Here is a 914439-nt window from a genome sequence, read left to right as displayed (position 1 = left end):
GCATAGCGGAGCGCCGGATCGTCGCAGGGTTCGCCAAGCGCATCGTGCGGGAAATACAGCGCGACGGGCATCCCGTCCTCGAGCGCGACGAGCGTGCGCTCGGGCGCCATGTCGAGCGGCCGGCCGAGCGTCAGCGCGGCGACGACGCCGGCCGGCGCCGCGCGGCCGAAATAGTATTTGCTCCATTGCGACATCAGCGCGCGCGCATGCTGCGCCGGATCGCCGCCGTAATGGCCGACCATCGCGTCGAGCACGCTGTCGCGGTGCGCGGGCAACGCGCTGACGGGCACGACGATGCGGCCCGGCGCAGGTGCGTCGTCGGGCATGCCGAGCCAGACGACATCGAGGTGTTCGGCGAACGGTTCGGGCGCGAACGCCGAGAAGCGCGTGGCGCGTGCGCCGTCGAGCGCGGGCGTCATCGCCCCGCGCGCCGGGCGCGGCGCCCCTCTAGGATCAGCAGCCCGAGCAGGTACGGCGCGCCGATCAGCGCGGTCAGCACGCCGGCCGGCACTTCGCGCGGCGCGACGACCGTGCGTGCGGCGAGATCCGCGCAACCGAGGATCAGCGCGCCGCATGCGGCCGCGAGCCACAGCCGCGTACGGTGCCGGCGCGCGCCGAGCATCGTCGCGACGTGCGGCGCCATCAATCCGATGAAGCCGACCGGCCCGACCGCCGCGACGGCCGCGCACGCGGCGAGCGTCGCGATCGTCAGCGCGAGCGGCCGCAGCGCGGCCACCGGCAGGCCGAGCGCGGCCGCCTGGTCGTCGCCGAGCGCGAGCATGTCGAGCGGCTTCGCGAGCCACGCGAACACGGGCACGGCGAGCACGCACCACGGCAGCAGCATCGCCACCTCGCCCCAGCTGCGGCCGTAGGTCCCGCCGACGAGCCACACGACGAAGCGCGCGGGCTGCACGCTTTCCTGCGTGATCAGCCATTGCGCGAGCGTGGTCCACAGCGCGCCGATCACGATGCCGGTGAGCGCGACCGCGAGCGGCGCATAGCGATGCCGGTGATTCAGGGCGAGCGTGATCGCGAGCGACAGCGCGCCGCCCGTCAGCGCGGAGGCCGCGAGCGTCACGTGGCCCATCAGCGGCCACGTCGACAGCGCGAACAGCGTGACGAGCCCCGCGCCCTGCGTGACGCCGAGCACCTCGGGGCCCGCGAGCGGATTGCGCACGACGCTCTGCATCGCGACGCCGCTGACCGCCAGCAGCGCGCCCGCGAGCAGCGCGCACAGCAGGCGCGGCATGCGCAGGTCGATCAGCATCCGTGCGAGCGCATCGTGGCCCGACAGCGCATCGGTCCAGCGCGCGATCGACAGCCATTCGGGGCCGGCCGACACGCCGACGAATACCACCAGCACGCCCGCCACGACGAACAGCGCGGTTCGCAGCGGCCAGCCGAGCCGTTCGAGCCAGCCGACGAGCCGCGTCGGGCCGCCGCCCGCCGCGCGTTCGGCATTCGCGTGCAGCACGCCCGACCACGCGGCGCCGCGCCGGATCATCGCGAGCATCAGCGGCGTGCCGACCAGCGCGATCGCCACGCCGGTGGACAGGGTCGCGTCGAGCCCGGACGCGAGCACCGCGCTGTCGGTCACGAGCACGAGCGCGCCGCCGGCGAGCGCCGACAGCGGCACCAGCACGCCGAGCCGCGCCGCGCGCGCACCGCGCACCTGGCGCAGCAGGTTCGGCGCGACGAGGCCGACGTACGACAGCGGGCCCGCGATACTGACGGCCACGCTCGTGAACGCGACCGCGACGATCGTCGCGGCGAGCCGCGTCGCATCGACGCGCACGCCGGCCGCGGCCGCCGCATCGTCGCCGAGCGTGAGCGGATTCAGCGGCCGGATCACGAACGGCAACGCGACGAGCGGCACGACGAGCCAGCGCGCGGCGAGCGCGAGGCCCGTCGCGCCCGGCTGGTAGAGGCTGCCGTTGGTCCACAGCGCGGCGCCCGCGATGTTCTGCTCGAAGAAGGCGAGCACGAGCGTCGACAGCGCGGAGAACAGCAGCATGCACACGCTGCCCGCGAGCACGAGCCGCAGCGGCGTCGCGCGCCAGCCGCCGGCCGCGACGATCGCGCAGGCGGCGGCAGCGAGCCCGCAGACGAACAGCAGCGGCACCGACGCGACGCCGGCGAGCGCCGGCACGAGCATCGCCGCGAGCAGCCCGAGCTGCGCCCCGCCCGTCACGCCGAGCAGGTCGGGCGACGCGAGCGGATTGCGCGTGAGCGACTGGAACAACGCGCCCGCGATGCCGAGGCAGCCGCCCGCGACGAGCGCGGCCGCGACGCGCGGCAGGTTGAGGTCGAACAGGAATACGTGCGCGAGCGCCGCGGCATCGCTGCCGGGCGCCGCGTCCCACCACACGCGCAGATCGGGGGCGACGCGCAGCACCGCGATCAGCGCGATCAGCACGACGAGGCCGCACGCGATCGCGCCGGCGCGCCCCGTGGCCGCGCCGTTGCCCGCCGCCGCGAGGCGCTTGCGCATCGCGAACGTGGTCATACGGCGAGATCCCGGTCGAACACGCCGGCCGCGTGCGGCACGCCGTCGGTCGACGGCCCGTAGGCCGGCACGCACATCGGCGCGCCCGTCTGCGGATGCGCGAGCTTCAGCATCTCGACGCCGAACGCCGCACGCAGCCGCGCCGGATCGAGCATCGCGTCGGGCGAGCCCTGCGCGACGAGGCGGCCCGCGCGCATCAGCACGATCTCGTCGCTGTACGCGGCTGCCTGGTTCAGATCGTGCAGCACCCACACGATCGTCAACCCGCGCGTGCGGTTCAGCGTGCGCAGCGCATCGAGGATGTCGAGCTGGTGATGGATGTCGAGATAGGTCGTCGGTTCGTCGAGCAGCACGATCGGCGCCTGCTGCGCGAGCGCCATCGCGATCCACGCGCGTTGCCGCTCGCCGCCCGACAGTGCACCGACGTCGCGCTGCGCATCGTCGGCGAGGCCGCCGGTTTCGAGCGCCTCGTCGATCGCCGCATGGTCGGCCCGCGACAAGCCGCGCAGGAACCCGCCGTACGCGTAGCGCCCGTAGGCGACGAGCTCGCGCACCGTGAGGCCCGACGGAATCTGGTTGAACTGCGCGAGCATCGTCAGCTCGCGCGCGAGCGCGCGACGGCGAAACGACGCGAGCGGCTTGCCGTTGACTTCGACATGGCCGGCACGCGCGGGCTGCAGGCCCGCGAGCGTGCGCAGCAGCGTGCTCTTGCCGCAGCCGTTCGGTCCGCACAGCGCAGTTACGCGGCCGGCCGCGATCGACAGGTCCAGCCCGTCGATCACGACATGGTCGCGATATCCCACCGACAGCCCGCGCGCGGCAAGCGCGGCGGTACGACGCGTCATCAATCCTCCGTTCGGTCGCGCGGGACCGTGTAACTCTGCGCCATCGCGACGACGACCTTGCGCGGCCCCTCGAACGGATCGCGCGCATGCGCGGTCAGCATGTTGTCGAGCATCAGCACGTCGCCGGTGCGCCACGGGAACACGATGCGCTGCTGGTCGAGCACGCCGCGGATCTGCGCGAGCGCGTCGGCTTCGAGCGGCTCGCCGTCGCCGTAGTACACGTTGCGCGGTACGTTCTCGAGTCCGACCGCGTCGACCAGTGCTTCCTGCATGTCGTCGTCGAGCGCCGACAGGTGAAACAGGTTCGCCTGGTTGAACCATACGCGATCGCCGGTGCGCGGATGGCGCGCCACGGCCTGGCAGCGTTCGCGGGTGCGCAGCAGCAGTTCGCCGTCGTCGCCGGTGCGCCACGCGCATTCGATGCCGCGCGCCGCGCACATCCGTTCGACCTCGGCCGGCTCGTCGGTGCCGAACGACTGCTGCCACGGCAGGTCGAGCCCTTGCCCGAAATTGCGCACGTACAGCAGCTCGCGCTTCTCGAAGCGCGCGACCAGCGCCGGATCGAGCGCGCGATACACCGCGCGGCTGTCCGCGATCGGCGTCGCCCCGCCCTTCGGCGCCGCGAGCGCGCAGTGGAACCAGATCCGCAGCGGCCATTCGCGCGTGTACGACTGCTCGTTGTGCAGCGGAATCGCGCGGTGCGGCGGGTATTCGGTCGACGTGTAGACGGCGCCTTCGACCTGACTGCGCGGCGTCGACGCGTATTCATAGCCGATCAGCGGATCGCCGAACGACGCCGCGAACTGCTGGAACGCGTCGATCGACGGCACGTGAAAGCCCGTGAACAGCACGCCGCCCGCCCGTTCGAGCGTGTCGGCCGCGATCTCGCGCGCGAGCGGCGCGACGTCGTCGATCGACATCCCGTCGCTGCCGCGCGGCGACACGACGGTGGGCAGCCCAGGCTCGATACGCAGGTCGTCGAGCGTCGGCAACGAAAGCAGGGGCATGCAACGTCCTCTTCAGGTGGCGCGCCGCTCGCGCGGCGCAGCGGGTCACGATGCGCGGGTCGCGCGCTCGCCGTCCATCGCGCGGCGCAGGCTCGCGGGGCGCATGTCGGTCCAGACGGTCTCGATATGAGCGAGGCAGTCGGCTTTCGGGCCGCTCACGCCCACTTCGCGCCAGCCGGCCGGCACGGGCCGGAACGTCGGCCAGATCGAATACTGTTCTTCGTCGTTGATGACGACCGTATAGACGAGATCGTCGGTGTCGGCGGAAGGCGTCGTGGCTTGCGTCATGATCGGAAATCGCTGAGGCGGTTGAAGGTGGCGAAGCGGCGGTTTCGGCCGCTCCTGTCTGATAGACGTTTGGCCGGCGCGGTTTTTTACCGGCGCCGTGCGCGGCCGCCCAGGAACACCGGGCACGCGTCGCCGCGATGGCACGCGTCGAGGCATTCGGCGCAGTGGCGCTCCGCGTCGCGCACCATGAAATGCACGAGCGTCTGCGACACGTTCAGCGCGCGCGCCGCGGTCTGCAGCGTCTCCTCGCGCAGCCGCACCATCTCGAACGCCGCGCGGCTGCGCGCCGGCAGGTCGTCGAGGGCCGCCCACACGCGTCGCAGCGTGTCGCGCGTCAGCAGCGCGGCTTCCGGCGTCGGCTCGGGCGACGGCACGTCGAAGCCGTCGTCCTCTTCCGTGTGATAGACGTTCTCGAGGCTTTGCCGGCGGCACGCGTCGATCGACGCGTTGCGCACCATCCGCGTCACGTACGCGACCGGCTGGCGCACCGCGTCCTGGTTCGGGAATTCGACGAGCTTCACGAACACATCGTGCACGACGTCCTCGGCACGGCTCGCGCAGCCGACGAAGCCGCGCGCGACGTTGACGAGCATCGCGCGATGCGAAATCAGCACGTCGAGCAATGCGCCTTGCGCACGAGGCTCCGCGGGACGGCGCGCCCGCGGCGGCCGGTCCGGATAACTGCCGAGGAACGGGTTGGCCGCTGCCGCCGCCGGTCGGTCGAGCACTTCCGCCATCGCCATCGATCTGCTCCGTCAAATTTCGAGATAGCGCAATTTAACGTAAACGCAAATCATTCTCAATCTGATTAACTGATACCCCTTTCAGTCGTCCGGATTTGTCTGAACAATCGACGGAACCGTCGTTCGAACGGATCGGACGCAGGCTGCAAGGTCCCCGCACGCCAATAGCGACCCGTCAGATCGGCGCGCAAGGCACGCGCAGGGCCGCCGCGACCTTTCACGTTTCTTGCGGAACGCCTGCACCTGTCATCGGCGGTAGCAACTTATTACCACGTGAAATTTTGAGGGCTCGTACGATCGACTTGCCGTTTCCAAGGGAGAACAACATGAAATCCATCGTCTTATCCGCTGTCATGGTGGGTGCGCTGTCGAGCGTCATGCTCACCGGTTGCGTCGCCTATCCGGCACCGGCTGAAGTCACGATCGGCTGGCATGGCGACCGTTACTGGGACGGACATCGCTACTGGGAACGCCGCGACTGGGAGGCACAGCATCCCGTCTGGCGCGACGATCGCCGGGACGACCGCAGGGACGACCGTCGCGACGATCAGCGGCCGCAGTGGTAACGCGCGGCCGCCCCCGTGACCCACACTTCAACGACAGGACCTCAACATGAAAACGCTACTGAAAACCCTGACCGTCGCGGCGCTCGCCGCCGCCGTGCTCGTGCCGGCCATCGCCGAAGCGCATCCGCACCGCGTGTGCCACTTCGAGCATCACCATCACAAGGTTTGCCGCTGGGTGCGCTGAGCATCGCGCAGCAGAGGTGAAGAACGCCGGCTCGCCGGCGTTTTTTTTGATCGACGCGGCGGTGGCGACCGCGTCGCAGGGGCCACGATCGCGCGACAGACGTCCGGTGTACGACGACACGTGCCGGGCTGACTGGCCGCGCAACGCACGTCAATAGATGAACAACCGGATCGTCGCCGTCCCGTTGAACGGGCCGATCTTCGGCGGCCCGAACGCCTTCAGCACGGCATCGAGCGTCACGCTCTCGTAATTCACGCTGCCCGGCATCTGGGCGAGCACGAACTGTTCGTTGAACGCGATCGCCTTGCCGTTGCGGTCCTCGATGCCGATGCCGAAATTGCTCTTGGGATCCGGCACGAGCAGCCCGTTGCGCACGGTCTGCGACGTCTCGAAGTAACCGTCCACGCGCACCGCCACGTTGCATTGCTTGGTCAGCGCCAGGCTGAACGACCGGCGCGGCACCGCGGGCGAGAAGCCGTTGCCCGTCGCCTGCACCTGGCCGAACTTCACGACACCCGGCTCGGGCGTCACCTTCACGTCGACCATGCACGGCGTCGGCTTGAGATTCTGCAGGCCGCTCAACTTGTAGCGGAAGCTTCCCTTGCTGTTCAACCCGCGTTCGCCGTCGAACTGGAACACCGCGTAGATATCCGACGGTGGCCGCGTCCACGCCCCCCGCTTGCGAATGACCACCTGGTACGTGATGCTGATCGGCCATTTCGGACACAGCCCGGCGTCGACCTGCCGGTCGTTCAGCTTGCAGATTGCCACCGAAAGGTGCGTGTCGATGCCGTTGCCCGGCTGGCTGCTGCGGCCGTAGTAGTCGGTACCCTCGAAACGAATGCCGACTTCGAGCCCCCATGCGGCCGGGTTCTGTTTCTCCGGGTTCGCATAGAAGTAGATCTGCTCGGGGAAATTCTGCAGCCCGCCGATATCCTTGTAGCAATAGCCCGTCGTCGTGCGCGGCGGCGACACCCAGATCACGTAACCGTCCGGCGCGTCGGTCGGATACGACGCGACGTTGCCGATCGTCTCGGTGAGCGACAGGCCGCCGCTGTCCGCGATACATTTCAGCGCCCACGCCGGCTGCGCGAACACGACGAACAACGCGAGCACGCTCCACCGGAGCCAGATCGGCACATGCGAAACCATGCCGTTTCGTCGCACGCCGCTCATCGCTTCACGCTCTTGCACGCACCGGCCTCACACGCATACTCCACCGCCACCTGGCCGCCGTAGTCGTCCACGTGCGTGACGAACAGCGTCGACGGCGTCGCGGCCTTGAACGGCACGTCGGTCGTGCTCATCGGGCTCACCATCAGCGGGTCCAGCGGCACCGGCGTCTTCTGCGCGCCCGACGCCACCTCGACGATCGTGATGTGATACGGCGTCGGATTGTCGAACACGAGCCGGTGCGCGGCCGCATCGACACGCAACGTCATCGGCAGCGTCCAGTCCTCGTCGCGCGCGGGCTGCACGGCCTTCGGCCGGTAGAACAGCTTCATCTGCGTGTGCAGCGCGATCTGCAGCGTGTTCGGCGTATCGGTCTTCGGCGGCACTTCGCGGATGTTCAGATAGAACACCGATTCGCGATCGGCCGGCAGCGCGGTGCCCGGCAGCTTCGCGATCCGCAGCACGTTGCGCTCGTTCGCCTCGATGCGCTGCAGCGGCGGGACGACCATCAGCGGCGACGTGATCTTGTTGCCCTGCGCGTCCTCGAGCCACGATTGCACGAGATACGGGAAGGTCGTGCTCTTGTTCGAGATCGTGACGATCGCGGCCTGTTCGCCTTCGTTGAAAATCACGCGCGTGCGGTCGGGCACGATCGCCGCGTGCGCGGCACCCGCGAGCAGCGCGCCGGCGGTCATGAGCGCGCACGCTGCGTGCCGCGAAAAGGAAAAGGAGAAGGATTTTTTCATCGCTGGATCCTTGAATTCATCGTTCGACCCGTGCGGCCGCTGCATGCGACTCGCCGGGCGCGTGGCACGTCACCGGGATCGGCGTGCCTTCGAGCTGGAGCTGGTTCGGCAGCGTGTCGACCGTGCAGAGCGTGCGTTCGCCCGCGCGCACCGCCAGCATCGATTTCGGCTGCACCTGCGTCAGGAACGTCGCACCGCCCTCGCCGACGATGCCGAGTTCCTTGCCGTTCGCCGCGTCCTGCACCGATGCGCCGAACGGCAGCGGCTTGCCGGTCGCGTCGGTCATCGTCAGGTACAGGTTGCTGCCGCGTGCGGCGGAAAACTTCACGAAGCCGATCGCGCCGTCGGTCAGCACCATGCGCTGGATCGGGTTCGACACCTGCACTTCGAGCGGCAGCTTCTCGACGTTGACGGTCGCGTCGTACACGTTGTACGGCGAGATGCCGTCGAGCACCGCATAGCCGCGCGAATCGGTATGCGACAGCGTGCCGGACAGCGGCACGTTGGGCACGCCGTCGGTTGACACCAGCAGGCGCGTGTCGCCCGCATTGCCGTTCGCGTGCGCCGACACGCCGTATTGCGTCGCGACGAACGAGCCGTCGACTTCGAGCGACGCGGCCGCGTACGCGTTGGCGAGCGTCGACGCCTGCGCGGTCAGCTGATACGCGGACGAACGCTGGCGATAGCTCGCGTTCGCCGCCGCGCGTCCGTCGGTCGCGCCCGCGGTGATCTGGTAGGTGCGGCCATCCGGATCGTCGTAGATGTAGCCCGCGTTCACGCTCGTGCTGCCGCTGCCCGTCGTCAGGTTCGACGTGACCGTGTGGCGGCCGCCGATCGGCAACGTCGCGGTGACCGAAACCTGATTGCCGCTCGCCCCTGCGCTCTGGGTCCGGAACGCCGACACGCTCACGTTCAGGTTGCGCAGCGCGCCGATCGAGAACGCGCGCGTGAGCGTGAGGCCGACGCGCTGCTCGTTCGCCCGTTCCCAATAGGTCGTCTGGTCGTACGAGAAATACGTCGACGTATCGCCGAAACGCTTCGACAACGTCGCCGAATAGCGCTGCTTGCTGTTGGCGAGCCCGTACGCGGTCGGGTCGCCGGTGAACTGCGCGAAGTTCGTGTATTCGCGCTCCGAGAAGCGATAGCCGAAGAAACGCACGTCGGCATCGAGCCCGTCGAAGTGCTTCGAATAGTTGATGCGGTACGAGTTGCCGTTGCGCGTCGCGCCGTTCCACCACAGGCGCGCCCGCGCATGCGTGACGTCGGCCGACACCGCGCCGAACGCGCCGAAATCGCGACCCACGCCGAGTGCGATCGACGTGTAGCCGGACGCGGCGATGAACCCGCCATACGCGGTGACGTCGAACGGCAGGCCGTAGGCGATTTCGCCGAAGCCGAAGAACGGCGTGATGCCGGCGCCGCCGAACCGGCGCGGCTTGCCGACGGCGGCCTTGTAGCGCAATTGCCCGGTGCGCGCGAGAAACGGCACGGCAGCCGTCGTCACCTGGAAGCGCTGTACGCTGCCGTCTTCTTCCTCGACCGCGACGTCGAGCGTGCCCTGCACGCTCGTGTTGATGTTCTGCAGCGCGAAGGCGCCCGGCGACACGCGCGTCACGTACAGCACGCGGCCCGCCTGCGACACCGTCACCGTCGCGTTGGTGCGCGCGACGCCCGAGATCAGCGGCGCATAGCCGCGCAGCGAAGGCGGCAGCATGCGGTCGTCGCTGCGGATCGTCGCGCCCGTCAGCGCGAACGTGTCGAAAATGTCCGAGCTCAGGTAGTCCTCGCCGAACGTCGCCGTCGACTGGATCGACGGCAGCGCACGAAATGCGTACAGCCGGCTGAAGCGGAACGAGCGGTCCGCGTACACCTGGCTGCCCACGTTCGATTGCGCCTGGTAGTCGCCGCGCAGGCGCCACGCACCCCAGTTCGCGCCAACCGTCCCGTAGGCCTGGATCGCATTCGTCTGGCTGCCGCCCGTGCCGAAATTGCGGTTCGTGTTCGCGATCACGCGATAGTCGAGCATCGCGCCCGGAATCCCTTCGGACCAGCGCGCCGGCGGCAGGTAGTTCGAGTCGCTGAATTCGAGCGCGGCCTGCGGAATGGTGATCTTGACCCGCCCGTCGCTTTTCAGGTAACGCACGGTCGCCCCCTCGATCGCGTCGAGGCTCACGCAACGCCCGCCCTGCCAGCGCGGCAGGTCCTTCACGAGCGACGGCTTCAACCCGAACTGCGCGACGAGTTCCGGCCGCAGGCACGGCTTGCCCGCGCCCGACGCATCGACGGCGATGAATTCGATGGCCTGCAGCCCGTAGAACAGGTCGTTGACCTGAACGTCGAGCATGTACTCGCCCGGCAGCGTGAAGTCGGGCTGCGAGAACTGCGACAGGTCGACGTTGTTCGAGCCGTCGATATTCAGGAACGACGAATTGAATTCCGTCGCATGGCTCTGGCTGCCGACAACCAGCACGGAGACGCAAAGGAAGGAATGTCTGATTCGCACGCGGCGCTACCGAAAGTCCGGGGAGAAGAGAACGAGGGAGAGAAAAGAAGGAGGAAGGGATGTCCACCCCTCCTCCGATACCGACGCTTACAGGTAGCGAACCGTGAAGTTCGCAACGGCATCGGCGGTACCCGGCGTCACGCCGGCAGCCGTTGCTTCGTAGCGCGCGCCGAACTTCACGACGTTGTCGCCGTTCGACAGCACCGTCGGCGCAGCTTGCTCGACGCCGTTGTCGAGGTCTTCACCCGACGAGCTCTGCAGGCGGATGCCGACGTTGGTCGCGGAGCCGATCGTCGCGATCAGCTTCGGCTGCGTTGCGTTCGACGTGCCCGTGAACGTGAACTTCGCCTGCTTCGAAACGCTGGTGTCGCAATCCGTCAGCTTGATCTCGAAGGGGACCAGGCCGGACTTGTCGCCGGCCTGCTTGAACACGTTGGTCGGCACCTTGCCGAGTTGCACGGTCTGGTTGACCGAACCCGCATCGATGCCGCATGCGCCCGCGACGATCTCGCCCGTGAAGTTGATCGTGCCGGTACCCGCTGCGAAGGCCGAGCTCGACAGGGCCGCGAGTGCGACAGCGGTCAGGAGAGATTTTTTCATGACGTTTCCCGTAAGGAGTGCAAATGGAATAGATGACGTGGCGGACACAAACGGCAGCGCATGGTGGGCTCCCGTCCGTCACGAGGCCGCATTATCGAGATAATCGTGAAAGTTTTTTGTAAATCATTGTCAAATGCTTCTGACAATGTCCGATTCCTCTCTCTAACTCGGCACCATTTCCTGCCGATTCTCAATCGCTTCGTTTTTATCAGCAGTCCTTTTCCATTTTCCGGAAGCAATTGAAGATTAAAGAGATTTCCAGAAACGAACCGCCACTGCCCGGCTCGCCCTTGCCAGTATTGGCTTTCGCGAGACCCACCCGGAAAATGACAAAACCCTGTCCAACGCCGCCACCGTTGCATGACGACAACACCAATATCAAATCATTTTCAACAAACAGGAAATTAAAACGGCAATTCAATCGCCCCATCTATTTTGCGCAAACGATTGCGCAATATGTACAAACGTTTTGCTGCGACACTTTGCCGCCGCCATTATTTCCAATACATTGATTAATCCGATCGTCAATTGCGAATCGGAAATCACGTGCATACGCGGCCGCCGGAATCCGATATTCGGCAGCATCTCGAGCGGGAAAAAGGAGAAACGGAGAAACGGCCCGCACACGTTCGCACGCAATGGCGACACGCGTGCTCGCCGCACACGCGCCGTGGCGAGCCGTGTCCGTGCGTGCTGCTGCAGGGTGAAAGACGTCCGGGCCGGACTGTCGCGGGAGAGAGAGGATGGCGCGAAAACCGCGCCCTCCTCCGAAGAAGAAACGGCGGCGGCACGTCGCAACGTACCGCCGCCGTCGTGCCGCCCGATGCGTTCTCGCATCGGGCGACGGGTATTACGCGGAGGCCGCGGCCTCCGCCGACGCCGGCGACCAGCCGCCGCCGAGCGCGCGGTACAGCGCGATCGCATTCGCGAGCCTGAGCTGCTTGAGCCGGATCAGCTCCTGCCCCGACTCGTACGTGCTGCGCTGCGCGTCGAGCAGTTCGAGATACGTCGCGACACCGCCCGCGTAGCGACGCTCCGCGAGCTTCAGCCGCGCGCCGTCGGCCGCATACACGTCCTGCTGCGCGGCGAGCTGCCGATCGATCCAGTCGCGTGCGGCGAACGCGTCGGCCACTTCGCGGAACGCGGTCTGCACCGTCTTCTCGTAATCGGCCACCGCGATGTGCTTGCGTGCGTTCGCGACGTCGAGGTTCGCGCGATTGCGCCCGCCCGCGAAGATCGGCAGCGTGATGCGCGGCGCGAACGTCCACACGCTCGTGCCGCCCGCAAACAGGCTCGAAAACGCGTCGCTGACCGAGCCGTAGTCGCTCGTCAGCGCGATGCGCGGAAAGAACGCCGCACGCGCCGCGCCGATCTGCGCATTGGCCGCCTTGAGCCTCGCTTCCGCCTGCCGGATGTCCGGCCGCCGTTCGAGCAGCGCACTCGGTGCGCCGGGCGCCACGGGCGCGATCGACAACGTGTCGAGCGCGGTGGCGTCGCCGGGCACGTTGCGTGCGAAGTCGCCCGCGAGCAGCTGCAGCGCCCGCACGGACTGCCCGTGCTCGCGCTGCAGCGCGGCCTGCGACGCGCGCGCGGAGGCCACCAGCATCTCGGCCGAGCGCAGCTCGATCGCGTCGCTCGTGCCGGCCGCGTAGCGGCGCTGCGTGAGCGCGGCCATGCGCTCGCGCGCGTCGAGCGTGCGCTGCGCCAGCGCGAGCTGCTCGTGCAGCGCGCGCTCCGACACATACGCGCCCGCCACGTCGGCGATCACGCCGATGCGCACCGTGCGTTGCGCGTCCGCCGTCGCGAAATATTCGGCGAGCGCCGCATCGGACAGGCTGCGGACGCGGCCGAACAGGTCGAGCTCGTACGCACTGACGCCGACGCCCGCGCGATACAGCCCGCTGATCGCGCTCTGGCGCACGACCGGGTCGTACTGGCGCGCACGTTCGTAGCCGACATTTGCGTCGACCGACGGCATCAGGTCCGCGCGCTGCACGCCGTACAGCGCACGCGCTTCCTCGAGCCGGCCGGCCGCGATCCGCATGTCGCGGTTGTTCGCGAGCGCCGCGTCGATCCACGCCCGCAGAGACGCATCGGTAAAGTACGTGCGCCAGTCGTCGAGCAGCGCGGCGTCGGCGGGCGACGCCGCCGCGGGCGCGGCGCCGCCGTCGAGCGGCGCGTAAGTCGCCGGCACCGGCGCCGCCGGCCGCTCGTAACGCGGCGCGAGCGTGCAGCCGGCCAGCGCGAGCGCGGCGGCCAGCCCGATCCGGGCCCGCAGCGCGGCGCGTGCATTCAGCGCAAACATCATGGTTGCGAACCCTCCATCTTCGCCGGCTGCGCACCGCCGCGCCGGCGCGGGCCGACGTCGAACAGGCGGCCGACGATCACGAAAAACAGCGGCACGAGGAACACCGCGAACACGGTCGCGGTGATCACGCCGCCGAGCACGCCGGTGCCGATCGCCATCTGCGCGCCGGATGCGGCACCCGACGCGAACGCGAGCGGCAGCACGCCGACACCGAACGCGAGCGACGTCATCACGATCGGGCGCAGCCGCAGGCGCGCGGCTTCGAGCGCCGCATCGACGAGCGACATGCGCTGCGCGACGAGATCCTTCGCGACTTCAACGATCAGGATCGCGTTCTTCGCGGACAGCCCGATCGTCGCGATCAGCCCCACCTTGAAATAGATGTCGTTCGGCATCGCCCGCAGCGTGACGCCGAGCACCGCGCCGATCACGCCGAGCGGCACGACCAGCATCACCGCGAACGGAATCGACCAGCTCTCGTAGAGCGCCGCGAGCGCGAGGAACACGACGAGCACCGACAGCGCGAACAGCATCGGCGCCTGCGCGCCCGACAGCCGCTCCTCGAACGACTGCCCCGACCACGCGTAGCCGACGCCGGCCGGCAGCTTCGCGGCGAGCTGCTCGATCGCGGCCATCGCTTCGCCGCTGCTGTGGCCTGCCGCGGCCGCCCCGTTGATCGTGAACGACGGATAGCCGTTGTAGCGCGTGAGCTGCGGCGGCCCGAGCGTCCAGTGCAGCGTGGTGAACGCCGCGAGCGGCACCATCTCGCCGTGCGTGTTGCGCACGCGCAGCTTCTTCACGTCGTCCGGATCGAGCCGGTGCAGCCCGTCGGCCTGCACCATCACGCGCCGCACCTGCGTGCCGTGCATGAAGTCGCCGATATAGTCGGAGCCGAACATCACCGCGAGCGTCGTGTTGATCTCGTCCATCGACACGCCGAGCGCGGACGCCTTCGCGCGATCGATGTCGAGCTTCAGTTGCGGCGCGTCCTGCGTGCCGGCGAACATCAGGTCGGTGAGCGCCGGATGCTGGTGCCCCGCCGCGAGCAGTTGCTCGCGCGCGGCGCTGAACGTCGCATAGTCGAGCCCGCCGCGGTTCTGCAGCCGGAAGTCGAAGCCGCTCGTCGAGCCGAGATCGGGCAGCGCGGGCGAGTTCATCGCGAACACCGTCGTGTTCGGCGTGCCCGCGAAGCGCTCGTTGACACGCGCGACGATCGCCTGCACGTGATCGTGCGCGGCCTTGCGATCCTTCCAGTTCTTCAGCGTGACGAAGATCATCCCGCCGTTCGGCCCTTCGCCGTACAGGTTGAAGCCGCCGAGCGCATACGTGAACGCGGTCGGCTCGTCGCGGCGCAGGGTCGCTTCGACTTCCCGCACGCTCTGCATCGTTTCCGCGAGCGGCGTGCCTTGCGGGCGGATCACCATCACCATGAAGTTGCCCTGGTCCTCGTCCGGCAGGAACGCGGTCGGCAGCTGCGTGAGCATCAGCGCCGCGACGCCGGCAAGCGCGCCGTACACGACGAGCCAGCGCACCGGCTTCTTCAGCATCGTGCCGACGCGCGTCGCGTAGCGCTGCGTCGCGCGCGCGACGAAGCGGTTGAACCAGCCGAAGAAGCCGCGCTTCTCGTGATGGTCGCCCGACACCGGCTTGAGCAGCGTCGCGCACAGCGCGGGCGTCAGCGACAGCGCGAGGAAGGCCGAGAAGCCGATCGACACCGCGAGCGACAGCGCGAACTGCCGGTAGATGTTGCCCACCGCGCCGCCGAAGAACGCCATCGGCACGAACACCGACGTCAGCACCACGGTGATCCCGACGATCGCGCCGCTGATCTGCGTCATCGCCTTGACGGTCGCGTCGTACGGCCCGAGCCCTTCCTCGACCATCAGCCGCTCGACGTTCTCGACCACGACGATCGCATCGTCGACGAGAATGCCGATCGCGAGCACCATCCCGAACATCGTCAGCACGTTGATCGAGAAGCCGGCCGCATACATCACGCCGAACGTGCCCGCGAGCGCGACCGGCACGACGAGCGTCGGGATCAGCGTCGCACGCAGGTTCTGCATGAACAGGAACATCACGAGGAACACCAGCACGCCGGCCTCGATCAGCGTCGTGACGACCTTGTTCATCGACACGCGCACGAACGACGACGTCTCGTACGGGATCTGGTATTTCACGCCCGGCGGGAAGTACGCGGACAGCTCGTCCATCGTCGCGCGCACGCGCTTCTCGGTGGAGACCGCGTTCGAGCCCGGCGCGAGCTTGATGCCCATTCCGGTCGCGACCTTGCCGTTCACGTACGACGGGTAGTTGTAGTCGTTGCCGCCGAACTCCACGCGGGCGACGTCGCGCAGATACAGCGCGGAGCCGTCGGCCTGCGTACGCAGCGCGATCGCGCCGAAATCGGCCGGCGTCTTCAGCGGCGCATCGGCGAACACGGTCGCCGCGATCGGCGCGCTGGCCGGCACCGCGCTGCGGCCGATGTCGCCGATCGTCACGCGCGCGTTGTGCGCACGCACCGCCGATGCGATATCCGACGCGGTAAGACCGTGCCCGGCCATCTTCACCGGGTCGGGCCAGATCCGCATCGCATACTCGGCGCCCCAGAACTGCACCTTGCCGACGCCGTCGACGCGACGCAGCGCCTGCACGACGTTCGCCGACGCGTATTCGCCGAGCTGCACGGCGCTCATCCGGCCGTCGTCGGACGTCAGCGACACCACGAACTGGATGTTGTCGGCGGCCTTCTCGACCTGGATGCCGTCGCGCCGCACCGGTTCGGGCAGCCGCGCCTCGACCGTCTTCAGCCGGTTCTGCACTTCGACGGCCGCGAGATCGGCGTTCACGCCCTGCTTGAACGTCAGGTACAGCGACGCCGCCCCGGCGCTGCTCGTCGCCGACGTATACATCAGCCCCGGCGCGCCGTTCATTTCGCGCTCGATCAGCGCGGTCACCGATTCCTCGACGACCTGCGCGGATGCGCCCGGGTACGTCGCATAGATGCTGACGACGGGCGGCGCGATGTCCGGGTACTGCGCCACGGGCAGCGCGCGGATCGCGAACAGGCCGCCCAGCATGATGAAGATTGCGATCACCCACGCGAAGACGGGGCGATCGATGAAGAAACGTGCCATGGTGGTGTGGTGTTAACCAGTCAGGTTTGACGGGCAGCCGCCTGCGAAGCGGCCGCTGCCGGCGCCGCGTTCGACGGCGGCGCCTTCTCGACGGCCTTGACGGTCGTATCGGGCGCGAATTGCGCGGCGTCATCGACGATCACGCGCTCGCCGCCCGCGAGACCGCGCGTGATGCGCCAGTCGCGGCCGCTCATCTGGTCGGCGGCGACCTCGACGTCCTTGACCTTGCCGTTCGTGCCGACGACCCGCACCGACGTGCGGTCGGCCGTGCGCAGCAGCGCATCGCGCGGCACGAGGATCGCCCGCTGGTCCACCGCCGTATCGAGCGCGATCCGCACGTACGCGCCCGGCAGCAGCTCGCGCTCCGGATTCGGGAACAGCGCGCGCATCGCGACGGTGTCGGTGGTCGGATCGACCGCCAGATCGCTGAACAGCAGCTTGCCCTTCAGCGGATACGCGGTGCCGTCGGCGCGCAGCAGCGTCACCGCGATGTCGTGCTGCGCGATACCCGTCGCCCGCCCGCTCTTCACCGCGCGGCGCAGCGCGTCGACATCCGCCGCCGGCTGCGAGAAGTTCACGTAGATCGGATCGAGCTGCTCGACGGTCGTGAGCGGCGTTGCCTGGTCCTGGCCAACGAGCGCGCCTTCGGTGACGAGCGCGCGCCGCGCGCGGCCCGCGATCGGCGCGGTGACGGTCGCATAGTCGAGCTGCAGTTGCGCGCGGGCGAGCTCGGCCCGCGCGGACGCGACGTCGGCCTTCGCCTGCGTGTCGGCCGCGACGGCCTCGGTGTGGTCGCGCTCGCTCACCGCGCGATCGCGCACGAGATCGTCGTAACGGCGGCGCTTGTCGCTCGCCGCGAGCGCGGCGGCCTGCGCCTTCGCGAGCGCGCCCTGCGCGGCGTCGCGCGCGGCCTTCAGCGGCGCGGGATCGATGCGGAACAGCACCGCGCCCTGCTTCACTTCCTGGCCTTCCTCGTACGTGCGCGCGGTGACGATGCCCGCGACCCGCGCGCGCACTTGCGCCTGCCGGTACGCGTCGAGCCGGCCCGGCAATTCGACGGTCATCGGCACGGCCGTCGGCCGCACCGTCACGACCGTCGCCTGTTTCGCGGCCTCCGGCGCGGCATCCTTGTCGCCCTTTCCACATCCGGCCAGGGCCAGCACGGCCGCCAGCGCGAACGGCGCCAGCCGGTGGCGCAACACGGAGCGATTGTTATTCATGTGTGACCTCGGATCGTTCGCCACCGATACAATGCGGCGGCTCAGGGTGGCCGATTATAATCAGTCACGACTGATTAAATACACGCTGTTTCAATCCGACCGCCACACTGTCTCAATAAAACGACAGCGAACTGTAAGGAATTTCCCCACATGGCCCGCAAGACCCGCGAAGAATCGCTCGCCATCAAGCACCGGATCCTCGACGCCGCCGAGCTGGTGCTGCTCGACAAGGGTGTCGCGCAAACCGCGATGGCGGATCTCGCCGAAGCCGCCGGGATGTCGCGCGGCGCCGTCTACGGCCACTACCGCAACAAGATGGAAGTGTGTCTCGCGATGTGCGACCGCGCGTTCGCCCGCACGTCGGAAGGCTTCGACGCCGGCGACGGACTGCCGCCGCTCGCCACGCTGCGGCGCGCCGCATCGCACTATCTGCAGGAATGCGGGGAGCCGGGGCCGATGCAGCGCGTGCTCGTGATCCTCTATACGAAGTGCGAGCAGAGCGAGGAAAACGGCGCACTGCAGCGCCGCCGCATGCTGCTCGAGCTGCAGATGCTGCGGATCACGAAGGCGCTGCTGCGCCGCGCGATCGCGGCCGGCGAAATCGCCGCCGATCTCGACGTGCATCTGGCCGCCGTCTATCTCGTGTCGCTGCTCGAAGGCGTGTTCGCGTCGATGATCTGGACCAACCGGCTGCGCGGCAACCTGTGGAACGACGCCGAGGCGATGCTCGACGCCGGTTTCGACACCGTGCGGACGTCCGCCGCATTACGCTGCCGATGATGCAGCCGACGACGCAGCCGCGCGCACAAATTGCCGAACTGATGTAAATCGTCGTAATAAATGCTGATTTAGCCCGACTTACCGCACTGCGAAACGAATGAGCTGACCCTCTTTAAAATTTTTAACGTTTCGCGGAACATCGGTAGACTGACGCTGTCATCTTTCTTTAGCGTCTTCGTGATAACCGGGTTCGACCCGATATGCACGCCGCCGTTCGAAGCGGGCCCGCCCCGCGCGTTGGGTCGAACGGAAACGACACAGGCCCCTGGCGGGGCCTGTTTTGTTGCACGCCCGCCGCCCGCCCCGTCGTCGCCCGACGGATGTGCCGCCGGCGGCCCCTGCCCACACCCCTTTGAACCGCTTTCCTGGATGTGGACATCTTGGTCAAGTCTGTCGCTACACCTGATGCTTTCGCGCCCGGCCGCGCGCAGCGTATTGTGCGCGCGCTCGTGCCGGCCGCCGTGCTCGGCGCCCTCGCCGCACTCGGCCTCGCTGCGCTGCCGGCCGTGTCGCAGTTGCCGGGCGCCGTCGAGTCGGGCACGGCCGCGCTGCCGCAGCGCGTGCTGTCCGATACCCCGTTTCCCACCGCGCAGCATTTCGTGACGAGCGAACTCGCCCGCACGATCGGCGAGCCCAACGATGCCGGCGAACGTATCGACCGCAGCCAGCAGCCGGGCCTGTTCGCGCCGCTCAGCGCGCACCGCAACGACATGCTCGGCTATGCGAACCTGTTCCAGTTCGCCGCCCCTGAAAAACAGCACGGGATGCGCGCGGGCGACATCGAGCTCACGCTGTCCGATACGCTGAACCGTCTCGACGTGCCGCCCGAGGTGCGCATCCAGCTCGGCGATCTCGTCAGCGGCAAGGTCGCGATGCGGGCGAGCGCGCAGCGCGGCGACTACTACCGCGTCGCGTTCGATACGAATGACGGCACGCCGCGTCTCACCGCGTTCGAACTGCGTGTGGCCGGCCGCACGTTTGGCGCGATCTGGTTCCGCGCGCCGGGCGCCGAGCACGGCGCGTACTACACGCTCGACGGCGCGCCGCTCGAAGCCGCCGCCTTCACGATGCCGGTCAAGTGGACGCGCATCAGCTCGTTCTTCGGCGAGCGCATCCATCCGCTGTCGCAGGCGATGGCGTTCCACACGGGCGTCGATCTCGCCGCGCCGAGCGGCACGCCCGTCGATGCGGCAGCCGACGGCGTCGTGTCGTTCGTCGGCACAGATCCGGGCGGTTACGGCCGCTATGTGATCGTGGATCACGCCGATGGTTACTCGACCTACTACGCGCACCTGTCCGCGTTCGCGCGCGGCCTGAAGACGGGCGAAACCGTGAAGCAGGGCCAGCGCATTGGCTCGGTCGGGATGACTGGCGCCGCCACGGGCCCGCACCTGCACTTCGAGGTGCGCGTCGCGAACGATCCGGTCGACCCGCTCGTCACGCTCGCGAGCGCGCAGACGGCGCTGTCCGACATGCAGCTCACCGCGTTCCGCCAGGAAGCGGCGCAATGGCGCTTCCGCCTCGCATCGGTCAATACGGCACCGTTCGCGTTCGCGCAGAACGACGGGCCGCTGTGGGGCGATTTCGCGATCGACACGTCGACGCTGCGCGCGGTGTTCAATACGCACTACAGCGCGTCCTGACGCTGACGGGTCGACGCGCCCGGGCAGCGGCGCTACGGCCCGCTGCGGGTCACCCCGCGCCGTCGATCTGCATTGCATGCAACGCGCAGCACGCGTCGCCTGCGCGCGCCCTCACCGCGCCGGCTCGGTCCGTTCGGCCGCTGCCTGCTCGACGCGCTCCGCCCTCGGCCGCCGCGACAGCAACCAGCGCGCGGCACCGTCAAGCGACGTGCACAGCACCAGATAGATCAGCGCGACGAACAGGAAGATCGGCGCCGGATACACCATCAGCCGGTTGTTCACCTGGGTCGCGACGAACGACAGTTCCGGCACGCCGACGATATACGCGAGCGACGTATCCTTCACGAGCGCGACCCACTGGTTGACGAACGACGGCGTCATGATCCGAATCGCCTGCGGCAGCAGCACGTAGCGCACCGTCTGCCAGCGCGTGAGCCCGAGCGACAGCCCCGCCTGCCGTTGCCCGTCGCCGGCCGCGACGATGCCCGCATGCACCGCGTGCGCGAGATACGCGCCGCCGATCAGCGCGAGCGCGCACACGACCGTCGCGAGCCCCGGCACGTCCATGTGCAGCAGCACGGGCATCAGGAAATACGTCCAGAAGATCAGCATCAGCACCGGAATCGCGCGGAAGAAGCCGATGAACGCGAGCAGCAGCACGCGTGCGGGACCGCGTGCGAGCGCCATGGCAACGCCAAGCGCCACGCCGAGCACGGCCGATGCGGCCGCCGATGCGATCGCCAACACCAGCGACAGCGCGGCGCCGCCTAGCGGGCCGTCCGGAAATGCGCCGACGAGCAGGTACGGCAGATTGGAGAGAAGCAGCGAAAGATCCATCGTCAACGCCCCGCTCCGAGCCGGTCGCGCCATTGCGTGGCCGCATACGCACCGGCCTCGATCGCGGCCACCGCCGCGACGTACAGCACGGTCGCCACGCCGAACGCGGCGAACGTCTTGAACGTCTCCGTCTCGACCTGTCGCGATGCATACGACAGCTCGGCCACGCCGATCGCCATCGCGAGCGACGAGTTCTTTACGAGATTCATGTATTGGCCGAACAGCGGCGGCAATGCGATTCGCACGGCCTGCGGCAGCACGACGTAGCGCAACGACTGCATCGGCGTAAGGCCGAGCGCGGCCGCCGCGTCGTGTTGCGCGCGCCGCACGCCGCGCAGGCCCGCTTCGCATTCCTCAGCGACGAACGCGGCCGTATACGCGCTCAACCCGACCCAGCCCGCGACGAATTCGAACGACGGCCACGCAAGCGCGAACGGGCCCACGCTCACCGCATGGCGCGCGTTCAGCCATGCGATCCACGTATCGGGCAGCAACGACGCGACGCCGAAATACCAGAACAACAACTGCACCAGCAGCGGCGTATTGCGAAACGCGACGACGTACGCGGCCGCCACCGCACGCGGCGCGGCGCCGCGCGCATGCCGCATGACCGCGAGCAGCAGCCCGCCCGCGGTCGCGGCGACGGCCGACGCAGCCGCGAGGCCGAGCGTCAGCAGGAAGCCCTGCCAGAGCCAGGACAGATATTTGGGAGCCAGCCCGAGCATGTCGTGTTGCGGGCGCGAAGCGCGCGATCGGAGAAATACGAATCGCGCCGCGCGGCCGGGGGGCCGGCCGAGCGCGGCGCGCGTGTGATGGGAATCAGGTCTTGTCGCCGATCCGGAAGATGCGCGTGAGCGGCGTCTTCGTCGTCGGGCCGAACCATGCGTCGTAGATCTGCACGGCGCGGCCGTTCGCCTCGAGCCCCTTCAGCGTGTCGTTGACGAAACCGAGCAGGCGCGTCTCGCCCTTCGGCACGCCTACACCCATGTAGTCGTTCGAGATCGTGAACGGCGGGATCTCGTAGTTCTGCTTGTCGGGCACGTTCGCGAGCAGCCCGATCAGCTTCGGGCCGTCCTGCGTGATCGCCTGCACGTTGCCTGCGCGCAGTGCGGCGAACGCGAACGGCGTGTCGTCGTACGCGACGATCGTCGCCTTCGGGAATTTCTCGCGCAGCGTGATTTCGTTGGTCGTGCCCTTGTCGGCGCCGACACGCAGCCCGTTCAGTTGCTCGGCCGATTTCAGCACGCCCTTCTTCGCGAGAAACTGCTGGCCCGACGAGAAGTACGGAATGCTGAAGTCGACCTGCTTCGCGCGCTCGTCGGTGATCGTGAAGTTCGCGAGCACGAGGTCGACCTTGCCGGACGTCAGGAACGGAATGCGGTTCGCCGGATTGGTCGGCTGCAGTTGCAGCTTCACGCCGAGCTTGTCGGCAAGCGCCTTCGCATAGTCGACGTCGAGACCGACGATGTGATTGCTTTTGCCGTCGACATAGCCGAACGGCGGATTGCTGTCGAACGTCGCAACGCGCAGCACGCCGGCCTTCTTGATGTCGTCGAGACGGTCCGCGTGCGCGACGGTGCCGGCGGTGATGAGTGCAGCCCCGACGAGCCACGTAGCGAGAGTGTGGATTTTCATGAGCACGACCTGATTTGTTATGAAGGCCGCCGCGGATCGCGCGGCGGCCCGGTTCGAAGAACATCGCGACGGAGTGTGTCGTCGCGAAGCCGCTAACGTATCAGCGCGTGCGGCGAATCCGAACCAACAAATGGTGCTTTGCTCAGCGGGTTTCGTGATGAAGCGGGGCCGGCCCGATCGCAAAGCCGCCCGTCGCGTTCACGGAAAAGTAAACGAGAATTCCGCGCCGCCGCCGGCATAGCCGGGCTGCAGCTCGGCGTCCGCACCGGTACGAATGTACTGCGCGCGCAACGGCATCACGGCCATGTCGCCGGTGCGACGCATCGGATACTGGGTGGCCGTACCCGGCTCGCCGTACGCAATCCGCTCGCCGGTCAGCGCATTCGTCATCACGATGTTGAACCCGCGCGCGACCGTCTGCCCGGCAGGCGCGCTCAATTGCAGCAGCGTCTTGTCCGGATTCGGCTGTGCGGCCTTGTCGCGGAAACTGATCGACGGCTTTGCCGCTGCCGCGCACTGGCTGAGCGCGATATCGAAACTGACCGGCTTCGACATCGCATTCACGCTGGGAAAATTGCTGATCGCGAAATTGCCGAGCGTCACCGGCACGATCATGTTCGACTGGATCTCGCAGCGGTTCGGCACATGGATCTCGCATTCGCTGCCGATGCAGACGTTGCCGACGCCGACAAAGGTCTTCACCTGCTTGCACAGGTTGGGCGGCGTTGTCTGTCCCGGCACCGTCACCGTGCTGCCTATCGATGCGGCGCCTTTCGGAAAGTCGATCGCATAAATCGCGACGGTCGGATTGCCAGGCAGGTTCTTGATGATCAGCTTGCCCTGCGGCAGTTGCGAGACAGGCTTGTCGAGCACCAGAAACTGCCGGAAGCGCATCATCCGTATATCGTTGCCGGCTTCTCCCGATCGAATGAGTTCGGTCTTTGCGGTTACCATCGGCAGTGCATCTTGCCGCAGCGTGCGTTCCCCGCCGTCGTCGGACACGCCGGCCCATTTGAAGCCGATTCCGCTCACATTCGTCTGCGCCACACCGTCTGCGATAACGCTGCCCGGCATCCAGTGTGCGGCACTCGTCAGTTCGCGCGCGGCCGGTGCGGGGCCGTACTTGAACGAGACCATCAGAGAAACCGTGCGTTGATACAGGATCGCGCCGACCGGCGTCGTACTCGTCAACGGCGTGATCATGCGCCAGGATGACGCGTCGGGATTGCTGAACGCGCAATCCAGCGCCATCGCGCCACTACCGCCTTGCGCCATTGCGTGCGTGGCGAATGCAAGACCCATATACCCCGCCGTCGCCAGGCGACGCATCGCCCGGCCGGCTCGCGCGAGCCGGCGCCATCGAATCGTCTTCATGCTGCCCTCCCGTTGAACCGGCGGCGGGCGCCGGTCATGCTCGCCCGCCGCCTGCTGCATTACTCGATCAAACCGAGATTGAGGCCCGCAATCTTCTGCAGCGCAGCCTCGCCGGACGCGATGCTGTTGCGGAAGATGCCGCGGTTGATGCCGACGAGGCCGCCGAAAGTCTGGCTCGACGACCCGTTGACCCGCCCGCTTGCGGCAGCGCGCTCGACGAGCCCCGCATTCAGGCCGACCAGGCCGCCGAGCGTCGCGCAGTAACCGGCGCTGACCGTCCCCGACGCCGACGCGTCGCGCACCGTGCCGAGGTTTTCGCCTGCGAACCCGCCCACCGTGCTCGACGAGCCGCCCGTCACGTTACCGGTGGCCGATGCGGCCTCGATCGTGCCGAACCGCGTGTTGGCACCGGCGAACCCGCCCACCGACGCACTGGTGCCGGCCGACACGTCGCCGCTCGCATCGACGTCGGCCAATTCGGCCTCGTTGCTGCCGACGAAGCCGCCCGTCTTGCTGTAGCTACCGCCCGTCGTCTTGCCGCGTGCGACCGCGTGAGCAATCCGGCCGCCGAGATGACTGCCGACGAACCCGCCATTGGCACCCTGGCCGCCCGTTACCGCGCCATGCGCTTCCGCCATGTCGATGAACGCGTTGTCGCCGAGGTTGATGCCGACGAAACCGCCCGTCGAACCCGCCGATGCGCTCGAGACGGCGCCCAGCGCCCGGCTGTCGGCCACCTTGCCCTGGTTCAGCCCGACGAAGCCGCCGACTGCCTGCGCGTATCGGCCGTCCACTACACCGCTCGCGCTCGAACCGGTGATCGCGCCGGTATTGTTGCCGACGAATCCGCCTGCCGTGCCGCTCGAGCCGCCCGTCACGCGCCCCAGCGCCGATCCGTCGACGATCGTGCCGAGCAGGTTCGAACCCACGAGTCCGCCGACATTCACGTCGGCGAGATACGCGCCGGATGTGGTGCCGCGACTCGTCGAGCGCAGGATTTCACCTCCCCGGTTCACGCCGACGAGACCGCCGATCGACGCGCGGTTCGAGGAACCACCGGAAACGGTCGCGTTGGACTCGCTGTCGGACACGATGCCGGCAGACCGATCCAGTTGGTTCTCACCGACCAGCCCGCCGACGGCATTCGACATGCCGTTGCCCGTTACCGATCCCGAAAACGATGCCCGGGAAAGCTCGCCGCTATTGATGCCGACCAGACCACCCAGCGCATTGCTGCGGCTGGCGCCGGCACTCACCTGCATGTCCGTCGCGGTCACGTTCGAGATCGTGCCGGCGTTTTCGCCCACCAGCCCGCCGATGGCCACCGGACCGACGCCCGACGCAGCGCTGACACGCAACGACTTCAGGTTGAGGTTGGCCAGCGTGCCGATGTTGCGGCCGAACAGCCCGGCATACGCATCGCTGCTCGCGATGGAGAGATTGCTGATCGTGTTGCCGAGGCCGTCGAACACGCCGGCGAACGGCGTGACCGAACCGATGGTCTTGAACGCGGTACCGTAATAGGAACCGGCGATGGTGTTGCCGAGCACGTACAGCCCGTTGAGATTCGCATTGATAGCCTGCAGTTGCTGCAGATTCTGGATCACGGTATAGCGATAGCCGTTCGACTCGAAACCGGCGCCGGCCCCCGACAACGTCACGGCCGCACCGCCCGCGAGCGAGTGCGCGACACCGTAGTCGAGCGTCAGCAGCGCGTTCGCGCCGGTCAACGCAATCGGGGCCGCGATCCGCACGTTCTGCTTCGCGTCGATGGCCACACGCGCATTCGCGCCCGTCGCGCGCAGCGCGCCGTTGACCGACACGTCGCCCTGCCGGCTGGCCAGCGTCAACCGGTTGCCGCTGGCCCACGTCACCGGCCCGTCGACCGACAGTTGTCCGCGTCCGGCGACCAGTTCGACATCGGTGGTCGCGAGATTGCGCGACAGCGTATCGGCCACGATCGTACCCGGCTGGTTGGCACCCGCCTTGACCGACACATCGGACGACGCGATGCGCCAGGTGCCGACGCGCCCGTTGGTCGCGCGCGTGTCGACCATCGCGCCGAGCGCCACCTTCACGTCGGCGCCGCGGGTTTCGACCGTGCCGCCGTTGCCCGGCGCCGTTGCGCTCGCGTTCAGCACGCCCGCGACGTTAACGGTGCCGGCGTCGTGACCGTCCAGCGAAATTCGGCCCGCGGCATTCCTGAGCGTGCGCGCCTCGATGACGCCCTGGTTGTTGACCACCGTGCGCAGCAGCGTATCGGCGGTCTTCGCGCTCATCAGCACCTGCCCGCCGTCGGCCCTCAGCAACTGCTCGTTGCTGACCAGCGCGTTGACGATCCCCTGGTCGATCTGCACGCTGAGCAGCTTGCTGCCGTCGAAGTTCAGCGTGGCGTCGCTGCCCGCACCCAGCGCGACGGTGCCCATCTGCGCCTGGACGATCCCCTTGTTGACGACTTTCGCGCCAAGCAGCGCGATCCCGCCGCCGTCGGCCGCCACGAGATTGCCAAAGTTCTGGACTTCGCTCGGAGACTGGCCGGAAAACCGGTAGCGGCCCGCGTCGAAGTCTTCGTTCCTGATATCCAGCGTCGTCGCCACCAGGCCGCCGACATTGACCTGCGCGTTCTTGCCGAACAGGATGCCGTTCGGGTTGACGAGGAACACGCGGCCGTTCGCGTCGAGACTGCCGTGGATTGCGCTGCCGTCCTGGCCGACGACCCGGTTCAGTGCGATCGATGCCGCGGACGGCTGGTTGAACGTGACGCGCTGCCCTTTGTCGATGTTGAACGTTTGCCAGTCCGTCACCAGCTTGTCGCTATGCTGGTTGACCGACATCTGCTGCCCGTTGTCGTAACGGTGAATATCGCCCTTCCCCGAGATGATCTTCTCGCCTGTCGGCAGCGCATGCACGGACGTCGTCGCGCCGCCGGCGAGCAGCGCCAGCACCGCGACGACACGTGCGCGCGTCGCGGACTTGCCATGCCGGCGCACCCGTTCGCCAGCGACCTGCCACTCGCCCTGCGCGTCGTTCCAGATCAAAGAATAGGTCTTGTTCACTTTCGTTTTTCCTTGTTGTGGTTGAATCCCTGCCGATGCCCGCGGCAGGACGGGTACTACAAGCCTTCACGCGTCATCGGTCACGGCGGCGCGAGCCGCGCCCGGTATTCGTGCGTCGCGCCGCCGTCGTCGACGGCATCGAACACGATCTCGCCCGGCCCCGCGCCGGCCTGCATGCCGATCGGAATCTCTGCCCGGCCGAATGGCGCGACATCCACCGCCGTGTTCGCCGGCACCGCACGCTCGCCGTTGAGCAAGATGCGCGTCAGCGTCACGTAGTACGGCGTAGGATTGAGCGCGACAATCGACGCCGCGCCGGTGCCGGCATGTGTCCATGCGAGCCGGTTCGGCGCGTCGTCCGAATCGCCGTCGAGACCGGGCGGTCGAACCAGCAGCTTCATCCTGAGCCGGTATGCGATGCGCAGCGCGTGATCGCCCGCCGGCGCGGCCGGCGGTACTTCGAGCAGGTTGATCCAGTAACAGGACTCATGGTCGGCGGCGAAACCGCCGCCGACCGACTGCACACGGATCGACAGCGGTTGCCCCGGATCGAGCCGAGCAAGCGGCGGCACGACGACGAACGGCACGCGCAAGCGGCTCGGGTCGGCGTTCGCATCGCCATCGTCGAGCCAGGCCTGGACGAGAATGGGTGCGTCCCCGCCGTTGCGCGCGAAGATCGTCAGTGCGCGCGCATCGCCCGGATAAACGAAGCGGGTACCGGTCACGGACAACGCCGCGTCGCACCGGACCGTTCCGAAGCTCGCGACGCAGGCCAGCGCCGCCGCGCGCGCGATGCGGCCGGCACCGGGACATCCACGCAAACGGCGCGGCAACGTGTAAACGACGGAAGCGAAGCGAGACGCCAATCGATGCATCGGGCTAGCGCTCCGCGATACGGCCGGCCGACGCTCCAGCCGCCGCCGGCACCACCGTCGCCGCGCGGCAAACGCCGGACAGCGTCACATAGCCGCTTCCCGAACGCTGCGCAGCCGGCACCGCGTAATCGATCACGCACTGCTGATCCGTGCGCGTACCCCATTCGACGCGAATCCGGCCGTCGTCCGCGGCACTGCGCACGAACAGGCGGCTGCCCTGCCCGACCACGCCGAGCGCCTCACCGGTACCCGCGTCGAGCGCGCGCGCGGCGAACGGCAGCGGCCGACCGTCGTCGGTCTGCGCGTCGATCAGCAGCGCGCGCGCCTTCAGCGTGTCGTAAGACAGCATCACGATCGAACCCGAGCGCGGCGCCACGCTGTGCGACACGGTTTTCAGTTCGACATCCTCGGGCACATCCTTCGGATCGATGTCGATCTTGTTGAGCTGATACGGAATGAGGCTCGGCACGATCGCGTAACCGAAGCGGTCGACGCGTGCGCTCGTGTTCGCAACCAGTGCGCCGCGTGCGTTCGGCGCGTGCACGATACCGATGGTCTCGCTCAGGGCGGGTGCCGGTGTCAGGCCGCCGGGGTGCAGCACCAGGCCGCCCGTTGCGCTCACCGACGCCTGCTGGTAGTCGCGCCCGATGCCGAGACTCGCCGACAGGGACACGGCCGGCCTCTGATAGCCGACGCCGAAACTGCCCGACGACGCCCGGTTGTTGCCGTCGTAGCTCGACGACAACGAATACGATCCGTCGTTGCGCTCGCCGAAACGGCCCGCGAGGCTCGCCGTCGCGCTGATGCCGTAACTGCTGTCGTGCGTCATGAGCGTACTGAAGATCGGGGCGCGCCGTATGTTGCGCCCCAGCGGAACCGATACGTTCAGGCTCACGAGCGTGCTGCCCGCATCGCCGCCTGACGACGGTACCCGTGCGGACAGGTTGCGCACGCGCTGCACCGATGCAGTCAACGTGGCGTCGCGCCATTGCGTGCTGTATCCGAGCGTGAAGCTGAGCGACTGTCCGCCTCCCGCCCAGTAGCTGAGCGCCGATCCGTTCGCATAGAGGTTGCCAGTCCGACCGATTTGCTGACTCACGTTGAGATCGACCCGATTGCGCAGCCGCGAAAACGACGCGGCGCCCTGCTCGCCGCGGCCGTTCAGCAACAACGCGTCGCGCAGACCGAGATAGCCTTTCGTCGAATAGCGATACGCAAGCAGCGAAAAGTTCGTGCCGCTGTTCGGCAGGTTCTTGCTGTACGACACACGGATACTCGAGCCGGTCAGGCGCTCGCTGCCTGGCGGCTGGGTCCGTGCGATCGTGACGTCCGCCGCGAAGCCGCCGACCGACGTATTGAGCGCGACGCCCATCAGCACCGACTGGTAGCGGTTCGCGAACGCGGCGCCGCCATAGGCCGTCACTGCGTTGCTGAGCCCGCGCTGCAAGGTGAACTGGCCGACGTACTGCGTGCCGATGTCGCCGCCGAGTTCGATCGCCTGCCCCGCCATCGCGCTGAACCGCGTGCTGCCGGGACGCAGCAGCTGGACCGTCGTCGCGAACGGAACCACGAAGCTGCGCGTTTCGCCGTTGGCCTCGGTCACCGTCACGTTCAGATCACCGCCGTAGCTCATCGCCTGCAGGTTGTCGATCGCGAACGGCCCGGGCGCGACGGTCGTCTCGTGAACGAGATAGCCGCGCTGGTAGATCGATACCTTGGCATTCGACTGCGCGACGCCGCGCACGACCGGCGCGTAGTAGCGCTGCTCGTCGGGCAGCATCCGGTCGTCGCTCGCGAGCTGTACGCCGCGAAACGACACGGCGTCGAACAGCGCGCCGCTCGTCGAGCTTTCGCCGGCCAGCAGTTGCGCGTGCCAGTCGGGCAGATCGGTTTGCGCGTAGACGTAGCCACGCTGATAGTGGGCGCCGCCGCGCTGCGACCAGGTGAGGTTGCCGTTGTGGCGAATCCGGAACCGCCCGGCGCTCGCGGCCATCGAGAGGCCGGTGTAGAGCTGCGAGAATTCGTAACCGCTGGAACGCGTCGTGAACACGCTGGCGTTGTAGTTCAGCCACGCGGCCGGCACGCCGTTCGTCCAGTTCGCCGGATCGACGTAGGTACTCTGGCTGGCGAGCCGCATGTAGAACTGCGGCACCGTCAGATACAGCTTCTGCTCGGCCGCATCGAACGACAGCGCGGCGCCGGGCACGTACCGGGACGGCGCATCGCAGATCGGCCCGTCGGGCATCGGATTCGGCGGCTGGCTGGCGTCCTGGCCCCGCGCGCTTCGGTCGAGGTCGACGCCGGCCCGCTGCAGCAGCGTCCGGTCGTAGCAAGGCAGCACGTCGCCACGCACGTCGTGACGGAACGTGATGTCTTCCACGCCGCGCCACTGTCCGTTGACGATCAGATCCGCACGATGCACGCCTGGCGCGACGGCATTCGGACGCCCGAACGGCGTCGTATCGATCGGTTCGCTGTCCGGGCCATGCATCAGCATCGAATCGTCGAAGTGCATCTCGCCGGCCGCCGGCGCAACCGGCGACGCGCTTGCGGCCGCGCGGCGCGCATCTTCCCGCGCGACCGGATCGATCGTATCCGCAACGGCGTTGGTGCCCGACGTTATCGCGACTGACGCGAACACGGAAGCGACCGCCAGCAGACAAGGCCGCTGCGGAAACCGCGGGGCGAGCCCCGACGCGCATGAAGATTGGAAACCTGCTGAACTACGCATGAGGATTCAGTTAATTCGCATGCCGAATCGATTATCCGAGCCGGTGTGCTGGATCGTGCCTTTTGGATGCGTTGCGTGGACAGACTGCTCAGTCGGTCAATTTTCTTGTTATCGTGCTTTGCCCGCCGTAGTCGTCGATGGTCACGAAGCGCACGGCCGTCGGGCGATGCGACTGCGCGGCGGCGCCCTGCAACGGGAAGCGCTGAGAGCCGAACGGTGCGACCATCCCGCCACCGGCCGGGATGAACGTGCCGCCTACGTCACCTTCGACCATCCCGAACGACACGTAATACGGCGTCGGATTGGAAACCTCGAGCGATATCTGCTGTCCGCCCGCGTGCGACGCGTCGGCGAAAACCTTCCAGACCAGTTTGTCCTGAGCCGTTTCGACGTCGTTCGCGAGCGACGAGGGCCGGTAAAACATCTTGATGCGGGTTCGGAAGGCGAAGCGCAGCCGGTTGTCCGCGTCCGGTTGTACCGTCGGCACTTCGAGCACGTTCAGCCAGAACACCGACTCACGGTCGACAGGCAACTGCGCCTGCATGTTCGTAATGCGCAACACGGCGCCCCTCCCCGCCTCGACGCGCACCAGTGCCGGCGCAACCACGAATGGCGTGCGCATCTGTTCGGGCGGAACGTCGGCGCGACCGTCGTCGATCCAGCTCTGCGCGAGAACGGGTTCGGAACCGGAGTTTTCCATCCGAACCGTCACGTCCCGAGCGCGCTCGGGAAATATCACCCGGGTGCCGTCCAGCAAAAGCGCCGCCTGCGCCAGCGTGACACAGGTGGCCCACGCCATGACACCGGCCACGACTTGTAAATAAGGATAACGAATTGACAAGGTCATGACGTGGAACGGAAAATGTACCGATCAGTGGTAAGCGAGCATATAGCGAATGAACGAGTTGCCCGAACCGGTCTTGATTGCATCCGGCGCGGCCGTCGACACGTACGACGCCGCATAGGTCAGGGTCGCGGTGTTGTTCGCGATGGTCGCGACCTGGGCATCCGCGATGTTCTGCGGCTTGCCGAGCGTGATCTTGCCGTTCTTTCCGTTACCCGCGTCGCTGATCTGAATCTCGACGCCTTCCGCCGGCTTGGTGCCGATGAGCTTCAGGTTGCCGGTCGCCGGATTGATGTTGACCGACACCGGGTCGAAATCGATCACGACCTTCGTGCCGTTGGTACAGCCCGTATTGCCGCCGATAGCGAGTTTGAACGTGACGGGCGCCGACGTCGCCCCGATGTTGTTGAAGGTGCTCGGGCTGATGCGATCGCCGAGTTGCACTTCTGTCCGGTTGCCGGACCCGGGCGCTTCGCCATTGATGTTGCAGGTGACGTCGGAGATGCTGCCGTAGAAATCGAGCTGGCCGTCGAATGCGTGGGAAACCGACGGCACCAGTGCGACGCTCGCGATACCCGCTGCAACGCAACCCCGAAGCAGATTCATTTTCATCGTTGAATTCCTCTAAAAATGGACGATTTTTCTCGGAAAAAACCGATCGATACGCGGGCCGACTGCCCGCGACACGGATCGGATCGCCTTATTCCGGAATACCGGATGATTCCATCCGAAAAAATGACGACCGAGCCATTTTATTTACCCAAACGATTTCCCGATATCGTACGAGTAAGAAATATCGGAACCATTTGTTCATTCGGAAGAAATTAGAATGACTGCGCCGAGTCGATAGCCGCGCGCGCGGGCGAGGTCACGACTCTCTGCGCGTGGCGGCCGGATCACGCGCACGGTGCTCGAGGCGGCTTCCAGTCGCGGCCGGACAGGCAGTCCTGTCGGCACTTTCATCGCGGAACGCGCAAAGCTATCAAAAAAATCATCACATTCATCAATAAAGACAACAATTGATTATCTTGAAATTCGATTAATCAAGGATGTCCTATTGATGAAGATGGAAAATTTGACAAATCGTATAACCGAGCGCACCTCCTCTCGGTCATTCGACCCATGAGTTAGCTGTGCATATGGCATATTGACAATCTGAATTCGCGTTTCGTACCAGGGCATCATTACGAGCCCCATTTCTTCGCGCGACCGCATCGACACAGATATCGTTACGAACTTGTCCCAAACGCATCGTTCCGGGCCGACATCCACCGTTTCTCGCCCGGCACCGGACGCTGCACGCAAAAAAACGCCCGCTGCAAGCAGCGGGCGCGAATCCCAGTCAAGGAGGTGTCACACGAACTACAGGTTCAGGATAAAAGGATCGCCGGCCGGCGACAACGAACGGATCGCCATATCGATATCGCGCGCGCGGCGATACGCTTGCACGGGTTTGCACGAACGTGGCCGGTCCGCAACCGCAAAAAAAACGGCGCCCCGCCGCAATGGCGGGACGCCGCTGGTGGCGCGCCGGGCTGCGCCGGCCGAATGGTCGGGCAGCGCCGCCCGCGATCACGGCTCGTGACGCAGATACCCTTCCTTGCTCGGATCGCGCATCCGCCACGACACGATCAGCGAGATCGCGCACAGCACGGTCACGTACCAGTAGAAGGTTTCCTCGCTGCCGATCGACTTGAACCACAGCGCGACGTACTCGGCCGAGCCGCCGAAGATCGCGTTCGCGACCGCGTACGACAAACCGACGCCCATCGCGCGCACTTCCGGCGGAAACATCTCGGCCTTGATCAGCCCGCTGATCGACGTGTAGAAGCTGACGATCGCAAGCGCGACCGTGATCAGCACGAACGCGGCCACCGGGCTCGTCACGTCCTTCAGCGCATGCATCAGCGGCACCGTGCCGATCACCGCGAACGAGCCGAACAGGATCATCGACGTGCGGCGGCCGATCCGGTCGGACAGCGCACCGAACACCGGCTGCATCAGCATGTAGACGAGCAGCGCGACGGTCATCACGTTGCTGGCCGTCTTCGCATGCATGCCGGCCGTGTTCACCAGGTACTTCTGCATGTACGTCGTGAACGTGTAGAAGATCAGCGAGCCGCCGGCCGTGAAGCCGACCACCGTGAAGAACGCGCCCTTGTGCTGCCACACGCCGCGGATCGTGCCCGCGTCTTTCTTGTCGCGCGACGCGGTCGTCGACGTCTCGTCGAGCGACTTGCGCAGGTACAGCGAGATCAGCGCGGCCGCCGCGCCGACCACGAACGGAATGCGCCAGCCCCACGCCTTCAGGTCGTCGGCCGACAGCGTCTGCTGCAGGATCACGAGCACGAGCAGCGCGCACAGCTGGCCGCCGATCAGCGTCACGTACTGGAACGACGCGAAGAAGCCGCGGCGGCCCTTCAGCGCCACCTCGCTCATGTAGGTCGCGCTGGTGCCGTACTCGCCGCCCACCGACAGCCCCTGGAACAGCCGCGCGACCAGCAGCAGCGCCGGTGCGAGCGCGCCGATCTGCGCATAGGTCGGCAGCACCGCGATCACGAGCGAGCCGCCGCACATCATCAGCACCGAGATCATCATCGCGTTGCGGCGGCCGTGGCGGTCGGCGATGCGGCCGAACAGCCAGCCGCCGATCGGACGCATCAGGAAGCCGGCCGCGAACACGCCCGCCGTGTTCAGCAGTTGGGTCGTCGTGTTGCCGCTCGGGAAAAACGCCGGCGCGAAGTACAGCGCGCAGAACGAGTAGATGTAGAAGTCGAACCACTCGACGAGGTTGCCCGACGAGGCGCCGACGATGGCGAACACGCGCCGCCGGGTGTCGTGCGCGGACAGCGCAGCTTGGTCGGTCTGGACGTCCATGGATTGGTCAGTTCCTTTTAGTGCTTTCTGGGCGAGACGGCCGGGGCCGCCGCGTGCGGTCGCACGTGGCACCGGTTCCGGTGCACGGCGCTACGGGATTTTAGCGAAATGTAAAGTAACGGGCTCTCCGGGTTCGTCCTGATGTAGAAAATTTTTCTCCTATCACGCGTTCGTCATATGAAAACGCCAGCCCGAGGCTGGCGTCCGATGCAAACTTTGCGCGGTCGACGTTCAGATTCGTACCTCCGGCGGCACGTAGCGGCACTCGTAGCGCTTGCGCACGGTGCCGGCCTCGTCGACGCTTTCCAGGAACACGTCGAACTGCCAGAGCCGCGCCATGTGCTTGAGCACCTCGTCGCTGTCGTTCGACAGGTGACGGTTGTCGGTCATGAAGTGGCGCAGCGTGAGGCTGCGGTCGCCGCGCGTGTTCACCGCCCACACCTGGATGTTCGGCTCGCGGTGATGGATGTCGTACTGCCGCGACAGCGCCTGCCGCACGTACTGGTAGCCTGAATCGTCGTGGATCGCCGACACCTCGAGCGAATCGCGCATGTCGTCGTCGAGCACCGAGAAGAGCCGCATGTCGCGGATCAGGCTCGGCGACAGGTACTGCGCGATGAAGCTTTCGTCCTTGAAGTTGCGCATCGCGTAGTGCATCGCCGGCAGCCACGGCGTGCCCGCGATCTCCGGAAACCACTTGTAGTCCTCTTCCGTCGGCGCTTCGCAGATCCGCCGGATGTCGCTCATCATCGAGAAGCCGAGCGCATACGGGTTGATGCCGCTGTAGTACGGCTTCGTGACGGGCGGCTGATAGACCACGTTGCTGTGCGAATGCAGGAATTCCATCATGAAGCCGTCTTCCAGCTTCCCCTGGTTGTACAGCGTGTTCAGCAGCGTGTAGTGCCAGAAGGTCGCCCAGCCTTCGTTCATTACCTGCGTCTGCCGCTGCGGGTAGAAATACTGGCCGATCTTGCGCACGATGCGGATCACTTCCCGCTCCCACGGTTCGAGCAGCGGCGCATTCTTCTCCGCGAAATACAGCAGGTTCTCCTGCGGCTCGGGCGGATAGCGGTCGTCCAGCTCTTCCGTCAGTTCAGGCTTCTTGCCCGGCAGCGTGCGCCACAGTTCGTTCACCTGCGACTGCAGGTATGCCTCGCGCTCGCGCCGCAGTGCCGCTTCCTTCGACAGCGACGGCTTCTGCGGCCGCTTGTAGCGGTCGACGCCGTAGTTCATCAGCGCATGGCACGAATCGAGCAGTTCCTCGACCCGATCGAGGCCGTAGCGCTCCTCGCATTCCGCGACGTAGTTCTTCGCGTACACGAGGTAGTCGATGATCGCGTGCGCGTCGGTCCACAACCGGAACAGGTAGTTGCCCTTGAAGAACGAGTTGTGTCCGTACGCCGCGTGCGCGATGACGAGCGCCTGCATCGTCATCGTGTTCTCTTCCATCAGGTACGCGATGCACGGGTTCGAGTTGATGACGATTTCGTAGGCGAGCCCCATCTGGCCGCGACGGTAGCTCTTCTCGGTCGACAGGAAGTGCTTGCCGAACGACCAGTGACGGTAGTTGACGGGCATCCCGACCGACGCGTACGCGTCCATCATCTGCTCGGCGCTGATCAGTTCGAGCTGGATCGGGTAGATGTCGAGCTCGTATTGTTCGGCGACCTGCGAGATGTGCGTGTCGTATTCCTCGAGCAGTTCGAACGTCCAGTCGGACGGGCACGGCAGCGGCTTGCGTTCGGCAACGTTCATACGCGCTTCCTTTTGCCCGGCAGCGGGCAAGTCGGCGGCCGGCGGCGGCTCGGCCTGCCCGCGTTGCTGCGATGCGGCAGGACCGGCCTTGTCGTCGCCGGAAGGGCGCGGCGCATAGCCGCGCGACTCGTTGTGCAGATGGCGGGTCGTCATGACATTTCCACCTGCTTTTCGAACAATTCGCGAAACACCGGGTAGATGTCGGCAGCCGATTCCACTTTTTTCATCGCGAGATGCGGCTGCGACAACGCCAGTTGCGCGTATTCCAGCCACAGATTCTGCTCTTCCGGCGCGACCTGGATATACGCGAAGTAACGCGTCTTCGTGAGGATATCCTCTTCCAGGATTTTGCGACACTTGGGCGAATCGTCAGTCCAGTTGTCGCCGTCGGACGCCTGCGCGCCGTAGATGTTCCACTCGGTCGGCGAGTAGCGCTCGTTCATCACCTTGCGCATCAGTTCGAGCGCACTCGACACCACCGTGCCGCCGCTTTCGGTCGAATGGAAGAAGGTGTCTTCGTCCACTTCCTCGGCGCGCGTGTGGTGACGGATGAACACGACCTCGATGCGCTCGTAGTTGCGCTTGAGGAACAGGTACAGCAGGATGAAGAAGCGCTTCGACAGATCCTTGCGCTGCTCGTCCATCGAGCCCGACACGTCCATCAGGCAGAACATCACGGCCTGGCTCGACGGTTGCGGCTGCTTCACGCGGTTGATGTAGCGCAGGTCGAACGGATCGATGAACGGAATCCGCCAGATGCGCCCCTTCAGGTGGTGAATTTCGGCCTCGAGCACCGCGATTTCCGCGCGCCGGTCTTCCGGATCGCCCTTCATCGCCTCGAGCTGCGCTTCGAGCTCGCGCAGCTCGTTGACGAGCGGCGAACCGAGCGCGATGCGTCGCCCGAGCGCGCTGCGCAGCGAACGCACGACGTCGATGTTGTTCGGCGTGCCCTCCGCCGACCAGCCCGCGCGCACGTTCTTCCAGCTCGGCACCGTCAGCAGGTGCGTCTTCACGAGGCGCGGCAGTTCGAGATCGTCGAAGAAGTACTGCATGAACTCGTCGCGCGACAGCTCGAACACGAAGTCGTCCTGCCCTTCGCCCTCGTTGCTCGCCTGACTGCCTCCGCCGCCCGAGCCGCCCTGCGGACGCGGAATCTTGTCGCCGCGCACGTAGTCCTCGTTGCCGGGGTGCACGTATTCACGACGTCCGCCCGGCCCGTGCCGGAAGTTCGGCTCCGCGATGTCCTTGCGCGGAATCGTGATGCTTTGCGTGCTCTGGATATCCTTGATGCTACGGTCGCGCACCGCGTCCGACACGGCACGACGAATGTAGTTCTTGACGCGACGCAGAAAGCGTTCGCGGTTGGCGATGCTCTTGTTCTTGCCGGCCAGCCTGCGGTCGATGATTTGATGAAGCACTCCCGGTCTCCCGCTCGAAAGTCGATATGCCGGGACGCTCGCCGCACATGCCGTCTGCCGTCATGCGGGCGGCGTCTCTGAAAGCGCCCGCACGGCGAGGCCGTACGGGCGCGGTACCGCGCGCGTCATGACGACTTGCGCACGCGCAGGTACCAGTCGCAAAGCAGCCTCACCTGCTTCGGCGTATAGCCCTTCGCGACCATCCGGTTCACAAAGTCCTCATGCTTGCGCTGCTCCTCCGCCGAACCCTTGGCGTTGAATGAAATCACCGGCAACAGTTCCTCGGTGTTCGAGAACATCTTCTTCTCGATCACGACGCGCAACTTCTCGTAGCTCGTCCACACGGGGTTCTTGCCGGCATTCGCCGCCCGCGCACGCAACACGAAGTTCACGATCTCGTTGCGGTAATCCTTCGGATTACTGATGCCGGCCGGCTTCTCGATCTTCTCCAGCTCCGCGTTCAGCGCGGCGCGGTCGAAGCTCTCGCCCGTGTCGTGATCGCGAAATTCCTGGTCCTGGATCCAGAAGTCCGCATACGTGACGTAGCGGTCGAAGATGTTCTGCCCGTACTCCGAATACGATTCGAGGTAGGCCGTCTGGATCTCCTTGCCGATGAATTCCGCGTAGCGCGACGCGAGCACGTCCTTCACGAACGACAGGTACTTCTGCTCGGTTTCCGGCGGGAACTGCTCGCGTTCGATCTGCTGTTCGAGCACGTACATCAGGTGCACGGGGTTGGCCGCGACCTCGCTCGAATCGAAGTTGAACACGCGCGACAGGATCTTGAACGCGAAGCGTGTCGACACGCCCGTCATCCCTTCGTCCACGCCCGCGTAGTCGCGGTATTCCTGGTACGACTTCGCCTTCGGATCGGTGTCCTTGAGATTCTCGCCGTCGTACACCTGCATCTTCGAGAACAGGCTCGAATTCTCCGGCTCGTGCAGGCGCGACAGCACCGAGAACTGCGACATCATCTTCAGCGTGCCCGGCGCGCAGACGGCTTCGGCCAGCGACGAGTTGCGGATCAGCTTCTCGTAGATCTTGGTCTCTTCCGATACGCGCAGGCAGTACGGCACCTTCACGACGAAGATCCGGTCGAGCAGTGCCTCGTTGTTGCGGTTGTTGCGGAACGCCTTCCACTCCGACTCGTTCGAGTGCGCGAGGATGATCCCGTCGAACGGAATCGCGCCGAAGCCCTCGGTGCCCTTGAAGTTGCCTTCCTGCGTCGCGGTGAGCAGCGGATGCAGCACCTTGATCGGCGCCTTGAACATTTCGACGAATTCGAGCAGGCCCTGGTTCGCGAGGCACAGGCCGCCCGAGTAGCTGTACGCGTCGGCGTCGTCCTGCGCATACTGTTCGAGCTTGCGGATATCGACCTTGCCGACCAGCGACGAGATGTCCTGGTTGTTCTCGTCGCCCGGCTCCGTCTTCGCGATGCCGACCTGCCGCAGAATCGACGGATAACGACGCACCACGCGGAACTGGCGGATGTCGCCGTTGTATTCGTGCAGGCGCTTGACGGCCCACGGACTCAGGATGTTCTTCAGGTAGCGGCGCGGAATGCCGTACTGTTCCTCGAGGATCGGGCCGTCCTCGTCGTAGTCGAACAGCCCGAGCGGCGATTCGTTGACGGGCGAGCCCTTCAGCGAATAGAACGGCACGCGCTCCATCAGCTGCTTCAGACGCTCGGCGATCGACGACTTGCCGCCGCCCACCGGGCCGAGCAGATAGAGGATCTGCTTCTTCTCTTCGAGCCCTTGCGCAGCGTGGCGGAAATACGCGACCACCTGCTCGATCACTTCCTCCATTCCGTAGAACTCCCGGAAGGCGGGATAGACCTTGATGACCTTGTTCGCAAAGATCCGCGACAGGCGCGGATCGTTACGGGTGTCGATGTGTTCAGGTTCCCCGATTGCTTCCAGCATGCGTTCACCCGCGGTCGCATACGCGGATGGATCGTTCTTGCAGAGCGCGAGATACTCCTCCAGCGAGAGCTCTTCCTCTCGGGTTTTTTCGAAGCGGTTCGCGAAGCTGCTGTAAATATCCATGCTACCTCCCTCGCCTGAGTCTGAAGACGTGCCTGCCTTCGTACGACTGCGCAGAAGCAAGCGCGTTCGAATTCATCCTAAACCCTTTCTTATTTTTTTTCACGAACTCTTCGTATGAAGTTCGTCATTCTCGACAACACCGCTTGGACAACGCATTTCGTCGTTTTACAATCATTGCCCCGAGCCGCAGAAACTGCATCCGCCGCGTCTCGTCGAACAACGGAACGTCTTGTGCGTTGGACACATTCGACGTCGTCACTTCCCCCCTCATCCCTATACGTTCGAGCGGTCGAATGCGACGACACGTTGCGCGCACCGTTACAAATTTTTTTCGCAGCGCCCTTACGGAGATACCCGTACCACGAATGCGGGAAATTCACGCGCCGCCGTGCGCGCCGTCCGCGAATGCCGGGCACGCGATGCACGCGACGTTTCACGCAGCACCATTCATGCGCATCGCCTGTCACATTTCCCCGCCGCCCAAACGACGACGCCCGCATGTCGCGGGCGTCGTTCGTCACCAAATGGGGATAGATGCGCGGCACGCGCGACTTAGAACGTCTCCCAGTCGTCCGCGCCGGCGGTAGCGGCGGCCTGCGCAGGCGCGGCGACGGGCTTGCGCACCGGCGCCGCCGCGACCGCGCGTTTCGGCGGGGCATCGCGCTCGTCGCGCGCGACGGGCTGCGCAGGCACGGCAACCGCCGCGGACGGAGCACGCGGCGCGTGACGCGCCGCAACCTGCGCGGCGCCGCCCGGGCGCGACGTGTCGTCGTCGAGCTGGAACACCGCTGCCGTTTCACGCAGGCGCCCGGCCTGCTCGTCGAGCGACTGCGCGGCCGCCGCGGCTTCCTCGACGAGCGCCGCGTTCTGCTGCGTGACCTCGTCCATCTGCGCGACCGCGCGCGCCACCTGGTCGATCCCGCCGCTCTGCTCCTCGGACGCCGCCGCGATCTCGCCCATGATGTCCGTCACGCGCTGCACCGCACCGATCACGTCGCTCATCGTGCGGCCTGCTTCGTCGACCAGCGTGGAACCCGACCGGATGCGCGCCACCGACGCGTCGATCAGCACCTTGATCTCCTTGGCCGCGGCCGACGACCGCTGGGCCAGGCTGCGCACCTCGCCCGCGACGACCGCGAAACCGCGGCCTTCCTCGCCGGCCCGCGCGGCTTCGACCGCCGCATTCAGCGCAAGAATGTTGGTCTGGAACGCGATTCCCTCGATGATCGCGATGATGTCCGCGATCTTCGCCGAACTGTCGTTGATCTCGCCCATCGTGCCGACCACCTGGCCGACCACCGTATTGCCCTTGTTTGCAATCTCCGACGCATTCGCGGCCAGCGCACTCGCCTGGCGTGCATTGTCCGCGTTCTGTTTCACGGTGCCCGTCAGCTGTTCCATGCTCGACGCGGTTTCCTGCAGCGCCGCGGCCTGCTCCTCGGTGCGCGACGACAGGTCGATGTTGCCGGCCGCGATCTGGCGCGCGGCCGTCGCGATCGACTCGCTGCCGCCGCGCACGGTGCGCACCGTGTCGACGAGCCCGCGCTGCATCTTGCCGAGGCCCGCGAGAAGCCGGCCCATCTCGTCGTGCCGGTCCACGACGATCGGCCGGCGCAGGTCTCCGGCGGCAATCGCGTCGAAATGCGCGAGCGCGTCGGCAATCGGGCGGCCGATCGCACGGCTCAGCGTCAGCCACGACGCTACCGCCGCGCCGAAGCCGGCCAGCAGCGCGACGATCGCCAGCACGCGCAGCGTCTCGTACACCGATTCCGCGTGATCGAAGCTCGTTTGCGCATCGCTGAACTGGAAGTTGCGCAGCGCCTCGCTCGCCGTCGCGAGGTCGTTGTAGCGCACCTGGAGCTGCTTCGCGCCGTCGCCGATCCGGTCGGCCTGATTCGTCCCGATCACGTTGCCGAACGCGTCGCACTGGGCCTGCAACGCCTGCCGCTTCGCGGCGACGTCCTGGGCGATCCGGTCTTCCTCCGCGCCGCGCGGCAGCGCGAGGTATTTCTGCCACCACGCGTCGGACTGCGCGCGCATCATGCGGCTTCGCTCGACGGCGGCAGCCGCATCGGGCGTGCCGGCCAGCAGCGCCGCACGGTCGAGCGCGAGGCGCTCGCGTGCGGCGTAGATCTCGGCCACCGACACGTCGACCGCGCTCGGCATCTGGTTCGTGAAAAGTTCGCGCGTCGTCTCGTTCGCACGCGTCATGCCGTACACGCCGAGCCCGCCGATCACCGCCAGGAGCACCGCCAGAAACGCCATCGTGAAACCGATGCGCGCACGAATCGTCAGGTTCTTGAACACCATCATCCTTCCTGTGTTGCGTCGTGATGGACGGGACCGGCCCGCCGCTTAGAAGCATGGCTGCTTCCGATGCATTTACGACCATGCCCCGCACAACTTGATGGTGTTTCCGCTATTTTTTCGAATTATTCGTCTGTTTATTACAAATAGCTGAACGAAAATGCACACTTCGGCGCGCGCCCGCAGCGGCGTGACGGAAGGTTCGCCGCGACGGCGGACGCCGCGCAGACACGGCCGGCCGTCGCGTGCGACGGTCGGCCACGACGCTTGAAAGGGATCTATTCGGCTTATTCCGACTCTTCGGCCAGTTCGGCGAGCGTCGGAATCGAAGGCTGCGCGCCTGCCCGCGTGACCGACAGCGCCGCCGCGCGTTGCGCGAAGCGGATCGCTGCGTCGACGTCCGCGCCGGCCGCGAGCCGCGCGGAAAAACCGCCGATGAAGGTATCGCCGGCCGCCGTCGTGTCGACGGCCTGCACGGCCGGCGCCGGATAATGCCGCGCCGCACCATCGGCCGTCAGCGCGAGCACGCCGCGCGCGCCCAGCGTGATCAGCACGTTGCGCGCGCCGCCCGCCTGCAGCACGCGCGCGGCGGCCTCCGCTTCCGCCGGGTCGCGCACGGGCAGCGCGGTCAGCGCAGCCGCCTCGACCTCGTTCGGGATCAGGTAATCGACGAGCGGCAGCCAGCCGTCCGGCAGCGGTGCGACGGCCGGGGCCGGATTGAGCACCACCGTGCGGCCGAGCCGATGCCCGGCCGACAGCGCCGCGAACACCGCGTCCGGCGGCGTCTCGAGCTGGCAGATCAGCACGTCGGCCGACGCGAGCGCGGCCTCGTGCCGGGCGACCGTCCCGGTCGTGACCTCGCCGTTGCCGCCCGCGACGATCACGATCGCGTTCTGGCTCGCGTCGTCGACGACGATCAGCGCGACGCCGGTCGACACCTGCGCGCTCGTCGCGAGCCCGCCGCAGTCGATCCCCTCGGCTTCGAGGCCCGCGCGCAGCGCAGCGCCGTGCGCATCGGCGCCGACGCAGCCGATCATCGCGACCTGCGCGCCGAGCCGCGCGGCGGCCACGGCCTGGTTGCCGCCCTTGCCGCCCGCCGCCTGCGCGAACGCGTGACCGGCGAGCGTTTCGCCCGGCAGCGGCAGACGCGGCGCGCGCACGACGAGATCCATGTTGAGGCTGCCGACCACCGTCACCCGGCCGGCGCCCCGCGTGCGCGCCGTCATGCGCGACCGCCGGAGGCCGGCGGCTCGCGGTAGACCGCCGTCGATTCGCGCAGCACGAGGCGCGGCGACACGACGCGGCGGCGGCTCGGCACGGCCGTCGAGCCGCCCCCGATCCGCTCGATCAGCGTCTGCGCGGCCATTTCGCCGAGCGCACGCACCGACTGGCCGACCGTCGACAGGGCCGGATACGTGTAGCGGGAAAATTCGATGTCGTCGAAACCGATGATCGAACAGTCGTCGGGCACGCGCATGCCGCGCTCGGCCGCCGCGCGCAGCGCGCCGACGCCCATCAGGTCGTTGCCCGCGAAGATCGCGCTCGGCCGCACCGATTCGAACAGCCGCGACGCCGCGTGATAACCGCCGAGGCACGAGAAATCGCTTTCCGCGATCGCGCCCGGCACGATGTCGACCCCACGCTCGGCCATCGCGCGGATGAAGCCGTGCACGCGCATCGCGCTGACCGCCGTGTCGGTCGGCCCAGTGATGCAGCCGATCTTCGCGTGCCCGAGCTCGAGCAGGTGGCGCGTCGCCAGGTACGCGCCGCGCTCGTGGTCGATCTGCACGAGATCGGCCGCGAGCCCCTCGATGTTGCGATCGACGACGACGAGCGGCGCGTGCGTATCCGCGAGCGTCTGCGCGAGCACCGCGTCCTCGCCGGCCGATGCGACGATCAGCCCGTCGATGCGCTTTTCCTGCAGCACGCGCAGGTAGTTGCGCTGCTTGACCGGATCGTCGTCCGAATTGCAGAAGAACACGCAATAGCCGTTGGCCGCGCACTGATCCTCGATGCCGCGCGCAAGCTCCGCGAAATACGGGTTCGTGCTGTTCGGCACGACGAGCCCGATGGTCGCCGTCGCGCGTGCCTTCAGCGAGCGCGCCACGGCCGACGGCACGTAATTCAGCTCGCGGATTGCGCCCTCGACCTTCGCACGCACATCCGCGGACACCGGCCGCGAATTGTTCACCACGTGCGAGACGGTCGTAAACGACACGCCCGCCATGGCCGCCACATCCTTGATCGTCGCCATTTCCCGTTTCTCTCTGGTCTGTTCTGTCTGTCTTTCTACCGCACGCGCGTGCGCCGGCTGCGATACGTATCGAGCACGACCGCCACCACGATCACCGCGCCGGTGATGATTCGTTTGGTCGGCTCGTTCGCGCCGATCTGCGCGAGCCCCGCAGCCAGCACGGAGATGATCAACACGCCGAAGAACGTGCTGATCACCGAGCCGCGCCCGCCCATCAGGCTCGTGCCGCCGATCACGACCGCGGCGATCACCTGCAGTTCGAGGCCGACGCCCGCGTTCGGATCGGCCGCCTCGAGCCGCGAAATCTGGAACAGCGACGCGAGCCCCGCGAGCGCGCCCATCAATGCGAATACGAGAATTTTATACGGCCGCGGGTTAACCCCCGCAAGTCGCACCGCTTCTTCGTTCGTGCCGATCCCGACGAGATAGCGTCCGAACACGGTGCGCGTCAGCACGAACTGGGCCGCGATCATCACCGCGACCGCGATCAGGAACGCCGGCGAGATGCCGAGCGCGATCGGGTTCGACAGGAAATCGAACGCGTCGCCGATGTAGGCCGTGCGCGAATTCGTCAGCTGGTACGCGAGGCCGCGCGCGGCCTCCAGCACGCCGAGCGACACGATGAACGACGGAATCCGCCAGCCGACCGTGACCGCGCCCGTCAGCGCGCCCGTGATCATCGCGACCGCGATGCCGATCAGCGCGGCCGGCAGCGGCCCCCACTGCCATTTCAGCGCGGCGACGCTGACCATCGACGCGGCCAGCGCGAGGACCGAGCCGACCGACAGGTCGATCCCGGCGATGATCAGCACGAAGGTCATCCCGACCGACATCACGACGAGATCGGGAATCTGGTTCGCGATCGTGCTGAACGTATCGTAGGTCAGGAAATGCGAGCTCAGCGTCGAAAACAGCACGATCATCGCGGCGAGCGCGCCGGCGAGCCCGAGGTAGTTCGACAGGCCGAGCCGCGTGCCGGAAAGCGTGCGCGCGCGGCGCCCCGTCACGTCCTGCTGCGCGCCTGCATCGGTCGGGGTTACGGGAGGCTGGGTCATGGCTGTGGTCCTGTCGTCGAATTGCCCGGAGCGGCGCCCGGCGCCTGCCCCGCGTCCGGATGCTGCGCGCCGGCCGCCGGCGTTTCGCGGCCGAAGCCGGCGAACGCGGCGGCCAGCAGCGCATCCTGGGTCCAGTTGCCGCGCTCGAACACCGCGGTCATGCGGCCGGCCGACATCACGCCGATCCGGTCGCAGATCAGCATCAGCTCGCGCAGGTCGCTCGATACGACGACGAGCGCGCGGCCTTCGCGGGCGAGCGCGCCCATCAAAGTGTAGATCTCGAACTTCGCGCCGACGTCGATCCCGCGGGTCGGCTCGTCGAACAGCAGCACGCCCATGTCGCGCGCGAGCCAGCGGCCGATCACGACCTTCTGCTGGTTGCCGCCCGACAGCTCGCCGACCGCCTGCGCCGCGCCGTGCGTGCGGATGCGCAGCGCGTCGATCTGCTGCTCGGCGAGCGCCGTTTCGCGCGCCCGGTCGACGATCCCGCCGCGCGCGAGCCGGTCGAGCTGGCCAAGCGATACGTTCGCGGTGATCGACTGTGTCAGCAGCAGCCCTTCGCCCTTGCGATCCTCGGTGATCAGCGCGATACCCTGCTTCACCGCCTCGACGGGCGAACCGATCCGCACCGGCTTCGGCGGCTGGCCGATCGCGATCGTCCCCGCATCCGGCGCATCCGCGCCGTAGATCAGCCGCAGCAGCTCGGTACGTCCCGCGCCGATCAGCCCCGAGATGCCGAAGATCTCGCCTGCGCGCACTTCGAGCGACACGTCGCGCACGGCCGTGCCGCGAGTCAGGCCCGACACGACGAGCCGCGGCGCGCCGATATTGCGCTCGCCGAGATCGATGTGCTCGCCGATCTCGCGCCCGACCATCAGCGTGACGAGCCCGTCGGACGTCGTCGCCGCCATGTCGCCCGCGTGCACGAGCCGGCCGTCGCGCAGCACCGCGACACGCTCGGCGACCCGCGCGAGTTCCTCGAGCCGGTGCGAGATGTAGACGATCGCGACCCCGCGCGCCTTCAGCCGGTCGATCTGCTCGAACAGCAGCTCGACTTCGCGCGCGGTCAGCATCGCGGTCGGTTCGTCGAGAATCAGCACGCGGCAGTCGCCGATCAGGTTGCGCGCGATCTCGACCATCTGCTGATGGCCGATGCCGAGCGCGCCCACCGGCGTATCGGGATCGACCGTGTCGAGCCCGACCTGCGCCATCGCGGCCCGCGCATCGTCGCGCAGCCGCGCGCGATCGATGACTCCGAAGCGCCGCGGCAGGCGGTTCAGGAACAGGTTTTCGGCGACCGTCAGGGTCGGCAGCAGGTTCAGCTCCTGCATCACCATGCGCACGCCGAGCGCCTCGGCCTGCGTGCGGCTCGCCGGTGCATACGGCTCGCCGCCGAGCAGCATCGTGCCGGCGGTCGGCTCGACGAGCCCGCCGATGATCTTCGACAGCGTGCTCTTGCCGGCGCCGTTCTCGCCCGTCAACGCAAGCGCGTGGCCCGGCTCGAGCGTCAGCGTGACGTCGGCGAGCACGGGTTCGGCATAGGTCTTGCCGATGCCGGATACGGACAGCACGGGAGCGGCTGCGCGTGAGGGTTGGAAAGTCGGGTCCATCGCGATCCTGGTTGCGGCCGCGCGCACGCGGCGCGCGGGTGTGACGCTCACAAGTGCATGTGCATGCAGTGGCCGTGATCGCGCTCACTCCGGATAACGGCCGCCGCGCCCGATTCTTGAGGGCGGCGGCCGCATCGGGGCTGCGTCACTTCGTGACGAGATCGACCGGCGTCTCGACCACGCCCGACATGTCGGCCTGCTTGCGATGCTCGGCGATCGCCTTGAGCGCCGTGTCGATGCCGAACACGGCCTGCTTCGCCGCGTACTGATCGGCGGTCGCGAGCACGCGGCCGTCCTTCAGCATCGGCTTGATCGCGTTGATGTTGTCGTAGCCGACCACGAGCACCTTGCCCTGCTTGCCGGCCGCGCGCACGGCCGACACCGCGCCGATCGCCATGTTGTCGTTGCCGCACAGCAGCGCCTTCAGGTTCGGGTATTCGTTGAGCATCGCGGCGGCGACCGCATTGCCCTTGTCGATCTCCCATTCGCCGGACTGCACCGACACGACCTTCATCCCGCCCGCCTTCATCGCGTCCTGGAAGCCGGCCGTGCGCTGCTGCGCGTTCGTCGTCGTCGACACGCCTTCGAGGATGCCGACCTGGTCGCCCGCCTTCAGCTTCTTCGCGAGGTAATCGCCGATCTTGCGCGCGCCCTTGCGGTTGTCCGGGCCGACGAACGGCACGTTCAGGTTCTTCGACTTCAGTACGTCGGGATCGAGCCGGTTGTCGATGTTCACGACGATGATGCCCGCGTCGACGGCCTTCTTCACGACCGGCACGAGCGCCTTCGAATCGGCCGGCGCGAGCACGATCGCGTCGACCTTCGACACGATCATCTGCTCGACGATGCGGATCTGGTTCGCGGTATCGGTCTCGTCCTTGATGCCGTTGGTGATCAGGTCGAACTGGTTCGCGTTGTGCTTCTGGTAATCCTTCGCGCCCGTTTCCATCGTCAGGAAGAACTCGTTGGCGAGCGACTTCATCACGAGCGCGACCTTCGGCTTGGCCGTGGCTTGCGCATGGGCGACCGGTGCGGCGGCGACCGCGACGGCGGCGAGCGCGGCGGTCAGGAAGCGACGGCGAAAGAGGACATTCATACACATCTCCTGGCGACTGGCCCAACGGGCCGGACTATTGTTCGACTGTTGTTTTAATGTGAGCAAACGTTTGCGCCACACTACCCGGGCAATGGCCATCGATGCTGCTGTCGGTACCACGGAATGGAAGCGAGGCAGACGGCCGACTGCCTGACGCGCGCTGTCGTTGACGCGCCACCGCCGGCGGGAAGCCGGCGGAGTGAAGGTATGCTGTACCGATTCGCTTCGACGCGCAACCTGTCTGATCAATATTTAAGGGTTTATTCGGAGCGCGACATCACGCCGGGTCCCGCGGCGCGGGCTCGTCTTCATCGGCCGAAGGCGGTTCCCCGAACCGGTTCGCATGCGGCGTGCCGGCGATGAAGCCGTTCATCACGAACAACGCGAGCGCGCCGACGATCGGGACGAACATCAACAGCATCCACCATCCCGACTTGTCGATGTCGTGCAGCCGCTTCACGCCGACCGCGATCGACGACCACGCGGCCACGACCGCGACGACGATCAGCGCCAGCATCGCCGGCAGCGACGGATCGTCCTGCGTCGAGCCGCGCGAACCCGCATCGATCACCGCGCTGAGCACCGTGGAAACCAGCACGTAGATCCACCACGGCAGACGCCCGATCCGGCCTTCGAACGAAAAGAGCAACCATTTCAGATCCATTGTTTACCTCTTCGTCACGCGTGTTGCGTGCTGCACGATAGGTTGCCGAATGTGCCGGAACGGATAAGCCGTGTGCATTGTTTTTGCGAATGCGCACGGCTTGCGGGCTTCGCGTTGCGCACCGCGGCCCGGCGTGGCGGATTGCGCCGCAGTTGCGAACCGGCCAGTAAGCAGGATGGCCGACGCGCGGCGCGAACGCGCGTCACTCGGCATTCACGCGCATTGAATCACATTTGTCGGGCTACGTATCGTCCGGCATGCCGGCCGAATGGCTGAACCCGACGCGACGCGTTCGGGCATGCCGGCGTGTTCTTGTCGTTGTCCGGGCAATCGAACCATGTCGTTCGCCGCGGATGGCGAAGCAGCGGATCGGGAAAACGCGATTGCGATCGATGTTTCGATCAGCCGGATGACCATGACGGCAGCAGATCGGCCGCCGCCTCGCGATGCAGGGCATCCGGTGAAACGTGCGTCGGGCCATCCGCGACGATCGCGCGGATGGCGCACGACGCGCGGTCGTCAGACGGTTTCGCGCAACAGCCCTGCGATTTCCGCTTCGTTCAGATGCGGCGCGAACATCTCGATCAGCCGGTACGCATACGCGCGCAGGAACGCCCCCTTGCGCAGCCCGACGCGCGTCGTGCTCGCTTCGAACAGATGCTGCGTATCGAGCGCGACAAGCCCCGTGTCGCGCTGCGGATCGTAGGCCATCGCCGCGACGACGCCGATCCCCATCCCGAGTTCGACGTAGGTCTTGATCACGTCCGCATCGATCGCGGTCAGCACGACGTCGGGCACCGCGCCTGCCTGCGTGAACGCCTGGTCGATGTGCGAGCGGCCCGTGAAGTCCTGGTCGTACGTGATGATCGGGTATTCGGCGATTTCGTCGAGCGTCAGGTTCTCGCGGCCGACGAGCGGGTGGCCCTTCGGCACGACGACCGTGTGATGCCACGAATAGCACGGGAACGTGACGATGTCCGGATAGCGGTCGAGCGCCTCGGTCGAGATGCCGAGATCGGCCTCGCCGTTCAGGATCATCTGCGCGATCTGCTGCGGGCTGCCCTGGCGCAGCGCCAGATGCACCTTCGGGAACACGTCGGTGAACTGCCGGATCACCTTCGGCAGCGCGTAGCGCGCCTGCGTGTGCGTCGTCGCGACGACGAGGTGGCCGCTGTCCTGGTCGGCGAACTGGCGCGCGACGCGGCGCAGGTTCTCCGCGTCGAGCAGCATCCGCTCGATCAGCTGGTGCACGGCCTTGCCGGGTTCCGTGAGCCCCGTCAGCCGCTTGCCGCGCCGGATGAAGATGTCGACCCCCAGTTCGTCCTCGAGATCCTTGATCTGCTTCGACACGCCCGACTGCGACGTGTACAGCACGTTCGCGACTTCCGTCAGGTTCATGTTCTGGCGCACCGCTTCGCGCACGAACCGCAATTGCTGAAAATTCATGGGTATGCCTCTTAGGCTGTCGTTGTTTGATTGTCGAATCGGAGCATTTTGCGCCCCCTGCCCTGTCTGCCTGCGTCAACTCGCGGGAAACACCCGCACGGCCCGCGGCACGGCCGTCGCGCCGTCGCCGACCTGCAGCGACAACGCGCGCCACGCATCGCGGTCGAGTTCCGCCTCCAGCGCGCCGCCGGTGCGCGCCTCGAGCTCCACGCGCACCGAGCCGCCGAGCGGAATCACGCGGCGCACGTCCACCGCGATGCCGTCGCGGTGCCCTTCGGCGGTCGGCCACAACTGCAGGTCGTGCGGCCGCACGTACGCGTTCGCCGGGCCCGCGAAATCGGCGTCGACCTCGATCGGCGCGGCCGCGCCCTCGGCCACGAAGCCGCGCCCGGCAACCGTGCCCGGCAGCCGGTTGGCCGCGCCGAGGAACTCGTACACGAAGGCGCTCTGCGGATGATCGTAGACGTCCTGCGGGCTGCCGACCTGCTCCACGTGCCCGCGGTTCAGCACGACGATGCGGTCCGCGACTTCCAGCGCCTCCTCCTGGTCGTGCGTGACGAAGATCGTCGAGATGTGCAGATCGTCGTGCAGGCGGCGCAGCCAGCCGCGCAGCTCCTTGCGGACCTTCGCGTCGAGCGCGCCGAACGGTTCGTCGAGCAGCAGCACTTTCGGCTCGACCGCGAGCGCGCGGGCGAGCGCGATGCGCTGACGCTGGCCGCCCGACAGCTCGGACGGATAGCGCTGCGCGAGCCAGTCGAGTTGCACGAGCTTCAGCAGTTCGTGCACCTTGTCGCGGATCGCGCTTTCCGACGGCCGCTCGCGGCGCGGCTTCACGCGCAACCCGAACGCGACGTTCTCGAACACCGTCATGTGGCGAAACAGTGCGTAGTGCTGGAACACGAAGCCGACCTGGCGATCGCGCGCGCCGACCGACGCGACGTCGAGCCCCTGCAGCACGACCTGGCCGGCATCCGCGTGCTCGAGGCCCGCGATCACGCGCAGCAGCGTGGTCTTGCCGCAGCCGGACGGCCCGAGCAGCGCGACCAGCTCGCCGGGCGGGAAGTCGAGCGAGACGTTGTCGAGCGCCGTGAAATCGCCGAAGCGCTTCTGAAGGTTACGGACGGTGATACCCATTCTGGTTGCCTCTTTACGATTTCGACGAAACGGCGGCGACGGGGCCGGCATGTGCGGGAACGGCGTCGCGCGCACCGGCCAGTTCGGCGGCGAGGTGGCGCTCGGCGAGCAGCTTCAGCGCGAGCGTGACGAGCGCGAGCAGCGCCAGCACCGACGCCACCGCGAACGCCGCCGCGAAGTTGTATTCGTTGTACAGGATCTCGACGTGCAGCGGCATCGTGTCGGTCACGCCGCGGATGTGGCCGGACACGACCGACACCGCGCCGAATTCGCCCATCGCGCGCGCATTGCACAGGATCACGCCGTACAGCAGGCCCCACTTCACGTTCGGCAGCGTCACGCGACGGAAGATCTGCCAGCCCGACGCGCCGAGCACGCGCGCGGCTTCCTCCTCGTCGGTACCTTGCGCCTGCATCAGCGGAATCAGCTCGCGCGCGACGAACGGGAACGTGACGAAGATCGTCGCGAGCACGATGCCCGGCACCGCGAAGATGATCTGCACGTCGTGCGCCTGCAGCCACGGCCCGAGCCAGCCCTGCGCGCCGAACAGCAGCACGTACACGAGGCCGGAGATCACCGGCGACACCGAGAACGGCAAATCGATCAGCGTCGTCAGCAGCGCCTTGCCGCGAAATTCGAATTTCGCGATCGCCCACGACGCGCACACGCCGAACACGAGGTTCAGCGGCACGGCGATCGCGGCGACGGTCAGCGTCAGCTTGATCGCCGACCACGCGTCGGGATCGGCGAGCGATTCGAGATAGAAGCCGACGCCCTTTCTCAGCGCCTCGACGAACACCGCGGCAAGCGGCACGACGAGGAAGAACGCGAGAAACGCGAGCGCAATGCCCGTGAGCAGCCAGCGCACGACGCGCGACTCGCTGACGGGGTCGAGCCGCTTCGCGGCGCGCGCGGCCGGCGACGGGGTTTTCAGCACGACGGTGGCCTCCTGGCTCATTGCTGGCCTCCTGCCGCGACGGCGTTGACGGTGACGGGCGCGGGGCCGCTCGCGCCCTTGCTCGTCCTGCGCTGCAGATACCACTGCAGCGTGTTGATCAGCAGCAGCATCAGGAACGACACCACGAGCATCACGACCGCGAGCGCGGTTGCGCCCGCGTAGTCGTACTGTTCGAGCTTCGTGATGATCAGCAGCGACGTGATCTCGGACTTCATCGGCACGTTGCCGGCGATGAAGATCACCGACCCGTATTCACCGAGCGCGCGCGCGAACGCCAGCGCGAACCCGGTGAGGAGCGCCGGCAGCACGGCCGGCAGCACGACGCGGCGAAACGTCAGCCAGCGCGATGCGCCGAGGCACGCGGCGGCCTCTTCCTGCTCGCGCTCGAAATCCTCGAGCACCGGCTGCACGGTGCGCACGACGAACGGCAGCCCGATGAAGGTCAGCGCGACCAGCACGCCGGCCGGCGTGAACGCGATCTTGATGCCGAGCGGCGCGAGATACTGGCCGACCCAGCCGTTGGTCGCATAGACGGCCGCGAGCGAGATGCCGGCGACCGACGTCGGCAGCGCGAACGGCAGGTCGACGATCGCGTCGACGAGGCGCTTGAACGGGAACGTGTAGCGCACGAGCACCCACGCGACGAGAAAGCCGAACACGGCGTTGATCAGCGCGCCGCCGAGCGCGGACGCGAACGTCAGCCGGTACGACGCGAGCACGCGCGGCGACGTGACGGCGGTGACGAACTGGTCCCACGACAGCGTCGCGGTCTTCAGGAACGTGGCGGCGAGCGGGATCAGCACCACGAGGCTTAAATAGGCCACCGTGATGCCGAGCGTCACGCCGAAACCGGGCAGCGCGCTCGGCTTGCGAAAGGTGTACGTCGTCATCGGATGCTCTTGCTGGGTCGATGCTGCTCATGGGTCCGACGCAAACGCCGGCGCAGTGAATCGCGCCGGCGGCCCGTCGGGGATGCGGCGCGCTGTCGTGGCGCGCCGCTGTCGTTATGGCGTTACTGCGGCTTGTAGATCGAATCGAACACGCCGCCGTCCGCGAAATGCGTCTTCTGCGCATTCGTCCAGCCGCCGAACGTATCGTCGACCGTGTACAGCTTCAGCTTCGGGAACTGCTTCGTGAGCTCCGCCGGCACGTTCTTCGAGCGCGGCCGGTAGTAGTTGCGCGCGGCGATCTCCTGGCCCTGCGGGCTGTACAGGAAGTTCAGGTACGCGTCGGCCAGCTTGCGCGTGCCCTTCTTGTCGACCACCTTGTCGACCACCGCGACCGGCGGCTCGGCCAGGATGCTCACCGACGGCACGACGATCTCGAACTTGTCGGTGCCGAATTCCTTCACCGACAGGAACGCCTCGTTTTCCCACGCGATCAGCACGTCGCCGATCCCGCGCTGCACGAAGCTCGTGGTCGCGCCGCGCGCGCCCGAATCGAGCACGCCTGCGTTCTTGTAGAGCTTCGTGACGAATTCCTTCGCCGTCTGCTCGTTGCCGCCCGGCTTGTGCACCGCGTACGCCCATGCGGCCAGGTAGTTCCAGCGCGCGCCGCCCGACGTCTTCGGGTTCGGCGTGACGATCGAGATGCCCGGCTTGGTCAGGTCGTCCCAGTCCTTGATCCCCTTCGGGTTGCCCTTGCGCACCAGGAACACGATCGTCGACGTGTACGGCGATGCGTTGTCGGGCAGGCGCTTCTGCCAGTCCTTGCTGACGAGCCCCTTGTTCGCGAGCGCGTCGATGTCGTACGCAAGCGCCAGCGTGACGACGTCGGCCTGCAGGCCGTCGAGCACCGAGCGCGCCTGCGCGCCCGAGCCGCCGTGCGACTGCTTGAAGTTGACGGTCTCGCCCGTCTTCGCCTTCCACTCCTTGCCGAACGCCTGGTTGAAGTCCTGATACAGCTCGCGCGTCGGGTCGTACGACACGTTCAGGAAAGTCGTATCGGCCTGCGCGTGCGTCGCGACGCCCAGCGCCGCCGCCGCGCCCAGCGCGAGTGTTGCGATCAGGCGGCCCACTCCGCCCACCAGCCCCGTATTGCGCTTGCCCATCCTTGGTTCTCCAGTGTTGTCGGTATTGCGATGTCGGGCCAGTCTAGCGAACGGGTTACATGATTAAAAATAATCGTTCCTCATTTTTTAATACTCAAAAGTGCTAACGCAGACGGGATGGACGGTTGCGGCAGATGAACCGGCGTCCGGGCGTCGCGAAATCGCGTCGGAACCGGCGCGATCGCGTCGAACCTCAAGTAACACTTGAAATTCCCGAACTACTGTATAAAAATACAGCTCACTGTCTATCCATACAGTTGAGCCATGACCAAACTCACCGCCCGTCAGCAGCAAGTGTTCGACTTGATCCGTCGCGCGATCGAGCGCTCCGGATTCCCGCCCACCCGCGCCGAGATCGCGGCCGAACTGGGCTTCAGCTCGCCGAATGCGGCCGAGGAGCACCTGCGCGCGCTGGCGCGCAAAGGCGTGATCGAGCTGGCAGCCGGCGCGTCGCGCGGCATCCGCCTGCTCGGCATCGACGATGCCCCGCACCAGTTCACGCTGCCGCATGCCGGCCTGATGCAGCTGTCGCTGCCGCTCGTCGGCCGCGTGGCAGCCGGTAGCCCGATCCTCGCGCAGGAGCACATCTCGCAGCATTACGCGTGCGATCCCGCGCTGTTCTCCAGCAAGCCCGACTACCTGCTGAAAGTGCGCGGCCTGTCGATGCGCGACGCCGGCATCCTCGACGGCGACCTCCTCGCGGTGCAGAAGCGCACCGAAGCGAAGGACGGCCAGATCATCGTCGCGCGTCTCGGCGACGACGTCACCGTCAAGCGCCTGATGCGCCGGCCCGGCGGCCTCGAGCTGATCGCGGAGAACCCTGATTACGAAAACATCTTCGTCAAGGCCGGCAGCGCGGAATTCGCGCTGGAAGGCATCGCCGTCGGACTGATCCGATCAGGCGAACTCTGACATTCCGTCTCGCTGAGGAGAACATCATGGAACGCCTTTCCCGTCTGCTGCCTTTCCGTCAATTCGGCCGCCTCCGTCACTTGCGCGGCCGGACGCCCTGCGCACCGCTGTCCGCGGCGGCGCCCGTGCAAGAAGAAGTCGCAGTCGAACGGCAGGCGTCCCTGCTGCCGTCGGCGCTGCCCGCTTTCGCGCGGGTCTCGCTGAACGCCGGCCTGAATCACGCGGAACCCGCGCGCCGTGCGCCGGTGCGTGTGTATCACGGCCGTTCGCGCCTGATCATGGTCGGCACGATCGATGCCGTGTGCCGGATGATCGATCGCTGCATCGCCGAGGAACGATCGGCTACGCCGGGCGGTCTCTGATTGCGGAACCTGTCCGCACCGGAGGCAACGTGACCGGATCGCCGCGCCGCGCATGGCGGCTCAAGCCCCTGTTGATCGTCGTGCTGGCCGTCGCCATCGTCGCGGCGATCGGCTATGCGTACGCGTCGCCGTACATCGCGATCGGTCGCCTGAAATCGGCGATCGATGCGCGCGATGCGCAGGCCATCAGCGAATATGTCGATTTTCCGTCGCTGCGCATCAGCCTGAAGCAGCAAGTCACGGAAGAGTTGATGCGCCGGATCGACGCAGTGAAGAAGGACAATCCGTTCGCGGTGATCGGTGCGCTGATCGGGGCCGCGCTGATCGGCCCGCTCGTCGATGCCTACGCGACGCCGGAAGGCGTGGCCGCGTTGATGAGCGGATTGCCGCCGCGCGGCAATCCGGGTGAGCGCCCACCTGAATGGTCGAATCCGCCGCCGAGCAGCCCGCCGGCCGCGCCATCCGCCAATCCGGCTCCGGCGAGCACGGTCACGCCGGGCAGCAACGCGGCTGCTACCGCCGCATCATCGCCGCCTGCGCCCGCCGCCGTACCGGCCAGCGCGGTCGATGCCGCACCATCACCGCATCCGCAGCAAACCAGCGCCGGCTACCGGAATATCGACGAATTTGTCGTGACCTATCAGCGCAGTGCCGACGGCACACGCTATGCGGCGATCTTTCACCGCTTCGGGCTGTTTTCGTGGAAGTTGTCTTCGATCGACCTGCACGCCTAGCAGGCCGCGCTCGACGCTCGCGCCGCCGAAGCGGTGCGGCACCTAGCCGGCACGCATCACCGGCCAGATAGCCATCGAGTCTTCAGATCATTTGCCGTTCGCCGTCGCGGCTTCACGCTCGCGCGCGATTTCGGCCTTCTGCTCTTCCGCCGACGAACACGCAACCAGGATGCTGCAGTTCACGCGATCGAGCAGTTGCGTGTTGCCCGAGCCCATCCACCATCTCGATAGCCCGCTGCGGCATCGATGGCCGACCACGACGAGGTCGACCTTCAGCTCCGTCGCGAGATTCGCGATTTCGTCGATCGGATAGCCGAACGCGAAATGGCCTTCGGCCTGCACGCCGCGTTCGCGCAGCCAGTTCACCCCTTCCTGCAGGATTTCACGCGCGGTTTCCTCGAACCGGCCGCACGCGACGTCGGTCAGCAAACCGGCGCTCTGCGCGATGCTCGAGCGCATGTCGACGACCGACAGCAAATGCGTCTCGGCCTTCAGGTCCATCGCGAGATTGGCGCCGCAACGCAGGGCCTTGCGCCCTTCGAGCGTGCCGTCGTAACACAGCAGAATCTTGTTGTAGCTAGCCATGAAACCTCCCTGTCGCCAACGAGCCTACGTATTCATCATGGTGCGCCGCAATTCAGGACGCAAGGGATGGAAAACGCTGATTCGCCCCGCTCGGCGCGTGCGCAATGATGCGGTGCACGATCGGTGCGCGCATGCATCGCACCGTGCAGGGATGCGCTGAAGAGACGCAGCCGATGCACTAGAATGGCCCGTTCGTACTCCAGCGGGCCATCGGGCGCCGGCGTCGTGCGCTTCGGTCATGCCCATGTGACTCGCAATCGTCCGATCGGTTCGCACGCCGGCCACGCATCCGGCAGCGGAATGCGTCCGCGCCCGCTTACAACGACGACCTGCCCATGTCCGTTGCACCGATCGATTTCCGGAACGTCGAAAAGCACTATGGCGACAAGCTCGTCGTCAACGATCTGTCGTTCACCGTCCAAGCCGGCGAATGCTACGGCCTGCTCGGGCCGAACGGCGCCGGCAAGACCACCACGCTGAAAATGCTGCTCGGCCTCGCGCATCCCGATGCCGGCACCATTTCGCTCTGCGGCGAACCGGTTCCAGCGCGTGCGCGGTTTGCGCGCCGGCGCGTCGGCGTCGTCCCGCAGTTCGACAATCTCGACCCCGACTTCACCGTGCGCGAGAACCTGGTCGTCTTCAGCCGCTATTTCGGGATGTCGGCGCAGGCTGCGCGCGCGCTCGTGAAGCCGCTGCTCGAATTCGCGAAGCTCGAGAACAAGGCCGATGCGAAGGTCGGCGAGTTGTCGGGCGGCATGAAGCGCCGCCTGACGCTGGCCCGCGCGCTCGTCAACGATCCCGACGTGCTGGTGCTCGACGAGCCGACGACGGGCCTCGACCCGCAGGCGCGTCACCTGATGTGGGAACGGCTGCGCTCGCTGCTCGCGCGCGGCAAGACGATCCTGATCACCACGCACTTCATGGAAGAAGCCGAACGCCTGTGCGATCGCCTGTGCGTGATCGAGGAAGGCCGCAAGATCGCCGAAGGCGCGCCGCACGCGCTGATCGAATCGGAGATCGGCTGCGACGTGATCGAGATCTACGGGCCCGATCCGGCCACGCTGCGCGACGAGCTGTCGGCGTTCGCGAAGCGCACCGAGATCAGCGGCGAGACACTGTTCTGCTACGTGAGCGATCCGGAACCGCTCAGCGCGCGGCTCAAGGGTCGTACGGGGTTGCGCTATCTGCATCGCCCGGCCAATCTGGAAGATGTGTTCCTGCGGCTCACGGGTCGCGACATGCAGGACTGATCGATCATGGACGTGCGCAATTATTCCGCCGCCGCACCGTCGGCACCGCCGCGCGTGTCGCGCTTCGCGATCGCGATGCCCGCGAACGCGACCAACTGGATCGCCGTCTGGCGGCGCAACTATCTCGTCTGGCGCAAGCTCGCGCTCGCATCGATGTTCGGCAATCTTGCCGATCCGATGATCTATCTGTTCGGGTTGGGCTTCGGGCTCGGGCTGATGCTCGGCCATGTCGACGGCGTGTCGTATATCGCGTTCCTCGCGGCCGGCACGGTGGGGTCGAGCGTGATGATGTCCGCGAGCTTCGAGTCGATGTATTCCGGTTTCTCGCGGATGCACGTGCAGCGCACGTGGGAAGCGATCATGCATACGCCGCTCGCGCTCGGCGACATCGTGCTCGGGGAGATCGTCTGGGGGGCCAGCAAGGCAATGCTGTCGGGGGCCGCGATCATGCTCGTCGCGGGCGCGCTGGGTTACGCGCAGTTTCCGTCGATGCTCGCGGCGCTGCCCGTGATCGCGCTCGCGGGCCTCGCATTCGCAAGCCTCGCGATGATCGTCACGGCGCTCGCGCCGTCCTACGACTTCTTCATGTTCTACCAGACGCTCGTGCTGACGCCGATGCTGCTGCTGTCGGGTGTATTCTTCCCGACCGCGCAGTTGCCGCCGCTCGCGCAGCACGCGGCGCAGGCGCTGCCGCTCGCGAACGCGGTCGAGCTGATCCGGCCCGCGATGCTCGGCCGGCCGGCGGCCGACGTCGCGTTGCACGTCGCGGTGCTCGCCGGCTACGCGGTGGGCGGCTTCCTGCTGTCCGCGTGGCTGTTCCGGCGGCGGATGATGCGCTGACGGCCGGCGCACCGGGCGCCGGCTTCATGCCTTCACGCGACGACGTTATTCGTCGTCGTCGCTCCACGGGATCTCGACGTCGGTCAGGAACGCGACGGTCGCAAGCGGCCCCCCTTCCTGGCGGCCGAGCTTGCCGTCCGCGCGATGCCATTCGACACGGAACTGCGTACCCGGATCGTCGGCAATCAGATAGACCGTGCGCAGCTCTTCCTTGTCGGCTTCGTCCACCGGGCCGTCGAACGACACCAGCATCTTCTGCGGCCACAGGCCGTTGACCGGATCGTAAATGCGGTCGCCCTGCGGAATGTCGATGCTGGCCTCGACGCCGATGGTTGCGGAAGCCTCGATGATCATCGTGCCGAGTGCGTTCAGCACGGCCGTCGCCCGCGCGGAATTGGCCTGGCGGATCGCGAGATCGCCGCGCGTCAGCGCCTTTTCGAGTCGAGGATGAATCTTCGGTTGGGTCATGCGTTTTCCTGTTTGCTTCTTGTAAATGGCGCCGCATACGTGAAACAGCAGCGCCGGGTGAATACGACGATTACGACGATTGCGCCCGACTGGCGCGCCGCCTGCGCGTGTCAGAACCCGAGCGCGACCGCGAGCAGGCCGCTCGCGATCCCGAACACGACGACGAGGATCGCGACGATGGCCAGCATGTAAGGCTTGAACGAACGCGCGAGCATCGCGAGCGACGGCACGCTGATCGGCGGCAGCGTCATCAGCAGCGCGGCGGCCGGGCCGACGCCCATGCCGAGCGACAGCATCGCCTGGATGATCGGCACCTCGCCGGCCGTCGGGATCACGAACAGCATGCCGGCCACCGCGAATGCGACGATCCAGCCGAGATGATTGCCGATGTCCGGACCGATATGCGGGAACAGCCACGCGCGCGCGGCGCCGAGCAGCAGCACGAGCACGATGTATTCGGGCACGAGCCGCACGGCCATGCGCGCGAGCAGCTTCATCCAGCGGACGAACGGATTGCCGGCCGCGGCCTGCTCGGCCGCCAGCGCGGCGAGCTGCGCGTCGTCGATGCTGCGGTCTTCAGGGCGTGCGATACGGTTCAGCAAATAGCCGATCCCGAACACCATCGCGATGCCGAGCACGAGGCGCAGCGCGCTCCAGTGCCAGCCGAGCACGAAGCCCATGAAGACCAGCGCCGCCGGGTTCAACACCGTATTGCCGAGCCAGAACGCGACCGCGCCGCCCGGCGACGCGTGGCGCGCACGCAGCCCCGCGACGACCGGCGCCGCGCAGCACGTGCACATCATGCCGGGCAGTGACAGCAGACCGCCGGCGGCGACGCTGCCGAAGCCGGTGCGGCCGAGCACGCGCGCGACCCAGTGCGCGGGCAGCAGCGCCTGCACGGCCGAGCCGAGCAGCAGGCCCAGCACCATCGCCTGCCAGATCGCCTTGCCGTACGCCCACGCGTAGTCGAGCGCGGCCTTCAGCGACGGCTCGGGTGCAGCCGCCGACGTGCCCATCAGGATCGACTGTCCGATCGAATGATGTTCGGCCGCAACGAACGCCTTGTTGTAGTACGGGAACCATTTCACATAGAACAGGCCCGCGACTGCGATCAGCAGGAAGGTCATCCAGCCGAGGGCCGGACTGGGTTGGGTGCGTGTAGTCGTCATCGTGTGGTCGTCGATTGGTCTTGGTCGGTTGCGGATGTCGCGCCCGCGGCCAGCGCGGCCGATGCGGGCAACCCGGCTCGCGCGAGTTCGGCCAGCAGCGCATGCGCCTGATCGCGCACGTCGGCCGCGTTGGGCCGGAACGTGAACGTCAGTGCCCGGTTAGGCTTGTCGTACGTCGCGCGGTAGGTGCGCGCATAGGCGGGATCGTAATGCCGGTCGATCAGCTCGGTGAACAGTTCGGCCCGCGCGTTCGCATCGATCAACGCCTTCCAGTGCGTCACCTGTTCGCGGCTGTGCAGGCCGATCAGCCGATGGAGCTGCGCCTTGAAGGCGTCCGGTTGGTCGAACAGGTGCGCGTAATCGTCGAGGAGGAATGCGATGCGCTCGTCGTGCGCCGCGTCGACATGCACCCACGGCCCCGCGTGAAACGCTTCGATCAACGCGATCGGCAACTGCACGAGCCCGATCCGACGGCTTTCCGACTCGACGAACACCGGCCATTCGGGGTCGAAACGACCCAGCGTCTCGACGAGCCCCGAATCGAACCCCTTCTGCGACGGCTGCGGCTTGCCCGGCAGCGCGCCGAGCAGCGAACCGCGATGGCACGCGAGCGCCTCGAGATCGAGCGTTTGCGCACCCGCATCGCGCAGCGCGTTCAGCAGGCGCGTCTTGCCGCAGCCCGTATGGCCGACGAGCGCGATGTAGCGAAAGCGCGTCGGCAGCGAGTCGAGCGTCGCGCACACCGACTGGCGGTACGACTTGTAGCCGCCATCGAGCTGGCGCGCCTTCCAGCCGATCAGGTTGAACCAGGTCGTCATCGAGCCCGAGCGCTTGCCGCCGCGCCAGCAGTAGATCAGCGGCCGCCAGTTGCGCGGACGATCGGCGAACGTCGTGTCGAGATGGCGCGCGATGTTGCGCGCGACCATCGCCGCGCCGACCCGCGTCGCCTCGTACGGCGACACCTGGCGATACATCGTCCCGACGAGCACGCGCTCCTCGTTGCTGAGCACGGGCGCGTTCAGTGCGCCGGGGATATGGTCCTCGGCGAACTCGAGCGGCGTGCGCACGTCGATGATCTCGTCGAACTCGCCGGCGCGATCGAGGGTGACAATCAGGTTCTTCAATTTGGCGTCGAACAGGGGCGATGCGACTCGATGAGCCGCATGGGCGCGGAAGGCGGATTGACGATTATCTCACGGCCGGCGTCTCGGGCCGCGCGCGGCGGCCGGCGGCCGCGATGCGGCCTGCATCGTGTCGATCAGATGGTCGCGGAACGCGCGAACCGACGCGGGCAGATCGCGCCCCGCCATCGTCTGCACCTGGATGCTGCGCTCGCGCAATTGCGGGTTCGTCAGGGGCACGACGACGAAGCCGTCCGCGGCGCAGCGGTCGCGCACCGACAACAACCCCGTGAACATCACCGCGCCCGTGCGCCGCGCGTAGCCGTACATCGCCGCCGTGTTGTTGCTCGTCAGCTCGGGCTCGAGCAGCAGCCCGTCGAGCGCGCACGCGATGTCGATCAACTGGCGCACCGTCGTGCCGGCCTCGGGCAGCACGTGCGGGTGGCGGGCCACATCGGCGAGCGACACCGCATCGCGCGTCGCGAGCGGATGGTCGTGCCGCACCAGCGCGAAGATCGGCGCGCGCCCCGTATGCTCGACGCGCACGCCTTTCTCCGGCGCGAGACTGAAGCTCAACGCGACATCCACGTCGCCGTCGCGCACGCGCCGCGTCGCATCCGCCGGCGACACGACCCACACGGAGAAATCGACGCCCGGATGGCGCGCCTTGAAGCTGGCCAGCGTACCGGGCAGGAAATCGATCGCGAACCCTTCCGAGCACGCGATCTTCAACAGACTCCCGTGCAGCGCGTCGAGCCCGCCGATGTCCTTCATCACGTGCTCGGCTTCCAGCAGGCTGCGCTGCGCGAACGCCAGCAGCCGCTCGCCGGCCTCCGACAGCGCCATCCCGCGCGGCCGGCGCTCGAACAGCGGTGCGCCCAGCTCGCTTTCCAGCTTCGCGATCTGGCGGCTGATCGCCGATACCGCCACGTGCAGCCGCGCTGATGCATCGCTGATCGAGCCGGTGCGCGCCACTTCGACGAAATAGCGCAACGCCAGGCCATGCAGGAAAGCCGCCATCGTTCTGTCTCCGGGCCGCGACCGGCCGCGCTGCTTTGCCTTTTCGGCAAAGAAAGGTTCGAAATTCGATCATTGTGACAAAAAAAACGGCTTTCTAGAATCGATCGCACTTCAAGCCGCACGCCCGCTCCGGCGCATGCAGCGAACCCGACGAAGGAGACACGACTTGAGCCGTACCGCCGCCATCCAGCACGCGCTGAACCAGTTCGAATCCGGTGCGTTCTTCACGACCCTGAGCCGCCGCGTCGGGCTGCGCACCGAGAGCCAGGACAGCGGCAACGATGCCGCGCTGCGCGCCTACCTGACCGACGAGATCGCGCCCGAGGCCGCCCGCCTCGGTTTCACGTCGCGGATCGTCGACAATCCCGTCGACGGCGGCGGCCCGTTCCTGCTCGCGTCGCGACACGAAGACGACGCGCTGCCGACCGTGCTGATCTACGGCCACGGCGACGTCGTGCGCGGCTACGACGCGCAGTGGCGCGCGCCGCTGTCGCCGTGGACGCTGACGGCCGACGGCGACCGCTGGTACGGCCGCGGCAGCGCCGACAACAAGGGCCAGCACACGATCAACCTGGCCGCGCTGGCCAGCGTGCTCGCCGCGCGCGGCGGCCGTCTCGGTTTCAACGCGAAGCTGCTGATCGAGATGGGCGAGGAAACGGGCTCGCCGGGCCTCGACGCCCTGTGCCGCCAGGCGCGCGACGCGCTCGCGGCCGACGTGCTGATCGCGTCCGACGGCCCGCGCATCTCCGCCGCGCGCCCGACCGTGTTCCTCGGCTCGCGCGGCGCGGTCAACTTCAAGCTGAGCCTGCGCGCCCGCGACGGCGCGCATCACTCCGGCAACTGGGGCGGGCTGCTGCGCAATCCGGCGATCGTGCTCGCGCATGCGCTCGCGAGCCTCGTCGACGCGCGCGGCGCGATTCGCGTCGCGGGGCTGCGCCCGCCGCCGATCCCGGCCGCCGTGCGCGACGCACTCGCCGATCTCAGTGTGGGCGGCGGCGCCGGCGACCCGGCGCTCGACGCCGACTGGGGCGAGCCCGGCCTGACCGCGCCCGAGCGCGTGTTCGGCTGGAACACGCTCGAGATCCTCGCGTTCAAGGCTGGCAATCCCGAGCATCCCGTCAACGCGATTCCGCCCGTCGCGTATGCGCACTGCCAGCTGCGCTTCGTCGTCGGCACCGACTGGGAAGCGTTGCACGCGCACCTGCGCACGCACCTCGATGCGCACGGCTTCGCCGACATCGAGATCGACGTCGAGCGCGGCGCGCCGGCCACGCGTGTGCCGCCGGACGATCCGTGGGTGCGCTGGGCCGTCGCGTCGCTCGCGCGAACCACCGGCAAGAAGCCGGCAATCCTGCCGAATCTCGGCGGCACGCTGCCGAACGAAGTGTTCGCCGACACGCTCGGGCTGCCGACGCTGTGGGTGCCGCACTCGTACCCCGCGTGCTCGCAGCATGCGCCGGACGAGCATCTGCTCGCGAGCGTCGTCAGCGAGGGGCTGCAGATGATGGCCGGCCTCTTCTGGGATCTCGGCGACGACGCGCCGACCGTTCGCCGCGCGACTCACGCCGCGGCCAGCGCCCTGTAACGCGCTTCGCCCTCTCACGGGACCTGCATACACGATGAATACGACCACCCTGACCTCGCAGGACGCCACGCGCCCCAGCGCCGCGAAAATCCGGCGCATCATCTTCGCGGCGTCGATCGGCAACGCGCTCGAATGGTTCGACCTGATCGTCTACGGCTTCTTCGCGGTGACGATCGCCAAGCTGTTCTTTCCCGCGACGAGCGAAGCGACGTCGCTGATGCTCACGCTCGGCACGTTCGGGCTGTCGTACCTGATCCGGCCGATCGGCGGCTTCGTGCTCGGCGCCTACGCGGACCGCGCGGGCCGCAAGGCGTCGCTGCTGCTGTCGATCGCGATGATGATGGTCGGCACGCTGCTGATCGCGCTGATGCCGACCTACGCATCGATCGGCCTACTCGCGCCGCTCGGGATCATGCTGTCGCGGCTGATGCAGGGCTTTTCCGCGGGCGGCGAATTCGCGAGCTCCACCGCGTTCCTCGTCGAGCACGCGCCGCAGCGGCGCGGTTTCATGTCGAGCTGGCAGTTCGCGAGCCAGGGCCTGGCGACGCTGCTCGCATCGGGCTTCGGCGCGCTGCTTACCGCCACGCTGACGACCGCGCAACTCGAAAGCTGGGGCTGGCGCGTACCGTTCCTGTTCGGGCTCGCGATCGGCCCGATCGGGCTGTACATCCGCCGCTACGTCGACGAAGGCGTCGAATTCAAGACGCAGGCGCGCTCGGAAGCCCCCGTGCGCGAACTGTTCGCCGATCAGAAGCTGCGGCTGCTGCTGTCGATCGGCGCGCTCGTGATTTCGACCGCGATCAACTACATGGTGCTGTACATGCCGACCTATGCGATCAAGCAGCTCGGGCTGCCCGCGTCGACGGGCTTCGCGGCGACGCTCGCGACCGGTTTCGTGCTCACCCTCGTCACGCCGGTCGTCGGCCACCTGTCCGATCGCACCGGGCGGATTCGCATGATGGCGGTCGCGGCGGTCCTGATGCTCGTCACCGTGTACCCGACGTTCGCGTGGCTCACGCGCCATGCGTCGTTCGCCACGATGATGGCCGCCCTGGTCTGGATCGGTGCGCTGAAGGCGATGTACTGCGGCGCGCTGCCGGCGCTGATGGCCGAGCTGTTCCCGTCGCAGACGCGCGCGACGGGCCTCGCGGTCAGCTACAACACGGGGGTCACGCTGTTCGGCGGCTTCGCGCCGTTCGTCATCACCTGGCTGATCAGCGCGACCGGCAACCGGCTGTCGCCGGCGCTCTACCTGATGGGCTGCGCGCTGCTGAGTCTCGCCGCGCTGTTCGTCGCGCGCACCCGGCTCAAGATGCGATAACGGAAGAAACGACGGCGCAGCGATGCGCCGCCGGTGCGGTCCGGCGCGGCATCGCGGCCGCGCCGGACCGGGTCCTGCCCGGTTCCGGTCAGGGCGCCGGGTTCGGCTGCAGTTCGTGCAGCGCGTCGATCTCGGCGAGGATCTCGTCGGACAGCTTCACGTCGACGCTGCCGATGTTCTCCTTCAACTGCTCGAGCGACGTCGCGCCGACCAGGTTGCTGCGCGTGAAGGGCCGGCTGTTGACGAACGCCAGCGCAAGCTGCGCGGGCGACATCCCGTGACGCCGCGCGAGCGCCACGTAGCGCGACGTCGCCTCGACCGCCTGCGGCTTGCTGTAACGCTGGAAGCGCTCGAACAGCGTGATGCGAGCGCCGGCCGGACGCGCGCCGTTCTCGTACTTGCCGGACAGCCAGCCGAACGCGAGCGGCGAATAGGCGAGCAGGCCGACGCCGTCGCGATGCGTGAATTCCGACAGGCCGTTTTCGAACGTGCGGTTCAGCAGGCTGTACGGGTTCTGGATGCTCGCGATGCGCGGCAGCCCGAGCGTCTCGGCCGCGCGCAGGAACTGCGCGACGCCCCACGGCGTTTCGTTCGACACGCCGATCGCGCGCACCTTGCCGGCCTTCACGAATTCCGCGAGCACGCCGAGGGTTTCCTCGATCGGCACCGTATAGGCGTCGTCGACCCACGGATACGCAGGACGGCCGAACGTCGTCGTACTGCGGTCGGGCCAGTGCAGCTGGTAGAGATCGACGTAGTCGGTCTGCAGGCGCTTGAGGCTGCCGTCGAGCGCTTCGGTCAGGTTCTTGCGGTCGAACTGGTTGCCTTCGCCGCGAATGTGACGCGGATTGTGCGGCTGCCGCGCCGGCCCCGCGATTTTCGTCGCGAGCACGATGCGCTCGCGCTGCGCGCGATGCTGCGCGAGCCACGTGCCGATGTACTGCTCGGTGCGGCCCTGCGTGTCGGGCTTCGGCGGCACCGGATACATCTCCGCGGCGTCGATCAGCGTCACGCCCTGCGCGATCGCGTAGTCGATCTGCTCGTGCGCGTCGCGCTCCGAATTCTGCTCGCCCCACGTCATCGTGCCGAGGCCGATCAGGCTGACCTCGATGCCCGAATCGCCGAGTGTGCGGTATTCCATGCTGTTCCTGTCGCGTCGGTGGAAAGCAGGAACGCTATCACATTGAAGCGACTGCTTCAGACGGGCGCCGCGTACGCTTACAGGCGGCCTTCGGCGCCGGGAACGCGGCGCACGGGCGTGCCCGGACGATCGCGTCGCCGCCCGCCGTTACTGCGGCCGCTGGATGAAACAGGTTGCCGACGCATGCGCGACGATCTTGTCGTCCGGCGTCTTCAGCGTGCCCTCGGCCACGCCCAGCGAACGCGACAGATGAATCACACGCCCTTCCGCCACCAGGTCGACGTCACGCGGTACGGGCCGCAGCATCTTCACATGCAGGTCGACCGTGCCGTAGCCGACGCCCGCGTCGAGCATCGAATGCACCGCGCACCCGGTGACCGAATCGAGCACCGTCGCGGCGAATCCGCCGTGTACGCCGCCGAGCGGATTCAGGTGCCGGCCGTCCGCCCGCGCCGAAAACTTCACGTAACCGAGCTCGACGTCGAGCGGACGCATCGGAATCGTCTCGGAAATCGACGCGAGCGGTGCATCGCCCGATACCGCTGCGCGCAGTAGATCGAGACCAGACAGGGAAAGCGGGTTCATCGGGTTGTCTCCGGGGTGAAAGCGCGTCCGTGCGCTTGTAAGTTCCAAATTGGAACTGATTATTGACAACGAGGACGGCCGTTGTCAATGCAGCAGGCGCCATTGCAACCGAAGGCGGGTTCTATAATCGAACCCACTACTCTGCCGAACCACTGCGAGAGACTCGACGATGAAATGGGATGACATCGGCACGCTGAACTGTTCGATCGCGCGCACGCTTGCCGTGCTCGGCGACCGCTGGACCATGTTGATCCTCCGCAATGCATTCCTCGGCTGCCGCCGCTTCGACGCGTTCCAGACCCAGCTCGGCCTGACGCGCCATGTGCTGGCCGAACGGCTCGCGCGGCTCGTCGATGAAGGCGTGCTGGCCAAGCACGCGTACCAGGAACGTCCGCCGCGTTTCGAATACCGGCTGACGGACAAGGGCCTCGACCTCTATCCGACCCTGCTTGCGCTGACGGCGTGGGGCGACCGCTGGAAAGATGACGGCCAGGGGCCACCGGTGCAGTTGCGCCACCGTACCTGCGGCCATCTGATGCATGCGGTCACCGTGTGCTCGGCATGCGGCGAACCGCTCGACGCACGCGACGTGCTGCCGGAGCGTGGCCCGGGATGGATCGCGGCGGACGCGGCAAGAACGCCTGCGAACGAGGATTGACGCAGCGTCGTGCCTCCATGAATGAGCGCTTGACGCACACGGATCGTCAGTCGCGCTCGCGCTGCCGTCGCGGGCCGCATCGAGTCCGTCCGGCTGAACTCGCGCATCGCTTGCGCGCTGCTATTGCACCCCCACCACACGCACGATCGTGCGCTGCCATCGCCTCCACCTGCTGACGAAGCCGATCGCGTACGCCGACCTCGCGCAACGCAACTTTGCGTCACCGCTCCCGCCTTCGCCGGTCATCGCGATGCGTCTCCCGTCTCATCCGCACGTGACCGCACCGCAGCGTGTGCGTTACACTCACGGCCCGCTGTCTCGAAATTGTTCGCTGTCCAAGATGTTGTCGCGCAATCGCCTCGCCGCTGCCTGTCTCGCCGCTTCCCTGCTCGCCACACCGTTCGCCGCCTTCGGCAAGACGCAAAGCGAATCGCTGCTCCAGCAGGCGATCGACTTCGTCGCGCAATGGCTGCCGGCCCCCACTCACGAAGCCCCCGCGACACAGGTCGTGGAATCGGCGTTTTCGCCGGACGGCGGCGCCGAAGCGCTCGTGCTCAAAGCGATCGGCACCGCACGCAGCTCGATCCGTGTCGCCGCCTATTCGTTCACGTCGCCGCCCGTCACGCGCGCACTGCTCGCCGCCAAGCGGCGCGGCGTGAATGTCGCGGTGGTCGTCGACGACAAGGGCAACCGCGCGAAGAGCAGCAAGCAGGCGCTGAACCTGCTCGTCAATGCCGGGATCCCCACGCGCACCATCGACACCTATGCGATCCATCACGACAAGTACCTCGTGATCGACGCCGAACACGTCGAAACGGGTTCGTTCAACTACAGTGCGTCGGCGGCCAGCCGCAACTCCGAGAACGTCGTCGTGGTGTGGAACAACCCGCAACTCGCGTCGCGCTACCTCACGCACTGGCAAAGCCGCTTCGACCAGGGCGCGCCGTACCGCTCCAGCTACTGACGTACGCCGCGCGGCACCCGCGCCCGGGTTCGATCCGCCGTGATACGGATGATCGGCGAGCGCGGCGCGACGTTCAATTCGGCCGAATGGCCAGTGCGGCGCGCTCCTGCGCTCAACGGATTTCGGGCGCCCGTCCGGTCGCGACACCGGCCTGCGTCGTCGGCGCGCATCGATTCGCATGGCCGTCCACGCCGCTCGCCGAAGCGGTCGACAAGTCGCGGGCGCCGCCCGGCAGCACGTTGCCCACACACACGACGCCGAATGCCAGCGTGGTCTGAACCATCGGATAAAGGAGATACAGCGCAAACGCGAGGTAGCCCGCGTACAGGATTCGAACCATGGTGTGATGAAGGACGATGAACGATTGGACTCGTCCTGTTTACGGCATTGCGCCGGGGCAGCTTGAGGCATCGCGCATCCGATTGCGCATCGCGACGAAACGCGCGCCCATGGCACCCGCTTCTCACCGCTTCTGCATCGATCCACGTCGCGCCGAAACGGCACGTGCCCGGATTCGCGACGTAGCGATCCGCCGGACAATGCGCGATACTGTCCGGCATCCGATCCCATGACCGGCTTCGCAGCCGGGACAACGACAAGGCCCATGCAAATCGCACCGAAACCGGCCAACGAGGCGGCCCGGCTCGATACGCTTCATTCGCTCTCGATCCTCGACACGCCGCCCGAGGAGCGCTTCGACCGCCTGACGCGTCTTGCACGCAGGCTGTTCGACGTACCGATCGCACTCGTCAGTCTCGTCGACGACGATCGACAGTGGTTCAAGAGCCATGCGGGGCTCGACGTCGCGCAAACGTCGCGCGACGTATCGTTTTGCGCGCATGCATTGCTCGCGGGCAATACGATGGTGATCCAGGATGCGCTGAACGACAACCGCTTCCACGACAACCCGCTCGTCACCGGCGCGCCCGGCATCCGGTTCTACGCGGGCCGGCCGATCACGGCACCGAACGGCGCGCCCATCGGCACGCTGTGCCTGATCGACACGCGGCCGCGCTCGCTCGAACCCGACGAACTCGCGCTGCTCGGCGATCTCGCCCACATGACCGAGCGCGAGATCGCCGCCCTGCATTTCGCGACCACCGACGAACTCACCCAGCTGACGAACCGGCGCGGCTTCGAAATTCTCGCCCGCCACGTGCTGAGCCTGTGCGATCGCGTCGACCGTCACGCGGTACTGCTGTTCTTCGACCTGAACGAATTCAAGTCGATCAACGACCGCTTCGGCCATGCCGAAGGCGACCACGCGCTCAAGGCATTCGCCGAAACGCTGACGGGCGCGCTGCGCGATAGCGACGTGATCGCCCGGCTGGGCGGCGACGAGTTCGTCGTGCTGCTGAGCAACACCGATCCGACCAGCGTCGCCGAGCCGGTCGAGCGCGTGACGCAGGCGCTCGCGCGGCGCAATGCGGCCGACGCACGCGGCTACGACATCCGGTTCAGCGTCGGGTACGTCGACTACGATCCCGCGCACCCTCGCGACGTGACCGACCTGCTCGCAACGGCCGATCAGCGGATGTACGAGCACAAGCAGCGCGGCAAGGCGGCCGGCGCGTAAGCACTGGCCACGCGCGCGCCTGCAGCCGCCCTGCCGGTACAGCCACGGTTGCGCGGCTGCGTCAGCTTCCGCACGGTGGCGCGCTGGCCATCGCCTCGGCAATCTGCTCGGGCGTCAGGTCGCGCTGATGCGTCGCGAGCGACCAGCGATGGCCGAACGGATCCTCGACCTGCCCGTAGCGATCGCCCCAGAACATGTCGGCGGCCGGCATCGTGACCGTCGCGCCGGCCGCGACCGCTTTCGCGATCGCCGCGTCGGTATCCGGCACGTACAGGTGCAGGCAGACCGGCGTGCCTTTCAGTGCCTTCGGCCCGAGCGCGCCGTGCTCGGGCATTTCATCCACCAGCATCAGTGTCGAATCGCCAATCACGAGGCATGCGTGCGCGAGCCGGCCGTCGGGCATCGCCAGGCGAAACTGTTCGCTTGCATTGAACGCACGCTTGTAGAAATCGATGGCTGCCGTTGCGTCGGCGCAGATCAGGTGCGGCGTCAGCGTGCGCATCCCTTCCGGGATCGGTTTGACGGATGTGGACATGGGTGTCGCTCCTTCGGTCGGTGGTCGTATCGGAATCGGGACGGACGCGCGATGCGCACGCCTCCGATGCTACGACGGACGACCCCGGCCGAAATCGACACGACGCCCGACATTTGTTTGTTTCTCGTGTATCGGGGGCGCGGCTCCCGCCTCGCGCGTCATCGGCCCGTTCGGTCGACTTCGCTGTCCGGCGTGCCGAATTGCCGCCGGCATGCCTCCAGCAAGCCGGCCACCGCGTCGAGCGGCAGCCCCTCGAACCGGGCGATCGGCAGCATCACGCCGCCCGGCACGCGGGTGCGCGATGAATGCATCGAGAACTGGTAGCCGATGTAACGATTTCCGGCCACGCTGACGATCCGGAATTCGGTGACGTCGCGCCATCGCGTGACGGGTTGTTCGCGTACGGCCCCGGTCAGCTTGAAGCCCGTCTCGTCGACGTGCAGCGCCATCCTGCGCCGCGACGACACGAAGAAGGCCACCCCCGCCAGCGCCAGCAACGCCGCGAGTGCCGCCACCGGCCATAGCGCCGGAGCAGCGGCGTAAATGCACAGCATCGCCGCAGCCAGCACCGCGCACGCGATCGCCCTGCGTTTCAGGCTCCGGCTGTCGACCGCCAGCGTCACCGGCAACCGGCCGGCGACCGTCCCCGCGACGGGATCGATGTGCCAGCCGGATTCGGTGGTTTCGCGTTCGTCGTCCATCGTCCGATCGTTCATTGCGACGGCGGCCGGGCCGTCGAAGCCGGACACCCTATGTGCGCGCCGGGACGGAACGCTTGCCGACGGGGATCGGGCACGATCGACGAAGGTACGCATCGCCGCACGGCAACGGCGATACGCGTGCGCCATCGCGTAACGCGCAGCGTGCGATCGACATCGGCATCGATCATTTCAGTTGCACACCTTGACGGTGCCGTTGGTCGTGCATTGACCGATGGTCCAGTGGCTCTGCCCGGCCAGATGCGGCGCCAGGCCGACGCCGCGGATCGGCGCGGCCGGCGACGATGCCGGCACGGCCGCGGCTGTGGACGCGGTGTCGGGCGACGGCAACGAAGGGGGCCCGGACGCGGTCTGGCACGCCGACAGTGCCAGACAAAGAACGGATGCCAACGGGGCGATGAGCGGTCTGGACATGATCTCGTACGCGTTTGCGATATTCGCTTCCGGTAACGGTTCGCCGAAACCGCGTGACCCGTCGGACCGTTCGAGGCAACCGGCAATGCAGCAGGATGATCGCCCCATACTACTCCTCGCGATCGACGTCGTGCGATCGGCCATTCGGCCGGATGCCGCCATCCCTGCGGCGGCCGCTCGCGCTCGCCCTCGCATGCCGCACCGGTCAGATTTGCGGCAGGTCGCGCAGCGTGCGCGACTCGTTCGTTGCATCGATGTCGAGTTCGATGCCTTCCGACGCATCGCGATACAGCACGCGCTTCAACTTGGGCCCGATCGCGGTGGTCTCCGATGCCGAGAAGACCGCGCGGACATCGCTGCCGGACGCGAGCGCGCGCGCCACGTCCGCCACCGGCGCCTCGCTCGGCGTCGCCGCCCACGACCGGTCGGCCGGATTCACGGCCGCCCACCGCACGTGCGTCACGCGCGCGCTGAGCAGATCGATTCGTACGCCATTCACCGCAAACATCGACATCGGCATCTCCTTGGAATGATTTTGCGGCCGGCCGCACCGATGCACGGTCACGGGCGGCCCCAGATCTCGCAGACGTTTCCCGCCGGGTCCGCCACGGAAATCGCGACCGTGCCGTCGCCGTAGTCCCACTCGTTCAGGACGGCGACGCGGCACGATTCGAGCCGCGCGACGGCTTCCGACACATGCGCCACTTCGATCGCCAGCGCGATACCGTGGCCGGTCGGACGAAACTCCGGGTACGGAAACGCGCCGCCGCTGCCCGTGTGAACGGTCAGCGTCACGCCGCTCACGACAAAGCGATGCCACGGATTTCCCGCCGCCGACACGCCTTCGGCATGCACCGGCAGCGCAAGCGCCGAACGGTAGAAATCCACCACGGCCCGAAAGCGATCGGCCTCGACCGGCACCAGGATGCCCAGGCTCGCGATCATGTGCGCTTCTCCGGTCAACGCGATTTTCGATGATACATTGGGACGCTTTACAACCGTCAACAGACAATCGTGAACGGGAGAAACACATGACCGACGCCTGGGGAACCTTCCCTGCCAGAATGGGCGACCATCAGGCTTTCATCAGCTTCAATCACGCCTTTGCGGACATCGCGGAAGGCGATCCGCGCACGTCGCTGCTCAGCGTGCGCGTCCCCTTCGCGCATCCGACGGCGGAAGGCCTGCCGACCGGCGACGAATTCACCGACCTCGCGACGATCGAGGATCTGCTCGACGCCACGATCGCCGCGAAAGGAGGTGTGCAGGTTGGCCGCATCACCGTCGACGGCCATCGGGACTTTCTTTTTTACGTGCCGTTCGACGAAGAAGCGGCGGCGGAGATCGTCGACGCACTGGCCGATCAGACGACCTACGCATTGCAGTACGCGCATCAGGACGATCGGGACAAGGAAGCGTACTGGCAAACGCTCTACCCGACCGACGACGACTGGCAGATCATGCGCGACATGCGCGTACTCGATGAATTGCGAAAGAAAGGCGACGCCGGCGACGTCAGCCGGCGCGTGATGCATTGGGCGTACTTCCCCGATCCGAGCGACGCGCATCAGTTCGCGGACTGGGCCGAAGCGAAAGGCTATCCGGTCGAATCGGTTGCACCGACCGAGGACGGCAAGTCGGCCGTACGGTTTTCGCACGAAGGCACCATGGCGCTGGCCGACATCACGCGCCATACGGTCGCGATCAATCGCGAGGCACGTTCGTTCGGAGGGACCTACGACGGATGGGAAACCAGCGTCGAACAGGCGCGCTGAACGGGTCGACGTGCCCGTCGGGTACGACGTGAAGCAATGCATTCCGCGCAAAAAATATCCCGGCGGCATTGCGGCGCGCCGCCGGGAACAAGGCATCGCCGGCCGAAGCCGGCGATGGGCCTGAGGGTTCGCTCAGGCACGAGGAAAGCGATCGGCGATTCGTGCGGATCAGGCGAGCGCATGCCGGGGCGCGCAACCGGTGCGATTGCGCTGCCCGCCGAACGCCTGTCCGGTTCCGTCGACGCAGCCTTCCCGCGTCGATCGGGCAAAAAGCCCCGCTCCTGCGCGAGCGAGCGGGGAAACGGTTGACCGGGCCGGGGAAGAACGGTCAACCGGTCAAATTGTGAGCGTGCGCCGCGCATCGGTCTGTGCGGCAACTCACCCTTTGGTGACAATACCGAGGCAACCAGCCTGCCCGCATGCCGCGCGGATCACGGCGCGGCCGAGCGAGAAATCCGCGGCCTGTGAGCTTCATCACGAAGACAAGCGACCAGCATCGCCCCGATCGACATCCCATCGTCGGCAGCCAAACGTAACGAGCATCGCGAACACGCGCACGGCCTTTCCCGAGATCTTCGTGTTTTGCGCGATGAACCCGTCAGCCAACGTGTTGATCGAATTGCGGTACGGCAATGCCAGCACAGCGCCGAGATGTCCGGCGCATATCGACGATGTCGTGATATGTCTCGCTATCCTTGTTAGCGAAAAATCGATCGAGTATTTGTTCGTACAGCACTGCACTATGACGTGTCAGCTCGTGAGCGACACTTTTTCATGTCCGGAATTTGATTTTGTTTTGATTCAAGTAAATATTTTCAGGCCCGGGCCGAGTTTCCGGTAAGTCGAGACGGATGTCAAAGCAGGATCATTCTATTTTTCCGGGCGGCACACTTCTCGATTCACTTTTCTGCGTCTATTTTTTCGAAACCGCGTTTCGCAGACACAAGAACTGGCGTCATGGCAACCGGGTTTCGTCATCGTGACGTTTAGTTGAAAAACCACTCCGCAATCATGTCGATCCAGTCGAGATCGTCGGCGATGTCCATGATGGTTTCGCCGACGATTTCGGTGGCCGATGAGGTCGACCCTGTCGACTCGGCTGACGCGGCCGATGCGCCTGCCGCCACCGCGCCGGCAGCGACCCCCTTCGCGTTCGCCATTTCGACGGAAGCACCCGATCTCGGATCGGCCAGCCGCTCGAGCCAGTCGACGATATGGGCACGTGCATCTTCTTCGTCGACGAAATCGTGCCGCTCGAGAAAGCGGTCGAATACGACCCATGCAGGCGTTTTGCTTCGCGAAGCGGATTCGAGATGCCAATCGACAACGGCTGTCCGACCGGATTCCCGGATTTCGAGCGTCGCGGTGAAACAGTAATCGCCGTACTCGATCTCAAGTTTTGACGACATGGTTTGCTCCGGTCAACCTGCCCTCTCTTTTTATGACGATCCGCGCGTGCCGGATGTCGCGACACAGTGTGAATCTTCGATGAAACGCGCGTGGCGCTTCCTTGCCGCGGGTAGTATCTCGATATTCTCGTCACCTGTCGATATCGATCACCGACACATGGCCGCATTCGATTTACCCCCCGTTCTCCCTGCGCTTTCGGTCGCGGTTCAGGTTCCGCTGCGAGTCGCTCGGGTTTGTTATTCCACGTATTGCTCCGCTTCGCCGCCGCAAACGCACTGCTAAACTCCGGCCAGGACGACCGCACGCAACACCAGAGGAAACAATGGCACTCGCCCGCGCACGACAAAATGGTGTAGAAGTCTGGATCGTCCAGCTTCCCGGGCACACCCCCTATGCCTATACGCACCTCAAGCGGGTATTCTCCGTCGACGATACTCGGCACCGCGTCGTGACGATCGATCTGAAAAAGCTGCTGGCATGTGCCGACCGCGACACGACGGACTACGTGCTGCCGTCCGTTCCGTACTGGGCACCCGGAAAAGCCGCGGGTATTCGCGAATTCCTCGATCCTGAACAGGGCAGGATTCCGGACATGCCGTACATCACGTTTCGCGAGACGAGAACGCGAACGCTGCTCGGCATCCCCGGCCTGTCGAAAGTCGGTGTCGCGTCGTTCCGCAACGGCCAGCACCGCGCGCGCTACCTTGCCCATGCAGGCGCCACGACGCTGCCCGTCGAGGTGCACGAGACGGAAGCAGATCTGCTCGTGCGGTACTGCGGCGCGTAACGCGGGTATACGTGCGGCGTTCGCCCGGCGATGGCCGCACCTGATGCGGCCGTTCGCGCGAAGGCCGCGTGGCCGCTATGCGTGGATCGTATAGATCCGGTCGGTGACCTCCGTCCGGCCAATGCGGCTCGTCTCGATATGCGCCAGTTGCCAGCCGTTGTGCTCATAGAAGCCGATCGCGCGCGCATTGTCCTCCAGCACCTTCAGATGGACCGTGTCCACGCCGAGCGTTCGCGCCCACGCGCGGACGGCTTCGATCATGCGCTTGCCCGTGCCGCTGCCGTGATGCGACGGATCGACGTGCAGGCAGTCGAGCAGCACGCCGAGCGCCGGATCGACGGGGCGCTCGGCACTGACGAAGCCCACGGGCTCACCGTTCAACTCGGCGATCAGCACGAGGCCCCACTCCTTTTCATTGCGATCGAGATATTGCCGCCATCGGGTCGCGTGTTCCGTCGGCACCTCGTCGGACAGGTAGGCCGCCGGCAGGATGTGGCTGTATGCTGTTTGCCAGCTCAGCGTGTGCAGGCGCGCGATATGGTGTGCATCGTGCGCTGTCGCGGCACGCAGCGTGGCTCGTGTTTCCGGCATCGGTGGTCATTCCTTGCGCTGGTCGCTTGATCGGGGACGTCTCGACGCAAACTATACCGCCGCGTTGCGGCATGCATCGCGCAACGCCGTCACACTCGAACGAGACGCTGCCGGCCCGCCCGGGAGCGATGAGAAACGGACCTGGGGAAATCAAACGATGCGACGTCTTTCAGGAACGATCGGCCTGCGCAACTCGTTGCCAGTGCAACGGGATACAGGCAAAAAAAAATCCCGACACCGTCATCGGTCGTCGGGATCGAACGGCCCTGCAAAGCATAAGGGCACGAGGAAGTGCATACCTTACGTCAATGAAAGACTGTGAAAGACCGTGACGCACTGTCGGTTCGCGCCAAGTCCCTGTTCCATTCCGCCATTCAGCCGATAAACGGCGGCCGCAAACGAAAAAAGCCTGCTCGCGCGGAACGCGAGCAGGCAAGAACACGGATCAGCATTCGAGGCACGAGGGCTGTCCATGAAAGATAACGGCACGGGGAACCCGAACCTTAGCCGGGAAAGGAAACTTCGCCACGTCACGTCGACCGGATGCGGCCATACCCTGTCGCGTCGCACATGCTTCGACTGAAACCGGCTGCACGGTGACGATCTCTCGTCGCGACCGACCCTGGTCTTCAGTCAATCGTTCCGGATTTATTCCGGCCGGCGAGTAATGGCTTACCAGGCCGTCCGATCGGACATGTATGGCAAACTTCGGCTCCGAATCGACGCAGTGCGCACTTTCTATTGCAGGGGAATCATGTACGTCTTGATCTACATCGCAGCGGTCGCCGTCGCGAACCTGATGGTTGCTCATTTTGGCCCGGCTGCTACACCGATCATCGCGTTCCTGCTGATCGGACTCGATCTCGCGATTCGCGACCGGCTCCATCTCGACTGGCGCGGACGCGCGCTCTGGTCGCGGATGTTTGCATTGATCGCGGCCGCCGGCGTCGTCAGTTACGCGCTCAATCCCGCCGCGAAGGAAATCGCCGTCGCATCTCTGGTGGCGTTCGGTTCGGCAGCAATGGCGAGTGCAGTCGTATTTCAACTCGCACGTCGCTTTCCGATACTGGCGCGCGCAAACGGTGCGAACGTCGCGGGTGCGGCTGTCGACTCCGTCATCTTTCCGCTCATTGCGTTCGGCACTGTGTTTCCGACGATCGCCGCATTGCAATTCGTCGCCAAAGTGGCGGGCGGCGCTTTGTGGTCGTGGGTGGTTTTTAGAAATGCGCGAACGACTCAAGCGACGATGGCGAGCAACGCGGTCGATCAGTGAGGATGGGTTGAGCGTTTGGGGGCGTTATTCGTTGCCGGGAAATCGGCGTTTCGTTTTAGTACGCTCGGGATATTCTCGATTCGCCCTGCTCCTTCTTCATGGAACAGAAACTGGAGCGTCGTGGCGTTGACCGGCTGAGTGGAAAGCACAAGGATCGGGTAGCGCTCGTCATGTGAAGAGGCGTGGCATTCCCGATTTGGGAATGCCAAAACAAAAACGGCACTGCCTTTTGGGACAGTGCCGTTTTCAACGACTTGATACTGCTCAGAATTCTTTGGGGTGGCTGATGGGACTCGAACCCACGACGACAGGAATCACAATCTTAGTGGTCAATCCTTGCTGGATAAGGGTTCGAGCCGATCGTGTGGAATTCATGCGCCGAATCGGCCATTGATTACCCGGCGTTTTTCAGACCTCGTTCCACAAAATTTCCGGTCCCAGCCCCTCTCGAACTGCCGCGCCATTCGCGCCCGTCCGGACGATCATAGCGCACCGCGGACGATTGAGCTATCGACCGCGAGACATGCACTCAGGTCATGGATCATCCGTCCGAACCTGAAGGTCGATTAGGGCGTCTTCGGCGGTGCCGCTTCGGCCACCATCTCGTCGGCCGGATAGAGCTGGAGCATCGCGCGCGCCGCCTCGACGCTCGACGAGTGCAGCCACTCGTCGTAGTCGGCCGCCCGCAGGATCACGACGGATCGCTTCTCGTCGCCGAGCCGGTGCATGTGCTTCATCACGGGGTGCTCGTCGGCGTTCACCGTTAGCATCGCCATCGCGAGCGTTTCTACGCCGTCCGCCCCACGCCACGCGCGCCAGACTCCCGCAACGCAATACGGTTGCCAGTCGCCGACTCCGATCCGGTAGCGCACGTGCTTGCCTGTCTCCCAGTTCGGCTCATAGACCCATTTCACCGGGATCAGACAGCGCTGGCCGGCGCGCCAAGCTGTTCGATACGCGGGCTTCTCACCCACTGTCTCCGACCGCGCGTTGACGGTCATGAACTTCTTCCCCGCTGGCTGGAATGCCTTCGGCATCATCCCGAAGTTGGCGACGACGGACTCCGCGCCGTCTCCGGCCGCACGCACGATCGGCGCGAGATAGTCTGGCCAGATCTCGTCCTTCCACGGCGCGCGTCGGTACAGGTCGCTGAAATTGTCGATCTTCAACTCGCTCAGGCCCGATTCCTCACCAGGCGCGCGGTAATTGGTACACATAGACCGTCCCCTATTTTCGTTCTTGACGGGACCATCTTACCCCGCGATACACTGTATATCCATACAGCATTTTTCACCTACCAATGCTTCGCCAGCCCCTCCCGCCCTTCCAGTCGCCGACCAATTGCGAGCTGCGCGAGATGTGGCGTCGTTACCCGGACGGCCATGAGGTGCGGCGCCTGATCCTCGAAATCGCCCGATGCCGCTACCAGTTCCGAGATGCGGAGGACCTGCGCCAAACGGTTCAGAAAGTCTGGTCGGAAGACGTCGGCGGCCACCTCGTGGCGCTCCACAAGTTACGACTGATTCTGCAGGACGAAGCCAGGCACGCCGAGGACTGAGTATGCGCCGACGGAAGCGGGCAATCAGGTCAGCGTACGGATACCGTCAGCGCGTCGTAGTCGCGCTCGCACTGCTGGCCGGCGATGCGGGCGCGGTCAGCATACTCTGCCACTTCGCCCGCGCGCTCGTCAGCGCGGCCGAGCACGTCGGCAAGCAGATCGAGGGCGTCGCTGGTTGCCGGGCTTCCGGCGGAAGCGGCGGGATGGCGGGCGGCTGCAACGAGCTGGTCGACGCGCTGCTGCAGGCTGCCAGCGGCAGCACGAGCAGCAAAAGCATCTGCGAGCGCGGCCGTGCGTTGTTTGTTCGCATCTTTTGCGATCTCCGATTGGGCCGCGGTGCGGCGTTGTTCTTCGGCACGGGCCGCATCCACCGCGGCGAGCTGCGCTTTCTGCGCAGCGACGGTCACCGTACGCACGCCGTCGGCGTGCCCCTTGAAGTAGCAGGCGCCGGCGGTGATAGCGAGCGCGGCAATGAAGGCCAGCCAGAGGCGTGGGTCGAGGATCGTCATGCCCCGCTCCGCATCATGGCCGCGAGCCGAGTCGCTCGAGCGCCGACCTGCCCGGCCCACTTCGACGCGATCATGCCGTCAGCCGCCGCCTCATAGTCGCCGCGCTTCATCGCCGCGAGCGTGTTCGTGAACGTCAGCAAGCCGCCCTGCATGTTGAACGCCATGTTGATGACGACGCGCTGGCGCACCGGGTCGAGCTGCCGCCACCACGGCAGGTTGCGATCGAGCCATGAGACCGTTCGGTCGATGTCGTTAGATAGCATCGCGTCGCACTCGGCGTCACTGATACCAACGTCCGTCAGATTGCGGCCGACGCCGATAGTCGTCTTACCGACCGTGTCGACGTACGGTTTCAGGCGTCGCCCTTCGTCGCGCGTGAGCTCGGCCATCAGAACCGAGCGATCGAAATCACCCATGCTTGTGCTCCTTCTTCCACCAGTAAGCCCGGCGCCCCATGACCCATAGGCAGACGATGGCGACGCCGACCATCATCACGGTTTCCGGCATATCGATCGCGGTGACCATACGCACCGACTTTAGGACGTTCCCCATTGCGGCCACACCGATGACCGAGAAGCCGAGCGTGCCCCACCAGCCGGTGGAAATTCCGTCGGTGACGGTGATCCAGATGCAGAACAGAAGCACGATGAGGTTTGCCAATACGAAGATCGAGACCATGTCATTGCCCCCCGAGGAAGCGACGTTTAAGGGCCCCGATGAAGTCCGCATTGTTGATTTCTTTGAACAGTTCTTTCGTGATCGCCAGACCGAAAAGGCCGATCAGGAAGCCGACAGCCTGCTGTGCGCCGCCGTCACTTATGCCGAACCACGTGACGATCAGTGGACCGATGAAGTACGACACGGCTGCGCCTGAGACGAACGAGACGGCTTTCTGGCGGCCGCTCAGTCCATCACCGATGAAGCGCAGCGCGATCAGCGAGCCGACAGCGCCCGGAATGACTTTCGCCAGTAGCGCACCAGCCGCTGCGAGGACGCTGGTTGTGGGTTCAGCCATTCTTTTCTCCAGCCGGCGCTGCATCGGTAACGCGCTCCGCATCGTCATGCCGCTTGTCGAATTGCGCCTGGATCTGCGCATTGATATCGCTCACTACCGGAGCCGCCTCGCCGTACGGGGCGAGCATCAGAGCCTTATTGATGACGTTCAGTTGAGCCGGTGTGAATGTAAGGGTGACGTTTTGCATGTTATGCCCCGATGAGTCCATGAAGGAAAAGGTCGTTGATGAGCTGTGCGACGGCTGCCGCAGTTTGAGCTGGCGATGCAGTTGCGGCGTTGAACGCCGCTTTGCTGCCGCCCGAAGACGTACCCCATCCGCCTTGGCGAGCCGCAACCACCTGAGTGCCGCCGAAGTAATAGCCTCCGCCCGGGATCGCGATATTGAGGACACCGTTCGTTCCGATGGTGAACACGTTCGCACCTGCCATTGTCTGCAGGTTGAGCGTGCTGTTCGAAAAGACGATTCCGAAAGAGGCCGCCGTCGCATCGTTACGAATCCGAGCGACCTTGTTGGTACTGCCGTCGTACCAGACGATGCCGTTCTGGAAACCGAGCGCAACCGCCACTGCCTCGCCAGAATTGACCTGGACAGCCCCGGTCTGGATGACGATGCCCTTGTCGAAGTTGTTCCCGTTGGCGATGATCCCGATGGCCAGCGATGCACCCTGTGCGCCGACTACTTCGCCACCGCTCGCGAGCCAAAGGGCGCTCGTCATGTTGTTTCCCGGATAGACATTCCCCGGGTAGACGATGCCCGTATCGCCCATATTGACGATATCAATCTCGAGACCTTGCGTGATGCCTGCACCGATCTGCCGACGTGCCTCGATATATCCGCCGTATCCCGTCTGAATTGCGGTCGTATTGTTGTTGTTCGCGTAACCGCTGATGCCGATACAGCCTTGCGAACCCGCCACCCCGAAGTCGGAAGTGCGGGAAGCGCCGACGATGCCGATCTGGCCAATAGTCGACAGCACCGCAATCTCGGCGATCGACTCCGTGAAGGGTCGAAGCTGTTCCAGCCACGTTGCCACTGCGCCAATCTTCGTGCCTTTCGAAGAGGCGCCACCGTTGCCGAACTTCATGATGCGGCCCGACAAGGTGGCAGCGCCGGTCAGAGTCGCTTGTGCATCGATCAGCCACGTGACAGCGGTGGTCGGCGCCGTTTGCAACTTCCAAGTGCCTTCGGGCACGACGACTTGACCGTTCACGCCAACTGCCGAAGCAGCGAGATTGAACGCCGCAGATTCATCTGCAAGGCCATCCCCGATTCCCCCGAAATCCTTCACGCTGACCGGCTCGCGCATCTTGTCCTGCGCAGTACGTTGCACGGCGCCAGATCCAATCTGGATGAATCCAACTGAACTGGAGCCATTCGGCCCACCGAGAACGCCAGTGATCTCGGAGACGACTTGATCCCAGATGACGGCCCCGAATTGATCGGTGACAACCTGGCGATAGGAGCCCGTTCCCCAGATGGTCGCCTGGCCGCGCGAATCCAGAGAAACCGGATTCGTGTTCGGCTGTGTCATGGCCTGGTCTTGCCACGTGTCCTTCTTCGTCGTGGTGCCTGGTGCATAGAACGTGACCGTCCCATAGGCCAGCGGCTTCCCGTTCTGATCAATGAATTGTGTTTTCCCGTTCGGAAGGATGGAGGCCATTGCTACCTCAAAGCAAAAAGGCCACCACAGCGGGTAGCCTATAATTGAAAAACCCCGCACTGGGCGGGGTTCGGGGAATCAAGTGGACGACCAAACTGTTCGAGCTATCGTCGTTGCTGCATCATATGGCGTGATTGGGGCAATCTTCCCGGTCATCAAAAAACATCTATTTGCTTGGTGCGATCGCATTGATGAGCGCATTGCCCGTCGGCGCGGCGAGTGGAGCGACGAACTGGGAAAGCCCATTCCGTACTGGGACCGCGAACCCGGGGCGAGCCGTCAAGAGAGCCTGCGCAAGGCGCTGCCCAGTTCCCGTATAGGGAAGCGCCCCGAGGCCGATGCCGCCGAGCGTCCCAAGGGTCGATAGCGGCGCCGTAGCTAGTCCTGCGCCGATCGACCCGGGCGCGAGCAGCGCCATCAAGCCGCGACCGGCAGTTCCTGAATCCGGATATTTCGACCCAAGCACGGACTGAGCCGCGGTCGAAAAGTCCTGCATCAGCGCATTCCCAGTCGCAGTTGCGCCCTTTCCGGCCGATCTATCACCGGCTTTGACTGCGTTCTGCAGTTGGGCGGCCGTGAAAATGCCTTCATTGTTCATGGCACCTTGAGATGCCGCAGCGGCACGCATACGCGCAAATCGCGCATATGCGGCGTTCGCATTCGCGAGCCCCTCTACCGCATCCGCGGGATTTGTCCGGGCGAGCGAATTCTCGACGGCCGATCGAATTTCTCCGATAGCGGCCCCCAATTGGCGATTGTCGAAAGACGGATCTCCCGAATAGCCTCGCGCGAGATCGCCGAGCTCTTCCTGCACTCCTTTCAGGGTTTGGCCGTCCATGTTTCCTTGAGGACCGACCTTCCCGAATATCTGAGTGCGCAGCGTATTCATGAACGTCTGTCGTTGCGCAGCGGGAAGTTGCTGAGCCATATCGGTCAGACGAAGAATGTCCGCCTGGAAGCCGGGATCGGCAGCCTGAAACGACATGCGCCCGAGCGAATCATCGTAGGCGTCGCGAATCGCATTGCGAACCGCCCCGATCGCCTCTTGACCTGCGGGGCCTTCGTAAGTGGCGCCAATCGGCGCGAGCACCTCGTTATAGGTTGCCCGATTGAAATCCTGAAGCGTGCGTTGCTGAGCGTTCTTGATCATGTCCCCAAGAAACGGGACGCTTGAAAGCTTCGCTTCCGTTCGCGCAAAACCGCCCCCGAGAATTTGACCGGGCGTCATCGTCACGCCCGAATCAAGCATCCGCTGCTGGGCTGCACCGACAGTTGGCGAAACGGCCGCACCTACCGCCCTCACCAAAGGATTCGCGACGCCGCCAACGGCCGCGCCGGCAGCTGCCTGCCCAAGCTTCTGCTGCAGGAAATTACCGGGCGTCGTGACGGGCTCAAGCAGACTGTTTGCGGCGCCCGACAGCATTCCGGCTCCGATGGTGCCGAGGACGCCCGAACCGGTAGGTAACGTCGCTGCTAGAGGAGCGGCTCCAATCACGTTTCCAGCCATTCGCCCCCAGTCGACGCCGGGCGCTTGGCGCTGCCCCGTCACAATCCCCTTAAGCGTCTGAGGCTGCTGCGCCGCGCGATCGGTGACGTACTGCGCGTTCTGAGCCTGAATGGTCTGGTCGATCTGCGGTACCGCAGCATTGATATCCTTCGCGAACTGCGAATCGGGGGCAACCTTGTTCGCAAGCCATGCGCCACCATGCACGAGCGATTGAACACCGCCTTTGATAGCATCGCCGATCCCCATCGTAACCGACCCCGGCGTTTGCCAAGGCTGACCAGTAATGGTGGCCTGAAGCGCGGTCTGCGGCGAGCCATTCGTCGCTAACGATTTTTTGGGGGCATTCGCAGCGCCGCCCTTTTCGGCCATCACGCCGGCGGCCATCGCCATCAACGGGTCGTCGGATTGCTGCCCAGACTGTTGCGCGGGCTGGCTGGTCGGCACATCATCCGCGGCCGAAGCTTGGATCGCGGGCTTCGGCGTGCCACCCATGATGCCGTGGGCCATGTCGAGCAGCGGGTCGCCAGTCGATGCCGTTGGCGCCGCGGCTGCCGGTGCCGGAGCGCCCGTCATCTGCGGCCCATTCAGGCGCTGCCCCGTCGCCGAGATCACCGGCGCACCGCCCATCTGCGCCGGCGTCAACTCGCTCGCATTGGCCGTGCCAGACAGCGCCGAGGCAATCGTGTCGCCGAACTTGCGCACCATGTCCACCGCGCTCGAGAGCTTGCCGACATACTTCGGGTCTTCGGCATAGCCGCCAGCCTTCAGCGCGCCAGCGTAGGCCGTCGCATCCGCACCCTTCCCGACCGCATTCTGATACCGATTCGCGATCAGGTTGACGAAGTCGTTGCCAAAGTCGAGCGGCGAAGGATACGCGCGGTACTGGTCTACGGCCCCCGTCTGATTGTCCTTTGCGGCGACGCCCGGGCCCTTGATGTTGCCAAGGTTGTTCGTGCCAGGAATGATCGACTTCCCCCACCCCGTCTCAAGTCCCCATTGTCCGAGCAGCACGTCAGGCGCGACGCCGATGCGCGGGCTGACGGCCGCGGCCACCGGCCCGAATTGCTGGATGAACCCCTGAACGTCTGCCATCAGAATGCCCCGAGCGCCTTCATGGCCTGATAGTCCTTCATCCACGACTGCAACTTGCCATCCGCCTTCAGCTTCTGCATGGCCGCCTGTTGAGCAGCCGGATCACCGAGCGAGCGGATGTAGGAAACGTCCGGATTGAAGGACTGGTTCCACTTCGCCTCGAACTGCGGCAGCTGGCTTGTGTTGTTGCCGTTCTGCGCGAGGAAGTTCGTCGTCGCCTGCTGGCGATCGAGCAGCGCTTGTTGCAGACCTTTTACGTGCTGAATAGATTCAAGGAGTGCCGGGGCATTCATGTTATTCGGGTCAGGCTGACCAGCTTTCGCCGCAGCGAGTCGCGCATCACTGCCGGAAAGCCCAAGCGACGATGCAGCCTGATCTGCTGCGCTGTTCAGATAATTCACGAGCAGTTGATTGTTTTTGACCTTGTCTGCCCCGGCTTGAATGCCGAATGTGTTCAGAAGTGCCGGTACATTCAAGGCGGCACTTGCCCCCCTCCCTGCAATCGTCTGCCTCAAATTGTCAGCTGCGAGATCGTACGTTTGCATCATGGGTTTTGCCTGACTTGCCGCTTGTTGGAGCGCTCCATATCGTTTCGCAGCGTCATCTGCGATTCCTTGCGCACCCATCGGCGCACCTGTCGCATAGCCGCCGCCCGGCTGCTGTGGAACCTGTCCGCCAGCCATTTGGCCTTTCGTGTACGTCGTCGGTTGACCGTTCTGATTGAGCGTGAGTCCAGGCGCGAGCGCCTCGCTGGGCGAGAGGCCGTTTTGCACCGTATAGCCGACCGTGCCGACGCCGCCGCCTGCCGCGAGTGGGTTCTGGTTCACCGCGACAGTCGCCGGACCCGTGTTGACCTGAGCGTACTTCGGCATCATCGCGTTCAGTTGAGTCTCGCCACTCAAAGCCGACATGTAGTGCTGCTGCAGCCAGCCGCGCAAAGCCTGCGGGTCCGATGGCATCGACTGCATTTCGGCTTGGAATACCTGGGGCGTAATCGATCCAGCTTGCAATTGCGTCGTCGCGAATTGCATGACGTCCTGCGGTGACAGATCCGGCTTAGTCAGCAGACTGCCGAGTCCTTGTCGTAGCCCGGATTGCGCCTTGATGGCCTGATCCAGCTTCGATGTATCGATATCGATTTGCTGCTTTTGCTGCGTATTGATGCCCTGCGCGATCTGACTCATGTTGTAGGCTGCGCGTGGGTCTTGGCTGATGATCCCCATCAGTTTGTTGTTGTCGACCTTTCCCGTGTTTGGATCAGTGGCTTGCTGATATGCAGCGGACACGGCCCGGTTCGCATCAAGTTGCTGCTGCAGAGCTTGGCCATTCGCGTTCATATACCGGAATTGCGCGACCTGCAACGCCTGCTGAAGAGGGTTGAACTCGGGCGTCTTGACTTGGAGCGGGATCGAGGTATCGAGCGGCATCGTCACACCTGAAAGTAGATGGGGTTGCCGGAAGCGCTCGTGCCATACGTCGGATTCGCTGCGGCTGAGTTTGCGGTCGCGTTGTTATTCAGCAAGCCATACGTCATCGCGGAGTTACCAATTCCATTCAATGCGTTCGTGAGCGCATTTGCGCCTCCGACGATTCCCGACGCTTGCGCGTTCGCGCCGCTCATCAAGGTATTTCCGATATTGCCAACCGCAGCTGCGCCCAGCGACCCATTTGTGCCAGCGGCGTTTTGCCCGCTTCCAACGAGTCCACTCAACCGGTTCACGTTGTTCGCGACTGAACTGTAGTTCGTCTGGAATGTGTTGAGCGCGCGATTGAAGACGTCGTTGTATGTCGAGTTCGCAAGTCCAGTCGCATACGTCGATGCTCCTTTCAGCGCTGCGCCCGACGTTCCGAGACCGCGCGCGGCCGCGCTGTTCTGCACCGACTTGAGCCCCTGATCAAGCGTGAACTGATAGCCTGGCGTGGCGGCCGCTTCATCGGCCGTAGGAGCCGAAAATCGCTGCTGGAGAATGTTGCTCGGATCGATTCCGTTGAACGTGTATGTCCCGTCACTGTTCTTCGAAAAGTTGTATCCCATCGCCTGCAGCAGCGGATTGATCGCAGACGTTCCCAAATCCATGAAAGGCTTGAGATTTTTCTGCGTCTGCTCCCATTGCTTTTCCTGCAGATCCGCCGCATACCGGGCTGAGTCGGCCTGAGTATTCGCGGCACTCCTGCTGGCATCCGCTCCAACAAGGCCGCCAACAAGCGATCCAACACCACTCACCAGACTACCGATGACGCTCATTATGCGCCCCCATACTTAAATTTCTGGCACCGAAGCCGAGTTGCGCGGCCGCATGTGCCGATCGGATAAAACCCGAGCCGAATGCAGAATCTCATGCTCTTCTGGTTTCCGTGCTCGACATAGGTTTCAGCAGCCCCAAACTCAGAAATCACGCGCCCAAGATGAGCACGCAAATGGCGTCGAATACTAGCAACGCGGGGCGCGAAGAACGCTATATGCACTTCGGCTCCCTTTTGCATCACGACGCCCACGACGCTTCCACCCTCAACTAGCCTATGCAACTCCCAATCCACCAGATATTGGCGGAACTCTTCCAGTGAGATCCCATATTTCCCGGCGCGCACAGAATTGAACGTGCGCCCAATTAATTCAGAATCGGTCATTGCTGCACGTTCTCCGCGCCGGATACGGTCAGCGTCACGCCGTTGCCGCTCGCAAAGATCTGCTGGCCGGCCTGAAGCTTGTGGCCGATGATCTGCGGGATCTGGACGGGTGACCCAGCCGGAACATTCGTCGACCACACGGTCGTCGCGTCGGCCGCCGAGCCTGCCGCGGGAGCGATGTAAATCTTCAGCGCGACGACGGCACCGGTCGGATTCCACGCCGTCGCCTGATGAATGGCGGTCGTCGTGCCCGCGGGCGCCGTGTATTCAGAAACGGGAGAGCCCGTCAGCACGGCTTGGAAAAGCTGTTTCCACGTGATCATGGATGCCTCTTGTCTATCAGGAGAATTCCCACACTTCGCACCAGCCGTTGCCACCCGAAGCACCCGTTTGCGCCGCCTGGCTGGCTTGTGCGTTTGCGCCGCCACCGCCGAAGCCGAAGCCGGCACCGACGTTCGCGCCGGTTCCAAGCCGCGGCTGACCGCCGGCACCGATAGGCGAATTGCCCCCCGGGCCGCTTTCCGAGAGCGAACCAGCCGCGAATACGAGGCCCGCGTTGCCCCCGATGCCGGGGATCGACAGGAGCGTTGTGCCGCCAGTTACGGTTGCCGCTGCAGTCGTGCCGCTACCGGCCGTGAAGCCGGGTGCGCTCAGTGCAGATCCGGCGTTGCCACCGGTTCCGCCTGGCGCGCTGATCGCGCTGCCGAACGTTGCTGCTGTACCGGCGCCACCTGCGGCGGCACTCACGCCCGCGCCCGCTGTTCCGAGGCTGACAGTCAAGCCGTTCAGGGCAGAAGCTGCGAAGAGCGCTTCGACATACGCGCCTGCACCGCCGCCGCCAGCTGCAGCCGACTGTCCCGCTCCGGTCGCAGCCGTACCGCCGCCAGCGCCGCCGGGACCCTGCATTCGCACGAGCACCGTGTTTGCGCCCGCAGTCGGGGTATATGTGCCGTTCGAAAGCGAACGAATTGCCAGAAGGCGACCCGCTTCCGTCGTCACGAAACCTGCGCCGTTTGTCAGGTGCGCTGTGTCGGTTGGAATTGACACGCCTGCGCCAAGCTGCGCATCGAAATCCTGCGTCGCGAATGCCGATGCGCTAGACGCACCGTCAATGCGCTGCTCAAGTTCTCGGATACGGTTGAGCAGATCGCCGGCCGCCGACGCATCGCCGCTTTCGCCGCGCTCGTCAGGCGCGCGCACCGCAGCAGCCATTGCCTGCGCAGCTGCTGCCTCCGCTGCATCGATCAGTGCGTAAATCTTCGAAAGGTCAGGCGACGGCTCGCCGGCCGACGTTTCCGTTTGCAGGTCTGCGATGGCCTTTTGCATCGCAGACGTATCGTTTCCCGATTCCGATCCTGTCCGACTGAACAGCGCCATGAAGAACAGGCGCCAATGTGGAGTCAGATTTCCGGATGCATCGAGCGGATTCCCGGAGGGGAAATTTGCCTGCGTGTTCACGTGCGTGCCCTCGACACGTCGACCCAGGCACCGTTCAGCGCGGTTTTGATCGGCTCGGACCATGACAACTCGAACACGCGGTCACGTGCGTAGCCGAGACGCTGAAACTGGATTGATGTGCGGAATTCGCCGCGGCGCCCCATCGTGGCCGTCACCGGATTCCCCCACGTTGCGCCGCGGTCATCGCTCCAGCGCAGACTCACGAGCGGATCTGTGGCATCGTCCGGCATCCCTGCGCCCACTTCCATATCTGCAATGAACTGGCGGAACATCACGCGGTTTCCGTCGGCTCCCAGAATGTGCGGGAAGGATCGGATGCGCTGGATCAGCGCCCCGTTGTCGGTGTAGATGTTCGGGTCGAGGGCATAGACTGCGCCCGTCTGCCAATCGCCGACGAGATTGCGGCCGGCGTTGAACGAATGGCAGTTCATGCGATGCCGGCTGAGCGAGCCGTCGGCCTCGAGATACGCGCGCTGGTGCCACTGCCCGGTCGCCGTATCGAAGCACCACGTCGCATTCGCGCTCGGGAATGTCAGAACATAGAAGGCATGGCCGCCTTGCATGTACGAAAAGCCGATCGCGTCGTTAATGCGGGAATACGCACTGATAGCTTGCTCAAGAGCGTGCGTCGAGATACGTTCGGCCTGGTAATTGCGCCCCGCGAAAACGACGCCCTGCCCCTGGAGATCATGCCCGAGCCAAAACAGCGCAAGATCGATCTTTGCGACCGAATGCTTCGCAGCGCAGCCGTGCTCGATGAAGACGCCCGGCATCCGGCCAAACGTGAAATCAGACGAGCCCGTGTTGAACCAAACCTCCGTTGTCAATTCGCCGAACAGCCAGATCTCGCGATGCATCACTGCCAGCGTGACAAGGTCGTCCGAATAGGTCGATTTCGAGGCGATATCCAGCGGATCGAATGTGACGTCGTTGTACTTCGAGATATAAAACTGCGTGCTGTTCGGCTTGTTGAACACGAAATAGCCGTCGACGAAATCGACCTTGTCGGCACCGTAGAACGCCGGATCAGTACAGCGTGTCATGGTGCGGTTCGCGAGATCCACGATGAATCCAGCCGTACTGCCATCGACAATGAAAATAGACGTCCCGTTGTCGACCATCGAAACAGGGCCACTCTCTGTCGTAACCGATCCCAACGAACTGTAATTGTTGAGCGTATCGACCGAATAGACGATGTCGTGAACCACCTCGTAGCGCGCGCCGTTCGATGCGGTGTAGATACATCGCGATTCTCCGGCGAGCGGAGGATTCGAAACAAGCGTCAAGCCCGGCGTCGGGTAGTACGTGAACGGCACCGGTGCGTCCTGCGGGTTCTGCTCGCCGTACAGGTTTACGCAGCGCTGCGCCTCCGCGATCAGGCTTTTCGCGGCGTATGCGCCGACAGTCAGAGGGACGCGCATCAGTAAGGCCGATCCGAATAGATGTTGTAGCGCTGCTTCGTCGCCAGCCCGCGCGGCATGCTCATTGCCTTGATCTGCACGTTCATGCGCTTGACGACGCGCTTCGCGTTCATCGCGAGGCGCACCAGCGCCGCCTGGGGGTCCAACTGATATGACGGCGCCAGATAGCACGCGAGGTTGTAGCGGATCGCGGCCATATACTGCGGCGGCAGGTTGATCACGTCGGCCGGCGTCACGAACTGCGGAAGTTCCTCGAGCGTCACGATGTGCAACTCAAAACTCGCGTTCGGTACCGGATACATGAACAGCGTGCCGAGCGGCCACGCCGAGTCGTAGAACGCATAGTTCGGGAACGACTGCAGCGCCTTGAGCGCGATACGCGCGTAATCCTCGCGCGCCGGGATGATCGTCACTGGGTAATCGATCGGCGTCGCGGTGCCAGGGTTCAGGCGTGCATATGCCGCGTTGATCTGGTACGGCCACGACGGCGTGTTGAAGTTGCCGCCGGGTCCGACCGTGTACGACTGCGCGCCGGTCGATTGCAGCGCCGTGTCGACGAGGTGATAGACGCTCAGGCGCTCGCCCTGCCACTGGCCGAGCATCATGTTCAGCGTGTTCAGCGCGTCCTCGGTATCGTCGGGCGCGATCGACTGCCCGATACCCAGCGCGCCGATGTCCTTTAGCGCGAGGGTGATCAGGTCGACGGCGGTTGTCACGCTGCCTCCAGCGCCGCGCGGATCTTGTCGCTCGACCAGCGCCTGTCGATCCGCACGGCCTTCTCTTTGGCGATCTGGATCAGCGCTGCGCGCTCGTCGTCGGCCGCAACATCGGCGTTGCTTCCCGCGGTCGTCGGGAGCGCGGCCTCTTCCTCGGCGCTGTGCACGAGAACGTCGCCCACCCACTTCGGATACTCGACGAAATCCGGCGCTTGCTCGCGCGGCACGAGCTCGACGCGCGCGGGCTTCTTCCAGCCATCGCCGAGCGACTCGAATGCAGCTTGCGACTCGACGATCTGCTGCGCGCCATTCGGGCCAGTTACCCACATCGGGAATTCTTGGAACACGTCGCCTCCGGAAACAAAAACCCCCGCCGAAGCGGGGGTCGATTGCTGAAGCAGGACGCCCATCAGCGGACGATCCGGCAGGCCAGCTCGTTGTACACCGGCGCCCAGCCGTACAGCACGTCGATCCGGCACGGGACGGTATCGGTGCCGATCGCGTACTGACGAGCGATCCGCATCGAGATGCCCTTGTGCACGCGGCGCGCGCCCCAAGCACCGTACTTGCTGACGTCTTCCAGGTCGGCGGTTGCCAGCGTGAACGCGTCGCGGTGATATGCGAGGCTCGCCGTGTACTGCGTCGACGCCGCGATGTCCCACGTGACTGCAGCAGCGTTCGCCGGGCCGGCGGTGACCGTCTGGTATTGCTGGTTCGACGCGGCCGTATTGATGGCCGGGAAGATCGACAGCGTCGCATTGCCGGAGCCGTCGGCCGTGGCATCGGCCAGCACGGTGAACTGACGCAGCACGCCGGTGGACTGGCGGTTCTGCGGGTTCACGCCGAACACGCCCGCGATCGTGAACGTGTCGCCCTTCTTGACCGTCGCTGCGGCACCGAGACCCGTGACGAGCAGCGTCGAGCCGGTTTGGCCCGCGCCCGAGACGGTGCCGTTCGTGCGCGTGCCGGTCGTGAACGTGTTCACGTTCTGGTCCATGCCGATGTCGAAGCCCAGACCCGACGGCGAGAAGATGCCGCTGTCGTATTGCTCGCCGATCTTGTTCGACGGATTGAACAGGCCGGCGGCCGACTTCACCATCGACCCGTTCGTGGCCGGGTCCCACACGACCGTACGGCGCCCGTCGCGCGGCGCGGCCTCGTTGTCGAGCTTCACGCCGGCATCGAGCAGCACCTTGATGTCATTCGGCGTGGTGCCGACCGTTCCGACGTTGTTCGCAACCGTCGTCGCGAGGCCGAGGCCGTCGAAATCGATCTTGTTGGCGATCGTCGCCATGGCCGGCTTGATGTAGCGGTCTGCGAACTCGTCGACGATGAGGGTCAGTTCTTGCGAGCTGAACGTGAAGTCGACGTGGAACTGCGTCGTCAGCGTGATCGGCACCGACGTTTCGTTCACGTTCTCGATGTTCAACGCCGGGCCGGTCGTACCGACGAAGCGGTTCGGCTTGCGAGCGTTGACGGTCGCGCCGATCTTCGCGCCGCTGACTGCGAACTCGTCCGAGTAGTCGCGGTTCGAGCGGGCCGTGAAGGTCAGCATGTTCTCGAGAATCATCAGCGATTCGTCGAGGATCTTGACGGGAGTGAGAAGAGTGTTTGCCATTTATCGCCTCATGAGCGGTTACGTTTGCGCCATGCGACGTAATCCGCCGTCGTGGCAAATTCCTCCGGTTCAACCGGAGCGGATTTGCCGCCAACAGGCGAGATCGGCGCGGGCGCCTTCGATACGGGAGCGGGTTTCGCCTGACCGACCGTCGTTTCGAGACGGGCCAGTTCAAGCGCCATACGGAGCGGAGGAAGGGATAGCAGGCGCTCGGCTTCTTCGGGGTGCTGGCCGAGGTGATGAAGAACCTTGTGGCCGGCATCCATCGCCGTGACGGCCTCCAGGAACTCCGGCGATGCACCGCCGAGCATCTGGAAGGTGCGCAGCGATGCGTCCCAGTCCGGAAACTCGGTCTTGCCGGCGTCGAACACCTTGTTGCAGGCCGCATCGAACTTTTCCTGCTCGATGAGACGCTTCGCCTCTGCGCGGATCTGGTCCGCGGTCATCGGCTGCGCGTTGGGTGTCGCGGTATCCGGCTGGAGTTCACGCAGGCGCGCCTCGAGGGCTTCGCGCTGCCGCTTTTCCTCGTGCTTCTCCCGCGTGAGCTGATCGATGCGCCGTTGCACCCAATCGCTCTTGGGCTTTTCCTGCGGCTGCGGCTCGACTGCTGCTGCGGGTTGCTCGGTGCCCGATTCCGTGCTCGTTTCAGCGGGCTCGTGCGCCGGTTCCGGGGTTTCCGTCGTCGGCGGTACGGTGATTTCCGTCGGTACTGCGTTGTCTTCGGTTTGCATGGACGTATCCAAGGATTTGAGCCCGGTGATGCCGCGCCGGTACGGAAAGCAAAAAGGCCCGCTCCTTTCGGATGCGGGCCTTCGGGGAAACTGGAGGGGTCAGGCGTTAGCGCTGGCCGCCGATGATGTATTGCTCGGCCGTCGGCGTGATCGGGCTGGCGGTCGTGTTCACGTACTGGATCGCAAGCGTGTTCGCCGCGGAAACGCGCACGTTGCCGATCGACAAACCGACCTGATGCGACGGCTTGTTGACGTCAATCGAGTCGCCGACTTGCAAGCCCGGTACCGTGAACGTCTGTTCGGCGCTGGTGTTCGCGGCGACCTGCGCCGGCGTGAGCGTCTGCGTGATGCGATAGATGCCTTGGATCGGGGTCGTGGACCCGAGGTCCTGGAGGATGCCGGGATAGCTCATGTCACTGTCCTTGAGGTGCGGGCAAAGAAAAACCCGCACTTGGCGGGTTCTGGGGTGGCTGTTGCATCGGGTCGGGCGTCGGAGGTGGTGCGCCTTCCGGCGCGCCGGTTCCCATCATCTGCATCACGACCTGGGTCGCGACGTGCGCAACGATCTGCGGGTCGAGCGGTTGACCCAAGGCTGCGAGGCGCTTCGTTTCCGCGTCGTATGCCTTGATGTTCGTTTCCTGCGCATCCTTCCCCTGCCGCGCGTTTTGAAGTTCGGCGGTCAGGTGCTCGATCATCTGGCCCATCTGCGTCATCTTCTGCTGCATGTCCTGCTCTTGCGGACTCGGGCCTTCGCCGAGGATCTGCGGCGGAATCGTGCGGTGCAGGCGTTCCGCGACCTCATCGGCCATCGGGAAGTCGGCCGCCTTGAACAGCAGGTCGCCCGCCACCTTCATCAGTTCCTGATCCTGCCCCATGATCTGCGTGAGCGCATTGAACGCTTCCTGCCGGCGCGTCTCGTAATTCGGACCGACCTCAACCGTGACGTCGTAGCGCCCGATGCCCGGATTGAAGATCATCTGCACTTCGTCGGCGATCGTCGGATGCGGAGCCTGTTGCAGTGGCTGTTGCTGATCCGGATCGACCTGCGCGAATGTCTCGGTGCCATCTTCGCCGACGATACGCACCACGCGTTTCGTGTCGTAGATCTTCGGAATCAGGTCGATCAGCACACGGCCCGTATAGCGAATCGCGCGCGCCACGTTGTCGATGAAGTGGTACGTCGCGCGATCGCCCTGCCGCTGCCGCGCCTGGATTGCTACACCGGCCTGCGCGTTCGACGGCTGCCCGAACTGCTCCTGATACTGGCCCGATGCCATCATCAGTTCCTGCTGCGCGTTCTGCATGCCGGTCAGATACGCATTCGCGCCGACGGGCGGCTGTTCGCGCTGCGGGCGGTCGATCTTATTTCCAGCTTCGTCGAACGAGTTGTACGGCAGGTACGGCAGATTGTCCTTGTTCGCGTTCGCCCATTCGGATTCATAGCCCTCGAATGCTTCGGCCGGCCCGACGAACGGCGTCTTCGTCTGCAGCGCGATGTACTCGACGTTCGCCGACGACATGTAGTTGTACATGCGCTGCGCGTCTTTCAGGTTCCGCGTATGGCCCTTGCGCTCGACCTTTCCGTTGATGACGATTTCCTCGCCCACCACGCGCACGATCGGAATGTAGCGCCCCGCCCACGGCTTCTCATCGATGATCTTGTCGCCCGCGATCAGATACCACGTGATCTGCGGTTCGGTGATCTCGCGCTTCTGGATCGACGCATCCTTCTCGATCGCCGCGCGCTCATCGGCGTCCTCGATCTCCGACAGGCGCATCGGGCCATTGACCGGGTGATTCACAAGCTTGTCGACCTTCGCCGTCTTGCGGAAGTACTCGCACACGCGGATCTTGTTCTTGCTGATCCAGCCGTCGCTCTGCGTGTCGTCGCCGAACACGACACTCTGCGCCTCCTCGCCCGGATAGCGCGCCTCGTACTCGGCCTTCGTCATCTCCTCGAACACGAAGGCAAACTTCGCGTCCGAGCCGTCCGCCGACTCGATGTCCGGGTCGAGGAAGATCGTGAGCGGGTCTTTCACGCGCCGCAGGAAGATTTCCTGATCGAACGAGCCGTCGTGCGCGTACTCGCAGACGACTCGCCAATAGCCGAGGCCACCTTGTACCGCGAACTCGGTCGCGGTGTCGTACACGATCTCGGCGTGCGAGTTGTATTCGATGTGCCGCACGATGCCGTCTAGGATCTTCGCGATCTCGATGTCGGCGTCGCCGTCGACTGGCAGCGTCTTGACGCTCGGCTTGTTCTGCTTCGCGTCGTTGATGATTTGCAGGTTGTGCTGGCGGACCTTGTTGATCGTCAGGCACGGGCGTGCATCGCCTTCCCGCGTGGTGCGGATCTGATCCGGCCATTGCCATCCGTTGTCCGCGTCACCGTTCGAGAAACGCAGATCCTCGACAAAGCGCTGGCGAAACTCGGACTCGAACTCCTGGCACCGCTCGAAGCGCTCCTTCGCCTCGGCGACGATCTTCGCGCTCGGATCTTCTTTCGGTTTGCGGGCCATCAGCTCATCCAAGCGCCACCGCCCATCACGGAGCGGCGCACGACGGGTTGTTTCGACTTCACGGGCTTCGCTGCTCGGCGCGCACCTTCGCAGGCATAGCGCAGCGCGTCGATCACGTGGTTGTCCTTGTCCTCAAGGATCGGCAGCACGGCACCGGTCAGCTTGTCTTCCTTGTACTTGTAGAGCGTCAGCTCATCGATCAGGTGCTTGCAGCGCGGGTGAACGACGATGTCGAACGAGTTCAGGAACTCGACGCCTTCCTCGAGCGATTTCGCGCCCTTGATCGCGGCGCGGATCTTCGGGAAGCCGTGCTTCTGCATGTGGCTGATCGTCTCTGGACGTGCCGAATCGGCCGTAATCGGCCACTTCTCGGCCTCCGGGACGGCCATGAACAGCTCGGGCAGGTTCACGATCTCGCAGCCGACCTGATACGCCTCGTAGTCGACGTACAGACGGTTCCCGTCGATGTCGCAGCGGATCAGCACCGAGGGATCGCTCGCGAATCCCCAGTCGGCGCCCAGGCGGAAGATCGTTCCCTCGGGCCGCTCGAATTCCTCGACGCGCCAGTTCTTGAACACGCGCGCCTCGCTGCGCTGCTGATAGCCACCCAGCCATACGTGCGCGTATTTGTCCGGGTCGCGGCGCTTGTCGTACTCCATTTCCTCGTGGAGTTCGCGCGGTAGCCAGGGGTTGTCCATGAAGTTCGCCTCGACGACGATCGAATCCGGGGGCGGCTCGGCGCCGCGCAGCAGAACGTCGATCGGATCGGTCGGCTTGCTCGGGTTCCACCCGAACCAGAGTTGAGAACCGGGCTTGCGGATCGTCGGGCGCAGCAGCGTGAGACTTTTCTCGGACGCGTTCTGCGCTTCCTCGAACCACGCGCGGTCGAATCCCTCCAGCGACTTGATGGAGTCGGCCGTGTGGTTCTGCATACCCTCGAAAATCGTGACGCCACCGTTGCGCGACATGATGCGTCGATCCTGCACCTCGAAATAGTCGCCCGCGTTGAACGCAGCGATCTTCGCTTCGAGCAGCTTCTTCACCGAGAACTCGAGCGACTTCAGCGTCTCGCGCAGGCAGACGAAGTCGTACTTTTCCGAGACGTTTTCTTCCAGCCACAGCTCACCGAAGAAGTGCGATTTGCCCGATCCACGACCGCCGTGCGCGCCTTTGTAACGCGCAGGAGCGAGCAGCGGAGCAAATACCCGCGGCGTCTGGATTTCGAGGATGGTCATTTCGATTTCGGATCGATGATGCGGCGCTCGACGCGCTGGAACTGGATGGCACCCCCGTCCTTGCCGGCGTGCTCGTGGTCAACCTTGTCGCGCCACTTGGCCGGCTGCCGGTTCTTCAGCCAGAAAATCTGAGCCGTCACGTTGCCGGCGAGCGCGTTCCGGTAAAGCGCGCCGACGACGTTTGCGTCTGGCACTTCCTTCGCTTGGTCAAGCACTTCCCCAAACTCAGGATGCTGCTGCTTCCACGTGCGGATCGTGCGATCGGTCGTGCCGAAGAAGCGCGCGAGCTCGACATCGGTCGCGCCGAGCAGGCAGTAGTTCCGCGCGAGCTCGACGAACTCGGGCTTGAACTTGGTCGGATTGGCCATCACGCAATCTCCGCCACGAACCTGCGTTCGATCGAGCCGTGAACGCCGGTGTCGACCATTTCGACCGAAAGCCAATCCGGATCATCCGTGCGATCGGCCAGCACGTTGTAGCCGGGGTCGGCCACGACGCGCACGCGCTTGCCGTCGTTCGGGCTCGCCGGGCAGCAAATCACGTGCGTGGCTTCAGTGCGCATGGCGTTACAGCAGCTTCGCCAAGTGATCGCGCGCGACCGTGACCTCATGCGCGAACAGGTGGATGCCGGCCGCGATCTTGCGCTCGATCTCGGCGAGCATGGCGTCGAGCATCAGGAGGTGCGACGGGGCGTCAACACCGCCGCCGACTGCGGGCGCGTCAGCAGGGTTGAGGGAGTTCGCCGCTTGCGACCCGCTCGCGAGCATCGCAGTCGAGGCAGAGGAAGGAGAAACGTCCGTCGACGTGCCAGTAGCCGGTGCCTGAGCACCGGCGGCAAGCTCCCCCGCCGTGGCCGTGCCAGCCTCCGCGATCTGATTGATCTGCATAGGTACGACGTTGCGAGCCTGAATCTCGGCCAACTGCTCCGGCGTCCAGTTCGGGGCGTCGGCCGGCTCGGTGCTGCTCGGTGCTGCGTTGATATCGCTCATGTCATGCTCCGTTCGTTGATAGGATTGCTGCCGCCCGTCGCCAGCACGAGTTCCGGAATCCGGCGGAGACCACTGGCTTCCAATACGTCGACAGCTGCCGCGGTTCGCGCACTCACGGCTTGCGGAAGAATCACTTCTTGGCCTTGTGCTTCGCGGTGCGTTCACCGCGCTTCGGGGACTCGCCGAGCACCTTGTCGGCCTTGGCGTCGATCTTCGACTTCTCGCTCGGGGACATGCGGCCGGCGTTGACGGCCTGCGATGCGCGCGCCTTGGCGTTCGCCGCGTGAGCGCGATCGTTGACCGGATACGACCGATCCGGGCCCGCAAACGCCTTCGCAGGCAGCTTGTCGCGCTTCTTCGTGCTCATCGTCGCCATGGCATGCTCCAAAGCAAAAAGCCCGCTGGCGGATGCCAAGCGGGCTTTCGGGTGCTGAATTCGGTTTTCTGAGGGCGAACGACTCCCCCACGGCGCGGATTATAGGCTGCTGCTATCGGGTTTACAAGTGGGATTCATTGCGCCGTCTCGACCAGATCACGCGCCTCGAACATCGGACGCAGCAGATCCTTCGCCTGCGCATACTCGTCCGGCAGCGGAGATTGCAGCCGAATCGACGACCAGGAACGCGCTCCGCTGAACCGGTTGCGCATTTCCGTCTGAATCGCCACGCGGCCACGCAGATCTAGGCGCGACACGCATGCATCAACGGCCTCGCAGACCGCCTTGCGCGCCCGCATGTCAGCCGCATCAGCCAGATCTGAGGACTCGCGCCAACCGGCCCGGTATTCGCGGCACGCAGGATCGGCGCCCCCGTAGCCAAGCTTCGGGCGATACGAATCCTGCCAGTCATACCAGTCTTCGAGCAGGTCGTCGATTTCGTCGTTGCGATTCATGCAGACTCCGATTACGAAACGAGGAATGCGAATGCGGCGAAAAGCAAAACGCCACCTAACCATGCGCAACCAGCCAGACATCCTCCGAAGAACGCCCCTATCCATGGTCCCGTGCAGTAATCCTGACGTCCTTTGTGAGCCCCGATTGCGATTCCGACCACCAGCACAACGAGCAACGTGAGAATCCCGATCTTCATCGCAAGAACTTCGCTTGGCGTCACGTTCGGATGCAGGTATAGCACGCATTCGGCATATGACTGTGAACGCGCCACATCTGCCGTCGTCTGGTTGTACGAGGTGATGTCGGCGATACAGCGCGCGGTATGCGCCTCCGCTTCTGCGCGAGCTGCGTTGGCTGCAGCAATGCTTGATTGCGTCGATGCCATGAGGGCGATGCTGACAGCTGGCATGAATGGCTCCGGATCATGTGGGGAATCGCCCGTCTCGCACGAGCCAGCGGCCGAGTGCGCATCGGCGTAGCGTGGTGCTCAGAATGCCGATCGCTGCGCGTCGAATTTGGCGCTGCGCACGGCGATTACGAAGATGTGCCCGATAACCATCATGGCGGGCAGCCAGACGCGGTCGAAGTACACCGCGAGCACGAAAGCGATCGCGCACGTCATCAGCATCGAAGTCACGCTACGAAGCCGGATCGGATTCTTCTCGATCGGCTTCTTGTCGAGCAGCGAGCCGAGCAAAACGAACCAGGTCAGCGCGGTCACGAACCAGAGATAGCCGACGGCTACACTCAGTGAGGCATCCGACTGGAAGGTGGCCGCAGCCCACAGCAGGGCCGCGATGAAGGCATTGATGACGAAATTCATGCTGCTCTCCGGTTGTGCTGCTGGTTGTCGCGCCAGTCGATGAACGGCCGGCGCAGGAACTGGTGGAAGCGTTGCTGCGCCTGAGCGTCGGTCGCGAGCTCGCGGCGGCTGTCGATCTCGCATATCGTGCGGATGAAATCGGCCGCCGTGTCGACGTCGACTTCGCGCGGCGGTACCATCCATTGCGCGACCCAGGCGCGGAACTGCGGATCGCGCGGGAGCATGCCGGCGAGTTGGACGAGGTTCATCGATCGCCCCACTCTTTGAGCTTCAGCACACGCCGCTCCCACGCTTCGAACGCGAGCACTGCGGTTTGCCCTCTGCAGGCCGCGCCTCGACCTACGCAGCGATAGAGCCCACGATGACGATCGATATGCGGAATGTCAGCGGCCATCTTTCGCTGATACCGATCCTCCGCGATTCGAAGTGGCATCAGCAGCGCATCGACCCTCGCGAGAGTCGGGGCCACGCGCTCGGCATAGCTCGGGGAGGCCGGAGCGCAGAAACCTTTGATGATTCGAACGACGCTCATGTCAGATGCCTTTGCGCCCATCGCGCGATCAGGATCGCGTCGGCGCGGCCGTCGTGTTTAGCCAGAGGGCAGAACGCCTGTCCGTACAGCTCGCGCGCGATGCGCAAGCTTTGGCGCTTCGTGTCCTCGGTCTCGGTGCGCTTGATGCCGTAGAAGCCCTGCCACGTGCGCGGCGCGACGACCTCGACCGCGTAGCCCGTCAGCTCGCACACGGTCATGATCACTGCCTTTGTCGCTTCGAGGGATGCCATGGTCTGCACGGATCCGCCCGCGAAGGTGTTCAGCGCTTCCATGACGACGATCACGCTGTCGCTCGCGGGGATCAGGTCGCGCAACGTGCGCTGCAGCACATGCGGGTCAACCTCGTTGCGCACCTTGCCCGTGCCCTGCTTCTTGCGCGTCGGCATGTCCGCGATGCGCAGTGCGCCGTTGTGGTCGAGCGCGGCGAGCGCGCCGGAAATGCCCGGGTCGATTCCGAGGATCAGCATGCGCCCTCCTGCTTTTGGGGCGGAAGGATGGCTCCGCAATCGCACGGGCCGTTCGGATATGCAGGCTCGTTGTGGACTGCGCAATCGCTGGCGTGAATCGGCGCGCGGAGGTTCCAGGCTTCGATTGCTTCGGTGCCCGTGCGCCGCATCGGCCCTTCGGCCTCGCAATGGAGGCATGCGACCGCAAAGCCGTCTGTCCACATCGGGAACAAGCGCGCCTTCAACCCGCAGAACGGGCACGGCAGCAGTTCGCGCGCGGGCGTAGTGGATGCGTTCATGCTCGCGCTCCCTCGTATTCGGCAACGCGCCGAGCAGAAGCACGCTTCGCCGTTTCAAGGTTTTCGCGGAGCACCTTTGCGTTCTCGGCCATCTTCTGCGCGAGCCTTTCGCGAGCACTCGGGATTCCGCCGACCATTGCGCGCAAGCGCGCGAGATTGCTTTCGGCCACTGCGGCATCGAACGGCTCGTCTGGAGCCGCCAGCGCCGGAACAATCGCCTGAGCATGCGTCAGCGTCAGCCGCCCGGCACGGACCGCATCCGCGACAGCTCTTTCGCGAAGCTCAGGGTCATAACCGAGCGACGTCAGCCATTGCGCCGGCGCGCTATTGGCGCGGTTCCGTTCGACGATCCGCTCGTAGGCAGCCTTGAACGCCATGCGCGCGCCCACCTCGTCGCCCCCGTCGAGCACCGAGGTAGCGACCGAAAATGCCTCGGCGCACTCCTGCGTCCAGACGACCGTATCTCGCTCGTCGCGGCTGCGCAGCGCGATAGCCCATGCTTCGTTGGCATCGGGGCGGCCGTCGGACTCGCGCGGCAGGCGCAACACCACGTCGGCAGGCATCGGCGGGAACTTGCTCTCGCGCATATGCGCCGACAGCGCTCCGCGCACCTGCTCGATCGAGTACGGCTCGAGCACCGTGAGCCAGAGGTCGATCGATTCGAACGGCGGCAGCGGCTTGAGCAGCGTCGAGTAGCAGAGGTTCAGCAGCTTCACGAACTCGGGCTTGTCGGTGGGTCGCATGTCAGCGCTCCATGTCAAAGGTCATCGGGTCGGCGGGGGCGCCAGCATCACGCGCGAGATACGCGGCGACGAGCGCGTCGTTTTGGGCGGCCACGCCGTTCGCGGGGCCGACCTGCGGGCGCGGCGGCGTCACGTCGTTGGCGATGAATCGGTCGATCTGATCGGCGCTACGCAGGATCAGCGCCAAGCCGTTGTACTTCTGGCTCCGGTCGTTCTGGCCCATGTTGTGCGGCGTGAGGCTGCATCCGCGGATTGCACGGCAGAGGTCGCGTGGCGAATAGCCCATGCCAAGCGCGTCCCTGATCGCCTTGCGACGCTTGTCGTCGAGTTGCGATCGAGGCGAATCCATGACGCGTTGCCAGTAGCCAAAAATCTCGGCGACCTCGTCGATTTCTTCGGCGTCAGCTTCGCCGCCTTCAAGCGAGAGCGACAGTGTTGTTGGCTCACTCTCTGGCTCTGGCTCTGGCTGTGGTTCTGGTTCAGGCTCTGGTTTTCGATAGGCTTTGCGACTGGTATCGAAAGGGTTTGCAAAGGGTTTGAATTTGGCCAGTTTTTCGGCGCTGAACCTGGGCTCAAATTCGGCGATAGCCCAAGCCAGTAAAGGCTTTGCGCCGCAATCGTTCGGGATCTGATCGAACAGCTTCTCGGCTGCTTTGACGACGTTCGGGTTTTCGGGCTGATTCCACTTCAAAAACTTGTGGATAACTAGCCAATTTGACCCTTCGGAAAGGGTCGCCCAACCCTTTCGATACAGTTCGGCAAACCCTTCCATAACCCTTTGCAAAGGCCATTTGAGGTCATCAGAAACGTATGCGGGAGGAATGCGAAAGCACCCCAGCATGTTCGAATGTGGGCTTGTCAGAAGGTAGGCCGCGAGCGTACGGCCGTCTTCTGTCATCGACCGAATATCCTGGCTCGTCCAGAACGACGAGTGGATCTTTCCGTATTCACGCACGGAGGTCCTCCAGCTTGATGCAAGTGCCGTCGAGTTGACGCAGCACCACGGTTTCTTCGAAGCAGTCACGGCCCGGGATGCGGTACGTCTTCCATCCCATGTCAGCGAGGATCGCGTCGCGCCGAGCGTCTTTCGCGCGATCATGAAATGCCGCGCCGTCGCACTCGAGCGCGATCTTTCGAACTGGATCGGCGAAGTCGACAACGAAACGGCCAACGGGAAACTGCGGCCAAAACGGCAGCCCGTAACATCGGATGTCGCTCCAGATGGCGGCTTCGATGGGGGTAAAGAGAGCGGCCCAATCGGCAATGACGTATGGATCGCACGGGGGCGCCCACGATTCCTCCCCGCGCTCTACTGCAGCGGCATAAAGCCGATAGTTGTGGCGGAGTGCCGAGAACCAGTCAGTCCAGTTGCCGCGCACAGGACGCATTTGCGCCTGCAATTCGAGGGAGCGAAGCATGTCGCCCAAGAACTGGTCGGCGAAGCGAAATCCTTCCGGCTTACCGGTGAGGTTATTCGGGAGGTCCATCAGCACCACCTCCACGCACCACCAAACGCGAACCAGATGACGGACGCCATCCAGGCGTCGATCCAGAGATCAATCACGGGCGTTCTCCTTGCGCACTGGGGCCGCTTCGGGCTGTTGCCGCTCGATCATCCAGAGGTCGTCCGCGCGGTACGCGAGTCGATCGCGCGGTGGGTCGCGGAACACGAACAGGAACCGGCCATCGTCTTCGCCGAGGTACTCCATCGGTCGGCCGAGCTTCCGGATGAACAATTTGCCGACATCGCGGGGTGTGAGCTTCATGCAGCACCCCGCTGCGCGAATGCTTGCTGGACGAACTCGCCGATCGCCTGCTGACTGAGCCGGCGATATTCCTCGACGGCACGCCGCTCCTGCACCGCGAGCCACTGTCGCGGGTAGTCGCAGCCCGTGAACATACAAAAGCGATCAAGCTTCGTCGCAGGGAACGGGCGGCGACCGGCGATCAGATCAGCGAAATGCGGATAGTGGATGTCGCAGTTGCGCGCGAGCGTCTTGCGGTCGAACCGGCGCAGGCCGAGCTCAAGCGCACGCTCGAGGCACGCCTCAAACGTCATCGACTCGATCTCCTGATCCGGCAGCGTCGCGGCCTGTACCCACGGCGCAAACATCCTGAATTCGGTCTGGTTCATACGAAAAATCAATCGTTACCCAGTTGATTACCCACTTGCTTACCCAGTTGGCCCGGGCTCGAAATAAAAGCCGGGTATCGCCCGGCTAGCGTTGTTAGGCGCGGAGTTTCATGCGGGCACCTCGCTTGAGCGTTCCGCAGATTTCGCACTGAAGTGCTGCGCATGGAACGCCGCAATACGGTTCCAGTAGGAGGCCTTGGTATCGGCGATCTGGCCGGACTGGATGCGGCTGATTGTGGCTTGGGGGATGCTGGTCGCCGCACCGATCTTGCTCTGGCTTACGCCATCTGCCGTCAGCTCGTCGACCAGTTGCTTGGCGGGCTTCATAGGACGCTCCGTGGTCTGTTGGAGCGTATTTTATACGTTTTCGTATTGAAGTAAATCTATTTCGTATAGAGGCTTGTGGGAATCTATGCAAATACGTATTTTTCCGGGCATGACCGCTGACCCCACCTTGCTCGCCTCAAATTTGCAGTGGCTGATGGACCGCCGCGGCCTCAACGGGAATTCGCTCGCTGAGGCGCTTAACAACCGGCCTCCACAGCCTACGATTCATCGCATCTTGATCGGCGAGAGCCAGACCCCCAGGGACCCGACGCTGCGGCCTATAGCCGATTATTTCGGCGTATCAATCAATGATCTTCGGTATATCGATCTGAGAAAGATTCAGTCAGAATCCAACATTCGTCCCGCGGCGATCGGGACGAGGCGCATCCCCCTACTGAATAGCCGGGAGGCGGTAAAAATGACTGAAGCTGTTGGCTCATCTTCGAGGCACGGGGCATCCGATTTCCTGTTGACAGATCTCGATCTTTCCGAAGGCGCCTTTGCGATCGAGGTCGAAGACGACTCGATGACTCCCGAATTTAGTCCGGGCGATCGAGTAATTGTCGACCCGAACTTGCATCCGCGACCAGGCGACTATGTCGTAGCTGCTACTGGAGAGGAAATTGCGACATTTAAACGTTACCGAGCGCGAGGCAGAAACGATGCCGGCGAAGAAGTCTTCGAACTGGTTCCCATGAACCCGGATTACCCCACTATCAGTAGTGAGCAGCGCCGAGTGAATATCATTGGCGTGATGGTCGAGCACAGGCGCTATAGAAAACGGTGATCGCGCATCTCTATGCTTGCGGGATCCACAACAAAAAAGGGGAATAATGCAATGAGGCGCCTGCTTGTTGCGGCGATGATGGCGACTGCATGTGCGCAAGCCGTCGCAGCTGATGGAAACGAACTTTACGGGTGGCTAACTTCACCGGATCCTATGATTCAAATGAGGGCGCTGGGATATGTCCAAGGGGTCCTCGATCAGGATCATTTCTCAGGGGAGGCAGAGAAATTCCTTGTTGCGAAAGGAGCTCCCGCAAGCCCAATGAAACACGCCTGTCGCCCGAATGGGCAGACGGGGCAACAGATCGTTGACATCGTGCGTCGAGAACTTGAGAAGCACCCTGAAGACAGAACTGAGCCAGGCGCACAAATCGTCTGGGGAGTCTTTGTCACCGCCTTTCCCTGTCGCTCCTGACGCACACATCATTCGACTCAGATTCAACAGTCCCGCGGCGAGCGGGATTTTTTTTGCCAAAATTTATACGCTTTCGTATTGACTATCCAATACGCTTTCGTATAATTGCCTCAACGTCACCTCCGACACCGAGGCCACCATGCTCCACCACCACCCGATCACCCCGCGCGCGCTGCCGTCGGCTGCTGACGTCTTCGCGTTCGAGCTGAAGCAGCGAATCTTGGCGAACGGCGCACGTCTGGCCGTCGCGTTCGACGACAGCGGCGCGCGCATGCAGAACGCGATGTGCCGCGCGCTGTTCGACGCGACCGGCGAGGCGTTCGTCGCTGGCTCGTTTGTGCACGTGGGGGTCTGAGATGTTGCGGCCCACCACCACCGAACGCGCGGCCGACTTCTGGTCGGATCGGCAGCTGCAGCAGGCGGACGATGCGGCGCTCGCCGAGTACGACCTCGGCAGCAAAGCCGATGACGCGGTGATCGACCAGTTCGACAAGCTGCCGATCGACTGCGCTCAGGGTCGGGCAATCATGCTGGCCCTTGATCGTGGCGACTACTACTCAGCGTGCGAGATCTTGCTCGACGCTCGCAAGGTATTGCGAGACGAAATTCTCGCGAAGCTTCGCAAGCCGAGCGCCCCGAAGTTCAAGAACGTCAGCTGCTCGCAATGCGGCCAGACGTTCGGCTCGGGGAATGAGGGCTTCAGCCTCTGCCGCGACCACATCGGGCGCCGCGCTGTTCGCCTCTGGGACGAGGCCTGACATGCAGCTCTTCATCAAAACCGTCCTGATCGGCCTCGGCCTGTTCTTCGCGTTCGGCATCGGCTACGAGGTAGTCGATCGCATCCGCACCGCGATGAAGGACATCGAGAACGACGACCACCACCGCGGCTGAGCCGCGCACTGACCAACGCAACACGAAGGGAAACGACGACATGAACGTCATCACCGAAACGCTTGAGCAAGACGGCAGCCAATGGGCCGCAGTTGTTGAAGTTCAAGGCGTCGTGTACCGAGCCAGCTACGTGAACAACAAGCTGAGCTGCGGTCTTGGCCCGTACAAGCACAACCCGCGCCGTCCTCGCTGGGCCGAAAAATCGGTTCGCGAGTGGGCTGAGAAGCAGGTCGCCAAGCTTTCTCCGGAATGGATGCAACTTCACCGCGAGTTGTACGCATGAAGGTGATCGCCATGAAGGCCGCTCGCAAGGCGGCCGAGCAGCGCAAGCACCGTGACACGGTACTCGATGCGTTCGACCGACTTGAACACGCCGACAAGCGCACGAAGCGCGAGCAGGCCGCCGATGTTCGGCGCAAGGCGCGCAACCAGTTCTAACAACCGTTCCCGCTACAGGAGAAAGACCGTGCAAAACGAACAACTAGTGAAGCAAGCCCGCGAACTGGCTGATCGATTCGACTCCATGTCGGACACCTATGCAGCATCGGACGACCGATTCGACGCGATGAAGCTCCTTCGCGCACTTGCCGAGATCGTCGAAAAGGCAGTCTGACCAACCGCGCCCGCTACGGCTGCCAATCACACCACACCGAGGGACCACATGGAAAAGATCAACGACGGCGGCCCGGCGTTTCCGGGCCCGGATCAGGCCGAGCAGTCGGCCGACATTCACGAAGGCATGACGCTCCGCGACTACTTCGCGATCCGGGCTCCGGAACCGACCAAGGAGCGTATGGACTGCGAACGTCGATATGACCAGAACCGGAATCCGTACAACGACGCCCACAAGCCAAAGCTTCGTTCCGACGTCGAGATTCGCTGCGATCTCGCATACGAGTACGCCGATGCCATGCTCCGCGCCCGAGGTGCGGCATGAACGAGATCAAGCACACGCCGGGGCCGTGGGAAATCGACACGATCGACAACTGCGGGGAATACGGTGACGGCGGTCCGGACACGTCGACGGGCTTCAAGTCGTATGCCGTCTATGACGCGAAGGGGCGCGTTCTATTCGACACGCTCAATTCGGATGCAGCGGAAATCCACGAGCAGGGGTACGACCTTGATCACTACGCATGGGATGAGGTCGGAAAGCAAAACCTGACGCTCGCGCAGGCATCGCCCGACATGGCCGAGATCCTCGAAATCATCGCGGCCGACGCTGACGCGGGAACGATCCTGCTGACCTCCGGCGTACGACTCGCCATCGACGCAGCGCTGATCAAGGCCGGCCGCAAGGCTGCGCCGGAGCCGGTGCGGCACGTGACGATTGCGGGAGGTGCGCGATGAGCACCAATGAGAACGGCGACGACCTGCTCGACATGGAGTTCATCAACAGTCTGCCGCAGCCGTTGCTCGCTCGGCAGTACGGCAGCGGTGACAGGTGGTGGTGGCCTGTGAATGACATCGACGTGCAGACCGGGCTTCTTCGCATCGATGTCTGCGGGAAACTCGATGTCCTGCACATCAGCGACGTCTATTTCTTTCGCGACGCGAACGGCAACGAGTACCACTCGGACGACTTCTACAGCGACTCCGATCGCGCCGAACTGGCGAAGAAGGCATGATGCGCGCCCCTCTCACCCGCCTCCCCGACTGGTTCCCGCTCGCGGTGCTCGGCGCGCTGTGGCTTATCGCGTCGGGCGTTGCGCCGGCTTATGAACTTCTTTCAGGACTCGCAAAATGACCAACGCGCAGCACACTCCCGGCCAATGGAAGTTTTCGCGGTGGGACGAATTCGGCGACACACGATTCTATGTTTCGCAACAGGACGGTGCGCCGTACACGCCGAACTATTCCGACGTCGCGACGGTGATCGCTGAGACGTGCTCTGGTGAACGTGTGCGCATTCAAGAAGCCAATGCACGCCTCATCGCTGCCGCGCCGGAATTGCTCGCTACGGCGCAGAAGCTGGTCGATATGTACGACGCACATTTTCGTCTGAACGATTACAGCGCGCTCGAAGTCTCGAAGCATCACGTCGACGAACTGGCCAATGCGTTCGAGGCTGCGCGTGCCGCTCTTGCCAAATCCCAAGGCGAAGCATGAACCCGATCACCTACCTCTGCGACGCCCTCGACCGTCTGTTCGAACGCAGCCCGGTCGCGGGAATCATCGTCGCGATCGTGATCGCAGCGGCATGCATGGTCACGATCGCTTTCCTCAACCAGGACGGAACGTCCATCACCACGATCAATGCGAGGTTCGCATGAGCAATGCCCTCATCGCCGTCACCAATGAAATTTACGGCGTCCGTGAAAACTTCGAACGCGTTACGGTCGATCGCTCGATTAACTTCGATCGCGAAGCCGGCTTCGCTGTGCAGATCTTGCAAGGCAATTCGTACTTGCTCAGTGTTGCCGAGAAAGATCGCGCCTCGATGGTTGCAGCGGTGACGAACGTTTCAGCGATCGGCATCAGCCTCAACCCTGCTAAGAAACAGGCATACCTTGTGCCGCGTGGCGGGAAAGTGTGCCTCGACATCAGCTACATGGGTCTGTTGGATCTGGCAATTGCATCAGGATCTATCCAGTGGGGGCAGGCCGAGGTGGTGTGCGAGGAGGACAACTTCACTCTGCGCGGATTCGACCAAGCGCCACTGCACGACTTCGCACCGTTCAGCAAGACGCGCGGCGCAGTCGTTGGCGTCTATGTCGTCGTGAAGACTGCATCCGGCGACTACCTGACCGACACGATGACGATCGCTGAGGTTCTGGCGATCAAGGCGAGATCGGAGACCGGCAAGAAAGATACCGGTCCGTGGAAGACGGACTTCAACGAAATGGCGAAGAAGACCGTCATCAAACGAGCCTACAAGACATGGCCGAAGACGGATCGACTCGATGCTGCGGTCCATCACCTGAATACCGATGCTGGCGAAGGCATCAACTTCGCCAACGAACGTCCGAACTATTGCGATCCCGACGTGCTGAAGGCATGGGTCGACAAGGCCAAGGCTGCTCGAACAGCTGAATCTCTCGCGAAGATTTGGCAGGACGGCTTGGCCGTCATCCGGCCGACGAAGGATATGCAGGCTTACGAAGTATTCAAGCAGACCGTCGCCGTTCGTGGCGAAGAAATTAAGCGCCGCGCCGAGCAGCGGAACAACGCTCAGGATGTAACTCCCACCGAACCGGCACAGCGAGAGCCCGGCGCCGATGACGAGCTCGAAGAGGATTTCCGGCGTCAGATGGCGGCTGAACAAGGGGGCAATGATGCAAGTCATTGAATGCGCCCAAGGCAGCGACGAGTGGCATCGAGCTCGCGCCGGTGTCATCACAGCCAGCATGTTCGGTGCTGCGAGAAAACGTCTCAAGGTTGGCCCGAACAAGGGTGATTACTCGTCTGAGGCGAAGGACTATGCATTCCGTCTGGCAGTCGAACGTATCAGCGGTCAGCCGCTCGACGAAGGTTTTGAGACGTGGCAGATGAAGCGCGGCCATGAGCTTGAGCCTGAAGCGCGCATGGAGCACGAAGCTCTCACGGGACTGTTCGTGAAGCGCGCCGGATTCGTCGTGACTGACGACGGGCTGTTCGGTGCGAGTGCTGATGGCCTGATCGATCCCGACGGCGGCAGCGAATATAAGTGCTTCATCGCTCCCGACAAGCTGCGCCCGATGTTGCTCGATAACGATGCGAGCGATGTGATGGAACAGGCGCAGGGCTGCATGTGGCTTTGCGGTGCGAAGTGGTGGCACGTCGGGCTGTACTGCCCTGCTCTTGCCCTTGTGGGCCGTCAGTTCACGTTGATCGAGGTTCGACGTGACGACGCTTTCATCGAGCGATTGGAGGCCGATCTAGTCGAGTTCTCCAGGCTTGTCGCCGCATACGAAACCCGGCTCCGCCTGCGCGCCGCGTAACCCGACATTGATGCTGTTCTACTGATTGAGGATGACGTGCCTGCGTACTACAACGAGCACGACCCATACGCCGCGCAGTGGATGCGCAACCTGATCGCCGCCGGACATATCGCACCCGGAGACGTCGACGAACGGAGCATTGAGGATGTCCGACCTGATGACCTGCGAGCCTACGATCAGTGCCATTTCTTCGCCGGAATCGGAGTCTGGTCGCACGCTCTTCGACGAGCCGGCTGGCCCGACGATCGACCTGTTTGGACCGGTTCCTGTCCGTGCCAACCTTTCTCCGCGGCAGGCAAAGGAGCTGGGTTTGATGACGAGCGGCACCTGTGGCCTGCATGGTACTGGCTCATCAGCGAGTGCCGCCCTCCAGTTATCTTTGGAGAGCAGGTTGCGAGCTCGGCTGTCGAGCCTTGGATCGACCTTGTACACGCTGACATGGAAGCGCTGGACTACCCCTTCGGGTGTGTCCCGTTTCCGTCTGCGAGCGTCGGCTCCCCGCATATCCGGGACCGGGCGTACTGGATGGCCTACGCCGCTCGCGAGCGACGCGCGCGGATCGGCCGGCGTCGGCAAGACCGAACTGCCGAACATGGTGAAGCTGGCCGGTTGGCCCACGCCGACCGCAGCGCTCGCGGACAAGGGCGTGCGATCGACGGAGGGCGGCATTCGCGAAGCGATGCGATCGCATGGGCCAGATCTGGCGGCGATGGCTTGCCTGACGGCTTCGAGCGAATCGAGCCAGCCGGCCCGACTAACGGCTTCTGGCGCGATGCTGACTGGCTCCTCTGCCGGGATGGAAAGTGGCGGCCAGTTGAACCCGGCACATTCCCGCTGGTTGATGGGTCTGCCGGCGGCGTGGGACGAGTGCGCGCCGATCAAGAACGCCTCGCCGCGCTTCTCCCGCGCAAAGACCGGGGCAGCCGTACAGGACGACTCCGAGGATATGGCAACGCGATCAACGCCGAAGCGGCCACGCAATTCATCCTCGCCGCGCAAGACATCCTGACTATCTGAGGACCACCATGACCACCACCGACAATAGCCGCGCTGATGCGCTTCCTGCTGCGCCCGTGTGCCCTGAATACGACGCCGCCGCCGTGCGGTTCGGAGAATGTGACCACTGCAACAAGCGCAGCCATATTCGACCGCACGACGGCGCGATGATTTGTGGCTCGTGCGCCGATGCAGATTACCTCGCCGCATGGATCGACCATGCCGAACAACTCCGCGCCATCCTTACCGCATCCCCTCTCGAGCAGCACGAAGCAGCGCCGGCCGAGCGGTCACTCGACTACTCCGAAGGTTACGACGACGGGCTCAACGCGGGGCGAGAGCTTCTCGAAGATATGCGCGCGAAGGTAGAACGGCTGGAAGCATCGGTGCAGCGTTACCGCAACATGGTTGACGAATTGAAGCAGCGGCTGCACGACGTGACGGACCCCGCCCCGCTCGAAGGTACGGGCAATGGGGCGGAGGTGGAAGTAAAGCGCCATGTGAACGACGACACGCCGCGAGATGCTGATTGCGAGGCCGCGCTCCGCAAGCTCGATGCCGAAGTAGGCCAAGGCGTTGACGAATATTGGGCTTGGGGATTCCGCGAGGGTTGGAAAGAAGCACGCATTGCACTGTCCCGCGCCCCTCGCACTGAAGTGGCGGGAGCGGCCGAGAAGATCGCCGCCTTGATTCAGCCGAATCCGCCGGGCGAACTCGGGCCGATCGACGAACCGGAATCGCAGTACCGCTTCGGCTACAACACCGCGATCGAGGATGCGCTGATCATCCTCGACGGCGAGCCTCGCTCCGCTCCCTCCGCAGAGGCAGCGGCAGCGCCGGCAGACGAGCGCGGTCCATGCATTTGTCAGGAAGATCTTGGGAATCCCGACGGAACTTGCGGATACGTCAATGGCGTGAAGCCGTGTCTTGTACATGCCCCAGATACGGGCGCGGCAGCATCGCAGCCCGCAGCGGAGCCCACGATTCCGGCCGAACTGCATCACGACACCGCAAAGCTTGTGCGCCGATTCGCCCATGCGCTCGGCAACAAGTTGCTGTCCGCGCAGCGGAAGTACGGCTACTCGGACAACTGGATGCGCGACGACTGGGCGGACGAGTGCCGCGCCGAGTTGATGCGCCATATCCAGAAGGGTGATCCGCGCGACGTTGCTGCGTACTGCGCATTCCTGTGGCACCACAACGAATCGACCGCAGCGGCAGCGGGGCAAGAGGCGGTGGCGTGGCAAGTGCGGCGCACGGAGATCAGCCCTACGGGCGCTCCGATCCAACGGGAGAACTGCACGAAGGAGTTGCACGACGCGACGCTCGCGACCGGGCGCTATGCGGGTTACGACAATGGCCCGCGTTGCGAAGTGCGCGCGCTATACACCGCCCCGCCCGCGCAGGTCGCCACTCGGCAGGAGATGACGGACGAGCAGTGGTACGACCTTGCGTCGCGGCACGCCAATGCCGAATGGAACAGCGACGGTTATCTGGCTTCGGTCAAATCGCTCTGCGACGACTACCGCGCCCTTCTCGATGGAGACAAGCAATGAGCCATCCGGAATACATCGTGATCCGCGTCAAGCGGCCCGAAGATTACGACGATGTGTGCGCTGAACTGGTCGCCGAGGACTTTCTCGCGACGCATGACAACGGGCATTGGGAATATGAAGTCACGGACGACGAGGCCAAGCATGAATAAGACGCTGACGGTCGAAAAAATCGACGCGCTGAAGCAAGCCGCGCTTGCGGCAACACCGCAGGACATCGACAGTGCTCAGTCCATCGACCACTACAACGACGGACGGTATATCGAATGTCCATGCTGCAGCGGCGAAGGAAGCGTCGAGCTAGAAGCCGATTTCCTAAACTATGACGGCGAACCGCTCGGCGTGCAGTTTTACGGAATCGGAAACGCGCCTGGTGCGGCCGAGGCATATTTTCGGGCCGCGAACCCGGCGACCATTCTCGCGTTGCTGGAGCGCCTCGAACACGCCGAAGCTGCCCTCCTCGCCGCTCAGCAGCCGGAGCCGCGTGCCGAGGTGACGGAGGCGATGGTCGATGCTGCCATCGAAGCGCTTGGCCCGTGCGTTGGGTCGTGCGGCGAAGCATCGCCGCCGCAACGTTGTGACATCCGCGACGCTATCGAAGCAGCCCTGAACGTTCGCGCAGGAGAAGGCCAATGACCAGCCGCCGCATCAACAGCGCTGTCGTGATCGGCGTCCTCGCGAATGGCACGCACACCGCGCGGCAGATAGCGACTGAACTCCAGACGTCGACGGCCTTCGTGCAGTGCTTCCTCGACACGCTGTTCTACGCCGGCCGCATCCGGATCGATCGGCGCGTCACGACGGACACGGCGTACGAGCTGACGCCTGTCGCCGCACCGCGCGCGCCGCTCGACACGCCGTCCGCCGGGCCGCGTCTCGCACCCAACCTGCAATCCACGCTCGCTGGATACGATCGCGAGATCAACCGCCGTGTCGAGCTTGCTATGGCTACGAGGGGAAAATGAGCATCGTGACGAACGACGAGCTCGTCGAGCTGACGGGCGGCCTCAAGCAAGGGGCAGCGCAGGCGCGCTGGATCAAGAAGGCGCTCGGCATTGATGCGCCGCGGAAGGCAGACGGCCATCCCCTTTTGACATGGGAACAAGTGAACCGCCGCGATGAAGCGCCGCAGCGCAAATCGACTATCAACTGGCAAACCGCAGCATGAAACGGAAGAAGAACATCCTGCGCGACGGACTGCTGCCGCGCATGGAGGCGATCCCCCGGAAGAAGGGGATCAGCTACCGCTACCACCCCGTCGGTGCCAAGCCGATCAGCCTCGGCATGGACAAGGTCGCGGCCGTGCGCAAGGTGCTCGACATCATCGGCACGGCCGGCGACACCGGGACGATCGGAAAGCTCTGGGAGGAGTTCCAGGAGACTGAGCGCTGGAAACGCTACTCGCCTGACACGCGAAAGGACTACACGCAGTGCTCGGGCCCGCTGCTGCTCCGGTTCAAGGATGCGCGCGCATCCGATATCGAAGCCCCGGATGTCGCACGCTATCTCCGCAAGGAACGAAAGGACGCGCCGGTGCGAGCGAACCGCGAGATCGCCCTGCTCTCGAATCTGATCGGCCTCGCGATCGAGTTCGGACAGGCAAAGACGAACCCTTGCCGAGAGGTTCGGCGCAACGAGGAGCAACCTCGCACGGAAACCGCTGATCCGGACGATCTGCGGGCGTTCACTGGATGGCTCGCGGCCCAAGGCGGCCAGCGCGCGATGATGGGGATGGCCGCGGAGTATGCCGCGCTCGCAGGTAATCGGAAGGTCGAATTCCTCGACCTGTCGTGGCCGCAGGTCGACCGCGCGGCCGGCCACATTCGGATCAAACGCGCGAAGCAGCGCGGCAAGAAGCGCGGCGAAGTCATCGAGCAGATCGAAATCACGCCGCCGCTTGCCGAACTGCTCGATCGACTGGAGGCCGTGCGCGGCGATAAGGAGTGCCTCTACGTCTTCACGACGAAGTTCGGCACGCACTACACGCGCGACGGCTTCAAAGGGTTCTGGGGGAAGTTGATGAACGAGGCGATCGAGGCGAAGGTCATTGCCAGCCGATTCACCTTCCATGACCTGCGCGCATACTACGCGACGCAATTCAAGCGCGAGAGCGGCGCATTGCCGGATCTTCACGCGAATCCTGCGACTACCGCGCGAGTCTACGATCGAAACAAAATCGTGAAGCGGAAGGCGCTTTAAATTCCATTTTGTGGAATTCCAAAACAAAAACAGCACTGGATAAAATCTCAGTGCCGTTTCTAACTGCTTGATACTGCTCAGAATTCTTTGGGGTGGCTGATGGGACTCGAACCCACGACGACAGGAATCACAATCCTGGACTCTACCAACTGAGCTACAGCCACCACTGTTACTGCTTTTTGTTCTTCGCTGCTTTTGCGTCTCAGCAGCGAAGAACAAGATTATACGAACACTTTTGAATCTTGCAAAGCTTTTTTTTCAAAAACTTCTTCTGCCTCGTTCAGATGCGCGCGTGCCTCGTCGAACACGGCCAGATCGCCGCGCGCAAGCTTCTTGTTGTCGGACAGCACACGACGCCAGCCGCGAGCGCCGGGCATGCCGCGATACAGTCCGAGCGCGTGCCGCACGATCGCGCCGAGGTAGGTTCCGCGCTTCAGTTCGGCCGCACAATATTCGATCAGCTTCGCCTCCGCCTCTTCACGCGTCGGCACCACTGCGGTCGATCCGTAGAAGCGCGCATCGACTTCCGCCAGCACGTACGGGTTGTGATACGCCTCGCGGCCGAGCATCACGCCGTCGACATGTTCGAGATGCTGCGCAACCTCGTCGAGCGTCGTGATGCCGCCGTTGATGACGATCTCGAGTGACGGGAAATCGCGCTTCAACTGGTACGCATAGTCGTACTTGAGCGGCGGAATCTCGCGATTCTCCTTCGGCGACAGCCCCTTCAGGATCGCATTGCGCGCGTGGACGACGAACGTTTCGCAGCCCGCGTCGGCCACCGTGCCGACGAAGTCGCGTACGAACGCGTAGTCCTCGACCGCGTCGACACCGATTCGATGCTTGACCGTGACCGGCACCGACACCGCATCGCGCATCGCCTTCACGCAGTCGGCGACGAGCTGCGGCTCGTTCATCAGGCACGCGCCGAACGCGCCGCGCTGCACGCGCTCGGACGGGCATCCGCAATTCAGGTTGATTTCGTCGTAGCCCCACTGCTCGCCGAGCTTCGCGGCGCGGGCGAGATCGTCGCGCTCGCTACCGCCCAGTTGCAGTGCGACCGGCGACTCGTTCGGCGTGAACGCGAGATGTCGCTGGGCATCGCCGAACAGCAGCGCGCCCGTCGTGATCATCTCCGTATACAGCCAGGTGTCGCGCGTCAGCGTCCGGTGGAACGACCGGCAATGGCGATCGGTCCAGTCGAGCATGGGCGCGACGGAGACGCGGCGAGGAGGAAGCGAGGACGGTACGGACATGGATTTCGGGCAACAAGCCAGACGGCGCGGAAACAACCCGGTATTTTAACGCATCATCGGGCATGCCTGCCCCGCACGCAGGCTACCCGTCGCCCAGCTCCGCATCGACCGCCTGCCGTGCCGCATCGAGCACGCGCTCGATCACGCGCCGTTCGGTCAGCAGTAGCCCGTCGACCTTGACGAGCCGCCAGTCGATCCGCACGGCATCGCCCTGCAGCACACGGTAGTGCGCATGCTCGCCGTCCCAGACCTGCTCGGTCTTCACCTCGATCTCGAAGCCGCGGTACGGCTCGCTGAAATCGCCGAGGTCGCTGCCTCTCGGTTCCATCGCACGCTCCGTGGCGACGCAGCGCCAGGCCGCCCGCGCGGCCGGCGCCGCGCGCTCAATCGTATTCGTCGGACAAAAAGGATTTGCCATCGGCCGTCAGGTCGACCCGGCCGGCCGCCGCCTGATAGATCAGCCCCTCGTTCAGCAACGCGTAGACGACATCGTCGAACGCGGCGGGAACCGGCCGGCTTTCACCGAACTGGTCGATCCACTTCAGCGCCTCGATGGCTTCGGGGGAAAGGATGGGGGTCATGCGTTGGCCTCCGGCGTCGGTGTCGCTCCATCCTAGCACTTCGTCCGGACGTCGAATACCGAGGCAAACGCGCTGCGCCCGTGCCGGGCTGCACCAGCGGGCAGATCGCCCGCGGCGCCGCACCGGCGCGGCCACGCGGGCTCAGAGGCGCGCGATCGATACTTCGGTCGATTTCACGAGCGCGACGACTTCCGCGCCCACCTTCAGTTCGAGCTCGTCGACCGAACGGGTCGTGATCACCGACGTGACGATGCCGAACGGCGTCTCGACGTCGACCTCGGAGACCACGGAGCCGCGAATGATCTCCTTCACCTTGCCCTTGAACTGGTTACGTACGTTGATTGCAGTGATGCTCATCAGGTTGATCGCTCCGAAGAAAAAGATCTCAGAACGGGCGGCCGCTGCCGCCCGGATTTAAACGGCCCAGCGAATCTGCCCGACCGGTCGAACGTCGTCTGCCGCGTGCACCGCGCGCGGATCGGCCGCGCCGGGGCCGCCGGCGAGCACGCGTTGCAGCACGCGATCCTCCAGCGCCGCGAACGCGGCCGATGCGCGCGCGCGCGGCCGCTCGAGCGGCACCGGCTGATCCAGCGCCACACGCCCCTGCTCGATGAGCAGGATGCGGTCGCCGAGCGCCACGGCTTCCTGTACGTCGTGGGTGACGAGCAGCGCGGTGAACCGATGTTCGCGCCACAGCCGCTCGATCAGCGCATGCATCTCGATGCGGGTCAGCGCGTCGAGCGCGCCGAGCGGCTCGTCGAGCAACAGCAGTTGCGGCCGGTGCACGAGCGCACGCGCCAGCGCGACACGCTGCCGCTGGCCGCCCGACAGCTGCGCGGGCCAGTCGTTCGCGCGTTCCAGCAGGCCGACTTCATCGAGCACCGCGCGCGCCTGGTCGCGCGCGCCGCGCCCGAGGCCCAGCATCACGTTCTGCAGCACCGTCTTCCACGGCAGCAGGCGCGCATCCTGGTACATGATCCGCGTATCGAGTACGCCGCCGCCGTCGCCGTGCGTCTGAAGCACGCCGCTGCTCGGTTGCTCGAGCCCGGCGACGAGACGCAGCAGCGTCGATTTCCCGCAGCCGCTGCGGCCGACGATCGCGACGAAGCTGCCGCGCGCGATGCCGAGTTCGACGTTGTCGAGCACCGTGCGCGCGCCGAAGCGCTTGCTGACGCCCGACAGCGTCACCGCGTCGTCGGCTGCCGGGTTTCCCGCGCGCCGCCGCGCGAGCGGCACGACCGATGCGCCGCCGTCACGTTCGAGGATCGCCGCGTCCCGCGCATCGCCGTCCGCGACGCGCGCCTGCGCCAGTTCGGCCTCGAGGTCTGCGCCGGCGAGCGTGCCGTAGGCGGCCGCCGAAGTCGTCGCATTCATGCCTTTGCTCCTGATTGGTAAGCGGGGTGCCAGCGCAGCGTCACGCGCTCGATCCATTTCGCCAGCACGTCGGCCAGCTTGCCGAGCACTGCGTACAGCAGGATCCCGACCACCACCACGTCGGTTTGCAGGAATTCACGCGCGTTCATCGTCATGTAGCCGATGCCCGACTGCGCGGAGATCGTTTCCGCGACGATCAGCATCACCCACATCAGCCCGAGCGCGAAACGCACGCCGACGAGAATCGACGGCAACGCCCCGGGCAGGATCACGTCGCGGTACAGCGCAAAACCGCGCACGCCGTAGCTCTTCGCCATCTCGATCAGGTTCGCGTCGACCGAGCGGATCCCGTGGTACGTGTTGATGTAGACCGGAAAGAACACCCCGAGCGCAACGAGGAACAGCTTCGCCTTCTCGTCGATGCCGAACCACAGGATCACGAGCGGAATCATCGCGAGCGCCGGGATGTTGCGGATCATCTGGATCGTCGAATCGAGCGCGACCTCGGCCGCCTTCGACAAGCCGGTGGCGAGCCCGAGCGCGAGACCCACGCCGCCGCCGATCGTGAAACCGAACAGCGCGCGCCAGGTACTGACTTTCACGTTCGCCCACATCTCGCCCGAGGTCACGAGCGACCAGGCCGCCCGCACGACCGCAACGGGTTCGGGCAGCACGCGTGTCGACAGCCAGCCGACACGCGCGCCGACTTCCCATGCCGCCAGCAGCGCGAGCGGCACGAGCCACGGCGCGACACCGCGCCATGCGCGGGCGGCCACGGCCGCGCCCGTCGTCGACGTTTTCGTTGTCATCGCAAGCCTCCCGTCGCTCAGCTCTGGGCCGCTTTCGGCAGATAGCTGTTGCCGACGATCTCGCCGAACGGGCCCGACAGCGGGCCGGTCGCCTTCGCCGCACCGTCGCCCTTGATCAGCGGGAACACGAGCTCCGCGAAACGGTACGACTCTTCCAGATGCGGATAGCCGGACAGGATGAAGGTCTCGATACCGAGATCCGCGTATTCGCGCATGCGTGCCGCGACCTGCTCCGGATTGCCGACGAGCGCGGTGCCTGCGCCGCCGCGCACGAGGCCGACGCCGGCCCACAGGTTCGGATACACCTCGAGCGCCTCGCGGCCGCCGCGCTTGCCGCCGTGCAGCGCAGCCATGCGGCGCTGGCCTTCCGAATCCATGTTCGCGAACGCCTGCTGCGCGCGCGCGATGGTTTCGTCGTCGAGGCGGCTGATCAGGCGCTCGGCGTCGCTCCAGGCTTCGTCCTCGGTCTCGCGCACGATCACGTGCAGACGAATGCCGAACTTGATCTTGCGGCCGCGCGCCTCCGCACGGGCGCGAATATCGGCGATCTTCTTCGCGACGGCTTCGGGCGGCTCGCCCCAGGTCAGGTAGGTGTCGATGTGATCGGCCGCGATCGCATGCGCGGCCGGCGACGAACCGCCGAACCACAGCGGCGGGTGCGGACGCTGCACGGGCGGATACAGCGTCTTGCCGCCCTTCGATTGCAGATGCTTGCCGATGTAGTCGAAACCGCCGTTGTCGTGCGATGCGGACAGCAGCCCGCGCCAGATGTTCAGAAAGTCGTCGGTGATTTCGTAGCGCGTATCGTGATCCGCGAACAGGCCGTCGCCTTCGAGTTCGGCGGAATCGCCGCCCGTCACGACGTTGATCAGCAGGCGGCCGCCCGACAGGCGGTCGAACGTCGCGGCCATCCGCGCCGACAGCCCCGGCGACGCGATGCCAGGACGGATCGCGACCAGGAACTTCAGGCGCTGCGTCGCCGGGATGAGGCTCGACGCAACGACCCACGCGTCCTCGCACGAACGGCCGGTAGGCAGCAGCACGCCCTCGTAGCCGAGCGTATCGGCCGCCACCGCGATCTGCTTGAAGTAATCGTAAGTCGCGGCGCGCGCGCCTTCCGCTGTTCCGAGATAGCGGCTGTCGCCGTGCGTGGGGATAAACCAGAACACATTCATCTGCTGCTCCTGCTTGACTGTTCGTGCCGGAATTTGAAAAAACATCGCCCTGCTCGCGTCGCGGATGCGCGGCGCATGCATGCTGTGCGTTCGAATCGGGATGGCTCGCCGGTCAGGCCGTGCCGCGGGCGAGGACGCGATGGCACGGCTGTTTCTGGGAAATCAGTCTAGGGATCGGCGCAGGGCTTTGGAACGATTTTTTTGAGCTTAGGTTTTCCGCTTTCGTGATTAGCACGACGCTGGAGCGAATATCGAGACGGGCGGGGCCCTATAATGACGATCCTATCCGAATAACTCCGCGCGGACGGCCCCGGCCGTGCGCGCCTGCGGTGCACTCATCGATGCAGAAAGTCATCCTGCCATTCCTGTCCGGCTTCCTGGCCGCCCTGTTCTTCCGCGAAGCCACACTCGCACTCCTTCATACCGCCGACCTGATCGCAGCCACCGGCTTCTCCACGCAACCGTTCGCGCCGCTCGGCATTCCTGAATTTGTCGCGAATGCGCTGATCAGTGCATGCTGTGCGATCCCGATGGCGTGGCTGCTGCGCGTGTCGCCGGAACGCGAGGCGTCGTGGATCGGCGCGCTGGTGTTCGGCGGCATCGTGCTCACGGCCGCCCGCGTGTTCGCGATCGATCCGCTGCGCGGCATCTGGCCGTCGGGCAACATGATGCCGGTGCTCGCCGCCGGCTTCGCGGCGAACGCGGTATGGGGCTTCGGCGCACTCGTGTTCATGCGTGCGTTCATGTCGGACGACACAGGCGACGCGTAACACGGGCGCACGCGCTCGGCGCCCGTCGATCACGGTCCGGTCGACATCACGAAAAAAGGCCGCCTGCATGTCCTATGCAGGCGGCCTTTTCATGTCCGGCTCGGGGTTCAGTTCACCCGCTCGACGTCAGTCCTTCAGATTCCGCAGCGGATGCGTGTCGGGCGTCCACGGACGGTCGAACATCGCGAGCACGTCTGCGCGATCGAGGTCGGCGACCGACCTGAAACGCCAGACCGGTTGATGATCCTTGTCGACGATCAGCGCGCGCACACCTTCGATCACGTCGCCGCGCGCGAACGTCGAACGCGTGAGATCGAGATCGCGCCGCAGGCAATCGGCCATCGTCGCGCCGCGCGCACGCTCGACCACTTCCAGCGATACGGCCATCGACAGCGGCGACAACTGTTCGCGCATCGCATGGGTCGCCTTCTCGACCCATCCGTCGACGGCCGCGCAATCCTGCTCGGCGTCGAGCGACGCGAGGATCGCGCGGATGTCCGGCCGCGCGAAATGCCGGTCGATCCCGGCGCGCGCGTCGGCCAGTGCCGACGTGTCGGGTGTCGGCACGACCTTGTGCGCAGCGCACGCATCGGCCACGCACGCGACGGCCTGCTCGCCGCTGTCGAGGCGCGCGCCGCGAAGCGTATCGAGCAGCGCCGGCAGCGCGGCATCGGGTAGATAGGCGTCGGCGAGCTGCGCGTATAGCGCGCCGGCCGCATCGAGCGTCGCGCCGGTCACGGCGAGGTAGCGGCCGATCGCGCCGGGCGTGCGCGCGAGGAACCAGCTCATCCCGACGTCCGGGAACAGGCCGATACGCGTTTCCGGCATCGCCATCTTCGTCGAGTCGGTCACGACGCGCAGGCCGCCCGTGTGCCGCGCCGCCTGCGAAATCCCCATGCCGCCGCCCATCACGACGCCGTGCATCAGCGCGATGTAAGGCTTCGGATAGGTGAAGATCGCGTGGTTCAGCGTGTATTCCTCGATGAAGAACGTGTCGACCGCATCGCGGTCGCCCCGTTGCCACGCATCGTGGAAGAAGCGCACGTCGCCGCCCGCGCAGAACGCGCGCGGATGCGGGCTGTGCACGACGACCGCGACGACCTCCGGATCGTCGCGCCATGCGTCGAGCGCCTGCTGCATCAGCCGGATCATGCCGACCGACAGCGCGTTCAGCGCCTTCGGCCGGTTCAGTTCGAGAAAGCCGATGCGGTTCGCGACAGACGCGCGTACGTCGGGCTGCGTGGATTCGGCGGATACGGCGGCGGAAGTGGAATCGGTCATGTAGGTTGTCCGGCAAATGGCGGTCGCACGCTCAGTGCGCCTGCATCTTGGAAAACAGGTTCAACACCACGACGCCGGCGATGATCAGGCCGAGGCCGATCACGGCCGGCAGGTCCGGCACCTGGCGATAGAGCAGCATCGCGACGAGCGTGATCAGCACGATGCCGGCGCCCGACCAGACTGCATAGATGATGCCGACGGGCATCGTGCGCAACGTGATCGACAGGCAGTAGAACGCGATGCCGTAACCGGCGACGACGAGCGCCGACGGCCAGAAGCGCGTGAAGCCGTCCGCCGCGCGCAGCGCGGACGTGCCGATCACTTCCGCGACGATCGCGATCGCGAGCCATGCGTAACCGGGAATCTGCATCGCTCAGGTCCTTGCGAGGGCCAGCACGGCGTAGTCGTGACCCAGCTCCGCACACAGCGCCTCGACGACGAATTCGTGGTCCGCGCGCTGCGGCAGCCCCGATGCGGTGATCGAACCGATCACGCCGGCGCCGGCGACGGTCAGCGGAAACGCGCCGCCGTGCGGCGCATATTCGGCGATCGGCAATCCGTGCTTGTCGGCGAGCGTCGCGCCGGCCTGCTGCATGCGCAGGCCGATCGCATACGAACTGCGGCGGAAATGCGCGACGACGTTGCGCTTGCGGCGCACCCAGTCGGCGTTGTCGGGCGTGGCGCCGGCGAGCGCCGCATAGAACAGCGGCTGGCCGAACGTGACGATGTCGATCGCGACCGCATGGCCGCGCGACGTGGCCATTGCATGCATTCGGCTACCGAGCGCCCATGCGCGGGCCGCGTCGAAATGGGGAAACACGAGCGCCTGTTCCTGCGCGCCGATCGATTGCAGATCGTGAGCGATGTCCATGAATCCGTCGATACAGAAATGAGAGTCGCAACGGCGCCGACGCGATCGCGCACGGCCCCGCCGCCGAAGAAACGAAACAAACCGTTCGATTCTAGCGCACGCACCCGCGGTACCGGCCCCACAAGCAGCGACAAGAAATTGTCAGAAAGCGCTTGCACGCGTACGGGATAACCCATATAATTCATTTCTTCGACGGACGCGGGGTGGAGCAGTCTGGCAGCTCGTCGGGCTCATAACCCGAAGGTCGTAGGTTCAAATCCTACCCCCGCAACCAATCGCCCAGATTCATGCAAAAAGCCCGGCCCAGTGCCGGGCTTTTTGTTTTTCCGCCGCGCTCCCCGCTTCTCTTCGCGCACCCGCGCTGCGCCTCGGGCGGCACTCGACCTGCACGCGCAGGCGTTCAAGAATGCCGCGCCCCGGTGATACACTCGCATCACCTCGTCCCTTCCACTCGACATGAAATTCTGCTCCGTCTGCGGTCACGAAGTCATCGCGCGCATTCCTCCGGGCGACAACCGCGAGCGCTTCGTCTGCGATCACTGCGGCACGATCCACTACCAGAATCCGCGCAACGTCGTCGGCACGGTCCCGCTCTGGGGCGATCAGATCCTGCTGTGCCGCCGCGCGATCGAACCGCGCTACGGGTTCTGGACGCTCCCCGCGGGCTTCATGGAAATGGGCGAGACGACGGCCGAAGCCGCCGCGCGTGAAACGCTCGAGGAAGCCGGCGCACGCGTCGAGGTGCAGAACCTGTTCACGCTGCTCAACGTGCCGCACGTGCACCAGGTCCACCTGTTCTACCTCGCGCGACTCACCGATCCGGCGTTCGAGGCCGGCGAGGAAAGCCTCGAAGTGAAACTGTTCGACGAAGCCGACATCCCGTGGGACGAGATCGCGTTCCCGACCGTCAGCCAGACCCTGCGATTCTTCTTCGCCGATCGCGCCGCGGGCGACTACGGCGTGCACACCGGCGATATCTTCCGCTCGCTGCGCAACGGCTGAGCCCCCGCCCCATGGTCCCCTGGCTCGGCCCGGACGATCCGTTTCCGCCCATCGAACGCGCGCTCGGCCCGGCGACCGGCGCGCCCGGGCTGCTCGCCGCGAGCGCCGACCTGCTGCCGTCGCGCCTCATCGACGCGTACCTGCGCGGTATCTTCCCGTGGTATTCGGACGGCCAGCCCGTCCTGTGGTGGAGCCCCGACCCGCGCATGGTCCTCGTGCCGGCCGAATTCAAGGTGTCGCCGTCGCTGCGCAAGACGCTCAAGCGCGTGCTGCGCGACCCCGCGTGGGAAGTGCGCATCGATCACGACTTCGCCGGCGTGATGCGCGCGTGCGCGCAGGCGCCGCGCCGCGGTCAGCGCGGTACGTGGATCACGGCTGAGATCATCGACGCGTACACGTCGCTCTACCGCTCCGGCAACGCGCACAGCATCGAGACGTGGCACGACGGGCGGCGCGTGGGCGGCCTGTACGGCGTGTCGTTCGGGCGGATGTTCTTCGGCGAATCGATGTATGCGGACGCGACCGACGCGTCGAAAATCGCGCTGGCCACGCTCGTCGCGCACCTTCGCGAGCAGGGGCTGGAGATGATAGACTGCCAGCAGAATACGTCGCATCTAGCGTCGCTCGGCGGCCGCGAGATCGCACGCAAGGCCTTTGTCGCTCACGTGCGCCGCGCGGTAGCCGAACCGCCGATTCCGTGGGAATTCGACAAGCGCGTGCTCGCCGCGCTGACGGCCCGCACCGAACCGGCGGCCCCCTCCGGCATCGAGCGCTAGCGCGGCACTCCTTCCCTGCATCGAGAGCTGCCCATGACTCACCCGACTGAGCTGCCGCTTTCACCGCTTTCGGCGTTGCAATTCTATGCAACGGCGCCTTATCCGTGCAGCTATCTGGACGGCCGCGTCGCGCGCTCGCAAGTCGCGACGCCGAGCCACCTGATCAATTCCGACATCTACACCGAACTCGTCAAGGCCGGCTTCCGACGCTCGGGCGTGTTCACGTATCGTCCGTACTGCGACGGCTGCCGGGCCTGCGTGCCGGTGCGCGTGCCCGTCGACGCGTTCGCGCCGTCGCGCACGCAGCGCCGGATGTGGAAGCGGCACCGCACGCTCGTCGCGACGGTTTCGCCGCTGCACTACGACGAAGAGCACTACGCGCTCTACATGCGCTACCAGTCCGCGCGCCACGCGGGCGGCGGCATGGATCGCGACAGCCGCGACCAGTACGAGCAATTCCTGCTGCAGAGCCGGATCAACTCGCGCCTCGTCGAATTCCGCGACCTCGACGCGCCGGGCGGCGAGCCCGGCAAGCTGCGCATGGTCAGCATGATCGACATCCTCGGCGACGGGCTGTCGTCGGTCTACACGTTCTTCGAGCCCGACGACCAGCACACGAGCTACGGCACCTACAACATCCTGTGGCAGATCGAGCAGGCGAAGAGCCTCGGCCTGCCCTACGTGTACCTCGGCTACTGGATCCGCGAGAGCCCGAAGATGGCCTACAAGGCGAACTTCCACCCGCTGGAAGGGCTGATCGACGGCCGCTGGAAGATCCTCGATCCGGAACGGATCGACGTGCCGCCCGTCGATGCGGCGCTGGCGCGCGCACCGCTGCCGGGCGGGCATTCCGGGTCCGGTTGACGAGCCGCGCGCCGTCGCGGCCACGCTCCGGCAACGGGTGTCGTAACGGGTGTCGTTTCAGCTCCATGCCGACGCCACCGCCGCGCACGAACCGCGCGCCACCGGCACCGACGAACCGAACCCCGCCCTTGGCGCGCAACTCCCGGTAAAATAGCGGGTTGTCATTCATTCCGGCTGTCCGCCCTATTCCCGTGTTCAGTTCCCTTTATCCGCTGGCCCGCGCATCCCTGTTCAAGATGGATGCGGAAGACGCTCACCACCTCACGCTGCGCGCGCTCGGCGCGGCCGGCCGCACCGGCCTCGCCTGCGCGCTGTCCGCCCGCGTGCCCGACGCGCCGCGCACCGTGATGGGGCTCACGTTCCGCAATCCGGTCGGCCTCGCGGCCGGTCTCGACAAGGACGGCGCGGCCATCGACGGCCTCGCGGCGCTCGGTTTCGGCTTCATCGAAGTCGGCACGGTCACGCCGCGCCCGCAGCCCGGCAACCCGCGTCCGCGGATGTTCCGGCTGCCGCAGGCCGAAGCGCTGATCAACCGGATGGGCTTCAACAACCACGGCGTCGACCAGTTCGTGAAGAACGTCCAGGCCGCCCGCTACCGCGGCATCCTCGGCCTGAACATCGGCAAGAACGCCGATACGCCGATCGAGCGCGCCGCCGAGGATTACCTGTACTGCCTCGAGCGCGTGTACCCGTTCGCGAGCTACGTGACGATCAACATCTCGTCGCCGAACACGAAGAACCTGCGCCAGTTGCAGGGCGCGGGCGAGCTCGACGCGCTGCTCGCGGCGCTGAAGGACAAGCAGCAGCGCCTCGCCGACCTGCACGGCAAGCTCGTGCCGCTCGCACTGAAGATCGCCCCCGATCTCGACGACGAACAGGTCAAGGAAATCGGCGACACGCTGCTGCGCCACAAGATCGAGGCGGTCATCGCCACCAACACGACGTTGTCGCGCGCGGCCGTCCAGGGCCTGCCGCATGCGGACGAAGCCGGCGGCCTGTCGGGCCGCCCGGTGTTCGACGCATCGAACGAAGTGATCCGCAAGCTGCACGCCGAAGTCGGCAGCGACGTGCCGATCATCGGCGTCGGCGGCATTTTCTCGGGCGAGGACGCCCGCGCGAAGCTCGCGGCCGGTGCGGCGCTGGTGCAGCTCTATACGGGCTTCATCTACCGCGGCCCGGCGCTCGTCGCGGAATGCGTGAAAGCCATCGGCCGCGACCGCGCCGCGTAATATAGACATAAACAAACGATATTTAAACTTCGATTGCGTTTTTGCTATCGTCGACCTCGTTACACGAATGAATTCAACGACCCGGACAGGGCAAGGAAACACACGATGAAGATTGCGCTGCTGAAGAAGCTGCTGGTTGCCGGCCTGATCGGCACCACGTTTGCCGCCGCCACCGCGCACGCGGCCGACCTCCTCGACCAGGTGAAACAACGCGGCACGCTGCGGGTCGGCCTCGAAGGCACGTTCCCGCCGTTCAACTCGAAGAACCCGCAAGGCGAGCTGGTCGGCTTCGACGTCGACATCGCGAAAGCCGTGGCCGCGAAGCTCGGCGTGAAGGCGGAATTCGTGACGACCGAATGGAGCGGCATCATCGCGGGCCTGCAGGCCGGCAAGTTCGACGTGATCGCCAACCAGGTCGGCATCACCGACAAGCGCAAGGAAACGCTCGACTTCTCGCCGGCGTACACGTACTCGTCCGCGCAACTGATCCAGCGCAAGGACGACACCCGTGAATTCAAGTCGCTCGAAGACCTGAAGGGCAAGAAGCTCGGTGTCGCGCTCGGCACGAATTACATGGACATGGCGAAGTCGGTGCCCGGCATCGACGTGAAGACGTATCCGGGCGCGCCCGAGTACCTGCGCGACCTCGCCGCCGGCCGTCTCGACGCGGCGCTCAACGACCGCCTGATGCTCGCGTACCTGACGAAGAATTCGCAACTGCCGCTGCGCCCGGGCGCGAACGTCGGCTCCGCGAACCCGTCGGGCATCCCGTTCAAGAAGGGCAACCCGAAGTTCCAGAAGGCGATCGACGACGCGATGACGCAACTCGAAGCCGACGGCACGTTCACGAAGATCTCGGACAAGTGGTTCGGCATCGACGTGACGAAACCGATCAAGTAAGCACGCCTCTGTTTCCCGCCTGACGGCGGGCCGGAAAGGGCGGCATCCGCAACGATGCCGCCCTTTGTTTTACTGGTCCGGTTTATGATTGCGCTTTCGCGCACGCATTCGATTCGCATTCCATGTCGACAACGTCCCTGCTCGTCCAATCGCTGCCGGTGCTCGCCCAGGGCGCCGTCCTGACCGTCAAGTTCGCCGTGCTGTCGATGGTGTTCGGGCTGCTTGGCGCCGTCGTGCTCGCGATGATGGGCATCCGGCAAAGCGAAGCGCTCGACGGCTTCGAACGTATCTGGGTCAATGCGCTCGCATGGCTCGCGCGCGCGTACGTGAGCCTGATGCGCGGCACGCCGCTGCTCGTGCAGATCTTCGTCATCTATTACGGGCTGCCGAGCCTCGGCATCTCGCTCGACCCGACGCCCGCCGGCGTCATCGCGCTGTCCGCGAACGTCGCCGCTTATATGTCGGAAAGCATGCGCGGCGCGATCAACGGGATCGCGCGCGGCCAATGGCTCGCCGCGTACAGCCTCGGGCTGTCGTGGGGGCAGACGTTGCGCTACGTGATCGGTCCGCAGGCGCTGCGCATCGCGGTGCCGAGCCTGTCGAACAGCCTGATCAGCCTGATCAAGGACACGTCGCTCGTCTCCGTGATCACCGTGACCGAACTGCTGCGCAGCGCGCAGGAAGTGATCGCGGCAACCTACCAGCCGCTGCCGCTCTATCTCGCCGCCGCGGCCGTGTACTGGATCCTGTGCCAGATCCTCGAATGGGTGCAGCGCTGGTACGAGAAACGCCTGTCGCTGCCGTCGCGGCACTGAGCGTACGCGACGACGCCGGGCCGCATGCGCGCGCCCGGCACCTGCTTCCCTCTTATTCCCCCTCATTCGCCCGAATAGCGCACGCCGAGCGCCGCTCGCGCGGCATCCGTCATCGCGATCATCTGCCGCGAATGGTCGTGCGTGATGATCGGGCTTTCGGTCTTGCCCGCGCGCAGCAGGTCGCAGAAATGCGCGGTCTCGTAGTTCAGCCCGCCGCCGTCGGCCGGCGCATCGAGTTCGACGGTGCGCCCGTCCGCGTAGCGGATCGTCGCACGCACGGGGTTCCACCACTTCTCGTGAATCGTCACGTGGCCGCCGGCCGCGGCGATCAGCGCGTCGCCGGGCCCCATCACGTCGAGCCCGCAAAAGAGCTGTGCGATTCCGCCGTTCGCGTGCACGCTGTTCAGGCTCGCGAACAGGTCGACACCCGTCGCGCCGACGCGGCCGAGCGTCTGCACGTCGCGCGCCGCGCCGAGCCAGTCGACAGCAAGGAATGCTTCGTAGATGCCGATGTCGAGCAGCGCGCCGCCCGCGCGATCGAGACGATAGACGGAATGGTCATCCGGTACCGTCGACGAGGCACACCCGGCCCGCACGAGCCGGATCTCGCCAATCGGATCGTCGAGCAGATGCGCGCGCAACCGACGGTACAGCGGAAAGAACGGCGGCTTCATCGCCTCCATGAAAAGCCGCCCGGTGTCGCGGGCCGCCCGCAGCACGGTGTCGAGCTGCGCCGCGTTCAGCGTGGCGGGCTTTTCGCACAGCACAGCCTTGCCGGCGGCCAGCGCGGCCAGCGTGTACTGCGCGTGACTGTCGTGAAGCGTCGCGATGTAGACCGCGTCGATGTCGCTCGCGAGGAGCGCGTCGAGACTCGCGGCAGGCGTGCCGCCGCATGTTTCGCAAAAGGCTGCCGCGGCGTCCGCGCGGCGCGCCCAGGCACCTGCGAGCGTGGCGCCCGGCACATGGGCGAGGCTTTGCGCGAAGCGGCGCGCAATGCTGCCGGCGCCGACGATGCCGAAGCGCACCGGGCGAGGGTCGTTGTCGTTCATCCTGATCTTCCGTGTCGGTCGTATGACGGTGGCCGGCACGCTGCCGGCCGGTCGTCATGATAAACGGCCCGGCGTCACACGGATGAGCGATGCGTGCCGCGTCAGGCGCGCATGGGCACGTCGACGGAGAAATCGCGCGAGATTTCGTCGGCACTGAAATCGATCAGCGCGAGCGAAGCGGCTTCGGCCTCGCGCGGGTCGCGCCGCTCGATCGCGTCGACCACCCGCGCATGCGCCTTCACCACGACGTCGTGCGCCCCTTCCTTCTGCACGACACGCGGATTCACGAGGCGCACCGCACCGCGCACGATCGCCGCCATCTGCTGGAAGAACTGGTTGCCGCTCGCCTGCACGATCCGCGTGTGCAGCAGCTCGTCCGCCGTGTCGTAGCCGGTGTCGCCCGGCTGCAGCACCTTGAACGCATCGAACGCTTCGCGGATGCCCGCGATGTCGGCGGCCGTCGCTCGCACGGCCGCCTGCGCGGTCGCACGCGGTTCGATCAGCATCCGGAATTCGATGACGTCGCGCATGAACTGCGGATCGGGTTTCGCCCGGAATCGCCAGCTCACCACGTCTTCGTCGATCATGCGCCAGTCACGCATGGGCCGCACACGCGTACCGACTTTCGGACGCACGTCGAGCATGTCGCGCGCAAGCAACATCGACAACGCTTCGCGCATCACGGTGCGACTCACATCGAACTCTTTCGACAGCACGTCCTGTGGCGGCAAGATGCCGCCGTACTTGTCCTCGACGATACCCGAGACAAGCCCATCCATCACTTTGGCGACCAATGACCGGTCTTTGCCCTGCTCCATGACACCTCCCCGTGCGTCGATTTGCGAACACCTGCTCCGCAGTTCCGCCGGCCCTGGTTACGACTGTTCTTATGATCTATAAGTTGATGAGTTCGAGGACATTTCGCTATCTGGTAAACACCTGACAGGGTTATCCCTCTTTTGGACGGGGTGATTTATACGGCTAAAAATAAGGCCCGGGAAGCGCATTGCGCCTGCCGGGCCCCGATTTCCACAAGATTTAAACATTTAGTCCATTACGACATCCGACATGCCATTACGGACTGCTTGTCATGTCTTTCAATTAGCCGAATAAGCGATCGTTTCCACGCCGCTTTCCGTGCCGAGCAGGCACAGATTCGCGCCGCGTTGCGCGAACAGGCCGACCGTCACGACGCCCGGCCATGCGTTCACCTGCGCTTCGAAACCGCGCGGATCGGCGATCTGCAGCCCCTTCACGTCGATGATCTCGTTGCCGTTGTCGGTGATGTAAGGCGCCCCGTCCTTCGTCACGCGCAGCACGGGCACGCCGCCGAGCGCGGTCACGCGCCGGCCGATCGCCGTGCGCGCCATCGGCACGACTTCGATCGGCAGCGGGAACGCGCCGAGCACCGGCACGCGCTTGCTGGCGTCCGCGATGCAGACGAACGTGTCGGCCACCGAAGCGACGATCTTCTCGCGCGTGAGCGCACCGCCGCCGCCCTTGATCATCGCGCCGCTCGCGTCGATCTCGTCGGCGCCGTCGACGTACACCTGCAGCGCGTCGATCTCGTTCAGGTCGAACACCTTGATGCCGTGCGACTTCAGGCGTTCGGTCGTGGCTACCGAGCTCGACACGGCGCCGCGATAGCGCGCCTTGACGACGGCGAGCGCGTCGATGAAGCAGTTGGCGGTCGAGCCGGTGCCGACGCCGATCACCGCGCCTTCCGGCACGTTCTGGATCACGTAGTCGGCGGCGGCCTGGCCGACGAGGCGTTTGAGTTCGTCTTGAGTCATGGAGTGGTCGTGCTGCGGGATTGCGAAAAACCGCCAGTTTACCGGACTCGGATGACGGCCCGGGTTTTTCGGCGTGCGACGCGACGCGGGTTCAGGGCGCGGCCGTCGCGGACGCGTCGTCCGCCGGTTGCGCGCCGGGGAAGTATTTGTCGAGCAACGCCTGCGCGATCGCCTCTGTTTCGGCGTCCGGATTACCTGCGTAGTCGGTCGGCCTGAAATGCATCTGGAACGCCGCGAACACACGTCGCGTGCGTGCGTCGAGCACGCCGTCGGTCGCGACGTCGTAACCGTAGCGCGCAAGCCTGAGCTGCAGTTCGCGCACGTCGACCGGTGCATGGGGATCCCGGCCGCCGAGCCGCGCGGCCACGGTCGCGTCGTCCGGCCACGCGCCGACGCCGGCCCTGGCCAGCGCATGCCACGGAAACAGCGGCCCCGGATCGATCTTGCGTTGCGGCGCGATGTCGCTGTGTCCGACCACGCGCGTCGGCGGAATGCCGTAGCGCGCGACGATGTCCTTCGACAGCCGGATGAGTGCCGCGACCTGTTCGGGCGGATATGGCTGCCAGGTGCGGTTCTGCGGATCGAGCGGGCCGCGGTTCACGTTCTCGATGCCGATCGACACCGCGTTCAGCTCGGTCGTGCCCTGCCACTCGCTGACGCCCGCGTGCCACGCGCGCTCGGATTCCGGAACGAGCTGATAGACGACGGGCATTCCGTGCTCGACGCGCGGCTGCGGGGGAATGACGTAATGCACGCTGACCGACGCGCCCGTCAGCGTGCGCAGCGATTTCTGCTCGTCGCTTTCGGTGTAATGCATCACGAGAAAGCGGATGCGCGCATCGGCGCCGCGCGCGTGCAGGCTCGTATCGGCGTAGTAGGTACCGCGTTCGACGAGCGACGACGACGTGCAGGCAGCGAGCACGCAAAGCACGGCGCAGCACGCGCCAACGCGAAACAGGGTCATCGGTCGCGAACTCCGCAGAGCGGCGTGCCGCATCGGGTCGCGGCACGCGTCGTTCGGATCATGCGAGGCCCGCGCAGGCCGCGCGGACCACGCAGCGTCAGCCCTTCACGCGCCGCTGGCGCACGGCTTCGTACAGGCACACACCGCTTGCGACCGACACGTTCAGGCTTTCCACGCTGCCGGCCATCGGGATGCTCATCACTTCGTCGCAGGTGTCGCGCGTGAGCCGGCGCATGCCTTCCCCTTCCGCACCCATCACGAGCGCGACGGGGCCGTCGAGCTTCGTTTCGTAGAGCGTGGCCGACGCCTCGTCCGACGTGCCGATGATCCACACGCCGGCGTCCTTCAGCTCGCGCAGCGCGCGGGCGAGGTTCGTCACCGTGATGTACGGCACCGTATCGGCCGCGCCGCTCGCCACCTTGGCCGCGGTCGCGTTCAGGCCGACCGCGCGGTCGCGCGGCGCGATCACCGCATGCGCGCCGGCCGAATCGGCGACACGCAGGCAAGCGCCGAGGTTGTGCGGATCGGTGACGCCGTCGAGCACCAGCAGCAGCGCGGGCCCCTGGATGCCGTCGAGCAGCTCGGACAGGTTCTGCGCGAGCGGGACGTCCTCGACACGCGCGACGACGCCCTGGTGACGCTCGGTATGGGCGAGGCCCCACAGGCGCGTTTCGTCGGCCGCGATCAGCCGCACGCCCGCTTCCTTCGCGGTGTGCAGGAAGTCCTGCATGCGGCGGTCGCGGCGCGTCTGGTCGTACAGCACCTCCGCAACCGTCGATGCATCGTGCCGCAAACGTGCGGTCACCGCATGAAAACCGTAAAGAACCTTCAGACGTGACATGACTGGAACAACCTTCGATCAAACGTGCGGTCGCGCGATACGCGCAGCCGCGATCCATGGAAAAGGAAAGCGCCGCGTAGCCGGCCGATGGCCGGTGACGCGGCGTCTCTCGATACTGCAGGGCAGGCGCGCGGCGCCCGCCCCGAACGCTCAATACTTCTTGCGAACGTGTGTCTTCTTCGCGGTCGGCTTGGCCGCCGCACCGCCGCCACTGCCGCCCTTCTTCTTCGCGGCGGCACGCGCGGCGCGCGCTTCCTTCACCGCGACGCTCGGCGCGCTCGCAGCCTTCTTGCGACGCGGCGCCGGTTCCTCCGCCTGCGGCAGCGCACGCACGCGCGGGCCGTTGCGGTCGATACCGCCGCCGGCGGAAGCCGGTGCGGGCGACGGACGCGGCGCCTTCACCGGCGTATCGCGCACGAGGCGGAAGTCGATCTTGCGTGCGTCGAGATCGACGCGGCTCACCTGCACGCGCACGCGATCCGACAGGCGATAGCGGATGCCCGTGCGCTCGCCGCGCAGCTCGTTCTTGATCTCGTCGTACTGGAAGTAGTCCGAGCCAAGTTCCGTGACGTGCACGAGCCCTTCGATGAAGAGCGTGTCGAGCTGCACGAAGATGCCGAACGACGTGACGCCGTTCACCATCCCGCCGTACTCCTCGCCGAGCTTGTCGCGCATGAAGTAGCACTTGAGCCAGGCTTCGACGTCGCGCGACGCTTCGTCCGCGCGGCGCTCGTTCGCCGAGCAGTGCAGGCCGAGTTCTTCCCAGATCGCCGTGTTCGAGCGCGAACGGCCGCGCGATTCGTCGTCGGCCTGCTGCATCGCACGGGCGCGCGGCGACAGCGCGGTGTTCAGCTCGAAGCCTTCCGGCGCCTTCGGCGTGTACTTCTTGCCCGACAGGATCGCGTAGATCGCGCGGTGCGTGAGCAGGTCAGGATAGCGGCGGATCGGGCTCGTGAAGTGCGCGTACGCCTCGTAGGCGAGACCGAAGTGACCGATGTTGTCCGGGCTGTAGACGGCCTGCTGCATCGAGCGCAGCAGCATCGGCTGCAGCATCTGCGCATCGGGCCGGTCGCGGATCTGCGCCATCAGCGCCGCATAGTCGCTCGCGTGCGGCTTGTCGCCGCCGCCGAGCGACAGGCCCATGCCGCGCAGGAACGCGCGCAGGTTCTCGAGCTTCTCCGGCGTCGGCCCCGCGTGCACGCGGTACAGGCCCGGATGCTTGTTGCGCTTCAGGAAGTCGGCCGCGCAGACGTTCGCGGCCAGCATGCATTCCTCGATCAGCTTGTGCGCATCGTTGCGCTGGCGCGGGACGATCTGTTCGATCTTGCCCTGCGAATTGCAGACGATGTAGGTCTCGGTCGTGTCGAAGTCGATCGCGCCGCGCTTCTGGCGGGCGGTGAACAGCGACTTGTAGACGCCGTACAGATCCTGCAGGTGCGGCAGCAGATCGGCACGACGCGCGGCCTCCGGCCCCTTCGTGTTCGACAGCACGGCCGCGACTTCGGTGTACGTCAGGCGTGCGGCCGAATGGATGACGGCCGGATAGAACTGGTACGCCTTGATCTCTCCGCGCGCGGTGATCACCATGTCGCACGCGAGCACGCAGCGGTCAACGTGCGGATTCAGCGAGCACAGGCCGTTCGACAGCTTCTCCGGCAGCATCGGAATCACGCGCCGCGGGAAGTAGACCGACGTGCTGCGTTCGAGCGCGTCGGCATCGAGCCCGCTGCCCGGCTGTACGTAGTGCGATACATCGGCGATCGCGACGATCAGCCGGTAGCCGTCGCCGCGGCCGACCTTGACCGGCTCGCAGTAGACGGCGTCGTCGAAGTCGCGGGCGTCCTCGCCGTCGATCGTCACGAGCGGCACGTCGCGCAGGTCGACGCGGAAACGCAGGTCGCCCGGCCGCACCTTGTCGGGCAGCGCGGCGGCTTCGTCGAGGGCCGGCTGGCTGAATTCGTGCGGCACGCCGTACTTGCGCACCGCGATCTCGATTTCCATGCCCGGGTCGTCGATGTCGCCGAGCACCTCGACGACACGGCCGAGCGGCTGCGAATGACGGCTGGGGAAATCGGTCAGTTCGACGACGACGACCTGACCGACCTTCGCCTTCTTCACGTTCTGCGTGATCAGGATGTCGTGGCCGATGCGCTTGTCTTCCGGTGCGACGATCAGCGCGCCGTTCTCGTTGAGCAGGCGGCCGATCACGCGCTTGTTCGCGCGCTCGGTGACTTCGACGACGTGCCCTTCCGGACGGCCGCGGCGATCGTAGCCGACGATCCGCGCGAGCACGCGGTCGTTGTGCATCACCTTCTGCATTTCGCCGTTCGGCAGGAACAGGTCGTCCTGGCCGTCGTCGCGGATCACGAACCCGTAGCCGTCGCGATGCCCTTGCACGCGCCCGGCGACGAAGTTCGACGGATGGGTCAACTGGTAATGGCCGCGCTTGTCGAGGCGGATCTGGCCGTCGCGTTCCATCGCGGCGACACGCCGGAAGAACCCCTCGCGCTCTTGGCGCTTGATCGACAGTGCTTCGGCGATGTCGTTGGCGGCCAGCGGCGCGTCGCTCGTACGCAGCACGCCGAGAATTTCTTCACGGCTCGGAATGGGGTACGGATATTTGCTCAAGGGTTTGTCGATGATTGTTCTCGTTGCGTTGACTGATGGTGCACGGCATCAACATAGAGGTGTCCTTCAGACAGTTCTATATTGACGGCGGCGGGTCATTCTATCACCCGCGTGTGTCGCCAAATAACGTGAATGGCCCCGGCAGGGGCGGCGGAGCCCGGTTTGAGGTGCATCGCAAAAAAGTGTTGACACGAATAATTGGGGCGCTATAATTTCGCTTCTTTGCAGCAGGCAGCTACTGCAAAACGTGCCCAGGTGGCGGAATTGGTAGACGCACTAGGTTCAGGTCCTAGCGGTGGCAACATCGTGGAGGTTCGAGTCCTCTCCTGGGCACCACTTGATTTATAAAAAGGTCGGCTTCTAGCCGGTCTTTTTTCATTTCCGGCGCACGCATCGTGCGTGCGCGATCGGCCTTTATGTCGGCCACTCCGATCGATAGCAGAATTTATCGGTTATCAATCGCCCTCCCCATTGTTACGTTAGCCGCCTTGTTTTCAACGCATCCAACGAGGAGCACGATCCATGACGTCGATGAACCGCCGCGCGTTCGCGCGCGCGATGCTGGCCACGGGCCTCGCTGCCGCCGGCATCCGGACACACGCCGAAAACGCGCCGGCCGCGCTGCGCATCGGTTACCAGAAGTCGTCGACGCTCATCACGCTGCTGAAGACGCGCGGCACGCTCGAACAGGCGCTGACGCCGCTCGGCCTGCGTGTGTCGTGGCATGAATTCGCGAGCGGATTGCCGCTGACCGAAGCACTCAACGTCGGCGCCGTCGACTTCAGCGCCGATGTGGCCGATACCGTTCCGGTCTTCGCACAAGCCGCGCATGCGCGCTTCGTGTATGTCGCGCAGGAAGCGCCTTCGCCGAAGGCACAGGCGATCGTCGTCAAGCAGGCCAGCGCACTGCGTACGCTGGCCGACCTCAAGGGCACGCGCATCGCGGTCACGAAGGCGGCGGGCAGCCATTACCTTCTGCTTGCCGCACTCGCTCGCGCGAAGCTCACACCCGCCGACGCGACGATCCACTACCTGACGCCGGCCGACGGCCGTGCGGCGTTCGAGCGCGGCAGCGTGGATGCATGGATCACGTGGGATCCCTATGTCGCTTCGGTCGACCGGAATCCCGACGTACGAATCCTGGCCGACGGCGACGGACTCGCGTCGTACCAGCGCTACTACCTCGCATCGAGCAGTTTCGCTGCCGCGCGGCCCGACGTCGTCCAGATCCTGTTCGACCAGTTGTCGCAGGCCGGCGCATGGCTGCGCGACCACCCGCAGGAAGCCGCGAACACGCTCGCGCCGATCTGGGGACTCGACGCTGCGACGATCGCGCGCGCAAATTCGCGGCGCAGCTATCTCGTCCGCGCAGTGGTCGCGCAAAACTTCGGCGAACAACAGAAGATCGCCGACACCTTTCTCGCGGCGGGACTGCTGCCCACTCGCGTCGATACCGGGCAGTCTCAGCGCTGGAATTTCGCGGCAAAGCGTGCGGAGTCGGTCAGCGCGTGAGGACGTGTCGCACAAGCGCGCCAATATTTTTACCGTTTCGAATGAAATTGTGTTGACAGGCGCCGCCGACACGCTAGAATAGCGGTCTTCGCACTGCAGCAAGCGAAACGTGCCCAGGTGGCGGAATTGGTAGACGCACTAGGTTCAGGTCCTAGCGGTGGCAACATCGTGGAGGTTCGAGTCCTCTCCTGGGCACCACTTGATTTATAAAAAAGGTCGGCTTTTAGCCGGCCTTTTTTCATTTCCGGCCCAGCAAGCAAAGCGCCTTCAAGCTCAGCCCGGATCGCGCATACGTGGCCGAGCCCTCTCCTGAGCACCATCTGTATGCAAAAGGTCGGCTTCTGATCGGCCCCTCTCATTTCCGGCTCCGGAATTGACATGTTCGCGCGCTTATCCCGGATCACCAGCTTGACGACGTTCGTCGGTCGGAGCGATGTGACGATGTCGGCCACCCCTCCCCTGCACGCTGCCCCGAGCGAGCCCGCAGAATTATTTTCGTTCGCGACCTCAAATACTGTTGACAGTCGCTCAATACGCGCTATAATTTCGCTTCTTTGCAGCAAGCAGCTACTGCAAAACGTGCCCAGGTGGCGGAATTGGTAGACGCACTAGGTTCAGGTCCTAGCGGTGGCAACATCGTGGAGGTTCGAGTCCTCTCCTGGGCACCATCTGTTTTTAAAAAGGTCGGCTTCTAGCCGGCCTTTTTCATTTCCGACTCCGGAAATATTCCTCTTCGCAAGCAAATCAATCACCTCGGCGCAAGCCGGCACAGCATGCCCCGAATCCTGCGACGCTCCATTACCGCAGGTTCGCACCACACTTGCATAACCTCGCCCTGACGCTCCGTTCCGGTCTCCGCGATCCATCCCCGATTCACCATCCCCGCACTCCCATCGCCTCCAAAACCGGGATTTCCCTAGGCTGACATATCCGCGCTCACGCGGTTAAATAAATCAACGTGATTTATTTAATGCGTCGCCCAGCGATGCGACATGGAAGGAGACGCCATGAGAAGCCCGCACTTCGGCCAGGGCAGCAATTCGGCCAACGTGCGCCGTTACAACGAGCGCCTGCTGCTGAAGACGCTGCGCCGTGCAGGCAGCGCGTCGAAGGCCGACCTCGCCCGCCTCGCGAACATGACGGGCACGGCGGTCGGCAGCATCATCGCGTCGCTCGCCGACGCGAAGCTGATCGAATTCGCGGGCCGCACCGAAGGCCAGCGCGGCCAGCCGGCTTCGTTGATTCGCCTCGACCCGCGCGGCGCGTTCGGCATCGGCGTCCATCTCGACCGGATGCGCATCGAGACGGCGCTCGTCAATTTCGCGGGCGACGTGCTCGGCCGTCGCTCGCACGACACGTTGCTGCCTGCGCCTGCCGACGTGCTCGAGATCGTCCGTCGCGACATCGACGCGATGCAGGCACTCCTCCCCGACCACGACCGCGCCCGCCTGACCGGCATCGGCGTCGCGCAGCCGTACAACCTCGGCGCGTGGATGCGCGAACTCGGCCTTGCCCCCGACACGTTCCGCGCGTGGGAAGACGTCGACTTCGCGAGCGACCTCGGTCGCACGCTGTCGCTGCCCGTCTTCGGCGAAAACGACGGCAACGCGGCCGCGATCGCCGAACTGTTCTACGGGTACGGCCGGCAGTGCGACGACTTCGTCTACCTGTTCATCGGCCCGGCGATCGGCGGCGGCATCGCGATCGACGGCGACTGCCTGCGCGGCGTGACCGGCAATGCCGGCGACATCGCGGTGATTCCGGTGCCGCCGAGCCGGCTGGCGTCCGCGCCGCCACCGCGCGGCCCGTGGGACATCCTGCTCGCACGCGCCTCGCTGCATGCGCTCGTGCGCCACCTGCGCCATCACGGCGAGACGGTCGAGAACCGTGCCGATCTCGAAGCCTGCATCGCGCGCGGCCTGCCGGCCGTCGACGAATGGATCGACGATTGCGTCGACGCGCTGGCGCCGGCATTGCGTGCGGTGCTGTGCGTGGTCGATACGCCGGTAGTCGTGCTCGACGCCGACACCGACGCGGGCCTGCTCGACGCGGTCACGACCCGCCTGCGCGCGGCGCTCGCAGCCACCGCGCCCGAGGCGCGCGGCACGCCGGTGCTCGTGCGCGGCACGTTCGGCGCCGACGCCGGCGCGATCGGCGCCGCCACGCTGCCGATGTATTTCAACTTCTCCCCGCGGGCCGGCATCCTCAAAGGCGCCCGCACCGATTTGCAGGAGGTCCACCATGTCGCGTTCTGAGTCGCCCCGCCCGCTGCTCGAGATGCGCGGGATCAGCAAGACGTTCCCGGCCGTGCGCGCGCTCGACAACGTCAGCCTGACCGTTTATCCGGGCGAGATCCACTCCCTGATGGGCGAGAACGGCGCGGGCAAGTCGACGCTGATGAAGATCCTGTCGGGCGCATACCGCGCCGACGCCGGCGGCGAGATCCTGATCGACGGCCAGCGCATCGACGTCGACGGCCCGCTCGCCGCGCGCGATGCTGGCGTCGCGGTGATCTACCAGGAGCTGTGCCTGTCGCCGAACCTGAGCGTCGCGGAAAACATCTACATCGGCCGCGAACTGCGGCGCGGCAACCGGCGCTGGGGCACGATCGACCGCGCGGCGATGGCGCGCGGCTGCGAGGACGTGCTCGCGCGGTTGGGCGCGTCGTTCGGGCCCGACACGCTCGTCGGCACGCTGTCGATCGCGGAACAACAGCTCGTCGAGATCGCGCGCGCCGTGCATACCCGCGCACGCATCCTCGTGATGGACGAGCCGACCACGCCGCTGTCGTCGCGCGAGACCGAGCACCTGTTCCGCCTGATCCGCCAGTTGCGCGAGGAAGGTCTCGCGATCATCTACATCAGCCACCGGATGGCGGAGATCTACGAACTGTCCGATCGCGTGTCGGTGCTGCGCGATGGCGCGTACGTCGGCACGCTCGAACGCGCATCGCTGTCGGCCGAGCGGCTCGTCGCGATGATGGTCGGCCGCGACATCTCCGGCTTCTACAAGAAGGAACACGCACCGTACGATCCCGGCCACCTGCTGCTGTCGGTGCGTGACGTCGCCGACGGCGCGCGCGTGCGCGGCTGCAGCCTCGACCTGCACGCGGGCGAAGTGCTCGGCATCGCGGGGCTCGTCGGCGCAGGCCGCACCGAACTCGCACGGCTGATCTTCGGCGCGGAGCCGCGCGTGCGCGGCGACGTGAAGGTGGGCGACCGCACGTTCGGCGCGCACTCGCCTCGAGACGCGATCGACGCCGGCCTCGTCTACCTGACCGAAGACCGCAAGCGCCAAGGCCTGTTCCTCGACATGAGCGTGCGCGACAACATCAACATCTCGGTCTGCAGCCGCGATGCACGGCTCGGCGCGCTCGACCTCGCGCGCGGCGCCGAACGCGCGCGCGACGCGATCACGTCGCTGTCGATCCGCGTTCCGCACGCGAACGTCAACGTCGGCGCGCTGTCCGGCGGCAACCAGCAGAAAGTGCTGCTGTCACGGCTGCTCGAGACGAAACCGCGCGTGCTGATCCTCGACGAGCCGACGCGCGGCGTCGACATCGGCGCGAAATCCGAGATCTACCGGATCATCAACGAACTGGCCCGTGCCGGCGTGGGGGTGATCGTGATCTCGAGCGAACTGCCGGAGATCATCGGCGTGGCCGATCGCGTGCTCGTGATGCGCGAAGGCGAAATCGCCGGAGAACTCGGCGGCTACACGCAGACGCCCATCACGCAGGAAGCCATCATTGCGCTCGCGACCGGCTCGCAGGCCGAACTCGCCGACGCGCACTGAGCCCTTTTCATTTCTTTCTTACTTTCAGGTTACCGAAATGATCAACCCGACCAAGCAGCGGAACCTCGCTTCCGCGACGGCCCATCCGGTCGCCAACCGTACGCCCCTGATGCGCGGCGCCGATCATCGCGCCCGCATGCAGTCGCTGATCCGCACCGCCGGCATGCTGCCGGTGCTGCTGGTGCTGTGCATCGGCTTCGGCTTCCTGACCGACGGCTTCTTCACGCTGCAGAACCTGTCGATCGTCACGCAGCAGGCGTCGATCAACATCGTGCTCGCCGCCGGCATGACCTTCGTGATCCTGACGGGCGGCATCGACCTGTCGGTCGGCTCAGTGCTCGCCGCCGCGGCCGTCGCGGCGCTGCTCGCGTCGACGATCCCCGGCTGGGGCTGGCTCGGCGTGCCGTTCGCGCTCGCCGTCGGCCTCGTGTTCGGCGCGATCAACGGCGGCCTGATCTCGTTCCTGCGCCTGCCGCCGTTCATCGTTACGCTCGGCGCGATGACGGCCGTGCGCGGCGTCGCCCGCCTGATCGGCAACGACACGACCGTGTTCAACCCGCAGCTGCCGTTCGCGTTCATCGGCAACGGCTCGATCCTCGGCGTGCCATGGCTCGTCGTGATCGCATGTGCGGTGATCGCGATCTCGTGGTTCATCCTGCGCCGCACGGTGCTCGGGATGCGTATCTATTCGGTCGGCGGCAATCCGGAAGCCGCGCGCCTGTCGGGCATCAACGTGCGGGCGATCCAGATGTTCGTGTATGCGGCGTCGGGCCTGCTCGCGGGCCTCGGCGCGGTGATGTCGGCCGCGCGGCTCTATGCGGCCAACGGCCTGCAGCTCGGCCAGTCGTACGAGCTCGACGCGATCGCCGCGGTGATCCTCGGCGGCACGAGCTTCGTCGGCGGCGTCGGTTCGATCGTCGGCACGCTGATCGGCGCGCTGATCATCGCGGTGCTGACCAACGGCCTCGTGCTGCTCGGCGTGTCCGACATCTGGCAGTACATCATCAAGGGGCTCGTGATCATCGGCGCGGTCGCGCTCGACCGCTATCGCCAGCGCGACTCGGCCCGTACCTGATACCCGTCCCTCACCGTTCAACCATCGGGGCGCAGGCAGGTCCTCCTGCGCCCGTTCGCCAACAGACCTCACGGAGACACAACGACATGTTCAAGCACACCGCCGCCCTGACCGCCGTCGCCTGCGCACTCGCCTTCGGCGCAGCCGCCGCCCACGCAGCCGACAAGCCGCTGAAATCGATCGGCGTCACGGTCGGGTCGCTCGGCAATCCGTATTTCGTCACGATCGTGAAAGGTGCCGAAGCGCGCGCGAAACAGCTCAACCCGAACGCGAAGGTCACGGCCGTATCGGCCGACTACGACCTGAACAAGCAGTTCACGCAGATCGACAACTTCATCTCCGCGCGCGTCGACATGATCCTGCTCAACGCCACCGACCCGAAGGCGATCGAGCCGGCGGTGAAGAAGGCGCAGGCGGCCGGCATCACGGTCGTCGCGGTCGACGTCGCGGCGGCCGGTGCGAACGCGACCGTGCAGACCAACAACGTGAAGGCCGGCGAACTCGCATGCGACTACATCGTGAAGAAACTCAACGGCAAGGGTAACGTGATCATCGAGAACGGCCCGCAGGTGTCGGCCGTGATCGATCGCGTCAACGGCTGCAAGTCCGTGCTCGCGAAGAACACGGGCATCAAGCTGCTGTCGAGCGACCAGGACGGCAAAGGCTCGCGCGAAGGCGGGATGAATGCGATGCAGGGCTACCTGACGCGCTTTCCGAAGCTCGATGCGGTGTTCACGATCAACGACCCGCAGGCGATCGGCAGCGATCTCGCCGCGAAACAGCTGAACCGTCCGGGCATCGTGATCACGTCGGTCGACGGTGCGCCCGACATCGAGGTCGCGCTCAAGTCCAACACGCTCGTGCAGGCGTCATCGAGCCAGGACCCGTGGGCGATGGCGCAGCAGGCTGTCAACGTCGGCTACGGGATCATGAACGGCCAGAAGCCGGCCAACCCGATGATCCTGATCGAACCGGCACTCATCACGCGTGACAACGTGAAGACCTACAAGGGCTGGAGCACGCCGCGCTGAGCGCGCCGCCCGTCCCGGCGCACACCGGGCAGTGCCGGGCCGCGTCGCCGCATGCGACGGCCCGCGCCGCCCGACTTTTCCGGATCAACCGCAGCAAGGCCGCGCACAACCCCGCGGCACAGGGTTCAGACATGACGACGACGTTCCCCCGCCTGATCGTATTCGGCGAAGCACTGACCGATTTCATCCGCGACGACGCGCATCACTGGCACAGCGTCGCCGGCGGCTCATGCTGGAACGTTGCGCGCGTCGGTGCGCGACTCGGCGTGCCGACGGCCTTCGCCGGCACGGTCAGCCGCGACACCTTCGGCGACGAGCTGATGCGCAAGAGCGCCGACGCGGGGCTCGACCTGCGCTTCATCCGGCAGGTCGATCGCGCGCCGCTGCTCGCGATGGTCGTGTCGAAGCAGCCGCCGCACTATTTCTTCATCGGCGAAAACAGCGCCGATCTCGCGTTCGATCCGGCGGACCTGCCCGACGGCGCGCTCGACGCGGCCGAGATCGTGCACGTCGGCTCGCTCGGCGTCGTGCGCGAGCCGCTCGCGGGCCGCCTGATCGAAGTGGCGCAAGCCGCGCGGGCATCCGGCAAGCGGATCTCGTTCGACCCGAACTTCCGCGCGCCGATGGCCGCGCCGTCGTATCGCGACACGCTGCGCCGGCTGGCCGGGCTCGCCGACTGGATCAAGGTATCCGACGAAGATCTGCGCGGGCTGTTTCCCGAACTCGACGAAGCCGCCGCGCTCGCGCAACTGCGCACGTGGGCGCCCGACGCGACGATGCTCGTCACGCGCGGCGCAGCCGGCATGCAGCTCCTGCACCGCGACACCGTGCTATTCCAGCCCGCGTTCCCGACTGACGTGGCCGACACCGTCGGCTGCGGCGATGCGAGCATCGGCGGCTGGCTCGCGAGCCAGCTTGCGCGTCCCGGCGCGTCGGCCGACGAACATCTGCGCTACGCAGCCGCGTGCGCGGCGGTCGCCTGCGCGCATGCGGGCGCGTATGCGCCGACGGCGGCCGAAGTGGCCGGCATGATCGCGCGCTCGACCGACACCGCGGTCGCGCAGTAGCGCGCGCCGGCGCGCCGCCGCGTCATGCGGCGGTCGCGGCGGCGCTGCCGTCCGGCGGCATCCCGGCCTGCAGCAGTTGCAGGCTCTCGTCGACGCTCAGTTCGGACATCGCATCGTCGGGCAGCGTATCGTCCGCCGCGCGACGCAACGCATGCAGCGCGTGCACCTTGAGCCGCACGATCGCGAGCCGCAACCCGCGCGCCGTGCATTCGGCCGCGAACGTGCGCAACGATTCGATCGTCGTGCTGTCGACGTCCGGCGTTTCCTCGAGGCTCAGCATCACGGTATGCGTGCCCGGCGCGGCCTTCATCAGCGCCCGCACGCGGTTCAGCATCCGGTCGGCATTCGCGAAGAACAGCTGCGCCTCCGGCCGCACGATCAGCACGCCCGGCACTGGCTTCGCATCGGCGTGGCTCGCCACGTCGACGAAGTCGTGACTGTCGCGCAGCCGGCCGAGCACGCTGACGTTCGGCTCGGACAGCTTGCGCAGCGTCAGCAGCAGGCTCACGCCGATCGCCGCGAGCAATCCGTGCAGCACGCCGAGCACGAGCACCGCGAGCAGCGCGGCGATCACGACGAGCCGGTCGCGACGCCAGGCCCAGTACGGCCGGAATACCGACGGATGCAGCGAATGACTGACCGCGAAGATCACGATCGCCGCGAGCACCGGCTCCGGTATGCGCGCAAGCTGCGGCAGCAGCAGCCAGACGATCAGCGCGACCACGCCCGCCGCCCACAGGCCGGCAAAGCGCGACTGCGCACCGGCCGCTTCGTTCGCCGAGGTCGCCGAGTAGCCGGCGCCGACCGGCATCCCGTGCAGCAGGCCCGATACGAGGTTCGCGCAGCCGAGCGCGACGAGGTCGCGGTTCGGCGACACGCTGTCGCCATGCTTGAGCGCGAAGTTGCGGATCGATCCGTACGACTCCGCGTACAGGATCAGCATCAGCGCGAACGCCAGTTCGACGGTCTGCATCCACGCGTTGCGATCGAGGCTCGGCAGCCCGAACGCGATATGCGAGAAATCGATATGGCCGACGATCGCGATCCCGTATCGCTGCCAGTCGATCGCATAGCCGGCCGCGATCGACAGCACGATCACGACGAGCGTCGCGGGCACGCGCGCGCTTCGCCCGAACGCGAACAGCAGCGCCAGTGCGATCGCACCGAGCACGACGCTCACGAGATCCGCATGCGGCGCGCCGGCGATCAGGTCGAGCGCGACGTGCGGCGCATCGCTGTGATGCACGGAAATCGCGAGAATCTTCGGCAACTGCTTGATGACGATCGTCAGTGCGAGGCCGAACGTGAAGCCGCGCAGCACCGGCCGCGCGACGAAATCCGACATGCCGCCGAGCCGCGCGGCGCCCGCCAGGATGAACAGCACGCCCGTCATCGCGACGAGCGCCGCCGCAAGCGCGAGTTGCGCGGCGAGCGCCATCCCCGACTCCGCGAGCACGGTCGCCGCGAGCACGGCAGCCGACGACGACGTCGACGACACGATCGCGAAACGGCTGCTGCCGGTGAGCGCATAGACGACGAGCCCCGACAGCAACGCGATGAGACCGGCCTGCGGCGGCAAGTTGGCCAGCCCCGCATAGGCGACCGCCTCGGGGATCAGCAGGCCCGCGATCGACAGGCCGGCCAGCGCATCGAGACCGATGCGCCGCGTGGGCGGCGGCGGGGCCGCGTCGTGCACGGCGAAATGGTCGGCATGCTGCGGGCCGGCATCGGGGCGGACCGGGGCGGTCGTCATGCGGAATCAGGGCTTGGCGGCGATGACGCCCGACCAGCCGGGCAGATAGCGTGCATCCTGGTCGTGCGCGCGATGCAGCGCGATATCGAGCGCCTTCGAGAAGTTCTTGCGGATCTGGTCCAGCGACACGTGCTGGCGCAGGTAGTCGGCCCACAGGAATTCGCTGAACGGCGTCGCGTCCTTCGCATAGCCGCCCGCCGTGCGCAGCTCGCCGGCGAGGCTGCGGTACGGATCGTCGACGAGGCCTGTGAGCGCCTTCGGCAGATTCGCGTAGTCGCGGCGCGTGCCGTCCGCGCCGAACGGATGCACCCACTGGTTGTGTTCCATCATCCGCCAGAAGATCGTGTCGTCGAGCCACGACAGGTCCTTCAGCAGCATCGCGTTCACGCGCAACTCGCCTTCCTCGATCAGCGCGAGGCCGAGATGGTGGTGATCGGTGATGTAGTGCAGCCCGTCCGGGCCGAGTACCGCCGGGAACCAGTGCGATTCGATCGCGGCCTTGCGCGCGCGCTTGCCGAGCGTTTTCCAGTGCTTGCGCTTCGCCTTGACTTCGCGATAGCCGACCGTCATCTGCGTGGGACGCAGTTCTTCGAGCTTGACGGGAATCAGGTGAACATCGTTGCCCAGTGCCATGGTGGTATCCCATGTTGCGAAATTCCGGCAACGATACTCCTGATCGCAGGAGACGTTAATACGTCATGACCTCGATACGCGGCCGCTTGACGATCTCTGACAACCGCCCGACTGCTCCCGCACGAACGACGCCGCGCTACGCACGCAGATCGTTGCGTTCGAGACGATGGCGAATGTAAGGAATGCCGTCGTGCACGACGCTCACGCGCCGCATCCCGAGCTTGCGCGCGACATTCAGAGAGCCGCTGTTGGCCTCCGCGATATCGGCGATCACGCGCGGCAGGCGCACGGTGTCGAGCGCATGCCGCACGACCGCTTGCGCGGCTTCGCTCGCGATGCCGCGCCCCCAGGTCTCGCGCACCAGCCGCCAGCCGATCTCGACGTCGCGCGCGCCGTCCGCGTAGTCGGGAATCAGCAGGATCCAGCCGACGAACGCATCGGGTGCGGTCTTCTCGAAGATCGACCAGTAACCGAGACCCGGCGGATAGTCGCGCGTGATCCGGTGCGCGACGAAGCGCCGATGCTCGACGGGATCGTGCCACGGGCCCGCGATGTGCCGCGTGACCTCGGGATCGCGATCCATCGCGATACACGCATCGAGATCGGCCAGCACGCGCGGACGCAGCCACAGCCGCGCGGTTTCGAGCACGGGCAGCGTAGCGGCGGAACGTTCGTTCATCGGGACTCCTGATTCGGTGGCAATGCGCATCGGGCGTATTACAAAACAGATACAAACGGCCTTCCGGAATGATACAGATGGCTGTCGCCGGTTTCATGCGGCGCCGTTGCCGTTTTCGAAACAGTTCATTTCGTAGGGATTATTCCCGATTCGGCGTTATCGCGCCCCACATCGCGCGGCGCCGCAGCCTACACTCGATCCATGCCCCCGCACCGCGCGCAGGCCGGGCCGGCATCCGCATGCACATCGTGAGCGCGCAAGCCAACGAGGAGACCTCGGACATGAGCTGGACCCGCGAACAACGCAACGTCACGATCGCCGCCTACCTGGGCTGGACGCTCGACGCGTTCGATTTTTTCCTGATGGTTTTCGTGCTGAAGGACATCGCCGCCGAATTCGGGTCGACGATTCCCACCGTCGCGTTCGCGCTCACGCTGACGCTCGCGATGCGCCCGCTCGGCGCACTGATCTTCGGCCGGCTCGCCGATCGCTTCGGTCGCCGCCCGACATTGATGGTCAACATCGCGTGCTACTCGCTGCTCGAGCTCGCATCGGGTTTCGCGCCGAGCCTGACCGCGCTGCTCGTCTTGCGCGCGCTGTTCGGCGTCGCGATGGGCGGCGAATGGGGTGTCGGCTCCGCGCTGACGATGGAAACCGTGCCCACCCATGCGCGCGGCTTCGTGTCGGGGCTGCTGCAGGCCGGCTACCCGAGCGGCTACCTGCTCGCGTCCGTCGTGTTCGGCCTGTTCTACCAGTACATCGGCTGGCGCGGGATGTTCATGGTCGGCGTGCTGCCCGCGCTGCTCGTGCTGTACGTGCGCGCGCACGTGCCCGAATCGCCAGCGTGGAAGCAGATGGAGAAGCGCCCGCGCCCGAGCCTCGGCGCCACGCTGAAGCAGAACTGGAAGCTCACGATCTACGCGATCGTGCTGATGACCGCGTTCAACTTCTTCTCGCACGGTACGCAGGATCTCTATCCGACCTTCCTGCGCGAACAGCATCACTTCGATCCGCATACCGTGTCGTGGATCACGATCGTGCTGAACATCGGCGCGATCGTCGGCGGCCTGTCGTTCGGCTCGATCTCGGAGCGGATCGGCCGGCGCCGGGCCATCTTCATCGCCGCGTTGATCGCGCTGCCCGTGTTGCCGCTGTGGGCATTCTCGAGCGGCCCGGTCGCGCTCGCCGCGGGGGCGTTCCTGATGCAGATCTCGGTGCAGGGCGCGTGGGGCGTGATCCCGGTTCACCTGAACGAGATCTCGCCGGACGAGATCCGCGCGACCTTCCCCGGCGTCGTCTACCAGCTCGGCAACCTGCTCGCGTCTGGCAATGCGACGATGCAGGCGTCGCTCGCCGTTTCGAACGGCAACGATTACAGCTTCGCGCTCGCACTCGTGGCCGGCATCGTCGCCGTCGCGATCGCCGTGCTGATCCTGTTCAGCCGCGAGCGGCGCGGCATCGACATGACGCAATCGGTCAATACGCGTAGCACGGTCGGCTGAACGCGCGCATTGCCGCATTGCATCATCGCGCGTGCCCCGCCCTGCCGAGGGCGCGCGCGATCCATTCCGCATTCGCACATCGAACTAGAGGAATTTGTCCAGATTCCCCGCTTGCCCGCTCCGTCCGCGATTTTTTATCTTAATAAAAACGGCTGTTTGAATCAGACAAACAAATCACCAGTTCGCGGCCGGGGGACCGGCATGGGAGGCGGGACATGGCAGTAAGTCAGGAGGGGCGGCCAGCCGCGGGACGGCCGTCCGGGGCACGGTCATCCGGCACGCGGCAGACCGGCGGAACGAAGGCGCGCATCCTCGATGCGGCCGAGGATCTGTTCATCGAGCATGGCTTCGAGGCGATGTCGATGCGCCAGATCACCTCGCGCGCGGCGGTCAACCTCGCCGCGGTCAACTACCACTTCGGCAGCAAGGAAGCGCTGATCCACGCGATGCTGTCGCGCCGGCTCGACCAGCTCAACCAGGAACGCCTCGGCATCCTCGACCGCTTCGATGCGCAACTCGGCACGCACATCACCTGCGAGCACGTGCTCGGCGCGATGTTCATTCCCGCGCTGAAGGCATCGCGCGATCCCGGACGCGGCGGGCCCGGGTTCCTGCGGCTGATCGGCCGTGCGTACACCGATCCGTCGCCGTTCGTGCGCAACTTCCTGACCGCGCACTATGCCAGCGTCGCGGGCCGCTTCTTCGATGCATTCCAGCGCGCGTTGCCGCATCTGCCGCGCACCGAGCTCGGCTGGCGCCTGCACTTCGCGATCGGCGCGCTGTCCGGCGCGCTCGCGGGCGCCGAAACGGAAAGCCTGATCGACGAGTTCTCGCAAGGCCGCACGATGAACGACGTGCAGATGATCGCGCGGCTGTCGTCGCTGATCGTCGCCGCGCTGAAAGCGCCGATGCCCGACAGCGCGCAACTGTCGATCTTCGCAGCCGTGCTCGACGACGCAGGCGCCAGCGAAGCATTCGGGCTGCCGCAGTCGGGCCCGGCCACTGCCGATACGGCGACGCTGCATTCCACGAACTGAGCGCGCGAGGCCACGCGCGGCTTCCTGTTCACGATTTGATCGATACGCGCGGTCGTGCAGGGCGTCGAGGCGCCCCGTCGATCGACCATGCGGCACGAGGCACGGGCCGGCGCAGAAGCGCCCGCCCTCGCCAAAAGCAAACACCGGAGACTCGTCATGTCATCTTCCGCAGCAAGCACCGCGGCGCAGGTTCCGCCGAACACCGACGGCATCTGGTACGCGTCATACCCGCCCGGTGTTCCGCACGAGATCGACGTCGCGCAATATGCGTCGCTCGTGCAGTTCTTCGACGAATGCACGACCCGCTTCGCCGACCGCGTCGCCTACGTGAGCGCCGGTGCGTCGATGACCTACCGCGCGCTCGCGCAGAAAGTCGACGCGTTCGCGTCGTATCTGCAAAGCGTCGGCGTGAAGCCCGGCGACCGCGTCGCGATCATGCTGCCGAACACGTTCCAGTATCCGGTCGCGCTGTTCGGCTCGCTGAAGGCCGGCGCGATCGTCGTCAACGTGAACCCGCTCTACACCGTGCGCGAACTCGCGCACCAGTTGAAGGACAGCGGCGCGCAGACGATCGTCGTGTTCGAGAATTTCGCACGCACGCTGCAGGACGCGCTTCCGGAAACGCAGGTGAAGAACATCGTCGTCACCGCGCTCGGCGACCTGCTCGCCGACGGCTTCAACGCGAAAGGACGCCTGATCAATTTCGTGCTCAAGCACGTGAAGAAGCTCGTGCCGGCCTACCATCTGCCGCAGGCCGTCCGGCTGCGCTCCGCGCTCGCGCTCGGCGCGCGCTTCAAGCCGCAGCCCGTGCAGACGACGCGCGACGACCTCGCGTTCCTGCAGTACACGGGCGGCACGACCGGCGTCGCGAAAGGCGCGATGCTCACGCACGGCAACCTGATCGCGAACCTGCTGCAAGCGAAGGCGTGGATCGCCGACCAGGTATCCGGCGACGTCGAGACCGTGCTCACGCCGCTGCCGCTGTACCACATCTATTCGCTGACGGTGAATGCATTCATCTTCATGGGGCTCGGCGGGCGCAACATCCTGATCGCGAACCCGCGCGACATGAAGATGGTGATGAAGATCATCCGCAACGAGACGTTCACGGGGATCACCGGCATCAACACGCTGTACAACGCGTTCCTCGACAACGAGGAATTCCGCAAGCGCGATTTCTCGAAGCTGAAGCTCGCGATGGCGGGCGGGATGGCGATGCAGCGCGCGGTCGCGGAACGCTTCCAGCAGGTGACGGGGCGGCCGGTCGTCGAAGGCTACGGCCTGACCGAATGCTCGCCGATCGTCACGATGAACCCTGTGGACCTGAACGACATGGCCGCGTTCAGCGGGTCGATCGGCCTGCCCGCGCCGTCCACCGTCGTACGCTTTCGCCGCGAGGACGGCACCTGGGCGCCGGTCGGCGAACCGGGCGAGCTGTGCGTGCACGGTCCGCAGGTGATGCGCGGCTACTGGCAGCGCCCCGACGAGACGGCGAAGGTGATCGACGCCGACGGCTGGCTCGCCACCGGCGACATCGGCGTGATGGACGAACACGGCTTCATCCGGCTGATCGACCGCAAGAAGGACATGATCCTCGTGTCGGGCTTCAACGTGTATCCGAACGAGATCGAGGAAGTGCTGGTGATGCATCCGGGCATCAGCGAAGCCGCGGCGATCGGCATTCCCGACGACGTGCAGGGCGAGCGGATCAAGGTGTTCGTCGTGCGCCGCGATCCATCGCTGACGGTCGACGACGTGCTCGCGCACTGCCGCAAGAACCTGACCGGCTACAAGATGCCGAAATTCGTCGAGTTCCGCGACGCACTGCCGCAGACGAACGTCGGCAAGATCCTGCGCCGCGCACTGCGCGACGAGGAACTCGCCAAACTCAAGGCCGCGAAGCAAGGCTGAACGATCCATCGCCCCCGGAGACGCCGTCGATGAACGAAGGAAAGAAACGCCACGCGCAGCATGCCGCCGCCGTGGCAGTCGCATGCCTGTTGTCGCTCGCGCAGGCGAGCCTGCATGCCCAGGAAACGACCGACGCCGCGAGCGCGGCAGCAGCCGTCACGCTGCCGGCGGACCTCGCGAAAGTCACGCGCGAGCCGGTCGCGCAGCAGGCGCGCTGGCTGCGCACGGCCGCACAGCGCGGCACGCTCGCGCAACTCGACGACGCGACGCTCACCGCGCTCTTCAAGGCGCTCGATCCGCTCGCCGTGCCGCTCTATATCCGCAACGGTCCCAACGGCTATCCGGCATACCAGTTCACGATGGTGCGCCAGGAGCGCATCAGCGGAAAATGGTCCGACACGCCCGACCGCATGCTCGTGAAGACCACCCGCGAGCCGCTGCGCGTCTACGCGAAATGGCTGCCGGGCGGCGCGCATGCGGGGCAAGAAACGATCTACGACACGACGCAGCGCAAGGACGAGATGTACGGCCACCTCGGCGGCCTGCTCGGCAAGATTCCGCTGTGGACGGCACTCGACGGCGCACTCGCGCGCGCCCAGTCGAATCATCAGGTGAAGGATCTCGGCACCGAGTTCATCACGAACCTGTACCTGACCGAAGGGAAGAAGTATCTGGAAGCCGGCGTGCAGCGGCCCACCGACGTGGAGGCCAAAACGATCGGCGGCGTGCGCGTCGTCGCGCTCACCTACGAAACCCCGACCGGCCGGCCGCAGTTCTATGCGAAGAAGGAAATCCTCGGGCTCGACCTGCACGCGCCCTATTTCCGGACCGTCGAGTCCTATGACAACGACGGCAAGATCTTCGAGCGGATCGTCATCGAGAAAATCGCGCCGGCGACGTTCGACGACACCGCATTCGACCCGAAAAACCCCGACTACGCGTTCTGATGCGCGTCGACATGCCCCGTTCAATCGTCATCGCCGTGCTAGCCGTCTCGTTAGCCCGGACAGGCGACCACGGCCGGCCACGGCGCCATACGGACTGGCGCCGGCGCGACCGGTTACGCCAATGTCGGCCGATAAGGTCGACATGCCCCGGCATCGCGTGGTCGGACGCAAGCAACGCCGCGCCGCTTTACCCAACGCCCCTTGCTCATGTTCCGAATCCCTGATATGGCGAGCCGAGCGGTATGCGCAGCCCATGTAAGAAACACGCGCGAACCCAGGCGGTACGTCGTTGCGAGCGCCGTAACGCGACGTAACGAAACGGTTCTAGCCGTTCGGCCGAATCGCGAAAATGGCCCGGACCGTCTATAGTGGGTTACGGTTCGACACAATCACGACTGCGCGCTTCCCTATTGAACAAGGTAGAATTCCGCCAAACGTCTTGTGGACGAACTCGCCACACACACGCACAACATATTCTCTGACGCAGGCTCCTGCCGCACCTCAATGGCCAATCCCGCAGAATCCCATCCGCAAAACGACTTCATCAATTCGGCGCGCAAGGAACGTAAGCGCGTTGAAATCTATCTCGTCAACGGCATTCGTCTGACGGGGTGTATCGAGTCGTTCGACCAGTACCTGGTGATGCTGCGCACCCCCGTGGGTCTGCAAGGCATCTACAAGCGCGCGATTTCCACGATCCAGCTCGACACGGGCGGCTCGCGCCCGGGCGGCGGCGGCCCCCGCGGGCCCCGCACCGGCGGGCGCCCCGGCGGCCGTGAAGGCGGCGGTCACAGCCCGTATGGCTCGCACGGCGGCTATGGCTCGCGCGAACCGCGCGAACCGCGGGAGGGTTACGGCTCGCGTGAGCCGCGCGAAGGCTACGGTGCCCCGCGCGAACCCCGTGAGCCGCGCGAAAGCTACGGCGCCCCGCGCGAACCCCGTGAACCGCGCGAAAGCTACGGCGCCCCGCGCGACACCGGCGATGCATCCGGCAACGGCAACGCTTCGTCGTCGGATTCCCGCGGCGGCAACGGGCCGGTGATCGTGACCCGGCGCCGGCGAATCGTTCCGGACGGCCAGTAAAACAAAAGGGCAAGCCAACCGGCTTGCCCTTTTTACTGGTGCGGTCGGCGCGGCATGTCGCCGCACCGTCGCCAGGTTCAGCGCGCCGTCGTCGGCAGGCCCGCGTCGGCCTCGCGCTGCAACGAACGCACCTGCTGCTGCAACGCCCGCAGTTGCGCCTGAAGCTGAGCCTGCTGCGCCTGCAAGGCGGCCGTCTCGCTGCGGACGCTCTTCTGGCGATCCGCGACTGCCGCCTGCTGCTGGCGGGCGATCGAGATATCAGCCTGCAGACGTCGCGCACGATCCTGCGTGACTTCGATCTGCTTGTCCATCTGCGCCTTCTGCGACTCCAGCTTCGCCGCCCTCAGTTCGTTCACGGCCAGCCGTTCCGCCTGGTGCGAGAAATCGCGGTAGATCGCTTCCGCACGCGTTTCGTCGTAAGTCTTGATCACGCGCCAGAACGCCTTCTGCTGAAACAGCGCGACGAAGTACGCTCCGTCCTTTACGTTGAACAGCAGGCTCGCGCCGTAGCTGCCGTTGTAGCTCGTGCGCATTTCCGTCAGCGTGTGCGCCTGGATCTGGCGCTGCAGGTCGTCGACCGTGCTCGGCCCCGTCGTTTCGCCCGCCTGCGGCTGCAGCGACGTCTGTGCCTGCGAATCGATCACCGGAATCGCGGCCACCGGCGCCGACGCTTGCTGTACGGCAGGCGAACCGCTGTCCGCCAGACTTTGCGCGTATGCGCCCTGCATGCCTCCCACCATGGCGAGCAACACGCACGCCCTTCCCAACCCCGTCATATGGCTCATGAAGTTCTATTCCCGCCCGAGTCGTTGTAATTCAGCGCGATTTTATCTCATTAATTACTCACTTTCGCGGGTCTCGGGCTCCTCGTCGAAGATCTGATATTTGCGCATTTTTTCCCACAATACCTTGCGGCTGATGCCGAGCTGCTGCGCCGTATCCTGACGCCGCCAGCCGTTGGCGTCGAGCGCCGCAATCACGCGGTTGCGCTCGTTCATGTCCCACTTGCTGCGATCGACGAACACCTCGGCCGCGCTCTCCGCCGGCACCGGCTGCGCCGAACTGCGCGCATGCGCGATCAGCCGCTGCAACCGTGCGGCATCCCAGCCGCCCGTCTGCCGCACCGTCACGCCGACACGCTCGGCCAGGTTGCGCAGTTCGCGCACGTTGCCGGGAAAATAGCTGTCCGCGACCGAATCCGTCAGCCAGTACGGCAGGTCGGACAATTCGGCGAGCCGCTCCTCGCCGACCACTTCGGCGACGAACGACTTGAACAGCGCGATCTTGTCCACCGCGCCACGTTCTTCCAGCGACGGAATGTTCAGCTCGATCACCGCGAGCCGGTAGTAGAGATCGGCGCGGAACAGCCCATCCTTCACGAGTTGCGGCAGCTTCTTGTTGCTCGCCGCGACCAGACGGAAATCGACCTTGATCGGCGCCGTCGCGCCGACCCGCAGCACCGCGCCGTCCTCGAGCACGCGCAGCAGCTTGACCTGCTGATACAGCGGCAGATCGCCGACTTCGTCGAGGAACAGCGTGCCGCCTGCCGCCTGCTCGAAATAGCCTTTATGCGCAACAACCGCACCCGTGAACGATCCCTTCGCATGGCCGAAGAACAACGATTCGAACAGGCCGTCCGGAATCGCGCCGCAGTTCACCGGCACAAATTCGCCGTGCCGGTAGCGCGAATGCTTTTCGTGCAGCAGTTGCGCGATGCGCTCCTTGCCGACGCCGGTTTCGCCGTGCAGCAGCACGTTGGTGTCGCAGTCGGCGAACGTATCGACTTCGTGCAGCAGCGCCTGCATCGATTCGGAGTGCGCGACGAGTTCCGACGGTTGCAACGTTTCGGCTGCGTGCGCACGCAGTTGCGTGACGAGCTTGCCGATCATGCCGCGCAGTTCGGCGCACGTGAAGTCGAGCGGCAGGATGTGCGAATACTCGGGCGGATACTGCGACGCGTCGTGGTCGCGCGCCGCGCCGACCCAGACGACCGGCATGCCGATGTTGGCTTGCCAGTCGCGCAGGAAGGCCGCGCCGCCTTCGATCATCGTCACGCTGATGATCGCCAGCGACCGCCGCAGCGCGGCGCGTTCGGGCGAGATCGCCGCGTTGTCGGCGCGGATCACTTCGACGTCGAAGCTCGCCATGCACCGGGCGACGCGGTCGACGATGTCCGCCTTGCCTTCCCAGACGTACAGGTCGAGCTCTTCGATTGCGGGCGTATTTCTCATCTGATCTGCTTCTTCAGTAAACCGTTTGGGCGACCCCGCAATTGAGCGAGATCTGATGGACCGTCGCCGCGCCGACCTGGACGCCGAGGAGATTCAGCAGCGGAACGAGGACTGCGTCGAGGCTCGACAGGAGCGGGCTGAGCAGACTGGTCAGAAAGCCAAGCAATGTTGACACGAAGGTCGACGGAATCGACAGTAGATCGGCGCCGAGCAAACTGAGGGTGGCGGTAATCTGCGCGGCCGCGAGCTGGGTGAGCGCTGAACTGAGCGCTGAGCCGAGCGCATTCGAATTGACCGTCCAGTAGTCGGCATCGATCCCCGGCACGCCATTGAATGTGTGCTGTTGCGCAGCGCCCTGCACCTGGACCGATACGTTGGACATCGAAACTTTCAAGGTGGCAAGGCCGAGGACAGGCGCATTGATCACCTGCGCAGGCGATGTGCAGCTGTATGCCGCCGACAGACTGATCTTGCCCGACGAATCAAGCGGCGGCTGGCCGATGCACAGATTCGCAACCCCCGGCTGTGCGGTAATCACGGCCGTGCTCGCTGCCTGTGTGGCAGCGCACTGCGTCGAGTTCAGCCACGCGGTTCCGGTGCCGACTTGCAGATAAATCGGCAGATTGACGTCGACGCCCACGTTCAGCGCGCCCAGCAACGGCCCCACCAACGGCAACTGCGACGTACCAAGATAGACTTTAAGATACACCCCCACCGCAGCCGTCGACGCCTTCGTGCGCCACGTTCCCGTCGCCGGATCGATCCCGCCCTCGCCGATGCCGATCGACGGCGGGCTGATGATCTGCACCTGCAACTGCGTCCCCGTCAGCCCGCCAAGATTCAGGGACGGCACGTTGACCACGACCGCCGGCTTGCCCGTTGCCGCGATCTCCGCGCCAACCATCAGCAAGTCGAGGAGATCCACCTGCGCGTTGAGCGCCGCCTGCGTATCCGCGAGCGCGACGTTCAGCAAGCCGCCGGCGCCGCCGAGACCGATCGACGTGCCCGGAACGTTGGCGTTCAGGATCGCCTGCAGTGTGGCGAGGCTCGCCTGCAGGCTTGCGTTGGCGACGGACGTCTGCGTAGCCGCCTTCACCATCAACTGGAGCAGTTGCGGCAACGTGAGCTTCAGCGCGAGCAGTTGATCGACCGTGCCGACGCCCGCCGCCACGACAAGGTCACCGACCGTCACGTTCGTGCAGGCAAGTGCTTGATACGACCCGATGTTCAGGTTCAGGTTGGCGCCGAGCAGCGCGCCGATCAGCCCGTTGACGAGCCCCGAATTGCCGGACGTCGGCGCTGATCCGCCCGCGCAACCAACTCCGCCGAGCGCGGCCAGGGTTGCGCCCACCGAGAACGTATCGATGTTCGTCGACCGCGCGGTCGATACCGCGGACACCGTCTGCGGCGGTCCGACGAAGAAGAACGGCACCTGCCGCTTGACGACCACCTTGGCCGCGTTCAACTGCGTGGTCCCGGATGTCGCGGCGGCGTAGTAGCTGGGTGCCGGATTGGCAGACGTATCCCAGCGGCCACATTCGATATTGATCGTGTCGCCGTTCGACGCGTCGAGCCCGTTCGACTGCGCATTGCTGGTCGCGGTGGCAGTCGGCTGCGAACAGGCGTCGTCCATCCGCTGCACGGCCGCGAGCGCGGCCATGTCGGCGATCCGCTGCACGTCCCGACGCTGGTAAAAGAGGTTACCGACGCCAATGGCGCCAAGCGTCGTGATGGCGATCAGCGTCGCGATGATCGCCATCACCGAGAACGCGCCGCGCTGTCGTGACGCGCGGCCGATCGTGCCGCCACTGTGCCGGGTAGTCACCGTTTGCTCCGTCAGCGTGCGAGATCGCCACCGGACAGTCCGCCGCCGCTACCGCCGCTGCTGCCGCCGCCCGACGCCGACATCGTGCCGAACCACTGCGGAATCGGCGTCTTGAACGAGTCGATATAGCGCTGATAGGCATACGTGCCAGCCGCGCCGTCGATTGGTTGCGGCGTCGCGGCCGCGCGATTCGAACGCTGCAGATCGAGCAGCGAGCGGGTCGCATGACCGATTTCGGACGCCGGCGTGTCGCCTTGCGCATGCGCGACGCCCGCACTCAGCGAGCAGGCGAACGCGATGCCCACGGCCCGCACGCGAATTGAGGAAAGGTGAAACATGATGGACTCCTTGAATATCGTCGTCATCGCGCGAAACGCTGCAGCAGCGGCACCGCAAGATCGAAATTATCGCTGCTCGCCACTGACGGCACGGACGCATTGACCGGCGCATAGGCGATCGCGCGTTGCTTCGCGCGCATCGCGGCTGCGACCTTCGTCTCGTCGTCGCGAATCTGGCTGCGCACCGCAGGCGACAGCTTCTGCTGATCCATCAGCCGCCGCGCGTCCTTCGCATGACCGGTCGCGAGCAGGTAAAGCACGAAGTTGCTGAGGATCTTCGGGTTCTTCTGCTCGAGTTCGGCCGCCTTCAGCAACGGCACGCGCGCGCCTGCCAAATCGCCTTCGCGCATCTTCGAATACGCGAGGTCGGACAACGTCGCCGCGTCGGTCGGTGCAAGCGCCGTCGCCTGTTCGAGCTGCTGCGCGGCTAGCGCAAAATCGCCGCGGGCGCCGGCGGTCAGGCCCAGCCCGCGATAGCCGCGCGCGGCGAGCGGCGTCGTCAGCAGCTTGGTATAGGCGGCCACGCCGGCGTCATACTGCCCGGTCGCCCGCAACGCATCGGCGCGCAGCAGAATCGTGTCCGGCGATGCGCCATATTGCTTCTCGTACTGATCGATGTGCGCGAGCGATGCAAAATACAGCCCCTGTCCCTGCATCCGCTCGATCAGGCCCAGATACATGCCCGGCGTATCGGGCGGCGCATTCTTGTCGGCGGCGGCCTGCATCAGCGCACCGCGTTCAGCCTGCGCACCGACGCCGTATCCGGACTCCTTGAACACCCCGCACCCGCTGGCAAGCAACGCGCACGCCGTCGCGCCTGCGATCGTGCGAACCCAATCCAATCGATTCATCTAGTGTCGCTCCTTCCCCTCATGCCGCATCAGTGCTGAATCGCAGCGAGCGCGGACAGCACGGTCATGATCCCCGGCCCCGCGGTCACGATCAACAGTGCCGGCAACAGCGTGACGATCATCACGCCGGTCATCTTCACCGTCAGGCGGCCGATCTGCTCGCGCAGCGTCGCGCGACGCCCTTCGCGCAGACGGTCGCCGAATTGTTTCAGCGGCTCCTGCACCGCGCCGCCATGCTTGTCGACCTGAATCAGCAAGCGCACGATCGCGCGCAGATCCTCGTTGTCGAAACTGTTCGTGAGGCGGTGCAGCGATTGCTCGCGCGTACGGCCGGCCGCGAACTGCCGCTGCGCGACGCCGAGTTCCCATGACAGCACCGGCAACATCGTCTGGAAATCGTGCGTGACGACCTGGATGCTCTGGTCGAGCGACAGGCCGACACCCTGTAGCAGCCGCAACATGTCGACGAGGAGCGGCAATTCGGCCGTAATGCTCTGCCGGCGCGCGGTCGCGCGCCGCCGCACGTAGATTTTCGGCAGCATGTAGCCGGTCGCGAGCGCGACGGAGATCCACAGCGGCCAGCGCGCCTGCTGTCCGCGGCCGATCAGTACCAGCGCGGCAAGCGCCGGCAGCAGGATCGCGCAGACGATGCGCGCGCCGACGAACAGCGCTCTGGCGCGCACGTCGACGAAACCGCATTGCTCGAGCAACTGGCGATCTTCGTCGGCGATCAGATACCGGCTGAAGCCGGTCTCGAGCCACCGCATCCCAACGTCTTCGAAGCGTTCGCGCAGCCCCGCGAAACGGACACGCGGCGCGGCAGGTGCCGCTGCCTCGCGTGCTGGTTCGGCGGAGCCGGCACGCGCGGCGGCCGCTTCGACTGCGGCGGCCCTGCGGTCGAGCGCATGCATCAACGCACGCTCGGCACGCTGCACAAGCACGATGCGAACGATCGCGAGCGCGGCAAGCAGCAGCACGCCGGCCGATCCGAGCACCAGCGCAAGCGCGCCTAAACGGTTTGCATCCATCGATTCACCTCAGCCGCGCGAGCCGGAACAGCCAGAAACCGCCGATCGCCTGCAGCGCGAACGCCAGATAAATCAGCTGACGACCGGCATCGTCGTTCCACATCGCCGTGAAGTAGCGCGGGCTTGTAGCGATGACGAAGCTGCCGACCGCGATCGGCAACAGCGCCAGCACCCATGCAGACAGCCGGGTCTCGGCCGACATCGCGGACAGTTCGCGTTCCGCCTGCTCGAGATCGCGCATGAAGGTCGACATCCGGTCGAGCATCACGTCCGCCCGGCCGCCGTAGCGGACCGACAGACGCAGCACTGCGCCGACCAGTTCGAATTCGCGGATACGGTATGTGTGCGCGATATGCAGCATCGCGCGATCGATCTCGACGCCGGAGCGCAGCATCCGCGACACGTCGTCGAGGCAGCGGCGCAGCGGCATCTCCGCCGTCTGAAGCGCCGACTGGAACGCTGCCGGCACACTATTCCCGAGCGTCACGAGGCGCACGATTCCGTCGAGAAACGACGGCAACTGACGGACGATCTTCAGGCGGCGCCGGCTGATGCGCGACGTGATCCACAGCACGACGAGCGCACCGCCCGCCACGACCGCGGCCGCCGCGGCGAGCATGCCGCCGGCCATGCCGGCCCACAACGCGAACAGCACGACGACCGCAAGCGCCAGCACGAGGCCGGGCCGCGCTTCATCGAGGCCCGCACGGTCGGACAGTACCGCCCATGCGTCGAACGCCGACGCGCGCCAGCGCGCGAACCCTTGTTCGGGCTCCTGGGCATTCGCCGTACTGGTTGCCGCGGCGCGCGCGGGGCGCGTGTCGGCAACCGGGGCAGCGGCACGTGCGCCCTGTCCCACCCGGCTGTCGAAGAACCGCTGCGCATGCGCACGCCCTTCCCGCACCTGGCTGCCGCGCCACAGCAGCAGCCCGGCCGCCGCGCAGATCAGTGCGAACATCAGCGCGAGCAAGGTGGCGCTAGACATTGAAGCCCCCGCCTCGCCCGAAATTGCCGCCGAATCCGCCACCGCCCGACGACACCAGCGCGCTGCGGAAACGTGCCAGCTTCGGCGAATGCGGATGAATGCCGAGCGACTCCCAATGATCGATCTCTTCGCCCTCCGGCGTGACGCGCGCCTCGTAGCGATACAGCTCCTGCGTCGATACGATGTTGTCCGACATGCCGGTGACTTCGGTGATCGACAGGATACGGCGGCGACCGTTGGACAGCCGCCCGATCTGCACGATGAAGTCGATCGCGTTGGCGATCTGCCGCCGCAGGCTTGCTTCGGTACCCTGAAAACCGGCGAAACCGGCCAGCATCTCGAGCCGGTACAAACATTCGCGCGGCGAGCTGGCGTGCACGGTGCCCATCGATCCGTCGTGGCCGGTATTCATCGCCTGCAGCATTTCGAGCACTTCGCCGCCGCGCACTTCGCCGACGATGATCCGGTCCGGTCGCATCCGCAGCGTGTTTCGCAGCAGGTCGCGAATCGTCACGACGCCGCTGCCGTCGAACCCGCCCGGGCGGCTTTCGAGCCGCACGACGTGCGGGTGATTCAGCGACAGCTCGGCTGTATCCTCGATCGTCACGACGCGCTCCGCCGTCGGGATGTGGAACGCCAGCGCGTTCAGCAGCGACGTCTTGCCCGAACTGGTGCCGCCCGACACGAGGACGTTGCAGCGCGCATCCACCGCGGCCTCGAGCAGCCGCCCGATTTCCTCGTTGTAGGTGCCGTTGCCCAGCAGGTCCTCGGGCTTCAGCGGATCCTTGCGGAACTTCCGGATCGACACGACCGGGCCGTCGATCGACAACGGCTCGATCACGACGTTGACCCGCCCGCCGTCGGGCAGTCGCGCGTCGACCATCGGGTTCGATTCGTCGAGCCGCCGGCCGACCGGCGCGAGAATCCGCCGCACGATCCGCAGCAGATGCGCATTGTCGGTGAAGCGGATCGGCAACCTCGACAGGATCCCGTGGCGCGAAACGTAGATGTCGTTGTAGCCGTTGATCAGGATGTCCTCGACGTGCGGGTCCGCCAACAGGTCTTCGATCGGTCCGAAGCCGGCGAGCTCCTTCGTCAGCGCCTCGGCCACCGCACGCACCTCACTTTCGTTGAGCGGGATGCGCCGCAGCCGCACGAAGCTGTCGATTTCGAGATCGACGAACTGGTTGATCGCCTGTCGCGACCAACGGCCGAATTCGGCACCCAGCTCCTCGATTCGCGTGAGCAAATGCTCGTGCGCGGCATTCTTGATGTCGTGGAACTGTTGCGTTTGCGAGAACGGCGCTGCGCCGTCGGCAAATTGAATGTCGTGTGCCATCGCTTACGACCGCTTCGTTGAGGATTGAATGATTCGCCTGAGCGCCGAGAGGCCGCTGGCCGCACGCTGTGCAGCTCCAGGCGTCGGCGCACCCGCGAGGCGCTCGACCAGCGGCCCGAGCGCACGGACGTACGGATCGCGTTCCGAGACCTCGGCGATCAGCTTGCCCTGATTCGCCGCATGCCCGATCGACACCCGGCGCGACGGCAGCGTCGCGACCAGTGGCAGTTCGAGCCGTTCGGCGATCTGCGCGGGCATCAGCCCGAGCTCGGCGTCGAACTGGTTGACGACGAGCCGGATCCGGTCGGTCGCGGCGCCTGCTTCGCGCAACCCGTCCAGCATCTCGACAGCCGACACGACCGACGCCACGCCCTGATCGCAAACCAGCCATGCTTCATCCGCCAGATTCACGACCTGTGCGATGAATTCACGATTCGGGAAGCCGCCAAGATCGACGATCTGATGATCGAAGAACGCCCGCAGCCGGTTCAGCAATGCCGCACACGACGCCGTCGCCACATCGCGCAGCTCCGCGAGGTTCGGCGGCAGCGTCGTCAGCGCGACGCCGCTCGAATGGCGCGCGAGCGCGGTCGTCACGAACGTGCGGTCGATCCGGCGCAGGTTGCGCACGGCCTCGACGAAATGGAATTCGCAGCGGGTGTTCAGGAACAACGCGCCGTCGCCGGCCGGCAGCCCGAGATCGAGCAGCGCCGCCGTGCGTGCGGGGTCGGCCGGCCGCCGCTGCATCAGCACCGACAGGTTCGCGGCCAGCGTGCTCACGCCCATCCCGGCGCGCGCGCCAAGCAACGCGGTGACTTTCCCGTGACGGTTGGCCGGCTCGCCGACGTTGTCGAGCAACACGCGCGTGATCCGCAGCGCCTCGTCGGCCGGAGCGGAAAAATCGACGAAATCGCGTACGCCCGCACGCAGCGCGGCGAGTGCGCCCTCCGGTTGCGCGAGCGAGCCCAGTGCGACGACCGGCACGCCCGGATGTGCAACGCGTACTGCGGCGACCACCGTACTCGCCGCCGCGCAATCACCGGAAAAATCGATGAATACCAGTGCCGGATTCAACACCCCGATCCGCTGCGACAGCGCGGCGCCGTCAAGCGGCACGCCTTCGACCGCACCGGCGGACAGCAGCGACTGCGACAGCCAGTGCACATGCTCCGCGAGCGAGGACGCGCAGACGAAGTGGTCGGTGACGGCGGGCTCAGCCAAAGAATAGGTTCTCGCATTCATCTTGGATACTCCCAATGAAGCAAGGCATCGCGGCGTGCGCGACAGCCTGCGCGGCGGTCCGGTAACGATTCGGCGCGCTCATTTCGAGAACCCCGGCCCCGCGTCCGGCGATGCCACGCCGCCCAGGTACGAACGCCACACCGGACCATCGCGCTGCTCGGACAGCTCGCCCGGCGTCGCCGGCAGCGGTGCACCCTGCGCGATCGGTGCAACGAGATGCGGTGTCACGATGATCACGAGTTCCTTGTCGCTCTGCTGGTAGCTCAGATTCTTGAAAAACGCGCCGATGATGGGCAGATCACCCAGGAACGGCACCTTGTTGACGTTGGACGTGGTCTCGCGGTCGATCAGGCCGCCGATCACGAAGCTTTCGCCGTCGCCGAGCTCGACCGTTGTATCCGCGCGTCGCGTCGTCAGCGCGGGCACCTGCACGCCGTTGATCGTGATCGAATGGACGAAGTCGAGCTGGCTCGACTCGGGCGCGACCTTCAGCGCGATCCGCCGCGGGTTCAGCACCGTCGGCGTGACCGTCAGCCCGACGCCATAGGGTTTCCATTCGATCGAGATCGTGCCGAGCGATTGCGGCACCGGCACCGGAATCTCCCCACCCGCGAGGAAGTTCGCGCTCTGACCTGACAACGCGACCAGCGTCGGCTGCGCGAGTACGCGGGCCAGGTTGTTCGCCTCGAGAATCGACAGGTCGGCGAACAATCCGCGCGACACCGAATTGACGACGAGGTTGAACGCCGACGAAATCGGCACGTTCGTGTTGTAGGTAAGCGAGCCGCCCGGCGTACCGGTAATCGATGTCAGCCCCGTCGGCGCAAAGGCACCGAACGAAAAACCATTGCTCTGCTTGAAAAAGTTGAGCCCCGCCTGCTTCAGCACCGAACGGCTGAACTCGACGACGCGCACGTCGACCTGCACGACGTTCTTGCCGGAGATCGTCGACGCATCGAGCGTGGTCCCGTCCTTGCCGCCGACCGTCTTCGCCGCATGAACCGCTCGCTGATGCCCGTCGAGCGTCCCCGCCGTACCACCGATCACCGTCGTGCCACTGTACGTGTTCACGCTCGGCGACGCGCCGTCCAGGAGTGCCCGAGCCGCGCCACTCGTGACGCTAACGTTATAGACGGTCGGCTCGTCGCGGCCGCGCTCCCAGACCATCACGTTCGTCGCGCCCGCATTCTTCGCCACCAGCAGCACTCCCCCGCGCCCGCCCTTCACGACGAGCACGTCGACCACCGACGGATCGCCGACCGCGACCCGCTGCAGCGCACGCCCCGTCGCGAGCTGCCGCTGCGCGCCGACCGAAAGGCTGATCGTGCCGCTCGTGTCTGCCGCGTCCGACAGCGGCGGCATCGCCAGCGCGCTCACTGCTATAGCCAAACCAATCAGTTTCTTTTTCATTGTTTTGCCGTCTTCGTCCCGCTCAATAAGCGACCGTTTCGGTCCGCCCACCCCGAATCACTTCGATGCTGCCGCCACTCGGATGCCGCGCGACCACCCGCGGCGCCGCACGCGGGGCCGGCGCCGGCGCCGTCGCGCTCTTCGACAACTCGCCCAGCACCATGCCGGCCGCGGCAAGCGCCGACGGGCTCTTGTCGTTGCCAACACGAACCGCGACGGTTTGCGTCGCGACATCGTCGTCGCGCGGGTTACGCAACGCGAGCACGAGCCGGCCGCTCTGCTCGGCGAGCGTCAGCGCGTCCACCTGTGCAGTGGGCACGGCCAGCACCGCGGTCCGCGTCCCGACCACCGAGCCGTTCGAGCTGTCTCGCTCAGTCGTTGCATCGCCGAACGACAGCACGCGGACCTTCGACATCAGTAGCCGCGCCTGGGTATTCACGATTTCAGCCGTCGACGTCCCGCCGATCGCCACGCCGGTCCCATCGCGCTTCAGATTCAGGAACACGTCAACATAGTTGCCGGGCCGCACACGGTTGCCGACCGCGTTGGTCTCGTCGATCTTGATCGCGACGGCGCGCTCTCCCGGTGCGATCTGCTCGGCGAGGCCAGACGACAATGCACTCGCGACGACGGCCGCCTGCGCGGGAATGTCGGCTGCCGGGATGCGGCCGACCAGTTGCAGCGGATCGGCAAACGCCCCTTGCGGCGCGGCGGTCGACTGCTGGACCTTCAGCGCATCGACCGGAATCGGCTGGCCGGCTTGTAACGGCCGCGTCGTCACGACGACCGGCACGCTCTGCGTCGCGACCGTCGACGCAACCGGCGCGACGTCAACTGGCTTGCGACCGAGCATCCACGCATAGACGCCGAGCAGGATCGCGATCGCGATCAGCAAGCCCGCAATGATCTTCGTCAGGTTGTTGGCCATGGTGTTGTTATGTTTCCCCGCTACTCACGATTGAATTCTCCGCGCAACGTTGCCAGCCAGGCGCCCTCGCCCCGGCACGACGCCGTTGCTGCCGTCTATATGATGTTGACCGGGCTGATCTGCACCATCGCGGTTCCGGTGAGTGTCGAAGGCACCGGCAACAGCGAACCGAGCAGCGGGAACGACGGGATCAGCGGGCTCTGCGCATATGGATAGGTCAGCGTGATCTGCACGCACAGCATCGTCGGGTCGTACGAGCAGTTGCCTTGCTGCGTGGACGAGCATGTCGACCCTTTCAGCCAGGTAGTCAGGTTGGTCGCGGCCGTGCACGCGGCCTGGGCCCGCGCCGCCAGCGCGGCTTGCTGCACTGCCTGCACCGACCCGGCCGCGCCGACCTGCTGATAGTTCAGCGCGGCGCGCGCGCCTTCCGTTGCCGCAAGCGTGAGGTTCTGCTGGGCCGCGAAGATCATCCCGTACGTGATGATTGCGTAAAGGATCAGGAAGAACACCGGCAGCATCAGCGCAAATTCGATCGCCGTCGCGCCGCGTTCGCGACACCGCATGCCGGATCCCGGACGAACGACCGTCATTGCATTCCCCCGGTCGCGATCCGGTACAGACACCACAGCGCCGCGGGAATTACGAGAAACGCGGCATAGGGCGACGCCCTGAAACCGGCGATTTCCATCGTCGGGGAACGCCGGTGCCACAACGCCGACACCGGCGTACGGGTGGTGAAGACGAGCGTACCGACATGCGCGAATGCAAGCAGGCTCGCAACGATCCAGAGCCACAGCAGCGCATACGGACCGCACCACGCGCCCAGCACCGCGAATACCTTGACATCCGCAGCACCCATTACGCGCAGCACAAAAAACGGGAAAAGACTGAGAAAGCCGACCAGTACTCCAATGAGCGCCTGGTTCACGGATATGCCGAATGGATTATGCCCGGCGAGCACAAATGCAGATACGAACCCACCGATTACCAGTGAATTGGGTATACGCCTATGACGGATATCCTCGAGCGCGACGAGCACCGCCCACGCGAGGAAAACCCCGACGCCAGTTAGCAGGATCATTTACGCCCCGAGCGGCAAAACTTACCGCGCGGATTGCCGAAGCAATCCGCGCCCCTAACACAGGGAAAAGAGCCGAAGCTCGTTCGTTATGCCGCCGGCAGCTTGCTCGCGATGTAGGTGAACGCCCCCGAGATGCCGGTCGTCAACGTGCTCATGGCAGTGACGAGAGCGACTGCGATAAGTCCGGCGATGAGTCCGTACTCGACTGCGGTAACCCCGTCTTCTTCCTTAAGGAAACGCTTGATGATTGCTTTCATTTTATTCCTCGTGCCTGTATTTACGTTTTCTGGCCTTTTATACGTATACGTCCCCGCATATCTGGCCGTTTTGCCCCAACCGTTCGCCACATCTGCCGTAGCGTCAGCCGGGTGCGCTTTCTTTATAGGTCGCCCCGAAGGGCATTGCTCACGATCTGATGCAAGTTAACATTCGCGATAGTGACCCTCCTCGAACGTAGTGTACCGAACCGTACATTTCCTTACATCTGTTCCGGATTCTATATCCGATCCAATTTAACTTCCAACCTCTTTTAACGGCCCGGATCGAAAAAAATGACCTGGGCACATTGCATTTGTACGGCGTTTCGGTACGACTTACACATAGGATTTACGATAGGTTAGATGTGCACACCTAATCCACCAGTAAAACAATTGCCTCGTCCACTAGGCCTGTGGGTCCCACGTTACGCCGCACGCGTAACGCCAATGTTGTGACGTTACGTTACGAAACGCGCGAAACCGTTCTCATTCGTCTGCAGTTAAACAGATTCAACAATCTTTCAATCAGCCTAAATTCCTTTTCCGACAAGGAATTGCCTCGTTTAAAACCTGCCGTCGAACCGTCCGGCATCGAAATGGCACGACAGTTGCAGAGTAGTCCTCGCACCACTCAACACAACGCAGTTCACAACACATTCTTAACGCGAGGACAAAATGGACATCAAGGTTATCCCTCATGGCGTGTTCCGGACGACTCTGATCGCGGCCACCGTTGCAGCCATGCTTTCCCTCTCCGCGTGCGGCGGTTCCGGTTCCATCAGCCAAGGGCTCGGCGGCGGCTCGAGCTCGGGTGGCGGCGATTCGATCTCCACGTCGGGCGGTGGCACGTCGGGCTCGAGTGGTACGTCGGGGACGAGCGGCACCTCGGGCACCAGCGGAAGCTCCGGCACGAGCGGTACGTCCGGCACCAGCGGCACTTCGGGTACGAGCGGCACCAGCGGTACGTCGGGAACGAGCGGTACGTCCGGCACCTCGGGTGTGTCGGCAAATCCAGTGGGAAATGTCCTCGCAGGCACCGGCAATATCATCACGAATACCGGGGGCACCGTCTCCGGCCTCGGCTCCGTCATCGGCAGCCAGACGCTGCCGGGCGTCAATCCGGCCACGACGCAAGCCGCGGGCGGCATCGTGCAAAGCGTCGGCGGCGCAGTCACCGCACTGGGCAACGGCCTCGGCAACGGTCTCGGCCAGCTCGGCGCAACGAAAGATCCAGTCGGCATCACGGTCGCCAGCACCGGCGGCGTGGTCAATCAGCTCGGCGGCGCAGTCACGCAAACGGGCAACCTGGTCACGAGCCTCGGCAGCGGTCCGCTGTCGCCGCTCGCGCCGGTCACGGGCGCCGTCGGCGGCCTCGTGTCGACGCTCGGCGGCGCCGTATCGAACGGGGGCACCACGCTCACCAACGCGCTGTCGACGGGCCCGATCCAGCAGGTCACGCAAACGGTCAGCTCGGCCATCACGCCGATCACGACGATGGTCGGCCAGACGACCCAGACGATCGGTACGGCAACCGGCCTCGGCGCACCGGTCAACACGCTGCTCGGCACGGTCGGCAACGGGCTGAACCAGGCCGGCGCGCTCCTCGCATCGACAGGCGGCAACCCGGTCACCACGGGTCTCGGCAACACCGTCTCGTCGACGGGCAACACCGTGAAGGCCGTCGGCGGCCTGCTCACGGGCGGCACCGGCGGCGTGACCAACCCGCTCGCACCGCTCACGGGCCTCGTCTCGACGGTTACCGGCGCACTCGGCGGCGCAGCAGGCGGCGGCAGCGGCCCGCTCGCACCGGTCACCGGCCTCGTCTCCACGGTCACCGGCGCACTCGGCGGCGCAGCAGGCGGCGGCAGCGGCCCGCTCGCACCGGTCACCGGCCTCGTCTCCACGGTCACCGGCGCACTCGGCGGCGCAGCAGGCGGCAGCGGCGGCCCGCTCGCACCGGTCACCGGCCTCGTCTCCACGGTCACCGGCGCACTCGGCGGCGCAGCAGGCGGCAGCGGCGGCCCGCTCGCACCGGTCACCGGCCTCGTCTCCACGGTCACCGGCGCGCTCGGCGGCGCAGCAGGCGGCAGCGGCGGCCCGCTCGCACCGGTCACCGGTCTCCTCGGTGCGGTAACGGGCGCACTCGGCGGCGTGGCGGGTGGCGCAGGCGGCGGCAGCAGCCCGCTCGCCCCGGTGACGAACGTCGTGTCCACGGTAACGAGCACGGTCGGCGTACCGGCACTGAGCGGCGGCACGGGTGCCGTCACGAACTCGGGCTCGTCGTCGAATCCGCTCGCCCCCGTCACGTCGCTGATCGGCGGCCTGCTCGGCGGCACGCACGGCAAGTAAACCAACATCCATCAATCGACAAGACAGCGAGGAGTCCATCATGTCGCAGCAACGTTCCCTCACGACGGCCGCCGTGCGCCAGTGGCGCGTGCCCCTCACCGCTTTCGCCGCGGCCTGCCTGCTGGCCGCCTGCGGCGGCGGCGGCGTCAGCTCGCCGCCGACCAGCAGCAACAACAACCCGAGCAGCACGAGCGGTACGCCGAGCACGAGCGGCACCAGCGGCACGTCCACCGGCACCAAGGGTGTCGTCAGCACGGTTGGCCAGACGGCGACCGACCTCGGCAGCACGGTCGGCAACATCAGCTTGCCGGGCCTCGGCGACGGCGTGACGAAGGGCGTCGGCAGCACGCTCTCCAGCACCGGCACGATCGTCGGCGCAGCCGCGGATGCCGTGAGCAACGGGCTCGGTCAGATCGGCACGGCCAAGGATCCGGTCGGTACAACCGTCGCCGGCCTCGGCAACGTGGTCGGCGCGACGAGCAACACCGTGTCCGGCCTGAGCTCGACGGTCAAGGCGCTCGGCACGGGCCCGCTCGCACCGCTCGCGCCCGTCACGACCCCGGTCGGCACCGTGCTCGACACGGTGGCCAACGGCTTGACGGCCGCAGGCACGACGATCGGTTCGACGCTGTCGTCGGGTGCCGTGCAGCAGGTGACGCAGCCGCTCAGTTCGGCGATCACGCCGCTCGTGATCACCGCCGGCCAGGTCACGCAACAAGTCGGCACGACGACCGGCCTCGGCCAACCCGTCTCGGGCCTGCTCGGCCAGATCGGCGGCGCGATCAGCTCGGCTGGCAAGCAGGTCGGCGGCACGTCGAGCCAGCCGCTCGTCGGCGACGTCGGCCAGCTCGTGACCGCGGTCGGCAACACCGTGACCAACGCGGGGGGCCTCGTCAACCCGAACGGCCCGAACGGCGCGGCACCGATCCCCGGCCTGATCACGAGCCTCGTCGGCGGCTCGACGGCGACCGTACAGAACGGCACGTCGTCGGGCTCGGGCTCGACGAACCCGCTCGGTGGCCTGCTGTCGGGTCTCGGCTCGACGCCGCTCGGCTCGCTCACGGGCGCACTCGGCGGCGCGACCGGCGGGTCGGGCAGCAGCCCGCTCGCGCCCGTCACGGGCCTCGTCTCCACCGTCACCGGCACGCTGAGCGGCGCGGCTGGCGGCAGCGGCGGCCCGCTCGCCCCCGTCACGAATCTCGTGTCGACGGTGACGGGCACGCTCGGCGGTGCTGCAGGTGGCGCCGGCAGTGCAAACCCTCTCGCGCCGGTCACCGGTTTGCTGAATACTGTCACCGGAGCGGTCGGCGGCGCAGCAGGATCCGGGGGAGCGAGCCCGCTCGCGCCGGTCACGTCGCTGGTCGGCAGCGTCACGGGGACGGCCGCATCGGGCGGCGGCTCGACGGGCCTGCTGGCACCGGTCACGGGGCTGCTGGGTACGCTGGGCAGCGTTGGCAAGTAAGGAGGACGGTCGCATCTTCGCAGCCGGAGCGAATGGCGCGACCGTACATACACAACCGGCATTGCGGCACGCGGCGCGCGGCACCCTGGTGTCGCGCGCCGGCATTACAAAGAAGACGAAAAGCAAGGCCTACGAGGAAGAACAATGAAATCCAGACTCGACAGATGGATGATGCTGCTCGCCATCGCGGCGGCAGGCACGGCACAGGCACAAACGCGCGTCGGGGGTAACCCGCTCGACTCCCTGCCGCAGATTAACGCGCCGAAGACCGGCCCGAGCGTGACCGTCCAGGTCGCCCCGCAAGCGCCGCAATTGCAGGAGTTGCTGTCGCGCCACCTGACACCGACGACGTTCCAGGTCGAAGGCGTGAAGTCGGTGCCGTTCGAAGAGATCTCGCGTCGCTTCACGCCCCTCGTCGGCAAGGACATCACGATCGGCGACCTGATCGAAACCGCCAACGGCGTGACGAAGCTGTACCAGGATCGCGGCTACGCGCTGTCGTTCGCGTTCGTTCCCGCGCAGACGTTCGAGAACGGCGTCGTGCGCATCACGGTCGTCGAAGGCTACGTGTCGGACGTCAAGGTCACCGGCAAGCCCGGTGCGATGGAACCGAAGATTCGTGCGATCGCCGCGCATATCACCGCCGATCGGCCGCTGCGCCGCGCGACGTTCGAGCGTTACGTGAACACGTTCGGCCTGTTGCCCGGCCTCACGGTAAAGGCGAACGTACCGCCGCCGCAAACCACCGACGGCGCCACGACGCTCGAACTCGCGGTCGACCGCAAGCCGTTCAACGTCAGCACCGGCATCGACTTCAACCACCCGGGCGTCCAGGGCCTCATCACCGCGACCGAAAACGGCCTCACGTCGTTCGGCGAGCAACTGAGCATTTCCGCGCTGGCGCCGCCGGGGCGCGACAAGCAGACCTATTTCGCCTTCAGCGGCGCGGTACCGGTGGGCAGCAGCGGCCTGATCACGCGCCTCGATGCAAGCACCTATCGCGGCAAGCCGACCGACAATCCGGGGCTGCCGTCGTCCGTCGAGCGTACCGTCAAGAACGAGAAGCTCGGTCTTTCGGCATCCTATCCGTTGCTGCTGAACAACCAGCGCAGTCTGCTCGGCACCGTGTCCGGTTATGCGTCGCACAATGAAGACCGCTACCAGAGCAAGATCAACGGCAACAGCGTCGATATCCGCTCGCAGGTGCGCGTGCTGCAAATGCAGCTCGACTACACGGGCGTTTCGGCAAAGCAGGTGCAAAAGCTGAGTGTCAACGTCGCGAAAGGCTTCAACATTCTCGGCGCGTCGAAATCGCAGGACACCACGGTCAGTGGAAACACGACGTCGGCAGACAGCCCGATTTCGCTGACCTTCGTCCGCACCGGCGCGACTTTCACGCAAACCAACGAATGGCCGTTCCGGATCGGCACGTCGGTCTCGCTGACCGGGCAATACAGCCCCGATTCGCTGCCGACGTCCGAGCAGATCTCGTTCGGCTCGACCCGCTACGCGCTCGGCTACCAGCCCGGCGAAACGTCGGGCGACTCGGGATGGGGAATGTCGCTGGAGGTCAACCGCGGCTTCACTCCGGGCTGGACGTATCTGAAATCCGTCACACCGTACCTCGCATACGACATGGCGCGCGTGTACCTGCACGCGGGCACGCCGTCGCCGAGCCGCCTGTCGTCGGTCGGCATCGGCGTGCGGTTCACGGACAGCCGCTACTACAGTCTCGACCTGAACGTTGCGAAACCAGTTGGCGACGCACCCGTCGAAAGCGCGTCGCGCAGCCCGCGCATCAACGCCGCATTCTCATATCAGCTCAACTGATCGGTCGGCAAACAGCCCGCGCTACGCGGGCTGTTTCGATTAGAGTCCCCTCTATCAAACTTGGCGCACGGTTTCACGTATTCTGACGAAGCTCGCAACATGGCCGCCCCATGCAGGCGGTCGTGCGGGTGAATCGAACACGACATGCAAAACAAGGAGGATGACAATGATTCAACTGACCCGCCCGTTGCGTGCAATGGCCATCGCCGGCGCACTGCTCGCCTGCGCAGCACCCACGTTCGCACAAGCCGACAGCCCGATCGGCATGTGGCAGACGATCGACGACAACACGCATCAGCCGAAGGCGCTCGTGCAGATCGCCGAGGACGGTGACGGTTCGCTGACGGGCAAGGTCGTCAAGGGTCTCGGCGCGAACGATACGCCCGATCGCCGCTGCACCGCCTGCACCGACGAGCGCAAGGATCAGCTCATCAAGGGCATGACGATCATCAAGGCAATGAAGAAGGACGGCGACCACTGGGACGGCGGCAACATTCTCGACCCGGAGAACGGCAAGGTCTACAAGTGCAAGATGACGCTTGAAGACGGCGGCCAGAAACTCGTGGTGCGCGGTTACATCGGCGTGTCGCTGCTCGGTCGTTCGCAGACCTGGGTTCGCCAGCAATAATGCTGCGCGCGCTCGAACGCGCGGCTCAATGAAAAAATCGGCCTGCGACGAAAGTCGTCAGGCCGATTTTGTTTGGGTGCGTGCGCAGTTGAAACCGGCGGACGTCACGCTGCGTGCTTCAGCGAGTCCGACGTATAGCCATCCGGCGCGCGATACGCGGGCGCCGCATTGCTGCGCGCTTCGGCTGCCTTCGATTGCGTGTGCTTGCGCATCCGCACGGACAATCCGTTGCACAAGTTCACGCCTGCGTCGCCATAGAGTTCACGCATGACGCTCAGCAACGTGCCGGTTTCGTGCCAGACCTTGAAGCGCCGGTGGCAGGTTTGGTACGAAGGGTAACGGCGCGGCATGGCCGACCACGTTGCGCCACTGTAGATCACCCAAAGCACGCCGTTCAGGACGGCACGCGTATTGGCCAACGGCCGGCCGCGCAACTCGGTGCGCGGCTGCATTTCGGGCAGCAGCGGCGCGACGCAGTGCCATTCGTGGTCAGTCAGATCGCGATACGGTGTCATGGACATCTCCAGCCTTAGTAACCATGACACAACGATATCGGCTCACCTCCATGGTGAATATAAGACAAATCCGAAATTACCCCGAGATCAACCCGATTTAACCGGAATTGACGTTTGATCCCCGTCAATTGCCGGCAGTCGGACTCAGGTCAGCGACGTATCGACGATGCGGCGCGGCGTTTCGATATATTCCTTCGACTGCATCTCGACGATTCGCGAGACCGTCCGCGCAAACTCGTTGGCCATCGGGCCTTCGACGTACAACTGTTCCGCCGGCACCGCCGCGGACATCAGCAGCTTGACCTTGTGGTCGTACAGCACGTCGATGAGCCACGTGAAGCGGCGCGCTTCGGACGCCATCCGCGGAGACATCTGTGGCACCTCGGACAGCACGATCGCATGGAAGCGGCTCGCCAGTTCGAGATAGTCGTTCTGCGAGCGCGGGCCGCCGCACAGCGTCGCGAAGTCGAACCAGACGACGCCGTCCGCCTTGCGCAGCGCCTTCAGCTCGCGCTTCTCGATGTGCAGGAGCGGGCTCTCGTCGGGCACCGCCGCGAGCTTGCCGAAAGCATGGCGCAATTCGCGATCGGCATCCGCGCCGAGCGGCGTGTGATACATCTTCACCTGCGCAAGCGTGCGCTGCCGATAGTCGACGCCCGCGTCGACGTTCAGCACGTCGAGCTTCTCCTTGATCAGCGCGATCGCCGGCAGCATGCGGTCGCGATGCAGGCCGTCCGGATACAGGTCGTCGGGATCGTAGTTGGACGTCATCACGAACTGCACGCCGTTGTTGAACAGGCGGTCGAGCAGACGATACAGGATCATCGCATCGGCAATGTCCGACACGTGAAACTCGTCGAAGCAGATCAGCCGGTAGCGCTTCGCGATGCGCCGGGCGAGTTCGTCGAGCGGATCGGCCTGCCCTTTCAGTTCCTCGAGTTCGCGATGCACTTCGCGCATGAACTCGTGGAAATGCAGGCGTGTCTTGCGCTGCACGGGCACGACCGCGTAGAAGCTGTCCATCAGGAAGCTCTTGCCGCGACCGACGCCGCCCCACATGTACACGCCGCGCGGGAGGTCGGGATGATTGATGAGCTTCTTGAATGCGTTCGAGCGGCGCGCCTTGTACTCGACCCACTCGTCGAAACATTGCTGCAGACGGTCGACGGCCGCGCGCTGCGCCGGATCGGACTGATAGCCGCGCGTGGTCAGTTCGCGCGTGTAGTATTCGGTGACGTTCATCGGGCAAACCGGAAAAAACGAAGGCGGACGGGAAACCCCGCCCGCCTTCGTCATGAGACGGCTGCGCCGGCCGAGAGCAGGCCGGCGCTATGTCGCGCTCAGCTGTTCAGCGAGCGCTTGTCGACGGCGAGCGCCGCTTCGCGCATCACTTCCGACATCGACGGGTGCGGATGGCAGATACGGGCGATGTCTTCCGACGCCGCCTTGAATTCCATCGCCACCACGGCTTCCGCAATCAGGTCCGACGCGTTCGCCGCGATCACGTGCACGCCGAGCAGTTCGTCGGTCTTCGCATCCGCGATCATCTTCACGAAGCCGTCCGGCGCGTTCATGCCGAGCGCACGGCCGTTGATCGAGAACGGGAACTTGCCCGACTTGATCTCGCGGCCTTCCGCCTTCAGCTGCTGCTCCGTCTTGCCGACCCATGCAATTTCCGGGTACGTGTAGATCACCCACGGAATGCAGTTGTAGTCGATGTGCGGCTTCTGGCCGTCGATCACTTCCGCGACCAGCACGCCTTCATCTTCCGCCTTGTGCGCGAGCATCGGGCCGCGCACCACGTCGCCGATCGCGTACACGTTCGGCACGGCAGTGCGGCAGTGGTCGTCCACGTCGATGAAGCCGCGCTCGTTCGCCTTCAGGCCGATCGCCTCGAGGCCGAGGTTGTCGGTGTTCGGCACGCGGCCGACCGACACGATCAGGCGGTCGGCGTCGAGCGTCTGCGCGTTGCCGTCCTTGTCCGTGTAGGCGATCGACACGCCGTTCGCGGTCGTCTTCACGTCGCCGATCTTCACGCCGAGATGGATGTCGAGGCCCTGCTTCTTGAACAGCTTGGCCGCTTCCTTCGCAAGCGCTTCGTCGGCCGCGCCGAGGAACGCCGGCAGCGCTTCGAGCACCGTCACTTCGGCACCCAGGCGGCGCCACACCGAGCCGAGCTCGAGGCCAATCACGCCTGCGCCGATCACGGCGAGCTTCTTCGGCACTGCGTCAAACGTCAGCGCACCTTCGTTGTCCGACACGATCTTGTTGTCGACCGGAATGCCCGGCAGGTGACGCGCCTTCGAACCCGTCGCGATGATCACGTTCTTCGCGGTGACGACTTCGGTTTCGCCTTCGCCGCTCACTTCAATCTGCACGCCGGCGTCGGTCTTGCCGGTGAACTTGCCGTGGCCCTTCAGCCAGGTGATCTTGTTCTTCTTGAACAGGAACTCGATCCCGCTCGTCATCTTCTCGACGATCGCGTCCTTGCGGCCGAGCATCTTCGCGACGTCGATCTTCACGCCGTCGACCGTGATGCCGTGGTCGGCCAGGTGATGCGACGTGTTCTCGAACTCTTCCGACGACGCGAGCAGCGCCTTCGACGGGATGCAGCCGACGTTCAGGCAGGTACCGCCGAGCTTCAGCGCGCCGGCCGGGTTCTTCCACTTCTCGATACAGGCAACGGTCTTGCCCAGCTGCGCGGCGCGAATCGCGGCGATGTAGCCGCCGGGGCCGGCGCCGATCACGACGACGTCAAATTCCTTGGACATGGCAATCCTTTCTACTTGTGCGCCCGCACGTCCGCGCGCGAGCGCGAACGTGCGGAGCGGGTCAATGCGGTGAGACTCGGCTTACAGGTCGAGCAGCAGGCGTGCCGGATCTTCCAGCGCATCCTTCATCGCGACGAGCGACAGCACGGCTTCGCGACCGTCGATGATCCGGTGGTCGTACGACAGCGCGAGGTAGTTGATCGGACGGATCACGATCTGGCCGTTTTCGACGACCGGACGCTCCTTCGTCGCGTGCACGCCGAGGATGGCCGACTGCGGCGGGTTGATGATCGGGGTCGACAGCATCGAGCCGAACACGCCGCCGTTCGAGATCGAGAACGTACCGCCCGTCATTTCCTCGATCGACAGCTTGCCGTCCTTCGCCTTCTGGCCGAACTCGGCGATCTTCTTTTCGATCTCCGCGAGGCTCAGTTGATCCGCGTTGCGCAGGATCGGCACGACGAGGCCGCGCGGCGAGCCGACGGCGATACCGATGTCGAAGTAACCGTGGTAGACGATGTCGTTACCGTCGATCGACGCGTTCACGAGCGGGAACTTCTTCAGCGCGTGCACGGCCGCCTTCACGAAGAACGACATGAAGCCGAGCTTCACGCCGTGTTCCTTCTCGAACTTGTCCTTGTACTTGTTACGCAGCTCCATGACCGGGGCCATGTTCACTTCGTTGAACGTGGTCAGGATCGCGTTGGTCTGCTGCGACTCGAGCAGACGCTCGGCAATACGCGCACGCAGGCGCGACATCGGCACGCGTTGTTCCGGACGGTCGTTCAGCCAGGTCGCAGCCGATGCCGGCACCTTCACTTCCGGCAGCGACGGCTTCGCAGCGGCCGCCTTGGCCGGTGCGGCAGCCGGAGCGGCCTTCGGTGCGCTGCCTGCTGCCAGCGCGTCGCCCTTCGTGACGCGGCCGTCGCGGCCCGAACCTGCGACGTCGCCTGCCGACAGGCCCTTCTCGGCGAGCAGCTTCGATGCTGCCGGCGATGCGGCGGCCGAGCTCGATGCGGTTGCGGCGGCCGGCTGTGCTGCCGGTGCGGCTGCAGCAGGTGCTGCCGCCGGCTTCACTTCGGCGGCGCCTGCCGCTGCTTCGGCGGCCCCTGCCTTCGCTTCGGTGTCGATCGTCGCGATGATCTGGTCGGCGACCACGGTGTCACCGTCGTTCTGCAGCACTTGCGCGAGCACGCCCGCGGCGGGTGCCGGCACTTCGAGCACGACCTTGTCGGTCTCGAGTTCGATCAGGATTTCGTCTTGAGCAACTGCTTCGCCCGGCTTCTTCTTCCACTGCAGCATGGTCGCTTCCGAAACCGACTCCGAAAGCTGGGGGACTTTGACTTCTACGATAGCCATGTGATTTTCCTGGATGCTTAATCTGGGTAATGACGAGGTTCGTGCGATTCCTTCAGCCGGTACGGCGCGCGACGCGCCCGGCGGGCCAAAAGAGACGGGAAAGCGCATCGCGCCTTCCCGTTTCGCTTCCGTCGGTTATTTCGCGATCGATGCGCTCTTCAGGCGGCCGAATGCACCTTCGATGAGGGCCTTCTGCTGCTCGTAGTGCTTCGCGTAGTAGCCAACCGCCGGCGAGGCCGAAGCCGGACGGCCGCTGTATGCCAGCTTCTGCCCTTCCTTCATGCCTTCCTTCAGATGGTGCTCGACGTAGAACCAGGGGCCCTGGTTCTGCGGCTCGTCCTGCACCCAGACCACTTCCGTCGCGTTCTCGTACTTCTTCATTTCGGCTTCGAACTGCTTGTGCGCGAACGGGTACAGCTGCTCGATACGGATGATCGCGACATCGTTCGCCTTCGCTTCGCGGCGATGCGCGACGAGGTCGTAATACACACGGCCCGAGCAAACCAGCACGCGCTTGACCTTCTTCGCGTCGATGCCGCCGTCGGTTTCGCCCAGCACCGGCTGGAACGAACCCTTCGCGAGTTCCGACAGGTCCGACACCGCTTCCTTGTGACGCAGCAGCGACTTCGGCGTCGCGACGATCAGCGGCTTGCGGAACAGGCGGATCATCTGGCGACGCAGCAGGTGGAAGATCTGCGCCGGCGTCGTCGGCTGGACGACCTGCATGTTGTGATCCGCGCACAGCTGCAGGAAACGCTCGATACGCGTGGACGAGTGTTCCGGACCCTGGCCTTCGTAGCCGTGAGGCAGCAGCATCGTGAGACCCGATACGCGGCCCCACTTCACTTCGCCCGACGAGATGAACTGGTCGATCACGACCTGCGCACCGTTGACGAAGTCGCCGAACTGGGCTTCCCACAGCACGAGCGTATTCGGCTCGGCGGTCGAGTAGCCGTATTCGAAGCCCAGCACTGCCTCTTCCGACAGCACCGAGTCGATCACCGTGAACTTCGCCTGACCGTCGGCGATGTTCTGCAGCGGCACGTACGTGCCGTCGTTCCAGCGCTCGCGATTCTGGTCGTGCAGCACCGCGTGACGGTGCGTGAACGTGCCGCGGCCCGAGTCCTGGCCCGTCAGGCGCACCGAGTAGCCCGATGCGACGAGCGACGCGAACGCGAGGTGCTCGCCCATGCCCCAGTCGAGCGGCTGGTCGCCGCGCGCCATGTTGCGGCGGTCGTTGATCACGCGCTCGACGAGCGGGTGGACCTTGAAGTTTTCCGGCACCGTCGTGATGCGTTCGCCGAGGCGCTTCAGTTCGGCGAGCGGCACGGCGGTATCGGCGGCGTCCGTCCACTTGCGGTTCAGGAACGGAACCCAGTCGACCGCGTACTTGCTCTTGTAGTTCGACAGGACCGGGTCGACCGTGTGGTGACCGTCGTCCATCGCCTTGCGGTACGCCTTCACGTAGTTGTCGGCGTCTTCCGCGGTGATCACGCCCTGCTGCACGAGCTTCTCGGCGTACAGCGCACGGGTGCCCGGATGCTGCGCGATCTTCTTGTACATCAGCGGCTGCGTGACCGCCGGCGTGTCCTGCTCGTTGTGACCCAGCTTGCGGAAGCAGACGATGTCGATCACGACATCCTTGTGGAACTGCATCCGGTAGTCGATCGCGATCTGGGTCGCGAGCACGACGGCTTCCGGATCGTCGCCGTTCACGTGCAGCACCGGCGCTTCGATCATCTTGACGACGTCGGTACAGTACAGCGTCGAGCGCGCATCGCGCGGGTCGGACGTCGTGAAGCCGATCTGGTTGTTGATGACGATGTGCAGCGTGCCGTGCGTGCCGTAACCGCGCGTCTGCGCGAGGTTCAGCGTTTCCATCACGACGCCCTGGCCCGCGAAGGCCGCGTCGCCGTGGATCTGCACCGGCAGCACCTGCAGGCCGTCTTCGTCGCCGCGACGGTCCATCCGCGCCTTCGCCGAACCTTCGACCACCGGGTTCACGATTTCGAGGTGCGACGGGTTGAACGCGAGCGACAGGTGGACCGGGCCGCCTTCCGTCGACACGTCCGACGAGAAGCCCTTGTGGTACTTCACGTCGCCGGCCGGCAGGTCGTCGACGTGCTTGCCTTCGAATTCGGCGAACAGGTCGGCCGGCATCTTGCCCAGCGTATTGACCAGCACGTTCAGACGGCCGCGGTGGGCCATGCCGATGATGATTTCCTGCACGCCGCGCTTGCCCGCGTGCTGGACGACTTCGTCCATCGCCGCGATGAAGCTTTCGCCGCCTTCGAGCGAGAAGCGCTTCTGGCCGACGTACTTGGTATGCAGGTAGCGCTCGAGGCCTTCGGCGGCCGTCAGGCGATTGAGGATGTGCTTCTTCTCGTCCGCCGAGAAGTTCGGCGTCGCGCGGATCGACTCCAGGCGCTCCTGCCACCAGCGCTTCTGCTCCGGATCGCTGATGTACATGTATTCGGCGCCGATCGTGCCGCAGTACGTGTCGCGCAGGCCCTTGACGATGTCACGCAGCGAAGCCTGGTCGAAACCGAAGTACAGGTTGCTTGCGCTGTACGTCTGGTCGAGGTCGCCTTCGGAGAAATCGTAGAACGCGGGTTCGAGCTCGGGAATGGCGGGGCGTTCGCGACGCTTCAGGGGATCCAGGTTGGCCCATTGCGAGCCGAGGAAGCGATACGCGCTGATGAGGGACTGCACGTGCACTTGCTTGCGCGCCGCAGCCAGATTGGTGGTGCTTTCGCGCGGGATGAAGGCATTGGCCTTCGCGCGCTCGGCGAACGATTCGACGATCGGGAAGTGAGCGACGTCATTGGCGTTCGAACCGTCGGTTGCAGGAACGTTCTGCAGCGCGTCGAAATACTCTCGCCAGTTCTCCGGCACCGATGCCGGATTGTTGAGGTATGCATCGTACAGTTCTTCAACGTACGAAGCATTGCCGCCGAACAGATAGGAGTTCAGCTGAAACTGCTTCATTACATCTGACATTTTACGCTCACCTTTCTTCGAGCTTCTCGAGAAATAGCGGGTTACTCAACCTTCCGCGACACGGCCTGACCGTTTAGCGGATTGCGAATCAAGTCTTGCTTGGAAGGACCTAAAACTTGCGTGCGCGCAGCATATCACAGAACCGATACCGGAGTTCACGGCGAGATGTGCCCGAAAGCGCCGCGCAGCGGGGTTTCGCCGGATTGCCACGACCCGCGGGAACAGTGTCTTGCAGATAACCCGATTGCCCGTCGCACGGATGCAAAAAAGGCTGCCCGGGGGCAGCCTTTTTCGTCATGCGCGGAAACAGCCGAACTTAGTCGACCGCGCCTTCGCGGCTCGCGCGGCGACGCTCGTGCTCCTTCAGGAAGCGCTTGCGCAGGCGGATCGACTGCGGCGTCACTTCGACGAGCTCGTCGTCGTCGATGAATTCGACCGCGTATTCGAGCGACATCTGGACCGGCGGCACGAGGCGCACGGCTTCGTCGGTACCCGACGCACGCACGTTGGTCAGCTGCTTGCCCTTGATCGGGTTCACGACGAGGTCATTGTCACGGCTGTGGATGCCGATGATCATGCCCTCATAGAGCGCGTCGCCCGGCTTCACGAACATGCGGCCGCGATCCTGCAGCTTCCACAGTGCGTAGGCCACGGCAGCGCCGTCGTCCTGCGAGATCAGCACGCCGTTACGGCGCTCGAAGACCGAGCCGTCCTTGACCGGTGCGTACGAGTCGAAGATGTGGCTCATCAGGCCCGTGCCGCGCGTGAGCGTCAGGAATTCGCTCTGGAAGCCGATCAGGCCGCGGGCCGAGATCCGGTATTCCAGACGCGTGCGGCCGCGGCCGTCCGACGCCATGTCGAGCATCTCGCCCTTGCGGCGACCGAGCTCTTCCATCACGCCGCCCTGGTGCTCGTCTTCGACGTCGACCGTCAGCAGCTCGTACGGCTCGTGGCGCACGCCGTCGATTTCCTGCATCACGACGCGCGGACGCGACACGGCCAGCTCATAGCCTTCACGACGCATGTTCTCGACGAGAATCGTCAGGTGCAGTTCGCCGCGGCCCGACACTTCGAACACCGTTTCGTCGCCGGTGTCCTTCACGCGCAGCGCGACGTTGTGGTTCAGTTCCTTCATCAGACGGTCGCGGATCTGGCGGCTCGTGACGAACTTGCCTTCACGGCCGGCGAGCGGCGACGAGTTGACGAGGAAGTTCATCGTCAGCGTCGGCTCGTCGACGGTGATCATCGGCAGCGCTTCCGGCGTGTCCACCGCGCAGATCGTCGCGCCGATGCCGACGTCTTCGATACCGTTGATCAGCACGATGTCGCCCGCTTCGGCCGATTCGACCTGCACGCGCTCGAGGCCCGTGAACGACAGCACCTGGTTGATCTTGCGGTTCAGCACCTCGCCTTCCGGCCCGAAGCGCATCGCGACCGGCTGGCCCGGCTTGATGCGGCCGCGCGTGATGCGGCCGACGCCGATCCGGCCGACGTACGTCGAATAGTCGAGCGACGTGATCTGGAGCTGCAGCGGCGCGTCCGGATCCGCCGGACGGACCGGCACGTGCTCGAGGATCGCCTCGAACAGCGGGCGCATGTCGCCTTCGCGCGCGGCCGGGTCGAGCGACGCATAGCCGTTCAGGCCCGATGCGTAGACGATCGGGAAGTCGAGCTGCTCTTCGGTTGCGCCGAGCTTGTCGAACAGGTCGAAGGTCTGGTTGATCACCCAGTCGATCCGCGCGCCCGGGCGGTCGATCTTGTTGATGATGACGATCGGCTTCAGGCCGAGCGCGAGCGCCTTCTTCGTGACGAAGCGCGTCTGCGGCATCGGGCCCTCGACCGCGTCGACGAGCAGCAGCACCGAGTCGACCATCGACAGCACGCGCTCCACCTCGCCGCCGAAGTCCGCGTGCCCCGGCGTGTCGACGATGTTGATGTGCGTGCCTTCGTACTCGACCGCGCAGTTCTTCGCGAGAATCGTGATCCCGCGCTCTTTTTCGATGTCGTTCGAGTCCATTACCCGCTCCGCAATCTGCTGGTTCTCGCGGAAGGTGCCGGACTGGCGAAGCAGTTGGTCGACGAGCGTAGTCTTGCCGTGGTCGACGTGGGCGATGATGGCGATATTGCGAAGGGCGCGGGTCATAGAAACCTGGAAATCGTTTGAACGCGCAAAAGCGCCCGCTCGTTTTTCACGGGCGCGCGCATTGCAGCTTGGAAAGCCATAAATTATAGCACGTCAGAATGTCGGCAGCCGGCGAATACGCTGCAACGCAACAAGCCGGCCGGCTCGCCCTCCTCCTCAAACGCGCCGATCGGTCGTGGCCCGCGCGGCCGGCCCGCGCCAAAACCTTATTGGGATAAGGGATTTTCGGCGCACGAAGCGCGCCCTTTGCCGTTCGATTAACATTTGCCGCGGCAAGCAACTGTGCCTATACTGCTGCCTAGTCAACTATTGCAGCTTCAGCGTTTTATGTCGGATTCTTCTACCCAACCGCCCGTTTCGCCGCTGTCCTCGTATCAGATGAACGACAGCGTCGGTTATCTGATGTCGCGCGTGAAGTCGGTGATGACCAACCTGGTCACGCAACGCACGCAGGAAGAGCTCGGCATCACGGGCACGCAGGCGAGCATGCTGTTCATGATCGCGGTCGGCAAGTGCTCGACGGCCGCCGAGCTCGCCCGCGAATACGGGATCGATGCAAGTGCGGTCACGCGCCTGCTCGACCGGGTCGAGAAACGCGGCCTGCTGTCCCGCGTGCGCAGCGTCGAGGACCGGCGCGTCGTCCGCCTCGAGCTGACCGACGAAGGCCGTGCGCTCGCCGAACGCCTGCCGCCGATTTTCCGCAGCGTGCTCGACCAGGTGCTGGACGGGTTTACGCCGGAGGAAGTCGGGTTCCTGAAGAGCATGTTGCGCCGCATTCTCAGCAATTACTGCGAAACCGCTGGCGCCAGCATCACGTAATAGTTGCCATAACAATTACTTTTGACAGATTAATGTAAGGAAATCCTTGCAGTGTCCATCATTCATTCCGAGTCAGGGATCAGCGCGATGAAATCCTCCCCGTTGTCCGTGCGCGCCGGGTCGTGCCGCGCCGTCGTCGCCGCTGCGGTCGCCGCACTGGCGCTGGCGGGCTGCGCGAACTACATCGGCATCAAGAGCGACAAGCAGATCGCCCCCGCGTCGCAATTCGAATCCGCGCAGAGCCTGCCGGCCCAGGGCGGCCAGTGGCCGGCGCTCGACTGGGCCGGCCAGTTCGGCGATCCGCAGCTGCCGAAGCTGATCGACGAAGCCCTGCAGGGCAATCCGTCGATCGCGCAGGCGCAGGCACGCATCGCCAAGGCGTCGTCGTACATCGAATCGTCGCGCTCGAACCTGATGCCGAAGGCGGAAGCCAGCTATTCGTGGACGCGTGAACTGTATTCGTCGAACGCACTGTTCCCGCCCCCGTACGGCGGCCAGTGGTACAGCGAAAACAACGCGCTCGCGAGCGCGTCGTGGGAACTCGACCTGTGGGGCAAGAACCGCGAACGCCTGCACACCGCCGTATCGCAGGAAAAGGCGGCCGAAGCCGACATGCAGCAGGCGCGCATCACGCTCGCGTCATCGGTCGCGCGCACCTACAACTCGCTCGCGCAGCTCTATGCGCTGCGCGATATCGCCCAGCGCGAGATCACCAATCGCGAGACGGTCGGCAAGATTACCGACGGCCGCGTGTCGGCCGGCCTCGACACCAACGTCGAACGCCAGACGGCTCGCGGCAACATCGCGACGACCCAGGCTTCGCTGTCGGACCTCGACGGCCAGATCACGTCGGTGCGCTACCAGCTCGCCGCGCTGCTCGGCAAGGGTCCGGATCGCGGGCTGCAGATCGCCGTACCCGTGATGAACCCGACCGGCGAAGTCGCGCTGCCCGGCAACCTGCCGGCCGATCTCGTGTCGCGCCGCCCCGACATCGTCGCCGCGCGCTGGCAGGTCGAAGCCGCGATGCACGACGTGAAGGAAGCGAAGGCCGAGTTCTATCCGGACGTGAACCTTGCGGCCGGCTTCGGCTTCGATGCGTTCGGCTGGGGCAAATTCCTGAACTTCGCGAGCCGTCAGGCACAGTTCGGCCCGGCGATCCATCTGCCGATTTTCGACGCCGGCGCGCTGCGCGCGCAGCTCAAGGGCCGCTACGCGGACTTCGACCTGTCGGTCGCGAACTACAACCAGACGCTGATCAGCGCGCTGAACGACGTCGCGACGCAGGTCGCGTCGATCCGCGCGATCGATCGCCAGATGGGCGATGCGCAACGCGCGCTCGACGCCTCGACGCGCGCGTACGACCTCGCGGTCATCCGCTACAAGGCGGGCCTGTCGCCGCAACTGCAGGTGCTGACCGCGGACAGTAACCGCCTCGCGTCGGAGCAGACGGTGACCAACCTGAAGATGCGCCGACGCGACATGCAGCTCGCGCTGATCAAGGCGCTCGGCGGCGGATTCGATGCGACCGGCACGCCGCTCGCCGCGCCCGATACCGGCAAGCCGACAAAACAGGCCGCCAACTGATCCGGCGCCACCACTACGCAGACACTCGAAATAACGGACGGAGAAAATCGCCATGAGCGACCAACAAAACGCCGCCAGCGCGCAGCCGCAGAACAACGGCAAGCGCAAACGAATGATGACGCTGCTCGTCGCGGTCATCGTGATCGCGGCCATCGCATACGGCCTGTACTACTTCCTCGTCGCCCGCTTCCATGAAGACACCGACGACGCCTACGTGAACGGCAACGTCGTGCAGATCACGCCGCAGGTGACGGGCACCGTGATCGCGGTGAAGGCGGACGATACGCAGACGGTCAAGGCAGGCGATCCGCTCGTCGTGCTCGACCCGGCCGACTCGCAGGTCGCGCTGCAGCAGGCGGAAGCCAACCTGGCGCAGACGGTGCGCCAGGTGCGCGGCCTGTTCGTCAACGACGACCAGTACCGCGCGCAAGTCGCGCTGCGCCAGTCCGATCTGTCGAAGGCCCAGGACGACCTCCGCCGCCGCATGGCCGTCGCGCAGACGGGCGCCGTGTCGCAGGAAGAAATCTCACACGCACGCGACGCGGTGAAGGCCGCGCAGGCGTCGGTCGACGCCGCGCAGCAGCAGCTCGCATCGAACCGCGCGCTGACCGCGAACACGACGATCGCATCGCACCCCAACGTATTGGCCGCGGCCGCGAAGGTTCGCGACGCCTACCTCGCGAACGCGCGTAACGTGCTGCCGGCGCCGGTCACCGGCTACGTTGCGAAGCGCTCGGTGCAGGTCGGCCAGCGCGTGTCGCCGGGCAACCCGCTGATGTCCGTGGTGCCGCTGAATGCCGTCTGGGTCGACGCGAACTTCAAGGAAGTCCAGCTGAAGCACATGCGCATCGGCCAGCCGGTCGAAATGACGGCCGACATCTACGGCTCGTCGGTCACGTATCACGGGAAGGTCGTCGGTTTCTCGGCGGGCACGGGCTCGGCATTCTCGCTGCTGCCGGCACAGAACGCGACCGGCAACTGGATCAAGGTCGTGCAGCGCCTGCCGGTGCGGATCGAACTCGACCCGAAGGATCTCGACAAGCATCCGCTGCGCATCGGCCTGTCGATGCAGGTCGACGTGGACATCAAGGACGAACGCGGCGACCAGCTCGTCAACGCGCCGAACACCGTCTATGAGACCAACGTGTTCGCGAAGTACGGTGACGAAGCCGACGCCGAAATCGCGCGCATCATCGCCGAGAACGCCGGCGGCAACGCGACGGCACCGGTCGCGGCGAAGCAGAGCAGCGCCGCGAAAATGATGTAACCGTTCCGACTCCGGAAAGACAACCGACATGGCACAGGCTCCCGTCTCCTACCCGCCCTTGCAGGGCGGGCAACTCGTACTCGGGACGATCGCGGTATCGCTCGCGGTGTTCATGAACGTGCTCGACACGTCCATCGCGAACGTCGCGATCCCGACCATCTCGGGCGACCTCGGCGTGTCGTCCGACCAGGGCACATGGGTCATCACGTCGTTCGCGGTCGCGAACGCGATCTCGGTGCCGCTGACGGGCTGGCTGACCGACCGCTTCGGACAGGTCCGCCTGTTCCTCGCGTCGATCATCCTGTTCGTCATCTCGTCGTGGATGTGCGGGCTGTCGCCGAACCTGCCGTTCCTGCTCGGGTCGCGCGTGCTCCAGGGCGCGGTCGCCGGCCCGATGATTCCGCTGTCGCAATCGCTGCTGCTGTCGAGTTATCCGCGCGCGAAGGCGCCGATGGCGCTCGCGCTATGGTCGATGACGACGCTGATCGCACCCGTCGCGGGCCCGATCCTCGGCGGCTGGATCTCGGACAACTATTCGTGGCCGTGGATCTTCTACGTGAACATTCCGGTCGGCATTGCCGCCGCGCTCGCCACGTGGTCGATCTACCGCACCCGCGAATCGACGGTGCGCCGCGCGCCGATCGACGGCGTGGGGCTGGCGCTGCTCGTGCTGTGGGTCGGCTCGCTGCAGATCATGCTCGACAAGGGCAAGGATCTCGACTGGTTCGCATCGACGACGATCGTCGCACTGGCGCTGATCGCGGTCATCGCGTTCGCGTTCTTCGTGATCTGGGAACTGACCGCCGAACACCCCGTCGTCGACCTGTCGCTGTTCCGCATGCGGAATTTTACGGGCGGCACGATCGCGCTGGCCGTCGGCTATGGACTCTACTTCGGCAACCTCGTGCTGCTGCCGCTGTGGCTGCAGACCCAGATCGGCTACACGGCAACCGACGCCGGTCTCGTGATGGCGCCGGTCGGGCTGTTCGCGATCCTGCTGTCGCCGCTGACCGGCAAGTTCCTGCCGCGCACCGATCCGCGCTACATCGCGACCGCCGCGTTCCTGATCTTCGCACTGTGTTTCTGGATGCGTTCGCAGTACACGACGGGCGTCGACGAATGGTCGCTGACGTTGCCGACACTCGTGCAGGGTATCGCGATGGCGGGCTTCTTCATTCCGCTCGTGTCGATCACGTTGTCCGGCCTGCCCGGCCACCGCATTCCCGCGGCATCGGGCCTGTCGAACTTCGTGCGGATCATGTGCGGCGGCATCGGCACGTCGATCTTCCAGACCGCGTGGGATCACCGCAACAATTTCCATCATGCGCAGCTGGTCGAGCAGGCGAACGTGTACAACCCGACGTTCAACCAGGCCGTCACGCAGATGGGCAACCTCGGGCTGACACAGAACCAGGCGCACGGGCTGATCAACAATCTGGCCACGCAACAGGCCGCGCAGCTCGGCGTGAACGACCTGTTCTACATCTCCGCGGTGATCTTCGTGCTGCTGATCGGACTGATCTGGATCACCAAGCCCGAACGCGCGGGCGGCGGCGACGCCGGTGCGGCCGCATCGGCCGCGCACTGAGCAAGACCCGCCAGCGCATCAAACAAAAAGCCCGGTCGTTCGACCGGGCTTTTTCCATTCGGACACCGCGCACGCGCGTGCGCCATTGCGTCACGCTGCCGTCACGACGAGCCGTTCCGGCGCGAGCACGCCATTCGCCTTGCGTGCGACGCCGAGCAACCGCGTTGCGTCGTACACGCGCACGCGCTCGCCATCGGCCGCCGCGACTGGTGCGAGTTCCGACAGCGGCAGACGCTGGCCGTGCAGAAACCGCTTCGCGGACGCTTCATCGAGACGAACGGCCGGAAACGTCGACAGCAATGCATCGACCGGTTGAAGCCATGCATCGCGAGCCGACTCGGCCGCATCCGACAGCGCATCGAGCGTCACCGCATGCTCGAGCGTCAGCGCGCCGACACCCGTGCGACGCAGCATCGTCAGATGCGCGCCGCAACCGAGTGCCTCGCCGATATCCTCCGCCAGCGTGCGAACGTAAGTGCCTTTACTGCAGGTCACGCGGAACGTCACGTCAGGCAGGTCGCACGCGAGCAGGTCGAGTGCGAGGATGGTCACGTTGCGCCCCTCGCGCTCGACGGTTTGCCCGGCGCGCGCATATTCGTACAGTGGCTTGCCGTCGCGCTTGAGCGCCGAATACATCGGCGGCACCTGCACGATCTCGCCGGTGAAGCGCGCAAGCGCGGCTTCCACCGCCGTGCGATCGCATTCGACGGGCCGCGTGTCGATCACGTCGCCTTCCGCGTCGCCGGTGGCCGTGCGTTGGCCGAGACGCATCGTCGCCTCGTAGGTCTTGTCCGCGTCGAGCAGATCCTGCGAGAACTTCGTCGCCTCGCCGAAGCACAGCGGCAGCAGGCCGGAAGCCAGCGGATCGAGCGTGCCGGTGTGGCCGGCTTTCTTCGCGAGCAGCAGGCGCTTGGCGCGAATCAGCGCATCGTTGCTCGACAGGCCGACCGGCTTGTCGAGCAGGAGGACACCGTCCAGCACGCGCCGGGGCACGCGCGGACGTTGGGGTGCTGCATTCGTCATAGGCCGGTCGAGCTCAGTCGTCCTTGGCGGCCGCGTCGGCCTCGTCGTCCTTCGCGCGTGTCGAGTTCGCTTCCTTGATCAGACGCGACATCTCCACGGCCTTCTCGATCGTCTGGTCGTAGTGGAAATGCAGCGTCGGCACCGTATGGATGTGCAGACGCTTGAACAACAGGTTGTGCAAGTGACCCGACGCGTGGTTCAGCGCTTCCTGCGTCTTGGCCGGATCGCCGGTCAACGCGGTGAAGTAGACCTTCGCGTGTGCGTAATCCGGCGTGAGTTCCACGCTCTGGATGGTCACGATGCCGATGCGCGGATCCTTGACCTCGCGCATGATGAGCTCCGACAGATCGCGCTGAATCTGGTCAGCGATCTGCACGTTGCGATTGGGGGAAGTGCGTTTCCTGGACATGATCGATCCGTGATCCGTTTATCAGGATGAAGCGGCGGCCAATGTAGGCACGCCACCATGAAAATGGGCGGGACAGGCCCAAGCCTGCCCCGCCCATGAGCCGATGCGCGAGGGTTACAGCGTACGCGCGACTTCGGTCACTTCGAAGACTTCGAACTGGTCGCCTTCGATGACGTCGTTGAAGTTCTTCACCGACATACCGCACTCGAAGCCTTGCTTCACTTCCTTCACGTCGTCCTTGAAGCGCTTCAGCGATTCGAGTTCGCCCGTGAAGATCACGACGTTGTTGCGCAGCACGCGTACCGACGACGAGCGCTTGACGATGCCGTCCGTGACCATACAGCCTGCGACCGTGCCGACCTTCGGTACCTTGAAGACCTGGCGCACTTCGACCATGCCGGTGATGACTTCGCGCTTCTCCGGCGCCAGCATGCCCGACATCGCCGCCTTCACCTCATCCACTGCGTCGTAGATGATGTTGTAGTAGCGGATATCGATGCCGTTCGCTTCGGCCAGCTTGCGTGCCTGTGCATCCGCACGCGTGTTGAAGCCGATGATGACGGCCTTCGATGCCGTTGCGAGGTTGACGTCGTTTTCGCTGATGCCGCCCACCGCGCTGTGCACGATCTGCACGCGCACTTCGTCGGTCGACAGCTTGAGCAGCGACTGCACGAGTGCTTCCTGCGAACCCTGCACGTCCGCCTTGATGATGAGCGGCAGGTTCTGCACTTCGCCTTCGCCCATCTGCTCGAGCATGCTTTCCAGCTTCGCGGCCTGCTGCTTCGCAAGCTTGACGTCGCGGAACTTGCCCTGGCGGAACAACGCGATTTCACGCGCCTTGCGCTCGTCCGGCAGCACGATCACTTCCTCGCCCGCGCCCGGCACTTCCGACAGACCCTGGATTTCGACCGGGATCGACGGGCCGGCTTCCTTCGTCGGCTTGCCGTTTTCGTCGAGCATCGCACGTACGCGGCCGTAGGCCGTACCCGCCAGCACGATGTCGCCGCGGTTCAGCGTACCGGACTGCACGAGGATCGTCGCGACCGGGCCCTTGCCCTTGTCGAGCTTCGCTTCGATCACGATGCCCTTGGCCGGCGCTTCGATCGGTGCCTTCAGTTCCAGCACTTCGGCTTGCAGCAGCACGTTCTCGAGCAGATCGTCGATGCCTGCGCCCGTCTTTGCCGAAACCGGCACGAACGGCGAATCGCCACCGTATTCTTCCGGCACGACGCCTTCCGCGACCAGCTCCTGCTTGACGCGATCGGGGTTCGCTTCCGGCTTGTCGATCTTGTTGATCGCGACGACGATCGGCACGCCACCCGCCTTCGCGTGGGCGATGGCTTCCTTCGTCTGCGGCATCACGCCGTCGTCGGCTGCCACCACCAGCACCACGATGTCGGTCGCCTTCGCACCGCGTGCACGCATTGCCGTGAACGCTTCGTGACCCGGCGTATCGAGGAACGTGATGACGCCACGCGGCGTGTCGACGTGATAAGCGCCGATATGCTGCGTAATGCCGCCCGCTTCGCCCGCGGCAACCTTCGCGCGGCGGATGTGGTCGAGCAGCGAGGTCTTGCCGTGGTCGACGTGACCCATCACCGTGACGACCGGCGGACGCGGCAGTTGCTCCGCATCGGTGCTGGTTTCGCCTTCGACGAGCAGCGCTTCCGGATCGTCCAGCTTCGCGGCAACCGCGCGGTGACCCAGTTCCTCGACGACGATCATCGCCGTTTCCTGGTCCAGCACCTGGTTGATCGTGACCATCTGGCCCATCTTCATCATCACCTTGATGACTTCGGAGGCCTTGATCGACATCTTGTGTGCGAGATCGGCAACCGACACGGTTTCCGGCACGTGCACTTCACGGACGATCGGCTCGGTCGGCGCCTGGAACGACGATGCGCTGTCCTGATGACGGCCGCGACCCTTCGGGCCGCCGCGCCAGCCGCGGTCGACGCCGCCGCTCGAATCGCCGCGCGTCTTGATGCCGCGACGCTTCGACGCGTCGTCCTGCCAGCCGCCCTTGCCTGCGCCCGGCTTCTTGTTGCGATCGCCCGCACCGGCCGGCGCCTGCGTCGTGGCCGGTGCCGCACCGGCCGGCTTCTTCACAGCCGGACGCGCCTGCGCACCTTCCGGCTTGGCCGGCTTGTGCAGCGTGCCCTTCGCTTCGGCCGGCTTCGGCGGCTCGACCGGCTTCGGCGGCTCGACTGCCTTGACCACGGCCTTGCGCGGCGTGTTCATCATTTCGCGAATCGCACGCGCCTCGGCTTCTGCCGCCGCACGACGCTTGCTGATCTCTTCCTGCTCGGCGCGCGCCTTGTCCGCCGCCTCGCGGGCAGCGTCTTCGGCCTTCTTCGCCGCTTCGCGCTGTGCCGCACGTTCGGCAGCTGCGCGTGCTTCGTCCTGCGCGGACTGCGTAGGCGCCGCTTCCTGCTCGGCTGCAGCCGCCTGCTGCGCGACCGCCTGCTGCTGTGCCGCTGCAGCTTCGGCCGCGGCACGCTTCGCCGCCGCCTCTTGCTCGGCGCGACGGCGCTCGGCTTCAGCTGCTTCCTCGCGGGCACGGCGTTCCGCTTCCTCGCGCTCGAGGCGTTCCTGACGCTCGCGAAGTTCCTGCGCCTGCTTCTCGAGCAGCTCGGCCTCGCGGCGCGCCTCTTCCTCGCGACGCTTCAGTTCTGCATCGTCGTCCGCTTCGGCGACCTGCGCCTGACCCTGTTCCGCACCCTCGCTCACGTCGTCGCGCTTGACGAACGTACGCTTCTTGCGGACCTCGACCTGAATGGTGCGAGCCTTGCCCGTCGCGTCAGATTGCTTGATCTCCGACGTATGCTTGCGGGTCAGCGTGATCTTGCGCTTGTCGCCGTCGGTTGCGCCATGCGACTTGCGCAAATGATCGAGCAGACGCGCCTTGTCCGTTTCGGACAGCGCATCGTCTTCACTCGCTTTCTGGACGCCCGCTGCCTGCAGCTGTTCGAGCAGCACACCAGCAGGCATTTTCAGTTCCGCGGCAAATTGGGCTACGTTGTTACTCGCCATTCATTCCTCTTAGTGCAAGGACCGATTCCTTGCGGTTAGCATCGGGTCAGGCCATACGGCCGCCATCAAATCAGTGCGCCATGGTCATTTCTCACTGGAACCAATGTTCACGTGCTTTCATGATCAACGCCTTAGCGGCATCCTCTTCCATTCCGGTCATGTCGACCAGTTCATCTACAGCCAGTTCGGCGAGATCGTCGCGCGTCTGCACGCCGTGTTCGGCCAGCTTCGCGAGCAGCTCCGGCGTAATGCCGTCGAGGCTCTTGAGATCCAGCGCTGCGTTCTCGACCTTTTCTTCGTTCGCGATGGCCATCGTCAACAGCGCGTCGCGTGCGCGGTTGCGCAGTTCGTGCACGGTGTCCTCGTCGAACGCTTCGATTTCGAGCATTTCGTTGAGCGGCACGTACGCGATCTCTTCCAGGCTCGTGAAGCCTTCGTCGATCAGGATGTCGGCAACTTCTTCGTCGACGTCGAGACGCGCCATGAACAGCGCACGCAGCCGGTCGCGCTCTTCACCCTGCTTCAGGGCGGATTCGTCCGGCGTCATGATGTTGATCTGCCAGCCGGTCAGTTCGCCTGCGAGGCGAACGTTCTGACCACTGCGGCCGATCGCGACAGCCAGCTCGTTCTCGTCGACGACGACGTCCATCGAGTGCTTTTCTTCATCGACGACAATCGACTGGACAGCTGCCGGCGCGAGCGCGCCGATCACGAACTGGGCGGGATCCTCCGACCATAGCACGATGTCGATGTTTTCGCCACCGAGCTCGTTGCGAACGGCCTGCACGCGGGAACCGCGGATGCCGACGCAGGTGCCGATCGGATCGATCCGCTTGTCGTATGCGATGACGCCGATCTTCGCGCGCACGCCCGGGTCACGGGCAGCCGCCTTGATCTCGAGCAGACCCTGCTCGATTTCCGGCACTTCCATCTCGAACAGCTTCATCAGGAACTCGGGCGCGGTACGCGACAGCTCGATCTGCGGGCCGCGCGCGGTGCGGTCGACCTTCGCGATGTAAGCACGCACGCGGTCGCCCACGCGCAGGTTTTCCTTCGGGATCAGCTGATCGCGGCGCAGCAGCGCCTCGACACGGCCCGATTCGACGATGAAGTTGCCTTTGTCCAGGCGCTTCACCGTACCCGTCATGATCTTTTCGCCGCGCTCGAGGTAATCGTTCAGGATCTGCTCGCGTTCGGCGTCGCGCACCTTCTGCAGAATCACCTGCTTGGCGGCCTGCGCACCGATGCGGCCGAACTCGATCGACGGAACCGGCTCCTCGACATACTCGCCGACTTCGACGTCGGGCTTCTGCTCACGTGCTTCGAACAGCAGGATCTCGCGATCCGGCTCCTGCAAGCCTGCCTCGTCGGGTACGACGAGCCAGCGACGGAAGGTTTCGTGCTCGCCGCTTTCGCGATCGATATGGACGCGGATTTCGGCGCCTTCGTCGAACAGCTTCTTGGAAGCGGACGCGAGCGCAGCCTCGAGGGCGCCCAGCACCACATCCTTGTCGACGTTTTTCTCGCGCGCCAGCGCATCCACCAGCATCAACACTTCGCGACTCATTATTTGCGGCTCCTAAAGTCAACTTGCGGAATCAGGCGGGCTTTGTCGATATCGGCCAGCGTGAAATCCAGCATGGCTGCCTCGCCCTTCTTCCTCTCAAATTCCAAACCGATCGTTTCGCCATTCGGCGCGTGCAGAATGCCCCGGTACGTCTTGCGCCCGTCCAGCGGCTTTTTCAAGGTCACGGAGACTTCACTGCCGGCGAAGCGCTCGAAGTCGGCCAGCTTCTTCAACGGGCGGTCGAGCCCCGGAGACGAGACTTCGAGCCGTTCGTAATCGATGTTTTCGACCGTCAAGACGTGCTGGAGCTGACGCGTGACCTTTTCGCAATCTTCGAGCGAGATGCCGGCAGGCTGATCGATATAGATGCAAAGCATGCCGCGCCCGGTGCGCTCGAGATCCACCAGCTCGTAGCCGAGCCCGGTGACCGTGGTTTCTATCAGTTCCGTCAGTTGCACTGTGTCCTCTCAGGTGTTCGCGCCCGCCGCTCGCGATTCACCCGCGGGCGCGCGCCTTAGCCGGCGCAGGAAGCGCTACCCGAGATGCCTAACCGTTTCAGCAAAAAAAAATGGGCGGAACGCCCATCTTCTATTACTGGTGGTCGCACCTGAGCCGCACATTGAATCCGTACGCCCAGCGACTCCGCGATTATAGCGATTTTTGGCGCAAACGCCAAGCCAGACGGTAAAAGCAGCGTGTTGTCCGCCTTTACGAACCCGAAAATGCGAAATCGGGCTGCGCCGGATCGACCGGCGCCGTCATGGCGCGCCGGCTGCGATGCAGCCGCGCGACATATGGACAGTCGAAATCGACGAACGCAAGGCGTTACGCCGACGAGGCCGGCCGGGTGCCGATTCCATCGGCATGCAGGCGAAGACATCGCGCCGCCGCATGCCCGGCGCTCAGCGGCTACGCGTGCGGCTGCGCTGCGGACGCTGGCCGCCGCGCGGACCGCCGCCGCTCCCGGCGCCGTCTACACGATTGCCGTTCGGGTTGCGATTGCCGCCCTTGCCGCCGCCGCGCTTGGGGCCTGCGCTGTCGCGCTTGGGACCGGCTCCGTACGACGCGCGATTGCCATCGACGTCGCCGCGGCCACCCCCCACGCGATTGCCGTCGCGACCACCACCCATACGGTTGCCGTCACGGCCGCCGCCGGCACGATTGCCGTAGCCCGACGGCGCAACCGGCAGGCTGCCGTAGCCGCTCAGACCCGGCAGGCCCGGGCCGCCGCGCCGACCGCCGCCACGACGCGGCTGATCCAGCTGCCCGTGCGTCGTCAGCACCGGCTCACGGCTGATGAAGCCCATCGACGTCTGCATCGGATCGGGCTGGCGACGCTCGGCCTGGCCGGCACCGCCGCGCTTACCCTTTTCCTCGGACGGCGCCTTCAGGCCGACGGTCGCCATCAGCTTGCGCACCTGTGCGTCGTCGAGCTCCTCCCAGCGGCCGCGCTTCAAGCCGCGCGGCAGCGGAATCGGGCCGTGACGCGTACGAATCAGCCGGCTCACCATCAGGCCGACCGCCTCGAACATCCGGCGCACTTCGCGGTTGCGGCCTTCGGCCAGCGCGACGTGATACCAGTGGTTCGTGCCCTCGCCGCCGCCGTCGCGGATGCGCAGGAAGTTCGCCGGGCCGTCGTCGAGCTCGACGCCGTGCAGCAGCTTCTGCCGCATGCCTTCGGCCAGTTCGCCGACGACGCGCACCGCGTACTCGCGCTCGACGCTGTAGCGCGGATGCATGAAGCGGTTCGCGAGGTCGCCCGACGTCGTCAGCATCAGCAGACCTTCGGTATTGAAGTCGAGGCGGCCCACCGCAAGCCATTTCGCCGTCTTCATCGGCGGCAGGCGGTCGAACACCGACGGACGGCCTTCCGGATCCGCGTGGCTGACGATCTCGCCCGTCGGCTTGTGATACAGCAGCACGCGCGGCGGCTTGTTCGGCAGCTTGCGCTTGACCGGCTTGCCGTTGATCCGCACCTGGTCGGTCGGCATGATGCGCTGGCCGATATGGGCGGGCTCTCCGTTCACCGACACGCGGCCGGCGACGATCAGCTCTTCCATTTCGCGGCGCGAGCCCATGCCCGCTTCCGCCAGCACCTTGTGGAGCTTCGGCGCATCGTCGTCCGGCGATAGCACGCGCTTGTTCGCCGGCTGGTTGCGGCCGCGACGCAGCATCGGCGCACGCACGCCGCTGCCGCCCGCGGAATTGTCCGCGTCGAATGCCGGCGACGTCACGTAGGCGAACAATTCGTCCTGGGACGCATCGCCTTCCGGCTTCGCCGCACCGCCTTCAGCCTTCGACGCGCCGCCGCGACGACCCTGGCCGCCCGAGGCGCCCTGGGCTTTTGCCGCGCCTTCACGCTTGCCGGCCGGCTTGCGACCGCCCTTGGCCGCACCTTCCTTGCGCGGCGCACGCGCCGGTTGCTGTGCGTCAGCGGATTCGGCCGGCTGCACGTCGGCACCTTCGCCGCCTTGCGGCTCGCCTTCGGCGCCCTTCGATTTGGCCGCCGCGCGCCGCCGCGCGATCAGGCTGCGCGGGCCTCGCCGCAGACCGCGGCGGGGACGCTCGTCGCCACCCTCGGCCGAAGCGCCCTGCTCCGGTGTCTCGTCGGCACGCGCTGCCTGCACGGCAGGCGCGGACGATTCAATATCGTGGATATCTGTCAAAACAACCTCAAAATGTCAGGTCTCGCGCCCGGCGCGGGCGCGGCAAGAAGTTGGCCGCGATCAGGCGCGACGCTGTTCGGGTTCTGCTTCGTCGTCCGGCAGCGCGTCGGCACCGATGGGTGCACTGGCGCTTCGTACGGCATCGGCAAGACTGTCGGACGTGTCGTCCAGCATCTCGCCGTCCGCGGGACGGGAACGGGAGGCGTCGGCCTGGCTAGCCTCGCCGGGCATGTCGCCGGCCGCTTCCGCTCCGTCTCCGGCAACCGCTTCGGCAGCCGGCTTGCGATCTTCCTCGCTCCAATCCGCGCGCAGCGACTCGGGCTGCACGCCTGCCGGCACTACTTCGGCGCCAGCCTGTTCCAATGGTTCCGTTTGCCCGCGATCAGCCTCGAGCGTATCGCGACTCGCGATTTCCTGCGTCGACGCGACGTCCGCCGCGGGATCATCCGGCCATTCCGCCGATTGACCGGCGGCCGCCTCATCCGCTTGCGGCGTATCGCCCGCTGCGTCGCCGGCAACCGGCACGCCCTCGTCGAAATCCATCGCCTGCTGCGCCAGCAGCGCCGCCTCGATGTTCGCCGCCGGCTCTTCGAGCGCCGGCAGGTCGTCGAGGGCCTTCAGGCCGAGGTCGTCGAGGAACTGCTTGGTCGTCGCATACAGCGCCGGGCGCCCCGGCACGTCGCGATGACCGATCACCTCGATCCAGCCGCGATCCTCGAGTTGCTTGACCACCTGCGTATTGACCGTGACACCGCGAATCTCTTCGATATCGCCGCGCGTGACGGGTTGCCGGTACGCGATGATCGCGAGCGTTTCGAGCACCGCACGCGAATATTTCGGCGGCTTCTCGGGATGCAGGCGATCCAGATAGTGACGCATCGCCGGCTTGCTCTGGAAGCGCCATCCGGTCGCCAGCGCCACCAGTTCGACGCCGCGGCCGGACCAATCCTGTTTCAGATCTTCGAGCAACGTGCGGACCGTGTCAGCCGACACGCCGTCGGCAAAGAGCTTGCGCAAATCGCCGAGTTTCAGCGGTTCCTGCGCGCAGATCAAAGCAGTCTCGAGGACGATCTTCGCCTCTTGGGTATTCATGCAGCTAGGCCAGACCCTGTGGTCAAACGAACCGGATCAACAAACAGACGAAAGGAACGGAAGACGCGCTCGCCCGATTCTGATCGGTCATATTGATGGGAGCACGAACCGGGGGCGGCGAACCAACTTCAGGCCAGGCCCAAACCGGACGGAACAGCGCGGCTCAACGACGGAACCGCGTGACTGAGCGCCATATTACGCAAAATTGCCCGGTGCGTAAAGATGAGCGGAGCGCGCCGCCACCGGGCCGCCGACTCCGCTCCGGCCCCGCTTCAGCGGGGGGTCGCACCGCGCGCGAGGAAGCGGCGCAGCCGCTCGACGCCCGCATCGAGCCGCGCCGGATCGCAGGCATAGCTCCAGCGCACGAACCCTTCCCCCTCCGGGCCGAAAGCGCGCCCGGGCGCAAGACCGAGCCCCGCGTCGCGCACCAATGTCTTGCAGAACGCCAGGCTGTCGGCCGCGCCCGGCAGACGCAGGAACAGGTACATCGCGCCCGGCGGAGGCGGCACCTCGACGCCCGGCAGCGTGCGCAGCGCGGCCACCAGGTGATCGCGCGCATCGCGCAGCGCCGCGGCGAACGACTGGACGAACGGTTCGCCGTCGCGCAACGCGACTTCACCCGCGGCCTGCACGAAGCCCGGCGCGCACGACGTGTTGTATTCGACGAGTTTCGAAAGATCGTCCATCACCGCTGCCGGCGCAACGAGCCACCCCAGGCGCCAGCCCGTCATCGCCCATGCTTTCGAGAACGAATTCACGACCACGACGCGCTCGTCGCGCGACGCGATATCGAGGAACGACGGCGCGCCGCCCGCGCCGAACGCGAGCCGCTCGTACACTTCGTCGGCAACCAGCCAGATGCCGTGGCGGCGGCAATGGGCAAGCACGGCTTGCTGGTCGTCGCGCGACATCGTCCAACCGGTCGGATTGTTCGGGGAGTTGATCAGCAGCATCCGCGTATCGGGCGTCAGCGCCGCGAGCAGGCGCCCGACATCGAGCTGCCAGCCCGCATCGCCATAGCCGAGCGGCACGCATTCGACCTGCGCGCCGAGGATCTTCGGAATTTCGACGAGATTCGGCCACAGCGGCGTGACCGCGACGACGCGCTCGCCCGGACCGACCAGCATTTGCGCGGCCAGCATCAGTGCGCTCACGCCCGAACTCGTCACGGCCACGGCATCGGCCGCCGTTGTACCATGACGCGCGCTGACGTAAGTCGCGATCGCGTCGCGCAGCGGTGCGGTCCCGAGGTTGTGCGTATAGAAGGTCGCGCCATCGCGCAGCGCGGCGGCCGCCGCGTCGCGGATGAAATCCGGCGTCACGCGATCGGATTCGCCGAACCAGAACGGCAGCATGTCGGGTACGCCGAAGCCGGCGTTGGCCACTTCCCGGATCAGCGACGGACGCAACGCGTGCACCGCGTCGCGCGCTGCCGGCGCACCGGCTACCGGATGAGAATCTGCGGAATGCACCATCGAGTACCGCCATCGAGGAACACGATCCGCGTAGTGTACCGGCCCGCGAGCCGCACCGGCACGCGTCGATGCGCGCTGGCGCGCGTCAGTCGAGATCCTCCGCCCTCGCCGGCATCTGCCGCACGAGCTCCCAGATCGCCTGCGCCGCGGGGGACAGCGACCGGTCGCGGCGGCGCACCAGCTCGACCGTACGCTCGGTGCGCGGCGTGAGCGGCCGCGCGACGAGCGTCGAACCGGCAGGCAGCGGCAGCGACAGCCACGGCTGCACGCTTACGCCGACACCGGCCTCGACGAGTCCGAATACGGTCGCAGAATGCCCGAGCTCCTGCATGACCGTCGCATTGACGTGATGGGCGGCCAGCGCGGCATCGATCAGCGGCCGGCTTCCCGACGCGTGATCGAGGAGGACGAGACGCTCGCCGTCCAGTGCCGTCCAGGGCACCTCGGCACGCGCCGCGAGCGGATGGTCGGCGCGCGCGACCAGGCAGAACGAATCGGTCATCAGCGATTCGCAGACGAGATCGGCAACCGCGAGCGGCCCGATCACGACGCCGAAATCGACCTCGCTCGATTTCACCTTGCGCAGCACGTCGCTCTGCACGTCGTCGCGCAGGCCCAGCGTCACGAACGGAAACTGGCGCTCGCACGACGCCACCACGCGCGGCATCAGCCGGCATGCGATCGTCGGGCTGGCCGCGACGATCACGCGCCCGCGGCGCTGCTCGCCAATCTCGCGAATCTCGCGCAACGTGTCGTCGAGATCGTCGAGCAGGCGCGACACGCTCGCGATCAGGTTCGCGCCGACGTCGGTCAGTTGCACGTCGCGCGTCGTGCGGTCGATCAGCTTCAACCCGAGCTCGGCCTCGAGCTCGCGCACGCAGCGGCTGACTGCGGACTGCGTGAGCCCGATCTCGTCGCCCGCGCGACTGAAGCTCTTGAGCCGCGCGACCTCGATGAACACGCGAAGCTGGCGCAGCGTGACGTTCATTTCCCGACCTCATCAATCGTCGATATCGATGCGCGATTCTAATGCGTGAATCCGGCCTCGATGTGCGAATCAGGCACCGGTTCCACATGTTTCGCTGCGGTGCAATACGTGCGCAAACGCACGTAGCGCGGGCGAATTGCACAAGATTGGTGATTGTCCCGATTTGCTGGCGGGTTATTTTGGCGTCTTATACGCCCCTAGCTGACTTAGCCGTTAGCTCGCTGCCAAGCGGCTCTCGAGGGAATGACCTCTGACATGGCACGCTTCGTGCATTACCTTGCGCACAGGGCGCAGGTTTCGTCGGACGGAAGAGCAGAAACGCCGCTGCCGGCCAACCGGACGCCCCCACCCGGCACTCGACGATCGAGTGCTTGAAGAGTGCGCGGCGCAGGGCAGCGCACCGGAGTTAGCTTCGCTGAGGTGAGGACATGATGCTGTTCGACGATTTGAGAGATAACGAGTGGGCGCTGGTCGAAGGTCTGTTTTGCTCGGAACCCGCACGGAGTGAGCGGCGCGGCCGCCCCCGCGTGGAAGCCCGCTCGGTGGTGAATGCCGTGCTGTGGGTGCTGTCGACAGGTGAAGGCTGGTCGAAGCTGCCGGGCCGCTATCCGTCGCCGCCGACTTGCCGCCGTCGCTTCGACGAATGGCAGGCCGACGGCACGCTCGCCGAAATCGTGAAGCGACTCGGCACGAGCGGCCGGCAGATCTCCCTGCGCGGACGCATCGGCGCAAGCGCGGCGAAGCCGCCTGCCCCGCCGAGCCGCGACCGGCTGCGCGGCGCCTTCTGGACCAATCCGGAATCCTGGCGCGCGCCCGTCAAGATGGCGTAACGAATGCTCGATCGGGCGGCTTCGGCCGCCCGGTTTCTTTTCGCGACGCGGTTTGTTCGCGGTGCCTGCGTTGCCGACGATTACCGTTGTCGTGCCGCGATACATCTATTTACTAATATTTACAGCAAGCCTGCACTCCCGCGCTTACCTTAGCGACATATCAACAGGCCGCAGCGACGGCTTGAAGGGAGCCCCCGCCATGAAACCAATGTCACTGCTCGTCGCATGCGGCATTGTCATTTCCGTGGCGTTGTCCGCTCCCGCCCATGCCGACGATCGCGCGAAGCCGCCCCATCGTCAGCAGGATCACCGGAACACGCTCCGCCAGCCACCGCCCGCCAATTCGTCCAGCCAGCAGACCGTGCCGCGCGGCGACCTGCGCGGCGACATCGCCAGCAACGCGCGAGCGCGCATCGGCTCGCAGCCGTCGGACGGACCGCGCCATCCGTAGTCGTGCCGGTTTCAGGATTCGCCAAAGAAAATGCCGGCGACAGGGAACTGCGCCGGATGTGACGAGTCACAACGTTGCCATGAGCACAGCGTGGCAACAGCATAAGTATCCGGTACGCCCGTATCTTCGCGATACGGGCTTTTTTTTGAACGTCGCCGCCCGCATGCGTACCATGCGGGCGGCGGGATGACCGGCTGCTACAGGCGGCTTTCGAGAATCGCCACGGCACTCGCTTCGCTCAATGCGTAGTCGGCCATGCGGCGATCAGTCCAGGAAAGTAATTTCTCGTCGCGCTCGAGGCGCGAGAATTCGGCTCGACCGGTTTCGGTCAGCACGGCAATGTCGACCGGTGCATGAAAACCGGGCGCGGGGGCGACGGTTTTCTGCCTGACCGTGTCCATCAGCCCGAGCGAACGGAGATACTCGAACACACCCGGGCGGCGTGCCCACGGTACCTGGCGGTACTGCACTCGTCTCAATGCGTCGAGCACCGCTTCGTTGGAATACGTGGCCATCTCGATTCTTTCTTAAAGTGCAGCGACAATGCGAAGCGGTGTGCCGGGCGGGGTCTCCGCCCGCCGCTACCGCCACCGATTCTGGAGGCCGACGTTCGGCATCGCGTCAGGGCCGGATCGTCAGCCGTCCATAAAAAGACACCATACCCCAATCAAATTGATTCTGTTCGATTCATTTGTACTTCTCTTCATCTGTTTCATGCTCTGTCGCAAGCTGCGGCGAATCATCCTGATCGCCGCCGTTGCGCTGTTCTGGCTGCTCGCGACAGGCTGGCTCGCCGCGCCGCTGATCGCCTGGACCGAGGCCGGCGTCATACCCGTCGAACACCCGGACATGCACGGGCGCACCACGCTGATTCTCATCGGCGCCGGAACGCGACGCACCGACACCGGGCTGCGGCCACCACCCGACGGCGCCGCCCGCATCCACAAGGTCGCGGCGCTCTACCGCGTCTGCCGCCAGCAGGCCGAGCGGTGCACCGTGGTGATGTCGGGCGGCGACCCGCAGCATCACGGCGACACCGAGGCGGCTGTCTACGGGCGCCAACTCGTCGCCGAAGGTGTCGCTCCCGCCGACCTCGTGCTGGAACCGGCCAGCCGCACAACCTACGAAAATGCGAAATTCACTGCGTCTATACTACGCTCACAGTATGACGACGCGCGCATTCTCGTTACTTCGTCGTATCAGATGCGTCGCGCGCTGCTCGATTTCCGCCGTTTCGGGATCGACCCGCAGCCCGTTTATGCGAATCGCCGTCGCGCGCAGACGGGCTGGTTGCCGCGCTGGCGCAATCTGGCCGACGCCGAGCAGGCGCTGCACGAACTGGTCGGCATCGCGCAGTTTCATGTCTATCGACGGCTCGGGTGGTTTTGATGGCCGCGTAAAACCGGGGTGGAAATGACGGCGGCGACGACGATGGCACGCGCGTGACGCAGTATGCGAAGTGTTGCGCGACTTCAACGGGGCCTTGCGTCGCGCCACGATCCGATGCACATTGATCCGTCACTTTTGTTACACTCGACACGCACTCGATTTCAGTCGCCAGACAAAACGGCAACACTCGGGTTCATCACCACTTAGCGGAGGTAAAGCAATGAAGAAGACGTCCCTGGCTATCCTGGTAGCGATGTCGGCGCTGACTGGCGCAGCGTATGCGCAAGAGAGCACGGAAATCAAGACGATTACCGATCCGGCGAAGATCTCCGAGATCGAGCAACGCGCACAGGCGCTGCAGCAGCAGCAAGCGGCCGAAGCCGCCCAGCCGGCGATGCAGGAAGAGCATCACCACGGCAAGAAGGCTGCTCACCACAAGGCTGCCGCGAAGAAGGCCGGCAAGAAGGCTGCCAAGGCCGCAGACGCCGCCAGCCAGTAAGTTCGGCTGCACCGCACAAGCGAAGAGCCGAATCCGGGCAACCGGGTTCGGCTTTTTTGGTTGCGGCGCCCGCGCGCTGTGCTAAAGTCGCGCACCGAAATTTTCCACCCGTGCGCACCCCGGTGCGGAGGACAGCATGAGCAACATTCAACTCGACATCGAGTGGACCGAAGCCGCCACTCGCCAGATCAAGCAACTGATGCCCCGCGGCTCGGCCGACGCGTTCCTCGCGCTGCCGCCGATCGAGTGCCTGCCGATGGAGGGCGACGTGCTGTTCCTCGGCCCGCAGGGCAAGCAGCAACCGTTCATCGTCGCCGAGCGCCAGTACCATCACGACGGCGACGCCGACTGGACGATCATCCTGATACTCGACGTCCCCAACACGTCGCACTGACGCACCCCGCGACCGGCACGTCCGGTCGCCTCGCCCCGCTCAGACGAGCTTCGACAGCACGCGGATTTCGGAGCGCTCGATCCAGTCCGCGGCCGCTTCGCGATAAGCGAGAATATGCGCGGAACGCGCATGCGCAGCCAGCGCTTCCTCGCTCTCCCACCGCTCGACGAATACGAACCGCGCAGGCTCCTTCAAGTCCCGATGCAGGTCGTACTGCAATGCCCCTGCCTCGTTGCGGGTCGGCTCGACGATTCCTTCGAGCTGGGCACGCAACTGCTCCTCCGCGCCCGGCTTCGCCACGATCAGCGCCACGACTGCGATTTCCGCCATTCCCGCCCCCTCATCTCGAAAAGTACGAGAATACGCGCATCACGCATCGGCTGCGTCGGCGCGGCACCGCCGGAGGCCCCAAAAAAATAGCCCGCGCTTCAGAGAAGCGCGGGCGAAACCGTCGCCCTACGAGGATAGGCGACGGGGCCATCGGGATCCGCACGCCGGCGCGCGGATCATCATCAGTTGCGCCGACGCTTGTCGCGTCGGCATTCGAATACGTCGATACCGTTGATCGAGCGCTTGCGGCGCTCCCCCGGTATCTGACGCCATCCTCCCTGCATCAACCATTCCAACATATAAAGCAGGTTGCGTGCCAGCCATGGATATCCAGACACCCCTTTGATTTATAACGACAATTTTTTGATCATCGACAATGTGACACGTGATCTGCCGCCGTAACGCGCGGATGTTACGTAACGTCACGAGGAGGGACGAATCGCCGACCCACACACGCGGGACGGCGAGCGACCAAGAAAAAGCCCGCCATGTGGCGGGCTTTTTCTTGGTGCGGAGAACCGGCGAAAATCAGCGGAGCTGATTCACGAGCAGCCCCATGATCTGGCGAGCGGGCGACGACGTGTCGATCGCACCCGCATCGTCGACGACCGCGACACGCGTCTGGTCTGCGGTAAGCGCCTTCACGTTGACACGGTACTGCTTCGCCTGCTTTTCCTTCTTGCCGTGGAACAGTTGGCTCCAGAAGCCCTGCTCGGCTGAACTCAGATCCTTCGGATCGACATAGCGCACGAAATACAGGCCCTTCGAGCGATCGCGATCGTCGACCGTGAAGTTCGCGCGATCGAGCGCGAGACCGACATGTAGCCAGGACCGGTCGTACGGCTCGCCAAGCGTGACTTCCGACGGCACGGCGGCGTCGGCCATATCGTTGCCTTGCGCCGACGTGCGGCTGACGTTCTGCGCGGCAATCGCAGCCGCTGCCTTCGACGATGCGTCGGTGTCGGCCTTCTTGTCCTTCGGTACCGTGTTGTCCTTGATGTTCGCGATCGGCGGCTCGCCGTTCTTCGCGCGCTGCTCGTTCTGGGCGAGGACGGCCATCAACCGCTTCAGGTATTCGGTCTCGAGCGCCGGATCGTTCGGCTTCGGTTCCCACTTGCTCGAATCGTTGTTCGCGCCCGTGATCGCCTCGCGCATGCCCTTCTGGCTGATGAACACATAGGTGCCGCCGTTCGGCGCCGAATCGAGGCGCGTACGGTACTTGTTACGCTCGGCCGTCACGTACGAGTTGCCCATCGCCTTCGAGATCACGCTGCGGATCAGGCCATCGTTGATCTGCGGATGGGTTTCGTTCCAGTCGGTTTCCATCACGCCCTTGTCGCGCTGGTCGACGACGAGCAGGAAGCCCTGCTCCTGCCAGAAACGCCGAACCTGCGGCCAGACGTCGGCCGGTTGCTTGCCGTCGATCACGAGCCAGCTCTCGGTACCGTCGCGCTGGATATGCATGCCGGCCACGGCCGGAGCGACCGTGTCCAGCGCGGGCGCCGCCTGCTGGACCTGCTGAAGCGCGGACAGGGATGTCGCGCCGCCCTGGGGCGGCAGCGAACGCTGATCGGCCGTCTCGTCCAGCATGTTGGGCGGCACTGCGAGCGACGCTTCCTTCGATTTCGAATCGCTCTTGTAGTCCACTTTCGTGGGCGACGACGTACCGCAACCGGCAACGAGCGCGCCGGTGGCGAGCACTGCAGCGAACCGCATGGTAAGACGAAGATCAGTCATGTTCGGGGAATCCTCTTCCGCTAAATCACGGCGCTTTCCGTGGATCAACCTTGCATTTTACCGGGGCCGCGCCGCGATGTGCAAAAAAGCGACGGGCAAGAAAAAACCCGCGTCAGCCTGATGCTGACGCGGGTTCTTGTCTGGTCGGGGCGAGAGGATTTGAACCTCCGACCACCTGCACCCCATGCAGGTACGCTACCAGGCTGCGCTACGCCCCGAAAGAAAAAAATTATAACAGACAGTTTTCCGATTTAGAACGGGTCGCATGCATTTTGTGACTATTCTTGTGAAGTTTTTTAGCGTGACGGGTGATCGCCGCCCACGCTCGCACCCAGTACGTCGACTTCCCTTGAGAGCCACGACGCTTCCCCGTGATGGCGACTGTGCTTTAGGTCGATACAGCCGTTGCCGCCGATCTTGCCTCGCCGCTGCCGCCCCTCCTACACCGGCCACCCGCATTCCCCCCTAGTCGAAAAGGACGATGGCCGCTGCGCCGCGAATCGCTACCGTGCGGTTACCCCGCGCGAAATCGATGCGCGCGGGCGAACCGTCCGACTGCATGCCGATCGATCCGGCCCGCCCGGCTTTGCCGCGTCGCGCGTGATACGGCGGGCGGCCCGGTCACCGCCGCGGTCGCGACGTCTCGTAACCGTCTCCGTCTAAGGGCATTGAATGCATCAGAAAAACGAAATTTCCCGTCGACATTTTCTCCGGCTGGGCGCCGGCACGATAGGCGTGGCGCTGGGAAGCGCGTCGCTGCTGTCGGCATGCGGAGGCGACTCGATGTCGGTCGCACCGGTCACGACGCCGCGGCTGAGTTCCGCATCGAATTTTCGCGACACGGCCGGTCCGGACGGAACCGGCTACGTGACGACGAGCGGCGCGAAGATGAAGAAAGGCGTGATCTATCGCTCATCGGCGCTCGCGTTGTCCTCCGCAGACGTCGCCACCGTCGACACACTCGGCATCAGGCAGGTCTGCGACCTGCGCACGCCCGCCGAGATCAAGACGCAACCGGATGTGCCGCTGACCGGCGCCACCTGGCAAAACCTCAACGTGCTCGGAGCCGCCAGCATCGATCCGATCCCGACCACCGGCGCAACCGCGACGGCATTCATGTCGAGCATGTATCGCGCGTTCGTCACGTCGGACACCGCGCATGCCAGCTATCACGCACTCTTCACCGGCTTCGCCGCCTCCGGCGACAACCTGGTTTTCCACTGCACGGCCGGCAAGGACCGTACCGGCTGGGCGACAGTCGTTCTGCACACGATCCTAGGTGTTTCCGAACAGACGATACTCGCCGACTACCTGCTGACCAACGTCTACAGCGCATCGGAAATCGCCGCCTCGGTCGCGCAAGCGCAAAAAGCCGGCGGGCAAAATGCGGCAGCCATGATGACCGCGCTGCAAGGTGCGCACGCCGACTATCTGCTGGCGGCATTCGATCAGGTCACCGCGTCGTACGGCTCGATGACGTCGTATATCGCGAACGGCCTGCAACTCGACCACGCGGCGCTCGACGCAATCCGGCAGCACATGCTGGTGTGACGAGCCCTGAGCCGCCGCGGCGGGGCCGGATCGCATCCGCACTTCGATCGCGGCGGCCGCCGCCCCTCTCATCCGGCGAAACCCTTGCCGGCCAAGGCGCGCGCGGATTTCCCCTGCGTCGACGGAAGCCGCCAACGACCGCCCGCGCAAACCAAACGACCGTTTGATCCGGCCGCCCGACCACCCCGAATCCATTGTCCCGCAGCACGTCGGGCCGCCCCGCCCGGGCGCCCGTTGTTTGGTAACGCCGCTCTAGCGCGCTATGCCACACTGCACGGCATCGACGCTCGCGCCGTGCAGTGGCGCGCGCCGCCGTCGATCACGACAAGACATGGAGACAGACGATGCGGAATGCGGTCCGGCGCGGCCATCGCTCGCCTTTGGCAATTTTCTACTGGATTTTCGGCCTGCCACGCGCGGGCCGCCCCCTCTCGCGCCGGACATCCCGCGTGTTCGGCTGCAGCGCGCTGGCGCTCGCGCTGCTGTGTGCCGGTTGCGCGGAATCGTCCGCGCAGCGCGACGGCAACACGTCGATCGCGTCGACGAAGATCGAACGCACCAAGGCCGAACGCCTCGCCCGCGAGCAGCAGTTCGCCCGCACCGTGCCGTCGCTCGCATCGATCAGCCTCACGCAACCGCGCCCGTTCACGCTGCGCGACTCCGGCCAGAACGGCGCGATGACGTTCCTGCGCGACGTCGATTTCCGCATCGTCAACAACCTCGGCTTCTTCATCCATCAGCTGTCGGCCACGCTCGTGCCGACGCAGGCCGGCGCGCCGATCGTGTTCGACGACCCGACGAGTTTCGAGATCGACGTGCACGAAGGCACGGTCACGCTCGACAATGCGAAGCTGACCGCCCTCTTCGATACCTACATCTTCGGCTACCGCAACGCGCCGCTGCGCAAGCTCGCCGTGTCGGCCGGCGACGGCGTGATTCACCTGCAAGGCGAGATGCAGCGCGACGGCTGGGTGCCGTTCTCGCTGACCGGCACGCTCACGATCCGCGACGGCAGCCAACTGGTATTCCATCCGACCGGCGTGCGCGTATCGGGCATCAACGCGCAGCCGGTGATGCGCGCGGCCAACGTGAAAATGGCCGACCTGCTGAAAGTCCAGACGCCGATCGCGCAACTCGTCGGCGACGATCTCGTGATGTCGGTCGACAAGCTGATGCCGCCGCCGCGCCTGAAACTCACGATCACCGCGCTGCACGTGAGCCCGGGCGGCCTCGACCTGACGCTCGACGACGGTACGCATGCCGGCTTCGCGATGCCCGCGAATGCGCCGCAGCAGGCCATGTACATTCGCGGCGGCGACGTGAAGTTCATGCGCTCGATGCCGATGAACGCGGACATCCTGATCGGCCCGGTCGATCCCGCGAAGCGCGACCAGACTTTCGTGTTCGACCTGTATCACTATCGCGACCAGGTATCGGCCGGCTACTTCAATTTCGACGAAAGCGGCGCGATGGCGATCCGGATGCCTTCGTACGCGGGCCCCGCCGGCGGCACGCCGCTCGGCAACGCAACCGCGCGCCTGAACGACAGCTTCCTTGCCGCGCAGCAGAACGCGCTGCACGACATGCGCCAGCACTGGGAAGCCGCCGCGCTCGCGGCGAATGCCGCTCACCCCGGCATGCAGAAGGTCGCGATCCGGCGCACGTCGGCTACACCGTTCAACGAACGGCATGTGTCGAACCGGAACCCGACGATCCATCTGCGCAACGTCGACTTCAACCTGTCCGGGGATATCGGCTTTCACGTCGAGGATCTCGACGTGGAGCTCGTATCGAAGCGGCCCGGCGAACCCGTCGACCTCGACGACCCGAACCAGTACGACATCCGCATACTCGGCGGCACGGTCGTCGAGTCGTGGAAAGCGATGTCCGCGCTCTTCAACAACTATCTGCTCGATTACTCGCCGCGTTCGCTCAACGACTTGCAACTGAGCGCGGACGGCACGAACCTGCGCGTCCAGGGCGGCATCAAGCTGTGGAACCACGTGCCGCCGGGCGTCTGGCTGCCGACCGACATGAAGGGCACGCTGTCGGTGCTCGACGACCGCCACCTCGCGTTCAAACCGTCCCAGGTGTCGGTGCTCGGGATTCCGCAGGCGAAGCTGCTGCGTTCGCTCGGCATCGAACTCGCGTCGCTGACGCCGTTGCAGCGTCGCGGCGCGGAATTGCGCGGCGATACGCTCGTGCTCGACCAGTACACGGTGTTCCCGCCGCCCGTGCTGAACGGCAAGCTCGGGCAGGCAACGGTCGAACGCGACGGGCTGCGTCTCACGTTCAGGCGTCAGGCCGGTACGCCCGCGCCGCAACGGCCGCAGATCAATGCGCCGAGCTACATGTGGATGGAAGGCGGCGACATGAAGATGTTCAACGTACTCGAACTGAACGTGCGTGCGTTGATCCAGAATTCGGCCGAGGCCGGCCCGATGCGTTTCGACCTGTACGGCTACCGCAGCCAGGTCGCGCAAGGTTCGGTGCGGATGCTGCCGGACGGCACGCTGGTCGTCGACATGGGGCAAAAGAATCCGCTCGCGTCGCGTTGACGCGCATGCGTGACAGGCATGAAAAAAGCCCGGTGGCGGATCGCCAACCGGGCTTTCATTTCATCCTTCGCGCGTCGCGCTCAGTCGCGCTTCAGTCCGTCGATCACGTCGAGCAGCGCCTGCCGCAACGCCGTGACGTCGACGGCAGCGCCCGACTTGCCCGGCGCGCGTGCATCGGCGGCCTGCGCCTCATGCTCGACGAGTGCGTGCGCCGCCGCACCGCGCTCGCCACCCGGTGAATCCAGCCGGTTGCGCGCGCCGTTGATCGTGAACCCCTGCTCGTACAACAACTCGCGAATCCGCCGGATCAGCAGCACTTCGTGGTGCTGGTAGTACCGACGATTGCCGCGCCGCTTCACCGGCCGCAGTTGAGTAAATTCCTGTTCCCAATAACGCAGCACATGCGGCTTGACCCCGCACAGCTCGCTGACTTCACCGATCGTGAAGTAGCGCTTCGCGGGAATCGGAGGCAAAACGACTTTCTCAACCGTGGTGGTCATCGTCGGTTAACCGTCGGTAAAGGGTGCGCGGCGGCCGCGCGGGGGCGTCAGCGCGCGGGGCTTACTCCGCGCCGTTTTCGACCAGCGCCTTCAGCTTCTGGCTCGCGTGGAAGGTTACCACCCGGCGGGCCGCGATCGGAATCGCCTCGCCCGTCTTCGGATTGCGGCCCGGACGCTGCGGCTTGTCGCGCAACTGGAAATTGCCGAACCCCGACAGCTTGACGCTTTCGCCGTTTTCGAGCGCGTCGCGGATCACTTCGAAAAACGCCTCGACCATGTCCTTCGCTTCACGCTTGTTCAGCCCGACGCTGTCGAACAGCAGCTCCGCCAGTTCCGCCTTCGTCAGCGTGGGCGCCTCGGTGGACGCCGGCGCCGAAGCGTCGCGGTTCATGGCGCTGCGTTGCGCCGTCAGGAGGGCTTCGAATTCACTCGAGGTCATGTCGTTCATATCTGCCATACAGCGCGTTGAATCAAAACTTTCGATGGGAAAAAGCCGCCCGCGAACGGGCGGACCCTCTCCTTAGCCGCGCAGACGCGCACCGGCACGAGCCATCCGTCCGACCAGCGTCTGGATCGCCTGATCGACGACCTCGTCCTGCAGCGTGCCAGCCGCGTCCTGCAGCGTCACGCGGAAGGCAAGGCTCTTCTCGTGCGCGGCAAGACCACCGGAAGTATTTGATTTTGCACGAAATTCATCGAAGAGTACAACCTTCTGAACGAATCGGCAGGCCTCTTCGGCAAGCGCCTTCTTCATTTCGTCGAAAAGTGCCTGAACCTCGACCGCCTGATCGACGACAACGGCGATATCGCGACGGACCGGCGGGAATTTCGACACGTCGGTCGGCGCCGGCAGCGCACGCGCGATCAGCGCGTCCGCGTCGACTTCGAACATCACCGGCGCCTGCGGCAGCTCGTACTTCTGCATCAGGCGCGGGTGCAGCTCGCCGATCCAGCCGACCGTACGGCCATCGACTTCGATGCGTGCGCTGCGGCCCGGATGAAGGGCCGGATGCTCCGCCTTCACGAAGCGTGCGGCGGCAGGCGCGAGCAGCGCTTCGAGATCGCCCTTCACGTCGAAGAAATCGACCGCACGGGTCGCCACACCCCACTGCTCGTCGAGCGCCGGACCATAGGCGAGCGCACCGACACGCTTCGGCTGCACGTAGCCTTCGACCGTCAGCTCGCCGGCCTTCGCCGATGCATCGGCGAGGAACACACGACCGGCCTCGAACACGCGCACGCGATCGGCGCGACGGTTCAGGTTGTGGCGCAGCACCGAAATCAGGCTGCCGAACAGCGTCGTGCGCATCACCGACAGCTGGCTCGCGATCGGATTCAGCAGGCGGATCGGCTGGTCGTTGCCCGCGAAATCCTGTTCCCACTCCGCATCGACGAAGCTGAAGTTGACGGTTTCCGCATAGTCGCGCGCGGCGAGCGCGTGACGGATGTCGTGGATCGAGCGCCGCGTCTCGTGGGTCGCGCGCATTTCGCTCGTCGCGACCGGCGGACGCGCCGGGATCTTCTCGAACCCGTAGATGCGCGCCACTTCCTCGATCAGATCTTCCTCGATCTCGATGTCGAAGCGATGCGACGGCGGCGTGACGAGGAATGCGTCGTCTTCACGCTCGAACGGCAGGCCGAGGCGCGTGAAGATGCTGGCGATCTCGTCGGCGCCGATCTGCACGCCGATGATGCGGTTCGCGCGCGACACACGCATCTTCACCGGCGCGCGCCGCGGCAGGTTCACGGCCTGATCGTCGACCGGGCCGGCCTTGCCGCCGCAGATCTCGAGAATCAGTTGCGTGATGCGCTCGACGTGCTCGACGGTCGTCGCGTAGTCGACGCCGCGCTCGAAGCGATGGGCCGCGTCGGTCGAGAAGTTGTACTTGCGCGCGCGGCCGCGGATGCTGTCCGGCCACCAGAACGCGGCTTCCAGGTAGATGTTGGTCGTATCGAGCGTGACGGCCGTGCTGTCGCCGCCCATGATGCCGGCCAGGCTTTCCACCTGACGATCGTCCGCAATCACGCCGACCGTTTCGTCGAGTTCGACCGTGTTGCCGTTGAGCAGCTTCAGCGTTTCGCCGCGCTTGCCCCAGCGCACCTCGATGCCGCCGTGGATCTTGTCCAGATCGAACACGTGCGACGGGCGGCCGAGCTCGAACATCACGTAGTTCGAGATGTCGACGAGCGCCGACACGCTGCGCTGGCCCGAACGCTCGAGGCGCTCGACCATCCACTGCGGCGTCTTTGCATGCGCGTTCACGCCGCGGATCACGCGACCCGAGAAGCGGCCGCACAGATCGGGCGCGGCGATGCGCACCGGCAGCGTTTCGTCGAGTTCGACGCGCACCGGCCGGATGTCGACCGGCGTCAACGACGCACCGGTGATCGCGGCCGTCTCGCGTGCGATGCCGAACACGGACAGGCAGTCGGCCTTGTTCGGCGTCAGCTTGATTTCGAAGATCGTGTCGTCGAGATTGAGCGTGTCGCGGATGTCCTGGCCGATCGGCGTGTCTTCCGGCAGGATCAGCAGGCCGCTGTGATCGTCCGACAGCTTCAGCTCGCGCGCCGAGCACAGCATCCCCTGGCTCTCCACGCCGCGCAGCTTCGACAGCTTGATCGCGAACGGCTTGCCGCCCTCTTCCGCCGGCGGGAGTTCCGCGCCGACCAGCGCGACCGGCACCTTGATGCCGGGCGCCACGTTCGGCGCGCCGCAGACGATGTTCAGCGTCGTGCCGGTGCCGGCGTCGACCTGACAGACATTGAGCTTGTCCGCATCCGGATGCTTGACGACTTCGAGCACGCGGCCGACGACGATCTTCGACGTCGGCGGCGCAGCCTTGCTCAGCGATTCGACTTCGAGCCCCGCCATCGTCAGCGCGTGCGACAGTTCGTCCGTCGTCAGCTGCGGGTCGACAAAGGTTCTCAACCAGGATTCAGGGAATTGCATGGATGTCTACGTTCGAAACAGGTTAGATCGACGCCCGGGCCCCGTCGGATCGTTCGTCGGGGCATGCGCGGGCACAGGTCGGCGCGCGGCGTTACGCGAACTGGCGCAGGAAACGCAGGTCGTTCTCGAAGAACAGCCGGAGATCCTGGACGCCGTAGCGCAGCATCGTCAGGCGCTCGAGGCCGCTGCCGAACGCGAAGCCGATGTAGCGCTCGGGATCGAGGCCCATGTTGCGAATCACGGTCGGATGCACCTGCCCCGAGCCGGAGATCTCGAGCCACTTGCCGGCGTTCTTGCCTTGCTCGAACATCATGTCGATCTCGGCCGACGGTTCCGTGAACGGGAAGTACGACGGACGGAAGCGCACGAGGATGTCGTCGCGCTCGAAGAATTTTTTCAGGAAGTCGGTATAGACGCCCTTGAGATCGGCGAAGCTGATGTTTTCGTCGATCCACAGCCCCTCGACCTGATTGAACATCGGCGAGTGGGTCGCATCGCTGTCGACGCGATACGTGCGGCCCGGCGCGATCACCTTGATCGGCGGACGGTTCATGCGCGCGTAACGCACCTGCATCGGGCTCGTGTGCGTGCGCAGCAGCAGCTGGCGGCCGTCGGCATCCTTGCCTTCCACGTAGAAGGTGTCCTGCATCGAACGCGCCGGATGGTTCTCCGGGCTGTTCAGCGACGTGAAGTTGTACCAGTCGGTCTCGATTTCGGGGCCGTCGGCCACATCGAAACCGATCGAGCCGAAAATCTGTTCGACACGCTCCCACGTGCGCATCACGGGGTGCAGGCTGCCTGCACCGGCGCCGCGGCCCGGCAACGTCACGTCGATCGATTCTGCGGCGAGGCGCTGGTTCAGCAGCGCGTCGGCCAGTGCCTGACGGCGTGCGGTCAGCGCGGCTTCAACCTGCTGTTTCGCGACGTTGATGCGTGCACCTTCGGTCTTGCGTGCTTCGGGATCGAGCTTGCCGAGGCCCTTCAGCAACTCGGTCAGCGCACCCGACTTGCCGAGAAATCGTGCTTTCTCGTTTTCGAGCGTGGTGATGTCGGCAGCCTGTTCGAAGGACTGCTGCGCGTCGGCGACAATCTGGTCCAGATCCATAGATCCCATCATTTCCAACGTCATTCGGTCTTGGCGAGCGAAATCGCACACCAAACAAAAAAGGGGCTCGGAAGAGCCCCGTTTTCGCTGCAGCGGCCGAGATTACCGGAACATCGCTGCAACTAACCACGCAGTGCTAATTTCGCAATTAGGCTGCAACGGCGGCTTTCACCTGCTTGACGATCGCAGCAAAAGCAGCCTTGTCGAACACCGCCATGTCGGCCAGCACCTTACGGTCGAGTTCGATCGACGCCTTCTTCAGGCCGTTGATGAACACGCTGTAGGTCATGTCGTGCTGGCGAACTGCCGCGTTGATACGCGTGATCCACAGTGCGCGGAACACACGCTTCTTGTTGCGGCGATCGCGGTACGCGTACTGACCAGCGCGCATCACCGCCTGCTTGGCGATGCGGTAGACGTTATTGCGGCGGCCGCGATAACCCTTGGCCAGGTTGATGATCTTCTTGTGGCGGGCCCGTGCGGTTACCCCACGTTTGACTCGAGGCATGTTTCTCTCCTTGGAGTATCAGTTGAGGGGTTACGCGAACGGGAGCATCGCGCGGACGGAGTTCAGATCGGAATCATGAACTGCCGTGGCGCCGCGCAGATGGCGCTTGTTCTTCGTGGTTTTCTTGGTCAGGATGTGGCGCTTGAAGGCTTGACCGCGCTTGACGGTACCGCCCGGACGCACCACGAAGCGCTTTGCAGCGCTCTTCTTGGTCTTCATCTTAGGCATGACGAACAACTCCAGTTTATTAGATGGCGATGGGTGTGCGGTTGGCTTGCGCCCTTGACCCGCCCTTCGAAACCCAGTCCACTTGTGTACGGCGGGCCGCTTGCGCAGCCGCCGTCATTGTTGGCGCGCCGCCCTGACCGGGCAACGCGCCGAACCACTGCGAACCTGCGCGCCAAGCGCGCGGGCCCGTTACTTCTTTTTCTTCGGCGAGAGCACCATGATCATCTGGCGCCCTTCCATCTTCGGCATCTGCTCGACCTGGCCGACTTCCTCGAGATCCGTGCGCAGACGCTCGAGCATCCGCATACCGATTTCCTGGTGAGCCATTTCGCGGCCACGGAAACGCAACGTGATCTTCGTCTTGTCGCCTTCTTCGAGGAAGCGGACGAGGTTGCGCAGCTTGACGTTGTAATCACCGTCATCGGTACCCGGGCGGAACTTGACTTCCTTGACCTGGATGACCTTCTGCTTCAGCTTCGCTTCGTGCTGCTTCTTCGATTCCTGGTACTTGAACTTGCCGTAATCCATCAGACGGCAAACCGGCGGCACCGCTTGCGGCGCGATTTCCACCAGGTCAACATCCAGTTCTTCCGATTTACGGAAAGCATCAGCGAGTTTTACGATACCGAGCGGTTCGTTCTCGATCCCGACCAGGCGCACTTCCGGCGCAGTGATTTCACCGTTGATGCGGTGCGACGACTTATCAGTAGCGATGTTACGTTTCCTCTAAAAATTAAAAAAACGAGCCGCGCTGCCAGGGCGGTTACTTGAACGAGCGCAGGTCTTCCTGCAGACGCTCAACGAAGGCTTCGACCGGCATCACGCCAAGATCGACGCCGCCACGGGCACGCACGGCTACCGTTTGCGCATCACGCTCCTTATCGCCCACGACGAGGAGATAAGGCACCTTTTCCAGCGTGTGCTCGCGTATTTTATAGCTAATCTTCTCGTTGCGCAAATCGGCCGTCACTCTAACCCCTTGTTTTTGCAACGTTTGGGCCAGAGATTGCGCATATTCGGCCTGACTTTCGGCGATATTGAGCACAACTGCCTGGAACGGCGCGAGCCAGGCCGGCATCGCACCGGCGTGGTGCTCGATCAAAATGCCGAGGAAACGCTCCATCGAACCGACGATTGCACGGTGCAGCATCACCGGCCGGCGGCGGCTGTTGTCCTCCGCCACGTACTCGGCGCCGAGGCGCTCCGGCAGCACCATGTCGAGCTGCAGCGTGCCGCACTGCCACGAGCGGCCGAGTGCGTCCTTGATGTGGTACTCGATCTTCGGGCCGTAGAACGCGCCCTCACCCGGCAATTCCTCCCAGGTGAGGCCGCAGGCCGTCAACGCGTCGCGCAGGCCCTGCTCGGCACGATCCCACGTCTCGTCCGTACCCGCGCGCTGATCCGGGCGCAGCGACAGCTTGATGTCGATGTGCTCGAAGCCGAAGTCCTTGTACACGCTCATGGCCAGCGTGTTGAACGCGATCGATTCCGAGATGAACTGCTCTTCCGTACAGAAGATGTGCGCATCGTCCTGCACGAAGCCGCGCACGCGCATCAGGCCGTGCAGCGCGCCCGACGCCTCGTTGCGGTGGCACGAGCCGAATTCCGCGTAACGCAGCGGCAGATCGCGGTACGAACGCAGCCCGTGCTTGAACACCTGGACGTGGCCCGGGCAGTTCATCGGCTTGATCGCGTAGTCGCGCTTCTCCGACTCCGTCGTGAACATGTTCTCGCGGTAGTTCTGCCAGTGGCCCGACGCTTCCCACAGCGAGCGGTCCATGATCATCGGCGTCTTGATCTCGAGGTAGCCGGCTTCGTTCACGCGGCGGCGCATGTACTGCTCGACCTGCTGCCACAGCGCCCAGCCCTTCGGATGCCAGAACACCATGCCCGGCGACTCTTCCTGCATGTGGAACAGGTCGAGCTGCTTGCCGAGCTTGCGGTGATCGCGCTTTTCCGCTTCCTCGAGCATGTGCAGGTACTGGTCCTGGTCTTCCTTCCTGGTCCAGGCCGTGCCGTAGATGCGCTGCAGCTGCTCGTTCTTCGAATCGCCGCGCCAGTACGCGCCCGCGACCTTCATCAGCTTGAAGACCTTCAGCTTGCCGGTGGACGGCACGTGCGGGCCGCGGCACAGATCGGTGAAGCCGCCGTGCGAATACAGCTTGATTTCGTCGCTTTGCGGAATCGATTCGATGATCTCGGCCTTGTACTTCTCGCCGATGCTGCGGAAGTAGCCCGCCGCTTCGTCGCGCGACACGACACGACGCGTCACCGGCTCGTCCTTCTTCACGAGCTCCTGCATGCGCTTTTCGATCTTCTCCAGATCTTCGGGCGTGAACGGCCGGTTATACGAGAAGTCGTAATAGAAGCCGTTGTCGATCACCGGGCCGATCGTCACCTGCGCGTCCGGATACAGCTCCTTCACCGCGTACGCAAGCAAGTGCGCGGTCGAGTGACGGATGATGTCGAGGCCGTCGGTGTCCTTGTCGGTCACGATCGCAAGCGACGCGTCGCGGTCGATCACAGTCGACGTATCGACGAGCTCGCCGTCGAGCTTGCCGCCAAGCGCAGCTTTCGCAAGACCGGGACCGATCGAGGCTGCAACCTCGGCAACTGTCACCGGATGCTCGTATTGTCGAACTGAGCCGTCAGGCAAGCGTATCGAAACCATAGCAATCTCCGTGATGCCGACAGTGGGCGGCAGACCAGGTACGCGATCAAAAAATCACGCGGGAAAATTTCGCGACAAAAAAAATGCGGCCCCGCTTTCGAGGGGCCGCATTCGATACTTCACTCAAACTGAAAGGGCGAAAGGGTTCCTCGACTAGCGTCGCTCCGAAAAGGTTTCGGTCAACGTTCGCGGTGTCATAACCGTATTCGCCTTGTTCGCGTTGAATTATTTACTGCATCGAACGCCCGGAGACCGGACATTCTCAATTCGTTGGTAGGCTCGATTGGACTCGAACCAACGACCCCCACCATGTCAAGGTGGTGCTCTAACCAGCTGAGCTACGAGCCTAGTGAAGCTAAGATTATATGGAGCCGCTACCCGTTTGGCAAGAGTTTTATGCAGTTGCAGCAAAATAACGGTGTTCCAACCCCACATCAGGCCTTCCGCCCCGCCCGCACGACGCCCTGCACCTCGCCGAGCAGCGTGCATGCGCGCTGCACCTGCGCCGAGTTCGACACCTCGACCGTGAACTGCATGAATGCCGCGTTGCGGCGGCTCTGCGTCTTCACGCCCACCACGTTCATCTTCTCGCGCGCGAACACTTCGGAGATGTCGCGCAGCAACCCTTGCCGGTCGCTCGCCTCGATCATCAGGTCGACCGGATAGACGGACGCCCCGCGGCCGCCGAGCACGTCGGCCGACCAGGTCGTCTGGAGCACGCGCTCCGGCGCGCGCTCGACCATCCGGCGAAACGTCGGGCAATCGGTGCGGTGGATCGACATCCCCTTGCCGCGCGTGACGAAGCCGCTGATCGGGTCGGGCGGCGCCGGACGGCAGCAGCGCGCGAGCTGGGTCAGCAGCGCGTCGACGCCCACGACCAGCACACCGGTCGACGCGCCGTGCGCGACGCTTGCGCCGCTGCCGCGCTTCTCGAAATCGGCAGGCGCTTCGGGCGCCGGTTCGGGCGGCGGCGCATCGGACAGCGCGTGCTCGACGTTGCGCAGGCTGAACTCTTCCTTGCCGACGACCGAGAACAGCTCCTCGGGCGACTTGAAGCCGAGCTTCGCGGCGAGGTTGTCGAGGTTGACCGACGTCTTGCCCTCGCGTTGCAGCGTCTTTTCGACGAGTGCGCGGCCATGCGCGACATTTTCTTCCTGCTCGATCGAGTTGAACCACGCACGCACCTTCTGACGCGCGCGCGGGCTCTTCATGTAGCCCAACTGCAGGTTCAGCCAGTCGCGCGACGGCCCGCCCTCCTTCACCGCGATGATCTCGACCGTCTGGCCATTCGAAAGCGGTGTGTTGAGCGGCACCATCGCGCCGTCGACGCGTGCGCCCCGGCAGCGATGGCCGAGTTCGCTGTGCAGGTGGTACGCGAAATCGACCGGCGTCGCGCCCTGCGGCAGCGCGATCACGCGCGCCTGCGGCGTCAGCACGTAGATGTGGTCGTCGTCGAGCGACGTTTCGCGCAGTTGTGCCCACGCCTTGTCGCCCGACTTTTCCGCGCCGTCCTCGACGTCGTCCTTCCACGCGAGCAGCTGGCGCAGCCACGCGATCTTCTCGTCGTACTTGTCGCTCGCCGAAAACTGGCCGCCGTAGCCGCGCGCACCGGCCTCCTTGTAGCGCCAGTGCGCGGCGACGCCGTACTCGGCGAAACGGTGCATCTCCTGCGTGCGGATCTGCACTTCGAACGCGCGGCCGTCGTCGCCGATCACGACCGTGTGCAGCGACTTGTAGCCGTTCGGCTTCGGCCGCGAGATGTAGTCGTCGAATTCCTTCGGCACCGGCTGCCACAGGTGATGCACGATACCGAGCACCGTGTAGCAATCCTTGATGTCCGGCACGATCACGCGAAACGCGCGCACGTCGTACAGCTCGGAGAAGTCGAGCTCCTTGCCGCGCATCTTGCGCCAGATGCTGTAGATGTGCTTCGGCCGGCCGCTCACGTCAGCCTGGATGTGCGCGTCCGCCAGCTCCTGCTGCAACCGGTCGATCGCCTGCTTGACGTACGCTTCGCGCTCGATGCGTTTCTCGTCGAGCAGCTTCGCGATCCGTTTGTAGGTGACGGGATCCTCGAAGCGGAACGCGAGATCCTCGAGCTCCCACTTCAGTTGCCAGATGCCGAGACGGTTCGCGAGCGGCGCGTAGATCTCGAGCGTCTCGCGCGCGACGTCGGGCGGCGGGTCGATCTTCGCGGCCGCATAGTAGCGCAGCGACTGCAGGCGCGACGCGAGCCGGATCAGCACCACGCGGATGTCCTGCGCGAACGCAAGCAGCATCTTGCGCAGCGCCTCGATCTGCGTACGCCGCTCTTCGGCCGCGTCGCGCCCGACGTCGGGCACCGCGTTGTGCGCCGCGCGCAGGCTGACGGTGCCGAGCCGCAACAGCTTGCGCACGTCGGCCACGAGACGCGCCACCTCTTCGCCGAAGCGTTCGGCGAGTTCGCGCTCGGGGTCGTTCAGGTGCGGCGTCAGCACGAACAGCGCGGCCGCCTGCATCGCGGGCGGATCGACGTTCAGCGTGCGCATGATCGACGCCGTGCCCGCCGAGTGATCGGCCAGCAGTTCGCCCGACGACAGGCGCACGTCGCCGGCCCGCTCGCGCACGAACGCGAGCACGTCGTCGAACGATGGCGCCGCGACGGAGGAAGCGGAAACGGACTCGGTCATCGCACGGTCTGGCGTAATGCGGTCATCGTGACGCTTCGCTCAGCTCCGTTGCGCGGCGACGACGACGATCTCGACGAGCAGCGCCGGATCCGCGAGCTTCGCCTCGACGGTTGCGCGCGGCGGCGTGTTGCCCTGCGCGACCCATGCGTCCCACTCCGCGTTCATGCCTTCGAAGTTCGCGAGATCGGAAATGTAGATCTGCACCGACAGCAGATGCGCCTTGTCGCTGTTCGCTTCGGCGAGCAGGCGGTCGATGTGGCCGAGCACTTCGCGCGTCTGGCCCCTGATGTCCTGGGTGGTGTCTTCGGCGATCTGGCCGGCCAGATACACGGTACCGTTGTGGATCGCGGTTTCGGAGAGACGGGCTCCGACGTGGTGACGAATGACTGCCATGGATGGTTCCGGTCGGTTGAATGGGTGAAGAATCGGCGACACGCGACCCGCATGCCGCCGAACCGCATATTATGACGCGTTTATGCGCCGCCTTCGATGAAATACCGGCGCGCAAGCGCAATCTGGTCGGCGGCGATGAACGCCGGCGCGTGGCCCGTGCCGGGGATCTCGGCCTGCGACACGTGCCGGCCGCGGCGCACCATCTCGGCCGCCGTATCTCGCGACAGCAGGTCGGAATGCTCGCCGCGCACGACGAGCAGCGACGCATCCGTCGCCTCGAACGCGCGCCACAGCGCAGCCTCGCCGAGTGCGGCCAGTTCGGGCGTCGTCGCCTTGAACGGTTCGGCGATGCGCGGATCGTAGCGCATCGTCCAGCCGCCTTCGGGCAGTTCGCGCAGCAGCGGCCCGTTGATCTCGCGCCATTCGTCGCCGCTCAGCGCGCCGAACGGCAGCGACAGCGACGTCAGATAGTCGACGCCTTCCTGCTCGGTCGCAAAGCGCGGCTGCACGCCGAGGTATTCGCCGATGCGCGTGAGCGAATCGGGTTCGATGCGCGGGCCGACGTCGTTGACGATCATCCGGCGCAGCGGCGAACCGGGCAGCCCGGCGAGTGCCATGCCGATGAGGCCGCCCATCGACGTGCCGAACCAGTCGACCGATTCGACGTCGAGCCGCGCGATCAGCGTCACCATGTCGGCCACATATTGCGGAATCCCGTAAAGCCGCGGATCGGCGAGCCAGTCGGACCGGCCGCGCCCGACGACGTCGGGGCAGACGACGCGATATGTATCGGACAGCGCGGAGGCGAGCCTGTCGAAATCGCGCCCGGAGCGGGTCAGGCCGTGCACGCAGACAAGCACGCGCGGATTCGCGGGATCGCCCCATTCGGTATAGGCGACGTGGTGCAGGCCGGCCGCGCTCGCACACTGCACGCGCCGCTGGCGGGGAACCGGGGGATTCACTGGAGTCGTTGGCATCGTTGGCATCCTGTCGAACGGGGGGCGGACGCGCGGGACAATGCCTGCGGCGCCTGATGCAAACGATTGTAAACCGCTTCGGAACGACGAGGCGCCACCCGCCCGGCCCATCGCCCGGGACGGGTTCAATCGTCGCGGCGCCACGCGTCCCGCAACTGCTCGCGCAGGAAATCGACGAATGTCCGCACCCGCAACGGCACGTGACGGCCGCCGGGATAAACGGCATGCAGCGGTGCTGCGCACGCCTCGAAAGCCGGCAGCACGCGCACGAGCCGACCGGCGTCGAGATCCGCGCCAACATCCCAGATCGACTTCAATGCAATGCCCGCCCCCTCGAGCGCCAGCGTCCGCGCCGCGCCGCCGTCATTCGTCAGCAGCGCGGCCGTCACCTCGACCGCCACGCCGCCCTGAGCGCCGTCGAACCGCCATTCGGCACGCGGCTGGTCACCCATCACGATGCATCGATGCGCGCGGAGCTCCGCCGGATGGGCAGGCAACCCGTGCGCGGCCACATAGCCCGGCGACGCACACAGCACGCGATGATTCGGCGCCAGTTCGCGCGCGATCATCGTCGAATCGGCCAGATTGCCGATCCGCACGGCGACGTCGATGTCCGATGCGAGCAGATCGACAACCGTATCGGTCAGCATCAACTGCACGGTCAATTGCGGATGGCGTTGCTGAAATGCCGCCACGAGCGGCGCGATCCGCAGGCGGCCGAGCTCGCCGGGCGCCGTCACGCGCAGTACGCCGCTGACCGTGCCGCGGCGATCGCGCATCAGCGTTTCGGCACGATCGACCTCGGCCAGGATGCGCAGCACCTGTGCGTGAAACTGGGCACCGTCGTCGGTGAGCGTTTGCTGCCGCGTCGTCCGGTGCAGCAGTCGCACGCCGAGCCGCGACTCGAGATGCGCGAGGCGCTTGCTGACGACCGACAACGACAGGTCGAGCTCGCGCGCCGCCGCCGACAGACTGCCGGTCGACACGATCCTCGCGAAGGTATCGAGCGCCGGGAAATCGTCGATCAGCATCATGGAGCGCGCCTCATTCCAACCTTTCTTTTTTTCGAATAATCCATTCGCCGTTTGCCCGTATTTGCATGCGAAATGGAAACCTACCATACCTGTTCCGCGTCGTCGCATGACGCGCTTCACAGGACCTCCGAAACCATGTCGATCTGCCTTCGTTCAGCCACCCGCTCCCTCGCGCGCGCATGCGCGGCGGCCGCTTGTGTCGTTGCGCTATGGCCCGCCGCCGCCCGCGCAGCCGATCTCGTCGCGCCGCACAGCCTGACCGTCGCGACGGATTTGCCGGCGGCGCAGGCCCGGGCGCAAATTCTGGCCGCACGCCGCTACGGCACCTTCTGGAATACCGGCGACCCCGCCCTCGCCCGCGCGGCGCTCGCCGCCGGCTTCATCGACCGAACACTGCCGCCCGGCCGCGAACAAGGGGTACCTGGGCCGCTCGCGGCCTCCGGCACGATGCGCGGCGCGATCCCGGACCTGCGCTGCGAGATCGAACAGATGATCGTCGCGGGCGATCGTGTCGTCGTGCACCTGCATTTTCGCGGGCATTTCACCGGCGCTTTCAACGGAACGGCCGGGCGCGGACAGGCAATCGACTTCATCGCGACCGACATCTACCGGATCGACCACGGCCGGATCGCGGAAAACTGGCACATCGAGGACAACCTGACGCTGATGCGCCAGCTTGGGCTCGTCGGCTGACGGAGGAGACGATGACTCAAGGTCACGACTATCCCGCGACGCCGCTGCCGCGCCGCACGTTCCTGGCCCAGGCCGGCGCCGGACTCGCGGCTGGCGTCGCGGCGGCCGCAGGCGCCTCCCTGCCGGCAACCGCCGCATCGATGCCGACACCCGCGGCACCGGGCGCCACGCCGTTCTGGCCGGACGGCGCACGCATCGTGATCTCGATTTCGATGCAGTTCGAGGCGGGCGGACAACCGCCAACCGGCGCGGACAGCCCGTTTCCGGCCGTCGCGTTCCCGCCGTCGGTGCCGGTCGATCTCGCGTCGGCCACCTGGTTCGCGTATGGCTACCGGGAAGGGATTCCCCGCCTTCTCGATCTCTGGGACCGACACGGCGTGAAGGTCACGTCGCACATGATCGGGGAAGCCGCACGCCGCCACCCCGAACTGGCGCGCGAAATCGTGTCGCGCGGCCATGAAGCCGCCGCGCACGGCCCGACGTGGCGCGCGCAATTCGCGATGAGCCGCGACGACGAGCGCCGCTTCCTGGCCGAAGCACGCGACATGGTCGAAGCGGCGACCGGCCAGCGGCCGACCGGATACAACTGCAACTGGCTGCGGCGCGGACCGCATACGCTGTCGCTGCTGCAGGAACTCGGCTACGCGTATCACATCGACGACGTCAGTCGCGATGAACCGTTCATCGAGACCGTCGGCGGTCGCGATTTCGTGGTGGTCCCGTACACGCTGCGCAACAACGACATCCTGCTGATCGAAGGTCGCAACTACTCACCGACGATGTTCCTCGAGCAGATCAAGCTCGACTTCGACCAGTTGTACGCGGAAGCCGGGCAGCGGCGCAGACTGATGTCGATCAGCGCGCACGACCGGATCAGCGGCACCCCGCAGATGGTCCGCGCGTGGGACGCCTTCCTGCGCTACGCCCGATCACACCCGGGTGTCGCTTTCATGCGCAAGGACGACATTGCGCGCTTCGTGCTGCAGAGTCCGTCGACGCTGCGCGAGACCGAAACGATCTAACGGACTCCGTTCAACGTGTCACCCAGGAAAAACCTTCATGAATGAGCTGCTCCACGGGAAAAAAGTACTCGTCGTCGGCGGAAGCTCCGGCATCGGCGCCGCCGCCGCGACAGCCTTCGCGCGACGCGGCGCGCGCCTGACAATCGCTTCGCGCCATCCACGCAGGTTCGACAGCGACACCATGCCAGGCGCGCACGTGCGGACCGAAACGCTCGACATCACGGATACGGCGGATGTCGATGAATTCTGCGCGCGCGCCGGCCAGTTCGACCACGTCGTGATTTCGGCCGCCAATACAGCCACGGGCCCCGTCCGTGCATTGCCGCTTGCCGACGCGCAAGCGGCAATGGACAGCAAGTTCTGGGGCGCATACCGCATCGCCCGCGCAATCGATATCGCGCCCGGCGGTTCGCTGACGTTCGTGTCGGGTTACCTCAGTGTGCGGCCGAACGCGTCGTCGGTCCTGCAAGGCGCGATCAATGCGGCGCTCGAGGCGCTCGCTCGCGGCCTGGCACTCGAGCTGGCGCCGGTTCGCGTGAATACCGTGTCGCCGGGGCTGATCGCGACGCCGCTGTGGGACAAGCTCGCTCCCGACGCACGCGACGCGATGTACGCCGGCGCCGCACAGCGGCTTCCGGCACGCAGAGTCGGCCAGCCGGAGGATGTCGCGAATGCGATCCTGTATCTCGCGGCGACGCCTTATGCCACCGGCTCGACGGTACTGATCGACGGCGGCGGCGCGATCGCGTGACGCATGCATTCACGACAAAACGCCCCGCACTCCGTCAGGAGCGCGGGGCGTCGAGAATGACGCAACAAGGTGACGCTCAGGCCACCGCGCTGACGTCGAGCGGTGCGCCCGTCTTTGCCTGGATCTCGTCGGCGCTCACGCCGTCGGCGAGTTCGAGGACCTTCAGCCCGTTCGGCGTCACTTCGATCACGCCCAGATCGGTGATGATCAGGTCGACCACGCCGACACCCGTCAACGGCAGGTTGCATTCCTCGAGGATCTTGTGCTGGTCGCCCTTCGCGACGTGCTCCATCAGCACGACGACGCGCTTCACGCCGGCGACGAGGTCCATCGCGCCGCCCATCCCCTTGATCATCTTGCCCGGGATCATCCAGTTCGCGAGGTCGCCCTGCTTGCTGACCTGCATCGCGCCGAGGATCGCGAGGTTGATGTGGCCGCCGCGAATCATCGCGAACGAATCGGCCGACGAGAAGATCGACGAACCCGGCAGCGTCGTGACGGTCTGCTTGCCGGCGTTGATGAGATCGGCGTCGACTTCGTCTTCGGTCGGCGACGGGCCGATGCCGAGCAGGCCGTTCTCCGACTGCAGCCACACCTCGACGCCTTCCGGCACGTGGTTGGCGACGAGCGTCGGCAGGCCGATGCCGAGGTTCACGTAGAAGCCGTCCTGCAGTTCCTTCGCCGCGCGCGCGGCCATCTGGTCACGATTCCAGGCCATGTCAGTCTCCTTTCGCGCGTACGACGCGTTGTTCGATGCGTTTTTCGGGCGTCGCGTTCAGCACGATGCGCTGCACGAAAATCCCCGGCGTGTGGACGTGATCCGGATCGAGCTCGCCGTTCTCGACGATTTCTTCGACTTCCGCGACGGTGATCTTGCCGGCCATCGCGCACATCGGGTTGAAATTGCGCGCGGTGCGGCGATAGATCAGGTTGCCGGACTTGTCGGCCTTCCACGCCTTCACGAGCGCGACGTCGGCCGTCAGCGACGGCTCGAGCACGTAGTGGCGATCGCCGAACTGGCGCGTTTCCTTGCCTTCCGCGATCACGGTGCCGTAGCCCGTATTCGTGAAGAACGCCGGGATGCCCGCGCCGCCCGCGCGCAGTTTTTCGGCGAGCGTGCCTTGCGGCGTGAATTCGAGCTCGAGTTCGCCGGCCAGATATTGGCGCTCGAACTCCTTGTTCTCGCCGACGTACGACGAGATCATCTTCTTGATCTGGCGCGTTTCGAGCAACAGGCCGAGACCGAAGCCGTCGACGCCCGCGTTGTTGCTGATGCAGGTGATGCCCTTGACGGCCGAATCGCGCAATGCGGCGATCAGCGCCTCGGGAATCCCGCACAGGCCGAAGCCGCCCACCGCGAAGGTCTGTCCGTCGCGGACGATCCCTTCCAGCGCGGCAGCCGCGCTTGGATAGACTTTGTTCATCTGTTGTCCCTTCCTCTATGGAAACCAGCAAAACCGGTTCACGCGCCCACCTGGCCCGCAAGCCCGCCGCATCATTCTATGCATGCACGGCGATACCTGCGTCGAGGCGCGCTGTTTTTATGCCGCGGCAAACGCCACGAGATGCCTGAAAGGGTACGATGCGGCGCGGATGCGGCACAATACGCAAAAATACATAAGCGTTTGCCTCCGCTTGCCCGCGCCATGCCCGCTCTCGATTACCAGACCGCCTTCCACCTCGCGCCGCTCGGCCTCGTGCTGTCGCGCGACCGCGTGATCGAGGACTGCAACGACGCGCTCGCGTCGATCTTCCGCTGCGCGCGGGCCGACCTGACCGGAAAATCGTACGAGGTGCTCTACCCGTCGACGGACGAGTTCCAGCGCATCGGCGAACGTATCTCACGCACGATGGCCGCCAATGGCATCTATTCGGATGACAGAATCATGAAACGGGCGGACGGCGAGCTATTCTGGTGCCACGTGACGGGCCGCGCGCTCGACCGCACCGCGCCGCTCGCGGCCGGCGTGTGGACCTTCGAAGATCTGAGCGCGACGCGCCGGGTCGCCGTCGAACTGACCCCGCGCGAGCGCGAGATCGCGGCGCAACTCGCGACCGGCAAGACCAGCAAGCAGATCGGGCGCGTGCTCGACATCAGCTCCCGCACCGTCGACATCTACCGTGCACGGTTGATGCGCAAGTACGGCACAAGCAATACGCCGGAGTTGCTCCAGCGCCTGCTCGGGCAGTGAATGGCGGCGCCCCGATGACAATCGGCCGCGCGTGGCGGCCGATTCGGGAAACAACGGGCAACGCGTGCCGCCGGCGACCTGGCGCCGGCCGCCGCATCGACGCTCAGCCGACCTTCGCCGCGAGCGCGCGCTCGATCGTGTCGCGCAGCAACTGCGGCAGCGGCACCGACTTGCCGAGCGCGTAGTCGACCCACACGCAACGCGCGTTGCCGCGCGCATAGACGTGCAGCGGATCGTCGGCGCGCGTCAGCTCGAAACCCGTGTCGAAGCTGCTACGGCCGGGCTTCGCAGCCGACATCTTCGCGATCACGTCGCCCGGGTAGTGCAACTGCTTGAGAAACTCCATCGACGCCGTGACGATGACGGGCCCCTGCCCCTCGCCGTTGCCGCCGGCGATGCCGAGTTCCTCGAACCACGAGATCCGCGCCTGCTCCATGTAGCGGAAATAGACCGTGTTGTTCACATGGCCGAACGCGTCCATGTCGCCCCAGCGGATCGGCATCGACATCTCAAAAACGGGGCAGTAATCGCTTGTTGCACTCATTGCAGTCTTCTTTGTTGCGGAATGTCATCCGCTCAGGCGAGGCCGAAGCCGTCGTCGGCGGAGATAATCGAGCCATTGATGAACTGCGACTCGTCGGCCGCGAGCAGCAACAACAGCCCGTCGAGATCCTGCGGCTTGCCGACGCGCCGGCGCGGCAGCATCGACTGCAGCTTCTGGCCCTGCTCGGTTTCCCACAGGTAATGATTGATTTCGGTATCGATATAGCCCGGACAGATCGCGTTGACGTTGATCCCGTGGCGGCCCCACTCCAGCGCCATCGCACGCGTCATCTGCACGACCGCGGCCTTGCTCATCGCGTACAGCCCGATCTGCGGGAACACGCGCAGCCCGGCCACCGACGCGATGTTGATGATCCGGCACGGCGGCTTGCCGTTGCCGCCACCGTTCGCGCGCATGATCATCCGCTTCGCGACTTCCTGCGCGACGAAAAACGCGCCGCGCGTGTTGGTGTCGAACACGAACTCGAAATCGGCCGGTGTCACGTCGACGAGCTTCTGCATCGTCGACACGCCCGAATTGTTCACGAGGATGTCGATCGTACCGGCTTCCGTCTCCGCGTGCGCGACCGCTGCCTTGATGCTCTGGACGTCGGTGACGTCGAGCGACACGACGTGCGCGGCGCCGCCCGCGGCTTCGATCTCGGCACGCAGCTCCTTCAGGCGCTCGACGCGACGGCTCGCGAGCACGACCTTCGCACCGGCCTGCGACAGTACCTGCGCAAAGCGTTGCCCGAGGCCGCTCGACGCCCCCGTGACCAGCGCAACCTTGCCTTCCAGATTGATCGACCGACCCATTTGCACATCCCCTTTCGATGTCGTTTCGCCGCCACGGGCAACACGGCCCGAGCGACATTACCCTAGCACGAAAATAGAACGATCGTGCTAATCTAGACGCATGCTGTTGCGGCAAGCGTTTCGTTTCGCAGACAATACGCTCCCGAATAAAAGCATTCTAACGGTTAGAGGAACGCCAATGACCCCCGCAAGCCTCATCGAGCAATACGGCCCGCGCGAATCGATGGAATACGACGTCGTGATCGTCGGCGGCGGCCCCGCCGGGCTGTCGGCGGCGATCCGGCTCAAGCAGCTGGCCGCCGAGAAAGGCACCGAAATCGGCGTGTGCGTGCTCGAGAAGGGTTCCGAGATCGGCGCGCACATCCTGTCGGGCGCGGTGATGGACCCGCGCGCGATCACCGAACTGTTCCCCGACTGGAAGGAACGCGGCGCACCGCTCGACGTCGAGGTGACGGAAGACCGCTTCCTGTTCCTGTCCGAGAAGGGTGCGGTCACCACGCCGAACTGGGCGCTGCCCGCGAACTTCCAGAACCACGGCAACTACGTGATTTCGCTGGGCAACGTCACGCGCTGGCTCGGGGCGCAGGCCGAAGCGCTGGGCGTCGAGATCTTCCCCGGCTTCCCCGCGGCCGAGATCCTGTACAACGACGACGGCTCGGTCAAAGGCGTCGCGACCGGCAACATGGGCGTGGGCAAGGACGGCGAGCCGACCGAGAACTTCCAGCTCGGCATGGAGCTGCATGCGAAGTACACGCTGTTCGCCGAAGGCTGCCGCGGCCACCTCGGCCGTCAGCTGATCTCGAAGTTCAAGCTCGATGCGAACGCCGATCCGCAGGCGTACGGGATCGGCATCAAGGAACTGTGGGAAATCGATCCGGCCAAGCACAAGCCGGGCCTCGTGATCCACACGGCCGGCTGGCCGCTGAAATCCGATACGTACGGCGGCTCGTTCCTGTATCACATGGACAACAACCAGGTCGTGGTCGGCTTCGTGGTGGGCCTCGGCTACACGAACCCGTACCTGTCGCCGTTCGAGGAATTCCAGCGCTACAAGACGCATCCGTCGATCCGCGCGTTCCTGGAAGGCGGCAAGCGCGTGTCGTACGGCGCGCGCGCGATCACCGCGGGCGGGCTGCTGTCGCTGCCGAAGACGGTGTTCCCGGGCGGCGCGCTGATCGGCGACGACGCGGGCTTCCTGAACGCGTCGCGGATCAAGGGCAGCCACGCGGCGATCAAGACCGGCATGCTGGCGGCCGACGCCGCGTTCGACGCGGTGCATGCCGGCCGCCAGTCGGACGAACTCAACGCGTACCCGGACGCCTTCAAGCAATCGTGGCTGTACACGGAGCTGTACCGCGCGCGCAACTTCAAGCAGTGGATGGCCAAGGGGCTGTACCTGGGCACGCTGATGGTCGGGCTCGAGCAGAAGGTGATGGGCGGCAACGTGCCGTGGACGCTGCACCACAAGCACGCGGACCACGAGATGCTGAAACCGGCGTCGCAATGCCAGCCGATCGAGTACCCGAAGCCGGACGGCAAGCTGACGTTTGACCGGCTGTCGTCGGTGTTCATCTCGAACACGAACCACGAGGAGAACCAGCCGGCGCACCTGACGCTGAAGGATGCGAACGTGCCGGTGAACGTGAACCTGCGCACGTACGCGGGGCCGGAGGGGCGTTTCTGCCCGGCGGCCGTGTACGAGTTCGTGAAGAACGACGACGGCAGCGACCGGCTGGTGATCAACGCGCAGAACTGCGTGCACTGCAAGACCTGCGACATCAAGGACCCGACGCAGAACATCGTGTGGGTCACGCCGGAAGGCGGCGGCGGGCCGAATTACCCGAACATGTAATGACCTAAACGCGCCGTCGCGAACGGCGCGTTTTTGTCACCGCGAACCGCCGCAAACGAAAACGGGGCGCTGCCTGAAGCAGCGCCCCGTTTTGCATTCTTCGCGCCGGGCGTGACGCGCTGCGCCCCGCCCGCTTGCGTCAGGTTGCGCTGCCCGCGATCTTCGGCGTCGGCGTCTCGACGTCGCCGCACTGCGCGCGATGGCGCAGCGCATGGTCGATCAGCACCAGCGCGAGCATCGACTCGGCGATCGGCGTCGCCCGAATGCCGACGCACGGATCGTGGCGGCCGAAGGTTTCCACCGTCGCTTCGTCACCGGCCTTCGTGATCGAGCGGCGCGGCGTGCGGATGCTCGACGTCGGCTTGATCGCGATCGACACGGTGATGTCCTGCCCGGTCGAAATTCCGCCGAGCACGCCGCCCGCATGGTTGCCGACGAAACCGCCCGGCGTCAGTTCGTCGCCATGCACCGAGCCGCGCTGCGCGACGCTGTCGAAGCCCGCGCCGATCTCGACACCCTTCACCGCGTTGATGCTCATCATCGCCTTGGCGATATCCGCATCGAGACGGTCGAACACCGGCTCGCCCCAGCCGACCGGCACGCCCGACGCGACGATGTCGATGCGCGCGCCGATCGAGTCGCCGTCCTTGCGCAGCGCATCCATGTACGCCTCGAGTTCCGGCACGACCGCCGCGTTCGGAGAGAAGAACGGATTTTCGTGCACGTGCGACCAGTCGACGAACGGCACGTCGATTTCGCCCAAGCCGCTCATGTAGCCGCGCACCTCGACGCCGAAGCGCTCGCGCAGCCACTTCTTCGCGACCGCACCCGCGCCGACGATCGGCGCGGTCAGGCGCGCGGACGAGCGGCCGCCGCCGCGGTAGTCGCGGATGCCGTATTTCTGCCAGTAGGTGTAGTCGGCGTGACCGGGACGGAACGTCTCGACGATGTTGCCGTAATCCTTGCTGCGCTGGTCGGTGTTGCGGATCAGCAGCGCGATCGGCGTGCCGGTCGTCACGCCTTCGAACACGCCCGACAGGATCTCGACCTCGTCGGCCTCCTGCCGCTGCGTCACGTGACGCGACGTGCCGGGCTTGCGGCGATCGAGCTCGACCTGGATGTCGGCTTCGGTCAGCCCCATTCCCGGCGGGCAGCCGTCGATCACGCAGCCGATCGCGGGACCGTGCGATTCGCCGAAGGTCGTGACAGTGAAAAGCGTGCCGAGGGTATTGCCGGACATGATGGAACCGCCCAAAGAGAAATAGGCAAACCGATGCGCTGCCGAGGCCGCGGGCAGGTCGATCGTTTGCCGGTCGAGAAAAGAGGTAAGCCGCTATTATGCCAGCCGTCCCGGGCCCGCGGGCCGCATGCAACGCGGCCCAGGCGCCCCCAACTCGCGTAAGCGGCCCGGCCGGTGCGGCAGGAAGCCCGTTCCGGCCCGATTGCAGCCGAATGCCGGCCGCCGGGCGCCCGCCTACTTCCGCGCGCCGCGCAACTCGGTGACCGCAGCCTGCAGCGCGTCGGGCGTCGCGACCGACGCCGGGATCGGCTCGCCGACGGCAAGCGTCAGCCGGCTCATCGCGCCGCGCTTGATGGGGCGCGGCATCCGCGCATCGGAATGCCGCGAAAAATAGCTGCCCCACAGGCCGCGCAGCGCCATCGGGATCACCGGCGCCGGCGTGCGGGTCAGGATCTCCGTGATGCCGTGGTGGAACGTGTTGATGTCGCCGGTTTTCGTCAGCTTCCCTTCGGGGAAGATGCACACGAGTTCGCCGTCCTTCAGCGCCGCCTCGCAGGCGTCGTACGCCCGCGCGAGCATCGCGGGATCCTCGTGACGCGGCGCGATCGGGATGGCCTTCGCATGCCGGAACACCCAGCTCGCGAAGCGTGTCTTGAAAATCCGATGATCCATCACGAAGCGGATCGGCCGCGGACTCGCGGCGGCCAGCACGAGCGCATCGACGTAGCTGACGTGGTTGCACACGAGCACGGCCGCCCCTTGCGCCGGAATCCGCTCCGCGTGCACGAGGCGAATCCGGTAGAAGGTGTGTACGAGCACCCAAGCGACGAAGCGCAGCAGGAACTCGGGCACGAGCAGATAGATATACGCGGCGACGATCACGTTCAGCAGCGCCGTGACGAGGAACAGGCCCGGAATATCGACGCCGGCCTTCGTCAGCCCCATCGCCATCACGGCCGACAGGATCATGAACAGCGCGTTCAGGATGTTGTTCGCGGCGATGATCCGCGCGCGGTGCGTCGGCGCGCTGCGGCTCTGGATCAGCGCGTACAGCGGCACGCTGTAGAAGCCGCCGAACATCGCGAGCAGGAACAGGTCCGCGAGGATGCGCCAGTGGCGCGCGCCGGCCAGGAATTCGCCGACCGACAGCAGATGGCCGGGCGACGGCAGCGCGTGGCTCGCGAAGTACAGCTCGATCGCGAACACGCTGATGCCGATCGAGCCGAGCGGCACGAGGCCGATCTCGACGCGCCGCTGCGACAACCGTTCGCACAGCAAAGAACCGAGGCCGATGCCGACTGAGAACGTCGCGAGCAGGATCGTGACGACGTCGGGGCTCGCGGACAGCACGTCCTTCGCGAAATTGAAGAACGACGTGAGGAACGTCGCACCGACGAACCACAGCCACGAGATGCCGAGCAGACTCAGGAACACGGTGCGGTTCTGGCGCGCGAGCCCGAGGTTGCGCCATGTTTCGCTGACCGGATTCCAGTTGATCACGAGGTCGGGCTGCGGCGCCGGCGTCGACGGCACGCGCTGCGCGACCAGGCGCCCCGCGAGCGCGATGACGACGACGCTCACCGCGAGCACGCGCTCGCCATTGCCCTCGATCCCCGCGGCCGCGCCGCCGATGATCGTGCCGATCAGGATCGCGATGAACGTGCCCATCTCGACGAGGCCGTTGCCGCCGACCAGCTCGTGCTCGCCGAGATGCTGCGGCAGGTACGAATACTTGACGGGCCCGAACAGCGTCGAGTGCATCCCCATCATGAACGTGCACAGATACAGCAGCGCGGCGCTGTGCGTGACGAAGCCGGCGGCGCCGACCAGCATCAACACGATTTCGAAGGTCTTCACGAAGCGCGTGAGGGTCGCCTTGTCGTACTTGTCGGCGATCTGGCCGGAGGTGGCCGAGAACAGCACGAACGGCAAAATGAAGATCGCGGAAATCAGGAAAGCCGCCGTCTTCGCATCGACCCCGGCGAACCGCGCGGTGTGATAGGTGACGAGCGACGTGAAGCCGATCTTGAAGACGTTGTCGTTCAGCGCGCCGAGGAACTGGGTCGTGAAGAACGGTGCGAAACGACGCTCGCGCAGCAGGTCGAACTGCGACGCGTGGGCGCGCCGTTCGTCGCGCTGCCCGGATGTGGCTTGCGTTTGATCGCTCATGCGGAATACGCGCGCGTCGTCTTGGCGAAGCTGCGCGGGCCTTGTTGTGTTGTCGTTGAAAAAACGGCGGCGCAGGACCAACCTGCGCCGCCGCGTGCCGGATGGCGACGCCCGCGCGTCAGGGCGCAGGGCGCGGCGTGGTTCACGGCTTGTGCGCTTCGGCTTCCGATTCCGGCCAGTCGCGGATGTACGCCTTCAGCATCCGGTTCTCGAAGCTCTGCGCCTCGACGACCGTCTTCGCGACGTCGTAGAACGAAATGACGCCCATCAGCACCTTCTTGTCGAGCACCGGCATGTAGCGCGCATGGCGCTCGAGCATCATCCGGCGCACTTCGTTGACGTCCGTTTCCGGCGTGCACGTGAGCGGCTCGTCCATCACCTTGCGCACCTGCACGTCGCCGATCGCACCGCCATTTTCGCGCAGGCGCAGGATGATCTCGCGGAACGTGAGCATCCCGACGAGATCGCCGTACTCCATCACGACGAGCGAACCGATGTCGTGCTCGGCCATCGTATCGACCGCTTCGCGCAGCGGCTTATCGGGCGTCACCGTAAACAGCGTGTTGCCCTTCACTTTCAGAATATCGCTGACGCGCATCGTAGTCCCCTCATGCTTGAATGCAAAACCTCTTTCGATCCTATCGGAAAGCCTGTCAAAAGGAAAGCGCGGGCCCGCGCGGCGGGCCGCGCCCCGCTTGCGGAAGCGGTCTGCCGGCCGCACAATGGCCCCGTGAACCGCGGCCGGAGGAGACGTCCATGGCGCATACGCATTCGGAGCAATTCGCCAGCTTCGCCGATTTCTACCCGTATTACCTGAACGAACACCAGAACCTGACGTCGCGACGGTTGCACTTCATCGGCTCGCTCGGCGTGATCGGCTGCGTCGCGATGGCGATCGCGACCGGCCACTGGCTGTGGCTGCCGGCGGCGATCGTCTGCGGCTATGGGTTCGCATGGGTCGGACACTTCTTCTTCGAGAAGAACCGCCCGGCCACGTTCCGGCACCCGATCTACAGCCTGATGGGCGACTGGGTGATGTTCAAGGACATTTGCACGGGAAAAATCCCGCTGTAACGGCCGGCCGCCCCGCTCACGCGGGCCGCGGCGGCCGCGCCTGCGGGTCGGACACGCCGCCCGGCGCCTGCCCCGGGGCACCCGCCGGCTGCGCGCCGGCCACGCGGTGCGCGGCGATCAGCGTCGCGAGCGACACGTCGAAGCGCTCGCTCGACAGCACCGCGAGCAGCGCGCCGCCGTCGACGTGGCTGCGGCGGCGCTGCAACTGGTAGGTGAGCTCGGTGCGGTCGATCACCAGCACGTCGAACAGTTGCGCAAGCGTCAACTGCTCCGGATTCGCGAGCAGGATGTAGCGCGGCGTGGTCTCGCCGCCGCCGTCGAGCCGCGCAATCCACTCCCGCTCCTCCATCGTCGTCAGCAGGCGCTGCGCGGTTTCCATGTCGCAGCGCAACATGGTCGCGAGCCGCATCGCCGTGTAGCCGCGCTTGCCGGCCGTGCGCGCGTCGGTGAGCCGCGCGAGCATTTCCAGCGCGTCGAGCAGGTCGCTGCCCGGATAGTGGATGCGGTGGAACTGGCCGACGCGGATCGCCGGCAGCGCGGAGGCCACCATCGCACCGAGCAGCGCGATGAACCAGCTCAGATACACCCAGAGCAGGAACACCGGGAGCGCCGCGAACGCGCCGTAGACGGCCGTATAGGTCGGAATGCGACGCACGTAGTAGCCGAAGCCGCGCTTCGCGAGTTCGAACGCGACGGCCGCGAACAGCCCGCCGATCACGGCGTCGCGCCATGCGACCGTGCAGTTCGGCAGGTACACGTACAGCAGCGTGAACGCGAGCACCGTCAGCGGCAGCGACGCGAGCGCGAGCAGCCACTCGACGATCGACGTCGACGGTGCGGCGCCGGTAAACGCCAGCGACTGCGTAAACAGGTACGACGAGATCGACAGGCTCACGCCGAACAGCAGCGGGCCGAGCGTGATCAGCGCCCAGTACGCGAGCACGCGCTGTGCGAACGGCCGCGGCTTGCGCACGCGCCAGATCAGGTTGAATGCCGACTCGATCGTCATCATCGTCATCACGGACGTGACGACGAGCACGATCAGGCCGGCCGTCGTCAGCCCCTTCGCCTTCGACGCGAACTGGTTCAGGTACTTGAAGATCTGGATGTTGAACTGCGCGGGCATCAGGTGATCGGCCAGGAACCCCTGCAGCGAGATCTGGAACGACGCGAACATCGGGAACGCGGTGAACAGCGCGAACGCGACCGTCACGAGCGGCACGAGCGCCAGCATCGTCGTAAACGTCAGGCTGCCCGCCACTTGCGGAATGCGATCCTCGGCGCTGCGCCGGGCCGCGAACTGCGCGAGGCGCTTGATGGTGTCGAGATCCACGCTCAACTTCGGCAAACGACTTCTCCTTCGTGATACCGCGCGCCTGGCGGCGCGCCGCCGTCGCGCTGCGCGACGGCTTCAGCCCCTATAATAGCCGCTCGATTCCAGCAGGGGCCGACTGCACCGGGCACGCGCGCGGACGCACGCGGCTCCGTCGCCCATGAAAGACATCCTCGTCCTCTATTACAGCCGTCACGGCGCCACGCGCGATCTCGCGCTCGCGATCGCGAACGGCATCGACAGCGTGCCGGGCATGCAGGCCCGCATCCGCACGGTGCCGCCCGTGTCGGCCGTCTGCGAAGCCACCGCCCCCGACATCCCCGCCGACGGCCCGCCGTACGCGGAATTGCGCGATCTCGAGGAATGCGCGGGCCTCGCGCTCGGCTCGCCGACCCGCTTCGGCAACATGGCCGCCTCGCTCAAGTATTTCCTCGACGGCACCACGCCGCAATGGCTGTCCGGCGCGCTGACCGGCAAGCCGGCGAGCGTGTTCACGTCGACCGGCAGCCTGCACGGCGGCCAGGAATCGACGCTGCTGTCGATGATGCTGCCGCTGCTCCATCACGGCATGATGATCGTCGGCATCCCGTACACGGAATCCGCACTCAGCACGACGCGCACCGGCGGCACGCCGTACGGCGCATCGCACGTCGCACAGCACGACCGCTCGGCAGCCGCCGGGCTGTCGGCGGACGAAAAGGCGCTCGCGGCCGCGCTCGGCGTGCGGCTCGCACGCGCGGCGGCCGCCCTCGCCAATGCCCAGGCCGCCGACGCCGCATGAACGCGCCCGCCCGCCCCGCCGCCGCGGCCCGTCCGCGCTACGCACTGATCGCCGCCGCGTGCCTCGTCGCGCTGATCGCGCTGTCGCTCGCGTGGGAGCTGCGGCTCGCGCCGCTGCGGCCGGGCGGCTCCGCGCTGATGCTCAAGGCGATCCCGCTCGCGCTCGCGCTGCCCGGCGTCTGGCGGCGTAACATCTATACGATGCAGTGGGCGAGCATGCTGATCCTCGTCTATTTCGCCGAAGGCGTCGTGCGCGGCATGTCCGATCGCGGGCTGTCCGCGACGCTCGGCTGGTGCGAGACCGCGCTTGCCGTCGGCTTCTTCGTGGCGGCGCTGGCGTACGTCGCGCCGTTCAAGCGCGCGGCGAAAAAATCGCGCGCCGCGTCCTGACCCTTACGCGACAAGGTGATGATGTCTTCCGAAGCTTTCGTTTCCGCGTGCCGCGACGCGATCGGCGCCGACTATGTGCTGACCGATCCGCACGATACCGAACCGTTCCTGACCGACTGGCGCCGCCGCTACAAGGGCGCGGCGTGCGCGGTGCTGAAGCCGGCGAACACGGCCGAAGTCGCCGCGCTCGTCAGGCTGGCCAATGCACACGGCATCGCGCTCGTGCCGCAAGGCGGCAACACGGGCCTAGCCGGCGGCGCCACACCCGACGCGAGCGGCAGCCAGGCCGTGCTGAGCGCCGCGCGGCTGAACCGCGTGCGTGCACTCGATCCGCACAACAACACGATCACCGTCGAAGCCGGCGTGATCCTCGCCGACGTGCAGGCACGCGCCCGCGAAGGCGGCCGGCTGTTCGCGCTGAGCCTCGCGGCGGAAGGCAGCTGCACGATCGGCGGCAACCTGTCGACCAATGCAGGCGGGACCGCGGTGCTGCGCTACGGCAATGCGCGCGAGCTGTGCCTCGGGCTCGAGGTGGTGACGCCGCAGGGAGAGATTTGGGACGGACTGCGCGGACTGCGCAAGGACAACACCGGCTACGATCTGCGCGACCTGTTCATCGGCGCGGAAGGCACGCTCGGGATCATCACGGCGGCCGTGATGAAGCTGCACCCGCTGCCGGCCGCGCAGGTCACCGCCCTCGCCGCGCTCGAATCGCCGCACGCGGCGCTCGATTTCCTCGCCCTCGCGCAGCGCGCGGCCGGGCCGCTGCTGACCGGCTTCGAGCTGATGTCGGACTTCTGCATGCAGCTGGTCGGCAAGCATTACCCGCAACTGCGCTACCCGTTCGCGCAAGCGCATGCGCAGACGGTGCTGCTCGAACTGTCCGACAACGAAAGCGAAGCGCATGCGCGCGCGCTGTTCGAGAAACTGATGGAAGAAGCGTTCGAGGCCGGGCTCGTGGTCGACGCGGTGGTCGCGGAGAACCTCGCGCAGTCGCGCGCGTTCTGGGACCTGCGCGAGCACATCCCGCTCGCGCAGGCCGACGAGGGGCTGAACATCAAGCACGACATCGCGGTGCCGATTTCGTCGATCGCGCGCTTCATCGACGAGACCGACGCGGCGATCCAGCAGGCCGCGCCGGGCGCGCGAATGGTGACGTTCGGCCACCTCGGCGACGGCAATCTCCACTACAACGTGCAGATGCCCGAAGGCGGCGACCCGAAGGCGTTCCTGGCCGCGTTCCAGGCGCCGATCAACCGGATCGTCTACGACAACGTGCATCGCCATCACGGCACGATCAGCGCGGAGCACGGGATCGGGCAGCTGAAGATCGACGACGCGCAGCGTTACAAGTCGCCGGTGGAAACGACGCTGATGCGCACGCTGAAGACCGCACTCGACCCGCGCGGCCTGATGAATCCCGGCAAGGTCCTGCGCTGAAGCCGCCCACTCCGGAGCCAAGCCCGTGAAAGTTCGCGTCCTGTCCGACCTGCATCTCGAAAGCAACCTGCCCGACGCGATCCCGCATGCCGACGCGGATCTCGTCGTGCTGGCCGGCGACATCCACAATCACGCGGAAGGCCTGCGCTGGGCCGCCGAAACGTTCGATCCGGCGGTGCCGGTGATCTACGTGCCGGGCAACCACGAGTATTACGACGGGGAATTCGGCGCGCTGGAGACGGCGATGCGCGACGCGGCGCAGGCGCTCGACAACCTGCATTACCTGAACAACGACGTCTACGTCGATCCCGGCCAACGTTTCCGCGTGCTCGGCACGACGCTCTGGGCCGATTTTTCGCTGTTCGGCGCCGACGAAGCCAGCGTGGCAAACGCGATCGACGCCGGGCTGCGCGTGATGCTCGATTTCAAGGGTTTGATCCAGGTGACCTGGCCGCACGACGCGGCGCTGCATGCGGCGCAGGGCGCGCCGGAACGGGATTTCTCGCCGGCCGACGCGATCGCGCTGCATCGACGCAGCCGCACGTGGCTGGAAACGCAGCTCGCGGCGCCGTTCGCGGGCCGCACGATCGTCGTCACCCACCATGCGCCGCACCGGCGCTCGCTGGCGCAGCGCTATGCGCAGGATCTGGCGTCGGCGGGATTCGTCACGGACATGGCGGAACTGGTGCGGCCGCCGGCGGATCTGTGGCTCCACGGCCACACGCATACGTCATTCGATTATGTGGCGGACGGCGGCACGCGCGTGGTGTGCAACCCGCGCGGCTATATCCACCGACGCACCGGCGAACGGGAAAATACCGCGTTCGCATGGGACAAGGTCGTCGAGCTCGGCTGAACACCGAGCGTGCCGGCCGCGTTGCGCGGCCTGTTGCGTGGTTGCGACCCGGGGCGTGACCGCGGGATCAGCGGCCCGGGCGACGGAGCTCGCGCACCCGCACCGGCACCGGCTTCATCCGCGCCTTCGCCTTCATCGCGCGCAGCAGGTCGCGGGTCGCCGCGGCGGCTGCGGCCGCGCCCAGCAGGACTCCAAGGCCGATCATCAGGTGCGTGTCCATCGCTACTCCGGGGTTCCGTATCTCGTTAGTTTCCACAATAACAAACTGTCTGACACGCGTTCGTAAAAAAATGTTGCGTGAAGGACAAATCTCGTCAGATTGCGGCCAACCGCGCGGTCATGTCGCACGCGTGTACTGCTCGAGCGCGGCTTCGTCGGCCGCGAGCGTGGCCGGGAGTTCGTCGCGCAGGAAATCGACCCAGGTGCGAATTTTCGCGTCGAGGTACTGGCGCGACGGATACAGCGCGTAGATGTTCATCACGTGCGACCGGTATTCGGGCATCACGCGCACGATGTGCCCGCTGCGCAGCCAGCCGATCGCCGAATAGAGCGGCAACCCGCCGATCCCCATCCCTTCCCGTACGGCCACCGCGAGCGCCTCGGCGACGTTCACGCGAAACGGCGGCGCCGTGATCGGGACGACCTCGTCGCCGTTCGGCCCCGCCAGCGCCCATTCGTCGAACTGGAACCCCGGCGCGACCATCCCGAGGCAGACGTGCTGCGCGAGATCTGCCGGCCGCTGCGGCACGCCGTGCGCCTCGACGTAATTGCGTGACGCGCACACCACGCTGTAGCTCTCGCCGAGCCGCTGCGACACGAGCCCCGAATCGGGCAGGTCGCGGCCGACGACGATCGCGACGTCGTACCCCTCGTCGAGCAGGTCGGGCATCCGCTGCGCGAGCGTCAGCTCGACGTGCACGTCCGGATAGCGCTCGCGATAGCGCGCGATGGCCGGCACCAGATAGTGCTGGCCGAGACTCGTGAAGCAATGCACCTTCAGCTTGCCCGACGGGCGCGCGTGCGCATCGCCCGCCTCGGCTTCGGCCTGGTCGACGTACGCGAGGATCTGCTCGCAGCGCTGCAGATAGCGCTCGCCGGCTTCGGTCAGCGCGATCCGGCGCGTCGTGCGGTTCAGCAGGCGCGTGCGCAGGTGGGCCTCGAGGTCCGAGACCGCGCGCGACGCGTAGGCGGTGGTCGAATTCATCTGCTGGGCGGCCGCGGTAAAGCTTCCCGCGTCGACCACGCGGACGAACACCCGCATGTTTTGTAGCGTATCCATCCCATTACCCGTTTGAATCCGGACGGATTGTTGCACAGAGGCGAACAAGTATTGTCTCAGGATTCGTAAAAATGACTTGCACCCTTGTCCATTTATTCAGGAATCACTGAAAAATATAATCGCATCCGACTCATCTATATCCGAAAGGGAGAAAATCGTGCAGTCTCCGGCGACAAAAGGGACGCTCGCACTGGCGGTTCTTGCAGTCTCATTAATAATGGCCGGGTGTGCGAGCATGGGCGACAACAAGCCGCAGTCGGCCCGCATCGACGCGAACGCGCTCGATGCCGGCGCCGCGATCCGTGCGGCGGACCGTGACGCGGGCTGGCCCGCGGCCGACTGGTGGCGCGCCTACCGCGATCCGCAACTCGACGCGTGGATCGCCAGCGCCCAGGCCGGCAATCCGACCCTCGCGGCCGCCGAGGCACGCGTGCGCGAAGCGCAGGCGATGGCGCGCGTGGCGCGTTCGGCCGAGCTGCCGCAGATCAACGGCAACCTGTCGCTGATGCGCGAGCACTGGCCGGACAACGTGTACTACGGGCCGGGTCCGCTCGCGAACGCCGACACCTGGAACAACACCGGCACGCTCGGCCTGTCGTACCACCTCGACCTGTGGGGCAAGGACAAGAACGCGACCGAGCGCGCACTCGACACCGCGCATGCCACCGCCGCCGACGCGCGTGCGGCGAAGCTCGAACTCGAAGTCAACGTCGTGCGCGCGTACGTCGGCATGTCGATGAACTACGCGCTGCTCGACCTCGCGCATCAGACGTTCGAACGCCAGCATGCGCTCGCCGATCTCGCGCGCAAGCGGCTGCAGGCCGGCCTCGGCACGCAGCTCGAAGTGAGCCAGGCGGAATCGACGCTGCCCGACTATGAGCGCCAGATCGACAGCTACGAGGAAGCGATCCAGCTCGCGCGGCACCAGCTCGCCGCGCTGGCCGGCAAGGGCCCGGGCGCCGGCGACGCGATCAAGCGGCCGCAACTGTCGCTCGACGCGCCGGCCGGCCTGCCGTCGGCGATGCCGGCCGACCTGCTCGGCCGCCGCCCCGACGTCGTCGCGGCGCGCTGGACGGTCGACGCGCAGGCGCGCGGCATCGATGTGGCAAAGGCGTCGTTCTACCCGAACATCGATCTGCTCGCGACGGTCGGCGGCTTCGGCGTGACCGCACCGTTCACCGACTTCCTGCGCGCGATGAACGGCGGCTGGACGGCCGGCCCCGCGCTGTCGCTGCCGATCTTCGAAGGCGGCCGGCTGCGCGCGCAACTCGGCGCGGCGAATGCCGGCTACGACCAGGCGGTCGAGCGCTACAACCAGACGATCGTCGGCGCGCTCAAGGACATCGCCGACCAGGTCGTGCGGATCCGTTCGCTCGATACGCAGAAGAAGGACGCCGCACGCTCGGTGGCCGCCAACGACCGCAGCTACCAGTTGTCGCGCGAAGGTTTCCGCCGCGGGCTGACCGATTACGTGAACGTGCTGGTCGCCCAGCAGCAGTTGCTGCGCGCGCAGGAAACGGCCGCCCGGATCGACGCGGAGCGCCTCGCCGCGCACGCGCAGCTGATGGCCGCGCTCGGCGGCGGCGTCGAAACCGGCACCGACGTGCCGGGCGGCCATCCGTCGCATGACGAATCCGCCGCGGGCACCAGCGCGAGCGCTGCCGCATCGGCTGCGAAGCCCGCGGCGGCAGTCGCGCGGCCCGCCCGGGTGGCGGCCGCCGGTGCGTCCGGCGTGCCGGCCGCACGGTAACGAGGAGCGACACCATGTCAGCCTCCTCCCCCGCCTCCACGCCTGCCGGCGGCCCGTTCGCGACCTGGAGCACCGCGTTCGGCGACTGGGCCCGCACCGACGGCGCCGCGTGGCTTTATCTGTTCAAGGCGCTGCTCGCGACCTTCATCGCGCTCGGCGTGTCGATGCGGCTCGACCTGCCTGCACCGAAAACGGCGATGACCACGGTGTTCATCGTGATGCAGCCGCAAAGCGGCGCGGTGCTCGCGAAGAGCTTCTACCGGGTCGCCGGCACGATCTTCGGGCTCATCGCGACGCTCACGTTCGTCGGGCTGTTCCCGCAGCAGCCGCAGCTGTTCCTGCTGGCGGTCGCGGTGTGGATCGCGCTGTGCACCGCGGGTGCCGCGCGCAACCGCAACTTCCGCAGCTACGGCTTCCTGCTCGCCGGCTATACGACCGCGCTGATCGGCCTGCCCGCGTCGCAGCACCCGGACGGTGCGTTCATGAGCGCGATGACGCGCGTGTCCGAAGTCATCATCGGGATCGTGTCGGCCGGCGTGGTCAGCGCACTCGTGTTTCCGCAATACACGGGCGAGCAGATGCGCACGACGGTGCGCAAGCGCTTCGGCAGCTTCGTCGACTACGTCGCGTCGGCGCTGTCGGGCCAGCTCGACCGCGCGCACATCGAGACCATCCACACGCGCTTCGTCGCCGACGTGGTCGGCTTCGAAGCCGCGCGCAGCATGGCCGTGTTCGAGAATCCGGACACGCGCATGCGCAGCGGCCGCCTCGCCCGGCTGAACAGCGAGTTCATGAGCGCGTCGAGCCGCTTTCACGCGCTGCACCAGCTGATGAACCGGCTGCACGCGGCCGGCGCGCAGGCGGCGATCGATGCGATCGAACCGTATTTCCGCGAAATCGCGCCGCTGCTCACGCGCCACGGCGAACCCGTGCGCACGTCGATCGACGCCGCGCACTCGGCCGAGCAACTGCTCGCGTGGCGCGACGCGCTGCCGCGCCGCATCCGGGCGACGCGCGCCGCACTCGAAACGCAGCCCGGCTTCCCGCTGCTCGACTTCGACACGGCCGCCGAGCTGCTGTACCGCTTCATCACCGACCTGCAGGAATACGCGGCGACCTACGCGTCGCTCGCGACCGCGACCCACGAGCGCGAACGCTGGATCGAACGCTACGAGCCGCGCACCAACCGGACGGCCGCCACGATCGCCGGCATCCGCACCGCGACGGTCATTCTCGCGCTGGGCTGGTTCTGGATCGAGACCGCCTGGCCGAGCGGCGTGATGCTGGTGCTGAACGCGGCGGCGACCTGCGCGCTCGCATCGTCGGCGCCCCGCCCGACCGCGATGGCCGCGCAGATGGGAATGGGCACCGCGCTGGCCGTCTGCACCGGCTTCCTGCTGATGTTCGGCATCTACCCGCGGATCGACGGCTTCTGGCTGCTGTGCGCGGCGCTCGCGCCGTTGCTGGCGATCGGCATCTACATGACGCTGAAGCCGAAGCTCGCGGGCTACGGGATGGGCTACCTGATCTTCTTCTGCTTCCTCGCCGGCCCCGACAGCATCACGCACTACGATCCCACCAGCTTCATGAACGACGCACTCGCCCTGCTGCTGTCGATGCTGGTCTCGGCGATCGCATTCGCGGTGATGTTCCCGCCGACCGCGCCGTGGCTCAAGAAGCGGCTGCTCGCCGACCTGCGCCACCAGGCCGTCGCGGCGTGCCACGCGCGGCTCGCCGGATTGCGCACGCGTTTCGAGAGCGGCGCGCGCGACCTGATGTACCAGGCGCACTCGCTGTCGGCCGACCAGCCCGACGTGCAGCGCGACGCGCTGCGCTGGATGTTCGCGGTGCTCGAAACCGGCAACGCAGCCATCGACCTGCGCCACGAGCTGGCCACGCTGCCGCCGGACCCGCGCTATGCGCCGACGATGCCGTGGCGACGCGCGATCGAGACGATGCGCGCCGCGCTGTCGTCGCTGTTCACGCGGCCCGACGCCGAACGCTTCGATGCGACGCTCGCCGCGGTCAACGACGCGATCGACGCGACCCGGCAGACGCTCGACGCGTTCACGCCGTCGCGCGACGAACGCCACCGGCTGCAGCGCATCCTGAGCCATCTGCATTTCGTGCGCACGGCGCTGCTCGATCCCGAATCGCCGCTCGCCGCGCTCGACCGCAACCGCCCCGTGCGTCCCCAACCAGGAGCCTCGTCATGATGCCGCGTGAAATCGCCATTCTCGATGCCTACATGCCCACGGTGGTGCTGATGTTCGTCCTCGGCGCGCTCGCGACCTGGGCCGTCGACCGCCTGCTCGCCTATACGGGCCTCTACCGTCTCGTCTGGCACCCGTCGCTGTTCCGGGCCTGCCTTCTCGTCTGCATTTGCGGCGGACTGAGTCTTGCCGTTTACCGTTGATTCCGAACCATCATGATTCTCAGAAAACTCTTCGGCTTCGTCGCGACCGCCGTCATTCTTCTCGTCGCGATCCTGATCGGGCGCTCGCTGTGGGTGCACTACATGGACGATCCGTGGACGCGCGACGGGCGCGTGCGCGCCGAGATCGTCAACGTCGCGCCGGACGTGTCGGGCGCGATCGTCGAGCTGCCCGTGCATGACAACCAGCTCGTGAAAAAGGGCGACCTGATCATGCAGATCGATCCGTCGCATTACCAGATCGCGGTCGAGCAGGCGCAGGCGGCCGTCGCCGCCCGCCGCGCGGAACTGCAGATGCGCCGCGACGACGCGGCACGCCGCGCGGATCTCGATGCGCTCGTCGTGTCGAAGGAAAACCGCGAGAACGCGGCGCACAGCGCGTCGAGCGCCGATGCGCAGTATCAGCAGGCGATCGCCGCGCTCGACGCCGCGAAGCTCAACCTCGAACGCACACGCGTGGTCGCGCCGGTCGACGGCTACGTCACGAACCTGCAGACGTTCAAGGGCAACTACGCGGTGGCCGGGCAGGCGAAGCTCGCGATCGTCGACAGCCATTCGTTCTGGGTCTACGGCTACTTCGAGGAAACCAAGCTGCCGCGCGTGAAGATCGGCGCGCCGGCCGAGATGCGGCTGATGAGCGGCGGGGTGATGAAGGGCCACGTCGAGAGCATCTCGCGCGGCATCTACGATCGCGACAACCCGCAAAGCCGCGACCTCGTCGCGGACGTGAACCCGACGTTCAACTGGGTGCGCCTCGCGCAGCGCGTGCCGGTGCGCATCCGGATCGACGAGGTGCCGGCCGACGTGGTGCTGTCGGCGGGCACGACCTGCACGGTCATCATCGATCCGGACGCGAAGAAGAAGTCGTAAGCGCGTCGCCCCGCGTCGCGGCGCTTACGCGGCGAGGCGAAAGCGCCCGACCAGCGACTTCAGCGCCTGCGCCTGCTCGTCGAGCGCATTCGCCGCGGCGGCCGCCTGTTCGACGAGCGCCGCGTTCTGCTGCGTGCCGGCATCCATCTGCGTGACCGCGCGGCCGATTTCGTCGATGCCGGCGCTCTGCTCGTCCGATGCGGCGGAGATTTCGCCGATGATGTCGGTCACGCGCTTGACCGCGCGTACGACGTCGTCCATCGTGCGGCCCGCATCGTGCGCAAGTGCGGCGCCGTTCGCGACGCGCTCGACCGACGCGCCGATCAGCGCGCGGATCTCCTTCGCCGCGGTCGCCGAGCGCTGCGCGAGCAGGCGGACCTCGCCTGCGACCACCGAGAAGCCGCGCCCCTGTTCGCCGGCGCGCGCGGCCTCGACCGCCGCATTCAACGCGAGTATGTTCGTCTGGAACGCGATCCCCTCGATCGTGCCGATGATGTCGCGGATGTTCTTCGCGCTGTCGTCGATCTCGCTCATCGTCGCCACCACGCGGCCGACCACTTCCCCGCCCGTTTCCGCGACGGCCGACGCATTGGCCGCGAGCGCGCTCGCCTGCCGAGCGTTCTCGGCATTCTGCCGGACGGTCGACGTGAGCTGCTCCATGCTGGCCGCGGTGCGCTCGAGCGCGACGGCCTGCTGCTCGGTGCGCTTCGACAGATCGAGGTTGCCGGTGGAAATCTCGCCCGACGCGGCGGCGATCGCCTCGGCGCTGACGGCGATCTCGCCGACGGTCGCCGCGAGCCCCGTCTGCATCTCGGCCAGCGCACGCACGATGCTGTCGCGGTCGTGCCGGCCCAGCTCGATCGGTCGTGTCAGGTCGCCGCGCGCGATGTCCGCGGCGATCGCCTTCGCATGCGCGGGCTCGCCGCCGAGCTGCGACACGAGGCGGCGCACGACACGCTCGGCGATCACGATCGCGAGCACGATCAGCGCGCCCGTCATCGCCGCGATCATCGCGAACGACGACGAGAAAATGGTCGCGGACGCATCGAGCGTCGCCTTCGATTTCGCGCCGCGCGTCTTCACCAGTTCGGCGACGAGTTTCTCGAGCTTGCCGGTTTCGACCAGCAGCGACACGTCCTGCGTGCCGACCTGCCAGTTCATCTGCGACAGGTCGAGCGGCTGCGCGCGCACGAGCGTGACGAAATCGCGCAGATGCGCGCTCCACGCGCCGACCGCCGTCGAGAATGCCCGCAGGCGCGCCGAATCGTCGGCATCGGCCGGATCCGCGTAGCGCTGCAGCGTGCCGAGTGCCTGGCCGATCGACGCGAGCCCCGCGCCGACGTCGGCGCCCAGGTCGTCGCGCTCCTTCGCGGTGGTCGCGGTCAGCAGCATCTTCTGCGCGCGGCTCGCGCGCAGCACTTCGGCGCGGACCTCCTCGGCCGCGCGGCTCGCGACGTGGCCCTGTTCGTAGACCGACGCGATCGACGCATTCAGCCGGCTGATCTGCCACAGCGAAAACACGCCGATCGCGAGCGTCCCGGCGAGCAGGATCGCGAATGCGGCGCGCAACGTCGCCTTGACGGTCCACGGCCGGCGCGCGCGACGCGCCGCGCGCACGCGCCGTGCGGCGCGGCCGGCGGCAACGTCGTGTGCGGCGGCCGCCGCACCGGGCTGTGGAGGCAAAGATGCTGCTTTCATCGAACTATCCCCGTATTGATCACGCGGCCGGAAAGGTCGGTCCCGGCGTTCCCGCGATGGCTGGCCATGCCGCGCGTCCTGCGCCCGCACGGCGGATAGCCGGTGCCGGGCGCGGCGCGCCTGTTGTCATTGGGTCGTACTACGGCCGCCATCGCCGCTTCTTGAGTCCGGGAAACCACGTACCGGCCCCGGCGCCGCCCCTCCGCTTGCGGGCGGGCGCGCCGCCAGCGTTATACCCGGCCAAAAAAACCGGTACCGGCCGATCCGTCCGAGGAATGTCCGATTCACGATAAAACTTGTCCTGACATTCTCGATACGCCACATTACACTTCTTTGACGCAGCAACGATTCAAGACGCGCCGCCCCCGACAGAGCGCGCCCGCCACCTCAACTCGTTCAGCTCTCACATGGAAACCAGCCTCGACTCCGGCGCCGCCGCCGCTACCGCTTCCCAGCCTTCCGCCCCTCCCGTCGCCCGCACCGTGTACCCGGTGCTCGGCGCGATCAGCTTCTCGCACATGCTCAACGACATGATCCAGTCGTTGATCCTCGCGATCTATCCGATGCTCAAGAGCCAGTTCGCGCTGTCGTTCGCGCAGATCGGCCTGATCACGCTCACCTACCAGATCACCGCGTCGCTGCTGCAGCCGCTCGTCGGCCTCTATACCGACAAGCGTCCGAAGCCCTATTCGCTGCCGGTCGGCATGGGCTTCACGCTCGCGGGGCTGCTGCTGATGTCGGTCGCGCCGAATTTCCCGATGCTGCTGGTGGCCGCGGCGCTCGTCGGCTGCGGGTCGTCGGTGTTCCACCCCGAATCGTCGCGGGTCGCGCGCATGGCGTCGGGCGGCCAGCACGGGCTCGCGCAGTCGGTGTTCCAGGTCGGCGGCAATGCGGGTTCCGCGCTCGGGCCGCTGCTCGCCGCGCTCGTGATCATTCCGCACGGCCAGCACAGCATCGCGTGGTTCTCGGCAGCCGCGCTCGTCGCGATGATCGTGCTCACGCAGATCGGCCACTGGTACAAGAAGCATCCGTCGATGAAGAAGAAGGCCGCGGCGGCCGGCCACCCGACCCTGTCGCGCGGCCGCGTGATGGGCGCGATCGGCGTGCTGGTGCTGCTCGTGTTCTCGAAGTATTTCTACCTCGCGAGCATCAACAGCTATTTCACGTTCTATCTGATCGACAAGTTCCACCTGTCGGTGCAGGCCGCGCAGATCCACCTGTTCGTGTTCCTCGCGGCCGTGGCGGCGGGCACGCTGATCGGCGGCCCGGTGGGCGACCGGATCGGCCGCAAGTACGTGATCTGGGTGTCGATCCTCGGCGTCGCGCCGTTCACGCTGCTGCTGCCGTACGCGAACCTGTTCTGGACCAGCGTGCTGACCGTGATCATCGGCATCGTGCTGGCATCGGCGTTCGCCGCGATCCTCGTCTACGCGACCGAACTGATGCCCGGCAAGGTCGGGATGGTCGCGGGGCTGTTCTTCGGCTTCGCGTTCGGCCTCGGCGGCGTCGGTGCGGCCGTGCTCGGCCAGCTCGCCGACGCGACGAGCATCACGTTCGTCTACAAGGTGTGCTCGTTCCTGCCGCTGATCGGCGTGCTGACGGTGTTCCTGCCGAACCTCGAAAGCAGCCGGCGCAAGAACGCGTGACGAACCGGCCGCGGCGGGGTTGCCGCGGCCGTTCGATCGATCCGGAGGAGAAATACGACGGCGGCTTCAGGCCGCCGTCGTCGCATGCAGCGTCAGGAAACGCTTGAGGATGCCGGACGAATAGCTGCTCGCGATCGCCGACAGGAAATGCGAGAACGACTGCGTCGCGTGATCGTCGGCCGTATCGGAAATCGTGCGCACGAGCGCGAACGGCACGTCGTGTTCCGCGCACACCTGCGCGATCGCCGCGCCTTCCATCTCGACCGCGAGCGCGTCCGGCAGCGCGTCGCGCAACGCGACGACCTCGTGCTCGCTCGACACGAAGCGGTCGCCGCTGATGATGAGCCCGCCGTGCAGCGTCGCGCCGGCCAGCCCGAAGCGCTCGGCGAACTGCGCGCCCTCTTCCGCGACGAACAGCGTGCAGGCGGCCTTCAGGCGCGCGGTGAGCGCCGCGTCGGTCGCGAAACGCGTGATGCCGAGCAGCGGCACCTCGTAGCGCGGAAACAGCGGCGACGCATCGAGGTCGTGCTGCAGCAGCGTATCGGCCACGACGACGTCGCCGACCCGCACCGTGCGCGACACGCCGCCCGCGACGCCGGTGAACACGACGCCCGCGACGCCGAACACGTGGATCAGCGCGCTGACCGTGGCCGCGGCCGCGACCTTGCCGACCCGCGCGAGCGTCACGACGCAGGCCGCGCCGTGCACGGTGCCGACGTGATAGTCGCGGCGGCCGAGCGTGACCGTCTTCATCGCGCCGTCGGCGCGCATCGCGGCGATCAGGTCGCCGAGTTCCTCGGGCAGCGCGGCCAGGATGCCGAGCGGACGGGCCGAATCCGCACCCGCGATGTCGATGTCCATCATTCCACCGCCTGCAGCTTCGCGACCGCGAGCGCGAGCCACTTCTCGCCGTGCCGCTTGAATTTCACCTGCGCCTTCGCGTCGGTGCCGTTGCCTTCGAGCGCGGTGACCGTGCCTTCGCCGAACTTGGTATGGAACACCTGCTGGCCGACCCGGAAGCCGGCATCGGCCGCCCGCTGCTTGTCCGCGAACGCGGGCAGCGGCGCAGACACGGCCGGATCGACGATCTGCTCGCGGCTGCCGCCGCCGGGCCGCGCGAACCAGTCGCGCCCGTAGCCGGCGTTGTCCGAACGGCCGCCCCAGCGCGAACCGGCCTCGACCTTCGGCGTCAGCCACTTGAGCACGTGCTCCGGCAGTTCGTCGAAGAAGCGCGAGCGCACGTTGTAGCGCGTCTGGCCGTGCAGCATCCGGCTTTGCGCGAACGACAGGTAGAGCCGCTCCTTCGCACGCGTGATCGCGACGTACATCAGCCGGCGCTCTTCCTCGAGGCCGTCGGATTCGAGCACGCTGTTCTCGTGCGGGAACAGCCCTTCCTCGAGGCCCGTGATGAACACGGCCGAGAATTCGAGCCCCTTCGCCGCGTGCACGGTCATCAGTTGCACGGCGTCCTGCCCGGCCTGCGCCTGGTTGTCGCCGGCCTCCAGCGACGCATGCGACAGGAAGCCCGCGAGCGGCGTCATCGTGTCGGGGTTCTGCGCCGGGTCGGCGGGCGACACCGGATCGAGCACGTCGAGCGCCGGATCGTCGGTGGCCGTGCCGAGCTCGGGCGCCGCGATCGCGCCCGCGCGCAGCGGGATCGACCGGGCGGGCGTGTCGAGCCCGTAGCCTTCCTCGGCGATGAACGCGGTGGCCGCGTTCACGAGTTCCTGCAGGTTTTCGAGGCGATCCTGGCCTTCGCGCTCGCCCTGGTAGAAATCGGCGAGACCGCTGGCGCGCACGATGTGCTCGACGGTGTCGGGCAGGTTCATGTGCTGCGTGTCGGCGCGCATCTTCGCGACCAGGTTCGCGAACCCGCCGAGGCTCGTGCCGGCCTTGCCGGTCACGTACGGAATCGCGGCGGCCATCGAGCAGCCGTACAGGCGCGCGGCGTCGGCGAGCTGCTCGATCGAGCGCGCGCCGATCCCGCGGGTCGGGAAGTTCACGACGCGCGCGAACGCGGTGTCGTCGTTCGGGTTGTCGATCAGGCGCAGGTACGCGAGCGCATGCTTGACTTCCTGACGCTCGAAGAAGCGCAGGCCGCCGTACACGCGGTACGGAATGCCCGACGACATCAGCGTGTGCTCGATCGACCGCGACTGCGCGTTGCTGCGGTACAGGACGGCCACTTCGCTGCGCGCCATCCCGGTGTTGATCAGCGAACGGATCTCCTCGACGATCCAGCCCGCTTCCTGCGAATCGGTGCTCGCCTCGTACACGCGCACGGGCTCGCCGTGGCCCGCATCGGTGCGCAGGTTCTTGCCGAGACGGTGCGCGTTGTTCGAGATCAACTGGTTCGCCGCATCGAGGATGTTGCCGTGCGACCGGTAGTTCTGCTCGAGCTTGATCAGGTTGCGCACGCGGAATTCGTCTTCGAAGTCGCGCATGTTGCCGACGTTCGCGCCGCGGAACGCGTAGATCGACTGGTCGTCGTCGCCGACCGCGAAGATCGCGTTCTCGCCGCCCGCGAGCATCTTGAGCCACGCGTACTGCAGCTTGTTGGTGTCCTGGAACTCGTCGACGAGGATGTGCCGGAAGCGCGCCTGGTAGTGCGCGCGCAGCGGCGCGTTGTACGCGAGCAGTTCGTAGCAGCGCAGCAGCAGCTCGGGGAAATCGACGACGCCCTCGCGCTGGCACTGCTGGTCGTACGCCTGGTACAGCTCGACGAACTTGCGGTTGAAGTTGTCGCTCGCGTCGACCTTGTCCGGGCGCAGCCCCTGCTCCTTCGCGTTGTTGATGAAGTACTGGACGTTCTTCGGCGGGTACTTTTCGTCGTCGACGTTCGCGGCCTTCATCAGCCGCTTGATCGCGGACAGCTGGTCGGCCGTGTCGAGGATCTGGAAGGTCTGCGGCAGGCCGGCATCGCGCCAGTGCGTGCGCAGCATCCGGTTGCACAGGCCGTGGAACGTGCCGATCCACATCCCGCGCGTGTCGATCGGCATCATCGCCGACAGGCGCGCCATCATCTCGCGCGCGGCCTTGTTCGTGAAGGTGACGGCCAGCACGGTGGGCGGCGATGCGTAGCCCTGCTGGATCAGCCACGCGATGCGTGTGATCAGCACGCGGGTCTTGCCGCTGCCCGCCCCCGCGAGGATCAGCGCCGGTTCGTTCGGCAACGTGACGGCGGCGAGTTGTTCGGGGTTCAGATTGGCGAGCAGGTCGGGCATGGAGCGGCAGCGAACGGGCGAGGAAAATGCGGACCCGACATTATAAGTCGGCCGCGCGATGCTGTTCCCGATCCGTTCGACAGCAAGTTGCAAGCGGGTCGCGGGCACGCTGCGGCCGCGTCGCGACGGGCCCGCGCCGGCAAGGCGATGGCTGGTGGATGTGCATCCATTTATAATCGTCGGATTCGGCATCCAATTCACGCATTTTTCGGCAGATTTCCAACATGAGCGACAACACGCTTGCGAAGAGTTTCGAGCCCCACACCATCGAGTCCCAATGGGGGCCGGAGTGGGAAAAGCGCGGTTACGCGGCCCCGGCATTCGACCCGGCCCGCCCCGATTTCGCGATCCAGTTGCCGCCGCCGAACGTCACGGGCACGTTGCACATGGGCCACGCGTTCAACCAGACGATCATGGACGGCCTCGCCCGCTATCACCGGATGCTCGGCGAGAACACGCTGTGGGTGCCCGGTACCGACCACGCGGGGATCGCGACCCAGATCGTCGTCGAGCGCCAGCTCGATGCGCAGGGCGTGTCGCGCCACGACCTCGGCCGCGAGAAGTTCGTCGAGCGCGTATGGGAATGGAAGGAAAAATCCGGTTCGACGATCACCGGCCAGGTGCGCCGCCTCGGCGCGTCGACCGACTGGTCGCGTGAATACTTCACGATGGACGACAAGATGTCGGCCGCCGTGCGCGACGTGTTCGTCACGCTTTACGAACAGGGCCTGATCTATCGCGGCAAGCGCCTCGTCAACTGGGATCCGGTGCTGCTGACCGCCGTGTCGGACCTCGAAGTCGTAAGCGAAGAGGAAAACGGCCACCTGTGGCACATCCGCTACCCGCTCGTCGACGGCTCGGGCTCGCTCACCGTTGCCACGACGCGTCCGGAAACGATGCTCGGCGACGTCGCATTGATGGTCCACCCGGAAGACGAACGTTACGCGCACCTGATCGGCAAGCTCGTCACGCTGCCGCTGACGGGCCGCGAGATTCCGGTGATCGCCGACGACTACGTCGACCGCGAGTTCGGCACGGGCGTCGTGAAGGTCACGCCCGCGCACGACTTCAACGACTACCAGGTCGGCCAGCGCCACAAGCTCGCGCCGATCGAGATCCTGACGCTCGACGCGAAGATCAACGACAACGGCCCCGAGCAGTATCGCGGCCTCGACCGCTTCGACGCGCGCAAGGCGATCGTCGCCGACCTCGACGCGCAAGGCTTCCTCGATTCCGTGAAGCCGCACAAGCTGATGGTGCCGCGTGGCGACCGCACGGGCGTCGTGATCGAGCCGATGCTGACCGACCAGTGGTTCGTCGCGATGACGAAGCCGGCGCCGGAAGGCACGTTCAATCCGGGCAAGTCGATCACCGAAACGTCGCTCGACGTCGTGCGCAGCGGCCAGATCAAGTTCGTCCCGGAAAACTGGACGACCACCTATTACCAGTGGCTCGAGAACATCCAGGACTGGTGCATCTCGCGCCAGCTGTGGTGGGGCCACCAGATTCCCGCGTGGTACGGCGAGAACGGCGAGGTGTTCGTCGCGCGCAACGAGGAAGAAGCGCGCGCGCAGGCCGCCGCGAAGGGTTACGCGGGCGCGCTCAAGCGCGACGAGGACGTGCTCGACACGTGGTTCTCGTCGGCGCTCGTGCCGTTCTCGTCGCTCGGCTGGCCGAACGAAACGCCTGAACTGAAGCACTTCCTGCCGTCGTCCGTGCTCGTCACGGGCTTCGACATCATCTTCTTCTGGGTCGCCCGGATGGTGATGATGACCACGCACTTCACGGGCCAGGTGCCGTTCCACACCGTGTACGTGCACGGCCTCGTGCGCGACGCGGAAGGCCAGAAGATGTCGAAGAGCAAGGGCAACACGCTCGACCCGATCGACATCGTCGACGGCATCGACCTCGACACGCTGGTCGCGAAACGCACGACGGGCCTGATGAACCCGAAGCAGGCCGCGACGATCGAGAAGAAGACGCGCAAGGAATTCCCGGACGGCATCGCCGCGTTCGGCACCGACGCGCTGCGCTTCACGATGGCGTCGATGGCCACGCTCGGCCGCAACGTGAACTTCGACCTCGCGCGCTGCGAAGGCTATCGCAACTTCTGCAACAAGCTGTGGAATGCCACGCGCTTCGTGCTGATGAACTGCGAAGGCCACGACTGCGGCACCGACAAGCCGGAAGTCTGCGGCGCGGGCGATTGCGGCCCGGGCGGCTACCTCGACTTCTCGGCGGCCGACCGCTGGATCGTGTCGTTGCTGCAGCGCACCGAAGCCGACATCGCGAAGGGCTTCGCCGATTACCGCTTCGACAACATCGCGAGCAGCATCTACAAGTTCGTGTGGGACGAGTACTGCGACTGGTATCTCGAACTCGCGAAGGTGCAGATCCAGAACGGCACGCCGGAACAGCAGCGCGCGACGCGCCGCACGCTGCTGCGCGTGCTCGAAACGGTGCTGCGCCTCGCGCACCCGGTCATCCCGTTCATCACCGAAGCGCTCTGGCAGAAGGTCGCGCCGCTCGCGGGCCGCTATCCGCAAGGCAAGGCGGAGGGCGAAGCGTCGCTGATGACGCAGGCGTATCCGGTCGCGAACCCGCAGAAGATCGACGAGGCGTCCGAACAGTGGGCGGCCGACCTGAAGGCGATCGTCGACGCGTGCCGCAACCTGCGCGGCGAGATGAACCTGTCGCCGGCGACCAAGGTACCGCTGCTCGCCGCGGGCGACGCCGAGCGCCTGCGCGCGTTCGCGCCGTACGTCCAGGCCCTCGCGCGCCTGTCGGAAGTGCAGATCCTCGCGGACGAAGCGGCGCTGGACAAGGAAGCGCACGGTGCGCCGATCGCGATCGTCGGGCCGAACAAGCTGGTGCTGAAGGTCGAGATCGACGTCGCGGCCGAACGCGAACGTCTGTCGAAGGAAATCGCGCGCCTGACGGGCGAGATCGCGAAGTGCAATGCCAAGCTCGGCAACGAGGCATTCGTCGCGAAAGCGCCGCCGGCCGTGGTCGAGCAGGAACAGAAGCGCGTCGCGGAATTCCAGAGCACACTCGAGAAACTGCGCGCGCAGCTCGATCGGTTGCCTGCGTAACAAACCGTAAGGTCGATTGCGTTCACTATAATGCGGACGTGAACATAGACCGTCTGACAAGTCGATTACAGAAATAAAGGTTCGATCATGTTGAAAGTTACGAAGGCGGTGTTCCCCGTCGCCGGTCTCGGCACGCGGTTCCTCCCGGCAACGAAGGCGAGCCCGAAGGAAATGCTGCCGGTCGTCGACAAGCCGCTGATCCAGTACGCGGTCGAGGAAGCGATCGCCGCCGGCATTACCGAGATGATCTTCGTCACCGGGCGCAGCAAGCGCGCGATCGAGGATCACTTCGACAAGTCGTACGAGATCGAGGCCGAGCTCGAGGCGCGCGGCAAGGAGAAGCTGCTCGAACTCGTTCGCAGCATCAAGCCGAGCCACGTCGACTGCTTCTACGTGCGCCAGCCGGAAGCGCTCGGCCTCGGCCATGCGGTGCTGTGCGCGGAAAAGCTCGTGGCCGACAATCCGTTCGCGGTGATCCTCGCCGACGACCTGCTCGACGGCAACCCGCCCGTGATGAAGCAGATGGTTGACGTGTTCGACCACTATCACAGCTCGGTGATCGGCGTCGAAGAGATCCCGCCGTCGGAGACGAAGTCGTACGGCATCGTCGACGGCAAGGAGTGGGAAGAGTCGATCGTCAAGATGTCGGCGATCGTCGAGAAGCCGGCGCCGGAAGTCGCGCCGTCGAACCTCGGCGTGGTCGGCCGCTACATCCTGAAGCCGCGGATCTTCGAGCACCTGCGCGCGCTGAAGCCCGGCGCGGGCGGCGAGCTGCAGCTCACCGACGCGATCCAGGCGCTGCTCGCCGACGAGCAGGTGCTGGCCTACAAGTATCAGGGCACGCGCTACGACTGCGGCAGCAAGCTCGGCTACCTGAAGGCGACGGTCGAATTCGCGCTGCGCCATGCGGAAGTCGGCACGGATTTCGACGCATACCTGCGCTCGCGCAACGGCGCCCACCCGGCCGACTGAACGCGGCAAGGGCGCGACGGCTCGCTGCGGCGAGCCCGCCCTCACCTCACCGGCCGCACCGCGCTCAGCGCGCGTCGGCCGGCTTCACCAAGACGACGCCCGGCATTGCGCCCGCGTCGTCTTTTTTCGTCTTGACGAGCCAGCCGCCGCCTTCGCCGAACGGCACCTTCGCGAGCGCGCTCTTCACGAGCGCCGGCGCAGCCTGTTGCGTGCCGGGATCGCGATCTCGCAGCGCAGCCGACACGCGGTAGACGTCGGCGCCCGATTTCGCGTCGACGAAGCGCAGCGTCAGCACATGGCGGTACACGCGCCCCATGAACGGCAGGGGGAGCGGCGCCGGACCGTCAACCGTCACGCACGCGCTGCTCGCGGCGCCGCACCCGGCGGCGCTTGCCGCGACCGACGCCGGCTGCGTCGCATACGCGATCGACAGCCGGTAGCGCGCGGCCGGGAGCGGTTTCACATCGAAGCCGCGGTGCGCGAGTTCGTCGCGCACGAGCGCCTCGATCTGCCGGTATTCGGCGTCGCCCGCCTGCGCGGCCGTGCGCACGATGTCGTAGCCGTGCGCGTCGGACGCGAACGCGTTCGGCTGCCCGATCGCGCTCACGCCGCTCGTCACGCCGCCGGCGCAACCCGTCAACAGCGACACCGCCAGCGCGGCCGCTGCCCATTCCTTTCTCATGGCTTTCCCCAAATGCCTGCCGTCGCGCCCGGCCCTGTCAGGCGGACGGCTCGTCCATCGCGGGCAGCGACACCGTCACCGCGGTGCCGACACCCACCTCGCTGTCGACCGACACGCTGCCCCCATGGCGCGTGACGACCGTCTTCACGAATGCCATGCCGAGCCCGGAACCCGAGATTTCGGGCCGCTCGCCGGCATGGAACCGCTTGAAGCGCTCGAACAGATGCCGCTGATCTTCCGGCGCAATGCCGTATCCCTGATCGCGAATCGTACAGAACATCCGTTTCGATGCGTGCTCGACCGCCAGCGTACACGTGATCACGGTATCGGATGGACTGTATTTGACCGCGTTGTTCAACAGGTTCACGAACGCGCGCGTGAGCAGCGAGCGGTCCGCGCGTACCCAGCACATCCCGGTGCCGACGTCGGTGTCGATGCGGATGTGCTTCGCCTGCGCCTGCGGCCATACCTCGTCGCTCGCATCGATCAGCACGTCGACGAAGCTCGTCGTCTCGAGCTGGTATGCCTGCGACTCGGCGCGCGCCAGCTGCACGAACTCGTCGGCCAGCGACAGCGCACGGTGCGCATAGCGCTCGATCCGCGCGAGCAGCCCGCGCATCGCGTCGGTCTCGACGCGGTCGCGCTCGATCTCGACGAGCGCGAGAATCGACGACTGCGGCGAGCGCATGTCGTGCGACAGCAGGTGCAGCGCTTCCTCGCGCTGCCGCTCCGCCGCGTGCAGTTCGGTCACGTCGACGAGGCCGGCGATCCAGCCCGTCACGCGGCCCTGCGCGTTCGTGCAAGCCGCGTAGCGTAACAGATGGTCGAGCCCGTCGCGATCGCGCACCTCGATGCCGCGCGCCATCGCGTCGTGTTCGGCCTCGAGCGTCGGGTCGAGCGCGGCCGGCCAGTGTTCGCGGATCGCCGCATCGTGGTCGGCGTTGCCGTCGACGGTCTTCATGAACGTCAGCTCGCCGAGCGCGGTGCGCAGCGGCCGCCCTTCCGGCAGCGGCAGCGCGAGACGCGACCCGTAGCGCTTGGCCGCATGGTTCGCGATCAGCACGGTGCCGGCCAGGTCGGTCACGAAGATCGGCTCCGGCATGCTGTCGAGGCTGTCCCACACGAAGCGCTTCATGTCCTGCACGCGCTGCGCGGCTTGCGCCATCAGCGCCATCTGCCGCTCGAGCACGTCGCCGCCGACGTTGCGCGTGCGCGGCGCCTCCGGCAGCAGGTGCGGCTCGTCGGCGAGCCGCTGCAGCTCGCGGCGCAGGTACGACATCGTCATTTCCAGGCGCCGCCAGTTCCAGATCGGGTAGACGGCGATCAGCCCGAAGATCGCGGGCGCCGGCGACAGCCAGATGCGCGCCTCGACCAGCAGCGCGAGGCTCGCGACGACGGCGAGCGCGGCGAGGCTCAGCGTCAGCAGCAGCGCGCGCCACGGCGACAGCATCAGGAAGCCGCCCAGCAGCACGGCGAGCGGCAGCAGCGACGCGGCGAACAGGCCGGCGCCCGACGCAGGCGAGATCGCGCTGCCGGTGGCCAGCATGTCGAGCACGTTCGCATGGATATAGACGCCGGCGAGCGGCCCGAACTCGCCGGACACGGGCGTCGCGAAGCGGTCGTACAGCCCCGACGCGGTCACGCCGACGACGACGATCTTGCCGCGCAGCGCATCGGGCTTCACGCGCCCTTCGAGCACGTCGTCGAACGACAGCGTCGGATAGGCGGGCGTGTTGCGGCTGAACGGGATCAGGTAGCGGCCCTCGCCGTTCGCGTCGCGCGACAGGTCGTGCGCGTGGGCGCCGGGCACGCCGCCGACCGGATGCAGCCGGCCGGCCTGGATCGCGCGGTACACGGGCACCATCAGTTGCGGCCAGCGCACGCGGCCGTCGCTTTCGAACAGCGCAACGCTGCGAACGATGCCGTCGGGGTCGACTTCGAGGTTGATGTGACCGAGCCCGACCGCGCGCGCCGCGAGCGCGGCCACCGGCGGATCGACCACGCGCGAGCCGTCCGCCTGTTCGGGGCTCAGCAGCACGGGCAGGAAGGTCGGCACGCGGCTCATCGCGTCCGCGAACGCGCGATCCTCCGGCGACGGTTCTGTAAACAGTACGTCGTAGACGACGGCGGCCGGCTGCGCGCGCGCCAGCGTGTCGAGCAGCCGCGCATGCACGTCGCGCGACCACGGCCAGCGGCCGAGCGCGGACACGCTCTGGTTGTCGATGTCGACGACGACCACGTCGGGCGACAGCGGCAGGCTGCGCAGCATCAGCAGCCGGTCGTAGATCAGGCCGTCGACGCTCGCCGACAGGCGGCCGAGCGCGCACGCGAGAATCACCGCGATCCCGAGGCAGCCGATCGCGATCCATTCGATCAGGAAGCGGCGGCCGAGATGCCGCCGCGGGGATACGGAGTCGGGTTTCATGCGCCGCGGATCAGCGCGACAGCGTGAACGCGCCGACCGGACTGGTCTTCTCGTAGAACTTGCCGCCTTCGAACTCCTCGACGGTCACGGCCCAGAAATAGTCGCCCGGCGGCAGGTGCGCGACGGTGATCTGACGCGCATGCAGGCCGACCTGGTCGACGACAGGCGCGCTCAGGTCCTTCGAGCGCGACAGCACGAACCGGTAGCGCGCGCCCTTGCCCGCGCCGTTCGGCGACCAGCGGAACTCGTAGCCGCTCGCGCCGGGCGACGCGCTCGCGTCGAGCCCCATCGCGCGGCGTTCGAACGCGTACGTGCGCGGCTGGCCCTCGAGGCCGTTCGCGTCGATCGCGGCGACCCGAACGAAGTAGTTTCCGTTCGGCACGTTGCGGAACACCGCGCGCGGCGAATCGGTACGCGTTTCGCGGAACAGGTCGAGCAGCCCCGCGTCGTGCGCGAGCTGCACGCGGTACGCATGCGCCTGTTCAAGCGGCGCGACGTCGAACGTGACGTCGGGCTCGTCCTGCACCTTGTCGGGATGCGCAAGCGCCGGTGCGGGCAGCAGCTCGACGGGCGCGCCGACCGCGCCGGACGCCGTCGCGACGCTGCCGAAATTCGCATGCACGAGCGTCGGGGTGGCCGACTGGCGGCCGCCCGCGACGCCGACGGTGCCGTCGAGCACTTCGACGCGCGTCGACGCCGTGCCGGCCGCGTCGTAGTTCACGCGAAAGCGCGTGCCGCGCACGCCGGCCACGACCGACGGCGAACGGATCTGGAAGCGGTCGTCGCGCTTCTTCAGGTGGGTGACCTCGCTTTCGACCGAGCCGCGCGTGAGTTCGAACTCCCGATCGAGCGTGCCGGTCAGCACCGTGCGGCGCAGCGACTTCAGGTCGAGCTGGCTGTCCGGCGGCAGGCTCATGTGCGTGCCGTCGGACAGTTCGAGCGTCACAAAGCCGTTCGGGCCCGTGCGTACGCGATCGCCCTCGGCGAGCGTCGCATCGCTCGCGAGCGGCGAGAAGACATTGCCGGCGACATTATTGCCGGACGCGCGTTCCGCCGCGCCCTGCACCGCGACGACGCGCGCGGTCAGCTTTTCCTTGCGCAGCCGCGCCACCGGCAGCTTCAGCGCGATGCCGGGCTGCAGGCGCTTCGGCGCAGGCACGCCGTTGATCTGCTGAAGCAGTTGCCAGTCGTCCGTGCCTTGCAGGTAGCGTGCGGCGATGTCGTACAGCGTGTCGCCCGCGTGCGTGCGATACACGACCATCTTGCCTGCTGCCGCGGCCGCCGGCTGCGCGGCCGCATGCTGCGCGGCGAACGCAAACGCGGCCACGCAGACGGCGCGCAGCGCGGCCGTGCGCAGGTTCGCCGCGCGCTGCATGATGTGTCGGGTCACTCCGGTTCTCCCTGGCCGACCCGTTCGAGCCGGTAGCCGTAGCCGTAGATCGGCGCGAGGCGATAGCCGTTTTCGGGCCGCAGGCCGAGCTTGGTGCGCAGCATCGAGATATGCGTATCCATCGTGCGCGACGGGATGTCGGTCGCCTGCTTCCACACGAGATCGAGAATATGGGCGCGCGACAGCGGCCGGTCGAGGTGCTGGAACAGCAGCAGCGCGAGCTCGAATTCCTTCTGCGTGAGGCTCACGGCCTTGTCGCCGACGTAGGCCTGCTTCAGGTTCACGTCGAAACGGAACTGATCGAATTCGCGAACGGTGGCCTCGGCGTTGACCGGATACGCGCGGCGCAGCAGCGAGCCGATGCGCGCGCGCAGGATCGGGCCCGACACGGGCTTGACCACGTAATCGTCGGCGCCGGCGTTGAGGATCTGCGTGATCCCCGCCTCGTCGTCGCGGCTCGTCATGAAGATGATCGGCAGGCTGTGCTCGGTCTGATTGGCACGCACCCACTTCAGCACTTCCTCGCCGGACATGTCGGGCACGTTCCAGTCGAGGACCAGCAGATCGAACGTCTCGCGCTGCAGACGCTTCTTCAGGGCCTTGCCTTCCTTGAACGCATAGCACGTATGGCCAACGGCCGTCAGCGTTTGACTGACGAAATCCGTCTGGGCCGGATCGTCATCCAGTACAGCAATTCTCATAGCACCCCGCAAATCGAAATCGATTCGTCCAGTTCAGCTCTCCGCCTTCATCCAGCCGCGCGACACGTGTGCGGCGGCGTCCGGATATCGGCCGTCGAGCCGTCGTTCGCCGCTCGCGCCACCTGCGCAAACCAGCGACCCCGGCCAAGCATCTCAAAAACGGGGCACGGACGAACCGGCGATTTCATCATAGTAGTATGAAATTCGCCAACAAATTGCGCGGACTACCGTCTTTTCTTCGAATAATCCTTCCTGCCGTGCAATCTGGCGCCTAGTCGACGCGCGCCACGCCCGTCGCCGGCTCGGCGACATCGTCGGCCGGCACATGCGGTGACAGCCGCTCCGGACGCGCCGGTTGTGCCAGCATCCGCTGCAACTGCCCGCGCACACGCTCCCATGCGGTGGCCGCGTAGTCCGGCTGGCTCGCCGCCCACGCGTGCGCCAGATCGAACACGCGCTCGATCGTCGCACCGCAGTAAGTCGGGCCCGAGCCCTCGCGCTGCGCGGCATCGCGCAGCCGTTCGTCGAGCCACTCGGCCAGCCACGGCATCTCGGCCGCGGCGGAATCCGCGTACGCCTCCAGCGCGGCACGCGCGTGGCGATCCTGTTGCGGGTCGAGCTCGATACGGCTCAGCCCCGATACGCTGCGTTCCGCTTCGGACGGACTTCGAATGGTCCCTGGTCTGAAGGACATGTCCTCTCCCCGTTGTACGACGGTAGCGCCAGGCATGGCCCCCGTGCCCGCCGTACGACGTACCGTGGCCGGCGCATCCGCTGGGAGCGGACGACCGGCCGGGTCAGTATACGCAGGCGGTCGCGAAGCGAGGTTTAAGAATTGTCAGAGAAGCGTGGCCGGCGCGGCGCGGCCGTACGGCGCCCGGGCGGCCGGCACCGCGAGGCGCGCCGTCAGCGGCGGCGCATCAGGAACACGAAGGTCTTGTCCTGCGTCGTCGATTCGACGATCTCGTTGCCCGTCTGCTTCGCGAACGCGGCGAAGTCGCGCTGCGAACCCGGATCGGTCGCGAGCACCTTGAGGATCTGCCCGCTTTCCATATCGGCGAGCGCTTTCTTGGCACGCAGGATCGGCAACGGGCAATTGAGCCCGCGCGCGTCCACTTCCTTGTGAATCTGCATCGGCTGTCGACCTTCGAATGACGCGCCACACGCGGCGCGGGAGGAAGCGGCGATTTTACCGCAGCGCCGCCCCGGCTGCCCGGACGGCCCCCGGCCGGCGCCCGCGGGCGCGAGGCTCATGCGCCGGAGAAGCCGCCCGCGAGCCGTTCGCGCAGGTGCCGCACGAGCGCGCGCACCGCGCTCGGCACGACCGGGCTGTACGGCCGGATCGCGAAGATGTGGTCGCCGAACGCGCCGGACGGCCGCCAGCCGTCGAGCAGCGTGACCAGGCGGCCCGCGTCGAGGTCGCGCTGCGCGCTGAAATCCGGCAGCAGCGCGATACCGAGCCCGCCGAGCGCGGCCTCGCGCATCGCCTCGCTGTTGTTCGCGGCGAAGCTGCCGCGCACCGGCACGCTCACGCGCTGACGCCGCCGGCCGTCCGGCTCGAAACTCCAGGCGGCCGGTTCGTTGTCGCGCAGATAGCACAGGCAGCTGTGCTCGACCAGTTCGCTCGGGTGCCGCGGCGCGCCGCGCGCGTCGAGATAGTCGCGGCTCGCGACGAGCAGCGAGCGCGTGTCGCACAGCTTCCACGCGACGTGGGTCTGCGGTGCGGTGGTCGTATGGCGGATCGCGAGGTCGAAGCCTTCCTGCGTCAGCGAATGCAGCCGGTCCGACAGGTCGAGCTCGATCTGCACGCCTGGATGCAGCCGCAGGAAATCGGGCAGGTGCGGCACGACCTGCTGGCGCCCGAGCGCGACCGGCACCGTCACGCGCAGCAGCCCGCGCGGCTCGCCGGCCAGATCCTTCACGCGCGCGAAGTGCTGTCCGATCGACTCGAACGCGTCGCGCGTGCTGTCGACGAGCGTCTGGCCCGCATCGGTGAGCCGCACGCTGCGCGTCGTGCGCCGCACGAGCGGCACGCCGGCCGCCTTTTCGAGATCGGCGATGCGCTGGCTCATCGCGGCCTTGCTGATGCCGAGCCGCTGCGCGGCAGCCGTGAAACTGCCGGCCGCGGCCAGCACCGTCAGCGAATGGATATGCGGCCAGAGCGCCTGGACATTTTGCTGATTCATCCACCGATTATTCAGAATTCTGAACAGTGAATCAAGTTTCGCGGCCTTCTCCCGCCCTGCGCGTTTGCCTAGACTGGGTGCTGTCCATCCCACCCGATTCCCCAGGAGACACGATGAATCCGGTTCCCGCTTACACCTCCGACGCCGACGTCGGCCACTATGTCGACGGCGCGCCCGTCGCCGGCCGCAGCGGCCGCTTCCAGGACGTCCTCAACCCGGCGCTCGGCCGCGCGGTGCGCCGCGTGGCGCTCGCCGACGACAGCGAAGTGCAGCAGGCCGTCGCGTCGGCCCATGCCGCGTTCCCGGCCTGGGCCGAGACGCCGCCGATCCGCCGCGCGCGCGTGCTGCACCGCTTCCTGCAACTGATGAACGAGCATCGCGACGCCCTCGCGGCGATCATCACGGCCGAGCACGGCAAGGTGTTCTCCGACGCGCAGGGCGAAGTCGCACGCGGCATCGACATCATCGAATTCGCATGCGGCGTGCCGCAACTGCTGAAGGGCGACTTCACCGACCAGGTCAGCACCGGCATCGACAACTGGACGATGCGCCAGCCGCTCGGCGTCGTCGCGGGCATCACGCCGTTCAACTTCCCGTGCATGGTGCCGTGCTGGATGTTCCCGGTCGCGCTCGCGACGGGCAACACGTTCGTGCTGAAGCCGAGCGAGCGCGACCCGTCGGCCGCGCTGTTCATCGCCGACCTGCTCACGCAGGCCGGGCTGCCGCCCGGCGTGTTCAACGTCGTGCAGGGCGACAAGGGCGCGGTCGACGCGCTGCTCGACCACCCCGATGTACAAGCGGTCAGCTTCGTCGGCTCGACGCCGATCGCGGCCTACGTGCAGCAACGCGCGGTGCAGTCGGGCAAGCGCGTGCAGGCGCTCGGCGGGGCGAAGAACCACCTCGTCGTGATGCCCGACGCGAACCTCGAGCAAGCGGTCGACGCGCTGATCGGCGCCGCGTACGGGTCGGCCGGCGAACGCTGCATGGCGATCAGCGTCGCGGTGCTGGTCGGCGACGTCGCGGACAAGATCGTGCCGCTGGTGGCCGAGCGCGCACGCAAGCTGGTGATCGGCGACGGCATGCAACCGGAAGTCGAGATGGGCCCGATCGTCACCGGCGACGCGCTCAAGCGCATCGAAGGCTACATCGAGCAAGGCGTGAACGAAGGCGCGCAACTGGTGGTCGACGGCCGCGGGCTGCGTGTGGCCGGCCGCGAGGCGGGCTTCTTCACCGGCGGCACGCTGTTCGACCACGTGACGCCCGAGATGCGCATCTACAAGGAGGAAATCTTCGGGCCGGTGCTCGGCTGCGTGCGCGTGAAAGATTTCGGCGAAGCGGTCGACCTGATCAACGCGCATGAATTCGGCAACGGCGTGTCGTGCTTCACGAGCGACGGCGGCATCGCGCGCGAATTCGCGCGGCGCATCCAGGTCGGCATGGTCGGCATCAACGTGCCGATTCCGGTGCCGATGGCGTGGCACGGCTTCGGCGGCTGGAAGAAGAGCCTGTTCGGCGACATGCATGCGTACGGCGAGGAAGGCGTGCGCTTCTACACGCGCCAGAAGTCGGTGATGCAGCGCTGGTCGTCGAGCATCGGCAAGGGCGCCGAATTCGCGATGCCGACCGCGAAGTAAGTCCGCCGCTGTGCCGCCCGCGCGATCGATCGGCGGGCGGCGCATCGGCCATCGCGTTCAGCCGGCCTGCGTGCCGTGCGCGCCGTCGGCGGTCGGCAGATACGACAGTTCGAGCCGGTACGCGAGCGCGACGAACAGGCTCTGCGCAAGGCCCATCGTGGCCGTCAGCGCGCGGAAACCGAACGTCGCGCTGTCCTGCACCATCAGCGTCACCTCGGCTTCCCGCGCGAGCGGGCTCATCCGGCTGTCGGTGATCGCGATCAGCCGCGCGCCGCGCTGCACGGCCTGCTGCGCGACCTGCACGGTTTCCTCCGCATACGGCATGAACGAGATCACGATCATCACGTCGCCCGCGCGCACCGAGCGGATCTGCCCGAGATGCATGCTGCCGAGCGCGCTGAACAGCCCGATGCGCTTGTCGGTGTGCTGCAGCGCATAGTCGAGGTACACGGCGATCGGAAACGCACGGCGCGAGCCCGCGATCCAGATCGCCTGCGTGTCGGCGAGCAGGTCGACGGCCTGCGCGAGCGCCTGCGAATCGAGCGTCTGCCGCAGTTGCTGCATCCCGGCGATGCTGCCCTTGATGAACTCGTCGGCGATCTGTTCGGGCTGCAGGCTCGACGAGCCCGATTCGATCACGTCGCGCAACCGCAGGTTGTACGCGCGCCCCGGCGCGATCTGCTGCGCGAGCCCCTCGCGGAACAGCCGCTGCATCTCGGAAAAGCCGGAGAAGCCGAAATGCTTCGCGAAGCGCACGACGGCCGACGGCTGGACGCCGCACGCCTCCGCGAGCGACTGGATGCCTTCCAGGCCAAGCTGGTCCCGATGCGTTTCCACGTGGCGCGCGATCACCTTCAGGCGATTGCTGAGGCCGTCGTATTCCTGCGTCAGATGCTGCAGGAACTGCTCGACGGTGGCGGGAGGTTTCTCGGATGAACTCATCGGATAGCGCGAAGTTGACGGCCCCGATGCGCGCGCGATGCGGGCGGGCGCGGCCCGGGGCTCACCTGGATACATGCATGAAGGGCGAATTTAATCACGTTTGCGGCACGGCCCGCGCCGCACGCTCGCTCCCACGCGCTCGATCATCACTTGCCTACGCTCCACGGCGGTACTGGAAGCGATTGTCCGACGCTCTCGCGGCGCCGTAAAGATCAGGGTGTCTACCAAGGCCGGCCGCCACGGCAGCGCGCGGCGCAACCGGCCTGCCCTGCTCAGCGATAGTCGACCCACACGCCGCCCGCATCGGCGGAACGCACGCAGTTCTCGACCCAGCGCACGCCTTCCACGCCCGCATGGACGTCCGGATAGCGGATGTGCTTCAACGCGGCGGCGTCGCCGCGATCGGCCGCATCCATCGCCAGCGCGAAGCGCGCGTAGAGATTCGACCACGCTTCGAACAGCCCTTCCGGATGCCCGGCGCCGATCCGATCCTCGCGCAACGCGTGCGGATGCAGATAGCCCATTCCGCGATCGAGCACCTGCGCGGGTTGGCCCTGCACTTCGTAGCGCAACTGGTTCGGATGCTCGTCCCACCATTCGACGCTCGCCTTCGAGCCGATCACGCGCACCTTCTGGCTGTGCATCGAACCCGCGTTCACCGCGCTCGACCATACGTAGCCGACCGCGCCGGTGTCGTATTCCATGATCGTGAACGCGTTGTCTTCCAGCGGCGCGCGGCTCTTCACGAAGCTCTGCCGCGAACACATCAGCCGCCGTATCTTCAGCTCGGGCGCCATCACCTCGGAGATGTACAGCGGATGCGTGCCGATGTCGCCGAGCACGTAGCTCGGGCCCGCGAACTTCGGGTCGACGCGCCAGCGCGCGGACGCGCTCGCGGCCTCGACGCCTTCGCTGTGGAAGCCGTGCGCGAACTGCATCTGCACGATGCGGATTTCGCCGAGATCGCCGCGCGCGATCATCTCGCGCGCCTGCTCGATCATCTGGTGTCCGGAATAGCCGTACGCGACGCCGACGATCCGGTTCTTCTCGACCGACAGCCGCTGCAGCGTCTCGGCCTCGTCGGTCGTGAAGCACAGCGGCTTCTCGCAGACCACGTGCAGCCCCGCGTTCAGCGCCGCGCGGCAGATTTCGAAGTGCGTGTTGTTCGGCGTTGCGATCGATACCGCGCGGATGCCGTCCGGGCGCCGCGCCTCGGCGTCGAACATCGTCGCGTAGTCGGGATAGCAGCGTTCGGCCGCGACGCCGAGCTTCACGCCGAACTGGCGGCCGCGTTCGGGGTCGAGGTCGAACGCGCCCGCGAGCAACTGGAAGCTGCCGTCGCGCAACGCGGCCGACCGGTGGCTGTAGCCGATCTGGCTGCCGAGCCCGCCGCCGACCATGCCCCAGCGAATCGAATGTCCAAGCAGAATCTGTCCGTCAATCATGATGGTGGTGTTCCTGGTGCGTGTTCAGTGGGTCATGCAAAACCGGCCGACGCGAGAAACGCGCGGCTCGCGGCGACGTCGCGCAGGCTCGTGCCGGCGTTGCGCGGGTCGCGCTCCTGCTCGATCGTGATGTAACCCGCGTAGCCGATCTCGTCGAGCGCCTCGCGGATCGCGCGGTAGTCGAGCACGCCGGTGCCGATCGGGCACATCACGCCGCGCGCGCACGCGGCGAAGAACGCGATGTGCTCGCCCATCACCGCGTCGTACACGGCCGCGTCGATGTCCTTGAAATGCACGTAGTCGACGCGCGACGCGTGACGGCGCAGCCACGTTTCCGGGTCCATGCCCGAGTAATGCAGGTGGCCGGTGTCGAGACACAGGCCGGCCGTGTCGGCGGGAATATCGGCGACGATCCGGTCGATCTCGTCCGCGAACTCGATATAGCCGCCCGCGTGCGGATGAATCACCGCGCGCACGCCGAATTCGTCGCGTGCGATCGTCGCGATCTGCCGGATATGGTCGACCATCCGCGCCCAGCGCTCGTCCGACAGCCAGCCGCGGCGCACGATCGCCGTGCCCGGCCGCGTAGTCGCGCTCGTCGTGGCCCCAGTCCATCACGACCAGGTACGGCGCCGCATGGCGCTGGCCGTCCTGCGTCGGCAGCCTGGGCAGCCGCGTGATCAGCGCGCAGATGTCGCGGGTCTGGCGCAGCAGGTTCGGCAGGTTCTCCGGCGACACGAGATCGTCGAAGATCGTGCCCGCGGTGATGCTCAGGCGTTGCCGCTCGAGCTCGGCGCTCACCACGTCCAGTTCGAGCGGGATGTAGCCATACGGCCCCAGCTCGATGCCCGAGTAACCGGCCTGCGCGGCCTCGGCGAGCACCTGCCGCCACGGCGGCAGGTGCGGGTTCTTCACGTCGTCGACGCCCCAGCAGCACGGGGCGCAGCCAATCTTCATCGTCATGTCGGTCGGTCCGTCAGACAAGCGGCGGGTGGCCGCGGATCAGCCACGATAGAACGCGGGACGCTCGGCCATCGCGATCGGTTCGACCGCGCCGCTCTTCTGCGCGCGCACGCACGCGTCGGCCGCGACCGCCGCCGCGTAGCCGTCCCAGGCCGACGGCCCGGTGAGCGCATGCGCGCGCACGCCGTCGATGAATGCCTGCAGCTCGACGTCGTACGACGCGATGAAGCGCTCCTTCCAGTCGGTCATGATCTCGACCGACTGCCGCGCCGCATGCTTGAGCCCGACGGCCGGCGGATCGGGCAGCTTCGCGATGCCCTGCTCGCCGACCACCTCGCACTGGATGTCGTAGCCGTACTGGCAGTTCACGAAGATCTCGACGTCGATGCGCACGCCGCTCGCGGTTTCGAGCAGCACGATCTGCGGATCGGCGAGATGGGCGGACGCATGGCGCGTCTTCTTCGGATAGACGACCTGCGCGCTCGTGTAATCCTCGCCGAGCAGCCAGCGCAGCACGTCGAGTTCGTGGATCAGCGTGTCGGTGATCGCCATGTCGGTCGTGTAGCGCTCGCCGACCGACTGGTTGCGGTGCGCGCAATGCAGCATCAGCGGCGCGCCGATTGCGCCGCTGTCGATCACGCGTTTCAGCGCGCGGTAGCCTTCGTCGTACGGCCGCATGAAGCCGACCTGCACGAGCCGCTTGCCGTGCGCGACTTCGGCTTCGACGATCCGCATGCAGCCGTCGGCGGTGACGGCCAGCGGCTTCTCGCAGAACACCGGCTTGCCGTGCGCGATCGCGTCGAGCACGAACGCTTCGTGCGTCGGCCCCCACGACGTGACGAGCACGGCCTGCACGTCGGCGGCCGCGACGACCTCGTGGCCGTCGCCGTAGATCTCCGCTTCGAGCCCGTACTTCGTCACCGCATCGCGCGCCTGCTGCGGATCGATGTCGTTGACGGCCACGACGCGCGCGCCGGACAGCGTGCGGGTCAGTCTGCGGATATGGTCCTGGCCGATCGCGCCGCAGCCGATCACGCCGATTTGCAAGGTCATCTAACAGTCTCCAGTCGTTCATTGGCGGTGCGGCACGCGCCGCACCGGTCAGTCATTCTTCACCGCGCGGTGCGATCGAAATGACGATCGACGTAGCGCTGGATCGTGTCGCGCATGTAGCGCGACGACGCTTCCGCGCGGTCCTCCCACGCGAACACGCACGACGACATCACGCCGTCGAAGCCTGCCGCGCCGAGCGCGCGAAAGAACACGTCCCAGTCGATCTCGCCCTGCCCGATGTCGAGATGCTGGTGCACGCGGATCTGGTTCGAACCCGGCGGGTTCACGATGTAGCGCAGCTGGCTGCTCTTGCGGTGGTCGAACGTATCGGCCACGCGCACGTGCGCGAGGATCGGCGCGGCCTGCGCGATCATCGCGGCCATGTCGTCGCCGTAGTAGAACGTGTGCGGCGCGATGTACGACAGCTTCAGCGACGGCGAGCCGATGTTCGTGACGATGTCGATCGCCGGCTGCAGCTGCTCGATCCAGTCCTCCGGATGCGGCTCGACCGACAGCACGATGCGTTCGCGCTCGAGGATCGGCAGCAATTCGTCCATCGACCGGAACCACGCGGCTTCGCACAGTTCCTTCGGGTTCGCCCCCGGCCGTTCGCCGACCGAGCGCTCGGGCGACGCGCCGCGCCCGAACTCCGACACCATCAGCGCGCACTCCATCTCGACCGCCACCTCGATCGCCTTCTTCCAGCAGCGCACCGCCCATTGCCGCTCGTCGTCGAACGGGCTCGCCCAGCGGTACATCGGCTGCAGCGACGCGAGGCCGACGCCGCTTGCGCGCAGCGCGTGGCGGAACGCGGCCATGCGCTCGCGGGTCGCGCGCGGCATCACCCACCAGTCGAGAAAGTCGCTGCGCGGCGACAGCTCGATCTGGTCGTAGCCGAGCTCGGCCACCGCGTGCGGCAGCCGGTCGAGCGGCAGGTGGCGAATCATGTACGGGTCCAGCGCGATCTTCATCGGGTTTCCTTCGCGAATGGGGGAGCGGGCTCGCGCGCATACGTGTGCTCAGCGGCGCTTCTTCTTGTTGCGGTACTGGTCGGCGATCACGGCCGCGACGATGATCGCGCCCTTGACCATCTCCTGGTAATACGCGTCGATGCGGATGAAGGTGAAGCCCGACGTCATCACACCGAGGATCAGCACGCCGATCACGGTGCCCGTCACGCGGCCGAGGCCGCCCGACAGCGACGTACCGCCGATCACGACCGCCGCGATCGCGTCGAGCTCGTACATCACGCCCATGCCCGACTGGCCGGAGATCGCGCGCGCGGCCGTCACGGTGCCGGCGATCCCGCTCAGGAGGCCCGCGATCGCATAGACGAAGATCAGGTGGCGGGTGACGTTGATGCCCGACACGACGGCCGCATGACGGTTCGCGCCGATCGCGTAGGTGTACTTGCCGAAGCGCGTGTAGCGCAGCACGACGTGGAAGATCGCGGCGATCACGAGGAAGATGATCACCGGATTGGCGCCCGCGCCGATCGCGGCGAACTGGTCGGTCAGCATCGACACCGGCATCCCGTTGGTGAACCACTTCGCGAAGCCGCGCGCGGCGACCATCGTGCCGAGCGTCGCGATGAACGGCGGGATGCCCGTCATCGCGATCAGCGAGCCGTTCAGCAGGCCGACCAGCAGCCCGACGCACACGCCGGCCAGCACGGGCCAGATGATCGGCAGGTCGGTGAGGTGCGGAAACACCGCGCGAGGGAAGTCGGACACCTGCGCGAGACTCGCGGACACGACCGCCGCGGCGGCCACGACCGAGCCCGACGACAGGTCGATCCCGCTGGTGATGATCACGAGGTTCACACCCACCGCGATGATGCCGATCACGGCCATCTGCAGCACGATGATCTCGAGCCGCTCGGCGTTGAACAGGAAGCTCTGGCCGACGACGATCCAGCCGACGATCTCGAAGAACAGGCTGATGCCGACGAGCACGAGGAAGATGCTCAGCTCGGGCGGCCACTTCGTGTGCCGCGACTTGAGGGTCATGGTCTGCGCGTCCGCGACCGGATTCAGGTTGCCCATTTCGTTGTCTCCACTCTTGTTTCGGCTCAGCGCGACGCGAGGTCCATGATGCGGACCTGGTCGGCGTCCTTGCGATCGACGATGCCGGTCATGCGCCCTTCGTGCATCACCATCACGCGATCGCTCATTCCCAGCACTTCCGGCATTTCCGACGAGATCATCAGCACCGCGACGCCCTTGCCGGCGAGCGCGCTGACGAGCCGGTGAATCTCGGCCTTCGCGCCGACGTCGATGCCGCGCGTCGGTTCGTCGAGGATCAGGATGCGCGGCTGCGTGAGCAGCCACCGGCCGATCAGCACCTTCTGCTGGTTGCCGCCCGACAGGTTCTGGATCTCCTCGTGCAGCCCGGGCGACTTCACGCGCAGCATCCGGCTCATTTCCTCGCAGTCGCGCTTCAGTTGCGCGTGCCGCACGAAATTGAACTTCACGTAGCGGTTGCTGAGCACCGCGGCCTCCATGTTCGCGAGGAGGTCGAGGTTCAGGAAACAGCCGGTGTCCTTGCGGTCTTCGGTGAGGAAGGCCATCCCGTGCTTCATCGCCTGCGCGGGCGTCGCGATGCGCACCGGCTTGCCGTCGATGCGGATCTCGCCCGACGTGGCCGGCACGACGCCGAACAGCGCCTCGGCGACGTTCGAGCGCCCCGACCCGACGAGGCCGGCCACGCCGAGGATCTCGCCCGCGCGCAGCTCGAAGCTCACGTCGCGGAACACGCCGTCGACGCCGAGATCCTTCACCGACAGCACGACGTCGCCGATCGGCACCTCCTCCTTCGGGAACATCTGCGTGATCTCGCGCCCGACCATCATCCGGATGATGTCGTCGCGCGTGACGTCGCTCGATGCGTGCGTGCCGATGTACTTGCCGTCGCGGAACACCGAGAATTCGTCGGCGATCTCGAACAGCTCGTTCATCTTGTGCGTGATGTAGACGATGCCCTTGCCCTGCTCGCGCAGCTGCCGAATGATCCGGAACAGGTGCGTGACTTCCTTGTCGGTCAGCGCGGAGGTCGGCTCGTCCATGATCAGCACGTCGGAGTCGAACGACACGGCCTTCGCGATCTCGACCATCTGGCGGCTCGCGACCGTCAGCGTGCGCACGTCGGTTTCCGGATCGATGTCGATCGACAGCCGTTCGAACAGCTCGGCCGTGCGGCGGCGCAGCGCCGCGTGATCGATCAGGCCGAAGCGGTTCTTCGGTTCGCGGCGGATCCAGATGTTCTCCGCGACCGTCATGTACGGCATCAGGTTGAGTTCCTGGTGGATCATCGCGATGCCGCGATCGAGCGCATCCAGCGGGCCGTTCAGCACGACCGGCTCGCCGTTGATCAGGATTTCGCCCTGGTCGGGCGTGTAGACGCCCGCGATGATCTTCATCAGCGTCGACTTGCCCGCGCCGTTCTCGCCCATCAGCGCATGAACGGTGCCGCGGCGCACGCGGAACTGCACGCCGTCGAGCGCGACGACGCCCGGAAAGGACTTGCCGACGCCGCGCACCTCGAGCACGCAGTCGGCCGCGGAAGAAGCCGGCGGCGCCGACGCGCCGGACGAAGCGGCCGACGCATCGGCGCCGGCCATCGGGCGCGCGATCCTGGCTGTAAACATGGACGTTCCTCGACGAGTCGCGCGCGAACCCGGCCGTGCCGGGCCCGCGCAGTTCAACGGATCACCGGTCAATGCTTCGCGTACTGGCTCATGTTCTCGGGCGTGACCAGCTCGAACGGCACGTTCACGTAGCGGTCGACGGGCTGTTTCTTCGCGAGCTTGAGCGCGGCCGCGACGGCCTGCTGCCCCTGCCCGGCCGCGTTCTGATACACCGACACCTTCAGCTCGCCGCTCTTCATCGACGCGAGGCCGTCCGGCGTCGCGTCGATGCCCGCGACGATCGTCTTCGGCGTCCACTTGCGCGCGGCCTTCAGCGCGTTGATCGCGCCGATCGCCATCTCGTCGTTGTTGGAGATGATCGCGTCGTACTTCGTGCCGGAACTCAGCCAGTTCATCGTGATGTCCTGGCCCTGCGTGCGGCTCCACTTGCCTTCGCGCTTGTCGACGATCTTCATGCCCGAGCAGTCCTTCGTCGCGATCACGTCCTCGATGTCCTTGGTGCGGGCGCGCGCCGATTCGTTGGACAGCTCGCCCATCAGCACGAGCACGTCGCCCTTGCCGCCGAGCAGCTTGCACACCTGGCGCGCCTGCAGCGTGCCCGACTGCTTCTCGTCGGACGCGACGACCGCGACGCCGGCCGGCAGCTTGTCGAAATCCACCGGCTTGCGGTTCACGTAGACGAGCGGGATCTTCGCGGCCGTCACCATCTTCGTGATCTTCGGCGTCGCGTCGGTATCGACCGCGTTCACGATGATCGCGTCGACCTTCTGCGCGATCATGTTCTGGACCTGGCTCAACTGCTTGCCGACGTCGTTGCCGCCGTCCTCGATCTGCACCGTCGCGCCGTCCTTCTTCGCTGCGTCGGAAATGCTGTTGCGCAGGATGGTCAGGAACGTGTCGTCGAACGACGCCATCGTCACGCCGATCTTCTCGGCATGCGCGAGCGGCGCAGCCAGGATCGCGGCGGCCGCGACGGCCATCAGCTTGGTCTTCATGATCAATCTGTCTCCTCATCTCCGGGGGCGGAAGACGGCGCGTTGCGCGCCGCCGGGCCCAGTCCGATCGAAGCCGATGCGGACTGATGCATCCGGATGAAACTGTAGATCACTTCCTCGAAAATTTGGAAATTTATTTCTACGTGATTTCACCTAGGGAACTGGATTTCCAAAAAGTCTAGACTGCGTCCGTAGCCCGATTCCTTGCGGCAGGCAGTCCCGCGTCGTGCAGTACACGATGCGGACGGTCGCGACCGGATCGGCCCCCTAATTCGCCGGCATCGCCGAACGCCGGCCGCGAGCGTGACACGTGATATGAGCCTGCTGAACTTTCCGAGTGACCGCCCCATCGATCTCGCCTGCCTCGGCCGCGTGGCCGTGGATCTCTATGCGCAGCAGTACGGCAGCCGCCTGGAAGACGCGCGCAGCTTCCAGATGTATCTCGGCGGCTCGTCGGGCAACGTCGCGTTCGGCGTCGCGCGGCTCGGGCTGAAGACCGCGATGATTTCGCGCGTCGGCGACGAGCAGATGGGCCGCTTCCTGCGCGAGACGCTCGAGCGCGAAGGCTGCGACACGAGCCAGTTGCAGACCGACCGCGAACGCCTCACCGCGCTGGTGCTGCTCGGGCTGAAGGATCGCGACACGTTTCCGCTGCTGTTCGTGCGCGAGAACTGCGCGGACATGGCCGTGCGCGCCGACGAGATCCGCGAGGACTTCATCGCCGGCTGCCGCGCGCTCGCGATCACCGGCACGCACCTGTCGACGCCGGGCACGCGCGAGGCGTCGCTGACCGCGCTCGGCTATGCGCGCCGCCACGGCGTCGTGCGGATTCTCGACATCGACTACCGGCCCGTGCTGTGGGGGCTGACCGCGCGCGGCGCGGGCGAGAACCGCTACGTGCCGGACGCGCAGGTGACGCGGCAGCTGCAGCAGGTGCTCGGTGAATTCGACCTGCTGGTCGGCACCGAGGAGGAGTTCCTGATCGCCGGCGGCGTGCCGCACGACCTGATCGGGTCGCTCCAGGCGGTGCGCGCCATCACGAACGCGACGCTGGTCGTCAAGCGCGGCGCGCTCGGCTGCTGCGTGATCGAGGGCGACATTCCCGCCCGCATCGACGACGCGCCGACCTTTCTCGGCGAACGCGTCGAGGTGCTCAACGTGCTCGGCGCGGGCGACGCGTTCCTGTCGGGCCTGCTGTCGGGGCTGCTGCGCGGGCGCGACTGGGCCGAGTCGACGCGCATCGCGAACGCGTGCGGCGCGATCGTCGTGTCGCGCCATGCGTGCTCCGCGGCGATGCCGACGCCGGCCGAACTCGCGCACTGGTTCGACGGCAGCCGCAACCCGGTGGTCGACGCGGACCACACGCTCGCGCACCTGCATCGCGTGACGGTGCCGCGCCGCGAATGGGACGACCTGTGCGTGATGGCGTTCGACCATCGCAGCCAGTTCTACGAGCTCGCGGTGCAGTCCGGCGCGGACGAAGCGCGGATCAAGACGCTGAAGCAGCTGCTCGTGCGCGCGGTGGAGAAGGTCGAGCGCGATCGCCATATCGAAGGCCACGTCGGCGTGCTGATCGACGGCGGCGGCTACGGCAGCGACGCGCTGGCCTCGGCCACCGGGCGCGGCTGGTGGGTCGGCCGCCCGGTCGAGCTGCCGGGCTCGCGGCCGCTGCGTTTCGACGAAACGCGCTCGGTCGGCTCGTCGCTCACGCACTGGCCGACCGAACAGGTCGTGAAGTGCCTCGTTCACTATCACCCCGACGACGCCGTCGACCTGCGCGTCGAACAGGAGCAGCGCGTGCTGGAACTGTGGGAAGCCACGCGCGCCAGCGGCAACGAGCTGCTGCTGGAAATGATTCCGCCGCGTGCGGTCACGCCGGCCGGCACCGAGGACGACGCGGTGCTGCGCACGATCGCGCGCTTCTACAACCTCGGCGTGAAGCCCGAATGGTGGAAGCTCACGCCGCTGAGCGCCGACGGCTGGACGCGGCTCGCCGCGCTGATCGCGGAGCGCGACCCGTACTGTCGCGGCGCCGTGATCCTCGGGCTGAACCAGCCTCTGCAATATCTCGTCGACAGCTTCCGCTCGGCGACCAACCCGATCGTCAAGGGCTTCATGGTCGGGCGCACGCTGTGGGCCGACGCGTCGCTGAACTGGTTCGCCGGCCGGATCGACGACCAGGCGCTGATCGACGAAGTCGCCGGCAACTTCGCGCAGCTGGTCGACGCATGGCTCGGCCGCCGCGCGGCGGCCGCCCGCGCCGCCGCGGCCTGACGCGACGCCCCACCCGATTCCTCTTCACCGACCGACATGACCTCTACCGTAAGACTGACCGTCAGCCAGGCGCTCGTGCGCTACCTGGCCGCCCTGCGCGCCGAAGTCGTCCAGCCCGACGGCCGCACCGAGATCCTGCCGTACTGCGGCGGCGTGTTCGCGATCTTCGGCCACGGCAACGTGGCCGGGCTCGGCGAGGCGCTGCATGCGGAAAAAGACCGCTTGCCGACCTTGCGCGCGCACAACGAGCAAGGGATGGCCAACGCGGCCGTCGCGTTCGCGAAAGCGAATTTCCGTCAGCGGATGATGGCCGCGACGTCGAGCATCGGCCCCGGTGCGACCAACATGCTGACGTCGGCCGCGCTCGCGCACGTCGGCCGGCTGCCGCTGCTGCTGCTGCCCGGCGACGTGTTCGTGTCGCGGCTGCCCGACCCCGTGCTGCAGCAGGTCGAGGATTTCGAACAGGGCGACGTCAGCGCGAACGACTGCTTCCGGCCGGCGACGCGCTATTTCGACCGGATCACGTCGCCCGAGCAGCTGCTCGTCGCGCTGCCGCGCGCGATCCAGGTGATGACCGACCCCGCGCAATGCGGCCCGGTGTGCCTCGCGCTGCCGCAGGACGTGCAGACCTTCGCGTACGACTGGCCCGAGGATTTCTTCGCGCCGCCGGTGATCCGGATGCGCCGGCCGCCGGCCGACGCGCTCGAACTCGCCGACGCGCTTGACGTGCTGAAGGCCGCGAAGAAGCCGCTGATCGTCGCCGGCGGCGGCGTGCTGTACAGCCAGGCATGGGACGCGCTGCGCGCGTTCGCCGACACGCACGGCGTGCCGGTCGCCGAATCGCAGGCCGGCAAGGGCAGCCTCGCGTGGGACCATCCGCTCAATCTCGGGTCGATCGGCGTGACGGGCTCGCCTGCCGCGAACCGCGCGGCCGCGCAGGCCGACGTGATATTCGCGGTCGGCACGCGGCTGCAGGATTTCACGACCGGCTCGCATGCGCTCTATGGCGACGCGACGCTGTTGAGCCTGAACGTGCAGCCGTTCGACGCGGGCAAGAAACGCGGCCATCAACTGGTGGCCGACGCGCGCACGGGCCTCGGCCAGTTGTCGGCGGCGCTGGCCGGCTGGCGCGCCGATCCGGCCTGGACCGCCGGCAACCGCGACCAGGCCGCCGCATGGAACGCGCGCGTGACCGAACTCACCACGCACGTGCCGATGGACACGCTCCCGTACGACGCGGAAGTGATCGGCGCGGTGCGCGACTCCGCGGCCGATGCGGGGCGCGACAGCGCGCGCGACGATCTCGTCGTGTGCGCGGCCGGCACGCTGCCGGCCGAGCTGCACAAACTGTGGCGCAGCGGCGTGCCGGGCAACTACCACATGGACTACGCGTACTCGTGCATGGGCTACGAGATCGCGGGCGGCCTCGGTGCGAAGCTCGCGCGGCCGGCGCGCGAAGTGATCGTGATCGTCGGCGACGGCTCGTACATGATGCTCAACGCGGAACTCGCGACGTCCGTGATGCTCGGCCGCAAGCTGATCGTCGTGATCCTCGACAACCGCGGCTACGGCTGCATCGAGCGGCTGCAGCTGAATTGCGGCGGCGCGAGCTTCAACAACATGCTCGACGACTGCGTGCCGGAAGGCGGCGAGCGCTCGACGATCGATTTCGCGATGCATGCGCGCGCGATGGGCGCCGACGCCGTGCACGTGCGCGACATCGGCGAACTGCGGCGCGAAATGAAGCGCGCCCGCGCGGCGACGAAGAGCCAGGTGCTCGTGATCGACACCACGCACCGGCGCACGACCGACGACGGCGGCGCGTGGTGGGAAGTCGCGGTGCCGCAGGTGTCGGCGCGCGCCGGCGTCGACGCGGCGCACCGCGCGTATCTCGATGCGAAGACCCGGCAGCGGCGCTGATCGCGCGCACTGCCCACGAACCCTCCCTGCGAAAAACACATTCGAATCAAGGAAGCACGTCATGAGCTGGAACGTCCGCATCGGTATCAATCCCCTGTCGTGGATGAACGACGACCTGCCGTCGCTCGGCGGCGAGACGCCGCTCGAAACGGCGCTGAAGGAAGGCGCCGAAATCGGCTACGCAGGCTTCGAGCTCGGCAACAAGTTTCCGAAGACGGGCCCCGAGCTGAAGGCGAAACTCGCCGAGTTCGGGCTCGTATGCGTGTCGGGCTGGTATTCGGGCTTTCTCGCCGAAGTCGCGCCGGGCCTGAGCGACGCCGATGCGCTCGCCGCGGAGATCGAGCGCTGCCGCGCGCACATGACGAAGCTGCAGTACAACGACGTGAAGGTGGTCGTGTACGGCGAATGCGCGGGCACGATCCAGGGCAACATCGACACGCCGGTCGCGAAGCGGCCGCGCTTCGTCGACGACGACGCGTGGCGGCGCTATGCGGCGCGCCTCGACGCGTTCGGCGCGCACCTGCTCGACACGTACGGGATCAAGCTCGCCTACCATCACCACATGGGCGCGTACGTCGAGTCGCCCGCCGACGTCGACCGGCTGATGGCGCTGACCGACCCGGCGAAGGTCTTCCTGCTGTTCGACACCGGCCACGCGTATTTCGGCGGCGCGGCCGACCCGGTGGCGCTGCTGAAGAAGCACGTCTCGCGCGTGGTCCACGTGCATTGCAAGGACGTGCGGCCGCAGGTCGTCACGCAGGCGCGCAACGACGGCTGGAGCTTCCTGAACGGCGTGATCAACGGCACCTTCACGGTGCCCGGCGACGGCGCGCTCGACTACGAGGCAATACTGCGTACGCTGAAAGATGCCGGCTATGAAGGCTGGCTCGTCGTCGAGGCCGAGCAGGACCCGGCCGTCGCGCCGAGCTATGCGTATGCGAAGAAGGGCTACGAATCGCTGCGCGCGATCGTCGACCGGCTGAGCCCTACCCCACGGAGCCCGAACCCATGACGATTTCTCCCCTGCTGGTCAAGGCCTCGGCCGACCGCGAAATCTGCAACGTCACGCCCGAATCGGCCGGCTGGAAGCACGTCGGCTTCCGCGCGCTGCGCCTGAAGGCCGGCGACACCGAAACGCTCGACACCGGCGCGCGCGAGCTGTGCGTGGTCGTGCTCACCGGCACGGTGCGCGCGGACGTCGACGGCGCCACCTACGACGCGCTCGGCACGCGCGACAGCGTCTTCGACGCCGTGTCGCCGGACGCGCTGTACGTGCCGGGCGGCAAGACGGTCACGCTGGTCGCGACGCGCGACGCGGAAATCGCGCTGTGCACCGCGCCGTACACGAGCGGCGACAAGCCCGTGCAACGCCTGGACGGCGAGCGGATGCGCCGCTCGGTACGCGGGCAAGGCACCAATACGCGCTACGTGTGCGACATCCTGATGGGCGACAACCCGGCGGCCGACCGGCTGCTCGTGGTCGAGGTCGTCACGCCGGCCAGCCATTCGAGCAGCTATCCGCCGCACAAGCACGACCGCGACGCGGCGCCCGAGGAAACGTCGCTCGAGGAAACCTACTACCACCGGATCGATCCGCCGCAGGGCTTCGCGTTCCAGCGCGTGTACACGGACGACCGCAGCCTCGACGAAGCCTGCGCGGTCGAAAACCACGACGTCGTGATGGTGCCGCGCGGCTATCACCCGGTGGTCGCGCCGCACGGCTACAACCTGTACTACCTGAACGTGATGGCCGGGCCGAGCCGTGCGTGGGCGTTCAAGAACGATCCCGCGCACGAATGGATGCTCGACGCGGCGCCGCCGCGCTGACGCATTGAAGCAGTGAACGGAACACGGGCCCGCGCGCGGCCCGTGACGACGCGACGCCCGGCACGCGCACGCTGAGCCGGCGACGCCACGGAGCCGCCATGGTGACGACCCTCTTTCGCCTCGAACCCCCTCCCTTCGACGACGACGCGTCGAACCCGGCGCTGCCGCGCTTCGACGCGGCGATCGCCCGCCGGATCGGCGAGATCGCGGTCAACCTCGCGTCGCGCCGCGGGCTGCCGATCGCGGTCGGCATCGTCGGCGAGCGCGCGCCGCTGTTCTACTGCGCGCTCGACGGCAGCCGCGCCGGCGACAGCGACGCGATCCGCCGCCGGCAGAACACGGTGCTGCGCTTCGGCGTCAGTTCGCTCGCGGTCGGCGAACGCTTTCGCCGCGCCGGCTGGTCGCTGCAGTCGCAGGGGCTGTCGGACGACGACTATGCGCTCGACGGCGGCGGCGTGCCGCTACGGATCGCCGGTGCGGGCGTCGTCGGCGCGATGACGATCGCGGGGCTCGACGACGCGCGCGATCATGCGCTCGTCGTCGAGTGTTTGCGCTGGCACGTCGGCGCGAATGCGCTCGCGATGAGCACGTAGCCGCCGCGCGACGATGAAGCGGCTGGCGGCGCCGGTCAGGCGGCCGCTTGCGCGCCCCCTGCTACCCGCGCGGCTCGATCCGCTCAGTTCAGCCCGCCGCTCACGACGAGGTGCTCGCCGGTCATCCAGCGTGCATCGTCCGACGCGAGGAATACGGCCACCGACGCGATATCGTCCGGCTCGCCGAGACGGCCGAGCGGCGTTTCGGCGCGCACCTGTTTGTCGAGATCCGAACCGATGATGCCCGCGCTGTGCGTGCCCTCGGTCACGATCATCCCCGGGTTGATCGCGTTCACGCGAATCTTGCGCGGGCCGAGTTCGAGTGCGAGCACGCCGGTGATCGCGTCGACCGCGCCTTTGGTGCCGCTGTATACCGCGCTCGCGGGCGGCGTGATGCTGGTCACCACCGAGCTGATGTTGATGATGCTCGCGCCTTCGCCGAGATGCTTGACGGCGGCCTGCGTGGTCAGCAGCACGCCGAACACGTTCGTGTCGAACTGCCGCCGGTAGTGTTCTTCGGTGATCGCTTCGATCGGCGCGAATTCGTACACGCCGGAATTGTTGACGAGCACGTCGAGGCGGCCGTACGTGTCGATCGCCGTGTCGACGATGCGCTGCGCGTCGGCGGCCTTCGACACGTCGCCGCCGACGGCGACCGCGCGGCCGCCGGCCTCGACGATCGCGCCGACGACCGCGTCGGCACCCGCCTTGCTGCTCGCATAGTTGACGACGACCGATGCGCCCTCGGCGGCCAGTGCCTTCGCGATCGCGGCGCCGATGCCTTTCGACCCGCCCGTGACGATCGCAACCTTGTTTGCCAGCTTGCTCATGATTACATTCCTCAGTCAGAAGACCTTCGATGGATGGCGCCGGTTGCCGCGCAGTGCGTCGATGCGGCGACCGGCATGACTGGCAATTTACGGCGCGGTGCGGCAGCGATAAAGCGGCTCGACGCGAATTGACCGGTGGGGTTTTCCGAACAATCGGGCGCGCGCCGTCAGCCGGCGCTCAGCCATGCGTTCGCGACCTCGCCGCCCAGGCCGTCGAGCGCGCCGTCGTAGACGATCCGCCCGCGCCCCATCACCGCGACGCGACGCGCGAGCCGCGGCGCGAACTGCAGCCGCTGCTCGATCAGCACGATCGCGACGCCGTCGGCCTGTAGCGCGGCGAGGCAAGCGCCGACTTCGTCGACCGCGAGCGGCGCGAGCCCTTCGGCCGGTTCGTCGACGATCAGCACGCGCGGGCGGGCAGCCAGCGCCCGCACCAGCGCGAGCACCTGCTGTTCGCCGCCCGACAGCCGCGCCGCCTTCACGTCCGCGCGCGCGGCCAGCAGCGGAAAGCGGTCGAACAGCCGTTCGAGCGCCGCGCGTTCGGCGCTGCCACGGAGGCCGCGCAGCCCGAGCCGCAGGTTCTCGCGGACCGTCAGCAGCGGGAACACGTCGCGGCTTTCCGCGACGTACGCGACGCCGCGCCGCGCGATCTCGAACGTGCGCGCGCCCGCGCATTCGGCGCCGCCGATGCGCACCGAGCCCACCGTGCGCACGAGCCCCATCACGGCCTTCGCGAGCGTCGAGCGCCCCGAGCCGTTGCGGCCGAGCAGCGCGAGCGTCTCGCCCGGCGCCAGCGCGAGATCGACGCCGTCGAGCACCGGTTGCAGCCCGTACCAGGCGCGCAGGCCGCGAATGTCGAGCAACGCGCTCATCGGCCGCCCTCGCCCAGATAGGCGGCACGCACGGCCGGATCGGCGCGGATCGCATCGGGCGCGCCGGTCGCGACCACCGTGCCGCGCACGAGCACCGTGATGCGTTCGGCGAAGCCGAACACCGCATCCATGTCGTGTTCGATCAGCAGGACCGTACGACCCTGCGTCGTCGCCCGGATCAGCGCGATCATCCGCGCCGCCTGCGCGCGGCTCATGCCGGCGGTCGGCTCGTCGAGCAGCAGCGTGCGGGCGCCGCTCGCGAGCGCGATCCCGAGATCGAGCGCGCGCTGTTCCGCATAGCTCAGCGCGTCGGCCGGCGTGTCGCGGTGCGCATCGAGGCCGATGTCGTGCAGCACGCGTTCGGCCGCGCGATCGACCGACGCCGATTCGCGCAGCCGGTTCCACCAGCGCCGGCGTTCGACCGGCGCATGCAGCGCCGCGCAGCGCAGGTTGTCGAACACGGTCAGCCGCGCGAACGCGCTCGTCTGCTGGAAACTGCGGCCGATGCCGAGCCGGCTCGCAACGACCGGCCCACGCCCGCGCAGCTCGACGCCGTGCAGCACGACGCGCCCGCGCGTGGGCCGCGTCGCGCCGGCGATCACGCCGAACAGCGTCGACTTGCCCGCGCCGTTCGGCCCGATCAGCGCATGGCGCTCGCCGGCCGCGATGCTCAGCTCGACGCCGTCGAGCACCGTCTGCGCGCCGAAGCGCTGCACGACGCCGTGCAGCGCGATCGCGTTGCCGTTCATCGCCCGTCCTCCCGCTTGGCGGTCTGTGCGCTCCGTCGGCTCTGCCCACTTTGCTCGCCCGATACGAGCCGCGCGCGCCAACCCCACAGCAGCGTGCCGATGCCCGCCGCCGAACACGCGACGGCCCAGCCGGCCGGCGTATCGGCATCGACGCTCCACGCGCCGAACGCGAAGCCCGCGCCGTCGTCCTCCCCGAAGCGCCACGCATAGCCGAGCTCGGCCGCGCAGACGATCGCGACGCCCCAGAACACGCACGCGCCGACCGCGCACAGCATGCGCCACCGCTCGGCCGCCGGCGCGCCGCGCCGCAACGCATGCGCGAGCGTCTGCACGATGCCGGCGATCCCGCGCGGCGCGGCCACGACGATCGCGACGAACAGCACGCCGAGATACAGCGCCCACGCGCGCGACACGCCCGCGACGCCGATGCTGAGCGCGGTCAGCACGGCCGCGCCGGCCGCCGGCCCGAAGAACGTGCCCGTCCCGCCGATCACCGCGGCGATCAGCACGGTCGCCGAACGCGCCATCGATACGCTGTCGGGCGTCGCGAGTTCGACGTCGATCAGCGTCAGCGTGCCCGCGACGCCCGCGAAGAACGATGCGCAGGTGACCATCGCGAGCCGGATGCGGCGCGGATCGGTGCCGAGCGCGGCGACGCGCGCCGGGTTGTCGCGCACCGCGTTCGCGAGCCGCGCGAGCGGCGTGCGCGTCAGCGCGTGCATGGCCCACGCCGACGCGACGCACCACGCGGCAATCACCGCATACGCGTGCGCCGGCGCACCGAAATGCCAGCCGCCCCACGGCGTGCCGCTCGCGCGGTCGATCGGCACGCCGCCGATTCCGCCGAACCAGGCCGGCACGCTCCACGCAGCGGCCGCGACGCATTCGCCGAGCCCGAGCGTGATCATCGCGAACGCGGTGCCGGCGCGACGCGTCGCGAGCAGCCCGGCAGCCAAGCCGAAACCGGCGCCGGCCACGCCGCCGACGAGCGGCAACAGCGGCAGCGGGCCGCCAATGTGGTTGAACCAGTGCGCGGCCGCGAACGCGCCGAGGCCCGCGAACGCCGCGTGCCCGAACGACAGCAGCCCGGTCGTGCCGAGCTGCAGGTTGTACGACAGCGCGAGCACGACGAGTGCGGCCGTCTGCGCGAGATAGCCGAGCACGGCGCCGTGCGGCCACAGCCACGCGGGCAGCGCGACGCAGGCGGCGAACAGGGTCCAGCGCACGACGCCGGCGAATGGACGGTTACGCATCGGCGCGCTCGCCGAACAGCCCGCGCGGCCGGGCAACCAGCACCGCGACGAGCAGCAGGTACGGCACCAGCGGCGCCAGTTGCGCGACCGACACCGCGGCCACGCTGTCGGGCAGCGCGATGCCGGCCCATTCCGTCAGATCGCGCAGCGACGTGTCGCTCGCGGCCGCGAAGGTCTGCGCGAAGCCGACCGCGAGCGACGCCGCGAACGCGCCGCCGAGCGAGCCGAGCCCGCCGATCACGACGACCGCGAACACGACCGACCCGACGGTTTCGGCAAGCGCGGGCTCGATCACCGCGAGCGGCGCGCCGATCACGCCGGCGAGCGCCGCGAGCGCGGTGCCCGCGCCAAACAGCGCGGTCATCACGCGCGGCACGTCGTAGCCGAGCGCCTCGACGGCCGCACGATGCGTGAGCGCCGCGCGCACCACGAGCCCGAGGCGCGACGCGCGCAGCAGCGCGCCGAGCGCGACCAGCATCGCGGCGGACATCCCCATCATGAACAGCCGGTAGCGCGGCAGCGCGAGGCCGAAGACGGTCACGGGCGCGCCGTCGAACAGCGCCGGCACGGGCGCCGGCAGCGGCGCGAGGCCCCACGCGAGCTTCGCGCCCTCGCCGATCAGGTACGCGAGGCCGAAGGTCAGCAAGAGCTCGCTCGTGTGGCCGCGCGCCTGCACGCGGCGCAGCAGCGCGCGTTCGCAGCCGGCGCCAAGGAGCCCGACCGCGAGCGGCGCGAGCGCGAGCGCCAGCCAGAAGCCTGCACTGGCCGCGATGCTGTAGCCGACGTACGCACCGAGCATGTAGAAGCTCGCATGCGCGAAGTTGAGCACGCCCTGCACGCTGAAGATCAGCGTGAGGCCGGCCGACAGCATGAACAGCAGCAAGCCGTAGCTGAGGCCGTTGAAGGCCTGGAGCGCGAACGCGTGCACCGCGACGTCAGGCCGCGAGCGGCTCGAGTGCGGCGCGCAGCGCGTCGGGCAGCGGCACCGGCCGGCGCGTGCCGCGATCGACATACACGTGCACGAAATGCCCCTGCGCGGCGGGCGACGGGTCGCCCTGCGCGAACAGCCCGACCTCGTAGCGCACGCTCGACGTGCCGAGCTTCACGACCCGCAGCCCGGCGTCGACCGCCTGCGGAAACACGAGCGGCGCGAAGTAGTTGCACTGCGTCTCGACCACGAGGCCGATCGTCTGCCCGTGTTCGACGTCGAGCACGCCGGCGCGGATCAGGTATTCGTTCACGACCGTGTCGAAGTAGCTGTAGTAGACGACGTTGTTCACGTGCCCGTAGACGTCGTTGTCCATCCAGCGGGTCGTGATCGGCAGGAAATGGCGATAGGCGTCGCGCGGACGCGATTCGGGTTTGGCGGCGGACATGAATCGGAGGCTCGGTTACGGGGCGCGGCAACGGCCGCCACGCGGTGCCGCACAGAAAAGCACATCTCGCGCGAAATGCCAAGCGGCAGGCAAATCCGGCCCGTCGTCGCAGACTTTAGTTCTCGTCACACCATAACTATCGATGAATTAGGGCATATCCCATCTTTTGCGGCGGTTGAGATCCGTAAAATTACAAATCGCCCACAAACGCGCCACGCTACGCGCGCCGTCGCCCCAACCTCACGGAATCTTCTTATCCTGACGTTCGAGCACGCCCCTTCGCCAACCCGGTCGATTACCGCTCCCTGCGGGCACGCGGTCACCCCGGCGGGCGCCGCACTCGCGTGCCCGCTCGCTGCTGCCGGCGTTCGTGTTCGCCGGGGAATCGCTGTACGCGTTCGGCAGCGGCCGGATCGCGATTCCGTCGAACACGGCGGTCGGCACCGTCGTCGCGCGCGACTACTTCACGCCGACACAACTCTGCGGCAAGAAACGTCGAAGTGCAGTTGCTCCGCGATGCCCGCACCCCGTATAACGGCACGTTGAAGCCGTCCCTCTTCAACATGTACTTCACCATCCGCTACAAGTCCGGCCTGTTCGGCGACTCGAGCTCGATCTATCTGGCCACCGACGCCGAGTACATCGCGGGCACCTGTTCGGTTCAATCGAAAACGGTTCAACTGCCGGGCGCGAAAACGACCGAACTCAGCGGCGTCGGCAGCACCGCGCACCCCACTCCGTTTAGGCTCAACCTCAGCAACTGCCCGGCCCGCTTCAACAAGATCGGCTATCAGCTCAATCCGCTGAACGGCGAGGTCGCCGGCATGCCCGGCGTGCTTGCGCCCCGCTCCGATTCGACGGCGAAAGGCATCGCGATCGGATTGATCGACCCGGCGACAAATCAGCCGCTGACATTCAACGTGTCCCGGCCGACACCCTACAACGGTATCGCGGGGTCCTATTCGGTCCCGCTGATCGCCGCCTATCGGCAGACCGACGCGAAGATCGGCGGCGGCTCGGTCAACGCCGCGGTCACCGTGCTGCTCGACTATCAATAGTCATCGTGCCCGGCCCGCGTCGCCGCGGTCGCGCGTCACTGCCCCGGCCGGTCGACGAATTCGAAATCGAGGCCGCGCGCACGCATCCAGTCGGCGAGCGCGACGCCCGTGCCGGCGCGCCACGGGCGCAGCAGCGGCGGATCGACGAGCCTGTATTCGAGCAGTTCCGGCGACAGCGCGACCGTACCCGACGCGCGCACGTGATACGCGATGATCAGCTCGTTCTTGCGGATGAATTCGTACACGCCGACGAGCGACACGTGCTCGGCCTTCAGCCCTGTTTCCTCGAACACCTCGCGCGCGATGCCGTCCTCGGGCGTCTCGCCGTTCTCGAGGAAGCCGGTGATCAGCGCGAACATCCCTTCGGGCCACGCCGCGTTGCGCGCGAGCAGGATCTTGCCGTCGAGCTCGACGATCGCGGCGACCACCGGCAACGGGTTGTTCCAGTGCACATAGCCGCAGGTGTCGTCGGGGCACGCCTGGCGAATGCGGCCGCCTTCATGGTCGGGATCGGCGCGCTCGGTGAGCGGGCGCGCGCAGCGCGGGCAAAAGCGGTAGTCGGCGGTGGTCATCGATGGGGATCTGGCGGGCGCCGGACGGCCGCCAGCCGGCTGCCCGCGCACCCGCTCGGCGCGGGAAAGGCTTCATTCTAGCGAGTTTGCCCGCCCCGCAGACGATCCGGCCCCATCGCGATCAGCACGGCAGGCGCCGGCGCGTGGCGCTCGCCGCGAAGCCGGCGGCACCGAGCAGCAGCGCGGCCACCGCGACCCACAGCGCGGGGGAAAACGATCCGAAGCGCGCGGCCAGCGGTGCCGCGACGAGCGGGCCGAGAATCTGCCCGACCCCGTACGACGCGGTTGCATAGCCCATCAGCCCGGCCGCGCGCTCGCCGTGCAGGCGCCGCGCCTCGCGCATCGCGAACAGCGTGATCGCGGTGAACGGCAGGCCGAGCAGCGCGCTGCCGACCGAGAAGCCGGCCGCGGTCGGCCACACGATCCCGGCGGCGATGCCGAGCGCCTGCGTCGCGCAACCGGCCGCCAGCAGCAGCCGGTTGTCCCAGTGCGCGGGCAGCCGCGCGGCGGCGATCGCGCCGACGATCAGCGCCGCACCGAACATCGGCCAGAACAGGTCGGGCCACGGTGAACCGGCCGGCAGCACGGCGCGCGCGATAACGGGCAGGAACGTCGCGGTGATGATGTAGCCGAAGCCCGGCAGGCCGTACAGCACGACGAGCCACGCGGCGTCGGTGCGATGGCCGCGCGCACGGGCCGGCGTGTCCACGGCTGCGGCAGCAGCCGGCGCATGCGGCGCGGCGCCGCCCGGCGGCACGACTTGCGCCGGGGCGGCTGTGAACGTACGCCAGATCGAGACCGACAGCACGGCCGACAGTGCCGCGAAACCGAGCCAGCCCGACGCCGCGCGCTGGCCGGCCAGCGCGCTGCCAAGCAGCCCCGTCACGACGATGCCGACGCCCGGCCCCGCGTAGATCACGCCGCTCCACTCGGGCGCGTGCAGTTCGGTCAACCGCCGCAGTCCCCATTGCGACACGAACACGAACGTCCATGCGCTGACGACACCTGCGACGAAGCGCACCGCGAGCCACACGGGCAGCAGATGGCCCACGCCCATCGCGGCGGTAAGCACCACGGTGGCCGCGAGCCCGACGCGCACCATTCGCGCGGGCGCAACGTGCAGCGCCGCGCAACTGACCGCGCCCACGAAGTAGCCCGCATAGTTCGCCGATGCGAGCCAGCCGCCGGCCTTCAGGCCGATCGAGCCGTCCGCGAGCATCAGCGGCAACAGCGGCGTGAACGCGAAGCGGCCGACGCCGAGCACGACCGCGAGGCCGATCATGCAGGCCAGCGCGGCCGTGCGGGCGCGGCGGTCGACATCGTCGGCATCGCCGGCGGAAGGCGCGCCGGCGGCGGCAGTCGGGGCATCGGAGCGTGACATGGCGGCATGGGCCGGCGTTCAACGCGCCGGCCGGATCGGGAATCGGAATGGCTCCATCGTAGCTTGACCAAACGTTCTCGAAAAATGAATAATCAAGAATACAATCATCGCCTGGAGAGAATCATGGATCTGTCGGCGCTGGCGATTTTCCGGGCCGTGGTGCGCGAGAACGGCGTGACGCGCGCGGCGGCCAAGCTCAATCGCGTGCAGTCGAACGTCACGACGCGCATCAAGCAGCTGGAAGAGGAACTCGGCGCCGCGCTGTTCGTGCGCGACGGCCGCCGGCTCGTGCTGACCCCGGCCGGGCACACGCTGCTGCCGTACGCGGAACGTCTGCTCGCGCTCGCCGACGAGGCGCGCGACGCGGTGCGCGAGGACACGCCGCGCGGGCGGCTGCGGCTCGGCACGATGGAAAGCACGGCCGCGAGCCGCCTGCCGACCGTGCTCGCCCGCTATCACCACGCGTGGCCCGACGTGTCGCTCGAACTGTCGACGGGCACGACGGGCTGCCTGATCGACCGCGTGCGCGATTTCGAGATCGACGCCGCGCTGTTCGCGCGGCCGCCCGCGCCGGACACGCTGCCCGACACGTTCGAGACGGTGCCGATCTTCCGCGAGGATCTGGTGCTGCTCACCCCCCGCGGCCATCCGCCGGTGCGCACGCCGCGCGACGTGATCGTGCCGACGCTGATCGCGTTCGAGCGCGGCTGCGCGTATCGCAAGTACGTCGAACAGTGGTACGCGGCGCACGGCGTCAAGCCGGCGCGCGTGCTCGAACTCGCGTCGTATCACGCGATCGTCGCGTGCGTCGCGGCAGGGGCCGGCATCGCGGTCGCGCCGCGTTCGGTGCTCGATCTGCAGTCCGAAACCGGCAACATCGCCGCGCACACGATTCCCGAACTGGAAGGCATCGACACGCTGCTCGCGTGGCGACGCGGTTATGCGTCGGCGGCGCTGGCCGCGTTGCGCGATGCGCTCACCGAAGCCGCGCGGCAACCGGACGGTGCTTTGGAGTCGCCCGTCACCGCGCCGGTCTGACGCTTCCTTCGGGCGGCCGGCGCACGCACGGCACCGGCCTGCCAACGAAAAGACCCGACCGGCCGGATGCCGATCGGGTCTTTTTCACTCCACGCGATGCCGCAACGACACGGCATCGCATCGATCGCGACGATCAGAGCCGCGCTTCGACCCAGCCCTTCACGCCCGCGAGCGCGGCCGGCAGGTTCGCCGGCTCGGTGCCGCCTGCCTGCGCCATGTCCGGACGGCCGCCGCCCTTGCCGCCGACCTGCTGCGCGACGAAGTTCACGAGCTCGCCGGCCTTGACCTTCTTGCTCGCGTCGGGCGTGACGCCCGCGATCAGGCTGACCTTGCCGGCTTCGACGGCCGCCAGCACGATCGCCGCGTTCTTCAGCTTGTCCTTCAGCTTGTCGACCGTTTCGCGCAGCGTCTTCGCGTCGGCGCCGTCGAGCGTCGCGGCCAGCACGAACACGCCGCCGATTTCGATCGCCTGCTGCGCGAGCTCGTCGCCCTGACTCGATGCGAGCTTCGACTTCAGCGCGCTCAGTTCCTTCTCGAGCGACTTCACCTGGTCCTGCACCTGCGCGATCCGCTGCGTGAGCTCCGACGGCTGCGCCTTCAGCGCGGCCGCGGCTTCGTTCACGCGGGCGTCGAGTTCCTGCACGTAGCGCACCGCGTTGTCGCCGGTGATCGCCTCGACACGGCGGATGCCGGCCGCGACGCCGCCTTCGACGACGATCTTGAAGAAGCCGATGTCGCCGGTGCGATGCACGTGCGTGCCGCCGCACAGTTCGCGCGAGAAGCCGAGGTCGAGCACGCGCACTTCGTCGCCGTACTTCTCGCCGAACAGCGCCATCGCGCCGCCCTTCACCGCTTCGTCGTACGGCATCACGCGCACGATGCCCGGCGCGTTCGCGAGGATTTCGTTGTTGACGATCTGCTCGACGCGACGGATCTCATCGTCGGTCATCGGCGCGTTGTGCGCGAAGTCGAAGCGGGTCTTTTCCGCGTCGACCAGCGACCCCTTCTGCTGCACGTGCGCGCCGAGCACTTCGCGCAGCGCCTTGTGCATCAGGTGGGTGGCCGAGTGGTTGCGCTGCGTGCGGGCACGGCGATGCGCGTCGATTTCCGCGCGCAGCACGTCGCCGACCTTCAGCGTGCCCTGCTCCAGCGTGCCGTGGTGGCCGATCACGTCGGCCTGCACCTTCAGCGTGTCGGCCACCGCGAAGCGCGTCGCCGCGTTCGCGAGCACGCCCTGGTCGCCCACCTGGCCGCCCGATTCCGCGTAGAACGGCGTGTGGTCGAGCACGACGACCGCATCCTGGCCGGTCTTCACTTCGTTGACCGACGAACCGTCGACGTACAGCGCGACGACCTTCGCGTCGTCGAACGCGATTTCTTCATAGCCGTGGAACGTGGTCTTCGCGCCCGTGTATTCGAGGCCCTGTGCGGCCTTGAACTTGCCGGCCGCGCGCGCCTGTTCGCGCTGGCGCGCCATCGCGTCGTCGAATGCCGGCTCGTCGACCGTCATCCCGCGCTCGCGGCACACGTCGGCCGTCAGGTCCAGCGGGAAGCCGTACGTGTCGTGCAGCTTGAACGCGAGTTCACCGTCGAGCACCTTGCCGCCCTTCGCTTCGACGTCGGCCAGCGCCGCTTCGAGGATCGACATGCCGTGCTCGATCGTCTCGAAGAAGCGCTCTTCTTCCTGGCGCAGCACGTCGGTCACGCGCTGCTCGGCTTCCTTCAGCTCCGGATACGCGACGCCCATCTCGGCGACGAGGTCGGCCACCAGCTTGTGGAAGAACGAGCCCTTGCGGCCGAGCTTGTAGCCGTGGCGGATCGCGCGCCGCACGATCCGGCGCAGCACGTAGCCGCGGCCTTCGTTGCCGGGAATCACGCCGTCGACGATCAGGAACGAGCACGCGCGGATGTGATCGGCGATCACCTTCAGCGAGTTGTTCGTGAGGTCGGTGATTTCGGTCACGCGCGCGGCGGCCTTGATCAGATTCTGGAACAGGTCGATCTCGTAGTTGCTGTGCACGTGCTGCAGCACTGCGGCCAGACGCTCGAGGCCCATGCCGGTGTCGACCGACTGCTTCGGCAGGCGCGTCATGTTGCCCTGCGCGTCGCGGTTGAACTGCATGAACACGAGGTTCCAGATCTCGATGTAGCGGTCGCCGTCTTCCTCAGGCGACCCCGGCGGGCCGCCCCACACGTCCGGGCCGTGGTCGTAGAAGATTTCGGTACACGGGCCGCACGGGCCGGTGTCGCCCATCGTCCAGAAGTTGTCGGACGCGTAGCGCGCGCCCTTGTTGTCGCCGATGCGGATGATCCGCTCGGTCGGCACGCCGACCTCCTTCGCCCAGATGTCGTACGCCTCGTCGTCTTCCTGGTAGACCGTGACCCACAGCTTTTCCTTCGGCAACTGGTAGACCGTGGTCAGCAGCTCCCACGCGAACTTGATCGCGTCGTGCTTGAAGTAGTCGCCGAACGAGAAGTTGCCGAGCATCTCGAAAAACGTGTGGTGGCGCGCCGTGTAGCCGACGTTCTCGAGGTCGTTGTGCTTGCCGCCCGCGCGCACGCTGCGCTGCGCCGTGGTGGCGCGCGAGTACGGACGCGGGTCCGTGCCGAGGAACACGTCCTTGAACTGGACCATGCCCGAGTTCGTGAACATCAGCGTGGGGTCGTTACCGGGCACGAGGCTCGACGAGCGGACGATCGTGTGGCCCTTCGATTCGAAGAATTTGAGGAATTTCTCGCGGATTTCGGCAGCTTTCATGGCGTGCGGGGACAGTCTGGCAAAGACGGCTTCAAACGCCGGCGCCCCAGGCAGGGCGCGCGACGGCAGGTTTCTTAAACGATCGATTATACGGGATAGATCCGGATGCGCGGCCGGCGGGGCCGGCCGGCGCCGGGTCGGTCGGGTTCCGACCGGCGTTGGGGGCGTATTTGGCTCGGATCTGGCTCGTCTCTGGCCCAGGTCCGGGCCATCGTGCCCGCCCGGCTACGCCACCGCCGCGACCGATTCGCCTTAAGATACGCGGCATGCCGCGCGGCTTCGCCGGGCGACGCCAAGCCATGAAAGGAGACGATTCGACGATGGGTGCCCTGAGCCATATCCGCGTGCTGGACCTGACCCGCGTGCTCGCGGGCCCGTGGTGCGCGCAGACCCTTGCCGATTTCGGCGCGGACGTGATCAAGGTCGAGCGCCCCGGCGCCGGCGACGACACGCGCCACTGGGGGCCGCCGTACCTGAAGGACGCGGACGGCGCGGATACCGCCGAGGCCGCATACTACCTCGCGGCGAACCGCAACAAGCGCTCGGTAACGATCGACCTCGCGACGCCCGAGGGGCAGCAGATCGTGCGCGAACTCGCCGCGCAAAGCGACGTCGTGCTCGAGAACTACAAGGTCGGCCAGTTGAAGAAGTACGGGCTCGACTACGACTCGCTGCGCGCGGTGAAGCCCGACCTCGTCTACTGCTCGGTCACCGGCTTCGGCCAGACCGGCCCGTACGCGCACCGCGCGGGCTACGACTTCATCATCCAGGGGATCGGCGGCTTCATGAGCATCACCGGCGAGCGCGACGGCGAGCCGGGCGGCGGCCCGCAGAAGGCCGGCGTCGCGATCGCCGACCTCGCGACCGGCCTCTATTCGACGATCGCCGTGCTCGCCGCGCTCGCGCACCGCGACCGGACGGGCGAAGGCCAGTACATCGACATGGCGCTGCTCGACGTGCAGGTCGCGCTGCTCGCGAACATGAACACCAACTTCCTCGCGAGCGGCAAGCCGCCGGTGCGCTGGGGCAACGCGCATCCGAACATCGTGCCGTACCAGACGTTTCAGACGCGCGACGGGTGGATCATCGTCGCGGTCGGCAACGACGGGCAGTTTCGCAAGTTCGTCGAGGCGGGCGGCCGGCCCGCGCTGGCCGACGACGAGCGTTTCGCGACGAATCCGGCGCGCGTGCGCCACCGCGACACGCTGGTGCCGATCCTCGCGGAGATGGTGAAGACGCGCGACAAGGCCGACTGGATCGCCGCGCTCGAAGCGGCCGGCGTGCCGTGCGGGCCGATCAACGATCTCGACGAGGTGTTCGACAACGAGCAGGTCGTCGCGCGCGGAATGCAGGTGTCGCTGCCGCACCCGTGCGGCGCCGATGCGAAACTCGTGCGCAACCCGATCCGGATGAGCGCGACGCCGCCCGACGCGCGCACGGCCCCGCCGCTGCTCGGCGCGCAGACCGACAACGTGCTGCGCGACATGCTCGGCTACGACGACGCGAAGATCGCCATGCTGCGGGCGAAACAGGCCATCTGAGCCGGGCGGCGGCGGGCCGGAGTGCAGCGCCCGCCGTTCGGTCAGCGCCGGGCCAGCGTATCGCAGCCTCCGGCCAGCGTCGCAAGCGCCGCGCGCGATGGCGAACGCACGAGTGCCGCGTAACCACCGTGCCCGGCCGACAGACTGTCGACGGTAACGGCGACCGCGTCCGAATCCGCCGCGGCCAGGAAGACGAGCGACAACGGCATCGGCCCGTGGTACGGGTGAAACGCTTTGCCGTCTCCTGTGAAGAACATCGCGCAATCCATTTGCACGTTACAGGCACGACTGCGATAGGACGGATATTTCCGCATGATGCGGAAGGCACCACGATCGGTCGGATGCTCGCTGTCTCCGGTCACGCAATCGAAGCGGAACACCGTCTCCGCCCCGTCAAACGCCTGCACGCTTTGACCCGAAAGGTCGACGACGATGCTTTTCGCCGCCGACGATTTTTTCCCGCCGACCTGCTGATTCCGCGTTGAGCCGCTCGACATGGCTCCCTCCTTCCGATCGAATTGAATAGACCGTCACCTTATCGGCCCGGTCGATCGGAAAGTCATGGGGTTCGTCACAAAACGCAGTCGGTTGCGCGTCGCGTCCAAGCCAATCGTACGGGCAGCAACGCGCACGTCGGGCCGCGAGACATCGCATGAAATTCGCACATGGTTACAAAAGGTGTCCGATTCGATGAACCACGACCGGCAGTCAGTCCGCCGTCCCCATCGCATCGAGCCAGCCGCGCGCATCGGGCCAGTCGCCGAGCCCGCTGTCCGCGTTGAGGTGCCCGCGCGGGCCGATATCGTGGAATGCGCTGCCCCATGCGTTCGCGCAGCCGCGCGCGAACGCGAGCGAGCCGTACGGATCATCGCTGCTGGCGACGACGCAGGTCGGAAACGGAAGCCGTTCGAGCGGCACGGGGCCGAAGCCGTGCGCATCGGCCGGAAAGGCGGGGCCTTGCGGATCGGGCAGCGCGACGAGCAGCGCGCCGCGCACTTTCGCGAGCGCGGCCGGCCGCGCATAGCGCGTCGCCCACCACGCGGTGGTCAGCGTACCGAGGCTGTGGCCGGCGATCAGCACCGGCCCGCGCGCGGCTTCGACCGCGCGATCCAGCGCGAGACACCAGCCGTTGCGGAACGCGCGGTCCCAGTCGGGCATCGCGATGCGCGAGAAGCGTGCATCGGCACGCTCCCAGCGGCTCTGCCAGTGAAGCGGGCCCGAATTGGCGTAGCCCGGCAGGACGAAAACGGGAAATCGGCTCATGGCGTGTGCGTCGACGAGTGGAATCGTTATGGAGCGTCGACGCAGTGTCGCACACCCGTTCCTCCCTGATGGTGCCTGTCTGAAACCGGAAGGATGTGCGTGGGGCCGGGCGCGAAAGAGGCCGCGCCGCGACCGGACGACGAGCCGCCTGGCCGGCGGCTCGCGTCATCGGGCGGTCAGCGCACGTTCGCGCCGACGATGCCGCCTGCCGCGGCGCCCGCGACCGTGCCGAGCGGGCCGCCCGTCACCAGATAGCCGAGCGCGCCGCCCGCGGCCGCGCCGATGCCGGCATTGCGCTGCGTATGCGTCATCGCGCATGCGCCGAGTTGCGACAGGGCCGCCACGATCACGGCGGTACGAACGATAAACGTGGTCTTCTTCATCATGATTTTTGGTTTCCTCCCGCCACGCGGCAAGCCGGGCGGCGGCATTGAATCGGTGACGCAATCATAGGCAACGCCAAACGGCCCGGGCAATCCGATTTACGTCGTGTTACAGCCGACACAATATCGAGATAATCCGCCCGAACCCGCCGGAACCCGCCCCTGCCGTACCGCAAGCCGCGCGGGACGGACCCCGGTCAGGTAGAATCACGGGATTAAACCGGCGCGACGCGCCGACACAACCTGACGCCATCCGCATGAGCACCGAACGTAACGACGCCCCCGCGGCTTCCAATTTCATCCGCAACATCATCGACGAAGACAACCGCTCCGGCAAATGGGGCGGCCGCGTCGAGACGCGCTTTCCGCCCGAGCCGAACGGCTATCTGCACATCGGCCATGCGAAGAGCATCTGCCTGAACTTCAGCGTCGCGCGCGACTACGGCGGCGTGTGCCACCTGCGCTTCGACGACACGAACCCGGAAAAGGAAAGCGTCGAGTACGTCGACTCGATCGTCGACGCGGTGCGCTGGCTCGGCTTCGACTGGCGCAAGGATGCGGTCGATCACCAATACTTCGCGAGCGACTACTACGACAAGCTGTACGAGTTCGCCGAGCTGCTGATCAAGCGCGGCAAGGCGTACGTCGACAGCCAGAGCGCCGAAGAAATGCGCGCGAACCGCGGCTCGCTGACCGAAGGCGGCAAGCCGTCGCCGTTCCGCGAGCGCACGCCCGAAGAGAACCTCGACCTGTTCCGCCGCATGAAGGCCGGCGAGTTCAAGGAAGGCGAGCACGTGCTGCGCGCGAAGATCGACATGGCTTCGCCGAACATGAACATGCGCGACCCGGTGATCTACCGGATTCGCTACGCCCATCACTACCGCACCGGCGACGCGTGGTGCGTGTACCCGATGTACGACTACACGCACTGCATCTCGGATGCGCTCGAAGGCATCACGCATTCGCTGTGCACGCTCGAATTCGAGGATCACCGCCCGCTGTACGACTGGGTGCTGAACGAACTCGCGGAAGCCGGCATGTTCACGCGCCCGCTGCCGCAACAGATCGAATTCTCGCGGCTGAACCTCACGTACGCGATCACCAGCAAGCGCAAGCTGCTGCAGCTCGTCACCGAAGGCCACGTCGACGGCTGGGACGACCCGCGGATGCCGACGATCGTCGGCGTGCGCCGCCGCGGCTTCACGCCGGAGAGCATCCACCTGTTCTGCGAACGGATCGGCGTGACGAAGATCGATTCGTGGATCGACATGAGCATCTTCGAAGGCGCGCTGCGCGACGATCTCGACGACAAGGCCGCGCGCACGGTCGCCGTGCTCGATCCGCTGAAGCTCGTGATCGACAACTATCCGGAAGACCTCGAGGAAGCCTGCACGGCGCCCGTGCATCCGCACCACCCGGATCGCGGCGTGCGCACGTTCCCGATCTCGCGCGAGCTGTGGATCGAGCGCGACGATTTCGTCGAGAACCCGCCGAAGGGCTATTTCCGCCTGTTCCCGGGCAACAAGGTGCGCCTGCGCTACGGCTACGTGATCGAATGCACGGGCTTCGACAAGGACGCCGACGGCAACGTGACGGCCGTGCACTGCAACTACTTCCCGGATAGCAAGTCGGGCACCGAAGGCGCGAACAACTACAAGGTCAAGGGCAACATCCACTGGGTCAGCGCGAAGCATGCGCTGCCGGCCGAAGTGCGGATCTACGACCGTCTGTTCAAGGAGCCGCATCCGGACGCGGGCGGCGCGAACTTCCTCGAGGCGCTGAATCCCGATTCGAAGAAGGTCGTGCAGGCCTACCTCGAGCCGGGCAACGACGACATCGCACCGGAAACGCGCGTGCAGTTCGAGCGCCACGGCTATTTCGTGGCCGACCGGGTCGATTCGAAGCCGGGCCAGCCCGTGTTCAACCGGATCGTCGGGCTGCGCGACAGCTGGGGCAAACCTGCCTGACGGCATGCTTCGCGCGCGGTGTGCGGCGTCAACAGCCGCCATCGCGCGACCATGAAAAAACCGGCCTGCGGCCGGTTTTTTATTGCGCGCTTCGACGCGACAGCCGCCGCGCTCGCTCACTCGCCCGTTACTCGCCCATCAAGCGCCGATGCAGATCCGCCAGCGACAGCTTCGTGCGAAACAGCCGCGCGAGGCTGCGGCTCGCATAGGTGTCGACGTCGCTTGGCGCGGTCCAGCGATACGCATCCATCTCGGGAATCATCGAGCCGTCGCGACGGCTCGGAAACAGCGACGTGCACGTGCACTGCGCGGGATCGATCTCGCCTTCGGCCACCCGCACCGCGAACAGGTGCAGGTCCTTGTCGTGCCGGTACGCGAAGCGGCCGAGATCGAGCAGCCGGGCCGGCGCGAGTGCGATGCCGGTTTCCTCGAGCAGCTCGCGCAGCGCCGCATCCGACGGCGATTCGCCCGGCTCGCCCTGCCCTTTCGGGATATCCCAGTGCGTGGTGTCCGTCGCGTGCGCGAGGAACACGCGGCCGGCCGCATCGAGGATCACGACGCCGCACGACACCGTGCGCCGCGTGCCGTCGCGCTTCATCGCGCGCGTGCTCAGCGCTTCTGCAATTGCCACTTGCCCGCGCCGGTCTTGCAATAGACGGGCTTGAGCGTCATCGTCTGGCCCTTCGCGGTGATGTCGGTCGCGACTTCACGGCAGGTCTTGCCGTCGGTCTCGGTCGTGGTCGGCGTGAGCTTCGCATCGATCTGCGTGCCGCGGCCGCTGCTCTGCCACGTCGTGGTCTCGCCGTCCTTGCCTTCGTCGCGCACCTGCGCCACGGCCTTCGACAGCGACGCGCGGTCGGTCTTGGTGAAATAGCTGATCGGCGTGTCGTTCAGGAAGTTCAGGTTGTTTTGCGCATGGGCGGGCAGCATCGCGGCTGCACACGCGGCGCCGGCCAGCACACGCGTGACGACGGAAAGGGATGCGCGCATCGACATGTTTTTCTCCTTGGATGTTCGATCGAACGGCGCGGTGCAGGCCGGCGAACCGGCCCGCACCGCGCCCGTCAGCGAGCGAGCATAGCATGCGTGCCGCGTTGAACGCCTGCTAGTGCCCCGCCGGCGCGGCCGTTTGCTGATATCCGTCAGTCAGCGTGCCGAGGAACGCGATCACGTCCTTGATCTCGGCCTCGTTCAGCGCGGGCTGCTCACCGCGCTTGCGGTCGAACGGCGCCTCGCGGTTGATGTTCGGCCAGTAGCGCCGGGGCAGATCGTCGTAGATCTGCACCTTGCCGTGCACGACCGGATAGAACTTCTCCGGATGGATGTCGCGCTCGACGTAGAAGCGCATCACGTCTTCCAGCGTGTGATACACGCCGTTGTGGAAGAACGTCTTGCGCAGCGCGACGTTGCGCAGCGACGGCGTGCGGAACAGACCGCAGAATTCGTCGCGGCCCTTCAGGTCGGTACGCTCGGGGCCGCATGCGCCGAGATCGTAAAAGCGCGGGTCGCGATTGACGGGCAGCGCGCGGTTGCGCGGCACCGCGATCGCGATCAGCCCGAAATCGCTGAACTGCGGCGGCGTGCCGTCGAGCGCGCGCTGGCTGATGTGGCAGCTCGCGCAATTGCCCTTCTTCTCGTCGTTGAACAACTGCAGACCGCGCTGTTCGGCCGGCGTGAGCTGCGCATGGCCCGCGAGGTACGCGTCGTACTTGCTCGTGTACGGCGAGAACAGCTCGGGCGTCTGCTCGAACGTTTCGAGCGCGCGCAGCACGGCCTTGAACGCCGCCGCGTCGTCGTCGAGCACCTTCGCGCCGAACACCGCGCGGAACTCGTCCGCGTACGGCGCCGCCTTCACGGCCTGCACGACCTTCGCCGGCGTGCTGTTCATCTCGAACGGCGACGTAAGCGGAATGCGCGCCTGCTCGGCGCCCGTGTCGACCCGGCCGTCCCACGTGAGGCCGCCCGTCGGGCCCGCATCGACGCTCTCGTCGCCTTCGTCGTCGGAATCGTGGAAGTGCTCGGTGAACTGCGGCACGCCCTGCAAATACTTCAGCGACGGCACCGCACGAAAGCCCGGACGCTTCATGTCGTCGCCGCCGAACTGCACGGCCAGCGCGTTGGGCGGGCCGAACGCGTGATCGGGGCTGTGGCACGACGCGCATGCGAGCTTGCCGGAACCTGACAGCGTAGGGTCGAAGAAAAGTTGCTTGCCGAGCGCCGTCATCCGGCGCACGCCTTCGTAAACTTGTGCCCGCGTCTGCGGCCGGTTCGTCTCGACCACCGCGCCGCTGGCGGCAACCGTTGCGGACGCAACCACGTTCGCGGCGCCCGGCGCGCTCGCCGCGCTCGCGGCCTGCACGGACGGCGTACCCGCGCCCGGCTGGCCGTCACAGCCGGCAACGGTTGCAAGCGAGGTGGCCAGCGCGAGCGCGCCGGTCAGGTGCAGCCACGCACGCGCGAACGCGCCGGCTGTCGGTTGGCGAGGCTTCATCGATTCGTCGGAAAGTGGGTTCATGAGCGGCCGGAGTTTATGTCAGCCGCATGACCGTTACATGACGCGTCGCCGACAGCCAATCGAAAGGACGCCTACACCCGGCTGTCAAATCGCCCCCTCAAAATGCGTGCAGCCGGACATGCCACGGTCACCTCGCGAACCGGTCGTACACGCATGCGCCGGTTCCCCACGCGACAAGAGAGATAGAGAGTACAACGGATGAAAAACCACGCCTGGATTCGCTTTACACCGATCGCCGTTGCGGCGGCGGCCGCCCTCACCGCCTGCGGCGGCGACGACGTGCAGCAGCAGGGCCTGTCGACGGTGAAGAACGTCGTCGTGATCTACGCGGAAAACCGCAGCTTCGACAACCTGTACGGCAACTTCCCGGGCGCGAACGGCCTGCAGAACGTGACCGCGGCCAGCGCGCAGCAGAAGGACCGCAACGGCCAGCCGCTCGCGACGCTGCCGAAGGCCTGGGGCGGCCTGACCGCGAAGGGCGTGACGCCGGCCGTGACCGAAGCGATGACGGCGAACCTGCCGAACGCACCGTTCGCGATCGACGACCCGAACGGGTTCAACACGCCGATGAGCGTGACGACGCGCGACCTGTATCACCGCTTCTACGAGAACCAGATGCAGATCAACGGCGGCAAGAACGACATGTTCGCCGCATGGGCCGACTCGGGCGGCCTCGTGATGGGCCACTACACGCCGGACGCGACGAAGCTGCCGCTGTGGAAGATCGCGCAGCAGTTCACGCTGGCCGACAACTTCTTCATGGGCGCGTTCGGCGGTTCGTTCCTGAACCACCAGTACCTGATCTGCGCGTGCGCGCCGTTCTACGCGAACGCGGACAAGAGCCCGGCCGCCGGCTCGATCTCGGCCGTCGCGGCCGACGGCAAGTCGCTGCAGCTCGCGAGCAACTCGCCGGCTTCCGCGCTCGACGGCATTCCGAAGTTCGTGAACTCGGGCAACCTGACGCCGGACTTCTACGCGATCAACACGATGCAGCCGCCATACCAGCCGAGCGGCAACAAGGCCGCAGCGGGCGGCGACCCGAACCTCGCCGATCCGTCGGCCGCGACGACGCTGCCGCCGCAGTCGCAACAGAACATCGGCGACCTGCTGAGCAACGCGGGCGTGTCGTGGGCATGGTACGGCGGCGCGTGGAGCCAGGCGCTGCAAGCGGCGCAGAGCGGCACGGCGAACGTGATCTACGGCCCGAACATGACGGCGCCGAACTTCCAGCCGCACCACCAACCGTTCAACTACTACGCGAACCAGGCGCCGGGCAGCGCGAACCGTGCGCAGCACCTGCTCGACGGCGGCACCGACGGCAGCGAGTTCATCAAGGCGATCGACGCGGGCACGCTGCCGCAGGTCGCGTTCTACAAGCCGCAGGGCAACCTGAACGAGCACCCGGGCTACACGGACGTCGCAAGCGGCGACCAGCACATCGCGAACGTGCTCGCCCATCTGCAGGCGAGCCCGCAGTGGAAGAACATGGTCGTGGTCGTCACCTACGACGAAAACGGCGGCTTCTGGGATCACGTGTCGCCGCCGAAGGGCGATCGCTGGGGCCCGGGCACGCGGATTCCGGCGCTCATCGTGTCGCCGTTCGCGAAGAAGGGTTTCGTCGATCACACGCAGTACGACACCGCGTCGATCCTGCGCTTCATCACGCGCCGCTTCTCGCTGCCGCGCCTCGCGGGCCTGCAGCAGCGCGACGACGCGCTGAAGGCCAACGGCGGCCAGCCGATGGGCGACCTGACGAACGCGCTGCAACTGTCGCCGAACCTGTAACGGCGCAGCGGCACCGCGATGCAGCGGCCGGCGCGATGCCGGCCGCAACGCGACGAAGGGCGGCTCCGGCCGCCCTTCGTCATTGTCATCGCGTGAATGCAAACGCCGGTCGAAGCGCTGCGTGTCACCCGCCGTGATTCGGCTCCGCGCCATCCAGCGCGACGGCCAGAATCATCGCGCGCGCATTCGGCGGCGTCGGCCGCCCGCTCGGACGGAACACGTCGTCGCCGCACGCGATCCGCGCGCCCGACAGCACGCAGACGCCGGCCTGCCGCGCGCGCCCCGGTTTCCAGTACTGCTCGCCGAAGTGCGCACGGCCCGGCTCGACCCAGCGCACGATCAGCAGCTGCGCCGAGCGCTCGAGCACCTGGACGTGCGGGCGCACCGGCGACGCGCGCGGACGGCCGAGCGCCGCGACGAGGATCATCGCATCCGGTTCGAACGGCGGCCGCCCGCGCGGACTGAAGACGGCGTCGCCGCACACGATCTTCTCGCCGGACAACGCGCAGCGGCCCGAGCGAAGCGCGCGCCCGGGCGTCCAGCGCTGTTCCGCGCCGCCAGCCCCAAGCCGGCGCACGACCAGCATCGCGTCCGAATAGGCAAGCACCTGCACACGCGCATTCATTCAACGCCCCGCAGCGTGCCGCCAGCCGCCAGCAAGCAACGGCTACCACCCATACTTCAGCTCGACCCCGACATAGTCGGCGTTGTGTCCGCCCGCCTGCCGGATCGCGTCGCCGACCTGGAAATGCACGGCTTCGATCGCGCCGATCAGGTTCGCGGCGATCGTCCAGTCCGCCCGCAACTGTACGTACATCCCCGTCCACGAGCCGCCCTTGCCAGCGGTGCCCGGTACCACCGCGTTGCCCTGCTGGTAGACCGCGTCGCCGGTCGTCTCGCGCCACTGGAAGCCGAGCGCGCCGAGCAGCGACAGGGTTGGCGACGGCTTCAGCGTCACCGACGGCTTCACGTGGATCAGGTTCGAATAGCCGGTGAAGCCGGCCAGCGTGAAGTAATAGCCGTTCGGAAACAGCGGGTTGAAGGTGCCGATGCGGCCGTCGTGCGGATGCCGGTCGCCCGACGCCGCGTCGACCTGCAGCGCGATGCGCGGCGACCACGGTGCGTCGGGCCGGTAGCCGGCGATCGTGCCGACCGCCCATGCGCGGATCGTGCTGCTGCCGACGGTTCCCGTCTGCAGCATCGTTTCGAGATCCCAGTCGAAGCGGCCTTGCGTGCCGCTGTAGCGCAGGTCCCACACGTCGCGGCGCTCCGCGCCGCCCGCATCGAGAAAACGCGCGTTGCTGCGGTTGTAGCGCGACCAGTAGCCCGACAGGTCGCCGGGCCCCGCCGACTGCCGCTCGAAGCGTACGCCGCTGAACGTGAGGTCGCGGTTCGACACGTCGTCGAACGTGGACACGCTGCGGTTCTGCACCGGCTGCGTCGCATACGCGATGAAACGCCACTTGCGGTATTCGTAGTCGGCCCATACCGCATCGAACGCCTGCCGCACGTTCGGGCCGTCGCGCGCGGCGATGAAGCGCTGCAGGTCGAACGCCATCTCCTGCCGGCCGACGCGGAACTTGAACGTGCCGCCGCCGAGCGCGCCCGTGTAGGTCGCGAACGCCTGCTCGAGATCGAGCGGGTTCCTGTCCACCGGCGAGATCGTGTTCTTGCCGAACGCGCGATCGTCCTGCAACTGCACGAAGAACTGCCAGTGCGGGCCGAGATGCGCATCGGCATGCACTTCGACGCGCTGGATCAGGTACGTGTCCGATTGCGCGGAGCCGATGCCGAACAGCGGCGCGTCGTTGGTCTCGAGACGCTCGCGCAGGTTCACGCCGAGCGACAGATAGGTCGCCGGATCGTTGCCGAGCGGCATGTATTTCAGGCCGTCGAGCGGTGCGCGCGGCACGCACGGATTCGCGAGCACGGACCAGTCTTCCTGCCAGCGGTTGAACAACACGGTCGGCCGTTTGGCCGTACACGTCGACGCGGCGCCGCCCGGCGCCGATGCCGGCGCCTGTGCCGTTTCCGCGAACGCCTCGCCGCGCGCGGCGAGCAACAGCCCCGCGACGACGGACACGCGCGCGGCACGGCGCGCCGCACGATCGAAGCGGCGGCGATGTATTCGTTCCCGCTGCCGGCTCATGCACGCTCCTGCTTCACCGCATCCACGGATTGCGCCGCGCCCAGCGCGAGCACCGCAAGCGCGCCGACGGGTGCGAGCAACGCGAGGAAGCCGACGTAGCGGAACCCGAGCGCGCCGCACGCGGCGCCGAGCGCGAACGCGACGATCGCCGGCAGCATCTTCGCGAAACGCGCGCGTGCCGCCGCGCGCACGCTGTCGGCCGTGCCGGCGGACAGCATGTCGACGACGTCGAGGATCGCCTGTGTGACGTTGCCGGTCATCACCGTGTTCGGCACGCCGGCGCGCGGGATCACGCGCGGATGCGCGTTCTGCACGCCCATCGCGAACGTGCCGACGATGCCGGCGACCAGCGCCGGCAGGCTGTCGGGCTGCGTGACGGGCGTCGCCCACAGGCCGGCCGCGCAGAAGCCGAGCAACAGCACGCCCTGCACCGTGTGCAGCACGCGCGTCCCCTGCCACGCGGGCCGTGCCGACATCGACCGCGCGATCAGGCTGCTCGCGATCACGCCGCACACGAATGCCGGAAACACGCTGAGCTTCAGCACGACACCCTGGCCGAAGCCCGCGATGCCCGCGCCGATCAGCACGAAGTTGCCCGTCACGTGCGCGGTGAACAGCCCGAACAGCGCGACGAAGCTCAGCGTATCGACGAAGCCGGCCACCGCGGCAAGAATCGTATCCTCGTGCCTCATCGCGCCGCGCCCGCGTGGATCTCGGCGACGTAGCCGCCCGGGAACTGCACGAGCGCCGCGTCGCGGCCGTCCGACGCGAACGCCGGCACGAGCACGGTCACCCCGGCGGCCTGCGCCTTCTTCAGCGTCGCGGCGAGATCCGGCACCTCGTAGCCGGTCATCTCGCGGCCGAACGGGTAAGGCAGGTGGCCGTCGGTGGCGAGCACGGTCATCTTGCCGAAGCCCGATTCGATGCGGATGCGGCGATACGTATCGTTCGGCCGGCCGATCTCGACGCCCGGCGCGCGGCGCACGTCGGACACGACCTTGCCGTGCGAGAACGCGACGAAGTCGCGCACGAGCGTGTCGGCGCTTTCCGGCGACACGTACACGCGGTTCTCGGGCACCGTTTCCAGCGCATCGTAGTGCGGCGCCTCGGTGTGCCAGTACAGCTGCATGTTCACGCCGCCCGGCCAGCGGATGATCGCGTCGCGGCCGATCGGATCGGGAAACGTGTCGACGACCACGTCCGCGCCGTGCGCGCGCGCCGACTTCATCGCGACGTCGAGATCGGTGACGAGATAGCCGGTACGCTCCGCGCAGAACGGATACGGAATCGGGGTCTTGAAGCCGAATACCGACACCGTGCCGACCGGCGTGAGCACGAGCTGCGACATCGTCTGGCTCGGCGTGGGCGTGACCTGGAACACGCCCTGCTTCGACTTCTTGCCGCCGAACGTCGCGACGAAGCTGTCGGTGAAGCGGTCGAAATCGTCGGGCGATACGCAGACGTGCGTCGTGTCGTACTGCGGGCCGACCGCGACGGCCGGCGTCGCGACGGCCTTCGTGGCCGTCGTCTTCGCGAACGCGGCCGGTGCGACGGCGAGACCGCCCGCGATCATCGCGGCGAGCAGCACGGAACGAATGGTTTTCATGACAGGGTTTCCTGGTTGTTTCATCGTCATCGAACGGTGCGGCCGTCGCCGGCCGGGTGCTTCGCATCGGCGAGCAGCGTCGCGAGCACGAGTGCGGCGATCAGCCCGAGATGCTCGAAAAAGCTGTTGAGCGCCATGAAACGCGCGGCGCCCGTGTGGTTCCAGAAATCGTTGGCCACCACCATCGCGACCAGCGTCAGCATGCCGAGGCTGCCGGCGCCGAGCCACGTGAAGCGGTTGAACACCACGCACAGCGAGCCGGCGAGCTCGACCGCGATCGCCAGCGCCGCCCACAGCGCGGCCGGCTGCAGCCCGAAATGCGCCTGCTCGGCGACCGCGCCGGCGAAATCCAGCGCCTTCGCGACGCCGCCGATCAGGTACGCGGACACCAGCGCCATACGCACGAGCGGCAGCACCCAGGGCCGCGCCAGCAGCGCGCGCACCCATGCGGGATTGCCGATGCCGCCGAAGTGGGTCGGTGTCGCCATGTCAGACCGCCCAGCACGAACAGCCGAACGCGCCCCAGAAGCCCTTCGCATCCGACGTCGGCAACGCGCGGCCCCACGCACTCGCATGCGCATGGCCGTGTACGTTGCACGCGCTCGAACAGCCGCACGCGGCGGCGGCCGCCGCCCGCTGCAACGGTGCGCCCTCGCGCTGCGTCGCGCCCCAGCCGCCGTAGCCGCCGTACTCGCGCACGGGCGACCAGTCGGGCATCGCGGGCGGAATCGGCGCATCGTGCGACGCGAACGGCCCCGCGCCCCACACGATCTTGCCGCCGACCACCGTCAGCAATGCGGACGTGTCGACGATATCGTCCTCCGCGCACGTGAAGAAATCGCGATCCGGGACCATCAGGTCGGCAAGCTGGCCGACCGCGATGCGCCCTTTCTTGCCCACCTCGTTCGAGAACCACGTCACGTACTCGGTCCACATGCGCAGCGCGGTTTCGCGATCGAGCAGATTGCGCTGCGGATACATCCGCAGGCCGCCGACCGTCTTGCCCGTCACGAGCCACGCGAGCGACACCCACGGGTTGTACGACGCCACGCGCGTCGCGTCGGTGCCGGCCGACACCTTGATCCCCTTGTCGAGCATCTTCGCGACGGGCGGCGTGGCCTCGGCCGCCTGCGCGCCGTAGCGCTCGACGAAGTATTCGCCCTGGTACGCCATCCGGTGCTGCACCGCGATGCCGCCGCCGAGCGCGGCGATCCGGTCCATCGATCGTTCCGACACCGTCTCCGCATGATCGAAGAACCAGTTCAGCCCGTCCAGCGGAATGTCGCGGTTCACCTTCTCGAACACGTCGAGCGCGCGGCTGATCGTCTCGTCGTAGGTCGCATGCATGCGCCACGGCCAGCGGTTCTGCGCGAGCACGCGCACGACGCCTTCGAGGTCGTCCTCCATCTGCGCGGGAAGATCCGGGCGCGCGACGCGGAAATCCTCGAAGTCGGCCGCCGAAAACACCAGCATCTCGCCCGCGCCGTTGTGGCGGAAATAGTCGGTGCCGTCGTGATACCGGACGCTCTTCGTCCAGTTCACGAAGTCTTCCTTCTCCGCATTCGGCTTCTGCGTAAACAGGTTGTACGCGATCCGCACCGTCATCTCGCCCGCGTCGTGCAGCTTGCGGATCACCTCGTAATCGTCGGGATAGTTCTGCGAACCGCCGCCCGCATCGATCACGCCCGTCACGCCGAGCCGGTTGAGTTCGCGCATGAAGTGGCGCGTCGAGTTGTACTGGTAGTCGAACGGCAGCTTCGGGCCTTTCGCGAGCGTCGCGTAGAGGATCGTCGCGTTCGGGTTCGCGAGCAGCAGGCCGGTCGGGTTGCCTGCGGCATCGCGCAGGATCGTGCCGCCCGGCGGCTCGGGCGTGTCCTTCGTGTAGCCGACCACCCGCAGCGCGGCCGCGTTCAGCAGCGCGCGGTCGTACAGGTGCAGGATGAACACCGGCGTATCGGGCGCGGCCGCATTGAGTTCGTCGATCGTCGGCAGGCGCTTCTCGGCGAACTGGTGCTCGGTGAAGCCGCCGACCACGCGCACCCATTGCGGCGCGGGCGTGATCGCGACCTGGCGCCTCAGCATCTCCATCGCGACCGCGAGCGAACGCACGCCGTCCCAGCGCAGCTCCAGGTTGTAGTTCAGGCCGCCGCGAATCACGTGCGTGTGGTTGTCGATCAGGCCCGGCAGCACGGGGCGCCCGGCGAGATCGACGACCTTCGTCGCGCGGCCCGCGAGCGGCACGACGTCCGCGTCGGCGCCGACCGCGACGAAGCGGCCGTCCTTGATCGCCACCGCGGTGGCGACGGGGTTCGCACGATCGAGCGTCGTGATGCGCCCGTTGTGCAGGATGAGATCGGGTTGAGTAGCGGTTGCGCTCATGAAGTGTCCTCGATGCGGTCAGAAGCCGAGCCAGTGACGGACCGGCGCGATGGCCTGGGCGCCGACCAGCATGCCGGCCAGACCCACAAGAGCAATCAGCGGCGGTGCGGGTGAACGCACCTTGATCACGCTGTACACGATGCCGATCAGCACGCCGGCACCCAACGAAAGTAGATAAGATTCCATAACGATTTTTCTCCCGGCCGGATTAGAATCACCTGCATCGCACGCCCGCGCCTCGCGGTGCGCCGCATCCGTTCCCCGCTTCCCTGCCATCCGCCCCGACCATGCAACACCTTCCTGATCTCGAAGCCTGGGCCATCTTTGCGCGCGTCGCGGAGACGGGCTCGTTCGCGAAAGCCGCCGATCTGCTCGGCATCTCGCAGCCGACCGTGTCGAAGGCCATCGCGCGACTCGAAAAGCGCCTCGGCGCGATGCTGCTGTACCGCACGTCGCGCAAGCTGTCGCTCACGCCGACCGGCGAACTGCTGCGCGACCGCGCGATGCGCCTGCTCGCCGACGCGGAGCTGATCGAGAGCGAAGCGTCCGCGCAGGCGCTCGAACCGCACGGCCTCGTGCGCGTGAATGCGCCGATGTCGTTCGGGCTGCGCCATCTGGCGCCGGTGCTGCCCACGTTTCTCGAACGCTATCCGCGCGTCGACATCGACCTCGTGCTCACCGATCACATCGTCGACATCGTGTCCGGCGGCTTCGACGTCGCGATCCGCATCGCCGAGCTGAGCGATTCGTCGCTGCGCTCGCGCCGGCTCTGCGCGGTGCGCCGGCCGCTCGTCGCGTCGCCGGCCTACCTCGACCGGCGCGGCCGCCCCACGCATCCGCGCGACATCGAACAGCACGTGTGCCTCACCTACACGAACCTGCCGACGCCCGAATACTGGCGCTTCCGCCACCCGGCATCGGGCGACGAGGCCGGCGTGTCCGTGCAGGGCCGCATCCGTACCAACAACGCGGACGTGATCCTCCCCGCGCTTGTCTGCGGTCACGGCCTCGCGCTGCAGCCCGAGTTCCTGGTGTGGGACGCGATGCAGCGCGGCGAGCTCGAGGAAGTGATGTCCGACTGGAAGATCGCCGACGTCAACGTGAACCTCGTCACGCCGCCCGGCATGCTGCGCGCCGCGCGCGTGACGGTGCTGCTCGACTTCCTCGTGGAACATTTCTCGCACGCGCCGTGGGCGCTGCCCGGCGCCTGAACGCACGACGGGCCCTGGCAGGCGATCGTCGCGTCCGTCGCGACGATCGCGGCCGGCGGCCCGTTACTTCGCCGGGACGGCCGCGAGCGACGCGTGCGGCGTCGCGGTGCGCGGCGCCGCCTTGTGGACCATCGTGTACGCGTAGTCGACCCCCATCCCGTAGGCGCCCGAGTGCTCCTTCGCGATCGCCATCACCGCGTCGTAGCTGTCGCGGCGCGCCCAGTCGCGCTGCCATTCGAGCAGAACCTGCTGCCACGTGACGGGCACGACACCGGCCTGCACCATCCGCTGCATCGCGAAGTCGTGCGCGGCCTGCGACGTGCCGCCCGATGCGTCGGCCACCATGTAGATCTCGTAGCCGCCTTCGAGCATCGCGCACAGTGCGAACGTGGTATTGCAGACTTCGGTCCAGAGACCCGACACGACCACCTTCTTGCGGCCGTTCGCGGCGAGCGCGTCGCGCACCTTCTGGTCGTCCCACGAATTCATCGACGTGCGTTCGAGCGTCTGCTGGTTCGGGAACACGTCGAGCAGCTCGGGGAAGGTATGGCCGGAGAACGCCTCGGTCTCGACCGTCGTGATCGTGGTCGGGATGTTGAACGCCTTCGCGGCCTTCGCGAGCCCCACGACGTTGTTCTTGAGCGTCTGGCGATCGATCGACTGCACGCCGAACGCCATCTGCGGCTGCTGGTCGATGAAGATCAGCTGGCTGTTCTGCGGCGTCAGTACTTCAAGTTTCGGATTGCTCATGGCGCAAGGTGTCCTGTGAACGGAAAAAGGGGGGCCTGCCTCGACCGTGAAAACGGGAGGAGCCTGGGGAGGTCGGCGCCGGATCGTCATCCGGCTCGAAATATTTAATCCGCAAACACGCGGCGCGAACACCCAAGAAATGGAATCGATCCGATTCGTGCATCGATGCCCGTTCGGAGCGATTCGTGCTTTTTTTCTTCACGCAAACCCGATACGCTTTCGCAATCCTGACGGCGCGCCCCGCGCCGCTCGTCTGCCCTCACCGGACGCCCGCCATGAAACCGTATCTCCTGTCGTTGTTCGCCGGCATCCTCGCCGGCGTGATTTACGGCGCGCTCGGCGTGAATTCGCCGGCCCCGCCGATCATCGCGCTCACCGGCCTGCTCGGCATGCTGGCCGGCGAACAGATCCTGCCCGTCGCACGCCGGATGCTCGCCGGTCATCGCCTGAACACCGCGTGGCGCGACGCGCAATGCAGCCAGCACATGTTCGGCGCGCTGCCGGGCGGCGGCGCGAACGACCGCAAGCCGTCGTGATGCAACCGTTCGCCGCCGGCCGCGCATGACCAACGTCGAGCTGTTTCATTACCTCCTGCTGTTGATCTGCGGCGCGGGCGCGCTCACGTGGCTCGCCGAACGCCTGTCGATTCCGCCGGCCGTCGTGCTGCTGCTCGGCGGCTGCGTGGTCGCGGTCGCCGGCAGGCGCGTGCCCGACATGGACCCGGCGCTGCTGCTCGCGGCCGTGCTGCCGCCGCTGCTGATGTCGAGCGGGTTCTACACCGCCTGGAAGGAATTCCGGCAGGCGCTGGCGTCGATCGCGTCGCTCGCGCTCGGCGCGGTGGTATTTACGACCGTCGCGGTCGCGCTCGCCGTGCATGCGGTGAACCCGGCGCTGCCCTGGGCTGCCTGCTTCACGCTCGGCGCGATCGTGTCGCCGCCCGACGCCGTCGCCGCGAAGGCGATCCTGCAGCGCCACCCGCTGCCCGCGCGGCTCGTCGCGGTGCTCGAAGGCGAAAGCCTCGTCAACGATGCGTCGGGCCTGCTGCTGTACCAGATGGCCGTATCGGCCGCGCTCGCCGTGTCGATCACGCCCGCGAGCGCCACCGGCCTGTTCTTCTCGCTCACGCTGATCGGCATCGCGGTCGGCCTCGCGTGCGGCCATGCGATGAGCTGGGTGCTGCCGCGCCTGCGCGACCCGATGCTCGGCATCGTCGTGACGTTCGCGATGGCATGGGGCAGCTACGGGATCGCGGAAGCGGTCGACGGCTCGGGCGTGCTGTCGGTCGTCACCTGCGGGCTCGTGCTCGGCGTGCGCCAGCATCGCGTGTTCGATGCCGACATGCGGATCAAGGCGAAGGCGACGTGGGAAGCGATCGTGTTCGTGCTCGACGCGCTCGTGTTCATCCTGATCGGGCTCGCGCTGCACGCGATCCTCGCGCGCGTGAACCACGAGGGCGCGGTGCTGCTGGCCGGGCTGCGCGTCGCGCTGCCCGCCACCGCGGCCGCGATCGTCGCGCGCATCGTGTGGGTGTTCGCCGCGATGTGGCTGCCGGGCCGCCTGCGCGCGCCGCGCGCGGGCCACGCGCCGTGGTCGTGGCGCGAGGCCGTCGTGCTCGGCTGGTCGGGCATGCGCGGCGTCGTGAGCCTCGCGGCCGCGATCGCGCTGCCGGCCAACTTCCCCGGCCGCGACCTGATCCTGTTCAGCACGTTCCTGCTGATCATCGCGACGCTCGTCGTGCAGGGCGGCACGCTCGCGCCGCTGATCCGCGTGCTGAAGCTGCACCCGGCCACGCGCCACACGATGTCCGAGCACGCGGTGCGCGCGCATGCGTTCGGCGCGGCGCTCGCCGAACTCGCTGCGCTCGAACAGCGCGGCTCGACGCTCGAGCGGCCGTCGCTCGACCGGCTGCTCGCCGAATACCGGAACCGCGTCAGCTTCAACGAGCGCGCGCATCGCCACGGCGCCGAGCCGGCCAACGTGCGCGCGCGCATGCTGCGCGTCGAACTCGAGCTCGTCGGCGTGTCGCGCCGCGCGCTGCTCGACCTGCATCGCGACGGCAAGGTCGACGATGCCGTGCTGCACCGGATCGAGTCCGAACTCGATTTCGAGGAACTGCGGCTGCAGCGGCTGCTCGAACCGTAACGCGCAGCCCGGCCGCCGGCCCCCCCCTCTTCTCTCCATGGAACTGCAATGAGCGAACTGTCCGTCGAAGCGAGCATCGGCTCCGTCGATTACCTTGTCCACTTCAGCGACGGCGTCCACCAGTGGCGCGCCGACGAACCGGCGTCGCTCGGCGGCGGCGATGCGGCGCCCACCCCGGTCGCGCTGCTGCTGTCGAGCCTCGGCGCGTGCACCGCGATCACGCTGAAAATGTACGCGCAACGCAAGGGCTGGCCGCTCGCCGAAGTGCACGTGAAGCTCGCGCACGAGCCGGGCACCGAGGGCAGCACGATCGTGCGGCGCATCACGCTCGAAGGCGACCTGTCCGGCGAACAGCGCGAGCGCCTGCTGCAGATCGCGAACGCGTGCCCCGTGCACAAGATCCTCACGCATCCGATCGCCATCGACACCGCGATCGCCTGACGCGCTCCGCATCGACCACGGGAATCCCGCCATGTCCGACTCGATCAAGACCCTGCTCACGCCGCGCGAAAGCGACATCGGCAACCTCGTCGTGCGCCGCGTGCTGCCCGCGCGCGCCGCGCGCCTCGTCGGCCCGTTCATCTTCTTCGACGAGATGGGGCCGGCCGTGCTGCCGGCCGGCAGCGGCATCGACGTGCTGCCGCATCCGCACATCGGCCTCGCGACCGTGACCTACCTGTTCGACGGCTCGCTGATGCATCACGACAGCCTCGGCTTCCGGCAGAAGGTCGTGCCGGGCGACGTGAACTGGATGACGGCCGGCCGCGGCATCGTGCATTCGGAGCGCTCGCCCGACGAGGATCGGCCGCGCGAGCAGCCGGTGCATGGCATCCAGACCTGGGTCGCGCTGCCGGTCGAGCACGAGGACACCGCGCCCGCGTTCGTCCACCATGCGGCCGACACGCTGCCGTCGTTCACGCGCGACGGCGTGAACGTGCGTGTGATCGCGGGCACCGCGTTCGGGCTCGCGTCGCCGGTCGCGGTGTTCTCGCCGACGCTCTATGCGTATGCGGCGTTCGCCGAAGGCGGCACGCTCGCGCTCGATGCGGAGCACGACGAACGCGGCGTGTACCTCGTCGACGGCGATCTCGCGATCGACGGCACGCCGCTCGCCCCCGCGACGATGGCCGTGCTCGAACCGGGCGCGACCGTCGCGCTCGCGAGCGCGAACGGCGCGCGCGTGATGCTGCTCGGCGGCGCACACCTGCCGGGCGAGCGGTTCATCGAATGGAATTTCGTGTCGAGCGCGCGCGAGAAGATCGATGCGGCACGCGCGGCGTGGGCCGACCAGACCTTCGGCAAGGTGCCCGGCGAAGAAAACGAATGGACGCGCCAGCCGGCGCGCCACGCGCAGTAGCGCGAAGGAAGGGGCCGGCCGTGCTCGCGTGCGCTGCCGGCAGTCGCATCGGCCGATCGGCGGCGCGGCCTCGGCACGGCACCCGGCCGCCGACGACGCCCGACTGTGTGCACCACCGCTGCGCGCCTTGTTGTCGCTGCTGCTGCGACGACGTCGCGCCCGGCCCCGTTTCAGCCCTTCAGCCCCATCAGCTTCGCGAGCGTCGGCCAGCGCTCGAGCGATTCGATGAACGCGCGGCGCGCCTGCTCGTCGACGTAGCGCTCGGGATCGAGCGCGGGCAGGTGCCGCGCGAGACCGAGCACGTCGTTCGGTTGCGACAGCCGATCGTCGTCGGCGTCACCGGGAAGTGTCACTGTTCGTCGATCCATACGCCATCCGGAGTCTTGACCGCGTAGCCCGTGCCCGTCTGCATCGTCACGGTGCCTTCGTTTTCGCCGACCATCCGCGTGCGCGGCAGGTCGGCCGCGTATTGCGCGAGCGTCGCGCCCGGCTTGAACGGGCTGTTCGACACGAGGTTCGACAGCAGTTGCGCGAGCGCGAGGAAGCTGGTCGGCTGATCGATCACGGTGGTCGCGCCGTGGTTGCCGGCAAAGCCGACGAGCCGCACGCCCACCGGCCCGTGCACGATGCGCGGCGTCGGGATCTCGCGCAGGCCCGCGACCTGGTACTTGTCGCCGCGCAGCGCGGCGCCGTGCTCGGGCACGAACACGATCACCGCGCGGCGGCCCGACTGGGCGATCAGGTCGGCCAGGCGATCGAAATCGTCCATCAGCCTGGTCGCGCGCTGCGGATACGAGTCGATGCTCGTCAGCGTGCTGCCGACGACGCGATTGCCGTCGTGCAGGCTGATCGTGTTGTAGTACAGCGCGACCGGCCCGGGCACCGACGCGCGCTGCGCATACCAGTTCGCGAGCGTCGCGTAGTCGCTCTTGATCTCGGAGCCGTCGAACGCATGCATCGCGACGGGCGCGGCCGCGTTCGACACCGGCGGCGCGTCGGGCACCCCGATGTTGTCGTGGACCACCTGCAGGAAGTTGTCGAAATGGCCGTCGTGGTTCAGCAGCGACTGCACCTTGTAGCCCGCGCTCGCCAGTTGCGAGAACAGGTAGCACTGCTGCGGCGCCGGCTTGTACAGGTCGGCGTGCGCTTCCTGCCCGCAGCTCGCGCGCAGCACGCGGATCGCCGCCGGGCCGCTGTAGCTCGCGGCCGTGCTGAAGTTGGTGAACAGGTAGTCGAAGTGGCTCAGCATCGGATGGTTGCGCACCTTCGCGGCATCGAGGTCGTCCCACGACAGCGAGCAGATGTGCAGCACGATCACGTCGAACTGCGTGGCCGGATCGTTGCCGAGATGGCCGAACGCGACCTGCCGCTGCGATTCCTGCGTGCGGAACGTCGCGAGCGCGGCGTTGTGGTCCTCGGGCTGGCCGGCGAGCGTCGTGCCCGCCACGTTCGCCTGCTGCGGCAGCGGTGCGACGACGCGCGCCATCAGTCCGCTGCCGGCCTGCCACAGCGGCATCACGACCAGCGCGACCAGCACGAACGTCGCGACGCGCAGCCAGCGGTTGACGATGAAGTAGACGATCAGCGCACCGGCCACCGTCAGCAGCAGCACCGGCGGCAACAGGCGCGGCAGCAGCTCCATCCAGTAATCGAAGCGGAACGTGCTCACCTCGTGCGCGGCCTCGGCGAGCCGCGCGAGCGGCGGCGCATGCAGTTCGCGGGCGAGCAGCGGCACCGCGATCGCGATCGCGACCAGTTGCCGGACGATGCGCCACGCGCGCCGGCGGATCGGTGCGCTCGCCGCGAGCGCCACCGCGAACGCGAGGTTCGCGAGCCAGAACGGCTGCAGGTGCCCGGTCGCGAACAGCGCGAACTTCAGGATGAAATACAGATTCCAGAACGTCATCTAACCACTCCGTGATGAGCGCCGCGTCAGTCGCGCGCCCGATCGAGTTTCGGCGCCAGCATGGCCTGCAGGCCGCGCGCCGCACCCTTCCACATCCGTACGTACCCGTCCAGGCCGATACGCAACACTTCCTTCAGCCCGCGCAGCGGCGTGTCGGGACGCTCGCCTTCGTGCCAGTCGAGCCACGCATCCGCGCGGCCGAACGTGCATTGCACGAGCTGGCGCTCCTGTTCGAGCGTCAGTGCGTCGAAGCTCACGCCGACGTGGGTCGGCGTCACGCGGCTCACGCGCACCGGAAACGGGAACGGCCGGTCGCCGCGCGTCACGCAGACGGTGAGCGTGTCGCCGACGGCGACCGGCAGCCCCGGCACCGCTTCGAGGCCGAGGCCGCCGGTCGAGTAGTCGCTCGTGAAGCAGGCGGCGGTCGTTCCGTCGGCGAGCAGCAGCGTGGCCGGCACGCGCATCGCGATCCGGTGCGTAACACGCACCTGCTTGGTCTCGCGCGCCACCGCCAACGCCGCGCCGAGCATCGCGAGGTTGTACACGGTCCAGCCGAGCGTGATCAGGATCGTCGACGCCTCGTCGCCCTGGTCGGCCACGAGCCGCCAGACGCCGGCGACGATCGCGAGCACGTTCAGCCCGAACAGCACGAGATACGGCTTCGACGTCGACCAGTCGACGTAGCCTTCGTCGATCTTGCCGCCCTTGTCCGTCACGTTGAACTTGCCGTGCTTCGGGCTGAAGAACGCGACGGTGGTCGGCAGCGCGATGTACCACGCGAGCACCGATTCGTAGACCTCGGCCCAGAACGAATGGCGGTAGCGCCCCTGCATCCGCGAGTTCGCGACGTTGGCGAGCACCAGATACGGGATCACGTAGCTCGCGAGCGCCATCGCGGACGCGCTGATGAAATACAGGTGGAAGAACAGGTACGCGAGCGGGATCGTCAGGAACACGAGCCGCGGAATCCCGTAGAAGAAGTGCAGCATCGCGTTGCCGTAGCAGATCCGCTGGATCAGGCCGAGCCCGCGCCCGAGGAACGGGTTGTCGATGCGGAAGATCTGCGCCATCCCGCGCGCCCAGCGCGTGCGCTGCTTCACGTGGCCGGCGAGGCTTTCGGTCGCGAGGCCGGCGGCCTGCACGGTCGGCAGGTAGGCCGACGTATAGCCGCGCCGGTGCAGCTTCAGCGCGGTGTGCGCATCCTCGGTCACGGTCTCGACCGCGACGCCGCCCACCTCTTCCAGCGCACTGCGCTTGAGCACCGCGCACGAGCCGCAGAAGAACGTCGCGTTCCACAGGTCGTTGCCCGACTGCACGAGCCCGTAGAACAGGTTGCCCTCGTTCGGAATCTCGCGGAACGTGCCGAGGTTGCGCTCGAACGGATCGGGCGAGAAGAAATGGTGCGGCGTCTGCACCAGCGCGCACTTCGGATCGCGCAGGAACACGCCCATCGTCGTCTGCAGGAACGAGCGCGTCGGCACGTGATCGCAGTCGAAGATCGCGATGTACTCGCCGTGCGTCTTCGGCAGCGCGCGGTTGATGTTGCCGGCCTTCGCATGGCGGTTGTCGTCGCGCGTCACGTAGTCGATGCCGGCCTCGCGCGCGAACGCCTCGAATTCGGGCCGCTTGCCGTCGTCGAGCAGGTACACGCGCAGCTTCGCGCTCGGCCAGTCGATGCTCTGCGCGGCGAACACCGTCGGCTTCACGACCGACAGCGGCTCGTTGTAGGTCGGGATGTACACGTCGACGGTCGGCCACGTGTCGGGATCGTCGGGCAGCGGCACGATCGGCCGGTCGAGCGGCCACGCGGTCTGCACGAAGCCGAGCAGCAGGATCATCCACGTATAGGCTTCCGCGCCGTACAGCAGGTAGCCGGCGACGGCCTCGACCGGGCCGCGGAAATCGAGCGTCTGCGTGGTGCGCCACCACACGTAGCGCACCGTCGCGAGCAGCGCGAGCGAGGCGAGCGCGAGCGTCGGCAGATGGCCCGGCAGGCGGCGCAGCGCGAGCGCCAGCACCGCGACGATCGCGAAGAACGCGAACTGCGCGCCGGGCATCAGCGGCGACATCCCGGCCGCGGCCCACAGCAGCGCGCCGGCCACGAGCAGCAGCGGCGCGAGCCAGCGGCGCCGGCCGATGCCGTTCGCGCGCGCATCGAGCCAGCCGCCCCAGCGCACCCACGGCAGGCGCTCGAGCAGTGCGCCGATGCGCCGGCCGACCGCGCGCCCGGCCACGTAGACGGGCACGACGTACCGGTCGAACCACGCGAGCGGATCGCGCGCGGGCCGGCCGTCGGCCGCGCGCGGCGCCCGCACGATCGTCCGCCACAGCCATTCGCGCGCGCTGAGCGGCTGCAGCACGCCCCACTCGTGCGCCAGCCGCAGGAACGCGACGCGCACCCAGCGGCGCACGTAGTCGGGCCGGCCCGGCGGCGGTGCGTGGAAGAACAGCCGCACGAGCCAGTCGACGCGCGAGCGTTGCGCCGGCAAACCCATGCCGCGTGCGAACCAGTCGGCCGCGCGGCGGCCGGCTGCACGCAGGCGCGGCGCGAAGCCCGCGCTCATCGCGCCGCTCCGCGCCGGCCGGCGGCACCCGCCGCCAGCCATGCATCGACCCAGTTCGCGACGCCGTTCAGGTCGTGCGACGCCTGCGAATACGGCGCATCGTCGAAGATCCAGCTGCCGCGCGCGAGCGCTTCGGGCACGGCCGCATCGACGTGGATGCGTTGTTCGAGCATCGACGCGGGCCCCGCGACCGCGCGCAGCATGCCGAGCGCGTCGCGCTGCATGTCGCGCGCCGGATTCATCCGGTTCACGACGATCTGCAGTTCGCCGCCGCCGCTGCGCAGCGCTCCGAGCCGCGCGGCCGTCGTCGCGCACGCGGCGGGCTCCGGCGGCACGACGACGAGCGTCAGGTCCGCGCGGCGAACCGCCTGCTCGGCCTGCGTCGACGGATAGCGGGCGGTGTCGATCAGCACGACGCCGTCGGCCGGCAGCGCAATCTCGTCGAGCGCGCGAGAGAGCCACGCGGGATCGGCCGCGAGCCGCGCATCGCATGCGGCCGCGCCCGTCGCGTCGACCTGCCCGTACGGCACGAACAGCACGCCGTCGGCATTGCGCCACGTATGCGCATGCCACGGCTCGGCGCCGCCGAGCACGCTCTGCGCGAGGCCGTGCTCGGCGAGCGTGTCGAGGCCGAGCGTCGCGCCCATCAGGTTCTGCGCATCGAATTCGACGGCGACGACCGGCCGGCCGCGGCGCGCGAGCAGCACCGCGAGCGCGGCCGTGAGCGTCGTGCGGCCCGCGCCGCCCGTCGTCGACGTAATGGCGATCGTCTTCATCGGGGCGCTCCGTCACGCGGCTCGCCGCGCCCTGCATCGGGCAGCAGCCGCCCGCGCAGCGCGACCGGCACGAGTTCGCACGGCACCGCATCGCGCCGGTCGATCCCACGCGGCGCCTGAAAGCCGCGGCCGATGCCGAGGTGCTGCGCGACGATCCACACCGGCACCGCGATCACGATGCCGACGATGAAGCCGATGACGATTGCGGCAATCATGCGACCCCCTGCTTGCGCAGCGGCATCGCGCTGCGGATGGCGCCGCGCTTGTGTGCGGCGGGAACGACGGATTCCGGCGACGATGCGTCGCCGGCCGCGGCCGGCGGCGTCGCGCCGGGCGCCTTCATCGCCTCGAGCGCGACGACCGTATCGATCGCGTCGATCGCATCGCTCACTTCGCCCGCTTCAGGCAACGCGTCGCCGGGACCGGCGCGCGCCGGCGACGCGCGCGTCGCGCCCGCCGGCTGCGTGGCCGCGAACAGATCGCTGTAGTCGGCGATCGGCGCGCGCCGGTTCTCGGCCTTCAGCGCATCGAGCTCGGTGTCGATGCTGCCGCGCCCGAGGCACACGACACGATCGGACAGCGTATCGACCGGCACGTCGAAGATGCGTGCGAGCGCGTCCTCGGCATCCGCCGGCTCGCACGCGAACAGGAACACGTACAGGTGCGCGGCGTCGGCCGTCACGATGTCGCCCGCGCGGCGCGGCCGGCAATGCCGCAGCGCGTCGACGTGCGCGACGCCCGGCAGCAGCGCGATCTTCGCGAGCGTATGCGGCAACGCGAGCACGGCGCCGCGATCGAGCACCGCGCGAATGCGCAGGCAAAACGCGCCGACCGGCAGGTAGCCGAGCACCGAATCGCCGAGCGCGGCCGCGAGCGCCGCGCGATAGTCGGCCGCGACGGGCCGCGCATAGAGCTGGCCGCGCAGCGCGTGCACGGCGGCCTGCATCCGCGACACCGGCAGGTCGCGTGCGACGACGCGGCTCGCGCCGACGCTCAGCACGAGCATCTCGAACTGCTGGCGCAGCACTTCGCCGCGCTCGACGACCGCGATCTTCAGCGCGCCGCCGCACCGCCGCCGCAGCGCGTGCACGTCCGCGCACAACGCTTCGAGCTGCGCATGCGAGCGGAACACGAGCACCGCGGTCGCGGCCTGCGCATGCGCGCACGCGGCGACCACGGCCGCGTTGTCGTCGACGATTTCCCAGCCGTCCGGCACGCGGTTCGCGCCGTCGAGCACCGCGCGGCTGACGACCACGCGATCCTCGTCGCTCGCGAGTTTCGTCCGGCGCGCGGGCCCGGCCGCGCCGCCGTCGACGCTCGCCGTCAGCCGGCCGCCCGGCGCGAAGCGCAGCGGCCGTACTTCGCCGGCCGCGAGCGTGTCGCCGGCGCGCCAGAAATCGACGACCCACAGCAGTTCGCCGTGCGTGCGCTGCAACTGCGCGACACCCGAGCAGATACCGTGGAAACCGCTGCGCGGCGTGCGATTCGCGTCGCGCACGAATGGCGCATCGTCGGTGCGCGCTGCGTCGCCCGCCCGGGCCGCTTCGGGATCGAGCAGCAGCACGAGCGCGATCCGGTGCGTGCGGCACCAGTCGGCGAGTGCGAGCGCCTCGTCGGCGAGCGCAATCGGGTCGTCCCAGCTGAACCAGCGCTGCGCGCCTTCGACGAAATACAGCGCGCGCGCGCGAAAACCGTAGCGCTTCATCGCGCGCAGGCCGCCGGTCAGCCGTGCGAACGGGCCCGGCGCCGCGCGGCGCGGTGCGTCGGCGGGCAAGCCGGCGGCGGCGTTGTCGTCGTCGGCCGGTTCGGCCGCGGGCGGCATCGCGAGCACGTTCAGGTTGCGCGGCCAGCCGGCCGGCTGCGCGCCGCCCGCGAAGCCGAGCGCCTCCATCTGTTCGGCGACGTGCGCCGCGTCGCGTGCGAGCACGACCGTCACGTCGCGCGTGCGCGCCTGTCGCGCGCTCTCCCACACGAGCGCATCGCAGGCCGGCGTGCCGCCGGCCGCGTAGATCGCATACAGGCCGCCGGCTTCCAGCTGCGTCCACGCATCGGGCAAGCCGTCGATCGCGAGCCGGCTCACCGTGCCGACGCGGCCGCCGGCCGGCCCCACGCCGAGCAGCGCCCGTAGGCGGCCTCGCACGCCGGTGGCGGCGAGCGCGGGGCGGGCGGCATCGATTTCCGTATTCACGACGTTCCCCCAGTCACCTAGTAATCCGAATAAAGCCGTACCGGCGTCGGCGTGACGAGCCAGCTGCGCTGCGCGCGCGCGTCGAACGCGTAGCGCAGATACACGAGCGCCGAACTCGGCGCGTAGTCGTGCGATCGGTCGACGTGCAGTTGCGCGCCGACGCTCAGGTGCGGGTTCACGCGGTATTCGACGATCCCGTTGACGCCGTACGAGAACGACACGCCGCGCGTCGAACTGCCCGCGTACACGAACCCGGCCGCCACCTGCGCGGCCCGCTGGTCGGCGGACATCGGGTAATACAGCGAATCCTTTTCATAGCTGTTCGAGATCCCGCCCGTGACGGTCAGGTCCCACGACAGCGCATCGTGCCGCCCCGCCCATTCGATCGGCACGCCGAGCGACAGGTAGCGCTGCGGGCTGTAGTAGCCGCCCTGCCCGTACGTGTAGTAGCGCAGGTTCTGCGCGTAATGCCACGCATTGCCGACGAGCCCGGTGCTGACCTTCATCGCCGCGCGCTCGTACACCGGCACCGTGAAGCCCGTGCGCAGCGTGACTTCCGCGTTGCGCTCGACGTTGCGCCCGGACAGCACGCCCGCGCCGAGTTCCGCGAACAGGTTCGTGCGGCCGACGTCGACCGATGCGCGCAGGTTCACGCCGTCGCGGCGCACGCCGCCCCAGACCTCGCCCGTCCACGGGTCGCGCATCCCCGCGTACGACAGCACGCTGCTCGTTTCCGGCCGCCGCGACACGTTCACCGAGAACCCGGCCGGGCCCGCGTCGAAGCGATAGCGCACGCCGCCGACGAGGTAGTGCACGGGAAAACCGAGCGGCGACGTGCCGAGATCGACGCGCCAGGCGTCCGACAGATAGCCGGCGCCGAGCGCGACGCCCGTCGCCGACTGGTGCAGCGAGCCCGGCGGGTTCGCGATCGACGCGGGCGTCAGCGCGTTCTGCGCGTTCAGCGCCGCGTAGCGGCCAAACGTATTGAGCGCATACGCGTTCGGATTGCTCGTATCGAGCGTGCCCGGGTCGAGATGCACGGTGTCGATCTGCGCGAACACGTGCCCGTCGTAGCGCACGGGCATCTGCACGTAGATCGGCACCTGCTGCGCGCGATACGACGAGACGCCTTCGTCGCCCGACTTGTACGCGGGCGTCCAGCCGGTCTCGATCTCGGGATTGCGCCGCTGCGCGAGATCCGCGAACGCGGCCTGCGCGGGTGTCAGGCCGTCGCGGCCGGGGCTCACGCCGCTCGCGCGTTCCTGCGACAGCGACAGCCGGTACAGCGACGCCGCGTCGTCGTAGCGGCCCTGGGTCTCGGCCACGCGCCCGGCGGCCACCGTCACGTCGGCGCGCGCCGGATACGCGGCCTGCAGCCGGTCGGTCACCTGCGCGGCGGCGTCCGGGCGGCGCAGCGCGTTCAGGCGGCGCACGGCCGACAGTTGCGTGTCGACGTCGTCGTCGGGCGTGCGGGCGAGCACCGCCTGCACGCGCGCGAGCGCGGCCGCACGGTTGCCGCTGTCTTCGTCGATGCGGGCGAGCGCGAGCTGCGTATCGGCGTCTTCCGGCATGCGCGCGACGACCGGCGCGAGGGCATCGCGCGCGGCGTCGTAACGGCCCTGCGCGCGTTCGAGATCGGCCAGCTCGAGCGCATAGCGCTTGTCCGCGCGGCCGGCCGGGCTCGCGCCAGCAAGCAGCGTGCGTGCCCGCGCGTAGTCGCGCTGCGCGATCGCGTCGTCCGTCTGCCGCAGCACGAGCCGCAGCGACTGGTCCTCGATCCTCGCCGTCTGCGCAGGAGTCAGCGACGGTTCGCGGCGCAGCGTGTCGAGCCATGCGACGAGTGCGTCGTCTCGCCCCGCGCTGCCGAGCAGGTCGCCGTAGCGCAGCCGCACATCGGTATCGGCTTCGCGCGGATGCGCGGCGATCCAGTCGCGCAACGGCGCGAGGCCGCGGTCCGGTTCGCCCGCGTCGATCCACTGCGCGCCGATCGCGGCGAGCATGTCGGGATCGTCCGGCGCACTCGCCTGCGCGTGCGCGAGCGACGCGGCAAAGGCCGCGCGATCGCCGCGCGCGAGCGTGCCGCGTGCATCGGCCAGCGCGTGTTCGGCATCGAGCTTGCGCGCGAGCGCGCGCATCCCGTCCGAGCGGTGCGCGTCGTCGACGGGCGCGAGCGCGGCCTGCGCGCCCGCGACGTCGTCGATCGAATTGCGGTACAACGCGGTCGCGTAGCGCATTTCGGGCGTATCGCCTTGCGCAAGCCCGTCGTCCATCACCGTGCGGCCGAGTTGGCGCAGCCCCATGTCGCGATAGAGGCGCGCGAGCGCGAAGCGCGTCCACGGTGCGTCGGGCGCCGCCCGCACGGCGGCTTCGTAGCGCTGCGCGGCCGCGCCACGGGCGCCCTGGTCCGCAAGCGCACGCGCCTGGTCCGCGAGCACGCCGGCGCGCAGGCCGTCGAGCGCGCGCCGATCGTCGCGACCCGTCACGCGGCCTTGCAGCGCGTCGAGCAGCGGGCCGATCTTGTCCGCGCGGCCGGTGCGCTCATACAGGGTGGCCGTGTCGCGCACGGCCGCGAGGTCCGGCGAACGCCGGGCCAGCAGTTCGCGCAGCAACGGCTCCGCGCGCGCCCAGTCGCGCTGCGCGAGCAACGCATCGGCCAGCTGAAGTTTCGCGTCCGGGCTGTCCGGCTGCAGCGCGAGCGCCGCGCGGGCCGCGCGTTCCTCGTCCTGCGGACGGCCCGCCGCGGCGGCCGCGCGGCCTTGCGCGAGCAGCCCCCAGAACTGCGCGGTGCGCGCGAGGCCCTGCCATTTGCCGCGCTGGTCGGCCGACAGCGTCGCGGCGCGCGCGAACAGCGCGCGCGCCTCGTCGTGCCGGCCTTCGCGCAGCCGCAGCAGGCCGAGCCCGCCGACCGCGTCGGCGTCGTCCGCCCGCGCCCGAGCGGCGCGCGCGAGCAGCGGATCGGCGCCGGCCAGGTCGCCGCGCGCAAGCGCCTGCAGGCCGCGCTGCTGCGCGATGTAGTCGGGATTGCGTTCGAGCTGGCGCTGTGCGTCGCGCTGGCGATCCAGTGCCGCGGCGCGGTCGACGAATTCGGTATCGTCCGGTACGAGCGCGAGATACGCATGCAGCGCATCGAGATACGCGGGATCGCTGCCGGCCGACTGCAGCACGCGCCGCCACAACGCCATCGCGTCCGTATGGTCGGCGTCGGTGCGCTTCGCGAGCGCCCACGCGATCCGGTTCGCCTCCGGCCGCGTGTCGGCGCGCTGGTTCAGCAGCCGCGCGAGCGCCATTGCCGCACTCGTGTCGCGCGGATCGGCCGCGACCGCGCGGCGCAGCGCGGCGACCGCCGGCTCACGGCCGCCCGGCGCATTCGACACGATCTGGTAATACTCGGCGCCGAGCGCGCCCGACGGCGCGCCGTTCGGAAACAGCGCGACGATCCGCCGGGCCGCCTCGTCTGCGCGGCCGCTGCGCGCGAGCAGGCGGATCTGCGCCATCTCGCCGCGCCCGCTCGTCGCGACGCGGTATTCGTCCGCCACCCGGCGCGTGGCGGGTGCCGTGGGCGACTGCGCCTGCAGGCGCGCGAGCGACGCCTGCGCGCCTTGTGCGTCGCCGAGCCGCAACAGCACACGCACCTGCTCGGCCAGCAGCCCGGGGTCTCCCGGCGCGATCAGCAGCCCCTTGCGCAGCGCATCGCGCGCGAGGTCGTCGCGATGCTTGACGCCCCACATCCGCGCGGTGTCGAGCAGGCGCTGCGCGTCGGCGGACGCGGCGGTCGCGGGCGTCGCCGACGTCGCGGGGTTCGCCTTCGCCGCCTCCGGCACGGTGCCCGGCGCCGCCGCGCACACCGACGACGCGAGCCACGCGAATCCCGCGACGTGCGGCGCGGCGCGCTTCAGCGGGCGGCGCATGCACGGCCTCCCCAGCGGGGGTCGAGCGTGCCGTCCGCGCCGAACCGGTAGCGGCCGTCGCGCCAGCCGAGCCCGAACAGCGTCAGCACGCTCGTGTAGTAACCGGGCGCCGACTGGCGCGCGAGCGTATCGACGCGCGCCGCCTGCGCGTCCGCGAGCGCGCGCTGCCCGCGTGCGTCGAGGAACGGCACGGCCGCCGCCGAGAACCCGCCGTTGCCGTCGTTCGGCCCGGCGACGCCCGTCGTCGTATCGACCTTTTCCGGCGGCGCGCCATGCTCGGCGATGTAATCGGCGAACGGCGCAAAACGGGCGAGCAGCGGCGCGGCGAGCGGATCGGCGCGATCGAGCATGCCGGCCCACAGATACACGCGGATCGCGTTGTACGCGCTCTCCGCACGGGTGTCGCGATCGGGACCGAAACCCGTGCCCGCGCGATACAGCGCCCAGTCGGGCGAAAAGCCTTTCGGCGCGGTGTCGAGCAGCACGCGCCCGGTACTGGCGGCGAGCGCGGCCCAGCGCCGGTCGTCGGGCAGCCGCGCGCCGAGCGCGCGGATCACCTGCGGCGGCGAATAGCTCGGATTCACGCGCCACTGCCCGTCGGCGAGCTTGAAGCCCGTCGGCCCGGGCAGCAGCGTGAGGCCGAGGCCCGGCACGCTCGCCGTCTCGTCGTCGAGCACGCGCTTCGCGAGCAGCGCGCCGCGCGCCGTGTAGCTGCGCTCGTGCCACAGCCGCCCGGCCTCGACGAGCGCATAGGCGATCCACAGGTCGGCATCCGACGCCGCGTTCGCATCGAGCACGCGCCACGCGCCGTCGGGCGCGCGGCCCCACAGCCACGCCGGCAGATGCGCGCTCAGGTCGCCCTGTGCGAGATTGTTCTCGGTCCATGCGAGGATCGTGTCGAACGTGCGCCGGTCGTTCGCGACCAGCGCGAAGAAAAGTCCATACGCCTGCCCCTCCGAGACCGTGCGCGAATCGGCCGAGCCGACGTCGATCACGCGGCCGTCGGCCGAGATGAAATCGCGCTTGAACGCGTCCCAGCGCGGCCATGCCGCGCCGCATCCCGCGTCGGCCGCCCCGGTCGCACCCGCTCCTGCAGCCTGCGCGCGCGCGGCCATGCCGGCCGCCGCGCACGTGAACGCCGCCGCCATCGCGAGTACCGCGCCGACGCGCCGCGCCGGCCGCATTGCCCGTCGCTTCGCCATTGCCCGCGCCATCCGTTACATCCCCCGTCGGCGCGCGGCGATGCGCTGCAGCACGCTGAACACGCCGAGCGCGAGCAGCAGCCCCGCGACGACGCCGACCGCGCCGAGCACGACCGGATGCCGCGCCGCGTGCGTCCAGACGCGCGCATACCACGGCACGAAGCCGACCACGTAAGGCTCGCCGACGCGCAGGCTGTCGACCTGCCCCGGCCGCACCAGCGCGAGGTCGCCCTGCAGTTGCGACACGAGCCCCGCGTTCTCGAACACGTCGAGCAGATCGCCGAGGCGCGGCGGGTCGGTCGCCGTCAGCGCGACGACACTGCGCCCGTGGCTGCCCGGCAGCTCGAACCCGGCGAGCGCCGCGAGCGGGCCCGTCTGCTCGATGTGCGCGCCGCCGTCGGCCAGCCCGACGCCGTTGCGCCAGCGCTCCTTCACCGAGAACGCGACGCGCGCGGCGCCGGCACCGCCCGCGCTGCCCTGTTCGCCGATCACGAGCGGCAGCGCCGCGCGCCAGTGCGCGAGCAGCGGCGACGCGGGCGAGCCGTCGATCACGAGCAGATCCTTGCTGCCCGACAGCGCGGCGACGTCGCCGGGCCGCGCGACCTGCACACGCAGCGCCGGGAAGCCGGTCCATTCGCCCATGTGACCGAGCATCGTCAGATAGGCCTCGAGCTCCTGCCGCGACGGCCGCTCGGGCATCACGACGGCCGTCTGCGACAGGTCGGCGAAGCGCGTGAACGGGAAGCCGCTGTTCGCGAAGAACGCGAGGTTCGGCAGTTGGGCGTAATGGACGAAGTGCGAGAAGTCGATCGTCGAATCGGGATCGATCGCCGCGCGCTGCGGCTCGGTCGCGGTGCTCGAACAGAGGCCCGTCTTCTGCGAGTCGAGCGTGAAGCGGAACTGCAGCTGGTTGCCGCTGCCGACCCGGAACGCCGGGATGTCGACGTCGCTCGTCACGCGCCCTTCGGGCACCGACAGCAGCGGCAGCTGCATGCGGCCTCGCGCGTCCTCGGCATGGGCCGGCCCGAGCCGGTACGACTTCACGAGCTGGTCGTTGATCTCGACGGCGAGCGTCGAGTTGTCCTGCACCGTCGGCGCCGTGTAGCGGTAGCGCAGCGTGATCGGCACGCCCGCGCCGTTCCACGAATGCAGATCGGACGGGACGCGCAGGTTCAGGCGGATCGCGTCGGGCGACGTGCCGCGCACTTCCAGCTCGCGCGTATCGGACACGAGCTCGCGGAACGCGATCGGCCGGTTCACCGGCAGCCAGCGCGGCGCGTCGTACGGCTTGCGCGGCGCGCCGAGATCGACGTGCGCGACCGTCGCCGCCGGCCCCGACAGCGCCACGCGGCCCAGCACGAGCGTCGCGACCGCGTCGTCGACCTCGGCCGCCGTGCGGCCCGTGACGACGAGCAGCTTGCGCCCCGGTGCCGCGGGGTTGTCGGTCATCGCGAGCAGCGGGCCGTTGATCGACGGCAGCGCGAGGCCGGCCGGCAGGGTCGCCACCGTGCCGATCACCACCGCCTGGTCGTCGGCCGGCAGCCCGGACGACACCGGGAAGCGCGCGTGCCGGTAGTCGGCCAGCGCGCCGAACCACGACGCGAGCACGCCCGCACTGCGCAGCGTCGCCGAATCGGGCGACGCCGGCAGCACGAACGGCAGCCGCACGCGGCCGTTGTCGCGCCGGTCGAAGAACGGCGCGGGCAACAGCGCAAGATCGTTCGGCAGGCGCACCGGCGATTCGTCGAGGATCAGCTCGCTCTTCGGGCTCACGTCGGCCCACAGCGCGGAATTCGCCGGGTCCTCGCAATGGTCGAGCGTGTAGTGCGCGATCAGCCGCAGCCCGATCTGGTTGAAATCCGAGAAGTAGCGCGGATCGATCGGGATCTCCTGCGTGACCGTGCGGCCCGCCTGCGCGGCGTCGAACGGAACGGTCGCGATGACCTCCCCGTTCACCGACACCTTCAGGTGCGACATCGGGAACACCAGCGACGGCGAATACGCGTAGGTCAGGCGCAGCCGCGCGCCGGTGACCACCCGGTCGAGCCGCACGCCCGCGTTGATCGTGCGCGCGTCGTCGGCGCCGCGCAGGCGCAGCGGATCGAACGCGCCGAGCGACGCAAACGGCACGCGCACCGTCGTCGACGGCAGGCCTGCCGCGGCCGCGCTGGCCGCGGCAGGCGTGGCCGTGAGCACCGACGCCGAAGCCGATGCCGGCGCAGCGCCGGACGCGGCAGCAGCCGCACCGGTAGCCGGCACGGCCGGGATCGGCGCGGCCGACAGCGCGGCCGCGTGAAACGCGCCGACCAGCGCGCCCGACAGGACGAGCAGCGAGACGGCCGGCTTCATGCGCCGCTCCGTTTCGTCAGGATCGCCCCGTCATCCGTCGCATCGCAACCGATGCGCGCAAAGCAGCCATGCTCGTGAGTGAACATCCCCACTGCTTCCCCTCATATCTAACTGGCCTGTTCGTTTATCGAAACGATGCGGCGAATTCTTTAATCGACCGTCTTCGCGTTGCGCGCGCCTGGCACCGGCGCTCGCCTATTCGTCACACTATCTCAAAAATAGGACAAAACTTACCCCGATTCGCAACGGTGAGGCGAAAAAGCCTCGTTTCGGCACGAACTGCTGCATGAACGGGACGAATGGTAAGAATTGCGCCGTTGTCGGCGGACAGGCCGAACGGCATGCCGCCGGCGCGGTGCGGCCGGCCGGAGGTCCGTTGCAGACCGCCCGGGAACGCGCTGCCGCGAGGCGGCGCGTATGCTACCGCAATCCCGCGCCGCCGGATCGGCTTTCTTTCACCGAAAACTGACCTGTATCAAATCGTCGACATCGCCACCCCGCTACCGACACGCGGGCGCTCGTCAATCGCCCGGTGTCGCCTGCCGCCGCGCACGTACGGCGCGCAAGCACGGCTAGCCGACCTGCGGCACGGCGATCGCGATCCCGACGACCAGCCACTGCACGATCGCAACGAGCACCCCGGCGCGGCACAGCCCGACCGCCCCGCGCACGCGCGCGTCGAGCGCGCGTCCGGCCTTCGATGCGTCGATCCAGCCGAGATCGGCGAGCGCGCGGTCGAGCGCCGCGAGCCCGTCGTCGACCGATGCGCCGCCTGCCGCCGTGCGCGCAAGCGCGGCGAACAGCCGGCGGTCGATCTCGATCCGCACCGCGTACCACAGCGCCGCGATCCCCGACCCGGTGCTGACGACGGCCAGCAGCACGCGCGCGATCGTCGGCGCCCAGCCCGACGCGATCCACCAGCCGGCACCGGCCGCCGCCAGCGCGGCCGCGATCGCCCATGCGCCCACATCGAGCGCGCCGCGCGCGGCGGCAATCCGGAACGGCGCGGACGGATCGCGCATCACACGCGTCCCACGCCGCCGCGGCGATCGATCCATTGCTGCAGCACGGCCACGCCGTCGTCCGACCACACCGCATGCGGCCGTACCGCGCGCACCGCGGCCAGCGCGTCGCGCGCATCGCCGAGCCCGCGCCGCATCGCCAGCCACGCGGCCGCGCACAGCACGCTGCGCCCGTAACCGAGTGCGCAGCAGACCAGCACGTCGCGCCCTTCTCCGTGCAGGCGTTCGAGCGCCGCGACGGCCTGCGCGAGCTGGGCGGCCGTCGGCGCGACGAGGTCGAGCTGCGGCACGCCCGCATACGCGAGCGACGCCTCGGCCGCGGCCCAGCGAGGCATCTCGGCGGTCAGGTCGACCAGCGCGGTGAAGCCGTGGCGCCGGATCTCGCGCGTCGTCGGCGTACGGCCGATCGACACGCGCTCGTCGATCCTTACGGGCGCCGGCTGCCGGAACGTCCACAGTCGCGAATTGACGAACGCGCCGGCGATCGTCGGCGCGAGCAGCCAGCGGATGAACACCGGAAACCGGCCCTGCGCATCCTTCTGGAACGCGCCGGGACTGCCACGCCGGTAGGCCCATGCGACGCACGCGAGCGCCAGCGCGATCCAGCCTGCCGCCAGCGCCCAGCCCGGCGCGCGCGGCGCGCTCCACACGGCCGCCCACGCCACCAGCGCGGCGCCGAGCGCATAGCGGCGCGCGAGCGCGCGGCCGGCGGCGCCCGGCGACGCGTCGGCGCCCGGCAGCCGGCCCGCGGCGTCGCGCAGCGGAAACAGGAACAGCGCGAGACAGCCGACGGCCGCCCCGGTCGGCACGTCGATCGCGTGATGCTGATAGGTGGTCAGCACCGACACGCCGATGGCCGCGAACCACAGGTGCAGCACGACGCGCGCGAGCGTGCCGCGCACGTGCTTCGCATAGACGGCCCACAGCACGACCAGCAACCCGATGTGCAGCGACGGCGCCTGGTTGAACGGCTTGTCGAAGCCCATCAGCAGCGTGAACAGCGCACCGGCCGCGCCGCCCGCGTCGGGCCGCTCGAACCCGAAGCGCAGCGGCCACGCGATGAAGCACGCCACCGATATCAGCTGCACGGTCAACAGCCGCTTCACGTGATCGAACAGGTCGGCGCGGCGAGTCCAGAAGAAGAACGACAGCGCATACAGCAGGTCGATCGACCAGTACGGCACGATCGTCCACGGGACGAACGGAATCGCGTGCTCCCAGCCGAACGCGAAGGTCGGCACCGCCGCGCGGCGTGCCGCGAGCCAGTTCGCGAAGCCGTAGGTCGAGAAGAACACGGCGCCCATCACGGCGAGCCAGCCGACGCGCAGCGCGAACGACGCGTGGCGCGCGCCGGCGCCGGCCGCCGGGGCCGATTCGGCGAGGTCGCGCGCGCCGCCGCCGAGCGCGCTCATGACGCGTCGACCCGCTGCGCGAGGCTGACCGTGAAGATGCCCATGTCGTCGATCCGCTGGTCGAGCTTGCGAAAGCCCGCGCGCGCGACGAGCTCGTCCATCTCGGCCTGCGAGCGGCGGCGCATCACCCAGGTCGCCTCGCCGCGGTGGTTGTTCAGCGCACGCGCGATGAATTCGAGCTGCGGATGCCACGGCTGCCCCGTATAGACCAGATAGCCGCCCGGCGGCACCGCCTGCGCGAGCCCGCGCAGCGAGCGCTCGATCAGCGCGTTCTCGCCGAACAGTTCGTAGAGGCCCGACACGATCGCGAGCGTCGGGCGCGGCTCGAGCGCCGCGAGCGACGCGTCGTCGAACGCGTCGCCGCGCTCGAAGCGCGCGATCGGTTCGAGCCCGCGCTGCGCGATCAGCACGCGCCCGGCCTCGACGTTCGGCGGGCTGTAGTCGCGCAGCACGATGTCGTCGGGCGCCGCGCCGTCGCGCTCGGCGGCCGATGCGATCGCGTCGAGCACGTAGCGCCCGTGGCCGGCCGCGATGTCGACGATCCGCACCGGCGCGCCGCTGCCGCGCAGGCGGCCGATCGCCGCGCCGATCAGTTCCTGCAGATGCACCTTGCGCTGGCGGATGCCGACCCAGCCCGGCGAATCGAGATAGGTGCGGTCGATCAGCGCGCCGATACCGAGCCGCCCCTGCGCGCGGTTGCGGTACACGTAGTCGAGCGTCGAGCCCGAATCGAAGCCGAGCCGCAGCCCGAGCGCGATGCCGTCCGACAGCGCGCCGCCCGCCTTCAGGCCGGCTCGCGTGAGCGCCCAGTACGCACGCGCGAACACGTTCGACGGCGGCCGGCCGAGCGCCGCGTACTCGTCGTGGAACGCGCCGCGCCGGTCGGCGTCGGCAAGCGACACGCGCGGGCCAGGCGCATCGAATTCGCGCAGCACGAACGCACGCAGCGGCGCGAGCGCCTGTGCGCGATCGCGTTCGCCGAGCGTGTCGTGATAGAAGCCCGGCAGCACGATGCGCTCCTTGCGCGCCGCGCCGAGCCGTTCGAAGAAGCGGTCCTGCGGGCCGCGATGCACGACCCAGTCGGCACCCGAGATCAGCAGTTGCGTCGGCACTGTGATCGCGGCCGCATCGGCGACGATCCGCCGCGCGGTGTCGTGCAGGTCGAGCAGCATGTTGACCGCGATCGGCCGCGTGATCAGCGGATCGGACGCGTAGCTCGCGATCCGCTCGGGATCGTGCGTGAGGAATTTCGGCTTCACGTAGCTGTTCACGTAGAACAGCCCGCGCAGCTTGTGCATCAGCCGCAGGCCCGGCCGCGCGAACGGCACGTAGAGCTTGATGTGGAACGCGGGCGACGCGACGACGAGCGCGCGGATCGGCGGCGCATAGTCGTGCGCCCAGGTGGCCGCGAGCACCGCGCCGACGCTCTGGCCGACCACGGCGATGTCCTCGATCGCGATGCCGTGCGTGTCGCGGATATGCTCGACGAAGGTCTGCAGGTCGCGCACCGAAGCGGCCGCGCTCGGGCTGTAGCCGCGCGCGCCCGGCGAGCGGCCGTGACCGCGCGCGTCCCATGCGAAGAATGCGAAATCGGGCAGGTCGAGCTCGTCGACGAGATGCGCGACGCGCGCCGAATGTTCGTGGCCGCGATGCAGCAGCACGATGGCGCCGCGGCAGTGCGCGCCCGTTGCGGGCCAGTGGCGATAGAACAGCGTTTCGCCGTCGTGCGTGATGAAGTCGGCCTCGCGTGCCGTGCGTGCGCTCATGCGATCTCTCTCGTTTCGTTATTCGAATCCCGGTGCGCCGCCCTCCGGCGCCCGCTACGCCACCGCGCCGAACGGCGTGTTCAACCGCCCTTTTCCGCGATGCCGGCCTGTACGCGCCGCACCACCGTCACGATCGACAGCACGATCAGCAGGCGCCACAGCCACGCGGCCACGTCGCCGACCGGCAACCCGAGCCCGATCCACAGCGCGAACGCGCCGAGGGCGAGCGCGCGATCGCTCTTGCCGAACGGGCCGTCGTAGCGGCGGCTCACGCCGACCAGCGGGCCGATCAGCCCCGCGCATTCGACGATCACCGCCGTCAGCGCGAACAGCCAGACGTCCGCCGGCGCGAACGCCGGGACCGCGAGAAACGGCAGCACGAGCGCGATGTCGGACACGACGTCGCCGAGTTCGTTCAGGTAAGCGCCGAGCGTGCTCTTCTGGTCGTGCTCGCGCGCGAGCATCCCGTCGATCGCGTTGAGCGCCATCCGCGCGAACAGCCACAGCGGGATCAGCAGGAACAGCGCGCGGGCAAATACGCCGAGGCCGGCGAGCGCGCCGACGACGATCGAGCCGCCGGCCGCGAACAGCGTGACCTGGTTGGCCGTGACGCCGCGCTCGGCAAGCGCGTTCGCGAACGGGCGCAGACGGTTCTGGAATTTCGGTTTGAGTGCGTAGAGGCTCATCGTTCTATTTGTACGGCACGGTCGGATACGTTTGCCGCCGCCATGCCCCGGGCGGCGAAACGGCCCTGGACGGCCTTCCAGGGACGGCCCTCATCGTCGCCGAGCGGCCCCGATGCGTCAAGCACGCGCGCGGGCCGCCCGCGCGGCGCCAATCTGGCGTTTTTGACGGAAACTCGCGATAATCCGCTGGCCCGATCGCAGCGAGATCCATTCGAACTGCAAACGGGCACTCGTGCAACAGCCGAATATCACGCCGCCGTCCGGCTCATTCGCCGCGACGCATCAGCGTGAGACGGCGAATCGTCCGATTATCGCGGACCTGCGACAGGCAGCCACGAATTTGAAAAAATTTAAACAAGGGCCGTCCGGCGCGCATCCTGCCGCGCCGGCATTCCGGGGCTCCACCCGCCGCTCACGCGCAGCGGGCCATGCAGGCAGGCAGGAGGCGCAGCGCCGATGAACATCCTCAACATCTGGCAGCGCGATTTCCTGCTGTCCATCGTGCGGCTCGTCGCCGGCGCGTATCCGGTCTGGCATCAGGCGCCGCCATCGCCGACGCAGAAGATCTACTTCTCGAACCATACGAGCCACATCGACACGCTCGCGATCCTCGCCGCGCTGCCGCGCAACGTGCGCGCGGTCGTGCGGCCGGTCGCCGCGCGCGACTACTGGGACAGCAGCGACATGAAGCGCCACATCGCGCAAAAGCTGCTAAACGTCGTGCTGATCGACCGTCACCGTGAATCGGGCGGCGATCCGCTCGACCCGGTGCGCGACGCGCTCAAGCAGGGCCATTCGATCATCATCTTCCCGGAAGGCACGCGCGGCGCGGAGATCCTGCCGCAGCCGTTCAAGAGCGGGCTGTTCCACCTCGCGACCGAGTTTCCGGACGTCGCACTCGCGCCCGTCTATCTCGAGAACCTGCAACGGATCATGCCGAAGGGCGCGATCTGGCCGGTGCCGCTGATCTGCAAGGTGCACTTCGGCGCGAACGAAGCGCTCGGCGCCCAGGAAGACAAGCCGACCTTCCTCGCCCGCATGCGCGACGCAGTCGTCGCGCTCGCGCCGCCGCAGCGGCCGGCCGGCTGAACGCGGCGCCCTCTTCTCCCTTTCCGGATATCAAGAAATGCGAACAATTTTCTGGGAACTGGTCGCGGGCGTCACGGGCGTGCTCGTCGTCGCGACCGTGATCGGCGCGATCCTCGGCGCGCGCAGCGGCGGCACGAGCGCGACCATCGTCAACCTGAACCAGCGCATCCGCGCATGGTGGGCGATGATCGCCATCATGGCCGTCGCGATCGGGCTCGGCAACAACGTCACGTATCTGGTGTTCGCGCTGCTGTCGTACCTGACGCTGCGCGAATTCATCACGCTGACGCCCACCACCGCGAGCGACCATACGACGCTCTTCATCGCGTTCTTCATCGCGATCCCCGTGCAGTACCTGCTGCTCGGGATCAACTGGTACGGGATGTATTCGATCTTCGTGCCCGTGCACCTGTTCTTCGCGATGTCGCTCGTGTCGGCGCTCACGCAGGACACGCGCGACTTCCTGAGCCGCAACGCGAAGATCAACTGGGCGTTGATGGTGTGCGTGTACGGGCTGAGCCATGCGCCGGCCGTGCTGATCCTCGACATTCCGCACTACACCGGGCAGAACGCGCTGCTGCTGTTCTTCTTCCTGGTCGTCGTGCAGATCAGCGACGTGCTGCAGTACGTGGTCGGCAAGCTGTTCGGCAAGCGCAAGATCGCGCCGCAGCTATCGCCGTCGAAGACGATCGAGGGCTTCATCGGCGGCGGCCTGCTCGCCACGCTGTGCGGCGCATCGCTTTATCGCGTGACGCCGTTCTCGTTCGGCGCCGCGTTCGGGATCTCGCTCGCGATCGTGATCGCGGGCTTCGTCGGCGGGCTCGTACTGTCGGCCGTCAAGCGTTCGCTCGGCACGAAGGACTGGGGCTCGATGATCGCGGGCCACGGCGGGATGCTCGATCGCGTCGACTCGATCTGCTTCGCCGCGCCGGTGTTCTTCCACCTCGTGCGGTATCTGTACGTGTAACGCGCGACGTCGCGCGACGGCCGCACGCGGCATCGCGCGTTCGCTGCTGACAAACGAAAGCCCCGCACGCTCGCGCGTGCGGGGCCGGCCGATGTTCAGCAGCGCGTCGCGCCCGTGTGGACGCACGCCCGCGGTCGTACCGATGCCGCCCGGTTCGTCGTCGATCGCGCGTTGCCGGCAACCGGCACGGCGGCGCCTGCGGCCCGCCACGCACGACGGCGCGCATGCACGCCGTCTCGTGAAGGGTCGGAGATTACTCGGTCGGGTCCGAAAAGACTGTCAGGTGAATGTGAAAGTCGCGCCTTCACGACACTTTCGCGTGAATCTAACTTGTCCTATTGCGTGTCGGACAAGTCGCATTCACACGGGCGCCGGACGCGCGCATCAGTACCCGGCGCGCAATGCCTTCGGCACGTCGTAGCGGCCGCGCGCCGCATCGAATTTCACCGTGTAGCGCGCGTGGACGGGCTTGTCGCCGCGCGTGCCCGTTTCCGTGACCGTCAGCGGATAGAGGTCGCCGGCGCCGGTCGTGTCGGGCGCGATCTCGAAGCGGCGTGCTTCGCAGCGCGCGTGCGCATTCGCGCATTCGGTCGATTCGGCATTGTCGAGCGCCTCGTCGATGCGCGCGGCCGCCTGCACCAGCGCATTGCCGTACGGCAGCCAGATCGCGCGAAAGCGCTGCGTATAGCCCTGCCGCATGTCGCTTTCGCCGATCACGAACCCGAACCGGTGCGGCCCGAGCCGCTCGATGCGCACCCTGCCCGGCTCGCCGCGCGTGCCCGACGCGATCTCCGTTTTCTGCACGACCGGCTCGAGCGTCCTGCCGTCGGCCGTCGGTTTCAGCACATACAGGTCGATCGTGCCCGGCGTCGCGTCCGAATCCATGCCGGGCATCCCGTTCTGCACCGCGGCCTCGGTCTCGCCGCACATCGCGAGCAGCGTGCGCGGGCCGTCCGCGGTCGCGACGCGCAGTGAGCCGCACGGCGCATGGATGACGTCGTCCCCGTCCGCCTGCCAGCCCTTGCGGTCCGCGCGCCACTTGCCGTAGGTGTCCTCGATGAACGTGCGCAGTTGACGGTCGGGAGAAGGCTCGGCGGCCTGGACGGGCGAGATCGCGGCACGCGCCGCGAGCGCCGCAAGTATCGCGATCGCCGCGGCGCGCGGCTTGCTACGGGGGTTCCGGGTCGAAGAGGAAGTCATGACGTGGGTTCGTTTGGATCGGTTCGGGAATGCGTGTCGACGGCGGATGCGCGCGCTCAGGGTTGCCGCGGTGCGATGCCGGTGCCATCCGGCTTCAGCCGCGCGGTCGCCACCCACCCTTCGGCCGTGGCCCGCGTACGCGGGTTCAGATAGATGACCGACGTGTAACGGCCGTACTCGGCATACGCGTCGACATGGTCGTGCTCGACGACGAACAGCCCGCGGATCGGGCACGCGGCGTCCGGCGCGGAATGCAACGGCAGCCGGCCGCGGCCGACGACGACGCGGCCGGCGTCGCTCCCTGTTACGAACACGCGCTGCTGTTGCGCGCGGCGGTTCAGCGCGTCGCAATCGATGGCTGCCGGCGCGGCGGACGCGAAACACGTGGAGACGACGCGCGACATCGCGTGCCGGTCGACCGTCAGCACGTCGGGCCGATCGGCATCGCGCGTGATGTCGAGCACGCGCATCGAACGCGTGTCGAGCGTCACCCAGCCGATGGTCGCGTCGCGATTCGGCGTGCCCGGATGATCCGGAACGACGAACAGGCGCACGCCGTGCATGCCGTCGGGCTGCCCGGTCAGTTCGGCCGGCTCGGCGCGGATCGTGCGCCGGTCGAACGCCGTTTGCCGCAGCGCCGGGACGATCAGCCGCGTGAGCTGTGCATCGCAGGCAGCCGGCTGCGCGGCGGTTGCCGCCTGCACCGCCGCTGCACCGAGGCCCGCCAATGCGCCTGCGACTGCGATGCGCGCAGCGAACCCCGAAAACCGCCGCCGCCGCGCGGCCCCGCCCTCGCCATCCGCGCCGGCCGGCGTTACGATCTCGTTCTTCATTCCTGGTTCCGGTCGATGCGCGCGGCCCCTGCCGCACGCGCGGGCCGACGCCCGCGCCCCGTAGCGTACACGCACGGCGCGGCATCGCAAGCGCGCATCGGCCGGCCCGACATGGAAACACGGATACACGCATGAACCTGACCTTGCAGGACATCGCCTGGCATCGTTCGGTCGGGCGGCTCATCGAGTCGCTCGATCAGCCGGGCTTCTGGCTGGCACTGATCCGGCTGATTGAGGAATACGTCGCGGTGGACAGTTGGGTCGCGCTGATCTTCGGCGACGGCCGCCCGCAGGTGCTCGCCGAATGCCCATACGAAGGCGGCGGCCCCGACCCGCTGTTCCGCGACTACGTGCAGGGGCTGTACCTGCTCGATCCGTTCTACATCGCGAACCGCGATGCGCCGGCGAGCGGCCTGTTCCGGCTGTCCGACGTCGCGCCCGAGTGCTTTCGCGACACCGAGTACTACACGCGCTATTTCACGCACAACGTCGTCGAGGACGAGGTGCAGTTCAACGTCGTGCTCGACGATGGGCGCACGCTGTGCCTGTCGCTCGGCAGCAAGCGGCGCTTCGGCCCCGAGCAGGTGGCGCTGCTCGACCTGATCCGGCCGTGGGTAGCCGGGCTGATGCGGCAGCGGCTCGCGTTCGAGCCGGCCGCCGCCGAAGCCGCGGTGCCGCCGCGGGCCGGCGCCCGTGCGCAGGACCGCTTCGAGCACGCGATGGCGCGGCTCGGCACGCCGCTCACCGCACGCGAGCTCGACGTGATCCGGCTGATCCTCAGCGGCCGCTCGAACAAGGAAGTCGCGAACAAGCTGTCGATTTCCGCCGAGACGGTCAAGGTGCATCGCCGCAACATCTACGGGAAGCTCGCGATCAACTCGCAATCGGAGCTGTTCTCGCTGTTCCTGAACGCGCAGACCGGCGCCTGACACGCGTCGCGAATCACGCGGGCCGGCGCACGCCGCCACCGGTAGCGTCACAGATCAATACCCCCGAAGGGTTAACGCGCCGGCGGGATGGGAAATCCGCCGCTTCGGCGCATACTGGGGCCTCTTACCGACCCTTCCGGCGCCATCGGCGACGGGCCTCTGCCACCGACATCGCCATGAAACTCAAGCTCGACATCGTTCAGCTCGCCGGCCGCGACGGCGACACGCACTACAACCTGCAGCGCACGCTCGAAGCGATCGCCTCCTGCGCGCCCGGCACCGACATCGTGATGTTTCCGGAAGCGCAGCTCACCGGCTTCCTCGATCCGTCGAATCTCGCCGAATGCGCGGAGCCGCTCGACGGCCCGAGCGTCAGCGCGGTCATCGCGGCCGCGCGGGCGCGTGACGTGGCCGTCGTGGTCGGGCTGATCGAGAACGACGGCGGCCGCTTTTACAACACCACCGTGTTCGTCACGCCGGACGGCATCGCGCTGCGCTATCGCAAGACGCATCTGTGGGTGAGCGAGCGCGGCGTCGTGCTGCCCGGCGACCGTTATGCGACGATCGAATGGCGCGGCGTGCGGATCGGCCTGCTGATCTGCTACGACAACGAATTCCCCGAAACCGGCCGCGCGCTCGCCGCGCTCGGCGCCGAGCTGATCCTGATCACCGACGGCAACATGGAGCCGTACCGCGCCGTCCACCGCACATCGGCCACCACGCGGGCGATGGAGAACCAGGTGTTCGCGGTGGTCGCCAACCGCGTCGGCGACAGCGCGCACGACGTCGTGTTCGCAGGCGGCAGCCTCGCCGCCGATCCGTTCGGCAACCTGATCTTCGAGGCCGGCAATACCGAATCGCGCCACGCGGTCGAACTCGACTTCGACCAGCTCGCCGCGTCGCGCGCGGTCTACGACTATCGTCGCGATCAGCGGCTGCACGTTGCCGGCGAGCGCATCGAGCACGCCAGCGGCCTTCGCGAGCTGCTGATTCCGTAAGCGCGCCCCGCTCCGGCGGCGACCTCCGTCACGCCGGGGCCGGCACCTCGATCGCCAGCAGCGCGGAACTGACCGACTTGCCGTGCGCATCGAGCGCGAGCGAGCGCGTGACGCCGCCGCCGAGCGCATCGCGCAGCACGAAGTTGAATGCGCCGAGCGCGGGCAGCTCGTAACGCACGACGTCTCCATGCACGATGCCCGCGAGCCACGCCTTCACGGTGTCGGCGTCCAGATGCGTGCGCAGATGATCGTAATGACGCGGGTCGCGGCAGATGACCGACACGTTCAGCGTGTTGCCCTTGTCGCCGGTGCGCGCATGCGCGAGTTCACGCAGTTGCATCATGCCTCCACGAATGAAAACGACGGCGTCACGGCCGCGCGCGGCAGCAGCACCGACTGCACGGCGATCACCTCGCGCGTCGACTTGAACGCGCCGCCGCCGCCGGCCGGCCCGTTCGTATAGAGCGTCTCGACTTCGTTGCCGATGCGCGCCGCTTCGGCGGCGCTCGCCGCGCGGCCGGCCACCCGCACGCGCACCTCGGCCGGCTCGCCGCGGCGGTCGGGCGTCGCGTCGCCGTACAGCGCATCGACGCCGATCAGGTCGAAGCGCAACTCGGTCGCGGCGACACCGGTCAATGCCAGCCGCTCGCGGACGATGTCGAGCGCGAGCCGCGCGCGTTCGAGCGCGCCCGGGCCGCCGTACGAAATCTGCCCTTCGCCGATCCAGCCGTCGACGTAGGCGACCGACACCTTCAGCGTGTCGGGCCGCGCGGTGCCGCGCCCGCCCGTCACGCGCACGCGGTCGTGCGCCTCCTCGACGACGGCCACCTGCGTGAAATCCGCGACGACGTCGGGCTGCAGATAGCGTGCCGGATCGTGAATCTCGTAGAGCAGCTGTTCCTTGCAGGTCGCCGCGCTCACGCGGCCGCCCGCGTGCGGCACCTTCGTGATCACGACCGTGCCGTCGGCCGCGACTTCGCCGATCGGGAACCCGAGCCGCGCGAGGTTCGGCACGTCCTTGTAGCCGGGGTCGGCGAAATAGCCGCCCGTCACCTGCCCCGCGCATTCGAGCAGATGGCCGACGACGGTCGCCGCGCCAAGCGTGTCCCAGTCGTCCATCCGCCAGCCGAACGCGTGTAGCAGCGGCGCGGCGAACAGCGACGGATCGGCGACGCGCCCGGTCAGCACGACGTTCGCGCCGGCCGCGAGCGCGTCGACGATCGGCGCGGCGCCGAGGTACGCGTTCGCGGACACGATGCGGTCGCGATACGCGGCGACGTCGTCGCCCGATTCCTCGAAGCGGAACGTGCCCCGCAGCACGACGTCGAGCACGTCGTCGCCTTCGACCGCCGCGACCTTCAGGTGCGCAAAGCCGAGCGATCGCGCGATCTGCGAGGTGCGCCGCGCGGCCGCGCGCGGGTTCGCCGCGCCCATGTTCGACACGATGCGCACGCCCTTCGGCGCGGCGACCGGCAGCACCGCGCGCATCCGCGCATCGAGCAGCGGGTCGTAGCCGAGTGCCGGGTCCGCGCGGCGCGCCTGCTGCGCGATCGCGATCGTGCGCTCGGCCAGGCATTCGAAGACGAGATAGTCGAGCTGCCCGTGTTCGGCCAGCTCGACCGCGGGCTCGATCCGGTCGCCCGAGTAGCCGGCGCCCGCGCCGATGCGCACGCGCCGTTCAGGTTGCTTTGCTGTCATGTCGGTACCGTCGTGCGGCGGATCGCCTCGCCGCGAATGATCAAAAGATGCCCAGCACGACGCATGCGATCGTCATCACGATCGACGCGCCGAACAGCAGCGGAAACGTGAATTTCTGGTGCTCGGCCAGTTCGATCCCGCACAGGCCGACGACGAGAAACGTCGCGGGCGTCAGCGGGCTGACCGGGAACCCGGTCGTCATCTGGCCGAGCAACGCGGCCTGCCCGACCTGCACGGCCGGCACGCCGAGCTGGCCGGCCACCTCCGCGATCACGGGCAGCACGCCGAAGTAGAACGAATCGGGATCGAACAGCATGCTGAGCGGCATCGACGCGAGGCCGAGCGCCACCGGGATGTGGCCGGCCATCGACGGCGGCACGAAGCCGACCGCCGCCTGCGCCATCGCCTTCAGCATCCCGCTGCCCTGCATGATCCCCGTGAACACGCCGGCCGCGAGCAGGATGCCGGCCATCATCAGCGCGGCACGCGCATGCGCGTCGATGCGCTTTCGCTGCATGTCGACGTTCGGGTAGTTCACCATCAGCGCGATGCACAGCCCAACCATGAACATGATCGCGGGTGGAATCTTCTCGCCCATCACGACCATCGTGCCGAGCACGACGAGCGTCAGCACGAGGTTGAACCAGAACAGGTGCGGCCGGCGCAGCGCCTGCTCGTCGGGCGTCAGTTCGCGCTTGGGCAGCGGGATCGACGCATCGTCGCGCGACAGACCGAGCCGCTTCTCCTCGCGCCGCCCGAGCCAGTACGCGACACCGAACACGAACACGAGGCCGATCGCCTGCACCGGGATCAGCGGATTGAACAGCGCCGACACCGGCAGGTGCAGCGACGCGGACGCGCGGATCATCGGCCCCGTCCACGGCAGGAAGTTGATGCCCGCGGCCATCGACACGGCGGCGGCCAGTACGCGCCGGTCCATGTTCAGCCGGTCGTACAGCGGCAGCACGGCCGGAATCGTCACGAGAAAGCAGACGGCGCCCGAGCCGTCGAGGTGAATCAGCAGCGCGAGCAGCGTCGTGCCCATCACGATGCGCGTCGGCCGCGTGCCGACCGCGCGCAGGATGCGGTCGATGATCGGGTCGAGCGTGCCGGCGTCGGTGATCGTCCCGAAATACAGGATCGCGAACACGAACATCCCGACCACGGGCGCGAGCCCCTTCAGCCCGTCGATGACGAACTTGCTGGTGTGCAGCCCGAAGCCGCCGATCAGCGACGCGGCGATCGGCACGAGGATCAGCGCGACGAGCGGCGACATCCGCTTCGACAGAATCGCGGCCAGCAGCACGACGATCGTGCCAAGCCCGAGTAACGGCAGCATCCGTGTCTCCTACCTTGTCTTTTATTGGAGACGAGCGTAAGGTCGGCGCAGCGATAGCACAATTGAAATGATTTGATCGCAGTAATCACGAACCGTTATGGATCTGAATCTTCGCGACATTCGCGCGTTCGTCACCGTCGCGCAGGCCGGCAACTTCACGCGCGCGGCCGCGCGGCTGCACCTGTCGCAGCCGGCGCTGACCGTGCAGATCCGCCGGCTCGAAGAAATCGTCGGCGCGCGCCTGTTCGACCGCAACAGCCGCAGCGTCGCGCTCACGCAGACCGGGCGCGAGCTGCTGCCGCTGTTGCAGCGCTCGCTCGACGACATGGAGCGCGTGCTGCGCGATGCGCGCGCGCTCGGTGAAGGCACGAGCGGCACGGTGCGGTTCGCGTGCCTGCCGACCTTCGCGTCGAGCCTGCTGCCCGAGCTGATCCAGTCGTTCCGGCGCGACGTGCCGCGCGCGGGCTTCGAGATCCGCGACGGCGTCGCGAGCCTCGTCACCGCGCTCGTGCGTAACGAGGAAGCCGATCTCGGGCTGACCGGCGGCGACACGTTCGATGCGTCGCTGGAGGTGCTGTACGCGGGCGCCGACCGGCTCGTCGCCGTATGCCCGAAGGATCATCCGCTCGCGCGCAAGCGCCGCGTGAGCACCGCCGACGTCGCAGCCGTGCCGCTCGTGCTCACCGCGCAGGGCACGAGCGTGCGCAGCGTCGTCGATGCCGCGCTGGGCGCGGCGGGCTGCACGCCCGACATCGCGTGCGAACCGACCTACATGATGACGGCCGTCGCGATGGTGCGCGGCGGCCTCGGCGTGACGATCCTGCCGGCGACCGCGCGCGAGGTGCGTGCCGAGCCCGAGCTGGTCATGAAGCCGATCGACGACCCCGCGTTCGTGCGGCCGATCGCGCTCGTCGCGAAGCGCGGGCGCACGCTGCCGCGCGTCGCGCAGGCGTTCGCCGAAACGATGCTGACGGAATTGAAAAAGCGCGCGTGACCCGCGCGCCCGGATCGGCGGGACCGGTCGCCCGCCCGGCGCTTACTGTGCGTCCGGGTCGACGTGCAGCGATTCGCCGATCGCATAGAAATTGCCGCCCGCGATGTAGTGCAGGCTGCGCAGCGCCGGATCGGCCGATTCGAAATACCAGTGGCCGTCGCGGAACACGCGCGTGTCGGACCACGCGGCGACCACCTCGCCGATGAACAGGTCGTACGCCTGCTGGTTGTGCGGCTCCGGAATCAGCTTGCACGCGAGCCAGCCCGAGCAGCCGGCGACGAACGGCAGGTCGTGCCCTGCGACGTCGAACAGCGTGACGCCCGCTTCGCGCAGCTTGTCGGGCCGCTCCGTGAGACTGTGGCTGCCGACCGCGTGCGTGAGCTGCAATTGCGCGGCCGTCGGCACCTGGATCACGAACGTGCCGCTGCGCTCGACGAGCTCGCGCGTCTTCGCGGATTTGTCGAGCACGACCGTCAGTTTCGGCGGCAGGAAGTCCAGCGCGCACGCCCACGCGGCGGCCATCACGTTGTCGACGCCGTCATGGCGGGCCGACACGAGCACGGTCGGGCCGTGATTGAGGAGACGGTAGGCTTTCTTCAGCTCGACCGGAGCGATGTGACTGTCCATACGGGTTCCTTGGAGAACGGCACGCACGAACGGATGCCGTGCGGCGCGGCGCGGCGCCGGACGGCGCACCTGCGCGCAACCGGGCCGCAGCCCGCATTCTCGCACCCAATTTCAATCGGCGCCGACCGCGCCGCCGGTCACTTCGCGAACAACTGGCCGATGTCGCGGAACGCCTTGAATTCGAGCGCATTGCCGCACGGATCGAACAGGAACATCGTCGCCTGTTCGCCCACCTGCCCCTGGAACCGCACGTACGGCTCGATCACGAACGTCACGCCGAACGAACGCAGCCGCTCGGCCAGCGCTTCCCAGCTCGGCCAGTCGAGCACGATCCCGAAATGCGGCACCGGCACGTCGTGACCGTCCACCGCATTCGTATGCGCGGCTTCCTGCGATGCGGTTTTCGGATGTTCGTGGATCACGAGCTGATGCCCGTAAAAGTTGAAATCGACCCACTGCGCACTCGAGCGCCCTTCTTCGAGCCCGAACACGCGGCCGTAGAAATCGCGCGCGGCCGGCAGGTCGTGGACCGGAATCGCCAGGTGAAACGGGGAAAGACTCATGATTGCCTCGGATGGGAACGCTCGCGTGGCGCGAGGACCGCACCATGGTAGTCAAGGTCGAGCCAAAATTAAATCAATATATAGTTGCGTCATTCACAAACGGAAATGATGAATGATCCGCGAACTGAAAACCCTCGTCGCCGTCGCCCGGGAAGGCACCTTCGCCGCCGCGGGCAATCGCATCGGGCTCACGCAGGCGGCAGTGAGCGCGCAGATGCAGCGCCTCGAAGCCGAGCTCGGCTTCGCGCTGTTCGACCGGCAGGGCCGATCGGCGCGGCTCAACGAAAGGGGTCATCACGTGCTCGATCAGGCGCAGGCGCTGATCGGCCTGTACGAGAACCTGAGTTCGACCGCGCCGGGCTCGCCGGCCGCCGTGCGCGTGACGATCGGCGCGATCGCGTCGGTGCAGAGCGCGCTGCTGCCGGCCGCGCTCGCCGATTTCCATCGCGTGCATCCCGCATGCCGCACGCGCGTGATTCCGGGGCTGTCGATCGAGCTGGTGAACCGGGTCGACGCGGGCGAGATCGACATGGCCGCGATCATCCGGCCGCCGTTTGCATTGCAGAGCGACCTGCACTGGACGACGCTCGCACAGGAGCCGTTCCGGCTGATCGTGCCGCGCGGCGTGAAGGGCAAGGACTGGGCCGCCCTGCTCGCGAGCGAGCCGTTCGTGCGCTACGACCGCGCGTCGTTCGGCGGACGCCAGGTCGACCGCTTCCTGCGCAAGATGCACATCGCGGTGCGCGACACCTGCGAACTCGACGAGCTCGATGCGATCGTCAAGCTGGTCGAGAACGGCGTCGGCGTCGCGATCGTCCCGCAGACCGCCGTGTATCGCCGCTGGCCGGCCGGCGTGCGCGCGATCGATCTCGGGCATCACACGTTCCACCGCGACATCGGGCTCGTGCATCGCGCGCGGCGCACGATGTCGGAGCCCGCGCAAACGCTGGCGCAGCTGATCGAGGCAGCATCGCGGCGGCGTTCGCCGTCGCCGGCCGCGTAATCGCCGCGTGGCAGCTCAGCGCCGCCCGGCCGCCCAGTCCACCGCCGCATCGAACAGCGCGACGCCGGCCGGCGACAGGTTCGTGAACGTGTCGTTGTCGAGGAAGAACATCACGCGGCGCGCGGGCGCGAGCGTTTCGTAGTCCATCGTCGCGCCCTTCTCGTACGCAAAGATCGCGGCCTTGTCGGGTTGCCCGTACACGGTCGCGATCGTGATCGCGCCGAGCCCCGGCTTGCCCCAGCTCATCGGCGCCTGCTTGCCGTACGCGTTCGTCACGCCGGCCGGCAGGCCGGCCGCGATCGGATGCGGCGCATTGACGAGCCACAGGTAGCGCTCCTTGCCCGTCTCGCCGAAGTCGACGTCGTGCCGCTTGCCCGTCATCGCGAGATCGTCGAGCAGGTCGTTTTCCCATGTGACGAGCGGCTTGTCGAGCGTGCGCCAGCCGGGCCGCACGTTCTTCGACGACACCGTCGACGAGATCACGACCAGGTCGGCGTCGCGCGCCGCATCGGGCGTGGCCGACTCGTCGATCAGGCGCACCGCGTAGCCGCGTTCGCCGAGATGCCGGCCGATGCGTTCGTCGACTTCCAGGTTCGGGCCGCGCAGCTGCACGAGCATCGCGACGCGCGTGACGGCCGGCGGCGCATCGGCCGCCACTGCGGGCGCGGCGACCCCTGCGCCGAGGCCCGCGCCGATCGCGAACACCGCGCCTGCGATCGTGCGCAGCGCGCGACGTCGTGCATCGGCGGCAACGGCGCGCACGGCGCCGGTCTTCATGTTCCGGTTCATCTGAATCGTCTCCGAAGCCGCGCGCCGCCGTGACGGCCGCGCGGCGATTGCGTGGTCAGAACTGCAGCGTGGTGAGCAGCGACACCTGGCGCGCGTCGCCGATCGCGACGAAGTAGCGGTTCGCACTCGACGGGTAGTAGGTGCGGTTGAACAGGTTCTTCACGTTGAGCTGGAACGACAGCTTCTGCTTGCCGATCCGCGTGTCGTACGTCGCGAACGCGTCGGCGAGCACGTACGACGGCAGCGTGAAGCTGTTCGCCGAATCGCCGGGCCGCGCGCCGACGTAGCGCGCCGCCGCGCCGATGCGCAGGTCGTCGCCGCCCGCCACCGTGCCGAAGTCGTAGACGGCCGCGAGCGACGCGGTGTGACGCGCGACGTTCCACAGCCGGTTGCCCGCGTACAGCGGATCCTCGGTGGTCTTCGCGTCGATGTACGCGTAGCTCGCGATCACGTTCACGCGCTCGCCGAGCTTGCCCGATACGTCGAGTTCGACGCCGCGCGAGCGCGCCTTGCCCGACGTGCGCCAGTCGGTCAGCTTGGTCGCGTCGTTGTACTGCGACACGAGCACGTTCTTCTTGTCGATGTTGAAGAGCGCAAGCGTGCCCGTCATCCCGCCCGGCAGGTCGAGCTTGCCGCCCACCTCCCATGCGGTCGCTTCCTCGGGCGGCGTCGCGCCGTCGATGATGTAGCCCGTCATCGGCGCGATCGACGACGACGGCTTCAGCGACTGCGAATAGCTGCCGTACAGCGAGAACGTGTCGGTCCACTTGTACACGACGCCCGCGCGCGGCAGCCACTTCGAGCCGCTGAGGTCGGTGTTCGCGACGAACGGCCGGCCGCGCCCCGCGACCTGGTTGTACGTGATGTAGCGCAGCCCGCCCGACACGATCCACTTGTCGGTCAGGTGGATCGTGTCCTGCACGAACGCCGACGCGTCGTGCAGCGTGTCGGTCTGGTCGCTGTCGCTCGCGGACACCGTGCTCGACGGCGGCAGCAGGCCGTATACCGGATCGACATAGCTGAACGGCGTCTTCACCGCCTGACGCAGCATGTCCTTGCGGTAGATGCGGCGGTATTCGGTGTCGAAGCCGACCTGCACGTCGTGCCGCATCCCGGCGAGCGTCACCTTGCCGTTCACGTAGCCGATCCCGTAGCTGTCGGTGCTGAGCGACCCGTGCGTCGCATCGTTGCTGCGCGTCATCGTGCCCTTCACCGGATCGACGCCCGTCGTGCGCAACTGGTTCGCGTCGTAGGTCTCGCGGTTGTAGCTGTAGCCGAAATGCGCGCTCCAGTCCGCGTTGAACTGGTGATCGACGCTCAGTTGCGCGAGGTGCGATTCGCCGTCCATGTTGTTGAACGGCTCGTCGATGCGCCGCCGCGCGGGAATGTCGAGCGGCGCGTTGGTGCGCGGGTCGAGCGCGGTGCCGCGATCGAACGGCGTATGGAATTTCCGGTACTGGTAGGACGCGACGACCTGCGTATCGCGGCCGTACCACGCGAGCGACGGCGCGACGAAGGTCTGCCGGTATTCGCCGAAGTTGCGCCAGTACTGCTCGTTCGACTGGTCGACGATCAGCCGGTACGCGAGCCGCGAATCGCCGATCGGCCCCGTCGAATCGAAGGTCGCGCTGCCGCCGTTCTTGCCGTGCCCGAACGTCGACGCGCCGAGCGAGATCGCGTTGTAGCGCGCGAGCTGCGGCTGCTTGCTGACGACGTTGACGACGCCGCCCGGGTCCATCAACCCGTACAGCAGCGACGTCGGCCCCTTCAGCACCTCGACGCTGTCGGTCGCCGCGTTGAACGCGCGGCCCTGCACGAGCGGCATCCCGTTCTGCATGATCGAGCCGTCGCGGTTGCCGCCGAAGCCGCGTTTCATGATCGTGTCCTGCGTGCCCGCGAGCGTGTTGCCCTGCGTGATGCCGCTCACGTTGCCGAGCGCGTCGTCGAGATTGCGCGGACGCTGGTCGCGCAGCACCTGCGCGGGCACGATGTTGACGGCCTGCGCGGTGTCGAGCAGCGGGATGTCGGAACGCAGCACGCCCGCGTCCTTCGGCGCGCGATAGCTTTCGGCCCGCAATGCGCGGGTGCGCACATCGATCGCGGGCAACTCGGCGCCCGTCGCTATGCCGGCCGCCACGGGCGGCGCAACCGGACCGCTTGCGCGCTTGAGCGTGTAACCGCCGCCCGCCTGGCGCAACGCGACGAGCCCCGTGCCTGCCAGCAAGCGCTCGAGTGCGCCATCGACATCGAAGCGGCCCTGCACGCCGCCGCTCGTCAGGCCGGCCGTCAGCTCGGCCGGAAACGCGAGCAGGATTCCCGCGTCGCGGCCGAACCGGTTCAGCGCCGCTTCGAGCGGCCCGGCCGGAATGTCGAACGCGCGGCGCGACGCGCGCTGCGCGGACGGTGCGGCATCGGCGTCGGTGTCGGCCAACGCGGGCAGCGGCAGCAGCGCCGACACCAGGACGGCGCCGGCCAGCCGGCGCGCGAGGCGGCCCGGCGCGGCGGGTGCGGCCGGGCGCGATGCGCGCGGCACATGTCGGGCAGGCGCCGGACGGCGCCGATACGTGAGACGGATGGAAACCATGATCGGGATGTCGGTGGACGATGGGCCGGAGCTGCTTTCACTACCCATGTCACGCGAACATCGGAAAACAGCTCAGGTCGGCGGAAATATTTTTCGGCGCGCTCATGGCCGTGCCGGCACGACCGTCGCCCAGTAACGCGTCAGGTAACGAACGTCGATCGGCAACGTCGCCTTCAGCGTGTCGAGCACGCGCTGCGGATCGTCGAGCGGATAGGTGCCGGACACGCGCAGGTCGGCCACGGCGGGATCGCAGCGCAGGCTGCCGCGGCGATAGCGGTCGAGTTCGGCGACGAGATCGGCCAGCCGCATGCGCGACGCGACGAGCATGCCGCCCGTCCACGCGGACGCATACGCGTCGAGCGCGGCCGGCGCGCCGATCGCGTCGCGCGTGAAATCCGCGCCCGCTCCGGCTGCAATCACGCGCGCGTCGGCCGCCGCCGCGGCGCCGGGCTGCACGCGCACGGCGCCTTCGAACACCTCGACACGCGTGTCGCCGTCGCGCTGCCGCACCGCGAAGCGCGTGCCGAGCGGCCGCAGTTCTCCCTGTGCGGTCGTGATGACGAGCGCTCGCGCGGGCACGCGATCGTCGTGGCCGCTGGTGACCATGATCGTGCCGCGCAGCAGGTGCAGGTGGCGCGCCGCGTCGTTAAAGCGCACGTCGAGCGCCGTGTCGGTATCGAGGACGACGACCGTGCGATCCGCAAGTGTCACCGTGCGCCGCTCGCCGACCGCCGTGCGCAGGTCGGCCGGCCAGATCGCCGCGCGCCGCGCGGGCTCGGCCATCCACGCGACGCCGCCCGCGAACAGCAGCACGGCCAGCGCCTTCACGGCCGCGCGGCGGCGGCCCGCACGCGGCGGCAGCAGCGCCGCCTGCGCGGCCTGCGGATCGAGCCCGGCCGCGAGCGCGCCGAACCGGTGCTGCATCGTTTCGATATGGCGCCACGCCGCGTCGTGCGCCGGATCCTCCGCGCGCCAGCGCGCGAGCGCGGCGTCGAACGCTGCGCCGGTTCGGCCGGCCTGCCGCTCGACCCACCATTCGACCGCGCGACGCGCAACCTGCGGTGGCACCGCCGGTGTTCCCGGGGCGGCCATCGGTCAGGCCGCCGTCCCGAAGAAGCACTGCGTGCCGGCCTTCACGAGATAGCGCTTCACCGTCGCGAGCGACACGCCGAGTTCGCGCGCGATCTCGGCCTGCGTGAGCCCGTCGAGCTGCGCGAGCAGGAACGCGCGCTTCGCCGCAGGCGGCAGCCCGTCGAGCAGCCGGTCGATCTCGAGCAGCGTCTCGATCACGACGGCCCGCTCCTCCGGCGACGGCGCAAGCGCTTCGGGGCGCAGCGCGAGCGCATCGAGATACGCGCGCTCGATCTGCTCGCGCCGCCAGTGATTGCTCAGCACGCGCTGCGCGACCGTCGTCAGGAATGCGCGCGGCTCGTCGGCGCCGATGGGCTCGTCGCGCGCCAGCAGGCGCATGAACGTGTCGTGCGCGAGATCGGCCGCGCGATGCGCGCAACCGAGCTTCCGGCTCAGCCAGCCGCGCAGCCACGCGTGGTGGCCGGTGTAGAGGACGTCGATTTCTCGATGGAGAGACAGCTTGTCAGCAGACATGGCCGGGTTCCGGAGTGCGCAGGCGTCAACGATTTTGTAAATGAGAATGATTATTATATACAAAAGTAAGGTGGCGGCTGCTGTCTTGGTGGGCGGGCGACATCGCTGCGGCGGCGGAGGGTCAAGCCGCGTCCCGTCCGCCGAATGCGCGCCGCACGCGAATATCACATCCACTCCGGGCCGGCCAATTCGATTCGTTAAATAATGATTTGACGGATCGATAACAATATCGAGATTACGGCCATTCGCCCGAAAATCGCGCCGAATTATCACATCCCATGCAAAACGCGATGAAAAATCGCGAAAATGGCAACCCATTGATACGCATCGTTCAATAATTCAAATCCCTCAAAAATGAATTTCCCGGAACACGCCTGTCGGGATCAGGCCACAACGGAGAATTTCATTTTTGCCGTTTTATAGCGACTCGGTAGTCTCCTGCCATTCCGGATCACGAACACACGAATGCGCAAGGAGATGACATGAAACGCACGACCCTCTCGCTGATTTCGCTCGCGTCGTTCGCGGCGATACCCGTCGCGCATGCGCAGTCCAGCGTCACGCTGTACGGCGTGATCGACACGTCGATCACCTACGTGAACCACGCGCAGGGCAAGGACAACGCATGGATGCTCGGCAACAGCAGCGCGGGCAACCTCGCCGGCAGCCGCTGGGGCGTGAAAGGCACCGAGGATCTCGGCGGCGGGCTGAAGGCGCTGTTCCAGCTGGAGAACGGCTTCGACCCGAGCAACGGCCGGCTCGGCCAGGGCAACCGCATGTTCGGCCGGCAGGCATTCGTCGGCCTGACGAGCGACCGCTACGGCACGCTCACGTTCGGCCGCCAGTACGACCCGCTCGTCGATCTCGTGCAGGGCATCACCGCCGACAACTATCTGGGCAGCGCGTTCGCGACGCCAGGCGACGTCGACAACTACGACAACAGCTTTCGCGTCGACAACGCGGTGAAGTACACGTCGGCCGTCTATGCGGGACTGCAGTTCTCCGCGATGTATTCGTTCGGCGGCATCGCCGGCAGCACCGGCGCCGCGAATTCGTATTCGGCCGCCGTGTCGTACAACCGCGGGCCGTTCAGCGTCGCGGGCGGCTACTTCCACACGACCAACGGCCCCGCGTCGAACACGCTGCGCAGCGGCTGGACGAGTTCGTCGGACGGCACGTTCGACGGCCCGATCAACAACGGCTATGCAAGCGCGCACTCGATCGGCATCGCGCGCATCGCGGGCCAGTACGTCGCCGGCCCGTTCACGTTCGGCGTCGGCTACAGCAACGCGCAGTACCGCCGCGATGGAAGCTCGGTGTTCGGCTCGAACGAGCACTACAACACGGGCCAAGGCTTCGTGAACTACCAGGCGACGAACGCGCTGCTCGTCGGCGTCGGCTACAGCTACACGCGCTCGGGCGGCGACACGTCGGCGACCTATCACCAGGTCTCGGCCGGCGCGGACTACACCCTGTCGAAGCGCACCGACGTCTATCTGACCGCCGCGTACCAGCACGCGAGCGGCCAGACCGGCGACGGCAACGGCGGCTCGATGGCCGCGCAGGCATCGATCGGGTCGTACGGTTATGCGGGCACGAGCTCGCAGACGATGGTCAACCTCGGCCTGCGTCACCGCTTCTGATGCAGGGTGGCCGGCTGCGCACCGCGCGGCTGGTCAACTCGGCATTGCGTATGCGGCGGCTTCGGCCGCCGATTTTTTTGTTGCCTTCTTTCGCCCCGCCCTCGGCCGCCGGCCGATTTTCCCTTTCGCCCGGTTCTCCGCCGGTTTCAACGCGCAACTGACGTAATACGTCAGCTTGCGATCGCCGCCATTGCATTGGAATTCGCCACAATGCCGGCCATTCTTACCGATCCCGCATCGCCTCGGGCGGCGATCCGGCACGACAGGAATGCCGGCGCACGCACGGGCAAATGCAAAGGAAAGTTTGACGCGAGCCATTTGACGGTTCGCTATGGCACACTTCGCGTCTGCGTAATTTCCTTGCACCGGGCGCCCGGATTCCGCCCCATCCTGCCATGCCGCGTCAGACAACCCGTTCGATCCACCGAGCCACGCTGAAAATCGCGTCGGCGATTGCGCTGTCGTGCACGCTCGCGGGCGTCGCGCGGGCCGATTGCCTGGACGACGCGGCCGCGTTCCAGCACGTGAGCGTCAGCCTGATGCGCGGCATCGCGCAGGTCGAGTCGGGGATGAATCCGAACGCGATCAACACGAATACCAACGGCACGGTCGACATCGGGCTGATGCAGATCAACAGCACGTGGCTGCCGACGCTCGCGCGCGAAGGCATCACGCGGGAGAGCCTGTTCGACGCGTGCACGAACGCATACGTCGGCGCGTGGATCCTGTCGCAGAACATCCGCCAGCTCGGCCCCAACTGGAACGCGATCGGCGCGTACAACTCCGCGTCGCCCGACAAGCGCCTCGCGTATGCGCGCAAGGTCTATGATGCAATCCGGACCATGCCGGATTCGCCGGATACTCCCATGCCCATCCTTCCACCGTCCTTCACGCCGCCGCAACAGGCGCAGACGTACAACCCGTTCGCGAGCCTGAGCGTGTCGGCGCCGCCCGTCACGCGCGCACGCACGATCTCGCCGGCGTCCCCGCCTCCGCCGCCGCAGGGCGGCCCCGCCGGCCCGGCCGGCTCGTACAACTTCGGATGGACGGTCACGGGTGCCGACCAGGCGAAGCCGACCCAGGTCTTCGACGACGGCGCGCGGGTGTACGTACAGTTCAGCGACATGAAGCACGTGCCTGCGATCTTCACCGAGACGTCGTCCGGCCGCGTGCTGATGTCGTGGGAGCTGCAGTTTCCGTATGCCGTCCTGACGCGTCCCGCGCAAACGTTGATCTTCCAGCTCGGGCCGTTCGAGGCGCGCGCGCAGCGGGGGACGGCGGGGATGACCGCTCAGGGCGGGGCTGGAACGGGAACGCAGCGTGCGGGTGCGCCCGCGCCGACGGCTGCCACGGCGGCCGCCGCGAAACAACCGGCCGCGAATGCACCGGCCAAGCGCACGGCGTCGGCCGACGCACTCTGGTATCTGAACACGCCGTCGACGTCTGGATCGGCATCGACCGCGAGCACGGCGACTCCCCCGCCCGTGTCGAGTCCGTCGAACCAGCCGGCTACGTGGCCCACCGCGGTCACGTCGAACACGCCGCCGCCCGCGACGCCCCAGGCGCCGGCCGCGGCCACGCCGGCTACGCGCGTCAGCACCGACGCGCTCTGGTATATCTCGAAGTAGCGCACGGGCCGGCCTTCTCGCGGAAGCCGAAGCCGTCGAAATGGAAGCTGACCCACAGCGTGGGTTCGCGTGCGGGACACATCTGTTCAACCTGCGCGTTGACGCGGTCCGTCTCCACCGAGACGGCGTCCTTTTTCAGATCGATTTCGGCCATCGCGCTTACTTCTCCTGCGTCGGCTCGAGTTCGGGCGCGTTCATGTCGTCGACCCACTGCAGCTCGGCGGTGCCGTTCTTGCATGGAACGTCGTGCTGCGCCCGCGCCGCGCTCACGAACACACGGGCTTGCGACGGCGTGGCCCACGCCGCGCACGTCCCCATTTTCCCGCCTGCACGAACGCCATTGCCCCCGACCGATCGTCGCCGGCGGCCGAATCCGTTACCCGCGCCGCACCCAGATCACCTTGCCGTCGCGAATGCCGAGATTGCGACGTTCCTCCCGGTAATCCATCGTGCCCGGCAACGATTTGCCGTCGCGCTCGAGCACGCGCCACAGGCAACCGTCGAGCAGCGCGGCCGCGTCGGCCTCGGTCTTGCCGACCAGCGCGTCGTCCGGCGCGGCGTCCGCCTTGCACGCCTGCGCGGCGCCCGGCTGCGCGGGAATCGTCGCAGCTCCACCCGCGGTGGCATTGGGGTGCTTCGTATCCATGTCGGCACATCCTGCAAAGGTTGCGCTCGCAACGACTGCAACGAGCATCGCGATCGTGTTCTTCATCGGTTTCTCCCTGTCGCGACCCGGCGGTGCATGTGCGGCATTCGTGCACGACCGGGCATCGCATGCATGATCGGTTCCGCATGCTGTCGACCGCTTCCTGACAAAGCCGGCCAGCGCATGGCGGTCTTTCGCGACCCGGCCGACCCGCGTCCGCGCACCGGCATCGCAGGGCCGGCCTGACGCCGAACCCGAGCGCATGTTACCGCACCGATTCGCGTCGACGGCGCGACGCCGCCGCCGCGCGTGCGCCCTGCACGCGCCGGCGATCCATTCAGAACTTGTACGTCACGCCCGCGATGCCGTAGTAGTTGCTGCGTGTCTGGACGATCGGGCTGTCACCATAGCGCCCCAGCAGCCGCGTCATGCCGCCGGTCGCGTGCGCCGACCAGTGCTGCGACAGATCCCAGTTCCATGCGAGCGACAGCGTCGCGCTGTCGACTCCGCCGCTCGTCGAATACGGCCGGAACCCGCTCGTCGCCGACTGCGCATCGGTCACGCCGTAGAACGTCTGCATGTAGCGGCCCGTGCCGGCGTGCACGCTGCCCGTCACGACGATCGTGTGCCGCGCGGCCTTGAATATCGGCACCGCGAGGTCGACATGCCCGGACAGGCCGCGCGACGTATGCGTGACCGGCGTGTCGACCGTGACGGTCAGTTCGCCGCCGTCCAGCAACGCCACGCCCGCACGCAAGCCGACGAGCACCGAGCCTGGAATCCGGCCCATCCCCTTCAGGTGGTCGGAGCCCGGCAGGTCGAAGCGGTTCTCGTCCGCGCGGCCCGCGTCGTAGCTCACCGCCGCCGACACGAACGCACCGTGCGGCAGGTCCAACCGGTAGCCGGCGCCCTGCGTGCCGTCAATGAAGAAGCCATTGCCGAACGTGGCGGAAAACGACGGCGCAACGACGCCGCGATACTGGTTGCTGCCCTGGTAGCGCGGGGCGAACCCGCCGCCGAGCGACAGCGAATACTGGTTTTCCGCATGGGCGGCGGCGGCGAGGGTCAGGCCGGCGAGCGGCATGCAATAGCGGTAGCGGCGGAGTATCGGGCGCACAATATTGAGATAAGAGTGACGGAGCCCGCAGTCTAGGTGCCGCTCTCCGCGGAGACTGTCCTGAATCTACGGAGAATCTGTGCGCAATTGTGTTCGATTGTTCGAGATTGTCGTACCGCGCCCCCGGCCCACGGTGCGCCGGATAGAATTCGCGTGCCGCGCCGCACACCGGCTCGCCCGGGCGCGAGATGGCGCGTGCATCCTGAGGAGACCATGAACGAAGATCCGCTCAAATACCGCGTCCTGCTGATCGAGGACGACGACCGCCTGGCGCAGCTCGTCCGCGAATACCTCGACGGCTATGAATTCGCGGTGACGGTCGTGCGGCGTGGCGACCTCGCCGTCGCGGCGGTGCGCGAGCACCAGCCGGCCCTCGTGATACTCGACCTGATGCTGCCGAATCTCGACGGAATGGAAGTCTGCCGGCGCATCCGCGCGTTCACGAACGTCCCGGTGCTGATCCTGACCGCGCGCGCGGACGTGTACGACCAGGTCGCGGGCCTCGAGACGGGCGCCGACGACTACGTGACGAAGCCGATCGAGCCGCGCGTGCTGGTCGCCCGCGCCCGCGCGCTGCTGCGCCGTGCGCAGCCGGCCGCCGCGGAAGCGCGCGCAGCCGCGCCCGACGCGCTCGTGTTCGGCGAGCTGACGATCTCGCCGCCCAACCGCACCGTCACGTGGCGCGGCGAGCCGGTCGACCTGAAGACCGCCGAATTCAACCTGCTGCTGATCCTCGCGCGCGCGGCCGGCACCGTGCTGAGCCGCGACGACATCCTGAAGCAGTTGCGCGGGATCGAGTTCGACGGGCTCGACCGCTCGGTCGATTCCGGCATCTCGAAGCTGCGCCGCCGCTTCGAAGATGCGTCGTCGGAGCCGCACAAGATCAAGACGATCTGGGGTCGCGGCTACCTGTTCAGCCCTTCCGCGTGGGACGAATAAATGCTGCGCCCGTTGATCAGGCTGTACCTCGTCGTGATCCTGTTCGTTGCCGCGTCGATCGTGTTCATCCAGCTGTCGTTCGACCGGATCTTCTACGACCGCAGCGCGCAGGCGGAACGCGATTCGTTGACCACCTACGCATTCGTGCTCAACGACTACCTCGAACGTCATCCGGGCGAACAGCGCAAGCTCGCGCTGCGCGAACTCGCGAAACACGGCAACGAAAGGTTCGACTTCATGTCGATGGCCGCTGCCCGCGCGCAGTTGAGCGGCGGGCCGTTGCGCGATCTCGACGCCGGCCTGATCGCGATCAGCTACGACGGCAAGGATTACTACATGCCGATCGCGGATGGTTCGGTGCTGCACGCGCGGCCGATCGAAGCCTTCAGCCTCGACATCAAGATCTATGCGTACATGCTGCTCGCGCTCAGCACGCTGCTCGCGGTGGTGCTGTGGGTGCACTATCACTGGCGCGACCTGCGCAGGCTGCAGGAAGCCGCACGCGCATTCGGCGCCGGCACGCTGTCGACCCGCGTGAAGCTGTCCGGCAAGTCGAACATCTACGAGCTGTCGCAGCAGTTCAACGACATGGCCGCGCGCATCGAGGCGTCGATCAAGCAGCAGCGCGAAATGATGCACGGCATCTCGCATGAACTGAAAACGCCGCTCGCGCGACTCGAATTCGGGCTCGCGCTGCTGGCCGAACCCGACGAGACGGGGCGCATGCGCGAGCGCCGCGACGCGCTGCGGCGCGACGTGCGCGAACTCGACGAACTCGTCACCGAGCTGCTGACGATCGGCCGGCTCGAACAGGGGGCGAGCGAACTCGCGCCGATGGACGTCGACGTCGACGCGCTGGTCGACAGCGTCGCCGGCAACGTCACAAACGACATCGTCGATCGCGGCATCACGCTCGACGTGTCGGCGCACGGCGCACCGGCCACCCACGTATGCGACCCGAAGCTGGTTGCCCGCGCGTTGCTGAACCTGATCCGCAACGGCGCGCGCTACGCGTCGCGCAAGGTTTTGCTCGCCGCCGCGAGCGACCCGTCCGGCGCACTCGTGCTGAGCGTCGACGACGACGGCCCCGGCATCCCGGCCGCCGAACGCGCCCGCGTGTTCGAACCGTTCCAGCGGCTCGACTCCAGCCGCGACCGGCAGACCGGCGGCTTCGGGCTCGGACTCGCGATCGTGCGGCGTGTCGCGCTGGTGCACGGCGGCGACGTGCGGCTCGAGGATTCGCCGCTCGGCGGCGCACGCTTCGTGATCACGCTGCCTGTGCGAACGCTGCCGGACAATCTGTTCGACCTGCCGGAAGCCGCCGCGCATGCCGGCACGTTCGGCGGCAGCACCGGCATGGCCGTCCAGCGGCAATAACGCGCGCGGCCGGCGCACCGGCCGCCCTCCCCCGTGCGCCGGCCCGCCGGCGCGTGCATCGCGGCCGCTCAGCGACGGCGCAGCAGCGCGACGAAGAACAGGCTGCCGAACATCGCGGTCACGATCCCGATCGGCAGATCTTCCGGCGCCGCGAGCGTGCGGGCGGCCACGTCCGCCCACACGAGCAGGATCGCGCCCGTCAGCGCGGCCACCGGCAGCAGCCGGCCGTGCTCGGCGCCCACCGCGCGACGGCACAGATGCGGCGTGACGAGCCCGACGAAGCCGATCGCGCCGCTGACCGCGACCATCGCGCCCGTCGCGAACGACGCGACGACGAACACCTCGCGCCGCATCCGCGCGCTCGGCACGCCGAGCGACGCCGCGGCGACGTCGCCCGACATCAGCGCATTCAGTTCGCGACGGCGCGCGTACAACGCGCTGCCGGCAAGCACCGCGCACACGGCCGGCACCGGCAGCAGATCCCAGCGCGCGAGCCCGACGCCGCCGAGCATCCAGAACAGCACCGACGACGCGGCGCGCTGATCGCCGAGATACAGCAGCAGGTTGCCGAACGCGGCCATCATGAACGACACCGAAACGCCCGCGAGCAGCAGCCGGTCCGATTCGAGCCGGCCGCGCCGGTAAGCGAGCGCGACGACGCACGCGGTCGCCGCGAGCGCGCCCGCGAACGCCGCGGCCGACAGCGTGAACGGGCCAAAGGCCGCGCCGGCCATCACGGTAACCGCGACGGCGCCGAGCATCGCGCCCGCACTCACACCGAGCAGGTGCGGATCGGCCAGGCGGTTCGCGGTCGCTGCCTGCAGCGCGACGCCCACCGCGGCCAGCGTCGCGCCGACGATCGCCGCGAGCAGCGCGCGCGGCATCCGGATCAGCCAGACGATGCTGTCGTCGCCCGCCGCCACGATCGCGTCGGCACCGCCGAACGCCGACGCGACGTGCGCGGCGACGATCCGCACCGCGGCCGGCATCGCGATCGGCGCCGGGCCGAATGCGGCCGACGCGACGATCGACACGACCAGCAGCAGCGCGAGCGCCGGCAGCACCACGCGCATGCCGGGCCGCGAGACCCGCACGGGCGCGCTCATCGCGCCGGCCCGGCGAACGCGGCCGGATACAGCGCGCGCGCGAGCGTTTCGACGGCCGCGACGTTTTCCGGGCCCGGCGTCGCCGCATCGTACGGAATCACGACGAAGCGCCGGTCGCGGATCGCGGCCACGCGCGCGAGCGCCGGTTGGCTCAGCAGGAACTGCCGCTTCTGCGCGGCCGTCACCGCCGAATAGTCGACGATCACGATCACCTGCGGATCGCGCGCGACCACGCTTTCCCAGCTCACCTGCGTCCAGCTGCGCGGCAGGTCGTCCATCACGTTGCGCGCGCCGGCCGCCGCCAGCAGCGCGCTCGGCATCGCGAGCCCGCCGGCCGTCATCGGCTTGTCGGTGCCGCTGTCGTACACGAACACGCGCAGCGGTGCCGGATGCCCGATCGCGCGCGATACGGCCGCGAGCCGCGCGCGCATCGCGGCGACGACCTGCGCGGCGCGCGCGTCGACACCGAAGATCCGGCCGAGATTGGTCAGGTCGCGAAACACGTCGTCGAACGACGCGGCCGACTGTTTCATCACGTGCGAACACGATTCGGTCAGCTCGTAGGTACGGATGCCGAACGGCGCAAGCGTCGCGGGCGTCACCGCGCCGCCGACATGCATCCCGTAGTTCCAGCCCGCGAGATAGAAGTCGGCGCGCGCGGCCGCCAGCACCTCGAGCGACGGATACTGGCTCGCCAGTTCGGGCACGCCGCGCAATGCGTCGCGCACGCGCGCGGTGCCCGTCTTCCAGCCGCCGATGCCCGTATAGCCGACGAGCCGGTCCTTCAGGCCGAGCACGAGCATCATCTCGGTCAGGTTCACGTCGTTGCTCACCGCACGCGTCGGCGCGCGCTCGAACGTCACGTCGCGATCGCAGCTGCGCACGGTGACGGGATAGGCGCCGGCGTGAACCGCCGTCAAGCCGAGCACGATCGCGGCAACGAGCCGACACAGGGTGGTCGAAAAAGCGGACGACAAAGCGGACGGCAACACGGTGGACGAAAAAGCAAGCGGCATGGCGTTCATTCCGGATGAAGCGGCGTGATGCGCGGGCGGCCCGTGACGGGATGACGATCGACGAGCGCGGCGACGCCGAACACGTCGCGCAGCAGCGTTTCGGTCAGCACGTCGGCCGGCGCGCCCGACGCGACGACCCGCCCGTGCGCAAGCACATGGAGCCGGTCGCAATACGCGGCCGCGAGGTTGAGGTCGTGAATCGTCGCGAGCGTCGCGATGCCGAGGCGGCGCACGCGCGCGAGCAGTTCGAGCTGGTGACGCAGGTCGAGATGGTTGGTCGGTTCGTCGAGCAGCAGCAGTTCGGGCTGCTGAGCAAGTGCGCGGGCCAGCAGCGCGCGCTGCTTCTCGCCGCCCGACAGCGACGCGAAACGTTGCGCGCGGCGCTCGACGAGGCTGACGTCGTGCAGGGCCGATTCGACGATCCGGCGATCTTCGGCCGACTCCGCATCGAACGGCCCCTTGTGCGGCGTGCGGCCCATGCCGACCAGTTCATCGACCGTCAGCCCGAAATCGTCCGGCGTCTCCTGCTGCAGCACCGCGATGCGCTGTGCGACCGCGCGCGGCCGCATGCGCCACACGTCCTGCGCGTCGAGTGCAACGCGACCCGCGGCGGGCCGCGCGTAACGGAACACGCAGCGCAGCAGGCTCGTCTTGCCGCTGCCGTTCGGGCCGACCAGCCCGACGAACTCGCCTTCGGCCACCGTCAGCGTCACCGAATCGAGCACGACGACCGCGCCGCCGGGCGACCAGCTCACGCGCTCGATGTCGAGCATGTGGGTGACGGAATGCACGTCGCGCCGCATCAGAAGCGCATCGTCGCGACGAGCTCCGCCGAGCGCGACGGACCGAGCAGCCATTGCTCGCCGCCGTTCGACGTCGTCACCGCGTACGTGCGGTTCGCGAGGTTGCGCAGATACAGCGCAAGCTCGGTGCGCGACGTCGGCCGCCAGCGCAGCGACGCATCGAACACCGTATACGACGGCACCTGCACGCGGTTCGCATCGTCGCCGTAGGTCGCCCCGACGTAGCGCACGCCCGCGTTCGCGTGCCAACGCTCGGCGAATGCCCAGCCGAGCCACAGGTTCGCGCTCTGCTGCGGCACGTTCGACGGCACGTTGCCGGCCCGCGACACCGTCGTGCCGCCGGTCGTCTGGTTGAACGCGTCGTAGCGCGCACGCAGCAGCGCGACGTTCGCATCGATCGTCCAGCCGTGCGGCAACCGTGCGCCGCCGGTCAGCTCGATCCCGCGCGACGATTGCCGCCCGACCTGCTGGCGTAGCGCCGGATTGAACGGATCGGCGCTGAGCAGGTTGCGCTTCGTGATGTCGTACACGGCGAACGTCCAGTATGCGCGGCCGTCGAGCAGCCTCTGCTTGAGCCCGGCCTCCCACTGCTCGCCGGTCGCGAGCCGATAGTTCGCCTGCGACGCGGACAGCGTCACGAGCGAGCCGAGCCCTTCCGCGCCCGTCGTGTACTGCGCATACGCGCTGAGCGTCGGCGCGACTTCGTACACGAAGCCGGTGCGCCAGCCGACGTTCGCGAAACGCTTGTCGAAGCCCGCGCCGCTTGCCGCCTGCTCGCGGCTGAACGCGATGTGGTCGTAGCGCAGCCCGCTCACCCATGCGAGCCGCGGCAGCACTTCGAGCCGGTTCTCGGCGAACACCGCGGCCTGCCGCGCCCGCGTACTGAACTGCGGAACGGTCGGGTCCGGGCTCGTGAACACGCCGGGAGCGAAGCCGTGCACGGGCACCGTCGATTCGCCGCCATACGGCGAATTGTTGGTGCCGCTGAACGTGATCTGGCTGAATTCCGTGCCGACGACGAAGCGGTTCGCGCGGCCGAACAGCGTACCGTCGAAGCGTGCGCTCAGCCGGTCGCCGATCTGCCGCTGATGGTGGCCGATGTCGAGATAGTCGCCGCGCGTGACGAGGCCCGTCGCGGCATCGAGCCCGTACGATTCGGCATTGCGCCAGTGGCGGTTCGACGTCAGATAGTAGAGCTGATTGTCGATCGTCACGCCGGCCGTGGGCCGGTAGCGGGCCGACAGGCGCGTCCACTGGTCGTAGTAGGCAATCGTCGCATCGGCGACGTTGTAGTTGAGCTTGCGCAGCGACGGATCGAGCACGCCGTTCGACGCCGGCACGCCATAGTAGGTCGCCGGCATCTGGCGGCCGTAGTCGAAGTCGAGCGTCAGCGCAAACGTCGGGCTCACGTCGAATGTCAGCGCGCCGCCTACGGCCGTCGTATGCGTGTCGGCCCGCTCCGCGAGACCGTTCGCCCGTGCATCGCTCGCGTGGAAGCGATACGACAGTTGCGGGCCGAGCGCGCCCGTCGTATCGAACGCGGCGCGCTTCGCGCCGTCGGGGCCGACGCCGATCTGCAGCGTCGTCTCGCGCGTGCGCTGCGGGCGCTTCGGCACGACGTTCACCACACCGCCGATCGCCCCCTCGCCGTACAGCACCGACGCCGGGCCGCGCAGCACGTCGATGCGCTCGACCGACCACGTATCGAACGGGAACGTGATCGTGCCGGCGGCCGGCATCAGCCGCACACCATCGAGCAGCGTCATCACCGATTCCTGCCCACTGAAGCCGCGCACGCTCAATGCGGTGCCGCCGTTGCCGGGCGCCGTCGCGCTCGCGAAGCCGGCCGTGCGCGTGACCGCGTCGAGCACCGTGCGATCGCCGCGCGCGTCGATCGTGTCGGCCGTGACCGTCTCGACGCTCGCGGGTGTGTCGAGGCTCGCGAGCCCGAGCCGCGACCCCGTTTCGAGCGGTTGCGTCAGCGGGTCGGCAGGCGCGCTTCGCGCGCTGACGTTGATCGCCGGCAGCGCATGCCGCTCGTCCGGTGCCGGCGCGCTCGCCTCGGCGGCCAATGCGCCGGAGGTCGCCATCGCGCACCCCAGCAGGGTCGAGCAGCCGCGCGCGCGCCACGCGCGGGCGGCCCGGCGCGACGCGGCAGCATGCCGCTCCCCGCGCGCCGGTTTGAGTCTGGTATTCGTCACGTCGTATCGATCTTCGTCAGGCGTCGTCGCTCGCAGTCGAACCCGGACACCCGGGCAGCCGGCGACGCAAAACGTCAGATGATACAAAATATCAACCTGGCTCGTCAGGATTTTGTCAGGTTGTTCTGGCCGCGCCGAGCGGCCCTGCGCTCAGCCGCCGGCCTTGAACGCCGGCAACTGCTGCCCGAGCCGCGCGCCCATTTCCGCGCCGAGCGCCTGCAGCGCATTGAACGGCCGGATCATGACCTCGAATTCGACGATCCGCCCTTCGTCGTCGAATCGGATCATGTCGATCCCCTTCAGCGCCTTGTCGCCGACGACCGCGCTGAATTCCAGCACCACGCTCCTGCCGTCGTCGGTCGCGAACTGGCGGTCATAGACGAAATCGTCGAGGATCGTGATCACCGTGCGCAGCGCCATCAGCAGCGCGGGCGCCGGCCCGTACGGCTTGAACGCCATCGGCGAACGGAACACCGCGTCCGGATGGACGATCGAGTCCAGCGCGCTGAAATCCTTGCGTTCGACCATCGCGTGCCACGTGTCGAGCGATTGCGCGACAGCCGGTGAAAGTTGCATGGGCGGGTTCGTCATCGAAAACTCCTGTCACGTCGGGCGGGAAAGAATCGGATCGGTCTCACAGGGTCGCAGCCAGCGTCGTGCCCTGGTGAATCGCACGCTTCGCATCGAGCTCAACGGCTTCGTACGCGCCGCCGATCACATGAACCGTGCGTCCGGCGGCCTCCAGTTGGTCCGCGAGTACACGCAACGGCTCCTGTCCCGCGCAGATCACGACGTTGTCCACCGGCAGCGTCTGCCCGACGCCGTCGATCGTCACGTGGAAACCGTCGTCGTCGATGCGCGCGTAGGTCACCGCCGACGACATCCCGACGCCGCGCGCCTTCAGCGCCGTGCGGTGAATCCAGCCGGTGGTCTTGCCGAGCCCGTCGCCGACCTTCGACGCCTTGCGCTGCAACAGATGAATCTCGCGCGCCGCCGGCTCGGGCCGCGCATCGCGCAAGCCGCCGGCGTTCGCGTACGACGGGTCGACACCCCACTCGGCGAAGAACCGGCCCGCGTCGCCCTGTTCGCCGCGTTCGCGATGAGCGAGATACTCGGCGACGTCGAAGCCGATGCCGCCCGCGCCGACGATCGCGACACGGTTGCCGACGGCCTTGTCGTCGCGCAGCACGTCGAGATAGCCGAGTGTCTTCGGATGACCGACGCCGTCGATCGGCGGCGTGCGCGGCACGATGCCGGTCGCGATCACCACTTCGTCGAATCCGCCTTCCAGCAGCATCTCGGCGGTCGCACGCGTATTGACGTGCAGCGCGATGCCGCGCAGCTCGATCTGCCGGCGGAAATAGCGCAGCGTCTCGTTGAATTCTTCCTTGCCGGGCACCTTCTTCGCGAGGTTGAACTGGCCGCCGATCTCGGCGCCGGCTTCGTACAACGTCACCGCGTGACCGCGCTCGGCCGCGGTGACCGCGCAGCCGAGGCCCGCCGGCCCGGCGCCGACCACGGCGATCCGCTTGCGCTGCTGCGCGGGGCGAATCACGAGCTCGGTTTCATGGCATGCGCGCGGATTCACGAGACACGACGTGATCCTGCCGCTGAACGTGTGGTCGAGGCACGCCTGGTTGCAGCCGATGCACGTGTTGATCTCGTCCGCGCGCCCTTCCCGCGCCTTGCGCACGAACTCGGCGTCGGCGAGAAACGGCCGCGCCATCGACACCATGTCGCAATAGCCGTCGGCGAGCAGTTGCTCGGCGACTTCCGGCGTATTGATCCGGTTGGTCGCGACGAGCGGAATGCCGACCTTGCCCATCAACTGCCGCGTGACCCATGCGTACGCGGCACGCGGCACCTTGGTCGCGATGGTCGGGATGCGCGCCTCGTGCCAGCCGATGCCGGTATTGATGATCGTCGCACCGGCCGCTTCGATCGCCTGCGCGAGCCGGATCACCTCGTCGAGCGTCGAGCCGCCTTCGACGAGATCGAGCATCGACAGCCGGTAGATCACGATGAAGTTCGCACCGACCCGCTCGCGCACGCGCCGCACGATGTCGACCGCGAAGCGGATGCGGTTCTCGTACGCACCGCCCCATTCGTCGTCGCGATGGTTCGTGCGCGCGGCGATGAATTCGTTGATCAGGTAGCCCTCCGATCCCATGATCTCGACGCCGTCGTAGCCCGCGTGCTGCGCGAGCGCCGCGCATCGCACGAAATCGGCGATCGTCTCGTCGACTTCATCGCGGCTCAATGCGTGCGGCGTGAACGGGTTGATCGGCGCCTTCAGCGCGCTCGGCGCGGCGAGCGCCGGGTGATACGCATAACGCCCGAAATGCAGGATCTGCAGCGCGATCTTGCCGCCCTGCGCGTGCACTGCGCGCGTCACGACTCGATGGCGTTCGGCTTCTGCTTCTGTCGTCAGCATCGCGCCGCCCGCCGCCGGGCGGCCGCGTTCGTTCGGCGCGAAACCACCGGTGACGATCAGGCCGGCCTCGCCCCGCGCACGCTCCGCGTAGAACGCCGCCATCCGCTCGAAACCGTTGGGCGCTTCCTCGAGGCCCACGTGCATCGACCCCATCAGCACACGGTTCCTGAGCGACGTGAAGCCGAGCTCGAGCGGGGTCGTCAGATGCGGATAGCGCGATGTCATCGGGGGCTCCATTTTTATGCAACAAGTTGCACGAATGATAGTCCGCCACTTCCGTTTATGCAACCTGTTGCATAAACGTGACCGTCGCCTTGCACCCCGGCCCCGATATGGCAAGATGCGGTTCATTCAGCGGCCCTCCTCCGATCCGACATGTCCCTGCCCCATGCCCTTCTCACCGCCCTCGCCGAACGCCCCGGTTCAGGCTCCGAACTCGCCGATCGCTTCGATCGGTCGATCGGCTATTTCTGGCAGGCGACGCACCAGCAGATCTATCGCGAGCTGGGGCGTCTCGAGGAAACGGGCTGGATCGAATCGCTGCCGGCCGAATCGGGGCGCGGCCGCAAGCGCGCATACCGGATCCTGCCGGCCGGCAAGAAGGAGTTGCGGCGCTGGATCGCCGAACAGGACGATCCGACGCCGCTGCGCGAAGCGCTGATGGTGCGCCTGCGTGCGGAGGCGGTGCTCGGGCCGGCCGGCCTCGAGAACGAAATCAGGCGGCGCATCGCGCTGCACCAGGAGAAACTCGACCTGTACCTGCGGATCGAGGCGCGCGATTTTCCGGAAGAAGCGGATTCGCGCGCGAAGCGCCTGCAGCATCTGGTGCTGCAGGCCGGCATCGCGAACGAGCGGTTCTGGGTCGAGTTTTCACAGCACGCGCTCGACGTGCTGCGCTTGCCGAAAGACTGAGCGACTGACGGAGGAGATGACGATGACGCAGAAAACCGTGCTCTGCTACGGCGATTCGAACACGCACGGCACGCGCCCGATGACGCGTGCGGGCGGTCTGGAGCGGTTCGCCCATGACGAGCGCTGGACCGGCGTGCTCGCGCACGCGCTCGGCTCCGGCTGGCGGGTCATTGAAGAAGGCTTGCCCGCACGCACGACCGTGCATGACGATCCGATCGAAGGCCGGCACAAGAACGGCTTGTCGTATCTGCGCGCGTGCATCGAAAGCCACCTGCCCGTCGACGTCGTCGTGCTGATGCTCGGGACGAACGATCTGAAGTCACGCTTCTCGGTCACGCCCGCCGACATCGCGACGTCGGTCGGCGTGCTGCTTGCCGAAATCGCCGCGTGCGGTGCCGGCCCGCACGGCGCGGCGCCGCAGCGCGTACTGATGGCGCCTGCGCCGATCGTCGAAGTCGGCTTCCTCGGCGATATTTTCGCGGGCGGCGCCGCGAAATCGCGGCAGCTTGCGCCGCTGTATGAACAGGTCGCCGCGACCGCCGGCGCGCATTTCCTCGATGCCGGCACGGTCATCGAGGTCAGCCCGGTCGATGGCGTTCACTTCGCGGCCGATCAGCATCGCGCGCTCGGGCTCCGCGTGGCGGCGCTGCTGCGGCAGATCGAGTAACGCGCCCGCGCACCGAACGCCGGCCGGCCGGCTTCGATCGGCGCGCCGCGCGCGCAACGCCGCTCACGCGTCCAGTACGATCACCACCTTGCCCTTCACCTGCCGGTTCGCCATCCGCGCGATCGCATCGGCCGCACCGCCGAGCGGCACGCGCTCGGTGATCGCCGGTCGCACCTTGCCGGCCGCGAACCATTCGGCGAGCAGCCGCATGTTCGCGACGTGCTGTTTCGGATCGCGGCGCACCGCGTCGCCCCAGAACACGCCGAGAATGTCGCGCTCCTTGAGCAGCGCGAGATTCAGCGCGATCTTCGGAATCTCGCCGGCCGCGAAACCGACCACCAGGAACCGGCCGCGCCATGCGGTCGCGCGCAGCGCCGCTTCGGTGTACGCACCGCCCACCGGATCGTAGACGACGTCCGCGCCGCGGCCGCCGGTCAATTCGTCCACGCGGCGGCGCAGGTCCTCGGTCGCATAGTCGATCGTCTCGTCGGCGCCCGCTTCGCGGCACAGCGCAAGCTTGTCCGCGCTCGATGCCGCGGCGATCACGCGCGCGCCGAGCGCCTTCGCGATCTCGATCGCCGCGAGCCCGACGCCGCCGGCCGCGCCCAGCACCAGCAGCGTCTCGCCCGCCTGCAGACGCGCACGCTGCTGCAATGCGTGCAGCGACGTGCCGTACGCGAGCACGAGCGCCGCGCCCTGCTCGAACGTCATGCCCGGCGGCAACGCGGCGATCTGATGCACGTCGGCCACGCATTGCTCGGCGAACCCGCCGTGCCCGGTGAACGCGACCACCTGGTCGCCGGGCCGCCACGCGCTCACGCCGTCGCCCACCGCGTCGATCACGCCGGCGAACTCCGCGCCGGGCGAGAACGGCAGCGCCGGCTTCACCTGATACAGCCCCTGCACGATCAGCGCATCGGGGAAGTTCAGCGACGCCGCCTTCACGCGAATCCGCACCTGGCCCGCGGCCGGTTCGGGTGCCGCGATCTCCTCGATGCGCAAGCGGTCGATCGGACCGAATGCGGTACACAACAAGGCTTTCATGTGCTCTTCTCTCCTTGCGCGCCATCGGCGCGCATCGATACGGCAGCGGGACGCGCCCGCGCGAGCGGTGCGCGATACCGGTGCGCCGCACCGGCATCGCGACACCCTTATCCGTGCACCGCGATGCTCAAAACCAAGCGTCGCACATGTCGAGCGTCGTCGTGTCGACGCTCGCCAGCAGATCGAGCTGCGCATCCACCTTCGGCAGCTCCCAACGAAAGAAGTAACGCGCGGCGGCACGCTTGCCGTCGTGGAAATCGCCGTCGTGCCCGTGCGCGGCCAGCGTCACGTCGAGCCACAGCCACGCGACGACGAGATGGCCGAACGCCTCCAGATAGACGCTCGCGTTCGCAAGCCGCACCTGTGGATCGCCGAGCGCGGCCAGCGCGCGCGTGACGTCGACGAGCCGCGCCCAGCGCCGCGCCAGCGCATCGGCGTGGGTGCACAGGTCGCCGCCGGCCGGGCGCGCGCGCTCGAGCGTCGCGGCGATGCGCGCATCGAGCGTGCGCAGCAGCGCGCCGTCGTCCTGCGCGACCTTGCGGCCCAGCAGGTCGAGCGCCTGGATGCCGTGCGTGCCTTCGTGGATCGGGTTCAGACGATTGTCGCGATAGAGCCGCTCGACCGGATAGTCGCGCGTGTAGCCGTAGCCGCCGTGCACCTGGATAGCGAGATCGTTGGCCGCGACGCACCACTGCGACGGCCAGCTTTTCGCGATCGGCGTCAGGATGTCGAGCAGCCGCGCGGCCTCGGCGCGCGCGTCGGCGTCGACGTGCGCGCGCGCTTCGTCGACGAGCCGCGCGCAGTACAGGATCAGCGCGAGCCCGCCCTCGACGTACGCCTTCTGCGCGAGCAGCATGCGCCGCACGTCCGGATGCGCGACGATCGGCGCCTGCGGCGCGGCCGCGTCCTTGCCTGCCGGCCCGAGCGGGCGACCCTGCGGCCGGTTGCGCGCATAGTCGAGCGCGTGCAGGTAGCCGGTATAGCCGAGCGCCACCGCGCCCGCGCCGACGCCGATGCGCGCCTCGTTCATCATGTGGAACATGTAAGCGAGCCCGTGATTCGGCTCGCCGACCAGATAGCCGATCGCGCCGGCCCGCCCTTCCGGGCGGTGACGCGTGCCTTCGCCGAAGTTCAGCAGGCAGTTGGTCGTGCCGCGATAGCCCATCTTGTGGTTCAGCCCGGCGAGCGCGACGTCGTTGCGTTCGCCGCGCGCGGCACCGTCGGCGGCCGGCAGGTACTTGGGCACGACGAACAGCGAGATGCCGCGCGTGCCGGGCAGCAGCCGGCCGTGTTCGTCGGGAATCTTCGCGAGCACGAGATGGACGATGTTCTCCGTCAGCTCGTGCTCGCCGCCGGAAATCCACATCTTGTTGCCGGTGAGCCGGTAGCGCGGGCCGAGCGGCGATGCGCATTCGAAGTCCGCGCGCGTGACGATGTCGGACAGCGACGAGCCGGCCTGCGGCTCGGACAGGCACATCGTGCCGAAGAAGCGCCCTTCCAGCTCGGGACGCGCGAACGCGTCGATCTGCGCGGGGCTGCCGTGCGCGATCAGCAGGTTCGCGTTCGCGACGGTCAGGAACGGGTACGCGGCGGTCGCGATGTTCGCGGCCTGGAAGAACAGGAACGATGCGGCTTCGACGAGCTTCGGCAGTTGCATCCCGCCGAGCGCTTCGTCCTGGCCCGCCGCGATCAGGCCGGCGTCCGCGAACGCGCGCACGGCCGGCGCGACTTCGGGAATCAGCGTCACGCGCTCGCCGTCGAAGTGCGGCTCCTCGCGATCGCCGCGCGCCGCATGCGGCGCGAACAGCTCGGCCGCGATCCGCTCGCTGGTGTCGAGCACCGCGTCGAACGTCTCGCGGCTGTGCTCCGCATAGCGCGGCAGCGCGGCGAGCGCACCGGCGTCGAGCCAGTCGTACAGCAGGAACGCGAGATCGCGTCGCGACATCAGCAGGCTCATCGTGAAGCCCTCCGTATGGCCGGCGCGCACCGCGCAGGGTCGTTGCGCTGCGCGCGCCGGTCGATCCGCATGCGCTCGATCGATTCAGGCTTCATCACGTCTGTCTCCTGTCGGGTGCGCGCCGGCGCGCCCGTTCGCTCCGGTTGCCGGAACCGGATGGTTGGGTCGGTGACTGCAAATGCCGGCGAGAAATTTAGCACGGTCGTTCTAAAACGACAATGGCGAATAACCCGGCGGTGGATCGGGACGATCGACGCCGGGCAGTGCCGGCGCGCATTACGCAAGAGCCGATGTGCGGCGCGCTCGCGTCACGCGCCGCTCACGCGGGCGGCGACGCGTCGTCTACGTTCGCCGGCGTATCGAGCGGAACGAACATGTAGCCCTTGCCGCGCACGGTGCGGATGTAGCGATAGTCGCCGACCGCCCGCTCGATCAGGTTGCGCAGCCGGAAGATCAGCACGTCGAGCCCGCGCTCCGAACGCCCCGCCGCATCGAGCCCCAGCAGCGCGAGGATTTCCGCGCGCGACAGCACGCGCATCGGCCGCGAGATGAACAGTTCGAGCAGCGCGAATTCGCTCGCGCGCAACCCGAGGTCGGCGCCCGCGCGGGTCGCGCGCCGGGTCGTGAAATTCACGCTGATGTCGCCGAACGCATAGGGCGCGGGGAAACCCGGCTCGCGCGGCGGCGGCAACCGCGTCGGCGCATAACGGCGCATCGCGCTGCGCACCCGCGCGACCAGTTCCATCGGCTCGAACGGCTCCACCACGTAGTCGTCCGCGCCGATCTCGAGCGCGACGACCTTGTCGACCACGTGCGCGCCGCGGCTGATCACGATCACCGGCATGTCGTGACCGGCGCGCCGCAGCGCGCCGAGCGCCATGTGGACCGCCGTGGCGGGCCGCTCGACCCGCAGCACGATCACGGTCGGCGGCGCCGCGCGCACGTGCGGCAACAGCATCGACACGTCGTCGAGCACCGACGTGTCGATCCGGCAGTCGCGCAGAAACGCGCGAATCATGTCGCGCGCGCGCGGATCGGACTCTACGACAAGAACCTGCATGGCCATGAAAAATCATCCAGCACGGCGGCCCCGACAGCGCATCGCGACGTCACGCCGTGCCGCCATCCGGCACAACGCCCGGGGCAGCCGGCCCGAACCCGCGATCGCACGAAGCCGCCGCCTACCCACGCATGCAGCAATCGAGACTCGTCATGAAATAGCTCAGGCTCTTGCGGATCGACGTCTCGACGTCCCGCACGTCGCGGGCTGCCGGCGACCGGCCGAGCAGCGTCGCGACGATGTCGAGCGCCTCCCACGGATGCCTGTCGTCGTAGTCGGCATGCAGCTTGAGCCAGCGCATCGCGCGATGCCGCACGGCCGGCTCGAACCGCGCTTCGTAGCGCGACGCGCACAGCAGCGCACTCCACTCGCCCGTCACGCCTTCTATCGCGTAATTGGTCGCGGCGATGCTCGGCGCGAGCGCGCCCGCGCTCGCGCTCGTCCAGCACCAGTGGCTCAGCGCGAATCCGTCCGGCGGCGCGTCGCCGCGCAGCATCGTGTCGATCGCCACGCCGGACGCCTCGGCCCAGTTCGCCCAGTGATCGACGTGATTCTGCTCGACGCGGATATTGCGGATCAGATAGCGCCGCGCCTTCTCGTCGCCGCGCGACCGGTACGCGGCGGTCTTCACCAGGTTCATCGCCATGTACTCGGGAAACTGGCTGACCACCGCCCAGCCGGTCACGAAGAACGCGCGCAACTGCGCTGCGCGCAAGGTCCCCGCGCTCATCGCCGCGAACACCGGATGCGCGAGGATGCGCGCCTTCAGTTCGTCGGTCGCGCCAACCACGTCGCGCAGCCAGCCCGGATAGCTGGCCAGGTCCATCAGGTCGCCGGTCAGTTCAAATGGAGCACTCATGCGTTCGTTCCTCGCTGGTTCAATGAAAGCCCCCTTCCTGCCAGGGCGCGGGGCGGCCGAAGTAGTAGCCCTGGCAATAGTCGACGCCCATCGCGCGAAGCGTGTCGGCCGTCGTCGTGTCCTCGACGTGCTCGGCGACGGTGCGGTACTTCATCACGTGCGCGATGTCGTTGATCGCGTACGTGATGCCGCGCTTGATGCTGTCGGACGTCATGTCCGACACGAGGCTGCCGTCGATCTTCAGATAGTCGATCGGCAACTGGCGCAGGTACGAGAACGACGACATGCCCGCGCCGAAATCGTCGAGCGCGAACCGGCAGCCGAGATCGCGCAATTCGCACATGAAGCGCGACGCGACCTCCAGGTTGCGCACCGCGCTGGTCTCGGTGATCTCGAAGCAGAGCAGCGACGGATCGAGCCCCGACGCCGACAGCTCGGCAATCACGAACTCGACGAAGCGCTCGTCGGTGATCGACATCGCCGACAGGTTCACGTTGTATTCGACGTAGCGGCGCTGCTCCAGCCGCGCGAGACGCCGGATCACGGTGCGCACGACCCAGCGGTCGATCATCGTCATGTGGCCGTATCGCTCGGCGGCCGGCAGGAACACCGGCGAGATCAGCTTGCCGTCGGCGTCCGGGATGCGCAGCAGGATCTCCGCGCGCTCGCGCGCGTCGTGCCCCGCCTGGATCGGCACGATTCGTTGCGCATACAACTGGAACGAATTCGTTTCGAGCGCCGTCTTCACGCGGCGGCTCCATTGCATGTGATATGCCTGGCGGCTCGAATTCATGTCGCGCGAATCGGCGACGTGCACGCGATTGCGGCCGCGGTCCTTCGCGACGTAGCACGCGATGTCGGCCATCTGCATCGCCGTCTCGACGTTATCGGGCCGGCACGCGAGATCCAGCACGCCGATGCTCACGCTGATCTTGAACGGCTCGCCTTGCCACAGGAACGTGAAGTCCTCCAGGCCCGCGCGGATGCGCTCGGCCTTGCCGCCGTCCGGCGCACCGGTGCGCGCGGGCGGCAGCAGGATGCCGAATTCGTCGCCGCCGAGCCGGCCGACCAGGTCGGCATCGTCGAGACAGCTCCGGAACACCGCCGCCGCATCGCGCAGCAGCGCGTCGCCGGCCGCGTGACCGCAGACGTCGTTGACTTCCTTGAAGCCGTCCAGATCGAGCACCATCAGCATCCCGCCCGCACGCTCCGCGAGCGCGTCGCCCAGGCGCCGCTCGAAATCGGTCCGGTTGATCAGTCCGGTCAGCGCGTCGTGCGACGCCTGCCATGTCAGCCTCTCGATCAACTGGTATTCGCGCGTCATGTCGCGCAGGATCAGCACGTAGCCGACGCAGCGGCCCGCCGCGTTGTCCATCTTCGACAGCGACGCGCGCACGGACACCGCGGAGCCGCATACGCGGAGCAGGTCCAGATCGCGCGTGAACGTGTGGTCGCCGCAGTTGCTGAGCGACGCGAGCAGCTTGATCGACATGCCGGTCGACGTATCGATCAGGTCGAGCACGTCGTTGATCGGCTTGCCGACGCACTGATCCGACGACGCGCCGAGCAACTGCTCGGCCGCCGGGTTGACCGTCTCGATGCTGCGCGTGAGGCCGATCGTGACGATCGCGTCGGCCACCGAGCGCAGCGCGGCCTCGGCAAACGCCTGGCTGCGGTCGAGTTCGGTCTGCATCGACAGTTGCTGCCGTTGCGCGCGGCTCGCCCAGCGTATCGACAGCAGGATGATCAGCAGCGACGCGGCGAGGTACGACAGGAACAGTTGGATCACCGCCGAGCGGAATTCGGCGCTCAGTTCGTCGGAAAAACGCTTCGGCAGCGGCTCGATGCGCGAATTGATACTCCAGATCTCGCGGTTCAGGCGACTCGTGCGGCGCAGGTCGCCCGCATGCACGGACTCGCGCAGCGCGCCGGCCACCGTGCGCAGGCCGGCCAGCTGGCGGTCCGCGCTCTCCCAGTATTGCAGCGCGGCGTTCAGGCCGGCGAAGCTGCTCAGGACCGGATAGAACCACACCACCGCCGCCGCATCGACGGGATTGATGCCGGCCTCGATCATCGCCCGGCGCGCGGCGCCACGATCCGCCGGCACGCCGGTCATCGCACGGCGCGCAACGCCGAGGAACGCGAGGGTCCGGTCGACCGCCAGGTAGTCGTCGAACAGCGTTTCATCGCCGGTCTGCCCGTAGCGGGTCAGCAGGATGATCTCGTCCTTCTGCGCCTTCGACCAGCTGCTTTCGCCGCCGACGTAGACGCGCAGCGACATGATCACGATCAGGCTGACGGCGACGAAACCGGCCAGCGCGCCGATCACGACCACGATCGGCAGGATGCCGAGCGCCGGACTCCACGGCCAAACGTGAAACGAGCTGCGCTGACGCTGGAGGTTCGATTGGTTGTCCATACTGAATTTCTGATTATTCTCGACGCCGCCGGCCCGGCGTCTGCCGGCGTTCCGGCATGGATGTCTCTCCCCCTTCCCGCCTTCGGCTTGCGCGCGGCACGCCGGGCGGCCATGACAGGAATCCGGCGCGGCCGCGAACGCGACAGCCGTTGTGCCGCACGGGCAGCTAGGGCGTCCTGATGCTCCGCGACGATGCGGCGGCGCCGTCGGTCGCGGGATCGATCGCGAGAATGCGGCGCGTCTCGTCCCGGATGATCCGGTGGCAATCGCACCCCTGCCGCTCGAGATTCGCGAGGTCGGTCAGCACGATCGCGCCGCGGTGCTGATCGATCACGCCCAGTTCCTGAAGCTGCCGCGTCGCTTCGGTGACGGTCTCGCGCCGCACGCCCAGCATCTGCCCGAGCATGCCGTGCGTGACCGGGATCTCGATGCTGCGCGAGCGCTCGTATGCGACCAGCAGCCATCGGCCGAGCTGCTGCCGCATCACGTGATGGCGGCCGCAGAACATCACCTGCGACGCCTGAGACAGAATCAGCTGCATGCGCATGAACACCTGCCGCCGCATCGCGGTCGATGCGTCGCACGCGCTGGCGAAACGGCGCGCGTACAGCCGGTACGCGAAGCCGCCGCGATAGACGACCACGCGCCGCTGCATCGCGCTGCCGACGACGTCGTCGCACACGACGCCCTCGCGGCCGATTTCCGTCACGCCGAGCGTCATCCTGCCGCCCGCGGTGTACTGCAGCGAAATGCCCGCCGTCACCGGAAAATAGACGGCCTCCAGATTCCGGCCGGCATCGCACAGCACCTGACCGGTCTTGAGATTCGCCAGCTGCAAATGCGGCGCCAATTCCGAGCGGATTATTCCATCCAGCGCTGACAGGAAATGATTGGCACCCAGTGCATGCGGCAGCTCGATGACATTGTTTTCCTGGTGTGTCACGACGCACCTCGTACGTTATATCCCTGCCCCTTGGCCACCAAAAACTTCGGACTACGTTGAAATGAACCGGCTTTGCGGTTTTATGTCCGGTCGCATCAGGTAAAAAGGTATCACGCAGCGCTGCTGTCAGCGCCATGCTGATTTGGTTACATGAAGTAATTTGACAGTTTCGCCTGCCGCCCGACGATTCCTGCGTTGCCAATCAAGTAGCATCCATTTAAATAAAGGCTTTATAAAGTTGTTTCACTCATGGTTTATTGAAAATGATCGTCAATAGCCAATACACCGGAATGCAATTACCGTTTCAAATCAAAATCACGCCTGAATCGAAATAATGCGGGCTGAGTGACATACCCCACACTTCCCGAGCGTAAAACGTGGAATGGTCGGGTGGGCGCGCGGGCGCGACACGCTATCTCGCGTGTGCTTGCGCGGCGGCGGCGGCGCCCGTGTCGAGCGACGCGGCGCGCAACGCGTCGGCCGGGTCCGGGAAGTCGCGCTGCCGCAATTGCGCGAGCTGCGCATCGCGCGCGTCGGGCGCGAGCTGCTGCGCGTCGAGCCGCTCGCGTTCGGCCGTGTAGTCGCAATAGCGCGCCTGCCATGCATCGTCGTCCTGCCGCAGTTGCACGACGCGCGCGGCGACGTCGGCGCCGAGCTGCGCACGCAGTACGTCGGGTTCTGCGCGCTGCGCGTCGAGCCGGGCCACCGTCGCGACCGTCTCCCGCTGCCGCGCCAGTTGCTCGCGTGCGTCGCGCAGGCCCGGCGGCAACGACTGATCGAGCGCCGCAAGACGGTCGCGCTTCTGTGCGTCGCTCAGCGCCGGATCGCGCGCGATCCGGATCCGGTCGAGATCGTCGCGTTGCTGCCGCCATTCGGTACCGAAGAACGGTGTGCTCCAGTCGCCGAGCCAGCGGCTCGCGAGCATCGCGCGCCGCTCTACTTCGCCCGCGATCGCGTCCGGATCGAGATTCGCGCCGGTCTGCGCCACATTCGGCTGCGCATCGAAGGCGGCAACGCACGCGCGATAGCGCGGCCAGACGTCGAGCGCTTCGCGCCGTGCGGCCGCGCCGATCGGCTGCGCGGCGACCTCGCGCGCGACCAGCTCGTCGAGCGCGGCCGGCGTCAGGTCGTGCTGCGCGAGCAGGAAGTAATCGAAGAAGTCCCGCACCGCATGCACTTTCGCGAGATGGCCGTCCGGCCCGACCGGCAGGCGCGGCGCACGCGAACCCGCCAGCGACGCCGGCAGCGCGACCTCGGACGCGGCCCGCGCGGGCTGCGGCATCGCGGCGTCGGGCGCCACTGCCGACGGCGGCAGCGCCACGGCGCGCGGCGGCACGGCCGGCGTACCGAAAGCATGCCACACCGCTGCCGCCGCGATCATGCCCGCGCCGCCGTAGAGCGCCGCGCGAGCCAGCATCGTCCGGACCGTCATCGCTCAGACGCCCTGCAGTTTCAGCCGGTTCGCATGCACGCGCAGCGCGGCGACCGGATCTTCCGCATAAGCGCCGCGCAGGCCGAGCAACTGGTTGATCGCGTCGAAGTGGTTCCAGCGGTAGCGGGTCGATATCACCGTGCCGAACAACGCACTGCAGGTCGACGTGAAGCCGTCGTTCGGCCCCGCGCCGGCGAGCGCCATCACGTTGCCGGCCGTCAGGAACATGAGCGTCGACGGGTCCAGCACGTTCACCGGATCGACGACCGGAATCACGCTGGTGTCGACGGCGCCCGTCACGAGGCCGAGCAGCGACACCGGCTGGTACGCGGCGCCGCTCCACGAATACAGCAGATGCACGTTGCCGCCGATCGTCTCGGCCGGCGCGCCGGTACGGCACGTGCCCCCGCCGAGTCCCGGACTCGGGAACAGCCGGTTGAACTGCTCGGCGCGGGTCGTGCCGAGCGCGTCGAGCGCGGCGATCGCGTCCTGATTCGTGTTGTGCCTGTCGCTGGTCAGGATGCCGAACACATTCAGCAGCGCGCCGAACACGGGCGTCGACAGGCCCGTCGGGTCGAGCTTCAGCGCGCCGAGCACGAAATCGGCGAACTGCGAGCCGCGGTGCGGCGTCGCGATCGTCGTGACCGACGCGACGAGCGCGGGCGCGACCGACGCCACGTAGCGCGACGTCAGCCCGCCCTGGCTGTGCCCGATCAGGTTCACCTTGGCCGCGCCCGTGACCGCGAGCACCTGCTTCACGTACGCGAGCAACTGCTCGCCGCGCCCGTTGGGGCCAAGATCGCTCTGGAACCCCGACAGGTCGGCGACGTAGACCGTCGCGCCATGCCGCTTCAGGTCGGCCTGCATCCCGTACCAGTACGGCACCACGCCGAAATAGTCGTCGGTGCCGGTCAGGCCGTGCACGAGGATGATCGGATAGCGGGTCGCCGCATAGTCGTCGACCGCGGTATCGGTCACGGTCTGCGCACCGGCCGGCGGCGCGGCCACGCCGACGCAGGCGACAAGAGAAGCAGCCAGCACGGCGCGTGACGCAAACCGTGCGCAGGCCCGCGACAGGCGTCGCGCGAGCGCGACGCAGCGTTCGATGTCGATGTCATGCATGTGCGTTCTCCAGGATTGCGCGAGCGGCCACGCGCCGCTGCCACGCGATGAACAACGGCGCGCCGACGACTTCGAGCACCGTGAAGCCGATGAACGGCGGCCATGGCGGCCCGAGCGCGGCCAGCGAGATCAGCCGGCCGAGGCCGCCGAGAAAGATCATCGCCCACAGCGTCGCGAACAGCCGCCCCTGACGCTCGATCGCCGGGATCACCGAGAACGCCGCGAGCCCGAGCCCGAACCAGACGCCCGCGTAGAAGCGCAGGTTGCCGTCGAGCGTCGCGTCGGCCGGCAGCGCGATGCCGAGCGACGCGTACAGCGGATCGTGGATGCCCATCATGCCGAGCACCCCGGTGACCGACGGGACCAGCGCAAGCACGGCGGTCGCCGCCTGAAGCGCGCGTTTGCTCATTCGAACTCTCCTTGCGTCATCGATAAAAAATCCCCAGCACCTGCACGCTGTCCGACTCCGGCATCGCCCCGAAGCGGCTCCACGACGGCCCGCCCTGATGCAGCCATTGCAGCGCGACGTCGAACCGGTCGAAGCGCCGCCGCAGCTCGAGCCAGTATTGGCGGCCGCCGCCGAGATCGGCCTGCACGAAGCCCGACAGGTCGAGGCGGCGCACGCCGATATTGCGCCATGCGGCCATCAGGAACACGCCGTGGCGGGTTTGCAGTTCCTGCGCGGCGATCGACGTCTGTACCGCGCGGCCCCAGGCCGCCGGGCTCGCGCGCTGCAGCGAACGCCATTGCGCGGCGTCCGCGCCGCCGCCGTTGCTCTGGAATTCGGCGGTCAGCGACAGGTCGACCGGCAGCGTCCAGGTCGCGCCCACCGACGAACTCGTGCGGAACGCGCGGTCGCCGGCCGCGCCGGTCGCGCGTGCGATCAGCGAGCGCCGGTAGCCGCCCGTCCATTCGGCGTACGCGACCACCGAGTTGCCGAGCAGCACGCTCAGATTCTGGCCGACCTGCGGCGCCTGCCCGCTTTCGCCGTAGACGATCCACTGCGGCTGGAGCGCCGCGCTCAGCCGCTGGCTCGCGACGAGCATCCAGCGATCGACGCCGTTGGTGCGCTGCAGGTCGGACGACGCGGCCGGATCGCCCGGCAGGCTGCGGCGCTCGAGCCGCGGCGACAGCAGCGCCGCGAGCGAGCCCGTGTCCCACACCTGCTGCGCGCGCAGCGCGACGGTGCCGAGCCGGTTCGTGTGGCGGCTGTCCGGATCGGGCGGGACGTCGAGGCTCACGGCACCCGAGCGAAAGAAGTCGGTCGGGTTGTAGCCGATCGCCGCGCCCAGCCGCTCGTTCAAGCGCCCCGCGTCGACGACGAACGTCAGTGCCGCGCGCCAGCTCGCATACGCCTCCTTCACGAGCGTCACGTCGCGCGACGACGTGCGCGACGTCCCGAGCGGATCGAAGCGGTCGACGCGCATCGAGAAATGCGCGGCGAACGTCGGCGTCAGCCACTGCCCGTATTCGAATTCGACCGACAGCTGGTTGCGTCCGGCGTGCGCGCCGTCGCGATAGCGGCTCGCGCGCAGCGCGTCCTGCACGGCCAGCTTCCACGGCTTCGCGGTATCGGCCGGCGCCGCGGCGGGCCGATCGGCGAGGTCGAGCGCCGCCGCATCGGCCGCGTCCACCGTGCCCACCGCATCCACCGCACCGGCGCTGCTCGCCGCATCCGCGCCGCCGGTGGCCGCCGCACGCGCGAGCGCCGGCAGCAGCATGCACGCGAGCACGGCGATCCGGCATCGACGCCGCATCGTCATTGCGCCTGGAAGCGGGACAGGTAGTCGCGCTGCAACCACGCATCCGGAATGTCGCGCCACGCGTAGTCGGAGAAACGCATGACCGTGACCCAGTTGCTGTCGAGCCCGTCGATGATGACGGTCTCGGTCGGCCGCTCGACGCCGAGCTGCATCGCGTAGCGCCGGTAGAACGCGGTCTTCAGCAGGCGGTCGCTTTCCGAATAGAAGCGCGCCTTCAGCGGCCGGTTGTTCGCCGTGTCGATCCAGATCTCGATGCGCCGATAGGTGAGCCCTTCGCCGTGCCCGGTCAGCATCAGCCGGTATGCGCGGCGCGTCTGACGGTCGCCGTCGGCAATGTCCTCGATGCCCTTCAGCGCGGCCGTATAGTCGTGCGCGAGATTGACCGTCACGACGTCGCCGTTCGCGGCCTGCCCGAGCAGCCGTTGATCCGGCGAGATCCGCACGCTCGCCTGGTTCGCGGGATCGTAGAACCACAGGTCGTTGCCGTTCTTCAGCATCAGCTTGCCCGTGTCGCGCGCCGGCGCGACGAAGCGCACCAGCGTGCGGAACGCGCCGCCGGGCGCGTCCGGCTTCGAATAGATCGACAGCGTGTTGCCGTCGACCTGCTTGCCCGACCGGTACTCGAGCAGCGTCGCGGTCAGCACGAACGATTTCTCCGGCGTGCGCACCGCATCGCTCGCCGCGAGCACCTTCTGCGGATCGGGCGCCGGCTGCGCAAGGGCTGCGCCGGCGAGGAACGAAAGACTCAGACAGCATGAAACGAACAGGCGACGCACGTGCGCTCTCCCGAAAGTGAAATGAACGAAACAACCCGCATCCGCACGGCATCACACGTGCCGCAGCGCATCGACGATCGACAGCCGCGCCGCGTGCCGCGACGGCAGCCACGCGGACAGCCCGGCCACGCATGCGAGCCCCGCGAACGTAACGGCGATGGTTCGCCACTCGCCCCACACGCGCACCGTGAGTGCGACCGCGTCGATGCGCGCGGGCGGCGTCCAGGCCAGCCCGCTGTGATTGACGGCCGCGGCGATCGCGAGCGCGACCAGCACGCCGAGCGATGCGCCGGCCACGCCGAGCAGCGCGCCTTCGCACACGAACAGCGCCTGGATGCCGCCGCGCCGCATGCCCATCGCGCGCAGCGTGCCGATCTCGACCGTGCGCTCGATGATCGCGGTGCTCATCGTGTTGCTGATCACGAACAGCACGATCGCGCTGATCAGCACGAACACGAAACCGAAGATCACCGAGAACATTCGGTTGGTCTGGTCGTAGAACGGGTTCAGCGTCGCGAAATCGACGACGTCGAGCGGTTGACCGTCGAAGCCGCCGTGCAGCAGCTGTTCGATACGCGCGCGCGCGGCCGGCAGGTCGGCCGTGCGCGCGAGCTGGATCTCGATCGCGGTCGCGCGCGGCGCGGCGCCGCCGTATACGAGCCGCTGCGCCTGCGGCAGCCGCACCGCGAGATACACGTCGTCGAGTTCCTTCACGCCCTGCTGCTCGGCCTTCACGACCGAGAAGCGGCCGACGTTCGGCGCGCCGCCCGCGCTCGCGGTCAGCACTTCGACATGGGTCGCGCCGTCGCCGGCCGGCTGCGTGCCGGCCTCGCCGCGGGCGAGCGCGAGCACGTCGGCCGGCGCATTCGCGTCCGGGCCGGCGGCGGCGGGCTCGGCCGGGCCCGGCGGCGCATCGTGGCAATCCGGCACGTGCAGCGGCCCGCACAGATGCAGCACGCGCGCGACGCCGAGACCGACCACCGCCGCATCGTCGGCGCTGCCGCGCAGCGCGAACGCGCGCGGACGCAGCGGAAAGCCGTACGCGTTCCACTGCTGCATCCGGTACTGGTCGTCCGGAATCGCGCCGAAGCCCATCACGGTACGCGACACGCCGGCCGCGAAGTTGCCGGCGATCCCGCCGAACTGCAGCGTCGGCGTGACGACCTCCAGCAGCGGCGCGAGCTGCGGGTCGCGCCGCAGGGTCTCGATCAGCGCCGGATAGTTGCGGATGCCGTACGCGGCCGGATCGCCCGTGCCGTACAGGAAATAGCCCTGCCGCTGGATCTGCAGGTGGCCGCTGCGCTGCACGAAATCGGTCTGCAAGCCGAGCGTGATGTCGCGGCTGAAACCGCCGAACAGCAGGATCGCGCTCACGCCGACGATCATCGCGAGCAGCGTGGTCAGCGAGCGCCGGCGGTTGCGCTGCAGGTTGCGCAGCGCGAGCATCAGCGTATGGATCATCTGCACTCCTTCTGTATCGCGATGGCGCCATCGGCCCGTTCCTGGCCGACGATGCGGCCGTCGAGAATCCGGATCACCTCGTCGGCGACGCTCACCACCTGCGGATCGTGCGACGACACGATGAACGACACGTCGCGCTCGCGCTGGATCGTGCGCATCAGCTCGATGATCGCTTGCCCGGTCGCGCTGTCGAGGTTCGCGGTGGGTTCGTCCGCCAGCACCATCGCCGGCTCGGCCGCCAGCGCCCGCGCGATCGCGACGCGCTGGCGCTGGCCGCCCGACAACTGGCTCGGCCGGTGCCGCGCCTTGTCGGCAAGCCCCACCGCGTCGAGCAGGTCGCGCACCCGTGCCGCGCGCCGCGCCGGCGCCCAGCCCGCCATCAGCAGCGGATACTCGACGTTCTCGTACGCGGACAGCACCGGCAGCAGGTTGAAGGTCTGGAACACGTAACCGACGTGGCGCGCGCGAAAGTCGGACAAAGCATCGTCGGACAGCGCCGCGGTATCGTGGCCGGCGATCGTCACGCGCCCGCTGTCGGGGCGGTCGATGCAGCCGATCATGTTCAGCAGCGTCGTCTTGCCGCTGCCCGACGGGCCGCTCAACACGGTGAAGCGGCCCGCATCGAGCGTCGCCGACACGTCGGCGAGCCCGGTCACACGCACGCTGTCCAGCAGGTAGGTCTTCGACACATGTTCGATGTTCACGAGGCTCACGACGCCCCTCCCGCGCGCACGGCGGCCGACGGCGCGCGTTGCGCCCCTTGCGCCCCTTGCGCCCCTTGCACGCCACGCGCAGCCGTCGCCGCCGCGGCCGGCACGGCCGGCAAGCCGCGGATCAGCCGCCGCAAGTGCAGCCGGTATGCGAAATGCTCGACCTCGATCACGTGCCGCGGCGTGCGATGAAACGCGATGCCGCCGCTCCAGTCCGAGCGCCCGCCCCGGATCAGCCGGTCGATCCGCGCGGCCTTGCGCGGCGCCGCGTCGCGGGCATGCAGGTAGCGGGCGAGCAGCTGCGCCTGATAGTCCATCAGCGGCCAGTTGCCGGTCGACGTCTGAAACAGCCCGATGAAGAACAGGTCGCGATGCTGTGCGTCGAACATGTTCAGGTACAGCGACGGCTGCTGCTTGCGCCATTGCAGATGCGCCTGGTCGATGAACGGAAAGCTCGGACGGTAGCCGGTTGCGTACACGATCACGTCGACCGGCTCCTCGCTGCCGTCCGTGAACGCCACGCGATCGCCCTTCAGTTCACGCACGTCGGGCCGCGCGTCGAGATCGCCGTGGCCCAGGTGATAGAACAGCGTCGAGTTGATGATGAAATGCGATTCGAACAGCTTGTGATCGGGCTTGCGCAGCCCGTAGTCCTCCGGTTGCCCGGCCGTCGTCAGCCGCAGCAGCCGCTCGCCGAAGAAGCGGCGCGCCCACAGCGGCATGCGCAGCCGCAGCGGCCATTCGGCCCACTGGTCCGCCGGGATGCCGAACAGGAATTTCGGCCAGTAGTAGTAGCCGCGCCGCGTGCTGTGGAACACCGCGCGCGCATGGTGGGACGCCTCGACGGCGATGTCGCAGCCCGAGTTCCCCGCACCCACCACGAGCACGCGCTTGCCGGCGAAGATCTCCGGCGTGCGGTACTGCGACGAATGCAGTTGCAGCCCGTCGAAGCGGCCCGGATAGTCGGGCAGTTGCGGATGCGACAGATGGCCGTTGCAGACGATCACGCCGCGATAGGTGCGCACTTCGCCGCGATCCAGCTCGACCCGCCACTGCGTGCCGCCGGCAACGGGCGCGATCTCGAGCACCGAGCGGCCGAACTCGATCCGGTCGTACACGCCGAAGCGCCGCGCATACGCACGAAGGTATTCGAGCGCCTGATCGCCGCGCGCATAGGTCGGATAGTCGTCCGGAATCGGGAAATCGGTGTACTCCGAAAACCGCTTCGAGCTGATCATGTGGATCGAGCGATACACGGCGCCGCTCGGCCGCCCGTAATACCAGTTGCCGCCGACGTCGTCCTCGCGCTCGATCACGTCGAAATCGATCCCGGCCGCGAGCAGGTTCTTCGCGGCGGTGATCCCTGCCGCGCCCGCGCCGATGATGCAGTACCGCGCGCCGTCGTTGCGCTCCGTCATGGTGATCTCCTGTTCCGTTCAAAGAGCCGACGCGGCCGCGGCCTGCAGGTCGGTCGCGCCGGCCAGCCGCGCGTCGCGCAGGTCGGCGATCGATGCGCCGCCGCGATCGGCGATCGCGAAGCGGCCGTGCGGATAGCGCAACAGCAATTCGGCGTCGCCGGCCGGCGCGGCGCCGAACACGATGCGGCCGATGCGCCACGTACGCGGCGGCTCGCCGCGCTCGGGCCATGCACCGAGCAGCACGTTCAATACGTTCTCCAGATGATTGACCGGCAGCCACAATTGCGGGCACGGCACCGCGCCGCGCGCGCCGTCGTCGCCCGGCGCACGCCACAACGCGTCGGCATCCGCGGCCCTGACCTGCGCGATGCCGCTGGCCCAGCGCGCGTCGGGCAACAGGTCGCCGCGCCAGCTCGCGCGCGCGGTCGGCCATACCGCATCGTCCGGCGCGTCGTGCGGCAACGGCACCGTCGTGCCCGCCGGCGGATGGCTTCGGTAGACGAACGTCGCATCGAGCAGCGCGCGTCCGGCAAGCGATGCGCACCGCACCGTCACGCGCCAGCCGTCGTCGGCCGTGCGGCCGGTCACGTCGGAGTCGAGCGCGAGATCGCCGTGGCCGTCGAGCGCGTCGGCGAGCGCATCGAGCGCGATCGTCACGTCGACGGCTTCGTGCAGGTACGCACGCTCGCCGTCGGGCGGCGCCACCCAGTCGGCGACGACGCGCGCGTGCTCGAGCAGCAGCGACGCGGGCGCCACCGCGCGACCGCCGAAGCGGAATGCGCGCGTATAAGGGGCGCCCGCCACGCGAAAGCGCGTCGAGAAGAACGCGAACGGCCGGAAGCGCCGCGGTTCGCCCGCGTGGTGCCGCCGTGTCGCCAGTTCGCCGAGATTGGGCAAGCCGTCGACCGCATCGAAGCCGCGCAGCTGGATCGGCGTGAGCGCACGGCCGACCGCGCCCATGTACATCGGCTCGCCGCTGCCGGGCGTGGAGGAAGTGGTCTGCGTCGCGGGTGCCGCAAGCTCCGCCAGCCAGTGACGCACGCCGTCGCCGATGCGCATCGGCGTCACGTAGCGCCGCGTGACGGCAAGGTTGGTGATCATGCCGACGCCGTCCCAGGTCGGCCACACGAGCGTCTTTACGGCCCGCACCGGCGCATCGCGACGCGCCCACCAGCCGAGCCGCGCGAGCGCCTCGTTCGCGGCCGCATAGTCGGTCTCGCCCGTCATGCCGCCCCAGCGGCCGGTCAGCGAGCCGACGTTGACGAAGCAGTCGACGCGCGGCCGCTCGCGCACTGCAGCGTACAGGTTCATGAAACCGCGCACCTTCACGCGCGCGGTGCCGATGAATTCGTCCGCGGACTTGCGCGGCAATCGCACCGGCTGATCGATGCCGGCGTTGTGGATTACGCCGCGCAGCCGCGCGCCGAATTCGTCACACAGCGCGCGCACGGCGTGCGCATCGGTCACGTCGCATACGCGGTAGCGCACCGGCAGGCCGAGTGCGGCCGCGGCATCGAGCGACGCCTTCAGCGCGCGGCGCCGTTCGAGTTGCCGCAGCGTGTGCCGGATCGCCTTCGGCGGCCGTTCCGGCGTCGCCTGACGCAGCAGGTCGAGCCCGTAGCGCCTGAAGCCCGCGTCGTCGAGCGCGAGCCACGGCTCGTCGCCGGCCGGCAGCGCGTCGCGGCCCGTGACGATCACCGTGCAGCGATGGCGCTTCGCGATCTCGCACGCGGCCAGGAACCCGATGCCGCGCGCACCGCCCGAGAACAGCACGACGTCATCGGGCCCCCAGTCGGGCGCCGCGTGCGCCGGCAGGTCGTCGCGGGTGGCGACGAGCGTGTGGCGGCGGCCACCGCGATGGCCGACCTCGAAGCGCCCCCAGCGATACAGCTCGCGCGCGATCAAGCCGTCGACGCGGCCGGTTTCGTCCGGCGCGATGTCCAGCACGCGCACGTTGCAGTTCGGCAGCTCCTGCGGCAGCGTCTTCGCGAGCCCCGCCCACAATCCGCCGAGCGGCTGCACGAGCGCGTCGTCGCCATGGCCCATCACGCCGTCCATCCACGTCACCGCAAGATAGAACAGCCGCGACGTCGCCTCCTCCTGCACCCAGTCGCCGTAGCACGCCTGCAGCAACGCGACCGTGCGGCGCAGCGGCGCTTCCCATGGGTCGCTCGCGTCGAGGACGAACGGCGCTTCGACGCCGAGATCGACGATGCCGTCGAACGGCCCCGACTGCACGACGAACGTGCCGGCGGCCGCCGCCGGATCGACCCCGTCGGCCGGTGCGAACACGACCGGCTTCGCACACGCGCGCGTGAGTGCCGCCACCACGCGCTCGACCGTGCGGCCCAGCCCGTTGACGATCGCGATCCGCTTGCCGCTCAGCTCGGGCGCCGGCAGCTCGGGCAGCGGTTCGATTTCGACCGGCCGCCAGGTGAAGCGGTGGGTCGGCGCGTCGTCGGTATGGGTTTCGGCGTCGCGCGGTGCCGAGGATGCAATCGCATCGCGTTGCAGAAGCGCCAGCACATCGGGTGCGAGCGTCGGTCCGGCGGCACGTTCGGCGGTGACGGCCGGCGCCGCGCCTGCCGAGCGCGCATCGTCGGTCGTCGACACCTGCGCGCCCGCATACGGACAAGCCGCACCACGCGCAGCCGGCACGTGGGCGTCGCGCACAGCCGGCGCGGCACGCGCGCGCTCGCGCGACCTCGGCCGGGCGACCAGATAGATCCCGTCGCGCGGACGCAGCGAAATCGTCGCGCCCGTGTCGAGCGAGCGACCGGGCACCGCGCTCAGGTCGACGTGCTGCGCGACCACCGCGATCAGCACGCGCATCTGCAGCAGCGCGGTCTGGTAGCCGATGCACTTGCGCATCCCGCCGCCGAACGGGAAATACGCATACTTGTGCCGCGCCGGCGCGTGCGAGCCGAAATTCTCGGGATCGAATGCGTCCGGGTTGGCCCACAGCGCCGGATGGCGATGCGTGACGTACGGCGACATGAATACCGACGAGCCGGCCGGCACGTGATAGCCGCCGATCTCGTCGTCGTCCACCAGGTCGCGCGTGAAGCCCCAGATCGGCGGATAGAGACGCAGGATTTCGTCGACGGTCTGCACCAGATACGGCAGGCGCGCGATGTCGTCGGCATCGGGCGCGCGGCCGCCGAGCACCGCATCGAGCTCGTCGCGCAGCCGGCGCAGCACGTCCGGATGCTGCGCGAGCGCATAGAGTCCCCACGCCATCCCGCTGCCGGTCGTCTCGTGGCCGGCGAGAAACACCGTCATCACCTCGTCGTGCACCTCGCGCTCGGTCAGCGGCGCGCCCGTATCGGGGTCACGCGCGGCGAGCAGCAGCGAGATCACGTCGCTCGTGTCGCAGCGCCCCGCGCGATGTTCGGCGACGATCGCATCGACGATCGCGTCGATACCGCGACGCGCGCGTGCGATCCGGCGGTGGAACGGCGTCGGCATCCAGCGCGGCACGAAGTCGTTCAGGTTGCCCTGCGGCATCATCGCCTCGATGCCGAAGCGCACGGCCGGCCCGACCTCGTCCGCGTGCCGCGAGATGTCCGCGTTGAACAGCATCAGCCCGAGCATGCGCAGGCTCACGCGCATCATTTCCTCGACGACGTCGAACGGCGCATGCGTGGGCTGCCCGAGCCAGCGTTCGACGAGCGCGAGCGCCGCGTCGCCGACGGCGGCCGTGTGCGACTCCACCTGCTTGCGATGAAAGAGCGGCTGCACGACGCGCCGGTGGCGCCGCCAGAACTCGCCGTCCGTCGTCAGCAGCCCGTCGCCGAAGAACATCTTGAAGTTGTCGTAGAAGCGGCCGCGCACGTAGTTGCGGTGATTGTCCTGCAGCACGTGCTGGACGCCGTCCGGATGCGCGAGCGCATGGGTGAGGAACGGGCCCAGCCGGTTGCGGGCGATGTCGCCGTACTGCTGCTGCAGCTTCAGCAGCATCGTGACGGGATTGCGCTTGTATTCCGCGAGGTTGCCCATCACGACGCTGCCGCGCGGGCCGGGTGCGAGACGCTTCGTGCTCATGCGGACACCTGTTCGGAAACCGCGCGGGCGGCAAGCAGCGCGTCGATCTCGCCACGCGCGGCGAACGCACCGGTCACGCGGTGCACGTAGCCGATCACGATGCCCGTCACGTCGCGCATCTGCATCAGGATCGCACCGTCCGGGCGCACCGCGACGAACCGGTTGCCGCTGCTTGCCGGCCCTTCGAGCGCGAACGCGCGCGGTGTGACACGCAGCGCGATCGACGCGTGGCGGCTCGACAGCTCGCAGTCGTTGCCGGCTTCGTACAGGTCGATGCGGCCGATCGACATCGGCGCCGCGAGCGGAATGTAGTCGCCGGCGACATGATCGAGCGCCGCCACGCGCGCGAGCCCGTCGAGCAGGATGCTCGGCACCACGAAGCGCGAGAACACCGGATCGCCGTCCGGCACGTTCAGCCGGAAGCGCGCCTGCTTGCCCGCGTCGCTCATGCCGGTGTCGGTCGTCGACACGAACATGCCGGTCAGCCGCACGGGCGCCGCGTCGAAGTGGTACGGATCGGCGACGGGCGTGAACGCCCCGCCCGCCGGTTCGCTCCATACCGGCGCCGGCGCGTAGGCCGCGGCCAGGCGCACGGTGATCTCGAAGTGCGGCTTGTCGCGCACGAGCACCTGGCCGCCCGGCGCCAGCACGTCGCCGGCAATCCGCACGTGCACGAGCACCGCGTCGGCGTCGCGCGACACGATCCGCGCGTGGATGCGCTTCACGCTCGGCCGCTTCGCGTCGTAGACGCGCAGGAAATGCAGGAACCGCGCGTCCGCGAACCCGACGACCTTGAGCCCCGGCACGAGTCGCAGCGCGGCTTCCGCGGCCACTTCGGGCACGAACGTGCCCGGCAGCGTCGGAAAGCCGTTGACGACGTGATGCTGCAGGTACGCATCGCGCTCGAGATCGAACACGCGCTCGAAGGTCACGCTGTCGTCGGTGCGCGCCAGTTCGTCGCCGAGATAGAAATCCGGCTCGCGCGAGGCGGCGCCGGCCGGCGCCGCTTCATCGAGATCGAAGTAGCCGGGCAGATGCGTTTCGATCGCGCGCCGCTCGGCGTCGCCCAGATGCACGGACATCGCCGCGCGCTCGCCGAGACCGAGCTCGCGCATGAAGTGATGCTGCCCTTCCTCGGTGCGCATGCTCGTGAACAGGCCGCTCTTCTCCAGAAACGCGCGTGTGACCGGATTCGAGCCGAGTCCCACCGAGCGCCACAGCGTCCAGCCGATCGTGAACTCGTCGTGGCCGAGCGCCGCGCGGTGATACGACGCCTGCGTGTTCAGGAAGTCGTTGCCCGACGCGTAGTCGGTTTCGCCCGCCTGGCCCGTGAGGCCGATAAACGACCCGAAGTTGCACCACAGGCGCGGCTGCCGCGCACCGAACGCGTTGCGCAGGTTCCAGTAGCCGCGCACCTTGATGTCGCGCACCGCGACGAAATCGTCGAGCGACTTCACGGGCACCGACGCGGAACGGTTCAGCCCGGCCGCGTTGACCAGCAGGTCGACGCGCGACTCGCGCGCGAGAATCGTGTCGATGGCTGCGCGCACACTGTCCGGGTCCAGCACGTCGGCGCGCAGGTATGTCACGCGATGCGCGCCGCTGAACGCGCGCATCGCCTCGATGTTCAGGCACGCGGTGCGCGCGTCGGCGCGCCGCTCGAACGCGCGAATGATTGCCGGCAGCGGCCGTTCCGGATGCAGCGCCTTTTGCTGGCGGATGTAGTCGGGGCGGCTCTTCGCGAACGTTTCGTCATCCATCGCGAGCAGGTCGGGATCGACGTCGTCGAGCGCGCTGCTGCCGATCAGGTACAGCGTCGGACGCACGTACGCGGCCAGTGTCTTCATCAGTTCGCCGGTGATCCCGCGCGCGCCGCCGACCGCGACGACGACCGCGTCCGGGCCGAGCGACAGCCGCTCGTCGGCGCGCAGCTCGCCTGCGTCCTCGATCACGCGCGGCGTGCGGCGACGCCCGCCGCCCAGCGCGACGACCGGCAGCCAGTGGCGCGCGCCGCTTTCGCGCTCGGCATCGCGCAGCGCATCGGGCAGCGCGCGTGCGTCGGTCAGCACCGCCACCGGACGCGCTTCCGGCATCTCGATCGCGAGCGCCTTCACGAGACCGGTGAACAGCCCCGCATCCGGATGCGGCACGTCGCCCGCGAGCGCATCGAGCAGCAGCGCGACGAACGTGCCGTCACGCTTGAGCGCGGCATGGCAGCGCTTGATCGCGACGAACGCGAGATCGTGCAGCGCGAGCCGCGCGGGCGCGGCCGGCGCCGCGGCGCCCGGGGCGAGCGCGCGCGCATCGAGCGACGTGAGCACGCGCACGTGGCCGATGTCGTCGGGCAGCCCGTCGAGCGCCGTTTCGTCGATCCGCTCGATCCAGTGCCAGCCGGGCCGGCGCGTGGTGAACGGCCGCGTCGACAGCACCACGCAGCCGGGGCCCGGATCGGCCTGCGCGGCCAGCGCGTCGGGCATGTCGGTGACGATCACGCAACGCGGCGTGATAAATGGCGTCGACCGGCCCGCCGGCTGCCACCGCGCATCGCGCCATTCGATCCGGTATCGCGCGACGCCGAGCGGTTCGCCGTCGGCCGCGACACCGGTCCGGCGCAGCGTGCCGGGCAGCAACGTGCCGGGGGGGACGGGGGCGGTCGGCGCAGGCAGCGGCGCCTGCACCGGCACGGCCGCCGATTGCGGCTCGCGCGGCTCATGTTGCTCGTGCTGCTCGCGCGGCTCGGCCGCTTGCGCCGCCGCCGGTTCGCAGGCGACGTGCAGCGCATAGCGCAGCCGGTCGCCGCCGCTGTCGCGCGCCAGCGTCGTGCCGGCCGTACGCGCGACGATCGCGCGCAGCACGTCGATCGCCGCATCGGCGCCCGCATACGTGACCGCGCGGCCCGTTGCGTCGCACGGTGCGGCCGGCTCGACCGCGGCCGCCGCGTCGCCGCCGCCGACCACCGCGAGCACCGGCAGCCCTTCGGCCCGCGCACGCCGCACGGTCGTCACCGCGAACAGCACGATGCCCTCCGCGAGCGGCAGCCCGAAGGCCGGGCTCACCTCCTCCGCGACGTTGCCGTTGATCCCGCCGACGATCGCCATATCGAGCTCGCCGCTGCACAGGAAGCGCTCGGCCGCCTCGAACGCGGCCAGCGTCGACGCGTGGCCCGCATCGACCGTCATGTTCATCCCGTGCAGATCGTGATAGTTCGCGACGCGCGCCGGAATCACGTTCGGCATCATCCCGGGGAACGAGTTTTCGGTGGTCGGCGCGACGAGTTGCTGCGTCGTCTCACGCAGCCCGTGCAGCAGCCGTTCGGTCGCCGCGCGCTCGTCCGGCCGCGTCGCGTCGAGCACCGCCGTCGCGATGTCGTCGAGATAGCAGCGGCTCGCATACAGCGCCGCGTTGCGCGTGGGGCCCATGTGCCCCATCACGAGCCCGATCGTGTCCGCATGCTCGCGCCAGAACGTGCCGAGGCGTTCGCGCAGATCGTGCGCGGCGTCGAGCGCCATCAGCTGGCAGCGGTCGAGCGCGCGCAGCACGGCCGGCGGCATCTTCACGCGCGCGAAGCTCGGCAGCGGATAGCCGACGCCGAAACTGGCATCGGGCGCACGCCCTTCGCCGCGCAGCCACGCCGCGACCTGCGCGTCGCCGTCGAGGCCGGGAAACTTCGCCGACCACCCGACGATCGCGAGCGGTTCGCGCCGGAAGCGGCCGCTCGCGTCGCCGGCCGGCAGATCGGCGCGATATTCCGACACGATCAGGTGACCGTTCGTGCCGCCGAAGCCGAACCCCGACACCGCCGCGACGCGCGCCGCATCGGGCCGCGCCGGCCATGCGACCGGCGCGACCGGAATCCGCAGGCTGGTGGCGCCAATGTCGAACTCCGGCGGCGGCTCGCTGAAGCGATGCTGCGGCGGAATCACCTGATGCCGCAAGCCGAGCAGCACCTGAATCACCGATACGACGCCCGCCGCCCAGCCCGTATGCCCGACGAGCGACTTGTTCGACGTCACCTGCACCGGGCGGTCGCGCCGGATCGCGTCGCGCAGGCTCTGGAATTCGGCGAGATCGCCGGCCGGCGTGCCGGTCGCGTGCGCGACGACCCAGTCGACGTCGGCGGGCACCGTCGCGGTGCGCGCGTACGCGCGGTCGATCGCGATGCGCTGGCCGGCCGAATTCGGCGCGTAGATCGCCTTGCCCTTGCCGTCCGACGACGAGCCGAACGACTTCAGCACGCCGAGAATGCGGTCGCCGTCCGCGCGCGCCCGTGCGACGCGCTTCAGGATCACGACGCCCGCGCCGTCCGCGAACAGCACGCCGTCGCAGTCGCGATCGAGCGGCCGCACCTCGCCGCTGCGCGACAGCCCGTGCAGCTTCGAAAACAGGATCGAGCCGCGCGGCGCGAGCGCGAATGCACCGCCGCACGCGACCACGTCCTGCTTGCCGAGCAGCAGCGCCTTGATCCCGAGATCGATCGAATACAGCGACGACGAACACGCGGTGTCGACCATCATGTATTCCGCGTCGTCCGGCAGCACGCCCTTCATCGCGTTCAGGCCGACGCGATGCGGGAAGAACGATGCGAGATCGCCCGCGCCGCGCGCATAGCGCGCGCTCAGCACCGCATCGATCGCGGCCACGCGACGCGTGCGCTCGGCCGCGTCGACACCGGCGTCGATCAGCACCGCGTTCAGGCGCGCGCGCGCGGCGGCCAGCACCATCCCTTCCTCGAGATGCTGGCTGCCGTCCGCCGTGTAGCCGACGAGGAACGCGACGCGATCGGCAGCGCGCAACGTCACGCCTTCGAGCGACTGGCACAGCGCATGGCGCAGCCACAGCGTCGTGAGTTCGCGCGGTGCGGTGCCGGCATCGAGCTCGGCGCGCACCGTTGCGCACGGCTCGAACTGCTCGATGAAGACCGAGCGCGACTGATAGCTCTTGTCTTCCGCCGACGTGTCGGGCGAGTAGAACGAGCGGTAATCCCAGCGATCCGGCGGCACGTTGCCGAACAGCTCGGGACCGTCCAGCAGCGCGCGCCAGAACGCATCCGGATCGCTCGCGCCGGGCAATGCGACGCCCATGCCGACCACGGCGATGTCGTCGCCGTCCGGTGCGTCGTCGGCCGGCGCGGCTGCGCGTTCGGCCGCTCGTTCGGCCTTACGTTCGGCCGGCGCGTGGGCCGGCTGCGCCGCGGCGGCGGCCGCGGCGCCCACCTCCTGCGCGGCACTCGCCCATTCCGCGCGCGGCGACAGGCCTTCGCTGCACAGCGACAACCCGCCGTCCGCGACGACTACCTGCCCGGTGATCCAGCGCGCGGCATCCGACGCGAGAAACACGACGAGATCGGCGAGGTCTTCCGCGCGTGCGAGCCGCTTCAGCGGCGTCGCCGCGATGCTCGAACGCTTGGTGTTCTCCGGGTCCGGAAACTGCGCGGCGACGTCGCCGTCGATCAGCGTCGACGATGCGCCGTTCACGCGGATCTCGCGGCCCGCGTACTCGACCGCCAGATAGCGCGTCAACGATTCGAGCGCTGCCTTCGCGGTGCCGACGACGAGATAGTTCGCGGGCACGAGCGTCGCGCCTACCGACGACACGTTGACGATCGCGCCGCCGCCCGAGCGCGCCATCAGCGCCGCGGCGCGGCGCGCGCACCAGAACGCGCCTTTCAGGTTGGTGTCGAGCGCGCGATCGAAATGCTCGGCGCCGATCTCGTCGACGCCGAGCAGCGCGCCGGACGCCGCGTTGTTGACGAGCACGTCCAGCCGCCCGTAGCGCCGTTCGATCTCGTCGAACATCCGGTCGACCTGTGCCTGCTGCGCGACCGACGCGCGGATCACGTCGACGGTCGCGCCGAGCGCGCGCAGTTCGTCGGCCGTCTCCTTCGACGCGTCGAGCGAATGGAAGAAATTCAGGATCACGTGCGCGCCCTGCTCGGCGAAACGCCTGCAGATCGCCTTGCCCACGTTTTTCGCGCCGCCCGTCACGAGGACGATCTTGCCGCGCATGCTGGTATTCGACATGGATTGCCTGCCTATCGAGAACGGGTGATTACGGGCAGGGCCCCCCCTGCCGACCAACGCTTCGGCCCGCGGCCGTCAGGCGGCCGCCTTCCCCTGGTTCTCGTGGACGAAATCGACGATCTGCCCCATCGTCCTGAAATCGCCGCTGCGGAAATTCGCCGGCAGCGGCGGCAACGCGTAGCGCGCGGTGATGCGCTGGATGATCTCGGTCTGCTTGACGGAGTCGATGCCGAGTTCGGCTTCCAGCTCGATCGATTCCGAGAACACTTCAGCCGGATACTCCATCGCCTGCGCGTAGATATCGACGAGTTCCGAGAACAGTCGCTCGCGCGGCACGTGCGCGGGGCGCGCCGCGGCGGGTGCGGTCGGGGCGGTGCCCGGGTCGTGCGGCGCCGACGGCGCCGGCCCCGCCGTCAGTGCCGGGCCGCCCACGGCCGCGAGACGCGGCGCGGACGCGACGGCCGGCTCCGGCTGCGGCGCGAACGGCGCGGGGGTCGGTGCGGCGCCGGCCGGTGCCGCGCTCGCCGCGTCGAACGCGTGACGCAGTTCGCCCTTGAGCCAGTCGACGATGTGCGGTCCGCGCGCATGCCAGAACGCGTCGAAACCGGAGCCTGCGTTGCTGATGCGAATATCGTCTTTCATGATGCTGTCCTCCTGGAAATAACGGGTGATCGTCGTGACGACGCTCGATTCCTCCGCCGCGTTCGACGGGCCGCCGAACGTCCTGACCGTGCCGGGCCCCGCGATGCGCACGACGATGCGCGCCAGCGCATTGAGCGCGCCGCATTCGACATAGCGTGTGATGCCGTCCGCGCGCGCGGCGCGAATCGCGTCCGCGAACCGCACCGGCAGGACGAAATGCGACGCAAGCCGCGCCCCGGGATCGTCGCTGCTGCTGTAGCGGCGGCCGAGAATCGGCGAATACACCGGAATCGCGAGCGGGCCGGGCCGATACGCGGCGAGCCGCGCGGCGAACTGCGCGCGCGCATCGGCGAGATCGGGGTGATGAAAACCATACGGAGACCTGAGTGTCTGCGCGCTTACGCCCTGCGCCTCGCATACCGAGACGAAGCATTCCAGCGCGGTGCGCGGGCCGGACACGACGGTCTGCGACGCGTGGTTCTCGACCGCGACGCACACGTTGCGCACCGCGTGCGTGATCGCGCTCGATTCGATCAGCGCGCGCGTCGCGTCGGCGTCCGCCGCAATCGCGGCCATCACGCCGTCGGCCGGCGCGGCCGCCTGCAACGACGCGATCCGGTCGCACACGATCCGCGCGCCCTGCTCGATCGAATACATGCCGCCGCACACCAGCGCCGCGATCTCGCCGAAGCTGTGTCCGATCAGCACGTCAGGCGCGACGCCGCTCGCATGCAGCACGCCGAACATCCCGACCGACGCGCCGAAGATGCCGAGCTGCAACAGGTCCGGCGCTTCGCGCAACCACGTATCGATCCCCGCATCGTCGCGCCACAGCGCGCCCGTCAGCGGACGGCCGAGCCGTTCGCCCGCGACCGCGTCGATCGTGTCGAGCACCTGTCGCACGCTGCGGTGTTCGCGGCCCAGTTGCCGCAGCGCGCCCGCATAGAACGCCCCCTGTCCCGGGAACAGGAATGCGCACCCTCGCGCCGTTGCGTCGACCGCGTTCGGCCGCGCGTCACTCAACCCGCGTCGTTCCATAATCCCAACCTCCCGAGGCTCTCGGCCAGCTTCAGTCGCGCGGTGCGCCACTTCGACACCGCGAGCACGCGCTGGCGCCGCGCATCGGCGAGCGCCGACTGCGCATTCAGCAGATCCGTGAACGTGCCGACGCCGGCCTTGTAGCGGCCGCGCGCGATGTCGAGCGAATGCAATGCGGTGTCGAGCAGATGCTGCGAGTTGTCGAGGTTCGCCGTGTCGGTCTGCAGGCTCTGGTAACTCTTCCACACGTCGAGCGACACCTGGAGTTCGGTGTTGCGCACGTCGGCTTCCTGCGCGTCCGCCTGCGCCTTCGCTTCCGCGATGCGATACCCGGACGCGAATCCTTCGAACAGCGGGATCGAGATCTGGATGCCGATCGAATTGCCGTGACTGCTTTGCAACTGGAACAGCGACGGCTGCTGCTGATAGGACGGGTTGTTGCGCGACAGGCTGCCCGTCAGCGAAATCGTCGGCATCGACTGCGCGCGCACGGTGCGAATCTGGTCGCGCGCCGCTTCGAGCTTCGCGCGCGCGGCGACCAGCTTCGGGTGATCGCGCTTCGCTTCGGCGATCAGGCTCGCGACGCCGCGCGTGAACTCGTCGCGATCGGGCGACGGTTCCGCATCCGCGATGCGCAGCGGCGTGTCCGCGTCGACGCCGAGCGTCGTCGCGAGCGTGCCGATCGCGTTCTGCAAATCGCCCTCCGCGCTCACGCGGTCGAGCAGCGCCTTGCGATAGGTCGTCTGCGCCTGCAACGCGTCGCCGAGCGTGCCCGCGCCGCCCGCGTGTCGTGCGCTCGCTTCGGCGAGGCTCTCCTGCGCCGCGCGTTCGACCGCCTGCGCCGCCTCCAGCGCCGCCTGCGCGTCGCGCAGCGCGTAGAACGCCTGCGCCGCGTTGTAGAACACGCTCTGCAACGCGTCGTCGTGCGTCGCGTTGGCCGCGCGCAGCAACGCGCGCGCACGATCGAGGTTCGCGCCGCGCTTGCCGAAGTCGAACAGCACCCAGCTCAGGCTGAGCATGCCGTAGCGGCTGGTACTGCGCTGCCCGTTCGAGAAACCGCCCGTATAGGTCGTGTTCACGTTGTCGCGCTCGATGCCGGCCGTCGCATTCAGCGTCGGCAGGTACGCGGCCTTCGACACGCCGACTTCAGCCGTCGCCGCGCGTGCGTCCGCCCACGTGCGGCTCAGTTGCGGATGCGAACAGATCGCCTGCAGGATCGCGTCCTCGAGCGCGAGCGGCCGGTCGTCGACGCGCCGTGCGCCGCAGGCGGTGGCCCACACCATCGAGCCGGCCTGCGTCGCCGCGACGTCGTCGCGCGTGCGATAGACGTCGAGCATCTGCGCGCACGCGGGCGGCGCCACCGCTGCGAGTGCGACGGCCGCCAGCACGATGGCGAGGGAGCGCTTCATCATCTAGCGCCCCGCGACCGGCTGTACCGGGCCGGCATCGTGCGGCGCCTGGCGCGACGCTGCCGGAACGGCCGCCGACTTCGCCGCGGCCGCCGCGCGCATGGCCGCGGTCGACTGGTCGAGCACGACCTTCCCGCCCTGCAGCATGATCACGCGCTGCGCGGATGCGATCGTCTCCGGCCGGTGCGCGACGATGAGCCGCGTCATCGCGAGCTGCGTGACGGCCGCGTTGACCTGCATCTCGCGCTGAATGTCGAGATGGCTCGTCGCTTCGTCGAGCACCAGGATGCGCGGCCGCTTGTACAGCGCGCGCGCCAGCAGCACGCGCTGCTTCTGGCCGCCCGACAGCACCGTGCCCATGTCGCCGACGAGCGTGTTGTAGCCCATCGGCATCGCCGCGATGTCGTCGTGCACGGCCGCGATGCGCGCGCATTCGGCCACCCAATGCGGGTCCGCTTCCGGATCGAAGAAGCTGATGTTGTCCGCGATCGAGCCCGCGAACAGCACGTCGTCCTGCAGCACCGTGCCGACCAGCCCGCGCAGCCGCTCGATGCCGAGCCGGGCCACGTCGAGCCCGCCGATGCGCACCGCGCCGCCCGTCGGCTCGTGAATCCCGAGCAGCACGCTGATCAGCGTCGTCTTTCCGCAACCGGACTGCCCGACGATCGCGACCGATTCGCCTGCCGCGATCGTCGCGCTGACGCCGTCCAGCACCAGCGGTTCGCCGTCCGCGTAGCGGAACGACAGCCCGTCGATCTCGATGCTCGCATCCAGTTCCTCGGCCTCGCCCGGCACGTTGCGCAGGGTCGCGTCGGGTTCCGCTTCCGCGAACACGATGTCGGCCAGCCGCTCGCCCTGCAACTGCAGCATCTTGACCTCGAAATACTTGTCGATCAGGCTGCCGACCCGGCTGTCGAACTGACTCTTGTACGCGTTGAACGCCATCAGCACGCCGACCGTGAACTGGCCGTCCATCACCATCCGCGCGCCGAGCCAGATCACCAGCACGTTCTCGATGCCGAACAGCAGCCCGTTGAGCTGCTGATAGAAGATCTGCAGCTTCTGCACGTGCAGGCTCGCATTGACCTGCTCGACCAGCAGCGTGATCCAGCTCGCGCGACGCTCGGCCTGACGGTTGAACAGCTTGATCGTCTTCACGCCGCGCACGGTCTCGAGGAAATGGCTCTGCTGCTTGGCCGCATGCACGATCTGGTCCTCCGTCGCGCGCCGCAGCGGCGCGTACCACATCCAGCGCACCAGCGCATACAGCGCCATCGTGGCCAGCGCGACGAGGCCGAGCACCCGGCTGTACACGAACATCATCGCGAGCGTGACCAGCGTCATCAGCCCGTCGATCACCGCGCCGAGAAACGACGTGGTCAGCGTCTGCTGGATCGTGTCGATCGAGCCGAAGCGCGACACCACGTCGCCGAGATGGCGGCGTTCGTAATAGCGCACCGGCAGGCTCAGCAGATGTGTGAACACGTTCGCGCGCCACTGGATGTTGAGCGTGACGCCGACGTACATCAGCGCCCACGCGCGAATCGCGCCGGTCGCCTGCTGCATCAGCAGCAGCAGGCCGAAGCCGAGCGCGAGCACCGTCAGCAGGTCGCGATCGGCGCTCACGATCACTTCGTCGATCACCCACTGCAGGAAGAACGGCTGCACGAGCATGAAGACTTCGAGCGCGATCGCCAGCACGAGGATCTGTGCGAGCGAGCGCGACAGCCCCGACACCGGGCCCAGCAGTTCGCGCAGCTTGACCTGCGGCCGCGCCGCGCGCGGCGCGAAGCCCGAGGTCGGCCACAGCTCCAGCGCAACGCCGGTGAACGCGCGCGAGACGTCGGCGAGCGAGAGCTTGCGGATGCCGTGAGACGGATCGTGAATCGTCGCGGTCTTGCCGTTCACTTCCTTCAGCACGACGAAGTGGTTGAAGTTCCAGTGCAGCAGGCACGGCACGCGCAACTGGCCGAGCTGATCCATGTCGAGCTTCACCGCGCGCGTGCCGAGCGACAGCCGCTGCGCGACCTCGATCACGCGCCCGAGGCCCGCCCCCTTCAGCGACACGGGAAACTGCCCGCGCAGCGTCGCGAGATCCACGTGGTGGCCGTGATAGCCGGCCACCATCGCGAGACACGCGAGGCCGCATTCCGCTGCTTCGGTCTGCAGGACCATCGGCAGCTTGCGGCCGAGGCCGAACGAAAGTCGATCGAGTAATGCCATGCGCGTGCTCGTCAGAGTTTGCCGGTCAGGCTGTACAGCGGCTCCAGCACCCACTCGTACAGGCGCCTGCGTTCCTGCAGGATGTCCGCCTGCAGCGTCATGCCGGCCTGCAACGGTTGTTTCGCGCCGTACGCGGTCACGTGCTGCGCGTCGAGCGCGACGATCACGCGATAGAAGGTCGCGTCGCGCTGCTCGCCCGGCGTCGCCGCCGGGCCGCCGTCGTTCGCGAGTTCGGTCGCCGACAGCGCCGTGCGCGCGATCGACACGACCCTGGCCTCGTACTGGCCGAATTTCTGGTAAGGGAATGCCTGATAGCGGACCAGCACCGGCTCGCCGACCCGCACGAAGCCGATCGCCGCGCTCGGCACGAACAGGTGCGCCTGCCAGTGCGCGCCGCCCGGCACGACGCTCGCGAGCGGCCGGGACGTATCGACCGACTGGCCGACGTCGGCGATCGCGGCCGTCACGATGCCGGCCTCCGGCGCGGTGACGACGATCCGGCGCTTCGCCTCGCTTTCGATCAGGTTCTGGTCGACGTCGATCACGTTGCGGTCGATCTGCGCGAGCTGGTTCTGCTGCTTGAAGCCGAGCCCCGACAGTTCGTTGCTCGCCTCGGTGAGCGACTGCAGGGTCGATGCGCGATCGCGCAGCAGCCCGTTCAGCTTCGACTGCTGGTCGAGCAAGTCGGCTTCGCGCTGCTGCGCCTGGTCCTTCGAGATGTAATCCTGTGCGAGCAGCCCGCGATAGCGCTTCGCGCCGTCGGCCGCGATCGACGTGCGCAGCCGCTGCGCCGCGAGCTGGTCGTCGATTTGCGCGAGCGCGCCTTTCAGGTTCGCGATCTTCGCGCGCAGCGTGTCGCGCTCGTCCTGTTGCAGGCTGCGCGTCTTGTCCATTTCCGCGAGCAGCGACGCCTTGCGCTGCTGCGCCTGTGCGATCAACGCGGCCTGCGTCGCGCCCTGGGCCGCGCTTTGCAGGTCGGTCGACACCGTATAGAGCGTCTGTCCGCGGCTCACGTGCTGCCCTTCCTTCACGTCTCGTTCGACGACGATGCCCGGCTGCAATGCATACACCTTGACCAGCCCCGAATCCGGCATCACCACCCCGGCGACCGTCGTGCGCCGCGTATACGTGCCGAACGTGAAGAACAGCACCACGCAGGTCGCCATGACCATCGCCACGACCGTCAGCACGGTCGTCGACAGCGGGTGCACCAGCACGATGTCGCCCAGCACGCGCCTGCGCTGCGCCTGTGCCGCTTCGGAACGAAAGAGACCGAACTCCATTTTCGCCAACGTATCGCCAAATATCGGAAACGGCGCCCGTCCCGCTTCCACGCGCGGGAACAGCCACAAGCGATCCGGTATACAAAGAAGACCCGTGCATACCGGATCGTCGGTTCCATCATCGGGAAACGCGGCGTCTACCGCGTTGCCTCAACGCGGGCGTCTCAGTACTGCGGGCCGCCGAACAGGCCGTCCAGCAGGTTCACGGCGGCGGTCGTGATCGTCTCGCCGATGTTGTATGCCTGCTTGACCGGCGCGGCGAAAATGCCCAGCGTCAGCGTATTGCCGATGTTCTCGGCGGTGCTGCCGGCCCATTCGATGATGTTGCCCAGCGCGGACGGGATGCCCGGGCCGCTGTAGTAGCCGCCGGAAACTTGTGCGATTTCCTGATGATTCAGTTCTTGCATTGCATTTCTCCAGATTGAGAATGCTAGATAACCCATCTAGCGGGGCATCGAACGACGCCGCAATTGCGACGTTGATCAATACGTTAAATATCTTTAATTTTCGGACGACGCGGTTACATTATTCGAACCCGATTGAATTAACCCGCTCGCCTGAATAACGCGCACAATCCCGCCGAATCGGATGTATCGATCGACCGATTCGTCCTATGTGCGCCGTCTATCGCCACCTGAAAAGCAAACCCTGTCCGCCTGGCGTCCGCGCCCGACGACGCAAGCCATCGGACGTGCGGGCGCCACCGCGCATCGGCGCCGCAACGCCCTGCACGCCACGCAAAACGAGAATGAATATCCGCCCGAGGCTCGACCTGGAATGTTTACGCTTTAATGCCGTTCATCAAAACAACTAAACATCGCGCATGATTGATCGACATCGGAATTTCAAAACAAATGAACTTTTTACAATTCTGAATTCGACGCGCCAATGATCGGTTACTTTCCGGACTCTCTTTGTACGATACCGCACCATGGGGCAAACCCGATGTCCGCGGGCGTTTTATTCTATTTTCATTGAGAATGCCGGGCGTTTATGTCGCGATTGAAATCCGGCAGTTGATTCTGGAAAGCGCGGCCCGGTCGGTCGAATCACGGGCGGAAGCCGTCGAACTGACATGCCCATGCGATGCATGAATGGACGGCGTGCGATGGCGGGATGGCGCGAGGCGCACACGCCGGGCCGCGCAAACGGCCCGGCGCGCGATGTGTCGTTACCCCGCTTTCGGCTTCGCGAGCTGATCGGCGATCGGCAGGCTACGAATGCGCGTGCCGGTCGCCGCGAAGATCGCATTGGTGAGCGCCGGCGCGACGGGCGGCAAACCCGGCTCGCCCACGCCGCCAAGCGGCGTCGCATAATCGTCCGGTGCGACGAGATGCACGCGGATTTCGCGCGGCGCTTCGTTCATTCTCAGCACCTGGAAGCCGTTGAAGTTGCTTTGCTCCGGGTGGCCGTCCTTGAACGTGATCTCGCCGTGCAGCGCGATGCCGAGCCCCATCACGACCGCGCCCTCGAGCTGCGAGCGTACGCGCTCCGGATTGACCTGCGGCCCGCAGTCGATCGCGATGTCGACCCGCGGCACCGTGAGCTTGCCGTCGGCATCGACCTGCACCTCGCACACCGCCGCCGTATACGACACGAAGCTGCGATGCGCGGCGATTCCGAGCCCGTGCCCCTTCGGCAGCTTGCGGCCCCAGCCGGCGCCGCGCGCGACCGTTTCGACCACGCGCCGCAGCCGCCCGGTATCGATCGGATACAGCGCCGGGTCCTCGCCATAGTTCACGTTCTTCACCGTGATGTGCGGTTCGAATCGCCGCGCGGGCCCGATCAGGTCGAGCAGGAAGTCCTTCGGGTCGCGGCCGGCCGCGTGCGCGAGCTCCGACACGAAGCTCTGGATGCCGAACGCATGCGGAATGTTGTAGACCGAACGGAACCAGCCGATCCGCGTGTGGGCTTCCGCGGCCGGATTCTCGATCCGCACGTTCGGAATCGCGAACGGCAGGTCCGCGATGCCCTGCGCGAGCTCGCCGGGCTGCTCGTGCACGACGCCGGCCCTGAACGTCGACTGGATCGACGGCGCGACCGTGCGATGCTGCCACGCGACCACTTTCCCCGACGCATCGATTCCACCGTCGAACGCCTCGAGCGACACCGCATGGAAATAGTCGTGCGCGATGTCGTCCTCGCGCGTGAACGTCAGCTTGACGGGTGCGCCGACCGCCTTCGAAAGCAGTGCCGCCTCCACCACGTAGTCGGGCTTCGACTTGCGGCCGAAGCCGCCGCCGAGCAACGTCACGTTGACCGTCACGCGCTCCGTCGGCAGCCCGAGCGCTTTCGCGACTTCGTCGCGCGTGGTTTGCGGCGCCTGCGTGCAGGTCCATACTTCGCAGCGCCCGTCGGCCACGCGTGCGACCGCCGCCGGCGGCTCCATCGTCGCGTGCGCGAGATGCGGAATGTAGTACGTCGCGCGCACGCGTTTCGCGGCGCCGGCCAGCGCCGCCGCCGCGTCGCCGTCGTTGCGGATCACGTCGCCCGGCTGCGCGGCGGCCGCTTCGAGCGTCTTGCGATACGCGGCCGAGTCGTAGTTCGCGTTGGGTCCGTGCTTCCAGTCGATCTTCAGTTGCGCGCGCGCCTGGATCGCGGTCCACGTATCGCGCGCGACGACCGCGATGCCGCCGAGCGGCTGGAAACCGGACGGCAGCGGCGTCGGCTCGAGCGGCACGACCTTGACGACGCCAGGCAGCTTCTGCGCCGCCGATGCGTCGAACGATGCCACGATATCGCCGTACGCCGGCGGTCGCGCGACGACCGCGTACAGCATCCCGTCGAGCCGCGTGTCGATCCCGTAGTGCGCGCGGCCGCCGACGATGTCGCGTCCGTCGATCAGCGCCGTTTCACCCTTGCCGATATAGCGGAATTCGGCTGGCGTTTTCAGCACCACCGTTGCCGGATCCGGCGCGGGCAGCGCGGCCGCTTTCGCCGCCAGTTCGCCGAAGCCGAGCTTGCGTCCGCTCTTCGTGTCGACGACCTCGTGCACCGTCGCCTTGACCTGTCGCACATCGACGCCCCACGCCGCCGCCGCGGCCTGCTCGAGCATCGTGCGCGCGGCCGCGCCCGCGCGGCGCAACGCGGCGAAGCTCTGGCGCAGGCTGCGCGAGCCGTCGGTGTTCTGGTTGCCGTAGCGCGGCTCGTCGCCGACCGCCTGCGCGACCGCCACGCGCGCCCAGTCCGCGCCCAGTTCGTCCGCTACCACGAGCGCGACGCTCGTGCGCACGCCCTGCCCCATCTCGGAGCGGATGCAGGTCACGGTAACGGTGCCGTCCGGTGCGATTGCGACGAACAGATGCGGATCGTCGCGCAACCCGTGCGGCATCCCCGCACCGCCGTACTGCGGATTCGCGCTGACGGGCGGTTGCACCGGCGTGGCCGCGCACACGAGCGACGGCACGCCGAACGCGAGCAGCAGCCCGCCGGATGCGAAGCCGAGCAGCAGCGCGCGGCGGCTCTCGTTGTGAACGGAAAGTTCGGGCGCGCTCATGCGGCACCTCCGCGGCGCACGGCCAGCCGGATCGCCGCGCGAATGCGCGTGTAGGTGCCGCAGCGGCAGATGTTGCCGGACATCGCATCGTCGATGTCGGCGTCGGTCGGATGGGGATTCGTCTTCAGTAACGAAGCGGCCTGCATGATCTGCCCGGACTGGCAGTAGCCGCACTGCGCGACGTTCAGTTCCTGCCACGCCTGCTGCAGCGGATGGGTCAGGTCCGTCGACAGTCCCTCGATCGTCGTCACGCCCTTGCCGGACGCGGCTGCGACGGGCGTGATGCACGACCGGATCGCGACGCCGTCGAGATGCACGGTGCACGCGCCGCACAGCGCCATGCCGCAGCCGAACTTGGTGCCCGTGTGGCCGAGGACGTCGCGCAGATACCAGAGCAACGGCATGTCGGGATTGCCGTCGAAATGCTGCTCGCTACCGTTGACGGTCAGCGTGATCATCGTTCACCTCCTGGTCGGGGCGCCCGCCTCGCACCACGGGCGCCGGGTGGGGATTCGAACGACAGCGGGTGCGTGCTGCTGCGCCGGCCCGTGCCGTCTCGTGGACTACGCCGCCGGCAGACCCGGCGGTCAATGCGTTGATGCGTTGCAATCGGCGCGCTGGCCGGGGACGGCTGTCGGGCATGCGATCCGGGTTGAAACCGGCGCACGCGCCAGCGTCGATTCTGGCCCATGCAAACCGTCACTCAGGCAACACGCCGCTGTCCGGGCTGACAGAATCGTATGCGGAACGGCCCGGGCTCCAACTCTAACCGATGTGCGGCTGGTTTGCGCCGGGCGCGTATCGCGGGACTGATGGGGGGAAACAGGGGAATTTCGGCGGAGAATCGGTAACGCGTGACGGGCATGGTGCGGACGCAACCGATCAATGCAGCGGCCCTGTTGCGATGGGGACGCGAGGCAGCATGGCCGCGTCCGCCACGTTCTTCGGTGCTGTGCTTGAAGTGATGGATCGCAAGCGCGCCTCACGCATCGGCACGCGCGATGCAAACGGTCCGATCGAACAGGCGATCATCCATGTCGTCGCCTGCTCGACGCAGGACAACACGCCGAATCCGACGACAATGCATGCGTTTCGCATCGATCCTGGGCGCGTGCATCGCGATGCACGCGTGTATCCGGCATGCAACGCGCGTGGCGGTGCCCGAAGTCACCTGCCGGATGTCGACCCGCGACCTCGTCTTCCGTCTGCGAACCGGCCCGCACACACGAAAGCCGGATATACGCAATCGATTCGCGCATGAAACACCGCCGCCTTCACACGGCGTTGACGCTCGAAGCGACCGCTTCACGCCATCGCATTGCTCACGGCGACCTCAACGCCTGCAACCCCAGCGTGAGCGCATTGCGCGGCAGGTCCGACGCTCCCATCGAAAAGCTCGTCGCCCTCGCGGCCCCCGCCGGATTGCGCATCAGCGCGTGAACGATCCGCTCGCTCGCATGACCGTCGCCATACGGATTGCTCGCATGCGCCATTTCCCCGTACGCGCTCTCGCTGTCGAACAGCCGCGATGCTTCCCACACGATCCGCTCCTGATCGGTGCCGACGAGCCGCGCGGTGCCCGCCTGAATCGCCTCGGGGCGCTCGGTCGTCTCGCGCGTAACCAGCACCGGTTTGCCGAGCGCCGGCCCTTCTTCCTGAATGCCGCCCGAATCGGTGATGATGAAATGTGCGCGAGACATCAGGAATACGAACGACAGATATTCCTGCGGCTCGATCAGGTAGATGTTCGGCACGCTGCCCAGCCGAGCGCGCGCCGGTTCCCGCACGTTCGGATTCATGTGCAGCGGATAGACGAACTGCGCGTCGGGATAGCGGTTCGCGAGCGTGCACAGCGCGTCGCAGAAATGCTGGAACGGCGCGCCGAAACTTTCGCGACGATGCCCGGTGATCAGCACGACACGCCGCGATGGTTCGAGAAACGGAAACTGTCCGGCGACCTTCTCCGTCAGCGCCGCGGTGCTGTCCAGCATGCGCTTGACCTCGTGCAACGCATCGATCACCGTATTGCCGGTCAGCACGACGGCTCCACCCGGTATGCCCTCGCTGAGCAGGTTGTCGCGCGCCTGCCCGGTCGGCGCGAAATGCCACGACGACACCGCGTCGGTCACGCGGCGGTTCAACTCCTCCGGCCACGGCGACCAGATGTCGCCGCTGCGCAAACCGGCCTCCACGTGTCCGACCGGCAGGTAGCGATAAAACGCCGCGAGACTGACCGCGAGCGTGGTCGTCGTGTCCCCGTGTACCAGCACGACGTCGGGACGCAACTCGTCGAAGACGATGCCGATTGCCTGCAGAATACCGGTCGTTACGTCGGTCAGCGTCTGGCTTTGCCGCATCACGTTGAGATCGTAGTCGGGCTTGATGTCGAACAGCGTCAGCACCTGATCGAGCATTTCGCGGTGCTGCGCGGTCACGCATACCCTGGCGTCGACCCCTGCCTGCGCCTTCAATGCACGCACCAGCGGGGCCATCTTGATGGCCTCCGGCCGAGTCCCGAACACAAGCAAAATCTTTTTCATCGTTATCCTCGTTGAGCCATTTCGCGCTGAATGACCCTGCTCGTGGCGCGAAGCATGTATTCAGGCGGCGCCTCCCGTACTCGCATGCGATCGACACGTTGCGGTGTCGCGCAGCGAGCGCGCCGCCCGGTCCACGTGGTCAACGCCACGCGAATCGTCGTACTACCGGCGTCCCGTTGCACTCGATCAGTCACGTCATGAGTCGTTCCTCGTCTGGCTTGGCTTGGACTGGCTTGGTCTGGTTCGGCTTGGCTTGGCGTTACGTGTGTTCGCTATCGCCCTTCCACTACAGCAATATTCAAACCAGCGGGCCTGCGGCCGTACCCGGTTCACACCGCACGCCGCGCGCATACGCAGTGCGCAACGGAATGTTTCACAACTGCTACGCGTGCCGCATCGCCGGCCTAGTGCGAAACAGCCAACCATTCAGGCAATTGCACGGTGTTTTCGGTGACGTCGTCCGACGAATCTCGACTTCACGGCAGGCTCCATAGCGCATCGAATCTCACGCTTCTGTCGAAGCGCGTTGCGCTTCCTCGATCCGCCACTTTCGTCTGTGCAGCAGGCAACGCAATCGACGGCTCGACCGCAGTCACGTACCGGGGATTTATTCGACACGCAACACCGTTCACGTCACACGAGTCGAAGCGTGGGAAATGTTTCGAACGTGTAACGCAAGCCCTGAACGGGGCCGTTACATCGGAGTCCGGTTCATTCAAGGCGTGTGATCAAACGAAACGTAGAACCATCCTGGCGATGCACACGCATCGACCCGCGCGACACGTATCCCCGCACGGCGGTGTACTGCAGAAGCCGCACAGGTTCGGCAGACAATTCGCTCGACGCATGACACGTGCGGACCGCACCGCCGATCGCGTGCCGGCATTCGCGCCCGCTCGGACTGATTCTTCGGTGAATCAAAATCCATCACCGTCATCCATGCGACGCACCGGCCGCCGCTCCCGCCCGTTGCTGCGCGCGGTAACGCGGCCGATGGCTCGCGCCTTGCTTAATGACTGTGGGATGCGCCCCGATGCATTCTTCCGACAGCGGACGAACGGGGCCCGGTCCACGAAGCCGTGCGGAAGCGCGACGCGTGCGTCAGCAGCGAAAGACAAGCGCTCTGCGTGCCGAACGTGCCGACGTGGCCAGCTGAAGTACGCACTATCCACGCGCCGTGGGCCGGCTCCGATGCCCCGAACCGGCTCGTGAACGCAAAGGATCGATACCAGCCTCTGGTTCACCGGCGCCATGATGAACCGAGCCGCAACATAGCCATGCTCGCCGGACGCGGCGCGGCCAACGCCGTACCCGGCGACGATTGAACAGGATCGCCGCGCAGGAGCCCAGGATCATGAATCGGCCCGCGCTTTACTCCGCCGCACGTTCGCGCGTTGCGGCCACCGTCGCGCTGTGCCGCCTGTGGCACGTCGCCTGCTGGATCGCCGCGTGCGGCTTCGCGTTACATGCGGGCGCCGCCGAGCTCCGGCTCAACGGGCTGTACCAACGCGCCGACGGTGCGATCACCGTGCGCCTGAACGGCGTCGGCATCGACCCGTATTTCGCGGCGAAGGCGCTGCTCGCCGCGTCCGACGCGCAACTCGACGCGCGCCAGGCCGCACTCGCATGGATTGCGTGGTTGCTGCCGCGCCAGCGTCCCGATGGCGGTTTCGATCGCTTCTGTGTGAAGAACGACCGGTACCGCTCATGCGCGAGCGCGGAAACCGACGACGCGACAATGGCGACGTGGATCGAACTGCTCGCGCGCTTCGCGCCGCCCGATGGCTTGCCCACCGCGTGGGAACTCAGCCTGAACCGCGCCGTCGACCATCTCGACGCATTGCTCGACAAGCCCTCCGGCGTCTATCAGATCTCGTCGTCGCTGCACGTCGCGCTGCTGATGGACAACGTCGAGGTGCACCGCGCGTTCCAAGCGCTCGCGGCGTACTACGCGCGGCGCGCGGATCCCACGCATGCGGACTCGTGGGGCCAGCGTGCCGACCGGCTGGCATCCGCGATCCTGAAGGTGTTCTGGCGCGGCACCGCATCCGGCTTTCTTGCCAGCACGCAGCAGGTCAGCGATGCGAGTTTTTATCCGGCGAAGCTCGCGCAGATCCTCCCGCTCCTGTCCGATATTCAGGTTCCCGAACAATCTGGCGAAGTGATCTACACGCGATGGATGCGGAAGTACGGCAAGCGCTGGCCGCAACTCGCCGACACCGATTACCCGTGGAGCCTGATCGCGCTGGTCGCGCTCAGGATGAACGATTGGGGCACGGTTGCCTGCTGGCAGGCGCGATCGGGCCCATACCGGCACGGTGCGCACTGGAACGTACTGGAGGAATCGCTTTATCTGGCATTCGAACGCAGGATGGCCGCCCCCGTCATACCCGCCCGGTGCGGGCTCGCGACGGCAGCGGCGGCGGAAACGGCAACCGCATCGCGCTGACACAACGGTGCGCGCGGTCCATGATGACCAACAGGGAGGTGACGAGTCATGTGTGGCATCGTCGGCGCGGTCGCGCAACGGGACATCGTCCCGATTCTGATTGAAGGTTTGCGTCGCCTCGAATATCGCGGCTACGATTCATGCGGCGTGGCGACGGTCGTCGACGGCCAGGCGCGTCGCGAGCGTAGCGTGTCGCGCGTCGCCGATCTCGATGCGCATGTGCGCACCGCCGGCCTGACCGGCAGCACCGGCATTGCGCATACGCGCTGGGCGACGCATGGCGCGCCGGCAACCTGCAACGCGCATCCGATCTTCTCGCGCGACGAAATCGCGCTCGTGCACAACGGCATCATCGAAAACCATGAAACGTTGCGCAAGCAACTTTCCGCCGCGCACTACGAGTTCGACGGCCAGACCGACACCGAGGTCGTCGCGCACCTGATCCACAGCCAGTATCGCGGCGACCTGCTCGCCGCCGTGCGCGCGGCGACCTCGCAGCTTCATGGCGCGTACGCGATCGCCGTGTTCAGCAAGCACGAGCCGCAACGGCTGATCGGCGCGCGGGCCGGCTCGCCGCTCGTCGTCGGCGTGACGGACGGCGAATGCTTTCTCGCCTCCGACGCGCTTGCGCTCGCCGGCATCACCGATCGCTTCATCTTTCTCGAGGAAGGCGACATCGTCGAGTTGACGCCCGGCGGCGTGCGCATACTCGATCGCAGCGGCGCTCCGGTCGAACGCGCGGTACAGACCATTTCGTCCGCGCAGGCCGTGGTCGAACTCGGGCCGTACCGGCATTTCATGCAGAAGGAGATTTTCGAGCAACCGCAGGCCGTGGCCGCGACCATTCCGGATGCGGGACTGTTCGATCCGGCCGTGTTCGGGCCCGACGCCGCGCGGGCGTTCGAGCAGATCGACAACGTGCTGATTCTCGCGTGCGGCACGAGCCACTATTCCGGCCTGACCGCGCGCCGCTGGCTCGAAACGATCGCGCGCGTGCCCGCGCAGGTCGAGATCGCGAGCGAGTACCGCTACAGCGACGCGCTCGCGATGCCGAATACGCTGGTGGTCAGCGTGTCGCAATCCGGCGAGACCGCCGACACGCTCGCCGCGCTGAAGTACGCGCAGGCACTCGGCCACGTCGACACGCTGGCGATCTGCAACGTGCCGACCAGCGCGATGATGCGACAGACCGGCCTGCGTTTCCTGACGCGGGCCGGCCCGGAAATCGGCGTCGCGTCGACCAAGGCGTTCACGACTCAGCTCGTCGCGCTGTTCATTCTCGCGGTCACGCTCGGGCGGCTGCGCGGCTACGTCGATGACGCGCAGCTCGCGCGCTACACGATGCAATTGCGGCGGCTGCCAGGCGCGCTCGAGGACGTACTCGGGCTCGAGCCGCAGATCGAGCGCTGGGCCGCGGAATTCTCGCAGCACGAGAATGCGCTGTTTCTCGGGCGCGGGCTGCACTACCCGATCGCGCTCGAAGGGGCGCTGAAGCTGAAGGAGATTTCGTATATCCACGCGGAGGCGTATCCGGCGGGCGAGTTGAAGCACGGGCCGCTCGCGCTCGTGACGCACACGATGCCTGTTGCGACGATCGCGCCAAACGATGCGCTGCTCGAGAAGCTGAAGTCGAACATGCAGGAAGTGCGAGCGCGCGGCGGGCAGCTTTACGTGTTCGCCGATGCCGATACGCGGATCGACAACAGCGAAGGCGTGTCGGTGCTGCGGATGCCGGATTACTACGGGTTGTTGTCACCGATCCTGCACGTCGTGCCGTTGCAGTTGCTTGCGTATCACGCGGCGTGTTTGCGGGGGGCGGATATCGACAAGCCGAGGAATCTGGCGAAATCGGTGACGGTCGAGTGATGGGGAGGTGGGGAAACCGGGGGCGGGGGTCGACGCCGGTGATCGTCAACATCACTCGTAATCGCGCGTCGTCGACGGTCGCTTGCGAAGCGCTTTCTCCACTTCACGCAGATCCTCGCCGAGGCGGTCCAGTTCGCGCAGTCGCTGCTCAACACCGAGTCGCTCGTCCAACGGAAGCGGTCGAACGCCGAGCCGCGCGCCCCTTCTTGCCAAACAGATCGGTGGCGGGGCACCGCTCGTCATGTAGAACAGATAGGAGCCGCATCGGCTTGATTCGTGTCCCTTGCGACATCGAAATCGATACTGCGCGTTCCAACCTCTCCATTCTGATTCCAGCAACTTCAGTCCGTATGGACGAAGCGCCTCTCGCATTCGCTTCAACTGATCGAGTGACAACGTTGCTGCTCCGCAAAATTCCTTTCGTCGGCCTACCCGCGCATAGAGGCCCAGAAGTCGACCACCCCCAACGTATGATTCTCACAAGTTACTCTCGTGAAATCGAGGCCACCCGGGCCATGCTCTGACCAGTCACCGGGAGTTGCGAAATCCTACTTCTCAGATTGCGAAATGACCTCTCCGAAATCGAACCCTTTTAATTTATTTTTCTCTACAAGCTCTCTAAAACGCTCGGATAAAAATACTGTAGCAGGACTTTCTTTTAGGCGAAATATATCGACCCCTTCAACGCGACTCTTCAGAAGAAATATTTTATTAAAAACCGTCGCCCGAGGATAGACTTTGAATTTTGATGCATCCATATCGACAGCACTCTCTATCACCCGGGTTACATGAAATCCGGACATGTCTTTTATCGGGGCTTCGACCTGCAATATCTCCCCACTGTCACAAAGTACCGGCGCCAATACATCCAGCGCCCTCTCACTAAACACGAGAAACGGAGATAGCATCGTATGAACGTCGCTAGTCTTTTTTCTGCGCGAAGTGCCCCACGTAAGCTTAACGGGGTCATAATCTTGACCAAACCCTTGCCCGCATAGAGCGGTTGCTCGTATAGCTACGCTCTTGTCATATGCGATTTCACCGTCATCGTCGACTTGGACGAGTGGCTGAAATGCTTCATCCTGCCTCAGACCGTAGACATCACTCACGTATTGCCCCACATCCAAATCATAGTGTCGAGATAAATGGCGGCCTACGGCGCCTCACCCCACGGGTCGTACGAATAGTTTTCATCGATCGGCAAAAAATCAATGCCTTTCAATGCGTATCGCTCCACCTCCGATTTAAACCCCTGGCTACATACCAGATCCATTGTTTCGGTACATCTGAAAAGATTGCTAGCGCAATCGTCGCGCGGAATGAAGTTTTTGATCCAACTATACATTGGAGTCCCTGGAAACAACTTATTCTCGGCAACCTCTTTTGTTTCCAGATCCCGGTCTTCGGAATAGTTCGACCTTTGTCGATCAAGCAGAGACTCATGATCTGCTGGCAAGAAAATTGAATACTCTTTATTACCTGCCGGTTTTCCGCCCGCAACGATGTCAATGGGGATTGCTCTATACCCAACCCCCAATTTTTCACATGCATTCAAAAACTCTTTTGACACGTAATTCGTTTGCGTTCCGTATAAATCAAAATCAATTGAAATCGACGGATCTGATAGCGCGAAAATATATTCATGCTTTACATCGACGCCAAATGGATCAGCCACATACATCGGCCACTCCCATTCATCACGGTTCAATTCTCCCGACAGGTATGGAGGGCAGCCTGCGTCTCCAGCGCGATATTTAACAACGAAGAAACGTGCATTCATCAAAGTAACCTTCCCGTTATTGCATCAACCAAATATTTACCGGACCCCAAGCCTTCTCTCGCCATATTTTGAATGCGCCCGACACCGAGCACAAGTTGCGTATCACTGAGACGGCCCGCCAGGAATTGTTGGTTAAGTTTCGTTAGCTCAGCTTCAATGGCCGCAGTGTATTGCCCGTGGTTCGACCAGTGTCCAGGAAGCTCCAGCGTTTGGGCAAGCTTGGAGCCTCCGGGCAGGAATATGCCATTAGACGCACCATCACAGTCGAATCCCATGCCGCGCAACCGGCTGAACATGGCTGCAAAGTCGGGGGGCTTCATGAGTTCTTCAGGAATCAGGTGGTGGTTCGCCATACCATCATGCGGGCGAGCCCCCATATTTTCCCTGAGCTTAGTGGAACACCACCCCATCGGATCGATTCGGGTCAATGGGTTTGATGCGTATGCGTACAAATTGTCGCCGCCCACCAACCCAATCGGATCTTGATTAATAAACCTTCCCACGTCCGGATCATAGAACCGGAACGTGTTGTAGTGTAGCCCCGTACTTTCGTCGGCATACTGACCGGCATAGCGCAGCGGCTGATCCGCCCGCGCGGTCGCGAGCTGACGCTTGCTCGGCTCGACTTTGCCCCACGCCGTGTATTGCCCCGCCCACGCCAGTTCGCCAGCCTCGTCGGTGACCTCTTGCGGCGCCCCTGCCAGATCCGTATGGAAGTGGTAAATCCGCGACGCGCGCTTCGCCGTCTCGATCGCGGCCGCGGCCAGGGCCTCCATGATCACCGCATCGACGCGGGCCGCTGGTGAGTACGGATCATCAGGGCTGTACACATAGCTGCTCACGCCTGTCTCGCGCACTTCCTGCGCGAGGCGCAAGCCTTCCCATACGAACCGTTTCGTCTCGCTGCGCAGTTTCACGCCACGCACGTCGAACGTGGTATCGGTCTTCGAAATACGCCGGCCAAGCGAATCGTAATGGAAGCGCGTTTCGACCGCGCCACGCGCGTCCTGCGTGCGCACCGCAATCAGCCGGTCCTGCCCATCGTAAGTGAAGCGCTGCTGCTGGTTGGCTCCGCGAAGCTTCGTCGCCAGATTGCCGAACGGATCGTATTCGAAGCGAATGTCCTGCCACATCCGCAGACGGTTGCCTTCGACGTATCCGCGACTCTTGCCGGGTGCGCCATCGAGCATATTGCCAGCGGCATCCCAAGCGAATTCCTCAAGCTCGCGATCCATGGTGTTCACACGACGAGTCAACTGTCCGGCCGGATCGTTGCTGTACTGCGTGCTGCCACGCAGGCAGTCACTGGTCTCGATCAGTTCGCCCGCTGCGTCGTAGCCGTATTTACGTCACAACTACCCGCGTCCTCGACCGAGCGCGTCTGGTTGGGAGCCAGCGGACTGCCAGACTTTTCTGGCCAAGCGTGGTGTGCCGCGGCCCGCATACTGCTCCAAAAGACAGCGCCCGCCGGCCTGGCGCGCGAGTTGATGGATCTGACTAAGTACCTCTTCAACGCGACATACCGGACACTGGACCATCGTGTAGAACAGATGATAGGAACCGCATCGGCTTGATTCGTGTCCCTTACAATATCGAAATCGATACTATGCGTGCCAACCTTTCCATTCTGATTCCAGCAACTTCCGTCCATATGGACGAAGTGCCTCTCGCATTCACCTCAACTGATCGAGTGACGATGTTGCTGCTCCGCTACCGTGCATAGAGGCCTAGAAACTGACCGCCCCCCAACTAACGACTCTCACAAGCCACTCTCGCCAATCCAATTAAAGCGCAACAGATCCGCGCAAACAGTTCCGCATCCAACTTTCACGCATATCAGAATACATGTCAGCCTTAACAACGCCCGACCAGAGCAACAGGTCGAGCGACGTTGTTAGAGAACTGAACGCTGCCATTTATCCTTAAAATTAAGGAATTCTTTTTTCTTCACCATCCATTTACCCGCCTTTTCCTTCATCGTGAATCGGGATAGCGTCAACATTCCCAATGTCTGGCGAATGGTGAAAACCACCTCGCCGTCAGTGGATTCCACGCTGTCTTCGACGTCAGTGCCAGGATCGTATGTCGGAGGATCCGAACAACCCAAGTCAATCAAACGACCTTGGTTTGTTTTTTCTTGGAACGCCCATTTCTCCAAAATGGCCGAAAGATCTTTCCGTGCACGATCATCAATTTCAGAAACATCGCCACCACTTTCCAGCGCACTACGCTTTTTCTTGTAAAAATCCTTTTCCCATTTATTCATTTCCAACATGAATGATCGCAATGCCGATCGCGCTTGTTCAATATTAGCATCCATCATCTTCAACCTTTAATTATTGAAAATATCGCCCATAATCTTTTGCCCATTCTGGAATACGTCATAGATTATCTGTGTAGGCCGAGTGCCGCCATTACCGTAGACAAATTGGATGTCCACATCAGCCGAGCCAGCCCTCTTCACATACGCTGCGACCCGTCCCTCGAAATCCCTGAACAAACCACGGTTGATGCCCGGTAACTGAGGGAAGACACCGTCCTTTCCACCACTCCCGCCGAGAAGTTTTCCTAGAATATGGCCGGCATCGTCAGTTGGATACCCCAATAATCTCGCCCACGCTCGAGACGACGCATTCGTTGCGGTTCCGGTGCCGAGGTCCGCAGCCGTGATTGTCGCGGTTGCACGAAGTGGCTGACCGGCGGCCCCCCGGGAAACAGTAGGTGTAACACACCATCCCCACGGATCAATCCATCCGGTTGGATTGGGCGCATACGCGTACAGATTGTCACCACCCAACAATCCGATGGGATCTTGGTTGATGAACCGCCCTACGTCCGGATCATAGTATCGGAACGTGTTGTAGTGGAGGCCCGTGCTGTCGTCGGCATATTGCCCAGCATAGCGCAACGGCTGATCGGTGCGCGCGACCGTCACTTGCCGGCTGCTCGATTCGACCTTACCCCAAGCCGCATATTGCCCGGCCCACGCCAACTCCCCCGCCTCGTCGGTCACTTCGAGCGGCGCTCCCACGAGATCGGTATGGAAGTAGTAGATCCGCGCGGCACGTTTGGCCGTGTCGATTGCTGCTGCAGCCAGCGCCTCTGCAATTACCGCGTCGACGCGCGCCACTGGCGAGTAAGGTGCGTCTGGACTGTACACATAGCTGCTCACACCAGTCTCGCGGACCTCTTGAGCCAGTCGCAACCCCTCCCAAACAAACCATTTCGTCTCGGTGCGTTGCTTCGCGCCGCGCACATCGAAAGTGGTATCGGTTTTCGCGATGCGCCGACCGAGCGGATCGTAGGCAAAATGAGTTTCGACCACGCCACGCACGTCCTGCGTTCGGACCGCAATCAGCCGGTCCTGCCCGTCATACGTGAAGCGCTGCGTCCGGTTCGCCCCGCGAAACTTTGCCGCCAGGTTGCCGAACGCGTCGTATTCAAAGCGCAGGTCCTGCCACATGCGCAGGCGATTGCCTTCGACGTACCCACGACTTCGCCGCTCCGCTTCGTCGAGCAGATTTCCGGCGGCGTCCCAAGCGAATTCCTCCAGCTCCCTATCCATGGTGTTTACACGACGTGTCAGCTGTCCGGCCGGATCGTAGCTGTACTGCGTGCTGCCACGCAGGCAGTCGCTGGTCTCGATCAGTTCGCCCGCCGCGTCGTAGCCGTAGTTACGCCACAACTGCCCGCGTCCTCGACCGAGTGCGTCCGGTTGGAAGCCAGCGGACTGCCAGACTTTTCGGCCAAGCGGGTCGTAGGCAAAACGCTGAGTCAGCCGTCCCTGTGTACGCGTGACCTCACGATGCAAGTCGTCACGCTCGAAGTCACTCACCACTTGATCGCCGCAGCGGATCTGGTGCACGTGCCCAGAGCCGTAACTCAACATCTGTAGCGTCTGATTGTGCGGCAACTCGAGCGCCATCACGTTATCGAGTGCGTCGAGCGCATATTCGACGCTGCCATTCGCACCATGCTCGGCAAGCAGTCGACCGGCCTTGTCGTATTCGAAGCTCACAACGTCCGGCGAGATCCCAAGTGCTATGCCGGCTGACGTCGGCGTCCGCTCTACCCTCACTAACTGATCACCCTTGTTGTACTCGAAGCGCGTGACTTCAGTCGGCGTATGTTGCACCTTCACATTTCCCATCCGGTCACGTTCCAATCGGATGGTTCGAATCGGACGATCTTGCGCCGAACGGCCCTCCGGCGCACCAACAAAGTCTACCGCCAACAATTCACCGGCTTCCCCATACTCAAACCGTCGCTGCACGCCATCCGGACGGGTCTCGGTCAACAGGCGGCCGCCCGCGCTATACGTGAATGTGTAGTGGGCGTGGCCCTGTCGGAGCTCGCGAAGCCGTCCTTGTGCATCGTAGCGATAGCAAAGCCGCCTTCCGGCAGGATCGATCGTCTCGATTAGCTGCCCGCGAGTATTCCGCAGCAACTGCTGGACGTGTCCGCCACGGTCGACGTGTCTAACCATCAATCCTGCCGCATCGTGCTCGAATGTCTCCGCGCTGCCGTCTGGATACCTAATCTGGCGCGGCTCGCCGGTGGGACGCAGATCATACGAGATGCGTTGCCCCAGTGCGTTCTCGCGCGCGAGCGGCAGGCCGAACGCATCGAAAATCGTCCGCGTGGTTTTGCCGGAACAGTCCGTGTAGCCGACCAGCTCGCCGAGGCCGTTCCACTCCAGCGTCGAGCGACCGCCACGCGCGTCAACGTGCGCGATCGGCAGCGCGGTCAACCCTTTCGGGTACTCGTAGCGATTTTCCCGACCAAGCGGATCCTGACTCAACAGCAGCCGGCCCTGCGGATCGTATTCCGCGCGCCAGGTGCCGCCGTCGGCCCCGACAATCTCCACGGGCCGCATGCTGTTGCCGTCATAGCGAGTGCGAGTCGTGCGACCGAGCGGATCCGTCTCGGCGACGATCCGGCCTGCGTCGTCGTACTCGAACTCGACCGTGCGCTCACCCGGCAGCATCAGCATCACCGGCATGCCAGCGTCGTTGTACTTGATCCGGTAGAGTCCCCCGTCGAAGTCGGTGTACTCGACAATCTGAAACTGTGCGTCGAAGCGCCAATGCGCGGTGCGGCCATCGGCATACCGAACGCGAGTTTGACGGCCTTCGATGTCGTATTCGAGCGTTGCGTCCTCGCCTTCGCTGGTACGCGTCGCGACAACCCGCGGCTGGCCTTCTATCCTCGACCACACGTAACTCGACGTGAAACCCAGTGCGTTCACATGACTCGCCATCAGGCCATTGGTATATGCGAACTGGCGCACGACCGCCCCATTTGCATCCGTCACCGACGCCAGCTGACCGTTCTCATCGTATCCGTAAGCGACGGCCAGCCGGCGCTCGTTGCCATGAACGAGCGTGACCGCGCTAAGCCGTCCGTGTTCCTGCTCGTAATCGAGCACGGCGTTCAATCCGCCGCACGTCAGAATCTCGCTGACGCGGCCGCGGCTATCGCGCTCGAACTGGCACCACTGCCCCGCCTGATCCTCGATGCGGCGCACCCATGCGATGCGGCCGGAGTCCGGCTCGTATCGGCCGAAGTCGTAATACGTCTCGCCAATGTCATGCAGGATGTAACGTCCATCCGGCGTACAGGTCAGGTATTGCTGCTCGGCTTCGCTGAATGCAGCTTGCCCAGATCTCAGCAGCGGAAACCCACTCTCGCGTCCTTGCGCGTCGGTAAACCAGAGGCGCCCGTCACGCGCATGCAAACGACGCTCCCACGGCAGCACCCAACCGCGGCCGAGCGTTCCCGCATAGTCAATACTGCTTGAATAAAATCGTTCGACCGAAACCGGCATCGGGCTCGGGATCACGAAGTCGGTTTCTGATTCGGCCTGCAGGATCTTCCGCCCGGTCGTCACGTCGACCGGGTTGCCAAACATCCCGCCTATCGCCTTGTTGATCGCAGGGCCGGCGACGTAGCGCCCAAAGGCTTCTCCAAGGACGAACCCGCCGATGAATTTTGCGGTGCACGGTAGAACTGCGCGCGAGAGCCCGCCGGCTGCCTTCAAGAGTCCGCCAAGCCCACCGACCAGCCCCGCCAGCGCAAACGCCCAGTCGGTCGCCGTCCGCAGCCACGGCGGCACCTCGTCATCGACCGGCAGGTATGTCTGCGTGCCACCGTGAAAGAACGTGTCGTGAGAGCCATCGGCGATCGTCGCGCCGCAGGTAATCTTGTCGTCCTTTCGCGCTGCGGGCCGCCCGTTGATGAAAATGTTCGTCGATCCTTGCGCGACAAGCGGGATGGGATTGTGCTTGCTGCAAGCCACGCCACTCAGCGTCGCATAGGCCGCCGACAGGGAGTTGACGTAGACGTCCGGTGAACCGGTAACGATGTTGCCGGACTGCGAGCTGAACATCTTCCCGATCGACTCCCCTATTGACAGGAGAGCCTGCGCTCCGATACCGGCCATCATGCCCGCCAGTAACGCAACGCCGAATCCGCATGTGAATGTGGCGAAAGCGACTGCGGCGATCAGGGCGATGCCCAGCACGGCGCCGACCAGAAAGCCCGCAAGCGCGCTGGTGTGATCGATCGGGTCAGTGACTCGTGCGGCTTCGTACACGATGATTGTCCTTTGCTGTTGTTATGCCGAATCTTGTTCTGCCGGACGGTAGCCGTCGAGCCAGTTGCGCCACAATGCGTCGAGCGTTTCGCCGAAGCTCTTCGCGCTCGATGCGGTAAAGATCAGCACGCGTCCGGGGGCAACAATGAATGCGCCTTGCCGTTGAAAAACGGTCTTGGGACCATTCCGATAAGCAGCGTCGATGCGCTCCCCAGGCATTCCATCGGTTTCAGGCCCAAGCCGTTCAGGCTGACGCGAAAGCACCCGATGTCCCTGCAATCGCGACTTGAGCAGCGCGATCTGACGATCGATATACGACGCAAGGGTCTCTCCGTCCTTGAGCCAGTCGCGTGCGACACTGAGGTTCGGCTGCGCAGCCGTATCGGCTGGCACGAACAAGTTGGTCGTGCGATCCTCGAAACCGTTCGGCAGGACGATACTGCCTTCGTGAATCCGGATACGGTTTTCGGAATCCGTCATGCTAGTTCTCTCGTGAAGTGTAGGTGTTGGAATGGGTCGAAATCAGCGTCCACACGCCGACACTCATTTTCCCGGCAGCGCGACGGTGCTTTCCCGGCGCAAGCGCAAGCTGCCCGCGAGCAATACGATATGCGCGACGAGCCACACGTAAAACGCGACGCCGTAGCCAGATATCGGCGTCGCGTCCGCTTCGTTGAAGTACCACTTCGTCGTGAATAGTGAACAGAGCGCACACGCGAGCGCAGCGGCCGAAAACTGGCTCGCGCGTATATCGGTTCCGGGCAAGCTGGACGGCCGCAACGACGTAAAGCGGATTGGCGAGCCATGCTGGATTGAACATGAAAAGTCCCCACCAGCCCTGGGCGAGAACCGACAGCCCGCTAAGCGACGCTTCTTTTTCGAAATGCATCGCCGGCATCATCAGCGAGAGGACGTACAGCACCCCGGATACGCCGAGGACCGTCTCGCGCCTGACACGCGACGTCGAATCAAAAACGTTCATCATTTCCCGAATCATTGCACGACACTTCAACGGTCGCGAGTGCGTTCAATCTGTCTGGCCGGCCGGCGTCACGACCTTCTCGCCGCGGGCACGCATCGCGGCGCGTTGCGCCTTCGGATCGAGCGGCGGCCACGGCGCGCCGGCCGTGACGATCTTGCGACGAATCTCTTCGATACGGGTACGCGCCGGCGAGTCCGCGGCCGTATGGTTCTTCAACTCGTTCTGCAGCACCCACCCGTACGACACGCCGAGCTGGCTGGCAATCTTCGGATCCGCACCGTGCGAGAGCAGGTAGTCGACGACGTCCCACTGCTGAATCATCGTCGCCTCGAAGAGCGCGGTCTTTCCGAGCGAATCGCGCGCATTCACGTTCGCCTTGTGCTCGACCAGCAGCTTCAGCTGGGGCAGCAACCGGTTCTCTGCAACCGCGAAGATCATCGGCGTGTCGCCGTTGTATAGCCAGTTGGGATCGAGCCCGCTGCTCAACAACACGCGCAGGAGATTGGGCGTATCGGCCCGCAATGCGACATCGACGACCGATCCGCCGCTGCTGCCAACCGGCGCCTTGGGATCTGCGCCGTTCTTCACGAGCACAGAAATGATCTGGTACCTCGGATTCGACGCGTCGTTCTTGACCGGGACGATTTCCTGCACTGCATACGAGAGCAGCGTCGTATTCTTCGCGCCCGGCGCATTCAGATCAGTCTTCGGCGCGAGCTGCTGAACCCGGCCGAGATCGCCGTCATGAATGGCCTGAGCCAACGTGAGTTGCTGCCCCGAAAAGAAATCTTCCGGTGCGTAACGCTTGAAGCCAGTCATGTTCGTCCCTTGGGCTTGAGTGGGCCACCAGAGCGGCGAGGACACTCCAACGAGTGCGGCAATCGCGCCGGCGGTTATCGCTTTCTTGTATCGCATCAGTGAGATGAATTCAGTTGGGAAACGAGGTCGAGCTGATCCTTCGCGACCTGCTGGTTGATCCCGTTCGTCACGTCACCCATCAGGTGACGGCCGACCGTGGTCACGCTTTCACCGTCGAGCGTGACGGGGCTGCCAACCGCCTTGGGCATCAGCGCCGCCGTACCGTCGCTGATCGGTCCGAGGCGGCCTTCCTGCAGGCCGGTCAGGATATCGCCGTCGACGCGATAGGCGGTGATGTTGGCCGCCTGGGCGGTCCCGCCGTATTGCGCGACGGTCTCCGGATTGAGGCCGGCAGCATTGAAGGTCACGGCCGAACCGCCGCTGGCCTCGGCTGCAGCGGACGCCAGTCCGCCACCGAGCGAATGCCCGGTGAAATCGACGCCGGCCGACGCGCCCGTGGTCTCGATGTTCTTGCCGATCGTGACCGCATTGCGGTAATACGGCGCATCGGCGCCGAGCCCTTGCGCCATGTTGTTGCTCATGTCTTCGCCGAAGAGCTGCTGGGTACCCTTGAACGCTACCGTCGGCTTCATGCTGTCGCCGAAGACATTCGGATCCGGGATATACATCTGCGACCCGAAGTTGCTACCGCTTTTCTCGAAGTCGCTCGGCTTGAGTCCGAACGCCTTCAACGCTTCCGGATCGTTGGTCGCCATCTTCCACCCGGTCGGCGGCGGATCGTTCGGGTGATACACGTGATCCGCGAGTTTCGCCAGTTGCTGCGCCTTCAGCGAGCTCGCCAGCTTGGCCGCCGCCGCGCGCGTCGCCGGGTCGGGGCTCGCCAGCCCTTTCGCGATCGTCGCCTGCTCTGCCGCCCACTCGAGCGCGAGCGCCTGTTCCGCGGATTGCGCACTGCCGCGATTCAGATGGATGACCGGCCCGTCGAGATAGATGCCGTTCGCGTTGATGACGATCGTTGATGGTCCAAAGGTCAGCTTGATGCTGTCCGGCGTCATCGTCACGACGCCATCCCCGACACGATGCTCGATTCCATCGCTCGCCTGATGGCTTTGCATGCCGGGCCCGGCCTTGCTTGCGATGGCCTTCGTATTGATCACGTTCGCCGTGGTGTCGCGAGTCAGCGCGATGGTTTCCTTCAATCCGCCCTGCGCGATCTGCTTCGTCTCACTGCCTTTGAGCAGCGACACCGTGCGCGCGCCGGCTTCGACCGTATGCGTTTCCGAATCCTTGATGACCGTGTTCATATCCTTCTGTGCATGCAGAAAGACTTCTTGCGCGCCGTTCACGTCGGAGAACCGCAATTCGTTCGAGCCTGCGCCCTTGTGGGTCTGGCTCTTGATCCCCATCGTCTGCCCTGCGGCGCCGTGATAAGGATTGCCCTGCTCGCCGTTGTAGACGCGGCCCACAATGACCGGATTGTCGGGGTCCCCCTGATTAAACGCGACCAAGACCTCCTGTTTGATCCGTGGAATGGCGGCCGCACCCCAACCGTCGCCCGCCCATGGTTGGGACACGCGAATCCACATCGAATCCGAGCCGTCCAGCTTGCCGCGGCGGTCCCACAGGAAGTGCACCTTGACCGCACTCCCGTTCGTGTGAATTTCTTCGCCCTTGGGGCCGACCACGATTGCCGACTGGGTGCCGTGGATGACGGGCTTCGGGGTATTTCTGGGCGAACGATACGGAAACTTCTTCGGGAGCAGAGAAAATGTATTGCGGTACGGCAGCTTTGCGTTGTGTTCCGTGTAGTCGTTCACGGCCTCGTGGCGAACGTGCAGAATGGCGTATTCCTGATTGTTGGCCATGACTGGATGGTTCGTCACCGTCACGCTGCCTGCAGCCGTCATCCGCCATGCGTAGCCGCTGCCTGTATACCGATGCGCGCTCGCTTCTTCTGCTTGCATCGCAATGCGTGCGTAACGGTCGCCATCATCGCCGTGGTCGAACAACGACTGGTGTTCGAAACGCTCCGTTGTCTCGAGCCCCGCATGGCGGAGGTTCTCCGGCTCGGCCTGCGCCAGCATCAGCGGCGACGACGGGTTCTGGTGATTGAAGTCGCGAAAGGCGATCTTGCCGACGCCGAAACGTCGCCCTTCATGCAACTGGTCGATACCGTTGTCTTCACTCGCCGCGGTGGCCGCATACGGCAAATTGGCCAACCCGTCGATCGGGCGGAAAACGAAATTCGTATCACCGATGACTAGGAAGTGCTTTTCCTTCTCGTAGCGGTGCGTCCAAATCAGGCCTTCCTGCTCCATCAGACGCGCACAGAAGTTGTAATACGACTCCTGGTACATCACGATATATTCGAGCGGCTTTTGCGCGGTCCGGATGTCGAACTCGAAATCAGTGAAGCCGTGATCCTGGAAAATCTCGGTGAGGATGTCCTGAGCGGTCTTGTTCTGGAAAATCCGGCAATCGGTCGAGCGCGTCAGAAACCAGAACCACGGCGCCACCGTCATTTGATATTGCGTCACCTTGCCCGGGTTGCCCGCTCGGTCGAACGACGTAACGTAGCCGTCGAAGTAACGGATGCTATCGGCCCCGCCTGACGAGACGATGCGCTCCAGCGTCGACTGCCGCGCATTCTGGTCGAAGCGGATCTTGATCGGTTGACCGATCAACTGTTCGGGTGCCAGATCATGCTGGTGTGACAGCAAATCAAGGTGAATCTCCGGCAATCGATTGACATGTTCATCGACGATCGCGGTGCTGACCAGCAACACGTCCGAACCGAGCGGCGACTCGATCGTCACGTATCGATTTAGCTGAGTCAGCCGAGCGACACCGCCAGCCGCATTGTTGAGCGCGTCCGCAATCGCGGCCGGCGTTTTGTTCATTAGCGAGAAGCCGGTCTGCGCAAGCTGGACAGCGCGTTGCACGGTGTCGATATGACTTGCGAGGCCGGCGAGCGGGCCGATCTGGCCTGCCACCGTGGACGCAACCGGCCCGGCAAGGCCGCCAAGCGCGCTCAGCGAGCCCAACAGATTCCCGCCGGAGCCGGCCGGAATACCGCCATTCGGGGCGAAACTCATTTGAAATCCCTTTATTATCGTCTCAGGTTCTGTCCCCAACTGGCTCACCAGCGTGAGGCCCCGCTACTGTAGGACAAAACGTTTGCCAGCGAAAGATACCTGAAATTCCTTTGCAATTTCCTTGCTGACATCCTTTCCACGCGCCAATCAAATAAGTGGTTGGGAACCGGCGCAGGGTTCGCCGCGCCGCAGTACCGCACCAGTCTCGGCCGACACCAATACGATTTACATGAAGCTTGTGACAGGAACGTACGGGGAAAATAGTCGATCCATATCTCGCGGGCACGTTCATCCTGGCGACAGGATGGGCACACGATCGCGAGTGGCGATCTGTGGCGACGTGAACAACTCTGCACGATCCAAAGGAGTTCGCCGCAGCTTCAAGCGGCCTGTCTTAAAGCTGGCATTTGCGAGCACGGCGAAGGTCCCGTTGTTTCCGCAGCATAGGCGTGCAGTGTCACCCCCGTTCAGGCGAATGCTGAACGTAGACCCATCGGCGTGCGCAAAAGACACGCTCGCTCGAAACGAACTAACCAATGGCCAGTTCCACTTCAATGCTAGATGGGTCATGGCTGCAAGCAGCGCGACCCAATTGGGTGATTTGTATTAGCCGGGACTCGATCTGACAGGTAGTCGGGCCTGCAAAGAACGAGCCATCGATGGCGGATGCGTTCCAGCATTCAGACTCGCTTCATACGGCAAGCAAATTGCATGTACGTTGGCCACTCGATGCACGTCCTGACTGCGGTCACTTGCAGTCGCCGCGCCACCCAACCCAGATTGATTTGAATCTGCGTTGACTGAGAACGCCTATATGACACCTACACGGAATTATCGAAGGCTGAAGACAGGCCGCAAAAAACAACCTAGCCTATTGATTTCACTGGCCCGCCCTACACGATTCGAACGTGTGACCTACGGCTTAGAAGGCCGTTGCTCTATCCAACTGAGCTAAGGGCGGTCGGGGAGAAAAGACACGGCCGGCACGGGCCACCTTTGCCACCGGGCTTCACTCGGACGTCACAACCACCGAACGCGAAACCCCGAAACGAAACAAAACGGGCCCGGCAAGAAAGCCGAGCCCGAAATTATACCCGATCATCGCGAAACATCACGCAAGGCCGGCCGCAGCAGCGTCAAACCGGCTGCGGATGAAGCATGAACCAGCCCAGGCAGAACACACCCGCGATCACGCAATACACGCCGAACGAAGCCAGCCGGCCGCGCCCTTCGAAATAACGCATCAGAAACCGCACGCTCAGGTACGCGGCGACGGCCGTCAGCACGCCGCCGAGCAGCGCATCGGCGAGCTGGTCGCGCGCATGGAACAGCTTCGGCAGTTCGAGCACGCCCGCCGCGAAGATGATCGGCGTACCGAGCAGGAACGAGAATTCCGCGGCCTTCTCCGCCGTCAGCCCCGCCGCATTGCCGGCGATCATCGTCAGCCCGCTGCGCGAGAAGCCCGGAATCAGCGCGCCGATCTGTGCGAGACCCACGAAGAACGCCTGCTTGAACGTCATTTTCTCGGGCGCCTGATGCGCGCGGCTACGCTGGATGCGATCGCCGAGCCACAGCAGCACGCCGTTCACGATCAACGCGATCGCGACGATCCGCAGGTCGTGGAACACGCGCTCGATGCGCTTCTCGAGGAGCAGCCCGACGATGCCGGTCGGAATCGTACCGATGATGAGCGCCCACATCAGGTGCCCGTCGTCGTTCTTGCGGCCGCCGAGCTGTGCGAAGAAGCCGCCGATCAGCGCGATCCAGCGCGCGCGGAAATACCACAGCAGCGCCAGCGCGGTGCCGAGGTGCAGCGCAACGAGGAACGGCAGCAGTTGCGGGGCGTGCTTGTCGATGTGCATGCCGAACAGCGCCGGCACGAGCAGCGTATGGCCAAGGCTGCTGACCGGAAAGAGTTCGGTAACGCCCTGCAGGACGCTCAGGAATACCAGAAACCAGAGGCTCACGCGTCGGTCCTTTTAATGAAGATTAAGCGGGAAGAGAAGCGGACGACGCGATGCGCGTCCGAAAAAACGCGCCCCGATTATGCCGAGCCCGGATTACCGCGCCAAGGCATTTGGCCGGATATTGCGGCGTTGCACACAAACGCTTGCAATTTGTAAGCACTCAGAAAGCAAAAAGCCCGCCATTTGCATGGCGGGCCTTTCGATGTCGGCAGGAATTGCCGTCAGCGGCCGAGCTGATAGAAAAATAATACCGTGCTGCCGGTAAACATGCCGAACAGTGCGAGTCCCATTGCCATTGCCAGATCCATGGCCCCCTCCACGAAGTGTCATGACCCGGCAACCTCACCGGTTTAGAGGCATTATCCCGAGCGTTGGCGGTCTTAAAAACTCGCGATTTCCCCAGAAGGGTTTTCCCCGAGCCGCCGCGGCCCGATAATGGAGCGCGCCGTATCCGTCCACCCGCCCAACCCGATTCGCCATGCCGACCTTCCAGCAACACGACATTCACGAACTTCACGCCGGCCCGTCGCTCGTCCGGGTCGCTCCGCAATTCGGCGGCCGCCTGCTGTCATGGCATGTCGACGGCGAACCGGTGATCTTCTGGCCGGACACGGCCGACTGGAGCAACCTCGCGCGCGTGCGCGGCGGCAATCCGCTGCTGTTCCCGTTCCTCGGCCGTCATCGCGTCGACGGCGAACTCGGCCGCTGGCGCGACGCCGCCGGCGTGGTGCGCGACCTGCCGATGCACGGCTTCGCGCGCGACCTGCCGTTCGCCGCACAACCGTCGGCCGATGGCGCCGCATTGTCGATGACGCTCGACGCGACCGACGCGCTGCAGGCGAGCTACCCGTTCGATTTCCGGTTCGAAACGACCTACCGGCTGGCCGACTCGCACACGCTCGAAGTCGCGCTGACGACAACCAATCGCGGCGACACGCCGCTGCCGTACTACGCCGGCCACCATTTCTATTTCGCGCTGCCGCACGGCGAACGCGCCGAAACCACGCTCGACCTGCCGCCGACGCACCGTTGCGCGCAGGAGGCGGACGGCTCGATCAGTACGCCCGAGCCGGGCGAAGCCCGTTATCGCCTCGACGACCCGGACATCCTCGATCGCTTCCACTGCCTCGACGGCGTGCCGGCCACGCCGGTGCGCATCGTGATGCCGTGCCGCCGCCGCACGATCGAAATCGCGCTCGACGTGCCGGGTTCGATCCCGTGGTACGCGGTCACCACCTGGACCGAAAAGCCGGATTCGGACTTCTATTGCGTCGAGCCGTGGCTCGGCCTGCCGGATGCGATCCACAACGGCCTCGGGCTGCGCATGCTCGCGCCGGGCGCGACCGAAACGGCCACGCTGCGGATTCGCGTGCTGCCGCTCGCCGGCTGAAACACCGGCCGGGACGCCGATTCGCCGCACGCCGGACCGGCGCGCGGCGGCCCCTGCAGCGGTCCAAACTGCGTAGCGCGGGTCGAACCCGTTAAAATCGGACGTTTTGTGTTGCCTGTCGCGTCACGAGCGGCAGGGTTTTGCGAGGTTCAATGTTCGGAACAACAACGAAGCGACTCTTCGCAGCCGCCTGCGCCGCCCTGCTCGTCGCGTGCGGCTCCGCGCCTGTCGGCCCCGGGTTCTATCGCGTCGAGCGTGGCGATACGCTGTACAAGATCGCGCGCGACAACCGCACGTCGGTATCGAACATCGTGCGCTGGAACCAGATGACGAACCCCGATGCGATCGAAGTCGGCCAGGTGCTGCGTGTCGCGCCGCCGCCCGGCACGACCACCGCATCGACGCCGTCGACCACCGGTACCGGCAGCGCCGGCCGCGCCCGCCCCGCGCCTTCCGCACCGGTCGAATCGGCCGTCAAACCGGCCACGAGCATCGCGCTGATCTGGCCGGCAGCCGGTAACGTGGTCCGCACGTTCGACGGCTCGAAATCGAAGGGCATCGACATCGCAAACGCGCCGGGCACGCCGGTGGTCGCGGCGGCGCCCGGTGTGGTGGTCTATGCGGGTAACGGGCTGCGCGGCTACGGCAACCTGATCATCCTCAAGCACAACGCCGACTACCTGACCGCCTACGCGCACAACCGCGCGCTGCTGGTGAAGGAAGGCCAGTCGGTGACGCAAGGGCAGTCGATCGCCGAGATGGGCAACAGCGACAGCGACCGCGTCGCGCTGCATTTCGAGTTGCGCTACGGCGGCCGGTCGATCGACCCGTCACGCTACCTGCCGGCGCGCTGAGCGCCCGATGGACGACACGCGATGCCGGCGCGCATCGCGTGCCGTCGCGGTGGAAATCGGGAAGGTGATGTCAGCGCTTGCGCAGACGTCCGGTGAACCGGCCGGACAACGGATCGACGTGACGGGCAAACGCCACCAGTACGCCGATTCCGATCAGGCTGAACCCCGCAGCTATCAGAAGCAAATCCATGGTCACACACTGTTTTTCGTGATCTTATGCGTCATTGTGGAATCGTGCATCGAGGCGCCGCTTTCGGACGAGTCAGAAGATTCCCTACCATCAGGCGCCATTGTGGATTCGTCTGCGTGAAACCCTGATGTAAGTCGTCCGTCCGCGATGCCATTCGCCCCGAGGAGACCACGTGATGCTGCCCGCCGCCGACCGCTACGACGACCTGCTCTCCCGCTTCCGATGGGGCGTTCCGGCGCGCTACAACATCGGCGTGGACGTCTGCGACAAATGGGCCGACGGCAGCGGGCGCCTCGCGCTGATCCACGAAACGGCGCAAGGCGACGTTTCCCGCATCACGTTCGACGACCTGAGGAATGCTTCTAACCGGCTCGCGAACAGCTTCGTGCGTGCCGGTCTGCAACGCGGCGACCGGATCGGCATCTTTCTCGCGCAGGGCCCCGAAACGGCCGTTGCGCACCTCGCCGCATACAAGCTCGGCGCCATCGCGGTGCCGCTCTTCACGTTGTTCGGCGTCGATGCGCTCGAATACCGGCTCGCGAACAGCGAGGCCGCCGCGCTCGTCACCGACGCGGCCGGCTACGCGAAAATCGCACCGCTGCGCGCGCAGTTGCCGTCACTGCATACCGTCTATTGCATCGGCGACGATGCGCCCGATCAGCCGGGCGTGCTGCGCTACGACGCGGCGCTCGCCGCCGAAACGCCCGACTTCACGCCGGCCGATACGGCCGCGGACGATCCGGCGGTCATCATCTATACGTCCGGCACGACGGGCAAACCCAAAGGTGCGCTGCACGCGCATCGCGTGCTGCTGGGCCACCTGCCGGGCGTCGAGATGTCGCAGCAGTGCTTCCCGCGCGACGCACGCCTGTTCTGGACGCCCGCCGACTGGGCATGGATCGGCGGCCTGCTCGACGTGCTGCTGCCGTCCTGGCATCACGGCGTACCCGTGCTCGCCCGCCGCTTCGAGAAATTCGACGGCGACGCGGCGTTCGCGCTGATGGCCCGGCACGGCGTCACCCACGCGTTCCTGCCGCCCACCGCGCTGAAGCTGATGCGCACCGTCCCGGCGCCGCGCGAACGCTACGCGCTGTCGCTGAAATCGGTCGCGAGCGGCGGCGAGTCGCTCGGCACCGAGCTGACGGCCTGGGGGCGCGACGCGCTCGGCGTAACGATCAACGAGTTCTACGGGCAAACCGAGTGCAACATGGTGCTGTCGTCGTGCGCGGCGCTGTTCGATGCGCAGCCCGGTGCGATCGGCAAGGCCGTGCCCGGCCATGCGGTCGCGATCGTCGATGCGTACGGCACGCCGCTGCCGCCCGGCGTCGAAGGGCGCATCGCGGTGCGCCGCCCCGACCCGGTGATGTTCCTCGAATACTGGCGCAACGCCGCTGCGACGCGCGACAAGTTCGCGGGCGACTACCTGCTCACCGGCGATACGGGCACGATCGACGCCGACGGCTTCGTGCGCTTCGTCGGCCGCGACGACGACGTGATCACGAGCGCCGGCTACCGGATCGGCCCCGGCCCGATCGAGGATTGCCTGCTCACGCATCCGGCGGTCCGGATGGCGGCCGTCGTCGGCGTGCCCGACGCGACGCGCACCGAGATCGTCAAGGCGTTCGTCGTGCTGAACCCCGGCTACACCGGCGACGACGCGCTCGTGCAGGCGCTGCAGGCGCACGTGCGCACGCGCCTCGCCGCGCACGAGTATCCGCGCGCGATCGCGTTCGTCGACAGCCTGCCGATGACCGCAACCGGCAAGATCGTGCGCCGCGCGCTACGCGACGCATGAGCCGGCAGCCACGCGCGGCCCGCCCGGCCGGATGGTTTATAGTGGCGCCACCCAAGCAGTCTTTCCAAGAAAACGATGTCCTCTGATCACCACTCCGGCGCTGGCGCGTCGCACAGCCCGCTCTACGCCAAACTCCTCGGCGAAACCGCCAAGATCGACTGGTGCGATCTCGAACGCTTCTTCGCGCAGGGCAAGCTGCTGTCCGTCGCGCGCGACCTCGATCTCGTCAGCGTCGCGGAAGCGGTTGCCGACGACGATGCCGAGCAGGTCACGCGCTGGCTGTCGGCGGGCCTCGTCGCGCGCATGCCGGCCGAAACCGCCGCCGATTACGCGGCGCGCAACCCGGAGCTGTGGGCGGTCGTTGTATCGCCGTGGGTCTGCGTGCAGGAACGCGCCTGACGCGTCCGTCATGTCCGAATCCGCATTACCGCACGAGGCCGGCACGGGCGCGGCCGCCTCGACCACCTCGGCTACCATCACGCACCGGCGCGTGCTCGCGCTCGCGTTCCCGATCGTCCTCGCGAACCTGACCCAGCCGATCCTCGGCGCGGTCGACACGGCCGTCGCCGGCCACCTCGACGGCGCGCAGTACCTCGGCGGCGTCGCGCTCGGCGGGCTGTTCTTCAATTTCGTGTTCTGGGGATTCGGTTTCCTGCGGATGGGAACGACCGGCCTCGTCGCGCAGGCACACGGTGCCGGCGACGCCGCCGGGATCCGCCTGAACCTGCTGCGCGCGTTGATCGTCGCATTCGCGCTCGGCGCCGCGGTGCTCGCGCTGCAGGTGCCGCTGCTGTCATTTGCGCTGTCCGCGCTCGGCGGCAGCGATGCCGTCCGCGCGACGGCGCTTGCCTACAGCCACGCGCGCATCTGGAGCGCCCCGTTCGCGCTCGCGAACTACGTCGTGCTCGGCTACCTGCTCGGCATGCAGCGCGTGCGGCTCGCCCTCGTCGCGCAGGTGTTCATCAATGCGGTGAACATCGGCGCCGTATTGCTCTACGTGTACGGCTTCGGCTGGGGCATTGCCGGCATCGGCACCGCAACCGCTACCGCGGACGCATGCGGTTTCGCGCTCGGCGCGTGGATGCTGTGGCGGCTGCGGCCGCGCGGCCTTGCGCCGATCGCGGCACGTGCGCTCGCCGACCGCGTGGCGCTCCGGCGGCTGATCGCCCTCAACCGCGATATCTTCCTGCGCACGCTGTGCCTGCTCGGCGCCTTCGGCTGGTTCGCGCATCTCGGTGCGAAACAAGGCGATGCGACGCTCGCGGCAAACGCGCTGCTGCTGAATTTCCAGACGTTCATGGCGTACGGCCTCGACGGCTTCGCGCATGCGGCCGAAGCGCTCGTCGGCGCGGCGGCCGGCGCGCGCGACCGCCGCGCCTTCCGGCAGGCCGTACGCGTCACGCTGCTCTGGTCGGCGCTCGGCGCGCTGCTGTTCGCGCTCGTGTACTGGGCCGCCGGCGGCTGGATCGTCGCGCGCCTGACCGACCAGGCCGAGATCCGCGAAGTGGCGCTGCGCTACCTGCCATGGGCCGCGATTTCGCCGATCGTGTCGGTCTGGGGTTTCCTGCTCGACGGTGTCTTCATCGGTGCGACGCAGACGCAATCGCTGATGCGCGCGATGGTCGCGTCGCTCGCGATCTTCGTCGTGGCCGCGCTCGCCGCCGTCGGCACGTACGGCAATCACGGCCTCTGGTTCGCGCTGCTGCTGTTCATGGCCGCGCGCGGCGCGACGCTCGCGCGCTACCTGCCGGGGCTGTTGCGGCACATCGGCGCCGACGCGTCCGCGGCCCGCGCCTGACGGCCGGCCGAACCGGCCGTTACTGCGTGGGCTTAGGCGGCGGCGCGTCGAGCATCGACGGCGGCGTCATGTCGGTCGGCACGCCATGATAGTCGGCCGGATCTTCCGGCGGATGGCCGCGACGAGCCTGATGCGGATCGCTGGTACAGCCGGCGAGGAACGATGCGGCCAGCACGGCCAGCATGAAACGGGTCATCGGGTATGGCTCCGGAAATCGGCACGCCCATCGCGCGCCGGGACCGGGCCGAGTCTAGCGGAATTCCCGTTTCGGAGTCGGCCCGCGCATGTCCTACTATGTACGCATGGCACTAAGCCGAGGAAAGGAGGCTGCCATGTCGTCTGAAGAAATTGCCGGCCTGATTGGCCTGTGCGTGGGCCTGATGGTGCTCGCCGCCCTGTCGTACTTCGAGTCGCGCGAATACAAGCGCAGACATGAAGGCGAAGGGATGATTCATCACTGGATGGCCGAACACCACCTGCTCGACTGGCGGCGCAAGCACTAAGCGCGCCGCTGCCGCCCGGCCGCCCCCCGGGGCCGGTCGCGAACGTGCCGTCCCGCGGCACGCCGGTGGTTGCGTATCGCCGAAATTAACAGGGTCCGGTTCATACACATACACGTCGATCAGACGAACAAACGCCGTCGCGCGGCCGATGCCATGCGACGGCGTTCGCTTGCGCGCGCCCGGCGGCGCGACGCAGTTCGGACCGGCTCAGCCCAGGAAGTGACGGGCGTAGCGCGCGTTGATGTCGGACAGGCGGAACAGCGTCAGGAAATCCGCGCAGTTGAAGTCGGGATCCCAAGCCGGTGCGCCGCAGATCTTCGCGCCGAGACGCAGGTAACCCTTGATCAGCGGCGGCGGCGCCACGACGGTGCCCGTCTGCAACTCATCAACCGGCAGGGCCGTGTGCGGGAACGCGCGATACTCGGGCGCCGTCAGCGAGCCCGCGGACAGCGACTGGTACAGGTTCGCCGCATAGTGGCCGCCGTCGGCCATCGACACGCTCGCGCAGCCGAGCATCGTCTCGTAGCCGTTCTGCATCATGTACGCGCCCAGGCCGCCCCACAGCGCCATGATGACGGCGCCGCTGCGGTAGTCGCTGTGCACGCACGAGCGGCCGACTTCGACCATCTTGCCGCGCAGGTGCGTGAGGCGCGACAGGTCGAATTCGCCTTCGGCGTACAGACGGCCGACACGCGCGGCCTGATGCGGCGGCAGCACGCGGTACGTGCCGACGACCTTCAGTGTGTCGAGATCGCGAACCAGCAGATGATCGCAGTACGCATCGAACGGATCGACGTCGAGACCGGAGGGGCCGCTGACCTGCGCGCCCATTTCTTCGGCGAACACGCTGTAACGCAGGCGCTGGGCCTCGCGCAGTTCGTCTTCCGTACGCGCCCACGCGGCGCGCAGGCGATACTCCGATGTGACGGTTTCAGCAGCGCGCGGCAGGTGGCGCCGCGACGTGTCGAGGGGAAGCGAGGCAAAAGGGAGCGTAGGCGTCGGCAGTTCTCGCATTAGGCTTTCCTGGTCGTAAGGAATAAGGCGACATGCCCGCCAATGTAGTAATCGGCCGTGACCGTTATGTGGCACGACCGTGTCCTTTCAATGACGCGTCGCCGAATTGACTTTAGCAGAAAGCTTGCAGAACCGTATGATGATTCCCTGCAAAGCACTTCAGGACGGGCTTCACACCAGGTCGGGCGTCAATACCGCCCGCAGCACGGCCTGCCGGCTGCCGTCGCGTGTGCGGCTTGCAAGCCACACGATTCCGCCCTTCTTGACGCTCCAGCTGTCGTCGCCGCCGGCGATCAGCTGCGCGGCGACGCTGCCGAGCGTCGGCTGATGCCCGACGATCACGACCGTCGGCGCGATGCCGTCCGGCCAGCCGGCCGCCGCGAGCACGTCGTCGACGCTGCCGCCAGGTGCGAGCGCGTCGACCGTCCGGTACTGGTCGGTCAGTGCCTCGACGGTCTGAACGGTGCGGGCCGCCGGGCTCGCGAGGATCACGGTATTCGTCTCGACGCGGGCGCGCAGCCATTTGGCCATTGCCTGCGCGTCCTTGCGGCCCCGGACGGTCAACTGGCGCGCGAGATCGCTCGTCGCGTAGTCCTCGGCTTCGGCGTGGCGCCACAGGATCAGGTTCATCATGATGTTCTCCTTGCTTCGGTGAGCGGCCCCTCGCCCATGCGTCCGGGTTCGCCGACTACCGTAGGAATTGTCGCAAATTGCGAACGGTTCGCCGCCGCGTCATTTACCCGCATATGGGGATTGACCGGGGCGACCGTTCAACGATAGAATCTCTGGCTCGTCGGAGCGTAGCGCAGCCTGGTAGCGCATCTGATTTGGGATCAGAGGGTCGAAGGTTCGAATCCTTTCGCTCCGACCAAAGGAATCAAGGGGTTACATGCCAAAAGCGTGTAACCCCTTTTTCTTTATTCGGTTCATGTAACCCATTCAGCCTAGGTCGATCCACATCGATCCATCTCGGCTTCAATCAGTTTCGCGCCCTACTTCCATTCAGCGACGATCCAGCTAAGTTTTCGACGTGGTGTTAGTGCTTATGGGGCCGGATACAATAGTCGCCAGCAGAGCGAGAGTGCGTTGCGGCCCCGTGACACCAAGACGGCTGACCGCGTCCCGGAACCAGACAATCCAACACTATCTCAGCCCACCCTCCAATGATGCAGCAGTACCTGCGCCCTCTCTGACAAGGCCTGATGCGCAAAGCTACGCCAAGACCTACGCCGATAGTTGTGACGATGGGCCGCTACTGAGCGATCGCGGTCCTTCGGCACCATCAGGGTTTTGGTATCCTTGATCCGCAAAGTGGACAATCGCAGTTGGTGGGAAGGCGTGAATTCGCGGTTAAAAAATATCCCTCGCCCGAGCGAGCCTTCGTCCACACACAGCCTCCGTGGTCGGCAACATGCACCGGGGCGAGCGATTCATGGTGAGTGCATCCTAATTCCACGGAATATGCTCAATACCGCCCGATTTATCTTCGTCGTGGTTGTTTACCTTGGTTCTTTGCTCGAGATTGTGCGTTGGCTGTCGGGCTGGAAGGATTTTGAGCCGTACGAGTCGAGCCGGGATACCTCAAACGAAAGACAAATCTCCAATGGTTCCTATCGCTGGGTTTCGTGCCGAATAAAATGGACAGCATTTACCGTGGCTGTTGAACTCTATCCTCGACACTTATGGCTACGACCCGGCTTTCCCTTGAACTTGCGACTGCCTGCGATCTCCATACCTTGGGATGCCATAGATGCGTCACAAGGAGGGACGTTCATTACACGCACGGTCGCGGTACGTATTCACGGTTGCTCCACGGGTCTGCGCTTTTACGGCGCGGTAGGTCAGCGAATTCTGGCGGAAGTTGAAACGCAAAAAGCAAGAAGCAAGAAGAGCACCCACGAACTCCATTAGTCGCGACGAGGGTCGCATAGCCCGTTGAGCTTGCCGGCATCCCGTCCAATGACCGCTTCAAGTCGGAGCCAGGGCTTGACATCAGTCAGCCCTGTGGCAGTTGCAGGCCGAATGCTGCCACCCGCCATCGCCGACACCTGGCCGGATTGCGAACTTCGATCAGCCTCGTTCGGGCCGCTGGTTAACTCAGGCTGGCTACGAGCTCTATAACGGCATCGCCCACGATCACCAACTCGTGCATCTCGGATGCTGGGCACACGTGCGCCGCGGCTTCATCAAGGCCGAGGAGTCGGTGCCGAAGGCGGCACGCTCACCGGATCTGCTGGCCACACGCTTCGTGGCACCGATCGGCAAGCTGTTCGCGGCCGAGGCGCGCAGCGCGAAGTGGGAGTCTGAACGCCGGCAGCGACTACGCGCCCGCTACAGCGCCCGCGTGCTCACCCTCATCGAGCGCAGGCTGGTCCAGCATCTGCCAAGCGTCGTGCCGTCGAGTCTGCTTGGCAAGGCATTGCAGTACATGAACGGACAGTGGCCCAAGCTCGTCCGCTACGTCGAGAACGGGAGCTGGCCGATCTCGAACAACCCTTGCGAGAATACGATCCGGCCGTTCGTCGTCGGCCGCAAGGGCTGGCTGTTCTCTGATACGGTCGCCGGTGCGCAGGCCAGTGCTAACCTGTACTCGCTCGTCGAGACATGCAAGGCGAGCGGTGTCGAGCCGTATCGCTATCTGGTCTCGCTGTTTAGAGCGCTACCGAAGGCGAAAACCCTCAGCGGCTACGAAGATCTTTTACCTTGGAGCACTGTGCGTGATGAAGTCATCGGACTTTCTCATTCGTGAATCGCGATCATCGGATCACGCAACAATCGCATTCTTGTTGCAGCAACTCGGCTACTTGACGACTCCAGCGCTAGTCCTCGAGAAGATGGAAGCGATGCTTCCGAGCCCGGTGGACAAAATCATCGTGGCCTCCGTGCGAGAAGAGGTCATCGGTAGTATTAGCCTCCATGCACTACCTCTCTTCCACGCAGCGGGCAACCTCGGGCGCATAACTAGCATGGTCGTCGACGAGCGATATCGGGGAAACGGAGTTGGTAGCGCGCTGATTGACGCTGCAGAACACTGGTTTAGGCAGGTGGGATGTGTAAAGTTGGAAGTGACGAGCGGTGACCACCGACCGGCTGCTCACAACTTCTACGAGCGAAATGGTTTCTCGAGAGACGGCCAGCGGCTTTCCAAGACGCTCCATTCATAGAGGGGCGTCTTTACCTGATCGCTTACGTATCTTGGCCTCGGCGCGACTGCGGAATCATTCCCGATTAAATCGCTTCTCCCGCAGCGTGCCGTTGGAACCTTCAACGGAGTCGTTCTGCCAAGGGCGGCAAGAACGGACACAGCGTGTACGATCTGGTCTTCAAGAAAACCATCCAAGGAGAGGGGAATGAATCCGGAACAGGCCCGAGCCGAAGAAACCGAGGCGATGGAGCGCATGGTGGCCGCCACGCTGCGCGTGCAGAGTACGTTCGCCTCGATGCAGAAGCAATTTCCGCCGCAAGGCAGCGGCGAGCCTTCGCCGTTCGCGCTGCAAACCTTTGATGCCGCCCTGCAGGAACTTGAAGACGCACAGGCCGCGTTCGATGCGCTGCTGAACGATCTGATCGACGGTAACCGCTAAAGGCTACGCCCTTATCCGCACCGATTGTCGACGATCTAAAAAGCTGTTCGAACGGCCGTTCGTAGCCGGTAACGAGCGTTCTAGTCAGGCCCATGCAGAGCAAGCTTGTGAGCGTCTTCCACTCGGATTTCAAAGTGCGCGCGCCCGCGAATCTCTGCGATCAGGCGAAATCCGCATTTTTCCGCTACTCGAACAGAGGCCCGATTTTCAACGGAGCATGACGCGGTCATGCTTACGATTCCACCCGAGCCAAACGCCCGTTGCAGCAATTCTCGAACCGCCAAAGCCGCGTGGCCTTTTCCCCAGAAGGCGGGTAACAGGAACCACCCGCAATCGGCCGAGCCGGGAGCCCGAACTGTATATCCGACGCTTCCGATCATCCCTGCCACGTGCTGAAATTCAACAGCATAGAAGAACCGTACCCGTCTGGCGGATCGTTGTTGCGCGATCGCGTCAGCCAGAGCACTCTCGCACTGCTCTCGCCTTCGCGGGAGCCACGACACATATCGTGCGACAGCGGAACTCATCTGCAATTCGCAGAACCGATCGGCGTCAGACGGCACGTGCTCACGGAGTTGAATACCGTACGGTTTCATCGTGTATGCCGACGTTCAAGAAGCCAAATTGTCAACGATCCGGCCGTATGCGTCGAGTGTCGGCTATTGGCCGAAAAAGGACAGCATCGGAAATCTCGGCCCTGGTATTCCACCCCATAGTTCAGGGGATGGAATGATAAGCGCAAGGCTTATCCAGCAAGGCTCTCGCCCCCTGCTGTAGCAGATTTGTAACGCACAAAAAAGCCCGCTCGCTGCGGGCTTTCGTGTATCGGCGCGCAGTCACGCTACTTCGGTTCGGCCACCATTTCACCGGCCGGATAGATCTGTAGCATCCCACGCGCGGCCTCAACGTTCGTTGTGTGCAGCCATTCGTCATAGTCGGTCGGCCGCAATATGACCACCGATCGCTTTTCATCGCCGGGCTTGTGCATACGCCCCATCACAGCATGGCCCATCATGGTCATGCCGACCAGCGAGCGGCCATCTTCACCGTCATAGCGTCGCCAGATGCCGGCAACGCAATACAACTGCCAATCCGTTAGCCCAATCCGCTGCCAGACGTTCCGGCCCGTTTCGTAACAAGGCTCGTATTGACGTGGCCCCAACGATACTGCCGGATCGCTTTCACATGGCCGAACACTTCTTTGCTGGTGTCACGGCAACCGGCTCATCCAAACCGTCTTTATCGATGTGGCGTATTGCTGCCCGACACATACGGCGCTCGTAATCCAGGAAAACATCATAGTCCTGTCCTGCTACAGGGGAAAACGTCACCGGGGGCGCATTGCAATATGTCGTCCCACCGTATTGTCCCATGTACGTGCTCATCGACAACAACAACGTAACCGGCTTCCCGGCAGGCACCACATATTCCCTGATGAGATCTTTCGAGAAGAGACCATCCACTCGCATGGACTCACGCGGGCTCGGTGGCATTCCAATTACGACGCTACGCGACGAATATTTCCATGCTGCAATGAAACCGTCGTTTGCCTTCACTGCGCCTGGGTCGGATACTGAACCAGCGCAACTACCCTCCCAGAATGTCGCACTTTTTTCTGGGCCGTTGGACGAAAGAACTCGCATTCTCGCCGACACCGCAGGATCGTACGCGGGCGTCTCCACATCTACATAGTGATGCGGCGGTATGATGTAAGCGCATGCACTCAGGAACATAGCGCTGGGTAGCGCGAGAACTACGCCTCGAATCATTGATTTATACATGATCATCTAATTAAGTAAGCTACCACCGTGTGTCCGCTGCTTTACACGACCTTCGGTTTAGCGCGTATTCGCCTACACTCCGCTCCCTTGAGCATGCCTTCCGTTTAGCCTGCGCCCTGTCTCGCATCCCGCCATCGCTCAAAACTGCGCTGTCACCTGAAAGCCAAAGGTCACACGTGCAGTCGGAAATCCAGATGGCTTGTAGACCGGTGTGCCGGCAAATAAGTCGTAACCGTATCCACCAAACCGCGTCGTAACGCTACCCTTCACGCCAATCACTGCACCAGCCAACTGCGTGCCGATCAACACAACTGGCTGCGGTCCCCATACACGGCCGTAATCCAGTCCGGCATAAATCGCTTGTCCGGTTTGCCCAATCGGCATTTGGAGTTCGTTGCGCCAATAGATGCCACGCGCCGCCGCCAACATCGTTTCACCATCGAAACCACGCACCGTATAGCGACTGCCAATGGTCAAGTCATCGATGTAGTACAGCGTGTTACCCGTGTACTGGCCACGGATGCTCGTCACGTAGCGGAACGGCTGTTTGGCGATCGCGAACGGCACCGACAAGTTCGCATCCAACACCGCCATTCGGTAGCGGTAGGTTGGGCCGCCGCCCGCCGCGAGGATGTCGTCCCTCGCGCCGAGACCGCCAACGCCCTGACGATAGGCGAGCGTGCCGTCGAACTGAGCCCCGTCGAAGTAGTGACGATCGGTCAGGCCAAGTTCGATAACCGTGTTGTTGCGCCGCTGCTGCGTGATTTCTGTGTCTTCAATGAAGCTTTCGCCAAAGCGGCGCGACAGGCGGACGTACCCACCAAACACGTCGTTCTGACTGCGCAGCAGCACGCGCGCCAGTTTGAAATCCAGCGTCTTTGAATTGCCGCTTGCAACAAACGTCTGGTTCACACCAGCAATCTGTTGATAGTAGGTGTTCGTGTACGCCGCAATCGTGGCGGTCCAGTAGCCCCAAGGAATCGAATAGAACCCGTTCCAGCCGTGTGACCCAAGGCGCTTGTCGCCAAATTCAAGGTCTTGACTCACGCCGACGTTAAACACGTCGTTCAGGCCAAGCGGGTTGTCGATTCCAATTGACAGATTGCCCTGGAGTCTGCCCGTCGCGCGTGTGCCCGAATTGTCGATCGAGGCGACGACCGTCCACGGCTTACCGCGCTTCACGTCGAGGACGACATCGCTCTCCCCCGGCACGTCGGCCGGCACGATCTGCATCGACACGTCCTGGCTCGTCACGCGCTTCATCTGTTCGAGGCCTTGTTCGAGGTCGCGCAGGTTCAATAGTTCACCGTCGCTGGTCGGGAACGCGGTCTTCCAGGTGCCGCGCAATTTCTCATCGGCAAACCGGACATGCCGGATCACACCCGGTACCAGAGCCAGCTTTAGCGTCCCCGTCGAAAGGTCTTGTTCCGACAGTAGAACACGCGTCGTGATGTAGCCGCGCGCCAGGATCGCGCGCGACAGTCCCTTGACGATCGTATCTATGCCTTGCTTCCCGATGCACTGGCTGGTGTAGTGGACGAGCCATTCGCGAGCGAACGCGAAACGATCCATCGGCAATGCGGACGCCCCTTGCGACTTAACGGAAACCTGCAAGGAATCGGGGACGTCGAGCGCGAAGCGATCGATACGGAAACACGGTTGCTCGGTCGGGACCGATGGATATGTTTCGACTTGCGGGACTTCCGACCGCAAAGCAGGGGCTCGCACCGTCGCGTCCCGCTGCTGCGCGTCACGTTGCTGCTGTGCTTGCCGATCCTGTTCTGCGTTCGCACGCGCGGCAGCAGCACGATCGGCCGGCGTAGGCGCTTGCTGTGCCTGTACCGCGAGCGATACCAAGGCCGTGAGAGGTAACACCGCTAACCGTTTCGTTAATTTTATCTTCACCTAACCCTCGATCCTGCTATCTCATCGGCGGTCGTTTTCAATGAGAAATAAAATTAAAATGTCAATTCCTCTCAATTAACATCACCTTTGATTTTCTTAAGAAAGTCAGGATCAATCCAGACCTCCCCGACATCATTTGGATCAAGTTCAACGTCGTCGACAGAGAATGGGCGAAGTACGTCAAAAAATTTAGATAAAGAGGGGGCGATCTTTGTAAGGGCCTTCACCCCCGGCACTTCATGATCAAAGAAATACACCACGCCAAATTCGCGTTTCCTGATCGACAAGCAAACATAATTTCCTCCAGATGCGTAAGCAAATGGTAGAAATTTCTTCGGCCCGGTTTGCTCAATGAGCGATTTGCAGTAAATAATTTTATCAAAAGGAATAAATTGACTTACCCCCGCATTGTTACCTCCAGGAACATCAAATATATTCTCTTGGATGTAAGCGCCATTCATTACCTCAAGCAGATCAATATATTCTTGAGGCAAATTAACCTTTATGGCTGCCTCAAGATTTTTGATTGCATCTAACGATGGCGCAGGTAATGCTTTGCGAGCCTCAATTTTCACGTCAATCTCCCGGCGGTTGAAGTACAGCGGACCCACCTGTGTGGCGCACCGCATTATGAAGGTCTTGCGGTATCAAAAGCATAGTCTGACCATTTTCGACGTGGTGCCAAACATAGCCTTCGGGAGTTTCCGATAGTCCGACCTTCTTATTGGCAAGAGCTTCATCAGTTCGATAGTTACCCGTCAAGTTGCTGATGTCTGTTTTAGCCTTCGCGTAGGGCAAGAAATCAGGGAACCCCTGCGAATTGAACTTGACTCCTTGCGGATACTTCTGCTGAATTTCAGGCGGGAGCTTGTCCATCGGAAACTGCTGGTCCGCGTATTTGCTATTAATTGGGTAGCGCCCATTGACCAGGGGTAACCCATTGCGTCCAACTCCAGTAATGGCCGCCGCCACGCCGTAGCCAGCGGCCGGTGATGCTCCGATCCCAAGCTCCGCAATCAGCTCCGACCCTTGCAACGACTTGAGCGCATCCATGCCAGCATAGCGCGTGTAGCTCTGAAGCGCTGCTGTACGGAGCGAGATCAAATTCGTGTCGGACGACTTGAGGTTCATCAGCTCGTCCGTCTCGGCGGTAGACAGGCTCCCGGTGTCCCGAAGCTTCTGTTGCAGTTCGTTTTCGCGAGCACCGTATTCGACTTGCTGCTGCCGGAGATCAGTAAGCACGGCCTTACATGCGTCGGCACTGGCGCAGTCCTTAACCTTGGCTTCGTTCGCTTCCCAGAGCTTGCCATACTGCTGCTTGACCTTCTGGTTACACACCGACGGATCGGCTGCCGTCGAACAACTGACCTTCGCCAACGAGCGTGCGGTCTGCTCAGGCTGCGTGAGGAAGTTGTTTTCGACTTCCGTTTGACCCGCCGTCGTTGCTGTCGCTGCATTCAGTCCACCAGCGTTGGCAACGCCCGCGACAATACTGGAAATCAGGTTCCCCTTGGCCTGCTTCTCCGTCGCGGTTTCGTTCGGACTATCGGTGAACAAATTGCTCAACAGGCTCGACGTCGCTGCCCCCATCGCGCCAGCGCCGCAATTCTGACTACTTGCAGCCGCGCCAGCACAGGCCACGATCGCATGCATTGCTGCGTGTAGCGGACTGCCTTCCGTGACCGCCCCCGTCTTGACAAGATCACCGATGTACGACGCGCCCTGTTGTTGCAAGTAGTTCACGACGCCGGCTTGAACAAACTGTCCGCTGCTACCCGCGACGTTGCCGCCTGCTGCTGCCGTCAACGCCGACAGTACCTGCCGGTAGGTACCACCCGGCCCCCAATCGGCCATCAACTGATCGGCTTTCTGCTGGGCTGCTGCCCGTTGTTCGGGCGTCAGGTCGAGATTCTTCGATGCCGCTTTTGCTGCATCCGCTTCTTTCAACCGATTATCGACAAACGTGCCAGCCTGATTGATGAACTGACTGGTGATATCAAACCCGGCCTGCACTTTGTCCTTGTCGAAAATCGGCGCGAGCGTGCCGCCCGTATTCGACGTATCGCGATTGACGCTCGCTACCGTTTCGTCACCAGTCTTGCCGGTCATCTGCTGTTGCTTGGCGCTGTCGGTGATCTTGAGCGAACCGCCGCTGATCCCGCTACGCGTGGTTGAACTCGCATCGTCCGATGCACTCAACGCAATCGGGGGAGTAGCGGAAAATCCGCCGCGATCCGGGAGGTTCGTGCCGGCAACCGGATTTACGTTATCGGCCGTTCCCTTTTGGTTCTTGCCGATGCCGCCGCCGTAACCGCCAGAAATCCCGACCGACGACGCGTCGTACGACGCGTGATTCTGGATATCGCTCGTCGTCAGCGTCGCCGTAGTCAGGCTGTTCTTGCCGTCCTGTACAGCCTTGTCGTTACTCGCGATCACACCGCCTTTCAGGTCCGTATTGCCCTTTACATCGACCTGATAACCGCCGTCGCCAGCCTTGATGCCCGACTGTTCGACGACGGTCGCGTAGTCGCTGTTCATCTTCTGCTGACTGATGTTGCCCGATACACTCGACGGGCCGGTACACAACGGCGGCACGCACACGCTGACCGATACGCCTGCGCCTTGTTGCTTCGAATTGTAATGGTCGGTGTCCTGCAAGCTCTCGACGTTCAGGTTGCCGCCCACGTCCGCGACGACTTGCTTGCCGGACGCGACCGCGCCCTTGATGTTCGTATCACCGCCGGATCGAATCGTCAGCGTGTCGCCTGCCGTGACGTGTGTATTCGTCCAAGCGGTTGAATTGCCATCCGTGTTTCCTCGATTGCCCGCGACGCCAGCCGTGAATGCAATTCCATTCTGCTTACCGCCCCCAATCGACACGCCGACGCCGAAGCTTCCGCCGCTATTCTTCGATGACTGGCTGCTGGTACTTTCAGCCGCTTCCAGATTCACCTTGCCGTCTGCGGCAAGCTTAGCGCTGCCACCGGCCGAAATCGTACTACCGATCACGTCGATATTGCTATCGGCACCAGCGCCAGTTGCCTTTATCGATACGTTGCGGCCAGCCGACACCGTACTACCGACTGCCGTACTCGCTTGCGATTGCGACTGGCTGTCGCTCTTGCTCGCACCGATGGAAATATTGATACCGACGGTCTTACCGAGTGCCGACGGATCGCCGCCGCCCGTTGCATCATAGGCGTTCTTCGCAGCGAGGCCGGTCGTTGCGGCCGCCAGCGCGGTCAGACGGGCATCGCCCTTGGTTTTGCCGGCCGCTTCGACCATCTGCCTGCCGGTCTGTGCCAAGGCGATGACGGGGCTGGTCACGCCGACCGTCACGCCAGCCTGTCGATATTGCTGCTGTTCCGACTGACTCATCGTGTCGTAAGCCGAATCGATCTTGACAGTCTTGCCTTCGAGCGACAGGTCATTACCTGCGTGCAACGTGCTACCGGTAGCGTGCAGGTTGCTTCCGGCGGTCACATTCAGATTACCGTTCAAGGAACCGACCATGCTGCCGGTGTTCGTGACTTCCGTCGAATGCTGCTGATCCGTCATCGAGCGCGTGCCAATCGAAACCGACATGCCTCCGTTCGACATGAGGCCCGATTCCTTTTTCTCGAAGCTATTCGCCGACGACACCGTATCCTGCGAAGTCGTGATCCTGACGTCACGCGCCGCGTTCAGATCGACATCGGTTGTGCCGACTACGTTGCTGCCCTGAACCGTGATGTCCTTGCCGGACTGAATCTTGACGGTATCGCCCGATACGGTGCTCGCGACACCGATGTTGGCTTGCGTGTCGTGCGATTCCTTGGTGGTCGACCCCGATACGAAACTGCCGCGCTTCGTCTGGACGTTCTTGTAGCTGTCGTGTTCCTCGCGGCCTTCATTGATTGTCACGTTACCGCTGCCGGCAATCGCCACACCGCCCGGCGTCGCGCTGTTGGCACCCGACGTAACCGACGAGCCCGTCAAAGTGACATTGCCTTCCGACGCATCAGCGATGTTGATGGCGGACAATACTGCATTGCGACCAGCCGAGAAGGTGGTGCCGACAGCGGTTTCGTCGTAGGTATGGTCGACTTCCTTGCGGGCTCGCCCATCGGTCGCGACGTTATCGAGCTTCGCTGTGTCGGTGACGGTCGTTGCCGTGAGGTTGCCGCCGGCCAGCACCGATAGATCCTTCCCGGCCAATACATTCGCGCCCTTAAGCGTCGTATCGTTACCGCTTTGCATTCCCAAGGTGCCGCCTGCGGTGATGCCGCTCGTCACGTTCTTCGTCGTGGATTCTTCCCAATGCCGCTGATCGCTCAGGTGCATCGACTGGTCCGTCGTGGACTGCACGGTATCGGCGTTGATATCGCGCCCCGCCGTGACCAGCGCATCGCCGCCGGCCGACAGATTCGCACCGTGAAGAGTGAGGTCACGACCAGCCTGAACCGACAGGTCGCCCGTCGCAGCAATCGTGCCTTGCTGGCCGATCAGGCTCGTACTGACCTTGCTTGCACCTGATGTACCGGTCGCACCGACTGCATCAACCAGTGTCGTATTGACGATATCGCGACCCGCCGATACGGCGACACGATTTCCGGTAATCATGCCCGACGCGTTCACGACATCGTTGCTCGCCGACACGACGGTCGTGCCGTTTTTGCTATCGCTCGAAATCGTGCCGCCGCGATTCAGGATATCGGTCGCGGTGAGTACCGTTTTCGTGCCGCCCTTGATGACGCCCGTATTCGTCGTGGTACCAGTCGTATGAATTTCAACGTCATCGGCCGCGATCAACGCTCCGGTCGGTTGCAGGTCGTTCGCATGCGTTTGTGCCATGTAGACGACCGGGGCCAGCACGTGGGTCGTGCTGCCATCGGGCAGCGTCACGGTCTGGTCGACCAGCCACACGATATCGCTCGTCAGCGCGTCCATTTGCGCGGCGGTCAGCGCCATGCCAGGCACCAAACCGAATGACTTCGCGTAGTTCGCGCCGTTCGTCATCAACGCCCGATATTCGTCTTCGGCGCTCGCGTAGCCGGGCAGGAAGGTGCGTCCCGTCAACTGCGTAATCTGGTTGCGCACCATCTGCTGCTCGTACATCCCGTCGCCCAAGCGCTTCTCGATACTCGCGGGGTTCAGGTTCAACTGGCCGAGCATGTAGTCGCTCGAAATGAAATTCGTATAGGTCGTCAGCCGCGGATCGGTGACGATCAGATACGGTTGCCCCGGCGCGGGATGAATCGAGTACATGCCGCTCGTCGGCAGCGTGATCGATAATGCGCCGGTTGCACTCGCGACCGATTGCAGCGCGGGAACCGTTGTCGAACCGCTGGCCGCGCTGACCTTGGTCAGATTGCCGCCCGACACGCCTTGATTGGCCGAATTGTTGCCGAGCGTGCCGCCCGTTGCGCCCGTCGCGGAATTTTGTGCGGCGACGTTCTGGTTATTGACGCTCTGCGCGTCGATTGTCACCGACTGATTCGCAATGATTGTGCCGCCCGTACCGCCAATCGCGACCGGCGTATGGACAACCGGCGGCTCAACGATCGTGCCGCGATCCTGCGTGGTGTCTTCGTTCCACGCATACATCGATACGATGTTGTCGGTCTGGTACTGATACAGCGTCTGACCAACGTTGTTGACGACCGTACCGCCGTAACTGCCGCTCCCCACCGAGCCGTTCTGCTGCGTGCTGCCGATTTGAATCGATTTGCCGGCCGTGATCACGCTGTAGTCGTTGTTGATCGTCCCGACGTTCGCCATCGTGATACTGCCGCCCGCGACGAGCTGCGCCTGCGGCGCCTGGCTCGTTACCTTGTCTTGCTGGGTCGTGGACGTGGTATCGCGCCAGATCTCAACACGCTGATAGCCGTTATGACCGTCGCTGCGCGTCGCATATTCTGTATCCGGTGCGTAGTTGATGTGCGGATCGTATCCGACCCAATACACTGCCGTGACGCTGCCGTCACCGTTCACCGTCAACGTGTTGTAGTAGAGCGTTTGCTGCTGACCGTTGACGTTCACGACCAGTACGCGATCGACGGGATCGGTCCCGTTCGATTGGGACACGATCTGGCTTGCCGAGTAGGTTGCCGTCTGCGGCGTTTTGTATGGGCCCGACCACGTCGCATACGAACACACGCCATGGTTCGGCGCAGCGTTACCGGTCGGGCAACCGATGAACTGCTGTCGCTTCGTTTGATGCGTGGTCGTTGTATCGGTCGTTTCGGTCGTGACCGTCGGCGCGGGGCGCGAATTAGTGAACGTGCCGGCCGCAAGCTCAATGTTGCCTTGCGCTTCGATCGTGGATTGATCGTTCAGTACGTTCTGCGTGCGGTTGGCGAGCAACCCGTTGGCGTCACGCTGACCGTTCGCCGCGATGTTGATATCGCCGACGCTGAACAGGTTCGCGCCACCCGTATTCGACAGTTGGTTTGTTGCGTACAGGTTCAATAGGTTGGCGGCGGCGAAGACAGCAGCCGCACCGGTGTTCGTGATCGTGTTGGCGTTCGCCGTCACGTTGGCCCCGATCACCGTTCCTGTATTGTTCAACGTCGCGCTGTTGGTCGTGACCGAATCGCCTTCGATGCGGCCTGCGTTATCAATCGTGCCGCCGTTCGCGTTGACCGTCGTGTTTGCGGAATTCAAATCCGCACCACTTTGGTTATCGACGTTCGCCGCATTCACCGTGAGCGCGCCATTGGCATCCATCACGCCTTGGTTCGTCAGTTTTCCCGACGTGGAAAACGTGAGGTTGCCGTTCGCGTGAAGCTTGTTCGCGGCCGTCTGCGTGTAGTCACTCCCGAGCGTAATCGAACCGTTACGACCTGCGACGATAGAACCGTCGCCGTTCAACGTTCCCGTCGTCAGCGACAAATCCTGATCGCTGCCGATCGCACCGCCAGCATTCGACAACGCGCCTGTCTGGATCGACACGCTGCCACCGCTACCGGCGTCATTGCCGATCTTGCCGGAGGTGTCGTCAATCGATGCGGCAGTCAACGACAGCACGCCGTTTGCATGCACCGATCCATTCGAATTGGAAAGGGTAGCGTTCGCGCCGTTGAGCGTCAGGTTGTTCGCGGCCGACAGTACGCCGCCAGCATTGTTCGCACTACTGGCGACGTTCAACGTCAGGTCGTGGCCGGCCAATGTTTGACCGCCTTGCGCATTCGTGAGCGTTTGCGTGGTCAGCGTCACATCGCCATTGCCGCCGATGGTGCCGGCACCCGCTTTGCCGGATGCATCGGTGTTCGTGATCGATGTGCCGCCGTCGATCGTCGTCGCGCCCGTGCCGATATTGGCAATCCGTCCGTCACTATTATCAATGCTCGCCCCGGACAGTTGGAGCGTCGCCGTTGCGCCGTTCGCCTCAATTTGCCCGCCGTTATTGAGCACCGCGCCTTGTGCTGCGACCTTCAAATTGCCGTTCGCTTGAATCAGGCCGGCCACGTTTGCAAGCTGGCCGTTCGACTGCACCGACAGCGATTGTGCGGTCAGCAAAGAACCGTTCGAATTGTCGACGGTGCCGCCTGAAACCGACACGTTTCCGTTGCCGCCGATCGTGCCGCCTGCCGTGTTCGTCAGCGCATTCGTCGCCGTGACGGACAGCGCATCCGTGCCGAGCGCCTTAACGGCACCGCCGTCGTTTGCCATGCTGTCGGCCGAGATCGTCAAGGCGTGGTTCGACTCGATCGCACCGGTTTTGTTGTTGATCGCCCCTCGGGATTTGATCGTTACGCTATCGGCGCCGATGTAGCCGGCCGCGCTGTTATCGAGCGACTCAACGCCGAGCGTAGCCTGCCGTTGCGCGGACAAAGTACCGGCCTGATTCGACACGGCGGCGGCGGTCAGTGCGAGCGCCCCATTGGTCGCGATAGACCCGCCGTTATTCGACAACGCACCCGTCCCAATGGTCAGCGTACCGCTGCCGGCGTGTGCGATTTTGCCGTGATCGTTAATGAGCGTCGCGGGCGTCAGACTCAGATCGGCACTGTTCGTCTGCACCGTACCTGAACTATTGTCGAGCGTCCCCGAAACCGCGATCGTGGTCGGATTTGTGCCGGTTTGCGTAATCGCGCCCGACCGGTTCGCAAGGTCGCTTGCCGTCAACGACAACTGGCTTGCCTGAATCGAACCTGAACTATTGTCCAGATTGGTCGCGCGAACGTTTGCTAACGCGCCGGCAGAAATGCTGCCGGAAGCATTAGCCAGGTGTGCGCCGGCATCGATCGATGCGTTCTGACCGGCCGTCAGCGTTCCGCTGCCGTTGTCCACGGATTGCGCACCGACCGTTAAATCGGTCGCGGCGCTGATCGATCCTTGGTTTGCGATGCTGCCGGCCTGAATTGCGACAGTGCCGTCGCCGCCGATGACGCCACCTTGCGCGCCGTTCGCGGTCGTGCCTGCTGCGTTTGTGAGCTGGCCGCTCGTGGTAATGGACAGACCGTCGCCATTCAGGGACGTAACACGCCCGGCGGTATTCTGAAGCGACGCGGCGACCACCTTCATTTGGCCTGCGCTTTGGATGATGCCTTGCTGATTGGCGATTGCGCCGCCTTCCACGTCGGCGGTGTTCTGCGACACCAGCGTGCCGGCCTGATTCGAAATCGCCCCGGACGATTTAACCGTCAAAGGGCCTTGCGACGACACCGTGCCGCCTTGATTCGACACGCTGCCCGCCGTCAGCGTGGCACCGCTTTGGCTGGACAGGCTGCCGTGGTCGTTGACGATCGCGCCCGCTGCGGTCGCGTTCAATGCACCCTGTGCACTCGTCGTCGCATTCGACAGGTTGATATCACCCGCCGTCGCGTTCACATCCAGCGTGCCATTCGTCGCCGTCTTGCTGCCGGCCAGATTGACGCCGTAGCCGCGCAAGGTCGTGGTACCGCCTGCGATGTTCTGGCCGGTCGCAGTCAATTGACCCGTCGTCGTCACTTGCAGATCACCGGCTTGCGTGACCGTGCCGTTGCTATCGACGCCGGCGCCGATTGCGCCCGTCGAATTCAGCGACCCGGCTTTCACGCCAACGTTGTGCTGCGCGGAAAGCGTCCCGCTATTCGTCATGTCCGCGCCGGTACTCATCGACACGGATTGCTGGCTATAGGTCGTACCGTTGTTGTCGATGCCGCCACCAGCCGCCACCGCGACGTTGCCAAGCGAACTGATCTTGCCCGACTGCACCAACCGCCCGTCGGTCGTGAGCGTCATGCCGGCCGCGTCCGCCGAGAGCGTGCCGGCGTTCTGGACACCGACCGCGCTCCCCGAACTGACGAGGAAAATGCGGTTGGCATACATACCGCCGAGCTGGCCGACGTCGATCGCAACCGCCGGGGCCGCGCCATCACCCTGAATCGGCGTTGCCGCGAGCGTGTCGTGATTGACCTGATTCGCACCTGCGATTACGTTCAGATTTTTCGCATAAATAGCTGCATTCGCCTGAACGGCGCGCGCGATAATGTCAACCTGATCGATATTTGCCGTATTGAGGCCGGATCCGGATACCGTGACAAGCCCGCGATTCACATTGAATCCGGCCACAGAACCGTCCGCGCCGTAATACGGCACACCGGTTGTCAGCACGGCGCGTGACGTATTAATGAAGCCGCCGCCGTCGATTTGCAATCCAGCCGGATTGCTGATGATTAGCTCAGCTTTTTGCCCAGCAATCTCAACGAAACCACGAATTGAGCTTGGATTATTGCTGTTGACTTGGTTGACGATGATCCGTGCGGCGTCGTTCGGCCCGAAGTTCGGGTTGCCGTTGATCATGCCCGCTTGCTGCGTGTTGACGATTGTAGGCGAGTTATTGAGTATCGCGCCGGGCTTTTGTACGTCGAATTGATTATAAGTATTTAAAGATACGCCAGCATTTCCTGGCTTATTAATATTAACTTGAGGCAATCCATTTTGCGTCTGAATTACCGAGGGCGCGTGTGCGCCGCCGCCCACGATCTGCGCATTCGACCACATGGGCGTTGCGCCAGCGGCGACCAGTACCGCAAATGCCGCGTGACGCAGCGCGAATCGCACGAACACATGTGGCACCCGAGCTGCTGACACAACTTCGCCTCGACCCGCGTTGCCTGACGCGCTGGCAGTTTCTTCAACGGCAATCAGCATGCCCCGGACGCGACTGAATACCAGTCGGTAGCTATTTTTATTCATGGTTCTGGTCTACTCGCAAATCGCGCCAAGGCGCACTACGGATCAACGGATCCATCGCATTGTCTCGCAGAAGTTGCTCTACCCCTTCTCGACGCGGGTTAAAGACTGTCAAATTGTGGCGACAACGAGACGTCTGTTAAACGGACCTGTCAGCGTTAACAGGTCAATCTCAATATCTCGAAAATATATCGATCGCCGCCAATCTCTATTACCCTTATCGAAACGCGCAGCCTCGCTAATCGCCACCCTCGTGGCCGTCGTTCTCGCGGTCCGCTTCTTCCACTCCCCGCTCATTCAATCCAATCTGCCCGGCGTCGGCCGGGCGTTATGCCATCTCTGTCGAACAGGAATTTTCAATGCCCCTCGTGCAAACCATGGCCTACGTTGGAACCGAACCGTGGCACGGCCGGCAACAAGTTCGCCCCCAACAACCACTCGAAGTCTGGGCGCGCGCTGCCGGCATGGACTGGCGCATCGAAGAAGGCGAAGTACGCTTCGTCACCGCTGGCGGCCGTAGTCTCGATTCGATCCACGCGTTTCCTGAACAGATAGTGCGGTACCGCTCGGACAACAAGGCGCCGCTGTCCGTTGTGAGCGCACGCTATCAGGTCGTGCAACCCGAGGAGATCCTGGAGATTTATCGCGATCTGACAGAGATCGGCGGGTTCCAGCTCGAGACAGCCGGCGTACTGAAGGAAGGTCGCAAGCTCTGGGCGCTCGCCCGCACGGGCCAATCCGGCACACTCAAGGGCAAGGATCAGATCAACGGCTATCTGCTGTTGGTCACGGCCCGCGACGGTACCCTGGCAACTACCGCTCAGTTCACGTCAGTACGTGTCGTCTGCAATAACACGTTACAAATCGCGTGGGGTAACAGCGCCGGTGCGATCAAGGTCTAGCACCGCTCGCAGTTCGACGCAGACCTCATTGACTGCACTGACAGACTGTTTGGGCTGCGTGCGCCGAGCCGATTTGTTGCGTCGAGGTCGTTTGGGGCGCAACGAAAGCCCCCGTTCCTGGTACACGCGCCCTGCTCTCACGATGAAGTTTGGCGACCGCACCATGACCACCAAAAACAAAAAACAGCCCGCTCACACCGAACGCGAGCAAGCAAGAAAACGGAACCGCAATCGAGGCACGAGGACTGCCCCAGCAGATAAAAGCACGCCAGCCGAGACTCTCAGCCAAGCAAAGAACCTGACTCTCGAATTGACGACCGAGGACGCAAATCACTCGGCGGGACCAAGCAAAACGTCGATCGCCGCCTGTCCTGCAATCTCGGCCACGAGGTATGCCCAGCGTCGGGTAAATGGGCCGTTTCGAATCTGTATCCGATGTCCGCGCTCACCCAGGATACCGAGGTTGTCGTGACCCTTTATCTGGAACGTGACGTCGTACATGTCCGGAGCGGATGAGGTCAGTTGGACATCAATTTCAAAGCCGCGGTACTCGATGGTTCGCTGCATGACAACCTCCGCAATGTGAATCCGAGCCTAGCACGAATGCAGTACAACCCTCCGACGCCCTGAGGACCGCCATGACCGCCACCTCCGATAAGAGCCGCGCTGATGTGCTGCAGAACAGCATGGCCTCGCACCGCATCACCTGACGAGCCGCCCGAAGCAGCGCCGGCCGACTTGATGCCTGTGAAGCCTGCCGCGATAACGAAAGCCGTAAAGCAGCTCACGCCCACGAAATCCCGGATAAGTCCGCCCCCACCGACCACGCACCCCGCACGCGACATTTCCGCGAACACGCGATAATACGTATGAACAACTCGCATTGTCCGCGCATGAAAAACGACCTTCTGAAGACAGCCCTCTGCGCATCGCTCGTCGCGCTCGCGACGGCCGGCACCGCGTCGGCCAAGGCGCTCGACGACGCGCTCGACTGCCATTCGACCGGCCACAAGTTCGTCGCGCCGCTGCTTGCCGCAGGCGATATCCAGTCAGAACCGATGCATGTCGAATCGAACTCGGTCAACGCGTTCCGCACGAACCACGCGCTGACGGCGTTCGGCTTCGGCGTGTACGTCGTACTCGGCTACCAGGCGAACGACCCGATCTTCCGCCCGGGCGAGGGCAAGCCGATCGGAGACTGGGCCTACGGTGTCGTGGTGCGCGGCACGAAAAGTGCGGTGGAGGAAGCCGTGCGCAAGGCAGGCAGCGACGCGACGGTCAAGCAGGCGTTTCCGTTCCTGACCGCGATCGTCTGTTCGGCGGATTGAGCGGCCGTCAGGGCGATCGCGCGGGCAATGCCGAGAGGGCAGCTGCAACAGCCCATCCCGGCCCCGCCTCGACCTGCGCTTCGACCCTTTACGCGCCGGTATACACCACGCGATACGGAATACCGACCTTCTCCCATTCCGCCGCTTCCTGGCTGAGGCTGTAGTCGGTGAGCGGGTTCTGCTCGACCCATGCGCTCGGCAGGCGCACTTCATACCCGCCCTTCTTCATCTGCGAAACGGAAATGTCCGGCAGCCCCGCATCGGTCCGGCGCCGGCACAGCAGCGCCGCGAGCCGCAGGCAGAACAGCAGCGGCCACTCGACCTCGCGCGCCTGCGACAGCTTGCCGAGCTTGCCCGCGTGACCGAGCACGAGCGCGGCGAGGCGGGCCTGGTCGGTGCGCGAAAAACCCGGCATGTCCGCGTTGCTCGCGATATAGGCCGAATGCTTGTGATACGCGCTGTGCGAGATCGACAGGCCGATCTCGTGCAACGCGGCCGCCCAGCCAAGGAACATCCGCCCCTCCTCGCGCGCCTCTTCGCCGCCTTCATCGAGTTCGTCGTAGAAGCGCACCGCGAGCGCGCCGATGCGCTCGGCCTGCGCGCGATCGACACCGTAGCGGCGCGTGAAGCCCTCGACGGTCACCGCGCGCATGTCCTCGTGCTGCGTCCGGCCGAGCAGGTCGTACAGCACGCCCAGGCGCAGCGCGCCGTCGGTCGTGTCGACGTAATCGACCCCCAGTTCCTCGAACACCGCGAGCATGATCGCGAGGCCCCCGGCGAGCACCGGCACGCGGTCGGGCTTCAGCGCGATCAGCTTCAGCCGGTTGACGTTCTCCGACTTGATCAGGGCCCGCTTCAGGCGCTCGAGGCCGCCGCGCGAAATGCCGTGCGTGATGCCCGGATCGTTGAAGCCGTTCGCCTCGACGAGTTCCGCGAGCGCGCGTGCGGTACCGGACGAACCGATCGCCTGGTCCCACCCGGCCTTCTTGTACTCGCTCGAAATGATCTGGATCTCGCGCTTGGCCGCGAGTTCGGCCTGCCGCATCGTGTATTCGTCGACGTTGCCGGCCGGGAAGAACGTACGGCTGTGGCTCACGCAGCCGATATACAGGCTCTCCATCACGATCGGCGTGTAGTGCGAGCCGATGATGAATTCGGTCGAGCCGCCGCCGATATCGACGACGAGCCGCTTGCCCGCGCTCGCCGGCACCGAGTGCGCGGCGCCCGCATAGATCAGCCGCGCTTCTTCGCGGCCGGCGATCACTTCGATCGGAAAACCGAGCGCCGCCTCGGCTTCGCCGAGAAACTCGCCCGCGTTCTTCGCGACCCGCAGCGTGTTGGTCGCCACCGCGCGCACGTGATCGGGGTGGAAATCGCGCAGGCGTTCGCCGAACCGCTTGAGCGCCTCCCAGCCACGCTCCTGCGACGCGCGATCGAGCATCTTGTCGCTCGACAGGCCCGCGGCCAGCCGGACGGGCTCGCGCAGCGCATCGACGGGGTAGATCTGGCTGCCCGCCGGCGTTTCCTCGACACGACCGACGATGAGCCGGAAACTGTTCGAGCCGAGATCCACGGCAGCCAGCAAGTGGGGAGTTGTAACCATCTGAAGGGGCTCCGTGCGCGTTCGCTCGCGGCGGCCGGTCCGGCCACCCTCAGCGATCAATCAAAGGCGACATTTTAAGCGTGGAACGCTTGCCATTGCCACGCTTCACGGGCATGCACACCGCTCGTTTGCATAGCGTCGAAACATTTATGAGACGAAACGGTTACAGCGTAGAATTTCCCGATATAAATACATTATTGTCATCAGCACGTCATCGTACCGTGAGAGTTTCCGAGCGTCCTTTCGAATCATCGCCCGAATCCCCCCCTACTCTGCCGATGTCCGTCCGTTACCCGCTTCTCAATCGTGAGCTCGGCATCCTCGGTTTCAACGAGCGCGTGCTGGCCCAGGCGTCCGATCCGCAAGTCCCGCTGCTCGAACGCCTGCGCTTCATCTGCATCACCAGCAGCAACCTCGACGAATTCTTCGAAGTCCGGATGGCCGGCCTTCAGGAGCAGATCCGCGACAATCCCGGCGCACTGACGCCCGACGGCATGTCGTTACAACATGCTTACGATCTCGTCGTCGAACGCGCGCAGCGGCTCGTTCATCGACAGTACACGATGCTGCACGAAACCGTACTGCCCGCGCTCGAACAGGAAGGCATCTACTTCCACGCGAGCGACTCGTGGAACGACGAGCAGCTCGAATGGGCGCGGCACTACTTTCTCGACGAGCTGCTGCCCGTGCTGACGCCGATCGGCCTCGATCCCGCCCACCCGTTCCCGCGCGTGCTGAACAAGAGCCTGAACTTCGTCGTCGAGCTCGAAGGCCGCGACGCATTCGGCCGCCAGGCCGTGATGGGCATCGTGCAGGCGCCGCGCGCGCTGCCGCGCGTCGTGCGCATGCCGCACGCGCTGTCGGGCTTCGAGCACGGCTTCGTGCTGCTGAGCTCGTTCATGCAGCGCTTCGTCGGCGAACTCTTCCCGCAACTCGTCGTGAAGAGCTGCAACCAGTTCCGCATCACGCGCAACAGCGAGCTGTTCGTCGACGAAGACGAAATCACGAACCTGCGTGTTGCGCTGCAGGGCGAACTGCCGGCGCGCCACCTCGGCAACGCGGTGCGCCTCGAGGTGTCGGCCGACACGCCGCCGCACATCGTGCGACGCCTGCTCGTGGAAAGCGAACTCGGCGAGAAGGACTGCTATCGCGTGGCCGGATCGGTGAACCTCGTGCGGCTGATGCAGATTCCCGATCTCGTCGACCGCCCCGACCTGAAATTCACGCCGTTCACCGCGTCGACCCCGGCCGCGATCACGAACACGCCGACGATGTTCGACGCGATCGACAACGGCGACATCCTGCTGCACCACCCGTACGAGAGCTTCCAGCCGGTGCTCGAACTGCTGCAGCAGGCCGCGAAGGATCCGAGCGTCGTCGCGATCAAGCAGACGATCTACCGCACCGGCACCGATTCGCCGCTGATGGACGCGCTGATGGAAGCCGCGCGCAACGGCAAGGAAGTGACCGTCGTTGTCGAACTGCTCGCGCGCTTCGACGAGGAAACCAATATCAACTGGGCGTCGCAGCTCGAAGCCGTCGGCGCACACGTCGTGTACGGCGTGGTCGGCCACAAGTGCCACGCGAAGATGATGCTGATCGTGCGGCGCGTCGTGCAGGGCGGCAACGCGTCGCTGCGCCGCTACGTTCACCTCGGCACCGGCAACTACCACCCGCGCACCGCGCGCCTCTATACCGACTTCGGGCTGATGACGGCCGACCAGAAGATCTGCGAGGACGTCCACCACGTGTTCCAGCAACTGACCGGCATCGGCGGCGAACTCACGCTGCACGAGCTGTGGCAATCGCCGTTCACGCTGCATCCGCGCATCATCGAAGCGATCCGCGCGGAAATCGACAACGCGCGGGCCGGCAAGCGCGCGCGTGTCGTCGCGAAGATGAACGCGCTGCTGGAGCCATCGGTGATCGCCGCGCTGTACGAAGCGTCGCAGGCCGGCGTCAAGGTCGACCTGATCGTGCGCGGCGTCTGCGCGCTGAAGCCGGGCGTGCCGGGGCTGTCGGAAAACATCACCGTGCGCTCGATCGTCGGCCGCTTCCTCGAGCACCACCGGATCTACTACTTCCACGCGAACGGCGCGGAGGACGTCTATCTGTCGAGCGCCGACTGGATGGACCGCAATCTGTTCCGCCGCGTCGAAGTCGCGTTCCCGATCCGCGATCGCAAGCTCAAGCGACGCGTGATCGCCGAAGGTCTGTCGGTGTGCCTCGGCGACAACCAGTCGGCGTGGCAGATGCAGAGCGACGGCCACTACCGCCGGCGCCGCACGGGCAAGACGATCCGCAACGCGCAACTCGGGTTGCTCGCGAAGTTCTGCTCGTGAGCCGGCCGCGCGGCGCGCGTCGCGCGCCGCCCAGGAAAAAGAGCAGCCCGCGGGCTGCTCTTTTCGATTGCGGAGCCGGCATGCCGCCGCTCGCCGAACGAGCGACGCGGGCCGCTGCACGCTCAGGCCTCGAACGCGGCCGGCCGGATCGCGATGATACGCGAGCCCGGGAACCGGGCGGTGAACGTGCTGCCGCGCCCTTCCTCGCTCTGCACGTACAGGTGCGCGTCGTGCCGCTGCAGCACGTGCTTGACGATCGCGAGCCCGAGCCCCGTGCCGCCCGTATCGCGCGAGCGGCTGCGGTCGACGCGGTAGAAGCGTTCGGTGAGCCGCGGCAGATCGGCGGCCGGAATCCCGAAGCCGCTGTCCGTGACGGAAAACACGCCTTGCGCGCCCTCGCGCCGCCACGTCACGACGATCTTGCCGCCTTCCGGCGTATAGCGGATCGCATTGGTGACGAGGTTCGCGAACGCGCTGAACAGCTCCGTCTGCGCGCCGGTGACGCCGAGCGTCTCGTCGATCGAGAACGCGATGTCGTGATGCCCGTTCGACAGCGTCTGAGCGTCCTCCTTCAGATGGTCGAACACCGCGCGCATGTCGATCGCGCGATCGACCGGCGGCTTGCTCTCGCCCTCGAGCTTCGCGAGCACCAGCAGGTCGGTGACGATGTGCCGCATCCGCGATGCCTGCTGCTCCATCATCTCGAGATAGCGCGCGCGGTCTTCCTCGTTCAGCGGCAGCTCGCGCATCGTCTCGAGGAAACCCGACAGCACGGTGAGCGGCGTTTTCAGCTCGTGCGACACGTTCGCGACGAAGTCGCGTCGCATCGCGTCGGTCCGCTCGAGCTCGGTGATGTCCTGCGTGAGCAGCAGCTTGCGGTTCTCGCCGTACGGAAACACCTGCACTTCGAGCACGTTCTGGCGAGAATCGCCCATCCCGCGCATCACGAGCGTCTCGTCGTAATGCTGCGCATTCAGATAGCGGACGAACTCGGGATGGCGCACAAGGTTGGTGATGTGCTGGCGCAGGTCGCGCTTCGCGTCGAGGCCGAAGTGCACCTCGGCGATCGCGTTGCACCACTCGATCTGGTCGTGGTCGTCGAGCATCGCGACGCCGTTCGGCGACGCCTGGATCGCCTGGATGAAGCGCGAATGCTGCTGCTCGACCTGCCGCACCTGCGCGTGCCACTGCTTCGCGAGCTTGTGCAAGCGATAGTAGATCTCGCCCCAGATGCCCGGCGCGCTCGGCACCTCGCCGTAGACCGGCGCATCGAGCAGCCGCCACAGACGCTGCGTATGAAAGGTGCTGAAAAAACCCTGCGCGACCAGCATCACGACCAGGAACACGAGGCCCGAGATCGGGCCGGCGAACACGCCGACCAATACGCCGATCAGCACGAGCAGCACGAGCGACACCAGAAAGCGCGCCCAGATGATGTTCATGATTCAGCGCCCGAAAGAATGAACGGCACGCCGTGGCACACGGCATGCGTGAATACGTTACGCGTGCTTGGCGAGCCGATAGCCGCTGCCGCGCACGGTCTCGATCATCGCATCGCAGCCGGCCGGTTTCAAGGCCGCGCGCAATCGTTTGATGTGCACGTCGACGGTGCGCTCCTCGACGAACACGTGATCGCCCCACACCTGGTCGAGCAGTTGCGTGCGGCTGTGCACGCGCTCCGGATGCGTCATGAAGAAATGCAGCAGGCGGAACTCGGTCGGGCCGAGATCGAGCTTGATCTCGCTGCCTTCCGCATGCGCGGCGACGCGATGCGTGGCCGGGTCGAGACGCAGCCCGTTGATCGACACGACGTCCTCGGTCAGCTGCGGCGCGCGGCGACGCAGCACGGCCTTGATTCGCGCCATCAGCTCCTTCGGCGAGAACGGCTTCGTCACGTAGTCGTCCGCGCCGATTTCGAGGCCGAGCACCTTGTCCTGCTCGTCACCGCGCGCAGTCAGCATGATGATCGGGATGTGCTTGGTCCGTTCGTTGTTGCGCAGGTCGCGCGCGAACGCGATACCGGACTTGCCCGGCAGCATCCAGTCGAGCAGCACGAGATCGGGCAGCACGTCGCTGATCAGGTTCTGCGCCTGTTCGGCGTTGTACGCGCGGATCGGGCAGTGACCGGCGTGCTGGAGATTCACCGAGATCAGTTCGGAAATCGCGGGCTCATCTTCAACGACGAGAATGTTGCTGGGCATCGGCACCTCTTTTTTTCCTGTACGGAGTCGATTAACTATTGGCTTCGCGATCGAGCGTGTCGCGCGGCTGGTGCCGCACGTCGGTGCCCTTCACGATGTAGATGATGAATTCGGCGATGTTCTTCGCGTGGTCGCCGATCCGCTCGATCGCCTTCGCGATGAACAGGTATTCGAGGCCGACCGAGATCGTGCGCGGATCTTCCTGCATGTACGACACGAGCTTGCGCACGAACGCACGGAATTCCTGGTCGATCTCCTTGTCGTCCTTGACGATCTGCGCGGCGGCCACCGTGTCGAGACGCGCGAACGCGTCGAGCGCGCGGCGCAGGATCGTCACGGCCATCTCGCCCGACACCTTGATCTCGGCGATGTTGACCGTGCGCGCGGCCGGTTCGTCGACCAGGCGGCGCACGCGCTTCGCGATCTTCTCGGCCTCGTCGCCCGCGCGCTCGAGGTTCGTAATCGTTTTCGAAATCGACATCAAAAGGCGCAGGTCGCGCGCGGCAGGCTGCCTCCGCGCGATGATGTTGCCGCACTCCTGGTCGATGTCGACTTCCATCGCGTTCAGCGTTTCTTCCGCCGTGATGACCTTCTCGGCCGCGTCGCGATCGAACTCGTTCAGCGCGTGCATCGCGCCGACGATCTGCGACTCGACGAGCCCGCCCATTTCCAGCACTTTCGACGACACGGCGTTCAGGTCCGCATCGAACTGGCTCGACAGATGTTTATCCGACATGGCTGTTGTTCTCCGTCATCAGCCGAAGCGGCCGGTGATGTAGTCTTCCGTTTCCTTGCGTACCGGCTTGATGAAGATCTTTTCGGTCTCGCCGAATTCGATCAGCTCGCCCAGGTACATGTAGGCCGTGAAATCCGAGCAGCGCGCGGCCTGCTGCATGTTGTGCGTGACGATCACGACCGTGTAGTCGCTCTTCAGCTCCGCGATCAGCTCTTCGATGCGGCCCGTCGAGATCGGGTCGAGCGCCGAGCACGGTTCGTCGAGCAGCAGCACTTCCGGACGAATCGCGATGCCGCGCGCGATGCACAGACGCTGCTGCTGGCCGCCCGAGAGGCCGTAGCCGCTCTGGCTCAGCTTGTCCTTCACTTCGTTCCACAGCGCGGCCTTCGTGAGCGCCCACTCGACGCGGTCGTCCATTTCCGAGCGCGTGAGCTTTTCGAACATCTTCACGCCGAACGCGATGTTGTCGTAGATCGACATCGGGAACGGGGTCGGCTTCTGGAACACCATGCCGATACGCGCGCGCAGCAGCGAGATGTCGCGCTTCGTCGTCAGCAGGTTCTCGCCGTCCATCAGGATTTCGCCTTCGGCGCGCTGCTCCGGATAGAGCGCGAACATCTTGTTGAACGTGCGCAGCAGCGTCGACTTGCCGCAGCCCGACGGGCCGATGAACGCCGTCACCTTCCCTTCGGGAATGCTCAGGTTGATGTTCTTCAGCGCGTGGAACTTGTTGTAGAAGAAGTTGAGGTTGTTGACCTCGATCTTCGCGTTCAGCGGCGCGAGCGGGCGGCCGTGCGTCGCGTCGTGCGTGCCGGCCGGCGCAGCGGTGCGCTCGACAGGATTCAGGTGGCTTTCTGCCATATTCATCGGATCGCTCCGCCGTTACTTTTTCGAGAAGATCGAGCGCGCCAGGACGTTGAGTCCGAGCACCCCGAGCGTAATCAGGAACACGCCCGCCCATGCGAGCGACTGCCATTCCGCGAACGGGCTCATCGCGAACTTGTAGATCGTGACGGGCAGGTTCGCCATCGGCTGGCTCATGTCCCACGAGAAGAACTGGTTCGACAGCGCGGTGAACAGCAGCGGCGCCGTTTCGCCGGCGATCCGCGCGACCGCGAGCAGCACGCCCGTCACGATCCCGCCGACCGACGCGCGCAGCGTGATCTTCAGCACCATGCGCCACTTCGGCGTGCCGAGCGCGAAGGCTGCTTCACGCAGCGCGTTCGGCACGAGCTTCAGCATGTTCTCGGTCGTGCGGATCACGATCGGAATCTGCAGCAACGCGAGCGCGATCACGCCGGCCCAGCCCGAGAAACGCCCGGACTTCGCGACGACGATCGCATACACGAACAGGCCGATCACGATCGACGGCGCGGACAGCAGGATGTCGTTGATGAAGCGGATCGTGCCCGCCAGCAGGTTCTTCTGGCCGTATTCGGCGAGATAGACGCCCGCGAGGATGCCGATCGGCGTGCCGACCAGCGTGCCGAAACCGCACAGCAGCAGGCTGCCGACGATCGCGTTCGCGAGACCGCCGCCTTCCGTGTTCGGTGCCGGCGTCGATTCCGTGAACAGTTGCAGCGACAGGCCGCTGACGCCGAGATGCACCGTCGTGTAGAGAATCCACACGAGCCACAGCAGGCCGAAGGCCATCGCGCCGAGCGACGCGGCCAGGGCGATCGCGTTGACGGCTTTGCGCTTGCGCTGCAGGCGGTTGCGCATCGCGTCGAGCACAGCGCCGTCCGGCCCCGGGAAATTCATGATGGGCTCGCTCATTTCTTGCCCTCTCCCTTCTCGAGACGAAGCAGCAGCAGTTTGGAGATGGACAGCACGATGAACGTGATCACGAACAGGATCAGGCCCAGCTCCATCAGCGCGGACGTATGCAGGCCCGGTTGCGCTTCCGCGAATTCGTTCGCCAGCGCCGACGTGATGCTGTTGCCCGGCGCGAACAGCGACACGCTGTCGAGCAGGTTCGTGTTGCCGATCACGAAGGTCACGGCCATCGTCTCGCCGAGCGCGCGGCCGAGGCCGAGCATCACGCCGCCGATCACGCCGGTCTTCGTATAGGGCAGCACGACCTTCCACATCACTTCCCAGGTCGTGCAGCCGATCCCGTATGCCGATTCCTTCAGCAGCACCGGCGTGACTTCGAACACGTCACGCATCACCGAGGCGATGTACGGGATGATCATAATCGCGAGAATCACGCCGGCGGCCAGGATGCCGATACCGATCGGCGGGCCGGCGGTGAGCGGGCCGAGAATCCACACGTCCTTGAACAGGTGGCCGAGCGGCTTCTGGAAATACTCCGCGAAGATCGGCGCGAACACGAGCAGGCCCCACATGCCGTACACGATCGACGGAATCGCGGCGAGCAGCTCGATCGCGATGCCGAGCGGGCGGCGCAGCCACACGGGCGACAGCTCAGTGAGGAACAGCGCGATGCCGAAGCTGACCGGCACCGCGATGACGAGCGCGATGATCGACGTCACGATCGTGCCGTAGATCGGCACGAGCGCGCCGTAGATGTCCGAGTTGGGATCCCACTCGGATTGAAACAGGAAGCCGAGGCCGAACTTCTGGATGGTCGGCATCGACGCAATGATCAGGGAAACGATGATCCCGCCGAGCAGCAGCAGGGTCACAATGGCGGCCAGCCGCGCAAGACCGCCGAATACGACATCCCCGAGGCGGCCCGGCGCGCGTTGCTGCGCAACGTCGGGGGACCGTGAGGACGTATAGGAAATATCAGACATGGGTGCCTGCTTTTGATTGCCGGGCGCCGTAACGCCCGGCTTTACCGCACACACTGCCCGACCGGCACGGCCGGGCAGCGAACCGCTGCAATGCTTACTCGGCGGCGACCGGCTTGCCCGATGCGTCCGTCACCTTGACCTTCCACTGCTTGCGGATTTCCGCTTCGACTGCCGGCGGCAGCGAGATGTAGTCGAGGCTGTCGGCTGCCTTCTCGCCGTTCTTGAACGCCCAGCTGAAGAACTTCAGCGTTTCGACGCCCTGCTCCGGCTTGTCCTGCTTCGCATGCAGCAGCACGAACGTCGCGCCGACGACCGGCCATGCTTCCTTGCCCGGCTGGTTCGTCAGGATCTGATAGAACGACTTCGACCAGTTCGCGCCGGCGGCAGCGGCCTTGAACGTTTCCGTCTTCGGCTCGACCACCGTGCCCGTCGAGTTCTTCAGGGCCGTGTAGACCATGTTGTTCTTCTTCGCGTACGCCCATTCGACGTAGCCGACTGCGCCCGGCAGACGCTGCACGAATGCCGCGACGCCGTCGTTGCCCTTGCCGCCCGTGCCCGTCGGCCAGTTGACCGTCGTGCCTTCGCCGACCTTCGACTTCCACTCGTCGTTGACCTTCGACAGATAGTTCGTCCAGATGAAGCTCGTGCCCGAACCGTCGGCGCGGCGCACCACGGCGATGTCCGTATCCGGCAGCTTGACCTTCGGGTTCAGCGCGGCGATTGCCGGGTCGTTCCACTTCTTGATCTTGCCGAGGTAGATGTCGCCGAGCACCGGGCCCGACAGCGTCAGTTCGCCCGGCTTCACGCCCGGCACGTTGACGACCGGCACCACGCCGCCGACCACCGTCGGGAACTGGAACAGGCCTTCCTTCGCGAGCTCGTCATCCTTCAGCGGAGCGTCCGAACCGGCGAAATCGACCGTCTTCGCGACGATCTGCTTCAGGCCGCCCGACGAACCGATGCCTTGATAGTTGACCTTCGCGCCGCCGGACTGCTGGTAGTCGGCAGCCCATTTCGTGTAGATCGGCATGGCGAACGTGCTGCCTGCGCCCGTGATGTCGGCAGCGTGAGCGGCGACGGCGAAAAGCGCGCCAGCCAGGCCGGCAATCGCGGTTTGCATCAATTTCATGAGACCTCCAGTGTGTGAGCGGATGACTACGGCACCGCGAAGGTTAGGGGCTCCTCATGACGGTAATGTGACAATCGATGAAACTGGCGTGACAGTAACATGACTGGTTGAAAGGGAGTATCGGGTGCGGCGGGTGTGGTGTCCGGACGGCGCCGGAACGGCGGGGGCGGCACGAACGTCCTGCCTGGAAGGGTCGGGGCGACTGCCCGTTCACATGGGTGCGGGCGGATCCTGGCCCAGTGTCAGCGCTGCGGATCGCCACCGCTGGAATCGGCTCGACATTCGGGGTCGGATGATTTAACGAGTCCTGAACCGAACGGTCGAAGACCGCTTCTTTATAGATATCGCAAACCTTTGCGCCTGACGAAATCGCGGCGCCGCGAAGGCGCCGCATGCCGGTTCATCCGGGCGCCTGCGCGCAGGCGTTCGACCGCCCGCGCCGGCTCGCGCGTCAGGCCGTCGCCGCGCGCACCGCGTCGGCGATCGCCTCCGCATGGCGGACCGCGTCCGTCGCCTGCTGCGCTTCGACCATCACGCGCAGCACGGGCTCCGTGCCCGACGCGCGGATCAGCACGCGGCCGCTGCCGGCGAGTGCGGCTTCGGCCGCGTCGATCGCGGCGCGAATCGACGCGCTGCCCTTCCAGTCGGCGCCCGGCTTCATCCGCACGTTGATCAGCTTCTGCGGGAACAGCGTGACGCCGTCGAGCATCTGCGCGAGGGTCCGGCCGCTGCGCTTGAGTGCGGCCAGCACGAGCAGCGCCGACACGATGCCGTCGCCGGTCGAGTGCCGGTCGAGCGACAGGATGTGCCCCGAGCCCTCCGCGCCGAGCTGCCAGCCATGCTCGCGCAACTGTTCGAGCACGTAGCGGTCGCCGACCGCCGCACGAACGAACTTCACGCCCTCGCGCTGCAGCGCGACTTCGACGGCGAGGTTCGTCATCAGCGTGCCGACCGCGCCGTCGACCTTGCCGTCGGTCGCGATCCGGTCCTTCACGAGCACGTAGAGCAGCTCGTCGCCGTTGTACAGGCGACCGGTTGCGTCGACGACCTGCAGGCGGTCCGCATCGCCGTCGAGCGCGATGCCGAGATCGGCATGGTTCGCGCGCACCGCGCGCACCAGCGCGTCCGGCGCGGTCGCGCCGACCCCGTCGTTGATGTTGAAGCCGTTCGGCGCGACACCGATCGGAATCACGTCCGCGCCGAGTTCGTGGAACACGTGCGGCGCGATCTGGTACGCGGCGCCGTGCGCGCAGTCGACCACGAGCTTCAGCCCGCGCAGGTCGAACGCGGCCGGGAACGTGCTCTTGCAGAACTCGATGTAGCGGCCGGCCGCGTCGTCGAGGCGGCGCGCCTTGCCGAGACCGTCGGACGACGCGCATTCGAGCGGCTTGTCGAGCCACGCTTCGATCGCGGCCTCGGTGTCGTCCGGCAGCTTGTTGCCGTCGGCGGAGAAGAACTTGATCCCGTTGTCGTGATACGGGTTGTGCGACGCGCTGATCACGACGCCCGCCGACAGGCGCAATGCGCGCGTCAGGTACGCGACGCCCGGCGTCGGCATCGGGCCGGCCAGCATCACGTCGACACCGGCCGCCGAGAAACCGGCCTCGAGCGCGGCCTCGAGCATGTAGCCCGACACGCGCGTGTCCTTGCCGATCAGCACGGTCGGGCGCGAGCCTGCCGCGACATCGGCCGAGCTGGCCAGCACCTTGCCGGCCGCATAGCCGAGACGCAACACGAAATCCGGCGTGGTGGGCGCCTCGCCCACCGTGCCGCGAATGCCGTCCGTGCCGAAATATCGACGTCCCATGGTGAATCTTCCTCCTTCGTCTTCTGACTTATCGTTGCCGCGCGGCTTCGCGCACGGCATTCCAGATTTTCAGCGCATCGACCGTCGCCGCGACGTCGTGCACGCGCACGATCGCCGCGCCGCGCTCGACCGCGCACAATGCGGCCGCCACGCTCGCCGCGACGCGCTCCATCGGCGGCTTGCCGCCGATCACCGCGCCGAGCATCGACTTGCGCGACATGCCCGCGAGTATCGGATATGCGCGCCCGTCGGGCCGCGCGGGCGCCGTGTCCGGCAACGCGGCCAGCAGCGCATAGTTGTCGTCGACGACCGCCTTGCCGAACCCGAAGCCGGGATCGACGCAGATTCGCTCCGCCGCCACCCCCGCTTCGCGCAGCGCCTGCGCGCGCGCGGCGAGGAAATTGCGCACGTCGGTCACGACGTCGCCGTAATCGGGTTCGCCGACCTGCATCGTCTGCGGTTCGCCGAGCATGTGCATCGCGCACAGCCCGCAGTTGCCGTCGCGCACCGCGTCGATCGCGCCCGGCTGGCGGAACCCCCAGATGTCGTTGATCAGGTCGGCGCCTGCGGCGAGCGCCGCGCGCATTACGGCCGGCTTGTAAGTGTCGATCGACAGCGGCACGTTCAGCGGCCGCAGCGCCTCGACGAGCGGGATCACGCGCGCAAGCTCCTCGTCGAGCGGCACGGGCGGCGCGCCGGGGCGCGTCGATTCGCCGCCGATATCGAGGAGGTCGACGCCTTCGGCAATCATCCGCTCGGCCTGGCGCAGCGCGTCGTCGCGCGCGAGGAAGCGGCCGCCGTCGGAGAACGAATCGGGCGTGGCGTTGAGGATGCCCATCACGAGCGGGCGTTCGAACGTCAGTTCGAAGCGGCCGCACTGGAGCGGCGCGGGAAGGAGCGGGGAAACTGAGGAATCGGACACGAGCAACTGGCGTGAATGAATGCAAAACGGGCCGGTGTGAAGCCACACCAGCCCGTGAACGGCGTTAAAGCGGAGATTATGCCGCCGGCGAAGCCGGCGCCGGCGCGCTGCCGGGCTTCACCTCGGCGCTGGTGCCGCCACCCGACGAATCGCCGCCGACTGCCGGCGAGCTCTTCGGGGAGCGCGGCGGACGGCCTTCCATGATGTCGTTGATCTGATCGGCATCGATCGTCTCCCACTCCATCAGCGCGGCCGTCATCGCTTCGACCTTGTCGCGGTTCTCTTCGAGCAGGCGGCGTGCAAGGCCGTATTGCTCGTCGAGCACGCGGCGGATTTCCGAATCGACCTTCTGCTGCGTCGCTTCCGAAATCGTGCGCGTGAAGCCACGGCCGAACGGCGACGCATCGTTCTCGTCGTCGACGTAGACCATCGGCCCGAGCGCGTCGGTCATGCCGAAGCGGGCCACCATCGCACGTGCCGTCTGCGTTGCCTTGTTGAAGTCGTCCGATGCGCCGGTGCTGATGAGATTCAGGAACAGCTCTTCCGCCACCCGGCCGCCGAACAGGATCGCGAGGCGATCCATCAGGTAGTCCTTCGAGTACGTCTCGTTGTCATGCTCCGGCAGCTGCCACGTGACACCCAGCGCGCGACCGCGCGGAATGATCGTGACCTTGTGCACCGGGTCGGCCTTCGGCAACAGCTTCGCGATCACCGCATGGCCCGACTCGTGATACGCGGTCGCACGCTTCGCTTCCTCGCGGATCACGGCCGACTTGCGCTCCGGACCCATGAAGATCTTGTCCTTCGCGTCTTCGAAATCCTGCATCTCGACGATGCGCTTGCCGCGACGGGCGGCAAACAGCGCAGCCTCGTTCACGAGGTTCGCGAGATCGGCGCCCGAGAAGCCCGGCGTGCCGCGCGCGATGACGGCCGCGTCGACGTCGTTCGCGATCGGCACCTTGCGCAAATGCACGCGCATGATCTGTTCGCGACCGCGGATATCCGGCAGACCGACGTAGACCTGGCGGTCGAAACGGCCCGGACGCAGCAGCGCCTTGTCGAGCACGTCGGAACGGTTGGTGGCAGCGATCACGATCACGCCCGAGTTCGCTTCGAAGCCGTCCATCTCGACGAGCATCTGGTTCAGCGTCTGCTCGCGCTCGTCGTTACCGCCGCCCATGCCGGCGCCGCGATGACGGCCGACCGCGTCGATTTCGTCGATGAACACGATGCACGGCGCGTGCTTCTTCGCCTGCTCGAACATGTCACGCACACGGGCCGCGCCGACGCCGACGAACATTTCGACGAAGTCCGAACCCGAGATGCTGAAGAACGGCACCTTCGCTTCACCCGCGATCGCGCGGGCCAGCAGCGTCTTGCCGGTACCCGGGGGGCCGACGAGCAGCACGCCGCGTGGAATGCGGCCGCCCAGCTTCTGGAATTTCTGCGGGTCGCGCAGGAAGTCGACGAGCTCGGACACTTCTTCCTTCGCTTCGTCACAGCCCGCGACGTCGGAGAAGTTCACCGCGTTGTTGTTCTCGTCGATCAGCCGCGCGCGCGATTTCCCGAACGAGAATGCGCCGCCTTTGCCGCCCCCCTGCATCTGCCTCATCATGTAGAACCAGAACACGATGATCAGGATCGTCGGCCCGAGGTAGTACAGCGCGGACATCAGCGCGTTCGGTTCGTCGTCGGCCTTGCCGCTGACCTGCACGCCGTACTTCATCAGATCGCCGACCATCCAGATGTCGCCGGGCGACACGATCTGGTATTTCTGGCCATCAGCCGGAGTGACGGTGAGGTTGCGCCCCTGAACGATGACGTTCTTGACCTTGCCGTTCTTGGCGTCGTCCATGAACTGCGAATAGGACACGCCTTCCTGGACGCGGGGCTTGTCGAACTGCTTGAACACCGTAAACAGCACCAGTGCAATCACCAGCCACACTGCTGCCTTCGAAAACATATTGTTGTTCAAAGCACCACTCCTTCACTCGTAGACGAGCGCCTACATTTTCCTTGCGGCGCCCCTCGGTCATTCTAATCCAGTCCGACCACCCTCGCCATAAGCATTGACAACCGCCGCGATAGCGCTTCGCTTGTCTGGCAAGGGCCGGAGCCGTTTGCGGCACCCCCGCCGCGCATCAGCGCGGGCGTTTCAGATGCCGACCCAAAATGAACGTTTCGGACGATTTGTCGCGGGACGCCTTCGGCTTGCGCGGCGCGACGGTCTTAAACTGCTGTTTGAATTTCTCGACGATCTGGCTGTAGCCGCTGCCGTGAAAACACTTCACGAGCAGCGCTCCGTCCGGTTTCAGATGATTCTGCGCGAATTCGAGCGCCAGATCGCACAGATGCTCGATGCGCGCCGCGTCCGCCGAGGCCACGCCGGAGAGGTTGGGGGCCATGTCGGAAATAACAAGGTCCACCGCACGCCCTTCCAGCACTTCTTCGAGCTGATGAAGGACGTCGTCCTCGCGGAAGTCGCCCTGCAGGAAATGGACGTCGGCGATCGGCTCCATCGGCAGGATGTCGAGCGCAACGATCGTGCCGTCGATACCGCCCTCGCGTTCCGCATCGCGCTTCCTGCCCTGCGCGAGCTTGTTGCGAGCATACTGGCTCCAGCTGCCCGGCGTTGCGCCGAGGTCGACGATCACCTGGCCCGGACGGATCAGCTTGTCCTGCTCGTCGATTTCCTTCAGCTTGTACGCGGCACGCGCGCGATAGCCCTCCCGCTGCGCCATTTTGACGTACGGATCGTTGATGTGGTCGTGCAGCCAGTGCTGGTTGAAGCGGTTTTTTGCCATTCGAAAGAGAGATTGCTGCCAATTGCTTCGTGAAGCCGCGCTTTTAGCGGATAATACGCGTCTTCTTCGCGCGGCTGAGGCCCCTTTTCAGGCCCAAGCCGCGATTTTACGTGGTTTCGGCGCACGGCTGACGCGGCAACGTCCCGCGAACGCTTTTCAGCCAGCGCGCCCTTATTAAGATTTCGACATTTCCATGCCCGCCCTTTCGCTTTCTCCCGCCGAGCGCTCCGCGCTGCGCTCCCAGGCCCATGCGCTCAAGCCCGTCGTGCTGATCGGCGCCGAAGGGCTGACCGACGCCGTGCTGAAGGAAATCAAGGTCCACCTGGCCGCGCACCAGCTGATCAAGATCCGCGTGTTCGGCGACGAGCGCGACGCGCGCGTCGCGATCTACGACGAGATCTGCGATCGCCTGAGCGCGGCGCCGATCCAGCACATCGGCAAGCTGCTGGTGATCTGGAAGCCCGAAGCCGCCGCAGCGGCACCCGCCCGCGGCCGTCGCGCCGGCGCGCTGCCGAGCGCGGCCGAAGCCGCCGACGACAAGAAAGGCCGTGCACCGCGCACCGTCAAGGTCGTCAAGGTGTCGCCGAACGCGAGCCCCGTGCGTCGCCCGAAGCCGACGAAGGTCGTCGTGCGCGGCAACGAGCGCGTGACGGCAGGCGGCAACGTGAAGCGCGCCAAGAAGCGCCAGGCCAGCACGAAGCGTCCGTTCCAGGACAAGTAAGCATCGGGGCGGCGCGCACGATCCGTGCCGCCGCCCTGCCCGAGGGCCCGGCCTCGGCCGGCCCCCGCGGCGCTCACGCGTCGCGCGCGGGCAAACGCCAGATCAGCATCAGCCCCAGCACGCTCTCGACCAGATAGAACACGCTCGAGACGCCGTGCAGCATCCCGAAGCGGCTCGCATACGGCGAGTTCGCGATATCGGTGCCCGCGTCCATCGCGGCCACCCGCAGTGCGTTCATGAACGGCTGCAGCGCAAAATACCCGACCAGCACGCAGACCACCATCGCGGCAACGATCCAGCGCACGCGCCGGTATTCGCTGCTGCCGCGCCGCACCTGCTGGTTCGACAACGCGAGCAGCAGCACGCCGCACACGACACCGAGGATCGCCTCGATCCGGAACAACTGGGCGGCGACCGTCCCGGCCGTCATCCGCTCCAGCGTCTTGAACAGCACGGGCGCGACCGCATACCCGATCGTCAGCAGGCTGCCGACCCATACGGCCGACAGCAGACGGAACACGCGATGCGGCATCACGTCGCCCCGCTTCAGATGTAGCTGACCGAGATGATCTCGTACTCGCGCACGCCGCTCGGCGCCTGCACGGCCGCGACGTCGCCTTCGGACTTGCCGATCAGTGCGCGCGCGATCGGCGAGCTGACCGAGATCAGGCCGTGATCGATGTCGGCTTCGTCGTCTCCGACGATCTGGTACTTGACGGTGTCGCCCGACTCGAGATCCTCGAGTTCGACGGTCGACGCGAAAACCACGCGGCCTTCCGCGTCGAGCACGGTGGGATCGATGACCTGCGCGGCCGACAGCTTCGACTCGAGTTCCGCGATACGACCCTCGATGAAGCCCTGCTTTTCCTTCGCCGCATCGTATTCGGCGTTTTCGGACAGGTCGCCCTGTGCGCGTGCCTCCGCGATCGCGTTGATCACGGCCGGCCGCTCGACGGACTTGAGGCGCTGCAATTCATCGCGCAGAAGTTCTGCGCCACGCTTTGTCAACGGAATGGTGCTCATAAACGGCTCAATCGCTAAAAACGGCTATAAAAAAAATCACCGCGATTAAGCGCGCTTCCGATGCACTGGAAACACCGCCTAATCGCGGCACGTGTTGCTTCGACAGGTAACTGACTGCTTAGTTTAGGCGAGCGTGAAGACCTTGTAAATCATAGACTTCCAGATCCTTCAGGTAGCGCAAGCCTTCGACGGCCGCGCGCGCGCCCGACATCGTCGTGTAGTACGTGACCTTGTGCGCCTGCGCGCTCATGCGGATCGAACGCGAATCGGCGATCGCCTGGCGCGTCTCGTCGACCGTCGTGAACACGAGGGCGATCTCGCCGTTCTTGATCATGTCGACGATGTGCGGACGGCCGTCCTTCACCTTGTTCACGACCTTCACCGGCACACCGGCCGCTTCGATCGCGGCAGCCGTGCCCTTCGTCGCGACGATCGGGTAGCCGAGGTCGTGCAGCATGCGCGCGACTTCGACGGCCTTCGGCTTGTCCGCGTCCATCACGGTCAGCAGCACCGTGCCCGACTCCGGCAGGCGCGAACCGGCCGCGAGCTGCGACTTGAACAGCGCTTCGCCGAACGTCCGGCCGACACCCATCACTTCGCCGGTCGAACGCATTTCAGGCCCGAGGACCGGATCGACGGCCGGGAACTTGACGAACGGGAACACCGCTTCCTTCACGCTGAAGTACGGCGGCTCGACTTCCTTCGTCACGCCCTGCTGCGCGAGCTTCTGGCCGACCATCGCGCGCGCCGCGATCTTCGCGAGCGGCAGGCTGGTCGCCTTCGACACGTACGGCACCGTGCGCGACGCGCGCGGGTTCACTTCCAGCACGTAGATGATGTCCTGCTTCGAACCGTCCGCCTGCGGCACCTGCTGGATCGCGAACTGCACGTTCATCAGGCCGACCACGTTCAGCGCCTTCGCCATCGCGCCCGTCTGGCGCTTCAGCTCGGCCACGGTTTCCTTCGACAGCGAATACGGCGGCAGCGAGCATGCCGAGTCGCCCGAGTGGACGCCCGCCTGCTCGATGTGCTCCATCACGCCGCCGATGAACACGGCCTCGCCGTCGCAGATGCAGTCGACGTCGCATTCGATCGCATCGTTCAGGAAGCGGTCGAGCAGCACCGGCGAATCGTTCGACACCTTCACGGCCTCGCGCATGTAGCGCTCGAGGTCGCGCGGCTCGTGGACGATTTCCATTGCGCGGCCGCCCAGCACGTACGACGGGCGCACGACGAGCGGGTAGCCGATTTCGTCCGCGAGCGCGAGCGCTTCGTCTTCGGCGCGGGCAGTGCGGTTCGGCGGCTGGCGCAGGCCGAGGTCCTGCAGCAGCTTCTGGAAGCGTTCGCGGTCTTCGGCCGCGTCGATCATGTCCGGCGACGTGCCGACGATCGGCACACCATGCGCCTCGAGGTCGAGCGCGAGCTTCAGCGGCGTCTGGCCGCCGTACTGGACGATCACGCCGACCGGCTTTTCCTTGTCGACGATCTCGAGCACGTCTTCGAGCGTCAGCGGCTCGAAGTACAGGCGGTCGGACGTGTCGTAGTCGGTCGACACCGTTTCCGGGTTGCAGTTGACCATGATCGTTTCGTAACCGTCCTCGCGCATCGCGAGCGCCGCGTGCACGCAGCAGTAGTCGAACTCGATACCCTGGCCGATCCGGTTCGGGCCGCCGCCCAGCACCATGATCTTCTTGTTGGTGGTCGGCTGCGCCTCGCACTCTTCCTCGTAGGTCGAGTACATGTAGGCGGTCTTGGTCGCGAACTCGGCCGCGCACGTGTCGACGCGCTTGTAGACCGGGCGCACGTTCAGTTCGACGCGACGCTTGCGCACGTCTTCCGGCGTCGCGCCGAGCAGCTTCGCGAGGCGGCGGTCGGAGAAGCCGCTCTGCTTCAGGTAGCGCAGCTCGTCGAACGTCAGCGACGCGAGCGTACGGCCCGCGAGCGCCTTTTCCTTCAGGATGATCTGCTCGATCTGCTCGAGGAACCACGGATCGATCGCGGTTTCCGCGTAGATTTCCTGGGCCGTCATGCCGATGCGGAATGCATCGCCGACGTACCAGATACGGTCCGGGCCCGGCTCGTGGATCTCGATCGCGATCTCGTCGCGGTTGGTCGACTTCTCGTCGAGACCGTCGACGCCGACTTCGAGGCCGCGCAGCGCCTTCTGGAACGATTCCTGGAACGTGCGGCCGATCGCCATCACTTCGCCGACCGACTTCATCTGCGTGGTCAGGCGCGAATCGGCTTCGCGGAACTTCTCGAACGCGAAGCGCGGGATCTTCGTGACGACGTAGTCGATCGTCGGCTCGAACGACGCCGGGGTCTGGCCGCCGGTGATTTCGTTCTTCAGCTCGTCGAGCGTGTAGCCGACCGCCAGCTTCGCCGCGACCTTCGCGATCGGGAAGCCCGTCGCCTTCGACGCGAGCGCCGACGAACGCGACACGCGCGGGTTCATCTCGATCACGACCATGCGGCCGTCGCGCGGGTTGATCGAGAACTGCACGTTCGAGCCTCCCGTGTCGACGCCGATCTCGCGCAGCACCGCGAGCGATGCGTTGCGCAGGATCTGGTATTCCTTGTCGGTGAGCGTCTGCGCCGGCGCGACCGTGATCGAGTCGCCGGTGTGCACGCCCATCGGGTCGAGGTTTTCGATCGAGCAGACGATGATGCAGTTGTCGGCGCGGTCGCGCACGACTTCCATCTCGTATTCCTTCCAGCCGAGCAGCGACTCTTCGATCAGCAGCTCGCGCGTGGGCGACAGATCCAGGCCGCGCTTGCAGATCTCTTCGAATTCTTCGCGGTTGTACGCGATGCCGCCGCCCGAGCCGCCGAGCGTGAACGACGGACGGATCACGACCGGATAGCCGCTGCCGCCGGTGAGCGCCATGATTTCGGCGTGCACCTGGGTCGCCTCTTCCATCGAGTGCGCGATGCCCGACTTCGCGGAACCGAGACCGATCTTGGTCATCGCTTCCTTGAACTTCTGGCGGTCTTCCGCCTTGTCGATCGCTTCCGGCGACGCGCCGATCAGCTCGACGCCGAACTTCTCGAGCACGCCGTGGTGGTGCAGGTCGAGCGCGCAGTTCAGCGCGGTCTGGCCGCCCATCGTCGGCAGGATCGCGTCCGGGCGCTCCTTCTCGATGATGCGTGCGACGACTTCCCACGTGATCGGCTCGATGTAGGTCACGTCGGCCGTGTTCGGGTCGGTCATGATCGTCGCCGGATTGCTGTTGACGAGAACGACCTTGTAGCCCTCCTCACGCAGCGCCTTGCAAGCCTGCGCGCCCGAATAGTCGAACTCGCACGCCTGGCCGATGATGATCGGGCCGGCGCCGATGATGAGGATGCTCTTGATGTCTGTGCGTTTTGGCATGGCTTGTGAATTCAGTAAGTAATCGTTGTCGTGGGTCGGCCGGCTGCGCTCAGCTCATCGTGGCGAGCGCGAGCTTCACCGAGAAACCGATGAACAGGCCGCCCACGCTGCTCGCCGCGCCCGCCGCGAGCTTGCGGCGGCGGCGGAAGTGCTCGGCGAGCCGCGCACCCGCGAAGATCAGCGTGCTCAGGTACAGGAAGCTCGCGCACTGCGCGATCGCCCCGAGCACGACGAACGACAGCGCGGGATGCGGGAATGCCGGGTCGACGAACTGGATGAAGAACGAGATGAAGAACAGGATCGCCTTCGGATTCAGCAGGCTCACGATCAGCGCTTTCCGGAACGGCCGCTCGCCGTCGACGGCCGGCGGCGCATCGACCGGCGCATCGCCGCGCGCGCGCAGCTTGCTCCACGCGCTGCGCAGCATCCCGGTGCCGATGTACAGCAGATACGCGGCGCCGCCGTACTTGACGACGGAGAACAGCAGCGGGTTCGCCTTCAGCAGCGACGCGACGCCGGCGGCGGACAGCACCATCAGCACCGTATCGCCGACGAACACGCCGCACGCCGCGCGATAACCGGCCTTCACGCCGCGCTGCGCGGCGAGCGACAGCACGTACATCGAGTTCGGCCCCGGCAGCAGGATGATGAAGATCACGCCGAACACGTAGGTCCAGATATCCGTGATGCCGAGTGCGTGGCCGAACATGATGTGAATCTCCCGTCCTTCGGTTGCGTCAGTGACTCAGGCGTTGCGCTGCTTCGCCGCGTCCATCAGCGCGGTGAAACGGTCGAACAGGTAGCCGATGTCGTGCGGGCCGGGCGACGCTTCCGGGTGGCCCTGGAAGCAGAACGCCGGCTTGTCGGTCAGCTCGAAGCCCTGCAGCGTGCCGTCGAACAGCGACACGTGCGTCACGCGCGCGTTGGCCGGCAGCGAATCGGCATCGACCGCAAAGCCGTGGTTCTGCGACGTGATCACGACACGGCCGTCGCCGAGATCCTTCACCGGGTGGTTCGCGCCGTGATGGCCGGTCTTCATCTTCAGCGTCTTCGCGCCGACCGCGAGGCCCATGATCTGGTGGCCGAGGCAGATGCCGAAGGTCGGCACGCCGCGCTCGATGAACTGCTTCGTGGCCGCGATCGCGTAGTCGCACGGTTCCGGGTCGCCGGGGCCGTTCGACAGGAAGATGCCGTCCGGATTCAGCGCGAGCGCATCTTCCGCGCTCGCCTGGGCCGGCAGCACCGTCACGTGGCAGCCGCGCTCCGCGAGCATGCGCAGGATGTTGTACTTGACGCCGAAATCGTACGCGACGACGCGGTACTTCGGCGCTTCCTGCATGCCGTAGCCGCCTTCGAGGCGCCATTCGGTCTGCTTCCACTCGAACGGCTTCGTGGTCGACACGACCTTCGCGAGATCCATCCCCGCGAGGCCCGGGAACGAGCGCGCGAGCTCGATCGCCTTCGCTGCGTCGTCCGAGCCCGTCAGGATGCAGCCGTTCTGCGCGCCCTTGTCGCGCAGGATGCGGGTCAGCTTGCGGGTGTCGATGCCGGCGATCGCGACGACGCCTTCGTCGCGCAGGTAGTCGCCGAGCGTGCGGTCCATGCGGAAGTTCGATGCGAGCGTGGGCAGATCGCGGATGATCAGGCCGGCGGCATGGACTTTCGTGGCTTCGACGTCTTCGGCGTTGACGCCGACGTTGCCGATATGCGGGTAGGTGAGCGTGACGATCTGGCGCGAGTAGCTCGGATCAGTCAGGATTTCCTGATAGCCGGTGATCGCGGTATTGAACACGACTTCGCCGATCGTGTGGCCTTCGGCCCCGATCGAATAACCACGAAAGACCGTGCCGTCGGCGAGTGCAAGCAAGGCGGGAGTAAAAGACGGCAACACGGGAGGCTCCTTGGGGAACACCCTGCTGCCGACCTGTTTACCCTGCCGCGCGAGCGCCGCGCTGCGTGGGCGCGCGGGGTCGCTTGCTGGACGCGGCCTGCGTTGTCGAGACGCGAAACCGGCGCGTGGCGCACGAGGCTTCGCGGCATCGCCCGGCAGGCGGCGTGCGGCGGATGAACGGGATGAATGAGGTAGGCGCTAGGGTGCGAGGTTGATCAGCACAAACTTTCAAATTATAGCCTGAAAATGGCCCTATCTTCAATGGATATGGCCGCCCGATCGTGTGCGCGCCGCGCCCGGCGACGCGGCACGCGCTGCTACGGCCCCGTTTCCGCGGCCGCCCTACCTGCCAGCGTACCGCCGGATCAGTCTGTCTGGCCAGCACCGCGCGCCGGCCAGACGTACCAGACCGCGCTCGCGAGCTGCAGCGCGAGCAGCACGCCCCATGCGGTGAAGTGCGCGACGGCCGGATAGCGGCCGTCGACCGCCGGCCAGTGCGACAGCACCGCGCCGACCCCGATCTGGAACGCGAAGATCAGCAGGAAGATCACGAGCGTGAGCGTCGTGTTCGCGCGGCCGATCAGGTGCGCGGGGAAATGCCCGGCCATCACCGCGTAGGTCAGGATGCCGACGCCGCCGAACATGCCGTATGCAGCCCACAGCACGGCCGGCGGCAACGGCACGCGCGCGACGATCGCGGCCTGCGTCGCGACGAACAGCGCCATGCCGACGCCGCAGAACGCGTACACGGACACGCCGCGCCGCTCGAGCACGCGTGCGGCGGCGCCGAAGCCGACGCAGCCGGCCATCATCGCGAAGCCGAGCACCGACACGAGGCGCGCGGCATGCGCCGCGTCGAACCCCGCGACGTCGCGCAGGTACGGCCCGACCCACAGCGACTGCATCGCGTAGAACACGCCCTGCGTGACGACGGAAAACGACGAGATCTTCCAGAACGCGCGGCTGCTCAGGATGTGCCACGTGCCCTTGAACTGGCTGACGAGCCCGCCCTGATGGCGCACCTGCGGCGCTTCCGGCGCGCCGAGGCCGATCGACGCCGCGACGGCCACCGTCAGCACCGCGAGGCCGAAACAGATCGCGCGCCAGTTCGTCCAGCCGAGCAGCCAGGTCAGCGGCGAGCCGACCATCACGCCGCCCAGGCCGCCCACGGCCATCACGAGGCCGTTGACGAGCGGCAGCCGGCCGACCGGGAAATGCTGCGCGAGCGCCTTGAACGCCGCGCCGAGACACACCGATACGCCGACGCCGATCAACAGCCGGCCGACCATCATCGTGCCGAGGCTGTGCGCGGCGCCGAACACGGCCGCGCCGGCGGCCGCGAACAGCAGCATGCCGGCTGTCACGCGGCGCGGGCCGAAGTGGTCGAGCATCACGCCGGCCGGGATCTGCGCGCCCGCGAAGCCGAGGAAATAGAGACTGGTGAGCAGGCCGAGATCGGCGGCCGACAACCCGAGCTCGTGCGTGACGAACGGCGCGAAGCCCAGATTGACGCCGCGAAACACATACGACACGAAATACCCGACCGAAAACAGCGCGAGCACCCTCAGCTGCACCGACGACATCGCTCCCCCTCGTTATTTGAAGACATGCGAAGCGGCGCCCCCGCGCCGCGCGCAAACAAAAACGCCGTCACCTCGGTGACGGCGTTCGTCGCATTTCGTCGGATGATAGCGCAATCGCGCGAACCGGTCCGGCCGCACGATGCGTTCGCGACCGTATTACTTCTTCTTGCCCTTGTGCGCGGCGGCCTTGGCCGGTGCCGCTTTCGCGGGCGCCGCCTTCGCCGATTTGGCCGCCGGTTTCGCCGCGCCGCGCTTCGCGCCGTGCGACTTGCCGCCCACCGTCAGGCTCGCGCGCTCGATGCGCGCGCCGCCGGCCGACGTCGCGATCCGCTCCGGGCCGGGCTCCGCCGGCACCGAACGGCCGACCGGCACGTGCAGCACGAGCGCCTGGCCCGGCATCGCGAGATCGCGGTGCGTGCGGTTCCACGCCTTGAGCTGGCCGACCGACACGCCGTAGCGGCCGGCGATCGCCGCCATCGACTGCTTGCGGCGCACGCGGATCAGCATCTTGCGCGTGTCGGGGACGTCGGGTTCCATCGCGAGCGCGCCGTTTTCGGCGACGTCGGCGCTGATGTCCTCGTCGTCGTCATCGCCGCGCGGCACGACGATCGTCGAGCCCGGCTTCAGGCGCATGCCGGCCGGAATCTTGTTGATCGACATCAGCGTATCGGCGTCCACGCCGATCTTCTCGGCAATCGCGGCCGGCCGTGCGCGCTCGCTGACCGTATAGGTGGTCCACGACGACAGCTGGCCGTTGTACGCCTTCAGGTTCTTCTCGAACGCCGACGCGTTGTCGAACGGCAGCAGGATCTGCGGCTCGGTCGCGCCGAGGATCACCGGCTTCGAGAACGACGGGTTCAGCGAGCGGAATTCGTCGAGCGACAGGTTCGCGAGCTTCGCGGCGACCGCCACGTCGATGTCGCGCGACGTCGTGACCGTCACGAAATACGGGTGGTTCGGGATGTCCGGCAGCGTCAGCCCATACTGCTGCGGGCTCGCGATGATGTTCTTCACCGCCTGCAGCTTCGGCACGTAGTTGCGCGTCTCGTTCGGCATCCGCAGGCTCTGGTAGTCGGTCGGCAGGCCGGCCGCCTGGTTGCGCGCGATCGCGCGCTGCACGTTGCCCTCGCCCCAGTTGTACGCGGCGAGCGCCAGGTACCAGTCGCCGAACATGTCATGCAGGCGCGACAGGTAGTCGAGCGCGGCGCTCGTCGACGCGAGCACGTCGCGGCGCTCGTCCTGCCACATGTTGCGCTTCAGGTTGTACGTGCGGCCCGTGCCGGGCATGAACTGCCACATGCCGGCCGCCTTCGCGACCGACAGCGCCTGCGGGTTGTACGCGGACTCGATGAACGGCAGCAGCGCGAGCTCGGTCGGCATGTGACGCGCCTCGAGCTCCTCGACGATGTGGTACAGGTACTTCTGCGAGCGCTCGGTCATGCGCTGCACGTAATCGGGCCGCTGCGTGTACCAGGTCGTCTGCATGTCGACGAGGTCGCTCTGCAGGTCGGGCATCTGGAAACCGCGGCGGATGCGCCCCCAGAGATCGGAGTCGGCACTGGTCAGGTCGCCGACGGATTGCTTGTCGACGTCGACAGTTTCTTTGGCGGTGGCTGATTTACGGAGGTAGTTGGACGTCGCCTGCGAATCGGCGGCGTTGTTGGCGACAGGCGGCTGGCTCGCACAAGCGGCGAGCAACAGCACCACCATCGCACTCAATATAAGTCGCATGAAAATCTCGGCTTCCGACGGCTGGAAATTGCAGGCGATACTACGGAAGTGCGTGCTTCACGTCAATAAAAACACCGAAAACTCAGCGAAATCCTACATTTGGAGCAATTTTTACAGACACCGCTTGAGCTTTGGAGTCCTCCGGAAATCATCATCGGAACCGGTTTTTCCACTCGCGCATCAGCGTGAACGCCGTCAGACGATCCGGCACCGTTTCGTGCAGCTCGGCCTCGAGCGTCGCGCGGATCGCGTCGCTGTCGGCCCGCATGAACGGGTTAACGGCACGCTCATGTGCAATCGTAGTGGGCAGCGTCGGCACGCCGCGCGCGCGCAGCGCCTGCGCGTCGTCGCGCCATGCGGCGAGCGCCGCATTGCCGGGCTCGCAGGCCAGCGCGAAGCGGATGTTGGACAGCGTGTATTCGTGTGCGCAATGCACGCGCGTGTCGCCCGGCAGCGCCGCGAGCGCGTCGAGCGACGCGAGCATCTGCGCGGGCGTGCCTTCGAACAGGCGGCCGCAGCCGCACGAGAACAGCGTGTCGCCGCAGAATACGTGCGGCACCGCGTTGTGCGGGCCGGCCGCCTGGAAATAGGCGATGTGGCCGCGGGTGTGACCGGGCACGTCGAGCACGTCGAAGGCGACTGCGGGCGCGTCGAGCGTCACGCGCGCACCGCCTGCCAGCGGCTGCGTGACCACGCCGATCGCCTCGGCCGCGGGGCCGTAAACGGCGAGCGGCGCATCGTCCGGTTGGGTATCGCGCAGTGCCGCGACACCGCCGACATGGTCGGCGTGATGGTGCGTGAGTAAAATAGCGGTCAACCGCCAGCCGCGTTCCGCAAGAACCCGGCGCACCGGCGCGGCTTCACCCGGATCGACGGCGATCGCATCGCGGCCGTCCGAGACGAGCCAGATATAGTTGTCATCGAATGCCGGAACCGGCACGTATTCCAGCTCGTTCATAGGCGCGCAATCATCGTTATGTCTGACCGTCAAATTATAGACTGGCCCGCCTGGACCGACTCGCCGCCCGGCCGCTACGTGCTGGGCTGGGAACAGGCGCAGCTCGACCGGATCGTGTCCGACGTCTTCGGGTTCCACGCGCTGCAGCTCGGCCTGCCGCAGCTCGACGCGCTGCGCGAGAACCGCATGCCGTATCGCGGCCTCGTGCTCGATCCGGCGAGCGGCGCGAGCGCGCCGTACCAGTATCCGTGGGCGCGCGACGCGCATGCGCCCGAGCACGCGCCGGACGGCCGCAGCACGACCTGGTGCGACCTGCTCGACCTGCCGTTCGAGTCGCAGAGCGTCGACCTGATCGTGATGCCGCACACGCTCGAATTCACGTCCGATCCGCACCGCCTGCTGCGCGAGGCCGAGCGCGTGCTGATGCCGGAAGGCCAGCTCGTGATCACCGGCTTCAATTCGCTCAGCCTGTGGGGCATGCGGCAATCGTTCGGGCGCATGGCGAACCGCCCGTTCGTGCCGGCCACGCGCGACCAGATCGCGTTCATCCGGCTGAAGGACTGGATCAAGCTGCTCGGCTTCGACCTCGAACGCGGCCGTTTTGGCTGCTACCGCCCGCCGCTCGCCACCGACCAGTGGCTGGCCCGCTACGGCTTCATGGAAGCCGCCGGCGACCGCTGGTGGCCGATCTTCGGCGCCGTCTACATGGTGACGGCCGTCAAGCGCGTGCGCGGCATGCGCCTCGTCGGCCAGATCCGGATGAAGAAGCCCGTGCTCGCTCCGGGCCTGACGCCGGCGGCCTCCCCGACCACCCATCAAGAACATTCATGACAATCGACACCATCGACATCTATACCGACGGCGCCTGCAAGGGCAACCCCGGCCCCGGCGGCTGGGGCGCACTGATGCGCTACGGCGACAAGGAGAAGGAACTGTTCGGCGGCGAGCCGAACACCACCAACAACCGCATGGAGCTGATGGGCGTGATCGCCGCGCTCGAAGCGCTGAAGCGGCCGTGCCAGGTCGTCGTGCATACCGACTCGCAATACGTGCAGAAAGGCATCAGCGAGTGGATCCACGGCTGGAAGAAGAAAGGCTGGGTCACCGCCGCGAAGACGCCGGTGAAGAACGCCGACCTGTGGAAGCGGCTCGACGCGCTCGTCGCGCAGCACGAGGTCGAGTGGCGCTGGGTCAAGGGCCACGCCGGCCATCCGGAAAACGAGCGCGCGGACGCGCTCGCGAATCGCGGCGTCGAATCGCTCACGGCCTGAACGCGGGCCGCTCCCCTGTTTCCTACGTATTTCCCGACATGCGCCAGATCATTCTCGATACCGAAACCACCGGCCTGAACGCCCGCACGGGCGACCGCCTCATCGAAATCGGCTGCGTCGAGCTGCTGAACCGGCGGCTCACCGGCAACAACCTGCACTTCTACGTGAACCCCGAGCGCGACAGCGATCCGGGCGCGCTGGCAGTGCACGGCCTCACGACCGAATTCCTCAGCGACAAGCCGAAATTCGCGGAAGTCGCCAACCAGATCCTCGACTTCGTGAAGGGCGCCGAGCTGATCATCCACAACGCGCCGTTCGACCTGGGCTTTCTCGACGCCGAATTCGCGCGGCTCGGCATGCCGCCGTTCACCGAACATTGCGGCGGCGTGATCGACACGCTGGTGCAGGCCAAGCAGATGTTCCCCGGCAAGCGCAACTCGCTCGACGCGCTGTGCGACCGCTTCGGCATCAGCAACGCGCACCGCACGCTGCACGGCGCACTGCTCGACTCGGAGCTGCTCGCCGAGGTGTATCTGGCGATGACGCGCGGCCAGGACAGCCTCGTGATCGACATGCTCGACGACGCGGGCGCCGACGGCGGCGCGGGGAACGGCCAGCGCGTGTCGCTCACGGCGCTCGACCTGATCGTGCTGGCCCCGAGCGACGACGAACTCGCCGCGCACCAGGCGCAGCTCGACGAGCTCGACAAGTCGGTCAAGGGCACCTGCGTGTGGCGCCAGTCGGCCGATCCGGACGCCGCCGAAGCGGCCTGACGCGCCGCACGCAGCGCACGACACGCGCCGCGGCCGCGCCTACCCGCGCGGCTGCAGCGCGATGACCGCCATTCCGCCGAGCGCGAGCACCGCGCCGGCCACATCCCAGCGGGTCAGCGCGACGCCGTCGACCACCCGCAGCCACACCAGCGCCACCGCGATGTACACGCCGCCGTACGCGGCATAGGTGCGCCCCGCCGCGCTCGGATGCAGCGTCAGCAGCCACGCGAACAGCGCGAGCGACAGCGCGGCCGGTACCAGCAGCCACACCGGCCGGCCCTCCTTCAGCACGAGCCACGGCAGGTAACAGCCGACGATTTCGGCCAGCGCGGTAGCGGCGAACAGCGCCGCGATCCTGATCAGTTCGGTCATCCGGTTCCTCGTCGATTCGCCCCGGTCGCCGGGGGCCGCACGGCCCCGCCGCGCGCGGCCGATCATACCCGAGCCGGCTGCGCCGGACGCCCCGCCAGACGGGCGACTCCCGGCAATTTGCACGATCGTCAGTCATCGTGCTATCATGTCGCCTGTTTCAACATTCAATCTCTGTCTATTCGATTTCGACGAAAGTCCGTCCGCGCGTTGCGGGCCGGCCGTTCCACCGAAATCGCACCCACAGGAAAGCCCGCCCGACAGGCCCGCTTTTCTCGTTTCGTTGCCCCTCCGGGGCGTTGCCGGAACGCCGGACCCATCGTCCGCACCGGCATCTGCCGCCAGCATCACGCGGCCCATTCTTCTTGAGCGCACTGTCGCGCCGGCCCATCGGGCCCGCGTCGAAGCAGCCCCTTGTGGCCCTTTACCGCCGTTTGTGCAGTAGGTGCTCGATGGTCTGCCCCGACGCGCCGCACACGACACCGCGCTCGCCGGCAAACCGTGTCGGACGGCTCGCCCGTTCGGCGCAGTCAAAGGAGTGCATGACCTTGACCGCAACACACGTCAGCCCGACCGCTGCCTCTTCCACCGCTTCGCCGTCCGGCAAAGCCCCGCTCGCCGCGGACGACATCACCGTCGTCGACCAGAGCCTCCTCAAGCGCGCCGTCAGCGCCATGGCCATCGGCAATGCGATGGAATGGTTCGACTTCGGCGTCTACAGCTACATCGCCGTCACGCTCGGCAAGGTGTTCTTCCCGTCCAGCAGCCCGTCCGCGCAGTTGCTCGCCACCTTCGGCACGTTCGCGGCCGCGTTCCTCGTGCGCCCGCTCGGCGGCATGGTGTTCGGCCCGCTCGGCGACCGCATCGGCCGCCAGCGCGTGCTCGCCGCCACGATGATCATGATGGCCGCCGGCACCTTTGCGATCGGCCTGATCCCGAGCTACGCGTCGATCGGCATCATGGCGCCCGTGCTGCTGCTCGTCGCCCGCCTCGTGCAGGGCTTCTCGACCGGCGGCGAATACGGCGGCGCGGCCACCTTCATCGCCGAATTCTCGACCGACAAGCGCCGCGGCTTCATGGGCAGCTTCCTCGAGTTCGGCACGCTGATCGGCTACGTGATGGGCGCAGGCGTCGTCGCGCTGCTCACCGCGTCGCTGTCGCAGGAAGCGCTGCTGTCGTGGGGCTGGCGCGTGCCGTTCCTGATCGCGGGCCCGCTCGGCCTGATCGGTCTGTACATCCGGATGAAGCTGGAAGAAACGCCCGCGTTCAAGCGCCAGGCCGAAGAGCGCGAAGCGCAGGACAAGGCCGTGCCGAAGGCGCGCTTTCGCGACACGCTGATGCGCAACTGGCGTGCACTGCTGCTGTGCGTCGGCCTCGTGCTGATCTTCAACGTGACCGACTACATGGTGCTGTCGTACCTGCCGAGCTTCATGTCGTCGACGCTGCACTTCGACGAATCGCACAGCCTCGTGCTCGTGCTGATCGTGATGGTGCTGATGATGCCGCTGACGCTCGCCGCCGGCCGCCTGTCGGACAAGGTCGGCCGCAAGCCGGTGATGCTCGCGGGCTGCGTCGGCCTGCTCGTGCTGTCGATCCCGTCCCTGCTGCTGATCCATACGGGCACCACGGCCTCGGTGTTCGGCGGCCTGCTGATCCTCGGCGTGCTGCTGTCGTGCTTCACCGGCGTGATGCCGTCGGCGCTGCCGGCGCTGTTCCCGACCGAAATCCGCTACGGCGCGCTCGCGATCGGCTTCAACGTGTCGGTGTCGCTGTTCGGCGGCACGACGCCGCTCGTGACCGCGTGGCTCGTCGACATCACGCACAACCTGATGATGCCCGCGTACTACATGATGGGCGCCGCCGTGATCGGCATCGTGTCGGTCGTCGCGCTCGCGGAAACCGCGCGCCAGCCGCTGAAGGGCTCGCCGCCGGCCGTCGCGACGCGCCGCGAAGCCCATCAGCTCGTGCGCCAGCTGCGCGAACAGGACGACGATTCCGACGTGTACGGCGTCGCAACGCCGGCGCGCGCCTGAGCGTCGCCCAAGAAAAAGCCCCGGCCGAAGCCGGGGCCCGATCGAACCCGATCCGCCCGACCGGCTTGCGCCGGCCGGGCATTTTTTTATCCATGCGCCGCGAGCCGCTTCATGCCTGCGCTTCGCAGTGACGGCAGAAAATCAGCGCCCGCGAGCGCGACACGGCGGCCTGCGCACCGCGCGCCGCGACGATCAGCCCGATCTGACCGAGATTGAAATCGCGCTCGACCATCAACTGCGTCAGCGCGGCAAGCGGCAACACGACGGACGGGTGGTACAGGCTCGATTCGATCAGGTCTTTCATCATCGGCTCCATCAGGCAATGCATGATTCGATGGAGTGGATTCTAGGGACCGGGCGCTTGCGGATAAACAGCGCGAATGCGAAGTCACTTGTCGGCCGCCGCGAACAATCGGCGGCGGCTTGCCGGACCACGCGCGGCGACCGACGGCGCGCGGTGTGCGGTCGCCCCTGCCTGCGCCTAGACGAGCGGCGTCGCGACGAACGCCGGCAGCACTTCGGCCCGCGCCGAATGCGCGGCCAGTGCCGGATAACGGGCCGGATCGATCCGCGCGAGCACCGGGTAATCGGCCGCCATGAACTGCGTGAAGCGCCACGCGACCGCGACCGTCACGTCGGACTGCAGCAGGCGCGCCCCGCCGAGCCAGCCGTTTGCGGCCGCGACGAGCGGCTCCAGCGCGCCGTATGCGCCCTCGAGCTGGCTCAGCACGCGTTCGATCCACGGCGCGTGCTGCTTGTCGGCCGGACGCAGCGCCTGCTCGTAGACGATCTGCACGGTCTTCTCGGCGGCCGCCAGCGCGAAGCCGACCGGCACGAGCGCGCGCAGCCGCGCATCGACGGCGTCGGGCAGCAGGCGCCGCTCGGGCGCGACCCGGTGGTCGAGATAGTCGACGATCAGCGACGAATCGATCAGCATCGCGCCGTCGTCGGTGACGAGCGTCGGCGCCTTGACGACCGGGTTGCTCGCTTTGAACTGGTCGAAATGACGAAACACCGAGATCGACTCGTGTTCGAACGGGAGGTCGAGCAGCTGCGCCGAGATGGCGACGCGGCGCACGAACGGGGAATCCAGCATGCCGATCAGTTTCATTGCAAACGCTCCGCTTGAGGGACTGGGACCGACGACTGTAGCAGCGCCGCGCGGCATCGCCTAGCGCCGGCTCCCGACGGCGGCGGCCACGCGACCGCGTGGCGACGTGGCGACGTGGCGGAGCGTGCGCGGCCGGCTTTCGCGACGGTGCGCGCGATGCGCATCGCGCCGGCCGCCCGCGACGCTAACGTTGTGCGGCCACAGTGACCATAATGCAAGTTCACGCCCCTTACGCCCCAAGGTCCGCCATGTGGTATGCCCTCGTCGAGCAGCAGCGGGAATGGATGCGCGCGTGGCGCGCGGCGACGCGGCACGCGTTCGACGCGTGGCCCGCGGCCACGCTGCCGCGTACCGCATCGTCGTGCTACGACGACCTGTTCGAGCCGCTGCTCGGGCCTCGGAACGAGCCGCCGCGTTTCGACATCGGCTGGCCGGACGTCGGCGAGCACGTCGTCGCGCGCACGCCATTCTGCGACCTGCGGCGCTTCGCGCATGCCGACGCGCGGCGCACGGTGCTGCTGTGCGCGCCGCTCGCCGGGCATGCGGCCGTGATGATGCGGGAAACCGTCGAGACGCTGCTTGCGGACGGCGACGTCTGCGTGACCGACTGGCGCAATGCGCGCGACGTCCCGCTCGCGTCGGGCCGCTTCGGGCTCGACGACTACGTCGCGACGCTCGACGGCTTCATCGACGGGCTCGCGCACGACGACCGGCCGCTGCACGTCGTCGCCGTGTGCCAGGCGACCGTGCCGGCGCTCGGTGCGCTCGCGCTGCGCGCCGCGCGCGGCCTCGCGCCGCCCGCCAGCGTCACGCTGATCGGCGGCCCGCTCGACGCGCGCCGCAATCCGAGCGCGCTCGGCACCGCCGCCGCGACGCATTCGCTCGGCTGGTGCCGCCGCCACCTGATCGACATCGTGCCGCCCGGCTTCGCGGGGCACGGCCGCTACGTGTTCCCGACCTATCTGCAGCAGGGCGAGATCGCGCTCATGTACCCGCAGCGCTTCCTGTCGCTGATCGAGGCGTACGCGCTGGCCGCGTCCCGCTTCGACACGACCGGCGTCGCCGGTGCACGGCGTGCGCTGCTCGAATACACGGCGCTGCTCGACATGCCGGCCGAATATTTCCTCGATACGGTCGACATCGTGTTCCAGCGCACGAGCCTGCCGCTCGGCACGTGGGACGTGGGCGGCCGGCGCGTCGAGCCGGCCGCGCTGCGCGGCGCCACGCTGCTGACCGTCGAAGGCACATGCGACGCGGTCACGGGCGCCGGCCAGACGCATGCGGCGCTCGACCTGTGCCGCGGCCTCGCCGACGACGAGCGCTACCGCTTCGACGTCGACGACTGCGATCACTACGGGTTGTTTACCGGGGCGCGCTGGCGAGGCAATGTGCATCCGATGCTGCAGCACGTGTTCGCACGGGCCGAAAGTCGACGCCCTCGCCCGCGCCGCAGCCGGCGGACGTGATCCCGCATCAGGGGCGCGCTGCGTCGAGCAACGCGCGCACCTCGTCGTCGCTCGTCTGCTCGAAGTGCGCGTAGAACTGGCTGATCCCGAGAAACGGCAGCGGCAGCGACACCGTGACGAACGCGTCGGCCAGATCGTCGAACGCATGCCGCGCGCCTGCCGGCGCGACCGGCGCGGCCGCCACGATCCGCGCGGGGCGACGCTCGCGCAACGCCTGCAGCGCGACGCGCATCGACGCGCCGGTCGCGACGCCGTCGTCGACGACGATCGCGATGCGCCCGTCGACCGGCAGCGGCGGCGCGGCGCCGCGATACAGCGCTTCGCGGCGCTGCAGTTCGACCGTCTCGCGCGCGATCACGTCGGCAAGCTGCGCATCGGTCACGTTCATCGCGCGGAGCACCGAACGCTGCAGATGCATCGCGCCGCCCGTCGCGATCGCCCCCATCGCGAGCTCGGGATCGTGCGGCACGCCGAGCTTGCGCACGACCAGCACGTCGAGCGGCGCGTGCAGCGCGCGAGCGACCGGATACGCGACGGGCACGCCGCCGCGCGGCAACGCAAGCACGACGACGTTGCCACGCCCCGCGTAGTCGCGCAACGCGCCGGCCAGCTGGCGGCCGGCATCGGCGCGATCGACGAAACACTCGAACACGATCGGCTCCCTGCCGTTGCGCCGGATGCGCGAACACCGCGCCGGCGCCTGTCGACGAGCATGGTTCATCGGCCGTGCCGATGCAAGCAGGGTCACACCGGCGCGCACGGCGCCGCGGGAAAGGGTCAGAGGCCGGCGGCCTGCCGATACAGCCGCCAGAACGACTGCGCATAGGATTGCGCAAGCTCGGGCGCGCGCTGGAACACGTTCACCGTTTCCGCATGCGCGGCCGCGCCGTCGGACAGCGTGGTCAGCGCGACGCTGTCGTCGACGATCACGAAGCGCGGCGCGGGATCGCCGTGCCGCGAATCGATCGCCACGTCGACACCCGACGATTTCAGATAGCCGGCGCCGCTGTAACGGCCCGCGCGCGGCGAGCGCACGAGCACGACACGCACCTCGACCCCGCGCGCGCGGGCCGCACGCAGCGCGCTCGCGACCGCCGGCGGCAGGTGCATATAGCCGGCCAGCAGCACGCGGCGCTGCGCGTGGTCGATCAGATCGACGGTCGTGTCGGCCGCCGCGTTGTCATACGAAAAGTACGTGCCGACCGACGCGGCGTCGGACGGAATATGGCTGGCGTGGGCGCTCGCCGCGCAGCAGAGCGCAGCGAGAAGGAAGGCGGCGGGTCTCATGGCGGGCGCCATTGTAGCGATGCCAATTCGCGTGACAAGCATCGGCTGCGACGCTGCTGCGCCGGCGCAACACACAGCGCAAAACCGGTGCGCGGTAAGCGGATGACAGCCCGTTTTTCACGCCGTCGATCAGCCCGCCGCGACGCGCGCGAGCCAGCTCGCCACACCGTCGACCGAACGGAAATCCGCGAGGCTGCGCGCCGGCAGCGCCGGATACGCGCCGGCGGCCATCTCGGCCAGCGCGCGGCCGGGACCGAGTTCGAGGAACGCGGTCGCGCCGGCCTCCACGCACGCGGCAAGACAGGCCGCCCACTCGACCGGCTCCGCGATCTGCCGCGCCAGCTTGTCGAGGCCCGCGTCGACGTCGAGCACCGACGCGCCGTCGATCCCCGAAACGAGCCGCGTGCCGGGCAGCGGTCGCCGCACGGGCGTCGCGGCGAGCGACGCGCGGAACATCGGCACCGCCGCGGCGAGCCGGCGCGTGTGCGACGCGATCCGCACGCACACGGGCGCGACGCGCAGCGCGCCGTCGCGCGACGCGGCGTCGGCTACCGCATCGACATCGGCCTGCCGCCCGGCGACCACGAACGCGTCGCCGGGGTTCGCGATCGCGATCGCCGCATCGCGGCCGTCGCACAACCGCGCAAGCTGCGCGCGCGTCAGGCCGCGCACGAACACCATGCGCTCGTCGCCGCCGCTCGCGGCGTCCATCGCACGCGCACGCGCATCGGCGAGGTCGAGCGCGGCGCGCGGCTCGATCATCCCCGCGACGCTCCACGACGCGACTTCGCCGACGCTGTAGCCGGCCACGCAGCGCCGGCGCGGCCACACCGCATCGAGCAGCGCGGCGGCCGCGAGCGCCTGGACCGTGCAGAGGATCTGCGCGGCGCGGTTCTCGCGCAGCGCGTCCGGGCCGGCCTGCCGGACCCACGCGCGCGGATCGTCGCCGAGCAGCCGGCCGGCATGCGCGAACAGCGCGTCGGCCTGCGGCACGGCGCCGGTCAGATCGAACATGTCGGCGCGCTGCGCGCCTTGCCCCGAACAGAGGATGGCGAGCGTCATCGCGCGCCCTCGTCGATTTCGAGCGCATCGACGAAGACGCTCATCGCGAGCAGGTCGGCCGCGCCGCCCGGGCTCAGCCGGCGCGCGACGAACGCACGATGCGCGGCGGCCGCGCGCAGCCGCCAGTCGCGCGCACGCACGCCGCCACGCGCGACGAACGCGCGTGCGGTCGCCTGCGCGAAGTCGAGGCCGGCCTGGCCGCCCCGGTGCAGCAGGTTCGTATCGTCGAGCGCGGCGATCAGCGCGAAGCACGCGTCGACGCGCGCGGCTTCCGGGTCGCCGGGCAGGTCGCGCCGCGCGCGACGCAGCGCGGGCAGTCCGACCGCATAAACGGTCGTGAAACCGTCGGCCGCCTCGCGCCGCGCGCCGCCGACGCCGTAGCGGCGGCTCGCGCGTTCGCCGTTGCTGTCGGGCAGGCGCGGGCCGCCGAGGATGTCGGCCCCCCAGCGGCGGGACACGAACGCGCCGAGCGTCATCCCGTCCGGCACGGCGCCCGGCACCGCGCGCCGGCCCGCGGCCGCGCACAGCAGCCCGAGCCCGAAGATCGCGCCGCGATGCGTATTGACGCCGCCCGTCGCCGCGAGCATCGCGTGCTCGGCGCGCAGGCCGATCTTGCGCAGCACGGCCATGTCCGCATCGCGCGCGCCCGCGTCGGCCAACTCGGCGAAGTAAGGGCGCAGCACCGCGGCGCTGCGGGCGAACGTCGCGGCATCCATATCCGCATGACTGCCGGTATCGACATGACTGACGAGCCCCGGCTTCGGATAGGTGTCGATTTCGAGCACGAGGCTGCGCTCGGCCAGTTCGGCGAGGCGCTCGGCTTCGAGCGGCGCCGCGACGCGGCAGGCGGCCCACGCGCTCATCGCGCGCCTCCGGTGAATGCGTCGGCCCGCATCAGTTCGACGGCGATCGCGGTCTTGACCGCAACTTCCGACTGCCGCGCATGCAGTTCGCGCCAGTTCACACCCGCGCCGTCGTCGCGCAGCAGTTCGCCGTCGATGCGCATCGGCGCGCGCGCGTCGAGCGCCGCGAGGCCGTCGAGCAGCGGTGCGATCGATCCGGCATCCGGCAGCGGAAACACGAGGTCGAGATCGGACGACTCGCTCAGGTAGCGCTCGCCCGTCAGCGCCTGCCATGCGAGGCTGCCGAACACGCGGCCCTGCACGCCGCAGCGCGCGCCGAGCGCGTCGAGTTCGCGCAGCGGCGCGCGCCACGCGTCGGGCGCGGCTGCAAGCACGTCAGGCAATGCGGGCAACGGGCGGACCGTCGCGAGCGCGTCGGCGGCCGCGTTCAATGCGATGCGCCGCTTGCCCGCCGAAGGCGGCAGCGGCAGGCCGAGCGGCACGCGGCCGGCATCGACCTCGTCGGGCGATGCGCGACGCACGATCAGCGGCCAGCCGCGCCCGGCCCATGCGCGCACGAGCGGATCGCCCGCCAGCGCGGGATCGCGCGCGAATGCCGCGCCCCACCCCGCCGCCGTCAGCGTGACGAGCGTGTGGCGGCGCAGCGGCAGCTCAGCGTGCGGCACGCGCGAGCGCCTCGACGCGCCGGGCGACATCCGCGGCGACCGGCCGGCCGCGCGCGGCGCGCCGGTCGATACGGTCGACCGGCTTGGCCAGCCATTCGCCGACCTGCGCGTCGAGCGCGCGGGCCGGATCGAGCACGGCGTCGACGGCGCCCATCTTCACGAGGTTGTCGAGCCCCGGCGCGAACACCGGCGTCGAGCGCGCCATCTCCTTCAGCACGTCGATCGGCAGCTTGGTCACGCGCGACATCGACGGCAGGTCCATCACCTCCGGCTCGGCGCCCGGCACCGCGAGCAGCGTGCGCGTCGCGAGCGCGGTCGCGATGAACGCACCGGCGGCCGTGTGGCCGTACAGCACGCCGATCGTCCGGTGCCCGGCGAGATCCGCATGCATCAGGCACTTCGCGAGATGCGACAGCCCTTCGTTCAGGCCGAGCAGTTCGTCGCGCTTGCTCATCCGCTGGCTGTCGCTGTCGACGAGGACGAGGATCGGCGTGTCGCCGCCACGCGCGACCGTGTCGAGCACGCGCGCCGCGAGCGTCAGCGCCTCGTCGATGCCGAACGGCGAACGGTCGGCCACGCCGATCACGTCGACACGCGTGCCGGCCAGTTCCGCATGGCCCGTCAGCAGGCCGCCGGTTCGCGCAATCGAATGGCCTTTCGGAAACAGCGCGTTCAGGATTTCATCGAGCGTCATGCTGCCTCCCGCCGGGCTGCCGCAACGGGCGTCACGGGGAATGCGCGGCGCATCGCCGCGCACCCGCACAGCCGGCCGCAAGAGTCAGCCGCGCAGTCGACGCGTAGCGAACAACGTGAGCGTAGGGGGCGATTCATTTCGGCTCCTGTAACTGGTCAGCGAGTTTCGCGAATTCATCGTCGGGCATCCCGGGAATCGCTTCCGGCTTGTCGGCCCCGAGCGCGCGCCACACGTCGAGCGCATCCTTGCATGCGCCGAACCGCCCGACGCGCGCTTCGAGGCGCGCCTGTTCGGCACGCAGCATCGCCGCGTCGAACGCCGGCGCGCGGCCGATCAGGTCGAGCGCCGCCGCGCGGAACGCATCCGGGGTATCGGCGACATATCGGTCCGCAGCGCCGATCAGCCGCCGATGCTTGCCGCCCATCGTGCGCCAGATCAGCGCGCGATCCTTCGAGTCGAATTCCTCGACGCCGCGATTCGTCTCGATCACCTCGGGGCCGGACACGCTGATGCGCCCCTGCTCCGACACCGCGAGCGCCGAACAGCACGCGGCGAGCAGCCCGCCGCCGCCGTAGCAGCCCGCGCGCCCGCCGATCAGCCCGATCACCGGCACGCCGGCCGCGCGGGCTTCGACGAGTGCGCGCATGATCTCGGCGATCGCGAGTTCGCCCGCGTTCGCTTCCTGCAGCCGCACGCCGCCCGTATCGAACAGGATCAGCACCGGCGTGCCGGTTTCGCGCGCGGCACGCAGCAGCCCGGTGAGCTTCGCGCCGTGCACTTCGCCGAACGCGCCGCCCATGAAGCGGCCTTCCTGCGCGGCGACGAACACCGGCCGGCCGTCGAGCCGGCCGTGGCCGACCACCATCCCGTCGTCGAACTGCTGCGGCAGGTCGAACAGCGGCAGGTGCGGGCTCGTCACGCGCTCGGCCGGGCCGAGGAATTCGCCGAAACTGCCCGCATCCAGCAGCCCGTCGATGCGCTGCCGCGCCGATGCCTCGTACCAGCTCGCCGCATTCGCGACGAACGCCGGTGCGTCGCGACTGACGTTGACGTCGTTCATGCCGATTCCCCCTCGATCGCGCGCACGGCCTGCGCGAGCCGCAGCGACACCATGTCGGGCCGCGCGCCGCCGTCGTTGATCGACAGCTTCAGGCCGCCCGGCGCGCGCCGCTCGACGAAATCCGTGACGACGGCCTCCCATACCGCGCCGAAACCGACCGCCGCGGTACGGATGTCGATCTCGCATGCGTTGCCCGGCAGCACGCGCTCGACAAGCACCTCGAGATTGCCGGAGGCCACCACGCCGACGAGCGCGGCGGCCTCGTCGCCCTTCGCGCGTTCGCGCGCGGTGAAGCGATAGTTCAACTGTTCCATGCCCTCTTCCTCACCAGTTGCGGAACCGCGCCGGCGGCGCATAGAGGCCGCCCGACCAGTGCACGAGATCCTTGATCGAACGCGCGGCGAGCCAGCGGCGGTCGGCGTCGAGCGGATCGATGCCGAGATCCTCCGGGCGACGGATCACGCCGCGCTCGCGCAACCGCTCGACCATCCGGCGATCGCGGCCGCGGCCGATTTCCGTATAGCCGGCCACGCCGCGGATCGCTTGCTCGCGCTCGTCCTTGTCGCGGCACATCAGCAGGTTCGCGATCCCTTCCTCGGTGACGATGTGCGTGACGTCGTCGCCGTAGACCATGATCGGCGCGAGGTCGAGCTGCAGCTTGTCGGCGAGCTTCAGCGCGTCGAGCTTCTCGACGAACATCGGCACGTTCTTGTCGCCGAACGTCTCGCCGATCTGCACGACCAGCTTGCGGCCGCGCCGGAGCGCCGCCGGCGTGTCGGGGTCGGCCTGCGCGCCGGCCTTCAGCCACGGCTCGCTCGGATGGCGCCGGCCGCGCGCGTCGCTGCCCATGTTCGGCGCGCCGCCGAAGCCGGCGATGCGCTCGGCCGTGACCGTCGACGAATGGCCGGACAGGTCGATCTGCAGCGTCGAGCCGATGAACATGTCGCACGCGTAGAGGCCGGCCGTCTGGCAGAACGCGCGGTTCGAGCGCAGCGACCCGTCGGGGCCCGTGAACCAGATGTCGGAGCGCGCGCGGATGTAGTCGTCCATCCCGACTTCCGAGCCGAAGCAGTGGATCTGCTCGACCCAGCCCGACTCGATCGCGGGGATCAGCGTCGGGTGCGGATTGAGCGCCCAGTGCGAACAGACCTTGCCCTTCAGCCCGAGCTTCTCGCCGTAGGTCGGCAGCAGCAGCTCGATCGCGGCCGTGTTGAAGCCGATCCCGTGGTTCAGGCGCTTGATCCCGTACGGCTCGTAGATGCCCTTGATCGCGAGCATCGCGGTGAGGATCTGCGTTTCTGTGATCGCGGCCGGGTCGCGCGTGAACAGCGGCTCGACGTAGAACGGCCGGCCGGCCTCGACGACGAAATGCACGCGGTCGCCCGGGATGTCGACGCGCGGCACCTTGTCGACGATGCGGTCGACCTGCGCGATCACGATGCCGTCCTTGAACGCGGTGGCCTCGACGACGGTCGGCGTGTCTTCGGTGTTCGGGCCGGTGTACAGGTTGCCGTCGGCGTCGGCGCTGACCGCGGCGATCAGCGCGACCTGCGGCGTGAGATCGATGAAGTAGCGGGCGAACAGTTCGAGATACGTGTGCACCGCGCCGAGCGCGATCTTGCCGCCGAACAGCAGCTTCGCGATGCGCTGCGACTGCGGGCCGGAGTACGCGAAGTCCAGACGCTTCGCGATGCCGCGCTCGAACACGTCGAGATGCTCGGGCAGCACGACGCCCGACTGCACCATGTGAAGGTCGTGGATCTTCGCGCTGTCGACGTCGGCGAGCGCCGTCGCGAGCAGGTCGGCCTGCTTCTGGTTGTCGCCTTCGAGGCACACGCGGTCGCCGGGGCGCAGCACCGCTTCGAGCAACGCGACGGTGTCGCGCGCATCGACCCGCTTGCCCCGCGCGAAGGCCGCGCCGGCCGCGAGGCGTGCATCGCGCGCCTGCCGCGCGTGATTCCATCCCGTCATGAACAGTTCTCCCGCTTCGATGGTTCAGCGGCATTCTAAGCCTGGCGCCGCCGCCGATTGATGATGTTGACGAATGCGACTCAGAGGACGCCGCGATGGATGCGGCCCGCACGCGGGCCGTACATCGTCCGGGTCTATGCGCCGACCAGTGCGCGCGTCGTGAAGAACAGCAGCGACGGGCCGAGCAGGCAGCCGACGCCCGTATGGAACGTCGCGACCAGCGCGCCGTACGGCACGAGCCGGCGGTCGGTCGCGGCGAGCCCCGCGCTCACGCCGCTGACGGTGCCGGCCAGGCCGCCGAAGATCATCGCGGAGCGCGGCGTCTTCAGGCCCATGAAGCCGGCCGCGACCGGCGTGCCGACCATCACGATGATCGCCTTCACGAGCCCCGTCGCGATGCTGAGCGCGATCACGTCGGAGCTCGCACCGATCGCCGCGCCCGTGACGGGCCCGACGATATAGGTGACGGCGCCCGCGCCGATCGTCGTCATGCTGACCGCGTCGGTATAGCCGAACGCGCGTGCGATGCACGCGCCGACGATGAACGGTAGCACGGTGCCGAGCAGCAGCGACACGACGCCGACGAGCCCGGCCTTGCGCGCCTCGGCCGGCTGCACTTCGAATGCGGTCGCGACGATCGCGAAATCGCGCAGCATCGCGCCGCCCATCAGGCCGACGCCCGCGAACAGCGGCACGTCGGCGAGGCCCTTCTCGCCGCCGGTGAACGCGCCGCCGACGTAAGCCAGCGCGAGGCCGATCACGATCGCGATCGCGGAGCCGTGCACGCGGCCGAACGTGAGCTTGCGCGACGCGAGCGACGAGATCCACATGATCAGGCCGACCAGCGCGAACGACGCGACGAGCCCGTTGTGGGCGACGGTTTTTTCGAGCATCTGCAGCATGGCGGCCTCCGTCACTGTTCTTCGAATTGCGGCACGCCCGCGAAGGCCGTGTCGTCGCGCCCGGTGCGCACGAGTACCGCGATGCAGCATGCGCAGATCGCGACCGCGCCGACGGCGGCCAGCAGCGCGACGGGGCCGCCCTTGAGCGCGGCGACGACGTTCTGGTTCGCGGCCATCGCGACGACCACCGGGATGTACATCGCGCCCCAGAAACCGACGCCGGCCTCGGTCTCCTTCGGCAGCCAGCCGCGGCGGTGCAGCCACAGGCGCAGGCAGATCAGCAGCAGCATCGCGATGCCGACGCCGCCGACGTTGGTCTTCACGCCGATCGCGCTGCCGAGCAGGTCGCCGAGGAACAGTCCGGCCAGATGGCAGAACGCCAGCAGCGCGGTTCCGTAGATGATCATGAGTCGTCTCCAGTCTCTTCGTGACGGGCGCCGAACGCGTGCGGAAGCCGGCGCCGCACGCCGATCCGGTGCGCGGACTCGTCTCCTGCGGCGGTGCGCCGCGGCCCGGCGGCTCGTCGTGCGAGCACGTTCTCGGGGTCGATGGGATGATGCGGTTTCGGGCCGGACGCCGGATGGCTTAGACTGACCGATACAGCCGGCGGCGCGACACGGGCTACGCGTCCGGCAGCTCCCGTTCGCAGAGGCTGCACCGGCGCGTGATCCGATACTAGCGCCGCGCCATCCGGCCATTTATGAAGTTGTCGAAACCGATTCAGTGGATTTAGCAATGCGCCCGTTACCGCCCGAGCTGCTGCGCAGCTTCGTCGCCGTCGCCCAGTCCGGCAGCTTTACCGCCGCGTCCGAGCGCGTGAGCCTGTCGCAGTCGACCGTCAGCCAGCACATCCGCCGCCTCGAGGAGCTGCTCGACCGGCCGCTGTTCGAACGCGACACGCGCAACGTGCACCTGTCGCAGCACGGCGACGCGCTGTTCCGCTACGCGGTGCGCATTCTCGAACTGATGGACGAAGCCGTCACGTCGGTATGCGGGCCGCCGCTGTCGGGCAAGGTGCGGCTCGCGATGTCGGAGGATTTTGCGTCCGCGCACCTGACGGCCGCGCTCGCGAGCTTCGTGCAGCGCAATCCGGATGTCGAGCTCGCGATCTCGACCGGGCTGTCGGGCGACCTGTTCGACGCGCTCGACGAAGGGCGGCACGACCTGGTGTTCGCGAAACGCATCGCCGGCAGCCGGCGCGGCCGCGTGATCCGCAGCGAGCCGCTGTACTGGTGCACCGGCCCCGATTCGCGGATCACCGGCCACGAAGCCGTGCTGCCGCTCGCGATGCATCCGGAGCCGAGCGTGTCGCGCCGTCGCGTGCTCGAATCGCTGGAGGCCATCGGGCGGCCGTACCGGATCGCCGTGGTGAGCAGCAGCGTCGCGGTGCTGCGCGCCGCCGCGAGCGCGGGGCTCGGCGTCAGCGCGTTCGCCGGCTACGTGATCCCGGCCGGGCTCGCGCGGCTCGACACGGGGCTGCCCGAACTCGGCGAACTCGAATACGTGATCGACCGGCCGGCGGCCGCGTCGCGCTCGACGCTTGCGCTCGAAGCCACGCTGATCACGGCGGCGGCCGAGTTGTAACGGTATCGCGCGCCCGGGCGCGTGCGTCGCACCTGACAGCTTTGCCCGGAACGCGTCATCGTCCGCGCAGCGCCCGCTCGCGACAATGGGCTCCCGTCGGAACGCATCGCATCTCGCTGCGTGCCTCCGATACCCCGTCCCCTTGACCGGAGCCCACCATGAAGAACATCCTGCGATTCGCCGTCGCGACCGCCGCAGCCGCCGTGCTGTCCCCCGCCTTTGCGCAGACCGACACGTCGGCCCCCGCACCGGGGCTGACGCGCGCGGAAGTCATTGACCAGCTCAAGCAGGCCTATCTCGACGGCGAACTGCCGACGAACGACGGCAACTACCCGCCGAACGCGGCGACGCGCGCGCGCAACCGCGAACTCGTGCAGGCCACGAACCCCGCGTGGCTGGCCCAGACGCCGCCCGCCCACGAGGCGATGTCGCAGCAATAGCCGGCCCAGCCGCGCCGGCGGGTGCGGATCACGGCAGGAAGCTGCGGCGCCGCGCGTCGATCAGTTCGACGAGCAGCCGGTCGCGCTCCGCCGCCAGTTCCTGTATCGAGCGTTCGCCCTGAATTGCGCGCAACTCGTCGTTCAGCTTGCGATCGACTGCCGGATCGAACGACGGCGTGCCGAGGTCGTCCCACCAGCTCGTGATCGGCCCCGACAGGTGCTCGAGGAAGTGCGCGATCCCGCCCGCGCCGCCGCCGAGGTGATAGGTCAGGCACTGCCCCATCAGCCCCCAGCGCAGCCCGGGGCCCCACGCGACGGCCTTGTCCGCATCGGCCACGCTCACGACGCCTTCGCCGACGAGGTGATACACCTCGCGGAACAGCGCGGCCGCGAGCCGGTTCGCGACGTGGCCGGTCATCTCCTTGTTCAGCACGATGGTCTGCTTGCCGAGCCCATCGTAGAACGCCTTCACGCGCGCGATCACGTCCGGGCCGGTCGCATCGCCGCCGACCAGCTCGACGAGCGGGATCAGGTGCGGCGGATTGAACGGGTGCGCGATCAGGCAGCGCTCCGGATGCTTCGCGCACGCGGTCTGGATTTCGGACATCTTCAGGCCCGACGAGCTCGACGCGATCGGCACGTGCGCGGGCAGCACGTCGTCCATCTGCCGGTACAGCGCACGCTTCACGTCGAGCCGCTCGGGGCCGTTCTCCTGCACGAAATCGACACCGTCCAGCGCACGCACGAGATCGGCGTCGAACGACAGCCGCACCGACAGGTCGGCAGCCCGGTCGCCGAGAAACGCGGCGAGCGCGTCGCGCAGCCGCGCGTCGGCCTGCGGCGCCGGGTCGGTCGCGACGACGTCGAAGCCCTGCGTCAGATAGAAGGCGGCCCAGCTCGCGCCGATCACGCCGGTGCCGACGATCGCGATACGTTGAATGTCCATGTGCGTCCGGTCTCCGTGGTCAGTGGATGCGCGGGGATTGTCGCATCGATTGGCATCGATTCGCAGCGTCGCGCCGCGGCGATGCGGCGTGCGATTTCCCCTCTTGAAATCCGTTTCGGCGACCTCTAATTACGCGGTGCCGGGGCACCGCCCCGCTTCGATCCAGCGGAACCCCGCGCGGCACCGTGCCGTCGGCGCCCGTCGCGTATTCCGCGCTTCACGTGCAGGAGGACCATCATGAGCGATCTCTATTTCGGCAACGACCTGTTCGACGAATTCGCCCGCATCCAGCGCCAGATGGCGGGCCTGTTCGGCGGACTTCCGACCGGCATCCGCGCGGGCCGGCCGAGCGCATTCCCCGCGCTGAACATCGGCGCGACCGACGACACGATCGAGATCGTCGCGTTCGCGCCCGGCATGGCCGCGGCGGACTTCGACGTATCGATCGACAAGGATCTGCTGACGATCAGCGGCGAGCGCAAGCCCGTGCCGCAGCCAGCCGGCGACGACGTGCGCACGTATGCGCAGGAGCGCTTTCACGGCAAGTTCCGCCGCGTGGTCGAGCTGCCGCAGAACGCCGATCCCGACAACGTCAGCGCCCGCTACGAAAACGGCTGCCTGCTGATTCGCGTCGGGCGTCGCGAAGAATCGAAGCCGCGCGCCATCACCGTCCAGTAACCTCGGCATCACCTTCAGGAGAACGACATGAATACGAGCCAGACCCTGACCGAACGCCAGTCCGGCACCCCGTCCGCGGCCGCTGGCGCTACCGCCACCGCCACCGCAGACGACGCAGCGCGTCGGCCCGCGATCGTGCCGGCCGTCGACATCGTCGAAGATTCGCAGTGCGTGACGCTGCGCGCCGACCTGCCCGGCGTGCCGCGGGAAAACCTCGACGTGAAGGTGCACGACAGTACGCTGACGATCGAAGCCGAAGCGCGCATCGACACGCCGGCCGAGTTGCGCGTGCGGCATGCGGAAGTTCGCGCGCCGCGCTTCGAGCGCACGTTCGCGCTGAGCGCGGACCTCGACACGTCGCGGATCGACGCGAACCTGCGAGACGGCGTGCTCACGCTGACGATTCCGCGTCGCGAAGAAACCCGCCCGCGCCGTATCGACGTGAAAGCCGGCGACGCATGAGCGTCTCGCTGCGGTACGGCCCGATGCCGTACCGACGATGAACAAGCCCCGCCAGGCAACGCCTGTGCGGGGCTTGTTTCACGACACGCGGCACGCGGCGGCGCCGGTGGCTTCAATCGAAATCGAACAGGTCGAACACCGACTTCTTGCGACGCCGGCCGTCGTGCCGGTAACGGTCGTCGTGCGTGCGGCCGTCGCGCCCCCAGCCATCATCGCGGCCGCGCTGCGCGGACGCATCGGGCGACGCCGGTGCGGCGTCGCGGCGTGCCGGCGCGTCATCGGTTTCGCGGGCGATCAGCTTGTCGAGTTCGCCGCGATCGAGCCACACGCCGCGGCAAGTCGGACAGTAGTCGATCTCGATCGACTGGCGCTCGGCCATCAGCAGGTCGGGCGTCTTGCAGACAGGGCATTTCATCGCGTCTCTCCTTTCCGGGCGAATGTCGTCCGGATTCCGTACGATGCGCGCGCGCCGGCCGCGGCCGGCGTCACGCGCGGTGGTTCAGTGGCCTTGCGTGCGTGCCGCGCGCTTCGCCTTCGCACGCCGCGCCAGCATGTTCATCCCTTCGACGAAGGCCGAGAACGCCATCGCCGCGTAGATGTAACCCTTCGGCACGTGCGAACCGAACCCTTCGGCGATCAGCGTCATCCCGATCACGACCAGGAACGACAGCGCGAGCATCACGATGGTCGGGTTGCGGTCGATGAAGCGTGCGAGCGGCTGCGCGGCGAACAGCATCACGGCGACGGCGACGATCACCGCGACGAACATGATCGGCACGTGTTCGGTCATGCCGATCGCGGTCACGATGCTGTCGATCGAGAACACGATGTCGAGCATCACGATCTGGCCGATCGCGGCCCACATCGTCAGGCCGACCGCGCCGCCGGCACCGCCCGCGCCGTCACCGTCGTGCGACACGTGGTGATGGATCTCGGTGGTCGCCTTCCACACGAGGAACAGGCCGCCCGACAGCAGGATCATGTCGCGCCACGAGAACGCATGGTCGAACAGCGCGAACACCGGTTCGGTGAGGCTCGCGATCCACGCGACGCTGCCGAGCAGCGCGAGGCGCATCACCAGCGCGAGCGCGATACCGAGGCGCTGCGTGCGGGCGCGCTGCGCTTCGGGCAGCTTGTTGCTGAGGATCGAGATGAAGATCAGGTTGTCGATGCCGAGCACGACTTCCATCACGACGAGCGTGAGGAGCGCGGCCCAGACGGCGGGGTCGGCGGCAAGCGTCAGCAGGTAGTCCATGAATGGGCCGATGCGAAAGTGGAAAGCCAGATGATATGCCGCCGCGAACTTCGTAAAAATCAGCGAGAATCTGAGTTTTGGTTCGGTTTTTCCGAAATTACGATCCGATGCTCAATTTCCGACATCTGTACTATTTCTGGGTCGTCGTGAAGGAAGGCGGCTTCGCGCGCGCGGCCGCGCGGCTCGACATGGCCGTGCAGACGATCAGCGCGCAGGTGCGCGAGCTCGAGAAGGCGCTCGGGCACCAGTTGCTGCGCCCCGCCGGGCGCGGCGTCGCGATGACCGACGCCGGCCAGGCCGCGTTTGCGCGAGCGGAAGCGATCTTCGAGCTCGGGCGGCTGATTCCCGACGAAGTGCGCGCGGCGGCGAGCCGGCCGACCGTCCGGCTCGCGGTCGGGCTCGCCGACGGCATCTCCAAGCTCGCCGCGCACGCGATCCTCGCGCCCGTGCTGGATACGCCGACGCTGCGGCTGCTGTGCCACGAGGGCGAGCACGATGCGCTGCTCGCGGAGCTTGCGCTGCATCACCTCGATCTGGTGCTGGCCGGCCAGGGTGCGCCGTCGGGGTCGAACCTGCGAGTAACGAGCGAGCGGCTCGTCGCGTCGCCGGTCGACTGGTATGGCCCCGCAACGCTCGTCACGCCGGCCGCGCGGCAGCAGTTTCCGCAGTGCCTCGCCGACCTGCCCGTGCTGCTGCCGACCGCCCATTCCGCGCTGCGCGCGCGCCTCGACCTGTGGCTGGAAGGCGAACGGATCGTGCCGCGTGTGGCCGGGGAGTTCGAGGACAGCGCGCTGATGGCCGTGTTCGCGGCGCGCGGCCTCGGCGTGTTTCCGCTGAGCGAACTCGGCGCGAACGACGCGTCGCTGCTGCGCGGGCTCAGGCGGCTCGGGCGCGCGGGCGACGTGACCGAGGAGATCCACGCGATCCGCTCGCGGCGCGGCGAACACCATCCGCTGACGTCGCAATTGCTGGCCGCCGCACGCGGCGTGCCGGCCGACTGAAGCGAGCGCGACATCAAACGAAACTATAATGACGCCCCGGCCTTACGAGATTGCCGCGCGCTTCATCCACGCACCGCCGTTGCGCGCGCGCTCGCCAAGCCTTCTGAAAGACGCCATGCACACCCGATTTCGCCTGTTTTCCGTTTCGTGCGCGCTCGCGGCCGCGACCGTGCTGGCGGCGTGTTCGTCGCCGCCCAAGCCGATCTATCAGCAGGAACAGTTCGACGCGACCACCAGCCCGTATGCGCACACGTTCCATTCGAAATCCGACGCGGCCTGCGAGGCCGCGCGGCGCGCGCTGCTGAGCCAGGGCTACGTGGTGTCGTCGTCGCGCAACGATGCGGTCGACGGCAGCAAGAATTTCCAGCCGAACAACGACATGCACGTCGTGATCGAGTTTCACGTCGTGTGTGCGGACGCGACCGCGGACGGCTCGTCGAGCATCGCGTACGTGAACGCGGTGCAGGATCGCTACACGCTGAAGAAGTCGAATACGTCGGCCAGCGTCGGCCTCAGCGTGTTCGGCTCGCTGTCGCTGCCGATCGGGTCGAGCGACGACGCGCTCGTGAAGACCGCCAGCGAGACGATTCCCGCCGGCGTGTTTTACGAGCGCTTCTTCAACCTCGTCGAGCATTTCCTGAAGATCGATCCGGCCCGCCGCGACCGCGCGACCGTCAAGGCCGCCGAGAAGGAACCGGTCACGCCGCTGCCCGAGCCCGCGCCGACGCCGCAGGGTGAGCCGATGAAGATGACGACGCCGGTCGTGCCGACGCCACCCGCGGCGCCGGTGCCGCTTTCGCTGCCGGCCGTCGCGCCCGAGTCGGGTGTGAACGCGGTGCCGGTCGCGGGGGCGGCCGTGGCGGCGCCCGTCGGGATGCGTGCTGTCGTACCGGCGGCCACGTCGGGTTCAGGGGCTGCTGCGCCGGCTTCGGGAGCATCGTCGGCGTCTGTGCCGGCTGTGGCGCCTGCACTCGCTGGCGCGCATGCAGCGACCTCGGGACCGGGATCGACACCGGCGTCGGTTCCCGCGCCGACATCGGCCTCCGGCCCGGCATCGCCGCCTGCCGTAGCGGCATCGACACCGGCCGCTTCAGCGCCGACCGCTTCAACACCGGCCGCTTCAGCGCCCGCCGCTGTGACGCCGGCACCGGCACCCGCGCCGACCGCGCCTGCGCCCGCATCTGCCGCATCGGCCCCCGTACCGGCATCCGCACCGTCGAGCACATCGCCCGCGCCGGCTGCTGCCCATCCAGTCGCATCGTCCGCACCGGCCGCAAACTGACCGGCCGCCCGTATCGTCGCGCCCCGGCCGCAGCCGGCATCGCGCGACGATACGCACCCTTCCCCGTCATTCGTTACCGGAAATTCCGCACTGCCGGCTACCTGCCCGTGTCGCCGACATCGCGTCGGCGCTTCGCGGCGCACCTGCGCGCCCGATTTCGCCGTTTGCGATGATCGACGGCCGCCCGGCCGTCACACCGCATGCCTGCTTGACCCGCTCGCCCCAACTAGCGCAATTCGGCGCGCAGCGTCTGCATCTGCTCGACGGTCGCCGTCACGCCGCCGCAGACGATCACCGCGATATCCGCCGCCGACTCGAGCACGGGCACCGGCCGCTCGAGCGCGGCCAGCGCCGCACCGCATGCCGGCTCGACGACGATCCGGTGCTCGTCGAGGAATCGCAGCGACGCGGCCACCGCGTCGGCATCGGACACGACGACCGGATGAATCGCGTGCCGCGCGGCCCATTCGAGCGCCGCATCGCACGGACGCTTCGCGCCGAGCGACGTCGCGATGCTCGTGATCGCCGGCAATTCGACCGCGCGCCCCTGCGCGAGCGAGCGCGCATAGCAGTCGGCGCCTTCCGTTTCGGCCGCGACCACCGGCACGTCGTGCCAGCCGTTGCGCGCGAGCCCTTCGAGCACGCCGCACAGCAACCCGCCGCCGCCGACCGCGAGCACGACCGCGTCGGGCTTCGGGCCGACCGCCGCCATCTCGTCGATCATCGTCGCGTGGCCCTGCCACAGCATGCGGTCGTCGAACGGATGCACGAATGCGTCGTGCTCGCCGAGCGCCGACTGCGCGAACGCGTTCGCCTCGGCCCAGCTCGCACCGTGCACGACGAGTTCCGCGCCCTCGACGCGAATCAGCTCGCGGGCGCGCGCCGACGCGCTTTCCGGCACGACGACGCGCACCGGCACGCCGAGTTCGCGGCCGCAATACGCGACCGCGATACCGGCATTGCCACCCGACGACGACACGAAGCGCCGCGCGCCGGCCGCATGTCGCGCTTCGCACACGGCGCCGATGCCGCGCAGCTTGAACGAGCCCGACGGCTGCAGCGCATCGAGCTTCAGCCGGATGGTCCTGCCGAGCCGGCGGGACGCGATTTGCGAGCGGATATAAGGGGTCGGGATATGAAGCGGCATGGCGACGGGATCGAAAGGAATGGAGAAAACGAAGAAAGCGCGCGACTCGCCGGCGCGGGCGGGGCGTGACGGTCATCGTACGGCACGGCGCTCATGCTTTCCAATACCATCGAATGGCGTTTGCTATGCTTTCTAGGTATATCAACGGACCGGAGTACATCCCGCATGCGCAAGATCGAACTGCGTCACCTGCGCTACTTCGTCGCCGTCGCGCAGGCGGGCAGCGTGATGGCCGGCGCCCGTGCGGCCGGCATCGTCCAGCCCACGCTGTCGCGACAGATTCGCGAACTCGAGGACGCGATCGGCACGCCGCTCCTGGTGCGCCGCGCGACGGGCGTCACGCTCACGCCGGCCGGCACGAGCTTCCTGCAGGACGCGACCGCCCTGCTCGCGACGCTGCAGGACAGCCGCGAGCGCGCATTGCGCAGCGCGGCCGGCCAGCTGGGCGAGCTGCGGCTGGGCGCATTGCCGAACTGCCTGCCGCTGCCCGTGGTCGCGAACGTCCTCAAGGCGTTTCGCGACGCGTGCCCGGACGTGAAGCTGTCGATCGCGCCGATGCTGTCGGCCGAGCAGGCGAGCGCGCTCGTGCGCGGCCAGATCGACGGCGGCATCATGGCGTGGCGTCGCGACGAAGCGCCGCACCTGTCGGGCGTGCGGCTGCTGAGCGACCGCTTCGTGCTCGCGATGCCCGCGCCGCCGGGCGGCCGCACCGCCGCGCCGCGCACGCTGGCCGACGTCGCGAACGAGCCGTTCGTCTGGTTCGACGCGCAGCGCTCCGCCGCGCACCACCGGTTCCTGATGGCGCAGTGCGAGCAGGCCGGCTTCACGCCGCGCATCGCGCAGGTCGGCAGCGACATTCCGACGCTGATCGGCCTCGTCGCGGCTGGGATGGGCTGTGCGTTCGTGCCGGAAAGCGCGTCGCAGACCTGCCCGCGCACGGTCCGGCTCGTCGCGCTCGACGAACTCGCGAGCCGCTTCGACATCGAGTTCGTGTTCGACGGGGCGGCCGTGCCGCCGTCGCCCGTCGTCGCGCGGTTTCTCGAAGCGGTGCGCGATGCGGCCGGCGACGCGAACTGAGCAGACGCACTCCATCCGGCGCATCCCGGCACCCGATCGAGCGTCGCGGTTCGCACCATCGGTCGACAGGCCGTCGCCGCCTCTCCGTTAACGCGGCGGTCTGGCTGCCCTGGCGCGCTAAACACCGGCATCGTCACCGCGCAAAATCTTTCAAAATACCGACGATCGATGCCGCGGCGCCGGTCTCTTCAAATTGGCACCCAAAACGGCCGTTTAACGGCGATTCGAATTGTCATGCGCCGAAATATACTTCGCGCGCATCCAACCCTCGTGCCAAAGAGAGGATGCGTTTCCGCCCCGGTCACGGTCCCCCTGTGATCGGGGCTTTTTTTGCCCGAGCCCTTGCCTGCCGAGGGTTTTCGGCGATGATGCAACGCTCGCGCGGGTCCCGCCAGTCGTCCGAACGGCCAGCCCGACACGCGACGCGTCCGCGCATCGCCGTGCGCGGGGCGGACGGATGCCGGACGACCGGACGGGCCGACCGTCAGCCCGCCTCGATACACCCGCGCATCGCGATCTCCCGGCCAGGCGCCGTGCGTCGCTCATGACAAAAAGCTTTCGAAAAGAACCGCTTGCGCGCCCCACCGCATTGTTGAAATGAAATCAAGATAATTTCGCCCGTACACGGCTTTTTCCGCAACAGTCTTGCAGGCACACTTCCTCCTGTCCCGACGGCTGCATGCCGTTGCCTCTCGATTCCTGGAGCTCATCGCGTGAACCCCACGACTTCCTCTTCTTCCCGCCCGGGCCGCGGCGCCGCGCTGCCGCTGCTGGCGCTCGCCGCCGGTGCGTTCGGCATCGGCACGACCGAGTTCTCGCCGATGGGCCTGCTGCCCGTGATCGCCGACGGCGTGCACGTGTCGATTCCGCAAGCCGGCATGCTGATCAGCGCGTATGCGATCGGCGTGATGGTCGGCGCGCCGCTGATGACGCTGCTGCTCGCGCGCTGGTCGCGCCGCTCGGCACTGATCGCCCTGATGTCGATCTTCACGATCGGCAACCTGCTGTCGGCGTTCGCGCCGGGCTATACGACGCTGCTGCTCGCGCGCCTCGTGACGAGCCTCAATCACGGCGCGTTCTTCGGGCTCGGCTCGGTGGTCGCGGCCAGCCTCGTGCCGCGCGAGAAGCAGGCCAGCGCGGTGGCGACGATGTTCATGGGTCTCACGATCGCGAACGTCGGCGGCGTGCCGGCCGCGACCTGGCTCGGCCAGATCATCGGCTGGCGCATGTCGTTCGCGGCGACCGCGGGCCTCGGCCTGATCGCGATCGCCGGGCTGTTCGCCGCACTGCCGAAGGGCGCAGCCGGCAAGATGCCCGACCTGCGCGCCGAACTCTCGGTGCTGACGCGCCCCGTCGTGCTCGGCGCGCTCGGGACGACCGTGCTCGGCGCCGGCGCGATGTTCACGCTCTACACGTATGTCGCGCCGACGCTCGAACACCTGAGCGGCGCGACGCCCGGCTTCGTGACCGCGATGCTGGTGCTGATCGGCGTCGGCTTCTCGATCGGCAACATCGCGGGCGGACGCCTGGCCGACCGCTCGCTCGACGGTACGCTGATCGGTTTCCTGCTGCTGCTGATCGCGACGATGGCCGCGTTCCCGATCCTTGCCCGCACGCATGCCGGCGCGGCCGTCACGCTGCTCGTGTGGGGCATCGCGACGTTCGCGGTCGTGCCGCCGCTGCAGATGCGCGTGATGCGGGCGGCCCACGAAGCGCCGGGCCTCGCGTCGGCCGTCAACATCGGCGCGTTCAACCTCGGCAACGCGCTCGGCGCGGCGGCCGGCGGCGCGGCGCTCTCGGCGGGCTTCGGTTATGCGGCCGTGCCGCTCGTCGGCGGGCTGATCGCCGCGGCCGGCCTCGCGCTCGTCTTCCTGCAGGTCGCGCAGCAGCGCCGCGCACCGGCCGCCGCGAATTCGTAATCGCGGCGCGCGACGCGCCGGCCGGACGTACCGGCCGCCGCGCCGTACCGCCCCATGCTCACGGCCGCGCAATGCGGCCGTTTTCGCTTTCAGCCGTCGATTCCGATTCCGTGAATCCTCGCGTGGGAAATGATTCGGAATATCGGCGCGTGCCGCCGCAAATCATATCCATTTCAATCTGGAATGATCGAAATCGATGCCTTCATTAGATACGATCCGGTTTATCCATTATGCCAATCGGAAAAATCGTGCCGCACCGTACAGTAACCGTGAAAAGATTGCCGGGACGCAGAAAAATCTTTCGACTGGGCGGTTCGGGAAAAAATCGAAAATCGCAATGTTTTCCGGGTTTATTCACGCAACGGTCAATTCAAATGTAACAAAATGAAACAGCGCGGATTTAGCAATTGAAAGACCCTTTAATTCATATCAGCATCTGGCATGCCGTGGCACGCGAAGCGCGGCATAAATCCAATGAAAAACCGCTCGATGAGGGATCCGTGTGAAAGTCGCCATCGCTTCCACGACATTGTCACTCGCGCTGTCGATCGGCCTGTCGACACCTGCAGCCGACGCGGCCACCTATTCGAACGGCACCGCGACCGCCACCTTCAACGTCACGCTGACGCTGCAGCCGAACTGCACGATCGCCGCGAACCCGCTGGCGTTCGGCACCAACGGCGTGCTGGCCACCGCGATCAACCAGCAGACGACCGTCAGCGTCACGTGTACCAACACGACGCCGTACAACGTCGGCCTCGACGCGGGCACGGTCACGGGCTCGAGCGTCGCGAGCCGCCTGATGGCCGGCACGTCGACCGGCAACACGACAACGACCGTCGGTTTCCAGCTCTATCAGGACGCCGGGCGCACGACGATCTGGGGCAACACGCAAGGCACGAACACCGTGGCCGGCACCGGCACGGGCGCCGCGCAGGCGTTGACCGTCTACGGCCAGGTGCCCGCGCAGGCGACGCCGAAGCCGGACACCTATCAGACGACCGTCACCGCCACCGTCTACTTCTGACCGGCGCCGCCACGCATGACCGCATTCCGTCGAACGCTCGCCGCGCTGCTGTGCGCGGCCGGCGCCGCGCACGCCGCGTCGCTGCAGATTTCCCCCGTCACGATCGAACTCGGCGCCGACGACACGGCCACCGGCATCACGCTGCGCAATCCGGGCGAGCGCCCGGTGTACGGCCAGGTACGCGTGTTCCGCTGGGACCAGGCCGACGGGCAGGACACGCTGACGCCCACGCAGGATCTCGTCGCGAGCCCGCCGCTGATCGAGGTCGGCACGCAATCGGAGCAGCTGATCCGCGTCGTGCGTGCAGCGCGCACGCCCGCCGGCATCGAGCAGAGCTACCGGCTGCTGATCGACGAGCTGCCGCAGCCCGGCGAGGCGCCGACCAACGGCGTGTCGATCCGGCTGCGCTATTCGATTCCGGTGTTCGTCGAACCCGCCGCCCAGGGCGCGCCGCAACTCGACTGGACGCTGCTGCGCAGCAACGGCGGCTGGATGCTGCGGGTGCGCAACGGCGGCGCGCGCCGCGCGCAACTGGCCTCGGTCGAGCTCGTGACCGGCGACGGCCATGCGTATCCGCTCACGCGCGGGCTGCTCGGCTACGCGCTCGCGGGCCGCACGGGCCAGTGGAGCGTGCCGCTGCCGGCCGGCGTCGCGCTCGGCGGCAAGGTCACGGTGCGGGCGGCCGTCAATTCGCAGCCGGCCAGCGCGGTCGTCGTGGTGGAGCCGCCGGGCTAGACCGCCGGTGCGCCGCCCGGCCTCGCCCCCTTCGCCACGCGCCGGCACGGTTCCGACCGACGGACGGAGAACGTCGCGGCACGCCCGGCGCATCGTGCTCGCGGCCGTCGTGGCCGGCCGCCTGCTCGTTCACGGCGCGGCTCGCGCGGACGAACCGGCGGCGCTCGTGATGACCGACAGCGTGCACGACGTGATCCTCGAAGTGAGCATCAACGGCGAAAGCACCGCGCTGCTCGCGCACTTCCGCGAGCGCGACGGCCACCTGTCGGCGAGCGGCGCCGACCTGCGCACGATCGGCTTCGCGACCGACCGGCTCGGGATCGCCGACGCGGCGAGCGTCGACCTCGACACGATTGCCGGCCTGCGCTACCGCTACGACGCGGCGCGCCAGAGCGTCGACCTGCAGATGGCCGACCCGCTGCGCCGCCCGTACGCGGTCGACAGCCGCGCGTTGCCGGCCACGCAGGCGGCCAGCGCGTCGCGCGGCGTCGCGATCAACTACGAGGCGTACGCGCAGACGATCGGCGACCGGCAGGTCTCGCTCTACACCGACGTACGCTACTTCGATCCGTACGGCGTGTTCAACACCACCGGCACCGCGTATTTCTACAACGGCCAGCGCCGCTATACGCGCTTCGATACGTCGTGGAGTCGCTCGGACCCGGCGCGGCCGAGCACCACGCAGATCGGCGACGCGATCTCCGGATCGCTCGCCTGGACGCGCTCGGTGCGCTTCGGCGGCGTCCAGTGGCGCAGCAACTTCGCGCTGCGGCCCGACCTCGTGACGTTTCCGATTCCGTCGCTCTCGGGCTCCGCCGCGGTGCCGTCGGCGGTCGACCTGTACATCAACAACGTGCGCCAGTACACCGGCAACGTGCCGAGCGGACCGTTCATCATTCACGACGTGCCGGGCATCACCGGCGCCGGCCAGGCGACCGTCATCACGCGCGACGCGCTCGGGCGCACCGTCGCGACGTCCGTGCCGCTCTACGTCGACACGCGCATGCTGTCCGCCGGGCTGTCGAGCTATTCGTTCGAGGCCGGCTTCCTGCGCCGCAACTACGCGCTGCAGTCGTTCGACTACGACGCGCGGCCGGCCGTCAGCGGCTCGATGCGGCGCGGCGTCACGCAGGCGCTGACCGTCGAGGGGCATGCGGAGGCGACCGGCGGCGTATTCAACGCGGGCGTCGGCGCGCTGGTGCGGCTGGGCTATGCGGGCGTCGTGAGCGGCGCGGTGGCGGGCAGCGTCGGCCGCTATCCGGGCACGCAGGCGAGCGTCGGCTACCAGTTGATCGAACCGCGCTTCTCGATCAACGCGCAGACGATCCGCGCGTTCGGCCGCTACGGCGACCTGGCGTCGCGCGACGGCGCGCCGGTGCCGTCGGCGACCGACCAGGCGACGCTCGCGCTGCCGTTCATGCATCGCCAGACGCTGTCGCTCAGCTATATCGGCTTCCGGCTGCCGCAAGGCCCGAGCGCGCGGATCGGCACGGTGTCGTACACGCTGAGCTTCGGCGATCTCGCGTCGCTGAGCGTGAGCGCGTACCGCGATTTCGCGCAGCAGGGGGCGAACGGCGCGTTCGTGTCGCTGAACATCGGGCTCGGCCGCAACACGTCGATCAATGCGACCGTCGGCCGCCAGCGCGGCCAGTCGAACTACACCGTCGATGCGAGCCGCCCGCCCGACTATGACGGCGGCTGGGGCTGGGGCGTGCAGACCGGCGGCACGGGCGCTGCGCCCTACCGGCAGGCGCAACTGCGCTATCTCGGGCATGCGGGCGAAGTCATCGCGGCCGCGCAGAACATCGACCGCCAGAGCGGCGCGTCACTCGACGTCAGCGGCGCGCTCGTGTTCATGGACCGCAGCCTGCAGTTGTCGCGCCGCATCGACGACGGCTTCGCGCTCGTGTCGACCGACGGCGTCGCGGGCATTCCGGTGCTGCACGAGAACCGCGTGATCGGCACGACCGATCGCGCAGGCCACCTGCTCGTGCCCGACCTGAATGCGTACCAGAACAACCAGATCGCGATCGACGCGATGAAGCTGCCCGCCGATGCGCGGATCGCCCGCACGTCGATGACGGTCGTGCCGCAGGCGCAGTCGGGCGTCGTCGCGCATTTCGGAGTATCGCGCTATCGCGCGGCGTCGGTGATCCTGCGCGACGCCGCGGGGAAGCCGCTGCCGGCCGGCGCGCACGTGCATCACGCCGAAAGCGGCGCAAACACGATCGTCGGCTACGACGGCCTCACGTTCATCGACGGGCTGAAGGACGACAACCATCTCGTGATCGACTACGGCACGCAGCGCTGCGCCGCGGAATTCGCTTTCACCGCGCCCGGCAACGGCACGCTGCCGACAGTCGGCCCGCTCACCTGCCGGCCGGCGCCATGAGGATCGTCCTGCTGCTCGTCGTTGCGCTCGTCGCGTGGTGCGGCGTGCCGCGACACGCGCAGGCCGACACGTGCTCGGCCACCGCGTCGACCGTGAGCTTCGGCTCGGTCAGCCCGATCTCGCGCGCGTCGGTCGCCGCCACCGGCACCGTCAGCATCACGTGCACGTGGTCGGCCGTCACGCTGACGCCGAACGTGCTCGTGTGCCTGAATCTCGGCGGCACGAGCCCGCGCAGCCTCGCGAACGGCCCCAACGAGATGCAGTACGACCTCTATCTCGATGCCGCGCATTCGGTCGCGTGGGGCTCCATTTCCTCCGGCACGACGCCCGCGTCGGTGACGCTCACGAAACCCGCGCTCGGCACGAGCGCGAGCGCCACGGTCACGATCTACGGACAGATCACGTCGAACCAGCCGACCGTGCCGACGACCGGCAACAACACGACGACCTACTCGCAAAACTTCGGCGGCAACATGACGTCGCTCAACGCGGGGTTCTACCTGCTCGGTGCGCCGACCTGCGCGTCGCTGACAACGTCGAACGGCGCCTTCCCGTTCAGCGCGACCGCCAATGTGGTCAACAACTGCAACATCAGTGCGACCAACGTCAGCTTCGGCACCGCGAGCGTGCTGTCGGGCGCACTCGCGGCGACCGGCTCGATCACCGCGCAGTGCACGAACGGCGACGCGTGGAAAATTGCGCTGAACGGCGGCAGCACCGGCAGCGTGACCGCGCGACAGATGCAGCGCAGCGGCGGGGGCGGCACGATCGGCTACGGGCTCTATACGGACGCCACGCACGCGGTCACGTGGGGCGACGGCACGGGCGGCAGCGCAACGGTCACGGGGGTAGGCACGGGCACGTCGCAGGTCGTGACCATGTACGGCGCGGTGCCGGTGCAGGCGACGCCCGCGCCCGGCAACTACAGCGACACGATCACCGCGACGATCAGTTTCTAGCGTTCGGTCCGGCGGCGGGCGACGGGCGGCGGGCTACGGACGCGGGCGCACGTGCCGCGCGCTGCTCAGAACGTGACGGTCCACGTGGGCAGCGCGCCCGCGCCGATGCTGCGCGGCGCCGACCGCGCATCGGGCGGCGGCGCGTGGCTGACCACGAACGGCGTACCGTGCGCGCAACTGACGCTCGGCATGTCGGCATCGGCAGCCCGCGTCACGCCGACGCCGATCGCGCAGATTTCGGGAATGGTGAGACTGACTCGCAGCGGAATCGTCGGCTCGGCCGCGCTGGCGAGCGACCCTGCGCCCAACGCCGCGAGCGCGATCGCAGCGCGTCTGATTTGGCCGGCTGTCATCGTTCGGCTCTCCTTCGTGCATTCATCCAGCCTATGCGCGAATTATCGGCGAGCGTGCGGAAAACTTGAACCCGCACGCACCCGATCGCCGCCCCTCGCGTCGCCGCTCAGCGCGCGGCGCCGAACCTGCCGAAAAATGCACGCGCGTTCGCGTCGAGGCTCGCAAGGTGATAGCCGCCTTCCTGCACGATCACCGTCGGCAATCCGAGCGCGCCGATCGCGCCGCCGAGCCGCCCGAAACCGTCGGTCGTCACGGCCACCTGCGACTGCGGATCGTCCTGGTAGATGTCGAAGCCGAGCGCGAGCACGAGCGCATCGGGCTGGAACCGCGCGAGCGCGCGCAGCGCGTCGTCGAGCCGCTCGAAGAACGTCGACTCCGGCGCGCCGTGCGGCATCGGCAGGTTGAGGTTGAAACCGTCGCCGGCGCCGCTGCCCGTCTCGTCCTCGTAGCCCGCGACGACCGGGTAAAAGTTGGTCGGATCGCCGTGGATCGACACGTACAGCACGTCGTCGCGACCGTAGAAGATCTCCTGCACGCCCTGCCCGTGATGCATGTCGGTATCGAGGATCGCAACCCGGCGGTAGCGGCCGAGCAGCGACTGCGCGGCGATCGCCGCATTGTTCAGGTAGCAGAAGCCGCCGGCCGCATCGCGGCGCGCGTGGTGACCGGGCGGCCGGCACAGCGCGTAGGCGTCGCGCGCGCCGTCGTTGACGTCGGCCGCGGCCGCCAGCGCGCCCTGCGCGGACCAGTACGCGGCGCGCCATGTGTTCGGCCCGACCGGGCAACTGCCGTCGGCGAGGTAGCGCGCGGCTTTCGCGAGGATGCCGCGCAGCGGGTTCGGATCGCGCACGAACACGTTCGACATCACTTCGTCGCCCCAGTCGTCGGGCATCCGCTTCCAGTCGCGGTGCGCGTCTTCCAGAAAGCGCAGGTAGTTCATGTCGTGCACGGCGGCGATCGGCGCGGTGCCGCGGTCGGCCGGCTCGCACACGTCGAAGTCGAGCGACCGGACGGCCGCGACGAGCCGCGCCGCGCGCTCGGGCACTTCCTGCGGCTCGCGCATTTGACCGCGCGACAGGTAGCTGCGCGGATGGTGCAGCAACTGCTCGGGATGGAAATAGGTCTTCATCGTTCGCCCTCGTCGGTTTTTCGATTCGTCGCTTCGTCGATTCGTCGGCTCGCCGCGTCACGCATCCTGCGTCGCGGCCGCGACGGCGGCACGCGTCGAAACGCCGGCACGCGCGAGTACCGCATGAAGCAGCACGTTCGTGCCGCGCGTCACGTCGTCGGGCAGCGCATCCTCGGCTTCGTTGTGCGACAGGCCGTCGACGCACGGGATGAACACCATCGCGGTCGGGACGCGGCGCGCGAGCAGGATCGCGTCGTGTCCGGCGCCGCTGACGATCCGCTCGTTCGGATAGCCGAACGCTTGCGCCGCCTGCGCGACGCGTTCGACGCAGTCGCGGTCGAACGGCGTCGCCGGGCTGCGCCAGCAGGTGTCGATCGCGACCTGCACGCCGCGTGCGGCGGCCACGCGTGCGCACGCGTCGCGCAATTCGCGCTCCATCGCATCGACCTGCGCATCGTCGTGATGGCGCAGGTCGACCGTGAACGTCACGTCGCCGGCAATGGTGTTGCGCGACGCGTTGCGGATGCCGACCTGCCCGATCGTCGCGAGCCCGCGCGGCGCATGACCGGCGACGATCCGTTCGAGTTCGAGCGCCATCTGCGCGCTCGCGAAATACGCGTCCTTGCGATACGGCATCGGCGTCGTGCCCGCGTGCGCGGCCACGCCCTTCACCGTGACGTCGAGCCAGCGGATCGCCTGGCCGCCCGTGACGACGCCGATCGTCGTGCCGTTCGCCTCGAGCACGGGGCCCTGCTCGATATGCGCTTCGAAGTACGCATCGACCGCGCCGCCCAACGCGCGCGTGCCGCGGTAGCCGCACGCGTCGAGCGCCGCGCCGAGCGTGACGCCGTCGGCATCCTGCTTCGCGAGCGCTTCGTCGAGCGGCAATGCGCCGGTGAACACGGCCGAGCCGAGCATCGCCGGCGCGAAACGCGCGCCCTCCTCGTTGGTCCACGACACGATTTCCAGCGGCTTGACGGTCGCGATGCCCGCGTCGTTCAGCGTGCGCACGAGTTCGAGCGCGGCGAGCACGCCGTAGACGCCGTCGAAGCGGCCGCCTTCGGGCTGCGTGTCGAGATGGCTGCCGATCAGCACCGGCGCGGCCTGTGCATCGGTGCCGTCGCGCCGCGCGAACAGGTTGCCGACCGCGTCGACGCTCACCGTCATGCCCGCGTCGCGGCACCACTGCGCGAACAGGTCGCGTCCGCGTCGGTCGTCGTCGGTGAGCGCGAGGCGCCGCACGCCGCCGCGCGGCGTCGCGCCGATGCGCGCCATGTCGGCGAGGCTCTGCCACAAGCGGGCGCCGTCGATTTCCAGCAGGTCTTTCATGGGGACTCCGGATGAATGCGTATGTTGAGTTTCACTGCGAGCCGAGCGCTTCGGCAGCAGCCGGCCGCGCCGCTCGACGCGCGTCGAGCGCGACGATGCAAAGCAGCGAGATGCCGGCGAGACACGTGTAGAACACCGCGAGCGGCCACCACTGGCCCGCGAAACGATGCGCGAGCCACGTGCCGACGAGCGGCGTCAGCCCGCCCGCGAGCGCGCCGCAGATCTGGTACGCGAGCGAGATCGCCGAATAGCGCACGTGCGCGGGGAACACGTCGCTCACGAAGCCCGCGATCACCGAATAGAAGCCGGCCATGCAGACCACCGCGAGCGCGATGCCCGCGATCAGCGACGCGGACGTGCCGCCCTGCACGAGCATGAACATCGGATACGGCGACAGCATCGCGAGCAGCGCCGCGAGCTTCAGGAAGCGCGCGCCGCCGATGCGCTCGGCGATCCACGCGGCGATCGGCTGCACGACGAACTGGATGATCGCGACCGCGAACAGGCTGTCGAGGATCAGCGAGCGCGACACGCCGACGTACTGCGTCGTGTACGCAATCATGAACGTGTTCGTGAAATAGACGCCCGCGATGCCGATCGTGTTCGCGCCGATGCAGAGCGCCACGAGCCCCGACGCGGAGCGGAACACTTCGGCGACCGGCAGCTTCACCGTGCGGTTGGTTTCCTTCACGCGCGCGAATTCCGGCGACTCGTTCACGCCGAGCCGGATCAGGATGCCGACCACGAGCAGCACCGAACTCGCGAGAAACGGCAGGCGCCAGCCCCATGCGAGGAAGTCGGCCTTGTCCATCGACGTGACCGCGCGAAACGCGATCAGCGACAGGATCAACCCGGCCGGGCTGCCGAGCTGCGCGAACGACGCGAAGAACGTGCGGCGCCCCTGCGGCGCATGCTCGCCCGCCATCAGCACCGCGCCGCCCCATTCGCCGCCCACCGCGATGCCCTGCACGACGCGCAGCGCGACGAGCAGCACCGGCGCGAGCAGGCCGACCTTCGAATAGTCGGGCAGCAGCCCGACGCAGACGGTCGCGACGCCCATCATCATCAGCGTCGTCATCAGCGCCTTCTTGCGGCCGATGCGATCGCCGAGATGGCCGAAGATCACGCCGCCGAGCGGCCGCGCGAAGAAGCCGACCGCGAACGTCGCGAACGACGCCATCGTGCTGACGAAGCGGTCGTGCGACGGGAAGTAGAGTTCGCCGAACACGAGCGCGGCGGCGGTCGCGTAGATGTAGAAGTCGTACCACTCGATCATCGTGCCGATGAATGCGGCCGTCGCGGCACGCCCCGGCTGGCGGGCGGAAGGAAGGGACTGGGTCATGCGGGCTCCTGACGCGCGCCGCTGCGACGCGACACGCCATATCGTGAAGACGGCCGTCTGACGCGGCCTCGCGCCGCACGCTGCGGCACCCCTCCTTTATCGGCGACCGCAAATCATTAGTCAAATTTCAAGTTATTATTCACCGTATAAATTCAACTAATGTCCGTCTTGATCACTCGCCCGGAGACCCGATGCGCCCCGACCTCGCGCCGTTCCTGAACGACCGTCTCGACTGGAACCTGCTGCGCACGTATCTCGTGATCATCCAGGAGCGCAGCGTGAGCCGCGCGGCCGCGCGGCTGCACGTCACGCAGCCGGCCGTGAGCCAGGCGTTGCGGCGGCTCGAGGACACACTCGAGCGCAAGCTGATCGAGCGGCGCGGCACGCACTTCGCGCCGACGCCGGCCGGCGAAGCCGTCTACAGGATCGCGAGCGACATCTACGGCGGCATCTCGCGCCTCGAAACCGAAATCGACGACAGCACGGCCGATCTCACCGGTTCGATCCGGCTGCTGACGGTGAGCCGCATCGAGTCGCCCGTCTACGACGAATTCCTCGCGGACTTCCATCGCGCGTATCCGCGCATCGATCTGCAGATCGAAGTGATGCGCTCGTCGGACATTCTTTCGTCGCTGCTGCAGAAGACGGCCACGGCCGGGCTCGGCCTGTGCCGCACGCCGCACGACAAGCTGGAGATGCGCTGTTTCCTGCGCCAGCGCTATGCGATCTACTGCGGCCGGCATCACCGGCTGTTCGGGCAGACGCAGTTGCGGATGGACGATCTGCTCGCGGAGAATTTCGTGTCGTTTACGAGCGACCAGATCGGCGACAGCCTGTCGCCGCTCACCGTGTTTCGCGACCAGCGGGGTTTCACCGGGCGGATCGTCGCGTCGTCGCCGAGCCTCGAGGAAGTGCGGCGGCTGATCTTCGCCGGTTACGGCATCGGCTGCCTGCCCGAGCACATCGTGCGCGACGACATCGCGCAGCAGCGGCTGTGGCGGCTGCCGCCGGACGACGGGCTCGTCGACGTCGACGTGTTCCTGCTTTGGCATCGCGACCGCAAGATGAATGCGGCCGAGCACGCGTTTCTCGACGCGATGGAGCGCTGCATGCAGCGCTATTCGCTTGCGGAGCGGTTGGGGAAATGACGGCGCGATAGCGCGGCGGCGCCCGCGGAATGCGCCGGGCGCACGCGGCCCGGCGCGTCGGTCTCGTCAGAACCGATGCACGACGCCGAGCTGCACGCCGCGCGCATTCGCGCCCGGATACGCGAGCGGCAGGCCCGGGTTCGCCGCACCGGCGAGCGTATAGCCGGCCTGGTTGCGGTTGCGCAGGTACGACAGTGCGCCGTAGAAACTCGTGCGCTTCGACAGGTCGTATTCGTACATCAGCCCGAGCTGGTCCGCATGGTTGCCCTGCGACGACTGGTCGTGCAGGTACGCGTAGCCGAGCGCCACGTAGTTCGCCGGATTGAACTGGTATTTGACCGACAGCCCATACACGCGCGAATCGATGCCGAGATCGGCCCACTTCACCGCGGAGAAGCCGCCGTACACGGTCGCCTTGCCGATCGCGTACGACGCGCCGGCCATGATCGTGCGATCGGTCGTGGTCGCCGTCGCGTTCTTCAGCCACTGGCCCGCGACGAACGCGCCGAACGGCCCGTGTTCGTAGGTCAGGTCGAACTGCTGGCTGGAGCCTGCCGAGCGCGCGCCGCCCGCATCGCCGAACCCGAAGTACAGCCCGCCCTGGAAGCCCGCGATCTCGGGGCTCTGGTACGACAGCGTATTGCTGGTGCGAAACGCGAACACGGTCAGGTTGTCCATGCCGGACGCCTGCGTGACGCCGCCGAACGCATCCTGTCCGCCCTGATCGTTGAACAGCGGCGAATTCTGGCGGCCCGCACGCAGCTTGCCCCACTGCCCCGCGACGCCGACCCACGCCTGCCGGTTGAACAGCGTGCCGGAACTTGCCAGCGAGCCGTCGTTCGGGTTGAAGCCGTTCTCCAGCGCGAACTCGATCTTCTGTCCGCCGCCGATATCCTCGCCGCCCTTCAGCCCGAACCGGCTGCCCCACTGGCCGCCCGAATTGATCGCGGCCGTATAGCCGTTGCCCGTATTCACGACCTGCGCGAATTCGTCGATCACGCCGTACAGCGTGACGCCGTCCTGCGCGAACGCTGCGCCCGAACCGGCGACGCACACTGCCGCCACCGTCACCCGAAAGCCGGCGTGCGCGATCCGCGCCCGGCGATCGCTGCCGCGGGCCGTCATATATTTAGTCATACTATTCAATTGATCAGGAATGAAACGACGCCGTGCGTGGCAGTCATGCCGCACCGGCATCGCTGGAAAGTAAATCTGAGAGCGCGCCCGACGCAGGCCGCGCCCGGCTCGACGCGACACTCGGGCCGGCAGCCGGCCGGCCCGATGCGCGTGACGGATCGTCAGTGGTGAACTTCGCCGTGTTCGAGCGGCAGGATCAGGCGTTCGGGGATGCTGCGGCGCGACGCGCGCGCGCCGATGTAATACAGCACGGCCGGCACGACCAGGCCGAGAATCCACGAGATGTCGGTGCCGCCGAGCGCGTCGACGAGCGGCCCCGTGTAGATATGCGTCGACATGAACGGCAGCTGCACGAGAATGCCGACCACGTAGATCGCGATCGCCATCACGTTCCAGCGGCCGTAGCGGCCGTCCGGATCGGACAGCGCCGGCACGTCGTAGCGCGAGCGCGTGAAGCAGTAGTAGTCGACCAGGTTGATCGCGCTCCACGGCGTGAAGAACGCGAGCAGGAACAGGATGAACGCGGTGAATTCCTTCAGGAACGAGTGGCGGCCTGCGAGCGCGATGAGCGTCGACACGCAGATCATCCCGAAGATGTACACGAGACGGCTCTTCGACGACACGGCCCCCTTGCCGCGAAAGCCGCTGACGATCGTCGCCATCGACATGAAGCTGCCGTACGCATTGAGCGCCGTGACCGTCACCTTGCCGAACGCGATGCTGAAGTACAGCAACGCGGCCACGGCGCCCGTCGAGCCGAGGCCGACGATATAGGCCACCTCATGGTGCGCGAACTGGCTGCCGGCCAGCGCGGCCGCGAACACGCCGAACACCATCGCCGCCTGCGCACCGATCACCGAGCCCAGGCCGACCGCGACGAAGGTCGCGACCGACGACGTCGAACGCGGCAGGTAGCGCGAATAGTCGGCGACGTACGGGCCAAATGCTATCTGCCACGACGCGGACAGCGACATCGCGAGCAGGAAGCTCGCGACCGAGAAATGCCGGTTCGCCAGCAACGCGCCGATGTCGTGGTTCGCGAAGAGCTGCGTGAACATGTAGACGAACGCGGCGATGCCGATCACGCTCGCGATCCGGCCGACGGCATGGATCGCGCGATAGCCGAACACGGTCAGCACGACGATCACGGCCGCGAACAGCAGGATGCCGGCCGCGTCGTCGACGTGCAGCAACTGCGCGACGGCCTGGCCCGCCAGCACCGAGCCGCTTGCGGAAAAGCCGATGTACATCAGGCACACGAGCACGATCGGAATCATCGCGCCGTAGACGCCGAACTGCACGCGGCTCGAGATCATCTGCGGCAGCCCGAGCTGCGGCCCCTGCGCGCCATGCAGCGCCATCACCGCGCCGCCGATGAACTGGCCGAGCAGCAGCGCGACCAGCGACCAGAACACGTCGCCGCCGAGCACGACGGCCAGCGCGCCCGTGACGATGGCCGTGATCTGCATGTTGGCCGACAGCCATAGCGTGAACTGGCTCAGCAAGCCGCCGTGGCGCTCGGCGTCGGGAATGAAGTCGATCGAACGGACTTCGATCAGGCCGCCGGCTTTTCCACTGGGATTCGTTGACACGGGAAAATCTCCAAGATACTCAGGACCACACATGGTTTGAACGAAACGGGAAGCTGCTAGCCGCGCTTTTCGGCTCTGCGGTGCGGGGCGCCGTGGATCGCCGGCATGCGCCACGCACGCACGGTCTGCGCACTGGCGCGCACGCGGCACGACGTGCGCCGACATAGCCAGCGGATGATCTTGTATATACAACTTGCGAGGTATCGGTGATTACCCGGAATCGGTCAATTTTGGAAATTGTCCGAATAATCGTGACGCGTCCTCCCGGCTTGATCGCAAGTCAACCGTCGGAAAAATGAAAGGTCACGCGCCGGCGGGCGGTGCCTGATCGGGAGCGGCGGTCATGTCGTCGGCAGGGAGCAGGTTCAGCATGCGCCGCGCGGCCTCGATGTCGCGCACGTGCAGCCATTCGTCGTAATCGTCGCGGCGCAGGATCACGACGCCCCGCTTCTCTTCGCCGGGCCGATGCATCCGCGCGAACAGCGGATGCGCATCGGCGTTGACGGTGAGCATCGCCATGCCCACGCGTTCGCGGCCGTCGTCGTCTTCATGGCGCCGCCAGATGCCGGCGACGCAGTATGGCTGCCAGCCGTCGACGCCGATCCGGTGCCACACGTTGCGACCGGTTTCGTAGCAGGGCTCGAAGATCCAGCGCGCCGGAATCAGGCAGCGCTGGCCGTTGCGCCATGCGTTGCCGTAGAGCCGCGATGCGCCGACCGTTTCCGCCCGCGCGTTCACCGTATCGAGCTTCCTTTTCTTGCGGCCGTGCTCGTCGATCCGCTCGGGCTGCATGAATTTCGGCCAGAAGCCGAACACGGCCGCCGCGACCTCGAGGCCGTCGCCGTCGGCGCGCGCAATCGGCGCCGCGTAGTCGGGGTACACGTCGGGCGCCCACGGGTCGCGGCGGTACAGATCGCCGATGCCGAGCTTCAGTTCGCTGATGCCCGGATCTTCGTCAGGGGCGCGGTAGTGGGTGCACACGGCTCGTCGGTCGATGGAGGGAATGCTTCCATCGTAGGTCAGCGCACGTGCCGCGACCGCACAATCGTTTTGTACGACGAAACAATCTTGCGAATCGACGACGCGCCCGCGCCGTGCATGCCGTCACGCGGGCGGCCCGATCCGCAGCGTCAGGATTTCGTCGCCCGCGTCGTCGAGCGTCCCGGTGGGCGTCCAGCCAAGATGGCGGTAGAAACCGTACGAGCGCGACGCGGGATCGGTCGAACAGCCGAGAAACAGTGACATGAAGCCGTTCGCCGCGAAATCATCGATCACGCGCCGCAGCAGCCGCTTGCCGATCCCCGCCCCCTCGTATGCCGGCAGGATCGCGAGCACGACGATCTCGCCCGAAACGGTATCGCCGAAGCAGTAGCCGACCATGCGCCCGTTGGCGCAGCAGACATGGCCCGAGAACCGGCCGTCGCGAATCCCGTCGCCCCAGCTTTCGGCGGTGATGCCGAGCGCGCGCAACTGCGCTTCGGTGAACGCGTTCTCGCGCGTGAGCGCGCGCAGCGCGATGCACGCGGGCGCATCGTCGGGCACGGCCTTGCGCCAGGTGAGTTCAGTCATCGTTCGATCGTTCCGTGACCCGCCGCCGGCGCGACGCATACAGGCAGATCAGCTCCAGCGCGATCGTCGCGCCGGCGAGCGACGTGATTTCCGCGTGATCGTACGGCGGCGACACTTCGACCACGTCCATGCCGACGAGATTGATGCCTTCCAGATCGCGCAGGATCTCGAACGCCTGATGGCTCGACAGCCCGCCCGATACCGGCGTGCCCGTGCCCGGCGCGAACGCCGGATCGAGGCAGTCGATGTCGAACGTCAGATACACCGGATGATCGCCGACGCGCTCGCGAATGCGCGCGGCGACCGCGGCGGGTGTCGACGCATGCACGCGGCGCGCATCCTGGATGTCGAAGCCCATCGGCTCGTCGTTGGTCGTGCGGATGCCGATCTGCGCGGAACGTTCGGGCACGACCCACCCTTCGCGCGCCGCGTGATAGAACATCGTGCCGTGATCGATGCGCTTCACGTCGCGATCGGGCCATGTGTCGGTATGCGCATCGAAATGCACGAGCGACAGCGGTCCGTGCACGTTCGCGTGCGCCTTCAGCAGCGGATACGTGATGAAGTGATCGCCGCCGAGCGTGAGCATCGCGCAGCCGCGCGCGAGGATCGCGTCGGCATGCCGCTCGATCGCGCCCGGCACCGATTCCGGCTGGCCGAGATCGAATGCGCAATCCCCGTAGTCGACCGCGGCCAGCACGTCGAACGGATCGAACGGCCACGGCCACGGGCGCTCCCACGCAATCCCCGTCGATGCGATCCGCAACCCGCGCGGGCCGAATCGGGTGCCGGGCCGGTGCGACGTGGCGGAATCGAACGGCACGCCGGTGATCGCGAGATCGACGCCGTCGAGATCGCGGCTGAAGCGCCGGCGCATGAAGCTCGTCGCGCCCGCGAAGGTTGGTTCGGCCTGCGTGCCGTAGAGGCTGTCGCGCGTGAACGCGAAATCGTTCTGGCTCATCGTCGGATTCCTGTCAGAAGGGAACGGCCGCGCGGCTGGCGACCTCGTGCCCGATTCTGCCGCCTCCGCATCCGACGAAAAATATGAACTAACATAAGCCAACTTCACGAAACGCGATGTATCGCCATGCTGACCCGCCTGAGAGACATGGATGTGCAGTTGCTGCGGCTCTTTCTGACGATCGTCGAAAGCGGCGGCTTCAGCGCCGCGCAGGGCACGCTCGGCATGGCGCCTTCGACGATCAGCACGCAGATGGCCAAGCTCGAGACGCGTCTCGGGTTCCGGCTGTGCGATCGCGGCAAGAGTGGCTTCCGGCTGACGCCGAAGGGTGAACGCGTGCTGCACTCGACGCGGCGGCTCCTGCACGCGATGGACGTGTTCACGCGCGATGCGCAGCACGTGTCGGGCACGTTGCTCGGCGAGCTGCGCATCGGGCTGTCCGAGCGGCTCGCGCCGGACATCGTCGAATCGATCGCCGCGGCCGTCGGCGGCTTCCGCGAACGGGCGCCCGACGTGCTGATCGAGATGATCGCGGTGCCGCCCGACGAACTGGAGCGCCGGCTGCTCAAAGGCGAACTGCAGCTCGCGATCGGCTATTTCTCCGGTCACCAGGCCGGCTTGCACTACGCGCCGCTGTTCGTCGAACGTCAGTCGCTGCACTGCGGCGCCCGGCATCCGCTGTTTGCGAAAAAGACCGTGACGGTCAACGACATCGCGCGCGCGAGCAACGTCGCGCGGCTCTACAAGACGCCCACGTCGGGCTCGGCGCTTCGCAACGCGCAGCCGACCGCGTTCTCCGAAAACGTCGACGCCGACGTGATCTTCATCCTGTCCGGCGCGCATGTCGGCTTCCTGCCCGACCACGTCGCGGCGCCATGGGTCGCCGCCGGCAAGATGCGCCGGCTGCTCGCGAGCAAGCTGAGCCATACGGTTGAATTCCAGCTCGCGACCCCGCGTAACTGCGACGGCAGCGAAGCGCTGGACGCGTTCACGGCGGCGCTCGCCGAACGGTTCGGCGGGCTCGACGGCTTCGCCGATCGGGAGCTGGCGAGCCGCCCGCTTCGCGTCAGACGAGCCGCTCCGACGCAATGACCTGCACGCCCGGCCGCGCGTCGATCGCCGCGTCGAGCATCGCGCGGGCGATCCGCGACGCGGGATTCACGCGCCACTTCGCCGGCAACACGAGGCGCGCGACGTTCAGCGCGGACACCAGCAGCCGCTCGCCGAACCGGAATTCGTCGCGGCTGCCGCCGATCAGGCCGGGCCGTACATACGTGAGCGACGCGAACCCGACGCCGGCGAGCGCCTGCTCGACTTCGCCCTTCACGCGGTTGTAGAAGATGCGCGACGCCGGGTTCGCGCCGAGTGCGGAATTCAGCACGTAAGCCGGTGTGCCATGGCGGTGCGCGAGCCGCGCGACCGCGAGCGGATAGTCGTGGTCGACGCGCCGGAATGCCGCCTGCGAACCGGCGGTTCGCATCGTGGTGCCGAGCGTGCAGATCACCGCATCGGCATGCCACCAGTCGGCGGCGTCGGGCAGACGATCGAAATCGACCTCGATTGCGCGCATCTTCGGGTGCGGCGACAACGGCCGGCGCGCGAGGACGATCACCTGATCGACGCGCGCATCGGCGAGCGCGACTTCGAGGACGTATCGCCCGACGAGTCCGGTCGCGCCGACGAGCAGCAGTTTCATGTCCGGTTCTTCCGTGTGGAGCCTGCGTTGGCGGGCCCGAAGCGGCCCGGTTTCCGGCTATCGACATGATCGTCGGCGGACGCGGCGCCGACAACCCTCCTCTCGTCTCGAAAAATTACGCGCCTGTCAGGTGCCGGCCCGGGCAATCGTATGCGGCCCGGCTGGCGCGGCTCCGCCACCCGTTCCCGACCCGGCGCGCGGAGACGGGCGACCGGATCGGACCGGTTGCGGGACCGGCGCGCCGCCGAGGCGTGCGCAACGCACCGACGACGCCCTGTCAGGCCCGCACGTCACACATGCAGCGCGTGTCCGAGCGCGCGCAACGCCGCTTCCTGAAGCGCTTCGCCGAGCGTCGGATGCGCGTGGATCGTACCGCCGATGTCTTCCAGACGCGCGCCCATCTCCAGCGACTGCGAGAACGCCGCGGCCAGTTCCGACACGCCGCGCCCGACCGCCTGCCAGCCGACGATCAGGTGATTGTCGCGCCGCGCGACGACGCGCACGAAGCCGTCGGTCGCCTGCAGCGTCATCGCGCGCCCGTTCGCCGCGAACGGGAACGACGCGCTCAGACAATCGACGCCGGCCGCGTGTGCATCGTCCGGCGACCAGCCGGCCGTCACGATCTCGGGATCGGTGAAGCACACGGCCGGAATCGACGCGGGCGTGAACGTGCGGCGCTTGCCGGCGATCAGCTCGGCCACCATCTCGCCTTGCGCCATCGCGCGATGCGCGAGCATCGGTTCGCCGGCGACGTCGCCGATCGCCCAGACGTTGCGCATCGAGGTCCGGCACGCGTCGTCGATCCGCAGCGCGCGGCCGTTGCGATCGAGCATCAGCGTCTCGAGCCCGAACCCGTCGACGCGCGGCCTGCGGCCGACGGCAACCAGCACGCGATCGGCCGGCAGCGTCTGCTCGGCGCCATCGGCGGCCTGCACGCGCACCGCGCCGTGCGCGTCCAGCCCGAGCACCGTGTGGCCGAGCCACGACCGCACGCCGAGGCGCGCGAGCGAATCGGCGACCGGTCGCACGAGTTCGGCATCGTACGCAGGCAACACGCGCTCGGCCGCTTCCACGACGCTCACGTCGACGCCGAGCTTGCGATAGACGATCCCGAGTTCGAGCCCGATGTATCCGGCCCCGACGACGACGAGCCGCTTCGGCAGCGTCGCGGGCGACAGCGCGTCGGTGGACGACACGACGTGCCCGCCGAACGGCATCGACGGCAGCGCGACCGGTTCGGAGCCGGTCGCGAGCAACAGGTGCTCGCAGCCGATTCGCGTCGTGTGGCCGCCCGCCACGACGTCGACGGTCTTGCCGTCGACCACGTGCGCGTCGCCGTGCAGCACGCGCACGCCGTTCTTCTTGAGCAGCGCGCCGACGCCGCGCGTCAGCCGGTCGACGATACCGTCCTTCCACGCGACGCTTTTCGCGATGTCGATCTCCGGCGTGCGCACGCGAATCCCGAGCGCGCCGTCGCCCGCATGGCCGCACGCCTGTTCGAATGCGTCGGCCACGTGGATCAGCGCCTTCGACGGAATGCAGCCGATGTTCAGGCACGTGCCGCCGAGCCGGTCGCGCTCGACGAGGACGGTCGGAATGCCGAGCTGGCCGGCGCGAATCGCGGCGACGTAGCCGCCCGGGCCGCCGCCGATCACGAGCAGCGTGGTGTGTTCGTTCTTCATCGGGCTCACTCCACGAACAGCAGCGCCGGGCGCTCGAGCATCGCGCGCACGGCCTGGATGAATTCGGCCGCGTCCGCCCCGTCGACGACGCGATGGTCGAACGACGACGACAGGTTCATCATCTTGCGCGCGACGACCGCGCCGTCGCGGATCATCGGCCGCTCGACGATCCGGTTCACGCCGACGATGGCGACCTCCGGATGATTGATGACCGGCGTCGACACGATGCCGCCGAGCGCGCCGAGGCTCGAAATCGTGATCGTCGAGCCGCTCAGTTCGTCGCGCTGCGCGCGGTTCGTGCGCACCGCGTCGGCGAGCCGCGCGATCTCGGCGGAGATCGCCCACACGTCGCGCGCTTCGGCATGACGCAGCACGGGCACCGTGAGGCCGCCGTCCGTCTGCGTCGCGACGCCCATGTGCACCGCACCGTGGCGCGTGACGACACCCGCTTCGTCGTCGAAGCGCGCGTTGATCTGCGGAAAGTCGCGCAGCGCGATCACCATCGCGCGGATCAGCAGCGGCAGCGGCGTGAGCTTGCCGCGCGTGTCGCCGTAGCGGCGGTTCAGCTCCGTGCGCAGCGATTCGAGTTCGGTCACGTCGATTTCCTCGACGTAGCTGAAGTGCGGAATGCGGCGCTTCGCTTCCTGCATCTTGCGCGCGATCGCGCGCCGCAGGCCGATCACCGGTACGTCGGTTTCATCGTGGCGTTCGTCGTAGCCGCGCGGTTGCGACCCGCGCGTCGCACCGCCGCCGGTGCGCGCATACGCATCGAGATCCGCATGAAGGATTCGCCCTGCGTCACCGGTGCCGCGCACATAGCGCAGTTCGATGCCCATGTCCCACGCGCGCTGACGCACGGCCGGCGACGCGAGCGGCCGTTCGCCTGGCGCCAGCGCCGCGCGCGGCGGCGCTGCGTGCTCCGTGTGCTCGTCGGCATGCTTCGCACGACGCGGCTGCGCCGGTGCGTGCTTCGCAGCCGGCCTGGCCGACGATTCCGCCGGCGCGTCGGCCACCGCCTTCGACGGCGCTGCCGCGACCGGTGCGGTTTCTACCTTGGATTCCCGCACCGGTGCACCGGCCTTCAGGTTGCCGTCGCCTTCGACCTCGAGGCGAATCAGCTCGCTGCCGACCGCCATCATCTCGCCGATCCGGCCGCCGAGCTCGATGACCTTGCCCGTCACCGGCGACGGAATCTCGACCGCCGCCTTGTCCGTCATCACGTCGGCGAGCGGCTGGTCTTCGTTGATCGTCTGCCCGACTTCCACGTGCCAGGCCACCAGCTCGACCTCGGCAATCCCTTCGCCGATATCCGGCATCTTGATGACATGAATGCCCATCTCACGCCTCCATCACGCGTCGCAACGCTTCACCGACCCGGGCCGGCCCCGGAAAATACGCCCACTCCTGCGCATGCGGATACGGCGTATCCCAGCCCGTCGTGCGCTCGACCGGCGCTTCGAGGTGGTAGAAGCAATGTTCCTGGACCAGCGACACCAGTTCCGCACCGAAACCGCAGGTGCGCGTCGCCTCGTGCACCACGACGCAGCGCCCGGTCTTGCGCACCGACGCGACGATCGTGTCGAGGTCGAGCGGCCACAGCGTGCGCAGGTCGATCACTTCCGCGTCGATGCCCGTTTCCTCGGCCGCGGCGAGCGATACATGCACCGTCGTGCCGTAGGTCAGCACCGTCACGTCGTTGCCGGGACGCACGATCGCAGCCGTATCCAGCGGCACCGTGTAGTAGCCCTCGGGCACCGCGCTCGCCGGATGCTTGAGCCACGACGTGACCGGCCGTTCGTGGTGGCCGTCGAACGGTCCGTTGTACAGCCGTTTCGGCTCGAGGAAGATCACCGGGTCGTCGTTCTCGATCGATGCGATCAACAGCCCTTTCGCGTCGTACGGATTCGACGGCATGACCGTGCGCAGCCCGCACACCTGCGTGAACATCGCCTCGGGGCTCTGGCTGTGCGTCTGGCCGCCGTAGATGCCGCCGCCGCAGGGCATGCGGATCGTCATCGGCGCGGTGAACTGGCCGGCCGAGCGATAGCGCAGCCGCGCGCCTTCCGACACGATCTGGTCGGAGGCCGGGTAGAAATAGTCGGCGAACTGGATCTCGCACACCGGGCGCAGCCCGTACGCGCCCATCCCCACCGCCGCGCCGACGATCCCGCCTTCGGAGATCGGCGCATCGAATACGCGCGACTTGCCGTATTTGTTCTGCAGTCCTTCGGTACAGCGGAACACGCCGCCGAAGTAGCCGACGTCCTGCCCGAACACGACCACGTCGCCGTCGCGTCCGAGCATCACGTCCATCGCCGAGCGCAGCGCCTGGATCATCGTCATCGGCTGCGTTGCCGTGCCTGTCTCGTGTTGCGCCATGATCATGCTCCCAGTTCCTGGCGCTGACGGCGCAGGTGCGCGGGCAGCTCCTTGTACACGTCGTCGAACATCGACGCCGGCGACGGAATCCGGTCGTCGGCCAGCGTGCCGTATTTCTCCGCTTCCTTCTGCGCGGCGATCACCTCGGCCTCGAGCTCGGCCGTCAACGCGTCGTGCGCACGGTCCGACCAGATGCCCTTGACGATCAGGTGCCGCTTGAAGCGCTCGATCGGATCGCCGAGCGGGAAATGCGACCAGTCGTCGCTCGGCCGGTACTTGGTCGGATCGTCCGACGTCGAATGCGCGCCCGCGCGGTAGGTCACCCACTCGATCAGCGTCGGCCCGAGATTGCGGCGCGCGCGTTCGGCCGCCCAGCTCGACGCCGCGTAGATCGCGAGGAAGTCGTTGCCGTCCACGCGCAGCGACGCGATCCCGCAGCCCACGCCGCGCCCCGCGAACGTCGTGCCTTCGCCGCCCGCGATCGCCTGGAACGTCGAGATCGCCCACTGGTTGTTGACGACGTTCAGCACGACCGGCGCGCGATACACGTGCGCGAACGTGAGCGCGGTGTGGAAGTCGGCTTCGGCCGTCGCGCCGTCGCCGATCCACGCGGACGCGATCTTCGTGTCGCCCTTGATCGCCGACGCCATCGCCCAGCCGACCGCCTGGATGAACTGCGTCGCGAGGTTGCCGGAGATGGAGAAGAAGCCCGCTTCGCGGTCCGAGTACATCACCGGAAGCTGGCGGCCTTTGAGCGGGTCGCCTTCGTTCGACATCAGCTGGCAGATCATCCGCTCGAGCGGCACGTCGCGCGCGATCAGGATGCTCTGCTGCCGGTAGGTCGGGAAGCACATGTCGCCGTGGCGCAGCGCCATCGCGTGCGCGGTGCCGATCGCCTCTTCGCCGAGGCTCAACATGTAGAAGGAGATTTTCTTCTGACGCTGCGCGATCATCATGCGCGCGTCGAAAATGCGGGTCTTGAGCATCGCGCGCAGGCCGGCGATCAGCCGCGCATCGTCGAGCTCAGGCGCCCACGGGCCGACGGCCTTGCCGCTGTCGTCGAGCACGCGCACGAGGCTGCGGGCGAGATCGGCGGTGTCCGCCGCGGCAACGTCGATCGGCGGGCGGCGTACCGCGCCGGCCGGCGATAGATGCAGATAGGAAAAGTCCGTCTTGCAGCCCGGGCGCCCGGTGGGCTCCGGCACATGCAGACGCAATGGCTCTGACAGGCTCATCGTGTCGTCTCCACGCTCGATTGTGTCTCACGCTGATTGGGAACGCGCGACCGGTTGCCGGCCTGCGCGCGGGCTGGCGCGCGGATAAGCACGCCAACCTTGGAAATCTATGCGTTGTCGCGGCGGGCGTCGATGCCCAAGCCGCTCGTTCGTGGTGAGCAGATTTACCATGGCGCAGGTCGGCGGCACGCGACTGCGGCAGCCGGCGGCGGCGAAGGATGTGTTTGCTGCAGCGCATCGTCGTCGGGCCTGTGACGAGCGTCGGGCGTCCGGTGGCGGACGCATTGCGCGCTGCGAACCTGCGAGGGGTCGAAGCAAAAGACCCCGCGAGATCGTCGATCTGGGCGGGGTCTTTTCGGGCCGGGCGCGCGTGCGCCCGATGGCCGGCTTACCGCGGCGCGCGATCGGTCACGCGCCGGGACGAAAGAGGTCGAAGCGGCTGTCGGGCTTCACGTGCGCGTAGGCCGACGGGCCGCCCGCACGCAGAATGATGCCCGCGCCGAACGTGTCGAAGATGCCGTCCTTCAGCAAGTCGTGGCGGATATGGACCGCGATGACCTCCCCCAGCACCAGCGTGGCCGGCGTGTCGACGCCGCGATGATCGCGCAGCCGGATCACGTCGGTCACCTTGCATTCGAAGTTCACGCCGCTTTCCGCCACGCGCGGCACGTTGACCAGGCGCGACGAAAGCGCGGTCAGGCCGCCGAGGTCGAACTCGTTCACGTCGTACGGAACCGCTGCGCAGGTCTGGTTCATCTTTTCGGCAAGGTCGCGCGTCGCGAGGTTCCACACGAACTCGCCCGTTTCCTGCACGTTGCGCAGGCTGTCCTTCGCGGTGGTGCTCGAAAAGCCGATGATCGGCGGATGATAGTTGAACGCGTTGAAGAAGCTGTACGGCGCGAGGTTCAGCGTGCCGTCGCTGCCGCGGGAGGAAATCCAGCCGATCGGGCGCGGGCCGATGATCGCGTTCAGCGGATCGTGCGGCAGGCCGTGGCCTTGCGACGGTTCGTAATAGTGATGGGTCGAGTCGGTCATGACGGGAGGGATTGTGAGAGGCGAACGATGAAGAAAGCGGTCGGCGGCACGCGTTGGCCGGGGGCGGCGCCGGCGTGCGGTGCAACGTGCGTGCCAGTATCACATGGCGCGGTTTTCGGCGCAGGCAAGCACATCGCGCGCCGCGCCGGCGTATCGCCGCGTGTGCGTGCGCCAAATAAAAAACCCGCGAGCGCTGCATTTCTCGCGGGTTTTTTTCGCCTTCATCGAATCGCATCGACGCAATCGATGGTGCCGGGGACCGGACTCGAACCGGCAAGCCAGTTAAGGCGGCGGATTTTCGTCACACTGCTTCTTTCGAAGCCGGCGTCGTTCGAGCGATGCCGTTCGTGCGCTGGACTATGCCTTCACCGTCGCGCGCGGGCGTGAGCTCTGCCCGTGCGCCTTAGGCGCCCCCCGTCTAGTCTCTACACCTTCCTCGCGGATGCCGCGAGGCTTGGCTCGGCGTTGCCTCGATGCGTGCATCAGGGGTTTCGCCGAATTTGAAGGGTTCTGCACCGACCGTTTCCGGCCGGGCACTCAAACTTTTAAGTCCGCTATGTTTACCAATTTCATCACCCCGGCAACAGGGCGGACGCGATTCTACCATTGCTTGCGCATGCGCTCCCTTATTCCGCGGCGCCGCATCGCGATACCGCGCCCCATCACACCGATTCATCTGCGGTAATCGACGCCGGCACCCCGCCGACGACGATTTCGTCCCGCGTCGCACCATCCCCGATACAATCGGGTTCGCGTCGTCCGACGGCCCGATCCGTCAGACGTTTGTGTCGTACTTCCTGCGAAACAAGCGTCGCCTGCGTCATCGCGAGGTCACAAACGTTTTCGATAATTTTCCTGCCGAAAACGTTTACATCGCATGAGTTCATGACCTCGACCATCAAGGACGTCGCTGCCCTCGCGGGCTTCTCGATCGCCACCGTCTCGCGCGCGATCAACGCCCCGCATACCGTCAGCCCCGCCACGCTGCAAACGATCCGCACCGCGATCGACACGCTGCAATTCCGCCCGAGCCCGCTCGGCCGGCAATTGCGCGGCGAGCGCACGCGGCTCGTCGGCGTCGTCGTGCCGACGCTGTCGAACCCCGTGTTCGCGGACTGCCTGCAAGGCATCGACGAGCTGGCGACCGCGGCCGGCTTCAAGCTGATCCTGATGACGACCGAATACGACGCGGCGCGCGAGCGTCATGCGATCGAGACACTGCGCGAGCAGCGCGTCGAAGGGCTGATCCTCACCGTCGCCGACGCGGATACGCACCCGCTGCTCGACATGCTCGACCACGACGGCCCGCACTACGTGCTGATGCACAACGACACGCAGCGCCGACCGTCGGTGTCGGTCGACAACCGCAGCGCCGCGTATGACGGCGTGCGGCTGCTGACCGCGCGCGGTCACCGCCGCGTGCTGATGCTGGCGGGTTCCCTCGCCGCGTCGGATCGGGCGCGCCAGCGCCATCTCGGCTATGCACAAGCGCTCGAGGAAAGCGGCGTGGCCACGCTGCCGCCGGTCGAAGTCGACTTCAACGCGCCCGAGTTGCCCGATGCGGTGCTCGCGCATCTCACCGCGCACGCGACGCGCCCAACCGCCCTCTTCTGCAGCAACGACCTGCTCGCGATGGTCGTGATGCGCGGCCTGCGCCGCGCGGGCTTCTCGATTCCCGACGACCTGTCGGTGCTCGGCTTCGACGGTATCGCCATCGGCGAACTGCTCGCGCCGCCGCTCGCGAGCGTCGCGACGCCGAACCGCGACATCGGCCGCCACGCATGGCGGCGTCTCGTCGAATGCATCGGCGGCGCGGCGATCGAACGCACGTCGCTGATCCTGCCGCACGCGGTGCGCGACGGCGCGACCGTCGCACCGCCCGCCGCCGACCTGCAATTGCGCAAGGCCTGAACGCGCGCCGCCTATCCCGCACACCCCCCACGCCACCCAGCGCCTCACACTCGCCCGGAGACCCACCGTGTCCTTTCGCCTGACCTCGCTGCTGCGCGCATTCGCCGCGCCGCTCGCCTGCGCCGCGCTCGTCGCCGGCGCGCCCGCCGCCCATGCCGACGAAACGGCGATCTGCTACAACTGCCCGCCCGAATGGGCCGACTGGGCCGCGCAGATCGCCGCGATCAAGCAGAAGACCGGCATTCGCGTGCCGTTCGACAACAAGAACTCGGGCCAGTCGATCGCGCAGCTGATCGCCGAGCAGAAGAGCCCGGTGGCCGACGTCGTGTACCTCGGCGTGTCGTCCGCGTTCCAGGCGAAGGACAAGGGCGTGATCGCGCCGTACAAGCCCGCGCACTGGAACGACATCCCCGCGAACCTGAAGGACCCGCAAGGCTACTGGTTCGCGATCCACTCGGGCACGCTCGGCTTCTTCGTGAACAAGGATGCGCTCGACGGCAAGCCGGTGCCGCGCTCGTGGGCCGATCTGCTGAAGCCCGAATACAAGGGCATGGTCGGTTATCTCGACCCGTCGAGCGCGTTCGTCGGCTATGCGGGCGCGGTCGCGGTGAACCAGGCGCTCGGCGGCAGCCTCGACAACTTCAAGCCGGCGCTCGACTGGTTCCGCAAGCTGAAGGCGAATGCGCCGATCGTGCCGAAGCAGACCGCGTACGCGCGCGTGCTGTCCGGCGAGATTCCGATCCTGCTCGACTACGACTTCGACGCGTATCGCGCGAAGTACAAGGACAACGCGAACGTCGAATTCGTGATTCCGAAGGAAGGCACGATCGCGGTGCCGTACGTGATGAGTCTCGTGAAAGGCGCGCCGCACGACGCGAACGGCAAGAAGGTGCTGGACTTCGTGCTGTCGGACGAAGGCCAGAAGCTGTGGGCCAGCGCGTACCTGCGCCCGGTGCGCGCACAGGCGCTCGGTGCGGACATCGCCGCGAAGTTCCTGCCGGCGAGCGACTATGCGCGCGCGAAGCCGGTCGACTTCGGCAAGATGGCGGCCGGCCAGCAGGCGTTCGGCCAGCAATACCTGCAGGTCATGCAGTAAGGCGCGGAACACAAGCGATGCTCGACCTGACTTTCCCGCTGCGCTGGCGCGTCGCGCTCGTCGCGCCGGCGCTCGCGGTGTTCGCCGCGTTCTGGCTGCTGCCGATGGCCTCGCTCGTGCAGGTCTCCGCCGACGGCGCGTTCTTCTCGCACTACGCGGCGCTGCTCGGCAATGCGCGTTACATGAAGAGTCTCGGCGAGACGGTCGCGCTGTCCGCGGGCGTCACGCTCGCGACACTCGCGCTGTCGACGATCTCCGGCCTGCTGCTCGCGCGCCGCGAATTCGCGGGCAAGCGCGTGCTGCTCGCGCTGCTCACGTTTCCGCTCGCGTTCCCGGGCGTCGTCGTCGGCTTCATGGTGATCATGCTCGCCGGGCGTCAGGGGCTGATCGGGATGCTGTCGGCGAAACTCACCGGCGACAAGTGGGTATTCGCGTACTCGGTGGCGGGCCTGTTCGTCGGCTACCTGTACTTCTCGATTCCGCGCGTGATCGTCACCGTGATCGCGGCCGCGTCGAAGCTCGACGCGTCGCTCGAGGAAGCCGCGCGCTCGCTCGGCGCATCGCCGTGGCGCATCTTCGTCGACATCGTGCTGCCCGCGCTCGCGCCGGGCCTGATCGCGGCCGGCGCGATCTGCTTCGCGACTGCGATGGGCGCGTTCGGTACCGCGTTCACGCTCGCCACCGACCTGAACGTGCTGCCGATGACGATCTATACCGAGTTCACGCTGAACGCGAACATCGCAACCGCGGCCGGCCTGTCGATCGTGCTCGGCATCGTCACGTGGGTCGTGCTCGCGCTCGCGCGCCGCTTCACCGGTCACACCGCCGCCGCCGCGGCCTGAGGATTCCCGCATGCCATCGCTTTCCGGTTCTTCCGCGCCGTCGCCGGCCCCCGCGCCGGCTTCCGTTCACGCCAGGCGCGCTGCCCGGCACGCGCCGCGCGTCGCGGGTGCGCGCGCGATCGCCGTGCTGCAATGGGGCATCACGCTGCTGCTGGGCGCGTTCCTGATCGTGCCCGTCGTGATGTCGGTGCTCGCAGGGCTGACCGTCAACTATTTCCGCGGGCTGTCGAGCGGCCTCACGCTGCGCTGGCTCGAACAGGTGTGGCAGCAATATCACGGCTCGGTCGCGCTGTCGCTGTACGTCGCGTTCGCGACGCTCGCGATCGTGCTCGCGATCGGCGTGCCGGTCGGCTATGCGCTCGCGCGCAGCCGGAGCCGGGTCGCACGCGCGATCGAGGAAGCGCTCGTGCTGCCGGTCGCGCTGCCCGGTCTCGCATCGGCGCTCGCGCTGCTGGTCGTGTACGGCGGCTTCACCGCGTTCCGGATGAGCCTGTGGTTCATCGTGGTCGGCCACGTCGTGTTCACGCTGCCGTTCATGGTGCGCGCGGTGGCAGCCGTCGCGGCCGGCGCCGACCTGCGCACGCTCGAGGAAGGCGCGGCGAGCCTCGGCGCGTCGTTCGTCACGCGCTTCGTGACGATCGTGCTGCCGAACCTGCGGCCCGGCATCGTCGCCGGCGCGCTCGCGGTGCTCACGCTGTCGATCGGCGAATTCAACCTCACGTGGATGCTGCATACGCCCGACACCAAGACGCTGCCGGTCGGGCTCGCCGATACGTACGCGTCGCTGCGCCTCGAAGTCGGCAGCGCGTACACGATCCTGTTCCTGCTGATGACGCTGCCGCTGCTCGTCGCGATGCAGTGGCTCGGCGTCGAGCCTTCCGGCACGCGCGCGCTCAAGCAACGCCCGCGCTGAACCTGCGCTGAACCGCTGAACCATTCGCACACATGAAACTCGATTCCACTCCTATCACCCTGACCGGCTGCGCGAAAACGTTCCGCGGCACGCGCGTGCTCGAACCGCTCGACCTGTCGATCGGCGCAGGCGAAACGCTCGTGCTGCTCGGCCCGTCGGGCTGCGGCAAGACCACGACGCTGCGCCTGATCGCCGGCCTCGACACGCCGGATGCCGGCGGCACGATCGCGTTCGGCGACGACGACGTCACCGCGCTGCCGATCGAGCGCCGGCAGGTCGGCATGGTGTTCCAGAACTACGCGCTGTTTCCGAACCTGACGGTGCGCGGCAACGTCGGCTACGGGCTGAAGATCCGCAAGACCGAGCCGCGCGCGCTGCGCGAGCGCGTCGACGAACTGCTCGCGATGATGCGGCTCGACGCGCATGCGGACAAACCGGTCGACCAGCTGTCGGGCGGCCAGCGCCAGCGGGTCGCCCTGGCACGCGCACTCGCGGTCCGCCCGCGCGTGCTGCTGCTCGACGAGCCGCTGACCGCGCTCGACGCGAAGCTGCGCGACGTGCTGCGCCGCGACATGAATGCGCTATTGCGCGAGCTCGGCGTGACGACCGTCTACGTGACGCACGACCAGGCCGAGGCGATGGAGCTCGGCGACCGGATCGTCGTGATGGGCGCGGGCCGCATCGAGCAGATCGGCACGCCGCGCGACATCTATTACCGGCCGGCGAACCGCACCGTCGCGCAGTTCATCGGCACGCTGAACCGGCTTGCGGGACAATGGCGCGACGGCGCGCTCGTGACGACGGGCGGCTCGATCGTCACGCCGCACGCCGCCGACGAGTGGTTCTTCCGGCCGGAGGACGCGCAGCTCGCCGATCCCGCGCATGCACCGCTGCGCGGCGCGATCGGCGCGTGCGCGTTTCTCGGCGAGCGCACGCGGCTCACGATCGAGCATGCGGCGCCCGACGCGCTCGTGATCGACGTGCCGGGCCGCATCGAGCTCGCGCGCGGCACGGCGGTCGGCATCGCGATCGACGCGCAAGGACTGATCGCACTCGCCGCGTAATACCGCCCCACGATAACCAGACAATTCCGAGGAACGACGATGCTGCTTGCTCAAATCAGCGACCTTCACATCAAGCGTCCGGGCCAGCTCGCGTACCGGCGCGTCGACACGGCCGCCGCGCTCGCGCGCTGCATCGCGAAGCTGAACGCGTTGGAGCCGCGCCCTGACGCGGTGCTCGTCACGGGCGACCTGACCGATTTCGGCCACGACGACGAATACCGCCATCTGCGCGACCTGCTCGCGCCGCTCGAGATTCCGTATTACCTGATGGTCGGCAATCACGACGATCGCGCGGGACTGCGCCGCGTGTTCGCCGATCGCCCCGAGCTGCACGACGGCGCGTTCGTGCAGTATGCGATCGACGTCGGCGCGGTGCGCGTGCTTGCGCTCGATTCGCAGGTGCCCGGCGCGAGCCACGGCGATCTGTGCGATGCGCGGCTTGCGTGGCTCGCCGCGCAACTGGGCGCGGCGCGCGACCGGCCGGTGATCGTCGCGCTGCATCATCCGCCGTTCGCATCCGGGATCGGCCACATGGACGCGCTGCGCCTCGCGCCCGCCGCCGCCGCCAAACTCGATACGCTGCTGCGCGGCTACCCGAACGTCGAGCGCGTGCTGTGCGGGCACGTGCACCGGACGATGTTCACGCGCTTCGGCGGCACGCTCGCGTCGGCGGTGCCGGCGCCCGGGCACCAGGTGGCGTTCGACCTGCGCGCGGACGCACCGTCCGCGTTCCGGCTCGAGCCGCCCGCGTTCGCGGTGCATTTCCATGCGCCGGACGCGGGGATGACGTCCCATCACGTGTATGTGGACGAAGGCGACGGACCCTATCCGTTCTATGAACCGAGCGGGGAACTGGTCGACTGACCGTGCGCATCGGTCGCGCGTCGTGGGCGGCTCGGGCCGGGCGCGATGCGGGACGGCTGGTCGCGCCCGATAGCGGGCGCTCGCGGGCGGCGATGCCGCGAGCGCGGCTGTCTGCTGTCTGCCTTCCGCCTTCCGGCCGCCCGGCTCCCTATCCGCCCGGCCGGCAGAATTCCCGGTGCTCGGGTATGATCGGCAGCCTCGATCGGCACCCAGGCCGCCCGCGCAACCGCCGTTGCGCCGCACGCCCGCGCGCCGCCCCACTCCGTTCCGTCGCAGCCATGTCCTCCGCCTCCACCGACCGCCCGACCGACGCCGTCTCGCCCCATTACTCGCGCAGCCTGCTGTTGCTGCTCGCGACGATCGCGGGGGTGTCGGTCGCGAACATCTACTACAACCAGCCGCTGCTCGACAGCTTCCGCTCGGCCTTTCCCGACGGCGCGTCCTGGATCGGCGCGGTGCCGACCGCCACGCAGCTCGGCTACGCGGCCGGGATGTTCCTGCTCGCGCCGCTCGGCGACCGCTTCGATCGGCGCGGGCTGATCCTGATGCAGATCGCGGGCCTGTCGATCGCGCTGATCGTCGCCGCGACCGCGCCGTCGCTGACGGTGCTCGCCGTCGCGAGCCTCGCGATCGGCGTGCTCGCGACGATCGCGCAGCAGGCCGTGCCGTTCGCGGCCGAGATCGCGCCGCCGGCCGAGCGCGGCCATGCGGTCGGTACCGTGATGAGCGGCCTGCTCCTCGGGATCCTGCTGGCGCGCACCGCGGCCGGCTTCGTCGCCGAATATTTCGGCTGGCGGGCCGTGTTCGGCGCGTCCGTGGCGGCGCTCGTCGCGCTGGCCGCGGTGATCGTGCTGCGGCTGCCGCGCAGCACGCCGACATCGACGCTGTCGTACGGCAAGCTGCTCGGCTCGATGTGGCATCTGGCGGTCGAACTGCGCGGGCTGCGCGAGGCGTCGCTGACGGGTGCCGCGCTGTTCGCGGCGTTCAGCGCGTTCTGGCCGGTGCTCACGCTGCTGCTGGCCGGCGCGCCGTTCCATCTCGGCCCGCAGGCCGCGGGGCTCTTCGGAATCGTCGGCGCGGCCGGCGCGCTGGCCGCCCCGTACGCAGGCCGTTTCGCCGACAAGCGCGGCCCGCGCACGATCATCTCGCTCGCGATCGCACTGCTCGCGGCGTCGTTCGTGATTTTCGCGCTGTCGGGGACGAGCCTCGTCGGGCTCGTGATCGGCGTGATCGTGCTGGATGTCGGCGTGCAGGCCGCGCAGATCTCGAACCAGTCGCGCATTTACGCGCTGAAGCCCGACGCGCGCAGCCGCGTGAACACCGTGTACATGGTGTGCTACTTCATCGGCGGCGCGCTCGGCTCGTCGGCCGGCGTCGCCGCGTGGCACGCATTCGGCTGGATCGGCATGTGCGCGGCCGGCCTCGTCTTTACCGCGCTCGCCGGTTGGTCCCACTACCGCGGCGCACGACGCGGCTGAACCCGGCCGGACGCGCCGGCGTCACGCGTTCGCGCGCGATGCGGCCGGTTCGTCGGCCGGCGGCGGCGCGAATGCCTGCGCGGGATCCATGACCGCGGCCGGGTCCACGACGGCGCCGGGCGCCGGCACGGCAAGCGGTACGGCGGAAGGCGTAAGGATCGGCGCGGGATCGGGCATCGCGGACTGATCCGCTGCGGCTGCCGGCATCGCTGCCGGCACCGCGTCCGATTCGGCGGTGGCGCCGGCCACCGCTGACGAAGCGTCGGCCGCCGCGGACGGCGCAGGCCGGCGGGCCGGATCGAACAGGAACGACAACCCGACGCTGCCGAGGATCGCGACGGTCGCGACCACGGTCGCCGTCGTCACCGGTTCGCCGAGTATCAACGCGCCGAGCGCGACCGCGACGATCGGGTTCACGTACATGCAGCTGCTCGCGATGATGGGGCTCGTATGGCGGATCAGGTAGCCGTACGCGACATACGCGGCCATCGTGCAGAACACCATCAGGTACAGGAACGCGAACACGGGCCCCACCGCGACCTGCTCGATGCGCTCGCCCATCAGCCATGCGGCGAGCGTGGACAGCAGGCCGCCGAGCCCGATCTGCAGCGACGTCGACAGGAACAGGTCCGACGGCAGCTTGAGCCGCGTCGCAAGATGCGCGCCGCCCGCCCAGAACAGCGCGCCGGCCAGCACGCAGATCGTGCCGAGCGCCGAGTTCGCGGCGCCCGCGCCGCCCGAGTTCAGCACGACGATGCCGACCATCCCGAGCGCGACGGCCGCCCACTCGCCCTTCGTCACCGGCCGGCCGGCGACCGCCGCGATCACGGTCGCGAACAGCGGCACCGTGGCGACCATCACCGCGGCCGAGCCGCTGCTGACGGTCCGCATCCCGAGTGCGATCGTGCCCGACGACAGCGCGACCAGCATCGTGCCGACGATCGCCGAATTGCGGATTTCCAGCAGCGTGGGCCATTCGGGCTTGCGCCGCAGCGCGAAGATGAACAGGCCGATGCCGCCCAGCAGGTTGCGCAGCCCCGACAGCAGCAGCGGCGGGAACGACTGCAGCGCGAAATGCAGCCCGCTGTACGTCGAACCCCAGACGAAATAGATGAACACGAGGGCCAGCGCGACGCGGCCGCCGCGGCTTTGCGGCAGGCGGATCCGGATCGGCAGGCGGGCGAGGAAATCGAGAAGGCGGTCGAGCGGGGTCATCGTTCGGAGCCCCCGGCAACCCGCCGCGGATGCGGGCGGGACAAACCGGCGAGGCCGGCAAGTACGCCGACCGGGACCGGAGCGGCGAACAAAGACGTGCGGAACGACATGACGGTGCGAACGGCGACGAAAAGCGGACCCGGGCGATCCGGCCACGGACGGACAAAAAAAGCGTGCGTGGCCATGCCGGCCACGCACGTCGAGCATTATGCATTAAGGATTCGAAAGGCGACCGCAGACCTCGCTGAAAGGCTGGCGACTGACGTTTCGGCACGACACCCGGCGCCCCGCGTGGCCCGCGTCACGATCCGCCGAACCAGTTGTATCCCTGATCGACCCAATAGCCGCCCGGAAAAGTGTCGGTCACGAAGATTTCCATGATGTGCTTCGGATTCTTGTAGCCGAGCTTGGTCGGCATCCGCAGCTTCATCGGAAAACCGAACTCCGGCGGCAGACGATGGCCGTCGTAATCGAATGCGAGCAGCGTCTGCGGATGCAGCGCGGTCGGCATGTCGATGCTTTCGTAGTAATCGTCCGCGCACTTGAAGCCGACGTACTTCGCGTGCGTATCGGCGCCCGCCCTTGCGAGGAACGCGCCGAACGGCGTGCCGCCCCAGCGGCCGATCGCGCTCCACCCTTCCACGCAGATGTGCCGCGTGATCTGCTCCGCGTGCGGCAGCGCGTACAGTTCGTCGAGCGTCCACACGCGCTTGCCCGTCACTCGGCCCGACAGCACGAGCCGGTACGTCGATGCGTCGACGTGCGGCACGTCGTCGATGCCGTAGTACGCGTTGAACGGGAACGGCCGCGTGATGTCGGCTTCGGTGTAGGTCGGCGCAAGCCGCTCGCCGCTGAAGAGCCAGGCCTGCACGCGGTCGTTCATCCGCGACACGCGTTCGAGAAACGTGTTGACCGATGCATCGTCGTGCAGCGTGCAACCGGTCAGCATCGTCAGGCCGCCGAGCGTCAGGATGCGCCGATTGAACAGCCGCCGCGACGGCATCTCCAGCTCGCGACGCACGTCGATTTCGAGCGACTTGCGGTCGAGCGCCCAGCGCGAACCGTCGCGCTTGATTTCGGATTCCGACATGATGATTTCCTTTGTCCGGGATTCGCCGGATCAGCGGCCGCGCAGCATCGCGAGCAGCGAGCGCGGCACGAGCAGCGCCATCCCGACGTGCACGACGAAGAACGCGACCAGCAGCGACATCGCCCAGAAATGCACGACGCGTGCGTTGTCGTAACCGCCGAACAGTTCGCGCAGCAGCGGAAACTGCACCGACTTCCAGATCGTCAGCCCGGAGAGCACCAGCAGGATCAGATCGACGATCGCGATCAGGTACGCGGCACGCTGTACCGCGTTGTAGACGCTCAGATCGTCGTGCGCGAGGTGCCCGCGCAACGCGGCGCGCACGTCGCGCCACACCGACGCCGGCGTGACGGGCAGCATCTTGCGCGCGAGGCGTCCGGTCGCAATTGCCATCGTCAAATAGAACAGCCCGTTGGCGACAAGCAGCCACATCGCCGCAAAATGCCATTGCAGCGCGCCGCCGAGCCAGCCGCCGAGCGTGATGCCGTGCGCAAACGTGAACGACGGATAGATCGGCGACGCGTCGTAGATGCGCCAGCCCGACAGCGCCATCAGGATCGCCGCGAGCGCGTTGAGCCAGTGGCTCGCGCGCACCCACAACGGATGAATCGGGCGCGCGGGCGGCGCGGCGGGCGCGCGGTTCGTGGCGGGGACGGTTTGCATGATGAGGACTCCCGAAACGGGTCGAAGAAACGCAACGCGACGACACGGGACGCGGGCGGCCGGCCGTGTCGCGGATAACACGCGCCGGCCGCCCGCGCCCGCGCCGTCAGTTGGACGGCGCCATCTTGTCGCCCGACGACTTGCCCATCGCGTCGTGCGACATCGCGTCCTTCTTCATCGTATGCTTTTTCATCGCGCCTTTCTTCATCGCGCCATCCTTCGCCATCGCATCGTGGCCCATTGCGTCTTTTGCCATCGCGTCGTGGCCCATCGCGTCTTTCGACATCGACGAACCGTTTTGCGACATCGCGTCGTTCTGCGCATACGCGCCCGTTGCAAGCGTGGCGAAAGCGGCGACACAGGCTGCGATCAGTACGTTTTTCATGATTACTCTCCGAAACATGGGTTTGAGGAGCCCAATAGACGGACGACGTCGCGAGAAATGACAGCCGGCCCGAAAATATTTTTTGGCCGGCCGGGCGCCGCCCCGATGCTGCACTGCTGCGCCGCCGCCGGCCGCGCTGCCGGCGCGAGCGGCGGCGATCGATGATGCGGTGCACCGCCGGCACGCAGCGCCGGCGCGCCCAGGCCCGTCCCGGCGAACCGCCGCGCTACCGGTTGAAACCGCCGCAAAGCCGGTGTATCGTGTGCCCTTGCTAACGCGGGGGTCCTGCGATGCGTTCGGTCGAACGACCGGCATTGCGGGTGAGAAATACCCTTTGAACCTGATCTGGATAATGCCAGCGCAGGGAAGCGTACGGATTCCGCCGCCATCCTTCTGACGAATCCGCCGCCTCACCAAACCTCGTCTCCTGCTTAGCTCGAGCCCCACATTCGTCAAGGGCTCCGGGCAAGCGCCGCAGCGCGTGTCCGGCGCTCACACAGGAGATTGCATGAACGCCAATCCGAAGTTTCTGTCCGCCGACGCTCATGTCGATGCCGCGGCCGTCGCCCCGCTGCCGAATTCCCGCAAGGTCTACGTCACCGGCTCGCAGCCCGACATCCGCGTGCCGATGCGTGAAATCACGCAGGCCGACACGCCGACCGGCTTCGGCGGAGAGAAGAATCCGCCGATCTACGTGTACGACACGTCGGGCCCCTATACCGACCCGGACGCGAAGATCGACATCCGCGCGGGCCTGCCCGCGTTGCGCCAGGGCTGGATCGACGCGCGCGGCGACACCGAGGTACTCGACGGCCTGTCGAGCCGGTACGGCCTCGAGCGCGCGGCCGACCCGGCCACCGCCGACCTGCGTTTCCCAGGCCTGCACCGCAACCCGCGCCGCGCGCGGGCCGGCAAGAACGTCACGCAGATGCACTATGCGCGCCAGGGCATCATCACGCCGGAAATGGAATTCATCGCGATCCGCGAGAACCAGCGCCGCGCCGAGTACCTCGAGAGCCTGAAGGCGAGCGGCCCGAACGGCGCGAAGCTCGCCGCGATGATGGGCCGCCAGCACCCGGGCCAGGCGTTCGGCGCCGCGGCCTTCGGCGCGAACGCGCCCACCGAGATCACGCCGGAATTCGTGCGCTCGGAAGTGGCGTGCGGCCGCGCGATCATCCCCGCGAACATCAACCACCCGGAATCGGAGCCGATGATCATCGGCCGCAACTTCCTCGTGAAGATCAACGCGAACATCGGCAACTCGGCCGTTACGTCGTCGATCGGCGAGGAAGTCGACAAGATGACGTGGGCGATCCGCTGGGGCGGCGACACGGTGATGGACCTGTCGACCGGCAAGCACATCCACGAAACGCGCGAGTGGATCATCCGCAACAGCCCGGTGCCGATCGGCACGGTGCCGATCTACCAGGCGCTCGAAAAGGTCAACGGCAAGGCCGAGGACCTGACCTGGGAAATCTTCCGCGACACGCTGATCGAGCAGGCCGAGCAAGGCGTCGACTACTTCACGATCCACGCGGGCGTGCGCCTGCAGTACGTGCCGCTCACCGCGAACCGGATGACGGGCATCGTGTCGCGCGGCGGTTCGATCATGGCGAAGTGGTGCCTCGCGCATCACAAGGAAAGCTTCCTGTACGAACACTTCGAAGAGATCTGCGAGATCATGAAGGCGTACGACGTGAGCTTCTCGCTCGGCGACGGCCTGCGCCCCGGCTCGATCTACGACGCGAACGACGAAGCGCAGCTCGGCGAGCTGAAAACACTCGGCGAGCTCACGCAGATCGCATGGAAGCACGACGTGCAGGTGATGATCGAAGGCCCGGGCCACGTGCCGATGCAACTGATCAAGGAGAACATGGATCTCCAGCTCGACTGGTGCAAGGAAGCGCCGTTTTACACGCTCGGGCCGCTGACCACCGACATCGCGCCGGGCTACGACCACATCACGTCGGGCATCGGCGCCGCGATGATCGGCTGGTTCGGCACCGCGATGCTGTGCTACGTGACGCCGAAGGAGCACCTGGGCCTGCCGAACAAGGACGACGTGAAGGAAGGGATCATCACGTACAAGCTCGCCGCGCATGCGGCCGACCTGGCCAAGGGCCATCCGGGCGCGCAGGTCCGCGACAACGCGCTGTCCAAGGCGCGCTTCGAGTTCCGCTGGGAAGACCAGTTCAACATCGGCCTCGACCCGGACAAGGCGCGCGAATTCCACGACGAAACGCTGCCGAAGGATTCGGCGAAGGTCGCGCACTTCTGCTCGATGTGCGGCCCGCACTTCTGCTCGATGAAGATCACACAGGACGTGCGTGAGTTTGCGGCACAGCAGGGTGTGTCGGAAACCGAAGCGCTGAAGAAGGGGATGGAAGTCAAGGCGGTCGAATTCGTCAAGACCGGCGCCGAGATCTATCACCGTCAGTAAGCGCATGCGGCGATCCGCGCCGGATCGCCTCGCGATGCGATCGACGAAGCCCGCTTTCGAGCGGGCTTTTTTGCGCCAGCATCGCGCGTGCCCGCGCCTGCAAACGAAACAATTGATTACGAAACCCCGAGAGCCTTAACAAGTCCTTACAGCGGCGTTCCGGCACGGCGAGTAGATTGGTTTCATGCGCGGCCGCCTGCCGGTTGCGCGCTTCTCGTTCACTTTCCGTTCACTACCACAAGGACAACGATCATGAATACGATTCGGCGTTTTGGGGTATACGCTCTCCTCGTCGCGACGGTAGCCAGCCTGTCCGCCTGCGATTCGATGTCGCGACGCCAGCGCGATACGGCCATCGGCGCGGGCGTCGGCGGTGTCGCCGGCGCGGCGATCGGCGGCAGCGCGTTGTCGACGCTCGGCGGTGCGGCGGCCGGCGGCATCATCGGCAACCAGGTCGGCAAGTAACCACGCGGGGCATTTGCCCGGCGCGCACCCGTCGCCCGACACGGCGCGGGCGGGGTTTGGCCAGACGGCGTTTCCGCAGCGCGGAAGCGCCGTTTTCGCATGCGGCGCCGCGATCCGGCCGACTCCGCAGCCGATGCGCGGAAATGATCCGTTACCGTTTTGCGCACCGTGTCGTCGCCGCGCGGCCTAAGCTTAAGCATCTGCCGATTGCCGGCCCCGCCGGAGAGACATCATGAACAGGACCCCCGTCGTCGCGGCGCTCGCCGCCGCGACACTCACCGGCTGCTATTACCCGTACGGCTACTATCCGGCCGGCGGCTATTACGCGGCGGCACCGGTGCAGCCGGCGCCCGTCTACGTCGATCCGGGCCCCGCCTACTACTATCCCGCGCCTGCGTATGCGCCCGCGTGGGGCGGTTATTGGGGACCGGCGCTGTCGCTCAATTTCGGCTTCGGCGGGCGCGGCGGCTGGCGCCATCACTGAACGGCGACGTCGCTTGGCTGCCGGCGCCTGTCGGCGGCGGGCGGCGCTTCCCGCTTCTTGTCCCGTTTCTTGTCGTTTCATCCGGACGTGAAGCGATGGCGCGGTAACGCGGTGTAAGATCCACCGCATCCCGTCCCTCGCCCCTCCTCCCGATGTCACCCAAGAATGCGCTTCTGCTGACCTTTCTCGCCGCCCTGTGGGGCGCGTCGTTCCTGTTCATCCGGGTCGGCGTCGCCGATTTCGGCGTCGCGCCTTTGATGGCGCTGCGGGTGGGCATCGGTGCGCTGTTCCTGATCGGCTTCGCGCTGACGCGCTTCCCGCCCGCCGAACTCGGCGCCCGGCTGCGCCGTCACGCGTGGCCGCTGTTCGTCGTCGGCGCGCTGAACTCGGGCATCCCGTTCTGTCTGTTCGCGTTTGCCGAACTGACGCTGTCGGCCGGCGTGACGTCGGTCATCAACGCGACGGCGCCGCTATGGGGCGCACTCGTCGCCTACCTGTGGCTGAAGGACAGGTTGTCGCTGCCGCGCGTGCTCGGCCTCGTGATCGGCTTCGGCGGCGTGCTCACGCTCGTGTGGAACCAGATCGCGAACGCGCAAGGCAGCACCGGCGCGAGCGCGACGGCCCTCGCCGCGGCCGCCGCGCTCGGCGCGACGCTGCTGTACGGGATCGCGGCCAACTACACGAAGCGCAAGCTGAGCGGCATCGATCCGCTCGTCAACGCGACCGGCAGCATGATCGGCTCGACCGTGCTGCTGCTGCCGTTCGCGATCGCGACCTGGCCGGCCGCACCGATCGGCGCGCACGCATGGGGCTCCGTGCTCGCGCTGGGTATCGCATGCACCGGCATCGCGTATTTCATCTACTTCTACCTGATCGCGCACATCGGCCCGGCCCGCGCGATTACCGTCACGTTCGTGATTCCGGTGTTCGGGCTGCTGTGGGGCGCGCTGTTCCTCGGCGAACACGTATCGGTCGTGATGATCGAAGGCTGCGCGATCGTGCTCGTCGGCACCGCACTCGCGACCGGTGTGATCAAGCGGATTCCCGGAATGAAGCCGCGCAGCGGCGAAGCGACCTGACGATTCGTTTGGGCGCAGGCACCGGCAGCAGGTGGGGCGCGGTGTCTGATGGACGGGGGGACGGTTCAGCGGTGTGGTGCGGATGGCATTGGCACTCCTCTGACGGCCACGTTCGCTCGGGGCTGATCCAGCCGCCGGGATTTGCCGTCTCGTATTGTCTGCGCTGACTTGCCGCGCCTCACATCACCCACCCGCTTCGCCGCGACTCGTCACACCGTGCGTCACCACATGTCATGACATGTCATGCCGTGTCACACCACGCGCGCCGTGTCGAGTCGAGTCGTGCCATGCCCCCATGCCGTGCCGCGCCGTGCCATGCCATGCCATGCCATGCCATGCCGCCGGATCGTCATGTGCGCCAGCGGTGCCCGTTGCTACGCGGCGGTCATGCGCGGCGCGCATGCGGGCGCCCCGGCCGCGAGCGCCTATCCGTGTGCGTCTGGAGTTACCCTGATACGCGAGCGACGCCATTCCCGTTACACTCGGAACACTTACCCGCAGAAGGCGGTCACGATGTTCCACGTCCTTTCGCGTCCGCCGGCGCGTGCGACTGCTTCAGCGTGGCGCCGCTGCGCCGCCCGCCCCCGGGCACTGACATGAAGCCCGCCCGCGACCTCTCGCTCGACTCCCTGCTCGAACGCCTCACGGCGACGCCCGGCGGCTGGCTCGCCACCTATCGCAACACGACACTGCGCAGCGTATTCCAGCCCGTGCTGTCGATCACGCACAAGCGGGTCGTCGGCTACGAGGCGCTGCTGCGCGTCGTCGATTCGAACGGCGCGCTGGTCTCGCCCGCCGCCTTGTTCGACAAGACGCGCGCCGACGCCGACGCGCTGCTGCTCGACCGGCTCGCGCGCTGCCTGCATACGGCCAACTTCGTCGCGCAGGGCATCGGCGACGGCTGGCTGTTCCTGAACGTCACGCCGCGCGTGCTCGATTCGGGCCTCGTGCAGCGCGAATTCGTCGAAGCGCTGTGCCGGCATTTCGCCCTGCCGCCGAACCGCATCGTGCTGGAGGTCGTCGAACAGCCGGCGCGCGACGAAGCCGCGCTCGCCCGCACGATCGACATGATCCAGCATCGCGACTTCCTGATCGCGATCGACGATTTCGGCACGGGATTCTCGAACTTCGACCGCGTGTGGCGCGCGCGCCCCGACATCGTCAAGCTCGATCGCTCGCTCGTCGAACGCTCGACCCGTTCGGCCGACGATCGCCGCATCATGCATCACCTCGTATCGATGCTGCATCAGGCCGGCGCGATGGTGCTCGCCGAGGGCGTCGAGAGCGACGACTCGCTGCAGGCGCTGATGGAAGCCGACATCGATTTCGTGCAGGGTTTCCGGTTCGGCCAGCCCGATGCATCGATCGCCCATGCAAGCGCGGCGGCACCCGCGATGCTCGACGCCGCGTGGCAGCGCTTCATCGCGCGCCGGCACGCACCGGTCGTCGCCGAGCAGCCGGGTTTCGACGCGATCGAGCGACTCGTGCTGACCGGCGCCGCCGCATTTTCCGCGAGCGGCAACCTGCAGGACGCCGCGCAACGCGTATTCGCGGAGCCGGCTGCGCGCCGCGTGTTCGTCACCGACGAGACCGGCGAGCAGTTCCTGCCGTCGATCGGCGCGCACGCCGACGACGGCCAGGCAGGCACCACCCGCCTCGCCCCGCTGTTCCCGGAAACCCACAGCAACTGGTCGCGGCGCCCGTATTTCCAGCGCGCGATCGCCGCCCCCGGACGCGTCGCGCTGATGGGCCCGCACTTCTCGCTGACGGAAGGCCGCGACTGCTACACGGCCGCCGTCGCGATTCGCGCGCAGAGCCGGCTCGTCGTGTTCTGCGTCGACTTCGTGCTCGACAGCGCGGGAACCGTGATGCGGTAGCCGGTACGTCGGCGAGCGAACGGCCGGCGCGACCGTCGCCCGTCCGTCGCTCGACTCGTCGTGTTCTGTGTCGCCCTCGTGCTCGACAGCGCAGGAGCCGTAACGCGGTAGCCGGTGCGTCGGCGAGCGAACGACTGTCGCGCCCGTCGCCCATCCGTCGCTCGCCCATTCGTCAGTCGGTCACCTTCCCTCGTCCCGACTTCACCGCGCTGCGGCGCGACTTGTGCTCGAGGCGCCGCTCCTTCGACGCGCGCGTCGGCCGCGTGGCGACCCGCGCGCGCGGCGTGTACGCGACACCGCCGATCAGCGCATCGAGGCGCGCCAGCGCGGCTTCGCGGTTCTTCTCCTGGGTGCGATATTCCTGCGACTTGATCACGACGATGCCATCGCGCGTGATGCGCTGGTCGGGCAGCGCAAGCAGCCGCTCCTTGATGACGGGCGGCAACGACGACGCGCGGATATCGAAGCGCAGGTGGATCGCGCTCGACACCTTGTTCACGTTCTGCCCGCCCGCGCCCTGCGCGCGCACGGCCGTCCATTCGACTTCGGCCGGATCGAGCGTATAGCGGATCATCATCGCGAAGCCTCCGTCCGGCGCCGCTCGAGCGCCTCGTCGACGCGCGCCGCGAGCCCCGAGTCGCGCTGCGTGCGTGTCGCGACCGCCTGCGCGAGCACACGCCGCGGCCCGATCACCTGCACGCGCGTGCGGGCACGCGTGACGGCCGTATAGACGAGTTCGCGCGTGAGCACGCGGCCGAACGACGCCGGCAGCACGAGCGCGGCCTCGTCGAATTCCGAGCCCTGCGATTTGTGGACCGTCAGCGCGAAAGCGGTTTCGTGCGGGGGCAGCGCGGCCGGCGATACCGCGCGAGCCGTGCCGTCCGCGCGCCTGAACCACACGCGCAGCACGCCATGCGCATCGGGCAGCGCAACGCCGATATCGCCGTTGAACAAGCCGAGCGCATAGTCGTTGCGCGTCACCATGATCGGCCGCCCCGTGAACCAGTGCGCGCCGACCGCGAGCGGTACGCGCGCCGCATGGCGCACGTGCGCGGCCACGAGCGCATTGACGTGCTCCGCGCCGCGCAAGCCGCTGCGGGTCGCGCACAGGATCCGGAACCGGTTGAGCGCGTCGAACAGCGGCAGCGGATCGGGCACCGGCGCGGCCAGCGCGTCGCGCAACGCGTCGAGGTAGGCACCGAAGCGCCGCGCGAGCCGCTCGACCGTCGACGACGCGAGCGACTCGCCCGCATCGTCGTGGAACGACGCGGCAGCCGACTCGTCGGCGGGCAGCGCGTCGAGCGCGGCCTGCACGTCGCCGCTGCGGATCGCGAGCGACAGCCGCCCGATCGGCGAATCGAGACCGAAGCGGTAGTTGCGTTCGAGCCAGACCACGCAGTCGGCAAGCGGGGCCGGTGCGGCCGCGGGCGCGGACGCCGCGGCGGTTGCGTCCGGCGCCATCGACGTGACCGACGCAAGCGCCGCGTCGCCTGTGTCGAACGGCGGCAACTCGATGGCGTCGAGCCACGCGAGTTCGCCGACCTCGATCCATGCGGCGGCTTCGGCGGCTTTGACAGCCTCCCCCGAGTCGCCGGTTTCGGCCGGCACGGGGCCTGCAGCCGGCGGCGGCGCGACATCGGTCGACGAATCTTCATCGCCCTGCGGTTCGTCGTCGAAGAGCGATGCCTGCCGTATATCGGTTTTCCGTCTCGACGCCGGTTTGCGGGCAGCCGTTGCACGCGCAGAGGAAGGCGCCGGCGCCGGGACCGCGGCGGAAACCGGATGCGCCGCGGGAACGGCCGCGGTCGCGGCGTCGTCCCGCACCGGCAACGCCGCGACGAACGCCGCCTCGTCGATGCCGAGCGCCTGCGCGATACGCGTACGCGCCGCGGCGGTAAATGCCGGCCGCGCGCTCAGCTCCGCGAAGACGGCGCCCGCCTCGACGGCGGCCAACTGGTCCTTGTCGCCGAGCAGCACGAGCCGCGCGCCCGGTGCGAGCGCGTCGAGCAGATGCGCGGCGAGCGCGACGTCGATCATCGACGCCTCGTCGACGACGATCAGGTCGTACGGCAACGGATTGTCGCGATGGTGCCGAAAGCCGGCCGCACCGCCGCCGCCCAGCAGCCGGTGCAGCGTGTACGACGTATCGGGCAGGCGCGCCGCGAGTTCGGGCGGCAGGTCGCCGGCCCGCGCATGCAGCGCTTCCTGCATCCGCTGCGCGGCTTTGCCGGTCGGCGCGGCCAGCGCGACGCGCAGCGCCGGGTGCGCGTCGAGCAGGCAGGCCAGCACGCCGACGACGGTCGTCGTCTTGCCCGTTCCCGGGCCGCCGCTGACGATCGTCACGCGGCCCGTCAGCGCGACGATCGCCGCGACGCGCTGCCAGTCGACTTCACCGGTGGGCGGCCCGAAGTAACGCGCGAGGCTGTCACGCAACCGGTCGGGCGCAAGCGCTTCGTCCGGCACGGCCGTGCCGGCCTGCGCGACGAGCGCGTCGGCAAGCCGACGCTCGTAGTCGAAATAGCGCGACAGGTACAGGTGATCGTGACGGTCGACGATCAGCGGCCGCTCGTCGCCGCGCGCGAGCGTGCCGAACGCGACCACGCCGCTCGCGGCAAGCGCCGCGCGAACCTCATCCGGCGGCGCTTCGTAGCGCTGCGCGAGCGCACCGAGCGCGACGCACACGTGGCCGCCGGCGGTCGCTCGGCTCGTCGCGAACGCGGCGCGCGCGGCCCAGCGCGCGGCCGCGGCCGGCGCGCCGGCGCGGCGCGAGAGATCGCCGATGCGGCGCGCGAAACCTTCCGCAAGCGCGATGCCGAAATCGGCGGGTTCGGGCAGCCGCGCGACGAGGCCGCCGGTAAATTCGAGCATATCGTCGGAGGCGTTCATGCGCGGCCCCCTTCCATCATCCGGTCGAGCGCTTCGACGAGCGCACGCGCGGGCCGCCGCGCATGCACGCCGGCCGGCTCGCCGCCGCTGCGCCAGCCGGGCCGCACACCGCGCACGAACAGGTACAGATAGCCCGCGATATGCGTGTCGTAGTCGTAATCGGGCAGCCGCCCGCGCAGGTAGCGATGCAGCGCGACCGTATAGAGCAGCGCCTGCAGGTGATACGCGTGATCGGCCATCGCGACGTCGAGCGCGCGCGGACCGTACGCGTCCGGCGTCGTGCCGAGATGGTTCGACTTCCAGTCGACGATCCAGAAGCGGCCGTCGTGTTCGACGATCATGTCGATGAAACCCTTGATGAAACCGGCGAGCATGCCCGCCTCCAGTGCAACGTCCGGGTAGCCGTGCGCGACCAGCAGCCGGCGTAGCGCCACGAGGTCGAGCGCCGGCGCAGGGAACAGGAAACCCATTTCGTCGAGCCGCTTCGCGGGATCGAGATCGGCGAGCCGCATGCCCGGCACGAGCTCGGTGTGCACGACGTCGTCGACCAGCCGCACCATCATCGCCGACAGGCGCGTCGCCAGCTCGGGCACGGCCTCGACCGGCCGGTCGTGCAGCGCGCCGAGCGCGGCCCGGGGCCACGACTCGGGCTCCGTGAAGCGGCTGAGTTCGAACAGACGGTGCAGGCACTCGCCGGCCGCCGCGCCGCGCGGGAACACGAGGATGTCGTCGTCCGGCGGTTCGGGCGCGACCGGATCGGCCAACAGCCACTCGCCATCCGGCGCCACCGCGGCCAGCGCATCGTGATCGGGCCGCAGTTCGTCGTCGGGCACGGCCGCGACGCCCGCCTCCTCGCGCGCCATCGACGCGGTCAGCGAGCTGAAGCTCGCCATCCGCCACGCATCGCGCAGCACGCGCGTCGCCTGGCGCGCCGCGAGCGTCTGCGACGCGTCGTGCCCGGCCGCGAGCCGCTCGGGGCGCCCCGGCGCCGGCAACGGCGCGACGCTCACGGGGCCGCCCGCGAGCGCATGCCATGCGGTATCGAGCGCGGCTTCGTCGGGCGGCTCGTCGAGCCATGCATCGAACGACTGCCCGGCGCCCGCGACGAGCCAGTTGAGCACGCTGCGCCGCGCTTCGCGCGTCGAGCGCGATGCCAGGTACGGCCCAGCGACGACATAGCAGCGATAGACCGCGCGCGTGAGCGCCACGTAGACGAGCCGCGCGCGTTCCGCAGCCTGCTCGCGCAGCGCCTGCCGCGCCGCATGCGCGGCGGCTTCGTCGTCGCAGCCGTAATGCAGCACCGCGTCGCCCGCCTCGTCGTGATATTCGCGCGCATCGGGCAGCGCGGACGGCGGCGGCTCGCGCAACCCGCCGTCGTTCAGGAACGGACAGAACACGATCGCGTATTCGAGGCCCTTCGACTTGTGCACGGTGACGATCTGCACGAGGTTGCGATCCGATTCGAGCCGCAGCTGCGCTTCCTCGCCGCCGCCGTCGAGCCGTTGCGCGGCGAGCCAGCGCAGCGTCGGTGCGATGCCCGGCTGCGCCGATGCGCGTGCCTGCGTCAGCTCGGCCAGATGATTGATGTCGGTCACGCGCCGCTCGCCGTCCGCACCGGCCATCAGCCGCTCGGCGATCCGCAGTTCGCGCGTGAACGTGCGCCACATCACCGCGAAGCCGCGTTCGCGCCACAGCAGCCGATACCGCGAGAAGCGCTCGACCCAGCTCATCGCGTCGGCGCCGTCAGTAGCGGATGCATCGCGTTGCCCGTCGCCGTCGCCCTGCTCCATTCGCCACAGCGCGCCCGCATCGAGGCCGAACCAGTCGGATGCGAGCGCGGCGCGCAGACGCCGGAGGTCGCCCGGCGCATCGATTGCCGCGAGCACGCGTTCGAGCTGCTCGGCGTCGCCGGTCGAGAACACCGATGCCTGCGCCAGTTCGACGCTGCCGATGCCCCACGTGGCCAGCACGCGCTTCACGAGACTGCCCTGCCGGTGCGTCTGCACGAGCACCGCGACATCGCCCGGCGACAGCGGCGTCGCGCCGAGCCGCACGCGACCTTCGCGCGCGCCGCGCATCAGCCGCGCGATCTCGGCCGCGCAGGCCTGGGCGGCCTGCGCCTGCGCGTCGCGCTTGAGCAGCGTGCCTTCGCCGCCCGGCAACGCCCACACCCGGAAATCGCCGGCCGGGCCCGGATCGGTTTCGTCGACGAACGGCGCACGCACGCGCGTGCCTGCGCGCACCGCGTAATAGTCGAGCCCGTCGAGCACGAAGGCGCGCGGATTCGACATGAAGAAGCGGTTGCACGCATCGACGATCGCGGGCGTCGAGCGCTGGTTGACCGCGAGCGTATAGCACGCGCTCGCACGCGCGCGTGCCGCCAGATACGTATGCAGATCGGCCGCGCGGAAACTGTAGATCGCCTGCTTCGGGTCGCCGACCAGGAACAGCGGGCCGCCCGGCGCGAAGATCCGGTCGAAGATCGCGAACTGCAGCGGATCGGTATCCTGGAACTCGTCGATCAGCGCGGCCGGATAGCGCGCGCGCAGCGTGTCGGCAAGCCACGGGTGCGCGTGCAGCGCGTGATACAGGTTGGCAAGCAGATCGTCGAACGACACGACGCGCCGCGTGCGCTTGCGCTCGGCCAGTTCGCCCGGCGCCATGTCGAGCCATGCGGCGATCAGCGCGAGCCAGCGCGCGCGCTGGGTGGCCTCGGCCGCGGCCACGGCCGCTTCGAGCGCGTCGGCCACGTCGAAGAATGCGTGTTCGGGTGTCGTGCCGCCCTTCTTCGTCGCCTTCGCCAGCGCGGTTTGCGTGAGCTTGAGCGCGACCTTCGGCAGCGCCGCCGTCGCGTCGCCCTGCGCGAAGTGCGCGGCCCACGCGGCGAGTGCATCGGCAACCGCTTCGGGTTTGTGCGAGCGCTGGTTGAGCGCGGGCTGCGCGGCGCGCAGCAACGCGTCGATCGCATCGCGCTCGGCCGCCCACATTCGCGCCGCCTCGGCGAAGCATTCCGCCGCGGCCGCTTCGGCCGATTCGTCCGGCTCGGCCACGCCGTCCCAGCGCAGCGCGGCGAGCGGCTTCTTCAGCCGGCGCGCGAGCTGCGCATCGAGCGCGGCCGGGCCCGCGCCCGATTCGACGAGCCAGGTCGCGAAGCCCGGCCAGCGCGCGGCGGCCGGTTCGACGCGCGTGCGCCAGAAATCCGCCGCCAGCTCGAAGCGCAGCGATGCATCGTCGGCCTCCATGTCGAACGCGAACGGCATCGCCGCCGCGAACGGCGCTTCCTGAAGCGCACGCTGGCAAAACGCGTGAATCGTGTGGATCGCGGCCTGGTCGAATGCGCGCAACGCGCGCCTGATCCGCTTCGCGGCCGTGTCGGGGTCGAGCATGCCGGCTGCGCCGAGCGTGGTTTCGAGCAGGCGCGAGATGAACGGGTCGCCGCCGTCGTCGCCTGTGTCGAGCGCATGGGCAAGCTGCGCGAGCCGGCTGCGAATCCGCTCGTGCAGCTCGGCGGTCGCCGCTTTCGTGAAGGTCACGACGAGGATTTCGTCCGCGCCGAGATCCTTCTCCAGCAACAGGCGCACGTACAGTGCGCAGATGTTCCACGTCTTGCCGGTGCCGGCCGACGCCTCGATCTGGTTGACGCCGTCGAGCGGGCACGCGAACACGTCGAGTTCCAGCGCGTGCTGCGGCTGCGACACGGCGCTCATGCGACCTCCTTCAGATGCTCGACGAGCGGATCGAACACGAGCCGCGCGAGTGTGCCGAACGGCTCGTCGAGCGACGCATGCGCACCGCGCCACGCGATCGCGATGGCCGGATCGTCGGCTTCGCTCACGACGCGCTCGTTGATCCAGACGCTCGCGGCCTTGGCCTCGCCGTCGGACACCCGCGCCCACGCGCTGCGCGGGAAAAACCGCAGCGGCATGCGTCGCCCCGCGCGAAACAGCGCGGCCAGCGGCGCGAGTTGCTCGAGCGGCGCCGCGACGGGCGTCAGCTCGAACGCGCCGCCGCTGCCGAACCACAGCGTGCGGCGCGGGCCGTCGGGTTCGATCGCGCAATAGACGAGATGCGCGAGCCACGCGGAAAGGTAGTCGCGCGCACTCGGCCGCGCATAGCGGTAGATGATCTGCCCGGCCGGCGTGAGCCGGTTCAGCGTGCCGTGCAGGTCGAGCGGCGCGCTCACCGCGTCGCGCGACAGCAGCGCATCGTCAGCGCCGAACAACGCCTGCTCGGTGTCGGGCCACGCGGGCACGACGGTGAGCGAGAACGGCCGCCGCTCGATGCCGTCGGCCAGTGCGCGGCGCACGTTCGACGCGAGCTGCGTCATCGAGCCGAGCGCCTGATCGCGCCATACGGCGCCCGTCGCGCCGCCCGGCAGTTCGGGGCTCGCGTCCGCAATGCGCAGCGCGTGATCGTGCATGCCGGCGCCGTCCGATTCGATCAGCAACGGCAGCACGCGCTCGGCGAGCGCGTCGCTGCCGGCGAAATCGAGCGCGAACGGCTCGGTGTCGAGCAGCTCGGCCTGCGCGTCGGCGAGCACGATGCCGAGCCGTGCACGCAGCAGCGCGCGCGCGGGATGCCGCCAGAAACGTTCGAATTCGCTGAACGCGACCGGCTCGACCGGTTCGGCCGGCAGCGGCTGCGCGAAGAACGGCCGCTCGCGCGGCCCGTCGCGCGACGCCTCGGCGGCCAGCAGCGACGCAAGCGTCGCACGCTCGGCGTCATACGAAACGAGTGCGCTGCCGGGCTGGAAATACGCGGCCGCGAACGGCTGCAGCGGATGCTCGACGACGAACGCGCGCCGCGCGGCATCGACGGCATCCGGCGCGGCGTCGGGCCCGGCCGCGACGAGCGCAAGATGATCGAGCAGCTCGTCGACGAGTGCCGCGGGCGGCAACGGTGCGTTGTCGCGAATGCTGCGGCCCGTGTAGGCGATCAGCAGCCGGTCGCGCGCGGCGAGCAGCAGGTCGAGAAACAGGTTGCGCTCGTCGTCGCGGCGCTGCCGGTCGCCGAGCTTCGGCAGCACGGCCATCAGGTCGAATTCGTCCGCGCGCGCGAGACTCGGCAGCACGCCGTCGTCCATCCCGAGCAGGCAGACGACGCGATACGGCAGGCCGCGCAGGCTGGTCAGCGACGAGAACGTGACGCCGCCCCACGGCACCCCGCCGCGCGCCGGATCGTCGAGCGCGGCGGTCAGCCCCGCCCGGACGACGGCCGCCGGCAACGCTTCGTCGGGCGCGCCCTCGGTCATCGCGGCCAGCATCGCGTCGAGCGCATCGCGCACGCCCGCGAGCGCATCCGCATACGCGGCGCCCGAATCGAAGAAACGCGCGAGCGTGTCGGCGAACAGTTCGCTCCAGCCTTGCGGCGTATGCGCGTCGGCCAGCCGCCGCGCGAAGCCGTCGAGATCGTCGGTGAAACGGGCGAGCCGGCCGAGCAGTTCGGCCTCGCTGCCGGTGGCCGCCTCGATCGGCAGCCACGCGCCGACCGGTGCCGCGCCCTCCGGCATCGCATAGCCGAGAAAGAGCCGCGCGAGCGCATCGGAGAACGTATGGCGCGGCACCGGCACGGCCGCGTCGTCGCTCGCGCGCGGCGACAGCCCGCGCCGCGCGCCGGCGGCCGCGAGCCAGGTCTGCACCGTTTCGAGCGCGGCCGCATCGATGCCGTAGCGCGCGGCCACCGCGTCGACGCGCAGCCATTCGACCAGCTCGGGCGCGCCGACCTGCCGCTCCGGCAACGCGAGCCAGTCGAGCAGCACGCGCGCCACCGGGTTCGCCTGCGACGGCGGCAGGCCGGTGATCCGGTAAGGCACGCGCGCACCGCCTGCGCCGGCCGTGCCGAACACGGCGTCGATCAACGGGCCGGCCGCGGCGAGATCGGCCACCGCGACGAGCACGTCGGACGGCTGCAGGCTCGGGTCGGCGTCGAACCACGCAAGCAGCCGGTCGTGCAGCACCTCGAGCTGGCGCGCGAGGCTGTGGCACACGTGCACCTCGATTCCGCGCTCGGCCGGCGTGCCGCCGGTTTCGGCCTCCGGCTGCAGTTCGAGGATCGCGTTCTGCACGCGCGCGAGCCACGTGGACTCGGGATTCTCGACGAAACGCGACGCATCGCCCGACGCGGCGCTTTCGGTCAGCTCGTGCAGCATGTGCAGTTGCGCCTGCGTCTGCCTGCCCCATTCGGCGAGCAGCGGATGGCCGACTTCCTGGTAGTCGAGCCGCCCCGCCGCATCGAGCGCCTCGGCATGCGCGGCGGTCACGATGTCGAACCAGAATTCGCGGCACGGGTTCAGCGCATAGATGCGCACGTCGATCCAGCGCGACAGCTCGCGCAGCAGTGCGACATGCAGCGGCGGCATCGTGGGCAGGGCGAACACGCTGACCGATTCGGGCCAGTCCGCGCGCGCGACGGTGTCGGGATCGAGATGGCGCGCTTCGACGAGGAAGCGGTGCGCGGGCGGCGTGCCGCTGTCGCTCAGCTCGGCGAGCAGCGCGCGCCACAGCGCGGCCTGCCAGCGCTCGTCGTCGCGCGCGGCGTCGCTGATCCCGCGCGGCGCGGCGTCGCCCGCGAGCACGGATTCGCCGGCCTGCCATGCGGCCAGCCATTCGGGGCGATAGGTCAGGTAGTGGTCGAGCACGGTCGCGACGCGGTGGGCAAGCTCGTAGCGCATCGCATCGTCGGACGCGGACAGATACGCGGCGAGCCGCGGCGACGCGAGCCACGGCGCGCCGTCGGCCGCTCGCGCGAACAGCCGGTAGCAGCGCCATACGAGACGGTCGGGCGCGAACGGCGAGCGCTCGGGCACCTGCAGCACGCGGCCGATCTGCGCCCACAGCCACTGCGCGAGATACGTGAACTCGACGTTCGCGCACACGCCGTTGCGCGCGGCGATGTCGAGCTCGAGACGGCGGCGCAGCGCCGCGCTCGGCACGATGACCTGTTGCGGCGCCCATGGGCCCTTGCGGGCCGGGAACGCGGCCAGATCCTCGAGCAGCGCGTCGGCCAGCGTTTCGTGACGATTCGAATAGAACAGATGGAGCATGAGGCAGGTCGGATTCTCGCGCCGGCCGGAGCGGGCGAACAGGTTCCCGAAGGATAGCAAATGGCCCGCCGCCGCGAGCATCGGCCGGATGGCCAGGTTTTGCGGACCGCGAAATACGATAGACTCGTCGCCAGTCAAGATGCCGCCCCGGGCGTCTTCGTCTGCCATTCAGCCCATCGATGCGCTATTCGGTCGAAATCAGAAAGTTTTTCTACAGCCAGTATTTTTTCGGCGGCCTGCGGATCGCGGTCGGCGTCTCGCTGCCTGCCGTGCTGTGCCTGATCGTGTTTCACAACCGGGAGCTCGGCTTCACGATCTCGACGGGCGCGCTCGGCGCGTGCGTCGTCGACATGCCGGGCCCGCTCAAGTACAAGCACAACGAAATGCTCGCGTGCAGCGTGATCGGTTTTCTGGCTGCGCTCGCCACCGGCCTCGCCACGCCGAACATCTTCGTGCTGTGGCTCACCATCGTGCCGCTCACCTTCGTGCTGTCGCTGATCGTCGTCTACGGCAACCGCTGGCCGCAGATCAGCTTCGCGACGCTGTTCATGATGGTGATGACGCTCGAGGAAAAATTCACGCCGCTGCAGGCGTTCGTCAACGCCGGCTGGATTCTCGCGGGCGGCCTCTGGTACACGTACTGGGCCACGCTCGTGTCGCGCTGGCAGGCGCGCCGGATCGAGCAGCAGGCGCTCGCGGAGAGCCTGTTCGCGTGCGCCGACTACCTGCTCGCGCGCGCACAGTTCTACGATCTCGATGCCGATCTCGACGAGTGCTACCGCAATCTCGTCGCCAAGCAAATCACGGCGGTCGAAACGCAGGAAACTGCGCGCGACATCGTGCTGCGCAACCTGCCGAAGCTGCGGCGCGGCAAGCTCGACCCCGGCCGCACGGCGATGTACAACCTGTTCATCAACAGCGTCGACCTGCACGAGCTGTTCGTCGGCGCGCACACCGACTACCCGCTGGTGCGCAACACGTTCGGCGGCTCCGACCTGATCATTTTCTACCGCGACCTGATCCGCAAGGCGGCCGCCGATCTCGAGGAGATCGGGCTCGCGGTGCTCGAGAACCGCGCGCCGCACTCGCGGGTCAGCGTGAAGGCCGAGCTGCGCGCGATCGAGTACGAGATCGAGCTGATGCGCAAGAAGAACTTCGCGGCCACCAACGCGGAGGCGTATGCGGCCGTGCTGGCCACGTTCCGGCGCATCTGGAGCGCCACGCGCCTGATCGACCGGATGCGCCGCAACCTGTCGGGCCACGCCGATCCGCAGCAGACCGAACTGAAGATCGACAAGGCGCTCACGCGCTTCCTGCAGCGCCGCCGGATGTCGCCGCTGCTGATCTTCTCGAACCTGAACATGCGCTCGCCGAGCTTCCGCCATGCGCTGCGCGTGACGATCGCGGTGGCGGTCGGATTCTGGCTCGGCCGGCTGCTGCCGCTCACGAACGCATACTGGATCGTGATGACGACCATCATCATCCTGAAGCCCGGCTACTCGCTCACCAAGCAGCGCAACGCGCAGCGGATCATCGGCACGCTGATCGGCTGCGCGGCGAGCATCGCGCTGATCTACACGGTGAAGGAGCCGCACCTGCTGATCGCGATCATGTTCGCGTCGATGGTGATGAGCTACAGCCTGCTGCTGTTCAACTACGCGGCGAGCGTCGTGTTCACGTCGTCGTACGTGCTGCTGATGTTCCACCTGCTCGCACCGGGCAGCATGCGGATCATCGGCGAGCGCGCGATCGACACGGTGGTCGGCTGCATGATCGCGATCGCCGCGAGCCGTCTTTTCCCGTACTGGGAGTACCGGCTGATGGGCAAGCAGGTCGCCGACATGCTGACCGCCACCCGCAAGTATTTCGAGGCCGTGTGGCGCGCCGGGCGCGGCGTGTCGCCGCCGCCGGTGCCGGCCGCCGACGGCGCGGCCGTCGTGCCGGTCGTCGCCGCGGCCATCGAGGCGCCGGCCGCGGCCCTCGACGACGACTACCACTACCGCCTTGCGCGCAAGGACGTGCACATCGCGTTCGCGAATCTCGGGCAGGCGTTCCAGCGCATGATGATCGAGCCGAAGGCGCACCAGCGCTTCGTGCCCGAACTGAACGACCTGCTCGTGCAGACGCACGTGCTCGGCGCGCAGATCACGGCCGCCGCGCCGCTGATCCGCACGGCCTGCGCGGCCGACGGCAACCTCCTCCACGACGACGCGCTGCATCGCGGCCTCGCCGCGGTGCTCGACAATCTCGAGAAGGCCGAGGCCGGCGAGCCGCCGCCCGCCGACCAGCTCGACGCGACGAAGCAGCTCACGCGCGAGCTCGACGCGATGGTCGTGTCCGCTGAGAAATCCGATGCGGTGGGGGCCGAGCTCACGCACGACCTGAAGGTGCTCGCCCACCAGTGCAAGCAGATGCTCGCGTCGTCGCTGCTGATCCGCAAGGACGCGAGCGTGATCCGCCTGCCCGCCTGAACATCCGCGCGCCGTGTGCCGCCGCCGGCGGCCGGTCCGCGCATGCCGCGGACCGGCCCCGACGTTCCCCGATTCCGTATGTTCCGAAGCATGACGCGCCCGTTTCACCCGGCCTGCGCCGTCGCTGCGCACGCGCCCCACCCGCTGTTGCGCCCGTCGCGCCAGTCAGGGAATACCCGATTCCGGTTACCCGCCCCGACTTGTTATCATTCGTTCACATTTAAGTTGTATAGACAACTTGAGCCAATCGGACCGGCTCCGCTTGCCCGGTCCGTCGCAAAACGAATATCGGAGACACGATGAAAAACTTGCAGCGCCACCTGAGCGCGCGGCACATCCGCTTTCTCGCGCTGGGTTCGGCGATCGGCACGGGCCTGTTCTACGGTTCGGCGTCCGCGATCCAGCTCGCGGGCCCGGCCGTGATCCTCGCGTACATCCTGGGCGGCGCGGCCGTCTACATGGTGATGCGCGCACTCGGCGAGATGGCCGTGCGCGAACCCGTCGCAGGCTCGTTCGGCCATTACGCGACCGAAAACCTCGGCCCGTTCGCCGGCTTCGTCACCGGCTGGACCTACACGCTCGAAATGGTGATCGTCGCGATCGCCGACATCACCGCGTTCGGCATCTACATGGCCTTCTGGTTTCCGGATGTCCCGCAATGGATCTGGGTGCTCGGCGTCGTCGCGATCATCTGCGGGCTGAACCTGTGCCACGTGAAGGTGTTCGGCGAGCTCGAGTTCTGGCTGTCGATCATCAAGGTCGGTGCGATCGTCGCGATGATCGGCGGCGGCGTCGCGATCCTGCTGACCGGCATGCACTTCGGCCACTCGGCCGACGCGCCGACGTTCGCGAACCTGTGGAACCACGGCGGCTTCCTGCCGAACGGCGTCGGCGGGCTGATCGCGTCGCTGTCGGTCGTGATCTTCGCGTACGGCGGGATCGAGGTGATCGGGATGAGCGCCGGCGAGGCGAAGGACCCGGAACGCGTGATTCCGCGCGCGATCAACGCGGTGCCCGCGCGCATCCTGCTGTTCTACGTGCTGACGATGGTCGTGCTGATGTCGATCAGCCCGTGGACGGGCGTCGGCAGCGACGGCAGCCCGTTCGTGCAGATCTTCTCGGCGCTCGGCGTGAAATCGGCCGCGACGATCCTCAACCTGGTGGTGATCAGCGCGGCGATCTCCGCGATCAACAGCGACATCTTCGGCGCGGGCCGGATGATGTTCGGGATGGCGCGCCAGGGCCAGGCGCCGCGCGTGCTGATGACGACGTCGCGCCACGGCGTGCCGTGGGTCACGGTGCTCGTGATGGCGGGTGCGCTGCTCGTCGGCGTGCTGCTCAACTACCTGATGCCGAAGGACGTGTTCCTGATGGTCGCGGCGATCGCGACGTTCGCGACCGTGTGGGTCTGGCTGATGATCCTGCTGTCGCAAGTCGCGATGCGCCGCCGGCTGTCGGGCGCCGAAGTCGCGGCGCTGAAGTTCAAGGTGCCGTTGTGGCCGGTCGCGCCGGCACTGACGATCGCGTTCATGGGTTTCGTGATCGTGATGCTCGGCTGGTTCGAGGACACGCGCGTCGCGCTGTATGTCGGCGCGGCCTGGCTCGCGCTGCTCGCGGCCGTGTTCTACGCACGGATCCGCCCGAAATTCGCCCCTGCGTCACGTTGACGCACGGCTGATCTGCGTATGCGGCGCGCCGGTTCCGGCGCCCGCTTCGACTCCCGCCGCGCACGACCTCTGCCGCGCCGCCGGCCGGAGGATTCTCCCTCTCACCTTCCCATCGCATGCGCGGCCCACCGGGCCGCGCATCGGCACGTCAGTGCGACGCCGCGCTCGCGGCCTCGGCCGGATGGGCCTCGTCGTAAGCGCGCTTCTGCGAAATCGCGTTGTACAGGATCGTACCGATCACGAGCAGCACGGCCACGACGATCAGGATGCTCACGTTGCGGACAGGGTTCTTCTTGCGCTGATCGTTCATGGTCGGTACGTCTCCGGTCAAATTCGTCGAAGCGGGCATTCTACGCGCTTGCGCCACCGCCGCGACGCCCCGTTTCCGATCCCCGCGCCTCACTGCCCCACCGTCCGCCGCAAGCTTTCATTTGATAATCGTTCCCATTTCGATCTAGAATCCGAAGTCTTTCATTTTGTAATGTTTCGGGATGCTCGGCCGGCAGGCGCGCCCCCCGGAACGTTTCCATCGTCCACCTGCCCGTCCGGAGTCTTCATGTCGAAACCGCGCATCCGCCTGCTGCCGCTCGCCGGCGCCCTCGCCGTTGCCGCCGCCGCATTCGCGCCGCTCGCCCACGCTGCCGAGGCAGTAAACCTGTACACCACCCGCGAGCCGAAGCTGATCCAGCCGCTCATCGACGCGTTCACGCAGCAGAGCGGCGTGAAGGTCAACACGGTGTTCGTGAAGGACGGCCTGCTCGAGCGCGTGAAGGCGGAAGGTGCGCAGTCGCCGGCCGACGTGCTGATGACGGTCGACGTCGGCAACCTGCTCGATCTCGTCGACGGTGGGCTCACGCAGCCGGTGCGCTCGAAGGCGCTCGACGACGCGATTCCCGCGAACCTGCGCGGCGCGAACGGCGACTGGTACGCGCTATCGCTGCGCGACCGCGTGCTGTACGTCGAGAAGGACCTGAAGGTCGATGCGTTCCGCTACGAGGATCTCGCCGACCCGAAATGGAAGGGCAAGGTCTGCATCCGCTCGGGCCAACATCCGTACAACACGGCGCTCGTCGCGGCGATGATCGCGCACGACGGGGAAGCGGCGACCGAGAAGTGGCTGCGCGGCGTGAAGGCGAACCTCGCGCGCAAGGCGACGGGCGGCGACCGCGACGTCGCGCGCGACATCCTCGGCGGGATCTGCGACGTCGGCCTCGCGAACGCTTACTACGTCGGCCACATGAAGCATGCGGAAGCCGGCAGCGACGCGCGCAAGTGGGGCGACGCGATCAAGGTCGTCCGGCCGACGTTCGCGAACGCGAAGAGCGGCGGCACGCACGTGAACATCAGCGGCGCGACGGTCGCGAAGCACGCGCCGCACAAGGCCAACGCGGTGAAGCTGCTCGAATACCTCGTGTCGCCGGAAGCGCAGGCGCTGTATGCGCAGGCGAACTACGAATACCCGGTGCGCGCGAACGTGAAGCTCGATCCGGTGATCGCGAGCTTCGGTACGCTCAAGATCGACCCGCTGCCGCTGGCTGACATCGCGAAGCATCGCAAGCAGGCGAGCCAGCTCGTCGACAAGGTCGGTTTTGACAACTGACGCAACCGCCGCCGGCGCGCGCCACCGGCGAGGCCGGCCGCGCCTGCTGCCGCGCGCGGGCAGCCTGTGGCTGCTCGCGGCGCTGGCGATCGCCGCGGCGGTCGCGGCGCCGCTCGCGGTGCTCGTGGCCGCCGCGTTCGACGCCGATCTCGCGCACTGGCGCCATCTCGCCGAATTCGTACTGCCGCAGGCGCTCGTCAATACGCTGGGGCTGCTCGCGGGCGTCGGCGCGATCGTGTCGATCGTCGGCACGGGCTGCGCGTGGCTCGTCACCGCCTACGACTTTCCCGGCCGCCGGATACTGACGTGGGCGCTGCTGCTGCCGCTCGCGGTGCCCACCTACATCGTCGCGTTCGCGTATCTCGACCTGCTGCACCCGATCGGCCCCGTGCAGGGCGCGATCCGCTGGCTGCTCGGCTTCGACAGCCCGCGCCAGTTCCGCCTGCCCGACCTGCGCTCGCTGCCCGGCGCGATCTTCGTGCTCGGCTTCGTGCTGTATCCGTACGTGTACCTGAGCACGCGCGCGATGTTCGTCACGCAGTCCGCGAGCCTGCTCGAAGCCGCGCGCACGCTCGGCGCGGGACGCATCGCGACGTTCTGGCGCGTCGTCGTGCCGCTCGCGCGGCCCGCGATCGCGGTCGGCGTGAGCCTCGCGCTACTCGAAACGCTGAACGACATCGGCGCGTCGGAATTCCTCGGCGTGCAGACGCTGACCGTGTCCGTCTACACGACGTGGATCACGCGCTCCGATCTCGCCGGCGCCGCGCAGATCGCGCTCGCGATGCTCGCGATCGTCGTCGGCATGATCGTGCTCGAACGCTACGGGCGCCGCCGCCAGCGCTACGCGCACGGCCGCCGCATGCGGCCGATCGCGCCGCGCCGCCTGACGGGCGCGGCCGCGTTCGGCGCCGCCGTGCTCGGCTGGCTGCCCGTGCTGCTCGGCTTCGGCGCGCCGGCCGCGTATCTCGCGCTCGAAACGGCCAAGCGGCTGCACCTCGTCGGCGGCGTGTCCGCGCAACTGATGACCGGGCTCGCGAACACGCTGACGATCGCCACCGCCGCCACCGTCGCGACGCTCGCGTGCGGACTCGTCGTCGCATGGGCCGCGCGCGCGCAACGCGACAGCGCCCGTGCGGGCCCGGCCCGCGTCTGCGCGCGGATCGCGAGCCTCGGCTATGCGGTGCCGGGCACCGTGCTCGCGATCGGCCTGCTGCTGCCGTTCGCCGCGGCCGACCGGCTGTTCGGCGCCGCGCTCGGCCGAGACGGACTGATGCTGATGGGCTCGGCAGCCGCACTCGTGATCGCGTACACCGTGCGCTTTCTCGCGATCCCGGCCGGCAGCATCGAGGCCGGCCTCGCACGCATCCCGCCGTCGCTCGAACAGGCGGCGCGCTCGCTCGGCGAGACGGCCGGCGGCACGCTGCGCCGCGTGCACCTGCCGCTGTTGCGGCCCGCGCTCACGACGAGCGCGCTGCTGGTGTTCGTCGACACGATGAAGGAATTGCCGGCAACGCTGCTGCTGCGTCCGCTGAACTTCGACACGCTCGCGACCTGGCTGTATGCGGAAGCCGCACGCGGTACCTATGAAGAAGGCGCGGTCGCCGCGCTCGCGATCGTGCTGGCCGGGCTCGTGCCCGTGATCCTGCTCGCCCGCACCCGCCACAAGATCGGAGCCTGACACCGTGAACCTGCTCGAACTCGACGACCTCTGCCTCGCCTACGACACGCCGCACGGCCGCCGCACCGTGGTCGACGGGCTGAGCCTCGCGCTGCCGCGCGGCGACATCGGCTGCCTGCTCGGCGCGTCGGGCTGCGGCAAGACCACCGTGCTGCGCGCGATTGCCGGCTTCGAACCGGTGCGCATGGGGCGCATCGTGCTGGACGGCGCGCCCGTCGCGGCGCCGTCGTTCGACGTGCCGCCGGAGCGGCGCCGCATCGGCATGATGTTCCAGGATTACGCGCTGTTCCCGCACCTGAGCGCGGCCGACAACGTCGCGTTCGGCCTGCGGCGCATGCCGAAGGCCGAACGGCGCATGCGTGTCGCGGAAATGCTCGAACTCGTCGGCCTCGCCGATTCCGGTGGCGCGTATCCGCACGAACTGTCCGGCGGCCAGCAGCAGCGCGTCGCACTCGCGCGTGCGCTCGCGCCGTCGCCGGAACTGCTGCTGCTCGACGAGCCGTTCTCGAATCTCGACGTCGATACGCGCGAGCGGCTCGCGTTCGAGCTGCGCGACATCCTGAAGCGCACGGGCCACACTGCGATCCTCGTCACGCACAACCAGGCCGAAGCGTTCGCGATCGCCGACCGGATCGGCGTGATGAAGGACGGTCAGCTCGCGCAATGGGATACGCCGTACGCGCTGCATCACCATCCGGCCAGCCCGTTCGTCGCGGATTTCGTGCGCCGCGACGCGCTGGCCGACGAACGCGCGCGCGCCCTGGCGCGCGGCCGCTGAATCCGCGGCGCCATCCGCGCGCGTGTCGGGCCGTGTCGGCTCGTTGCCGCGCTACGCCGGCTCGGCAAGATCGCGCACCGGTAGCGCGGTCGAATACTTGATCTGCTCCATCGCGAACGACGAGCTGACGTCGAACAGCGGCACCGCGCGAATCAGCTGCTTGTAGACGCGATCGTAGTCGTCGATGCCGGCCACGACGACGCGCAGCAGGTAATCGGTCTCGCCGCTCATCCGGTACACCTCGACCACTTCAGGCATGTCGCGCACGACCTGCGTGAAACGCTGCGCCCACTCCTCGGTGTGCTGGTTCGTGCGGATCGCGACGAACACGGTCGTGCCGACGCCGAGCTTGCGCGGATCGCACAGCGCGACCTGCGCGCGAATCGCGCCGGTTTCCTTGAGCCGCTGCACACGCTTCCAGCACGGCGTTTGCGACAGATTCACGCGCTGCGCCAGTTCCGCGATCGGCAGCGTGGCGTCCGCCTGCAGCAGCTCCAGCAGCTTGCGATCGATGGCGTCCATTTCTCCAGTCCCTCGTAGATAGAAATTTATTCTATTCAAACTGCCCAACGGGGAACAATATGAAAACCGCTTCGCCGCGTCGACCGGTATAAATACCGATCCGGTGCGCGCCGCACGCGCGAATCCGCCGGCACGTGGCCGCGCCCGCTCCCAAACGAAACAGGCGATCCCGCCCGCCAGGGTGGAATCGCCTGAAATTCCCGCACGTCGCGGCCGGCCCCGCGCATGCGCGCCGCCGGCCGGCGCGCCGCTCAATACGCGACCGTCGCGATCTCGCGCACGAAGCTGTCTTGCTCGAGCGCATCGACGAACGCGATCGCGTAGTCTTCCGCCGAGATCTTGCTGTTGCCCTGCGCGTCCACGATCAGCTTGCCGACGCCCGTGCGGAACGTGCCCGTGCGCTCGCCCGGCGCGATCAGCGCGGCCGGCGCGAAGAACGTCCAGTCGAGATCGCCTGCCGTCTTCAGGTAGTCGAGCGCGTCGCGGTGCGCGAGCGCGACCGCCTTGTACGCTTCCGGGAAACCTTCGCTGTCGACGAGCTGCTTGCCGGGCGCGACTTCGAGCGAGCCGGCGCCGCCCACCACCACGAGCCGCTTGAGCCCCGCCTGACGCGTGCCGGCGACGAGCGCCTTCGCGGCCGCGACGACCTTCGCCGCATCGTCCTGCTTCGGACCGTACGCGCTCGCGACGACGTCGTGGCCCGGCAGCGCGGCCGCGATGCTCGCCGCGTCGAACAGGTCGGCCGCCTTCGCGGTGATGCCGTCACCGGCCGCGGCGGGGTTGCGCGACAGCGCGGTCACGCGATGGCCGCGTCGTGCGGCTTCCGCGGCGATGCGCGAGCCGATCGTGCCGGTGGCGCCGAACAGTGCGATGTTCAAAGTACGTTGCGTCATATCGATTCTCCAGTAAGAAAATATGTAACACAGTTAATTACATATAAGGCCGAAAAAAAACGGGGCAAAGCCCCCGTTGCGCCGGTCGCCGCGCGTCGCGCCGTCCGGCTTCCTGCCCTGCCTACCCTCACCCGCTCGCGCGCGCCGCCTGTTGCGTGCGCTGCTCCAGATCCAGCACGTCGGCCGTGACGTCGGCCAGCGTGCGCGTGGCGAGCGACGCTTCCATCGCACGCTGCGCGTCGCCGATGTAGTCGGTCAGCGCGCCCTGGATGTGCCGCCCGACGAGACAGGCCGGATTCGGCGCCTCGCGGTGCAGCGCGAACAGTTGCGCATCGTCGACCGCGCGATACACGTCGAGCAGCGTGATCGCGGCGGGCTCGCGCGCCAGCAGCGCACCGCCGCCCGCGCCCAGTTGCGACGTGGTCAGGCCCGCGGCCGCCAGCATCGACAACAACCGGCGGATCAGCGCCGGATTCGTGTTCACGCTGCCCGCGATGATGTCGGACGACAGCGGCACGCCTTCCTGCATCGACAGCAAGGCGAGCACGTGAACGGCAAACGCGAACCGGCTGCTGGTATTCATTCGTCACTCGCTTGACGACGCCGGCTCGTCCCGCAGCCGGCGACATGTGTAACCATCATAATTACATTTTGCGGATCATGCAAGCCCGCGTCACTCCCCGCTCGCAGGCTTGGCGCCCGACGCATTCTGCTGGCTCCACTGCTGGAGCTTCTTGCCGGCTTCGGCAATCTTCGCGCCGGCTTCGGACGCCGCATGCGCGACGACCGCGGAAGCGGCCGCGTCGAACTGCGCCTGCGCGGCGGACGCGAGGCCGCTCGCGGACAAAGGCGGCACGGCCGATGCCGCGGACGCGATGCCGGCCTTCGCGGCGTTGATCTGCTGGTTGACGGTGCTCGCCACCTGGTCGAGCGCCTTGGCCGCGTTGTTCGCGGCATCGGCGGCCGCGCTCGCGGCCGTATCGGGTTGCGTGGCCGGCGCACCGGACTTCTCGCAGCCCGCGAGCAACAGCAGCGCACCGGCGGCTACGGCCGCCAGCACGGACCCGGGCACGCGACGCGCCCGCGATGTCTTCATGTTCATCAGCAATCTCCGGCCGCGCGTCGCGCGGCCTCGTGGTTGGACCGACGTCGATGATACCGCCTGTGGAATAGGGCCAATCAAACGCCATCATTGAAAACAGCTTTCGATTTCAGACTCGTCTGATTTAATCGCACGCGCGACGACACTAAAGTGGGCACGCTTCAATCCGCTTCGGACATGCCCCTTTTTCTCATGGATTTCCTCGTCGACTGGCTGATCGTGCTGGCCGCGCTGCTCGCCGCCACCCTGTTTCTGTGCCTGCGCCCGCCGTCCGCGCGCCACCTGACCGAATCGGGGCGCCCGCGCCGCGTCGCGTCCGCGCGCCTGCTCACGCAGGCCGTGATCGGCTTCTGGACGGCCGCGCTGATCGTCGCGCAAGGCATCCTCGGCCCCGACGGCCACGGCCAGTCGCTGACGGGTTTCGCGGCGCTCGCCTGCGCCGCGCTCGGGCTGACGGCCGTCGCCGCGTACTGGTCGGCGTGCGCGCTGCGGCTGCGCCGGCCGCCGTCGCTGTTCCCGCGTCACTGAAGCACCGCTGAAACGCCGCCCACGCGCCGCAACGGTGCGCGACGACGCACCAATCGGCAGATCGAACGCACCAGTTCCGCACGCACCGCACCACGCGCGTGCATCCGGCCTCGCTCCCGGCCGCTGCCGGCCGCGCCCCCTTCGCGTGCACGATTCACCGGAATGCCGCATCGCGCGGCGCGGGAGCACCAACTCCACGCAACCGTTCACCAAGTTGGCTCGATACTTGCGTTCCTCGCCCGTTTTTTGCGCAAGGAAGCCACGGCATGGATGGTCTGAAATCCGGCGTCGACACACTGTTCCTGTTGATCGGCGCCGTCATGGTGCTCGCGATGCACGCGGGCTTCGCATTTCTCGAACTCGGCACGGTCCGCAAGAAGAACCAGGTCAACGCGCTCGTGAAGATCCTGGTCGACTTCTCGGTGTCGACGCTCGCGTACTTCTTCATCGGCTACACGATCGCGTACGGCGTCGAGTTCTTCGACGACATCGGCACGCTGTCGCAGCACAGCGGCTACGCCCTCGTGCGCTTCTTCTTCCTGCTGACCTTCGCGGCGGCGATCCCCGCGATCGTGTCCGGCGGCATCGCCGAGCGCGCGAAGTTCAACCCGCAGCTCGTCGCGACGCTGATCATCGTCGGCTTCATCTATCCGTTCTTCGAAGGCATCGCGTGGAACGAGCGCTTCGGCGTGCAGGCGTGGCTCACGCACGCGTTCGGTGCGCCGTTCCACGATTTCGCGGGCTCCGTCGTCGTGCACGCGTTCGGCGGCTGGGTCGCGCTGCCGGCCGTGCTGCTGCTCGGCGCGCGCCACGGCCGCTATGCGAAGGACGGGCGGATCGCCGCGCACCCGCCGTCGAACATCCCGTTCCTCGCGCTCGGCGCGTGGGTGCTCGCGGTCGGCTGGTTCGGCTTCAACGTGATGAGCGCGCAGACGCTCGACAAGATCAGCGGCCTCGTCGCCGTGAACTCGCTGATGGCGATGGTCGGCGGCACGCTCGCCGCGTGGATGGCCGGCCGCAACGACCCGGGCTTTACTTACAACGGGCCGCTCGCGGGCCTCGTCGCGGTGTGCGCGGGCTCCGACGTGATGCACCCGATCGGCGCGCTCGTCACGGGCGCCGCGGCCGGTGCGCTGTTCGTCGCGATGTTCACGTGCGTGCAGAACAAGTGGCGGATCGACGACGTGCTCGGCGTGTGGCCGCTGCACGGCATGTGCGGCGCGCTCGGCGGCCTCGCGGCCGGCGTCTTCGGCCTGCCCGCGCTCGGCGGCCTCGGCGGCGTGTCGTTCCTGTCGCAGCTCGTCGGCACGCTCGGCGGCATCGCGATCGCGACCGCCGGCGGCACGCTCGTCTACGGCGCGCTGAAAGCGACCGTCGGGCTGCGGCTGGACCGCGAAGCCGAATTCGACGGCGCGGACCTGTCGATCCACCGCATCTCGGCGACGCCCGAACGCGATTGAGCGTCCGACGCACGCCCGACGCGGCATTACGTTTTCAATTCAAAAAACTTTCATGTAGCGTCCTTACACTTCCGTCCAGTTTTCAATATGCCTTCGCCGAGCTTGCCGAGCGCCCGCTCGGCGAAGGCCATTCTTCCAACAACCGAAACTGGACTCCACATGCCCGCGTTGCCCAATGCTTCCCGTCGTCAGGCCCTGAAGATCCTCGCCGGCGCACCGATGCTTCCCCTTTCCGGCCTCGCGCTGCCGGCCCTGCTGACGGGTTGCGGCGGCGACGACGATCCCGCGTCGACGCCGGCGCCGGTCGCCGCCGCGTACACGTCGGCGACGTTCTCGCCGATGGCCGCGCCCACGCTCGACAACGCGGCCGCGATGGCCACGACGACGGTCGGCTCGACGCTGGCGGTGTCGTTCTCCGACGGCTCGTCGCGCAACTTCAAGCTCGCGTACCGGCCGTTCTTCGTGACGGGCGACATGGTGCCGGACGGCAAGGGCGGCACGACGCTCGCGGGCGGCTACTACGACATCAACAACCAGCCGATCATCGATCGCTCGGTGGCCGGCAAGGAGCGCCAGTTCTATTCCGACTGCCCGGACGGCAGCTCGCTGCTGACGCTGAAGAACGCGAACGTGCCCGGCGTGAAGGGCAACACGGTGTTCGCGGTCGTGCAGTTCGAATACACGACGCGCGACCAGGCGAGCGCATCGCAGTACGGCCAGCTGCCGTCGCCGATCGCGGTGCTGACGCTCGACCAGGATCCGGCCAACGGCGCGCTGAAGGTCGTCAAGTACCACAACGTCGACACGTCGAAGGCGCACGGCCTGTGGATCACCTGCGGCGCGAGCCTGTCGCCGTGGGGCACGCACCTGTCGAGCGAGGAGTACGAGCCGGACGCGACGAAGGCGGCAACCGACGCGCAGTTCAAGGCGTTCAGCAAGAACACGTTCGGCGACGAGACGAAGGCGAACCCCTACCACTACGGCCACCTGCCCGAGATCACCGTGAATCCGGACGGCACGGGCAGCGTGAAGAAGCACTACTGCCTCGGCCGCATCTCGCACGAGCTGATCCAGGTGATGCCCGACCAGCGCACCGTGATGATGGGTGACGACGCAACCAACGGCGGCCTGTTCATGTTCGTCGCCGACAAGGCGGCCGACCTGTCGGCCGGCACGCTGTACGTCGCGAAGTGGACGCAGACGTCGTCCGCCGGCGCGGGCACCGCGACGCTCACGTGGATCAGGATCGGCCACGCGACGAGCAGCGAGATCGAAGCGCTCGCGAATACGCTGAAGGCGTCGGACATCATGGACCTGGTGACCACCGATCCCAACGACGCCAGCTACACGAAGATCCACTTCGGCGGCAAATTCAACTGGATGCGCGTGAAGCCGGGGATGGAAAAGGCGGCCGCGTTCCTCGAGACGCACCGCTATGCGGCGCTGATCGGCGGCAGCATGGGCTTCACGAAGCTCGAAGGCACGACCGTGAACGCGAAGGACAAGATCGTCTACACGGCGATGTCGCGGATCGAAACGTCGATGGTCAAGGGCAACGCGGTGTCGCGCGACGTCGCGGTCGACAAGAAGATCGCCGCGGGCGCCGTCTACGCGCTGAACCTGAAGGGCAGCCAGCGCGACACGACGGGCAGCGCGATCGACAGCGAATGGGTGCCGGTCGACATGGGCGCGCCGGCCGCGCTCGTCGGCGAGGATCTCGCCGCGGCCGACGGGCTCGGCAACCTCGCGAACCCGGACAAGATCGCGAACCCCGACAACCTGAAGTTCTCCGAAAAGCTGCGGACCCTCTTCATCGGCGAAGACTCGGGCATGCACGTGAACAACTTCCTGTGGGCATACAACGTCGACACGAAGTCGCTCGTGCGCGTGCTGTCGTGCCCGGCCGGCGCCGAATCGACGGGCCTGCACGCGGTCGACGAAATCAACGGCTGGACGTACATCATGAGCAACTTCCAGCACGCGGGCGACTGGGAATCGCCGCTGCACGACAAGGTCAAGCCGACGCTCGATCCGCTCGTGCGCGCGAACTTCAAGGACCGCTTCGGCGCGAGCGTCGGCTACCTGACGGCCGAGCAGACCAGCATCAAGCTCGCGAAGGCCTGACCGGGCCGCGCGCGGAGGACCGGGGCGCCGCTCGGCGGCGCCCCTTCTTCATCACCGTTCATTCGTCGGCGCTCCACGCCGTTTGATGCGCGATGCCCAGTGCGGGCATCGCGCTTTTTTTTGCGCACGCGAATCGTGCGACACACGCACGCGAACGGGCGCAGGCCGACGCCGCACGGCTTCGAGCAGGGGATTTCGACGATGGGGGGATAATACGGGCCTGACACGTCCGGGCGGACGCGCGGAAAGACAGGCAAAAAAAAGCGCCACGGAGACCGTGGCGCTAAAAAAGTTCTAGCCATTCCGAGGGCCGTGCTAGAACCTGAGAGACTGCGCGAAACATCGTTGCCGGTTAAACTCTTGAAACGATGTTTCGAAAACGTGAGACATTCTTTCCGTTTCCGCCCGACAAGTCAAGCGGTATTTGCACCGGTTCATGCACTTTCTGGCAACGCTCCATTGAGCGTTTTCCTAATAAACCAAGGGTGAACCCGTAAAATCTCATCCAATGACCGGTTCCCCGGCAGAACATGCATCCTTTGACAATAATCCTACAATACCAACAAAATTGAAATCGAGTTTCGGAAATAGAGAGAATCCTTCGTGTCGACCACTGTAACCCCTCCCGCGTCGCGGGACCGTGAATCGTCGCCCGACGAGATCACCGCCCTTGCCCGCGGCCTCGCCGTGCTGCGCCGCATCGCTGCTGCCGACGCGCCCGTCAGCAACCGCGAGCTGACCGAGTTGACCGGCATCCCGAAGCCGACCGTCTCGCGCATCACCGCGACGCTCGTCAGCGCCGGCTTCCTGTTCCAGCTGCCCGACAGCGAGCGCTTCGTGCTCACCGCGTCGGTGCTCGAACTGAGCCACGGCTTCCTGCGCAACTTCGACATCCGCGCGCGTTCGCGGCCGTTCATGATCGAGCTGGCCGAGCGCACGTCGCTGTCCGTGCACCTCGCGGTGCGCGACCGGCTCGACATGGTCGCGATCGACGTGATCCGCCCGCGCTCGGCCGTGCTCGTCACGCGCCTCGAGATCGGCTCGCGGATGGACATCGCGCGCACCGCGGTGGGCCGTGCGTATCTCGCCGCCCTGGAAGACGACGAGCGCCGCCAACTGCTCGAATCGCTGCGCACGACGGCGGGCGACGACTGGCCGCACGTGTCCGCGCGCCTGAACCCCGCGCTCGACGACGCGATGCGCGACGGCCACGCGATCGCGATCGGCGAATGGCGCGAGGGCCTGAATGCCGTCGCGGCCGGTTTCGTCGGCCCGTCGGGCCAGCGCTATTCGGTGAATTGCGGCGGCGCGGCGCATCAGTGCCCGCCCGAATGGCTGCACGAACACGTGGTGCCCGCGCTGCACGAATGCATCGCGAAAATCACCCGCGAGATCGGCGGCGCACCGGCCCGGCGCGTCGGCGTGTAATCGTTTCGTCATCGCGTTGTCGCGTTCTGTAACGACCGTAACCCGTTGAAAGATAGACCACTGGACTGTAACGGGGACGGGACGTAGGATCATGCCCATCGTCGCGCCGCATTCCCGGCGCGCACCGCTCTTTTCCCGCGCAGGCCGGCGGGGCCCCGGACCGAGCCGGGCGCCCCCTCCCGGCGCCGCTCTTCCACGCGCAGCCCCGCAGTCCGATTTCCGGCACGCCGCGCCGTCTTCCTGACAGAACACGATGGATAACGAACAAAAGCCCACGCCCCCTTCGCAAGACCCCGCGTCCCCCGCCGCACGGCGCCCGCGCCGCACGCTGATGGCCGGTGCGCTCGCGGTCGTCGTCATCGGCGGCCTGCTGTGGTGGCACCCGTGGAACCGCACGCCGGCCGCCGGCAGCACGGCCGCGAAAAGTGCCGGCGCCAGCGGCGCAGGCGGTCACCGCGGCCGCGGCGGCCCCGCCGCGATGGCGAACGTTCCGCAGCCCGTGCAGGTCGCGACCGCGACGCAGGGCGAAATGCCGATCGTGCTGTCCGCGCTCGGCACCGTCACGCCGCTCGCGAACGTGACGGTCAAGACGCAGCTGTCGGGCTACCTGCAGTCGGTGTCGTTCCAGGAAGGCCAGATCGTCAAGAAAGGCGACGTGCTCGCGCAGATCGACCCGCGCCCGTACCAGGTCGCGCTCGAGAACGCCGAAGGCACGCATGCGCGCGATGCGGCGCTGCTCGCGACGGCGCGCCTCGACCTGAAGCGCTACCAGACGCTGCTGTCGCAGGACTCGATCGCGTCGCAGACCGTCGATACGCAGGCGTCGCTCGTCAAGCAGTACGAAGGCGCGGTGAAGACCGACCAGGCCGCGATCGATTCCGCGAAGCTGAACCTCACGTACGCCCGCATCACGGCGCCCGTGTCGGGCCGCGTCGGGCTGCGCCAGGTCGACCCCGGCAACTACGTGACGCCGGGCGACACCAACGGCATCGTCGTGATCACGCAGCTGCAGCCGATGAGCGTGATCTTCACGACGTCGGAAGACAACCTGCCGCAGATTCTCAAGCAGGTGAACGCGGGCCAGAAGCTGTCGGTCACCGCGTACAACCGCAACAACACGGTGCCGCTCGAGACGGGCTCGCTCGCGACGCTCGACAACCAGATCGACACGAGCACCGGCACGGTCAAGCTGCGCGCGAACTTCGATAACAAGACCGGCATGCTGTTCCCGAATCAGTTCGTGAACACGCGCCTGCTCGTCGACGTGCTGCGCAATGCGACGATCGTGCCGACGTCCGCGGTGCTGACGGGCTCGATCGGCCAGTTCGTCTACATCGTGAAACCCGACAACACGGTGACGGTGCGCAAGGTCACGATCGGCCCGGTCGACGGCGAGCGCACGAGCATCGTCAGCGGCGTGACGGTCGGCGAGCGCGTGGTGACCGACGGCTCCGACCGCCTGCGCGAAGGCGCGAAGATCTCGATCCCGGCCGACAAGCCGAAAGGCGCGTCGGGCGCGCGCGGCGCCGCTGCGGCGTCGGGTGCGTCGGGCGCCGGCGGCCATCGCGGCGGACACCGGCACGGCGCGTCGCAGGCAGCGGCCTCCGCCGCCCAGTAACGCGCGGGCCGCTCGATGAATCCATCCCGTCTTTTCATTCTCCGGCCGGTCGGCACCGCCCTGCTGATGGCGGCGATCATGCTGGCCGGTCTCGTCGCACTGCGTTTCCTGCCGCTCGCCGCGCTGCCCGAAGTCGACTACCCGACGATCCAGGTCCAGACCTTCTACCCGGGCGCGAGCCCGGAAGTGATGACGTCGTCGGTCACCGCGCCGCTCGAACGGCAGTTCGGGCAGATGCCGTCGCTGAACCAGATGTCGTCGCAAAGCTCGGCCGGCGCATCGGTGATCACGCTGCAGTTCTCGCTCGACCTGCCGCTCGACATCGCCGAACAGGAAGTGCAGGCCGCGATCAACGCGGCCGGCAACCTGCTGCCGTCCGACCTCCCCGCGCCGCCGATCTACGCGAAGGTCAACCCGGCCGATGCGCCGGTGATCACGCTCGCCGTCAAGTCGAAGACGCTGCCGCTCACGCAGGTGCAGGATCTCGCCGACACGCGCCTCGCGATGAAGATCTCGCAGATCGCGGGCGTCGGCCTCGTCAGCCTGTCGGGCGGCAACCGGCCGGCCGTGCGCATCCAGGCGAACCCGACCGCGCTCGCGCAGTACGGGATGAACCTCGACGACCTGCGCACGACGATCTCGAACCTGAACGTGAACACGCCGAAGGGCAACTTCGACGGCCCGACGCGCGCGTACACGATCAACGCGAACGACCAGCTGACGAGCGCCGACCAGTACAACAGCGCGGTCGTCGCGTACAAGAACGGCCGCCCGGTGATGCTGACCGACGTCGCGACGGTCGTCGCCGGCTCGGAGAACACCAAGCTCGGCGCGTGGGTGAATTCGGACCCCGCGATCATCCTGAACGTGCAGCGCCAGCCCGGCGCGAACGTGATCCAGACGGTCGACGCGATCAAGGCGCAACTGCCGAAGCTGCAGGAAACGCTGCCGGCGGCGCTCGACGTGGAGGTCGTCACCGACCGCACCACGATGATCCGCGCGGCCGTGCGCGACGTGCAGTTCGAGCTGCTGCTCGCGGTTGCGCTCGTCGTGCTCGTGATGTACCTGTTCCTCGCGAACATCTACGCGACGATCATCCCGAGCCTGTCGGTGCCGCTGTCGCTGATCGGCACGCTCGCGGTGATGTACCTGGCCGGCTTCTCGCTGAACAACCTGTCGCTGATGGCGCTCACCATCGCGACCGGCTTCGTCGTCGACGATGCGATCGTGATGATCGAGAACATCGCGCGCTACGTCGAGGAAGGTGAAACGGGGCTCGAGGCCGCGCTGAAAGGCTCCCGGCAGATCGGCTTCACGATCATCTCGCTGACGGTGTCGCTGATCGCGGTGCTGATCCCGCTGCTGTTCATGGGAGACGTGGTCGGGCGACTGTTCCACGAATTCGCGATCACGCTCGCGGTGACGATCGTGATCTCGGCGATCGTGTCGCTCACGCTCGTGCCGATGATGTGCGCGAAGCTGCTGCGCCATTCGCCGCCGCCCGAGAGCCACCGCTTCGAGGCGCGCGTGCACCGCGTGATCGACCGGGTGATCGCGCGCTACGGGGTCGCGCTCGAATGGGTGCTGAACCGCCAGCGCTCGACGCTCGTCGTCGCGCTGCTGACGCTCGCGTTCACCGCGCTGCTCTACATCTACGTGCCGAAGGGCTTCTTCCCCGCGCAGGACACCGGCGTGATCCAGGCGATCACGCAGGCGCCGCAGTCGATCTCGTACGGTGCGATGGCCGAACGCCAGCAGGCGCTCGCGGCAGAGATCCTGAAGGACCCGAACGTCGAGAGCCTGACCTCGTTCATCGGCGTCGACGGCAGCAACATCACGCTGAACAGCGGCCGGATGCTGATCAACCTGAAGGCGCGCGACGAGCGCTCCGAGACGGCCGCGCAGATCATCCGCGACCTGCAGCACCGCGTGTCGAACATCACCGGCATTTCGCTGTTCATGCAGTCGGTGCAGGATCTGACGATCGATTCGACCGTCAGCCCGACGCAGTACCAGTTCATGCTGACGAGCCCGAATTCGGACGAATTCGCGACCTGGGTGCCGAAACTCGTCGCACGGCTGCAGCAGGAGCCGTCGCTCGCCGACGTCGCGACCGACCTGCAGAGCAACGGCCAGTCCGTCTACATCGAGATCGACCGCGCGAGCGCCGCGCGCTTCGGCATCACGCCGGCGACCGTCGACAACGCGCTGTACGACGCGTTCGGCCAGCGCATCGTGTCGACGATCTTCACGCAGTCGAACCAGTACCGCGTGATTCTCGAGTCGGAGCCGAAGGAGCAGCACTACGCGCAATCGCTGAACGACATCTACCTGCCGTCGGCCGGCGGCGGCCAGGTGCCGCTGTCGTCGATCGCGGCGTTCCACGAACGGCCGTCGCCGCTGCTGGTCGCGCACCTGTCGCAGTTCCCGTCGACCACCGTCTCGTTCAACCTCGCGCCCGGCGCGTCGCTCGGCGAAGCGGTCAAGGCGATCGAGGCCGCGGAGAAGGACATCAACCTGCCCGCGTCGTTCCAGACCCGCTTCCAGGGCGCGGCGCTCGCGTTCCAGGCGTCGCTGTCGAACCAGCTGTTCCTGATCCTCGCGGCGATCGTCACGATGTACATCGTGCTCGGCGTGCTGTACGAGAGCTACATCCACCCGATCACGATCCTGTCGACGCTGCCGTCGGCCGGCATCGGCGCGCTGCTCGCGCTGATCATCACCGGGCACGACCTCGACATCATCGGGATCATCGGCATCGTGCTGCTGATCGGCATCGTGAAGAAGAACGCGATCATGATGATCGACTTCGCGCTCGAGGCCGAACGCGTCGAAGGCAAGCCGCCGCGCGAGGCGATCTACCAGGCGTGCCTGCTGCGCTTCCGGCCGATCCTGATGACGACGCTCGCCGCGCTGCTCGGCGCGGTGCCGCTGATCGTCGGCTCCGGCGCGGGCTCCGAGCTGCGCCAGCCGCTCGGGATCGCGATCGCCGGCGGCCTGATCGTGTCGCAGGTGCTGACGCTGTTCACGACGCCCGTGATCTACCTCGGCTTCGACTCGCTCGCGCGCCGCGTGCGCGGCTGGTTCGAACGCCACGGCCCCGGTGCCGACACGCGTACGGATGCCTGAGCGATGAACCTGTCGCGCCCCTTCATCACCCGCCCCGTCGCGACGACGCTGCTCGCGATCGGCGTCGCGCTCGCGGGCCTGTTCGCGTTCGTCAAGCTGCCGGTCTCGCCGCTGCCGCAGGTCGACTTCCCGACCATCTCGGTGCAGGCGTCGCTGCCCGGCGCGAGCCCGGAAACCGTCGCGACCAGCGTGACGAGCCCGCTCGAGCGGCACCTCGGCTCGATCGCGGACGTCTCGGAAATGACGTCGACGAGCACGGTCGGCAATGCGCGGATCATCCTGCAGTTCGGCCTGAACCGCGACATCGACGGCGCCGCGCGCGACGTGCAGGCCGCGATCAACGCGGCACGCGCCGACCTGCCCGCCGCGCTGAAGAGCAACCCGACCTACCGCAAGGTCAACCCGGCCGATTCGCCGATCATGATCGTGTCGCTGACGTCGGAGACCTCGTCGCCCGCGAAGCTGTACGACTCGGCGTCGACGGTGCTGCAGCAGTCGCTGTCGCAGATCGACGGGATCGGCCAGGTCACGGTGAGCGGCTCCGCGAACCCGGCCGTGCGCGTCGAGCTCGAACCGCAGGCGCTGTTCCACTACGGGATCGGCCTCGAGGACGTGCGCGCGGCGCTCGCGTCCGCGAACGCCAACGCGCCGAAGGGCGCGATCGAGTTCGGCCCGCAGCATTACCAGCTCTATACGAACGACCAGGCGTCGCAGGCGTCGCAGTACCGCGACCTCGTCGTCGCGTATCGCAACGGCTCGGCCGTGCGGCTGTCCGACCTGTCCGACGTCGTCGATTCGGTCGAGGATCTTCGCAACCTCGGCCTGTCGAACGGCAAGCGCGCGGTGCTCGTGATCCTCTACCGCTCGCCCGGCGCGAACATCATCGACACGATCGACCGCGTGCGCGCGGCGCTGCCGCAGCTCACCGCGTCGCTGCCGGCCGACATCACGGTCACGCCGGTGCTCGACCGTTCGACCACCATCCGCGCGTCGTTGAAGGACACCGAGCACACGCTGCTGATCGCGGTCAGCCTCGTCGTGATGGTCGTGTTCCTGTTCCTGCGCAACTGGCGCGCGACGCTGATCCCGAGCGTCGCGGTGCCGATCTCGATCATCGGCACGTTCGGCGCGATGTACCTGCTCGGCTTCTCGATCGACAACCTGTCGCTGATGGCGCTGATCGTCGCGACCGGCTTCGTCGTCGACGATGCGATCGTCGTGCTCGAGAACATCTCGCGGCACATCGAGAACGGCAAGTCGCGGATGCAGGCCGCGTTCGACGGCGCCCGCGAGGTCGGCTTCACGGTGCTGTCGATGAGCATCTCGCTCGTCGCGGTGTTCCTGCCGATCCTGCTGATGGGCGGCATCGTCGGGCGACTGTTCCGCGAGTTCGCGCTGACGCTGTCGCTCGCGATCGCCGTCTCGCTCGCGGTGTCGCTCACGGTCACGCCGATGATGTGCGCGCGCCTGCTGCCCGAAGCGCACGACCCGCAGAGCGAAGGCCGCTTCGCGCGATTCCTGGAACGCTGTTTCAGCCGCATGCAGCGCGGCTACGAGCGCTCGCTGTCGTGGGCGCTGCGCCGGCCGCTGCTGATCCTGCTGACCTTGTTCGCGACGATCGGGCTGAACGTGTACCTGTATGTCGTCGTGCCGAAGGGCTTCTTCCCGCAGCAGGACACCGGGCTGATGATCGGCGGCATCCGGGCCGACCAGTCCACGTCGTTCCAGGCGATGAAGCTGAAGTTCTCCGAGATGATGCGCATCGTGCAGAGCAATCCGAACGTGAAAAGCGTCGCGGGCTTCACCGGCGGCACGCAGACCAACTCGGGTTTCATGTTCGTCACGCTGAAGGATCGCACCGAGCGCAAGCTGACGGCCGACCAGGTGATCCAGCAACTGCGCGCGCCGCTGTCGGACGTCGCGGGCGCGAGCACGTTCCTGCAGGCCGCGCAGGACATTCGCGTGGGCGGCCGGCAGAGCAACGCGCAGTACCAGTTCACGCTGCTCGGCGATTCGAGCGCCGACCTGTACAAGTGGGGGCCGATCCTGACCGAAGCGCTGCAGAAGCGCCCCGAGCTGACCGACGTGAACTCCGACCAGCAGCAAGGCGGGATGGAGGCGATGGTGACGATCGACCGCGCGACCGCCGCGCGGTTCGGCATCAAGCCCGCGCAGATCGACAACACGCTGTACGACGCATTCGGCCAGCGCCAGGTCTCGACGATCTACAACCCGCTGAACCAGTACCACGTCGTGATGGAAGTCGCGCCGAAGTACTGGCAGAGCCCCGAGATGCTCAACCAGGTGTGGATCAGCACGTCGGGCGGCAGCGCGAACGGCTCGCAGACCACCAACGCAGCCGCGGGCACCTACGTCGCGACGTCCGCCGGCACGTCGAGCGCCGGCACCGCCACGCAGAGCGCCGCGGCGATCGCGTCGGACTCCGCGCGCAACCAGGCGCTCAACTCGATCGCGGCGAGCGGCAAGTCGAGCGCGTCGTCGGGTGCGTCGGTGTCGACGTCGAAGTCGACGATGATCCCGCTGTCGGCGATCGCGACGTTCGGGCCGAGCACGACGCCGCTGTCGGTCAACCACCAGGGGCTGTTCGTCGCGACGACGATCTCGTTCAACCTGCCGCCGGGCGTGTCGCTGTCGCAGGCGACGCAGGTGATCTACCAGACGATGGCGCAGGTCGGCGTCCCGCCGACGATCGTCGGCAGCTTCCAGGGCACCGCGCAGGCATTCCAGCAGTCGATGAACGACCAGCCGATCCTGATCCTCGCCGCGCTGCTGGCCGTCTACATCGTGCTCGGGATCCTGTACGAGAGCTACATCCACCCGATCACGATCCTGTCGACGCTGCCGTCGGCCGGCGTCGGCGCGCTGCTCGCGCTGCTGCTGTTCAAGACCGAATTCAGCATCATCGCGCTGATCGGCGTGATCCTGCTGATCGGGATCGTGAAGAAGAACGCGATCATGATGGTCGACTTCGCGATCGACCAGACGCGCAACAACGGCAAATCGTCGTTCGACGCGATCCACGAGGCGTGCCTGCTGCGCTTTCGCCCGATCATGATGACGACGATGGCGGCGCTCCTCGGCGCGCTGCCGCTCGCGTTCGGCAACGGCGACGGCGCCGAGCTGCGCGCGCCGCTCGGGATCGCGATCGCCGGCGGCCTGATCGTGTCGCAGGTGCTGACGCTCTATACGACGCCGGTCGTCTATCTGTACATGGACCGGTTCCGCGTGTGGGGCGAGAAGCGGCGCAACCGCCGGGGCAATCGCGGCGGGCCGGCAGTCGCCGGCGAGTAACCACCGGTCGTACACGGATCGACGGGGCGTATCGCCCCGTTCTCGTTTTTTCGTTCCGTGTGCCGGCCGGCGCCCGCGGTCGCGGATCGGCCGCGCGATTCAGCGACGAGCGGCCGTGTCAGCCCTATCGGCAAGCACGTCCGACAGGTGCCGCGCCGCGTCGCCGAGCATCGCGCGCACGTCCTGCCGCCGCGCGTCGTCTCGCGCATCGAGCGTGACGCCGATCGCCAGCGCGCCGCGCGCACCCACCGGCATCGCGACGATACCGGGCGCGCCGCGAGATTCGCCGGCCCGGCCGAACGACCGAACGTCGCCTACGCCGGCATCCGCCCTATCCGCACCCTCTTCCGCCCACCCGACGAAGCGCGCACCCACGCGTGTCAGCACACAGGCGGCTCCGTCAGGCACCGCCTGCGCGAGTACGACGACTTCCGCGCGGTCCCGCCCGAGCAACTGCGCGGCCAGTCCGCTGCGCGCGCACAGCGCCTGCAGCACCTGCTGCGCGTGCGCCACCTCCGGCCGGGCGCACAGGTACGCGGCGGCGACCTGCTCCGCCGCCGGCCCGGGCCGGTAGCGACCGTGCGGGTCGACGCTCAGGAACTGCTGCCCCACCAGCGTCCTCAGCAGCCGCGCGATCGAGTTGCGCGGCACGCCGAGCCGGGCCGCGAGCGCCGCGGCGCTCGCGGGCGGCCGCGCGAGCGCGACCGTTTCGAGAATCGCGAGCCCGCGGGCAAGCGCCGGCACCCGATAGAGTGAGACGCGGTCATCCATGTCGTGCGAGGTCATACAGATCCCGTGCGTTGCGTGCATAGCGGCGCGGCGCCATTCCCGACCAGCGGTGGAACGCGCGCGCGAACGCTTTCTCCGACGTGTAGCCGACCCGCTCGGCAATCTCGATCAGCCGCAACCTGCCGTGCACGAGCTCGCCGCTCGCCAGATACATCCGGTACGCGGTCAGGTGACCGATCGGCGTTTCGCCGACCAGTTCGGCGAAACGCGCGCAAAAGCGCGAGCGCGACATGCCGGCGTCGGCCGCGAGACTCGCGAGTTGCCAGTTGCGGCGCGGGTCGCGATGCATCAGCGCCATCGCACGGCCGATCTGCGGATCGGTCAGGCCGCGCAGCCAGCCCGTGTGATTCGCCGACGACTGCAGGTGCGCGCGCAACAGCTGCACGAACAGCACATCGGCCAGACGCGCGGCGGCGACGGCCCAGCCGGGCTGGCACGCCATCGATTCCTCGATGAAGCTCTGCAGCGTGCTCGCGAGCCACGGCGCGACGGCCGCGTCGTTCGCGCGGACGTGGATCAGCGGCGGCAGCACGGAGAACAGCGGGCTGCGCACGATGTCGCGATAAATGACGATCCCGGTATAGAGGTCGCTGGTCGCGCCGCCGCCGCCCGCGACGAATTCGAGCGGCGTATCGAAGCGCGGCCGGATGCCCTTGTCCGCCATCAGCCGGTCGAACGGCACGGGCGGCTCGTCGAGCGACGACGCCATCACGTGCTCGTCGCCGTGCGGCAGCAGCACGAAGTCGCCCGGCTCGACGGACACCGGCGCGGCGCCCGCGACCGACAGGAAGAACGGGCTGCCGGTGCAGATGCGAAACGGCGCGCCCGCAACGGCCGGCTTGCGGATCGCCCACGGCGCGCTCAGCGTGAAGCGCCCGGTGACGACCGCATCCGCCCGCAGGTCGGTCAGCACGTCGCTGAGAAGATCGGTCGTCATCGTCGAAGCCCCCGTGGTGCGCGCCGCCGGCTCAGAAGCGCTGCTGGATGCCCGCCATCACGCCGACCTGGTTCCGGCCGGCGTCGATGGTGCCGCCGGCCGCCACGGCCGACGTCCCGAGCGCGCTGTTCGTCATGTAGCCGACGGACGTATAGACCATCGTACGCTTCGACAGGCTGTAGTTCGCCCGCCCGACGAACAGGTTCGAGTCGTAGCGGCCGCGCAGCAGGTAGCGCAGCGCCTGCGCGTCGAATGATAGCGCCGGCGTCGCATATACCGTGCCGCCCGCGAAGAAGATGTCCGACTGACTGTGCGCCGCGGCCGCCGTGTTGCGGCGAATCCAGCCCGCGCCGAGTTTCGCGCTGCCGAATTTCACGTAGGCGTCGACGATCGTGCGCGTGTCGGTATAGCCGGGATTCGACAGCGGCGCCGACGCGCCCGTGCCGCCGTGCATCACGTCATACGATGCGGCCGCGCCGAACTGCGGCGCGTCGTACGCGGCCATCATCGTGTACTGGCGGCACGCGACCGGGTCGCCGGCCACGTTGCCCGCGCAGTTCGTCGCCGACGGGCCGGCCGGGCCCGCGCCGTCGCGCCCGGTGCTGTAGGTGCCGCCAAGCGTCAGGCCGCCGAAGCGGCCGAGATAGCCGACCGCGTTGTCGCTGCGCGCATTCGGCAGATAGCTGTCGAAGCTCGCCATCGAATGGATCGACGGGCCGATCACATCGGCATTGAGCAGCACCCGCATCGACATGTTCATCTGCCGCCCGAGCGTGAGCGCGCCGTACGGCGACTCGATGCCGACGTTCGCCTGCCGGCCGAACAGGCGGCCGCCGTAGTTCAACGCGCCCGAGTTCGGTGCGAAGCCGCTCTCGAGCACGAAGAACGTGCGATAGCCGCCGCCGAGATCCTCGATGCCGCGCAGCCCGAAGCGCGACGGCACTTCGCCGGTCAGCGACGGCATCCCGGCGACCGCTCCGCCGCCCGCCGCGTTGTTGTAATACTGCACGCCCGTGTCGACGATGCCGTACAGCGTCACGCTGCTCTGCGCATGCGCGCCCGGCGACGCGGCCGCGGCCGCGAACGAAACGGCCGTCGCGGCCGTACGGAAGGTGTTCATGAAGATCTCCAGACCAGTCGTGTAGTTGTGCTTGATATCGACCGGCGGCGCACCGGGCGCCGTCGGCCTTGCGGGGAACCCCGGAATCGTTCAGGTCGCGAGCGGCGTGGCGAACGGCATCGAGCGCGGCCGCTCGCCGGTCGCGCGCCAGATCGCATCGCCGAGCGCCGGCGCGACGGGCGGCAACGCGACTTCCCCGCAGCCTTGCGGATCGCGATCGCTGTCGACGATCACGACCTCGATCTTCGGCATCGCGGCCAGGCCGAGCAGCGGATAGTCGGTGAAATTGCGCTGCACGACCGCGCCATGCTCGAACGTGATCTCGCTTCTGAACGTATTGGTCAACGCGAAGCCGACGCCGCCTTCCACCATCTCGCGAATCAGCAGCGGATTGATCGCGCGGCCGCAGTCGATCCCGCACACGATCCGCTCGAGCTTCACGTGGCCGTCCGTCACGCGCACTTCGGCGATCGTCGCGACATGCGTGCTGAACGCGCCGCCGCGCCCGGTGTACAGCGAATACGCGACGCCGCGCGACACGCCGGTCGGCGCCCGGCCGAACCAGTTCGCGCGCGCGGCCGTCGCGTCGAGCACACGCAGCGCGAGCGGGTCGTGCTTCAGCAACGCACGCCGGTAGCGCACGGGGTCGGCGCGCACCGTGTGCGCCAGTTCGTTCACGAAGCTCTCGAGGAAGAACACCGTCGACGTGCTGCCGACGCTGCGCATGAAGCTGACCGGAATCGGCTGCATCACCGTGACCGAATCGACCAGCAGGTTGGGCACGTCGTAGCAAAGGTCGTACAGGCCGTCGAGCATCGTTTCGTCCCAGCCGCCCGCGTTGTCGTAACGATCGCGCTTGATCGCCGCATACAGCGAGTGGCCGGCCACGCGCGCATGCAGCGCGACGGGCAGCCCGTCGCTGCCGAGCGCGGCGCGCAGCCGCGCGGACGCGCACGGCCGATAGAAGCCGTGACGGATGTCGTCCTCGCGCGAGCGGATCACCTTCACGGGCCGCCCGAGCGCCTTCGACGCGACGGCCGCGTGCACGACGAAATCGGGCACGTACTTGCGGCCGAAGCTGCCGCCGAGAAACGTCGTGTTGACGATCACGCGCTCGGCCGGCACGTTGAACAGCGCCGACAGCGTCCAGCGCACCTTGTCCTGCCCCTGGATCGGCCCCCACACCTCGATCTCGTCCGCCCGCACGTGCACGGTCGCGTTGACGGGCTCCATCGTCGCGTGAACGATGTACGGCGTGTGGTAGTCGGCTTCGACGATCGTGTCTGCATCGGCGAGCCGGCGCGCGGGGTCGCCGATCGTCGTCGCGACCACCGCGTGCCCGGTCTGCAGCGCGCCCTTGCGCTGCGCGAGGATCGTCGCGCTGTCGAACGCCGGCGTCGCGCCGGCGTCCCACACGACGTCCGCCGCGTCGCACGCCTGCTTCGCCTGCCAGTAGGTGTGCGCGACGACGATCACCGCGTCCTTCGCGAGCACGACGTCCACGACGCCCGGCATCGCGCGCAGCGCGTCGCGATTCTTCACGGCCGTCGGCCGGCCGTTCAGCGTCGGCGCCATCGTCAGCGCGCCGACCAGCATGTCGGGCACCTGCACGTCGATGCCGAAGATCGCGCTGCCGTCGATCTTCGCGGGCACGTCGAGCTTGTGCAGCGGACGTCCGATCAGCGTATGCGCGGAGTCCGGCTTCAGGCGCGGCCGCGGGTCGGGTGGCAACGTCGCGGCGGCCGCGACGAGCGCCCCGTACGACAGCGACCGGCCGCTCGGCGGATGGATCACGCGGCCGTCGCGCGTCACGCACTGCGTGTCACGTACGCCGAGCCGCGCGGCGCCGGCCCGAAGAAATGCCGAACGCGCTTGCGCGCCCGCGATGCGCAGCCGCGTGTAGAACATCGTCGCGGACATCGACGCGCCGACGAACTGCTGCGGCGCCTCGTTCGCCGCGTCGATCCGGTACGCATCGCGCCCGGTGACGAACTCGACCGTCACGCTGCGCCAGTCGGCGTCCATCTCGTCGGCGAGCACCTGTGGCAGCCCCGTGTAGACGCCCTGCCCGACTTCCGCCTGCGACAGGCCGATGATCGTCCTGCCGTCGGCGTCGATCCGCACCCAGTCGTTGATCTCGCGAAAGCCCGCGCCGTCGCCCGCCGCATGCACGACGTCGCCGATCGCGAGCGGCAGCAGCAGGCTGCCCGCCAGCGCGACGCCGCCCTTCAGGAACACGCGCCGCGACGCGTTCGGCGCAGGTCGCGCCCGCCCCGCGTCAGCCGGCCGCGACATGGATCGCCCCGCGGATGCGTGAGTAGGTTGCGCAGCGGCACAGGTTCGTGACGGCCTGGTCGATCTGCGCGTCGGTCGGCTTGCGATGCCGCGCGAGCAGCGCGGCGGCGGCCATCACCATCCCCGACTGGCAGTAGCCGCACTGCGGCACGTCCTTCTCGATCCACGCGCGCTGCACCGGATGCGAGCGATCGTGCGACAGCCCCTCGATCGTCGTGACCGCGCGGCCCGCGACGCTCGCGACCGGCAGCACGCACGAACGCGCGGCCTCGCCGTCGAGATGCACGGTGCAGGCGCCGCACGCGCCGATGCCGCAGCCGTATTTGGTGCCGGTGAGCCGGGCCGCGTCGCGAATGACCCACAACAGCGGCGTGGCGGGATCGCCGTCGAAATCGAACGGCTGGCCGTTCAGCATGAAGCGCATCGTCTGTCTCCCTGTTGCGCATCGCCGCTCGGTCATCCGGCGGATGACGGCGATGCCTGACAGGGATTCTTGGCGGCGCAAAAAGCCGCGCCAATGACCTTTGCTCCCGAAAAAGTAGCCGATCGTCCAGATCGTTTCTGCCGACGAATCGCGCCCGGCCACCCGCGGCGGCTCCGTTCGCCGCCAGCCCCGCTTGCACGCAGGCGGCGATCGACTATCGTGTGTCCATGTCCACCCTCGCGCCCGTTCCCGGGAACCCGCCATGAACGTCCAGCTCAACCACACGATCGTCTGGTGCCGCGACAAGCGCGCGTCGAGCCGCTTCCTCACCGAGCTGCTGGAACTGCCGCCGCCGACGCCGTTCGGCGCGATGCTGGTCGTCGCGCTCGACAACGGCGTGTCGCTCGACTTTTACGAACAGGCGGGGGAAATCAGGTCGCAACATTACGCGTTCCTGATCGACGAAGCGGCGTTCGATCGCGTGCTCGCGCGCATTCGCGAGCGCGGGTTGCCGCACTGGGCCGATCCGGCGAAGCGTCAACCCGACGAGATCTACCGTCACAATGGCGGCCGCGGCGTGTATTTCGACGATCCGGACGGCCACTTCCTCGAAGTGATGACGCAGCCTTATGCGGTGAACGGCTAGGTCGACGGGCCGGCGTTGCACCGGCCCGCGTCGGGGCGCGGATGCCGCCGCGAGCGGGCGACACCCGGCCGACCAACCTTACTCGGCGGCGTCCGCCGCAGTCTTGCGCGGACGACGCGCGCGCGGCGCCGCCTTGCGGGCCGGCTTCTTCGGCTTGGCAGCGGCCGGCGCTTGCGCAGCGGCTTCGGCGTTCGCGTCGACCGGCGCCGCGTCGTCGTGCGACGGCTGGGCGGCGCTCTCGCCACCGGCATCGCCCGCCGCCGGCCCGGCGTGCGTCACGGCTTGAATCCCGCCGACCGGCCGCGCGTCGCCGTGCTCCACGTCGCGGTGCGCGTCGTCGGCATGCCTGCCGTGCGCGTGCGGGTCGCCGTCGTGCTTGGCCGTGTCGTGGGCGGCGTCTTCGGCCTTCCCGGCCCCGTGACGGCCCGCGCGCTTCGCGGCGGCGCCCTTCTTCGCGCCGGTCTTCTTCGCCGTGCTCTTGCGCGCGCGCTTGCGGCCATCCTTCGCGTCGCCGTGCACTTCGGCCGCTTCGGCCGCTTCGGCCGCTTCGACCGCTTCTGCCGGCGGCGTCACCGGCGCCACGTGGGCGTCGAGCAGTTCCGCCTCGTCCGCTTCGACCTGCACGCTTTCATGGGCGACCGCTTCCGCCCGCTGCCCGTGACGTTGCGCATTGCGCCCGGCCCGCGCCGGCTCCGCCGCGCGCGACCCATGGTGCGCGCCGCCGTACCCGCCGTTCTCACCGCCCGCCGCGGCATGCTCCGCGGCCGCCGACTGGCGCGCCCGCGACACGAACGCGCCCGACTTGTCGTCGCGCCCCACTTCGAGCAGCCCGCGCGCCTGCGCCTCGTCGAGCAGGTTGCCGAACGCTCGGAATCCGTAATACGACTCGTTGAAATCCGGCTTGCGGCGCTTGATCGCGCTCTTGAGCACCGACGCCCAGATCTTGCCGACGTCGTCCCGCTCCGACGCGAGCGCGTCGAACGTCTCGACCGCCAGCGCGATCGCCTCGGCCTTGCGCGCGTCCATGTCGTGCTTGCGCGAAGCGGCCGGTTCGTCCGGCCGTTTCGCGCCGCCGTTGCCCGCGCGCTGCTGCTGTTCGCGCTTCGCGAGCGCGCGCTGCTGCTCGCGCACCAGATCGTCGTAGAAGATGAATTCGTCGCAGTTCGCGACCAGCAGGTCCGACGTCGACTTCTTCACGCCGACGCCGATCACCTTCTTCGCGTTCTCGCGCAGCTTCGACACCAGCGGCGAAAAATCCGAGTCGCCGCTGATGATCACGAACGTATCGACGTGCGACTTCGTGTAGCAGAGGTCGAGCGCGTCGACGACGAGCCGGATGTCGGCCGAATTCTTGCCCGACTGGCGCACGTGCGGAATCTCGATCAGCTCGAAGCTCGCCTCGTGCATCGACGCCTTGAAGCCCTTGTAGCGATCCCAGTCGCAATAGGCCTTCTTCACGACGATGCTGCCCTTCAGCAGCAGGCGCTCCAGCACGGGCTTGATGTCGAACTTCTCGTACTTCGCGTCGCGCACGCCGAGCGCGACGTTCTCGAAGTCGCAGAACACGGCCATGCTCACGTTGTCCAGGGGTAATGCCATGTGTACTCCAACCGGTGGGCCGATGCGTTGTAAGACGTAGCGGCGAAAAATGCATCGCGCACATGATAGCCGGTCGGCGCGTCATTCCCGCATCCGTGTGTGAATGAATGGCGCCGGAGTGCCCGTCGCGTCATATGCCCGCGCCGCGGAGCCGAGGCGGGCACCCGAGGTCGGTACGCCCGCACCGGTATGCCCGCCGCCGGTATGCCCCTTAATACGCGGCCACCGCCGCGGCCAATCGACATTACACTTGAGTTATCGGTCGTCCGTCCCTATCTGGAAGGATGACGCATCGAGCAAGGAGCGGTTTCATGACGACGAAGGTATTGCTGATTGGCGCGACCGGCCGAACCGGCCAGGCCTGCGCGGATCTGCTGCTCGAGCAGCCGGAGTTCGAGGTCACGGCGCTGGTGCGGCGGCAAGGCTATACGCTGCCGGGCGCGAAGGTCGTCGAGGCCGATCTGACGGACGATTTCTCGCACGCGTTCCAGGGCATCACGCACGTGATCTATGCCGCCGGCTCGGCCGAATCGGAAGGCGCGGCCGAAGAGGAGCAGGTCGACCGCGACGCGGTCGCCCGCGCGGCCGGGTATGCGCTGGCATACAACGTGCAAAAGCTCGTCGTGATCAGTTCGCTGTCCGCGTACCGGCCCGAGCAGAGCCCCGACGCACTGCGCCACTATTCGCAGATGAAGCGCGAAGGCGACGAGCGCGTGATCGCATCCGGCATCGACTACGTGATCCTGCGCCCCGGCCCGCTCGCGGACACGCCGGGCGTCGGCAAGATCGCGCTGACGGAGGAGCGGGTCGAGCCTGCGCCGCCCGTCTCGCGCCAGGACGTGGCCTGGGCCGCGATCGAAGCGATCAAGCTCGGCATCTCGCGCAAGATCGTCGGCTTCGTCGGCGGCAGCGTGCCGATCGAGCAGGCATTGCGCGCATGACGCGCGTCGCCCGCGCCGGCCACCGCGCGGGCAGCGTGGCCGGCGCGGGCGACGCATCGATCCGCACCGGCGGCCCGTGCGACGAGCCGCTGCGACGCGCGGACCGCCCGTTTACTGCTTCGGATGCGCGTCCGCCCATGCCTTCACGGCAGCGAGCGTGTTCTCGACGTGCTTGTCGGGCGACATGCTCGTGTATTCGTACAGCACCTTCCCTTCCGGCGAAATCACGTAGGACACGCGGTTCGCGCGGTCGATCGCCGGCAGCTTCGCGTCGTATTCCCGGATGATCTTCGCGTCCGGGTCGGCCGCGACCGGGAACTTGCTCCGGCATTCGCTCACCGAGAACTTCGTCAGCGTGTCGATCTTGTCGGCCGATACGCCGATCACCGTCGCGCCGTAAGCCTTGTAACGGTCGACCGCATCCGCGAACGCGTGCGCCTCGATCGTGCAGCCCTTCGTGAACGCGGCCGGGTAGAAATACAGCACCACGGGCCCCTGCTTCAGCGCGTCCGCGAGCGAGTACGTGTAAGTCTTGCCGCCCAGCGACGCCTGCGTCGTGAAATCGGGCGCGTCGGCACCCGGCTTCAACTCCGCCTGCGCCATCAGCGCATGGCCGGCCACCAGCGCCGCCACGGCGCCGCCCAGCAACAGTTTTCGCTTCATCTGCGTCCTCATTTCTTATAAAGTCAGCGTCGATATAGACCATGCCGGTGTTCGCCAATCGAACATTTGCATGACCGATCCGGTCCGGCGGCCGCGCCAGCCGCGGCCGGCCCGTTAAAGATTCCGCACAGTCTGCCGTTATTCCTTCCGGACATCCGGTTCCAGCCCTTCACGTCAGCGAGAAACATGGAAGCCAACAGGAAACAGACGTCACGCAAGGGCTCCTGGCGCAGCGCCTTGCATACGCTGCGCCGCTTCGCCTGGTCGGGCGGCGCGCTGATGCCCGCGCGCGCCGGTGCGCCGCGCCGCGACGACTCCGTGCGCAACTGGCTGGAACAGACGGTCGGCACGGTGGATTTCCTCGCCCATGTCGACCGCGAACTGCGCTTCCTGTATGTGTCCGACGCGAGCCTGCGCTTCATCGGCTACCACCGCGACTACCTGCACACGCTGACGCTGCGCGACCTGATCGCCGAACAGGATACCGCGGCGCTCGACGGCCTGCTCGCGCGCGCCGCGCGTTCCGGCCAGGTCGAGAAGGCGACGATGTGCATCGTCAAGTCGCTCACCTACCCGCTGGACGTCGAGATCCGTGCGTTCAAGAGCCGCCACCACGGCGTCGACGGGTTCGCGATCGCGGCGTTCGACGTGTCGTCGTGGCGTGCGCTCGAGGCGCGCCTGACCTACGAAATGCACCACGACCCGATGACCGGGCTCGACAATCTGTCCGCGCTCGTGCCCGCGCTGATGCGCGCGCAGCAGGCCGCCGACGGCGACGGCACCTGCGCGGCGCTGCTGCTGCTCGACCTCGACGACTACCAGCGGATCAACCGCGCGCTCGGCTACGACGCGGGCGACATGCTGCTGCGCGAGACCGCGCAGCGGCTGAAGGCGCTCGTCACGCCGAACGAGCGGCTCGCGCGCGTCGCGAGCGACAAGTTCGCGGTCGTGCTCGGTGCGCCGGACCGCACGCAGGCGAGCCACGCGGCCGATGCGCTCGCCCGCCGGCTGCAGGCCGCGGTGCGCGAGCCCTACGTGTACCAGGGGCAGACCGTGCACCTGTCCGCGAGCATCGGCATCGCGCTGTACCCCGACGAGCGCGCCGCGCCGCATCGTGCGCAGCACCACAGCCCGCTGCTGCGCCGCGCCGACCATGCACTGTCGCAGGCGAAGGCGTCGGGCGGCAATGCGCTCGCGTTCCACGCGCCCGTCGACGATCCGGCCGACGCCGAACGGCTGAAGCTCGAGGCCGACCTGTACGACGGCGTGCGCAACGGCGAGTTTTCGCTCCATTTCCAGCCGATCACGCGCAGCCAGTCGGGCGCGGTGGTCGGCGTCGAGGCGCTGATCCGCTGGCGCCATCCGGTGCACGGCCTCGTGCCGCCGGCGACCTTCATCCCGCTGGCCGAATCGACCGGCCTGATCAACTACCTCGGCAACTGGGTGCTCAAGGCCGCGTGCATGCAGCTCGTCGCATGGGATCGCCAGGGGCTCGCGCTGCAATACGTGGCGGTCAACGTGTCGCCGCAGCAGTTCCGCGACCCGCGCTTCACGCAAAGCGTGCGCGAGGCGATCGCGCTGACGGGCATCGATCCGCGCCGCATCGTGCTCGAGATCACCGAAAGCCTGCTGATGCACGATCCCGCGCAGGCGAAGGGGCTGCTCGAGGAGCTGACCGATCTCGGCATCCGCTTCGCGATCGACGATTTCGGCACCGGCTATTCGAGCCTCGCGTATCTGCAACGCTTCCCGCTCGCGAAGCTGAAGATCGACCGCAGTTTCGTCGAGAACCTGCTGACCTCGCGCAACGATCGCGCGATCGTGTCGGCGGTGGTCGGCCTCGCGCAGACGCTCGATCTCGAACTCGTCGCGGAAGGCGTCGAGACCGAGGCGCAGCGCGAATTGCTGACGGAGATGGGCTGCAACCATATCCAGGGCTGGCTCGTCTGCCAGGCGCTGCCGTCCGAGGAGCTCGCGCAGCGCTTCGAGGCGCAGCAGCTGCACCTGCACGCCGCCGCCTGACGCGCGGCGAACCGGACGGATCCGTATGTCAATCACCGAACACCTGCCCCGCACCGCGCTGCTCGACAAGCTGTGGGCCCGGATGAACGAACGGGGCGACTTCCCGCTGCTGTCGGAATCGCTGCGCGCGACGATGGCGGCGATGAAGAACGACGACCTCGACTTCACCGCGCTCGTGCGCGTCGTGCTGTCGGACTTCGCGCTCACGCAGAAAGTGCTGCGGCTCGCGAACTCCGCGATGTACATGGCGTTCGGCGGCAACATCACGACCGTGACCCGCGCGCTGATGGTGCTGGGCATGGACGCCGTCGGCCATCTGGTCGTCGGGCTCAAGCTCGTCGACCATTTCCACCACAGCACGCCGCGGCGCATCGACGCGAAGCTCGAACTGAACCGCGCGCTGCTGTCCGGCTGCGTCGCGCGCAAGCTCACCGAGCGCGCCGAGCTGCGCTCGGGCGAGGAAGCCGTCGTCTGCACGCTGATGCGCCAGGTCGGCAAGCTGCTCGTGGTCTGCTATCTCGACAGCGAATGGGACCGGATCCGGCGCCGCGCGGCCGAGCTGAACGGCGACGACGCGGCCGCGTGCATCGACGTGCTCGGCGTCGGCTTCGACGAGATCGGGCTCGAGGCGGCCGCGCGCTGGCGGTTGCCCGACGTGATCTGCGCGGGGATGACCGACCCCGACCATGCGGCGCGCACCGACGCGTTCGGCAACGACGATGACGACGACGGCGATGCAGGCCATCCGGCAGAAAACGAGCCGGCCGACCGCGTCCGCTGGCTGCGGGCGGTGAGCCGCTGCTCGACCGACGTCGCGGGCGCGCTCGTGATGCCCGCGAGCCCGCAGCGCGACGCGCGCATCGCGGCGCTCGCGCAGCACTACGGCACGGAGCTCGACATCGAATCCGACGCACTCGTCGAGATCGCCGAGCGGCTCGCGCGCGAGGAAGCGAGCGACACCGTGATGCGCGAGATCGTCGAGTTGCGCGCGAACGCCGATGCGATCGCGCGCGCGCAGGCCGAGCCCGAGGCATGCCTCGAAGCCGGCCTCGCGGACCTGCGCGCGCTGCCGTCCGAGCACGTGCTCACGCCGGTGCTCGCGCTCGCGTCGGAAAGCCTGCTGGCCGGCCTCGCGTTCACGCGCACCGTGATGTTCGTGCGTCACGACGACGGCACGTTCGCCGCGCGCCTCGGCTTCGGCCCGGGCGTCGACACGACGCTCGAGCGGCTGCGCTTCGACGAGCGCTTCGAGCCGGACGTGTTTCATCTCGCGATCACGAACTCGGTCGGCATCTTCATCGAGCAGGCGCAGGAGCCGAAGATGCTCAAGCGCCTGCCCGCGTGGTATCTCGACGCGTTCGACGACACGCGCGCGTTCGTGCTGCTGCCCGTACGCGTCGGCGCGACGACCGTCGCGCTGCTGTACGGCGACTGGGCCGGCCCGCAGCCCGCGCGCAAGATCACGCAGCAGGAAATGAGCGTGCTCAACGCGCTCGCGCACGAACTGGGCCGGTTCTTTCCGGCCTGACGCGGCCGCTGCCCACGCCGCGCACCGTTTCCCGTCTCCAAAAACAAACCGGCCGCATCAGCGGCCGGTTTGCTTGCATCGTGCGCTCGAACGCAACGCTTACTTGAGCGTCACGGGCACGCTGAAATACTTCTTCGCGAGGGTGTCGATCGTGCCGTCGGCCTTCAGGTCCTTCAGCGCCTGATCGAGCGCGGTCTTCAGCGCCGCGTCGTTCTTGCGCAGGCCGAAACCGACACCCGAGCCGAGGATCTCGGCGTCGCTCACGGTACCGCCCGCGAACGCAAAGCCCTGGCCTTGCGGCTTCGACAGGAAGCCCTTCGCGCCCGCTTCCGCATCCTGGAAGGTCGCGTCGAGACGGCCCGACTTCAGGTCGGCGTACGCCAGATCCTGCGTCTGGTACGGCACGACTTCGACGCCTGCCGGCGCCCACTTCTTCTTCGCGTACGCTTCCTGGATCGTGCCCTGCAGCACGCCGACGCGCTTGCCCTTCAGCGATTGCGGGGTCGGCAGCAGGCCGCTGCCCTGCTTCGCGATCAGCTGGTTCGGGATCGTGTAGATCGGATCGGTGAACGCGATCGCGTGCTTGCGCTGGTCGGTGATCGTCATGTCCGAGTTGATCGCGTCGAACTTGCGCGCCTGCAGCGCCGGGATCAGCCCGTCGAAGTCGTTCTCGACCCACACGCACTTCGTCTTCAGCTTCGCGCACACCGCGTTGCCGATGTCGATGTCGAAGCCGGTCAGCTTGCCGTCGGGCGTCTTGTATTCGAACGGTGCGTACGAGGCCTCGACGCCGAAACGGAGCTCTTTCAGGTCAGCGGCAAACGCGCTGCCTGCCGCCACGGCCGATGCCGCCACCACCGCATGCGCGGCCACTTTACGCCAATCCAACTTCATCAGGTGTTCTCCTCGATACTCGAATGTTCCGGAACTACGGGCGCATGCATCATTGCAGGGTCGGATGGCCCCGGCAACGTCGCCGCCGCGCCGTGATGCGGCGCAACAGCCGCAAGGCCGCGATTGTACCAATCCGCGCGGCCCGATACGGCAAAGCAGCCGCCGGCACGCGATGCTGCGCTGCGGCCGCCGGCCACGGCCGGAGCGCTCGTCGAACTTGCAAGACGATGTCGCAAATACGCAAGCGCGCCGCGCCGGGCGTCTGCGCAGCGCGCGCGCATCGTCTCGAAAAGGGAATGGCCGGCGGGCGGGCGCGGGCCGCGGATCGCCGCGGCCGCGCGCCGTGGGCCGGCGTCAGACGAGCGCGGCGAGCGTCTCGCGCGTCGTGTCGACGACGAGCAGGCCCGCGCGCAAACCGGGCTTCACGGCCGGATTCGGGAACACGATGCGCTCCTCGTCGTGCTTCACCGTGTAGCGGTAGTCGCCGTCCTGCGCGAGCACGGTGCCGCGCGCGAACGCGGTGAAGTTCGCGACGTCGGCCGCGACGAACAGCTCGAGCGCGTCGCTCTGCTTCGTGATCTGGTCGATCACGGTGAATACGCGCGGCAACGGCGCGTCGGCGTCACGCGCGGCGCCCGATACGAGCTTGCGTACCGCCCGGTCGGCCGGCGCGAAGCGCGACAGGTCGTTCTGACCGAACGGCCGCACCTTGCCGAGTTCCAGCGTGCACGCGAGCGCGCCGCAGTGCTCGGCCGTGAAATGCGAATACGTGTTGCCCTTCGCGGTATGCAGCAGCACGGCCGCGATGCGCGCATCGCCGAGCCATTCGACCATCGTGCGGGCCGGCGGCGTGCCCGTGTGCGGCAGCAGCGCGAACTGCTCGAACACCGATGCGCGGATCGCCGTGTGCATGTCGACGTGCCAGCGTGCGGCGCCGGCCGGCGCGGCCGCGAAGAACGCGGCGGCCGCCGCTTCGAGCTGTGCGGCGCGCGGCGCTTCGCGGCTCGTCGGCACCTGCGCGTGACGGCCGCTGAACAGGCGATTCAGGTCGTCGTCGAGATAGCGCTCGCCCGCCCGCATCGCCGGCACGTTGCCGAGCACGACGAGCAGCCGGCACGCGAGCGGCAGCGCGCCCGCCGCGAGATCGCGCACGAGCATCGACAGCAGCTCGATCGGCGCGGTCTCGTCGCCGTGCACGCCGGCCGACACGAGCACGCTGGCGCGCGCCGGCGCGGCGGCGGTGCCGGCCGCCGCCGGTTCGAGCGCGAGCAGCCCGGCGCCGAACCATTGCCAGCGCACCGCACCGTGCGCGCACGCGCCGTCCGTCACGGCCGGCGTGTCGCCCGCGAGTGTGAACGCGAGGAAGTCGTCGAGCAGCCCGGCGCCCGTGCGGGAATCAGCGCTGGAAGTCATACAGCGACCCGACGCGCAGGATCTGCGTGAGCTCGTCGAGCGCCGTGCGCGATTCGTCGAGCAACGCCGGATCGGCGAGGTCTTCCGGTGCGAGGCGATCGCGATAGTGCCGGTCGATCCACGAATCGAGCGACGTGAACAGCGTGTCGTTGATCCACACGTTCGACGTGACGGCCGCGCGTTCCGCGTCGTTCAACACCACGCGCAGGCGCAGGCAGGCCGGGCCACCGCCGTTCTTCATGCTCTCGCGCAGGTCGAACACGAGCACGTCGCGAATCGGGCCGTTGCCGGCCGCGAGTTCGTCGAGATAGGCCGCGACGTTGCCGTTCTCGCGGCATTCCTGCGGCACGACGAGCACCTGCGAGCCGTCCGCGCGCGACAGCAGCTGGCTGTTGAACAGGTACGACGTCACCGCATCGTTCACGCTCACGGCCGCATCGGGCACCTCGATCACGTTCAGGCGCGCGCCGCGTGCGTCGAGCGCGGCGGTCAGCGTGTCGTAGATCGCCTGCGTGTTGACGAATGCGCGCTCGTGCGTGAACAGCGTGTCGCGGTTGCCGACCGAAATCACGTCGTTGTGGAACACGCCCGCGTCGATCACGTCCGGGTCCTGCTGCGCATAGACCGTCGCTTCTTCGGCGAGCCCGTGGCGATGCGCGACCGCGCGGCTCGCCTCGAACGTCTGGCGCGCCGGGAAGCGCTTCGGCTCGGGCCCGCGGCGATATTCCGCGCGGCCGTACACGAAGAACTCGATGCCCGGCTTGCCGTATTCGGCGCAAAAGCGCGTGTGGTTCGCCGCGCCTTCGTCGCCGAGTGCCGGCGTGCCGGTCAGCGCTTCGTGCACCGCGAAGTGCGCGGGATCGGCGAACAGCGTCGACAGCGTGCGGCGCGTCGCTTCGTGCTCGATCGCGCGATGCAGCTTGCTGCACAGGTTGGCCGGCGTGAAGTGCACGCGGCCGTCGCTCGTGTCGGCCGACGGGCTGACGGTGGCCGCGTTCGCGGTCCACATCGCCGATGCCGAGCTTGCCGCGGCGAGCAGTTCCGGCGCCTGCTTCGCGGCCTTCGCGATCACGTCCGCGTCCTTGCCCGAGAAGCCGAGCTCGCGCAGCAGGCGCAGCGACGGCCGTTCCTGCGGCGGCAGCACGCCCTGCGCGAAACCGAGGTCCGCGAGCTGCTTCATCTTGCGCAGCCCCTGCTTCGCGGCGGCCTTCGGGTTCGCGGCCGACTTTTCGTTGTTCAGCGACGCCACGTTGCCGAACGACAGTCCGGCGTAGTTGTGGGTCGGGCCGACGAGTCCGTCGAAATTGGCTTCTTGTGCGTTCATCGTCGCTCCCTCGATCAGAAATGCAGGCCCGGCGACAGGCTCGCGGGCAAGGTCAGTTGCGTGCTTTCCACCGACGCCATCGGATACGCGCAATAGTCGGCCGCGTAGTACGCGCTCGGACGATGGTTGCCCGAGCGGCCCGTGCCGCCGAACGGCGCGGCGGACGATGCGCCGTTGGTCGGGCGGTTCCAGTTGACGATCCCGGCGCGAATCGTGCGGCGGAAGTGCTCCCATGCGTTCGCGTCGTCGGCGAGCAGGCCAGCCGACAGGCCGAACGCCGTATCGTTCGCGCGCTCGATCGCTTCGTCGAACGTCGCATGGCGGACGATCTGCGCGAGCGGGCCGAAGTGTTCCTCGTCGGGCAGGTTGGCCACGCCGGTCACGTCGACGATCGCCGCGTTCACGAAGCCGAGGCGCGGATCGCGCTGCGTCATCGCGACGATCGGCTTCGCGCCCTGCTCGATCAGGCGCGACTGCGCGTCGACGAGTTTCGCGGCCGCGCGCGCCGAGATCACCGCGCCCATGAACGGCTGCGGATCGGCATCGAACACGTCGGCCGTGATCTTCGACGTGACGTCGGCGAGGCGCGCGAGGAAGCGGTCGCCGAACGCGCCCTGCGGCACGAAGATGCGGCGCGCGCACGTGCAGCGCTGGCCGGCCGACAGGAACGCCGACTGGATCGTGTGATGCACGGCCGCGTCGATGTCCTCGACTTCGCCGATCACGAGCGGGTTGTTGCCGCCCATCTCGAGCGCGAGCACGATTTCCGGACGGCCGCCGAACTGCTTGTGCAACAGCGTGCCGGTGTCCGAGCTGCCGGTGAAGAACAGCCCGTCGATCTGTCGATGGTTCGCGAGCGCGATGCCCGTGTCCTTCTCGCCCTGCACGAGATTGAGCACGCCGTCCGGCAGGCCGGCTTCCTTCCACACTTCGACCGTCGCGCGCGCGACGCCCGGTGCGAGCTCCGACGGCTTGAACACGACCGTATTGCCGGCGATCAGCGCCGGCACGATATGGCCGTTCGGCAAGTGGCCGGGGAAGTTGTACGGGCCGAACACCGCGACGACGCCGTGCGGGCGATGGCGCAGCACCGCGACGCCGTCGGCCATGTCCTGGCGCTTTTCGCCGGTGCGTTCCTGGTAGGCCTGGATCGAGATGCCGACCTTCGCGGCCATCGATGCGACTTCGGTACGCGCTTCCCACAGCGGCTTGCCCGTCTCGCGGCCGATCGCGATCGCGATCGCTTCCTTGCGTTCGTTGAGCAGCGCGGCGAAGCGCTTGACGATCGCGCAGCGCGATTCGAAGTCGAGCGCCGACCAGCCGGCGAATGCGCGGCGCGCGCTCGCGACCGCGCGATCGACGTCGGCCGCCGACGCGCTTTCGCCCTGCCACGCGATTTCGTCGGTGCCGGGGTTGCGCGAAGCGAACACGGGGCCCGAGCCTGCGACCCAGGCGCCGTCGATGAAGAGTTCCGTCATGATTCGTTTATCCCTGTTTGACTTTGAGCGGCAGCACGCGCACCGGATCGCCGGCCTTCACGTCGAGCGCGGCGGCATCGTCGGCCGACAGCACGAACGCGCCGTTCGCGACCACGCCCGGCGCGACGCCGACGCGGAAATCGGTGAGCGACGTGTTCGACACGAGCGACGTGGGCAGATGGCCGCCCTGCGCATCCGGCACGCCGATCGCGACCGGCACGACGACGCTCTCGCGCACCGTGCGCAGATCGTTCACGTGGCATTCGAGCACGGGGCCCGCGTCGAAAATGTCGACGTGATTCTGATAGCGCAGCCCTTCCGCTTCGAGCATCTTGCGGGCCGGCAGCGTGTCGCGGTGCGTGAGGCCGACCGCGTCCTGCGCGTCCTGCGGCAGCAGGTCGACGTACACCGGATAGCGCGGCATCAGTTCCGCGAGGAACGACTTGCGGCCGTGCGAGCTGAGGTAGTCGGCCGCGTTGAAGTCGATCTGGTAGAAGTGCGAACCGACTGCTCGCCAGAACGGCGACGTGCCGTCCTCGTCGAAGTGGCCGCGCAGTTCCGCACAGATGCGTTCCGGAAAGCGCTCGCGGAACTGCGCGATGAACATGAAGCGCGAGCGCGACAGCAGGCCGCCGACGCCGCCCGTGCGATAGCGCGGGCTCAGGAACAGCGAGCAGACTTCCGCGTAGCCCGTCAGGTCGTGCGAGATGTTCAGCGCGGACATCCGCGTCCACACGCCGAGTTCCTGGCTCGCATGCACGACCGTGCTCACGCGATAGTTGTAGAACGGCTGTTCGAGGCCGACCTGCGTCTCGATCCCGCACACGCCCGCGATGTCGCCCGTCGTCGATTCTTCCATCACGAAGAAGTAGCCGGCTTCGCCGGGCGCGGCCTCGCCCGCGAGCGTGCGGCGCGTGCGCTCGATGCGCGCGGCGAGCGCGTCGCGGTCGGGCTTGAACGTGGTCAGGCCCGGCCCGGTTTCCTTCGCGAGCGACACGAGCGCGTCGACGTCGCCCGTTTGTACGACCCGAACGACGATCATGCTGCGTCTCCCTTCAAATCTTCATCGTCGCGGCGGTGCAGCGGCACGCAGCGCACGACATCGCCATCCTTCACATCGAGCGCCGCGCGCACGTCGCCCGCGAGCGGTGCATCGCCTGCGTCGCCCGGCAGGTCGGCCAGCACGCAGCGGAACGATTCGCCGCTGCCCGTCGACACCATGTACGCGACGTCGCCCTGCTGGTGCGCGGCTTCGCGCACGACGCGCTCCGAGCCGTGCTTCACGCACGCGGTGCGGTCGACCTGCGCGGTCAGCACCGGGCCCGCGTCGAAGATGTCGACGAAGCGGTCGGGCTCGAAGCCTTCCTCGAGATGGATGTCGTACGCGAGCAGCGCCGATTCGTTCGGCTCGCCGAGCACGCGCTGCGCGGCTTCCGGCAGCAGCGGCACGTAGAGCGGATAGGCCGGCATCACTTCCGCGATGAACGTGCGGCTGCGGCCGCCCGACGCGATGTCGACGTCGGTGAAGTCGCGGCCGAAGAACTTGCGCCCCACCGCTTCCCAGAACGGCGATGCGCCGTTGCCGTCGCTCACGCCGAGCAGCAGCGTGAACACTTCGGGCGTGAAGCGGCGGCGGTTCGCGGCGATGTACATCATCCGCGCGCGCGAGATCAGGTGCGCGGCCGCATCGCCGCGCAGCGACGGATCGACGTAGAAGCCCGCGAGCCGGCTCTTGCCGGTCAGCTCGTGCGACATCGTGAGCGCGTGGATCTTGCGGTTCACGTGCAGCTCGCGCGACGCGTGGATCAGCGCGTCGTTGCGGAACGCGTAGAACGGTTCCGAGTAGCCGGCCGCGGCCACGATGCTCGCCGTGCCGAGCAGCTTGCCCGTCGACGAATCCTCGAGCACGAAGAGGTAGAACTCCTCGCCGGCGAAGTCGACGTCCGCGCGAAACGAATCCTCGGAGAGCGCCACGCGCGCTTCGAGCGCCGCGCGGTCGTGCGGCAGCGAGTGCAGGACCGGCTGCGCGGTGCGCGCCATGTGCGCGAGCGCATCGAGATCCGTGAGTTTGCCGGGGCGAACAAATAGCATCGTCGTTCCTGTCTGCGATGGGCGCGCCGCTCAGCGCGCGGTGGCTTCCTGGGCCGCGAGCACCTGTTCGACGGCCTTCTCGAAGCGCTTCACGCCTTCGTCGAGCAGGTCGAACGGGATCACCAGCGACGGGACGAAGCGCAGCACGTTCGGGCCGGCGATCAGCATGATCAGGCCGTTCTCGGCGGCGGCGTTGACGAAGTCCTTCGCGCGGCCGTCGAATGCGGCGGTGAGTTCGGCGCCGACGAGCAGGCCCTTGCCGCGCACTTCCTTGAAGATGCCGAAGCGTGCGTTGATGCGTTCGAGCGCGCCCTTCAAGCGCACGCTGCGTTCGCGCACGCCTTCGAGCAAGGCCGGGTCGCCGATCAGTTCGACGACCTTGTCGGCGATCGCGGATGCGAGCGGGTTGCCGCCGTACGTCGTGCCGTGCACGCCGACCTTGAAGTGCGCGGCCAGTTCGTTGGTCGTCAGCATCGCGCCGATCGGGAAGCCGTTGCCGAGGGCCTTCGCGGTGGTCAGGATGTCCGGCGTGACGCCCGTGTCCATGTACGCGTAGAACTGGCCGGTACGGCCGACGCCCGTTTGCACTTCGTCGAAAATCAGCAGCGCGCCGTGCGCGTCGCACGCTTCGCGCAGTGCTTTCAGGAAGGCCGGATCGGCCGGGATCACGCCGCCTTCGCCCTGCACCGGCTCGACGATCACCGCGCAGGTTTGCGGGCCGATCGCGGCCTTGGCGGCTTCGATGTCGTTGTACGGCAGGTGCTTGATGCCGGCCGGCACGGGGCCGAAGCCTTCCGAGTATTTCGGCTGGCCGCCGACGCTGACCGTGAAGAACGTGCGGCCGTGGAACGACTGCACGAACGACACGATTTCCGCCTTGTCGGCGCCGTGGCGGTCGAATGCGACGCGGCGCGCGAGTTTCAGCGCGGCTTCGTTCGCTTCCGCGCCCGAGTTCGCGAAGAACGCGCGGTCGGCGAAGGTCAGCGATTCGAGTCGCTTGGCGAGGCGCAGCACCGGCTCGTTCGTGTAGCCGTTGCCGATGTGCCAGAGCTTGCGGCCCTGTTCGTCCAGGACTTTCAGCAGTTCCGGGTGGCCGTGGCCGAGCGACGTTACCGCGATGCCGCACGCGAAGTCGATGTACTCGCGGCCGGCCGTGTCCCACACGCGGGAGCCCTCTGCACGGTCCGGCACGAACGGCGCGGGGGAAAATACCGGCACCATCACTTCGTCGAATGTCTGGCGGGTCACGGTCGAGGTCGTCATGGTCGTTCCTTTCGGTTTCGTAAGAGGGTTCAACAGGATCAAGTTTAGGTAAGGGTGACGCAAGCGTCTTGCGGAATTGCGACGGGTTCTATCGGAAGCGGATAGGTCGCTTTATTTTGCCCTCCCGGCGGGGGGTGGTGTTTTTGGTTGCGGCTTTTGGGGGGTCGGCCTGTGGGGTGTCGCCGCAGTTTGTCGTGAAGCACCTGTGATGTTATCGGTCTATTAGTGTCGCCCCTGCGCGGGGCGGCGGTTACTTTTCTTTGTCTTGCCAAAGAAAAGTAACCAAAAGAAAGGCGCTGTGAAAACGCATGACTTCCCGGTGCCATGGTCATCAAAGTGGCCCTCGCCTAAGTGTCCGCGCCAGTCAGGAGACCGGAGTGGTTCGAGCAATGGTTCTGACACCACTCACCACCCAACAGAGCGGTATACCACCCGCTAGCTCCGCCCTCGCTTCGCTCGGCCGACAGGTACACACCCCTCAAGCAGCACAATCGAAATATCACCCCAAACCCGATACGCACGCGGCCCTCACCTCTCGCTACAGAAAAAGAGGGACGCACTCAATCAACACGGAAACACTCGCCCTCGTAACACGGTTGCGCAGCGAGAACAGGCAACCGGCCCGGTCGCACGAGTGGTGTGAATGGTCAGAATATCGGACCCGGCGTTGCTGCGCGGGCGGAAGCACATGAGCGCCAACCGCGCGACTTGAAGCACCTTGCAGCCGAGCGAAGCGAGGATGGAGCTAGCGGGCGGTATACCGCTCTGTTGGGTGGTGAGTGGTGTCGGAACCATTGCTCGAACCACTCCGGTTTCCTGACTGGCGCGGACACTTAGGCGGCGGCCACTCCGATGACCACGGCACCGGGAAGTCATGCGTTTTCACAGCGCCTTTCTTTTGGTTACTTTTCTTTGGCAAGACAAAGAAAAGTAACCGCCGCCCCGCGCAGGGGCGACACTAATAGACCGACACGACAACAGGTGCTTCACGAAAACGGGCAAGCGAACCACCCAAAAAAACCTAATCCTTCCCCCCACGCTCGACAAGCGCGCCCCCCCTAGGCTCCCCACCTCCGCCGGTCTGCTTCTCGAGCCAAGCCCTCCGATCTTCCCGAGGCGTCACGCCAAACCTCTCCCGATAGGCATTAGAAAAATGCGCAGCGGAAGAAAACCCACAGGCAAGACTAACTTGCACAACCGACTTGCTAGTCCGCTGCAACTGAGTCCGAGCCTTGAGCAACCGAAGATTGAGGTAATACTTGGAGGGCATCGCCCCGAGATACTGTCGAAAGAGCCGCTCCAGTTGCCGGCGAGAAACGCCCACGAGCTCAGCGATTTCATCGGTAGTGAGCGGATCCTCGACATTGGCTTCCATCAGAAGCAACGCGTCGTTCAACCGAGGATGCCGCTCACCGGGCGCGGTGACGAAAGGAATCCGCTGGCGTTCCTCGCCGCTGCGCAGCGTGCCGGCCCCCAACGCATCGGCAATCCGCTCCGCGAGATCCACCCCATGTTCCCGGCCGATCATGGCCAGCATGAAGTCGACGGTCGCCTGCCCCCCGGCACAGGTCGCCCGATCGCGATCGATCTCGAAGATCTGCTGCGTGACGATCGACCGCTCGAACTGTTCGGCGAACTGCTGATACGTCTCCCAGTTCACGCTCACGCGATACCCGGAAAGCTGCCCGGCCATCGCAAGCCACCACACGCCGTGATGGATCCCGGTCACGACCGGCGTACGCTGCCCCACCCGCGCGAGACTCGCGAGAAACAACCGATAGTCGGCAAACTGCTGAAACCGCTCCGACACGACGATCACCCAGTCGCACGCGATCGCATCGTTGAACGCCGCATCGGCATGCCACTGCGCACCGCCCGCGAGCGGCACCGGCCGCCCGTCCCACGAACACACCTGCCACCGATACAGCAGCCGCCCGTCGATCTCGTTCGCGAGATTCAACGCATCGACGATCGGACCCACACCCGACATCGACACGGGCGGCAATGCAACGATCGCCACCTGCGTCGTGCGGGTGGCGCCTGCGGGACGAGACACCGGTACCACGGTTGAAAACCGCCCTTCGCGTTACTTGAGACTGCCCGACAGGAACTGCTTGAGCCGCTCGCTCTGCGGACGCACCAGCACCTCCTTCGGATCGCCCTCTTCCTCGGTCCGCCCCTGATGCAGGAACATCACGTGGTTCGACACGTTGCGCGCGAAACCCATCTCGTGCGTGACGACGATCATCGTGCGGCCTTCCTCGGCCAGCTTCTGCATCACCTTCAGCACTTCACCCACCAGCTCCGGATCGAGCGCCGACGTCGGCTCGTCGAACAGCATCACGTCCGGATGCATCGCCAGCGCGCGCGCAATCGCCACGCGCTGCTGCTGGCCGCCCGACAGGTGCGACGGATACTGCTTCTCGACGCGCGGCGCGAGGCCGACCTTCTCGAGATACGCGCGCGCACGCTCCTCGGCTTCCTTCTTCGAAATGCCGAGCACGTGCACCGGCGCTTCCATTACGTTCTCGAGCACGTTCATGTGCGCCCAGAGATTGAAGTGCTGGAACACCATCGCGAGCTTCGTGCGGATACGCTGCAACTGCTTGTGATCGGCGACTTCGAGCGCGCCGGCACGGTCGGTCTTCGTGCGCACGGTCTCGCCGTCGACGACGATCTGCCCCGCATTCGGCCGCTCGAGGAAATTGATGCAGCGCAGAAACGTGCTCTTGCCCGAGCCGCTCGCGCCGATGATGCTGATGACGTCGCCGGCCTTCGCGCTCAGCGATACGCCCTTGAGCACCTCGTTGTCGCCGTAGCGCTTGTGGATGTCGACCGCGGCAAGCTTGGTGGAAGCGGCTGCGCTCGTTTGAATGATCTCGGCCAACTGGCTCTCCTCGAAGTGAATCAATGACGGGCGGCCGCGAGGTACGCGAGCCAGTGGCGCTCGGCGCGGCGAAACGCCGCGACGAGTGCGAACGATACCGCAAGATAGATCAGCGCGGCGATTCCGAACGACTGGAATGCCATGTAAGTCGCCGAATTCGCGTCGCGCGCGACCTTCAGGATGTCCGGCACGGTCGCCGTGAACGCGACGGTCGTCGCGTGCAGCATCAGGATCACCTCGTTGCTGTACAGCGGCAGCGCACGGCGCAGCGCCGATGGCAGGATCACGCGTCGGTACATCGTGAATGGCGACATCCCGTACGCGCGCGCCGCCTCGACCTCGCCGTGCGGAATCGCGCGGATCGCCCCCGCGAAGATCTCGGTCGTGTACGCGCAGGTGTTCAGCGCGAACGCGAGAATCGCGCAGTTGAAGCCGCTCCGGAAGAACGCGTCGAGCAGCGAGTGCGACCGCACGAACTCGAGGCTGTACATGCCGGTGTACAGCAGCAGCAACTGCACGTAGAGCGGCGTGCCGCGGAACACGTACGTGTAGAGCCGCACCGGCGTCGACACCCACTTCTTCTTCGACACGCGCGCCACCGCGAGCGGCACCGCGCACACGAAGCCGAGCGAAATCGACGCGACGAGCAGCCACAGCGTCACCGCGAGGCCGGAGAGGCGCTGGCCGTCCCAGTAAAGGAACGCCTGGCCGAATTCCTGGAGGATCTCGATCATAGTTCTGCGTGCCGCACGCCCATGGAATAACGCTTCTCGAGCTGGATCAGCACGAGGTTGGAAACGGTCGTGATCGCGAGATAGATCAGCGCCGCGACGAGGATGAAGAAGAACATGTTGAACGTGCTCTTGCCGGCGTCCTGCGCGGCCTTCACGACGTCCGCGAGACCGATGATCGACACCAGCGCGGTGGCCTTCACGAGCACCTGCCAGTTGTTGCCGATGCCGGGCAGCGCAAAGCGCATCATCTGCGGAAACATGATCCGCGCGAACACGCGCGCGCCGCTCATCCCGTATGCCGCACCGGCTTCGAGCTGGCCGCGCGGCACCGACAGGAACGCACCGCGAAACGTCTCGGTGAAGTACGCGCCGTAGATGAAGCCGAGGGTCAGCACACCGGCCACGAACGGGTCGATGTCGATCTGGTTCCAGCCGACGAAATCGGTGAACTGGTTCAGCCAGATCTGGATGCTGTAGAACAGCAGCAGCATCAGGACGAGATCGGGCACCGAGCGGATCAGCGTCGTATAACCGGTCGCGATCGATCGCAGCACCCGGTTGTGCGACAGCTTCGCCACCGCGCCGATCAGCCCCAACACCACCGCAGTGGCGAGCGACAGCACCGACAGCTCGATGGTCTGCACGGTGCCGGCCCAGAGGACGGGACCAAAGCCGTAAAGGAACACGCGCGTCTCCAGAGTTGGAATGAATGCCGACGCGTCTACCTGTCCCGCGTCGGGCTGACGCGGATAGTCGCAAGCGAAATAGATTGCCTCAAATCACCCGCCATCCGGTTGCTGCGTTGCAGCAATTCGTCCCACCATTTACGATCAAGGTCTACACCGCTGTTTCAAAAGGAAAAAAGCCGCTTCCTGACAACCGGATAACCGGCCAGGAAGCGGACTTTTTGCAATTTTCCGGTCGCTTTTTCGATATAGCGCCGACGACCGTTGCGCTTACCGCCCTTTCAGGATGTCGGAGCGCGAAGTCGTATAGACGAGCCCGTCCGGGCCGAAATGGACGTTGAAGAACGCGTCGGTGTTGACGCCGTCCTCGAGCCAGCGCCAGCTCCAGACGATCTCGGGCTTGAGCGGATACTGCGCGACGTCGCCGGGCTTGCCCAGCAGGCGCCGCACCTCGTCCTCGTTCATCCCGGGGCGCACCTTCGCGAAATTCTCGGCGGTCAGCACCTGCGTCGCGCCCGTGTAGCGGCCGTTCGCATCGAGATCGACGAACCACGTCTGGTTGCCCATCGGGCCGCGCGGGTATTCGAGCCGCTTCGAGCCGTCGGTGAAGTCGCGCTCGGTCTCGGGCTTGCCCATCGTGCCGCGCACGTCGGCTTCGGTCGATTCGCCGACCTTCAGCCCCTTCAGCAGCAGCGGCGCGGGCTTGATCGCGTTGAAGAAGTCCCTGATACGTTGCACGTCGAGGTTGCCTTGCTTGTCGTCGCAGCCGGTCAGCGCCAGCGCGGCGGCCAGCATCGTCACGGGGAGCAGCCGGAAACGGAAATTCATCGGAAGAAATGCGCGTCGAGAAAACACGCGGCAAGGATACCCGCGCCACGCCAAAAGCGCGAGACGGGCGCGCGGCCCGTCTCGTGTTCAATGCGTCGTTTCGGTTTTGGCGTGGTCCGCGCGGCGCGCCGCCTGCGGCGCGCGCGGCGCGGCCGGCGGCGCATCGATGCGCCGCCGCGTGCGCACGAGTTCGGCAAGCTGCCACGAACCGAGCGCCAGGCAGCCGAACAGCACCTCGCGGCCGCGCTTGACCACCGCGAGCGACAGCGCCGTCTCGCGGTCGACGCCGAACATCTGCGCGAGCAGCACGACGGTCGCCTCCTGCACGCCGAGGCCGCCCGGCACCATGAACGCCGCATGGCGCACGGCCTGCGTCATCGCCTCGATCGCGATTGCGCCGCCGATCGACACCGGATGGCCGAGCAGCGCGAGCGCCCAGTAGATCTCGAGCGCGCCGAGCACGTAGCCGGCCAGTTGCCAGAAGAACGCGCTGAACAGCAGGCCCGTGCGCGACATCAGCGCATCGATGTCGGCATCGAGCCGCTTGCCGTCGACGCCCTGCAGCAGCCGGTGCGAATCGCCGAGCAGGCGGCCTGCGAAACGCTCGATCGCATGGAAGATCCCGCCGCGGCGCATCAGCACGACACCGAGCACCGGCAGCGGCAGCGTGAGCAGCAGCGCAAGGCCGATCGTGCCGCCCATGTTGTCCGTCGTCGCGAGCAGCAGCACGAGACCGAGCGCGGCGAACGCATACTGGACGACGATCGTCACGAGCACCTCGACGATCACCGATGCCGTCACGCGGCTCGCGTCGGGCACCTGCCAGCGCGCGAGCCGGATGCCGACCAGCTCGCCGCCGATCCCGACCACCGGCAGCAGCCGGTTCACCGCTTCGCGCACGGTCGCGATCCACCACAGGAACGGCAGCGACGCGCGCCTGTCGAGCAGCAGGTGCCACGCGTATGCATCGAGCAGCAGCGGCAGCGCATGAAACGGCACCAGCCACAGCAGCGCGTAACCGGCGCGCGCCAGCATCTGCGACACGTCGCCGACACCCTCGTGCAGCCCCAGCGCGAGCAGGATGCCGATGCCGAGCGGCCAGCCGAGCCATTTGATCCACCGGGTCATGACGGCCGCGCTCCCGCCGCGCGCGACGCCTGCGCGCCGCGCCGTGCCGCACGCTGGCCGAACACGTCGGCAAAGCCGCCGGTCGCAACGCCCGCCGCCTTCAGCGCGGCCGCGACGCGCGGCGACAGCAGCGCGTCGAGTTCGTCCACCGGACGGTAGCCGGCCATCGTCGGCGTGATCGGGCCGTCGCCGGCCTCGGCCGGATGGCAGTAGATCTCGCCGACGCCCTGCGGCAGCGCGGCCAGCGCATCGAGCAACACGGCCTCGTCCATCGCGCCCGTATGCTCGATCCCGACCACGTAGTCGTTGTGCGCGAGCCCCGCGCGGTCGAGCCGCGCGCGCACGAGCGCGATCCACGGCTTGAGCAGCGCGGGCGCGCGCGTCTCATACGGCAGCCGCACCGCGCGCAGCCCGTAGTCGCGGCCGATCTCGATGATCAGCGACAGCACGGTCGGATGCAGATGGAAATGCTTGTGCGCGTTCACGTGGTCGAGCGGCAGGCCGCTCGCCGCGAACGCATCGAACTGCGCGCGAATCTCGCGACGCAGTTGCGCACGCACGTGCGGCAGGAAGAAGAAGCGGCAGCCGTCCTTCGCCATCGCGTCGCCGAACCGCCCGTCGGGGCCGACGAGCGCGGGAATCTCATGCGCGGGCAGCGTGGCCGGCCCGTCCGCGAGCACCAGGTGCAGGCCGACCGCGAGCGACGGCAGCCGCCGCGCGCGGTCGATCGCATCGGCCGCGGCCGGCGCGCCGACCATCAGGCTCGCGGCGTTCAGCACGCCGTCGCGGTGCGCACGCTCGACCGCCGCGTTGACGCGCGGATGCAGCCCGAAGTCGTCCGCGGTGAAGATCAGCGCCCGCGCCGCCCGCTGCGTCGCCACGGATTACGCCTCGTGCGCGCGCAGGAAGCGGAAGAACTCGACGCCTTCGCGCAGGCGACGCTTCATCATGTCCCAGCTCGTCAGCATCTCGCGCACGATTTCCCAGATCTTCGACGGACGGAAGTAGAACTCGCGATAGAACTGCTCGAGATGGTGATAGATCTCGTCGCGCGACAGGTGCGCATAGCCGATCGCCGCGAGCTGCACGCCTTCCTTGCTCACCAGGTTGATGGTCTTGTTCTCTTCCATCCAGCCGTTCTCGACGGCCTGCTTGTAGAGCGTCGTGCCCGGATACGGCGCGGCGAGCGAGACCTGGATCGTGTGCGGATTGATTTCCTTCGCGTACTCGATCGTCTTCTTGATGGTTTCCTTCGTCTCGCCCGGCAGGCCGAGGATGAAGGTGCCGTGGATCTTGATGCCGAGCTTCTTGCAGTCCGCGCTGAAGCGGCGCGCGAAATCGGTGCGCACGCCCTTCTTGATGTTCACGAGGATCTGGTCGTCGCCCGACTCGAAGCCGACCAGCAGCAGGCGCAGGCCGTTTTCCTTCATGACCTTGAGCGTCTTGTACGGCACGTTCGCCTTCGCGTTGCACGACCACGTCATGCCGAGCTTGCCCAGCCCGATGGCGATGGCTTCCGCGCGCGGCAGGTCGTCGGTGAAGGTGTCGTCGTCGAACATCAGTTCCTTCACTTCCGGCATGTTGTCGCGGATCCACTTCGCTTCCGCGAGCACGTTCTCGACCGAGCGCGTGCGGTAGCGATGGCCGCTGACCGTCTGCGGCCACAGGCAGAACGTGCAGCGCGACTTGCAGCCGCGGCCCGTGTAGATCGACACGTACGGATAGTTGAGGTAGCCGATGAAGTAGTTGTCGATCTTCAGGTCGCGCTTGTAGACGGGCGCGACGAACGGCAGCTCGTCCATGTTCTCGAGGATCGGACGCGCTTCGTTGTGCTCGATCGAGCCGTCCTTCGCGCGCCAGCTCAGGCCCTTGATCTCGGCGAACGGCTTGCCTTCGGCGAGTTCCTTGCAGGTGTAGTCGAATTCCTCGCGGCACACGAAGTCGATCGCGTCGCTCGCCGTGAGCGAGTTGTGCGGATCGACCATCACCTTCGCGCCCACCATGCCGACCAGCATCGACGGCTTCATCTTCTTCAGGTCCTGCGCGAACATCGCGTCGGTCGGGAACGACGGCGTGCTCGTGTGGATGATCACGAGATCGTAGTCGTTCGCGATCTTCAGCGTTTCCTCGACCGACAGGCCGTCGGCCGGTGCGTCGACGACGCGGCTGCCCGGCACGAGCGCGGCCGGCTGCGCGAGCCACGTCGGGTACCAGAAGGAACGGATTTCGCGCTTCGCCTGATAGCGCGAGCCGGCTCCGCCGTCGAAGCCGTCATACGAAGGGGCCTGCAAGAACAGCGTTTTCATGAATGCTCCGGTAGCCTGCATAGTTCGATTCGTCACCACGATCCAGTCAAAAAACCGCGGCCGCCGTACCGGCGCCCGCCTCTCTGTCATGTCGCGCCGCGCGGCCTCGCCGCGCAACGCATCCCGGCCCTCGGGCCGGGTTCGATCGACGGCCCTAGCGGCCGTCCACTGCTTCCACTGCGGCCGTCGCGCGCTCGCCGCCGACCACCGTCATCCGTGCGCCGCGCCACACGACGTGCGTGCCGAACACGGCCGCGAGCCATTCGAGCGCGAGCAGCGTGTCGCGCACCGCGACGAGCGGCAGGTCGCGCCAGAACGCGCGCCAGCCGTCCTCGCCGCGCGCGTGCAGCACGAGCCGCCCGAACGCGCCCACCACGGCCGCCGCGGCCGCCAGCGAGCCGGCGAAGGTGCCGTCGAGGCGCAGCGCGAGCGCCGCGCCGATCGCGAGCCACGGCGCGGTAAATGTAATGAACAGGAACGCGAAGCCGGCCGGGTTCAGCGAACGGATCGTGCGCAGCCAGCGCGTCTCGCGGTGCCACAGCGGCCCGAACGACGGCTCGATCACGTCGGTCGCGACCTCGACCTCCGACAGCACGGTGCGGCGCCCGAGGCGGCGCGGCAGTTCGGCCAGCCAGAAATCGTCGGCCAGCTCGTCCTTCAGCGCGAGAAACCCGCCGATCCGGTCGAGCGTGTCGCGCGTGAGCGCCAGCGTCGCGCCGAAGCCGAAGCGGCTCGAGCGGCCGAGGTGCGTGATCCGCACCGACGGCGCGAACCATGCATCGACGAACTGCGCGCCGATCCGCGTCCAGAATCCGCCGACGCTGCGCGCATGATACAGACACGTGACGACGCCTACCGACGCGTCGGCGAGCGGCGCCGTCACGCGCTCCAGATAGTCGGGCTGCACCGCGATGTCACTGTCCGCGATCACGATCCGGCCGTACTTCGCGCGCTCGGCCAGGTTGATCAGGTTGCTGACTTTCAGGTTCTTGCCGTGCACGCGCGCATCGATCACGAGCGTGATGTCGCACTCGGGATAATCGGCGCGCAGCCGTTCGACGACGGCCACGGCCGGATCGGCCGCCGACGCGACGCCGAACAGCACTTCATGACGCGGATGACGCTGCTCGCAGAAGGTCGCGAGGTTCTCGTACAGGTGTGGCTCCGCGCCGCACAGCGGCTTGAGCACGCTGACCGGCTCGAAACCGTCACGCGCCGCCGTGCGCGGCGTCCGCGGCCGCGGCGCGAACGCGGCGACGAGCGCATAGCCGGCCGCGGCCAGCGTGAAGACGATCAGGAGCCAGTCAAGCATCGTTACGGTAGCCGTCATGCGCGACGCCTCCCGGCGACCTGAACGCCATGGAGACCACGTGAACGTGATTGAGCGTGATGCGGTATTCCGGCAACGGCGAACGCGGGCACGACCCGACTCCTTTTCCAGCAGCGTCTGTGTAGGGGGAGGCCCGACCCGTGCTGCGGGTCCGGCCGTGCCCGGTTTCGCGCGGTGCACGCCGCGCGATATCCGGACGGGATGCGGGAAGACGCGTATGGCGACCTTTGGCACAACGGACAGGCGCCGGATTTTAGCAGTCTGCGGCCCCCGGCGCTCGGCGCTATGAGAAACGGACTTGTGCTGTTTCGGCAAAGCTGCGCAGTTGGCGAGCCACTCGCGTATACCCGCGTTCACGTTAGCGTAAGCGGTTTGCAGGCGTATTGCAGTCTTGAAAATCAGTCGTTTCGTGCAAATTTGTACGTCGATGCGGATTCACGTTCAATCGCCGTAAAGATTGGTAATTAATCGGCGATTAGATTGATTTTTGCAACGACCGCGAAATTCAACCCTGCACCCCTGAAAGGCGCATGGGTATCGGGCCGCGCCCTGCACGTTCCGGAACCCTTTGGCAAAATCCTCGGCATTTGTTGCGTACGCGCATCACCCTGCCCCCTCTTCGAAGGCCACCCGATGACTCCGTTCTCCGTACTCGATCTCGCCCCCATTCCGGCCGGCGCCGACGCCGCCCAGGCGTTCCGCAACACCGTCGATCTCGCGCAGCATGCGGAGCGCTGGGGCTACCGGCGCTACTGGCTCGCCGAGCATCACAACATGCCCGGCATCGCGAGCGCGGCAACGGCCGTCGTGATCGGCCACGTCGCGGGCGCCACGCAGACGATCCGGGTCGGCTCGGGCGGCATCATGCTGCCGAACCATGCGCCGCTCGTGATCGCCGAGCAGTTCGGCACGCTCGCGTCGCTGTATCCGGGGCGCATCGACCTCGGCCTCGGCCGCGCGCCCGGCACCGACCAGACCACGTCGCGCGCGCTGCGCCGCGACCTGATCGGCAGCGCCGACTCGTTTCCGGACGACGTCGCCGAACTGCAGCGCTACTTCGCGGAACCGGTGCCGGGCCAGCGCGTGCGCGCGGTACCCGGCGCGGGGCTCGACGTCCCCGTTTGGCTGCTCGGCTCGAGCCTGTTCAGCGCGCAGCTCGCCGCGATGCTCGGCTTGCCGTTCGCGTTCGCGTCGCACTTCGCGCCGGATTACCTGATGCGCGCGCTCGAGATCTATCGTGCGCAGTACCGGCCGTCGGCCGCGTGGCCGAAGCCGCATGCGATGGTCGGCGTCAACGTGTTCGCGGCCGATACCGACGACGAGGCGCGGCGCCTGTTCACGTCGCTGCAGCAGCAGTTCATCAACCTGCGGCGCGGCACGCCGGGCAAGCTGCCGCCGCCCGTCGACGTGCTCGAGGCGAACGAGCTCGAACTCGCGACGGTCGCGCATTCGCTGTCGTTCGCGGCGGTCGGCTCGCGCGACACGGTGCGCGACAAGCTGCGCGACCGTATCGCACAGACGGGCGCCGACGAGCTGATCGTCACCGCGCAGATCTACGATCACGCCGCCCGGCTGCGCTCGTTCGAGCTGACCGCGCAGATCCGCGACGAGCTCGCGAGCGAAACGCGCTGACGGCGCACGCCCGGGCCGCCCGCGGCCGCTCCCGCATCACTGCGGGTGCACGGCCTCCAGCCCGTCGAGCAGCGCCTTGTGGAACGCGTCCGGGTCCTGGATCTGCGGCGCGTGCCCGAGCGCCGTGAATTCGACGAGCTGCGCGCCGGGAATCGCGGCCTGCGTGCGCTTCGCCAGTTCCGGGTAGCGGCCGAGCTTCGCATGCACGTCGGGCGGCGCGACATCCTTGCCGATCGCGGTCGTGTCCTTGTCGCCGATCATCAGCAGCGTCGGCACGCGGATCGCGCCGAGTTCGTAGACCACCGGCTGCGTGAGGATCATGTCGTAGATCAGCGCCGAGTTCCACGCAACCACGTCGCGACCGGCGCCGCGATACATCCCGGCCAGCATCTGCACCCAGCGCTCGTACGACGGCGACCACTTGCCCGCGTAGTACGTGGCCTGCTCGTAGCGGCGGATGCCGTCGGCCGTAGTCTTCAGTTCGCGCGCATACCAGTAGTCGACGGACAGCGGCGGCACGCCGAGCGCCTTCCAGTCCTCCAGGCCGATCGGGTTCACCAGCACGAGCTGGTCGGTCGCCTTCGGATACATCAGCGCGTAGCGCATCGCGAGCATCCCGCCCGTCGAGTGGCCGACGATCGTCGCCGACTTCACCCCCAGCGATTCGAGCAGCGCGTGCGTGTTGCGCGCGAGTTGCTGGAACGTGTACTGGTAGCGCTCGGGCTTCGACGACTTGCAGAAGCCGATCTGGTCCGGCGCGATCACGCGAAAGCCCGCACGGCTCAGCACGCCGATCGTGTCCTCCCAGGTCGCCGCGCAGAAGTTCTTGCCGTGCAGCAGCATGATGGTGCGGCCGTTCGGATGCGCGGGCGGCACGTCGAGGTAGGCCATCTCGAGGGTCTCGCGCTGCGACACGAACGTATACAGATGCACGGGCGCCGGATAGGCGAATCCTTCCAGGCGCGGGCCGTACACGGGCCCGTCGTTGCCGGCGGGCGATGCGGCGGCCGCCGGCATCGCGCACGCGACGGCGGCACACGCGCCGAGCGCGACGGCGCGCGCGGCGTACAACATCTTGCGAATCGAAAGCATGGCGAATCACGGTGATTGGGGACGCACGCGGGCGGCCGGGCCGCCTCGCGCCCCGCGATTCTACGCGGTCGCGCTGACGACGGCGCGCAACACTCCGGGGCGGCGCGACTTCCGCGCGCGCGACGAACTCGGGTATCGTGTGACGTGACCCTGAAACGCGTGCAGGCGATTCCCATGAAAAACGTCCTCAGCATTCAGTCGCACGTCATCTACGGCCATGCCGGCAACAGCGCGGCCGTATTCCCGATGCAGCGCCTCGGCATCAACGTCTGGCCGCTCAACACGGTCCAGTTGTCGAATCACATGCAGTACGGCCACTGGGCCGGCAGCGCGATCGATGCCGCGAAGATGGAGCAGCTCGTCGACGGCGTCGCCGCGATCGGCGCGCTCAAACGCTGCGACGCGGTGCTGTCCGGCTTCCTCGGCTCGCCGCCGCAGGCGCGCGCCGCCGTCGAGATCGTCCGCACCGTGAAGGCGATGAACCCGAACGCGTGGTACTTCTGCGATCCGGCGATGGGCCAGACGGGCGGCATCCGGCCCGAGCCCGGCGTCGAGGAATTCATGGTCCAGGAGATGCCGGCGCTCGCGGACGGCATGTCGCCGAACCACACCGAACTGCAGAAGCTCGTCGGCCGGCGCATCGAAACCGTCGCCGAAGCCGTCGAAGCGTGCCGCGCGCTGATCCGCCGCGGCCCGCAGATCGTCCTCGTCAAGCACCTGCACGACCGCAACAGCCCGGCCGATCGTTTCAACATGCTCGCAGTCACCGAAACCGAAGCGTGGATCGGCCAGCGTCCGCTGTACGCGTTTCCGCGCCATCCGGTCGGCGTCGGCGACCTGACCAGCGCGATCTTCGTCGCCTGCCGGCTGCGCGGCGACTCCGTGCGCGCCGCGTTCGAGCATACGCTCGCGGCCGTGCACGCGGTCGTGAAGGCCACCTACGATGCGCGCCGCTACGAGCTCGAACTCGTCGCCGCGCAGGACGAGATCGCGCGCCCGAGCGAATGGTTCGGCGCGTGGGTGACCGACGCCTGACGCGCGTGACGCGCCGCCCCCCCTGCACGTCACCGGCGCGCGTCCCGCGCCGTACCGCTTTCCCGCCTTACCCGTACCGCTTTCCCGCCTTACCCGTACCGCTTTCCCGCCTTACCCGTACCGCTTTCCCGCCTTACCCGTGCGTCGCCGCGACCGCCGGCGTTTCGCGCTCCGACACGGCTTCGACACCGCTTCGCCGCGCCTGCAAACGTTTCCGGACTTCACATGAATGACACCGATTCCTCGCTATGCTCGCGGCGGCACGACCCGGCGCAGCCGCATCCTGCGACCCGGGCACGCCCTTCCAGCAGGTCCCGCCAATCGGCTCCCTCCTTTACCGCACGATAACGACCATGACCCGATCGAACCGTCGTGATTTCCTGCGCGTCGCTGCCGGCACCGCCGGCGCCGCCGCGCTGAACCTGTTCCCGCCCGTGATTCGCGATGCGCTTGCGATTCCCGCGAACCGCCGCACCGGCACCCTCCGCGATATCGAACACATCGTGATCCTGATGCAGGAGAACCGCTCGTTCGACCACTACTTCGGCACGATGCGCGGCGTGCGCGGCTTCGGCGACCCGCGCCCGCTGCGTCTCGCGAACGGCAAGTCGGTGTTCCACCAGCCGGTCGGCCCGGCCGAACTGCTGCCGTTCCACCCGGGCGCGGACAAGCTCGGCATGCAGTTCCTGCAGGACCTGCCGCACGGCTGGCAGGACATGCACGCGGCATGGAACAAGGGCCGCTACGACCAGTGGGTGCCGAACAAGGGCACCACGACGATGGCGTACCTGAAGCGCGACGACATCCCGTTCCACTACCAGCTCGCCGACGCGTTCACGATCTGCGACGCGTACCACTGCGCGATCCCGAGCTCGACCGACCCGAACCGCTACTACATGTGGACGGGCTACGTCGGCAACGACGGTACGGGCGGCGGCCCGGTGCTCGGCAACGAGGAAAAGGGCTACGGCTGGACGACCTATCCGGAAGTGCTGGAGAACGCCGGCGTGTCGTGGAAGATCTACCAGGACGTCGGCACGGGGCTCGACGCGAAAGGCTCGTGGGGCTGGACGCAGAACCCGTACATCGGCAACTACGGCGACAACTCGCTGCTCTACTTCAACCAGTACCGCACCGCGCTGCCCGGCACGCCGCTGTACGACAAGGCGCGCACCGGCACCAACATCAGCGCCGGCGGCACGCTGTTCGACGTGCTGCAGCAGGACGTGAAGAACGGCACGCTGCCGCAGGTGTCGTGGATCTGCGCGCCGGAAGCGTATTCCGAGCACCCGAACTGGCCGGCGAACTACGGCGCGTGGTACATCGAGGAGGTGCTGAAGGCGCTCGTGTCGAATCCGGACGTGTGGAGCAAGACCGCGCTCTTCATCACGTACGACGAGAACGACGGCTTCTTCGACCACGTCCCGCCGCCGTTCGCGCCGCAGTCGCGCGACAACGGGCTGTCGACCGTCGCGACGACCAACGAGGTGTTCGCCGGCGACGCGTCGCACATGGCCGGCCCGTACGGGCTCGGGCCGCGCGTGCCGATGCTCGTCGTGTCGCCGTGGACGAAAGGCGGCTGGGTCTGCTCGCAGACCTTCGATCACACGTCGCTGCTGCAATTCATCGAAGCGCGTTTCGGCGCGCAATACCCGGTCAAGGCCGGCAACATCTCGCCGTGGCGCCGCGCGGTGTGCGGCGACCTGACCGCCGCGTTCGATTTCGCGACGGCCGACGCCGGCTGGCCGACGCTGCCGGACACGAGCGGCTACGCGCCGCCCGACCGCCTGCGCCATCCCGACTACATCCCCGTGCCGCCGCTGCTGCAGAAGCTGCCGACGCAGGAGGCCGGGCTGCGTCCGGCGCGGGCGCTGCCGTACGAGTTGTTCGTGCACGGCCGCGTCGAATCGGTGAACGGCCTGTTCCGGCTGACCTTCGCGAACACGGGCCGGGCGGGCGCCGCGTTCCAGGTGCAGTCCCGCAACCGCGTCGACGGCCCGTGGGCATACACGGTCGAAGCCGGCAAGCGGATCGTCGATACGTGGAGCGCCGCGGCGTCGCTCGGCCTGTACGATCTCGACGTGTACGGCCCGAACGGCTTCTACTGCCATTTCCGCGGCCCGTTTGCGACCGGCGTCGGCAGCGCGAACGTGAACCCCGAAGTGATCTACGGCTACGACGTCGCGAACGGCAACATCACGCTGCGCCTGATGAACCGCGGCCACAAGGCGGTGCGGCTCAAGGTCACGAACGCCTACGGCCACGGCCGCGCGCGTACGTTCGACCTCGCGCCGGGCCAGCAGGTCGACGACTACTGGGATCTGCGCGGCAGCCACGGCTGGTACGACCTGACCGTCAGCGACGGCCGGCTGCTCGGCTTCCTGCGCCGCTTCGCGGGCCACGTCGAGACGGGCCGCCCGAGCACCAGCGATCCGCTGATCCGCACGCATGCATCGCACGACGATGCCGAAGCCGCATCGGACGCACTGTCCGACTGACGGCATCCCGTGCGCGGCACGGCCCCGGCGGGCCGTGCCGCTTCCCCGCCCCTCGCTCTCCCTCGCTCTCCTCCTCTGCGCCCGCGCGATCCGCGACGGGAAACTCCCGATACCGGCCGCCCGCCCACGCGCGGAAGCTATGCGCAAATCCGCACCGAATGCGCGGCAATTTTCCAAGACCCACGCATATCGGCGACCTATATATCGAGGCGATCGGGGCGCTTCGCGGCGCCTGACGGGAGACCTTCCGAGGATCACGATGCCGACCTCCCCGCCCGATTCCGAGAAGCGGTCGAACCGCCCGCCCGTCGCACGCGCCCGGCCCGCCCGGGCGCATGCGGTACCCACTCGCAGGTATCGAACAAGAGGAACCCCATGAAATTCCGTCATTCCCTGCTGTCGGTGTCGGTAGCCTCCGCGCTCGCCCTCCTCTCGCAACACGCCGCCCAGGCCGCCGATACGACCGACGTGAAGGTCGGTTTCGCCGCGCCGCTCACGGGTGTGAACGCCGGCTACGGCAAGGACCTGCAGAACGGCGTGCAGCTCGCGCTCGACGATGCCGCCGCGCAGAAGGTGCAGATCGCCGGCAAGCCCGCGCACTTCAACCTCGTCGTGCAGGACGACCAGGCCGACCCGCGCATCGGCGTGCAGGCCGCGCAGGCGCTCGTCGACCAGAACGTGTCGGTCGTGGTCGGCCACTTCAACTCGGGGACGACGATTCCGGCGTCGGTCGTCTACGACAAGGCCGGCATCCCGGTGATCGATCCGGCCGCGACCAACCCGACGCTCACGTCGCGCGGGCTCGCGAACATGTTCATGGTGATCGCGACCGACGGGCAGAACGCCGGCAACGCGGGCAAGTACGCGGTCGACGTGACGAAGGCAAAGCGCATCGCGATCATCGACGACCGCACCGCGTTCGGCCAGGGCGAGGCCGACGAATTCGAGAAGGCCGTGAAGGCGGCCGGAGGGAACCTCATCGGCCGCGAATTCACCAGCAACCAGGCGGTCGACTTCCGCGCGCAGATCACGAGCCTGAAGGCCAAGAACCCCGACCTGATCTTCTTCGGCGGCCTCGATTCGCTCGCCGCGAACTTCATCAAGCAGATGCGCCAGCTCGGGCTGAACGCGCAGTTCGTCGGCGGCGGCGGCGTGAAGGACAACGAGTTCATCAAGATCGCGGGCCCGGCCGCCGAAGGCGCGATGGCGTGGGAATACGGCCGGCCGCTCGACGAGCTGCCGCAGGGGAAGGATTTCGAACAGCGTTTCAGGAAACGCTTCGGCGTGGATGTGCTGTCGTACGCGCAGTTCGGCTATGACGCCGCGTGGGCCGCGATCAAGGCGATGCAGGCGGCCGGCTCGACCGACCCGAAGGCCTATCGCCCCGCGCTGAAGAAGATCGATTTCGAAGGCGTCACCGGCCGCATCTCGTTCGCGAACGACGGCTCGCTGAAGAGCGGGATGTCGACGCTGTACCAGGTGAAGAACGGCGCGTGGAAGACGATCACGACGAAGGGAGGCTGAACGGCGATGCCGGCGGCCGGCGGCGGATGCGCCGCCCGGCCCCGGTAATCGATGCATCGGGCTTCATCTTGTATGACGACTGATGTTGATGCGATTCAACCGGGCCGGCGGCCATGCGGGCCGCGCCGCCCCGCGCGTCAGCCGGCCTGTGTGTCGCGCTCGGCTTCGGCCGCCTCGTGCGCGCGACGCAGCCGCTCGCGGCTGTTGGTGAGATGCGTGCGCATCGCTGCGCGCGCGGCTTCCGGGTCGTGGCGCGCGATCGCCTCGTAGATGTCCTCGTGCTCGTGGTTCAGCCGGCCGACGTAGCGCTCCAGGTCGTCGCCGGCGAAGCGGGCCGAATTCACGCGCGTACGCGGAATGATCGACGTGCCGAGCTGCGTCATGATGTCGACGAAATAGCGGTTGCCGGTGGACTGCGCGATCTGCAGATGGAACTGGAAGTCGAGCTGCGCCGTGTCGCGGCCGCCGCCCGCCCCCGTCGCGATCGCGTCGAGCGCGCGCCGCAGCGCGGCCAGATCGGTATCGTTCGCGCGCTGCGCGGCGAGGCTCGCGCATTCGCTTTCGAGGCTGATGCGCAGTTCCAGCACCGCGAGCACGTCGCGCAGCGTCGTGATCGTCGCCGGGTCGATGCCGAGCGTCTGCCGGCGCGACGGCTCCAGCACGAAGCTGCCGATCCCGTGGCGCGTCTCGACGAGGCCGCTCGCCTGCATCCGCGAGATCGCCTCGCGCACGACCGTACGGCTCACGCCCTGCGCCGCCATGACTTCGGTTTCGGTCGGCAGCTTGTCGCCGGGACGCAGCGTGCCGTTTTCGATCTGCGCGGTCAGCGCGTCGACGACATCTTGTGCGAGGCTGCGTGCGCGACGGCGCGGCGCTGCGGGAAGCGTGGACATGAGGCCGGTTCCTTTTTGAATGATCGTAATGTGAGCCGAGGGTTTACGCGGGGTTTGAGCGAAAGCCGATGATTCATTATACTGCGTCACAAGTCATCCGACGACTGATGATCGGTGCACGGATCTCCTGCCGACTCAGGTCGGCCTGCTGCACCGCCCGGTCCCGTGCGTGACGATCGGCCAGCGCTCGCGTTCTGCGCTCCGCTGGCCCGGTTGTCGCTCCACCCCGTTTCGGGTTGCGTCGACATGCGGGGCTTGCGCGTCGCGCACGTCGGTTGTCGAATGATCGCACCTCCCGCCGCGCGCGGCAAAGCTTTTGCCGCACGGCACCGACCACCCTTTCGCCACCGCCGCCCATGAACGCCGTCACTGCCTCGCCCTCCCACGACACGCCGCGTATCGTCGACCTGCAAGCGATTCCGGTCGCCGGCCACGACAGCATGCTGCTCAACCTGAGCGGCGCACACGGCCCGTTCTTCACCCGCAACCTCGTGATCCTGAAGGACAGCGCGGGCCGCACGGGCGTCGGCGAAGTGCCCGGCGGCGAAAGCATCCGCCGCACGCTCGACGATGCGCGCGCGCTCGTCGTCGGCCAACCGGTCGGCAACTACCACGCGGTGCTCAACGACGTGCGGCGCACCTTCGCCGACCGCGACGCGAGCGGCCGCGGGCTGCAGACCTTCGACCTGCGCACGACGATCCACGCGGTCACCGCGCTCGAAGCCGCGCTGCTCGACCTGCTCGGCCAGCATCTCGGCGTGCCGGTCGCCGCGCTGCTCGGCGAAGGCCAGCAGCGCGAGCGCGTCGAAATGCTCGGCTACCTGTTCTACATCGGCGACCGCACGAAAACCGCGCTCGCCTACCGCGACGGCAGCGGCGCGACCGACGACTGGACGCGCGTGCGCGACGAAGCCGCCCTGACGCCCGAGGCGGTCGTGCGGCTCGCCGAGGCCGCGCATGCGCGCTACGGCTTCAACGACTTCAAGCTGAAGGGCGGCGTGTTCGAAGGGGCGAAGGAGATCGAGGCCGTGACGGCGCTCGCCGAGCGCTTCCCGGACGCGCGCGTGACGCTCGACCCGAACGGCGCGTGGTCGCTCGACGAGGCCGTCCGGCTGTGCCGCGACCAGCATCACGTGCTCGCCTACGCGGAAGATCCGTGCGGCGCGGAGAACGGCTACTCGGGCCGCGAGGTGATGGCCGAATTCCGCCGCGCCACGGGGCTGCCGACGGCCACCAACATGATCGCGACCGACTGGCGGCAGATGGGTCACGCGGTGCAGTTGCAGGCCGTCGACATCCCGCTCGCCGATCCGCACTTCTGGACGATGCAGGGTTCGGTGCGCGTCGCGCAGATGTGCCGCGACTGGGGCCTCACGTGGGGTTCGCATTCGAACAACCACTTCGACGTGTCGCTCGCGATGTTCACGCATGTCGCGGCGGCCGCACCGGGCCAGGTCACCGCGATCGACACGCACTGGATCTGGCAGGACGGCGAACGGCTGACGCGCGAGCCGCTGAAGATCGAGAACGGCCTGGTGGACGTGCCGAAGCGGCCGGGGCTCGGCATCGACATCGACATGGATGCGGTCGCGCGCGCGCACGAGCTGTACAAGCAGCACGGGCTCGGCGCCCGCGACGACGCGGCGGCGATGCAGTACCTGATTCCCGGCTGGACCTTCAACAACAAGCGTCCCTGCCTCGTGCGCTGAACGCACACGGACCGGGCGGCAGATTCGCCCGGTCGATCGGACCTACCCGCCTGCCCCGATCCCCCGCGCCATCCCCGACGCGGCGAACACGATGACGATCACGAGCACCGCCTGCCAATGGCCGATGCGCACATAGGTGCGCGCACGGCCGAGATCGGGCATCTGCTGCCGCCGCGCGGCGATGCGCCACCGGATCAGCCCGAGCATCGGCACGACCTCGAGCAGCAGGATCAGCACGAGCGCGGTCATCTTCAGGTGAAAGAGCGGTTCGTGCAGATAGTACGCGGTGCCTTTCTCGAAACCGCCGAACGCGCGCGTCAGGCCCGTCGCGATCAGCACGAGCGCCGACAGCCCCCACGCGGCATCGGCCTTGAATACACCGGGCAGGTCGGCCGCCTGCGCCGACGCGATGAGCCGGCGCAACGCGCGATTGCGCCCCACGATCGCGGCAAACGCGACGCCGAACGCGCTCAGGTGAACGGCAGCCAGCAACCAGCGGACGATCATCACGCCTCCCTCTCGCCCGCGCGCGGGCCTTGTCAGACGATCTGCTTGAGCGCGGCGTCGAGCGCGAGCACCGCGACGCGGTCGCCTTCGGTCGCGAGCGGCGCGCGCATGACGATCTGCCGGTTATGGCCGACGGCCGCCGGCGAATCCCACAGCAGTTCGACCTTCGGTCGATTGAACAGGCTGCCGCGACGCGGCGGCACGACGGCCGGCTGCGCGTGCGGCGCCCCGTCGCCCGCTGCGGGCGCGGCGTGGCCGGGCCAGCGCACCGACAGCTCACGTGCGTCGTACTGGCCGACCTTGCGGCTTTCCATCCAGACGATCACGGTACGCGTCAGCACGTCGAGCGAAATCGCATAACGGCCGATCGCGAAGCGACGCGCGGCCACGTTGGTGCGCCACAGCGGCCGCGGGCGGCAGATCCACACGATCGCCGCATAAAGCGCCGGCGCGGCGACGAGCCAGCCGTTGGTCGCCGTCACCGCATGCAGCGCGAGGCGCCAGCCGTCCGCCCAGACGAACATGCCGATCGACCAGATCGCGAACAGCAGACCGATCAGCGCGAAGGCGCGCAGCGCCTGACGCAGCCACTGCGGCAGCGGATGAAACGGCCGTTCGGCGCGCGCGGCGGCGCCCGGCAGCGCGAGCAACAGGAAGATCAACAGCAGGTAGACGAACGCCCATGGCGACGACACCATCGCCGACAGCGACGAGCGATAGCCCATCTGGGACATCGAGAACAGCCAGCGCGCGAGCAGCACGAGACCGATCGCACGCAACGCGAAGATCACACCGGCGCCGGGGGCCGGCGCTGCGCGCGTGGATTTCGTTCTCGCCAAGACTGCTCTCCTCTTCTGGATATTCGTTCGGGGCCGGATTTCACGGCACGGCCATTATAGGGACATTACCGTCTGGACAGACGGACGGATGCCCTGTCGGGCCGCTTCGGGGGCCGTTCGCGGCGTCGGGCGCGGCGAGAATACAACAGATCCGCGCCGCGGATGTGACAACGCCCCGCCGGGAACCCGGACGGGGCGTCGATGACAAGCCGCCCGCCGCAGCGCGGCGGCGGCCCGCAATCAGCTTGCGTTGACTTCGCGGAGCACCGTGCGGCGCTTCTGGCGCAGCAGTTCCTCGTAGCCCTTCACGTAGTTCTGCGCCATCACCTTCGACGAGAAGCGTGCTTCGAACGCAGCGCGGACCTTCTCGCGCGGCAGCGTATCGAGGCGCTTGAGCGCGGCGACGGCCGACAGTTCGTCTTCGACGACGAAACCCGACACGCCGTTGTCGATCACTTCCGGCACCGAGCCGCGCTTGAACGCGATCACCGGCGTACCGCAGGCCATCGCCTCGATCATCACCAGGCCGAAGGGCTCCGGCCAGTCGATCGGGAACAGCAGCGCGTGCGCGTTGCCGAGGAATTCGGTCTTTTCGGACTCGCTGATTTCACCGATGTACTCGACGTGCGGCAGCGCGAACAGCGGCTTGATCTTCTCTTCGTAATACGCGCGGTCGGCCTTGTCGAGCTTCGCGGCGATCTTGATCGGCAGGCCGGCCTGCTCGGCGATGCGGATCGCCGTGTCGACGCGCTTCTCCGGCGAGATGCGGCCGAGGAACGCGAGGTAGCTCGGCTTCACGTTCGGGATCGGCGTCAGCAGGTTTTCCGGCAGGCCGTGGTACACGGTCGACAGCCAGTTCGCCTGCGGCAGCGGGATGCGCTGGTTGTCGGAGATCGACACGACCGGCACGTCGCTGAATGCGTTGAAGATCGGCTGCAGCTCCGGCAGGTCGAGACGGCCGTGCATCGTCGTCAGATGCGGAACCGGCTGGCGCGAGAACAGCGAGAACGGGTAGTAGTCGATGTGGCAGTGCAGGACGTCGAACTCTTCCGCGCGGCGGCGCACCTGCTCAAGCAGCAGCATGTGCGGGGCCATCACGTCGCGGATCGTCGGATCGAGGCGCAGCGCCTGCGGCCAGCACGCTTCGAGCTTCGCGGAAGTCTGCGAATCGCCGCTCGCGAAGAGCGTGACGTCGTGCCCCATCTCGACAAGCGCTTCGGTGAGGTAGGACACCACTCGCTCGGTACCACCGTACAGTTTCGGGGGCACCGCTTCGTGCAACGGAGCGATTTGGGCGATTCGCATGCGTAACTCCTAAAAAATCGGCTAAAAACCAGGTATGGGTCGGCAACCTGCCGGCGGTCCGGGCTGGATGCATGTCGCCCGAACGTCGGACGAATCAGCCTGCCGGGGGCGTCGAACCCGCGCTGCTCAAGGAGCGTCGGCGACGCGACAGGCATAGAACGTTTGAAACGAAGACCCGTTGACAGGGGTTCGTAAAAAACCTGGAATCGAACCCGGAGCCGATTATCTAGGGTTAATCCCGATACGGCGCACAACATTTCAAACACTTTACTTTGTTACAAAGGTGCAACACTTTGCAACCCGCGGACTTGGGTGTCCGTTCTAGAGTGGAAGGCCCTTTTGGCATTCCTCGCCCCCGTGGCTGCCGGCAGCGTGATTCCGGCACATGAGGCAGGACGGGATGCCGGATTTTATCTCAAAATCGATCGCGGGCCGCTGACCCAGTCAAGATTCGCGCAGCGCAGCGCACGGCCTTGTTTACAATGCCGGATTATTCAGTCCGGGCGAACGTCGGCATGCGACCCAGCCGCCACGCTCAATCACCGAATCACCGCACGCATATTTTGGAATATCTCACCCCTGCCCAGCGCAACGCCCACAACGCGAAGCTGTCGAGCTACGCGCACCGGCCGCTCGCGTTCCTGTTCCGCTACATCCGCCTTCACCCCGTCGCCCACCTGGTCGTGCTCGGCAGTGTGCTGGCCGCCGTCGGCTGCGCGCTCGGCTCGCAGTACGCGATCAAGCACCTGATCGACGTGCTGGCGACCGGGCGCCATCATCCCGGCCCGCTGTGGAGCGCGTTCGCGCTGCTCGTCGGGCTGATCGCCGCCGACAACCTGCTGTGGCGCGTCGGCGGCTGGTTCGCCGCGCACACGTTCGTCGCGGTCACCGGCGACCTGCGGCGCGACCTGTTCCAGTACCTGATCGGCCATTCACCCACCTACTACGCGGAGAAGCAGCCCGGCACGCTCGCGAGCCGCATCACGGCCACGTCGAACGCCGTCTACACGTCGGAGAACACGATGGCGTGGAACGTGCTGCCGCCGTGCATCGCGGTGATGGGCGCGATCCTGATGATCATCGTCGTCAATCCGATGATGGCGGCCGGCCTGCTCGGCTGCTCCGCGGTGCTGTCCGTCGTGCTGTTCAAGCTGGCCGGCCGCGGCTCCGCGCGCCACCACGCGTTCGCGGCGAAGGCCGCGGCGGTCGACGGCGAGCTCGTCGACGTGATCGGCAACATGGGCCTCGTGCGCGCGTTCGGGATGACGCTGCGCGAACAGAAGCGCTTCGGCGCGACGGTCAAGGCCGAGATGGATGCGCGCCAGCAGAGCCTGCTCTATCTCGAGAAGCTGCGCCTGCTGCACGCTGTGATCACCGCGATGCTGTCCGCCGGCCTGCTCGGCTGGGCGCTGTGGCTGTGGGACCAGGGCCGCGCGACGTCGGGCGACATCGTGCTCGTCAGCTCGCTCGGCTTCACGATCCTGCACGGCACGCGCGATCTCGCGGTCGCGCTCGTCGACGTCACGCAGCACATCGCGCGTCTGTCCGAAGCGGTCAAGACGCTGCTCGAACCGCACGGGATGCCGGACCGCTCCGACGCGCAGCCGCTGTCGGCCAAGGGCGGCCGCGTCGACTTCGAACGCGTGACGTTCGCGTATCCGCATCGCCGCGCGATCCTCGACCACTTCGACCTCCATATCGAGCCGGGCCAGCGCGTCGGCCTGATCGGCAAGTCGGGCGCCGGCAAGTCGACCGTGCTCGCGCTACTGCAGCGCTTCTACGACACGCAGGATGGCGCCGTGCAGGTCGACGGCCAGGACGTGAAGACGATCACGCAGGACAGTCTGCGCCAGGCGATCGCGCTCGTGCCGCAGGACATCTCGCTGCTGCACCGGACGATCTACGACAACATCGCGTACGGCCGCCCCGATGCGACGCGCGACGAAGTGCTCGCCGCCGCGCGCGACGCCCGCTGCGCCGAGTTCATCGAAGCGATGCCGGAAGGCTATGACACGATCGTCGGCGACCGCGGCGTGAAGCTGTCGGGCGGCCAGCGCCAGCGCATCGCGATCGCGCGCGCGATCCTGAAGGATGCGCCGATCCTGCTGCTCGACGAAGCGACGTCGGCGCTCGACAGCGCGTCCGAGGAAGCGATCCAGAGCGCGCTCGACCGCCTGATGGTCGGCCGCACGGTGATCGCGATCGCCCACCGGCTGTCGACGCTGCGCAACTTCGACCGGATCATCGTGATGAACAACGGCAAGGTGATCGACGACGGCCCGCCCGACGTGCTGCGCAACCGCCCCGGCCTGTACCGCGACCTGCTCGCGAAGCAGCACGGCCGTCATCATCCGGCCGCCGACGGCGGCACGCCGACCGGCGAACGCGTGGCCTGACGCACCGGCCCGTCGCCGACAAAAAAGCCGCGGTGCTTCACGCACCGCGGCTTTTTTTCATCGCACGGGAAACCGCCGGCTATGCGTGCTGCAGATCGCGCAGGAAGTTGTCGCGCCACACCGACACGTTGTTCTCGCGCAGCTGCGCGATCATGTCCGTGTAACGCGCGCGCCGCTCGGCGAGCGGCATCGTGAGCGCCTGCGACAGCGCATCGGCCATCCCGTCGATATCGATCGGATTGACGATCAGCGCGCCCGTCAGCTCGCGTGCGGCGCCCGCGAAACGCGACAGCACGAGCACGCCCGGATCGTCCGGATTCTGCGCGGACACGTACTCCTTCGCGACGAGGTTCATCCCGTCGCGCAGCGGCGTCACGTAGCCGACCCGCGCGAGCCGGTACAGCGCGGCGAGCAGTTGGCGATCGTACTGGCGATGGATATACAGAATCGGCGCCCAGTCGAGCTCCGCGAAGCGTCCGTTGATGCGCCCCGACTCCCCTTCGAGCTGCAGCCGGATGTCCTGGTAAGCGCGCAGCTCCGCGCGGGTCGACGGCGCGATCTGCAGGAACGACACGCGATTGCGATGCGACGGCTCGTGCTCGAGCAGCTTCTCGAACGCGCGAAAGCGTTCGACGAGCCCCTTCGAGTAATCGAGCCGGTCGACGCTCATGATCAGCTTGCGGCCGCGCAGCGACGTGGCGAGCGTGCGCACCGCCTTGCCGTGCTCGCCGGCCTGCGCGAGCGACGCGATTTCGTCCGGATGCACGCCGATCGGATACGCGGCCGCGCGCAGCGTCCGGCCGAATGCGCGCACCGTCGCCAGATGGCCGTCGCGCTCGATCGCGCCGTCCGCTTCGGATTCGACGTAGTCGCAGAACGCGCGCAGGTCGGGTTCGGTCTGGAAGCCGAGCAGGTCGAACGCACAGAGCGATTCGACGAGATCTCGGTGCGGCGGCACGTTGACGAGCACCTGCGCGGCGGGAAACGGGATGTGCAGGAAGAAGCCGATGCGGTTCTTCACGCCGGCCGCGCGCAGCGCGCGTGCGAACGGGATCAGGTGATAGTCGTGCACCCAGATCACGTCGTCGTCCTGCAGCAGCGGCACGAGCTGCCGGGCGAGCCACACGTTCACGCGGCTGTAGCCTTCGAACTCGTGACGGTCGTACTGGATCAGGTCGGTACGATAGTGAAACGCGGGCCACAGCGTCGCGTTCGAGAAGCCGCGGTAATACTGGTCGTAGTCGCGCCTCGACAGCCCGATGGTCGCGAACGTGACCGGCCCGTGCTCCTCGACGCGGATCTGCGGCGCGCCGGACGCGACGACTTCGCCGCTCCAGCCGAACCACATGCCGCCCGTTTCCTTCAGTGCGTCGTAGACGCCGATCGCGAGGCCGCCCGCCGCCGGTTCGCCTTCCGAAATCGGCGCGACGCGGTTTGAAACGATGATGAGGCGACTCATGCGTGCGGCTGCTCCGCACCGAGCCAGCCGGCGATCTGCTCGTGCAGCGCGTCGACCGAATCGAGACGCATCCGCGCGGACGTCTCGCCCGCGCCGATCTTGATCGACAGGCCGCCGCGCGCATTGACCACCGCGAAGCCCTTCTCGTCGGTCAGGTCGTCGCCCGCGAACAGCGGCATGCGGCCCGCGAACGGCGGCTCGTCGAGGAACGCGGCCAGCGCGCGCCCCTTGTCGACGCCCTTCGGCTTGATCTCGAACACCATCTTGCCGGGCTGCAGCACGTACGCATCGGGATAGTCGGCGACGAGGCGCTCGGTGGCGGCGCGCGCGGCCGCCTCGCGCTCGGGCGCGTTGCGGTAGTGCAGCGCGACGGCCGCGCCCTTGATTTCGAGCAGCATGCCCGGATGACGGTCGACGACGGCCGCCAGCTCGCGCTCGATGCGCAGCAGGCGCTCGTCGTTGAAGCCGATGCGCTGCGTGTCGCCGTTCGCATCGCGGCGCTCCGCGCCGTGCAGGCCGGCGATCGGCAGGCCGGGAATCTTCAGGAACGAGTCGATACTGTCGATGCCGCGCCCGGACACGACCGCCACCGCGCCGTGCGAGCGGCGCTGCAGCTCGCCGAGCAGCGTCGGCAGCGACGACGGAACATGAATGCTGTCGGGCGTCGGCGCCAGCTCGACGAGCGTGCCGTCGAAGTCGAAGAAGAACGCGGTATCGGTCAGGGACAGGGAAGCCGGAACGGATTGCATCGATTCGATAGTCTGAGGGCCGGCCGGCACAAACCGGGCCGCCGCTGCGCGAATGGAATTGTGCGCATCTTACCGCGCCTGCGCGTCCAGATGGGCGAAACCGGCGCAGCGCCGGCCGCGTGCGGCCCGTGGCGTCAACTGCGACATATTGCCCCGCTCGCCCGCCCCGTACGGCTTTCGAAAGGACGCGGGCGCGCGAATTGCGCTACAGTCGCAACCGCCTGCCGCGCGACGCATGGCATCGCGCCGGCCGGCTGCCCTTTCGTCCGATCGAGCCCCAGGGACTGTTTCCATATGGAACGCACATGCGAATGCCCGAAATCGCTCGTAGGGCAAGGAGTAAGGAGCGCCGTTTGGCCGGGCCAAACAAGTGACGAGCGACGCCGCCATACGGGCGATTTCGGGCATTCCCGTGACATGAATTTTTTAATTTGGGGTTGCCACGAGAACGGCCGCTCGCCGCGTTGCGCTCCTTGCGAATACGTCAGTATTCGCGGCGTCACGCGCCTCGCGAGCGGCCGTTCTCGTGGCAACGCATGCGCGTTCCATATGGAAACAGTCCCTGAGATGATGTCTGCCCGTCCCGCGCCGCACCGGCGCTTCTCCCGCCTCATCCGCACGGCCGCGGCCCTCGCCGCCGCCGTGGCGCTCGCCGCGTGCACGCACGACGAGCCGCGCTGGAACCTGACCAACGTCACCGGCCACCTGCCCGACCTGTCGTTCACGCTGACGGGCGGCGACGGCCGTCCGGTCGACGCCGATGCGTTCCACGGCCGCGTCGCGCTCGTCTACTTCGGCTACACGCACTGCCCCGACGTCTGCCCGGAAACGCTGGCGCGGCTGATGGAAGTGCTCGCCCGGCTCGGCCCGAAGGCCGATGACGTGCGCATCCTGTTCGTATCGGTCGATCCCGCGCGCGATACGCCGCAGGCGATGCAGTCCTATGTCGCCGCGTTCGACGCCGCGCACGCGCGCGGCCTGACCGGCACCGACCGCCAGATCGAATCGCTCGCGAAACGCTATCGCGTCGCGTATCAGATGGAAAAACGCGATCCGTCCGGCGGCTACGAAGTCACGCACAGCTCGGCCGTCTACATCTTCGACGCCACCGGCCGCGCACGCCTGCTCGCGACCGACCGCGATTCGCCCGACGCCATCGCCGCCGATGTGCGCCGGATCATCGACACCGCCTCCCCTGCCTGAATGCATCCCGACATGAAAACGAAAACGACTCTCAAGACGCTCGCCCTTCTCGCCACGCTGTGCGCCGGCGCTCACGCGTATGCGGCCGGCGCGATCACCGCGCAGAACGCGTGGGTACGCTGGCTACCGAACAAGCTGCCCGCCGGCGGCTACGTGACGCTCGTGAACGCGAGCGACAAGCCGGTCGATCTCGTCGACGTCGACAGCCCCGACTACGGGATGGCGATGCTGCACCAGACCGTGTCGAACGGCTCAACGCAGAAGATGGAGATGGTCGACAAGCTGACGATTCCCGCGCGCGGCAAGGTCGACATCGCGCCGGGCGGCTACCACTTCATGCTCGAGGAGCCGAAGCACGCGATCAAGCCGGGCGACACGGTGCACCTGCGCCTGAAATTCTCCGACGGCGAAACGGTCGACGCACCGTTCGCCGTGAAATCGCCGGCCCAGGCGAAGTGATGCGCGCGCGATGAACCTCCTGTACTGGCTCGATCCGTGGGAGCCGTCTCCCACCGTGGTGATCGCGGTGCTGACCGCCGCCGTGCTGTTCGCGCGCGGCGTGAAGAAGGCGAAGGTGTCGCCGCTGCGGCAGTTCTCGTTCTGGTTCGGGCTGACGGCGCTCTACATCGCACTGCATACGCGGCTCGACTATTTCTTCGAGCACGAATTCTTCATGCATCGCGCGCAGCATCTCGTGCTGCACCACCTCGGGCCGTTCTTCATCGCGCTGTCGTATCCGGGCGCGGCGATTCGCGCGGGCATCCCGTTTCGCTGGCGGCAGCGCTTCGTGCGCCCCGCCCTCGCGTGGGCGCCCGTGCGCGCGACGCTCGACGTGGTGTTCCATCCCGTCGTCGCGGTCGTGCTGTTCGTCGGGCTGATCTATTTCTGGCTGCTGTCGCCGATCCACTTCATCGCGATGCTCGACTGGCGGCTTTATCGCGTGATGAACTGGAGCATGGTGATCGACGGGCTGCTGTTCTGGTGGCTCGTCGTCGATCCGCGTCCCGCGCCGCCCGCGCGGCTGTCGCCGGGGCGCCGGATCCTGATCGTCGTCGCGGCGATCCCGCCGCAGATCGCGCTCGGCGCGCTGATCTTCTTCACGCCGCACGAGCTGTATCCGATCTATTCGATCTGCGGCCGCGCGTTCACGTGGCTGAGCCCGCTGCGCGATCAGCAGATCGGCGGCCTGCTGCTGTGGATTCCCGGCTCGATGATGAGCGTGATCGGCGCGCTGATCGCGCTGCGCCACTGGCTGCGGCTGTCCGCGCGCGGGCGCCTGATCGATGAACGGTCCGCGCGCGCGGACCGGCAGCCGGTCGCACGCGCCGCGCACTAACCGCCGCGCGGCGCGGCGCGGCGCGCATTACGCGCGTGCGCGGCTCATCCACACGTGCGGGATGCCGTCCTCGTCGTGCACGTCCGAACTCGGCGCGAAGCCGAATGCGCCGTAGAAACGCTGCAAGTGGGCCTGCGCGTGCAGGCTCACCGGCGTATCCGGCCACTGCGCGCGGATATGCTCGAGCGCGCGCGACAGCAGCCCGTTGCCGAGGCCCGCGCCGCGAAACGCGGCGGTCGTCAGCACGCGGCCGATACGGACGTCGGTGTGCTGCGCGTCGGGCAGCAGCACGCGCAGATAGCCGGCCACGCGGCCGGCCGGATCGAAGGCGGCCAGGTGCCAGGCGGTCTGGTCCGCGTCGTCGATGTCACGATACACGCAGTTCTGCTCGACGACGAACACGGCGCTGCGTGCTTCGAGGATCGAATAGACTTCGCGCGCCGTCAGCACGTCGAAGGATTTCCAGCGCCAGTCGAGATCGGCGGCGCTCGGGGATGCGGCGGGTGCGGATGCGTTCATGTGCGGTCCTGATTCGGGCGCGCCGACCGGCGCGCGGCAATCGTCGATTATGCCTCGAAGCGCCGTCGCCGCGCGACCGCCGTCCCCGCCGCGAAAAAAAGGCCCCGCATTACGCGGGGCCTGTCCGTCATGCCGGCATCTGGCCGAAGCGGCCGCTGTTGAAGTCCTCGATCGCGGTACGGATCTCCGCTTGCGAGTTCATCACGAACGGCCCGTAACCGACGACGGGCTCGTCGATCGGTTCGCCGCTCAGGATCAGCAGCTTCGCGTCGCCGTTCGCTTCGATCTCGACGTCGCTGCCGTCGCGGCCGAGCTGCACGAACTGCGCTTCGCGGGCGACCGTCTCGCCGTTCACCAGCACGGTGCCGCCCAGCACGACCACCGCGAGCGTGCGCCCGTCGGCGACCGGGAACCGCGCATGGCCGCCGGCCACGAGCCGCACGTCCCACACGTCGATCGGCGTATGCGTGCGGGCCGGGCCGCGCCGCCCGTCGAGCTCACCGGCGATGATCCGCGCACGCCCCGCACCGTCCGGCAGCTCGACCACGGGGATGTCGGCGTTCAGCAGCGTCTGGTAGCCGGGCGCCCCCATCTTGTCCGCGGCGGGCAGGTTCACCCACAGCTGCACCATCTCGAGCGGGCCGCCACGCTTCGTGAACCCTTCCGAGTGGAATTCTTCATGCAGGATCCCGCTCGCGGCCGTCATCCACTGCACGTCGCCCGGGCCGATCACACCGCCCGCGCCGGTCGAGTCGCGGTGCGCGACCTCGCCGTCGTAGACAATCGTCACCGTCTCGAACCCGCGGTGCGGATGCTGGCCGACCCCGCGCGGCGCTGAGACCGAGCCCGGCTCGAACGTGGCCGGGCCCGCGTAATCGAGCAGCAGGAACGGGCTCAGGTGCGCGCCGTGGGACTGGTAGCTGAACATCGAACGCACCGGGAAACCGTCGCCGACCCAATGGCCGCGCGGCGCACTGTACACACCCTGGATCTTCTTCATTGCCTTCTCCGAATTGCGGCGAAACACGTGTTTCGCATCCATGAGTCACAATATAGAGATGGAACGATCGATCCGGTAGACTGCCGAAATCGCACTCAGCGTTCCATTTCATGAACGATAAAGCGCGGGATCTGAACGATCTCTACTACTTCGTGCAGGTCGTCGAACACGGCGGCTTCGCACCGGCCGGGCGTGCGCTGGACATGCCGAAATCGAAGCTGAGCCGCCGCATCGCGCTGCTCGAGGCGCGGCTCGGGATGCGGCTGATCCAGCGCTCGACGCGCCGCTTCACGGTTACCGACGTCGGCCAGACCTATTACGCGCATTGCCGCGCGATGCTCGTCGAAGCCGATGCGGCCGACGAGGCGATCGCGCTGCTGCACGAGGAGCCGCGCGGCATCGTGCGCGTCAGTTGCCCGATCGTGCTGCTCGATTCGCTGGTCGGCACGATGATCGCCGGCTTCATGGCCGCGTGTCCGCGCGTCGAAATCCATCTGGAAGCGACCAACCGGCGCGTCGACGTGGTCGGCGAAGGGATCGACGTCGCGATCCGCGTGCGCCCGCCGCCGCTCGAGGACAGCGATCTCGCGCTGCGCGTGCTGGCCGAGCGCGGCCAGTGCCTCGTCGCGAGCCCCGCGCTGCTGCGCGAGCAGGGCGCGCCGGCCGTGCCCGCCGATCTCGCGCGCCTGCCGAGCCTCGATCACGGCGCCCCGCAGTCCGCGCACGTGTGGCGACTGCGCGGGCCCGACGGCGCGCATGCGGAAATCCATCACCAGCCGCGCTTCGTGACGGGCGGCATGCTCGCGTTGCGTGCGGCGGCGATCGCGGGCGTCGGCATCGTGCAGTTACCGACGATGATGGTGCGCGACGAAGTGGCGCGCGGCGAACTGGCGATCGTGCTGCCCGACTGGGCGCCGCGACGCGAGATCGTGCATGCGGTGTTCGCGTCCCGTCGCGGGCTGCTGCCCGCAGTGCGCGCGCTGCTCGATTTTCTGGCGGAGCGGTTCGCCGAACTCGAACCCGATTGAGCGTGCCGCTTCGTGCATGACCGTGCATGACCGCGCGTGTCCGGGCGCTGCAAACCGCGCGTGCGTGCCGTAAACTGCGGTACGCGCATCGCGCATTCCCCAACCCTGATCGCATTCCCGCCATGTTCACGCTGTCCAACGACCCCACCGCCTCCAAGGCCGATCAATACGCGACGCTCGTCGAGCAGGCGCGCGCGCTCGTCGAGTCCGAACGCGACCTGACCGCGAACGCGGCCAACTTCGCCGCATTGGTGTACCACTCGCTCGACCGTCTCAACTGGGCCGGCTTCTACTTCTTCGACGGCACCGAACTCGTGGTCGGGCCGTTCCAGGGCAAGCCCGCCTGCGTGCGGATCGCGCTCGGCAAGGGTGTGTGCGGTACGGCCGCGCAGACGCGCGAGACGCAGGTCGTGCGCGACGTGCATGACTTCCCCGGCCATATCGCGTGCGACGCGGCATCGGAATCGGAAATCGTCGTGCCGCTGGTGGCCGCCGACGGCACGCTGATCGGCGTGTGGGATGTCGACAGTCCGGTCGCCGCGCGCTTCGACGAGGCAGATCGCGAGGGGATGGAAGCGCTGTGCCGCGTGTTCATCGAACACGCATGGCAGAAGACGCGCAGTTAAACGGCGGCCAGGCCACGCCCATCCATCGGGCAACCGGTCGCCGCGTTCGCATGTGAATCGCGCCTCACGACCGCGAACGAAAACGAAACGGGCCCCGCAAAGAGGCTCGTTTCACTGTGCCGCCGCCCCGCCCTTCGCGGCGCACGGCCGGTATCAGGCGGCGTGCGTGCCGGACAACGCCGCAAACGCCTGCGGCTTCGCGTCCTCGGTCAGCACCTCGAAGCCCGTTTCCGTCACCACGACCATGTGCTCCCATTGCGCCGACAGCGAATGGTCCTTCGTGACGACCGTCCAGCCGTCCGCGAGCATGCGCGTGTCGCGCTTGCCCGCGTTGAGCATCGGCTCGATCGTGAAGATCATCCCCGGCCGCAGCGGCACGCCGGTGCCCGGGCGGCCGTAGTGAAGCACCTGCGGCTCGTCGTGATAGACATCGCCGATGCCGTGCCCGCAGTATTCGCGCACCACGCTGAATCCTTCGCGATGCGCAACTTGCTGGATCGCGTAGCCGACGTCGCCGAGCGTTGCGCCCGGCCGCACCGCGCGGATGCCCGCGTGCATCGCCTCATAGGTCGTCGCAACCAGCCGCCGTGCGAGCTCGTTCGGCTCGCCGACGAAATACATGCGGCTCGTATCGCCGAACCAGCCGTCCTTGATCACCGCGATGTCGAGGTTCACGATGTCGCCGTCGCGCAACGGTCGCGACGTCGGAATGCCGTGACACACCACGTGGTTGACCGACGTGCACAGCGTTTTCGGATAGCCGTGGTAGCCGATGTTCGCGGGAATCGCGCCGAGCACGTCGACGATGTATTCGCGGCAGCGTGCGTCCAGTTCGTCGGTGGAGACGCCCGGCTTCACGTGCTCGGTGATCATCGTCAGCACCTGCGAAGCGAGCTTCGCGGCTTCGCGCGACTTGGCGATTTCCGCGGCGCCGCGGATCGGGATGTCTCGCTTCGCCATTACGCCACCTGCTCGATGCCGTGTTCGACCGGTTCCGCCGGCCCCGCGTCGCCGCCCCGCGCTTCGGCCTCGATCAGCATCCGGCAGATGTCGCCGTACGACAGCGCCGGATTGAGTTCCGCCAGCATGCCGACGCGCAGCCAGTGTTCGGCCTGCGCGTTGATCGAGCGGCTCAGCGCCGTGCTGGTCGAGCGCAGCCGCTCGTGCATGTGCTCGGAAATCTTGATGATGCCCATATATCCCCAATTAAACGAAACGTAGTCGATTCGTATATTACGCCGCGCGCGCCCGTCGGGCAAGCCGTCCGGACTTCGCCGAGCTATCGGCCGGCGGCGACCCCTGCCGTTGACATCGAATTCCAGTTTGCTGGAAAATATCTCCATCATGAAAGAATCAGCAGTCGCCACGGCCGACGACACCGGCATCAACGAACGCATCGCCCGACGCGTGCGCGACCTGCGCGCCGTTCGAGGCTACACGCTCGACGCGCTGGCCGCGCGCTCGGGCGTCAGCCGTTCGATGATCTCGCTCATCGAACGCGCGTCGGCCAGCCCGACGGCCGTCGTGCTCGACAAGCTCGCGGCCGGGCTCGGCGTGTCGCTGGCCGGACTGTTCGGCGGCGACCGGGACGACACGCCCGCGCAGCCGCTGGCACGCCGCGCGCAGCAGGCCGAATGGCGCGATCCGGCATCCGGCTATGTGCGGCGCAACCTGTCGCCTGCCGGGTGGCCGTCGCCGATTCAGCTCGTGGAAGTGGATTTCCCGCCCGGTGCGCGTGTCGCGTACGACAGCGGCGGACGCGAAAACGCGCTGCACCAGCAGGTTTGGGTCGTCAGCGGCCGTGTCGACGTCACGTACGGCGATACGCTCCACGAACTTCACGAAGGCGACTGTCTGGCGATGCGGCTCGACCAGCCGCTGATTTTCAGCAACCCGTCCTCTCATGCCGCGCACTATGCCGTCGTGATCTGCGATGCGTCCGCCGCCGGCGTGCGGAACCCTTGATGAACGCGTCGTCGCAGCAGCCGTGCGCGCGACCGATTGACTACCCATTGGAAGGAGCCCGCATGAATGCCCCGAAACCGCTCGACGACGTGCGCCTGATCGATTGCAGCGAGGCCGAGCATGCGCCGGCCATCCTGGAGATCCTGAACGACGCGATCGCGAACTCGACCGCGCTGTACGACTACAAGCCGCGTCCGCCGGAAGCGATGGTCGCGTGGTTCGCGGCGAAGCGCGCGGGCGGCTTCCCGGTCATCGGCGCGGTCGACGCGGCGGGCACGCTGCTCGGCTTTGCGAGCTGGGGCACGTTCCGTGCGTTTCCCGCGTTCAAGTACACGGTCGAACACAGCGTGTACGTGCATCGCGACCAGCGCGGCCGCGGGCTTGGCGAGGTGCTGCTGCGCGAAGTGGTCCGGCGCGCGCGGGAAGCGCAGGTGCACGTGGTGGTCGGCTGTATCGATGCGACCAATGCGGGAAGCATCGCACTGCATACGAAGCTCGGATTCGTGTACTCGGGCACAATCACGCAGGCAGGATTCAAGTTCGGCCGGTGGCTCGACGCGGCGTTCTATCAGTTGACGCTCGAAACGCCGGCGCAGCCGGTGGATGGTTGAGCGGAAATCTCAACATTGCATTGCCGAATCCCGTTCGAGAATCTCGCTTCATGCGCCGCCTGCCGGACTAATCCCAATTCAAGTTCTCGAACGGCGTGAACCATCCATACGTTTTTTTGTTGACCACGACTCGCCCTCCGTACACACCGTAACAGACATCTTTGTCCTTTCCTTTTCCCACCACGGGGGCGCCGCTGTCGCCCGGTTGCGTCTGAGCATCTCCGTCCAGATTGAGCAGGACGACGTGCTCAACTCTGTCGTTAGTATCCGGCACCGTGATATCCACATCCGGCTCTGCAACCGAGCAATTCACGAGACCGGAGAATGCCCCCTGCAACCATAAACGCTGGTCTTTTATGGGGCGAACGTTTGAACCGAACTCCACCTTCTTTTTACCGCTGTCCGTCCATATCTCATTGGGCGTTGCATCGACGCCAGACAATACGTTCACGATAGCGATATCCTGCTTGTCCTCGAGGAAGTTGTCGCGCAGAACGCCCGCCTGATTTGCGTCGTCCGGCTGCCCCACCTTTTGATCCTTTTTTCCAAATACATGGCCCGCCGTCACAAAGCACAGGTCGCCTTCATATGTCACAACCAGGCCTAAAGTGCCAATCTTGCTCTCGGTCACAATTTTGATGCCGCCGACCAGCGGACGGACTTTGAGATTGTTTGCCGGCATTACGGGCTCCACTGACGAGTAAACAAATCGATTGATGATTACCGAATACCTGTCAATAACGATGGAAAACGACTTTTGTGAATGTTGATACTGGATCTTAGGACAGCAAAGACGGATTCGACATGTCTCGCGAGATTTGCGCGACTGACGCGCGGTGCCAGCGAATAATCGGCGGCGCGGTAGAGGATTGACGGGGCTTCGGCGATCCGCTCCTCCGCAGGTTTTCTGTTCGTCACGGCGTGGTCGACTCGCTGCTCAGGCGAGCAACGTGCGCATCGGCCCCTCTTCGGCTTGGAACGTCAGGAAAAGCGGCTTTGGAAGAAGCTTCGAACGTCGAATAATGTATTCCCACGTTCGAGCGGGTCGTAATGACCTGGTGTCGCCATGCGCTGCCGAGAGCCGAGAGCCGGGCGCCATGCGACCGACGGGCCGACTCGGACGTGATCGGCGCACAAAAAGAAAAAGCCCCGCCGAAGCGGGGCTTTTTCTTTTCCTACCTGGAGGCGCGAGCCGGAGTCGAACCGGCCTAAACGGCTTTGCAGGCCGCTGCATAACCGCTTTGCTATCGCGCCAAAAGCGGACTGTCCGGATGCCGTGAGGCAAGCGACAGATTTTTATTCGAGGACCACAGGTCCATCAAATAAAAAGGGAAGCGTGGCTTCCCCATGACTTGGAGCGGGAGACGAGTCTCGAACTCGCGACCTCAACCTTGGCAAGGTTGCGCTCTACCAACTGAGCTACTCCCGCATTGTCCTGCACCTGCAGCGCTTCGCCGTACAACACGCTGCCAGAAAAATCTGGAGCGGGAGACGAGTCTCGAACTCGCGACCTCAACCTTGGCAAGGTTGCGCTCTACCAACTGAGCTACTCCCGCATGTGTCCTGCATCTGCAGCGCTTTGCCGTACAACGCGCTGCCAGAAAAAATCTGGAGCGGGAGACGAGTCTCGAACTCGCGACCTCAACCTTGGCAAGGTTGCGCTCTACCAACTGAGCTACTCCCGCGTATTGCTACGCTACTGCGTCCCCGTCACACGCTTACTTCGTCGTGCAGCGGAGAAGCGAGATTATGTCGAAGGCACTTTCGTGTGTCAAGGGCTTTTCGAGCCCTTTTTCCAAAAAACCTGCTCTGCCGGCTACGCGGCGCGGCTCACGCGCCGCCGCGCTCGCGAATTTGCGGCCACGCGAGCTTCATGTAGTACAGCATCGACCAAATCGTCAGCACCGCAGCGAGATACATCAGCCATTCGCCCCACACGCGCGTGTCGATCGTCACGACGCCGAGCGGCAGCGGCCCGTAGAACAGCAGCATCGGAATCGCGACCATCTGGCATGCGGTCTTGAACTTGCCGAGCTGGTTCACCGCAACGCTCTTCGATGCGCCAATCTGCGCCATCCACTCGCGCAGCGCCGAAATCGCGATTTCGCGGCCGACGATCACGAGCGCGATCGCCGCGTCGACCCGCGAAATCTGTACGAGGATCAGCAGCGCGGCCGTCACCATCAGCTTGTCCGCCACCGGATCGAGAAATGCGCCGAACGACGACGTCTGGTTCCACTTGCGGGCGAGATAGCCGTCGAACCAGTCGGTCAGCGCCGCGAGGATGAAGATCGCCGCCGCCGCGAGATTGCGGTGCGCGCCGCCCATCACCGTGTCCGGCAGGTAGAACACGCCGACGACGAGCGGAATCAGCACGATCCGTACCCACGTCAGGAAAATCGGGAAATTGAACGGCATGGCTTGCGGGACAGTAAAGGATTCGCAATTGTGCCGTGTCGACCGGCCAGCCACAAGAACGCTGGCAACGCAGCCGGCCGCACGGCCGCGTCAGTGAAGCTGCTTGTAGATCTGCTCGGCGAGCGCGTGCGAGATGCCCTCGACGCTCGCCAGTTCCTCGACACTCGCGGCCACCACGCCGCGCAACCCGCCGAACCGCGCGAGCAGCCGCTGCCGGCGCTTCGCGCCGACGCCTTCGAGTTCCTCGAGCCGCGACGTCTGGCGCGCCTTCGCCCGCTTGGCGCGCATGCCGGTGATCGCGAACCGGTGCGCCTCGTCGCGGATCTGCGCGACGAGCATCAGCGCGGCGCTTTCCTTGCCGAGTTCGAGCGGCGGGCGGCCGTCCGCGAACACGAGCGTCTCGAGGCCGACCTTGCGCCCCTCGCCTTTCGCGACGCCGACCAGCATCGACGTATCGAGGCCAAGCTCGGTAAACACCTGTCGGGCGATTTCGACCTGCCCCTTGCCGCCGTCGATCAGCACGATGTTCGGCAGCAGGCTCGACGCCTCGGCCTCGCGCGTCGACTCGCCGTCGATGCCGGCCGCTGCGTCGGCGGCGGCCGCCTGCGCGGCCTGTTCGACCATCTTCTCGTAGCGGCGCGTGAGCACCTGGCGCATCGCCGCGTAATCGTCGCCCGGCGTGATCCCGGTGATGTTGTAGCGGCGGTAATCTCCCGACTGCATCTTGTGATGGTGATAGACGACGCACGACGCCTGCGTCGCCTCGCCCATCGTGTGGCTGATGTCGAAGCATTCGATCCGCAGCGTCGCGAGATCGTCGCTGTCGTAGCCGAGCGTGTCCGCGAGCGCGCGCGTGCGCGCCTGCTGCGAGCCCTGCTCGGACAGCAGCCGCATCAGCGCGATCTGCGCATTCTGTTCGGCCATCGACAGCCACGCGCGCCGCTGCCCCTGCGGCTGCCGCACCAGCGACACCTTGTGGCCGGCCTGCTCGGACAGCAGCTCGAGCAGGTCGCGGCTCGCGGGCGCATGGCTCACGACCAGCACCGGCGGCACGCGATTGCCGAGATAGTGCTGCGCGATGAACGCGTCGAGCACCTCGGCTTCGACCGACGCCGCCTTCTCACGCGCGCCGCCGGTTTCTTCCACGGGCTGGTCCGGCAACGCATCGGCGCTCATGCCGGCCGTGTCGGCCGTGTCGGCCGTATCGGGCGCCTCCGCCAACTCCGCGTCGTCGCCGAGACCGCCCTCGGCGAGCGTCAGCGCGCTTTCGACATGCGTCGGGAAATACGCCTTGTCGCCGAGATGCCGGCCGCCGCGCACCATCGCGAGGTTCACGCACACGCGCCCGCCCTGTGCGACGACGGCGAGAATGTCGACGTCGCTGTCGCTGCCGACCTCGATCGCCTGCTGGTGCAGCACCGTCGCGAGCGAGCTCATCTGGTTGCGCACGGCCGCCGCCTGCTCGAATTTCAGCTCGGCCGCGAACGCGTGCATCTTCTGCTCGAGCTCCTTCATCACTTCGGACTGCCGGCCGAGCAGGAAACGCGCGGCGTTCGACACATCGATCGCGTAATCCTCGTCGGAGATCGCGCCGACGCACGGCGCCGTGCAACGCCCGATCTGGTGCAGCAGGCACGGCCGCGTGCGGTTGTTGAAGACCGAATCCTCGCAGGTGCGCAACTGGAACACGCGCTGCAGGATCTGGATGCTCTCGCGCACGGCCCACGCGCTCGGGAACGGCCCGAAATACTGGTTCTGCTTGTCGACCGAGCCGCGGTAGTAGGCCATCCGCGGGAAACGGTGCGCGGTGAGCTTCAGGTACGGATACGACTTGTCGTCGCGAAACAGGATGTTGTAGCGCGGCGCGAGCGCCTTGATCAGGTTGTTCTCGAGCAGCAGCGCTTCGGCCTCCGAACGCGTGACGGTTGTCTCGATGCGTGCGATGCGCGTGACCATCATCGCGATGCGCGGCGACAGCTGCGTCTTCGTGAAATAGCTCGACACGCGCTTCTTCAGGTCGCGTGCCTTGCCGACGTAGAGCACGGCGCCCGCCGCGTCGTAATAGCGATAGACGCCCGGCATGTGCGGCAACTGCGCAAGGATCTTCTTCGGTTCGAACGGGGTATCGGGAGCTTCAGGGGATGTCATGCGTGATCCGGGCGCCTTGTAACGCGGAACGGGTCCATTAGAATCGCCAGTTTAGAGCATTCACCGCCCGCTTCGATGCCCCGCACCACCGCTGCCCCCCTGCCCGCCGAGCCGCTCGCGCCGGGCGAACCGATCGCCTGCGACCTCTTCTGCACGGTGATCGACAATTTCGGCGACATCGGCGTCTGCTGGCGCGTCGCGCGCCAGCTCGCGCACGAGCACGGCTGGCAGGTTCGCCTGTTCATCGACGATCTCCGCACGTTCGCGCGCCTGCTGCCCGGGGTCGATCCCGACGCGGCGCGGCAGACGGTCGATGCGATCGTGATCGAACATTGGCACGCGGAAGTCGGCGACGCGCTGGAGATCGCCGACGTCGTGATCGAAGCGTTCGCGTGCGAGCTGCCCGGCGCGTATCTCGCGGCGATGGCACGCCGCGCGCGTCGCCCCGTATGGATCAACCTCGAATACCTGAGCGCCGAAGACTGGGTCGCCGACTTCCATCTGCGGCCGTCGCCGCATCCGCGCTACCCGCTGCTGAAGACGTTTTTCTTTCCCGGTCTGTCGGCCGGCACCGGCGGCGTGCCAAAGGAGCGCGACCTCGATGCGCGCCGCACGGCCTTCGAAACCGATGCGGCGGCGCGCGATGCATGGTGGCGGCGCGCGACCGGCGGCCCACCGCCGGCGCCCGGCACGACGGTCGTCAGCCTGTTCGCGTACGAAAATCCGGCCGTCGACGCGCTGCTCGCCCAGTGGCGCGACGGCCCGTCGCCGGTCGTCGCGCTCGTGCCGACCGGCCGCGTATCGCCCGCCGTCGCGCGTTTTTTCGGGGTCGAGTCGTTCGACGCGGGCACGCACGCGCGCAGCGGCAACCTGTCGGCGCACGGGCTCGCGTTCGTCCCCCAGGCCGACTACGATCCGTTGCTGTGGGCCGCGGACGTCAATTTCGTGCGCGGCGAGGATTCGTTCGTCCGGGCGCAGTGGGCACGCAAACCGTTCGTGTGGCACATCTACCCGCAGGCCGACGACGTGCACCTGCCGAAGCTCGACGCCGCGCTCGCGCACCTGTCGGCCGGCCTCGCCGCCGCGCCGCGCGCGGCGCTCGAGCGGTTCTGGCACGCGTGGAACGGCGCCGGCACGCCCGACTGGGCCGATTTCTGGCAGCACCGCGCCGCACTGGACGCCAACGCGGCCCGCTGGGCCGATGCGCTCGCGGCCGTCGGCGATCTCGCCGGAAAGCTGGCGGAATACGCAAAATCTCAGTTAAAATAAGCGGTTATCCGACGGCTGACCAGGCAAGCGCTCGCTTTTGGCGTCCACCGGACCGGACCGCTTGCGCCGTCAGCCGTTGTGCAACGCTCAGGCACCTATTTATTTGATTTGATCAGGACAGTTTTTTATGAAAACCGCACAGGAACTCCGCGTAGGCAACGTCGTGCAGATCGGCAGCGATGCATGGGTTATCGCCAAGGCCGAATACAACAAGTCGGGCCGTAACTCCGCCGTCGTCAAGATGAAGATGAAGAACCTGCTGACGAACGCCGGCCAGGAAGCGGTCTACAAGGCCGACGACAAGTTCGACGTCGTCGTGCTCGATCGCAAGGAAGTGACGTATTCGTACTTCGCCGACCCGATGTACGTGTTCATGGACGCCGACTACAACCAGTTCGAAGTCGAAGCGGAAATGATGGGCGAAGCGCTGAACTACCTCGAAGACGGCATGGCTTGCGAAGTCGTGTTCTACAACGAGAAGGCGATCTCGGTCGAACTGCCGACGGTCCTGGTTCGCGAAATCACCTACACGGAACCGGCAGTCAAGGGCGACACGTCGTCGGGCAAGGTGCTGAAGAACGCGAAGCTCGCAACGGGCTTCGAGCTGCAAGTGCCGCTGTTCTGCAACACCGGCGACAAGATCGAAATCGATACGCGTACGAACGAATACCGCAGCCGCGCGTAATCGCCAGCACGATCCGCATCGAACAAAGCGCCCTTCGGGGCGCTTTTTGTTTGTCCGGCGCCAACAAGCGGCCTCGGGCTGCTCTCAGCTGGAGCACAAAAGCCACCGGTAAAGATATTCAATTTGTATCATCGGTAACTGTTTTATAGCGCCGGAAAAATAATGGTCGTTACGCGTTCGGCGGGGCATAAAATCAGTTTTTAATCTGACATGCGGCTGCGGCCCCGCCGGCCGACAGCCCGCCTCTCTTGACTCGACCTGCGTCCACCATGCCACACGCCCTGATTGTCGAAGACGATCCCAACAGTCTGTCCGGCCTCACCGCGCTGCTCGCCGCGGACGGCTTCTCGGTCGACACGGCCACGTCGCTCGCCGAAGCTCGCACGGCGCTTGGCCGGTCGATTCCCGACGTCGTTCTCGTCGACCTGAACCTGCCGGACGGCAGCGGGTTCGACCTGCTCCAGCACCTGCCGCAGCAGCAGCCGAACGGCTCGCTGCCCGTCATCGTGCTGACGGGCAACGCGACGGTCGAGAGCGCGATCGAGGGCCTGCGTCACGGTATTTGGGACTACCTGCTGAAGCCGATCAACATTCCGCGTCTGCGCAGCCTGCTCGCGCGGATCCCGCGCCCGTACGAGCTGATCGACGAAGTGCAGTCGTTGCGCGCATCGCTGCGCCATCTCGGCCGCTTCGGCGCGCTGGTCGGCCGCAGCGACGCGATGCAGCACGTGTACGACATGATCGAGCACAACGCACGCACCGAAACGGCCGTGCTGTTCTCGGGCGAAGCCGGTACCGGCAAGAAGCTGGCCGCGCGCACGCTGCACGACCTGAGCCGGCGCCGCAAGGGGCCGTTCGTGTCGTGCGACTGCCGGACGATCGCGCAGGCCGGCCGGCACGGCGCATCGCTCGACAGCGTGCTGTTCGGCCATGAGCGCGGCGCGTTCGACGGGGCCGAGCGCCGCGAATCGGGCCTGTTCGAACAGGCGGGCGGCGGCACGCTGTTCCTCGACGAAATCACCGCGCTGCCGCTCGTGCTGCAGGAAGCGCTGCTGCAGGCGCTCGATTCGCAGAACTTCATGCGGATCGGCGGCACGAGCTCGATTGCGAGCGACTTCCGGCTGATTGCGACCACGCGCCGCCCGGCGCGCGAAGCGGTCGCGAACGGCACGCTGCGCGAGGATCTGTGGTTGCGCCTCGATGCGGCGTCGATCACGATGCCGCCGCTGCGCGAGCGCGACGGCGACGCGCTCGCGATCGCTGATGCGCTGATCGACGAACTGAATCGCGAAGCGCGCGCAACCGGTCGCAGCACGACCGACAAGCGCGCGGCGCCAGGCTTCGTGCGCGAGTGCGTGTCCTACGAATGGCCGGGCAACGTGCGCGAGCTGCAGGAGCGCGTGCGCTTCGCCTACGACGCATCGGGCGATTTCATCGAGACGCTGCGCGCGGGCGAGCCGAGCTTCTCGGCCGGCGCCGCGCTGAACGGCAGCAGCGTGCAGATCAAGGTCGGGACGCCGCTGTCCGACGTCGAGGATCTGCTGATCCGCGCGACGCTCGACGCGGTCGGCGGTACGCGTCACCGTGCGGCAACGCTGCTCGGCATCAGCCCGAAGACGCTGTACAACAAGCTGCAGCGGATGAAGGTGAACTGAGCGGGCGGCGATGCGCGCAGGCGCTGGCAGGGCTCGACCGTTAGTTGCGTCGAGATTCGCGTGGCCGGTCTGCTCGATTTCCGCGACTGCCCGGTCCGCGCCGGCAGTCACGCATAAAAAAGCCGCGCAGTTGCGCGGCTTTTCGTTTCGACGTCCTGAAGGGCGCATCCCGCGCCCTCTCCTCGCCGGCTCAGCTTATGCCAGTGCGCTGCTCAACAGCGCCTGCGCCCGCAGATACTCGGGCTGCGCGATCAGCTTGTCCCACTTGAGCGCCTTGCCGCGGGCGCGCATCCGCTTGATGCGCCGTACCGACTCGTCCGTCGCCCGCGCCTTCAGCCCGTTCAGCACGACTTCGGCCGCGTCCGGCTGGTTGCAGACGAGCACCATGTCGCACCCGGCCGCGAGCGCGGCGTCGGCCGCCTGCGTGAGCGTGCCGCCTTCGCGCGCGGCCTCCATCGACAGGTCGTCGCTGAAGATCGCGCCGGTGAAGCCGAGCCGCCCGCGCAGGATGTCCTGCAGCCAGACGCGCGAGAACCCGGCCGGGCGCTTGTCGACCTGCGTGTAGATCACGTGGGCGGGGATCACCGCGGACAACGACAGGCCGAGCCAGTCGTAAGGCGCGACGTCGTGCTTGAGAATCGTGTCGAGCGGGCGGTCGTCGGTCGGCAGCGCGACGTGCGAATCGGCCTCCGCGAAACCGTGCCCCGGGAAATGCTTGCCGCAGTTCGCCATGCCGGCGAGCGACAGCCCGTGGTTCAGGCTCTTCGCGAGCAGCGTGACGACGCGCGGATCGCGATGGAACGCACGATCGCCGATCACTTTCGAATGCCCGTAGTCGAGGTCAAGCACGGGCGTGAAGCTCATGTCGATCCCGCACGCACGCAATTCGGCCGCCAGGATGTAGCCGACGGCCGTTGCGACCTTCGTCGCGAGCAGCACGTCGCGATCCCACAGCTCGCCGAGGCGGCGCATCGCGGGCAGCACCGTGAAGCCGTCGGTGCGGAAACGCTGCACTCGGCCGCCTTCGTGATCCACGGCGATCAGGATGTCTTCGCGCACCGCGCGGATCGAGTCGGTCAGCGCGGTCAGTTGCGCACGGTTCTGGAAGTGCCGCGCGAACAGGATCACGCCGCCGGTATTCGGATGCGCGAGGCGCCGCGCATCGTCGCGCGACAGGGCCGTGCCGACGACGTCGAGCATGACCGGGCCGGGAGTCGTTTTCATCGAATCGGAAATTCCGTCAGGAGGGGGTTCGGGAAACAGGTGCGGGCGCGGCGTCCGTCTCGGCGATCACGAACGACACCGCGTAGTCGCGCTCGTCGCTGACCGTCACGCGCGCCGTGATGCCGCGGGCGGCCAGCCAGTCGGCCAGCTCGCCCGACGCGACCACGTACGGCTCGCCGCTCGGATGGTTGAGGGTTTGCAGCGCACGCCACGTCATCGGCCAGTGCATGCCGAGCCCGACCGCCTTCGAGAACGCTTCCTTCGCGGAAAAGCGCGTCGCGAGGAACGCGATGCCGCGCGCCTCGGAGCGGGCGCGCCGTGCATGGAACACGCGCAGCTCGTCGGGGCCCAGCACCTTCTCGGCGAACCGGCCGCCGGTGCGTTCGAGCACGGCCGCGATGCGGCTCACCTGGGCGATGTCGGTACCGATGCCGTAGATCGCCATGTCAGTACGCACCGGTGCGACCCGGCGAAGCCGGGCCCGTCATCACGCGCGACGCGCGGCGGTATTGCATCTTCAGCGCGCGCCGCCGTGCAGCGCGGCCACGCGTGCGGCGACCATGATCGCCTTCATCTCGCGCACCGCGTTGTCCCAGCCCGCGAAGATCGCGTGCGCGACGATCGCGTGGCCAATGTTCAGCTCGACGATGCCGTCGATCGCGGCGATCTGCTGCACGTTCGTGTAATGCAGGCCATGGCCCGCGTTGACCTTCAGGCCGAGCTGCGCACCGGCCTGCACGCCCGCGACGATACGCTCGTATTCGCGCTGCTGTTCGGCTTCGTCGTGCGCTTCGGCGTAACGGCCCGTATGCAGCTCGATCACCGGCGCGCCCGCTTCGTGCGCGGCGCGGATCTGCGTTTCGTCCGGATCGATGAACAGCGACACGCGCACGCCCACGTCGGCCAGTTGCTTGCAGGCCGCACGTACGGCCTCGAAGTGGCCGGCGACATCGAGACCGCCTTCGGTCGTCAGCTCCTCGCGCTTCTCGGGCACCAGACACGCGTCGTGCGGGCGCACTTCGCATGCGATGTCGAGCATCTCGGCCGTCACCGCGCATTCGAGGTTCATCCGCGTCTTCAGCAGCGGGCGCAGCTTGCGCACATCCGCATCGACGATGTGACGACGATCCTCGCGCAGATGCAGCGTGATCGCATCCGCGCCGGCTTCCTCGGCGGCGAGCGCCGCGCGGATCGGATCGGGATAGGTCGTGCCGCGCGCATTGCGCAGCGTCGCGACGTGGTCGATGTTCACGCCGAGGTCGATGGCGGTGGGCGTTGTCAGGAAGAAGCTCATAGGTTTTGCAGGTCGATCAGGATCTGACGCGTGGCAAGCGGCGTGCCGCCGAGATAGGTGTTCAGCAGGAAGCGCATCAGCGTCTTGCTTTGCGCAACCGTCTGGGCTCGATGGTAATCGTCCTGCTCCATGTCGAGCAACGTCTGGCCCGAAATGACCGGCCAGTGCGACGGGACGTCGTCGTCCGCATTGCGCACGCCGCGCTCGGGATCGAACACGTAGCGACGCTCGGGCTCGACCGCCCGACGCGCGACCGTGCGGTTCAGCGCCATCGCATAACCGGTCTCGCGCAGCAGCACGCGCTCGAACGAGCGCAGCACCTGCACCGCGGGCTCGCCGTGCGCGAGGCGCGTGAGGGTCAGCACGTAATGATTGAAGAGCGGCGGCTGGGGATCCTCGCGCGCGCAGAATTTCACGAGCAGCTCGTTCGCATAGAAACCGCAGAGCAACCCGTCGCCGCCGAGCGGCAACATGCCGCCGACCCACTCGGCGCCCGTCAGCGTGCGCACCTCGGATTTGCCCGACCAGGACAGCAGCAGCGGCTGAAACGTCTGCAGCACGCCGCGCAGCGCGGAATGCGGGCGCTTCGCACCCTTCGCGACGAGCGCGAGCCGGCCGTGATCGCGCGTCAGCACGTCGACGATCAGGCTCGTTTCGCGATACGGGTAACTGTGCAGCACGAACGCCGGCTGCTCGGCGACGCGGAAATCGGACGTGCGAGACGTCGCGCGCCGCGCCTTGCGCGGCGGTTCGGGCGGTGCCGGCAGCGGCGCGTCGTTCGCGCCGGCCGTCACCGCGTCTTCGGTCGACGTCAGCGCGTCATTCGTACCCATAGGCACGCAGCCCCGCCTCGTTGTCGGCCCAGCCGCTCTTCACCTTCACGAAGGTCTCGAGGTACACGGGGCCGTCGAACAGCTTCTCCATATCCATCCGCGCTTCGGTGCTGATCTGCTTGAGCTTCTCGCCTTTCTTGCCGATCACCATCGCCTTGTGCGAATCGCGCTCGACGAGGATCGTCGCGAAGATGCGCTTCAGGCGCCCTTCCTCCTCGAACTTGTCGATCAGCACGGTGCTCGTGTACGGCAGTTCGTCGCCGGTCCAGCGGAACACCTTCTCGCGCAGGATTTCGGCCGCGAGAAAGCGCGAGCTGCGGTCGGTCAGCTCGTCCTCGCCGTAGATCGGCTCGCCTTCCGGCAGGTACGGCTTGATCGTGTCCAGCAGGCGCTTGATGTCTTCCGGGCGCTGCGCCGACAGCGGCACGAGCTCGGTGAATTCGCGCAGCGTGCTCATCTGCTGCATGAACGGGAACAACGTCGCCTTGTCGGTCACGCGGTCGATCTTGTTCGCGATCAGCAGCGTCGGCATGCCGGGCGGGATCAGGTCGAGCACCTTCTGGTCGTCGGGCCCGAAGCGGCCCGCCTCGATCACGAACAGGATCACGTCGACCGACGTGAGCGTCGACGTGACCGCGCGGTTCAGCGAGCGGTTCAGCGCGGTGCTGTGGCGGGTCTGGAAGCCGGGCGTGTCGACGAACACGAATTGCGCGTCGTCGAACGTATTGATGCCGGTAATGCGGTGGCGGGTCGTCTGCGCCTTGCGCGACGTGATGCTGATCTTCTGGCCGACGAGTGCGTTCATCAACGTCGACTTGCCGACGTTCGGGCGGCCCACGATCGCGATCATGCCGCAACGGAAACCGGTAGGAGCGGGAGTGTTCATATCGTTTGGGAGACAGGTTCGGAAACGGCCGCGCGGCGCGCGGCACGATCGATGGGCAATTCAGTGGTCGGCATCGGCCACGCGCGCCTGCGCGGCAGCGAGGCTCGCGCCGCCCTGCGGCGTCTCGGCATCCGGCGCCGCCGCATCGCGTGTGCGCGCAGCCGCGCGGGAAGCGGGGTCAGTGCCAGCGGAAGACTTGTCGGCGGACGACGCGGCCGGCTCGGCTGGCTGGCCCGCCGGCTTGTCGGCCGCACGCGCAGCGGGCACGGCTTCAGCAGGTTTCTCCGCGGACTTGTCGGATCGCTCGGCCGGCTTGTCGGCAGCCTTGTCGGCCGCCGGCTTCGCTGCCCGCTCGCCCTTTTCCGCCGTCGCGTCGACATGCGCCGCGCGAATCGCGGCCATCGGCGCAACGGCCGGTTCGGCAGCGCTCGCAGCGCCGGCCGCGGGCACCGCGCCGGCCGCCGCCCGCGCGTCGCGCGCCGCCGCGCGCTCCTTGCGCTCCGGCGAGCGCAGGTCGAGCGCTTCCTGCACGCCCTTCACGCCCGGCACGATTTCGGGTTCGACGTGCTTCGAGCCGCGCGCGTTTTTCGAGCGCTTCGGTTTCGTGGCCAGCATCGGCGCGGCCGCCATCACTTCGTCGAGCGCCTTCTTCGCGGCGGCCTGCTCGGCTGCGCGCCGGCTCGCACCGGAGCCCGACACCTTCACGTCGAGCTTCGGCACCGTGCATTCGACTTCGAATTGCTGATTGTGCGCCGCACCATGCGTCGCGACCACCGTATAGGTCGGCAGCGCGATCTTGTGCCCCTGCAAATATTCCTGCAGCAGCGTCTTCGCGTCCTTGCCGAGCGTACGCGGATCGATATGGTCGAGAATCGGGATATAGAGGCGCTTGATGACCCCCTGGGCGGCTTCGAAGCCGCCATCGAGGAACACCGCCCCGATGATGGCTTCGAACGCGTCCGCGAGGATCGATGGCCGGCGGAACCCGCCGCTGCGCAGCTCGCCCTCGCCCAGCCGCAGCCCGTCCGAGATATTCAGGGCCTGAGCAATTTCGTACAGCGACTGCTGTTTGACGAGATTGGCGCGCACGCGCGACAGGTCGCCTTCGTCCAGCTTGCTGAAACGCTGGAACAAAAGGGCGGCCACCGCGCAATTCAGAACGGAATCGCCGAGAAACTCGAGCCGTTCGTTGTGCGTGGCACTGTGACTACGATGGGTCAAAGCCTGGCGCAACAATTCCGCATTGCGAAATTCGTAGCGCAGCCGGCTTTCCAACTGGGATAAGGGCATGTGCAGGAGTATAACGCGGGCGCCGGTCGGGCCGAAACGGCACGGCCGGACGCGAAAAGGCGTGACGAGGCGGTGTTACCGCCGGTTCTTAAAGTAGTTCGGCAATACGCGACGCGGCCCGTGCATCGCGTATTGCGAGTGAGTCGACCGCGATCAGTTGAAGGAACCGATGCGCTTCAGGTCGCTGAAGTTCATCCAGATGAAGAACGCACGGCCGACGATGTTCTGGTCCGGCACGAAACCCCAGTAGCGGCTGTCCGCACTGTTGTCGCGGTTGTCGCCCATCATGAAGTAGTGGCCGGGCGGCACCTTGCAGATCACGCCGCGGCTGTTGTACGTGCAGTTGTCGCGATACGGATAGTCATATGCGCCCATCACGAACGGCGGCACGGCCGGATTGTTGAGGATCGCATTCTTCTTGTTGCCGATCGTTTCCTCGAACTGCTTCGCGTAATTCTGGCGCTCGTCGTCGAAGAAATCGGGCAGCGGCGTTTCGGGCACCGGCTGGCCGTTGATCGTGAGCTGCTTGTCCTGATACGCGACGGTATCGCCCGGCAGGCCGATCACGCGCTTGATGTAGTCGACCGACTCGTCCTTCGGATAGCGAAACACGACGACGTCGCCACGCGACAGCGGGCTGCCCTGCGTGATCTTCGTGTTCGTGACCGGCAGGCGCAGCCCGTATTCGAACTTGTTGACGAGGATGAAGTCGCCGACGAGCAGCGTCGGCACCATCGAGCCCGACGGAATCTTGAACGGCTCGACGACGAACGAGCGCACGACGAAGACGGCGAGGATCACCGGGAAGAAGCTCGCGGTGTACTCGAGCCACCACGGCTGGCGCAGCTTCTCGTCGCGCAGCTTCGAACGCGTCTGCACCGCATTTTCATCCGCGAAACGCTTGTCGATGCGCGACTGCTGACGGTCGAACTCGTCGACCGCCAAGTCGGCCGCCTTGCGTCGCCGCGGCAGGAACACCAGTTTGTCCAGCACCCACGCTACGCCCGTCACGATGACGAGCACAAAAAGAATCAGCGCAAAATTCATAAAAGGATCAGTCCTGTTATTTGTCTTCGACGCGCAAGATCGCAAGGAACGCTTCCTGCGGGATCTCGACCGAACCCACCTGCTTCATCCGTTTCTTGCCTTCTTTCTGCTTCTCGAGCAGTTTCTTCTTCCGCGTGATGTCGCCGCCGTAGCACTTCGCGAGCACGTTCTTGCGCAGCGCCTTGATGTTCTCGCGCGCGACGATGTGCGCGCCGATCGCAGCCTGGATCGCCACGTCGTACATCTGGCGCGGGATGATCTCGCGCATCTTCGCGGCGACTTCGCGGCCGCGGTACTGCGACTGCGAGCGGTGCACGATGATCGACAGCGCATCGACCTTGTCGCCGTTGATCAGCATGTCGACCTTCACGACGTCCGACGAACGGTATTCCTTGAACTCGTAGTCCATCGACGCATAGCCGCGCGACACCGACTTCAGGCGATCGAAGAAGTCGAGCACGATCTCGGCCATCGGGATCTCGTACGTAAGCTGCACCTGGCGGCCGTGATACTGCATGTTGATCTGCGAGCCGCGCTTCTGCTCGCACAGCGTGATCACGGAGCCTACGTAATCCTGCGGCATGTACAGGTTCACGGTGACGATCGGCTCGCGGACTTCGGCGATGCGACCCGGCTCCGGCATCTTCGCCGGGTTCTCGACCATGATCGTCGAGCCGTCGCTCTGCACGACCTCGTAGACGACCGTCGGCGCGGTCGTGATGAGATCCATGTCGAACTCGCGCTCGAGCCGCTCCTGCACGATTTCCATGTGCAGCAGCCCGAGGAAGCCGCAGCGGAAACCGAACCCGAGTGCCTGCGACACTTCCGGCTCGTACTGAAGCGACGCGTCGTTCAGCTTCAGCTTCTCGAGCGATTCGCGCAGCGCGTCGTACTGGTTCGCCTCGACCGGATACAGCCCCGCGAACACCTGCGGCTTCACTTCCTTGAAGCCCGGCAGCGGTTCGGCAGCGGCCTTGTTCGCATGCGTGACGGTGTCGCCGACCTTCGCGGCCGTCAGTTCCTTGATGCCGGCGATGATGAAGCCCACCTGCCCCGCCGACAGCGACTCGAGATTGCGCGACTTCGGCGTGAACACGCCGACGTGCTCGACCGGATACTGCGCGCCGGTCGCCATCATCTTGATCTTGTCCTTCGGGCGCAGCGTGCCGTTGACGATGCGCACGAGCATCACGACGCCGACGTAGTTGTCGAACCACGAATCGATGATGAGCGCCTGCAGCGGTGCGGCCGGATCGCCCTTCGGCGGCGGCACCTTCGCGATCAGCGACTCGAGCACGTCCTCGACGCCGAGGCCCGTCTTCGCGCTGCAACGCGTCGCGTCGGTCGCGTCGATGCCGATCACGTCCTCGATCTCCTCGATCGCGTTCTCGGGGTTCGCGGCCGGCAGGTCGATCTTGTTCAGCACCGGCACGACTTCGACGCCGAGCTCGATGGCCGTGTAGCAGTTCGCGACAGTCTGCGCCTCGACACCCTGGCTCGCGTCGACCACGAGCAGTGCGCCTTCGCACGCGGACAGCGAGCGGCTGACCTCGTACGAAAAGTCGACGTGCCCCGGCGTATCGATCAGGTTGAGGTTGTAGACCTTGCCGTCGCGGGCGCGATACGACAATGCTGCCGTCTGCGCCTTGATCGTGATGCCGCGCTCGCGCTCGATATCCATCGAGTCGAGCACCTGCGCTTCCATTTCACGGTCTGCGAGGCCGCCGCATACCTGGATGATGCGATCCGCGAGCGTCGACTTGCCATGGTCGATGTGCGCGATGATCGAGAAATTGCGAATATGATCCATTCAGTGCCGATCAAGCGAAAAAGGCGCGCTCGACGACTGCGGAGCACGCCTTGTAAGTCGGTGAAAAAACGGCTTATTTTAGCCGAAAAGGCCTAGGACGGGCGGGATTTCGGACGCCGCGCCGTGCAGCGGCCCGCCGCGGGCGTCTGCCCCGGTCACCCGTTGCGAAGCGAAGCCGGCCAGCGGCGCGCGCCGCTCAACGCCGGGCTGCCAGTACGGCGCGCACCCGGGCGCCGTCGAACCGGTGACGGCACACTTCCGCGCCGTCCAGCAGCAGCACGGGCACGTCCTCGTCGTAGCGGGCGACGAGTGCCGCATCGGTGTCGATGTCGACATATTCGACCGCGACACCGAATTCGGCCGCCACCGGCGCCAGTGCGTCGCGCATGTCGTCGCACAGGTGGCACCAGCCGCGGCCGTAGAGCGTGAACATCGGCGCGTTACTTCTGGCGCGGCCGCACGGGCACGAACTGCGTATTGTCGCCACGCCGCACGAGCACCGCGACCGCCTTCTGCGGATCGAGCTGCGCGGTCACGTCGGCGAACTGCTTCGCGTTCGTGATGTCGGTGTCGCCCACACGCAGCACGATGTCGCCGCGCTGCAGGCCCGCACGGGCGGCCGGGCCGTCGACGCCGTCGACCTGCACGCCGTTCTTCAGCTTCAGCGTCTTCATCTGCTCCGCCGTCAGGTCGCTGACCGTCAGACCGAGCGAATTGGCCTGGCGCGGCTTCTGCGGCGCGTTCTTGCGCTGCTCGGCCTTCGCGGTCGTTTCCGACGGCGTCTCCGCGATCGTAATCGGCAAATCGCGAGCCTGGCCCTTACGCCACACGCTGACCGTCGCCTTCGTGCCGGGCTTCGTGTCGCCGACCATGCGCGGCAGATCCGACGCCGCCTCGACCGGACGGCCGTTGAACTTCAGGATGATGTCGCCCGGCTGGATGCCCGCCTTGTCGGCCGGACCACCCGGCTCGACGCTGCTGACGAGCGCGCCTTCGGCCTTCGGCAGCCCGATCGAATCGGCCACGTCCTTCGTCACTTCGCCGATCGCCACCGCGATCCGGCCGCGCGTGACCTTGCCCGTCGCCTTCAGCTGGTCGGCCACGCGCATCGCCTCGTCGATCGGAATCGCGAACGAGATGCCCATGAAGCCGCCGGTACGGCTGTAGATCTGCGAGTTGATGCCGATCACCTCGCCCTGCATGTTGATCAGCGGGCCGCCCGAGTTGCCGGGGTTCACCGCGACGTCGGTCTGGATGAACGGCAGGTAATCGCCCGTGTTGCGGCTCTTCGAGCTGACGATGCCGGCCGTCACCGTGTTGTCGAGGCCGAACGGCGAACCGATCGCGACGACCCACTCGCCGACGCGCACCTTGTTCGAATCGCCGATCGCGACGACCGGCAGGTTCGATGCCTGGATCTTGACGACCGCGACGTCCGTGCGATCGTCGACGCCGATCAGCTTCGCCTTGAATTCGCGCTTGTCGGTCAGCGTCACGTAGATGGTGTCCGCATCGTCGACGACGTGCGCATTGGTCATCACGTAGCCGTCGGCCGACACGATGAACCCGGAACCGACACCGCGATTCTGCTCGGTATCGGGCGGATTGTCCGGCGCCGGCGCGTTCTTCGGGTTGCCGCCGCCATTGCCGCTACCGTTGCCGGGCGCCTGCGGCAGCGGAATGCCGAAGAAGCGCCGGAAGAATTCCGACATGTCGCCGTTGTCGAAGCCCGGCGGGAGCATCCCGCGCGGGCCACTGCTCGTCGGCACGTTGGCGGTGGTCCGGATGTTCACGACGGCCGGCCCGACCTTCTCGACCAGGTCGGCGAAGTCGGGCAGGCTGGCAGCGGGAGCCGTCACCGCGAACGCGGCATGCGGCACGAGCGGCAGGCAGGCAGACAGCGTCGCCGCCACGAGCCATTTGCGCAGCGTGAGTTTCATCATGTGGAAGCCGTAGCGTTACTTGGAAGCCTTGTATTCTATGGCAGACGCGAACTGCTGCAACGTGGCCGGCGGCACTTCGCCGAGCACGGTGATCCAGTAGTCGCCGCGGCGCTTGACGAGCACGTTCGTCGCGCCGGTGCTGCCCGCGCCTTCCTTGCGCGTATTCTTTTCGGCCGGCTCGATGAAGACCGAGATCGTCGCGAGACCGTCGGTGAAGACGGCCTGATCGACCGGAATCGGCGGCTCGCCCGCGTCGCGCGCAGCCATCGGGCGGCGCACTTCACGAATCTTCTGGAAGCCGGCGACACCCGGCGCGAGCTGCCAGCCCTGCGCTTCCATGTCGACCGTCGCGACCGGCGGCCGCACGACCGTCCAGCCGTTCAGGTTGCGCATGCCGGCCGCGATCGCGGCCTTGTCGCCCCCCGCACCGCCCGTCTGCAATTGCGAGAACGCGATTTGCTCGAGCACGTGATCGTTCGCGTCGAGCGTCTGCGAGCGCAGCAAGAGCCCCGTGCGCGCGTCGGCCCACAGCTTGTACGTGAAGCGGTATGCATCCTTCGGCACGAGCTCGACGACCTGCGCGTCGATCCCGGCCACGCGGTCCTTGCCGAGCGACTTCGCGTCGTAGACGGACATCACGTGTTCGCCGCTCGCACCGAGCAGCGACGGGAACGAATCGCGCGTCTGACGGCGCTCGACCACGCACAGCTTGCGCTCGGGCACGAACGTGTACAGCTCGTCGTTGTGACGCAGCAGCTTGCGCGGCTTGCCGTCGAGCGTCTCGATGCGCTCGAACTCGCCTTCGCGGGACGCGACGTGCGCGATGCGCGACGACTGCACGTACCCGCCGCGCTGGTAGACGAACGTGCCTTCGTAAGTCTGCTGCTGCGCCGCCTGCTGGACGCGGTCGAGCCAGTCGGCGGCACCCTTGCGGGTCGCGACGGGATCGTCCGGTTGCTGGGCGCCGGCAGGAAGGGATTGAACGGACAACAGGGCGGCTGCGCAAAGCAGGAGGGCCGGCAGCCGCTTCCATCCGGAGATGGCGTGATTCAACTGCAATGTCCGCATCGGGGTTATTGGCCTGGCGTGGTGGTCACGGCTGCGCGGATCAGCGGCATCGAACCCGTGACGACGGGCTGCTGCGCGAATTGCTGATGCGCTTCAAGGTATTGGTCGAGGCTGGCGTCGCGGATGATGTTGACGTCCTGCAGCCCCGGCTGGGCCGATGCCTGCGCAACCGTCACGCGCTGCAGGTTGCCGCCTCGCGGCGCACCGGCCGACGCGACCTGGACGGCGCCGGGCGCACCGGCCGTCTGCATTTGCGGGACGACAATCCACGTCAGCGTGGCCGCCGCGGCCGCGACCGCGAACGCGGGCACGACGCGCCGGCGCAGCGACAGCAGCCTGCGCGCGACCGGCGCGGCGGCCGGCGCGAGCAGGTGCGGCTCGCTTTCGAGCGCAGCCGACATGCGCGCGGTGAACGCGACGCTCAGCGCGGGCGACAGCGCCAGCTCGTCCGAGCGCAGCGCATCGCCGATCAGGTGGTAATGGGCCCACGCAGCGCGATCCGCGCGGTTGAGCTCAGCCAGAAACTGCCCGTTGTCCGGGCCATCGAACATTTCGCCGTCGACCAGCGCGGAAAGGCGCTCGCCGCGCGAGCACGCTTGCGACTGCGTATTGACCGACCCCATGATGCTCCCCATCTTGCACACCCCGTCGTGACTTCACGACTCTTAACCGTAACTAGACCCCGACCCGCGTCGCTCCGCCTGTCGCGCTTACCAGCGCTTGCCTTCGGGCGTATCGAGCAGCGGACGCAATTTGGCAGCGATTGCCTCGCGTGCACGGAAGATCCGCGACCGGACCGTCCCGATCGGACAGCCCATCATTTCCGCGATCTCTTCGTAGCTCAGGCCCTCGATCTCGCGCAGCGTGATTGCCTGGCGCAGTTCTTCGGGCAGCAGAGCCATTGCAGCGTTGACCGTCTCGGCAATCTGCTTGCTCATCAACATCGATTCAGGCGTGTTGATATCCCTTAGTTGGTCTGCGTCGGAGAAAGTTTCCGCTTCCTCCGCATCGGCCTCGGTCGAGGTCGGCGCCCGGCGGCCTTGCGTCGCAAGGTAGTTCTTCGCCGTATTGACGGCAATCCGGTACAACCACGTATAGAACGCCGATTCGCCGCGGAATTGCGGCAGCGCACGATACGCCTTGATGAACGCGTCCTGGGCCACATCCTCGACCTCGGCGGGATCCCGCACGAGGCGCGAGATCAGCCGAATGATCTTTCGGTGGTATTTGGAGACCAGGAGTTCGAACGCTGCCTTGTCGCCCTTCTGTACGCGCTCGACCAGAGCCTGATCGATTTCTTTTTCACTCACCTGACAAATCCGTTAACTAGGGATGCAACGCGGAGCGTTATTGTAGCGTTCCGACGCGGGGCGCAAGTTACGGTCGGTAACCGCGCCGCCGTCACGCCCGCCCCGCCGCGCCCGCCGTTCTCGCCAGCACGGACAGCGCGCTGAACGATGCGGCGTCGAGCGCATCGGCCGGAATCAGCAGCGGCCGGGCCCGCCGGACGCCCTGCCCGACCGACAACACCAGCAGCAGACTGCTCCAGTGCGCATGACCCGTCACGCGACCGCGGGCCAGCAGGCGCCCGGTGCGACCAAACGCCGCGATTTCCCCGAAAGCATCGATCCGAAGCTCGGCCGGCAGCCGGCGGGCACAGGCTCGCGCGGCGCACACGGCCAGCAGCGCGGCCGTGACGGCCGACACGCATGCGCCGGCGGCAGTGCCCGCGCGCGGCGCCCAGAACAGGTAGACCGACGCGGCAGCCGATGCGACGAACGCGGCCAGCACGAGATACGACACGGCCGAGGCCCGCAACGCAAAGCGCTGCGGACGCCCGGCCGGAGCATCGAATGGACTCGTCAAGCGATTGCGGCGTCAGACGCGCTTGAACACCAGCGTGCCGTTGGTGCCCCCGAAGCCGAAGTTGTTCTTCACGGCGACGTCGATCTTCATGTCACGCGCGGTATTCGCGCAGTAATCGAGATCGCACTCGGGGTCCTGGTTGAAGATGTTGATGGTCGGCGGCGACACGTTGTTGTGCAGCGCCAGCACCGTGAACACCGATTCGAGGCCGCCCGCGCCGCCCAGCAGGTGGCCCGTCATCGACTTCGTCGAGTTGACCACCATCTTGTACGCGTGCTCGCCGAAGGCCGCCTTCACCGCGTCGGACTCGTTCTTGTCGCCCAGCGGCGTCGACGTGCCATGCGCGTTCAGGTACTGGACCTCGTCGGGATTCACGCCGGCGTCGCGCAGTGCCGCGACCATGCAGCGGCGCGGGCCGTCCATGTTCGGCGCGGTCATGTGGTATGCGTCGCCCGTCATGCCGAAGCCCGAGACTTCCGCGTAGATCTTCGCCCCACGCGCCTTCGCCGCCTCGTACTCCTCGAGCACCATCACGCCTGCGCCCTCGCCCAGCACGAAGCCGTCGCGGTCCTTGTCCCACGGACGCGACGCGGTAGCCGGATCGTCGTTGCGGGTCGACAGCGCGCGCGCGGCGGCGAAGCCGCCGATGCCGAGCGGCGACACAGTCGATTCGGCACCGCCCGCGACCATCACGTCCGCGTCGCCGGCCTGGATCAGCCGCGCGGCCAGGCCGATGCTGTGCAGGCCGGTCGTGCAGGCGGTGACGGCCGCGAGATTCGGGCCCTTCAGGCCGAACATGATGCTCAGGTGGCCCGAGATCATGTTGATGATCGAACCCGGCACGAAGAACGGCGAGATCCGGCGCGCGCCGCGATCGACGTACGTCTGGTGCGTATCTTCGATCATCGGCAGGCCGCCGATGCCGGAACCGACCAGCACGCCGATGCGTTCCGCATTGGCTTCGTTCACTTCCAGCCCGCTGTCCCGGATGGCCTGGACGCCGGCGGCGATGCCGTAATGGATGAACGTATCCATGTTCCGGGCTTCCTTCGCCGGGATGTACTCCTCGGCGCTGAAACCCTTCACTTCGCCCGCGAAATGGCAGGCGAGGTTCGACGCATCGAACTTCGCGACGGTGGCAATACCGGACTTGCCGGCGACGAGATTGGCCCAGCCGTCGGCAACATTATTGCCAACAGGCGAAATCAGCCCCAGGCCTGTAACAACAACACGACGGCGGCTCACGGTAACCTCTTTTCCATTATTGGATGACAAAAACAAAAGCCACAGTGGCCACAGGAACCAGCCCTGCGAGCCCTGTGGCTGTTAGTCCGTCCGGCGCGAGGCCGGCAGGATGGCGCGTCAATCGCGAAGACCGCGGCGACGTGGCGGACAAGCGCGAAAGGCGCTCGTTACGCCTTGACGTTTGCGCGAGCGTAGTCGATCGCTTGCTGAACGGTCGTGATCTTCTCTGCTTCTTCGTCCGGGATTTCCATGCCGAACTCGTCTTCCAGAGCCATCACCAGTTCGACCGTGTCGAGCGAGTCGGCGCCCAGGTCGTTCACGAACGAAGCTTCGTTCTTGATCTCGGCTTCCGCGACGCCGAGTTGTTCAGCGACGATCTTCTTGACACGTTGTTCGATGTTGTCCATTACCCCTCCGAGGGAAAGTTCAGATTTACAAGTGCGCGCATTTTATCAGGTTTGCTGACGCCAAAACGCGCGTTGGCTTGATGGTCGATCAAGCGCCGATCCGCCTGAAAATCGGGATACGGCGCGGATGGTAAACGAAAATCGTTACGACATGTACATGCCGCCGTTCACGTGCAGCGTCGTACCGGTGATGTAACCGGCCTGCGGCGATGCGAGGAACGCGACGGCATGGGCGATGTCCTCCGGGCTGCCGAGGCGGCCGAGCGGAATCTGGGTCTTGAGCGCGGCCTGCTGTTCTTCCGGCAGCGTCTTCGTCATGTCGGTGTCGATGAAGCCCGGCGCCACGCAGTTCACGGTGATGCCGCGGCTGCCGATTTCGCGCGCGAGCGCACGCGTCATGCCCGCCACGCCGGCCTTCGCGGCCGCGTAGTTGACCTGACCCGGGTTGCCGGCCGAACCGACCACCGACGTGATGTTGATGATGCGGCCGCCACGCGCCTTCATCATCGGGCGCAGCACCGCGCGCGACAGGCGGAACACCGACTTCAGGTTGGTGTCGATCACCGCGTCCCAGTCCTCGTCCTTCATCCGCATCGCGAGCTGGTCCTGCGTGATGCCCGCGTTGTTGACGAGCACGTTCAGCGCGCCGAATTCCTTCACGGTCGCATCGATCAGCGCCTCGGCGGCGGCCGCGTCGTTGACGTTCAGCACCGCACCGCGGCCCGTGACGCCCGCTTCCGCGAACGCCGCGCTGATCGCGGCGGCGCCCGATTCGCTCGTCGCGGTACCGATCACCGTCGCGCCCAGGCGCGCGAGTTCGAGCGCGATCGAACGGCCGATGCCGCGCGATGCGCCGGTGACGATCGCAACCTGTTTATCGAGAGTCTTGTCCATGAATCGAATATCCGTTTCTTGGGAAAAGGCGCCGCGTCAGGCGGTCACCAGCTTGAGCGCTTCGTCGAGCGAGGCCGGATCGAACACCGACGCGCCCGTCAGGCTGCTGTCGATGCGCTTCGTCAGGCCCGCGAGCACCTTGCCCGGCCCGCATTCGATCACGTGCGTGACGCCCGTGCCGGCAATGTGCTGCACGCACTCGACCCAGCGCACCGGGCCCGCGGCCTGGCGCACCAGCGCATCCTTGATCGCGGCCGGATCGCTCACCACGGCGACGTCGATGTTGTTGACGACCGGAATCTGCGGCGCCTTCACGTCGACGTTCGCGAGATAGTCGCGCAGTTGATCCGACGCCGGCTTGAGCAGCGACGAATGGAACGGCGCCGACACCGGCAGCGGCAGCGCGCGCTTCGCGCCCTTCGCCTTCGCGATCTCGCAGGCCTTTTCGACCGCGGCCTTGTTGCCTGCGATAACGACCTGCGCGGGCGCATTGAAGTTCACCGCTTCGACGACGCCCGCTTGCGCGGCTTCGGCGCACACCGCGCGCACCGTATCGTCGTCGAGGCCCAGGATCGCGGCCATGCCGCCCTGGCCCACCGGCACGGCCGTCTGCATCGCCTGCGCGCGGAAGCGCACGAGCGGCACGGCGTCCTTGAACGCGAGCGCACCGGCCGCGACGAGCGCCGTGTACTCACCGAGGCTGTGGCCGGCGACGATCGACGGCGCCGGGCCGCCTGCCTGCTGCCACGCGCGGTAGCACGCGTAGGCGGCGGTCAGCATCACGGGCTGCGTGTTGGTGGTGAGATTCAGTTCTTCGGCCGGGCCTTCGGCGATCAGCTTGCCGAGATCCTGATTGAGTGCATCGGATGCTTCCTGAAGCGTCTCGCGCACGACGGCCAGATCGGCGAATGCGTTGAGCATGCCGACCGCCTGCGAGCCCTGCCCCGGAAATACGAATGCAAATTTCATATCGTCCCCAATTGAATCGATTCGGACGGCGCGCGCGAATGGCGCGCCGATGGGATCCGCGCGCAGCAGTCGCGCGCCGCGGATCAGTAGCGGAAGACCGACGCGCCCCAGGTGAAGCCGCCGCCGACGCCTTCGATCAGCACGTGCTGGCCGCGCTGGATGCGACCGTCGCGCACCGCGGTGTCGAGCGCCAGCGGGATCGACGCGGCCGACGTGTTGCCGTGCTGGTCGACCGTCACGACCATGCGTTCCTGCGGCAAGCCGAGCTTGCGGCAGGTGCTGGTCATGATGCGGATGTTCGCCTGGTGCGGAATCAGCCAGTCGATCTGCTCGGGCGCGAGATTCGCCTTCGCGAGCGCCTCGATCGCGACCTTCTCGAGCACGTTGACCGCGAGCTTGAACACGGCCTGCCCGTCCATGTAAAGGAACGCGCTGCCCTCGATCACGCCGCGATTCACGTTGCCCGGCGTGCAGAGGATGTGCGAATAGCTGCCGTCCGCGTGCAGCGCGCTGCCGAGCACGCCCGGCTCTTCCGACGCGGACAGGATCACCGCGCCCGCGCCGTCGCCGAACAGCACGCAGGTCGTGCGGTCCTTGAAGTCGAGGATGCGCGAGAACGTCTCCGCGCCGATCACGAGCGCCGTGCGATGCTGACCGCTGCGGATGAAGCTGTCGGCCGTCGCCATCGCGTACGCAAAGCCCGAACATACGGCCTGCACGTCGAATGCCGCGCCGCCGTTCTTGATGCCGAGCTTGTTCTGCAGCAGGCATGCGGTGCTCGGAAACACGAAATCGGGGGTCGAAGTCGCGACGATGATCAGGTCGATCGACTGCGGATCGATGCCGGCCGCTTCGATCGCGCGACGCGACGCCTCGAGCGCGAGGTCGCTCGTCGTGACGTCCGGCGCGGCGAAATGGCGCGCGTGGATACCCGTGCGTGCAACGATCCATTCATCGCTCGTCTCGATGCCATCCTTCGCAAGACGATCGGTCAACTGCTGGTTCGTGACGCGGTCGGGCGGCAGGTAGCTGCCCGTGCCGAGCACGCGGGAGTAGAGAGTCGATTGGGCCATTTATGCTTTAGAGGATTGCGCAGCGGAAGGTTCGGCGTGAGGGCCTGCGGCGGGGCTTGCATGGCCCGCGCCGCCCGAGTCGTGTTCGCCTTCGCCGAGCGACACTGAATTATCCGCCATCGCGCGCGCGAGGCGCTCAAGCACGCCGTTTTTGACGGCATCATACCCGCGTTTGATCGCCCACTCAAACGCGTAGGCATCGGCCGAACCGTGGCTCTTGATCACGAGGCTCTTCAGCCCCAGCAGCGCCGCGCCGTTGTACTGGCGGTGGTCGACGCGCTTCTTGAAACGCATCAGGACAGGCAGCGCAAGCAGCGCCATCAGCTTCGACATCAGCGAACGGCCGAACTCCTCGCGGATGATGTCCGACAGCATCTGCGCGAGCCCCTCGGACGTCTTCAGCGCGACGTTGCCGACGAAGCCGTCGCACACGATCACGTCGACCGTGCCCTTGTAGATGTCGTTGCCTTCGACGTTGCCGCGGAAATTGAGCGTGCTGGCGCGCAGCAGCTCGCCTGCGCGCTTGATCGTCTCGTTGCCCTTGATCATCTCTTCGCCGATGTTGAGCAGGCCGATCGTCGGGCGCTCCTTGCCTTCGAGCGCGGCCACGAGTGCGTGCCCCATTTCCGCGAACTGCAGCAGGTGCTGCGGCTCGCAGTCGACGTTCGCGCCGAGGTCGAGCATCATCGTATAGCCGGTCGGGTTCGGCAGCGCGAACGCGATCGCCGGCCGCTCGATGCCGGGCAGCGTCTTGAGTACGTAACGGGAAACGGCCATCAGCGCGCCGGTGTTGCCAGCGGAGATGCAGGCCTGCGCCGCGCCTTCCTTGACGTGGTTGAGGGCGACGCGCATCGAAGAATCCTTCTTCTTGCGCAGCGCCACTTCGACAGGATCGTCCATCGCCACGACTTCGGTGGCGGGAACGATGGTCAGCGCGGGATCGTCGAGGGCTTTCAGCTTCTTCAGCTGAGCGCGGATCGCGCTTTCGATGCCGACGAGCATCAGGTGCGCATCGGGATGCGCGCGGACGAACTTGACTGCCGCGGGAACGGTCACGGACGGGCCGTGGTCGCCTCCCATGCAATCGATTGTGAGCTTTACGGTCATGGAATGCGACGAATTTCAGGCACAAAAAAGCGGCAGTTGAATGCCGCCTTTTTGTCGAGCCAGGAAAGTGTCAAGCGAACCAGTTGTCACGCGAACGGCAACCGTAGCGCGCAACGCGTGACTTGACGCTTAGTCGTTCTTCGTCTTGACGACTTTCTTGCCGCGGTAGTAGCCGTTCGGGCTGACGTGGTGACGCAGGTGCACTTCACCCGTGCTCGGCTCGACTGCCAGCGGCGCTGCCGTCAGGAAATCGTGCGAACGATGCATGCCGCGCTTCGACGGCGACTTCTTGTTTTGCTGGACTGCCATGACTAACTCCTAAATAATTTTCCGGATTCTAACACAGCCCGATCCGGCGCTTAACTACCCTGGCCCAAAGCCTTTACGCCTTCCCGCGCCACAACTGCTTAGTGTTTCTTGGTGCCGTCACCGTCCTTCTTCAGCGCTTCCAGCGCTGCGAACGGATTCGGCCGTTTGCCTTCGTCCCCGGCTTCGTCGGACGTGTCGTCCGTCTCTTCCGCGGGACCGCTCGCGCCCGACACGAGGCTTTCGTGAACTGCCGGGCAAACCTCGTGCTTGGGCACGAGCGGCAACGAAAGCAGCAATTCCTCTTCGATCAAGTCGACGAGATCGAACTGGCGTGAGCCCACGATCACATCGGCTTCATCGTCGTCGAGCGGAAATTCTTCAGCTTCTTCTTCGGTCGCAACGACCCGGTACGTCATGTCGACGTCGAACGTCTGGTCGTACGGGGTCATGCAGCGCTGGCACACGAGCCACGCATGGCCGTGCACCGCAAGGCGCAGATACGGCTGCTGCCCGTCGGCGCCATCGTCCTGCAACTCCTTCTGGGTGAACCCTTCCGCCTGCCACGTGAAGACCGTGTCGCGATCCGGCGCGTCCGCGGGCACTTCGTTTAACATGCGCGGCAGTTGCGAGAGGCGCACCGCGCCTGCTGCCTGCCGCCCGCTGCGGGCGAATTCGAACAGGTCGACCGCGTGCGGATCAAGCGCCGCCGCCGGTTTGCCAGAAGAGGTGTTCATGTGCGCTCCCGCCTACAGGCTGACTTGCGGATCCGGCTTGGTACCGCTCGCGTACGGCTCATCCGCGGATGACGTACTTTACTTCCGAAGACCCGGCAGGCGCCACCACAGCGGAAGCCTGCCGACGAAAAGCGGGAAAGCATACCTGTTTTACCTTTTGCGGTCAATCACTTAAGCTTGCGTCCGCGCAACGCCGCACCACAACCGACGACTCACCGACCCAACCGACCATGCCGGATACCGTTTGCCGCCCGCCGCGGCTGATTCTTGCCTCCAGTTCACGCTACCGCCGCGCCCTCCTCGAGCGCCTCGGCATCCCGTTCGACGTCGTGTCGCCCGACCTCGACGAAACCCCGCACGACGGCGAAACGCCCGCCGCGACCGCACTGCGCCTCGCCGGCGCGAAGGCGCGCGCGGTCGCCGCGACGATCGACGCGCCGGACGGCGTGCTCGTGATCGGGTCGGACCAGGTCGCGACCTTCGACGGCCTGCAGATCGGCAAACCCGGCACGCACGCGCGCGCGCTCGCTCAGCTCGTGTCGATGCAGGGCCGCGAAGTCGAATTCCACAGCGCGCTCTGTCTGTACGACAGCCGCACGGACGACGCGCAGGTCGAGGACGTCGTCACGCACGTGCGCTTCCGCTCGCTGCCCGAGGCCGAGCTCGACGCGTACCTGCACGCGGAAACGCCGTACGACGTCGCCGGCAGCGCGAAGTCCGAAGGGCTCGGCATCGCGCTGCTCGACGCGATCGATTCGAACGATCCGACCGCGCTCGTCGGCCTGCCGCTGATCGCGCTCACGCGCATGCTGCGCGCCGCCGGCTACCCGCTCTTTGCAACCACCCGTGGAGACCGCGCATGACCGCCGGCACGCTTTACCTCGTCCCGAACACGCTCGGCGAAGGCGACGAATCGATGCTCGCCGCCGTGCTGCCCGCGGCCGTGCAGGCCCGCGCCGGGACGCTCGGCTATTACATCGGCGAGAACGCGAAGACCACGCGTGCATTCCTGAAGAAAATCGGCACGACGCGTCCGATCCAGGAAATCGAGATCAGCGAGCTGAACGTCAATACGCCGGCCGGCGCGATCGACCGGCTGCTCGCGCCCGTGCTGGCCGGGGCGGACGCCGGGCTCGTGTCGGAAGCCGGCTGCCCGGCCGTCGCGGACCCCGGTGCACTGCTGGTGCGCCGCGCGCACGAGCGCGGCGTGAAGGTCGTGCCGCTCGTCGGGCCGAGCTCGATCCTGCTCGCGCTGATGGCATCGGGCCTGAACGGCCAGAGTTTCGCGTTCAACGGCTACCTGCCGGTCGACGCGGCCGCGCGCGCGAAACGCCTGCGCGAACTCGAGCAACTGTCACGCAAGGCGCGCCAGACGCAGATCTTCATCGAAACGCCGTACCGGAATCACGCGATGCTCGACACGCTCGTCGCGACCTGCGCGCCGTCGACGCAGATCTGCGTCGCAGCCGACCTGACCCTCGCGACCGAGACGATCGCGAGCCGCACCGTGGCGGACTGGAAAAAGGCGCCTGCGCCGAATCTGCACAAGCGCCCTGCGATCTTCCTGCTGCTGGCGAACTGAAGCCGCGGCGGCCGAACCGCGTCGCGACGGGCGGCCTATTGCGGCCCGCCCGCTTCAGGTCAGCGCAGGCTGACCGACGCGCCGCCGGCCGTCAGCGCCTTCATCGCGGCGCTGCCGACGGCCGCGCCGAACTTGCGCGCGACTCGGTTCGTCAGGCTTTCCTTCACCGTATAGTCGACGAGATCGGGCGCCTTCAGCACGTCGCGCGCGACCGTGTCGGTCGTGCCATAACCGTCCGCCAGCCCGAGCTCGACGCTCTTCTCACCGGTCCAGAACAGGCCCGAGAACATGTCGGGCGTCTCGTGCAGCCGCTTGCCGCGGCCATCCTTCACGGCCTTGATGAATTGCGCGTGCACCTGGTCGAGCAATGCCTGCGCATGCGCGTCCATCTTCGGCGTTTCCGGCGAGAACGGATCGTAGAAGCCCTTGTTTTCGCCCGACGTGTGCAGGCGCCGCTCGACGCCGAGCTTGCCCATCAGGCCGGTAAAGCCGAACCCGTCCATCAGCACGCCGATCGACCCGACGATGCTCGCCTTGTCGACGAAGATCTTGTCGGCGGCGGACGCGATGTAATAGCCGCCGGATGCGCACATGTCGGTCACGACGACGTACAGCGGCGTGTCCGGATGCTTCGCGCGCAGCCGGCGGATCTCGTCGTAGACCATCCCGGCCTGCACCGGGCTGCCGCCCGGGCTGTTGATCCGCAGCACCACGCCGGCCGTGCCGTCGTCGTCGAACGCGGCGTCGAGCGCCGTGATGATGTCGTCGGCGTTCGCGCTGACGCCGGCCGCGATCTCGCCGTCGATCGTCACGAGCGCCGTATGCCGCCCGCTCGACGTGAACTTCGCGTCGCTCGAGAAATCGATCAGCGCGAACGCCAGCAGCACGAACACGCCGAGGAACGCGAAGCGGAAGAAGATCTTCCAGCGCCGCGCCGCGCGCTGCTCCTTGACGGCCGCCAGCGCGATCCGCTCGAGCGCCGCGCGCTCCCAGTTCGGTTCACGGCTGTCGGGAAGGGAGGAGGATTGCGGGGAATTCGGTTGGTCGGCCATGCAGTGATGTCGTCAGTCGGTCGTAGCGGAAACAGCGGGACGCAGGTCGGCGTCGGGCACCCAGAATACCGCACGCCCGTCGGACGTGTCGCGCTCGTCGACCTCGACCGGCCGCAGGCGGCCGCCGCGGCACGGGCCGCCGACGCACTTGCCGGTGTTCGGTTCGTAGATCGCGCCATGCGTCGCGCACATCAGGTACAGGCCCGACGATTCGAAGAACTGCCCTTCGGCCCAGTCGAGCTCCATCGGCACGTGCGCGCAGCGGTTCAGGTAGCCGTACGCGCGGCCCTCGTAGCGCACGAAGAATACGACGGCCTGCTCGCCGCGCAGCGTCGCATCGACGCGCACGCCGGCGCCGCCGTCTGCCAGCGCGTCCGATGCGCACACGCGCACGGCGTCCGGCGCCGCGCTCATGCGTGCTCCCGCAGCCAGGCGGCCAGCGCGTCGACGTCCGGCGCGACGAAACGCGGCGCGAGCGCCGCCAGCGCCTCGGCCGTGTGCGCGCCGTACGCGACGCCGACGCCGGCCGCGCCGGCACTCGCGGCCATCTGCAGATCGTGCGTCGTGTCGCCGATCATCACGGTGCGCGCCAGGTCCTGCCCCAATTCGCGGGACAGCTCGTGCAGCATCGCCGGATGGGGTTTCGAGAAGGTTTCGTCCGCGCAGCGCGTCGCATCGAACAGGCTCGTCAGCTTCGACTGATCGAGCACGCGGTTCAAACCGACCCGGCCCTTGCCGGTCGCGACGGCGAGCAGATAGCCCGTGTCGCGCAATTCGGCGAGCAGTTCGCGCACGCCGGCGAACAGCTCGATACGCTGGTCGTCGAGCAGATAGTGATAGCGGTAGCGCTCGGCGAGCCGCGAATAATCGGACGGATCGAGGGTCGGAGCGGTAATCTGCAGCGCATCGCGCAGGCCGAGGCCGATCACGTAGCGCGACGCCTCGTCGGACGGCGTGGGCAGGCCGAGATCGCGGCACGCGGCCTGGATGCTGTGCGCGATGTGCGCAGTCGAATCCATCAGCGTGCCGTCCCAGTCGAAGACGATCAGGTCAAATTGCTGTCGAGCCATGCGGTTCAGGCGGTATCGCGCAGTGCGCTGAGTTGGTCGAGGAAGCGCCGGCATTCGTCCGGCAGCGGCGCATCGAACTGCAGCGCCTCGCCGGTCAGCGGGTGGGCGAGCCGCAGCCGGTACGCATGAAGGAACATCCGTTTCAACGACGGCTGCGCGTTCGCGCGCGCCAGCGCCTTGTTCAGTGCGAAATCGCCATACTTGGCGTCGCCGGCGATCGGCAGGCCGAGATGCGCGAGGTGCACACGGATCTGATGGGTCCGACCCGTTTTGAGTTCCGCTTCGACCAGCGCGTATTCAGGCCAGCGGTCGATCAGGTTGAACACCGTATGCGACGGCAGCCCGTCGTCCTGCACGCGCACGCGGCGCTCCCCTTCCGGGGTCGAATACTTGAACAGCGGCGCCTTCACCGCGCGGCGGCGGCCCCAGTCGGGCTGCCATTCGCCGTGCGCGCATGCGAAATAGCGTTTGTCCATCCTGTTTTCGCGAATCTGCTCGTGCAGGCCCACCAGCGCCGTGCGCTTTTTCGCGAGCATCAGGATCCCGGACGTCTCGCGGTCGAGCCGGTGCACGAGTTCGAGGAATTTCGCGCGCGGGCGCGCCTGGCGCATCTGCTCGATCACGCCGAACGCGACGCCGCTGCCGCCGTGGACGGCGACCCCGGCCGGCTTGTCGATGACGAGCATCGCGTCGTCCTCGTACAGCACGTTGAAATTCGCGGGCGGCACGACGGGCGTATCGGCGCGCGCGAGGTCCGCCGCCGCCACGCGCACGGGCGGCACGCGGACGACGTCGCCGTGGGCAAGACGGTACTGCGCGTCGACCCGGCCCTTGTTGACGCGCACTTCCCCGCTGCGCAGGATCCGGTAAATATGGCTTTTCGGCACGCCCTTACAGACGCGCAGCAGGAAGTTGTCGATCCGCTGACCGGCCGAGTTTTCGTCGATCTCGATCATCGATACCTGGCCGCTTGCGAGCGAATTCTGGGATATTTTGCCTAACTCATTCATACTGAATATAATTTTGCCCAGCCTGACGTTGAGGGTGGCCTGACCGGCCGGCCCCGGCTGAATTGGGCAAGGCGCAAGCGCAAACCGCTATTTTACTTGCGCCGGGGGTCCGCTGCTCGCCCCTAATCAAAGAGATGCAGCAAGTTGCACGCACGGCGCCGCTCGCCGGCAAGGATCGCGCCCACAGGCGGATTCGGTCGGCAAGGCGCCGCGGTAACGGAAAGTTGGTTGAAAAGAATTTGATCGGCAGCCGGACGGCGCGAAGTGCGTCCGCAGGCTGCCGGTTGCGAATATTACGGCGTTGCGCCCGATTTGGCTCCGCGAAGCGTGCGGAGCTTGGCGACGTCAAACCAGGGAAGTACACCCCAAGCGGGAAAGTCGGGCTGGATTCGATACTCCCCGCTGCGGCCCAAGCCGCAGCATCTGCCGCCCGTCGGCGCGCGCGACGCATTGCGCGCGCCCGTGGCAATGCCCGGACTCAGGCTTAGCGCGCTTGTGCAGCGTGCGGTGTGTGAACGCCGTGCTTTGAAACCGTATTCGCAGGTGCCCTATGGCCGCCGGCCCCGTCTTTCGGGCCCAAGCGCCTCTTCAGGCAATTCTCCCCGCCATCTTTCCCGCTCCAGCGTGCTTGTGACAACACAACAAGGTGCGGCCTGCCGTCGTTACCGCCCTCGCGCCTGACAACCGCGAGGCGCCGGCAGCGGAGCCGCCTGGAGTCGTTCATGAAACGCATGCTGTTCAATGCGACGCAGCAGGAGGAGCTGCGCGTCGCCATCGTCGATGGGCAAAAGCTCATCGACATCGACATCGAGACAGCCGGGCGCGAACAGCGCAAAGGCAATATCTACAAAGGTGTCATCACCCGTATCGAGCCGTCGCTCGAAGCGTGCTTCGTCAACTACGGCGAAGACCGCCACGGCTTCCTGCCGTTCAAGGAAGTCGCGCGTCAATACTTCAAGGAAGGCATCGACATGCGCTCCGCGCGCATCCAGGATGCCCTGCGCGAAGGCCAGGAGCTGATCGTCCAGGTCGAGAAGGAAGAGCGCGGCAACAAGGGCGCCGCCCTCACCACCTTCATCTCGCTCGCCGGCCGCTACCTCGTGCTGATGCCGAACAACCCGCGCGGCGGCGGCGTGTCGCGCCGGATCGAAGGCGACGAGCGTCAGGAACTGCGCGAGACGATGGCGCAACTGCAGATCCCGGACGGCATGAGCATGATCGCCCGTACCGCGGGCATCGGCCGCAGCGCCGAGGAACTGCAGTGGGACCTGAACTACCTGCTGCAACTGTGGCGCGCGATCGAAGCGGCGTCGCAGAGCGGCAATGCCGGCCAGCCGATGCTGATCTATCTGGAATCGAGCCTCGTGATCCGCGCGATCCGGGACTATTTCCAGCCCGATATCGGCGAAATCCTGATCGACACGAACGAAATCCACGACCAGGCCCGCGCCTTCATGGATATCGTGATGCCGGACAACGTCGCGAAGGTGAAGCGCTATCACGACGACGTGCCGCTGTTCTCCCGCTTCCAGATCGAGCACCAGATCGAGACCGCGTACTCGCGCACGGTGCCGCTGCCGTCGGGCGGCGCGATCGTGATCGACCACACCGAAGCGCTCGTCGCGATCGACGTGAACTCGGCGCGCGCGACCAAGGGCGCGGACATCGAGGAAACGGCCACCCGCACGAACCTCGAAGCGGCCGACGAAGTCGCCCGCCAGCTGCGCCTGCGCGACCTCGGCGGCCTGATCGTGATCGATTTCATCGACATGGAATCGGCGAAGAGCCAGCGCGAAGTCGAGCAGCGCCTGAAAGACGCGCTCAAGCATGACCGAGCGCGCGTCCAGATGGGCAAGATCTCCCGTTTCGGCCTGATGGAACTGTCGCGCCAGCGCCTGCGTCCGGCGCTGTCGGAAGGCAGCCACGTGACCTGCCCGCGCTGCAACGGCACCGGCCACATTCGCGATACCGAATCGTCCGCGCTGCAGGTTCTGCGGATCATTCAGGAAGAAGCGATGAAGGAAAACACCGCGGCGATCCACTGCCAGGTGCCGGTCGAGGTGACCGCCTTCCTGCTCAACGAAAAGCGTCAGGAAATCAACAAGATCGAGTCGCGCTTCAAGGTCGGCATCGTGCTGATCCCGAACAAGCACCTCGATACGCCGCACTACAAGCTCGAGCGCCTGCGTCACGACGACGCACGCCTCGACGATCCGCGCGCGTCGTGGAAGATGGCCGAGGAAGCGGCCCGCGAACTCGAGTCGGAAACCGGCTACAGCAAGCGCGCGGCGGAAGTGAAGCCGAAGCAGGAAGCCGCGGTCAAGGGCATCACGCCCGAGCGTCCGGCCCCGAGCCCCGCACCGCAGCGCCCGGTCGAGCCCGTTGCAGCGCCCGCACCGGTCGCGCCGGCAAGCGGCGGCTTCATCGGCTGGCTGAAGGGGCTGTTCGGCGTGTCGCCGGCACCGGCGCCCGCACCGGTCGCTCCGGCACCGGCGAAGGAGCAGGCAGCCCGTCCGGCTCGCGGCGAACGCGCCGAGAAGTCCGAGCAGCGCGGCGAACGCGGCGGCGATCGCAACCGCAACCGTCGCGGCGGCGCCCAGCAGGCGCAAGGCGGCCGCGACCAGGCGGCAGCCGGCCGTGGCCAGTCGCAACGCCAGGAACGCGAAGGCAAGGAAGGACGCGAGCCGCGTGAAGTGCGTGAGCCGCGCGAAAACCGCGAACTGCGCGAGGGTCGTGAACCGCGTGAAGGTCGCGAGAACCGCGAAGGCCGTGAGGGTCGCGAGGCCCGCGCCCCGCGCGAAGGCCGCGAGCCGCGTGAAAGCCGTGAGCCGCGCGAACCGCGTGAGAGCCGCGAACCGCGCGAGCGCGCCGAACTGCCGGAAGGCGTCGACGCAGCCGGTCGTGGCGAGCGCCAGGAACGCGGCGAACGTCGCGAGCGCGGCGAACGCCGCAAGCCGACCCAGCATGCGGCTACGCTCGAAACCGTCACCCGTGGCGAAACCCATCCGGAACCGGAAGCCGACAAGGCCGCGGCTGAAGCCCTGCCGGGCGCCGAGCTGGCAGCCGATGCGGAAGCCGGCGCGCGTGATGGCGAGGAACGCCGCCGTCGCCGTCGCGGCCGCCGCGGCGGTCGTCGCGAGCGCGAGGAAGACGGCGCAGTCGTCGACCACGCCGAGCAAGGCGCGGAAGGCGAAGGCACCGTGCAAGCCGTGACGCCGGAAGCACCGGCTGCCGTCGAGCCGGCTCATACGGCCGCACCGGCAGTCACCGTGGTTGCGGCGGCAGCGAGCGCCGTCGTCGTCGAAGCCGTGGTCGAGCACCGTGCCGAACCGGTTGCGCCGGCCGCTGTCGAGCCGCAGCCGGCACCGGTACACGTCGAAGCAGCCCCGGCTGCACCGGCCGAGCCGGCAGTCGTCGCCCACGCAGCGGAACCGGCACCGGTCGCACCGGCTGTCGAAACCGAAGCCGGTCCGGCTCCGGTCGCGGTTTCGCCGACCGATGCGTTCGAAGTGCCGGCAGCGCCTGCCGCCGTCGACGCACCGCAACCCGCACCCGTCGAGCAGGCCGCACCGGTCGCGACGAGCGAAGCCGCTCCGGTGGCTGCCGAGCCGGCCCGTGTCGAAGCAGCGCCGATCGAAGTAGCGCCGGTCGAAGCTGCCGCAGCTCCGGCGCCTGCACCGGCCCCCGCACAGCCGGCAGCCGCGCCCGCTTCGGCGAGCCTGGACGCCGTGCTGGAGCAGGCCGGTCTCGTCTGGGTGAACACGGACGCCGGCAAGTTCGCCGCCGCGCAGGAAGCCGCATCGCGCCTTCCGCGTCCGGCTCGCGTGCCGCGCGAACGCAAGCCGCTGCCTCCGGTCGATACGACCCCGATGCAGCAGGTTGAAACGACGCATCACTGACCGACGCGTCGTCCGACCCGAAAAAGCCCGCCGCCGGCGGGCTTTTTCACGTCCGCGCTCCGGGTTTCCGCCCCCCGGCCCGGCTCGCCGCTTGCGGCTAAAATAGAGGTCTGGTCCGCACTTCTTCCAACATGTCCCGACGCATCATTCCTCTCGCCGACGTCAGCGGGATGCCGGACGTCTCCGGCGTCGCGCACGCCCCGGACGGCACGCTGGCCGACACGTTCGCCAGGCCGCTGCGCGACCTGCGCATTTCGGTGACGGATCGCTGCAACTTCCGTTGCGTGTACTGCATGCCGCGCGCCGTCTTCGACAAGGACTACCCGTTCCTGCCGCACAGCGCGCTCCTCACGCACGAGGAAATCGAACGCGTGGCGCGGCTCTTTGTCGCGCATGGTGTCGAGAAGATCCGCATCACCGGCGGCGAGCCGCTGCTGCGCAAGAATCTCGAATTCCTGATCGAGCGCCTCGCACGCCTGACCACGCATGACGGCCGTCCGCTCGACCTGACGCTCACGACCAACGGCTCGCTGCTCGCACGCAAGGCGCGCGCGCTGAAGGACGCCGGGCTCACGCGCGTGACGGTCAGCCTCGACGCGCTCGACGACACGTTGTTCAAGCGCATGAACGATGCCGAGTTCGCGAGCGCCGACGTGCTCGACGGTATCTTCGCCGCGCAGGCCGCCGGCCTCGCGCCGGTCAAGGTCAACATGGTCGTGAAACGCGGCACCAACGACAGCGAGATCCTGCCGATGGCCGAGCGGTTCCGCGGCACCGGCGTGATCCTGCGCTTCATCGAATACATGGACGTCGGCACGTCGAACGGCTGGAACATGACCGAGGTGCTGCCGTCGGCGGACGTGGTCGCACGGATCGCCGAGCACTTCCCGCTCGTCCCGCTCGACCCGCACACCGCGGCGGAAACCGCGCAGCGCTGGGGCTATGCGGACGGCAGCGGCGAGATCGGCGTGATTTCGAGCGTCACGCAGGCCTTCTGCGGCGACTGCACGCGCGCGCGGCTTTCAACCGAAGGCAAGCTGTACCTGTGCCTGTTCGCATCGACGGGCCACGACCTGCGCGCGCTCGTGCGCGGCGGCGCGAGCGACGCCGAGATCGCGACCGCGATCGCCCGCATCTGGCAGGCGCGCACCGACCGCTATTCGCAACTGCGCGGCAGTGCATCGGCCGACGCACTGCCCGACGGCGGCGGCAAGCGGGTCGAAATGTCGTATATCGGCGGCTGACGCGCCGCCCTTCCCGCCTTCCGACGATGCCCGCTTCCACCCCGCCTTCGATCGCCGGCCTGCTGCTCGCAGGCGGGCGCGCCACGCGCATGGACGGTGTCGACAAGGGCCTGCAGCTGCTCGACGGCACGCCGCTCGCGCTGCACGTGCTGCGCCGGCTCTCGCCGCAGGTCGACGAGACGCTGATCAGCGCGAATCGCCATGCCGATCGCTATGCCGAACTCGGTGCGCCGTTCGACGCGCGCATCGTCGCGGACGAAACCCCCGACTTCCCCGGCCCGCTCGCGGGCCTGCTCGCGGGCATGCGGGCGGCGCGCGCGCCGCTCGTCGCGTGCTCGCCGTGCGATACGCCCTATCTGCCTGCCGACCTCGTCGCACGGCTGCTGGCGGCGCTCGACACGCGGCAGGCCGACATCGCGATGGCGGTGACCGTCGACGCCCGGCAGGCGCGCTCGCCGCAGCCGACGTTCGCGCTGCTGCGCACGTCGCTGGCCGACGATCTCGCCGCCCGGCTCGCGGCCGGCGACCGCAAGGTGCGTGCGTGGTACGCACGCCACAAGACGGTCGAAGTCGAGTTTCGCGACGAGCGTGCGTTTTACAATGCCAACTCCTGGCAGGAACTCGCCGCGCTGGCCCGCCGCTGACGGCACCCGTGCGGTTCCCGCCCGGCGCCCGCCGCACGCGAAACCCGCGCCCAGGCATCCTCCCCGCGCCACCGGCCACGAACCCGATACGCCTTGCGGCGCAGTCCGACTGATGATCACGCAATCCTCCTCCGCGTCCCGAAGCGCACCCGATTCCGATGCCCCGCTGTCGCTCGCGGACGCACAGGCGCTCGCGTGCCGCTTCGCGGTGCCGGTCGACGCGTGCGCCACGGTCGCGCTGCGCGATGCGCTTGACCGCGTGCTCGCGGCCGACGTGAACGCGCCATTCGACATTCCCGCGTACGACAACTCGGCGATGGACGGCTATGCGTTCGACGGCAGTGCCGGCACGCACGCGGCGCCGCCAGCCGACGTCGCGCTGACGATCGCCGGCACCGCGCTCGCCGGCCATCCGTTCGACGGCGCGGTGACGGCCGGATCATGCGTGCGCATCATGACGGGCGCGCCGATGCCGGCCGGATGCGACACCGTGATTCCGCAGGAACGCGTGCGCGTCGACGGCGACACGATCCACTTCGCCGCGCACGACATCGCGCGCGGCGCGAACTGCCGCAAGGCCGGCGAGGATCTCGCGCGCGGCGCCTGCGCGCTCGCCGCGGGCCGCATCCTGCGGCCGTCCGATCTCGGTCTGCTCGCGTCGTTCGGTTTCTCCGAAGTCGCGGTGCGCCGGCGCGTGCGCGTCGCCGTCTTCTCCACCGGCGACGAATTGCGCGAGCCCGGCGCGCCGTTCGGCCGCGGCACCCTGTACGACAGCAATCGCGGGATGCTGATCGCGATGCTCGAAAGGCTGCATGTCGACGCGATCGATCTCGGGATCGTCCGCGACGACCCGGCCGCACTCGAAACCGCCTTGCGCGACGCCGTCGCCGCGCAGGCCGACGCGGTGATCACGTCGGGCGGCGTATCGGTCGGCGAAGCCGACTTCACGCGCGACGTTATGGCCACGCTCGGCGACGTGACGTTCGCCAGCCTCGCGCTGCGCCCCGGCCGGCCGCTCGCGTGCGGCACGCTCGCCCGCCCGGCCGACGGCGCCGGTCACACGCTGTTCTTCGGGCTACCCGGCAATCCGGTCGCGTCCGCCGTGACGTTCTACGCGATCGTGCGGCCCGCGCTGCTGACGCTGGCCGGCGCGCAGGCGCAGCCGCCGGCGATGTACACGGCGCTCAGCACGCACGCGCTGAAGACACGCACGGGGCGCACCGACTACCTGCGCGGCATCGCGACACGCGCCGCCGACGGCCACTGGCACGTCGCACCGGCCGGCTCGCAGAGTTCCGCATCGCTGAGCGGCCTGTCGGCCGCCAATTGTTTCATCGTCCTGGGCCACGATACCGCGGCAGTCGACGCGGGCACCCCGGTCGATATCCTGCCGTTCGACGGCCTGATCTGAATTCCACTATCGGTATATTTCTACGGGGGCAATCCGCACATGAAGAAGCAAATTTCGTCGATCGCCGCGGGGCAGACCGCCAAGGCGCTGATTCTCGTCTACCTGACGTTCAGCGTGCCGATCGTGCTGCTCGGCATTCTCGTCGCTTACGTCCGCTACGGGATGGTCGAACTGAGCACGATCCTGAGCGCGCTGCTGCTGAACGCGATCCTCGGCTTCGTGCTGCTGTGGATCGCATGCCACGCGTACAACTGGGTCGCATCGCGCTTCGGCGGCATCGAGATCGTGCTGTCCGATCCGCCGGAGGAAGCGTGAGCGGCACGCCGCTGATTCGCGCGGCCGAGGCTCGCGACGTCGGCGCGATCCTCGCGCTGATGCGCGAACTGGCCGAGTTCGAAAAGCTCACGGATCTGTTCGTTGCGACGCAAGCCGATCTCGCCGACGCGCTGTTCGGCGAACACCCCGCCGCCGAGGCACGGGTGGCCGAGCAAGACGGCGCGATCGTCGCGTATGCGCTGTTCTTCCACAATTATTCGACGTTCCTCGGCCGTCGCGGCCTTTATCTCGAAGATCTGTACGTGCAGCCGTCGCAGCGCGGCACCGGTCTCGGCACCGCGATGCTGCGCCACCTCGCGGCGCTGGCCGTCGAGCGCCGCTGCGGACGCTTCGAATGGTCGGTTCTCGACTGGAACCAGCCTGCGATCGATTTCTACGAAAAAATGGGCGCCACCGTGCTGCCCGACTGGCGCATCGTTCGCGTCACGGGCGACGCGCTGGACACGCTGGCCGGGCAATGATCCCGCACCGGCCCCGTGCCGGTGAACGTTGCAAAAGAATACGGGCGCCTCGGCGCCCGTATTCTTTCCGACAGCGACACGCAGCACGTGTCATGCGTCGTCCGCATCGGCGCCGTCGGCGCCTTCCGCACCCAGCAGCCCCGCCGCCGTGTCGCCCGGCAGCGCCTCGACCTGCTTCAGCTTGCGGCTCATCACGCGCGTACGCTGCTCGGCGGACTCGATCGAGCGCGTGACCGTTTCGAGCTGCGCCTTCGTGCGCGCGAGCACGTCGCCGAACTTGCCGAACTCCGTCTTCACAGCGCCGAGCACCTGCCACACCTCGCTCGAGCGCTGCTCGATCGCGAGCGTGCGGAACCCCATCTGCAGGCTGTTCAGCAATGCGGTGAGCGTCGTCGGGCCGGCGACCGTCACGCGATAGTCGCGCTGCAGCAGGTCGGTCAGCCCCGGGCGACGCAGGATCTCCGCATAGAGCCCTTCGGTCGGCAGGAACAGCAGCGCGAAATCGGTCGTGTGCGGCGGCGAGACGTACTTCTCGGCGATCGTGCGCGCCTCCAGCCGCACGCGTGCTTCGAGCGCGCGGGCCGCCTCCTCGACCGCCACCGCATCGGCGCGCTCCTGCGCGTCGATCAACCGCTCGTAGTCCTCGCGCGGGAATTTCGCGTCGATCGGCAACCACACGGGCGGCGCGTCGCGCGTGCCGGCATCGCGCCCCGGCAACCGGATCGCAAATTCGACGCGCTCGCTGCTCTTCGGCACCGTCGCGACGTTCTTCGCGTACTGCTCGGGCGTCAGCATCTGCTCGAGCAGCGCCTCGAGCTGTACTTCACCCCAGGTGCCGCGCGTCTTCACGTTGGTCAGCACCTTCTTCAGGTCGCCGACGCCCGCCGCGAGCGTCTGCATCTCGCCGAGTCCGCGATGCACCTGCTCGAGCCGGTCCGACACCAGCTTGAACGATTCGCCGAGCCGCTGTTCGAGCGTCGCGTGCAGCTTCTCGTCGACGGTGCGGCGCATCTCCTCGAGCTTCGCCGCGTTGTTCGTCTCGATTTCCTTCAGCCGCTGCTCGAGCGTCGCACGCACCTCGCCGATCCGGCGGTCGTTCGCCTCGGTCAGTTGCGTGAGCTGCCGGTGCAGCGTGTCGCCGAACAGCCTGAGCGCGCCCGTCTGCTCGTCGCGCGCCTGCTGCGCCTGCCGCTGCAGGCTCTCGCGCATCGCGTCGAACTGCTGCGCATTGCCGGCCACGAGCTTGCCGAGCTGCTGCGCGAAACCCTCGATCTGGTTGTTCTGTACGGTCGCCACGCTCGTCAGTTGCGCGGCGAGCATCTGCTGAAGCTGCGAGAAACTGCCGGCCAGCTCGGTGCGCGAGCCGCGCGCGCTCTCGACGATCTCGCCGCGCAATTCGCGTTCGAGCCGCTCGACCGCCCGCGCCTGCGCATGCGCGGCGTCCGCGATCTGGTCGCCCAGTACCGCCGTATCGTCGTGACGGCCCCCGCCGCGCACGAGCACGACGATCGCCACCGCGAGCGCGACGGCCAGCACGACGACCGCCGCCAGCAACAACGTCATCGTCATGCGCGCGGCTTCCCGATCACGTCAGGGTTGATCGGATTCGGCGGCTGCCCGGCGCGCGGCCCTTCGCCGAGTGCGGCGATCAGGTTGTCGGCGGCGAGGTTCGCCATCGCACGACGCGTCTTTTCGGTCGCGCTCGCGATATGCGGCGTCAGCACGACGTTCGGTACCTCGAGCAGCGCCGGATGGACCGTCGGCTCGCCTTCGTACACGTCGAGGCCGGCCGCGGCGATCGTCCCGTCGCGCAACGCGGCGGCCAGCGCCGCGTCGTCGACGATCCCGCCGCGCGCGATGTTGGTCAGCGTCGCGGTGGGCTTCATCCTGGCCAGCTCGGCCGCCCCGATCGTGTGATGGTTCTCCTTCGTGTACGGCAGCACGAGCACGACGTGATCGGCACGGGCGAGCAGCGCATCCTTCGGCACGTATTCGGCATTCAGCTCGGCCTCGATCTCGGGCGCGACCCGCGAACGGTTGTGATAGATCACCTGCATCCCGAAGCCGCGCGCGCGGCGCGCGAGCGCCTGGCCGATGCGCCCCATCCCGATCACGCCGAGCGTCGAGCCGTAAATGTCGGAACCGAGGAAACCGTCGTACGCCCACTTCTGCCAGTGGCCGGCGCGCAGCCAGTGCTCGGATTCGGCGATCCGGCGTGCGGCCGCCATCATCAGCGCCCAGCCGAAATCGGCGGTCGACTCGTTCAGCACGTCGGGCGTGTTGGTGCCGAGCACGTTCGCCGCATTGAACGCGGCTATGTCGAAATTGTTGTAGCCGACTGCCATGTTCGCGACAACGCGCAGGCGCGGCGCCGCCGCGAGCGCGGCCGCGCCGACCGGATCGCCGGCCGTCAGTGCGCCGTCCTTGTCGGCCAGACGCGCGGCGAGCGCGTCGGGCGCGAGTGCGTCGCCGTTGTTCCAGTCGACGTCGAAATACTGCTTGAGCCGTTCGATCACGTCCGGAAAGATCGGACGCGCGACCAGGATCTTCTGCATCGCCATCTCCGCATGCGGCGGACGGATCGTTGCGCGCCATGCGCTGCCGGAACCGCCCGCCCGAGGGTTGAAAATCGTCAGCTTACGCCGTGAAGAAAAGCCACGACGTCAGCAGGAATACCGGTATCAGCACGACCAGCGCCCAGCCGAGATATGCGAAGAAGCTCGGCATCTTCACGCCGCGCGATTCGGCGATCGCCTTAACCATGAAGTTCGGCGCATTGCCGATATAGCTGTTCGCGCCCATGAACACCGCGCCCGCGGAAATCGCGGCGAGCGTCGACGCGCCGGTCGTCATCAGCGACTGCGCATCGCCGCCCGCGAGGTTGAAGAACACGAGATAGGTCGGCGCATTGTCGAGGAACGACGACAGAATGCCCGTCGCCCAGAAGTACATCGCGTCGATCGGCTTGCCGTCCGGCCCCGTGACGAGATGGACGATCTGCGCGAACGCGCCGTCGGCACCCGCGCGCAGGATCACGATCACCGGCGCGATCGTCACGAAGATCCCCGCGAACAGCTTCGCGACTTCCTCGATCGGCGCCCAGTTGAATGCGTTGCCCTCGCGCGCGGAGCGCGGCGTCAGCGCGAGCGACGCGAGCGTCACGACCGCGAGCGCGACATCGCGCACGAGGTTCTGCAGCGCGACGTGCGTGCCCCAGACGTCGAACGTGACATCCGGCTTCCACACGCCGCTCATCAGCACGAGGCCGATCACGGCGGCGAGCAGCACGAAATTGATCTTGCCGTCGATCGACAGCCTGGCGCTGTCGGGCGTCGGGTCGAGCGTGGCCGGCCGCTCCTCGCCGCCCTTGCGGTAGAAATACGTATCGAGCGCGAAGAACAGCGTCAGCAGCACCGCGCAGATGAACAGCATCGGCAGCGCGAGGTGCGTGGTCGTCCAGAAGAAGCTCACGCCGTTCAGGAACCCGAGGAACAGCGGCGGATCGCCAAGCGGCGACAGCGACCCGCCCGCGTTCGCGACGAGGAAGATGAAGAAGATCACGACGTGCACGACGTGCTTGCGGTTGTCGTTCGCACGCAGCAGCGGCCGGATCAGCAGCATCGCGGCGCCCGTCGTGCCCATCACGCTCGCGAGCAGCGTGCCGAGCGCGAGGATCGCGGTATTCAGCTTCGGCGATCCATGCAGGTTGCCGTTCACGCAGATGCCGCCGGCGACCGTATAGAGCGCGGTGAGCAGCACGATGAACGGAATGTATTCCTCGAGCAGCGCGTGCACGAGCGTGCCGAACGCGGTGCCCGCGCCGAACGCGAACCCGAACGGAATCAGGAACACGATCGCCCACCCGGCCGCGATCTTGCCGAAGTGGTGATGCCAGAACACTGGGGCGACGAGCGGGAACAGCGCGATGGACAGCAGGATCCCGGCGAACGGGATACCCCACAGGGCAGACAGCGTGGCGCCGTCGAGCGTTGCGGCCGATGCCAGCGCCGGGACGGCGCCAAGCGCAACCCCCGACGCCATGCCGGCCCAGGCGGCATGTCGTTTCATGCAGAACTTCCTTGGTCGAGTGGTAGTGGATGCGGCGGGCGCGTCATGCGCCCCGTACGACGATCACGTGAACGCGGTACGGGCCGTGCGCGCCCAGTACGATGGTCTGCTCGATATCGCCCGTGCGCGACGGGCCCGACACGAAATTGACCGCGCGCGGCAATTCGCCGCGCTCCGAGCGGATCAGTGCAAATGCGTCTTCATGACCGGCGACGATCCGCGACGCGGGAACGAGCGCGATGTGCGTTTCCGGCAGCAGACCGGCCGACGCATAGGTGTCGGGGCCGGACAGCAGCACCAGCGAGCCCGTTTCGGCGGTCGCGCAAAAACAGCCGGTGAGGCCGACCAGATCGCCGTCGCGCGGTTTGCGGCACTCGACCGACAGGCCGGCACCGGCCCAGTCGAGATCGGCCAGCGTGCGCCATGCAACGGCCTGCATCGGCAGGCCCTGAGCGGAAAGATAGCGGGCGGCGGCGGCAGGCGCGTCGGCCAGCGTCGCGACTTCGTCGACCGTGGTCGACAGCCGCGCCGCTTCGTCGACGAAGGCAGCGACGAGGTCGGCCGGCGCCGGCGGGCGCGGGCCCTGCGGATGACGGGCGAGGTAGTCGGCCACGCCGTCGCGCTCCGCTGCGTCGGGTTCGGCCGCGCGAGCCTGCGCCGCGCGAATGCGCGCGAGGATCTGACGACGGGCAGCGGAAGTGTCCATGAACGGTCCTCGTGACGTTGGCGTGCAATACCGTCGGATTATACCGGCCGCCCCTGCCGCCACGCACCTTGGCCGAACGGCCGGCGCTTACTTCGACGCGTCTTCCTCGACCGGCTGCGCGATGCCGAACACCTGGCGCAAGTACGCGAGATACGCCTTGTCGTCGCACATGCTCTTGCCCGGCGAATCGGACAGCTTCGCGACCGGCTGGCCGTTGCAGCGGACCATCTTGATCACGATCTGCAGCGGCACGTAGCCGAGATCGTTGGTGAGGTTCGTGCCGACGCCGAACGCGAGCTTGCAGCGGCCGCGGAACCGTTCGTACAACTGCATGACCTTCGGGATGTCGAGCGCGTCCGAGAACACTAGCACCTTGGTACGCGGGTCGCACCGGTTCATCTCGTAATGGCGCAGCATCCGCTCGCCCCAGTCGAACGGATCGCCCGAATCGTGGCGCGCGCCGTCGAACAGCTTGCAGAAGTACATGTCGAAGTCGTTCAGGAACGCGTCCATCCCGTAGACGTCCGACAACGCGATCCCGAGGTCGCCGCGATATTCCTTCGCCCACATCTCGAAGCCGTAGATCTGCGAATCGCGCAGCCGCGGGCCGAGCGCCTGGCATGCCTGCAGGTACTCGTGCGCCATCGTGCCGAGCGGCGTGATGCCGTGCTTCATCGCGTACAGCACGTTGCTCGTGCCCGCGAACTGCGGGCCGAGCCCGTCGCGCAGCGTGAGCGCGACTTCCTCGTGCCAGACCTTCGAGAAACGCCGGCGCGTGCCGTAATCGGCGATCTTGCAGTCGGCGAACTCGGGCTCCGCGCCGAGCAGCTTGATCTTCTCGCGCAGCCGCTCGCGGCCTTCGCGATAGTCGGGCTCGCGCTGCGTGTTGCGGAAATACACTTCGTTGACGATCGCGAGCACCGGGATCTCGAACAGGATCGTATGCAGCCACGGCCCAGTGATCTCGATGTCGATTTCGCCGTTGCCCTTCGGCGACGGCGTGATCGAGATGTACTTCTCGTTCAGGTGGAACAGCGCGAGGAAATCGACGAAATCGCTCTTGATGAAGCGCATGCGCCGCAGGTAGTCGAGTTCGACGTCCGAAAAACGCAGCGCGCACAGGCCGCGCACCTCGTCGCGGATCTCGTCGATGTACGGCACGAGATCGACGCCGGGCGTGCGGCACCGGAACCGGTATTCGACGCTTGCGGCGGGGAAGTGATGCAGGACGACCTGCATCATCGTGAACTTGTAGAGATCCGTGTCGAGCAGCGAAGTGATGATCATGTTTGCGGCACCGCCAATATCGAGACAGGGCCCGGCGCACCGCGCGCCGCCCGGTCTGTCGGCCATGTTACCCGAATGCGTGCCCGACCATCGTGAAACCGCCTGGCGCCCTGCTCCCGGCGCACCGTCACCCGGCCGTACGGCCCGCGTACGCCCGGTGTCGACACCCTTCTGCGTCCCCCGAGTACGCGCCATAAACTAATCACGAAACGATATAAGCCGGATAGCCGACCACGTCATGCGGGTTTTGCGCTTCAGTTACAATGCCGGTTTTGGCGCAAACGCCACCCCATATATACCGCCAAGCAGGAGCGTTTTAATGACTCACGTTGTGACCGAAGGCTGCATCAAGTGCAAATACACGGATTGCGTGGATGTGTGCCCGGTGGATTGCTTCCGTGAAGGTCCCAACTTTCTCGCCATCGATCCGGACGAGTGCATCGACTGCGCCGTGTGCGTCGCCGAGTGCCCGACCAATGCGATCTATGCCGAAGAAGACGTTCCGGGCGACCAGCAGCAGTTCACCGCGCTGAATGCCGAGCTGGCGAAGGGCTGGCCGTCCATCACGAAGACCAAGCCGGCACCGGCCGACGCGGACGAGTGGAAGGACGTGCAGGACAAGCTGCACCTGCTCGAGCGCTGATCGCGCCGCGGCACCGAAAAAAATTTCGCGTTCCGCCGCCCGAAAGTATTGACACGTTAGCGAACGCTCCATACAATCTCGTTTCTCTGCTGTTGTTGTTTGTTCCCCGATAGCTCAGTCGGTAGAGCGCCGGACTGTTAATCCGTAGGTCCCTGGTTCGAGCCCAGGTCGGGGAGCCAAAAAACACGAAGGCCCGTTGAAAGTGGACGGGTTTTTTGTTGGAAACAACACACGCAGATGTACCGATTTATTCCCCGATAGCTCAGTCGGTAGAGCGCCGGACTGTTAATCCGTAGGTCCCTGGTTCGAGCCCAGGTCGGGGAGCCAAATAGCGAAAGGCCCGTCATTCGACGGGCCTTTTGTTTTTCGGCCGCTCTCTCGGCTTTCATCGGCCGGTCCCGCGCATGCTAGAGTCTCTGTCCCGCATTCGCATCCGGTTCCGTCGATGAAGCATCGTCTCTTCCGCTCAGCCCCCCTCGCCCTCCTGCTTTCCGTGTTCGCCGCGGCACCGCTCGCGCACGCGGAGGAAGTCGGCAGCGTCAACACCCATTTCCGCGTCACGGGCTCCGATCGCGTGGTCGTCGAGGCGTATGACGATCCGGTCGTGACCGGCGTGACCTGCTACGTGTCGCGCGCCCGCACCGGCGGGATCAAGGGCACGCTCGGCGTCGCCGAGGATCCGAGCGAAGCGTCGATCGCATGCCGGCAGGTCGGCCCGATCAGTTTCAAGGAACCGCTCAAGCAGCAAACCGACGTGTTCAGCGAGCGCATGTCGTTCATCTTCAAGACGCTGCACGTCGTGCGCGTGGTCGACAAGAAGCGCAACACGCTCGTCTATCTGACCTACAGCGACCGCGTCGTCAGCGGCAGCCCGAAGAACGCCGTCACCGCGGTGCCGATGCCGGCCGGCACGACGATTCCGGTCAAGTAAGGCCCGCCCGGGCGCGCGAGCGATACACTGTCGGTTCGACCGCTCTCGCGCCCGCTCATGTCCGCCGCCCGCCTTCCAGACTCCGCACGCTACTGGCGCACGCCGCTGCTGCCGGATGCGGATCTCCTCACGGCCACCTATCGCGACCACACGTTCGCCCCCCACTGGCACGACGCGTACACGATCCCCGTGATTCTCGAAGGCGCGGAACGCTACACCTACCGCGGCAGCGCCCATGTCGCCGAAACCGGCTCCGTGCCCGTGATCAATCCGGGCGAGGTGCATACGGGTTCGCGCGCAGCCGACGAAGGCTGGTGCTATCGCGTCAGCTACATCCCGGTCGAATTCATCCGCGAACTCACGAGTGCGATTGCCGACCGCCCGCAGGATGCGCCGTGGTTCGCGCCCGACGTGATTCGCGACGCCGATCTCGCGGCCCGGCTCACGCTCGCGCATCGGATGATGGAGGCCGGCAGCGAACGCGCACTCGGCGCGCAGGCGCACGGGCAGCCGGCGAACGACTCACCGGGCGACGCACCGCGCATCTACGATCCGCTCGCCGCCGAAACGGCGATGCTCGACGCGTTGTCGACGCTGATCGTGCGCCATGCCGACGCACTGCCGCGAGCGGCGCCGCTCGCGGCGGACGAACCGCGCGTCGACGCGATGCGTGAACGGCTCGCCGCCGATCTCCTGTGCCCGGTGACGCTCGACGAAGTCGCGCAGGCGGCCGGCCTGTCGCCGTTCCACGCGGCGCGCCTGTTCACCCGCACGACCGGCATGCCGCCGCATGCATGGCGCAACCAGTTGCGCCTGCAGCGCGCACTGGCGCCGCTGCGCGCGGGCGTGCCCGTCGCCGACGTCGCGGCGGCCAGCGGCTTCGTCGACCAAAGCCACTTCACGCGGCATTTCAAACGCATGTTCGGCGTGCCGCCCGGGCGCTGGCAGGCGAGCTGACGCGCGGCGTCCGGCCCACCACCGCCATATCGCCCGATACCGCCCGAGCTCCCCGGCGCAGGGCAAGCGGCCCCGCACCGGTCCGCAAGCGCAAGAACATACAAGCCCGCCCACCCGCTGCCCGCTATCCTCCCGTTCATGGAGGCATACGCTTTGAACCCAATACCCGCATCACCCGCCCGCCGCCCGCTCAACGAATGGCTCGACGGCGCGCGCGACACGATCCCGATGATGATCGGCGCCGCCCCGTTCGGCGTGATTTTCGGCACGCTCGTCGGCGGCGGCCCGCTCGCCGCATGGCACGGCGCGCTGATGTCGCTCGTCGTGTTCGCGGGCTCCGCCCAGTTCATCGCGCTCGGCCTGATCGCGGGCAGCGCGAGCTTCGCGGTCGTGCTCGCGACCACGCTGATCGTGAACCTGCGTCACCTGCTGTACAGCGCGACGCTCGCGCCCTATGTCGCGCACCTGCCGCTGCGCTGGCGCGCGACGCTCGGCGCGCTGATGACCGACGAAGTGTTCGCGGTCGCCTATGCGCACTACCGGCACTTCCCGCCCGGCACGATCGGCCCCCACTACTTCTTCGGCTCGGGCCTCGCGATGTACCTGAACTGGCAGGTCTGGACGCTCGCGGGCATCGGCTTCGGCGCGGCGTTCCCGGGCCTGCAGTCGCTCGGCCTCGATTTCGCGATGGCGGCGACCTTCATCGCGATCGTCGTCCCGCAGCTCGGCACGCTGCGTTATTTCGCGGCGGCCGTGACGGCCGGCACGCTCGCGTACTTCTGGCAGGCCTGGCCGTACAAGCTCGGGCTGCTCGGCGCGGTCGCCGCCGGCGTCGCGATCGGCGTCGCGCTCACGCTGCTGCACGACCGCACGCGCGCCGGCTCGCGCACGGAGGCCGCCTCGTGAGCTACGCGCTGCTGATTCTCGGGATGGCGGTCATCACGTACGCGATCCGTTCGACGCTGTTCCTGTTCGGCGAACGGCTGGCGTTTCCGCCGCTCGTGCGGACCGCGCTCGGCTTCGTGCCCGTCACCGTGCTGACCGCGATCATCGTGCCGATGGTCGTCTCGCCGCACGGCGGCACGGCCGAGCTGACGTGGCGCAATCCGCAGCTGGTCGGCGCGCTCGCCGCCGTGCTCGTGTCGGCCGCGACCCGCCGCCCGCTCGTGACGATCGCAGCGGGGCTCGCGGTGTTCTTTTTCTGGCAAGGGGTCGTGCTGCCGCACTGGCTGCCCGCCTGAGCACACGCTCGGTCGCGCGTGCTCAAGTTTTCGCCCGGCGCGTCGATATAACGGATGAAGACCCGCCACCGGCCTCGGCGCGCACCGGTCAGTCGACGCGGCGCCCGCTCCGGTGCGCCGTGCCGGCCGCCGGCTTGCGCGGGCCGCCATCGAGACGATTCATGGGCCAGATCACCCTTTCCCTCAAGGACGACACGCTCGAGTCCCTGCGCAAGGACTACGACGCGTTCGTCCGCGTGTCGCTGAAACTCGACCCGCAGTTCGCGACACCGTCGTTCGAGGATTTCCTGCGCGCCAAACTGCTCGACAACATGGTGCCGCTGACCGAGCACGCGGTGCAGCGGATGCTGCAGGGCGGCCAGTACGCGTGGGCCAAACGCACGCTCGACAAGGAGTTCCCGGACGTCGTCGCGATCCTGATGCGACAGGCCGGCGAATTCGGCTTCGGCTTCGCGTCGCGCTCCGAATGGACCCCGGACGAGCTCGCGAAGGCGTGCCGCGACTGGGCGAAAGCGATCGTCGCCGAAGCGCAGGGCGACCCGTCGCTGGTCGATCCGCTCGCATCGCAGATCAAGGGCGCCGCGCAAGACATCCAGACCCTCGAGGAACTGATGCAGACGCCCGCGTGGCGGCTCGCGGAATCGCTGCGGCAACGGGTCTACGAGGCCAAGCTCGCCTGCGAGATGAGCGTCGGTAGCACCGCGCGCGACAAGCTCGGCGAACTGCGCGGGCTGCTGCGGCTCGGGCTCGCGCACGGCTCGTTCCAGAAGCAGGAAGCGCAGCAGATCATGGAATACCTGCGGCTGCTGAAGCCGGAGATCTTCGTCGAGGAGCCGTACGACGTCTTTGCGCGGCTCGCCGCATGGCTGCGCAGCGTATTCACCCCGGCTGCCGCGCGGCCGGCGCAGGGGCCGGTGCAAGGACAAGGACAAGGACAGCGCCGGCCGTAACGACACACCCCTGCGCGCCCGACCATGAAAACGGCCCGGTGCGCACGATGCGAACCGGGCCGCCGGATGGCCGCCGCGACGCGCCGCCAGGCACGGGCGTCGCGCGGCGCCGGACACCGCTTACTGCGTGGCGCCCTGGGCCGATGCACCGCCTTGCACGCCGGCCGATGCGCCGCCTTCGGTCGCTTCGCCGGCCTTCGTCTTGGCCGAGCCCGCATGGCTCTTGGCCGACTTCGCAGCATGCTTCGCGTGCTTCTTGGTCGAGTGGACGGCCGACGACCCCGTATCCTTCGCGCCGTCGGCTGCCGCGCCGACCGCATCGGTCGCACCGCCGGCCGCATTGCCCGACGCGTTCGCGCCCGCACCGCCCTGCATGCCGACACCCGCAGCCGGCGTCTGCGCCTGTACGCCGGCACCGGCTGCGCCCTGCGCCGCGGTGCCCGTCTGGGCAAAGGCGGCCGACGTGGCGAACGCCGTCAGCGCGGCACCGATCAGCATCGTACGAATCTTGGACATGACAATTCTCCTCAGGAAGTTGTGAGCCCGGACCACGGCGATGCGGTCCGATGCGCCCCCGCCGCAACACGCGGCAGGTACGACAAAAGACCCGCGGCCCGCACGACCGGTTCTCGAATCTCTCAGACTGTTACCCACCGTTTCATTTGCTGACGAATCGCTCACACTCCCTCACAACTGCGGGCGGCCGCCGGCCGCGCTCGCGCGCCGGCCCGCGGTGCCGTATGATGCGGAGCGACTCCTCCCGCGCATCGCGCACCATCTTCGTCATGCCCAATCTGGATTTCACGCTGACCGGCGAATACGTCGAGCTGCACAACCTTCTCAAGATCACCGGCCTCGCGGACAGCGGCGGTTCCGCGAAACTGATCGTCGCGTCCGGCGCGGTGAAAGTCGACGGTGCGGTCGAGCTGCGCAAGACCTGCAAGATCCGCGCAGGCCAGGTCGTGCTGCTCGGCGACACGCGCATCGCCGTGCGCGAGGCCTAGCACCCGAGCCGTTCCCCCTGCCTGCGACATGGCCATCGGCGCGCGCGTTCGACACGGTTCGAATAAAGCCGTAAGCTAGCCGTCTCTCAAAATAAATACATATAGCGCGGGCCCGCACCCGCGCGAGCGCCCATTCCATGTCGCATTCCGGTCTTACGCGGACGGCCGCCGCGCCGCCGTCCCTGTCCAGTCACGCCGCCGATACCGCGCGCCTCGCCGCGCCGCTCGCGATCGCGCAGCTCTCGCAGATGGCGATGAGCGTCACCGACACGGTGCTGCTCGGCTCGCTCGGCCCCGATTCGCTCGCGGCGGGCGGGCTCGGCGCGAACTTCTTCTTCGTCATCGTGACGGTGCTGCAAGGCGTGCTGTCGTCGGTCAGCGTGAGCGTCGCGCATGCGCGCGGCGCCAAGGCCGACGAGCGCGTGCCGCACATCTACTGGACCGGCTTCGTGCTGTCCGTGCTGCTCGCGATTCCGGCCATCGTCGCGCTGTCGCTGTCCGAACCGATCCTGTTGATGTTCCACGAGCCGCCGTTGCTCGCGCATCACGTCGGCGAATATACGGGCATCCTGCGCTTCGCCGCGCTCGGCAGCCTGATCGGCGTCGGGCTGATGCGCGCCTTCCTGCCGGCGATCGGCGCGGCGCGGCGGCTGCTGTGGGTGTCGATCGGCGGCGTCGGCGTAAACGGCGTGCTGAACTACGGGCTGATCCACGGCGCGTTCGGGCTGCCGCGCCTCGGCTTCCTCGGTTCCGCGGTCGCGACGACGATCACGATCTGGCTCACCGCGCTCTCGCTGATCTGGCTGCTGCACGGCCGGCAACGCTTCCGTCATTTCGTCACCGCCGCGCGCCCGAAGCTGCCGATGATGGGCGAACTGATCGGCATCGGCTGGCCGGTCGCGATCACGTACGGGGTCGAGTCGACACTGTTTCTCGCGACGGGCCTGACGATCGGCGTGCTCGGCGCGACGTCGCTGGCCGCCCACCAGATCGCGCTGAACGTCGCCTCGGTGGCGTTCATGGTGCCGCTCGCGATCGGTCAGGCGGCCAACGTGCGGGTCGGCTACTGGGTCGGCGCGGGGGCGCCCGTCGCCGCGCGGCATGCGGGCTTCGTCGCACTCGGCCTCGGTGTCGCGTTCATGTCGCTGTCGGGGATCGTGCTGATCGTCGCGCCGCATGCGATCGTCGGCCTGTACCTGAACCTCGACGATCCGGCCAACGCGGCCACCGTGTCGCTCGCCGCGTCGCTGCTCGGCATCGCCGCGGTGTTCCAGATCGTCGACGGCGCGCAGACCGTCGCGTCGGGCGCGCTGCGCGGCCTGAAGGACACGCGCATCCCGATGCTCGCGGCAACCCTCGGCTACTGGGGCATCGGTTTTCCGACCGGCTACTGGTTCGCATTCCACGTCGGCCTCGGTGCGCGAGGCCTCTGGTGGGGCCTCGCGGCCGGCCTCGCAAGCGTGGCCGTGCTGATGGCATGGCGCTTTCATCTGAAGAGCGCGTCGCCGCACTGAGCGCGACAACACGCGAAATCCGGGCCGGCGCTATGCTAGTCGGTTGAAGCCCCCGAGACGCCGCGCAAGCGGCGCGACTGCCTCACGATACGCCTGATTACGTCTGTTGCCGCGCGACGACGCGCGGCCTTTCCCCTTTTCTGGAGGAGTGGATCATGAACGAAGCAGTGCGGATGGAACGCGATACGTTCGGCGAGATCGCCGTGCCGGCCGACCGGCTGTGGGGCGCGCAGACCGAGCGCTCGCTGCAGAATTTCCGGATCTCGACCGAGAAGCAGTCGCCCGAGCTGATCCACGCGCTCGCGATCGTCAAGCGCGCCGCGGCGGCCGTGAACCAGTCGCTCGGCGTGCTGGCCGACGACAAGGCGCGCGCGATCATCGCCGCGGCCGACGAGATCATCGCCGGCAAGCATCCGCGCGAATTCCCGCTCGCCGTCTGGCAGACGGGTTCCGGCACGCAGACCAACATGAACCTCAACGAGGTGATCGCGAATCGCGCGAGCGAACTGATGGGCGGCGAGCGCGGCGAAGCGCGCAAGGTGCATCCGAACGACGACGTGAACCGCGGCCAGTCGTCGAACGACGTGTTCCCGACCGCGATGCACGTCGCGGCCGCGTATGCGATCGTCAATCACCTGCTGCCGGCGCTGCGCACGCTGCGCACGACGCTCGACGCAAAATCGAAGGCGTTCGCCGACATCGTGAAGATCGGCCGCACGCACCTGCAGGACGCGACACCGCTCACGCTCGGCCAGGAGTTTTCCGGCTACGTCGCGCAGCTCGACCAGGGCATCCGTCACGTCGAATCCGCGCTGCCGCACCTGTACGAACTCGCGCTCGGCGGCACCGCGGTCGGCACGGGGCTGAACGCGCATCCGGAGTTCGCGGTGCGCGTCGCCGAGGAAATCGGCCGGCTCGCGAAGCTGCCGTTCGTGACGGCGCCGAGCAAGTTCGAGGTGATGGCGGCCGCCGATGCGCTGGTGTTCGCGCACGGTGCGCTGAAGACGGTCGCGGCCGGCCTGATGAAGATCGCGAACGACGTGCGCTGGCTCGCGAGCGGGCCGCGCTGCGGGCTCGGCGAGCTGTCGATTCCGGAGAACGAGCCGGGCAGCTCGATCATGCCGGGCAAGGTGAACCCGACGCAGTCGGAAGCCGTGACGATGCTGTGCTGCCAGGTGTTCGGCAACGACGTCGCGGTCAACGTCGGCGGCGCGAGCGGCAATTTCGAGCTGAACGTGTTCCGGCCGATGATCGCGCACAACGTGCTGCAATCGGTGCGACTGCTCGCCGACGGCGCGCAGAGCTTCAACGATCACTGCGCGGTGGGCATCGAGCCGAACCGCGCGCGGATCGACCTGCTGCTGAACGAATCGCTGATGCTCGTGACGGCGCTCAATCCGCACATCGGCTACGACAAGTCGGCGCAGATCGCGAAGAAGGCGCACAAGGAAGGCACGACGCTGAAGGCGGCCGCGCTCGCGCTCGGCTATCTGACCGAGGCGGAATTCGATGCGTGGGTGCGCCCCGAGCAGATGATCGGGACGCGCTAACGGCAGGATGGCGCGGGGGGCGCGCCGCGATGCGCGGCGCCCGCGGCGCTCAGACCGCGCCCTTCGCCACCTCTTCCGGTTTCATCTCGACGAGCTTGTCGAGCGCGGCCCGCACGTCGGCCGCATATTTCGCGAGCACCTTCTGCTCGTCGGTCTCGGGCACGAACGGCGGCACCGGCACCGGGTTGCCGTTCTCGTCGACCGCGACGAACACGACGAGGCAATCGGTCGTCTGGCGCAGCATGCCGCCCTTCGGATCGCCGGCATGCACGGATACGTGGATGTGCATGCTGGTGCGGCCCGTCGCGACGACACGCGCCTTCAGCTCGACAAGATTGCCGACCATGATCGGCCGCTGGAAACGGATGTTGCCGACGCTGACCGTCACGCAATAGCGGCTCGACCAAACGGCCGCGCACGCGTACGCGACCTCGTCGATCCACTTCATCAGCGCGCCGCCGTGCACCTTGCCGCCGAAATTTACGGACGACGGCTCGGCGAGGAAGCGAAATACGGTTTCGGTGCGGTCGAGGGCGGCCGGTACGGGGGACGGTTGGGACATCTTGGTGGCTCCAGGCGGCGGGGGCGCTGTAATCGGGCCATTATACGTTGGTTGCACTGCAGCAACGCGCCGCGGGGCGCCCCGCGTGGCGCGGCTGCCGGGGCCGTGCCGGGTGCGCACGCGCCCGGCGGCGGTCAGCGGCGCACCGTGATGCCCTGATCGATCGTTCCGTACATCTCGATGCTGCCGCCGCGCTCGCCGGCCGAACCCGCCCCGCCCTGCGCACAGGCCGCGCAAACGAAAGCGGCGGCCAACAAACAGAAAATCGTCTTCATCGTTGCTTCGTGTCACGTGCGGCGGCCCGCTGCCGTCGCTTTCGGCCATTCTACGCGCGCGCAGCAAGCGGTCGCAGCCCGGTGCGCCGCATCGATGCCGCCGGCGTTCGTGCATCCGACATTTCAGCCGAAAGCGAAACATCGAATGCGCGCGCCCACTACACTGATGATCATCCCGCCAGACGAGACACGACGATGACCGACCAGGACGACCACCACTTTCCGGGCCTGAGCCGCATCGGCTCGCTGATCGCCGATCCCGGACGCGCCGCGATGCTGTGGGCGCTGATGGACGGCAGCGCACGACCGGCCGGCGAACTGACGATGATCGCGGGGCTGTCGCCTTCCGCCGCGAGCGCCCACCTCGCGCGCCTGACCGAAGGCGGCCTGCTCGCGCTCGACGTACGCGGCCGCCACCGCTACTACCGGATCGCGTCGGCCGACATCGCGGCGTCGCTCGAGGCGCTCGCGAACGTCGCCCGTGCGGCCGCGCCGCATCGCCCGGTGCCGTCGCCGTCCCGCACGGTCCCCGCCGAATTGCGGTATGCGCGCACCTGCTACGACCACATGGCCGGCGAACTCGCGGTGCGCATCTTCGACGGGCTCACCGCGCGTGGCTGGCTGCTTGCGGACGGCGACGCGATCGAGACCACCGAGCTCGGCACCCAGGCGCTCGCGCAATGGGGCATCGACGTCGCCAAGCAGCGCACGCGCCGGCGCCGCTTCGCGTGCGGCTGCCTCGACTGGAGCGAGCGGCGCTCGCACCTTGGCGGCGCGCTCGGTGCGGCGCTGCTCGAGAGCTTCTGCGCGCACGGCTGGATCGAGCGCGCGGCGCGGCCGCGCGTGCTGCGTGTCACCGTGCCCGGACAGCAGGTTTTCGACGGGTGGCTTACGTCCGCTTGACGCCCGCATTGCGTCTTCACGACAACGGCGCGCGATCGACAGGTTTTGTTACATCGCGTGCCATTCGACTTACAAAACACCGCGCATTGAAACAGGCCGAGCGGATATCGTGAACTCAGCGGCACGAATCGACGTGCCGTCGATCATGACGAAGACGCTCACCATGGCCACCCTGTTCCCGCTCAAGCGCACCGCCCGCTGCACGCTGTTCGCGTTCGTTGCGCTTGCGGCACTGCCCCCCGCATTCGCGCAATCGCCCGCGCCGTCCGCAGCCGTCGCACAACAACCGGGCGGCGATCCGCCCAGCCGCGTCGCGCGGCTCAATTACCTGTCGGGCGCCGTGACGACCGAACCGGCCGGCACCGATACGTGGTCGTATGCCGCGGTGAACCGGCCCCTGACGACCGGCGACCAGATCTGGAACGACGCCGGCGCGCGCTCGGAACTGCACGTCGGCTCGACCGCGGTACGGCTCGGCGAATCGACGAGCCTGTCGGTGCTGAACCTCGACGACACGACCACCCAGCTGAAAGTGGGGCTCGGCACCGTCTCGACGCACGTACGCGCTCTGCCGGCCGGCGGATCGTACGAAATCGACACGCCGAATCTCGCGCTCGGCATCGCGGGCCCCGGCGACTATCGCGTCGACGTCGCACCGAACGGCGCGAGCACGACGGTCACGGTGCGCAGCGGCAGTGCGACCGTCTACGGCAGCAACGGGCAGTACCCGCTGTCCGCGGGCCAGCAGGTCGTGTTCACGGGCACCGACCTGCAGGTCGCGCAGCAATCCGCCGCGCCGGGGCCCGACGCGCTCGACCAGTGGGCCGCCAGCCGCGACGCGGCCGAGGAGCGCTCGGTGTCGGCCCGTTACGTGTCCCGCGACGTCCCCGGCTACCAGGATCTCGACGCGAACGGCACGTGGCGCGAAACCCCGAATTACGGCCAGGTATGGGTGCCGAACGACACGCCGGCCGGCTGGGCGCCGTATCACGACGGCCACTGGATCTGGCAGGCGCCGTGGGGCTGGACGTGGGTCGACGACGCGCCGTGGGGTTTCGCGCCGTATCACTACGGCCGCTGGGCCTACGTGGACGATAGCTGGGCGTGGGTGCCGGGCCCGCAGGTCGTCAGCCAGCCGCCGGCCTATGCACCGGCGCTCGTCGCGTTCGTGGGCGGGGGCGGCGGCCCCGACTGGAGCGTCGCGCTCACGGTGGGCGGCGTCGCCGCTGCCGGCTGCGCGTGGTTCGCGCTCGGTCCGGGCGAAGCGTGGCATCCGGGCTGGGGCCGCTGGAGCCCGCACTACTACGACCGCGTGAACCGCAACATCGTCGTGAACAACGTCAACGTGAACAAGACCGTGAACGTGACGAACATCACCAACATCAACAAGACGTACGTCAACTTCCGCGCGCCGCACGCGATCACGGCCGTACCGGCGTCCGCGTTCGTGCACGGCCAGCCCGTCGCGCACTTCGCGCAGCACGTCGATCCGCTGCAATGGCGCAATGCGCACGTCACGCCGGGTACGCCGGGTATCGCACCGGTGCGCCAGAGCTTCACCGGCGGGCTGCGCAATGCGAGCTACCGGCCGCCCGCGGCGCTTGCGCAACACCCGTACGTCGCGACGCGCAATCCTGCCGTGCCGGCCGCGTATCGCGACCAGGCCGCAGCCCATCTCGCGCAGCAAGGCGGGCGTGTGCCGGGTGCCGGCGCGCCCGTCGTGAATACGAAAGTGCCGGCCGACTATACGGCTCGCCCGGTCCGTGTTCCAGGCAAGCCCGGCGGCGGCGCATGGGCGATGCACAACGTCCAGCTCGTGAATCCGCACGGGCCCGTCATGCAGCCGGCCCGCGCGCCGCACGACGGCCAGCCGGCCGCCGCGCAGGCCGGGCGGCCAAGCGCACCGATGCCGGGCATGCCGAACGCCGCACGGCCGGCGAACGGCGAAAAACCCGACGCAGCGCGTTTCGCCAACGGCGGGATGCCGCCGGCGCCCGGCAACCCGATGCCGAATCAGGCGCGCGGGCCCGGCAACGGCGTCCCGCGTCCGCCGACGGCGAACAACACGCCGCCGGGCATCGGCAATACGCACGCGACGGAAGCGCCGTCGCCCGCGTGGATGCAGCCGCACACGCCGATGGAGCGTCAGCGCCCGGCCCCGCCCACCGCGCTGCATGCGGCCGGACAGAATGCGCTGCCGCCCGTGCGTAGCGCAGCGGTACCGCATCCGGACGGGGTGCCGAGCCCGCAGGGCGCGCAGCCCGGCGCCCGGAACGAAGCACCGCGTGCACTGCCGCAGCCCCGGCTCGACACTACGGCGCAGATCCCGCAGCCGCGTCCGCGCCCCGATTTCCCGACGCCGCCCCGGCATGAACAACCGCAACCGGAACGCGCGGCGCCTGCACCGCAACCGCGCGCTGAATTCGCGCAACCGGCGCCGCACCGTGAAGTCGCCCCGCCGCGCGTGAACGAGTACCGTGCGCCGGCCCCCGCCGCCCATGACGTGCCGCGGCCGCAACCGCAAGCGCCACACGTGGAGCCGCGGCCGCAACCGGCGCCCCGCATGGAGCCGCGCCCGTCGATGCCCGCCCCGCGCATGGAACCGCGGCCGCAGCCGGCGCCGCACGTCGAGGCACCGCACCCGGGCAACCCGCCGCCACAAGGCGGCCACGAAGAGCGGCATCGCCAGTGAGTGCCGCAAACGTGAAACAAAAAAGCCCGACCGGTATCAGCCGGTCGGGCCTCGTTCCTGCGGCGCGCGGATCGATGCGCGCGCGCGGCATCGATCGCGCGATCAGACCGCCATCGGCGCGGTCAGCGGCTCGTGGTGGCGGTAGCCGACGAGCGAGAAATCGGACGGTTCGACCTGCTCCAGCCATTCGGGCGCGTAGACGCCCGTCTTCGCATAGTCGGGCACACGGTCTGCAATCTCGAGCCGCGGGCTGTCGTAAGGCTCGCGCGTGAGCTGCTGCTGCAGCATGTCGAGCTGGTTCTCGTAGATGTGCGCGTCGCCAATGAAATACGTGAACCAGCGCGGCGTATAGCCCGTCAGACGGCCGACGAGCGCCAGCAGCGCGGCCCCTTCCGTCAGATTGAACGGCGTGCCGAGGCCGACGTCGTTGCTGCGGATGTACAGGCACAGCGAGATTTCGCGCTTCGTCGCGTTCGGCAGGAACTGATACAGCAGATGGCATGCGGGCAGCGCGATCTGGTCGAGCACGGCCGGATTCCACGCATGAAACAGGATGCGGCGGTCGGACGGGTTCTCCATGATCGTGTCGAGGCACTGACGCAACTGGTCGATCGCCTTGTACAGCAGCACCTTCGGCGCGCCGTCTTCGTCGAAACGCGTGACGATCCGGAAGCCGCGGCGCGTCGCATCGGCGATCTGCGCGTCGGCGCCCGCGTCGAGCACCTTGTAGCCCGGCCACTGGCGCCATTGCACGCCGTACACGTCGCCGAGATCGTCGACGCCCTGGCGATACGGGTTCGCGAGCCACTGCGCGTTCTCGTTCGCGTTCGCGTCCCATACCTTGCAGCCGAGCGCGCGGAAATCGGCCGCGCTGCGCGATGCGCGCAGGAAGCCGACCAGTTCGCCGATCGCGGACTTGAACGCGAGCTTCTTGGTCGTCACGGCCGGGAAGCCTTGCTGCAGGTCGAAGCGCAGCATCGCGCCCGGCATGCTGATGGTGCGGATTCCCGTGCGGTTCTCCTGCCAGGTGCCGGTATCGAGAATGGTACGAACGAGATCGAGATACTGTTTCATGCGGGTTCCTTCGGCCGCGAGGGCGGCCGTACCCGCCAATTTTAGCAAGCGTGATGCGGAAGCTCTGGCAACGGCGCCGAAAACCCTGCCAGCGTATCGCCGCGATCGCGCATGCCGTGCGCGCACATCAGCCGGTAGAGCGTGACGCGCGACACGCCGAGCTCGCGCGCGGCATCCGCGAAACGGCCGCGATGGCGCAACAGCGCCTGCTCGATCGCCTGCCGTTCGGCCGCCTCGCGCGCCTCCAGCAGCGACACGGGCGCGAGCGTCGCGAACTCGTTCAGCTCGAGATCGGCCGCGGTGATCATCCGGCCCTCCGACATGACGATCGCACGGCGCACGCGATTGATCAGCTCGCGCACGTTGCCCGGCCACGAATAGCCGTACAGCGACGCGACCGCGTCGGGGGAAAAGCCGCGCAGCCGACGATGCGCGTCACCCTTGAAACGTTCGAGCATGTGACGCGCGAGCACCTCGATGTCCTTGCCGCGCGCACGCAGCGGCGGCTCCTCGATCCTCAGCACGCACAGGCGATGGAACAGGTCTTCGCGGAACCGCCCTTCGCGCAGCGCCGCTTCCATGTCCACGTGCGTCGCGCAGATCACGCGCACGTCGACGGGCACCGACACGTGCGCACCCAGCCGCTCGATCTTGCCTTCCTGCAGGAAGCGCAGCAGGCTGGCCTGGCTTTCGAGCGGCAAGTCGCCGATCTCGTCGAGAAACAGCGTGCCGCCGTTGGCGGCTTCGACGCGGCCGATCTTGCGCTGGTTCGCGCCGGTGAATGCGCCGCGCTCATAGCCGAACAGCTCGGCCTGCAGCAGCGTCGACGGAATCGCGCCGCAATTGATCGCGATGAACGGCGCCTGCGCGCGCGACGAACGTTCGTGAATCGCAACTGCCGTCAATTCCTTGCCGGTGCCCGATTCGCCGGAGATGAACACCGGCGCGTCGGTTGCCGCGACGCGACGGATCGTCCTGAAGAGGCCGAGCATCGCATCGCAGGTGCCGACCATTTCGCCTTCGCTGCGTCCGGCGCCGACAGGCGGCGCAGCGGTCTCGGTCAGCGCGACCATGCCGTGCGCATGACCGACAGTCTCGACGATCCGCGACGTCTCGTACGGCATCGTCACGTAGTCGAAACAGTAGTCGCGAATGAGATGGCGCAGCGTGGCGTCCTGCAACTGGCCGCGACGCGTCGCCGCGATCCAGCCGATGTGCTGAATGCTCAGACAGGATTCGAGTTCGCGCAGATCCGAGGGCTTGAAGCCCGGCGAAAAATCGAGCAGTCCGGCGGTCGCGACACCATGCTGCACGACGCGCCGCACATCTCGCACGGTCTCCGCGAGATCGACACGCCAGCCGCATTCGTCGAAATGGCCGCGCAACGCGTCGTTCGGTTCGCGCGAATAGTAGATCACGTGCCGCTGATCGGCTCCCATATGCTCACCCCGTTCATCAACCGTCTAACGATTGCCGTGCACGCAGGTCACGTGCAGAAAGGTTCGAATCGGGTCAGCCGAAGGCGGCTCGATTCGCCATGCCGATGCTCGGCAACGACAAGGCCTCGCATGATGGCGCTTATCTCGCGTCCAGTTATTTTTGTTCAAGACAGCTTATCTATAGCCACCGAATACGACAATCCGGTTTCAGTCCGGCACGCGATGCGGCCGGATGCTCGGGAAGTCGATGCATGTCAATCGTCTGCACATAGCACTTGCGCAGCGATACGTTCGGTCGTCAATGCATGCGCCGATTTTCATCCTTGAAGCGTATCGGTTGAATCCGCAGTATTCCCGAGCCCCCTCGTTTCACGGCTGAAACATTTTCAGCCGTTTCACGACACAATTCGCAACGCTTGCGCACGAATCGCAGGCTCGACAATGGTCACGGCGCGATGGCATGCATTTCGCTGAATAAGGAAAACGTCGGAGACAGCGACCATGCGAAAACATCTTTTACTTTCTTTCGTGCCGCTGGCCATCGCGGTCGCGGCCGCCGGCCCGCCCACGCCCGCACGCGCAGACGAAGGCACGCCTGCGGACCGCGCGATGCTGCTTGCGGCAAACGCACCGGGCATACAGCACGGCAACGGGTTCGGCATCGTGACCGTGGCAGCGCCGCGATCGCCGCCGGGCGGCAGGACTTCGGTGACGCTGTGGGACGAGATCCCGCCGCCGCAGTTGCCGGTGCCGCTCCCGGCACCGCAGCCGGACGACGTACAGCACGCGATGGAAGACACCGCGCAAGGCCGGACGCATCAGTGACGCACGCATCGATTCATTTGATCAGGATAACGTATTGATTTGAACGAACCGGGCAGCGTTGATCAGTGCCGGCGGCGTCGATCTCGCAACACGGACCGGTTTTGTGCTCCGTCCCCCGGCGGGCACGCTTTTTATTCATTCCGTCGCCGCGACGTTTCAGGCAACGCGTCGCGGCGCGCATTGCGAAAAGGCGGATGCGCGCGCCCGGAACCGGCGCGCGGCGCGGTTCCGGTAGAATCGGCGCCATTCCGGTTTTCCTCTTCCCCGACCTTCATGACGACGTTGACCCTGATCGTCGCGCGTGCCCGCAACGGCATCATCGGCCGCGACAACCAGTTGCCCTGGAAACTTCCCGAGGATCTCGCCTTCTTCAAGCGCACGACGATGGGCGCGCCGATCGTGATGGGACGCAAGACCCACGAATCGATCGGCCGGCCGCTGCCGGGCCGCCGCAATATCGTCGTCACGCGCGATGCCACGCGCCGCTTCGACGGCTGCGACACGGTCACGTCGCTCGCCGACGCGCTGGCGCTCGCCGCGCGCGACGGCGTGCCGGAGGCGTTCCTGATCGGCGGCGCGCAACTCTACGCGGAAGGTCTCGCACTCGCCGACAAGCTGGTCGTCACCGAGATCGATGCCGACTTCGACGGCGATGCGTCGTTCCCCGCGCCCGACGCCGCGCAGTGGCGCGAAGTGTCGCGCGATGCGCATGAAGCGGCCGCACCGAACACGTTCGGCTATGCGTTCGTCGTCTACGAGCGCAAGCGCGGCTGATACGTCACGCACCACGAAAAACGCCCGATCGGCCGTGAGCCGATCGGGCGTTTTCGTTTGATCGCGGCCGATGCCGCGTGCCGCTTACTGCCCGGCGATCGTCATCTGCTCGATCAGCACCGAGCCCGTTTCCTTCGTGCCGCGCACGATCGAATCGGCACCGATCGCGACGATATGGCGGAACATTTCCTGCAGCGTGCTCGCGACGGTGATTTCCTCGACCGGATACTGGATCACGCCGTTCTCGACCCAGAAGCCCGCCGCGCCGCGCGAATAATCGCCCGTCACGTAGTTCACGCCCTGCCCCATCAGCTCGGTCAGCAGCAGGCCCGTGCCGAGCTTCTTCAGCATCGCGTCGAAATCGTCGCCCGGCTGCGTGTTCGAGCTGCGCAGCGCGAGGTTGTGCGAGCCGCCTGCGTTGCCGGTGGTCTGCGTGCCGAGCTTGCGCGCCGAATAGGTCGACAGGAAGTAGCCTTCGACGACGCCGTCCTTCACGACGCTGCGCGCACGCGTGCGCACGCCTTCCTCGTCGAACGGCGCACTGCCCATCGCGCGCGGCACGTGCGGATCCTCGACCACCTGGATGTGCGGTGCGAACACCGGCTTGCCGAGGCTGTCGACGAGGAACGACGTCTTGCGGTACAGCGCGCCGCCGCTCACCGCCTGCACGAATGCGCCGAGCAGGCCGGCCGCGAGCGGCGCCTCGAACAGCACGGGTACCTTGCGGGTGTCGAGACGGCGTGCGCCCATGCGCGCGAGCGCGCGCTCGGCCGCGTAACGGCCTACTGCCTCGGGCGCCGCGAGATCGATCGCGCTGCGCTTCGACGAATACCAGTCGTCGCGCTGCATGTGGCGGCCGCTGCCCGCGATCGGCGCGCAGGCGATGTAGTGCCGCGAGTACGGGTAGCCGGACAGGAAACCGCGCGACGTTGCCAGCACGAACTGCGAATGCTGGGCCGACACGCTCGCGCCCTCCGAATTGCGGATCTGCGGGCTGACCGCGAATGCGGCGTCTTCCGCGCGGCGGGCAAGTTCGACGGCCTCGTCGGCCGACAGCGCCCACGGGTGGTACAGATCGAGGTCGCGCGGGTCGGTTTCGAGCAGCTCGGCTTCGGCCAGACCGGCCGCTTCGTCCTCGGCCGTGAAGCGCGCGATGTTGTACGCGGCGGCGACGGTATCCTTGATCGCACCCGGCGAGAAATCCGACGTGCTCGCGTTGCCGCGCTTCTTGCCGATGAACACGGTCACGCCGACCATCTTGTCGCGGTTGTGCTCGATCGTTTCGACTTCGCCGCGGCGCACCGACACCGACAGGCCGTCGCCCTCGGAGATTTCGGTCGCGGCGTCCGTCGCGCCGAGCGCCTTCGCATGGCGAAGGATGTCCGAGGCGATTTCTTTGAGCTGGTCCTGCGTGTGCGGGAAATAGCGCGCTTGTACGTCGAGATTGGCTGCCATCGTCTTGATATCCGGTGGCGGGCGGGCGCCCGCATGGTCAAAATGTTGCGTATCCCGCGATCATAGCAAGGTCCGGGGCCGGATACCGACAAGCTTGGGGTGTCCGCGCCGCGATACAATGCCGCCCATGACACGCAAAACCCGAATCCAGCCGATCGAGCATGCCGTCGAAGACGACGACAATGGCTACGATCGCCCCAGCAAATCCCAGTTGAAGCGCGAGATGCATGCGCTGCAGGAGCTCGGCCAGGCCCTCGTCGACCTGCCGAAAGACGCGCTCAAGCGCATGCCGATGCCCGAAGCCCTCGCCGACGCCGTGCGCGAAGCGCGCCGGATCACCGATCACGAGGGCAAGCGCCGCCAGCTCCAGTACGTCGGCCGCGTGATGCGCTCGCTGACCGACGACGAAACGGCCGCGCTGCGCACCGCGCTCGACGCGCAGCGCGGCGTGAACAAGGCCGCGACGGCCCGCCTGCACTGGATCGAACGCACGCGCGAACAGCTGCTCGCGAACGACGACGCACTGACCGAATTCCTGCGCCAGCACCCGGAAGCCGACATCCAGGAAGGCCGCACGCTGATCCGCAACGCCCGCAAGGAAGCGCAGCAAGGAAAACCGCCGCGCTATTTCCGCGAGCTGTTCCAGTGGATCAAGACCGCGGCCGGCACGCCCGACGGGGATGACGAAGCGGCGGACGACGCCGGAGACGACCATGACGACGAAGCGTAACCACCCGGACGAGCTCGTCGTCGGCCTCGTGTCGATCAGCGACCGCGCGAGCACGGGCGTCTACGAAGACAAGGGCATTCCGGCGCTACAGGCGTGGCTCGCCGGCGCGCTGACGTCGCCATGGCGCGCCGAAACGCGCCTGATCCAGGACGATGCGCCGACGATCTCCGCGACGCTCGCCGAGCTCGTCGACGTCGCGGGGTGCGACCTCGTGCTGACGACGGGCGGCACCGGCCCCGCGCGCCGTGACGTGACACCCGAGGCCACGCTGGCCGTGGCGACCAAGGAAATGCCGGGATTCGGCGAACAGATGCGGCAGATCAGCCTGAATTTCGTGCCGACCGCGATCCTGTCGCGGCAGGTCGCGGTGATCCGCGAGACGGCCGACCATGCGGCGCTGATCATCAACTTGCCCGGCCAGCCGAAGTCGATCCAGGAAACGCTCGAAGGGCTGCGCGACGCCGATGGCAAGTCGACCGTGCCCGGCATCTTCGCCGCGGTGCCCTACTGCATCGACCTGATCGGCGGCCCGTACGTCGAGACCGACGCCGCGGTGGTCGCGGCGTTCCGGCCGAAAAGCGCGCGGCGCTGAGCCTCTACCCGGCGCCGGGCGCGCGCCGGCCCGCTCAGGCGGCCGGCGCGGACTCGCCGGCCGCGGCCGATGCGGCCGATGCGGCCGGAATCAGGAAATGCTCGCGGTAGTACTTCAGCTCGTCGATCGACTCGTGGATGTCCGCGAGCGCCGTGTGCATCGCCCGCTTCTGGAAGCCCTTGTAGATCGCGGGCTGCCAGCGGCGGCACAGTTCCTTCAGCGTGCTGACGTCGAGATTGCGGTAGTGGAAGAACCGCTCGAATTCCGGCATCCAGCGCGCCATGAAGCGGCGATCCTGGCAGATCGAGTTGCCGCACATCGGCGACTTGCCGGGCGACACGTACTGCGCGAGGAACGCCTGAAGTTGCGCGGCAGCGTCCGCCTCGGTCACGGTCGATGCGCGCACGCGCTCGATCAGGCCCGAGCAGCCGTGCGTCGACTTGTTCCAGTCGTCCATCTTCGCGAGCGTTTCGTCGCTCTGGTGGATCGCGAACACGGGGCCTTCGACGGCGATGTCGAGCGTCGAATTGGTCACGACGACAGCGATCTCGATGATGCGGTCGTTATCCGGGTCGAGGCCCGTCATCTCCATGTCGAGCCAGACGAGGTTCAACTCGTTGCGCACGAGCGCGGGCTGGCTGGCGGAAGCGGCGGTATCGGTCATGAGTCATCCTGGAAAATGGCGGACGGCGCGCGGCGCCGCCCGGGCGGCCGGCATCGCATCAGCGGGCCCGGTCCGCAAGAACATATAATTCTCGCATAGAACCCTTTGGCGCCTTCGATGTCACCCTTTTCGTTCACCCTGCTGTTCGCGCTCGCCGTGCTCGCGATGGTCGTCACCAAGCTGTGGCTCGCGTCGCGGCAGATCCGCTTCGTCGCCGCGCACCGCAACGGCGTCCCCGCGCAGTTCAGCGCGACCATCCCGCTCACCGCCCACCAGCGCGCGGCCGACTACACGGTCGAGCGCACCCGGCTCACGATGCTCGAGATCGTCGTCAGCGCGGCCGTGCTGGTCGGCCTCACGCTGCTCGGCGGCGTCGGCGCGCTCGACACCCTCCTCACCGGCTGGCTCGGCCGCGGCTACGGGCAACAGGTCGCGCTCGTCGCGGCGGTGCTCGTGATCACGAGCGTCATCGACGTCCCGTTCGAGTATTACCGCCAGTTCGGGATCGAACAGCGCTTCGGCTTCAACCGGATGACGAAGCGGCTGTTCTTCACCGACATGCTGAAAAACGCGTTGCTCGGCGCCGTGCTCGGCCTGCCGCTGCTGTTCGTCGTGCTGTGGCTGATGAACCAGGCCGGCAGCCTGTGGTGGCTGTGGACCTGGATCGTCTGGGTCGCGTTCCAGATGCTCGTGCTGCTGATCTACCCGACCTTCATCGCGCCGATCTTCAACAAGTTCGAGCCGCTGAAGGACGACGCGCTGCGCGCGCGCATCGAGTCGCTGATGAAGCGCTGCGGCTTCGCGGCGAAGGGGCTGTTCGTGATGGACGGCAGCCGCCGCTCCGCGCACGGCAACGCGTACTTCACGGGCTTCGGCGCGTCGAAGCGGATCGTGTTCTTCGACACGCTGCTCGCGCGCCTTTCCGGCCAGGAAATCGAGGCCGTGCTCGCGCACGAACTCGGCCACTTCAAGCGTCGCCACGTGATGAAGCGGATGCTCGTGTCGTTCGTGCTGAGCCTCGTGCTGCTTGCGCTGCTCGGCTGGCTCGCGCAACGCACGTGGTTCTACACGGGGCTCGGCGTCACGCCGTCGCTCGACACGAGCAACGCGGGCGCCGCGCTCGTGCTGTTCTTCCTCGCGATTCCCGTGTTCCTGTTCTTCGCGACGCCGTTCGGCAGCCTCACGTCGCGCAAGCATGAATTCGAGGCCGACGCCTTCGCGGCCAGCCAGACCGACGCGCACGATCTCGTCAGCGCACTCGTGAAGCTCTACGAGGACAACGCGTCGACGCTGACGCCCGACCCGGTCTACACGGCCTTCTACTATTCGCATCCGCCCGCGTCGCAGCGGATCGACCGCCTGCTGCAGCGCGCATGAGCCGACCGACCTCCCGCAAGCCGGCCCCGCGCGCGTCGAGCGCGCAACGTGCCGAAGGCCGCGTGATCGCGGCGCACGGGCGCCACTACATCGTCGCGCCCGACGACGGCGGCCCGATGCTGCAATGCTTCCCTCGCGGCAAGAAGAGCGATATCGCGGTCGGCGACCGTGTCGCGTACGAACTCGCATCGGCCGACCAGGGTGTGATCGTCGAGATCGGCGAACGACGCAACCTGCTGTACCGCTCCGACCAGTTCAAGTCGAAGCTGTTCGCGGCCAACCTCGACCAGTTGCTGATCGTGCTCGCGACCGAGCCCTACTTCAGCGAGGATCTGCTCGGCCGCGCGCTGATCGCCGCCGAGGCGAACGAGCTGAAGCCGCTCGTCGTCCTGAACAAGATCGATGTCGAAGCCGCGCTGCCGGTCGCGCGCGAGCGCCTCGCGCCCTACCGCGCACTCGGCTACGACGTGCTGGAACTGTCGGTGAAGGGCTCGCCCGACGATGCACGCGCGCAGTTGATGCCGCATCTCTCCGGGCATTCGACGATCCTGCTCGGCCAGTCCGGGATGGGCAAGTCGACGCTCGTGAACCTGCTCGTTCCCGATGCCGAAGCCGCCACGCGCGAGATTTCGGCCGCGCTCAACAGCGGCCGTCACACGACGACGTTCACGCGCCTCTACCCGCTGGAAGGCGGCGGCGCGCTGATCGATTCGCCGGGCTTCCAGGAATTCGGCCTCTACCACCTGACCGAAGGCCGTCTCGAACGCGCATTTCCGGAATTCCGGCCGCTGCTCGCCGACTGCCGTTTCTATAATTGTCATCATCTGCACGAGCCCGGCTGCGCGATTCTCGAAGCCGTCGCCGACGGCCGCATCGCGCCGTCGCGGCATGCGCTGTACGCGCAGCTCGTGCACGAGGCAAGCCAGATCGTCCGTTGATCGCGCGGTGCGCGCGACGGCCAGCCGGCGCCGTGCAGGCCGGCTTTCACCGACAGGAGCCGCGATGCGTTTCAAGGCACCCGATCTCGCGACGGCGCAGCATTGGGCCAACGTGCTTCAGGTGGCCGGCATCGGTTGCGAGCTGCACAACTGCTACGCGAGGGGCGCGCTCGGCGGCCTGCCTGCCGATGCGTGCACGCCGGAGCTGTGGCTCGACGACGAACGCGACGATGCGCTCGCGCGCCGGCTGCTCGATGCCGCGTCGCACGGCCCGTCGGCCGGCGCCGCGCCGTGGCGCTGCCGGCAATGCGGCGAGGTGCTCGAGGCGCAATTCACCGCGTGCTGGCAATGCGGCGGCGTACGCGACCCGCGCGACGACTGACCGATCAGCAAAAAGGCCGGCATCGAGCCGGCCTTTTGCCATTCATCGCGTACCGCGCTGCCCCGTCACGACACCCAGACGGCGAGCGTCAGCATCAGCAGCAGAATCATCCACAGGATCACCGCGCGCCACACGAGGCCGACCGCGGATTGCAGCGTGCGCGGCGTGCAGTCGTCACCGACCGACAATGGGCCGCTGTCGCCCACTGCGAGCGCATCGAGGCTCGACGGCTCCGCGAGCGGCCCCGCCAAACGTGCGCCGAGCGCCCCGCTGCCCGCTGCCAGCAGCACGCCGTCGTTCGGGTCGGGCCACTGGCGCGTGTGGTTGCGCCACGCGTAGATCGCATCCTCGAAATTGCCGACGATCGCGAAGCCGAGCGCGGTCAGCCGCGAGGGAATCCAGTCGATCACGAAGAACGCACGCTGCGCGAACGTCGAGAAGGCCGCCGTGCGGTCGTCGCCCGGCGTTGACCAGCTGCGCGCGAGGTATTCGGAAATCCGGTACAGCACGGCGCCGGCCGGGCCGATCGGCAGCACGTACCAGAAGAACACGCCGAATACGTGGCGGTGCGATGCGACGACGGCGTAAATCAACGTATAGCGGACGATTTCGCCGACCGGCATGTCGACCGTGTCGATGCCCGTCCACTCCTGCAGGATTTCGCGCGCACGCGGCACGTCGTCGTTGTTGAGCGCGAGATGGATGTCGGTGAAGTAGTGGCTGAACTGGCGGAAGCCGAGCGTGAAATACACGACGACGACGTTCCAGATGAAGGCAAGCACGAAGCTCACCTTGTACAGCAGGAAATAGATCAGGGCGACGATCAGCACCCACGGCAGCACGACCGCGAGCCATGCGAGGATGCCATGCTTCTGCTTGCCTGCGTCGAGACCATGCGCGACGGTTTCCGCATGAAACTGGAACAGCGCGAACACCGGATTGTTCGGCGACAACGCGCGGACCTGTTCGATGATGAGAGCGAGGAGAACCGAAAAGAAAGTCATGCGTGGCGCCGTCTTCGGAGTTATGTCATTTTTTGCATAACGATAGCACAGCGTAAGCGCCGGATGGCTGCCGGCGCGGTCGCCCGACTATCGGCCGCGCGCGCCTGACGCCGTGCGTGCCTAGCCTGCGACCAAGAAGCGGTACAGATTGCGCAACATGGCGGCAGTTGCGCCCCAGATGAAGTATTGCCCGCCGGGTTCGCCATTCGGATAAGGCATCGCAAAAAAACGACGCTCGCCGCCTTCCCAGCGGAACACGCGGACCTGATGGTTCGCGGGATTCATCAGGAACGCAAGCGGCACCTCGAAAATCTCGGCGACTTCGAACGTGTCGGCCTGCACGGTGAACGGCGGATGCACGAGGCCGACCACCGGCGTCACGCAGAAGCCCGTGCCGGTCAGGTAGTCGGGCAGCGCGCCGAGGATCTCGACGCGTTCCGCGGCCAGCCCGATCTCTTCCTTCGCCTCGCGCAACGCGGTGGCGGTTGCATCGCGATCGAACGGTTCGCGGCGGCCGCCGGGAAAGCTGATCTGCCCGGCGTGGTCGTTCAGGTGATCGGCGCGCTGGGTGAGCAGCACGGTGAGGCCCGACTCGCGGGCGACGAGCGGCACGAGTACGGCCGCGCTACGCGGATCGATGCCGTCCTGCAGCGTGGCCTCGCCGGGTTCGACGCTCCATTCGAGCGTGCGCGCGAAACGATCGCGCAGGCCGGACGGCGTCATCAGGCTGGAATCGATGGCCGGCAGGCCGGCGCCGGTGCCTTCGACCGGCAGGACCTCGGGATCGATGATGGGGCGGCGATTCAATGGGGCTCTCGGGTTCGTGTCGTATCGAGCATATTGTCGCGCCAGAATGAAAAAAGCACCCGGGTGGGTGCTTTTTCCTTACAGCTCTTACTCTTGGGAAGCTGCTGCGGCGCGATCCTTCGACACCAGCTTTTCCTTGATACGAGCCGACTTGCCCGAACGCTCGCGCAGGTAGTACAGCTTCGCACGACGCACGTCACCGCGACGCTTCACGACGATGCTTGCCAGCAGCGGCGAGTACGTCTGGAACGTACGCTCGACGCCTTCGCCCGACGAGATCTTGCGAACGATGAAGTTCGAGTTCAGACCACGGTTGCGAATCGCGATCACGACGCCTTCGTAAGCCTGAACGCGCTTGCGGTTACCTTCAACCACGTTCACGTTCACGATCACCGTGTCGCCCGGGGCGAAATCGGGGATCGTCTTGCCGGCGAGCGCGCGCTCGATTTCTTCCTGCTCAAGTTTTGCGATCAGATTCATTACTGACTCCTTATGCCATCGTGTCGGCGTTAGCACCCGCCTGCTTCCAGGCCTGGCCCCGATAGAGGATGGATTCACATCAGGCGCCGTACACGCATGGACGGCGCCGCCAATTCCCGCTCGCGCAGCCGCCTCAGGAGGCGTCCTTCGCTTCGCGTGCGAGGTTCGCAAGCCACGCCTCGTCGGCCCGGCTCAACAACTTCTCGCGGCGCGCCCGGACGATCAGGTCCGGCCGCTTCCGCAACGTATTCCTCAATGCTTCCTGGCGCCGCCACCGCTCGATCTCGGCATGATGCCCGCCGAGCAGCACGTCCGGCACACGCACGCCGTCGTATTCCTCGGGACGCGTGTAGTGCGGGCAATCGAGCAGGCCGTCGGCGAAGCTGTCCTGCACGGCCGACAACGAATCGTTCAGCACACCGGGCAGCAACCGCACGACGGCATCCATCATCGCCATCGCCGGCAATTCGCCGCCTGACAGCACGAAATCGCCGAGGCTGATTTCCTCGTCGACGCAACGATCGAGCAGGCGCTGGTCGATCGCTTCGTAGCGGCCGCACAGCACGACGACGCCGGGTTCCTGCGCCATCCGCACCGCACGCTCGTGCGTGAGCGGCGCGCCCTGCGGCGACATCATCACGACGCGCGTGCCCGCAATACCCTGCTCCGCCTGTGCCGCTTTCGCGGCATCGATCGCGGCTTCGAGCGGCCTGGCCAGCATCACCATGCCCGGACCGCCGCCGTACGGACGATCGTCGACCGTGCGGTAGTTGTCCGTCGTGAAATCACGCGGGTTCCAAGTGCGCAACCCGAAGCGCCCTTGCTTGACGGCCCGGCTGGTGATCCCCCAGTCGGTCAGTGCACGGAACATCTCGGGAAAGAGCGTGACGACGTCGAACTGCACCGCGCGCTCGATAACCTGGTTCATTTCAGTAATCGGCTTCCCAGTCGACGACGATACGACGCGCCGCCTGATCCACCGTTTTGACGTAGACGCCGACGAACGGAATCAACCGCTCGTCGGTGGTCGGCTGACCGTCTTTGCCGGTCGCCGGATACTCGACGCGCATGATCGAATGCACGCCGTTGTCGATCATCCCGCTCACCTTCCCGAGCGCCACCGACTGCTCGTTGACGACGTCGAGACCGATCAGGTCGACCCAATAGAATTCGTCCGCGGCCAATGCCGGGAAATCTTCCCGGCGCACGAACACGCGAAAGCCGCGCATGGCGAGCGCGGCATCGCGGTCGCTGACGCCCGCGGGTTGCGCAACGACGGTGTCGCTGTGCGTCTTCGACTGCATGATGCGGACGGAAAGCCGCTCCGCACCGCGTTCCAGCCACCAGCGGCGCGCATTGAGCAGCGCATCGCCACCGCGGCCGGCGTCGGCATGCGTCGCCACCTTGACCCAGCCCTTCAGGCCATAGGCGTCGACTACCGCCCCGACCTCGACGGCATCGTCGGGCCACGCCTGCGCCACTTCGAGACTGCCCTGCTCGGCAGCCTGACCGGCGTTCGCGACAGCGTCGCGCTCGACCGGCTTGCGGACGAATGCGCCAAACGACGCACGCCCGCGCCTTGCATTACCGGAATCGTGACCCGCCATCAATGCACCTCACAGCCGGCACGACCGGCACACCGTGCCATGTTAGGCAGCCGGTTGCGCCTTTTGCGCTTCCTTCACGAGACGCTGGACGGTCGGCGACAGTTGCGCGCCAACGCCTTGCCAGTACGTCAGGCGATCCTGAGCGATACGCAGCGATTCGCCCTTCGTGGCGACCGGGTTGTAGAAGCCGACGCGCTCGATGAAGCGGCCGTCACGACGGTTGCGCGAATCGGTAGCAACGATGTTGTAGAACGGGCGCTTCTTCGAGCCGCCACGAGCCAGACGGATGATAACCATATGATGTCCTTCGGGAAAACCGGGTTCGAAACTACTGAAACACGCGATTATAGCCGGAAACCAGAGGTACAACAAACACTTACGCGGAAAAATTCCGCGGACGGCCTGTCCGCCGGGCCTACAATCGTCGTGTCCGGGACGTTCCACACCGTCATGCCACCCCTTCGCGCCGCTTCGATGCGCGGCGGGCAGCACCGTTTTGCGGCGCTGTTCGCCGGGCTTGCCTGCCTCACGTGTGCACCGGCGCTTGCCGCGCCGTTGCCCGTGGGCGAACTCGTCGTGCCGCCGGGCTTTCACGTCGAAGTGCTGACCGACACGGTACCGACCGCCCGCGAAATGGCGTGGTCGCCGCGCGGCATCCTGTATGTCGGCACCCGGGAAGGCCGCGTGCATGCGTTCGCGATGCAAGAGGGCCGGATCACCGCGCACTACGTGATCGCGTCCGGGCTCGACATGCCCGTCGGCGTCGCCTATCGTGACGGCGCACTCTATATATCCGCGGTATCGCGCATCCTGCGCGTCGATCACATCGACGACCGGCTCGCCACCCCACCGGCCCCCGCCGTCGTCACCGACTCGCTGCCGACCGAACACCATCACGGCTGGAAATTCATCGCGTTCGGCCCCGACGGCAAGCTGTACGTGCCGACCGGCGCGCCGTGCAACGTCTGTCTCGCCGATCGCAGCCGCTTCGCGGTCATCGCACGCATGAAGCCGGACGGCAGCGGAAGAGAGATCGTCGCGCGCGGCGTACGCAATACGGTCGGCTTCGCGTGGCACCCCGATTCGGGCGAGCTGTGGTTTACCGACAACGGGCGCGACATGATGGGCGACGACGTGCCCGACGACAAACTGAACCGCGCGCCGCGCGCCGGCCTCGACTTCGGCTTCCCGTACTGCCATGGCGGCGACACACCCGACCCCGAATTCGGCAGCGCCGACGTGTGCCCCCGCTACGTGCCACCCGTGCTGAAACTCGGCGCGCACGTCGCGGCACTCGGCATGCGCTTCTATACGGGCCCGATGTTTCCGGCGTCGTATCGCAATAACGTGTTCATCGCCGAACACGGCTCATGGAACCGCAGCAAGAAAGTGGGCTACCGCGTGATGCGCGTCGTCGTCTCGGCGGACGGCAGCCATGCGCACCAGACTCCGTTCGTCACGGGCTGGCTGCGGCCCGAGGGCACGGTATGGGGACGCCCGGCCGACGTACTGCCGCTGCCGGACGGCTCGCTGCTCGTGAGCGACGACTACGCGGGCGCCATCTACCGCGTGACCTATGCGGCACCTTGACGCAGCCCGAGGGTGACCTGCCCCGATCGGGCATCGTAGAATGCGTGCCGGGCCGCGCGCCCGCGCCGGCCCGCCGGCCGCCCATGCCAACGACAATACGCCGCCATCCATGTCCAGCAGCACTGCCCCGTCCCGCCGCTTTCGCTCCAAGACGCTCACCGCCGCCCTCGCGTTCCTGCTCGGATCGCTCGGCGCGCACCGCTTCTATCTGTACGGCTTTCGCGACGTGTACGGCTGGGCGCACCTGCTCGCGACGCTCGTCGGCATCCCGGGCTTCCTCCTGCTCGCCGCGACGCAGCGCAGCGCCGGCCTCGGCTGGTGGCTCGCGGTACCCGGCGCGATCTCGCTGCTGGCGGCGTTCCTCGCCGCGCTCGTCTACGGGCTGCGCCCCGACGAAAAATGGGACGCACAATTCAACGCGGAGACGGGCAAGCACAGCCAGTCGGGCTGGACCGTGATCTTCGTCGTAATTTTCTCGCTGCTGATCGGCGCGTTCCTGCTGATGACCGCACTCGCGCTGTCGTTCCAGACGTATTTCGAGTCCCAGGTCGAAGCGGCCAAGCAGATTTCGCAGTAAGCGCAACGACCCCAACGCGCCGGCAATTCCGACCTGCGTCGCGCGCCGGTCAGAACAGGTTCAGTTGCAGGTCGTCGCGCGACTGCGTCGACCGCGAGCCGGCGGCACGACCGGCAGCACGCGGCGCCGGCACCGCGGCCGGCGCGCCGCGAAACTGCGACAGATCGAGAATGCCGTTCGTGCGCTCGTTCAGCCCGAGCCGCTTGACGGCCTGACGGAAGCGCTGCCGCAGCAGGTCGGCCCAGATCCCCTCCCCCTTCATCCGCTTCGAGAAATCCGAGTCGTAGTCTTTCCCGCCGCGCATGTCGCGCACGCGGTTCATCACGCGCTCCGCACGGTCGGGAAAATGCGCGGCAAGCCAGTTCTTGAACAGCGGCGCGACTTCCCAGGGAAGCCGCAGGATGATGTAGCTCGCGTACGTCGCACCAGCTTCCGCGCACGCCTCGAGCACGCGCTCCATGTCGGGCTCGGTGACGAACGGAATCATCGGCGCGATGCTCACGCCGACCGGTACGCCCGCGTCGCGCAACGCTCGAATCGTGCGCAAGCGTCGCGCGGGCGTCGCCGCGCGCGGCTCGAGCGTGCGCGCGAGATCGGCATCGAGCGTCGTGATCGTGACCGCCGCCATCACCTGCCCCCGCTCGGCCATCGGCGCGAGCAGATCGAGATCGCGCTCGATCAGCGACGACTTCGTGATCGCGGCGAACGGCAACCCGCGATCGTGCATCACCTGGATCACGCCGCGCGTGATGCGCAGATCGCGTTCGACCGGCTGGTAGGCATCGGTGTTGACGCCGAGCGCAATCGGCTCCGGCACGTAGCGCTTGCGCGAAATCTCGCGCTCGAGCAGTTCGGCCGCATTGACCTTCGCATAGATACGGCTTTCGAAATCGAGCCCCGGCGACAGGCCGAGATAACTGTGCGTCGGCCGCGCGAAGCAGTAGATGCACCCGTGCTCGCAGCCGCGATACGGATTGAGCGATACGCTGAACGGGATGTCGGGCGACTGGTTGTGCGTCAGAATGCTCTTCGCCCGCTCTTCGAACACCTGCGTGCGCAGCGGCGCGGCGAAATCGGTATCGTCCGACTCGTGCGCCCAGCCGTCGTCGACCGCTTCGCGCTGCGCGATTTCGTACCGCCCCTGCAGGTTGTCGACCGCACCGCGCCCCTTGCGGGGCACGGGCGGCGCTATCGGAAATTCGTTGTCGGATCGATCGTCCATGTGCCCACCCATTCGCCTGCACCCAATACTGTATATTTATACAGTATTGGGTGCAGCATGCCAAGGGCGGGATAAAGGGCCCGACGGCCCGCCGCAGACGCGTCAGTCACCCACCGCGATCGTCAGCGTCTCCTTGATTTCTTCCATCACCACGTAGCTCTTCGACTGCACGGCGCCGGGCAACTGCAGCAGGATATCGCCGAGCAGCTTCCGGTAGTCGGCCATCTCGCCGATCCGCGCCTTGATCAGATAGTCGAAATCGCCGGACACGAGATGGCATTCGAGCACCTCGTCGATCTTCATCACTTCCCGGCGAAACTGCTCGAACATGTTGCCGCCCTTGTGGCCGAGCGTGATCTCGACGAACACCAGCAGCGCGGCATCCAGCTGGTGCGGGTCGACCCGCGCGTGATAGCCGGTGATCACGCCATCGCGCTCCATGCGCCGCACACGCTCGATACACGGCGTGACGGTCAGTCCAACCTGTTCCGCGAGGTCTTTCATCGCCATCCGGCCGTCGTCCTGAAGCAGTTTCAGGATGCGCCGGTCGAGCTTGTCGAGCGAGCGTACTGGCTGACGTTGCGTTCTCATTTCTTTCTTCTGAAAACCTGAAAAATACGATAACAAAACCTGCACATTCGACAATACCATAGCGCAAAAAACTAGATCAGCTAGAGGTTACACGGAGCCGCAGGTGCGCCCGGCCTCGACCTGGTCCCTTCCATCTGGAGCAGCTATGCGAGTCGTCGTTCTGGGCAGCGGTGTGGTGGGCGTGGCAAGCGCGTATTACCTCGCGCGCGCCGGTCATGAAGTCACGGTGATCGACCGGGAAGCCGGCCCGGCGCTCGAGACGAGCTTCGCGAACGCGGGCCAGATCTCCCCCGGCTATGCCGCGCCGTGGGCCGCGCCCGGCGTGCCGCTGAAGGCCGTGAAGTGGATGTTCGAAAAGCACGCGCCGCTCGCGATCCGCCTCGACGGCACGCGCTTCCAGCTCCAGTGGATGTATCAGATGCTGCGCAACTGCACGGCCGAGCGCTATGCGGTCAACAAGGGCCGCATGGTCCGCCTCGCCGAATACAGCCGCGACTGCCTGCAGGCGCTGCGCGCCGACACCGGCATCCAGTACGAAGGCCGCACGGGCGGTACGCTGCAATTGTTCCGTACGCAGCAGCAGCTCGACGGCGCGGCGAAGGACATCGCCGTGCTGCAGGCAGCGAACGTGCCGTTCGAACTGCTGTCGCCGGCCGACCTGAAGAAAGCCGAACCGGCGCTCGCCGCCGTCTCGCACAAGCTGACGGGCGGCCTGCGCCTGCCGGGCGACGAAACGGGCGACTGCCAGCTGTTCACGACGCGCCTCGCCGCACTCGCCGAATCGCTCGGCGTGAAGTTCCGCTACAACACGCCGATCGACGCGCTCGCGATCGCCGGCGGCAAGATCGCCGGCGTGCAGTGCGGCAGCGAGACGGTACGCGCGGACGCGTACGTCGTCGCGCTCGGCTCGTACTCGACCCGCTTCGTGTCGAACCTGATGAAGATCCCCGTCTATCCACTGAAGGGCTATTCGATTACCGCGCCGATCGTCAACGAAGCGGCGGCGCCCGTGTCGACGGTACTCGACGAAACCTACAAGATCGCGATCACGCGTTTCGATCAGCGGATCCGCGTCGGCGGCATGGCGGAAATCGTCGGCTTCGACAAGAAGCTGCGCGCCGCGCGCCGCGAAACGCTCGAAATGTGCGTGAACGACCTGTTCCCGGGCGGCGGCGACACGTCGAAGGCCACGTTCTGGACGGGCCTGCGCCCGATGACGCCGGACGGCACGCCGATCGTCGGCCGCACGCCGGTGTCGAACCTATTCCTGAACACCGGCCACGGCACGCTCGGCTGGACGATGTCGTGCGGCTCGGGTCAACTGCTCGCCGACCTGATCTCGGGCAAGATGCCCGCGATCCAGGCCGACGACCTGTCGGTGCATCGCTACCTGAAGGACGTGGCCGGCCAGACGCGCCCCGCATACGCATAAGCCGACGCCGCCCGCAGCGATGCGGGCCGGCCGGCATCAAAAGAAAGGCGCCCGAGGGCGCCTTTGTCACTTCATCGAAGCGTCGGCCGGTCAGAACTGGTCTTCCGTCAACGCGAGCACGCCCTCGTTGCCCTTCGTGCCGACGATCGACGCTTCGAGCGCGCCGGCCTGCACCAGCACGTGCTCCGCATAGCATTGCGCGATCGCGATCTTCGCGTCGAAGAACGCCGGGTCGCTCGCCCGCTGCGCCTGCGCCGCCACCAGCGCGCGCCCCATCTGCCACCCGCACAGCACCACCCCCGCCAGCTTCAGGTATGGCACGCTGCCCGCGAACACCGCGTTCGGGTCCTGCTTCACGTTCGCCACCACGTAATCCACCACCGACGACAGCGCCTTCGCACCCTTCTCCAGCTGCGCCTTCACCGAGGCCGCCGCCGCGCCGTCCAGCTTGCCCAGCGCCGCCACCGTCTCGCCGATCTCCGCGATCAGCGCCTTCGCCACCGCACCGCCGTCGCGCATCGTCTTGCGTCCCACCAGGTCGTTCGCCTGGATCGCCGTCGTGCCTTCGTAGATCGCCAGGATACGTGCATCGCGGTAATACTGCGCCGCGCCCGTCTCCTCGATGAAGCCCATCCCGCCGTGCACCTGCACGCCCAGGCTCGCCACGTCGTTCACCATCTCCGTGCTCCAGCCCTTCACCACCGGCACCAGATACTCGTAGATTGCCTGATGACGCGCGCGCGTCGCCTCGTCCGAATGGCGGTGGGCAATGTCGCTGTGCGCGGCCGCCACGTACGCCAGCGCCCGCGCGCCTTCGGTCAGCGCGCGCATCGTGCCGAGCATGCGGCGCACGTCCGGGTGATGGATGATCGTCACCGACTGCTTCGCCGACCCGTCCACCGGGCGGCTCTGCACGCGCTCCTTCGCGAATGCCGCGGCCTTCTGGTACGCGCGGTCGGCCACGCCGATCCCCTGCATCCCGACGCCGAAACGCGCCGCGTTCATCATGATGAACATGTATTCGAGGCCGCGATTCTCTTCGCCGACCAGGTAGCCGATCGCGCCGCCGTGGTCGCCGTACTGCAGCACCGCGGTCGGGCTCGCCTTGATCCCGAGCTTGTGCTCGATCGACACGCAGTGCACGTCGTTGCGCGCGCCCAGCGAGCCGTCGTCGTTGACGAGGAACTTCGGCACGATGAACAGCGAGATGCCCTTCACGCCTTCCGGCGCGTTCGGCGTGCGCGCCAGCACCAGGTGGACGATATTGTCCGCCATGTCGTGCTCGCCCCACGTGATGAAGATCTTCGTGCCGAACACCTTGTACGTGCCGTCGCCCTGCGGCTCGGCGCGCGAGCGCACCAGCGCGAGGTCGGAGCCCGCCTGCGGCTCGGTCAGGTTCATCGTGCCGGTCCACTCGCCCGAGATCAGCTTCGGCACGTAGCGCTGCTTCTGCTCATCGGTGCCGGCCGTCAGCAGCGCCTCGATCGCGCCGTCGGTCAGCAGCGGGCACAGCGCGAACGACAGGTTCGATGCGTTGAGCATCTCGATGCACGGCGTCGCGATCAGCTTAGGCAGCCCCTGGCCATCGTACTCGACCGGATGCTGCAGCCCCTGCCAGCCGCCTTCGACGAACTGGCGGAACGCGTCGCCGAAGCCGGGCGTCGCGGTCACGACGCCGTCCTTCCAACTGCTCGGGTTGCGGTCGCCTTCGACGTTCAGCGGCGCCAGCACCTCGCCGCAGAATTTCGCGGATTCGTCGAGCACGGCCTGCGCCGTGTCGTAACCGGCATCCTCGAAGCCCGGCAACTGCGCAACGGCGTCGATGCCGGCCAGTTCCTTCAGCACGAACAGCATGTCCTTGACGGGGGCGTGATAGCTCATGGGGTGTCTCCTCTCTCTTCTGTCGATGGCGAAAAAAAGGGGCGCTCGTCGCGCCCCTTCTTCTCGTGTGCTTGCCGCACCGAAGCGTCACACCGCTTTAGCCGAGCTCGCTCACGAGCTCCGGTACCAGCGTGAACAGATCGCCGACGAGGCCATAGTCGGCCACGCTGAAGATCGGCGCTTCCGGATCCTTGTTGATCGCGACGATCACCTTCGAATCCTTCATGCCGGCCAGATGCTGGATCGCACCCGAGATGCCGACCGCGATGTACAGCTGCGGTGCGACGATCTTGCCGGTCTGGCCGACCTGGTAGTCGTTCGGCACGTAGCCGGCGTCGACTGCCGCGCGCGATGCGCCGAGCGCTGCCGACAGCTTGTCCGCCAGCGGCTCGAGCACCTTCGTGTAGTTCTCGCCGCTGCCCAGGCCGCGGCCGCCCGACACGATGATGCTCGCGCTCGTGAGTTCCGGACGGTCCAGCTTCGTCACTTCGCGGCTCACGAACTGCGACTTGCCTGCATCTGCCGCCGCTTCGATCTTCTCGACCGCTGCGCTGCCGCCTTCCGATGCCACCGGATCGAAGCCCGTTGCACGCACCGTGATGACCTTGATCGGGTCGCTCGACTGCACCGTCGCGATCGCGTTGCCCGCGTAGATCGGACGCTCGAACGTGTCGGCACTGTCAACCGCCGTGATGTCCGAGATCTGCGCAACGTCCAGCTTCGCGGCGATACGCGGCGCGATGTTCTTGCCGTAGGCCGTCGCCGGCGCGAGGATGTGCGAGTAATCCTTCGCGATGTTCAGCGCGGTCGCTTCGACGTTTTCCGCGAGGCCTGCTTCGAGTTGCGGCGCATCCGCCAGCAGCACCTTCGACACACCTGCGATCTTCGCTGCTGCATCCGCAGCCGCTTGCGCGTTGTGGCCCGCGACCAGCACTTGGATGTCGCCGCCGATCTTCTGCGCCGCCGCCACCGTGTTCAGCGTCGCGGCCTTGATCGACGCGTTGTCGTGTTCTGCAATCACCAGAATCGTCATTTCTTTGCGCTCCCTCTTACAGCACCTTGGCTTCGGTCTTCAGCTTCTCGACCAGCGTCTTCACGTCCGGCACCTTCACGCCGGCCGCGCGCTTCGGCGGCTCGACCACCTTCAGCGTCTTCAGGCGCGGCGCGACGTCCACGCCCAGGTCTTCCGGCTTGACGGTTTCGAGCGGCTTCTTCTTCGCCTTCATGATATTCGGCAGCGTCACGTAGCGCGGCTCGTTCAGACGCAGGTCGGTCGTGACCACGGCCGGCAGCGTCAGCGACAGCGTTTCCGCGCCGCCGTCGACTTCGCGTGCAACCGTTGCCTTGCCGTCGGCCACCGTCACCTTCGACGCGAACGTCGCTTGCGGCAGGCCTGCGAGCGCGGCCAGCATCTGGCCGGTCTGGTTCGAATCGTCGTCGATCGCCTGCTTGCCGAGGATCACCAGTTGCGGCTGTTCCTTGTCGACCAGCGCCTTCAGGATCTTCGCGACGGCCAGCGGCTCGACGCTGTCGGTCGACTCGACGAGGATCGCGCGATCCGCGCCGATCGCCAGTGCCGTACGCAGCGTTTCCTGCGCTTGTGCCACACCCACCGACACGGCGATCACCTCTGTCGCCACACCCGCTTCCTTCAGGCGCACGGCTTCTTCCACCGCGATCTCGTCGAACGGGTTCATCGACATCTTCACGTTCGCGATGTCGACACCCGTGTTGTCCGACTTCACGCGGACCTTCACGTTGTAATCGACCACTCTTTTCACTGGCACCAGGATTTTCATGCACACGCTCCAAAGTTACGAATACGACCAGAGGCCATTCTATAGCGAGGCCTCATGACTGCGCGGCCAAGCGGACCCAACCTTCGTGGCTGTCGAGGATACCGCTTCTTGGCGACGCGCCAATGATAGCGAACGGTCGTTCTATTTTAAAAGAGAAGAAACCCGGACGCAAAGCCCGGGTTTTCGATCATCAACTCTAATCCCGCCGGGCGCCCCGTGCCTCGCCTGTTACCAGGCGGCAATAACCGCGCCGCCGAACTTGCCTTCGATGAACTGCTTCACATCGGCCGAATGATAGGCCGCGACCAGTTTCGCGACCCACGGCTTGTTCCGGTCCGCGTCGCGGATCGCGAGGATGTTCGCGTACGGGCCATTCGGGCCCTCGATCGCGATCGCGTCCTGTTTCGGCTTCAACCCCGCTTCCATCGCGTAGTTGGTATTGATCGCGGCTGCGTCGACGTCGCCGAGCGAGCGCGGAATCTGTGCCGCATCGAGTTCGACGATCTTCAGCTTGCGCGGATTGTCGACGATATCGAGCGGCGTGGCCTTCAGCCCTACGTCCGCGCGCAGCTTCAACAGGCCCTGTTTTTGCAGCAACAGCAGCGCACGGCCGCCGTTGGTCGGATCGTTCGGGACCGCAATGCGCGCGCCCGGCTTCAGTTCGGCCAGCGATTTCACGCGCTTCGAATAGATGCCCATCGGGAACGTGACGGTATCCGCGACCTTGATCAGCTTGTAGCCGCGATCCTTCACCTGCGCCTGCAGATACGGATCGTGCTGGTAGCTGTTCGCGTCGAGGTCGCCCGACGCGAGCGCGGCGTTCGGCTGCACGTAGTCGGAGAATTCGACGATGCGGATGTCGAGGCCGCTCTTCGCCGCGACCTTCTTCACCGCTTCCATGATCTGCGCGTGCGGCCCGCCCGTCACCCCCACCTTGATGGTTTCGGCCTGCGCGTGCGCGCCCGCGAACAGCGCGGCCGCGCCCAGTGCCGCCGCGAATTTCAGCATGAAACGTCGTTGCATCGTATGTCCCCTGACGGATCGATCGGTTTTGTTTTACTTGTGGCTCAGCCGGCGCACGAGCCAGTCGCCGAACGACTGGACGATCTGCACGAACACGATCAGGATCGCGACGACCGTCCACATCACTTCCGGCAGATAGCGCTGGTAACCGTAGCGGATCCCGAGATCGCCGAGGCCGCCGCCGCCGATCGCGCCCGCCATTGCCGAATAGCCGACCAGCGACACGAACGTGATCGTCAGGCCCGCGACGACGCCCGGCAGCGATTCGGGCAACAGTACCTTGAAGACGATCTGCGACGTGGTCGCGCCCATCGATTGCGCGGCCTCGATCAGCCCGCGGTCGACTTCGCGCAGCGCCGTCTCGACGAGACGCGCGATGAACGGCGCGGCCGCGAGCGTCAGCGGCACGACCGCCGCGGCCGTGCCGATCGACGAACCGGTGACGAGACGCGTGAACGGGATCACCGCGACCAGCAGGATGATGAACGGCGTCGAACGGACGGCGTTCACGATGCCGCCGAGCACGCGGTTCACCGCGAGATTCTCCAGCACGCCCTGGCGATCGGTCAGGTAGAGCAGCACGCCGAGCGGCAGGCCGACGAGCGCGCCGACCGCCCCGGAGATGCCGACCATGATCAGCGTCTCCCAGAACGACTGCACGAACATATCGAACATCTCACTCAACATACGAAAGCTCCTCTACCACCACACCTTGCTCGCGCAGGAACGCGAGCGCCTGCCCGACCTTGCCCGGCTCGCCGCCCGCGAGCACCGCGAGCGAACCGAATGCCTGGCCCTGGATCTCGTCGATCTGGCCATGCAGGATGTTGAAATCGAGTTCGTACCGGCGGATCGTCTCCGACAGGATCGGCTGGTCGACGCCCGAGCCCGTAAACGCCAGGCGCAGCAGATGCCCGCTGCCCGTCTTCAGCCGCTCGGCCACGCGCGCCTTCAGCGCGGGCGGCAGCTCCTGCGCGATCACGTCGCCGATCAGCGCACGCGTCACTTCGTGATGCGGCTGCAGGAACACGTCGATCACGCGGCCTTCCTCGACCACGCGCCCGGCATCGAGCACCGCGACGCGATCGCACACCTGCTTGATCACTTCCATCTGGTGCGTGATCAGCACGATCGTCAGGCCGAGTTCGCGGTTGATGCGCTTCAGCAGGTCGAGGATCGAACGCGTGGTCTCGGGATCGAGCGCGGACGTCGCTTCGTCCGACAGCAGTACCTTCGGCTGGCTCGCGAGCGCGCGTGCGATGCCCACGCGCTGCTTCTGCCCGCCGCTGATCTGCGACGGATAGCGATCCTTCTGCGCGGACAGCCCGACGAGGTCGAGCAGCGGCAGCACGGCGGCCTCGATGTCGGCACGGCTCGCGCCGGCCAGCTCGAGCGGCAGCGCGACGTTGTCGAACACCGTGCGCGACGACAGCAGGTTGAAGTGCTGGAAGATCATGCCGATCTCGCGGCGCGCCTCGCGCAGCGCGCCAGCCGGCAGCAGCGTGAGATCGCGCCCGCCGACGACGACATTGCCTTCGGTCGGCCGCGTGAGCAGGTTGATGGTGCGCACGAGCGTGCTCTTGCCGGCGCCGCTTCGGCCGATGATGCCGAACACCTCGCCCTGCGGGATCGTCAGGTTGATGTTGCGCAGCGCGTCGACCCAGCCACCCGACCCGGGAAATCGCTGCGAAAGATTGCGTAATTCGATCATGTAAACAAAACGGCGGCCGGCCGGCGAGTTGGCCCGCCAGTCGGCCGCCGATGCATCTGGAATAGCCGGCGATTTTACCGCAAACCCCTCATTCCCCTTAATAATCGATTTCGATCTTTTCATAACCACACGAAATTAGAGGGATGCCGCTGACCCGCCGCAGGAAGGCCGCGACTATGATCCGGAACACCGACCAACGAACAGGGGACACGTCAGATGACCGCCACCACCACGCCGGCCGCCGCGACCGCCGCCGCCGGCGCCGCGCCCCCGTCGCCGCCCACGCCGAAAATGGGCCGGCTGCGTACCGCGGACGGGCTCGAACTGGCGTCGTACCGCTGGCCGGCCGGCGACGGCACCGTGCCGCCGCGCGCGACGATCGCGCTCGTGCACGGCCTCGCCGAACACGCGGGCCGCTATGCCGCGCTCGCAGCACGGCTGAATGCGGCCGGCATCGACGTGCTCGCGATCGATCTGCGGGGGCACGGCCAGTCACCCGGCAAGCGGGCGTGGGTCGAGCGCTTCGACGGCTACCTGGACGATGCGGATGCGCTGGTCGCCGAAGCCGCACGCGGCGATGCGCCGCTGTTCCTGATGGGGCACAGCATGGGGGGCGCGGTCGCGGCGCTGTACGCGATCGAACGCGCGCCGGCACGCGGCCACGCGCTGACGGGCCTCGTGCTGTCGAGCCCGGCGCTGGCGCCCGGGCGTGACGTGCCGCGCTGGATGCTCGCGGTGAGCCGCGTCATCAGCCGCGTATGGCCGACCTTCCCCGCAATCAGGATCGATGCCGCGCTGCTGTCGCGCGATCCTGCCGTCGTCGCAGCCAACCGCGCCGATCCGCTCGTGCATCACGCCGCGGTGCCTGCGCGCACCGGTGCGGAGATTCTCGACGCGATGACGCGCATCGAAAGCGGCCGCGGCGGGTTGCGCGTTCCGGTGCTCGTCTATCACGGCACCGAGGACAAGCTGACCGAACCGGACGGCAGCCGGGCGTTCGGCGCGCGCGTCGGTTCGCCCGATCGTACGCTGACGCTGTACGAAGGCGGTTTTCACGAAACGATGAACGATCTCGAACGCGACCGCGTGATCGACGCGCTGATCGCATGGATTCACGCGCGCGCACCGGTGCGCTGAGCTCATCCGGCACGGCCGCTCGGCGCGGCCAACCGATCGTCAGATGCCGGCCAGCACGCGCAGATGCGCGACGACGCTGCGCCCGAGCGCGGACAGGTTGTAGCCGCCTTCGAGGCAGCTCACGATGCGGCCCTGCGCGTGCCGGCGCGCCACGTCGACGATCTGCGCGGTCAGCCATTCGAAGTCGGCTTCGACGAGACCGAGGTTGCCGATGTCGTCCTCGCGATGCGCATCGAAACCGGCCGACACGAACAGCATCTGCGGCTTGAACGCATCGAGACGCGGCAGCCAGAACATGTCGACGGCCTCGCGGATCGCCATCCCGTTGCTGCGCGCGGGTATCGGCAGGTTGACCATGTTCGGCGCCTGGTGATCGACGCCGGAGAACGGGTACAGCGGATGCTGGAAGAAGCTGCACATCAGCACGCGCGCGTCGTTCGCGAATGCGGCCTCGGTGCCGTTGCCGTGATGGACGTCGAAATCGATGATCGCCACGCGCTCGAGACCATGTACGTCGAGCGCGTGCCGCGCGGCGATCGCGACGTTGTTGAAGAAGCAGAAACCCATCGCGCGCGCGGGCTCCGCATGGTGGCCGGGCGGCCGCACGCCGCAGAACGCATTCGCATAGCGACCTTCGATCACCGCATCGGTCGCGGCGATCGCGGCGCCGGCCGCGCGCAGCGCCGCGCGCCACGTATTGCGGTTCATCAGCGTGTCGGGATCGATTTCGACGTAGCCGTCGACCGGCGTCATGCTCCGGATGTAGTCGATGTGCGCCTGCGTATGCACGCGGCCCAGCGCCACTTCGCTCGCGAACGGCGCGGTTTCATGAACGATCAGGTCGTCGATGCGGCTCGCGATCAGTTGATCCTGGATCGCCGACAGGCGGGCCGGGCATTCCGGATGCCATTCCCCCATCTCGTGCAGCATGCAGTCGGGGTGCGTGTAGAAAGCGGTTGCCATAAGCTGTCATCTGCGGCGCACGGAGCGCCGCAGGTCTCCATCAATGATGTCCATCGTCTGCCGCGAATTCGCCGCTAACTTACCACAACGGGGGCCCACCCCACCCCGGCACGCCGGATGCGTCGGGTATACTGCGCCGAACCCAATCGCCTTGTCCGCCCGCTTCGACATGAATTCCAGCAAGCCTGCCGCTCTTCTCTCCGCGCTGTTCCGTGTTCGTGTCCCGCTCGTTGCGGCCGCCGTGATCGCGGCGCTGGGCGCCGCGCCCGCCGGCGCGCAGACGCCCTCCGCGAAGCCCGCGGGCACGCTCGTCGCACAGGGCCAGCCGCAGCAGCCCACGCCGCAAGGCCAGACCTTCGAAGAGGAAATCGTTCCGCAGCGTTACGCGAGCAACGCGAAGGTCGACGCGTTCATCGACGAGATGGTGAACCGCAACGGCTTCGACGCCACGAGCCTGCATGCGCTGTTCTCGCGCGTCAGCTACTCGGCGACGGCCGTCAAGCTCGTGAAGCCGGCCGCGTCGCCGACGGTCAAGAACTGGCGAGTCTATCGCTCGCGCTTCATCGAACCGATCCGCATCAACGCGGGCGTGAAATTCTGGAAGGCGAACCAGGCGACGCTGCAGCGTGCCTCCGAGCAGTTCGGCGTACCGCCCGAGGTGATCGTCGGCATCATCGGCGTGGAGACGATCTACGGCCGCTACATGGGCAATTTCCGTGTGCTCGATGCGCTGACGACGCTGTCGTTCGACTATCCGGACACGCCGAATCGCGACAGCCGCCAGGCGACGTTCCGCAAGAACCTCGAGGATTTCCTGGTCTGGACCCGCGACAACCAGCTCGACCCGACCACCGTGCTCGGCTCGTATACGGGCGCGATCGGCATCCCGCAGTTCCTGCCGAGCAGCATCCGCGAGTATGCGGTCGACTTCGACGGCACGGGCCACGTCGACCTGCGCAGCAGCCCTGTCGATGCGATCGGGAGCGTTGCGAACTACCTGAAGCAGCACGGCTGGGAAACCGACCGTCCGGTGGTCTGGCAGATCACGCCCGATACGGGCAGCCTCGGGATCGCACAGGCCGCCGCCGACGGCCAGCCCGAACCGCACTGGGCGTTGTCGCAACTGCTGCGCGCGGGCATGACGCTGAACGAGCCGACGGTCAACATCACGGCCGAAGCCGGTACGCCGGTGACCGTGGTCGATCTGCCGTCGCCGGGGCGCGCGACCGAATACATGATCGGCCTGAAGAATTTCTATGTGCTGACGCGCTACAACCGCAGCTTCTTCTACGCGCTCACCGTGTACCAGCTCGGCGAGGCCGTGAAGGCGCAGATGGAAGCGAGCGGCGCACTTCAGCCGAGCGCCACCGACACGCAGTCGCAGTAAGCGTCGCCCGCCCAAACAAAAAGCGCCGCACATGCGGCGCTTTTCTTATCGCACGCGCACGGCGCGCGCCTGCTCACGTTCACGCAGGAAACACGCCCGTCGACAGGTAGCGGTCGCCGCGATCGCAGACGATGAACACGATCGTCGCATTCTCGACCTGACGCGCGATGCGCATCGCGACTTCGCACGCGCCGCCCGACGAAATGCCCGCGAAGATGCCTTCGACGGCCGCGAGCCGGCGCGCCATCGTTTCCGACGCGGCCTGACTCACGCTCTCGACGCGGTCGACACGGCTGCGATCGAAGATCGTCGGCAGGTAGGCTTCCGGCCACTTGCGGATGCCCGGAATACGCGAACCGTCTTCCGGCTGCGCACCGACGATCTCGATCGCGGCATTCTGTTCCTTCAGATACCGCGATACGCCCATGATCGTGCCCGTCGTGCCCATTGCCGACACGAAGTGCGTGACGCGCCCTTCGGTATCGCGCCAGATTTCCGGGCCCGTCGCTTCGTAGTGCGCGATCGGATTGTCGGGATTGCCGAACTGGTCGAGGATCACGCCCTTGCCTTCGCGCTGCATCTGCTCCGCGAGATCGCGTGCCAGTTCCATCCCGCCCTTCACCGGCGTCAGGATGATTTCGGCGCCGTACGCGGCCATGCTCTGGCGACGCTCGACCGACAGGTCCTCCGGCATGATCAGCACCATCTTGTAGCCGCGGATCGCCGCCGCCATCGCGAGCGCGATACCCGTGTTGCCGCTCGTCGCCTCGATCAGCGTATCGCCCGGCTTGATGCGCCCGCGCGCCTCGGCCTTGCTGATCATCGACAGCGCAGGACGATCCTTCACCGAACCGGCCGGATTGTTGCCTTCGAGCTTCGCGAGCAACACGTTGTTGCGCGCGCGGATCTCGTCGTCCGGCAAGCGGACCAGTTGGACGAGCGGCGTATTGCCGATCGTGTCTTCGATAGTTTTGTAAGCCATGGATATACCGTGAGTGCGAGGCGCCGATCAATCGGTCGATTGTAAACCAGCGCCGCCCGCCGCGCCGGCAACCCCATTGCGACGATGGAATACGGCTGGCGTGCAACGCGTGGCGCCGCATACGCGGTGCCCACGCAAAAAACCCGCGGCATGCCGCGGGAAGCCGTCGTAGCGACGGCGGCTGAAGGAGCTCGTTGTCGGCCGCGCGCGCCGCGTTACTTCTGCGCAGTGCGGGCCGGTGCGGCCGCGGGCTTGCCGGCAGCCGGCTTCGCCGCGGCCGGCTGCGCGCCACCGGCGCCGGCCGCCCCGACCGTCAGACCCTCCTGCTGAAGCCGCTCGACGGTATGGCCGCCCATGCCTTTCACGCGTGCCGCGAGATCTTCCGCATTCCTGAACGGACCGTGTGCGCCGCGCTCGTCGAGAATCGCCTTCGCGCGTGCGGGGCCGATGCCCTTGATGCCGACGAGCGCATCCTCGTTCGCGGTGTTGACGTCGACGGCCGCCCAGGCCGACGCGATCGTGCCGAGCATTGCCGCTGCGGCCAACCATTTCCTGATCATGTGCTGGATCTCCGAAGAAAAACGGCCGGCGGCTGCCGACCGTGAGACCCAGTCTATCGATGCAACGCTTCGGTTTAAACCTGGCCGGATAGCCAACGAACGTAGCGGTCGACACCTTCCTGCACGGTCAGGAACGGCGCGTCGTAACCGGCCGCGCGCAGCTTCGTTTGGTCGGCCTGCGTGAAGCACTGGTACTTGCCGCGCAGCGCATCGGGGAACGGCACGTATTCGATCAGCCCCTGCTCGACTTGCTGCGCGAGCGTGAGCGGCGGCAAGTTGTCGAGCGCGCGCAGCGTATTCACGACCGTCGATGCGATGTCGTTGAACGGCTGCGCACGGCCGGTGCCCAGGTTGAAGATGCCCGACTGCTCCGGATGATCGAAGAAGTACAGGTTCACCTTCGTCACGTCCTCGACCGACACGAAGTCGCGCGTCTGCTCGCCCGGCGCATAGCCGTTGTACTCGCCGAACAGCTTCACCTTGCCTTCCGCGCGGAACTGGTTGAAGTTGTGAAACGCGACCGACGCCATACGCCCCTTGTGCGTCTCGCGCGGGCCGTACACGTTGAAATAGCGGAAGCCGGCGATCTGGCTCTTCGCGCTCGGCAGCACGCGCCGGATCACCTGGTCGAACAGGAACTTCGAATAGCCGTAGACGTTCAGCGGCGCCTCGGCGTCGCGCTCCTCGACGAAACGCGTCGAACCGCCGTAGGTCGCGGCCGACGATGCGTACAGGAACTGCGTGCCCTGCGCGAGACACGCGTCGAGCACCGCACGGCTGTAGCGGAAGTTGTTGTCCATCATGTAGCGGCCGTCGGTTTCCATCGTGTCCGAACAGGCGCCTTCGTGGAAGATCGCGCGTACCTTGCCGAAATCGCCGCGGGCGAAACGTTCGACGAATTCCGTCTTGTCCAGATAGTCGTCGATCTCGCAGTCGACGAGATTCTTGAACTTGTCCGCGCGCGTCAGATTGTCGACCGCGATGATGCGCGTCTCGCCGCGCTCGTTGAGCGCCTTGACGATGTTCGCGCCGATAAAACCGGCTGCGCCGGTGACGATGAGGGTCATGATCGTCCTGCCTGAAAAGTGCGAGCCATGCGTGCGGCGCGCTCGTCGCGCCGCCGCCTGCGCTCAGTGAAACAGTTCGTCGTAGTCCACGGTGGCCGTGCCGAGCTTGCCGACCACGATGCCTGCCGCGCGATTCGCGAGCACGACCGCGTCGACGAGCGGCACGCCTGCGCCGAGCATCGTCGCAACCGTCGCGATCACGGTATCGCCCGCGCCCGAAACGTCGAACACCTCGCGCGCGAGCGCCGGTGCGTGCAGTTCGCCGGCGGCGGAAAAAAGCGTCATCCCTTCTTCCGAGCGCGTGAGCAACAGCGCGTCGATGTCGAGCTCCGCGCGCAGCTTCGCGACGCGCGCGCGCAGGTCGTCTTCCGATTTCCACTGCCCGACCACTTCGCGCAATTCCGCGCGATTCGGCGTGATCAGCGACGCGCCGCGATAGCGTGCCCAGTCGTCGCCCTTCGGGTCGACCAGAACGGCCTTGCCGGCCGCCCGCGCCTTCTCGATCATCGTCGTGACGTGCGTCAGGCCGCCTTTCGCGTAATCCGACATCAGCACGACGTCGTGCTGCGGCAGCAGGGCATCGAAGCGCGCGAGCCCGGCGAGCAGCACCTCGTGCGTCGGCATCGCCTCGAAGTCGACGCGCAGCAGTTGCTGCTGGCGCGCGAGCACGCGCAGCTTGATCGTGGTCGGCAGCGCCGGGTCGCGCTCGAGATGCGGCGTCACGCCGCTGCTGCCGAGCAATTCGACGATCCGCTCGCCGGGTTCGTCGCAACCGACGACGCACAGCAACCCGGCCTGGCCACCGAGCGTCACGGCGTTGCGCGCGACGTTAGCCGCGCCGCCGAGCCGCTCTTCCTGGCGCTGCACGTGCACGACCGGCACGGGCGCTTCGGGCGAAATGCGATCGACGTTGCCGAACCAGTAACGGTCGAGCATCACGTCGCCGACGACGAGCACACGCGAGCGCGCGAGCTGCTCGCGCGGCACCGGAACGACTTCGCGAAGAGTATTCATCGTACGGTCAACCACGTGAGAACGACTGGGGATCGACATACGGCCGGCCGATCGCGTAGTAGTCGATGCCCAGCTCGGCCATCGCGTCCGGTTCGTACAGGTTGCGCCCGTCGAAGATCACCGGCGCCTTCAGTTCGGCCTTCAGGCGCGTGAAGTCCGGGCTCCTGAATTCCTTCCACTCGGTCACGATCACGAGCGCATCCGCGCCCGTGACGGCGGCGTCCTGCGTGTCGACGAGATGCAGCCGAGCCAGCGCGTCCGAATCGGCGCCGAAATCGAGCGCAAACACGCGCCGTGCCTCGTCGACCGCGACCGGATCGTACGCACGGACGGTCGCGCCGCGTTCGAGCAGCGCGGCGATCAGGCGGCGGCTCGGCGCCTCGCGCATGTCGTCGGTGTTCGGCTTGAACGCCAGGCCCCAGACCGCGAATTCGCGGCCGGTCAGGTCGGTGCCGAAGCGTTGCTCGATCTTGCCGATCAGCACGTCCTTCTGCGCATGGTTGGCCGCCTCCACCGCTTCCAGGATGCGCAACGGCTGGCCGTTCTCGCCGGCGGTACGAATCAGCGCCTGAACGTCCTTCGGGAAGCACGAGCCGCCGTAGCCGACGCCGGCGTACAGGAAGTGATAGCCGATGCGCGGATCGGAGCCGATCCCGCGGCGCACGGCCTCGATGTCCGCGCCGACCTTGTCGGCGAGATTCGACATCTCGTTCATGAACGAGATGCGCGTTGCAAGCATCGCGTTCGCCGCGTATTTCGCGAATTCGGCCGAGCGCACGTCCATGTATATCGTGCGCTCATGGTTGCGGTTGAACGGCGCGTACAGCTTCTTCATTTTCTCGCGCGCGATCGTGCCCGTCTCGTCGTCGTCGACGCCGATGATGATCCGGTCAGGGCGCATGAAATCTTCGACCGCGGCGCCCTCCTTCAGGAACTCCGGGTTCGACACGACCGAGAAGCGATGCGCGACGCTGCCTGCCAGACCGCGGGCGGCAAGCGCCTCGTCGACCACGCCGCGCACGCGCTGCGCGGTGCCGACCGGCACCGTCGACTTGTCGACGATCACCTTGAAGCCCGTCATGTGGCGGCCGATGTTGCGCGCGGCTTCGAGCACGTACTGCAGGTCGGCCGAACCATCCTCGTCGGGCGGCGTGCCGACGGCGATGAACTGGATCTCGCCGTGCGCGACACTCGCCTCGATGTCGGTCGAGAAACGCAGGCGTCCGGCCGCGCGGTTGCGCGCGATGATGTCCAGCAGCCCAGGTTCGTGAATCGGCATCCCGCCGTTGTTCAGGATGTCGATCTTGCGCGGATCGACGTCGAGACAGAAGACGTCGTGACCGATCTCCGCGAGGCAGGCGCCCGTGACGAGACCGACATAGCCGGTGCCGATGATGGTGATTTTCATAGATGTTCCGGTACTTCCCGGTAATTGACTAACTTGGCCGCCGGGGCGAGCCCGGCGGCAACCGCAGCGCGTCGGCTCCGCGGCCGGGATCAGCCCGGCATCGCAGGTTCGACGCGGCGCGGCGCATAGGTTTCCCAGCCGCTGCACCCTGGGCACTGCCAGTAGAAGAGCCGTGCCCGGAAACCGCAATTCTGGCACGTATACCGTGGCAGATTCTTCGTGCGCTGCTTGATCAGCGCACGCATCATTTCAAGTTCCTTACGGCGAGGCTCGTCGGCCGCCGCGATCTGCGCGTCGAGCAGATGCAGCATCCCCGACAGGTTCGGCGACTTCTCCATCTGCGTGCGCGCGAGCGTATGTGCGGCTTCCTGGCCCCGCAACCCGGCGATGTGCTGGTACGCGATATCGAGCAGGTCGTTCGACGGATAGCGGTCGATATAGCCCATCAGCAGATCGGCGCCTTCGGCGTTCTTGCCGAGCGCGACGTACGCCTTCATCAGCTTGTCGGCGACGAGCGGCAGATACGCCGGATTCTGCGCTTCGACGCGCTTCCAGTGCTCGATCGCGGCCGCGTGGTCGCCCGCCGCTTGCGCGGCGTCGCCGGACAGGACCGTCGCGCGTACGTTCTGCGGGTTCACGGTGAGCGCGAGGCGCAACTGTTCGGCTGCCGCCGCCGCGTCCTTGCGCTGCAGCGCGTCCTGCGCGAGTTCGCAGTGGAACTGCGCAATTTCGACACCGAGCGGCTTGTCGCTCATCGACTCGATGCGCTTGGCCGTATCGATCGACTTGTTCCAGTCCTTCTCGATCTCGTAGATCGTCAGCAGCGCCCGCTGCGCGCCGAGCGCGTAATCGCCGTCGGCGAGCTTGTGAAACGCCTCTTCGGCACGATCGAGCAGGCCGGCCTTCAGGAAATCCTGGCCAAGCTCGTAGAGCGCGTGATCGCGCTCGTTGACCGGCAGGTCCGTGCGGCTCAGCAGGTTCTGGTGCACGCGGATCGCGCGGTCGGTTTCGCCGCGGCGGCGAAACAGGTTTCCGAGCGCGAAATGCAGCTCGACCGTCTCGGGATCGAGCTTGGCGACCTCGATGAACGCGTCGATCGCCTTGTCGGGTTGTTCGTTCAACAGAAAATTCAGGCCGCGAAAATACGAGCGCGGCAGGTTGGCGCTCTCCGACAGGAGATTCTTCAGGTCATAACGTGACGCCGCCCAACCGAGCGCGAACGCGACCGGAATCGCGAGCAACCACCAGAAATCCAGATCCATGCGAAATATCGAAGCAGAGACGAAAACCGCGCGATGATCGCGCGGCGTCCGTGTTAAATGACGGGCGGCATCGGCGGCTGGTCGATGACGGCCGGCGTTTCGCGCGCCGCGCGCAGATCGCGCTTCAGGCGCCCGTTCTCGAGGCGCAGACGGAAGATCGATGGCAGCGCGGACAGCAGGCCGGCCAGCAACCCGACGGCGAAGAACGCCAGGCCGATCAGGATCAGCGGCGCTTGCCATGAATAGCCGGCAACGAAATTCAGCGTCGCGGTTTGCGTATTGGCCAGCGCAAGCACCAGCAGCAGGACGAACACCAATACCCGGATCAGCCAGACGATAAACTTCATGAAGCCCTCTCTTTGTTGAGGTTTGCCGCGGCGCGCGACTCCCCTTCGTCGCACCGAATCGACCCGTATTGTAAAGGATGCGTTTCCACGGCTGCGCACGATGTGCGCCGCCGTGGCGCCGCGATCGCCGGAAATGAAAAAAGCGCCCGCAAGGGGCGCTTTTCTTTTCAGCTTTCGCCGGATGGGTTCCGGGCAAACCGGATGACGCTCAACGCTCGTCGTCCGGATCGTCAGCCTTCAGCGGTTCACCGGCGCGGCCGTCGACGCGTTCGCGCAACTCCTTGCCGGGCTTGAAGTGCGGCACGAACTTCTCGGGCACCTGCACTTTCTCCCCCGACTTCGGGTTGCGTCCGACGCGCGCCGGGCGACGGTTGAGGCCAAAGCTGCCGAAACCCCGAATTTCGATGCGATGCCCTTTCGCCAGGGCGTCGGACATCGCATCGAGCATCGTTTTCACCGCGAAATCCGCATCCTTGAGGACAAGTTGCGGAAATCGCGATGCCAGCTGCGCGACCAACTCGGATTTGGTCATACTTCAGCAGACCTCGTGAGGCTTACTGGTTCTGGCCGTCGAGCTTCGCCTTCAGCAGCGCGCCGAGGTTGGTCGTACCGGTCGCCGCAGCGCTCGAGTCCGACTGCAGGCCGCGAATCGCTTCCTGTTGTTCAGCCGAATCCTTCGCCTTGATCGACAGGTTGATGCCGCGCGACTTGCGATCGATGTTGATCACCATCGCGTTGACCTTGTCGCCTTCCTTCAGCACGTTGCGTGCGTCTTCGACGCGATCCTGCGAGATTTCCGATGCGCGCAGGTAGCCTTCGATGTCGCCCGTCAGCGTCACGACCGCACCCTTCGCATCGACCGTCTTCACGACGCCGTCAACGATCGAGCCCTTGTCGTTCATGGCAACGTAGTTGCTGAACGGGTCGCCTTCGAGCTGCTTGATGCCGAGCGAAATGCGTTCCTTCTCGACGTCGATACCGAGGACGATGGCTTCGACTTCGTCGCCCTTCTTGTACTTGCGAACCGCTTCTTCGCCCGCTTCGCTCCACGACAGGTCCGACAGGTGGACCAGGCCGTCGATGCCGCCCGGCAGACCGATGAACACGCCGAAGTCGGTGATCGACTTGATTGCGCCCGTGATCTTGTCGCCCTTCTTGAAGTTGCGGCTGAAGTCGTCCCACGGATTCGGCTTGCACTGCTTCATGCCGAGGCTGATACGACGACGGTCTTCGTCGATCTCGAGAACCATGACTTCGACTTCGTCGCCCAGCTGGACAACCTTCGACGGTGCGACGTTCTTGTTGGTCCAGTCCATTTCCGACACGTGGACGAGGCCTTCGATGCCCGATTCCACTTCGACGAATGCGCCGTAGTCGGTGATGTTCGTGACCTTGCCGAACAGACGCGTGCCCGACGGGTAACGGCGCGAGATGCCTTCCCACGGATCGTCGCCCAGTTGCTTGATGCCCAGCGACACGCGGTTCTTCTCTTGGTCGAACTTGAGGATCTTCGCGGTGACTTCCTGGCCAACCGACAGGACTTCGCTCGGGTGACGCACACGACGCCATGCGATGTCGGTGATGTGCAGCAGGCCGTCGATGCCGCCGAGGTCGACGAACGCGCCGTAGTCGGTGATGTTCTTGACCACGCCGTTGACGATCGCGCCTTCCTTCAGCGTCTCGAGCAGCTTCGCGCGCTCTTCGCCCTGGGTTGCCTCGATCACGGCACGACGCGACAGCACGACGTTGTTACGCTTGCGATCAAGCTTGATCACGCGGAACTCGAGCGTCTTGCCTTCGTACGGGGTCGTGTCCTTGACCGGACGCGTATCGACCAGCGAACCCGGCAGGAACGCGCGGATGCCGTTGACCATCACGGTCATGCCGCCCTTCACCTTGCCGGTGATCGTGCCGGTGACGAGTTCGTTGTTGTCGAGAGCCTTTTCCAGCGACAGCCACGATGCAAGGCGCTTCGCCTTGTCGCGCGACAGGATCGTGTCGCCGTAGCCGTTTTCGAGTGCGTCGATCGCGACGGACACGAAATCGCCCGACTGCACCTCAACCTCACCCTGATCGTTCAGGAATTCCTCGATCGGAATGTAAGCCTCGGACTTCAGGCCTGCATTGACGACCACGAAGTTGTGGTCGACGCGCACGACTTCGGCGGAAATCACTTCGCCGGCGCGCATGTCTTGGCGGGTCAGCGACTCTTCGAACAGAGCCGCGAAAGATTCAGTATTCGGGTTGGAGGTTTGCAGGTCGGACATAAAAATCTGATTGTGCATGGCTCGCTGTGCCACGCCGGCCGGAATGGCAGGCTGAAAGGGCCAGATCGAAGACCACACGGGGTTAAGGGTTCGAAACACGCTTCGCACTTCCGCGCGGAGCACCTACCGCGACCCGCCTTCTCAGGCGGGCTGGCCGAGCGCCCGGTACCACTGCAGCACCTGGTCGACTGCTTCATCGACCGAAAGTGCCGACGTATCGAGCAGCTTGGCATCTGCCGCAGGCTTAAGCGGCGCGGCCGCGCGATTGCTGTCGCGCGCGTCACGCTCACGAAGATCCCGGAGCAAGTCATCTATATTAGCAGAAAAACCTTTTTGCATCAATTGCTTATGCCGCCTCGCCGCGCGTGCCTCGGCGCTGGCCGTCAGGAACACCTTCAGCACGGCGTCCGGGAAGATCACGGTGCCCATGTCGCGCCCGTCGGCCACGAGGCCCGGCGTCTTGCGGAACGCGCGCTGGCGCGCGACGAGCGCGGTGCGCACGGGCCCGTGCACGGCGATCGCCGACGCGCGGTTGCCGACCGCTTCGGCACGGATGTCGTTCGACACGTCGACGCCGTCGAGCTGCGCGCAGCCTTCACGGAACGTGATGTGCAGATCGTCGATCAGCTTCACCAGCGCGTCGATGTCCTCGGCCGCGACGCCGTAGCGCACGCTCGCGAGCGCGGCGAGCCGGTACAGCGCGCCGCTGTCGAGCAAGTGGAAGCCGAGATGCGCGGCGACCAGCGCGGCGACGGTTCCCTTGCCGGAAGCAGTCGGGCCGTCGATCGTGATGACGGGAGTCGGGTGAAAGGGTCGGGTCGATTTCATCAGGTCGGTCGGGTCAGGCTTTGGCGAGCGCGGCGAAGCGGTCGAAATAGTCGGGGAACGTCTTGCCGACGCACTTCGGATCGTTGATCCGCACGGGCACGCCGCCGAGGCTGACGAGCGAGAAGCACATCGCCATCCGGTGATCGTCGTAGGTGTCGATTGCCGCGTTCGGCGTCAGTTTTTCCGGCGGCGTGACGACGAGATAGTCGGGGCCTTCCTCGACGATCGCGCCGACCTTGCGCAGTTCGGTTGCCATCGCGGCGATGCGGTCGGTTTCCTTCACGCGCCAGCTCGCGATGTTGCGCAGCGTGCTCGTACCGTTCGCGAACAGCGCCGCGACCGCGATGGTCATCGCCGCATCGGGGATCAGGTTGAAGTCCATGTCGATCGGCTCGAGCTTGCCGTGGTCGTGGCCGATGCCGCGCACGTCGATCCAGTCGTCGCCCATCGTCACGTTCGCGCCCATCTGCATCAGCGCGTTCGCGAAACCGACGTCGCCCTGGATGCTCGCCCGCCCCACGCCTTCGACGCGCAACGGCCCGCCGCCGAGCGCGCCGGCCGCGAGGAAGTACGATGCGGACGACGCGTCGCCCTCGACCATGATCCGCCCCGGCGAGCGGTAGCGCACGCCGGCCGGCACGACGAAGCGCTGCCAGCCGTCGCGCTCGACGGTCACGCCGAAGCGCTCCATCAGGCGGATCGTGATGTCGATGTACGGCTTCGAAATCAGCTCGCCGTCGACCTCGACCACGGCCTTGCCGTCCTTCGCCTTCACGAGCGGCAGCGTCATCAGGAGCGCCGTGAGGAACTGGCTCGACACGTCGCCGCGCACGCGGATCGGCGCGTCGACGGAAATGTTCGCGGGCTTGATCCGCAGCGGCGGGTAGCCTTCGTTCAGCTCGTAGTCGATCTGCGCGCCGATCTGCCGCAGGCCGTCGACCAGATCGCCGATCGGTCGCTCGTGCATGCGCGGCACGCCGTGCACGCGGTAGTCGCCGCCGTTCACCGCGAGCGCGGCGGTCAGCGGCCGCACGGCCGTGCCCGCGTTGCCGAGGAACAGGTCGGCCGTCTTCGCGGCGAATGCGCCGCGCGTGCCCGTCACGACGCAGGTATCGCCGTCGCGCGCGAGTTTCACGCCGAGCTTGCCGAGTGCGTCGAGCATCACGCGCGTGTCGTCGGAGTCGAGCAGGTTGGTGATCGTCGTTTCGCCTTCGGCCAGCGCCGCAAGCAGCAGCACGCGGTTCGAAATGCTCTTCGAGCCGGGCAGGCGCACGGTGCCCGATGCGCTGGAGTACGGGCCGAGATCGAGATAGTCCATGGGAATCGTCCTGTTATTTCTTGACCGGTTCGGCAGCGGGCGTGCCGCCGCGCTCCTGCCATGCCTTGCGGGCGGCGCGCGAGCGCGTGAACACGGCTTCGAGCGCCGCGCCGTCGCCGGCGTCGATCGCCGCGCGCAGCCGCGCGAGCACGCGTGTGTAGCCGTCGAGTTCGTCGAGCAGCGCCGCGCGGTTCGCCACGCACACGTCGCGCCACATCTCCGGGCTCGACGCCGCGATGCGCGTGAAATCGCGGAAGCCGCCCGCCGCGTACGAGAATTTCAGCTCCGCGTCGGTTTCGCCGAGAATCTGCTCGACGAGCGCAAACGACAGCACGTGCGGCAGATGGCTGATCGACGCGAACACGCGATCGTGTTGTTCGGTGCTCATCGTGCGCACGTCGGCGCCGGTCGCGCGCCACATCGCGTCGATCCGCGCGACGGCTTCGGGCGCGTTCTCCGGCAACGGGCACAGCACGACGTTGCGGCCGACGTACAGATCCGGCAACGCCGCTTCGACACCGCTCGACTCGCGGCCTGCGATCGGATGCCCCGGCACGAACTGCGCGATGCGCGCGCCGAGCGCTTCGCGCGCGGCCGCGACGACGTCGGACTTGGTACTGCCCGCGTCGGTGACGATCGTTGCCGCTTCGAGCCACGGCGCAATGCGCGCGAGCAACGGGCCCGTCTGCGCGACGGGCGCTGCCAGCAGCACGAGATCGGCGCCGGCCAGCGCGTCGCGCAATTGCGCATCGTCGTCGAGCGCCGCTGCGCGGTCGATCACGCCGAGCGCGAGCGCCCGCTCGACCGACGCACGCGAACGGCCCACGCCGACGATCTCGCCCGCGCCGCCCGGCGCGCGCTCGCGCAGCGCGCGGGCCAGCGATCCGCCGATCAGGCCGACGCCGAAGATGACCAGTTTGTTGAATGCAAAGCCTGACACGACAAGAGCCAAGTTACGCGCGCGGGACGATGCCCGCCACGCGGAATTCCAGATTCCGGGCAACGGGCCCGCGTTCGGTGCAATTTGCGCCGGACGCCGCCCGAACCCGCCTTCGGCAGTGCCGACCGGCCTGCCCTGCCCGCGTGGCCGCAACGCCTGCTCGAACAGGCGACGGGCCGCCGCGCATCAGCGTGCGCGTGGATACGAACCGAGTATCTTCAGGAACGCGGCCTTCTGGCCGAGCTCCGCGAGCGCGGCCGCCACCGCCGCATCGTCCCGGTGCCCTTCGATGTCGATGTAGAAGTAATACTCCCACGTGCCGACGCGCGCCGGACGCGACTCGAAGCGCGTCATCGACACGCCGTGCCGCGCGAGCGGCTCGAGCAGCTTGAACACGGCGCCCGGCTCGTTCTTCACCGACACGATCAGCGACGTCTGGTCGTGACCGCTTTGCCCGGCCGGCTGCTTGCCGACGATCACGAAGCGCGTGCGGTTGTGCGGATCGTCCTGGATCATCGAGAACGCGATCTGCAGCCCGTAGTGCGCGGCCGCGCGGTCGCCCGCGATCGCGGCGACGGTCGGGTCGGCCGCCGCGAGACGCGCGGCCTCCGCATTGCTCGACACCGCCTGCCGCTCGAGCTGCGGCGCATTCGCCGCGAGCCATTGCTGGCATTGCGCAAGCGCCTGCGCGTGCGCGCAGACGCGCTTCACGCCGTCGAGCGTGCCGTTCTGCGTGAGCAAGTTGTGATGGATCGGCAGCGCGAGCTCGCCGCTGATCAGCAGTTGCGTCTGCAGCAGCAGGTCGAGCGTGCGCGACACGGCGCCCTCGGTCGAATTCTCGACCGGCGCGATGCCGAACGCGGACGCACCGGCCTCGACCGAGCGGAACACTTCATCGATCGACGGGCACGGCAGCCCCTCGATCGACTGGCCGAAATACTCGAACATCGCCTGTTCGCTGTACGTGCCGACCGGCCCGAGGAACGCGACGTGGATCGTCTGTTCGAGCGCGCGGCTCGCTGCCATGATCTCGCGCCAGATGGCGCTGATGTGCTCGCCCGCAAGCGGCCCCGCGCTCATGTCCTGCAGCCGCGCGATCACCTGCAGCTCGCGCTCCGGCCGGAACACCGGCGCGTTGAAATGCTTCTTGACCTCGCCCACCTCCAGCGCCACCGCGGCGCGCTGGTTCAGGAGCGCGATCAGCTGCGCGTCGATCGCGTCGATGCGGTCGCGCAGCGGTTTCAGGCGGGAATTCAGTTCGTCGTCCATGCGTTTTGCCGTGCTGTTTGAGCAGCGCCGCCGTCAGGCGCCCTGCTGCTCGAAGTCCTTCATGTACTCGACGAGCGCTTTCACGCCCTCGAGCGGCACCGCGTTGTAGATCGACGCCCGCATGCCGCCGACGGACTTGTGGCCCTTCAGCTGCAGCAGCCCGCGCGCCTTTGCGCCGGCAAGGAAGTCTTCGTTGCGCGTTTCGTCGGCCAGGAAAAACGGCACGTTCATCCGCGAACGTGCTGCCGGGTCGACCTTGTTCAGATAGAAGCTGCTCGCGTCGATCGTGTCGTAGAGCAGCTTCGCCTTTTCGATATTGCGGGCCTCGATCGCTTCGAGACCACCCTGCCGCTTCAGCCACTGGAACACCAGCCCCGCGATGTAGATCGCGTAGGTGGGCGGCGTGTTGTACAGCGAATTGTTCGCGGCAATCGTCTTCCACTCGAACGCGGACGGACAGATCGACAGCGCGCGGTCGAGCAGATCCTCGCGCACGATCACGAGCGTCACGCCGGCCATCCCGATGTTCTTCTGCGCGCCGCCGAACAGCACGCCGTACTTCGCGACGTCCATCGGACGCGACAGGATGTGCGACGAGACATCCGCGACCAGCGGGATGTCGCCGAGATCGGGGATCTCGAACGTCTCGACGCCGTCGATCGTCTCGTTGGTGCACAGATGCACGTAGGCCGGATCGTCCGACAACTGCCATTCGGCGCGCGCGGGCGCGCGGGTGAAGCCGTCTTCCGTCTTGCCGCTCGCGGCGAGATGCGGCGTGCCGTATTTCTTCGCTTCGCCGAACGATTTCTGCGACCACGATCCCGTCACGACGAAGTCGGCCGTCTTGCGCGATCCGAGCAGGTTCATCGGCACGATCGCGTTTTCCGCGATACCGCCGCCCTGCAGGAACAGGATCCGGTGGCTGGCCGGCACGCCGAGCAGCTCGCGCAGGTCGGTCAGCGCGGCCTCGTGGATCGACATGAATTCCTTGCCGCGATGGCTCATCTCCATCACGCTCATGCCGCTGCCGTGCCAGTCGAGCATTTCGTCGGCGGCCTGCCGCAGCACTTCCTCGGGCATCGCAGCAGGGCCGGCGGAGAAATTAAAGACGCGCATCGTGAAAACCTCGGGAGGGACGCGACCGGCTTGCCGCCGGCAGAACGCGCCAGAAAGAAAAAGGCCGCTTGCGCTCGCGCGCAAACGGCCATTATCGCACTGTCGTCAGGCTCCCGCCAAACCCGGCCGCACGGCCGGGGGCGTGCCCGACCGGCTTACTTGCCCGGCTTGACTGCTGCGACTTCCTTGTCAGCCTGCGTGCGCGTTGCCTGGATCGCTTGCGGCATGTACTTCTGCATCAGGCCGTTGACCACGTCGCGGCCGACCTGATCCTGAACCTGGATGAACTTGCGGCCCGTCGGGCTCTTGTAGAACGTCGTCAGATCCTTGATTTCCGACGTGCTGTAGTACTTCGCGTACGCGTCGTACTGAGCCGACATCGCGTCGCTCTGGAACTGCTGCGTGCCGAACACCTTGCCTGCGCCGTCGACCAGCTTCGGCACCGCGTTCTTCTGCAGCGTCGGAACGGCAGCCTGCTTCTGCTTGTCGTTCAGCGTCTTGTTTTCCGACAGCGCGTCCGACAGGATTGCCGGGACGAGCTGCTTGGCCTGCATTTCGGCGCTGTTGCCGATTGCCGACACGAGCTTCGGCGCGTCGATCGCGTCGAGCAGATCCTTGATCGCAGCCTTCTTGTCGGCGTCGATCGGCGCAGCTGCCGCCGGAGCTGCCGGTGCGGAATTCGACAGCGCTTGCGCCATCGCGAACGTCGGCACCAGTGCAGCCAGCAGAACCAGTTGCTTGAATTGCTTTTGCATCATCACTCCCTTTTGGAAATATGAATGGTTGCTCACCGGCCGCGGCGCTTCGCGCCCGCGGCGGCCAGAGTCTCATCCGTTCTTCAGGCTTCGCCGTCCGACGCCTCGTCGGCCTCGCCATCGCCCTCTTCGGCTTCCGCAATCTCTTCGGCTTCCGCGATCTGCTGCAGGCCGGAGAGCTTGGTACCCTCATCGAGACTGATGAGTGTAACACCTTGCGTAGCACGTCCCATCTCGCGAATCTCCGACACGCGGGTGCGAATCAACACGCCGGCCGTCGTGATCAGCATGATCTGATCTTCGGCGTCGACGAGCGTGGCAGCCACCACCTTGCCGTTACGCTCGGACGTCTGGATCGCGATCATACCCTTCGTGCCGCGGCCATGGCGCGTGTACTCGGTGATCGGCGTGCGCTTGCCGTAGCCGTTCTCGGTCGCGGTGAGCACCGTCTGCTCTTCGCTGCCCGCCACCAGCATCGCGATGACCTGCTGCCCGTCCTCGAGCTGCATGCCGCGCACGCCGCGCGCCTCGCGGCCCATCGGACGGACGTCGTTCTCGTCGAAGCGCACGGCCTTGCCGGAATCCGAGAACAGCATCACGTCGTGCGCGCCGTCGGTGATCGACGCCCCGATCAGGTAGTCGCCTTCGTCGAGACCGACCGCGATGATGCCCTTCTTCATCGGACGGCTGAATGCCTCGAGCGGCGTCTTCTTCACGGTGCCGAGCGACGTCGCCATGAAGATGAACTTGTCGGCCGAGAATTCCTTCACCGGCAGCACGACGTTGATCTTCTCGCCTTCCTGCAGCGGGAACATGTTGACGATCGGGCGGCCGCGCGAGTTGCGCGAGCCCTGCGGCACTTCATAGACCTTGACCCAGTACACGCGGCCGCGGTTCGAGAAGCACAGGATGTAGTCGTGCGTGTTCGCGATGAACAGCGTCTCGATCCAGTCGTCTTCCTTCATCTGCGTCGCCTGCTTGCCGCGACCGCCGCGCTTCTGCGCACGATATTCGGACAGCGGCTGCGACTTCACGTAGCCCGCATGCGACATCGTGACGACCATGTCCTGCGGCGTGATCAGATCCTCGGTGTTCAGCTCGGTGGCGTTCAGCTCGATCTTCGAGCGGCGCGCGTCGCCGAATTCGGCCTTCACCGAGGTCAGCTCGTCGCCGATCATCGTCGTGATCCGCTCGGGGCGCGCGAGGATGTCCAGCAGGTCCGCGATCTGGGCCATCACGTCGCGGTACTCGCCGATGATCTTGTCCTGCTCGAGACCGGTCAGGCGCTGCAGACGCATCTGCAGGATTTCCTGCGCCTGCGTGTCGGACAGGCGGTACAGCCCGTCGCTCTGCATGCCGAATGCCGGGTTCAGGCCTTCCGGACGGTACGCGGAGCGGCCGCCGGCCGCCGCGTTCTCGCTTTCGGCGCGCGTGAGCATCTCGCGCACCAGCGACGAATCCCACGGCTTCGCCATCAACTCCGCTTTCGCGATCGGCGGCGTCGGCGCGGCCTTGATGATCGCGATGAACTCGTCGATGTTCGCGAGCGCGACCGCGAGACCTTCGAGCACGTGGCCGCGTTCGCGGGCCTTGCGCAGTTCGTAGATCGTGCGGCGCGTCAGCACTTCGCGTCGATGCGACAGGAAGCACTGCAGGATTTCCTTCAGGTTCAGCAGCTTCGGCTGGCCGTCGACGAGCGCGACCATGTTCATGCCGAACGTGTCCTGGAGCTGCGTCGCCTTGTACAGGTTGTTCAGCACCACTTCCGGCACTTCGCCGCGCTTCAGTTCGATCACGACACGCATGCCGCTCTTGTCGGACTCGTCGCGGATGTCGGAGATGCCTTCGAGCTTCTTCTCGTTGACGAGCTCGGCGATCCGCTCGAGCAGCGAGCGCTTGTTCACCTGGTACGGCAGCTCGTCGACGATGATCGCCATCCGCTGGCCGCGGTCGATCTCCTCGAAGTGCGTGGCCGCGCGCATCACGACGCGGCCACGGCCGGTGCGATAGCCGTCGCGCACGCCGGCGACGCCGTAGATGATGCCGGCCGTCGGGAAGTCGGGCGCCGGGATGATCTCGATCAGCTCGTCGATCGTCGCTTCCGGGTTGGCCAGCAGGTGCTGGCACGCGTCGACGACTTCGTTCAGGTTGTGCGGCGGGATGTTGGTCGCCATGCCGACCGCGATGCCCGACGAGCCGTTGATCAGCAGGTTCGGGATGCGCGACGGCAGGACCGACGGCTGCATTTCGTTGCCGTCGTAGTTCGGCTCGAAATCGACCGTTTCCTTGTCGATGTCGGCAAGCAGCTCGTGACCGATCTTCGCCATGCGAATTTCGGTGTAGCGCATTGCCGCGGCATTGTCGCCGTCGATCGAGCCGAAGTTGCCCTGCCCGTCGATCAGCATGTAGCGCAGCGAGAAATCCTGCGCCATCCGCACGATCGTGTCGTAGACCGCGGTGTCGCCGTGAGGATGGTACTTACCGATCACGTCACCGACGATACGCGCCGATTTCTTGTACGCGCGGTTCCAGTCGTTGTTCAGTTCGTGCATCGCGAACAATACGCGCCGGTGCACGGGCTTCAGGCCATCGCGGACATCCGGGAGGGCACGTCCGACGATCACGCTCATCGCGTAATCGAGATACGAACGGCGCATTTCCTCCTCTAGGGAGGTGGGCAGGGTCTCTTTGGCGAATTGATCCATGTATCCGTATCGTTTCGGAGCGAAGACGGCGAACGCCTTTCGCGTGGGCGCTGCATGCGCAACGCAACGCGAGATTCTAACATGCGCCCATCAGCCGCCAATTCGCGTCCCCCGCTATATATAAATAGCGAAACTCGCGGCGGCGGCGATCCGGCCGGAATCGCGTGCCGCAATGGCACCCGACCCGACATTTCGGGCGATGGCTCGCCGCCGTTTCTCGCGCACGAGTAAGCAACTGCATGGATCGACGCAATTTCGCCGCCACACTCTTGACAATCTCTAAAAGTTACGGCACGCCGGTGTTGCGCATGCACCACAAACGTTGAGGCGATCTTAGGGTGGGGAGGATTTTTTTTCGTAGGAAGGGAACGATATGGCAAAATGCCAACGCACTGAAAGTTAGACGCTGCTCGAAGTCTACACAGAGCGGTGCCGCGTTTTTGTGCCGCACCAATGTTATACTTCGAGCAATGTATGACTTGTCACCGTCAACAGGCTCGCAGTAAACCTGCGGTAATCTCAATTTCGAGAGGAGAAATATGAATAAACTTTCAAAGCTCGCGTTCATTGCAGCTACCGCAGTTATGGCTGCATCCGCTTCGGCACAGTCGGTGCCGGCGTCGCGTCAAGCCGTCAATGACAACTGGGTGAACGGCACGGGCGAATGGGTGTGGATGAACGGCACGAACGAGCTCTGCTGGCGCGATGCGTTCTGGACGCCGGCCACCGCCAACGCGAAGTGCGATGGCGCACTGGTCGCCCAGGCACCGCAGCCGCCGGTCGCTCCGGTCGCTCCGGTCATCTCGAGCCAGAAGATCACGTATCAAGCTGACGCACTGTTCGACTTCGACAAGGCAACGCTCAAGCCGCTGGGCAAGCAGAAGCTGGACGAGCTGGCAGCGAAGATCCAAGGCATGAACACGGAAGTGGTCGTCGCAACGGGCTACACGGACCGCATCGGTTCGGACAAGTACAACGACCGTCTGTCGCTGCGCCGCGCACAAGCCGTCAAGTCGTACCTGGTCAGCAAGGGTGTGCCGGCCAACAAGATCTACACGGAAGGCAAGGGCAAGCGCAACCCGGTTACGACTGGTTGCAACCAGAAGAACCGCAAGCAACTCATCGCCTGCCTCGCACCGGATCGCCGCGTGGAAGTCGAAGTGGTTGGTACGCAGCAAGTCGAGAAGACGACCGTTCCGGCAAACTAAGCCACGGTTTTCGACTCCTTCAAAGCCCCGCTCCGGCGGGGCTTTTTCTTTGACGCCCGTCCAGAGGCGCTCGCCGCTTCGCCGCTCGTCCGCTTCTTATATACTCGGGGCTGACGAACCGCAGCACCGCCCTCCTCCCGTAGCCCGTTTGCCGACATGACCAACGCCGATCCGCACGAACTCCAGAAATTCAGCGACCTCGCCCATCGGTGGTGGGATCCGAACGCCGAATTCAAGCCGCTTCACGACCTGAACCCGGTCCGGCTCGGCTGGATCGATGCGCATGCGCACCTCGCCGGCAAGCGCGCACTCGACATCGGCTGCGGCGGCGGCATCCTGTCCGAATCGATGGCCGCGCTCGGCGCCCAGGTGAAAGGCATCGACCTGTCGACCGAAGCGCTCGGCGTCGCCGACCTGCACAGCCTCGAAAGCGGCATCTCGGTCGACTATGAAGCCATTGCCGCCGAAGCGATCGCCGCGCGCGAACCGGGCTCCTACGACGTCGTCACGTGCATGGAAATGCTCGAACACGTGCCATCGCCCGGCGATATCGTCGCCGCATGCGCGACGCTCGTGAAGCCGGGCGGCTGGGTGTTCTTCTCGACGCTGAACCGCAACCTGAAGGCCTACCTGTTCGCCGTGATCGGCGCGGAGTACATCGCGCAAATGCTGCCGAAGGGCACGCACGACTACGCGCGCTTCATCCGCCCGTCGGAGCTGGCCGGCTTCGTACGCGCGACGGATCTGCACATCGTGGAGATCAAAGGCATCACGTATCACCCGCTCGGCAAGCGCTTCGCGCTGTCGAACGACACCGACATCAACTACCTCGTCGCGTGCCGCCGCGGCGCGTGACCTTCCGACCGGCATGACGACTTCCCTTTCCATCGCGCCGGCCGCAGACGAACCGCGCCTGCTGCACTGCGATGCCGTACTGTTCGACCTCGACGGTACGCTCGCCGACACGGCGCCCGATCTCGCGGCGGCCGTCAACAAGATGCAGCGCGAGCGCGGCCTGCCCGAATCGTCGCTCGACGTGCTGCGGCCGCTGGCCTCGGCCGGGGCGCGCGGCCTGCTGGGCGGTGCGTTCGGCATCGATCCGCACACCCCCGGTTACGACGCGATGCGCGACGAGTTCCTGGCCAACTATGCGACTGACCTCTGCGTGCATACGACACTGTTCCCCGGCATCGGCGACGTGCTCGACGAACTCGATGCGCGCGGGGTGCGCTGGGGTATCGTCACGAACAAGGCGATGCGGCTCACCGCGCCGCTCGTCGACCTGCTCGGCCTCGCGCCGCGCGCCGCCTGCGTGGTCGGAGGCGACACCACGCCGCACCCGAAGCCGCACCCGGCCCCGCTGCTGCATGCGGCCGACCAGTTGACTCTCGCGCCTGCGCGTATCGTCTACGTCGGCGACGACCTGCGCGACATTCAGGCCGGCAGCGCGGCCGGCATGGCGACGGTCGCGGCTGCGTACGGCTATTGCGGCGACGGCGTCGCACCCGCCGACTGGCAGGCGCAGCACCTCGTCGACACGACGCAGGAACTGCGCGAACTGCTGCGCGATGTTGGGCTATAATGCTAGATCTTATCCGCGGGGGCGACCTGGTTTCGACAGGGGTTGTGAAGCGGCTAGGGCATGTCGAGGACCCGTCACCTCGTTAATCAATGGGAAAATCGTAACTGCAAACGACGATACGTTCGCACTGGCAGCCTAAGGGCCGCCGTCCTCTGCCTAGTTCACTGACGGGCTAGTGTCGCAAGACCGGTAGCAATACCGCCAGAGGTCATTTACGTCAGTTAAGCCCTGTCGGCGTCGCGACGCCAGGGTCGAAAATCTAGCGAATCGCCGTCGTGCAGCGTGTTCGTCCGCGTCGCTGCGGTTAAATCAAATGACTGAACTAAACATGTAGAACTAGTCGTGGAGCGCTTCTGGACGCGGGTTCGATTCCCGCCGCCTCCACCAAATTCCGCGCTCGTCGCACGAACCCCGCATGACGCAAGTCTGCGGGGTTTTTTGTTGCCGGCGAAACCCGCACGCCGCTCTCCTTTCGAAAAAGCGCCCAGCCACGGACGGGCCGGGCGGAATGCCACCGGTATGCCGGCGACAGGAGGTGACGGACGTTCTACCGCGCCCGCGCGACACCGATCGCGCCGGGCAGCGGTCAGCCCCGGCGCCGCACCGCAGGGCGCGACGCGTCGTCGCACCCCACTTCACGCACACCGGGCAATGCGCGGCTTAGCTGCCGCGATACAGCGACTTCATTTCTTCGGCGCTGGCCGGGCGCACGCCCATCGCGCGCGAGCCCGATGCCGACGCGCCCTGTGCCTGCGCGCCGTAGCCGCTGGCATCGGCACCTTGCGCTTGCGCCAGTGCGCTGCGCTGTTGCTCTGCAACACGCGCCGTGGCGGCCTGGATCGCTTCCGGATAATGCGGATCTTCGCCGCGAGCGGAGTTGTAACCGGCCTGCTGCAACTGGACCAGTTCGGCGCGGACCTGCGCGCGGGTAAGCGCCGAGCCCGACTGGGCGAACGACACGACCGGGGCAACGAGCGCGGCGGCAACGACAACGGCTTGAACGAGCGACTTCATGATGACCTACCTCCAGATTTGTCCGTGTTCGCGGTGAACACCTTGTTCATCGCTGACAATCCGAAGTTTATGTAGGCGGATGCTTAAGAATAAGGCAGGTTTCTGGAAGACATTCTTCCTGATTTACGGGTTAACCCTAGTCTTCGGTCAGGCCAATGAGGTACGCGCGCCGGGCATCATCCGGCATCGAATCGCATGAAGATTCGCCGGAAAGCAAAAGCCCCGCGAAGCGGCAGCGCTTCGCGGGGCTTTGACAGCAGGCGGAAATCGCACCGGCTTCCTGCCGTTGCCGGTCAGCCGGCGGGCCCGGTACATGCATCGCGCAACGCCCGCCGGTCGAACCGATGCCACACGACCTTCGTGCGGACGCGCCCGTCAGCCCGGTTACTGGCTATCCAGCGGACACTTCAGGTTGCAACCGCTCGGATCGCCCAGGTCGCCCTTGCGGCGCAACGCCGACTTCTTGCCGCTCTGGTATTTCTGCGACGGCGTCGACGCCGCGAACGGCATCTGCGGATGTTCGTTCAGGCGAAACTGGTCGCTCAGGATCCCGCCGGGCACCCCGGGGGAATTCTGCGCGAGTGCGAACGGAGAAACGGCGACCAGCAGCCCCGCGGTCAACGCTGCCGCGGCGAGGGGAACGGAAAATTTCATGGCGGGATGACGCTTGAACGGCGTGCTTGTTGGAACGTTGATCAAGCGGCAAGCGTAGCGCAAATCCCCCGCTGCTGCATCGCGGCTCGACCGCCCCCGCGTTACCGGGAATTGCCGTCCGGCACGCCCGCGCCGTCGCCGCCGGCCAAGCCCGTCGCGATGCTCGTCAGCGTGCCGCACGCGGCCGGATCGTAGCCGTCGAGATGCGCGACGCGCTCGACGAAGCGCGCGTCGCGCAGCAGCGCCAGGACGCCGGCAAGCGGTCCCACGTCGAGTCGCGCGCGTTCGCATGCGAAGTAATAGTCCTCGTCGACGACCGGGATGAAATCGAGCCCGAAATGACGGGCGGCAGGCTCGACACCGAAGCCGAGATCGGCCATCCCGCTCGCGACGAATGCCGCGATCGCCGAATGCGTGAGTTCGGCCGACGCGTAGCCGTCGATGCGCTCGGGGTCGATGCCGATCGCGCGCAGCGCGAGATCCAGCAGCATGCGTGTGCCCGACCCCGGCTGGCGGTTGACGAAGCGGATGTCGCTGCGCGCGAGATCCGCGAGCCCGCGAACCTGCTTCGGGTTGCCGCGCGGGACGAACAGCCCCTGCTGGCGCCGCGTCAGATGGATCAGCACGTGGCGCGTATCGTCGAGCCAGGGCCGGTAGATCTGCGCGCACTGCGCGCGAAACGCGCCGCGCGGCAGATGGAATCCGGCCAGCTCGCACTCGCCGCGGGCCAGCGCCTGCACGGCCTCGACGCTCTCGCGGTACTTGATGTCGACGGCCGCCTGCGCGTCGACGAGCGCGGACACGAGCGTCGCGACCGCGTAGCCGTGCGACGCATGGATGCGCACGGCGCCATCGCGCTGCGCGAGCCGCCGATTCAGGTCGCTCGAGACTTCCGCCGCCAGCGTGCGCAGGTTTCCGTCGAGCCGGTTGCGCGCGAGACGCTGCGCATCGACGACCGCCTGCCCGAGTGCCGACAGCGTCGAACCCTTGCCGCGTGCGGTTTCGATCAGCTCCCCGCCGATGCACGCCTCCAGTGCCCGCAGCATGCCCCACGCGTGCCGGTAGGACAGCCCTTTCGCCTGGGCGGCCTGCGCAATGCTGCCCGTGTCGGCCACGAGTTCCAGCAAGGGCGCGACGTCCGATAGGCTCGCCGCACGGCCTTCCGTGTCGCGTACGGTCAGATACGCGTCGCATTCGATTCGAATCAATTATGCACTCCGATTTCCTATTGCGACCGCCAAATCTTCCGCTTATCGTTGGTCAAAATCAATCAGAACGAAGTCGCGATGCGCACTATATGAAATACGGGCGCATATGAGACTTTGGAGGAGTACGACCGATGTCCCCGAATTCCCCCGCGCCCGACGCGCTCGTCGAGCGCCATGCACGCGCCGGCCGGTCGCTCGTGGCGATCCTGCACGCGATCCAGGACGATGCGGGCTACGTGCCGCCGGGCTGCGTCGCGCCGCTCGCCAGGGCACTCAACCTGTCGCGCGCGGAAGTGCACGGCGTACTGACCTACTACCACCACTTCCGCACCGCGCCGCCCGCCCGCGTGACGATCCAGATGTGTCGCGCCGAAGCCTGCCGCAGCATGGGCTGCGAAGCGCTCGCCGCGCATGCGGAAGCCCGCACCGGTTGCCGGTTCGACGCGGCGCACGGCGATGCGGCGGATGCGGATGCGCATGCACGCGGCGACGTGGCGCTCGAATCGGTCTACTGCCTCGGACTGTGTGCGCAGTCGCCGTCGCTGACGCTCAACGGCGTGCTGCATGCAAAGGTCACGCCGGAGAAATTCGACGCGCTGCTTGCCGAAGCGACCGCCCGCACCCCGGAGGCCGCATGACGACCCGCATCTACGTTCCGCGCGATTCGTCCGCGCTGGCACTCGGCGCCGACGCGCTGGCCGCCGCGATCGTGGCGGAAGCCGAACGACGCGGCGCGGCGGTCGAACTGGTCCGCAACGGCTCGCGCGGGCTGCTGTGGCTCGAACCGCTCGTCGAGGTCGGGACGGCCGCCGGCCGCGTCGGCTATGCGAACCTGTCGGCCGCCGACGTGCCGGCCCTGTTCGACGCGAACTGGCTCGACGGCGGCGCGCATCCGAGCGGCGTCGGTCTCGTCGACGCGCTGCCCTATCTCGCGCGCCAGCAACGCCTCACGTTCGCGCGCATCGGCCTGACCGATCCGCTGTCGATCGACGACTACCTGCGATACGACGGCCTCGCCGGCCTGAAGAATGCGCTCGCGCTCGACGGCGATGCCGCGTGCGAAACGCTGATCGAATCCGGGCTGCGCGGCCGCGGCGGCGCGGCGTTTCCGGCCGGCATCAAGTGGCGCACGGTCCGGCACGCGAGTGCCGCGCAGAAATACATCGTCTGCAATGCGGACGAAGGCGATTCGGGCACCTTCTCCGATCGCCTGCTCATGGAATGCGATCCGTACTGCCTGATCGAAGGGATGATCATCGCGGGCATCGCAACCGGCGCGACGCTCGGCTATATCTACGTGCGCAGCGAATACCCGCACGCCATCGCGACGCTCGAAGCCGCGATCGTCCGCGCGCGCGACGCCGGCTGGCTCGGCGAGCACGTGCTCGGCTCCGCGCATGCGTTCGACCTGCACGTCGCGAAAGGCGCGGGCTCGTACGTGTGCGGCGAGGAAACGGCGCTGCTCGAATCGCTCGAAGGCAAGCGCGGCGTCGTGCGTGCGAAACCGCCGCTGCCCGCGCTTGCCGGCCTGTACGGCCAGCCGACCGTCATCAACAACGTGATCACGCTCGCGACCGCGCCCGTGATCTTCGCGCGCGGCGCCGCGTTCTATCGCGACTACGGGATGGGCCGCTCGCGCGGCACACTGCCGTTCCAGCTCGCGGGCAACATCCGCCACGGCGGCCTCGTCGAGCTCGCATTCGGCGTCACGCTGCGCGAGCTGCTGTTCGACTTCGGCGGCGGCACGGCAAGCGGCCGGCCCGCGCGCGCCGCGCAGGTCGGCGGACCGCTCGGCACCTACCTGCCCGATCACCAGTGGGACGTACCGCTCGACTACGAAGCGTACACGGCGATCGGCGCGGTGGTCGGCCACGGCGGCATCGTGCTGCACGACGACACGTCGAACCTCGCCGAGCTCGCCGAATACGCGATGAAGTTCTGCGCGATCGAATCGTGCGGCAAGTGCACGCCGTGCCGGATCGGTTCGACGCGCGGCGTCGAGACGATCGCGCGCATCCGCGACGGCGATACGTCGGAACGGCAGGTCACGCTGCTGCGCGACCTGTGCGACACGATGCTGGCCGGTTCGCTGTGCGCGATGGGCGGCATGACACCGTACCCGGTGCTGTCCGCGCTCGATCATTTCCCCGAAGATTTCGGGCTCGCCGCCGGCAAGCAGGCCGCGACGGGTCCGGTCAAGGCTGCGGCCTGACCCAGAAGGAGCCCTGCATGTCACTCGACACGAACAACGTCCGCCAAGGCGGCTGCGGCTCGGGCCAATGCGCGTGCAAGAGCGCCGCGCAGGCGCGCACCGTCGACCCGTTCGACGATACCGACTACGGCACGCCGCAACGGCATGCCGATACAGACGTCACGCTCGAAATCGACGGCCAGCCGGTCACGGTGCCGGCCGGCACGTCGGTGATGCGCGCGGCGATCGAAGCCGGCGTCAACGTCCCGAAGCTCTGCGCGACCGATTCGCTCGAGCCGTTCGGCTCGTGCCGGCTGTGCCTCGTCGAGATCGAGGGCCGGCGCGGTTATCCGGCGTCGTGCACGACGCCGGCCGAAGCGGGGATGAGGGTGCGCACGCAGTCGGACCGGCTGCAATCGCTGCGTCGCAACGTGATGGAGCTGTACATCTCCGACCATCCGCTCGACTGCCTCACCTGCCCCGCCAACGGCGACTGCGAGCTGCAGGACATGGCGGGCGTCGTCGGGTTGCGCGAAGTGCGCTACGGCTTCGACGGCGCGAATCACCTGCGCGACCAGAAGGACGAGTCGAATCCGTACTTCACGTACGACCCGTCGAAGTGCATCGTCTGCAATCGTTGCGTGCGTGCATGCGAGGAAACGCAGGGCACGTTCGCGCTGACGATCGCCGCGCGCGGTTTCGAATCGCGCGTCGCCGCGGGCGAAAGCGAATCGTTCATGGCGTCGGAATGCGTATCGTGCGGCGCGTGCGTCGCTGCGTGCCCGACCGCCACGCTGCAGGAAAAATCCGTCGTGCAACTCGGGCAGGCCGAGCACTCGGTCGTCACGACCTGCGCGTACTGCGGCGTCGGCTGCTCGTTCAAGGCGGAAATGAAGGGCACGCAGGTCGTGCGCATGACGCCGCACAAGAACGGTCTCGCAAATGAAGGCCACGCGTGCGTGAAGGGCCGCTTCGCATGGGGCTATGCGACGCACAAGGACCGCATCACGAAGCCGATGATCCGCGAGAAGATCACCGACCCGTGGCGCGAAGTCAGCTGGGACGAAGCGCTCACCTACGCGGCAACGCAATTCCGCAAGCTGCAGCAGAAGTACGGCCGCGACTCGATCGGCGGCATCACGTCGTCGCGCTGCACGAACGAGGAAACCTACCTCGTGCAGAAGCTCGTGCGCGCGGCGTTCGGCAACAACAACGTCGACACCTGCGCACGCGTGTGCCACTCGCCGACCGGCTACGGCCTGAAGACGACGCTCGGTGAATCGGCCGGCACGCAGACGTTCGCATCGGTCGGCCAGGCCGACGTGATCGTCGTGATGGGCGCGAACCCGACCGACGGCCACCCGGTGTTCGGCTCGCGGCTGAAGCGTCGCATACGGGAGGGCGCGAAGCTGATCGTAATCGACCCGCGCCGCATCGACGTGGTCGACGGCCCGCACGTGAAAGCCACGCATCACCTGCAGCTGCGCCCGGGCACCAACGTCGCGATCGTCAACGCGCTCGCGCACGTGATCGTCACCGAAGGGCTGGTTGACGACGCGTTCGTCGCCGAGCGCTGCGAGACGCGCGCGTTCGAACAATGGCGCAACTTCGTGTCGCGCGCCGACAATTCGCCCGAGGCCACCGCCGACGTGACGGGCGTACCGGCCGATCAGGTACGCGCCGCCGCGCGCCTCTACGCCACCGGCGGCAATGCCGCGATCTACTACGGGCTGGGCGTCACCGAACACGCGCAGGGCTCGACGACGGTGATGGGCATCGCGAACCTCGCGATGGCGACCGGCAACGTCGGCCGCGAAGGCGTCGGCGTCAATCCGCTGCGCGGCCAGAACAACGTGCAAGGTTCGTGCGACATGGGCTCGTTCCCGCACGAGCTGCCCGGCTACCGGCACATCAGCGACACCATCGTGCGCACGCAGTTCGAACAGGCGTGGTCGGCCACGCTGCAGCCGGAACCGGGGCTGCGCATCCCGAACATGTTCGACGCGGCGCTCGACGGCAGCTTCAAGGGCCTCTACTGTCAGGGCGAGGACATCGTCCAGTCGGATCCGAACACGCAGCACGTCGCGGCCGCGCTGTCGGCGATGGAATGCATCGTCGTGCAGGACATTTTCCTGAACGAGACCGCGAAATACGCGCACGTGCTGCTGCCGGGCTCGACCTTCCTCGAGAAGGACGGCACGTTCACGAACGCGGAGCGCCGCATCTCGCGCGTGCGCAAGGTGATGCCGCCGCTCGCCGGCTACGCGGACTGGGAAGTGACGCTGCTGTTGTCGCAGGCGCTCGGCTACGACATGCACTACACGCATCCGTCGGAAATCATGGACGAGATCGCGCGGCTCACGCCGACCTTCTCCGGTGTGTCGTACGCGAAACTCGACGCGCTCGGCAGCATCCAGTGGCCGTGCAACGAGCATGCGCCGGACGGCACGCCGACGATGCACATCGACGCATTCGTGCGCGGCAAGGGCAAGTTCGTGATCACGCAGTTCATCGCGTCGCCGGAGAAGGTCACGCAACGGTACCCGCTGATCCTGACGACCGGCCGCATCCTGTCGCAGTACAACGTCGGCGCGCAGACACGCCGCACCGAGAACGTCCGTTGGCACGAAGAAGACCGCCTCGAGATCCATCCGCACGACGCGGAGGATCGCGGGATCCGGACCGGCGACTGGGTCGGCATCGAATCGCGGGCGGGCCAGACCGTGCTGCGCGCGCTCGTTTCCGACCGCATGCAGCCGGGCGTCGTGTACACGACGTTCCACTTCCCCGAATCGGGCGCGAACGTGATCACGACGGACAGCTCCGACTGGGCGACGAACTGCCCCGAATACAAGGTGACGGCCGTGCAGGTGATGCCGGTCGCGCAGCCGTCCGACTGGCAGCAAGCGTACGCGCGCTTCAATACGGAGCAGCTCGATCTGCTGGAACGCCGCGCCGCCGCGTCGGTCGCCGTGACCACGGGCAAGTGAGGAAGCGATGGACAACGGACACCTGATCGACATGGCCAACCAGATTGGCGCGTTCTTCGAATCGATGCCCGATCGCGACGAAGCGCTGACCGGCATCGCCGACCATATCCGGCGCTTCTGGGAGCCGCGGATGCGCCGCGCGTTGCTCGCGGCGCTCGACGATCCGTCGAGCGAGGCCGGGCAGCGCGCGGCACCGATCGTGCGCGACGCGATCGCCGCGCACCGCGCGTCGCTCGTGCCCGCCGCGGCGAGCGCCTGAGCGCACCGCTACGCGGATCGCGACATGCCCGCGAACCAGCTTTCGCAATGGCGCAACAGCGCGTTCGCGTCGGTCGCGGTGCGCCCGCGCGCGGCGACATAGCCGTCGGGCCGCAGCAGGTAAAACGCCGGCCGCGACCGCCCGTACTCCTGCGCAAGCCCTGCATCATCGTCTTGCGCATCGGTGACGCGCCACACGCGCACCGCGTCCGGCATGATCCGTTCGAGCCCCTGCACGAGCGCCTGCGCATCGGCAGGCATCGGCGGCACCGCACCGGCGTCGGCATTGGGCGGCTCTTCCAGCAGCAGCAGCGTAAAGCTCGCCGGATCGTGCAGGTCGTATAGCCGCGCCGTTCCCGGCGCCTGACCGAGCGGCCCGTCGAGCACGCGCACGGGCGCGTCGGGCGCCCGTTCGCCTGCGCGCGGCCCGCCGTCGAGCACGCGCTCCAGCGTGAGCGGACTCTTCCGGTATTGCACGCCGAGCTCGCTGACCGTGCGCCGCACCGCGTCACGCATCGGCCCGAACGACGCCAGCAGCGGCACGACATGATCACGCAGCAGCTTCATCGCGCCGCGCTCGGCTTCGACGATCTGCGTGACGAAACCGGTCTGCCGCAACACGTCGCGCTCGATCGGATGACGCTCTGCGTGGTACGTGTCGAGCAGCCGCTCGGGCGTGCCCGCGCCGAGCACGCGCGCGAGCTTCCAGCCGAGATTGAACGCTTCCTGCATGCCCGTGTTCATGCCCTGCGCGCCGGCCGGGCTATGGACATGTGCTGCGTCGCCCGCGAAGAACACGCGGCCGTGACGCAGGCGGTCGACCATCCGGCTGTGCAGGTGAAAATACGACGACCACGCGAGATCGCTCGGCGAGATCGACGCGCCGGCACGGGCGCGCACGATCGCATCGCATTCCGCGAGCGACGGAGCCGGCGCATCGGGCGACGCGCCGCTGCCGGGCGGCCGGTCGGCCACGAGCCGGTACCGGCCTTCGCCCATCGGAAACAGGCCGGCGATGCCTTCGGGCGTCGTGAACAGGTGGATCTCTTCATCCGGCCAGTCGGGTATCGCCGCGAAATCGGCAAGCAGGAAAGTCTGTTCGAACGCATGCCCGGCGAAGCCCACGCCGAGCAGATGCCTGACCGTGCTGTGTGCGCCGTCGGCCGCGATCAGGTACGACGGTGAGAACGATTCGTCGCGACCGTCGGTACCGCGGATCGACACGTCGAGCGCCCCGCCGCCCGCGTCGCACGCGGTCAACGTCGCACCGCGCTCGACCGTCACGCCGAGCCCGGCCAGGTGCTCGCAGAGCAGGCGCTCGGTGACGGTCTGATCGAGAAACAGCAGGTACGGATAACGCGTTTGCAGCGGATCGAAATCAAGCCGCGCAATCACGCGGCCGTCGGCATGCAGCGCGGCCGCATGCGCACGATGGCCGAGTGCGAGAAACGGTTCGACCGCACGATGCTGCTCCAGCAGTTCGAGCGTGCGTGCCTGGATGCCGATCGCGCGCGAATGCGGCGCGGGTACAACGAGCCGGTCGATGATGCGCACCGGCACGCGGGCCCGCGCGAGGCTCATCGCCGCGGCAAGGCCGGTCGGCCCCGCACCGACGATCAGCACGGGCCGGATATCGGGCAGTGTGTCAGCCATGAGAACCTCGATGACGCGCAACGGTGCCAGTCTACGCCCGTCCGGGTGACGGGGCCATATGCCGATCGGCCGATGCGCGGCCCCGCCGCGCGGTGTGGGAAAATACGCGCTTTCCGTCAGTTATCGCGTCATGGATTCCGCATTCGACCGGGCGTACGCCGCACACCGCGCGGGCCGCCTCGCCGAGGCCGAGCACGGCTACCGCAACGCGCTCGCCTCCAATCCCGCCGACGCCGACGCGCTCCATCTGTTCGGCGTGCTGCGGCACCAGCAGGGCCAGCATGCCGAGGCGGCCGATCTCGTCGGCCGCGCCGTCGCGCTGCGTCCGGACGACGCCGCGCTGCAGCTCAATCTCGGCAACGCGCTGAAGGCGCTCGGCCGGCTCGACGAAGCAGTCGACCGCTTTCGCAACGCGCTGACGCTCGCGCCCGAATTTCCGCTCGCGCACTACAACCTCGGCAACGCGTATGCGGCGCTGCAGCGCCACGACGATGCGATCGATGCGTTCGGCCGCGCGCTCCGGCTCACGCCCGACGATGCGTCGATCCACAACAATCTCGGCAACGCGCTGAACGCGCTCGGCCGCCACGACGACGCGCTCGCCGCATTCCGTCGCGCGCTCGAGCTGCGGCCCGGGCATGCGGGCGCGCACAACAACCTCGCGATGGCGCTGAACGCGATGGGGCGCGCCGACGACGCGATCGCGCACTTCCAGGCCGCGATCGCCGCGCAGCCGCGCTTCGTCGCCGCGCATTTCAATCTGGGCAACACGCTCGATGCGCTCGGGCGGCATGCCGAGGCGGCCGCCGCGTTCGAAGCCGCGCTCGCGCTGCATCCGCCGTTTCCACTCGCGCTGTTCGGGCTCGCGAACGCACTGTGCGCGCAGGCACGCCACCGCGACGCGCTGCCCTACTACGAGCGTGCCGTCGGCCTCGATCCGTCGTTCAGCCTGGCCTGGCTGAACCTCGGTAACGCCCATCACGCGCTCGGCGCGCACGAGATGGCGCTGCGCGCATTCGACCAGGCGCTGCGCGTTGCGCCCGATCTCACGCTGGCACGGCTGCACCGCGCGGTCACGCTGCTCACGCTCGGCGACTTCACGCGCGGCCTGCCTGCCTATGAAGCGCGCCACGACACGCCCGGCGCGACACCGCTCGGGTCGCTGCCGCGCTGGCAAGGCGAGCCGATTGCAGCGCGCACGCTGCTGATCCGCGCGGAACAGGGCTTCGGCGACACGCTGCAGTTCGTCCGCTTCGTGCCGCTCGCCCGCGCACGCTGCGCGCGCGTCGTGCTCGAAGTCCAGCCTGAACTCGTTGCGCTGCTGGCGCCGGCCGCGTCGCGCTGGCGCGTGACGCTCGTCGCACAGGGCACCGCGAAACCGCCTGCCGCGGATGTCGCGTGCACCCTGATGAGCCTGCCGTTCCTGCTCGGGCTTCAGGCGGAGGACATCGTCGCGGGCTCGCGCTATCTCGATGCCCCCGACGGCGCACGACGGCGCTTTCGCGGCTCGCTCGGCGGGCAGTCGAAACGCAAGTTCGGCCTCGCGTGGTCGGGGCGCCGGCAGGCGCAGGAAAATCGCTCGATGCCGTTCGATACGCTCGCACCGCTGCTCGCGCTGCCGGACATCGACTGGATCGTGCTGCAACCCGCGCTCGACGACGACGAACGCGCGCGTGTCGACGCGCATCCGCGCGTGCATCGGCTCGACCGCCGGCTGAACGACTTTGCCGACACGGCCGCACTGATCGAGCGGCTCGACGGCGTCGTCACGATCGATACGGCAGTCGCGCACCTGGCCGGCGCGCTCGGCAAGCCGCTATGGGTCATGCTGCCGTTCGCGGCCGACTGGCGCTGGTTCACCGGCGACGACTGTCCGTGGTATCCGCAAGCGCGGCTCGCCCGCCAGCCCGCGCCGGGGCAATGGCTCGACGTCGCGGCCGCAGTCGCCGACAGGCTGCGCGAAGCCTGAACGCGCACGAAAAAAGGGAGCGCGGCGCGCCCCCTTCGAATGCGATGCGTGCGGCCGGCGCCGCACAGGAAATGGGCGGCGCTCAGACCGCCTTGTACTGGTTGCGCGATTCGGACGTGCGATACAACACGAGTGTCGCGATCAACCCGCAAATCGCGGCAGTGCTCAGCCACAAACCCGGCGCCGCCTTGTTCCCGGTCTGATGAATCAGCAACGTCGAGATCGCGGGCGTGAAACCGCCGATTGTCGTTGCCAGGCTGTAGGCAAGCGAGAAACCGGCCGTGCGCACGTCGGCCGGCATCACCTCGGTCAGCGCGACGACCATCGCGCCGTTGTACGACGCGTACAGGAACGACAGCCACAGCTCGACCGCGAGCAGCCGCAGGAACGACGGATCGCCGACGAGCCACAGCACGGCCGGGTAAGCCGACACCAGCGTCAGCACGGTGAACGCGATCAGCACCGGGCGGCGGCCGATACGGTCGGACAACGCACCGGACAGCGGCAGCCACACGAGATTGGAGATCCCCACGCACACGGTCACGACGAGCGCGTCGAGCGACGACAGGTGCAGCACTTCCTTGCCGAACGTCGGCGTATAGGCGGTGATCATGTAGAACGACACCGTCGTCATGATCACCATCCCCATGCCCGCCACCACCACGCCCCAGTTCTCGAGCATCGAACGCATGATCTCGCCCATCGACGGACGATGACGCTTCGCGAGGAACTCGTCGGTCTCCTTCAGCGAACGGCGGATCAGGAACAGGAACGGCACGATCAGGCAGCCGATCAGGAACGGAATGCGCCAGCCCCAAGCGGTCATTTCCTCGGCCGGCAGCGCGCGGTTGAGCAGCACGCCGACGAACGCGGCGAACACCACGGCCACCTGCTGGCTGCCCGACTGCCACGACGTATAGAACCCCTTGTGGCCCTTCGTCGCGATTTCCGACAGGTAGACCGACACGCCGCCCAGTTCGACGCCCGCCGAGAAACCCTGCAACAATCGCCCGAGCAGCACGAGCACCGGCGCGAGCACGCCGATCGTCGCGTAGCCGGGCACCGCGGCCACCGTGAGCGTGCCGAGCGCCATCAGCCCGAGCGTCAGGATCAGCCCCTTGCGCCGGCCGTGATGGTCGATGTACGCACCCAGCACGATCGCACCGACCGGCCGCATCAGGAAGCCCGCGCCGAACACCGACAGCGACAACATCAGCGACGCAAACGCGTTGCCGCTCGGGAAGTAGGTTTTTGCGATGGCCGACGCGTAATAGCCGTAGACCATGAAGTCGTACATTTCCAGGAAGTTGCCGCTGACGACTCGAAATACGGTGCGGAATTTCGATTCCTGCGCGACGGCGTGTGATGCTGTGGACATGTTTTTCTCGCTCAGCTCGGATGGCGCGCATCCGCGCCGCTTGGATCCGACGACGCACGCGGCGCCGGGCCGGCGCACACGGGCATCGCTGCCCGCCGGCGGCGCACCGCGCAACGACGCGCGCACCGGCATGGTCACGCATCATGCCACGGCAGCCCGACATTTGCCTTGTGTCGCCCTGCCGTCGCCTTCGTCGCGTTCTTCTCGTACGAGTCGCCCCGAAACGGAAGCAAAAATCAGATTGATCTGATCGACCGGCCTGCGTCGGCTCGCCACAATGGTCGGATTTGCGACGACCTTCCCGCGCCGCACCGACACGGTTGACCGTGTCGCATCGCGCACCGCCCTCATGACCTCATCGCTCCTCGTCTCCGTCGAAGGCGCCCTCGCCCGCCCGCGCGCCAGGCCGCTCGATCACGTACCGCCGTTCGGCCGCGACTGGATCTTTCGCGACGCCCGCGGTGCGCGACCCGACAAGCGCTGGGTCGCGACACTGGCGACGTTCTGCATCGACGTCGACCGGCCGCACCGCGCATGCCACTGGCAGCCGCTGCCCGTCGCCACGTCGGCACCGGCTCATGCGGGGCCGACGGTTGCACTGCCCGCCGCTGCGGGCCTGCATGCCCCCCGTATCGGCGGCGGCGTTCGCGACCGACGCGCGAGGTACGCGATCTGCTGGAGCATCGGCGCGCTCGGCATCATCAGCTGGCTGATCGCCGTGCATGAATCGCCCTCGGGGGCCGGGCCGGCATACGCGAGTCAAACGGCCGTCGGCGTCGCGGATCACGCGACACCGTCGTCCGGCGCGATGCGGGTCGCCACGGTTGCACCGCTTGCGTCGACGAGCGCACCACCGCCGCGCAAGATGGCCGCGCCTGTCGCGACTCCCGCCGAAGCACCGCAGGCCGCGCGCCCCGTCACGCGTCGTCCGGCGTCGCTTCGTCCGACGGCAACGGCCAGCGTACCGCCGACAGCCGTTGCCGCGTCACCTCGTTCGAACGGCAAGCGCACCGCTGCGGCGCCGGCTGGCACGCCGACCGTGTCGCGGCTGGCTACACATCATCCACTGAGCCGGAGCGGCACGGTCGACGCCCGCCCCCGCGCCCGACTCGTCGCGCCGCCGCGTGCAGCCGGCGATACGCGCGACGACCCGCTCACGCTGATCGCAACGGCAAGCGCGCTGCGCACGACCCCGCCGGCCGGCGCAGCACGCGCCCCCGCCCCTGGTTTCGACTGGACGGCGCAACTGTCCCATCGTCGCCTGACCGATCCGCGGAACACGTTCCCGCGCTGACCGCCGTCCATAAAAAAACCCGGCGAAGCACGCTTCGCCGGGTTTTCCTCATCTCTTTTCGCGTCCGTTCGACGCATCGTCACTTATGCGCGGGCAGCCCCGTCTCGGTCTGCTTCTCGAGTTGCCGCACCTGCTCCTGCAGATCGCGCAACTGAAGTTGCGCGGCCCGCTTCTCGACCTGCAGCGCCTGGGTCTGCTCCTGCGCCGACCGCTGCCGCTGCGCGACTTCGGCCTGCTGGCTGCGCGCAACGCTCAGGTCGGCCTGCAACTGCTGCGCACGATTCGTCTGCAGCGCGATCACGCGTTCGAGAAACGCCTTCTGCGCCTCCAGCTCGGTGCGGCGGATCTCGATATCGGCAAGTTGTACGGTCTGCTGAACGAAATTCCCGTACACCATCTCGGCGCGGCTCTTCTCCTGCGACCGGATCACACGCCACAGGTGCTTGTCCTGAAACAGCGCGACGTAGTACGTCATCTCGCGCGGATCGAACATCAGGCTCGCACCGTAGCTGCCGTTGTACGTCGTGCGCATCTCGACGATCCGGCCATCGTGCAGCATCTGCGTCAGCTCGGCGACGTTGCCTTGCGCGGACGCATCCGTCGCAGCCGTGGTGGATGCCGCCGCGTCGCCGCGCAGGCTCGTGACCGCCGGACGCGTACCGGCGGCGGGCGCGGTCGCGTCGGCGGACCAGGCGATGCCCGCTTGCGTGCAGGCGGCCAGCGCAACGATCCACGTTGCGCATCGTGCAGGGGAAAAATTTCGGAAGGCCAACGTCAGACTCCGGCGAACGAATCGGAACTCGCGATTATCGTTCAAAACGAAACGGCCGCATCTCGAATTTATCGGGATGCGGCCGGCCTTCGTGCGACGCAAGGAAAGCCCTCTGCTACAGGCGCGTTTCGCGCGCCGCGCGCAGGAACGCATCGAGCAGCGGCGTGCAGTCGAGCAGTTCCGAACCGCCGGCCCGATGGAACTCGGGGTGCCACTGCACGCCGACGACGAACGGCGAACGCCGATGGCGAATGCCTTCGATGATCCCGTCGCCGGCCGACACGGCTTCGATGCTCAGATCGCGACCGAGATCGCGGATCGCCTGGTGATGGATCGAGTTGACGATCGCTTCGCTGCGTCCGGGGAACATGCTCGCGAGCGTCGACGTATCCGGGAAGCGGATCGCGTGACGATGCTGGTCGTAATGCTCGCTCACGTGCGCGTGCGCGGTCGGCACGTCGGTGGCGATGTCCTGGTACAGCGAGCCGCCGAACGCAACGTTGATCAGCTGGCAGCCGCGGCACACGCCGAGGACGGGTTTGCCGGATTCGACGAATTCGTGCAGCAACTCGAGCTCGTACATGTCGCGCACGCGATCGCCCGGCCATTCGGGGCGCGCGTCGGACGCGGCATAGGTTTGCGGCGAAACGTCGGCGCCCCCCTGCAGCAGCAGCCCGTCGAGATGCTTCGCGTAATCGCGCAGGCGGATGTTGCTCGGGTGCAGCATGCCCTGATGGCCGACCGTCGGAATCATGAACACGAGCACGTCGCGCGACATCACCCAGTGTGCGATCGATTCCTCGAGATACTGCAGCGTCTTGCCGCGCAGCCCCTTCGCACCCGGTTCCGGATGGAAGATCCGCGCCGACACGCCGATGCGCAGCGTGCGCTGCGTGATGCGCTGGCCGGCTCGATCGAACAGCCGGCGCGCTCGCGCCGCGACGATCCGGCCGAACACCGACCATGGCGTGTCGTTCTGCTTCAGGTAAGCCGGCGGCGCATTCTGCGCGCTCGCGGGCGGCGGGCGCGGCGTGTCGAAATCGGGCGGTGCGCCGAATCCGGGCGGCGGTGCGCCGGGCTTCGGCGGAACCGCTGCGGCAGCGCCATCGACGGCGGCACCCGCCGCGCCCGGCGCACCGGGTTCGGAGGCGGCCGTGACCGGCGACGCGCCGTCATCGGCGACCTTCTGCGCGGCGGCCTGGGCGGCCGGCGCATCGGGCGCTTCCGCCGGATCGGGACGGTGGGAATCGGAAGAAACGGAGGAGTTGCCGGACAGACCGGCCGGGGAAGGCGTGTTTTCGCTCATGACGATGGTCTGGTGCGTCGCTCACGCGGATGAATAGACGAGGATTCATTATGCTTCAGTGCACGATCACGCGGCAAACCTGCAACATCCTGTCGATATTGTTGCAAGTCGCCGGCACGTTGCGCCGCGGAGCGTTCCCTCCCCGCGCCGGATCGCCGCCGCACCGCGTCGAGGGCTGGACAGCAGTGATATATCACAATAATATCCATGCATCGTCCACGCTTGCCGCTCTCCCGCATCATGATCGCGCCCCGTCCGGCCACCGCGCCGCAACCCGCATGAGCACCGTCACCGGCGTCACCCGCGAGCGGCCCGCCGTGCCGGCGGCGAGCCTCGCCGACCGTGCGTACGCGCTGATCCAGCGCGACATCATCACGATGCGCCTGAAGCCCGGCGCCGCGCTCAACGAAGCCGACCTCGTCGCGCGCACCGGCATCGGCCGCACGCCGGTGCATCAGGCCGTGCACCGGCTCGTGCTCGAAGGGTTGCTGTCCGTGATGCCGCGCAAGGGATTGCTGGTGCAGCCGCTGTCGCTCGACGACATCGTCGCGGTGATCGACGTGCGGCGCATCAACGAAGCGCACTGCGCGGAACTCGCCGCGCGCCACGCGACACCCGACGATCTCGCGCGGCTGGCCGCGCTGCTCGACGACGGACAGGCATGCGTCGACACGCACGACGTCGAGGGGATGATGGAGCTCGACCGCGCGTTCCACCAGGCAATCGCCGCGGCCGCGCGCAATGCGGTGCTCGCCGAGATCCTGCGCGCGCTGCACGAGCGCTCGCTGCGTTTCTGGTTCGTCACGCTGTCCGAGCCCCACCATCTCGCCGACGTCCAGCACGAGCACCGCGAGCTGTTCGACCGGCTGTCCGCGCGCGACGCCGCCGGCGCGCGCGCGGCTGTCGAAAACCACATCGATTCGTTCCGCTCCACGCTTCTTCAACATCTTCGTCCCTGAGCCGCCATGACCACGTTCACGCCCTTCCCCCCGCTTGCCCAGCTCGCCGCCGATCTCGCCGCCGGCCGGACCACGAGCCGCGCGCTCGTCGACACCGCGCTCGAGCGAATCGCCGATCCGTCGGGCCAGGGCGCGGTCGTCTTCACCGAAGTCGATGCCGACAACGCGCGCGCAGCCGCCGACGCGCACGACCGGCTGCGCGCCGCGGGCACCGTGCTGTCGCCGCTCGCGGGCATTCCCGTGTCGGTCAAGGACCTGTTCGACGTCGCGGGCCAGGTGACGCGCGCGGGTTCGCGCGTGCTCGACGGCGCACCGCCCGCACGCACCGACGCAGTCGCCGTCGCGCGGCTCAAGCGCGCGGGCGCGGTCCTGGTCGGCCGCACCAACATGAGCGAGTTCGCGTTCTCGGGGCTCGGGCTGAATCCGCACTTCGGCCATCCGCGCTCGCCGTACCATCGCGACGTGCCGGGCGACGCGCGGATTTCCGGCGGCTCGTCGTCCGGCGCGGCCGCGTCGGTCGCCGACGGGATGGCGGCGGTCGCGCTCGGCACCGACACCGGCGGCTCGATCCGCATCCCGGCCGCACTGTGCGGGCTGACGGGCTTCAAGCCGACCGCGAGCCGGATCCCGACGCAAGGCGGCGTGCCGCTGTCGACGACGCTCGACTCGTTCGGCCCGATCGGCCTGACGGTCGCCTGCTGTGCGCTCGTCGACCGGATGCTCGCGGGCCTCGAACCGCACGTGCCGGCCGCGCGGCCGCTCGAAGGCGTGCGGCTCGGCGTGCTGACGAACTACGTGACCGATGGCGTCGATGCCGACGTCGCGGCCGCGCTCGACGCCGCCCTCAAGCATCTCGAAGCCGCCGGCGCGATCGTCACCGAAGTGCGCTTCCCGGCGCTCGACCGGCTGCCTGAGATCAACCGCTTCGGCTTCTCGCCGATCGAGGCATATGCGTGGCATCGCCCGTTGCTCGCGCAGCACCGCGACCAGTACGACCCGCGCGTGCTCTCGCGCATCCTGAAGGGCGAACCCGCGAGCGCGGCCGACTATCTCGACCTGCTCGCCGCGCGCGCCGCGATGCTCGACGAAGCTGCGCATACCGTCTGGTCGCGCTTCGATGCGCTCGTCGCGCCGACGGTGCCGGTCGTGCCGCCGCGCATCGCCGACCTCGAAACCGACGACGACGCCTTCACGCGCACCAACGCGCTGATCCTGCGCAACCCGAGCGCGTTCAACTTCCTCGACGCGTGCGGACTGTCGCTGCCGTGCCATCCGCCCGACGCGGCGCCGGTCGGCCTGATGCTCGCGGCAGCGCCGCATCACGACGACGCGCTGCTCTCGATCGGGCAGGCGGTCGAGGCCGTGCTGAACACGATCCGCTGAACGCGGCCCCGAGCGCCGGCGGACGGCACGCGCGGTGCGGCAGGGTGCCGCACACGCGTTGTCAGTTTCGTGCCAGACCGTTCGCGCTAAAATCGCGCGATTGTTTTCCGGACCGACCCACGAGGAACCCCGCCGACATGAACGACTACACGCTCGCAATCCGCCGCGAACGCCGCCTGCTGATGCTGCTCGGATGGGTGTGCATCGCCCTGCTGGCCGGCGCGCTGTACCTGCAGTACGTGAAGAACGAAGATCCGTGCCCGCTGTGCATCATCCAGCGCTACTTCTTCTGCGCGATCGGGATCTTCGCGTTCCTGGCCGCCGGCATTCGCAACTGGCGCGGCGTCTGGGTGCTCGAACTGCTGATCGCGATCGCCGCGGCCGGCGGGGCCGCCACGGCCGCGCGGCATCTGTCGATCCAGATGAATCCGGGCTTCAGCTGCGGCTTCGACACGCTGCAGCCGATCGTCGACAGCCTGCCGCCCGCGCAGTGGTTCCCCGGCATGTTCAAAGTCGCCGGGCTGTGCGAGACCGTCTACCCGCCGATCTTCGGCATCCTGCTGCCGGGCTGGGCGCTGATCGGCTTCGCCCTGATCCTGATCGCCGTCGTCGCGAGCCTCTGGCGCCATCGCCGCAAGCTCGCGGCCTGACGGCCGGCGTCGCACCGGCCTGCGCGCGGCCCGCTCGCCCGGGCCGCGACGTCGCCCGCCGATGGCCGCGTGGCCCCGGCGCGCTCGCCGTCCCGGCACGGCTCCCGCATCCGGCCAACTCCGTGTAAACCCCTACTCCGCTACCGCCCGGTCGTCCGGGCGAACGCATCGCGCGCGACGTCCACGGCGAGCCCCGCCACGCCTGCGTTTCGCCCCGATGCGCTCGCGTCGGCGCCCCGATCCCCCGCAGCGGGCCTATGATCGACATGATCGCCTCCTGATAGCGCGGATCACCGCTCCGCGATGTTCCCGCCGCGTTGCGGTGCTATCTTCGTGACTGGATGGCGATCTACGTGCGCGAGGCCAGGCGGTCTCACCACCCCTGCGTAACGCGCGCCCGATCCGCAATGTCGACTGGATTCATCATGACAACGCAAACCATCCGCATCCGTCACCCTCATGGCGTCGCCCGCGCATCCGGCGGTGCCGTCCGCGCGCGTGGTCCGCGCGCTGCCGCCGCACCGCATCGGCCGTGCGGCCGGCCCGCTCCACTCCCGTCCGTCCTCGCCGCCGCCGCGCTCGCCAGCCCGCGCCGCGTGTCGTGCCGCACCGTTCCGAACGGGGTGTGCTGATGGAAGCGTGGCTCGGCGATCTGCAGCAACTGCTCGCGCACGGCGAAGCGGCCGTGCTCGTGACGGTCGCGCATACCGACGGCTCCGCGCCGCGCGAAGCCGGCACCAAGATGCTCGTCACGCGCGACACGGCCCGCCATACGATCGGCGGCGGTCATCTGGAATGGAAGGCGATCGAAATCGCGCGGCATCTGCTCAAGGATGGCGCGCACGTGCCGCATGCACGCCGGCTCGAGAGGCTCGCGCTCGGCCCGAGCCTCGGCCAGTGCTGCGGCGGCGCCGTGGTGCTCGCGTTCGAGCGGCTCGACGTCGGCGACCTCGGCTGGATCATGTCGCTCGCGAAGCGCGTCGCGGCCGGCGCCGCGACCGTGCGTAGCGTATCATTCGGCCCCTCGCCGGGCGCGCCGCTGTTGAGCGAGCCCGAATCGGAAGCCGCGCGTGCCGACTGCCTGCTGTGGGAAACCGGCGGCGTGTCGCTGATGACCGAAACGATCGCGCCGTATGCGTTCCCCGTCGTGCTGTTCGGCGCCGGGCACATCGGCACCGCGCTCGTGAAGGTGCTGGCGACGCTGCCGTGCCACGTGCGCTGGATCGACGGGCCCGAAGCGGTGTTCCCGCCGGCCGACGTGCTCGCCGGCATCGGCAACCTCGCGATCGAAGCGGCCGCTGCCCCGGCCGACGCGGTCGACGCAGCGCCGCCGCAGTCGTACTTCGTCGTGATGACGCACGACCACGCACTCGATTTCGTGCTGGCCGAGCGCATCCTGCGACGCGGCGACTACGCGTACTTCGGGATGACCGGCTCGCACGCAAAACGCGCGCAGTTCGATCATCGCCTCGCAGCGATCGGCATCGACCCGGCCCAGGTCGAGCGGATGCGCTGCCCGATCGGTGTCGAAGGCATCATCGACAAGGCGCCCGAAGTGATCGCGATCTCGGTGGCCGCGCAGTTGCTGCAGGCCGTCGAGGCCAACGCGAACGCGGCCGCGCAGGCTTCCACTACCTACTGACCGACCCAGAACGACGCCATGACCCCGACATTCAAGGACAAGATTGCCCGCGCGCCGAAAGCGGAGCTGCACATCCATATCGAAGGCTCGCTCGAGCCCGAACTGATTTTCGCGCTCGCGCAGCGCAACGGCGTGACGCTCGCGTACGACTCGATCGACGCGCTGCGCGCCGCGTATGCATTCACCGACCTGCAGTCGTTCCTCGACATCTATTACGCCGGCGCGAGCGTGCTGCTGACCGAGCAGGACTTCTACGACATGACGGCCGCGTACTGCGAACGCGCGCTGGCCGACAACGTCGTCCATACCGAGCTGTTCTTCGACCCGCAGACGCACACCGAACGCGGCGTGCCGATCGAGACAGTGGTCGCGGGTATCGAGCGCGCACTCGCCGATGCCGAGAAACGCGGGCTGTCGAGCAAGCTGATCCTGTGCTTCCTGCGCCATCTGTCCGAAGAGGACGCGCTCGCGACGTTCGAATCCGCGCTGCCGCTGTTCGAGCGCTACCGCCATCGCCTGATCGGCGTGGGCCTCGACTCGTCCGAGCTCGGCCATCCGCCGACCAAGTTCGCACGCGTGTTCGAGAAGGCGCGTGCGCTCGGGCTGAAGCTCGTCGCGCATGCGGGCGAGGAAGGCCCGCCCGCGTACATCTACGAAGCGCTCGACGTGCTGAAGGTCGACCGGATCGACCACGGCGTGCGCAGCATCGAAGATCCGGCGCTCGTCGAACGCCTCGCCCAGACGCGCACGGCGCTCACCGTGTGCCCGCTGTCGAACCTGAAGCTGTGCGTGTTCGACGACATGGCGAAGCACACGCTGAAGGCGCTGCTCGACCGCGGCGTGGCGGTGACGATCAACTCCGACGATCCGGCGTATTTCGGCGGCTACGTCAACGAAAACTACTTCGCGACGGCCGAAGGGCTGCAACTCACCGATGCCGAAGTCCATGCGGTGATCCGCAACGGCTTCGAGGCGTCGTTCATCGAACCGGCGCAGCGCGATGCCCTGTACGCGCGCCTCGACGCGTACTGGCAGGCCGCCTGACGGCCTGCATCGAGGAGCGCTGGACAGATGAAACACGGCAACGGCATCCGCGTCGCGATCACCGGTTCGGCCTTGCGCCGGGCCGGCCGCGCGCGTGCACGGGTGGCGACGGCACCGTCCGTCGTCGCGCGTGCATGCCTGCCGTCGCGACTTGCCGTTCCGTTCGCGCCCACGTCGGCCGCGCACACGACGGCTGCGAGGATCGCCGGTAACCACCGGCTGGCGGCTTCGGCCGCCACGTTCGCCCACGCAATCGCATCCGGTCGTGCCGCACGCAGCGTGCCGCAACCGCTCGCGAAGCACCGTCGCGCCGCCGTGCGGCGTCGATCGCTTTCTTCTGTTCGCCTTACCTTGATGCAGGACCATTCGTCATGACGCAAACCGCTTTCCGTTCCCAGCTGCTGACCTTCAACGGCGACCCGGCGCAATCGAGCCAGGCCGCGAACTACGAGACCGACGGCCTCCTGATCGTCGACGACGGCAAGGTCGTCGCGGCCGGTCCGTATGCGCAGCTCGCCGCGACGCTCGCGCGCGACGCGATCGTCCACGACCTGCGCGACAAGCTGATCGTGCCCGGCTTCATCGACACGCACATCCACTATCCGCAGACCGACATGATCGCGTCGCCGGCGCCGGGCCTGCTGCCGTGGCTGGACAAGTACACGTTCCCGACCGAGCGCCAGTTCGGCGACGCCGAACACGCACGCGAAGTCGCCGATTTCTTCGTCGACGAACTGCTCGCGTGCGGCACGACCAGCGCGCTCGTCTACTGCACGGTGCACAAGCAGTCGGCCGATGCGCTGTTCGCGGCGAGCGATGCACGCGACCTGCGGATGATCGCCGGCAAGGTGCTGATGGACCGCAACTGCCCCGAATTCCTGCGCGACACCGCGCAATCGGGCTATGACGACAGCGCCGAGCTGATCGATCGCTGGCACGGCAAGGGCCGCCAGATGTACGCGCTCACGCCGCGCTTCGCGCCGACGTCGACCGAGGCGCAGCTCGAGGCATGCGGCGAACTCGCGCGCCGCCATCCGGACGTGTTCGTGCAGAGCCACGTCGCGGAAAACGTCGACGAGGTGAAATGGGTGGCCGAACTGTTCCCCGGCCATCGCAGCTACCTCGACATCTACGATCGCTACGGGCTGCTGCGTCCGCGCGCGGTGTACGGCCACTGCATCCACCTCGACGACGAGGACCGCCGCCGGATGGCCGAGACGCGCACCGTCGTCGCGCACTGCCCGACGTCGAACTTCTTCCTCGGCAGCGGGCTGTTCGACTTCGACAAGGCCGGCGAATACGACGTGCCCGTCACGCTCGCGACCGACGTCGGCGGCGGCACGTCGTTCTCGATGCTGCAGACGATGAACGAGGCGCACAAGGTCGCGCGACTGTCGGGCCACCACCTGACGGCGATGCGGATGTTCTGGCTCGCGACGGCCGGCGCCGCGCAGGCGCTCGACCTCGCCGATACGGTCGGCACGCTCGCGCCGCGCACCGAAGCCGACTTCGTCGTGCTCGATCCGCAGGCCACCCCGCTGCTCGCGCGCCGCACGAAGCGGGCGGATTCGCTCGAGGAGCTGCTGTTCGCGTTCGCGCTGCTCGGCGACGATCGCGCGGTGTACCGCACCTATGCGGCCGGCAACCTCGTGCATGAGCGCGGCGCCGCGCGCCGCCCCGCCGCGTAACGGCCTGCCGGGGGGCGTGTCGCGGCAGGCTCGGGCGTCCACCGCGGGTAGCCGTGCTTGCCGGCGCTGCCGTCCGGCGGTCGAAGGCAGCCGCGCGTCGCCCCGCCCCCAGGCACCCCGTCGCGCGGCCGCTTTTCCGCGCGCGACACGTCGTGCTAAAATCCGCCGCTCATTGGGGAGTAGCCGCTCCGCTCGATGCCACGCGCCCCCGGCGCGCATCGTGACGGAGGCGTCCGTCAACAGACTTGGCCGTACGGCCATGGCGGACGCAGCCACCTGGGCCTGGCGAGACCGATGGTTCACAGTGCGCCGCATCAGGGCCCGGCGCACCGTGGATCGTCGCTCGCACGCACAACACCGGCCCGTGGATCCCCATACGTGTCCCAAGCCTTCCTGATCTCCACCGGCGCCGTCGCGCTCGCCGAAATCGGCGACAAGACCCAACTGCTTTCCCTCGTCCTGGCCGCGCGCTATCGCAAGCCGGTGCCGATCATTCTCGGCGTGCTCGTCGCGACGCTGGTGAACCACGGCTTCGCCGGCGCACTTGGCGAATGGCTCGGCGTGCTCGTCACGCCGTCGATCATGCGCTGGGCGCTCGCGTTCTCGTTCATTGCGATGGGATTGTGGATCCTCGTGCCGGACAAGCTCGACGCCGACGAAGCCAATGCCACCCGTTCGCGGCTGGGCGTGTTCGGGGCGACCCTCGTCGCGTTCTTCCTCGCGGAGATGGGCGACAAGACGCAGATCGCGACCGTCGCGCTGGCCGCGCGCTTCCAGGACTACATCGGTGTCGTGGCCGGCACGACGTTCGGGATGATGCTCGCGAACGTGCCCGCGATCCTGCTCGGCGACCGCTTCGCTCACCGGCTGCCGACCAAGCTCGTGCACGGCATCGCGGCCGTGCTGTTCGTCGTGCTCGGCGCGCTGGCGCTGCTGGGCGTCGGGACCTGACGGGAAGGAAGATGGCGGGCGCGGCCGAACGGCCGCGCCAAGACTGACGTTGCGTTATTTCGCGGCGGCGGCGCCCGAAGCCGGTGCCGCCGGCACCGCGCGCTCGTTCGCGGCCGGCGCGGCCGGGCCGCCGCGCTTGTCGACCGGCAGCCGGACCGAGCGGACCGAGCCGTTCGACAGCGGGAAATCGGCGAGCGCGCTGCGCGCGAGGAACGGCATCGCATACAGCAGCGTGCCGTTGTCGCCGGTCGTGCGCGCGGACACGTTGTACACCTCCTTGCCCGTCGCGCGCTCCGTGATCCGGATGCCGAGCGTGTAGTCGAACACCTGGTACGTCTGCGCGACATAGCCGGCCGGCATCGGCCCCCAGGGCCCCCACGGGCCCCACGGCCCGCGTCGCCAGTATGGCCCGGGCGCGAACCACGGATCGTAGTAGACGGGCTGCGGCACCGTCACGAGATCGCTGCCGACCGAATAGGTCAGCCCGACCAGATACCGCGCCTGCGCCTGAGGCACCTGCCGGAACGCATACGCGGACAGCTCGTTCGCGACGATCGGTTCGTAAGTCGATTGCTCGATGCTGTTCTTCTGCGCGTCGGTGCGCGTGAACGCATAGGTGCGTGTCGCGTCGCTGCCGCTCCAGTCGGAGAAGGCCGTGACCTGGGTCGTCACGTAGCTGGTGCAGCCGGTCAGCAGCGCCACGCACAACACCGCCGCCCAGCCCGCACCGCGTCGAATCCATTCGCGTTTCATGTCGATCCTCTTCGATCCGTCACCCGTTCGTCGCACCGCGCGAACCGTAACGGGATGCCGATAATACGCGGACTCCCGGAACCGGTAAAAAGTTCGCCCGGCACACCGCCGCAAGCCTTTGTACAATGACCCGGTTCGCCTGGCCCGCACGACGGGCCCGTCCCCCACTCCACCGATCTCGACGACCATGTCCGACAACGCCTCCTCTACCGTGATCCGCCGCGCCGACTACACGCCGCCGGCCTTCCTCATCGACTCCGTCGCGCTCGAATTCGATCTCGCGCCGGCCCGTACGATCGTCAGGAATACGATGCGCGTGCGCCGCAATCCGGATGCCGCGCCCGTACCGCACCTGGAGCTGATGGGCGAAGCGCTCGAATTCCTCGGCGCACGCGTGGATGGCGCGCCGCACGGCGCCGTACGTGCGCACGAACACGGGCTGACCGTCGAGAACGTCCCCGACGCCTTCGAGCTGACGCTCGAAAGCGCGTGCGCACCCGACCAGAATACGACGCTGTCGGGCCTCTACGTGTCGAGCGGCAACTTCTTCACGCAGTGCGAAGCCGAAGGATTCCGTCGCATCACCTACTTCCTCGATCGCCCGGACGTGATGGCGTCGTACACGGTGACGCTGCGCGCCGACAAGGCCGCGTACCCGGTGCTGCTGTCGAACGGCAACCTCGTCGATTCGGGCGACCTGCCCGACGGCCGCCACTTCGCGAAATGGGAAGACCCGTTCCGCAAGCCGAGCTACCTGTTCGCGCTGGTCGCGGGCAAGCTCGTCGCGATCGAGGAAACGATCACGACCGGCTCGGGCAAGGAAAAGCTGCTGCAGGTCTGGGTCGAACCGGCCGACCTCGACAAGACGCGTCACGCGATGGACTCGCTGATCCACTCGATCCGCTGGGACGAAAAGCGCTTCGGCCTCGAGCTCGATCTCGACCGCTTCATGATCGTCGCGGTCGGCGATTTCAACATGGGCGCGATGGAGAACAAGGGGCTCAACATCTTCAACACGAAGTACGTGCTGGCGAACCCGGAAACCGCGACCGACACCGATTTCGCGAACATCGAATCGGTGGTCGGCCACGAATACTTCCACAACTGGACCGGCAACCGCGTGACCTGCCGCGACTGGTTCCAGCTGAGCCTGAAGGAAGGGCTGACCGTGTTCCGCGACCAGGAATTCTCGGCCGACATGGCCGCGGGCGACGACGTCGACTCGGCGGCCCGCGCGGTCAAGCGCATCGAGGACGTGCGCGTGCTGCGCCAGCTCCAGTTCGCCGAGGATGCGGGCCCGATGGCGCACCCGGTGCGCCCGGAGAGCTACGTCGAGATCAACAACTTCTACACGATGACCGTCTACGAGAAGGGCTCGGAAGTCGTGCGGATGTACCAGACGCTGTTCGGCCGCGACGGCTTTCGCAAGGGGATGGACCTGTACTTCAAGCGTCATGACGGGCACGCCGTGACCTGCGACGACTTCCGGCACGCGATGGCCGATGCGAACGGGCGCGACCTCGCGCAGTTCGAGCGCTGGTACAGTCAGGCCGGCACGCCGCGCGTGTCGGTGCGTACCGCGTACGACGCGGCCGCGCGCCGCTATACGGTGACGCTCGCGCAGGGCTACGGCGACGGATCGCCGGCCGCGCGCGAAACGCAACAGGGGCCGCTCCTGATTCCGTTCGCGATCGGCCTGATTGGCCGCGACGGCCGCGACCTGCCGCTGCGCCTCGACGGCGAAGCCGCCGCCGCGGGCACGACGCGCGTGCTCGACTTCACCGATACCGAGCAGACCTTCACGTTCGTCGACGTGCCGGAACAACCGCTGCCGTCGCTGCTGCGCAATTTCTCGTCGCCGGTGATCGTCGAGTACGACTACAGCGACGACGACCTCGCGTTCCTGCTCGCGCACGACAGCGATCCGTTCAACCGCTGGGAAGCCGGCCAGCGTCTCGCCACCCGCGCGCTGCTGACGCTCGCCGCGCGTGCCGCCGCGAACCAGCCGCTCACGCTCGGCGAAAACTTCGTCGCCGCGTTCCGCCGCGTGCTGACCGACGAAACACTGTCGCCGGCGTTCCGCGAACTCGCGTTGACGCTGCCGTCGGAAACCTACCTGGCCGACCAGATGGCGGAAGCCGATCCGGCCGCCGTGCATCGCGCGCGCCAGTTCGTGCGCCGCCAGCTCGCCACCGCGCTGCGCGCCGACTGGCTCGCCGCCTACGAGCAGCACCAGACGCCCGGCGCCTACGCGCCGACGCCGGAAGCCTCCGGCCGCCGTGCGCTGAAGAACCTCGCGCTCGCGTATCTCGCCGAACTCGAGGATCCGGCCGACGCGGTGCGCGTCGCGACCGCGCAATACGATGCGGCAAACAACATGACCGATCGCGCGGCGGCGCTCGGCGCGCTGCTGTCCGCCTCGGCCGCCGGCACGAATGAGCCGGCCGAGCGCGCGCTCGACGATTTCTACCGCCGCTTCGAGAAGGAAGCGCTGGTGATCGACAAGTGGTTCGCGATGCAGGCCGCGCAACGCGGTACGCCCGCGCAGCCGACGCTCGCGAAGGTCCGCAAGCTGATGGCCCACCCCGCGTTCAACCTGAAGAATCCGAACCGCGCGCGCTCGCTGATCTTCAGCTTCTGCGCCGCCAATCCCGCGCAGTTCCACGCGGCAGACGGTTCGGGCTACGCGTTCTGGGCCGAACAGGTGCTCGCGCTCGACGCGATCAACCCGCAGGTCGCGGCGCGCCTCGCCCGCTCACTCGAACTGTGGCGCCGCTTCACGCCCGCGCTGCGCGACCGGATGCGCGAAGCGCTCGAGCAGGTCGCCGCCGGTGCGAAATCGCGCGACGTGCGGGAGATCGTCGAGAAAGCGCTCGCGTAACGCCGTCGCCCGCGTTTCGCACGCGCGATACAGCCGGTGCCGCCACGCGCGGCACCGGCTTTTTATTGCGCAAGCCCTTCGGGAACCGCACGCGATCGCGGGGTCGGACCGCGCGGCCCGCCGCCGCTGCCGAGACACGCCCCGCGCGTCTTCACCACCGGAAACCGGGCCGGTTCGGCCGCCCGGCCGTGTAACCGGACGAAAAAACCCGGCGGTGCGGGAGGCGCGACGGGTAAAATTGCGGCCATTCAAGGATTCTTTGGCCTTTCGGAGTCTGTCATGTCCATTGCCCGCCGCACCACGCTGTCGAAGTTCCTGATCGAACAGCAACGTGAGACCAACAACCTCCCTGCCGACCTGCGCCTGCTGATCGAAGTCGTCGCCCGCGCGTGCAAGGCGATCAGCTACAACGTGTCGAAGGGCGCGCTCGGCGAAGCGCTCGGCACCGCCGGCAGCGAGAACGTCCAGGGCGAAGTGCAGAAGAAGCTCGACATCCTGTCGAACGAAATCCTGCTCGACGCGAACGAATGGGGCGGCAACCTCGCCGCGATGGCGTCGGAAGAAATGGAAACGTTCTTCCCGATCCCGGCGAACTACCCGCGCGGCGAATACCTGCTCGTGTTCGATCCGCTCGACGGCTCGTCGAACATCGACGTGAACGTGTCGATCGGCACGATCTTCTCGGTGCTGCGCTGCCCGGACGGCAAGCAGGCCACCGAGGAGTCGTTCCTGCAGCCGGGCACGCAGCAGGTCGCGGCCGGCTACGCGGTGTACGGCCCGCAGACGGTGTTCGTGCTGACGACCGGCAACGGCGTGAACTGCTTCACGCTCGACCGCGAAGTCGGCTCGTGGGTGCTCACGCAGAGCAACATGCAGATCCCGGCCGATACGCGCGAATATGCGATCAACGCGTCGAACGCACGCCACTGGTACGACCCGGTCAAGCGCTACGTCGACGAACTGAACGCCGGCAAGGACGGCCCGCGCGGCGACAACTTCAACATGCGCTGGATCGCCTCGATGGTCGCCGACGTGCACCGGATCCTGAACCGCGGCGGCATCTTCATGTATCCGGCCGACAAGCGCACGCCCGATCGTCCGGGCAAGCTGCGCCTGATGTACGAAGCGAACCCGATGTCGTTCATCGTCGAACAGGCAGGCGGCGCCGCGACGACCGGCACGCAGCGCATCATGGACGTTCAGCCGACGGGTCTGCATCAGCGCGTGCCGGTGTTCCTCGGTTCGAAGAACGAAGTCGAGCGCGTGACGGCCTACCATCAGGAAAATCAATAAATTTGCACTGCAGCACTAGACAGTGCCGCGCGACGTACGTACAATCGCGCCTCTCGATGTGACCCCAACGGATCGCATCGCAGTGAAACGAAGCGGGAAGTCCGCCGAGTCGATGGGTTTCGCGAAAACAGCAGCAGCAAGCTGAAAAAATTTCGCAAAACCTATTGCCAAAGTCTCAGACTTCACCATATAATTTCGTTTCTCTGATGCCGGTGTAGCTCAGTTGGTAGAGCAGCGCATTCGTAATGCGAAGGTCGTAGGTTCGACTCCTATCTCCGGCACCAAGTCATAAAGGGCTGACAAGCATGCTTGTCAGCCCTTTTCTCATTCCGGGCGCCGAATCGTGCGTCACCCTCCTTCCGCACCGGTCCGCTCCGCTTGCGGGCATCACCCGACTCCCCCGCCGCACCCCGCCGATTACAATCGACGCACCCTCCCGCCCTTTCCGAGCATCATGCGCACCTGGCGTCTCGAGCGACCGAACCTCACCGGGCAACTGGATGTGTCCCGCGCGACGCGCCTCGTCGCCGCGATCGGCGGCAACGAGCCGAACGCCTTCGCGGCCGAAGTGCTGAGATTGTTCGACGACGCGCTGTCCATCACGCAGTGCACGATCTTCGCGTACGAGTTCGGCAACCGCCCGCGCACGATGTCGGTGGCCGACCATCGCGGCGGCCGCTACCTGCGCGAGCTCGCCGACACGTACGCGCGGCACTTCTACGCACTCGACGGCAATCAGCAGATCGTCTCGACCGCCCGTCGCGGCCCGCATCGGCACGACCTGCTGATGCACCAGCAGACCGGCGACGAGATCGGCCACGAAGCGTATCGCGCGGCCTGCTACCGGGGCCCCGACGTCTCAGACCGGCTGGCGCTGCTGATGCAGCCGGGCGATGCGACGTGGCTGTCGATCAACCTGTACCGCGCGCATCGCAGCGGCGCGTTCCAGCCGCGCGAAATCGCCGCGATCGAGGCGCTCGCGCCGCTGATCGCGCAGGCGGCGAAGCATCACTACGCGCTCGCCGGCGCTGCGCAGATCGCCATTCCGCAACGGATGCTCGCGCGACTGCGCATCGCCTGCCCCGAATTGTCCAAGCGTGAACTCGACGTGCTGCGCGGCATACTCGACGGCCAGACCGCGCACGAGATCGGCGAGACGATCGGCGTGAAGACATCGAGCGTCGTCACCTACCAGAAGCGCGCGTACCGGCGCCTCGGCATTTCGAGCCAGCGCGAGCTGTTTGCGCTGTGCATGCAGCCATGACACGCATCGGCTCGCGTTGAGCCGTTCGCGCGCCCGCCTGCTTCGCGTCGCTGTACCCGAATTGGGGACAACGGACCCACGACCGGCTTCCATACTGGATTGACCTGTTGCGCGCATCGCGGCGTCGATGCGCGCACGTCGAACCTGCGTCCGTGGAAGCCAACGATGGATATCGACTTCAAGCCCTACCCGTTCGTCGCCGAACGGCATGCCGCGCACCTTCCGGCCCGCGACGACGGCATCGATACGCACCGACATCGCGTCGCGATCGTCGGCGGCGGCCCCGTGGGCCTCGCCGTCGCGCTCGGCCTCGCGAATCACGGCATTCGCAGCGTGCTGCTCGAAGCCGACGACGCGGTCTGCCACGGCAGCCGCGCCATCTGCATCTCGCGGCGCAGCCTGGAGATCGTCGAGCGGCTCGGCGCGCTCGACGATTTTCTGCGCAAGGGGCTGCCGTGGACGGGCGGCCGCAGCTTCTATCGTCGCGACGAAGTGCTGCATTTCACGATGCCGCAGGACGCGAACCAGAAGCTGCCGCCGATGATCAATCTCGCGCAGTATCACATCGAGCAGTTCCTGCTCGACGCCGCGCGGCGTCGGCCCGAATTCATCGAGATCCGCTGGCAGACGAAAGTCGCCGGCGTGACCCGGCATCCGGACGGTGTGCGCCTTGACGTCGACACACCGCTCGGCAGCTATGCACTCGATGCCGACTGGGTCGTCGCATGCGACGGCGGCCGCAGCACGATGCGCGAAGCGCTCGGCCTGTCGCTCCAGGGCACCCGCTACGAAGGCCGCTACGTGATCGTCGACATCGCGCTCAACAGCGACCGCCCGACCGAACGACTCGCGTACTTCGATCCGTCGTCGAACCCGGGCTCGACGGTGCTCGTTCACAAGCAGCCCGACAATGTGTGGCGGATCGACTACCAGTTGCGCGACGATGAGGACCCCGAAGCGGCCATCAAACCCGAGAACGTGATGCCGCGCGTACAGAACCTGCTCGACATGATGGGCGAGCGCGGCGACTGGTCGCCGGTCTGGATCACGATCTACAAGGCGAACGCGCTGACGCTCGAACGCTATCGGCACGGCCGCGTGCTGTTCTGCGGCGACGCCGCGCATCTCGTGCCGATTTTCGGCGTGCGCGGCGCGAATTCGGGGATCGACGATGCGGACAACGTCGCATGGAAACTCGCGTACGTGATTCGCGGCCTCGCCTCGGACGCGTTACTCGACAGCTACTCGGACGAGCGCGTGTTCGCGGCGCACGAAAACCTGCGCTACGGCACGAAGAGCACCGAGTTCATGGCGCCGCCGTCGTTTGCCTTCGAACTGATGCGCAAGGCGGTGCTGTCGCTCGCGGTCCGGCATCCGGCACTGCGTTCGCTGATCAATCCGCGCCAGACGACGGCCATCGCGTATGCATCGTCGTCGCTCAACGCCGCCGAACGCGACACGTTTGCCGCCGGCCCCGCGCCCGGCACGGTGCTCGCCGAATGCCCGCTGATGCTGTACGCGGCGGACGGCGACGACACGCGCCACGGCCACCTGACCGATCTCGTCGCCCCGCGTTTCACCGCGTTCTGCTTCACCGCCGACGGCGTGCCCGATCCGGCACTGGCCGATCTCGAACGGCGCCTGCAGGCCGCGCGGATACCGTTCGCGCTCGTCACGCTCGGGCGGCATGCGGCGCCGCGTCAACCGGCCTGCGGCGGCCATGACGTCGACGGACGGCTGTTCGACCTGTACGGGGCACGCGAAGGCACCGTCTATCTCGTACGTCCAGACGGACACGTACTCGGCCGCTGGTACAGCCCGTGTGCCGACGATCTGGCTGCCGCGCTCGACCGCGCGCTCCATCCGGATGCGCCAACCGAAACCGATCTTGAGGAAACCCCATGATGACGGATACCGAACGCGACACGCTCTACACCGACCTGTGCCGCACGATGACGCGGATCGGCGAAACTGACGCGTCGCTGTTTCTCGCCCGTTTCGCACTGCTGTCGATCGAGGCGATCGGCGACGCCGCGACCGTCGCGCGACTGATCGCCGACGCAAGCGACGGATTGCCCGACGCCGGCATGCAGGCCCCGGCACACGCGCGATGACGCTCATCGCCGATCGGCATGACGGGCAACCATTTCTTACATATTCATTTCATTGCGCGTCATTCACGCACGCGCCCCATCGTATGCAGACGAATTCCCTGGAAAATCCGCTTAAGGGTGCATAACATTACTTAACGATTCCGACCCGTCTATCGCGTTACATTGCGTGGGCGGCGCGGCGGGTCGCGATGCCGCCTTCATTCAGCTTGCGGCGACACAGCCGACGTCCGGTCATTCGACACAACACAAGGAGAGGACCACCATGACTCATGGCTTGATTATGTGGCTCATCATCGGCGCGATCGCCGGCTGGCTTGCCGGCGTGCTCGTCAAGGGCGGCGGCTTCGGGCTGATCGTCGACATCATCGTCGGGATCGTCGGCGCGGTGATCGGCGGCTGGCTCGCCGGCCTGCTCGGCATCAGCATCGGCAGCGGCTTCATCGGTTCGGTGATCGTCGCGGTCATCGGCGCGGTGATTCTGCTGTTCGTGATCCGGCTGTTCAGGCGAGCGGCCTGACGCTTCTCGTCACGCGCCTTCGGGCGCGTTTTCGCATCAGGCCGGCGCGCGGCCCGTTCGCCGCGCGCCGTTCGCCGGTTCAGCGTTTCGCGCGCTGCAACCAGCCGTCGAGCACGTCGGCGCTCAGCAATCCGCTGCGCGCTTCACGTACCCCATCGCGCCCGATCCACACGGTGCGCGGCATTTCCCCTCGCCATCCCGCATCGAGCGCCGCCCGCAGACGCTCGGGCATCGGCTCCGCGTTCGCATACTGCGCGACCTGCGGCGGCAAGTTCATCTGCGCGAGCGCCTGCGAGAGCGCCGCGCCGTTGTCGTCATACGCATCCATCGCGACCATCGCGAACTGCACGTCCGGATGACGGCGCTGCCATGCGACCAGATGCGCGGCGTTTTCGCGACAGTATCCGCAATCGAGCGACCAGATCTCGACCGCCAGCGGCCGCTCGTGCGCGCTTGCATAGAGACGCGCGACGTCGGCCGCGCGCAGCGGCTGCAATTCACCGCCGGCCCATGCCGGCATGCTCGCGAGCGCGATGCCCAGCAATGCGACGAGACGCTTCATTTCGTCTCCTCCACGGCGATCAGCCGATAACCGTCGTTGCGCGTGCGCCACGACAGATAGATGCGACCCGCATCGTCGAGCAATTGCGGGTTGTCGCTCGCACCCGACGTCGCCGCGATCGCGCGCGGCGCCGACCAGTGCTCGCCGCGATCGTCCGACCGGCGCAGCTTGATCTGCATCGTGTCGCCGTCGAACGCCTTCCACGCGAGCCACACGACGTCGCCGCGCGCGACGAGCGCCGCATGCGACGCCTGCTCGCCGGGCGCGGCGGGATTCGCGCCGAATGCCCACGGCGTGCCGCGCAGCTCGCCGTCGGCGCCGATGCGTGAATAGAACACGTCGGCCCGGCCGTCGACCACGCCGAACCACGCGAGATGGCGCGTGCCGTCGGGCGTGATCGCCAACGCCGGCCCGTGCTCGGGGCACGCGTCGACATGCCAGTTCGAGAACGTCGCACGCACCGGCACGACCGGCTCCGACGCCGCGACGGGCAGCACGGCGAGCGCATGGTCACGGATCTGCCCCGGAAACACGTTGCGCCACGCGGCCTCGATGCGGCCGGCCGGATCGATCGCCATCGCGATGCGGCAGCATTCGCACGTGTGGTCGGTCACCTTGCGTTCGGCTTCGAACGATGCGCCGCCGTCGCGCGATACCGCGTAGTAGACCGCCGCGCCCTCGTACGCGTGCCCCGCCGCTTTCGCCACCACGAGATCGCGCTTGTCGATCCACGCGATCGCGATGTTGCCGGCCGAATCGACGGTCATCATGTCGAAGCGGTGCGTGATCGCCTGCCGGTCGCGATGCACGGTCACCGGCACGCTCCACGTCGCGCCGCCGTCGAGCGACCGCGTAAAGCGCACCATGCCCGTGTACGGCGCGTCGAGCGGCATCGACCACGACACGTACACTGCGCGCCCGTCCGGGCTCGTCGCGATCTTCGGGCGATTCTCGGCGCTCGTGTAGATCGGCTCCGGCATCGCGTTGACCGTGACGGGCGCGGACAGCGTACGGCCCGCGTCGTCCGAATGCGCGACGACGACGTGCGCGCCTTCGACCCACGCGACCCACAGCCGGTGATGCACGTCGAACGTCGCCCCAGTCGCGAGCGGCTGCTTCTGCTGCGCAGGCGCGGCCTGCATGCTCATGTGCGCGGCGTGCGAGTCGGCTGCCTTCGGCACATCGTGCGCATCGTGCGCACCGGCCGGCGACAGCAATGCGAGCCACAGCGCGCCGCCCGCCGCGAGCGATCTCACAGCGACCATTTCAGTTCTCCATAGAAAGTCCGGCCCGGATACGGGTGGAACACGTAGTAACGGCGGTCCGTCAGGTTGTCGATGCCGACCGATGCGCTCCAGTGACGGTCGAGGCGGTAGCGCGCCTTCAGGTCGACGACCGTAAACGAACTCGTGCCGCCGTAGACGTCCGGATTCACGTCACTGTTGTCGAGCGTATTGAACTGGCGGCCCGAATAGCGCACGCCGACGCTCGCGAGCCAGTGCTCGTCGAAGCGATACGACGCGAGCAGGTTCGCACGCATGCGCGGAATACGCGGAAAGCGCGAGCCGACATACGCGGGATTCGCGGCATCGGCGAGGATCTGCGCGTTGCTCGCCGACACGTTCGCGTCGAGACCGAGCCCGCGCAGCCCGACGTTCTCGCCGCTGAACGCGAGCTCGACGCCGCGCACGCGCACGCGATCGACGTTCGACACGTTGGTCACCGTCGTCGCGCCCGACACCGTCGTCTGGCTGTAGATCGAATCGCGCAGGTCGCTCTGGAACACGCTGGCGCGCACGACGCCGACGCCCACGTCGCGTTCGGCCGTGAAATCCCAATCGATCGCCTTTTCCGGTCGCAGGTTCGGGTTGTTGTTGACGATCGCGTTGTTCGAGATCGTGCCCTGGAACAGTTCACCGACCGTCGGGAAACGCGTGCCGGTCGCGAACGACAGCCGGAAGCGCCACACATCGGTCGCATCCCACTGCAGCGCGACTTTCGGCGACAGCGCATTCGCGCTTCGGTCCGCGTAGCCGAGCGTGCCGCCCGCATTGCCGAGCGCGCCGCCGTATGCATCCCAGCGCTCGTAACGCAGCCCGAGCGTCGCGAGCCAGCCCGGCGCAAAGCGCCACGCGTCCTGCCCGAACAGCGCCTGCGTGCGCGTGTCGCCGCGATAGACGCTCGACAGCGACGTAGTCGGCCCGGCCAGCCAGTCGGCCGTGTTGTACGTGACGTTGCGCAGGAAGTAGTTATCGTAGTGATAGCCGAACGAGAACGTATGGCCCTTCACTTCCGGCGCCTCGGCCTTCAGGTCGAGCGTGCGCCAGCCGGTGCCGTCGCCCTGGAACAGCGTGCCCGCGCCGCCCTGCACGGTGGACGCCGAGCGCAGCACGTCGCGCGACACGTCGTACGCGGACACGACGCCCGACAGCCGCCAGCCGGAATCGAGCCGGCCGTTCAGGCCGAGCGCGTACAGCCAGTTTTCCTGGTCGCCCTGCTGCGGCGCGAACGCGTTCGGCGCGACGGTCATGTTCCGGCCGCCGATCGACACGTTGCCGCCGTAGACCGGATTGCCGGCCGCATCGCGCAGGAAGGTTTCGCCGTGCTGCCGGTAATGGTTCTCCCAATGCCCGAGCGTGAGCGTCGCATCGACGTGGTCGGTGAACGCATAGCCCATCCGGACCGTCTCGTTGAGCTGCTCGGTCCGCTCGATCGTCTGCGCGCCGACGATCGTGCGCGGCTTGCCGTTCGGTCCGATGTCGGTCGCGGCGCCCGTCACCGGCACCGGTGCGCCGAGCTTCGGGTTGTACGCGGAATTGGGGCTCGCATACTGCATCGGCTGGCCGTCGTTCTCCAGCCGGTCGAGCGACAGCGCGAACCAGAACTTGCCGACGCGGTTCGCGATCCGCGCGGTCTGGTGATTGCCGCCGAAGCTGTCCGCGACTCCGTAGCCGTCGTGGTAGCGCTGCGTGAAGAACTGCGTCGACAGCGACGCTTCGAGCTTGTCCGGGCGGCGTGTCGTGAGCAGCACGGTCGAGCCGATCGAGTTGCCCGGATACAGCGCGGAAAAGGGGCCATAGAGCACGTCGACGCGCGCGATATCGTCGGGCGGAATCAGCGACCAGCGCGGCGGGTAGGCGTAGCTCGAGCCGAGCAGGTTCGACAGCAGCACGCCGTCGGCATAGACGAGCCCGCGCGCACTCTGCAGCTCGTTGAAGTCACGGCCGGCGAACACGCTGTTGCGATCGCCGATGTAGCGCTTGCGGACCATCAGGTTCGGCGCGTACTTCAGCGCGTCCTCGGTGGTGACGTTGGTGTGCGATTCGATCTGCTCACGCGTGATCGACGTGACGACGGCCGGCGTATCCGGATCGACCGGTTGCCGCTGCGCGCTCACGCTGACGGCGGTCAGCGTATCGCCGGGCCGCGCCGGCTGCGCGGTTGCGGGCACGGCGGCATCGGCGGGACGCTCGACACTCCCGCGCGCGGTCGCGTCGTTTGGCGAGGCCGCGTCGTTTGGCGACGCGGCGTGGGCGGCAGGCCATGCGAAAGTGGCCGCGCATGCGAGTGCAAGCCGGCGGCGCGACGGCCGCGCGGCGAAGGAAGAAGACATGAAGGCATTCCTGAAAACGAATTCGAACGCCGCCCGCGGGCGCGCGCGGCGCGCACGAACGGCGCGGCACGCGGGACCAGGCCGCAGGCGGCACGCGCGCCTTCGGGGGCGCGCGGACGACATCAATCAGATCGAAGCGTTTTCAGGCGGTGCGCGCGGCTGCGCGAGACGGATGCCCTTGCGGGGGTAATCGGGCACGACAGGGACGGCCGCATGATAGGCGAACGTCCGCACGAAGCCCGGCAAAGCGGGCAGGCTAGCCGCGAGCGCGACGTTCGCCGCGAAGCCGGGGCAGTACACGCAGTGCGGCACGCCGACATGGTCGAACGACGACGTATCGTGATCGCCGGCCGCCGCCTGCGCGAGCACCACCTGGCGGGCGCCCGCTGCACTGCACAACTCGAGCGTGAGCGCGCCGGAGCCGCTCGATGCGAGACGCGCATAGCCGATGACGGGCGACAGTACGTGCAGTACCAGCGCCAGCCATACGAGGCCGATCCATCGCATCGTTCGTTTCATCGCAGCCCAGGAAAAAGTGCGCGCCAGTATAACAAGCGGCCCGATTGTTGCCGATTCCGCACAACGCTATAGTCGGCATCGCAGCGCGCGTCGGAACGCATGTGCCGTTAATACAACAGAGACAAAATCTAACGATTCGCCACTGGCAAAAATCCAAGCGCGAGGTTGATAATCATCGAACCTGCTGGAGAAATGACCATGGACGAAAGACCCACTCGCATGCCACCGCCCGAGCAAGTGATGAGCCCGGATCCGGAACCCGTCGGCGTTGAATTCCTCGCCGAATTGCCCGACCACGTGCGGGCATTCTTCGACGAGCAGCACAAGCTGTACTCGCCGAAGTGAACGCCTGTTCGGTTCTGTAACCGCCACGTGTCGATCATCGCTATCGTGCGGTTCATCACTGCGCATCGCGCGCAATTCGCGTCGCACCCGGGCCGCAACAGCCTGACGGTGCCGGATCAGCTCGCCTGCTGATTCTCTGGTCGCTGCGCTACGCCGCGCGACTGTCTTCGTCTATCCTTCTCGTTTTCCACATCCGGCCCGCCCGGGTCTTCCGATCGTTCCGATGAAGCAAGCCATTCGTGCCAGCGTCGCTGTCGCCGTGCTCGGCGTCGTCCTCTTTTCGTCGCCGCGTGTCGCCGTTGCGGACGGCGACGACACCGCCCTCACCAACCTCGTCGCGCTCGCATCGCAGCGCCTCGCGCTCGCCGAACCGGTCGCGCGATGGAAATGGGCAAACCACAAGGCCATCGAGGACCAGCCGCGCGAAGCGGCGCTGCTCGCATCGGTCGGGAAGCGCGCCGCGCAGGCGGGGGTCGACCCAGCGTTCGCGCGGACGTTCTTCGAGGATCAGATCAGCGCGAGCAAGGATGTGCAGAACGCGCTGTTCGCGACGTGGCGCGCGACGCGGCCGCCGGAAGGCACGCCGCCCGACCTCGCGACCGGCACGCGCCCGGCGCTCGACCGGCTGACGCAGAAAATGCTCGCGGGGCTCGCGCAGGTTGGCCCGCTGCGCGATGCGCCCGACTGCCAGGCGCGGCTCGCGCGCAGCATCGCGAACTGGAAGACGCTCACCCGCTACGACGCCACGCAGACGCGAGCGCTCGACACCGCGCTGTCGCACGTCTGCTCGGCCGGCGGCGCGAGCGCGATCGGCTGACGCCGCGAGCGGATCGCACGACATTCGGCGCACGGCGCGCTTCGCTGGCTTAACCCGCTTGCGCCGCAGGCGCGAGCACCGCAAGCGGAATCAGTTGCAGACCGCGTGCGAGATGCGTCTGCAGCAGGCGGTGCGTGTAGGGTTCGAATGCGCCGTCCGCCCCGTCGGCCGCCAGGTGCGCGGCTGCTTCGAGCGATTCCGCCGCGCCGAGATAGCACCAGCCATCGATCACATGAAACAGGCGGCGCTCGCCGCTCGCCTCGAACGCAACGGCCCCTTCGAACGGCCAGGGCGCCCCGCCGGCACGGGCGGCATCGGCCGCAGGGCGACGGTTGTAAGACGGACGCAACGTGGCGATCCACTGCGCTTCGGCGAGCATCGCCCCCAGCTCGTTTCCGGTCTCGCGCCATTCGACACGCCGCACCTGCTGCGCGAGCCGCATTTCCTTCGACGACCGGCGCTCGCCCGTCAGTAGCGCCCGCAGCCGCTGCCGCACGCGTACGCTGCGGCCGACATACAGCGGTGCGTCACCTTCCCCGAACAACGCATACGCCCCGCATCCGGCCGGCGCGGTGTCGAGCCACGCTTCGGTCAGGTCGCCGCCCAGACGGAAGTGGCGCGTCGTGCGCGCGATCTGGTCGCGCAGCCGGTCGAGCGGCACGATGTCGTGCAACTGGCGCCAGAACTGCCACAGCAGGTCGGCATCCGCCAGCGCCCGGTGCCGCGCAGCCGGCACGAGCCCGTGGCGTTCGATCAACGCGTCGAGCCCGTGCCGTGCTTCGCGCGGAAACAGCGCACGCGACAACCGTACCGTACAGAGCACGTCGGGATTGAACGCGAAACCGGCGCGCTCGAACTCGGCCCGCAGGAAGCCGCGGTCGAAGCTCGCGTTGTGCGCAACGAAAAGCTTGCCGTCGAGTCGCTCGAACAATGCCGGCGCCAGCGACGCAAACGACGGCGCGTCGCGCACCATGTCGTCCGAAATACCCGTCAGTTGCTGGATGAACGGCGGAATCGACTGGCCCGGATTGACGAGCGTCGTCCACGTCGATACGCCGAGCGGGCCGATTTCGACCACGCCGATTTCAGTGATGCGGTGTTCGACGGGCGAGCCGCCGGTGGTTTCGAGGTCGACGAAAACGAGCGGCTGTTCGCGGGCGGGATCGGGCGGACGAGGGAAATCGGACATGAAAAGACTGGGAAACGATGCTTCCGTGAGTATGCACCGGCCAGCCCGTTCGCGGCCAGCCCGAGCCGGAATGCTCCGTCCCCGGAAAACAAAAAGCCCCCGCGATGCGGGGGCCGGACGTGATCGGCAATGCGTGGCGCGTCAGACCGCCTGGATATTCGCTGCCTGCTTGCCTTTCGGCCCGACTTTGACTTCGAACGAAACGCGCTGGTTTTCCTTCAGCGTCTTGAAGCCGTCCATCCGGATTTCGGAAAAGTGCGCAAACAAATCTTCACCGCCATTGTCCGACGTAATAAAGCCAAAACCTTTAGCATCGTTAAACCATTTCACGATACCGGTATCCATGTCTTCGTTCCCCACTCGATTAGATCAAAAAAGCTATTTTTATAGCCGTTTCCCGAAATCCCGAAACATTGCGCCAGCGCTAGCACCCGCACCCAGCACGCCGCCCGAGGACGGAGTGCTGACTTTATAAATTGGACAATCGGGGTGCGTCAAGAAAATTTTTGACGATCGTTTTATCAAAAAAGCGCTAATACCATTGGAATCGGTACACCATCCCCGGTGATTAATTGGCTCGCATCAAAAACCTGTCAATATTACCGGGGTCGAAGTATCGATAATGTCGGATGTGAAATTCCTACCGGGGACAAATCGATTCGGTAAATTCCTCGGGGTTTTTTCCGGTTGCGGAAATGCAGGGACATTGCGATGCTGACTCAACGCCTGAAGGAAGGAGAAGGGTCATGTGGCTGGACGGAATCAAGCGCTTCGCGAGCCGGCTCGGACGCGTACGCCGCAAGTCCCGCGGCCTGGCCGAGTCTGCGCGCGAAGCGCCGTGCGACACCGAATTCGATACGACGTGGCACGGCGATCACTGGCAGAACCTGCTGGCCTCGCCGCTCGATGCCCGTCATTACGTGATGGAAGACTGGACCTACACGCCACCGCCCAGCGAAGCCAGCGACGCCGCGCCGGCGGCCAAGCGCAAGCGCCGCTCGTACCCGTAATCGCACGGGTGGCCGGGGCAAAAAAAAGCGCGACTGGGAAGTCGCGCCGACAAAGGTTTGGAGATCTTTTCCGTCAACGAAAAAGTCTGCTTCGGAAAGCAGAGATCGCAGTATAGCGAGAGAACAACCTTTCATTATCCATGCTCCACACAAACCTCTATTGCCGATGTGTCAATAATCGCGCTATGCCCTCCCCCGCCTTTTGCTGACCACGTGTCGCGATCGCGCAACGCCCGTTACGCAGTCCTGAACGCTATTTTCTTTCGCTGCACCGCCGCAAACCCTTGATGGACAACCGTTTTCGCCATTTCGGCCATCTTTGCGGATTCCAAAATATATTATTGCTTAAAGCGCAAGCTTCCCCCGCTCCACGCACTCCGTACACTGCAGATGGCTTTTGACAAGCGCACCGCTGCGCTGCGGGACCGGCCATGGCGTCAAGTAAAACGAGGCCGGTCCGCAGCAGGTTCGATCGACATCATCCTGTTTGGAGACAGATCCATGAAAAAAACCCTGATCGTCACCGCGTTGTCGGGTGTATTCGTTACGGCAGCCCACGCCCAAAGCAGCGTGACGCTCTATGGCCTGATCGACGCAGGCATCACCTATACCAACAACCAGGGTGGCCACAGCTCATGGTCGGAACGCAGCGGCCAGATCAACGGCAGCCGTTGGGGCCTGCGCGGCACGGAAGATCTCGGCGGCGGCCTCAAAGCGATCTTCGTGCTGGAAAACGGCTTCAACATCGCCAACGGCACGCTCGGCCAGAATGGCCGCGAATTCGGCCGTCAGGCGTTCGTGGGCCTGTCTCATGACCAGCTCGGCGCCCTCACCCTCGGTCGCCAATACGATAGCGTCGTCGACTACATCGGGCCGCTGTCGCTGACCGGTACGCAATTCGGCGGCACCCAGTTTGCCCACCCGTTCGACAACGACAACCTGAACAATTCGTTCCGGATCAATAACGCGGTCAAATATACGAGCGTCAACTACGGTGGCCTGAAGTTCGGTGCGTTGTACGGCTTCTCGAACAGCAGCCAGTTCTCGAACAATCGCGCGTACAGCGCGGGCGTGTCGTACACCTACGCCGGCTTCAATATCGGCGCTGGCTACCTGCAGTTGAACAATGACATCTCGGGCCTCACGTCGGCCGCGGTCACCAACAGCGGCGGCGCGGTGGCAGGCGACAACACGTTTGTCGGCAAGCGTCAGCGCGTGTTCGGCGGCGGCCTGAACTACACCTTCGGCCCGGCAACGGCCGGCTTCGTGTTCACGCAATCGCGCGTGAACCGGGCGCTCGGCATCTCCGCGGGCGCCTCGGGCGTGTCGACCGGTCTGGGTCTCGACGGCACGTTTGCCCGCTTCAACAACTACGAAGTGAACGCGCGCTACGCGCTCACGCCAGCCTTGTCGCTGGCCGGGTCGTACACGTACACGGCCGGCTTCCTGGACGGTCGTCATCCGGGCTGGAATCAGTTCAACCTGCAGACCGACTACGCACTGTCCAAGCGGACCGACGTGTATGTGCAAGGCGTGTATCAGCGCGTCAGCACCGACGGCCTGGGCATCGGCGCCTATGTCAACGGCCTCGGTGGCGCGTCGTCGACCAACAAGCAGATCGCGGTCACGGCCGGCTTGCGCCATCGCTTCTGAGCGGCCGGCTCATCCGCCGTACGCCGGATGACGAAGCGCCCCATCGGGGCGCTTTTTCTTTGCCGGGTTGCGCCGGGGGGCGTTCAGGCGTTGCCCGGCGCCGGGTAACGGACGTCGAGCACGTCGATCGGCTGCGGACCGGCCGGCGTCATCAGCATCACGGTATCGCCGATCTTCGCCTTGATCAGCGCACGCGCGACCGGCGAAATCCAGCTGACGCAGCCGCGATCGAGATCGACTTCATCGATGCCGACGATCGTGATCGTGTGATCCTCGCCGTCGGGCGTCTCATAATCGACCGTTGCGCCGAAAAACACCTGGTCGACATTCTCCTGCCGGCTCGCATCGACGACTTCGGCAAGATCGAGCCGCTTCGTCAGGAAGCGGATGCGGCGATCGATCTCACGCAGCCGCCGCTTGCCGTAGATGTAGTCGCCGTTCTCCGACCGGTCGCCGTTCGACGCGGCCCAGGACACGAGCCGCACGACCTCGGGACGCTCGACGTCGATCAGGTGCAGCAGTTCGTCCCGCAGCCGCTTGTGGCCGGCGGGCGTGATGTAGTTCTTCGCACCCGCGGGAATCGCGGGCTGGGCCTGGTCGAGATCGTCGTCGTCGCCGTCCGACTCTTTGACAAACGCCTTGTTCATGATGCGGATTCAACTGGGATGACTGATACGCCAAGGGTACACGAAGGGCGCTCCGGCAAGGCCGCGCAGAACAATTCGCGAATAAGGCTTCCCTTTTTATACAACCCTGCTATAATTTCGCTTCTGCGTGCGGCTGTAGCTCAGTTGGATAGAGTACTTGGCTACGAACCAAGGGGTCGTGGGTTCGAATCCTGCCAGCCGCGCCACTTTTTCGAGGGCCTTCCGAACCGAAGGCCCTTTCAGTTCAAAGCAGTAGAAGTTTTGTTTTGCGTGCGGCTGTAGCTCAGTTGGATAGAGTACTTGGCTACGAACCAAGGGGTCGTGGGTTCGAATCCTGCCAGCCGCGCCACTTTTTTGGGGGCCTTCCCATCGCAGAAGGTTCCGACAGTTGAGAAGTACCGTTTTGCGTGCGGCTGTAGCTCAGTTGGATAGAGTACTTGGCTACGAACCAAGGGGTCGTGGGTTCGAATCCTGCCAGCCGCGCCACCTTAAAAGGGCTTTCCTCCGGGAAAGCCCTTTTTCTTTTCCGCCCCCCCCTATCGGCATTTGCGGCATGACCACGGTCGCGCGGCGCGCCCTTTCGACTAAGCGCCGGCCACGCCGCCCGCTCGCGCTCGCGGCAGCACAAATGAAAACGGCGGCCATCGGCCGCCGTCGATCGATCGCCTACCCAGGCAAGCGTCAATAATCCTGCCGCTCGCGCTCGATGCGCATCCCGCCGTCGTGCCGCGCATGCGCGCCGTCGTCGGTCGAACGCTCGCGCATGATCCGCATCACGTCCGGATTGGTTCGCACGCGCCGCATCACGTTCGCGAGATGCACGCGGTCGCTCACCTGGATCACGAAGCGCAGCACCGTCGATTCGTGCGTCAGATCCTCGTCCATCGCGATATGCACGATGTTCGCGTCGGCCGATGTTATATCCGCCGCCACACGCGCAAAGATGCCCTTCGCATTCTTCACGAGCGCCTTCACCGCGACATCGAACAGGCGGCCCGGCTGCGGCGCCCACTCGACGTCGATCCAGCGGCCCGGGTCGCGGCGATGGATCCGCTGTGCGACGCGGCAATCGGTCGTATGAATCGCCATCCCCAGGCCGATGCCGATGTAGCCCATGATCGCGTCGCCCGGAATCGGCCGGCAGCACGCGGACAACTGCACGGACATCCCTTCGGTGCCGGTAATCACGACCGGCGGCGCATGGTGCGCGGGATGCCGCTCGGACTTCGGCAGATCGTCGTCGGCATCGCGGCCGCTCATCAGCACCTCGATGCGCTTGGCCATGACCGCAGCCACGCGGCGGCCGAGGCCGATGTCCGCGAAGATTTCCTGGCGGCTCTTGTTGCCCGTCCACTGCACGAGCTTCTCCCACACTTCCGGCTCGACATCGGCCAGCGCGAGACCGTAGCCCTTCAGGCTCTGGTCGACCAGTCGCTCGCCGAGCTGCACGGACTCGTTCAGGCGCATCGTCTTCAGGTAGTGACGGATCGCCGAGCGCGCCTTGCCGGTACGCACGAAACCGAGCCATGCGGGGTTCGGCTTCGAATACGGCGCGGTGATCACCTCGACGATATCGCCGCTCTTCAGCTCGGTGCGCAGCGGCAGCAGCTCGTTGTTGATCTTCACGGCCACGCACTGGTTGCCGAGATCGCTGTGGATCGAATACGCGAAATCGAGTGCCGTCGCGCCGCGCGGCAGCGCCATGATCTTCGACTTCGGCGTGAACACGTAGACCGCATCCGGGAACAGGTCGATCTTCACGTGCTCGAGGAATTCGCTCGAATCGCCGGCTTCGCTCTGGATGTCGAGCAGCGACTTCAGCCACTGGTGCGCGCGCTTCTGCACGTCGCTGAGATCGGCGCTGCCGTTCTTGTACAGCCAGTGCGCGGCGACCCCTGCCTCGGCGATCTCGTGCATCTTGCGCGTGCGCACCTGGAACTCGATCGGGGCGCCGAACGGGCCGACGAGCGTCGTGTGCAGCGACTGATAGCCGTTGATCTTCGGGATCGCGATGTAGTCCTTGAACTTGCCGGGCACGGGCTTGTACAGCGCGTGCAACGCGCCGATGCACGTATAGCAGTCGAGCGCACTGTCGACGACGACGCGAAAACCGTACACGTCGAGCACCTGCGAGAACGACAGCTGCTTGTCGCGCATCTTGCGGTACACGCTGTAGATCGTCTTTTCGCGGCCGGTGATCTCTGCATCGATCTTCGCATCGGCCATCGCGCGCTGCGCGGCCTCGAGGATCTTGCTGATCACTTCGCGGCGGTTGCCGCGCGCCGCTTTCACGGCCTTCTCGAGCGTCGCGTAGCGATGCGGGTTGAAGTTCGCGAAGCTCATGTCCTGCAGCTCGCGATACGTGTTGTTCAACCCGAGGCGGTGCGCGATCGGCGCGTAGATGTCGAGCGTTTCCCGTGCGACGCGACGGCGCTTTTCCATCGGCACCGCGCCCAGCGTACGCATGTTGTGCAGGCGGTCGGCGAGCTTGACGAGAATGACGCGCACGTCGCGTGCCATCGCGAGCAGCATCTTGCGGAAGTTTTCCGCCTGTGCTTCCTCGCGACTGCGGAACTCCATCTTGTCGAGCTTCGACAGGCCGTCGACCAGTTCGGCGACCTTCGGGCCGAACCGTTCGGCCAGCTCGCTCTTGGTCACGCCCTGGTCTTCCATCACGTCGTGGAGGAGCGCGGCCATGACGGCCTGCGCGTCGAGCTTCCAGCCGGCGCAGATTTCCGCGACGGCGACGGGATGGGTGATGTAGGGTTCGCCGCTCTGGCGATATTGACCGAGGTGGGCTTCGTCGCTGAAGTGGAACGCCGCCTTGACCTCTTTGATTTCTTCCGGAGGGAGATACTCGGCAAGCGCGGCCGTCAGTTTCGCGATCGAAACGACGCCGTGCTTGCGCGGCTGCTCCGGGGTGGCGGTCGGCCCGAACAGATGCCGGAAGGACTGTTCGAGGACCGCGTCGATGTACTGGCGCGCAGGCGACTGGGCCGTGGCTTCGGTGATCGAATCCGCGGAGGCGGACGATGGGGTGGTGCTCATATTCGCCTCCAGGTCGAGTCGTTGCGCGCGTGGATTACATGGCAGGAACGGGCCGGATGCGCGTTACACCGGCACCTTCTTCAGCATCTCGACGCCGACCTGGCCGGCAGCGATTTCGCGCAGCGCGACGACGGTCGGCTTGTCGCGGCTTTCGATCTTCGGCGTATGGCCTTGCGCGAGCTGCCGCGCGCGATAGGTGGCGGCGAGCGCCAGTTCGAAGCGGTTCGGGATTTGCTTCAGGCAGTCTTCGACGGTAATGCGAGCCATGTTGGTAATTCCTTCTGAATATAGTCCTTATTCTACCTTATGTCCCTCGTACCCCGCGTCATTCCGCATGGGGCAGATGGATGCCGAGCTCGATGAACAGCTCCGTGTGTCGCGCGTACTGCGAAGCGAAGCGCAGGCGCGTGGCCGCGACGATGCATTCGAGCTCCGCGAGCGCACGCTCGAAATTCTCGTTGATCACCACGTATTCCGCTTCGGACGCGTGCGCGATCTCGCTGCCGGCGGCCAGCAGGCGACGCGTGATCACGTTCGGTTCGTCCTGGCCGCGCTTCTTCAGGCGCTCCTCGAGCGCGTCGAGCGACGGCGGCAGGATGAAGATGCCGACCGCGTTGCGGAACTGCTTCTTCACCTGCAACGCACCCTGCCAGTCGATTTCGAGCAGCACGTCGTGGCCGTTCTTCATCTGCTCTTCGATCCAGACGCGCGACGTGCCGTAGTAGTTGCCGTGCACTTCCGCGCTCTCGAGGAATTCGTGCGCCGCGTGACGCGCGCGGAAATCCTCGACCGTCGTGAAATGGTAGTGCTGGCCATCCTGCTCGCCCGGGCGCGGCTTGCGCGTCGTGTACGAGATCGACAGGCAGATGTCGCTGTCCTTCGACAGCAGCGCATTCACCAGCGTCGATTTGCCGGCGCCCGACGGCGCGACGACCATGAACAGGTTGCCGGGATAGACGCCGCCGTGCAGCGCATGCGACGCGTGGCCGTCGCGATGGGATTCGGTCATGTTGCTTTACTCCAGGTTTTGCACTTGCTCTCGCATCTGCTCGATCAACAGCTTGAGCGCCATCGATGCGTCGGCCAGCTCCTTCGCCGCCGCCTTCGAGCCGAGCGTGTTCGCTTCGCGATTCAGTTCCTGCATCATGAAGTCGAGACGCTTGCCGACGCGGCCGCCCTTCTCGATCACGTGACGCGTTTCGTTCAGGTGCGCGGTGAGCCGCGACAGCTCTTCCGCGATGTCTATCCGGATTCCGTACATCGTCACTTCCTGACGAATACGCTCCGCGGCTTCCTCGCGCGTAACGATCGGCGCGCTGCCTTCGGGCGCCGCGATGCCGAGCGCTTCCTGCAGCCGCTCGACGATCTTCTGCTGGTGCTTCGCGATCAGCTCCGGCACGAGCGGCGTGATGCGCGCGACGATCGCTTCCATTTCCGTGACGTTCGACAGCAGCATCGTCGCCAGTTGCGCGCCTTCGCGCGAACGCACGACGACGAGCTCGGCGATCGCTTCCTTGCCGCATGCGAGCACCGCGTCGCGGATCGCTTCCGCCGACACGCCGCTCTCGGCGATCACGCCGGGCCAGCGCAGGATCTCGCCCGCGCGCAGGCGGCCGACGCCCGGGAACGTGTCGAGCACCGAGCGTTCGAGCTCGGCGAGCTGCCCGAGCGCCGACTGGTTCAGCGCGCCCGCGCCGATGCTCTGCTCGCCGCGCTGCAGGTTGATGCGGATGTCGACCTTGCCGCGCGACAGCTTGTTCATCAGCATTTCGCGCAGCGCCGGCTCGCACGCGCGCACGTCGTCCGGCATCCGGAAATTCAGGTCGAGGAAACGCGAGTTCACGGTGCGCAGTTCGACCGACACGCTCGTGCCGCCGTTGCCGGTGGCCGTCGCGAGTTCGCGCGTCGCGCTCGCGTAGCCCGTCATGCTGTAGATCATGGTTCGTCTCGCCGTCTGGGTGCCCTTGCGGGCGGGGATATGTCGAGGCGCCCGGCGCATCGGAAAGCGCGGGGCGGGAAGCGCGCATTATCCCATTTTTGCGGCCCCCCTCGCCGGGCACGACGGCCGTTCGGCGCTAAAATCGGGGTTTCCTCCCGTTCCGCGATTCCCACATGACGTCCTCCGTTTCCCGCCCGAGCGGCCGCCGCGCCGACGCACTGCGCAAGGTCGCCCTCACGCGCCACTACACGAAACATGCCGAAGGCTCGGTGCTGGTCGAATTCGGCGACACCAAGGTGCTCTGCACCGCGAGCGTCTCCGAACGCGTGCCCGACTTCCTGCGCGACCGCGGGCAAGGCTGGCTGACCGCCGAATACGGGATGCTGCCGCGCGCGACGCACACGCGCAGCGACCGCGAAGCCGCGCGCGGCAAGCAGACCGGCCGCACGCAGGAAATTCAGCGCCTGATCGGCCGCGCGCTGCGCGCGGTGTTCGACCTCGAGGCGCTCGGCCCGCGCACGATCCACATCGACTGCGACGTGATCCAGGCCGACGGCGGCACGCGCACGGCCAGCATCACCGGTGCGTTCGTCGCCGCGCACGATGCCGTGTCGACGCTGCTCGCGGCCGGCAAGCTCACGCGCTCGCCGATCACCGACCACGTCGCCGCGATTTCGGTCGGCGTGTACGAAGGCGCGCCCGTGCTCGACCTCGATTACGCGGAAGATTCGCACTGCGACACCGACATGAACGTCGTGATGACGGGCGCCGGCGGCTTCGTCGAAGTCCAGGGCACGGCCGAAGGCGCGCCGTTCTCGCGCGCCGAGATGAACGCGCTGCTCGATCTCGCCCAGGGCGGGATCGCCGAGCTCGTGCAGCTCCAGAAAGACGTGCTGGGCGCCTGACATGCAGGACGACCACACCATCGCGCCGCTGTCGCGCATCGTTCTTGCGTCGAACAACCCCGGCAAGCTGCGCGAATTCACCGCGCTGTTCTCGACGGTCGGCATCGAAATCGTCCCGCAGGGCGACCTCGCGGTGCCCGAGGCGGAGGAGCCGTTCGGCACGTTCATCGAGAACGCGCTGACGAAGGCGCGCCACGCGTCGCGGCTCACCGGGCTGCCGGCGATCGCCGACGATTCGGGCCTGTGCGTGCGCGTGCTGCGCGGCGCGCCGGGCGTCTATTCGGCGCGCTACGCGCAGCGCGCGGGCCGCGACAAGGGCGACGCGGCGAACAACGCGTATCTCGTCGAGCAGTTGCACGACGTCGACGACCGGCGCGCATACTATTGCTGCGTGCTCGCGCTGGTGCGCCATGCGGACGATCCGGAACCGCTGTTCGCCGAAGGGCGCTGGACGGGCGAGATCGTCGATACGCCGCGCGGTAAGCACGGATTCGGCTACGACCCGTATTTCTACGTGCCGGCGCTCGGCGCGACGGCCGCCGAACTCGAGCCGGCCGTGAAGAACACGCACAGCCATCGCGCACTCGCGCTGAAGGCGCTGCTCGCGCGCCTCGCAGAGGAACAGGCATGAACGTCCCCGCCATCGATTTGCCGCCGGAGGCCGCATGAGCCAGGCTGCGGACACCGGCGCGCGCGTCGTCGCGACCTTCACGTCGCCAGGCCAGGTGCGGCTCACGTCGCTGCCGCCGCTTGCGTTGTACGTGCATTTTCCGTGGTGCGTGCGCAAGTGCCCGTACTGCGATTTCAACTCGCACGAATGGAAAGGCGAACGGTTTCCGGAAACCGAGTATCTCGACGCCGTGCGCGCCGATCTCGAGCAGGCGCTGCCGCTCGTGTGGGGTCGGCAGGTGCATACGGTGTTCATCGGCGGCGGCACGCCGAGCCTGCTGTCGGCGGCCGGCCTCGACCGGCTGCTGTCCGACGTGCGCGCGCTCCTGCCGCTCGACGCCGATGCCGAAATCACGCTCGAGGCGAATCCGGGCACGTTCGAGGCCGCGAAGTTCGCGCAGTTCCGCGCGAGCGGCGTGAATCGCCTGTCGGTCGGCATTCAGAGCTTCAACGAAACGCACCTGAAGGCGCTCGGCCGGATTCACGACACCGCGCAAGCACGCGCGGCCGTCGAGATCGCCGCGAAGAACTTCGACAACTTCAACCTCGACCTGATGTTCGCGCTGCCGAACCAGACGCTCGACGAATGCCGCACCGACATCGAGACCGCGCTGTCGTACGCGCCGCCGCATCTGTCGCTGTATCACCTGACGCTCGAGCCGAACACGCTGTTCGCGAAGTTTCCGCCGGTGGTGCCCGACGACGACGCATCGGCCGACATGCAGGAATGGATTCATGCGCGCACGGCCGAAGCCGGCTACGGGCGCTACGAAGTGTCCGCGTATGCGAAACCGAATCATCAGTGCAAGCACAACCTGAACTACTGGCGCTTCGGCGACTATCTCGGGATCGGTGCGGGCGCCCACACGAAGCTGTCGTTCCCGAACCGGATTCTGCGGCAGGCACGCTACAAGCATCCGGCGACGTTCATCGAGCAGGCGATGGCCGGCACGGCCGTACAGGAAGAGCGCGAAGTCGGCGCGCGCGACCTGCCGTTCGAATTCATGCTGAATACGCTGCGGCTCGTCGAAGGCTTCCCGGTGCACAGCTTAGCCGAACGCACGGGCCTGCCGATGAGCACGATCGAGCCCGCGCTGCAGGAAGCGGAACGGCGCGGGCTGATCGCGCGCGATTTCGCGCAGATCGCGCCGACGCCGCTCGGCCAGCGTTTCCTCAACGACCTGCAGGAATTGTTCCTGCGCGACGATTGAAGGAATGAACATGGCGGCATTTCGGTTACAATGCCGCCTCGTGGAAGCGTGGCCGAGCGGTTTAAGGCACCGGTCTTGAAAACCGGCGACGGGAAACTGTCCGTGAGTTCGAATCTCACCGCTTCCGCCAGGAAGTTCGCCAAGCCCCGTCCATTCGCCGAATGACGGGGTTTTTTGTTGTCCGCCCACACCCTTCCCCGTCGTCGCGACGCGTCGCGCCGGATGCCGTTACAATCCGGCGCTCCGATCCGCGAAACGGGAAACCACGTCATGAAGCCCTTCATCGTCTCGTCGCTCGCCGCGCTGCTGGTTGCCGTCAGCACGCAGGCAACGGCCGACACCGCCGCCGGCAGCGACGCGCAAGCGTCTTGCGCGATCGCAAACGTGACCGGCGTCGGCGGTTCGCCGCGCGGCCTGAGCGAATATCTCGCGAGCCCGTCGCCCTACAACTACCTGAAGGACAACGACCTCCAGTGCAAGGTGGGCGACGACGGACGCACGTCGAACTGCACCGGCGTGACCTACCTCCGGAACGAACAGGTCAGCGTGTACGACGATTCCGATCCGGCGACGCTGACCGTCGTCGCACGCGTGGAACTCGATCACGGCCAGAAATACCCGGTGATCATCGTCGTGCAGCGCAAGGACGCGCGCTGCAAGCCATGATGCGGCGCCGCGCGCGAACGCGCTCGTCGAATCGGCCCGTCGTCGCGCCGCACCGCGCCGGCAGCCTCCCCGCCGGCCGCCCGATCACCTAGAATTCGATCATCACGGCGACACGACCGCCGCCGCGTACTCGATGCCGCGCGCGCCACCCCTGCGTGCGGTACACGGAGATCGCCATGACCGAACTGTCGACCCCGACGGAATCCGTCGATTACGAAGGCTTCGAGATCCATGTCGTGCCGGCCGCCGCGCCCGGCAGCGACACGCGCTTCACCTACACCGGCTACGTGTGCCATCCGGGCGCGAATCCCGCCTTGCCCGGCCACGCGGTGCCGTTCCATGCGGACGGCGAGGAAAGCTTCGCGAGTCTCGACGAAGCCGTCCACGAAGCCGTGCACATCGGCAAGAGCATCATCGACGGCACGCACCCCGACCTGTCGATCCTGTCGCTCGTCACGCACGGCTTCTGAACCGGGCAGCATGCGTCGCAGATTGCGCAGGCGCAGGCAGCGGCGCTACCCGCAGCAATCGCCGGGGCCGGCCGGATCGTCGCCACCGGCTGACGTACCGCACGCGTGTCTGTCTTTCTTGCAGGCTTGCATCACGCATGCTGCGATGCGCTCGTTCCGTATGCCGTGCGAGCATGCCGTCACATGTCACGTCACAACGCGATGCGCGGGCGCGCGCCCTCGTCGTCATCAACGATAGCGACATCCGGTATCGCCCGTTATGCGTTTCTCCCGATATCGGCTTGCGTCCGTGCGCCTATCATTTTTTTATAGTCACTTCCGGCTAGCCTCCCATGCGCCCCCTTCCCCGTCCGCGCGTCGACCGGCTGCACGCAGTTGCACTGGCCGCCGTCGCCCTGCTCGCGGCGTGTACGATCACGCCGCCTCCGTCGTTGCGCTCGGTCCTGACGATTCCGTCGATCACCCGCAGCGGCAGCCTCGATCAGTACCGCGTCGAAGTCGCGCAGCGTGTCGCCGAACGCAATCCGTCCGGCATGCTGCACGGCACACCTCAGGCGATGCTCCGCTCGCTCGTCGTCGTGGCCTTCACCGTCGACGGCAGCGGCCGGCTCGTCAACGCGTCCGTCTACCGCAGCAACGGCGACAGCGAGGCGGAAGCGCTCGCGCTCGCGTCACTGCGCCGCTCGGCGCCGCTGCCGCCGCCCCCGTCGCGACTGCTCGACGGCAACGGCCGGCTCGAATTGATGGAAGGCTGGCTGTTCAACGACGACGGCCACTTCCAGTTGCAAAGCACCGCATCGGCGCAGGCGCAATCGATCGACTGACCGGCCGCCGCCGCGCGATTGCCGGTGCGCGGCCGCGCTGGCTATAATTTTCCGCAATCGCGCGGCCATCACGCCGCGCGCACGTTCGCGCGCCGCACCCGGCATGCGAGCCGACCATGCCGGCATCGGGCGGCGGCGACGTACCCGTCTCCATCGTCGACCGGCGGGTGACGTCCGCGCCACGGCGCGCGCTCACGCCGCCACCGCGTCATCCGCATCATTCGCTCGGCTGCCCGCGACAGGCGTCTGCCTACCCGACCGCACGCTCAGCCGACCGCCCCAACGACAAAACGGAGACATCCATGTCCGCATCCCCCCCGACCGTTGCACACGCAACCGGTTCGGCCGGCGCCGTCAGCCACCGGCGCATCGTGTTCGCGAGTTTCATCGGCACCGCGATCGAGTTCTACGATTTCTACGTGTACGCAACGGCCGCCGCGCTCGTCATCGGCCCGGTCTTCTTCCCGCACGGCTCCGCGACCGCGCAGGCGCTGTCCGCGTTCGTCACGTTCGGCATCGCGTTCATCGCCCGCCCGATCGGCTCGTTCCTGTTCGGGCACTTCGGCGACCGCATCGGCCGCAAGTCGACGCTCGTCGCGTCACTGCTCGTGATGGGCGTATCCACCACCGCAATCGGCTTCGTGCCCGGCTATGACACGATCGGCGCGCTTGCGCCGGTGCTGCTGTGCGTACTGCGCTTCGGCCAGGGGATCGGCCTCGGCGGCGAATGGGGCGGCGCCGCGCTGCTCGCGACCGAGCATGCGCCGCAGGGCAAGCGCGGCTGGTTCGGGATGTTCCCGCAGCTCGGGCCCTCGGTCGGCTTCCTGATGTCGAACGGCCTGTTCTTCGCGCTCGCGCTGTCGCTGTCCGACGAGCAGTTCCGCAGCTGGGGCTGGCGCATCCCGTTCCTCGTCAGCGCGGTGCTCGTCGCGCTCGGCCTGTACGTCCGGCTCAAGATCACCGAAACGCCTGCGTTCCAGGCCGCGCTCGATCGCAACGAGCGCGTGCGCGTGCCGGTCGCGACGCTCGTCACGCAACACTGGCAGCCGACGCTGCTCGGTGCGCTCGCGATGGTCGTCTGCTACACGCTGTTCTACATCTCGACGGTGTTCTCGCTGTCGTACGGCGTGTCGGCGCTGCATATTCCGCGCCAGAGCTTCCTCGGCCTGCTGTGTTTCGCGGTCGTGTTCATGGGGCTCGCGACGCCGCTGTCCGCGTGGGCATCCGACTGCTTCGGCCGCAAGCCGGTGCTCGTCGTCGGTGCGATCGCGGCGCTGCTGTCGGGTTTCGCGATGGAGCCGCTGCTCGGCAGCGGCTCGATGCCGCTCGTCGCGCTGTTCCTGACGATCGAGCTGTTCCTGATGGGCGTGACGTTCGCGCCGATGGGCGCGCTGCTGCCGGAACTGTTCCCGACCAACGTCCGCTATACGGGCGCGGGTGTCGCGTACAACCTCGGCGGGATCCTCGGCGCATCGATCGCGCCGTATATCGCGCAGTTGCTGGCGGCGCGCGGCGGGCTGTCGTGGGTGGGCGGCTATGTGTCGGTGGCGGCGGCCATCAGCCTGATCGGCGTGCTGCTGATGCGCGAAACGCGCGACGCGTCGCTCGTCTGACACTCCGGGGCGACCCGGGTTGTGCGGTGGGCGGCGCTGCCTATACTCGATCCTGGGTGCGCCGCCGCGCGCGCCCGGGATCCCGCCCCGAAGGAGCCGCCGCCATGAACATCCGCCTCGGCAATGCCGATCTCGTCCTGATTCTTGCGCTCGCGCTGGGTGGCGCACTGCTGCTCGCGCTGCGCTTCCGGCCGAAGACGTGGCGCGGCCTCGTGTTCGAGGCGCTGCTGGCGAATCTCGCGGCGATCGCCGCCGTCGTCACGGTCGAGGCGCTGCTCGCCTGAGACGCCCGCCGCGCCGCGTCAGGCGGTCAGCCGCGCGCGCTGCGCGCCGTAGGCCGGGGCGACCGCATCGATCGCATCCAGTGCCTGCGCGACCGTCGGCACCGTGCCCGCCTCGCCGATCGACAGCGCATTCGGTGCGCCGCCGATCCCGCAATGGTGCCGCGACGTCGCGACGAAAATCATCACGGCCGGCCGCTGCAGCGCACGCGCCATGTGCACGAACCCCGTGTCGACCCCTACCACGAGCGCAGCCCGGCCGATCGCCGCGCCGAGTTCGCGCACCGTCATCGCGGGCAGCACGACCGCGCCCGGCGCGCGCGCGGCGATGTCCTGCGCATCGTCGTGCTCGGCCGCCGATCCCCACGGCAACAGCACGCGCACGCCGCGCGCCATCATCTGCGTGGCGAGCGCGGCCCAGTGCTCGGCCGGCCATTTCTTGTCCGGGTTGGACGTCGCATGGAACAGCAGCATGAACGGAGCGTCATCGCCCAAGGCCGCCGGCAGGCTCACGTCCTGCGGCGGGACGATGCCGTAGGTGGCGACGCCCTCGGGCACGTAGCCGAGCGCCTCGCCCGCGCTCACGCGCATCCCGTGCCACGCATCGCAGTCCGGCCGCGGGCCGAAACGATGCGAATACACGAAGCGTGCGCCCGTCTCGCCGAGATCCTGCGTCTGGTAGCCGACGCGGCGCGCAGCGCGCGCCAGCGCCGATATGATCGCGCTCTTGTAGACGCCGTGCAGGTCGATCACCGCATCGTAGCGGTGCGCGCGCAGCGCGCCGATCGACGCCGAGATCGCCTTCAGGTCGCCACGATTGCGCAGTTTCTTGAACCGGCGCAGCGGCGCGCACAGGACATGGGTGACGCCCGGATGCCAGCGCACGACCTCCGCACACGATTCGTCCACCGCCCAGTCGACCACGACGCCGGGAAAGGCGCGATGCAGATCGGCGACGACGGGCAACGTCTGGACGACGTCGCCGAGCGACGTCACTTTCACGATGAGGATACGTTTCACGATATGTGGGGATAGACCTGCCAATTTGGCATGCTAACGATGGTTACCCATCGCGAACATTACGCGAGAATTACTTTTGCAACAAAATGCATCTTGGCGGCGAATGATTGCCGCGCCCCGCTCGCATCCGGTTCTTTTTATAATCCGATTTTTGCCTTCCGGCCAGCGTCGATGCCACGCCCCGCGCTTCCCGCCCTGTTTCCCGCCCTCACCCGCCGCTCGCTGAGAATCTGGCGCCAGTACGGCGTTTTCTGGCTCGGCGCCATCGTCGTCGGCCTCGCGGCCGTGCTCTACGCGAGGCTGATCGACTGGGGCTACGAAACCTTTCGCACGATGCGCGATCACGCCGCGTGGCTGCCGCTGCTGCTGACGCCGGCCATCGCCGCGCTGTCGGTATGGATCACGCGCCGCTTCTTCCGCGGCGCCGAGGGCAGCGGCATCCCGCAGGTGATCGCGACGCTGCATGCACGCCCGAGCGCGTTCGGCGCCCGGCTGCTAACGCTGCGCATCCTGTTCGGCAAGGTGCTGGTGTCGTTCCTGGGCATTTTGGGCGGCTTCACGATCGGCCGCGAAGGGCCGACCGTGCAGGTCGGCGCGGCGCTGATGTTCAATCTGCGGCGCTTCTACCCGCGCTCGAACGCGCAGATCGAACGCCAGCTGGTACTGGCCGGCGCGGCGGCCGGGCTGTCGGCCGCGTTCAATACGCCGCTCGCCGGGATCGTGTTCGCGATCGAGGAGCTGACACGCAGCTTCTCCGCGCGCGCCAGCGGGGTGCTGATCACCGCGATCATCCTCGCCGGCGTCGTCGCGCTCGGCCTGAACGGTAATTACACGTATTTCGGCACGATCGATGCCGGCCCCCATTTCCCGAAGCTGCTCGCGCTCGCCGTGCTGGTCACCGCGATCGTGACGGGGATCGCGGGCGGCCTGTTCTGCTGGCTGCTGCTCAACACGGGGCGCTGGCTGCCCGCGCGACTGCTCGACCTGTATCGCGAGCGGCCGATCGCGTTCGCCGCGCTGTGCGGCTTCACGATCGCCGTCGTCGGCCTCGTATCGGGCGGCACGACTTTCGGCAGCGGCTATGCCGAAGCGCGCGGCCTGCTCGACGGCAGCCAGCATCTGTCGGTGTTCTATCCGTTCCTGAAGATGGCATCGATGGTCGCGTCGTACCTGCCGGGCATCCCGGGCGGCATCTTCGCGCCGTCGCTGTCTATCGGCGCCGGGTTCGGCAACCTGCTGCATGGGGTGTTCAGCAACATGAGCCTGCCGATGCTGATCGCGCTCGCGATGGTCGGCTATATGGCGGCCGTCACGCAGTCGCCGATCACGTCGTTCGTGATCGTGATGGAGATGATCAACGGTCACGCGCTCGTGATTTCGCTGATGGCGACCGCTCTGGTGTCGAGCCGCGTATCGCGCTTCTTCGCGCCGCCGCTGTACGAATCGCTCGCCCAGCGCTATCTCGCGCCGCCCGTCGCGGCCGCGGAACCGGCTGCCGCAGCCGCGGCAAGTACGACGATGGGAACCGGCGTCACCGAGCCGCAGGATGCGGCCGCCGCGCCCGCCGATCCGCTCGACACGCTGCGCGACGAAGGCGATGACGGCAACGAAGCGACGGCCGCCGTACCTGTCGACGGCGCGGTCGATGGCGCGGCTGACGCACCGGCGCCGCGCGACGATGCGCCGGCTGCAGCCGACACGAACGGCCCGGCGCAGCCCGGCCCGCGCGACGCTCAGTAGATCACGACGGGGGCCGGCCGGTAATACACGGGCCGCGCCGGCACGACGATGCAGCCGGCCAGCGTGATCGCGACGAGCGCGATGGCGATTGCGGTTCTTTTCATCGCCCGCCTCCGTCACGCCCAGTGGCCACGGGTCCAGAACCAGTTCGGACCGCGCTGGTCCCAATGGCCCGGCACCCATCGCATGCCGATGCGCTCGGCTTCCCAGTGGCCGCCGATCCACACGTAGCGGCCATGCTCCCAGTGCCAGTGCCCACGGTCCCACACGTAGCCCACGCGGGCGGCCGGCACGACCTCGTAGCGCACCGGCGGCGGCGCGTTCGGCGCGACGACGACGATTTCCTCGGTACGCACGGCGACCGGCTCGGCGACGACCACACGCCCCTGCGGCGCGATCACGGGCGTGCCGACGAGAATCTCGTCCGCATGCGCGGCGAGCGGTGCGACGACGGCTGACAGGCCCGCGGCACACAGCGCGAGCGAAACGATACGACGTTGAACGGTAGAGACAGCCATCACAACCTCCAGGTTGAACAAGTTACGCGAGCGTATTCGTTCAATGCGGGAGGCGCGGTAACGGCCGACAGACGCCGTGTTACGGCGTGCCCGAAAGTGCAACAGGGCGTAAGACGCGCACGGCGGCGAATGCCGCCGTGCGGGGGGATACTGCGACGGTCAGGCTTGCGGGATCTCGATCTTCACTTCGAGGACTTCGAGATCGTCCTGGCGCTCGAGGCTCACGCGGATGTCATCGTTCGAAATTTGGACGTACTTCGAGATGACCGCGACCAGCTCCTTCTGCAGCGCCGGCAGGTAATCGGCCGGCGGCCGGCCGCCGACGCGCTCGTGCGCGATGATGAGCTGCAGGCGCTCCTTCGCGACCGATGCGGACTTCTTCTTCTCGCCGAGGAGAAACGAAAGGATGGACATGAGCGGCCTCCGTTACTTGCTGCCGAAGAGGCGCTGCAGCAGGCCCGGCTTCTGGTAATCGGTGAAGCGCAGCGGCTTGTCTTCGCCGAGGAAGCGCGAGACGACGTCCTTGTACGCTTCAGCGACGTCGGTGCCGTCGATGTGCACGGCCGGCAGACCCTGGTTCGACGCATGCAGCACGGCTTCCGATTCGGGCACCACGCCGATCAGCTTGATGCGCAGGATCTCGCTGATGTCCTCGAGCGACAGCATCTCGCCTTCGCTCACGCGCTTCGGGCTGTAGCGCGTGATCAGCAGATGCTCCTTGATCGGATCCTTGCCTTCGGTCGCGCGCTTCGTCTTCGACGACAGGATGCCGAGAATGCGGTCCGAGTCGCGCACCGACGACACTTCCGGGTTCGTGACGATCAGCGCTTCGTCCGCGAAGTACATCGCGTGCAGCGCACCCGCCTCGATACCGGCCGGCGAATCGCAGACGATGAATTCGAAGTCCATCGCGACGAGGTCGTTCAGCACCTTCTCGACGCCGTCGCGGGTCAGCGCATCCTTGTCGCGCGTCTGCGACGCCGGCAGGATGAACAGGTTCTCGCACTTCTTGTCCTTGATCAGCGCCTGGTTCAGGTTCGCTTCGCCCTGGATCACGTTCACGAGGTCATACACCACGCGGCGCTCGCAGCCCATGATGAGATCGAGGTTGCGCAGGCCGACGTCGAAGTCGATCACGGCCGTCTTGTGGCCGCGCAGCGCGAGACCGGACGCGAAGCTCGCGCTCGTCGTCGTCTTGCCCACGCCGCCCTTGCCCGAGGTCACCACGATGATTTTTGCCATTTACCCAATACCCTGTGTTCGTCAATGAGAGCCGATCGATCCGGAGCGCACCGCGTGTCGTTACGTCAGGCGCAGCGGTTCGATCATCAGTTTTTCCTCTTCGAGCCGGATCTGCACCGATTTGCCCAGAACTTCAGCGGGCAGCGGGTTCTCGGTTGTCCGATAGATACCCGCGATCGAAATCAGTTCCGGCTCCAGACACGTGCAGAAAATGCGCGCGTCGTGATTGCCGTGCACGCCCGCGAGTGCGCGGCCGCGCAACGGCGCGTAGATGTGGATGTTGCCTTCCGCGATGATTTCCGCACCGTGACTGACCGGCGCGAGCACCACGAGGTCTCCTTTCGCGTAAATCTGCTGCCCCGAACGCAACGGCCGGTCGATCACCAGCGTCTGGCCGCCGGCCTGCGAGAGCGTCGGCGTGGCGTCCGACGACTGTTCGGGCACCGCTGCGGCTGCCGCAGCGGCGGCGGGCTCGACGGCTGGCACAGCCGCCGGTTCCGCTTCGTCGGTATGTTTCGCGGCCGGCGCGCGGCGGTCGCGCGCCTCCAGCAACGGCAGGCCGGCTTCCCCCGCCCAGCCCTGCGTGGCCAGTGCGACGACACCCACCGGCCGCATCCGCACGTCGTTCAACATCTGGCGGATGTCCGCGAGCGCGACGCGTTCGCCGTCAGCCAGGCGGCGGACGTCGATCGCGACGACATCGTCGGCGAAAAACTCGGGAGTCGCTTCGAAGCGCTTGACCAGTTCGGTACGCAACGCATCGAGATCGGTCGTCTTCACGGTGAACAGCAACGTATCGACCGATCCGCTGCGCAGCTCGAAGAATGGCGATTTTTTAAGCGACATGGACACTCTGCAAAAATTTTTTGCGTATTTTACAGGCGTCCACGCGCGCGGCCATTATTTTTGGGGAACCGGGTGGCGGCAGCCCGGGCGGTTGCACAACCGGCTGGCGCGCAGGCAGGCGGGCCGGACCTTCATCGCGCCGCGCGGCCCGCGTTCCGACGCGGGGTCAGTGCTTCACCCGCGACACGTACAGCGATTTCATCGCGCCGGGCATCCGTGCGATCGGCGCGTGTTCGCCGGTGTTGCCGAAACCCGCGCGCTCGTAGAAGCGGATCGCGTTGCGGTTCGCATCGGCGATCCATGCGTAGACGTCGCTCGCGCCGCGCTCGGCGAGCCATGCGGTGGCCGTCTCCAGCAGCAGCACGCCGCCGCGCAGATGACGCACCGCGTGCGCGACCCACAGCTCGCTGACGAACGCACGCCGATCGGGCGTGTTGTCGAAATAGGCGCCGATCATGCCGGCCGGATGGCCCTCGGTGTACAGCAGGAAAGTCGTCGATTCGTCGGACACGGCGCGCTGCGCGGCAATCGCCGACGCTGCGTCCGTTTCGACGTTCAGCAATTCGGCCTCCGGCGCTTCGCCGGGCGCATAGGGCTCACGCAACGATGCGGCGCGGAGTTCGCGATACACGCCGCCCTGGTCGGCAACGATACGACGAACGGTCAAGGTCGAACTCATGCAGGCACAGCCCCCTTCGGACAGCAAGCTACTAGCTTCAACCGAAAGCGGGGCATGAGTCAAATCGTTATTTTCAAATGGCGGCGCGAATCGAAAGGCGGCAGCGGGCGTGCGGCCGGTCGGTGTGCAGGTGCAGCATCGCCCACGCGATGCAGGCGAGCGGACGACCGCCCAAACGGCTTCGTTCGACGCATCGCGCCGATCGCCTTGCGACATCAGGCAGTCGCCGGTTCGACGCTGCGCCATTCAACACAGAAGGCGTAATGCTCCGTAATATTGGTAACCCGAACGCAAGCGGGATGGGTACCCGTCACATCTCCCATATTGCGTCGCAACATTTGTTGCGGCCCCGTGGCGCCGAAGCCAGTACCCGTCACGACGCGATATTCGTCTGACCAAGCCGTCGTTCACGAGAGCCGATTCGACGTTACGCGCATGTTTCAATCAGCGTGCGCGAGCCCTTCCCTGATTGCGCGGAACGCCCCCTTCCGTTTGGAGCCGCGCGCCTAGCGCCGGAGTTTGGCAAGCGCGCGCGTGGATCGTATAACGGCAGAACCGGGTGACGATCCGGCGCAACCGCACGTGCGTCGCGGACCAACGAGAATTCGAACAACCGTACAGGCGGCCGCCTTCGGCCGGCCGGCAGGAGGGAGACAATGGCAATGACCGACGGACCGGCTTCGGGCTGGTCGGATGGCAAGCGTTACCTGTGGCTGCTCGGCGCGTTGACGATCACGCTGCCGATCCTTGCCGCGCAGCTCGCGCTGTCGACGGGCCTGCACGTATTCTGGTGGTTCGGCCCGCTGTTCGCGTTCGGCGTAATTCCGATCCTCGACACGCTGATCGGCGACGATCGCGACAATCCGCCCGAGGCCGTCGTGCCGCATCTCGAACGGGAGCGCTATTACCGGCTGATCGTCTATATCGCGACGTTCGTCGAATACGTCGCGTTCTTCATGTGCGTACGGATCGTCGGCACGCATGCGCTCGCGTGGTACGACTACGTCGGCTTCGCGCTGTCGCTCGGCGCCGCGACGGGCATCTCGATCAATACCGCGCACGAACTCGGGCACAAGACCAACCGCTTCGAGCGCTGGCTCGCGAAGATCACGCTCGCGCCGGTCGCCTATGGCCACTTCTACGTCGAACACAACCGCGGCCATCACGTCCGCGTCGCGACGGCCGAGGATCCGGCGAGCGCACGCTATGGCGAATCGTTCTGGGCGTTCCTGCCGCGCACCGTGACCGGCAGCATCCGCTCGGCGTGGCGGCTCGAGAAGGCCCGCCTCGAACGGCTCGGGCATTCGCCGTGGACCTGGCGCAACGAGGTGCTGCACGCGTGGGCGATGACCGTCGTCGTGTGGGGCATCGCGATCGCGATGGCCGGCAAGGTCGTGATCCCGTTCCTCGTGATCCAGGCCGTCTACGGCGCGTCGCTGCTCGAAGTGGTGAACTACGTCGAGCACTACGGGCTCGGCCGCCGCAAGCTGCCGAGCGGCCGCTACGAACGCTGCACGCCGCAGCATTCGTGGAACAGCAATCACGTCGTCACCAACCTGTTCCTGTACCAGTTGCAGCGGCACGCCGACCATCACGCGAATCCGACGCGCTCGTACCAGGCGCTGCGCCACTTCGACGATTCGCCGCAACTGCCGGCCGGCTACGCGACGATGATCCTGTTCGCGTACGTGCCGCCGCTCTGGTATCGCGTGATGAATCCGCGCGTCGTCGCGCACTACGGAGGCGACATGGCGCAATCGAACATCAAGCCTTCGATCCGCGCCCGGGTGCTCGCGCAATATCCGTCTGCTGCGTGATCGCGGCAGACGGGTCGCGGCAGGCGTGAGCCCGCGCGACGGCGGCGAACGTATCGATCGAACGGTCGGGAGTAGGGATACCGTATAGCGCGCCACAGAACATCGGCAGCAGCGACGGCGAATGCGACGGGGATCTTGTAGCTCGGCTTCACGAGCCGTTGCCGCTGCAACGGCCTGCGACACGTCGCGCCGCAGACCCAAAACGAAAAGCCCCTTGATCCTTCCGGATCAAGGGGCTTCGTATTTTGGCGGAGAGGGTGGGATTCGAACCCACGGTACGGGGAAACCGTACGCCTGATTTCGAGTCAGGTACATTCGACCACTCTGCCACCTCTCCTTCCTTGCTGCTTTACTGCATTTCGCGTTTGGTCGTTTCCGCGAAAGAAAAGATTATAGAACGATCTCTTCGATGCCTGCAAGCCCCTTTTTGCAAATTTTTTGCGAGGTCTGCAGGCGCCCGCAGGCACGCGAGCTTACGACGCCTGCACCGGCGCGTCGATGCGCTCGATGCCGCCCATGTACGGACGCAGCACTTCCGGCACCGTGACCGAGCCGTCCGCGTTCTGGTAGTTCTCCAGCACCGCGACGAGCGTGCGGCCGACCGCGAGACCCGAACCGTTCAGCGTATGCACGAGCTCGGGCTTGCCCTGCGCGTTGCGGAAACGCGCCTGCATCCGTCGCGCCTGGAACGCCTCGGTGTTCGAGCAGCTGGAGATCTCGCGATAGGTGTTCTGCGCAGGCAGCCACACTTCGAGGTCGAACGTCTTCGCGGCCGAGAAGCCCATGTCGCCCGTGCACAGCGTGATCACGCGGTACGGCAGGCCGAGCTTCTGCAGAATCGCTTCCGCATGGCCGACCATCTCGTCGAGCGCCGCGTACGACGTTTCCGGCGCGACGACCTGCACCATTTCGACCTTGTCGAACTGGTGCTGGCGAATCATCCCGCGCGTGTCGCGGCCGTACGAACCGGCTTCGGAGCGGAAGCACGGGGAATGCGCGGTGAGCTTGATCGGCAGCGCGGCCGCGTCGACGATCGATTCGCGCACGGTGTTCGTCAGCGAGATTTCCGACGTGGAAATCAGGTACTGCGTGACCTTGTTCTCCTCGCCGCCTTTCTCGACGCGGAACATGTCGTCCGCGAACTTCGGCAGTTGGCCCGTACCGTACAGGATCTCGGGGTTCACGATGTACGGCGTATACGCCTCGGTGTAGCCGTGCTGCTGCGTGTGCGTGTCGATCATGAACTGCGCGAGCGCACGGTGCAGACGGGCAATCGAACCGCGCAGCATCGTGAAGCGCGCGCCGGCGAGCTTCGCGCCGGTCTCGAAATCGAGACCGAGCGGCGTGCCGACGTCGACGTGATCCTTCACCTCGAAGTCGAACGCGCGCGGCGTGCCCCAGCGGCGCACCTCGACGTTGTCGGCTTCGTCCTTGCCGACCGGCACGCTTTCGTGCGCGATGTTCGGCATGCCCAGCAGCAAGTCGGACAGGCGCGCCTGGATGTCGCCGAGCTTGGCTTCCGACGCCTTCATTTCGTCGCCGATCCCGCCGACCTCGGCCATCACGGCCGACGTGTCCTCGCCCTTGCCCTTCATCGCGCCGATCTGCTTCGACAGGCTGTTGCGGCGCGCCTGAAGCTCTTCGGTGCGGGTCTGGATCGCGCGGCGTTCCGCTTCGAGGGCGGAGAACGCGGCGATGTCGAGGGTGTAGCCGCGATCGGCGAGGCGCTGGGCGACGCCGTCGAGGTCTTTGCGCAGCAACTGGATGTCGAGCATGGGAGGACTTGGAGAATCGTTGTGTAAGACGGGAATTCTAACGCACCGCGCGGCCGCCACGGCACTGGCCGGACGGACTATGCTGCAAATGGGCGATGACCGCGGTGCAACGGCCGTGGCAGTATCGCATTGCCGGTTCGCCCTTCGGCACCGTCGAGTCGCGCGGCATCGAAGCGCCGCGGATCGCAAAACACCCGTGCGTGCGCGCAGCAGCGCATCGAACGGCGCACCTGCCGCCCGCCACACCACCCCAAGGAACCTGATGGCCATCGAACTGGACAAGGACGTACGCGACCGCGCGATCGCGTCGCTGCAACGCTATTTCACGGAAAACATGGACGAGCCGATCGGCAATATCCAGGCCGGCGCGCTGCTGCACTTCTTCGTCGAGGAGATCGCGCCCGCGATCTACAACCTCGCGATCGCCGATGCGCAGCAGAGCCTGCACGCCCGCGTGACCGAGCTCGACATCGAGTGCCATCAGGAGCCGTTCGGCTACTGGAAGAAGCAGCCGGCCCGCAAGCGCTGATGCGTTCGCGACGGCACCGGCGCGGGCCGCGCCGACCGTCGACTCGTCAGTCCTTCTTGCCGGCTTCGCGATCGAGTTCGCGCAGCCACGCGAGCTTGTCGGCGATCTTCGATTCGAGCCCGCGCGGCACCGGCTTGTACCAGTGCGGTTCGCGCATCCCGTCCGGCAGGTACGTCTCGCCGGCCGCATACGCATTCGGCTCGTCGTGCGCGTAACGGTAGGCGTGGCCGTAGCCGAGCTCCTTCATCAGCTTGGTCGGCGCGTTGCGCAGATGCACGGGTACCTCGCGCGACTTGTCCTGCTTCACGAACGCCATCGCCTGGTTGAACGCGTTGTAGCCCGCGTTGCTCTTCGCCGCGCACGCGAGATAGATCACCGCCTGCCCGAGTGCGAGCTCGCCTTCCGGCGAGCCGAGCCGCTCATACGTCTCGGCCGCATCGTTCGCCATCTGCAGCGCGCGCGGATCGGCGAGGCCGATGTCTTCCCATGCCATCCGCACGATCCGCCGCGCGAGATACTTCGGATCGGCGCCCCCGTCGATCATCCGGCAGAACCAGTACAGCGCGCCGTCCGGGCTCGAGCCGCGCACCGACTTGTGCAGCGCCGAGATCTGGTCGTAGAAGTTGTCGCCGCCCTTGTCGAAGCGCCGTGCGTTCAGCGTCATCGCGCTGCTGACGAAGTCGGCATCGATCGTCGCGACGCCGGCCGACGCGGCCGCCGTCTGCGCCTGCTCGAGCAGGTTCAGGAAACGGCGCGCATCGCCGTCCGCATAGCCGACCAGCGTATCGATCGCCTTGTCGTCGAACGCAAGGCCGTCGAGCGCGATGTCCTGCGCGCGCTTGAGCAACTGGCGCATCTCGTCGTCGTTCAGCGACTTCAGCACGTACACCTGCGCACGCGACAGCAACGCCGAGTTGACCTCGAAGCTCGGGTTCTCGGTCGTAGCTCCAATGAAGGTCACGAGCCCCGACTCGACGAACGGCAGCAACGCGTCCTGCTGCCCCTTGTTGAAGCGGTGGATCTCGTCGACGAACAGGATCGTGTGGCGGCCGGTGCGGTTCAGCGTGTCCTTCGCCTGCTCCATCGACTCGCGGATGTCCTTCACGCCGCCGAGCACCGCGGACAGCGCGATGAACTCGCAGTCGAACGCGAGTGCGGTGAGCCGTGCGAGCGTCGTCTTGCCGACACCGGGCGGCCCCCAAAGAATCATCGAATGCGGCTTGCCCGATTCGAACGCGAGCCGCAGCGGCTTGCCTTCGCCCAGCAAATGCGTCTGGCCGATCACCTCGGCGAGCGTCTTCGGCCGCAGCGCCTCGGCGAGCGGGCGGCGCGGCTCGACTTGAAACAGGTCGGACATGAACCCTCGCTCCACATCAAACGATGGCGGCCGAACCGGCCGCCGGACCCGTCATTATGACAGCCGCACGAAGCCGTCGCCGCGCCTGGTGCACGTGCCCGGTGCACGTGCCCGGTGCCCGCGCCTGTTGCACGCGCCCGTTGCACGCGCCTGTTGCACGCGCCCGGTGCCCGCGCCCCGAAACAACACGGGCCTGCCGTCGCCGGCAGGCCCGTTGCGGAAAAGCGGCGCGCGGCGCCGGTCAGCCGGTAATCACGTCGGCGCCCTTCGGTACCACGAACTTGAACGTATCGCCCTTCAGCGGCGGATTCGTCTGGATGTTCGTAAAGGTCAGCAGCGTGACGTTGCCGAACACGTCGTGCAGCTCCATCGCGGCGAGCGTGCCATTCTTGAAGCCGATGCCGATCCGCTGGAACTGCGTGTCCTGCGCCTTCGGCAGCATCTCGAGCCACTCGATGCCGCCCTTCTCGCCGGCATCGCGCAGCGTGTAGCTCTTGTCGAGATCGTTGCTGCCGAACAGGATCGCGGCGGGGCTCGCGCCCAGCGCGCCGTTCAGCTTGCGCTCGGTGACCTGGTTCAGGTCGCGGTCGTACACGTAAAGCTTGTCGCCGTCGGCCTGCAGCACCTGCTGGTACGGCTTCTGGTACGTCCAGATGAACTTGCCCGGGCGCGCGAACACGAACGTGCCGCTCGAATTGTCGGTGGGCTTCGGCGCGGCCTGCGCAGCACTCGCGCCCTTCGCCGGCGCCTTGACGATCTGTTGCGTGAAGTCGCCCTTCGCCGAACGCACCTGCGACACGAAAGCCTTCAGCTGCTCGGTGCCGCCCGCGAACGCGTGCGTGGCCGCGAGCATCAGCGACGCGCCGGCGAGCGCCGCGCCGAGCCAGCGTCGCGTCGAACGAAGGGACAATGCGAACGAATGTTGCTGCATATTGCGGTTTTCTCCTTGGATGGCCGGCGCTGCGGGCGCCGCGGACTCATTCCGCGTCGCGCGCCGGCACAAGAATTTCGCGGTTGCCGCTCGACGACATCGCCGATACGAGCCCCGACTGCTCCATCTGCTCGAGCAAACGCGCCGCGCGGTTATAGCCGATCCGCAGATGGCGCTGCACGAGCGAGATCGACGCACGGCGGTTCTTGATGACGATCTCGACCGCCTGGTCGTATAGCGGATCAGACTCGCCGCCGCCTTCGCCGGTTCCCGCGCCGGCCGAGCCCTCGTCGCCGTCGGCGGTGCCGCCTTCGAGCAGACCCTCGACGTAGTTCGGCTCGCCCTGCTCCTTGAGCTTCTCGACGACGCGATGAACTTCGTCGTCGCCGACGAACGCGCCGTGCACGCGCACCGGCAACCCGCTACCGGGCGGCAGGTACAGCATGTCGCCCATCCCGAGCAGCGATTCGGCGCCCATCTGGTCGAGAATCGTGCGCGAGTCGATCTTCGACGACACCTGGAACGCGATCCGCGTCGGCACGTTCGCCTTGATCAGACCCGTGATCACGTCGACCGACGGACGCTGCGTGGCCAGGATCAGGTGGATGCCGGCCGCGCGCGCCTTCTGCGCGATCCGCGCAATCAGTTCCTCGACCTTCTTGCCGACGACCATCATCAGGTCGGCCAGCTCGTCGATGACGACGACGATGTTCGGCAGGCGACCGAGCGGCTCCGGATCTTCCGGCGTCAGGCTAAACGGATTCGGCAGCTTTTCCTCGCGCTTCGCCGCCTCGTCGATCTTGTTGTTGTAGCCCGCCAGGTTGCGCACGCCGAGCTTGCTCATCAGCTTGTAGCGGCGCTCCATCTCCGCGACCGTCCAGTTCAGTGCATGGCCGGCCTGGCGCATGTCGGTGACGACCGGGCACAGCAGGTGCGGAATGCCCTCGTAGACGCTCATTTCGAGCATCTTCGGGTCGATCAGGATCAGGCGCACCTGGTCAGCCGTCGCCTTGTACAGCAGCGACAGGATCATCGCGTTGATCCCGACCGACTTGCCGGAACCGGTCGTGCCGGCAACGAGCAGGTGCGGCATCTTCGCGAGATCCGCGCACACCGGCTTGCCGCCGATGTCCTTGCCGAGACTCAGCGTCAGCGCCGACGACGCGGCGGCATAGACTTCGGAGCCGATGATCTCGGACAGGTGCACCGTCTGGCGGCGCTGGTTCGGCAGCTCGAGCGCCATGTAGTTCTTGCCGGGAATCGTCTCGACGACGCGGATCGACACGAGCGACAGCGAGCGCGCGAGATCCTTCGCCAGATTGACGATCTGGCTGCCCTTCACGCCGGTGGCCGGCTCGATCTCGTAGCGCGTGACGACCGGGCCCGGATACGCGGCGACGACGCTCGCCTCGACGCCGAAGTCCTTCAGCTTCTTCTCGATCAGACGCGACGTGAATTCGAGCGTATCGGCGGAAATCGACTCCTGCGCCTTCGGCGCGGGGTCGAGCAGCGACACCGGCGGCAGCGTCGAATCGCCCGGCAGGTCGGTGAAGAGCGGCACCTGGCGCTCGCGCTCGACGCGCTCGGACTTCGCCGGCGTGACGACCGGCGGCACGATCGTCACGGGCTCGTGATCCTCGATGCGCACGCGCTCCTCCTCGACCTTGCCTTCGCGGCGTACGGCCGCGGCCTCGCCGAGCTTGCGGTCGCGCTCGGCCTCGCGGCGCAGCTTCGCGACGTTCACGGCGGACAGGATCGCGCCGCCGACGCGCTCGGCGACCGACAGCCACGAGAAGCGGAAATACAGCGACAGGCCGATCGCGAGCGCGATCAGCAGCAGCAGCGTGCCGCCGGTGAAACCGAACGCGTGCGACATCGCTCCCGCGACGGCCTCGCCGACGACGCCGCCCGGCGCACGCGGCAGTTGCACCTTCAGCGACCACATGCGCAGCGCCTCGATGCCGTCGCACGCCAGCACGACGAGCACGAACGCGAGGATTTCGGTGAGCCAGCCGATCGGCCGCTCGGGTTCGTCCGCGACCGCCTCGTGGCGCGTGATGCGGCGGTAATTGACGGCAATGCGCCGCGCGAGCGGCACGATCAGCCAGTAGGCCGACAGGCCGAACAGCAGCAGGATGATGTCGGCCGTCCAGGCGCCGACGCGGCCGGCCCAGTTCGAGATGTGGTCCACCTGGGCGGCGTGCGTCCAGCTCGGATCGCGCCGGCTGTAGCTCAGCAGGGCCATCACCAGAAAGGCGCAGAGCGCGACCTGGAGAATCCAGCGGATCTCCGTGAGGAGCTTCGACATCCGGTGCGGCAACGCCTGTGCCTGGGCGGAATAAGGAGCTTTTGCCATGAATCCGTATAAAGAGGACGGGCCGTGCGCCCGCCTGTCGTTCGATCCCGCTTATTGTAAACGCTGCACCGGGCCGCCAAGTGTAAATGACGGTTACATAACGGGGTCGGGGTGCCGCTCGTCCGGCGGAAATGCTCCGCATCGGCCGCGTCGGGCTCGTGGCCGGCCGTCGGACGCCGCTGCCGCGCCGCCCCCGAGCCGGCGTCATGCCCCGCCCCGCGTGCGCGGCCGTTTCGCCGGGAGAGACTATCGCGACGATTGAAACTCTCGTTCGGCAGCGCAGCAACGGGGCCTTTATAATGCGCGTCTGATACCCATCTATGACGGCATCCCGGTCACCCCGGATCGTACGGCGAGCCCTACCCCGCCCGCCGGCCGCCTTTTACGGATTCGCACATGTCCACGCCCAAACACGCCAAAGTCCTGATTCTCGGTTCCGGCCCCGCCGGCTACACGGCTGCCGTCTACGCGGCACGCGCCAACCTGTCCCCGGTGCTGATCACCGGCATCGCGCAGGGCGGCCAGCTGATGACCACGACCGACGTCGAAAACTGGCCGGCCGACGCGAAAGGCGTGCAGGGTCCGGAGCTGATGGCGCGCTTCCTCGAGCACGCCGAGCGCTTCAACACCGAAATCGTGTTCGACCACATCCACACCGCGAAGCTGCACGAGAAGCCGATCCGCCTGATCGGCGACTCGGGCGAATACACGTGCGATTCGCTGATCATCGCGACCGGCGCGTCCGCGCAGTATCTCGGCCTGCCGTCCGAGGAAGCGTTCATGGGCAAGGGCGTGTCGGCCTGCGCGACCTGCGACGGCTTCTTCTATCGCGGCCAGGAAGTGGCGGTGATCGGCGGCGGCAACACGGCCGTCGAGGAAGCGCTCTACCTGACCGGCATCGCGAAGAAGGTCACGGTGATCCACCGCCGCGACAAGTTCCGCGCGGAGCCGATCCTGATCGACCGTCTGCTGGAGAAGGAAAAGGAAGGCGCGGTCGTGATCAAGTGGGATCACGTGCTCGACGAAGTGACGGGCGAGGATTCGGGCGTCACGGGCCTGCGCATCAAGAACGTGAAGACCGGCGCGACGGAAGACCTCAGCGTGCAGGGCGTGTTCGTCGCGATCGGTCACAAGCCGAACACCGACCTGTTCCAGGGCCAGCTCGAGATGAAGGACGGCTACATCCTGACGAAGAGCGGGCTGCACGGCAACGCGACGTCGACGAGCGTCGCCGGCGTGTTCGCCGCGGGCGACGTGCAGGACAACGTGTACCGCCAGGCGATCACCAGCGCCGGCACGGGCTGCATGGCCGCGCTCGACGCGCAGCGCTACCTCGAAAGCCTGCACGACAAGAAGTAAGCCGCGGGCCTTGCGGCGACGGGCGCTACAATGGCGTCCGCTGCCGCGAAGCAGGCCTGGCCGGACGAGCCGCTGCCGCCGCGCAGCGGCTTTTTTTTGCCCGCGCGCCCGAACGCGCCTGCCCTGCTTACCGAATCATGGCGAAGAACCAGCCCCATCCGAGCGATCCCGCGAAGCGGCAGATCGCCGCCCGTCCCGCGAACCCCGCGCCGGCGGCCCCGCCGCCCGCGCCCGATCCGGCCGCGTTGCGCGGCCAGGGGCTCGCGGGCCTCGGCGCATTGCGCAAGTCGCTGCAAGGCGAAGCCGACCGCCGCGAACGCGCGCGCATCGAAACGGCCAAGGCCGAGCGCAAGGCGGAAGCCGACGCGAACCTGTTCCGCAACGAGATCGGCGCAATCCGGCCGCTGAACGCGCCGCCGCGCGCGTCGTCCGGCCGCATGCCGCCCGACCCGGTGCCGAAGCAGACGCAGCGCGACGAGGAAGCCGTGCTGAACGCGACGTTGTCCGACGAATTCGATCCCGAGACGCTGCTCGACAGCGACGATTCGCTGTATTACCACCGCCCCGGCATCAGCCGCGACGTCGTGCGCAAGCTGCGCAGCGGCGCGTGGATCGTGCAGGCGCAGATCGATTTGCACGGGATGCGGCGCGACGAGGCGCGCGACGCGCTCGCCGAATTCATCCGCGAGGCCGGCAAGAAGGGGCTGCGCTGCCTGCGCGTGATCCACGGCAAGGGCCTCGGCTCGATCGGCAAGGAGCCCGTGCTGAAAGGCAAGGTGCGCGCGTGGCTCGTGCAGAAGGAAGAAGTGATCGCGTTCTGCGAGGCGCGCGGCCACGACGGCGGCGCGGGCGCGGTGCTGGTGCTGCTGCAGCCGTTCGCGGCGCCGGCCGACCGGGGGCCGCGTGCCGCATCCTAGGCTGACGCTCGCGATCGCCGTCCTGGAGGCGATCGCCACGCTGGCATTCGCGATTTCGGGGTTCATCGAAGCACGCAAGAACCGCCTCGACTCGGTCGGCACGTTCGTCGTCGCGCTCGCGACCGCGTTCGGCGGCGGCACGCTGCGCGACATCCTGCTCGAACGCCGGCCGTTCTACTGGGTCGTGCACGACGACTACGTGATCGCGATCTTCGTGCTCGCCCTCTTCGCGCCGTTCGTGCTGCGGATGCTGTCGCGGCTGTCGGCCGAGCGGTTGCTGCTGGTCGCCGACGCGATCGGGCTCGGGATCTTCAGCATCTCGGGCACGGCGATCGCGCTCGATGCCGAGATGCCGCGCTTCATCGCGGTGATGATGGGGGTGATCACCGGCGTGGTCGGCGGGATCGTCCGCGACGTGCTTTGCAACGACATCCCGCTGATCCTGCGCGATTCGCGGCCGTACGCGACCTGCGCGTTCGTCGGCTGCTGGTTCTATCTGCTGCTCGTGTGGCTGCAGTTCGACTCGGTGTACAGCGTGCTGCTCGCGACCGGCTTCATCCTCGTCGCGCGGCTCGCGACGTTCAAGTTCGACGTGCGGTTGCCGCACTGACCGCCGCCCCCAAAGGAAAGGGGCCGCCCGAAGACGACCCTTTTACGCTTCATTCGGCACGCGGCATCACGCGATCCGCTCTTCCGACGCCGGATCGAACAGCACCGCCTTCGACACGTCGAACAGCAGCGACTGCGTCTGCCCCGGCTGAGGATTCGCGGCCGGGTGCACGCGGCTCACGATCCGCTTGCCGTTCACCTGCGCGAACACGTGCGTGTCCGGCCCGGTCGGCTCGGTCACGTCGACGCGCACGTCGATCGGCTGCAGGCTCGACGCCTCGCCGTTGTGCGCGTTGCGCGCGTCGGTGATGCGCTCCGGACGCAGGCCGAGAATCACCTCGCGGCCGACGTGCGACTTCAGCTTCGCCGCGTCGAACGGCAGGTTCAGCGCGCTGCGTGCGAGGCCCGTGTCGATTTCGAGCGCGATCCCGCCGCCCTGCTCGACCAGTTTGCCGTTGATGAAGTTCATCGGCGGCGCGCCGATGAAGCCCGCGACGAACAGGTTCGACGGCGAATCGTAGATCTCCTGCGGCGCGCCGAACTGCTGGACCACGCCGTCCTTCATCACCGCGATCCGGTCGCCGAGCGTCATCGCCTCGATCTGGTCGTGCGTCACGTAGACGATCGTCGTGCCGAGGCGCTGGTGCAGCAGCTTGATCTCCGCGCGCATCTCGATGCGCAGCTTCGCGTCGAGGTTCGACAGCGGTTCGTCGAACAGGAACAGCGACGGATCGCGCGCGAGCGCGCGGCCCATCGCGACGCGCTGGCGCTGGCCGCCGGACAGCTGGCCCGGCTTGCGGTCGAGCAGGTGCTGGATCTGCAGCATCTGCGACACGCGGTCGACGATCTGCTGCTGCTCGCTCTTCGGCACCTTGCGGATGTTCAGGCCGAACGAGATGTTCTCGCGCACCGTCATCGACGGATACAGCGCGTACGACTGGAACACCATCGCGATGTCGCGATCCTTCGGCGACAGGTCGTTGACGACCTTGCCGTCGATGCAGATCTCGCCGCTCGTCACGGTTTCGAGCCCGGCGATCATGTTGAGCAGCGTCGACTTCCCGCAGCCCGACCCGCCGACCAGGATCAGGAACTGTCCGTCCTCGATCTCGATGTCGACACCCTTCAGGACCGGCACCCCGTTCGGGTAGGTCTTGTACACGTCACGGATGGAAAGGCTTGCCATGCTGTGAATCCTCTGTCTCGTCTCGCGCGGCGCACTGCGGCGCCGCGTCGGGTTCGTTTCGATGCGCCGCGCGCGAGGCGCGGCCGGTTCGTCGTATCGGCTAAAGCCGCGCTTACCCCTTCACCGCGCCCGCCGTCAGCCCGCGCACGAAGTAGCGGCCGGCGACGATGTAGACGAGCAGCGTGGGCAGCGCGGCGATGATCGCGCCGGCCATGTCGACGTTGTATTCCTTCACGCCCGTCGACGTGTTGACGAGGTTGTTCAGCGCCACCGTGATCGGCATCGAATCGACGCCGGAGAACACGATCCCGAACAGGAAGTCGTTCCAGATCTGCGTGAACTGCCAGATCAGGCACACCATGAAGATCGGCAGCGACACCGGCAGCAGGATCTTCGTGAAGATCGTGAAGAAGCCCGCGCCGTCGATGCGCGCGGCCTTCACGAGCTCGGCCGGCACGCTCACGTAGAAGTTGCGGAAGAACATCGTCGTGAACGCGATCCCGTACACGACGTGCACGAACACGAGGCCCGGAATCGTGTTCGCGAGGCCGAGCATCCCCTGCAGGCGCGCCATCGGCAGCAGGATCACCTGGAACGGAATGAAGCAGCCGACCAGCATCATCGTGAACAGCGCGTCCGCGCCGCGAAAGCGCCAGTGCGTGAGCACGTAGCCGTTGAACGCGCCGATCAGCGACGAGATCAGCACGGCCGGGATCACCATCTGCAGCGAGTTCAGGAAGAACGGCTTCATGCCGTCGCAGCGCACGCCGGTGCACGCGCCGCTCCATGCCTTCACCCACGGGTCGACGGTCCACGTGGTGGGCGGCGTCAGCAGGTTGCCGGTGCGCAGCTGGTCGAGATCCTTGAACGACGTCGACAGCATCACGTAGATCGGGAACAGGAAATACAGCGCGAACAGGATCAGTGCCGCATAGATCACTGCCCGGCCGATCGTCATCTTAGGCTGCATTGCGGGTGCTCCTCGATTCCATATACATCAGCGGCACCAGCACCGCGACCACGGTCGCGAGCATCATCACCGAGGACGCCGCGCCGAGCCCGAGCTGGCCGCGGTTGAACGAAAACGTGTACATGAACATGGCCGGCAGCGACGACGACGTGCCCGGCCCGCCCGCCGTCAGCGCGACGACGAGGTCGAAGGTCTTGATCGTGATGTGGCAGAGAATCAGCAGCACCGAGAAGAACACCGGGCGCATGCTCGGAATCACGATCTTGCGGTAGATGGTCGGCAACGTCGCGCCGTCGACCTGAGCGGCCTTGAAGATCTCGCCGTCGACGCCGCGCAGCCCCGCGAGGAACAGCGCCATCACGAAGCCGGTCGACTGCCACACGGCCGCGATCACCACGCAGAAGATCGCCTTGTCCGGATCGTCGAGCCAGCCGAACGAGAAGCTCGTCCAGCCCCAGTCGTGCATCACCTTCTCGAGCCCGAGGCCCGGGTTCAGGATCCACTGCCACGCGGTGCCGGTCACGATGAACGACAGCGCCATCGGGTACAGGAAGATCGCGCGCAGCGCGCCTTCGTTGCGGATCCGCTGGTCGAGCAGGATCGCGAGGAACAGCCCGAGCGCGACGCAGATCGCGATGAACGGAATCCCGAACCAGCCGAGGTTCGCGGCGGAGGTCCACCACACGTCGTTCTGGAACAGGTCCGTGTAACGGCCGAAGCCGTCGAAATCGTAGTTCGGCAACAGCCGCGAATTGGTCAGCGACAGATAGCCGGTAATCAGGATGAAGCCGTAGATGAACACCACGGCGATCGCGACGCTCGGCGCGAGCACGAGCTTCGGGATCCAGCGATCGGCGAAGGCCGACATCGGCGACGTACGCCGCGCGGCGGCAGCGCCGGATCCGTTTCCGCTAAGAGGGGCAGCCACTTGATTCGACTCCTGGAACGAGGGCGACGCAGGCCGGGCCGGCGCCAGGTACGGCACGGGCTTCGCGGGCGAGCCCGTTTGCTGCACATGCAAAAACGCCCGGCCGATGAAGCGTTTCCGGCCGGGCGCCTGTCGCGCGTTACTTGACCTTCGCGGCCTTCGCGAGCGCGGCGACCGCGCTCTTCGAATCCTGCTGCGAGTTCATGAACTTCGTCACGACGTCGGTGATCGCGCCGGCGGTCGCGTCGCTCTGCGCCATCCCGTGCGCGAGCGACGGCACGAAGCCGCCCGACTTGATCGCGGTCTGCTCGTCGGCGTACGACTTCTTCGCGCAGTCGTCGAACTTGTCCATCTTCACGCCGAGGCGCACCGGCACCGAACCCTTCAGCAGGCTGAACTGCTCCTGGAAGTCCGGCGTCATGATCGTCTTCGCGAGTGCGATCTGGCCCGGCGTCGCGTTCTTCTCGCCCTTCTGCTGGAAGAACACGAACGAGTCGACGTTGAACGTGTACGAATTCGCGGTGCCCGGCACCGGCGCGCAGATGTAGTCCTTGCCCGCCTTCTTGCCGGCGTTCTCGAACTCGCCCTTCGCCCAGTCGCCCATGAACTGCATGCCGGCCTTGCCGTTGATCACCATCGCGGTCGCGAGGTTCCAGTCGCGGCCGTTGCGGCCGGTATCGAAGTAGCCCTGGATCTTGCGCACCGTATCGAACACGGACAGCATCTGCGGCGACGTCAGCGTCGCCTGGTCGAGATCGACGAGCGCCTTCTTGTAGAACGCCGGGCCCTGCGACAGCACGACGTCTTCCCACAGCGTCAGGTCCTGCCACGGCTGGCCGCCCATCGCGACCGGCTGGATGCCCGCGGCCTTCAGCTTGTCGGCCACCGCGAAGAATTCAGGCCAGGTGGTCGGCACCTTCGCACCGACCTTGTCGAGCGCGGCCTTGTTGATGTACAGCCAGTTCACGCGGTGCACCGAGAACGGCGCCGCGACGGTGTGGCCCTTGTACTTGATGATCTTGTCGATTTCCGGCGGCAGGTTCTGCTTCCAGTCGCCGGCGGCGGAATCGATGTTGACGAGCACGCCCTGGTCGGCCCAGTCCTGGATCAGCGGGCCCTTGATCTGCGCGGCCGACGGTGCGTCGCCGCTGATCACCTTGGTCTTCAGCGCGGTCATCGCCGCGGCGCCGGCGCCGCCCGCGACCGCGAAGTCCTTCCACACGTAGCCCTGCTTCTGCAAGTCGTCCTTCAGCACGCCGACGGCTTTCGATTCGCCGCCCGAGGTCCACCAGTGCAGCACCGTTACGTTCTCGGCTGCCTGCGCCGCCACGGCGCCAGCCATCAGACCTGCCGCGCAGAGCGCACCCATGATCGAGCGAACTTTCATTACTTATCTCCTCCAGACTGAATCAACTCGTGAGGTTCCCTCACCGGGAACCGGCTTCTTGATAAACGACGGGGAAATCGAGCCGCGGGACGCATGCAGCGTACGGGGCCGATGACCGGCCGGGCTCTTACAGAAAGCGTGAATCGAGATTCAACGGCGTGTCTCCTCATTGTGTTTCTGGCCCGCCGCGATGACGCGGCGCGAGCCCGGGGCCGACGGCGCGCGGACGATGCGCGCCGTCAATGTCCGATAACATTCGGCACAAGGCGTTCCCGAAGGCGAAGCTCGCGCAGTTCGTCGACCGCACTTCTTTTTTTCTTCACCCAGGTGCTACCCCTTGCGGCGGATTGTAGTTAAACTACAATTCAGTGTCAAAAATATTTTTATCGCACTACGGATCGCTTCCGAGCACCCCCAACACGGCGGAGACACATGCATACCGATTCCAGCTTTACCTTCGTACTTTTCGGCGGCACCGGCGATCTGTCGATGCGCAAGATCCTGCCCGCGCTGTTCGAAGCGCACCGCGGCAACATGCTCGCGGAAGGCGGCCGGATCGTCGCCGTCGCGCGACACGAATCGGATCGGGCCCACTATCTCGAGTGGGTCGACACGCATGTGAAACCGCATGCGGCGAAGGCAGCCGGCAGCGCATTCGACGAAGCCTCGTGGAAGTCATTCCTCGAGCGCATCGAATACGTGAACCTCGACCTCGGCCGCGCGGAAGACTACGTCGTGCTGCGCGACGCGGTCGCGCATCTGCCCGGCATCCGCGTGTTCTATCTCGCGACGGGTCCGTCGCTGTTCGTGCCGATCTGCAAGGCGCTGGCGTCGGTCGGCCTGAACGACGGCGCGCGCATCGTGCTCGAGAAGCCGCTCGGCTACGACCTGAAGTCGTCGAATGCGATCAACGACGCGGTCGGCGAGATCTTCGCGGAAGACCAGATCTACCGGATCGACCACTATCTCGGCAAGGAGCCGGTACAGAACCTGCTCGCGCTACGCTTCGGCAACGCGCTGTTCGAGCCGCTGTGGCGCCGCGAATGGGTCGAGAGCATCCAGATCACGATCGCTGAGGAGCTCGGCGTCGAGGCGCGCGGCGATTTCTACGACAATACGGGCGCGCTGCGCGACATGGTGCAGAACCACCTGCTGCAGCTGCTGTCGATCGTCGCGATGGAGCCGCCCCATTCGATGGATTCGGACTCCGTGCGCGACGAGAAGCTGCGCGTGCTGCGCGCGCTGAAGCCGGTCGATCCGCGCGACATCGGCAAGGTGGCCGTGCGCGGCCAGTATCATGCGGGCGTGATCAAGGGCGCGCAGGTGCCGGCCTACGCGACCGAGCCGGGCGTCAAGCCCGACAGCCAGACCGAAACCTTCGTCGCGCTGAAGGTCGAGATCGAGAACTGGCGCTGGGCCGGCGTGCCGTTCTTCCTGCGCACCGGCAAGCGGCTGGCCGACCGCGTCGCGGAGATCGTCGTCAATTTCCGCCCGGTCCCGCACTCGGCGCTCGGGCCCACGGCGCTGCGCCCCGGCGCGAACCGCCTCGTGATCCGGCTGCAGCCGAACGAGACGATCCGCCTGTATTGCCTTGCGAAGCAGCCCGGCGAAGGGATGAACCTCGCGAGCGTGCACCTCGACCTCGCGTTCGACCAGTTCTTCAAGGAAGGGCAGATGGAGGCGTACCAGCGCCTGCTGCTCGACGTGATCAACGGCCGCCTCGCGCTGTTCGTGCGCCGCGACGAACAGGAAGCCGCATGGCGCTGGGTCGAGCCTATCCTGAACGAATGGGCACGCACGCTGAAGCCGCCGAAGCCGTACGCGGCGGGCACGTGGGGGCCGGCCGCGGCGAGCGCGATGCTCGCGCAGCACGACACCTGCTGGCTCGAAGAAGAGAACTGATGCAAACCGTTGCCGCGCACGCGATCGTACGCGGCAACCTGCTTCACGATTCGTACGATTTGAACAGACAAAGCAGTCCGGAGGAGATGTGATCGAGATCCACGCTTTCGACACCCAGGAAGCGCAAAGCGAAGCGCTCGCGCGCGCCGTCGGCGACGCGCTGCGCGCCGCGCTCGCCGGCCCCGCGCGCCCGACGCTCGCGGTGTCCGGCGGCACGAGCCCGCGCCCGTTCCTGCAAACGCTGTCGCACGCGGCGCTCGACTGGGCCGGCGTCGACGTGACGCTGGTCGACGACCGCTGGGTGCCGGAGGACGACGCAGCCAGCAACGCGCAACTCGTGCGCGACACGCTGCTGCAGCACGCGGCCGCCCCTGCCCGCTTCCTGCCGCTCGTCGACACGCGCGCGTCGCTCGACGCGCACGTCGCCGCACTCAACGCGAACGCCGATTACCGCGTGCCGACCGTCGCCGTGCTCGGCATGGGCGAGGACGGCCATACCGCGTCGATCTTCGCCGACGCGCCCGAATGGGACCACGCGATCACGACGTCCGAACGATTCGTCGCCGTCCATCCCGGTGCGGCGCCGCATGCGCGCGTAAGCTATTCGCTCGACGCGCTCAAGCGCGTCGAGCGGCTGTTCCTGCTGATCGCGGGCCCCTCCAAGCGCGCCGTGCTCGACGCCGCGGCGGCCACGCTGCAGAAGAACGCGATTTCCCAACTGGCCAACGACAAGGGGACCCAGCTCGATGTCTACTGGTGCGCAAAGTAAGGCGGTCGTCGCGGGCCAGCATGCCGACGGTCCGCGCCTGCTCGCGGACGTCGGCGGCACCAACGCGCGCTTCGCGCTGGAAACCGGCCCGGGCGACATCACGCAGATCCGCGTGTATCCCGGCGCCGACTATCCGACGCTCACCGACGCGATCCGCAAGTACCTGAAGGACGTGAAGATCAGCCGCGTGAACCACGCGGCGATCGCGATCGCCAATCCGGTCGACGGCGACCAGGTCACGATGACCAACCACGACTGGAGCTTCTCGATCGAGGCGACGCGCCGCGCGCTCGGCTTCGACACGCTGCTCGTCGTCAACGATTTCACCGCGCTCGCGATGGCGCTGCCCGGCCTGACCGACGCGCAGCGCGTGCAGATCGGCGGCGGCGCACGCCGCCAGAACAGCGTGATCGGGCTGCTTGGGCCCGGCACCGGGCTCGGCGTGTCGGGGCTGATCCCGGCCGACGATCGCTGGATCGCGCTCGGCAGCGAAGGCGGCCACGCATCGTTCGCGCCGCAGGACGAGCGCGAGGATCTGGTGCTGCAGTACGCGCGCAAGAAGTTTCCGCACGTGTCGTTCGAACGCGTGTGCGCGGGCCCCGGCATGGAGATCATCTATCGCGCGCTCGCCGCGCGCGACAAGAAGCGTGTCGCCGCGACCGTCGACACGGTCGAGATCGTCGAGCGAGCGCATGCGGGCGACGCGCTCGCGCTCGAGACGGTCGAATGCTTCTGCGGGATTCTCGGCGCGTTCGCGGGCAGCGTCGCGCTGACGCTCGGCGCGCTCGGCGGCGTGTACATCGGCGGCGGCGTCGCGCTGAAGCTCGGCGAACTGTTCACGCGCTCGTCGTTCCGCGCGCGCTTCGAGGCGAAAGGCCGCTTCACGCATTATCTCGAGAACATCCCGACCTACCTGATCACCGCCGAATATCCGGCGTTCCTCGGCGTGTCGGCGATCCTCGCGGAGCAACTGTCGAACCGCTCGGGCGGCGCGTCGTCAGCAGTGTTCGAACGGATCCGCCAGATGCGCGACGCGCTGACGCCGGCCGAGCGCCGTGTTGCCGATCTCGCGCTGAACCACCCGCGCTCGATCATCAACGATCCGATCGTCGACATCGCGCGCAAGGCCGACGTGAGCCAGCCGACCGTGATCCGCTTTTGCCGCTCGCTCGGCTGCCAGGGGCTGTCCGACTTCAAGCTGAAGCTCGCGACCGGCCTTACCGGCACGATTCCGATGAGCCATAGCCAGGTGCATCTCGGCGACACGGCCACCGACTTCGGCGCGAAGGTGCTCGACAACACGGTGTCGGCGATCCTGCAGTTGCGCGAGCACCTGAATTTCGAGCACGTCGAGAACGCGATCGAGATCCTGAACGGCGCGCGGCGCATCGAGTTCTACGGGCTCGGCAACTCGAACATCGTCGCGCAGGACGCGCACTACAAGTTCTTCCGCTTCGGGATTCCGACGATCGCGTACGGCGACCTGTACATGCAGGCCGCGTCGGCCGCGCTGCTCGGCAAGGGCGACGTGATCGTCGCGGTGTCGAAGTCGGGGCGCGCGCCCGAGCTGCTGCGCGTGCTCGATGTCGCGATGCAGGCCGGCGCGAAGGTGATCGCGATCACGTCGAGCAACACGCCGCTCGCGAAGCGCGCGACCGTCGCGCTCGAAACCGACCACATCGAGATGCGCGAATCGCAGCTGTCGATGATCTCGCGGGTCCTGCATCTGCTGATGATCGACATCCTCGCGGTCGGCGTCGCGATCCGTCGCGCGTCGACCAACGGCGAGTTGCCGGAGGCCGTCGCGCAGGCGCGCGCCCGCGCGAGCGACGACGAAACGGCCGACGTGCTCGACTGGCTGAGCCACGGCGCATCGCCGGCGGCGAAGGACGTCGCGCGCGACTGACACCGCGCGACGGCAGCCGCTTTCCACGCTCGAAACAAAAACGCCACCGGCTCAAGCGCGCGGTGGCGTTTTTCATTCTGCCGTCAGGCCGCGGTTCACGCGCCCGCTTTGACGGGCCGCCCGTGCCAGCGCAGCACGAGGTAGCGGCCCGCGAAACACAACACCCCCGTGACGCCGATGGTCACGCCCATCGCGAACGGCGTGCCGTCCGCGAGTGCGCCGATCGCGACGCTCGCCAGCGCGCCGAGCGCGAGCTGCATCGCGCCGAACACGGCCGCCGACGCGCCCGCGTTGTGCGGATAGCGATGCATGAGATCGGTCGTGCAGTTCGCGGACAGAATCCCGACCACGCCGACCACGAAGAACAGGCACACGACGATCGACCACAGCCCGCCCCACCCGGTCAGCGCGACGAGCGCGACCGCGAGCGACGCGATGCAGCTCACGAGCGACGCGGCCGCGATGATGCGCAGCGAACCGATGCGGCCGACGAGCCGCGTGTTCGCGAAGTTGCCGATCATGATCCCGACGACGTTCAGGCCGAACAGCAGCCCGTAGTGCTGCGGCGACACGTGGAAATACTCGATGTACACGAACGGCGTCGCGGTGATGTACGAGAACATCGACGCGAACGCCATGCCGCCGCACAGCATGTGCCCCCATGCGACCGGGTCGGACAGAATCCGCCCGTACGACGCGAACGACGCGAGCACGGCCGCACTCTTGCGCCGCTCCTTCGGCCAGGTTTCGGGCACACGCAGGTACGCGGTCGCCGCGCAGATCGCGCCGAACACGGCCAGCACGACGAATACGCCGCGCCAGCCGGAGAAACGCAGGATCTGGCCGCCGATCAGCGGCGCGAGCAGCGGCCCGACCGCGGTCACGATCGCGACCATCGACAGAACCTTCGCCGCATCGGTCGGCTCGTGCGCATCGCGCGCGATCGCTCGTGCGAGCACCGACGCCGCGCCGGCGCCGAGCGCCTGCAGGAAGCGCACGAGGATCAGCATGTCGATCGAGGTCGACACGAAACAGCCGATGCTCGCAAGCGTGAACAGCGCGATGCCGCCGAGCAGCACGGGGCGTCGCCCCCACGTGTCCGACAGCGGGCCGTACAGCAGCATGCCGACCGAGAAGCCGGCCATGAAGCTCGTCAGCGTGCGCTGCGCGGCGCCGGGGCTGACGGAGAAGCCGTCGGCGATCGACGGCAGGCTCGGCAGGTACATGTCGGTGGCGATCGGCCCGCAGGCAGCGAGCGCACCGAGCAGCAGGATCAGCCGGGCATCGGGCCGGCGCCGGACGACGTGAGACATGGGTATCCGGAATGGAGCCCGCGCGCATCGGGGCGCGCGTGGCGGTGAAGACGGGAAGCCGCGCCGCAAGCGGCGCGTTCAGGCCCATGATTGTACGCGCAACTTTTTCGCCCGCCTCGGGCCGCGTGCGGCGGCGGGCGGGACAGGCCCATGCGCGTCGCGCGCCGAACGAGCGCACGGGCGGATTCGATTAAGCTTGCTGCTGCTCGTCTCACTTGTCTGATCAATTCGACGTACGACCGAACCGATGACCGCTTTCCTGCTGATCTGGAGCCCCAAGAAATGGCCGTGGCCCGAACTGCCCGACGTCGCCGCGCGCGTGAAGGCCGGCGAGGCCGTGCATGACGTATGGGGCTGCGGCTTCGCGCGCGGCATCCTGCCCGGCGACCGCGTGTTCCTGCACCGCGTCGCGAAGGAACCCAAGGGTGTCTTCGGCTCCGGCTACGTGACGCGCGCGCCGTACGAGGTGCCCGATCCGGCGACGAAGCGCGGCTACCGGCTGTGCATCGATTTCGTGTACGACTGGCTGGTCGACGCGCATCAGGACGTCGTGATCGCGCGCGACGCGCTGCGCGTGCATCCGTACTCGGTGCAGACCTGGGACGCACAAAGCTCCGGCACCGTGATCAAGCCGATGGTCGAAGGTCCGCTCGAAAAGCACTGGGCCGAGCTGACCGGCAAGCGCAAGCCGCCGCGATAACCGGAAACCGGGTCGAATCAGGCCCGTCTTGCCACCCCGGAAGTTCCCCGCGCGCCGAATGGCCGCAGTCCGGCCGGCGGGCCTGCCGCGCGCGTCTCCGGTACAATCGGACGATCGTTCCGCCCAGGCGCCGCGGCCCGTGCACAGGCCCCCGCGCCCTTCTCTCGCAGGTTTCGCTCATGTCCAACAATCAGATCCTCTTCGAACGCGCCCAGAAGACCATTCCCGGCGGCGTCAACTCGCCGGTGCGCGCCTTCCGCTCGGTCGGCGGCACGCCGCGCTTCGTCGCGCGCGCGCAAGGCCCGTATTTCTGGGATGCCGACGGCAAGCAGTACATCGACTACATCGGCTCGTGGGGCCCGATGATCGTCGGCCACGTCCATCCGGACGTGCTGTCGGCCGTGCAGAACGTGCTCGCCGACGGCTTCTCGTTCGGCGCGCCGACCGAAGCCGAGATCGAGATCGCCGAGGAAATCTGCAAGCTCGTGCCATCGATCGAGCAGGTGCGGATGGTGTCGAGCGGCACCGAGGCCACGATGAGCGCGCTGCGCCTCGCGCGCGGCTTCACGGGCCGCAGCCGCATCGTCAAGTTCGAAGGCTGCTACCACGGCCACGCGGACAGCCTGCTGGTCAAGGCCGGCTCGGGCCTGCTGACGTTCGGCAACCCGACGTCGGCCGGCGTGCCTGCCGACATCGCGAAGCACACGACCGTCCTCGAATACAACAACGTCGCCGCGCTCGAAGAAGCGTTCGGCGCGTTCGGCGACGAGATCGCCGCGGTGATCGTCGAACCGGTCGCCGGCAACATGAACCTCGTGCGCGGCACGCCCGAATTCCTGAACGCGCTGCGCGCGCTGTGCACGAAGCACGGCGCAGTGCTGATCTTCGACGAAGTGATGTGCGGGTTCCGCGTCGCGCTCGGCGGCGCGCAGGCTTACTACGGGATCACGGCCGACCTCACCTGCCTCGGCAAGGTGATCGGCGGCGGGATGCCGGCTGCCGCGTTCGGCGGCCGCCGCGACATCATGGCCCACCTCGCGCCGCTCGGCGGCGTGTACCAGGCCGGCACGCTGTCGGGCAACCCGATCGCGGTCGCCGCGGGCCTGAAGACGCTGCAGCTGATCCAGGCGCCGGGCTTCTACGACGCGCTCACCGCGCAGACGAAGCGGCTCGCCGACGGCCTCGCGGCCGAAGCGCGCGCGGCCGGCGTGCCGTTCGCGGCCGACTCGATCGGCGCGATGTTCGGGCTGTACTTCGCCGAACGCGTGCCGACGAGCTTCGCGGAAGTCACGAAGAGCAACGTCGAACGCTTCAACCGCTTCTTCCACCTGATGCTCGACGAAGGCGTGTACTTCGCGCCGTCCGCGTACGAGGCCGGCTTCGTGTCGAGCACGCACGACGACGCGGTGATCGACGCGACACTCGCGGCCGCGCGCCGCGCATTCGCGGCACTCGCCGCCTGACCCGGGGCCGCGCGCATGTTCTCGGATACCGATTTCGCCCACATGCAGCGTGCGCTCGCGCTCGCCGCGCGCGGCATGTACACGACCGCGCCGAATCCGCGGGTCGGCTGCGTGATCGTCAAGGACGGCGACGTGATCGGCGAAGGCTTCACGCAGCCGGCCGGCCAGGATCACGCGGAAGTGCAGGCGCTGAAGGATGCGCGCTCGCGCGGCTACGACGTCGCGGGCTCGACCGTCTATGTGACGCTCGAACCGTGCAGCCATTTCGGCCGCACGCCGCCGTGCGCGAACGCGCTGATCGACGCGCGCGTCGCGAAGGTCGTCGCGGCAATGGAAGATCCGAATCCGCAGGTGTCGGGGCGCGGCCTCGGGATGCTGCGCGACGCGGGCGTCGACGTGCGCTGCGGGCTGCTCGCGCATGAAGCGGGCGAGCTGAACATCGGCTTCGTGTCGCGGATGACGCGCGGCCGCCCGTGGGTGCGGATGAAGACCGCCGCATCGCTCGACGGCCGCACCGCGCTGCCGTCCGGCGAAAGCCAGTGGATCACCGGCGAGGCCGCGCGCCTCGACGGCCACGCGTGGCGCGCCCGCGCGTGCGCGATCCTCACCGGCATCGGCACCGTGCGCGAAGACAACCCGCTGCTGACCGTGCGCGGCATCGACACGCCGCGCCAGCCGCAGCGCATCCTGGTGGACAGCCGCCTCGATTTGCCGCTCGACGCGCGGCTGCTCGAAGGTGCGCCGCTGCTGATCTTCTGCGGGCGGCTCGACGCCGCCGGCGAGGTGCGCGCGAACGTGCTGAAGTCGCGCGGCGCGGAAATCGTGCCGCTCGCGAACGCGCACGGCAAGGTCGACCTGCCCGCGATGCTGGCGGCGCTCGGCGCGCGCGGCGTCAACGAACTGCACGTCGAAGCCGGCCACAAGCTGAACGGATCGCTGCTGCGCGAGCAGTGCGTGGACGAATTGCTCGTCTATCTCGCGCCGAGCCTGCTGGGCGCCGACGCGGCCGGCATGTTCGACCTCGCCGCGCCGGCGAACCTCGACGCGCGCACGCGGCTGTCGTTCCACGGGGTCGAGCGGGTCGGCGACGATCTGCGGATCCTCGCGCGCTTTACGCCGCCCGAAGCCGCTCGCTGAACGGATCACCGCAAGGTCGAGCGGAAGGGTCGCGGCCGTCGGTCGCATCGAATCGATCGTTCCGCTCGGCACGTCGGCCGACGCCGGAAACGTGCGGCCGCGCGTGTGACCGAATGCGGTAGCGCCTGCCCCGCCTTCCCACCTGTGCCCTCGGCCGAATGGCCAACGACGCGCACGGGTCATCCCGTCGCGCTAAGATGCGTCGACAGCGGTTTCAACGCCGCAACGCACGGCGCGCCGCTTGCCGGTCACCCTCTTCTCTTCAAGGAGTCGTCCCCATGTCCATCTCGATGTACCAGGCTTCGCTGCCCGTGCTGATCCGTGGCCTGACCAACCTGCAGCACATCCTCGGCAAGGCACAGGCGCACGCGGCCGAAAAGCAGATCGATCCGTCGGTGTTCGTCGGCGCGCGCCTGTATCCGGACATGCTGCCACTCGTCCGCCAGGTCTACATCGCGACCGACACGGCGAAGGGTTGCGCCGCGCGGCTCGCCGATGTCGAAATCCCGAGCTACCCGGACGTCGAGCAGACCTTCGACGAGCTGCACGCACGCATCCAGAAGACGATCGACTATCTGAAAAGCTTCGACGCCGCGCAGATCGACGGCAGCGAGTCGCGCCAGATCGTGCTGAAGATGCGCGTCGGCCCGATCGAATTCACCGGCCAGTCGTATCTGCTGAATTTCGTGCTGCCCAATTTCTTCTTCCACGTGACCACCGCGTACGACATCCTGCGCCACAGCGGCGTCGAACTCGGCAAGCTCGACTACCTGGGCGGGCGCGACCTGCACGCGTGACGCACGGCCGGGCGATGCCCGGCCCGCCGCCGACCGCACCCGCGTGCAGGCAATGCGCGGCCGCCATGCCAGACCTGCCGCACGGGCCGGTTGCAGCGCTTTCCGGAGCGCTCGCCGGCCGCGCTCGGCCCGTGCCAGCCGAAACGCCGTCCGGCTGGCGTAAAATACGCACTTTCCTCTTTCTCGCCCCCTTATGACGCTCGCCTCCACGCTCGACATCATCGCCGAGCTGAAAGCCGGCCGGATGGTGATCCTGGTCGACGAAGAAGACCGCGAAAACGAGGGCGACCTCGTGATCGCCGCCGAATTCGTCACACCGGAAGCGATCAACTTCATGGCCAAGTACGGCCGCGGCCTGGTTTGTCTGACGTTGACGCAGGAACGCTGCAAGCAGCTGCACCTGCCGCTGATGACCTACCGCAACGGCACACAGTACGGCACCGCGTTCACGGTCAGCATCGAAGCGGCCGAAGGCGTGACGACCGGCATCTCGGCCGCCGACCGTGCGCACACGATCGCCACGGCGGTCGCGCACGACGTGCGCCCCGAGCACATCGTGCAGCCGGGCCACGTGTTCCCGATCATGGCGCAGCCGGGCGGCGTGCTCGTGCGGGCGGGCCATACCGAAGCCGGTTGCGACTTCACCGCGCTCGCGGGCCTCACGCCGGCCGCGGTGATCTGCGAGATCATCAAGGACGACGGCACGATGGCGCGCCTGCCCGACCTGATCGAGTTCGCGCAGGAACACAACCTGAAGATCGGCACGATCGCCGACCTGATCCAGTACCGCAGCCGCACCGAATCGATCATCGAGCGAATCGCCGAACGCACGATGCAGACCGCGCACGGCACGTTCCGCGCGGTGCTGTACCGCGACCAGCCGAGCGGCTCGCCGCACATTGCGCTGGTGCGCGGCGAGCCGTCGCCCGACGGCGATACGCCGGTGCGCGTGCACGAGCCGCTGTCGGTGCTCGACCTGCTCGAAACGGGCATCTCGACCCACTCGTGGACGCTCGACGCCGCGATGCGCGAGATCGCGGCGCGCGACCTCGGCGTGATCGTGCTGCTCAACTGCGGCGACACGAAGGAACACCTGATCGACGTCTTCAAGGCGTTCGACGAGGAAGAAAGGGCCGCTGCGCTCAAGCGCCGGCCGGTCGATTTCAAGACGTTCGGCATCGGCGCGCAGATCCTGCGCGATGTCGGCGTCGGCAAGATGCAGGTGCTGTCGAATCCGCGCAAGCTGGGCAGCATGTCCGGCTACGGCCTGGAAGTCACGGGCTTCATCCCGATGCCCGGCGGCGAAGCCAAGTCCTGCCCGGCGTCCCACGCGTAACCCGCCACGGCGCTTTCGCCCTATAACCGTTCATCCACACCACGGACAAGATCATGGAAATCGGACAATACCAACCGAATCTCGAAGGCGACGGCCTGCGTATCGGCATCGTGCAATCGCGCTTCAACGAACCGGTGTGCAACGGCCTCGCCGACGCGTGCGTCGAGGAACTGGAACGCCTCGGCGTCACCGGTGAAGACGTGCTGCTCGTGTCGGTGCCCGGCGCGCTGGAAATCCCGCTCGCGCTGCAGAAGCTCGCGGAAAGCGGCCAGTTCGATGCGCTGATCGCGCTCGGCGCGGTGATCCGCGGCGAGACCTACCACTTCGAACTCGTGTCGAACGAGAGCGGCGCGGGCATCACCCGCATCGGCCTCGACTTCAACCTGCCGATCGCGAACGCGGTCCTGACGACCGAAAACGACGAGCAGGCCGTCGCGCGCATGACCGAAAAGGGTCGTGACGCCGCACGCGTCGCCGTCGAGATGGCCAACCTGACGATGGCGCTCGACCAGCTCGGCGATGACGAGGACGAAGAAGAAGACGAAGACGACGAAGAGGAGCGCGCATGAAGAAGAGCGCCCGCCGACAATCGCGCGAGCTGGCGACGCAGGGGCTGTATCAGTGGCTGCTGTCGAACGCGTCCTCCGGCGAGATCGACGCGCAACTGCGCGGCGCGCTCGGTTACGACAAGGCCGACAAGGAGCTGCTCGATGCGATCCTGCACGGCGTGATCCGCGAGCACGCAACGCTCGTCGAAGCGCTGACGCCGTCGCTCGACCGCCCGATCGACCAGTTGTCCCCGGTCGAACGCGCCGTGCTGCTGATCGCGACGTTCGAGCTCACGCACCACGTCGAAACGCCGTACCGCGTGATCATCAACGAAGCCGTCGAACTCGCGAAGACGTTCGGCGGCTCAGACGGCTACAAGTACGTGAACGGCGTGCTCGACAAGCTCGCCGCGAAGCTGCGCCCCGCCGAAACGCAGGCGCGCCGCAACGGCTGATACCGTTTGTCCGAAACGGGCGCGCATGCGCCCGTTTTTTCTTTCGTCCCGCCTCCTTCGCCCTGCCCGCCCGATGAATACCGCCACCGATTCGCTCGTCAAGCTCGCCGCACGCGTCGACGCGATCCAGCCCTTCTACGTGATGGAACTGATGAAGGAGGCACAGCGTCTCGAGTCCGCCGGGCGCGATGTTATCCACATGGGCATCGGCGAGCCGGATTTCACCGCGCCAGAGCCGGTCGTCGAAGCGGCGGCGGCCGCGCTGCGCCGCGGCGTCACCCAATATACGAGCGCGCTCGGCATTGCGCCGCTGCGCGAGGCGATCGCCGCGCACTACGCACGCGCTTACGGCCTCACGATCAGTCCGGAGCGCATCGTCGTGACGGCCGGCGCGTCGGCCGCGCTGCTGCTCGCGTGCCTCGCGCTCGTCGGGCGCGACGACGAAGTACTGATGCCCGACCCGTCGTATCCGTGCAACCGGCACTTCGTCGCGGCGGCCGAAGGCCGCGCGGTGCTCGTGCCGAGCGGTCCGGACGCGCGCTTCCAGCTCACCGAGCACGACGTCCGCACGCGCTGGAGCGACCGTACGCGCGGCGTGCTGCTCGCGTCGCCGTCGAACCCGACCGGCACGTCGCTCGAGCCGGACGAGCTGAAACGGATCGTCGAAGCCGTGCGTGCACGCGGCGGCTTCACGATCGTCGACGAGATCTACCAGGGACTCAGCTACGATGCGGCGCCGGTGTCGGCGCTGTCGTTCGGCGACGACGTGGTCACCGTGAACAGCTTCTCCAAGTATTTCAGCATGACCGGCTGGAGGCTCGGCTGGCTGGTCGTGCCGCCCGCACTGGTCGGCACGTTCGAGAAGCTCGCGCAGAACCTGTTCATCTGCCCGTCGGCGCTTGCGCAGCACGCGGCGCTCGCGTGCTTCGAACCGGCCGCGCTCGATATCTACGAAGCGCGCCGGCTCGAATTCAAGCGTCGCCGCGATTTCATCGCACCGGCGCTCGAACGGCTCGGCTTCACGGTGCCCGTGATGCCGGACGGCGCGTTCTACGTGTATGCGCACTGCGGCGGCGTCGCGCACCCGGCGGCCGGCGACAGCGCCGCGCTGACGACCGCGATGCTGCACGACGCGGGGGTCGTGCTGGTGCCCGGCATGGACTTCGGTGTCCATGCGCCGCGCGACTATATCCGCCTGTCCTATGCGACGGCCTACTCGCGGCTCGAAGAAGCGGTCGAACGGCTCGCGACGTTGTTCGGGCAGCACTGACGCGCAGCCGGCACGACGGTCGTTCCGTACGCCGCAAAAACGAAAAGGCACCCTGATCGGGTGCCTTTTTCGTTTCCCGCCGGCCGGAGCCCCGCCGTACGTTACCGCCGTACGTTACGCGCCGAGCTCCGAATGGTCGCCGTGCGACTGCTTCGCGGTGTCGACGCTTGCGTCGTCCTGCGGCGATGCGTCCTTCGACGCGGCCGCCTTCACCGACGTCGTGCCGTCGAGCGTCGCATGTACGCGCTTCGCACCGCCCGCTGCGGCCGTGACGGCAGCGGTCGTAACGATCGGCTTCGCGGGCTGGGCCGGCGCCTGCGGCGCATTGATCGGCACGCTGCGGCCACGCGCGACGTCGCGCAGGCGACCGCGCTCGGCCATCACCTTCGAACCGTAGCCGTTGTCGTCCGGGTTCGTCGAGCCGTTGTACATGCGCAGGCCGTTCGCGAGCGAGCCGCCGCGCGCGATGCAGTCCTTCAGCACGAGCGCGCCGACCTGGAGGTTCGCAAGCGGCTGCAGTGCGGTATCGGTGCCGCCGAAATACTCGAACTTGTCGGAATGGACCTTCGACATGACCTGCATCAGCCCCTTCGCGCCGACGCCGCTCTCCGCGTACGGGTTGAAGCCCGATTCGATCGCCATCACCGACAGCAGCAGCAGCGGATCGAGGCCGACGTCACGGCCGGTCTGGAACGCTGCCTTGACGAGCTGGCCGAGCGGCTCCTGCGCGACGTGGTAGCGGCGCGACAGGTAGGTCGCGACGAGCGCCTGTTCGCGATTCGACGCGAGCGCACGGTCGTCACGCGCATCGGCCGCCACGCGCTGGATCGGGATCAGCTTGGCGAGTGCGACGGGCGACGGGCCGTTACGGACCGCATCGGCCGCATCGCCCTGCGTGGCGGCTTCCGGTGCGACGTCGAGGCCGACCGCGAGCGCGTCCGTTTCCGGGCCGTCGTCCTGCTGCGGCTGCGCGCCGGCGGGCGCGAAGTTCGGCAGAGGATGGCCGGTCAGCAGACGGGCCGGCCCGGCTTGCACGGCCGCGGATACGACCGGCATCAGCTTCGCGGCGAGCGTGCCGCGGACGGTTGGCAGCAGCCACAGTGCGAGCGCAACTGCGACGGCCAAACAGCCGACAACGCTGAATAGATGGTGACTGACACGCGTCCCGCGACGCAGCATGCTGCGCACGAACTGCGCATGCTGCTCACTAGGACGCCACGATAACCAAGCGTTCATTCAGATCATCTCCCATGAACATGACTCGTGCGGCTCGCTCAGCTCGGTGGCGAGACAGGTAACGCGCCGCGGAATCACGACGCCGCACGCTTTGGTTGGGGCGTGCAGACATCGGGGAAACGGTATAAGTACCGTTCGAGGCCACGGTGTAAGAGGGCCGGCACCTTCGCACATTGGGCGAGGCGGGCATACGCGGTGGCACCCACGCAAAAAACCAGCGTCTGGTGGCGCTGGCTGAGACTACGACTAAAGCCGTCGGATACGCCGTGCAGGATTCGGCGGACGGTGACGCGCTGCGTCAAAGATCGGTGATTGGCGGCTCGAAGCCTTTTACCCTGCAGCCAATGTGAGCGGATTCTAGCAGGGTTTTATAGATCGTCAACACTATAAAATCTCAAAATCATAACAAAAAGTAATTTTGAATTGCTCTTCAGAACGCAATCCCCGTGCCGTAGGGGGTTTGCGCGCGATCGACTTTTTTCTGCGCCGGGCGGGCTTGCGGCGGCGCGGGTAAAATCGTCGGTCGATTCGGGGCCGCAGCCGGCGGCTGCGCCCGCCCATCGCTGCCCGCCGTGCGGGTGGCCCGGACCTTCTTCATGAAATACAAAGACTTACGCGATTTCACCCAGCGCCTTGAGACGCTCGGCGAACTGCGGCGCGTCACGCAGCCCGTGTCGCCCGTGCTCGAAATGACCGAGCTGTGCGACCGCGTGCTGCGCGCCGGCGGCCCTGCGCTGCTGTTCAACGCGCCGACCGGCTTCGATTTCCCGGTGCTCGGCAACCTGTTCGGCACGCCGCGCCGCGTCGCGCTCGGGATGGGTGTCGATGCGGGCGACGACGCCGCGCTCGATTCGCTGCGCGATCTCGGGCGGCTGCTGTCCGCGCTGAAGGAGCCCGATCCGCCGAAGAGCCTGAGGGACGCCGGCAAGCTGCTGTCGCTCGCGAAGGCCGTGTGGGACATGGCGCCAAAATCGGTGTCGGCGCCGCCGTGCCAGGAGATCGTCTGGGAAGGCGCCGACGTCGACCTGAACCGGCTGCCGATCCAGACCTGCTGGCCCGGCGACGCGGGGCCGCTCGTCACGTGGGGCCTGACGGTCACGCGCGGGCCGAACAAGTCGCGGCAGAACCTCGGGATCTATCGCCAGCAGCTGATCGGCCGCAACAAGCTGATCATGCGCTGGCTCGCGCATCGCGGCGGCGCGCTGGACTTCCGCGAATTCGCGCTGCGCAATCCCGGCAAACCGTATCCGGTCGCGGTGGTGCTCGGCGCCGATCCGGCCACCACGCTCGGCGCGGTGACGCCCGTACCCGATTCGCTGTCCGAGTACCAGTTCGCCGGGCTGCTGCGCGGCAGCCGCACGGAGCTCGCGAAGTGCCTGACGCCCGGCGTCGACACGCTGCAGGTGCCCGCACGCGCGGAGATCGTGCTCGAAGGCTTCATCTATCCGCAGGAAGGCGCGCCCGCCCCCGCTCCGGCCGGTGCACCGCCGCGCCCGGCCGGTGGCGCGTCGGCCAGCTACGAGCACGCGCTCGAAGGCCCGTACGGCGACCACACCGGCTACTACAACGAGCAGGAGTGGTTCCCGGTGTTCACCGTCGAGCGCATCACGATGCGCCGCGACGCGATCTATCACTCCACCTACACGGGCAAGCCGCCCGACGAGCCCGCGGTGCTCGGCGTCGCGCTCAACGAGGTGTTCGTGCCGCTGCTGCAGAAGCAGTTCACCGAGATCACCGACTTCTACCTGCCGCCCGAAGGCTGCAGCTACCGGATGGCCATCGTCCAGATGAAGAAGAGCTACGCGGGCCACGCGAAGCGCGTGATGTTCGGCGTGTGGAGCTTCCTGCGGCAGTTCATGTACACGAAGTTCATCGTGGTCGTCGACGAGGACGTGAACATCCGCGACTGGAAGGAAGTGATCTGGGCGATCACGACGCGCGTCGACCCCGTGCGCGACACGGTGATGGTCGACAGCACGCCGATCGACTATCTGGACTTCGCGTCGCCGGTGGCCGGCCTCGGCTCGAAGATGGGGCTCGACGCGACCAACAAGTGGCCCGGCGAGACGAACCGCGAATGGGGCCGCCCGATCGAAATGGATGCCGCCGTGAAGGCGCGCGTCGACCGGCTCTGGCAGGAGATCGGCCTCTGATGCGATGCGGCCGGCGATAGCCGGCCCGTGGATCGCCACCCGACAAGAATCACGCAGATGACCTTTCCGCCTACCTCCATGTTGTCCGACGGCTTTTTCCTGTCGTTGTCGCTGTGTCTCGACATCGGCCTCGTCAACGTCGCGATGCTGTCGCTGACGCTGTCGCACGGCTTCCGGCCGGGCTTCTGGCTCGGCATCGGCTCGTGCGTCGGCGACCTCGTCTATGCGGCGCTCGCGCTCGCGGGAATGGCCGTGCTGCTGCAGTTCGAGCCCGTGCGCTGGATCGTGTGGATCGGCGGCGGCGCGGTGCTGCTGTTCCTCACGTGGAAGATGGCGCGCGAAGCGCTCGCGCCGGCCAAGGCCACCGGCGACGAAGCGGAAGATACGCCGCAGCCGCGCGCCAGTGCGCGGCGCAGTTTCCTGCGCGGGATGCTGCTCGCGATGTCGTCGCCGAGCGCGATCCTGTGGTTCGCGGCGGTCGGCGGCGCGCTGATCGCGAAAGCCGGCGCGACCACGCCGGCCACCGCATCGGTGTTCCTGTCGGGATTCTTTCTCGGCGGGCTCGCGTGGACGCTCTTCATGTGCACGCTCGCGAGCCAGGGCCGCAAGCGCGCAGGCGCCGGGCTGATGCGCGCGTGTCACATCGCGTCGGCGCTGCTGTTCGCGTATTTCTCGTACAGCGTGATCGTCGGCGGCTACCGCGACCTGATCGTGCACGCGGTGTAATCGAACCCCGCCCGCACGGGCCGCGCGCCGATATCGGCGATAGCGCCCAAAAGAAAAACGGCGCAGCGCCCCTGTCGGGACGGTGCGCCGTTTTGCCGCGCGCGGTCAGGCCGCGCGGGACGAATCAGCGACGCCAGTAGCCGTGATGGCCCCAGCCGCCGTAACCATGGCGCCAGTACGGGCGGCCATAGTAGCCGCCGACGACCACGGCAGGCGGCGGCGCGTAGTAGGCCGGCGCCGGTGCGTAATAGACGGGCGGAGGCGGCGGCGCGTAGTACACGGGCGGCGGCGGTGCATAGACGGGATAAGCGGGCGCGACCGGGATGCCGATGCCGACCCCGATCGACACGTGAGCCTGAGCAGCGCTTGCGGCACCCAAGCCCAGCGCGGCGGCGGCGATGAACGGAATGAGCTTTTTCACTTCGATTCTCCTGCTGGAGCGGTAATTTATGCGCTCCTGTCGGCAACGGCGGGCGTGCACGTCGCATGGAAGCAATGTAGCGAAAACCCGCCCTTCGCGTATCGTGCATTTGTTGCAAATTGCAATTGCACGCGGCCGGAGCCGCGCTGCGGGGTCGTTCGCAGCAGGGCCGGCGACCCTTGCCGGTCGCGCGATTCCGTCCGACGAGAGGGATCACCCCATCCAGGCCGGTCAGTCTTACCGGATACGGCGCACGCGACGGGCCCGTGACCGTAATGAACGATTACAAATTTGAGACAAGATCCCGACATTTCAAGCGGGGGTCGGGCCGGGCAGTTTCGGGGTCGAATTCCATGATCGCGAATCCGCCGACGCCGGGCGCCGACGCTCGCATCGGTCGCGCCGTAATCGGCCGCGCCGTCATTCCTGAGATACTGGCCGTTGCTTCGTTTTCGCTTACGCCCGCTGCCATGTCCGTTCCCGATACCCCCCGCCTCGGCTTCATCGGCGCCGGCCGTCTCGCGCGCTGCGTCGCGCAGCGCTTCGCGCAGGCCGGCTTTCCGGTCGTCGCGATCGCGAGCCGCACGCCCGCGTCGGCCACGACCCTCGCCGCGCGCATCGACGGCTGCCGGGCGGTCGACACGCCGCAGCAGGTCGTCGACGCCGCCGACCTGATCTTCCTGACGGTACCCGACGACCATCTCGCGTCGACCGCCGCGGCGCTGCACTTCGATCCTTCGCGCGCCGCGCAGCAGGCGATCGTTCATTGCAGCGGCGCGTCGGCGGTCGCGCTGCTCGATCCGGCGAAACGGCAACGCGCGGCCACCGGCGGCTTCCATCCGCTCTACCTGTTCGGCGGCACCGATGCCGACCTCGCCCGCATCGACGGCTGCTCGGTCACAATCGAAGCCGACGGCGCATTGCACGCCACGCTGATGCGACTTGCTGCCGCACTCGGCTGCCATCCGCTGTCGATTCCGGCCGGCGGCCGGATGCTCTATCACGCGGCCGCGCACTACGCGGCGAGCTTCGCGCTGTGCGGGCTGGCGGAAGCGGTCGAACTGTGGCGCGGCCTCGGTTTCGACGAGGACGCCGCACTGCGCGCGCTGCTGCCGATGCTGGCCGGCACGATCGAGACCGCCCGCGACAAGGGGCTCGCGAACGCGCTCTCCGGCCCGGTGTCGCGCGGCGACACGGGCATCGTCGAGCGCCAGCTCGCGCTGCTCGAGGCGCGCGGCGGCGATCACGCGACGCTGTACGCGCTGCTGACGCGCCGCGCGGTCGCGCTCGCCGCGCAGCGCGCCACGCCGCCGGCGACGCTGCCGGCGCTCGCCGAAGCCGTCGAAACGTCGCTCGCGCGCATGGCCGTGCCCCCCTCCCCGTCGCGAGACGAGGCGTGATAAGGTGTCGGCCGATGCGCCGCCATCCGGCGTTGGCGGCCGCACGCTACTGACCGTATAAAAAAGGATGCCAACGATGTTCGGCGAGATCGCCCGTTTTCTGCTCAATACCATCTTCACGCTGTTCGGCGCCGCGCTGATCCTGCGCGTCTGGATGCAGGCCGTCCGCGTGCCGCCGTACAACCCCGTCACGCAGGCCGTGCTGCAGGCGACCAACTGGCTCGTGCTGCCGCTGCGCCGCGTGATCGCGGGCGTGCGCGGCATCGACTGGGCCAGCGTCGTCGCCGCGCTGCTCACCGCGCTCGTCTACGTCGTGCTGATGGTCGTGATGGCCGGCTTCGATCCGGCCGCGGTGATCGCGACGCTCGTCGTGGTCGCGCTGCTCACCGTCGTGAAGTGGGCGCTCAATCTCGTGATCTGGATGACGATCCTGATGGCGCTGCTGTCGTGGCTCAATCCGCGCTCGCCGGCCATGCCGATCCTCTACCAGCTCACCGCACCGTTCCTGAACCCGCTGCGCCGCGTCATCCCGAATCTCGGCGGCATCGACCTGTCGCCGATCCTGCTGTTCGTGATCGTCCAGGTGCTGCTGATGATCGTCACGCGCGCGGCCGTGTCGCTGACGATGTTCGGCATCTGACGCAGCCGCACCCTACGCCGCCGGCCCTTGTGCCGGCGGTGCCGCGCCAAGCGTGTCGATCACGCCGAAGTGCGCGGGCATCATCGCGTAGCACACGCGCACCTTCTCGTGCGACAGCCGCTCGAGCAAGCGCTGCGCCTCGTCCTCGGTGACGATGAATTCGACCTCGATCGCGAGCGACCCCTGCAGTTCGAAGAAGCGGTCCTCGTGCAGCACGCGGTGCTGACCGAAACCGGCCATCGCGCGAAACGCGGACCCGCCCGCGACGCCCATCCGGTTCGCCTCCTCCAGCAGCCATTCCCACAGCGGCTTCCAGTGCAGCCGGTGCCGCTCGTGCACGTAGAAGCGCAAGAAGACCTTGTCCATCGCTCCCTCCGATGGCGGCGCGCTCAGGCCGCCGCGAGCCACGCGCGCGCGGTCCACATGCCGAGCGCCGTCAGCGCGAACGATCCAGTCAAGTGTAGGGCAGCCACCGCAAACGCCCATCCGAATTCGCCCTGCAGCGCATGCGTCATCACTTCGACCGAATAGGTCGAGAACGTCGTGAGGCCGCCGAGAAAGCCCGTGATCACGAACAGCCGCCACTCGGGCGGCAGGCCTACGCGCATCGTGAACACGACTGCGGCGATGCCGATCACGTAGGCACCGATCAGGTTCGCGGCGAGCGTGCCGAGCGGCACGGCAGGAAAGAACGCGTTGAGCGCGAGGCTCAGGAACCAGCGCAGCAACGCGCCGAGGCCGGCGCCGACGAAGATCGCGACGATCGAATAGAACAAGGGCGCTCCCGGTCGATGATTCGGCTGAAATCAGCCGCCGCCCCGCGGCTTGGCGGGGCCGTGTCCGTGTCCTCCGTCCGGACGCGCGTGGTGCGTTCGCGGCGGCACTGGGTGAACTGTATGCGGATTCGCCACGCGCCCGCAACGACGTCGGGCGGCTGGACGGCGGGGCGTTCGGGTCGTCTCGCCCGCCGGCGGGCTCACGCGCGTTGCCAGGCTGCGTCGAGCACCTTCAGCGTCGCCAGCGCACCGCCCTTCAAGCCGATCACGTCCGCCCGGCGCGCATGCGCTTCGCGCGCGTTGATGCGGATCACGTCGGCGCCGAGCCGCTCGCTAAGCAGCCGCACGGTCGGGATGGCGGTACCCGCGCCGATTTCGACCACGACGACGCGCCCGGCCCGCGCGATCCAGTCTTCCAGCGCACGCTCCTGCGCGTCGTAGCGCGCACCGAGCCAGCCGCTGTCGCCGAACATCAGGATGTTCGGCCGGGCAAGGCCGCCGCAGTGCGGACAGCGCGGCATGTCGCCGACGAGGCGACACGTGGCTTCGTCGACTTCCGGCGCGAACGACGCCGCATCCCACGTGTCGTCCGAACACGGGCGCAGGCACTGCATCGCATGGATCGACCCGTGGATCTCGACGATCCGCTCCGGATCGAAACCGGCCTTCTGGAACTGGCCGTCGACGTTGCTCGTCAGCACGAAGCCGCTGTTCGGCATCGCGTCGATCCAGCGGCGCAGGATTGCGAAGCCCGCATGCGGCACCGTCGCACGATAGAGCGCGAGGCGATGCCCATAGAAGCCCCATGCGAGCGGCGAGCGCGCTCGGAACGCGTGCGGCGACGCGATCTCGTGGAATTCGAAACGCTCGTGGCGCAGCGCCGGATACGCGCGCCAGAATCCGTCCGTGCCGCGAAAATCGGGCAGCCCGGAATCGACGCCGATACCGGCGCCGGCGGTCACGAGCAACGCGTCGGCGCGCGCGAGCGCGGCAACGGCGGAGGCGACGAGCTCGGGGGGCAGGTGCGCGGTGGCGGCGTCAGCGTCGGCGTTGGCGGAGTCGGGAAACGGCATGATGGGGCGGAGGTAGCGTCGAACGAAGCGCGGGAATCGTCGCGATCATACGCCGGTTCGCGCGCAGCGCGGCGTGCGCGATGCGACGCCATGACGTGATGCTTGCCTCGCCTCAAATAGTGCGGCCGCCGACACGAAACGAGGCACCGCCGGCCGTCTCAAGGCCCACCCCCTCGCGGCCTGTTCAGTGATCCGAATCGTCCTGCACGACCGGAATCTCGTCGACCGAGAAATAGACCGTCTTGCCGAGCCGCCGCGCAAGCGTGACATCCGCGTCGGCCCCGCGCGACGCACCGTCGATCCGCCACACCGCATCGCAACGACGCAGCAGCCGGTGCGCGGCCGGATACAGGAACGCTTCGCTGATCGCATCGCCGACCTGTCGCGACCCGGCCGCGACGGCGAGCGGCAGCGACACCCACTCACCGATCATCGGCACGTGCCCGCGGCGATACACGGCGAGCGCCGCCGCCTCCAGCCGGTGCAGGTTCGCGGCGATGCGCGCGGGGTCGCCGTCCGTGCCGCTGCGATAAGGGCCGGCGACCAGCACGAGCAGCGGCGTCATGCCGTGCGCACGTCGGCGGTTTCCCGCAGCGCGACGTACTGGAGCAGCATGATCGTCTTCGCATCGACGATCTCGCCGCGCTCGATCGCGTCCAGCGCCGCCTGCAGCGGCATCTCGACGACCTCGAGATCCTCGCCCTCTTCCGCGACGCCGCCGCCTTCGCCGGCGCGCAGCGACGCATCGTATTCACCGACGAAGAAATGCAGCTTCTCCGTCACCGAGCCCGGGCTCATGAACGCTTCGAACACCTTGCGCACGCCACGCACGCGATAGCCGGTCTCCTCTTCGGCCTCGGCGCGGATGCGCACTTCGGGCGTCGCGTCGTCGAGCAGGCCGGCCGCGGTCTCGAGCAGCATGCCGTCGTGCCCGCTGACGAATGCCGGCATCCGGAACTGGCGCGTCAGCAGCACGTCGCCCGTATCGGCATGACGCAGCAGGATCGTCGCGCCGTTGCCGCGATCGTAAGTCTCCCGGCTCAGGCGCTGCCACGTCCCGTCGCGACGCAGGAAATCGAACGTCACCTTCTTCAGCACATACCAGTCATCGGACAGCACCGTCGTATCGACGATGCGGACCCGGTCGCGTGTTGCAGCCATTCCGGCCTCCCGTTCGACAAAAGACGGGGCCCATGGTAACGTGCATATTCGTGCAACTTCAAGAAAATTCGTGCAACCGCGATGCTGACGACACAACGCAAGAAAGCGATCCTCGACGCACTCGCGCGCGACGGCCAGGTGCTGGCGGTCGAGTTGAGCGCGCAATTCGGCGTATCCGAAGACACGGTCCGCCGCGACCTGCGCGAGCTCGCGGCCGAAGGCCTGCTGCAGCGCGTGCATGGCGGCGCGCTGCCGGCGTCGCCGGCCGTTGCGCCGTTCGCGCAGCGCGAGGCGCTCGAGACGGCCGAAAAACGGCGCATCGCGCGGCGCGCCGCGGCGATGATCGCGCCCGGACAGGTGGCGATCGTCGACGGCGGCACGACTTCGGCGCTGCTCGTCAGCCAGTTGCCGGCCGATCTGCGCGCGACGATCGTCACGCACAGCCCGAGTGTCGCGGTCGCACTCGCCGCGCATCCGTCGATCGACGTGATCCTGATCGGCGGGCGGCTCTACAAGCATTCGATCGTCGCCGTCGGCGCGGCGGCCATGGAAGGCATTGCGCGCATCCATGCGGACCTCTACTTCATGGGCGTCACGGGCGTGCATCCGGTCGCGGGGCTCAGCACCGGCGATTTCGAGGAAGCGGCGATCAAGCGCGCGCTGGCCGAACGCGCGGCCGAAACGGTCGTGCTCGCGTCGCAGTCGAAGCTGCGCGCGGCATCGCAGTTCGTGATCGGCGAAATCACGCTGGCGCATACCGTGGTGGTCGAAAAGGAAACCGCCGCCGAATTGACGACGCCGATCGAGGCCGCGGGGGTGACGATCGTGCGCGCGTAGTGGGGGGTGCGGCTGCGCTGGACGGGCTGGATCTGTCGGATCTGCGGGCGCGCGATGCCCCGAACACGCTGTAACACCACCGTCGAGCCCACCCGCCTTCATCGCCCCCCCCTGTCAGCGGGCTGACAGTATCCGCTTGCTAACATGGGCACCCGCCCAACCGCCACGCACCGCCCGTCCGATGCCTCCGCCCTCCGCCGCCCCTTTCCCAACACCGCCTGCGGGCGATGCACCGCCGCCCGGCGTCCTCGCGCTGTTCATCGCGTTCTCGCAGATCGGCCTGACCAGCTTCGGCGGCGGGCTCAGCGGCCGGATGATGCGCGACTTCGTGTACGAGCGACGCTGGCTCGACGAGGAGGCGTTCCTCAACGGTCTCGCGCTGTCGCAGGCGCTGCCGGGCGTCAACGTGAAGAACCTCGCGATCTGGATCGGCTACCGGCTCGCCGGATGGCGCGGCGCGGTGGCCGGCTTCACCGGCATCATCGCGCCGCCGGCCGTGCTGATCGTGCTGTTCGGCATCGCGTTCTCGACCCTCACGCGCTTTCCGCTCACGCATGTCGCGCTCGCAGGCGCCGCGGCCGCGGCGATCGGGCTGTCGATCTCGATGGCGATCACCGCCGTGCGCCGGCTGCCGCGCCGCGCACTGCCGTTCGCGGTGATGGCGCTGACCTTCGTCTCGGTCGCGGTGCTGCACTGGCCGCTCGTATGGACCGTGCTGGTCGGCGGCACGCTGAGCGTCGCACTCGAATACCGCCGTGCGGCCGCGACACCGACCGGGAGCGACACGCGATGACTGCGTCGCAGCGCTACGCCGCGCTGTTCGGCGTGTTCGCGCCGCTGTCGATCGCGACGATCGGCGGCGGACAGGCGATCATCGCCGACATCCAGCGACAGGTCGTCGACGTGCATCACTGGATGACCGCCACGCAATTCGTGAACGACTTCGCGATCGCGCGGATGGCGCCGGGCCCCGGCTCGCTGCTGGCGACGTTGATCGGCTGGCAGGTGGCCGGCTTCTGGGGCGCGGTGATCGCGACGCTCGCGCTGTTCGGCCCGACCGCGTTCCTGATCTACGGCGTCGCGCATCTGTGGCGCCGCCACCAGGGCGCGCGCTGGCAGATCGCGCTCGAAGCCGGCCTGCGCCCGGTCGCGGCCGGCATGATCCTCGCGTCGGTGTGGGTGTTGCTGCAGGCGCTCGACGGCGGCTGGGCCGCTCGCGCGATCGCGGTCGCGTCGACGCTGTGCGTGATCTATACGCGCGTTCATGCGCTGCTGCTGATCGCGGTCGGCGCGTTGTTGCTGGTCGGCATGCATGCGCTCGGCATGTAGCCGGCACGGAATGTGCGACGGCGATGCGATGCGATGCGATGCGACAGCGTGGCACGCGCCGGCAACCGCGAACGACGCAGCCGATACCGGTGCCTTTCACCGCTTGGATGTCCGGCTCGCACGACACCTCGCCTACACCCCGCGAAACACCGGCGCGCGGCGCTCCGCAAACGCCCGCAGCCCTTCGTCGAAATCCGCGCCGGCGCACGCGTGCCGGCGCAGCTCGGCGATCCGCTCGAACGCGTCGGCCGGCAACGGTCGCGCGTCCTGCAGCACGCGCAACTGCTCCTTCACCGCATACACCGCGAGCGGCGCCTTCGCGGCGATCGTGCGTGCGACGTCGAGCGCCGCCTCGTCGACGCCGCCGGCTTCCGCCAGCCGGTTCACGAGCCCGTGATGCGCGGCGCGCTCCGCGTCTAGCGGCTGCGCGCAGAAGAACATCTCCTTCAGCACGTGGATCGGCAGGTTGTCGTGGAAACGCAGCAATCCGCTCGTCGAATACGGCAGGCCGATGTTCGCCGGCGTCATCGCGAAACGCGCGTCGCGCGACGCGACCACCAGGTCGCAGCTCATCACGAGATCGACCGCGCCGCCCCACGCGGACCCCGACACCGCCGCGATCACCGCGCCCGGATAGGTCCGCACGCGGCGCAGCGCACGTTCGAGCGGCTTGCCGTACGCGAGCGGATCGCGATCGTCGGCCAGCTCACGCAGGTCGTGCCCCGCGCTCCACACGTCGCCGCTGCCGTCGTTCGACAGGATCACGACGGGCGGCGGACGGTGCGCGGCCAGCGTATCGAGTCGCGCGACGAGCGCATCGAGCAACGGTGCGTCGAGTGCATGCCGTCGCGCGGGATTCGCGAACCGCACGCGCGCGATCCGTTGGCCGATCATGTCGACCGTGACGTTCGACGCTCGGTCGTGTTTTGTCGTATCGCTCATTGCGCGGCCTCCACCGGCGCTTCGGCCTGAAAGATCGCGCGCGCGGCCAGCAGCGCGTCGATCGTATCGTCGTCGTAGCCGGCTTCGCGCAGCACGTCGACCGTATGCTCGCCGAGCAGCGGCGGCGCATGGCGCGTGCGCGGCTCCAGCAGTTCGTCCCCCATCCCGCCGAGCGGCGTGACGACCTGCCGCAGCGTGCCGAGCGTCGGATGCGCAACCGGCTCGACCAGCCCGCAATGCGCGAGTTGCGGATCGTCGAACACTTCGTCGAGCGTATTGATCGGCCCGGCCGGCAGCCCGGCGTCGACGAAACGCTGCGTCCATTCGCGCTTGCCGCGCGTGCGCAGCCGGCTTTCGAGCAACGCTTTCAGTTCGTCGCGGTGCGCGACGCGTGCATCGTTGGTCGCGAAACGCGGATCGTTCGGCAGCTCGGGCAGATCCAGCAGCTGGCACAGCCGCAGCCACATGTCGGTCGTGATCGGCGCGAGATTGAGCGGCCCGTCGGCCGTCTCGAACACGCCGTACGGCGCGATCACCGCATGCGCATTGCCGGTGCGGCGCGGCACGTCGCCGAGGCTCAGGTAGCGCTGCCCGTGCACGCTCAACAGCGACACGAGGCTCTCGAGCAGCGACGTGCCGACATGCTGCCCGCGCCCCGTCCGCTCACGCTCGAACAGCGCGGCCGTCACGCCGGTCGCGACCCATATACCCGAGCTGAGATCGCCGATCGCCGTGCCCGTGCGAGTCGGCTCGCCGTCGGGGAAACCGGTGACGCTCATCAGCCCCGCATAGCCCTGCGCGATCTGGTCGAAGCCCGGCCAGTCGCGCAGCGGCCCGCGCGGGCCGAACGCGGTGACGCTGCCCATCACGAGCCGCGGATCGCGCGCACTCAGCGCCGCATAGCCGAGCCCCATCGCATCCATCGTGCCGGCTTTGAAATTCTCGATCACGACGTCGGCCTGCGCGATCAGCCGGCGCACGACGTCGAGACCGGCCGGTTGCCGGAAATCCACGCAGATACCGCGCTTGTTGCGGTTGCAGGACAGGTAGTACGTGCTCACGCCGCGATCGAACGGCCCCCATGCGCGGCTCATGTCGCCGTGCGGCCCCGACTCGACCTTGATCACGTCGGCGCCGAGATCGGCGAGCACCATCGAGCAGAACGGCCCCGACAGCGCGCGACTCAGATCGACGACCCTGATTCCTTGTAATGCCTGCATTCCGGACTCCTGATATTGATGATGAGGTGTAGCTCGTTCCCGAACGATCGCGGCGCGCCGCTCATTCGGGCAGCGTCTGGTGGCGCGTTTCGACCGCGAACGGCAGGATCAGGATGCCGAGCCCGAACACGGCCGCGGTCCATGCGACCGGCACGCCGAGCGATCCGTAGCCGTGAATCGCGGCGCCGAGCAGGAAGTTCACGCCCGCGCCGATGAAGCGGCCGACCGACGCGTTGAACGCGAACGCGGTGGCGCGCACGCGTGTCGGGTACTGCTCGGGCAGCCACAACGAGAAGATCGCGAAGTTGCCGCCGAAGAAACCGAGGAACGCGAGCGACACCATGAACGCCGTGAGCCCGTTCGGCTGGTAGAACGCCCAGCCGAACGCGAACACGATCGATGCGGCCATGCCCGCGAAATACACGCCGAGCGCGGTGCGCCGGCCGAGCCGTTCGGACAGCCACGGCGCGACCAGGCAGCCGGCGATCGTCGCGCACGACAGGATCGCCGCGCCGACCGACGCGAGCCGCATTGCGCCGATGTGGTCGATGCCCGCGCGCGCCGCCAGCGTGCTGACCGCGCTCGCCTCGTAGACGGAGCCGGCCCACAGCCCGACGATCGCGACGCCGACGAGGCTCGCGCTCGTCAGCGTGCGGCGCAGGAACGCCGGCGCGAAGATCTCGCGCAGCGGATGCGCACGCTTCGCCTGCGCGGCGTCGCCGTCGCGCGCATCGTGGCGGCGCCACTGCCCCGGCTCCTTCACGCGCATCACGGTGAACACCGCGAGCAGCGCGGGCGCGAGCCCGCACAGGAACATCGCGCGCCAGCCGTAGGTCGCGCCGATCGTATAGTTCAGGCACGCCGCGATGAAGAAGCCGAAGTAGTAGCCCGTCTGCAGATAGCCGGCGCCCATCTTGCGACGGTCCTCCGGCCAGCTCTCGGCCACGTAGGTGCCCGCGAGCGCCCATTCGCCGCCGACGCCGATCCCGGCGATCAACCGGCACGCGGCCAGCGCCCACACGTCGTGCACGAACGCGGCCGCGCCGGTGAACACCGAGTAGATCAGGATGCTCGCGGCGAGCGTGCGCACGCGGCCGAAGCGGTCGGCGAGCGGCCCCCAGATGAACGACAGCCCCCAGCCGATCAGGAACAGCGCGAACAGGATCGAGCCGTACATCCCGAGATTCGCGGGCGTCGCCGCGATGCCGGACGCCGGCAGCAGTTCGGTCAGCGCCGGAATCAGCACCAGCGCGTAGATCACCGAATCCACGCCGTCGAGCACCCAGCCCGCATACACGGCCCAGAAGCCCTTGACCTGCTCGCGCGTGAGCGGCGTGCGCCGCGGCTTCGCGCCGGCGGCGGGCGCGTCGATCGCCTTGAACATCTTCGTCTCCTTGCCGGCGTGGGCCGGCGCTTTCGCCGCGTCCGGTCCGGGATGGCCGGCAGTCGGGCTCTTTTGTGAGACGAGTATAGAAACCCTATCGATCGCAGAAAAATATGATATTCATCTTGCTCGATCGGATTGGCTTATGGCTTGAATCGGGAGACGGCGACGATGGACTTGAGACAGTTGCGCTATTTCGTGAAGGTCGTCGAATGCGGCAACGTCACGCATGCGAGCGAGGCGCTGCACGTCGCGCAGCCGGCGGTGAGCCAGCAGATGCGCAATCTCGAACAGGATCTGGGGATGCAGTTGCTCGAACGCAGCGTGCGCGGCGTCGCGCCGACCGCCGCCGGCCGCACGCTGTACCGGCACGCGCTCGAACTGCTGCGTCAGGCCGACGGCACGCGCGAGCTGCTGCGCCGCGACGCCGACACGCCGCAGGGCCGCGTGACGGTCGGCATGCCGTCGAGCACCGCGCGCGTGCTGGCCATTCCGCTCGCCCGCGCGGTGCGCGACCGCTTTCCCGGCATCATGCTGGAACTGATCGACGCGCCGAGCGCCGATCTCGACACGCTGCTCGAACGCGCGCGGCTCGATCTCGCGATCGTCGTCGATGCGGTGGAAACGCGCGGCATCGCAGTCCACCGGCTGCTGACCGAGACGCTGTACCTGATCACGTGGCCCGGGTTTCCGGTGCCGGACGATCCCGTGCCGCTCGACGCGATCGCGCGGATGCCGCTCGTGCTGCCGAGCGCGCCGAACACGATCCGCAACCGGGTCGACTGGGCGATGCGCGAGGCCGGGTTGTCGTACGAAATCAGCTTCGAGGCGAGCTCGACCGGGCTGCTGTTCGCGGCCGTGATGGCACAGCTCGGCGTGACGATCCTGCCGTGGACGGCCGCGCACGTCGAGATCGAGGAGCGCAAGCTCAAGCTGTCGACGGTCGCGCACCGGCTGTTCGCGCGCGACCTGTCGCTGTGCTGGCACGATACGGCGCTCGTCAGCAACGCGGTGCTGAAGGTGAAAGCGGAGATCGTCCGGCTGTTCGACACGCTCGGGCAGCGGCCGGAGTGGGCGGCCGGCAATGCCGGCCGTGCGTGAGCGGCGCAGCGCGGGCACGTGCCGCGCGTGGTTCTTTCGCATGGCGCGTGCTCAATTTCTTCGTCGCGGCGATGATGCTCGGCTTCGCGGTGCGTTTCGCGATCGACGCGCTTTAAGGGTCAGCGGTCGGACATCGATACCGTACGAAACACGTCGCGCGCGCCGGCATGAAGCTCGAAGCCGATGCCCGGCCCCTGCGGCACGCGTGCGTATCCCGCGTCGACGGTTTCGCCATCGGCGAGCCCGCTAAACGGATGGAATGCGAACGGACTGACTTCCGCGCCGCCGAGCCCGAGCGCCGCGACGACGTGCAGCGAGAACAGGTGGCCGCCGTGCGGCCAGAACGCGTCGCGCCGCCAGCCGCGCGACGCGAAGTGTTCGACGATCTGCAGATAGCCGGGCAGCCCGTAGCAATGCACCGGGTCGAACACGAGCACGTCACGGTCGTTTCGCAAGCCACCGTAGCGGTCGAGCAGCTTCGCTTCCGCGAGCGAGAACAGCGCCTCGCCGGCCGCGATCGGCGCTGCGTAGCGCGTGGCGAGGTGTGCCTGAAGCGGCAGGTCGAGCGGGTCGCAGACGTCCTCGAACCACCAGAGATCGAACGGTGCGAGCATCGCGGCGGCCGCGTCGACGGTCGTCGCGTCGTACGTGTTCATCGCGTCGACCGCAAGATGCGAGCTGTTTGCCAGGTGCGCGGCGGCGGCTTCGATGCGGCGGCGGTCCTGATCGAAATCCGTGCCGCCGATCTTGATCTTCGCGTGCGTGTAGCCGAGATCGGCGATGCGGCGCATCTCGTCCGACAGCCGCGCGAGATCGTCATGCGGATAGCGGTAGCCCCCGCCTGCGTACACGCGCACGCGCGGCGACGCCGTACGCTCGAGCCGGTCAGCGAGAAAGCGATGGAGCGGCAGGCCGGCGATTTTCGCGGCGGCATCCCAGATCGCCATGTCGAGCGTGCCGACCGCCACGCAGCGTTCGCCGTGTCCGCCGGGCTTTTCGCCGGCCATCATCGTGCGCCATGCGCGGAACGGATCGAGGTTCGTGCCGGCTTCGTCCGCGAGCGTGTCGGCGGCGGCCAGCAGGCGCGGCGCGAACCGTTCGCGGATCAGGCCGCCCTGCGCGAAGCGGCCGATCGATGCGTAGCCGTAGCCCGTGACGGGGCGGCCGTCGCGCACGACGTCGGTGGTGACCGCTACGACACTCGTCGTCAGGCCGCCGGACGGGATCGCCGGATCGGCATAGCGGGGGACGGGAATCGCTTGCTCGTGGATCGCGGTGATGCGCATGGTCGGGGTTCCGGGAAAACGGTCGGTGTTCGCGGGTCATGCTCGCATGGCGGCCGGCGCGACTGCCGGATCGCTGCATCATAGGCGCATGCGCGAAGTCACGCAGGCTCGCGACCGTCGTGCAATTCGATCGGCAGCGGCGGAATCGTGCCGCTCCTTACCGCATCGGCGTATGGACGCGATCGCTGCCTGCGGCGTGCGGTTCGTCGAACAGCACGCCCGGTACTGGGGCATGAATGGTCGTGAGACGGGCCTGGTGGCTGGCCCCAAGCTACGCCGCGTCGCGATGCTGTCGATCGAGGGCGTGATCGGCGGGATGGCCGAATCGGCCGGGCATGCGACCACGCTCGACGCGTTGTTTCCGAACTGGAACTTCCGAACTGGAACGAGTGCTGTTGAGCCGAAATTCCTCGCGGGTCATCCCGGCAGCAACCCCTGTTCGTTGGTATCGGCCGAAGGGGGCGGTTCAATGCGCCGGAACGACCGGCGCCTTTTGCGCAGGTCGTTCCGGTCAACCGATCAACGTGCTCAGGCGAAGACGAAATACTTGCGCACCGTTTCCACCACTTCCCACGTCCCTTTCATGCCGGGTTCGATCACGAACACGTCGCCGGCTTTCAGGTGCACGGCCTTTTCCCCTTCCGGCGTGATGATGCAGTAGCCCTCGAGGAAGTGGCAGTACTCCCATTTCTCGTAGTTCACCTCGAACTTGCCCGGCGTGCAGATCCAGGTGCCCATGATCTTGCTGCCGTCGTTCGAGACGTAAGCGTTGAGGTTCACGGTGTGCGGGTCGCCGCCGATGCGCTTCCACTTGGTCGCATCGAGGACCGGGGTCGGGCAGGTTTCGCGCAGAACGGTGATGAAATCGGACATGTCAGCTCCAGAGCAACGATCGAATGAGAGGACTGTCACGTTAGTGCGAAAGGGCTGTCGCGACTTGTATGGGTCCGACATCGACTCGTCTATTTTCGACACCGGCTCGTCTGCAAGCGCGCTTCCCTCTGCCTCGGGCGAAACGGCCCCCAGATTTGCATATTCAACCAATCGAGCAAATTGCGTTGACGAACCGCGTCTTTATCCGCTTCAGGGTAGACGACAGCACGTGCGAATACCCTATTACCTCGGCAGCTATTCAATTGTCCGCTTGCGGATCGGCATAATGCCAAATGACCATCCCCCACGCCGTGCGCTGCGGCCCCGGCATAGGCGCTCCGGCCTCGACATGAACCGAATCTGTCACGGCCGGGCTTTGCCAGTAACCGGTGCGCGGACAAGGCTCTCCGGGCAGCACCCGTAGCCTCGGTTGCGCGACGTGCGTGGGGAAGTAGGTTTCCTCCTCCGCTGGAATGCTGCCATCACGGTAGCGCTTGTCCTCCCACAGCAGCCGCCAGCGCACCACATGTTCGTCGTTCGTACCTTCTAACAGGTACTTGTGGGCAATACTGCCTTTGAGGAAGTAGCTCGGACAGCCCACCTTGCCGGACGGAAACCACGGCTCCCAGATACCCTCGACAGGAATCTCCTGATCGCTGTAAATCTCACCGCTTGCGGATTCGTTCTTCGGTGGACAGGGAGGAAGCGATGCGGGATAGGTGCGACCGGGCGGCCAATACCGCCATGCAGGCAGGGGCGCATTTTCAAACATGGATTCATAGGTCCAGTGCTCAAATACCCGGGTCCCGCCATCCGCACGTGTTCCGTATGCAAGCATCCCGGTATAACCGAATCCGACCGTGCACTTGAGCGCGTAGCAAATCAATCTCTCGATCCATACTCCCTCGGCGAACCCGGTGGCATACACCGGGTCCGAAAAGTTGGTGTCCTTCAGTCCCAGTGAATGAAAAAACAGATCGTATTTGCGACCGATTTCAAGCGCGCTCCGTCCAAACAACAGGTCGCCACCCTGCTGGCTTCCTATGCGGTCGGCTGCCCAAGACGAGGAGCAAACGCAGTGTATGCCGCTGGTTACCGGTTATATGACCCGCAAATCACGAAGACAACAGCGGCGGCTCGCTACCGAAGGCTCCGGTAGCACCGCCTACCCATTGTGTTCAATTTTTCTTCGCATATGCGAGTTGTGGATTTGACTAGCCTTGGCAATCCGACGCGATAACTTTCCGACCTCTCTTACGAAACCAAACGATTAATTTCCTCCACTCGATTGCCGCCCCTCCATCTCCACCAATTCATCAAATATCCGTTGCGTTTCCTGATTTTTATAATCTAGAAGTGCCACCGGATTTACAATTCGAAGGAGCGGCGAAGGTCTACCGTGCATTGGCCGCCCCTTCTTCACCTCAATACGTCCATGCTTTTCAAGTACGAGCTTTACATTGGGCCAATGCTCATCCTTTAAAAGGACTGATCCCTCGTCGTCATCGCCATGCTGCCGAAGGTAAAAATATCTCATCGCACGTCGGGCAACCCGTTCCAAAAGTATGCTTGATGGACTATTTGAATATACAGACAATTTGTCCGAAAACGTGCGTGCCGAGATGAAATCCTGGACTCTCTCCCGCTCTCGCTCAATCACCGCGCCATTTTCCGAACGAATTTCCAGAACGTCCAATTCCGGAATGCTACTACCAAAGGTTGTTGACGGAGAAACAACCAATGTCCCGACTCTAACATTAGTAAATTCAACTTGTGAAATATTAGCGTCAGAGACATCTAGCCGACTTGCATTAGACTCAGCAAACACGCCTTCCGGTGAGTCTCCGGCAAAAATTGCGTCGATTACAGTTAAATAATCTAGGCGATCAATGAGCCCCAAAGAAAATGCAAGAATAAGGATCGCCCCTCCATTGGTCGCCAAACTATCAGCAGAAATATCGGTACTAACCACTACCGAAAGAAACTCCGCAGCCTTTCTTGCCCTGCTCTCGTTATTCGCAAAAACCTCAGCGAATACTTCTAGATGCTCGCCGACTACGGCTGACCGCCGCAGAACCATCGGAACAGAACGAGACGCCAAAGTCTTGAGAAGCGCTCCGCCCAAAAAATAATATTGAAGTTCAGTGTGTGTGAACTTGCGTCGCTCCTTGGTCAACGTTGGCTCAAGTAACGCGAAGCTTCCGGCCTTATGCGATAGCTTTCTAATTTGCTTCTCGTCAAGCACTTCCTCGAAGCAGTACTGGATTAGGAATGCAAGGTGATCGACTTCGATAGAGTCGGTTTCCCGTGCTGCCATTTCAAGGGCAATTTCTTGAAACAAACTAGTCAACGCCGGCTCAATTTCAGTGGCCGTAACGCCACCCAATTGTTGAGCAATCAACTTGGACTCACGCCGGACAAAGCTTTCAGCTAGGAACGTTCGCGGCCCCGTGTCCAAGACATTCATCCAACCACCAGCTTCTCCTAGCGACCGAAGGAAGAAAGGACGCAACGCATAGCTGCCCTCGTGCAGGATATCCGCGGTAATATCCGCCTCAATATCTGTAGTCTTCCAATTGGCAGCTTTAACGAGCCAATGCTTGGCTTCGGCGGATGATATAGGTTGGATGTGTCCCATGCGTAGAAGAACGCCACCATCCGCGCGTTCTATTCGCCGCAATAGTTCTTGTTCCTCAACAAATGTATCTCGGGCTGCGAGGATCATTGCGCCACCGCTACCGACGTCGTCGATGAATTCCTTAAGTGCACTCCATGCATCCTCATATCCATCCGCGTCGACAAGCTCATCAAACCCGTCGATAGCAGCCACCAACAAACCATGCCTTACGAGTATTGGCACCTGCCGTGCTCCGAACGCTGCTCCCATTTCTTGAGTCGTAGCGGCAAGAACATCGCGAAGATTTGATAAACGCCGGCCTCGGCTCGATATATGGAGCACTGGCGGGACAACGTCTCCGCGCGCACATTTCGCTGCTTGGCCGCGGGCGAGCTGCTCAATTTGAAATGTCTTGCCAACTCCGGCTGGGCCATCCAATAAAACTAGAACAGTCTTCTCAGAGCCAGCTCTGACGCTATCTGCCAACTCAACGGATGTCGCCACTACGCCGTCGAGTTCGATATTCGAGGGCATTGCAAGAATGCTAGTTTGCCTGTCGAAGAGGCGACGCTGTGTCTCGGCGAATTTAGCAATATTGGCAAATTCATCGGAGGCGAGAAGCGATCGCATATTTGGGTATGTTCTATCGCGATGCTTTGCTGTGATGATCCTCGTTTCTGGATTCATTTCGTAGACGACGTCGCGCCCATTGCGGATCAAGCTAATTCGACTCTTTCCCTGAATACGCTTAATCTTTTGCTCTGTGAATGGGTCAGCAAAGTCGATGATGTCCTGCCACAAAGATTGTTGTTCATTCATATCTATAGCTTGTATGTGAGGCCCGCGATATTCAGATGCTTGCTCTCGTCCTCGCGAGTCACTCTAAACACGTAGGTCGGCAAGCCCCATTGCTCAGCGACGATAACCCCAGGCAGAAGATCATCGTCATCTCCGACAACAATCGCCATCGAGTCTGGCCTCTGGCCACGTTTAAAATTCCGGCTTTCCGTGCGGCAATAACTGAGAAGATCCGAAACGAGTGCAGTGTCAACCATTTTCTGTTGATCGCCGCCCCCTTCGCGATGACGAAGCGTATCAAATAGTGGGAGGCGCTGACCACCGCAACTCAGAATGTTGCCGTATTCCACATCTGCGAGAAATGAGATTTTTTTGCCTACAACTGGACGCAATTTAGGAACAGCATCTTCCCAAGCCCTCCGATCCAAAGTCTCCGTCTTCCCGCTATGCCAACCGTGATAGATTCGGTTCTTGACAATTCGAATTTGCTGACCTGGTTCGATGTCGCTTAGCTTGGCGGCGACACGTGATTGAAGTTCCGAAAAGCACTCCTCCACGTTTGACACTCGATCCTTCAGCGTTACTTTTTGCTCGTCGGACGACTTCCATTTCGGTCGAACAATTCGCCTAGCGCTGTCCCAATCAATAAACGTGTATGCAGTAATCATAGGCACTTTCAGCGCTACATCGCCGCAAGATTAATGTACGGGCTTTTGATAAAAGTTAGTAAACAGCTGTCTTCTTCCGATGGACGCATATATACCGTTCAATCGTTGCCCCCGAATACGCGGATCATACCTTACAGTAGCGCCCGCGTGCCTGCTGGAGACGGTGCGCTTGGTTCACCACCTCCGAGGGTGCTTGGGCGGGTGTGTCGTTTATTTTTGGCGGACCCTCGATGATATCTGGCTTCGGACGCGGCTTGAGTTGCTACCCTGAAACTTCTCCCGCGACGCCACCGCTCCAGCATCGAGCCGATGCCAGTTTCGCTGCCACCGCCCAAAACCGCCCGCTTGCCATCCCCACCCAAACCCCTGTAGAATTACGCGTTCTGCGGGCGTCGTATAATGGCCATTACCTCAGCTTCCCAAGCTGATGACGTGGGTTCGATTCCCATCGCCCGCTCCACACATCACCTAGCCTGTTGATTCCACTGGGTTAAGTGCGTGTCTCACGAGCATCTCCGCAAGACTCCTACATCGGCGTCCTACGGTGGCTCAAACCTCCTGCCTCTATCGTCGCCCTAGCGGCATCTACGTTGTCCGGCTCGTCGTCCCGAAGCGGTTGCGCGCAGCAGTCGGCAAGAACGAAATTCACGCGTCCACCCGCCTCCGGGATTGGGAAGCCGCTAAACTCGTCGCCCATCAGATTCAGTCGCATTGGCGCGGGCACTTCATGACGTTGGACATCGAAAAACTGCGGGCGGGAAACCCGTTGCTTGACGGCGAGGGCATGATTCCCATTGTCGAGGCTGCCCGGACCGTCGGTATGCAGGCGGAATCGCTGGCGAATGAACTGCTCAACGATGGCGCGCATGTCTTCACGCATCTTCACGGACAATCCTGCTGGCGGGTGCCAGTGCTCAACGACCTGGACCGGGACTTCGGCGGCGAATTCATCTGGAACGAGGTGGAGGTCAACGGCGAGCGAACCGTCCACACCGGAACCGTGCGCGTCCTCGATAGCCGGGCCACGCTGCAACAGGTCATCACCGCCGGGGCGGCACAAGAAGGTGTGTTCCGAGACGGCAAGTCAGCAGGCATCTTTTTTGAGGACCCGATAGCCATCGACCTCGCTCGTTGCATCGTTCACAAAACGGCCGTCACAAAGGTTCGCGCCCGGCTGGTTGCATCACTCAGCCCTGCCCCCACTGTCGCGCTACCACCGCCGTCGATCATTTCGAGCGCATCCATAGTTGCATTGTCGGTCCCAAGCCCGTCAGCGACCGTTGGCGCCGTCCCAACCGGGTTACCGACGCGCATTGAACCAACGCCGGTCGTATTCGATCCGATCACGGCCAAACACGGCAAGAAACGATTCTGGGACCTGTTCGAGCTTTACGCACGAAGTCGCACATGGGGCGAGGATCAAACCCGGCGCATGACAACAGAAGCACGTCTTTTTCGCGACCTCATGGGCGACCCGGAACTCGGCGAAATCGAACTGGAGACCATCGACCAATACGCCAGCCGCTTGGCGCAATTACCTTCCGACATCTATCTAGCCAAGCGCCGGTTCGGAACCGAGTCGCTCGACGACTTAATCCGCATTGCGGAACGCGAAGGACTTGAACTCAAGCGGGAAGCGACGATCAAGGGGCACATTGGACGCCTTAGCGAGATCCTCGCATTCGGCGAGCGCAAGCACATGCTGCGGTTCAACCCCGCCTCTGACTATAAGCGTGGAGACGGGCGCTTCAATGTGCCGCGCGCTCAGGATGAGCGACACGCATTTACGTCGCATGAGTTGTCGTTGATCTTCGCGCAGGAGTGGTTCGCTACCGGTGCGGGTTTGTTCAACCGCACGGGTTGGACTACTTGGCGTCCGCACTACTACTGGCTGCCCTTGCTCGGTCTATTCACCGGCGGACGAATCAACGAACTCTGCCAGTTATACCTATCAGACATACACCAGACGGAAGGCGGCGCGTGGTATCTCGATTTCAACCTCATGGGGCCCGACAAGGTTGACGAGAGCGACAAATCCCTCAAGACGATCAATGCGCTACGCGTCGTCCCGCTACATGACAAGCTCGTCCAACTCGGGCTGCCGGAATACGTTCAGACGCTTCGCAAAGCAGGCTACACCCGTCTATTCCCGGAACTCAAACGAGATGCGGTCAAAGGTTACGGTAAGCCCGCCAGTTCTTGGTTCAATGAACGATTCTTGGGACGAACGCTCGGCATCGAACGAAACGGTATGAAGACGTTTCACTCTTTCAGACATACGTTCCTGACCGCAACCGAACGTCTAGGCACTCCGGAACGGGTGATGGCGCAAATAGCAGGACATCAGCGCGGCGACACTGAAAGCTGGAACCGTTATGCGAAGGACCGTGACGCGGACCAGTTGGCCCCTCTGATCAATGGGCTCGCCTTCCCTGAAGCAGACCGCATCGCGCCATTCATTGCGACAGACGGCATCCGGGCCATTCAATGCGCCAAGCGTCAAAAGGATAGCGTGCGTCGTGGAGCGAGCAGCACGAAGGCGGACTAGCCCCTAGTCTTGAACCGACGGTGCACCCTCCGCACCGTCTTCCTCGAACAATGTCTTGACCGGCACGCCGAGAGCATCGGCGATTGTCTGAATCGAGTCCAAGGATGGATTCGCCTTGCCCGTCTCGATCTTCCCCATATAGCTACGAACGAAGCCGCACTTGTCGGCGAAAGCCTCTTGGCTCAACCCGGTCGTAGCTTTCCGCAGTTCTCGAACCCTCGCCCCAAAGCGATTCCTGAGTGATGTGTTTGCCGTCATCCGTGGGATGTTGGCGGGCGCGTATAATCGCGACCACACCCTAATAATGGCCACCCTAAAAGTAGCCACTCTATAAATGACACAACCACATGCAAACCATCGGCGCGCAACGCGCGCTTCCGTAGCGTTGCTGCTGGCGCTGATGTGCGGACCGGTAGCGACCAACCGGGCATGGGCTGGCAGCGAGGGCATCTGTTTGCAAATCAGCCGCATGGCGCTAGAGATGGCCCGGGACAGGGACGACGGGGTGCCCTACACAACCGAACAAGCAAAGTTCGAAACGAACCTCAAAACGATCCAACCCGACTGGCGGCGCGCGTTTCGCGGGCTTTACATGGGCGCACTCGATCTCGTCTACAAGCATCAGCGCGACGCCAATCCGGATGAATTGCAGCGCGCCGTCTACAAGGTATGCGTTTCCGAATACTGAAACGCAACGCTGCCGTAGCGCAACACAACGCGGGGCACGTCGTGTTGCGTTTGCTCATCGCCCGCCACACCCTGAAAGAGACCTGACCAATGAGAAAGACGTTTGCGGCGTGCACTCTGGCTTTGAGCCTGACCGCTTGCATGACAATGGGGAACAAATTCGACATCCACGACGCCGAGCAATTCGTTCCGGGCGTGACGACGATGCAGCAAGCGCAAGAGAAGCTGGGCACTCCCACGGCGACCAACGCTATGCCGAACGGCGGCACGCTTCAACAATGGATGTATTCGCAAGCGTCAGTGATCGGTGGCACTTCGTCTAGCGTTGCAATCCTTTTCGACAAAGACGGCAAAATGATCCGCATCCAAAGTCGCGGACAGGTCAACACCCGGTAGTGCCGGCGTCATCCACGAAGGGCGGCGCGTGCTTTAGCGCGCCGCTGCCCAAGCACTACCATGGGCACGAATAACTGGTCAGCAAACCGAGCCGCATACTCCCACCATGCCCGCCTGGGGCCGCCGCGGCCATGTAATTATTACCGTTCACCTACTCAATTTTTAGGCTCCCGAATTTCGCCTCGCAACCCATTGATTTTATTGAATTAAAAAAATTAATGTTGCCTACCAGAGCTATTGAAAAGCCTATCTCCGGTTTATAACCTTCTTCTTCCCAAACGCACAGCTACGGTGCGCTAACCACACCACACGGAGGAAGCATGGTTGCCCATGTAATCGACAACTACAGAAAATTTGGACCGATTGCGAAAGCAATCTATGCAGATCAGATCGACGCGTTTGATGACGCAATGGATGGAGCGCTTCACGTCATCAGCGAGTCAATACATAAATGCGATCTTGACCTAAAGGGATGGTCCAAGAAGATTTTCAGATGCCCTGAAGATGCCGTCTTGTTCATAAAAGACCTTGCAAACAGCAGCGACCACTTCAGGATACAGGACCGGATATATTACGCATTTTCTATTTGGGGCGGCCTGAATCATTTCAACTCGTCGAGAGACTTGGCGGAGCTTCTTCTGATGGAGGACGACGAATTGTCGCAGTTGATGAAGGACGACGAAGCGTCGCAGGGTATCTAATTTCCAGTTGCCCGGAAGGGTGCCCGACTGCCACGGCAAATCAGGTTTGTGGGATCGAGCACCTTCCGTTAAACCCCATCCCGAATTGAATTGATCGTCGCCCGTGAAACCGCAAAAGCGCGTGCCAGAGCGCTCACCGACTCGCCCCGCCCTAGCCCTTCGAGAATTTCTCGGCGCTGCTCTGGGGTGGTTTTTGACGGTCTGCCGAGCTTCTTCCCCTCGGCACGAGCGCGAGCAAGTCCGGCTTGCGTTCGCTCGATCAATAGATCGCGCTCCATCTCCGCAACCGAGGCCAGCATCGTGAGCAGCAATTTCCCCGCAGGTGACGTTAAATCGGTCTGCCCCAACTGCATCACGATCACCTTGATTGAGCGCTTTTCGAGTGCCCGAATGGTTTGCAGCACGTCCACAGCGTCGCGGCCGAGCCGGTCAAGCTTTGCGACGACGAGCGTTTCGCCGTCCCGAATCTTGTCGAGCAGCCGCCCGAACTCCGGACGCTCGCTGGCGCAGGTCTTTCCGCTAATACCGTGGTCCGCAAACCAGTAGTCAATCGCGAATCCGGCACCCTCAAGCTCAAGTCGCTGGTTCTCTGTTGTTTGCTGCCCGGTGGACACCCGCCCATATCCGAAGATCGCCATTTGCATCTGCCCCTGTTAGAAAACGGTGCCAGGGTAGGATGGCCTGTCGGAAAAGCCAAGGGCTATATTTTCAACACATCGGCGCCCGCTATCGGTGAGGTGTCAGAAACCGGTCGTTTTCCAACCCCATAACTCTCTGAAACTGAATCATGGCTACACAAGAGCTAGACGATCTGGATTCGCTGCTTGACGATCTGCCGATACCGACGCACTCGGGTGCGTCACAACTCAAACTCGTCGGACCGGCTAGCATTGCGGTCCGCATCGAGTCGAGGGCATACGAATTCCCATGCGATGGATGGGAGCATCTGGCTGAAGTAGACGACCACATACTCCTCGACAGGCTGCGCGAGTTCGCGGGACCGCTCACCTCCCCAACGACATCTGTGCGCTACATGCGGCACCGCGTAGAAATCAGTCAACTCAGTCTTGCGCTCAACCGACGCGGCAAGATCGCCCCTCGCTTTCGACCACTTCCAAAGCCTGCCCATACATGCGCCGTAGGCAGCCCAGACGAGGTTCTCGGGCGAGACCGGCAAGTTATCGATTGCCACTGGTTGCACGAAAGTGGGCACCGCTATGTGATCGACACGGAACTGGACTTTCGCGAGCTTTTCACTGGCGAGTCGTTCGATTTCAACGGCGCGGCGGAATTTGCGCGCGCCAAGTGGACGAGTGAACGAAAGCTCCAAGCACTGGGTATCGACGACGCCCTCGCCGCAGAACTTGCTGCCCTACAGACCGACTCGATCCGCGAGAAGTGGAAACGTATCGACCGATCCAAGGCTGCATGGCGCAGCGCCCTCAACAACGCAACACGTCGTCAGCGGAACGTGCGTAGCCACATCGACGACTGGATCGACGTGCGCGTAGCAATGGAACTGATTGGACTTGACGCGCCAGCGCACGAGCTAGCGTCACTTGTCGCCAGGATGCGCGGGACAAAGCCCATCGATGTCCGGGGCATGAAACGCAAGGTCGATACAATCAAAAAGCACTTGGGCCTTTCGATCTAGTGGCGCAGAACTAGGGATAGTCTCCGGGATGCATTCCGGGATAGTTTTCGGGATGCATCACGGGATAGTTGAACCACAAATTTCCCAATAATATCAGCGAGTTACAATAAACTCGCGTTCTGTAACCTGTAGCCGATAACCGAGTAACGAGGTATCCGGGTAACCATGGGCGGCTGACGCCGCCCCGAAATCTTTTTCGCTTGTCTCCTGAGAGACACGGACTGGAGGCGGCGGAAAGAGTCCCGAGGCCCTCCCTTTCCACCCCGGCATGGACATGCGCCGCAGCCAGCATCTCCCCATGGCGTCGACGGCTTAATCCCGGTATATTCAGGCAAATAAAACAACCACGCGGCACAATGCCGCCCGAATTTTTTTTCGATGCGGGGAGCATATGTCTACGATCTTCGGCGGAATGACTTTCGCAAGCGAAAGTGATGTAGAGCAAAAATTTATCTTCAGATTTTTAACCATGCCATCCCCAGAGGGCTTGGGATTTAAGACTGGAGATTTTAAGACAAAAGCAAACATTCGAAAGATCGCCCTGGACAAAGGGAATAAAAAACAACTCTACTTCCCCGACTACGCAATTATAATCGATGGACTGCCTCTACTAATCATCGAGGCAAAAACTCCAGGCGAGGATCTAGTTGTAGCTTTACGCGAAGCGCGGCTTTACGCAACAGAAATTAATTGTTCTTACCCTCGCAATGTTAACCCATGCGAACGAATCATAGCAACTGACGGAGTCGAGCTGCTGGCAGGCTACTGGGACAGCGATGAACCAATAGTCCGACTACCAGTTAGTGAATTCTCTATCGTTAGCCCGGAATTTTCCAAGCTTATAGATTTTGCATCACATGCAGCTCTAAAAAAGCGAGCACAGGAACTGTTGGCGATCGTAAGAACGAGCGCGAGATACTTCAAGCCGGTCCATATGCTTGGCGGAAAAACTGTAGCGAACGAAACCGTCGGAGACAACTCGTTCGGCACAAATATTTCAATCGAATACAAATATCTTTTCAACCCTGATAGCGCTGAAGATCGTGCATCAATCGTTCATAACGCATATGTAACATCGAAGCGCAAGCAAGCGCATGTTGCGCCCATCGACAAACTCATTCGCGCGGCGATGCCACGGAATGTTGTCGATGCAAGAGAGATTTCTGACTCGCAACGGCCGACGGAAGTAATCGAAGCCGTCAATAACGTTGACAGGGTAAAGAATGAGATTTGCTTATTAATCGGGAGCGTCGGCTCAGGGAAGTCTACATTCACCGATTATCTCCGACTCGAAGCCCTCCCAAAATCGGTTGCCCAAAGCACGGAATGGGTCAATCTTAATCTAAACAAGGCACCACTATCGCGAGACCTCATATATAAGTGGGTCATATCGCAGATCATCTCCGGAATAGCCAACAATCATCGCGACCTAGATTTCACCGAAATCGAATTTCTGAAAAAAATTTACGCCAATCAGATAAAAGCCGTCGAAAAAGGAAAAGCATCCCTCTACCCGAAAGACTCGGAAAAATACATAGATGCCATTTTCAATGAGATCGACAGACTTCAACGGGACGAGATTGCCACTTTAAATGGAATAATTGGCTATCTATATCAAAACAATAATAAACTATTAGTGGTGGCGCTAGACAATTGTGACAAACGAAATCGCGAAGATCAGTTACTGATGTTCGAAGTGGCATCTTGGCTCAAAGATACATTCGTGTGCATGGTGTTTTTGCCTCTCCGCGACACCACCTATGATCAATATCACGATCAGCCCCCCCTGGATACGGTAATAAAAGACCTCGTCTTCCGAATTGACCCGCCGTTGCTCGAACGGGTCATCTATACAAGATTAAACTACGCACTTCGGGAGATCGGCAAACAAAATACTAGATTCAGCTACACCCTCCCTAACGGGATGAGGGTCGATTGCGCGCGATCTGAGGTGGGGGTATACCTAAAATCCATAATCGCCTCATTATTCCAAGATCAACTATTTCGCCGAATTGTGTCCGGACTTGCCGGGCGCAACATTCGAAAAGGTCTTGAAATATTGCTAGATTTTTGCAAGAGCGGTTACATCGGTGCAGATCAAATATTAAAGATACGCGCCTCTGATGGCGACTATCACTTGCCAAACCATCTCATCGCACGCATCCTCCTGAAAGGGAAACGCAAGTATTACAGTGATAGCGACTCCAACATAAAAAATTTGTTTTCCTCTGATGACGGCGATTCACTCCCGAACCCGTTCGTTCGCATCGCCGTCCTGCAATGGCTCAAGAACCGTGCACGGGAATATGGGCCAAACAGAACAATTGGCTTTCACCAAGTCGCGTCCTTAGTCAGCGATCTTCAAGCCGCGGGTTATTCAGAGAATGCTATCGTCAGAGAGGTAGCAACACTTTCCTCTGTGGAATGCATTCGATCTGAAACGCAGACTGCGGAGATATCCCTGAATGACCTGATCGCAATTGGACCTGCCGGGCACGTTCACTTGGATCTTTTGCGGAATGCAAATTACCTTTCGACGATCGCAGAAGACGTATTATTCCGCGAGAATCAAGTGGCAAAACAAATCGCGGACAATATCGTTGGAAAAGGGAAATATCGAACCGATAGTAGACAGACAGTGATTCAGAATGCGTCTTTGCTTATCGAGTATCTTTCCTCCTATTTCGAGAAATTCGCCCTTGGCGACGCCAAAGTCATTCCGGCCGAACAGTTAGAAAAACTCGTTGAAATAGACGAACTTCAGCAGCATGTAAAACAACTAATAGAAAACGATGACATAATGCGCAACGTGGAAAAATTGGAAACCGATTACCCGAGCGGCACGCAAGTCGAAGCGCAGATAGTTTCCGTGCAAGACTATGGTGTATTTGTCGAGTTCGGTTTAAACGGAAGTGGATTGGTTCACAAATCCAAATTTAATGGAGTTTTATCCGACACATCGGACACGCTTGAAGCCGGCGATTGGGTTACTGTGGAGATCATCAAATACAACGCGGAGCATCGCAAATTCGATCTGAAACTCGTAAGCATTGGCGGTGGCACCTTACCGCCAGACGAGCCGCTCTTAACTGTAGTCTGAGCAACGTCCCCCACCCTCAAAGATGTTTGTGGTTAGGAAGTTGGGTTTAGTGTCGGGTTTCGCGTAAGGGAGCTGCCGCCTATATTGCACAGCCAACGGTTTGTTTTGGCCGATAGCGGCAGCGCCCACCCGTGCTCCCCCTGCCTGACTTGCTTCGTGCTTCGTCATCCAACACTTGCAGAATGCGGACGATGGCTCCGCAAACCGGTAGGGGAGTCCTAGGGAATCCGTGACCGGCCCAAGGTATCGCGTCCTTCAATCGAGCCCACGGATCGTCAATCCTTATACATGCTTGCGCATAGTCATCCCCGCGCTCAAGTCTTCCGAGCACCCGGTCCCGACGACCGCAACGCCCTAAAAGTTTGTCGAGTGTGAAGGCTCTGGTAAACTCCTACACTTGTATCCGACATGGAGCAGTGCTGCCCGCTCCGTGTTCCTTATAAATCAAAGTGTTGCGGGGGCGCGTGGACGGTGCTTCGATTCCCATCGCCCGCTCCAGTCTCTCTCAAACCCTTGCCGCGCAACGCTTGCGAGGGTTCCCGACAGTCGCCGAACCTCCCCCTTCCTGAGATATCCGATCGTGAGCGTGTGCGACGGCGTATTTCCGGTACGCGCTCATCGCAAGATCTCCCCCGATAACCCGTGGCGAATGATCCGGCGCCTGCTTCATCCGCAACGCACTTGCCACCTGCTGCCCCCTCACCCGACGACGTGCGAACGCTGCCGATGCATGCAGCATCTATCTCATGCCGCCCGCAAAATCACGATGAGGAAGGGAACGCACAGCAGCCCATGAAGCACGATCGCGCAATACGCCGGAACCGAATTCGCTCCGGCATCGCCGTGTGCGTGAAGCAACGCGCCGATCGTCCAGACGAGACCGCCCAGCGAAACGATGCCGCACAGGACAACGACCGCCAGCGCCGTGCCGATCGCGCCGAATCCAGACGCTCCGGCAAAGCCCTCCGGATTGCTCAGAACCGAAATACCGACGACGCCGGCAATCGCACACTCGGCCAGTGCGAGCACGGCCGAGCCGCTGCCAACCTTGCGACGAACGGACGTGGTTTCATTCATGGCGTTTCTCTCCAAAGGCCATTGGTCGCGGATCATGCCCACGCGTCGTCCCGCACGATCGTTGCCAGAGCAACCACATGCGGGATATGACGCATCACGGCGGCCGTCATCGCTTCTTGTCGTTCTGGCCACGGGCAATCGGAACGAAACGCGCGCCGTTCATAGTCATCAGCTTGCGCACGCGTCTCACGCATCCGGTCATGCCGGCTGCGTCGGCGATTCTACTCAATCGCCCGGCGATAGCCCATCGTCCGGGCAATCGCGAACCGCCCAAGGAAAATGGACACTCCTCTCATCGGGAAGACCCGTCCCAAAACCGGCGCCGAGGAGAGCGTCGTTACCGCCAGTGCAACCCCATCGCTCGATGCGTCGCATGCTGCGCGACTTGCTGGGTCGTCGAGACGAGAACCGAAGCGACACGCGCGACGGACCTCGCGCCATACGACCCTCAAGGCGACCTGCGTCGACGCCAGGCCAGCCGCCAGGCGGCCGCGCCCCCGCAACCTTGCCAGTCGGATCAAAGCAGTCCATAATCCGGCTCTTTCCGGTTGGCTGAACGGGAAATCCTTAAGGATCAACGGCTTGACGGCATACCGCCGCTCCCGTCGCCACGTTCCGCAACCGCGCGCCCAGCCGCCTCGTCGAAGGCGGCTTTTTTGTACCGCGCTGGCGCGTCCCGCGCGCCCGACGCCTCGCCCGCAACCGAGCCTTTCTCTGTCACCGATGATGCACGACGATCCGAACGAAGCCGGCCTGCCGCCGCACGACGACGCCATTTCCGACGAAGCCTCCGAAGGCGCCGACGAAATCAACCCGCTGCACCGCCGCCGCATCCGCAGCTTCGTGACGCGCGCCGGCCGCGTGTCGACCGGCCAGCGCCGTGCGCTCGACGAACTCGGCCCGCGCTTCGTGGTGCCGTACGCACCGGAACTGCCCGACTGGAACGCTGTGTTCGGCCGCAGCGCGCCGCGCATCCTCGAGATCGGCTTCGGCATGGGCGCCTCGACCGCGGAAATCGCCGCGAACCGCCCCGGTGACGACTTCCTCGGCGTCGAGGTGCACGAGCCGGGCGTCGGCGCATTGCTGAAGCTGATCGGCGAGCAGGGTCTGACGAACATCCGCATCATCCAGCACGACGCGGTCGAGGTGCTCGAGCACATGCTCGCGCCGGAGAGTCTCGACGGCGTGCACATCTTCTTCCCCGATCCGTGGCACAAGGCGCGCCATCACAAGCGCCGGCTGATCCAGCCGCCGCTCGTCGCGCATCTCGCGTCGCGCCTGAAGCCCGGCGCGTACATTCATTGCGCGACCGACTGGCAGAACTACGCGGAACAGATGCTCGACGTGCTCGGTGCGGAACCGACGCTCGAAAACACGGCCGCCGATTACGCGCCTCGCCCCGACTATCGCCCGGTGACGAAGTTCGAACGGCGCGGGCTGCGGCTCGGCCACGGCGTGTGGGACCTGGTGTTCCGCAAGCGCGCAGGCTGAGCCTACCCGCCGCTGCGGCGCACGCCGCCGCACTCCGGACAAGAAAAAGCCCGATCGGCGTTGCGTCGATCGGGCTTTCTTCATGAGAGGCTCGCCCGCCTCCGTATCAGCATTACGCCCAGTTCAGCCAGCCGCTGTACCCGACCAGCAGCACGAACAGCCCGAACGCGATCCGGTACCACGCGAACACCGTGAAATCGTGCGTCGCGACGTAGCGCAGCAGCCAGCGCACGCATACGAACGCGCTGACGAACGCCGCGACGAGCCCCAGTGCGAACAGGCCGAGCGAATCAACGGTGAACACCTGCCAGTCCTTGACGGTTTCATAGAGCGTCGCGCCGAAGATGATCGGAATCGCGAGGAAGAACGAGAATTCGGTGGCGACGCGCCGGTCGAGGCCGAACAGCATCCCGCCGATGATCGTCGAGCCCGAGCGCGACATGCCGGGAATCAGCGCGAAACACTGCGCAATGCCGACCTTCAGCGCGTCGAGCGGCGTGAGCGCATCGACCGACACCACGCGCGGCGGCTCGCTGCGCTCACGCTGCCTCGCCTCGGCCCACAGGATGATCGCGCCGCCGACGACGAGCGCGAACGCGACGGGCACCGGCGAGAACAGCACGGCCTTGATCTTCTTCTCGAACAGCAGGCCGAGCGCGATCGCCGGAATCGTCGCGATCACGACGTTCAGCGTGAAGCGCTGCGCGTCGGGCCGGCTCGGCAGCCCCGACACGATGGATGCGATCCGCTGCCGGTATTCCCAGCAGACGGCGAGGATCGCACCGAACTGGATCACGACGTCGAAGGTCTTCGCGTGCGAATCGTTGAAATTCAGGAAGCTGCCCGCGACGATCAGGTGGCCGGTGCTCGACACCGGCAGGAATTCCGTCAGCCCCTCGACGACGCCGAGGATCAAAGCCTTGCAGATCAGGATCCAGTCCATCCGTGGCCCAACTCCGAAATGGTCGAATGAATGGGCCACTGTTGCGCGCGCGGCCCCCGTCCGGCCGAGCGCGGTTCGTCGTCATTTTTCGACGATCGCCACGCGTATGCCGTTTGTAAGAATCGTAATTGTACCGGGTTCGTAGTTCACCCCGGCAAATTGCAGTTGCTCGGGCTTGAACGTGTAGATCGGATAGTTGGTCAGCAACTGCGTCGCGAGCAGGCCGGCGGCCGCGCCGACCTGCTGCGCATACATCTGCGCGTCGCCGTCGAGCGCGAGGCTGTCGACGGCCGGCGACCGCAGCACGACCGAACGGGTCGGCGCGTCGTAAGCCAGCTGGCCCGACACGGTGAACTTGCCGCTGACCGGTGCCCGCAGGAACGGGCTCGCGAAATGCGCGTCGAGCTGCACGGCCACGCGGTTCTGGTCGGGCAGCAGGTTGACGGCCGGGTTCGCGAGCGACACGTCGACGACCTGCGCGACCGTCTTCTGGTACGGGAACTTGCGCGCGACGGCTTTCTGCACGTCGCCGCGCGAGAACGTGTAGTGATCGGGGATGAATGGAAACGTCGACGCGCACGCGGCGAGCGAGAGCGTCACGCCGATGGCGCCGACGGTTGCGGCGAGAAAACGGCGCCGGCCGGGCGCGCAAGGTGCGGTCATGCTGAACCCTCTTCTGATGACGACGGCCGCGTCGCGGCCTCGAGATGCGTGAGCCACGCGAGCGCGTCGTCGCGCGACGCGCCGCACATATCCGCGGCCGGCTGCAGCCCGGAACAGCACGCGGGCCGCTCGGGGCGGCCGAAGATCCGGCAGCGCAGGTCGTCGCCGAGCTGCACGCAGCGTACGCCGGCCGGCTTGCCGCCGGGCATGCCGGGAATCGGGCTGGAAATCGACGGTGCGATGCAGCACGCGCCGCAGCCCTCGCGGCACGCATGCGGCGGCGGGACATCGGCGGGCGCCGGGCGGGCAGGCATTTCGACGGACACGCAACTCTCTCGAACGAACAACGAAAACGGTGCGGCAACCGGACGCGGTGCCGGCAGCCTCACCCCGCATTGTGCCATCGCCGGCTGCGACGTTATTACACAATGCAGCCGGATCGCGCGTTTATATACTCGAAAGCATCTAAAAAGCGCGAGATCGTCATGCGTTCCGGTTCTGCCGACACAATGTTCCGTCCCGATTTGCTCGCGAAATACGGCGCGAATGGGCCGCGCTATACGTCGTACCCCACCGCGCTGCAGTTCCGCGACGATTTCGACCCGGCCGATTACGTGCGCGCGGCCGGCGATCCCGGCGCATCGTCGAGCGAGCTGTCGCTGTACTTCCACATCCCGTTCTGCAACACCGCGTGCTTCTACTGCGGCTGCAACAAGATCGCGACCGGCAACCGCCGCCGCGCGCGCCCGTATCTCGACCAGCTCAAGCGCGAGATGACGCTGCAGGCCGCATTGTTCGATCCCGCGCGCCCGGTCACGCAACTGCACTGGGGCGGCGGCACGCCGACCTTCCTGTCCGACGACGAAACGGCCGAGCTGATGGCGGCCACCCGCGAGCACTTCGCGCTCGCGCCGGATGCCGACGCCGAGTTCTCGATCGAGATCGATCCGCGCACGGTCACGCCCGCGACGCTCGTGCATCTGCGCAACATCGGCTTCAACCGGCTGAGCCTCGGCGTGCAGGATTTCGATCCGGCCGTACAGCAGGCGATCAACCGCATCCAGCCGCTCGCGATGACGGCCGATCTGCTGTCGGCCGCACGCACGACGGGCTTTCATTCGGTGAGCGTCGACCTGATCTACGGGCTGCCGCACCAGACCGTTGCCGTCTTCGCGCGCACGCTGGAGACGATCATCGAACTCGCGCCCGACCGGCTGTCGGTGTTCGGCTATGCGCACATGCCGCATCTGTTCAAGATGCAGCGGCAGATCGACGATGCGACGCTGCCGCCGCCGGAAACGCGCATCGCGCTGCTGGGCCTCGCGGTCGACATGCTGACGTCGGCGGGCTACGTGTACATCGGGATGGACCACTTCGCGCGGCCGTCCGACGCGCTCGTGCGCGCGCAGAAGCACGGCACGCTGCAGCGCAATTTCCAGGGCTACAGCACGCGCGCGGATACCGACCTCGTCGGGTTCGGCGTGTCGTCGATCGGCAAGGTCGGCGACGTCTACGCGCAGAACGCGAAGGACCTGCCCGCGTACGGCGCCGCGCTCGACGCGGGCCGGCTGCCGATCGCGCGCGGCGTACGGCTCACGCCCGACGACCGGCTGCGCCGCGACGTGATCACGCAACTGATGTGCAACCTCGACCTGCCGTTCTCGCACGTCGAGGCCGCGCACGGCATCCGCTTCGCCGATCATTTCGCGCGCGAACTCGACGCATTGCGCCCGTTCGAGCGCGACGGGCTGCTGACGATCGCGGCCGACCGGCTGACGATCCATCCGGCCGGCCGGATGATCGTACGCAACATCGCGATGGCATTCGACGCGTATCTCGGCCAGGCGCAGCAGCAGCGCTATTCGCGCACGGTCTGAATTGGACGGCCCCGGCCGGCCGCACGCGGGCGGCCGGTTTGATACAGTGTGGGGCTTACGCCCCGCCAGAATCCGCACGATGCGCACCACCAAAGCGACCCACGCGGTCGAACGCCTGAAGACCCGCTCCGGCAACCCGCAATTCGCGGCCGTCGCGATGGCGGGCGGCCTGTTCTATCTGGTCGACCGCTCGGGCGGCACCACCGAAAAGCGCTGCGAGCCGCTGCCGCTCGACGAGTTCGTCAGGTTCGTCGACGAATTCGGCCCCAAAAAGCCGCGCAAGGCGAGCAAGCTCGACCTCGCGTTCGAAGCGCAGATCAGGAAGAGCAAGGGGTAAAGGTCTGTTGCAGGCCGTCTGAAGGCCTTGCAGCCGCCCCGTTTGGTACAATCACGAAGTTTCTCTATCCTCGCTGATGGCCGACCTGGCTGCGTGACCACACCATGAATATCGAAAACGCGCGTTTCAACATGATCGAACAACAGATCCGGCCGTGGGACGTGCTGGATCTCGACGTCCTGGGCCTGCTGTCGATCGTCAAGCGTGAAAACTACGTTCCCGCCGAATACCGCGATCTCGCGTTCGCCGACCTCGAACTGCCGCTGCCGGGCGGCAAGAGCAAGATGCTGTTCCCGCGCGTCGAAGCGCGCGTGCTGCAGGAGCTGACGGTCAAGAAACACGAGAACGTGCTCATCATCGGCGCCGGCTCGGGCTACCTGGCTGCGCTGTTCGCGCACCGCGCGCAGCACGTGACGGCCGTCGAGATCGATCCGACCAACGCGAAGTTCGCGGAAGACAACCTGCGCAACGACGGCGTGACCAACGCGGAAGTCGTGCTCGGCGACGGTTCGCGCGGCTGGGCCGCCAAGGCGCCGTACGACGTGATCTGCGTCGCGGGCGGCCTGCCCGTCGTGCCGCAGGAAATGCTCGAACAGCTGAAGGTCGGCGGCCGCCTCGCGGCGTTCGTCGGCGGCCGTCCGGTGATGAAGGCACAGATCATCACGCGTATCGACGACAAGCAGTACCGCGTCGCCGACGTGTTCGAAACCTACATCGACCACCTCGTCAACGCGATCGAGCCGTCGCGCTTCAAGTTCTGAGCAGCGGAGCCTCCATGCAGATCCTGACGGCCGCGATGCTCGCGGAATGGCTCGGCGACGAGGCGCGCCCCGCGCCGATCGTGCTCGACGTGCGCGAACCGTGGGAAATCGCGACCGCGCAGATCGCCGGCAGCGTGTCGATTCCGATGCAGCAGATTCCCGCGCGCAGCGAAGAGCTCGACGACGAAGCGGACATCGTCTGCGTGTGCCATCACGGGATGCGCAGCGCCCAGGTCGCGATGTTCCTCGAATCGCGTGGCTTCACGAAGCTGTACAACCTGCAAGGCGGAATCGACGCGTGGTCGCGCGACGTCGATCCGTCCGTGCCGCGTTACTGATCCCGCCGGCGGCGCCTCACGCGCCGCCGCACCGGCCGGCTCCCCCTGCCGCCGGTCACACTGATTCCCCGAACGGGCGCGCATTGCGCGCCCGTTTCTCTTTTCCGCTCCGGCCGGCTCACGTGTCGCCTCGCTGACTCGTCTCGCTGACCCGCCGCGCGTGCGACGCGCGCCGTCACGGTGCGCGACGGTTCCCGCGCCGCGTGCAGGTGCACGCACCGGAACAGCGACCCCCGACCGTGCACCATTTGCGCCCGCGCCGCTGCACCGCGACGGACCGCGCATGCCGCACGATGCGTCATGCGCACCGTCCCGACGCCGGGCACTGCCCCGCGCAGGCACGCCGGACGTGCATCCGCACGACTGGCACATGCCTTGCGTTACCTGTTGGCCGACGCCTTCACGGCGCACGCATATCCAACACGTCAAGGGGAACCCGATGAAACGTCGCAGTCTGTTGAAGTTCGGTTCGATGGCCGGCGCACTCGCGCTCGCCGGCAAGAGCCCGTTCGTACACGCGGCCGATGCGGGCACCGGCCCGATCAAGGTCGGCATCCTGCACTCGCTGTCGGGCACGATGGCGATCTCGGAGACGTCGCTGAAGGACACCGCGCTGATGACGATCGCCGACATCAACAAGAGCGGCGGCGTGATGGGCCGCAAGCTCGAGCCGGTGGTGGTCGATCCCGCGTCGAACTGGCCGCTGTTCGCGGAGAAGGCGCGTCAGCTGCTCACGCAGGACAAGGTCGCGTGCGTGTTCGGCTGCTGGACGTCGGTGTCGCGCAAGTCGGTGCTGCCGGTGTTCGAGGAACTCAACGGGCTGCTCTACTATCCGGTGCAGTACGAAGGCGAGGAAATGTCGCGCAACGTGTTCTACACGGGCGCCGCGCCGAACCAGCAGGCGATCCCGGCCGTCGAGTACCTGATGAGCGCCGAAGGCGGCGCGGCGAAGCGCTTCTTCCTGCTCGGCACCGACTACGTGTATCCGCGCACGACCAACAAGATCCTGCGCGCGTTCCTGAAATCGAAGGGCGTGAAAGACGCCGACATTCAGGAGGTCTACACACCGTTCGGCCACAGCGATTATCAGACCATCGTCGCGAACATCAAGAACTTCTCGCAGGGCGGCAAGACGACCGTGATCTCGACGATCAACGGCGACTCGAACGTGCCGTTCTACAAGGAGCTCGGCAACCAGGGGATCAAGGCGACCGACGTGCCGGTCGTCGCGTTCTCGGTGGGCGAGGAAGAGCTGCGCGGGATCGACACAAAGCCGCTCGTCGGCCACCTCGCCGCGTGGAACTACTTCATGTCGGTGAAGAACCCGACCAACACGAAGTTCAAAGACCAGTTCGCCGCGTGGGTGAAGGCGAACAACCTGCCGGGCGGCGCGAAGCGCGTGACCAACGATCCGATGGAGGCGACCTACGTCGGCATCCACATGTGGAAACAGGCGGTCGAGAAGGCGAAGAGCACCGACGTCGACAAGGTGCGCGTCGCGATGATCGGCCAGACGGTTGCCGCGCCGTCGGGCTTCACGCTCGCGATGGACGGCAACCATCATCTGCACAAGCCGGTGATGATCGGCGAGATCCGCGGCGACGGGCAGTTCAACGTCGTGTGGAAGACCAAGACCGCGGTGCGCGCGCAACCGTGGAGCCCGTTCATCGCGGGCAACCAGGGCAAGCCGGACATCGTCACGTCGATCCCGGCGTTCCTGCGCCGGCAGCGCGCGGCGCTCGCCTGACGCCCGGCGGCGCGTCGTGCCTGACACGCGACGCGCCGCTCGCACGCCGATGCCGATGTCGACGCCGCTGCGCCGGCCGCACTTGCCGCGATGAACCGCACGCGCGGCCGCCTCGCCGCCGGCATCCGCTTCCCCACGCCCGACAGGATTTCCCGATGCCTACACGCTTTCGCCGAGCCGCCGTCGCGATCGTCGCGTGCGCCGCCCTCGCGGGCGGCCTGCCGCACGCCGCGTTCGCGCTGACGGCCACCGATACCGCCGCGCTCGCCGGCGACGACTTCGACGCGAAAACGGCCGCGATCGAGCGGCTCGCCGTCGATCCCGATCCGCGCGCCGTCGCGTTGCTCAACGCGCTGTCGACCGGCGACGCGCTCGCGACCGGCGACGGCCGCCTGCTGATCCAGACCGGCGACACCGCGCACGACGCGCTCACGCAGGCCGCAACGCCCGCCGGCGACGCGCAGCCCGTGATGCTGAACAACCTGCTGCGCACGAAGATCGCGGGCGCGCTGTCGGGGCTCGCGCTCGCGTCGCCCGACGTCGCCGCGCGCCGCGACGCAATCGATGCGTTGCTGAAAGCGCCCGACCCGGCACTCAAGCCGATGATCGACCGCGCCCGCGCGAAGGAAACCGATCCCGCACTGAAGCGCCGCCTCGACGCGTTGTGGGCGATCGCCGCGCTGCACGACGCCGATCCGGCGAAGCGCCTCGAAGCCGTGCAGGTGGTGGCCGCGCGCCGCGACCTCGACATGATCGAACAGTTGCGCCCGCTCGTCGCGAAGAACGCCGACGGCAGCTACGCGGAGCCCGACGCGCGCGTGCGCGACGCCGCGCAGCAGGGTCTCGAAGCGCTGCATGCGTTGCAGCGCCGCGGCGAGATCGTCGGCACGCTGTTCGCCGGCCTGTCGCTCGGCAGCGTGCTGCTGCTCGCCGCGCTCGGCCTCGCGATCACGTACGGGCTGATCGGCGTGATCAACATGGCGCACGGCGAATTCCTGATGATCGGCGCGTACGCAACCTATGTCGTGCAGACGCTGATCCAGCGCTACGCGCCCGGCGCGTTCGACTGGTATCCGCTCGTCGCCGTCCCCGTGTCGTTCGCGACGGCCGCGCTCGTCGGCATCGTGCTCGAACGGCTCGTGCTGCGGCACCTGTACGGCCGCCCGCTCGAGACGCTGCTCGCGACCTTCGGCGTGAGCCTGATCCTGATCCAGGCGACACGGATGCTGTTCGGCGCGCAGAACGTGCAGGTCGTGAACCCGTCGTGGATGAGCGGCGGCGTGACCGTGATGCAGAACCTGATCCTGCCGTACAACCGGCTCGCGATCCTGGCGTTCGCGCTCGCGGTAGTGTTCGTCGCGTGGGCCGTGCTGACGAAGACGCGGCTCGGGCTGTTCGTGCGCGCGGTCACGCAGAACCGCCGGATGGCCGCGTGCGTCGGCGTGAAGACGGCCCGCGTCGACGCGTACGCGTTCGCGTTCGGCGCGGGCATCGCGGGCCTCGGCGGCTGCGCGCTGTCGCAGATCGGCAACGTCGGGCCCGACCTCGGCCAGAACTACATCATCGATTCGTTCATGGCGGTCGTGCTCGGCGGCGTCGGGCAGATCGCCGGCACCGTGCTCGGCGGCTTCGGGCTCGGCCTCGCGAGCAAGGCGATCGAGCCGTTCTGGGGCGCCGTGCTCGCGAAGATCGCGGTGCTCGTGATGATCGTGCTGTTCATCCAGAAACGCCCGCAGGGCATGTTTGCGCCGAAGGGCCGCAGCGCGGAGGCTTGACGTGACTTCATTCACCGATTCGATATCGAACCCGGTCGCCGACGCGTCGAAGCCCGCTGCCGCCGCGCGCGCGGCGGACGGCTTCGCGCTCGGCCTGCCGCCCCGCCCCGCGCTGCTGTCGCGGCGCGCATGGCTCGCGCTGATCGCGCTGTGCGTCGCGATCGGCATCGGCGTGCCGCTCGCCGCGCTCGTCGCGCCCGAGTCGAGCGCGTTCCACCTGTCCGCGTACGCGATGACGCTCACCGGCAAGCTGATGTGCTACGCGATCGCCGCGCTCGCGCTCGATCTCGTCTGGGGCTACTGCGGGATCCTGAGTCTCGGCCATGGCCTCTTCTTCGCGCTCGGCGGCTATGCGATCGGCATGTACCTGATGCGCGAGATCGGCCGCGACGGCAAGTACGGCAGCGACCTGCCCGACTTCATGGTGTTTCTCGACTGGCACCAGTTGCCGTGGTACTGGAGCGGCACCCAGCATCTCGCATGGGCGCTCGCGCTCGTCGTACTGGTGCCGGCCGTGCTCGCATGGGTGTTCGGCTTCTTCACGTTCCGCTCGCGCGTGAAGGGCGTGTACCTGTCGATCATCACACAGGCCATGACGTTCGCCGCGATGCTGCTGTTCTATCGCAACGAGACGGGCTTCGGCGGCAACAACGGCTTCACCGACTTCAAGCGCATCGCGGGCTTCGCGATCACGTCGCCCGCCACGCGCACGGTGCTGTTGCTGCTGACGTTCGCGACGCTCGTGCTCGCGTTCGTCGCCGCGCGGGCGATCGTCACGAGCAAGCTCGGGCGCGTCGTCACCGCGGTGCGCGACGGCGAGACGCGGCTGATGTTCCTCGGCTACAGCCCGCTCGCGTACAAGCTGTTCGTGTGGACCGTGTCGGCCGTGCTGTGCGGGATCGCGGGCGCGCTGTACGTGCCGCAGGTCGGCATCATCAACCCCGGCGAGATGTCGCCCGGCAACTCGATCGAGATGGCGATCTGGGTCGCGGTGGGCGGGCGCGGCACGCTGATCGGGCCGATCGTCGGCGCGTTCGCGGTGAACGGCGCGAAGAGCCTCTTTACCGCGTACTTCGCCGAATACTGGCTGTTCTTCCTCGGCCTGATCTTCGTGCTCGTGCCGCTGCTGCTGCCGCGCGGCATCATGGGCCTCGTCGAAACCGTGCTCGAGAAGGGGAAACGCGCATGAACGGAACGGCTCTCTACCAGTTCACGCCGCCGCCCGACGACGATCCGCTGACCGTCAGCGGCACCGCGTCGATGGGACGCGTCGTGCAGCCCGGCATCGATACGTCGCACGGCACGATCCTCTACCTCGAGGACATCGAGGTGAGCTTCGACGGCTTTCGCGCGCTGAAGAAGCTGTCGCTCGCGATCGACGCGGGCGAGCTGCGCTGCGTGATCGGCCCGAACGGCGCCGGCAAGACGACGATGATGGACGTGATCACCGGCAAGACGCGCCCCGACGCGGGCAAGGTGTTTCTCGGCCAGACGCTCGACCTCGCGCGGATGAACGAGCCCGAAATCGCGCGCGCGGGCATCGGCCGCAAGTTCCAGAAGCCGACCGTATTCGAACAGCATCCGGTGTGGGAAAACCTCGAGCTCGCGATGCAGACCGACAAGGGCTGGCTCGCGTCGCTGCGCGCGCGGCTCGACCGTGCCGCGCAGGCGAAGATCGAGGAGACGCTCGCGCTGATCGGCCTCGAAAGCCACGCGTATCGCGCGGCCGGCGAGCTGTCGCACGGACAGAAGCAGCGGCTCGAGATCGGCATGCTGCTGATGCAGCGCCCCGCATTGCTGCTGCTCGACGAGCCGGCGGCCGGGATGACCGATCACGAGACGATGGAGCTCGCCGATCTGCTGAACACGCTGCGCGGCACCTGCTCGATGATGGTCGTCGAGCACGATATGGAATTCGTCGCGGCGCTCGCGGGCGACACCGGACGCGTAACGGTGATGGCCGAAGGCGCGGTGCTCGCGCAAGGCACGCTCGACCAGGTCAAGCGCGACGACGCGGTGATCGAGTCCTACCTCGGAAGATGATGCGATGCTGAAGATCGATGCACTGAACCAGTACTACGGCGGCAGCCATATCCTGCGCAACGTGAGCCTCGCCGCCGACGACGGCAAGCTCACCGTGCTGCTCGGCCGCAACGGCGTCGGCAAGAGCACGCTGCTGCGCTGCCTGATGGGCGTCGTCCCCGCGAAGAGCGGCAGCGTGTCGTGGCGCGGCACGGCGCTCGGCGCGATGCCGCCTTATGCACGCGTCGCGGCGGGGCTCGCGTACGTGCCGCAGGGCCGCGACATCTTTCCGCGGCTGACCGTCGAGGAGAACCTGCTCGTGGGCGCGGCAAGCCGGAAAGCGCCGTCCAGGGTGCCCGACCGCATCTACGACCTGTTCCCGGTGTTGAAGGACATGCGCGCACGGCGCGGCGGCGACCTGTCGGGCGGCCAGCAGCAGCAGCTCGCGATCGGCCGTGCGCTGATGAGCGAGCCGCAGCTGCTGATCCTCGACGAGCCGACCGAAGGCATCCAGCCGTCGATCATCCAGGACATCGGCCGCACGCTGCGCCAGCTCGTCGACGAAGCGGGGATGACGGTGCTGCTCGTCGAGCAGTTCTACGACTTCGCGCAATCGATCGCCGATCGATACTGGGTCATGAGCCGCGGCGAAATCGTCGCGGGCGGCGACGCGCGCGACATGGCAGCGAACGGGGTGCGCGAGCTGATCGCCGTCTAGCCGGAAAAGCGGCGCGCGGCGGGTATCGCTTGCGGCTGTCGCCCCGGTGCGTCGCCGATTCATGCAGGTCGAGCTGGCGCCGGCGCAGCGGCACCGCCCGGTGCCCGCGTTGCCCGCACTGCAACGCGGGCACCGAAACGTATATTGTTCCGGTAGCATCCACGTTCTGCGTGCCCGTTTCACTGCTCTCCCGTTCACCGCCGATGTCCGCCCCCGATTCCCACGCCCCGCTGTCCCGCCCTGCCGTCGCCAAGTCGTGGCGCGGCCGCCTCGAACTCGGCTTCGAGCGGCACGGTGCGCGCACGACGCTCGCGCACCGGCTGCACGACGGCCCGCTGCGCGTGCAGCGGCCGCTGTACCCGGAAGGCGACGCGATCTGCCACGCGGTGATCGTCCATCCGCCCGGCGGCGTCGCGGGCGGCGACCGGCTCGACATCGACATCGCGCTCGGCGACGGCACGCACGCGGTGCTCACGACACCTGGCGCGACCAAGTGGTACAAGTCGAACGGGCTGGACGCAACGCAGCGCATCGGCATCACGGTCGGCGAACACGCGAAGCTCGACTGGCTGCCGCAGAACAACCTGTTCTTTGACGCCGCGCACGCGTCGCTCGACTTCAGGCTGACACTCGGCACGGGCGCCAGCGCGATCGGCTGGGACGCGACGCAGCTCGGTCGGCAGGCGGCCGGCGAAACCTGGTCCGCGGGCCGCATCGCGTCGACGTCGGCGCTCGTCGATGCCGACGGCCGGCCACTGTGGACCGAGCGCGCGCTGCTCGATGCGCACGACCCGCTGCGCGGCGCGCCGCAGGGTCTCGCCGGTTTTCCCGCGTACGGCACGCTGTGGGCAGTCGGCGCCGCGTGCGACACCGCCCTCGCCGAATCGCTCGCCGCGCGGATGCCGTTCGATGCCACGCTGCGCGCGGGCGCGACCTGCGTGACACCCGGCGTCGTGCTGGTGCGCGCGCTGTCGACGTCGATGGAAGCGCTGCAACGCCACTTCACCGACTGCTGGCTGCACCTGCGGCCGATCGTGCACGGCGTCGACGCGCGGCCGCTGCGCCTCTGGCAAACCTGAGCGCGCTCGCGCCACGCACCGTTTCGGCGCAGCGTCGCGGGCGGCGCTGCACGCTCCCCATGCATCGCGCACCAGGAACGCGCACGGCGTGGCGTTCCGTGCCATTGGCACGGGCCTTGCTCCTTACATAACCGATACACGACGCACGCAAAACAGCGCGGTGCTACGATGACCCGCGCGTTCGCCCCATTGCGTACGCACCGATAAAAATTACGTTTTCCTGAACGTCTGCCTTCATGAAACTGACTCCCCGCGAGAAGGACAAGCTGCTGATCTTCACGGCGGCGCTGCTGGCCGAGCGCCGTCGCGCACGCGGCCTGAAGCTCAACTATCCGGAGGCCGTCGCCTTCATCACCGCCGCGCTGATGGAAGCCGCGCGCGACGGCAAGACGGTCGCCGAAGTGATGCATTACGGCACGACGCTGCTCACGCGCGACGACGTGATGGACGGCGTGCCGGAGATGATTCCCGACATCCAGGTCGAGGCGACCTTCCCCGACGGCACGAAGCTCGTGACCGTCCACCATCCGATCCCGTGAGCGAGGTCCGCGCATGATCCCCGGCGAAATCCTCACCGACGACGGCGAACACGAACTGAACGCGGGCCGCGCGACGCTGACGCTCGTCGTCGCGAACACCGGCGACCGCCCGGTGCAGGTCGGCTCGCACTACCACTTCTTCGAGGTCAACGACGCACTGTCGTTCGATCGCGCGGCCGCGCGCGGCTTTCGCCTGAACATCGCGGCCGGCACCGCCGTGCGCTTCGAGCCGGGCCAGACGCGCACCGTCGAGCTGGTCGCCCTCGCGGGCGATCGCGCCGTCTACGGTTTTCAGGGCAAGGTGATGGGGCCGCTGTAAGCCGCGCCCCGCTCTTCAGGAACAGCAACATGACACTACGCTTGAGCCGCCGCGCGTACGCGGAAATGTTCGGGCCGACGACGGGCGACCGCGTCCGGCTCGCCGACACCGAACTGCTGATCGAGATCGAACGCGACTTCACCACCTACGGCGAGGAAGTGAAATTCGGCGGTGGGAAAGTGATCCGCGACGGGATGGGTCAGTCGCAGCGCGTGGCCGCCGACGTGCCCGACACGATCATCACGAACGCGGTGATCCTCGATCACTGGGGCATCGTGAAGGCCGACATCGCGATCAAGCACGGCCGTATCGCCGCGATCGGCAAGGCCGGCAACCCCGACATCCAGCCGGGCGTGACGATCGCGATCGGCGCCGCGACCGAAGTGATCGCCGGCGAAGGGCTGATCGTGACGGCCGGCGGCATCGACACGCACATCCACTTCATCAGCCCGCAGCAGATCGACGAGGCCCTCGCATCGGGCGTCACGACGATGCTCGGCGGCGGCACGGGGCCGGCCACCGGCACCAACGCGACGACCTGCACGCCGGGCCCGTGGCACATGGAGCGAATGCTGCAGGCCGCCGACGGCTGGCCGATCAATCTCGGCTTTCTCGGCAAGGGCAATGCGAGCCTGCCGCAGCCGCTCGTCGAGCAGATCGCGGCCGGCGCGATCGGGCTGAAGCTGCACGAGGACTGGGGCACGACGCCCGCCGCGATCGACAACTGCCTGTCCGTCGCCGACGAGACCGACACGCAGGTCGCGATTCATACCGACACGCTGAACGAAGGTGGCTTCGTCGAATCGACGGTCGCCGCGTTCAAGGGCCGCACGATCCACACGTACCACACCGAAGGGGCCGGCGGCGGCCACGCGCCCGACATCCTGAAGGTGTGCGGCGAGGCGAACGTGCTGCCGTCGTCCACCAACCCGACGCGCCCGTACACGATCAACACGCTCGACGAGCATCTCGACATGCTGATGGTGTGCCATCACCTCGATCCGTCGATCGCCGAGGATCTCGCGTTCGCCGAATCGCGCATTCGCCGCGAGACGATCGCGGCCGAGGACATCCTGCACGACCTCGGCGCGCTGTCGATGCTGTCGTCCGATTCGCAGGCGATGGGCCGCGTCGGCGAAGTGATCATCCGCACGTGGCAGACCGCGCACAAGATGAAGGTGCAGCGCGGCGCGCTGCCGGAAGACGGCGCGCGCAACGACAACTTTCGCGCGAAGCGCTACGTCGCGAAGTACACGATCAATCCGGCGCTCACCCATGGGATCGCGCACGAAGTCGGTTCGATCGAGCCGGGCAAGTGGGCCGACCTCGTGCTGTGGGAACCGGCGTTCTTCGGGATCAAGCCGTCGATGATCCTGAAGGGCGGGATGATCGCGATGGCGCAGATGGGCGACCCGAACGCGTCGATCCCGACGCCGCAGCCGGTTCACTATCGCGAGATGTTCGCCACCCGCGGCGGGGCGCTCGCGCGCACGTCGCTGACCTTCGTGTCGCAGATGGCCGCCGATGCGGGCATCGCGGAACGCTACGGCCTCGCGAAGCGGATCGTGCCCGTGCGCAACTGCCGCAACGTGACGAAGGCCGACATGATCCACAACGCGTGGCGTCCGTCGATCAGCGTCGATCCGGAAACCTACGACGTGATCGCCGACGGCCAGTTGCTCACCTGCGAGCCGGCGACGGTGCTGCCGATGGCGCAGCGTTATTTCCTGTTCTGATCCGTTGCAGGTTTTCGTTTCATGCGCACCCTCGACAAACGCATTGCCCCGAACGTGAAACTCGCCGCGTCGCTCGTCGCGCGCGCGCCGACGCTCACGCTCGCCTACGACGCCCGCTGCAAGAGCCGCCTCGCGGCGACGCTCGATACCGGAGAGGACGTCGCGGTCCTGCTGCCGCGCGGCACGATCCTGCGCGACGGTGACGTGCTCGTCGCCGACGACGGCGCGCTCGTGCGCATCGCCGCGGCGCCCGAAACCGTGCTGCACGTGCGCGCGGCCGATCCGCTCACGCTGATGCGCGCCGCCTACCATCTCGGCAACCGCCACACGCCGGTCGAGATCGGCGACGGCTACCTGAAGCTCGAAGCCGACCCGGTGCTCGCGGACATGCTGCGCCGCCTCGGCACGCAGGTCGAGGAAGCGCACGCGCCGTTCCAGCCGGAAGCCGGTGCGTACGGCGGCGGTCACAAGCACGGGCACGATGCAACGTTCGCCGAGGATTACGCGCTCGCGCAGCAAGTGTTCGGCGAGCATCACGGCCACGCGCATTCGCACAGCCATAGCCACGACCACGACCACGACCACGACCACGACCACGACCATCAGCATGGTCCCAGATGCGCGCACGGCCACGGCCATGACCACCACTGAACTCGTCGCGCTGCTGCATCTCGCGTCGCCGGCGCTGCCGATCGGCGCGTACAGCTATTCGCAGGGCCTCGAAGCGGCGCTCGACGCGAACCTGATCCACGACGCCGATTCCGCGCGCGACTGGATCGCGAGCGGCCTGACCGACGTGCTCGCGCACGGCGAGCTGCCGTTCCTCTCGCACCAGCTCGCACGCTGGCATGCGCACGACGCGCACGCGCTTGCCACGGAAAACGCGTGGTACGTCGCGAGCCGCGAATCGGCGGAACTGCGCCGCGAAACCGAACAGATGGGCTGGTCGCTCGCGCAGCTGTGCGCGTCGCTCGAATGGGGCGACGCCGCGCGTCGCGCGACACTCGCGTCGCTGTCGCCGGTCGCACTGCCCACCGCATTCGCATACGCAGCCGCCGCACACGACGCGAGCGCCGACGCCGTGCTCGCCGCCTACGCATTCGGCTGGGTCGAAAACCAGACGTCCGCCGCATTGAAGGCCGTGCCGCTCGGCCAGCTCGCCGGGCAACGCATCATCGTCGCGCTGCGCGGCGCGATCGACGCGGCCGTGCGCCGCGCGCTCGCGACGCCGCCCGACGCCGTCAACACGTTCGCGCCGCAGCTCGGCATCCTGTCCGCGCGGCACGAAACCCAGTATTCGCGGTTGTTCCGCTCCTGATCCCATCGCCAGACCATGAACGCACCTGCCCCCTCCTCCGCCCGCCGCACGAAGAAACTGCCGCCGCTGCGCGTCGGCATCGGCGGCCCCGTCGGCTCCGGCAAGACCACGCTGCTCGAAATGCTGTGCAAGGCGATGCGCGACCGGTACGACCTCGTCGCGATCACCAACGACATCTATACGAAGGAAGACCAGCGACTGCTGACGGTCGCGGGCGCGCTGCCCGAGGAACGCATCATGGGCGTCGAGACGGGCGGCTGCCCGCATACGGCGATCCGCGAGGATGCGTCGATCAACCTCGAAGCCGTCGACCGGATGCTCGCGCGCTTTCCCGATGCCGACATCGTGTTCATCGAATCGGGCGGCGACAATCTCGCCGCGACCTTCAGCCCCGAACTGTCGGACCTGACGATCTACGTGATCGACGTCGCCGGCGGCGAGAAGATTCCGCGCAAGGGCGGCCCGGGCATCACGAAGTCCGACCTGCTGGTGATCAACAAGACGGACCTCGCGCCGCTGGTCGGTGCGAATCTCGACGTGATGGCGTCCGACACGAAGAAGATGCGCGGCGAACGGCCTTACGTGATGACGAACCTGAAGGCGCTCGAAGGCGTCGCGGACGTGATCGCGTTCATCGAGAAGAAGGGGTTGCTCGCGGTCTGAGCGGCACGGCGGCGCCCTCCGGTGCCGCCGCGCAGGCTCCCGGCGGCATTGCGCCGCCTTCGCTTAGTCGTCGGACGTGTCCTGCTCGTCCTGCAGCGCCCGCGCGCCGCGCTCGGCGGGCGGCAGCAGCGCCGCGAGCACGTCGACCGTGCGCGCGGTCGCGCCGCGGTGACGCGACGCGAACGCCGCACCGGCCGCGCCCATCGCGATGCGCCGCGCGTTGTCGGCGAACAGCGCGTCGAGCACGTGCGCGAGATCGAGCGGGTCCGCGACCTGCAGCGCCGCGCCGGCCGCGACCGCGTCGGCGGTCGCCTGCGTGAAGTTGAACACGTGCGGCCCGATCAGCACCGGCACGCCGACCGCGCATGCTTCGATCAGGTTCTGGCCGCCGAGCGGCAGCAGGCTGCCGCCGATGAACGCGATGTCGGCCGCCGCGTAATACGCGCCGAGCTCGCCCATCGAATCGCCGAGCAGCACCGTCACGTCGTCCGGCAGCGATTCCGCCGCCGGCTTGCCGGCCGCGAGCGCCGCTGCGTCGGCAGCCCACACCGAGCGGCGCACGCACTTGAGCCCGCTGCGCACAACGAGCGCCTCGACTTCGGCGAATCGCTGCGGATGACGCGGCACGAGCACCAGCAGCGCGCCGGGCGTGCGCATTTCCGCGAACGCCTGCAGCACCAGCGCCTCTTCATTCTCGCGCGTGCTGGCGGCCACCCACACCGGCCGCGCGCCGATCGCGTCGCGCCACGCATGGCCGCGCGCCGCGAGTTCCGGCGGCGTCGTCATGTCGAACTTGAGGTTGCCGAGCACGGTCACGTTGCGCGCGCCGAGCGACGTCAAACGCTCCGCATCGGCCGGGCTCTGCGCGAGCACGCGCGAGAAGCCGCCGAACACGTCGCGCGTCGCCGCGCCGAACTTCGCCGCGCGCCGGAACGAACGCGCGGACATCCGCGCATTGGTCAGCACGAGCGGCACGTCCGCGCGGCGGCATTCGTCGATCAGCGTCGGCCACACCTCGGTTTCCATCACGAGGCCGAGCGTGGGCCGCCACGCGCGCAGGAAGCGCCGCACCGCGCCGGGCATGTCGTACGGCAGGTAGCCGCGCAGCACACGATCGCCGAAGATCTGCTCGCCGGTCGCGCGCCCGCTCGGCGTCATGTGCGTGAGCAGGATGCGCGCATCGGGGCGCACGCGCATCAGCGCGTCGATCAGCGGCTGCGCCGCGCGCGTCTCGCCGACCGATACCGCGTGCACCCAGATCAGCGGCGCGCGGTCGTCGCGCGAGCGGCCCGCCACGCGGCCGAAACGTTCGCCGATGTGCTCGCGATAGCCGCGCTCCCTGCGCGAGCGCACGTAGAGCCGGATGACGGCGATCGGGGCGACGAGCCACCACAGCGCGCGATAGATCACCCTCAGCATGCGGCGACCCTCGTCTTGCTTCGGAGCAGCGGCGCGCTCAAACCAGCGCCCTGCCCGTCAGGCGTTCGAGAATGCCGAGCGGCGCGCATTCGCGGCGCACCATCGCATCGACCGGCAGGAAGAAGGTCTGTTCGAGCATGAACTGGCCGGACATCACAGCGTGCGAAGTCTGATCGGAGAAACATATCCACACGCTGCCCGGCGGGAACGGCATCGTCTGCTGCGGGCAGGTTTTCTGGTAGTCGAGATCGGCCTTCATCCCGTCGTGCAGGTTCAGCATCAGGTGGTCGTACGCGCTGCGCGGCGACTTCGTCACGTGCAGCAGGTTCAGCAACCACGCGGAACCGGGGAACTGCGGCCTGATGCGCGGCAGGAAGCGCTTCGCGACGTCCTCGAACGGCTCGCCGACGCGCCACACGCGCGGCACGCCGGCCGGGTTCACGTTCGTGAACACGCGCAGGATGCGTTCGCCGTAGTTCGGCCGCGACGGAAACGCGTCGACGTGCAGTCGGCTGTCGTCCTTGCGCCACGACGTCTGGCGCGTTTCGACCTGCATCAGCCGCAGGCTCGTCGGCGCGACGCGCAGCTTGCCGCGGTATTCGGGAAAGAGGCCGTCGACGAGCGTGCCGGCCTGCTGCTGGAAGCGCGCGACGAGCGCGCGCACCGCCGACTGGGTGACGCTGTCGCCGAGCACCCCGGCGAGCGCGCCGCCGTTCGGCGCGAGGCTGATGTTCTTGCGTTTCGGATCGGCGAGCGCCGGATCGAGCAGCGCTTCCTCGCCGCCTTCGATCGCGAAGCGCAGGTGCGGGAAATACAGCACCTTGCCTTCCTCGACAGCGGCCAGCAGGTGTTCGCGCGGCGCCGACAGGTTGTGTCCGCTCCAGTCGGCGGACGGGACTTCGATGATCTGGGATTCGCTCATGATCGGTTCGCGTGGGTTCGCATGTGACGGGCGTTACAGCAGACCGAAGCCCGCGAGCGCCGACTTCACCTGCCCGATCGACGGGGGCTGCCCCGCCGTGCCGAGATTGACGACGTTCGGCGACCAGTAGCCGCCGGTCCGCCAGGCCGTCGAGAAATTGTACAGTTCGACCGTCGGACGCTTCAGCGCGGCCGCGATGTGAACCAGACCTGTATCAACCCCGACGGTCGCGGCCGCGCCGTCGATCAACCCGACCACGGCCGGCAGCGACAGCTTCGGCGGCACGATCGCCGCCGCGCCGAATTCCTTCGCGAGCCGCTCGCTGGTCGCGCGCTCCGCGTCGTTGCCCCACGGCAGCACGAGCGACGCGCCGCGCCGCACGAGCGCCTGGCCGAGCTCGATCCACGCGGCGTCCGGCCACTGCTTGTCGGCGCGCGACGTCGCATGGACGAACACCACGTACGGCACCGGCAGGTTCAGGCCGAGCGCGGCCACGGCGAGCGCCGCCGCGCGCGTGTCGAGCCCGAAATCGACCGGATCGGCCGGCGTCGGCACCGGGTCGCCCAGCGCGGCCGCGACGAGTTGTCGCGAGCGCTCGACCACGTGCGTGCGCGGCGCGATCGGCACCCGCTTGCGGTAGAAGAAGCGCACCGGCCACTCGTAGCCGGCCCCGTCGGTGCGGTTGCCGAGCCCGACGAGCGGGCCGCGCGCCCAGCTCGCGACCCAGGCCGTCTTGATGAGGCCCTGACAGTCGATCACGAGGTCGTACTGCTCGGCCGCGAGACGTCGGCGAAACGCGCGGATCTCGCGCCACGTGGCGCCCGAGAACGGTTTCTTGCGCCAGCGGCGCAGCGAGAACGGCAGCACGTTGCGCACGCCTTCGACGAGCTTGACCAGGTCGACGAAGCTTTCCTCGACGAGCCAGTCGATCTGCGCTTCGGGGTGGCGGCGCCGGATATCGGCGATCACGGGCATGTTGTGCACGACGTCGCCCAGCGACGACACGCGCACGATCAGGATCTTTTGCACGCTGAAAAAACGCCGGCAGGCAGCCGGCGACAAGCAGAAAGGGGGGATTTTAGCTCGCCCGGCGGCCCGGACAGACAAAAAGCGGCCGCACGCCGCCGGCGTGCGCCGCTTTTCGGGATGGCGCGACGATCGGAATCGCCGTCGCGCCGTGGGCGGCCCGCAGGCCGCCGATGCTCAGAACGGCAGCTTGACGTCCGGCTTCGCGGCCGTCAGCACGCGGCGGAAGTCTTCCTGGATGCGCTTGAGGCCTTCCTGCGTCTCCGCCTCGAAACGCATCACGACGACCGGCGTCGTGTTCGACGAACGCGCGAGGCCGAAGCCGTCCGGGTACTCGACGCGCAGGCCGTCGATCGTCACGACTTCCTCGGCGCCGTCGAACTTCGCCTCTTTCTGCAGCTTGTCGATCAGGCGGAAGTTCTCGCCTTCGTCGAGCCACAGCTGCAGTTCGGGCGTGCTCATCGCATCCGGCAGCCCGTTGAGCAGCGCGCTCGGATCGGCCGTCTTCGCGAGGATCTCCAGCAGGCGCGCGCCCGTGTAGAGGCCGTCGTCGAAGCCGTACCAGCGATCCTTGAAGAACACGTGGCCGCTCATTTCACCGGCGAGCGGCGCACCCGTCTCGCGCAGCTTCGCCTTCACGAGCGAGTGGCCCGTCTTCCACATCAGCGGCTCGCCGCCCTTCGACTTCACCCATTGCGCGAGGTGGCGCGTGCACTTCACGTCGTAGATGATCTGCGCGCCCGGGTTGCGCGACAGCACTTCCTCCGCGAACAGCATCAGCTGGCGGTCCGGATAGATGATCTGGCCGTCCTTCGTGACGACGCCGAGGCGGTCGCCGTCGCCGTCGAACGCGAAGCCGATCTCGGCGTCGGTGTCCTTCAGCGCCTGGATCACGTCCTGCAGGTTTTCCGGGTGCGCGGGATCGGGGTGATGGTTCGGGAACGTGCCGTCGATGTCGGTGAAGCGCTCGACGAGTTCGCAGCCGAGCGCCTTGAACAGACGCGTCGCGAGCGGGCCGGCCACGCCGTTGCCGGCGTCGACGACGAGCTTCATCGGGCGGGCCGGCTTGATGTCGCCGACGATGCGCGCGATGTATTGATCGGCGACGTCGAATGCTTCATACGAGCCGCTGCCCGTTTCGAAGCGCTCGTCGACGATGCGGCGGTACAGCGCCTGAATCTGCTCGCCGTAGATCGCGGCGCCGCGCAGCACCATCTTGAAACCGTTGTAGTCGGGCGGGTTGTGGCTGCCCGTGACGACGATGCACGAATCGACGCGGCGCTCGCCGCCCTTCAGCGCGAGCGGCACGTTCGCGGCGAAATAACCGACCGGGGTGGGCACCATGCCGACGTCGACGACGTCGACGCCCGCCGCACGCAGGCCATCGGCGAGCGCGCCGACGAGTTCCGGCCCGGACAGGCGGCCGTCGCGCGCGACGACGACCGCATCGCCGCCCTGCGCGCGCACTTCGCTGCCGAATGCCCGGCCGATCGCGCGCGCCGTGTCGGTGTCGAGCGTCTTGCCGACCACGCCACGGATGTCATATGCCTTGAAGATGGATTGGGAGATCATCGATTCTCTTCTCTCTCAGTTGCGTGCATGGAAAATTGTCTGGCCTGCGTGGCGGCCTCTCGCCGGTGCCGCGCATGATACATGCCTGCCCGGCACGGCGCGAAACCGCAGGGGTGCAACGGCGGGAGCGATCCCGATCCCACTTATAATCGCGGGTTTCGATGACGCGCATGCCGCCCATTTTAATGCCTAGCCGTTCCGCCGCCGCCACTCCGCAGCCTCCGGGCGCCCTGCCGGCCGCCTTGCGCGCACGCGGCCACCGCGCATGCTGAAGCGTTTCGGCAACCCGGACGTCGCGAAGGCCGTCGCGAACCTCGTCTGGCTGGGGCTCGAACGGCTCACGCAGATCGGCGTCGCGATCGCGATCAGCGGCCTGCTGGCCCGTTATTTCGGGCCAGATGTGTTCGGCAAATGGCAGTATGCGAATACGCTCCTCCTCGTGCTGGCGCCGCTCACCTGGGTGTGCGGCGCGGAAATCCTCGTCCCGACCATCGTCCAGCGCCCGCCCGCCCAGCTCGGCGCGGTGCTCGGCAGCGCGTTCGCGCTGCGCATCGCCGTCTCGGCCGCCGCGCTCGTCGCGACCTGGCTTGCGATCGCCGCCGGCGCGTTCGATCCGCTCGTCGGCGCGATGCTCGCGGGCCTCGCGGTCACGATGGTGTTCCGCGAACCGTTCGTCGGCGTCATCAACGCGTGGCTGCAGAGCATGACCTACAGCAAGCCGCAGCTCGTCACCAGCATGGTCACCGCGCTGGTGAAGGCGCTGCTCGTCTGGCTGCTGGTGCGCGCGGCCGCCGGCCCCGCCCGCTTCGCGTGGCTGTGGGCGCTCGAGGCCGCCGCGATCGGCTTCGCGCTGGTGCTGTACTACCGCCATCGTAACGGCGGCGCGCTCGGCTGGACGTTCGACAAACCGCTGTTCCGGCACTTTGCGACGGCCGGCACCGTGTTCTGGCTCGGCCTCATCTGCATGTATCTGTTCCTGAAGCTCGACCGCCTGATGCTCGAGCGTCACGTGTCGTTCGCCGATCTCGGCCGCTACTCGGCCGCGCAACAGCTCAACGAGAACTGGATCACGCTCGCGCTGATGCTCGCGCAGACGCTCGCGCCCGCCTTCGTCTACCGCGTGCAGGACGTCGCGCGACTGCGCCGCAACATCGTCCGGCTGATCGCGATGACGGCCGGCCTGATGACGGCCGGCGCGCTCTTGCTCGACGCCGCCGCCCCGCTGATCGTCGGCAAGGTGTTCGGCCGCGGCTACGAGGCGTCGGTCGACATCTTCCGCTGGGCCGTCTGGCTGTCGGTGCCGGCCGGCATCGAGGCGATAGGCAATCTTATCGTCCTCAAATATCAAGCAAAATTCGTGTTGCTGTCGAAATGGCTGCTCGCGCTGGCGATCGCCGCGCTCGTCAACCTGTTCGCGATCCCGCGGTTCGGCCTGTACGGTGCGCTCGCCGGGCTCGCGGCCGGCTACCTGGCCGCCGCCGCCGTCAATTTTTATTACATCCGTTTCAAGCTGAAACCATGACGTCCCCTGATTGCACGCCCCCGCTCGACGACGTGGCCGTGCTGATGCCGGCCTACAACGGGCACGACGACGTCGTTCGGACCCTCGCATCGTTTCGCGAGGACGCGCCCGTGCACGTGCTGATCGTCGACGACGGCAGCACGCCGCCGATCGTCGCCCCCGACCTGCCGGGCCTCGCGATCGACGTGCTGCGCATGCCGCGCAACGGCGGCATCGAGCGCGCGCTCGCGGCCGGCATCGACGCGCTCGCCGCGCGCGGCTTCCGCTACGCGGCGCGCATCGACGCGGGCGATCTCGCCGTGCCGCAACGTCTCGCGAAGGAGCGTGCGTATCTCGACGCCCACCCGCGCGTGGCCTGCGTCGGCATGTGGACGCAGGTCGTGTCGCGCGCCGGCGAACCGCGCTTCATGCTGACGCCGCCCGCCGATCCGCAGACGCTGCGCCGCACGCGCTTCCTGCGCTCGCCGCTCGTGCATCCTTCTGTGATGTTGCGCATCGACGCCGTGCGCGAAGTGGGCAACTATCGTGCGAAGTACCGCGCGGCCGAGGATCTCGATCTTTTTTTACGGTTAATGCAACGCTACGATTGCGCGAACCTGCCGGAACTCGGCCTCTATTACGAGCTGAACGAGGGCGGGATCAGTGCGACCAAGCGCCGGCGCCAGCTCGTGTCGACGCTCACGCTGCTGCTGAGCCACTTCAACGTGCTGAACCCGTACGACTGGGCCGGCCTCGCCAAGAACCTGCTGCATTTCGTGACGCCGTACCGTACGCTGCAGCGGATCAAACAGACGCTGTTCGCCGCGCGGCCGTCCGCCTGACGCGCATCCGGCGCTTTCGGCAATTTCGACGCTTTATTTTTTCTTTTTTTCATGTCCGCCACCTCCCCGCTGCGCATCGCGCTCGTCTGCAACACGGCCTGGGCGATCTACACGTATCGCCACGGGCTGATCCGTGCACTCGTCGCGCGCGGCGCCGAGGTCGTCGTGATCGCGCCGCACGACCGTACGGTGCCCTTGCTCGAACGGATGGGCTGCCGCTATGTGGCGCTCGCGGTCGCATCGAAAGGCACGAGCCCGCGCGAGGATCTCGGCACGCTCGCCGCGCTGGTGCGTCACTACCGCGCGCTGAAGCCCGATCTCGTGTTCCACTACACGATCAAGCCGAACATCTACGGCTCGGTCGCCGCGTGGCTCGCGCGCGTGCCGTCGATCGCGGTGACGACCGGGCTCGGCTACGTCTTCATCCAGAAGAGCCGCGCGGCGAGCGTCGCGAAGCGCCTGTACCGGTTCGCGTTCCGCTTCCCGCGTGAGGTGTGGTTCCTGAACCGCGACGATCTCGCGACCTTCCGCGACGAGCAGCTGCTCGCGCATCCCGATCGCGCGCGGCTGCTGCACGGCGAAGGCGTCGATCTCGAACAGTTCGCGCCCGTGCCGCTGCCCGCCGGCGACGCGCCCGTCTTCATCCTGATCGGCCGGCTGCTGTGGGACAAGGGCGTGCGCGAATATGTGGAGGCCGCGCGCATCGTGCGCGCGCGCTTCCCGCATGCGCGCTTCCAGCTGCTCGGGCCGCTCGGCGTCGATAATCCGAGCGCGATCGGGCGCGCGGATGTCGACGCGTGGGTCGGCGAAGGCGTGATTGAATATCTCGGCGAAGCGCACGACGTGCGCCCGCATATCGCGGCGGCCGACTGCGTCGTGCTGCCGTCGTACCGCGAAGGCGTGCCGCGCACGCTGATGGAAGCATCGGCGATGGGCCGCCCGATCGTCGCGACCGACGTGCCGGGCTGCCGCGACGTCGTCGCCGACGGCGACACGGGGTTCCTGTGCCGCGTGCGCGACAGCGGGAGTCTCGCGGAACAACTGGATCGCATGATCGCGCTCGGCCCGCAAGGCCGGGCGGCGATGGGCGCACGCGGCCGGCACAAGGTCGCGGCGGAATTCGACGAACAGCAGGTCGTCGAGCGCTACAGGCAGACCATCCATTCGTTGACCGGATTCACATTCTGAAGGAGCGCATCAACAATGACCGCCAAAGGCACCATCCTCGTGACCGGCGGTGCGGGCTACATCGGCTCGCACACCGCCGTCGAGCTGCTCGACAACGGCTACGACGTCGTGATCGTCGACAATCTCGTCAACAGCAAGGCCGAATCCGTGCGCCGCGTCGAGCGGATCACGGGCAAGACGCCCGCGTTCCACCAAGTCGACGTGTGCGACGAAGCCGCGCTCGCGAAGGTGTTCGACGCGCACCCGATCACCGGCACGATCCATTTCGCGGCGCTCAAGGCCGTCGGCGAATCGGTCGCGAAGCCGCTCGAGTATTACCAGAACAACCTCGGCGGCCTGCTCGCCGTGCTCAAGGTGATGCGCGAGCGCAATGTCAGGCAGTTCGTGTTCAGCTCGTCCGCGACCGTGTACGGCGTGCCCGAGCGTTCGCCGATCGATGAATCGTTCCCGCTGTCCGCGACGAACCCGTACGGCCAGTCGAAGCTGATCGCCGAGCAGATCCTGCGCGACCTCGAGGTGTCCGACCCGTCGTGGCGGATCGCGACGCTGCGCTACTTCAATCCGGTCGGCGCGCACGCGAGCGGACTGATCGGCGAGGATCCGGCCGGCATCCCGAACAACCTGATGCCGTATGTCGCGCAGGTCGCCGTCGGCAAGCTGGAAAAGCTGCGCGTGTTCGGCTCCGACTACCCGACGCCGGACGGCACGGGCGTGCGCGACTACATCCACGTCGTCGATCTCGCGAAGGGCCACATCGCTGCGCTCGACGCGCTCACGACACGCGACGCGAGCTTCGTCGTGAACCTCGGCACCGGCCAGGGCTACAGCGTGCTGGAAGTCGTGCGTGCGTTCGAGAAGGCGTCGGGCCGCCCGGTGCCGTACGAACTCGTCGCGCGCCGCCCGGGCGACATCGCCGAGTGCTATGCGAATCCGCAGGCCGCGGCCGACATCATTGGCTGGCGCGCGACGCTCGGCATCGAGGAAATGTGTGCCGACCACTGGCGATGGCAGGAGGGCAACCCGCGCGGTTTTGTATAATCCGCTGTCCATTTTTCGAGCGATCCCATGCTCAGCTTCGCGTCCGGCTTCATCGTCTCCCTGCTCGTCACGCTGTTCATCGTGCGCTACGCGCACCTTCACGAGAAATTCTCGATCGACAGCGACCTGGCCGGCGTGCAGAAATTCCACGTGCGGCCCGTGCCGCGGGTCGGGGGCATAGGGATCCTTGCCGGGGTCGTCGTGGCCGCGCTGGTGCTGTCCCGGCGCTACCCGACGATCTCGGGCAGCATTCTGGGCATCGCTGCCTGCGGGCTGCCTGCGTTCCTGTCCGGCCTCGTCGAGGACCTGACCAAGCGCGTGTCGCCGCGCGCGCGGCTGCTCTGCACGATGGGTGCGGCCGCACTGGCGTTCTGGCTGCTCGGTATCGCGGTCAAGCGCATCAGCGTGCCGCCGCTCGATTTCCTGCTCGGCTACGTGGCCATCTCGGCGTTCATCACCGTGCTCGCGGTTGCGGCGCTGGCGAACGCAATCAACATCATCGACGGGTTCAACGGGCTCGCATCGATGGTCAGCTTCATGATGTTCGCGTCGCTCGCGTATGTCGCGTTCCACGTCAACGACCCGGTCGTGATGTCCGCGTCGATCATCATGATGGGTGCGGTGCTCGGCTTCTTCCTGTGGAATTTCCCGGCCGGACTGATCTTCCTCGGCGACGGCGGCGCGTATTTCATCGGCTTCATGCTCGCTGAGCTCGCGATCATGCTCGTGATGCGCAATCGCGAGGTGTCCGCGTGGTATCCGGTGCTGCTGTTCATGTATCCGATCTTCGAGACCTGCTTCTCGATCTACCGGAAGAAATTCATCCGCGGGATGTCGCCGGGGATTCCGGACGGCGTGCATCTGCACATGCTCGTGTACAAGCGGCTGATGCGGTGGGCGGTGGGCACGAAACACGCGCACGATCTGACGCGGCGGAATTCGCTTACTTCACCCTATCTGTGGCTGCTGTGCCTCGTCGCGGTGATACCGGCGACGCTGTTCTGGCGGCATACGGTGCATCTGTTCGTGTTCGTCGTGCTGTTCGCGCTGACGTACGTGTGGCTGTACCTCAGCATCGTGCGGTTCAGGGCGCCGCGGTGGATGGTGGTGAGGAAGGCGCGGCGCAGTCACTGACGCGCGTACCGGCTTCCGGATGAAAAAAGCGCCCTGCGGGCGCTTTTTTTTCTTGCCGCCCGGTGCTCGGACCAGGGTCGCATCACCGGCTCGATGCGGCGCGCCCCGACGGCACGCTCTGCAGCACGGGGGCAACGGTCGTCTGATATTCCGGCACCCAGCGCCGCAAATCGCGTCGGACCTCGTCGTCGCTCAGCACGCGGTGCTGCATCAGCCATGGCAGCAATTCATCGAGCAGGTTGTCCGGCACTTCACGCGCGCGCGCAATCCGCAATTTCGGATGAGGCGTACGCGTCGTCGCCTCGTCGTCCGCGAGCAATTCCTCATAGAGCTTCTCGCCGGGCCGCAGCCCGGTGAACTCGATCCGGATCTGCTCTTCCGAGAAACCGTACAGGCGGATCAGGTCGCAGGCGAGGTCGACGATCTTCACCGGCTCGCCCATGTCGAGAATGAAGATCTCGCCGCCATGCCCCATGCTCGACGCCTGCAGCACGAGTTGCGATGCTTCCGGGATCGTCATGAAGAACCGCGTGATCTCCGGGTGCGTGACCGTGACCGGACCGCCCTTCGCGATCTGCTGCTGGAACTTCGGAATCACGCTGCCCGCGCTGCCGAGCACGTTGCCGAAGCGCACCGTCTCGAATTGCGTGCGCCCGCTCGTCTGCTGCAGCGCCTGGCAGGCCATTTCGGCGAGGCGCTTGCTCGCGCCCATCACGTTGGTCGGGTTGACGGCCTTGTCGGTCGAGATCAGTACGAAGTGGCGCACGTCGTGGCGGATCGCCGCGCGCGCCACGCGATACGTACCCAGCACGTTGTTGCGCAGCGCCTGCCATGCGTTGTGCTCCTCCATCAGCGGTACGTGCTTGTACGCGGCCGCGTGGAACACGATGTGCGGCGCGTGGCGCGACATCACCTGGTCGAGCAGCAGCGAATCCTTCGCGTCGCCGATGATCGGCAGGACCGGCAAATCGGGGAAGCGCTCGCGCAACTCCTCGGTCAGCCGGTACATCGCGTACTCGGACAGGTCGAACGCGACGAGTTGCGCCGGCGCGAAACGCAGGATCTGCCGGCAGAGCTCGGAGCCGATCGAGCCGCCCGCGCCCGTCACCATCACGACGCGGCCACGCAGCAGCGCCTCGACGTGCGGCGTGTCGATCGTCACGGCGTCGCGGCCGAGCAGATCCTCGAGATCGATGTTGCGCACCTGCGACAGGAAACCCTGCCCCGGCATCAGCGCGGTCAGCGACGGCAAGACCATTGCCTTCACGCCGGCCCGCACGCACAGCGTCGCGACGCGGCGCTGCGTCTCCACCGATGCCGACGGGATCGCGATGATCGCGTACTCGACCTTCATCGCGTCGGTCCAGTGCTTGAGGTCGTTGAACGAGCCCAGCACCTTGTAGCCGTAGATTTCGCGGCCCTGCTTCGTGACGTCGTCGTCGAGCAGGCCGACGAGGCGCCATTCACCGGAGCGCGACAGTTCGCGCGCAAGGCTTGCACCGGCCGTGCCGGCGCCGAGCACCAGTACGGGTTTGCCCTTCCCGACGAGGCCGCCGTACAGGTAGTACTCCTTCGTCGCGCGATACAGCGCACGCGCGCCGCCCATCGCGAGGAACAGCATCAGCGGTGACACGAGCAGCACCGAGCGCGGAATGATCGGCTGCGGCTGGAACATCACGGCGCCGATCATTACGATCACGCCGCCGCCGACCACCGCCTTCGCGATGCGCATCAAGTCGGGCAGGCTCGCGAATACCCACAGCCCGCGATACAGGCCGAACCCGTGGAACATCAGCGCGTAGACGGGCAGCACCCACGTGAGCGCTATCAGCGCGCCGCTCAGGAAATCATGTGGGATGCTACCGTTGAAACGAACGAGATAGGCGAACAACCACGCGGCAACAACCGCCGTCAGGTCGAACAGGAATGCACTCAATGACAGCCAAGATGCTTTGGATCGCAACATCGGCGGGAGACCTCAAGAATTGTTTTCGGCGGCCGCTTGAAACCGGCGCCAACGCATGTCGATCAACCACCCGAACCATGCTAGGACGCCATACCACGCGAAGAACGACAGCCATTGCTGCAGTTCGGGGCGGCCCTTTGCCCACACGGCGAGAATTATGCCCGCGAGCATGATGAGGTACCAATACAGAGCGGTTCGACCGTGACTGATGCCCGATCGGACCATTCGTTGATAATAATGCTCGCGGTGCGCTTGCCAGAACTTTTCGCCGCGTAACAGACGTCTCAAAAGTGTTACAGATGCGTCGGCAATAAAGGGGGCGAACACCATCGCGGGGAACCAGATCGGCCAGACGTCGGTACGCCAGCCCCAGTAGCCTAGCGCACCGGCCAGGAATCCGAGCGGGATCGAGCCCGCGTCGCCGAGGAACAGCCTGGCCGGGTGGAAATTGAGCAGAAGAAAGCCGAGCGCCGCGCCGGCCACTGCCGCGCCCGCCACGGCGAGATCGGGCGACGTATGCGGGCCGCCGAGCGCCGCGACCGCGTATCCGCCGAAACCAAACAGTGCCATGCCGCCCGCGAGACCGTCGGCGCCGTCCATGAAGTTGTACAGGTTCGTCAGCCAGACCATCGCGAAACCCACGCCGGCGAGCAGCCACCACGGTGCGTCGGCCGGGAAGACGACGATCAGCGCGACGACTGCCGCGAGGTGCGCGGAGAATCGCACGCGGGCAGGCAGCCCGCGCCGGTCGTCGATCTGCGACATCGCGGCGAGTCCCGCGGCGGCGATGGCAATCAACCACAGTCGCGGCGCCAGCGTCAGCAGCGCAACGACACAGACGGGCACGATGCCCCATCCGCCGACGCGCGGTGTCGGCAGCGTATGGAGCGAACGGTCGTTCGGAATGTCGGTGGCCAGGCGCCAGGCCCACCCGGTGGCAAGCAGTACGCGGAGAATCGTCGTCGAGGCGAATGCGGCGGCCAGGGCCACCGCGGCCGTGGTGAGCCAGGTGGGATTCGCGAGAAGCATGTGGCTTTTATTTTCGTGTATCGCGCGAACGATACCATGCGGCGGTCGCTTCGAGGCCCTGGCGGGTCGTATAGGGCGGCTGCCAGTCGAGCACGCGCCTGATCCGACCGGTATCGAGTTGCAGACTGCCCGTCAGGCGGTCGATAGCCGCACTGCGACCGGTCAGCTTTCCGAGCACACGCAACAGCGCCGGCGGCACCGCGATCAGCCTCGTCGGCTTGCCGAGCGCGTCGCCGACGAGGCGCAGCAGGCCCGCGACCGTCGGGGCGTCGTCGTCGGCGACATGAAAGCATTCGCCGGCCGCTCGCGGGTCGATTGCGCAACGCAGCAGCGCGTCGGCGAGATTGTCGACGTAGACGATGCTGCGGCGCGCCGAAACCGCGCCGAGCGGCAAGGGCATCCCGCGCGCGACCGCGTCCATCATTCGCAGGAAGTTGGCACGGACGGCAGGGCCGTAGACGAGCGGCGGACGAACGACGACGACATCGAGCCCCACGGATGCGCCGAACTGCGCAAGCTGCCGTTCCGCTCGCAGCTTCGAACGGCCGTATGCATCCTGCGGGTCGGGTTCGAACGCTTCCGACAGGGGTATTCCGCCATCGCCCTCTCCGACCGCCTTGATGCTGCTCGCGAACACGATGCGGCGCACGCCGTGATGGCGCGCGGCGTCGGCGAGACGCAGCGTGCCGGCGACGTTGGTGGCATCGAACGCAGCGTCGGGATCGGGGGACTCGTCGCGCATCACGTGCACGCGCGCGGCGAGATGAATCACACAATCGGTGGAAAGGTCGGCGGGCCACGCTTCATCCAGACCCGCGAAATCGGCGGTGTCGTGGACCCATTCGCGTACGCCGTCGATGCAGCCGCCCGGACGTCGCACCAGCGCGGTAACCGTGTGCCCAGCTTGCAGCGCGAGTCGGCACACTGCCCGGCCGACGAAGCCGTTCGCTCCTGTGACGACGAGGTGACTCACCAGAACCTCCAGCCGAAGCGGTTGTAGAACTGGAAGGCCGACGCGGCGAACATACGGATGTGCGCGAAGCCCTTGCGCGACGCACCACCACCGTGATGAACCACGCGCACCGACGGGACATACGCGACGCGGGCAACCTCGTGCGCGCGCAGGCTCAGGTCGTAGTCCTCGAAGTACAGAAAATAGCGCGGATCGAAGCCGCCGAGTTGCTTCAGGACTTCGGTGCGGAACAACATGAAGCAGCCACTGACGATGGGGGGATCCCAGACGACGTCGCGGTCGTTGATGACATCGCGCATTTCGTAGTGAGCGAGGCGCTTCGCAAAAGGCGCACGGAACCGAGCCGGCAGAAAGCCGCGCACGAGCAGATCGAGTACCGCCGGGTAACGGCGGCAGAGATACTGCTGCCTGCCCGTGTCATCGCCGATCCACGGTGTGAGTGCGCCGGCTTCGGGACGTGAGTCGAGAAACGCACGGGCGGCAACGAGCGCATCTGCGTCGAGATCGATGTCAGGATTTAAGATCAGGTGAAACGGGCGCGTCGACGATTCGATCGCGAGATTGTGCCCCCGTCCGTAACCAACGTTGCCGTGGCCTGACAGAATCCGGGTGGTAATGCCTTTCGTATCGAGATCATCAATCAATGCAGCAACGTCGCCCAGTCCACCGTTGTCAACGAGGAACAGTTCGACCGGAGAAGGCGCCGAGGCAGTGCACAGACCGGCACATGCTGCGCCCAGGCTAGTCAACGTTTGCCCGAGTTGAGCAATATCCGGCTGATAAACGACGACGGAAACCGACAATCCTTCGGCATCACTGGGTGGCAGGCTTGTTACATTCATCCGTAGTTCGGCTATGCGCTTGCCAGATGAAGCGCAGGTTAGACAGTCCAGCAGGTTGCGGCAACGCAGGTGCAGCCGCAGCCTCGCTCGACCGGCTGACCGGCAAACTCGCGGCGCATTTCACGGTGCCAACGGCGCAATTCTAACGTCAGCACGGCCATCGCCGGCATAAAAGCTGCCCCTTAATTCCGGCTCGCCATTTGATGGCGTGGGTGAGCATTACGCGACACACGCCGCCTCGTGAAGCACGCCGCACCAATCTTCACCGCCATCCACGGCGGCGCGATTCCGTTGCGGAACAAGGTGAATGCGGCAGTCGCTACGCTCAACGGGTCAGTCCGCGTATCGGAACACAAGCGGGACGTATTGTCCGACGGACTGAGCACGGCAAACGTCGATCGGCCCGACGCCCACAACCGGCCGGATGAAGCCGAAACCGACCCGTCTGCAACCCGATCGGCGGTTGCCGCGCGGGAATCGGACGTTGTCAGCATGCATTAGTTGAACGCGGAAATGCTGTCGTCGACGAGTTGGCGGATCAAGGCGTCTTTGCGCGCCCTCAAACGATGACTCACAATACACTGACATGCACTTGCCGACGGCGGCCGAATCAGGCTGACACTGTCGGACGCGCCACCGACCGGCAGTGCCGCCGCGCAACTTCGGATCGGATTATGGCGTCGACGCTCGACCGAGACCGACGCCGGCGCTATGCGACAACCGGTCACCGACTGCCGGACTTCCCGGGCATTGCGCTGAGGATTTCATTGATACGATCCGCCGCATGGTGACCGGCCGTGGTCAGCGACAGACTGACGCGCGCGCGCTCGCGCGCACGTGCACCGAGTTCACGCGCCCATTCCTGATTCTCGAACACCTTGCGCATCGCTTTCGCCGCCTCATCCACCGACGGTTCCGCCCAGTGGAGATTCGCGTCGTACGGAGGAATCGGCCGTCCCAGTTTCACGAGATCATAAGGTACGAGAAGGCTGTTGCTGTCGTCCATGAAGTCCACGTTGCCCGAATAGTTCGTAGCAATGACGGGCTTCCCCATCAGCATGGCCTCCGCCATCGTGAGACCCAACCCCTCGCTTCGATGCAAAGACACGTATGCATCGCACGCATCCATGAGCGACAGTACCTCGTCCGGCGAATACACCTGATCGATGATCTTGATCTTCACCCCCGACATCTCGGCAGCAAGCTGCAACTCCTTGATCTGAGCCGGATGACGATCACCGAATGAAGTCTTCAGCACCAGACAGACCGAGTCGTCCGGCCCGAATGCCTTGCTGAATGCGCGAATCAACCCCATCGGATTTTTACGCTCCATGATGCTCATCATGTGGAACGTAAACAGGAACGTATATTCGCCGTCGTCCAGTCCGAAGTATGTCCGATCCCGGCGTTGATACTGGCCAAGCTGCACCCCCGGGAAAATCGTCCTCACCGGAATGCTCAACCGTTCGCGCAACCCCTTGGCAACGAACTCGGTCGCAGTCCAGACCTCATCGACACGTGCCGCCTGCTCCAGCCAGCTGTCCGGTATCGAATCGAATTCCCAGTACCAGTATGCGATCCGGTAGGTTCGCTGCGCACGCTCGAGCAAATCGGATCGCCCGTACACATCGTCGAAGAACGGTTCCGGCTGCGTGTGAATGATCGTAACGTCGAAATCTTCCGCACCGGAGAAATCGACGTGATGCGGATCATCCCTCTGATCGGTTCGAATATCGCGCAAGGAAGTCTGCATCTCGACCTCGCGCATCCCCTTCACCAACGCTTCCGCCGAGACGCGCAGACCCGACGGATAACAGAAGTGCGCGATCACGTTGACACCGGGCTTAGCCAGCGAAGCGGCCACCGCATCGATCTCTAGCGAT

General features: G+C 66.8%; 834 protein-coding genes, 22 tRNA genes, 1 other RNA gene, 10 pseudogenes and 2 riboswitches (2 of these 869 only partly in view). Of the genes and pseudogenes, 332 read left to right on the top strand and 535 right to left on the bottom strand.

Translation table 11 applies throughout. The features are described 5' to 3' along the window. From fhuF to WJ16_RS08190, 6 genes are all read right to left on the bottom strand, one after another. On the bottom strand, positions 1–419 hold the 5' portion of the coding sequence (fhuF, locus tag WJ16_RS08215; RefSeq protein WP_069256634.1) for a siderophore-iron reductase FhuF. Its footprint begins 382 nt before the window's first position; only the first 419 of its 801 coding nucleotides appear in the window; it begins with the start codon at positions 417–419; its stop codon lies beyond the left edge, outside the window. Next, positions 416–2506 (bottom strand): Fe(3+)-hydroxamate ABC transporter permease FhuB, encoded by a 2091-nt coding sequence (gene fhuB, locus WJ16_RS08210; protein WP_069256633.1) that lies wholly within the window; start codon positions 2504–2506, stop codon positions 416–418. The genes fhuF and fhuB overlap by 4 nt, the downstream gene beginning before the upstream one ends. Further along, on the bottom strand, positions 2503–3351 hold the full coding sequence (locus WJ16_RS08205; protein ID WP_069256632.1) for an ABC transporter ATP-binding protein: 849 nt from the start codon (positions 3349–3351) through the stop codon (positions 2503–2505). Before WJ16_RS08205 ends, fhuB begins: the two co-directional genes overlap by 4 nt. After that, entirely contained in the window at positions 3351–4358 is a 1008-nt protein-coding gene (locus tag WJ16_RS08200; RefSeq protein WP_069256631.1) for a TauD/TfdA family dioxygenase, read from the bottom strand. Before WJ16_RS08200 ends, WJ16_RS08205 begins: the two co-directional genes overlap by 1 nt. 45 nt (positions 4359–4403) lie before the next feature. Then, positions 4404–4646, bottom strand: coding sequence for an MbtH family protein (locus WJ16_RS08195; RefSeq protein WP_047900635.1), 243 nt, complete (start codon positions 4644–4646; stop codon positions 4404–4406). Between the two features lie 86 nt (positions 4647–4732). Beyond that, positions 4733–5389 (bottom strand): RNA polymerase factor sigma-70, encoded by a 657-nt coding sequence (locus WJ16_RS08190; RefSeq protein ID WP_069256630.1) that lies wholly within the window; start codon positions 5387–5389, stop codon positions 4733–4735. A gap of 326 nt (positions 5390–5715) precedes the next feature. Between WJ16_RS08190 and WJ16_RS08185 the strand changes: the two genes are divergently transcribed. Next, the gene (locus WJ16_RS08185) at positions 5716–5955 is read left to right on the top strand and encodes a hypothetical protein (RefSeq protein ID WP_069256629.1); all 240 of its coding nucleotides are present in this window, start codon (positions 5716–5718) and stop codon (positions 5953–5955) included. Positions 5956–6001: 46 nt separating this feature from the next. Further along, a complete protein-coding gene (locus WJ16_RS35250; RefSeq protein ID WP_163008971.1) occupies positions 6002–6139 on the top strand; it encodes an HHHH-motif protein in 138 nt (45 codons plus the stop codon). Positions 6140–6289: 150 nt separating this feature from the next. Here the strand turns inward: WJ16_RS35250 and WJ16_RS08180 are convergent, their stop codons facing one another. The 9 genes from WJ16_RS08180 to WJ16_RS08150 form a co-directional block, all read right to left on the bottom strand. Next, positions 6290–7315, bottom strand: a complete 1026-nt coding sequence (locus tag WJ16_RS08180) for a fimbrial protein (protein ID WP_069256628.1) — start codon at positions 7313–7315, stop codon at positions 6290–6292. Beyond that, positions 7312–8058, bottom strand: a complete 747-nt coding sequence (locus WJ16_RS08175; RefSeq protein WP_069258003.1) for a fimbrial biogenesis chaperone — start codon at positions 8056–8058, stop codon at positions 7312–7314. The genes WJ16_RS08180 and WJ16_RS08175 overlap by 4 nt, the downstream gene beginning before the upstream one ends. A 16-nt stretch (positions 8059–8074) precedes the next feature. After that, positions 8075–10561 (bottom strand): fimbria/pilus outer membrane usher protein, encoded by a 2487-nt coding sequence (locus WJ16_RS08170; RefSeq protein WP_472297412.1) that lies wholly within the window; start codon positions 10559–10561, stop codon positions 8075–8077. A gap of 87 nt (positions 10562–10648) precedes the next feature. Beyond that, positions 10649–11161, bottom strand: a complete 513-nt coding sequence (locus WJ16_RS08165; RefSeq protein ID WP_069256626.1) for a fimbrial protein — start codon at positions 11159–11161, stop codon at positions 10649–10651. 208 nt (positions 11162–11369) lie between these two features. Continuing rightward, a complete protein-coding gene (locus tag WJ16_RS34745) occupies positions 11370–11591 on the bottom strand; it encodes a hypothetical protein (RefSeq protein ID WP_157126742.1) in 222 nt (73 codons plus the stop codon). Next, a complete protein-coding gene (locus WJ16_RS34740; RefSeq protein ID WP_157126741.1) occupies positions 11579–11998 on the bottom strand; it encodes a hypothetical protein in 420 nt (139 codons plus the stop codon). Before WJ16_RS34740 ends, WJ16_RS34745 begins: the two co-directional genes overlap by 13 nt. A 13-nt stretch (positions 11999–12011) precedes the next feature. Beyond that, positions 12012–13466: an efflux transporter outer membrane subunit gene (locus tag WJ16_RS08160; protein ID WP_069258002.1), complete on the bottom strand. Its 1455-nt coding sequence runs from the start codon at positions 13464–13466 to the stop codon at positions 12012–12014. Further along, complete coding sequence (locus WJ16_RS08155) at positions 13466–16606, bottom strand: multidrug efflux RND transporter permease subunit (RefSeq protein ID WP_069256625.1); 3141 nt, start codon at positions 16604–16606, stop codon at positions 13466–13468. Before WJ16_RS08155 ends, WJ16_RS08160 begins: the two co-directional genes overlap by 1 nt. A 20-nt stretch (positions 16607–16626) precedes the next feature. Then, positions 16627–17826: a MexX/AxyX family multidrug efflux RND transporter periplasmic adaptor subunit gene (locus WJ16_RS08150; RefSeq protein WP_069256624.1), complete on the bottom strand. Its 1200-nt coding sequence runs from the start codon at positions 17824–17826 to the stop codon at positions 16627–16629. Positions 17827–17976: 150 nt separating this feature from the next. On the opposite strand from WJ16_RS08150, the gene WJ16_RS08145 reads away from it, so the two are divergent. Together WJ16_RS08145 and WJ16_RS08140 are read left to right on the top strand one after the other, a co-directional pair. Continuing rightward, entirely contained in the window at positions 17977–18606 is a 630-nt protein-coding gene (locus WJ16_RS08145) for a TetR family transcriptional regulator (RefSeq protein WP_069256623.1), read from the top strand. 380 nt (positions 18607–18986) lie between these two features. Beyond that, positions 18987–20249: a M23 family metallopeptidase gene (locus tag WJ16_RS08140; RefSeq protein WP_069256622.1), complete on the top strand. Its 1263-nt coding sequence runs from the start codon at positions 18987–18989 to the stop codon at positions 20247–20249. Between the two features lie 111 nt (positions 20250–20360). Here the strand turns inward: WJ16_RS08140 and WJ16_RS08135 are convergent, their stop codons facing one another. The 25 genes from WJ16_RS08135 to WJ16_RS08015 all read right to left on the bottom strand — a co-directional run bounded on the left by WJ16_RS08135 (position 20361) and on the right by WJ16_RS08015 (position 54273). Then, positions 20361–21086, bottom strand: coding sequence for an amino acid ABC transporter permease (locus WJ16_RS08135; protein WP_069256621.1), 726 nt, complete (start codon positions 21084–21086; stop codon positions 20361–20363). Positions 21087–21088: 2 nt separating this feature from the next. Beyond that, complete coding sequence (locus WJ16_RS08130; RefSeq protein ID WP_069256620.1) at positions 21089–21811, bottom strand: amino acid ABC transporter permease; 723 nt, start codon at positions 21809–21811, stop codon at positions 21089–21091. 94 nt (positions 21812–21905) lie between these two features. After that, positions 21906–22721, bottom strand: coding sequence for an ABC transporter substrate-binding protein (locus tag WJ16_RS08125; RefSeq protein WP_069256619.1), 816 nt, complete (start codon positions 22719–22721; stop codon positions 21906–21908). 198 nt (positions 22722–22919) lie between these two features. Next, positions 22920–24095 (bottom strand): fimbrial protein, encoded by a 1176-nt coding sequence (locus WJ16_RS08120; protein ID WP_069258001.1) that lies wholly within the window; start codon positions 24093–24095, stop codon positions 22920–22922. 59 nt (positions 24096–24154) lie between these two features. Next, positions 24155–27151 (bottom strand): two-partner secretion domain-containing protein, encoded by a 2997-nt coding sequence (locus WJ16_RS08115; RefSeq protein ID WP_069256618.1) that lies wholly within the window; start codon positions 27149–27151, stop codon positions 24155–24157. Between the two features lie 80 nt (positions 27152–27231). Next, positions 27232–27876, bottom strand: a complete 645-nt coding sequence (locus tag WJ16_RS08110) for a fimbrial biogenesis chaperone (RefSeq protein ID WP_236858151.1) — start codon at positions 27874–27876, stop codon at positions 27232–27234. A 154-nt stretch (positions 27877–28030) separates the two neighbouring features. Next, entirely contained in the window at positions 28031–30667 is a 2637-nt protein-coding gene (locus WJ16_RS08105; protein ID WP_069256616.1) for a fimbria/pilus outer membrane usher protein, read from the bottom strand. Positions 30668–30845: 178 nt separating this feature from the next. Next, complete coding sequence (locus WJ16_RS08100; protein WP_069256615.1) at positions 30846–31604, bottom strand: fimbrial biogenesis chaperone; 759 nt, start codon at positions 31602–31604, stop codon at positions 30846–30848. Between the two features lie 24 nt (positions 31605–31628). Beyond that, positions 31629–32213, bottom strand: a complete 585-nt coding sequence (locus WJ16_RS08095) for a fimbrial protein (protein ID WP_069256614.1) — start codon at positions 32211–32213, stop codon at positions 31629–31631. A 960-nt stretch (positions 32214–33173) separates the two neighbouring features. Continuing rightward, positions 33174–34478, bottom strand: a complete 1305-nt coding sequence (locus WJ16_RS08090; protein WP_069256613.1) for an MFS family transporter — start codon at positions 34476–34478, stop codon at positions 33174–33176. A gap of 231 nt (positions 34479–34709) precedes the next feature. Next, the gene (locus WJ16_RS08085) at positions 34710–36386 is read right to left on the bottom strand and encodes a SpoVR family protein (RefSeq protein WP_069256612.1); all 1677 of its coding nucleotides are present in this window, start codon (positions 36384–36386) and stop codon (positions 34710–34712) included. Then, positions 36383–37651 carry a YeaH/YhbH family protein gene (locus WJ16_RS08080; RefSeq protein ID WP_069256611.1) on the bottom strand — a complete coding sequence of 423 codons (1269 nt, stop codon included), beginning with the start codon at positions 37649–37651 and terminating at the stop codon, positions 36383–36385. The genes WJ16_RS08085 and WJ16_RS08080 overlap by 4 nt, the downstream gene beginning before the upstream one ends. Positions 37652–37776: 125 nt before the next feature. After that, positions 37777–39699 (bottom strand): PrkA family serine protein kinase, encoded by a 1923-nt coding sequence (locus WJ16_RS08075; protein WP_011351905.1) that lies wholly within the window; start codon positions 39697–39699, stop codon positions 37777–37779. 552 nt (positions 39700–40251) lie between these two features. Further along, entirely contained in the window at positions 40252–42009 is a 1758-nt protein-coding gene (locus WJ16_RS08070) for a methyl-accepting chemotaxis protein (protein WP_069256610.1), read from the bottom strand. 284 nt (positions 42010–42293) lie between these two features. Continuing rightward, on the bottom strand, positions 42294–43232 hold the full coding sequence (rbsK, locus tag WJ16_RS08065) for a ribokinase (protein ID WP_069256609.1): 939 nt from the start codon (positions 43230–43232) through the stop codon (positions 42294–42296). After that, the gene (locus tag WJ16_RS08060) at positions 43229–44260 is read right to left on the bottom strand and encodes a LacI family DNA-binding transcriptional regulator (RefSeq protein WP_069256608.1); all 1032 of its coding nucleotides are present in this window, start codon (positions 44258–44260) and stop codon (positions 43229–43231) included. Before WJ16_RS08060 ends, rbsK begins: the two co-directional genes overlap by 4 nt. Before the next feature lie 35 nt (positions 44261–44295). Next, positions 44296–45315: an ABC transporter permease gene (locus tag WJ16_RS08055; protein WP_069256607.1), complete on the bottom strand. Its 1020-nt coding sequence runs from the start codon at positions 45313–45315 to the stop codon at positions 44296–44298. Further along, complete coding sequence (locus WJ16_RS08050; protein WP_069256606.1) at positions 45312–46925, bottom strand: sugar ABC transporter ATP-binding protein; 1614 nt, start codon at positions 46923–46925, stop codon at positions 45312–45314. The genes WJ16_RS08055 and WJ16_RS08050 overlap by 4 nt, the downstream gene beginning before the upstream one ends. Before the next feature lie 145 nt (positions 46926–47070). Then, positions 47071–48021, bottom strand: a complete 951-nt coding sequence (locus WJ16_RS08045; protein ID WP_069256605.1) for a sugar ABC transporter substrate-binding protein — start codon at positions 48019–48021, stop codon at positions 47071–47073. A 277-nt stretch (positions 48022–48298) separates the two neighbouring features. Then, complete coding sequence (locus WJ16_RS08040; RefSeq protein ID WP_069256604.1) at positions 48299–48685, bottom strand: DUF805 domain-containing protein; 387 nt, start codon at positions 48683–48685, stop codon at positions 48299–48301. A 519-nt stretch (positions 48686–49204) separates the two neighbouring features. Continuing rightward, entirely contained in the window at positions 49205–50131 is a 927-nt protein-coding gene (locus WJ16_RS08035; RefSeq protein WP_069256603.1) for a CysB family HTH-type transcriptional regulator, read from the bottom strand. Between the two features lie 75 nt (positions 50132–50206). Further along, positions 50207–51265 (bottom strand): sulfate/molybdate ABC transporter ATP-binding protein, encoded by a 1059-nt coding sequence (locus WJ16_RS08030; protein ID WP_069256602.1) that lies wholly within the window; start codon positions 51263–51265, stop codon positions 50207–50209. A 13-nt stretch (positions 51266–51278) separates the two neighbouring features. Further along, entirely contained in the window at positions 51279–52223 is a 945-nt protein-coding gene (cysW, locus tag WJ16_RS08025; RefSeq protein ID WP_069256601.1) for a sulfate ABC transporter permease subunit CysW, read from the bottom strand. Then, positions 52220–53113: a sulfate ABC transporter permease subunit CysT gene (gene cysT, locus WJ16_RS08020; RefSeq protein ID WP_069256600.1), complete on the bottom strand. Its 894-nt coding sequence runs from the start codon at positions 53111–53113 to the stop codon at positions 52220–52222. The genes cysW and cysT overlap by 4 nt, the downstream gene beginning before the upstream one ends. Positions 53114–53235: 122 nt before the next feature. Beyond that, on the bottom strand, positions 53236–54273 hold the full coding sequence (locus WJ16_RS08015; RefSeq protein WP_069256599.1) for a sulfate ABC transporter substrate-binding protein: 1038 nt from the start codon (positions 54271–54273) through the stop codon (positions 53236–53238). Positions 54274–54537: 264 nt separating this feature from the next. Here WJ16_RS08015 and lexA point away from each other — a divergent pair, with 264 nt between their 5' ends. The 3 genes from lexA to WJ16_RS08000 are packed head-to-tail and all read left to right on the top strand — an operon-like array spanning position 54538 to position 56281. Beyond that, positions 54538–55185: a transcriptional repressor LexA gene (gene lexA / locus WJ16_RS08010; protein ID WP_009689103.1), complete on the top strand. Its 648-nt coding sequence runs from the start codon at positions 54538–54540 to the stop codon at positions 55183–55185. Positions 55186–55211: 26 nt separating this feature from the next. Next, on the top strand, positions 55212–55547 hold the full coding sequence (locus WJ16_RS08005; protein ID WP_043182727.1) for a hypothetical protein: 336 nt from the start codon (positions 55212–55214) through the stop codon (positions 55545–55547). 29 nt (positions 55548–55576) lie between these two features. Then, on the top strand, positions 55577–56281 hold the full coding sequence (locus tag WJ16_RS08000) for a DUF2939 domain-containing protein (protein ID WP_069256598.1): 705 nt from the start codon (positions 55577–55579) through the stop codon (positions 56279–56281). 87 nt (positions 56282–56368) lie between these two features. Here WJ16_RS08000 and WJ16_RS07995 read toward each other — a convergent pair whose 3' ends face one another. Then, positions 56369–56866 (bottom strand): universal stress protein, encoded by a 498-nt coding sequence (locus WJ16_RS07995; protein WP_069256597.1) that lies wholly within the window; start codon positions 56864–56866, stop codon positions 56369–56371. 335 nt (positions 56867–57201) lie between these two features. On the opposite strand from WJ16_RS07995, the gene nodI reads away from it, so the two are divergent. Together nodI and WJ16_RS07985 are read left to right on the top strand one after the other, a co-directional pair. Then, the gene (nodI, locus tag WJ16_RS07990; protein WP_069256596.1) at positions 57202–58116 is read left to right on the top strand and encodes a nodulation factor ABC transporter ATP-binding protein NodI; all 915 of its coding nucleotides are present in this window, start codon (positions 57202–57204) and stop codon (positions 58114–58116) included. A gap of 6 nt (positions 58117–58122) precedes the next feature. After that, on the top strand, positions 58123–58956 hold the full coding sequence (locus tag WJ16_RS07985) for an ABC transporter permease (protein ID WP_069256595.1): 834 nt from the start codon (positions 58123–58125) through the stop codon (positions 58954–58956). Positions 58957–59001: 45 nt separating this feature from the next. On the opposite strand, the gene WJ16_RS07980 is transcribed toward WJ16_RS07985, so the two are convergent. From WJ16_RS07980 to WJ16_RS07965, 4 genes are all read right to left on the bottom strand, one after another. After that, positions 59002–59424: a hypothetical protein gene (locus WJ16_RS07980; RefSeq protein WP_069256594.1), complete on the bottom strand. Its 423-nt coding sequence runs from the start codon at positions 59422–59424 to the stop codon at positions 59002–59004. Between the two features lie 110 nt (positions 59425–59534). Further along, positions 59535–60593 (bottom strand): permease, encoded by a 1059-nt coding sequence (locus tag WJ16_RS07975; protein WP_069256593.1) that lies wholly within the window; start codon positions 60591–60593, stop codon positions 59535–59537. Beyond that, on the bottom strand, positions 60590–61717 hold the full coding sequence (gene mnmH, locus WJ16_RS07970) for a tRNA 2-selenouridine(34) synthase MnmH (RefSeq protein WP_069256592.1): 1128 nt from the start codon (positions 61715–61717) through the stop codon (positions 60590–60592). The genes WJ16_RS07975 and mnmH overlap by 4 nt, the downstream gene beginning before the upstream one ends. A gap of 69 nt (positions 61718–61786) precedes the next feature. After that, positions 61787–62734, bottom strand: coding sequence for a LysR family transcriptional regulator (locus tag WJ16_RS07965; protein WP_069256591.1), 948 nt, complete (start codon positions 62732–62734; stop codon positions 61787–61789). Positions 62735–62900: 166 nt separating this feature from the next. On the opposite strand from WJ16_RS07965, the gene WJ16_RS07960 reads away from it, so the two are divergent. Together WJ16_RS07960 and WJ16_RS07955 are read left to right on the top strand one after the other, a co-directional pair. Next, positions 62901–64319 (top strand): M20 family metallopeptidase, encoded by a 1419-nt coding sequence (locus tag WJ16_RS07960; protein ID WP_069256590.1) that lies wholly within the window; start codon positions 62901–62903, stop codon positions 64317–64319. 34 nt (positions 64320–64353) lie between these two features. Beyond that, the gene (locus WJ16_RS07955) at positions 64354–65640 is read left to right on the top strand and encodes an MFS transporter (RefSeq protein WP_069256589.1); all 1287 of its coding nucleotides are present in this window, start codon (positions 64354–64356) and stop codon (positions 65638–65640) included. Between the two features lie 88 nt (positions 65641–65728). On the opposite strand, the gene WJ16_RS07950 is transcribed toward WJ16_RS07955, so the two are convergent. Next, positions 65729–66781 (bottom strand): NADP(H)-dependent aldo-keto reductase, encoded by a 1053-nt coding sequence (locus tag WJ16_RS07950; protein ID WP_069256588.1) that lies wholly within the window; start codon positions 66779–66781, stop codon positions 65729–65731. Between the two features lie 147 nt (positions 66782–66928). Next, positions 66929–67366 carry a PaaI family thioesterase gene (locus tag WJ16_RS07945; RefSeq protein WP_034186970.1) on the bottom strand — a complete coding sequence of 146 codons (438 nt, stop codon included), beginning with the start codon at positions 67364–67366 and terminating at the stop codon, positions 66929–66931. Between the two features lie 169 nt (positions 67367–67535). Here WJ16_RS07945 and WJ16_RS07940 point away from each other — a divergent pair, with 169 nt between their 5' ends. Both WJ16_RS07940 and WJ16_RS07935 read left to right on the top strand, forming a co-directional pair. Next, positions 67536–68024 (top strand): winged helix-turn-helix transcriptional regulator, encoded by a 489-nt coding sequence (locus WJ16_RS07940; protein ID WP_069256587.1) that lies wholly within the window; start codon positions 67536–67538, stop codon positions 68022–68024. Between the two features lie 340 nt (positions 68025–68364). After that, positions 68365–68988 (top strand): phospholipase D family nuclease, encoded by a 624-nt coding sequence (locus tag WJ16_RS07935; protein WP_069258000.1) that lies wholly within the window; start codon positions 68365–68367, stop codon positions 68986–68988. A gap of 112 nt (positions 68989–69100) precedes the next feature. Here the strand turns inward: WJ16_RS07935 and WJ16_RS07930 are convergent, their stop codons facing one another. Then, positions 69101–69328, bottom strand: a complete 228-nt coding sequence (locus tag WJ16_RS07930) for a hypothetical protein (protein ID WP_069256586.1) — start codon at positions 69326–69328, stop codon at positions 69101–69103. A 264-nt stretch (positions 69329–69592) separates the two neighbouring features. On the opposite strand from WJ16_RS07930, the gene WJ16_RS07925 reads away from it, so the two are divergent. Further along, positions 69593–70564 carry a sensor domain-containing diguanylate cyclase gene (locus WJ16_RS07925; protein WP_069256585.1) on the top strand — a complete coding sequence of 324 codons (972 nt, stop codon included), beginning with the start codon at positions 69593–69595 and terminating at the stop codon, positions 70562–70564. 61 nt (positions 70565–70625) lie between these two features. On the opposite strand, the gene WJ16_RS07920 is transcribed toward WJ16_RS07925, so the two are convergent. The 5 genes from WJ16_RS07920 to WJ16_RS07900 form a co-directional block, all read right to left on the bottom strand. After that, positions 70626–71099 (bottom strand): VOC family protein, encoded by a 474-nt coding sequence (locus tag WJ16_RS07920; RefSeq protein ID WP_069256584.1) that lies wholly within the window; start codon positions 71097–71099, stop codon positions 70626–70628. Positions 71100–71257: 158 nt separating this feature from the next. After that, positions 71258–71800 carry an aspartyl-tRNA synthetase gene (locus tag WJ16_RS07915; RefSeq protein WP_069257999.1) on the bottom strand — a complete coding sequence of 181 codons (543 nt, stop codon included), beginning with the start codon at positions 71798–71800 and terminating at the stop codon, positions 71258–71260. 189 nt (positions 71801–71989) lie between these two features. Then, complete coding sequence (locus WJ16_RS07910; protein WP_069257998.1) at positions 71990–72232, bottom strand: hypothetical protein; 243 nt, start codon at positions 72230–72232, stop codon at positions 71990–71992. 205 nt (positions 72233–72437) lie between these two features. After that, entirely contained in the window at positions 72438–72746 is a 309-nt protein-coding gene (locus WJ16_RS07905) for a phosphatidylserine/phosphatidylglycerophosphate/cardiolipin synthase (protein WP_069257997.1), read from the bottom strand. Positions 72747–72793: 47 nt separating this feature from the next. Then, positions 72794–73177: a VOC family protein gene (locus WJ16_RS07900; protein ID WP_069256583.1), complete on the bottom strand. Its 384-nt coding sequence runs from the start codon at positions 73175–73177 to the stop codon at positions 72794–72796. Between the two features lie 86 nt (positions 73178–73263). Between WJ16_RS07900 and WJ16_RS07895 the strand changes: the two genes are divergently transcribed. Then, the gene (locus WJ16_RS07895; RefSeq protein ID WP_069256582.1) at positions 73264–74007 is read left to right on the top strand and encodes a DUF695 domain-containing protein; all 744 of its coding nucleotides are present in this window, start codon (positions 73264–73266) and stop codon (positions 74005–74007) included. 986 nt (positions 74008–74993) lie between these two features. Here WJ16_RS07895 and WJ16_RS07890 read toward each other — a convergent pair. Next, positions 74994–75416, bottom strand: coding sequence for a hypothetical protein (locus WJ16_RS07890; protein WP_069256581.1), 423 nt, complete (start codon positions 75414–75416; stop codon positions 74994–74996). A gap of 323 nt (positions 75417–75739) precedes the next feature. Between WJ16_RS07890 and WJ16_RS07885 the strand changes: the two genes are divergently transcribed. Beyond that, positions 75740–76204 (top strand): plasmid fertility inhibition factor family protein, encoded by a 465-nt coding sequence (locus WJ16_RS07885; protein WP_069256580.1) that lies wholly within the window; start codon positions 75740–75742, stop codon positions 76202–76204. 75 nt (positions 76205–76279) lie between these two features. Here the strand turns inward: WJ16_RS07885 and WJ16_RS07880 are convergent, their stop codons facing one another. Continuing rightward, entirely contained in the window at positions 76280–76795 is a 516-nt protein-coding gene (locus tag WJ16_RS07880; RefSeq protein ID WP_069256579.1) for a GNAT family N-acetyltransferase, read from the bottom strand. Positions 76796–77549: 754 nt separating this feature from the next. Here WJ16_RS07880 and WJ16_RS07875 point away from each other — a divergent pair. Beyond that, entirely contained in the window at positions 77550–78068 is a 519-nt protein-coding gene (locus WJ16_RS07875) for a VUT family protein (protein WP_236858194.1), read from the top strand. A 566-nt stretch (positions 78069–78634) separates the two neighbouring features. On the opposite strand, the gene WJ16_RS07870 is transcribed toward WJ16_RS07875, so the two are convergent. Next, the gene (locus WJ16_RS07870) at positions 78635–79285 is read right to left on the bottom strand and encodes an SOS response-associated peptidase (protein WP_069256578.1); all 651 of its coding nucleotides are present in this window, start codon (positions 79283–79285) and stop codon (positions 78635–78637) included. An 83-nt stretch (positions 79286–79368) separates the two neighbouring features. On the opposite strand from WJ16_RS07870, the gene WJ16_RS07865 reads away from it, so the two are divergent. After that, on the top strand, positions 79369–79626 hold the full coding sequence (locus WJ16_RS07865) for a hypothetical protein (protein ID WP_069256577.1): 258 nt from the start codon (positions 79369–79371) through the stop codon (positions 79624–79626). A 29-nt stretch (positions 79627–79655) separates the two neighbouring features. Here the strand turns inward: WJ16_RS07865 and WJ16_RS07860 are convergent, their stop codons facing one another. The 37 genes from WJ16_RS07860 to WJ16_RS07705 all read right to left on the bottom strand — a co-directional run bounded on the left by WJ16_RS07860 (position 79656) and on the right by WJ16_RS07705 (position 104942). Then, on the bottom strand, positions 79656–80135 hold the full coding sequence (locus tag WJ16_RS07860) for a DUF2514 family protein (protein WP_069256576.1): 480 nt from the start codon (positions 80133–80135) through the stop codon (positions 79656–79658). Continuing rightward, positions 80132–80551, bottom strand: coding sequence for a glycoside hydrolase family protein (locus WJ16_RS07855; RefSeq protein WP_069256575.1), 420 nt, complete (start codon positions 80549–80551; stop codon positions 80132–80134). Before WJ16_RS07855 ends, WJ16_RS07860 begins: the two co-directional genes overlap by 4 nt. Beyond that, positions 80544–80813, bottom strand: a complete 270-nt coding sequence (locus WJ16_RS07850; protein WP_069256574.1) for a holin — start codon at positions 80811–80813, stop codon at positions 80544–80546. Before WJ16_RS07850 ends, WJ16_RS07855 begins: the two co-directional genes overlap by 8 nt. Before the next feature lies 1 nt (position 80814). Continuing rightward, the gene (locus tag WJ16_RS07845) at positions 80815–81150 is read right to left on the bottom strand and encodes a holin (protein WP_069257995.1); all 336 of its coding nucleotides are present in this window, start codon (positions 81148–81150) and stop codon (positions 80815–80817) included. Next, positions 81143–81337: a hypothetical protein gene (locus tag WJ16_RS34735; protein ID WP_157126740.1), complete on the bottom strand. Its 195-nt coding sequence runs from the start codon at positions 81335–81337 to the stop codon at positions 81143–81145. Before WJ16_RS34735 ends, WJ16_RS07845 begins: the two co-directional genes overlap by 8 nt. A 1-nt stretch (position 81338) precedes the next feature. Continuing rightward, positions 81339–82811 (bottom strand): hypothetical protein, encoded by a 1473-nt coding sequence (locus WJ16_RS07840; protein WP_069256573.1) that lies wholly within the window; start codon positions 82809–82811, stop codon positions 81339–81341. Between the two features lie 166 nt (positions 82812–82977). Beyond that, positions 82978–85410, bottom strand: a complete 2433-nt coding sequence (locus WJ16_RS07835) for a glucosaminidase domain-containing protein (RefSeq protein ID WP_069256572.1) — start codon at positions 85408–85410, stop codon at positions 82978–82980. Next, positions 85410–86837 carry a hypothetical protein gene (locus WJ16_RS07830; RefSeq protein ID WP_069256571.1) on the bottom strand — a complete coding sequence of 476 codons (1428 nt, stop codon included), beginning with the start codon at positions 86835–86837 and terminating at the stop codon, positions 85410–85412. The genes WJ16_RS07835 and WJ16_RS07830 overlap by 1 nt, the downstream gene beginning before the upstream one ends. A gap of 2 nt (positions 86838–86839) precedes the next feature. Next, on the bottom strand, positions 86840–87655 hold the full coding sequence (locus WJ16_RS07825) for a hypothetical protein (protein WP_069256570.1): 816 nt from the start codon (positions 87653–87655) through the stop codon (positions 86840–86842). Further along, the gene (locus WJ16_RS34730; RefSeq protein WP_157126739.1) at positions 87655–88038 is read right to left on the bottom strand and encodes a hypothetical protein; all 384 of its coding nucleotides are present in this window, start codon (positions 88036–88038) and stop codon (positions 87655–87657) included. The genes WJ16_RS07825 and WJ16_RS34730 overlap by 1 nt, the downstream gene beginning before the upstream one ends. Then, positions 88035–88361: a hypothetical protein gene (locus WJ16_RS07820; protein ID WP_069256569.1), complete on the bottom strand. Its 327-nt coding sequence runs from the start codon at positions 88359–88361 to the stop codon at positions 88035–88037. The genes WJ16_RS34730 and WJ16_RS07820 overlap by 4 nt, the downstream gene beginning before the upstream one ends. A gap of 16 nt (positions 88362–88377) precedes the next feature. Next, positions 88378–89496: a hypothetical protein gene (locus tag WJ16_RS34725; RefSeq protein ID WP_157126738.1), complete on the bottom strand. Its 1119-nt coding sequence runs from the start codon at positions 89494–89496 to the stop codon at positions 88378–88380. Beyond that, a complete protein-coding gene (locus WJ16_RS07815) occupies positions 89493–90917 on the bottom strand; it encodes a packaged DNA stabilization protein (RefSeq protein ID WP_084636015.1) in 1425 nt (474 codons plus the stop codon). The genes WJ16_RS34725 and WJ16_RS07815 overlap by 4 nt, the downstream gene beginning before the upstream one ends. Further along, the gene (locus WJ16_RS07810) at positions 90917–91633 is read right to left on the bottom strand and encodes a phage adaptor protein (RefSeq protein ID WP_069256568.1); all 717 of its coding nucleotides are present in this window, start codon (positions 91631–91633) and stop codon (positions 90917–90919) included. Before WJ16_RS07810 ends, WJ16_RS07815 begins: the two co-directional genes overlap by 1 nt. Continuing rightward, on the bottom strand, positions 91630–92043 hold the full coding sequence (locus WJ16_RS07805; protein ID WP_157126737.1) for a hypothetical protein: 414 nt from the start codon (positions 92041–92043) through the stop codon (positions 91630–91632). Before WJ16_RS07805 ends, WJ16_RS07810 begins: the two co-directional genes overlap by 4 nt. Beyond that, a complete protein-coding gene (locus WJ16_RS07800; protein ID WP_076605899.1) occupies positions 92043–93251 on the bottom strand; it encodes a P22 phage major capsid protein family protein in 1209 nt (402 codons plus the stop codon). Before WJ16_RS07800 ends, WJ16_RS07805 begins: the two co-directional genes overlap by 1 nt. An 8-nt stretch (positions 93252–93259) precedes the next feature. Next, positions 93260–93982, bottom strand: a complete 723-nt coding sequence (locus WJ16_RS07795; protein WP_069256565.1) for a dihydrolipoyllysine-residue succinyltransferase component of 2-oxoglutarate dehydrogenase complex — start codon at positions 93980–93982, stop codon at positions 93260–93262. A gap of 106 nt (positions 93983–94088) precedes the next feature. Next, a complete protein-coding gene (locus WJ16_RS07790; protein WP_069256564.1) occupies positions 94089–94394 on the bottom strand; it encodes a hypothetical protein in 306 nt (101 codons plus the stop codon). Between the two features lies 1 nt (position 94395). Further along, complete coding sequence (locus WJ16_RS07785; RefSeq protein ID WP_069256563.1) at positions 94396–96501, bottom strand: portal protein; 2106 nt, start codon at positions 96499–96501, stop codon at positions 94396–94398. Next, positions 96501–97736, bottom strand: coding sequence for a PBSX family phage terminase large subunit (locus WJ16_RS07780; protein ID WP_069256562.1), 1236 nt, complete (start codon positions 97734–97736; stop codon positions 96501–96503). Before WJ16_RS07780 ends, WJ16_RS07785 begins: the two co-directional genes overlap by 1 nt. Then, positions 97733–98104: a hypothetical protein gene (locus tag WJ16_RS07775; protein WP_069256561.1), complete on the bottom strand. Its 372-nt coding sequence runs from the start codon at positions 98102–98104 to the stop codon at positions 97733–97735. Before WJ16_RS07775 ends, WJ16_RS07780 begins: the two co-directional genes overlap by 4 nt. After that, the gene (locus WJ16_RS35750) at positions 98104–98238 is read right to left on the bottom strand and encodes a hypothetical protein (RefSeq protein ID WP_257785860.1); all 135 of its coding nucleotides are present in this window, start codon (positions 98236–98238) and stop codon (positions 98104–98106) included. Before WJ16_RS35750 ends, WJ16_RS07775 begins: the two co-directional genes overlap by 1 nt. A gap of 64 nt (positions 98239–98302) precedes the next feature. Further along, complete coding sequence (locus WJ16_RS07765) at positions 98303–98725, bottom strand: hypothetical protein (protein WP_069256559.1); 423 nt, start codon at positions 98723–98725, stop codon at positions 98303–98305. A gap of 130 nt (positions 98726–98855) precedes the next feature. After that, on the bottom strand, positions 98856–99140 hold the full coding sequence (locus tag WJ16_RS07760) for a hypothetical protein (RefSeq protein ID WP_208606995.1): 285 nt from the start codon (positions 99138–99140) through the stop codon (positions 98856–98858). Between the two features lie 95 nt (positions 99141–99235). Beyond that, on the bottom strand, positions 99236–99616 hold the full coding sequence (locus WJ16_RS07755; protein ID WP_069256557.1) for a hypothetical protein: 381 nt from the start codon (positions 99614–99616) through the stop codon (positions 99236–99238). An 11-nt stretch (positions 99617–99627) separates the two neighbouring features. Next, positions 99628–100026, bottom strand: a complete 399-nt coding sequence (locus WJ16_RS34720; protein ID WP_157126736.1) for a hypothetical protein — start codon at positions 100024–100026, stop codon at positions 99628–99630. A gap of 78 nt (positions 100027–100104) precedes the next feature. Then, entirely contained in the window at positions 100105–100440 is a 336-nt protein-coding gene (locus WJ16_RS07750) for a hypothetical protein (protein WP_069256556.1), read from the bottom strand. Continuing rightward, the gene (locus WJ16_RS07745; protein ID WP_069256555.1) at positions 100437–100688 is read right to left on the bottom strand and encodes a hypothetical protein; all 252 of its coding nucleotides are present in this window, start codon (positions 100686–100688) and stop codon (positions 100437–100439) included. Before WJ16_RS07745 ends, WJ16_RS07750 begins: the two co-directional genes overlap by 4 nt. Next, positions 100685–100972 carry a hypothetical protein gene (locus tag WJ16_RS34715; protein WP_157126735.1) on the bottom strand — a complete coding sequence of 96 codons (288 nt, stop codon included), beginning with the start codon at positions 100970–100972 and terminating at the stop codon, positions 100685–100687. Before WJ16_RS34715 ends, WJ16_RS07745 begins: the two co-directional genes overlap by 4 nt. Further along, complete coding sequence (locus WJ16_RS07740; protein ID WP_069256554.1) at positions 100969–101460, bottom strand: RuvC family protein; 492 nt, start codon at positions 101458–101460, stop codon at positions 100969–100971. Before WJ16_RS07740 ends, WJ16_RS34715 begins: the two co-directional genes overlap by 4 nt. Beyond that, entirely contained in the window at positions 101454–101663 is a 210-nt protein-coding gene (locus tag WJ16_RS35920; RefSeq protein WP_418219853.1) for a hypothetical protein, read from the bottom strand. The genes WJ16_RS07740 and WJ16_RS35920 overlap by 7 nt, the downstream gene beginning before the upstream one ends. A 71-nt stretch (positions 101664–101734) precedes the next feature. Then, a complete protein-coding gene (locus WJ16_RS07735; RefSeq protein ID WP_069256553.1) occupies positions 101735–102481 on the bottom strand; it encodes a hypothetical protein in 747 nt (248 codons plus the stop codon). A 1-nt stretch (position 102482) separates the two neighbouring features. Next, positions 102483–103379 (bottom strand): hypothetical protein, encoded by an 897-nt coding sequence (locus WJ16_RS34710; protein ID WP_157126734.1) that lies wholly within the window; start codon positions 103377–103379, stop codon positions 102483–102485. A 49-nt stretch (positions 103380–103428) separates the two neighbouring features. After that, a complete protein-coding gene (locus WJ16_RS07720; protein WP_157126733.1) occupies positions 103429–103968 on the bottom strand; it encodes an endonuclease domain-containing protein in 540 nt (179 codons plus the stop codon). Between the two features lie 69 nt (positions 103969–104037). Continuing rightward, the gene (locus tag WJ16_RS07715) at positions 104038–104247 is read right to left on the bottom strand and encodes a hypothetical protein (RefSeq protein WP_069256549.1); all 210 of its coding nucleotides are present in this window, start codon (positions 104245–104247) and stop codon (positions 104038–104040) included. Continuing rightward, positions 104244–104615 carry a hypothetical protein gene (locus tag WJ16_RS07710; protein WP_069256548.1) on the bottom strand — a complete coding sequence of 124 codons (372 nt, stop codon included), beginning with the start codon at positions 104613–104615 and terminating at the stop codon, positions 104244–104246. Before WJ16_RS07710 ends, WJ16_RS07715 begins: the two co-directional genes overlap by 4 nt. A 108-nt stretch (positions 104616–104723) precedes the next feature. Then, on the bottom strand, positions 104724–104942 hold the full coding sequence (locus WJ16_RS07705; RefSeq protein WP_069256547.1) for a helix-turn-helix domain-containing protein: 219 nt from the start codon (positions 104940–104942) through the stop codon (positions 104724–104726). A gap of 109 nt (positions 104943–105051) precedes the next feature. Here WJ16_RS07705 and WJ16_RS34190 point away from each other — a divergent pair, with 109 nt between their 5' ends. From WJ16_RS34190 to WJ16_RS07630, 22 genes are all read left to right on the top strand, one after another. Further along, on the top strand, positions 105052–105729 hold the full coding sequence (locus tag WJ16_RS34190; protein ID WP_084636014.1) for a helix-turn-helix domain-containing protein: 678 nt from the start codon (positions 105052–105054) through the stop codon (positions 105727–105729). A gap of 12 nt (positions 105730–105741) precedes the next feature. Then, positions 105742–106143 (top strand): Rap1a/Tai family immunity protein, encoded by a 402-nt coding sequence (locus WJ16_RS35915; RefSeq protein ID WP_418219851.1) that lies wholly within the window; start codon positions 105742–105744, stop codon positions 106141–106143. Positions 106144–106282: 139 nt separating this feature from the next. Further along, a complete protein-coding gene (locus WJ16_RS07695; RefSeq protein WP_069256546.1) occupies positions 106283–106498 on the top strand; it encodes a hypothetical protein in 216 nt (71 codons plus the stop codon). A gap of 1 nt (position 106499) precedes the next feature. Continuing rightward, positions 106500–106901 carry a hypothetical protein gene (locus WJ16_RS07690; RefSeq protein WP_069256545.1) on the top strand — a complete coding sequence of 134 codons (402 nt, stop codon included), beginning with the start codon at positions 106500–106502 and terminating at the stop codon, positions 106899–106901. Between the two features lies 1 nt (position 106902). Then, positions 106903–107034 (top strand): hypothetical protein, encoded by a 132-nt coding sequence (locus tag WJ16_RS35745; protein ID WP_257785859.1) that lies wholly within the window; start codon positions 106903–106905, stop codon positions 107032–107034. Between the two features lie 40 nt (positions 107035–107074). Next, complete coding sequence (locus tag WJ16_RS33040) at positions 107075–107317, top strand: hypothetical protein (protein WP_076605897.1); 243 nt, start codon at positions 107075–107077, stop codon at positions 107315–107317. After that, the gene (locus WJ16_RS35245; protein ID WP_167375367.1) at positions 107314–107472 is read left to right on the top strand and encodes a hypothetical protein; all 159 of its coding nucleotides are present in this window, start codon (positions 107314–107316) and stop codon (positions 107470–107472) included. Before WJ16_RS33040 ends, WJ16_RS35245 begins: the two co-directional genes overlap by 4 nt. Before the next feature lie 28 nt (positions 107473–107500). Beyond that, the gene (locus WJ16_RS34705) at positions 107501–107647 is read left to right on the top strand and encodes a hypothetical protein (RefSeq protein WP_157126732.1); all 147 of its coding nucleotides are present in this window, start codon (positions 107501–107503) and stop codon (positions 107645–107647) included. Positions 107648–107695: 48 nt separating this feature from the next. Beyond that, positions 107696–107971, top strand: coding sequence for a hypothetical protein (locus tag WJ16_RS07685; protein WP_069256544.1), 276 nt, complete (start codon positions 107696–107698; stop codon positions 107969–107971). After that, positions 107968–108384: a hypothetical protein gene (locus WJ16_RS34700; protein WP_157126731.1), complete on the top strand. Its 417-nt coding sequence runs from the start codon at positions 107968–107970 to the stop codon at positions 108382–108384. Before WJ16_RS07685 ends, WJ16_RS34700 begins: the two co-directional genes overlap by 4 nt. Next, positions 108381–108662, top strand: coding sequence for a hypothetical protein (locus tag WJ16_RS07675; protein WP_069256543.1), 282 nt, complete (start codon positions 108381–108383; stop codon positions 108660–108662). The genes WJ16_RS34700 and WJ16_RS07675 overlap by 4 nt, the downstream gene beginning before the upstream one ends. Positions 108663–108777: 115 nt before the next feature. Continuing rightward, complete coding sequence (locus WJ16_RS07670) at positions 108778–109143, top strand: hypothetical protein (RefSeq protein ID WP_069256542.1); 366 nt, start codon at positions 108778–108780, stop codon at positions 109141–109143. After that, positions 109140–109307: a hypothetical protein gene (locus tag WJ16_RS35240; protein WP_167375366.1), complete on the top strand. Its 168-nt coding sequence runs from the start codon at positions 109140–109142 to the stop codon at positions 109305–109307. Before WJ16_RS07670 ends, WJ16_RS35240 begins: the two co-directional genes overlap by 4 nt. Continuing rightward, the gene (locus WJ16_RS07665) at positions 109304–110323 is read left to right on the top strand and encodes a recombinase RecT (protein WP_069256541.1); all 1020 of its coding nucleotides are present in this window, start codon (positions 109304–109306) and stop codon (positions 110321–110323) included. The genes WJ16_RS35240 and WJ16_RS07665 overlap by 4 nt, the downstream gene beginning before the upstream one ends. Beyond that, positions 110307–110954 (top strand): lambda exonuclease family protein, encoded by a 648-nt coding sequence (locus tag WJ16_RS07660; RefSeq protein ID WP_208606994.1) that lies wholly within the window; start codon positions 110307–110309, stop codon positions 110952–110954. Before WJ16_RS07665 ends, WJ16_RS07660 begins: the two co-directional genes overlap by 17 nt. An 81-nt stretch (positions 110955–111035) precedes the next feature. After that, positions 111036–111971: a DNA cytosine methyltransferase gene (locus WJ16_RS33035; RefSeq protein WP_076605945.1), complete on the top strand. Its 936-nt coding sequence runs from the start codon at positions 111036–111038 to the stop codon at positions 111969–111971. A gap of 8 nt (positions 111972–111979) precedes the next feature. Continuing rightward, the gene (locus tag WJ16_RS35515; RefSeq protein ID WP_236858192.1) at positions 111980–113506 is read left to right on the top strand and encodes a hypothetical protein; all 1527 of its coding nucleotides are present in this window, start codon (positions 111980–111982) and stop codon (positions 113504–113506) included. After that, the gene (locus tag WJ16_RS34690) at positions 113503–113655 is read left to right on the top strand and encodes a hypothetical protein (protein WP_157126729.1); all 153 of its coding nucleotides are present in this window, start codon (positions 113503–113505) and stop codon (positions 113653–113655) included. The genes WJ16_RS35515 and WJ16_RS34690 overlap by 4 nt, the downstream gene beginning before the upstream one ends. Next, on the top strand, positions 113648–114139 hold the full coding sequence (locus WJ16_RS07645) for a hypothetical protein (RefSeq protein WP_069256538.1): 492 nt from the start codon (positions 113648–113650) through the stop codon (positions 114137–114139). Before WJ16_RS34690 ends, WJ16_RS07645 begins: the two co-directional genes overlap by 8 nt. Then, positions 114136–114468 (top strand): DNA-binding protein, encoded by a 333-nt coding sequence (locus WJ16_RS07640; protein WP_069256537.1) that lies wholly within the window; start codon positions 114136–114138, stop codon positions 114466–114468. The genes WJ16_RS07645 and WJ16_RS07640 overlap by 4 nt, the downstream gene beginning before the upstream one ends. Beyond that, complete coding sequence (locus tag WJ16_RS07635; protein ID WP_069256536.1) at positions 114465–114671, top strand: DUF4224 domain-containing protein; 207 nt, start codon at positions 114465–114467, stop codon at positions 114669–114671. The genes WJ16_RS07640 and WJ16_RS07635 overlap by 4 nt, the downstream gene beginning before the upstream one ends. Further along, entirely contained in the window at positions 114668–115702 is a 1035-nt protein-coding gene (locus tag WJ16_RS07630; protein ID WP_069256535.1) for a tyrosine-type recombinase/integrase, read from the top strand. Before WJ16_RS07635 ends, WJ16_RS07630 begins: the two co-directional genes overlap by 4 nt. 88 nt (positions 115703–115790) lie before the next feature. On the opposite strand, the gene WJ16_RS07625 is transcribed toward WJ16_RS07630, so the two are convergent. The 8 genes from WJ16_RS07625 to ssuD all read right to left on the bottom strand — a co-directional run bounded on the left by WJ16_RS07625 (position 115791) and on the right by ssuD (position 120897). Further along, positions 115791–115866 (bottom strand) — tRNA-His (locus tag WJ16_RS07625). A gap of 57 nt (positions 115867–115923) precedes the next feature. Then, entirely contained in the window at positions 115924–116910 is a 987-nt protein-coding gene (dusA, locus tag WJ16_RS07620) for a tRNA dihydrouridine(20/20a) synthase DusA (RefSeq protein ID WP_069256534.1), read from the bottom strand. Positions 116911–117040: 130 nt separating this feature from the next. Next, on the bottom strand, positions 117041–117286 hold the full coding sequence (locus tag WJ16_RS07615) for a hypothetical protein (protein ID WP_069256533.1): 246 nt from the start codon (positions 117284–117286) through the stop codon (positions 117041–117043). Positions 117287–117341: 55 nt separating this feature from the next. Beyond that, on the bottom strand, positions 117342–117539 hold the full coding sequence (locus WJ16_RS07610) for a hypothetical protein (protein ID WP_021161569.1): 198 nt from the start codon (positions 117537–117539) through the stop codon (positions 117342–117344). A 141-nt stretch (positions 117540–117680) separates the two neighbouring features. Then, on the bottom strand, positions 117681–117896 hold the full coding sequence (locus WJ16_RS07605) for a TOBE domain-containing protein (protein WP_006476104.1): 216 nt from the start codon (positions 117894–117896) through the stop codon (positions 117681–117683). A 57-nt stretch (positions 117897–117953) separates the two neighbouring features. Then, positions 117954–118913, bottom strand: a complete 960-nt coding sequence (locus tag WJ16_RS07600; protein ID WP_069256532.1) for an ATP-binding cassette domain-containing protein — start codon at positions 118911–118913, stop codon at positions 117954–117956. Further along, a complete protein-coding gene (gene ssuC / locus WJ16_RS07595; protein WP_069256531.1) occupies positions 118910–119722 on the bottom strand; it encodes an aliphatic sulfonate ABC transporter permease SsuC in 813 nt (270 codons plus the stop codon). Before ssuC ends, WJ16_RS07600 begins: the two co-directional genes overlap by 4 nt. A gap of 17 nt (positions 119723–119739) precedes the next feature. Further along, a complete protein-coding gene (gene ssuD / locus WJ16_RS07590) occupies positions 119740–120897 on the bottom strand; it encodes an FMNH2-dependent alkanesulfonate monooxygenase (RefSeq protein WP_069257990.1) in 1158 nt (385 codons plus the stop codon). A gap of 341 nt (positions 120898–121238) precedes the next feature. Between ssuD and WJ16_RS07585 the strand changes: the two genes are divergently transcribed. Further along, complete coding sequence (locus WJ16_RS07585) at positions 121239–121667, top strand: hypothetical protein (RefSeq protein WP_069256530.1); 429 nt, start codon at positions 121239–121241, stop codon at positions 121665–121667. A gap of 126 nt (positions 121668–121793) precedes the next feature. Here the strand turns inward: WJ16_RS07585 and WJ16_RS07580 are convergent, their stop codons facing one another. The 3 genes from WJ16_RS07580 to WJ16_RS07570 are packed head-to-tail and all read right to left on the bottom strand — an operon-like array spanning position 121794 to position 123819. Continuing rightward, positions 121794–122948, bottom strand: coding sequence for an enoyl-CoA hydratase/isomerase family protein (locus WJ16_RS07580; RefSeq protein ID WP_069256529.1), 1155 nt, complete (start codon positions 122946–122948; stop codon positions 121794–121796). A gap of 31 nt (positions 122949–122979) precedes the next feature. Continuing rightward, the gene (locus WJ16_RS07575; RefSeq protein WP_069256528.1) at positions 122980–123318 is read right to left on the bottom strand and encodes a DMT family transporter; all 339 of its coding nucleotides are present in this window, start codon (positions 123316–123318) and stop codon (positions 122980–122982) included. Positions 123319–123321: 3 nt separating this feature from the next. Next, positions 123322–123819, bottom strand: a complete 498-nt coding sequence (locus WJ16_RS07570) for a heme-degrading domain-containing protein (protein WP_069256527.1) — start codon at positions 123817–123819, stop codon at positions 123322–123324. Between the two features lie 197 nt (positions 123820–124016). Between WJ16_RS07570 and WJ16_RS07565 the strand changes: the two genes are divergently transcribed. The 7 genes from WJ16_RS07565 to WJ16_RS07535 all read left to right on the top strand — a co-directional run bounded on the left by WJ16_RS07565 (position 124017) and on the right by WJ16_RS07535 (position 129405). Further along, positions 124017–124093: transfer RNA gene (locus tag WJ16_RS07565), tRNA-Met, on the top strand. 182 nt (positions 124094–124275) lie between these two features. Beyond that, positions 124276–124821 carry an NUDIX hydrolase gene (locus WJ16_RS07560; protein WP_069256526.1) on the top strand — a complete coding sequence of 182 codons (546 nt, stop codon included), beginning with the start codon at positions 124276–124278 and terminating at the stop codon, positions 124819–124821. An 11-nt stretch (positions 124822–124832) separates the two neighbouring features. Next, positions 124833–125597 (top strand): leucyl/phenylalanyl-tRNA--protein transferase, encoded by a 765-nt coding sequence (gene aat / locus WJ16_RS07555; RefSeq protein WP_069256525.1) that lies wholly within the window; start codon positions 124833–124835, stop codon positions 125595–125597. A 33-nt stretch (positions 125598–125630) separates the two neighbouring features. Then, complete coding sequence (locus WJ16_RS07550) at positions 125631–126461, top strand: arginyltransferase (RefSeq protein ID WP_069256524.1); 831 nt, start codon at positions 125631–125633, stop codon at positions 126459–126461. Positions 126462–126652: 191 nt separating this feature from the next. Next, positions 126653–127690: a quinone-dependent dihydroorotate dehydrogenase gene (locus WJ16_RS07545; RefSeq protein WP_069256523.1), complete on the top strand. Its 1038-nt coding sequence runs from the start codon at positions 126653–126655 to the stop codon at positions 127688–127690. Positions 127691–127795: 105 nt separating this feature from the next. Then, the gene (locus WJ16_RS07540; RefSeq protein ID WP_069256522.1) at positions 127796–128590 is read left to right on the top strand and encodes a cystine ABC transporter substrate-binding protein; all 795 of its coding nucleotides are present in this window, start codon (positions 127796–127798) and stop codon (positions 128588–128590) included. Between the two features lie 122 nt (positions 128591–128712). Next, positions 128713–129405, top strand: coding sequence for an amino acid ABC transporter permease (locus WJ16_RS07535; RefSeq protein ID WP_006484207.1), 693 nt, complete (start codon positions 128713–128715; stop codon positions 129403–129405). Positions 129406–129467: 62 nt separating this feature from the next. Here WJ16_RS07535 and WJ16_RS07530 read toward each other — a convergent pair whose 3' ends face one another. From WJ16_RS07530 to rnr, 6 genes are all read right to left on the bottom strand, one after another. Continuing rightward, positions 129468–130454: a Gfo/Idh/MocA family protein gene (locus WJ16_RS07530; protein WP_069256521.1), complete on the bottom strand. Its 987-nt coding sequence runs from the start codon at positions 130452–130454 to the stop codon at positions 129468–129470. Between the two features lie 101 nt (positions 130455–130555). After that, a complete protein-coding gene (locus WJ16_RS07525) occupies positions 130556–131272 on the bottom strand; it encodes a FadR/GntR family transcriptional regulator (protein ID WP_069256520.1) in 717 nt (238 codons plus the stop codon). 279 nt (positions 131273–131551) lie between these two features. Then, on the bottom strand, positions 131552–132247 hold the full coding sequence (gene rpiA / locus WJ16_RS07520; RefSeq protein ID WP_069256519.1) for a ribose-5-phosphate isomerase RpiA: 696 nt from the start codon (positions 132245–132247) through the stop codon (positions 131552–131554). Positions 132248–132338: 91 nt separating this feature from the next. Further along, the gene (locus WJ16_RS07515; protein ID WP_069256518.1) at positions 132339–133211 is read right to left on the bottom strand and encodes an N-acetylmuramoyl-L-alanine amidase; all 873 of its coding nucleotides are present in this window, start codon (positions 133209–133211) and stop codon (positions 132339–132341) included. A 97-nt stretch (positions 133212–133308) separates the two neighbouring features. Next, positions 133309–134052: a 23S rRNA (guanosine(2251)-2'-O)-methyltransferase RlmB gene (rlmB, locus tag WJ16_RS07510; RefSeq protein ID WP_069256517.1), complete on the bottom strand. Its 744-nt coding sequence runs from the start codon at positions 134050–134052 to the stop codon at positions 133309–133311. A gap of 150 nt (positions 134053–134202) precedes the next feature. After that, positions 134203–136680 carry a ribonuclease R gene (gene rnr / locus WJ16_RS07505; protein WP_069256516.1) on the bottom strand — a complete coding sequence of 826 codons (2478 nt, stop codon included), beginning with the start codon at positions 136678–136680 and terminating at the stop codon, positions 134203–134205. A gap of 249 nt (positions 136681–136929) precedes the next feature. On the opposite strand from rnr, the gene WJ16_RS07500 reads away from it, so the two are divergent. From WJ16_RS07500 to WJ16_RS07460, 9 genes are all read left to right on the top strand, one after another. Further along, positions 136930–137016 (top strand) — tRNA-Leu (locus tag WJ16_RS07500). A 186-nt stretch (positions 137017–137202) separates the two neighbouring features. Continuing rightward, positions 137203–138192, top strand: coding sequence for an aliphatic sulfonate ABC transporter substrate-binding protein (locus WJ16_RS07495; RefSeq protein ID WP_069256515.1), 990 nt, complete (start codon positions 137203–137205; stop codon positions 138190–138192). Positions 138193–138303: 111 nt separating this feature from the next. Further along, a tRNA-Leu gene (locus WJ16_RS07490) sits at positions 138304–138390 on the top strand. A 383-nt stretch (positions 138391–138773) separates the two neighbouring features. Further along, a tRNA-Leu gene (locus WJ16_RS07485) sits at positions 138774–138860 on the top strand. Between the two features lie 339 nt (positions 138861–139199). Further along, positions 139200–140447, top strand: coding sequence for an ROK family protein (locus WJ16_RS07480; protein WP_069257989.1), 1248 nt, complete (start codon positions 139200–139202; stop codon positions 140445–140447). After that, positions 140434–141987, top strand: a complete 1554-nt coding sequence (locus WJ16_RS07475; RefSeq protein WP_069256514.1) for a sugar ABC transporter ATP-binding protein — start codon at positions 140434–140436, stop codon at positions 141985–141987. Before WJ16_RS07480 ends, WJ16_RS07475 begins: the two co-directional genes overlap by 14 nt. 37 nt (positions 141988–142024) lie before the next feature. Beyond that, positions 142025–143062, top strand: coding sequence for an ABC transporter permease subunit (locus tag WJ16_RS07470; protein ID WP_069256513.1), 1038 nt, complete (start codon positions 142025–142027; stop codon positions 143060–143062). A gap of 86 nt (positions 143063–143148) precedes the next feature. Continuing rightward, the gene (locus tag WJ16_RS07465) at positions 143149–144093 is read left to right on the top strand and encodes an ABC transporter substrate-binding protein (protein ID WP_069256512.1); all 945 of its coding nucleotides are present in this window, start codon (positions 143149–143151) and stop codon (positions 144091–144093) included. Between the two features lie 131 nt (positions 144094–144224). Beyond that, on the top strand, positions 144225–145160 hold the full coding sequence (locus WJ16_RS07460) for a carbohydrate kinase family protein (protein WP_069256511.1): 936 nt from the start codon (positions 144225–144227) through the stop codon (positions 145158–145160). Positions 145161–145182: 22 nt separating this feature from the next. Here WJ16_RS07460 and WJ16_RS07455 read toward each other — a convergent pair whose 3' ends face one another. From WJ16_RS07455 to WJ16_RS07445, 3 genes are all read right to left on the bottom strand, one after another. Then, the gene (locus tag WJ16_RS07455; RefSeq protein WP_069256510.1) at positions 145183–146913 is read right to left on the bottom strand and encodes a SulP family inorganic anion transporter; all 1731 of its coding nucleotides are present in this window, start codon (positions 146911–146913) and stop codon (positions 145183–145185) included. Positions 146914–146919: 6 nt separating this feature from the next. After that, positions 146920–147546 (bottom strand): ParB-like protein, encoded by a 627-nt coding sequence (locus tag WJ16_RS07450; protein ID WP_069256509.1) that lies wholly within the window; start codon positions 147544–147546, stop codon positions 146920–146922. A 136-nt stretch (positions 147547–147682) separates the two neighbouring features. Then, complete coding sequence (locus tag WJ16_RS07445) at positions 147683–148225, bottom strand: GNAT family N-acetyltransferase (RefSeq protein ID WP_069256508.1); 543 nt, start codon at positions 148223–148225, stop codon at positions 147683–147685. 281 nt (positions 148226–148506) lie between these two features. On the opposite strand from WJ16_RS07445, the gene WJ16_RS07440 reads away from it, so the two are divergent. From WJ16_RS07440 to hfq, 5 genes are all read left to right on the top strand, one after another. Beyond that, a complete protein-coding gene (locus WJ16_RS07440; protein WP_069257988.1) occupies positions 148507–149727 on the top strand; it encodes an MFS transporter in 1221 nt (406 codons plus the stop codon). A 215-nt stretch (positions 149728–149942) separates the two neighbouring features. Then, on the top strand, positions 149943–150764 hold the full coding sequence (locus WJ16_RS07435; protein ID WP_069256507.1) for a TetR/AcrR family transcriptional regulator: 822 nt from the start codon (positions 149943–149945) through the stop codon (positions 150762–150764). Between the two features lie 156 nt (positions 150765–150920). Next, positions 150921–152675, top strand: coding sequence for an AMP-binding protein (locus WJ16_RS07430; RefSeq protein WP_069256506.1), 1755 nt, complete (start codon positions 150921–150923; stop codon positions 152673–152675). A gap of 29 nt (positions 152676–152704) precedes the next feature. Continuing rightward, positions 152705–153622, top strand: a complete 918-nt coding sequence (locus WJ16_RS07425) for a DUF1571 domain-containing protein (protein WP_069256505.1) — start codon at positions 152705–152707, stop codon at positions 153620–153622. Between the two features lie 504 nt (positions 153623–154126). Beyond that, entirely contained in the window at positions 154127–154705 is a 579-nt protein-coding gene (hfq, locus tag WJ16_RS07420; protein ID WP_069256504.1) for an RNA chaperone Hfq, read from the top strand. Between the two features lie 77 nt (positions 154706–154782). Here the strand turns inward: hfq and WJ16_RS07415 are convergent, their stop codons facing one another. The 14 genes from WJ16_RS07415 to WJ16_RS07350 form a co-directional block, all read right to left on the bottom strand. Next, the gene (locus tag WJ16_RS07415; protein WP_069256503.1) at positions 154783–155490 is read right to left on the bottom strand and encodes a DUF2968 domain-containing protein; all 708 of its coding nucleotides are present in this window, start codon (positions 155488–155490) and stop codon (positions 154783–154785) included. 54 nt (positions 155491–155544) lie between these two features. Continuing rightward, positions 155545–156936, bottom strand: coding sequence for a sigma 54-interacting transcriptional regulator (locus WJ16_RS07410; RefSeq protein WP_069256502.1), 1392 nt, complete (start codon positions 156934–156936; stop codon positions 155545–155547). 13 nt (positions 156937–156949) lie between these two features. Beyond that, positions 156950–158761: a TadG family pilus assembly protein gene (locus WJ16_RS07405; RefSeq protein WP_069256501.1), complete on the bottom strand. Its 1812-nt coding sequence runs from the start codon at positions 158759–158761 to the stop codon at positions 156950–156952. Between the two features lie 11 nt (positions 158762–158772). After that, a complete protein-coding gene (locus WJ16_RS07400) occupies positions 158773–159099 on the bottom strand; it encodes a DUF3613 domain-containing protein (protein ID WP_069257987.1) in 327 nt (108 codons plus the stop codon). Between the two features lie 23 nt (positions 159100–159122). Continuing rightward, a complete protein-coding gene (locus WJ16_RS07395) occupies positions 159123–159950 on the bottom strand; it encodes a tetratricopeptide repeat protein (RefSeq protein WP_069256500.1) in 828 nt (275 codons plus the stop codon). Positions 159951–159979: 29 nt separating this feature from the next. Continuing rightward, entirely contained in the window at positions 159980–160978 is a 999-nt protein-coding gene (locus WJ16_RS07390; RefSeq protein WP_069256499.1) for a type II secretion system F family protein, read from the bottom strand. Between the two features lie 4 nt (positions 160979–160982). Then, positions 160983–161963 carry a type II secretion system F family protein gene (locus WJ16_RS07385; protein ID WP_069256498.1) on the bottom strand — a complete coding sequence of 327 codons (981 nt, stop codon included), beginning with the start codon at positions 161961–161963 and terminating at the stop codon, positions 160983–160985. Then, positions 161956–163302: a CpaF family protein gene (locus WJ16_RS07380; protein WP_069256497.1), complete on the bottom strand. Its 1347-nt coding sequence runs from the start codon at positions 163300–163302 to the stop codon at positions 161956–161958. Before WJ16_RS07380 ends, WJ16_RS07385 begins: the two co-directional genes overlap by 8 nt. Positions 163303–163305: 3 nt before the next feature. Next, positions 163306–164544: a fimbrial protein gene (locus tag WJ16_RS07375; RefSeq protein WP_069256496.1), complete on the bottom strand. Its 1239-nt coding sequence runs from the start codon at positions 164542–164544 to the stop codon at positions 163306–163308. Between the two features lie 78 nt (positions 164545–164622). After that, on the bottom strand, positions 164623–165954 hold the full coding sequence (locus WJ16_RS07370; protein WP_069256495.1) for a type II and III secretion system protein family protein: 1332 nt from the start codon (positions 165952–165954) through the stop codon (positions 164623–164625). 22 nt (positions 165955–165976) lie between these two features. Next, positions 165977–166882 carry a Flp pilus assembly protein CpaB gene (gene cpaB / locus WJ16_RS07365; protein WP_069256494.1) on the bottom strand — a complete coding sequence of 302 codons (906 nt, stop codon included), beginning with the start codon at positions 166880–166882 and terminating at the stop codon, positions 165977–165979. A gap of 95 nt (positions 166883–166977) precedes the next feature. Next, a complete protein-coding gene (locus WJ16_RS07360) occupies positions 166978–167472 on the bottom strand; it encodes a TadE/TadG family type IV pilus assembly protein (RefSeq protein ID WP_069256493.1) in 495 nt (164 codons plus the stop codon). Beyond that, positions 167469–167963 (bottom strand): A24 family peptidase, encoded by a 495-nt coding sequence (locus WJ16_RS07355; RefSeq protein ID WP_069256492.1) that lies wholly within the window; start codon positions 167961–167963, stop codon positions 167469–167471. The genes WJ16_RS07360 and WJ16_RS07355 overlap by 4 nt, the downstream gene beginning before the upstream one ends. Before the next feature lie 86 nt (positions 167964–168049). Further along, entirely contained in the window at positions 168050–168220 is a 171-nt protein-coding gene (locus WJ16_RS07350) for a Flp family type IVb pilin (RefSeq protein WP_069256491.1), read from the bottom strand. A gap of 675 nt (positions 168221–168895) precedes the next feature. Between WJ16_RS07350 and WJ16_RS07345 the strand changes: the two genes are divergently transcribed. The 4 genes from WJ16_RS07345 to WJ16_RS07330 all read left to right on the top strand — a co-directional run bounded on the left by WJ16_RS07345 (position 168896) and on the right by WJ16_RS07330 (position 174489). Beyond that, entirely contained in the window at positions 168896–170569 is a 1674-nt protein-coding gene (locus tag WJ16_RS07345; RefSeq protein WP_069256490.1) for a collagen-like triple helix repeat-containing protein, read from the top strand. A 40-nt stretch (positions 170570–170609) separates the two neighbouring features. Then, positions 170610–172031, top strand: a complete 1422-nt coding sequence (locus tag WJ16_RS07340) for a collagen-like triple helix repeat-containing protein (RefSeq protein ID WP_069256489.1) — start codon at positions 170610–170612, stop codon at positions 172029–172031. 144 nt (positions 172032–172175) lie between these two features. Next, on the top strand, positions 172176–173861 hold the full coding sequence (locus tag WJ16_RS07335) for a ShlB/FhaC/HecB family hemolysin secretion/activation protein (protein ID WP_069256488.1): 1686 nt from the start codon (positions 172176–172178) through the stop codon (positions 173859–173861). A gap of 166 nt (positions 173862–174027) precedes the next feature. Next, entirely contained in the window at positions 174028–174489 is a 462-nt protein-coding gene (locus WJ16_RS07330) for a DUF2147 domain-containing protein (protein ID WP_069256487.1), read from the top strand. Positions 174490–174593: 104 nt separating this feature from the next. Here WJ16_RS07330 and WJ16_RS07325 read toward each other — a convergent pair whose 3' ends face one another. The 6 genes from WJ16_RS07325 to typA all read right to left on the bottom strand — a co-directional run bounded on the left by WJ16_RS07325 (position 174594) and on the right by typA (position 184277). Beyond that, entirely contained in the window at positions 174594–175004 is a 411-nt protein-coding gene (locus tag WJ16_RS07325) for a transposase (RefSeq protein ID WP_069256486.1), read from the bottom strand. Positions 175005–175148: 144 nt separating this feature from the next. Continuing rightward, positions 175149–176246: a cell division protein ZapE gene (gene zapE / locus WJ16_RS07320; protein ID WP_069256485.1), complete on the bottom strand. Its 1098-nt coding sequence runs from the start codon at positions 176244–176246 to the stop codon at positions 175149–175151. Between the two features lie 98 nt (positions 176247–176344). Further along, complete coding sequence (gene lpdA, locus WJ16_RS07315; protein ID WP_069256484.1) at positions 176345–177775, bottom strand: dihydrolipoyl dehydrogenase; 1431 nt, start codon at positions 177773–177775, stop codon at positions 176345–176347. 81 nt (positions 177776–177856) lie between these two features. Then, a complete protein-coding gene (odhB, locus tag WJ16_RS07310) occupies positions 177857–179134 on the bottom strand; it encodes a 2-oxoglutarate dehydrogenase complex dihydrolipoyllysine-residue succinyltransferase (protein WP_069256483.1) in 1278 nt (425 codons plus the stop codon). A 135-nt stretch (positions 179135–179269) separates the two neighbouring features. Further along, positions 179270–182134 carry a 2-oxoglutarate dehydrogenase E1 component gene (locus WJ16_RS07305; protein WP_069256482.1) on the bottom strand — a complete coding sequence of 955 codons (2865 nt, stop codon included), beginning with the start codon at positions 182132–182134 and terminating at the stop codon, positions 179270–179272. A gap of 316 nt (positions 182135–182450) precedes the next feature. Next, positions 182451–184277 carry a translational GTPase TypA gene (gene typA / locus WJ16_RS07300; RefSeq protein WP_069256481.1) on the bottom strand — a complete coding sequence of 609 codons (1827 nt, stop codon included), beginning with the start codon at positions 184275–184277 and terminating at the stop codon, positions 182451–182453. Between the two features lie 327 nt (positions 184278–184604). Here typA and WJ16_RS07295 point away from each other — a divergent pair, with 327 nt between their 5' ends. From WJ16_RS07295 to WJ16_RS07280, 4 genes are all read left to right on the top strand, one after another. Continuing rightward, the gene (locus WJ16_RS07295; RefSeq protein WP_069256480.1) at positions 184605–185096 is read left to right on the top strand and encodes a MarR family winged helix-turn-helix transcriptional regulator; all 492 of its coding nucleotides are present in this window, start codon (positions 184605–184607) and stop codon (positions 185094–185096) included. 87 nt (positions 185097–185183) lie between these two features. Further along, positions 185184–186680: an efflux transporter outer membrane subunit gene (locus WJ16_RS07290; RefSeq protein WP_069256479.1), complete on the top strand. Its 1497-nt coding sequence runs from the start codon at positions 185184–185186 to the stop codon at positions 186678–186680. 52 nt (positions 186681–186732) lie between these two features. Beyond that, positions 186733–187947, top strand: a complete 1215-nt coding sequence (locus WJ16_RS07285) for an HlyD/EmrA/EmrK family protein (RefSeq protein WP_069256478.1) — start codon at positions 186733–186735, stop codon at positions 187945–187947. A 28-nt stretch (positions 187948–187975) separates the two neighbouring features. After that, positions 187976–189535 carry a DHA2 family efflux MFS transporter permease subunit gene (locus WJ16_RS07280; protein WP_069256477.1) on the top strand — a complete coding sequence of 520 codons (1560 nt, stop codon included), beginning with the start codon at positions 187976–187978 and terminating at the stop codon, positions 189533–189535. A gap of 90 nt (positions 189536–189625) precedes the next feature. On the opposite strand, the gene truB is transcribed toward WJ16_RS07280, so the two are convergent. From truB to WJ16_RS07235, 9 genes are all read right to left on the bottom strand, one after another. Then, positions 189626–190558 (bottom strand): tRNA pseudouridine(55) synthase TruB, encoded by a 933-nt coding sequence (gene truB / locus WJ16_RS07275; protein WP_069256476.1) that lies wholly within the window; start codon positions 190556–190558, stop codon positions 189626–189628. Positions 190559–190571: 13 nt separating this feature from the next. Continuing rightward, a complete protein-coding gene (rbfA, locus tag WJ16_RS07270) occupies positions 190572–190967 on the bottom strand; it encodes a 30S ribosome-binding factor RbfA (RefSeq protein WP_069256475.1) in 396 nt (131 codons plus the stop codon). A 114-nt stretch (positions 190968–191081) separates the two neighbouring features. After that, positions 191082–194000 carry a translation initiation factor IF-2 gene (gene infB, locus WJ16_RS07265; RefSeq protein WP_069256474.1) on the bottom strand — a complete coding sequence of 973 codons (2919 nt, stop codon included), beginning with the start codon at positions 193998–194000 and terminating at the stop codon, positions 191082–191084. 91 nt (positions 194001–194091) lie between these two features. Beyond that, on the bottom strand, positions 194092–195567 hold the full coding sequence (gene nusA / locus WJ16_RS07260; RefSeq protein WP_006476166.1) for a transcription termination factor NusA: 1476 nt from the start codon (positions 195565–195567) through the stop codon (positions 194092–194094). After that, the gene (gene rimP, locus WJ16_RS07255) at positions 195567–196025 is read right to left on the bottom strand and encodes a ribosome maturation factor RimP (protein ID WP_014897219.1); all 459 of its coding nucleotides are present in this window, start codon (positions 196023–196025) and stop codon (positions 195567–195569) included. Before rimP ends, nusA begins: the two co-directional genes overlap by 1 nt. A 444-nt stretch (positions 196026–196469) precedes the next feature. After that, positions 196470–198233: a 23S rRNA pseudouridine(2605) synthase RluB gene (rluB, locus tag WJ16_RS07250; RefSeq protein ID WP_069256473.1), complete on the bottom strand. Its 1764-nt coding sequence runs from the start codon at positions 198231–198233 to the stop codon at positions 196470–196472. Positions 198234–198293: 60 nt separating this feature from the next. After that, entirely contained in the window at positions 198294–199325 is a 1032-nt protein-coding gene (gene scpB, locus WJ16_RS07245) for an SMC-Scp complex subunit ScpB (RefSeq protein ID WP_069256472.1), read from the bottom strand. 272 nt (positions 199326–199597) lie between these two features. Next, on the bottom strand, positions 199598–200800 hold the full coding sequence (locus tag WJ16_RS07240; protein ID WP_069256471.1) for a pyridoxal phosphate-dependent aminotransferase: 1203 nt from the start codon (positions 200798–200800) through the stop codon (positions 199598–199600). Between the two features lie 85 nt (positions 200801–200885). Continuing rightward, positions 200886–201788 carry a LysR family transcriptional regulator gene (locus tag WJ16_RS07235; protein ID WP_069256470.1) on the bottom strand — a complete coding sequence of 301 codons (903 nt, stop codon included), beginning with the start codon at positions 201786–201788 and terminating at the stop codon, positions 200886–200888. A gap of 431 nt (positions 201789–202219) precedes the next feature. Here WJ16_RS07235 and WJ16_RS07230 point away from each other — a divergent pair. Further along, positions 202220–202615 (top strand): annotated as a pseudogene (locus WJ16_RS07230) (transposase); the annotation flags it as partial. A gap of 202 nt (positions 202616–202817) precedes the next feature. After that, on the top strand, positions 202818–203069 hold the full coding sequence (locus tag WJ16_RS07225; protein ID WP_069256469.1) for a hypothetical protein: 252 nt from the start codon (positions 202818–202820) through the stop codon (positions 203067–203069). A 197-nt stretch (positions 203070–203266) separates the two neighbouring features. Here WJ16_RS07225 and WJ16_RS07220 read toward each other — a convergent pair whose 3' ends face one another. Continuing rightward, complete coding sequence (locus WJ16_RS07220; RefSeq protein WP_048020764.1) at positions 203267–203584, bottom strand: hypothetical protein; 318 nt, start codon at positions 203582–203584, stop codon at positions 203267–203269. A gap of 157 nt (positions 203585–203741) precedes the next feature. Here WJ16_RS07220 and WJ16_RS07215 point away from each other — a divergent pair, with 157 nt between their 5' ends. The 3 genes from WJ16_RS07215 (at position 203742) to WJ16_RS07205 (ending at position 205351) form a co-directional block, all read left to right on the top strand. Continuing rightward, positions 203742–204458, top strand: a complete 717-nt coding sequence (locus WJ16_RS07215) for a YdcF family protein (RefSeq protein ID WP_069256468.1) — start codon at positions 203742–203744, stop codon at positions 204456–204458. 220 nt (positions 204459–204678) lie between these two features. After that, positions 204679–204957, top strand: a complete 279-nt coding sequence (locus WJ16_RS07210; protein ID WP_011351789.1) for a hypothetical protein — start codon at positions 204679–204681, stop codon at positions 204955–204957. 136 nt (positions 204958–205093) lie between these two features. After that, entirely contained in the window at positions 205094–205351 is a 258-nt protein-coding gene (locus tag WJ16_RS07205) for a hypothetical protein (protein ID WP_021162409.1), read from the top strand. 39 nt (positions 205352–205390) lie between these two features. On the opposite strand, the gene WJ16_RS07200 is transcribed toward WJ16_RS07205, so the two are convergent. The 3 genes from WJ16_RS07200 to WJ16_RS07190 form a co-directional block, all read right to left on the bottom strand. Next, positions 205391–205681, bottom strand: coding sequence for a putative quinol monooxygenase (locus WJ16_RS07200; protein WP_069256467.1), 291 nt, complete (start codon positions 205679–205681; stop codon positions 205391–205393). Positions 205682–206209: 528 nt separating this feature from the next. Next, the gene (gene bamC / locus WJ16_RS07195; RefSeq protein WP_069256466.1) at positions 206210–207418 is read right to left on the bottom strand and encodes an outer membrane protein assembly factor BamC; all 1209 of its coding nucleotides are present in this window, start codon (positions 207416–207418) and stop codon (positions 206210–206212) included. 141 nt (positions 207419–207559) lie between these two features. Next, positions 207560–207636: transfer RNA gene (locus WJ16_RS07190), tRNA-Pro, on the bottom strand. A gap of 565 nt (positions 207637–208201) precedes the next feature. On the opposite strand from WJ16_RS07190, the gene WJ16_RS07185 reads away from it, so the two are divergent. Further along, the gene (locus tag WJ16_RS07185; RefSeq protein WP_236858191.1) at positions 208202–208969 is read left to right on the top strand and encodes a tyrosine-protein phosphatase; all 768 of its coding nucleotides are present in this window, start codon (positions 208202–208204) and stop codon (positions 208967–208969) included. Between the two features lie 344 nt (positions 208970–209313). Further along, entirely contained in the window at positions 209314–211527 is a 2214-nt protein-coding gene (locus WJ16_RS07180; RefSeq protein WP_069257986.1) for a hypothetical protein, read from the top strand. Between the two features lie 80 nt (positions 211528–211607). On the opposite strand, the gene WJ16_RS07175 is transcribed toward WJ16_RS07180, so the two are convergent. From WJ16_RS07175 to WJ16_RS07115, 13 genes are all read right to left on the bottom strand, one after another. Next, complete coding sequence (locus WJ16_RS07175; protein WP_069256464.1) at positions 211608–212027, bottom strand: MerR family transcriptional regulator; 420 nt, start codon at positions 212025–212027, stop codon at positions 211608–211610. A 61-nt stretch (positions 212028–212088) separates the two neighbouring features. After that, positions 212089–212475 (bottom strand): integration host factor subunit alpha, encoded by a 387-nt coding sequence (locus tag WJ16_RS07170; protein WP_069256463.1) that lies wholly within the window; start codon positions 212473–212475, stop codon positions 212089–212091. 72 nt (positions 212476–212547) lie between these two features. After that, a complete protein-coding gene (gene pheT, locus WJ16_RS07165) occupies positions 212548–214977 on the bottom strand; it encodes a phenylalanine--tRNA ligase subunit beta (protein WP_069256462.1) in 2430 nt (809 codons plus the stop codon). A 91-nt stretch (positions 214978–215068) separates the two neighbouring features. Continuing rightward, positions 215069–216082 carry a phenylalanine--tRNA ligase subunit alpha gene (pheS, locus tag WJ16_RS07160; RefSeq protein WP_021162419.1) on the bottom strand — a complete coding sequence of 338 codons (1014 nt, stop codon included), beginning with the start codon at positions 216080–216082 and terminating at the stop codon, positions 215069–215071. Positions 216083–216230: 148 nt separating this feature from the next. Further along, positions 216231–216590: a 50S ribosomal protein L20 gene (rplT, locus tag WJ16_RS07155; RefSeq protein ID WP_004192938.1), complete on the bottom strand. Its 360-nt coding sequence runs from the start codon at positions 216588–216590 to the stop codon at positions 216231–216233. 30 nt (positions 216591–216620) lie between these two features. Further along, on the bottom strand, positions 216621–216818 hold the full coding sequence (gene rpmI / locus WJ16_RS07150; protein WP_004191477.1) for a 50S ribosomal protein L35: 198 nt from the start codon (positions 216816–216818) through the stop codon (positions 216621–216623). A 189-nt stretch (positions 216819–217007) separates the two neighbouring features. Continuing rightward, complete coding sequence (gene infC, locus WJ16_RS07145; protein ID WP_071734130.1) at positions 217008–217532, bottom strand: translation initiation factor IF-3; 525 nt, start codon at positions 217530–217532, stop codon at positions 217008–217010. Between the two features lie 49 nt (positions 217533–217581). After that, positions 217582–219489: a threonine--tRNA ligase gene (gene thrS / locus WJ16_RS07140; protein ID WP_069256461.1), complete on the bottom strand. Its 1908-nt coding sequence runs from the start codon at positions 219487–219489 to the stop codon at positions 217582–217584. 271 nt (positions 219490–219760) lie between these two features. Next, positions 219761–219837: transfer RNA gene (locus WJ16_RS07135), tRNA-Val, on the bottom strand. An 86-nt stretch (positions 219838–219923) separates the two neighbouring features. Next, on the bottom strand, positions 219924–222158 hold the full coding sequence (locus WJ16_RS07130; protein WP_069256460.1) for a RelA/SpoT family protein: 2235 nt from the start codon (positions 222156–222158) through the stop codon (positions 219924–219926). Positions 222159–222197: 39 nt separating this feature from the next. Further along, positions 222198–222551 (bottom strand): RidA family protein, encoded by a 354-nt coding sequence (locus WJ16_RS07125; RefSeq protein ID WP_027784253.1) that lies wholly within the window; start codon positions 222549–222551, stop codon positions 222198–222200. A gap of 80 nt (positions 222552–222631) precedes the next feature. Continuing rightward, a complete protein-coding gene (locus WJ16_RS07120) occupies positions 222632–223528 on the bottom strand; it encodes an alpha/beta fold hydrolase (protein WP_069256459.1) in 897 nt (298 codons plus the stop codon). Between the two features lie 125 nt (positions 223529–223653). After that, complete coding sequence (locus WJ16_RS07115; RefSeq protein WP_069257985.1) at positions 223654–224559, bottom strand: LysR family transcriptional regulator; 906 nt, start codon at positions 224557–224559, stop codon at positions 223654–223656. 138 nt (positions 224560–224697) lie between these two features. Here WJ16_RS07115 and WJ16_RS07110 point away from each other — a divergent pair, with 138 nt between their 5' ends. The 3 genes from WJ16_RS07110 to WJ16_RS07100 are packed head-to-tail and all read left to right on the top strand — an operon-like array spanning position 224698 to position 227028. Further along, positions 224698–225255, top strand: a complete 558-nt coding sequence (locus WJ16_RS07110; protein WP_069256458.1) for an ester cyclase — start codon at positions 224698–224700, stop codon at positions 225253–225255. An 11-nt stretch (positions 225256–225266) separates the two neighbouring features. Beyond that, on the top strand, positions 225267–226277 hold the full coding sequence (locus tag WJ16_RS07105; protein WP_069256457.1) for a polysaccharide deacetylase family protein: 1011 nt from the start codon (positions 225267–225269) through the stop codon (positions 226275–226277). Between the two features lie 37 nt (positions 226278–226314). Further along, positions 226315–227028, top strand: a complete 714-nt coding sequence (locus WJ16_RS07100) for an SDR family oxidoreductase (RefSeq protein ID WP_069256456.1) — start codon at positions 226315–226317, stop codon at positions 227026–227028. A gap of 76 nt (positions 227029–227104) precedes the next feature. Here the strand turns inward: WJ16_RS07100 and WJ16_RS07095 are convergent, their stop codons facing one another. Together WJ16_RS07095 and WJ16_RS07090 are read right to left on the bottom strand one after the other, a co-directional pair. Continuing rightward, positions 227105–227746 carry a CoA transferase subunit B gene (locus WJ16_RS07095; RefSeq protein WP_069256455.1) on the bottom strand — a complete coding sequence of 214 codons (642 nt, stop codon included), beginning with the start codon at positions 227744–227746 and terminating at the stop codon, positions 227105–227107. 1 nt (position 227747) lies between these two features. Then, complete coding sequence (locus tag WJ16_RS07090) at positions 227748–228452, bottom strand: CoA transferase subunit A (protein WP_069256454.1); 705 nt, start codon at positions 228450–228452, stop codon at positions 227748–227750. A 222-nt stretch (positions 228453–228674) separates the two neighbouring features. Here WJ16_RS07090 and WJ16_RS07085 point away from each other — a divergent pair, with 222 nt between their 5' ends. Then, positions 228675–229220: a PAS and helix-turn-helix domain-containing protein gene (locus WJ16_RS07085; protein WP_069256453.1), complete on the top strand. Its 546-nt coding sequence runs from the start codon at positions 228675–228677 to the stop codon at positions 229218–229220. Positions 229221–229323: 103 nt separating this feature from the next. Here the strand turns inward: WJ16_RS07085 and WJ16_RS07080 are convergent, their stop codons facing one another. Continuing rightward, positions 229324–229764 (bottom strand): acyl-CoA thioesterase, encoded by a 441-nt coding sequence (locus tag WJ16_RS07080; protein ID WP_069256452.1) that lies wholly within the window; start codon positions 229762–229764, stop codon positions 229324–229326. A 32-nt stretch (positions 229765–229796) separates the two neighbouring features. After that, entirely contained in the window at positions 229797–230579 is a 783-nt protein-coding gene (locus WJ16_RS07075) for an SDR family oxidoreductase (protein ID WP_011545236.1), read from the bottom strand. A gap of 178 nt (positions 230580–230757) precedes the next feature. Here WJ16_RS07075 and WJ16_RS07070 point away from each other — a divergent pair, with 178 nt between their 5' ends. Next, positions 230758–232431: an electron transfer flavoprotein-ubiquinone oxidoreductase gene (locus tag WJ16_RS07070; RefSeq protein WP_069256451.1), complete on the top strand. Its 1674-nt coding sequence runs from the start codon at positions 230758–230760 to the stop codon at positions 232429–232431. A gap of 139 nt (positions 232432–232570) precedes the next feature. On the opposite strand, the gene aroC is transcribed toward WJ16_RS07070, so the two are convergent. The 3 genes from aroC to WJ16_RS07055 all read right to left on the bottom strand — a co-directional run bounded on the left by aroC (position 232571) and on the right by WJ16_RS07055 (position 236438). After that, positions 232571–233671: a chorismate synthase gene (gene aroC / locus WJ16_RS07065; RefSeq protein ID WP_069256450.1), complete on the bottom strand. Its 1101-nt coding sequence runs from the start codon at positions 233669–233671 to the stop codon at positions 232571–232573. A gap of 234 nt (positions 233672–233905) precedes the next feature. Then, positions 233906–235840, bottom strand: a complete 1935-nt coding sequence (locus tag WJ16_RS07060; RefSeq protein ID WP_069256449.1) for an MFS transporter — start codon at positions 235838–235840, stop codon at positions 233906–233908. Positions 235841–235982: 142 nt separating this feature from the next. Next, positions 235983–236438 (bottom strand): CBS domain-containing protein, encoded by a 456-nt coding sequence (locus tag WJ16_RS07055; RefSeq protein WP_034207093.1) that lies wholly within the window; start codon positions 236436–236438, stop codon positions 235983–235985. A gap of 158 nt (positions 236439–236596) precedes the next feature. Here WJ16_RS07055 and WJ16_RS07050 point away from each other — a divergent pair, with 158 nt between their 5' ends. Further along, positions 236597–236914 (top strand): Mpo1-like protein, encoded by a 318-nt coding sequence (locus WJ16_RS07050; protein WP_069256448.1) that lies wholly within the window; start codon positions 236597–236599, stop codon positions 236912–236914. A gap of 16 nt (positions 236915–236930) precedes the next feature. Here WJ16_RS07050 and WJ16_RS07045 read toward each other — a convergent pair whose 3' ends face one another. After that, entirely contained in the window at positions 236931–238262 is a 1332-nt protein-coding gene (locus WJ16_RS07045) for a YihY family inner membrane protein (protein WP_069256447.1), read from the bottom strand. 145 nt (positions 238263–238407) lie between these two features. Here WJ16_RS07045 and wrbA point away from each other — a divergent pair, with 145 nt between their 5' ends. The 4 genes from wrbA to WJ16_RS07025 are packed head-to-tail and all read left to right on the top strand — an operon-like array spanning position 238408 to position 241713. Next, entirely contained in the window at positions 238408–239028 is a 621-nt protein-coding gene (gene wrbA / locus WJ16_RS07040) for an NAD(P)H:quinone oxidoreductase (RefSeq protein ID WP_069256446.1), read from the top strand. Next, positions 239025–239417 (top strand): DUF2069 domain-containing protein, encoded by a 393-nt coding sequence (locus WJ16_RS07035; RefSeq protein WP_069256445.1) that lies wholly within the window; start codon positions 239025–239027, stop codon positions 239415–239417. Before wrbA ends, WJ16_RS07035 begins: the two co-directional genes overlap by 4 nt. A gap of 18 nt (positions 239418–239435) precedes the next feature. Then, positions 239436–240857 carry an FAD-binding oxidoreductase gene (locus WJ16_RS07030; protein WP_069256444.1) on the top strand — a complete coding sequence of 474 codons (1422 nt, stop codon included), beginning with the start codon at positions 239436–239438 and terminating at the stop codon, positions 240855–240857. A 25-nt stretch (positions 240858–240882) separates the two neighbouring features. Continuing rightward, positions 240883–241713, top strand: a complete 831-nt coding sequence (locus WJ16_RS07025) for a metallophosphoesterase (protein ID WP_069256443.1) — start codon at positions 240883–240885, stop codon at positions 241711–241713. 67 nt (positions 241714–241780) lie between these two features. Here the strand turns inward: WJ16_RS07025 and WJ16_RS35235 are convergent, their stop codons facing one another. Both WJ16_RS35235 and WJ16_RS07020 read right to left on the bottom strand, forming a co-directional pair. Then, on the bottom strand, positions 241781–241933 hold the full coding sequence (locus tag WJ16_RS35235) for a hypothetical protein (RefSeq protein ID WP_167375365.1): 153 nt from the start codon (positions 241931–241933) through the stop codon (positions 241781–241783). 117 nt (positions 241934–242050) lie between these two features. Beyond that, on the bottom strand, positions 242051–242992 hold the full coding sequence (locus WJ16_RS07020) for a LysR family transcriptional regulator (RefSeq protein WP_011351759.1): 942 nt from the start codon (positions 242990–242992) through the stop codon (positions 242051–242053). A 157-nt stretch (positions 242993–243149) separates the two neighbouring features. On the opposite strand from WJ16_RS07020, the gene WJ16_RS07015 reads away from it, so the two are divergent. From WJ16_RS07015 to WJ16_RS07000, 4 genes are read left to right on the top strand one after another with little or no spacing between them, the layout of a single operon-like run. After that, positions 243150–244742: an efflux transporter outer membrane subunit gene (locus tag WJ16_RS07015; RefSeq protein ID WP_084636013.1), complete on the top strand. Its 1593-nt coding sequence runs from the start codon at positions 243150–243152 to the stop codon at positions 244740–244742. A gap of 14 nt (positions 244743–244756) precedes the next feature. Next, a complete protein-coding gene (locus WJ16_RS07010; RefSeq protein ID WP_069256441.1) occupies positions 244757–246958 on the top strand; it encodes an FUSC family protein in 2202 nt (733 codons plus the stop codon). Then, on the top strand, positions 246955–247158 hold the full coding sequence (locus tag WJ16_RS07005; protein WP_011351756.1) for a DUF1656 domain-containing protein: 204 nt from the start codon (positions 246955–246957) through the stop codon (positions 247156–247158). Before WJ16_RS07010 ends, WJ16_RS07005 begins: the two co-directional genes overlap by 4 nt. A 12-nt stretch (positions 247159–247170) precedes the next feature. Then, a complete protein-coding gene (locus WJ16_RS07000; RefSeq protein WP_069256440.1) occupies positions 247171–248046 on the top strand; it encodes an efflux RND transporter periplasmic adaptor subunit in 876 nt (291 codons plus the stop codon). Between the two features lie 24 nt (positions 248047–248070). On the opposite strand, the gene WJ16_RS06995 is transcribed toward WJ16_RS07000, so the two are convergent. Then, positions 248071–249744, bottom strand: coding sequence for a methyl-accepting chemotaxis protein (locus WJ16_RS06995; RefSeq protein ID WP_069256439.1), 1674 nt, complete (start codon positions 249742–249744; stop codon positions 248071–248073). A 407-nt stretch (positions 249745–250151) separates the two neighbouring features. Here WJ16_RS06995 and WJ16_RS06990 point away from each other — a divergent pair, with 407 nt between their 5' ends. Next, complete coding sequence (locus tag WJ16_RS06990) at positions 250152–251390, top strand: MFS transporter (RefSeq protein WP_069256438.1); 1239 nt, start codon at positions 250152–250154, stop codon at positions 251388–251390. 66 nt (positions 251391–251456) lie between these two features. Here WJ16_RS06990 and WJ16_RS06985 read toward each other — a convergent pair whose 3' ends face one another. Both WJ16_RS06985 and WJ16_RS06980 read right to left on the bottom strand, forming a co-directional pair. Next, positions 251457–252254, bottom strand: a complete 798-nt coding sequence (locus tag WJ16_RS06985) for a 5'-methylthioadenosine/adenosylhomocysteine nucleosidase (RefSeq protein WP_069256437.1) — start codon at positions 252252–252254, stop codon at positions 251457–251459. Further along, positions 252251–254614: a UvrD-helicase domain-containing protein gene (locus WJ16_RS06980; RefSeq protein WP_069256436.1), complete on the bottom strand. Its 2364-nt coding sequence runs from the start codon at positions 254612–254614 to the stop codon at positions 252251–252253. The genes WJ16_RS06985 and WJ16_RS06980 overlap by 4 nt, the downstream gene beginning before the upstream one ends. A gap of 224 nt (positions 254615–254838) precedes the next feature. On the opposite strand from WJ16_RS06980, the gene WJ16_RS06975 reads away from it, so the two are divergent. After that, a complete protein-coding gene (locus WJ16_RS06975; RefSeq protein WP_069256435.1) occupies positions 254839–257706 on the top strand; it encodes a valine--tRNA ligase in 2868 nt (955 codons plus the stop codon). A gap of 87 nt (positions 257707–257793) precedes the next feature. After that, on the top strand, positions 257794–258678 hold the full coding sequence (gene galU, locus WJ16_RS06970) for a UTP--glucose-1-phosphate uridylyltransferase GalU (protein WP_069256434.1): 885 nt from the start codon (positions 257794–257796) through the stop codon (positions 258676–258678). Positions 258679–258742: 64 nt separating this feature from the next. On the opposite strand, the gene WJ16_RS06965 is transcribed toward galU, so the two are convergent. The 7 genes from WJ16_RS06965 to WJ16_RS06935 form a co-directional block, all read right to left on the bottom strand. Next, complete coding sequence (locus WJ16_RS06965; protein ID WP_069256433.1) at positions 258743–259360, bottom strand: DUF4136 domain-containing protein; 618 nt, start codon at positions 259358–259360, stop codon at positions 258743–258745. Between the two features lie 37 nt (positions 259361–259397). Beyond that, positions 259398–261785 carry a CHASE2 domain-containing protein gene (locus WJ16_RS06960; protein ID WP_069256432.1) on the bottom strand — a complete coding sequence of 796 codons (2388 nt, stop codon included), beginning with the start codon at positions 261783–261785 and terminating at the stop codon, positions 259398–259400. 10 nt (positions 261786–261795) lie between these two features. Continuing rightward, positions 261796–263175: a FecR family protein gene (locus tag WJ16_RS06955; protein ID WP_069256431.1), complete on the bottom strand. Its 1380-nt coding sequence runs from the start codon at positions 263173–263175 to the stop codon at positions 261796–261798. Further along, positions 263172–263876, bottom strand: coding sequence for a response regulator transcription factor (locus tag WJ16_RS06950; RefSeq protein WP_006490421.1), 705 nt, complete (start codon positions 263874–263876; stop codon positions 263172–263174). The genes WJ16_RS06955 and WJ16_RS06950 overlap by 4 nt, the downstream gene beginning before the upstream one ends. A gap of 271 nt (positions 263877–264147) precedes the next feature. Next, positions 264148–264570, bottom strand: a complete 423-nt coding sequence (locus WJ16_RS06945; protein ID WP_069256430.1) for a peptidase — start codon at positions 264568–264570, stop codon at positions 264148–264150. A gap of 212 nt (positions 264571–264782) precedes the next feature. Beyond that, positions 264783–265010, bottom strand: a complete 228-nt coding sequence (locus tag WJ16_RS06940) for a sulfurtransferase TusA family protein (RefSeq protein ID WP_006402122.1) — start codon at positions 265008–265010, stop codon at positions 264783–264785. A 116-nt stretch (positions 265011–265126) separates the two neighbouring features. Next, complete coding sequence (locus tag WJ16_RS06935) at positions 265127–266062, bottom strand: LysR family transcriptional regulator (protein ID WP_069256429.1); 936 nt, start codon at positions 266060–266062, stop codon at positions 265127–265129. A gap of 113 nt (positions 266063–266175) precedes the next feature. Between WJ16_RS06935 and WJ16_RS06930 the strand changes: the two genes are divergently transcribed. Beyond that, positions 266176–267696: a CoA-acylating methylmalonate-semialdehyde dehydrogenase gene (locus tag WJ16_RS06930; protein ID WP_069256428.1), complete on the top strand. Its 1521-nt coding sequence runs from the start codon at positions 266176–266178 to the stop codon at positions 267694–267696. Positions 267697–267753: 57 nt separating this feature from the next. Here WJ16_RS06930 and WJ16_RS06925 read toward each other — a convergent pair whose 3' ends face one another. From WJ16_RS06925 to WJ16_RS06890, 8 genes and pseudogenes are all read right to left on the bottom strand, one after another. Beyond that, positions 267754–268638: a MurR/RpiR family transcriptional regulator gene (locus tag WJ16_RS06925; protein WP_069256427.1), complete on the bottom strand. Its 885-nt coding sequence runs from the start codon at positions 268636–268638 to the stop codon at positions 267754–267756. A 272-nt stretch (positions 268639–268910) separates the two neighbouring features. After that, complete coding sequence (locus WJ16_RS06920) at positions 268911–270083, bottom strand: Gfo/Idh/MocA family protein (RefSeq protein ID WP_069256426.1); 1173 nt, start codon at positions 270081–270083, stop codon at positions 268911–268913. 32 nt (positions 270084–270115) lie between these two features. Then, a pseudogene (locus tag WJ16_RS06915) lies at positions 270116–271046 on the bottom strand (TIM barrel protein). A 39-nt stretch (positions 271047–271085) separates the two neighbouring features. Then, complete coding sequence (gene iolG, locus WJ16_RS06910; RefSeq protein WP_069256425.1) at positions 271086–272099, bottom strand: bifunctional inositol 2-dehydrogenase/D-chiro-inositol 1-dehydrogenase; 1014 nt, start codon at positions 272097–272099, stop codon at positions 271086–271088. Positions 272100–272158: 59 nt separating this feature from the next. Continuing rightward, positions 272159–273070: a sugar phosphate isomerase/epimerase family protein gene (locus tag WJ16_RS06905; RefSeq protein WP_069256424.1), complete on the bottom strand. Its 912-nt coding sequence runs from the start codon at positions 273068–273070 to the stop codon at positions 272159–272161. A 48-nt stretch (positions 273071–273118) separates the two neighbouring features. Beyond that, on the bottom strand, positions 273119–274144 hold the full coding sequence (locus WJ16_RS06900; protein ID WP_069256423.1) for an ABC transporter permease: 1026 nt from the start codon (positions 274142–274144) through the stop codon (positions 273119–273121). 26 nt (positions 274145–274170) lie between these two features. Continuing rightward, entirely contained in the window at positions 274171–275745 is a 1575-nt protein-coding gene (locus WJ16_RS06895) for a sugar ABC transporter ATP-binding protein (protein ID WP_069256422.1), read from the bottom strand. A 68-nt stretch (positions 275746–275813) separates the two neighbouring features. Beyond that, positions 275814–276740 (bottom strand): sugar ABC transporter substrate-binding protein, encoded by a 927-nt coding sequence (locus WJ16_RS06890; RefSeq protein ID WP_069256421.1) that lies wholly within the window; start codon positions 276738–276740, stop codon positions 275814–275816. Positions 276741–277055: 315 nt separating this feature from the next. Here WJ16_RS06890 and WJ16_RS06885 point away from each other — a divergent pair, with 315 nt between their 5' ends. From WJ16_RS06885 to WJ16_RS06865, 5 genes are all read left to right on the top strand, one after another. Then, on the top strand, positions 277056–279014 hold the full coding sequence (locus WJ16_RS06885; RefSeq protein ID WP_069256420.1) for a bifunctional 5-dehydro-2-deoxygluconokinase/5-dehydro-2-deoxyphosphogluconate aldolase: 1959 nt from the start codon (positions 277056–277058) through the stop codon (positions 279012–279014). 36 nt (positions 279015–279050) lie between these two features. Further along, entirely contained in the window at positions 279051–280934 is a 1884-nt protein-coding gene (iolD, locus tag WJ16_RS06880; RefSeq protein ID WP_069256419.1) for a 3D-(3,5/4)-trihydroxycyclohexane-1,2-dione acylhydrolase (decyclizing), read from the top strand. Between the two features lie 61 nt (positions 280935–280995). Further along, a complete protein-coding gene (gene iolE, locus WJ16_RS06875) occupies positions 280996–281946 on the top strand; it encodes a myo-inosose-2 dehydratase (protein WP_069256418.1) in 951 nt (316 codons plus the stop codon). Further along, the gene (iolB, locus tag WJ16_RS06870; RefSeq protein WP_069256417.1) at positions 281943–282761 is read left to right on the top strand and encodes a 5-deoxy-glucuronate isomerase; all 819 of its coding nucleotides are present in this window, start codon (positions 281943–281945) and stop codon (positions 282759–282761) included. The genes iolE and iolB overlap by 4 nt, the downstream gene beginning before the upstream one ends. Before the next feature lie 98 nt (positions 282762–282859). Then, on the top strand, positions 282860–283354 hold the full coding sequence (locus WJ16_RS06865) for a heme-degrading domain-containing protein (protein WP_069256416.1): 495 nt from the start codon (positions 282860–282862) through the stop codon (positions 283352–283354). 83 nt (positions 283355–283437) lie between these two features. Here WJ16_RS06865 and WJ16_RS06860 read toward each other — a convergent pair whose 3' ends face one another. The 6 genes from WJ16_RS06860 to WJ16_RS06835 form a co-directional block, all read right to left on the bottom strand. Continuing rightward, positions 283438–284184 (bottom strand): glucose 1-dehydrogenase, encoded by a 747-nt coding sequence (locus tag WJ16_RS06860; RefSeq protein WP_069256415.1) that lies wholly within the window; start codon positions 284182–284184, stop codon positions 283438–283440. A 167-nt stretch (positions 284185–284351) separates the two neighbouring features. Further along, on the bottom strand, positions 284352–285056 hold the full coding sequence (locus WJ16_RS06855) for an ABC transporter ATP-binding protein (protein ID WP_069256414.1): 705 nt from the start codon (positions 285054–285056) through the stop codon (positions 284352–284354). Beyond that, positions 285053–285805 carry an ABC transporter ATP-binding protein gene (locus WJ16_RS06850; protein ID WP_069256413.1) on the bottom strand — a complete coding sequence of 251 codons (753 nt, stop codon included), beginning with the start codon at positions 285803–285805 and terminating at the stop codon, positions 285053–285055. Before WJ16_RS06850 ends, WJ16_RS06855 begins: the two co-directional genes overlap by 4 nt. Next, positions 285802–287058: a branched-chain amino acid ABC transporter permease gene (locus WJ16_RS06845; RefSeq protein WP_069257984.1), complete on the bottom strand. Its 1257-nt coding sequence runs from the start codon at positions 287056–287058 to the stop codon at positions 285802–285804. The genes WJ16_RS06850 and WJ16_RS06845 overlap by 4 nt, the downstream gene beginning before the upstream one ends. Further along, positions 287051–287986 (bottom strand): branched-chain amino acid ABC transporter permease, encoded by a 936-nt coding sequence (locus tag WJ16_RS06840; protein WP_069257983.1) that lies wholly within the window; start codon positions 287984–287986, stop codon positions 287051–287053. Before WJ16_RS06840 ends, WJ16_RS06845 begins: the two co-directional genes overlap by 8 nt. A 7-nt stretch (positions 287987–287993) precedes the next feature. Then, positions 287994–288434: an acyl-CoA thioesterase gene (locus WJ16_RS06835; RefSeq protein ID WP_069256412.1), complete on the bottom strand. Its 441-nt coding sequence runs from the start codon at positions 288432–288434 to the stop codon at positions 287994–287996. 500 nt (positions 288435–288934) lie between these two features. Between WJ16_RS06835 and WJ16_RS06830 the strand changes: the two genes are divergently transcribed. Further along, positions 288935–289492, top strand: a complete 558-nt coding sequence (locus WJ16_RS06830) for a fimbrial protein (protein ID WP_236858190.1) — start codon at positions 288935–288937, stop codon at positions 289490–289492. A gap of 35 nt (positions 289493–289527) precedes the next feature. On the opposite strand, the gene WJ16_RS06825 is transcribed toward WJ16_RS06830, so the two are convergent. Both WJ16_RS06825 and WJ16_RS06820 read right to left on the bottom strand, forming a co-directional pair. After that, positions 289528–290064 (bottom strand): NUDIX domain-containing protein, encoded by a 537-nt coding sequence (locus WJ16_RS06825; RefSeq protein WP_069256410.1) that lies wholly within the window; start codon positions 290062–290064, stop codon positions 289528–289530. A 121-nt stretch (positions 290065–290185) separates the two neighbouring features. Beyond that, the gene (locus WJ16_RS06820) at positions 290186–291445 is read right to left on the bottom strand and encodes a YbfB/YjiJ family MFS transporter (RefSeq protein ID WP_069256409.1); all 1260 of its coding nucleotides are present in this window, start codon (positions 291443–291445) and stop codon (positions 290186–290188) included. A 123-nt stretch (positions 291446–291568) separates the two neighbouring features. Here WJ16_RS06820 and WJ16_RS06815 point away from each other — a divergent pair, with 123 nt between their 5' ends. Further along, a complete protein-coding gene (locus WJ16_RS06815; RefSeq protein ID WP_069256408.1) occupies positions 291569–292483 on the top strand; it encodes a LysR family transcriptional regulator in 915 nt (304 codons plus the stop codon). 133 nt (positions 292484–292616) lie between these two features. Here WJ16_RS06815 and alaS read toward each other — a convergent pair whose 3' ends face one another. Next, positions 292617–295241 carry an alanine--tRNA ligase gene (gene alaS / locus WJ16_RS06810; protein ID WP_069256407.1) on the bottom strand — a complete coding sequence of 875 codons (2625 nt, stop codon included), beginning with the start codon at positions 295239–295241 and terminating at the stop codon, positions 292617–292619. 320 nt (positions 295242–295561) lie between these two features. Between alaS and WJ16_RS06805 the strand changes: the two genes are divergently transcribed. Beyond that, the gene (locus WJ16_RS06805; protein WP_069257982.1) at positions 295562–296782 is read left to right on the top strand and encodes a CaiB/BaiF CoA transferase family protein; all 1221 of its coding nucleotides are present in this window, start codon (positions 295562–295564) and stop codon (positions 296780–296782) included. A gap of 41 nt (positions 296783–296823) precedes the next feature. On the opposite strand, the gene WJ16_RS06800 is transcribed toward WJ16_RS06805, so the two are convergent. The 3 genes from WJ16_RS06800 to WJ16_RS06790 all read right to left on the bottom strand — a co-directional run bounded on the left by WJ16_RS06800 (position 296824) and on the right by WJ16_RS06790 (position 298431). Further along, on the bottom strand, positions 296824–297279 hold the full coding sequence (locus WJ16_RS06800) for a L,D-transpeptidase (protein ID WP_076605889.1): 456 nt from the start codon (positions 297277–297279) through the stop codon (positions 296824–296826). A 211-nt stretch (positions 297280–297490) separates the two neighbouring features. Next, positions 297491–298045, bottom strand: a complete 555-nt coding sequence (locus WJ16_RS06795; protein WP_069256406.1) for an RBBP9/YdeN family alpha/beta hydrolase — start codon at positions 298043–298045, stop codon at positions 297491–297493. Positions 298046–298221: 176 nt separating this feature from the next. Continuing rightward, entirely contained in the window at positions 298222–298431 is a 210-nt protein-coding gene (locus tag WJ16_RS06790; protein WP_011351716.1) for an ornithine acetyltransferase, read from the bottom strand. A gap of 254 nt (positions 298432–298685) precedes the next feature. Here WJ16_RS06790 and WJ16_RS06785 point away from each other — a divergent pair, with 254 nt between their 5' ends. Continuing rightward, the gene (locus WJ16_RS06785) at positions 298686–300395 is read left to right on the top strand and encodes a glutamine--tRNA ligase/YqeY domain fusion protein (RefSeq protein ID WP_069256405.1); all 1710 of its coding nucleotides are present in this window, start codon (positions 298686–298688) and stop codon (positions 300393–300395) included. Positions 300396–300522: 127 nt separating this feature from the next. On the opposite strand, the gene WJ16_RS06780 is transcribed toward WJ16_RS06785, so the two are convergent. From WJ16_RS06780 to WJ16_RS06770, 3 genes are all read right to left on the bottom strand, one after another. Beyond that, the gene (locus tag WJ16_RS06780; RefSeq protein ID WP_069256404.1) at positions 300523–300993 is read right to left on the bottom strand and encodes an NUDIX hydrolase; all 471 of its coding nucleotides are present in this window, start codon (positions 300991–300993) and stop codon (positions 300523–300525) included. Between the two features lie 11 nt (positions 300994–301004). Further along, positions 301005–301391, bottom strand: a complete 387-nt coding sequence (locus WJ16_RS06775) for a hypothetical protein (RefSeq protein WP_069256403.1) — start codon at positions 301389–301391, stop codon at positions 301005–301007. Between the two features lie 109 nt (positions 301392–301500). Then, positions 301501–302886, bottom strand: coding sequence for a cytochrome-c peroxidase (locus tag WJ16_RS06770; RefSeq protein WP_069256402.1), 1386 nt, complete (start codon positions 302884–302886; stop codon positions 301501–301503). 222 nt (positions 302887–303108) lie between these two features. On the opposite strand from WJ16_RS06770, the gene WJ16_RS06765 reads away from it, so the two are divergent. Beyond that, a complete protein-coding gene (locus WJ16_RS06765) occupies positions 303109–304695 on the top strand; it encodes an acid phosphatase (protein ID WP_069256401.1) in 1587 nt (528 codons plus the stop codon). Positions 304696–304819: 124 nt separating this feature from the next. On the opposite strand, the gene WJ16_RS35510 is transcribed toward WJ16_RS06765, so the two are convergent. The 8 genes and pseudogenes from WJ16_RS35510 to WJ16_RS06730 form a co-directional block, all read right to left on the bottom strand. Continuing rightward, the gene (locus WJ16_RS35510) at positions 304820–305122 is read right to left on the bottom strand and encodes a DUF3331 domain-containing protein (protein WP_069257981.1); all 303 of its coding nucleotides are present in this window, start codon (positions 305120–305122) and stop codon (positions 304820–304822) included. A gap of 45 nt (positions 305123–305167) precedes the next feature. Then, positions 305168–305281 (bottom strand): annotated as a pseudogene (locus WJ16_RS35505) (DUF3331 domain-containing protein); the annotation flags it as partial. 81 nt (positions 305282–305362) lie between these two features. Then, the gene (locus WJ16_RS06755; protein ID WP_069256400.1) at positions 305363–306844 is read right to left on the bottom strand and encodes an alginate export family protein; all 1482 of its coding nucleotides are present in this window, start codon (positions 306842–306844) and stop codon (positions 305363–305365) included. Beyond that, entirely contained in the window at positions 306841–307536 is a 696-nt protein-coding gene (locus tag WJ16_RS06750; RefSeq protein ID WP_069256399.1) for a YoaK family protein, read from the bottom strand. Before WJ16_RS06750 ends, WJ16_RS06755 begins: the two co-directional genes overlap by 4 nt. Then, positions 307533–308450, bottom strand: a complete 918-nt coding sequence (locus WJ16_RS06745) for a glyoxalase (protein WP_084636011.1) — start codon at positions 308448–308450, stop codon at positions 307533–307535. The genes WJ16_RS06750 and WJ16_RS06745 overlap by 4 nt, the downstream gene beginning before the upstream one ends. 26 nt (positions 308451–308476) lie before the next feature. Next, positions 308477–308938 carry a DoxX family protein gene (locus WJ16_RS06740; protein WP_069256397.1) on the bottom strand — a complete coding sequence of 154 codons (462 nt, stop codon included), beginning with the start codon at positions 308936–308938 and terminating at the stop codon, positions 308477–308479. A 1-nt stretch (position 308939) separates the two neighbouring features. Beyond that, on the bottom strand, positions 308940–310829 hold the full coding sequence (locus tag WJ16_RS06735) for an amidohydrolase (RefSeq protein WP_069256396.1): 1890 nt from the start codon (positions 310827–310829) through the stop codon (positions 308940–308942). An 18-nt stretch (positions 310830–310847) separates the two neighbouring features. Then, positions 310848–311015 carry a DUF1427 family protein gene (locus WJ16_RS06730; protein WP_069256395.1) on the bottom strand — a complete coding sequence of 56 codons (168 nt, stop codon included), beginning with the start codon at positions 311013–311015 and terminating at the stop codon, positions 310848–310850. A 101-nt stretch (positions 311016–311116) separates the two neighbouring features. Here WJ16_RS06730 and WJ16_RS06725 point away from each other — a divergent pair, with 101 nt between their 5' ends. Continuing rightward, entirely contained in the window at positions 311117–312040 is a 924-nt protein-coding gene (locus tag WJ16_RS06725) for a LysR family transcriptional regulator (RefSeq protein WP_069256394.1), read from the top strand. Positions 312041–312103: 63 nt separating this feature from the next. Here the strand turns inward: WJ16_RS06725 and WJ16_RS06720 are convergent, their stop codons facing one another. Then, positions 312104–312790, bottom strand: coding sequence for a hydrolase (locus WJ16_RS06720; protein ID WP_069256393.1), 687 nt, complete (start codon positions 312788–312790; stop codon positions 312104–312106). A 275-nt stretch (positions 312791–313065) separates the two neighbouring features. On the opposite strand from WJ16_RS06720, the gene WJ16_RS06715 reads away from it, so the two are divergent. Genes WJ16_RS06715 through WJ16_RS06700 form a run of 4 tightly spaced genes read left to right on the top strand, consistent with a single transcriptional unit; the run spans position 313066 to position 316289 of the window. Beyond that, positions 313066–313326 (top strand): XapX domain-containing protein, encoded by a 261-nt coding sequence (locus WJ16_RS06715; RefSeq protein ID WP_069256392.1) that lies wholly within the window; start codon positions 313066–313068, stop codon positions 313324–313326. Positions 313327–313351: 25 nt separating this feature from the next. Beyond that, the gene (locus tag WJ16_RS06710; RefSeq protein WP_069256391.1) at positions 313352–314932 is read left to right on the top strand and encodes a cation:proton antiporter; all 1581 of its coding nucleotides are present in this window, start codon (positions 313352–313354) and stop codon (positions 314930–314932) included. 48 nt (positions 314933–314980) lie between these two features. Further along, a complete protein-coding gene (locus WJ16_RS06705; protein WP_069256390.1) occupies positions 314981–315373 on the top strand; it encodes an OsmC family protein in 393 nt (130 codons plus the stop codon). Positions 315374–315404: 31 nt separating this feature from the next. Continuing rightward, complete coding sequence (locus tag WJ16_RS06700; protein ID WP_069256389.1) at positions 315405–316289, top strand: pirin family protein; 885 nt, start codon at positions 315405–315407, stop codon at positions 316287–316289. A gap of 170 nt (positions 316290–316459) precedes the next feature. On the opposite strand, the gene WJ16_RS06695 is transcribed toward WJ16_RS06700, so the two are convergent. The 13 genes from WJ16_RS06695 to WJ16_RS06635 all read right to left on the bottom strand — a co-directional run bounded on the left by WJ16_RS06695 (position 316460) and on the right by WJ16_RS06635 (position 336068). Continuing rightward, positions 316460–316657, bottom strand: a complete 198-nt coding sequence (locus WJ16_RS06695; protein ID WP_069256388.1) for a hypothetical protein — start codon at positions 316655–316657, stop codon at positions 316460–316462. Next, complete coding sequence (bcsG, locus tag WJ16_RS06690; protein WP_069256387.1) at positions 316639–318195, bottom strand: cellulose biosynthesis protein BcsG; 1557 nt, start codon at positions 318193–318195, stop codon at positions 316639–316641. The genes WJ16_RS06695 and bcsG overlap by 19 nt, the downstream gene beginning before the upstream one ends. Before the next feature lie 26 nt (positions 318196–318221). Next, the gene (bcsA, locus tag WJ16_RS06685; RefSeq protein ID WP_069257980.1) at positions 318222–320759 is read right to left on the bottom strand and encodes a UDP-forming cellulose synthase catalytic subunit; all 2538 of its coding nucleotides are present in this window, start codon (positions 320757–320759) and stop codon (positions 318222–318224) included. Next, the gene (gene bcsQ, locus WJ16_RS06680; protein WP_069256386.1) at positions 320756–321535 is read right to left on the bottom strand and encodes a cellulose biosynthesis protein BcsQ; all 780 of its coding nucleotides are present in this window, start codon (positions 321533–321535) and stop codon (positions 320756–320758) included. Before bcsQ ends, bcsA begins: the two co-directional genes overlap by 4 nt. Next, entirely contained in the window at positions 321532–321750 is a 219-nt protein-coding gene (locus tag WJ16_RS06675; protein WP_069256385.1) for a hypothetical protein, read from the bottom strand. The genes bcsQ and WJ16_RS06675 overlap by 4 nt, the downstream gene beginning before the upstream one ends. Next, positions 321747–323723 (bottom strand): cellulose biosynthesis protein BcsE, encoded by a 1977-nt coding sequence (bcsE, locus tag WJ16_RS06670; protein WP_069256384.1) that lies wholly within the window; start codon positions 323721–323723, stop codon positions 321747–321749. The genes WJ16_RS06675 and bcsE overlap by 4 nt, the downstream gene beginning before the upstream one ends. 17 nt (positions 323724–323740) lie before the next feature. Next, the gene (locus WJ16_RS06665; protein WP_069256383.1) at positions 323741–327631 is read right to left on the bottom strand and encodes a cellulose synthase subunit BcsC-related outer membrane protein; all 3891 of its coding nucleotides are present in this window, start codon (positions 327629–327631) and stop codon (positions 323741–323743) included. After that, positions 327616–328845: a cellulose synthase complex periplasmic endoglucanase BcsZ gene (bcsZ, locus tag WJ16_RS06660; protein ID WP_069256382.1), complete on the bottom strand. Its 1230-nt coding sequence runs from the start codon at positions 328843–328845 to the stop codon at positions 327616–327618. Before bcsZ ends, WJ16_RS06665 begins: the two co-directional genes overlap by 16 nt. A gap of 3 nt (positions 328846–328848) precedes the next feature. Then, positions 328849–331182 carry a cellulose biosynthesis cyclic di-GMP-binding regulatory protein BcsB gene (gene bcsB / locus WJ16_RS06655; protein WP_069256381.1) on the bottom strand — a complete coding sequence of 778 codons (2334 nt, stop codon included), beginning with the start codon at positions 331180–331182 and terminating at the stop codon, positions 328849–328851. A 572-nt stretch (positions 331183–331754) separates the two neighbouring features. Next, on the bottom strand, positions 331755–332204 hold the full coding sequence (locus tag WJ16_RS06650) for a hypothetical protein (protein ID WP_069256380.1): 450 nt from the start codon (positions 332202–332204) through the stop codon (positions 331755–331757). Continuing rightward, positions 332204–333616, bottom strand: a complete 1413-nt coding sequence (locus WJ16_RS06645; protein ID WP_069256379.1) for a phosphatase PAP2/dual specificity phosphatase family protein — start codon at positions 333614–333616, stop codon at positions 332204–332206. Before WJ16_RS06645 ends, WJ16_RS06650 begins: the two co-directional genes overlap by 1 nt. Continuing rightward, a complete protein-coding gene (locus WJ16_RS06640) occupies positions 333613–335382 on the bottom strand; it encodes a bifunctional alpha/beta hydrolase/class I SAM-dependent methyltransferase (RefSeq protein WP_069256378.1) in 1770 nt (589 codons plus the stop codon). Before WJ16_RS06640 ends, WJ16_RS06645 begins: the two co-directional genes overlap by 4 nt. An 80-nt stretch (positions 335383–335462) precedes the next feature. Further along, entirely contained in the window at positions 335463–336068 is a 606-nt protein-coding gene (locus WJ16_RS06635) for a CDP-alcohol phosphatidyltransferase family protein (RefSeq protein WP_069256377.1), read from the bottom strand. A gap of 456 nt (positions 336069–336524) precedes the next feature. On the opposite strand from WJ16_RS06635, the gene WJ16_RS06630 reads away from it, so the two are divergent. Next, the gene (locus tag WJ16_RS06630; protein WP_069256376.1) at positions 336525–337157 is read left to right on the top strand and encodes a lysophospholipid acyltransferase family protein; all 633 of its coding nucleotides are present in this window, start codon (positions 336525–336527) and stop codon (positions 337155–337157) included. 37 nt (positions 337158–337194) lie between these two features. Then, on the top strand, positions 337195–338124 hold the full coding sequence (locus WJ16_RS06625) for a phosphatidate cytidylyltransferase (RefSeq protein WP_069256375.1): 930 nt from the start codon (positions 337195–337197) through the stop codon (positions 338122–338124). A 384-nt stretch (positions 338125–338508) separates the two neighbouring features. Here the strand turns inward: WJ16_RS06625 and WJ16_RS06620 are convergent, their stop codons facing one another. Then, positions 338509–339324 (bottom strand): topoisomerase IV, encoded by an 816-nt coding sequence (locus WJ16_RS06620; RefSeq protein WP_069256374.1) that lies wholly within the window; start codon positions 339322–339324, stop codon positions 338509–338511. 56 nt (positions 339325–339380) lie between these two features. Next, the gene (locus tag WJ16_RS06615) at positions 339381–340157 is read right to left on the bottom strand and encodes a hypothetical protein (RefSeq protein ID WP_226240323.1); all 777 of its coding nucleotides are present in this window, start codon (positions 340155–340157) and stop codon (positions 339381–339383) included. 131 nt (positions 340158–340288) lie between these two features. Here WJ16_RS06615 and WJ16_RS06610 point away from each other — a divergent pair, with 131 nt between their 5' ends. Continuing rightward, positions 340289–341086 (top strand): helix-turn-helix transcriptional regulator, encoded by a 798-nt coding sequence (locus WJ16_RS06610; RefSeq protein WP_069256373.1) that lies wholly within the window; start codon positions 340289–340291, stop codon positions 341084–341086. 176 nt (positions 341087–341262) lie between these two features. After that, the gene (locus WJ16_RS06605; protein WP_069256372.1) at positions 341263–342084 is read left to right on the top strand and encodes a carbon-nitrogen hydrolase family protein; all 822 of its coding nucleotides are present in this window, start codon (positions 341263–341265) and stop codon (positions 342082–342084) included. A gap of 28 nt (positions 342085–342112) precedes the next feature. Here the strand turns inward: WJ16_RS06605 and WJ16_RS06600 are convergent, their stop codons facing one another. From WJ16_RS06600 to WJ16_RS06590, 3 genes are read right to left on the bottom strand one after another with little or no spacing between them, the layout of a single operon-like run. Next, positions 342113–342424, bottom strand: coding sequence for an AtuA-related protein (locus WJ16_RS06600; protein WP_069257978.1), 312 nt, complete (start codon positions 342422–342424; stop codon positions 342113–342115). Continuing rightward, on the bottom strand, positions 342424–343782 hold the full coding sequence (locus tag WJ16_RS06595; protein WP_069256371.1) for an acyclic terpene utilization AtuA family protein: 1359 nt from the start codon (positions 343780–343782) through the stop codon (positions 342424–342426). The genes WJ16_RS06600 and WJ16_RS06595 overlap by 1 nt, the downstream gene beginning before the upstream one ends. A gap of 40 nt (positions 343783–343822) precedes the next feature. Continuing rightward, positions 343823–345121 carry a CitMHS family transporter gene (locus tag WJ16_RS06590; RefSeq protein WP_069256370.1) on the bottom strand — a complete coding sequence of 433 codons (1299 nt, stop codon included), beginning with the start codon at positions 345119–345121 and terminating at the stop codon, positions 343823–343825. A gap of 97 nt (positions 345122–345218) precedes the next feature. On the opposite strand from WJ16_RS06590, the gene WJ16_RS06585 reads away from it, so the two are divergent. Continuing rightward, positions 345219–346115, top strand: a complete 897-nt coding sequence (locus WJ16_RS06585) for a LysR family transcriptional regulator (RefSeq protein ID WP_069256369.1) — start codon at positions 345219–345221, stop codon at positions 346113–346115. A 42-nt stretch (positions 346116–346157) separates the two neighbouring features. Here WJ16_RS06585 and WJ16_RS06580 read toward each other — a convergent pair whose 3' ends face one another. Next, positions 346158–346742 (bottom strand): flavin reductase family protein, encoded by a 585-nt coding sequence (locus WJ16_RS06580; protein ID WP_069256368.1) that lies wholly within the window; start codon positions 346740–346742, stop codon positions 346158–346160. Between the two features lie 137 nt (positions 346743–346879). Beyond that, complete coding sequence (locus WJ16_RS06575) at positions 346880–347305, bottom strand: VOC family protein (protein WP_069256367.1); 426 nt, start codon at positions 347303–347305, stop codon at positions 346880–346882. Between the two features lie 112 nt (positions 347306–347417). On the opposite strand from WJ16_RS06575, the gene WJ16_RS06570 reads away from it, so the two are divergent. Beyond that, positions 347418–348308 (top strand): LysR family transcriptional regulator, encoded by an 891-nt coding sequence (locus WJ16_RS06570; protein ID WP_069256366.1) that lies wholly within the window; start codon positions 347418–347420, stop codon positions 348306–348308. 15 nt (positions 348309–348323) lie between these two features. Here WJ16_RS06570 and WJ16_RS06565 read toward each other — a convergent pair whose 3' ends face one another. Genes WJ16_RS06565 through WJ16_RS06550 form a run of 4 tightly spaced genes read right to left on the bottom strand, consistent with a single transcriptional unit; the run spans position 348324 to position 353286 of the window. After that, positions 348324–349097: a hypothetical protein gene (locus tag WJ16_RS06565; RefSeq protein ID WP_069256365.1), complete on the bottom strand. Its 774-nt coding sequence runs from the start codon at positions 349095–349097 to the stop codon at positions 348324–348326. A 55-nt stretch (positions 349098–349152) separates the two neighbouring features. After that, positions 349153–351729 carry a TonB-dependent siderophore receptor gene (locus tag WJ16_RS06560; protein WP_069256364.1) on the bottom strand — a complete coding sequence of 859 codons (2577 nt, stop codon included), beginning with the start codon at positions 351727–351729 and terminating at the stop codon, positions 349153–349155. A 54-nt stretch (positions 351730–351783) separates the two neighbouring features. Then, positions 351784–352773, bottom strand: a complete 990-nt coding sequence (locus WJ16_RS06555) for a FecR domain-containing protein (RefSeq protein ID WP_069256363.1) — start codon at positions 352771–352773, stop codon at positions 351784–351786. A gap of 3 nt (positions 352774–352776) precedes the next feature. Further along, positions 352777–353286, bottom strand: a complete 510-nt coding sequence (locus WJ16_RS06550) for a sigma-70 family RNA polymerase sigma factor (RefSeq protein WP_069256362.1) — start codon at positions 353284–353286, stop codon at positions 352777–352779. Between the two features lie 482 nt (positions 353287–353768). On the opposite strand from WJ16_RS06550, the gene WJ16_RS06545 reads away from it, so the two are divergent. Beyond that, on the top strand, positions 353769–354929 hold the full coding sequence (locus WJ16_RS06545) for a porin (RefSeq protein WP_069256361.1): 1161 nt from the start codon (positions 353769–353771) through the stop codon (positions 354927–354929). A 395-nt stretch (positions 354930–355324) separates the two neighbouring features. Continuing rightward, positions 355325–356557: a lytic transglycosylase domain-containing protein gene (locus tag WJ16_RS06540; protein ID WP_069256360.1), complete on the top strand. Its 1233-nt coding sequence runs from the start codon at positions 355325–355327 to the stop codon at positions 356555–356557. Here the strand turns inward: WJ16_RS06540 and WJ16_RS32965 are convergent. From WJ16_RS32965 to WJ16_RS06530, 4 genes are all read right to left on the bottom strand, one after another. Further along, on the bottom strand, positions 356523–356711 hold the full coding sequence (locus tag WJ16_RS32965) for a hypothetical protein (RefSeq protein WP_076605888.1): 189 nt from the start codon (positions 356709–356711) through the stop codon (positions 356523–356525). The two genes, WJ16_RS06540 and WJ16_RS32965, sit on opposite strands and share 35 nt — an antisense overlap. 5 nt (positions 356712–356716) lie before the next feature. Continuing rightward, complete coding sequence (locus WJ16_RS34685; protein ID WP_157126727.1) at positions 356717–356875, bottom strand: hypothetical protein; 159 nt, start codon at positions 356873–356875, stop codon at positions 356717–356719. 58 nt (positions 356876–356933) lie between these two features. Further along, positions 356934–357269 carry a hypothetical protein gene (locus WJ16_RS06535; protein WP_069256359.1) on the bottom strand — a complete coding sequence of 112 codons (336 nt, stop codon included), beginning with the start codon at positions 357267–357269 and terminating at the stop codon, positions 356934–356936. Positions 357270–357540: 271 nt separating this feature from the next. Next, positions 357541–358287: a MipA/OmpV family protein gene (locus tag WJ16_RS06530; RefSeq protein WP_069256358.1), complete on the bottom strand. Its 747-nt coding sequence runs from the start codon at positions 358285–358287 to the stop codon at positions 357541–357543. A 246-nt stretch (positions 358288–358533) separates the two neighbouring features. On the opposite strand from WJ16_RS06530, the gene WJ16_RS06525 reads away from it, so the two are divergent. Together WJ16_RS06525 and WJ16_RS06520 are read left to right on the top strand one after the other, a co-directional pair. After that, complete coding sequence (locus WJ16_RS06525) at positions 358534–359259, top strand: response regulator (protein ID WP_069256357.1); 726 nt, start codon at positions 358534–358536, stop codon at positions 359257–359259. Further along, positions 359260–360636, top strand: coding sequence for an ATP-binding protein (locus WJ16_RS06520; protein WP_069256356.1), 1377 nt, complete (start codon positions 359260–359262; stop codon positions 360634–360636). It begins immediately after the preceding gene. 68 nt (positions 360637–360704) lie between these two features. Here the strand turns inward: WJ16_RS06520 and WJ16_RS06515 are convergent, their stop codons facing one another. The 6 genes from WJ16_RS06515 to WJ16_RS06490 all read right to left on the bottom strand — a co-directional run bounded on the left by WJ16_RS06515 (position 360705) and on the right by WJ16_RS06490 (position 368421). Next, complete coding sequence (locus WJ16_RS06515; protein ID WP_069256355.1) at positions 360705–361742, bottom strand: FecCD family ABC transporter permease; 1038 nt, start codon at positions 361740–361742, stop codon at positions 360705–360707. Beyond that, positions 361739–362758: an ABC transporter substrate-binding protein gene (locus WJ16_RS06510; protein ID WP_418219850.1), complete on the bottom strand. Its 1020-nt coding sequence runs from the start codon at positions 362756–362758 to the stop codon at positions 361739–361741. Before WJ16_RS06510 ends, WJ16_RS06515 begins: the two co-directional genes overlap by 4 nt. A gap of 5 nt (positions 362759–362763) precedes the next feature. After that, the gene (locus WJ16_RS06505; protein ID WP_069256354.1) at positions 362764–363561 is read right to left on the bottom strand and encodes an ABC transporter ATP-binding protein; all 798 of its coding nucleotides are present in this window, start codon (positions 363559–363561) and stop codon (positions 362764–362766) included. Continuing rightward, complete coding sequence (locus tag WJ16_RS06500) at positions 363561–365651, bottom strand: TonB-dependent receptor (RefSeq protein WP_069256353.1); 2091 nt, start codon at positions 365649–365651, stop codon at positions 363561–363563. The genes WJ16_RS06505 and WJ16_RS06500 overlap by 1 nt, the downstream gene beginning before the upstream one ends. Before the next feature lie 261 nt (positions 365652–365912). Further along, positions 365913–366353: a nuclear transport factor 2 family protein gene (locus tag WJ16_RS06495; RefSeq protein WP_069256352.1), complete on the bottom strand. Its 441-nt coding sequence runs from the start codon at positions 366351–366353 to the stop codon at positions 365913–365915. A 43-nt stretch (positions 366354–366396) separates the two neighbouring features. Beyond that, positions 366397–368421, bottom strand: a complete 2025-nt coding sequence (locus WJ16_RS06490) for an oxidoreductase (RefSeq protein ID WP_069256351.1) — start codon at positions 368419–368421, stop codon at positions 366397–366399. Positions 368422–368571: 150 nt separating this feature from the next. Between WJ16_RS06490 and WJ16_RS06485 the strand changes: the two genes are divergently transcribed. After that, positions 368572–369108, top strand: a complete 537-nt coding sequence (locus tag WJ16_RS06485) for a PadR family transcriptional regulator (RefSeq protein WP_069256350.1) — start codon at positions 368572–368574, stop codon at positions 369106–369108. A gap of 22 nt (positions 369109–369130) precedes the next feature. Further along, positions 369131–369775 carry an SGNH/GDSL hydrolase family protein gene (locus WJ16_RS06480; RefSeq protein WP_069257976.1) on the top strand — a complete coding sequence of 215 codons (645 nt, stop codon included), beginning with the start codon at positions 369131–369133 and terminating at the stop codon, positions 369773–369775. A 63-nt stretch (positions 369776–369838) separates the two neighbouring features. On the opposite strand, the gene WJ16_RS06475 is transcribed toward WJ16_RS06480, so the two are convergent. From WJ16_RS06475 to WJ16_RS06365, 23 genes are all read right to left on the bottom strand, one after another. After that, on the bottom strand, positions 369839–370819 hold the full coding sequence (locus tag WJ16_RS06475) for an NADPH:quinone oxidoreductase family protein (protein ID WP_069256349.1): 981 nt from the start codon (positions 370817–370819) through the stop codon (positions 369839–369841). A 127-nt stretch (positions 370820–370946) separates the two neighbouring features. Next, positions 370947–372776, bottom strand: coding sequence for an acyl-CoA dehydrogenase (locus tag WJ16_RS06470; RefSeq protein ID WP_069257975.1), 1830 nt, complete (start codon positions 372774–372776; stop codon positions 370947–370949). A gap of 319 nt (positions 372777–373095) precedes the next feature. Further along, complete coding sequence (locus tag WJ16_RS06465; RefSeq protein WP_069256348.1) at positions 373096–373842, bottom strand: response regulator transcription factor; 747 nt, start codon at positions 373840–373842, stop codon at positions 373096–373098. Positions 373843–373957: 115 nt separating this feature from the next. Continuing rightward, a complete protein-coding gene (locus WJ16_RS06460) occupies positions 373958–374695 on the bottom strand; it encodes a TenA family transcriptional regulator (protein ID WP_069256347.1) in 738 nt (245 codons plus the stop codon). A 19-nt stretch (positions 374696–374714) separates the two neighbouring features. Beyond that, a complete protein-coding gene (locus tag WJ16_RS06455) occupies positions 374715–377114 on the bottom strand; it encodes a putative bifunctional diguanylate cyclase/phosphodiesterase (protein WP_069256346.1) in 2400 nt (799 codons plus the stop codon). 166 nt (positions 377115–377280) lie between these two features. After that, on the bottom strand, positions 377281–378057 hold the full coding sequence (locus tag WJ16_RS06450) for a Crp/Fnr family transcriptional regulator (RefSeq protein ID WP_069256345.1): 777 nt from the start codon (positions 378055–378057) through the stop codon (positions 377281–377283). Positions 378058–378469: 412 nt separating this feature from the next. After that, positions 378470–379489: a lipase secretion chaperone gene (locus WJ16_RS06445; protein ID WP_069256344.1), complete on the bottom strand. Its 1020-nt coding sequence runs from the start codon at positions 379487–379489 to the stop codon at positions 378470–378472. A 3-nt stretch (positions 379490–379492) separates the two neighbouring features. Next, positions 379493–380611, bottom strand: a complete 1119-nt coding sequence (locus tag WJ16_RS06440) for an esterase/lipase family protein (protein ID WP_084636010.1) — start codon at positions 380609–380611, stop codon at positions 379493–379495. Beyond that, positions 380604–381020, bottom strand: coding sequence for a DUF4345 domain-containing protein (locus WJ16_RS06435; RefSeq protein ID WP_069256343.1), 417 nt, complete (start codon positions 381018–381020; stop codon positions 380604–380606). The genes WJ16_RS06440 and WJ16_RS06435 overlap by 8 nt, the downstream gene beginning before the upstream one ends. Before the next feature lie 16 nt (positions 381021–381036). Continuing rightward, complete coding sequence (locus WJ16_RS06430; protein WP_084636009.1) at positions 381037–382374, bottom strand: hypothetical protein; 1338 nt, start codon at positions 382372–382374, stop codon at positions 381037–381039. Next, positions 382371–383150, bottom strand: a complete 780-nt coding sequence (locus WJ16_RS06425; RefSeq protein WP_069256342.1) for an outer membrane lipoprotein-sorting protein — start codon at positions 383148–383150, stop codon at positions 382371–382373. Before WJ16_RS06425 ends, WJ16_RS06430 begins: the two co-directional genes overlap by 4 nt. 51 nt (positions 383151–383201) lie before the next feature. Beyond that, positions 383202–384608, bottom strand: a complete 1407-nt coding sequence (locus WJ16_RS06420; RefSeq protein ID WP_069257972.1) for an ABC transporter permease — start codon at positions 384606–384608, stop codon at positions 383202–383204. Next, a complete protein-coding gene (locus WJ16_RS06415) occupies positions 384608–385324 on the bottom strand; it encodes an ABC transporter ATP-binding protein (protein WP_069256341.1) in 717 nt (238 codons plus the stop codon). The genes WJ16_RS06420 and WJ16_RS06415 overlap by 1 nt, the downstream gene beginning before the upstream one ends. Continuing rightward, complete coding sequence (locus WJ16_RS06410; RefSeq protein ID WP_069256340.1) at positions 385321–386739, bottom strand: flavin-containing monooxygenase; 1419 nt, start codon at positions 386737–386739, stop codon at positions 385321–385323. The genes WJ16_RS06415 and WJ16_RS06410 overlap by 4 nt, the downstream gene beginning before the upstream one ends. 18 nt (positions 386740–386757) lie before the next feature. Beyond that, positions 386758–390783: a cytochrome P450 gene (locus WJ16_RS06405; protein WP_069256339.1), complete on the bottom strand. Its 4026-nt coding sequence runs from the start codon at positions 390781–390783 to the stop codon at positions 386758–386760. Continuing rightward, positions 390780–396803 (bottom strand): SDR family oxidoreductase, encoded by a 6024-nt coding sequence (locus WJ16_RS06400; RefSeq protein WP_069256338.1) that lies wholly within the window; start codon positions 396801–396803, stop codon positions 390780–390782. The genes WJ16_RS06405 and WJ16_RS06400 overlap by 4 nt, the downstream gene beginning before the upstream one ends. Before the next feature lie 75 nt (positions 396804–396878). Next, positions 396879–398483: an acyltransferase domain-containing protein gene (locus WJ16_RS06395; protein ID WP_084636007.1), complete on the bottom strand. Its 1605-nt coding sequence runs from the start codon at positions 398481–398483 to the stop codon at positions 396879–396881. Further along, positions 398465–399895, bottom strand: coding sequence for a TolC family protein (locus WJ16_RS06390; RefSeq protein ID WP_069256336.1), 1431 nt, complete (start codon positions 399893–399895; stop codon positions 398465–398467). The genes WJ16_RS06395 and WJ16_RS06390 overlap by 19 nt, the downstream gene beginning before the upstream one ends. Continuing rightward, a complete protein-coding gene (locus WJ16_RS06385) occupies positions 399896–402115 on the bottom strand; it encodes a peptidase domain-containing ABC transporter (protein ID WP_069256335.1) in 2220 nt (739 codons plus the stop codon). An 11-nt stretch (positions 402116–402126) separates the two neighbouring features. Continuing rightward, positions 402127–403398 (bottom strand): HlyD family secretion protein, encoded by a 1272-nt coding sequence (locus WJ16_RS06380; RefSeq protein WP_069256334.1) that lies wholly within the window; start codon positions 403396–403398, stop codon positions 402127–402129. A 164-nt stretch (positions 403399–403562) separates the two neighbouring features. Next, positions 403563–403805, bottom strand: a complete 243-nt coding sequence (locus tag WJ16_RS06375) for a hypothetical protein (protein ID WP_069256333.1) — start codon at positions 403803–403805, stop codon at positions 403563–403565. A 764-nt stretch (positions 403806–404569) separates the two neighbouring features. Continuing rightward, positions 404570–406894 (bottom strand): xanthine dehydrogenase family protein molybdopterin-binding subunit, encoded by a 2325-nt coding sequence (locus WJ16_RS06370; protein ID WP_069256332.1) that lies wholly within the window; start codon positions 406892–406894, stop codon positions 404570–404572. Further along, positions 406891–407352: a (2Fe-2S)-binding protein gene (locus WJ16_RS06365; protein ID WP_069256331.1), complete on the bottom strand. Its 462-nt coding sequence runs from the start codon at positions 407350–407352 to the stop codon at positions 406891–406893. Before WJ16_RS06365 ends, WJ16_RS06370 begins: the two co-directional genes overlap by 4 nt. A gap of 464 nt (positions 407353–407816) precedes the next feature. Between WJ16_RS06365 and WJ16_RS06360 the strand changes: the two genes are divergently transcribed. Next, the gene (locus tag WJ16_RS06360) at positions 407817–408155 is read left to right on the top strand and encodes a hypothetical protein (protein WP_157126726.1); all 339 of its coding nucleotides are present in this window, start codon (positions 407817–407819) and stop codon (positions 408153–408155) included. 61 nt (positions 408156–408216) lie between these two features. On the opposite strand, the gene wecB is transcribed toward WJ16_RS06360, so the two are convergent. Continuing rightward, positions 408217–409434 (bottom strand): non-hydrolyzing UDP-N-acetylglucosamine 2-epimerase, encoded by a 1218-nt coding sequence (gene wecB, locus WJ16_RS06355; protein ID WP_069256329.1) that lies wholly within the window; start codon positions 409432–409434, stop codon positions 408217–408219. A gap of 1354 nt (positions 409435–410788) precedes the next feature. On the opposite strand from wecB, the gene WJ16_RS06350 reads away from it, so the two are divergent. Beyond that, entirely contained in the window at positions 410789–411883 is a 1095-nt protein-coding gene (locus tag WJ16_RS06350; protein WP_069256328.1) for a hypothetical protein, read from the top strand. A gap of 48 nt (positions 411884–411931) precedes the next feature. After that, entirely contained in the window at positions 411932–413749 is a 1818-nt protein-coding gene (gene glmS / locus WJ16_RS06345; RefSeq protein ID WP_069256327.1) for a glutamine--fructose-6-phosphate transaminase (isomerizing), read from the top strand. 28 nt (positions 413750–413777) lie between these two features. Here glmS and WJ16_RS35995 read toward each other — a convergent pair. The 12 genes and pseudogenes from WJ16_RS35995 to WJ16_RS06305 form a co-directional block, all read right to left on the bottom strand. Next, positions 413778–413987 (bottom strand): annotated as a pseudogene (locus WJ16_RS35995) (IS110 family RNA-guided transposase); the annotation flags it as partial. 310 nt (positions 413988–414297) lie between these two features. Continuing rightward, a complete protein-coding gene (locus tag WJ16_RS32955; protein ID WP_076605942.1) occupies positions 414298–414858 on the bottom strand; it encodes an imm11 family protein in 561 nt (186 codons plus the stop codon). Between the two features lie 44 nt (positions 414859–414902). Then, positions 414903–415529, bottom strand: coding sequence for a hypothetical protein (locus WJ16_RS34675; protein WP_076605886.1), 627 nt, complete (start codon positions 415527–415529; stop codon positions 414903–414905). Beyond that, a pseudogene (locus tag WJ16_RS06340) lies at positions 415529–416950 on the bottom strand (RHS repeat-associated core domain-containing protein); the annotation flags it as partial. The gene WJ16_RS34675 and the pseudogene WJ16_RS06340, both read right to left, overlap by 1 nt. A gap of 473 nt (positions 416951–417423) precedes the next feature. Beyond that, positions 417424–417849: an NTF2 fold immunity protein gene (locus tag WJ16_RS32940; RefSeq protein WP_076605941.1), complete on the bottom strand. Its 426-nt coding sequence runs from the start codon at positions 417847–417849 to the stop codon at positions 417424–417426. Between the two features lie 12 nt (positions 417850–417861). Further along, positions 417862–422124: an RHS repeat-associated core domain-containing protein gene (locus WJ16_RS06335; RefSeq protein ID WP_069256325.1), complete on the bottom strand. Its 4263-nt coding sequence runs from the start codon at positions 422122–422124 to the stop codon at positions 417862–417864. A 21-nt stretch (positions 422125–422145) separates the two neighbouring features. After that, on the bottom strand, positions 422146–422604 hold the full coding sequence (locus tag WJ16_RS06330; protein ID WP_069256324.1) for a DUF1795 domain-containing protein: 459 nt from the start codon (positions 422602–422604) through the stop codon (positions 422146–422148). A gap of 63 nt (positions 422605–422667) precedes the next feature. Further along, positions 422668–423109, bottom strand: a pseudogene (locus tag WJ16_RS06325) (hypothetical protein). A 42-nt stretch (positions 423110–423151) separates the two neighbouring features. Further along, entirely contained in the window at positions 423152–424021 is an 870-nt protein-coding gene (locus tag WJ16_RS06320; protein WP_069256323.1) for an ankyrin repeat domain-containing protein, read from the bottom strand. Further along, positions 424021–427020, bottom strand: a complete 3000-nt coding sequence (locus WJ16_RS06315) for a type VI secretion system Vgr family protein (protein ID WP_069256322.1) — start codon at positions 427018–427020, stop codon at positions 424021–424023. Before WJ16_RS06315 ends, WJ16_RS06320 begins: the two co-directional genes overlap by 1 nt. An 884-nt stretch (positions 427021–427904) precedes the next feature. Then, positions 427905–427981, bottom strand: a tRNA-Arg gene (locus tag WJ16_RS06310). Positions 427982–428156: 175 nt separating this feature from the next. Beyond that, positions 428157–428987 carry an undecaprenyl-diphosphate phosphatase gene (locus WJ16_RS06305; protein WP_069256321.1) on the bottom strand — a complete coding sequence of 277 codons (831 nt, stop codon included), beginning with the start codon at positions 428985–428987 and terminating at the stop codon, positions 428157–428159. A 478-nt stretch (positions 428988–429465) separates the two neighbouring features. Here WJ16_RS06305 and WJ16_RS06300 point away from each other — a divergent pair, with 478 nt between their 5' ends. From WJ16_RS06300 to WJ16_RS06275, 6 genes are all read left to right on the top strand, one after another. Then, the gene (locus WJ16_RS06300) at positions 429466–430377 is read left to right on the top strand and encodes an aldose epimerase family protein (RefSeq protein ID WP_069256320.1); all 912 of its coding nucleotides are present in this window, start codon (positions 429466–429468) and stop codon (positions 430375–430377) included. A 152-nt stretch (positions 430378–430529) separates the two neighbouring features. Next, a complete protein-coding gene (locus tag WJ16_RS06295) occupies positions 430530–431231 on the top strand; it encodes a peptidoglycan DD-metalloendopeptidase family protein (RefSeq protein ID WP_069256319.1) in 702 nt (233 codons plus the stop codon). Between the two features lie 7 nt (positions 431232–431238). Continuing rightward, positions 431239–431541 (top strand): hypothetical protein, encoded by a 303-nt coding sequence (locus WJ16_RS35230; protein WP_167375358.1) that lies wholly within the window; start codon positions 431239–431241, stop codon positions 431539–431541. A 55-nt stretch (positions 431542–431596) separates the two neighbouring features. Further along, positions 431597–433216: an acyl-CoA synthetase gene (locus tag WJ16_RS06285; protein ID WP_069256318.1), complete on the top strand. Its 1620-nt coding sequence runs from the start codon at positions 431597–431599 to the stop codon at positions 433214–433216. Positions 433217–433291: 75 nt separating this feature from the next. Beyond that, the gene (locus WJ16_RS06280; RefSeq protein ID WP_069256317.1) at positions 433292–433615 is read left to right on the top strand and encodes a DUF2288 domain-containing protein; all 324 of its coding nucleotides are present in this window, start codon (positions 433292–433294) and stop codon (positions 433613–433615) included. Between the two features lie 10 nt (positions 433616–433625). Beyond that, positions 433626–435014, top strand: a complete 1389-nt coding sequence (locus WJ16_RS06275; protein ID WP_069256316.1) for an MATE family efflux transporter — start codon at positions 433626–433628, stop codon at positions 435012–435014. A 19-nt stretch (positions 435015–435033) separates the two neighbouring features. On the opposite strand, the gene WJ16_RS35225 is transcribed toward WJ16_RS06275, so the two are convergent. After that, entirely contained in the window at positions 435034–435210 is a 177-nt protein-coding gene (locus WJ16_RS35225; RefSeq protein WP_089445358.1) for a hypothetical protein, read from the bottom strand. A 136-nt stretch (positions 435211–435346) separates the two neighbouring features. Between WJ16_RS35225 and WJ16_RS35220 the strand changes: the two genes are divergently transcribed. Beyond that, entirely contained in the window at positions 435347–435517 is a 171-nt protein-coding gene (locus WJ16_RS35220) for a hypothetical protein (protein WP_167375364.1), read from the top strand. Positions 435518–435724: 207 nt separating this feature from the next. Here the strand turns inward: WJ16_RS35220 and WJ16_RS06270 are convergent, their stop codons facing one another. Continuing rightward, positions 435725–436531, bottom strand: coding sequence for a GNAT family N-acetyltransferase (locus tag WJ16_RS06270; RefSeq protein WP_011351620.1), 807 nt, complete (start codon positions 436529–436531; stop codon positions 435725–435727). Between the two features lie 171 nt (positions 436532–436702). Next, positions 436703–437164, bottom strand: coding sequence for a phosphohistidine phosphatase SixA (sixA, locus tag WJ16_RS06265; RefSeq protein WP_069256315.1), 462 nt, complete (start codon positions 437162–437164; stop codon positions 436703–436705). A gap of 161 nt (positions 437165–437325) precedes the next feature. Here sixA and WJ16_RS06260 point away from each other — a divergent pair. From WJ16_RS06260 to WJ16_RS06245, 5 genes and pseudogenes are all read left to right on the top strand, one after another. Continuing rightward, positions 437326–437402: transfer RNA gene (locus WJ16_RS06260), tRNA-Pro, on the top strand. 590 nt (positions 437403–437992) lie between these two features. Next, on the top strand, positions 437993–438442 hold the full coding sequence (locus tag WJ16_RS34670; protein ID WP_157126724.1) for a hypothetical protein: 450 nt from the start codon (positions 437993–437995) through the stop codon (positions 438440–438442). A gap of 127 nt (positions 438443–438569) precedes the next feature. Then, positions 438570–439280: pseudogene (locus tag WJ16_RS06255) on the top strand (IS66 family transposase); the annotation flags it as partial. Continuing rightward, on the top strand, positions 439252–439695 hold the full coding sequence (locus WJ16_RS06250) for a GNAT family N-acetyltransferase (RefSeq protein ID WP_069256314.1): 444 nt from the start codon (positions 439252–439254) through the stop codon (positions 439693–439695). The pseudogene WJ16_RS06255 and the gene WJ16_RS06250, both read left to right, overlap by 29 nt. 186 nt (positions 439696–439881) lie before the next feature. Then, positions 439882–440115 (top strand): hypothetical protein, encoded by a 234-nt coding sequence (locus WJ16_RS06245; protein ID WP_006487081.1) that lies wholly within the window; start codon positions 439882–439884, stop codon positions 440113–440115. Positions 440116–440195: 80 nt separating this feature from the next. Here WJ16_RS06245 and WJ16_RS35910 read toward each other — a convergent pair whose 3' ends face one another. The 6 genes and pseudogenes from WJ16_RS35910 to WJ16_RS06230 form a co-directional block, all read right to left on the bottom strand. Beyond that, positions 440196–440642 (bottom strand): GNAT family N-acetyltransferase, encoded by a 447-nt coding sequence (locus tag WJ16_RS35910; RefSeq protein WP_418219852.1) that lies wholly within the window; start codon positions 440640–440642, stop codon positions 440196–440198. Positions 440643–440956: 314 nt separating this feature from the next. Next, a pseudogene (locus WJ16_RS06240) lies at positions 440957–441262 on the bottom strand (SOS response-associated peptidase family protein); the annotation flags it as partial. A 34-nt stretch (positions 441263–441296) separates the two neighbouring features. Further along, positions 441297–441671, bottom strand: a complete 375-nt coding sequence (locus WJ16_RS34665; protein WP_157126723.1) for a hypothetical protein — start codon at positions 441669–441671, stop codon at positions 441297–441299. Positions 441672–442034: 363 nt separating this feature from the next. Continuing rightward, the gene (locus tag WJ16_RS06235) at positions 442035–443795 is read right to left on the bottom strand and encodes a ShlB/FhaC/HecB family hemolysin secretion/activation protein (RefSeq protein WP_069257971.1); all 1761 of its coding nucleotides are present in this window, start codon (positions 443793–443795) and stop codon (positions 442035–442037) included. A gap of 77 nt (positions 443796–443872) precedes the next feature. Beyond that, positions 443873–444376 carry an SMI1/KNR4 family protein gene (locus tag WJ16_RS32925; RefSeq protein WP_167375363.1) on the bottom strand — a complete coding sequence of 168 codons (504 nt, stop codon included), beginning with the start codon at positions 444374–444376 and terminating at the stop codon, positions 443873–443875. Position 444377: 1 nt separating this feature from the next. Beyond that, on the bottom strand, positions 444378–453965 hold the full coding sequence (locus WJ16_RS06230) for a hemagglutinin repeat-containing protein (RefSeq protein WP_167375362.1): 9588 nt from the start codon (positions 453963–453965) through the stop codon (positions 444378–444380). 356 nt (positions 453966–454321) lie between these two features. Between WJ16_RS06230 and WJ16_RS06225 the strand changes: the two are divergent. After that, a pseudogene (locus WJ16_RS06225) lies at positions 454322–454861 on the top strand (DUF932 domain-containing protein); the annotation flags it as partial. A 24-nt stretch (positions 454862–454885) separates the two neighbouring features. On the opposite strand, the pseudogene WJ16_RS35905 reads toward WJ16_RS06225, so the two are convergent. Both WJ16_RS35905 and WJ16_RS06220 read right to left on the bottom strand, forming a co-directional pair. Next, positions 454886–455002, bottom strand: a pseudogene (locus WJ16_RS35905) (IS3 family transposase); the annotation flags it as partial. A 192-nt stretch (positions 455003–455194) separates the two neighbouring features. Then, positions 455195–455431 carry a hypothetical protein gene (locus WJ16_RS06220; RefSeq protein ID WP_069256312.1) on the bottom strand — a complete coding sequence of 79 codons (237 nt, stop codon included), beginning with the start codon at positions 455429–455431 and terminating at the stop codon, positions 455195–455197. Positions 455432–455757: 326 nt separating this feature from the next. Between WJ16_RS06220 and WJ16_RS06215 the strand changes: the two genes are divergently transcribed. After that, complete coding sequence (locus WJ16_RS06215; protein WP_069257970.1) at positions 455758–456192, top strand: hypothetical protein; 435 nt, start codon at positions 455758–455760, stop codon at positions 456190–456192. An 88-nt stretch (positions 456193–456280) separates the two neighbouring features. Here the strand turns inward: WJ16_RS06215 and ppx are convergent, their stop codons facing one another. Further along, complete coding sequence (gene ppx, locus WJ16_RS06210) at positions 456281–457795, bottom strand: exopolyphosphatase (protein ID WP_069256311.1); 1515 nt, start codon at positions 457793–457795, stop codon at positions 456281–456283. Between the two features lie 278 nt (positions 457796–458073). Between ppx and ppk1 the strand changes: the two genes are divergently transcribed. After that, positions 458074–460137 (top strand): polyphosphate kinase 1, encoded by a 2064-nt coding sequence (gene ppk1, locus WJ16_RS06205; RefSeq protein WP_069256310.1) that lies wholly within the window; start codon positions 458074–458076, stop codon positions 460135–460137. Between the two features lie 122 nt (positions 460138–460259). On the opposite strand, the gene phoR is transcribed toward ppk1, so the two are convergent. From phoR to WJ16_RS06150, 11 genes are all read right to left on the bottom strand, one after another. Next, a complete protein-coding gene (phoR, locus tag WJ16_RS06200) occupies positions 460260–461579 on the bottom strand; it encodes a phosphate regulon sensor histidine kinase PhoR (RefSeq protein WP_069256309.1) in 1320 nt (439 codons plus the stop codon). A 57-nt stretch (positions 461580–461636) separates the two neighbouring features. Then, positions 461637–462338, bottom strand: coding sequence for a phosphate regulon transcriptional regulator PhoB (gene phoB / locus WJ16_RS06195; protein ID WP_027787869.1), 702 nt, complete (start codon positions 462336–462338; stop codon positions 461637–461639). 31 nt (positions 462339–462369) lie between these two features. Further along, positions 462370–463074 (bottom strand): phosphate signaling complex protein PhoU, encoded by a 705-nt coding sequence (gene phoU / locus WJ16_RS06190; RefSeq protein WP_039347650.1) that lies wholly within the window; start codon positions 463072–463074, stop codon positions 462370–462372. Between the two features lie 18 nt (positions 463075–463092). Next, positions 463093–463941 (bottom strand): phosphate ABC transporter ATP-binding protein PstB, encoded by an 849-nt coding sequence (gene pstB, locus WJ16_RS06185; protein WP_069256308.1) that lies wholly within the window; start codon positions 463939–463941, stop codon positions 463093–463095. A 15-nt stretch (positions 463942–463956) separates the two neighbouring features. Beyond that, positions 463957–464850, bottom strand: a complete 894-nt coding sequence (gene pstA / locus WJ16_RS06180; protein WP_069256307.1) for a phosphate ABC transporter permease PstA — start codon at positions 464848–464850, stop codon at positions 463957–463959. Beyond that, positions 464847–465833: a phosphate ABC transporter permease PstC gene (gene pstC, locus WJ16_RS06175; protein ID WP_069256306.1), complete on the bottom strand. Its 987-nt coding sequence runs from the start codon at positions 465831–465833 to the stop codon at positions 464847–464849. Before pstC ends, pstA begins: the two co-directional genes overlap by 4 nt. A 94-nt stretch (positions 465834–465927) precedes the next feature. Beyond that, positions 465928–466962, bottom strand: a complete 1035-nt coding sequence (gene pstS, locus WJ16_RS06170; protein WP_069256305.1) for a phosphate ABC transporter substrate-binding protein PstS — start codon at positions 466960–466962, stop codon at positions 465928–465930. Between the two features lie 451 nt (positions 466963–467413). After that, positions 467414–468769 (bottom strand): phosphoglucosamine mutase, encoded by a 1356-nt coding sequence (gene glmM, locus WJ16_RS06165; RefSeq protein WP_069256304.1) that lies wholly within the window; start codon positions 468767–468769, stop codon positions 467414–467416. Between the two features lie 28 nt (positions 468770–468797). Beyond that, complete coding sequence (folP, locus tag WJ16_RS06160; RefSeq protein WP_472297415.1) at positions 468798–469691, bottom strand: dihydropteroate synthase; 894 nt, start codon at positions 469689–469691, stop codon at positions 468798–468800. Positions 469692–469767: 76 nt separating this feature from the next. Then, on the bottom strand, positions 469768–471666 hold the full coding sequence (gene ftsH / locus WJ16_RS06155; protein ID WP_069256302.1) for an ATP-dependent zinc metalloprotease FtsH: 1899 nt from the start codon (positions 471664–471666) through the stop codon (positions 469768–469770). A 166-nt stretch (positions 471667–471832) separates the two neighbouring features. Beyond that, positions 471833–472495 (bottom strand): RlmE family RNA methyltransferase, encoded by a 663-nt coding sequence (locus tag WJ16_RS06150; RefSeq protein WP_069256301.1) that lies wholly within the window; start codon positions 472493–472495, stop codon positions 471833–471835. A gap of 193 nt (positions 472496–472688) precedes the next feature. On the opposite strand from WJ16_RS06150, the gene WJ16_RS06145 reads away from it, so the two are divergent. After that, entirely contained in the window at positions 472689–473216 is a 528-nt protein-coding gene (locus tag WJ16_RS06145; protein WP_069256300.1) for a YhbY family RNA-binding protein, read from the top strand. A 73-nt stretch (positions 473217–473289) separates the two neighbouring features. Here WJ16_RS06145 and WJ16_RS06140 read toward each other — a convergent pair whose 3' ends face one another. From WJ16_RS06140 to gloB, 8 genes are all read right to left on the bottom strand, one after another. Further along, positions 473290–473748, bottom strand: a complete 459-nt coding sequence (locus WJ16_RS06140; RefSeq protein ID WP_069256299.1) for a DUF4149 domain-containing protein — start codon at positions 473746–473748, stop codon at positions 473290–473292. Between the two features lie 14 nt (positions 473749–473762). Further along, on the bottom strand, positions 473763–474239 hold the full coding sequence (gene greA / locus WJ16_RS06135; RefSeq protein ID WP_057927897.1) for a transcription elongation factor GreA: 477 nt from the start codon (positions 474237–474239) through the stop codon (positions 473763–473765). Positions 474240–474357: 118 nt separating this feature from the next. Next, positions 474358–477612 carry a carbamoyl-phosphate synthase large subunit gene (carB, locus tag WJ16_RS06130; protein WP_069256298.1) on the bottom strand — a complete coding sequence of 1085 codons (3255 nt, stop codon included), beginning with the start codon at positions 477610–477612 and terminating at the stop codon, positions 474358–474360. 49 nt (positions 477613–477661) lie between these two features. Further along, the gene (gene leuE / locus WJ16_RS06125) at positions 477662–478321 is read right to left on the bottom strand and encodes a leucine efflux protein LeuE (RefSeq protein ID WP_069256297.1); all 660 of its coding nucleotides are present in this window, start codon (positions 478319–478321) and stop codon (positions 477662–477664) included. 36 nt (positions 478322–478357) lie between these two features. Next, positions 478358–479503 carry a glutamine-hydrolyzing carbamoyl-phosphate synthase small subunit gene (carA, locus tag WJ16_RS06120; protein ID WP_069256296.1) on the bottom strand — a complete coding sequence of 382 codons (1146 nt, stop codon included), beginning with the start codon at positions 479501–479503 and terminating at the stop codon, positions 478358–478360. Positions 479504–479868: 365 nt separating this feature from the next. Next, the gene (locus WJ16_RS06115) at positions 479869–481086 is read right to left on the bottom strand and encodes an MFS transporter (RefSeq protein WP_069256295.1); all 1218 of its coding nucleotides are present in this window, start codon (positions 481084–481086) and stop codon (positions 479869–479871) included. Positions 481087–481242: 156 nt separating this feature from the next. Then, complete coding sequence (locus WJ16_RS06110) at positions 481243–482817, bottom strand: transglycosylase SLT domain-containing protein (RefSeq protein ID WP_069256294.1); 1575 nt, start codon at positions 482815–482817, stop codon at positions 481243–481245. A 151-nt stretch (positions 482818–482968) separates the two neighbouring features. Beyond that, entirely contained in the window at positions 482969–483775 is an 807-nt protein-coding gene (gene gloB, locus WJ16_RS06105; RefSeq protein WP_069256293.1) for a hydroxyacylglutathione hydrolase, read from the bottom strand. A gap of 18 nt (positions 483776–483793) precedes the next feature. Here gloB and WJ16_RS06100 point away from each other — a divergent pair, with 18 nt between their 5' ends. From WJ16_RS06100 to dnaQ, 3 genes are read left to right on the top strand one after another with little or no spacing between them, the layout of a single operon-like run. After that, entirely contained in the window at positions 483794–484606 is an 813-nt protein-coding gene (locus WJ16_RS06100; protein WP_069256292.1) for a class I SAM-dependent methyltransferase, read from the top strand. Beyond that, positions 484603–485046 carry a ribonuclease HI gene (rnhA, locus tag WJ16_RS06095; RefSeq protein WP_069256291.1) on the top strand — a complete coding sequence of 148 codons (444 nt, stop codon included), beginning with the start codon at positions 484603–484605 and terminating at the stop codon, positions 485044–485046. Before WJ16_RS06100 ends, rnhA begins: the two co-directional genes overlap by 4 nt. 38 nt (positions 485047–485084) lie before the next feature. Then, entirely contained in the window at positions 485085–485819 is a 735-nt protein-coding gene (dnaQ, locus tag WJ16_RS06090; protein WP_069256290.1) for a DNA polymerase III subunit epsilon, read from the top strand. 39 nt (positions 485820–485858) lie between these two features. On the opposite strand, the gene WJ16_RS06085 is transcribed toward dnaQ, so the two are convergent. Beyond that, entirely contained in the window at positions 485859–486191 is a 333-nt protein-coding gene (locus WJ16_RS06085; RefSeq protein ID WP_069256289.1) for a YnfA family protein, read from the bottom strand. A 539-nt stretch (positions 486192–486730) separates the two neighbouring features. Between WJ16_RS06085 and proP the strand changes: the two genes are divergently transcribed. Continuing rightward, positions 486731–488221: a glycine betaine/L-proline transporter ProP gene (proP, locus tag WJ16_RS06080; RefSeq protein WP_069256288.1), complete on the top strand. Its 1491-nt coding sequence runs from the start codon at positions 486731–486733 to the stop codon at positions 488219–488221. Between the two features lie 109 nt (positions 488222–488330). On the opposite strand, the gene WJ16_RS06075 is transcribed toward proP, so the two are convergent. Both WJ16_RS06075 and WJ16_RS06070 read right to left on the bottom strand, forming a co-directional pair. Continuing rightward, positions 488331–488537 carry a hypothetical protein gene (locus WJ16_RS06075; RefSeq protein WP_069256287.1) on the bottom strand — a complete coding sequence of 69 codons (207 nt, stop codon included), beginning with the start codon at positions 488535–488537 and terminating at the stop codon, positions 488331–488333. 165 nt (positions 488538–488702) lie between these two features. Further along, entirely contained in the window at positions 488703–489332 is a 630-nt protein-coding gene (locus WJ16_RS06070; protein ID WP_069256286.1) for a glutathione S-transferase, read from the bottom strand. 248 nt (positions 489333–489580) lie between these two features. On the opposite strand from WJ16_RS06070, the gene WJ16_RS06065 reads away from it, so the two are divergent. Beyond that, positions 489581–490798 (top strand): polyhydroxyalkanoate depolymerase, encoded by a 1218-nt coding sequence (locus WJ16_RS06065; protein ID WP_069256285.1) that lies wholly within the window; start codon positions 489581–489583, stop codon positions 490796–490798. 7 nt (positions 490799–490805) lie between these two features. Here the strand turns inward: WJ16_RS06065 and WJ16_RS06060 are convergent, their stop codons facing one another. The 11 genes from WJ16_RS06060 to madL form a co-directional block, all read right to left on the bottom strand. Beyond that, entirely contained in the window at positions 490806–491450 is a 645-nt protein-coding gene (locus WJ16_RS06060; protein WP_069256284.1) for a phosphoribosyltransferase, read from the bottom strand. 125 nt (positions 491451–491575) lie between these two features. Continuing rightward, positions 491576–492097, bottom strand: a complete 522-nt coding sequence (locus tag WJ16_RS06055) for a phospholipase D-like domain-containing protein (RefSeq protein WP_069256283.1) — start codon at positions 492095–492097, stop codon at positions 491576–491578. A 117-nt stretch (positions 492098–492214) separates the two neighbouring features. Continuing rightward, positions 492215–493147 carry an acyltransferase domain-containing protein gene (locus WJ16_RS06050; protein ID WP_069256282.1) on the bottom strand — a complete coding sequence of 311 codons (933 nt, stop codon included), beginning with the start codon at positions 493145–493147 and terminating at the stop codon, positions 492215–492217. Further along, positions 493144–494010, bottom strand: coding sequence for a triphosphoribosyl-dephospho-CoA synthase MdcB (mdcB, locus tag WJ16_RS06045; protein ID WP_069256281.1), 867 nt, complete (start codon positions 494008–494010; stop codon positions 493144–493146). The genes WJ16_RS06050 and mdcB overlap by 4 nt, the downstream gene beginning before the upstream one ends. Beyond that, positions 494007–494675 carry a malonate decarboxylase holo-[acyl-carrier-protein] synthase gene (gene mdcG, locus WJ16_RS06040; protein WP_069257969.1) on the bottom strand — a complete coding sequence of 223 codons (669 nt, stop codon included), beginning with the start codon at positions 494673–494675 and terminating at the stop codon, positions 494007–494009. The genes mdcB and mdcG overlap by 4 nt, the downstream gene beginning before the upstream one ends. Continuing rightward, complete coding sequence (mdcE, locus tag WJ16_RS06035; protein ID WP_069256280.1) at positions 494662–495369, bottom strand: biotin-independent malonate decarboxylase subunit gamma; 708 nt, start codon at positions 495367–495369, stop codon at positions 494662–494664. The genes mdcG and mdcE overlap by 14 nt, the downstream gene beginning before the upstream one ends. A 133-nt stretch (positions 495370–495502) precedes the next feature. Then, the gene (locus WJ16_RS06030) at positions 495503–496429 is read right to left on the bottom strand and encodes a biotin-independent malonate decarboxylase subunit beta (RefSeq protein WP_069256279.1); all 927 of its coding nucleotides are present in this window, start codon (positions 496427–496429) and stop codon (positions 495503–495505) included. Then, entirely contained in the window at positions 496426–496743 is a 318-nt protein-coding gene (gene mdcC / locus WJ16_RS06025; protein WP_069256278.1) for a malonate decarboxylase acyl carrier protein, read from the bottom strand. The genes WJ16_RS06030 and mdcC overlap by 4 nt, the downstream gene beginning before the upstream one ends. Positions 496744–496753: 10 nt before the next feature. Next, a complete protein-coding gene (mdcA, locus tag WJ16_RS06020; RefSeq protein ID WP_069256277.1) occupies positions 496754–498400 on the bottom strand; it encodes a malonate decarboxylase subunit alpha in 1647 nt (548 codons plus the stop codon). A gap of 134 nt (positions 498401–498534) precedes the next feature. Then, entirely contained in the window at positions 498535–499302 is a 768-nt protein-coding gene (madM, locus tag WJ16_RS06015) for a malonate transporter subunit MadM (RefSeq protein ID WP_069256276.1), read from the bottom strand. Positions 499303–499313: 11 nt separating this feature from the next. Further along, positions 499314–499709 carry a malonate transporter subunit MadL gene (madL, locus tag WJ16_RS06010; RefSeq protein ID WP_034186756.1) on the bottom strand — a complete coding sequence of 132 codons (396 nt, stop codon included), beginning with the start codon at positions 499707–499709 and terminating at the stop codon, positions 499314–499316. Positions 499710–500037: 328 nt separating this feature from the next. On the opposite strand from madL, the gene WJ16_RS06005 reads away from it, so the two are divergent. Together WJ16_RS06005 and WJ16_RS06000 are read left to right on the top strand one after the other, a co-directional pair. After that, positions 500038–500886, top strand: coding sequence for a LysR substrate-binding domain-containing protein (locus WJ16_RS06005; RefSeq protein ID WP_069256275.1), 849 nt, complete (start codon positions 500038–500040; stop codon positions 500884–500886). A gap of 158 nt (positions 500887–501044) precedes the next feature. Continuing rightward, positions 501045–501326: a DUF4148 domain-containing protein gene (locus WJ16_RS06000; RefSeq protein WP_069256274.1), complete on the top strand. Its 282-nt coding sequence runs from the start codon at positions 501045–501047 to the stop codon at positions 501324–501326. 28 nt (positions 501327–501354) lie between these two features. Here the strand turns inward: WJ16_RS06000 and WJ16_RS05995 are convergent, their stop codons facing one another. Beyond that, positions 501355–502272, bottom strand: a complete 918-nt coding sequence (locus WJ16_RS05995) for a 3-hydroxyacyl-CoA dehydrogenase NAD-binding domain-containing protein (protein WP_069256273.1) — start codon at positions 502270–502272, stop codon at positions 501355–501357. 237 nt (positions 502273–502509) lie between these two features. On the opposite strand from WJ16_RS05995, the gene WJ16_RS05990 reads away from it, so the two are divergent. Beyond that, entirely contained in the window at positions 502510–502950 is a 441-nt protein-coding gene (locus WJ16_RS05990) for an Hsp20/alpha crystallin family protein (protein ID WP_069256272.1), read from the top strand. A 27-nt stretch (positions 502951–502977) separates the two neighbouring features. After that, complete coding sequence (locus tag WJ16_RS05985; RefSeq protein WP_069256271.1) at positions 502978–503412, top strand: Hsp20/alpha crystallin family protein; 435 nt, start codon at positions 502978–502980, stop codon at positions 503410–503412. A gap of 112 nt (positions 503413–503524) precedes the next feature. On the opposite strand, the gene WJ16_RS05980 is transcribed toward WJ16_RS05985, so the two are convergent. Both WJ16_RS05980 and WJ16_RS05975 read right to left on the bottom strand, forming a co-directional pair. Next, a complete protein-coding gene (locus WJ16_RS05980; protein ID WP_069256270.1) occupies positions 503525–503827 on the bottom strand; it encodes a TFIIB-type zinc ribbon-containing protein in 303 nt (100 codons plus the stop codon). A gap of 84 nt (positions 503828–503911) precedes the next feature. Then, positions 503912–504667 (bottom strand): TerC family protein, encoded by a 756-nt coding sequence (locus tag WJ16_RS05975; RefSeq protein WP_069256269.1) that lies wholly within the window; start codon positions 504665–504667, stop codon positions 503912–503914. Positions 504668–504774: 107 nt separating this feature from the next. Here WJ16_RS05975 and WJ16_RS05970 point away from each other — a divergent pair, with 107 nt between their 5' ends. After that, positions 504775–505668, top strand: coding sequence for a LysR family transcriptional regulator (locus tag WJ16_RS05970; RefSeq protein ID WP_069256268.1), 894 nt, complete (start codon positions 504775–504777; stop codon positions 505666–505668). A gap of 115 nt (positions 505669–505783) precedes the next feature. After that, complete coding sequence (locus tag WJ16_RS05965; protein ID WP_069256267.1) at positions 505784–506950, top strand: DUF2242 domain-containing protein; 1167 nt, start codon at positions 505784–505786, stop codon at positions 506948–506950. Positions 506951–507176: 226 nt separating this feature from the next. On the opposite strand, the gene WJ16_RS05960 is transcribed toward WJ16_RS05965, so the two are convergent. Next, positions 507177–508097: a pyridoxal-phosphate dependent enzyme gene (locus WJ16_RS05960; RefSeq protein WP_069256266.1), complete on the bottom strand. Its 921-nt coding sequence runs from the start codon at positions 508095–508097 to the stop codon at positions 507177–507179. A gap of 165 nt (positions 508098–508262) precedes the next feature. On the opposite strand from WJ16_RS05960, the gene WJ16_RS05955 reads away from it, so the two are divergent. The 6 genes from WJ16_RS05955 (at position 508263) to WJ16_RS05930 (ending at position 516206) form a co-directional block, all read left to right on the top strand. Next, complete coding sequence (locus tag WJ16_RS05955; RefSeq protein ID WP_069256265.1) at positions 508263–509174, top strand: LysR family transcriptional regulator; 912 nt, start codon at positions 508263–508265, stop codon at positions 509172–509174. A 713-nt stretch (positions 509175–509887) separates the two neighbouring features. Continuing rightward, on the top strand, positions 509888–511093 hold the full coding sequence (locus WJ16_RS05950) for an MFS transporter (RefSeq protein WP_069256264.1): 1206 nt from the start codon (positions 509888–509890) through the stop codon (positions 511091–511093). 541 nt (positions 511094–511634) lie between these two features. Continuing rightward, positions 511635–512120, top strand: a complete 486-nt coding sequence (locus WJ16_RS05945; RefSeq protein ID WP_404822586.1) for a Csu type fimbrial protein — start codon at positions 511635–511637, stop codon at positions 512118–512120. A 15-nt stretch (positions 512121–512135) separates the two neighbouring features. Then, positions 512136–512855 carry a fimbrial biogenesis chaperone gene (locus tag WJ16_RS05940; protein ID WP_069256263.1) on the top strand — a complete coding sequence of 240 codons (720 nt, stop codon included), beginning with the start codon at positions 512136–512138 and terminating at the stop codon, positions 512853–512855. 94 nt (positions 512856–512949) lie between these two features. Then, positions 512950–515247: a fimbria/pilus outer membrane usher protein gene (locus WJ16_RS05935; protein ID WP_236858184.1), complete on the top strand. Its 2298-nt coding sequence runs from the start codon at positions 512950–512952 to the stop codon at positions 515245–515247. Further along, a complete protein-coding gene (locus WJ16_RS05930) occupies positions 515244–516206 on the top strand; it encodes a Csu type fimbrial protein (RefSeq protein ID WP_069256261.1) in 963 nt (320 codons plus the stop codon). The genes WJ16_RS05935 and WJ16_RS05930 overlap by 4 nt, the downstream gene beginning before the upstream one ends. Before the next feature lie 65 nt (positions 516207–516271). On the opposite strand, the gene WJ16_RS05925 is transcribed toward WJ16_RS05930, so the two are convergent. The 4 genes from WJ16_RS05925 to WJ16_RS05910 all read right to left on the bottom strand — a co-directional run bounded on the left by WJ16_RS05925 (position 516272) and on the right by WJ16_RS05910 (position 520360). Further along, a complete protein-coding gene (locus tag WJ16_RS05925) occupies positions 516272–516559 on the bottom strand; it encodes a hypothetical protein (RefSeq protein WP_157126722.1) in 288 nt (95 codons plus the stop codon). Positions 516560–516666: 107 nt separating this feature from the next. Then, the gene (locus tag WJ16_RS05920; protein WP_069256259.1) at positions 516667–517689 is read right to left on the bottom strand and encodes a histone deacetylase family protein; all 1023 of its coding nucleotides are present in this window, start codon (positions 517687–517689) and stop codon (positions 516667–516669) included. Between the two features lie 57 nt (positions 517690–517746). Further along, a complete protein-coding gene (locus WJ16_RS05915; protein ID WP_069256258.1) occupies positions 517747–519018 on the bottom strand; it encodes a Zn-dependent hydrolase in 1272 nt (423 codons plus the stop codon). Between the two features lie 31 nt (positions 519019–519049). After that, positions 519050–520360 carry an MFS transporter gene (locus WJ16_RS05910; protein ID WP_069256257.1) on the bottom strand — a complete coding sequence of 437 codons (1311 nt, stop codon included), beginning with the start codon at positions 520358–520360 and terminating at the stop codon, positions 519050–519052. Positions 520361–520551: 191 nt separating this feature from the next. Here WJ16_RS05910 and WJ16_RS05905 point away from each other — a divergent pair, with 191 nt between their 5' ends. Beyond that, complete coding sequence (locus WJ16_RS05905) at positions 520552–521508, top strand: LysR family transcriptional regulator (RefSeq protein ID WP_069256256.1); 957 nt, start codon at positions 520552–520554, stop codon at positions 521506–521508. 66 nt (positions 521509–521574) lie between these two features. On the opposite strand, the gene WJ16_RS05900 is transcribed toward WJ16_RS05905, so the two are convergent. The 5 genes from WJ16_RS05900 to speB form a co-directional block, all read right to left on the bottom strand. Continuing rightward, positions 521575–522645, bottom strand: coding sequence for a porin (locus WJ16_RS05900; protein ID WP_069256255.1), 1071 nt, complete (start codon positions 522643–522645; stop codon positions 521575–521577). Between the two features lie 161 nt (positions 522646–522806). Continuing rightward, on the bottom strand, positions 522807–524237 hold the full coding sequence (locus WJ16_RS05895; RefSeq protein WP_069256254.1) for a purine-cytosine permease family protein: 1431 nt from the start codon (positions 524235–524237) through the stop codon (positions 522807–522809). Positions 524238–524540: 303 nt separating this feature from the next. After that, positions 524541–525218: an SOS response-associated peptidase family protein gene (locus tag WJ16_RS05890; RefSeq protein ID WP_069256253.1), complete on the bottom strand. Its 678-nt coding sequence runs from the start codon at positions 525216–525218 to the stop codon at positions 524541–524543. Between the two features lie 123 nt (positions 525219–525341). Next, positions 525342–525806, bottom strand: a complete 465-nt coding sequence (locus WJ16_RS05885) for a GNAT family N-acetyltransferase (RefSeq protein ID WP_069256252.1) — start codon at positions 525804–525806, stop codon at positions 525342–525344. Next, a complete protein-coding gene (speB, locus tag WJ16_RS05880; RefSeq protein ID WP_069256251.1) occupies positions 525799–526767 on the bottom strand; it encodes an agmatinase in 969 nt (322 codons plus the stop codon). The genes WJ16_RS05885 and speB overlap by 8 nt, the downstream gene beginning before the upstream one ends. 126 nt (positions 526768–526893) lie before the next feature. Here speB and WJ16_RS05875 point away from each other — a divergent pair, with 126 nt between their 5' ends. Then, the gene (locus tag WJ16_RS05875; RefSeq protein WP_069256250.1) at positions 526894–527859 is read left to right on the top strand and encodes a LysR family transcriptional regulator; all 966 of its coding nucleotides are present in this window, start codon (positions 526894–526896) and stop codon (positions 527857–527859) included. Here the strand turns inward: WJ16_RS05875 and WJ16_RS05870 are convergent. The 7 genes from WJ16_RS05870 to WJ16_RS35740 all read right to left on the bottom strand — a co-directional run bounded on the left by WJ16_RS05870 (position 527834) and on the right by WJ16_RS35740 (position 535019). Beyond that, positions 527834–528463: an NAD(P)H-binding protein gene (locus WJ16_RS05870; protein ID WP_069256249.1), complete on the bottom strand. Its 630-nt coding sequence runs from the start codon at positions 528461–528463 to the stop codon at positions 527834–527836. The genes WJ16_RS05875 and WJ16_RS05870 overlap by 26 nt on opposite strands. A 290-nt stretch (positions 528464–528753) precedes the next feature. Beyond that, positions 528754–530145 (bottom strand): dihydrolipoyl dehydrogenase, encoded by a 1392-nt coding sequence (lpdA, locus tag WJ16_RS05865; RefSeq protein ID WP_069256248.1) that lies wholly within the window; start codon positions 530143–530145, stop codon positions 528754–528756. A gap of 5 nt (positions 530146–530150) precedes the next feature. Then, positions 530151–531482 (bottom strand): dihydrolipoamide acetyltransferase family protein, encoded by a 1332-nt coding sequence (locus WJ16_RS05860; protein ID WP_069256247.1) that lies wholly within the window; start codon positions 531480–531482, stop codon positions 530151–530153. A gap of 1 nt (position 531483) precedes the next feature. Then, positions 531484–532524, bottom strand: a complete 1041-nt coding sequence (locus WJ16_RS05855; protein ID WP_069256246.1) for an alpha-ketoacid dehydrogenase subunit beta — start codon at positions 532522–532524, stop codon at positions 531484–531486. A 2-nt stretch (positions 532525–532526) separates the two neighbouring features. Further along, entirely contained in the window at positions 532527–533759 is a 1233-nt protein-coding gene (locus WJ16_RS05850) for a 3-methyl-2-oxobutanoate dehydrogenase (2-methylpropanoyl-transferring) subunit alpha (RefSeq protein WP_069256245.1), read from the bottom strand. A gap of 408 nt (positions 533760–534167) precedes the next feature. Continuing rightward, positions 534168–534794 carry a flavin reductase family protein gene (locus WJ16_RS05845; protein ID WP_069256244.1) on the bottom strand — a complete coding sequence of 209 codons (627 nt, stop codon included), beginning with the start codon at positions 534792–534794 and terminating at the stop codon, positions 534168–534170. Between the two features lie 99 nt (positions 534795–534893). After that, positions 534894–535019, bottom strand: a complete 126-nt coding sequence (locus WJ16_RS35740; protein WP_257785858.1) for a hypothetical protein — start codon at positions 535017–535019, stop codon at positions 534894–534896. A gap of 660 nt (positions 535020–535679) precedes the next feature. Between WJ16_RS35740 and WJ16_RS05840 the strand changes: the two genes are divergently transcribed. The 7 genes from WJ16_RS05840 to WJ16_RS05810 all read left to right on the top strand — a co-directional run bounded on the left by WJ16_RS05840 (position 535680) and on the right by WJ16_RS05810 (position 542962). Then, positions 535680–536705, top strand: a complete 1026-nt coding sequence (locus tag WJ16_RS05840) for a LacI family DNA-binding transcriptional regulator (protein ID WP_069256243.1) — start codon at positions 535680–535682, stop codon at positions 536703–536705. Between the two features lie 67 nt (positions 536706–536772). After that, positions 536773–537801 carry an ABC transporter substrate-binding protein gene (locus tag WJ16_RS05835; protein WP_069256242.1) on the top strand — a complete coding sequence of 343 codons (1029 nt, stop codon included), beginning with the start codon at positions 536773–536775 and terminating at the stop codon, positions 537799–537801. Positions 537802–537818: 17 nt separating this feature from the next. Then, positions 537819–538643: an ABC transporter permease gene (locus tag WJ16_RS05830; protein ID WP_069256241.1), complete on the top strand. Its 825-nt coding sequence runs from the start codon at positions 537819–537821 to the stop codon at positions 538641–538643. A 10-nt stretch (positions 538644–538653) separates the two neighbouring features. Beyond that, a complete protein-coding gene (locus WJ16_RS05825; protein ID WP_069256240.1) occupies positions 538654–539556 on the top strand; it encodes an ABC transporter permease in 903 nt (300 codons plus the stop codon). A 32-nt stretch (positions 539557–539588) separates the two neighbouring features. After that, the gene (locus WJ16_RS05820; RefSeq protein ID WP_069256239.1) at positions 539589–540620 is read left to right on the top strand and encodes an ABC transporter ATP-binding protein; all 1032 of its coding nucleotides are present in this window, start codon (positions 539589–539591) and stop codon (positions 540618–540620) included. Positions 540621–540659: 39 nt separating this feature from the next. Further along, positions 540660–541484, top strand: a complete 825-nt coding sequence (locus tag WJ16_RS05815) for a phosphodiesterase (protein ID WP_069256238.1) — start codon at positions 540660–540662, stop codon at positions 541482–541484. A gap of 278 nt (positions 541485–541762) precedes the next feature. Then, the gene (locus WJ16_RS05810; protein ID WP_069256237.1) at positions 541763–542962 is read left to right on the top strand and encodes an MFS transporter; all 1200 of its coding nucleotides are present in this window, start codon (positions 541763–541765) and stop codon (positions 542960–542962) included. Between the two features lie 21 nt (positions 542963–542983). On the opposite strand, the gene WJ16_RS05805 is transcribed toward WJ16_RS05810, so the two are convergent. The 4 genes from WJ16_RS05805 to WJ16_RS05790 all read right to left on the bottom strand — a co-directional run bounded on the left by WJ16_RS05805 (position 542984) and on the right by WJ16_RS05790 (position 546315). Further along, positions 542984–544177 (bottom strand): EamA family transporter, encoded by a 1194-nt coding sequence (locus WJ16_RS05805; protein ID WP_069256236.1) that lies wholly within the window; start codon positions 544175–544177, stop codon positions 542984–542986. A 301-nt stretch (positions 544178–544478) separates the two neighbouring features. Further along, positions 544479–545267, bottom strand: coding sequence for a molybdopterin-dependent oxidoreductase (locus WJ16_RS05800; protein ID WP_069256235.1), 789 nt, complete (start codon positions 545265–545267; stop codon positions 544479–544481). Positions 545268–545297: 30 nt separating this feature from the next. Further along, positions 545298–545930, bottom strand: coding sequence for a cytochrome b/b6 domain-containing protein (locus WJ16_RS05795; protein ID WP_069256234.1), 633 nt, complete (start codon positions 545928–545930; stop codon positions 545298–545300). 106 nt (positions 545931–546036) lie between these two features. Beyond that, positions 546037–546315 carry a pentapeptide MXKDX repeat protein gene (locus tag WJ16_RS05790; protein WP_069256233.1) on the bottom strand — a complete coding sequence of 93 codons (279 nt, stop codon included), beginning with the start codon at positions 546313–546315 and terminating at the stop codon, positions 546037–546039. A 268-nt stretch (positions 546316–546583) separates the two neighbouring features. Next, positions 546584–546700: riboswitch (TPP riboswitch) on the top strand. 123 nt (positions 546701–546823) lie between these two features. On the opposite strand from WJ16_RS05790, the gene thiC reads away from it, so the two are divergent. The 5 genes from thiC (at position 546824) to WJ16_RS05765 (ending at position 552660) form a co-directional block, all read left to right on the top strand. Then, on the top strand, positions 546824–548755 hold the full coding sequence (gene thiC, locus WJ16_RS05785; RefSeq protein WP_069256232.1) for a phosphomethylpyrimidine synthase ThiC: 1932 nt from the start codon (positions 546824–546826) through the stop codon (positions 548753–548755). A 252-nt stretch (positions 548756–549007) separates the two neighbouring features. Further along, positions 549008–549220: a glycine zipper 2TM domain-containing protein gene (locus tag WJ16_RS05780; protein ID WP_069256231.1), complete on the top strand. Its 213-nt coding sequence runs from the start codon at positions 549008–549010 to the stop codon at positions 549218–549220. A gap of 232 nt (positions 549221–549452) precedes the next feature. After that, complete coding sequence (locus WJ16_RS05775) at positions 549453–549704, top strand: hypothetical protein (RefSeq protein ID WP_069256230.1); 252 nt, start codon at positions 549453–549455, stop codon at positions 549702–549704. 152 nt (positions 549705–549856) lie between these two features. Beyond that, entirely contained in the window at positions 549857–550783 is a 927-nt protein-coding gene (locus WJ16_RS05770) for a DMT family transporter (RefSeq protein ID WP_069256229.1), read from the top strand. A gap of 596 nt (positions 550784–551379) precedes the next feature. Next, a complete protein-coding gene (locus WJ16_RS05765) occupies positions 551380–552660 on the top strand; it encodes a sensor domain-containing phosphodiesterase (protein WP_069256228.1) in 1281 nt (426 codons plus the stop codon). 172 nt (positions 552661–552832) lie between these two features. On the opposite strand, the gene arfB is transcribed toward WJ16_RS05765, so the two are convergent. Genes arfB through recC form a run of 4 tightly spaced genes read right to left on the bottom strand, consistent with a single transcriptional unit; the run spans position 552833 to position 562588 of the window. Continuing rightward, a complete protein-coding gene (gene arfB / locus WJ16_RS05760) occupies positions 552833–553237 on the bottom strand; it encodes an alternative ribosome rescue aminoacyl-tRNA hydrolase ArfB (protein WP_069256227.1) in 405 nt (134 codons plus the stop codon). After that, positions 553234–555546: an AAA family ATPase gene (locus WJ16_RS05755; RefSeq protein ID WP_069256226.1), complete on the bottom strand. Its 2313-nt coding sequence runs from the start codon at positions 555544–555546 to the stop codon at positions 553234–553236. The genes arfB and WJ16_RS05755 overlap by 4 nt, the downstream gene beginning before the upstream one ends. Next, positions 555543–559253 (bottom strand): exodeoxyribonuclease V subunit beta, encoded by a 3711-nt coding sequence (gene recB / locus WJ16_RS05750; protein ID WP_069256225.1) that lies wholly within the window; start codon positions 559251–559253, stop codon positions 555543–555545. The genes WJ16_RS05755 and recB overlap by 4 nt, the downstream gene beginning before the upstream one ends. Then, the gene (recC, locus tag WJ16_RS05745) at positions 559250–562588 is read right to left on the bottom strand and encodes an exodeoxyribonuclease V subunit gamma (protein WP_069257967.1); all 3339 of its coding nucleotides are present in this window, start codon (positions 562586–562588) and stop codon (positions 559250–559252) included. Before recC ends, recB begins: the two co-directional genes overlap by 4 nt. Before the next feature lie 179 nt (positions 562589–562767). On the opposite strand from recC, the gene WJ16_RS05740 reads away from it, so the two are divergent. Both WJ16_RS05740 and WJ16_RS05735 read left to right on the top strand, forming a co-directional pair. After that, positions 562768–565059, top strand: a complete 2292-nt coding sequence (locus WJ16_RS05740; RefSeq protein WP_069256224.1) for an FUSC family protein — start codon at positions 562768–562770, stop codon at positions 565057–565059. A gap of 299 nt (positions 565060–565358) precedes the next feature. After that, entirely contained in the window at positions 565359–566726 is a 1368-nt protein-coding gene (locus WJ16_RS05735; RefSeq protein WP_069256223.1) for an amino acid permease, read from the top strand. Between the two features lie 148 nt (positions 566727–566874). Here the strand turns inward: WJ16_RS05735 and WJ16_RS34660 are convergent, their stop codons facing one another. After that, entirely contained in the window at positions 566875–567036 is a 162-nt protein-coding gene (locus tag WJ16_RS34660) for a hypothetical protein (RefSeq protein ID WP_009688068.1), read from the bottom strand. 246 nt (positions 567037–567282) lie between these two features. Between WJ16_RS34660 and WJ16_RS05730 the strand changes: the two genes are divergently transcribed. The 3 genes from WJ16_RS05730 to WJ16_RS05720 are packed head-to-tail and all read left to right on the top strand — an operon-like array spanning position 567283 to position 570782. Further along, a complete protein-coding gene (locus tag WJ16_RS05730; protein ID WP_069256222.1) occupies positions 567283–568326 on the top strand; it encodes a Fe(3+) ABC transporter substrate-binding protein in 1044 nt (347 codons plus the stop codon). Then, entirely contained in the window at positions 568316–570004 is a 1689-nt protein-coding gene (locus WJ16_RS05725) for an ABC transporter permease (RefSeq protein ID WP_069256221.1), read from the top strand. Before WJ16_RS05730 ends, WJ16_RS05725 begins: the two co-directional genes overlap by 11 nt. A 4-nt stretch (positions 570005–570008) precedes the next feature. Beyond that, positions 570009–570782 (top strand): ABC transporter ATP-binding protein, encoded by a 774-nt coding sequence (locus WJ16_RS05720; protein ID WP_069256220.1) that lies wholly within the window; start codon positions 570009–570011, stop codon positions 570780–570782. Between the two features lie 51 nt (positions 570783–570833). Here WJ16_RS05720 and WJ16_RS05715 read toward each other — a convergent pair whose 3' ends face one another. The 4 genes from WJ16_RS05715 to WJ16_RS05700 form a co-directional block, all read right to left on the bottom strand. Continuing rightward, positions 570834–571304, bottom strand: a complete 471-nt coding sequence (locus tag WJ16_RS05715; RefSeq protein WP_069256219.1) for an Lrp/AsnC family transcriptional regulator — start codon at positions 571302–571304, stop codon at positions 570834–570836. Between the two features lie 251 nt (positions 571305–571555). Continuing rightward, complete coding sequence (locus tag WJ16_RS05710) at positions 571556–572197, bottom strand: NAD(P)-dependent oxidoreductase (protein WP_069256218.1); 642 nt, start codon at positions 572195–572197, stop codon at positions 571556–571558. Between the two features lie 127 nt (positions 572198–572324). Next, positions 572325–572780 (bottom strand): Rrf2 family transcriptional regulator, encoded by a 456-nt coding sequence (locus WJ16_RS05705; RefSeq protein WP_069256217.1) that lies wholly within the window; start codon positions 572778–572780, stop codon positions 572325–572327. Between the two features lie 90 nt (positions 572781–572870). Then, positions 572871–573299: a hypothetical protein gene (locus WJ16_RS05700; RefSeq protein ID WP_069256216.1), complete on the bottom strand. Its 429-nt coding sequence runs from the start codon at positions 573297–573299 to the stop codon at positions 572871–572873. Between the two features lie 192 nt (positions 573300–573491). On the opposite strand from WJ16_RS05700, the gene WJ16_RS05695 reads away from it, so the two are divergent. From WJ16_RS05695 to WJ16_RS05665, 7 genes are all read left to right on the top strand, one after another. Further along, positions 573492–573827 carry a hypothetical protein gene (locus tag WJ16_RS05695; protein WP_069256215.1) on the top strand — a complete coding sequence of 112 codons (336 nt, stop codon included), beginning with the start codon at positions 573492–573494 and terminating at the stop codon, positions 573825–573827. Positions 573828–574093: 266 nt separating this feature from the next. Beyond that, the gene (locus WJ16_RS05690; protein WP_069256214.1) at positions 574094–575287 is read left to right on the top strand and encodes an ammonium transporter; all 1194 of its coding nucleotides are present in this window, start codon (positions 574094–574096) and stop codon (positions 575285–575287) included. Positions 575288–575446: 159 nt separating this feature from the next. After that, entirely contained in the window at positions 575447–577411 is a 1965-nt protein-coding gene (locus tag WJ16_RS05685) for a PhoX family protein (protein ID WP_069256213.1), read from the top strand. Positions 577412–578014: 603 nt separating this feature from the next. Next, complete coding sequence (locus tag WJ16_RS05680; RefSeq protein ID WP_069256212.1) at positions 578015–578839, top strand: IclR family transcriptional regulator; 825 nt, start codon at positions 578015–578017, stop codon at positions 578837–578839. 253 nt (positions 578840–579092) lie between these two features. Further along, entirely contained in the window at positions 579093–580457 is a 1365-nt protein-coding gene (locus WJ16_RS05675) for an MdtA/MuxA family multidrug efflux RND transporter periplasmic adaptor subunit (RefSeq protein ID WP_069256211.1), read from the top strand. A 15-nt stretch (positions 580458–580472) separates the two neighbouring features. After that, the gene (locus WJ16_RS05670; RefSeq protein ID WP_069256210.1) at positions 580473–583586 is read left to right on the top strand and encodes an MdtB/MuxB family multidrug efflux RND transporter permease subunit; all 3114 of its coding nucleotides are present in this window, start codon (positions 580473–580475) and stop codon (positions 583584–583586) included. Positions 583587–583589: 3 nt separating this feature from the next. Further along, on the top strand, positions 583590–586898 hold the full coding sequence (locus tag WJ16_RS05665; protein ID WP_069256209.1) for an efflux RND transporter permease subunit: 3309 nt from the start codon (positions 583590–583592) through the stop codon (positions 586896–586898). Positions 586899–586997: 99 nt separating this feature from the next. Here the strand turns inward: WJ16_RS05665 and WJ16_RS05660 are convergent, their stop codons facing one another. The 5 genes from WJ16_RS05660 to WJ16_RS05640 all read right to left on the bottom strand — a co-directional run bounded on the left by WJ16_RS05660 (position 586998) and on the right by WJ16_RS05640 (position 592463). Further along, complete coding sequence (locus tag WJ16_RS05660; protein WP_069256208.1) at positions 586998–587684, bottom strand: helix-turn-helix domain-containing protein; 687 nt, start codon at positions 587682–587684, stop codon at positions 586998–587000. Next, on the bottom strand, positions 587662–588624 hold the full coding sequence (locus WJ16_RS05655; RefSeq protein ID WP_069256207.1) for an AraC family transcriptional regulator: 963 nt from the start codon (positions 588622–588624) through the stop codon (positions 587662–587664). The genes WJ16_RS05660 and WJ16_RS05655 overlap by 23 nt, the downstream gene beginning before the upstream one ends. Before the next feature lie 31 nt (positions 588625–588655). Continuing rightward, positions 588656–589744, bottom strand: a complete 1089-nt coding sequence (locus WJ16_RS05650) for a porin (protein ID WP_069256206.1) — start codon at positions 589742–589744, stop codon at positions 588656–588658. A gap of 90 nt (positions 589745–589834) precedes the next feature. Then, positions 589835–592039, bottom strand: a complete 2205-nt coding sequence (locus WJ16_RS05645; RefSeq protein WP_069256205.1) for a xanthine dehydrogenase family protein molybdopterin-binding subunit — start codon at positions 592037–592039, stop codon at positions 589835–589837. After that, positions 592023–592463 (bottom strand): (2Fe-2S)-binding protein, encoded by a 441-nt coding sequence (locus WJ16_RS05640; RefSeq protein WP_069256204.1) that lies wholly within the window; start codon positions 592461–592463, stop codon positions 592023–592025. The genes WJ16_RS05645 and WJ16_RS05640 overlap by 17 nt, the downstream gene beginning before the upstream one ends. A gap of 262 nt (positions 592464–592725) precedes the next feature. On the opposite strand from WJ16_RS05640, the gene WJ16_RS05635 reads away from it, so the two are divergent. Further along, positions 592726–593109: a VOC family protein gene (locus WJ16_RS05635; RefSeq protein WP_069256203.1), complete on the top strand. Its 384-nt coding sequence runs from the start codon at positions 592726–592728 to the stop codon at positions 593107–593109. Positions 593110–593187: 78 nt separating this feature from the next. Here WJ16_RS05635 and WJ16_RS05630 read toward each other — a convergent pair whose 3' ends face one another. Beyond that, a complete protein-coding gene (locus WJ16_RS05630; RefSeq protein WP_069256202.1) occupies positions 593188–594708 on the bottom strand; it encodes an NYN domain-containing protein in 1521 nt (506 codons plus the stop codon). Between the two features lie 311 nt (positions 594709–595019). Here WJ16_RS05630 and WJ16_RS05625 point away from each other — a divergent pair, with 311 nt between their 5' ends. Further along, a complete protein-coding gene (locus WJ16_RS05625) occupies positions 595020–595649 on the top strand; it encodes an SDR family oxidoreductase (RefSeq protein WP_069256201.1) in 630 nt (209 codons plus the stop codon). Between the two features lie 111 nt (positions 595650–595760). Here the strand turns inward: WJ16_RS05625 and WJ16_RS05620 are convergent, their stop codons facing one another. Continuing rightward, the gene (locus WJ16_RS05620) at positions 595761–596312 is read right to left on the bottom strand and encodes a peroxiredoxin (RefSeq protein WP_069256200.1); all 552 of its coding nucleotides are present in this window, start codon (positions 596310–596312) and stop codon (positions 595761–595763) included. Positions 596313–596591: 279 nt separating this feature from the next. On the opposite strand from WJ16_RS05620, the gene cdpA reads away from it, so the two are divergent. Together cdpA and WJ16_RS05610 are read left to right on the top strand one after the other, a co-directional pair. Then, positions 596592–598334 (top strand): cyclic di-GMP phosphodiesterase CdpA, encoded by a 1743-nt coding sequence (gene cdpA / locus WJ16_RS05615; RefSeq protein ID WP_199855750.1) that lies wholly within the window; start codon positions 596592–596594, stop codon positions 598332–598334. 25 nt (positions 598335–598359) lie between these two features. After that, the gene (locus WJ16_RS05610; RefSeq protein WP_069256198.1) at positions 598360–599862 is read left to right on the top strand and encodes an HDOD domain-containing protein; all 1503 of its coding nucleotides are present in this window, start codon (positions 598360–598362) and stop codon (positions 599860–599862) included. Between the two features lie 99 nt (positions 599863–599961). Here WJ16_RS05610 and WJ16_RS05605 read toward each other — a convergent pair whose 3' ends face one another. The 16 genes from WJ16_RS05605 to hpnI form a co-directional block, all read right to left on the bottom strand. Further along, complete coding sequence (locus WJ16_RS05605) at positions 599962–600756, bottom strand: ABC transporter substrate-binding protein (protein ID WP_069256197.1); 795 nt, start codon at positions 600754–600756, stop codon at positions 599962–599964. Positions 600757–601110: 354 nt separating this feature from the next. After that, positions 601111–602169: a succinylglutamate desuccinylase gene (gene astE / locus WJ16_RS05600; protein WP_069256196.1), complete on the bottom strand. Its 1059-nt coding sequence runs from the start codon at positions 602167–602169 to the stop codon at positions 601111–601113. Continuing rightward, the gene (gene astB / locus WJ16_RS05595; protein ID WP_069256195.1) at positions 602153–603493 is read right to left on the bottom strand and encodes an N-succinylarginine dihydrolase; all 1341 of its coding nucleotides are present in this window, start codon (positions 603491–603493) and stop codon (positions 602153–602155) included. The genes astE and astB overlap by 17 nt, the downstream gene beginning before the upstream one ends. Positions 603494–603507: 14 nt before the next feature. Then, positions 603508–604971, bottom strand: a complete 1464-nt coding sequence (gene astD, locus WJ16_RS05590) for a succinylglutamate-semialdehyde dehydrogenase (RefSeq protein WP_069256194.1) — start codon at positions 604969–604971, stop codon at positions 603508–603510. Positions 604972–604978: 7 nt separating this feature from the next. Beyond that, positions 604979–606013 carry an arginine N-succinyltransferase gene (gene astA, locus WJ16_RS05585; RefSeq protein WP_069256193.1) on the bottom strand — a complete coding sequence of 345 codons (1035 nt, stop codon included), beginning with the start codon at positions 606011–606013 and terminating at the stop codon, positions 604979–604981. Continuing rightward, on the bottom strand, positions 606010–607062 hold the full coding sequence (gene aruF, locus WJ16_RS05580) for an arginine/ornithine succinyltransferase subunit alpha (RefSeq protein ID WP_069256192.1): 1053 nt from the start codon (positions 607060–607062) through the stop codon (positions 606010–606012). The genes astA and aruF overlap by 4 nt, the downstream gene beginning before the upstream one ends. Before the next feature lie 30 nt (positions 607063–607092). Continuing rightward, on the bottom strand, positions 607093–608325 hold the full coding sequence (locus WJ16_RS05575; RefSeq protein WP_069256191.1) for an aspartate aminotransferase family protein: 1233 nt from the start codon (positions 608323–608325) through the stop codon (positions 607093–607095). A 1021-nt stretch (positions 608326–609346) separates the two neighbouring features. Next, positions 609347–610390 carry a GlxA family transcriptional regulator gene (locus WJ16_RS05570; protein ID WP_069256190.1) on the bottom strand — a complete coding sequence of 348 codons (1044 nt, stop codon included), beginning with the start codon at positions 610388–610390 and terminating at the stop codon, positions 609347–609349. A gap of 21 nt (positions 610391–610411) precedes the next feature. Then, on the bottom strand, positions 610412–611212 hold the full coding sequence (locus WJ16_RS05565; RefSeq protein ID WP_069256189.1) for an ABC transporter ATP-binding protein: 801 nt from the start codon (positions 611210–611212) through the stop codon (positions 610412–610414). 20 nt (positions 611213–611232) lie between these two features. Continuing rightward, the gene (locus WJ16_RS05560) at positions 611233–611946 is read right to left on the bottom strand and encodes an ABC transporter permease (RefSeq protein ID WP_069256188.1); all 714 of its coding nucleotides are present in this window, start codon (positions 611944–611946) and stop codon (positions 611233–611235) included. After that, a complete protein-coding gene (locus WJ16_RS05555; protein WP_069256187.1) occupies positions 611943–612632 on the bottom strand; it encodes an ABC transporter permease in 690 nt (229 codons plus the stop codon). Before WJ16_RS05555 ends, WJ16_RS05560 begins: the two co-directional genes overlap by 4 nt. A gap of 270 nt (positions 612633–612902) precedes the next feature. Then, complete coding sequence (locus WJ16_RS05550) at positions 612903–613460, bottom strand: hypothetical protein (protein ID WP_069256186.1); 558 nt, start codon at positions 613458–613460, stop codon at positions 612903–612905. Between the two features lie 87 nt (positions 613461–613547). Beyond that, positions 613548–614588: a lysylphosphatidylglycerol synthase domain-containing protein gene (locus WJ16_RS05545; protein WP_069256185.1), complete on the bottom strand. Its 1041-nt coding sequence runs from the start codon at positions 614586–614588 to the stop codon at positions 613548–613550. Next, on the bottom strand, positions 614585–615469 hold the full coding sequence (gene hpnK / locus WJ16_RS05540) for a hopanoid biosynthesis-associated protein HpnK (RefSeq protein WP_069256184.1): 885 nt from the start codon (positions 615467–615469) through the stop codon (positions 614585–614587). The genes WJ16_RS05545 and hpnK overlap by 4 nt, the downstream gene beginning before the upstream one ends. Before the next feature lie 3 nt (positions 615470–615472). After that, the gene (hpnJ, locus tag WJ16_RS05535; RefSeq protein ID WP_306427094.1) at positions 615473–616915 is read right to left on the bottom strand and encodes a hopanoid biosynthesis associated radical SAM protein HpnJ; all 1443 of its coding nucleotides are present in this window, start codon (positions 616913–616915) and stop codon (positions 615473–615475) included. A 133-nt stretch (positions 616916–617048) separates the two neighbouring features. Continuing rightward, a complete protein-coding gene (gene hpnI, locus WJ16_RS05530) occupies positions 617049–618224 on the bottom strand; it encodes a bacteriohopanetetrol glucosamine biosynthesis glycosyltransferase HpnI (protein ID WP_069256183.1) in 1176 nt (391 codons plus the stop codon). Between the two features lie 633 nt (positions 618225–618857). On the opposite strand from hpnI, the gene WJ16_RS05525 reads away from it, so the two are divergent. Further along, the gene (locus WJ16_RS05525) at positions 618858–619856 is read left to right on the top strand and encodes an LLM class flavin-dependent oxidoreductase (protein WP_069256182.1); all 999 of its coding nucleotides are present in this window, start codon (positions 618858–618860) and stop codon (positions 619854–619856) included. Between the two features lie 36 nt (positions 619857–619892). Here WJ16_RS05525 and WJ16_RS05520 read toward each other — a convergent pair whose 3' ends face one another. Further along, positions 619893–620948 carry an alpha/beta fold hydrolase gene (locus WJ16_RS05520; protein WP_069256181.1) on the bottom strand — a complete coding sequence of 352 codons (1056 nt, stop codon included), beginning with the start codon at positions 620946–620948 and terminating at the stop codon, positions 619893–619895. Positions 620949–621122: 174 nt separating this feature from the next. Here WJ16_RS05520 and pdxY point away from each other — a divergent pair, with 174 nt between their 5' ends. The 3 genes from pdxY (at position 621123) to WJ16_RS05505 (ending at position 626005) form a co-directional block, all read left to right on the top strand. After that, positions 621123–621983: a pyridoxal kinase PdxY gene (gene pdxY / locus WJ16_RS05515; protein ID WP_069256180.1), complete on the top strand. Its 861-nt coding sequence runs from the start codon at positions 621123–621125 to the stop codon at positions 621981–621983. Between the two features lie 353 nt (positions 621984–622336). Then, positions 622337–624481 (top strand): phosphocholine-specific phospholipase C, encoded by a 2145-nt coding sequence (locus WJ16_RS05510; protein WP_069256179.1) that lies wholly within the window; start codon positions 622337–622339, stop codon positions 624479–624481. A gap of 375 nt (positions 624482–624856) precedes the next feature. Next, positions 624857–626005, top strand: a complete 1149-nt coding sequence (locus WJ16_RS05505; RefSeq protein WP_069256178.1) for a branched-chain amino acid ABC transporter substrate-binding protein — start codon at positions 624857–624859, stop codon at positions 626003–626005. A 137-nt stretch (positions 626006–626142) separates the two neighbouring features. Here the strand turns inward: WJ16_RS05505 and WJ16_RS05500 are convergent, their stop codons facing one another. Then, complete coding sequence (locus WJ16_RS05500) at positions 626143–626898, bottom strand: FadR/GntR family transcriptional regulator (RefSeq protein WP_069256177.1); 756 nt, start codon at positions 626896–626898, stop codon at positions 626143–626145. A gap of 356 nt (positions 626899–627254) precedes the next feature. On the opposite strand from WJ16_RS05500, the gene gudD reads away from it, so the two are divergent. Continuing rightward, complete coding sequence (gene gudD / locus WJ16_RS05495) at positions 627255–628607, top strand: glucarate dehydratase (protein WP_069256176.1); 1353 nt, start codon at positions 627255–627257, stop codon at positions 628605–628607. 42 nt (positions 628608–628649) lie between these two features. Here the strand turns inward: gudD and WJ16_RS05490 are convergent, their stop codons facing one another. From WJ16_RS05490 to WJ16_RS05480, 3 genes are all read right to left on the bottom strand, one after another. Beyond that, positions 628650–629114, bottom strand: a complete 465-nt coding sequence (locus WJ16_RS05490) for a DUF2214 family protein (RefSeq protein ID WP_069257966.1) — start codon at positions 629112–629114, stop codon at positions 628650–628652. 32 nt (positions 629115–629146) lie between these two features. Beyond that, on the bottom strand, positions 629147–629953 hold the full coding sequence (locus tag WJ16_RS05485) for a hypothetical protein (protein WP_069256175.1): 807 nt from the start codon (positions 629951–629953) through the stop codon (positions 629147–629149). A 240-nt stretch (positions 629954–630193) separates the two neighbouring features. Then, positions 630194–631258, bottom strand: coding sequence for a glycosyltransferase family 4 protein (locus WJ16_RS05480; RefSeq protein ID WP_006476459.1), 1065 nt, complete (start codon positions 631256–631258; stop codon positions 630194–630196). A 563-nt stretch (positions 631259–631821) separates the two neighbouring features. On the opposite strand from WJ16_RS05480, the gene WJ16_RS05475 reads away from it, so the two are divergent. Continuing rightward, positions 631822–633654: an ABC transporter ATP-binding protein gene (locus WJ16_RS05475; protein WP_069256174.1), complete on the top strand. Its 1833-nt coding sequence runs from the start codon at positions 631822–631824 to the stop codon at positions 633652–633654. A 79-nt stretch (positions 633655–633733) separates the two neighbouring features. Here the strand turns inward: WJ16_RS05475 and otsA are convergent, their stop codons facing one another. Together otsA and otsB are read right to left on the bottom strand one after the other, a co-directional pair. Further along, complete coding sequence (gene otsA / locus WJ16_RS05470; protein ID WP_069256173.1) at positions 633734–635113, bottom strand: alpha,alpha-trehalose-phosphate synthase (UDP-forming); 1380 nt, start codon at positions 635111–635113, stop codon at positions 633734–633736. Next, a complete protein-coding gene (gene otsB / locus WJ16_RS05465; RefSeq protein ID WP_069256172.1) occupies positions 635110–635862 on the bottom strand; it encodes a trehalose-phosphatase in 753 nt (250 codons plus the stop codon). Before otsB ends, otsA begins: the two co-directional genes overlap by 4 nt. 567 nt (positions 635863–636429) lie before the next feature. Between otsB and WJ16_RS05460 the strand changes: the two genes are divergently transcribed. The 3 genes from WJ16_RS05460 to WJ16_RS05450 are packed head-to-tail and all read left to right on the top strand — an operon-like array spanning position 636430 to position 638401. Beyond that, entirely contained in the window at positions 636430–637065 is a 636-nt protein-coding gene (locus WJ16_RS05460; RefSeq protein WP_069256171.1) for an SCO family protein, read from the top strand. A 12-nt stretch (positions 637066–637077) separates the two neighbouring features. Next, entirely contained in the window at positions 637078–637524 is a 447-nt protein-coding gene (locus tag WJ16_RS05455; protein ID WP_069257965.1) for a copper chaperone PCu(A)C, read from the top strand. Positions 637525–637534: 10 nt separating this feature from the next. Next, positions 637535–638401 (top strand): cytochrome c oxidase assembly protein, encoded by an 867-nt coding sequence (locus tag WJ16_RS05450; protein ID WP_069256170.1) that lies wholly within the window; start codon positions 637535–637537, stop codon positions 638399–638401. Between the two features lie 27 nt (positions 638402–638428). On the opposite strand, the gene WJ16_RS05445 is transcribed toward WJ16_RS05450, so the two are convergent. Then, positions 638429–638920 (bottom strand): GNAT family N-acetyltransferase, encoded by a 492-nt coding sequence (locus WJ16_RS05445; RefSeq protein WP_069256169.1) that lies wholly within the window; start codon positions 638918–638920, stop codon positions 638429–638431. A 127-nt stretch (positions 638921–639047) separates the two neighbouring features. Continuing rightward, complete coding sequence (locus tag WJ16_RS05440; RefSeq protein ID WP_069257964.1) at positions 639048–639920, bottom strand: pirin family protein; 873 nt, start codon at positions 639918–639920, stop codon at positions 639048–639050. A 110-nt stretch (positions 639921–640030) separates the two neighbouring features. Between WJ16_RS05440 and WJ16_RS05435 the strand changes: the two genes are divergently transcribed. Both WJ16_RS05435 and WJ16_RS05430 read left to right on the top strand, forming a co-directional pair. After that, positions 640031–640948, top strand: a complete 918-nt coding sequence (locus tag WJ16_RS05435) for a LysR family transcriptional regulator (protein ID WP_069256168.1) — start codon at positions 640031–640033, stop codon at positions 640946–640948. 122 nt (positions 640949–641070) lie between these two features. After that, a complete protein-coding gene (locus tag WJ16_RS05430) occupies positions 641071–641574 on the top strand; it encodes a GAF domain-containing protein (protein WP_069256167.1) in 504 nt (167 codons plus the stop codon). Between the two features lie 153 nt (positions 641575–641727). On the opposite strand, the gene map is transcribed toward WJ16_RS05430, so the two are convergent. Together map and WJ16_RS05420 are read right to left on the bottom strand one after the other, a co-directional pair. Beyond that, positions 641728–642534 carry a type I methionyl aminopeptidase gene (map, locus tag WJ16_RS05425; protein ID WP_069256166.1) on the bottom strand — a complete coding sequence of 269 codons (807 nt, stop codon included), beginning with the start codon at positions 642532–642534 and terminating at the stop codon, positions 641728–641730. Then, positions 642534–642770 (bottom strand): ParD-like family protein, encoded by a 237-nt coding sequence (locus WJ16_RS05420; protein WP_021163089.1) that lies wholly within the window; start codon positions 642768–642770, stop codon positions 642534–642536. Before WJ16_RS05420 ends, map begins: the two co-directional genes overlap by 1 nt. Positions 642771–642918: 148 nt before the next feature. Here WJ16_RS05420 and WJ16_RS05415 point away from each other — a divergent pair, with 148 nt between their 5' ends. After that, positions 642919–643539 (top strand): helix-turn-helix domain-containing protein, encoded by a 621-nt coding sequence (locus WJ16_RS05415; protein WP_069256165.1) that lies wholly within the window; start codon positions 642919–642921, stop codon positions 643537–643539. A 62-nt stretch (positions 643540–643601) separates the two neighbouring features. Further along, complete coding sequence (locus tag WJ16_RS05410) at positions 643602–644150, top strand: GNAT family N-acetyltransferase (RefSeq protein ID WP_069256164.1); 549 nt, start codon at positions 643602–643604, stop codon at positions 644148–644150. A 67-nt stretch (positions 644151–644217) separates the two neighbouring features. Here the strand turns inward: WJ16_RS05410 and WJ16_RS05405 are convergent, their stop codons facing one another. From WJ16_RS05405 to uvrC, 7 genes are all read right to left on the bottom strand, one after another. After that, entirely contained in the window at positions 644218–644832 is a 615-nt protein-coding gene (locus WJ16_RS05405; protein WP_069256163.1) for a chymotrypsin family serine protease, read from the bottom strand. A gap of 498 nt (positions 644833–645330) precedes the next feature. After that, positions 645331–645404 (bottom strand) — tRNA-Cys (locus tag WJ16_RS05400). A 99-nt stretch (positions 645405–645503) separates the two neighbouring features. After that, positions 645504–645579, bottom strand: a tRNA-Gly gene (locus WJ16_RS05395). A gap of 51 nt (positions 645580–645630) precedes the next feature. Next, a tRNA-Gly gene (locus WJ16_RS05390) sits at positions 645631–645706 on the bottom strand. A gap of 53 nt (positions 645707–645759) precedes the next feature. Further along, positions 645760–645835 (bottom strand) — tRNA-Gly (locus tag WJ16_RS05385). Positions 645836–645980: 145 nt separating this feature from the next. Next, positions 645981–646568, bottom strand: coding sequence for a CDP-diacylglycerol--glycerol-3-phosphate 3-phosphatidyltransferase (gene pgsA, locus WJ16_RS05380; RefSeq protein ID WP_034186518.1), 588 nt, complete (start codon positions 646566–646568; stop codon positions 645981–645983). A 90-nt stretch (positions 646569–646658) separates the two neighbouring features. After that, complete coding sequence (uvrC, locus tag WJ16_RS05375; RefSeq protein WP_069256162.1) at positions 646659–648716, bottom strand: excinuclease ABC subunit UvrC; 2058 nt, start codon at positions 648714–648716, stop codon at positions 646659–646661. 75 nt (positions 648717–648791) lie between these two features. On the opposite strand from uvrC, the gene earP reads away from it, so the two are divergent. The 3 genes from earP (at position 648792) to WJ16_RS05360 (ending at position 652325) form a co-directional block, all read left to right on the top strand. Then, on the top strand, positions 648792–649985 hold the full coding sequence (gene earP / locus WJ16_RS05370) for an elongation factor P maturation arginine rhamnosyltransferase EarP (RefSeq protein WP_069256161.1): 1194 nt from the start codon (positions 648792–648794) through the stop codon (positions 649983–649985). A gap of 127 nt (positions 649986–650112) precedes the next feature. Next, complete coding sequence (gene efp, locus WJ16_RS05365; protein WP_011351421.1) at positions 650113–650670, top strand: elongation factor P; 558 nt, start codon at positions 650113–650115, stop codon at positions 650668–650670. Positions 650671–650939: 269 nt separating this feature from the next. Beyond that, positions 650940–652325, top strand: a complete 1386-nt coding sequence (locus tag WJ16_RS05360; protein ID WP_069256160.1) for a sigma-54-dependent transcriptional regulator — start codon at positions 650940–650942, stop codon at positions 652323–652325. Between the two features lie 195 nt (positions 652326–652520). Here the strand turns inward: WJ16_RS05360 and nagZ are convergent, their stop codons facing one another. From nagZ to WJ16_RS05250, 22 genes are all read right to left on the bottom strand, one after another. Continuing rightward, the gene (gene nagZ / locus WJ16_RS05355) at positions 652521–653549 is read right to left on the bottom strand and encodes a beta-N-acetylhexosaminidase (protein WP_069256159.1); all 1029 of its coding nucleotides are present in this window, start codon (positions 653547–653549) and stop codon (positions 652521–652523) included. 16 nt (positions 653550–653565) lie between these two features. Next, the gene (gene acpS, locus WJ16_RS05350; protein WP_069256158.1) at positions 653566–653994 is read right to left on the bottom strand and encodes a holo-ACP synthase; all 429 of its coding nucleotides are present in this window, start codon (positions 653992–653994) and stop codon (positions 653566–653568) included. Between the two features lie 72 nt (positions 653995–654066). Then, positions 654067–654843: a pyridoxine 5'-phosphate synthase gene (pdxJ, locus tag WJ16_RS05345; RefSeq protein WP_031400031.1), complete on the bottom strand. Its 777-nt coding sequence runs from the start codon at positions 654841–654843 to the stop codon at positions 654067–654069. Then, positions 654840–655676, bottom strand: coding sequence for a DNA repair protein RecO (gene recO, locus WJ16_RS05340; protein ID WP_069256157.1), 837 nt, complete (start codon positions 655674–655676; stop codon positions 654840–654842). Before recO ends, pdxJ begins: the two co-directional genes overlap by 4 nt. Further along, positions 655663–656562, bottom strand: a complete 900-nt coding sequence (era, locus tag WJ16_RS05335; protein ID WP_069256156.1) for a GTPase Era — start codon at positions 656560–656562, stop codon at positions 655663–655665. The genes recO and era overlap by 14 nt, the downstream gene beginning before the upstream one ends. A gap of 60 nt (positions 656563–656622) precedes the next feature. Next, entirely contained in the window at positions 656623–657852 is a 1230-nt protein-coding gene (gene rnc / locus WJ16_RS05330; protein ID WP_069256155.1) for a ribonuclease III, read from the bottom strand. A 153-nt stretch (positions 657853–658005) separates the two neighbouring features. Continuing rightward, positions 658006–658899: a signal peptidase I gene (gene lepB / locus WJ16_RS05325; protein WP_069256154.1), complete on the bottom strand. Its 894-nt coding sequence runs from the start codon at positions 658897–658899 to the stop codon at positions 658006–658008. 16 nt (positions 658900–658915) lie between these two features. Next, entirely contained in the window at positions 658916–660709 is a 1794-nt protein-coding gene (gene lepA / locus WJ16_RS05320; RefSeq protein ID WP_069256153.1) for a translation elongation factor 4, read from the bottom strand. Between the two features lie 196 nt (positions 660710–660905). After that, on the bottom strand, positions 660906–661142 hold the full coding sequence (locus WJ16_RS05315) for a glutaredoxin family protein (RefSeq protein ID WP_069256152.1): 237 nt from the start codon (positions 661140–661142) through the stop codon (positions 660906–660908). Between the two features lie 7 nt (positions 661143–661149). Continuing rightward, positions 661150–662652, bottom strand: a complete 1503-nt coding sequence (locus WJ16_RS05310; protein ID WP_069256151.1) for a DegQ family serine endoprotease — start codon at positions 662650–662652, stop codon at positions 661150–661152. A gap of 15 nt (positions 662653–662667) precedes the next feature. Next, a complete protein-coding gene (locus WJ16_RS05305; RefSeq protein WP_069256150.1) occupies positions 662668–663720 on the bottom strand; it encodes a MucB/RseB C-terminal domain-containing protein in 1053 nt (350 codons plus the stop codon). 5 nt (positions 663721–663725) lie between these two features. Continuing rightward, the gene (locus tag WJ16_RS05300) at positions 663726–664343 is read right to left on the bottom strand and encodes a sigma-E factor negative regulatory protein (RefSeq protein WP_069256149.1); all 618 of its coding nucleotides are present in this window, start codon (positions 664341–664343) and stop codon (positions 663726–663728) included. A gap of 87 nt (positions 664344–664430) precedes the next feature. Then, positions 664431–665030, bottom strand: coding sequence for an RNA polymerase sigma factor RpoE (gene rpoE / locus WJ16_RS05295; protein ID WP_006490873.1), 600 nt, complete (start codon positions 665028–665030; stop codon positions 664431–664433). A 91-nt stretch (positions 665031–665121) separates the two neighbouring features. Next, entirely contained in the window at positions 665122–665586 is a 465-nt protein-coding gene (locus WJ16_RS05290; RefSeq protein ID WP_069256148.1) for a hypothetical protein, read from the bottom strand. A gap of 12 nt (positions 665587–665598) precedes the next feature. Next, the gene (gene fabF / locus WJ16_RS05285; protein WP_069256147.1) at positions 665599–666831 is read right to left on the bottom strand and encodes a beta-ketoacyl-ACP synthase II; all 1233 of its coding nucleotides are present in this window, start codon (positions 666829–666831) and stop codon (positions 665599–665601) included. A gap of 167 nt (positions 666832–666998) precedes the next feature. Further along, on the bottom strand, positions 666999–667238 hold the full coding sequence (acpP, locus tag WJ16_RS05280) for an acyl carrier protein (RefSeq protein ID WP_004197638.1): 240 nt from the start codon (positions 667236–667238) through the stop codon (positions 666999–667001). A 144-nt stretch (positions 667239–667382) separates the two neighbouring features. After that, positions 667383–668132, bottom strand: coding sequence for a 3-oxoacyl-ACP reductase FabG (gene fabG / locus WJ16_RS05275; protein ID WP_069256146.1), 750 nt, complete (start codon positions 668130–668132; stop codon positions 667383–667385). Between the two features lie 36 nt (positions 668133–668168). After that, positions 668169–669101, bottom strand: a complete 933-nt coding sequence (gene fabD / locus WJ16_RS05270; protein ID WP_069256145.1) for an ACP S-malonyltransferase — start codon at positions 669099–669101, stop codon at positions 668169–668171. A gap of 83 nt (positions 669102–669184) precedes the next feature. Then, a complete protein-coding gene (locus tag WJ16_RS05265; RefSeq protein ID WP_069256144.1) occupies positions 669185–670174 on the bottom strand; it encodes a beta-ketoacyl-ACP synthase III in 990 nt (329 codons plus the stop codon). Next, positions 670175–671281 carry a phosphate acyltransferase PlsX gene (plsX, locus tag WJ16_RS05260; RefSeq protein ID WP_069256143.1) on the bottom strand — a complete coding sequence of 369 codons (1107 nt, stop codon included), beginning with the start codon at positions 671279–671281 and terminating at the stop codon, positions 670175–670177. It abuts the gene before it with no gap. Positions 671282–671410: 129 nt separating this feature from the next. Continuing rightward, on the bottom strand, positions 671411–671590 hold the full coding sequence (rpmF, locus tag WJ16_RS05255; RefSeq protein ID WP_006051932.1) for a 50S ribosomal protein L32: 180 nt from the start codon (positions 671588–671590) through the stop codon (positions 671411–671413). 98 nt (positions 671591–671688) lie between these two features. Beyond that, the gene (locus WJ16_RS05250; protein ID WP_069256142.1) at positions 671689–672324 is read right to left on the bottom strand and encodes a YceD family protein; all 636 of its coding nucleotides are present in this window, start codon (positions 672322–672324) and stop codon (positions 671689–671691) included. A 230-nt stretch (positions 672325–672554) separates the two neighbouring features. Here WJ16_RS05250 and WJ16_RS05245 point away from each other — a divergent pair, with 230 nt between their 5' ends. Together WJ16_RS05245 and WJ16_RS05240 are read left to right on the top strand one after the other, a co-directional pair. Beyond that, positions 672555–673187: a Maf-like protein gene (locus WJ16_RS05245; protein WP_069256141.1), complete on the top strand. Its 633-nt coding sequence runs from the start codon at positions 672555–672557 to the stop codon at positions 673185–673187. After that, the gene (locus tag WJ16_RS05240) at positions 673184–673906 is read left to right on the top strand and encodes an SAM-dependent methyltransferase (RefSeq protein ID WP_011544932.1); all 723 of its coding nucleotides are present in this window, start codon (positions 673184–673186) and stop codon (positions 673904–673906) included. Before WJ16_RS05245 ends, WJ16_RS05240 begins: the two co-directional genes overlap by 4 nt. A gap of 59 nt (positions 673907–673965) precedes the next feature. On the opposite strand, the gene WJ16_RS05235 is transcribed toward WJ16_RS05240, so the two are convergent. From WJ16_RS05235 to WJ16_RS05220, 4 genes are read right to left on the bottom strand one after another with little or no spacing between them, the layout of a single operon-like run. Further along, on the bottom strand, positions 673966–674958 hold the full coding sequence (locus WJ16_RS05235; protein WP_069256140.1) for a S49 family peptidase: 993 nt from the start codon (positions 674956–674958) through the stop codon (positions 673966–673968). A 12-nt stretch (positions 674959–674970) separates the two neighbouring features. Continuing rightward, positions 674971–675372: a Rieske (2Fe-2S) protein gene (locus tag WJ16_RS05230; protein ID WP_069256139.1), complete on the bottom strand. Its 402-nt coding sequence runs from the start codon at positions 675370–675372 to the stop codon at positions 674971–674973. Next, on the bottom strand, positions 675369–676028 hold the full coding sequence (locus tag WJ16_RS05225) for an HAD-IA family hydrolase (RefSeq protein ID WP_069256138.1): 660 nt from the start codon (positions 676026–676028) through the stop codon (positions 675369–675371). The genes WJ16_RS05230 and WJ16_RS05225 overlap by 4 nt, the downstream gene beginning before the upstream one ends. A gap of 5 nt (positions 676029–676033) precedes the next feature. After that, positions 676034–677038 carry an RluA family pseudouridine synthase gene (locus WJ16_RS05220; RefSeq protein ID WP_069256137.1) on the bottom strand — a complete coding sequence of 335 codons (1005 nt, stop codon included), beginning with the start codon at positions 677036–677038 and terminating at the stop codon, positions 676034–676036. 722 nt (positions 677039–677760) lie between these two features. Here WJ16_RS05220 and WJ16_RS05215 point away from each other — a divergent pair. The 6 genes from WJ16_RS05215 to WJ16_RS05190 all read left to right on the top strand — a co-directional run bounded on the left by WJ16_RS05215 (position 677761) and on the right by WJ16_RS05190 (position 685033). Continuing rightward, positions 677761–680937, top strand: coding sequence for an Rne/Rng family ribonuclease (locus WJ16_RS05215; protein ID WP_069256136.1), 3177 nt, complete (start codon positions 677761–677763; stop codon positions 680935–680937). Between the two features lie 131 nt (positions 680938–681068). After that, complete coding sequence (gene moaA, locus WJ16_RS05210) at positions 681069–682181, top strand: GTP 3',8-cyclase MoaA (RefSeq protein ID WP_069256135.1); 1113 nt, start codon at positions 681069–681071, stop codon at positions 682179–682181. Between the two features lie 26 nt (positions 682182–682207). Beyond that, positions 682208–682825 carry a molybdenum cofactor guanylyltransferase MobA gene (gene mobA / locus WJ16_RS05205; RefSeq protein WP_069256134.1) on the top strand — a complete coding sequence of 206 codons (618 nt, stop codon included), beginning with the start codon at positions 682208–682210 and terminating at the stop codon, positions 682823–682825. A gap of 112 nt (positions 682826–682937) precedes the next feature. Beyond that, entirely contained in the window at positions 682938–684236 is a 1299-nt protein-coding gene (gene moeA / locus WJ16_RS05200; RefSeq protein WP_069256133.1) for a molybdopterin molybdotransferase MoeA, read from the top strand. 39 nt (positions 684237–684275) lie between these two features. After that, the gene (locus WJ16_RS05195) at positions 684276–684551 is read left to right on the top strand and encodes a hypothetical protein (RefSeq protein WP_006401288.1); all 276 of its coding nucleotides are present in this window, start codon (positions 684276–684278) and stop codon (positions 684549–684551) included. Next, a complete protein-coding gene (locus WJ16_RS05190; protein WP_069256132.1) occupies positions 684548–685033 on the top strand; it encodes a GNAT family N-acetyltransferase in 486 nt (161 codons plus the stop codon). Before WJ16_RS05195 ends, WJ16_RS05190 begins: the two co-directional genes overlap by 4 nt. Before the next feature lie 90 nt (positions 685034–685123). Here the strand turns inward: WJ16_RS05190 and WJ16_RS05185 are convergent, their stop codons facing one another. The 5 genes from WJ16_RS05185 to pncB all read right to left on the bottom strand — a co-directional run bounded on the left by WJ16_RS05185 (position 685124) and on the right by pncB (position 691094). Further along, on the bottom strand, positions 685124–686602 hold the full coding sequence (locus WJ16_RS05185; protein WP_069256131.1) for a DNA recombination protein RmuC: 1479 nt from the start codon (positions 686600–686602) through the stop codon (positions 685124–685126). Next, the gene (locus tag WJ16_RS05180; RefSeq protein WP_069257963.1) at positions 686599–687588 is read right to left on the bottom strand and encodes a 2-hydroxyacid dehydrogenase; all 990 of its coding nucleotides are present in this window, start codon (positions 687586–687588) and stop codon (positions 686599–686601) included. The genes WJ16_RS05185 and WJ16_RS05180 overlap by 4 nt, the downstream gene beginning before the upstream one ends. Positions 687589–687670: 82 nt before the next feature. Beyond that, positions 687671–689101 (bottom strand): sodium:proton antiporter, encoded by a 1431-nt coding sequence (locus WJ16_RS05175; RefSeq protein WP_069256130.1) that lies wholly within the window; start codon positions 689099–689101, stop codon positions 687671–687673. A gap of 43 nt (positions 689102–689144) precedes the next feature. After that, on the bottom strand, positions 689145–689807 hold the full coding sequence (locus WJ16_RS05170; protein WP_069256129.1) for a LutC/YkgG family protein: 663 nt from the start codon (positions 689805–689807) through the stop codon (positions 689145–689147). 87 nt (positions 689808–689894) lie between these two features. Next, the gene (gene pncB, locus WJ16_RS05165) at positions 689895–691094 is read right to left on the bottom strand and encodes a nicotinate phosphoribosyltransferase (protein ID WP_069256128.1); all 1200 of its coding nucleotides are present in this window, start codon (positions 691092–691094) and stop codon (positions 689895–689897) included. Positions 691095–691413: 319 nt separating this feature from the next. Between pncB and fdxA the strand changes: the two genes are divergently transcribed. The 8 genes from fdxA (at position 691414) to WJ16_RS05125 (ending at position 695816) form a co-directional block, all read left to right on the top strand. Beyond that, a complete protein-coding gene (gene fdxA / locus WJ16_RS05160; protein WP_069256127.1) occupies positions 691414–691737 on the top strand; it encodes a ferredoxin FdxA in 324 nt (107 codons plus the stop codon). A gap of 103 nt (positions 691738–691840) precedes the next feature. Beyond that, positions 691841–691916: transfer RNA gene (locus tag WJ16_RS05155), tRNA-Asn, on the top strand. Between the two features lie 72 nt (positions 691917–691988). Further along, a tRNA-Asn gene (locus tag WJ16_RS05150) sits at positions 691989–692064 on the top strand. Positions 692065–692182: 118 nt separating this feature from the next. Then, positions 692183–692668 carry a CreA family protein gene (locus tag WJ16_RS05145; RefSeq protein ID WP_069256126.1) on the top strand — a complete coding sequence of 162 codons (486 nt, stop codon included), beginning with the start codon at positions 692183–692185 and terminating at the stop codon, positions 692666–692668. A 57-nt stretch (positions 692669–692725) separates the two neighbouring features. Further along, a complete protein-coding gene (locus tag WJ16_RS05140; protein ID WP_069256125.1) occupies positions 692726–693625 on the top strand; it encodes an AraC family transcriptional regulator in 900 nt (299 codons plus the stop codon). Between the two features lie 138 nt (positions 693626–693763). After that, positions 693764–694531 carry an AzlC family ABC transporter permease gene (locus tag WJ16_RS05135; protein ID WP_069256124.1) on the top strand — a complete coding sequence of 256 codons (768 nt, stop codon included), beginning with the start codon at positions 693764–693766 and terminating at the stop codon, positions 694529–694531. After that, positions 694528–694866: an AzlD domain-containing protein gene (locus WJ16_RS05130; protein ID WP_069256123.1), complete on the top strand. Its 339-nt coding sequence runs from the start codon at positions 694528–694530 to the stop codon at positions 694864–694866. The genes WJ16_RS05135 and WJ16_RS05130 overlap by 4 nt, the downstream gene beginning before the upstream one ends. Before the next feature lie 161 nt (positions 694867–695027). Next, entirely contained in the window at positions 695028–695816 is a 789-nt protein-coding gene (locus tag WJ16_RS05125) for a DUF4088 family protein (RefSeq protein ID WP_069256122.1), read from the top strand. A gap of 120 nt (positions 695817–695936) precedes the next feature. Here WJ16_RS05125 and WJ16_RS05120 read toward each other — a convergent pair whose 3' ends face one another. Beyond that, positions 695937–696332, bottom strand: a complete 396-nt coding sequence (locus WJ16_RS05120; RefSeq protein WP_069256121.1) for a hypothetical protein — start codon at positions 696330–696332, stop codon at positions 695937–695939. Positions 696333–696601: 269 nt separating this feature from the next. On the opposite strand from WJ16_RS05120, the gene WJ16_RS05115 reads away from it, so the two are divergent. The 3 genes from WJ16_RS05115 (at position 696602) to fumC (ending at position 699884) form a co-directional block, all read left to right on the top strand. Then, positions 696602–696820: an RNA-binding S4 domain-containing protein gene (locus WJ16_RS05115; RefSeq protein ID WP_021159725.1), complete on the top strand. Its 219-nt coding sequence runs from the start codon at positions 696602–696604 to the stop codon at positions 696818–696820. Between the two features lie 137 nt (positions 696821–696957). Beyond that, positions 696958–698334, top strand: a complete 1377-nt coding sequence (gene norM, locus WJ16_RS05110) for a multidrug efflux MATE transporter NorM (RefSeq protein WP_069256120.1) — start codon at positions 696958–696960, stop codon at positions 698332–698334. Between the two features lie 155 nt (positions 698335–698489). Further along, positions 698490–699884, top strand: coding sequence for a class II fumarate hydratase (gene fumC / locus WJ16_RS05105; protein ID WP_069256119.1), 1395 nt, complete (start codon positions 698490–698492; stop codon positions 699882–699884). A gap of 49 nt (positions 699885–699933) precedes the next feature. Here fumC and WJ16_RS05100 read toward each other — a convergent pair whose 3' ends face one another. Then, a complete protein-coding gene (locus tag WJ16_RS05100) occupies positions 699934–700446 on the bottom strand; it encodes an acyl-CoA thioesterase (RefSeq protein WP_069256118.1) in 513 nt (170 codons plus the stop codon). A gap of 134 nt (positions 700447–700580) precedes the next feature. Then, on the bottom strand, positions 700581–700721 hold the full coding sequence (locus tag WJ16_RS35215; RefSeq protein ID WP_167375361.1) for a hypothetical protein: 141 nt from the start codon (positions 700719–700721) through the stop codon (positions 700581–700583). Between the two features lie 195 nt (positions 700722–700916). On the opposite strand from WJ16_RS35215, the gene WJ16_RS05095 reads away from it, so the two are divergent. Further along, on the top strand, positions 700917–701624 hold the full coding sequence (locus WJ16_RS05095) for an ArsR/SmtB family transcription factor (RefSeq protein WP_069256117.1): 708 nt from the start codon (positions 700917–700919) through the stop codon (positions 701622–701624). Between the two features lie 163 nt (positions 701625–701787). Beyond that, the gene (locus WJ16_RS05090) at positions 701788–704316 is read left to right on the top strand and encodes a DUF6600 domain-containing protein (RefSeq protein ID WP_069257962.1); all 2529 of its coding nucleotides are present in this window, start codon (positions 701788–701790) and stop codon (positions 704314–704316) included. 102 nt (positions 704317–704418) lie between these two features. Here the strand turns inward: WJ16_RS05090 and WJ16_RS05085 are convergent, their stop codons facing one another. Beyond that, positions 704419–705390 (bottom strand): thymidylate synthase, encoded by a 972-nt coding sequence (locus WJ16_RS05085; protein WP_069257961.1) that lies wholly within the window; start codon positions 705388–705390, stop codon positions 704419–704421. A 41-nt stretch (positions 705391–705431) separates the two neighbouring features. Then, on the bottom strand, positions 705432–706829 hold the full coding sequence (locus WJ16_RS05080; RefSeq protein ID WP_069256116.1) for a sigma-54 dependent transcriptional regulator: 1398 nt from the start codon (positions 706827–706829) through the stop codon (positions 705432–705434). 501 nt (positions 706830–707330) lie between these two features. On the opposite strand from WJ16_RS05080, the gene WJ16_RS05075 reads away from it, so the two are divergent. Then, positions 707331–707654, top strand: coding sequence for a hypothetical protein (locus tag WJ16_RS05075; protein ID WP_069256115.1), 324 nt, complete (start codon positions 707331–707333; stop codon positions 707652–707654). 13 nt (positions 707655–707667) lie between these two features. Here the strand turns inward: WJ16_RS05075 and WJ16_RS34655 are convergent, their stop codons facing one another. Beyond that, on the bottom strand, positions 707668–707901 hold the full coding sequence (locus WJ16_RS34655) for a hypothetical protein (protein WP_157126721.1): 234 nt from the start codon (positions 707899–707901) through the stop codon (positions 707668–707670). 26 nt (positions 707902–707927) lie between these two features. Between WJ16_RS34655 and WJ16_RS05070 the strand changes: the two genes are divergently transcribed. Continuing rightward, positions 707928–708428 carry a dihydrofolate reductase gene (locus WJ16_RS05070; protein ID WP_069256114.1) on the top strand — a complete coding sequence of 167 codons (501 nt, stop codon included), beginning with the start codon at positions 707928–707930 and terminating at the stop codon, positions 708426–708428. A gap of 84 nt (positions 708429–708512) precedes the next feature. Here the strand turns inward: WJ16_RS05070 and pmbA are convergent, their stop codons facing one another. Continuing rightward, on the bottom strand, positions 708513–709883 hold the full coding sequence (gene pmbA, locus WJ16_RS05065) for a metalloprotease PmbA (protein ID WP_069256113.1): 1371 nt from the start codon (positions 709881–709883) through the stop codon (positions 708513–708515). A 127-nt stretch (positions 709884–710010) separates the two neighbouring features. On the opposite strand from pmbA, the gene yjgA reads away from it, so the two are divergent. Both yjgA and mog read left to right on the top strand, forming a co-directional pair. Continuing rightward, positions 710011–710613 (top strand): ribosome biogenesis factor YjgA, encoded by a 603-nt coding sequence (gene yjgA / locus WJ16_RS05060; RefSeq protein WP_272481920.1) that lies wholly within the window; start codon positions 710011–710013, stop codon positions 710611–710613. Beyond that, complete coding sequence (gene mog / locus WJ16_RS05055) at positions 710597–711205, top strand: molybdopterin adenylyltransferase (RefSeq protein WP_069257960.1); 609 nt, start codon at positions 710597–710599, stop codon at positions 711203–711205. The genes yjgA and mog overlap by 17 nt, the downstream gene beginning before the upstream one ends. A gap of 34 nt (positions 711206–711239) precedes the next feature. On the opposite strand, the gene orn is transcribed toward mog, so the two are convergent. Beyond that, complete coding sequence (gene orn / locus WJ16_RS05050) at positions 711240–711869, bottom strand: oligoribonuclease (RefSeq protein WP_069256111.1); 630 nt, start codon at positions 711867–711869, stop codon at positions 711240–711242. Positions 711870–711986: 117 nt separating this feature from the next. Between orn and WJ16_RS05045 the strand changes: the two genes are divergently transcribed. The 3 genes from WJ16_RS05045 to WJ16_RS05035 all read left to right on the top strand — a co-directional run bounded on the left by WJ16_RS05045 (position 711987) and on the right by WJ16_RS05035 (position 714566). Continuing rightward, positions 711987–713246 (top strand): M48 family metallopeptidase, encoded by a 1260-nt coding sequence (locus WJ16_RS05045; RefSeq protein ID WP_069256110.1) that lies wholly within the window; start codon positions 711987–711989, stop codon positions 713244–713246. Further along, entirely contained in the window at positions 713243–714184 is a 942-nt protein-coding gene (gene rsgA, locus WJ16_RS05040; RefSeq protein ID WP_069256109.1) for a ribosome small subunit-dependent GTPase A, read from the top strand. The genes WJ16_RS05045 and rsgA overlap by 4 nt, the downstream gene beginning before the upstream one ends. A 64-nt stretch (positions 714185–714248) precedes the next feature. Continuing rightward, on the top strand, positions 714249–714566 hold the full coding sequence (locus tag WJ16_RS05035; protein WP_069256108.1) for a putative signal transducing protein: 318 nt from the start codon (positions 714249–714251) through the stop codon (positions 714564–714566). Positions 714567–714631: 65 nt separating this feature from the next. On the opposite strand, the gene WJ16_RS05030 is transcribed toward WJ16_RS05035, so the two are convergent. From WJ16_RS05030 to rpsP, 6 genes are all read right to left on the bottom strand, one after another. Next, positions 714632–715570: a CobD/CbiB family protein gene (locus tag WJ16_RS05030; protein ID WP_069256107.1), complete on the bottom strand. Its 939-nt coding sequence runs from the start codon at positions 715568–715570 to the stop codon at positions 714632–714634. A 120-nt stretch (positions 715571–715690) separates the two neighbouring features. After that, positions 715691–716377, bottom strand: coding sequence for a CoA pyrophosphatase (locus WJ16_RS05025; protein WP_069256106.1), 687 nt, complete (start codon positions 716375–716377; stop codon positions 715691–715693). Positions 716378–716464: 87 nt separating this feature from the next. Continuing rightward, positions 716465–716857 (bottom strand): 50S ribosomal protein L19, encoded by a 393-nt coding sequence (gene rplS, locus WJ16_RS05020; protein ID WP_006486838.1) that lies wholly within the window; start codon positions 716855–716857, stop codon positions 716465–716467. A gap of 133 nt (positions 716858–716990) precedes the next feature. Next, on the bottom strand, positions 716991–717785 hold the full coding sequence (gene trmD, locus WJ16_RS05015; protein ID WP_069256105.1) for a tRNA (guanosine(37)-N1)-methyltransferase TrmD: 795 nt from the start codon (positions 717783–717785) through the stop codon (positions 716991–716993). Position 717786: 1 nt separating this feature from the next. Beyond that, entirely contained in the window at positions 717787–718464 is a 678-nt protein-coding gene (rimM, locus tag WJ16_RS05010; RefSeq protein ID WP_043181889.1) for a ribosome maturation factor RimM, read from the bottom strand. Positions 718465–718506: 42 nt separating this feature from the next. After that, the gene (gene rpsP / locus WJ16_RS05005; protein ID WP_006476550.1) at positions 718507–718761 is read right to left on the bottom strand and encodes a 30S ribosomal protein S16; all 255 of its coding nucleotides are present in this window, start codon (positions 718759–718761) and stop codon (positions 718507–718509) included. A gap of 153 nt (positions 718762–718914) precedes the next feature. Between rpsP and WJ16_RS05000 the strand changes: the two genes are divergently transcribed. Further along, positions 718915–720054, top strand: a complete 1140-nt coding sequence (locus WJ16_RS05000; protein ID WP_069256104.1) for a PQQ-dependent sugar dehydrogenase — start codon at positions 718915–718917, stop codon at positions 720052–720054. A 109-nt stretch (positions 720055–720163) separates the two neighbouring features. Next, positions 720164–720631 carry an NINE protein gene (locus WJ16_RS04995; protein ID WP_069257959.1) on the top strand — a complete coding sequence of 156 codons (468 nt, stop codon included), beginning with the start codon at positions 720164–720166 and terminating at the stop codon, positions 720629–720631. A gap of 49 nt (positions 720632–720680) precedes the next feature. Here WJ16_RS04995 and WJ16_RS04990 read toward each other — a convergent pair whose 3' ends face one another. Together WJ16_RS04990 and WJ16_RS04985 are read right to left on the bottom strand one after the other, a co-directional pair. After that, entirely contained in the window at positions 720681–721865 is a 1185-nt protein-coding gene (locus WJ16_RS04990; RefSeq protein WP_069256103.1) for a PA0069 family radical SAM protein, read from the bottom strand. 90 nt (positions 721866–721955) lie between these two features. Beyond that, the gene (locus WJ16_RS04985) at positions 721956–722444 is read right to left on the bottom strand and encodes an Lrp/AsnC ligand binding domain-containing protein (protein ID WP_011351353.1); all 489 of its coding nucleotides are present in this window, start codon (positions 722442–722444) and stop codon (positions 721956–721958) included. A gap of 145 nt (positions 722445–722589) precedes the next feature. Between WJ16_RS04985 and WJ16_RS04980 the strand changes: the two genes are divergently transcribed. After that, on the top strand, positions 722590–723876 hold the full coding sequence (locus tag WJ16_RS04980; RefSeq protein WP_069256102.1) for a D-amino acid dehydrogenase: 1287 nt from the start codon (positions 722590–722592) through the stop codon (positions 723874–723876). A gap of 90 nt (positions 723877–723966) precedes the next feature. Here WJ16_RS04980 and WJ16_RS04975 read toward each other — a convergent pair whose 3' ends face one another. From WJ16_RS04975 to WJ16_RS04950, 6 genes are all read right to left on the bottom strand, one after another. Beyond that, positions 723967–725757 carry an acyl-CoA dehydrogenase gene (locus tag WJ16_RS04975; RefSeq protein ID WP_069256101.1) on the bottom strand — a complete coding sequence of 597 codons (1791 nt, stop codon included), beginning with the start codon at positions 725755–725757 and terminating at the stop codon, positions 723967–723969. A 97-nt stretch (positions 725758–725854) separates the two neighbouring features. Next, complete coding sequence (locus WJ16_RS04970) at positions 725855–726790, bottom strand: electron transfer flavoprotein subunit alpha/FixB family protein (RefSeq protein ID WP_069256100.1); 936 nt, start codon at positions 726788–726790, stop codon at positions 725855–725857. A 16-nt stretch (positions 726791–726806) separates the two neighbouring features. Further along, positions 726807–727556 (bottom strand): electron transfer flavoprotein subunit beta/FixA family protein, encoded by a 750-nt coding sequence (locus tag WJ16_RS04965; protein WP_069256099.1) that lies wholly within the window; start codon positions 727554–727556, stop codon positions 726807–726809. Positions 727557–727784: 228 nt separating this feature from the next. After that, the gene (locus WJ16_RS04960) at positions 727785–728579 is read right to left on the bottom strand and encodes a MetQ/NlpA family ABC transporter substrate-binding protein (protein WP_069256098.1); all 795 of its coding nucleotides are present in this window, start codon (positions 728577–728579) and stop codon (positions 727785–727787) included. Positions 728580–728612: 33 nt separating this feature from the next. Continuing rightward, a complete protein-coding gene (locus WJ16_RS04955; RefSeq protein ID WP_069257958.1) occupies positions 728613–729266 on the bottom strand; it encodes a methionine ABC transporter permease in 654 nt (217 codons plus the stop codon). After that, positions 729256–730290 carry a methionine ABC transporter ATP-binding protein gene (locus tag WJ16_RS04950; protein ID WP_069256097.1) on the bottom strand — a complete coding sequence of 345 codons (1035 nt, stop codon included), beginning with the start codon at positions 730288–730290 and terminating at the stop codon, positions 729256–729258. The genes WJ16_RS04955 and WJ16_RS04950 overlap by 11 nt, the downstream gene beginning before the upstream one ends. A 216-nt stretch (positions 730291–730506) precedes the next feature. Here WJ16_RS04950 and WJ16_RS04945 point away from each other — a divergent pair, with 216 nt between their 5' ends. Then, positions 730507–731427 carry an alpha/beta hydrolase gene (locus WJ16_RS04945; protein ID WP_069256096.1) on the top strand — a complete coding sequence of 307 codons (921 nt, stop codon included), beginning with the start codon at positions 730507–730509 and terminating at the stop codon, positions 731425–731427. A gap of 39 nt (positions 731428–731466) precedes the next feature. Here the strand turns inward: WJ16_RS04945 and WJ16_RS04940 are convergent, their stop codons facing one another. Beyond that, positions 731467–732390, bottom strand: a complete 924-nt coding sequence (locus tag WJ16_RS04940) for a histone deacetylase family protein (protein ID WP_069256095.1) — start codon at positions 732388–732390, stop codon at positions 731467–731469. A gap of 43 nt (positions 732391–732433) precedes the next feature. On the opposite strand from WJ16_RS04940, the gene mltB reads away from it, so the two are divergent. Next, positions 732434–733777: a lytic murein transglycosylase B gene (gene mltB, locus WJ16_RS04935; protein ID WP_076605876.1), complete on the top strand. Its 1344-nt coding sequence runs from the start codon at positions 732434–732436 to the stop codon at positions 733775–733777. A 79-nt stretch (positions 733778–733856) separates the two neighbouring features. Here the strand turns inward: mltB and cysM are convergent, their stop codons facing one another. The 16 genes from cysM to gyrA form a co-directional block, all read right to left on the bottom strand. Continuing rightward, entirely contained in the window at positions 733857–734759 is a 903-nt protein-coding gene (cysM, locus tag WJ16_RS04930) for a cysteine synthase CysM (RefSeq protein WP_069256093.1), read from the bottom strand. 215 nt (positions 734760–734974) lie between these two features. Beyond that, positions 734975–735319: a ComEA family DNA-binding protein gene (locus WJ16_RS04925; protein WP_069256092.1), complete on the bottom strand. Its 345-nt coding sequence runs from the start codon at positions 735317–735319 to the stop codon at positions 734975–734977. A gap of 74 nt (positions 735320–735393) precedes the next feature. Further along, positions 735394–736386 carry an ADP-glyceromanno-heptose 6-epimerase gene (gene rfaD, locus WJ16_RS04920; protein ID WP_069256091.1) on the bottom strand — a complete coding sequence of 331 codons (993 nt, stop codon included), beginning with the start codon at positions 736384–736386 and terminating at the stop codon, positions 735394–735396. 63 nt (positions 736387–736449) lie between these two features. Next, positions 736450–737400: a D-glycero-beta-D-manno-heptose-7-phosphate kinase gene (rfaE1, locus tag WJ16_RS04915; RefSeq protein ID WP_076605875.1), complete on the bottom strand. Its 951-nt coding sequence runs from the start codon at positions 737398–737400 to the stop codon at positions 736450–736452. 7 nt (positions 737401–737407) lie between these two features. Continuing rightward, the gene (locus WJ16_RS04910; RefSeq protein ID WP_069256089.1) at positions 737408–738808 is read right to left on the bottom strand and encodes a UDP-glucose dehydrogenase family protein; all 1401 of its coding nucleotides are present in this window, start codon (positions 738806–738808) and stop codon (positions 737408–737410) included. Between the two features lie 89 nt (positions 738809–738897). Next, on the bottom strand, positions 738898–740070 hold the full coding sequence (gene lapB, locus WJ16_RS04905) for a lipopolysaccharide assembly protein LapB (RefSeq protein ID WP_069256088.1): 1173 nt from the start codon (positions 740068–740070) through the stop codon (positions 738898–738900). 53 nt (positions 740071–740123) lie between these two features. Further along, positions 740124–740417, bottom strand: coding sequence for a lipopolysaccharide assembly protein LapA domain-containing protein (locus WJ16_RS04900; RefSeq protein WP_021157458.1), 294 nt, complete (start codon positions 740415–740417; stop codon positions 740124–740126). A 208-nt stretch (positions 740418–740625) separates the two neighbouring features. Next, on the bottom strand, positions 740626–740949 hold the full coding sequence (locus WJ16_RS04895) for an integration host factor subunit beta (RefSeq protein WP_006486894.1): 324 nt from the start codon (positions 740947–740949) through the stop codon (positions 740626–740628). A gap of 22 nt (positions 740950–740971) precedes the next feature. Then, complete coding sequence (gene rpsA, locus WJ16_RS04890; RefSeq protein WP_069257957.1) at positions 740972–742684, bottom strand: 30S ribosomal protein S1; 1713 nt, start codon at positions 742682–742684, stop codon at positions 740972–740974. A gap of 141 nt (positions 742685–742825) precedes the next feature. After that, on the bottom strand, positions 742826–743512 hold the full coding sequence (gene cmk, locus WJ16_RS04885; RefSeq protein WP_069256087.1) for a (d)CMP kinase: 687 nt from the start codon (positions 743510–743512) through the stop codon (positions 742826–742828). Positions 743513–743525: 13 nt separating this feature from the next. Further along, positions 743526–744830, bottom strand: a complete 1305-nt coding sequence (aroA, locus tag WJ16_RS04880) for a 3-phosphoshikimate 1-carboxyvinyltransferase (protein WP_069256086.1) — start codon at positions 744828–744830, stop codon at positions 743526–743528. 13 nt (positions 744831–744843) lie between these two features. Next, entirely contained in the window at positions 744844–745770 is a 927-nt protein-coding gene (locus WJ16_RS04875; protein WP_069256085.1) for a prephenate dehydrogenase, read from the bottom strand. 186 nt (positions 745771–745956) lie between these two features. Beyond that, on the bottom strand, positions 745957–747039 hold the full coding sequence (pheA, locus tag WJ16_RS04870; protein WP_069256084.1) for a prephenate dehydratase: 1083 nt from the start codon (positions 747037–747039) through the stop codon (positions 745957–745959). A gap of 33 nt (positions 747040–747072) precedes the next feature. Then, positions 747073–748155: a 3-phosphoserine/phosphohydroxythreonine transaminase gene (gene serC, locus WJ16_RS04865; RefSeq protein ID WP_069256083.1), complete on the bottom strand. Its 1083-nt coding sequence runs from the start codon at positions 748153–748155 to the stop codon at positions 747073–747075. A 155-nt stretch (positions 748156–748310) separates the two neighbouring features. Further along, on the bottom strand, positions 748311–748910 hold the full coding sequence (locus WJ16_RS04860; protein WP_006486966.1) for a DUF2059 domain-containing protein: 600 nt from the start codon (positions 748908–748910) through the stop codon (positions 748311–748313). Positions 748911–748993: 83 nt separating this feature from the next. Next, positions 748994–751615 (bottom strand): DNA gyrase subunit A, encoded by a 2622-nt coding sequence (gene gyrA, locus WJ16_RS04855; protein ID WP_069256082.1) that lies wholly within the window; start codon positions 751613–751615, stop codon positions 748994–748996. Between the two features lie 539 nt (positions 751616–752154). On the opposite strand from gyrA, the gene ompA reads away from it, so the two are divergent. The 4 genes from ompA (at position 752155) to ssrA (ending at position 754792) form a co-directional block, all read left to right on the top strand. Then, entirely contained in the window at positions 752155–752823 is a 669-nt protein-coding gene (gene ompA, locus WJ16_RS04850; protein ID WP_069256081.1) for an outer membrane protein OmpA, read from the top strand. 156 nt (positions 752824–752979) lie between these two features. Beyond that, a complete protein-coding gene (gene ubiG, locus WJ16_RS04845) occupies positions 752980–753678 on the top strand; it encodes a bifunctional 2-polyprenyl-6-hydroxyphenol methylase/3-demethylubiquinol 3-O-methyltransferase UbiG (protein ID WP_069256080.1) in 699 nt (232 codons plus the stop codon). Between the two features lie 13 nt (positions 753679–753691). Further along, a complete protein-coding gene (gene gph / locus WJ16_RS04840) occupies positions 753692–754405 on the top strand; it encodes a phosphoglycolate phosphatase (protein ID WP_069256079.1) in 714 nt (237 codons plus the stop codon). A 17-nt stretch (positions 754406–754422) separates the two neighbouring features. Continuing rightward, positions 754423–754792: a transfer-messenger RNA gene (ssrA, locus tag WJ16_RS04835) on the top strand. Between the two features lie 273 nt (positions 754793–755065). On the opposite strand, the gene WJ16_RS04830 is transcribed toward ssrA, so the two are convergent. The 3 genes from WJ16_RS04830 to WJ16_RS04820 all read right to left on the bottom strand — a co-directional run bounded on the left by WJ16_RS04830 (position 755066) and on the right by WJ16_RS04820 (position 757281). After that, complete coding sequence (locus WJ16_RS04830) at positions 755066–755419, bottom strand: DUF4148 domain-containing protein (RefSeq protein ID WP_069256078.1); 354 nt, start codon at positions 755417–755419, stop codon at positions 755066–755068. A 384-nt stretch (positions 755420–755803) separates the two neighbouring features. Further along, a complete protein-coding gene (locus WJ16_RS04825; RefSeq protein WP_069256077.1) occupies positions 755804–756073 on the bottom strand; it encodes a hypothetical protein in 270 nt (89 codons plus the stop codon). A 101-nt stretch (positions 756074–756174) separates the two neighbouring features. Continuing rightward, positions 756175–757281, bottom strand: a complete 1107-nt coding sequence (locus WJ16_RS04820; RefSeq protein WP_069256076.1) for a substrate-binding domain-containing protein — start codon at positions 757279–757281, stop codon at positions 756175–756177. A gap of 131 nt (positions 757282–757412) precedes the next feature. On the opposite strand from WJ16_RS04820, the gene WJ16_RS04815 reads away from it, so the two are divergent. Genes WJ16_RS04815 through WJ16_RS04800 form a run of 4 tightly spaced genes read left to right on the top strand, consistent with a single transcriptional unit; the run spans position 757413 to position 762721 of the window. Further along, positions 757413–757919, top strand: coding sequence for an NAD(P)H-dependent oxidoreductase subunit E (locus tag WJ16_RS04815; protein ID WP_069256075.1), 507 nt, complete (start codon positions 757413–757415; stop codon positions 757917–757919). Continuing rightward, positions 757916–759493 carry a formate dehydrogenase beta subunit gene (locus WJ16_RS04810; RefSeq protein WP_069256074.1) on the top strand — a complete coding sequence of 526 codons (1578 nt, stop codon included), beginning with the start codon at positions 757916–757918 and terminating at the stop codon, positions 759491–759493. The genes WJ16_RS04815 and WJ16_RS04810 overlap by 4 nt, the downstream gene beginning before the upstream one ends. Positions 759494–759510: 17 nt before the next feature. Beyond that, positions 759511–762462, top strand: coding sequence for a formate dehydrogenase subunit alpha (gene fdhF / locus WJ16_RS04805; RefSeq protein WP_069256073.1), 2952 nt, complete (start codon positions 759511–759513; stop codon positions 762460–762462). A gap of 7 nt (positions 762463–762469) precedes the next feature. Continuing rightward, positions 762470–762721 carry a formate dehydrogenase subunit delta gene (locus WJ16_RS04800; RefSeq protein WP_069256072.1) on the top strand — a complete coding sequence of 84 codons (252 nt, stop codon included), beginning with the start codon at positions 762470–762472 and terminating at the stop codon, positions 762719–762721. Between the two features lie 8 nt (positions 762722–762729). On the opposite strand, the gene WJ16_RS04795 is transcribed toward WJ16_RS04800, so the two are convergent. After that, complete coding sequence (locus tag WJ16_RS04795; protein ID WP_069256071.1) at positions 762730–764373, bottom strand: FAD-dependent monooxygenase; 1644 nt, start codon at positions 764371–764373, stop codon at positions 762730–762732. A gap of 130 nt (positions 764374–764503) precedes the next feature. Between WJ16_RS04795 and WJ16_RS04790 the strand changes: the two genes are divergently transcribed. Further along, complete coding sequence (locus WJ16_RS04790; RefSeq protein ID WP_418219849.1) at positions 764504–766342, top strand: tetratricopeptide repeat protein; 1839 nt, start codon at positions 764504–764506, stop codon at positions 766340–766342. Between the two features lie 82 nt (positions 766343–766424). Here the strand turns inward: WJ16_RS04790 and tcuC are convergent, their stop codons facing one another. Beyond that, positions 766425–767720, bottom strand: a complete 1296-nt coding sequence (gene tcuC, locus WJ16_RS04785; protein WP_069257956.1) for an MFS transporter — start codon at positions 767718–767720, stop codon at positions 766425–766427. Between the two features lie 349 nt (positions 767721–768069). On the opposite strand from tcuC, the gene WJ16_RS04780 reads away from it, so the two are divergent. Beyond that, positions 768070–769014, top strand: a complete 945-nt coding sequence (locus WJ16_RS04780) for a hypothetical protein (RefSeq protein WP_208606993.1) — start codon at positions 768070–768072, stop codon at positions 769012–769014. A gap of 79 nt (positions 769015–769093) precedes the next feature. On the opposite strand, the gene WJ16_RS04775 is transcribed toward WJ16_RS04780, so the two are convergent. Together WJ16_RS04775 and WJ16_RS04770 are read right to left on the bottom strand one after the other, a co-directional pair. Beyond that, complete coding sequence (locus WJ16_RS04775) at positions 769094–769786, bottom strand: DUF2968 domain-containing protein (protein WP_069256068.1); 693 nt, start codon at positions 769784–769786, stop codon at positions 769094–769096. A gap of 115 nt (positions 769787–769901) precedes the next feature. After that, positions 769902–771092: a gamma-glutamyl-gamma-aminobutyrate hydrolase family protein gene (locus WJ16_RS04770; protein ID WP_069256067.1), complete on the bottom strand. Its 1191-nt coding sequence runs from the start codon at positions 771090–771092 to the stop codon at positions 769902–769904. A 278-nt stretch (positions 771093–771370) separates the two neighbouring features. Here WJ16_RS04770 and WJ16_RS04765 point away from each other — a divergent pair, with 278 nt between their 5' ends. The 8 genes from WJ16_RS04765 to WJ16_RS04735 all read left to right on the top strand — a co-directional run bounded on the left by WJ16_RS04765 (position 771371) and on the right by WJ16_RS04735 (position 779409). Then, positions 771371–772051 (top strand): GntR family transcriptional regulator, encoded by a 681-nt coding sequence (locus tag WJ16_RS04765; RefSeq protein WP_069256066.1) that lies wholly within the window; start codon positions 771371–771373, stop codon positions 772049–772051. Between the two features lie 6 nt (positions 772052–772057). After that, the gene (locus WJ16_RS04760) at positions 772058–773434 is read left to right on the top strand and encodes an amidase (protein ID WP_069256065.1); all 1377 of its coding nucleotides are present in this window, start codon (positions 772058–772060) and stop codon (positions 773432–773434) included. A gap of 137 nt (positions 773435–773571) precedes the next feature. After that, complete coding sequence (locus tag WJ16_RS04755; protein WP_069256064.1) at positions 773572–774084, top strand: disulfide bond formation protein B; 513 nt, start codon at positions 773572–773574, stop codon at positions 774082–774084. Between the two features lie 631 nt (positions 774085–774715). Then, the gene (gene xdhC, locus WJ16_RS04750; RefSeq protein WP_069256063.1) at positions 774716–775726 is read left to right on the top strand and encodes a xanthine dehydrogenase accessory protein XdhC; all 1011 of its coding nucleotides are present in this window, start codon (positions 774716–774718) and stop codon (positions 775724–775726) included. 18 nt (positions 775727–775744) lie between these two features. Next, positions 775745–776770 carry an adenosine deaminase gene (locus tag WJ16_RS04745; RefSeq protein WP_069256062.1) on the top strand — a complete coding sequence of 342 codons (1026 nt, stop codon included), beginning with the start codon at positions 775745–775747 and terminating at the stop codon, positions 776768–776770. A gap of 27 nt (positions 776771–776797) precedes the next feature. Beyond that, entirely contained in the window at positions 776798–777145 is a 348-nt protein-coding gene (locus WJ16_RS32860) for a hypothetical protein (RefSeq protein WP_076605872.1), read from the top strand. Next, positions 777142–778458, top strand: a complete 1317-nt coding sequence (gene guaD, locus WJ16_RS04740) for a guanine deaminase (RefSeq protein WP_069256061.1) — start codon at positions 777142–777144, stop codon at positions 778456–778458. The genes WJ16_RS32860 and guaD overlap by 4 nt, the downstream gene beginning before the upstream one ends. A gap of 162 nt (positions 778459–778620) precedes the next feature. Then, a riboswitch (yybP-ykoY riboswitch) is annotated at positions 778621–778758 on the top strand. Positions 778759–778836: 78 nt separating this feature from the next. After that, positions 778837–779409 carry a TMEM165/GDT1 family protein gene (locus WJ16_RS04735; RefSeq protein WP_069256060.1) on the top strand — a complete coding sequence of 191 codons (573 nt, stop codon included), beginning with the start codon at positions 778837–778839 and terminating at the stop codon, positions 779407–779409. A 54-nt stretch (positions 779410–779463) separates the two neighbouring features. On the opposite strand, the gene WJ16_RS04730 is transcribed toward WJ16_RS04735, so the two are convergent. Continuing rightward, a complete protein-coding gene (locus WJ16_RS04730) occupies positions 779464–780162 on the bottom strand; it encodes a DUF4136 domain-containing protein (RefSeq protein ID WP_069256059.1) in 699 nt (232 codons plus the stop codon). Between the two features lie 187 nt (positions 780163–780349). Between WJ16_RS04730 and pepN the strand changes: the two genes are divergently transcribed. The 7 genes from pepN to WJ16_RS04695 all read left to right on the top strand — a co-directional run bounded on the left by pepN (position 780350) and on the right by WJ16_RS04695 (position 788231). After that, positions 780350–783043, top strand: coding sequence for an aminopeptidase N (gene pepN / locus WJ16_RS04725; RefSeq protein ID WP_069256058.1), 2694 nt, complete (start codon positions 780350–780352; stop codon positions 783041–783043). A gap of 279 nt (positions 783044–783322) precedes the next feature. After that, positions 783323–784336, top strand: a complete 1014-nt coding sequence (locus tag WJ16_RS04720; protein WP_069256057.1) for a class 1 fructose-bisphosphatase — start codon at positions 783323–783325, stop codon at positions 784334–784336. Positions 784337–784544: 208 nt separating this feature from the next. Then, positions 784545–784620, top strand: a tRNA-Thr gene (locus tag WJ16_RS04715). 170 nt (positions 784621–784790) lie between these two features. Further along, complete coding sequence (locus WJ16_RS04710; protein WP_069256056.1) at positions 784791–785600, top strand: helix-turn-helix transcriptional regulator; 810 nt, start codon at positions 784791–784793, stop codon at positions 785598–785600. Positions 785601–785765: 165 nt separating this feature from the next. Continuing rightward, complete coding sequence (locus WJ16_RS04705) at positions 785766–787505, top strand: FAD-dependent oxidoreductase (RefSeq protein ID WP_069257955.1); 1740 nt, start codon at positions 785766–785768, stop codon at positions 787503–787505. Further along, on the top strand, positions 787502–787714 hold the full coding sequence (locus WJ16_RS04700) for a hypothetical protein (RefSeq protein ID WP_069256055.1): 213 nt from the start codon (positions 787502–787504) through the stop codon (positions 787712–787714). The genes WJ16_RS04705 and WJ16_RS04700 overlap by 4 nt, the downstream gene beginning before the upstream one ends. A 262-nt stretch (positions 787715–787976) precedes the next feature. Further along, positions 787977–788231, top strand: a complete 255-nt coding sequence (locus WJ16_RS04695) for a GlsB/YeaQ/YmgE family stress response membrane protein (RefSeq protein ID WP_069256054.1) — start codon at positions 787977–787979, stop codon at positions 788229–788231. A gap of 79 nt (positions 788232–788310) precedes the next feature. Here WJ16_RS04695 and WJ16_RS04690 read toward each other — a convergent pair whose 3' ends face one another. The 4 genes from WJ16_RS04690 to WJ16_RS04675 all read right to left on the bottom strand — a co-directional run bounded on the left by WJ16_RS04690 (position 788311) and on the right by WJ16_RS04675 (position 792925). Further along, positions 788311–788793, bottom strand: a complete 483-nt coding sequence (locus tag WJ16_RS04690; protein ID WP_069256053.1) for a TlpA family protein disulfide reductase — start codon at positions 788791–788793, stop codon at positions 788311–788313. Continuing rightward, complete coding sequence (locus WJ16_RS04685; RefSeq protein WP_069256052.1) at positions 788790–790058, bottom strand: sialidase family protein; 1269 nt, start codon at positions 790056–790058, stop codon at positions 788790–788792. The genes WJ16_RS04690 and WJ16_RS04685 overlap by 4 nt, the downstream gene beginning before the upstream one ends. Next, positions 790046–792406 (bottom strand): TonB-dependent receptor, encoded by a 2361-nt coding sequence (locus tag WJ16_RS04680; RefSeq protein WP_069256051.1) that lies wholly within the window; start codon positions 792404–792406, stop codon positions 790046–790048. Before WJ16_RS04680 ends, WJ16_RS04685 begins: the two co-directional genes overlap by 13 nt. A gap of 126 nt (positions 792407–792532) precedes the next feature. Next, complete coding sequence (locus WJ16_RS04675; protein WP_069256050.1) at positions 792533–792925, bottom strand: DUF2946 domain-containing protein; 393 nt, start codon at positions 792923–792925, stop codon at positions 792533–792535. A gap of 198 nt (positions 792926–793123) precedes the next feature. On the opposite strand from WJ16_RS04675, the gene WJ16_RS35210 reads away from it, so the two are divergent. Together WJ16_RS35210 and WJ16_RS04670 are read left to right on the top strand one after the other, a co-directional pair. After that, a complete protein-coding gene (locus WJ16_RS35210; RefSeq protein ID WP_006756195.1) occupies positions 793124–793270 on the top strand; it encodes a hypothetical protein in 147 nt (48 codons plus the stop codon). Between the two features lie 223 nt (positions 793271–793493). Further along, the gene (locus WJ16_RS04670; RefSeq protein ID WP_069256049.1) at positions 793494–794087 is read left to right on the top strand and encodes a chorismate mutase; all 594 of its coding nucleotides are present in this window, start codon (positions 793494–793496) and stop codon (positions 794085–794087) included. A 49-nt stretch (positions 794088–794136) separates the two neighbouring features. Here the strand turns inward: WJ16_RS04670 and WJ16_RS04665 are convergent, their stop codons facing one another. Further along, entirely contained in the window at positions 794137–795276 is a 1140-nt protein-coding gene (locus WJ16_RS04665; RefSeq protein ID WP_069256048.1) for an exonuclease domain-containing protein, read from the bottom strand. 141 nt (positions 795277–795417) lie between these two features. Beyond that, positions 795418–795621, bottom strand: coding sequence for a cold-shock protein (locus WJ16_RS04660; protein ID WP_027783827.1), 204 nt, complete (start codon positions 795619–795621; stop codon positions 795418–795420). A 401-nt stretch (positions 795622–796022) separates the two neighbouring features. Between WJ16_RS04660 and WJ16_RS04655 the strand changes: the two genes are divergently transcribed. Together WJ16_RS04655 and WJ16_RS04650 are read left to right on the top strand one after the other, a co-directional pair. Continuing rightward, the gene (locus WJ16_RS04655) at positions 796023–796286 is read left to right on the top strand and encodes a hypothetical protein (RefSeq protein WP_069256047.1); all 264 of its coding nucleotides are present in this window, start codon (positions 796023–796025) and stop codon (positions 796284–796286) included. A gap of 501 nt (positions 796287–796787) precedes the next feature. After that, entirely contained in the window at positions 796788–797939 is a 1152-nt protein-coding gene (locus WJ16_RS04650) for a porin (RefSeq protein ID WP_069256046.1), read from the top strand. Positions 797940–798022: 83 nt separating this feature from the next. Here the strand turns inward: WJ16_RS04650 and greB are convergent, their stop codons facing one another. Then, on the bottom strand, positions 798023–798586 hold the full coding sequence (gene greB, locus WJ16_RS04645) for a transcription elongation factor GreB (protein ID WP_069256045.1): 564 nt from the start codon (positions 798584–798586) through the stop codon (positions 798023–798025). 129 nt (positions 798587–798715) lie between these two features. On the opposite strand from greB, the gene WJ16_RS04640 reads away from it, so the two are divergent. The 3 genes from WJ16_RS04640 (at position 798716) to WJ16_RS04630 (ending at position 799072) form a co-directional block, all read left to right on the top strand. After that, a tRNA-Arg gene (locus tag WJ16_RS04640) sits at positions 798716–798792 on the top strand. Positions 798793–798858: 66 nt separating this feature from the next. Beyond that, positions 798859–798935: transfer RNA gene (locus WJ16_RS04635), tRNA-Arg, on the top strand. 60 nt (positions 798936–798995) lie between these two features. Further along, positions 798996–799072, top strand: a tRNA-Arg gene (locus tag WJ16_RS04630). A gap of 195 nt (positions 799073–799267) precedes the next feature. On the opposite strand, the gene WJ16_RS04625 is transcribed toward WJ16_RS04630, so the two are convergent. The 4 genes from WJ16_RS04625 to WJ16_RS04610 all read right to left on the bottom strand — a co-directional run bounded on the left by WJ16_RS04625 (position 799268) and on the right by WJ16_RS04610 (position 803573). Beyond that, on the bottom strand, positions 799268–801634 hold the full coding sequence (locus WJ16_RS04625) for a RelA/SpoT family protein (protein WP_069256044.1): 2367 nt from the start codon (positions 801632–801634) through the stop codon (positions 799268–799270). Between the two features lie 63 nt (positions 801635–801697). After that, positions 801698–801901, bottom strand: a complete 204-nt coding sequence (gene rpoZ, locus WJ16_RS04620) for a DNA-directed RNA polymerase subunit omega (protein ID WP_006025620.1) — start codon at positions 801899–801901, stop codon at positions 801698–801700. Between the two features lie 58 nt (positions 801902–801959). Continuing rightward, positions 801960–802643, bottom strand: coding sequence for a guanylate kinase (gmk, locus tag WJ16_RS04615; protein ID WP_069256043.1), 684 nt, complete (start codon positions 802641–802643; stop codon positions 801960–801962). A 6-nt stretch (positions 802644–802649) separates the two neighbouring features. Next, positions 802650–803573: a YicC/YloC family endoribonuclease gene (locus tag WJ16_RS04610; protein ID WP_069256042.1), complete on the bottom strand. Its 924-nt coding sequence runs from the start codon at positions 803571–803573 to the stop codon at positions 802650–802652. Positions 803574–803746: 173 nt separating this feature from the next. Here WJ16_RS04610 and rph point away from each other — a divergent pair, with 173 nt between their 5' ends. The 9 genes from rph to WJ16_RS04565 all read left to right on the top strand — a co-directional run bounded on the left by rph (position 803747) and on the right by WJ16_RS04565 (position 810215). Continuing rightward, positions 803747–804478 (top strand): ribonuclease PH, encoded by a 732-nt coding sequence (gene rph / locus WJ16_RS04605; protein ID WP_069256041.1) that lies wholly within the window; start codon positions 803747–803749, stop codon positions 804476–804478. A gap of 1 nt (position 804479) precedes the next feature. Next, the gene (gene rdgB, locus WJ16_RS04600) at positions 804480–805109 is read left to right on the top strand and encodes an RdgB/HAM1 family non-canonical purine NTP pyrophosphatase (RefSeq protein WP_069256040.1); all 630 of its coding nucleotides are present in this window, start codon (positions 804480–804482) and stop codon (positions 805107–805109) included. Between the two features lie 34 nt (positions 805110–805143). Then, positions 805144–806358: a radical SAM family heme chaperone HemW gene (gene hemW / locus WJ16_RS04595; protein ID WP_069256039.1), complete on the top strand. Its 1215-nt coding sequence runs from the start codon at positions 805144–805146 to the stop codon at positions 806356–806358. Positions 806359–806400: 42 nt separating this feature from the next. After that, a tRNA-Ser gene (locus tag WJ16_RS04590) sits at positions 806401–806488 on the top strand. A gap of 140 nt (positions 806489–806628) precedes the next feature. Then, a complete protein-coding gene (locus WJ16_RS04585) occupies positions 806629–807024 on the top strand; it encodes a hypothetical protein (protein ID WP_069256038.1) in 396 nt (131 codons plus the stop codon). A 176-nt stretch (positions 807025–807200) separates the two neighbouring features. Then, positions 807201–807494, top strand: a complete 294-nt coding sequence (locus WJ16_RS04580; protein ID WP_069256037.1) for a hypothetical protein — start codon at positions 807201–807203, stop codon at positions 807492–807494. A gap of 332 nt (positions 807495–807826) precedes the next feature. Further along, positions 807827–808318 (top strand): energy transducer TonB family protein, encoded by a 492-nt coding sequence (locus tag WJ16_RS04575; RefSeq protein WP_069256036.1) that lies wholly within the window; start codon positions 807827–807829, stop codon positions 808316–808318. A gap of 302 nt (positions 808319–808620) precedes the next feature. Then, positions 808621–809931, top strand: coding sequence for an MFS transporter (locus tag WJ16_RS04570; protein WP_069256035.1), 1311 nt, complete (start codon positions 808621–808623; stop codon positions 809929–809931). A 104-nt stretch (positions 809932–810035) separates the two neighbouring features. After that, a complete protein-coding gene (locus WJ16_RS04565) occupies positions 810036–810215 on the top strand; it encodes a hypothetical protein (protein WP_021164136.1) in 180 nt (59 codons plus the stop codon). 18 nt (positions 810216–810233) lie between these two features. Here WJ16_RS04565 and waaC (WJ16_RS04560) read toward each other — a convergent pair whose 3' ends face one another. Beyond that, a complete protein-coding gene (waaC, locus tag WJ16_RS04560) occupies positions 810234–811232 on the bottom strand; it encodes a lipopolysaccharide heptosyltransferase I (protein ID WP_069256034.1) in 999 nt (332 codons plus the stop codon). Between the two features lie 171 nt (positions 811233–811403). Here waaC (WJ16_RS04560) and WJ16_RS04555 point away from each other — a divergent pair, with 171 nt between their 5' ends. Next, positions 811404–812972 (top strand): chloride channel protein, encoded by a 1569-nt coding sequence (locus WJ16_RS04555; protein ID WP_069256033.1) that lies wholly within the window; start codon positions 811404–811406, stop codon positions 812970–812972. Positions 812973–813088: 116 nt separating this feature from the next. Here the strand turns inward: WJ16_RS04555 and WJ16_RS04550 are convergent, their stop codons facing one another. From WJ16_RS04550 to WJ16_RS04530, 5 genes are all read right to left on the bottom strand, one after another. Next, on the bottom strand, positions 813089–813490 hold the full coding sequence (locus WJ16_RS04550) for a YXWGXW repeat-containing protein (RefSeq protein WP_069256032.1): 402 nt from the start codon (positions 813488–813490) through the stop codon (positions 813089–813091). 159 nt (positions 813491–813649) lie between these two features. Then, entirely contained in the window at positions 813650–813904 is a 255-nt protein-coding gene (gene minE / locus WJ16_RS04545) for a cell division topological specificity factor MinE (protein ID WP_006400798.1), read from the bottom strand. Positions 813905–813916: 12 nt separating this feature from the next. After that, positions 813917–814732 (bottom strand): septum site-determining protein MinD, encoded by an 816-nt coding sequence (minD, locus tag WJ16_RS04540; RefSeq protein WP_059235599.1) that lies wholly within the window; start codon positions 814730–814732, stop codon positions 813917–813919. 60 nt (positions 814733–814792) lie between these two features. After that, positions 814793–815578, bottom strand: coding sequence for a septum site-determining protein MinC (gene minC / locus WJ16_RS04535; protein WP_069256031.1), 786 nt, complete (start codon positions 815576–815578; stop codon positions 814793–814795). A 166-nt stretch (positions 815579–815744) separates the two neighbouring features. Beyond that, positions 815745–816473 (bottom strand): GNAT family N-acetyltransferase, encoded by a 729-nt coding sequence (locus tag WJ16_RS04530; RefSeq protein WP_236858182.1) that lies wholly within the window; start codon positions 816471–816473, stop codon positions 815745–815747. A gap of 440 nt (positions 816474–816913) precedes the next feature. On the opposite strand from WJ16_RS04530, the gene WJ16_RS04525 reads away from it, so the two are divergent. Then, positions 816914–818074, top strand: coding sequence for an alkane 1-monooxygenase (locus tag WJ16_RS04525; protein WP_069256029.1), 1161 nt, complete (start codon positions 816914–816916; stop codon positions 818072–818074). 246 nt (positions 818075–818320) lie between these two features. Here the strand turns inward: WJ16_RS04525 and WJ16_RS04520 are convergent. Together WJ16_RS04520 and serS are read right to left on the bottom strand one after the other, a co-directional pair. Beyond that, positions 818321–818411 (bottom strand) — tRNA-Ser (locus WJ16_RS04520). Between the two features lie 136 nt (positions 818412–818547). Continuing rightward, the gene (gene serS / locus WJ16_RS04515; RefSeq protein ID WP_069256028.1) at positions 818548–819849 is read right to left on the bottom strand and encodes a serine--tRNA ligase; all 1302 of its coding nucleotides are present in this window, start codon (positions 819847–819849) and stop codon (positions 818548–818550) included. 262 nt (positions 819850–820111) lie between these two features. Between serS and WJ16_RS04510 the strand changes: the two genes are divergently transcribed. Then, entirely contained in the window at positions 820112–820378 is a 267-nt protein-coding gene (locus WJ16_RS04510; protein WP_011351259.1) for a DUF2164 domain-containing protein, read from the top strand. Between the two features lie 46 nt (positions 820379–820424). Here the strand turns inward: WJ16_RS04510 and WJ16_RS04505 are convergent, their stop codons facing one another. The 3 genes from WJ16_RS04505 to WJ16_RS04495 form a co-directional block, all read right to left on the bottom strand. Then, positions 820425–821735 (bottom strand): replication-associated recombination protein A, encoded by a 1311-nt coding sequence (locus WJ16_RS04505; protein WP_069256027.1) that lies wholly within the window; start codon positions 821733–821735, stop codon positions 820425–820427. A 241-nt stretch (positions 821736–821976) separates the two neighbouring features. Next, positions 821977–822666 (bottom strand): outer membrane lipoprotein chaperone LolA, encoded by a 690-nt coding sequence (gene lolA, locus WJ16_RS04500; RefSeq protein ID WP_069256026.1) that lies wholly within the window; start codon positions 822664–822666, stop codon positions 821977–821979. A 46-nt stretch (positions 822667–822712) separates the two neighbouring features. Further along, positions 822713–825022: a DNA translocase FtsK gene (locus WJ16_RS04495; protein ID WP_069256025.1), complete on the bottom strand. Its 2310-nt coding sequence runs from the start codon at positions 825020–825022 to the stop codon at positions 822713–822715. A 396-nt stretch (positions 825023–825418) separates the two neighbouring features. Between WJ16_RS04495 and trxB the strand changes: the two genes are divergently transcribed. From trxB to WJ16_RS04480, 3 genes are all read left to right on the top strand, one after another. Then, complete coding sequence (trxB, locus tag WJ16_RS04490; RefSeq protein ID WP_069256024.1) at positions 825419–826381, top strand: thioredoxin-disulfide reductase; 963 nt, start codon at positions 825419–825421, stop codon at positions 826379–826381. A gap of 137 nt (positions 826382–826518) precedes the next feature. Next, on the top strand, positions 826519–827298 hold the full coding sequence (locus WJ16_RS04485; RefSeq protein ID WP_069256023.1) for a Smr/MutS family protein: 780 nt from the start codon (positions 826519–826521) through the stop codon (positions 827296–827298). After that, a complete protein-coding gene (locus WJ16_RS04480; protein WP_039343458.1) occupies positions 827285–827908 on the top strand; it encodes a trimeric intracellular cation channel family protein in 624 nt (207 codons plus the stop codon). The genes WJ16_RS04485 and WJ16_RS04480 overlap by 14 nt, the downstream gene beginning before the upstream one ends. A 66-nt stretch (positions 827909–827974) precedes the next feature. On the opposite strand, the gene WJ16_RS04475 is transcribed toward WJ16_RS04480, so the two are convergent. The 4 genes from WJ16_RS04475 to WJ16_RS04460 all read right to left on the bottom strand — a co-directional run bounded on the left by WJ16_RS04475 (position 827975) and on the right by WJ16_RS04460 (position 832378). Beyond that, on the bottom strand, positions 827975–829093 hold the full coding sequence (locus tag WJ16_RS04475) for an ABC transporter ATP-binding protein (RefSeq protein WP_069256022.1): 1119 nt from the start codon (positions 829091–829093) through the stop codon (positions 827975–827977). Between the two features lie 112 nt (positions 829094–829205). Then, positions 829206–830063, bottom strand: a complete 858-nt coding sequence (locus tag WJ16_RS04470) for a carbohydrate ABC transporter permease (RefSeq protein WP_069256021.1) — start codon at positions 830061–830063, stop codon at positions 829206–829208. Next, positions 830053–830991, bottom strand: coding sequence for a carbohydrate ABC transporter permease (locus tag WJ16_RS04465; RefSeq protein WP_069257954.1), 939 nt, complete (start codon positions 830989–830991; stop codon positions 830053–830055). Before WJ16_RS04465 ends, WJ16_RS04470 begins: the two co-directional genes overlap by 11 nt. A 139-nt stretch (positions 830992–831130) precedes the next feature. Further along, a complete protein-coding gene (locus tag WJ16_RS04460; protein WP_069256020.1) occupies positions 831131–832378 on the bottom strand; it encodes an ABC transporter substrate-binding protein in 1248 nt (415 codons plus the stop codon). Positions 832379–832810: 432 nt separating this feature from the next. Here WJ16_RS04460 and zwf point away from each other — a divergent pair, with 432 nt between their 5' ends. The 3 genes from zwf (at position 832811) to WJ16_RS04445 (ending at position 836955) form a co-directional block, all read left to right on the top strand. Beyond that, entirely contained in the window at positions 832811–834280 is a 1470-nt protein-coding gene (gene zwf, locus WJ16_RS04455; RefSeq protein ID WP_069256019.1) for a glucose-6-phosphate dehydrogenase, read from the top strand. 88 nt (positions 834281–834368) lie between these two features. Then, a complete protein-coding gene (gene pgl / locus WJ16_RS04450) occupies positions 834369–835049 on the top strand; it encodes a 6-phosphogluconolactonase (RefSeq protein ID WP_069256018.1) in 681 nt (226 codons plus the stop codon). Continuing rightward, positions 835027–836955 carry a bifunctional transcriptional regulator/glucokinase gene (locus WJ16_RS04445; RefSeq protein ID WP_069256017.1) on the top strand — a complete coding sequence of 643 codons (1929 nt, stop codon included), beginning with the start codon at positions 835027–835029 and terminating at the stop codon, positions 836953–836955. Before pgl ends, WJ16_RS04445 begins: the two co-directional genes overlap by 23 nt. A gap of 95 nt (positions 836956–837050) precedes the next feature. Here WJ16_RS04445 and WJ16_RS04440 read toward each other — a convergent pair whose 3' ends face one another. Beyond that, positions 837051–838268, bottom strand: coding sequence for a Bcr/CflA family multidrug efflux MFS transporter (locus WJ16_RS04440; RefSeq protein ID WP_069256016.1), 1218 nt, complete (start codon positions 838266–838268; stop codon positions 837051–837053). Positions 838269–838515: 247 nt separating this feature from the next. Here WJ16_RS04440 and WJ16_RS04435 point away from each other — a divergent pair, with 247 nt between their 5' ends. The 8 genes from WJ16_RS04435 to WJ16_RS04400 all read left to right on the top strand — a co-directional run bounded on the left by WJ16_RS04435 (position 838516) and on the right by WJ16_RS04400 (position 845974). Then, a complete protein-coding gene (locus tag WJ16_RS04435; RefSeq protein WP_069256015.1) occupies positions 838516–838968 on the top strand; it encodes a hypothetical protein in 453 nt (150 codons plus the stop codon). A 179-nt stretch (positions 838969–839147) separates the two neighbouring features. Further along, the gene (gene hemL, locus WJ16_RS04430; RefSeq protein ID WP_069256014.1) at positions 839148–840431 is read left to right on the top strand and encodes a glutamate-1-semialdehyde 2,1-aminomutase; all 1284 of its coding nucleotides are present in this window, start codon (positions 839148–839150) and stop codon (positions 840429–840431) included. 15 nt (positions 840432–840446) lie between these two features. Next, positions 840447–841568 carry a bifunctional diaminohydroxyphosphoribosylaminopyrimidine deaminase/5-amino-6-(5-phosphoribosylamino)uracil reductase RibD gene (gene ribD / locus WJ16_RS04425; RefSeq protein WP_069256013.1) on the top strand — a complete coding sequence of 374 codons (1122 nt, stop codon included), beginning with the start codon at positions 840447–840449 and terminating at the stop codon, positions 841566–841568. 278 nt (positions 841569–841846) lie between these two features. Continuing rightward, positions 841847–842365 (top strand): DUF1993 domain-containing protein, encoded by a 519-nt coding sequence (locus tag WJ16_RS04420; RefSeq protein ID WP_069256012.1) that lies wholly within the window; start codon positions 841847–841849, stop codon positions 842363–842365. A 193-nt stretch (positions 842366–842558) separates the two neighbouring features. Further along, entirely contained in the window at positions 842559–843701 is a 1143-nt protein-coding gene (gene ribBA / locus WJ16_RS04415) for a bifunctional 3,4-dihydroxy-2-butanone-4-phosphate synthase/GTP cyclohydrolase II (protein WP_069256011.1), read from the top strand. Positions 843702–843754: 53 nt separating this feature from the next. Continuing rightward, positions 843755–844270: a 6,7-dimethyl-8-ribityllumazine synthase gene (ribH, locus tag WJ16_RS04410; protein ID WP_006476661.1), complete on the top strand. Its 516-nt coding sequence runs from the start codon at positions 843755–843757 to the stop codon at positions 844268–844270. Then, a complete protein-coding gene (nusB, locus tag WJ16_RS04405) occupies positions 844267–844704 on the top strand; it encodes a transcription antitermination factor NusB (RefSeq protein WP_021157083.1) in 438 nt (145 codons plus the stop codon). The genes ribH and nusB overlap by 4 nt, the downstream gene beginning before the upstream one ends. Positions 844705–844777: 73 nt before the next feature. Next, complete coding sequence (locus WJ16_RS04400; RefSeq protein ID WP_069256010.1) at positions 844778–845974, top strand: pyridoxal phosphate-dependent aminotransferase; 1197 nt, start codon at positions 844778–844780, stop codon at positions 845972–845974. A 114-nt stretch (positions 845975–846088) separates the two neighbouring features. Here the strand turns inward: WJ16_RS04400 and WJ16_RS04395 are convergent, their stop codons facing one another. Beyond that, the gene (locus WJ16_RS04395) at positions 846089–847210 is read right to left on the bottom strand and encodes a transglycosylase SLT domain-containing protein (protein ID WP_069256009.1); all 1122 of its coding nucleotides are present in this window, start codon (positions 847208–847210) and stop codon (positions 846089–846091) included. A 596-nt stretch (positions 847211–847806) separates the two neighbouring features. Here WJ16_RS04395 and WJ16_RS04390 point away from each other — a divergent pair. Beyond that, positions 847807–849363 (top strand): UbiD family decarboxylase, encoded by a 1557-nt coding sequence (locus WJ16_RS04390; RefSeq protein WP_069256008.1) that lies wholly within the window; start codon positions 847807–847809, stop codon positions 849361–849363. Positions 849364–849420: 57 nt separating this feature from the next. Further along, on the top strand, positions 849421–850089 hold the full coding sequence (locus WJ16_RS04385; RefSeq protein WP_069256007.1) for a LysE family translocator: 669 nt from the start codon (positions 849421–849423) through the stop codon (positions 850087–850089). A gap of 124 nt (positions 850090–850213) precedes the next feature. Here the strand turns inward: WJ16_RS04385 and WJ16_RS04380 are convergent, their stop codons facing one another. Beyond that, complete coding sequence (locus WJ16_RS04380) at positions 850214–850510, bottom strand: hypothetical protein (protein WP_006488565.1); 297 nt, start codon at positions 850508–850510, stop codon at positions 850214–850216. Positions 850511–850980: 470 nt separating this feature from the next. Between WJ16_RS04380 and WJ16_RS04375 the strand changes: the two genes are divergently transcribed. Together WJ16_RS04375 and WJ16_RS04370 are read left to right on the top strand one after the other, a co-directional pair. Continuing rightward, complete coding sequence (locus WJ16_RS04375) at positions 850981–851910, top strand: Rossmann-like and DUF2520 domain-containing protein (protein WP_069257953.1); 930 nt, start codon at positions 850981–850983, stop codon at positions 851908–851910. Positions 851911–851986: 76 nt separating this feature from the next. Continuing rightward, on the top strand, positions 851987–852550 hold the full coding sequence (locus WJ16_RS04370; protein ID WP_027788138.1) for a YggT family protein: 564 nt from the start codon (positions 851987–851989) through the stop codon (positions 852548–852550). A 12-nt stretch (positions 852551–852562) separates the two neighbouring features. On the opposite strand, the gene WJ16_RS04365 is transcribed toward WJ16_RS04370, so the two are convergent. From WJ16_RS04365 to WJ16_RS04345, 5 genes are all read right to left on the bottom strand, one after another. Then, positions 852563–852916 carry a DUF190 domain-containing protein gene (locus WJ16_RS04365; protein WP_069256006.1) on the bottom strand — a complete coding sequence of 118 codons (354 nt, stop codon included), beginning with the start codon at positions 852914–852916 and terminating at the stop codon, positions 852563–852565. Positions 852917–852939: 23 nt separating this feature from the next. Continuing rightward, on the bottom strand, positions 852940–853326 hold the full coding sequence (gene crcB / locus WJ16_RS04360) for a fluoride efflux transporter CrcB (RefSeq protein WP_069256005.1): 387 nt from the start codon (positions 853324–853326) through the stop codon (positions 852940–852942). Between the two features lie 200 nt (positions 853327–853526). Next, positions 853527–854399, bottom strand: a complete 873-nt coding sequence (locus WJ16_RS04355) for an SIR2 family NAD-dependent protein deacylase (protein WP_069256004.1) — start codon at positions 854397–854399, stop codon at positions 853527–853529. Positions 854400–854583: 184 nt separating this feature from the next. Then, entirely contained in the window at positions 854584–854964 is a 381-nt protein-coding gene (locus WJ16_RS04350; protein WP_069256003.1) for a DUF4406 domain-containing protein, read from the bottom strand. After that, on the bottom strand, positions 854961–855560 hold the full coding sequence (locus tag WJ16_RS04345) for an NUDIX domain-containing protein (RefSeq protein WP_069256002.1): 600 nt from the start codon (positions 855558–855560) through the stop codon (positions 854961–854963). The genes WJ16_RS04350 and WJ16_RS04345 overlap by 4 nt, the downstream gene beginning before the upstream one ends. Before the next feature lie 81 nt (positions 855561–855641). Between WJ16_RS04345 and WJ16_RS04340 the strand changes: the two genes are divergently transcribed. From WJ16_RS04340 to WJ16_RS04330, 3 genes are all read left to right on the top strand, one after another. Then, positions 855642–856397 (top strand): DeoR/GlpR family DNA-binding transcription regulator, encoded by a 756-nt coding sequence (locus tag WJ16_RS04340; protein WP_069256001.1) that lies wholly within the window; start codon positions 855642–855644, stop codon positions 856395–856397. 181 nt (positions 856398–856578) lie between these two features. After that, positions 856579–857190 (top strand): chromate transporter, encoded by a 612-nt coding sequence (locus WJ16_RS04335; protein WP_069256000.1) that lies wholly within the window; start codon positions 856579–856581, stop codon positions 857188–857190. Beyond that, on the top strand, positions 857187–857726 hold the full coding sequence (locus WJ16_RS04330) for a chromate transporter (RefSeq protein WP_069255999.1): 540 nt from the start codon (positions 857187–857189) through the stop codon (positions 857724–857726). Before WJ16_RS04335 ends, WJ16_RS04330 begins: the two co-directional genes overlap by 4 nt. A 132-nt stretch (positions 857727–857858) precedes the next feature. Here the strand turns inward: WJ16_RS04330 and scpB (WJ16_RS04325) are convergent, their stop codons facing one another. The 3 genes from scpB (WJ16_RS04325) to WJ16_RS04315 all read right to left on the bottom strand — a co-directional run bounded on the left by scpB (WJ16_RS04325) (position 857859) and on the right by WJ16_RS04315 (position 861272). After that, entirely contained in the window at positions 857859–858668 is an 810-nt protein-coding gene (gene scpB, locus WJ16_RS04325) for a methylmalonyl-CoA decarboxylase (RefSeq protein ID WP_069255998.1), read from the bottom strand. After that, complete coding sequence (locus WJ16_RS04320) at positions 858665–859888, bottom strand: CaiB/BaiF CoA transferase family protein (protein ID WP_069255997.1); 1224 nt, start codon at positions 859886–859888, stop codon at positions 858665–858667. Before WJ16_RS04320 ends, scpB (WJ16_RS04325) begins: the two co-directional genes overlap by 4 nt. Before the next feature lie 61 nt (positions 859889–859949). Further along, positions 859950–861272 carry an MFS transporter gene (locus WJ16_RS04315; protein WP_069255996.1) on the bottom strand — a complete coding sequence of 441 codons (1323 nt, stop codon included), beginning with the start codon at positions 861270–861272 and terminating at the stop codon, positions 859950–859952. Between the two features lie 171 nt (positions 861273–861443). Between WJ16_RS04315 and WJ16_RS04310 the strand changes: the two genes are divergently transcribed. Continuing rightward, the gene (locus tag WJ16_RS04310; protein WP_069255995.1) at positions 861444–862373 is read left to right on the top strand and encodes a LysR substrate-binding domain-containing protein; all 930 of its coding nucleotides are present in this window, start codon (positions 861444–861446) and stop codon (positions 862371–862373) included. 119 nt (positions 862374–862492) lie between these two features. Here WJ16_RS04310 and WJ16_RS04305 read toward each other — a convergent pair whose 3' ends face one another. From WJ16_RS04305 to WJ16_RS34645, 5 genes are all read right to left on the bottom strand, one after another. Then, on the bottom strand, positions 862493–863659 hold the full coding sequence (locus WJ16_RS04305; RefSeq protein WP_069255994.1) for a mandelate racemase/muconate lactonizing enzyme family protein: 1167 nt from the start codon (positions 863657–863659) through the stop codon (positions 862493–862495). Positions 863660–864187: 528 nt separating this feature from the next. Beyond that, a complete protein-coding gene (locus WJ16_RS04300; protein ID WP_069255993.1) occupies positions 864188–864532 on the bottom strand; it encodes a cupin domain-containing protein in 345 nt (114 codons plus the stop codon). 259 nt (positions 864533–864791) lie between these two features. Continuing rightward, the gene (locus tag WJ16_RS32845; RefSeq protein WP_236858181.1) at positions 864792–865550 is read right to left on the bottom strand and encodes an Imm72 family immunity protein; all 759 of its coding nucleotides are present in this window, start codon (positions 865548–865550) and stop codon (positions 864792–864794) included. A 252-nt stretch (positions 865551–865802) separates the two neighbouring features. After that, positions 865803–867968, bottom strand: a complete 2166-nt coding sequence (locus WJ16_RS34650) for an NACHT domain-containing protein (protein WP_157126720.1) — start codon at positions 867966–867968, stop codon at positions 865803–865805. Positions 867969–867970: 2 nt separating this feature from the next. Beyond that, positions 867971–868615, bottom strand: a complete 645-nt coding sequence (locus WJ16_RS34645) for a hypothetical protein (protein ID WP_157126719.1) — start codon at positions 868613–868615, stop codon at positions 867971–867973. 385 nt (positions 868616–869000) lie between these two features. Here WJ16_RS34645 and WJ16_RS04290 point away from each other — a divergent pair. Both WJ16_RS04290 and WJ16_RS04285 read left to right on the top strand, forming a co-directional pair. Then, positions 869001–869075 (top strand) — tRNA-Gly (locus tag WJ16_RS04290). Positions 869076–869159: 84 nt separating this feature from the next. After that, positions 869160–871163, top strand: coding sequence for a site-specific integrase (locus WJ16_RS04285; protein ID WP_069255991.1), 2004 nt, complete (start codon positions 869160–869162; stop codon positions 871161–871163). A gap of 3 nt (positions 871164–871166) precedes the next feature. On the opposite strand, the gene WJ16_RS04280 is transcribed toward WJ16_RS04285, so the two are convergent. Continuing rightward, the gene (locus WJ16_RS04280) at positions 871167–871421 is read right to left on the bottom strand and encodes a helix-turn-helix domain-containing protein (RefSeq protein WP_076605870.1); all 255 of its coding nucleotides are present in this window, start codon (positions 871419–871421) and stop codon (positions 871167–871169) included. Between the two features lie 76 nt (positions 871422–871497). Here WJ16_RS04280 and WJ16_RS04275 point away from each other — a divergent pair, with 76 nt between their 5' ends. From WJ16_RS04275 to WJ16_RS04265, 3 genes are all read left to right on the top strand, one after another. Continuing rightward, positions 871498–871851, top strand: a complete 354-nt coding sequence (locus tag WJ16_RS04275) for a hypothetical protein (protein WP_157126718.1) — start codon at positions 871498–871500, stop codon at positions 871849–871851. 89 nt (positions 871852–871940) lie between these two features. Next, positions 871941–872246 carry a hypothetical protein gene (locus tag WJ16_RS04270; protein WP_236858179.1) on the top strand — a complete coding sequence of 102 codons (306 nt, stop codon included), beginning with the start codon at positions 871941–871943 and terminating at the stop codon, positions 872244–872246. A gap of 320 nt (positions 872247–872566) precedes the next feature. Next, positions 872567–872947, top strand: coding sequence for a hypothetical protein (locus WJ16_RS04265; protein ID WP_157126717.1), 381 nt, complete (start codon positions 872567–872569; stop codon positions 872945–872947). A 68-nt stretch (positions 872948–873015) separates the two neighbouring features. On the opposite strand, the gene WJ16_RS04260 is transcribed toward WJ16_RS04265, so the two are convergent. Continuing rightward, complete coding sequence (locus WJ16_RS04260; protein WP_069224384.1) at positions 873016–873585, bottom strand: recombinase family protein; 570 nt, start codon at positions 873583–873585, stop codon at positions 873016–873018. A gap of 149 nt (positions 873586–873734) precedes the next feature. Here WJ16_RS04260 and WJ16_RS34640 point away from each other — a divergent pair, with 149 nt between their 5' ends. Then, entirely contained in the window at positions 873735–874601 is an 867-nt protein-coding gene (locus WJ16_RS34640) for a hypothetical protein (RefSeq protein ID WP_157126716.1), read from the top strand. Positions 874602–874992: 391 nt separating this feature from the next. After that, positions 874993–877701 (top strand): S1 RNA-binding domain-containing protein, encoded by a 2709-nt coding sequence (locus tag WJ16_RS32840; RefSeq protein ID WP_084636003.1) that lies wholly within the window; start codon positions 874993–874995, stop codon positions 877699–877701. Positions 877702–878445: 744 nt separating this feature from the next. On the opposite strand, the gene WJ16_RS04240 is transcribed toward WJ16_RS32840, so the two are convergent. After that, positions 878446–878778 (bottom strand): hypothetical protein, encoded by a 333-nt coding sequence (locus WJ16_RS04240; protein ID WP_069255985.1) that lies wholly within the window; start codon positions 878776–878778, stop codon positions 878446–878448. Positions 878779–879501: 723 nt separating this feature from the next. On the opposite strand from WJ16_RS04240, the gene trmB reads away from it, so the two are divergent. Further along, a complete protein-coding gene (gene trmB / locus WJ16_RS04235) occupies positions 879502–880269 on the top strand; it encodes a tRNA (guanosine(46)-N7)-methyltransferase TrmB (protein WP_069255984.1) in 768 nt (255 codons plus the stop codon). A 112-nt stretch (positions 880270–880381) separates the two neighbouring features. Here the strand turns inward: trmB and WJ16_RS04230 are convergent, their stop codons facing one another. The 3 genes from WJ16_RS04230 to WJ16_RS04220 form a co-directional block, all read right to left on the bottom strand. Then, positions 880382–881212, bottom strand: a complete 831-nt coding sequence (locus WJ16_RS04230; protein ID WP_069255983.1) for an undecaprenyl-diphosphate phosphatase — start codon at positions 881210–881212, stop codon at positions 880382–880384. Between the two features lie 81 nt (positions 881213–881293). Then, positions 881294–881875, bottom strand: coding sequence for a DUF1439 domain-containing protein (locus WJ16_RS04225; protein WP_069255982.1), 582 nt, complete (start codon positions 881873–881875; stop codon positions 881294–881296). After that, positions 881872–882189, bottom strand: a complete 318-nt coding sequence (locus WJ16_RS04220) for a YkgJ family cysteine cluster protein (RefSeq protein ID WP_069257951.1) — start codon at positions 882187–882189, stop codon at positions 881872–881874. Before WJ16_RS04220 ends, WJ16_RS04225 begins: the two co-directional genes overlap by 4 nt. A 171-nt stretch (positions 882190–882360) precedes the next feature. Between WJ16_RS04220 and hemN the strand changes: the two genes are divergently transcribed. From hemN to ureG, 16 genes are all read left to right on the top strand, one after another. After that, on the top strand, positions 882361–883752 hold the full coding sequence (hemN, locus tag WJ16_RS04215; protein WP_069255981.1) for an oxygen-independent coproporphyrinogen III oxidase: 1392 nt from the start codon (positions 882361–882363) through the stop codon (positions 883750–883752). 79 nt (positions 883753–883831) lie between these two features. After that, positions 883832–884089 carry a hypothetical protein gene (locus WJ16_RS04210; RefSeq protein ID WP_069255980.1) on the top strand — a complete coding sequence of 86 codons (258 nt, stop codon included), beginning with the start codon at positions 883832–883834 and terminating at the stop codon, positions 884087–884089. 104 nt (positions 884090–884193) lie between these two features. Then, entirely contained in the window at positions 884194–884850 is a 657-nt protein-coding gene (locus WJ16_RS04205) for a protein-L-isoaspartate O-methyltransferase family protein (RefSeq protein WP_069255979.1), read from the top strand. 14 nt (positions 884851–884864) lie between these two features. Then, positions 884865–885188 carry a rhodanese-like domain-containing protein gene (locus WJ16_RS04200; RefSeq protein ID WP_069255978.1) on the top strand — a complete coding sequence of 108 codons (324 nt, stop codon included), beginning with the start codon at positions 884865–884867 and terminating at the stop codon, positions 885186–885188. 439 nt (positions 885189–885627) lie between these two features. Beyond that, positions 885628–886935 (top strand): urea ABC transporter substrate-binding protein, encoded by a 1308-nt coding sequence (gene urtA, locus WJ16_RS04195; RefSeq protein ID WP_069255977.1) that lies wholly within the window; start codon positions 885628–885630, stop codon positions 886933–886935. A gap of 155 nt (positions 886936–887090) precedes the next feature. Then, positions 887091–888710, top strand: coding sequence for an urea ABC transporter permease subunit UrtB (urtB, locus tag WJ16_RS04190; protein ID WP_069255976.1), 1620 nt, complete (start codon positions 887091–887093; stop codon positions 888708–888710). 1 nt (position 888711) lies between these two features. Beyond that, complete coding sequence (urtC, locus tag WJ16_RS04185) at positions 888712–889899, top strand: urea ABC transporter permease subunit UrtC (RefSeq protein ID WP_069255975.1); 1188 nt, start codon at positions 888712–888714, stop codon at positions 889897–889899. Continuing rightward, positions 889896–890753 carry an urea ABC transporter ATP-binding protein UrtD gene (urtD, locus tag WJ16_RS04180; protein WP_069255974.1) on the top strand — a complete coding sequence of 286 codons (858 nt, stop codon included), beginning with the start codon at positions 889896–889898 and terminating at the stop codon, positions 890751–890753. Before urtC ends, urtD begins: the two co-directional genes overlap by 4 nt. Before the next feature lie 4 nt (positions 890754–890757). After that, the gene (gene urtE / locus WJ16_RS04175) at positions 890758–891450 is read left to right on the top strand and encodes an urea ABC transporter ATP-binding subunit UrtE (protein ID WP_069255973.1); all 693 of its coding nucleotides are present in this window, start codon (positions 890758–890760) and stop codon (positions 891448–891450) included. A 203-nt stretch (positions 891451–891653) separates the two neighbouring features. Continuing rightward, positions 891654–892529: an urease accessory protein UreD gene (locus WJ16_RS04170; protein WP_069255972.1), complete on the top strand. Its 876-nt coding sequence runs from the start codon at positions 891654–891656 to the stop codon at positions 892527–892529. Positions 892530–892765: 236 nt separating this feature from the next. Further along, positions 892766–893068: an urease subunit gamma gene (ureA, locus tag WJ16_RS04165; protein WP_006406310.1), complete on the top strand. Its 303-nt coding sequence runs from the start codon at positions 892766–892768 to the stop codon at positions 893066–893068. 13 nt (positions 893069–893081) lie between these two features. Continuing rightward, positions 893082–893387 carry an urease subunit beta gene (locus WJ16_RS04160; RefSeq protein ID WP_046545089.1) on the top strand — a complete coding sequence of 102 codons (306 nt, stop codon included), beginning with the start codon at positions 893082–893084 and terminating at the stop codon, positions 893385–893387. A 29-nt stretch (positions 893388–893416) separates the two neighbouring features. Continuing rightward, positions 893417–895123 (top strand): urease subunit alpha, encoded by a 1707-nt coding sequence (gene ureC / locus WJ16_RS04155; RefSeq protein ID WP_069255971.1) that lies wholly within the window; start codon positions 893417–893419, stop codon positions 895121–895123. A gap of 21 nt (positions 895124–895144) precedes the next feature. Further along, the gene (ureE, locus tag WJ16_RS04150; RefSeq protein WP_069255970.1) at positions 895145–895774 is read left to right on the top strand and encodes an urease accessory protein UreE; all 630 of its coding nucleotides are present in this window, start codon (positions 895145–895147) and stop codon (positions 895772–895774) included. Then, the gene (locus tag WJ16_RS04145) at positions 895761–896441 is read left to right on the top strand and encodes an urease accessory protein UreF (RefSeq protein WP_069255969.1); all 681 of its coding nucleotides are present in this window, start codon (positions 895761–895763) and stop codon (positions 896439–896441) included. The genes ureE and WJ16_RS04145 overlap by 14 nt, the downstream gene beginning before the upstream one ends. Before the next feature lie 15 nt (positions 896442–896456). Further along, positions 896457–897104 (top strand): urease accessory protein UreG, encoded by a 648-nt coding sequence (gene ureG, locus WJ16_RS04140; RefSeq protein WP_069255968.1) that lies wholly within the window; start codon positions 896457–896459, stop codon positions 897102–897104. Positions 897105–897167: 63 nt separating this feature from the next. Here ureG and waaA read toward each other — a convergent pair whose 3' ends face one another. From waaA to WJ16_RS04120, 4 genes are all read right to left on the bottom strand, one after another. Continuing rightward, entirely contained in the window at positions 897168–898523 is a 1356-nt protein-coding gene (gene waaA, locus WJ16_RS04135; RefSeq protein ID WP_069255967.1) for a lipid IV(A) 3-deoxy-D-manno-octulosonic acid transferase, read from the bottom strand. Positions 898524–898560: 37 nt separating this feature from the next. Next, on the bottom strand, positions 898561–899445 hold the full coding sequence (locus WJ16_RS04130; RefSeq protein ID WP_069255966.1) for a Kdo hydroxylase family protein: 885 nt from the start codon (positions 899443–899445) through the stop codon (positions 898561–898563). A gap of 33 nt (positions 899446–899478) precedes the next feature. Further along, positions 899479–900474 carry a lipopolysaccharide heptosyltransferase I gene (gene waaC, locus WJ16_RS04125; RefSeq protein ID WP_069255965.1) on the bottom strand — a complete coding sequence of 332 codons (996 nt, stop codon included), beginning with the start codon at positions 900472–900474 and terminating at the stop codon, positions 899479–899481. Between the two features lie 174 nt (positions 900475–900648). After that, a complete protein-coding gene (locus WJ16_RS04120) occupies positions 900649–902043 on the bottom strand; it encodes a phosphomannomutase/phosphoglucomutase (protein WP_069255964.1) in 1395 nt (464 codons plus the stop codon). A gap of 265 nt (positions 902044–902308) precedes the next feature. Between WJ16_RS04120 and WJ16_RS04115 the strand changes: the two genes are divergently transcribed. The 5 genes from WJ16_RS04115 to WJ16_RS04095 are packed head-to-tail and all read left to right on the top strand — an operon-like array spanning position 902309 to position 907746. Beyond that, complete coding sequence (locus WJ16_RS04115) at positions 902309–903565, top strand: lipopolysaccharide biosynthesis protein (protein WP_069255963.1); 1257 nt, start codon at positions 902309–902311, stop codon at positions 903563–903565. Then, a complete protein-coding gene (locus WJ16_RS04110; protein ID WP_069255962.1) occupies positions 903562–904386 on the top strand; it encodes a glycosyltransferase in 825 nt (274 codons plus the stop codon). The genes WJ16_RS04115 and WJ16_RS04110 overlap by 4 nt, the downstream gene beginning before the upstream one ends. 51 nt (positions 904387–904437) lie before the next feature. Next, complete coding sequence (locus WJ16_RS04105; protein ID WP_069255961.1) at positions 904438–905574, top strand: glycosyltransferase family 4 protein; 1137 nt, start codon at positions 904438–904440, stop codon at positions 905572–905574. 15 nt (positions 905575–905589) lie between these two features. Then, the gene (gene galE, locus WJ16_RS04100) at positions 905590–906612 is read left to right on the top strand and encodes a UDP-glucose 4-epimerase GalE (RefSeq protein WP_069255960.1); all 1023 of its coding nucleotides are present in this window, start codon (positions 905590–905592) and stop codon (positions 906610–906612) included. A gap of 27 nt (positions 906613–906639) precedes the next feature. Then, positions 906640–907746, top strand: a complete 1107-nt coding sequence (locus WJ16_RS04095; RefSeq protein ID WP_069255959.1) for an MraY family glycosyltransferase — start codon at positions 906640–906642, stop codon at positions 907744–907746. Between the two features lie 82 nt (positions 907747–907828). Here the strand turns inward: WJ16_RS04095 and WJ16_RS04090 are convergent, their stop codons facing one another. The 5 genes from WJ16_RS04090 to WJ16_RS04070 form a co-directional block, all read right to left on the bottom strand. After that, entirely contained in the window at positions 907829–909712 is a 1884-nt protein-coding gene (locus WJ16_RS04090; protein WP_069255958.1) for a polysaccharide biosynthesis protein, read from the bottom strand. A 12-nt stretch (positions 909713–909724) separates the two neighbouring features. Beyond that, positions 909725–910741: an MraY family glycosyltransferase gene (locus WJ16_RS04085; RefSeq protein ID WP_069255957.1), complete on the bottom strand. Its 1017-nt coding sequence runs from the start codon at positions 910739–910741 to the stop codon at positions 909725–909727. A 7-nt stretch (positions 910742–910748) separates the two neighbouring features. Beyond that, complete coding sequence (locus WJ16_RS04080) at positions 910749–911714, bottom strand: UDP-glucose 4-epimerase family protein (protein ID WP_069255956.1); 966 nt, start codon at positions 911712–911714, stop codon at positions 910749–910751. Then, the gene (locus WJ16_RS04075; protein ID WP_069255955.1) at positions 911711–912556 is read right to left on the bottom strand and encodes a glycosyltransferase family 2 protein; all 846 of its coding nucleotides are present in this window, start codon (positions 912554–912556) and stop codon (positions 911711–911713) included. The genes WJ16_RS04080 and WJ16_RS04075 overlap by 4 nt, the downstream gene beginning before the upstream one ends. A gap of 724 nt (positions 912557–913280) precedes the next feature. Beyond that, a protein-coding gene (locus WJ16_RS04070) for an FkbM family methyltransferase (RefSeq protein ID WP_069255954.1) crosses the window boundary here: on the bottom strand, positions 913281–914439 show its 3' end. The gene runs 3776 nt beyond the window's last position; 1159 of the gene's 4935 nt are visible here — the last part of the coding sequence; its start codon lies off the right edge, out of view — the gene reads right to left on this strand; the stop codon is at positions 913281–913283.

It is taken from the genome of Burkholderia metallica (assembly GCF_001718555.1).
GTDB classification, from domain to species: Bacteria; Pseudomonadota; Gammaproteobacteria; order Burkholderiales; family Burkholderiaceae; genus Burkholderia; species Burkholderia metallica.
This window is presented reverse-complemented; position numbering and strand designations above follow the sequence as displayed.

Excerpts from the sequence above, each read along its gene's own strand:
- fhuB (WP_069256633.1), bottom strand. The coding sequence starts at position 2,506 with ATGACCACGTTCGCGATGCGCAAGCGCCTCGCGGCGGCGGGCAACGGC.
- WJ16_RS08205 (WP_069256632.1), bottom strand. The coding sequence starts at position 3,351 with ATGACGCGTCGTACCGCCGCGCTTGCCGCGCGCGGGCTGTCGGTGGGA.
- WJ16_RS08200 (WP_069256631.1), bottom strand. The coding sequence starts at position 4,358 with ATGCCCCTGCTTTCGTTGCCGACGCTCGACGACCTGCGTATCGAGCCT.
- WJ16_RS08195 (WP_047900635.1), bottom strand. The coding sequence starts at position 4,646 with ATGACGCAAGCCACGACGCCTTCCGCCGACACCGACGATCTCGTCTAT.
- WJ16_RS08190 (WP_069256630.1), bottom strand. The coding sequence starts at position 5,389 with ATGGCGATGGCGGAAGTGCTCGACCGACCGGCGGCGGCAGCGGCCAAC.
- WJ16_RS08185 (WP_069256629.1), top strand. The coding sequence starts at position 5,716 with ATGAAATCCATCGTCTTATCCGCTGTCATGGTGGGTGCGCTGTCGAGC.
- WJ16_RS35250 (WP_163008971.1), top strand. The coding sequence starts at position 6,002 with ATGAAAACGCTACTGAAAACCCTGACCGTCGCGGCGCTCGCCGCCGCC.
- WJ16_RS08180 (WP_069256628.1), bottom strand. The coding sequence starts at position 7,315 with ATGAGCGGCGTGCGACGAAACGGCATGGTTTCGCATGTGCCGATCTGG.
- WJ16_RS08175 (WP_069258003.1), bottom strand. The coding sequence starts at position 8,058 with ATGAAAAAATCCTTCTCCTTTTCCTTTTCGCGGCACGCAGCGTGCGCG.
- WJ16_RS08165 (WP_069256626.1), bottom strand. The coding sequence starts at position 11,161 with ATGAAAAAATCTCTCCTGACCGCTGTCGCACTCGCGGCCCTGTCGAGC.
- WJ16_RS34745 (WP_157126742.1), bottom strand. The coding sequence starts at position 11,591 with ATGGGGCGATTGAATTGCCGTTTTAATTTCCTGTTTGTTGAAAATGAT.
- WJ16_RS34740 (WP_157126741.1), bottom strand. The coding sequence starts at position 11,998 with ATGCGAGAACGCATCGGGCGGCACGACGGCGGCGGTACGTTGCGACGT.
- WJ16_RS08160 (WP_069258002.1), bottom strand. The coding sequence starts at position 13,466 with ATGTTTGCGCTGAATGCACGCGCCGCGCTGCGGGCCCGGATCGGGCTG.
- WJ16_RS08155 (WP_069256625.1), bottom strand. The coding sequence starts at position 16,606 with ATGGCACGTTTCTTCATCGATCGCCCCGTCTTCGCGTGGGTGATCGCA.
- WJ16_RS08150 (WP_069256624.1), bottom strand. The coding sequence starts at position 17,826 with ATGAATAACAATCGCTCCGTGTTGCGCCACCGGCTGGCGCCGTTCGCG.
- WJ16_RS08145 (WP_069256623.1), top strand. The coding sequence starts at position 17,977 with ATGGCCCGCAAGACCCGCGAAGAATCGCTCGCCATCAAGCACCGGATC.
- WJ16_RS08135 (WP_069256621.1), bottom strand. The coding sequence starts at position 21,086 with ATGGATCTTTCGCTGCTTCTCTCCAATCTGCCGTACCTGCTCGTCGGC.
- WJ16_RS08130 (WP_069256620.1), bottom strand. The coding sequence starts at position 21,811 with ATGCTCGGGCTGGCTCCCAAATATCTGTCCTGGCTCTGGCAGGGCTTC.
- WJ16_RS08125 (WP_069256619.1), bottom strand. The coding sequence starts at position 22,721 with ATGAAAATCCACACTCTCGCTACGTGGCTCGTCGGGGCTGCACTCATC.
- WJ16_RS08120 (WP_069258001.1), bottom strand. The coding sequence starts at position 24,095 with ATGAAGACGATTCGATGGCGCCGGCTCGCGCGAGCCGGCCGGGCGATG.
- WJ16_RS08100 (WP_069256615.1), bottom strand. The coding sequence starts at position 31,604 with ATGACCTTGTCAATTCGTTATCCTTATTTACAAGTCGTGGCCGGTGTC.
- WJ16_RS08095 (WP_069256614.1), bottom strand. The coding sequence starts at position 32,213 with ATGAAAATGAATCTGCTTCGGGGTTGCGTTGCAGCGGGTATCGCGAGC.
- WJ16_RS08090 (WP_069256613.1), bottom strand. The coding sequence starts at position 34,478 with ATGGACGTCCAGACCGACCAAGCTGCGCTGTCCGCGCACGACACCCGG.
- WJ16_RS08085 (WP_069256612.1), bottom strand. The coding sequence starts at position 36,386 with ATGACGACCCGCCATCTGCACAACGAGTCGCGCGGCTATGCGCCGCGC.
- WJ16_RS08075 (WP_011351905.1), bottom strand. The coding sequence starts at position 39,699 with ATGGATATTTACAGCAGCTTCGCGAACCGCTTCGAAAAAACCCGAGAG.
- WJ16_RS08070 (WP_069256610.1), bottom strand. The coding sequence starts at position 42,009 with ATGGTGTTCAAGAACCTGACGATTCGTGCGCGCATCGGTTTCACGATG.
- rbsK (WP_069256609.1), bottom strand. The coding sequence starts at position 43,232 with ATGACGGCGCGCACGCGGGGCGCCGGCCGGGTGACGGTGGTCGGCAGC.
- WJ16_RS08060 (WP_069256608.1), bottom strand. The coding sequence starts at position 44,260 with ATGGCGACGATCAAGGATGTGGCGGCCATGGCGGGCGTGTCGTTTACG.
- WJ16_RS08055 (WP_069256607.1), bottom strand. The coding sequence starts at position 45,315 with ATGACCCAGCCTCCCGTAACCCCGACCGATGCAGGCGCGCAGCAGGAC.
- WJ16_RS08050 (WP_069256606.1), bottom strand. The coding sequence starts at position 46,925 with ATGGACCCGACTTTCCAACCCTCACGCGCAGCCGCTCCCGTGCTGTCC.
- WJ16_RS08045 (WP_069256605.1), bottom strand. The coding sequence starts at position 48,021 with ATGAATGTCCTCTTTCGCCGTCGCTTCCTGACCGCCGCGCTCGCCGCC.
- WJ16_RS08040 (WP_069256604.1), bottom strand. The coding sequence starts at position 48,685 with ATGGATCTGAAATGGTTGCTCTTTTCGTTCGAAGGCCGGATCGGGCGT.
- WJ16_RS08035 (WP_069256603.1), bottom strand. The coding sequence starts at position 50,131 with ATGAATTTTCAGCAATTGCGGTTCGTGCGCGAAGCGGTGCGCCAGAAC.
- WJ16_RS08030 (WP_069256602.1), bottom strand. The coding sequence starts at position 51,265 with ATGGGTATCACCGTCCGTAACCTTCAGAAGCGCTTCGGCGATTTCACG.
- cysW (WP_069256601.1), bottom strand. The coding sequence starts at position 52,223 with ATGAGCCAGGAGGCCACCGTCGTGCTGAAAACCCCGTCGCCGGCCGCG.
- cysT (WP_069256600.1), bottom strand. The coding sequence starts at position 53,113 with ATGACGACGTACACCTTTCGCAAGCCGAGCGCGCTGCCCGGTTTCGGC.
- WJ16_RS08015 (WP_069256599.1), bottom strand. The coding sequence starts at position 54,273 with ATGGGCAAGCGCAATACGGGGCTGGTGGGCGGAGTGGGCCGCCTGATC.
- lexA (WP_009689103.1), top strand. The coding sequence starts at position 54,538 with ATGACCAAACTCACCGCCCGTCAGCAGCAAGTGTTCGACTTGATCCGT.
- WJ16_RS08005 (WP_043182727.1), top strand. The coding sequence starts at position 55,212 with ATGGAACGCCTTTCCCGTCTGCTGCCTTTCCGTCAATTCGGCCGCCTC.
- WJ16_RS07995 (WP_069256597.1), bottom strand. The coding sequence starts at position 56,866 with ATGGCTAGCTACAACAAGATTCTGCTGTGTTACGACGGCACGCTCGAA.
- nodI (WP_069256596.1), top strand. The coding sequence starts at position 57,202 with ATGTCCGTTGCACCGATCGATTTCCGGAACGTCGAAAAGCACTATGGC.
- WJ16_RS07985 (WP_069256595.1), top strand. The coding sequence starts at position 58,123 with ATGGACGTGCGCAATTATTCCGCCGCCGCACCGTCGGCACCGCCGCGC.
- WJ16_RS07980 (WP_069256594.1), bottom strand. The coding sequence starts at position 59,424 with ATGACCCAACCGAAGATTCATCCTCGACTCGAAAAGGCGCTGACGCGC.
- WJ16_RS07975 (WP_069256593.1), bottom strand. The coding sequence starts at position 60,593 with ATGACGACTACACGCACCCAACCCAGTCCGGCCCTCGGCTGGATGACC.
- WJ16_RS07965 (WP_069256591.1), bottom strand. The coding sequence starts at position 62,734 with ATGGCGGCTTTCCTGCATGGCCTGGCGTTGCGCTATTTCGTCGAAGTG.
- WJ16_RS07955 (WP_069256589.1), top strand. The coding sequence starts at position 64,354 with ATGAATACGACCACCCTGACCTCGCAGGACGCCACGCGCCCCAGCGCC.
- WJ16_RS07950 (WP_069256588.1), bottom strand. The coding sequence starts at position 66,781 with ATGGAATACCGCACACTCGGCGATTCGGGCATCGAGGTCAGCCTGATC.
- WJ16_RS07945 (WP_034186970.1), bottom strand. The coding sequence starts at position 67,366 with ATGAACCCGCTTTCCCTGTCTGGTCTCGATCTACTGCGCGCAGCGGTA.
- WJ16_RS07940 (WP_069256587.1), top strand. The coding sequence starts at position 67,536 with ATGAAATGGGATGACATCGGCACGCTGAACTGTTCGATCGCGCGCACG.
- WJ16_RS07935 (WP_069258000.1), top strand. The coding sequence starts at position 68,365 with ATGTTGTCGCGCAATCGCCTCGCCGCTGCCTGTCTCGCCGCTTCCCTG.
- WJ16_RS07930 (WP_069256586.1), bottom strand. The coding sequence starts at position 69,328 with ATGGTTCGAATCCTGTACGCGGGCTACCTCGCGTTTGCGCTGTATCTC.
- WJ16_RS07925 (WP_069256585.1), top strand. The coding sequence starts at position 69,593 with ATGCAAATCGCACCGAAACCGGCCAACGAGGCGGCCCGGCTCGATACG.
- WJ16_RS07920 (WP_069256584.1), bottom strand. The coding sequence starts at position 71,099 with ATGTCCACATCCGTCAAACCGATCCCGGAAGGGATGCGCACGCTGACG.
- WJ16_RS07915 (WP_069257999.1), bottom strand. The coding sequence starts at position 71,800 with ATGGACGACGAACGCGAAACCACCGAATCCGGCTGGCACATCGATCCC.
- WJ16_RS07910 (WP_069257998.1), bottom strand. The coding sequence starts at position 72,232 with ATGTCCAGACCGCTCATCGCCCCGTTGGCATCCGTTCTTTGTCTGGCA.
- WJ16_RS07905 (WP_069257997.1), bottom strand. The coding sequence starts at position 72,746 with ATGTCGATGTTTGCGGTGAATGGCGTACGAATCGATCTGCTCAGCGCG.
- WJ16_RS07900 (WP_069256583.1), bottom strand. The coding sequence starts at position 73,177 with ATGATCGCGAGCCTGGGCATCCTGGTGCCGGTCGAGGCCGATCGCTTT.
- WJ16_RS07895 (WP_069256582.1), top strand. The coding sequence starts at position 73,264 with ATGACCGACGCCTGGGGAACCTTCCCTGCCAGAATGGGCGACCATCAG.
- WJ16_RS07890 (WP_069256581.1), bottom strand. The coding sequence starts at position 75,416 with ATGTCGTCAAAACTTGAGATCGAGTACGGCGATTACTGTTTCACCGCG.
- WJ16_RS07885 (WP_069256580.1), top strand. The coding sequence starts at position 75,740 with ATGGCACTCGCCCGCGCACGACAAAATGGTGTAGAAGTCTGGATCGTC.
- WJ16_RS07880 (WP_069256579.1), bottom strand. The coding sequence starts at position 76,795 with ATGCCGGAAACACGAGCCACGCTGCGTGCCGCGACAGCGCACGATGCA.
- WJ16_RS07875 (WP_236858194.1), top strand. The coding sequence starts at position 77,550 with ATGTACGTCTTGATCTACATCGCAGCGGTCGCCGTCGCGAACCTGATG.
- WJ16_RS07870 (WP_069256578.1), bottom strand. The coding sequence starts at position 79,285 with ATGTGTACCAATTACCGCGCGCCTGGTGAGGAATCGGGCCTGAGCGAG.
- WJ16_RS07865 (WP_069256577.1), top strand. The coding sequence starts at position 79,369 with ATGCTTCGCCAGCCCCTCCCGCCCTTCCAGTCGCCGACCAATTGCGAG.
- WJ16_RS07860 (WP_069256576.1), bottom strand. The coding sequence starts at position 80,135 with ATGACGATCCTCGACCCACGCCTCTGGCTGGCCTTCATTGCCGCGCTC.
- WJ16_RS07855 (WP_069256575.1), bottom strand. The coding sequence starts at position 80,551 with ATGGGTGATTTCGATCGCTCGGTTCTGATGGCCGAGCTCACGCGCGAC.
- WJ16_RS07850 (WP_069256574.1), bottom strand. The coding sequence starts at position 80,813 with ATGGTCTCGATCTTCGTATTGGCAAACCTCATCGTGCTTCTGTTCTGC.
- WJ16_RS07845 (WP_069257995.1), bottom strand. The coding sequence starts at position 81,150 with ATGGCTGAACCCACAACCAGCGTCCTCGCAGCGGCTGGTGCGCTACTG.
- WJ16_RS34735 (WP_157126740.1), bottom strand. The coding sequence starts at position 81,337 with ATGCAAAACGTCACCCTTACATTCACACCGGCTCAACTGAACGTCATC.
- WJ16_RS07840 (WP_069256573.1), bottom strand. The coding sequence starts at position 82,811 with ATGGCCTCCATCCTTCCGAACGGGAAAACACAATTCATTGATCAGAAC.
- WJ16_RS07835 (WP_069256572.1), bottom strand. The coding sequence starts at position 85,410 with ATGGCAGACGTTCAGGGGTTCATCCAGCAATTCGGGCCGGTGGCCGCG.
- WJ16_RS07830 (WP_069256571.1), bottom strand. The coding sequence starts at position 86,837 with ATGCCGCTCGATACCTCGATCCCGCTCCAAGTCAAGACGCCCGAGTTC.
- WJ16_RS07825 (WP_069256570.1), bottom strand. The coding sequence starts at position 87,655 with ATGAGCGTCATCGGTAGTCTGGTGAGTGGTGTTGGATCGCTTGTTGGC.
- WJ16_RS34730 (WP_157126739.1), bottom strand. The coding sequence starts at position 88,038 with ATGACCGATTCTGAATTAATTGGGCGCACGTTCAATTCTGTGCGCGCC.
- WJ16_RS07820 (WP_069256569.1), bottom strand. The coding sequence starts at position 88,361 with ATGATCACGTGGAAACAGCTTTTCCAAGCCGTGCTGACGGGCTCTCCC.
- WJ16_RS07815 (WP_084636015.1), bottom strand. The coding sequence starts at position 90,917 with ATGCGCGTCCCTCTGACTGTCGGCGCATACGCCGCGAAAAGCCTGATC.
- WJ16_RS07805 (WP_157126737.1), bottom strand. The coding sequence starts at position 92,043 with ATGGGCGTCCTGCTTCAGCAATCGACCCCCGCTTCGGCGGGGGTTTTT.
- WJ16_RS07800 (WP_076605899.1), bottom strand. The coding sequence starts at position 93,251 with ATGGCAAACACTCTTCTCACTCCCGTCAAGATCCTCGACGAATCGCTG.
- WJ16_RS07795 (WP_069256565.1), bottom strand. The coding sequence starts at position 93,982 with ATGCAAACCGAAGACAACGCAGTACCGACGGAAATCACCGTACCGCCG.
- WJ16_RS07790 (WP_069256564.1), bottom strand. The coding sequence starts at position 94,394 with ATGAGCTATCCCGGCATCCTCCAGGACCTCGGGTCCACGACCCCGATC.
- WJ16_RS07785 (WP_069256563.1), bottom strand. The coding sequence starts at position 96,501 with ATGGCCCGCAAACCGAAAGAAGATCCGAGCGCGAAGATCGTCGCCGAG.
- WJ16_RS07780 (WP_069256562.1), bottom strand. The coding sequence starts at position 97,736 with ATGACCATCCTCGAAATCCAGACGCCGCGGGTATTTGCTCCGCTGCTC.
- WJ16_RS07775 (WP_069256561.1), bottom strand. The coding sequence starts at position 98,104 with ATGGCCAATCCGACCAAGTTCAAGCCCGAGTTCGTCGAGCTCGCGCGG.
- WJ16_RS07765 (WP_069256559.1), bottom strand. The coding sequence starts at position 98,725 with ATGAGCGATATCAACGCAGCACCGAGCAGCACCGAGCCGGCCGACGCC.
- WJ16_RS07755 (WP_069256557.1), bottom strand. The coding sequence starts at position 99,616 with ATGAATCGCAACGACGAAATCGACGACCTGCTCGAAGACTGGTATGAC.
- WJ16_RS34720 (WP_157126736.1), bottom strand. The coding sequence starts at position 100,026 with ATGCCAGCTGTCAGCATCGCCCTCATGGCATCGACGCAATCAAGCATT.
- WJ16_RS07750 (WP_069256556.1), bottom strand. The coding sequence starts at position 100,440 with ATGAATTTCGTCATCAATGCCTTCATCGCGGCCCTGCTGTGGGCTGCG.
- WJ16_RS07745 (WP_069256555.1), bottom strand. The coding sequence starts at position 100,688 with ATGAACCTCGTCCAACTCGCCGGCATGCTCCCGCGCGATCCGCAGTTC.
- WJ16_RS34715 (WP_157126735.1), bottom strand. The coding sequence starts at position 100,972 with ATGAGCGTCGTTCGAATCATCAAAGGTTTCTGCGCTCCGGCCTCCCCG.
- WJ16_RS07740 (WP_069256554.1), bottom strand. The coding sequence starts at position 101,460 with ATGCTGATCCTCGGAATCGACCCGGGCATTTCCGGCGCGCTCGCCGCG.
- WJ16_RS35920 (WP_418219853.1), bottom strand. The coding sequence starts at position 101,663 with ATGTGGACAGACGGCTTTGCGGTCGCATGCCTCCATTGCGAGGCCGAA.
- WJ16_RS07735 (WP_069256553.1), bottom strand. The coding sequence starts at position 102,481 with ATGCGACCCACCGACAAGCCCGAGTTCGTGAAGCTGCTGAACCTCTGC.
- WJ16_RS34710 (WP_157126734.1), bottom strand. The coding sequence starts at position 103,379 with ATGACAGAAGACGGCCGTACGCTCGCGGCCTACCTTCTGACAAGCCCA.
- WJ16_RS07720 (WP_157126733.1), bottom strand. The coding sequence starts at position 103,968 with ATGGACCTCCCGAATAACCTCACCGGTAAGCCGGAAGGATTTCGCTTC.
- WJ16_RS07715 (WP_069256549.1), bottom strand. The coding sequence starts at position 104,247 with ATGAAGCTCACACCCCGCGATGTCGGCAAATTGTTCATCCGGAAGCTC.
- WJ16_RS07710 (WP_069256548.1), bottom strand. The coding sequence starts at position 104,615 with ATGAACCAGACCGAATTCAGGATGTTTGCGCCGTGGGTACAGGCCGCG.
- WJ16_RS07705 (WP_069256547.1), bottom strand. The coding sequence starts at position 104,942 with ATGAAGCCCGCCAAGCAACTGGTCGACGAGCTGACGGCAGATGGCGTA.
- WJ16_RS34190 (WP_084636014.1), top strand. The coding sequence starts at position 105,052 with ATGACCGCTGACCCCACCTTGCTCGCCTCAAATTTGCAGTGGCTGATG.
- WJ16_RS35915 (WP_418219851.1), top strand. The coding sequence starts at position 105,742 with ATGCTTGCGGGATCCACAACAAAAAAGGGGAATAATGCAATGAGGCGC.
- WJ16_RS07695 (WP_069256546.1), top strand. The coding sequence starts at position 106,283 with ATGCTCCACCACCACCCGATCACCCCGCGCGCGCTGCCGTCGGCTGCT.
- WJ16_RS07690 (WP_069256545.1), top strand. The coding sequence starts at position 106,500 with ATGTTGCGGCCCACCACCACCGAACGCGCGGCCGACTTCTGGTCGGAT.
- WJ16_RS35745 (WP_257785859.1), top strand. The coding sequence starts at position 106,903 with ATGCAGCTCTTCATCAAAACCGTCCTGATCGGCCTCGGCCTGTTCTTC.
- WJ16_RS33040 (WP_076605897.1), top strand. The coding sequence starts at position 107,075 with ATGAACGTCATCACCGAAACGCTTGAGCAAGACGGCAGCCAATGGGCC.
- WJ16_RS35245 (WP_167375367.1), top strand. The coding sequence starts at position 107,314 with ATGAAGGTGATCGCCATGAAGGCCGCTCGCAAGGCGGCCGAGCAGCGC.
- WJ16_RS07685 (WP_069256544.1), top strand. The coding sequence starts at position 107,696 with ATGGAAAAGATCAACGACGGCGGCCCGGCGTTTCCGGGCCCGGATCAG.
- WJ16_RS34700 (WP_157126731.1), top strand. The coding sequence starts at position 107,968 with ATGAACGAGATCAAGCACACGCCGGGGCCGTGGGAAATCGACACGATC.
- WJ16_RS07675 (WP_069256543.1), top strand. The coding sequence starts at position 108,381 with ATGAGCACCAATGAGAACGGCGACGACCTGCTCGACATGGAGTTCATC.
- WJ16_RS07670 (WP_069256542.1), top strand. The coding sequence starts at position 108,778 with ATGACCAACGCGCAGCACACTCCCGGCCAATGGAAGTTTTCGCGGTGG.
- WJ16_RS35240 (WP_167375366.1), top strand. The coding sequence starts at position 109,140 with ATGAACCCGATCACCTACCTCTGCGACGCCCTCGACCGTCTGTTCGAA.
- WJ16_RS07665 (WP_069256541.1), top strand. The coding sequence starts at position 109,304 with ATGAGCAATGCCCTCATCGCCGTCACCAATGAAATTTACGGCGTCCGT.
- WJ16_RS07660 (WP_208606994.1), top strand. The coding sequence starts at position 110,307 with ATGATGCAAGTCATTGAATGCGCCCAAGGCAGCGACGAGTGGCATCGA.
- WJ16_RS33035 (WP_076605945.1), top strand. The coding sequence starts at position 111,036 with ATGCGCAACCTGATCGCCGCCGGACATATCGCACCCGGAGACGTCGAC.
- WJ16_RS35515 (WP_236858192.1), top strand. The coding sequence starts at position 111,980 with ATGACCACCACCGACAATAGCCGCGCTGATGCGCTTCCTGCTGCGCCC.
- WJ16_RS34690 (WP_157126729.1), top strand. The coding sequence starts at position 113,503 with ATGAGCCATCCGGAATACATCGTGATCCGCGTCAAGCGGCCCGAAGAT.
- WJ16_RS07645 (WP_069256538.1), top strand. The coding sequence starts at position 113,648 with ATGAATAAGACGCTGACGGTCGAAAAAATCGACGCGCTGAAGCAAGCC.
- WJ16_RS07640 (WP_069256537.1), top strand. The coding sequence starts at position 114,136 with ATGACCAGCCGCCGCATCAACAGCGCTGTCGTGATCGGCGTCCTCGCG.
- WJ16_RS07635 (WP_069256536.1), top strand. The coding sequence starts at position 114,465 with ATGAGCATCGTGACGAACGACGAGCTCGTCGAGCTGACGGGCGGCCTC.
- WJ16_RS07630 (WP_069256535.1), top strand. The coding sequence starts at position 114,668 with ATGAAACGGAAGAAGAACATCCTGCGCGACGGACTGCTGCCGCGCATG.
- dusA (WP_069256534.1), bottom strand. The coding sequence starts at position 116,910 with ATGCTCGACTGGACCGATCGCCATTGCCGGTCGTTCCACCGGACGCTG.
- WJ16_RS07615 (WP_069256533.1), bottom strand. The coding sequence starts at position 117,286 with ATGGAACCGAGAGGCAGCGACCTCGGCGATTTCAGCGAGCCGTACCGC.
- WJ16_RS07610 (WP_021161569.1), bottom strand. The coding sequence starts at position 117,539 with ATGACCCCCATCCTTTCCCCCGAAGCCATCGAGGCGCTGAAGTGGATC.
- WJ16_RS07605 (WP_006476104.1), bottom strand. The coding sequence starts at position 117,896 with ATGAGCATCACTGCAATCAACGTACGTAACCAGTTCAAGGGCAAGGTG.
- WJ16_RS07600 (WP_069256532.1), bottom strand. The coding sequence starts at position 118,913 with ATGAATGCGACGACTTCGGCGGCCGCCTACGGCACGCTCGCCGGCGCA.
- ssuC (WP_069256531.1), bottom strand. The coding sequence starts at position 119,722 with ATGACAACGAAAACGTCGACGACGGGCGCGGCCGTGGCCGCCCGCGCA.
- ssuD (WP_069257990.1), bottom strand. The coding sequence starts at position 120,897 with ATGAATGTGTTCTGGTTTATCCCCACGCACGGCGACAGCCGCTATCTC.
- WJ16_RS07585 (WP_069256530.1), top strand. The coding sequence starts at position 121,239 with ATGCAGAAAGTCATCCTGCCATTCCTGTCCGGCTTCCTGGCCGCCCTG.
- WJ16_RS07580 (WP_069256529.1), bottom strand. The coding sequence starts at position 122,948 with ATGACCGATTCCACTTCCGCCGCCGTATCCGCCGAATCCACGCAGCCC.
- WJ16_RS07575 (WP_069256528.1), bottom strand. The coding sequence starts at position 123,318 with ATGCAGATTCCCGGTTACGCATGGCTCGCGATCGCGATCGTCGCGGAA.
- WJ16_RS07570 (WP_069256527.1), bottom strand. The coding sequence starts at position 123,819 with ATGGACATCGCTCACGATCTGCAATCGATCGGCGCGCAGGAACAGGCG.
- WJ16_RS07560 (WP_069256526.1), top strand. The coding sequence starts at position 124,276 with ATGAAATTCTGCTCCGTCTGCGGTCACGAAGTCATCGCGCGCATTCCT.
- aat (WP_069256525.1), top strand. The coding sequence starts at position 124,833 with ATGGTCCCCTGGCTCGGCCCGGACGATCCGTTTCCGCCCATCGAACGC.
- WJ16_RS07550 (WP_069256524.1), top strand. The coding sequence starts at position 125,631 with ATGACTCACCCGACTGAGCTGCCGCTTTCACCGCTTTCGGCGTTGCAA.
- WJ16_RS07540 (WP_069256522.1), top strand. The coding sequence starts at position 127,796 with ATGAAGATTGCGCTGCTGAAGAAGCTGCTGGTTGCCGGCCTGATCGGC.
- WJ16_RS07535 (WP_006484207.1), top strand. The coding sequence starts at position 128,713 with ATGTCGACAACGTCCCTGCTCGTCCAATCGCTGCCGGTGCTCGCCCAG.
- WJ16_RS07530 (WP_069256521.1), bottom strand. The coding sequence starts at position 130,454 with ATGAACGACAACGACCCTCGCCCGGTGCGCTTCGGCATCGTCGGCGCC.
- WJ16_RS07525 (WP_069256520.1), bottom strand. The coding sequence starts at position 131,272 with ATGGAGCAGGGCAAAGACCGGTCATTGGTCGCCAAAGTGATGGATGGG.
- rpiA (WP_069256519.1), bottom strand. The coding sequence starts at position 132,247 with ATGACTCAAGACGAACTCAAACGCCTCGTCGGCCAGGCCGCCGCCGAC.
- WJ16_RS07515 (WP_069256518.1), bottom strand. The coding sequence starts at position 133,211 with ATGACCCTGTTTCGCGTTGGCGCGTGCTGCGCCGTGCTTTGCGTGCTC.
- rlmB (WP_069256517.1), bottom strand. The coding sequence starts at position 134,052 with ATGTCACGTCTGAAGGTTCTTTACGGTTTTCATGCGGTGACCGCACGT.
- WJ16_RS07495 (WP_069256515.1), top strand. The coding sequence starts at position 137,203 with ATGACGTCGATGAACCGCCGCGCGTTCGCGCGCGCGATGCTGGCCACG.
- WJ16_RS07480 (WP_069257989.1), top strand. The coding sequence starts at position 139,200 with ATGAGAAGCCCGCACTTCGGCCAGGGCAGCAATTCGGCCAACGTGCGC.
- WJ16_RS07475 (WP_069256514.1), top strand. The coding sequence starts at position 140,434 with ATGTCGCGTTCTGAGTCGCCCCGCCCGCTGCTCGAGATGCGCGGGATC.
- WJ16_RS07470 (WP_069256513.1), top strand. The coding sequence starts at position 142,025 with ATGATCAACCCGACCAAGCAGCGGAACCTCGCTTCCGCGACGGCCCAT.
- WJ16_RS07465 (WP_069256512.1), top strand. The coding sequence starts at position 143,149 with ATGTTCAAGCACACCGCCGCCCTGACCGCCGTCGCCTGCGCACTCGCC.
- WJ16_RS07460 (WP_069256511.1), top strand. The coding sequence starts at position 144,225 with ATGACGACGACGTTCCCCCGCCTGATCGTATTCGGCGAAGCACTGACC.
- WJ16_RS07455 (WP_069256510.1), bottom strand. The coding sequence starts at position 146,913 with ATGACGACCGCCCCGGTCCGCCCCGATGCCGGCCCGCAGCATGCCGAC.
- WJ16_RS07450 (WP_069256509.1), bottom strand. The coding sequence starts at position 147,546 with ATGGCACTGGGCAACGATGTTCACCTGATTCCCGTCAAGCTCGAAGAA.
- WJ16_RS07445 (WP_069256508.1), bottom strand. The coding sequence starts at position 148,225 with ATGAACGAACGTTCCGCCGCTACGCTGCCCGTGCTCGAAACCGCGCGG.
- WJ16_RS07440 (WP_069257988.1), top strand. The coding sequence starts at position 148,507 with ATGAGCTGGACCCGCGAACAACGCAACGTCACGATCGCCGCCTACCTG.
- WJ16_RS07435 (WP_069256507.1), top strand. The coding sequence starts at position 149,943 with ATGGCAGTAAGTCAGGAGGGGCGGCCAGCCGCGGGACGGCCGTCCGGG.
- WJ16_RS07430 (WP_069256506.1), top strand. The coding sequence starts at position 150,921 with ATGTCATCTTCCGCAGCAAGCACCGCGGCGCAGGTTCCGCCGAACACC.
- WJ16_RS07425 (WP_069256505.1), top strand. The coding sequence starts at position 152,705 with ATGAACGAAGGAAAGAAACGCCACGCGCAGCATGCCGCCGCCGTGGCA.
- hfq (WP_069256504.1), top strand. The coding sequence starts at position 154,127 with ATGGCCAATCCCGCAGAATCCCATCCGCAAAACGACTTCATCAATTCG.
- WJ16_RS07415 (WP_069256503.1), bottom strand. The coding sequence starts at position 155,490 with ATGAGCCATATGACGGGGTTGGGAAGGGCGTGCGTGTTGCTCGCCATG.
- WJ16_RS07410 (WP_069256502.1), bottom strand. The coding sequence starts at position 156,936 with ATGAGAAATACGCCCGCAATCGAAGAGCTCGACCTGTACGTCTGGGAA.
- WJ16_RS07400 (WP_069257987.1), bottom strand. The coding sequence starts at position 159,099 with ATGTTTCACCTTTCCTCAATTCGCGTGCGGGCCGTGGGCATCGCGTTC.
- WJ16_RS07395 (WP_069256500.1), bottom strand. The coding sequence starts at position 159,950 with ATGAATCGATTGGATTGGGTTCGCACGATCGCAGGCGCGACGGCGTGC.
- WJ16_RS07390 (WP_069256499.1), bottom strand. The coding sequence starts at position 160,978 with ATGGATGCAAACCGTTTAGGCGCGCTTGCGCTGGTGCTCGGATCGGCC.
- WJ16_RS07385 (WP_069256498.1), bottom strand. The coding sequence starts at position 161,963 with ATGTCTAGCGCCACCTTGCTCGCGCTGATGTTCGCACTGATCTGCGCG.
- WJ16_RS07380 (WP_069256497.1), bottom strand. The coding sequence starts at position 163,302 with ATGGCACACGACATTCAATTTGCCGACGGCGCAGCGCCGTTCTCGCAA.
- WJ16_RS07375 (WP_069256496.1), bottom strand. The coding sequence starts at position 164,544 with ATGAATGCGAGAACCTATTCTTTGGCTGAGCCCGCCGTCACCGACCAC.
- WJ16_RS07370 (WP_069256495.1), bottom strand. The coding sequence starts at position 165,954 with ATGAAAAAGAAACTGATTGGTTTGGCTATAGCAGTGAGCGCGCTGGCG.
- cpaB (WP_069256494.1), bottom strand. The coding sequence starts at position 166,882 with ATGGCCAACAACCTGACGAAGATCATTGCGGGCTTGCTGATCGCGATC.
- WJ16_RS07360 (WP_069256493.1), bottom strand. The coding sequence starts at position 167,472 with ATGACGGTCGTTCGTCCGGGATCCGGCATGCGGTGTCGCGAACGCGGC.
- WJ16_RS07355 (WP_069256492.1), bottom strand. The coding sequence starts at position 167,963 with ATGATCCTGCTAACTGGCGTCGGGGTTTTCCTCGCGTGGGCGGTGCTC.
- WJ16_RS07350 (WP_069256491.1), bottom strand. The coding sequence starts at position 168,220 with ATGAAAGCAATCATCAAGCGTTTCCTTAAGGAAGAAGACGGGGTTACC.
- WJ16_RS07345 (WP_069256490.1), top strand. The coding sequence starts at position 168,896 with ATGGACATCAAGGTTATCCCTCATGGCGTGTTCCGGACGACTCTGATC.
- WJ16_RS07340 (WP_069256489.1), top strand. The coding sequence starts at position 170,610 with ATGTCGCAGCAACGTTCCCTCACGACGGCCGCCGTGCGCCAGTGGCGC.
- WJ16_RS07335 (WP_069256488.1), top strand. The coding sequence starts at position 172,176 with ATGAAATCCAGACTCGACAGATGGATGATGCTGCTCGCCATCGCGGCG.
- WJ16_RS07330 (WP_069256487.1), top strand. The coding sequence starts at position 174,028 with ATGATTCAACTGACCCGCCCGTTGCGTGCAATGGCCATCGCCGGCGCA.
- WJ16_RS07325 (WP_069256486.1), bottom strand. The coding sequence starts at position 175,004 with ATGACACCGTATCGCGATCTGACTGACCACGAATGGCACTGCGTCGCG.
- zapE (WP_069256485.1), bottom strand. The coding sequence starts at position 176,246 with ATGAACGTCACCGAATACTACACGCGCGAACTGACCACGCGCGGCTAT.
- lpdA (WP_069256484.1), bottom strand. The coding sequence starts at position 177,775 with ATGTCCAAGGAATTTGACGTCGTCGTGATCGGCGCCGGCCCCGGCGGC.
- odhB (WP_069256483.1), bottom strand. The coding sequence starts at position 179,134 with ATGGCTATCGTAGAAGTCAAAGTCCCCCAGCTTTCGGAGTCGGTTTCG.
- WJ16_RS07305 (WP_069256482.1), bottom strand. The coding sequence starts at position 182,134 with ATGTCAGATGTAATGAAGCAGTTTCAGCTGAACTCCTATCTGTTCGGC.
- typA (WP_069256481.1), bottom strand. The coding sequence starts at position 184,277 with ATGACCCGCGCCCTTCGCAATATCGCCATCATCGCCCACGTCGACCAC.
- WJ16_RS07295 (WP_069256480.1), top strand. The coding sequence starts at position 184,605 with ATGTCGGATTCTTCTACCCAACCGCCCGTTTCGCCGCTGTCCTCGTAT.
- WJ16_RS07290 (WP_069256479.1), top strand. The coding sequence starts at position 185,184 with ATGAAATCCTCCCCGTTGTCCGTGCGCGCCGGGTCGTGCCGCGCCGTC.
- WJ16_RS07285 (WP_069256478.1), top strand. The coding sequence starts at position 186,733 with ATGAGCGACCAACAAAACGCCGCCAGCGCGCAGCCGCAGAACAACGGC.
- WJ16_RS07280 (WP_069256477.1), top strand. The coding sequence starts at position 187,976 with ATGGCACAGGCTCCCGTCTCCTACCCGCCCTTGCAGGGCGGGCAACTC.
- truB (WP_069256476.1), bottom strand. The coding sequence starts at position 190,558 with ATGACGAATGCAGCACCCCAACGTCCGCGCGTGCCCCGGCGCGTGCTG.
- rbfA (WP_069256475.1), bottom strand. The coding sequence starts at position 190,967 with ATGTCCAGGAAACGCACTTCCCCCAATCGCAACGTGCAGATCGCTGAC.
- infB (WP_069256474.1), bottom strand. The coding sequence starts at position 194,000 with ATGGCGAGTAACAACGTAGCCCAATTTGCCGCGGAACTGAAAATGCCT.
- nusA (WP_006476166.1), bottom strand. The coding sequence starts at position 195,567 with ATGAGTCGCGAAGTGTTGATGCTGGTGGATGCGCTGGCGCGCGAGAAA.
- scpB (WP_069256472.1), bottom strand. The coding sequence starts at position 199,325 with ATGAATACCCAAGAGGCGAAGATCGTCCTCGAGACTGCTTTGATCTGC.
- WJ16_RS07240 (WP_069256471.1), bottom strand. The coding sequence starts at position 200,800 with ATGGTGCATTCCGCAGATTCTCATCCGGTAGCCGGTGCGCCGGCAGCG.
- WJ16_RS07235 (WP_069256470.1), bottom strand. The coding sequence starts at position 201,788 with ATGAACGTCACGCTGCGCCAGCTTCGCGTGTTCATCGAGGTCGCGCGG.
- WJ16_RS07225 (WP_069256469.1), top strand. The coding sequence starts at position 202,818 with ATGAAACCAATGTCACTGCTCGTCGCATGCGGCATTGTCATTTCCGTG.
- WJ16_RS07220 (WP_048020764.1), bottom strand. The coding sequence starts at position 203,584 with ATGGCCACGTATTCCAACGAAGCGGTGCTCGACGCATTGAGACGAGTG.
- WJ16_RS07210 (WP_011351789.1), top strand. The coding sequence starts at position 204,679 with ATGAAGAAGACGTCCCTGGCTATCCTGGTAGCGATGTCGGCGCTGACT.
- WJ16_RS07205 (WP_021162409.1), top strand. The coding sequence starts at position 205,094 with ATGAGCAACATTCAACTCGACATCGAGTGGACCGAAGCCGCCACTCGC.
- WJ16_RS07200 (WP_069256467.1), bottom strand. The coding sequence starts at position 205,681 with ATGGCGGAAATCGCAGTCGTGGCGCTGATCGTGGCGAAGCCGGGCGCG.
- bamC (WP_069256466.1), bottom strand. The coding sequence starts at position 207,418 with ATGACTGATCTTCGTCTTACCATGCGGTTCGCTGCAGTGCTCGCCACC.
- WJ16_RS07185 (WP_236858191.1), top strand. The coding sequence starts at position 208,202 with ATGTCGGTCGCACCGGTCACGACGCCGCGGCTGAGTTCCGCATCGAAT.
- WJ16_RS07180 (WP_069257986.1), top strand. The coding sequence starts at position 209,314 with ATGCGGAATGCGGTCCGGCGCGGCCATCGCTCGCCTTTGGCAATTTTC.
- WJ16_RS07175 (WP_069256464.1), bottom strand. The coding sequence starts at position 212,027 with ATGACCACCACGGTTGAGAAAGTCGTTTTGCCTCCGATTCCCGCGAAG.
- WJ16_RS07170 (WP_069256463.1), bottom strand. The coding sequence starts at position 212,475 with ATGAACGACATGACCTCGAGTGAATTCGAAGCCCTCCTGACGGCGCAA.
- pheT (WP_069256462.1), bottom strand. The coding sequence starts at position 214,977 with ATGCAATTCCCTGAATCCTGGTTGAGAACCTTTGTCGACCCGCAGCTG.
- pheS (WP_021162419.1), bottom strand. The coding sequence starts at position 216,082 with ATGGATCTGGACCAGATTGTCGCCGACGCGCAGCAGTCCTTCGAACAG.
- rplT (WP_004192938.1), bottom strand. The coding sequence starts at position 216,590 with ATGCCTCGAGTCAAACGTGGGGTAACCGCACGGGCCCGCCACAAGAAG.
- rpmI (WP_004191477.1), bottom strand. The coding sequence starts at position 216,818 with ATGCCTAAGATGAAGACCAAGAAGAGCGCTGCAAAGCGCTTCGTGGTG.
- thrS (WP_069256461.1), bottom strand. The coding sequence starts at position 219,489 with ATGGTTTCGATACGCTTGCCTGACGGCTCAGTTCGACAATACGAGCAT.
- WJ16_RS07130 (WP_069256460.1), bottom strand. The coding sequence starts at position 222,158 with ATGACCGAGTCCGTTTCCGCTTCCTCCGTCGCGGCGCCATCGTTCGAC.
- WJ16_RS07125 (WP_027784253.1), bottom strand. The coding sequence starts at position 222,551 with ATGGCAGTCATTCGTCACCACGTCGGAGCCCGTCTCTCCGAAACCGCG.
- WJ16_RS07120 (WP_069256459.1), bottom strand. The coding sequence starts at position 223,528 with ATGCCAACGACTCCAGTGAATCCCCCGGTTCCCCGCCAGCGGCGCGTG.
- WJ16_RS07115 (WP_069257985.1), bottom strand. The coding sequence starts at position 224,559 with ATGCTGATCGACGATTTCCCGGCGCTCGATACCTTCGCGAGGATCGTG.
- WJ16_RS07110 (WP_069256458.1), top strand. The coding sequence starts at position 224,698 with ATGTCGATCTGCCTTCGTTCAGCCACCCGCTCCCTCGCGCGCGCATGC.
- WJ16_RS07105 (WP_069256457.1), top strand. The coding sequence starts at position 225,267 with ATGACTCAAGGTCACGACTATCCCGCGACGCCGCTGCCGCGCCGCACG.
- WJ16_RS07100 (WP_069256456.1), top strand. The coding sequence starts at position 226,315 with ATGAATGAGCTGCTCCACGGGAAAAAAGTACTCGTCGTCGGCGGAAGC.
- WJ16_RS07095 (WP_069256455.1), bottom strand. The coding sequence starts at position 227,746 with ATGGCCTGGAATCGTGACCAGATGGCCGCGCGCGCGGCGAAGGAACTG.
- WJ16_RS07090 (WP_069256454.1), bottom strand. The coding sequence starts at position 228,452 with ATGAACAAAGTCTATCCAAGCGCGGCTGCCGCGCTGGAAGGGATCGTC.
- WJ16_RS07085 (WP_069256453.1), top strand. The coding sequence starts at position 228,675 with ATGCCCGCTCTCGATTACCAGACCGCCTTCCACCTCGCGCCGCTCGGC.
- WJ16_RS07080 (WP_069256452.1), bottom strand. The coding sequence starts at position 229,764 with ATGAGTGCAACAAGCGATTACTGCCCCGTTTTTGAGATGTCGATGCCG.
- WJ16_RS07075 (WP_011545236.1), bottom strand. The coding sequence starts at position 230,579 with ATGGGTCGGTCGATCAATCTGGAAGGCAAGGTTGCGCTGGTCACGGGG.
- WJ16_RS07070 (WP_069256451.1), top strand. The coding sequence starts at position 230,758 with ATGACCCCCGCAAGCCTCATCGAGCAATACGGCCCGCGCGAATCGATG.
- aroC (WP_069256450.1), bottom strand. The coding sequence starts at position 233,671 with ATGTCCGGCAATACCCTCGGCACGCTTTTCACTGTCACGACCTTCGGC.
- WJ16_RS07060 (WP_069256449.1), bottom strand. The coding sequence starts at position 235,840 with ATGAGCGATCAAACGCAAGCCACATCCGGGCAGCGCGACGAACGGCGC.
- WJ16_RS07055 (WP_034207093.1), bottom strand. The coding sequence starts at position 236,438 with ATGCGCGTCAGCGATATTCTGAAAGTGAAGGGCAACACGCTGTTTACG.
- WJ16_RS07050 (WP_069256448.1), top strand. The coding sequence starts at position 236,597 with ATGGCGCATACGCATTCGGAGCAATTCGCCAGCTTCGCCGATTTCTAC.
- wrbA (WP_069256446.1), top strand. The coding sequence starts at position 238,408 with ATGAAAGACATCCTCGTCCTCTATTACAGCCGTCACGGCGCCACGCGC.
- WJ16_RS07035 (WP_069256445.1), top strand. The coding sequence starts at position 239,025 with ATGAACGCGCCCGCCCGCCCCGCCGCCGCGGCCCGTCCGCGCTACGCA.
- WJ16_RS07030 (WP_069256444.1), top strand. The coding sequence starts at position 239,436 with ATGATGTCTTCCGAAGCTTTCGTTTCCGCGTGCCGCGACGCGATCGGC.
- WJ16_RS35235 (WP_167375365.1), bottom strand. The coding sequence starts at position 241,933 with ATGGACACGCACCTGATGATCGGCCTTGGAGTCCTGCTGGGCGCGGCC.
- WJ16_RS07020 (WP_011351759.1), bottom strand. The coding sequence starts at position 242,992 with ATGGATACGCTACAAAACATGCGGGTGTTCGTCCGCGTGGTCGACGCG.
- WJ16_RS07010 (WP_069256441.1), top strand. The coding sequence starts at position 244,757 with ATGTCAGCCTCCTCCCCCGCCTCCACGCCTGCCGGCGGCCCGTTCGCG.
- WJ16_RS07005 (WP_011351756.1), top strand. The coding sequence starts at position 246,955 with ATGATGCCGCGTGAAATCGCCATTCTCGATGCCTACATGCCCACGGTG.
- WJ16_RS07000 (WP_069256440.1), top strand. The coding sequence starts at position 247,171 with ATGATTCTCAGAAAACTCTTCGGCTTCGTCGCGACCGCCGTCATTCTT.
- WJ16_RS06995 (WP_069256439.1), bottom strand. The coding sequence starts at position 249,744 with ATGAAAGCAGCATCTTTGCCTCCACAGCCCGGTGCGGCGGCCGCCGCA.
- WJ16_RS06990 (WP_069256438.1), top strand. The coding sequence starts at position 250,152 with ATGGAAACCAGCCTCGACTCCGGCGCCGCCGCCGCTACCGCTTCCCAG.
- WJ16_RS06985 (WP_069256437.1), bottom strand. The coding sequence starts at position 252,254 with ATGATGGACATCGACATCGCGGGTGCGGATTCGGCCCGTCCGCTCGGC.
- WJ16_RS06980 (WP_069256436.1), bottom strand. The coding sequence starts at position 254,614 with ATGCCCGACCTGCTCGCCAATCTGAACCCCGAACAACTCGCCGCCGTC.
- WJ16_RS06975 (WP_069256435.1), top strand. The coding sequence starts at position 254,839 with ATGAGCGACAACACGCTTGCGAAGAGTTTCGAGCCCCACACCATCGAG.
- galU (WP_069256434.1), top strand. The coding sequence starts at position 257,794 with ATGTTGAAAGTTACGAAGGCGGTGTTCCCCGTCGCCGGTCTCGGCACG.
- WJ16_RS06965 (WP_069256433.1), bottom strand. The coding sequence starts at position 259,360 with ATGAGAAAGGAATGGGCAGCGGCCGCGCTGGCGGTGTCGCTGTTGACG.
- WJ16_RS06960 (WP_069256432.1), bottom strand. The coding sequence starts at position 261,785 with ATGAAACCCGACTCCGTATCCCCGCGGCGGCATCTCGGCCGCCGCTTC.
- WJ16_RS06950 (WP_006490421.1), bottom strand. The coding sequence starts at position 263,876 with ATGAGAATTGCTGTACTGGATGACGATCCGGCCCAGACGGATTTCGTC.
- WJ16_RS06945 (WP_069256430.1), bottom strand. The coding sequence starts at position 264,570 with ATGTCCTTCAGACCAGGGACCATTCGAAGTCCGTCCGAAGCGGAACGC.
- WJ16_RS06940 (WP_006402122.1), bottom strand. The coding sequence starts at position 265,010 with ATGCAGATTCACAAGGAAGTGGACGCGCGCGGGCTCAATTGCCCGTTG.
- WJ16_RS06935 (WP_069256429.1), bottom strand. The coding sequence starts at position 266,062 with ATGAATCAGCAAAATGTCCAGGCGCTCTGGCCGCATATCCATTCGCTG.
- WJ16_RS06930 (WP_069256428.1), top strand. The coding sequence starts at position 266,176 with ATGAATCCGGTTCCCGCTTACACCTCCGACGCCGACGTCGGCCACTAT.
- WJ16_RS06925 (WP_069256427.1), bottom strand. The coding sequence starts at position 268,638 with ATGAGTTCATCCGAGAAACCTCCCGCCACCGTCGAGCAGTTCCTGCAG.
- WJ16_RS06920 (WP_069256426.1), bottom strand. The coding sequence starts at position 270,083 with ATGATTGACGGACAGATTCTGCTTGGACATTCGATTCGCTGGGGCATG.
- iolG (WP_069256425.1), bottom strand. The coding sequence starts at position 272,099 with ATGACCTTGCAAATCGGCGTGATCGGCTGCGGCGCGATCGGCCAGGAC.
- WJ16_RS06905 (WP_069256424.1), bottom strand. The coding sequence starts at position 273,070 with ATGAAGATCGCGCTGGACCCGTACATGATTCGCCACCTGCCGCTCGAC.
- WJ16_RS06900 (WP_069256423.1), bottom strand. The coding sequence starts at position 274,144 with ATGGGCAACCTGAATCCGGTCGCGGACGCGCAGACCATGACCCTCAAG.
- WJ16_RS06895 (WP_069256422.1), bottom strand. The coding sequence starts at position 275,745 with ATGTTTACAGCCAGGATCGCGCGCCCGATGGCCGGCGCCGATGCGTCG.
- WJ16_RS06890 (WP_069256421.1), bottom strand. The coding sequence starts at position 276,740 with ATGAAGACCAAGCTGATGGCCGTCGCGGCCGCCGCGATCCTGGCTGCG.
- WJ16_RS06885 (WP_069256420.1), top strand. The coding sequence starts at position 277,056 with ATGAGCCTGCTGAACTTTCCGAGTGACCGCCCCATCGATCTCGCCTGC.
- iolD (WP_069256419.1), top strand. The coding sequence starts at position 279,051 with ATGACCTCTACCGTAAGACTGACCGTCAGCCAGGCGCTCGTGCGCTAC.
- iolE (WP_069256418.1), top strand. The coding sequence starts at position 280,996 with ATGAGCTGGAACGTCCGCATCGGTATCAATCCCCTGTCGTGGATGAAC.
- iolB (WP_069256417.1), top strand. The coding sequence starts at position 281,943 with ATGACGATTTCTCCCCTGCTGGTCAAGGCCTCGGCCGACCGCGAAATC.
- WJ16_RS06865 (WP_069256416.1), top strand. The coding sequence starts at position 282,860 with ATGGTGACGACCCTCTTTCGCCTCGAACCCCCTCCCTTCGACGACGAC.
- WJ16_RS06860 (WP_069256415.1), bottom strand. The coding sequence starts at position 284,184 with ATGAGCAAGCTGGCAAACAAGGTTGCGATCGTCACGGGCGGGTCGAAA.
- WJ16_RS06855 (WP_069256414.1), bottom strand. The coding sequence starts at position 285,056 with ATGAGCGCGTTGCTCGACATTCGCGGCCTGCGCGCCTGGTACGGGCTG.
- WJ16_RS06850 (WP_069256413.1), bottom strand. The coding sequence starts at position 285,805 with ATGAACGGCAACGCGATCGCGCTGCACGGCGTCGTGCAGCGCTTCGGC.
- WJ16_RS06845 (WP_069257984.1), bottom strand. The coding sequence starts at position 287,058 with ATGCGTAACCGTCCATTCGCCGGCGTCGTGCGCTGGACCCTGTTCGCC.
- WJ16_RS06835 (WP_069256412.1), bottom strand. The coding sequence starts at position 288,434 with ATGTCCGCCGCCAAACCCGAATCGCGTCCGCGCGACGCCTATCGCCAT.
- WJ16_RS06825 (WP_069256410.1), bottom strand. The coding sequence starts at position 290,064 with ATGACCACCGCCGACTACCGCTTTTGCCCGCGCTGCGCGCGCCCGCTC.
- WJ16_RS06820 (WP_069256409.1), bottom strand. The coding sequence starts at position 291,445 with ATGTCACGCTCCGATGCCCCGACTGCCGCCGCCGGCGCGCCTTCCGCC.
- WJ16_RS06815 (WP_069256408.1), top strand. The coding sequence starts at position 291,569 with ATGGATCTGTCGGCGCTGGCGATTTTCCGGGCCGTGGTGCGCGAGAAC.
- alaS (WP_069256407.1), bottom strand. The coding sequence starts at position 295,241 with ATGAAAGCTGCCGAAATCCGCGAGAAATTCCTCAAATTCTTCGAATCG.
- WJ16_RS06805 (WP_069257982.1), top strand. The coding sequence starts at position 295,562 with ATGGGTGCCCTGAGCCATATCCGCGTGCTGGACCTGACCCGCGTGCTC.
- WJ16_RS06800 (WP_076605889.1), bottom strand. The coding sequence starts at position 297,279 with ATGTCGAGCGGCTCAACGCGGAATCAGCAGGTCGGCGGGAAAAAATCG.
- WJ16_RS06795 (WP_069256406.1), bottom strand. The coding sequence starts at position 298,045 with ATGAGCCGATTTCCCGTTTTCGTCCTGCCGGGCTACGCCAATTCGGGC.
- WJ16_RS06790 (WP_011351716.1), bottom strand. The coding sequence starts at position 298,431 with ATGATGAAGAAGACCACGTTTATCGTTCGTACCGCCGTGATCGTGGCG.
- WJ16_RS06785 (WP_069256405.1), top strand. The coding sequence starts at position 298,686 with ATGAGCACCGAACGTAACGACGCCCCCGCGGCTTCCAATTTCATCCGC.
- WJ16_RS06780 (WP_069256404.1), bottom strand. The coding sequence starts at position 300,993 with ATGAAGCGCGACGGCACGCGGCGCACGGTGTCGTGCGGCGTCGTGATC.
- WJ16_RS06775 (WP_069256403.1), bottom strand. The coding sequence starts at position 301,391 with ATGTCGATGCGCGCATCCCTTTCCGTCGTCACGCGTGTGCTGGCCGGC.
- WJ16_RS06770 (WP_069256402.1), bottom strand. The coding sequence starts at position 302,886 with ATGAAGCCTCGCCAACCGACAGCCGGCGCGTTCGCGCGTGCGTGGCTG.
- WJ16_RS06765 (WP_069256401.1), top strand. The coding sequence starts at position 303,109 with ATGAAAAACCACGCCTGGATTCGCTTTACACCGATCGCCGTTGCGGCG.
- WJ16_RS35510 (WP_069257981.1), bottom strand. The coding sequence starts at position 305,122 with ATGATCCTCGTCGCGGCGCTCGGCCGTCCGCGCGCGTCGCCGGTGCGC.
- WJ16_RS06755 (WP_069256400.1), bottom strand. The coding sequence starts at position 306,844 with ATGAGCCGGCAGCGGGAACGAATACATCGCCGCCGCTTCGATCGTGCG.
- WJ16_RS06750 (WP_069256399.1), bottom strand. The coding sequence starts at position 307,536 with ATGAGGCACGAGGATACGATTCTTGCCGCGGTGGCCGGCTTCGTCGAT.
- WJ16_RS06745 (WP_084636011.1), bottom strand. The coding sequence starts at position 308,450 with ATGAAAACCATTCGTTCCGTGCTGCTCGCCGCGATGATCGCGGGCGGT.
- WJ16_RS06740 (WP_069256397.1), bottom strand. The coding sequence starts at position 308,938 with ATGGCGACACCGACCCACTTCGGCGGCATCGGCAATCCCGCATGGGTG.
- WJ16_RS06735 (WP_069256396.1), bottom strand. The coding sequence starts at position 310,829 with ATGAGCGCAACCGCTACTCAACCCGATCTCATCCTGCACAACGGGCGC.
- WJ16_RS06730 (WP_069256395.1), bottom strand. The coding sequence starts at position 311,015 with ATGGAATCTTATCTACTTTCGTTGGGTGCCGGCGTGCTGATCGGCATC.
- WJ16_RS06725 (WP_069256394.1), top strand. The coding sequence starts at position 311,117 with ATGCAACACCTTCCTGATCTCGAAGCCTGGGCCATCTTTGCGCGCGTC.
- WJ16_RS06720 (WP_069256393.1), bottom strand. The coding sequence starts at position 312,790 with ATGAGCAATCCGAAACTTGAAGTACTGACGCCGCAGAACAGCCAGCTG.
- WJ16_RS06715 (WP_069256392.1), top strand. The coding sequence starts at position 313,066 with ATGAAACCGTATCTCCTGTCGTTGTTCGCCGGCATCCTCGCCGGCGTG.
- WJ16_RS06710 (WP_069256391.1), top strand. The coding sequence starts at position 313,352 with ATGACCAACGTCGAGCTGTTTCATTACCTCCTGCTGTTGATCTGCGGC.
- WJ16_RS06705 (WP_069256390.1), top strand. The coding sequence starts at position 314,981 with ATGAGCGAACTGTCCGTCGAAGCGAGCATCGGCTCCGTCGATTACCTT.
- WJ16_RS06700 (WP_069256389.1), top strand. The coding sequence starts at position 315,405 with ATGTCCGACTCGATCAAGACCCTGCTCACGCCGCGCGAAAGCGACATC.
- WJ16_RS06695 (WP_069256388.1), bottom strand. The coding sequence starts at position 316,657 with ATGGATCGACGAACAGTGACACTTCCCGGTGACGCCGACGACGATCGG.
- bcsG (WP_069256387.1), bottom strand. The coding sequence starts at position 318,195 with ATGACGTTCTGGAATCTGTATTTCATCCTGAAGTTCGCGCTGTTCGCG.
- bcsA (WP_069257980.1), bottom strand. The coding sequence starts at position 320,759 with ATGAGCGCGGGCTTCGCGCCGCGCCTGCGTGCAGCCGGCCGCCGCGCG.
- bcsQ (WP_069256386.1), bottom strand. The coding sequence starts at position 321,535 with ATGAAGACGATCGCCATTACGTCGACGACGGGCGGCGCGGGCCGCACG.
- WJ16_RS06675 (WP_069256385.1), bottom strand. The coding sequence starts at position 321,750 with ATGATTGCCGCAATCGTCATCGGCTTCATCGTCGGCATCGTGATCGCG.
- WJ16_RS06665 (WP_069256383.1), bottom strand. The coding sequence starts at position 327,631 with ATGCGCCGCCCGCTGAAGCGCGCCGCGCCGCACGTCGCGGGATTCGCG.
- bcsZ (WP_069256382.1), bottom strand. The coding sequence starts at position 328,845 with ATGGCGCGGGCAATGGCGAAGCGACGGGCAATGCGGCCGGCGCGGCGC.
- bcsB (WP_069256381.1), bottom strand. The coding sequence starts at position 331,182 with ATGAAGCCGGCCGTCTCGCTGCTCGTCCTGTCGGGCGCGCTGGTCGGC.
- WJ16_RS06650 (WP_069256380.1), bottom strand. The coding sequence starts at position 332,204 with ATGCGCGATCCGTCCGCGCCGTTCCGGATTGCCGCCGCGCGCGGCGCG.
- WJ16_RS06645 (WP_069256379.1), bottom strand. The coding sequence starts at position 333,616 with ATGAGCGCGCTCGGCGGCGGCGCGCGCGACCTCGCCGAATCGGCCCCG.
- WJ16_RS06640 (WP_069256378.1), bottom strand. The coding sequence starts at position 335,382 with ATGAGCGCACGCACGGCACGCGAGGCCGACTTCATCACGCACGACGGC.
- WJ16_RS06635 (WP_069256377.1), bottom strand. The coding sequence starts at position 336,068 with ATGAGCCTCTACGCACTCAAACCGAAATTCCAGAACCGTCTGCGCCCG.
- WJ16_RS06630 (WP_069256376.1), top strand. The coding sequence starts at position 336,525 with ATGAACATCCTCAACATCTGGCAGCGCGATTTCCTGCTGTCCATCGTG.
- WJ16_RS06625 (WP_069256375.1), top strand. The coding sequence starts at position 337,195 with ATGCGAACAATTTTCTGGGAACTGGTCGCGGGCGTCACGGGCGTGCTC.
- WJ16_RS06620 (WP_069256374.1), bottom strand. The coding sequence starts at position 339,324 with ATGACTTCCTCTTCGACCCGGAACCCCCGTAGCAAGCCGCGCGCCGCG.
- WJ16_RS06615 (WP_226240323.1), bottom strand. The coding sequence starts at position 340,157 with ATGAAGAACGAGATCGTAACGCCGGCCGGCGCGGATGGCGAGGGCGGG.
- WJ16_RS06610 (WP_069256373.1), top strand. The coding sequence starts at position 340,289 with ATGAACCTGACCTTGCAGGACATCGCCTGGCATCGTTCGGTCGGGCGG.
- WJ16_RS06605 (WP_069256372.1), top strand. The coding sequence starts at position 341,263 with ATGAAACTCAAGCTCGACATCGTTCAGCTCGCCGGCCGCGACGGCGAC.
- WJ16_RS06600 (WP_069257978.1), bottom strand. The coding sequence starts at position 342,424 with ATGCAACTGCGTGAACTCGCGCATGCGCGCACCGGCGACAAGGGCAAC.
- WJ16_RS06595 (WP_069256371.1), bottom strand. The coding sequence starts at position 343,782 with ATGACAGCAAAGCAACCTGAACGGCGCGTGCGCATCGGCGCGGGCGCC.
- WJ16_RS06590 (WP_069256370.1), bottom strand. The coding sequence starts at position 345,121 with ATGCTGCCGTTACTCGGGCTTGGCACGATCGTCGTGCTGCTGGCCGCG.
- WJ16_RS06585 (WP_069256369.1), top strand. The coding sequence starts at position 345,219 with ATGGATCTGAATCTTCGCGACATTCGCGCGTTCGTCACCGTCGCGCAG.
- WJ16_RS06580 (WP_069256368.1), bottom strand. The coding sequence starts at position 346,742 with ATGGACAGTCACATCGCTCCGGTCGAGCTGAAGAAAGCCTACCGTCTC.
- WJ16_RS06575 (WP_069256367.1), bottom strand. The coding sequence starts at position 347,305 with ATGAGTCTTTCCCCGTTTCACCTGGCGATTCCGGTCCACGACCTGCCG.
- WJ16_RS06570 (WP_069256366.1), top strand. The coding sequence starts at position 347,418 with ATGATCCGCGAACTGAAAACCCTCGTCGCCGTCGCCCGGGAAGGCACC.
- WJ16_RS06565 (WP_069256365.1), bottom strand. The coding sequence starts at position 349,097 with ATGAACCGGAACATGAAGACCGGCGCCGTGCGCGCCGTTGCCGCCGAT.
- WJ16_RS06560 (WP_069256364.1), bottom strand. The coding sequence starts at position 351,729 with ATGGGTAGTGAAAGCAGCTCCGGCCCATCGTCCACCGACATCCCGATC.
- WJ16_RS06555 (WP_069256363.1), bottom strand. The coding sequence starts at position 352,773 with ATGGCCGCCCCGGGAACACCGGCGGTGCCACCGCAGGTTGCGCGTCGC.
- WJ16_RS06550 (WP_069256362.1), bottom strand. The coding sequence starts at position 353,286 with ATGTCTGCTGACAAGCTGTCTCTCCATCGAGAAATCGACGTCCTCTAC.
- WJ16_RS06545 (WP_069256361.1), top strand. The coding sequence starts at position 353,769 with ATGAAACGCACGACCCTCTCGCTGATTTCGCTCGCGTCGTTCGCGGCG.
- WJ16_RS06540 (WP_069256360.1), top strand. The coding sequence starts at position 355,325 with ATGCCGCGTCAGACAACCCGTTCGATCCACCGAGCCACGCTGAAAATC.
- WJ16_RS32965 (WP_076605888.1), bottom strand. The coding sequence starts at position 356,711 with ATGGCCGAAATCGATCTGAAAAAGGACGCCGTCTCGGTGGAGACGGAC.
- WJ16_RS34685 (WP_157126727.1), bottom strand. The coding sequence starts at position 356,875 with ATGGGGACGTGCGCGGCGTGGGCCACGCCGTCGCAAGCCCGTGTGTTC.
- WJ16_RS06535 (WP_069256359.1), bottom strand. The coding sequence starts at position 357,269 with ATGAAGAACACGATCGCGATGCTCGTTGCAGTCGTTGCGAGCGCAACC.
- WJ16_RS06530 (WP_069256358.1), bottom strand. The coding sequence starts at position 358,287 with ATGCCGCTCGCCGGCCTGACCCTCGCCGCCGCCGCCCATGCGGAAAAC.
- WJ16_RS06525 (WP_069256357.1), top strand. The coding sequence starts at position 358,534 with ATGAACGAAGATCCGCTCAAATACCGCGTCCTGCTGATCGAGGACGAC.
- WJ16_RS06520 (WP_069256356.1), top strand. The coding sequence starts at position 359,260 with ATGCTGCGCCCGTTGATCAGGCTGTACCTCGTCGTGATCCTGTTCGTT.
- WJ16_RS06515 (WP_069256355.1), bottom strand. The coding sequence starts at position 361,742 with ATGAGCGCGCCCGTGCGGGTCTCGCGGCCCGGCATGCGCGTGGTGCTG.
- WJ16_RS06510 (WP_418219850.1), bottom strand. The coding sequence starts at position 362,758 with ATGCCGCTTGCTTTTTCGTCCACCGTGTTGCCGTCCGCTTTGTCGTCC.
- WJ16_RS06505 (WP_069256354.1), bottom strand. The coding sequence starts at position 363,561 with ATGCGGCGCGACGTGCATTCCGTCACCCACATGCTCGACATCGAGCGC.
- WJ16_RS06500 (WP_069256353.1), bottom strand. The coding sequence starts at position 365,651 with ATGGCGACCTCCGGCGCATTGGCCGCCGAGGCGAGCGCGCCGGCACCG.
- WJ16_RS06495 (WP_069256352.1), bottom strand. The coding sequence starts at position 366,353 with ATGACGAACCCGCCCATGCAACTTTCACCGGCTGTCGCGCAATCGCTC.
- WJ16_RS06490 (WP_069256351.1), bottom strand. The coding sequence starts at position 368,421 with ATGACATCGCGCTATCCGCATCTGACGACCCCGCTCGAGCTCGGCTTC.
- WJ16_RS06485 (WP_069256350.1), top strand. The coding sequence starts at position 368,572 with ATGTCCCTGCCCCATGCCCTTCTCACCGCCCTCGCCGAACGCCCCGGT.
- WJ16_RS06480 (WP_069257976.1), top strand. The coding sequence starts at position 369,131 with ATGACGCAGAAAACCGTGCTCTGCTACGGCGATTCGAACACGCACGGC.
- WJ16_RS06475 (WP_069256349.1), bottom strand. The coding sequence starts at position 370,819 with ATGAAAGCCTTGTTGTGTACCGCATTCGGTCCGATCGACCGCTTGCGC.
- WJ16_RS06470 (WP_069257975.1), bottom strand. The coding sequence starts at position 372,776 with ATGAGCCTGCTGATGTCGCGACGCGATCTCGCGTTCCTGCTGTACGAC.
- WJ16_RS06465 (WP_069256348.1), bottom strand. The coding sequence starts at position 373,842 with ATGGCCATGCAGGTTCTTGTCGTAGAGTCCGATCCGCGCGCGCGCGAC.
- WJ16_RS06460 (WP_069256347.1), bottom strand. The coding sequence starts at position 374,695 with ATGAGTGCTCCATTTGAACTGACCGGCGACCTGATGGACCTGGCCAGC.
- WJ16_RS06455 (WP_069256346.1), bottom strand. The coding sequence starts at position 377,114 with ATGGACAACCAATCGAACCTCCAGCGTCAGCGCAGCTCGTTTCACGTT.
- WJ16_RS06445 (WP_069256344.1), bottom strand. The coding sequence starts at position 379,489 with ATGACGGTCCGGACGATGCTGGCTCGCGCGGCGCTCTACGGCGGCGCG.
- WJ16_RS06440 (WP_084636010.1), bottom strand. The coding sequence starts at position 380,611 with ATGCATGACATCGACATCGAACGCTGCGTCGCGCTCGCGCGACGCCTG.
- WJ16_RS06435 (WP_069256343.1), bottom strand. The coding sequence starts at position 381,020 with ATGAGCAAACGCGCGCTTCAGGCGGCGACCGCCGTGCTTGCGCTGGTC.
- WJ16_RS06430 (WP_084636009.1), bottom strand. The coding sequence starts at position 382,374 with ATGACGATGCGGCGTCGATGCCGGATCGCCGTGCTCGCGTGCATGCTG.
- WJ16_RS06410 (WP_069256340.1), bottom strand. The coding sequence starts at position 386,739 with ATGACGGAGCGCAACGACGGCGCGCGGTACTGCATCATCGGCGCGGGC.
- WJ16_RS06405 (WP_069256339.1), bottom strand. The coding sequence starts at position 390,783 with ATGAGCACGAAGCGTCTCGCACCCGGCCCGCGCGGCAGCGTCGTGATG.
- WJ16_RS06400 (WP_069256338.1), bottom strand. The coding sequence starts at position 396,803 with ATGTCGAATACCAGCATGCGCGGCAAGATCGTCCTCGTGACGGGCGGC.
- WJ16_RS06395 (WP_084636007.1), bottom strand. The coding sequence starts at position 398,483 with ATGGAACGACGCGGGTTGAGTGACGCGCGGCCGAACGCGGTCGACGCA.
- WJ16_RS06390 (WP_069256336.1), bottom strand. The coding sequence starts at position 399,895 with ATGATGAAGCGCTCCCTCGCCATCGTGCTGGCGGCCGTCGCACTCGCA.
- WJ16_RS06385 (WP_069256335.1), bottom strand. The coding sequence starts at position 402,115 with ATGGCATTACTCGATCGACTTTCGTTCGGCCTCGGCCGCAAGCTGCCG.
- WJ16_RS06380 (WP_069256334.1), bottom strand. The coding sequence starts at position 403,398 with ATGGAGTTCGGTCTCTTTCGTTCCGAAGCGGCACAGGCGCAGCGCAGG.
- WJ16_RS06375 (WP_069256333.1), bottom strand. The coding sequence starts at position 403,805 with ATGCAAGAACTGAATCATCAGGAAATCGCACAAGTTTCCGGCGGCTAC.
- WJ16_RS06370 (WP_069256332.1), bottom strand. The coding sequence starts at position 406,894 with ATGAGCGCGCCCGAACTTTCCGTTCACAACGAGAGCCGCCGCGCGCTG.
- WJ16_RS06365 (WP_069256331.1), bottom strand. The coding sequence starts at position 407,352 with ATGATCACGCTGACCGTCAACGGTAGCGAGCAGCATTTCGACGGCAAT.
- WJ16_RS06360 (WP_157126726.1), top strand. The coding sequence starts at position 407,817 with ATGGCCGCGTCCGCCACGTTCTTCGGTGCTGTGCTTGAAGTGATGGAT.
- wecB (WP_069256329.1), bottom strand. The coding sequence starts at position 409,434 with ATGAAAAAGATTTTGCTTGTGTTCGGGACTCGGCCGGAGGCCATCAAG.
- WJ16_RS06350 (WP_069256328.1), top strand. The coding sequence starts at position 410,789 with ATGAATCGGCCCGCGCTTTACTCCGCCGCACGTTCGCGCGTTGCGGCC.
- glmS (WP_069256327.1), top strand. The coding sequence starts at position 411,932 with ATGTGTGGCATCGTCGGCGCGGTCGCGCAACGGGACATCGTCCCGATT.
- WJ16_RS34675 (WP_076605886.1), bottom strand. The coding sequence starts at position 415,529 with ATGAATGCACGTTTCTTCGTTGTTAAATATCGCGCTGGAGACGCAGGC.
- WJ16_RS32940 (WP_076605941.1), bottom strand. The coding sequence starts at position 417,849 with ATGGATGCTAATATTGAACAAGCGCGATCGGCATTGCGATCATTCATG.
- WJ16_RS06330 (WP_069256324.1), bottom strand. The coding sequence starts at position 422,604 with ATGACGGATTCCGAAAACCGTATCCGGATTCACGAAGGCAGTATCGTC.
- WJ16_RS06320 (WP_069256323.1), bottom strand. The coding sequence starts at position 424,021 with ATGCGATACAAGAAAGCGATAACCGCCGGCGCGATTGCCGCACTCGTT.
- WJ16_RS06315 (WP_069256322.1), bottom strand. The coding sequence starts at position 427,020 with ATGAGTTTCGCCCCGAATGGCGGTATTCCGGCCGGCTCCGGCGGGAAT.
- WJ16_RS06300 (WP_069256320.1), top strand. The coding sequence starts at position 429,466 with ATGCCGACCTTCCAGCAACACGACATTCACGAACTTCACGCCGGCCCG.
- WJ16_RS06295 (WP_069256319.1), top strand. The coding sequence starts at position 430,530 with ATGTTCGGAACAACAACGAAGCGACTCTTCGCAGCCGCCTGCGCCGCC.
- WJ16_RS35230 (WP_167375358.1), top strand. The coding sequence starts at position 431,239 with ATGGACGACACGCGATGCCGGCGCGCATCGCGTGCCGTCGCGGTGGAA.
- WJ16_RS06285 (WP_069256318.1), top strand. The coding sequence starts at position 431,597 with ATGCTGCCCGCCGCCGACCGCTACGACGACCTGCTCTCCCGCTTCCGA.
- WJ16_RS06280 (WP_069256317.1), top strand. The coding sequence starts at position 433,292 with ATGTCCTCTGATCACCACTCCGGCGCTGGCGCGTCGCACAGCCCGCTC.
- WJ16_RS06275 (WP_069256316.1), top strand. The coding sequence starts at position 433,626 with ATGTCCGAATCCGCATTACCGCACGAGGCCGGCACGGGCGCGGCCGCC.
- WJ16_RS35225 (WP_089445358.1), bottom strand. The coding sequence starts at position 435,210 with ATGACCCGTTTCATGCTGGCCGTGCTGGCCGCATCGTTCCTCGCCGGC.
- WJ16_RS35220 (WP_167375364.1), top strand. The coding sequence starts at position 435,347 with ATGTCGTCTGAAGAAATTGCCGGCCTGATTGGCCTGTGCGTGGGCCTG.
- WJ16_RS06270 (WP_011351620.1), bottom strand. The coding sequence starts at position 436,531 with ATGCGAGAACTGCCGACGCCTACGCTCCCTTTTGCCTCGCTTCCCCTC.
- sixA (WP_069256315.1), bottom strand. The coding sequence starts at position 437,164 with ATGATGAACCTGATCCTGTGGCGCCACGCCGAAGCCGAGGACTACGCG.
- WJ16_RS34670 (WP_157126724.1), top strand. The coding sequence starts at position 437,993 with ATGCTCAATACCGCCCGATTTATCTTCGTCGTGGTTGTTTACCTTGGT.
- WJ16_RS06250 (WP_069256314.1), top strand. The coding sequence starts at position 439,252 with ATGAAGTCATCGGACTTTCTCATTCGTGAATCGCGATCATCGGATCAC.
- WJ16_RS06245 (WP_006487081.1), top strand. The coding sequence starts at position 439,882 with ATGAATCCGGAACAGGCCCGAGCCGAAGAAACCGAGGCGATGGAGCGC.
- WJ16_RS35910 (WP_418219852.1), bottom strand. The coding sequence starts at position 440,642 with ATGAGTTCCGCTGTCGCACGATATGTGTCGTGGCTCCCGCGAAGGCGA.
- WJ16_RS06230 (WP_167375362.1), bottom strand. The coding sequence starts at position 453,965 with ATGAATAAAAATAGCTACCGACTGGTATTCAGTCGCGTCCGGGGCATG.
- WJ16_RS06220 (WP_069256312.1), bottom strand. The coding sequence starts at position 455,431 with ATGCAGCGAACCATCGAGTACCGCGGCTTTGAAATTGATGTCCAACTG.
- WJ16_RS06215 (WP_069257970.1), top strand. The coding sequence starts at position 455,758 with ATGAAAAACGACCTTCTGAAGACAGCCCTCTGCGCATCGCTCGTCGCG.
- ppx (WP_069256311.1), bottom strand. The coding sequence starts at position 457,795 with ATGGTTACAACTCCCCACTTGCTGGCTGCCGTGGATCTCGGCTCGAAC.
- ppk1 (WP_069256310.1), top strand. The coding sequence starts at position 458,074 with ATGTCCGTCCGTTACCCGCTTCTCAATCGTGAGCTCGGCATCCTCGGT.
- phoR (WP_069256309.1), bottom strand. The coding sequence starts at position 461,579 with ATGAACATCATCTGGGCGCGCTTTCTGGTGTCGCTCGTGCTGCTCGTG.
- phoB (WP_027787869.1), bottom strand. The coding sequence starts at position 462,338 with ATGCCCAGCAACATTCTCGTCGTTGAAGATGAGCCCGCGATTTCCGAA.
- phoU (WP_039347650.1), bottom strand. The coding sequence starts at position 463,074 with ATGTCGGATAAACATCTGTCGAGCCAGTTCGATGCGGACCTGAACGCC.
- pstB (WP_069256308.1), bottom strand. The coding sequence starts at position 463,941 with ATGAATATGGCAGAAAGCCACCTGAATCCTGTCGAGCGCACCGCTGCG.
- pstA (WP_069256307.1), bottom strand. The coding sequence starts at position 464,850 with ATGAGCGAGCCCATCATGAATTTCCCGGGGCCGGACGGCGCTGTGCTC.
- pstC (WP_069256306.1), bottom strand. The coding sequence starts at position 465,833 with ATGTCTGATATTTCCTATACGTCCTCACGGTCCCCCGACGTTGCGCAG.
- pstS (WP_069256305.1), bottom strand. The coding sequence starts at position 466,962 with ATGAAATTGATGCAAACCGCGATTGCCGGCCTGGCTGGCGCGCTTTTC.
- glmM (WP_069256304.1), bottom strand. The coding sequence starts at position 468,769 with ATGGGACGTCGATATTTCGGCACGGACGGCATTCGCGGCACGGTGGGC.
- WJ16_RS06150 (WP_069256301.1), bottom strand. The coding sequence starts at position 472,495 with ATGGCAAAAAACCGCTTCAACCAGCACTGGCTGCACGACCACATCAAC.
- WJ16_RS06145 (WP_069256300.1), top strand. The coding sequence starts at position 472,689 with ATGCCCGCCCTTTCGCTTTCTCCCGCCGAGCGCTCCGCGCTGCGCTCC.
- WJ16_RS06140 (WP_069256299.1), bottom strand. The coding sequence starts at position 473,748 with ATGCCGCATCGCGTGTTCCGTCTGCTGTCGGCCGTATGGGTCGGCAGC.
- greA (WP_057927897.1), bottom strand. The coding sequence starts at position 474,239 with ATGAGCACCATTCCGTTGACAAAGCGTGGCGCAGAACTTCTGCGCGAT.
- carB (WP_069256298.1), bottom strand. The coding sequence starts at position 477,612 with ATGCCAAAACGCACAGACATCAAGAGCATCCTCATCATCGGCGCCGGC.
- leuE (WP_069256297.1), bottom strand. The coding sequence starts at position 478,321 with ATGTTCGGCCACGCACTCGGCATCACGGATATCTGGACCTACGTGTTC.
- WJ16_RS06115 (WP_069256295.1), bottom strand. The coding sequence starts at position 481,086 with ATGTCGTCGGTGCAGCTGAGGGTGCTCGCGCTGTTTTCGGTCGGGTAT.
- WJ16_RS06110 (WP_069256294.1), bottom strand. The coding sequence starts at position 482,817 with ATGCGACTTATATTGAGTGCGATGGTGGTGCTGTTGCTCGCCGCTTGT.
- gloB (WP_069256293.1), bottom strand. The coding sequence starts at position 483,775 with ATGAACGAGCTGGAATACGTGCCGGTTCCGGCATTCGATGACAACTAT.
- WJ16_RS06100 (WP_069256292.1), top strand. The coding sequence starts at position 483,794 with ATGTCTGACCGTCAAATTATAGACTGGCCCGCCTGGACCGACTCGCCG.
- rnhA (WP_069256291.1), top strand. The coding sequence starts at position 484,603 with ATGACAATCGACACCATCGACATCTATACCGACGGCGCCTGCAAGGGC.
- dnaQ (WP_069256290.1), top strand. The coding sequence starts at position 485,085 with ATGCGCCAGATCATTCTCGATACCGAAACCACCGGCCTGAACGCCCGC.
- WJ16_RS06085 (WP_069256289.1), bottom strand. The coding sequence starts at position 486,191 with ATGACCGAACTGATCAGGATCGCGGCGCTGTTCGCCGCTACCGCGCTG.
- proP (WP_069256288.1), top strand. The coding sequence starts at position 486,731 with ATGACCTTGACCGCAACACACGTCAGCCCGACCGCTGCCTCTTCCACC.
- WJ16_RS06075 (WP_069256287.1), bottom strand. The coding sequence starts at position 488,537 with ATGGAGCCGATGATGAAAGACCTGATCGAATCGAGCCTGTACCACCCG.
- WJ16_RS06070 (WP_069256286.1), bottom strand. The coding sequence starts at position 489,332 with ATGAAACTGATCGGCATGCTGGATTCCCCGTTCGTGCGCCGCGTCGCC.
- WJ16_RS06065 (WP_069256285.1), top strand. The coding sequence starts at position 489,581 with ATGTGGTATGCCCTCGTCGAGCAGCAGCGGGAATGGATGCGCGCGTGG.
- WJ16_RS06055 (WP_069256283.1), bottom strand. The coding sequence starts at position 492,097 with ATGGCGCCCGCCATGAGACCCGCCGCCTTCCTTCTCGCTGCGCTCTGC.
- WJ16_RS06050 (WP_069256282.1), bottom strand. The coding sequence starts at position 493,147 with ATGACGCTCGCCATCCTCTGTTCGGGGCAAGGCGCGCAGCGCGCCGAC.
- mdcB (WP_069256281.1), bottom strand. The coding sequence starts at position 494,010 with ATGAGCGCGTGGGCCGCCTGCCGCGTCGCGGCGCCGCTCGAAGCCGAG.
- mdcE (WP_069256280.1), bottom strand. The coding sequence starts at position 495,369 with ATGACGCTCGATGAAATCCTGAACGCGCTGTTTCCGAAAGGCCATTCG.
- WJ16_RS06030 (WP_069256279.1), bottom strand. The coding sequence starts at position 496,429 with ATGAACGACGTCAACGTCAGTCGCGACGCACCGGCGTTCGTCGCGAAT.
- mdcC (WP_069256278.1), bottom strand. The coding sequence starts at position 496,743 with ATGGAACAGTTGAACTATCGCTTCACCGCGCGCGAACGCGCGAAGGGC.
- mdcA (WP_069256277.1), bottom strand. The coding sequence starts at position 498,400 with ATGACGGGATGGAATCACGCGCGGCAGGCGCGCGATGCACGCCTCGCG.
- madM (WP_069256276.1), bottom strand. The coding sequence starts at position 499,302 with ATGCTGCAGATGCTCGAAAAAACCGTCGCCCACAACGGGCTCGTCGCG.
- madL (WP_034186756.1), bottom strand. The coding sequence starts at position 499,709 with ATGATCATCTACGGAACCGCGCTGCTGGCGTTCTGCCATCTGGCCGGA.
- WJ16_RS06005 (WP_069256275.1), top strand. The coding sequence starts at position 500,038 with ATGCGCCCGTTACCGCCCGAGCTGCTGCGCAGCTTCGTCGCCGTCGCC.
- WJ16_RS06000 (WP_069256274.1), top strand. The coding sequence starts at position 501,045 with ATGAAGAACATCCTGCGATTCGCCGTCGCGACCGCCGCAGCCGCCGTG.
- WJ16_RS05995 (WP_069256273.1), bottom strand. The coding sequence starts at position 502,272 with ATGGACATTCAACGTATCGCGATCGTCGGCACCGGCGTGATCGGCGCG.
- WJ16_RS05990 (WP_069256272.1), top strand. The coding sequence starts at position 502,510 with ATGAGCGATCTCTATTTCGGCAACGACCTGTTCGACGAATTCGCCCGC.
- WJ16_RS05985 (WP_069256271.1), top strand. The coding sequence starts at position 502,978 with ATGAATACGAGCCAGACCCTGACCGAACGCCAGTCCGGCACCCCGTCC.
- WJ16_RS05980 (WP_069256270.1), bottom strand. The coding sequence starts at position 503,827 with ATGAAATGCCCTGTCTGCAAGACGCCCGACCTGCTGATGGCCGAGCGC.
- WJ16_RS05975 (WP_069256269.1), bottom strand. The coding sequence starts at position 504,667 with ATGGACTACCTGCTGACGCTTGCCGCCGACCCCGCCGTCTGGGCCGCG.
- WJ16_RS05970 (WP_069256268.1), top strand. The coding sequence starts at position 504,775 with ATGCTCAATTTCCGACATCTGTACTATTTCTGGGTCGTCGTGAAGGAA.
- WJ16_RS05965 (WP_069256267.1), top strand. The coding sequence starts at position 505,784 with ATGCACACCCGATTTCGCCTGTTTTCCGTTTCGTGCGCGCTCGCGGCC.
- WJ16_RS05960 (WP_069256266.1), bottom strand. The coding sequence starts at position 508,097 with ATGCCGCTTCATATCCCGACCCCTTATATCCGCTCGCAAATCGCGTCC.
- WJ16_RS05955 (WP_069256265.1), top strand. The coding sequence starts at position 508,263 with ATGCGCAAGATCGAACTGCGTCACCTGCGCTACTTCGTCGCCGTCGCG.
- WJ16_RS05940 (WP_069256263.1), top strand. The coding sequence starts at position 512,136 with ATGACCGCATTCCGTCGAACGCTCGCCGCGCTGCTGTGCGCGGCCGGC.
- WJ16_RS05930 (WP_069256261.1), top strand. The coding sequence starts at position 515,244 with ATGAGGATCGTCCTGCTGCTCGTCGTTGCGCTCGTCGCGTGGTGCGGC.
- WJ16_RS05925 (WP_157126722.1), bottom strand. The coding sequence starts at position 516,559 with ATGACAGCCGGCCAAATCAGACGCGCTGCGATCGCGCTCGCGGCGTTG.
- WJ16_RS05920 (WP_069256259.1), bottom strand. The coding sequence starts at position 517,689 with ATGAAGACCTATTTCCATCCCGAGCAGTTGCTGCACCATCCGCGCAGC.
- WJ16_RS05915 (WP_069256258.1), bottom strand. The coding sequence starts at position 519,018 with ATGAAAGACCTGCTGGAAATCGACGGCGCCCGCTTGTGGCAGAGCCTC.
- WJ16_RS05910 (WP_069256257.1), bottom strand. The coding sequence starts at position 520,360 with ATGACCCAGTCCCTTCCTTCCGCCCGCCAGCCGGGGCGTGCCGCGACG.
- WJ16_RS05905 (WP_069256256.1), top strand. The coding sequence starts at position 520,552 with ATGCGCCCCGACCTCGCGCCGTTCCTGAACGACCGTCTCGACTGGAAC.
- WJ16_RS05900 (WP_069256255.1), bottom strand. The coding sequence starts at position 522,645 with ATGACTAAATATATGACGGCCCGCGGCAGCGATCGCCGGGCGCGGATC.
- WJ16_RS05885 (WP_069256252.1), bottom strand. The coding sequence starts at position 525,806 with ATGACTGAACTCACCTGGCGCAAGGCCGTGCCCGACGATGCGCCCGCG.
- speB (WP_069256251.1), bottom strand. The coding sequence starts at position 526,767 with ATGAGCCAGAACGATTTCGCGTTCACGCGCGACAGCCTCTACGGCACG.
- WJ16_RS05875 (WP_069256250.1), top strand. The coding sequence starts at position 526,894 with ATGCTGACCCGCCTGAGAGACATGGATGTGCAGTTGCTGCGGCTCTTT.
- WJ16_RS05870 (WP_069256249.1), bottom strand. The coding sequence starts at position 528,463 with ATGAAACTGCTGCTCGTCGGCGCGACCGGACTCGTCGGGCGATACGTC.
- lpdA (WP_069256248.1), bottom strand. The coding sequence starts at position 530,145 with ATGAAGAACGAACACACCACGCTGCTCGTGATCGGCGGCGGCCCGGGC.
- WJ16_RS05860 (WP_069256247.1), bottom strand. The coding sequence starts at position 531,482 with ATGGGCATTCATGTCATCAAGATGCCGGATATCGGCGAAGGGATTGCC.
- WJ16_RS05855 (WP_069256246.1), bottom strand. The coding sequence starts at position 532,524 with ATGGCGCAACACGAGACAGGCACGGCAACGCAGCCGATGACGATGATC.
- WJ16_RS05850 (WP_069256245.1), bottom strand. The coding sequence starts at position 533,759 with ATGAGCCTGTCAGAGCCATTGCGTCTGCATGTGCCGGAGCCCACCGGG.
- WJ16_RS05845 (WP_069256244.1), bottom strand. The coding sequence starts at position 534,794 with ATGACCGACTCGACCCATCACTATTACGAACCGTCGCAAGGCCACGGC.
- WJ16_RS35740 (WP_257785858.1), bottom strand. The coding sequence starts at position 535,019 with ATGAAGGCGAAAAAAACCCGCGAGAAATGCAGCGCTCGCGGGTTTTTT.
- WJ16_RS05840 (WP_069256243.1), top strand. The coding sequence starts at position 535,680 with ATGACCTCGACCATCAAGGACGTCGCTGCCCTCGCGGGCTTCTCGATC.
- WJ16_RS05830 (WP_069256241.1), top strand. The coding sequence starts at position 537,819 with ATGCTCGACCTGACTTTCCCGCTGCGCTGGCGCGTCGCGCTCGTCGCG.
- WJ16_RS05825 (WP_069256240.1), top strand. The coding sequence starts at position 538,654 with ATGCCATCGCTTTCCGGTTCTTCCGCGCCGTCGCCGGCCCCCGCGCCG.
- WJ16_RS05820 (WP_069256239.1), top strand. The coding sequence starts at position 539,589 with ATGAAACTCGATTCCACTCCTATCACCCTGACCGGCTGCGCGAAAACG.
- WJ16_RS05815 (WP_069256238.1), top strand. The coding sequence starts at position 540,660 with ATGCTGCTTGCTCAAATCAGCGACCTTCACATCAAGCGTCCGGGCCAG.
- WJ16_RS05810 (WP_069256237.1), top strand. The coding sequence starts at position 541,763 with ATGTCCTCCGCCTCCACCGACCGCCCGACCGACGCCGTCTCGCCCCAT.
- WJ16_RS05805 (WP_069256236.1), bottom strand. The coding sequence starts at position 544,177 with ATGACCCCGCTCGACCGCCTTCTCGATTTCCTCGCCCGCCTGCCGATC.
- WJ16_RS05800 (WP_069256235.1), bottom strand. The coding sequence starts at position 545,267 with ATGTCGGAATCCGAAATCAAGCGCGACGGTTCGCGCTGGGCGCTCGAC.
- WJ16_RS05795 (WP_069256234.1), bottom strand. The coding sequence starts at position 545,930 with ATGCAAACCGTCCCCGCCACGAACCGCGCGCCCGCCGCGCCGCCCGCG.
- WJ16_RS05790 (WP_069256233.1), bottom strand. The coding sequence starts at position 546,315 with ATGAAAAACGTACTGATCGCAGCCTGTGTCGCCGCTTTCGCCACGCTT.
- thiC (WP_069256232.1), top strand. The coding sequence starts at position 546,824 with ATGAACGCCAATCCGAAGTTTCTGTCCGCCGACGCTCATGTCGATGCC.
- WJ16_RS05780 (WP_069256231.1), top strand. The coding sequence starts at position 549,008 with ATGAATACGATTCGGCGTTTTGGGGTATACGCTCTCCTCGTCGCGACG.
- WJ16_RS05775 (WP_069256230.1), top strand. The coding sequence starts at position 549,453 with ATGAACAGGACCCCCGTCGTCGCGGCGCTCGCCGCCGCGACACTCACC.
- WJ16_RS05770 (WP_069256229.1), top strand. The coding sequence starts at position 549,857 with ATGTCACCCAAGAATGCGCTTCTGCTGACCTTTCTCGCCGCCCTGTGG.
- WJ16_RS05765 (WP_069256228.1), top strand. The coding sequence starts at position 551,380 with ATGAAGCCCGCCCGCGACCTCTCGCTCGACTCCCTGCTCGAACGCCTC.
- arfB (WP_069256227.1), bottom strand. The coding sequence starts at position 553,237 with ATGATGATCCGCTATACGCTCGATCCGGCCGAAGTCGAATGGACGGCC.
- WJ16_RS05755 (WP_069256226.1), bottom strand. The coding sequence starts at position 555,546 with ATGAACGCCTCCGACGATATGCTCGAATTTACCGGCGGCCTCGTCGCG.
- recB (WP_069256225.1), bottom strand. The coding sequence starts at position 559,253 with ATGAGCGCCGTGTCGCAGCCGCAGCACGCGCTGGAACTCGACGTGTTC.
- recC (WP_069257967.1), bottom strand. The coding sequence starts at position 562,588 with ATGCTCCATCTGTTCTATTCGAATCGTCACGAAACGCTGGCCGACGCG.
- WJ16_RS05740 (WP_069256224.1), top strand. The coding sequence starts at position 562,768 with ATGCGCTATTCGGTCGAAATCAGAAAGTTTTTCTACAGCCAGTATTTT.
- WJ16_RS05735 (WP_069256223.1), top strand. The coding sequence starts at position 565,359 with ATGAAAAACTTGCAGCGCCACCTGAGCGCGCGGCACATCCGCTTTCTC.
- WJ16_RS34660 (WP_009688068.1), bottom strand. The coding sequence starts at position 567,036 with ATGAACGATCAGCGCAAGAAGAACCCTGTCCGCAACGTGAGCATCCTG.
- WJ16_RS05730 (WP_069256222.1), top strand. The coding sequence starts at position 567,283 with ATGTCGAAACCGCGCATCCGCCTGCTGCCGCTCGCCGGCGCCCTCGCC.
- WJ16_RS05715 (WP_069256219.1), bottom strand. The coding sequence starts at position 571,304 with ATGGACGCCATCGATCGCAAGCTGCTGGAGCTGCTGCAGGCGGACGCC.
- WJ16_RS05710 (WP_069256218.1), bottom strand. The coding sequence starts at position 572,197 with ATGACGCAACGTACTTTGAACATCGCACTGTTCGGCGCCACCGGCACG.
- WJ16_RS05705 (WP_069256217.1), bottom strand. The coding sequence starts at position 572,780 with ATGAATACCAGCAGCCGGTTCGCGTTTGCCGTTCACGTGCTCGCCTTG.
- WJ16_RS05700 (WP_069256216.1), bottom strand. The coding sequence starts at position 573,299 with ATGAACATGAAGACATCGCGGGCGCGTCGCGTGCCCGGGTCCGTGCTG.
- WJ16_RS05695 (WP_069256215.1), top strand. The coding sequence starts at position 573,492 with ATGGATTTCCTCGTCGACTGGCTGATCGTGCTGGCCGCGCTGCTCGCC.
- WJ16_RS05690 (WP_069256214.1), top strand. The coding sequence starts at position 574,094 with ATGGATGGTCTGAAATCCGGCGTCGACACACTGTTCCTGTTGATCGGC.
- WJ16_RS05685 (WP_069256213.1), top strand. The coding sequence starts at position 575,447 with ATGCCCGCGTTGCCCAATGCTTCCCGTCGTCAGGCCCTGAAGATCCTC.
- WJ16_RS05675 (WP_069256211.1), top strand. The coding sequence starts at position 579,093 with ATGGATAACGAACAAAAGCCCACGCCCCCTTCGCAAGACCCCGCGTCC.
- WJ16_RS05670 (WP_069256210.1), top strand. The coding sequence starts at position 580,473 with ATGAATCCATCCCGTCTTTTCATTCTCCGGCCGGTCGGCACCGCCCTG.
- WJ16_RS05665 (WP_069256209.1), top strand. The coding sequence starts at position 583,590 with ATGAACCTGTCGCGCCCCTTCATCACCCGCCCCGTCGCGACGACGCTG.
- WJ16_RS05660 (WP_069256208.1), bottom strand. The coding sequence starts at position 587,684 with ATGACCTCGCACGACATGGATGACCGCGTCTCACTCTATCGGGTGCCG.
- WJ16_RS05655 (WP_069256207.1), bottom strand. The coding sequence starts at position 588,624 with ATGACGACCGATCTTCTCAGCGACGTGCTGACCGACCTGCGGGCGGAT.
- WJ16_RS05650 (WP_069256206.1), bottom strand. The coding sequence starts at position 589,744 with ATGAACACCTTCCGTACGGCCGCGACGGCCGTTTCGTTCGCGGCCGCG.
- WJ16_RS05645 (WP_069256205.1), bottom strand. The coding sequence starts at position 592,039 with ATGTCGCGGCCGGCTGACGCGGGGCGGGCGCGACCTGCGCCGAACGCG.
- WJ16_RS05640 (WP_069256204.1), bottom strand. The coding sequence starts at position 592,463 with ATGCGCTTCATGCTGAACGGCCAGCCGTTCGATTTCGACGGCGATCCC.
- WJ16_RS05635 (WP_069256203.1), top strand. The coding sequence starts at position 592,726 with ATGAACGTCCAGCTCAACCACACGATCGTCTGGTGCCGCGACAAGCGC.
- WJ16_RS05630 (WP_069256202.1), bottom strand. The coding sequence starts at position 594,708 with ATGGCATTACCCCTGGACAACGTGAGCATGGCCGTGTTCTGCGACTTC.
- WJ16_RS05625 (WP_069256201.1), top strand. The coding sequence starts at position 595,020 with ATGACGACGAAGGTATTGCTGATTGGCGCGACCGGCCGAACCGGCCAG.
- WJ16_RS05620 (WP_069256200.1), bottom strand. The coding sequence starts at position 596,312 with ATGAAGCGAAAACTGTTGCTGGGCGGCGCCGTGGCGGCGCTGGTGGCC.
- cdpA (WP_199855750.1), top strand. The coding sequence starts at position 596,592 with ATGCCCGCGCGCGCCGGTGCGCCGCGCCGCGACGACTCCGTGCGCAAC.
- WJ16_RS05610 (WP_069256198.1), top strand. The coding sequence starts at position 598,360 with ATGTCAATCACCGAACACCTGCCCCGCACCGCGCTGCTCGACAAGCTG.
- WJ16_RS05605 (WP_069256197.1), bottom strand. The coding sequence starts at position 600,756 with ATGAAGTTGGATTGGCGTAAAGTGGCCGCGCATGCGGTGGTGGCGGCA.
- astE (WP_069256196.1), bottom strand. The coding sequence starts at position 602,169 with ATGACTTCCAGCGCTGATTCCCGCACGGGCGCCGGGCTGCTCGACGAC.
- astB (WP_069256195.1), bottom strand. The coding sequence starts at position 603,493 with ATGAACGCACAAGAAGCCAATTTCGACGGACTCGTCGGCCCGACCCAC.
- astD (WP_069256194.1), bottom strand. The coding sequence starts at position 604,971 with ATGACGGAACTCTTCATCGACGGCGCCTGGGTCGCAGGCTCGGGCCCC.
- astA (WP_069256193.1), bottom strand. The coding sequence starts at position 606,013 with ATGATCGTCGTTCGGGTCGTACAAACGGGCGACGTCGACGCGCTCGTG.
- aruF (WP_069256192.1), bottom strand. The coding sequence starts at position 607,062 with ATGCTATTTGTTCGCCCCGGCAAACTCACGGATCTCGATGCGCTCGCG.
- WJ16_RS05575 (WP_069256191.1), bottom strand. The coding sequence starts at position 608,325 with ATGACGACCTCGACCGTGACCCGCCAGACATTCGACGAAGTGATGGTG.
- WJ16_RS05560 (WP_069256188.1), bottom strand. The coding sequence starts at position 611,946 with ATGATCGAGATCCTCCAGGAATTCGGCCAGGCGTTCCTTTACTGGGAC.
- WJ16_RS05550 (WP_069256186.1), bottom strand. The coding sequence starts at position 613,460 with ATGAATTTCCGTTTCCGGCTGCTCCCCGTGACGATGCTGGCCGCCGCG.
- WJ16_RS05545 (WP_069256185.1), bottom strand. The coding sequence starts at position 614,588 with ATGACCCGGTGGATCAAATGGCTCGGCTGGCCGCTCGGCATCGGCATC.
- hpnJ (WP_306427094.1), bottom strand. The coding sequence starts at position 616,915 with ATGCAGGCTACCGGAGCATTCATGAAAACGCTGTTCTTGCAGGCCCCT.
- hpnI (WP_069256183.1), bottom strand. The coding sequence starts at position 618,224 with ATGACGGCTACCGTAACGATGCTTGACTGGCTCCTGATCGTCTTCACG.
- WJ16_RS05525 (WP_069256182.1), top strand. The coding sequence starts at position 618,858 with ATGACTCCGTTCTCCGTACTCGATCTCGCCCCCATTCCGGCCGGCGCC.
- WJ16_RS05520 (WP_069256181.1), bottom strand. The coding sequence starts at position 620,948 with ATGCTTTCGATTCGCAAGATGTTGTACGCCGCGCGCGCCGTCGCGCTC.
- pdxY (WP_069256180.1), top strand. The coding sequence starts at position 621,123 with ATGAAAAACGTCCTCAGCATTCAGTCGCACGTCATCTACGGCCATGCC.
- WJ16_RS05510 (WP_069256179.1), top strand. The coding sequence starts at position 622,337 with ATGACCCGATCGAACCGTCGTGATTTCCTGCGCGTCGCTGCCGGCACC.
- WJ16_RS05505 (WP_069256178.1), top strand. The coding sequence starts at position 624,857 with ATGAAATTCCGTCATTCCCTGCTGTCGGTGTCGGTAGCCTCCGCGCTC.
- WJ16_RS05500 (WP_069256177.1), bottom strand. The coding sequence starts at position 626,898 with ATGTCCACGCTTCCCGCAGCGCCGCGCCGTCGCGCACGCAGCCTCGCA.
- gudD (WP_069256176.1), top strand. The coding sequence starts at position 627,255 with ATGAACGCCGTCACTGCCTCGCCCTCCCACGACACGCCGCGTATCGTC.
- WJ16_RS05490 (WP_069257966.1), bottom strand. The coding sequence starts at position 629,114 with ATGATCGTCCGCTGGTTGCTGGCTGCCGTTCACCTGAGCGCGTTCGGC.
- WJ16_RS05480 (WP_006476459.1), bottom strand. The coding sequence starts at position 631,258 with ATGCGAATCGCCCAAATCGCTCCGTTGCACGAAGCGGTGCCCCCGAAA.
- otsA (WP_069256173.1), bottom strand. The coding sequence starts at position 635,113 with ATGAGTCGCCTCATCATCGTTTCAAACCGCGTCGCGCCGATTTCGGAA.
- otsB (WP_069256172.1), bottom strand. The coding sequence starts at position 635,862 with ATGCAATCCGTTCCGGCTTCCCTGTCCCTGACCGATACCGCGTTCTTC.
- WJ16_RS05460 (WP_069256171.1), top strand. The coding sequence starts at position 636,430 with ATGATGTCTGCCCGTCCCGCGCCGCACCGGCGCTTCTCCCGCCTCATC.
- WJ16_RS05455 (WP_069257965.1), top strand. The coding sequence starts at position 637,078 with ATGAAAACGAAAACGACTCTCAAGACGCTCGCCCTTCTCGCCACGCTG.
- WJ16_RS05450 (WP_069256170.1), top strand. The coding sequence starts at position 637,535 with ATGAACCTCCTGTACTGGCTCGATCCGTGGGAGCCGTCTCCCACCGTG.
- WJ16_RS05445 (WP_069256169.1), bottom strand. The coding sequence starts at position 638,920 with ATGAACGCATCCGCACCCGCCGCATCCCCGAGCGCCGCCGATCTCGAC.
- WJ16_RS05440 (WP_069257964.1), bottom strand. The coding sequence starts at position 639,920 with ATGAAGAAGATCCAGGGTGTGTACAGTGCGCCGCGCGGCCATTGGGTC.
- WJ16_RS05435 (WP_069256168.1), top strand. The coding sequence starts at position 640,031 with ATGAACGATAAAGCGCGGGATCTGAACGATCTCTACTACTTCGTGCAG.
- WJ16_RS05430 (WP_069256167.1), top strand. The coding sequence starts at position 641,071 with ATGTTCACGCTGTCCAACGACCCCACCGCCTCCAAGGCCGATCAATAC.
- map (WP_069256166.1), bottom strand. The coding sequence starts at position 642,534 with ATGGCGAAGCGAGACATCCCGATCCGCGGCGCCGCGGAAATCGCCAAG.
- WJ16_RS05420 (WP_021163089.1), bottom strand. The coding sequence starts at position 642,770 with ATGGGCATCATCAAGATTTCCGAGCACATGCACGAGCGGCTGCGCTCG.
- WJ16_RS05415 (WP_069256165.1), top strand. The coding sequence starts at position 642,919 with ATGAAAGAATCAGCAGTCGCCACGGCCGACGACACCGGCATCAACGAA.
- WJ16_RS05410 (WP_069256164.1), top strand. The coding sequence starts at position 643,602 with ATGAATGCCCCGAAACCGCTCGACGACGTGCGCCTGATCGATTGCAGC.
- WJ16_RS05405 (WP_069256163.1), bottom strand. The coding sequence starts at position 644,832 with ATGCCGGCAAACAATCTCAAAGTCCGTCCGCTGGTCGGCGGCATCAAA.
- pgsA (WP_034186518.1), bottom strand. The coding sequence starts at position 646,568 with ATGCCGTTCAATTTCCCGATTTTCCTGACGTGGGTACGGATCGTGCTG.
- uvrC (WP_069256162.1), bottom strand. The coding sequence starts at position 648,716 with ATGACATCCCCTGAAGCTCCCGATACCCCGTTCGAACCGAAGAAGATC.
- earP (WP_069256161.1), top strand. The coding sequence starts at position 648,792 with ATGCCCCGCACCACCGCTGCCCCCCTGCCCGCCGAGCCGCTCGCGCCG.
- efp (WP_011351421.1), top strand. The coding sequence starts at position 650,113 with ATGAAAACCGCACAGGAACTCCGCGTAGGCAACGTCGTGCAGATCGGC.
- WJ16_RS05360 (WP_069256160.1), top strand. The coding sequence starts at position 650,940 with ATGCCACACGCCCTGATTGTCGAAGACGATCCCAACAGTCTGTCCGGC.
- nagZ (WP_069256159.1), bottom strand. The coding sequence starts at position 653,549 with ATGAAAACGACTCCCGGCCCGGTCATGCTCGACGTCGTCGGCACGGCC.
- acpS (WP_069256158.1), bottom strand. The coding sequence starts at position 653,994 with ATGGCGATCTACGGCATCGGTACCGACATCGCCCAGGTGAGCCGCATC.
- pdxJ (WP_031400031.1), bottom strand. The coding sequence starts at position 654,843 with ATGAGCTTCTTCCTGACAACGCCCACCGCCATCGACCTCGGCGTGAAC.
- recO (WP_069256157.1), bottom strand. The coding sequence starts at position 655,676 with ATGGGTACGAATGACGCGCTGACGTCGACCGAAGACGCGGTGACGGCC.
- era (WP_069256156.1), bottom strand. The coding sequence starts at position 656,562 with ATGAACACTCCCGCTCCTACCGGTTTCCGTTGCGGCATGATCGCGATC.
- rnc (WP_069256155.1), bottom strand. The coding sequence starts at position 657,852 with ATGCCCTTATCCCAGTTGGAAAGCCGGCTGCGCTACGAATTTCGCAAT.
- lepB (WP_069256154.1), bottom strand. The coding sequence starts at position 658,899 with ATGAATTTTGCGCTGATTCTTTTTGTGCTCGTCATCGTGACGGGCGTA.
- lepA (WP_069256153.1), bottom strand. The coding sequence starts at position 660,709 with ATGGATCATATTCGCAATTTCTCGATCATCGCGCACATCGACCATGGC.
- WJ16_RS05315 (WP_069256152.1), bottom strand. The coding sequence starts at position 661,142 with ATGTTCACGCTCTACGGCCGCGGCTGGTGCCACCTGTGCGACGACATG.
- WJ16_RS05310 (WP_069256151.1), bottom strand. The coding sequence starts at position 662,652 with ATGATGAAACTCACGCTGCGCAAATGGCTCGTGGCGGCGACGCTGTCT.
- WJ16_RS05305 (WP_069256150.1), bottom strand. The coding sequence starts at position 663,720 with ATGCGGACATTGCAGTTGAATCACGCCATCTCCGGATGGAAGCGGCTG.
- WJ16_RS05300 (WP_069256149.1), bottom strand. The coding sequence starts at position 664,343 with ATGGGGTCGGTCAATACGCAGTCGCAAGCGTGCTCGCGCGGCGAGCGC.
- acpP (WP_004197638.1), bottom strand. The coding sequence starts at position 667,238 with ATGGACAACATCGAACAACGTGTCAAGAAGATCGTCGCTGAACAACTC.
- fabG (WP_069256146.1), bottom strand. The coding sequence starts at position 668,132 with ATGGACAAGACTCTCGATAAACAGGTTGCGATCGTCACCGGCGCATCG.
- fabD (WP_069256145.1), bottom strand. The coding sequence starts at position 669,101 with ATGAAATTTGCATTCGTATTTCCGGGGCAGGGCTCGCAGGCGGTCGGC.
- WJ16_RS05265 (WP_069256144.1), bottom strand. The coding sequence starts at position 670,174 with ATGGCCCAATCGACTCTCTACTCCCGCGTGCTCGGCACGGGCAGCTAC.
- plsX (WP_069256143.1), bottom strand. The coding sequence starts at position 671,281 with ATGACCGTAAAGCTCACAATCGATTGCATGGGAGGCGACCACGGCCCG.
- rpmF (WP_006051932.1), bottom strand. The coding sequence starts at position 671,590 with ATGGCAGTCCAGCAAAACAAGAAGTCGCCGTCGAAGCGCGGCATGCAT.
- WJ16_RS05250 (WP_069256142.1), bottom strand. The coding sequence starts at position 672,324 with ATGAACACCTCTTCTGGCAAACCGGCGGCGGCGCTTGATCCGCACGCG.
- WJ16_RS05245 (WP_069256141.1), top strand. The coding sequence starts at position 672,555 with ATGCCGGATACCGTTTGCCGCCCGCCGCGGCTGATTCTTGCCTCCAGT.
- WJ16_RS05240 (WP_011544932.1), top strand. The coding sequence starts at position 673,184 with ATGACCGCCGGCACGCTTTACCTCGTCCCGAACACGCTCGGCGAAGGC.
- WJ16_RS05235 (WP_069256140.1), bottom strand. The coding sequence starts at position 674,958 with ATGGCCGACCAACCGAATTCCCCGCAATCCTCCTCCCTTCCCGACAGC.
- WJ16_RS05230 (WP_069256139.1), bottom strand. The coding sequence starts at position 675,372 with ATGAGCGCGGCGCCGGACGCCGTGCGCGTGTGCGCATCGGACGCGCTG.
- WJ16_RS05225 (WP_069256138.1), bottom strand. The coding sequence starts at position 676,028 with ATGGCTCGACAGCAATTTGACCTGATCGTCTTCGACTGGGACGGCACG.
- WJ16_RS05220 (WP_069256137.1), bottom strand. The coding sequence starts at position 677,038 with ATGAATGAGTTAGGCAAAATATCCCAGAATTCGCTCGCAAGCGGCCAG.
- WJ16_RS05215 (WP_069256136.1), top strand. The coding sequence starts at position 677,761 with ATGAAACGCATGCTGTTCAATGCGACGCAGCAGGAGGAGCTGCGCGTC.
- moaA (WP_069256135.1), top strand. The coding sequence starts at position 681,069 with ATGTCCCGACGCATCATTCCTCTCGCCGACGTCAGCGGGATGCCGGAC.
- mobA (WP_069256134.1), top strand. The coding sequence starts at position 682,208 with ATGCCCGCTTCCACCCCGCCTTCGATCGCCGGCCTGCTGCTCGCAGGC.
- moeA (WP_069256133.1), top strand. The coding sequence starts at position 682,938 with ATGATCACGCAATCCTCCTCCGCGTCCCGAAGCGCACCCGATTCCGAT.
- WJ16_RS05195 (WP_006401288.1), top strand. The coding sequence starts at position 684,276 with ATGAAGAAGCAAATTTCGTCGATCGCCGCGGGGCAGACCGCCAAGGCG.
- WJ16_RS05185 (WP_069256131.1), bottom strand. The coding sequence starts at position 686,602 with ATGACGATGACGTTGTTGCTGGCGGCGGTCGTCGTGCTGGCCGTCGCG.
- WJ16_RS05180 (WP_069257963.1), bottom strand. The coding sequence starts at position 687,588 with ATGCAGAAGATCCTGGTCGCGCGTCCGATCTTTCCGGACGTGATCGAA.
- WJ16_RS05175 (WP_069256130.1), bottom strand. The coding sequence starts at position 689,101 with ATGAAACGACATGCCGCCTGGGCCGGCATGGCGTCGGGGGTTGCGCTT.
- WJ16_RS05170 (WP_069256129.1), bottom strand. The coding sequence starts at position 689,807 with ATGGACACTTCCGCTGCCCGTCGTCAGATCCTCGCGCGCATTCGCGCG.
- pncB (WP_069256128.1), bottom strand. The coding sequence starts at position 691,094 with ATGATCATCACTTCGCTGCTCGACACGGATCTCTACAAGTTCACGATG.
- fdxA (WP_069256127.1), top strand. The coding sequence starts at position 691,414 with ATGACTCACGTTGTGACCGAAGGCTGCATCAAGTGCAAATACACGGAT.
- WJ16_RS05145 (WP_069256126.1), top strand. The coding sequence starts at position 692,183 with ATGAAGCATCGTCTCTTCCGCTCAGCCCCCCTCGCCCTCCTGCTTTCC.
- WJ16_RS05140 (WP_069256125.1), top strand. The coding sequence starts at position 692,726 with ATGTCCGCCGCCCGCCTTCCAGACTCCGCACGCTACTGGCGCACGCCG.
- WJ16_RS05135 (WP_069256124.1), top strand. The coding sequence starts at position 693,764 with ATGGAGGCATACGCTTTGAACCCAATACCCGCATCACCCGCCCGCCGC.
- WJ16_RS05125 (WP_069256122.1), top strand. The coding sequence starts at position 695,028 with ATGGGCCAGATCACCCTTTCCCTCAAGGACGACACGCTCGAGTCCCTG.
- WJ16_RS05120 (WP_069256121.1), bottom strand. The coding sequence starts at position 696,332 with ATGTCCAAGATTCGTACGATGCTGATCGGTGCCGCGCTGACGGCGTTC.
- WJ16_RS05115 (WP_021159725.1), top strand. The coding sequence starts at position 696,602 with ATGCCCAATCTGGATTTCACGCTGACCGGCGAATACGTCGAGCTGCAC.
- norM (WP_069256120.1), top strand. The coding sequence starts at position 696,958 with ATGTCGCATTCCGGTCTTACGCGGACGGCCGCCGCGCCGCCGTCCCTG.
- fumC (WP_069256119.1), top strand. The coding sequence starts at position 698,490 with ATGAACGAAGCAGTGCGGATGGAACGCGATACGTTCGGCGAGATCGCC.
- WJ16_RS05100 (WP_069256118.1), bottom strand. The coding sequence starts at position 700,446 with ATGTCCCAACCGTCCCCCGTACCGGCCGCCCTCGACCGCACCGAAACC.
- WJ16_RS35215 (WP_167375361.1), bottom strand. The coding sequence starts at position 700,721 with ATGAAGACGATTTTCTGTTTGTTGGCCGCCGCTTTCGTTTGCGCGGCC.
- WJ16_RS05095 (WP_069256117.1), top strand. The coding sequence starts at position 700,917 with ATGACCGACCAGGACGACCACCACTTTCCGGGCCTGAGCCGCATCGGC.
- WJ16_RS05090 (WP_069257962.1), top strand. The coding sequence starts at position 701,788 with ATGGCCACCCTGTTCCCGCTCAAGCGCACCGCCCGCTGCACGCTGTTC.
- WJ16_RS05085 (WP_069257961.1), bottom strand. The coding sequence starts at position 705,390 with ATGAAACAGTATCTCGATCTCGTTCGTACCATTCTCGATACCGGCACC.
- WJ16_RS05080 (WP_069256116.1), bottom strand. The coding sequence starts at position 706,829 with ATGGGAGCCGATCAGCGGCACGTGATCTACTATTCGCGCGAACCGAAC.
- WJ16_RS05075 (WP_069256115.1), top strand. The coding sequence starts at position 707,331 with ATGCGAAAACATCTTTTACTTTCTTTCGTGCCGCTGGCCATCGCGGTC.
- WJ16_RS34655 (WP_157126721.1), bottom strand. The coding sequence starts at position 707,901 with ATGGCGCCGATTCTACCGGAACCGCGCCGCGCGCCGGTTCCGGGCGCG.
- WJ16_RS05070 (WP_069256114.1), top strand. The coding sequence starts at position 707,928 with ATGACGACGTTGACCCTGATCGTCGCGCGTGCCCGCAACGGCATCATC.
- pmbA (WP_069256113.1), bottom strand. The coding sequence starts at position 709,883 with ATGGCAGCCAATCTCGACGTACAAGCGCGCTATTTCCCGCACACGCAG.
- yjgA (WP_272481920.1), top strand. The coding sequence starts at position 710,011 with ATGACACGCAAAACCCGAATCCAGCCGATCGAGCATGCCGTCGAAGAC.
- mog (WP_069257960.1), top strand. The coding sequence starts at position 710,597 with ATGACGACGAAGCGTAACCACCCGGACGAGCTCGTCGTCGGCCTCGTG.
- orn (WP_069256111.1), bottom strand. The coding sequence starts at position 711,869 with ATGACCGATACCGCCGCTTCCGCCAGCCAGCCCGCGCTCGTGCGCAAC.
- WJ16_RS05045 (WP_069256110.1), top strand. The coding sequence starts at position 711,987 with ATGTCACCCTTTTCGTTCACCCTGCTGTTCGCGCTCGCCGTGCTCGCG.
- rsgA (WP_069256109.1), top strand. The coding sequence starts at position 713,243 with ATGAGCCGACCGACCTCCCGCAAGCCGGCCCCGCGCGCGTCGAGCGCG.
- WJ16_RS05035 (WP_069256108.1), top strand. The coding sequence starts at position 714,249 with ATGCGTTTCAAGGCACCCGATCTCGCGACGGCGCAGCATTGGGCCAAC.
- WJ16_RS05030 (WP_069256107.1), bottom strand. The coding sequence starts at position 715,570 with ATGACTTTCTTTTCGGTTCTCCTCGCTCTCATCATCGAACAGGTCCGC.
- rplS (WP_006486838.1), bottom strand. The coding sequence starts at position 716,857 with ATGAATCTGATCGCAAAACTTGAGCAGGAAGAAATCGAGCGCGCGCTC.
- trmD (WP_069256105.1), bottom strand. The coding sequence starts at position 717,785 with ATGAACCAGGTTATCGAGCGCGCGGTGCAGTTCGACGTCGTCACGCTC.
- rimM (WP_043181889.1), bottom strand. The coding sequence starts at position 718,464 with ATGGCGGGTCACGATTCCGGTAATGCAAGGCGCGGGCGTGCGTCGTTT.
- rpsP (WP_006476550.1), bottom strand. The coding sequence starts at position 718,761 with ATGGTTATCATCCGTCTGGCTCGTGGCGGCTCGAAGAAGCGCCCGTTC.
- WJ16_RS05000 (WP_069256104.1), top strand. The coding sequence starts at position 718,915 with ATGCCACCCCTTCGCGCCGCTTCGATGCGCGGCGGGCAGCACCGTTTT.
- WJ16_RS04995 (WP_069257959.1), top strand. The coding sequence starts at position 720,164 with ATGTCCAGCAGCACTGCCCCGTCCCGCCGCTTTCGCTCCAAGACGCTC.
- WJ16_RS04990 (WP_069256103.1), bottom strand. The coding sequence starts at position 721,865 with ATGGGTGGGCACATGGACGATCGATCCGACAACGAATTTCCGATAGCG.
- WJ16_RS04985 (WP_011351353.1), bottom strand. The coding sequence starts at position 722,444 with ATGAGAACGCAACGTCAGCCAGTACGCTCGCTCGACAAGCTCGACCGG.
- WJ16_RS04980 (WP_069256102.1), top strand. The coding sequence starts at position 722,590 with ATGCGAGTCGTCGTTCTGGGCAGCGGTGTGGTGGGCGTGGCAAGCGCG.
- WJ16_RS04975 (WP_069256101.1), bottom strand. The coding sequence starts at position 725,757 with ATGAGCTATCACGCCCCCGTCAAGGACATGCTGTTCGTGCTGAAGGAA.
- WJ16_RS04970 (WP_069256100.1), bottom strand. The coding sequence starts at position 726,790 with ATGACGATTCTGGTGATTGCAGAACACGACAACGCGTCGATCAAGGCC.
- WJ16_RS04965 (WP_069256099.1), bottom strand. The coding sequence starts at position 727,556 with ATGAAAATCCTGGTGCCAGTGAAAAGAGTGGTCGATTACAACGTGAAG.
- WJ16_RS04960 (WP_069256098.1), bottom strand. The coding sequence starts at position 728,579 with ATGCAACGACGTTTCATGCTGAAATTCGCGGCGGCACTGGGCGCGGCC.
- WJ16_RS04955 (WP_069257958.1), bottom strand. The coding sequence starts at position 729,266 with ATGTTGAGTGAGATGTTCGATATGTTCGTGCAGTCGTTCTGGGAGACG.
- WJ16_RS04950 (WP_069256097.1), bottom strand. The coding sequence starts at position 730,290 with ATGATCGAATTACGCAATCTTTCGCAGCGATTTCCCGGGTCGGGTGGC.
- WJ16_RS04945 (WP_069256096.1), top strand. The coding sequence starts at position 730,507 with ATGACCGCCACCACCACGCCGGCCGCCGCGACCGCCGCCGCCGGCGCC.
- WJ16_RS04940 (WP_069256095.1), bottom strand. The coding sequence starts at position 732,390 with ATGGCAACCGCTTTCTACACGCACCCCGACTGCATGCTGCACGAGATG.
- mltB (WP_076605876.1), top strand. The coding sequence starts at position 732,434 with ATGATGTCCATCGTCTGCCGCGAATTCGCCGCTAACTTACCACAACGG.
- cysM (WP_069256093.1), bottom strand. The coding sequence starts at position 734,759 with ATGGCTTACAAAACTATCGAAGACACGATCGGCAATACGCCGCTCGTC.
- WJ16_RS04925 (WP_069256092.1), bottom strand. The coding sequence starts at position 735,319 with ATGATCAGGAAATGGTTGGCCGCAGCGGCAATGCTCGGCACGATCGCG.
- rfaD (WP_069256091.1), bottom strand. The coding sequence starts at position 736,386 with ATGACCCTCATCGTCACCGGCGCAGCCGGTTTTATCGGCGCGAACATC.
- rfaE1 (WP_076605875.1), bottom strand. The coding sequence starts at position 737,400 with ATGAATACTCTTCGCGAAGTCGTTCCGGTGCCGCGCGAGCAGCTCGCG.
- WJ16_RS04910 (WP_069256089.1), bottom strand. The coding sequence starts at position 738,808 with ATGAAAATCACCATCATCGGCACCGGCTATGTCGGTCTCGTCACGGGC.
- lapB (WP_069256088.1), bottom strand. The coding sequence starts at position 740,070 with ATGGATCTGGATTTCTGGTGGTTGCTCGCGATTCCGGTCGCGTTCGCG.
- WJ16_RS04900 (WP_021157458.1), bottom strand. The coding sequence starts at position 740,417 with ATGAAGTTTATCGTCTGGCTGATCCGGGTATTGGTGTTCGTCCTGCTG.
- WJ16_RS04895 (WP_006486894.1), bottom strand. The coding sequence starts at position 740,949 with ATGACCAAATCCGAGTTGGTCGCGCAGCTGGCATCGCGATTTCCGCAA.
- rpsA (WP_069257957.1), bottom strand. The coding sequence starts at position 742,684 with ATGTCCGACCTGCAAACCTCCAACCCGAATACTGAATCTTTCGCGGCT.
- cmk (WP_069256087.1), bottom strand. The coding sequence starts at position 743,512 with ATGAAATCGACCCGACCCTTTCACCCGACTCCCGTCATCACGATCGAC.
- aroA (WP_069256086.1), bottom strand. The coding sequence starts at position 744,830 with ATGGACTATCTCGATCTCGGCCCGTACTCCAGCGCATCGGGCACCGTG.
- pheA (WP_069256084.1), bottom strand. The coding sequence starts at position 747,039 with ATGGACGACGAACTGAATTCCCGCCTGAAACCGCTGCGCGACCGCATC.
- serC (WP_069256083.1), bottom strand. The coding sequence starts at position 748,155 with ATGCGCGTCTTTAATTTCTCCGCCGGCCCTGCTGCGATGCCCGAGGAA.
- WJ16_RS04860 (WP_006486966.1), bottom strand. The coding sequence starts at position 748,910 with ATGCAAAAGCAATTCAAGCAACTGGTTCTGCTGGCTGCACTGGTGCCG.
- gyrA (WP_069256082.1), bottom strand. The coding sequence starts at position 751,615 with ATGGATCAATTCGCCAAAGAGACCCTGCCCACCTCCCTAGAGGAGGAA.
- ompA (WP_069256081.1), top strand. The coding sequence starts at position 752,155 with ATGAATAAACTTTCAAAGCTCGCGTTCATTGCAGCTACCGCAGTTATG.
- ubiG (WP_069256080.1), top strand. The coding sequence starts at position 752,980 with ATGACCAACGCCGATCCGCACGAACTCCAGAAATTCAGCGACCTCGCC.
- gph (WP_069256079.1), top strand. The coding sequence starts at position 753,692 with ATGACGACTTCCCTTTCCATCGCGCCGGCCGCAGACGAACCGCGCCTG.
- WJ16_RS04830 (WP_069256078.1), bottom strand. The coding sequence starts at position 755,419 with ATGAAGTCGCTCGTTCAAGCCGTTGTCGTTGCCGCCGCGCTCGTTGCC.
- WJ16_RS04825 (WP_069256077.1), bottom strand. The coding sequence starts at position 756,073 with ATGAAATTTTCCGTTCCCCTCGCCGCGGCAGCGTTGACCGCGGGGCTG.
- WJ16_RS04815 (WP_069256075.1), top strand. The coding sequence starts at position 757,413 with ATGTCCCCGAATTCCCCCGCGCCCGACGCGCTCGTCGAGCGCCATGCA.
- WJ16_RS04810 (WP_069256074.1), top strand. The coding sequence starts at position 757,916 with ATGACGACCCGCATCTACGTTCCGCGCGATTCGTCCGCGCTGGCACTC.
- fdhF (WP_069256073.1), top strand. The coding sequence starts at position 759,511 with ATGTCACTCGACACGAACAACGTCCGCCAAGGCGGCTGCGGCTCGGGC.
- WJ16_RS04800 (WP_069256072.1), top strand. The coding sequence starts at position 762,470 with ATGGACAACGGACACCTGATCGACATGGCCAACCAGATTGGCGCGTTC.
- WJ16_RS04795 (WP_069256071.1), bottom strand. The coding sequence starts at position 764,373 with ATGGCTGACACACTGCCCGATATCCGGCCCGTGCTGATCGTCGGTGCG.
- WJ16_RS04790 (WP_418219849.1), top strand. The coding sequence starts at position 764,504 with ATGGATTCCGCATTCGACCGGGCGTACGCCGCACACCGCGCGGGCCGC.
- tcuC (WP_069257956.1), bottom strand. The coding sequence starts at position 767,720 with ATGTCCACAGCATCACACGCCGTCGCGCAGGAATCGAAATTCCGCACC.
- WJ16_RS04780 (WP_208606993.1), top strand. The coding sequence starts at position 768,070 with ATGACCTCATCGCTCCTCGTCTCCGTCGAAGGCGCCCTCGCCCGCCCG.
- WJ16_RS04770 (WP_069256067.1), bottom strand. The coding sequence starts at position 771,092 with ATGAGCGAAAACACGCCTTCCCCGGCCGGTCTGTCCGGCAACTCCTCC.
- WJ16_RS04765 (WP_069256066.1), top strand. The coding sequence starts at position 771,371 with ATGAGCACCGTCACCGGCGTCACCCGCGAGCGGCCCGCCGTGCCGGCG.
- WJ16_RS04760 (WP_069256065.1), top strand. The coding sequence starts at position 772,058 with ATGACCACGTTCACGCCCTTCCCCCCGCTTGCCCAGCTCGCCGCCGAT.
- WJ16_RS04755 (WP_069256064.1), top strand. The coding sequence starts at position 773,572 with ATGAACGACTACACGCTCGCAATCCGCCGCGAACGCCGCCTGCTGATG.
- xdhC (WP_069256063.1), top strand. The coding sequence starts at position 774,716 with ATGGAAGCGTGGCTCGGCGATCTGCAGCAACTGCTCGCGCACGGCGAA.
- WJ16_RS04745 (WP_069256062.1), top strand. The coding sequence starts at position 775,745 with ATGACCCCGACATTCAAGGACAAGATTGCCCGCGCGCCGAAAGCGGAG.
- WJ16_RS32860 (WP_076605872.1), top strand. The coding sequence starts at position 776,798 with ATGAAACACGGCAACGGCATCCGCGTCGCGATCACCGGTTCGGCCTTG.
- guaD (WP_069256061.1), top strand. The coding sequence starts at position 777,142 with ATGACGCAAACCGCTTTCCGTTCCCAGCTGCTGACCTTCAACGGCGAC.
- WJ16_RS04730 (WP_069256059.1), bottom strand. The coding sequence starts at position 780,162 with ATGAAACGCGAATGGATTCGACGCGGTGCGGGCTGGGCGGCGGTGTTG.
- pepN (WP_069256058.1), top strand. The coding sequence starts at position 780,350 with ATGTCCGACAACGCCTCCTCTACCGTGATCCGCCGCGCCGACTACACG.
- WJ16_RS04720 (WP_069256057.1), top strand. The coding sequence starts at position 783,323 with ATGTCCATTGCCCGCCGCACCACGCTGTCGAAGTTCCTGATCGAACAG.
- WJ16_RS04710 (WP_069256056.1), top strand. The coding sequence starts at position 784,791 with ATGCGCACCTGGCGTCTCGAGCGACCGAACCTCACCGGGCAACTGGAT.
- WJ16_RS04705 (WP_069257955.1), top strand. The coding sequence starts at position 785,766 with ATGGATATCGACTTCAAGCCCTACCCGTTCGTCGCCGAACGGCATGCC.
- WJ16_RS04700 (WP_069256055.1), top strand. The coding sequence starts at position 787,502 with ATGATGACGGATACCGAACGCGACACGCTCTACACCGACCTGTGCCGC.
- WJ16_RS04695 (WP_069256054.1), top strand. The coding sequence starts at position 787,977 with ATGACTCATGGCTTGATTATGTGGCTCATCATCGGCGCGATCGCCGGC.
- WJ16_RS04690 (WP_069256053.1), bottom strand. The coding sequence starts at position 788,793 with ATGAAGCGTCTCGTCGCATTGCTGGGCATCGCGCTCGCGAGCATGCCG.
- WJ16_RS04685 (WP_069256052.1), bottom strand. The coding sequence starts at position 790,058 with ATGGTCGCTGTGAGATCGCTCGCGGCGGGCGGCGCGCTGTGGCTCGCA.
- WJ16_RS04680 (WP_069256051.1), bottom strand. The coding sequence starts at position 792,406 with ATGTCTTCTTCCTTCGCCGCGCGGCCGTCGCGCCGCCGGCTTGCACTC.
- WJ16_RS04675 (WP_069256050.1), bottom strand. The coding sequence starts at position 792,925 with ATGAAACGAACGATGCGATGGATCGGCCTCGTATGGCTGGCGCTGGTA.
- WJ16_RS35210 (WP_006756195.1), top strand. The coding sequence starts at position 793,124 with ATGGACGAAAGACCCACTCGCATGCCACCGCCCGAGCAAGTGATGAGC.
- WJ16_RS04670 (WP_069256049.1), top strand. The coding sequence starts at position 793,494 with ATGAAGCAAGCCATTCGTGCCAGCGTCGCTGTCGCCGTGCTCGGCGTC.
- WJ16_RS04665 (WP_069256048.1), bottom strand. The coding sequence starts at position 795,276 with ATGTCCGATTTCCCTCGTCCGCCCGATCCCGCCCGCGAACAGCCGCTC.
- WJ16_RS04660 (WP_027783827.1), bottom strand. The coding sequence starts at position 795,621 with ATGGATACCGGTATCGTGAAATGGTTTAACGATGCTAAAGGTTTTGGC.
- WJ16_RS04655 (WP_069256047.1), top strand. The coding sequence starts at position 796,023 with ATGTGGCTGGACGGAATCAAGCGCTTCGCGAGCCGGCTCGGACGCGTA.
- WJ16_RS04650 (WP_069256046.1), top strand. The coding sequence starts at position 796,788 with ATGAAAAAAACCCTGATCGTCACCGCGTTGTCGGGTGTATTCGTTACG.
- greB (WP_069256045.1), bottom strand. The coding sequence starts at position 798,586 with ATGAACAAGGCGTTTGTCAAAGAGTCGGACGGCGACGACGACGATCTC.
- WJ16_RS04625 (WP_069256044.1), bottom strand. The coding sequence starts at position 801,634 with ATGAGCACCACCCCATCGTCCGCCTCCGCGGATTCGATCACCGAAGCC.
- rpoZ (WP_006025620.1), bottom strand. The coding sequence starts at position 801,901 with ATGGCTCGCATTACCGTCGAAGACTGCCTGAAGCAAATCCCGAACCGC.
- gmk (WP_069256043.1), bottom strand. The coding sequence starts at position 802,643 with ATGACCGAATCCCATCGCGACGGCCACGCGTCGCATGCGCTGCACGGC.
- WJ16_RS04610 (WP_069256042.1), bottom strand. The coding sequence starts at position 803,573 with ATGATCTACAGCATGACGGGCTACGCGAGCGCGACGCGCGAACTCGCG.
- rph (WP_069256041.1), top strand. The coding sequence starts at position 803,747 with ATGACGTCCTCCGTTTCCCGCCCGAGCGGCCGCCGCGCCGACGCACTG.
- rdgB (WP_069256040.1), top strand. The coding sequence starts at position 804,480 with ATGCAGGACGACCACACCATCGCGCCGCTGTCGCGCATCGTTCTTGCG.
- hemW (WP_069256039.1), top strand. The coding sequence starts at position 805,144 with ATGAGCCAGGCTGCGGACACCGGCGCGCGCGTCGTCGCGACCTTCACG.
- WJ16_RS04585 (WP_069256038.1), top strand. The coding sequence starts at position 806,629 with ATGAAGCCCTTCATCGTCTCGTCGCTCGCCGCGCTGCTGGTTGCCGTC.
- WJ16_RS04580 (WP_069256037.1), top strand. The coding sequence starts at position 807,201 with ATGACCGAACTGTCGACCCCGACGGAATCCGTCGATTACGAAGGCTTC.
- WJ16_RS04575 (WP_069256036.1), top strand. The coding sequence starts at position 807,827 with ATGCGCCCCCTTCCCCGTCCGCGCGTCGACCGGCTGCACGCAGTTGCA.
- WJ16_RS04570 (WP_069256035.1), top strand. The coding sequence starts at position 808,621 with ATGTCCGCATCCCCCCCGACCGTTGCACACGCAACCGGTTCGGCCGGC.
- WJ16_RS04565 (WP_021164136.1), top strand. The coding sequence starts at position 810,036 with ATGAACATCCGCCTCGGCAATGCCGATCTCGTCCTGATTCTTGCGCTC.
- WJ16_RS04555 (WP_069256033.1), top strand. The coding sequence starts at position 811,404 with ATGCCACGCCCCGCGCTTCCCGCCCTGTTTCCCGCCCTCACCCGCCGC.
- WJ16_RS04550 (WP_069256032.1), bottom strand. The coding sequence starts at position 813,490 with ATGGCTGTCTCTACCGTTCAACGTCGTATCGTTTCGCTCGCGCTGTGT.
- minE (WP_006400798.1), bottom strand. The coding sequence starts at position 813,904 with ATGTCCATCCTTTCGTTTCTCCTCGGCGAGAAGAAGAAGTCCGCATCG.
- minD (WP_059235599.1), bottom strand. The coding sequence starts at position 814,732 with ATGGCAAAAATCATCGTGGTGACCTCGGGCAAGGGCGGCGTGGGCAAG.
- minC (WP_069256031.1), bottom strand. The coding sequence starts at position 815,578 with ATGTCGCTTAAAAAATCGCCATTCTTCGAGCTGCGCAGCGGATCGGTC.
- WJ16_RS04530 (WP_236858182.1), bottom strand. The coding sequence starts at position 816,473 with ATGTCGCAAGGCGATCGGCGCGATGCGTCGAACGAAGCCGTTTGGGCG.
- WJ16_RS04525 (WP_069256029.1), top strand. The coding sequence starts at position 816,914 with ATGGCAATGACCGACGGACCGGCTTCGGGCTGGTCGGATGGCAAGCGT.
- serS (WP_069256028.1), bottom strand. The coding sequence starts at position 819,849 with ATGCTCGACATCCAGTTGCTGCGCAAAGACCTCGACGGCGTCGCCCAG.
- WJ16_RS04510 (WP_011351259.1), top strand. The coding sequence starts at position 820,112 with ATGGCCATCGAACTGGACAAGGACGTACGCGACCGCGCGATCGCGTCG.
- WJ16_RS04505 (WP_069256027.1), bottom strand. The coding sequence starts at position 821,735 with ATGTCCGACCTGTTTCAAGTCGAGCCGCGCCGCCCGCTCGCCGAGGCG.
- lolA (WP_069256026.1), bottom strand. The coding sequence starts at position 822,666 with ATGCAGCAACATTCGTTCGCATTGTCCCTTCGTTCGACGCGACGCTGG.
- WJ16_RS04495 (WP_069256025.1), bottom strand. The coding sequence starts at position 825,022 with ATGGCAAAAGCTCCTTATTCCGCCCAGGCACAGGCGTTGCCGCACCGG.
- trxB (WP_069256024.1), top strand. The coding sequence starts at position 825,419 with ATGTCCACGCCCAAACACGCCAAAGTCCTGATTCTCGGTTCCGGCCCC.
- WJ16_RS04485 (WP_069256023.1), top strand. The coding sequence starts at position 826,519 with ATGGCGAAGAACCAGCCCCATCCGAGCGATCCCGCGAAGCGGCAGATC.
- WJ16_RS04475 (WP_069256022.1), bottom strand. The coding sequence starts at position 829,093 with ATGGCAAGCCTTTCCATCCGTGACGTGTACAAGACCTACCCGAACGGG.
- WJ16_RS04470 (WP_069256021.1), bottom strand. The coding sequence starts at position 830,063 with ATGCAGCCTAAGATGACGATCGGCCGGGCAGTGATCTATGCGGCACTG.
- WJ16_RS04460 (WP_069256020.1), bottom strand. The coding sequence starts at position 832,378 with ATGAAAGTTCGCTCGATCATGGGTGCGCTCTGCGCGGCAGGTCTGATG.
- zwf (WP_069256019.1), top strand. The coding sequence starts at position 832,811 with ATGCATACCGATTCCAGCTTTACCTTCGTACTTTTCGGCGGCACCGGC.
- WJ16_RS04445 (WP_069256017.1), top strand. The coding sequence starts at position 835,027 with ATGTCTACTGGTGCGCAAAGTAAGGCGGTCGTCGCGGGCCAGCATGCC.
- WJ16_RS04440 (WP_069256016.1), bottom strand. The coding sequence starts at position 838,268 with ATGTCTCACGTCGTCCGGCGCCGGCCCGATGCCCGGCTGATCCTGCTG.
- WJ16_RS04435 (WP_069256015.1), top strand. The coding sequence starts at position 838,516 with ATGACCGCTTTCCTGCTGATCTGGAGCCCCAAGAAATGGCCGTGGCCC.
- hemL (WP_069256014.1), top strand. The coding sequence starts at position 839,148 with ATGTCCAACAATCAGATCCTCTTCGAACGCGCCCAGAAGACCATTCCC.
- ribD (WP_069256013.1), top strand. The coding sequence starts at position 840,447 with ATGTTCTCGGATACCGATTTCGCCCACATGCAGCGTGCGCTCGCGCTC.
- WJ16_RS04420 (WP_069256012.1), top strand. The coding sequence starts at position 841,847 with ATGTCCATCTCGATGTACCAGGCTTCGCTGCCCGTGCTGATCCGTGGC.
- ribBA (WP_069256011.1), top strand. The coding sequence starts at position 842,559 with ATGACGCTCGCCTCCACGCTCGACATCATCGCCGAGCTGAAAGCCGGC.
- ribH (WP_006476661.1), top strand. The coding sequence starts at position 843,755 with ATGGAAATCGGACAATACCAACCGAATCTCGAAGGCGACGGCCTGCGT.
- nusB (WP_021157083.1), top strand. The coding sequence starts at position 844,267 with ATGAAGAAGAGCGCCCGCCGACAATCGCGCGAGCTGGCGACGCAGGGG.
- WJ16_RS04400 (WP_069256010.1), top strand. The coding sequence starts at position 844,778 with ATGAATACCGCCACCGATTCGCTCGTCAAGCTCGCCGCACGCGTCGAC.
- WJ16_RS04395 (WP_069256009.1), bottom strand. The coding sequence starts at position 847,210 with ATGAACGCTTGGTTATCGTGGCGTCCTAGTGAGCAGCATGCGCAGTTC.
- WJ16_RS04390 (WP_069256008.1), top strand. The coding sequence starts at position 847,807 with ATGAAATACAAAGACTTACGCGATTTCACCCAGCGCCTTGAGACGCTC.
- WJ16_RS04385 (WP_069256007.1), top strand. The coding sequence starts at position 849,421 with ATGACCTTTCCGCCTACCTCCATGTTGTCCGACGGCTTTTTCCTGTCG.
- WJ16_RS04375 (WP_069257953.1), top strand. The coding sequence starts at position 850,981 with ATGTCCGTTCCCGATACCCCCCGCCTCGGCTTCATCGGCGCCGGCCGT.
- WJ16_RS04370 (WP_027788138.1), top strand. The coding sequence starts at position 851,987 with ATGTTCGGCGAGATCGCCCGTTTTCTGCTCAATACCATCTTCACGCTG.
- WJ16_RS04365 (WP_069256006.1), bottom strand. The coding sequence starts at position 852,916 with ATGGACAAGGTCTTCTTGCGCTTCTACGTGCACGAGCGGCACCGGCTG.
- WJ16_RS04355 (WP_069256004.1), bottom strand. The coding sequence starts at position 854,399 with ATGCCGTTTCCCGACTCCGCCAACGCCGACGCTGACGCCGCCACCGCG.
- WJ16_RS04350 (WP_069256003.1), bottom strand. The coding sequence starts at position 854,964 with ATGACGCCGCTGCTCGTGCTGGTCGCCGGCCCTTATCGCAGCGGCACG.
- WJ16_RS04345 (WP_069256002.1), bottom strand. The coding sequence starts at position 855,560 with ATGGCTGCAACACGCGACCGGGTCCGCATCGTCGATACGACGGTGCTG.
- WJ16_RS04340 (WP_069256001.1), top strand. The coding sequence starts at position 855,642 with ATGCTGACGACACAACGCAAGAAAGCGATCCTCGACGCACTCGCGCGC.
- WJ16_RS04335 (WP_069256000.1), top strand. The coding sequence starts at position 856,579 with ATGCCTCCGCCCTCCGCCGCCCCTTTCCCAACACCGCCTGCGGGCGAT.
- WJ16_RS04330 (WP_069255999.1), top strand. The coding sequence starts at position 857,187 with ATGACTGCGTCGCAGCGCTACGCCGCGCTGTTCGGCGTGTTCGCGCCG.
- scpB (WP_069255998.1), bottom strand. The coding sequence starts at position 858,668 with ATGAGCGATACGACAAAACACGACCGAGCGTCGAACGTCACGGTCGAC.
- WJ16_RS04320 (WP_069255997.1), bottom strand. The coding sequence starts at position 859,888 with ATGCAGGCATTACAAGGAATCAGGGTCGTCGATCTGAGTCGCGCGCTG.
- WJ16_RS04315 (WP_069255996.1), bottom strand. The coding sequence starts at position 861,272 with ATGTTCAAGGCGATCGACGCGCCCGCCGCCGGCGCGAAGCCGCGGCGC.
- WJ16_RS04310 (WP_069255995.1), top strand. The coding sequence starts at position 861,444 with ATGGACTTGAGACAGTTGCGCTATTTCGTGAAGGTCGTCGAATGCGGC.
- WJ16_RS04305 (WP_069255994.1), bottom strand. The coding sequence starts at position 863,659 with ATGCGCATCACCGCGATCCACGAGCAAGCGATTCCCGTCCCCCGCTAT.
- WJ16_RS04300 (WP_069255993.1), bottom strand. The coding sequence starts at position 864,532 with ATGTCCGATTTCATCACCGTTCTGCGCGAAACCTGCCCGACCCCGGTC.
- WJ16_RS34650 (WP_157126720.1), bottom strand. The coding sequence starts at position 867,968 with ATGAATGAACAACAATCTTTGTGGCAGGACATCATCGACTTTGCTGAC.
- WJ16_RS34645 (WP_157126719.1), bottom strand. The coding sequence starts at position 868,615 with ATGATTACTGCATACACGTTTATTGATTGGGACAGCGCTAGGCGAATT.
- WJ16_RS04280 (WP_076605870.1), bottom strand. The coding sequence starts at position 871,421 with ATGACGGCAAACACATCACTCAGGAATCGCTTTGGGGCGAGGGTTCGA.
- WJ16_RS04275 (WP_157126718.1), top strand. The coding sequence starts at position 871,498 with ATGACACAACCACATGCAAACCATCGGCGCGCAACGCGCGCTTCCGTA.
- WJ16_RS04270 (WP_236858179.1), top strand. The coding sequence starts at position 871,941 with ATGAGAAAGACGTTTGCGGCGTGCACTCTGGCTTTGAGCCTGACCGCT.
- WJ16_RS04265 (WP_157126717.1), top strand. The coding sequence starts at position 872,567 with ATGGTTGCCCATGTAATCGACAACTACAGAAAATTTGGACCGATTGCG.
- WJ16_RS04260 (WP_069224384.1), bottom strand. The coding sequence starts at position 873,585 with ATGGCGATCTTCGGATATGGGCGGGTGTCCACCGGGCAGCAAACAACA.
- WJ16_RS34640 (WP_157126716.1), top strand. The coding sequence starts at position 873,735 with ATGGCTACACAAGAGCTAGACGATCTGGATTCGCTGCTTGACGATCTG.
- WJ16_RS32840 (WP_084636003.1), top strand. The coding sequence starts at position 874,993 with ATGTCTACGATCTTCGGCGGAATGACTTTCGCAAGCGAAAGTGATGTA.
- WJ16_RS04240 (WP_069255985.1), bottom strand. The coding sequence starts at position 878,778 with ATGAATGAAACCACGTCCGTTCGTCGCAAGGTTGGCAGCGGCTCGGCC.
- trmB (WP_069255984.1), top strand. The coding sequence starts at position 879,502 with ATGATGCACGACGATCCGAACGAAGCCGGCCTGCCGCCGCACGACGAC.
- WJ16_RS04230 (WP_069255983.1), bottom strand. The coding sequence starts at position 881,212 with ATGGACTGGATCCTGATCTGCAAGGCTTTGATCCTCGGCGTCGTCGAG.
- WJ16_RS04225 (WP_069255982.1), bottom strand. The coding sequence starts at position 881,875 with ATGACCGCACCTTGCGCGCCCGGCCGGCGCCGTTTTCTCGCCGCAACC.
- WJ16_RS04220 (WP_069257951.1), bottom strand. The coding sequence starts at position 882,189 with ATGCCTGCCCGCCCGGCGCCCGCCGATGTCCCGCCGCCGCATGCGTGC.
- hemN (WP_069255981.1), top strand. The coding sequence starts at position 882,361 with ATGCGTTCCGGTTCTGCCGACACAATGTTCCGTCCCGATTTGCTCGCG.
- WJ16_RS04210 (WP_069255980.1), top strand. The coding sequence starts at position 883,832 with ATGCGCACCACCAAAGCGACCCACGCGGTCGAACGCCTGAAGACCCGC.
- WJ16_RS04205 (WP_069255979.1), top strand. The coding sequence starts at position 884,194 with ATGAATATCGAAAACGCGCGTTTCAACATGATCGAACAACAGATCCGG.
- WJ16_RS04200 (WP_069255978.1), top strand. The coding sequence starts at position 884,865 with ATGCAGATCCTGACGGCCGCGATGCTCGCGGAATGGCTCGGCGACGAG.
- urtA (WP_069255977.1), top strand. The coding sequence starts at position 885,628 with ATGAAACGTCGCAGTCTGTTGAAGTTCGGTTCGATGGCCGGCGCACTC.
- urtB (WP_069255976.1), top strand. The coding sequence starts at position 887,091 with ATGCCTACACGCTTTCGCCGAGCCGCCGTCGCGATCGTCGCGTGCGCC.
- urtD (WP_069255974.1), top strand. The coding sequence starts at position 889,896 with ATGAACGGAACGGCTCTCTACCAGTTCACGCCGCCGCCCGACGACGAT.
- urtE (WP_069255973.1), top strand. The coding sequence starts at position 890,758 with ATGCTGAAGATCGATGCACTGAACCAGTACTACGGCGGCAGCCATATC.
- WJ16_RS04170 (WP_069255972.1), top strand. The coding sequence starts at position 891,654 with ATGTCCGCCCCCGATTCCCACGCCCCGCTGTCCCGCCCTGCCGTCGCC.
- ureA (WP_006406310.1), top strand. The coding sequence starts at position 892,766 with ATGAAACTGACTCCCCGCGAGAAGGACAAGCTGCTGATCTTCACGGCG.
- WJ16_RS04160 (WP_046545089.1), top strand. The coding sequence starts at position 893,082 with ATGATCCCCGGCGAAATCCTCACCGACGACGGCGAACACGAACTGAAC.
- ureC (WP_069255971.1), top strand. The coding sequence starts at position 893,417 with ATGACACTACGCTTGAGCCGCCGCGCGTACGCGGAAATGTTCGGGCCG.
- ureE (WP_069255970.1), top strand. The coding sequence starts at position 895,145 with ATGCGCACCCTCGACAAACGCATTGCCCCGAACGTGAAACTCGCCGCG.
- WJ16_RS04145 (WP_069255969.1), top strand. The coding sequence starts at position 895,761 with ATGACCACCACTGAACTCGTCGCGCTGCTGCATCTCGCGTCGCCGGCG.
- ureG (WP_069255968.1), top strand. The coding sequence starts at position 896,457 with ATGAACGCACCTGCCCCCTCCTCCGCCCGCCGCACGAAGAAACTGCCG.
- waaA (WP_069255967.1), bottom strand. The coding sequence starts at position 898,523 with ATGCTGAGGGTGATCTATCGCGCGCTGTGGTGGCTCGTCGCCCCGATC.
- WJ16_RS04130 (WP_069255966.1), bottom strand. The coding sequence starts at position 899,445 with ATGAGCGAATCCCAGATCATCGAAGTCCCGTCCGCCGACTGGAGCGGA.
- WJ16_RS04120 (WP_069255964.1), bottom strand. The coding sequence starts at position 902,043 with ATGATCTCCCAATCCATCTTCAAGGCATATGACATCCGTGGCGTGGTC.
- WJ16_RS04115 (WP_069255963.1), top strand. The coding sequence starts at position 902,309 with ATGCTGAAGCGTTTCGGCAACCCGGACGTCGCGAAGGCCGTCGCGAAC.
- WJ16_RS04110 (WP_069255962.1), top strand. The coding sequence starts at position 903,562 with ATGACGTCCCCTGATTGCACGCCCCCGCTCGACGACGTGGCCGTGCTG.
- WJ16_RS04105 (WP_069255961.1), top strand. The coding sequence starts at position 904,438 with ATGTCCGCCACCTCCCCGCTGCGCATCGCGCTCGTCTGCAACACGGCC.
- galE (WP_069255960.1), top strand. The coding sequence starts at position 905,590 with ATGACCGCCAAAGGCACCATCCTCGTGACCGGCGGTGCGGGCTACATC.
- WJ16_RS04095 (WP_069255959.1), top strand. The coding sequence starts at position 906,640 with ATGCTCAGCTTCGCGTCCGGCTTCATCGTCTCCCTGCTCGTCACGCTG.
- WJ16_RS04090 (WP_069255958.1), bottom strand. The coding sequence starts at position 909,712 with ATGTTGCGATCCAAAGCATCTTGGCTGTCATTGAGTGCATTCCTGTTC.
- WJ16_RS04085 (WP_069255957.1), bottom strand. The coding sequence starts at position 910,741 with ATGCTTCTCGCGAATCCCACCTGGCTCACCACGGCCGCGGTGGCCCTG.
- WJ16_RS04075 (WP_069255955.1), bottom strand. The coding sequence starts at position 912,556 with ATGAATGTAACAAGCCTGCCACCCAGTGATGCCGAAGGATTGTCGGTT.